670 protein-coding genes, 9 tRNA genes, 1 other RNA gene and 4 pseudogenes (1 of these 684 only partly in view) are annotated in these 745203 nt (G+C 62.8%); 413 read left to right on the top strand and 271 right to left on the bottom strand.

Annotation, left to right across the window (positions count from 1 at the left end):
* Window positions 1-108 (top strand): annotated as a pseudogene (locus MRBLMS1_RS08875) (IS110 family transposase); the annotation flags it as partial.
* Between the two features lie 27 nt (window positions 109-135).
* On the opposite strand, the gene MRBLMS1_RS08870 reads toward MRBLMS1_RS08875, so the two are convergent.
* From MRBLMS1_RS08870 to MRBLMS1_RS08860, 3 genes are all read right to left on the bottom strand, one after another.
* A complete protein-coding gene (locus MRBLMS1_RS08870) occupies window positions 136-1710 on the bottom strand; it encodes a POT-type proton-dependent oligopeptide transporter (RefSeq protein ID WP_128142106.1) in 1575 nt (524 codons plus the stop codon).
* Between the two features lie 81 nt (window positions 1711-1791).
* Entirely contained in the window at window positions 1792-2349 is a 558-nt protein-coding gene (locus tag MRBLMS1_RS08865; protein ID WP_485878927.1) for a GNAT family N-acetyltransferase, read from the bottom strand.
* Window positions 2350-2436: 87 nt separating this feature from the next.
* Complete coding sequence (locus MRBLMS1_RS08860) at window positions 2437-2949, bottom strand: hypothetical protein (RefSeq protein WP_485878925.1); 513 nt, start codon at window positions 2947-2949, stop codon at window positions 2437-2439.
* A 197-nt stretch (window positions 2950-3146) separates the two neighbouring features.
* On the opposite strand from MRBLMS1_RS08860, the gene MRBLMS1_RS08855 reads away from it, so the two are divergent.
* Window positions 3147-4322 carry a hypothetical protein gene (locus MRBLMS1_RS08855; protein ID WP_485878923.1) on the top strand — a complete coding sequence of 392 codons (1176 nt, stop codon included), beginning with the start codon at window positions 3147-3149 and terminating at the stop codon, window positions 4320-4322.
* Window positions 4323-4491: 169 nt separating this feature from the next.
* Here the strand turns inward: MRBLMS1_RS08855 and groL are convergent, their stop codons facing one another.
* Together groL and groES are read right to left on the bottom strand one after the other, a co-directional pair.
* A complete protein-coding gene (groL, locus tag MRBLMS1_RS08850; protein WP_128142111.1) occupies window positions 4492-6141 on the bottom strand; it encodes a chaperonin GroEL in 1650 nt (549 codons plus the stop codon).
* 50 nt (window positions 6142-6191) lie between these two features.
* On the bottom strand, window positions 6192-6482 hold the full coding sequence (gene groES / locus MRBLMS1_RS08845; RefSeq protein ID WP_010400979.1) for a co-chaperone GroES: 291 nt from the start codon (window positions 6480-6482) through the stop codon (window positions 6192-6194).
* Between the two features lie 534 nt (window positions 6483-7016).
* Here groES and MRBLMS1_RS08840 point away from each other — a divergent pair.
* The 5 genes from MRBLMS1_RS08840 (at window position 7017) to MRBLMS1_RS08820 (ending at window position 9281) form a co-directional block, all read left to right on the top strand.
* Window positions 7017-7763: a hypothetical protein gene (locus tag MRBLMS1_RS08840; protein ID WP_485878920.1), complete on the top strand. Its 747-nt coding sequence runs from the start codon at window positions 7017-7019 to the stop codon at window positions 7761-7763.
* A gap of 156 nt (window positions 7764-7919) precedes the next feature.
* On the top strand, window positions 7920-8183 hold the full coding sequence (locus MRBLMS1_RS08835; protein WP_034747342.1) for a hypothetical protein: 264 nt from the start codon (window positions 7920-7922) through the stop codon (window positions 8181-8183).
* Window positions 8183-8494, top strand: a complete 312-nt coding sequence (locus MRBLMS1_RS08830) for a cell division protein ZapA (RefSeq protein ID WP_034747344.1) — start codon at window positions 8183-8185, stop codon at window positions 8492-8494. The genes MRBLMS1_RS08835 and MRBLMS1_RS08830 overlap by 1 nt, the downstream gene beginning before the upstream one ends.
* Before the next feature lie 54 nt (window positions 8495-8548).
* Window positions 8549-8726: non-coding RNA, 6S RNA (gene ssrS, locus MRBLMS1_RS08825), on the top strand.
* A gap of 90 nt (window positions 8727-8816) precedes the next feature.
* Window positions 8817-9281 (top strand): EVE domain-containing protein, encoded by a 465-nt coding sequence (locus MRBLMS1_RS08820; protein WP_128142113.1) that lies wholly within the window; start codon window positions 8817-8819, stop codon window positions 9279-9281.
* Here the strand turns inward: MRBLMS1_RS08820 and MRBLMS1_RS08815 are convergent.
* The 3 genes from MRBLMS1_RS08815 to MRBLMS1_RS08805 form a co-directional block, all read right to left on the bottom strand.
* Window positions 9278-10774, bottom strand: a complete 1497-nt coding sequence (locus MRBLMS1_RS08815) for a GGDEF domain-containing protein (protein ID WP_485878918.1) — start codon at window positions 10772-10774, stop codon at window positions 9278-9280. The genes MRBLMS1_RS08820 and MRBLMS1_RS08815 overlap by 4 nt on opposite strands.
* A gap of 181 nt (window positions 10775-10955) precedes the next feature.
* Complete coding sequence (gene lgt / locus MRBLMS1_RS08810; RefSeq protein ID WP_485878916.1) at window positions 10956-11786, bottom strand: prolipoprotein diacylglyceryl transferase; 831 nt, start codon at window positions 11784-11786, stop codon at window positions 10956-10958.
* An 80-nt stretch (window positions 11787-11866) separates the two neighbouring features.
* Window positions 11867-12778 (bottom strand): LysR substrate-binding domain-containing protein, encoded by a 912-nt coding sequence (locus MRBLMS1_RS08805; RefSeq protein WP_485879009.1) that lies wholly within the window; start codon window positions 12776-12778, stop codon window positions 11867-11869.
* Between the two features lie 170 nt (window positions 12779-12948).
* Here MRBLMS1_RS08805 and ilvD point away from each other — a divergent pair, with 170 nt between their 5' ends.
* Both ilvD and MRBLMS1_RS08795 read left to right on the top strand, forming a co-directional pair.
* A complete protein-coding gene (ilvD, locus tag MRBLMS1_RS08800) occupies window positions 12949-14814 on the top strand; it encodes a dihydroxy-acid dehydratase (protein WP_331776913.1) in 1866 nt (621 codons plus the stop codon).
* A 223-nt stretch (window positions 14815-15037) separates the two neighbouring features.
* Window positions 15038-15349: a c-type cytochrome gene (locus MRBLMS1_RS08795; protein WP_034747381.1), complete on the top strand. Its 312-nt coding sequence runs from the start codon at window positions 15038-15040 to the stop codon at window positions 15347-15349.
* 21 nt (window positions 15350-15370) lie between these two features.
* On the opposite strand, the gene MRBLMS1_RS08790 is transcribed toward MRBLMS1_RS08795, so the two are convergent.
* Window positions 15371-16372, bottom strand: coding sequence for an NAD(P)H-binding protein (locus MRBLMS1_RS08790; RefSeq protein ID WP_485878913.1), 1002 nt, complete (start codon window positions 16370-16372; stop codon window positions 15371-15373).
* A 91-nt stretch (window positions 16373-16463) separates the two neighbouring features.
* On the opposite strand from MRBLMS1_RS08790, the gene MRBLMS1_RS08785 reads away from it, so the two are divergent.
* Window positions 16464-17366, top strand: coding sequence for a LysR family transcriptional regulator (locus MRBLMS1_RS08785; RefSeq protein ID WP_485878911.1), 903 nt, complete (start codon window positions 16464-16466; stop codon window positions 17364-17366).
* On the opposite strand, the gene MRBLMS1_RS08780 is transcribed toward MRBLMS1_RS08785, so the two are convergent.
* The 5 genes from MRBLMS1_RS08780 to folD all read right to left on the bottom strand — a co-directional run bounded on the left by MRBLMS1_RS08780 (window position 17359) and on the right by folD (window position 22533).
* Complete coding sequence (locus tag MRBLMS1_RS08780; RefSeq protein WP_139091054.1) at window positions 17359-18501, bottom strand: branched-chain amino acid ABC transporter substrate-binding protein; 1143 nt, start codon at window positions 18499-18501, stop codon at window positions 17359-17361. The genes MRBLMS1_RS08785 and MRBLMS1_RS08780 overlap by 8 nt on opposite strands.
* Window positions 18502-18762: 261 nt before the next feature.
* Complete coding sequence (locus MRBLMS1_RS08775; protein WP_128142120.1) at window positions 18763-19140, bottom strand: hypothetical protein; 378 nt, start codon at window positions 19138-19140, stop codon at window positions 18763-18765.
* On the bottom strand, window positions 19137-19562 hold the full coding sequence (locus MRBLMS1_RS08770; protein ID WP_139091052.1) for a DNA polymerase III subunit chi: 426 nt from the start codon (window positions 19560-19562) through the stop codon (window positions 19137-19139). Before MRBLMS1_RS08770 ends, MRBLMS1_RS08775 begins: the two co-directional genes overlap by 4 nt.
* Window positions 19563-19567: 5 nt before the next feature.
* Window positions 19568-21637: a M3 family metallopeptidase gene (locus MRBLMS1_RS08765; RefSeq protein ID WP_485878908.1), complete on the bottom strand. Its 2070-nt coding sequence runs from the start codon at window positions 21635-21637 to the stop codon at window positions 19568-19570.
* Window positions 21638-21687: 50 nt separating this feature from the next.
* The gene (gene folD, locus MRBLMS1_RS08760; protein WP_034747393.1) at window positions 21688-22533 is read right to left on the bottom strand and encodes a bifunctional methylenetetrahydrofolate dehydrogenase/methenyltetrahydrofolate cyclohydrolase FolD; all 846 of its coding nucleotides are present in this window, start codon (window positions 22531-22533) and stop codon (window positions 21688-21690) included.
* 600 nt (window positions 22534-23133) lie between these two features.
* On the opposite strand from folD, the gene aceE reads away from it, so the two are divergent.
* The 5 genes and pseudogenes from aceE to MRBLMS1_RS08735 all read left to right on the top strand — a co-directional run bounded on the left by aceE (window position 23134) and on the right by MRBLMS1_RS08735 (window position 31085).
* Window positions 23134-25830, top strand: a complete 2697-nt coding sequence (gene aceE / locus MRBLMS1_RS08755; RefSeq protein WP_034747396.1) for a pyruvate dehydrogenase (acetyl-transferring), homodimeric type — start codon at window positions 23134-23136, stop codon at window positions 25828-25830.
* Between the two features lie 94 nt (window positions 25831-25924).
* Complete coding sequence (gene aceF / locus MRBLMS1_RS08750; protein ID WP_485878905.1) at window positions 25925-27592, top strand: dihydrolipoyllysine-residue acetyltransferase; 1668 nt, start codon at window positions 25925-25927, stop codon at window positions 27590-27592.
* A gap of 10 nt (window positions 27593-27602) precedes the next feature.
* Window positions 27603-29390, top strand: a complete 1788-nt coding sequence (gene lpdA / locus MRBLMS1_RS08745; protein ID WP_139091049.1) for a dihydrolipoyl dehydrogenase — start codon at window positions 27603-27605, stop codon at window positions 29388-29390.
* A 67-nt stretch (window positions 29391-29457) separates the two neighbouring features.
* Window positions 29458-29654: pseudogene (locus MRBLMS1_RS08740) on the top strand (dihydrolipoyl dehydrogenase); the annotation flags it as partial.
* A gap of 255 nt (window positions 29655-29909) precedes the next feature.
* Window positions 29910-31085 (top strand): hypothetical protein, encoded by a 1176-nt coding sequence (locus MRBLMS1_RS08735; RefSeq protein ID WP_485878903.1) that lies wholly within the window; start codon window positions 29910-29912, stop codon window positions 31083-31085.
* Window positions 31086-31108: 23 nt separating this feature from the next.
* Here the strand turns inward: MRBLMS1_RS08735 and MRBLMS1_RS08730 are convergent, their stop codons facing one another.
* Window positions 31109-31828, bottom strand: coding sequence for a TetR/AcrR family transcriptional regulator (locus MRBLMS1_RS08730; protein ID WP_485878902.1), 720 nt, complete (start codon window positions 31826-31828; stop codon window positions 31109-31111).
* 144 nt (window positions 31829-31972) lie between these two features.
* Between MRBLMS1_RS08730 and MRBLMS1_RS08725 the strand changes: the two genes are divergently transcribed.
* Genes MRBLMS1_RS08725 through MRBLMS1_RS08715 form a run of 3 tightly spaced genes read left to right on the top strand, consistent with a single transcriptional unit; the run spans window position 31973 to window position 36294 of the window.
* Window positions 31973-33166, top strand: a complete 1194-nt coding sequence (locus MRBLMS1_RS08725) for an HlyD family secretion protein (protein ID WP_034747407.1) — start codon at window positions 31973-31975, stop codon at window positions 33164-33166.
* A gap of 6 nt (window positions 33167-33172) precedes the next feature.
* Window positions 33173-34771, top strand: coding sequence for a DHA2 family efflux MFS transporter permease subunit (locus tag MRBLMS1_RS08720; RefSeq protein ID WP_070301420.1), 1599 nt, complete (start codon window positions 33173-33175; stop codon window positions 34769-34771).
* A gap of 50 nt (window positions 34772-34821) precedes the next feature.
* A complete protein-coding gene (locus MRBLMS1_RS08715) occupies window positions 34822-36294 on the top strand; it encodes an efflux transporter outer membrane subunit (protein WP_485878900.1) in 1473 nt (490 codons plus the stop codon).
* A 9-nt stretch (window positions 36295-36303) separates the two neighbouring features.
* On the opposite strand, the gene MRBLMS1_RS08710 is transcribed toward MRBLMS1_RS08715, so the two are convergent.
* Entirely contained in the window at window positions 36304-37221 is a 918-nt protein-coding gene (locus MRBLMS1_RS08710) for a LysR family transcriptional regulator (protein WP_485878898.1), read from the bottom strand.
* 112 nt (window positions 37222-37333) lie between these two features.
* On the opposite strand from MRBLMS1_RS08710, the gene MRBLMS1_RS08705 reads away from it, so the two are divergent.
* From MRBLMS1_RS08705 to MRBLMS1_RS08695, 3 genes are all read left to right on the top strand, one after another.
* Entirely contained in the window at window positions 37334-37933 is a 600-nt protein-coding gene (locus MRBLMS1_RS08705; RefSeq protein ID WP_139091043.1) for a short chain dehydrogenase, read from the top strand.
* A gap of 144 nt (window positions 37934-38077) precedes the next feature.
* The gene (locus MRBLMS1_RS08700) at window positions 38078-39796 is read left to right on the top strand and encodes a methyl-accepting chemotaxis protein (RefSeq protein WP_485878896.1); all 1719 of its coding nucleotides are present in this window, start codon (window positions 38078-38080) and stop codon (window positions 39794-39796) included.
* A 48-nt stretch (window positions 39797-39844) separates the two neighbouring features.
* The gene (locus tag MRBLMS1_RS08695; RefSeq protein ID WP_485878894.1) at window positions 39845-41566 is read left to right on the top strand and encodes a dipeptidyl-peptidase 3 family protein; all 1722 of its coding nucleotides are present in this window, start codon (window positions 39845-39847) and stop codon (window positions 41564-41566) included.
* A gap of 57 nt (window positions 41567-41623) precedes the next feature.
* Here the strand turns inward: MRBLMS1_RS08695 and MRBLMS1_RS08690 are convergent.
* Window positions 41624-42474: pseudogene (locus MRBLMS1_RS08690) on the bottom strand (IS1595 family transposase).
* Between the two features lie 193 nt (window positions 42475-42667).
* Here MRBLMS1_RS08690 and MRBLMS1_RS08685 point away from each other — a divergent pair.
* The 3 genes from MRBLMS1_RS08685 (at window position 42668) to MRBLMS1_RS08675 (ending at window position 45665) form a co-directional block, all read left to right on the top strand.
* Window positions 42668-43363, top strand: coding sequence for a hypothetical protein (locus MRBLMS1_RS08685; protein ID WP_485878893.1), 696 nt, complete (start codon window positions 42668-42670; stop codon window positions 43361-43363).
* A gap of 104 nt (window positions 43364-43467) precedes the next feature.
* Complete coding sequence (locus MRBLMS1_RS08680) at window positions 43468-44199, top strand: BON domain-containing protein (protein ID WP_485878891.1); 732 nt, start codon at window positions 43468-43470, stop codon at window positions 44197-44199.
* Window positions 44200-44372: 173 nt separating this feature from the next.
* Window positions 44373-45665, top strand: a complete 1293-nt coding sequence (locus MRBLMS1_RS08675) for an MFS transporter (RefSeq protein ID WP_485878889.1) — start codon at window positions 44373-44375, stop codon at window positions 45663-45665.
* Window positions 45666-45723: 58 nt separating this feature from the next.
* Here the strand turns inward: MRBLMS1_RS08675 and MRBLMS1_RS08670 are convergent, their stop codons facing one another.
* Entirely contained in the window at window positions 45724-47871 is a 2148-nt protein-coding gene (locus tag MRBLMS1_RS08670; protein ID WP_485878887.1) for a dipeptidyl-peptidase 5, read from the bottom strand.
* A gap of 175 nt (window positions 47872-48046) precedes the next feature.
* On the opposite strand from MRBLMS1_RS08670, the gene MRBLMS1_RS08665 reads away from it, so the two are divergent.
* Both MRBLMS1_RS08665 and MRBLMS1_RS08660 read left to right on the top strand, forming a co-directional pair.
* Window positions 48047-49093, top strand: a complete 1047-nt coding sequence (locus MRBLMS1_RS08665) for a lysozyme inhibitor LprI family protein (RefSeq protein ID WP_485878885.1) — start codon at window positions 48047-48049, stop codon at window positions 49091-49093.
* A gap of 3 nt (window positions 49094-49096) precedes the next feature.
* A complete protein-coding gene (locus MRBLMS1_RS08660) occupies window positions 49097-49600 on the top strand; it encodes a hypothetical protein (RefSeq protein WP_485878883.1) in 504 nt (167 codons plus the stop codon).
* Window positions 49601-49614: 14 nt separating this feature from the next.
* On the opposite strand, the gene MRBLMS1_RS08655 is transcribed toward MRBLMS1_RS08660, so the two are convergent.
* The 3 genes from MRBLMS1_RS08655 to MRBLMS1_RS08645 form a co-directional block, all read right to left on the bottom strand.
* Window positions 49615-50016, bottom strand: coding sequence for a hypothetical protein (locus tag MRBLMS1_RS08655; protein WP_485878881.1), 402 nt, complete (start codon window positions 50014-50016; stop codon window positions 49615-49617).
* 76 nt (window positions 50017-50092) lie between these two features.
* Window positions 50093-51559 carry an NAD-dependent succinate-semialdehyde dehydrogenase gene (locus tag MRBLMS1_RS08650; RefSeq protein ID WP_485878879.1) on the bottom strand — a complete coding sequence of 489 codons (1467 nt, stop codon included), beginning with the start codon at window positions 51557-51559 and terminating at the stop codon, window positions 50093-50095.
* 88 nt (window positions 51560-51647) lie between these two features.
* A complete protein-coding gene (locus tag MRBLMS1_RS08645; protein WP_485878877.1) occupies window positions 51648-52211 on the bottom strand; it encodes a MarR family winged helix-turn-helix transcriptional regulator in 564 nt (187 codons plus the stop codon).
* Window positions 52212-52383: 172 nt separating this feature from the next.
* Between MRBLMS1_RS08645 and MRBLMS1_RS08640 the strand changes: the two genes are divergently transcribed.
* Genes MRBLMS1_RS08640 through MRBLMS1_RS08625 form a run of 4 tightly spaced genes read left to right on the top strand, consistent with a single transcriptional unit; the run spans window position 52384 to window position 55148 of the window.
* Window positions 52384-52827: a VOC family protein gene (locus MRBLMS1_RS08640; protein ID WP_456150808.1), complete on the top strand. Its 444-nt coding sequence runs from the start codon at window positions 52384-52386 to the stop codon at window positions 52825-52827.
* Window positions 52827-53513: a flavin reductase family protein gene (locus MRBLMS1_RS08635; protein ID WP_485878874.1), complete on the top strand. Its 687-nt coding sequence runs from the start codon at window positions 52827-52829 to the stop codon at window positions 53511-53513. The genes MRBLMS1_RS08640 and MRBLMS1_RS08635 overlap by 1 nt, the downstream gene beginning before the upstream one ends.
* A 16-nt stretch (window positions 53514-53529) precedes the next feature.
* Complete coding sequence (gene hpaH / locus MRBLMS1_RS08630; protein WP_485878872.1) at window positions 53530-54333, top strand: 2-oxo-hept-4-ene-1,7-dioate hydratase; 804 nt, start codon at window positions 53530-53532, stop codon at window positions 54331-54333.
* A 5-nt stretch (window positions 54334-54338) separates the two neighbouring features.
* A complete protein-coding gene (locus MRBLMS1_RS08625; RefSeq protein ID WP_456151009.1) occupies window positions 54339-55148 on the top strand; it encodes an aldolase/citrate lyase family protein in 810 nt (269 codons plus the stop codon).
* Window positions 55149-55219: 71 nt separating this feature from the next.
* Here MRBLMS1_RS08625 and MRBLMS1_RS08620 read toward each other — a convergent pair.
* From MRBLMS1_RS08620 to MRBLMS1_RS08605, 4 genes are all read right to left on the bottom strand, one after another.
* A tRNA-Lys gene (locus MRBLMS1_RS08620) sits at window positions 55220-55295 on the bottom strand.
* A 68-nt stretch (window positions 55296-55363) separates the two neighbouring features.
* Entirely contained in the window at window positions 55364-57124 is a 1761-nt protein-coding gene (locus MRBLMS1_RS08615; protein ID WP_485878870.1) for a GspE/PulE family protein, read from the bottom strand.
* Window positions 57125-57171: 47 nt separating this feature from the next.
* On the bottom strand, window positions 57172-57960 hold the full coding sequence (locus tag MRBLMS1_RS08610; protein WP_034747444.1) for a class I SAM-dependent methyltransferase: 789 nt from the start codon (window positions 57958-57960) through the stop codon (window positions 57172-57174).
* 88 nt (window positions 57961-58048) lie between these two features.
* Window positions 58049-58561, bottom strand: a complete 513-nt coding sequence (locus tag MRBLMS1_RS08605; protein WP_128142141.1) for a glycine zipper 2TM domain-containing protein — start codon at window positions 58559-58561, stop codon at window positions 58049-58051.
* 401 nt (window positions 58562-58962) lie between these two features.
* Here MRBLMS1_RS08605 and MRBLMS1_RS08600 point away from each other — a divergent pair, with 401 nt between their 5' ends.
* The 5 genes from MRBLMS1_RS08600 (at window position 58963) to MRBLMS1_RS08580 (ending at window position 64293) form a co-directional block, all read left to right on the top strand.
* On the top strand, window positions 58963-59361 hold the full coding sequence (locus tag MRBLMS1_RS08600) for a barstar family protein (protein ID WP_034747450.1): 399 nt from the start codon (window positions 58963-58965) through the stop codon (window positions 59359-59361).
* Window positions 59362-59517: 156 nt separating this feature from the next.
* The gene (gene purN, locus MRBLMS1_RS08595; protein ID WP_034747453.1) at window positions 59518-60126 is read left to right on the top strand and encodes a phosphoribosylglycinamide formyltransferase; all 609 of its coding nucleotides are present in this window, start codon (window positions 59518-59520) and stop codon (window positions 60124-60126) included.
* A 21-nt stretch (window positions 60127-60147) separates the two neighbouring features.
* A complete protein-coding gene (locus MRBLMS1_RS08590; RefSeq protein WP_102292656.1) occupies window positions 60148-61467 on the top strand; it encodes an RsmB/NOP family class I SAM-dependent RNA methyltransferase in 1320 nt (439 codons plus the stop codon).
* A gap of 125 nt (window positions 61468-61592) precedes the next feature.
* Entirely contained in the window at window positions 61593-62951 is a 1359-nt protein-coding gene (locus MRBLMS1_RS08585) for a mechanosensitive ion channel family protein (RefSeq protein WP_485878866.1), read from the top strand.
* Window positions 62952-63123: 172 nt separating this feature from the next.
* Window positions 63124-64293: a DesA family fatty acid desaturase gene (locus MRBLMS1_RS08580; protein ID WP_411268328.1), complete on the top strand. Its 1170-nt coding sequence runs from the start codon at window positions 63124-63126 to the stop codon at window positions 64291-64293.
* Window positions 64294-64432: 139 nt separating this feature from the next.
* Here the strand turns inward: MRBLMS1_RS08580 and rpmG are convergent, their stop codons facing one another.
* From rpmG to radC, 3 genes are all read right to left on the bottom strand, one after another.
* Window positions 64433-64600 carry a 50S ribosomal protein L33 gene (rpmG, locus tag MRBLMS1_RS08575; RefSeq protein WP_010400929.1) on the bottom strand — a complete coding sequence of 56 codons (168 nt, stop codon included), beginning with the start codon at window positions 64598-64600 and terminating at the stop codon, window positions 64433-64435.
* A gap of 22 nt (window positions 64601-64622) precedes the next feature.
* On the bottom strand, window positions 64623-64859 hold the full coding sequence (gene rpmB / locus MRBLMS1_RS08570; protein WP_010400928.1) for a 50S ribosomal protein L28: 237 nt from the start codon (window positions 64857-64859) through the stop codon (window positions 64623-64625).
* A gap of 247 nt (window positions 64860-65106) precedes the next feature.
* The gene (gene radC, locus MRBLMS1_RS08565) at window positions 65107-65781 is read right to left on the bottom strand and encodes a RadC family protein (RefSeq protein ID WP_070224500.1); all 675 of its coding nucleotides are present in this window, start codon (window positions 65779-65781) and stop codon (window positions 65107-65109) included.
* A 245-nt stretch (window positions 65782-66026) separates the two neighbouring features.
* On the opposite strand from radC, the gene MRBLMS1_RS08560 reads away from it, so the two are divergent.
* From MRBLMS1_RS08560 to MRBLMS1_RS08530, 7 genes are all read left to right on the top strand, one after another.
* The gene (locus tag MRBLMS1_RS08560; RefSeq protein ID WP_485878862.1) at window positions 66027-67877 is read left to right on the top strand and encodes a LamG-like jellyroll fold domain-containing protein; all 1851 of its coding nucleotides are present in this window, start codon (window positions 66027-66029) and stop codon (window positions 67875-67877) included.
* Window positions 67878-67995: 118 nt separating this feature from the next.
* The gene (locus MRBLMS1_RS08555) at window positions 67996-68451 is read left to right on the top strand and encodes an FKBP-type peptidyl-prolyl cis-trans isomerase (protein WP_485878860.1); all 456 of its coding nucleotides are present in this window, start codon (window positions 67996-67998) and stop codon (window positions 68449-68451) included.
* Window positions 68452-68460: 9 nt separating this feature from the next.
* On the top strand, window positions 68461-69408 hold the full coding sequence (gene ispH / locus MRBLMS1_RS08550; RefSeq protein WP_034747471.1) for a 4-hydroxy-3-methylbut-2-enyl diphosphate reductase: 948 nt from the start codon (window positions 68461-68463) through the stop codon (window positions 69406-69408).
* A gap of 294 nt (window positions 69409-69702) precedes the next feature.
* Window positions 69703-70632: a branched-chain amino acid ABC transporter permease gene (locus MRBLMS1_RS08545; RefSeq protein ID WP_034747477.1), complete on the top strand. Its 930-nt coding sequence runs from the start codon at window positions 69703-69705 to the stop codon at window positions 70630-70632.
* 22 nt (window positions 70633-70654) lie between these two features.
* Window positions 70655-71872: an ABC transporter permease subunit gene (locus tag MRBLMS1_RS08540; RefSeq protein WP_034747480.1), complete on the top strand. Its 1218-nt coding sequence runs from the start codon at window positions 70655-70657 to the stop codon at window positions 71870-71872.
* Window positions 71873-71884: 12 nt separating this feature from the next.
* Window positions 71885-72658, top strand: a complete 774-nt coding sequence (locus tag MRBLMS1_RS08535; protein ID WP_034747484.1) for an ABC transporter ATP-binding protein — start codon at window positions 71885-71887, stop codon at window positions 72656-72658.
* An 11-nt stretch (window positions 72659-72669) separates the two neighbouring features.
* Window positions 72670-73392 (top strand): ABC transporter ATP-binding protein, encoded by a 723-nt coding sequence (locus MRBLMS1_RS08530; RefSeq protein ID WP_128143263.1) that lies wholly within the window; start codon window positions 72670-72672, stop codon window positions 73390-73392.
* Between the two features lie 116 nt (window positions 73393-73508).
* Here the strand turns inward: MRBLMS1_RS08530 and MRBLMS1_RS08525 are convergent, their stop codons facing one another.
* On the bottom strand, window positions 73509-74075 hold the full coding sequence (locus tag MRBLMS1_RS08525; protein ID WP_034747490.1) for a phasin family protein: 567 nt from the start codon (window positions 74073-74075) through the stop codon (window positions 73509-73511).
* Window positions 74076-74425: 350 nt separating this feature from the next.
* Between MRBLMS1_RS08525 and MRBLMS1_RS08520 the strand changes: the two genes are divergently transcribed.
* The 3 genes from MRBLMS1_RS08520 (at window position 74426) to pbpG (ending at window position 77334) form a co-directional block, all read left to right on the top strand.
* A complete protein-coding gene (locus tag MRBLMS1_RS08520) occupies window positions 74426-75343 on the top strand; it encodes a DMT family transporter (RefSeq protein WP_034747493.1) in 918 nt (305 codons plus the stop codon).
* A 21-nt stretch (window positions 75344-75364) separates the two neighbouring features.
* Window positions 75365-76084: a nitroreductase gene (locus MRBLMS1_RS08515; RefSeq protein ID WP_485878857.1), complete on the top strand. Its 720-nt coding sequence runs from the start codon at window positions 75365-75367 to the stop codon at window positions 76082-76084.
* 176 nt (window positions 76085-76260) lie between these two features.
* The gene (gene pbpG / locus MRBLMS1_RS08510; protein ID WP_485878855.1) at window positions 76261-77334 is read left to right on the top strand and encodes a D-alanyl-D-alanine endopeptidase; all 1074 of its coding nucleotides are present in this window, start codon (window positions 76261-76263) and stop codon (window positions 77332-77334) included.
* Window positions 77335-77367: 33 nt separating this feature from the next.
* On the opposite strand, the gene MRBLMS1_RS08505 is transcribed toward pbpG, so the two are convergent.
* Window positions 77368-78147 carry an IclR family transcriptional regulator gene (locus MRBLMS1_RS08505; protein WP_034747499.1) on the bottom strand — a complete coding sequence of 260 codons (780 nt, stop codon included), beginning with the start codon at window positions 78145-78147 and terminating at the stop codon, window positions 77368-77370.
* 154 nt (window positions 78148-78301) lie between these two features.
* Between MRBLMS1_RS08505 and MRBLMS1_RS08500 the strand changes: the two genes are divergently transcribed.
* The 8 genes from MRBLMS1_RS08500 (at window position 78302) to MRBLMS1_RS08465 (ending at window position 85207) form a co-directional block, all read left to right on the top strand.
* Window positions 78302-78685 (top strand): diacylglycerol kinase, encoded by a 384-nt coding sequence (locus tag MRBLMS1_RS08500; RefSeq protein WP_139091030.1) that lies wholly within the window; start codon window positions 78302-78304, stop codon window positions 78683-78685.
* A 130-nt stretch (window positions 78686-78815) separates the two neighbouring features.
* Entirely contained in the window at window positions 78816-79820 is a 1005-nt protein-coding gene (locus tag MRBLMS1_RS08495; RefSeq protein WP_128142150.1) for a sulfate ABC transporter substrate-binding protein, read from the top strand.
* A gap of 44 nt (window positions 79821-79864) precedes the next feature.
* Window positions 79865-80431 carry an RBBP9/YdeN family alpha/beta hydrolase gene (locus MRBLMS1_RS08490; protein ID WP_128142151.1) on the top strand — a complete coding sequence of 189 codons (567 nt, stop codon included), beginning with the start codon at window positions 79865-79867 and terminating at the stop codon, window positions 80429-80431.
* A gap of 43 nt (window positions 80432-80474) precedes the next feature.
* Window positions 80475-81113, top strand: a complete 639-nt coding sequence (locus MRBLMS1_RS08485; RefSeq protein WP_034747512.1) for a peroxiredoxin — start codon at window positions 80475-80477, stop codon at window positions 81111-81113.
* A gap of 342 nt (window positions 81114-81455) precedes the next feature.
* Window positions 81456-82265 carry a sulfate ABC transporter permease subunit CysT gene (gene cysT, locus MRBLMS1_RS08480; protein WP_230517174.1) on the top strand — a complete coding sequence of 270 codons (810 nt, stop codon included), beginning with the start codon at window positions 81456-81458 and terminating at the stop codon, window positions 82263-82265.
* The gene (gene cysW / locus MRBLMS1_RS08475; protein ID WP_436480179.1) at window positions 82235-83188 is read left to right on the top strand and encodes a sulfate ABC transporter permease subunit CysW; all 954 of its coding nucleotides are present in this window, start codon (window positions 82235-82237) and stop codon (window positions 83186-83188) included. Before cysT ends, cysW begins: the two co-directional genes overlap by 31 nt.
* Before the next feature lies 1 nt (window position 83189).
* Window positions 83190-84260: a sulfate/molybdate ABC transporter ATP-binding protein gene (locus MRBLMS1_RS08470; protein ID WP_072455473.1), complete on the top strand. Its 1071-nt coding sequence runs from the start codon at window positions 83190-83192 to the stop codon at window positions 84258-84260.
* A gap of 14 nt (window positions 84261-84274) precedes the next feature.
* Window positions 84275-85207: a CysB family HTH-type transcriptional regulator gene (locus tag MRBLMS1_RS08465; protein WP_070301441.1), complete on the top strand. Its 933-nt coding sequence runs from the start codon at window positions 84275-84277 to the stop codon at window positions 85205-85207.
* On the opposite strand, the gene MRBLMS1_RS08460 is transcribed toward MRBLMS1_RS08465, so the two are convergent.
* The 3 genes from MRBLMS1_RS08460 to MRBLMS1_RS08450 all read right to left on the bottom strand — a co-directional run bounded on the left by MRBLMS1_RS08460 (window position 85204) and on the right by MRBLMS1_RS08450 (window position 86819).
* The gene (locus tag MRBLMS1_RS08460) at window positions 85204-85557 is read right to left on the bottom strand and encodes an MmcQ/YjbR family DNA-binding protein (RefSeq protein WP_485878850.1); all 354 of its coding nucleotides are present in this window, start codon (window positions 85555-85557) and stop codon (window positions 85204-85206) included. The genes MRBLMS1_RS08465 and MRBLMS1_RS08460 overlap by 4 nt on opposite strands.
* On the bottom strand, window positions 85554-86165 hold the full coding sequence (locus tag MRBLMS1_RS08455) for an immunity protein Imm33 domain-containing protein (RefSeq protein ID WP_485878848.1): 612 nt from the start codon (window positions 86163-86165) through the stop codon (window positions 85554-85556). The genes MRBLMS1_RS08460 and MRBLMS1_RS08455 overlap by 4 nt, the downstream gene beginning before the upstream one ends.
* Window positions 86166-86240: 75 nt before the next feature.
* On the bottom strand, window positions 86241-86819 hold the full coding sequence (locus tag MRBLMS1_RS08450; RefSeq protein ID WP_485878846.1) for a hemerythrin domain-containing protein: 579 nt from the start codon (window positions 86817-86819) through the stop codon (window positions 86241-86243).
* A 396-nt stretch (window positions 86820-87215) separates the two neighbouring features.
* On the opposite strand from MRBLMS1_RS08450, the gene MRBLMS1_RS08445 reads away from it, so the two are divergent.
* Window positions 87216-87767 carry a PEPxxWA-CTERM sorting domain-containing protein gene (locus MRBLMS1_RS08445; RefSeq protein WP_223279092.1) on the top strand — a complete coding sequence of 184 codons (552 nt, stop codon included), beginning with the start codon at window positions 87216-87218 and terminating at the stop codon, window positions 87765-87767.
* 84 nt (window positions 87768-87851) lie between these two features.
* Here MRBLMS1_RS08445 and MRBLMS1_RS08440 read toward each other — a convergent pair whose 3' ends face one another.
* From MRBLMS1_RS08440 to MRBLMS1_RS08430, 3 genes are all read right to left on the bottom strand, one after another.
* Entirely contained in the window at window positions 87852-90254 is a 2403-nt protein-coding gene (locus tag MRBLMS1_RS08440; protein ID WP_485878843.1) for a TonB-dependent receptor plug domain-containing protein, read from the bottom strand.
* Window positions 90255-90550: 296 nt separating this feature from the next.
* Window positions 90551-91597: an aldo/keto reductase gene (locus MRBLMS1_RS08435; RefSeq protein WP_128143265.1), complete on the bottom strand. Its 1047-nt coding sequence runs from the start codon at window positions 91595-91597 to the stop codon at window positions 90551-90553.
* Window positions 91597-92646 carry a quinone-dependent dihydroorotate dehydrogenase gene (locus MRBLMS1_RS08430; protein ID WP_485878841.1) on the bottom strand — a complete coding sequence of 350 codons (1050 nt, stop codon included), beginning with the start codon at window positions 92644-92646 and terminating at the stop codon, window positions 91597-91599. Before MRBLMS1_RS08430 ends, MRBLMS1_RS08435 begins: the two co-directional genes overlap by 1 nt.
* 203 nt (window positions 92647-92849) lie before the next feature.
* Here MRBLMS1_RS08430 and MRBLMS1_RS08425 point away from each other — a divergent pair, with 203 nt between their 5' ends.
* Entirely contained in the window at window positions 92850-96161 is a 3312-nt protein-coding gene (locus MRBLMS1_RS08425) for a S41 family peptidase (RefSeq protein ID WP_485878839.1), read from the top strand.
* Between the two features lie 124 nt (window positions 96162-96285).
* Here the strand turns inward: MRBLMS1_RS08425 and MRBLMS1_RS08420 are convergent, their stop codons facing one another.
* The 3 genes from MRBLMS1_RS08420 to MRBLMS1_RS08410 are packed head-to-tail and all read right to left on the bottom strand — an operon-like array spanning window position 96286 to window position 98369.
* A complete protein-coding gene (locus MRBLMS1_RS08420) occupies window positions 96286-97008 on the bottom strand; it encodes an arginyltransferase (protein WP_139092323.1) in 723 nt (240 codons plus the stop codon).
* Window positions 97009-97062: 54 nt separating this feature from the next.
* Entirely contained in the window at window positions 97063-97779 is a 717-nt protein-coding gene (gene aat / locus MRBLMS1_RS08415) for a leucyl/phenylalanyl-tRNA--protein transferase (protein WP_139092322.1), read from the bottom strand.
* Window positions 97780-97790: 11 nt separating this feature from the next.
* Window positions 97791-98369 carry an NUDIX hydrolase gene (locus tag MRBLMS1_RS08410; protein WP_034747557.1) on the bottom strand — a complete coding sequence of 193 codons (579 nt, stop codon included), beginning with the start codon at window positions 98367-98369 and terminating at the stop codon, window positions 97791-97793.
* A 186-nt stretch (window positions 98370-98555) separates the two neighbouring features.
* Between MRBLMS1_RS08410 and MRBLMS1_RS08405 the strand changes: the two genes are divergently transcribed.
* Window positions 98556-98632: transfer RNA gene (locus MRBLMS1_RS08405), tRNA-Met, on the top strand.
* Between the two features lie 130 nt (window positions 98633-98762).
* A tRNA-Met gene (locus MRBLMS1_RS08400) sits at window positions 98763-98839 on the top strand.
* A gap of 70 nt (window positions 98840-98909) precedes the next feature.
* On the opposite strand, the gene MRBLMS1_RS08395 is transcribed toward MRBLMS1_RS08400, so the two are convergent.
* Window positions 98910-99698, bottom strand: coding sequence for a helix-turn-helix transcriptional regulator (locus MRBLMS1_RS08395; protein WP_485878837.1), 789 nt, complete (start codon window positions 99696-99698; stop codon window positions 98910-98912).
* Between the two features lie 110 nt (window positions 99699-99808).
* On the opposite strand from MRBLMS1_RS08395, the gene MRBLMS1_RS08390 reads away from it, so the two are divergent.
* Window positions 99809-101002, top strand: a complete 1194-nt coding sequence (locus MRBLMS1_RS08390; protein WP_485878835.1) for an MFS transporter — start codon at window positions 99809-99811, stop codon at window positions 101000-101002.
* Here the strand turns inward: MRBLMS1_RS08390 and MRBLMS1_RS08385 are convergent.
* The 7 genes from MRBLMS1_RS08385 to MRBLMS1_RS08355 all read right to left on the bottom strand — a co-directional run bounded on the left by MRBLMS1_RS08385 (window position 100999) and on the right by MRBLMS1_RS08355 (window position 107680).
* Entirely contained in the window at window positions 100999-103305 is a 2307-nt protein-coding gene (locus tag MRBLMS1_RS08385; protein WP_485878833.1) for a xanthine dehydrogenase family protein molybdopterin-binding subunit, read from the bottom strand. The genes MRBLMS1_RS08390 and MRBLMS1_RS08385 overlap by 4 nt on opposite strands.
* Window positions 103302-103778 (bottom strand): (2Fe-2S)-binding protein, encoded by a 477-nt coding sequence (locus MRBLMS1_RS08380; RefSeq protein WP_485878831.1) that lies wholly within the window; start codon window positions 103776-103778, stop codon window positions 103302-103304. The genes MRBLMS1_RS08385 and MRBLMS1_RS08380 overlap by 4 nt, the downstream gene beginning before the upstream one ends.
* Window positions 103779-103928: 150 nt before the next feature.
* The gene (locus tag MRBLMS1_RS08375; RefSeq protein WP_139092317.1) at window positions 103929-104720 is read right to left on the bottom strand and encodes an anti-sigma factor family protein; all 792 of its coding nucleotides are present in this window, start codon (window positions 104718-104720) and stop codon (window positions 103929-103931) included.
* A complete protein-coding gene (locus tag MRBLMS1_RS08370) occupies window positions 104717-105232 on the bottom strand; it encodes an RNA polymerase sigma factor (protein WP_485878828.1) in 516 nt (171 codons plus the stop codon). The genes MRBLMS1_RS08375 and MRBLMS1_RS08370 overlap by 4 nt, the downstream gene beginning before the upstream one ends.
* A 21-nt stretch (window positions 105233-105253) precedes the next feature.
* Window positions 105254-105625 (bottom strand): COG4315 family predicted lipoprotein, encoded by a 372-nt coding sequence (locus tag MRBLMS1_RS08365; RefSeq protein WP_058050557.1) that lies wholly within the window; start codon window positions 105623-105625, stop codon window positions 105254-105256.
* Between the two features lie 57 nt (window positions 105626-105682).
* Window positions 105683-106594, bottom strand: a complete 912-nt coding sequence (locus MRBLMS1_RS08360; protein ID WP_485878826.1) for a DNA-3-methyladenine glycosylase family protein — start codon at window positions 106592-106594, stop codon at window positions 105683-105685.
* Window positions 106595-106669: 75 nt separating this feature from the next.
* Window positions 106670-107680 (bottom strand): XdhC family protein, encoded by a 1011-nt coding sequence (locus MRBLMS1_RS08355; protein ID WP_485878824.1) that lies wholly within the window; start codon window positions 107678-107680, stop codon window positions 106670-106672.
* Between the two features lie 97 nt (window positions 107681-107777).
* Between MRBLMS1_RS08355 and MRBLMS1_RS08350 the strand changes: the two genes are divergently transcribed.
* Window positions 107778-107918: a hypothetical protein gene (locus MRBLMS1_RS08350; protein WP_175444556.1), complete on the top strand. Its 141-nt coding sequence runs from the start codon at window positions 107778-107780 to the stop codon at window positions 107916-107918.
* Window positions 107919-107949: 31 nt separating this feature from the next.
* Here the strand turns inward: MRBLMS1_RS08350 and MRBLMS1_RS08345 are convergent, their stop codons facing one another.
* The 14 genes from MRBLMS1_RS08345 to MRBLMS1_RS08280 form a co-directional block, all read right to left on the bottom strand.
* Complete coding sequence (locus tag MRBLMS1_RS08345; protein ID WP_034754182.1) at window positions 107950-109053, bottom strand: M48 family metallopeptidase; 1104 nt, start codon at window positions 109051-109053, stop codon at window positions 107950-107952.
* 137 nt (window positions 109054-109190) lie between these two features.
* The gene (dut, locus tag MRBLMS1_RS08340) at window positions 109191-109640 is read right to left on the bottom strand and encodes a dUTP diphosphatase (protein ID WP_485878821.1); all 450 of its coding nucleotides are present in this window, start codon (window positions 109638-109640) and stop codon (window positions 109191-109193) included.
* A 35-nt stretch (window positions 109641-109675) separates the two neighbouring features.
* Window positions 109676-110896, bottom strand: coding sequence for a bifunctional phosphopantothenoylcysteine decarboxylase/phosphopantothenate--cysteine ligase CoaBC (gene coaBC, locus MRBLMS1_RS08335; protein WP_485878819.1), 1221 nt, complete (start codon window positions 110894-110896; stop codon window positions 109676-109678).
* Window positions 110897-110913: 17 nt separating this feature from the next.
* Complete coding sequence (gene lspA / locus MRBLMS1_RS08330; protein WP_099402962.1) at window positions 110914-111423, bottom strand: signal peptidase II; 510 nt, start codon at window positions 111421-111423, stop codon at window positions 110914-110916.
* A gap of 89 nt (window positions 111424-111512) precedes the next feature.
* Window positions 111513-114413: an isoleucine--tRNA ligase gene (ileS, locus tag MRBLMS1_RS08325; RefSeq protein WP_485878817.1), complete on the bottom strand. Its 2901-nt coding sequence runs from the start codon at window positions 114411-114413 to the stop codon at window positions 111513-111515.
* 67 nt (window positions 114414-114480) lie between these two features.
* A complete protein-coding gene (locus MRBLMS1_RS08320; protein WP_034754171.1) occupies window positions 114481-115452 on the bottom strand; it encodes a bifunctional riboflavin kinase/FAD synthetase in 972 nt (323 codons plus the stop codon).
* A 242-nt stretch (window positions 115453-115694) separates the two neighbouring features.
* A complete protein-coding gene (locus tag MRBLMS1_RS08315; RefSeq protein WP_485878814.1) occupies window positions 115695-116906 on the bottom strand; it encodes a tetratricopeptide repeat protein in 1212 nt (403 codons plus the stop codon).
* Between the two features lie 78 nt (window positions 116907-116984).
* Entirely contained in the window at window positions 116985-117416 is a 432-nt protein-coding gene (locus MRBLMS1_RS08310) for an ExbD/TolR family protein (protein ID WP_176741207.1), read from the bottom strand.
* 105 nt (window positions 117417-117521) lie between these two features.
* On the bottom strand, window positions 117522-117950 hold the full coding sequence (locus MRBLMS1_RS08305) for an ExbD/TolR family protein (RefSeq protein WP_128142174.1): 429 nt from the start codon (window positions 117948-117950) through the stop codon (window positions 117522-117524).
* Window positions 117951-117955: 5 nt separating this feature from the next.
* Window positions 117956-118888 carry a MotA/TolQ/ExbB proton channel family protein gene (locus MRBLMS1_RS08300; RefSeq protein ID WP_181878028.1) on the bottom strand — a complete coding sequence of 311 codons (933 nt, stop codon included), beginning with the start codon at window positions 118886-118888 and terminating at the stop codon, window positions 117956-117958.
* A gap of 86 nt (window positions 118889-118974) precedes the next feature.
* Complete coding sequence (locus MRBLMS1_RS08295) at window positions 118975-119631, bottom strand: energy transducer TonB (protein WP_230517207.1); 657 nt, start codon at window positions 119629-119631, stop codon at window positions 118975-118977.
* Window positions 119632-120170: 539 nt separating this feature from the next.
* Window positions 120171-121772: a SpoVR family protein gene (locus MRBLMS1_RS08290; RefSeq protein WP_485879007.1), complete on the bottom strand. Its 1602-nt coding sequence runs from the start codon at window positions 121770-121772 to the stop codon at window positions 120171-120173.
* A complete protein-coding gene (locus MRBLMS1_RS08285) occupies window positions 121772-123040 on the bottom strand; it encodes a YeaH/YhbH family protein (RefSeq protein WP_128142175.1) in 1269 nt (422 codons plus the stop codon). Before MRBLMS1_RS08285 ends, MRBLMS1_RS08290 begins: the two co-directional genes overlap by 1 nt.
* A 72-nt stretch (window positions 123041-123112) precedes the next feature.
* On the bottom strand, window positions 123113-125035 hold the full coding sequence (locus MRBLMS1_RS08280; RefSeq protein ID WP_034754154.1) for a PrkA family serine protein kinase: 1923 nt from the start codon (window positions 125033-125035) through the stop codon (window positions 123113-123115).
* Between the two features lie 579 nt (window positions 125036-125614).
* Between MRBLMS1_RS08280 and MRBLMS1_RS08275 the strand changes: the two genes are divergently transcribed.
* Together MRBLMS1_RS08275 and MRBLMS1_RS08270 are read left to right on the top strand one after the other, a co-directional pair.
* Window positions 125615-126646 carry an adenosine deaminase gene (locus tag MRBLMS1_RS08275; protein WP_485878810.1) on the top strand — a complete coding sequence of 344 codons (1032 nt, stop codon included), beginning with the start codon at window positions 125615-125617 and terminating at the stop codon, window positions 126644-126646.
* A gap of 36 nt (window positions 126647-126682) precedes the next feature.
* Complete coding sequence (locus tag MRBLMS1_RS08270; protein WP_485878808.1) at window positions 126683-129214, top strand: ABC transporter permease; 2532 nt, start codon at window positions 126683-126685, stop codon at window positions 129212-129214.
* A gap of 8 nt (window positions 129215-129222) precedes the next feature.
* On the opposite strand, the gene MRBLMS1_RS08265 is transcribed toward MRBLMS1_RS08270, so the two are convergent.
* The gene (locus tag MRBLMS1_RS08265) at window positions 129223-130230 is read right to left on the bottom strand and encodes a response regulator (RefSeq protein WP_128142178.1); all 1008 of its coding nucleotides are present in this window, start codon (window positions 130228-130230) and stop codon (window positions 129223-129225) included.
* A gap of 3 nt (window positions 130231-130233) precedes the next feature.
* Window positions 130234-131541 carry a sensor histidine kinase gene (locus MRBLMS1_RS08260; protein ID WP_485878805.1) on the bottom strand — a complete coding sequence of 436 codons (1308 nt, stop codon included), beginning with the start codon at window positions 131539-131541 and terminating at the stop codon, window positions 130234-130236.
* Between the two features lie 163 nt (window positions 131542-131704).
* Between MRBLMS1_RS08260 and cqsA the strand changes: the two genes are divergently transcribed.
* Window positions 131705-132949, top strand: coding sequence for an alpha-hydroxyketone-type quorum-sensing autoinducer synthase (cqsA, locus tag MRBLMS1_RS08255; protein WP_485878804.1), 1245 nt, complete (start codon window positions 131705-131707; stop codon window positions 132947-132949).
* Window positions 132950-132952: 3 nt separating this feature from the next.
* Here cqsA and MRBLMS1_RS08250 read toward each other — a convergent pair whose 3' ends face one another.
* From MRBLMS1_RS08250 to MRBLMS1_RS08240, 3 genes are all read right to left on the bottom strand, one after another.
* Window positions 132953-133420: a MarR family winged helix-turn-helix transcriptional regulator gene (locus MRBLMS1_RS08250; protein WP_070303599.1), complete on the bottom strand. Its 468-nt coding sequence runs from the start codon at window positions 133418-133420 to the stop codon at window positions 132953-132955.
* Window positions 133421-133484: 64 nt separating this feature from the next.
* The gene (locus MRBLMS1_RS08245) at window positions 133485-133832 is read right to left on the bottom strand and encodes a GIY-YIG nuclease family protein (protein WP_485878802.1); all 348 of its coding nucleotides are present in this window, start codon (window positions 133830-133832) and stop codon (window positions 133485-133487) included.
* Window positions 133833-133844: 12 nt separating this feature from the next.
* Window positions 133845-135110, bottom strand: a complete 1266-nt coding sequence (locus MRBLMS1_RS08240) for an MFS transporter (RefSeq protein WP_485878801.1) — start codon at window positions 135108-135110, stop codon at window positions 133845-133847.
* Between the two features lie 131 nt (window positions 135111-135241).
* Between MRBLMS1_RS08240 and MRBLMS1_RS08235 the strand changes: the two genes are divergently transcribed.
* Together MRBLMS1_RS08235 and MRBLMS1_RS08230 are read left to right on the top strand one after the other, a co-directional pair.
* The gene (locus MRBLMS1_RS08235) at window positions 135242-135637 is read left to right on the top strand and encodes a group II truncated hemoglobin (protein ID WP_034754244.1); all 396 of its coding nucleotides are present in this window, start codon (window positions 135242-135244) and stop codon (window positions 135635-135637) included.
* A gap of 4 nt (window positions 135638-135641) precedes the next feature.
* Window positions 135642-137012 carry a DNA recombination protein RmuC gene (locus tag MRBLMS1_RS08230; RefSeq protein WP_485878799.1) on the top strand — a complete coding sequence of 457 codons (1371 nt, stop codon included), beginning with the start codon at window positions 135642-135644 and terminating at the stop codon, window positions 137010-137012.
* A 6-nt stretch (window positions 137013-137018) separates the two neighbouring features.
* Here MRBLMS1_RS08230 and MRBLMS1_RS08225 read toward each other — a convergent pair whose 3' ends face one another.
* The 6 genes from MRBLMS1_RS08225 to MRBLMS1_RS08200 form a co-directional block, all read right to left on the bottom strand.
* Complete coding sequence (locus MRBLMS1_RS08225) at window positions 137019-137954, bottom strand: MHFG family PEP-CTERM protein (protein WP_485878798.1); 936 nt, start codon at window positions 137952-137954, stop codon at window positions 137019-137021.
* A 299-nt stretch (window positions 137955-138253) separates the two neighbouring features.
* Complete coding sequence (locus tag MRBLMS1_RS08220) at window positions 138254-139036, bottom strand: hypothetical protein (RefSeq protein ID WP_485878796.1); 783 nt, start codon at window positions 139034-139036, stop codon at window positions 138254-138256.
* On the bottom strand, window positions 139033-140880 hold the full coding sequence (moeA, locus tag MRBLMS1_RS08215) for a molybdopterin molybdotransferase MoeA (protein WP_485878794.1): 1848 nt from the start codon (window positions 140878-140880) through the stop codon (window positions 139033-139035). The genes MRBLMS1_RS08220 and moeA overlap by 4 nt, the downstream gene beginning before the upstream one ends.
* Before the next feature lie 62 nt (window positions 140881-140942).
* Window positions 140943-142064 (bottom strand): GTP 3',8-cyclase MoaA, encoded by a 1122-nt coding sequence (gene moaA / locus MRBLMS1_RS08210; RefSeq protein WP_456150770.1) that lies wholly within the window; start codon window positions 142062-142064, stop codon window positions 140943-140945.
* A gap of 29 nt (window positions 142065-142093) precedes the next feature.
* Window positions 142094-143431: a chromate efflux transporter gene (gene chrA, locus MRBLMS1_RS08205; protein ID WP_485878792.1), complete on the bottom strand. Its 1338-nt coding sequence runs from the start codon at window positions 143429-143431 to the stop codon at window positions 142094-142096.
* 91 nt (window positions 143432-143522) lie between these two features.
* On the bottom strand, window positions 143523-146687 hold the full coding sequence (locus tag MRBLMS1_RS08200) for an Rne/Rng family ribonuclease (RefSeq protein WP_485878790.1): 3165 nt from the start codon (window positions 146685-146687) through the stop codon (window positions 143523-143525).
* Between the two features lie 696 nt (window positions 146688-147383).
* Between MRBLMS1_RS08200 and MRBLMS1_RS08195 the strand changes: the two genes are divergently transcribed.
* From MRBLMS1_RS08195 to MRBLMS1_RS08180, 4 genes are all read left to right on the top strand, one after another.
* Window positions 147384-148379: an RluA family pseudouridine synthase gene (locus MRBLMS1_RS08195; protein WP_034754116.1), complete on the top strand. Its 996-nt coding sequence runs from the start codon at window positions 147384-147386 to the stop codon at window positions 148377-148379.
* 90 nt (window positions 148380-148469) lie between these two features.
* Window positions 148470-149129 (top strand): HAD-IIIA family hydrolase, encoded by a 660-nt coding sequence (locus tag MRBLMS1_RS08190; RefSeq protein ID WP_034754241.1) that lies wholly within the window; start codon window positions 148470-148472, stop codon window positions 149127-149129.
* Window positions 149126-149503, top strand: coding sequence for a Rieske (2Fe-2S) protein (locus tag MRBLMS1_RS08185; protein ID WP_436480227.1), 378 nt, complete (start codon window positions 149126-149128; stop codon window positions 149501-149503). Before MRBLMS1_RS08190 ends, MRBLMS1_RS08185 begins: the two co-directional genes overlap by 4 nt.
* 40 nt (window positions 149504-149543) lie before the next feature.
* Window positions 149544-150545, top strand: coding sequence for a S49 family peptidase (locus MRBLMS1_RS08180; protein WP_485878787.1), 1002 nt, complete (start codon window positions 149544-149546; stop codon window positions 150543-150545).
* Between the two features lie 376 nt (window positions 150546-150921).
* Here MRBLMS1_RS08180 and MRBLMS1_RS08175 read toward each other — a convergent pair whose 3' ends face one another.
* Complete coding sequence (locus MRBLMS1_RS08175) at window positions 150922-151311, bottom strand: hypothetical protein (protein ID WP_128142189.1); 390 nt, start codon at window positions 151309-151311, stop codon at window positions 150922-150924.
* Window positions 151312-151567: 256 nt separating this feature from the next.
* Between MRBLMS1_RS08175 and MRBLMS1_RS08170 the strand changes: the two genes are divergently transcribed.
* The 12 genes from MRBLMS1_RS08170 to MRBLMS1_RS08115 all read left to right on the top strand — a co-directional run bounded on the left by MRBLMS1_RS08170 (window position 151568) and on the right by MRBLMS1_RS08115 (window position 164768).
* Window positions 151568-152278: a pseudouridine synthase gene (locus MRBLMS1_RS08170; RefSeq protein WP_128142190.1), complete on the top strand. Its 711-nt coding sequence runs from the start codon at window positions 151568-151570 to the stop codon at window positions 152276-152278.
* 88 nt (window positions 152279-152366) lie between these two features.
* On the top strand, window positions 152367-153365 hold the full coding sequence (locus MRBLMS1_RS08165) for a fumarylacetoacetate hydrolase family protein (RefSeq protein ID WP_485878785.1): 999 nt from the start codon (window positions 152367-152369) through the stop codon (window positions 153363-153365).
* Between the two features lie 259 nt (window positions 153366-153624).
* Complete coding sequence (gene flhB, locus MRBLMS1_RS08160; RefSeq protein ID WP_485878783.1) at window positions 153625-154818, top strand: flagellar biosynthesis protein FlhB; 1194 nt, start codon at window positions 153625-153627, stop codon at window positions 154816-154818.
* A complete protein-coding gene (flhA, locus tag MRBLMS1_RS08155) occupies window positions 154815-156911 on the top strand; it encodes a flagellar biosynthesis protein FlhA (RefSeq protein WP_485878782.1) in 2097 nt (698 codons plus the stop codon). Before flhB ends, flhA begins: the two co-directional genes overlap by 4 nt.
* A 266-nt stretch (window positions 156912-157177) precedes the next feature.
* Entirely contained in the window at window positions 157178-158506 is a 1329-nt protein-coding gene (gene flhF, locus MRBLMS1_RS08150; RefSeq protein ID WP_456150761.1) for a flagellar biosynthesis GTPase FlhF, read from the top strand.
* A complete protein-coding gene (locus MRBLMS1_RS08145; RefSeq protein ID WP_128142195.1) occupies window positions 158499-159362 on the top strand; it encodes a MinD/ParA family ATP-binding protein in 864 nt (287 codons plus the stop codon). Before flhF ends, MRBLMS1_RS08145 begins: the two co-directional genes overlap by 8 nt.
* 45 nt (window positions 159363-159407) lie before the next feature.
* The gene (locus MRBLMS1_RS08140; RefSeq protein ID WP_010400804.1) at window positions 159408-160139 is read left to right on the top strand and encodes an RNA polymerase sigma factor FliA; all 732 of its coding nucleotides are present in this window, start codon (window positions 159408-159410) and stop codon (window positions 160137-160139) included.
* The gene (locus MRBLMS1_RS08135; protein WP_034754098.1) at window positions 160121-160867 is read left to right on the top strand and encodes a flagellar motor protein; all 747 of its coding nucleotides are present in this window, start codon (window positions 160121-160123) and stop codon (window positions 160865-160867) included. Before MRBLMS1_RS08140 ends, MRBLMS1_RS08135 begins: the two co-directional genes overlap by 19 nt.
* Before the next feature lie 5 nt (window positions 160868-160872).
* Window positions 160873-161643, top strand: coding sequence for a flagellar motor protein MotD (gene motD / locus MRBLMS1_RS08130; protein WP_139092336.1), 771 nt, complete (start codon window positions 160873-160875; stop codon window positions 161641-161643).
* A 107-nt stretch (window positions 161644-161750) separates the two neighbouring features.
* A complete protein-coding gene (locus MRBLMS1_RS08125) occupies window positions 161751-163361 on the top strand; it encodes a CehA/McbA family metallohydrolase domain-containing protein (RefSeq protein WP_485878778.1) in 1611 nt (536 codons plus the stop codon).
* A 104-nt stretch (window positions 163362-163465) separates the two neighbouring features.
* Window positions 163466-163828: a translation initiation factor Sui1 gene (locus tag MRBLMS1_RS08120; RefSeq protein ID WP_485878776.1), complete on the top strand. Its 363-nt coding sequence runs from the start codon at window positions 163466-163468 to the stop codon at window positions 163826-163828.
* Window positions 163829-163910: 82 nt separating this feature from the next.
* Window positions 163911-164768 (top strand): hypothetical protein, encoded by an 858-nt coding sequence (locus tag MRBLMS1_RS08115; protein WP_485878774.1) that lies wholly within the window; start codon window positions 163911-163913, stop codon window positions 164766-164768.
* 125 nt (window positions 164769-164893) lie between these two features.
* Here MRBLMS1_RS08115 and MRBLMS1_RS08110 read toward each other — a convergent pair whose 3' ends face one another.
* The 4 genes from MRBLMS1_RS08110 to flgA all read right to left on the bottom strand — a co-directional run bounded on the left by MRBLMS1_RS08110 (window position 164894) and on the right by flgA (window position 167448).
* Window positions 164894-165457 (bottom strand): FxDxF family PEP-CTERM protein, encoded by a 564-nt coding sequence (locus MRBLMS1_RS08110; RefSeq protein WP_485878772.1) that lies wholly within the window; start codon window positions 165455-165457, stop codon window positions 164894-164896.
* A gap of 399 nt (window positions 165458-165856) precedes the next feature.
* The gene (locus tag MRBLMS1_RS08105) at window positions 165857-166324 is read right to left on the bottom strand and encodes a flagella synthesis protein FlgN (RefSeq protein ID WP_485878770.1); all 468 of its coding nucleotides are present in this window, start codon (window positions 166322-166324) and stop codon (window positions 165857-165859) included.
* Between the two features lie 8 nt (window positions 166325-166332).
* A complete protein-coding gene (flgM, locus tag MRBLMS1_RS08100; protein WP_034787161.1) occupies window positions 166333-166641 on the bottom strand; it encodes a flagellar biosynthesis anti-sigma factor FlgM in 309 nt (102 codons plus the stop codon).
* A gap of 111 nt (window positions 166642-166752) precedes the next feature.
* Window positions 166753-167448 carry a flagellar basal body P-ring formation chaperone FlgA gene (flgA, locus tag MRBLMS1_RS08095; protein WP_456150758.1) on the bottom strand — a complete coding sequence of 232 codons (696 nt, stop codon included), beginning with the start codon at window positions 167446-167448 and terminating at the stop codon, window positions 166753-166755.
* Between the two features lie 191 nt (window positions 167449-167639).
* On the opposite strand from flgA, the gene flgB reads away from it, so the two are divergent.
* The 13 genes from flgB to MRBLMS1_RS08030 all read left to right on the top strand — a co-directional run bounded on the left by flgB (window position 167640) and on the right by MRBLMS1_RS08030 (window position 180530).
* Window positions 167640-168092, top strand: a complete 453-nt coding sequence (gene flgB, locus MRBLMS1_RS08090) for a flagellar basal body rod protein FlgB (protein WP_128142201.1) — start codon at window positions 167640-167642, stop codon at window positions 168090-168092.
* 2 nt (window positions 168093-168094) lie between these two features.
* Window positions 168095-168496, top strand: a complete 402-nt coding sequence (gene flgC / locus MRBLMS1_RS08085; RefSeq protein WP_034754081.1) for a flagellar basal body rod protein FlgC — start codon at window positions 168095-168097, stop codon at window positions 168494-168496.
* Between the two features lie 15 nt (window positions 168497-168511).
* The gene (locus MRBLMS1_RS08080; RefSeq protein ID WP_128142202.1) at window positions 168512-169210 is read left to right on the top strand and encodes a flagellar hook assembly protein FlgD; all 699 of its coding nucleotides are present in this window, start codon (window positions 168512-168514) and stop codon (window positions 169208-169210) included.
* A 54-nt stretch (window positions 169211-169264) separates the two neighbouring features.
* Window positions 169265-170812 carry a flagellar hook protein FlgE gene (locus MRBLMS1_RS08075; protein WP_128142203.1) on the top strand — a complete coding sequence of 516 codons (1548 nt, stop codon included), beginning with the start codon at window positions 169265-169267 and terminating at the stop codon, window positions 170810-170812.
* 99 nt (window positions 170813-170911) lie between these two features.
* Window positions 170912-171655 carry a flagellar basal body rod protein FlgF gene (locus tag MRBLMS1_RS08070; RefSeq protein ID WP_035821385.1) on the top strand — a complete coding sequence of 248 codons (744 nt, stop codon included), beginning with the start codon at window positions 170912-170914 and terminating at the stop codon, window positions 171653-171655.
* 72 nt (window positions 171656-171727) lie between these two features.
* A complete protein-coding gene (flgG, locus tag MRBLMS1_RS08065; RefSeq protein WP_034754070.1) occupies window positions 171728-172510 on the top strand; it encodes a flagellar basal-body rod protein FlgG in 783 nt (260 codons plus the stop codon).
* Window positions 172511-172560: 50 nt separating this feature from the next.
* Window positions 172561-173211 (top strand): flagellar basal body L-ring protein FlgH, encoded by a 651-nt coding sequence (locus MRBLMS1_RS08060; RefSeq protein ID WP_072455384.1) that lies wholly within the window; start codon window positions 172561-172563, stop codon window positions 173209-173211.
* An 8-nt stretch (window positions 173212-173219) separates the two neighbouring features.
* Window positions 173220-174329 carry a flagellar basal body P-ring protein FlgI gene (locus tag MRBLMS1_RS08055; protein ID WP_072455726.1) on the top strand — a complete coding sequence of 370 codons (1110 nt, stop codon included), beginning with the start codon at window positions 173220-173222 and terminating at the stop codon, window positions 174327-174329.
* A gap of 10 nt (window positions 174330-174339) precedes the next feature.
* Entirely contained in the window at window positions 174340-175266 is a 927-nt protein-coding gene (flgJ, locus tag MRBLMS1_RS08050; protein WP_485878766.1) for a flagellar assembly peptidoglycan hydrolase FlgJ, read from the top strand.
* An 88-nt stretch (window positions 175267-175354) separates the two neighbouring features.
* The gene (gene flgK / locus MRBLMS1_RS08045; protein ID WP_485878765.1) at window positions 175355-177322 is read left to right on the top strand and encodes a flagellar hook-associated protein FlgK; all 1968 of its coding nucleotides are present in this window, start codon (window positions 175355-175357) and stop codon (window positions 177320-177322) included.
* Window positions 177323-177373: 51 nt separating this feature from the next.
* Entirely contained in the window at window positions 177374-178615 is a 1242-nt protein-coding gene (gene flgL / locus MRBLMS1_RS08040) for a flagellar hook-associated protein FlgL (protein ID WP_485878763.1), read from the top strand.
* 166 nt (window positions 178616-178781) lie between these two features.
* Window positions 178782-179225 (top strand): MarR family winged helix-turn-helix transcriptional regulator, encoded by a 444-nt coding sequence (locus tag MRBLMS1_RS08035; protein ID WP_128142206.1) that lies wholly within the window; start codon window positions 178782-178784, stop codon window positions 179223-179225.
* Window positions 179226-179270: 45 nt separating this feature from the next.
* Window positions 179271-180530: an MFS transporter gene (locus MRBLMS1_RS08030; RefSeq protein WP_485878762.1), complete on the top strand. Its 1260-nt coding sequence runs from the start codon at window positions 179271-179273 to the stop codon at window positions 180528-180530.
* 9 nt (window positions 180531-180539) lie between these two features.
* Here the strand turns inward: MRBLMS1_RS08030 and MRBLMS1_RS08025 are convergent, their stop codons facing one another.
* Window positions 180540-181436, bottom strand: a complete 897-nt coding sequence (locus MRBLMS1_RS08025) for a LysR family transcriptional regulator ArgP (RefSeq protein ID WP_485878761.1) — start codon at window positions 181434-181436, stop codon at window positions 180540-180542.
* A gap of 73 nt (window positions 181437-181509) precedes the next feature.
* On the opposite strand from MRBLMS1_RS08025, the gene MRBLMS1_RS08020 reads away from it, so the two are divergent.
* On the top strand, window positions 181510-182154 hold the full coding sequence (locus MRBLMS1_RS08020; protein ID WP_139092283.1) for a LysE/ArgO family amino acid transporter: 645 nt from the start codon (window positions 181510-181512) through the stop codon (window positions 182152-182154).
* Window positions 182155-182163: 9 nt separating this feature from the next.
* Here the strand turns inward: MRBLMS1_RS08020 and fliR are convergent, their stop codons facing one another.
* The 13 genes from fliR to fliF all read right to left on the bottom strand — a co-directional run bounded on the left by fliR (window position 182164) and on the right by fliF (window position 193616).
* Window positions 182164-183024, bottom strand: a complete 861-nt coding sequence (gene fliR / locus MRBLMS1_RS08015) for a flagellar biosynthetic protein FliR (protein WP_139092282.1) — start codon at window positions 183022-183024, stop codon at window positions 182164-182166.
* 16 nt (window positions 183025-183040) lie between these two features.
* Window positions 183041-183310: a flagellar biosynthesis protein FliQ gene (fliQ, locus tag MRBLMS1_RS08010; protein WP_034754044.1), complete on the bottom strand. Its 270-nt coding sequence runs from the start codon at window positions 183308-183310 to the stop codon at window positions 183041-183043.
* 10 nt (window positions 183311-183320) lie between these two features.
* Entirely contained in the window at window positions 183321-184097 is a 777-nt protein-coding gene (fliP, locus tag MRBLMS1_RS08005) for a flagellar type III secretion system pore protein FliP (protein ID WP_436480251.1), read from the bottom strand.
* A complete protein-coding gene (fliO, locus tag MRBLMS1_RS08000; protein WP_485878757.1) occupies window positions 184087-184674 on the bottom strand; it encodes a flagellar biosynthetic protein FliO in 588 nt (195 codons plus the stop codon). The genes fliP and fliO overlap by 11 nt, the downstream gene beginning before the upstream one ends.
* Window positions 184671-185105 carry a flagellar motor switch protein FliN gene (gene fliN, locus MRBLMS1_RS07995; protein ID WP_034754038.1) on the bottom strand — a complete coding sequence of 145 codons (435 nt, stop codon included), beginning with the start codon at window positions 185103-185105 and terminating at the stop codon, window positions 184671-184673. Before fliN ends, fliO begins: the two co-directional genes overlap by 4 nt.
* Before the next feature lie 176 nt (window positions 185106-185281).
* On the bottom strand, window positions 185282-186268 hold the full coding sequence (fliM, locus tag MRBLMS1_RS07990; protein WP_034754035.1) for a flagellar motor switch protein FliM: 987 nt from the start codon (window positions 186266-186268) through the stop codon (window positions 185282-185284).
* 6 nt (window positions 186269-186274) lie between these two features.
* Complete coding sequence (gene fliL / locus MRBLMS1_RS07985; protein WP_070259366.1) at window positions 186275-186787, bottom strand: flagellar basal body-associated protein FliL; 513 nt, start codon at window positions 186785-186787, stop codon at window positions 186275-186277.
* Window positions 186788-186973: 186 nt separating this feature from the next.
* Window positions 186974-188266, bottom strand: coding sequence for a flagellar hook-length control protein FliK (locus MRBLMS1_RS07980; protein WP_485878755.1), 1293 nt, complete (start codon window positions 188264-188266; stop codon window positions 186974-186976).
* A 19-nt stretch (window positions 188267-188285) separates the two neighbouring features.
* Complete coding sequence (gene fliJ, locus MRBLMS1_RS07975; RefSeq protein ID WP_139092279.1) at window positions 188286-188726, bottom strand: flagellar export protein FliJ; 441 nt, start codon at window positions 188724-188726, stop codon at window positions 188286-188288.
* A gap of 32 nt (window positions 188727-188758) precedes the next feature.
* Window positions 188759-190075 (bottom strand): flagellar protein export ATPase FliI, encoded by a 1317-nt coding sequence (gene fliI / locus MRBLMS1_RS07970; protein WP_485879005.1) that lies wholly within the window; start codon window positions 190073-190075, stop codon window positions 188759-188761.
* Between the two features lie 89 nt (window positions 190076-190164).
* Entirely contained in the window at window positions 190165-190866 is a 702-nt protein-coding gene (locus tag MRBLMS1_RS07965) for a flagellar assembly protein FliH (RefSeq protein ID WP_139092333.1), read from the bottom strand.
* A 43-nt stretch (window positions 190867-190909) separates the two neighbouring features.
* Complete coding sequence (fliG, locus tag MRBLMS1_RS07960) at window positions 190910-191908, bottom strand: flagellar motor switch protein FliG (RefSeq protein WP_034754023.1); 999 nt, start codon at window positions 191906-191908, stop codon at window positions 190910-190912.
* On the bottom strand, window positions 191901-193616 hold the full coding sequence (gene fliF / locus MRBLMS1_RS07955) for a flagellar basal-body MS-ring/collar protein FliF (RefSeq protein WP_139092277.1): 1716 nt from the start codon (window positions 193614-193616) through the stop codon (window positions 191901-191903). Before fliF ends, fliG begins: the two co-directional genes overlap by 8 nt.
* 316 nt (window positions 193617-193932) lie before the next feature.
* Here fliF and fliE point away from each other — a divergent pair, with 316 nt between their 5' ends.
* Entirely contained in the window at window positions 193933-194235 is a 303-nt protein-coding gene (gene fliE, locus MRBLMS1_RS07950) for a flagellar hook-basal body complex protein FliE (RefSeq protein WP_485878752.1), read from the top strand.
* Between the two features lie 80 nt (window positions 194236-194315).
* Here fliE and MRBLMS1_RS07945 read toward each other — a convergent pair whose 3' ends face one another.
* From MRBLMS1_RS07945 to MRBLMS1_RS07885, 13 genes are all read right to left on the bottom strand, one after another.
* Window positions 194316-195062, bottom strand: coding sequence for a flagellar brake protein (locus MRBLMS1_RS07945; RefSeq protein WP_128142216.1), 747 nt, complete (start codon window positions 195060-195062; stop codon window positions 194316-194318).
* Window positions 195063-195087: 25 nt separating this feature from the next.
* Window positions 195088-195414 (bottom strand): EscU/YscU/HrcU family type III secretion system export apparatus switch protein, encoded by a 327-nt coding sequence (locus MRBLMS1_RS07940; RefSeq protein WP_034787205.1) that lies wholly within the window; start codon window positions 195412-195414, stop codon window positions 195088-195090.
* Window positions 195407-196585 carry a flagellar hook-length control protein FliK gene (gene fliK / locus MRBLMS1_RS07935; RefSeq protein ID WP_485878749.1) on the bottom strand — a complete coding sequence of 393 codons (1179 nt, stop codon included), beginning with the start codon at window positions 196583-196585 and terminating at the stop codon, window positions 195407-195409. The genes MRBLMS1_RS07940 and fliK overlap by 8 nt, the downstream gene beginning before the upstream one ends.
* A 26-nt stretch (window positions 196586-196611) precedes the next feature.
* Complete coding sequence (locus MRBLMS1_RS07930; protein WP_485878747.1) at window positions 196612-196938, bottom strand: flagellar protein FliT; 327 nt, start codon at window positions 196936-196938, stop codon at window positions 196612-196614.
* Between the two features lie 3 nt (window positions 196939-196941).
* Window positions 196942-197388: a flagellar export chaperone FliS gene (fliS, locus tag MRBLMS1_RS07925; protein WP_485878745.1), complete on the bottom strand. Its 447-nt coding sequence runs from the start codon at window positions 197386-197388 to the stop codon at window positions 196942-196944.
* Window positions 197389-197409: 21 nt separating this feature from the next.
* Window positions 197410-200085 (bottom strand): flagellar filament capping protein FliD, encoded by a 2676-nt coding sequence (gene fliD / locus MRBLMS1_RS07920; RefSeq protein WP_485878743.1) that lies wholly within the window; start codon window positions 200083-200085, stop codon window positions 197410-197412.
* A gap of 230 nt (window positions 200086-200315) precedes the next feature.
* The gene (locus MRBLMS1_RS07915; protein WP_485878741.1) at window positions 200316-200678 is read right to left on the bottom strand and encodes a flagellar protein FlaG; all 363 of its coding nucleotides are present in this window, start codon (window positions 200676-200678) and stop codon (window positions 200316-200318) included.
* Window positions 200679-200762: 84 nt separating this feature from the next.
* Window positions 200763-202235 carry a flagellin N-terminal helical domain-containing protein gene (locus tag MRBLMS1_RS07910; RefSeq protein ID WP_485878739.1) on the bottom strand — a complete coding sequence of 491 codons (1473 nt, stop codon included), beginning with the start codon at window positions 202233-202235 and terminating at the stop codon, window positions 200763-200765.
* A gap of 482 nt (window positions 202236-202717) precedes the next feature.
* Window positions 202718-203311 carry a PEP-CTERM sorting domain-containing protein gene (locus MRBLMS1_RS07905; RefSeq protein ID WP_485878738.1) on the bottom strand — a complete coding sequence of 198 codons (594 nt, stop codon included), beginning with the start codon at window positions 203309-203311 and terminating at the stop codon, window positions 202718-202720.
* A 283-nt stretch (window positions 203312-203594) separates the two neighbouring features.
* Window positions 203595-205166, bottom strand: a complete 1572-nt coding sequence (locus MRBLMS1_RS07900; protein WP_070303640.1) for a diguanylate cyclase — start codon at window positions 205164-205166, stop codon at window positions 203595-203597.
* A gap of 194 nt (window positions 205167-205360) precedes the next feature.
* Window positions 205361-206008, bottom strand: coding sequence for a response regulator (locus MRBLMS1_RS07895; protein WP_034753998.1), 648 nt, complete (start codon window positions 206006-206008; stop codon window positions 205361-205363).
* Between the two features lie 30 nt (window positions 206009-206038).
* Complete coding sequence (locus MRBLMS1_RS07890; RefSeq protein ID WP_485878736.1) at window positions 206039-207541, bottom strand: sensor histidine kinase; 1503 nt, start codon at window positions 207539-207541, stop codon at window positions 206039-206041.
* 17 nt (window positions 207542-207558) lie between these two features.
* On the bottom strand, window positions 207559-208146 hold the full coding sequence (locus tag MRBLMS1_RS07885; protein ID WP_230517261.1) for a hypothetical protein: 588 nt from the start codon (window positions 208144-208146) through the stop codon (window positions 207559-207561).
* Window positions 208147-208261: 115 nt separating this feature from the next.
* On the opposite strand from MRBLMS1_RS07885, the gene greB reads away from it, so the two are divergent.
* The gene (gene greB / locus MRBLMS1_RS07880; protein ID WP_485878734.1) at window positions 208262-208828 is read left to right on the top strand and encodes a transcription elongation factor GreB; all 567 of its coding nucleotides are present in this window, start codon (window positions 208262-208264) and stop codon (window positions 208826-208828) included.
* 70 nt (window positions 208829-208898) lie between these two features.
* Window positions 208899-209543, top strand: coding sequence for a transposase (locus tag MRBLMS1_RS07875; RefSeq protein WP_485878732.1), 645 nt, complete (start codon window positions 208899-208901; stop codon window positions 209541-209543).
* A 62-nt stretch (window positions 209544-209605) separates the two neighbouring features.
* On the opposite strand, the gene MRBLMS1_RS07870 is transcribed toward MRBLMS1_RS07875, so the two are convergent.
* From MRBLMS1_RS07870 to MRBLMS1_RS07855, 4 genes are all read right to left on the bottom strand, one after another.
* Window positions 209606-211888, bottom strand: a complete 2283-nt coding sequence (locus tag MRBLMS1_RS07870; RefSeq protein ID WP_456150739.1) for a RelA/SpoT family protein — start codon at window positions 211886-211888, stop codon at window positions 209606-209608.
* An 82-nt stretch (window positions 211889-211970) separates the two neighbouring features.
* Window positions 211971-212174 carry a DNA-directed RNA polymerase subunit omega gene (gene rpoZ / locus MRBLMS1_RS07865; RefSeq protein WP_010400723.1) on the bottom strand — a complete coding sequence of 68 codons (204 nt, stop codon included), beginning with the start codon at window positions 212172-212174 and terminating at the stop codon, window positions 211971-211973.
* Between the two features lie 54 nt (window positions 212175-212228).
* Entirely contained in the window at window positions 212229-212867 is a 639-nt protein-coding gene (gene gmk / locus MRBLMS1_RS07860; protein WP_080753685.1) for a guanylate kinase, read from the bottom strand.
* A gap of 135 nt (window positions 212868-213002) precedes the next feature.
* On the bottom strand, window positions 213003-213893 hold the full coding sequence (locus MRBLMS1_RS07855; RefSeq protein ID WP_034753986.1) for a YicC/YloC family endoribonuclease: 891 nt from the start codon (window positions 213891-213893) through the stop codon (window positions 213003-213005).
* A 303-nt stretch (window positions 213894-214196) separates the two neighbouring features.
* Between MRBLMS1_RS07855 and rph the strand changes: the two genes are divergently transcribed.
* The 3 genes from rph (at window position 214197) to hemW (ending at window position 216919) form a co-directional block, all read left to right on the top strand.
* On the top strand, window positions 214197-214925 hold the full coding sequence (rph, locus tag MRBLMS1_RS07850; RefSeq protein WP_102294882.1) for a ribonuclease PH: 729 nt from the start codon (window positions 214197-214199) through the stop codon (window positions 214923-214925).
* 138 nt (window positions 214926-215063) lie between these two features.
* A complete protein-coding gene (gene rdgB, locus MRBLMS1_RS07845; protein ID WP_485878728.1) occupies window positions 215064-215648 on the top strand; it encodes an RdgB/HAM1 family non-canonical purine NTP pyrophosphatase in 585 nt (194 codons plus the stop codon).
* Window positions 215645-216919, top strand: a complete 1275-nt coding sequence (gene hemW / locus MRBLMS1_RS07840; protein WP_485878726.1) for a radical SAM family heme chaperone HemW — start codon at window positions 215645-215647, stop codon at window positions 216917-216919. The genes rdgB and hemW overlap by 4 nt, the downstream gene beginning before the upstream one ends.
* Here hemW and MRBLMS1_RS07835 read toward each other — a convergent pair.
* The 3 genes from MRBLMS1_RS07835 to MRBLMS1_RS07825 form a co-directional block, all read right to left on the bottom strand.
* Entirely contained in the window at window positions 216916-218091 is a 1176-nt protein-coding gene (locus tag MRBLMS1_RS07835) for a tetratricopeptide repeat protein (protein WP_485878724.1), read from the bottom strand. The genes hemW and MRBLMS1_RS07835 overlap by 4 nt on opposite strands.
* 167 nt (window positions 218092-218258) lie before the next feature.
* Window positions 218259-219989, bottom strand: a complete 1731-nt coding sequence (locus MRBLMS1_RS07830) for a methyl-accepting chemotaxis protein (protein WP_485878723.1) — start codon at window positions 219987-219989, stop codon at window positions 218259-218261.
* Between the two features lie 121 nt (window positions 219990-220110).
* On the bottom strand, window positions 220111-221202 hold the full coding sequence (locus MRBLMS1_RS07825; protein WP_485878721.1) for a patatin-like phospholipase family protein: 1092 nt from the start codon (window positions 221200-221202) through the stop codon (window positions 220111-220113).
* 169 nt (window positions 221203-221371) lie between these two features.
* On the opposite strand from MRBLMS1_RS07825, the gene MRBLMS1_RS07820 reads away from it, so the two are divergent.
* Entirely contained in the window at window positions 221372-222229 is an 858-nt protein-coding gene (locus tag MRBLMS1_RS07820) for a hypothetical protein (RefSeq protein WP_485878720.1), read from the top strand.
* Between the two features lie 68 nt (window positions 222230-222297).
* Here MRBLMS1_RS07820 and tal read toward each other — a convergent pair whose 3' ends face one another.
* Window positions 222298-223233: a transaldolase gene (gene tal / locus MRBLMS1_RS07815; RefSeq protein WP_092710941.1), complete on the bottom strand. Its 936-nt coding sequence runs from the start codon at window positions 223231-223233 to the stop codon at window positions 222298-222300.
* 207 nt (window positions 223234-223440) lie between these two features.
* Here tal and MRBLMS1_RS07810 point away from each other — a divergent pair, with 207 nt between their 5' ends.
* From MRBLMS1_RS07810 to MRBLMS1_RS07780, 7 genes are all read left to right on the top strand, one after another.
* The gene (locus MRBLMS1_RS07810) at window positions 223441-226314 is read left to right on the top strand and encodes a type VI secretion system Vgr family protein (protein WP_485878718.1); all 2874 of its coding nucleotides are present in this window, start codon (window positions 223441-223443) and stop codon (window positions 226312-226314) included.
* A gap of 10 nt (window positions 226315-226324) precedes the next feature.
* Window positions 226325-227257, top strand: coding sequence for a DUF4123 domain-containing protein (locus tag MRBLMS1_RS07805; RefSeq protein WP_485878716.1), 933 nt, complete (start codon window positions 226325-226327; stop codon window positions 227255-227257).
* A gap of 40 nt (window positions 227258-227297) precedes the next feature.
* Window positions 227298-227750, top strand: coding sequence for a DUF3304 domain-containing protein (locus tag MRBLMS1_RS07800; RefSeq protein WP_485878715.1), 453 nt, complete (start codon window positions 227298-227300; stop codon window positions 227748-227750).
* Between the two features lie 273 nt (window positions 227751-228023).
* Entirely contained in the window at window positions 228024-228476 is a 453-nt protein-coding gene (locus MRBLMS1_RS07795; protein WP_485878713.1) for a DUF3304 domain-containing protein, read from the top strand.
* A 4-nt stretch (window positions 228477-228480) separates the two neighbouring features.
* Window positions 228481-230652, top strand: a complete 2172-nt coding sequence (locus MRBLMS1_RS07790) for a phospholipase effector Tle1 domain-containing protein (RefSeq protein ID WP_485878712.1) — start codon at window positions 228481-228483, stop codon at window positions 230650-230652.
* 38 nt (window positions 230653-230690) lie between these two features.
* Window positions 230691-231143, top strand: coding sequence for a DUF3304 domain-containing protein (locus MRBLMS1_RS07785; RefSeq protein WP_485878710.1), 453 nt, complete (start codon window positions 230691-230693; stop codon window positions 231141-231143).
* A 145-nt stretch (window positions 231144-231288) separates the two neighbouring features.
* Window positions 231289-231741, top strand: coding sequence for a DUF3304 domain-containing protein (locus MRBLMS1_RS07780; protein WP_485878708.1), 453 nt, complete (start codon window positions 231289-231291; stop codon window positions 231739-231741).
* A 50-nt stretch (window positions 231742-231791) separates the two neighbouring features.
* Here MRBLMS1_RS07780 and MRBLMS1_RS07775 read toward each other — a convergent pair whose 3' ends face one another.
* Both MRBLMS1_RS07775 and zwf read right to left on the bottom strand, forming a co-directional pair.
* On the bottom strand, window positions 231792-232646 hold the full coding sequence (locus MRBLMS1_RS07775) for an SIS domain-containing protein (protein WP_034750862.1): 855 nt from the start codon (window positions 232644-232646) through the stop codon (window positions 231792-231794).
* An 86-nt stretch (window positions 232647-232732) separates the two neighbouring features.
* Window positions 232733-234205, bottom strand: coding sequence for a glucose-6-phosphate dehydrogenase (zwf, locus tag MRBLMS1_RS07770; RefSeq protein WP_034750861.1), 1473 nt, complete (start codon window positions 234203-234205; stop codon window positions 232733-232735).
* 563 nt (window positions 234206-234768) lie between these two features.
* On the opposite strand from zwf, the gene MRBLMS1_RS07765 reads away from it, so the two are divergent.
* Window positions 234769-235722 (top strand): chemotaxis protein, encoded by a 954-nt coding sequence (locus MRBLMS1_RS07765; protein ID WP_034750860.1) that lies wholly within the window; start codon window positions 234769-234771, stop codon window positions 235720-235722.
* 202 nt (window positions 235723-235924) lie between these two features.
* Here MRBLMS1_RS07765 and MRBLMS1_RS07760 read toward each other — a convergent pair whose 3' ends face one another.
* The gene (locus tag MRBLMS1_RS07760; RefSeq protein ID WP_485878705.1) at window positions 235925-236821 is read right to left on the bottom strand and encodes an SMP-30/gluconolactonase/LRE family protein; all 897 of its coding nucleotides are present in this window, start codon (window positions 236819-236821) and stop codon (window positions 235925-235927) included.
* A gap of 14 nt (window positions 236822-236835) precedes the next feature.
* Window positions 236836-238500, bottom strand: a complete 1665-nt coding sequence (gene pgi, locus MRBLMS1_RS07755; RefSeq protein ID WP_485878703.1) for a glucose-6-phosphate isomerase — start codon at window positions 238498-238500, stop codon at window positions 236836-236838.
* Between the two features lie 336 nt (window positions 238501-238836).
* Between pgi and edd the strand changes: the two genes are divergently transcribed.
* The 3 genes from edd to MRBLMS1_RS07740 all read left to right on the top strand — a co-directional run bounded on the left by edd (window position 238837) and on the right by MRBLMS1_RS07740 (window position 241958).
* Window positions 238837-240750, top strand: coding sequence for a phosphogluconate dehydratase (edd, locus tag MRBLMS1_RS07750; protein ID WP_485878701.1), 1914 nt, complete (start codon window positions 238837-238839; stop codon window positions 240748-240750).
* 3 nt (window positions 240751-240753) lie between these two features.
* Window positions 240754-241383, top strand: coding sequence for a bifunctional 4-hydroxy-2-oxoglutarate aldolase/2-dehydro-3-deoxy-phosphogluconate aldolase (locus tag MRBLMS1_RS07745; RefSeq protein ID WP_070303463.1), 630 nt, complete (start codon window positions 240754-240756; stop codon window positions 241381-241383).
* A 62-nt stretch (window positions 241384-241445) separates the two neighbouring features.
* Complete coding sequence (locus MRBLMS1_RS07740) at window positions 241446-241958, top strand: Rhs element Vgr protein (RefSeq protein WP_456150729.1); 513 nt, start codon at window positions 241446-241448, stop codon at window positions 241956-241958.
* Between the two features lie 20 nt (window positions 241959-241978).
* Here MRBLMS1_RS07740 and MRBLMS1_RS07735 read toward each other — a convergent pair whose 3' ends face one another.
* From MRBLMS1_RS07735 to MRBLMS1_RS07640, 20 genes are all read right to left on the bottom strand, one after another.
* Window positions 241979-242995, bottom strand: coding sequence for a LytR C-terminal domain-containing protein (locus tag MRBLMS1_RS07735; RefSeq protein WP_485878699.1), 1017 nt, complete (start codon window positions 242993-242995; stop codon window positions 241979-241981).
* 13 nt (window positions 242996-243008) lie between these two features.
* Entirely contained in the window at window positions 243009-243956 is a 948-nt protein-coding gene (locus MRBLMS1_RS07730) for a type II secretion system F family protein (protein WP_485878697.1), read from the bottom strand.
* Window positions 243957-243975: 19 nt separating this feature from the next.
* Entirely contained in the window at window positions 243976-244950 is a 975-nt protein-coding gene (locus MRBLMS1_RS07725; RefSeq protein ID WP_034750847.1) for a type II secretion system F family protein, read from the bottom strand.
* A 10-nt stretch (window positions 244951-244960) separates the two neighbouring features.
* Window positions 244961-246328 carry a TadA family conjugal transfer-associated ATPase gene (locus MRBLMS1_RS07720; RefSeq protein ID WP_034750845.1) on the bottom strand — a complete coding sequence of 456 codons (1368 nt, stop codon included), beginning with the start codon at window positions 246326-246328 and terminating at the stop codon, window positions 244961-244963.
* 26 nt (window positions 246329-246354) lie between these two features.
* The gene (locus MRBLMS1_RS07715; protein ID WP_128142240.1) at window positions 246355-247506 is read right to left on the bottom strand and encodes a CpaE/TadZ family protein; all 1152 of its coding nucleotides are present in this window, start codon (window positions 247504-247506) and stop codon (window positions 246355-246357) included.
* 36 nt (window positions 247507-247542) lie between these two features.
* The gene (locus MRBLMS1_RS07710) at window positions 247543-248061 is read right to left on the bottom strand and encodes a TadE/TadG family type IV pilus assembly protein (RefSeq protein ID WP_485878694.1); all 519 of its coding nucleotides are present in this window, start codon (window positions 248059-248061) and stop codon (window positions 247543-247545) included.
* 10 nt (window positions 248062-248071) lie between these two features.
* Entirely contained in the window at window positions 248072-248539 is a 468-nt protein-coding gene (locus tag MRBLMS1_RS07705) for a TadE/TadG family type IV pilus assembly protein (RefSeq protein ID WP_485878692.1), read from the bottom strand.
* A 7-nt stretch (window positions 248540-248546) separates the two neighbouring features.
* Entirely contained in the window at window positions 248547-250097 is a 1551-nt protein-coding gene (locus tag MRBLMS1_RS07700; protein ID WP_485878691.1) for a pilus assembly protein TadG-related protein, read from the bottom strand.
* Between the two features lie 46 nt (window positions 250098-250143).
* The gene (locus MRBLMS1_RS07695) at window positions 250144-250431 is read right to left on the bottom strand and encodes a hypothetical protein (RefSeq protein ID WP_485878689.1); all 288 of its coding nucleotides are present in this window, start codon (window positions 250429-250431) and stop codon (window positions 250144-250146) included.
* Window positions 250432-250440: 9 nt separating this feature from the next.
* Complete coding sequence (locus tag MRBLMS1_RS07690) at window positions 250441-252036, bottom strand: type II and III secretion system protein family protein (RefSeq protein WP_485878687.1); 1596 nt, start codon at window positions 252034-252036, stop codon at window positions 250441-250443.
* A 22-nt stretch (window positions 252037-252058) separates the two neighbouring features.
* On the bottom strand, window positions 252059-252907 hold the full coding sequence (gene cpaB, locus MRBLMS1_RS07685) for a Flp pilus assembly protein CpaB (RefSeq protein WP_485878685.1): 849 nt from the start codon (window positions 252905-252907) through the stop codon (window positions 252059-252061).
* On the bottom strand, window positions 252904-254250 hold the full coding sequence (locus MRBLMS1_RS07680) for an ATP-binding protein (RefSeq protein ID WP_485878683.1): 1347 nt from the start codon (window positions 254248-254250) through the stop codon (window positions 252904-252906). The genes cpaB and MRBLMS1_RS07680 overlap by 4 nt, the downstream gene beginning before the upstream one ends.
* A gap of 31 nt (window positions 254251-254281) precedes the next feature.
* Window positions 254282-254902, bottom strand: coding sequence for a methyltransferase family protein (locus tag MRBLMS1_RS07675; protein WP_485878681.1), 621 nt, complete (start codon window positions 254900-254902; stop codon window positions 254282-254284).
* Between the two features lie 40 nt (window positions 254903-254942).
* Window positions 254943-255530, bottom strand: coding sequence for an A24 family peptidase (locus tag MRBLMS1_RS07670; RefSeq protein WP_223278975.1), 588 nt, complete (start codon window positions 255528-255530; stop codon window positions 254943-254945).
* The gene (locus MRBLMS1_RS07665) at window positions 255527-256597 is read right to left on the bottom strand and encodes a phosphatase PAP2 family protein (RefSeq protein ID WP_485878679.1); all 1071 of its coding nucleotides are present in this window, start codon (window positions 256595-256597) and stop codon (window positions 255527-255529) included. The genes MRBLMS1_RS07670 and MRBLMS1_RS07665 overlap by 4 nt, the downstream gene beginning before the upstream one ends.
* Window positions 256594-256767, bottom strand: coding sequence for a Flp family type IVb pilin (locus MRBLMS1_RS07660; protein ID WP_080698528.1), 174 nt, complete (start codon window positions 256765-256767; stop codon window positions 256594-256596). Before MRBLMS1_RS07660 ends, MRBLMS1_RS07665 begins: the two co-directional genes overlap by 4 nt.
* Before the next feature lie 94 nt (window positions 256768-256861).
* Window positions 256862-257035, bottom strand: a complete 174-nt coding sequence (locus tag MRBLMS1_RS07655) for a Flp family type IVb pilin (protein WP_070222439.1) — start codon at window positions 257033-257035, stop codon at window positions 256862-256864.
* Window positions 257036-257117: 82 nt separating this feature from the next.
* On the bottom strand, window positions 257118-257264 hold the full coding sequence (locus tag MRBLMS1_RS07650) for a hypothetical protein (RefSeq protein ID WP_157814672.1): 147 nt from the start codon (window positions 257262-257264) through the stop codon (window positions 257118-257120).
* A gap of 242 nt (window positions 257265-257506) precedes the next feature.
* Window positions 257507-258208 (bottom strand): response regulator, encoded by a 702-nt coding sequence (locus MRBLMS1_RS07645; RefSeq protein WP_223278976.1) that lies wholly within the window; start codon window positions 258206-258208, stop codon window positions 257507-257509.
* Window positions 258205-259872 (bottom strand): sensor histidine kinase, encoded by a 1668-nt coding sequence (locus MRBLMS1_RS07640; RefSeq protein ID WP_128142249.1) that lies wholly within the window; start codon window positions 259870-259872, stop codon window positions 258205-258207. Before MRBLMS1_RS07640 ends, MRBLMS1_RS07645 begins: the two co-directional genes overlap by 4 nt.
* Window positions 259873-260112: 240 nt before the next feature.
* Here MRBLMS1_RS07640 and MRBLMS1_RS07635 point away from each other — a divergent pair, with 240 nt between their 5' ends.
* Complete coding sequence (locus tag MRBLMS1_RS07635; protein WP_485878676.1) at window positions 260113-261081, top strand: IS1595 family transposase; 969 nt, start codon at window positions 260113-260115, stop codon at window positions 261079-261081.
* Between the two features lie 7 nt (window positions 261082-261088).
* Here MRBLMS1_RS07635 and MRBLMS1_RS07630 read toward each other — a convergent pair whose 3' ends face one another.
* Genes MRBLMS1_RS07630 through MRBLMS1_RS07620 form a run of 3 tightly spaced genes read right to left on the bottom strand, consistent with a single transcriptional unit; the run spans window position 261089 to window position 263051 of the window.
* Window positions 261089-262048 carry a GGDEF domain-containing protein gene (locus MRBLMS1_RS07630; protein WP_485879002.1) on the bottom strand — a complete coding sequence of 320 codons (960 nt, stop codon included), beginning with the start codon at window positions 262046-262048 and terminating at the stop codon, window positions 261089-261091.
* Window positions 262049-262053: 5 nt separating this feature from the next.
* Window positions 262054-262680 carry a chemotaxis protein CheC gene (locus MRBLMS1_RS07625; RefSeq protein WP_034750807.1) on the bottom strand — a complete coding sequence of 209 codons (627 nt, stop codon included), beginning with the start codon at window positions 262678-262680 and terminating at the stop codon, window positions 262054-262056.
* A gap of 2 nt (window positions 262681-262682) precedes the next feature.
* Window positions 262683-263051 (bottom strand): response regulator, encoded by a 369-nt coding sequence (locus MRBLMS1_RS07620; protein WP_139091506.1) that lies wholly within the window; start codon window positions 263049-263051, stop codon window positions 262683-262685.
* A 207-nt stretch (window positions 263052-263258) separates the two neighbouring features.
* Between MRBLMS1_RS07620 and rpiA the strand changes: the two genes are divergently transcribed.
* Complete coding sequence (rpiA, locus tag MRBLMS1_RS07615; protein WP_456150715.1) at window positions 263259-263936, top strand: ribose-5-phosphate isomerase RpiA; 678 nt, start codon at window positions 263259-263261, stop codon at window positions 263934-263936.
* A 36-nt stretch (window positions 263937-263972) separates the two neighbouring features.
* Here the strand turns inward: rpiA and MRBLMS1_RS07610 are convergent, their stop codons facing one another.
* Window positions 263973-264497 carry a DUF6622 family protein gene (locus MRBLMS1_RS07610; protein ID WP_456150714.1) on the bottom strand — a complete coding sequence of 175 codons (525 nt, stop codon included), beginning with the start codon at window positions 264495-264497 and terminating at the stop codon, window positions 263973-263975.
* A gap of 167 nt (window positions 264498-264664) precedes the next feature.
* The gene (locus MRBLMS1_RS07605) at window positions 264665-264937 is read right to left on the bottom strand and encodes an oxidative damage protection protein (protein ID WP_034750797.1); all 273 of its coding nucleotides are present in this window, start codon (window positions 264935-264937) and stop codon (window positions 264665-264667) included.
* Window positions 264938-265156: 219 nt separating this feature from the next.
* On the opposite strand from MRBLMS1_RS07605, the gene kdsA reads away from it, so the two are divergent.
* From kdsA to MRBLMS1_RS07590, 3 genes are all read left to right on the top strand, one after another.
* A complete protein-coding gene (kdsA, locus tag MRBLMS1_RS07600; protein ID WP_128142254.1) occupies window positions 265157-266002 on the top strand; it encodes a 3-deoxy-8-phosphooctulonate synthase in 846 nt (281 codons plus the stop codon).
* Between the two features lie 210 nt (window positions 266003-266212).
* Entirely contained in the window at window positions 266213-270715 is a 4503-nt protein-coding gene (locus MRBLMS1_RS07595) for a beta strand repeat-containing protein (RefSeq protein ID WP_485878675.1), read from the top strand.
* Window positions 270716-270721: 6 nt separating this feature from the next.
* The gene (locus MRBLMS1_RS07590; RefSeq protein WP_485878674.1) at window positions 270722-272461 is read left to right on the top strand and encodes a ShlB/FhaC/HecB family hemolysin secretion/activation protein; all 1740 of its coding nucleotides are present in this window, start codon (window positions 270722-270724) and stop codon (window positions 272459-272461) included.
* An 83-nt stretch (window positions 272462-272544) separates the two neighbouring features.
* On the opposite strand, the gene argA is transcribed toward MRBLMS1_RS07590, so the two are convergent.
* On the bottom strand, window positions 272545-273855 hold the full coding sequence (gene argA / locus MRBLMS1_RS07585; protein WP_046685875.1) for an amino-acid N-acetyltransferase: 1311 nt from the start codon (window positions 273853-273855) through the stop codon (window positions 272545-272547).
* Between the two features lie 56 nt (window positions 273856-273911).
* On the opposite strand from argA, the gene hrpA reads away from it, so the two are divergent.
* The gene (gene hrpA, locus MRBLMS1_RS07580; RefSeq protein ID WP_485878672.1) at window positions 273912-278120 is read left to right on the top strand and encodes an ATP-dependent RNA helicase HrpA; all 4209 of its coding nucleotides are present in this window, start codon (window positions 273912-273914) and stop codon (window positions 278118-278120) included.
* Between the two features lie 194 nt (window positions 278121-278314).
* On the opposite strand, the gene MRBLMS1_RS07575 is transcribed toward hrpA, so the two are convergent.
* Window positions 278315-278917: a PRC-barrel domain-containing protein gene (locus MRBLMS1_RS07575; RefSeq protein ID WP_485878670.1), complete on the bottom strand. Its 603-nt coding sequence runs from the start codon at window positions 278915-278917 to the stop codon at window positions 278315-278317.
* Between the two features lie 235 nt (window positions 278918-279152).
* Between MRBLMS1_RS07575 and MRBLMS1_RS07570 the strand changes: the two genes are divergently transcribed.
* The 3 genes from MRBLMS1_RS07570 to MRBLMS1_RS07560 all read left to right on the top strand — a co-directional run bounded on the left by MRBLMS1_RS07570 (window position 279153) and on the right by MRBLMS1_RS07560 (window position 283992).
* On the top strand, window positions 279153-280352 hold the full coding sequence (locus tag MRBLMS1_RS07570) for an extracellular catalytic domain type 1 short-chain-length polyhydroxyalkanoate depolymerase (RefSeq protein ID WP_485878668.1): 1200 nt from the start codon (window positions 279153-279155) through the stop codon (window positions 280350-280352).
* Window positions 280353-280660: 308 nt separating this feature from the next.
* The gene (locus tag MRBLMS1_RS07565) at window positions 280661-281875 is read left to right on the top strand and encodes an MFS transporter (protein ID WP_485878666.1); all 1215 of its coding nucleotides are present in this window, start codon (window positions 280661-280663) and stop codon (window positions 281873-281875) included.
* An 83-nt stretch (window positions 281876-281958) separates the two neighbouring features.
* Window positions 281959-283992 (top strand): GNAT family N-acetyltransferase, encoded by a 2034-nt coding sequence (locus MRBLMS1_RS07560; protein ID WP_485878664.1) that lies wholly within the window; start codon window positions 281959-281961, stop codon window positions 283990-283992.
* Between the two features lie 51 nt (window positions 283993-284043).
* Here MRBLMS1_RS07560 and MRBLMS1_RS07555 read toward each other — a convergent pair whose 3' ends face one another.
* Complete coding sequence (locus MRBLMS1_RS07555; RefSeq protein WP_485878662.1) at window positions 284044-285309, bottom strand: putative Na+/H+ antiporter; 1266 nt, start codon at window positions 285307-285309, stop codon at window positions 284044-284046.
* A 206-nt stretch (window positions 285310-285515) separates the two neighbouring features.
* Between MRBLMS1_RS07555 and imuA the strand changes: the two genes are divergently transcribed.
* The 4 genes from imuA to MRBLMS1_RS07535 all read left to right on the top strand — a co-directional run bounded on the left by imuA (window position 285516) and on the right by MRBLMS1_RS07535 (window position 289257).
* Window positions 285516-286226 carry a translesion DNA synthesis-associated protein ImuA gene (gene imuA, locus MRBLMS1_RS07550; RefSeq protein ID WP_485879000.1) on the top strand — a complete coding sequence of 237 codons (711 nt, stop codon included), beginning with the start codon at window positions 285516-285518 and terminating at the stop codon, window positions 286224-286226.
* A complete protein-coding gene (locus MRBLMS1_RS07545) occupies window positions 286156-287643 on the top strand; it encodes a Y-family DNA polymerase (RefSeq protein WP_485878660.1) in 1488 nt (495 codons plus the stop codon). Before imuA ends, MRBLMS1_RS07545 begins: the two co-directional genes overlap by 71 nt.
* A gap of 81 nt (window positions 287644-287724) precedes the next feature.
* Window positions 287725-288429 carry a glutathione binding-like protein gene (locus MRBLMS1_RS07540; protein WP_485878659.1) on the top strand — a complete coding sequence of 235 codons (705 nt, stop codon included), beginning with the start codon at window positions 287725-287727 and terminating at the stop codon, window positions 288427-288429.
* Window positions 288430-288498: 69 nt separating this feature from the next.
* Complete coding sequence (locus MRBLMS1_RS07535; protein WP_485878658.1) at window positions 288499-289257, top strand: alpha/beta hydrolase family protein; 759 nt, start codon at window positions 288499-288501, stop codon at window positions 289255-289257.
* Between the two features lie 74 nt (window positions 289258-289331).
* Here MRBLMS1_RS07535 and MRBLMS1_RS07530 read toward each other — a convergent pair whose 3' ends face one another.
* A complete protein-coding gene (locus tag MRBLMS1_RS07530) occupies window positions 289332-289682 on the bottom strand; it encodes a hypothetical protein (RefSeq protein ID WP_034783462.1) in 351 nt (116 codons plus the stop codon).
* A 221-nt stretch (window positions 289683-289903) separates the two neighbouring features.
* Between MRBLMS1_RS07530 and MRBLMS1_RS07525 the strand changes: the two genes are divergently transcribed.
* From MRBLMS1_RS07525 to coaD, 5 genes are all read left to right on the top strand, one after another.
* Window positions 289904-290362: an Hsp20 family protein gene (locus MRBLMS1_RS07525; protein WP_034750759.1), complete on the top strand. Its 459-nt coding sequence runs from the start codon at window positions 289904-289906 to the stop codon at window positions 290360-290362.
* A gap of 279 nt (window positions 290363-290641) precedes the next feature.
* Window positions 290642-292156 (top strand): Do family serine endopeptidase, encoded by a 1515-nt coding sequence (locus MRBLMS1_RS07520; RefSeq protein ID WP_139091517.1) that lies wholly within the window; start codon window positions 290642-290644, stop codon window positions 292154-292156.
* A 31-nt stretch (window positions 292157-292187) separates the two neighbouring features.
* A complete protein-coding gene (locus MRBLMS1_RS07515) occupies window positions 292188-292847 on the top strand; it encodes a response regulator (protein ID WP_034750756.1) in 660 nt (219 codons plus the stop codon).
* Window positions 292848-292849: 2 nt separating this feature from the next.
* Entirely contained in the window at window positions 292850-294184 is a 1335-nt protein-coding gene (locus MRBLMS1_RS07510) for an ATP-binding protein (protein WP_034750754.1), read from the top strand.
* Between the two features lie 94 nt (window positions 294185-294278).
* Window positions 294279-295427 carry a pantetheine-phosphate adenylyltransferase gene (gene coaD / locus MRBLMS1_RS07505; protein WP_034750751.1) on the top strand — a complete coding sequence of 383 codons (1149 nt, stop codon included), beginning with the start codon at window positions 294279-294281 and terminating at the stop codon, window positions 295425-295427.
* A 2-nt stretch (window positions 295428-295429) separates the two neighbouring features.
* On the opposite strand, the gene MRBLMS1_RS07500 is transcribed toward coaD, so the two are convergent.
* Window positions 295430-296029 carry a DsbA family protein gene (locus MRBLMS1_RS07500; RefSeq protein ID WP_485878654.1) on the bottom strand — a complete coding sequence of 200 codons (600 nt, stop codon included), beginning with the start codon at window positions 296027-296029 and terminating at the stop codon, window positions 295430-295432.
* 23 nt (window positions 296030-296052) lie between these two features.
* Window positions 296053-298251 carry an OsmC domain/YcaO domain-containing protein gene (locus MRBLMS1_RS07495; protein ID WP_456150702.1) on the bottom strand — a complete coding sequence of 733 codons (2199 nt, stop codon included), beginning with the start codon at window positions 298249-298251 and terminating at the stop codon, window positions 296053-296055.
* Between the two features lie 149 nt (window positions 298252-298400).
* On the opposite strand from MRBLMS1_RS07495, the gene MRBLMS1_RS07490 reads away from it, so the two are divergent.
* The gene (locus MRBLMS1_RS07490; RefSeq protein ID WP_485878651.1) at window positions 298401-298949 is read left to right on the top strand and encodes a histidine phosphatase family protein; all 549 of its coding nucleotides are present in this window, start codon (window positions 298401-298403) and stop codon (window positions 298947-298949) included.
* Between the two features lie 112 nt (window positions 298950-299061).
* A complete protein-coding gene (locus tag MRBLMS1_RS07485; protein WP_485878650.1) occupies window positions 299062-299451 on the top strand; it encodes a GNAT family N-acetyltransferase in 390 nt (129 codons plus the stop codon).
* 73 nt (window positions 299452-299524) lie between these two features.
* Here MRBLMS1_RS07485 and MRBLMS1_RS07480 read toward each other — a convergent pair whose 3' ends face one another.
* Together MRBLMS1_RS07480 and MRBLMS1_RS07475 are read right to left on the bottom strand one after the other, a co-directional pair.
* Complete coding sequence (locus MRBLMS1_RS07480; RefSeq protein WP_485878648.1) at window positions 299525-301927, bottom strand: TonB-dependent receptor plug domain-containing protein; 2403 nt, start codon at window positions 301925-301927, stop codon at window positions 299525-299527.
* A gap of 165 nt (window positions 301928-302092) precedes the next feature.
* A complete protein-coding gene (locus tag MRBLMS1_RS07475; protein WP_485878647.1) occupies window positions 302093-302878 on the bottom strand; it encodes a PhzF family phenazine biosynthesis protein in 786 nt (261 codons plus the stop codon).
* A 97-nt stretch (window positions 302879-302975) separates the two neighbouring features.
* Between MRBLMS1_RS07475 and MRBLMS1_RS07470 the strand changes: the two genes are divergently transcribed.
* Window positions 302976-306119 carry an error-prone DNA polymerase gene (locus tag MRBLMS1_RS07470; protein WP_485878645.1) on the top strand — a complete coding sequence of 1048 codons (3144 nt, stop codon included), beginning with the start codon at window positions 302976-302978 and terminating at the stop codon, window positions 306117-306119.
* Between the two features lie 39 nt (window positions 306120-306158).
* On the top strand, window positions 306159-306632 hold the full coding sequence (locus tag MRBLMS1_RS07465; RefSeq protein ID WP_319990986.1) for a GNAT family N-acetyltransferase: 474 nt from the start codon (window positions 306159-306161) through the stop codon (window positions 306630-306632).
* 78 nt (window positions 306633-306710) lie between these two features.
* Here the strand turns inward: MRBLMS1_RS07465 and MRBLMS1_RS07460 are convergent, their stop codons facing one another.
* Complete coding sequence (locus MRBLMS1_RS07460) at window positions 306711-308120, bottom strand: FAD-binding oxidoreductase (protein WP_485878643.1); 1410 nt, start codon at window positions 308118-308120, stop codon at window positions 306711-306713.
* A 176-nt stretch (window positions 308121-308296) separates the two neighbouring features.
* On the opposite strand from MRBLMS1_RS07460, the gene MRBLMS1_RS07455 reads away from it, so the two are divergent.
* The 5 genes from MRBLMS1_RS07455 to MRBLMS1_RS07435 all read left to right on the top strand — a co-directional run bounded on the left by MRBLMS1_RS07455 (window position 308297) and on the right by MRBLMS1_RS07435 (window position 313611).
* The gene (locus tag MRBLMS1_RS07455) at window positions 308297-309220 is read left to right on the top strand and encodes a ChaN family lipoprotein (RefSeq protein ID WP_485878642.1); all 924 of its coding nucleotides are present in this window, start codon (window positions 308297-308299) and stop codon (window positions 309218-309220) included.
* Window positions 309221-309361: 141 nt separating this feature from the next.
* Window positions 309362-310117, top strand: coding sequence for a tonB-system energizer ExbB (gene exbB, locus MRBLMS1_RS07450; protein WP_485878640.1), 756 nt, complete (start codon window positions 309362-309364; stop codon window positions 310115-310117).
* 3 nt (window positions 310118-310120) lie between these two features.
* Window positions 310121-310546: a TonB system transport protein ExbD gene (gene exbD, locus MRBLMS1_RS07445; protein WP_485878639.1), complete on the top strand. Its 426-nt coding sequence runs from the start codon at window positions 310121-310123 to the stop codon at window positions 310544-310546.
* On the top strand, window positions 310543-311322 hold the full coding sequence (locus MRBLMS1_RS07440; protein ID WP_485878637.1) for an energy transducer TonB family protein: 780 nt from the start codon (window positions 310543-310545) through the stop codon (window positions 311320-311322). The genes exbD and MRBLMS1_RS07440 overlap by 4 nt, the downstream gene beginning before the upstream one ends.
* Window positions 311323-311352: 30 nt before the next feature.
* The gene (locus MRBLMS1_RS07435; protein ID WP_485878635.1) at window positions 311353-313611 is read left to right on the top strand and encodes a TonB-dependent receptor domain-containing protein; all 2259 of its coding nucleotides are present in this window, start codon (window positions 311353-311355) and stop codon (window positions 313609-313611) included.
* 90 nt (window positions 313612-313701) lie between these two features.
* Here MRBLMS1_RS07435 and MRBLMS1_RS07430 read toward each other — a convergent pair whose 3' ends face one another.
* On the bottom strand, window positions 313702-314109 hold the full coding sequence (locus tag MRBLMS1_RS07430) for a PRC-barrel domain-containing protein (RefSeq protein WP_034750714.1): 408 nt from the start codon (window positions 314107-314109) through the stop codon (window positions 313702-313704).
* Between the two features lie 246 nt (window positions 314110-314355).
* On the opposite strand from MRBLMS1_RS07430, the gene pyrG reads away from it, so the two are divergent.
* From pyrG to ftsB, 3 genes are all read left to right on the top strand, one after another.
* Window positions 314356-316008, top strand: coding sequence for a CTP synthase (gene pyrG / locus MRBLMS1_RS07425; RefSeq protein ID WP_072455259.1), 1653 nt, complete (start codon window positions 314356-314358; stop codon window positions 316006-316008).
* Between the two features lie 140 nt (window positions 316009-316148).
* Window positions 316149-317432, top strand: a complete 1284-nt coding sequence (eno, locus tag MRBLMS1_RS07420; protein ID WP_034750709.1) for a phosphopyruvate hydratase — start codon at window positions 316149-316151, stop codon at window positions 317430-317432.
* Between the two features lie 61 nt (window positions 317433-317493).
* On the top strand, window positions 317494-317817 hold the full coding sequence (ftsB, locus tag MRBLMS1_RS07415) for a cell division protein FtsB (RefSeq protein ID WP_070221436.1): 324 nt from the start codon (window positions 317494-317496) through the stop codon (window positions 317815-317817).
* A gap of 230 nt (window positions 317818-318047) precedes the next feature.
* On the opposite strand, the gene MRBLMS1_RS07410 is transcribed toward ftsB, so the two are convergent.
* The 5 genes from MRBLMS1_RS07410 to MRBLMS1_RS07390 form a co-directional block, all read right to left on the bottom strand.
* Window positions 318048-318323 (bottom strand): hypothetical protein, encoded by a 276-nt coding sequence (locus tag MRBLMS1_RS07410; RefSeq protein WP_485878632.1) that lies wholly within the window; start codon window positions 318321-318323, stop codon window positions 318048-318050.
* Window positions 318324-318475: 152 nt separating this feature from the next.
* Complete coding sequence (locus MRBLMS1_RS07405; protein WP_485878630.1) at window positions 318476-319606, bottom strand: glycerophosphodiester phosphodiesterase; 1131 nt, start codon at window positions 319604-319606, stop codon at window positions 318476-318478.
* Complete coding sequence (locus MRBLMS1_RS07400) at window positions 319606-322017, bottom strand: TonB-dependent receptor (protein ID WP_223278980.1); 2412 nt, start codon at window positions 322015-322017, stop codon at window positions 319606-319608. Before MRBLMS1_RS07400 ends, MRBLMS1_RS07405 begins: the two co-directional genes overlap by 1 nt.
* A gap of 140 nt (window positions 322018-322157) precedes the next feature.
* A complete protein-coding gene (hslO, locus tag MRBLMS1_RS07395; RefSeq protein ID WP_128142279.1) occupies window positions 322158-323138 on the bottom strand; it encodes an Hsp33 family molecular chaperone HslO in 981 nt (326 codons plus the stop codon).
* Window positions 323139-323142: 4 nt separating this feature from the next.
* The gene (locus MRBLMS1_RS07390) at window positions 323143-323667 is read right to left on the bottom strand and encodes a gamma carbonic anhydrase family protein (RefSeq protein WP_485878629.1); all 525 of its coding nucleotides are present in this window, start codon (window positions 323665-323667) and stop codon (window positions 323143-323145) included.
* A gap of 206 nt (window positions 323668-323873) precedes the next feature.
* On the opposite strand from MRBLMS1_RS07390, the gene MRBLMS1_RS07385 reads away from it, so the two are divergent.
* From MRBLMS1_RS07385 to bamC, 8 genes are all read left to right on the top strand, one after another.
* Complete coding sequence (locus tag MRBLMS1_RS07385) at window positions 323874-324749, top strand: alpha/beta fold hydrolase (protein ID WP_485878627.1); 876 nt, start codon at window positions 323874-323876, stop codon at window positions 324747-324749.
* Window positions 324750-324839: 90 nt separating this feature from the next.
* Entirely contained in the window at window positions 324840-325673 is an 834-nt protein-coding gene (locus tag MRBLMS1_RS07380) for a 3',5'-nucleoside bisphosphate phosphatase (RefSeq protein WP_331778368.1), read from the top strand.
* Between the two features lie 92 nt (window positions 325674-325765).
* Window positions 325766-326650, top strand: coding sequence for a protease HtpX (gene htpX, locus MRBLMS1_RS07375; RefSeq protein WP_070303511.1), 885 nt, complete (start codon window positions 325766-325768; stop codon window positions 326648-326650).
* Window positions 326651-326688: 38 nt separating this feature from the next.
* Window positions 326689-327312 carry an L-threonylcarbamoyladenylate synthase gene (locus MRBLMS1_RS07370; protein ID WP_305049014.1) on the top strand — a complete coding sequence of 208 codons (624 nt, stop codon included), beginning with the start codon at window positions 326689-326691 and terminating at the stop codon, window positions 327310-327312.
* 94 nt (window positions 327313-327406) lie between these two features.
* The gene (locus MRBLMS1_RS07365) at window positions 327407-328084 is read left to right on the top strand and encodes a site-2 protease family protein (protein WP_034750684.1); all 678 of its coding nucleotides are present in this window, start codon (window positions 327407-327409) and stop codon (window positions 328082-328084) included.
* Window positions 328085-328126: 42 nt separating this feature from the next.
* On the top strand, window positions 328127-328699 hold the full coding sequence (locus tag MRBLMS1_RS07360) for a class I SAM-dependent methyltransferase (protein WP_436480337.1): 573 nt from the start codon (window positions 328127-328129) through the stop codon (window positions 328697-328699).
* Window positions 328700-328783: 84 nt separating this feature from the next.
* A complete protein-coding gene (gene dapA / locus MRBLMS1_RS07355) occupies window positions 328784-329662 on the top strand; it encodes a 4-hydroxy-tetrahydrodipicolinate synthase (protein ID WP_034750679.1) in 879 nt (292 codons plus the stop codon).
* Between the two features lie 81 nt (window positions 329663-329743).
* Window positions 329744-330937 (top strand): outer membrane protein assembly factor BamC, encoded by a 1194-nt coding sequence (bamC, locus tag MRBLMS1_RS07350; protein ID WP_485878624.1) that lies wholly within the window; start codon window positions 329744-329746, stop codon window positions 330935-330937.
* A 163-nt stretch (window positions 330938-331100) separates the two neighbouring features.
* Here the strand turns inward: bamC and MRBLMS1_RS07345 are convergent, their stop codons facing one another.
* Window positions 331101-331355: a hypothetical protein gene (locus MRBLMS1_RS07345; RefSeq protein WP_034783358.1), complete on the bottom strand. Its 255-nt coding sequence runs from the start codon at window positions 331353-331355 to the stop codon at window positions 331101-331103.
* Window positions 331356-331708: 353 nt separating this feature from the next.
* Entirely contained in the window at window positions 331709-332830 is a 1122-nt protein-coding gene (locus MRBLMS1_RS07340; RefSeq protein ID WP_485878621.1) for a JmjC domain-containing protein, read from the bottom strand.
* Window positions 332831-332923: 93 nt separating this feature from the next.
* Here MRBLMS1_RS07340 and MRBLMS1_RS07335 point away from each other — a divergent pair, with 93 nt between their 5' ends.
* On the top strand, window positions 332924-333469 hold the full coding sequence (locus tag MRBLMS1_RS07335) for an FKBP-type peptidyl-prolyl cis-trans isomerase (RefSeq protein ID WP_070303515.1): 546 nt from the start codon (window positions 332924-332926) through the stop codon (window positions 333467-333469).
* Window positions 333470-333516: 47 nt separating this feature from the next.
* On the opposite strand, the gene MRBLMS1_RS07330 is transcribed toward MRBLMS1_RS07335, so the two are convergent.
* From MRBLMS1_RS07330 to MRBLMS1_RS07295, 8 genes are all read right to left on the bottom strand, one after another.
* Complete coding sequence (locus tag MRBLMS1_RS07330; RefSeq protein WP_485878618.1) at window positions 333517-334554, bottom strand: hypothetical protein; 1038 nt, start codon at window positions 334552-334554, stop codon at window positions 333517-333519.
* Window positions 334551-337226, bottom strand: a complete 2676-nt coding sequence (gene mutS, locus MRBLMS1_RS07325; protein WP_485878617.1) for a DNA mismatch repair protein MutS — start codon at window positions 337224-337226, stop codon at window positions 334551-334553. The genes MRBLMS1_RS07330 and mutS overlap by 4 nt, the downstream gene beginning before the upstream one ends.
* 403 nt (window positions 337227-337629) lie before the next feature.
* Complete coding sequence (locus MRBLMS1_RS07320; protein ID WP_128142291.1) at window positions 337630-338154, bottom strand: hypothetical protein; 525 nt, start codon at window positions 338152-338154, stop codon at window positions 337630-337632.
* A 29-nt stretch (window positions 338155-338183) separates the two neighbouring features.
* A complete protein-coding gene (locus MRBLMS1_RS07315) occupies window positions 338184-340403 on the bottom strand; it encodes a serine/threonine-protein kinase (RefSeq protein ID WP_485878615.1) in 2220 nt (739 codons plus the stop codon).
* Between the two features lie 201 nt (window positions 340404-340604).
* Complete coding sequence (locus MRBLMS1_RS07310; protein WP_485878614.1) at window positions 340605-341927, bottom strand: aspartate aminotransferase family protein; 1323 nt, start codon at window positions 341925-341927, stop codon at window positions 340605-340607.
* Between the two features lie 81 nt (window positions 341928-342008).
* The gene (locus tag MRBLMS1_RS07305; protein ID WP_456150676.1) at window positions 342009-342896 is read right to left on the bottom strand and encodes a MurR/RpiR family transcriptional regulator; all 888 of its coding nucleotides are present in this window, start codon (window positions 342894-342896) and stop codon (window positions 342009-342011) included.
* Window positions 342897-342940: 44 nt separating this feature from the next.
* Window positions 342941-343225, bottom strand: coding sequence for a hypothetical protein (locus tag MRBLMS1_RS07300; protein WP_456150675.1), 285 nt, complete (start codon window positions 343223-343225; stop codon window positions 342941-342943).
* Window positions 343226-343523: 298 nt separating this feature from the next.
* Window positions 343524-346187, bottom strand: a complete 2664-nt coding sequence (locus MRBLMS1_RS07295) for a TonB-dependent receptor (RefSeq protein WP_485878612.1) — start codon at window positions 346185-346187, stop codon at window positions 343524-343526.
* Between the two features lie 292 nt (window positions 346188-346479).
* On the opposite strand from MRBLMS1_RS07295, the gene MRBLMS1_RS07290 reads away from it, so the two are divergent.
* Window positions 346480-346914 (top strand): hypothetical protein, encoded by a 435-nt coding sequence (locus MRBLMS1_RS07290; protein WP_051991083.1) that lies wholly within the window; start codon window positions 346480-346482, stop codon window positions 346912-346914.
* 58 nt (window positions 346915-346972) lie between these two features.
* On the opposite strand, the gene cphA is transcribed toward MRBLMS1_RS07290, so the two are convergent.
* Together cphA and MRBLMS1_RS07280 are read right to left on the bottom strand one after the other, a co-directional pair.
* Window positions 346973-349543 (bottom strand): cyanophycin synthetase, encoded by a 2571-nt coding sequence (gene cphA / locus MRBLMS1_RS07285; protein WP_485878610.1) that lies wholly within the window; start codon window positions 349541-349543, stop codon window positions 346973-346975.
* A 70-nt stretch (window positions 349544-349613) separates the two neighbouring features.
* Window positions 349614-351791, bottom strand: a complete 2178-nt coding sequence (locus MRBLMS1_RS07280; protein WP_485878609.1) for a cyanophycin synthetase — start codon at window positions 351789-351791, stop codon at window positions 349614-349616.
* Between the two features lie 467 nt (window positions 351792-352258).
* Between MRBLMS1_RS07280 and MRBLMS1_RS07275 the strand changes: the two genes are divergently transcribed.
* Together MRBLMS1_RS07275 and MRBLMS1_RS07270 are read left to right on the top strand one after the other, a co-directional pair.
* Window positions 352259-354529, top strand: a complete 2271-nt coding sequence (locus MRBLMS1_RS07275) for a cyanophycin metabolism-associated ABC transporter (protein ID WP_080698525.1) — start codon at window positions 352259-352261, stop codon at window positions 354527-354529.
* Window positions 354530-354531: 2 nt separating this feature from the next.
* Entirely contained in the window at window positions 354532-355002 is a 471-nt protein-coding gene (locus MRBLMS1_RS07270) for a cyanophycin metabolism-associated DUF1854 family protein (protein WP_456150672.1), read from the top strand.
* A 134-nt stretch (window positions 355003-355136) separates the two neighbouring features.
* Here the strand turns inward: MRBLMS1_RS07270 and MRBLMS1_RS07265 are convergent, their stop codons facing one another.
* The gene (locus MRBLMS1_RS07265; RefSeq protein WP_485878608.1) at window positions 355137-357662 is read right to left on the bottom strand and encodes a TonB-dependent receptor; all 2526 of its coding nucleotides are present in this window, start codon (window positions 357660-357662) and stop codon (window positions 355137-355139) included.
* A 412-nt stretch (window positions 357663-358074) separates the two neighbouring features.
* Window positions 358075-359589 (bottom strand): AMP nucleosidase, encoded by a 1515-nt coding sequence (locus MRBLMS1_RS07260; RefSeq protein ID WP_070281173.1) that lies wholly within the window; start codon window positions 359587-359589, stop codon window positions 358075-358077.
* 112 nt (window positions 359590-359701) lie between these two features.
* On the opposite strand from MRBLMS1_RS07260, the gene MRBLMS1_RS07255 reads away from it, so the two are divergent.
* The 4 genes from MRBLMS1_RS07255 to MRBLMS1_RS07240 all read left to right on the top strand — a co-directional run bounded on the left by MRBLMS1_RS07255 (window position 359702) and on the right by MRBLMS1_RS07240 (window position 362375).
* Window positions 359702-360301, top strand: coding sequence for a TetR/AcrR family transcriptional regulator (locus tag MRBLMS1_RS07255; RefSeq protein WP_128142296.1), 600 nt, complete (start codon window positions 359702-359704; stop codon window positions 360299-360301).
* A gap of 17 nt (window positions 360302-360318) precedes the next feature.
* Window positions 360319-361122 carry a type I methionyl aminopeptidase gene (gene map / locus MRBLMS1_RS07250; protein WP_070260327.1) on the top strand — a complete coding sequence of 268 codons (804 nt, stop codon included), beginning with the start codon at window positions 360319-360321 and terminating at the stop codon, window positions 361120-361122.
* Window positions 361123-361124: 2 nt separating this feature from the next.
* The gene (locus MRBLMS1_RS07245) at window positions 361125-361649 is read left to right on the top strand and encodes a hypothetical protein (RefSeq protein WP_485878605.1); all 525 of its coding nucleotides are present in this window, start codon (window positions 361125-361127) and stop codon (window positions 361647-361649) included.
* A 78-nt stretch (window positions 361650-361727) separates the two neighbouring features.
* On the top strand, window positions 361728-362375 hold the full coding sequence (locus tag MRBLMS1_RS07240; protein ID WP_485878603.1) for an FABP family protein: 648 nt from the start codon (window positions 361728-361730) through the stop codon (window positions 362373-362375).
* On the opposite strand, the gene MRBLMS1_RS07235 is transcribed toward MRBLMS1_RS07240, so the two are convergent.
* Entirely contained in the window at window positions 362372-364834 is a 2463-nt protein-coding gene (locus tag MRBLMS1_RS07235) for a tetratricopeptide repeat protein (protein ID WP_485878602.1), read from the bottom strand. The two genes, MRBLMS1_RS07240 and MRBLMS1_RS07235, sit on opposite strands and share 4 nt — an antisense overlap.
* 80 nt (window positions 364835-364914) lie before the next feature.
* Window positions 364915-365694, bottom strand: coding sequence for an AraC family transcriptional regulator (locus tag MRBLMS1_RS07230; protein ID WP_128142300.1), 780 nt, complete (start codon window positions 365692-365694; stop codon window positions 364915-364917).
* Between the two features lie 101 nt (window positions 365695-365795).
* Between MRBLMS1_RS07230 and MRBLMS1_RS07225 the strand changes: the two genes are divergently transcribed.
* Window positions 365796-366686, top strand: coding sequence for a DMT family transporter (locus MRBLMS1_RS07225; protein ID WP_128142301.1), 891 nt, complete (start codon window positions 365796-365798; stop codon window positions 366684-366686).
* Between the two features lie 38 nt (window positions 366687-366724).
* On the top strand, window positions 366725-367312 hold the full coding sequence (locus tag MRBLMS1_RS07220) for an O-methyltransferase (protein WP_128142302.1): 588 nt from the start codon (window positions 366725-366727) through the stop codon (window positions 367310-367312).
* Here MRBLMS1_RS07220 and MRBLMS1_RS07215 read toward each other — a convergent pair whose 3' ends face one another.
* Together MRBLMS1_RS07215 and MRBLMS1_RS07210 are read right to left on the bottom strand one after the other, a co-directional pair.
* Entirely contained in the window at window positions 367313-367822 is a 510-nt protein-coding gene (locus tag MRBLMS1_RS07215; protein ID WP_485878998.1) for a GAF domain-containing protein, read from the bottom strand.
* 68 nt (window positions 367823-367890) lie between these two features.
* Entirely contained in the window at window positions 367891-368781 is an 891-nt protein-coding gene (locus tag MRBLMS1_RS07210; protein ID WP_485878599.1) for a LysR family transcriptional regulator, read from the bottom strand.
* An 89-nt stretch (window positions 368782-368870) separates the two neighbouring features.
* Here MRBLMS1_RS07210 and MRBLMS1_RS07205 point away from each other — a divergent pair, with 89 nt between their 5' ends.
* The 13 genes from MRBLMS1_RS07205 (at window position 368871) to MRBLMS1_RS07145 (ending at window position 385246) form a co-directional block, all read left to right on the top strand.
* Window positions 368871-369857 carry an aldo/keto reductase gene (locus MRBLMS1_RS07205; RefSeq protein WP_485878598.1) on the top strand — a complete coding sequence of 329 codons (987 nt, stop codon included), beginning with the start codon at window positions 368871-368873 and terminating at the stop codon, window positions 369855-369857.
* Between the two features lie 139 nt (window positions 369858-369996).
* Window positions 369997-370821, top strand: a complete 825-nt coding sequence (locus tag MRBLMS1_RS07200) for a CheR family methyltransferase (protein ID WP_200873008.1) — start codon at window positions 369997-369999, stop codon at window positions 370819-370821.
* 1 nt (window position 370822) lies between these two features.
* Window positions 370823-371431, top strand: coding sequence for a chemotaxis protein CheB (locus MRBLMS1_RS07195; protein WP_436480368.1), 609 nt, complete (start codon window positions 370823-370825; stop codon window positions 371429-371431).
* Between the two features lie 106 nt (window positions 371432-371537).
* On the top strand, window positions 371538-372662 hold the full coding sequence (locus tag MRBLMS1_RS07190) for a hybrid sensor histidine kinase/response regulator (protein ID WP_181878039.1): 1125 nt from the start codon (window positions 371538-371540) through the stop codon (window positions 372660-372662).
* Complete coding sequence (locus MRBLMS1_RS07185; RefSeq protein WP_485878594.1) at window positions 372659-376057, top strand: hybrid sensor histidine kinase/response regulator; 3399 nt, start codon at window positions 372659-372661, stop codon at window positions 376055-376057. Before MRBLMS1_RS07190 ends, MRBLMS1_RS07185 begins: the two co-directional genes overlap by 4 nt.
* 50 nt (window positions 376058-376107) lie before the next feature.
* A complete protein-coding gene (locus MRBLMS1_RS07180) occupies window positions 376108-376506 on the top strand; it encodes an MAPEG family protein (RefSeq protein ID WP_034750597.1) in 399 nt (132 codons plus the stop codon).
* A gap of 115 nt (window positions 376507-376621) precedes the next feature.
* The gene (locus MRBLMS1_RS07175) at window positions 376622-378292 is read left to right on the top strand and encodes a RecQ family ATP-dependent DNA helicase (RefSeq protein WP_485878996.1); all 1671 of its coding nucleotides are present in this window, start codon (window positions 376622-376624) and stop codon (window positions 378290-378292) included.
* A 90-nt stretch (window positions 378293-378382) separates the two neighbouring features.
* Window positions 378383-379423, top strand: a complete 1041-nt coding sequence (locus MRBLMS1_RS07170) for a ligase-associated DNA damage response exonuclease (RefSeq protein ID WP_485878592.1) — start codon at window positions 378383-378385, stop codon at window positions 379421-379423.
* Entirely contained in the window at window positions 379416-381056 is a 1641-nt protein-coding gene (locus MRBLMS1_RS07165; RefSeq protein ID WP_485878590.1) for an ATP-dependent DNA ligase, read from the top strand. Before MRBLMS1_RS07170 ends, MRBLMS1_RS07165 begins: the two co-directional genes overlap by 8 nt.
* A gap of 7 nt (window positions 381057-381063) precedes the next feature.
* Window positions 381064-383529 carry a ligase-associated DNA damage response DEXH box helicase gene (locus MRBLMS1_RS07160; RefSeq protein WP_485878589.1) on the top strand — a complete coding sequence of 822 codons (2466 nt, stop codon included), beginning with the start codon at window positions 381064-381066 and terminating at the stop codon, window positions 383527-383529.
* Window positions 383526-384197 (top strand): ligase-associated DNA damage response endonuclease PdeM, encoded by a 672-nt coding sequence (pdeM, locus tag MRBLMS1_RS07155; RefSeq protein WP_485878587.1) that lies wholly within the window; start codon window positions 383526-383528, stop codon window positions 384195-384197. The genes MRBLMS1_RS07160 and pdeM overlap by 4 nt, the downstream gene beginning before the upstream one ends.
* Window positions 384198-384402: 205 nt before the next feature.
* Window positions 384403-384762, top strand: coding sequence for a KGG domain-containing protein (locus tag MRBLMS1_RS07150; RefSeq protein ID WP_128142312.1), 360 nt, complete (start codon window positions 384403-384405; stop codon window positions 384760-384762).
* A 220-nt stretch (window positions 384763-384982) separates the two neighbouring features.
* Window positions 384983-385246 carry a hypothetical protein gene (locus tag MRBLMS1_RS07145; protein WP_485878585.1) on the top strand — a complete coding sequence of 88 codons (264 nt, stop codon included), beginning with the start codon at window positions 384983-384985 and terminating at the stop codon, window positions 385244-385246.
* Window positions 385247-385261: 15 nt separating this feature from the next.
* Here MRBLMS1_RS07145 and MRBLMS1_RS07140 read toward each other — a convergent pair whose 3' ends face one another.
* A complete protein-coding gene (locus MRBLMS1_RS07140) occupies window positions 385262-385861 on the bottom strand; it encodes a DUF2239 family protein (RefSeq protein ID WP_485878583.1) in 600 nt (199 codons plus the stop codon).
* Between the two features lie 83 nt (window positions 385862-385944).
* Window positions 385945-386442 (bottom strand): pyridoxamine 5'-phosphate oxidase family protein, encoded by a 498-nt coding sequence (locus tag MRBLMS1_RS07135; RefSeq protein WP_128142315.1) that lies wholly within the window; start codon window positions 386440-386442, stop codon window positions 385945-385947.
* A gap of 263 nt (window positions 386443-386705) precedes the next feature.
* Here MRBLMS1_RS07135 and MRBLMS1_RS07130 point away from each other — a divergent pair, with 263 nt between their 5' ends.
* The 5 genes from MRBLMS1_RS07130 to MRBLMS1_RS07110 are packed head-to-tail and all read left to right on the top strand — an operon-like array spanning window position 386706 to window position 391172.
* A complete protein-coding gene (locus MRBLMS1_RS07130) occupies window positions 386706-387359 on the top strand; it encodes a PepSY-associated TM helix domain-containing protein (protein ID WP_485878581.1) in 654 nt (217 codons plus the stop codon).
* Window positions 387360-387389: 30 nt separating this feature from the next.
* The gene (locus MRBLMS1_RS07125) at window positions 387390-387905 is read left to right on the top strand and encodes a DUF2271 domain-containing protein (RefSeq protein WP_070303571.1); all 516 of its coding nucleotides are present in this window, start codon (window positions 387390-387392) and stop codon (window positions 387903-387905) included.
* A 10-nt stretch (window positions 387906-387915) separates the two neighbouring features.
* On the top strand, window positions 387916-388740 hold the full coding sequence (locus MRBLMS1_RS07120; protein WP_485878579.1) for a DUF4198 domain-containing protein: 825 nt from the start codon (window positions 387916-387918) through the stop codon (window positions 388738-388740).
* 26 nt (window positions 388741-388766) lie between these two features.
* On the top strand, window positions 388767-389795 hold the full coding sequence (locus MRBLMS1_RS07115; RefSeq protein WP_485878577.1) for an FAD:protein FMN transferase: 1029 nt from the start codon (window positions 388767-388769) through the stop codon (window positions 389793-389795).
* A gap of 12 nt (window positions 389796-389807) precedes the next feature.
* On the top strand, window positions 389808-391172 hold the full coding sequence (locus MRBLMS1_RS07110) for a sulfite reductase subunit alpha (protein ID WP_485878575.1): 1365 nt from the start codon (window positions 389808-389810) through the stop codon (window positions 391170-391172).
* A gap of 14 nt (window positions 391173-391186) precedes the next feature.
* On the opposite strand, the gene MRBLMS1_RS07105 is transcribed toward MRBLMS1_RS07110, so the two are convergent.
* The 6 genes from MRBLMS1_RS07105 to MRBLMS1_RS07080 all read right to left on the bottom strand — a co-directional run bounded on the left by MRBLMS1_RS07105 (window position 391187) and on the right by MRBLMS1_RS07080 (window position 395727).
* Window positions 391187-392416 carry a DUF2325 domain-containing protein gene (locus MRBLMS1_RS07105; protein WP_485878573.1) on the bottom strand — a complete coding sequence of 410 codons (1230 nt, stop codon included), beginning with the start codon at window positions 392414-392416 and terminating at the stop codon, window positions 391187-391189.
* 38 nt (window positions 392417-392454) lie between these two features.
* Entirely contained in the window at window positions 392455-392781 is a 327-nt protein-coding gene (locus MRBLMS1_RS07100; RefSeq protein WP_128142320.1) for a hypothetical protein, read from the bottom strand.
* 85 nt (window positions 392782-392866) lie between these two features.
* Window positions 392867-393064: a hemin uptake protein HemP gene (gene hemP, locus MRBLMS1_RS07095; RefSeq protein ID WP_034750559.1), complete on the bottom strand. Its 198-nt coding sequence runs from the start codon at window positions 393062-393064 to the stop codon at window positions 392867-392869.
* A 251-nt stretch (window positions 393065-393315) separates the two neighbouring features.
* Window positions 393316-394122, bottom strand: a complete 807-nt coding sequence (locus tag MRBLMS1_RS07090) for a Crp/Fnr family transcriptional regulator (RefSeq protein WP_070221155.1) — start codon at window positions 394120-394122, stop codon at window positions 393316-393318.
* A 337-nt stretch (window positions 394123-394459) separates the two neighbouring features.
* Window positions 394460-395104, bottom strand: a complete 645-nt coding sequence (locus MRBLMS1_RS07085; protein WP_034750556.1) for a response regulator — start codon at window positions 395102-395104, stop codon at window positions 394460-394462.
* A gap of 155 nt (window positions 395105-395259) precedes the next feature.
* Window positions 395260-395727 (bottom strand): universal stress protein, encoded by a 468-nt coding sequence (locus tag MRBLMS1_RS07080; protein WP_034750554.1) that lies wholly within the window; start codon window positions 395725-395727, stop codon window positions 395260-395262.
* 467 nt (window positions 395728-396194) lie between these two features.
* Here MRBLMS1_RS07080 and MRBLMS1_RS07075 point away from each other — a divergent pair, with 467 nt between their 5' ends.
* Window positions 396195-397052, top strand: coding sequence for a protein phosphatase CheZ (locus MRBLMS1_RS07075; RefSeq protein WP_485878569.1), 858 nt, complete (start codon window positions 396195-396197; stop codon window positions 397050-397052).
* Window positions 397052-398944: a chemotaxis protein CheA gene (locus MRBLMS1_RS07070; protein ID WP_485878567.1), complete on the top strand. Its 1893-nt coding sequence runs from the start codon at window positions 397052-397054 to the stop codon at window positions 398942-398944. The genes MRBLMS1_RS07075 and MRBLMS1_RS07070 overlap by 1 nt, the downstream gene beginning before the upstream one ends.
* A 67-nt stretch (window positions 398945-399011) precedes the next feature.
* Here MRBLMS1_RS07070 and MRBLMS1_RS07065 read toward each other — a convergent pair whose 3' ends face one another.
* On the bottom strand, window positions 399012-400142 hold the full coding sequence (locus MRBLMS1_RS07065; RefSeq protein ID WP_485878565.1) for a S41 family peptidase: 1131 nt from the start codon (window positions 400140-400142) through the stop codon (window positions 399012-399014).
* Window positions 400143-400472: 330 nt separating this feature from the next.
* On the opposite strand from MRBLMS1_RS07065, the gene leuC reads away from it, so the two are divergent.
* The 16 genes from leuC (at window position 400473) to MRBLMS1_RS06985 (ending at window position 418376) form a co-directional block, all read left to right on the top strand.
* On the top strand, window positions 400473-401876 hold the full coding sequence (gene leuC / locus MRBLMS1_RS07060; RefSeq protein ID WP_485878563.1) for a 3-isopropylmalate dehydratase large subunit: 1404 nt from the start codon (window positions 400473-400475) through the stop codon (window positions 401874-401876).
* 68 nt (window positions 401877-401944) lie between these two features.
* On the top strand, window positions 401945-402067 hold the full coding sequence (locus tag MRBLMS1_RS07055) for an entericidin A/B family lipoprotein (RefSeq protein ID WP_010400408.1): 123 nt from the start codon (window positions 401945-401947) through the stop codon (window positions 402065-402067).
* 51 nt (window positions 402068-402118) lie between these two features.
* Window positions 402119-402766 (top strand): 3-isopropylmalate dehydratase small subunit, encoded by a 648-nt coding sequence (leuD, locus tag MRBLMS1_RS07050; RefSeq protein WP_058049067.1) that lies wholly within the window; start codon window positions 402119-402121, stop codon window positions 402764-402766.
* Between the two features lie 11 nt (window positions 402767-402777).
* A complete protein-coding gene (leuB, locus tag MRBLMS1_RS07045) occupies window positions 402778-403848 on the top strand; it encodes a 3-isopropylmalate dehydrogenase (RefSeq protein WP_034750539.1) in 1071 nt (356 codons plus the stop codon).
* Between the two features lie 45 nt (window positions 403849-403893).
* A complete protein-coding gene (asd, locus tag MRBLMS1_RS07040; protein WP_072452459.1) occupies window positions 403894-405021 on the top strand; it encodes an aspartate-semialdehyde dehydrogenase in 1128 nt (375 codons plus the stop codon).
* Between the two features lie 244 nt (window positions 405022-405265).
* On the top strand, window positions 405266-407725 hold the full coding sequence (locus MRBLMS1_RS07035; RefSeq protein ID WP_485878560.1) for a motility hub landmark protein FimV: 2460 nt from the start codon (window positions 405266-405268) through the stop codon (window positions 407723-407725).
* Window positions 407726-407798: 73 nt separating this feature from the next.
* Window positions 407799-408602, top strand: coding sequence for a tRNA pseudouridine(38-40) synthase TruA (gene truA / locus MRBLMS1_RS07030; protein ID WP_034750899.1), 804 nt, complete (start codon window positions 407799-407801; stop codon window positions 408600-408602).
* 35 nt (window positions 408603-408637) lie between these two features.
* Window positions 408638-409321, top strand: a complete 684-nt coding sequence (locus MRBLMS1_RS07025; RefSeq protein WP_485878558.1) for a phosphoribosylanthranilate isomerase — start codon at window positions 408638-408640, stop codon at window positions 409319-409321.
* On the top strand, window positions 409314-410564 hold the full coding sequence (gene trpB / locus MRBLMS1_RS07020; protein WP_436480396.1) for a tryptophan synthase subunit beta: 1251 nt from the start codon (window positions 409314-409316) through the stop codon (window positions 410562-410564). Before MRBLMS1_RS07025 ends, trpB begins: the two co-directional genes overlap by 8 nt.
* A gap of 78 nt (window positions 410565-410642) precedes the next feature.
* Entirely contained in the window at window positions 410643-411440 is a 798-nt protein-coding gene (gene trpA, locus MRBLMS1_RS07015) for a tryptophan synthase subunit alpha (RefSeq protein WP_485878556.1), read from the top strand.
* A 197-nt stretch (window positions 411441-411637) separates the two neighbouring features.
* Complete coding sequence (accD, locus tag MRBLMS1_RS07010; protein WP_010400390.1) at window positions 411638-412510, top strand: acetyl-CoA carboxylase, carboxyltransferase subunit beta; 873 nt, start codon at window positions 411638-411640, stop codon at window positions 412508-412510.
* A 134-nt stretch (window positions 412511-412644) separates the two neighbouring features.
* Window positions 412645-413943, top strand: a complete 1299-nt coding sequence (folC, locus tag MRBLMS1_RS07005; protein WP_034750518.1) for a bifunctional tetrahydrofolate synthase/dihydrofolate synthase — start codon at window positions 412645-412647, stop codon at window positions 413941-413943.
* Between the two features lie 24 nt (window positions 413944-413967).
* A complete protein-coding gene (locus MRBLMS1_RS07000; protein ID WP_485878553.1) occupies window positions 413968-414957 on the top strand; it encodes an SPOR domain-containing protein in 990 nt (329 codons plus the stop codon).
* A gap of 20 nt (window positions 414958-414977) precedes the next feature.
* Window positions 414978-415466 (top strand): CvpA family protein, encoded by a 489-nt coding sequence (locus tag MRBLMS1_RS06995; protein WP_046685790.1) that lies wholly within the window; start codon window positions 414978-414980, stop codon window positions 415464-415466.
* 38 nt (window positions 415467-415504) lie between these two features.
* Entirely contained in the window at window positions 415505-417028 is a 1524-nt protein-coding gene (purF, locus tag MRBLMS1_RS06990) for an amidophosphoribosyltransferase (RefSeq protein ID WP_436480401.1), read from the top strand.
* Window positions 417029-417134: 106 nt separating this feature from the next.
* Window positions 417135-418376: a cystathionine gamma-synthase family protein gene (locus MRBLMS1_RS06985; protein WP_485878550.1), complete on the top strand. Its 1242-nt coding sequence runs from the start codon at window positions 417135-417137 to the stop codon at window positions 418374-418376.
* Between the two features lie 68 nt (window positions 418377-418444).
* Here the strand turns inward: MRBLMS1_RS06985 and lexA are convergent, their stop codons facing one another.
* Window positions 418445-419080, bottom strand: a complete 636-nt coding sequence (gene lexA, locus MRBLMS1_RS06980) for a transcriptional repressor LexA (RefSeq protein WP_034750502.1) — start codon at window positions 419078-419080, stop codon at window positions 418445-418447.
* Window positions 419081-419355: 275 nt separating this feature from the next.
* On the opposite strand from lexA, the gene rpsF reads away from it, so the two are divergent.
* From rpsF to MRBLMS1_RS06945, 7 genes are all read left to right on the top strand, one after another.
* On the top strand, window positions 419356-419745 hold the full coding sequence (gene rpsF / locus MRBLMS1_RS06975; RefSeq protein WP_034750499.1) for a 30S ribosomal protein S6: 390 nt from the start codon (window positions 419356-419358) through the stop codon (window positions 419743-419745).
* A 20-nt stretch (window positions 419746-419765) separates the two neighbouring features.
* The gene (gene priB / locus MRBLMS1_RS06970) at window positions 419766-420065 is read left to right on the top strand and encodes a primosomal replication protein N (protein ID WP_034783455.1); all 300 of its coding nucleotides are present in this window, start codon (window positions 419766-419768) and stop codon (window positions 420063-420065) included.
* A 25-nt stretch (window positions 420066-420090) separates the two neighbouring features.
* Window positions 420091-420381: a 30S ribosomal protein S18 gene (gene rpsR, locus MRBLMS1_RS06965; protein WP_010400024.1), complete on the top strand. Its 291-nt coding sequence runs from the start codon at window positions 420091-420093 to the stop codon at window positions 420379-420381.
* A gap of 27 nt (window positions 420382-420408) precedes the next feature.
* Window positions 420409-420864, top strand: coding sequence for a 50S ribosomal protein L9 (gene rplI, locus MRBLMS1_RS06960; protein ID WP_034783456.1), 456 nt, complete (start codon window positions 420409-420411; stop codon window positions 420862-420864).
* 135 nt (window positions 420865-420999) lie between these two features.
* Window positions 421000-422385 (top strand): replicative DNA helicase, encoded by a 1386-nt coding sequence (locus MRBLMS1_RS06955; protein WP_034750488.1) that lies wholly within the window; start codon window positions 421000-421002, stop codon window positions 422383-422385.
* Between the two features lie 94 nt (window positions 422386-422479).
* The gene (locus MRBLMS1_RS06950; RefSeq protein WP_010400015.1) at window positions 422480-423106 is read left to right on the top strand and encodes a DUF47 domain-containing protein; all 627 of its coding nucleotides are present in this window, start codon (window positions 422480-422482) and stop codon (window positions 423104-423106) included.
* A gap of 39 nt (window positions 423107-423145) precedes the next feature.
* On the top strand, window positions 423146-424159 hold the full coding sequence (locus tag MRBLMS1_RS06945) for an inorganic phosphate transporter (protein ID WP_128142328.1): 1014 nt from the start codon (window positions 423146-423148) through the stop codon (window positions 424157-424159).
* A gap of 46 nt (window positions 424160-424205) precedes the next feature.
* On the opposite strand, the gene MRBLMS1_RS06940 is transcribed toward MRBLMS1_RS06945, so the two are convergent.
* Window positions 424206-425102: an MBL fold metallo-hydrolase gene (locus MRBLMS1_RS06940; protein WP_485878548.1), complete on the bottom strand. Its 897-nt coding sequence runs from the start codon at window positions 425100-425102 to the stop codon at window positions 424206-424208.
* A gap of 198 nt (window positions 425103-425300) precedes the next feature.
* Here MRBLMS1_RS06940 and MRBLMS1_RS06935 point away from each other — a divergent pair, with 198 nt between their 5' ends.
* The 8 genes from MRBLMS1_RS06935 (at window position 425301) to MRBLMS1_RS06900 (ending at window position 441268) form a co-directional block, all read left to right on the top strand.
* Window positions 425301-426923, top strand: a complete 1623-nt coding sequence (locus tag MRBLMS1_RS06935; RefSeq protein ID WP_485878546.1) for a GAF and HD-GYP domain-containing protein — start codon at window positions 425301-425303, stop codon at window positions 426921-426923.
* A gap of 38 nt (window positions 426924-426961) precedes the next feature.
* Complete coding sequence (locus MRBLMS1_RS06930; RefSeq protein WP_485878545.1) at window positions 426962-429175, top strand: CHASE2 domain-containing protein; 2214 nt, start codon at window positions 426962-426964, stop codon at window positions 429173-429175.
* 189 nt (window positions 429176-429364) lie between these two features.
* Complete coding sequence (locus MRBLMS1_RS06925) at window positions 429365-430975, top strand: ShlB/FhaC/HecB family hemolysin secretion/activation protein (protein WP_128142331.1); 1611 nt, start codon at window positions 429365-429367, stop codon at window positions 430973-430975.
* A gap of 16 nt (window positions 430976-430991) precedes the next feature.
* The gene (locus MRBLMS1_RS06920) at window positions 430992-436862 is read left to right on the top strand and encodes a YDG domain-containing protein (protein WP_485878543.1); all 5871 of its coding nucleotides are present in this window, start codon (window positions 430992-430994) and stop codon (window positions 436860-436862) included.
* Window positions 436831-437574: a FecR family protein gene (locus MRBLMS1_RS06915; RefSeq protein WP_223278986.1), complete on the top strand. Its 744-nt coding sequence runs from the start codon at window positions 436831-436833 to the stop codon at window positions 437572-437574. Before MRBLMS1_RS06920 ends, MRBLMS1_RS06915 begins: the two co-directional genes overlap by 32 nt.
* Before the next feature lie 105 nt (window positions 437575-437679).
* On the top strand, window positions 437680-440103 hold the full coding sequence (locus MRBLMS1_RS06910; protein ID WP_485878540.1) for a heavy metal translocating P-type ATPase: 2424 nt from the start codon (window positions 437680-437682) through the stop codon (window positions 440101-440103).
* 1 nt (window position 440104) lies between these two features.
* Entirely contained in the window at window positions 440105-440524 is a 420-nt protein-coding gene (gene cueR / locus MRBLMS1_RS06905; RefSeq protein WP_485878538.1) for a Cu(I)-responsive transcriptional regulator, read from the top strand.
* A 21-nt stretch (window positions 440525-440545) separates the two neighbouring features.
* Window positions 440546-441268: a glutathione S-transferase gene (locus MRBLMS1_RS06900; protein ID WP_485878536.1), complete on the top strand. Its 723-nt coding sequence runs from the start codon at window positions 440546-440548 to the stop codon at window positions 441266-441268.
* A gap of 47 nt (window positions 441269-441315) precedes the next feature.
* Here MRBLMS1_RS06900 and MRBLMS1_RS06895 read toward each other — a convergent pair whose 3' ends face one another.
* The 3 genes from MRBLMS1_RS06895 to yidD form a co-directional block, all read right to left on the bottom strand.
* Window positions 441316-441516: a heavy-metal-associated domain-containing protein gene (locus MRBLMS1_RS06895; protein ID WP_034750458.1), complete on the bottom strand. Its 201-nt coding sequence runs from the start codon at window positions 441514-441516 to the stop codon at window positions 441316-441318.
* A gap of 83 nt (window positions 441517-441599) precedes the next feature.
* The gene (locus MRBLMS1_RS06890) at window positions 441600-442541 is read right to left on the bottom strand and encodes a bestrophin family protein (protein ID WP_485878535.1); all 942 of its coding nucleotides are present in this window, start codon (window positions 442539-442541) and stop codon (window positions 441600-441602) included.
* Between the two features lie 265 nt (window positions 442542-442806).
* Window positions 442807-443229 (bottom strand): membrane protein insertion efficiency factor YidD, encoded by a 423-nt coding sequence (gene yidD / locus MRBLMS1_RS06885; protein ID WP_485878533.1) that lies wholly within the window; start codon window positions 443227-443229, stop codon window positions 442807-442809.
* A 195-nt stretch (window positions 443230-443424) separates the two neighbouring features.
* Here yidD and MRBLMS1_RS06880 point away from each other — a divergent pair, with 195 nt between their 5' ends.
* The gene (locus MRBLMS1_RS06880; protein ID WP_485878531.1) at window positions 443425-445107 is read left to right on the top strand and encodes a serine hydrolase; all 1683 of its coding nucleotides are present in this window, start codon (window positions 443425-443427) and stop codon (window positions 445105-445107) included.
* A gap of 38 nt (window positions 445108-445145) precedes the next feature.
* Here MRBLMS1_RS06880 and MRBLMS1_RS06875 read toward each other — a convergent pair whose 3' ends face one another.
* From MRBLMS1_RS06875 to MRBLMS1_RS06830, 10 genes are all read right to left on the bottom strand, one after another.
* On the bottom strand, window positions 445146-445820 hold the full coding sequence (locus tag MRBLMS1_RS06875; RefSeq protein ID WP_485878529.1) for a site-2 protease family protein: 675 nt from the start codon (window positions 445818-445820) through the stop codon (window positions 445146-445148).
* A 138-nt stretch (window positions 445821-445958) separates the two neighbouring features.
* A complete protein-coding gene (locus MRBLMS1_RS06870; RefSeq protein WP_485878527.1) occupies window positions 445959-447776 on the bottom strand; it encodes a PhoH family protein in 1818 nt (605 codons plus the stop codon).
* Between the two features lie 288 nt (window positions 447777-448064).
* Window positions 448065-448535 (bottom strand): peroxiredoxin, encoded by a 471-nt coding sequence (locus tag MRBLMS1_RS06865; protein WP_034750445.1) that lies wholly within the window; start codon window positions 448533-448535, stop codon window positions 448065-448067.
* A gap of 75 nt (window positions 448536-448610) precedes the next feature.
* Window positions 448611-449570 (bottom strand): polysaccharide deacetylase family protein, encoded by a 960-nt coding sequence (locus MRBLMS1_RS06860; RefSeq protein WP_485878525.1) that lies wholly within the window; start codon window positions 449568-449570, stop codon window positions 448611-448613.
* Complete coding sequence (locus tag MRBLMS1_RS06855; protein WP_046685777.1) at window positions 449570-450622, bottom strand: bifunctional UDP-4-keto-pentose/UDP-xylose synthase; 1053 nt, start codon at window positions 450620-450622, stop codon at window positions 449570-449572. The genes MRBLMS1_RS06860 and MRBLMS1_RS06855 overlap by 1 nt, the downstream gene beginning before the upstream one ends.
* Before the next feature lie 21 nt (window positions 450623-450643).
* Window positions 450644-451561, bottom strand: coding sequence for a formyltransferase (locus MRBLMS1_RS06850; protein WP_456130308.1), 918 nt, complete (start codon window positions 451559-451561; stop codon window positions 450644-450646).
* Entirely contained in the window at window positions 451561-452556 is a 996-nt protein-coding gene (locus tag MRBLMS1_RS06845) for a glycosyltransferase (RefSeq protein WP_485878522.1), read from the bottom strand. The genes MRBLMS1_RS06850 and MRBLMS1_RS06845 overlap by 1 nt, the downstream gene beginning before the upstream one ends.
* A gap of 11 nt (window positions 452557-452567) precedes the next feature.
* On the bottom strand, window positions 452568-453704 hold the full coding sequence (locus MRBLMS1_RS06840) for a DegT/DnrJ/EryC1/StrS family aminotransferase (RefSeq protein WP_485878521.1): 1137 nt from the start codon (window positions 453702-453704) through the stop codon (window positions 452568-452570).
* A 206-nt stretch (window positions 453705-453910) separates the two neighbouring features.
* Window positions 453911-455584, bottom strand: a complete 1674-nt coding sequence (locus MRBLMS1_RS06835) for a glycosyltransferase family 39 protein (RefSeq protein WP_485878519.1) — start codon at window positions 455582-455584, stop codon at window positions 453911-453913.
* Window positions 455581-455973, bottom strand: a complete 393-nt coding sequence (locus tag MRBLMS1_RS06830) for an Mth938-like domain-containing protein (protein ID WP_070311121.1) — start codon at window positions 455971-455973, stop codon at window positions 455581-455583. Before MRBLMS1_RS06830 ends, MRBLMS1_RS06835 begins: the two co-directional genes overlap by 4 nt.
* Before the next feature lie 423 nt (window positions 455974-456396).
* Here MRBLMS1_RS06830 and MRBLMS1_RS06825 point away from each other — a divergent pair, with 423 nt between their 5' ends.
* Together MRBLMS1_RS06825 and MRBLMS1_RS06820 are read left to right on the top strand one after the other, a co-directional pair.
* Complete coding sequence (locus MRBLMS1_RS06825; RefSeq protein WP_034750427.1) at window positions 456397-457626, top strand: pyridoxal phosphate-dependent aminotransferase; 1230 nt, start codon at window positions 456397-456399, stop codon at window positions 457624-457626.
* 76 nt (window positions 457627-457702) lie between these two features.
* Complete coding sequence (locus MRBLMS1_RS06820) at window positions 457703-459025, top strand: homoserine dehydrogenase (RefSeq protein WP_034750424.1); 1323 nt, start codon at window positions 457703-457705, stop codon at window positions 459023-459025.
* A 126-nt stretch (window positions 459026-459151) separates the two neighbouring features.
* Here the strand turns inward: MRBLMS1_RS06820 and MRBLMS1_RS06815 are convergent, their stop codons facing one another.
* The 4 genes from MRBLMS1_RS06815 to MRBLMS1_RS06800 form a co-directional block, all read right to left on the bottom strand.
* The gene (locus MRBLMS1_RS06815) at window positions 459152-459502 is read right to left on the bottom strand and encodes a ribonuclease E inhibitor RraB (protein WP_485878516.1); all 351 of its coding nucleotides are present in this window, start codon (window positions 459500-459502) and stop codon (window positions 459152-459154) included.
* A 139-nt stretch (window positions 459503-459641) separates the two neighbouring features.
* A complete protein-coding gene (locus MRBLMS1_RS06810; RefSeq protein WP_485878514.1) occupies window positions 459642-460229 on the bottom strand; it encodes an outer membrane beta-barrel protein in 588 nt (195 codons plus the stop codon).
* Window positions 460230-460360: 131 nt separating this feature from the next.
* Window positions 460361-461848 (bottom strand): sensor histidine kinase N-terminal domain-containing protein, encoded by a 1488-nt coding sequence (locus MRBLMS1_RS06805; RefSeq protein WP_485878512.1) that lies wholly within the window; start codon window positions 461846-461848, stop codon window positions 460361-460363.
* 2 nt (window positions 461849-461850) lie between these two features.
* Window positions 461851-462573 carry a response regulator gene (locus MRBLMS1_RS06800; RefSeq protein WP_034750889.1) on the bottom strand — a complete coding sequence of 241 codons (723 nt, stop codon included), beginning with the start codon at window positions 462571-462573 and terminating at the stop codon, window positions 461851-461853.
* Window positions 462574-462787: 214 nt separating this feature from the next.
* Between MRBLMS1_RS06800 and MRBLMS1_RS06795 the strand changes: the two genes are divergently transcribed.
* The 27 genes from MRBLMS1_RS06795 (at window position 462788) to MRBLMS1_RS06665 (ending at window position 489568) form a co-directional block, all read left to right on the top strand.
* A complete protein-coding gene (locus tag MRBLMS1_RS06795) occupies window positions 462788-463849 on the top strand; it encodes a porin (protein WP_485878510.1) in 1062 nt (353 codons plus the stop codon).
* A 3-nt stretch (window positions 463850-463852) separates the two neighbouring features.
* Window positions 463853-464848 carry a Bug family tripartite tricarboxylate transporter substrate binding protein gene (locus tag MRBLMS1_RS06790; protein WP_139091593.1) on the top strand — a complete coding sequence of 332 codons (996 nt, stop codon included), beginning with the start codon at window positions 463853-463855 and terminating at the stop codon, window positions 464846-464848.
* Window positions 464849-464891: 43 nt separating this feature from the next.
* Window positions 464892-465989: an ABC transporter substrate-binding protein gene (locus MRBLMS1_RS06785; protein ID WP_485878508.1), complete on the top strand. Its 1098-nt coding sequence runs from the start codon at window positions 464892-464894 to the stop codon at window positions 465987-465989.
* Window positions 465990-466058: 69 nt separating this feature from the next.
* A complete protein-coding gene (locus MRBLMS1_RS06780) occupies window positions 466059-467849 on the top strand; it encodes an ABC transporter permease (protein ID WP_128142352.1) in 1791 nt (596 codons plus the stop codon).
* A 33-nt stretch (window positions 467850-467882) separates the two neighbouring features.
* Window positions 467883-468956 carry an ABC transporter ATP-binding protein gene (locus MRBLMS1_RS06775; protein ID WP_128142353.1) on the top strand — a complete coding sequence of 358 codons (1074 nt, stop codon included), beginning with the start codon at window positions 467883-467885 and terminating at the stop codon, window positions 468954-468956.
* A gap of 687 nt (window positions 468957-469643) precedes the next feature.
* Complete coding sequence (locus tag MRBLMS1_RS06770; RefSeq protein WP_485878506.1) at window positions 469644-470405, top strand: beta-ketoacyl synthase chain length factor; 762 nt, start codon at window positions 469644-469646, stop codon at window positions 470403-470405.
* Window positions 470398-471189 carry a lysophospholipid acyltransferase family protein gene (locus MRBLMS1_RS06765; protein ID WP_485878505.1) on the top strand — a complete coding sequence of 264 codons (792 nt, stop codon included), beginning with the start codon at window positions 470398-470400 and terminating at the stop codon, window positions 471187-471189. Before MRBLMS1_RS06770 ends, MRBLMS1_RS06765 begins: the two co-directional genes overlap by 8 nt.
* Entirely contained in the window at window positions 471182-471436 is a 255-nt protein-coding gene (locus tag MRBLMS1_RS06760) for a phosphopantetheine-binding protein (RefSeq protein WP_034750401.1), read from the top strand. The genes MRBLMS1_RS06765 and MRBLMS1_RS06760 overlap by 8 nt, the downstream gene beginning before the upstream one ends.
* Window positions 471437-471456: 20 nt before the next feature.
* On the top strand, window positions 471457-471723 hold the full coding sequence (locus tag MRBLMS1_RS06755; RefSeq protein ID WP_485878992.1) for an acyl carrier protein: 267 nt from the start codon (window positions 471457-471459) through the stop codon (window positions 471721-471723).
* Window positions 471724-471726: 3 nt separating this feature from the next.
* Complete coding sequence (locus MRBLMS1_RS06750; protein ID WP_485878502.1) at window positions 471727-472272, top strand: COG4648 family protein; 546 nt, start codon at window positions 471727-471729, stop codon at window positions 472270-472272.
* A gap of 22 nt (window positions 472273-472294) precedes the next feature.
* On the top strand, window positions 472295-474097 hold the full coding sequence (locus MRBLMS1_RS06745; RefSeq protein WP_485878501.1) for an ApeI family dehydratase: 1803 nt from the start codon (window positions 472295-472297) through the stop codon (window positions 474095-474097).
* Entirely contained in the window at window positions 474091-475179 is a 1089-nt protein-coding gene (locus MRBLMS1_RS06740; RefSeq protein ID WP_485878499.1) for a class I SAM-dependent methyltransferase, read from the top strand. Before MRBLMS1_RS06745 ends, MRBLMS1_RS06740 begins: the two co-directional genes overlap by 7 nt.
* Window positions 475172-475927, top strand: a complete 756-nt coding sequence (locus tag MRBLMS1_RS06735; protein ID WP_485878497.1) for a glycosyltransferase family 2 protein — start codon at window positions 475172-475174, stop codon at window positions 475925-475927. The genes MRBLMS1_RS06740 and MRBLMS1_RS06735 overlap by 8 nt, the downstream gene beginning before the upstream one ends.
* Window positions 475924-476895, top strand: coding sequence for a lysophospholipid acyltransferase family protein (locus MRBLMS1_RS06730; protein WP_485878495.1), 972 nt, complete (start codon window positions 475924-475926; stop codon window positions 476893-476895). The genes MRBLMS1_RS06735 and MRBLMS1_RS06730 overlap by 4 nt, the downstream gene beginning before the upstream one ends.
* The gene (locus MRBLMS1_RS06725) at window positions 476882-478450 is read left to right on the top strand and encodes an HAL/PAL/TAL family ammonia-lyase (protein WP_485878494.1); all 1569 of its coding nucleotides are present in this window, start codon (window positions 476882-476884) and stop codon (window positions 478448-478450) included. Before MRBLMS1_RS06730 ends, MRBLMS1_RS06725 begins: the two co-directional genes overlap by 14 nt.
* On the top strand, window positions 478443-478898 hold the full coding sequence (locus tag MRBLMS1_RS06720) for an acyl-CoA thioesterase (protein ID WP_230517310.1): 456 nt from the start codon (window positions 478443-478445) through the stop codon (window positions 478896-478898). Before MRBLMS1_RS06725 ends, MRBLMS1_RS06720 begins: the two co-directional genes overlap by 8 nt.
* Window positions 478895-479506: an outer membrane lipoprotein carrier protein LolA gene (locus MRBLMS1_RS06715; RefSeq protein WP_485878491.1), complete on the top strand. Its 612-nt coding sequence runs from the start codon at window positions 478895-478897 to the stop codon at window positions 479504-479506. Before MRBLMS1_RS06720 ends, MRBLMS1_RS06715 begins: the two co-directional genes overlap by 4 nt.
* 5 nt (window positions 479507-479511) lie before the next feature.
* Window positions 479512-481896, top strand: coding sequence for an MMPL family transporter (locus MRBLMS1_RS06710; RefSeq protein WP_485878990.1), 2385 nt, complete (start codon window positions 479512-479514; stop codon window positions 481894-481896).
* Complete coding sequence (locus MRBLMS1_RS06705; protein WP_485878489.1) at window positions 481896-482450, top strand: DUF3261 domain-containing protein; 555 nt, start codon at window positions 481896-481898, stop codon at window positions 482448-482450. The genes MRBLMS1_RS06710 and MRBLMS1_RS06705 overlap by 1 nt, the downstream gene beginning before the upstream one ends.
* Window positions 482451-483641 (top strand): beta-ketoacyl-ACP synthase, encoded by a 1191-nt coding sequence (locus tag MRBLMS1_RS06700; RefSeq protein WP_485878488.1) that lies wholly within the window; start codon window positions 482451-482453, stop codon window positions 483639-483641. It abuts the gene before it with no gap.
* Complete coding sequence (locus MRBLMS1_RS06695) at window positions 483638-484111, top strand: hotdog family protein (RefSeq protein ID WP_139091602.1); 474 nt, start codon at window positions 483638-483640, stop codon at window positions 484109-484111. Before MRBLMS1_RS06700 ends, MRBLMS1_RS06695 begins: the two co-directional genes overlap by 4 nt.
* Complete coding sequence (gene fabG / locus MRBLMS1_RS06690; protein WP_374106824.1) at window positions 484104-484829, top strand: 3-oxoacyl-ACP reductase FabG; 726 nt, start codon at window positions 484104-484106, stop codon at window positions 484827-484829. The genes MRBLMS1_RS06695 and fabG overlap by 8 nt, the downstream gene beginning before the upstream one ends.
* Window positions 484826-486058, top strand: coding sequence for a beta-ketoacyl-ACP synthase (locus MRBLMS1_RS06685; protein ID WP_139091603.1), 1233 nt, complete (start codon window positions 484826-484828; stop codon window positions 486056-486058). The genes fabG and MRBLMS1_RS06685 overlap by 4 nt, the downstream gene beginning before the upstream one ends.
* Window positions 486059-486102: 44 nt before the next feature.
* A complete protein-coding gene (locus tag MRBLMS1_RS06680; RefSeq protein WP_485878486.1) occupies window positions 486103-487263 on the top strand; it encodes a serine hydrolase domain-containing protein in 1161 nt (386 codons plus the stop codon).
* Window positions 487264-487300: 37 nt separating this feature from the next.
* On the top strand, window positions 487301-487942 hold the full coding sequence (locus tag MRBLMS1_RS06675) for a hypothetical protein (RefSeq protein ID WP_485878484.1): 642 nt from the start codon (window positions 487301-487303) through the stop codon (window positions 487940-487942).
* Between the two features lie 273 nt (window positions 487943-488215).
* Window positions 488216-488812 (top strand): hypothetical protein, encoded by a 597-nt coding sequence (locus MRBLMS1_RS06670; protein WP_485878483.1) that lies wholly within the window; start codon window positions 488216-488218, stop codon window positions 488810-488812.
* 132 nt (window positions 488813-488944) lie between these two features.
* Entirely contained in the window at window positions 488945-489568 is a 624-nt protein-coding gene (locus MRBLMS1_RS06665) for a 4'-phosphopantetheinyl transferase family protein (RefSeq protein WP_485878481.1), read from the top strand.
* Here the strand turns inward: MRBLMS1_RS06665 and MRBLMS1_RS06660 are convergent.
* Genes MRBLMS1_RS06660 through MRBLMS1_RS06650 form a run of 3 tightly spaced genes read right to left on the bottom strand, consistent with a single transcriptional unit; the run spans window position 489565 to window position 491221 of the window.
* Entirely contained in the window at window positions 489565-490350 is a 786-nt protein-coding gene (locus MRBLMS1_RS06660) for a DUF2145 domain-containing protein (RefSeq protein WP_034750352.1), read from the bottom strand. The genes MRBLMS1_RS06665 and MRBLMS1_RS06660 overlap by 4 nt on opposite strands.
* Before the next feature lie 5 nt (window positions 490351-490355).
* Window positions 490356-490772, bottom strand: a complete 417-nt coding sequence (locus MRBLMS1_RS06655) for a hypothetical protein (protein WP_485878479.1) — start codon at window positions 490770-490772, stop codon at window positions 490356-490358.
* Window positions 490773-490798: 26 nt separating this feature from the next.
* Window positions 490799-491221 carry a hypothetical protein gene (locus MRBLMS1_RS06650; RefSeq protein WP_128142355.1) on the bottom strand — a complete coding sequence of 141 codons (423 nt, stop codon included), beginning with the start codon at window positions 491219-491221 and terminating at the stop codon, window positions 490799-490801.
* A 160-nt stretch (window positions 491222-491381) separates the two neighbouring features.
* On the opposite strand from MRBLMS1_RS06650, the gene MRBLMS1_RS06645 reads away from it, so the two are divergent.
* Entirely contained in the window at window positions 491382-492125 is a 744-nt protein-coding gene (locus MRBLMS1_RS06645) for a helix-turn-helix domain-containing protein (RefSeq protein WP_034750344.1), read from the top strand.
* A gap of 43 nt (window positions 492126-492168) precedes the next feature.
* Here the strand turns inward: MRBLMS1_RS06645 and MRBLMS1_RS06640 are convergent, their stop codons facing one another.
* A complete protein-coding gene (locus tag MRBLMS1_RS06640) occupies window positions 492169-493632 on the bottom strand; it encodes a DUF3999 family protein (RefSeq protein ID WP_485878477.1) in 1464 nt (487 codons plus the stop codon).
* Window positions 493629-496862, bottom strand: coding sequence for a DUF2339 domain-containing protein (locus MRBLMS1_RS06635; protein ID WP_485878475.1), 3234 nt, complete (start codon window positions 496860-496862; stop codon window positions 493629-493631). Before MRBLMS1_RS06635 ends, MRBLMS1_RS06640 begins: the two co-directional genes overlap by 4 nt.
* A 234-nt stretch (window positions 496863-497096) precedes the next feature.
* Between MRBLMS1_RS06635 and MRBLMS1_RS06630 the strand changes: the two genes are divergently transcribed.
* A complete protein-coding gene (locus MRBLMS1_RS06630; protein ID WP_230517297.1) occupies window positions 497097-498983 on the top strand; it encodes an MFS transporter in 1887 nt (628 codons plus the stop codon).
* A 3-nt stretch (window positions 498984-498986) separates the two neighbouring features.
* Here MRBLMS1_RS06630 and MRBLMS1_RS06625 read toward each other — a convergent pair whose 3' ends face one another.
* A complete protein-coding gene (locus tag MRBLMS1_RS06625; RefSeq protein WP_485878473.1) occupies window positions 498987-500522 on the bottom strand; it encodes a hybrid sensor histidine kinase/response regulator in 1536 nt (511 codons plus the stop codon).
* Window positions 500523-500529: 7 nt separating this feature from the next.
* Window positions 500530-502035, bottom strand: a complete 1506-nt coding sequence (locus MRBLMS1_RS06620; protein WP_456151001.1) for an ATPase domain-containing protein — start codon at window positions 502033-502035, stop codon at window positions 500530-500532.
* Between the two features lie 423 nt (window positions 502036-502458).
* Here MRBLMS1_RS06620 and MRBLMS1_RS06615 point away from each other — a divergent pair, with 423 nt between their 5' ends.
* From MRBLMS1_RS06615 to MRBLMS1_RS06590, 6 genes are all read left to right on the top strand, one after another.
* Window positions 502459-503679, top strand: coding sequence for an efflux RND transporter periplasmic adaptor subunit (locus MRBLMS1_RS06615; protein WP_072452525.1), 1221 nt, complete (start codon window positions 502459-502461; stop codon window positions 503677-503679).
* 15 nt (window positions 503680-503694) lie between these two features.
* A complete protein-coding gene (locus MRBLMS1_RS06610) occupies window positions 503695-506859 on the top strand; it encodes an efflux RND transporter permease subunit (protein WP_456150614.1) in 3165 nt (1054 codons plus the stop codon).
* Window position 506860: 1 nt separating this feature from the next.
* Entirely contained in the window at window positions 506861-508309 is a 1449-nt protein-coding gene (adeC, locus tag MRBLMS1_RS06605; RefSeq protein ID WP_485878470.1) for an AdeC/AdeK/OprM family multidrug efflux complex outer membrane factor, read from the top strand.
* A gap of 68 nt (window positions 508310-508377) precedes the next feature.
* Window positions 508378-508992, top strand: a complete 615-nt coding sequence (locus MRBLMS1_RS06600; protein WP_034752166.1) for a TetR/AcrR family transcriptional regulator — start codon at window positions 508378-508380, stop codon at window positions 508990-508992.
* Between the two features lie 102 nt (window positions 508993-509094).
* Window positions 509095-509171 (top strand) — tRNA-Pro (locus MRBLMS1_RS06595).
* A gap of 201 nt (window positions 509172-509372) precedes the next feature.
* Window positions 509373-510533: an IS30 family transposase gene (locus MRBLMS1_RS06590; RefSeq protein WP_485878468.1), complete on the top strand. Its 1161-nt coding sequence runs from the start codon at window positions 509373-509375 to the stop codon at window positions 510531-510533.
* Window positions 510534-510598: 65 nt separating this feature from the next.
* Here the strand turns inward: MRBLMS1_RS06590 and MRBLMS1_RS06585 are convergent, their stop codons facing one another.
* Window positions 510599-511033, bottom strand: a complete 435-nt coding sequence (locus MRBLMS1_RS06585; RefSeq protein WP_485878467.1) for a tyrosine-type recombinase/integrase — start codon at window positions 511031-511033, stop codon at window positions 510599-510601.
* Window positions 511034-511433: 400 nt separating this feature from the next.
* Entirely contained in the window at window positions 511434-512429 is a 996-nt protein-coding gene (locus MRBLMS1_RS06580) for a cupin domain-containing protein (protein ID WP_485878466.1), read from the bottom strand.
* A gap of 59 nt (window positions 512430-512488) precedes the next feature.
* Here MRBLMS1_RS06580 and MRBLMS1_RS06575 point away from each other — a divergent pair, with 59 nt between their 5' ends.
* From MRBLMS1_RS06575 to MRBLMS1_RS06560, 4 genes are all read left to right on the top strand, one after another.
* Complete coding sequence (locus tag MRBLMS1_RS06575; protein ID WP_485878465.1) at window positions 512489-513739, top strand: MFS transporter; 1251 nt, start codon at window positions 512489-512491, stop codon at window positions 513737-513739.
* A 513-nt stretch (window positions 513740-514252) separates the two neighbouring features.
* On the top strand, window positions 514253-515419 hold the full coding sequence (locus MRBLMS1_RS06570; RefSeq protein WP_485878464.1) for an efflux RND transporter periplasmic adaptor subunit: 1167 nt from the start codon (window positions 514253-514255) through the stop codon (window positions 515417-515419).
* Window positions 515419-518607: an efflux RND transporter permease subunit gene (locus MRBLMS1_RS06565; protein ID WP_485878463.1), complete on the top strand. Its 3189-nt coding sequence runs from the start codon at window positions 515419-515421 to the stop codon at window positions 518605-518607. Before MRBLMS1_RS06570 ends, MRBLMS1_RS06565 begins: the two co-directional genes overlap by 1 nt.
* On the top strand, window positions 518604-520097 hold the full coding sequence (locus MRBLMS1_RS06560; RefSeq protein ID WP_485878461.1) for an efflux transporter outer membrane subunit: 1494 nt from the start codon (window positions 518604-518606) through the stop codon (window positions 520095-520097). Before MRBLMS1_RS06565 ends, MRBLMS1_RS06560 begins: the two co-directional genes overlap by 4 nt.
* Window positions 520098-520119: 22 nt before the next feature.
* Here the strand turns inward: MRBLMS1_RS06560 and MRBLMS1_RS06555 are convergent, their stop codons facing one another.
* Genes MRBLMS1_RS06555 through MRBLMS1_RS06545 form a run of 3 tightly spaced genes read right to left on the bottom strand, consistent with a single transcriptional unit; the run spans window position 520120 to window position 521860 of the window.
* Complete coding sequence (locus tag MRBLMS1_RS06555) at window positions 520120-520959, bottom strand: MBL fold metallo-hydrolase (protein ID WP_485878459.1); 840 nt, start codon at window positions 520957-520959, stop codon at window positions 520120-520122.
* Between the two features lie 21 nt (window positions 520960-520980).
* On the bottom strand, window positions 520981-521307 hold the full coding sequence (locus MRBLMS1_RS06550) for a hypothetical protein (RefSeq protein ID WP_485878457.1): 327 nt from the start codon (window positions 521305-521307) through the stop codon (window positions 520981-520983).
* A 7-nt stretch (window positions 521308-521314) separates the two neighbouring features.
* Complete coding sequence (locus MRBLMS1_RS06545; protein ID WP_485878987.1) at window positions 521315-521860, bottom strand: sugar ABC transporter; 546 nt, start codon at window positions 521858-521860, stop codon at window positions 521315-521317.
* Window positions 521861-522018: 158 nt separating this feature from the next.
* Between MRBLMS1_RS06545 and MRBLMS1_RS06540 the strand changes: the two genes are divergently transcribed.
* From MRBLMS1_RS06540 to MRBLMS1_RS06525, 4 genes are all read left to right on the top strand, one after another.
* Window positions 522019-522927 (top strand): LysR substrate-binding domain-containing protein, encoded by a 909-nt coding sequence (locus MRBLMS1_RS06540; RefSeq protein WP_485878455.1) that lies wholly within the window; start codon window positions 522019-522021, stop codon window positions 522925-522927.
* Window positions 522928-523115: 188 nt separating this feature from the next.
* Window positions 523116-525128, top strand: a complete 2013-nt coding sequence (locus MRBLMS1_RS06535) for a S9 family peptidase (protein ID WP_485878454.1) — start codon at window positions 523116-523118, stop codon at window positions 525126-525128.
* Between the two features lie 576 nt (window positions 525129-525704).
* A complete protein-coding gene (locus MRBLMS1_RS06530) occupies window positions 525705-530810 on the top strand; it encodes a putative Ig domain-containing protein (protein ID WP_485878453.1) in 5106 nt (1701 codons plus the stop codon).
* A gap of 166 nt (window positions 530811-530976) precedes the next feature.
* Window positions 530977-531270 (top strand): DUF6916 family protein, encoded by a 294-nt coding sequence (locus MRBLMS1_RS06525; protein ID WP_252867352.1) that lies wholly within the window; start codon window positions 530977-530979, stop codon window positions 531268-531270.
* 63 nt (window positions 531271-531333) lie between these two features.
* Here the strand turns inward: MRBLMS1_RS06525 and MRBLMS1_RS06520 are convergent, their stop codons facing one another.
* The 4 genes and pseudogenes from MRBLMS1_RS06520 to MRBLMS1_RS06505 form a co-directional block, all read right to left on the bottom strand.
* Entirely contained in the window at window positions 531334-531867 is a 534-nt protein-coding gene (locus MRBLMS1_RS06520; RefSeq protein WP_456150600.1) for a phage tail protein, read from the bottom strand.
* Window positions 531868-531915: 48 nt separating this feature from the next.
* Window positions 531916-532449: a phage tail protein gene (locus MRBLMS1_RS06515; protein WP_139092831.1), complete on the bottom strand. Its 534-nt coding sequence runs from the start codon at window positions 532447-532449 to the stop codon at window positions 531916-531918.
* Window positions 532450-532479: 30 nt separating this feature from the next.
* Entirely contained in the window at window positions 532480-532737 is a 258-nt protein-coding gene (locus tag MRBLMS1_RS06510; protein WP_485879013.1) for a phage tail protein, read from the bottom strand.
* Window positions 532738-532836: 99 nt separating this feature from the next.
* A pseudogene (locus MRBLMS1_RS06505) lies at window positions 532837-532980 on the bottom strand (phage tail protein); the annotation flags it as partial.
* Window positions 532981-533255: 275 nt separating this feature from the next.
* On the opposite strand from MRBLMS1_RS06505, the gene MRBLMS1_RS06500 reads away from it, so the two are divergent.
* Window positions 533256-538154, top strand: a complete 4899-nt coding sequence (locus tag MRBLMS1_RS06500; RefSeq protein WP_485878451.1) for an IPT/TIG domain-containing protein — start codon at window positions 533256-533258, stop codon at window positions 538152-538154.
* Window positions 538155-538226: 72 nt separating this feature from the next.
* Here MRBLMS1_RS06500 and MRBLMS1_RS06495 read toward each other — a convergent pair whose 3' ends face one another.
* The 6 genes from MRBLMS1_RS06495 to MRBLMS1_RS06470 form a co-directional block, all read right to left on the bottom strand.
* On the bottom strand, window positions 538227-539255 hold the full coding sequence (locus MRBLMS1_RS06495) for an acyl-CoA dehydrogenase family protein (protein WP_485878450.1): 1029 nt from the start codon (window positions 539253-539255) through the stop codon (window positions 538227-538229).
* 128 nt (window positions 539256-539383) lie between these two features.
* Complete coding sequence (locus MRBLMS1_RS06490) at window positions 539384-539992, bottom strand: hypothetical protein (protein WP_485878449.1); 609 nt, start codon at window positions 539990-539992, stop codon at window positions 539384-539386.
* Between the two features lie 141 nt (window positions 539993-540133).
* Complete coding sequence (locus tag MRBLMS1_RS06485; RefSeq protein ID WP_485878447.1) at window positions 540134-542197, bottom strand: methyl-accepting chemotaxis protein; 2064 nt, start codon at window positions 542195-542197, stop codon at window positions 540134-540136.
* 57 nt (window positions 542198-542254) lie between these two features.
* Window positions 542255-543046: a TorF family putative porin gene (locus tag MRBLMS1_RS06480; RefSeq protein WP_485878445.1), complete on the bottom strand. Its 792-nt coding sequence runs from the start codon at window positions 543044-543046 to the stop codon at window positions 542255-542257.
* Window positions 543047-543286: 240 nt separating this feature from the next.
* Window positions 543287-543700 (bottom strand): hypothetical protein, encoded by a 414-nt coding sequence (locus MRBLMS1_RS06475; protein WP_485878443.1) that lies wholly within the window; start codon window positions 543698-543700, stop codon window positions 543287-543289.
* Between the two features lie 107 nt (window positions 543701-543807).
* Window positions 543808-544509 (bottom strand): FadR/GntR family transcriptional regulator, encoded by a 702-nt coding sequence (locus MRBLMS1_RS06470; protein ID WP_223278799.1) that lies wholly within the window; start codon window positions 544507-544509, stop codon window positions 543808-543810.
* A 152-nt stretch (window positions 544510-544661) separates the two neighbouring features.
* Between MRBLMS1_RS06470 and MRBLMS1_RS06465 the strand changes: the two genes are divergently transcribed.
* The 4 genes from MRBLMS1_RS06465 (at window position 544662) to MRBLMS1_RS06450 (ending at window position 549420) form a co-directional block, all read left to right on the top strand.
* Window positions 544662-545465: a (Fe-S)-binding protein gene (locus tag MRBLMS1_RS06465; RefSeq protein WP_485878441.1), complete on the top strand. Its 804-nt coding sequence runs from the start codon at window positions 544662-544664 to the stop codon at window positions 545463-545465.
* Complete coding sequence (locus tag MRBLMS1_RS06460; protein ID WP_485878439.1) at window positions 545462-546178, top strand: LutC/YkgG family protein; 717 nt, start codon at window positions 545462-545464, stop codon at window positions 546176-546178. Before MRBLMS1_RS06465 ends, MRBLMS1_RS06460 begins: the two co-directional genes overlap by 4 nt.
* Window positions 546175-547620, top strand: a complete 1446-nt coding sequence (locus MRBLMS1_RS06455) for a LutB/LldF family L-lactate oxidation iron-sulfur protein (RefSeq protein WP_485878437.1) — start codon at window positions 546175-546177, stop codon at window positions 547618-547620. The genes MRBLMS1_RS06460 and MRBLMS1_RS06455 overlap by 4 nt, the downstream gene beginning before the upstream one ends.
* Before the next feature lie 93 nt (window positions 547621-547713).
* Window positions 547714-549420 (top strand): lactate permease LctP family transporter, encoded by a 1707-nt coding sequence (locus MRBLMS1_RS06450; protein ID WP_319992970.1) that lies wholly within the window; start codon window positions 547714-547716, stop codon window positions 549418-549420.
* A 58-nt stretch (window positions 549421-549478) separates the two neighbouring features.
* Here the strand turns inward: MRBLMS1_RS06450 and MRBLMS1_RS06445 are convergent, their stop codons facing one another.
* Together MRBLMS1_RS06445 and MRBLMS1_RS06440 are read right to left on the bottom strand one after the other, a co-directional pair.
* Entirely contained in the window at window positions 549479-550006 is a 528-nt protein-coding gene (locus MRBLMS1_RS06445; protein ID WP_485878435.1) for an NADPH-dependent FMN reductase, read from the bottom strand.
* 109 nt (window positions 550007-550115) lie between these two features.
* Window positions 550116-550349 carry a DUF3563 family protein gene (locus MRBLMS1_RS06440; RefSeq protein ID WP_080698581.1) on the bottom strand — a complete coding sequence of 78 codons (234 nt, stop codon included), beginning with the start codon at window positions 550347-550349 and terminating at the stop codon, window positions 550116-550118.
* A gap of 436 nt (window positions 550350-550785) precedes the next feature.
* Between MRBLMS1_RS06440 and fucP the strand changes: the two genes are divergently transcribed.
* Window positions 550786-552087 (top strand): L-fucose:H+ symporter permease, encoded by a 1302-nt coding sequence (gene fucP, locus MRBLMS1_RS06435; protein ID WP_485878432.1) that lies wholly within the window; start codon window positions 550786-550788, stop codon window positions 552085-552087.
* A gap of 51 nt (window positions 552088-552138) precedes the next feature.
* On the opposite strand, the gene MRBLMS1_RS06430 is transcribed toward fucP, so the two are convergent.
* On the bottom strand, window positions 552139-553032 hold the full coding sequence (locus MRBLMS1_RS06430) for a LysR substrate-binding domain-containing protein (protein WP_485878430.1): 894 nt from the start codon (window positions 553030-553032) through the stop codon (window positions 552139-552141).
* Between the two features lie 159 nt (window positions 553033-553191).
* Between MRBLMS1_RS06430 and scpC the strand changes: the two genes are divergently transcribed.
* A complete protein-coding gene (gene scpC, locus MRBLMS1_RS06425) occupies window positions 553192-554688 on the top strand; it encodes a succinyl-CoA:acetate CoA-transferase ScpC (RefSeq protein ID WP_485878429.1) in 1497 nt (498 codons plus the stop codon).
* Between the two features lie 62 nt (window positions 554689-554750).
* On the opposite strand, the gene MRBLMS1_RS06420 is transcribed toward scpC, so the two are convergent.
* Entirely contained in the window at window positions 554751-555122 is a 372-nt protein-coding gene (locus MRBLMS1_RS06420) for a hypothetical protein (protein WP_485878428.1), read from the bottom strand.
* Between the two features lie 96 nt (window positions 555123-555218).
* Window positions 555219-555881: a TetR/AcrR family transcriptional regulator gene (locus MRBLMS1_RS06415; protein ID WP_456150584.1), complete on the bottom strand. Its 663-nt coding sequence runs from the start codon at window positions 555879-555881 to the stop codon at window positions 555219-555221.
* A 302-nt stretch (window positions 555882-556183) separates the two neighbouring features.
* Here MRBLMS1_RS06415 and MRBLMS1_RS06410 point away from each other — a divergent pair, with 302 nt between their 5' ends.
* Window positions 556184-557305, top strand: a complete 1122-nt coding sequence (locus MRBLMS1_RS06410) for a M14 family metallopeptidase (RefSeq protein WP_070219185.1) — start codon at window positions 556184-556186, stop codon at window positions 557303-557305.
* Window positions 557306-557317: 12 nt separating this feature from the next.
* Window positions 557318-557782 (top strand): CYTH domain-containing protein, encoded by a 465-nt coding sequence (locus MRBLMS1_RS06405; protein WP_485878426.1) that lies wholly within the window; start codon window positions 557318-557320, stop codon window positions 557780-557782.
* A 165-nt stretch (window positions 557783-557947) separates the two neighbouring features.
* Here MRBLMS1_RS06405 and MRBLMS1_RS06400 read toward each other — a convergent pair whose 3' ends face one another.
* From MRBLMS1_RS06400 to MRBLMS1_RS06380, 5 genes are all read right to left on the bottom strand, one after another.
* The gene (locus tag MRBLMS1_RS06400; protein WP_070301542.1) at window positions 557948-559201 is read right to left on the bottom strand and encodes a DUF2863 family protein; all 1254 of its coding nucleotides are present in this window, start codon (window positions 559199-559201) and stop codon (window positions 557948-557950) included.
* Between the two features lie 213 nt (window positions 559202-559414).
* A complete protein-coding gene (gene acnA, locus MRBLMS1_RS06395) occupies window positions 559415-562135 on the bottom strand; it encodes an aconitate hydratase AcnA (RefSeq protein ID WP_485878423.1) in 2721 nt (906 codons plus the stop codon).
* A gap of 88 nt (window positions 562136-562223) precedes the next feature.
* Complete coding sequence (locus MRBLMS1_RS06390; RefSeq protein WP_456150581.1) at window positions 562224-562769, bottom strand: hypothetical protein; 546 nt, start codon at window positions 562767-562769, stop codon at window positions 562224-562226.
* A 13-nt stretch (window positions 562770-562782) separates the two neighbouring features.
* Window positions 562783-563781, bottom strand: a complete 999-nt coding sequence (locus tag MRBLMS1_RS06385; RefSeq protein WP_139089975.1) for an HpcH/HpaI aldolase/citrate lyase family protein — start codon at window positions 563779-563781, stop codon at window positions 562783-562785.
* Window positions 563782-563891: 110 nt separating this feature from the next.
* On the bottom strand, window positions 563892-564881 hold the full coding sequence (locus tag MRBLMS1_RS06380) for a malate dehydrogenase (protein WP_034752084.1): 990 nt from the start codon (window positions 564879-564881) through the stop codon (window positions 563892-563894).
* 305 nt (window positions 564882-565186) lie between these two features.
* Here MRBLMS1_RS06380 and MRBLMS1_RS06375 point away from each other — a divergent pair, with 305 nt between their 5' ends.
* From MRBLMS1_RS06375 to MRBLMS1_RS06235, 29 genes are all read left to right on the top strand, one after another.
* On the top strand, window positions 565187-566074 hold the full coding sequence (locus MRBLMS1_RS06375) for a GntR family transcriptional regulator (protein WP_485878420.1): 888 nt from the start codon (window positions 565187-565189) through the stop codon (window positions 566072-566074).
* A 306-nt stretch (window positions 566075-566380) separates the two neighbouring features.
* On the top strand, window positions 566381-566803 hold the full coding sequence (gene sdhC / locus MRBLMS1_RS06370; protein WP_034752080.1) for a succinate dehydrogenase, cytochrome b556 subunit: 423 nt from the start codon (window positions 566381-566383) through the stop codon (window positions 566801-566803).
* A 2-nt stretch (window positions 566804-566805) separates the two neighbouring features.
* The gene (gene sdhD / locus MRBLMS1_RS06365) at window positions 566806-567171 is read left to right on the top strand and encodes a succinate dehydrogenase, hydrophobic membrane anchor protein (RefSeq protein ID WP_034752078.1); all 366 of its coding nucleotides are present in this window, start codon (window positions 566806-566808) and stop codon (window positions 567169-567171) included.
* 2 nt (window positions 567172-567173) lie between these two features.
* Window positions 567174-568955 (top strand): succinate dehydrogenase flavoprotein subunit, encoded by a 1782-nt coding sequence (gene sdhA / locus MRBLMS1_RS06360; protein WP_046685730.1) that lies wholly within the window; start codon window positions 567174-567176, stop codon window positions 568953-568955.
* A gap of 9 nt (window positions 568956-568964) precedes the next feature.
* Window positions 568965-569675, top strand: a complete 711-nt coding sequence (locus tag MRBLMS1_RS06355; RefSeq protein ID WP_034789099.1) for a succinate dehydrogenase iron-sulfur subunit — start codon at window positions 568965-568967, stop codon at window positions 569673-569675.
* A gap of 117 nt (window positions 569676-569792) precedes the next feature.
* Window positions 569793-570074, top strand: a complete 282-nt coding sequence (locus MRBLMS1_RS06350) for an FAD assembly factor SdhE (RefSeq protein ID WP_436519140.1) — start codon at window positions 569793-569795, stop codon at window positions 570072-570074.
* A gap of 121 nt (window positions 570075-570195) precedes the next feature.
* A complete protein-coding gene (gene gltA / locus MRBLMS1_RS06345) occupies window positions 570196-571497 on the top strand; it encodes a citrate synthase (RefSeq protein ID WP_034752071.1) in 1302 nt (433 codons plus the stop codon).
* Window positions 571498-571595: 98 nt separating this feature from the next.
* Window positions 571596-571937 carry a winged helix-turn-helix transcriptional regulator gene (locus tag MRBLMS1_RS06340; protein WP_139089974.1) on the top strand — a complete coding sequence of 114 codons (342 nt, stop codon included), beginning with the start codon at window positions 571596-571598 and terminating at the stop codon, window positions 571935-571937.
* Window positions 571938-572152: 215 nt separating this feature from the next.
* Window positions 572153-572695 carry an NAD(P)H-dependent oxidoreductase gene (locus tag MRBLMS1_RS06335; protein WP_485878417.1) on the top strand — a complete coding sequence of 181 codons (543 nt, stop codon included), beginning with the start codon at window positions 572153-572155 and terminating at the stop codon, window positions 572693-572695.
* A gap of 229 nt (window positions 572696-572924) precedes the next feature.
* Window positions 572925-573899, top strand: coding sequence for a LysR family transcriptional regulator (locus MRBLMS1_RS06330; RefSeq protein ID WP_128142392.1), 975 nt, complete (start codon window positions 572925-572927; stop codon window positions 573897-573899).
* A gap of 257 nt (window positions 573900-574156) precedes the next feature.
* Window positions 574157-577009 carry a 2-oxoglutarate dehydrogenase E1 component gene (locus MRBLMS1_RS06325; RefSeq protein ID WP_128142393.1) on the top strand — a complete coding sequence of 951 codons (2853 nt, stop codon included), beginning with the start codon at window positions 574157-574159 and terminating at the stop codon, window positions 577007-577009.
* Window positions 577010-577126: 117 nt separating this feature from the next.
* The gene (odhB, locus tag MRBLMS1_RS06320) at window positions 577127-578383 is read left to right on the top strand and encodes a 2-oxoglutarate dehydrogenase complex dihydrolipoyllysine-residue succinyltransferase (RefSeq protein WP_128142394.1); all 1257 of its coding nucleotides are present in this window, start codon (window positions 577127-577129) and stop codon (window positions 578381-578383) included.
* Window positions 578384-578477: 94 nt separating this feature from the next.
* Window positions 578478-578867, top strand: coding sequence for a PspC domain-containing protein (locus MRBLMS1_RS06315; protein WP_485878414.1), 390 nt, complete (start codon window positions 578478-578480; stop codon window positions 578865-578867).
* Window positions 578857-580287, top strand: a complete 1431-nt coding sequence (gene lpdA, locus MRBLMS1_RS06310; protein ID WP_034752057.1) for a dihydrolipoyl dehydrogenase — start codon at window positions 578857-578859, stop codon at window positions 580285-580287. Before MRBLMS1_RS06315 ends, lpdA (MRBLMS1_RS06310) begins: the two co-directional genes overlap by 11 nt.
* Window positions 580288-580357: 70 nt before the next feature.
* Window positions 580358-581455, top strand: a complete 1098-nt coding sequence (gene zapE, locus MRBLMS1_RS06305) for a cell division protein ZapE (RefSeq protein ID WP_034752052.1) — start codon at window positions 580358-580360, stop codon at window positions 581453-581455.
* 16 nt (window positions 581456-581471) lie between these two features.
* Window positions 581472-582191 carry a hypothetical protein gene (locus MRBLMS1_RS06300; RefSeq protein ID WP_485878411.1) on the top strand — a complete coding sequence of 240 codons (720 nt, stop codon included), beginning with the start codon at window positions 581472-581474 and terminating at the stop codon, window positions 582189-582191.
* 128 nt (window positions 582192-582319) lie between these two features.
* Window positions 582320-582520: a YdcH family protein gene (locus tag MRBLMS1_RS06295; protein ID WP_034752051.1), complete on the top strand. Its 201-nt coding sequence runs from the start codon at window positions 582320-582322 to the stop codon at window positions 582518-582520.
* A 43-nt stretch (window positions 582521-582563) separates the two neighbouring features.
* Complete coding sequence (gene yoaA, locus MRBLMS1_RS06290; protein WP_411268306.1) at window positions 582564-584618, top strand: DNA repair helicase YoaA; 2055 nt, start codon at window positions 582564-582566, stop codon at window positions 584616-584618.
* Between the two features lie 270 nt (window positions 584619-584888).
* Entirely contained in the window at window positions 584889-585494 is a 606-nt protein-coding gene (locus MRBLMS1_RS06285) for a toll/interleukin-1 receptor domain-containing protein (protein ID WP_034752049.1), read from the top strand.
* Between the two features lie 19 nt (window positions 585495-585513).
* The gene (locus tag MRBLMS1_RS06280) at window positions 585514-587979 is read left to right on the top strand and encodes a tetratricopeptide repeat protein (RefSeq protein ID WP_485878408.1); all 2466 of its coding nucleotides are present in this window, start codon (window positions 585514-585516) and stop codon (window positions 587977-587979) included.
* A gap of 94 nt (window positions 587980-588073) precedes the next feature.
* Window positions 588074-588811 (top strand): 5'/3'-nucleotidase SurE, encoded by a 738-nt coding sequence (surE, locus tag MRBLMS1_RS06275; protein WP_139089970.1) that lies wholly within the window; start codon window positions 588074-588076, stop codon window positions 588809-588811.
* 9 nt (window positions 588812-588820) lie between these two features.
* Entirely contained in the window at window positions 588821-589711 is an 891-nt protein-coding gene (locus MRBLMS1_RS06270) for a protein-L-isoaspartate(D-aspartate) O-methyltransferase (protein WP_485878406.1), read from the top strand.
* Between the two features lie 42 nt (window positions 589712-589753).
* Complete coding sequence (locus MRBLMS1_RS06265; protein ID WP_485878985.1) at window positions 589754-590671, top strand: peptidoglycan DD-metalloendopeptidase family protein; 918 nt, start codon at window positions 589754-589756, stop codon at window positions 590669-590671.
* Between the two features lie 8 nt (window positions 590672-590679).
* Complete coding sequence (gene rpoS, locus MRBLMS1_RS06260) at window positions 590680-591711, top strand: RNA polymerase sigma factor RpoS (RefSeq protein ID WP_128142399.1); 1032 nt, start codon at window positions 590680-590682, stop codon at window positions 591709-591711.
* 132 nt (window positions 591712-591843) lie between these two features.
* Window positions 591844-593187, top strand: a complete 1344-nt coding sequence (gene rlmD / locus MRBLMS1_RS06255; RefSeq protein ID WP_128142400.1) for a 23S rRNA (uracil(1939)-C(5))-methyltransferase RlmD — start codon at window positions 591844-591846, stop codon at window positions 593185-593187.
* 397 nt (window positions 593188-593584) lie between these two features.
* Window positions 593585-595522, top strand: coding sequence for a glycosyl hydrolase family 18 protein (locus MRBLMS1_RS06250; RefSeq protein ID WP_485878404.1), 1938 nt, complete (start codon window positions 593585-593587; stop codon window positions 595520-595522).
* Window positions 595523-595598: 76 nt separating this feature from the next.
* Window positions 595599-596633: a cupin-like domain-containing protein gene (locus MRBLMS1_RS06245; RefSeq protein ID WP_485878402.1), complete on the top strand. Its 1035-nt coding sequence runs from the start codon at window positions 595599-595601 to the stop codon at window positions 596631-596633.
* A gap of 254 nt (window positions 596634-596887) precedes the next feature.
* Window positions 596888-598048 (top strand): cyclopropane fatty acyl phospholipid synthase, encoded by a 1161-nt coding sequence (gene cfa, locus MRBLMS1_RS06240; protein ID WP_485878983.1) that lies wholly within the window; start codon window positions 596888-596890, stop codon window positions 598046-598048.
* 12 nt (window positions 598049-598060) lie between these two features.
* A complete protein-coding gene (locus tag MRBLMS1_RS06235) occupies window positions 598061-598906 on the top strand; it encodes a LysR family transcriptional regulator (RefSeq protein ID WP_072452605.1) in 846 nt (281 codons plus the stop codon).
* 57 nt (window positions 598907-598963) lie between these two features.
* Here MRBLMS1_RS06235 and MRBLMS1_RS06230 read toward each other — a convergent pair whose 3' ends face one another.
* Window positions 598964-599638 (bottom strand): Bax inhibitor-1/YccA family protein, encoded by a 675-nt coding sequence (locus tag MRBLMS1_RS06230; RefSeq protein WP_411268305.1) that lies wholly within the window; start codon window positions 599636-599638, stop codon window positions 598964-598966.
* Window positions 599639-599870: 232 nt separating this feature from the next.
* Between MRBLMS1_RS06230 and ndk the strand changes: the two genes are divergently transcribed.
* The 19 genes from ndk to MRBLMS1_RS06135 all read left to right on the top strand — a co-directional run bounded on the left by ndk (window position 599871) and on the right by MRBLMS1_RS06135 (window position 618571).
* Window positions 599871-600287: a nucleoside-diphosphate kinase gene (gene ndk, locus MRBLMS1_RS06225; protein ID WP_034752036.1), complete on the top strand. Its 417-nt coding sequence runs from the start codon at window positions 599871-599873 to the stop codon at window positions 600285-600287.
* A 125-nt stretch (window positions 600288-600412) separates the two neighbouring features.
* Window positions 600413-601588: a dual-specificity RNA methyltransferase RlmN gene (rlmN, locus tag MRBLMS1_RS06220; protein WP_034752035.1), complete on the top strand. Its 1176-nt coding sequence runs from the start codon at window positions 600413-600415 to the stop codon at window positions 601586-601588.
* 11 nt (window positions 601589-601599) lie between these two features.
* The gene (gene pilW / locus MRBLMS1_RS06215; protein ID WP_485878398.1) at window positions 601600-602388 is read left to right on the top strand and encodes a type IV pilus biogenesis/stability protein PilW; all 789 of its coding nucleotides are present in this window, start codon (window positions 601600-601602) and stop codon (window positions 602386-602388) included.
* A gap of 13 nt (window positions 602389-602401) precedes the next feature.
* Entirely contained in the window at window positions 602402-603376 is a 975-nt protein-coding gene (locus MRBLMS1_RS06210) for a helix-turn-helix domain-containing protein (RefSeq protein WP_139089964.1), read from the top strand.
* 38 nt (window positions 603377-603414) lie between these two features.
* Window positions 603415-604689, top strand: coding sequence for a flavodoxin-dependent (E)-4-hydroxy-3-methylbut-2-enyl-diphosphate synthase (gene ispG, locus MRBLMS1_RS06205; protein WP_485878396.1), 1275 nt, complete (start codon window positions 603415-603417; stop codon window positions 604687-604689).
* A gap of 66 nt (window positions 604690-604755) precedes the next feature.
* On the top strand, window positions 604756-606117 hold the full coding sequence (gene hisS / locus MRBLMS1_RS06200; protein ID WP_485878394.1) for a histidine--tRNA ligase: 1362 nt from the start codon (window positions 604756-604758) through the stop codon (window positions 606115-606117).
* A 54-nt stretch (window positions 606118-606171) separates the two neighbouring features.
* Window positions 606172-606840, top strand: coding sequence for a YfgM family protein (locus tag MRBLMS1_RS06195; RefSeq protein ID WP_128142405.1), 669 nt, complete (start codon window positions 606172-606174; stop codon window positions 606838-606840).
* 85 nt (window positions 606841-606925) lie between these two features.
* Window positions 606926-608071: an outer membrane protein assembly factor BamB gene (gene bamB / locus MRBLMS1_RS06190; RefSeq protein WP_128142406.1), complete on the top strand. Its 1146-nt coding sequence runs from the start codon at window positions 606926-606928 to the stop codon at window positions 608069-608071.
* A gap of 4 nt (window positions 608072-608075) precedes the next feature.
* Window positions 608076-609422 (top strand): ribosome biogenesis GTPase Der, encoded by a 1347-nt coding sequence (gene der, locus MRBLMS1_RS06185; RefSeq protein WP_070221915.1) that lies wholly within the window; start codon window positions 608076-608078, stop codon window positions 609420-609422.
* Between the two features lie 241 nt (window positions 609423-609663).
* A complete protein-coding gene (gene hfq, locus MRBLMS1_RS06180; RefSeq protein WP_008450615.1) occupies window positions 609664-609900 on the top strand; it encodes an RNA chaperone Hfq in 237 nt (78 codons plus the stop codon).
* 114 nt (window positions 609901-610014) lie between these two features.
* A complete protein-coding gene (gene hflX / locus MRBLMS1_RS06175; protein WP_128142407.1) occupies window positions 610015-611238 on the top strand; it encodes a GTPase HflX in 1224 nt (407 codons plus the stop codon).
* Window positions 611239-611240: 2 nt separating this feature from the next.
* Window positions 611241-612524 carry an FtsH protease activity modulator HflK gene (gene hflK, locus MRBLMS1_RS06170; RefSeq protein WP_128142408.1) on the top strand — a complete coding sequence of 428 codons (1284 nt, stop codon included), beginning with the start codon at window positions 611241-611243 and terminating at the stop codon, window positions 612522-612524.
* Window positions 612524-613411 (top strand): protease modulator HflC, encoded by an 888-nt coding sequence (hflC, locus tag MRBLMS1_RS06165; RefSeq protein ID WP_101482164.1) that lies wholly within the window; start codon window positions 612524-612526, stop codon window positions 613409-613411. Before hflK ends, hflC begins: the two co-directional genes overlap by 1 nt.
* 270 nt (window positions 613412-613681) lie before the next feature.
* Window positions 613682-614842 carry an ATP phosphoribosyltransferase regulatory subunit gene (locus MRBLMS1_RS06160; protein ID WP_034752022.1) on the top strand — a complete coding sequence of 387 codons (1161 nt, stop codon included), beginning with the start codon at window positions 613682-613684 and terminating at the stop codon, window positions 614840-614842.
* A 3-nt stretch (window positions 614843-614845) separates the two neighbouring features.
* Window positions 614846-616159, top strand: coding sequence for an adenylosuccinate synthase (locus MRBLMS1_RS06155; protein ID WP_034752021.1), 1314 nt, complete (start codon window positions 614846-614848; stop codon window positions 616157-616159).
* A gap of 66 nt (window positions 616160-616225) precedes the next feature.
* Window positions 616226-616771, top strand: a complete 546-nt coding sequence (locus MRBLMS1_RS06150) for a phosphoribosyltransferase (protein ID WP_034752020.1) — start codon at window positions 616226-616228, stop codon at window positions 616769-616771.
* 65 nt (window positions 616772-616836) lie between these two features.
* Window positions 616837-617346, top strand: a complete 510-nt coding sequence (locus MRBLMS1_RS06145; RefSeq protein ID WP_314607684.1) for a GNAT family N-acetyltransferase — start codon at window positions 616837-616839, stop codon at window positions 617344-617346.
* On the top strand, window positions 617343-618269 hold the full coding sequence (locus MRBLMS1_RS06140) for a WD40 repeat domain-containing protein (RefSeq protein WP_485878388.1): 927 nt from the start codon (window positions 617343-617345) through the stop codon (window positions 618267-618269). Before MRBLMS1_RS06145 ends, MRBLMS1_RS06140 begins: the two co-directional genes overlap by 4 nt.
* Complete coding sequence (locus tag MRBLMS1_RS06135; protein WP_034752016.1) at window positions 618266-618571, top strand: NIPSNAP family protein; 306 nt, start codon at window positions 618266-618268, stop codon at window positions 618569-618571. The genes MRBLMS1_RS06140 and MRBLMS1_RS06135 overlap by 4 nt, the downstream gene beginning before the upstream one ends.
* A 6-nt stretch (window positions 618572-618577) precedes the next feature.
* Here the strand turns inward: MRBLMS1_RS06135 and MRBLMS1_RS06130 are convergent, their stop codons facing one another.
* The 5 genes from MRBLMS1_RS06130 to MRBLMS1_RS06110 all read right to left on the bottom strand — a co-directional run bounded on the left by MRBLMS1_RS06130 (window position 618578) and on the right by MRBLMS1_RS06110 (window position 623477).
* Entirely contained in the window at window positions 618578-619237 is a 660-nt protein-coding gene (locus MRBLMS1_RS06130) for a glutathione S-transferase family protein (RefSeq protein ID WP_485878386.1), read from the bottom strand.
* Between the two features lie 115 nt (window positions 619238-619352).
* Window positions 619353-620786, bottom strand: coding sequence for a Dyp-type peroxidase (locus tag MRBLMS1_RS06125; RefSeq protein WP_485878384.1), 1434 nt, complete (start codon window positions 620784-620786; stop codon window positions 619353-619355).
* Window positions 620787-620847: 61 nt separating this feature from the next.
* On the bottom strand, window positions 620848-621306 hold the full coding sequence (locus MRBLMS1_RS06120; protein WP_485878382.1) for a hypothetical protein: 459 nt from the start codon (window positions 621304-621306) through the stop codon (window positions 620848-620850).
* A gap of 279 nt (window positions 621307-621585) precedes the next feature.
* Complete coding sequence (locus tag MRBLMS1_RS06115) at window positions 621586-622287, bottom strand: hypothetical protein (RefSeq protein WP_485878381.1); 702 nt, start codon at window positions 622285-622287, stop codon at window positions 621586-621588.
* Window positions 622288-622415: 128 nt separating this feature from the next.
* Window positions 622416-623477, bottom strand: coding sequence for an AI-2E family transporter (locus MRBLMS1_RS06110; protein ID WP_139089956.1), 1062 nt, complete (start codon window positions 623475-623477; stop codon window positions 622416-622418).
* Window positions 623478-623678: 201 nt separating this feature from the next.
* Here MRBLMS1_RS06110 and MRBLMS1_RS06105 point away from each other — a divergent pair, with 201 nt between their 5' ends.
* Window positions 623679-624305: a flavin reductase family protein gene (locus tag MRBLMS1_RS06105; RefSeq protein WP_485878380.1), complete on the top strand. Its 627-nt coding sequence runs from the start codon at window positions 623679-623681 to the stop codon at window positions 624303-624305.
* 2 nt (window positions 624306-624307) lie between these two features.
* Here MRBLMS1_RS06105 and tcuC read toward each other — a convergent pair whose 3' ends face one another.
* From tcuC to MRBLMS1_RS06090, 3 genes are read right to left on the bottom strand one after another with little or no spacing between them, the layout of a single operon-like run.
* Window positions 624308-625642, bottom strand: coding sequence for a tricarballylate/proton symporter TcuC (gene tcuC / locus MRBLMS1_RS06100; RefSeq protein ID WP_485878378.1), 1335 nt, complete (start codon window positions 625640-625642; stop codon window positions 624308-624310).
* A 35-nt stretch (window positions 625643-625677) separates the two neighbouring features.
* Entirely contained in the window at window positions 625678-626487 is an 810-nt protein-coding gene (locus tag MRBLMS1_RS06095; RefSeq protein ID WP_485878377.1) for a substrate-binding domain-containing protein, read from the bottom strand.
* 17 nt (window positions 626488-626504) lie between these two features.
* Window positions 626505-627596 (bottom strand): porin, encoded by a 1092-nt coding sequence (locus MRBLMS1_RS06090; RefSeq protein ID WP_485878375.1) that lies wholly within the window; start codon window positions 627594-627596, stop codon window positions 626505-626507.
* Between the two features lie 124 nt (window positions 627597-627720).
* Between MRBLMS1_RS06090 and MRBLMS1_RS06085 the strand changes: the two genes are divergently transcribed.
* A complete protein-coding gene (locus MRBLMS1_RS06085) occupies window positions 627721-628635 on the top strand; it encodes a LysR family transcriptional regulator (protein WP_128142419.1) in 915 nt (304 codons plus the stop codon).
* A 6-nt stretch (window positions 628636-628641) separates the two neighbouring features.
* On the opposite strand, the gene MRBLMS1_RS06080 is transcribed toward MRBLMS1_RS06085, so the two are convergent.
* Window positions 628642-629454, bottom strand: coding sequence for a FadR/GntR family transcriptional regulator (locus MRBLMS1_RS06080; RefSeq protein WP_128142420.1), 813 nt, complete (start codon window positions 629452-629454; stop codon window positions 628642-628644).
* A 187-nt stretch (window positions 629455-629641) separates the two neighbouring features.
* Here MRBLMS1_RS06080 and MRBLMS1_RS06075 point away from each other — a divergent pair, with 187 nt between their 5' ends.
* The 6 genes from MRBLMS1_RS06075 to denD are packed head-to-tail and all read left to right on the top strand — an operon-like array spanning window position 629642 to window position 635640.
* Window positions 629642-630970 carry an MFS transporter gene (locus MRBLMS1_RS06075; RefSeq protein WP_485878372.1) on the top strand — a complete coding sequence of 443 codons (1329 nt, stop codon included), beginning with the start codon at window positions 629642-629644 and terminating at the stop codon, window positions 630968-630970.
* 15 nt (window positions 630971-630985) lie between these two features.
* Complete coding sequence (ltnD, locus tag MRBLMS1_RS06070; protein ID WP_485878370.1) at window positions 630986-631909, top strand: L-threonate dehydrogenase; 924 nt, start codon at window positions 630986-630988, stop codon at window positions 631907-631909.
* A complete protein-coding gene (otnK, locus tag MRBLMS1_RS06065; protein ID WP_485878368.1) occupies window positions 631906-633207 on the top strand; it encodes a 3-oxo-tetronate kinase in 1302 nt (433 codons plus the stop codon). The genes ltnD and otnK overlap by 4 nt, the downstream gene beginning before the upstream one ends.
* Window positions 633204-633848: a 3-oxo-tetronate 4-phosphate decarboxylase gene (gene otnC / locus MRBLMS1_RS06060; RefSeq protein ID WP_485878366.1), complete on the top strand. Its 645-nt coding sequence runs from the start codon at window positions 633204-633206 to the stop codon at window positions 633846-633848. The genes otnK and otnC overlap by 4 nt, the downstream gene beginning before the upstream one ends.
* 20 nt (window positions 633849-633868) lie before the next feature.
* Window positions 633869-634660, top strand: a complete 792-nt coding sequence (gene otnI, locus MRBLMS1_RS06055) for a 2-oxo-tetronate isomerase (RefSeq protein WP_485878364.1) — start codon at window positions 633869-633871, stop codon at window positions 634658-634660.
* A gap of 2 nt (window positions 634661-634662) precedes the next feature.
* Complete coding sequence (gene denD / locus MRBLMS1_RS06050) at window positions 634663-635640, top strand: D-erythronate dehydrogenase (protein ID WP_485878362.1); 978 nt, start codon at window positions 634663-634665, stop codon at window positions 635638-635640.
* Here the strand turns inward: denD and MRBLMS1_RS06045 are convergent.
* The gene (locus tag MRBLMS1_RS06045) at window positions 635637-636479 is read right to left on the bottom strand and encodes a DUF6597 domain-containing transcriptional factor (protein ID WP_485878361.1); all 843 of its coding nucleotides are present in this window, start codon (window positions 636477-636479) and stop codon (window positions 635637-635639) included. The genes denD and MRBLMS1_RS06045 overlap by 4 nt on opposite strands.
* Window positions 636480-636535: 56 nt before the next feature.
* Between MRBLMS1_RS06045 and MRBLMS1_RS06040 the strand changes: the two genes are divergently transcribed.
* Complete coding sequence (locus MRBLMS1_RS06040) at window positions 636536-637030, top strand: DUF3224 domain-containing protein (RefSeq protein ID WP_252867359.1); 495 nt, start codon at window positions 636536-636538, stop codon at window positions 637028-637030.
* Window positions 637031-637203: 173 nt separating this feature from the next.
* On the opposite strand, the gene uvrB is transcribed toward MRBLMS1_RS06040, so the two are convergent.
* On the bottom strand, window positions 637204-639291 hold the full coding sequence (gene uvrB, locus MRBLMS1_RS06035) for an excinuclease ABC subunit UvrB (RefSeq protein ID WP_139089948.1): 2088 nt from the start codon (window positions 639289-639291) through the stop codon (window positions 637204-637206).
* Between the two features lie 112 nt (window positions 639292-639403).
* Between uvrB and MRBLMS1_RS06030 the strand changes: the two genes are divergently transcribed.
* The 3 genes from MRBLMS1_RS06030 (at window position 639404) to MRBLMS1_RS06020 (ending at window position 641036) form a co-directional block, all read left to right on the top strand.
* Entirely contained in the window at window positions 639404-640618 is a 1215-nt protein-coding gene (locus MRBLMS1_RS06030; RefSeq protein ID WP_175444492.1) for an amino acid aminotransferase, read from the top strand.
* A gap of 131 nt (window positions 640619-640749) precedes the next feature.
* A tRNA-Asn gene (locus MRBLMS1_RS06025) sits at window positions 640750-640825 on the top strand.
* Window positions 640826-640960: 135 nt separating this feature from the next.
* A tRNA-Asn gene (locus MRBLMS1_RS06020) sits at window positions 640961-641036 on the top strand.
* Window positions 641037-641087: 51 nt separating this feature from the next.
* On the opposite strand, the gene MRBLMS1_RS06015 is transcribed toward MRBLMS1_RS06020, so the two are convergent.
* Complete coding sequence (locus MRBLMS1_RS06015) at window positions 641088-642041, bottom strand: alpha/beta fold hydrolase (RefSeq protein WP_485878358.1); 954 nt, start codon at window positions 642039-642041, stop codon at window positions 641088-641090.
* 162 nt (window positions 642042-642203) lie between these two features.
* Here MRBLMS1_RS06015 and MRBLMS1_RS06010 point away from each other — a divergent pair, with 162 nt between their 5' ends.
* From MRBLMS1_RS06010 to MRBLMS1_RS06000, 3 genes are all read left to right on the top strand, one after another.
* Entirely contained in the window at window positions 642204-642530 is a 327-nt protein-coding gene (locus MRBLMS1_RS06010; RefSeq protein ID WP_034750182.1) for a Dabb family protein, read from the top strand.
* A gap of 73 nt (window positions 642531-642603) precedes the next feature.
* Window positions 642604-642679 (top strand) — tRNA-Asn (locus MRBLMS1_RS06005).
* Window positions 642680-642831: 152 nt separating this feature from the next.
* Window positions 642832-643134 (top strand): hypothetical protein, encoded by a 303-nt coding sequence (locus MRBLMS1_RS06000; RefSeq protein ID WP_485878357.1) that lies wholly within the window; start codon window positions 642832-642834, stop codon window positions 643132-643134.
* On the opposite strand, the gene MRBLMS1_RS05995 is transcribed toward MRBLMS1_RS06000, so the two are convergent.
* The 3 genes from MRBLMS1_RS05995 to MRBLMS1_RS05985 are packed head-to-tail and all read right to left on the bottom strand — an operon-like array spanning window position 643135 to window position 645361.
* Window positions 643135-644154, bottom strand: a complete 1020-nt coding sequence (locus tag MRBLMS1_RS05995; RefSeq protein ID WP_485878356.1) for a hypothetical protein — start codon at window positions 644152-644154, stop codon at window positions 643135-643137.
* Window positions 644151-644888 (bottom strand): aspartyl/asparaginyl beta-hydroxylase domain-containing protein, encoded by a 738-nt coding sequence (locus MRBLMS1_RS05990; protein WP_485878354.1) that lies wholly within the window; start codon window positions 644886-644888, stop codon window positions 644151-644153. The genes MRBLMS1_RS05995 and MRBLMS1_RS05990 overlap by 4 nt, the downstream gene beginning before the upstream one ends.
* Window positions 644873-645361: a GNAT family N-acetyltransferase gene (locus tag MRBLMS1_RS05985; protein WP_485878353.1), complete on the bottom strand. Its 489-nt coding sequence runs from the start codon at window positions 645359-645361 to the stop codon at window positions 644873-644875. Before MRBLMS1_RS05985 ends, MRBLMS1_RS05990 begins: the two co-directional genes overlap by 16 nt.
* A 168-nt stretch (window positions 645362-645529) precedes the next feature.
* Here MRBLMS1_RS05985 and MRBLMS1_RS05980 point away from each other — a divergent pair, with 168 nt between their 5' ends.
* From MRBLMS1_RS05980 to MRBLMS1_RS05955, 6 genes are all read left to right on the top strand, one after another.
* Window positions 645530-646534: an SAM-dependent methyltransferase gene (locus MRBLMS1_RS05980; protein ID WP_485878351.1), complete on the top strand. Its 1005-nt coding sequence runs from the start codon at window positions 645530-645532 to the stop codon at window positions 646532-646534.
* Window positions 646535-646692: 158 nt separating this feature from the next.
* On the top strand, window positions 646693-647316 hold the full coding sequence (locus MRBLMS1_RS05975; protein ID WP_485878350.1) for a sugar dehydrogenase complex small subunit: 624 nt from the start codon (window positions 646693-646695) through the stop codon (window positions 647314-647316).
* Window positions 647313-648971 (top strand): GMC family oxidoreductase, encoded by a 1659-nt coding sequence (locus MRBLMS1_RS05970; RefSeq protein ID WP_058051440.1) that lies wholly within the window; start codon window positions 647313-647315, stop codon window positions 648969-648971. Before MRBLMS1_RS05975 ends, MRBLMS1_RS05970 begins: the two co-directional genes overlap by 4 nt.
* Window positions 648968-650428 (top strand): c-type cytochrome, encoded by a 1461-nt coding sequence (locus MRBLMS1_RS05965; protein ID WP_485878347.1) that lies wholly within the window; start codon window positions 648968-648970, stop codon window positions 650426-650428. The genes MRBLMS1_RS05970 and MRBLMS1_RS05965 overlap by 4 nt, the downstream gene beginning before the upstream one ends.
* Before the next feature lie 140 nt (window positions 650429-650568).
* A complete protein-coding gene (locus tag MRBLMS1_RS05960) occupies window positions 650569-650970 on the top strand; it encodes a GtrA family protein (protein WP_128142434.1) in 402 nt (133 codons plus the stop codon).
* A gap of 75 nt (window positions 650971-651045) precedes the next feature.
* Window positions 651046-652344 (top strand): NCS2 family permease, encoded by a 1299-nt coding sequence (locus tag MRBLMS1_RS05955; RefSeq protein ID WP_070302267.1) that lies wholly within the window; start codon window positions 651046-651048, stop codon window positions 652342-652344.
* Window positions 652345-652425: 81 nt separating this feature from the next.
* Here MRBLMS1_RS05955 and MRBLMS1_RS05950 read toward each other — a convergent pair whose 3' ends face one another.
* Window positions 652426-653133: a GntR family transcriptional regulator gene (locus tag MRBLMS1_RS05950; RefSeq protein ID WP_070302264.1), complete on the bottom strand. Its 708-nt coding sequence runs from the start codon at window positions 653131-653133 to the stop codon at window positions 652426-652428.
* 259 nt (window positions 653134-653392) lie between these two features.
* Here MRBLMS1_RS05950 and MRBLMS1_RS05945 point away from each other — a divergent pair.
* Window positions 653393-653468 (top strand) — tRNA-Asn (locus MRBLMS1_RS05945).
* A gap of 120 nt (window positions 653469-653588) precedes the next feature.
* Here the strand turns inward: MRBLMS1_RS05945 and MRBLMS1_RS05940 are convergent.
* A complete protein-coding gene (locus tag MRBLMS1_RS05940) occupies window positions 653589-653972 on the bottom strand; it encodes a hypothetical protein (protein ID WP_223278793.1) in 384 nt (127 codons plus the stop codon).
* 339 nt (window positions 653973-654311) lie between these two features.
* Here MRBLMS1_RS05940 and MRBLMS1_RS05935 point away from each other — a divergent pair, with 339 nt between their 5' ends.
* Both MRBLMS1_RS05935 and MRBLMS1_RS05930 read left to right on the top strand, forming a co-directional pair.
* Window positions 654312-655103, top strand: a complete 792-nt coding sequence (locus MRBLMS1_RS05935) for an alpha/beta fold hydrolase (RefSeq protein ID WP_070302263.1) — start codon at window positions 654312-654314, stop codon at window positions 655101-655103.
* Window positions 655100-655477 carry a VOC family protein gene (locus tag MRBLMS1_RS05930; protein WP_456150534.1) on the top strand — a complete coding sequence of 126 codons (378 nt, stop codon included), beginning with the start codon at window positions 655100-655102 and terminating at the stop codon, window positions 655475-655477. The genes MRBLMS1_RS05935 and MRBLMS1_RS05930 overlap by 4 nt, the downstream gene beginning before the upstream one ends.
* A gap of 14 nt (window positions 655478-655491) precedes the next feature.
* Here the strand turns inward: MRBLMS1_RS05930 and MRBLMS1_RS05925 are convergent, their stop codons facing one another.
* Window positions 655492-656166 carry a hypothetical protein gene (locus tag MRBLMS1_RS05925; protein ID WP_456150533.1) on the bottom strand — a complete coding sequence of 225 codons (675 nt, stop codon included), beginning with the start codon at window positions 656164-656166 and terminating at the stop codon, window positions 655492-655494.
* A gap of 139 nt (window positions 656167-656305) precedes the next feature.
* Here MRBLMS1_RS05925 and MRBLMS1_RS05920 point away from each other — a divergent pair, with 139 nt between their 5' ends.
* The 4 genes from MRBLMS1_RS05920 (at window position 656306) to MRBLMS1_RS05905 (ending at window position 662928) form a co-directional block, all read left to right on the top strand.
* Window positions 656306-657145 carry a M15 family metallopeptidase gene (locus MRBLMS1_RS05920; protein WP_485878343.1) on the top strand — a complete coding sequence of 280 codons (840 nt, stop codon included), beginning with the start codon at window positions 656306-656308 and terminating at the stop codon, window positions 657143-657145.
* A gap of 192 nt (window positions 657146-657337) precedes the next feature.
* Window positions 657338-661156, top strand: a complete 3819-nt coding sequence (gene tssM / locus MRBLMS1_RS05915; RefSeq protein WP_485878341.1) for a type VI secretion system membrane subunit TssM — start codon at window positions 657338-657340, stop codon at window positions 661154-661156.
* The gene (tagF, locus tag MRBLMS1_RS05910; RefSeq protein WP_485878340.1) at window positions 661153-662133 is read left to right on the top strand and encodes a type VI secretion system-associated protein TagF; all 981 of its coding nucleotides are present in this window, start codon (window positions 661153-661155) and stop codon (window positions 662131-662133) included. Before tssM ends, tagF begins: the two co-directional genes overlap by 4 nt.
* A gap of 9 nt (window positions 662134-662142) precedes the next feature.
* Window positions 662143-662928 (top strand): OmpA family protein, encoded by a 786-nt coding sequence (locus MRBLMS1_RS05905; protein WP_485878339.1) that lies wholly within the window; start codon window positions 662143-662145, stop codon window positions 662926-662928.
* Between the two features lie 127 nt (window positions 662929-663055).
* Here the strand turns inward: MRBLMS1_RS05905 and icmH are convergent, their stop codons facing one another.
* From icmH to tssJ, 3 genes are read right to left on the bottom strand one after another with little or no spacing between them, the layout of a single operon-like run.
* Window positions 663056-663841 carry a type IVB secretion system protein IcmH/DotU gene (gene icmH / locus MRBLMS1_RS05900; protein ID WP_485878337.1) on the bottom strand — a complete coding sequence of 262 codons (786 nt, stop codon included), beginning with the start codon at window positions 663839-663841 and terminating at the stop codon, window positions 663056-663058.
* Entirely contained in the window at window positions 663838-665208 is a 1371-nt protein-coding gene (gene tssK / locus MRBLMS1_RS05895; RefSeq protein WP_485878336.1) for a type VI secretion system baseplate subunit TssK, read from the bottom strand. The genes icmH and tssK overlap by 4 nt, the downstream gene beginning before the upstream one ends.
* A 37-nt stretch (window positions 665209-665245) precedes the next feature.
* Window positions 665246-665833, bottom strand: coding sequence for a type VI secretion system lipoprotein TssJ (gene tssJ, locus MRBLMS1_RS05890; protein ID WP_436480537.1), 588 nt, complete (start codon window positions 665831-665833; stop codon window positions 665246-665248).
* 276 nt (window positions 665834-666109) lie between these two features.
* Between tssJ and MRBLMS1_RS05885 the strand changes: the two genes are divergently transcribed.
* From MRBLMS1_RS05885 to MRBLMS1_RS05830, 12 genes are all read left to right on the top strand, one after another.
* Window positions 666110-666706 (top strand): hypothetical protein, encoded by a 597-nt coding sequence (locus tag MRBLMS1_RS05885; RefSeq protein WP_485878334.1) that lies wholly within the window; start codon window positions 666110-666112, stop codon window positions 666704-666706.
* Between the two features lie 37 nt (window positions 666707-666743).
* Complete coding sequence (gene tssB / locus MRBLMS1_RS05880) at window positions 666744-667253, top strand: type VI secretion system contractile sheath small subunit (protein WP_230517939.1); 510 nt, start codon at window positions 666744-666746, stop codon at window positions 667251-667253.
* Between the two features lies 1 nt (window position 667254).
* Window positions 667255-668745 carry a type VI secretion system contractile sheath large subunit gene (tssC, locus tag MRBLMS1_RS05875; RefSeq protein WP_485878331.1) on the top strand — a complete coding sequence of 497 codons (1491 nt, stop codon included), beginning with the start codon at window positions 667255-667257 and terminating at the stop codon, window positions 668743-668745.
* A gap of 31 nt (window positions 668746-668776) precedes the next feature.
* The gene (locus MRBLMS1_RS05870) at window positions 668777-669268 is read left to right on the top strand and encodes an Hcp family type VI secretion system effector (protein WP_034750126.1); all 492 of its coding nucleotides are present in this window, start codon (window positions 668777-668779) and stop codon (window positions 669266-669268) included.
* A gap of 66 nt (window positions 669269-669334) precedes the next feature.
* On the top strand, window positions 669335-669811 hold the full coding sequence (tssE, locus tag MRBLMS1_RS05865) for a type VI secretion system baseplate subunit TssE (protein ID WP_139089930.1): 477 nt from the start codon (window positions 669335-669337) through the stop codon (window positions 669809-669811).
* Window positions 669808-672447: a type VI secretion system ATPase TssH gene (tssH, locus tag MRBLMS1_RS05860; RefSeq protein WP_485878328.1), complete on the top strand. Its 2640-nt coding sequence runs from the start codon at window positions 669808-669810 to the stop codon at window positions 672445-672447. The genes tssE and tssH overlap by 4 nt, the downstream gene beginning before the upstream one ends.
* Window positions 672448-672467: 20 nt before the next feature.
* Window positions 672468-673499, top strand: a complete 1032-nt coding sequence (tssA, locus tag MRBLMS1_RS05855) for a type VI secretion system protein TssA (RefSeq protein ID WP_485878326.1) — start codon at window positions 672468-672470, stop codon at window positions 673497-673499.
* Window positions 673500-673532: 33 nt separating this feature from the next.
* A complete protein-coding gene (locus tag MRBLMS1_RS05850; RefSeq protein WP_485878325.1) occupies window positions 673533-674333 on the top strand; it encodes a substrate-binding periplasmic protein in 801 nt (266 codons plus the stop codon).
* Between the two features lie 21 nt (window positions 674334-674354).
* Window positions 674355-674867: a lipocalin family protein gene (locus tag MRBLMS1_RS05845; RefSeq protein ID WP_128142450.1), complete on the top strand. Its 513-nt coding sequence runs from the start codon at window positions 674355-674357 to the stop codon at window positions 674865-674867.
* 263 nt (window positions 674868-675130) lie between these two features.
* Window positions 675131-676906, top strand: a complete 1776-nt coding sequence (locus tag MRBLMS1_RS05840) for a methyl-accepting chemotaxis protein (RefSeq protein ID WP_485878323.1) — start codon at window positions 675131-675133, stop codon at window positions 676904-676906.
* 71 nt (window positions 676907-676977) lie between these two features.
* Window positions 676978-677685 carry a tRNA-uridine aminocarboxypropyltransferase gene (locus MRBLMS1_RS05835; protein WP_485878321.1) on the top strand — a complete coding sequence of 236 codons (708 nt, stop codon included), beginning with the start codon at window positions 676978-676980 and terminating at the stop codon, window positions 677683-677685.
* Between the two features lie 128 nt (window positions 677686-677813).
* Complete coding sequence (locus MRBLMS1_RS05830; RefSeq protein ID WP_139090083.1) at window positions 677814-678956, top strand: PA0069 family radical SAM protein; 1143 nt, start codon at window positions 677814-677816, stop codon at window positions 678954-678956.
* A gap of 95 nt (window positions 678957-679051) precedes the next feature.
* On the opposite strand, the gene MRBLMS1_RS05825 is transcribed toward MRBLMS1_RS05830, so the two are convergent.
* Complete coding sequence (locus MRBLMS1_RS05825) at window positions 679052-679642, bottom strand: gamma-glutamylcyclotransferase (protein ID WP_485878982.1); 591 nt, start codon at window positions 679640-679642, stop codon at window positions 679052-679054.
* Between the two features lie 61 nt (window positions 679643-679703).
* Entirely contained in the window at window positions 679704-680672 is a 969-nt protein-coding gene (locus MRBLMS1_RS05820; protein ID WP_485878319.1) for a LysR family transcriptional regulator, read from the bottom strand.
* Window positions 680673-680798: 126 nt separating this feature from the next.
* Between MRBLMS1_RS05820 and MRBLMS1_RS05815 the strand changes: the two genes are divergently transcribed.
* From MRBLMS1_RS05815 to maiA, 3 genes are read left to right on the top strand one after another with little or no spacing between them, the layout of a single operon-like run.
* On the top strand, window positions 680799-681332 hold the full coding sequence (locus tag MRBLMS1_RS05815; protein WP_485878317.1) for a VOC family protein: 534 nt from the start codon (window positions 680799-680801) through the stop codon (window positions 681330-681332).
* A gap of 57 nt (window positions 681333-681389) precedes the next feature.
* Window positions 681390-682412, top strand: a complete 1023-nt coding sequence (locus MRBLMS1_RS05810; protein WP_485878316.1) for a fumarylacetoacetate hydrolase family protein — start codon at window positions 681390-681392, stop codon at window positions 682410-682412.
* Between the two features lie 10 nt (window positions 682413-682422).
* Window positions 682423-683073 (top strand): maleylacetoacetate isomerase, encoded by a 651-nt coding sequence (gene maiA / locus MRBLMS1_RS05805; RefSeq protein ID WP_485878314.1) that lies wholly within the window; start codon window positions 682423-682425, stop codon window positions 683071-683073.
* Between the two features lie 27 nt (window positions 683074-683100).
* Here the strand turns inward: maiA and MRBLMS1_RS05800 are convergent, their stop codons facing one another.
* Window positions 683101-684840 carry a diguanylate cyclase gene (locus MRBLMS1_RS05800; RefSeq protein WP_485878312.1) on the bottom strand — a complete coding sequence of 580 codons (1740 nt, stop codon included), beginning with the start codon at window positions 684838-684840 and terminating at the stop codon, window positions 683101-683103.
* Between the two features lie 264 nt (window positions 684841-685104).
* On the opposite strand from MRBLMS1_RS05800, the gene MRBLMS1_RS05795 reads away from it, so the two are divergent.
* From MRBLMS1_RS05795 to MRBLMS1_RS05740, 12 genes are all read left to right on the top strand, one after another.
* Window positions 685105-685884 carry a uracil-DNA glycosylase family protein gene (locus tag MRBLMS1_RS05795; protein ID WP_485878310.1) on the top strand — a complete coding sequence of 260 codons (780 nt, stop codon included), beginning with the start codon at window positions 685105-685107 and terminating at the stop codon, window positions 685882-685884.
* Window positions 685885-685921: 37 nt separating this feature from the next.
* On the top strand, window positions 685922-686473 hold the full coding sequence (ybiA, locus tag MRBLMS1_RS05790; protein ID WP_034750088.1) for a riboflavin biosynthesis intermediates N-glycosidase: 552 nt from the start codon (window positions 685922-685924) through the stop codon (window positions 686471-686473).
* A gap of 189 nt (window positions 686474-686662) precedes the next feature.
* A complete protein-coding gene (gene iscR / locus MRBLMS1_RS05785) occupies window positions 686663-687139 on the top strand; it encodes a Fe-S cluster assembly transcriptional regulator IscR (protein ID WP_034750086.1) in 477 nt (158 codons plus the stop codon).
* Between the two features lie 40 nt (window positions 687140-687179).
* Window positions 687180-688436: an IscS subfamily cysteine desulfurase gene (locus MRBLMS1_RS05780; protein ID WP_485878308.1), complete on the top strand. Its 1257-nt coding sequence runs from the start codon at window positions 687180-687182 to the stop codon at window positions 688434-688436.
* A 55-nt stretch (window positions 688437-688491) separates the two neighbouring features.
* Complete coding sequence (iscU, locus tag MRBLMS1_RS05775; protein WP_034779562.1) at window positions 688492-688881, top strand: Fe-S cluster assembly scaffold IscU; 390 nt, start codon at window positions 688492-688494, stop codon at window positions 688879-688881.
* Window positions 688882-688932: 51 nt separating this feature from the next.
* Window positions 688933-689253 carry an iron-sulfur cluster assembly protein IscA gene (iscA, locus tag MRBLMS1_RS05770; RefSeq protein WP_034750079.1) on the top strand — a complete coding sequence of 107 codons (321 nt, stop codon included), beginning with the start codon at window positions 688933-688935 and terminating at the stop codon, window positions 689251-689253.
* A 66-nt stretch (window positions 689254-689319) separates the two neighbouring features.
* Window positions 689320-689835, top strand: a complete 516-nt coding sequence (hscB, locus tag MRBLMS1_RS05765) for a Fe-S protein assembly co-chaperone HscB (protein ID WP_035820574.1) — start codon at window positions 689320-689322, stop codon at window positions 689833-689835.
* 108 nt (window positions 689836-689943) lie between these two features.
* Window positions 689944-691830, top strand: coding sequence for a Fe-S protein assembly chaperone HscA (gene hscA, locus MRBLMS1_RS05760; RefSeq protein WP_485878305.1), 1887 nt, complete (start codon window positions 689944-689946; stop codon window positions 691828-691830).
* 61 nt (window positions 691831-691891) lie between these two features.
* Window positions 691892-692233, top strand: coding sequence for an ISC system 2Fe-2S type ferredoxin (fdx, locus tag MRBLMS1_RS05755; RefSeq protein WP_034750070.1), 342 nt, complete (start codon window positions 691892-691894; stop codon window positions 692231-692233).
* A gap of 1 nt (window position 692234) precedes the next feature.
* Window positions 692235-692429, top strand: a complete 195-nt coding sequence (gene iscX, locus MRBLMS1_RS05750; protein ID WP_046683834.1) for a Fe-S cluster assembly protein IscX — start codon at window positions 692235-692237, stop codon at window positions 692427-692429.
* Window positions 692416-693333, top strand: a complete 918-nt coding sequence (locus MRBLMS1_RS05745) for a class I SAM-dependent methyltransferase (protein WP_128142459.1) — start codon at window positions 692416-692418, stop codon at window positions 693331-693333. Before iscX ends, MRBLMS1_RS05745 begins: the two co-directional genes overlap by 14 nt.
* A 173-nt stretch (window positions 693334-693506) precedes the next feature.
* Window positions 693507-694265 carry an rRNA pseudouridine synthase gene (locus MRBLMS1_RS05740; RefSeq protein ID WP_485878302.1) on the top strand — a complete coding sequence of 253 codons (759 nt, stop codon included), beginning with the start codon at window positions 693507-693509 and terminating at the stop codon, window positions 694263-694265.
* Window positions 694266-694377: 112 nt separating this feature from the next.
* Here the strand turns inward: MRBLMS1_RS05740 and MRBLMS1_RS05735 are convergent, their stop codons facing one another.
* The 5 genes from MRBLMS1_RS05735 to MRBLMS1_RS05715 form a co-directional block, all read right to left on the bottom strand.
* A complete protein-coding gene (locus MRBLMS1_RS05735; RefSeq protein ID WP_485878300.1) occupies window positions 694378-694830 on the bottom strand; it encodes a group III truncated hemoglobin in 453 nt (150 codons plus the stop codon).
* A gap of 63 nt (window positions 694831-694893) precedes the next feature.
* Window positions 694894-695418 carry an RDD family protein gene (locus MRBLMS1_RS05730; protein WP_485878299.1) on the bottom strand — a complete coding sequence of 175 codons (525 nt, stop codon included), beginning with the start codon at window positions 695416-695418 and terminating at the stop codon, window positions 694894-694896.
* Window position 695419: 1 nt separating this feature from the next.
* The gene (locus MRBLMS1_RS05725; RefSeq protein WP_485878297.1) at window positions 695420-696181 is read right to left on the bottom strand and encodes a DUF3106 domain-containing protein; all 762 of its coding nucleotides are present in this window, start codon (window positions 696179-696181) and stop codon (window positions 695420-695422) included.
* Window positions 696182-696586: a DUF3619 family protein gene (locus MRBLMS1_RS05720; protein WP_485878296.1), complete on the bottom strand. Its 405-nt coding sequence runs from the start codon at window positions 696584-696586 to the stop codon at window positions 696182-696184.
* Complete coding sequence (locus MRBLMS1_RS05715; protein ID WP_034779551.1) at window positions 696583-697152, bottom strand: RNA polymerase sigma factor; 570 nt, start codon at window positions 697150-697152, stop codon at window positions 696583-696585. The genes MRBLMS1_RS05720 and MRBLMS1_RS05715 overlap by 4 nt, the downstream gene beginning before the upstream one ends.
* A gap of 496 nt (window positions 697153-697648) precedes the next feature.
* Between MRBLMS1_RS05715 and MRBLMS1_RS05710 the strand changes: the two genes are divergently transcribed.
* The 3 genes from MRBLMS1_RS05710 (at window position 697649) to ilvC (ending at window position 700965) form a co-directional block, all read left to right on the top strand.
* Window positions 697649-699379, top strand: a complete 1731-nt coding sequence (locus MRBLMS1_RS05710) for an acetolactate synthase 3 catalytic subunit (RefSeq protein ID WP_099667148.1) — start codon at window positions 697649-697651, stop codon at window positions 699377-699379.
* Between the two features lie 2 nt (window positions 699380-699381).
* Window positions 699382-699873: an acetolactate synthase small subunit gene (gene ilvN / locus MRBLMS1_RS05705; protein ID WP_010399754.1), complete on the top strand. Its 492-nt coding sequence runs from the start codon at window positions 699382-699384 to the stop codon at window positions 699871-699873.
* Between the two features lie 75 nt (window positions 699874-699948).
* Window positions 699949-700965, top strand: a complete 1017-nt coding sequence (gene ilvC, locus MRBLMS1_RS05700) for a ketol-acid reductoisomerase (RefSeq protein ID WP_034750044.1) — start codon at window positions 699949-699951, stop codon at window positions 700963-700965.
* 50 nt (window positions 700966-701015) lie between these two features.
* On the opposite strand, the gene MRBLMS1_RS05695 is transcribed toward ilvC, so the two are convergent.
* The gene (locus MRBLMS1_RS05695; RefSeq protein ID WP_485878963.1) at window positions 701016-702215 is read right to left on the bottom strand and encodes an ISL3 family transposase; all 1200 of its coding nucleotides are present in this window, start codon (window positions 702213-702215) and stop codon (window positions 701016-701018) included.
* Between the two features lie 238 nt (window positions 702216-702453).
* Here MRBLMS1_RS05695 and MRBLMS1_RS05690 point away from each other — a divergent pair, with 238 nt between their 5' ends.
* The 6 genes from MRBLMS1_RS05690 to MRBLMS1_RS05665 all read left to right on the top strand — a co-directional run bounded on the left by MRBLMS1_RS05690 (window position 702454) and on the right by MRBLMS1_RS05665 (window position 708719).
* Window positions 702454-702864, top strand: coding sequence for a hypothetical protein (locus MRBLMS1_RS05690; RefSeq protein ID WP_070302213.1), 411 nt, complete (start codon window positions 702454-702456; stop codon window positions 702862-702864).
* A gap of 195 nt (window positions 702865-703059) precedes the next feature.
* Complete coding sequence (locus MRBLMS1_RS05685; RefSeq protein ID WP_485878293.1) at window positions 703060-704298, top strand: MFS transporter; 1239 nt, start codon at window positions 703060-703062, stop codon at window positions 704296-704298.
* Between the two features lie 206 nt (window positions 704299-704504).
* A complete protein-coding gene (locus tag MRBLMS1_RS05680; protein ID WP_139089916.1) occupies window positions 704505-705260 on the top strand; it encodes an SIMPL domain-containing protein in 756 nt (251 codons plus the stop codon).
* A 101-nt stretch (window positions 705261-705361) separates the two neighbouring features.
* Window positions 705362-706117: an SIMPL domain-containing protein gene (locus tag MRBLMS1_RS05675; protein ID WP_485878291.1), complete on the top strand. Its 756-nt coding sequence runs from the start codon at window positions 705362-705364 to the stop codon at window positions 706115-706117.
* A gap of 157 nt (window positions 706118-706274) precedes the next feature.
* A complete protein-coding gene (gene pssA, locus MRBLMS1_RS05670; RefSeq protein WP_034750030.1) occupies window positions 706275-707126 on the top strand; it encodes a CDP-diacylglycerol--serine O-phosphatidyltransferase in 852 nt (283 codons plus the stop codon).
* A 48-nt stretch (window positions 707127-707174) separates the two neighbouring features.
* Window positions 707175-708719, top strand: a complete 1545-nt coding sequence (locus MRBLMS1_RS05665) for a 2-isopropylmalate synthase (protein WP_485878288.1) — start codon at window positions 707175-707177, stop codon at window positions 708717-708719.
* 76 nt (window positions 708720-708795) lie between these two features.
* Here the strand turns inward: MRBLMS1_RS05665 and bamE are convergent, their stop codons facing one another.
* Entirely contained in the window at window positions 708796-709293 is a 498-nt protein-coding gene (bamE, locus tag MRBLMS1_RS05660; protein ID WP_128142470.1) for an outer membrane protein assembly factor BamE domain-containing protein, read from the bottom strand.
* Window positions 709294-709478: 185 nt separating this feature from the next.
* Here bamE and rpsO point away from each other — a divergent pair, with 185 nt between their 5' ends.
* The 33 genes from rpsO (at window position 709479) to MRBLMS1_RS05495 (ending at window position 739099) form a co-directional block, all read left to right on the top strand.
* Entirely contained in the window at window positions 709479-709748 is a 270-nt protein-coding gene (rpsO, locus tag MRBLMS1_RS05655; protein WP_010399743.1) for a 30S ribosomal protein S15, read from the top strand.
* A gap of 220 nt (window positions 709749-709968) precedes the next feature.
* A complete protein-coding gene (gene pnp / locus MRBLMS1_RS05650; RefSeq protein WP_485878286.1) occupies window positions 709969-712086 on the top strand; it encodes a polyribonucleotide nucleotidyltransferase in 2118 nt (705 codons plus the stop codon).
* 206 nt (window positions 712087-712292) lie between these two features.
* A complete protein-coding gene (locus MRBLMS1_RS05645; RefSeq protein WP_485878285.1) occupies window positions 712293-712988 on the top strand; it encodes a hypothetical protein in 696 nt (231 codons plus the stop codon).
* 9 nt (window positions 712989-712997) lie between these two features.
* Window positions 712998-713294 (top strand): hypothetical protein, encoded by a 297-nt coding sequence (locus MRBLMS1_RS05640; RefSeq protein WP_485878283.1) that lies wholly within the window; start codon window positions 712998-713000, stop codon window positions 713292-713294.
* A gap of 121 nt (window positions 713295-713415) precedes the next feature.
* Window positions 713416-715362, top strand: a complete 1947-nt coding sequence (locus MRBLMS1_RS05635) for a methyl-accepting chemotaxis protein (protein ID WP_485878281.1) — start codon at window positions 713416-713418, stop codon at window positions 715360-715362.
* A 153-nt stretch (window positions 715363-715515) separates the two neighbouring features.
* Window positions 715516-715725 (top strand): hypothetical protein, encoded by a 210-nt coding sequence (locus tag MRBLMS1_RS05630; protein ID WP_128142474.1) that lies wholly within the window; start codon window positions 715516-715518, stop codon window positions 715723-715725.
* 109 nt (window positions 715726-715834) lie between these two features.
* A complete protein-coding gene (locus MRBLMS1_RS05625) occupies window positions 715835-716596 on the top strand; it encodes a GIN domain-containing protein (RefSeq protein WP_128142475.1) in 762 nt (253 codons plus the stop codon).
* 62 nt (window positions 716597-716658) lie between these two features.
* Window positions 716659-717267: a tetratricopeptide repeat protein gene (locus MRBLMS1_RS05620; protein WP_128142476.1), complete on the top strand. Its 609-nt coding sequence runs from the start codon at window positions 716659-716661 to the stop codon at window positions 717265-717267.
* Between the two features lie 69 nt (window positions 717268-717336).
* On the top strand, window positions 717337-718317 hold the full coding sequence (locus MRBLMS1_RS05615) for an NAD(P)H-quinone oxidoreductase (RefSeq protein WP_485878279.1): 981 nt from the start codon (window positions 717337-717339) through the stop codon (window positions 718315-718317).
* A 72-nt stretch (window positions 718318-718389) separates the two neighbouring features.
* Complete coding sequence (gene tpiA, locus MRBLMS1_RS05610) at window positions 718390-719139, top strand: triose-phosphate isomerase (protein ID WP_485878278.1); 750 nt, start codon at window positions 718390-718392, stop codon at window positions 719137-719139.
* Between the two features lie 28 nt (window positions 719140-719167).
* A complete protein-coding gene (gene secG, locus MRBLMS1_RS05605) occupies window positions 719168-719572 on the top strand; it encodes a preprotein translocase subunit SecG (protein ID WP_034749996.1) in 405 nt (134 codons plus the stop codon).
* A gap of 192 nt (window positions 719573-719764) precedes the next feature.
* A tRNA-Leu gene (locus MRBLMS1_RS05600) sits at window positions 719765-719849 on the top strand.
* Window positions 719850-720026: 177 nt separating this feature from the next.
* A complete protein-coding gene (locus MRBLMS1_RS05595; protein ID WP_010399734.1) occupies window positions 720027-720386 on the top strand; it encodes an NADH-quinone oxidoreductase subunit A in 360 nt (119 codons plus the stop codon).
* 3 nt (window positions 720387-720389) lie between these two features.
* Window positions 720390-720866, top strand: coding sequence for a NuoB/complex I 20 kDa subunit family protein (locus MRBLMS1_RS05590; protein ID WP_010399733.1), 477 nt, complete (start codon window positions 720390-720392; stop codon window positions 720864-720866).
* 17 nt (window positions 720867-720883) lie between these two features.
* Window positions 720884-721477, top strand: coding sequence for an NADH-quinone oxidoreductase subunit C (locus MRBLMS1_RS05585; RefSeq protein WP_072452729.1), 594 nt, complete (start codon window positions 720884-720886; stop codon window positions 721475-721477).
* Window positions 721477-722730 carry an NADH-quinone oxidoreductase subunit D gene (locus tag MRBLMS1_RS05580; protein ID WP_034749992.1) on the top strand — a complete coding sequence of 418 codons (1254 nt, stop codon included), beginning with the start codon at window positions 721477-721479 and terminating at the stop codon, window positions 722728-722730. Before MRBLMS1_RS05585 ends, MRBLMS1_RS05580 begins: the two co-directional genes overlap by 1 nt.
* Before the next feature lie 12 nt (window positions 722731-722742).
* Window positions 722743-723222 carry an NADH-quinone oxidoreductase subunit NuoE gene (gene nuoE / locus MRBLMS1_RS05575; protein ID WP_034749989.1) on the top strand — a complete coding sequence of 160 codons (480 nt, stop codon included), beginning with the start codon at window positions 722743-722745 and terminating at the stop codon, window positions 723220-723222.
* On the top strand, window positions 723219-724514 hold the full coding sequence (nuoF, locus tag MRBLMS1_RS05570) for an NADH-quinone oxidoreductase subunit NuoF (RefSeq protein WP_010399729.1): 1296 nt from the start codon (window positions 723219-723221) through the stop codon (window positions 724512-724514). Before nuoE ends, nuoF begins: the two co-directional genes overlap by 4 nt.
* Before the next feature lie 22 nt (window positions 724515-724536).
* Window positions 724537-726870: an NADH-quinone oxidoreductase subunit NuoG gene (gene nuoG / locus MRBLMS1_RS05565; RefSeq protein ID WP_485878274.1), complete on the top strand. Its 2334-nt coding sequence runs from the start codon at window positions 724537-724539 to the stop codon at window positions 726868-726870.
* A complete protein-coding gene (nuoH, locus tag MRBLMS1_RS05560; RefSeq protein ID WP_034749983.1) occupies window positions 726870-727952 on the top strand; it encodes an NADH-quinone oxidoreductase subunit NuoH in 1083 nt (360 codons plus the stop codon). Before nuoG ends, nuoH begins: the two co-directional genes overlap by 1 nt.
* Window positions 727953-727966: 14 nt before the next feature.
* Window positions 727967-728455, top strand: a complete 489-nt coding sequence (gene nuoI / locus MRBLMS1_RS05555; RefSeq protein ID WP_010399726.1) for an NADH-quinone oxidoreductase subunit NuoI — start codon at window positions 727967-727969, stop codon at window positions 728453-728455.
* A 65-nt stretch (window positions 728456-728520) separates the two neighbouring features.
* The gene (locus tag MRBLMS1_RS05550) at window positions 728521-729153 is read left to right on the top strand and encodes an NADH-quinone oxidoreductase subunit J (RefSeq protein ID WP_034749981.1); all 633 of its coding nucleotides are present in this window, start codon (window positions 728521-728523) and stop codon (window positions 729151-729153) included.
* Window positions 729150-729458: an NADH-quinone oxidoreductase subunit NuoK gene (gene nuoK / locus MRBLMS1_RS05545; protein WP_010399724.1), complete on the top strand. Its 309-nt coding sequence runs from the start codon at window positions 729150-729152 to the stop codon at window positions 729456-729458. The genes MRBLMS1_RS05550 and nuoK overlap by 4 nt, the downstream gene beginning before the upstream one ends.
* Before the next feature lie 46 nt (window positions 729459-729504).
* Window positions 729505-731598, top strand: coding sequence for an NADH-quinone oxidoreductase subunit L (gene nuoL, locus MRBLMS1_RS05540; protein WP_485878271.1), 2094 nt, complete (start codon window positions 729505-729507; stop codon window positions 731596-731598).
* Window positions 731599-731627: 29 nt separating this feature from the next.
* Window positions 731628-733127 carry an NADH-quinone oxidoreductase subunit M gene (locus MRBLMS1_RS05535; RefSeq protein WP_128142481.1) on the top strand — a complete coding sequence of 500 codons (1500 nt, stop codon included), beginning with the start codon at window positions 731628-731630 and terminating at the stop codon, window positions 733125-733127.
* A 16-nt stretch (window positions 733128-733143) separates the two neighbouring features.
* The gene (gene nuoN / locus MRBLMS1_RS05530; protein WP_128142482.1) at window positions 733144-734646 is read left to right on the top strand and encodes an NADH-quinone oxidoreductase subunit NuoN; all 1503 of its coding nucleotides are present in this window, start codon (window positions 733144-733146) and stop codon (window positions 734644-734646) included.
* Window positions 734647-734649: 3 nt separating this feature from the next.
* Window positions 734650-734973 carry a DUF2818 family protein gene (locus tag MRBLMS1_RS05525; protein ID WP_034749970.1) on the top strand — a complete coding sequence of 108 codons (324 nt, stop codon included), beginning with the start codon at window positions 734650-734652 and terminating at the stop codon, window positions 734971-734973.
* Window positions 734974-735030: 57 nt separating this feature from the next.
* Window positions 735031-735603 (top strand): NUDIX domain-containing protein, encoded by a 573-nt coding sequence (locus tag MRBLMS1_RS05520; protein ID WP_485878269.1) that lies wholly within the window; start codon window positions 735031-735033, stop codon window positions 735601-735603.
* 8 nt (window positions 735604-735611) lie between these two features.
* Complete coding sequence (locus tag MRBLMS1_RS05515; RefSeq protein ID WP_072454056.1) at window positions 735612-736307, top strand: hypothetical protein; 696 nt, start codon at window positions 735612-735614, stop codon at window positions 736305-736307.
* A gap of 12 nt (window positions 736308-736319) precedes the next feature.
* The gene (gene ispD / locus MRBLMS1_RS05510) at window positions 736320-737021 is read left to right on the top strand and encodes a 2-C-methyl-D-erythritol 4-phosphate cytidylyltransferase (RefSeq protein WP_128142485.1); all 702 of its coding nucleotides are present in this window, start codon (window positions 736320-736322) and stop codon (window positions 737019-737021) included.
* A 17-nt stretch (window positions 737022-737038) separates the two neighbouring features.
* Window positions 737039-737539: a 2-C-methyl-D-erythritol 2,4-cyclodiphosphate synthase gene (gene ispF, locus MRBLMS1_RS05505; protein ID WP_485878267.1), complete on the top strand. Its 501-nt coding sequence runs from the start codon at window positions 737039-737041 to the stop codon at window positions 737537-737539.
* A gap of 36 nt (window positions 737540-737575) precedes the next feature.
* A complete protein-coding gene (locus MRBLMS1_RS05500) occupies window positions 737576-738739 on the top strand; it encodes a PQQ-dependent sugar dehydrogenase (protein WP_485878265.1) in 1164 nt (387 codons plus the stop codon).
* Between the two features lie 57 nt (window positions 738740-738796).
* Window positions 738797-739099, top strand: a complete 303-nt coding sequence (locus tag MRBLMS1_RS05495; RefSeq protein ID WP_219327391.1) for a hypothetical protein — start codon at window positions 738797-738799, stop codon at window positions 739097-739099.
* A gap of 4 nt (window positions 739100-739103) precedes the next feature.
* Here MRBLMS1_RS05495 and MRBLMS1_RS05490 read toward each other — a convergent pair whose 3' ends face one another.
* A complete protein-coding gene (locus tag MRBLMS1_RS05490; protein ID WP_485878264.1) occupies window positions 739104-740318 on the bottom strand; it encodes an MFS transporter in 1215 nt (404 codons plus the stop codon).
* Between the two features lie 90 nt (window positions 740319-740408).
* Between MRBLMS1_RS05490 and MRBLMS1_RS05485 the strand changes: the two genes are divergently transcribed.
* On the top strand, window positions 740409-741029 hold the full coding sequence (locus MRBLMS1_RS05485) for a TetR/AcrR family transcriptional regulator (protein WP_485878263.1): 621 nt from the start codon (window positions 740409-740411) through the stop codon (window positions 741027-741029).
* Here the strand turns inward: MRBLMS1_RS05485 and MRBLMS1_RS05480 are convergent, their stop codons facing one another.
* On the bottom strand, window positions 741030-741368 hold the full coding sequence (locus MRBLMS1_RS05480) for an MmcQ/YjbR family DNA-binding protein (protein WP_128142493.1): 339 nt from the start codon (window positions 741366-741368) through the stop codon (window positions 741030-741032).
* A gap of 513 nt (window positions 741369-741881) precedes the next feature.
* On the opposite strand from MRBLMS1_RS05480, the gene MRBLMS1_RS05475 reads away from it, so the two are divergent.
* Window positions 741882-742538 carry a CCXG family PEP-CTERM protein gene (locus MRBLMS1_RS05475; RefSeq protein ID WP_128142494.1) on the top strand — a complete coding sequence of 219 codons (657 nt, stop codon included), beginning with the start codon at window positions 741882-741884 and terminating at the stop codon, window positions 742536-742538.
* 73 nt (window positions 742539-742611) lie between these two features.
* Here the strand turns inward: MRBLMS1_RS05475 and MRBLMS1_RS05470 are convergent, their stop codons facing one another.
* The 3 genes from MRBLMS1_RS05470 to ribA all read right to left on the bottom strand — a co-directional run.
* On the bottom strand, window positions 742612-743592 hold the full coding sequence (locus MRBLMS1_RS05470; RefSeq protein WP_485878262.1) for an FHA domain-containing protein: 981 nt from the start codon (window positions 743590-743592) through the stop codon (window positions 742612-742614).
* Complete coding sequence (locus MRBLMS1_RS05465; RefSeq protein ID WP_485878260.1) at window positions 743589-745004, bottom strand: S1 family peptidase; 1416 nt, start codon at window positions 745002-745004, stop codon at window positions 743589-743591. Before MRBLMS1_RS05465 ends, MRBLMS1_RS05470 begins: the two co-directional genes overlap by 4 nt.
* Window positions 745005-745106: 102 nt before the next feature.
* Window positions 745107-745203: the end of a GTP cyclohydrolase II gene (ribA, locus tag MRBLMS1_RS05460; protein WP_034749940.1), read on the bottom strand. The gene runs 557 nt beyond the window's last position; only the last 97 of its 654 coding nucleotides appear in the window; its start codon lies beyond the right edge, outside the window — the gene reads right to left on this strand; the stop codon is at window positions 745107-745109.

The raw sequence follows: 745203 nt of genomic DNA, 5'->3' as shown, positions 1-745203 counted from the left end.
AAGGCAAAGAAACTGATCATCGGCGCCATGATGCGCAAGCTGGTGCATGTAGCATTCGGCGTGCTCAGGTCGGGAAAAATATTTGATCCGACCTTGCACGCTGCTTGACGGGGATAACAGTATCTACTTGTATGATTACGCCTTGCCCGGCACCACCGCCTGGCGGTAGTTGTCCACCATCTTGTAGCGCTTCGCATACAGGCCGAAGGCCAGCATGGCCACGGCGGCGAAGGCGGCGAAGAAGAACATCTGGAAGGCCGTCACGCTGATGCCGCTTTCGGCGATCTTGCCGATCACGCCTTCGTTCATGACGCTGCGGTTGACGATCAGCACCCACAGGTTGCCCACCGTCGTAGACAGATTCCAGAAGCTCATGATGGCGCCCTTCATCGAGACGGGCGCCTGGCTGTACGCAAACTCCAGTCCCGTCGCCGAGACCAGCACTTCGCCGAACGTCAGCAGCGCGTACGGCAGGATCTGCCACATGATGGAGACGGCGCTGCCGCTGTCGAGGGCCAGCTGCAGCAAGCCGATGACGATCCATGCCAGCGAGGAAAAGCCGATACCGGCCGTCATGCGGCGCAGGGCCGTCGCTTCCCAGCCGAAGCGGTTCAGCATCGGGTACAGCACCAGGTTGTTGAACGGGATCAGGAGCATCACCAGCATCGGGTTCAGCGCCTGCATCTGCGCCGGCAGGAACCAGCTTGGTTTTTCCATGGTGTTCGCTTGCACGATCCACGTCGAGGCCTTCTGGTCGAACAGCGAGAAGAATGGCGTGACGAGGGCGAAGATGACGAGGATGCGCAGCACGGCGCGCACGCCTTCGACGGCTTCGTCAGGGTGGATGCCACGTGCGCGTTCCAGCTGCATGGCCGTGCCGATGCTGCCGAAGGCCAGCAGCAAGACCAGTGCGGTACACGCGGAAATCACGAAGCCCCATTCAGGAATGCTGTAGAACGCATACAGGGCGCCGATCACGCCGACGTAGGCCACGTACAGGCCGGGACGCGAGCCGCCGTCGACACGCGCCAGCAGGGCCGTGCGGGCCACGCGGGTGAACGAATCGGGGTTCGGCGGCGCTGGCGGCACGTGCACGTATTTCTTGGCGCCCATCCAGAAGACGATGGTGGCGGCCAGCATCATCAGGCCGGGGATGCCGAAGGCGATCGAGGGACCGTAGTCGCGCAGGAACATCGGCATCAGCAGCGAGGCGAAGAAGGAGCCGAAGTTGATGATCCAGTAGAACAGGTCGAAGACCAGCTTGGCCTTGTGCTTGTTGGTCTGGTCGAACTGGTCGCCGACAAACGAGGCCACGAGCGGCTTGATGCCGCCGGAACCGAAGGCGATCAGGAACAGGCCGAAATAGAAGCCGTTGACGCTGTTTTCAAACAGGGCCAGGCAGGCATGGCCGGCGCAATACACGAGACTGAGCCAGAAGATGGTGTTGTACTTGCCGAAGAAGCGGTCGGCAAGCCAGCCGCCCAGCAGCGGGAAGAAGTACACGCCGATGACGAAGGTGTGGAACACGTGCTTGGCTTCGCCCGTGCGCTGGTCGATCGGGATCATCAGCAGCAAGGTGCTGATGAGGAATGGCGTCAGGATATTGCGCATGCCGTAAAAGCTGAAGCGTTCGCAGCCTTCGTTGGCGATGATGTACGGTATTTGCCGGGGCATTTTGCCCGTGGCGGTTTGTGTCTCGGCCGATGACATTGGCTCTCCCCAAGTTTTTTTTGTAAGCCGCGATGCTAAGGCCTGCCGCGTTTGCTTGCAACAGAAAAAACGGCCTGTCCGCTATTTCGCAGGGATTTGTAAGGTATTGATTTTCATAAAGACATGACTTTCGACACTTGCACGGGCTGGACGGGGCAGCAACAGTTGCATTTGCAGCATGCCATCCGATGCGGGACAGTCTTCCAGGGTAAAACCGCAGGCCAGGTACAGTGGCAATGCCGCGCCGTTGTCCTGTGCCACGGCCAGGCGCACGCGGGCCAGTTCGGGCACGCCGCAGGCGTGCGCGATGGCCGCCCGCACCAATTGCCGTCCCGCGCCGCAGCCGCGTGCCTGCGGTGTCACGTACACGTTCCACAGGCTGGCCTTGTCATGCACGACGGCAATCGGTTCGCGGCGCAGGCCGGCAATGCCGATCAATTGTTCCTTGTCGAAAGCGCCAAATATTATTTGGTGCGATGTGGCGCGCAAGCGCTCGGCTATCTGTGCCAAGGGCAAGCTGCTTTCCGCCGCATGCGTGGTGCAGAAGGCGGCGGGCAGTTCGGCGATGCCGGCCAGGCGCAGCGCGCGGTAGGCGCTGGCGTCGTCTGGCGTGAGGGGGCGGACAGTGATGGCGGGCATGTGGCCGAGTATCGGGCTTCGATGCCAGAAAGTAAAGCTTGCGCTGCAACGCCAGCGTCCCGCCGCAGGGGACGCCCGCATGGAGCGTTACTGCGGCGCGATGCGCTGCATGGGCGCGTTGTCCTTGCGCCATTGTTCCAGGGTGATCAGGTCGCCGCTGGCGATGTCGTCGACGAGGATGCGCTTGCCGTCGGGCGTGACGACGAAACTTTCCCAGCGGTGCGCCGCATCGGGCGTGCTTTCGAAAAAGCTCAGCTGATAGCAGGCGGCGCCATCGACGAGGCGCGTCTCGGGCGACGTTTCCATTACGGCGCCGTGTGCGCGGCCGCCCGAGGCCTTTTCGATATGCGCCGACCAAGCCTTGATTTCCGGCAAAGCCAGCAAGGCATCGACGGCGCGCGCGTTCTGCTCTTGCGCCGTCGTCTGGCTGCTCGCGGCAGGGGCATGGTCACCATGCGGCGCGGATTGCTGGTGCAGGTAGAAAGCGCCGAGCCCGGCGGCCAGCAAGCCGGCCAGGATGCCGGCGATGATGGTGGTTTTGGAAGAAGAGGCGCGTGGCGGCATGATGGTGGGATGAGAAAGAACGACGATGGCGGCCATGCTAAAGCAAAACGCACAGGCCGGCAATCGCAGGGGGCCGCCAGTCGGCCGTTCACGCTGTCGATGCCGCATCCAGAGTCGGTTGTTCCGTTTGCCTTTCGGTGTTGTTAAAACGATATAGGTCCGTCAAATTTCCAAAATGAATCAATAAATACTTGTGTGAAATTGCTTATGTGCTAACTTTGGTGCAGGAAGCCATGCTGCAGGCTGCCTGTCGCGCTGGCGAGGCACGGAATGTCCGGGTTTGGGCTCAGCGCATCAACGTCCACGGAGAAACGATGAACATGATCAAACGCACGGCGCTGCTCGCCGCGTCATGCTTTCTGGCCGCGTGCGCGAGCACGGGCAAGCAGTTTCCAACGATTCATGAATCGGCGCACACCGCTGCCGGCGCTGTGGAAAAGACCCTGCCTGCCGGTGAGGCGCTTGTCATGCTGCGCCAGCTATCACCGCATGCCGACATGGCCGAAGCCGTTTACCGGCGCGATCTTGCCGTGTCGGAGCGCCAGGAGCGCGCCTGCGATTATGTTACCGCCACGGACGCGCCTGCCTTGCGCAGCGGCTTGCCCGATGGCTGGGTCCGGCTGAATCAGCAACTTGTCAAGCAACTGGGCATGCAGCCGGCGGCGGGACAGGGCGGCCCGCTGCAGCCTTGCCGTGGCGCCAAGGGCTTGCAATATGAGACCTACATCAGGCTGGATGCGGCGGGCCGCCCGCTGGAGGCGGTACTGGCCTTTCGCGGTACGGAAAATACCAGGTATGAGTGGCGCAGCGACTGGATCGCCAACTTCAGCAACGTCGATTTTGGCGTAGGTGCCAATCCCCAGTTCAGCGAGGCCCGGACAGAAGGGGGCCGCCTGATCGAAGCGCTGGTGCGCGTGTTGCCGAAGACGGCGTCCTCGGCTGTCTGCAAGGCAGCCATGGGCCGGGACGAGGGCGTGCAAGCGCCCATCGACCTGGTCGGCCACTCGCTGGGAGGGGGCTTGGCGCAACATCTGGCGTATAGCAGCAAGGCGTGCGATGTGCGCGCGACGGTTGCCTTTGACCCCAGCCCGGCAACCGGCTGGTTCTTCTTGCATTGGCGCAACTACGTGGTGACGAAGGACCCGAATATCTCCCGTGTGTATCTGGATGGCGAGGCGCTGTCGTTTGTGCGCAAGATATCGACCAGATTCAATCACGCGCGCGATTACCGGCGCGACATCCGCATGACTTTTCCCGACGTCGATGTCGGGGCATTCGGGCGGCACAGCATGACGTTGCTGGCTGCCGGCATCAAATATGCCGCGAACGGCCTGCCGCCTGATGATACGGAAAAGCGCATCGATTATGCATCGGCCGTCGTGTATCCGGAAAGCCTGAGCCAGAACTGAGGGCGTGTTCGCGGCAGCGGCGACAAGCGCCAGGCGAAAAAAAAAGCTACCTTCCGTAGAAGATAGCTTTTCGGGGCTGCCGGGCTGGGATAAACAGCTTTTGGTCTGCCCATCCTGGCCCGGCGATGCATCCCTGCGCGCCGTCGCCTGCGCGCGGGGACGCCGGACATTACATCATGCCGTCCATGCCGCCCATGCCGCCCATACCACCCATGCCGCCGCCCATGCCGCCGGCTGCTTTGTCGTCAGCGATTTCGCAGACCATGCAGTCGGTCGTCAGCATCAGCGAAGCGATCGAAGCGGCGTTTTGCAGCGCCGAACGGGTCACTTTGGCTGGGTCCAGAACGCCCATTTCAACCATGTCGCCATACGTGCCGTTGGCAGCGTTGTAGCCGTAGTTGCCCGTGCCAGCCAGTACGGCTGCCACGACGACCGAAGCTTCTTCGCCAGCGTTTTGCACGATCATGCGCAGTGGCTCTTCCATTGCACGCAGGACGATCTTGATACCAGCGTCTTGATCAGGATTGTCGCCCTTGACCGTGATGTTGGCGCGTGCGCGCAGCAGGGCTACGCCGCCGCCTGGCACGATGCCTTCTTCCACGGCAGCGCGGGTAGCGTGCAGTGCATCTTCAACGCGTGCTTTTTTCTCTTTCATTTCGACTTCGGTGGCTGCGCCAACCTTGATCACGGCAACGCCGCCAGCCAGTTTGGCGACGCGCTCTTGCAGTTTTTCACGGTCGTAGTCCGAGGTCGCTTCTTCGATCTGTACACGCACTTGTTTCACGCGTGCTTCGATCGAGGCAGCTTCGCCGGCGCCATCGATGACGATGGTGTTTTCTTTGCCCACTTCGATGCGTTTCGCTTGGCCCAGTTCGGCCAGGGTCACTTTTTCCAGGGTCAGGCCGACTTCTTCAGCGATCACTTGGCCGCCGGTCAGGACAGCGATGTCTTCCAGCATGGCTTTGCGGCGGTCGCCGAAGCCAGGGGCTTTCACTGCGCAGGTTTTCAGGATGCCGCGGATGTTGTTCACAACCAGGGTCGCCAGCGCTTCGCCTTCGATGTCTTCCGCGATGATCAGCAGTGGACGGCCAGCTTTTGCGACTTGTTCCAGTACCGGCAGCAGGTCACGGATGTTCGAGATTTTCTTGTCGCACAGCAGGACGAATGGGCTGTCCAGTACGGCAACTTGTTTCTCTGGGTTGTTGATGAAGTATGGCGACAGGTAGCCGCGGTCGAACTGCATGCCTTCAACGATGTCCAGCTCGTCGTTCAGCGACTTGCCGTCTTCCACGGTGATGACGCCTTCTTTACCGACTTTTTCCATCGCTTCAGCGATACGCTCGCCGATCGAGTAGTCCGAGTTCGCCGAGATCGCGCCAACCTGGGCGATTTCTTTGGTCGTGGTGCAAGGACGGGCGATTTTCGCCAGTTCTTCGACGGTGGCAGCAACTGCCTTGTCGATACCGCGCTTCAGGTCCATCGGGTTCATGCCTGCGGCAACGAACTTCATGCCTTCGCGCACGATGGCTTGTGCCAGCACGGTTGCGGTGGTGGTGCCGTCGCCGGCGTTGTCGCTGGTGCGGGAAGCAACTTCCTTGACCATTTGCGCGCCCATGTTCATGAGCTTGTCTTTGAGTTCAACTTCTTTCGCTACCGACACACCATCCTTGGTGACGGTAGGGGCGCCGAACGAGCGCTCCAGAACGACGTTGCGGCCTTTCGGGCCCAAGGTGACTTTGACTGCGTTGGCGAGGATATTGACGCCTTCGACCATCTTGGCGCGCGCTGCGTCGCCGAATACTACTTCTTTAGCTGCCATGTTCAATTCTCCTGAGTTTCGGGATGTATCTGTCTACAACGTGGAAACAATTACTTGACGACGATCGCCATGATGTCTTCTTCGCGCATGACCAGCAGCTCATCGCCGTCAACTTTGACGGTTTGGCCAGCGTATTTGCCGAACAGGACGCGGTCGCCCACTTTGACATCCAGAGGACGGACTTTGCCGTCGTCGAGAATCTTGCCATTGCCTACGGCAAGGACTTCGCCTTGATCCGGTTTTTCAGCAGCTGCATCAGGAATGATGAGGCCGGACGCAGTTTTGGTTTCCTGGTCGAGGCGTTTGACGATGACGCGATCGTTCAATGGGCGCAGATTCATACAAAACTCCTTAAAGTTCAATGGATAGGTGTTGCTAAATGAATACATGCCTGGCACAGCGCCAGACCTGCTTTCAGTGACCGCCGTTGAAAGCAGCCCGCAACGGTCAAGCAAACCCCATGTCATCGAGTGCGTGCCAGCTAGGCAGTGGTGGCATCGCGGCGTCGCCCGCCGCGTAGCGTTCCCTGCTGTTGCCCGGCAGACACCATCATGTCCTGAGGATTGCTACGAAAGAGTTTGTTAGCACTCTATACTAACGAGTGCTAATTATAGGGACGGTAGGGGGCTTATTCAAGGGCTTATTCTCCAGGAAGATAAGCTTAGACGTTCTGCGCAGCCTGCATTTACGCAGGGTTTGCGCAAACGCAAGCCTCGTTCCCGGGCGTCAGCAACAGGCGCGACTCTAGCATGCCCGTCAGGCGAACGGCGTTCCTGTACGCACAGGAAACACAGTTTTACTATGGACTTTGATAAGATGATTGTAATTGCATATCAATATCGCCATATATCGTCACCTGCACCAGAAAGCACACCATGCCATTGACCACTTCCCGTTCCACCCTGCGCCTGCTGGGCGCCACCCTCATCGGTCTCGCCTGCCTGGGCAATGCCGCCGCGCAAACGCCCACCATCGTCGACGAGATCACCGTGGCCGCCTTGACGCCGCAGGAAAAGGAAAGGCTGCTGAACGACCTGTTCAACGATCTGAACAAGGACGACGATGACCAGGAAGCGCACGTGTGGGACAACGGCGGCGACCGCGGCGTGCTGGTCAAAGTCACGTATAACTTCAGCAACTCGGGCATGACGGAACACAGCCTGAAGGCGCACATCTGCCGCGACCTGAAATTCGTCGTCACGGCCGGTGACAAGTCGCAGGACTTGAGCCGCCGTACCTGTTCGCAGAGCAGCGGCCGCTGGGATGTGCAGGGCAAGGATCCGGCGCCCGTCGTGTATCCGCCTTTCCTGTCCGACGTCACCATCGCCAAGCTGAATGCCAAGGAAAAGCAAGCCCTGTTGACGGCCGCCGTGCGCACCTTGAAAGATGAAGAGGATGGCAAGACGCGCCAGTGGAGCAACAAGGGCCTGGGCAATGCGGTACCGCTGGCGGTGCGCCTGACGCCCTCGGGCACGGACAGCAAACCTGGCAGCTACGGCCGTACTTGCCGCGATTTGACAATGGTGCTTGACGGCAAGGGTGGGCAACAGACGCTGACGCGCCGCTCTTGCGAAAACCGCTATGGCGGACTCGATATCGAACCCGATTACGTCGACGAGTAAAGCGCTGCCATCGCGGCGCTGGCGGATGCGTGCAGATGGCGAAAAGCGCCGGGAAAAGCGTGTATTTCACGGCAACTGACCTGCATTGATGTAAATATGTGTGACAGCGGCGTGATTCGATTGACGCCCATGGAGCGTCCGCCCTATAGTGGCGGGATGATTTCCGAATTCAACGAATTATCCGACAAAATAGGCCTGCTGGCCGAAATGACCCATGCGCTGCGCCGTGAAAACGCGCAACTGCGCAAGGACAATGCCGCGCTGGCCGCCGAGAACGCCCTGTACGTGCAGCGCATGCGCGAGGCGCAGGAGCGGGTCGAAGCGTTGCTGGAAAAAATTCCCGAACTGGTGCAAGCCGGCCTGGAGCAAGCCGCTTCGGAAGCGGGCGCCTATATTGCCGAGAACGAGAAGGAAGCGTGATGCCGCGTGTCGATGTCAATATCATGGGCCAGTCCTACAGCATGGTGTGCCGCGACGGCGAAGAGCGCGCGCTGCGCGAAGCGGCGATCTATCTCGATAGCAAAATGAAAGCCATCCGCGACGCGGGCAAGGTCAAGGGCAACGACCGCATCGCCGTACTGGCCGCCCTGGGCGTGGCCGCGGAATTCCTCTCCGTGAAGTCGCCGCAAGGTCCGCTGTCGGAATTGACGATCCTGGAAGTGAAGCAGAAAATCTCGGCCATGCACACGGTATTGGATAGCGCTTTGACGCCCCAGGAAAACCTTTTTTAAGCGTGCACGCGACGATTTGTCTTTGCGATGCGCGATCAAAGGAGTAAACTTGGGTCTACCCTGCGGTGTTCGCGATTGCCATATATTCCTTGAACCATTTATGCGCATCGGTTGCGAATTTTGTTTGATGGGAGTGAGCGTCGCTCGTTCGACGAACCCGAAATTGAACTAACGTGACCACCTTGAACCGTTTGGTTCGGGATGCCGGCATAGCGGCACAGGCGGGGCCCAATTCGCAGTAACTTGGTAGTACAACTGAAAACGGTTGCAGCATTGATGCGCAACCGTTTTTTTACGCCTGTCGCTTTGATACGGAGTCTGCATGAAACAATACTGGCTGATGAAATCCGAACCCGATGAAGTGAGCATCGACGACCTGATGGCCGCGCCCAAGCACACCATGCCGTGGTTCGGCGTGCGCAACTACCAGGCGCGCAACTTCATGCGCGATGGCATGCAGCCGGGCGATGGCGTGCTGTTCTATCACTCGAGCTGCCCGCAGCCGGGCGTGGCCGGCGTGGCCGAAGTGGCCAGCGGCGCGTATCCCGATCACAGCCAGTTTGAAGAGGGCGGCAAATATTTCGATGCCAAGGCCACGCCGGAGCAGCCGCGCTGGATCAGCGTCGACGTGCGCGGCGTAAAGAAGACGGCGCTGCTGCCCCTGTCCGAGATGCGCCAGATGCCGGAACTGGAAGACATGCTGCTGCTTAAGAAAGGCAGCCGGCTGTCGATCACGCCCGTGACGCCGGCGCAATGGAAAGTGATTACCAATAAGCTGAAAGGCTAGGCTTCGACCCGGTTGCGGCCATTCTGCTTGGCCCGGTACAGGGCCTGGTCGGCGGCGGCCAGCAATTGTTCCGGCGTCTGTCCTGCGTCGCTCAAGGCCAGGCCGATGCTGGCCGTTACCAGGCCGCCGCGCGACGGCGCGTGGACGATGGCGGCCGCGGCGATCGCTTCCTGCATCTTGTGCGCCACGGCCAGCGCGCCGTCGCCATCGGTGGCGGGCAGGATGGCGGCAAACTCCTCGCCGCCGAAGCGGGCCGCCAGGTCGCTGGCGCGCGGCAGCGCCGAGTGCAGGGCGGCCGCGATCCGCACCAGGCAGGCGTCGCCATACGGGTGGCCGAAGGTATCGTTGAGGCTTTTGAAGAAATCGATATCGATGATCAACAGGGCCAGCCCTTGATGGTTGCGCGCGGTGCGCTGCCACTCCAGCTGTAATGTCTGGTCGAAGCAGCGCCGGTTGGCGATGCCCGTCAAGCCATCCGTCAGCGACAGCTTTTCCAACTTGTCATGCGCGGCGCGCAAGGCCAGTTCGCTTTGCATGTAGCGGCTTTGCAAAGTGGCCGAGCGCAGCGCGTGGACCAGCAGCGCGAGGAACAGCGACGCCGCCGCCAGGTAGAAATGCGCGCGCATGACGGCAAAGCCCAGGCCCAGCAAGGCGGCCGTAAAGAAGATGGGACTGAAATTGTCGATCAGCAGGGTCAGCTTTTGCGGGGCTTGCTGCGCCTGCGTACTTTCGGCTGCGGACTGCGCCGCCGTGACGCGCGTGGCCAGCAACACCAGCAGCAGGAATGGCAGGCTCGGCAGCACTTCGCTCCATGCTTGCGTCACGCCATGCAGGGTCAGATAGTTATATGTGGCCGCGCAGCCCGCATAGCACCATAAAAACACCGTCAGGAACAGGTAAAAGCGGCCTTGCCCGCCATCGCGGCGGTGCGCCAGCAGGCGCAGCGAAGCGCAACAGGCCAGGACCAGGTTTTCCACGTTGTAGGTCAGCACCAGCAGGCTGGCGGGAATCGGCGCGATCGAGCGCTGGTCGAATGGCGACACGGAAAAGATGACCGTATAAGCCAGGTAGGCCGCCAGCAGCACCTGCACGGCATCGAGCCATTGCAGGGTGCGCGAGGGATGGTTGTGCGTTACGGACGAGATGGCCAGCAGCAGGGGCGCGCCATACATGAAATAGGCGAAATCGGAAAAATACGTGGCGTCGGAGGCCACTTGTCCGCTCAGATCCTGCCAGGCCGACAATATCATGCCCGTGCTCCAAAACAGCATGGCCACGGCGAACAGGGCCCAGCCTGTCCTGGCGGCGCCTGCCGCGCTGACGTAGGCGCAGCGGCAACAGGCGGCCAGCGCCAGCAGGGGCGAGACAATACTGAATGCATAGCTGACGTACGGGGCGCGCGTGCCTGCCCAGGCCATCAAGGCCAGCTGGGCCAACATATAGCAGGTGGCCAGCGCAATCGAGCATGTCAGCTTTCGCCCTGCAGGCGGCATGGCAAGGCACTCCCCGGTGGCGTCGTGGCGTGCCGCCGGTATGGCGGCACGTGAAAACGATGATACCGAGATGTCAACGGCAAGTCTATTCCACGAGGAAATTTAATTGCGTTGAGGGAAATGTTGCGGAAGGAGATGGTGGCGCGCCTGCCTGGCGCGCCACAGGGGGAGCAGTGGTTTTTTACGTGTTTGCCGGACGCGCCTTAGTGGGAGGGGTGCCCATTGCCTGGCTTTTATACGCCCACACCAGCAGGGCGATGGCACCGACGATCATCGGCAGGGACAGCATCTGGCCCGACGTGATCGGCACGCCCAGCCACACGACTTCCCAGTCCGGCGTGCGGAAGTATTCGGTGAAGAAGCGCGCGCAGCCGTACAGCAGGGTAAACATGGCGCCCACGGCCATGCGCGGACGCTGCTTGCGCGCAAACAGCCACAGGATGATGAAGACCAGGATGCCGTCGACCAGCATCTGGTAGAGCGGCGACGGGTGCACGGGATACGGAATGCCTGGCCACTGCATGGCCCACGGCAGGGTTTCCGGCGCGATGCGGCCCGGCAGTTCGGCATTGATGAAGTTACCCAGACGGCCGGCCGCATAGCCGAGTGGCACCAGCGGGGCGATGAAGTCGAGCACGTCGAACAGGTTGCGGCCCGCCTTGCGGCCCCACAGATACATGGCCAGGATGACGCCGAGGAAGCCGCCATGGAAGGACATGCCGCCATGCCAGACCATGAAGATCTCAAGCGGGTTGTGCATGAAATATTCGGGACGGTAGAACAGCACTTCGCCCAGGCGCCCGCCGATCACCACGCCCAGCATGCCGTAGAACAGCATGTCATCGAGGTCTTCCTTCTTCCAGCCCAGTACGGCAATGTGCGGCTGCTTGATGCGCACTCTGCCCAGGATAATGAACAGGGCAAAGGCCAGCACATACATCAGGCCGTACCAGTGCACGGCGAGCGGGCCGATCTGGATGGCTATCGGGTCGGGCATCGGGTGTATCAGCATGGGGTTTCTTTCTTTGTTTAAAGCCAAGGTTGCGTAGTATGGGGGCGCTGGCCGTTTTTTGTCTTAGCGGCCACTTAATTTTAATCGGCGGCCGCGCCGATCTGCTTGCGCAGCAGCGCCAAAAAACCTTGCAGCACGGCGGACGGATTGTCGCGGCGCCAGGCCAGGCCCGTTTCCACCAGCGGCGTGGCGTCCTGCAGCGGCCTGTATTCTACGCCCGGGCGCATCAGATTCGATACCGATTGTGGCACAAGCGCGATGCCCATGCCAGCCGAGACGAGGCTGACGATGGTTTGCATCTGGATCGCTTCCTGGCCGATCTGCGGCGTGATGCCGGCCGCGCGGAAGACGCCAAGAATGGCGTCGTGCAGGGCGGGAGAAATGGCGCGCGGGAAAACGATCAAGGGCAGGGGCGGCACGTCGCACAGGCGCACGGGGCCCGGCGTATTCAATATGCCGAGGCCGGACGGCGCGGCCAGTACCAGCCCTTCGGCCAGCACGGGCAGGTAATCGAGTTCCCCTTTTGCCTTCTCGGGTAGCGGGGGGATCAACAGGCCCGCATCCGTGCGCCCGGCCAGCAGTTCGTCGAGCTGCAGGTCCGAGGTGGCTTCCTGTAGCTGGATGTGCACTTGCGGATAGGCCGCCTGGTACGCGCGCAGCAATGGCGGCAGCACGCTGTAGTCGGCCGACGAGACGAAGGCCAGGCTCAGCCGTCCCGCCTCGCCCTGTGCGGCCCGCCGTACCAGCGCGGGCAAATCCTGCGCCTGCGCCAGCAGCCGGCGCGCTTCGGGCAGCAGGGCTGTGCCGGCCGGCGTCAGCTGCACCTCGCGCCGCGTGCGCACGAACAGCGGCGCGCCCAGCAATTCTTCCAGCGCCATGATGGTTTGCGACAGGGGCGGTTGCGTCATGTGCAGGCGCGCGGCGGCGCGGCCGAAGTGCAATTCTTCGGCGACGGTGACAAAGTAGCGCAGCTGGCGCAGTTCCAGGTTCATATGTGTTTCCATGCGGATTGATTGCTGTGATATGTAAAACGACTCACAGACGCGTGCATCATATATTTGACAGTGGGGCGCGCGCAAGGCAATCTGGCGTACCCCCACTGCATGCAGGGTTTTACTGCAGATCCGCACAGTCAGGCACCAACACTTTTGGAAGGTCCATCATGCCGCAATACCGCTCCCGCACCACCACCCACGGCCGCAACATGGCTGGCGCCCGCGCCCTGTGGCGCGCCACCGGCATGAAGGACGGCGACTTCGACAAGCCGATCATCGCCGTCGTCAACTCGTTCACCCAGTTCGTGCCCGGTCACGTGCATTTGAAAGACCTGGGACAGATGGTGGCGCGCGAAATCGAAGCGGCCGGCGGCGTGGCCAAGGAATTCAATACCATCGCCGTCGATGACGGCATCGCCATGGGCCATGGCGGCATGCTGTATTCGCTGCCCTCGCGCGACCTGATCGCCGACTCCGTCGAATACATGGTCAATGCCCACTGCGCCGACGCCATGGTCTGCATCTCGAACTGCGACAAGATCACGCCGGGCATGCTGATGGCCGCCATGCGCATCAATATCCCCGTCGTCTTCATCTCGGGCGGGCCGATGGAAGCGGGCAAGGTCGTCAAGGTCGTCAACGGCAGCCAGAAGATCATCAAGCTGGACCTGGTCGACGCCATGATCAAGGCGGGCGACAGCACCGTGTCCGACGCCGACGTGGCGGAAATCGAACGCTCGGCCTGTCCGACCTGCGGTTCCTGCTCCGGCATGTTTACGGCCAACTCGATGAACTGTTTGACCGAGGCGCTGGGCCTGGCCCTGCCCGGCAACGGCACGATTCTGGCCACGCACTCGGACCGCCAGCAGCTGTTCCTGCGCGCGGGCCGCCTGATCGTCGAACTGGCCAAGCGCCACTACGAGCAGGACGATTATTCGGTGCTGCCACGCTCGATCGCCACCAAGGCCGCGTTTGAAAACGCCATGGCGCTCGACGTCTCCATGGGCGGCTCGACCAACACCGTGCTGCACTTGCTGGCCGCCGCGCACGAGGCGGAAGTGGAATTCACGATGGCCGACATCGACCGCATCTCGCGCAAGGTGCCGTGCCTGTGCAAGGTCGCACCGATGACGGACAAATACCATATCGAAGACGTGCACCGCGCGGGCGGCATCGTGGGCATCCTGGGCGAACTGGCGCGCGCCGGCCTGCTCAACACGACTCTGCCGACGATCCACGCGCCGACCCTCGCCGACGCCATCGCGCAAAACGACATCAAGTGCACGGACGATCCGGCCGTGCATGAACTGTTCCGCGCCGCCCCGGGCGGCGTGCCAACGCAGACGGCGTTCTCGCAGTCGGAGCGTTTTGCCGCCGTCGACACGGACCGCAGCACGGGCTGCATCCGCGACAAGGCCCACGCGTATTCGCAGGATGGCGGCCTGGCCGTCTTGTACGGCAACCTGGCTGAAAAGGGCTGCATCGTCAAGACGGCAGGCGTCGATGAAAGCATCTTGAAATTCTCGGGCAAGGCGCGCGTGTTCGAAAGCCAGGACGCGGCCGTCGCTGCCATCCTGGAAGACACCGTGCATGAAGGCGACGTCGTGATCATCCGCTACGAAGGCCCGAAAGGCGGTCCCGGCATGCAGGAAATGCTGTACCCGACCTCGTACATCAAGTCGAAGGGCCTGGGCAAGGCGTGCGCGCTGTTCACGGACGGGCGCTTCTCGGGCGGTTCCTCGGGCCTGGTGATCGGCCACGCTTCGCCGGAAGCGGCCGAAGGCGGCGCCATCGGTCTGGTGGAAGAGGGCGACTTCATCGATATCGACATCCCCGAGCGCACCATCAACCTGCGCGTGACGGATGCCGAACTGGCCGCGCGCCGCGCCGCCATGGAAGCGAAGGGCGACGCGGCCTGGCTGCCCGTCAACCGCGACCGCTATGTGTCGCAGGCGCTGCAGGCGTATGCGGCGCTGACGACGTCGGCTGACCGTGGCGCCGTGCGCGATCTGTCGCAGTTGAAGAAGCGCTGATCTGTTGCGCAGGTAAGACAAGCGGCCCCGATCCACTGCGCGGGGCCGCTTGTCGTTACATCGCCTTACAAACAACATGGTCATGGACGCGCAGATGGGGCAGAATATGAATGCCTAATCGCTACTACACTGCGTTACTACATTGAAACGCTTGATCTGGGCTCGTGGTGCATCTGCGGAAACACAGTAAAATGCCGCAGGAAGTAACTTTGGAGAAAAGACAATGAAACGTTTTATGTTGGTGAGTGTATTGACCGTATCGGCTCTGGCATCGCAAGCAGCGTTGGCCAATCCGGACCTGGCGAAAGCAAAAAACTGCATGGCTTGCCATGCGGTGAGCACGAAACTGGTGGGTCCTGCGTTCAAGGACGTGGCTGCCAAGTACGCTGGCCAGAAAGACGCTGAAAACAAGCTCGTGGCGAAAGTCATGAAGGGCGGTTCCGGCACCTGGGGCGCTATCCCGATGCCAGCGAACCCGCAAGTGAGCGATGCTGAAGCCCACACCCTGGTCAAATGGGTACTGGCACAGAAATAATCTGTGCCGCAGTACCTGCAATTAGCGCGCCGGCAATCCCGGCGCGTTTTTTTTGCCCGCCACCTTTTGCAGATTGCCCATGTCTTCCAGTGTCGCCCGCACCGCCTCGTCGAGCGGCGTATGCGGCTCCCGGCCCAGCACGGCCAGCAGCCGCGCATTCTCCATGCACAAAGGAGTTTGCCACAGATAGCGCATCTCGCGCATTTCACGCAAGGTCGCCACGAACGGCGACGCCAGCGCCACCAGCCACCACGGGAAACGCCGGATGGCGGGTGCAGCTCCCGTCGCTTGTTCCACCACGCGCGCAATCGCCCCCGTCATTTGCCGGCCGTCGTGGTCCCAGTGGCCGGCCATGTGAAAGCGGGAGAATGCGGGCAAGGTGGCGCGCATGGCCAGCAATTGCAGCATCGTGCGCGCCACGTCGGGCAGGTAGGACCACTGGTGGCCGATGCCGGGCAGGCCCGGATACAGCACGCTGCGCACCCTCTGGCCCGGTTTCACCAGACCCTGCGAAAACCAGTTATTGCCGGCGCGGGGGCCGAAGAAGTCGCCCGCGCGCACGATGATGACCCTGGCGCCCTGCGTGCTGGCCCGTTCCAGCCGTGCTTCCAGTTCCACGCGGATGGCGCCCTTGCGCGTCTGCGGACGTTGCGGCGCGTCTTCTGTCAGCACGGGAAAGGCGTCGGGGCCGAAGTTGTACACGGTGCCCGGCAGCACGATGGTGGCGTTTTCGGCAATCGCCGCAGCAATCGTGTTGTCGAGCATGGGCAGCACGAGCTGGCCCCAGTTCCGGTAACCGGGCGGGTTGACGGCGTGCACGATGACGGCGCAGCCTTTGGCGGCCGCCAGCACGTCCGCGCGCGATAGCGCGTCGCCGCGCAGCCATTCAATGCCGTCGCCGCGTGGCGATGGCAGCTCTCCCCGCGTCAAGGCACGCACCTGCCAGCCCGCCGCCACGAGCTGGCGCACCATCTCGCCGCCGATGCCGCCTGTGGCGCCCAGTACCAATGCTGTTTTGTCCATATTGTCCTCCGTGTGGTTGATGAGGCCAGTATCTGCCGCGCAGGACTAATTGGGAATTGACGAGCATCGACCACAGGCTATACATTTATGTATGACTACCTCGATTGCCTGGGAATACTACCGTTCGCTGCTGGCCGTGCTCAAGCACGGTTCCCTGTCCGGCGCGGCCCGCGCGCTGGCCATCACGCAACCGACCGTCGGCCGGCATATCGCCGCGCTCGAGCAGGCGCTGGGCGCGACCCTGTTTACACGCTCCCAGCTGGGTTTGCTCCCCACGGAAGTGGCGCTGGCGCTGCGGCCCCATGCGGAAACCATGGAACATACTGCGGCCCTGATGGAGCGCGCCGCCAGCAGCCAGGGGCAGGGCGTGGCCGGTGTCGTGCGCGTCGCGGCCAGCGAAGTGGTGGGCGTGGAGGTGCTGCCGCCCATCCTGGCCAGCTTGCGCGAACGCCATCCGGACCTGGTCATTGAATTGGTATTGAGCAACAAGGTGCAGGATTTGCTGCGCCGCGAGGCGGACATCGCCGTGCGCATGCTGCGTCCGCGCCAGGAGCAGCTGGTGGCGCGCAAGGTGGGCGATATCGAACTGGGCCTGCATGCGCACGTGGACTACCTGGCGCGGCAGGGCACGCCGCTGGCACTGGCCGATCTGGCGCAGCATGCCGTCATCGGCTACGACGAGGCGAGCCCCTTCGTGCGCAACTCGGGTGCAGCCTTCCAGGGATTTACGCGGGAAAATTTTGCCTGGCGCTGCGACAGCGACCTGGCGCAGCTGGCCCTGATACGGGCAGGTGCCGGCATCGGCGTGTGCCAGGCGGGGCTGGCGGCGCGCGATCCGGCCCTGCGGCGCGTGTTGCCGCAGGCGTTTGCGCTACCGATGGAAACGTGGATCACCATGCATGCAGACTTGCGCGGCAGCCTGCGCTGCCGCGCCACCTTCGACGCGCTGGCCGAAGGCTTGCAGGCTTACGTGGCGACGCAGCCGCTTACTTGACCACTTCCATTTTTGTCTTCTTGCCGTCACGATACGTGAACAAGGTCAGCGCGCCATCCTTGATGTCGCCGTTGGCATCGAACGAGATGGGGCCCGTCACGCCCTGGTACTGCACCTTGGCCAGGAACGGCAGGTAGACGGACGGTTTCGACGATTTGGCGTCGGCCATGGCGGTGGCCATGGTCATCACGGCATCGTAGACGTATGGCGCGTACAGCTGCACTTCCATGTTGTACTTTTGCTTGTAGCGGGCGCGGAAATCATCCATGCCTTTTTGCTGCGCACCCGTCACGCCGCCCGCTTCCGCGCAGGTGACCATGTCTTCGCCCACGGCGTCGCCGGCCAGCTTGCCCAGCGGTTCCGTGCACAGGCCGTCGCCACCCATGAACTTGGCCTTGATGCCCAGCGCCTTCATCTGGCGCAGCATGGGGCCGCCCACGGAATCCATGCCGCCAAAGAAGACCAGGTCGGGATTTTTCGACTTGATGCTCGTCAGGATGGCATTGAAGTCGGTCGCGTTGGCATTCGTAAATTCCTTGCCGACGATTTGCACGCCAGGTGCCGCCTTCTTGGCGCCTTTGACGAACTGTTCCGCCACGCCCTGGCCGTAGGCCGTGCGGTCATCGATGACGGCGATTTTCTTCGCTTGCAGCTTGCCCACGGCATACGCGCCCAAGGTGCCGCCCAGTTTGTTGTCATTGGCGACGACGCGGAAGGCCGTGTTGAATTTTTGCTGGGTGTACGTCGGGTTGGTGGCGGCCGGTGAAATCTGCGGAATGCCGGCATTGAAGTAAATGCGCGAGGCGGGAATCGTCGTGCCCGAGTTCAGGTGGCCGACGACGCCGTTGACCTTGGCGTCGACCAGCTTTTGCGCCACGGCCGTGCCCTGCTTGGGATCGGCTGCGTCATCTTCGGGGACCAGCACGAATTTCACAGCTTTGCCGTCGATCTTGAAGCCTTTGGCGTTCAAGTCCTCGATGGCCATCTTGGCCGCGTTCTCGTTATCCTTGCCCAGGTGGGAGCTGGCGCCAGAGACCGGGGCAACGTGGCCTATCTTGATGATTTCCTGCGCGCCCGCATGGCCGGCAAAAGCGAGGGCGAGGGCGAGCGGAAGGACTTTGGTCTTGAGCAGCATAAACATTCTCCAGTGGATAAAGATACGGCGGCGTCTCGTGAAAACCGCTTCGACAGGCGGTACGTGTGAAGAAAGGTACAACAAAAAACAGGCGGCGCAAAGCCGCATTTCGGGCTTTTTACATTTTGTCGCAACAATCACCAAAGTGAGGCGCGATGCACCGATTTCGCAGGCGCGAGCGCACCAAAGAATGGCGTTGGGAAGGAGAATAGGGTAGGTCGGGTTAGCGCGCAGCGCGTAACCCGACATTGCGCAGCATGCTCAGGCTTGCGCAGGTGGGTGCAAATGTCCCAGTTCATGACTGACCGCATGCGCCACGATCTGCTCCAGCGACTGCTGCAAGTCTTCGCGCAAAGCCCCCCGCATGCCGATCAGGGCGTTTTGCAGGGCCGTTTGCAGGACGTGGGCGATGCGCTCTTCCAGCAGATGGTCAATCTTGCCCTGCACCTGGTGCAGGATGCGCTGCGTCAGCCGCTGTTCGATGGCGTCCCAGTCGGGCTGCGCCACCGTTGGCGGCAACGCCGGCGCTTCCTCGACGGCAGGCGCCGCTGCGGCGGGCGCGACGGCCTCGGCCACTTCCGGCCCCAGCAGCACCTCCGTCAGCAGAGGGATGCCCTGGTCGAATGGCTGCTGGCTCATGTCTTGCCTGCCACGAAGTGGGTCGGCTGTACGTTGTGCTGGCGGTAATGCAGGAAGCGCTGGCGGCCCGCCTGCGCATCTTGCTCATCCATGGAGACGATCTCGAAGACGCGCTGGAACTGCGCGTAGTTGGCCGGTGGCAGCTGCGACAGGTTGACGAGGATGTCGTGGTGCGGCAGCTCGGCCGCTTCGTCATCGGTCAGGATGATCGGCGTTTGCGCCGCCAGCGGATCACCGGCCAGCACGTGCGGCAGGAAATCCGTGGCGGAAATGGTCCACATGGCGCTGTTCAAGGCGTCGAGCTGGGCGCTGTCGGCCACCAGCACGACGACCTTGTTGCCGGCCATATAGGCCTTGCGCGCCAGACGGCAGGCATACGCCAGCTTGTCCGGCACGTTGCTGTGAAAATCGACGCGGCTCATGGCGATCAAGCGGCCATGCCGCTGTGGCGCAGCAGGGCGTCGATGCTCGGCTCGCGGCCGCGGAAGGCCGTGAACGATTCCAGCGCGGGGCGCGAGCCGCCGACGGACAGGATTTCCTGCAAATAACGCTTGCCTGCCGCCGTGGTGGCGTCAGGTTCCAGCGCCTTGGCTTCTTCAAACGCCGCATAGGCGTCGGCGGACAGCACCTCGGCCCACTTGTAGCTGTAGTAGCCAGCTGCATAGCCGCCGGCGAAGATATGCCCGAAGGCATTCTGGAAGCGGTTGAACGGGGGCGGGATGAGCAGCGAAAACTTGGCGCGCACGCCGTCAATCAGCTGCTGCACGCTCTGGCCCGTGCTGGCATCGTAGTCATAGTGCAAATGCATGTCGAGCAGGGAGAACTCCACCTGGCGCAGGGTTTGCAAGCCGGACTGGAAATTCTTGGCCGCCAGCATCTTGTCGTACAGCGCGCGCGGCAGCGGCTCGCCCGTGACGGCATGCGCCGTCATGTGTTCGAGCACTTCCCATTCCCAGCAGAAGTTTTCCATGAATTGCGATGGCAGTTCCACGGCATCCCATTCGACGCCGGCGATGCCCGACACGCCCAGCTCGTCGACGACGGTGAGCATATGGTGCAAGCCGTGGCCGAATTCGTGGAACAGGGTGATGACTTCATCGTGCGTGAACAGGGCAGGTTGAGCCTTGCCTTCGACCACGGCCGGCTCCGTGAAATTGCAGGTCAGGTAGGCGATCGGCGTTTGCACGTGTTGTGCGTCGGCGCGGCGGCCGCGCGCGTCGTCCATCCAGGCGCCGCCGCTCTTGCCGGCGCGCGCATACAGATCCAGGTAGAACTGGCCGACCAGCTTGCCGTCGCGCTCGATGCGGTAAAAACGCACGTCCTTGTGCCAGACGGGTGCCGTATCGGGTTTGATGTCGACGGTGAACAGGTTCTGGATCTGGCGGAACAGGCCGTCGATCACCTTGTGTTCAGGGAAGTACTGTTTGACTTCCTGGGCCGAGAACGCGTAGCGGCGTTCCTGCAGCTTTTCGGAAGCGTAAGGCACGTCCCACGCTTGCAGCTCGGCGATGCCCAGTTCTTCGCGGGCGAATTGTTTCAGTTCTGCCAGATCCTTCTCGGCGAACGGACGCGCGCGCTTGGCCAGGTCTTCCAGGAAAGCGATGACTTGCGCGGGCGAGGTGGCCATTTTGGAGACGAGCGACACTTCGGCGAAATTGGCGTAGCCCAGCAGTTTTGCCTCTTCGTCGCGCAATTGCAACAGAGTGACAATATTCTGAGTATTGTCCCACTCCTCTTTCTTGCTGAAGACGTCGCCCTGGTCCGACGCCTTGGTGGCGTTGGCGCGGTAGATGGTCTCGCGCAGCGCGCGATTGTCGGCAAATTGCAGGATCGGGTAGTACGACGGGAAGTGCAGCGAGAATTCATAGCCCTGCTTGCCCGCTTTTTCGGCGGCGGCACGCGCGGCGGCTTTCACGTCGTCGGGCAGGCCAGCCAGGTCAAGCTCGCTCTCGACCAGCAACTTGTAGTCATTGGTGGCGTCAAGCACGTTTTCGGAAAAACGCGTCGAGACGGCCGCGTGTTCTTCCTGGATGGCGCCAAAGCGCTCTTTCTTATCCTCGGGCAACTCGGCGCCGCCCAGGCGGAAGTCGCGCACGGCATTGTCGACGATGCGTCGGCGCGCCGGCGACAGGCTGGCGAAATCGGCACGGGCCTGCAATTGCTTGTATTTGCCGAAGAGGATTTCGTTCTGGCCCAGCTCGGTCCAGAATTCCGTCACCTTGGGCTGGTTCGCATTGTAGGCAGCGCGCAGTTCCGGCGTGTCGACCACGCTATTCAAGTGGTTGACGATGCTCCAGGCGCGGCCCAGGGTTTCGGCGATGTGGTCCTGGGGCGCGACGAAGTTTTCCCAGTTCACTTCTTCCATGGGCGCTTCCAGCTGCGCCACCGTGGCGCGCGCCTGGGCCAAAAGGGTATCGATGGCAGGCGTGACATGCTCGTGCGTGATCGCGTCGAAGCGTGGCAGGCCGGAAAAATCAAGCAGGGGGTTGGTATTCATCGTCGATTCCATCCATATATAAAAGGGCGGTCATGCCGCCCCGGTGATTCTTAAATGCGCTCGGCGGCCTCTACCGTGTTCATGAGCAACATAGTGATCGTCATCGGACCCACGCCACCCGGTACGGGGGTGATGTGGGAGGCGACTTCTTTCACGCCGGCAAAATCCACGTCGCCGCACAGCTTGCCTTCATCGTCGCGGTTCATGCCCACGTCGATGACGATGGCGCCTGGCTTGACCATGTCGGCCGTCAAGGTGTTGCGGCGGCCGACGGCGGCCACGACCACGTCCGCCTGGCGCGTGTACAGGCCCAGGTCCGGGGTCGCACTATGGCAGATGGTGACGGTTGCGTTCGCTTGCAAGAGCAGCAGGGCCATCGGCTTGCCGACGGTGTTGCTGCGGCCGATGACGACGGCGTGCTTGCCGCGCAAGTCCACGCCCGTGCTTTCGATCAGTTTCATGCAGCCGTATGGCGTGCAAGGGCGGAAGCCGGGCAAGCCCGTCATCAGTTCGCCGGCGCTCAGGACGGAATAGCCATCGACGTCTTTCGTCGTGGCGATCGCTTCGATGACCTTGTGCGGGTTGATATGTTTTGGCAGCGGCATTTGCACGAGGATGCCATGGATGGCCGGATCGGTATTCAGGCTGGCGATGCGTGCCAGCAAGTCCGCTTCGGACAGGTCCGCTTCATATTTTTCCAGCACCGAGTGGAAACCCACGTCGCCGCACGCCTTGACCTTGTTGCGGACGTACACCTGGCTGGCCGGGTCTTCGCCGACGAGGATCACGGCCAGGCCGGGCTGGGTGCCCTTGGCCGTGAGGGCGGCGGCGCGCGTGGCGATCTCGCTGCGCAGTTTTTGGGAGAGGGCGATTCCGTCGATCAGTTGTGCTGGCATGGTAGGAGGCTGTGTGGGAGGGAAAAGACAGATTATAAAGCCGGCCGGTGCAAAGGGGCGGTTTTGGCTATGCAAAGGCGTGACAACAGCGGGCCGGAGACGCGGGCCTGAGAAAATGCCGATGGCGGCGTTGCAGCTCCTTGCCGTACTGGCGTACTGTCTGTGTCGCCGCGCCTTGCCCTCGACATTTTTCAGGCCCGCTTGGCCCGGCATAAAAGCGGGCCAGAGACGCGGGCCTGAGAAAATGCCGATGGCGGCGTTGCAGCTCCTTGCCGTACTGGCGTACTGTCTGCGTCGCTGCGCCTTGCCCTCGACATTTTTCAGGCCCGCTTGGCCCGGTATGCCTGTGCGGGCGACCGGGGTGTACATTCGTTTTTGGCACTTTGACCACGCTAATTTCCGGGCGGAATTTGCGGCAGTGCAGCATAAATTTCATAGGGCGATTTCACAATACGAAATGCTATATCGTAATTTGAAAAATAGTAAATACGCTGTTAGAATCCCCACACTAAACCGGCTTAATAGTAAATAATCAGCGAAATACCGTCCGACAGCGATCCGGAAAATCGGGGTGGGGCGTTCACAAAGGAGACTCAACAGATGTCAGCTCAACTGAACCAGGTAACGACACAGATCGGCACCGACCCGGATATGCAGGAAACCAAGGAGTGGCTGGACGCGCTCGAAGCCGTTCTGGAAAATGAAGGTCCGGAACGCGCGCATTACCTGATGGAGCGCATGGTTGACCTGGCCCGCCGCCGCGGCGCCCAGATCCCGTTCTCCAGCACCACCGCCTACGTCAATACCATCCCCACCAAACAAGAAGCCCACTGTCCCGGCAACCTCGAATACGAAGAGCGCCTGCGCTCGTGGATGCGCTGGAACGCCATGGCCATGGTCGTCAAGGCCAACCGCGCCGACGGCGACCTGGGCGGCCACTTGTCGTCGTTCGCTTCGCTGGCGAACATGCTGGGCATCGGTTTCAACCATTTCTGGCACGCGCCTACGGCCGACCACGGCGGCGACCTGCTGTACATCCAGGGCCACTCCTCGCCCGGCGTCTACGCGCGCGCCTTCCTCGAAGGCCGCTTGACGGAAGAGCAAATGCTGAACTTCCGCAAGGAAGTCGACGGCAAGGGCCTGTCCTCGTACCCGCATCCGAAGCTGATGCCTGACTTCTGGCAGTTCCCGACCGTGTCGATGGGCCTGGGCCCGCACATGGCGATCTACCAGGCGCGCTTCCTGAAATACCTGCACGCACGCGGCATCGCGAAAACCGACAACCGCAAGATCTGGGCTTTCTGCGGCGACGGCGAGATGGACGAGCCGGAATCGCTGGGCGCGATCGGTCTGGCCGCACGCGACATGCTCGACAACCTGGTCATCGTGGTCAACTGCAACCTGCAGCGTCTGGACGGCCCGGTACGCGGCAACACCAAGATCATCCAGGAACTGGAAGGCGAATTCCGTGGCGCCGGCTGGAACGTCGTCAAGGTCATCTGGGGCCCGGGCTGGGACGCCCTGCTGGCGCAAGACAAGGAAGGCATCCTGCAGCGCGTGATGATGGAAACCGTCGACGGCGAGTACCAGAACTACAAGGCCAAAGACGGCGCCTACGTGCGCAAGCACTTCTTCGGCAAGCATCCGAAGCTGCTGGAAATGGTTGCGAACATGACGGATGACGACATCTGGCGCCTGACCCGTGGCGGCCACGATCCGCACAAGATCTACGCGGCATTCAAGATCGCCCAGGAACACAAGGGCCAGCCGACCGTCCTGCTGGTGAAAACCATCAAGGGCTACGGCATGGGCAAGTCCGGCGAAGCGCGCAACACGGCGCACCAGACGAAAAAACTCGACGACGAAGCCATCCGCGAAATGCGCGACCGCTTCTCGCTGCCTATCCCTGACGACAAACTGGCCGATATCCCGTTCTTCAAGCCAGCCGACGACGCGCCGGAAATGGTCTACCTGCACGAGCGCCGCAAGGCCCTCGGTGGCTACCTGCCGCAGCGCCGCCAGAAGTCGGAAGAAACCCTGCCGGTGCCTGGCCTGGACGCGTTCAAGAACGTGCTGGAAGCGACGCCTGAAGGCCGTGAAATCTCGACCACGCAAGCGTTTGTGCGCGTCATTTCGACTCTGCTGAAAGACCCGAACCTGGGCCAGCGCGTCGTGCCTATCCTGGTCGATGAATCGCGTACCTTCGGCATGGAAGGCCTGTTCCGCCAGATCGGCATCTACAACCCGAAAGGCCAGTTGTACGAGCCGGTCGACAAAGACCAGGTCATGTACTACCGCGAAGACAAGGCTGGCCAGATCCTGCAAGAAGGCATCAACGAAGCGGGCGGCATGAGCTCGTGGATCGCCGCGGCGACGTCGTACTCGACCAACGACCGCATCATGATCCCGTTCTACACCTTCTACTCGATGTTCGGCTTCCAGCGCATCGGCGACCAGGTATGGGCTTCGGCCGACATGCGCGCCCGTGGCTTCCTGATGGGCGGCACGGCTGGCCGTACGACCCTGAACGGCGAAGGCTTGCAGCACGAAGATGGCCACAGCCATATCTTCGCCGCGACCATCCCGACCTGCATGCCCTACGATCCGACCTTCAGCCATGAAGTCGCCGTCATTATCCAGGACGGCCTGCGCCGCATGATCGCCAACCAGGAAGATGTGTTCTACTACATCACGATCATGAACGAGAACTACGCCCAGCCAGGCATCAAGCCAGGCCAGGAAGAAGGCATCCTGAAAGGCATGTACAAGCTGCAGGAAGGTCCGGCGGACGCCAAGCTGCGCGTACAGCTGATCGGTTGCGGCACCATCCTGCGCGAATCGATCTTCGCCGCCGAGCTGTTGCAGAACGACTGGGGCGTGGCTGCGGACGTGTGGTCGGCACCGTCGCTGACCCTGGTAGCCCGCGATGGCCAGGATGCGGAACGCTGGAACATGGTCAACCCGTCGAAAGAGCAGCGCGTGCCGTACGTGACGTCGCTGATGCAGGACACGGACGGCCCGATCGTCGCCACGACCGACTACATGCGCGCGTTTGCAGAACAGATCCGCGCCTTCATGCCGAAGGGCCGCACTTATAAAGTGCTCGGTACCGATGGCTTTGGCCGCTCGGACAGCCGCGCCAAGCTGCGCGAGTTCTTCGAAGTGAACCGTTATTATGTCACCGTGGCCGCGCTCAAATCGCTGGCTGACGAAGGCAAGATCGACGTGTCGGTGGTGGAGCAGGCGATTGCCAAGTACGGCATCGACGCGAACAAACCGAATCCGGTGACCCAGTAATCGTTGTGCGGACCCGATGATGCCAGGGCGGTGCGAAAGCGCCGCCCTGGCGTGTGTGCGGGTCCATCTGACAAATAAAATAACGGAGCAAGCTATGAGCATTGTGGAAGTCAAAGTCCCGGATATCGGCGATTTCAAGGAAGTCGAGATCATTGAACTGATGGTCAAGCCAGGCGATACGGTCAAGGTCGACCAGTCCCTGATCACGGTCGAATCGGACAAGGCCAGCATGGAAATTCCATCGAGCCACGCCGGTGTCGTCAAGGAATTGAAAGTCAACGTGGGCGACAAGATCGCCGAAGGTTCGCTGGTCCTGCTGCTGGAAGTGGCGGACGACGCGTCGGCCCCTGCGCCGGCCGCTGCCGCCCCGGCCGCAGCACCTGCCGCTGCAACCCCCGCCGCCGCTCCTGCGGCCGCGCCAGCACCTGCCGCCCCTGCCGGCGCGCCGGCCCTGGTCGAAGTGACCGTGCCCGATATCGGCGACTTCAAGGAAGTCGAAGTCATCGAACTGATGGTCAAGGTCGGCGACAGCATCAAGGTCGACCAGTCGCTGCTGACGGTCGAATCGGACAAGGCCAGCATGGAAATTCCATCGAGCCACGCCGGTATCGTCAAGGAATTGAAAGTCAAGGTCGGTGACAAGGTTGCCAAGGGCAGCCTGGTGCTGGTCGTGGAAACGACCGGTGGCGCTGCTCCTGCCGCACCTGCCGCTGCTGCACCGGCACCGGCTGCGCAAGCTGCCGCCGCGCCAGCCGCCGCCGTCGCTTCGGCGCCGGTCGCCGCTGCTGCACCAGCTCCTGCCGCCGCGCCTGCCGTCAACGGCAAGCTGGCGCACGCGTCGCCATCGATCCGCAAGTTCGCGCGCGAACTGGGCGTGGACCTGACCCGCGTGGGCGGTTCCGGTCCGAAGGGCCGCATCACCCAGGAAGACGTGCAGAACTTCGTCAAGGGCGTGATGTCGGGCGCCGTCGCCGCACCAAATGCGCCCGTCGCTGCCAAAGGCGGTTCGGGCGTGGGCCTGGATCTGCTGCCATGGCCGTCGCTGGACTTCAGCAAGTTCGGCACGACCGAATTGCTGCCGCTGTCGCGCATCAAGAAAATCTCGGGCCCGAATTTGCACCGCAACTGGGTCATGATCCCGCACGTCACGCAGTTCGACGAAGCGGACGTGACGGATCTGGAAGCGTTCCGCGTCGACACCAACGCGGCCAATGCGAAGAACAAGGATGCGGCCAAGCTGACCATGCTGGCCTTCGTCATCAAGGCTTCCGTTGCCGCGCTGAAGAAATTCCCCGCGTTTAACGCTTCCCTGGATGCCAAGGGCGAGAACCTGATCCTCAAGCAGTACTACAACATCGGCTTCGCGGCCGACACGCCGAATGGCCTGGTGGTCCCAGTGATCAAGGGCGCGGACCAGAAGTCGGTCTCGCAGATCGCCCGCGAAATGACGGAACTCTCCTTGCAGGCGCGCGAAGGCAAGCTGAAACCGGCCGACATGCAGGGCGCCAGCTTCACGATTTCGTCCCTGGGCGGCATCGGCGGCACGCACTTCACGCCTATCGTCAATGCACCGGAAGTCGCGATCCTGGGTCTGTCGAAAGCCTCGATCAAGCCGGTATGGGATGGCAAGGCCTTCCAGCCACGTTTGATGATGGGCACTTCGCTGTCCTACGACCACCGCGTGGTCGATGGCGCGATGGGCGCGCGATTCTCCGTGTACCTCGGCGAAGTCCTGGCCGACATGCGCAAAATTCTGCTGTAAGGAGCGATTGATGAGCACAGTAGAGGTAAAAGTACCGAATATCGGCGACTTCAAGGAAGTCGAAGTCATCGAACTGATGGTCAAGGTTGGCGACACCATCAAGGTGGACCAGTCGTTGATCACGGTCGAATCGGACAAGGCCAGCATGGAGATTCCATCGACCCACGCCGGCGTCGTCAAGGAGTTGAAAGTCAAGGTCGGCGACAAGATCGCCGAAGGCAGCGCGCTGCTGGTGGTGGAAGCGTCGGAAGGCGCTGCCGCTCCTGCAGCCGCACCGGCGGCCGCTCCTGCGCCTGCAGCGGCACCGGCTCCTGCAGCGGCGGCACCAGCTGCAGCCGTTGCCGCCATCCCGGCCGGCAATTACAGCGGCCAGGTTGACATCGACGTCGACATGATGGTGCTGGGCGGCGGTCCTGGCGGCTATTCGGCGGCGTTCCGCGCGGCCGACCTGGGCATGTCGACGGTCATCGTCGAGCGCTATGCGACCCTGGGCGGCGTGTGCCTGAACGTGGGCTGCATTCCGTCGAAGGCGCTGCTGCACGTTGCATCCGTCATCGATGAAACGGCGCACATGTCCAACACGGGCGTGACGTTTGCCAAGCCGACGATCGACATCGACCAGGTACGCAAGTACAAGGAAGGCGTGATCTCGAACATGACGGGCGGTCTGGCCGGCATGGCCAAGGCGCGCAAGACGCAAGTGGTGACGGGCGTGGGCCAGTTCCTGTCCGCGAACCACATCGAAGTAACGGCAGGCGACGGCTCGAAAAAAGTCGTGCAGTTCAAGCAAGCCATCATCGCGGCCGGTTCGTCCGTGGTAAAACTGCCCTTCGTGCCGGAAGACCCGCGCATCGTCGATTCGACGGGCGCGCTGGAATTGCGCCAGATCCCGAAACGCATGCTGGTCATCGGCGGCGGCATCATCGGTCTGGAAATGGCGACCGTCTATTCCACATTTGGCGCGCGCATCGACGTGGTTGAAATGATGGATGGCCTGATGCAGGGTGCGGACCGCGACGCCGTCAAGGTGTGGCAGAAGTTTAACGAGAAGCGCTTCGACAACATCATGACCAAGACCAAGACGGTCGCGGTGGAAGCGCTGCCGGAAGGCATCAAGGTCACGTTCGAAGCAGCCGAAGCAGGTGCTACCGCACCGGCGCCACAGATCTACGACCTGGTGCTGGTGGCCGTGGGCCGCAGCCCGAACGGCAAGAAACTGGCCGCCGACAAGGCGGGTGTGCAGGTGACGGACCGCGGTTTCATCAACGTCGACAGCCAGATGCGCACCAACGTGCCGAACATCTTCGCCATCGGTGATTTGGTGGGCCAGCCGATGCTGGCGCACAAGGCCGTGCATGAAGCCCACGTGGCAGCGGAAGCCGCCTCTGGCCAGAAGTCGCACTTCGACGTCAAGGTGATCCCATCGGTCGCCTACACGGATCCGGAAGTGGCATGGGCCGGCATCACGGAAGACGAAGCGAAAGCCAAGGGCATCAAGGTCGAGAAGGGCCACTTCCCTTGGGCGGCTTCGGGCCGCGCCGTGGCCAACGGTCGCGCCGAAGGCTTCACCAAGCTGCTGTTCGACGCTGAAACGCACCGCATCATCGGCGGCACCATCGTCGGCACGCATGCGGGCGATATGATCGGCGAGATCGCACTGGCCATCGAAATGGGCTGCGACGGCACCGACATCGGCAAGACCATCCATCCGCATCCAACCCTGGGCGAATCGATCGGTATGGCCGCTGAAGTGTACGAAGGCGTGTGCACGGACTTGCCTCCACCGCGCAAGCGCTGATGTTGTAGCGCTGTGTTGTAACACTAAAAACCCCGCAAGCGATTGCGGGGTTTTTTATTATCCTGCCATCGTCGGCACGCACGCGGGCGACAGGGGAACGATGAGGCGGCGAAATCGCGCTGGCCATCGAAATGGGCTGCGACGGCACCGACATCGGCAAGACCATCCATCCGCATCCAACCCTGGGCGAGTCGATCGGCAGGTTGGCAAAAGCGCGCCGAAGCAGGCGTGTGCACGGACTTGCCGCCGCCGCGCAAGCGCTGATGAAGCGTTAACTTTCAGTACAAAAAAGCGGGACATGTTCCCGCTTTTTTTATTTCCCTTGATCTGCAGCATAGTAAAACGTGGTGTAGCGGTGCCTTGTGAAAATTTGTGAGTATTGCCGTGTGGAAAAAGTGGCAGAATGGAGGTCTGTCACCATGTTTTTCTTTTGCTTCGACGGAAGCGTGTGATTTTTCCAGGAATGTTGTCAGCGTGGGATACGGTCAAGTTCCGCTGTACTGAGAGAGCTTTGCAACGATGAAAAAATTTACCGCCCTTCATATTGCCGACGTCCGTTTGCGCCGGGCTGACGAGCAAGAGCAAGCCGTGATGCTGCATGCCTTGTACCAGGATGTGGCTGCTATCCTGGCGGCGGGCAAGCGGATCGATGCGATTTTCTTCACGGGCCAGCTGGTGGCGCCCGACGCCTGTGCCGGCACGACGCCCGTGTATGTCTACGAATACTTCCTGCGCCCCTTGCTGCAGGCGGCCAGCTTGCCTGGCGCGCGTTTCTACCTGGTGCCGGGCAGCCGCGCGCAGGGTGTCGCCGCTGCGGCGCTGGGCAATGCCGGCTTCAGCTTTTTCTCCGCCGATGAGCACGCCAGTGCCGAGCAGCGCGCGCACTACAAGAATATCCACGCCGTGTTCCATGGCCATCAGCATACAGGCGATGCCAGTTCGCTCATGAAGTCGCTGGGCATCCTGTTCAAGAGCAATCCCGGCAGTCTGTACGATACCAGTGGCCAGATGGCGGCGTTTGCCGTGCTCGAGTTCGGCACGGGCGAGGCCGCGGCCGATGGCGGTGCACCAAGCACGCGGTGGACGGTGTCCCTGCGCGAGTTCGATGACGTGAGCAAGAATTTCGCCCTGTCGGTGCTGTACACGCCGAATGGCCAGGAAACGGGGCAGGTGGATGCCGAGTATGTGTTTGCCACCTTGCTGCCGCAGCTGGCAGGCGAGCGCGATTATCTCGATGGCTTGCTGGGCAAGGCGGGCGCACAGCAGCGCGTGGACGCCGGCGCGGCTGCCGATGCGCGCGAATTCCTGATCGAGCTGGCGTTCGTGATGTTCGAAGCCAAGAGCGTCTTCCTCAATGAGGCGGAACTGGAGCGCTTTGCCAGCGACTATTGCGGCGTGAAGGGCTGGAGCATGGCGGCCGGTGATTGGCTGGCGCCGCTGTATGCGCATGGCTTGCTGTTGCGGGAAGATGGCCAGGTGGCGTTTTCCTTCGATTACTTCCGCACGTATTTCCTGGCGCAGCGCTTTGAAACCTCGTTCGACCTGATGCGCTATGGCCCGGACCGCTACGATGAAAGCGAGTCTTCACTCACTGTCGATGGCGCGTCGGCGGCCCAGCCTTTCCTGCGCGCGCTGGGCTTGAACGATGAGCACGCCGAAGCGGCGCAGCCGGAAGACTGTGGCCGCCCTGGCTGACCTCCCCGGTCAGCCTTCCCGCGTCAGTCCGCCAGCGGCTGGCGCAGGGTGCCGCGCAGGAACAGGTCGAGACTGACGGCTACCTTGGCGCGCAATTGCGCCACGTCCGGTTGCGTTTGTGGCGGAAACAGCAGGCGCGACATCTGGTCGCCCAGCAGGCAATTGAGCAGGTGCAGCGACAGCATGGCCGGCGCCAGTTCCGAGCGGAACAGGGGCGCGATGTCGGTGCGGCTGAAAAACCTCGTCAGCATCTCGCGCGTCTGTCCCGGTCCCACCTTGTAAAACGTTTCCGCCAGTTCAGGATGCGTGGCCGCTTCGGCCACCACCATGCGATTGAGGTGGATGGCCGCCGGCATCGTGACCAGTTGCACGAACAGCAGGCCGAACTCGCCCAGGATGGTGGGCAGGGGACGCATATCCGTTTCCAGTGCCGGCATGGTCGAGAAGTAGGCGGCGCGGCGCAATTCCACCACGGCATTGAACAAGCCCGACTTGCCGCCAAACTTCACATAAATCGTACGCACGGCCACATGGGCTTCGCGGGCGATCATTTCCAGGCTGACTTTTCCATACCCTTTTTCCAGAAACAGGCAACCGGCCGTGTGCAGAAGGTTGTCCATGCGCGCTTCCATGTCGGCCGCGCGCGGGCGGCCGGCTGGTTTGCCGCAGCAGGAAAGCTCCTGGGCGGCGTCGCCGGATTCTTTATCGGTAGGCAAGGTATCGCTGAGGCCGGGATCGGACATGGTCTGGGTCTCTTTATAAGTTGGAAGGTAAGTGATGGCTCACACTGTAGTGCAAATTAAAATGAAATGCAATCGTTTCATTTCTTGACTTTGGCTTTTCTTTGCCCAATAATGAACATATATCATTTCATTTCCGGAGCGAGTATGTCCAACCAGCCAGGCCAAGCAGAGCACAAAGTGCTGAGCGCCGTCCCACCTGCGGCCCCGGCCGCCCCTTCCGCGCCCGCCGCTTCCGCCAGCTCCGCACCACCGAACAACCGCGTCAAAATCATCGCCGGCCTGATCGTCCTCGTGGCCCTGGGCGCCGGCGCGCGCATGTGGTACCGCAGCCACTATTTCGTGGAAACGGAAAACGCCTATGTGGCCGGCCACGTGCATCCCGTCTCGGCGCGCATTTCCGGCGTCGTCACCAAGGTCTTCATCGACGACAATCAAATGGTGAAAGAGGGCGACGTGATCGCCGAACTCGATCCGTTCGACCAGCGCGTGAAAACCGAGCAGATCGCCGCGCAGATCGCCAGCGCCGAGCAGCAAGTGCTGCAAGCGGACGCGCAGATCGCGCAAGTGCAGGCGCAAGCCAGTGGCGCCCAGGCGCAAGTGGCGCAAGCCGATGCGCAGTTGCTGCGCGCAAAACAGGATGCGGACCGTTATGGCCAGCTGTACACGAGCCAGATGAAAGCCGTCTCGAAAGCGGAACTCGACGCGGCCAATGCGGCCCGCTCGAGCGCCGTGGCCGACCTGGCCGCCCGCCGCGACAGCGCGTCGGCCGCCAAGGCGCAGATTGGCGCGGCGCAAGCTGCGCGCGACGTGGCCAAGGCACAAGTGGCCGTGCTGCGCGTGCAATTGAAGGACGCGGAACAGCAGCTGCAATACAACCGCATCCTGGCCCCTGTCGCCGGCCGTATCGGCAAGCGCAACGTGGAAACGGGCATGCGCGTGCAGCCTGGCCAGCAATTGACGGCCATCGTGCAAGACAACGTATGGGTCACCGCCAACTTCAAGGAAACCCAATTGGCCGACCTGCACCGCGGCCAGAGTGTGCACGTGACCATCGACGCCATGCCGGGCAAGAAACTGGTCGGTACCGTGGACAGCTTCGCGCCTGCCTCGGGCGCGCAATTCGCCCTGCTGCCAGCCGATAACGCCACCGGCAACTTCACCAAGATCGTCCAGCGCGTGCCGGTGAAAATCGTCTTCCAGCCGGAAGACATCAAGGCCATGAATGGCCGCCTGGTGCCGGGCATGTCGGTGATCGCCGAAGTGGAAGTGAATCAGCCTGAAACGCAGCCGGCCGCGCGCCACGCCGCCGCTCCTGCCGCCCAGTCCACCACCCACTAAGCTTCCATGAGCAGCCCCTCCACCACCCTGGCGAAGCCGCCAGCGTTTCCCGTGATCGACGAGAAAGTCTCCGGGCGCACTTGGCTGGCGGTCGCCGCCGGCATGCTGGGCGCCTTCATGGCGGTGCTCGACATCCAGATCACCAATTCCTCGCTCAAGGATATCCTTGGCTCGCTGTCGGCCACCCAGGAAGAGGGCTCGTGGATTTCCACGGCCTACCTGGTGGCGGAAATTATCGTCATTCCCCTCACCGCGCTGCTGGCGCGCGTGTTCGGTCTGCGCACCTACATGATCGGCACCACCGCTTTCTTCCTGCTGTTCTCCACCCTGTGCGGCACGGCCTGGAACCTGGAAAGCATGATCGTCTTCCGCATGCTGCAAGGTTTCACGGGCGGCGCCCTGATCCCGATGGCGTTCACCCTGGTGATGCTCAAGCTGCCGCCGTCGAAGCGCGCCGTCGGCATGGCGATTTTCGGCCTGACGGCCACCCTGGCTCCGGCCATGGGCCCGACCCTGGGCGGGTATCTGAGCGAGCTGTATGGCTGGCCATCGATCTTCTACATCAACTGGGTGCCGGGCGTGCTGCTGATCGCCGGCATGATCTATGGCCTGGACAAGGAGCCGATGAAGCTCGAGATGTTCTGGAAGGCCGACTGGCTGGGCATCTTCTTCATGGCCCTGGGCCTCGGCTGTCTGACCATCTTCCTGGAAGAGGGCAACTCGAAGGACTGGTTCGACTCCGGTTTCATCATCGCCTTCGCCTCGATGGCCCTGGTGGGCATCCTGGGCTGGGTCGTCACCAGCGCCACGCGCGCCGAACCGTTCGTCAACCTGGCCCTGTATGGCCAGCGCAATTTTTTAGTGGCCACCGTGCTGTCGGCCGTGACGGGCATGGGCCTGTATGGCTCGGCCTTTTTGCTGCCCCTGTTCCTGGGCCAGATCGCGGGCTACTCGCCGATGCAGATCGGTGAAGTCATCATGTGGGTAGGCTTGCCGCAGCTGTTCATCATGCCGTTCGTCGCCAAGCTGTCGTCCGTGGTGGACAACCGCATCCTGTGTTCGTTCGGCCTCTTGCTGTTTGGCGGTTCGTGCATGATGAATGCCTACATGGACGCGTCCACCGGCTACGACCAGCTGCTGTGGTCGCAGGTGGTGCGCGCGCTGGGCCAGCCCTTCGTCATGCTGACCCTGTCGAACTTCGCCATGAAGGGCATCGCGCCGAAGGACATGCCGTCCGCTTCGAGCCTGTTCAACATGACGCGCAACCTCGGTGGCTCGATCGGCATCGCCCTGCTGGCCACGGCCCTGAGCACCCGCGAGCATTTCCATTCGCAGCGCCTGGGCGAAGCGATCAATGCGTATTCCAGCGCCACCCAGCTGCGCATCGACCAGCTGACGTCGTCGTTCATGGCCAAAGGCTATGACGCCGTCACGGCCGGCAACCAGGCCTTGCAGGCGATCGACGGCATCGTGCGCCGCGAAGCGTATGTGATGGCTTACAACGATGGCTTCTTCCTGATCGGCGCCATCCTGCTGGCCTGTATCGTGCCCCTGTGGCTGGCCGATAAACTCAAAGCTCCCGGTGGCGGTGGCGGCGGTCATTGACCGCGCACAGCTCGCACGTGCAGCACCTCAAGAACAAGAAGGTACACATCATGCAAACAGTATTGACGAAAATCGCGCTGGCCGCTTCCCTTGCCGTGGCGCTGTCCGCCTGCGGCACCGTGGGCCAGGATTTCACCGCGCCGGGCAATGTCGCCGGCACCGACACCTTCCGCCATGGCGCGGCCACAGCAGACGCCGCGCAACTGCCCAAAGAGTGGTGGAGCATCTACGGCGATGCGACTCTGAACCGCCTCGAGCAAAGCGCGCTGCAGGACAACCCCAGCGTGAAGGCGGCCGGCGAGCGCTTGCTGCAGGCGCTGGCGCAAAGCGGCACGGCACGCGCCAGCCAGCGCCCGAGCGTGAACGTCAGCACGGGTATCTCGAACTCGCGCACCTCGGCCAACACCTCGCAGGGCCTGGCGCAAGGCAACCGCTCGGTCAGCGGCAACAATTTTTCCGCGGGCGCCACGCTGTCGTATGAAGTCGACTTGCTGGGCCGCGTCAAGCGCATGGTCGAAGCGGCCGATTCCCAAGCCTTGGCGGCGCAAGCGGACCGCGACGGCGTGCTGCTGATGCTGTCGGCGCAAGTGGCCAACAATTACTGGCAGCTGCGCGGACTCGATGCGGAAATGGCCATTTTGAATGGCGCGCTCGACACGCGCCGCGAATCGGCGCAGCTGGTCGAAGCGCGCTTCAATGCGGGCTTGACGAATGAGCTGGACCTGGCGCGCGCGAAAGTCGAACTGTCGAACGCGCAGGCCGACCTGCATGAAGTCAGGCGCCAGCGCAACCAGCTGGAAAACAGCCTGGCCACTTTGACGGGCAAGCCGCCGTCGGCGCTGCAATTGCCGGTGGCCGCCGATCCGTCCGTCTTGCCGCTGCCGCCCGCCATTCCTGTCGGCTTGCCCGCCAGCCTGCTGGCGCACCGCCCGGACCTCGTTTCCAGCGTGGCGGGCCTGCGCGCGGCCAACGCGCAAGTGGGCGTGGCCGAAGGCGCGTTTTATCCGACACTGCAATTGACGGGCAATTTCGGCTATGCGTCGGAAAAACTGCGCGACCTGGCGCAGGGCGGTTCGCGCCAGTTCAGCTTTGGTCCGCTGGCCCTGTCCTTGCCGATCTTCGACGGTGGCCGCAACCAGGCCAATCTTGACCTGTCCAAGGCGCGCTATGCGGAAGCCGTGGCGAACCATGAAACGAAGCTCTTGACGGCCTTGCGCGAAGTGGAAGATGCGCTGTCCGACGTGGAGCAGCGCCAGTTGCAGGGCGATGCCCAGGCCCTGTCGCAGGAAGCGGCGGCGCGCGCCTACCTGGTGGCGCGCACGCGCTACGAGCGCGGCATCTCGACCTACCTGGACGTGACGGACGCGCAGCGCAGTTCGCTGGCAGCGGACCGCGCCGCCGCGCAGATCAAGACCCAGCGCCTGCTGGCGACGGTGGCCGTGGCCCGCTCGCTGGGTGCTGGCTGGCAGCCGGACGGCGAGCTGGCCAAGCTGGCGTCCGCACCTGCCGCGAAGGTGAACTAGGTACGACGATTACGTGAGCGTGGCCGGTGGCGGTGTCGCCGCCGGCCCGTAGCGTTCCAGCAGAAAATCGATGAAGGTTGTCAGCTTCGGCGTAGGCTGGCGGTCGCGCGGATACAGCACATGCATCAGGCGCGGCGCCGGCACGTAGTCGGCCAGCAGCGGCACCAGCCGTCCCGCCGCGATATCGTCGGCCAGTAAAATCTCCGCCTGCATGACGATGCCGAAGCCGTGCAGGGCCGCCATGCGCAGCGCCTGGCCATTGTTCGAGCGGAAGCGGCTCTCGGCCGCAGCGCCATCGTGGCGCGCTTCCTTGCCGCTCAGACGCCAGCGCATGTGGCGCGACCACTGCATGAAATCCACGCATTCGTGCCGCGCCAGGTCGTCCGGCGTGCGCGGCGTGCCGTGCTTAGCCAGATAGGCGGGCGAGGCGCAGATCACCATCGCATACGGCCGCAAGGGCCGCGCCACCATGCCGGAATCTTCCAGCTTGCCGATGCGGATGGCCGCATCGAAGCCTTCCTCCACCAGGTCCACCATCCTGTCATTCAAATTGAGCTCCAGGCTCACGTCCGGGTAGGTCGCCAGATACTCGGCCATCAGCGGCGCGATGCGTTCGCTGCCGAAGGACACGGGCGCCGTGATCTTCAGCTTGCCGCGCGGCGTGGCGCGCATCGCTTCGGCGCCCGTTTCGGCCGCCGCGATCTGCGCCAGGATCTGGCGGCATTGCTCCACGTATTGCCGGCCGATTTCCGTCAGGCTTTGCCGCCGCGTCGTGCGCGCCAGCAGGCGCGTACCCAGCCGCTCTTCCAGCTGTTTGATGTGCTTGCCCACCATCACGGGTGATATACGGAAGGTGTCGGCGGCCGCCGTGAAACTGCCCTGGTCGACGACGGACACAAAGATTTCCATGCTGCGCAATTTATCCATGTCGCCTTGATTGCAAACTGTGGCTTGGTAATCTTGTAAATTCTAGCGCATTTATTCCTTTCTGGAAGCGGCGCATACTGGCTCCATCGTTCAACCCACACAAGGAAGCAGCATGAAAATCGTCATCATCGGCGCCAGCGGCACCATCGGCAAGGCCGTCACCGCGCAACTGGCGCAGCGCCATGAAATCATCGAAGTGGGCAGCCGCACGGGCGCGCACCAGGCCGACATGAGCGACATTGCACAAGTACGCGCCCTGTTCCAGCACATCGGCAGGGTCGACGCCGTCGTCGTCACGGCCGGCAAGCTGCATTTCGGCCCCCTGGCCGAATTCACGCCCGAGCAATTCCAGCTGGGCCTGGACAGCAAACTGATGGGCCAGGTCAACGTGGCGCTGGTGGCGCAGGAATACCTGAACGATGGCGGTTCGATTACCTTGACCAGCGGCATCGTTGCCGAGCAGCCTATCCGCTTCGGCGCGGCCGCCAGCATGACGAACGCTGCCGTGGAAGGTTTTGTACGGGGCGCCGCCATCGAACTGGCGCGCGGCGTGCGCATCAATGTCGTCAGCCCCACGGTGCTGGAAGAATCGCTGGAATCGTATGGCCCCTTCTTCTACGGCTTCGAGCCGGCCGCCGCCAGCAGAGTGGCGCTGGCCTACAGCCGCAGCGTGGAAGGGGCGCAGACGGGGCAGGTCTACCGCGTGTGGTAGGTCTCAAAGCCTCAAAAAAGGCTGCTTTTGACCGGCCTCAGGCAGCCTGCTTCCATTCATGATAAATTAACTTTTATTTCCAAATGTCAACATCATGGTGATGAAGAATTTGGACATTTTCATGAATGAATGGATGAGACGGATATGCAAAGCACCAAAATCAGCACACGGCTTTATACGGGATTCGGCCTGGTCCTGTTGCTGCTGATCATCGTTACCGCACTCGGCATCAACCGCGTGCAAAAGATCGACGCCATCCTCACCAGTATCAGCGACGTCAACAACGTCAAGCAGCGCCATGCGATCAACTTCCGTGGCAGCGTGCATGACCGCGCGATCGCCCTGCGCGACGTGGTGCTGGCGGCCGACGCGGCGTCGGCCAAGCCGGAAATCGCGCGCATCGAAACGCTGGCCGCCAATTACGCGCAGGCAGCCGCACCGCTGGACCAGATCATCGGCAGCGGCAAGGACGTGACCGAAGCGGAACGCACGGCCCTGGCCGCCATCAAGGCCAGTGAAGCGAAGGCCCAGCCGATCATCGCCAAGGTGATTCAATTGCGCCTGGCCGACGATGTGGCCGGGGCCACCGCCTTGCTGCAGCAGCAGGGCGCCGCCGCCTTCACGGGCTGGCTTGCGTCCGTCAACCAGCTGATCGACCTCGAAGAAAAGATGAGCCGCGAACAGGCCGACAGCGCAAGCACGGTGGCGCGCAGCTTTTTCTTCTTCATGGTGCTGCTGTGCCTGGGCGCGATCGCCATCGGTACCATCGCGGCCTGGCGCATCAGCCACGGCTTGCTGCGCCAGCTCGGCGGCGAGCCCGACTACGCGGCCGCCATCGCCGGTGAAATTGCCGCTGGTAACCTGGCAGTGACCATCACTACCGGGCCGAATGACCGCAACAGTTTGCTGTACGCCATGCGCGGCATGCGCGACAGCCTCGTGGCCATCGTCAGCCAGGTGCGCGCCGGCACGCAGACCATCGCCACCAATTCGCGCGAAATCGCGGCCGGCAACCTGGACCTGTCGAACCGCACGGAACAGCAGGCCGGCTCGATCGAGGAAACCGCCACGTCGATGGAGCAATTGACGGGCACCGTCAAGCAGAACGCCGAGCACGCGATCGAGGCGAATCAGCTGGCCGTATCGGCCTCGGGTGTGGCCGTCAAGGGTGGCGCCGTCGTGGCGCAGGTGGTGCAGACCATGGCCGCCATCAACGAGTCGTCGAAAAAGATAGTTGACATTATCGGCGTGATCGACGGCATCGCTTTCCAGACGAATATTCTGGCGCTCAATGCCGCCGTGGAAGCGGCGCGTGCCGGCGAGCAGGGCCGGGGCTTTGCCGTCGTCGCCACCGAAGTGCGCAGCCTGGCCCAGCGTTCCAGCCAGGCCGCCAAGGAAATCAAGTCGCTGATCGACGACTCGGTCGAGCGCGTCGGCACGGGCGCGCGCCTGGTCGATGAAGCGGGCACGACCATGCAAGACATTGTCGACAGCGTCAAGCGCGTGACCGACATCATGGGCGAAATCAGCGTGGCCACGCGCGAGCAGTCGTCCGGCATCGAACAGGTCAACCAGGCCGTCGGTCTGATGGACCAGGTGGTGCAGCAGAATGCGGCGCTGGTGGAGCAGTCGGCCTCGGCCGCCGCATCGCTGGAAGCGCAGGCCGGCAGCCTGTCGCAGGTGGTCAGCATCTTCAAGCTCGATAACTCGCAAGTGCCGCTGCAGGCGCCGCAGCCGGTGCGTGCACGTGCGCTTCCGGCCGCCGTGACTGCTGCCAGGCCGGCCGTCAAGGCGGCAGCGAAGCCGGCACTGAAAAAGCTGGCCTCCAAGGTGCCCGCCGATGACGCATGGGAAGAGTTTTAAGCGGCGCTCGTTTACAATCGGGACCTTACATTGTTTGCTGAGGTCCCCATGAAACGTATCCTGTTCCCCCTGCTGATGGCCGCCGCCGTCGGCAGCGCCTGTGCCGCAACGCCGGCAGCCCCGGCCACCGCGCAACAACTGGCGGCCATGAGCGCCCGCTACGCGCCCGTCGCGCTGACGGCCGATGTCACGCACCTGTCTGCCGGCGACCGCCAGGCCATCGCCAAGCTGGTCGAAGCGGCCAAGCTGGTCGACGTGCTGCAGCTGCGCCAGCGCTGGTCCGGCAACGAAGCGCTGTGGGCAGCGCTGAAGAAGGACAGGTCAAAGCTGGGACAGGCCCGTTTGAACTATTTCTGGATCAACAAGGGGCCGTGGTCGGTGCTCGACGCGCATGCATCGTTCATGCCGGCCAGCTATGCCGGCATCGCCATTCCCGCGCACAAGCCGGAAGCGGGCAATTTCTATCCGCAGGGCGCCACCAAGGCCAGCCTGGAAACGTGGATGAATGGTTTGTCGCCAGAGGACAAGCAGCAGGCGCAATGGTTCTTCACGACCATCCGCGCAGGCAAGGATGGCAAGTATCAGACCGTCAAGTATTCGGGCGAATACAAGGTGGAACTCAAGCAGCTGGCCAAGCTTTTGGATGAAGCTGCCGTCGCCACGGATAACGCGTCGCTGAAGAAATTTTTGACCCTGCGCGCCAAGGCTTTCCTCGACAACGACTATCTGCCGTCCGATTTCGCCTGGATGGACCTCGATTCGCCCGTCGACATCACCATCGGCCCGTATGAAACGTATAACGATGAGCTGTTCGGCTACAAGGCCGCGTTCGAAGCGTACGTGAACATCCGCGATCAGGCGGAAACGCAGAAGCTGAACTTCTTCGCCAAGCACATGCAGGAACTGGAAGACAACCTGCCGCTCGACGCCCGGTACCGCAATCCGAAAGTGGGCGCGCTGGCGCCGATGGTGGTGGTCAACCAGGTGTATGGCGCCGGCGACGGCAACATGGCCGTGCAGACGGCTGCCTACAACTTGCCGAACGACGAGCGCATCATCAGCGCGCGCGGCTCCAAGCGCGTCATGTTGAAAAACGTGCAGGAAGCCAAGTTCAAGGCTACCCTGACGCCGATTTCGAAACTGGTGCTGACGCCCGAAGCGCAGCAGGACGTCGATTTCAATTCCTTCTTCACGCACATCCTCGCGCATGAAATCATGCACGGCCTGGGCCCGCATGCGACCACCGTCGACGGCAAGCCATCGACGCCGCGCCAGGATTTGAAGGAAGCGTATTCGACCATCGAAGAAGCCAAGGCCGACATCACGGGATTGTTCGCTTTGCGCTACATGATGGACAAAGGGCAACTCAATGACACCTTGGGCCAGGGCGACGCGGCCGAGCGCAAGCTGTACAACACTTTCCTCGCCTCCAGTTTCCGCACCCTGCATTTCGGCTTGACGGATTCGCATGCGCGCGGCATGGCCATCCAGATGAATTACATCCTCGACAAGGGCGGTTTTGTGTCGCTGGGCGACGGCAAGTTCGGCGTCGACTTTTCCAAGATCAAGCAGGCCGTGATCGACCTGGACCGTGAGTTTCTGACCATCGAGGCGACGGGCGACTATGCGCGCGCGAAAGACATGATGAGCAAGTACGTGGTCATCCGCCCTGAAGTGCAGGTGGCGCTCGACAAGATGAAGGCCGTGCCTAACGATATCCGCCCGGAATTCGTCACGGCCCGCGCGCTGGACCAGGCGGCGAAGAAATAAGCTGACTTTGATTATTATCAGTCTGGAAAGCCGGCGCATCTGCGCCGGTTTTTTTGGCTATGTCACCATTAGATGTGGGAATGCGCCCAGCGTTGCTTTCAACAGCGTTTCCGGTGAACGGATACGCCTGGCGTCGAGTATCCAGCGCCATCCCAGGTAGTTCGGCAGGTAGCGCGTCGCCACGCCGTGAAACGGCCCCATCCATTGTCGCAAACGGCTGTGATAGGCGTTGACGTTCTGCACATGGGCGGCGCCCTGCACGCGGATACCTGCACGCAAGTTGACGGCCTGGTGGCTGATGCCCGCTTCCCTGGCAAAGGCCCGATAGGCCGCATGACCATCGGTGACCAGCAGCACATCCTTGTCGATGACGGGCAACAAACAATGGTGCAACTGCGCCTTGGTCAACGCCCCTTTGCCCGTGACGAAATCGAGGGTCTGGCCAGTTCGGTCGCACGCCACTAGGATACAGACCTGTTCATTGGAAATGCCGCGCTTGTGGGCATGGCCGCCCCGGCGGCGGGGCGGACGCGTCATCTGCCGCGTTCCCTTTTCCGATTCCAGCAGATATAACTCGTCGGCCTCGGCGATGCCAGCAGACAATCGGCGTAATCGAGCCACAACGATTTATGGCGCAAGCGCGCCAGCGGCGTGCCGGTGAGCGCATTGAAGGTGCGCCCGCAGGGAACGCAGCGGTAGCGCTGCAGTCCGTGCGCATGACCATGCCGGTGCAGGTGCGCCGAGCCGCAGGCGGGACAGGTCAATCGCGGCTGCGTCACACTTTCCAGCAGCGCGACGGTCGCGTCGTGTGGCGCGTTGCCATGCAGCAGGGCAATGCCTGCCTGCCGCTGGCGCTGGCTCAACTGAGCAAACTGCGCGATAAAGCTGATCCATTCGGCCGGCCGCATGATCTGCTCCCTGTGTGATTGATATGCAGAGTCAGACAGCACGGCCAAGGAAAAATTCCGGCATTCCCCTACTTGCCGATGACAGAGCCGTTTTTTTTGGTCTTTATTTATGAAAAGTTGCTAGTTTTTCCTTGTGGAAACATTTTTACCGCTTACTCTGCAGTAGTAAATCCCCATTTCTCCTGCTGATCCCATGTTGAAACTGTTTTCGCTGTTAAGTGTGTCCCTTACCTTGCCCGCCGTGGCAGCCGCCCAGCTCACCGATCTGGAAACCCGCTGGCTGCAGGCGGGCCAACCCGTCATCGCGTTTGCACGTGCGCAGGGCTTGCCCATCGACATCATCGTGCAGCCGCAGGATGCGCCCGGCGCCGTGCCGCTGGCGCTGGGCTATGAGGCAGGGCGCTGCAAGCTGGTGCTGTCCTTACGCGGCAATGCGCAGGCGGACAGCGTCTTGCAGGGCGTGCCGGTCACGCGCCACGGCCTGATGATGGAAGCGATGATGGCGCATGAGATCGGCCACTGCCAGCGCTATGCGCAGGGCGACTGGCATGCCTTGCCACGCGGCTTTGTCGAGCCGCGCAGCATGCAGCGCGGCAAGTTGACACCGCTGGCGCAGGAGCTGCGTGAGACGCGCCGCGAAGAGGGCTATGCGGACCTCGTAGCCCTGGCCTGGATGCATGGGCGCCACCCGGGACAGTACCAGCATGTGCTGGCCTGGATGCGCGGCGTGCGCGCCGGTGGCGAGGTTGCGGGCGGCGGTGCAGGCGGTTCCCACGCCACGCAGGCATGGCTGGCGCTGGCCGATGGCGCCGGTGTATTTGATGGGCCCGCTTCAATATTTGAACAGGCGCAAGTATTGTGGCGAAAAGGCTTGAGCGGCGACAAATAAACGATGATTTTTAGGTGAATGGACGGTCAGCGTGTGCTGTCGCACGGAGCTTTGCTTCCGGCAGGGGTCTAATCTGGGCATCAACTAACCAGAGAGGAACCATCATGAACAAAATGATCGCACTCATGCTGGCCGCCAGTGCCAGCGCCCTGCTTGCCGCCACGCCAGCGTATGCGCAGGATGCCTCGTACAAGAGTTTGACGGACAAGGCAACGGCCGACTACAAGCAGGCCAAGGCCGCCTGCGACGCCCAGAGCGGCAACGCGAAAAAAGTCTGCGTGGAAGAAGCCAAGGTGGCGCGCGCCAAGGCCGAATCGGACGCTGTGGCGCAATACCGCAACACGCCGCGCGAACTGGGCAAGGCCCGTAAGGACGTTGCCGATGCCGAGTATGACCTGGCCAAGGCCAAATGCGGCGACCGCACGGGCGCCGAGAAAACCACGTGCATGAACGATGCCAAGGCAGCGAAAACGGCCGCGCTGGCCGATGCCAACACGGGCGCCCGGGCCGGCACCAACGTGGCGCAGAATCCACCCGCCATGACGAAGGAAAACTGCGACGCCATGGATGCGACGGCCAAGGCCGCCTGCGTGACGCGCAATGCGGCCGGCAGCACCAAGACGGCCGTGGCCGACTCCGTCATCACCACGAAAATCAAGGCTGACCTCGTCAAGGACAATGACTTGAAAGCGCTCGACGTGCACGTAGAAACGGTCAACGGCGTCGTCATGCTCAGCGGCTTCGTGCCATCCCAGGCGCAAGTGCAAAAAGCCGCCGACCTGGCCCGTGGCGTGGAAGGCGTGACGGATGTGAAGAATGGCTTGAAGGTGAAATAAGCGAAGCGCATTCTGCAATGCGCTAAAGCCGGGACTGGAGCCGCACGCAGCAGTGTGGTTCCAGTTTTTTTTGATTGTATAAATTACGATCATAATATAACATGGAAAAAATCCCATCGGCTGATGCTGATCGGCATCCACTCTTTCTCTTCGCTCTTACTCATGAGGACTGCATGCTTTCCTATCCCTTTTCGCAATGGCTGGAGCGGCGCGGCGTGCACTTTGCCTGGGTCATCGTCGCCATCACTTTCCTCACGGCATTAACCTCGTCCGCCGCGCTGGGCTTGCCGGGCGCGTTGATGCAGCCCCTGAGCCGCGAATTCGGATGGGATGCCGAGCAGATTTCCTCGGCCCTGGCCGTGCGCTTCGTGCTGTTCGGTTTGATGGGGCCGTTTGCCGCCATCCTGATGGAACGCTTCGGCTTGCGCAATGTCATTTGCGTGGCCCTGGGCCTGATCGCTGCCGGCATGCTGCTGGCCACGCGCATGACGCAGTTCTGGCACTTGGTGGCCCTGTGGGGCATCCTGCTGGGTCTCGGCTCGGGCATGACGGCGCTGGTCTTGAGCGCCGTGGTGGCGAACCGCTGGTTCGAGACGCACCGGGGCCTGGTGGTGGGCGTGCTGACGGCCAGCTCTGCCACGGGCCAGCTGCTGTTCCTGCCCGTGGGCGCCTGGCTGATCGAGCACTACGGCTGGCGCACGGCCGTCATGCCCGTGTTCGTCGCCTGCGCCCTCGTCGCCGTGCTGGCCTTCCTGTGCATGCGCAACCGCCCGCAGGATATTGCCTTGCAGCCCTACGGCGCCGACCCGGCCACGCCCCTGACGGCGCCAGTGGCGGCAAAAATGACGTTTGCCACGCCGTTCGTGATCCTGCGCAGCGTGGCGGGGAACCGCACTTTCTGGATACTCTTCGGCACCTTCTTCATCTGCGGCCTCAGCACCAATGGCTTGATCCAGACACACTTTATTTCCCTGTGCGGCGACTCGGGCCTGTCCGCCGTGCCGGCCGCGTCTGTGCTGGCCATGATGGGCGCCTTCGACCTGTTCGGCACGATCCTGTCCGGCTGGCTGTCGGACCGCTATGACAACCGCAAACTGCTGTTCTGGTATTACGGCTTGCGTGGCTTGTCGCTGTTCTGGCTGCCGTATTCGGAATTCACCTTGTACGGCCTGTCGCTGTTCGCCATGTTCTATGGCCTCGACTGGATCGCCACCGTGCCGCCGACAGTGAAACTGGTGGGGGCCACGTTCGGCCGGGAGCGGGCGGGCATGGTGTTCGGCTGGATCTTCGCCGGCCACCAGCTGGGCGCCGCCGTGGCCGCCTATGGGGCGGGTCGCATCCGCACCTTGATGCTGACCTACAACCCGGCCCTGTTCGCGGCCGGTGCCGCCTGTCTCGTGGCCGCGCTGATGGTGCTGGCGATCCAGCGCCAGAAGGCGGCCGTGAGCGCCGCGCAAGCGGCATGAAAAAAGCCAGGCCCGCGTGCGCGGAGCCTGGCTTCTGTTATCAAGAACGTTTCAGGATTTATTTGAGGTATTTAGCCAGCCATCCTTCGACTTCGCTATAGAAGAAGCGGCTGTTCTCGCCCTTCAAAATCCAGTGGTTTTCGTCCGGGAAGACCAGCAGTTTTGCCGGCACGTTCAGGCGCTGTTGCACGGCAAAGTTCATCAAGGCATTGTTGGCCGGCACACGGTAATCGAGCTCGCCCACGGTGATCAGGATCGGTGTCGTGAAACCCGAGCCTTTTTCGTGGTTGCCCGCTTGCATGATGGGGCTTTGCTCGCGCCACACGGGCAGGTTCGACCAGACGGGGCCGCCCGCATTCGTTTCACGGCCGAAGCCGCCATCGCTGGTGCCCCACTGCATGATCAGGTCCATTTCGCCCGCGTGCGAGACGATGGCCTTGTAGCGCGTGGTCGTCGCTTGCAGCCAGTTGGCCAGGTGGCCGCCATAGCTGGCGCCGCCGGCGGCCAGTTTCGTGCTGTCGATGAATGGGTATTTCTTGATGGCTTCATCGACGCCCTGGTTGACTTCATCGCCCGGACCCTTCAAGGGGTCGAACTGGATCGAGCGCGAGAATTCCTCGCCATAGCCGGTGGAACCCTTGTAGTCCGTCAGCAGCACGACATAGCCTGGCTTGGCCAGCAAGTGATAGTTCCAGCGCAGCACGAACTGATCGCGCCACATGCTGGCCGCGCCGCCATGGATGACGGTAAACAGTGGGTATTTCTTGTTCGGATCGAAATTGGCCGGCTTGATGAGCATATTGTGGATCTTGCGGCCGTCGGCCGTGGTGAACCAGAAGTGCTCGGGCGCCTGCCAGTCGATTTTATCGGCCTTGTCCGTGTTGAAGGCCGTCAGCCGTTTCGGCTGCTTGCCGTTGAACGCATAGATTTCCGGCGGGTTGATGGACGACTCCCACACACCGACCAGGGCCTTGCCGCCGCTGCTCAGCGAGTTGATGGTACCTGTCGGCAAGGATGGCTCCTCGCGCACGTCGCCACCCTTGGCGTCGATCGAGTACAGCTTTTCCAGGCCCGCATGTTCATAGCTGAAGAGGACGCGCTTGCCGCCTTCGGGCAGCACGAAGCGGGAGATTGAACGGTCCAGCTTGGCTGTCAGGATGGTCGGGGCAGGGTTGCTCATCGGCCAGGCGAAACTGGCCAGGCGCTTCACGTCATACACCTTGCCTGGCGTTTCCGCGTCGCTCAAGGCGAACAAGGTCTTGCCATCGGCGGCGAATTTCAGGCTGCCATAGCTGTGCTTATCCTGCGTCAAGCGCTGCGCTTCGCCACCCGCCACGGGCAGCAAATACAGTTGCGAAACGACGGCTTCGCGCTGGGCCGCGTCGCGGTTGGTGGCCGCGTTGAAGACGACGGCCTTGCCGTCCGGCGTCCAGACGGCGTCCAGCGATTGTCCTTCGTCGCCCTGGCCGCCGCCAAAGCCCGGCAGGGTGACCAGTTGCGTGCCCGACAGAATGTCGCGCGGCTTGGCGTCCGCTTGCGCATCAATGACGAACAGGCGCACCTGCTTGTCGGTCAGCCATTTGTCGAAATAGCGCGGTGCCGTCGTTTCATACGAGCGGGCGCTGTATTTTCGCTCCTTGCGTTCTTTCGCGCTTTGCTTGACGTCGGCTTCCGTCTTGTTGCCTGGATAGATGTCGCTGATGAACAGCAACTGCTTGCCGTCCGGACTCCATTTCGGCATGCGCGCGCCCATGGTCAAGCTCGTCAACCGTTGCGCTTCGCCGCCGGCTGCCACGTCGAGGCGGTAGATCTGGCCTGCTTCATCGCCGTCGCGCTTGGCAACGAAAACGAGCTGGCGGCTGTCCGGCGACCAGGCCACGGCGCTTTCGCCACCCTTGGAATAAGTCAGGCGGCGCGCGGGGCTGTCGTCAAGGAGCGACTTGATCCACAGGTCCGACCATTGCTCCTTGTTGTCGTAGGCGCTGTCGACAACGGAAAACACGGCCCATCGCCCATCGGGGCTGGCGACGGGCGCGCCCACCCGTTTCATCAGCCACACGTCTTCATGCGTGATGGCGTGTCTGGCGTGCATTTGCGTAGCAGCAACTGGGGTGGTGGCCTTGGTATCGGCGGCCTGGGCAAGCGAGGCGCAGGCCACTGCGATCAGCAGGGAGCCGAGGGAACGGCGAAGACGGGGTGAGGTCATGGGCGTGGTCCGGAGTAGTGAAAAAAGTACAGCGGGCAACATTATTGCCCATGGTTTCCTGCGCTGCCAAGGCCGTGTACCGTTACTTACCAGGCGGGACGGTCACGTATCGGGCGGGCGCGCCATGGCTGATCAGTTAAACTTGTTCTTTTACTGACGTTACCTTTGGCCGGCCATGAAAATTAGTCTACCCTTATTGAAAACAATATTGCTGGGCGCGAGCTGCCTGCTGACGGCCCCGGTTTTTGCCGCTGCGCCCGCTCCCTACCCGAACACGAGCGCCATGGGCGTCGGTCACGCGGAAAGCACGGCCTGGTATGCAGGCTGCCTGAAGGTCAAGGATGCGGCGCCGCCGCCCGCCGACTTGCCGGCGCCATCGGCCGTGGCGTCCCTGCAGCAATGTCAGGCAACGGACCTGTATTACGATACCAAGAGTATGTCCGCGCCCAAGCCGGCCGACTGGCGTCCCGTGCGCCATTGCGCCATGGCCACGCAAAACAGCGCCGTCCTGATGATGCTGTACCAGAATGGACAGGGCGTACAAAAAGACCCATTGCTGGCGCTCAAGTATGCGTGCAGCATCGATGCGGCGCCGGCCGAAATGCGGGGCCGTATCGAGCACTTGCAGCAGATCAATGCCAGCGGACGCGGCATGATCGATTTGTGCGACGACATCACGAGCGGCTACATGATGGGCGTGTGTAGCGCCATCGATGCGCGGCAAAAGCAGCGCGTGCGCACGCAGGCGACAGCCAAAGTCAGCGAAGCAATGCCGGCCGTGGCGCAAGCGTCGCTGCAAAAGCTGCAGGCGGCGGCAAGCAAGTTTGCCGATGCGCGTGCGGCCAATGAAACGGACTTGAGCGGCACGGCGCGCGCCGCCCTGAGCATCGCCGCCCGCACTGCCGAGCTCGATTTGCTGGCGCACGATCTGCGCGAGTACGAAGCGGGCAAGCTGCCGGCCAGCATGTCCAAGGAACAGGCGGCTGCGCTCGACAAGGAGCTCAACGCCATCTACGGCAAGCTCATGAAAAAGCCGGCGCAAACCCATGCGGGCGCCGTGGGCAAGGATGGCATCCGCGCCACCCAGCGCCTGTGGCTGGCGTATCGTGATGCCTGGATGAACTTTGGCGCCGTGCGCTATCCATCCGTGACGAGCGAAACCTGGGCCGGCCGGCTGACGTCGCGGCGCAATGTACAACTGCAAGACTTGCTGGAGAACTAAAACATGCGGGAAGCGTACTACCACGAAGACGATTTTTGCATGATCGAACTGTTGCCACTGGATAACTTGCAGCACTGTCTGACGCAGATGGGCGAGCAAGAGGCGTTTGCCGACGCGCACCGCAGCGGCGCCGGCTGGACGCAGATGTACGTGCCCGAGGCGCCGCCCTCGCAGATGGGCGCGCTGGGCCTCACGATGGAACAGCTGCGGCTGGCGCTGGCGGACGCCTTGCCGCCGTATGACGCCGTCTACACGGGCTACAGCACTTACCGCGTGGAATGCAAGAACGTGCTGGCCTTTGGCGGCGACAAGACGGAGACCTTGTTTGCCGGCCTGGACGACAAGGGCATCGTGTGCGACCTGTGGTGCAGCGACGCCATGCCCGAGCTGTTGCTGCTGCCCTTGAAAGAGCAATTGCTGCTGGCGGACTGGGGCGCGGGATTTGCGTGTCCGCTGTCCGATGGAGAACTGTTTGCCCGTTATCTGCAGGAGTATGAACTGGACTGATCGAACTGAACTGATTATTCGCAGGCGATGGCGTTCGGCTGCGCCACTTTGATGACCGACGCCAGGCGCGCCATGTCGTTGCCGTCGCCTTGCTCCACATATGGCTGATAGCTGTCGATGACGATGCGCGCACGCGCCTGCCAGCCGCAATTGTCGGCCTGGCGTGCGGGCACGCGCAGCAGCCGGCGCGCCTCGCCATCGTTGCTGAAACAAAACCACGCATCGTGCGTGGCGGCAGGCCGGGGCAGACGGCCCCATTGCGCCTTGTCGGGCGCGAAGCAGACGCGGTTGCCGATGATCTCCAAGCTCATCTCGTCCGTGCGCGCACTGTACTGGCCGTCGAGCACGATGGGTGGCTGCGCCTGGGCTTGTGCACACAGCAGCAGGGCGGGGAACAGCAGGGGGGCAAGTTTCACGGCATGTCTTTCCGGATCGGCATGGGATGGAATGGGATGGGCCAGTATACCCACACTTGCCGCATCCCCCGCCACGCTATACGCCGCCTATGCACAGGTACTTGATCACAAGGTAGTCGTCGATGCCGTAGTGCGATCCTTCGCGTCCCAGGCCGGACTGCTTGACGCCGCCGAATGGCGCCACCTCGTTCGAGATGGCGCCCGTGTTGACGCCCACCATGCCACTTTCCAGGCCTTCCGCGATGCGCCACATGCGGCCGATATCGCGTGTATAAAAATAGCTGGCCAGGCCGAATTCGGTCGCATTCGCCTGGGCCAGCACCTCGTCGTCCGTGTGGAAGCGGAACAGGGGTGCCAGCGGGCCGAAGGTTTCCTCGTGCGCCACACGCATGTCCGCAGTGACGCCGGCCAGCACAGTGGGTTCGAAAAAGCTGCCGCCCAGCGCATGGCGACGCCCGCCGGTCAGCAGGCGCGCGCCCTTTTCCGTGGCGTCGGCGATGTGTGCCTCGATTTTTCCCACGGCGCGCAAATCGATCAGCGGACCTTGCGCAACGCCCGCGTGCATGCCGTTGCCCACTGTCATGCCGGCCACGGCGGCCGCCAGTTTGTGCGCGAAGATATCGTAGATGGCGTCGTGGACGTACAGGCGGTTGGCGCACACGCAGGTCTGGCCCGCGTTGCGGAATTTCGAGGCAATGGCGCCTTCCACTGCGGCGTCCAGGTCGGCGTCCCCGAAGACGATGAAGGGGGCATTGCCGCCCAGTTCCAGCGACAGCTTCTTGACCGTAGGCGCGCACTGCTGCATCAGTATCCTGCCCACTTCCGTCGAGCCGGTGAACGTCAGTTTGCGTACGACGGGATTGGCGGTCAGTTCGCCGCCGATGGCGCGCGAGGCGCCCGTCAGTACATTGAAGACGCCTGGCGGCACGCCAGCCCGCTCGGCCAGCACGGCCAGCGCCAGGGCCGAATATGGCGTCGCCTCGGCCGGTTTCAGGACCATGCTGCAGCCGGCCGCCAGCGCGGGAGCGGCCTTGCGTGTGACCATGGCAGAGGGGAAGTTCCACGGCGTGATGGCTGCACACACGCCAATCGCCTCCTTGGTCACGAGCAAGCGCTTGTCGGTGGCGGGCGAAGCCAGGGTTTCGCCGCTGACCCGCTTGGCTTCTTCGGCAAACCATTCGATGAACGAGGCCGCGTAGGCGATTTCCCCAGTTGCCTCGGCCAGCGGCTTGCCCTGTTCGGCCGTCATGATGCGCGCCAGGTCGTTTGCATGCTGCAGCACCAGCCCATGCCAGCGGCGCAGGATGGTGCTGCGCGCCTGCGCCGTCTGCTTGCGCCATGCCGACCAGGCCGCTTCGGCCGCACCGATGGCGCGCCGCGTTTCGGCCGCGCCCATCTTCGGCACGCTGCCCAGCAGTTCGCCGGTAGCCGGATTCGTGACGCCGATGGTGGCGCCGTCGTCGGCATCGCACCAGCGGCCGTCGATATATGCCTGCTGGCGCAGCAGGGTGGGGTCGTTCAGTTGTAGCGCGGGATGTAGCATGGGTCTCCTCCATCGGTGAATGTTCCTTTTTATAGTACGCCTGCCGTACTATTATTTGTCAAGCACATTTTCTGGATGGGGGGGGCGTTTATTTTTTCTGTTTCTGGTGCAGCCAGATCTTGCTCAGCGACAGGTGCAGCGCTTCGCGCTCCGCTGCGCTGAGCGGCGAGACTATGTCGGCGCAAGCGTGCCAGAAGTCGGGCATGGCGCCGTGCAGCAGGTCGCGTCCCTGCTGGGTCAGCTCCAGGCGCAGGCTGCGGCGGTCTTCCTCGCGCGCCTTGCGCGCCAGTAGTTCGCGCTGTTCCAGCCAGTCGATCAGGCCCGTCACGCTGGAGCGGGTCACGCCAAAGTAGGCGGAGATGAAGGATGGCGTCAGGGCCTCGACTTCCAGCAGGCCTCGCTCCGCCAGGTCGAACAGCATCAGGATATCGAGTTTATTCTCCGATACGCCGTGCGCCGCCAGTGCGCCATTCACGGCGGCGTTGATGTCGTCGCCGAGCCACAGCATCAGCATGCCGGTGACCGCCATCTGGCGGTCGGTGCCGCGCCGCGCCGTCTTTTTCATTAGCTCCAGGTGGGGCGACAGTGCCTGTTCGGCGCTACGCGCCGCTGGCGGCGTGATCGATTCGGTATTGCGTGGGCGTGCGGTCATGGCGGCATCGGGGCAGGGAAAGATGGCCGATTATAAATCGTTCGCCGATGATGGCGAAGTGTGTTGAAAATAATACGTCTAACGTAGTATGTTGACTTAGTACGCTAGACGTACTATATTTTAAAAGAGCGGCCGGCGAGGCCGGTTTGTCAATGATGAATGAGGAGACAAGATGGGTATCAAGGTATTGGAGTTGCACCATGTCGGCTTTGGCGTCAGCAATGCGCAGGCCGAGCAGATGCTGGCGTTCTATCACGGCTTGCTGGCCCTGCCGCAGGATGAGACGCGATGGCATATCCCCGGCATCCAGGGCTACTGGATCAACCTGCCGAACGGCACGCAGCTGCACATACTGGGCAGTGATGGCCCGTCGCCGTATGCCAAGGGGCCGGGCCTGGATCCCGTCAACAACCATATCGCCGTGGGTGTGGAAGACGTGCAGGCAGCGGAAGCCGAATTGCAGCGTCGCGGCATCGCCTACTTCACGCTCGACAACGTCGCTTCGCCCAGCCTGAAGCAGCTGTTCATCCACGACCCGGCCGGCAACATGGTCGAGCTGCACCAGAAAAATGCGCGCCGTCCCGGCATCGCCAAGCCGGCGTCCGTGGATCGCTGATGTATTTCGACCTCGACACGCTCGATGGGGCCGGCCGCAACAAGTTGCTGCACGCCACCATCATTCCACGGCCTATCGCTTGGGTCACTTCGCTCGATGGGCACGGCGCCGTCAACGTGGCGCCCTTTTCGTTTTTCAACCTGATGTCGGGCGATCCGCCGCTGTTGTGCCTGTGCATCGGCGCGCGCAACGGCAAGCCCAAGGACACGGCGGCTAATATCGCCGCGCGCGGCGAGTTCGTCGTCAACCTGGTGTCGCGCCCGCTGGCGCGGCGCATGAACGTGACGGCCATCGATTTCGACGCGGATGTGGATGAATCGCTGGAAGCGCAGCTGGCGCTGGCGCCCAGCCGCCAAGTGGCAGTGCCGCGCCTGGCGGACAGTCCGGCCTCGTTCGAATGCCGCACGCGCCAACTGATCGACATCGATGGGCGGCGTACCCTGGTGCTGGCCGATATCGCCGGCATGCACGTGATGGACGCCGCTGTCAGCGACAGCGCGCGCCTGTACATCGACCCCGCACCCATGCAGCTGATCGCCCGCCTGCACAACCCGGGCTGGTACTGCGGCATCGGCCAGGCATTCCAGATGCCGACGCCGACGCCGGAGCGCTGGCGCCAGATGCAGGCCGCCGGCGAGGCGCAGGACTACCTGGCCGGCGTTCCCGGCCAGCAATCGCAGTCATAACTACCAAGGAAAGCACATGCTGGAACCTGCATTGATAGAGCAGTTGGCTCGCCGCCTGTACCAGGCGGAGCGCAGCAGACAACAGATACGCCAGATATCGCTGGAGCATCCGCAGATCGACATCGCCGACGCCTACCGCATCCAGCGTCGCTGGGTGGACATGAAGCTGGCGGACGGGCGTACCCTGGTGGGCCACAAGATCGGCCTGACCTCGCGCGCCATGCAGATGGCGTCGCAGATCGAGGAGCCCGATTTCGGCGCGCTGCTCGACGATATGTTCTGGGACGATGGCGCGGCCATTCCCACTGAACGTTTCATCGTGCCGCGCGTGGAGGTGGAACTTGCCTTCATTCTCGGCAAGCGCCTGCAAGGGCCGCACGTCAGCCTGTTCGACGTGCTCGATGCCGTGCGCTACGTGGAGCCGGCGCTGGAAATCATCGACGCCCGCTCCGAGCAGGTCGACGGCGCCAGCGGCAGGCCGCGCAAGGTATTCGACACCATCGCCGACAATGCCGCCAATGCTGGCGTGGTGATGGGCGGGCGTCCCGTGCGCGTTGATGCGCTGGACTTGCGCCGGGTCGGCGCCATCTTGTCGCGCAACGCCGTCATCGAAGAAACGGGCCTGGCTGCCGGCGTGCTGAACCATCCGGCCAACGGCGTCGTGTGGCTGGCCAACCGGCTGGCGGCGCATGGCGTGGCGCTGGAGGCGGGACAGGTCATCCTCAGCGGTTCGTTTACGCGTCCCGTGTATGCGCGGCGCGGCGATGTCTTCCATGCCGATTATGGCCAGCTGGGCAGCGTCGCCTGCAGTTTCGTATGAGCGGCATGGAACTGGCGGCGCACAACGGCTTCAAGCTGGCCCTGCGCGAAGGCCGGTTGCAAACGGGCTTGTGGCTGGGCCTGGCCAATGCCTACACAGCCGACGTGCTGGGCGGCAGCGGTTTCGACTGGCTGCTGATCGACAGCGAACATGCGCCCAATACCGTCGACGCCATTCTGGCGCAGCTGCAGGCGTTGGCCGGGCACAGCGTGCACGCCGTGGTACGCAGCGGCTCCGACGACTCCGTGGAGCTCAAGCGCCTGCTCGACATCGGTGCCACCACCGTGCTCATTCCCATGATCGACAGCGGCGAGCAGGCGGCGCGCGCCGTAGCCGCCTGCCGCTACCCGCCGCAGGGGCGGCGCGGCGTGGGCGCTGCCCTGGCGCGTGCCTCGGGCTGGAATCGGCAGCCGGACTACCTGGCGCGGGCGAACGATGGCGTGTGCGTGCTGTTGCAGGTGGAGAGCCTCGCCGGCCTCGCCGCACTGGACGATATCTGCCGCACGGACGGCGTCGACGGCGTCTTCATCGGCCCGGCGGACCTGGCGGCCGACATGGGTCATTTGGGCAATCCCTTGCACTCCGAAGTGCAGCAGGCGATTGAGGCGGCCATCGCCACCATTGCCGCGCATGGCAAGGCGCCCGGCATCCTGATGGGGGCCGAGGCGTTGGCGCGGCGCTACATCGCGCTGGGGGCACTGTTCGTTGCCGTCGGCACGGATGTATCGCTGCTGGCGCAGGGCGCGCAGGCGCTGGCGGTACGCTACCGTGCCATGCCTGCCGCCATGTTGCCGCGCGAGGGGCAAGTGTATTAGATGGCAGTATTGCGAGATGAAAACGAAAAAAGCCCATCCGTGAGGATGGGCTTTTTAGTACTGCGCATTCGTGGTAGGCCGTGCGGGATTCGAACCTGCGACCAACGGATTAAAAGTCCGCTGCTCTACCAGCTGAGCTAACGACCCGAAAGAGGCCGCATTATATATCAGTTGAAAAAGAATGCAAAGCATTCCTGCGAGAAAGTGCTGGCCTGCTAATGCAGGGCTGCCGTGAGTTTCAGCACTTCGTCGATGCTGGTTGTGCCATCGATGATTTTGCGCGCGCCGGCGATGCGCAGTGGCGTCATGCCGTCGAGGATGCTCTGGCGGCGCAGCGCGTGCAGGTCGGCGCCGGCCTTGACCAGCTGACCGAATGTTTGCGTCACGCTCAGCAGTTCATAAATGCCGGCGCGCCCCAGGTAGCCGCTATGCCGGCACAGTGCGCAACCGACGGGGCGGTACGCGGCGGCCGGCCGCTCCAGCTGGCCGCCCGTCAGGCGTTGCCATGCCGCGACTTCCGGGGCGGCGTCCAGCTGTTTGCAACCCGCGCACAGGCAGCGCAGCAAGCGCTGCGCCAGCACGCCGATCAGGCACGCTTCCAGCAGGTAGGCGGGCAAACCCAGTTCCAGCAGGCGCATGACGGCCGAGGGCGCGTCGTTGGTGTGCAGGGTCGACAACACCAGGTGTCCCGTCAGCGCCGCCTGGATGGCCATCTCGGCCGTGGCCAGGTCGCGGATCTCTCCCACCATGATGATGTCGGGATCTTGCCGCATCAGTGCCCGCACGCCATCGGCAAACGACAGTTCGATGCCGGCCTGGGTTTGCACCTGCATCTGGTTGAAGGCCGGCTCGACCATTTCGATGGGGTCTTCCACCGTGCACACATTGACTTCGCTGCTGGCCAGCGCCTTCAAGGTGCTGTACAGGGTACAGGTCTTGCCCGAGCCGGTAGGACCCGTCACCAGCACGATGCCGTGCGTGCGCGCCGTCAGCTGGCGCCAGCGTTCGGCATCCGCCGGCGGAAAGCCCAGGTCAAACAGGCTCTTGACGGCCACTTCGGGGTCGAAGATGCGCATGACGAGTTTTTCGCCGAAGGCCGTAGGCAAGGTCGACAGGCGCAGCTCGATTTCCTGGCCCTGCGCATTGCGCGTCTTGATGCGGCCATCTTGCGGGCGGCGTTTTTCCACCACGTCCATGCGCCCGAGTAACTTGATGCGCGCCGTCATGGCCAGCAATACCACGGGCGGCAGCTGATAGGCCTGGTGCAGGCGGCCGTCGATGCGCAGGCGCACGAGGCCCGCGTCGCGCTTCGGTTCCAGATGAATGTCGGAAGCGCGCTGGGCAAACGCGTATTGCCACAGCCAGTCGACGATGCGTACGACGTGCTGGTCGTTGGCGTCGAGGCTGGTCTTGTTGCGCCCCAGTTCCACCAGTTGTTCGAAATTGTGGCGCAGCGCCAGGTCTTGCGTGGACGCTTGCCGGGCTACCTTGACGGAACTGGCCAGGCTGAAAAATTGCGCGATGGCGTCGGCGATGTGCAGCGGGTTGGCGATGACCAGGCTCAGCTTGCGCGGTGCCAGGTTTCCCAATTGCGCCTGCCAGGCGAGCGCATATGGCTGGGCCGTGGCGATGACGATGCGGTCATGCGTGCTTTCCACTGGCAGGATGTTGAAACGGGCCGCATAGCCGGCCGTCATGACGTCGGCCACTTGGCTGAAATCGATGTGCAGGGGATCGATGCGCACATACGGCAAGCTCGAACGTTGCGCCAGCCAGGCGCACAGGGTGTCGAGCGTGAGTGCGCCGTGGGCGATGCTGCACAGCGGATGCAGGGCCGGCGCCGGCAACAGGGCGGCCTGGGCCTGGACGACTGCCGCTTGCGCCGCATCGAGCAAGCCGTCTTCCTGCAGCCAGGCCAGCAGTTGCGGCAGTTCCAGCGGCGTGTCGGCAGAGGTGGGAGGAGGGGAAACGGGCATGGCCGGTGCCTTTCCAGGCTGCCGGCCATGCCTGGGCAGACCGGCGGTTACAGGGTGCTGACGATGCCCTTGACCCAGGACTTGGCGGGCAGCTTGGTCTCGGCGACGATCTGCTTGGCGCGCTCGAGCAGAGCGGCTTGCGCTTCGGCATCGAGTGCCACTTTCGTCTTGAACGCGATCGCCACCACGTTCCCATCATGGACTTCCGGCAGGCAGATCACCTGTTCAAACGCAAACTTCATCGCCTTGATGTTTTTCGCGTAGCTGGGGTGGTCGCCAAACAGGTTGACGGTCATGATGCCGTGCGGCGCCAGGCAGGCGCAGCAGGCGGTATAGAAATCGGCGCTATCGAGCACGGGACCGCGCGCCGTGGCGTCATACAAGTCCACCTGCAGGGCGTCCAGGGTGCCGTGATTGGCGTCGTCGTTGACGTAGTCGAGCGCATCCATCTCGCGCACGTGCAGGCGCTCATCGTTGGGCGGCAGCTTGAACATCGATTCGCAGATGGTGATGACGGACGGGTTCAGTTCGATGGCCTCGACTTGCGCCTGCGGAAACTGGCGGTAGCAGAACTTGGTCAGCGCGGCCGTGCCCAGGCCCAGCTGGGCGATACGCTGCGGCTGCTCGATCCACAGCATCCACGCCATCATTTGCTGCGCGTATTCGAGTTCCGGCCAGTCCGGCTTGCGGATGCGCATGGCGCCCTGCACCCATTCCGTGCCGAAATGCAGATAGCGCACGCCATCCATTTCCGACAGGGTGACAGGGGCGTAGCGGGGCTTGCGCGCGGGGCGCGAAGATTCGACTTGTTCGATGGATTTTCGTTTGATAAGCATAAGGCGGCCTGAAAGTGTGCCGCATTATAGCCCGTGCCGGGGCGCCATAAAAAATGCCAGCCACTGGGGCTGGCATGGTATGGGCCGCTTATTGCTGAGCGGGCTCGATCGATACACGCAGACGGATGCGCTCGCCCGGATCGTAGGACATGATGCTCGTGTAGTTGCGGCCGCGGTAGTCGTAGGTGACTTGATAGCCATTGTTGCGCGATTCCCAGTGATCGACCTGGCGGCATTGCTTGACGGCTTGTTCCTGCATGCCGCCCTGGTAATTGTTCTGGTTGTCGACGCGGTCGCCGACGACGGCGCCGGCAATCGCGCCAGCAGCGGCGGCGGCCGTGCGGCCATTGCCGCTACCGACCTGGCTGCCGAGCAGGGCGCCTGCGATACCGCCGACGATGGAGCCGCCAGCGCTGCGCTGTTGCGGCGGCGCCTGGACTTGCACGTATTCCGTACGGCATTCCTGGCGTGGACGGTTGATCTGTTCCACTTGCGGCACGACGCGCACGACCTTGCCGAAATCTTCAAAGTCGGCGGCCTGGGCGAGTGGCAATGCACCGATACAAAGGGCTGACATCATCAATTTGGCTTGCAAGTTCATTTGTAACCTCGTTATCTAGAGAATCTTTCAGGGTATTTTTTACAACTTGGGACTATAGTAATCCCGCCAGACCGGGGCAAGTGTTTCGGCTGGCAACAAAATGTAACAGCCCAAGTCCCTTGCCCCACAGTCTGTAACATGCACTTTCAATCGATACAAGATGTTGAAATGACTTGAAACCAGCGGTTTGTAACAAATCTTGCGTTTGACATCATATTCGGGTTGATTCATGCAGGACAACACGTTACCCTAATACGCGTATGGCTTATATAAAATCGCACTGAATCGCATAAAAGTTGATACAGATCGAATCACCGCGTGCGCATTGACCCGCGTGCGGGGATGCAATAAGAAGAGCAGCTAGAAGAGATCCATACATAACAGGTCGATTTGAGGGAAAAATGAGTTTGTTACTAACCGTGCCGCCCAACCTTGTCCAGTCCATCCGTGCCTTTCGCGTGACCGAATTACAAGACGAGGCGATCCGTCTCGGGCAGCACTTTTTATATGCGCATTGCAACGCTGGACAGACCAAACAACAAGTCATCGGCATTATTGCAGAAGCATTCCTGTTCCCGAAAAACCTGGCGAAGAATTTCGATGCCCTGCGCCTGTGCCTGACGGACACCATGTTCAAGGCGGGCACGCAGACGGGTTTCCTGGTGGTGCTCGAGCAATTGCCAAATACGCAAAAATTCGACAAGGAAGCGCGCGAGATCCTGCTCGACGTGTTCCGCGACGCGGCCGACTACTGGGCCGAGAAGAAAGTCCCGTTCCGCGTCTTCTATTCGTTCGAGTAAGCACTTACTCTCGTTGCGGTAGCGTAAAATCAGCCTTTTTCCCGCTTGGCAGACAGCATTGTCCGGCGAAAGCGCTTGTTGTGCGAGTATGTTGCGGCGCAACAATATCGCCGGCCTTTCTTGGTTCGCATCGCCATAGCGGGTACAATGCGCGCTATGAAAAATATCGTTATCCTCATTTCCGGACGCGGCAGCAACATGGAAGCGGTCGTACGCGCGGCGCAAGCCGAGCAATGGCCAGCCCGTATTGCCGCCGTCATCAGTAACCGGGCCGATGCCCAGGGATTGGTTTTTGCCGCGGAACATGGGATAGCGACCGCAGTCGTTGCCAACAAGGATTATGCCAGCCGCGAACAGTTCGATGCGGCGCTGCAAGCCGTGATCGACGGTTTTGCCCCCGACTTGGTCGTGCTGGCCGGTTTCATGCGCATCCTGACGCCGCCCTTCGTCGAGCATTACGCGGGGCGCATGCTCAATATCCATCCGTCGCTGCTGCCGTTGTTCCCGGGCATGGCGACACACCGCCAGGCGCTCGAGGCTCGTGTAACGGAACACGGCGCGACCGTGCATTTCGTGACTGCCGAGCTCGATCATGGCCCGGCCGTGGCAAGCGCGAAAGTCCCCGTCTTGCCAGGTGACACAGAAGAGAGCTTATCGGCGCGCGTGCTGGTACAGGAACATCTGCTTTACCCGCGCGCCATCCGCCTGTTCATTGACGATAAACTGTCAGTCGAGCATGGCCAGGTCCGCGTGGACCCTCAATAAAATATTACAGAAAGAATAACAATGAGATTGCCACCAGCGATACTTGCCAATGCTGAAGAAGTATTGCGCGAAATTTTACGTTTCACCGCCCCGGCCGACACCACCCTGTCGCGCTATTTCCGCGACCATCCGCGCCTCGGTTCGCGCGAACGCGGCGCCATTGCCGAAGGCATCTATGCCGTCCTGCGCAACAAATCGTTCTTCACGGACTTTGCCGAAGCGGGCAGTGGCCCGACCATGCGCCGTTTGACCATCCTTGGCCTGGCCGAAGCGGTGGGCGCCGATTCGCTGGGCGGCCTGACGGAAGAAGAAGTGGAATGGCTGGAACGCATCACGCAGATCGACCGCAGCCTGATGCCGTCGAACATGCGCGCCAACATGCCGACCTGGCTGTTCGACAAGCTGATCGCCCAGTTCGGCGAAGCGGAAACCATGAAGCTGGCCGATGCGCTGAATGCGCCGGCGCCGCTGGACTTGCGCGTGAACTCGCTCAAGGCTACGCGTGACGACGTGATGCTGGCCCTGGCCGAAGCGCCGATCCTCAGCACGCCAACGCCATATGCGCCGCTGGGCTTGCGCGTGATCAAGAAGCCATCGTTGCAAAACCTGCCATTGTTCCAGAGCGGCGCCATCGAAGTGCAAGATGAAGGCAGCCAGATCCTGTCGCAAATCGTCGGCGCCAAGCGCGGCGAAATGGTCGTTGATTTCTGTGCCGGCGCGGGCGGCAAGACGCTCGCATTGGGCGCACTGATGCGCAACACGGGCCGTTTGTACGCATTCGACGTGTCGGAAAAGCGTCTGGCCAAGCTGAAGCCACGCATGGCCCGCAGCGGCCTGTCGAACGTGCATCCGGTGCAGATCGCGCATGAGCGCGATGCCAAGATCAAGCGTCTGGCCGGCAAGATCGACCGCGTGCTGGTCGATGCTCCATGTAGCGGCCTGGGCACCCTGCGCCGCAATCCGGACGTGAAATGGCGCCAGCAGCCGAACTCGATCGTCGAACTGCAAGCCAAGCAGGCAGCCATCCTGGCCGGCGCGGCGCGCCTCGTCAAGGGCGGCGGCCGCCTGGTGTACGCCACCTGCAGCTTCCTGAACGAAGAAAACGATTTTATCGCCGAGCAATTCCTGGCGGCCCATCCAGACTTCACCCTGGTGCCGATGAACAAGGTGCTGGCGGAACAGAAGATCGAGCTGGAAATGGGCGACTACCTGAAATTGTTGCCGCACTTGCACCAGACCGACGGCTTCTTCGCCGCCGTGTTCGAGCGCAAGGTCATGCCGAAAAAAGTCTACGCCGATGAAAAGCCGGCCGACGACGTTGACGCTGAACAAGCTGAATAAGTTTGTCACGGGCCATCGCTGCAGCATCGCAGCGGTGGCCATGCACTTGCGCCAGCCAGTCTGGCGCAGGCTGTGGGCACCCCGCCCGTTTGTTTTCCCGCACCACCTTCCAGATTCCATCCGCCATGAATGAAACCCCGCTGCTCAACCTGATCACTGACTTTGTCGACGATTTCCGTCAACCGGCCATCTTGTGGCAGGCGCTGGCGATCGTTGCCTGCCTGGCCCTGAGCTGGCTGCTGGTGCGGCAGTTGCGCGTGTTTCTGCACCAGCGGGCGGAAGCGGCCGCGACGCCTGCCACGCCGGAAACCCTGCAGCGCACGGATAGCTTTATCCGCATCCTGACGCCCGTGCTGGCGGCCATGCTGCTGGGTATTGCACAGCATTTCCTGGCCAAGTTCCAGTCGGTGAATCTGCTCAGCATTGCCATCCCCCTGTGCACGTCGATGGCGCTGGTGCGCTTCGGTTTTTACGTGCTGCGCCGCATTTTTGCCCGCCATGGCGATATCAGCCCCACCATGTTGCTGCTGGAAAAGATCTTCACGATCGTTGTATGGGCCGGCATGGCCCTGTACATCACAGGCCTGTGGCCGGAACTGCATACCTTCCTGGAAAGCATCGTCGTGCCGCTGGGACGCAACAAGGTGTCCGTGGCTGCCATCTTGCAAGCCGCTATTTCCGTGGCCGTGCTGCTGGTGCTGGCCATGTGGGCCGGTACCTCGCTCGACGAGCGCCTGATGAAAATGCAGGGCCTGCACACGTCCTTGCGCGTGGTGCTGTCGCGCATGGGGCGCGCCGTGCTGATCCTTGTTTCCGTGCTGGTCAGCCTGTCGCTGGTGGGTATCGATCTGACGGTGCTGTCCGTGTTTGGCGGCGCCTTCGGCGTGGCGCTGGGCTTTGGCTTGCAAAAGATCGCCGCGAACTTCGTCTCCGGTTTCATCATCCTGCTCGACCGCAGCCTGACCATCGGCGACATGATCACGGTCGGTCAATTTACGGGCAAGGTCACGCAGATCAATACGCGCTATACTGTGTTATTGGGTGGCGATGGGGTTGAATCCATCGTGCCCAATGAAATGCTGATTTCCGGCGGCGTGCAGAACATGTCGCTGAGCAACCGCATGGTCTGGCTGTCGACGGCCGTGTCGGTGGGGTACGAAACGGACCTGGACGTCATCTTCCCCTTGCTGGAAGAGGCGACCGCCAAGGTGCCGCGTGTGTCGCAAAGCAATCCGCCATCGGCTACCCTCGTGCGTTTCGGCGCCGACGGCCTCGATGTGCAGATCGGCTTCTGGATCGCGGATCCGGAAAACGGCACGGGCGGCGTGAAGTCGAATGTGAACCGCGCCATCTGGCGCACCTTGCAGGAACATAAGGTCACTGTACCGTTTCCGCAACGCGAACTGCGTATTGTTGGTACGCCTCCTGCCCCGCTTGCCAGCGCTGCAGACGGTGAGTCCACGCCATCCGGCACCCAGCCTTAACCTCGCTGCCTGCCTCCGATTTTGCCTGATAGCACCCATTAGGGCGTACAATCACGCCTAAAATTAACTCTGCCGGACCTCCAGAGTCACTGGAGCGACCGTGCGCACGCCCTGTCCACTTGGAGTAGTAGTAATGACATTGAGTTCCGTTTTACACGACGTTTTGCAGTTCATGGCAACTGGCATTACCGATCTGTCCGCATGGCAAGTTTTCCTGTATACCATGGTGGTCACCCACATCACGATCGCCAGCGTCACGATTTACCTGCACCGCCACCAGGCCCACCGGGCGCTGGAATTGCATGCGCTGCCCAGCCATTTCTTCCGTTTCTGGCTGTGGCTGACGACGGGCCAGGTCACCAAGGAGTGGGCCGCCATCCACCGCAAGCACCATGCCAAGTGCGATACGGAAGAAGATCCGCACAGCCCCGTGACGCGCGGCATCAAGAAAGTGTTCTGGGAAGGCGCCGAGCTGTACCGCGCTGAATCGAAGAACATGGAAACCATGACTAAGTACGGCCATGGCACGCCGACGGACTGGATCGAGCGCAATCTGTACACCAAATACAGCTGGCTGGGCGTGGTGATCCTGTTCTTCGTGAACTTCGCCCTGTTCGGCGTGATCGGCATTTCCGTGTGGGCCGTGCAAATGATGTGGATCCCGATCACGGCGGCCGGCATCATCAACGGCATCGGCCACTACTGGGGCTACCGCAACTACGACTGCGCCGACGCGGCCACCAACATCATTCCTTTCGGCATCTTGATTGGCGGCGAAGAGTTGCACAACAATCACCATACCTATGCGACGTCGGCCAAGCTGTCGTCGAAATGGTATGAAATCGATATCGGCTGGGCGTATATCCGCGCGCTGGAAATGCTGGGCCTGGCCAAGGTGAAAAAGCTGGCGCCAGAACCGAAGTTTTCGCACGGCAAGCTGGAAGCGGACTTCGAGACCTTGCAGTCCGTCATCGCCAACCGCTACGACGTGATGGCCAAGTATGCAAAATCGATCAAGCATGCCTGGAAGGAAGAGCTGGAACACCTGAAACACAAGGCCGAGCTGGAAAAACGCTTCCTGAAATCGTCGCGCAAGCTGATGCAGCGCGAACCTGGCAAGCTGGCCGATGCGCATCACGAACAGCTGTCGGAACTGTTCCAGCACAGCAAGGCGCTGGAAACCATGCACCACATGCGCGTGGAACTGGGCGCGATCTGGGAGCGTTCCCACTTTACGCGCGAGCAATTGCTGCAAAAGCTGCAAGACTGGTGCACGCGCGCCGAAGCGTCGGGCATCAAGTCGCTGCAGGATTTCTCGTTGCGCCTGCGCAGTTATGCATAAGTAAGCTGCCGCAGCAGATAAAAGCCCTGGTTTCCGGGGCTTTTTTTTCGTCGCGACAAAGGTGAAGAGAGTCGGCCGAAAATCAGGGCGAAAAAAAACCGCTCATCAGAGCGGCTCTTTTTACAGAACACAATATCAATTACTTGATTTTGGTTTCTTTGTACGTTACGTGCTTGCGTGCTTTAGGATCGAATTTCATGATCTCCATTTTTGCAGGCGTCGTACGCTTGTTTTTGGTGGTCGTGTAGAAGTGACCCGTACCGGCGGTCGATTCTAACTTGATTTTGTCGCGGCCTGATTTTGCCATGATAGCTCCCTTATTCTGCTAATTAGACTTTTTCGCCACGAGCGCGCATATCGACCAATACGGCGTCGATGCCGACTTTATCGATGACGCGCAGACCGGCGTTGGACAAACGCAGGGAGACCCAGCGGTTTTCAGATTCAACAAAAATACGACGATTCTGCAAGTTAGGCAAAAAACGACGTTTGGTTTTGTTGTTTGCATGGGAAACATTGTTGCCGACCATCGGCTTCTTCCCAGTGACTTGGCAAACACGTGCCATGGCGCACTCCTTAAAGATATTCCAAATTGGAAAAACGAGAGTATATCCAAAATAAGCCGATTTATCAATGACTTGCGAAAAACAATTGTGTCATGTTGTATTGAAATAATTTAACAATTTGACTTTTACCCTTCCTCATAGGGGAAAGCACTGGTAAACAGCGTTGTTTACTGCTAGATAAGCCTGTTGCCCTTGTCACGTATGTCCTTGTTTACACATGGTTAACTGCGGTGGGGCGGGCTCTGGCCTAGATTTGCCCATGTTCCGCAAACGAATGCACCTGTCGCCCGGCCACGACGAAATGGTCGAGGATGCGCACGTCCACCAGCGACAACGCTTGCGCCAGCGCGCGCGTGAGCAGCAGATCCGATTCGCTGGGCTCTGGCGTGCCGGACGGGTGGTTGTGCGCGAGCATGACGCTGGCCGCGTTGTGCAGCAGTGCCTGCTTGACCACTTCGCGCGGATACACGCTGGTGTGGGTGAGGGTGCCGCGAAACATTTCCTGGGTCGTGATCAGGCGGTTCTTGACGTCCAAAAACAACACGTGAAACGCTTCATGCGCCAGGTTGCCCAGAGTCAGGCGTAAATAGTCTTTGACGGCGTGCGGCGAATTGAGGGCCTGGCCCGCCTGCAAGTCCTCGATGATGGCGCGCCGCGCCAATTCCAGCACGGCTTGCAGCTGGGCAAACTTGGCGCTGCCCATGCCGTGCACGGCAGAAAAACTCACGAGGCTGGCGCCAAACAGGCCCCGCAAGGAGCCGAAGTGCTCGACCGTATCGCGCGCCAGCTCCACGGCGCTCTTGCCGCGCACGCCGGTGCGCAGGAACACGGCCAGCAACTCCGCGTCCGACAGCGATTGCGCGCCATCCTCGATCAGGCGTTCGCGCGGCCGTTCGCCGGCTGGCCAATCCTTGATGCCCATGTTGCCTCCCCGGTGCGCCCAGCTGGTCGTGGCGCCTGCCGATGATTGTCGCGCCTTCCCCGGGCGGCCATGCTGCGCTAGCTCGTCTTTATGTCAGGTCATGCTAAAAAAACAAAAGCCAAGATGCCCGGCCCGGGTATTTTCAGGCGCTATCATTTGCCTGTCGTTGCATTCCATGCAAGTTGCAGCGACGGGGAGTCAGGGCCCTGAACTCAATGTCTTCCACTTGTTTTACAGGAGTCGTCATGCCGTACATCAAAGTTATCAATGGAGTCATGCAAGAGTTCAACGCCGCCGGCGTCAACACGGGCAAGGTCAGCGGCATCGGCCTCAATGCGCATGCATATCTGGAACACCGTCAATGGAGCGTTAACGCACCGCTCGCTCCGGACCCGAAGTATCCCGATTACAGCACCGATTTTCCGTATCTTGCCGCCAACGGCTTCAAGTACCTCCAGGTGATGCTGGCGCCTTTCAAGGGCAAGGATGGCTATTGGAACTGGGGCGAAGTTGTTGGTGAGCCAAAGTTCGCAAGCGACAACACGCTAACCGATGTGAATATCAAAGATTCGTACTGGCTTGCCATAACGGCGCTGCTCGATTGCGCGCTGGCCAATGGCATCGGTATCATCGCCTGCCCATTCTGGAATCCCTACGCCGTGCCGCAATTGGTGGGGGAGGCGGGCGCAGCGGGCGCTACAAAAGACGAGCAGGCCGCGGCCGCGCGGGTCGCACTGGTCAATCCCCAGTCGAAAACGCGCCGCTACATGCGTGCCTTTGCGCAGGCTTTTGCGCAGCACTACAGCAACCACGCCGGCATCGCCGCCTGGATGGCCGCACAGGAACTGATGGGCGTGACCGGGATCAGCTTGACCGCTACGCGGGAAATCATCCAGGAGACGGCGCAATTGCTGCGCGCCAACGATGGTCTGGCGCGCATGATTTCTTCCGGTAATGCCGGCATTGCCCATACTTCGCCCCGTCAAGGTTCCTTGCAGCAATATATTGCGGAAACCCTGCCATTCGTGAATCCGGACCCGGTCGACTGTCTTTGTGAAAACCTGTTCCCGGGTAATGAATATGTGAGCAGCGCCCTGGGTGACAGCGCGGATTTGCCGGCCGACTTCGTTTCGTCTTCGCTCGCTTACCTGCAAGTGATGCAGCGTGCCGCACATACCTTGGGCAAGCCGTATTACCTTGGCAGCTTTTGCCTGTCGAAAAAACAGGAGCTGGCGTTGCAAGATACCGAACGGCAAGACAACTTGCATGCGTTGCTGAGCGCCATACGCCGTACGGGCGTGCAATTGGCATGCTATTGGGACTGGAATGGGGGAAAACCCATGGAGGACGACGGACTGAACCTGGTCGAGACGCCGGCCTACAGCAACGGACGCAAGGCTGTCTGGGACGCCTTGCGCGGCGAAGATGCCATGCGTCCGGCGCCGCCCACGCCCTGCTTCGGCGTGACGAAGACCTTGCAATTTCAGCCTGGTCTGATGCTCACCGTGCCTTCGTCCGTGCGCTACGAGAGTGCGGATTTTTCACTGTCGTATTGTATCCGGCAGCAGGCTTTCTCCTCGACCGTTGGTCAGGCGCAGGCTTTTGTCGCGCATCAGGCGGACAAGAAAGGATGGGCGCTGTTCAAGCAGGATATCAAGACGTTCCTGTCCATGTGGAACAGTGTTGGTACGGGCGTCAATAGCCATGGCCACGGCCTGCAGGTGGATATTGCCAACCGCTGGTTTCGCTGCACCTATACTGTCAAGCATGACGGGAGCATCAGCCTGTACGTCGATGATTTCCTGATGTACCAGAGCAACAAGATGACAAATCCATTCGTGCAGGCCGCCGGCACCCCCCTTGTGATCGGCCACCCCGTGCATGCGCTGGAGCAGGGCACGCCCGCCTGGCAGTTGTCGGACGTCATCCTGTACGACCGCGTGCTGACGCCCAAGGAAGTGTATGACTATGGCCAGTACGGCATCGTGAACCGGCCTGTGGGGCGCTGGAAGCTGGACGGCAACCTGGAAGACAGCTCGGGCTTCGGCAATCATGCGAGCACGCCTGGCGGGTTGACGTACGTCAACGTCGGATAAGTGACAGGGTACGCGGCCATGTTTTTTGACAAAAGCATGGCCGCGCCGAGATGGCATGGGGCGCGCTGGCTCAGGGTGGCTTACAATATCGTTTTGCACCAGTTACTTGAAAACTACTATGTCCAACGAGCAACCAGCAGTCGTCACCGAAGCGGCTTACCTTACCCTGCATTATCGTCTTGCTACTGTTGACGGTACTGACATTGTCACGACCTTCAGCGGCAATCCCGCGACCTTGATGCTGGGACAGGGCCAACTGGCGCCATTCCTCGAGCAGCGTCTGCTGGGCTTGCCTGAAGGCACGCACCAGACGTTCGAGCTGGCGGCGGGCGAAGGCTTTGGCGAGCGCAATCCCGAGCTGGTGCAATCCGTCTCGCGCGCTACCCTGGACAAAAACTCGGTGCCGGGCGCCGACTACAAGATCGGCGACCTGGTCGACTTCGCCGCGCCGGGCGGCGGCCGCTTTGCCGGTGTGCTGCGCGAAATGCGCGACGATTCGGCCCTGTTCGACTTCAACCATCCGCTGGCCGGCCAGCCGCTGCGCTTTGAAGTCAAGCTCATTTCGGTCCTGTAAGGAGTAGCGATGGATAAAGAACTGTTACTGGCCCAGCCCCGCGGTTTTTGCGCTGGCGTCGACCGGGCGATTGAAATCGTCGAACGCGCCTTGCAGCAATTTGGCGCACCGATCTATGTGCGCCATGAAATCGTCCATAACGCCTATGTGGTGGCCGATTTGCGCAACAAGGGCGCCATTTTCATCGACGACCTCGATGACGTGCCTGCCGGCAATACGCTCGTGTTTTCCGCCCACGGCGTGTCGAAAGCCGTGCGTGCCGAGGCGGAATCGCGCGGCTTGAGCATTTTTGATGCGACTTGCCCGCTGGTCACCAAGGTGCACATGGAAGTAGGCAAGATGCGCCGCGAAGGCCGCGAGATCATCATGATCGGCCACGATGGCCATCCCGAAGTGGAAGGCACGATGGGCCAGGCCGATATGGGCATGCATCTGGTGGAAACGCTCGACGATGTGGCGAAATTGCAGGTCGCTAATCCGGAGAGCCTGGCCTATGTTTCGCAAACAACGTTGTCAGTTGACGACACCAGCGACATTATTGCGGCTTTGAAAGCGAAATATCCGAATATCGCCGAGCCGAAAAAAGGCGACATCTGCTACGCCACCACCAACCGCCAGGAAGCCGTGAAATTCATGGCGCCGCTGGTGGAAGTGGTGATCGTCGTGGGCAGCCCGAACAGCTCGAATTCGAACCGCCTGCGCGAAGTGGCAGACAAGATGGGCACGCCTGCCTACATGGTCGACAATGCCTCGCAGATCGACCCGGCGTGGCTGGAAGGCAAGCTGCGCGTGGGTGTCACGGCTGGCGCCTCGGCGCCCGAGGTGCTGGTGCAGGCCGTCATCGACCGCTTGAAAGAGTGTGGCGTGAAGAGCGTGCGCCCGCTCGATGGCGTGCAGGAAGCCGTCACGTTTCCGATGCCGAAAGGCCTCGACGGCATCAAGCGCGACGTCGCCTGAGGCTGTACGGCTGCTGAGTATCGATGAGGAGTTACCTCAAAACCGAATTTAATTCGGAAATGATCGATTTATTCCAAGCTTAGTTTTTGCAAAAGATCGTTATGATTGCCTCAAGCTTGAATATGTTGTCGTTATGACTAAGCAAGGTCACGCCCGTTTTCAGTGCGTGCACCATGCTGGTGAGAACGGTCCAGGGATGGCACTGCAGGAATTCTTCCTCCGGTGCCGTTTTTGTATCAGCGACATGTTCTGGCGGAAGTTGTTCCCGAAAAATGCATATTTGATAGGGCAATCATGGATACATTCATCCAGCAGATCATTAACGGCTTGGTGTTGGGCAGCATGTATGCCTTAGTCGCCCTCGGTTACACCATGGTGTACGGCGTGCTGAACCTGATCAACTTCGCCCATGGCGACGTGCTCATGATCGGGGCCATGGTGGGCTTGACCATCCTCAAGCTGCTGGGCATTTATGTGCCCGACTGGCCCGGCTACTTGAAACTGGCCACCGCCATCCTCGGCGCCATTCCCATCTGTATTCTGGTCAACATCATCATCGAGCGGGTCGCCTACCGCCGCCTGCGCAACGCCCCCCGCCTCGCCCCCCTGATTACCGCCATCGGCGTTTCCATCCTGCTGCAAACCTTCGCCATGATGATCTGGACGCGCAATCCCTTGCCCTTCCCGCAATTGCTGTCGACCGACCCCATCAACATAGGCGGCGCCGTGATTTCGCAAACGCAAGTGTTGCTGCTGGCCCTGGCCGCGCTGTCGATGGGCGGATTGGTGTTGCTGGTGGAAAAAACCCGCATGGGCCGCGCCATGCGCGCCACGGCGGAAAACCCCCGCGTGGCGGGCCTGATGGGCGTTGATTCCGACAAGGTCATCGTGGCCACCTTTGCCATCGGCGCCGCGCTGGCGGCCGTAGCCGGCGTGATGTGGGGCGCCAATTATGCCTCCATTCAATTTTCCATGGGTGCCATTCCCGGCCTGAAGGCGTTCTGCGCGGCCGTGCTGGGCGGCATCGGCAATATCTACGGCGCCATGCTTGGCGGTATCTTGCTGGGTATTATCGAGAGCCTGGGCGCCGGCTATATCGGCGACATCACGGGCGGCTTCCTGGGCAGCCACTACCAGGATATCTTTGCCTTCGTCGTGCTGATCATCGTGCTGACCCTGCGTCCGTCCGGCATCATGGGCGAACGCGTGGCCGATCGTGCCTGATGTAAAACTGGGAGATTAAATCATGGCACTACTCGATTTTGACGCTAAGAAAAATCCGGCCAAAGCCTACGCCGGCATGCTGGGCCTGGCCGCGCTGCTGATGGTATTCCCGTTTTTTGCCGCCCAGTTCGGCAACTCGTGGGTACGCATTATCGACATGGCCTTGCTGTACATCATGCTCGCTCTGGGCTTGAACATCGTCGTCGGCTTTGCCGGCCTGCTCGACCTCGGCTATATCGCCTTCTACGCCGTGGGCGCCTACCTGACGGCCCTGCTGGCGTCGCCCCAGTTCGCCATCCTGCTCGAATCGGTGGTGAATCAATATCCGGTGCTGGGCGAAACCCTGGTGCAGCTGATGGGGCCGGAAATCCGCGAAAACGGCATCCATTTGTCGATCTGGATCATCGTGCCGCTGGCCGCCTTTGTTGCCGGCCTGTTCGGTGCCCTGCTGGGGGCGCCCACCTTGAAGCTGCGCGGCGACTACCTGGCCATCGTGACCTTGGGCTTTGGCGAGATCATCCGCATCTTCATGAACAACTTGAACGACCCGATCAATTTCACGAACGGGCCGCAGGGCATCAATCTGATCGACCCGATCCGCATCTTCGGCGTCAACCTGGCGGGCGAGGCGGGCACCAACAGCACCGTGACGGTGGCCGGTTTTTCCATGCCGTCCGTAAATGCCTATTACTTTTTGTTCCTCTTCCTGTGCATCGCCGTCGTGTTCGTCACCAAGCGGCTCCAGCATTCGCGCCTGGGCCGCGCCTGGGTGGCCATCCGCGAAGACGAGATCGCGGCCAAGGCCATGGGCATCAACACGCGCAACGTGAAATTGCTGGCCTTTTCCATGGGCGCCTCGTTCGGCGGCGTGGCGGGCGCCATGTTTGCGTCCTTCCAGGGCTTTGTCTCGCCGGAATCGTTTTCTTTGACGGAATCGATCGCCGTGCTGGCCATGGTGGTGCTGGGCGGCATCGGCCACATCCCCGGCGTGATCCTCGGCGGCGTGATCCTCGCCTCGATCCCGGAAGTGCTGCGCCACGTGGTGGAGCCGGCCCAGCAGGCGCTGTTCGGCCACGTGGTGATCGAGGCGGAAGTGCTGCGCCAGTTGCTGTACGGCCTGGCCATGGTCTTGATCATGCTCAACCGTCCTGCCGGCTTGTGGCCATCGCCTAAGCATGAAGACCGGCCCGACCACGATGTCGACCAGCCCAACAAATCCACCGGCGTCGTGTCCGCTTAAGGGAGGGATAGCATGAGCGAACAGATCATTCTCAATATTGCCGGCGTGAATAAACGTTTTGGCGGCTTGCAGGCGCTCACCGACGTGGGCATCACCATCCGGCAAGGCCAGATTTACGGCTTGATCGGCCCGAACGGTGCCGGCAAGACGACGTTTTTCAATGTGATTACCGGCTTGTACCAGCCCGACACGGGCACCTTCGAGCTGGCCGGCAAGCCGTATTCACCGTCCGCGCCGCACAAGGTGGCCAAGGCGGGCATTGCGCGCACCTTCCAGAACATCCGTTTGTTTGGCGACATGACGGCGCTGGAAAACGTCATGGTGGGGCGCCATGTGCGCTCGCACCAGGGCGTGTTCGGCGCCATCTTCCGCCACAAGGCGGCGCGCGAGGAAGAAGCGTCCATCCGCAAGCGGGCCATGGAGCTGCTCGACTTTGTCGGTATCGCCCAGTTCGCCAGCCGCACGGCACGCTTCCTGTCGTATGGCGACCAGCGGCGCCTGGAAATCGCCCGCGCGCTGGCCACGGACCCGCAACTGCTGGCCCTCGACGAACCGGCGGCCGGCATGAATGCGACGGAAAAGCTGGCCCTGCGCGAGTTGCTGGTGAAAATCAAGGCTGAAGGCAAGACCGTGCTGCTGATCGAGCACGACGTGAAACTGATGATGGGACTGTGCGACCGCATCACGGTGCTCGAATATGGCAAGCGCATCGCCGAAGGCTTGCCGGCCGAAATACAACAAAACCCGGCCGTCATCGAGGCTTATCTGGGAGGATCGCACGCATGAGTAACGCTGGCTTGAACAAGAATGTATTGAAGGTATCGGGCCTGCACGTGGCCTACGGCGGCATCAAGGCCGTCAAGGGCATCGACCTGGAAGTCAACGAAGGCGAGCTGATCGCCCTGATCGGCGCGAACGGCGCCGGCAAGACGACGACCTTGAAAGCCATCACGGGCACTTTGCCGGCCTGCAAGGTCGAAGGCACGATCAGCTACCTGGGCGAGTCGCTCAAGGGGACGAAATCGTTTCACCTGGTGGAAAGAAAACTGGCCATGGTGCCGGAAGGGCGGGGCGTGTTTACCCGCATGTCGATCCGCGAAAACCTCATGATGGGCGCCTACACGCGCACGGACAAGGTGGGTGTCGAGGACGATATCGCCCGCTGGTTCGACGTCTTTCCACGCCTCAAGGAACGGGCGGCGCAGATGGCCGGCACCTTGTCTGGCGGCGAGCAGCAGATGCTGGCCATGGCGCGCGCACTGATGAGCCATCCGAAACTGCTGCTGCTCGACGAGCCGTCGATGGGCCTGTCGCCCATCATGGTCGAGAAAATCTTCGAGGTGATCCGCAAGGTGTCGTCCGAAGGCATCACGATCTTGCTGGTCGAACAGAATGCCCGCTTGGCCCTGCAGGCGGCGCACCGCGGCTATGTGATGGATTCCGGCCTCGTCACCATGGGTGGCAACGCGGCCGCCATGCTCGACGATCCGCGCGTGAAGGCGGCGTATCTGGGAGAGTAAGCGCGCATAAAAAATGCCCCAGCTAGGCTGGGGCATAATGGCATCCGTCGGGGAAGTGCGGGATGGATGCCTGGAGGAGCAGGTAACAGCGGACCGCCGGAGCGGTCGCGCAAGAATTACTTGGCGGCAGCGCGTGGCACGACTTTTTCAGCTGCTTGCGTGAACTGGTTCACGGCCGAGGTCAGGTTCGCTTCGATGGCTTCGACGGCTTGCTTGCTGGTTTTCGAGAATTGCTCGTAGCCTGCATTGGCGTTGCCGATGGCGCTTTTCAGGATGGCGACGGCGTTTTCCGAACCGGCTGGCGCGTTCTTGGTGACTTCTTCCACCAGGGACAGGACTTTGCGGTTGGTTTCAGCGATTTGCGATTCAGCAGCTTTGCTGAACTCGGCTTGGGTGCCCGACGTGATGGCAGCCAGGTGACGACCGTAAGCGATGGCTTTTTCGGCGCTAGGCTGGGCTTGAGCAGCGCTCAGCGAGAAGAATTCTTGTGGATCTTTTGCCGACAGCAATTGCTTGGCGGCGGCGGTCGATTCTTCCAGGGTCGCTTTTGCAGCGGTCAGGTTCAGTTCGACGATCTTTTCGATGCCTTCGAAGGCTTTGCCCGTCAGCGACGAGAACAGGGCGAATTGGGCTTCCAGGTTGGCTTTGGTAGCGGACGAAAATTGCTCAGGAATTGAAAACATATAAATCTCCAAAAAATCGAAATCTGGTTAATTTGATGCTGCGTGTACCGTTTGGGAAAGCAGGTGAATCTAAATTTTTCAAGCTGAACAAGAATTGTGCAACGCAACAAACCCTATTCTACGGTTAAAAAAAACGAAGTCAAGCGTTTCTTGTGCGATGCAACAATTGAATAGATTTGGATCAAAAGTCATTGTTTCTAAAGAGAAATATTTGATTTCTGGGTGTCAATGGTTTATGCCTAAACTACCGTTTCCAGCGGCTACGGGGACGATTGCGGCGCAGCATGCTAGACTTTGCCTCCCGCACTGGCGCAGCACCTGGTGCCGATCCCGTTTCCCGAGTTGATACCATGTCCAATCTTCCCGCCGCGGCTGGCGCCAGCGGCAAAGCCTCTCTTCTGACCACTCTGACGCCGATGGCCTTGCCTGGCTTCTTCGTGTTGTTATGGAGCACAGGTTTTATCGTGGCCAAGTTCGGCCTGCCGTACGCGCCCCCGCTGACCTTTTTGCTGCTGCGCTTCCTGGGCGTGCTGGTGATCCTGTTGCCGCTCGTGCTGCTGTTGCGCGCACCGTGGCCCGTGGGACAGTTCCGCCAGATCGCCGTGGCCGGCATCCTGATGCAGGCCGGCTACCTGGCCGGCGTCTGGTGCGCGATCAAGCTGGGCATGCCGGCCGGCCTGTCCGCCCTGATCGTGGGCATGCAACCCGTGCTGACGGCCTGCGCCGCGCCGCTGATCGGCGAATCCGTGCGCCCGCGCCAGTGGCTGGGCCTGTTCTTCGGCTTGCTGGGCGTGGCCCTCGTCGTGTATGCGAAGATCAACCTCGTGGGCCTGACGGTGGAAAGCGTGCTGCTGTGCGTGTTCGCGCTGCTGTCGATGACGGCCGGCACCATGTACCAAAAACGCCACTGCCCGCAATTCGACTTGCGCACCGGCACGGTGGTGCAATTTGCCGCCTCCATCGTCGTGGTCTTGCCATTCGCCCTGTATTACGAAGGACTGGACCTGCATTTCAGCAATGTGCAATGGACGGCGAATTTCATCGGCGCCTTGCTGTGGTCGGTACTTGTGCTGTCCATCGGCGCCATCTTCCTGCTGTTCGCCCTGATCCGCCGCAGCGACGCCACGAAAGTGACGGGCTTGCTGTACCTGACGCCGCCCACGACGGCCGTGATGGCCTGGCTGATGTTCGGCGAAGCGTTCAATATGCTGGGCATCGCCGGCATGCTGGTGGCCGTGGTGGGCGTCGTGTTTGTCGTCAAGAAATAGTTAGAGCGGGAGAGCAGGGCAGTGAACAAGCAAGCATCTGAAACACAGGCGGCGCAGCAAGCCGTCGACGCCGTCATTCTGTCGCGCCGTTCCATCCGCGCCTTTTTGCCCACGCCGGTGGCGCAGGACGATATCGCGCGCATCTTGGAAGTGGCGGCGCGCGCGCCTTCGGGCGCCAACATGCAGCCGTGGAAAGTGTATGTGCTGTCGGGCGAGGCGCGCGCGCGGCTGTCGCGCCGCATCCTCGACGTCTATGCCGCACCGAAGGCGCCCGATGCGCCCGCGCGCACGGCGTCGTATACCTATTACCCGCGCCAGTGGACGGCGCCGTTCATCGAGCGCCGCCGCAAGATCGGCCTGGACCTGTACCAGCTGCTGGGCCTGGAGCGGAGCGACACGGCCGGCATGGCGGCCCAGCATGGACGCAATTTCCAGTTTTTCGATGCGCCCGTCGGGCTGATCTTTACCATCGAACGGGTGCTGGAGCAGGGTTCCTGGCTCGACTACGGCATGTTCTTGCAAAATATCATGCTGGCGGCGCGCGCGCGGGGACTCGACACGTGCCCGCAAGCGGCCTTCATCCATTACCATGACATCATCCGCGACGAGCTGGGCGTGCCGGCCAGTGAAATGGTGGTGTGCGGCATGGCCCTCGGCTATGCCGACCCGGGCAAGGTCGAGAACCGCTTGAACACGGAACGCGAGCCGCTGGCCGGCTTTGTTAAATTCATGGACAAATAGACATCCCGGCGATGTGCACCAGCAAATAACCGGTCAAGGATGAGCTTGTTTGCTGATCGCTAACGATTTGTATTTCAGTACTGCAATAAATACTGTCCTAACTGTTAAATAGGCTTGCGAATACTCTGCATTTCGCTACACTGCAATAAGGCAACAGCTTCACGGGGAATTATCGAATGGCTAAGTTTAAACTTGCGCTGGGTATCCTGGCTTCCCTGCTGTTTGCGCTGGCGCCGGCTGCGGCCGTGCACGCCAAGGAAGCGAACGGCAAATCCTCAGCCTCCAAGAAACAGAACACCAAGAAAGTCAAAGTCGTGCTGCGCAAGAGCGCGAAGGCCGCGCCGCGCGACAAGACCGTGCGCCGGGTCGTCATGGTGCGCGGCAAACGCAAGGTCATCTATCAAAAAATCAGCAGCGTGGCCGTGCCCATGGCCGCACCGATGCCGACCATGGGCGACCTGGCCGGCCTGAACCTCACGCGCGACCCGCTCGACCTCAAGTCGAGCGTGGCGCTGGTGCTGGACCAGGCCAATTCGGAAGTGCTGTTTGAAAAGAATTCGAATGTGGCCCTGCCCATCGCCTCCATCACCAAGATGATGACGGGCCTGGTGGTGGTCGAAGCGCATCAGGACATGGATGAATTGCTGACGATTACGGACGAGGACGTCGACCGCGCCAAGTTCAGCAGCTCGCGCCTGAAAGTGGGTTCGCAATTGACGCGCGCCAATATGCTGCACATCGCCTTGATGAGCTCGGAAAACCGTGCCGCCTCGGCGCTGGGACGCAATTATCCGGGCGGCTTGTCTGCGTTTGTCGATGCCATGAACAGCAAGGCGCGCCAGCTGGGCATGATGGATACGCATTACGTCGATTCCAGCGGCTTGTCGAAGATGAACGTGGCCAGCGCGCGCGACCTGGGCAAGCTTGCCATGGCCGCCTTCCGCCATCCTCTGCTGCGCGAGTACTCGACGGACCCGAAAGCCATCGTGGAAGCCAGCGGCCAGCCCATGCAGTTTGGCAATACGAATCACCTGGTGGCCAACCCGGGCTGGGAAATCGGCTTGCAAAAGACGGGCTTTATCAATGAGGCGGGACGTTGCTTGATGATGCAGGCCGTCATCGAAGGACGGGCCGTGATCATGGTCTTCCTCGATTCCAAGGGAAAACAGTCGCGCACGGCCGATGCGGGACGCATGCGCAAGTGGCTGGAGGCCCTCAAGCCTGCCAACATGAGCCTGCCCGGCGGCTAAAAGAAACAGGGGCAGCGTTGCTGCCCTGTTTCTTTAGTCTTGGGGTATAAAACCTAAAGTAACCGAAATCTGGTTCGCCGTTTCGACGAGGTCCACCAGCCACTCATCCTGCAAACGGTCGGCTGGTGCAGATATCGACAGGCCGGCGATCAGCTTGCCCGTATCGTCGCGGATGCCGGCGGCCATGCAGCGCACGCCCAGTTCCAGCTCTTCATTGTCGCGCGCATAGCCGCGCTCGCGCACCAGGCTCAGTTCGCGCTCGAGCTTTTGCAGATCCGTGATGGAATTCTTGTTGTGCCCGGCCAAGCCCGTGCGCGTGGCATACGCGCGGATGGCTTTCGGCTCGTCCACGGAGAGGAACAGCTTGCCGGTCGAGGTCAGGTGCAGCGGGCCGCGGCCGCCGATGGCGCGTACCACCTGCATGCCCGAGCGCTCGGAAAAGGCGCGGTCGATGTAGACGATCTCGTCGCCCTGGCGCACGGACAGGTTGATCGTTTGCTGGGTTTTCTTGTGCAGCTGGCGCATGAAGTCCAGCGCCGCTTCGCGCACGCTGAGGCGGCTTTTCACCACATTGCCCAGTTCCAGCAAGCGCATGCCCAGCCGGTACGTGCCCGGTTCGATGCGGTCGACAAAGCGCGTCAGCACCATGTCGTTGAGGATGCGGTGCGCCGTCGAGGGGTGCAGGCCCGATACTTTGGACAATTCCTTCAGGCTGACCGGGTCGGAATATTTGGCCAGGGCATCGAGCAGGGCGACCATGCGTTCGATCACCTGGATCGTCGTCTTCGGGGCAGCGACCGGTTCAATTTTCATGATGGATTTGGTGCAATGCAGTATTCATCCTTCTTTATACCATGATGTGAAAAAATAGTGAAATGTTCCGAGATAGATAGCGAATAAATTGTCACAATCCCTATTGTGCCCGTCATAATGCGTGGATAGCATGTACTTTGAACCATGGAAAACTATGCAACCTGTCAATGAATTCAAGAGCAAAAGCGGCTTGAAACGGATTTTCTCCGCCTTTTTCTACTCGCTCGATGGCTTGAAAGCGGCCTGGCGCCACGAACATGCATTCCGCCAGGAACTGGGCCTGTTCGTCGTCGGCACGGTGATCGCCTTGCTGCTGCGGGTTTCCGCATTTGAAAAGCTGGTGCTGATCGGCGTGCTGCTGCTCATATTGATCGTCGAACTGATCAATTCTGCCCTGGAAGCCGTGGTCGACCGCATTTCGCTCGAACGCCATCCGCTGTCGAAAAACGCCAAGGACTTCGGCAGCGCCGCCGTGTTGCTGACCTGCATCCTGGCCTTTGCCACCTGGGCCGTCATTTTATTTAACCGTTTTTATTAACTGCTAAATCCCCGTTGCGCGCCGTCCATATGTGAAAAACGCATATCAAACGGCGAAACGCTTCGTTCTCTTTGCGGCCATGGCGCCGTAATCTGGTGGCTCTGCAAGTTCAACCACACGGGGATCTTAGATGCTGTCGAAAAAAATCATCATTGCCGCCGCCATCAGCGCGTTTGCCATTCTGCAAACGGCGCAGGCTGCCGATATCACCCTGCTCAACGTGTCGTACGACCCGACGCGCGAGCTGTACCAGGATGTGAATACGGCATTTGCCAAGGAGTGGAAAGGCAAGACGGGCGACAACGTCAAGATCAAGCAATCGCATGGCGGTTCCGGCAAGCAGGCGCGCGCCGTCATCGATGGCCTGGAAGCGGATGTCGTGACCCTGGCCCTGGCCTACGACATCGATGCCCTGGCCGAGCACAAGCTGCTGGCCGGCGACTGGCAAAAGCGTTTGGCGCACAACAGCTCGCCGTACACCTCGACCATCGTCTTCCTCGTGCGCAAGGGCAACCCGAAAGGCATCAAGGATTGGAGCGACCTGATCAAGCCGGGCGTCTCCGTCATCACGCCGAATCCGAAAACCTCGGGCGGCGCCCGCTGGAACCATCTGGCCGCGTGGGGTTACGCGCTGCGCCAGCCGGGCGGCAACGAGGCGAAGGCCAAGGATTTCCTCGGCAAGCTGTATAAAAACGTGCCCGTGCTCGATTCCGGCGCGCGCGGCGCCACCACCACTTTCGTCGAGCGCGGCATCGGCGACGTGCTGATCGCCTGGGAAAACGAGGCTTACCTGGCCGTCAAGGAACTGGGACCGACCAAGTTCGACATCATCACGCCATCCGTCAGCATCCTGGCCGAGCCGCCCGTGGCCGTCGTCGACAAATTTGCCGACAAGCATGGCACGCGCAAGGTGGCCGAGGCTTACCTGAACTACCTGTACACGGATGAAGCGCAAGACATCATCGCGAAGAATTACTACCGTCCGGCAACGGACAAGGCTGCGAAGAAATACGCATCGCAATTCGCCAAGGTCAACCTGTTCACCATCGAGCAAGTGGCGGGCGGCTGGACGGCCGCACAGAAGGCGCACTTTGCCGACGGCGGCATCTTCGACCAGATCTACCAGCCTAAGTAATACCGGATGGCACGATGGCCAGACCGTTACTAAAAGGACACATCATGGCGCTGCGCAGCTTTTCCGATTACCGGGTACTGATCGTGCCGGGCTTGCATAACAGCGGTCCCGAGCATTGGCAGAGCCGCTGGCAGCGCCTGTATCCGCAATTCGAGCGGGTCGAGCAGGACGACTGGAACGCGCCCGACCTGGCCAGCTGGTCGGCGCGGCTGGACCAGGTGCGGCGGCAGGATGCGCGCCCGACCCTGATCGTCGCCCACAGCTTCGGCTGCCTGACGACGGCGCACAGCCTGGCCCGCGACCCGCAGGGCGTGGCCGGCGTGCTGCTGGTGGGGCCGGCCGATCCGGACAAGTTTGGCGTGGCGAAGGCATTGCCGCAAAAGCGGCTGCCTTGCCCCGGCATCCTGATCGCCAGCCAGACCGATCCGTGGATGACGGCCGAACACGCGGCGCAGTGGGCACGGCGCTGGAATTGCAAGTATATTGATGGCGGTGCGCTGGGCCATATCAATGCCGAGTCGCGCCTTGGCGACTGGGTCTACGGCCAGGCGCAATTGCAAACGCTGTTTGATCTGGCGCAAAGCGACAAGCGCCACCGTCAGGCAGCCTGATTCGACGAACATTCTCGCCACACAACCTCACAAGGAGATCACGATGACTTTACGCCTGGGCGATGTCGCCCCTGATTTTGAACAAGACAGCTCGATCGGCCCGCTCAAGTTCCATGAGTGGGCTGGCAATTCCTGGGTAGTGCTGTTTTCCCACCCGGCCGACTTTACCCCCGTGTGCACGACGGAACTGGGCTTGACGGCCAAGCTCAAGCCGGAATTCGACAAGCGCAACGTAAAGGCCATCGCCCTGTCCGTGGACGCGGCCGAGTCGCACAAGAGCTGGATCAAGGATATCGAAGAGACGCAAAATACGGTCGTGGGCTTCCCCATCATCGCCGACGTCGACAAGAAAGTCTCGGTGCTGTACGACATGATCCACCCGGAACAGTCCGTCACGGCCACCGTGCGCTCCGTCTTCATCATCGACCCGAACAAAAAGGTGCGGCTGATCCTCACATATCCGCTGAGCACGGGCCGTAACTTCAATGAAATCCTGCGCGTCATCGACGCCCTGCAACTGACGGATGGCTACACCGTGGCCACCCCAGGCAACTGGAAAGACGGCGACGACGTCATCATTCCATTGACCGTGCAAGACCCGGACGTGATCAAGCAGAAGTATCCGAAGGGCTTTACGGCAGCGAAACCTTATCTTCGTCTGACGCCGCAGCCGAACAAGTAAGAACGGGGTCCGTTGCTTCGCAATCGGAATGCGTCCCATTGGGACGCATTCCCCCTCAGGGGCTGACCCCAGCCGTCAAGGTGTTGGGTTAAGTGTGTGCCCACCCCAACCCCTCCCCAAAAGCCGGGGTCGGACCCGCAGGGTCCGACCCCTTTTTTTCGCCCATAGATTCCGCCAGCAAGTATGCAAAATCCATCTAAGCAAATGAGAAATGGTTAGTTCTTTTTATAACGGTTGCATGTGATTATTGCGCCCTATAACTCAAAAATGTAATAAGAAGGGGTTTCTATGTCTGCAGCATCAGCAGCACCGCTCAAGGCGCGCGGAGCGCCGTTTCGGGTCATGCCGGGGTTTAAGCTGTCACTGGGCTTCACGCTCTTTTACCTGGCCCTGATCGTTCTCATCCCGCTGTCGTCGGTGTTCCTGAAGACCTTCACCATGACGTGGGACGCCTTCTTCAGCGCCGTCACGTCCGACCGCGTGATGGCGTCCTACCGCCTGACGTTTGGCGCTTCGCTGATCGCGGCCCTGTTGAACGTGGTGTTTGGCGGCATCCTGGCCTGGGTGCTGGTGCGCTATAAGTTTCCCGGCAAGCGCATCATCGACGCGCTGGTCGACTTGCCGTTCGCCTTGCCGACGGCTGTGGCCGGCATCACCCTGACGGCCCTGTATTCGTCGAATGGCTGGTTCGGCCAGTTCATCGAAGGCGTGCTGGGTATCAAGGTGGCGTTCACGCCGCTGGGCGTGGTGGTGGCGCTGACCTTCATCGGCTTGCCTTTCGTCGTGCGCACGGTGCAGCCGGTGCTGGAAGACGCGGAAAAGGAACTGGAAGAAGCGGCCGCCAGCCTGGGCGCCAGTTCATTGCAAACGTTTATCCGCGTCATCTTCCCCACGATTTTCCCTTCGCTGCTGACGGGCTTTGCGCTGGCCTTTGCCCGCGCCACGGGCGAATACGGTTCCGTGATCTTTATCGCCGGCAATATGCCGATGGTGTCGGAAATCACGCCGCTGTTCATTATTACCAAGCTGGAACAATACGATTACGCAGGCGCCACGGCCATCGCCGTGGTGATGCTGGTGGTGTCTTTCCTGCTGTTGTTGACGATTAACCTGCTGCAAGCATGGGCGCGCGGAAAGGCGAAGAAATCATGAGTACGAATACGACTGCCGCCGCTGGCGTGGACAAGGCGCTGCCCACAGCGCGGCGCTTCGAGCCGAATGTCGGTCCCGTTGTGCTGGAACCATTGTGGGTGCGCACGGTATTGATCACCATCGCCCTGCTGTTCCTGACGGCCTTCCTCATCGTGCCCCTGGTGGCCGTGTTTGCGGAAGCGTTCAAGAAGGGCTGGGAAGCGTATATCGCCGCCATCATCGATCCGGACGCGATTTCTGCGATTAAATTGACCCTGATCACGGCCGCCATCGCCGTGCCGCTGAACCTGGTATTCGGCGTGGCCGCTTCCTGGTGCATCGCCAAGTTCGAATTCCGCGGCAAGAGCATCTTGCTGACCCTGATCGACTTGCCGTTTTCCGTCTCGCCGGTGATTTCCGGCCTGATCTACGTGCTGATGTTTGGCGCCCAGGGCTGGTTCGGCCCGTGGCTGCAGGCGCATGACATCAAGATTTTGTTTGCCGTCCCCGGCATCGTGCTGGCCACCATCTTCATCACCTTCCCGTTTGTCGCGCGTGAACTGATTCCGCTGATGCAGTCGCAGGGCAGCGAAGAGGAAGAGGCCGCCATCGTGCTGGGCGCGTCGGGCTGGAATACTTTCCGCAGAGTCACCTTGCCGAACATCAAATGGGGTCTGCTGTATGGCGTGATCCTGTGTAACGCCCGCGCCATGGGCGAGTTCGGCGCCGTGTCCGTGGTCTCCGGCCATATCCGCGGCGAAACGAACACCATGCCGCTGCAGGTGGAGATTCTGTACAACGAGTACAACTTCGCCGCCGCATTTGCCGTCGCTTCCCTGCTGGCCCTGCTGGCCCTGGTGACCCTGGCCTTGAAAGCTTTCATTGAGTGGCGTTTGAACGAGAGCGACGCCGACGATTCCGCCTTACGTTCTACGGAGCACTGATATGACCATCGCAGTTAACAACATCCACAAGCGTTTCGGCGATTTCGTCGCCCTCGACAATATCTCGCTGGACTTTCCCGCCGGCGAATTGACGGCCCTGCTGGGTCCGTCCGGTTGCGGCAAGACCACCTTGCTGCGCATCATTGCCGGCCTCGAACATCCGGACAGCGGGCAAGTGCTGCTGGACGCGGAAGATGCGTCGAACCGCCACGTGCGCGAGCGGCAAGTCGGTTTCGTCTTTCAGCACTATGCGCTGTTCAAGCACATGACCGTGTTTGAAAACGTGGCCTTCGGCTTGCGCGTGAAGTCGCGCAGCGAGCGCCCGTCGGAAGACCAGATCCGCCGCAAGGTCAAAGATTTGCTGGAACTGGTGCAGCTGGACTGGCTGGCCGACCGCTATCCGCCGCAGCTGTCGGGCGGGCAACGCCAGCGTATCGCCCTGGCGCGCGCGCTGGCCGTCGAACCGCGCGTGCTGCTGCTCGATGAACCGTTCGGCGCTCTCGATGCCAAGGTGCGCAAGGAATTGCGCCGCTGGCTGCGCCGCCTGCATGACGATCTGCACGTGACCAGCATTTTCGTCACGCATGACCAGGAAGAAGCGCTGGAAGTGGCCGACCAGGTCGTGCTGATGAACAAGGGCACCGTCGAGCAGCTGGGTTCCCCGGAGCAAGTCTACAACCACCCGGCGTCCCCGTTCGTCTACGGCTTCCTCGGCAACGTCAACCTGTTCCACGGCCGCGTGCATGACGGCGTGATGGCCACCGGCGACGCCAGCTTCGAGGTCCCCGATTATGCGGGCGTGAGTGACAGCAAGGGCACGGCCTATGTGCGGCCGCACGACCTGGAAATCGACCGCTACACGCAGGGCGCGGAAGGCATCGTCGTCAAGCTGAGCCGCGCCCATGCGATCGGTCCGCTGGCCCAGCTGGACTTGCAGCGCGTCGATAACAGCGAGCTGATCGAAGCGGTGATGTCGAACGAGCGTTTTACCCATCTGCAGCTGAAGGAGGGGGAGACCTTAGTTGTCCGCCCGAAACGATTACACGTGTTCGTTGAACCGACAAGAACCTGAGAGGCTGGAACACTATGAATTTTCAACAACTGCGTTCGATCCGCGAAGCGGCCCGCCGCGGCTATAACCTGACGGAAGTGGCCAACGCCCTGTTCACGTCGCAGCCGGGCGTAAGCCGGCAAATCCGCGAACTCGAGGACGAGCTGGGCGTGGTGATTTTCGAGCGCAACGGCAAGCGCTTGACGGGCTTGACCGAACCGGGCAAGGGCATTCTGAAGATCGTCGACCGCCTGTTGATCGAGGCGGAAAACCTGCAGCAGGCCAGTCTCGAATACAGCGGCCAGACCAGCGGGACGTTATCCGTGGCGGCCACGCACACGCAGGCGCGCTATGCGCTGCCGAAAGTGGTGCAGGGCTTCCGCGCCGCCTTCCCCGAGGTCCGCATCGCGCTGCAGCAAAGCGCGCCCGAGCACATCGCGGAATGGGTGTTGTCGGGCAAGACCGATATCGGCATCGCCACGGAAGGCTTGAGCCAGTTCCCCGACCTCGTGTCGTTCCCGTGCTACCGCTGGAGCCATCTGATCGTCGTGCCGGACGGCCACCCGCTGCTCGAGCACTCGCCGATCCGCCTGGAAGACCTGGCGAAATATCCGTTGATTACCTACGACAAGGGCTTCACGGGACGCGGCCATATCGACGATGCGTTCGCCAAGGCGGGCGTGACGACCGACATCATTTTGACGGCCATGGATTCGGACGTCATCAAGCAGTACGTGGCGCTGGGCCTGGGCGTGGGCATCGTGGCTTCGATGGCCTTCGACCATGGCCGCGACAAGGGGCTAAGGGCCGTGGAAGCGTCGCATCTGTTCGCCACCAACACGACGCGCCTGGCCGTGCGCCGCGGCGCCTACCTGCGCGCCTATGCCTACGAGTTCATCCTGCAACTGGCGCCGGACTTGACGCGCGAAGACATCGACCGCGCCATGGCGGGAGAGGAAGCCCTCTAGGCGATGGCTGCCCTTTGCGCGCGCGTCAGGCTGGTCACGGCGCGCGCGTAGCTATCGCGTACCAGTTCCGCCAGGTAATCGGAGGGGAAGCGCGCCACGTCGACGATGGTCACCCAGTGAAAACGGCCCATGTAGCGGGCCGGTTTGACGCCGGGCATGTCCGTCAGTTCGATAAAGCGCTCGGCGCTGACCCGCAGGCTGAAGCGCCACTGTTCTGGTGCGCTGGTCTTGAAATAGGCAAATTTCTTGCCGCTCACTTCACACACGAGGATGTTCGACGGCGGGCCATGCAGCACGGCTTGCGCGCAGGGCAGGGCCGTGCAAAAATCCTTCAGTTCATCTGTTGTCATTCGTCAACCGCCATGAATTGTTGCGTATTGTGGTCGAAGGCATAGGCCGACCCGGCGGGCGCATCCAGTAGTGTAATAAAACGGTCGTCCACGCTGAGCACGGCGCCCAGCGACACGAGGGCCACGTTGGCGCTGTCGTTCATGTAGTCGTCGCTTTCGTCGTTGGCCGTGAAGCGCCAGCCGCTGTCGTCGTCGTTGTCCGGCTCCTCGCGGTACAGATAGCCGACGGGCGCGCCGTCTTCCAGCACTTTTTTCGTCACGAAGCACAGGCCCGCGTAGCGGTTGACGAGGTTATCGTCATCGTCGTGCTGCGTATTGATGATGTGGCATGCCGCGAAGGCGATGGGGTCTTTGGCCTGCAAATCGGCGATGTAGCCGGGCATGTTGTCGAGCTTGCCGGTGAAGTGCCCATGCGGCTCGACCGTATCGACCAGCACCCACATGCGCTCGGCGCCCGGCGCTTGCGGGTCGTCGCTGTGGAAGGCGAAGATCAGCTTGACCACCTCGCCGGGGCGCACCTGGGCGATGGCCTCGGGCGGTGATTTATAAAAAGTATAGGGGTGGCGCGCCGCCAGTTCGGCGGCGTCGGCAAGGTGCCAGCTGGGCATGGTGGTCCGTCATCGGAGTCGAAGAGCTCCCATGGTAGCTGATTGCCCGCCGGCCTGGCTACTCGCCAGGTCGGCTCAGGCCGTTTTGCGGGCAAACAGCCTGGCCGCCAGCAGCACACCGGCTGCGCCCATGACCCAGGCGGCGGTGCTGCTGGAAAAACCGATCAGCGTATTGGCGGCGATCTTGCCCGCTTGCGGTTTGACCAGGGCCATGCGGCGCTGCGTCATCTGTGCACCCAGCTCGCTCAAGCGTCTTGCTGTCAGCTGCGTCTCGGCTTCCGGCAGCAGCACGGTTTCTTCATCGGCCACATGGTGCAGCACGCCGCGCATCATTTCCAGCAACAGGGTGTCATGACGCGTGGTCGCCGCATCGCTTGCGCGCAATTCGGCGATCAGGCGGCGCATTTCCTGATGCTCGGGCACGCTTTTCTGGCGTACCGTGGCGTCGCCGTCCAACTGGCGCATCTGGGGATAGAAAATCTCCTCTTCCAGCTGCGCGTGGATGTCCAGTGCGCTGCAGATGGTTTCGGCCAGCGCTTTTTTGACGGCAGGCTTTTTGCTGGTGGTGTACTGGTGAAAGGCCAGCAGCACGTGACTATGGTCGAAGCGGATCATGTCGGTGATGGAGGGACTCAATTTGCTTAAAGTTAGCATGGCGTGCTCCGTGATGGATGTCGGCAGGAGCATGCATGATAGGGCGCGGCGACGGGCCGTCCGGCAGGAAAAATGGCGCTTGTCTGCGCTGGCGCAAGACGGCGTGCGATAACGTCGGCCGGGCTTGCCTGAACGGCGCCTGCGCCTGTGTGAATTAACAACACTTCAGTCCGGCCCGCCCATTTCATGGCCCAGGTGTACGAAGCATGACACTGCGCAAAGCGGGCTCATGTAATCAATGCATGAGACCGATTGAAATTTTCAATGGCTGAAGATGTTTCTTTTATTGCATTTTGATTTCCTGAATGATATCTTTTGTCCAATCGCAAGGAAATGTAATAAAAATATAAACAACATTGTAATTTTTGAAATTTATCAATAGGGGAAACTATGAATATGACTAAACGTGCTGTGCTCGGTCTCTGCCTTGCTGTCTCGGCTTGCCTGGCGCCATTGGCCCAGGCTGCGAGCTGGGTGGAAATCACCGATCCTGCCATGAGCGGCTTCGCGGTGGGCAGCAAGACCGTTACCTACGGCAGCGTGGCAGCGGATTCGGTCTGGGTCTATGACGGCGCCAACCCATCCGGCGCGCAAAGTGCGGCCGCCATCCAGAGCTTGGTCAGCAGCAAATTCGGTCTGCCATCGAGCGGCGCCGGTTCGCTGGTCTTGGCCGCCCAGGGCGACATCGCCAGCAGCAAGTCCGGTTCGTTCACCGTCAACTCCAGCTTTGACTACCTGGCCGTGCATTATGGCCGTGGCGAACTGTTGTTCCACTGGGACACGCCGCTGGCCGCCAATACGGTTTTCAGCCTGAGCAACCTGCCGCGTGGCCTGAGCAATTTCCGCGCGTTCAACTCGGTCTCGGCAGTGCCTGAGCCAACGACCTACGGCATGCTGCTGCTGGGTCTGGGCCTGGTCGGTTTTGCCGCGCGCCGCCGCCGCGCCTGAGCCTGATGCGCCTGCGGGCGCAAGACATGAAAAAGCCCGGAAACGCACTGTGCGTTCCGGGCTTTTTGCATGGCAGAGCGTTAATTACCAGCTATAGCCAGCCTTGGCGTAGTAGTAGCGGCCGTTGAAACCGTTCGGCGCGAAGATGCTGTAGGGCTGGGTGCCGTTGACGTTCAGGTTGCCTGCGCTCGTCACTTGCGCCGGGTAGCGGTTGGTCACGTTGTCGATGCCGGCCACGAGGCGCCAGTTCTTGCCCAGTTTCACGGAACCGGATACGTCCAGCACCCATTGCGGGTCGTACGTCTGGTCCAGCTTGGCGTCGTTCTGCGGCACGGTGAAGCTGCCGTAGCGCGTCACGACGCCGTGCGCATTCCAGATGCCGAAGCCGTAGTCGGCGGCCAGGCTGAACTTGTCCTTCGGCGACGCCACCGTGATGCGGTCGATGCTCTGGCGGTCGATCAGTTTCAGGTTGTTGGCCGTCAGGATGGCCGGATTATCGGCGATTTTCTGAACCTTGCTCTTGTTGTGGTTGTACGCCACGGTGAGGTCGAGACGGTCCTTTTCCTGCAGGTCGATGCGGTAGGTGCTGACGATGTCGACGCCTTCCGTGCGCGTATCGACGGCGTTGGTGAAATAGCGTCCCGAGCCCACAGGCGTGCCTTGCGCGGCCAGGACGCTTTTCAGGGCATTGTTGAGGACCAGATTGGCCGAGAACAGGATGCGGTTGTCGATGTCGATGCGGTAGGCATCCACCGTCGTCGTGAAGTTGCGGTTAGGCTGGAACTGCAGGCCCAGGCTGTAGTTGCGGGCCTTTTCCGGTTTCAGATCCTGTGCACCGAGGGCGCGTGCCTGCGGCGTGTTGACGGCGAAGGTACCCGTTTCGATCGGCGTGTTGACGCCGTTGACGACCTGGAAGTTGGTCGTGGTGATGGTGTAGTACTGCTGCGCCAGCGATGGCGCGCGGAAGCCGCTCGACACGGTACCGCGCAGGGACAGGGCGTCCGTGAAAGCATAGCGCGCGGAACCCTTGGCCGAGGTGGTGCTGCCGAAATCGCTGTAGCGCTCATGGCGCAGGGCCACGCCGCCCGACAGTTTCTTCGTCGCTTCCGCTTCCAGGTTCACATAGATCGACTCGTTGTGGCGCGAGTGGCTGCCCGCGTTGGCAGGACGGAAGCCGGCAAAGCCTTGCGAGCCGGTGCCGATGTAGGACGCCTCGTCGCCAGCGCCGATGCTGTATTTTTCATGACGCGCTTCGGCGCCCACGGCCACCGTCAGCGGACCCGTAAAGTAGGAGACGGGAAATTCGCGCGCCGCATCGAGGTTGAATACGGTCTGTTCGTTTTTCAGCGAGCCGGCATAGAAATGCGTGGGGCTGTTCGCGCCCAGCGACTGGTTGACCGTGTTGTCCAGGTCCAGTTCGAACTTGTTGCTGCCGTAATTAATGCTGGCATCCCAGCGCCAGCCGGCCGCCTCGCCGCGCAAGCCCGTGACGATGGACTGGTCCGTCAGGGTGCTGTTTTGCAGCGGCAAGAAGCCTTCCGGATAGATCGGCGTGCGCAGGGCGGTGCCGTTGTAGGCTGTGCGCCAGGTGGCGGCGGCCGACGTATCGCGCTTGCCATAGTTGCCGAAGGCGTACCAGTCGATATTGTCGTTGATGCGGTATTCGCTGTTGAGGAAAATCGTCGCCGGCTTGCTTTCCGGATCGCCATAGCGCTGGTTGACCTTGCCGTAGCGCGGCTCGGCCGGATTGCGGAAGTCGGCGCCGGCGCGGTTGGTCGGATCGCGTTCCGCCACTTCCGCCGAGACGCGCACCCAGCCGTCGTCGCCCAGGGCGAAACCGGCCGAACCCTTGATGGATTTTTGCTTGCCATCGCGTTCCTGCGTCTGGCCATAGCCCACTTCGACGTCGCCGCCTGCCGCGCCTTTTTTCAGGATGATGTTGATCACGCCGGCAATTGCATCGGAACCATACTGGGCCGCCGCGCCATCGCGCAGCACTTCCACGTGGTCGATGGCGGCCAGCGGGATGGCGTTCAGGTCGACGGGCGCCGAACCGCGGCCCAGCGAACCGTTGACGTTGACGACGGCCGACGTGTAGCGACGCTTGCCGTTCACCAGCACCAAGGTCTGGTCGGGCGACAGGCCGCGCAGCTGGGCCGGACGCACGGCGTCGCTGGCGTCGGCGCCCGTGGCGCGGGCAAAGTTCAGTGATGGCAGCAGGCGCGCCAGCACGGTCGCCAGCTCGCCCGAACCCGTGCTTTGCAGGTCGCGCGACGTGAGGATGTCGATCGGCGATTCGGAGTCGATGGTGCGGCGGTTCTTGGCGAAGGTGCCGGTAACCACCACCGATTGCAATTCGCCTTCGGCCGGCAGTTCTTGCTGCGCTTGCGTCTGCATCGGCAGGCTGAAGCAGGCGACCAGGCTGGCGGCGATAACGGTTTTGACGGGGAGGGCGGGAAGCTGGGAACGGGCGGTGCTTGAACTCATCGACGATATCTCTTCGGTTGGTGGTTGCGCGGACCATGGCGGTCCGATGATGCAATCAGATTAACAGTGGGCACGCGGCGTGCTTACGAATCGTTCTGTCTATCGATATGCAATAAATGTCTGAAAGACGTCAACATGGCGCGAGTAGCGCATATGGCCTCGTTTCCAGCATACGACCGGGCAAGGCATGGCCGCAATGCTGCACAGCAGTAAATTGCCAGCTGTTGTATAAATACGACTAGTTGCGATGAGAGTGGTGAGCCTGGCGGCGGCCTGCGCCGCCAGACGGAGCGCGCTTACTGCCCAGGGTTGGGCAGGCTGGCGTGGATGGCGTCGACGGCCGCTACCAGTTCTGGCGACAGGCTGACTTGATGGGCGTCGATATTTTGCTGCAACTGCGCCACGCTGGTGGCGCCGATGATGGTCGAGGCCACGAACCAGCGCGAGTAGCACCAGGCCAGCGCCAGCTGCGCCGGCGTCAAGCCGTGCGCGCGGGCCAGCGCCGCATACTGGGCGGCTGCCGCTATGGTTGCGGGGCGCACGTAGCGTGGACTCCAGCCGGGCGGGAAAATCGTCAAACGGCCCCTGGCTTGAGGATCGTCGAGGTATTTCGCCGTCAGCTGGCCGAACGCCAGCGGGCTGTAGGCCAGCAAGCTGACATTTTCCCGGTGGCAGGTCTCGTCGAGCAAGCTCGTCTCGAAATGGCGCGCCGTCAGGTTGTACAGGTTCTGGACCGAGGCGATGCGCGGCAAGCCCTTCAGCTCGGCCTGCTTGATGTATTCGCACACGCCCCACGACGATTCGTTCGACACGCCGATGTGGCCGATCTTGCCTTCGTCGACCAGCTTGCCCAGCACGGCCAGCGTGTCTTCGATGGCGACCGACGCGTGTTCCTTGCGCGGGTTGTACACGCTGGCGCCGAAGATGGGCAGGTTGCGGCTGGGCCAGTGCAACTGATACAGGTCGATGTGCTCTGTCTGCAGCCGGCGCAGGCTGTCCTCGACGGCGGCGCGGATGTTGACTGCGTCGTGGTCCGTCTTGCCATTGCGTATCCAGTGCATGCGCGAGTTCGGCCCGGCCACCTTGCTGGCCAGCACGATCTGGCCGCGCTTGCCGCTTTTCTTCAGCCAGCTGCCGATGTAGCGCTCGGTGCTGCCCTGCGTTTGCGCGCTGGCCATCACCGGATACATCTCGGCCGTGTCGATGAAGTTGATGCCGCGTTCGAGCGCGTAATCGAGCTGGCTGTGCGCTTCGGCTTCGCTATTTTGCTCGCCGAAGGTCATCGTGCCCAGGCAGATCGTGCTCACTTCCAGGCTGCTGGAGCCCAGCTTGACCTTGTCGATCATTTCGGCTGCTTGCCGCGCAGCGCGCGGGCGCAATCCTTGATCAGCGCGGGGCCCGCGTAAATCAGACCGCTGTACAGCTGCACCAGCTGCGCGCCCGCCTCGAGCTTGGCCAAAGCATCCTTGCCCTGCATGATGCCGCCCACGCCGATGATGGGCAGCGCGTCGCCCAGTTCCGCCTTCAGCAAGCGGATGACATTGTTCGACAGCTCGAACACGGGCGCGCCCGACAGGCCGCCCGCTTCGGCGCCGTGCGGCATGCCTTCGACGGCGCTGCGCGACAGGGTCGTGTTGGTGGCGATGACGCCGTCGATCTGGTGGCGCGTGAGCGACTCGGCGATGCTTTTCACCTGTTCGCCATCCATGTCCGGCGCGATTTTCAGGGCCAGCGGCACGTAGCGTTTGTGTTTGTCCGCCAGACGCGCCTGGGCTTCCTTGAGCTGCGACAGCAGGGCGTCGAGTTCGGACGCGCCCTGCAGCTGGCGCAAATTCTTGGTGTTCGGCGACGAGATGTTCACCGTCACATAGCTGGCATACGGGTAGACTTTTTCCAGGCACAGCAGGTAGTCGTCGGCCGCGCGCTCGATGGGCGTGTCGGCGTTCTTGCCGATGTTCAGACCCAGCACGCCGGCGCGGTCCTGGTAGAACTTCGACGCCTGCACGTTGGCGACAAACGCGTCGACGCCGCCATTATTGAAACCCATGCGGTTGATGATGCCCTGCGCCTGCGGCAGGCGGAACATGCGCGGTTTCGGATTGCCCGCCTGTGCGCGCGGCGTGACGGTGCCCACTTCGATGGAACCGAAGCCCAGGTCGGCCAGCGCGTCGATGTAGGTGCCATCCTTGTCCAGGCCAGCGGCCAGGCCGACCGGGTTGGGGAAGGTGATGCCCATCACCGTGCGCGGATCCGCCGCCGGTTTGCCGGCCAGCTTCGTCAGGCCCAGCGCGCTGGCGCGTTTCAGGGCGGGCAGGGTCAGATGGTGGGCCGCTTCGGCATCCATCGAGAACAGCAGCGGGCGGGCGAGGGAGTACAGGAATTTTTCAGACATGGGGCGCTTTGAGTAGGTGTGCGGGCCGCCGGGAATGGCTGGCGGCGCGCGAAATAAGTGCCGTATTTTACCGTGTTCCGCGCGGCTGCCGGGTGTATAGTTCTCTTTGGTCTAAAGCAACATTGATTCATTCATAATTTGCATTGGGCCGCGGACCTTTCTGTTTTTTCTCTGTTCTGTTGACTTCATAAGCGAGACATCGATTGAAAAAGACACGCATCTTGACGGCCATCGCGGCCGCCAGCGCACTGCTGCTGAGCCACCCGGCCCTGGCCCTGCCCAATACGCAAGACACCCGCATGCTGAGCGAACCGGCCGTCTCCAGCCGCCACATCGCCTTCATCTATGCGGGAGATTTGTGGCTGTCCAACCTCGATGGCGGCGGCGCGCGGCGCCTGACCTCCGACCTGGGCGACAAGTCCAACCCCGTGTTCTCTCCCGACGGCAGCCTGATCGCGTATAGCGCGAATATCGACGGCAATGTCGACGTGTATGTGATCGCGGCGGCCGGCGGCGTGCCGCGCCGCCTGACCTTCCACCCGGGCGCGGACCTGGCGCAGTCGTTCACGCCCGATGGCCAGGCCGTGATGTTTACCTCGCCCCGCGCCGCCTTCAATAACCGCTTCCAGAAACTGTTTACGGTGCCCGTGGCGGGCGGCGTGGAAACGCAGCTGGAAATTCCGAATGCCTCGCGCGCCACGTATTCGCCCGATGGCAAGCGCATCGCCTACAACCCGCTGGCGCCAGCCTTCAAGCAGTGGAAGCGCTACCGGGGCGGCACCAATTCCTGGCTGTGGCTGTTTTCGTCAAGCGACAAGTCGATTGAAAAAATCCCCCAGCCGACGACGCGCTCGAACGACGTCGACCCGATGTGGATAGGCGACACCGTGTACTTCCGCTCGGACCGCAACGGCGAATTCAACCTGTTTGCGTATGACGTCAAGAGCAAGGCCGTGCGCCAGCTGACGCGGCATGCGGATTTCCCCGTGCTGAACGCGTCGGCCGCGAACGGCACCATTGTCTACGAGCAGGCCGGCTATCTGCACGCGTTCGACATCGCCAGCGGCCAGGCGCACAAGCTGACCATCGCCGTGGCCAGCGACCTGGGACAGACGCGCCCCCGCTGGGTCAAGAATGCGAAATACATCCGCGACGCGTCGATCTCGCCGTCGGGTGCGCGCATCGCCTTCGAGTACCGGGGCGAGATCGTCACCATCCCCGCCGACAAGGGCGACGTGCGCAACCTGACGCAGACGGCCGGCGCCCACGAGCGCACGCCGATCTGGTCGCCCGATGGCCGCTCGGTCGCGTATTTCTCGGACGAGTCGGGCGAGTATGAACTGCATGTGCGGGCGCAGGATGGCAAGGGCGCGGTGCGCAAGTTCAAGCTCAATGGCAGCGGCTTCTATGACAATGCTGTCTGGTCGCCCGACAGCAGGAAGATTGCGTTTGCCGACAATGGCTGGAGCATGTATGTGATCGACGTCGGCACGGGCAAGGTGCAGAAGGTCGCCACGGAACCGATGTATGGCGTCGACAAGAGCATGCGCGCCTCATGGGCGCCTGATTCGCGCTGGCTGGCCTACACGCTCAACTCGCCCACCTACACGCGCAGCGCCTACATTTATTCCGTCGAGCAGAACAAATCGATGCCCGTGACCGACGGCCTGTCCGACGTGGCCGAACCTGTGTTCGACAAGAGCGGCAAGTACCTGTATTTCTTCGCTTCCACGAATGCGGGGCCCAGCAACAACTGGTTCTCGCAGCAGAACGAAGACAATCTGGTGACGCGCACCGTGTGGATGGCCGTGTTGCGGCGCGACTTGCCGTCGCCCCTGATCAAGGAAAGCGACGAGGAAAAGGCCGTCAGCGCGGAGAGCAAAAAAGATACGGCGAAGGCGGAAGCGGAGCCGAAGACTGAACCGAAGATCGATCCGAAGACGGGCCGCGATGATCCGAAAGTGGTAGTCGCACCGGTGGCGCCGATCAGCATCGACTTCGACGGCATCGCCACGCGCATCGTCGACTTGCCGCTGCCGGCCGCGCAGTTTTCCAGCCTGGCTGCCGGCGCCGCGGGGCAGATCTTTTTGCTGCGCGAAAGCGATGGCAAGAAGGCCGTGCAGCGCTTCGATCTGAAGGAGCGCAAGGCGGAAACCGTGGTGGCCGAAGCCGACGATTTCGAAGTGTCGGCCGACGGCAAGAAGCTGCTGTACCGCCAGAAGGACAACTGGGCCATGGGGTCCGCCACGGGCAAGCTGCTGGCGCCGGGCGAGGGCAAGATCAAGGTCGACGCCATCGAAGTAAAAGCCGATCCACGCGCCGAATGGACGCAGATTTTCAATGAAGTATGGCGCATCAACCGCGATTACTTTTATGACCCGGGCATGCATGGCGTGGACTGGAAGGCCATGCGCGACAAGTACGCCGTGTTCCTGCCCGAACTGTCGAGCCGAGCAGACCTGAATCGCCTGATCCAGTGGATGTGCAGCGAGCTGGCCGTGGGCCATCACCGCGGTGGTGGCGGCGACGATTTTATCGAGGCGAAGAAGGTACCGGGGGGCTTGCTGGGCGCCGATTATGACGTGAGCGATGGCCATTACCGCTTCAAGAAAGTGTATGGCGGCTTGAACTGGAACCCGGCCCTGCGCGCGCCGCTGACGGAGCCGGGACTGAACGTCAAGGCGGGCGAATACCTGCTGGCCGTCGACAGTCGCCCGCTGGCACCGCCCACCAACTTGTACAGCGCCTTCGAGAACACGGCCGGCAAGGCCATCGACCTGACTGTGGGGCCGTCGGCCGACGGCAAGGGCGCGCGCACGATCACCGTCGTGCCCGTGCCCACCGAGGACGCCTTGCGCAACCGCGATTGGATCGAAGGCAATATGCGCAAGGTCAATGCCGCGACGGGCGGGAAGGTGGCCTACGTGTACGTGCCGAATACGGCGGGCCTGGGCCACACCTACTTCAAGCGCTATTTCTTCCCGCAGGCGGACAAGCAGGCCATCATCGTCGACGAGCGTTTCAATGGCGGCGGCAGCGTGGCCGATTACTACATCGAGATCCTGCAGAAGAAGGAAATCGCCTGGTGGACCATGCGCTATGGCGCCGACATGAAGACGCCGTCCGCCTCGATCCAGGGTCCGCGCGCCATGCTGATCGACGAGACGGCCGGTTCGGGCGGCGACCTGCTGCCGTGGATGTTCCGCAAAAATAACATGGGCCCGCTGATCGGCAAGGCCACGTGGGGCGGCCTGGTGGGCGTGCTCGGCTTCCCCGTGCTGATGGATGGCGGCTTCATCACGGCGCCAAACCTGGCGTTCTGGACGCGAGAGAACGGCTGGGGCGTGGAAAACGAAGGCGTGCCGCCCGATATCGAAGTCGAGCAAACGCCGGCCGACGTCATCGCCGGCCGCGATCCGCAGCTGGAAAAAGCGATCGAAGTGATACAGGCCGAACTGGCGAAGAACCCGCCCGTGTTGCCCAAGCGTCCGGCGTTTCCGGACAAGAGCAAGTGAAAGAGTAGGTCGGATTAGCGGAGCGTAATCCGACAATATTGTTGGCGCCGCCGGTGGTGTCGGATTACGCGCTTGCGCGCTAATCCGACCTACCAACTGCCCTCCCAGCGACATGCGCTTGGTTTTACATCACCACCCACTGTCCTTTGATCCTCGCTTCCAGCGGTTTGAAATTGATTTTATAAGCCATCTTCGGGCTCTGTTCGATCCAGTAGCCGAGATACACATACGGCAGCCCCAGCTCGCGCGCCTGGGTGATCTGCCACAGTACGTTGTAGGTGCCGTACGAGGCGCCCGGCACGTCCGGGTCGAAAAAAGTGTAGACGGACGACAGGCCGTCGGCCAGCACGTCGATGATGCTGACCATGCGCAGGATGCCGTCGGCATCGCGAAATTCCACCAGGCGCGTGTTGACCCGGCTTTGCAGCAGGAATTGCGCGTACTGGTCGCGGCTATCCTGGTCCATGCCGCCGCCCGCGTGGCGCGTGCTCTGGTAGCGCAGATACAGTTCGTAGTGTTCGTCGAGGAAGGACAGGGTGGCCACGCCCGCCTGCAGGCCGGCGTGCCGGCTCCAGGCGCGGCGCTGGTTGCGGTTGGGCGTGAACTCGCCCGTCACCACGCGCACGGGGATGCAGGCCTGGCAGCCGTCGCAATACGGGCGGTAGGTAAAAATGCCGCTGCGGCGAAAGCCGTTGCGCACCAGTTCCGAATACACGTCACTGTTGATCAGGTGCGAAGGCGTGGCCACCTGCGAGCGGGCCTGGCGGTCGTCCAGGTAGCTGCACGGGTACGGTGCCGTCGTATAGAACTGCAGGGTGGCAAACGGTAGTTCGTTCAGGTGCGTCATGCTGATCCTGTCTGGTCTGTCCGCGGCGGTGTGCCTTGAGCTATCATAGCTTTTTTACGCCGGTGGCGCAGCATGCCAATCGGTGATTTGCGCTGCTTCAATGGCGACCCTTACATGGGCCAGGAAGCGTGCGCGCGAAATGGGCGCCGCGCCCAGCGAGGCCAGGTGTTTCGTTTCTTGCTGGCAGTCAATCATGGCCACGCCGCGCGCCTGCAAAAACCGTACGAGGTGGGCCAGCGCGATCTTCGAGCCATCGGAAACGCGGGCGAACATCGATTCGCCATAGAACATGCGGCCGATCGACACGCCATACGCGCCGCCCACCAGTTCACCGTCAAACCACAGTTCCGACGAATGCGCGTAGCCCAGCTTGTGCAAGCCCGTATAGCCGGCGATGATTTCGTCCGAAATCCAGGTGCCCGGGCCATCCTTGCGCGGCGCCGCGCAGGCGCGCATGACGGCCTCGAAATCGCCGTCGAAGCGCAACTGCCAGCGCCCGTCCGTGGCGGCGCTGCGCTCGACCTTGCGGATCGCCTTGGCCAGGCTGTCGGACACCTTGAAGTCTTCCGTCATCAGCACCATGCGCGGATCGGTGCTCCACCACAGTATGGGCTGGCCTTCGGAAAACCAGGGAAAGATACCGCGCCGGTAAGCGTCGAGCAGGCGCGCGGGCGACAGGTCGGCGCCGGCCGCCAGCAGGCCGGGCGCCTCGTCGGTCAGGGCGTGCGAGACGTCGGGGAACGGGGTGTGGATGTCGAGCCAGGGAATCATGCGGCGGTTGCTTATTCTGCGTCCGCGCGGGCCATCGGGCGCGTGATGTCGCCCGTATGGACGCCATAGCTGCCGCCTTCGCGGATTTTCACGCGGTCGGCAAAGAACAGTTCCAGGGTGGCGCGGATGGTGGGGAAGGCCAGGTCATCCCAGGGAATCTGCGCTTCCGTAAACAGCTGCACGTCCAGGCTTTCGATGCCGGGCGCGAAATCGAGGTCGCGCAAACGCGCCAGGTAGAACAGGTGCACCTGGTGCACGCGCTGCACGTTCAGCAGCGAGAACAGGGGACCCAGTTCGATATTCGCGCCCGCTTCCTCCACCGTTTCGCGTTCGGCCGCGTCGGACGTTGTTTCATCGTTTTCCATGAAGCCGGCCGGCAAGGTCCAGTAGCCTAGGCGCGGCTCGATGGCCCGCTTGCACAGCAAGACCTGCAGCTGCCCATCTTCTTCCCAGACGGGAATCGAGCCGACCACCATTTTCGGGTTCTGGTAATGGATGGCGTCGCAGTTGGCGCACACATAGCGCGGACGGTTGTCGCCTTCCGGAATGGACAGGCTGACAGGATGGGCGCATTCGGAGCAGAATTTCATGGGCAGGCTTAGGAAAATGGGTGTCTGGTGTAACGCTTACTGTACACCGATTGCGTGCCGCGTGGCGAGCAGCGCAGGCACGATTGGCTGCCGCTCATGCCACCCGGGTATTCATTAGATTGGTCTATTACGGTTGAATTTAAGATAGCTATTGCCTAAGCCACCCGTTTGCCCTTATAATTCTTGTGCGGGGTGGAGCAGTCTGGCAGCTCGTCGGGCTCATAACCCGAAGGTCACAGGTTCAAATCCTGTCCCCGCAACCAATACCGGAAAGCCGCTGATACTTGCAAAAGATCAGCGGCTTTTTTCATTCTCAAGCCGCCCCATGCAGCTCTTCCAGCCGCCTGCCGCGATTAGCTCCCCGCAGTGCAGCAAACTGGTATATAATTCGCCTGCGGGGTGGAGCAGTCTGGCAGCTCGTCGGGCTCATAACCCGAAGGTCACAGGTTCAAATCCTGTCCCCGCAACCAATTCGAAGCCGCTGGTTCCTCGCAAGAGAGCCAGCGGTTTTTTCGTTGTGCGCCCCGTGGTGCGCCCCGTTTACTCCGGCATCTGGCGCGCATACACGATCAGGCGCAAGTGGCGGTCCGCATCGATGGTCAGCGAGGTGTGCTCATAGGCGACCTGCTCGCCGTCGATTGTCAGCTGGCGCACGCCTGCACACGGCGCATGCACATCGTGGCGGCGCCACCATCGCTTGAATTCGGGCGAGACTTTTTCCAGTTCCTGCACCAGCGCGTGGATGTCCGCTTCCTGCGTGGCGCGCGCGTAGTCGCGGCGAAAGCTCGACAGCATCAGCGGCGCCTGCTCTTCCCAGACCGTGAAGCGTGCGCGCAGCAGCGGGTCGGTAAACAACAGCCATAGCAGATTGCGGCGCGAGGCGGCATGCGCGGCGAAGCCGAACAGCGCGTCCGCGTCCGCATTGAACGCCAGTACGTCCCAGCGCAGGTTGAGCACATAGGCCGGATGCGCCAGCTCGTGCATCAGGCGGCGCACCAGCGGCGGCACCACGCAAAACGTCTTGCCTTCTTCGGCTGGCGGACGCGCATGCGCGAGCAGGAACAGATGGCGGCGTTCTGCCGCGTCCAGTTTCAGCACTTCGGCCAGCTTGTCGAGGAAGGCGCTCGAGACGCCGATGTCGCGCCCCTGCTCGAGCCATGTGTACCAGGTCAGCCCCACGCCGGCCAGCGCCGCCACTTCTTCGCGGCGCAAGCCCGGTGTCCTGCGCCGTCCGCCGCCGGGCAAACCCACGTCTTCCGGCGACAGCCGCGCGCGCCGCACCTGCAGGTAGGCGGCCAGTTCGTGGCGGGTGCGTTGCAAGGTGCGCATGGTGCTGTCTTTCCGGTGAGCCTGTTGCTATCAGTAATAGCATAAACAGTTAAATTGTAATTGTTTATATTGTATTCCAGAATGCCTGCTTTCTTTCCGAAGGCTTGCCCATGTCTGACTCTTTCCGCAGCACCCCCGCAGTTGACACTACCGCGCTTCCCGCCGCCGTCTACCTGATCGCCGTGGGCGCGTTCGCGCTGGGCATGGCGTCGTATGTGACGGCGGGCTTGATGCCGATGATCGCCGGCGCGTTTTCCATCTCGCTGGCGATGGCCGCGCAACTGGTGACGGCGTTCACCCTGGCCTATGGCCTCGGCTCGCCCTTGGCCGTGGCCTTGCTGCCGGCGCGCGCGCAGCGCTCCGGCCTCCTGATCGCGCTGGCCGTGTTCGTGCTGGCGAACGGGGCCAGCGCGCTGGCGTCCGGTTTCAGCGGTTTGCTCGCATGGCGCGCCATTGCGGGCATCGGTGCGGGCGTCTATCTGGCGCTCGGTATCGCGGCGGCGGCGGGCGTGTCGGCGCAGCAGCAGCGGGGCAAGGCCATCGGCGTGATCATGGGCGGCATGGCGGGCGGCACGGTGCTGGGCGTGCCATTGAGCTTGCTGCTGGCGCAGCAGCTGGGCTGGACGGCGGCCCTGTGGCTGGTGACTCTTTTGGGCGGGCTGGCGCTGGCGGGCTTGCTGTGGCAGCTGCCCGCGCTGCCGGCGGCACCGGCGATTTCTCTGCGCCGCAAGCTGGCCTTGCTGGCCGATGGGCAGGTGCTGGCCATTTTGCTCGTGTCCTTGCTGGCGGCCATCGCCAGCCTGGGCATGTACACGTTTATCGCGCCGCTGCTGGCGTGGTCCGCGCAGGGGGCGGCGATGTCCGCCACGCCCTTCCTGTGGGCGTGGGGCGTGGGAGGGATCGTGGGCAGTGTGCTGGTCGGGCCATGGGCGGACAAGGTGGCGGCGCCGAAACTGACCTGCTGCATCTTGCTGCTGCTGGCGCTGGCCTTGTGCGCGCTGCCGCTGGCTGCTGGCTGGTCGGCCTGGCTGATGCTGGCGCCGATCGCGCTGTGGGGCGCGGCTGGCTGGGCCCTGCAAGTGCCGCAAAACCAGCAGCTGCTGGCCGTGCGCGCGCGGCAGGGCGACGGCAACCTGGCCATCGCCCTCAACGAGTCGGCGCTGTACCTGGGCAGCGCCATCGGCGCCGCCATGGGCGGGGTGCTGCTCCTGCTCAACTGGCCGATGTGGCTGCTGGCGGCAGGCGCCGCCTTGGTCGCCACTGCGGCATTGCTGCTGCAGTTGCCTGCCGCGCGACGGTCCTAGCGCTTCTTCGCCAGCTGCATGCCCACGGGCAGGGCGCGGATGCGCTTGCCCGTGGCGGCGAAGATGGCGTTGCACAGGGCCGGGGCGATCGGCGGCGTGGCCGGTTCGCCCACGCCGCCGAGCTCCATGTCCAGGGTGCCCGGCACCAGGTGCGTGTGGATCACGCGCGGCGCGTCGGCGGCGCGCAGCACGGCGTAGTCGTGGAAATTGCTTTGCTCGACCCGGCCATTTTTAAAACTGATCTCGCCGCTCATGGCCAGCGACAGGCCCATGATGCAGGCGCCCTCGATTTGCGAGCGCACGCGGTCCGGGTTGATCTGCGGGCCGCAATCCATGGCGATGTCGACTCTCGGCACGATGACTTCGCCGGCCGCATTGATCTCCACTTCGATCACGGCCGCCACATAGGTGACGAAACTGTAGGACACGGCCAGGCCCAGCCCCCGTCCCTTGGGCAGCTTGCGGCCCCAGCCCGCCTTGGCTGTCGCCAGCTCGATCACGTGGCGCATGCGGCCGATATCGACCGGATACTTCGCCGGGTCTTCGCCATAGTTCCAGCCATCGGACAGGTCGGCCGGGTTGATCTTGCGCGCGGGGCCCAAGAGCGCCAGCAGGTAGTCGCGGTGATCCTTTTTTGCCGCGTGGGCCAGTTCGGCCGTGAACGACTGGATGGCAAACGCGTGCGGGATGTTCGACACGGAACGGAACCAGCCGATGCGCGTGTGGGCCTGCACCTCGGGCACTTCGACGCGGATGTTCGGAATGGCGAACGGCACGTTGATGGCCGACATGCCCAGCTCGAACGGCGCCTGCTTGTTTGCGCCGGCGGCAAAGGTCGAGGTGATGGTGGGGGCGGCAGTGCGGTGCAGCCAGGCCGTCGGCATGCCTTTCGCGTCCAGCGACGCTTCCAGCCGTTCGACGGACACCGTGTGCAGGTAATCGTGCTGCAAGTCGTCGTCGCGCGTCCACGTCAGCTTGACGGGCGCGCCATCCATGGCTTTCGACAGCAGCGCCGCCTCGACGGCGAAATCGGGTTTCGATTTGCGCCCGAAGCCGCCGCCCAGCAGGGTCACGTGGACGGTGACGTCGTCGTACGACAAGCCCAGGGCCTTGGCCACGTTGCTGCGCGTCGCTTGCGGCGCCTGCACGCAGGCCCACACTTCGGCCTTGCCGCCGGCGATGCGCACGGTGGCGGCGGGCGGCTCCATGGTGGCGTGGGCCAGGTGGGGCAGATAGTATTCGGCGCTGAGTTTGCGCGCGGCGGAAGCGGCGGCCAGGGTGGCCACCGTCTTGCCCTGGTCGCGCGCCGGGCTGGCCGGCTGGCGCACGGCCGCTTCCAGGGTCTTGCGGAAGGCTTTCGAATCATAGCTGCCGTTCGGGCCGTCGTCCCATTCCAGCACCAGCGCTTCGCGGCCCTTGATGGCCGCCCAGGTGTTACGCGCGATGACGGCCACGCCGCCCAGCGGATTGAACATGGCCGGCGGCGGGCTGCCTGCCAGTTCGACGATGCGCAGCACGCCCGGCACTTTCAGGGCCGCCGTCTTGTCCACGCTTTTCAGCTTGCCGCCGAAGACGGGTGGACGGGCGATGACGGCATACGCCATGCCATCGAGGCGCGTGTCGATGCCGAAGTGGGTATTGCCCGTGACGATGTCGCGCAGGTCGATGCCGCGCGTGCTGGTCTGGCCGATATAGCGCAGCTCGTCCGCCGTTTTCAGGCTGATGCGCGCGCGTGGCGGCACCGGCAATTTGGCCGCTTCCTCGGCCAGCGCGCCGAACGACAGCGAGCGTCCGCTGGCCGCATGCACGACCGCATGATTGACGGCTTTGACCTCGGTGACGGGCACATCCCAGCGCACGGCGGCCGCCGTTTCCAGCATCAGGCGCGCCGTGGCGCCCACGTGGCGCATGGCGCGGAACGAGTGGCGCATGCTGCGCGAACCGTCCGTATCCTGGCTGCCGTAGCGCGCTTCGTCGGCGGGCGCCTGCTGCACGCGCACCTGCGCCCAGTCGGCGCCCAGTTCGTCGGCCGCCACCATGGGCAGGCTGGTGCGGATGCCCTGGCCCATTTCGGAACGGTGCACCACGATGGTGACGATGCCGTCGGCGGCCACCGACAGGAAGACCAGGCTGTCGTCGACCACGCCGCCGGCCATCTTGTCGCCGCCATATTTGACGGCGTCGGCCGCCATCACGAGGCCGGAAGGGCCTGCCACCAGAGTCAGACCGGCCAGCGCGCCGGCGGCCTTGAGCCAGTTGCGCCGCGCGGGCGAATGGACGGCGGGAGTGTCATGGATGCTCATTTGGCCGCTCCTTTTGCGTTGATGCTGGCCGAGGCCTGCTTGATGGCTGCATGGATGCGCGTGTAGGTGCCGCAGCGGCAGATATTGCCGCTCATCGCTTCGCGGATTTGCTGGTCGTTCGGCTTGGGCGTCTTGTGCAGCAGGGCCGTGGCCGACATGATCTGCCCGGCCTGACAGTAGCCGCATTGGGGCACGCCGTGTTCCTGCCACGCTTGCTGCAGCGCCAGGCCGACCTTGTCTTCGCCCACGGCTTCGATGGTGGTGATCTTCTTGCCGGCGGCGGCCGACACCGGCGTCACGCAGGAGCGGATGGCTACACCATCGAGGTGCACGGTGCATGCGCCGCACAGGGCCATGCCGCAGCCGAATTTGGTGCCGGTCATGCCCAGTTCGTCGCGCAAGGCCCACAGCAGGGGCGTGTCTTCAGGCAGGGCAAGCGCGTGCTGTTTGCCATTGATGGTCAGGGTCGTCATGTGTATTCCTCTGTGGGGGATGGTGCGGAAAGCGCGACGGCCATCCGCCAAACGGATTAGCTCATCAGTATGGGATGGTAGCATCAGCCGCCCTGCGCTGCAGGGCGTGGGGGCGATGTCGGCCAGCGGCTGCTTTCATGCCGGCCTGATTCAGCGTGGCTGTTCCAGCTGCGCGTACACGGCGCCGGCGATCTTGCCCAGTTCCTGTTTGGGCAGGTTCGCCGAGAGGGCATAACCGAGCTGGCCGTCGATCCAGTAAAACACGCTTAACTCCTTCTCTTGCGTGTAGTGGAAAGCCGTTTCCTGCCTGCCGGCCCGTTCTTTCGCCACGTACAGGGTCAGGCGCTTGCCACCGCCATCTTCATACATGAATTGCGCCACGGGGCCGTCGCCATCGCCGGGCAGCAAGCGCCCGCCGATCAGGTGATAACCGAGCGGCGACAGCGCGGGCGGCTGCAATTTCGTGCCCAGGCGTTTCGACAGCCATTGCACCAGGTGCGCCTCCTGTTCCGCACCCACTTCCACAGGGTGTCGCACTTCGGGTGTGTAGACGGCATGGGCGATGGCGGCGCTGCGCGCCAGGGACATCGGGCTGGCGCTGGCTGTCGCGCCATCGCCGGCATCGCCGCGCAGCAGCCAGCCGCCCATGCCGCCGGCAAGCACCAGCACGACGGCCGCTGCCGCCTGCATGGCGGGGCGCTGCCAGGCGCCGTTCGCCGCCGCTGGCGATGTTGATTGCAGCAGCGCCGGGGGCACGGCTTCATCCCGCACAGGATCGAACAGGGCGCGCAGTTGCCGGTTCTGTTCGCGCCAGGCGTCGACCCTGGCGGCATCGTCGGGATGCGCGCGCAGGTGGGCGTCGATGGCCGCGCGCTGTTCCTCGGGCAGGACGCCGTCGGCCAGGGCGTGCAATTGCGCTTCGCTGATGGCTTGCGTTGTCATTTCACGACTTTCAGGGTGGGGGCGCCATGGCTGCCGGCGGGGCGGCCGTCGAGCAGTTCGCGCAGCCGGTCGCGCCCGCGCGACAAACGCGACATCACGGTGCCGACGGGGATGCCCAGGGTAGCCGCCACCTGCTCGTACGGCATCTGTTCGAGCGCGACGAGCAGGATCACTTCACGCTGTCCCAGCGGCAAGCGGGCCAGCGCCGCATCCATTTCGCCGATGGCGATGGCTTGCCCGGGCGCGCGCTCGGGTGCGGGCAGCAGGGTGTCGTCGTCGAGTTTCTGCAGCGCCAGGCCGGGACGGCGCAACTGATCCACGTGCAGGTTGTGCATGATGGAAAACAGCCAGGGCCGCATCTCGCCGCTTCGTTGATCCAGCTTGCGCCACGCCCGCTCCACGGTGTCCTGCACCAGGTCGTCCGCATGCAGGGCGCCCGCCAGCGCGCGCGCATAGCGGCGCAGGCCGGGCAGGCACGCTTGCAGCTGGCGGCTATCGTCTTGCGAGGTCATCGTGGCGGCGGGAAGGGCTGCTTACGGCTTGACGACGTGCCACACGTTCTTGAAATTGTCGCCGGCCACGTCGCCCGGCTTCTTGTCTTCCTTGTACAGGTACAGGGGCTTGCCCTTGTAGGTCAGCTGCATGGCGCCGTTGTCTTCGCGCTTGATGCTGCCATACGGGGCGGCGGGCGCCGCTTCGGTGGCGATGACGGCGGGCCAGGCCACCAGGCAGCCGCCGCTGCAGGCGCTCTTGCCGCTGTCGGCGACATCCTTGTCGAACACGTACACGGTCATGCCGCTGGCGTTGACCAGCATGCCGTTGGCGGGCATGACGTCGGCGGCGAAGGCCAGCGGGGCGGACAAGGCGGTGAACAGGGCGGTGGCGGCGAAAGTGGTGAAGCGCATGATGGTCTCCTTGAGGTTTTGGGGGCTTGCAAGGGATAGACGCGTGCCGCTGGCCGTTTATTCCCGCGCCGGCGGATTATTTTTTGGATGCAGGCTGGCCCACAGGTGGGCGGCCGCCATGGTGCGGTGCGGCGCGTACTGGCGCAGCCACTGTTCCGTGCGCGCCATGTCAGGTTTCGTTACTTCACCGAGCAGTTTTTGCAGAGCGGCGCGGATGGCCACATCGCCGTGCAGCGAGCAGTCGGCATAGCCGTAGCCGCGCAGCAGCGCGTAGTTGACGGTCCACGGGCCGATGCCTTTCACGGCCAGCAGCGCCTGAGAAATCGCCGCCACGTCACCGGAGGGCGGCAGCTCCAGCGACAGTTCTCCCTCATCGACGAGGCGTGCCAGGCGCAGCACGGTTTCTGCCTTGGCGCGCGAGAATTTGCGGCTGGTCAGCTCTTCCACCGACAACCGTGCCACGTCGCGCGCCTCGGGATAGCACCACAAGCCGCTGCCGTGCCGGCGCCCCGCCTGCAGAATGAAAGTACGGCGCAGGGAAATGGCGAACGGCAGGTTGATCTGCTGGCCGATGATGGCCCAGGTCAGCGCTTCGAACGGGCTGGCCGATTGCACGATGCGCAGGCCCGGATTGACGCTGACCAAGGGCGCCAGCAGCGGGTCGCCGGCGGCCAGTTGCGCGAACGGCTGCGGGTCGATGCGCAGGCCGAGGATGTTGAGCAAGGCGCCGTGCAGCGGTGTTTGAAGGCTGGCATCGGTATCGCCATCGATGTCTGCCTGGCAGACGGCCGCAGCGTCCGTGAAGGCGACGTCCAGCACGACCGGCACGCCGTGCAGCAGGATGCCCTTGCGCAGTCCCGTTGGCGTGACTTGTTCCGCCACGGCTTCGCCATCGCGGCTGTGGAAGGTGATGACATCGTCGCGGCAGTAGCCGGCGGGCAGGGGGAGGGTCCAGTGCAACAGGGTCATGGTGGGCAGGAAATCAGGAAGCGTATCAGGAACGGTATCAGGGAGGTGATGCGGGCGCACCGCGTTTCTTGCTTTTTACCTTAGCGCGCAGATGTCCGTGGTGGGCGGGCTCAGGGCCGCCGCATGCTGGATCTGCAGGGCGTCGGGCACGCCATTTTTCACGGCCGTCAGTTCGGCCAGGATGGAAATGGCGATTTCGGCCGGCGTCTTGCTGCCGATGTACAGGCCGATAGGTCCATGCAGGCGCGCCAGCTGTTCTGCGCTGACGTCGAACTGCAGCAGCCGTTCGCGGCGCTTGGCGTTATTCGCGCGCGAGCCGATCGCGCCCACGTAGAACGCTGGCGATTTCAACGCTTCCATCAGGGCCAGGTCATCGAGCTTGGGGTCGTGCGTGAGGGCGACGACGGCACTGCGGCTATCGAGCTTGAGTTCGAGCACGAGGTCGTCGGGCATGGCGTGCAGCAGGGGCACGCCGGGCACGTTCCAGCCGCCCCGGTATTCTTCGCGCGGGTCGCAGACGATGACGTGGTAATCCATGGCCGTGGCGATCTGCGCCACGAAGCGCGACAGCTGGCTGGCGCCGATGATCAGCAAGCGCCAGCGCGGGCCATGCTGCGTGGTGAGTACGCCATCTTCGAGGGCCAGCACGGCCCCTGGCGTGGCGCGCCGCAGGGTGACGGCACCACTGCGCAGGTCGAGCCGGCGCTCGACCAGTTCATGTGCTTCCAGGCGCGCCAGCAGTTCGGCCACACGGCTGTCTGCATGCAGCGGTTCGATGGCCAGTTCGATGGTGCCGCCGCAGGGCAGGCCGAAGCGGTGCGCCTCGTCCGCGCTGATGCCGTAGCTGACGATTTCCGGCAGCGTGCGCACGATGCCGTGCACGCGCACGGTGTCGATCAAGTCATCTTCGATGCAGCCGCCCGAGACAGAACCGACCACCGTGCCATCGTCGCAGATGGCCAGGGTGGCGCCCACGGGGCGGGGGCTGGAACCCCACGTCTTGATGACGGTGACGAGTTCGCAGCGGTGGCCGGCGGCGAGCCAGGCGGCGCTGGTTTTCAGAACTTCAAGGTCGATGCTGTCCATGGGGCGCGGAAGGAAAGCCGCAGGTAGGCGGCAAAGTATGGAATATTTTTTAATATTGTGGCTATACTACGCTCTCCAACAGCCTGCGGAGAGTTTCATGTCGAACGACCAAAAGACGCAAGATGACGGCATCCCCAAGTTTGGCAAACTGCTCATCGCCCTGTTCCTGGCGGTGGTGTTTTGCGGCGCCCTGACCTGGATCATGGGCACCTACTTCCCGAATTTCCCCGGCGCCTGAGCAAACCTGCTGCGTCAGGCGCCTTTGGCGTTTAAGGCTTCAACGGCTTCTTCGCCGCCTGCTTGGCGCGCACGTCGATGACGGCGCGGTTGACGGCCGCCATGCGCGAGTTGGTGCCCGGGTGCAGAGCCGTGTAGCCGTTGGCGACCGTCGCCGGCACTTGCGCGGCCAGGCGCTGCCAGAAGCGGGCGGCGTTGTCGACGTTGTAGCCGGCGCGCGCCAGCAGGTAGATGGCCAGGGTGTCGGCTTGCACGTCGAGTTCCTGCGGCATGGCCTTGATGCCGGCGGCGCCCGTCAGCATCGATACGTCGGGCTGCACGGCGCCCAGGCTGTCGATGATGCTGCCGGCCGTGCCTGCCGTGCGCTGGCTGCGCGCGTGGTCGAGGATGTTGTGCGCCATTTCGCGGGCGATGACGAAGGCGATGCCTTCGTCGTTTTGCGCCGCATTGACCATGCCGCGCGTGAGCATGATGCGTCCGCCGTCCGAGTACGCGTTGATATTGTCCGCATTGCCCAGGGCAACGCGGAAGGCGCAGGCGCGCGTGACGGGAATTTTCAGGTCCTGCTGCTGGCCGTCGCGGGCGATGGTCATGTTCAGGCTTGCGCTTTTCGAGGCCAGCGGGCCGACGATGGCGCCGAACGGGCCTTCCGCTTTCGGGCCGGCCGGCAGCGGCTTGCCTTCGGCGGCCAGCAAGCCGTCGCCCTTGCGCAAACCGGCGCGCGCGGCGCCGCTGCCCGGCAAGACGCCGGACACCTGCATCTGTTCGCCGTAGCCGAGGGCCGCCTGCGCCGCGTCGGCATAAATGCCGGGGTAGGAATACTTGTTCTGCGCCGTGAAGCCCAGCAGGTTACGCGCATACGTCTTGCACAGGTCCGCATTGTTGATCAGCAGGGGCGCCGAGACTTTCGACAGGCGGTCCTGCAGCGACACCATCTTCACCAGTTCTTCCTGCGCCGCCTTTTGCTGCGCCGTCGGCGCGGGCGCATCGGGCGCCGGCACGACGTTGAACGGGCCGCTGACATTCGTCATCGGGGTGGTGCAGCCGGCGAGAATGGCGGCACTGGCCAACAGGAGAGGAGTGGCCAATCGGCGCAGCGAAGTTGGGGCTGGAATCAGATGGCGGAAACCTGGCATGGACTATTCCTTCGTGTAGCTCCTGACAAAACCTACTGCGCGGCGCGATTTGCGGCCTCCGATGCTCACTGTGCATTCGCACAGCTCCGCTTCTCAGCCACAACTCACATCCGCTCGCTACGGTTTGTCAGTCGCTGTTAATGTTTGCCGGTGCTGCCGAAACCGCCAACACCGCGTTCGCTGTCGCCGAATTCCTCGACGACGTTAAAGCCCACTTGCAGCACCGGCACGATAATCAGTTGCGCCAGGCGATCCATGGGGTTGAGCGTGAAAGCGCTCTGGCCCCGGTTCCAGGTCGATACCATCAGCTGGCCCTGGTAATCGGAGTCGATCAAGCCTACCAGATTCCCCAATACGATGCCGTTTTTGTGGCCCATGCCGCTGCGCGGCAAAATCATGGCCGCATACGACGGGTCGCCGATGTGGATGGCCAGGCCGGTGGGAATGAGCACGGTCTGGCCAGCTTCGATGGTGATCGCTTCGTCGATGCAGGCGCGCAGGTCCAGGCCGGCGCTGCCGGGCGTGGCGTAGGCCGGCAGCAGTTCTTTCATGCGGGCGTCGAGGATCTTGATGTCGATATTTTTCATGAATCTAACTAACTAAGCTAAGTCGTTTAAAGGGATTATTTGAGCAGCGAATTCTTGGCAATGCGCTTCGAGATTTCCGAAATCAGCTGGCGCGCCAGGTTCAGTTTCGAGGCGCGCGGCAGCAAGGTATGGCCTTCCTCGTCGAACAGGATGATGGTGTTGTCGTCCTGGCCAAACGTGTTGTGGCCGATATTGCCGACCAGGAGGGGAATGCCCTTCTTTTCACGCTTGGTCGAGCCGAATTCCACGAGGTTTTCCGATTCGGCGGCAAAGCCGACGCAATACGGATAGCCGGCCAGGTTGGTGCGTGCCGCCACGGTGGCCAGGATGTCGGGGTTTTGCGCGAACTGCAGTTCGGGCACGGAGCCGTCGGCCTGCTTTTTCATCTTCTGGTCGCTGGCGTTGGCCACGCGCCAGTCGGCGACGGCGGCCACGGCGACGAAGACATGCTGGCCGTCGACGTGGGCCAGTACGGCATCATGCATCTGCTGCGCGCTTTGCACGTCAATGCGGCGCACGCCGAAGGGCGCGTCCAGGGCCGTCGGGCCGGAAATGAGCAGCACCTCGGCACCCGCTTCGCGCGCCGCGCGCGCCACCGCATAGCCCATCTTGCCCGAGGACAGATTGGTGATGCCGCGCACGGGGTCGATGGCTTCGAACGTGGGGCCGGCCGTGACCAGCACGCGCTTGCCCGCCAGGACTTTCGGCTGGAAGGCGGCGATCAGCTCCGTCAGCAGCTGTTCCGGTTCCAGCATGCGGCCCAGGCCAACTTCGCCGCACGCCTGTTCGCCGGCGGCCGGGCCGAACAGCTTGATGCCGTCGTCGCGCAGCTGCTGCACATTGCGTTGCGTGGCGGGGTTCTGCCACATTTCCACGTTCATGGCCGGCGCCACCAGCAGGGGCAGGTGGGCGGGACGGGCCAGGCACAGGGTCGACAGCAGGTCGTCGCACACGCCATGCGCGAGCTTGCGCATGAAGTCTGCCGAACACGGCGCGATCAGGATGGCGTCCGCATGGCGCGTCAGATCGATATGCGCCATGTTGTTGTCGATGCGGGCATCCCACTGGCTCGTGTGCACGGGGTGGCCGGACAGCGCCTGCATCGTGACGGCCGTGATGAAGTGGCTGGCCGCATCCGTCATCACCACTTGCACCGAGGCGCCGGCCTTGGTCAGCGCGCGGCACAGTTCCGCCGCCTTGTAGCAGGCGACGCCGCCAGACAGTCCCAGGACGATTTTTTTGCCGGACAATTCCATGCCGTTCTCCCGCGTGTTTATTTGTTTACCCGGCGCAGTTCATCGATGATGAACAGGGCCGCGCCGATGCAGATGGCGCTGTCGGCGATATTGAAAGCGGGGAAATGGCCCCAGCTTTTCCAGTGGAAGTCGAGGAAGTCGACCACGTGGCCGTACATCAGGCGGTCGATGGCGTTGCCCAGCGCGCCGCCGAGGATCAGCGCCAGGGCCCAGCAGAACATGCGCTGGCCCGCGTGCTTTTTCAGCAGATAGATGATGTAGACGGCGGCCGCCAGGGCGATGCCGGTGAAGAAATAGCGCTGCCAGCCGCCCTGGTCGGACAGGAAACTGAACGCAGCACCCTTGTTATACGCGAGCACCAGGTTGAAATACGAGGTGATGACCATCTCCTGCGCATAGCGGAAGGTCTTCAGGATCGTGATCTTGGTGATCTGGTCGAACAGGATGACGATGGCGGCAATGCCCAGCCAGGGCACGAGCGACGCCGAGGATGACGATTTCGATGAAAAACGGTTTTTGGTGGCCATATTTTTCCAGGGAAGATAAAGCCGCCGCTGCCCTTGCAGGCAGCGGCGGTGGGAGCGGGGCGGGAGTCATCCAGCCCCGGCTTGCTGTTTTAGGCGAAGCGGCGTTTCTCGCCCGCGCCAAACAGATTGCTGACGCAGCGGCCGCACAGGGTAGCATGCGCGGCGTCCGTGCCCACGTCCGCACGGTAGTGCCAGCAGCGCTCGCACTTCGGCGCCGTCGACGCGGCCACGACCACTTCTTCTGCCGCTTCGTCGGCCACTTCGGCCACGCTTGCCTGCGAGGTGATGAAGACGAACTTCAAGTCCTCGCCCAGGGTGGTCAGCAGCTTGTACTTCATCGGCGCGGCCTTGATCGTCAGTTCCGCCTGCAGCGAGGAGCCGATGGCGCCCGAGGTGCGCAAGTCTTCCAGCTGTTTCGTCACGTCCGTGCGCACGGCGCGCAGGGCCGTGTATTTCTCCAGCAGGCCGGCCGCGTCCGACACTTCCGGCAGCTGCCACCAGGTTTGCGTGAAGATGGTTTCATCGCTGGCGGCATAGGCTTCGCTTCCTGCGAAGACGGCCCACGCTTCTTCGGCCGTGAACGACAGGGCCGGGGCCATCAGGCGCAGCAGGCTTTGCGTGATGTGCCACAGGGCCGTTTGCGCCGAACGGCGCGCGTGCGACGTCAGGCCCGAGGTGTACAGACGGTCCTTCAGGATGTCCAGGTAGAAGCCGCCCAGGTCTTCCGAGCAGTACGTCTGCAGCTTCGACACGACCGGGTGGAATTCGTAGCGCGCGTAGTTGTTCTCGATCTGCGTTTGCAGCGATGCCATGTTGGCCAGCGCATAGCGGTCGATCTCGAACATCTCCGCCACCGGCACGGCGTCCGTGGCCGGATTGAAGTCCGAGGTATTGGCCAGCAGGAAGCGCAGGGTGTTGCGGATGCGGCGGTACGATTCCGTCACGCGTTTCAGGATCTCGTCGGAGATCGACAGCTCGCCCGTGTAGTCGGTCGAGGCGATCCACAGGCGCAGGATGTCGGCGCCCAGGGTGTCCGAGATCTTTTGCGGCGCCAGGGTATTGCCCAGCGACTTGGACATCTTCTTGCCTTCGCCATCGACCGTGAAGCCGTGCGTCAGCAGGGCCTTGTACGGCGGACGGCCATTGAGCATCGACGACACGAGCAGCGACGAGTGGAACCAGCCGCGATGCTGGTCCGAGCCTTCCAGGTACAGGTCTGCCGGGAATTGCAGCTGCGTCGAATGCGAACCGTGGCCTTGCGGGCCGCCCAGCACCGTCTGGTGCGTGGCGCCGGAATCGAACCACACGTCCAGGGTGTCCTTGTTCTTCGCGTAGATGGCCGCTTCGTCGCCGATCAGGTCTTTCAGATCGAGCGCCTGCCATGCCTCGATGCCGTCCTTTTCGATCAGCTTGGCCACTTGCTCCAGCAGTTCCGGCGTGCGCGGATGCAGGTCGCCCGTTTCCTTGTGCACGATGAAGGCCATCGGCACGCCCCACTGGCGCTGGCGCGACAGGGTCCAGTCGGGACGGTTGGCGATCATGCCGTGCAGGCGGGCCTGGCCCCAGTCCGGGAAGAATTCGGTGTCGGCGATGCCTTTCAAAGCCGTCTCGCGCAGGGTCGCGCCGCCGTCTTTCGGCGTCACGTCCATGCCGGCGAACCACTGCGAGGTGGCGCGGTAGATGATCGGCGTCTTATGGCGCCAGCAGTGCATATAGCTGTGGTCGAACATCTTGACTTCGAACAGCGCGCCCGCTTCGCGCAGGGCGTTGCAGATCGGCTTCGACGCTTCCCAGATGGTCATGCCGCCGAACAGGGGCAGGGTCGAGGCGAACTTGCCGTCGCCCATGACGGGCTTGATGATGTCGTCGTCCTTCATGTCGTGCGCCTTGCACGAGATGAAGTCGTCCAGGCCGTAGGCTGGCGCCGAGTGCACCACGCCCGTGCCGCTTTCCGTGGTCACGTATTCGGCCAGGTACAAAGGCGACAGGCGGTCATAGAAAGCGTCGCTCGCATGCAGCGGGTGGCGGAAGCTGATGCCGGCCAGGGCCGCGCCGTCGCAGGTGGCGATGGTCGTGCCTTCGAGCTTGAAGCGCGCCAGGCTGGCCACGACCAGGTCTTGCGCCAGGATCAGCAGCAGCGGCTGGCCATCGCGCTCGGTCTTCACCAGCGCGTATTTGACTTCCGGGTGCACGTTCAGCGCCTGGTTCGACGGGATGGTCCACGGCGTCGTGGTCCAGATGACGATGAAACCGTTATCGGTCGGCAGCGATGGCAGGCCGAAGGCGGCCGCCAGTTTGGCCGGCTCGGCGAACTTGAAGCCGACATCGATGGCGGGATCGCGTTTTTCCGCGTATTCCACTTCCGCCTCGGCCAGGGCCGACTGGCAGTCGAAGCACCAGTTGACGGGCTTCAGGCCGCGGTAGACATAGCCTTTTTCCAGCAGCTTGCCCAGCGCGCGCAATTCGTCCGCTTCATTGCCGTGCGCCATCGTCAGGTAGGGGTTGTCCCACTCGCCCAGCACGCCCAGGCGGATAAAGTCTTTCTTCTGGCGCTCGACCTGCACGTTGGCGTAGGCGCGGGCTTTTTCCAGCACTTCGGCCGTCGGCAGGTTCTTGCCGTGCAGTTTTTCGATCTGGATCTCGATCGGCATGCCGTGGCAATCCCAGCCCGGTACATACGGCGCGTCGAAGCCGGCCAGCGAGCGCGACTTGACGACCATGTCCTTGAGGATCTTGTTGACGGCGTGGCCCAGGTGGATGTCGCCATTCGCGTACGGCGGGCCGTCATGCAGGATGAATTTCGGACGGCCGGCGGCAGCCTTGCGCACGCGCTCGTAGATCTTCTTGTCTTGCCATTGCTGTACCCATTGTGGCTCGCGCTTGGCCATGTCGCCGCGCATCGGGAACGGGGTTTCCGTCATGTTGACCGGGTATTTGCTTTCAGGCTTCTTGTTCTGTTTGGGCGTGGCTGGCTTGTTTTGATCGGACATAATCTTCTTTAATGATATTGAATGGTTTGCGGCGGCGGGAGCCGCCAGTCGGCGGAGTTGGCCGGCGTCAAATTCGGTCGGTGGCGGTAATGGCGCCGCTGCGCTGCTCGAAGTAGGCGCGCGCCTGGTTCGAGTCGCGCTCGATGGCGGCCGTCAGGGTGGGCAAGTCGTCGTACTTTTCTTCGTCGCGCAGCTTTTCCAGGAATTCCACGCGTACCAGCTTGCCGTAGCAGGACTGGGCGAAATCGAACAGATGCACTTCCAGCAAGACGCGGCCGCTGTCGTCGACGGTGGGGCGCACGCCGAGGCTGGCCACGGCGGGCAGCGGTGCCGGTCCCAGGCCGTGTACCTGCACGATGAAGATGCCGGACAGGGCGGGGCGGTGCGCCACGCGCAGGTTCAGGGTGGGGAACCCGAGCGTGCGGCCCAGCTTCTGGCCGTGGATCACGTGGCCGGAAATGGCGTACGGATGGCCGAGCAGTTGCGTGGCCAGCGGGAAATCGCCGGCGGCCAGGGCCAGGCGCACGGCCGACGAGGAGATGCGCGTGCTGCCATTCATCACCGTCGGTAAAGTTTCTACGTGGAAACCGTACTGGCGCCCCGCTTCCTGCAGCATGGCGACGTCGCCGGCGCGCCGGGCGCCATAGCAGAAGTCGTCGCCGACCATCAGCCATTTCACGTGCAAGCCGTCGACGAGGACTTTTTCCGTGAATTCCTGCGGCGTCAAGGCGGCGAACTGGGCGCTGAAGTGCTCGACGACGACACGGTCGATGCCGGCGTCGTCCAGCGACTGCAGCTTGTCGCGCAGGTTGGCGATGCGCTGCGGCGCTTTCGACAGGTCGCCTGCGCGCTGCGCGAAGAACTCGCGCGGGTGCGGCTCGAACGTCATCACGGCCGCTTCGATGCCGAGTTCGGTTGCAGCTTCGCGCACGCGCGCCAGCAAGGCCTGATGGCCAATGTGGACACCGTCAAAATTGCCGATGGTCAGAGCGCAAGGCGCTCGTGCCTGGGCATTGGGAAGTCCGCGGAATACCTTCATAGGAATCTGATGAAAAACTGTGCCAAAAGGGGGATTATACGGACTGTTTCAGGGATGCACACCCGGCAGGGCGGGCGCAGGGGTAATTTCCCTGCTGAAATGATAAAAAGCGTTGCCGGCGGGTGTGCTGGCAACGCTTTTCGCTAACTAAGGGCTTCACAACATGTTCAGGGCTAGGCGCCGCGTCGAAGACAGTACGAATGTACGGCGAGACGCGGTAACAACGCCCTGGACGTGTTGTCTTATTTGTTCATCAGGGCCCAGTAACGGGCCAGGTCTGCCGCGCCATCCGTGCCCTTGACGGCTTTCAGCGCGGTCGATGCGTTGGCTTTCTTGCCGGCGTGGATGTAGGCGATGCCCAGATGCAGCTTGGCTTCTTCCGGATACTTGGCGGTGCCCATTTTCACGGCGTCATTCATCAGGCCCAGGCCTTTGTCGGCTTGGCCATCATAGACCAGGGCGAAGCCCAGCTTGCTCAAGTTGTCGGCGTCCTTGTTCTTGACATATTCCGCTTCCGACTTGGCCGCGTTGGCCTTCAGGTCAGCCTGGGTCTTCAGGGCCAGGTCTTTCAGGCGCTGGTGACGGGCGGCATCGGTGCCGGTGCCCAGCACGCCTTTTTTGTAGCCCTGCTCGATGATGCTCAGCGCTTCGCCAGGATTGCCTGCTTGCAGGGCCAGCTGGCTGATTTCCATGTATTCGGATGGCTTGGTGAACAGGCCGTTGGCCAGGCGCAGGCGCTGGACGTCCAGGCCCAGGCGCTGCGAGAAGCCAGGTTTGCCGGAAACGCGGTTCAGCAGGTCGGCCCAGTAGCTGGTCTTCGGATAGCTCGATGCCAGTTTTTCCAGGGTGGCGACATAGCCGGCCTTGTCGTTCTGTTTCAACTGGATGTTGGCCAGCATTTGCAGGCTCGCTTCCGAGTTGCCGCCGCGCGATTGCAGTTCCTTCGCCGCTTCGGCGTAGTTGCCGCTGACGTAGTAGGTCTGGATCAGCAGTTCGCGCATCTGTGGATCTTCGCGGTCTTTCAGCGAACGTTTGATCCAGGTGATGGTGTTCGGCCAGTCCTTGGCGCGGTAGTACATGCCTGCCAGCGCTTGCGTGAATTTAGGGGCTTCGGCGGCGCTCAGGCGGCCGGAATTGATGACGGCTTCAAACGCCTTGATGGCGGTGCCGTTGTCGCCGGCGGCAGCAGCGGCCGAGGCGCGCACGCGCTCGATCTGGTAGCTTTCAAAGGCGGTCTTGCCGCCGACGCTGTCAGCTTCGCGCAGCTTGGCCAGCGCTTCCTTGTTTTTGCCGCTGCTAGCGAGTTTTTGCGCTTCTTGCAGTGGCTTGCCCACTTCGGCACGCACGGTGTCCGCGGCGTATGCCAGCGAGCCCAGGCCGATTACGGGAGTTGCTGCGGTAAAACCGATAGCGGCCATGACGAGGCCGAGATGAGCGAGACGAAACTTGGACATAAGAAAGTCTTTCAGTAAAAAGCGAATAGGCAGGAAGTCCTGCCTATTCGGATGTAAAGAGAACCTGATTGCTGCAGCTTACTGGAATTGCTCGTTGCCGACCAGACCGATTTTGGTCACGCCCAGACGCTGCGCCGACGCCATCACACCGGCGACGACTTTGTATTCCACCAGCTTGTTCGGACGCAGATGCACTTCCGGCTGGTCTGCTTGCGCAGCGACGTTGCTCAGCTTGGCTTCCAGCGAAGCGCGGTCAGGAACGACCTGATTGTCCCACAAGATCGTACCGTCAAAATCGACATCGATCGTGACGACCACTGGTTCGGTTGTCGGTGGCGGAGGGGTGCCGACCGGCATGTTCAAGTTCACCGAGTGGTTTTGCTTAGGAATCGTGATGATCAACATGATAATCAGCACCAGCATCACGTCGATGAGGGGCGTCATGTTCAGTTCCATCATTGGTTCCGGATCCGCGCCTGGAGCGCTTCCCGAACCGACATTCATACTCATAGTGTTTCCTTTAAGAAGTCCAACGAAGCACCGGGCGAAACTGCCGCCCGGTCAGCTTCCGGCAGTGGCGCGCCCTTGTTGCCGGGGCGCCGCTGCCAGTTGCTATCAGCCCTTGTCAGGTGGTTCGGTGATGAAGCCGACCTTCTGGATCCCGGCACGTTGGGTCGTGTAAATAACCCGGCCGACCGATTCGTAGCGTGTTTCTTGGTCGCCACGAACGTGTACTTCCGGCTGCGGTACTTTCACTGCTTCAACTTTCAGATAATCGAACAGTTCGCTCGTATCTTTCAGTTTCTTCTGGCCCAGATAAATCTCGCCATCCTTGTTGACAACGATGTTGACGTTTTCTGGCTTGCTTTGAAGGGCTTGGTTGGCCTCGATCGGCAGATCGATTTTCTGCAATTTGAGGACAACCGGACTGGTGATCAAGAAAATGATCAGCAAAACCAACATGATGTCGACGAGCGGCGTCGTGTTGATTTCTGACATTACTTGATCTTCATCTCCGCTGTCGGAGCCGACGGACATCGACATGATTCTTATCCGATCTTTTTAGCGCCGGCAGCACGGCCAGCTTCGCTGGTCGACATTGCGCCGGAGATCAGTACCGAGTGAACATCGGCGCTGAACGAGCGTACGTCTTCCATTGCGGTTTTGTTACGACGCACCAGCCAGTTGTAACCCAGAACGGCAGGAACGGCGACCAGCAGACCGAAAGCGGTCATGATCAGTGCTTCACCAACTGGACCTGCAACTTTATCGATCGAAGCGTTACCGGTCATGCCGATGTTGGTCAGCGCGCCATAAATACCCCAAACGGTACCGAACAGACCGATAAACGGTGCGGTCGAACCAACGGTTGCCAGGAACGACAGGCCATCTTGCAGACGCGATTGGACTTTGTCCGAAGCGCGCTGGATCGACATCGTCACCCAGGTCGACAGATCGATTTGTTCCAGCAGGGCGCCGTCATGGTGAGCCGTTGCCTTGGTGCCCGATTCAGCGATGAAGCGGAATGGCGAGCCTTCGGTCAGCGTTGCCGAACCAGCAGCGATCGAAGGTGCTTTCCAGAATTTGGCAGCGGTTTCTTTAGCTTGCTTGAAGATCTTCATTTGATCCATCAGCTTGGTGATGATGATGTACCAGCTGCCGATCGACATGATGGCCAGGATGATCAGGGTGGCGCGTGGCACGAAGCCGCCGTCCCACACTGCTTGCAGGCCGAACGGGTTGTGGACTTCTTCGGTTTTGGCTGGAGCTGCTGCGTCAGCGGCTGGAGCGGCTGCGTCTGCTGCTGGAGCTGCTGCGTCAGCAGCTGGTGCTGGTGCTGCTGCAGCGTCTGCCGCTGGAGCCGTAGCTGCTGCCGATGCTGGCGCGTCAGCGAATGCCGGAGCTGCTACCAGAGCGGTAGTAGCGGTAACGGACAACAGAACCGCGGCAAAAAATGCGGACAAACGGGTATTCTTAAACATGCTTCCTCCAAAATTAAAAATAACAGATCGCTGAACGTAATGACAACGAAATCATAGTGTGAGACAGGGGATAACTGTCTCGGGTTTTAATCCAGCGACCAAACGTATTGCATTTGCTGCCAGCCTTGTTCCGGCTTGCCGTCAACTGTTGCCGGCTTAAATGTACAGCGGCTGATACCTTGCACCGCGGCTTTGTCCAGGTCTCTGAAGCCGCTGGACTTCACGATCTTCGAATCAGCGACCTTGCCGTCTACACCGATCAGGAACGACAGTGTCACCACACCGGTTTCCTCATTGCGCTGCGACGACTTTGGATAAGCCGGCTTTTCGCAGACACTGAAGTCAACCACGGCCGGTGTACGCACCGATTTGGCTGGTCCAGGAGTTGGCGCAGGCTGTGCAGGCGGTGTTGGCGGTGCCAATACATTCGTGGCTGGCTTCACAGCAGTCGTATTTGCAATCACGTTTTGCTGTGGTGGCGGCTGCTGCACGTTCACCTCGACTGGCGGAATGAATGGCGGCGGTGGCGCTTTCATTTCTGGCGGCGGTGGTGGCGGTGGAAGATCCTTCGGTGGAGGCGGTTTGACTTCCTCGATAATCTTGGTTTCAACCGGTTCCATCATTTTGGTGACCAACCGCTTGCCCAAGCCCGTCACGATCCCGTAAGCCGCGAGAACGTGCAGCAGGACAACGATAGTGATGCCTGTGTAGTTCTTGGGACTTTTCTCGTTCGAAAAATTCATGCCTGCTTTCTCCAAATACCATCTCTTGTCTTGCAACTGAACCCCAAAATGACGACACAAAGCTCCAGCCGTATCCGGGACGTCGCCGAATTATACATACGAATTCTTTATTTTACACAGATTTTTAACGCCTAAAACCGGTTAAATTTTTGGCGCTTTTGCGCCCTGAAAACGTACTTGCTTATGTCATCTTTGCACGCTTTCGGACAGAAAAAAAGGCGGTCTTATCGGTTTTTTACAGCCGTTTTGGGCTACCACTGCTAAGTTCTCCGATGTGCCCATATGGCGGAATTATATTTCGTGATATTCAATATGGAAACCGCTAAATTTGGAGAAAAATCTTTCCTTTTGGAAATGTTTTGACTCGGAACCAGACCACTTAGCGGCGTACGCGCACCAAACGGGTGCGGAAGCCACTTCACCCAGGTCAAAAAAGGCGGTCCTGGAGGCCCATTTGAGGCCGCCAGGCCATACTGAATTCCTATGCAGGCATAGGAAACGCTTATATTCTTGCCATTGATTATTATCAATAAATCATTTCATGGCCTGACAACGGGGTCATCGCGCCGGTTGCGTTTTTCCCGGCGGCAATTCAGGGTGCCCAGGACGACGCCCTGCGGGTCGACCGTATCGAGGTGGACATCGAAACCCCACAGCCGCGCCACATGCTTGAGCACCTCGGCCGCCTGCTGGTTCAGCGGGCGGCGCTGGAATTGCGTGTGGCGCAGGGTCAAGGCGCGGTCGTCGCGCGTATTGACGGACCAGACCTGGATATTCGGCTCGCGGTTGCCCAGGTTGTACTGCTCGGCCAGCTGCTGGCGCACGTAGCGGTAGCCGGCATCGTCGTGGATGGCGGAAATGGCCAGCTTTTCATTCTTGTCGTCGTCGAGCACGGCAAAGAAATGGAATTCGCGGATCAGCCGCGGCGACAGATACTGGGCGATGAAGCTTTCATCCTTGAAATTGCGCATGGCAAAGTCCAGGCTCTTGCGCCAGTCGCTGCCGGCCATGTCGGGGAACCAGGCGCGGTCTTCGTCCGTCGGGTGCTCGCAGATGCGGCGAATGTCGCTCATCATGGCAAAACCCAGCGCATACGGATTGATACCGCTGTAATAGGGGCTGTCGATGGGCGGCTGGTAGACGACGTTGGTATGGCTTTTGAGGAATTCCATCATGAAGCCGTCGCCCACCACGCCTTCGTCGTAGAGCTGGTTCAATATTGTGTAGTGCCAGAAAGTGGCCCAGCCCTCGTTCATGACCTGGGTTTGGCGCTGCGGATAGAAATACTGGGAAATCTTGCGCACGATGCGCACCATCTCGCGCTGCCACGGTTCCAGCAGCGGCGCGTACTTCTCGATGAAGTACAGCAGGTTTTCCTCGGGTTCGGGCGGAAAGCGGGGGGCGGCCTTGCGCTGGTCTTCCTCGTCCTCGTCTTCGTCGCGCCGGGGCAGGGTGCGCCACAGCTGGTTGATCTGCGACTGCACATAGGCTTCGCGCTCTTTCTGGCGCGCATATTCCTTCGCCATCGACAGTTTCGCCGGGCGCTTGTAGCGGTCCACGCCATAATTCTGGATGGCGTGGCACGAGTCGAGCAGCAATTCCACGGCATCGACGCCATGACGCTGTTCGCATTCGGCAATGTAGTTCTTGGCAAACACCATATAGTCGATGATGGCGTCCGCATCCGTCCAGGCGCGGAACAGGTAATTGCCCTTGAAGAAGGAGTTATGCCCGTACGCCGCATGCGCGATCACCAGCGATTGCATGGTCAGGCTGTTTTCCTCCATTAAATAGGCGATGCACGGGTTCGAGTTGATGACGATCTCGTAGGCCAGGCCCATCTGGCCTCGCTTGTAGCTTTTCTCGGTAGACAGAAAGTGCTTGCCGAACGACCAATGGTTGTACGAGACGGGCATGCCCACCGAGGTGTAGGCATCCATCATTTGCTCGGCCGTGATGATTTCCAGCTGGTTCGGATAGGTGTCGAGGCCAAACTGTTTCGCGACGCGGCGGATTTCTTCGTGGATTTGCTCGATCAGCTCGAACGTCCATTCCGACTGCTCGGGCAGGGCGTTCGGGTGGCGCAGGCGCACGAACGGTTCGCCCGGAGTATTGCTGGCGCGGTCAAAGGCTGCACTCATCATTTCACCTGTTTCTTGAACAGTTCGCGGAAGACCGGGTAGATATCGGCCGGCGTGACGATCTTTTGCATGGCGAAATGGGCGTGATGGTCGAGCACGCCCGCATATTGCTCCCACAGGTTTTGCTGCGGGCCATCGGTGATCTCGACATAGGTGTAGTACTGCACCTTGGGCATGATGGTATTGATCAGCAACTGGCGGCACAGCATGGAATCGTTGTCCCAGTTGTCGCCGTCCGATGCCTGCGCTACATAGCTGTTCCATTGCCCGGCGCCATAGCGTTCGTCGATGATGGTATTGAGCAAGTGCAGCGCGGACGACACGACGGTGCCGCCCGATTCGCGCGAATTGAAGAATTCATGCTCGTCCACTTCGGCCGCCGCCGTATGGTGGCGGATGAAGACCACCTCGATCTTGTCGTAGACGCGCTTGAGGAACAGATACAAGAGGATGAAGAAGCGCTTGGCCGTGTCCTTGCGCGACTCGTCCATGGAGCCGGAGACGTCCATGATGCAGAACATCACGGCTTGCGTCATGGGCTTGGGCACCTTGATGCGGTTGCTGTAGCGCAAGTCGAACGGGTCGATGAAGGGAATGGCCAGCAGGCGCGTGTGCAGGTGGTGGATCAGGCGGCGCAGTTCCGTGACGAGCGGGTCGCTGTCGGGCGCCCCTTCGTGCAACAGGGTCGCCAGGTCTTCCTCGGCCTGCGCCAGCTGCTTGCGGGCGCCGCCGCCGACGGCGATGCGCCTGCCCAGCGCGCCGCGCAGGGAACGCAGCACGTGGATGTTCGATGGCGTGCCCGACATATTGTAGCCGGCGCGCTGGTTCTTGAATTCCGTCGTGGCCGTCAGCTGGGTTTTCACCATATGCGGCAATTCCAGGTCTTCGAAGAAATAATTCATGAATTCTTCGCGCGACAATTCGAAGATGAAATCGTCTTCCGTCGTCTCGTCGCTATTGCCCGCCTTGCCCCGCCCGCTACCGCCGCCGCCTTTCGGCCGGGCGATCTGGTCGCCTTTCAGGTATTCCTTGTTGCCGGGATTGACCACTTCCCATACGCCGCCATGCGCGTGGCCAAACGACGGTTCGCCCACGTCCTTGACGGGGATGCTGACCTTCTCGCCATTCTCGACGTCCGTGATCGAGCGCCCCTTGATGGCGCGCCCCACGGCATCCTTGATCTGGCCCTTGTAACGCCGCAGGAAACGCTCGCGGTTGACGGCGGATTTATTCTTGCTTTGCAAGCGCCTGTCGATAAGGTATGTCAAAGGGTGCCTCCTTGCCTCTCGTCCTGCGCGTCCCGCCAGTTGCCGGGCGGGAGCGCGCCTCCGCTGTCCGCGCTATGACGACTTGCGTACGCGCAAGTACCATTCGCATAACAGGCGTACCTGCTTGGCCGTATAACCTTTTTCCACCATGCGGGCCACGAAGTCGGCGTGCTTGTTGGCATCGTCGGCACTGGCCTTGGCATTGAAGGAAATCACGGGCAGCAATTCCTCCGTATTCGAAAACATTTTCTTTTCAATCACGGTGCGGAACTTTTCATAACTGGTCCAGGCGGGATTCTTGCCGCCATTCGAGGCCCGTGCCCGCAAGCCGAAGTTGACGATTTCGTTGCGGAAATCCTTCGGATTGGAAATGCCTGCCGGCTTCTCGATCTTTTCCAGTTCATTGTTCAGCGACTCGCGGTCAAAACTTTCGCCCGTGTCCGGATCGCGGTATTCCTGGTCCTGTATCCAGAAATCGGCAAACGTCACGTAGCGGTCGAAAATGTTCTGCCCATATTCCGAATAGCTTTCCAGGTAGGCCGTCTGGATCTCCTTGCCGATGAATTCCACATAGCGCTGCGCCAGGTGCTCTTTAATATACGAGAAGTAGCGCTGTTCGAGTTCCGGCGCGAACTGCTCGCGCTCGACCTGCTGTTCCAGTACATATAATAGATGCACGGGATTGGCGGCCACTTCGGAATTGTCAAAGTTGAACACCTTTGACAGGATCTTGAAGGCAAAGCGCGTCGACAGACCGTTCATGCCTTCGTCCACGCCCGCATAATCGACGTATTCGTGCATGGACTTGGCTTTCGGGTCCGTATCCTTGAGGTTTTCGCCATCGTAGACGAGCATCTTCGAAAAGATGCTCGAGTTTTCCGGATCCTTCAGGCGCGACAGGATGGCGAACTGCGCCATCATGCGCAAGGTGCCGGGCGCGCACGGGGCCTTGACCAGCGAAGAATTGGCCACCAGCTTGTCGTAGATCTTGATTTCATCGGATACGCGCAGGCAGTACGGCACCTTGACTATATAGATACGGTCAAGAAACGCCTCGTTGTTGCGGTTGTTCTTGAACGTCTTCCATTCCGACTCGTTCGAGTGCGCGAGGATGATGCCGTCGAACGGAATCGCGCCGAAACCTTCCGTGCCCTTGTAGTTGCCTTCCTGCGTGGCCGTCAGCAAGGGGTGCAAGACCTTGATCGGCGCCTTGAACATTTCCACGAATTCCATCAAGCCCTGGTTGGCCAGGCACAGGCCGCCCGAATAGCTGTAGGCGTCCGGATCATCCTGCGCATAGTCTTCCAGCTTGCGGATGTCGACCTTGCCCACCAGCGAGGAAATATCCTGGTTGTTCTCGTCGCCCGGCTCCGTTTTCGAGATGGCGATCTGTTTCAGCACGGAAGGATAGCGCTTGACGACGCGGAACTGGTTGATATCGCCATTGTATTCATGCAGGCGCTTCACGGCCCACGGGCTGGGGATGTTGCGCAGGTAGCGGCGCGGGATGCCGTAATCCTCTTCCAGGATGGTGCCGTCCTCTTCCTCGTTGAACAGGCCCAGTGGCGATTCGTTGACGGGCGAGCCTTTCAGGCAATAGAAGGGCACGTGTTCCATCAGCGACTTGAGTTTTTCCGCGATGGACGACTTGCCGCCGCCGACAGGCCCCAGCAAGTACAGGATCTGCTTGCGTTCTTCCAGGCCTTGCGCCGCGTGGCGGAAATACGAGACGACTTGCTCGATCACTTCCTCGGTGCCGTAGAACTCGCGGAAGGCGGGATAGATCTTGATCACCTTGTTGGCGAAGATGCGCGACAAGCGCGTGTCGTTGCGCGTGTCGACCAGCTGCGGCTCGCCGATGGCGGCCAGCATGCGTTCGGGCGCGCTGGCATACGTCAGCTTGTCCTTCTTGCACAGGGCCAGGTATTCGGTGAGCGACATTTCCTCTTCGCGGGTGCGCTCGTAGCGTGCTGCATAGTTATCAAAAATGGTCATGTCAATGTCCTTTAATGTAAACCTGAACTGCCAGTCACCATGGCCGCCCGCCTGGCACTCGCCTGGGCTTGCCGTCTGAATTTTTTCTGTACCCCGTACCGATTTTTATTGTTGTTTCAAGCCCGGCTGTCTTTGCGAGTCCGGATTGCCCGGACCAAAAAACTGGCGCTTGATGCCGTGTGCTGACGTGGCCAGCCGGCTTATTTTTTCACTGTTGATAGCGCTTGTTGCACTTACCTTTACCCGATGAAATTAATTATTGCTCTAAAGGATCAGGAAGTCAAAAGATATGTCAGCATATCCTTAATACTTGTTTGTAAATTGTTGATTTAATTGGATAAATCATCAAATTTTTCCTCGATTTCAATGAACCTTTGTAGACCTTTTAAACCATCATACGACAATTCGCCAGCGCGTGCCGATGCCGGCCGTGGCGCTGCCGCAGCTGGCGCCATGGCGGGCGGGCGCCGGTGAGGCCGGCCATCTTGCGCTAAGATGCCTGCATGTCTGATGGCCCTGCGCGCCGCGCGTGCGCGTGCGCGAGCCAGCATTTTTATCGTCACCCTATAAGGAACACCCATGATGAACCCCCAATTGCGCGCGATCGTCCGCGGCATGCCGAAGGCCGAACTGCATATCCATATCGAAGGCTCGCTGGAGCCGGAACTGATTTTCGCACTGGCAGCGCGCAATGGCGTGCCGCTTGGCTATGAATCCGTGGAACACTTGCGCAGCGCCTATGCTTTTACGGATTTACAGTCTTTTCTCGACATTTATTACGCTGGCGCAAGCGTGCTCTTGAAAGAGCAGGATTTCTACGACATGACGCAAGCCTACCTGCAGCGCGCCGAAGCCGATAAGGTCTTGCACACGGAAATCTTCTTCGACCCGCAAACCCACACGGCGCGCGGCGTGGCCATGGCCGACGTGATCAACGGCATCCACCGCGCCTGCCAGGACAGCCCCGTCAGCGCGGCCCTGATCCTGTGCTTCCTGCGCCACCTGAGCGAGGAAGAAGCATTCGAGACGCTGGAAGACGCCTTGCCGCACCGCGACAAATTCATCGGCATCGGCCTCGATTCGTCGGAAGTGGGCAACCCGCCCGAGAAATTCTCGCGCGTGTACACCCGTTGCCGCGAGCTGGGCTTGCACCTGGTGGCCCACGCGGGCGAGGAAGGCCCGCCAGCCTACATCCGCACGGCGCTCGACGACTTGCAAGTCGAACGCATCGACCATGGCGTGCGCTGCCTGGAAGACGCGGAACTGACGGCCCGTTTGGCGCGCGATCAGATCGCCCTGACCGTCTGCCCGCTGTCGAACACCAAGCTGCGCGTGTTCGACCAGATGCATGACCATAACCTCGTGCAACTGCTCGACGCCGGCCTGCTGGTGACGGTGAACTCGGACGATCCCGCGTATTTCGGCGGCTACATGAACGACAATTTCGACGCCATCTTCGACGCGCTGCCACTGGGCCTGTCCCACGCGCACCGCCTGGCGCGCAACGGTTTCATCGCCGCCTTCCTGCCGCAGGCGCAGAAAGACGCCTTCCTCGCCACTGTCGATGCGTATTTCGCCCAGCACGCGGCTGCCCACGGCATCGCGCAATAACGTATCACAACCAACTCGCATAAAGACCCGCCGCCCATGTTCCGCCTCTCCCTGAAAATGACCGGCCGCGACTGGCGCGCCGGGCAACTGCGTTTCCTGCTCGTCGCGCTGATCGTCGCCGTGGCGGCCCTTTCGGCCGTCGGCTTTTTCGTCGACCGCCTGCGCGCGGGCCTGAACCGCGACGCGCACCAGCTGCTGGGGGCCGACCTCGTCATCAACGCCGACCAGCCCGTCAATACGGCGTGGCGCGCTGAAGCGCTCAAGCGCGGCTTTATCCTGGCCGATACGGTGACGTTTCCCAGCATGGCACAGGCGGGCGAGGGCGAGCAGTCGCTGTCGCAGCTGGCGTCCATCAAGGCCGTCTCGCCCGGCTACCCGCAGCGGGGCAAGCTGAAAATCACGACCAAACTGAGCGAAGCGCAGGATGCCGTCGGACGGCCCACGGACCAGGTGCCGGCGCCCGGCACCCTGTGGGTCGATGCGGCGATCCTGTCCAGCCTGAACGCGAAGCTGGGTGACACATTGACCTTGGGCGACAAGGCATTTACGGTCACGCAACTGATCGCCAGCGAGCCGGACCGCGGCGCCTCCTTTTTGAACTTCGCCCCGAGAGTCATGCTGCCCTTGGGCGACCTGGCCGCCACGGCGCTGGTGCAGAACGGCTCGCGCGTGTCGTACCGGCTGCTGTTGTCGGCACCACCGGCCAAGGCGGCCGAGCTTGCGCAATATCAAGCCTGGCTGGAAAGCCAGATCAAGACGCAGGCCATCAAGGGCGTGCGCATCGAGTCGCTGGAATCGGGCAGTCCGCAGATGCAGTCGACCCTGGACCGCGCCGACCGTTTCCTGTCCCTCGTCGGCTTGCTGTCGGCCATGCTGGCGGCCGTCGCCGTGGCCATGGCCGCGCGCCGCTTCATGCTGCGCCACCTGGACGCGTGCGCCATGCTGCGCTGCCTGGGCTTGACGCAAAACCAGGTCACGGCCATGTACGTGATCGAATTCCTGCTCGTCGGCCTGGCCGGCAGCGTCGTCGGCGTTGCCGTCGGCTTCGGCGGCCACCTGGTGCTGCTGGAGCTGTTGGGAAAACTGGTGCAGAACGACTTGCCGCCCGTTTCCATGCTGCCTGCGCTGCAAGGCGTGGCCACCGGCATGCTGCTCTTGCTGGGTTTTGCCCTGCCGCCGATTTTGCAGTTGCGCAATGTCCCGCACAACCGCGTGATCCGCCGCGAGCAGGAGCCGCCGCAAGCGCTGGCCGTGGCCACGTATGGCCTGGGTATCGCCGCCTTCGTCGTGTTGCTGTTGTGGCAGGCGGGCGACGTGAAACTGGCGCTGCTGACGGCGGCCGGCTTCCTCGGCGGCTTCGCCCTGTTCGGCCTGGCCGGCTGGCTGGGCATCAAGTCGCTGAAAACCCTGCGCGGCGTTTTCAACCATCAAGGCTGGCGCTTTGCCGTCACGTCCTTGCAGCGCCGCCCGGGCGCCACCGTCATCCAGGTGGTGTCGCTGGCCCTGGGCCTGATGGCCTTGCTGCTGCTGACGGTGGTGCGCGGCGACCTGATGGTGGCCTGGCGCAACGCCACGCCGCCGGACGCGCCGAACCGTTTCATGATCAATATCCTGCCCGAACAGAAAGAGCCGATCGCCGCGCGCCTGGCGCAAGCGGGCGTGGCCAACGCGCCCTTGTATCCGATGATACGCGGGCGCCTGGTGGCCGTGAACGGCAACGCCATCACGGAAAGCACCTACGAGGATGACCGCGCCAAGGGCCTGGCCGACCGCGAATTCAACCTGTCGACGATGGCCGCCATGCAGGATGAAAACAAACTGGTCGCCGGCAAGTGGTTCGCCAATACGCCCGGCGCGCCTGCCGAAGCGTCGGTGGAGGAGGGCATCGCCAAGACCCTGAAACTGAAACTGGGCGACAAGCTGCGCTTCGACATCGCCGGCCAGCCCGTCGAAGCGGCCATCACGAGTTTGCGCAAGCTGGAATGGGGTTCGATGCGCGTCAATTTCTTTGTCATCATCAATCCGGCCGCCATGGCGGACACGCCGCAAACGTGGATCACGGCCTTCCACTTGCCGGCCGCGCAGGCGGACCTGGGGAATGCTCTGCTGCGCGACTACCCGAACCTGACGGTGGTCGACGTGGGCGGCGTGCTCAAACAGATCCAGGGCGTGCTGGACCAGGTGGTGACGGCCGTCGAATTCCTCTTCGCCTTCACTTTGGCGTCGGGCTTGCTGGTGCTGTATGCGGCCCTGATGGGCTCGCAGGACGAGCGCACGCGCGAAGCGGGCTTGCTGCGCGCCTTGGGCGCCACGCGGCGCCAGCTGGCGCAGGCGCAGCTGATCGAGTTTTCGCTCGTCGGCGCGCTGGCCGGCTTGCTGGCGGCATCGGGTGCGGCTGCCATGGGCTGGGCCCTGGCCACGTACCAGTTCAAATTCGCATGGAGCTTCGCACCCGGCGTGTGGGCGTTCGGCCTGCTGGCCGGCGCCCTGTGCGCGATCGCCGGCGGCTGGCTGGGCTTGCGCAACGTGCTCAAACATCCGCCGCTGCAAACCCTGCGTGAGGGCTAATTTGCCAACTACGCGCTGATGCTGTCGCCCGCACCCGCGCGCAAAAACTGCGCATAGGACATGACCGGTTGCCCCAGCTGGTGCGCCGGCACGTCGAACAGGGCCCAGAAATACGTCACGCTGCCCAGGCAGATGGTGGGCGCGGCGCAGTAGCGGAACCAGTTCTCGCCGATCTGCGCCGCGTACATGCCGTCGCTGTCGGCGTCGGAAAAGTAGGGAATCACGCGCATTTCCAGCAGCGCCAGCAGCAAGGATTCGGGCGCGTCGCTGTCGCGCGCCATTTCGTATTGCGTGTGCAGGCTGCGTTCCGTCTCGATGATCATCAGCTTGGCGTGGCCGTCGCGCGTGAAAAACAGGATGCCGCTGGGATTGGGGAAAATATAGTATTCGACAAAGCCATGGCGCTGGCACAGCTCGTGCACGACGGCGGCCAGCGCCTCGTCTTGCAGAAAACTGTAGTCGTGCAGCATCAGCAAGTCGCGCACGGTGTCCGTTTGTTGCAGAAAGAATTCGCGCTGCAGGGCATGGATTTCCTGTTCCAGGATGTCGAGCGCATCGTCGTCGCTTTTCTTGATGTAGCGGTCGATCAAGCCCCGGTTGAAGGCCGTCACGGCCACTTTTTCATCGGCCGCCCCTGTAAATAAAATCTTCTTGCACGGCAGGTCGCGCACGGCCTGGCAAAATTCCAGGCCATTCATCTGCGGCATCGAATAATCGACCACCAGCACGGAGGGCACGGCAAAGCGCTGCGCCTGGCCGCTGATGCGCCAGATACGTTCGATGTCGAGCGCCACGTTGTACTGGTCGGGCGGCAGGTTTTGCGTGTCGAAGTTCACGTGTAGCGGCGTTTCGCCCGGTTGCGCGCTCTGGCGCAGCCAGTGCAGGGCGCTGCTGGTGTCGTGGAAAGTCTTGCGCGCCAGGCCGGGATCGAGCTGGAACGCCAGGCTTTTCAGGAAGGAATCGCTGTCGTCGATCAGTACGGTCAGGGTCGGATGGGTGTAGACGGGCAGTTGCATGCGTCACCTCGCGCGGTGGATGGATGGAAAACGGTTGTGCGTGGGCACGGACAGGGGCTGGGGAAATTCCAGCACGAAGATGGCGTAGGCGCCTTCGCGCGCGACGCAGTGGATGCGCGCTTGCCAGGCTTGCATGATTTGCCGGCACAGGGCCAGGCCGATGCCGCTGCCGTTGTGCGAGGGATACGAATAGAATCGGTCGAAGATCAGCGGCAGGCGGCTGGTGGCGATGCCGCAGCCCGTGTCGATGAACAGCAGGCGCGGCACGGGATGGGCGCCATCGATGATGATGCGCACGCGGCCCTTGCCGGCGCGGTGGATGCTTTTCAAGGCATTGCGCAGCAGGTTCAGCAGGATCACCACGCACAGCTCCGACTGGCCGGGAAACGTGAAATCGGCACGCACGTCGACCTTGACGATGTCGCGCTGGGCCGTGCTGGTAAACGGATAGCGGCGCAGCACGGCCGCCACGCTGTCGTGCATGGCCACCGCTTCGCTCGCTTCGAGCTTGCGGTTGACGGCGCTGGCGCTGAGCAGGAACAGATCGATCATGTGGTGCATATGGCGCACTTCGAACTGGATGCGCGCCAGCGCTTCCAGGCTGGCCGCGTCCGGCGGCTGGTCTTGCAGGTTGCGCTGCAGTCCGCGCACGTTCGCCTCGACGCTGACGAGGGGCGTGCGCAATTCGTGCGCCACGCTGCCCAGGCCAGCCGCCAGTCCGGCCAGTTTCTCTTGCGCGCCCACGTTGCGCCCCACCTTGACCACGGACAGCACGGCAATCGTGAACCAGTGCACGGGCAATTGCTGCAAGACGCCGCCGCTGAGCAGGAAGGCGGGATCGCCGGCCACGGCAAACGTCAGGCAGGCCAGCAGGGTACCGCTCAGGTAGGCGAGTATGGCGATGCGCGTATCGAAGTGAAACAGCACGACCAGCGCCACCAGCAGCGAATGCGCCCACATGGTCGAGGCATGGTTCATCAGGAACATGTACGTGAAGAAAAACGGCAGTTCGAAGGTCAGCCCCAGGAACAGGTAGACGCTGAACCAGGTATTGCTGAAGCGGTCGGGCCATAGCGCGGGCAGGAACAGCAGCGCCGCGACGATGCGCAGCAGCGGCGATTCGTATTCCTGCGGAAAGAAATAATGCCACAGCGCGTAGTACAGCGGCATGCCCAGCGCTCCGATGAGCGCCAGCGTACGCACCTGGGCGCGCCGCACAGGCGTGTGTTCGATGGCGTCGTGGAAGTGCAGGAAAGGCTGGAGCAGCTTGCCTTGCCATCGTTTTCCGGAAGGGGACTGCGCATGCATCATGGTAAGGGGGCGTGTTTGTTGAAGCGTGTCAATGCAACATGATCGGCGGGTTCCCTCTGTATCAGCAGGATATCAGCATAACTGTTGAGTTGTATCAAACTCTTGCCCGATGGCTCGCGCATGTTGGACGCGGTAGTTCCCCCGCAACCAATCAGGAGTTCCTATGTTAAACGCCATTTCCCCTCTATCGTCCCGCGACGTCCACGCCGAACAACGGATGCCCGCCTTTGTGCGCGCGCGCATGGATGAACATTACGTCGAGCGCATCGAGAAGCTGCTTGGCGGCCAGCATTTGCATGAATGGCAGGCCATGCCGGCCAGTGCGGTCATGCTGGCAGGTAATGATTACCTGAACATCGCCGGCGAGGCGGCGCTGCTGGCGGCCCAGGCGCGCGTCTTGCAGGGCGGCGGCGCCATGCTGATGTCGTCCGTCTTCCTGCAGGAAGGCAGCCGCCAGCACCGCCTCGAACAAAAATTCGCGGACTATCTGGGCAGCGAAGCGTGCGTGCTGGCGCAATCGGGCTGGGCCGCCAACGTGGGCTTGCTGCAAAGCCTGGCCGGGCCCGGCATCCCCGTGTACCTCGACATGCAGGCCCATGCTTCGCTGTGGGAGGGCGTGCAATCGGCGCAAGCCGTGCCCGTCGCCTTCCTGCACAACGATGGCGCTCACCTGCAGCGCCAGCTCGACAAGCATGGCCCCGGCATCATCATCGTCGATGCGCTGTACAGCACGAATGGCAGCGTGGCGCCGCTGCTGGAGATGGTGGAAATCGCCGAGCGCAGCGGCAGCATGCTGATCGTCGACGAGTCGCACTCGCTGGGTACGCATGGCCCGCAGGGCGCGGGGCTGGTGGTGGAGCTGGGCCTGGCCGAGCGCGTGCATTTCCGCACGGCGTCGCTGGCCAAGGCGTTTGCGGGCCGGGCCGGACTGATTACCTGTTCGGGCCGTTTCAAGGGATACTTTTTGTCCGCTTCGCGGCCCGCCATCTTCAGCTCCTGCCTGCTCGAACACGAGCTGGCGTGGTTCGATGCGGCGCTCGACTTCATCCGCGCCGCCGATGGCCGCCGCGCCGCGCTGCACCGCCACAGCGTCCAACTGCGCCAGGGGCTGATGGATCTGGGCTACAACGTCAGCGACGGCACCGAGCAGATCATCGCGCTGGAAGCGGGCAGCGAGCCCGATACCCTGATCCTGCGCAAGGCGCTGGAACGGCATGGCATCTACGGCGCCGTCTTCTGCGCGCCGGCCACGCCGAAGAACCGCTCGCTGGTGCGCCTGACCTTGAATGCGGGCTTGCGCGAGGACGAGTGCGCCAGGGTGCTGGACGCCTGCGCTGCCATCCGCGACGAGACGGGTATGGCGCGCTGGCCATCGACGCGGCGCCTGCGCAAGCTGGCGCTGGTGTAGACCTCAGACTTGGCCGGGCTGGTTGCCGGCGATGCCGTTCAATAGCAGGGACAGGGGCGCCAGTTGTTCCGCGCTGGCATTGCCCAGCAATTCCTGGCCCAGTGCCTGCGCCGTCGTATTCGCGTGCGCCAGCAATGCCAGTCCCGCAGCTGTGATGGCGGCGTAGCCGACGCGGGCATCGCGCGCATCGGCCTGGCGCGCCACCAGACCGATTTTTTCCAGCGGCATCAGCGAACGCGTGATGCCGGACGCCGTCAGCGCCAGGCGCTCGGCCAGGTCGATGCGGCGCAGGCGCCCGCCGGGCGCGCGTTGCAAGTGGTACAGCAATTGATAATCGCCAAAGCTCAAGCCATGCAGATTGCCCAGGGTGCTGTCGAAGCGGCGCACGAGCATGGCCTGGGCGCGCGCCAGGCGCAGGCAAAAGTCCAGCGCGCTGCCGCCGTCCGGCGGCGGGGGAGTGAGATCGGTCATGGCATCCTTTTCATTTGCTGCATGGTGCGTAGTGCGTGAGTGCGCAAGTGTAAAGCATGGCCGCTCAATAGCGTGATTGCCCCTGCTCCAGCAGCTGCGCCTGGTGCAGCGCCAGCAGGGCCTCCAGTTCTGCGTCCGCATCGAAACCGGGATCGGCCGATGGCTTGACGGTGTCGATGATGTCGAAGCGGAAAGCCGCCTCGCCATCGCGCCGCCAGTCCGCCTGCAGGCGCGTATTGCGGTGCGAGCCCAGCGCGAGTTCGAAACGGTGGCGGTTCAGCGCGCCGGGCGCGTTGCGGTTGCGTTCGAGCAGGGTGCGGCCGCTGGGCAGGTGGCGCAGCGCGATGATGCCCAGTGCGGGCGCTTGTTGCCGATAAGCTGCTTTCAAGGCAGCTTGCTGTGTTTTATCCATGGTGCGGTTTCCTCAAGCTTGGGTGACGTGGTCGGTGCTTGCGATGCGGGCAATATCGGTGAGCAGGGCGGCGGTGATGGCGGCGGCCAGCAGCAGGGCGCCGCCGGCGCAGAACAGTTCGCCCACGCTCAGGTGGCGCAGCAGCGCGCCCGTGGCCGCCGCCGACAGCGGTGCCAGTCCCAGGAAGATACCCATGAACAGCGCCATCGCCCGGCCCAGCATGGCGGGCGCCACGCGCCGTTGTATCCAGGTAAAGATGGCCACCTGCACATAGCCGCCCAGCAATCCCGTGACGGCCAGCAAGGCCGCGCCTTGCCAGGCTGTATCGATTTGTCCCAGCGCCATCAGCAGGATGGCGACGATGGCGTCAACGGCCAGCAAGGTGGCGCCGAAGCGGCGGCGCAGCCAGGCGCCGCCCAGGCTGGACGCCAGCATGCCGGCCAGGGTGCCGGCGCCGTGCGCGCCCATCAGCAAACCGAGCGCCGGGGCGCCGTGCAGGCGCTCGCTGGCCAGTACGGGCAGGGCCACTTGCAGCGGACCCATGACGAAGAAGGCCACCACGGCCCAGTAGGCATAGCAGCTGCGCAAGGCCATGTCGCGCCACACCATGGACAGGCCGGCCGCCATGTCGCCCCACATGCCCTGCGCCGCAGCGGCGGCCAGTGGCCGCAGGCTGACTTGCCGCAAGGTCCAGGCCGAGAACAGAAACGTCAGCGCATCGATGGCAAAGGCGGCGGCCAGCGCCGCCATGCCGGTTTGCTGCCCGCCATCGTGGGCGCCGAGCACGAGCGCCGCCAGCAGCGGGCCGGCCAGCAAGGACAACTGGCGCGCGCCCATCTGCAGGCTGTTGGCCGTCTGCAGCGCCTGCGGCGGCACGGCTTGCGGCAGAATGGCGGTGCCGGCGGGAATGCCGAAGGCAGAGGCGATGCCCAGCGCCAGCGCGGCCGCATACGCGAGCGCCACACTGGCCTGGTCCAGTATCAGCAGGCCGGACAGTGCCAGCAGGATGGCGGCGTTCGCATATTTACTCAGCAGCAGCACGCGCCGGGGGGAGTAACGGTCGGCGATGATGCCGCCCAGCAAAATCAGCACGGCGCGCGGCGCGCCCATCAGGGCCACGGCGATGCCCAGGCTCAGGCTATCGTTTGTCAGGCTCAGCACCAGCCAGGGCAGGGCCAGCATGCTGAACTGGTCACCGAGCATCGACACGAGGCCGCCTCCGAGCAGCCAGCGGAAATTGGTATTGCGTAGCAAAGGAGCTTGGGCGGTGGTTGACATGCTGTTTTGTCCCGGGTTTAAAATTGCATAGTATTTGATAAAAGCTTGACTAGTCAAATATATTGCCATTTATTGTGGCAGAGGGCGCTGGCGCCGCATGGGCCGCCGGCGCTTGCGCTATCATGGCGGCCATGACTGATACCACTGCTCCCACCCTGTACGAGACCATCGGCGGCGCTCCCGTGCTGCGCGAAATGGTCGACCGTTTTTATGACTTGATGGAGCTCGAGCCCGAGTTCGCCGGCATCCGCGTCATGCATCCGCCATCGACGGACGGCTCGCGCGACAAGCTGTATTTTTTCCTGACGGGCTGGATGGGCGGACCGGATTTGTATATCGAGAAATTCGGCCACCCGCGCCTGCGCGCCCGTCATTTGCCGTATGCCATCGGCACCAGCGAGCGCGACCAGTGGCTGCGCGCCATGGCCTGGGCCATGGAAGACACGGGCATCGAAGAGTCCTTGCGCGTGCGCCTGATGGAATCGTTCTATCAGACGGCCGACTGGATGCGCAACAAACCTGACTGATCCCATGAGCCCAATCGAGTTCTACAGCCTGCTGGGCGCCGCCATCGTCGCCATCGTCCTGTTGCTATTGATCTTGCTGCGTCCGCGTGGCGCGGCCGGCGACGGCGCCACCACCCTTGCCCTGGTGCAGCAGCACCAGCAGCAAAGCCTGGAGCGTATCGACCGGGTCGAGCGCGAAGTGCGGCTGCAGCTGCAGGCGTCGGCGCAAGCCACGCGGCAAGACCTGGCGGCTGGCCTGGCGCAATTTCAGGCGGCGACCCTGCAACAGCTCGACAGCCTGCGCACGCAGATGCAGGCGCAGGGGAAAGTCGGGCGCGAGGAACAGGCGCAAAGCCTGGCGCGCTTTGCCGAGAGTACCAATCAAACTTTGGCGCAGCTGACGGAATCGAATGCGCAGCGCATGCTGGAAGTGCGCGCCACGCTCGAGAACAAGATCCGCGACTTGCAGGCCGACAATGGCGCGCGCCTGGAAGAAATGCGCAAGACGGTCGACGAGAAACTGCACGCCACCCTGGAAACGCGCCTGTCCGCCTCGTTCCAGCAAGTGTCGGAGCGGCTGGAAAAAGTCCACCAGGGCCTCGGCGAGATGCAGCAGCTGGCGCTGGGCGTGGGCGATCTGAAGCGGGTGCTTACCAACGTCAAGACGCGGGGAACATGGGGCGAAGTGCAGCTGGAAATGCTGCTGGAGCAGGTACTCACTGTCGACCAGTACGCGAAAAACGTGGAAACCTTGCCGGGCAGCGGCGCGCGCGTGGAATTCGCCTTGAAACTGCCGGGCATGGTCGACGGCGGGCCGCCCGTGTGGATGCCGATAGACGCGAAATTTCCTAAGGAACAGTATGAGCGCCTGGTCGAGGCGGCCGAGCGGGCCGATGCGGACGCCGTGGCCCTGGCCGGACGCGAACTGGAGCGGGCCGTGCGGGGCGAAGCGAAAACCATCGCCGAGAAATACCTGGCGCCGCCGCTGACCACCGACTTTGCGATCCTGTTCCTGCCTACCGAGGGGCTGTATGCGGAAGTGCTGCGCCGCCCGGGCCTGGCCGATGAATTGCAGCGCGTGCACCGGGTCAGCATCGCCGGGCCATCGACCCTGACGGCCTTGCTCAACAGCTTGCAGATGGGTTTCCGCACCCTGGCGCTGGAAAAGCGCTCGTCCGAAGTGTGGCAAGTGCTGGGCGCCGTGAAGACGGAATTCGGCAAGTTCGGCGAGGTGTTGTCGCAAACCCGGCTGACCCTGGAAAAGGCGGCGAAAAATATCGAAAGCGCGGAAGTGCGCAGCCGGCAGATGGCGCGCAAATTGAAATCCGTGGAAGCCTTGCCGGGCGAGGCGGCCGCCTTGCTGCTGGGCAAGGCGGACGCCGGCGACGGCGAGTAGCGCGCCTCAGGCCGCCCGCGCAGTGCGGCGGCGCAGCGCGCTGTAGCCGATCAGCGCCAGTCCCGCCAGCAGCATGCCCCAGGTTTGCGGTTCGGGCACGGCCGGCAAGACGGTCGGCACCGTCGGTGGCAAGCTAGGGATGATCAGGGTGGGCGGCACGATGATGCTGCTGCCCCGGTCCGGCGGCAGGCCGCCTCCACCGCCACCACCACCGCCGCCGCCGCCGCCCATGCCGGCAGGCGGCGTGATGCCGCCGGCGGTACGCACATAATCGAAGGGCAGGAAAGGAATGCTGGCCACCTCGGGCGGCATGGCGCCGCCCGTGAAGGAACCGCCGCGCAAGGCGTCGGGATTGTCGATCAGGGGCACGCCTGCCGCTTCCGGGGCAGCGGGCGCGGCGGCAACGGGTGCTGCACCGCCGGGAGCGGCACCACCGGGAGCTGCACCGGCCGCTGGCGGCGCCGATGCGGGCGCCTGCGTAATCCGGCTGACGTTGCGGCAGATCGTCGGCACCAGGATGCACTGGCCTTGCACGCAATACACGAGTCCCCGTTCCTGCATCTGCTCGTTCCAGCCCGCACGCGTGACGTTGCGGCAGACGCGGCCAGGGCCGAAATGCATGTCGCTGATGCGCGCGTTGTAATTGCCCTTGCCGCGGATGGCGTCGCGGCTGATCACCACGATCTCATCGTACTGGCGCGCACGCATGCGCTCCTTCAATTGTTCGCGCACGGGCGGCGCGATATCCGTATAGCGGTCCACGGCCGCCACCACGTCACCCATGAACGGGTCGACGCCAGGACGATTCCAGTTGCAGTTATCGAGCACATCGGCGCGCGCGATGCCTTTCGCGTAGGCGGGCAAGGGCGCCAGGGATAAGGTGGCAAGCAGGCATGCCGCACCGAACATGCTGACTCCCGCGATCCATGAGCTGTGTCTCATTGTTGTTCCTCGTGAAAACAATATCAAAATTGAACTTTTTGTATGAGTTCGAATGTTATCACCGAAGAAACTTCAATATCAACTAATAAATAAAATTATTACAATTAGTGTTGTGTTTATTGATTTGTTTTAAGGAGAAATAATTGATATTTTTATCTCGATAGGCGAACGTCGGCCGCGCAGGGGAATTGATTGCAATGGGGAAATGCAAACGGCCCGCGCAGGGCGGGCCGGTGGGAATGAGGTGGAGCTTGGACGGGGGCACCGCCGGCAGGCGGCGGTGAGGCCGGGAATGCGTGCTAGATGCGGCCTGGACAGGCTTGCGTATCGAAAGCGGGGTAGCCGATGGCGGGCAGCTTGTGCAGCCACCGGCGCATCAAGGTGCGCGCGCCTTGCGCATCGTACTGTCGCCCTTGCTGCAAATCTGCGGCCAGCATGTCCAGTTCCGCGCAGATCGATTGCTTGCCGGACTGGGCCGCCAGCAGCGACGCCAGCAGTTCTGGCAGCACCTCAGCCGCAGGCGCCGCTTGGCGCGTGACCCGGTAGTGCAGCCAGTAGCGCTCGGCTGCGTCGCCATCAAAGCTGGGGACGAAGCCGAACGTGGCGTCATCGTGGCGCAAGCGGTACACAGTGTGGAAGTAATGCGGACCCGTCAGTTGGTCGGGGAAGAGGTCGCGTCGCAGGACGTCGATGGCCAGCGATCCGTTGGGCTCCACGCGCACGGGACTGGGCGAATCGTACTGGTCGACGCTGACCATGGAGAGTGAGTTGCCTTGCGTGAAGATGATCTTCTGCGTGTAATGGCGCCCGCCCAGGTGGCCGCACAGGGCCATGTAGCGATCATTGATGGCGGTCACGGCCGCAACGTTGCCGCAGCCGGGGCGCAAGGGCGTGTTTTCCTGCCACACGAGCGCCTGGTCGCTGGTGCGCACAAGGCGGATGCCGCCCACGGTTTCGCCGTGCAAGTCGCCTGGCGCCGTTTCGATGCGCTCGTCAAAGCGCGCCGTGTAGCCATTGCTGCGGACTTCGCCTGCATATGCCGTCATGCCCTGCAGCAGGGCCATTGCCAGTATCAGCTTCATATCAGCCCATGGAATAGTACGATATCGACGAGGTCGCCGGCCGCCACGTGGCCTTGCGCTTCATGCAGCACGATCATGCAATTGGCTTGCGTCATCGAACGCAGGATGCCCGAGCCTTGCGCACCCGTCACGCGCACGTGCTGGCGCCCGTCCGCTCCCCGCTCGACGATGCCGCGCTGGTATTCCGTGCGGCCCCGTTTCTTGCGGATGGGCGCTTGCGCCGCCACCTGCAGCAGCGGCAGGGTGGACGTGTCCGCATCGGCGCCCATCAGGCGCAGCAGGGCGGGGCGGGCGAGGAAATAAAACGCCGCCATCACGGCCACGGGGTTGCCGGGCAGTCCCAGCAGCAAGGCCGTGTCGCCCTCGCTGGCAATCCGGCCAAAGGCCATGGGGCGGCCCGGGCGCATGTTGATTTGCCAGAAGGCCACGTCACCGAGGCGGGCGAGGATCTCGCGCGTAAAATCGGCCGCGCCGCTGGACACGCCGCCCGAGGTGATGATGACGTCGGCCTTGGCGCAGGCGCCGCGCAGGGCCGCTTCCAGCGCTTGCGGATTGTCCTTGACGATGCCCATGTCGAGCACCTCGCAGCCCAAACGGGTCAGCATGCCCAGCAGGGTGTAGCGGTTGCTGTCGTAGATGCAGCCCGCGTCGAGCGCTTCGCCGATCGAGCGCAATTCGTCGCCGGTGGAAAAGAAGGCCACGCGCAGGCGCCGGCGCACGGGCACCGTGGTGATGCCCAGCGAGGCCAGCAGCCCCAGTTCGGCCGGTCCGAGTCGTTTGCCCTGCAGCAGCGCAGGCTGGCCTTGCATCAAGTCTTCGCCCTTGAAACGGCGGTTGTCGCCGAGGCGGATGCAGTCCGGCGCGATGGTGATGCTGTGCTCGCTGGCATGCTGCACCAGTTCCTGCGGCACCACGCTGTCGCAGCCGTGCGGCATGACGGCGCCCGTCATGATGCGCGCGCATTGCCCGCGCCCGACGTTGACCGTGCCGGGACGCCCGGCCAGGATGGTGTCGACCACGGCCAGGGTCACGGGGGCGTCGCCACCGAGGTCGGCCCCATGCAGGGCATAGCCATCCATGGCGGAATTGTCGTGCGCGGGCACGCTGATGGGCGAGATGATGTCGGCTGCCAGGATGCGCCCGAACGCTTGCGGCAGCGGCAGTTCCTCGACCTCGGCGACGGGCGCGACGGTGTCGGCCAGGATGGCTTGCGCCATCGGCACGGACAAGCCCTGCGCCTGCAGGGCGGCCAGCTCGTCTGGCGTATTGATGTTGCCGAACGCGCCATGGTTCTCGAAGAGCACCTCAGCCAGTTTCAAGGGGCCATGCCAGGTACGCATGCGGCGCTCGCCGCCGCGCAGATACGAGTCTAGCTGGGGCAGGGCCGAGGTTTTCACCAGGCAAAAGACGGGGTGCGGGCGGAGCACGGCCGATCCCGTCGCCGGATCGATTTCTTCGGTGACGGCGATTGCCAGGTCGGCATCGTTGTCGATCAGGCCGGCGGCCAGGCGCGCTGCCAGGTCGGGCGGCAGCAGGGGCGAATCACACGGCACGGTCAGCAGATACGGCGTGCCGGCGTGCCGTATGCCGCTGTGCAGGCCGGCCAGGGGGCCCAGCTGGCCCGGCAGCGCATCGGGCCACACGGGCAGGCCGAAGCTTGCGTAATCGCCGGCATCGGCGTGGACACTGATGGCCAGTTGGCCCACTTGCGGCGCCAGGCGCTGCAGCACGTGGCGGGCCAGGGGCTGGCCATGCAGGGGCAGCATGCCCTTGTCGCGCTGGCCCATGCGCGTGCCGAGGCCGCCGGCCAGGATCAGGCCGGTAATGTCGTGTTTGTTGATCATGTCAGGTAGGAAAATTGGTGCATGCGCCATGGTAGCAGCGCGGGGCGTGCGCCGCCCCGGATTCAGCCGCCGATGTACGACATTTCCACTTTCTTTTTACCGTGCTCAAGTGTGCCGCCCGTCAAATCCGTCTGGCTGGTGCGCAATTGCGAATAGCGGTCGCCGCGGCCGCGCCACAGCTGTGCCACGGCCGAGGATATTTCCGCATCGCTGCGGCCGCCGCGCAGCAGGCTGCGCAAGTCGTGGCCGCTGCTGGCAAACAGGCACGTGTACAGCTTGCCCTCGGTCGAGAGGCGGGCGCGGCTGCAGTCGGCGCAGAACGCTTGCGTGACGCTGGAAATGAGGCCGATTTCGCCGCTGCCATCCGCATAGCGCCAGCGCGCCGCCGTCTCGCCCGTGTAGTTCGGGTTGATGGGCAGCAAGGGCATGTGTGAGGCGATCCGGCGCACGACTTCGGCGGACGGGATGACTTCCTGCAAGTTCCAGCCATTCGACGCGCCCACGTCCATGTATTCGATGAAGCGCAGGATGTACGGCGTGCCCTTGAAGTGGCGCGCCATGGGCACGATTTCCTGCTCGTTCATGCCGGCCTTGACGACCATGTTGATCTTGATGGGGCCCAGGCCCGCGGCGTGCGCCGCATCGATGCCGTGCAGCACGTCGGCGACGGCGAAATCGACGTCGTTCATGCGCTTGAAGGTGGCGTCGTCGAGCGAGTCGAGCGACACGGTGACCCGGTTCAGGCCCGCATCCTTGAGCGCCTGCGCTTTTCTGGCCAGCAAGGAGCCGTTGGTTGTCAGGGTCAGGTCCAGCGGCTGGCCCGATGGCGTGCGCAGCGCGGCCAGCATGGCGATGAGCTTTTCGATATTCTTGCGCAGCAGGGGTTCGCCGCCCGTCAGGCGGATCTTTTCCACGCCGTGCGCGACGAACAGGCGCGCGATGCGCGTGATTTCCTCGAACGACAGCAAATCCGTGTGCGGCAGATACACGTGGTTCTTGTCGAACACGTCCTTCGGCATGCAATACACACAACGGAAATTGCAGCGGTCGGTAATCGAGATGCGCAAGTCGTGCAGGGGCCGGCCCAGGCTGTCGGCCACGTTGCCGCTGGGACTTTCCAGCCGTGCGGGGATCGCCGGTGCCCCATTGCGGGCTTCGGCGAGGTAGATAATCTTGTCAGCCATGAAAGGTCATGCCACTTACGTAAAATCGGTCAAGGCAGATACGATAGCACGAGGCCGAAGATGGCACAGGCGAGCAGCAATTTGATGGTGCCCATTTGGTATTTGATCAGCGCCACGCCGGCCGCCAGCGCAATGGCAATCGCTACCCAGTCCCAGTGCGGCAGCGGGTTTGTTTGCCAGAAGACATGGCGGCCAAAGAACAGGGCCAGGCTGGCGATGACGCCCACCACGGCTGCCGAGATGGCCGTCAGGGGCGCGCTCAGGCGCAAATTGCCGCGCGACGCTTCCACGAGGGGGGCGCCGGCCAGGATGAAGATGAACGAGGGCAGGAAAGTAAACCAGCTGGCAACGAGCGCGCCGGACACGCCCGCCAGCCACAGCTGCTCACCCGTCACGGCATGGCTCCAGCCGCCGACAAAACCGATGAAGGCGACGATCATGATCAGCGGGCCGGGCGTCGTTTCGCCCAGCGCCAGGCCATCCATCATTTGCGCGCTCGTGATCCAGTGGTAGTGGTCGGCGGCGCCCTGCACCAGGTAGGGAAGCACGGCATACGCGCCGCCGAACGTGAGCAGGGCCGCCTTGCTGAAAAACACGCCCATCTGCGCCAGCGGCTGGTCCGCGCCGCCCGCCAGCGCCAGGCCCAGCCAGACGAAGAAGGCCAGCGCCAGGCCCATGGCAGCCGTGCCAAGCAGGCGCGGCCAGCGGAAGCGCGCGTGGTCCGGCGTCGGCGTGTCGTCATCGATCAGGGCGGCGCCGTAGCGGGCCGCGCCGCCATGCGACGCGCCGTTGGCATGAAAGTGGCCCGGCAGCCAGCGCCCGCTCGCCATGCCCAGTAGGGCGGCGCTGAGCACGATCAGTGGAAATGGCAGCTGTAGCGCGGCGATGGCGACAAATGCGGCCGCGGCGATGGCGATCAGGGCGGGGCTGCGCAAGGTGCGCCGGCCCAGGCGCCAGGCGGCCGCCAGCACGATGGCGACAACGGCCGGCTTGATGCCGTACAGGACGCCGGCGATGGCGCCAACGTGGCCATACGCCATGTACAGCCAGGACAGGGCGATCAGCACCAGCAGCGAGGGCAGCAAAAACAGCAGGCCCGCCACCAGGGCGCCGCGCGTGCGGTGCATCAGCCAGCCGATGTAGATAGCCAGCTGGGTCGCTTCCGGCCCCGGCAGCAACATGCAGTAATTGAGCGCGTGCAGGAAACGCTGCTCGGAAATCCAGCGCCGCTTTTCCACCAGTTCCGCATGCATCATGGCGATTTGCCCGGCGGGGCCGCCAAAGCTGACGCAGCCTAGCTTGAGCCAGTACCAGAAGGCGCTGCGCAGGCTGACGGGGGCGGGAGGCAGATTGGCGTTCTCGTGCATGGCGGGTGGAGGGCAGCAAAAAAGTGGACATAAAAAAGGGGAAGCCTGAGCTCCCCCTTTCATCATTGGCGGCTGGGCGAACCCGGCACACTTATGGACGTTGCGTGTTGACCTGGATCAACGGCTCATCCGATTGCGGCGGCAATGGCTTGCGTTCGCGTGGCTTGCGTACCGGAGCGACTGCCTTCGCGGCCGCTTCCTGCGCCAGGCGCAGTTTTTCCGGATCGGTGGCAGCCAGGGTCAGGCCGGCCGAACCGAGCACTGCGCTCAAGTCCAGCGGCGCGGCAGGAGCAGGAGCAGGAGCAGGAGCAGGAGCAACGACAGGCGCTGGCGCTGGTGCCGGAGCAGGCACGGGAGCTGGAGCGGGAGCCGCTTCGGCTACCACCGGGGCCGCTTCCACCACGGCTGGTGCCGCTTCGGCGACTGGCGCTGCTGCTGGAACTTCTTCCGCCACGGCGGCGGTTTCCACGGCAGCTGTCGTTTCCACGACTGGCGCCGCTTCGACGATGACTTCCGCTGGAGCAGGCGCTGGCGCCGGTGCAGCTTCCGCTTTCTCGGCAAAGCTGTACTCGGCAGCTGGTGCTGGTTCGGCAGCGGCTGGTTCAGCTTGCGCTGCAGCAACGGCGGCTTCCACAGGGGCTGGCGGCACGATCACTTCGGCCGCTGGTGCTGCTTCCTCAACCTTGGCCACTTCCACCACTTCGACCACTTCCACGACTTCAGCCACGACGGCAGGAGCGGCATCCAATGCAGCTTCCACTGGTGCGGCAACGGCGACGACAGCGGCGGCAGCCACGACGGCGACTGGAGCGGCATCCGTTGCAGCTTCCGGCGCCGGAGCGACCGTAAAGCTGATCACTGGTGCGTCCTGGCCTTCGTTGTCACCGTTTGCCGATTCGATCAGCTCGCCCGTTTCGCGGTCGCGGCGGTTGCGGTTGCGGCCACCACGACGACGGCGGCGGCGCGGTTCTTCGCCTTCCACGTCGTTTTCCGTCTCTTCGCCTTCAGGACCGGCATTCGCCGGCGCTTTCAGCAGGTTCGCAGGTGCGGCGTCGGATTCCGGGCCGTTTGACGCCACGACGACATTCACTGCGCTGGCGGTGGCGCCAACCAGTGCCAGCTCTTCAGCTTTCACTTCAGCAACAACAGCCTTGTCGGCGCGTGGTTCGCGCGCTTCGCGTGGCTGGCGTGGCGGACGCTCGGCGCGCTCTGGACGTTCCGCGCGTTCTGGACGCTCGGCGCGTTCAGGACGTTCGCCGCGTTCGCGCGGTGCTGCCGCCGTATCGCCGTTCTCGCGCGCTTCACGCGGTTCGCGTGGCGGACGCGGTGGACGTGGCGGACGAGCCGCTTTTTCCAGTGCTTCCGCTTCTTTCGCTGCATCGTCCTGGGCTGGACGGCCCTGGCCTGGTTCGCGTTCTTCGCGGCCAGGCTTGCCGTTGCGGCCACGGCCACGCGGGCCACGGCTGTTGCGGTCGCCACGGTCGGCGCCGGCCGGCTTGGCTGGTGCGACAGGAGCAGGTGCTGGCGCCACCGGTGCCGGAGCGCCGGTGAAGAAGCTGATGATCTTGGCGATCAGGCCCTGTGGTGCGGCAGGCGCGGCCACTGGAGCCGGTTTCGCTTCGACGGGCTTGCGCTCGACCAGCGGTGCCGGCTGGTCAGGCGTGATCGTCTTGACGACGGCTTCCTGGCGCGGCTTGGCTTCTTCCTTCTGGCGCTTGCTGTACGCCATGTCGGTTTCAGCGCTTTCCGCCAGGTTGTAGCTGGCCTGGCTGTCTTCCAGACGCGGGTCGTCGTGCTTGATGCGTTCCAGCTTGTAGTGCGGCGTTTCCAGATGCTTGTTCGGGATCAGGATCACGGCGATGCGGTGGCGGTTCTCGATTTTCAGTACTTCGCCGCGCTTTTCGTTGAGCAGGAAGGCGCCCACGTCCACGGGCACTTGCACGTGGATGGTGGCCGAGTTTTCCTTCATCGCCTCTTCCTGGATGATGCGCAGCACCTGCAGGGCGGACGATTCCGTGTCGCGGATGTGGCCGGTGCCGGAGCAGCGCGGGCACGTCACGTGCGAACCTTCGGACAGCGAAGGACGCAGGCGCTGGCGCGACAGTTCCATCAGGCCGAAGCGCGAGATCTTGCCCATTTGTACACGGGCACGGTCATGGTGCAGCGCATCTTTCAGGCGCTGTTCCACTTCGCGCTGGTTTTTCGCCACTTCCATGTCGATGAAGTCGATGACGATCAAGCCGCCCAAGTCGCGCAAACGCAGCTGGCGGGCCACTTCTTCGGCCGCTTCGCAGTTGGTGTTGAAGGCGGTCGTCTCGATGTCCGAGCCGCGCGTGGCGCGGGCCGAGTTGACGTCGACGGAGACCAGCGCTTCGGTATGGTCGATCACGATGGCGCCGCCCGATGGCAGTGGCACGGTGCGGCTGTACGCCGTTTCGATCTGGTGTTCGATCTGGAAGCGCGAGAACAGCGGCACGTCGTCGCTGTAGCGTTTTACGCGGTGCACCATGTCGGGCATCACGTGGCTCATGAACTGATGCGCCTGGTCGTAGATCTCGTCGGTGTCGATCAGGATCTCGCCGATGTCGGGCTGGAAGTAGTCGCGGATGGCGCGGATGACGAGCGACGATTCCTGGTAGATCAGGAAAGCGCCGTTGGCCGACTTGCCGGCGCCTTCGATGGCGCGCCACAGTTGCATCAGGTAATTCAAGTCCCACTGCAGTTCATCGACGTTGCGGCCGATGCCTGCCGTGCGGGCAATCACGGACATGCCAGCTGGCAAATCCAGTTTATCCATGGTTTCGCGCAATTCCTGGCGCTCTTCACCTTCCACGCGGCGCGATACGCCACCGCCACGCGGGTTGTTCGGCATCAGGACCAGGTAACGGCCGGCCAGCGAGACGAACGAGGTCAGGGCGGCGCCCTTGTTGCCGCGCTCTTCCTTCTCCACTTGCACCATGATTTCCTGGCCTTCGCGCAGCGCTTCCTTGACGGACGCGTTACGGACGTCGACGCCTTCGCGGAAATACGTGCGGGCAACTTCCTTGAAAGGCAGGAAGCCGTGGCGGTCTTCGCCATAGCTGACGAAGCACGCTTCGAGCGATGGCTCGATGCGCGTGATCACGCCCTTGTAGATGTTGGATTTGCGCTGTTCGCGCCCGGCTGTCTCGATATCGATGTCGATCAGTTTTTGTCCGTCGACAATCGCTACGCGCAGTTCTTCTTGCTGCGTGGCATTAAACAACATGCGTTTCATTTTTATAACTCCGCGACCCGTAGGCCATCTCAAAGCCGCTTCCGGGGAAGCGGCGAAGTACAGGGATATATGCGAGAACGGGAGTGCTGGCGGGGGAAATGCCCAGGCGTGCGGAGCAACAACGCGTACGAGGTATACGTTACGGCCGCAACAGGCGCGGTGAGGTCGATCGTCATGCCGAGTGCACAGGACACTTGCAACTCATCTGAAACAGCCCGGATGAGAATGAACTGCATCGGGGGCAGAGAATGCAAGTGGTCAGCAAATTCAGAGCCAAAATCGTTAGCCGGCTCATTACAGGGATCGCGATGGCGAGGCTTGGCCTCAGCCTATCATCGACAACCCTCAGTATTTGGCCACATACGGGGTTTGGCGAAAACGGCAAGCGTTATCAACTTCATCAACCCGCGAGCCCGACTCGATAAGTCGCGCTAACGGGTACTTATCCTTATAATCCCACACTCACTTCAGCATCTCCACGCGTTATCCGATTACAACTACGGTGCAACCTTGATTCGCGCAGGGATGGTGCATATACATTTTTTTCCACCGAATTTGCAATTTGGCGAGGCCGGTGGAGACGCCCCTGTGTAAAATGTGCTTTTATTCTTACACTCGCAGCAGCCAGGGCCGCAGCAAAAACAATTATATATTCAAAATGAAGGACTTAGAGAGATTTCTGGGAAGACATAGTAAATGAAGAGTCAAAATGATGTTGTTCCCCCTTCAACACCCCCGGTTCAGCCGCAAGCCCAATTCGTAACGATCGCCGAGGAAGAAGCAGGCCAGCGCATCGACAACTACTTATTAAGAGTGTGCAAGGGAGTGCCTAAAAGCCACATCTACCGGATCTTGCGATCGGGAGAAGTGCGGGTCAATAAAGGCCGTATCGATCAGCTGTACCGTCTCGCCGCCGGCGACGTGGTGCGCATTCCGCCCGTGCGCGTGGCCGAAAAGGCCCCTACGGGCGCGCCAGCCGCCGAATTCAAGATCATTTTCGAAGATGCGCAGCTGCTCGTCATCGACAAGCCGGCCGGCGTGGCCGTGCATGGCGGCTCGGGCGTGTCGTTCGGCGTGATCGAGCAATTGCGCGCTTCGCGCCCCGACGCCAAGTTTTTGGAACTGGTACACCGCCTGGACCGCGACACGTCCGGCTTGCTGTTGCTGGCAAAGAAACGCACGGCGCTGACCAATCTGCACGAGCAGATGCGCGACGGCGTCACCGACAAGCGCTACCTGGTGCTGGTGGCCGGCGACTGGAAGAATGCGCGCCAGCATATCAAGTTGCCATTGCATAAATATACGACGGCCGAAGGCGAGCGCCGGGTGGCCGTGCAGGCCGATGGCCTGGCGTCGCACACGGTGTTTTCACTGTTGCATAAATATCACAACTTCGCCTTGCTGGAAGCGGAATTGAAGACGGGACGCACGCACCAGATCCGCGTGCACCTGTCTTCGTCCGGTTTCCCCATCGCTGGCGACGATAAATATGGCGACTTTGCCCTCAACCGTGCCCTGTTGAAGGCCGACAGCACGCGCGGCGCCCTGAAACGCATGTTCCTGCATGCGCACCAGATCACGTTTACGCATCCGGAAACGGGCAAGACGATGACTTTGAACGCGCCGCTGGCTGCCGAATGCGAGCGTTTCTTGGTAAGCTTGGGCAAACCATTGGCCGTTGCCGCACGATAAGTAACCAGCGCGTGCGCGCGACACTACTCATAAGGTAGTCAGTCGCCATCATTCATTCTCAAGGAGCCGGCGGCTATGCTGTCGGGAAACATGGCAAGAAAGCAATTTGATCTGATCGTCTTCGATTGGGACGGTACCCTGATAGACAGTACCTCGACCATCGTCAAGTGCATCCAGGCATCGGCCAAAGACCTTGGCTTGCCCATTCCCACCGAGTTGCTCGCTTCGCACGTGATCGGCCTGGGCTTGCAGGAAGCCATGCAGCTGGTGATGCCCGACGTGGAGCCGAAATACCATGCGCGCATGGCCGAGCGCTACCGCTATCACTATCTGTCGCGCGACCATGAGCTGACCTTGTTTCCCGGCGTACACGAGATGCTGCAGGAACTGTCGCAGCAGGCGTACTTTCTGGCGGTGGCCACGGGCAAGAGCCGTGTCGGCCTGAACCGCTCCTTGAATGCCGTCAAGCTGCTGTCCCTGTTCGATGCGACGCGCTGCGCCGATGAAACGTTTTCCAAGCCCCATCCGGCCATGCTGCAGGAACTGACGCGCGAATTGGGACAGGATATGCGCCGTACCGTGATGATCGGCGACACCAGCCATGATTTATTGATGGCAAGCAATGCAGGCGCGGCGGGTATTGCCGTAGAGTATGGGGCGCATCCGGTGGCGCAGTTGCAAGCTTGCAATCCGCTGTATTCGGCCGCCACCGTGGCCGACCTGCATCAATGGCTGAGTGAGCACGCATGATGACTGATGTTGCGGAAGTATTGATTTGTGCGGCCGACGCCGTGGCCGATGGCGGCAAGGGCGTGCGTTTTCCCGTCTCGGCCGGTGGCGAAGCGACCACGGGCTTTGTCGTGCGCCATGGCGGCAAGGCGTATGGCTACCTGAACCGCTGTGCCCACGTGCCGATCGAACTGGACTGGGCCGAAGGCGAGTTTTTCGAGTCCAGCGGCTTGTACCTGATGTGTTCGACGCATGGCGCCATCTATGTGCCGGAAAGCGGCTTGTGCGCGGGCGGCCCCTGCAAGGGCGGGCGCTTGCGTCCGATCACCGTGGCCGAGCGCGATGGCCAGCTGTATTGGCAACCCGATGAGTATGTGCAGCCGCTGCCGGCCTGAGGCCGGGGCAGGCCTTATTGCAATTTAAACAAAGTGAATCATGAGCGATAACACGAATGACAAGCTGGACAGCAGCGCGCCAGCCGCCGGTCACGGCGTCCCTGCGGGACACTGGGAACGCGACGTGCTGGAAAAGCTGGTATTTGCCACTTTGCAAGAGCAACGTGCGCACCGCCGCTGGAGCATCTTTTTCAAGATCTTCGGCCTGCTGATCGTGCTGTTCGCCCTGTGGGTGTTTTATGACTACAACACGGCCGACGACAGCGAAACCCTGGGCCGCCACACGGCCCTGATCGATATCAATGGCGCCATCGAGTCCGAAGGCAGCGGCTCGGCCGCCGTCGTCATCCCCGCGCTGGACAAGGCGTTTTCCGACGCCGGCTCCGTGGCCGTGGTGCTGCATATTAATAGTCCGGGCGGCAGCCCCGTGCAGGCCGGCATGATCGTCGACGAGATGCAGCGCCTGCGCAAGGGCTATCCGGACAAGCCTTTGTATGTGGTGGTCGATGAAATGTGCGCCTCGGGCGGCTATTACATCGCGGCTGCCGCCGACCGCATCTATGTCAACAAGGCCAGCGTGGTCGGCTCCATCGGCGTGCTGATGGATGGCTTCGGCTTTACGGGCGTGATGGAAAAGGTCGGCGTCGAGCGCCGTTTGCTGACGGCGGGCGAGAACAAGGGTTTCATGGACCCGTTCAGCCCCCTGACGGAAAAGCACAAGGCGTATGCGCAAGGCATGCTCAATGAAATCCACCAGCAATTCATCGAGGTCGTGCGGGCGGGACGGGGCAAGCGCCTGAAGGAAACGGCCGATACCTTCTCCGGCTTGTACTGGACGGGCGCGAAAGCCGTGGAAATGGGGCTGGCCGACGATTTCGGCACGGTCGACAGCGTGGCGCGCGACGTCGTCAAGGCGGAAGACATCGTCGACTATACGCAGCATGAAGGCTTGCCGGAACGGGTGCTCAAAAAGTTTGGCGCCGCCATGGGCGCGGGCGCCATGAAGGCGGCCGTACAGCAGTCACAACCGGCGTTGCGCTGAGGACATCACTCTTGGCTGGCAAGCAAGCCAATCGAGAATGATTTTCAATAAGGTGGTAAATTGGCTTGAAAATGGGGCTGCTTGGGCTATAGTGAAACCGTAGTTCTTTTCAAGGAGGGGCGATATATCAACTATGTTGTCAGTACTAACTTGATTGGCAGGTCCTGGAACTACTCGCCGCATCGCAGATGTGGTTTTGAGTGAATTTACATTCCTCACTAAAGTCCCGATGGGGCTTGGGAACGGCGGCGCAATGCCGCCGTTTCCTTTTGTGCGTCGTTCGTGCCGAATGGGCAAGTGTTGCTCGATGTTGGAGTTGGGCGTGCTGGCAAGGCAGGCATGCGAGGGCAGGGCATGGCTGGTAGGCGGACCGGGTTCAGACGGCGCAGCCGTTGCAGTGTGCGGGCAGGGCGGTTGCCTGCCGGGCTGGCGCTGCGCCGGCACTGGCGTTGGCGCCGGAACTGATCTCGGGCGCTGTGTCCACCATGACGGGCGCCGTCACGTTGTCGGTTTCCGCGACCGCATCCGCATCCGCGTGGGCAAAACCGCCGAGTTCCAGCCAGCACATGAAATGGCATTGCGCCTCGGCATGCCAATGCGTCTGGCTCGCTGGCGATGGCGTTGCGTCCTCATCCTGCGGCGCCGGGGCGCTGCTCCAGCGCGCCACGCCGAGTCTGACCTTGTGCATGGCCGCCTGTTCCGTAGCGATGCGCTGGCGCATGTCGGCGATGCTGCCTTGTAAGGCGATGGTATCGGTATGCTTCATACAATGTCCTTGTGAATCGTTGCTTGGTTATTATTCCTAAAGCTCGTTAGGCGGATTCCTAACGAAGTTTCAGTCTATCAATGCGATATTCCGAGCGCTTGATATTGCTCAAAGGAATTGGCCATTTATATCGAAATCTCACCTTGTACTTCAGCTCATCTGTGCATGCGCAAGGCTGGTGCGCCCTCGGCGGCCTTGCGCAGGCCGCGCGCGCGGCCGCTTCACGCTGCCAGCCGCTTCTGGTAAAGTCACGCCCATGAGTAAATTATCCCTAGACCGCATCCTGCAATCGCAGGGTTTTGGCACCCGTAAATATTGCCGTTCCCTCATCGAAGATGGCGATGTCGTCATCGATGGCGTCACCCAGACCAATTACCGCACCACCGTCGAGACCGAAGGCCTGGTGCTGCACGTGTTCGAAGAAGAGTGGGTCTACCGCGCGCACCTGTACCTGGCGCTGAACAAGCCCGCCAACTTCGAATGCTCGCGCAAGCCCAGCCATCATCCTGGCGTGCTGACCCTGCTGCCGGAGCAGTTCACCTGGCGCGAAGTCCAGCCCGTCGGCCGGCTCGACCACGATACGACCGGCATGCTGCTGATGTCCGACGATGGCCCATTTATCCATGCACAATCGTCGCCGAAGCGCCACGTTCCCAAGATTTACCAGGCCACCACGCAAGAGCCCGTGACGGATGAACTGGTGGCCCTGTTATTGGCAGGCGTGCAATTGCACGATGAGCCGGCCCCGCTGGCAGCCCTCGTTTGCGTCAAGCGCGGAGAGCACCAGCTGGAAATCGTGCTTGAGCAAGGCAAGTACCACCAGGTCAAGCGCATGCTGGCTGCCGCCGGCAACCATTGCAGCGCGCTGCACCGTTCCGCCATCGGCAGCCTGACCCTGGAATCGCTGGGCATCGCCGAAGGAGAGTGGTGCTATCTCACTCCAGAGCAACTGGCGCTGCTGGCGTAAATCCCTCTAGATCGTCAAAGCCGGGGATGTCCCGGCTTTTTGGCGTCTTTAGCCTCCTATTGCCTGCCTTTGACGAAGTTTCCCGCACATGAAATTAGCTACCCTGAACGATGGCACGCGCGATGGCCAGCTGGCTGTCGTCTCGCGCGACCTGAAAACGGCCCACCTGGCCGATGGCATCGCCTCGACCCTGCAAAAGGCGCTCGACGACTGGAGCTTCATCGCGCCCCAGCTGGACTTGCTGTACCAGACCATCAATAGCGGCCGCGGCCATCGCGCCTTCGAGTTCGACCCGGCCAACTGCATGGCGCCCTTGCCGCGCAGCAGCCTGCGCGTGGCCGGTGCATCCTATCTGCAGCAGATCGAGCGCGCCTGCAAGGCGGCAGGACTTGAAGCGCCCGTCAATCTGCGCGATGCTCCAAGGATGTACCAGGGCGCCAGCGACGATTTCCTCGGCGCCCACGATGACATCACCCTGGCGCACGAGCAGTGGGGCATCGATTACGAGGCAGGCATCGCCGCCATCACGGACGACGTGGCCATGGGCTCGACGCCGGACCAGGCGCACCTGAACATCAAGCTGTTGATGCTGGTCAATGACATCAGCCTGCGCAACCTGGCGCCCGACGAGCAAGCCAGCGGCTACGGCTTCCTGCAGGCGAAGCCGGCCATGGCTTGCTCTCCAGTGGCCATCACGCCCGACGAACTGGGCGACGCCTGGCGCGGCGGCAAGGTGCATTACGCCTTGCGCTGCAGCCTGAACGGCAAGTTGACGGGCCAGCCGAACGCGGGCGCCGACATGGCGTTCAATTACCCGCAATTGCTCGCCCATCTGTGTCAGACACGCAACGCGCGCGCCGGCAGCGTGGTCAGCGCGGGCGGCGTCGCCAACAAGGAAGTCAAGAAGGGGTTTTCCAGCATTGTTGAACGACGTAACCAGGAGATGATCGCCGATGGTGTCGCCAGCACACCATTCCTGTTGTTTGGTGATGTTGTTCGATTGGAAATGCTGGGTGATGACGGCAAGTCCCTGTTTGGCGCCATCGAACAGACGGTGAAGCAGGCCGAGGCGCGAAAAAATCGTTAGTGACCCGAGAAAATGGCCATGACTGCGTTGCAGTCCCTCGCCGTACTATTCGTACTGTCTTCGGGGCTGCGCCTTGTCCTGACCATTTTTCGGCCCCCTCTGAAATGGGCGCCTGCGGCGCCTTTAATATAGGCAAGGGAAAAGGAGGGCAATTGCCCCCCTTTTCCCTTGATGGCGTTGTGTTGATTGAACCGATAATGCTCCATGCCCAGTCCGTATTGCGCCTAGCCAGGCTGCAGGACTTCACCGGAGTTGATTGATGTCGGAAGACAGCGACGCAGAAAAGACCGAAGCCGCGTCACCGAAGCGCCTCGAGCAGGCGCGTGAGGAAGGCGACGTTCCGCGATCGCGTGAAGTGGCCACGTTTACGGTGTTGATGGCGTCCGGCTGCTGCCTGTGGTTTGCCGGCGACGCCATCGTGCGGCGGCTGACGGCCGTCATGGTTTCCGGGCTGACCCTGGACCGGGAGCAGATACTCAATCCCGACGCGATGATGTTGCGCATCGGCTACGACGTGGGCTCGGTCTTGCTGACCTGCCTGCCGTACGCCGCGGCCATCATGCTCGTCGCCCTGGCCTCGCCCGTGCTGGTGGGCGGCTGGCTGTTCAGCTCCAAGGCGTTTACCCCCAATTTTGGCAAGCTCAACCCGATTCGTGGCCTGGGCAATATGTTTTCGAAGAATGCGCTGGTGGAGTTGCTCAAGGCCATCGCCAAGACTCTCGTCGTCGGCGTCGTCGCCTGGATGGTGATGCAGCATCAAAAGGATGCCGTGCTGGGCCTGTCGGTGGAATCGCTGCGCGCCGGTTCGGCCCATCTGATCAGCCTGCTGATCACGGCCTTTTTGCTGATCGTGGGCGCCCTGGGCCTGATCGCCGCTATCGACGGTCCGTACCAGATGTGGCACTACGCCAACAAGATGAAAATGTCCTTGCAGGAAGTCAAGCAGGAAGCGAAAGAGTCGGACGGCAATCCGCAGATCAAGGCGAAGATACGCCAGATGCAGCATGAAATGTCGCGCCGCCGCATGATGGCCGACGTGCCGACGGCCGACGTGGTGGTAACCAATCCTACCCATTACGCGGTGGCGCTGAAGTATGGCGAGAATTCGCGCGGCGCACCGCAGGTGGTGGCCAAGGGCATTGATGAGGTGGCGGCGAAGATCCGCGAACTGGCCGGCGAACACAAGGTTGCCATCCTGGAAGCGCCGGCCCTGGCGCGCGCGCTGTACAAGCACACGGATATCGGCGACGAGATTCCCGAGGCGCTGTATGGCGCCGTGGCCGAAGTGCTGGCCTACGTGTTCCAGCTGCGCAGTTACGGCAGCGGCCACGGCGAGCGCCCCGACAAGCCGAAAAAACTCGACGTGCCGCCCGAGCTCGACCCACAGAATCCCGCATCGCAGACACCGCCCGCAGCCGGCGCAGCAGACAAGAATAAAGGAAGCACACCATGAACGGCCTGACCATGCCAGCCTGGCTCAGCGGATTGAAAGGCAACGCCAGCAAGGGCCTCGCCGCGCCGATCATCATCATCATGCTGCTGGCGATGATGGTGCTGCCGCTGCCCGCCTTCATCCTCGACATCTTCTTCAGCTTCAATATCGCGCTGTCCATCATCGTGCTGCTGACGGCGCTGTACACGGTCAAGCCGCTCGACTTCATGGCGTTCCCGACCATCCTGCTCGTGTCGACCATGCTGCGCCTGTCACTGAACGTGGCGTCCACGCGCGTGGTGCTGACGGAAGGCCATACGGGCGCCGACGCGGCCGGTAAAGTGATTGAGGCGTTCGGCCACTTCCTGATTGGCGGCAACTACACGGTCGGTATCGTGGTCTTCATTATTTTGACGATCATCAACTTTACCGTTGTGACCAAGGGCGCGGGCCGTATCGCCGAGGTGGGCGCCCGCTTCGCGCTGGATGCCATGCCCGGTAAACAGATGGCCATCGATGCCGACCTGAACGCCGGCCTGATCGGTGAAGACGAAGCGCGCCGCCGCCGCACGGAAGTGGCGCAGGAAGCGGAATTCTATGGCGCCATGGACGGTGCCAGCAAATACGTGCGCGGCGACGCCATCGCCGGCATCTTGGTGACCGTCATCAATATCGTCGGCGGTTTGCTGGTGGGCTTGCTGCAGCACGACATGGGTTTTGCCGATGCGCTCAAGAACTACACCTTGCTGGCCATCGGTGACGGCCTGGTGGCGCAGATTCCTTCGCTGATCATTTCCACGGCGGCCGGTATCGTCGTCTCGCGCGTGGCCAGCGAACAGGACATCGGCACCCAGCTGGTGGGCCAGCTGTTTGCGAAACCGCAAGTACTGTATATTACCGCCGGCATCATCGGCGGCATGGGCCTGATCCCCGGCATGCCGAACATGGTTTTCCTCCTGCTGGCCGCGCTGCTGGCCGGTTCCGCCTATTTGATCAGCAAGAAGCGCACGCAGGAAAAAGAAGCGGCCGAAAAGCCGGCCGAAGTGCCGCAAGCGACCGTGGCGCCCGAGCAGGAAGAAGCCAGCTGGCAAGACATCATGCCCGTCGATACCCTGGGCCTGGAAGTCGGCTACCGCTTGATTCCCCTGGTCGACAAGACGCAGGGTGGCGAATTGCTCAAGCGCATCAAAGGCATCCGCAAGAAATTTGCCCAGGAAGTGGGCTTCCTGGCGCCGCCCGTGCATATCCGCGACAATCTGGAATTGAAGCCGTCCGCCTACCGCATCACCTTGAAGGGTGTGGAAGTGGGCGTGGGCGAAGCGTTCAACGGCCAGTTCCTGGCGATCAATCCCGGCATGGCCAGCGGCACCTTGCCGGGCCTGGCCACGAGCGACCCCGCGTTCGGCCTGCCCGCCACGTGGATCGACGCCAGCCTGCGCGACCAGGCCCAATCGATGGGCTACACGGTCGTCGATGCGGGTACCGTGGTGGCCACACACTTGAATCATCTGATCACCTCGCATGCGTCCGAGCTGCTGGGCCGCGCGGAAGTGCAGTCGCTGCTCGACCACCTGGGCAAGGATGCGCCGCGCCTGGTGGAAGACCTGGTGCCGAAGATGCTGTCGCTGTCGGCTCTGCAAAAAGTGTTGCAGAACCTGCTGGCCGAGGGCGTGCACATCCGCGACATGCGCACCATCATCGAAACCCTGGCCGAGTACACGGTCAGCACGCAAGACCCGAACGAGCTGACGGCGCTGGTGCGCGTGTCCCTGGGCCGCGCCATCGTGCAGCAACTGTTCCCCGGTGCGGCCGAGCTGTCCGTGATGACGCTCGACAGCCGCCTGGAGCGCCTGCTGATGCAAGCGATGGGCAATGGCGGTGACGGCGCCGGCATCGAGCCGGGCCTGGCCGACACCATCGCCCACCAGGCGGGCCTGGCTGCCCAGCAGCAGGAAGCGCTGGGTCTGACACCGGTGCTGCTGGTGCCGGCGCCGCTGCGCGCCCTGCTGTCGCGCTTCCTGCGCCGCGCCTTGCCGCAGCTCAAAGTGCTGTCGCATGCGGAAGTGCCGGAAACCAAGACGATCCGCGTCACGGCGCTGGTGGGCGCGCAGTAGTTATCTTCATTAGTACCGGGGTCAGACCCGCCGGGTCTGACCCCGGCCTTCGTTTGGGTCAAAAAAACCGAAATTTCCTCCCGGCAAACTGAATAACGGGTACTTTCCCGTCCTGTTCCTTCGATCGTTTCCTGCGAGCATCGCTAATAATGGAAACTGTCCGAGTGATCTGTGTCCATGTGGAAGACAGCACTCAAGCAACAGGAGTCGATGATGGTCACACAGTTCAGCCAATATTGCGCCACCCCCGCCTTGGGAGGCCGGTCATGAATGTGAAGAAATTTACGGGCGCCTCGTCGCGCGATGCGCTGCGCAAGGTGCGTGAAGCGCTGGGCCCCGATGCCGTGATCCTGTCGAACCGCCAGGCCGATGGCGTGGTGGAAATCCTCGCGCTGGCCAATGACGATGCCGCTTCGCTCGCCTCGCCGCCGGCCGCCTCCGAAATGGCCCAGCCCCGGCCCCAGTTGCAGACCCAGTTCGCCACGCCGCAGCGTCCGACCGCCCCGGCCCAGCGCCCGGCCGCGCCACGTCCTGCCGCGCCGCGCCAGGCTGCCTCCGAGCCAGTGGACATGGCCCGCATGCAGCAGATGATGGCCAGCGCGCTGGCGCACGTCAAAGAGAACGCCGCCGCCGAAATGAGCGGCATGATGAATGAAATTCGCGCCATGCGCGGCATGATGGAAACCCAGCTGGCGGAAATCTCGTGGGGGTCGACGCAGCAGCGCGAGCCGCAAAAAGCCGTCGTCCTGCGCGAAATGCTGGCCGCCGGCTTTTCCGCCAGCCTGGCGCGCTACCTGATCGACAAGCTGCCCGCCGGCCTCGACGGTGCGCAAAGCATGCGCTGGATCAAGACCGTCCTCAGCCGTAACCTGAACACGGTGGCCAATGAAGACGCCATGCTCGAGCAGGGCGGCGTGTTCGCCCTGGTGGGCCCGACCGGTGTCGGCAAGACCACCAGCACGGCCAAGCTGGCGGCCCGCTGCGTGATGCGCCACGGCCCGGAAAAGCTGGCCCTGATCACCACGGACGCCTACCGTATCGGTGCGCATGAGCAGCTGCGCATCTACGGCAAGATCCTCGGCGTGATGGTGCATTCCGTGAAAGATGAAGCGGATTTGCGCATCGCCCTGAAAGAATTGAAGAACAAGCACACGGTGCTGATCGATACGGTGGGCGTGAGCCAGCGCGACCAGATGGTGACGGAGCAGGTGGCCATGCTGTCGGGTGCCGGCGCCGACGTGAAGCGTTTGCTGTGCCTGAATTCCACGGCAACCCAGGAAACCCTCAACGAAGTGGTGCGCGCCTATCAGGGCAGCGGCCTGGCCGGCTGCATCATGACCAAGCTCGATGAAGCGGCGTCGATCGGCAACGTGCTCGACGTGGTGATCCGCCAGAAGCTGAACCTGTTCTATGTGTCTAACGGCCAGCGCGTGCCGGAAGACCTGTACCTGGCCGACCGCGGCTACCTGATCGACCGCGCCTTCAAGCTCAAGCGCGACTCGGCTGCCACGCAGTTTTCCGATGCCGAACTGCCGCTCCTGATGGCGCAGGCAGCCGCCCGCAACAATGAAGCGCGCGGGGTGCATCTTGGCTAATTTTGATTTCGACCAGGCCGAAGGCTTGCGCCGCATGCTGGCCGGCCCGCAGCCGCGCGTCATGACGTTCCTGTCGGCCACGCCGCAGGACGACAAGGGCGCCATGCTGGTCAACCTGGGTGCTTCGCTCGTCTACGGCGGCAATGACGTGCTGCTGCTCGACGCCAGCGGCGGCAGCGATGGCGTGGCCGCGCGCCTGGGACTGGCACACGGCGCCAGCCTGCGCGACGTGGCGCGCCAGCAGTGCGGCTTGAACCAGGTCATCCACCAGGTGCCGCAAGGCTTCGGCGTGGCCAGCCTGGGCGCACGCAACCACCTGATGGACAGCATGGATTATGCGGGCGAGGACGAGCTGCGCCGCCTGGGCAAGACCTTCGAAGTGCTGGCGCGCCAGAGCGGCATCGTGCTGGTCGACGGCGTCGTGGCAGAAGAGGGCGCCTGTTTCCCCGTGCCCTTGATGGCGTCGTCCGATATCGTCGTGCAAGTGTCGACCAGCGCCACCTCGATCAAGGCGGCGTACTGCCTGATCAAGCGCCTGAGCCAGGAACTGGGACGCCGTCCGTTCGGCATTCTCGTCACCGGTGCTTCCGAATCCGAAGCAAAAGTGGTATACGATAATATGGCACAGGCGGCGAGCCGTTACCTGGCCGTGAAGCTGACGTCGATGGGCTCGGTGCCTGCCGATGAGTATCTGCACCGCGCGGCGCGCCTGGGCCGCAGCGTGGTCGATGCGTTTCCGCTGGCCGGTGCCTCGGTGGCGTTTCGCGGACTGGCCGAGCGGCTGGCCCGTTCGGCGGCTCCCGTGCTTGGCGGCACCTTGTACCAGACGGGGAGCCCGCACCAGTTCAGCGCCTGACGCCAACCGTAGCACCAGATAAGATGAGAAAACAATAAGCAGCCTATGTACACGGTCAAAGGGAAATCGAACAAGGACTATTTGCTGACGGAGCACATTCCGCTGGTAAAGCGTCTGGCGCACCATATGAAGGCGAAATTGCCGCCTTCGGTCGAGGTCGATGACCTGATCCAGGCCGGCATGATCGGCCTGCTCGATGCCATCAGCCGCTATGAAGAGACGCATGGCGCGCAGTTCGAGACGTATGCCGTGCTGCGCATCCGCGGCGCCATGCTCGACGAATTGCGCACCAGCGACTGGCTGCCGCGCAGCATGCGCCAGAACATGCGCAAGATCGAAGAGGCGATGAGCACCTTGCAGCAGCGCCTCGGCCATCCGCCGACGGAGTCGGAAGTGGCGAAACTGCTCAAGATGTCGCTGGCCGACTACCAGGAAATGCTGGGCGACGGCGGCGGCCACCAGCTCGTGTACTACGAAGACTTTCATGACCCGGACGGCAATGACAGCTTCCTCGACCGCCATTGCGTGGACGAGGACAGCGACCCCTTGCGTTCCCTGCTCGATACCGATTTCCGGCAATCCGTGATCGATGCCATCGACGCGCTGCCACCACGCGAGAAAATACTCATGGGCCTGTATTACGAAGAAGAGCTGAACCTGAAGGAGATCGGCGCGGTGATGGGCGTATCCGAATCGCGCGTCTCGCAGCTGCATACCCAGGCCGTCGCGCGCCTGCGCGCAACCTTGAGGGAGCAGGCGTGGACTGGTCCAGCGTAATCGGGCTGGCGCTGGCGCTGGCGGGCCTCTTGGTCGGCCAGGCACTGGAAGGCGGCAAGATGGCCTCCCTGCTGCAGCCGGCCGCCTTTGCCATCGTGGTCATCGGCACTTTCGGCGCCGTGCTGCTGCAAACGCGGCTGCGCACTTTCGTGCGCGGGCTGGAAATGCTGCGCTGGGTCTTCCTGCCGCCAGCCGACACGCGCGCCGCGCTGGCGCGAGACATCGGGCAGTGGAGCTTGACGGCGCGCCGCGACGGCCCGCTGGCGCTCGAGCGCCTGATGGAAAACACGGCCGACCGCTTCAATGCCAAGGGCTTGCGGATGATCGTCGACGGCATCGCACCGGACAAGCTGCGCCAGCTGCTCGACGTGGAAATCTCGGCCTACGAAATGGCCGAACGCCAGGCCGTCAAGGTGTGGGAATCGGCGGCCGGCTATTCGCCCACCATCGGTATTCTGGGCGCCGTGCTGGGCCTGATCCACGTGATGGAAAACCTCACTGACCCAAGTAAATTAGGCAGCGGCATCGCCGTGGCCTTCGTCTCCACTATCTATGGCGTGGGCCTGGCCAACCTGCTGTTCCTGCCGGTGGCGAATAAACTCAAGGCCATCGTTTCGCGCCGCGTGCTGCAGTACGAAATTACGGCCGCCGTGCTGTACGACATCGCCACGGGCGACCATACGCGCATCATCGAAGAGCGCGTGTCCAGCCTGCTGCACGAGCACTGACCATGATGCGGCGCGCGCGCAGGAAGTATGACGAGGAACCGGACAACCAGGACCGCTGGCTGATCTCGTATGCCGACTTCATCACCCTGCTGTTTGCCTTCTTTGTCGTGATGTACGCCATTTCGCAAGTCAACGAAGGCAAATACCGCGTCTTCCAGAATGCCATCGGCCAGGCTTTCAGCCTGGAAAAGGGCGCACCGCCCATCATCATGGAAGCGCCGCAAGCCATTCCTTTGCCGAATCCCGCCCTGAAACGCCGCACGGAAGCCATCCGCCGCGAGCGCGAACACATGACCCGCCTGGCGCAGGACTTGACGTCGACCCTGGCGCCGCTGGTCAAGGAAGGCAAGGTGCGGGTCACGCAGACGAGCCGCGGCGTGAGCGTGGAAATCAATGCCAGCGTGCTGTTCGACCCGGGCGCGGCGCGCCTGACGGTGGAGTCGGACCAGGCCCTGCGCGCCGTCGCCGTGCTGCTCAAGGACGATACGCACGACGTGCAGGTGGAAGGACATACGGACGTGCAGCCGATCAGCAATTCGACCTTTGCCTCGAACTGGGAATTGTCGGCCGCGCGCGCCAGCGCCGTGGTGCGCCTGTTCATCGCCAGCGGCGTCAAGGCGTCGCGCCTGACGGCCGTCGGCCACGCCGACAACATCCCCGTGGCGCCCAACGAAACGGCGGAAGGGCGCGCGCGCAACCGCCGGGTCGCCGTGACGATCCTCTCGGGCATCCCGGAAACGGTGACGGAAGTGCCGACGGCGCCGCCGGCCAACTAGGACAGGTTTGCGGGCCGGGGCCAGTGCGGCGGACCGGGCGCATGTCATTCGGTGGTCATACTGCAATGCTAGGCTGTGGCACTTCTTTTCAGCCTCCAGGTCCACCTATGTCTTACTCCAGAATGCTGCTTCCTTCGGCCATCGTCATCCTGTTGAGCGTTGCCGCCTGCGGCGGCGATAGTGATCCGGCGAGCAGCGTGCCACCGCTACCCACTGGCCGCTGGATCGCCGGCGATCTGCATACCCACACCACGCAATCGGCCGATGCGGATGTCAGCCAGACGCTGGACAAGGTGCTGGCCAAGGCGTTCGGCAGTTACGGCCTCGACTGGATGGCGCTGTCCAACCATTTGCGCGTCTCCACGCGCGATGCATTGGGCGCGCCGCTAGCGACGCCCATTCCCATGTCCATCGGCGCCGAGCGTTACGAGGTGCCACGCGTGCAGGCGCTGCAGGCGGGTGGCACCTACGCCGACAAACTGATCTTTTCCGGCTTCGAGTGGGACATGCCGACCCACGATCACGTCGGCATCGGCCTGTTCGAGGGCGCGGACAAGCTCAGCGCCAGCACCCGGGGCATGAAAGAGTTCGAATACCTGTTCACCACGCGCGACGCGGCCATGTTCGACGCTGCCGATGTTGTTGCATGGAAAGCAAAATACGGCGACACCCGCTACAACAAGACGGCTGCCGATGCCTTGCAAGCCATCAACTGGCTCAAGCAGAATTATCCGGAGACCAGCTACGCCGTCATCAATCATCCGTCGCGCAACAAGGGCAGTTACAGCATCGCCGACTTGCGCGCCTTTAACGATGCGGCTCCCAACATCATGTTCGCCATCGAAGGCATGGTCGGCAACCAGATGGAGCCGGACCGCGGCGGCTACACGGCAGCCTATACGGACGACAATGCGTTGCTGCGCGTGTATGGAGGCGTCGACTACGTGGTGGCCAAGCTGGGCGGGCCATGGGATGCGCTGCTGGGCGAGGGGCGTCGCATCTGGAACCTGACGGATTCGGATACCCACTTCAAGATCGTCGGCGGCAACAGCAGCGGCTACTTCCCGGGCGAGTATGCGAAGAACTATGTGTTCAACGGCGCGCAGGGCGCGCCGCTGGCGAAGGACTTGCTGGCGGGCTTGCGCTCGGGCAAGATGTTTTCCACCTATGGCGACCTGATCAACGCGCTGGACTTCAACCTGGCCAGCAAGGATGACCGCAAGGAGATGGGTGGGGAGCTGAAAGTCGGTAACGGCGACACCGTCACCATTACCATCCGCTTCAAGAGCCCGGCCAAAAACAACTACGAAAAGCCTGTCGACAGCGGCTTGGCCGCCAGCGTCAAGCCCGTTGTCGATCATGTCGACCTGATCGTCGGCGATGTCGGCGCGAAGGCGGCGGCAGGCACGCCAGCCTACAACGTTGCCAGCAATGCCAGCACGCGGGTGCTCAAGCGCTTCACCAGCGCGGACTGGAAACTCGGGGCTGACGGCTACTACAGCGTGAGCTACCGGACCACGGCGGCGAAGAACCAGTATTTCCGTCTGCGCGGCACCAATCTGGGGACCGATGTTGCCGGCCTGACGCAGGGTGGCGAACCGCTGGCCGACCAGCGCACGGGCACGACGGACAGTACCCAGCGTTTCAACGACATCAACGACCGCAATTACCGCAGCCTGTGGTTCTATTCGAATCCTGTGTTCCTTACCTTGCGCTAATAGCGTAGTCGGCCGCGCGTCGCCGGACGGTGCGGGATCCCGCTTGATCCAGCACCCGTTCCCGCTTGGTACAATCGCGGCCTTCTTTCTTTTATTTCTCCATCATGAAAAGCAGCTCCCAGGGCGGTCTCGTCTATTCCACCGAAACGGGCCGCATGTGTCCCGCCTGCCGCCAGCCGCTGGCGCAATGCGCATGCAAGGCGCAAGCGAAGGCGGCGCCGGTCGGCGATGGTGTGGTGCGCGTGTCGCGCCAGACCAAGGGCCGCGGCGGCAAGAGCGTTACCGTGGTCAAGGGCTTGCCGCTGGACGCCATCGCGCTGGCCTTGCTGGGCAAGCAGCTGCGCACGCAGTGCGGCTCGGGCGGCACGGTCAAGGATGGCGTGATCGAAGTGCAGGGCGACCATGTCGACACCATCGTTGCCGCGCTGACCAGGCTGGGCCACCAGCCGAAAAAGGCCGGCGGCTAGCCGGGAGGCGTGCGTGCGGAGGCGTGCGGCCCGCTGCCGCACGCCTGTGGTAACGTGCATTTCCTTTTATGCGCCACCTCATATGAATAACAAACTGACCGGTATCGCCATCGCCGCTGCCATCGCGGCAGTGCTGGCGGTCGTGTACTGGCCCGCGCCCGATGGTGGCGCAGCGGACGCTGCCGCCACCGCTGCCGCCAGCGCGCCGCCGGGGCGCAGCCTGGCATCGTATTTGAATATCGATGCCACTCCGGCCGCCGATGCCGCGCCCGTTGTCGTGTCCCTGGCGCAGCGGCTCGAACGCTTGGGCGCCAGCGGCAAGCCGGAAGACGCGTATGCGGCCTATAACCTGATCGACGACTGCATCGTCTTCCAGCGCGAAAGCCGCTTGCCGGGCATGGAATTCGAGTTGGGGCGCGAGATGACGGCGGAAGAAAAAGCCGCCCAGCAGCAGTTGTGTGCGGGCATGACGCAGCGCCAGCGCGAGGATCGCCTCGGCTACCTGGCCACTGCCGCGCAAGGCGGCGTGCCGGGCGCGGCTACCCTGTTCCTGTCGGAAGGCCCGTTCGGCGACCGCAGCGCGCTGCGCAACCGTCCCGACGATCCGCTGGTGCAGGCCTGGAAGCGGCAAGCGATCGCCCAGCTGACGGCGCAGGCGGACGCGGCGGAACTGACCAGCGTGTCGACCCTGATGATGGCTTACCTGCGCGATGGCGACGTGGTGCAGAAGGACGCGCCGCAAGCGTATGGCTACCTGCTGGCCCTGCGCATGGTCTACGACGACATCCTCACGCCAGGCACGACGAATCCGTACCAGGATGAATACTGGCACTGGCTGCGTAACGAGCTGACACCCGAGCAGCAGGCCGCCGCCCTCACCAAGGCGAATGGCATCGCCGCGAAATTCCGCCAGCATACGGGCCGGCCCGCGCACGGTTGAGTGCGTAGGCCAGCCCCTGCATGGGCTGGCCCGTGCATAAGCCAGTCCGCACATGGAACCGCCGCGCCGGCCCCATGCCGCCTGTCTGCCAGCGACGGCAGTGCCTGCAGGCGCCCCGATGCCGGTCAGGCAGCCGTTTTGCGGCGCCGTATGCTATACCCGATCAGGCCCAGTCCCGCCAGCAGCATGCCATAGGTTTCCGGTTCCGGCACGGCCGTGGTGATGGAAATGTCCAGCACGGAATCACGCACGCCGATGCCGCTTGCCACAAGGGTGTAGGTGCCAGGTCCCAGCAGGCCGTCGAAAGTCGAATGGGCAAACGAACCCAGCACGCCGGTGAAGGTATCCGATTGCACCAGGTTATTGCTGGAGTCGAACAAGTCAATGTTGACGCCAGTCAGGCGGGGACCGAAATCGTTGGCGCCCGTGACCAGCCAAGCCGCGTTGCCCGTGAACGACTGCACGCCGGCGCCGACCGTAAACGTGGTCGTTTGCAGCAGCGAGCCGTGCTCCGTCGTGAAGGTGTCGACGAACAAGGTGTCTTGCGCCATCAGCGGCGTGGCCACCACGGCGGTCGATACCAGGTGGTTGTAGAACACGGATTGCGTTTCGGCCTGCGCGACCGGCGCCAGCAGGGTGCAGCCGAGCAGCAGCGCCGCGCCAGCCTTGCTTACTGAGAGAGAGTTCATATCATGCTCCTATGTACTTGCGATTGAGGTGGTGTGCGTCATGGCGCAGCGCAAAGCGCAGGCTGGGGCGTGAAATGGATCAGCTATGCCTGCGGGAACGATGTTCGTGTCGGCGAGGAAAGTCCCACCTGGAGATGTACGGCGTACGCCAGGGATTAGCATATAGTCATCACCTGTCTCAAGTTTGAGCATGCTCAAACGTGCGGCGTCAAAAAGGGCTTGTGTTGTTTCTGCGTGCGGTGTTGTGGAGGGAATGCGGACGCGCTGGCACCGCCGCAGTCTCCCTGGAGGGAGCGACACGGCGATGATGTTCTCGATGGCAGTCGTATGGGTGCCGCTGCTCGGGACGGCGCCAGGCGTGCAGCAATGGCTTCTTGCTGGGGTGAAACGGGAAGACGCTTAGCCGATCACGACGCGCCGGCTGGCCGGGTTCGTCATCGGTTGGCCGCTGGGGCCGTAGAAATTGCCGCTTTGGGCCGTGGGGCGCATGGCGTTCAGGGCGCCTTGCGTGTGCAGCATGTGCTTGTTGACCAGCAGGCTGTTCAGCCGGTTTTGTTCCTTCGCTTCGCGCGTCGTCTCGAGCAGGGCTTTCCACAGGGGCGCTGCCTCGGCTTCGCTGGCGCTGACCAGCCAGTCTTCCATGCCCGCTTCGGCGGCGGTAAAACCTGCTGCCGCCAGCGCCTGGTGGCGTTGCGCCGCCAATTGGCTCAATTGTCCTACGAGTGCCGTCTTGCGCACCGTGAGCTCCGTGATTGCATCGATGTCAGCCGCAACCAGATGCCGCTGTTCTTCTTTCATCAATGCCAGCAATGTGGTCATGAGCTGTTGCTCGTCGCGCAGGCTGGAAAACGGAGTCACTGATTGCATGAGGGAACCTATCTATTTCGTGAGTGCAGCAAGTCCTTGACTGTGTCGAGGAGACCGTCCGCCACTTTTTCAGAGTTGACCTGGAACTGGCCGTCGGCGATCGCCAGCTTGATGCGTTCGACTTTTTTCGTGTCGAACACGGCGCCGCTGCCGGCAGTTGCACTGGCCGCTAATGCCTGTCCTTGCGGCGACAGGCGTACATTGTCCGACGTCGTCGGTGTTGCCTGGGCTTTCTCGGCATTCCGGGCGCCGGAGGTACTCGCGGGCGCCACCGGCAGGCCGGGATTGCTTTTAATGGTGTTGTCGGTAATTTTCACAGCGTGATCCTCGTCTGGTCGAAGTCAAAAAACTCCGGGATATGTGTCATTATCGGCACCTTCTTCCGAAACTTTAGTGCGCCAGACCACAATATCGCTGTCCATCCGGGTTTAAAAGGCGACCTCCACCATGCCGCCAGGCCGCGCCACGCCGCTGATCTGCTGGCCGCTCTGCGTGCGCACCTGCACCGTCTGGCCATCGCCGGCGCTGCCGATGGCGCGTCCTTCTGATGCCACCTGGAAACCGTTGCCACTGGAAACGACACGTACCAGCTGGCCCTGCATCACCACCGGCTTGCGGCGCAGGGTGTCGAGGCGCATCGGTGTGCCTGGCGGCAAGGAAATATTCGTGCTGGCGCCCACCACCTGGGCCATGTCCGTGGCGATACCTGCCGGCAATGCGGCCAGGTCGCCCTGCATCGTCACCAGCTGGCTGGCGTCGATGGCTTGTCCTTGCGCCAGCGGCACGGCACTGGCCACGTAGTCGCCCACGACGGCCACGTTTGCCTGCAAATAGATAGTCCAGCTGGAGGGCGCCGTGCAACGCACGCCGACGGTGGTCTTGCCCCAAGCGCGCGCACCCGGTGCCATGAACGCTTGCGGCGCGGGGCAGGCGGCCAGGTTCAGGCGCGGATCGACGGCGCCGACGGTGACCGTCACCTTGCCCGGCAAGCCATTGCTTTGCACTTGCAGGAACTGTTCCACGCTGTTGCGCAGCGCTTCCGGCGTCTGCCGGCCGGCGTTTTGCGCCTGTGCCAGCAGTGGCAGAGCGGCGAGAGCGAAGAGGAGAGCAAGCGGTGTTTTCATGGTGATAGGCCTCTGGAATAGTGCCATGATAGTGCGCGCCGCCCCGTTCGAAGCGCCGATTAAGGGGTAAAAGTACGGTCTGATCCGGCGATGGTCTTGCTGGTGGGCACCGTACTATGTTTCCTGTCATCACTATACCGCCATCCTTCCGCCATCTCGGGCGCCAGTGGCAGATCTTTCCGGAGCCTGACATGATAGGGAAACTCGACGATTACATGCGCTTCAACGAGACGGCGCTGAGCCTGCGCTCGACGCGCCAGGAATTGCTCGCCTCGAATATCGCCAATGCCGACACGCCCAATTACAAGGCGCGCGATGTCGATTTCGCCGCCGCATTGAAAGGGGCGATGGCGCGCAAGGATGGCGTGCCGCCAGCCCTGAAGGGCACGGCGCCGCAGCATATGCCGGGCAAGGGCGTGGCCGCGGTTGCGGGCGCGGCCGGTGGCGGCAAGGTCGAGACCCTGGCCGACGGTACGCCGCTGCTGTACCGCGCGCCTGCCCAGGGCGCCGTCGATGGCAATACGGTCGACATGGACCTCGAGCGCAATGCCTTTGCCGACAACGCCATCCGCTACGAGGCGGCCGTGACGTTCCTCAACTCGCAGATCAAGGGCATGCTGACGGCCATCCAGGGAGGACAATAATCATGTCGCTATTTAATATCTTCAATGTTTCCGGTTCGGCCATGAGCGCCCAGGCGCAGCGCCTGAACACGGTGGCCAGCAATCTGGCCAATGCCGATAGCGCCACCAGCGCCACGGGCGAAGCCTACCGCGCCAAGCAGGTCGTGTTCGAAGCCGTGCCCATGGCCAACGGCGCCACGGCCGTCAAGGTGCAGAAGGTGATCGAAGACCCGTCGCCGATGAAGCTGGTCTACGACCCGAAGAACCCGCTGGCCGACGAAAAGGGCTACGTCACCATGCCCAACGTGAATACGGTCGACGAGATGGTCAACATGCTGTCGGCTTCGCGTTCGTACCAGACCAACGTGGAAACCATGAACGCGGCCAAGTCGCTGCTCCTGAAAACCCTCACCATCGGCCAATAAGGCTGACTGACCATTATGGCAACCATCGATACCAGCACCGCCACCGTCACCGACCTGATGGCGACAATGAATCCGAAGAAGAACACGGCCGCGAAAGGCAGCGTCGAGGAAGAAACGAACAAATTCCTGACCCTGCTGGTGACCCAGCTGCAAAACCAGGATCCGATGAACCCGCTGGACAATGCACAGCTGACGAGCCAGCTGGCCCAGCTGTCCACGGTGACGGGCGTCAACAAGCTCAATACCACCCTGGAAACGCTCAAGACCAGCTACCAGCAGGCCGAATCCATGCAGGCGGCCAATATCATCGGCCACGGCGTGTTGACGGCAGGCAAGAACATCACCTTGAGCAAGAGCGCGGCCCTGCTGGGCGTGGACCTGGCGACGCCGGCCGACAAGGTCAAGGTCATCATCTACAACAGCACGGGCAAGGAAGTCCATTCCATCGACCTGGGGCCGCAGGATGCCGGTACCTTGCCGCTGGGCTGGAACGGTTCTACGGCCGAGCTCGATAAAGATGGCAAGCCGGTCGTGCTGGCCGACGGCGCCTACACCTTCTCGGTGGAAGCCACGCGCGGCGGCGCCAAGCTGACCGATGCGGCGGCGTTGATGTTCGGCTCGGTCGCCAGCGTGTCGACGGGCGCGGGCGGCGTGAAATTGAACGTGCCAGGCGTGGGCAGTATCACCATGGCCGATGTGAAGCAGATTTTGTAAGCCGCTCATTTGTAGCGTAGACCCTCTACCCCTAATTTCTACCAGGAGAACACAATGTCTTTCCAACAAGGCCTGAGCGGCTTGAATGGCGCCGCCAAATCGCTGGACGTCATCGGCAACAATATCGCCAACTCGGCCACCGTGGGTTTCAAGCAATCGCAGGCGCAGTTCGCCGACATCTATGCCAACTCGCTGTATGGCGTTGGGGGCAACCAGCCCGGTATCGGCGTATCCGTGTCGCAAGTGGCGCAGCTGTTCAACCAGGGTAACCTGGAAAGTTCGTCCAATCCGCTCGACATCGCCATCAATGGCGGCGGTTTCTTCCGCACCAGCGTGAACGGCGCCATCCAGTATTCGCGCAACGGCCAGTTCCAGGTCGACAAGAGCGGCTTCATCATCAATGCGCAGAAAGCCCAGCTGACCGGCTATCCGGCCGATGCGAACGGCAAGATCCTGGCCGGCGCCACCGTGCCGCTGCAGATCGACCCGTCCGACATGGCGCCGCAGGCGACCACCAAGGTCGATACCCAGGTCAACCTCGATTCCAACTCGGCCATGCCGACCGTGGTGCCGTTCAGCGTGGCCGAGCAAAAATCGTGGACCAAGCAATTCCCCGTGCCCGTCTTCGATTCGTTGGGCAATGCGCACACCATGTCCAATTTCTACGTCAAGACGGGCACCAATACGTGGGATGTCTACACGGCCACTGACGGCAAGGAAATCACCAGCGCGAAAGTGGCGTCCGCGGCGCAGACCGATGCCGCCTCGCTGGCTGCGCGCGCCGCCTACCAGGCCGCCGTCACGGCTGTGCCGCTGGTACCGGCCAATATCACGGCCGCCGCCGTCGCTTACGGCAACGCGGCCGGCGCCGCCGTGCGCACCGCCGCCGCGGCGGCCGGTGCCAGCCCCGCGCAGTTGGCCGCCATCAGCGCCACCTTTGGCAGCGCCGTGCCCAATGGTGTCAATTCCAGCCTGACGCCAGACCAGATCGACACCAATATCTCCTCGGTGACGGAAGTGCCCGCCGTGAAGTCGGCTTCGCTGGTGTTCAACAGCGTCGGCAGCCTGGACAAGGCCGCCATGCTGGGCCTGACGCCGCCGCAAACCTTGCCGGTGACGGTGAACCTGCCCGTCTTCCCCGCCACGGGCGCGAACGCGAACCTGGCGATCAAGGTCGACTTCACCAATTCCACCCAGCTCAGCTCGTCCACCAGCGAAAAGCGCACCGTGGCCGATGGCTACGCGGCTGGCCAGCTGAGCCGTTTCGTCGTGGGTTCCGATGGCGTGATTCAGGGCCAGTACAACAATGGCAAGACGCGCGACCTGGGCCAGGTGGTGCTGACCAACTTTTCCAATCCGAATGGCCTCGAACCGCTGGGTAACAATGCCTGGGCGGAAAGCTCGACCTCGGGCAGCCCCATGACAGGCGAGCCGAGCTCGGGCAACCTGGGCGACTTGCGCGCCTCGGCCGTGGAAGTGTCGAACGTGGACTTGACGGCGGAACTGGTCAACATGATCACAGCCCAGCGCGCCTACCAGGCGAATGCGCAAACCATCAAGACGCAGGACTCGGTCCTGCAGACTTTGGTTAACTTGCGTTAATAATCAGGGAGTCAGTCACTTCGTGACCGGAATGTGCCGCATTGCGGCGCATTCCCCCGCCGGGTCTGACCCCAGCTTTCGTTTTGCACGGAGAAACACATGGACCGTCTCATCTACACCGCCGGCTCGGGCGCCAAGCACATCCTCGACAAGCAGGCGACCACGGCGAACAACCTGGCGAACGCCACCAGCACGGGTTTCCGTGCCCAGCTCGACTCGTTCCGCGCCGTGCCCGTGGTGGCCGACGGCATGATGCCGACGCGTACCTTCGTCGTCGATTCGACGGTCGGTTCCGACTTCACGCAAGGTCCGATGCAGCACACGGGCCGCGCGCTCGACGTGGCCGTGGAAAACGGCGGCTGGATCGCGGTGCAGTCGGCCGACGGTTCCGAAGCCTACACGCGCAACGGCGCCTTGAAGCTCAATGAAAACGGCATGCTGCAAACGCAGTCGGGCCTGATGGTGCAGGGCGATACGGGTCCCATGGCCATTCCGCCCGGCGTGACGGTGGCCATCGCCAGCGATGGTACGGTGGGCACGATTTCCACGGACGTGCCGCCAGGCCCATCGACGGTGCTGGGGCGCATCAAGCTGGTCAATCCGCCCGAGCAGCAACTGGTGCGCGGCGACGACGGCCTGTTCCGCCTGAAGGATGGCACGGTGGCGCAGGCCGACCAGGCCGTCAAGCTGACCACCGGCGCGCTGGAAGGCAGCAATGTCAGCCCCGTCGACTCCATGGTCAGCATGATTGCTCTGGCGCGCCAGTTCGAAACGCAAATGAGCTTGTTGAAGAATGCCGAGAATAACGCGGCGAAAGCCACCCAGATCCTCGCTTTGAATTGATGGGGCCCACCGCATAATGGTCACATAGAAATAGTCTACAGAGCTGACTAGCGCTGTTATTGGAGAAAAATCATGATTCGTTCCCTTTGGATTGCCAAAACCGGCCTGGAAGCGCAGCAGACGCAGATGGACGTGATCGCCAATAACCTGGCCAACGTCAGCACCACGGGCTTCAAGAAGTCGCGCGCCGTGTTTGAAGACTTGCTGTATCAAAATGTGCGCCAGCCGGGCGCGCAATCGTCGCAGCAAACCCAGCTGCCATCGGGCCTGCAGATCGGCACGGGCGTACGCACCGTGGCCACCGAACGCATCCATACGCAGGGCAATCCCCAGGCATCGGGCAATTCGCGCGACGTGATGGTCAACGGCACGGGCTTCTTCCAGGTGCTGATGCCGGACGGCGCCACCGCCTACACGCGCGACGGCTCGTTCCAGACGGACGCCAACGGCCAGCTCGTCACCTCCGAAGGTTTCGTCATCCAGCCCGCCATCACCGTGCCGACCAATGCGCTGAGCCTGACCGTGGCGCGCGACGGCACCGTGTCCGTCACCTTGCCCGACACCGTGGCGCCATCGCAGATCGGTTCGCTGCAACTGACCACCTTCGTCAATCCGGCCGGCCTGGAATCGAAGGGCGAAAACCTGTACATGGAAACGGGCGCCTCGGGCGTGGCGCAAACCAATACCCCGGGCACCAACGGCGCCGGCGTGCTGATGCAGGGCTATATCGAGACGTCGAACGTCAACGTGGCAGAGGAAATGGTCAACATGATCCAGACGCAGCGCGCCTACGAGATCAACAGCAAGGCCATCACCACATCCGATCAAATGCTGCAGAAATTGTCGCAACTTTAATTTTCATAGTCGTCATGCCATCCGCCGCCGGATGGCAGCGGAGGTTCGCCATGCAATACCCCATCATCGCTTTGTTGTCCGCAGTCCTGCTGTCCGGCTGCGCCATCACGCCTACGTCCATCGTGCAATATCCGACCACCACGCGCGCACCGATGCCGGAACCCGTGGTCGTCAACAATGGCTCCATCTACCAGCCGTCGACCTACCGTCCCGCCTTCGAAGACCGCCGCGCGCGCCACGTGGGCGACACCATGACGATCGCCATCACCGAGCGCACGAATGCCGTCAAGGCGGGCGCCAGTTCCGGCAACAAGTCGGGCAGCGTGGGCTTCAGCACGCCGGGCATGCTGCAGGGCCGCCTGGGCGGCACCGTCTCGGCGAATGGCGCGACGAAATTTGCCGATGGCGACAACCAGTCCGCCAGCAACACGTTTTCCGGCGTGATCGGCGTGACGGTGATTGAAGTGCTGCCGAACGGCAACCTGATCGTCGCCGGCGAAAAACAGATCGCCATGAACAAGGGCACGGAATTCATCCGCTTCTCGGGCATGGTCAATCCGGACACCATCGGCACGGGCAACGTCGTGCCGTCGACCCAGGTGGCCGACGCGCGCGTCGAATACCGGACCAACAGCCAGATCGACCGCGCCGAAATGGCGTCGATGGCGTCGCGCTTCTTCCTCAGCCTGCTGCCGTTCTGATCATGGTAATGTTGACTTTCCCCCGCTTTCTCGCCATTTTCGGCCTCGCCGCTTCCCTGCTGGCGCCCGTGGCGCAGGCCGAGCGTATCAAGGACCTGGCCAGCATCGCCGGCGTGCGCCAGAATCAGCTGATGGGCTATGGCCTCGTCGTCGGCCTTGACGGCAGCGGCGACCAGACCACGCAAACCCCATTTACCATCCAGAGCGTGGCGGCGATGCTGCAGCAGCAAGGCATCAACTTGCCGCAAGGTACCAGTTTGCAGCTGAAAAACGTGGCCGCCGTGATGGTGACGACGGCCTTGCCCGCGTTTGCCCAGCCGGGCCAGTTGCTCGACGTGACGGTATCGTCGATGGGCAACGCGAAAAGCTTGCGCGGCGGCACCTTGCTGATGACCCCATTGAAGGGCGCCGATGGCCAGGTGTACGGCATGGCGCAGGGCAATGTGCTGGTGGGCGGCGTGGGGGCGCAGGCGGCCGGCAGCTCCGTCGTCATCAACCACCTGAGCGTGGGACGCATCTCGGGCGGCGCGACCGTCGAGCGCACAGTGCCTTCGGCGCTGGGCGCCAACAATACGATCCGCCTGGAATTGAACGCCACCGATTTCGCCACCGCCAGCCGCGTGGTCGATGCCATCAACAGCCGTTACGGCGCCGGCACGGCCGCCGCGCTCGATGGCCGCGTGATCCAGGTGCAGTCGCCGGGCGGCAGCGACCAGCGCGTGTCCTTCCTGGGCCAGCTGGAAAGCATCGAAGTCAATCCGGCCCGCCTGGCGGCCAAGGTCATCATGAATGCGCGCACCGGTTCCGTCGTGATGAACCAGTCCGTGACCCTGGAAACGTGCGCCATTTCGCACGGCAACCTGTCCGTCACCATCAATGTCGAGCCGCAGGTGAGCCAGCCGGCTCCCTTGTCGGGCGGGCGCACGGTGGTCACGCAGACGGCGCAGATCGATATCAAGAAGGAACCGGGCAAGGTCATGCTGGTCAAGGGCGGCGCCTCGCTGTCCGAGGTGGTGAAAGCCTTGAACGCCATCGGCGCCTCGCCGCAAGACTTGCTGGCCATCCTGCAGGCGATGAAGGCGGCCGGTTCGCTGCGCGCCGAACTTGAAATCATTTGATGGATACGCCATGATCAGCCAAACCGACCTCAGTAATACCGCCGCTTACGACGTCAAGGGCATGGATGGCTTGCGCCAGTCCGCCAAGGCGAAGGACCCCGCCGCCCTGAAAGAGGCGGCCACGCAATTCGAAGCCATGTTCATCAACATGATGATGAAAAGCATGCGCGAAGCCACGCCGCAGGACGGCATCATGGATAGCCAGCAAAGCAAGATGTACACCTCGATGCTGGACCAGCAGACCAGCCAGAACCTGGCCAAGCGCGGTACGGGTCTGGCGGACGTGCTGATCCGCCAGTTGTCGTCGTCGAACCAGGCGCTGGCCGCCGATGGCGCCGAAGCGCCGTCGCCGCGCTCGTCGAGCATGGCGCAGGCGCTGGCCGCCTTCCGCCAGCAGCAGGGCGCCCTCACCGAGGGCGCCGCCAGCGCCACCGGTACCGGCAAGACCCTGAGCGACAAGGCCAACGCCACGCAGGCGCCGCACGTGCGCGCCTTCCAGGAAAAGCTGGGCGTGCATGCGGAAGAAGCGAGCCGCGCCACCGGCATCCCGGCCAAGTTCATGCTGGGCCAGGCGGCACTGGAAACGGGCTGGGGCAAGCGCGAAATCATCGCCCGCGACGGCAGCAGCAGCCACAACCTGTTCGGCATCAAGGCCACGGGCGACTGGAAGGGCAAGGTCACGGAAGCCGTCACCACGGAATACGTGAATGGCAAGGCGCAGCGCAAGGTGGAAAAATTCCGCGCCTATGACAGCTATGCGGATAGCTTCAAGGATTATGCGCAGTTGATTACCAACAACAAGCGCTACGAGAAAGTGCTGGCCAGCGCGGGCGACGCCAGCACGTTCGCCCAGGGCTTGCAAAAGGCCGGCTACGCGACGGACCCGAATTACGCTGCCAAATTGACAAAAATTATCAAGAATTCGCTGGTCGGCTAGTAACCCGCCGTGCTCCCGTGCAGGCCGCGCGCTTCAAGTTTTCGCCGCGGCTGCCGTAAATACATTTGACGGTAACCAATAAGACACCATGACTTCGAATCTACTCAGCATCGGTAAGAGCGGTTTGCTTGCAGCGCAGGTGGGCCTGTCGACGACCGGGCATAACATCACCAATGCGGGCGTAGCCGGCTACAATCGCCAGACGGTGCTGCAGCAGACTTCGCAGTCCAACTATGCGGGCTATGGCTTCGTTGGCACGGGCACGGAAGTGTCGCAGATCAAGCGCCAGTACGACAGCTTCATGGCCACCCAGGTCAACACCGCGCAAAGCGCGACCAGCGCACTCGACGCCTATTACACGCAGATCAGCCAGATCGATAACTTGCTGGCCGATCCCACGGCGGGCCTGTCGCCCGCCTTGCAGGATTTCTTCAAGGGCGTGCAGGATTTCAGTTCCAATCCCTCGTCGGTCGCATCGCGCCAGGCGCTGCTGTCGAGCGCGGGCTCGCTCGCTTCCCGCTTCCAGGGCCTGAGCGCACGCCTGACGGAGATCGGCGACGGCGTCAATTCGCAGATCACGTCGAATGTGACGGTCATCAATACCTACGCCAAACAGCTCGCCGAGTTGAACAAGTCGATTTCCCAGTTGTCGGTCGACGCCAGCAACCAGCCCAACGATCTGCTCGACCAGCGCGACCAGCTGATCACGGAATTGAACAAATACGTGAAGGCGACGGTGCAGCCCGCTGCCAACAATACCGTCACCATTTCCATCGGCGCGGGACAGCCCCTGGTGGTGGCCGACCGCAGCTTCGAGCTGGCGGCCACGCCTTCGCGCACGGATCCGAACCGCATCGAGGTGGGCTATGTCACGGGCAGTACCGTGACCGTGCTGCCCGACAGCTCCCTGACCGGCGGCTCGCTGGGCGGCTTGCTGGAATTCCGTAGCGGCACCCTGGACAATGTCCAGAACTCGCTGGGCAAGGTCGCCATCGCGCTGGCCAGCACCTTCAACGACCAGCACAAGCTGGGCCAGGATCTGAATGGCGCCATGGGCGGCGACTTTTTCAAGATTCCCGATCCCGTGATCGGCGCCGACCGCGGCAACAACACCAGCAGCACCACCGTGCTGTCGGCCAAGGTCAGCGACCCGACCAAGCTGACGGCCAGCGATTACAGCCTGAAATACGACGGCAGCAACTATGTGGTGACGCGCGAGTCCGACGGCGCGCACACCATCATCAATCCGTATCCGCAAACGGGGCCGCAAACCATCGACGGCGTCGATTTCTCGATCTCGGGCACGGCCGCCCAGGGCGACAACTACGTCATCAAGCCGACGGCGAATGGCGCGGCCGGCCTGAACGTGCTGATCACCGACCGCAACAAGATCGCCGCCGCCGCGCCGATCGCCACGTCGGCGCCCGTGGCCAATACGGGCTCGGGCAAGCTCAGTGCCGGTTCCGTCGACAAGGCCTACCTGACCCCGGGCAATGCCCTGACGGGTCCCGTGACCTTGACGTATGACAAGGCGACCACCTCGCTGACGGGTTTCCCGGCGGGCCAGGCGGTGACGGTCAAGGGCTTGAATGGGGCCACCACGACGTATCCGGCCGGCACGGCGAACATCCCGTATACGGAAGGCGACAACTTCAGCTTTGGCGGCATCAATGTCAGCATGACGGGCGCGCCGGCACAGGGCGACACCTTTACCATCAAGCCCAATGCGGGCGGCGTGGGCGACAACCGCAACGCCGCGCTGCTGGCGGGCTTGCAGACGAAGAACATCCTCGATGGCGGCAATGCCACGTTCCAGGGTTCGTATGCGCAAACCGTCAGCTTCGTGGGCAACAAGACGCGCGAAGTGCAGGTCAGCGGCCTGGCCAGTCTGGCCTTGCTGCAGCAGGTTAGCACCCAGCAGCAGGCCGTCTCCGGCGTCAACCTCGACGAAGAGGCGGCCAACCTGCTGCGTTACCAGCAGTCCTACCAGGCGTGCGGCAAGGTCATGCAGATTGCCAGCACCCTGTTCGACGTGGTGATCGGCCTCGGACGTTAATCAATTTTTGCCGCGACGTAGCGCGCGGCGGCTTTCTGGAAGGGCAGCATCATGCGCATCAGCACACGAATGATTTATGACCAGGGCAGCTCGCAGCTGAACAATCTGCAGGGCGCCTTGAACCGTACGCAGATGCAGCTGTCGTCGAACCGCCGCAATCTGACACCGGCCGACGATCCGATCGCCTCGGCGCGCGCGCTGGAAGTGACACAGTCGCAATCGATCAATACCCAGTTCGTGACGAACCGCTCGAATGCGAAGAACTTCCTGTCGCAGGAAGAGCTGGCGCTGGGCAGCACCACCTCGCTGATCGCCGACGTCAAGGACCTGGTCCTGAAAGCCGGTAATCCGGCCCTGAAGGACGTCGACCGCGATACCCTGGCCAGGGAGCTGGAAGGCCGGCTCACCGACTTGCTGGGCATCGCGAATACGGCCGATGGTGCGGGCGGCTACCTGTTCTCCGGCTATAAATCCACGACCCAGCCATTCAGCCAGACGCCGACGGGCGCCAGCTACGTGGGCGACCAGGGCCAGCGTGAACTGCAGGTGGGTTCGGCGCGCTACCTGGCCACCAGCGATTCCGGCGCCACCGTGTTTGAAAACAACCTGACTGGCAACGGCAAGTTCACCACGGCCGCCGCCACCGCCAACTTCACGCGCGGCGGCTCGGGCGTGGTTTCGGGCGGCACGGTGACGGACCCGTCGGCATTGACGGGGCATAAATATTCGATCGACTTCAAGGTCACGGGCACGGGCACGGACGCCGTCACCACCTATACCGTCACCGACGCCACCCTGGGCCAGACGGTGCCCAATCCTGCCGTGCCCATCCCCTACAAGGCGGGCGACGCCATCACCTTCGACGGCCAGCAAGTGAACATCACGGGCAAGCCGGCCGACCAGGACAGCTTCACCCTGGAGCCGAGCGCCAAGGAATCGCTGTTTACCACCGTGAAAAACCTGATCGGCGTACTGCGCCAGACGGGCAGTGGCGATGCGGCTCAGGCGCGCCTGACGAACGGCTTGAACGCCGCGCATAATATTCTCGACACGGCCTACGACAACGTGCTGTCCGTGCGCGCCGACGTCGGTTCGCGCATGAAGGAACTCGATTACCTCGACAGCGCCGGTGACGATCTCGACATCCAGTACGCCACCACCCTGTCGGACCTGCAGGACCTGGACATGGTGAAAGCCATTTCCACCTTCAGCCAGCAACAGATCACCCTGCAGGCGGCGCAAAAATCGTTCACCTCGATCTCGGGCCTGTCGCTGTTCAACTACATCAGCTAAGAACGGGCATCGGCAGGATGACCGGCAAGCCGGGGCAGGGAGGACGTCTCCGGCCCCGGCTTTTTTGCGTTCGCAATCTGGTCACTTGGACAAGATATGCAGGCAAACTGTGCAGTCTACCTGCATATCTGTTATAGTAGGGGCCGTTGATCCACTTTCGCTCCCCATGCACATCCCACAAGAAGACCACGAACAAGTCCTGCAACTGGCCGGCGAATTGCGCATCCTGATCGGCAAGTTGCGCCGCCGCCTGCGCGAAGAGGCGCACCTGGGGGACGTCAGCATGTCGCAGGCATCCGTGCTCAGCCGTCTCGAGCGCGACGGCCCGGCCACGGCCAGCAGCCTGGCGCGCGCCGAAGGTATGCGGCCCCAGTCGATGGCCGCCACCGTGCAAGCCTTGACGGAAGCACAGATGGTGACGGGGTCGCCCGATCCGGCTGACGGACGGCAAACGATATTGACCCTGACGGACAGCTGCCGCGCCTGGATCGCGGCCAGCCGCGCCGCGCGCGAAGACTGGCTGGCGCGCACCATTGAAACCCGGCTCACGCCGGACGAAGTCACCGAATTGAACCATGCGGTGGCATTACTCAAACGCTTGGCGGAATGATCCGCTGCTAGACCTTAACACCCGGCAAGGAGCCCGCACGCCCAGATGAACAACACATTCCGTTCGCTACGCATTCCCAATTACCGTATCTGGGCCGGCGGCGCCCTCGTGTCGAATATCGGCACCTGGATGCAGCGCACGGCGCAGGATTGGCTGGTGCTCAGCGAATTGACGCAGCACAATGCCAGCGCCGTCGGCATCGTCATGGCCTTGCAGTTCGGTCCGCAATTGCTGTTGCTGCCCCTGACGGGCATGGCGGCCGATTTGCTCGACCGGCGCAAACTGCTGCTGTGCACGCAGGCGGCCATGGGATTGCTGGCGCTGGGCCTGGGTTTGCTGTGCATCAGCGGCCTCGTGCAACTGTGGCATGTGTATGTGTTTGCTTTCCTGCTCGGTTGTGTGACGGCTTTCGATTCGCCTGTGCGCCAGACTTTCGTTGCCGAAATCGTCGGCGAGGAAGACCTGACCAATGCCGTGGCGCTCAATTCCACTTCGTTCAATGCGGCGCGCATGCTGGGCCCGGCCGTGGCCGGCTTGCTGATCAGCAGCGTCGGCAGCGGCTGGGTCTTCATCATCAACGCCGTCTCGTTTGCGGCCGTGATCGGTTCGCTGTTGCTGCTGCGCGTGGAATTGCTGCGCCGCGCGCCGCGCCTGAAGGCCACGCGCGCCAGCCTGGGCGAGGGTTTCCGCTACGTGCGCCAGCGGCCTGACCTGATGGCCGTCCTGTTGATGCTGTTCCTGATCGGCACCTTCGGCCTGAACTTCCCCATCTTCCTGTCGACCATGTCCGTGAAGGCTTTCCATGCGGGTGCCGGCCAGTATGGCGTGCTCAGTTCCGTGATGGCTTGCGGCTCCGTGGCCGGCGCCTTGCTGGCGGCGGGGCGCGGCCAACCCACGCTGGCCTTGCTGCTGGGTGCGGCCGCGCTGTTCGGCCTGGCGTGCGCGCTGGCCGCCGTGATGCCCAATTACTGGCTGTTCGGCATGATGCTGGTGGTCATCGGCATCGCCGCGCAAACGTTTACCACCAGCGTCAACAGCAGCGTGCAACTGTCGACGGCACCCGCCATGCGGGGCCGCGTCATGGCCATCGTGCTGGCCATTTCGGCGGGTGGCACGCCGCTGGGCGCACCCATCGTGGGCTGGGTGGCCGACACCTTCGGCCCGCGCTGGGCGCTCGGCATCGGCGCTTTGTCCGGTCTGGCGGCGGCCCTCGTCGGCGTGCGCTACCTGGTCAAATATCACCAGTTGCGCTTGAACGTCGACGTGCGGCGCTGGCGCTTCGCATTCCGCAGCGACCAGCACTGACGCCAGCTGTCAGGGCGGCAGCAGGCCCGTGCGGGCGGCGGCCAGGATGGCTGCGCTCAAGCCATCGAGCAGGCTCGAGGCGGCGCGCGCCGTATGCCAGTGCAGGGACACATCGAGAGGTGTAGCGGGCAGCAGTTCGACCAGGCTGCCATTGTCGAGATGGGACTGGATCAGCGCTTGCGGATGCAAGCTCCAGCCCATGCCGGCCAGCGCTGCCGTAACGAAAGCATGCGACGAGGGCAGGGTGTGGCGCGGCAATTCCACATGCCGGTGGCACAGGCGGCGCACCCAGCGCGCCTGCAGCTCGTCCTTGGCATTGAAGACGAGGCTGGGCGCCAGTGCCAGGCTGGCGGCACCGACGCCGTGGGCAAAATGCCGCTGCAGGAAGGCGGGACTGGCGGCCGCCAGGTAGCGCATGGCGCCCAGCGGGCGGCTGTTGCAGCCTGAAGCGGGCCGGGCCGTGGCGCTGACGGCCGCCAGCACGGCGCCGCTGCGCAGCCATTCGGCCGTATGGTCCTGGTCGTCGACGGCCACCTGCAGCAGCACCGGGTGCGCGGCCGCGAAGGCGGCGATGGCGGGCGCCAGCCAGGTGGCCAGGCTGTCGGCATTCACGGCGATGGGCACGCTGGCGCGCGACATGCCCTGCGCTGCCAGCGCCGGCAAGGTGCCCTGCAAATCCTGTTCCAGCAATTGCACCTGGTCCACATGCTGGCACAGGCGCCGGCCCGTTTCCGTGGCGCGGCAGGGCTGGTCGCGTATCACCAGCGCGCAGCCGACGCGCTCTTCCAGCAGGCGGATGCGCTGCGAAATGGCCGATGGCGTCACGTGCAAGGCGCGCGCTGCGCGCTCGAAACTGCCTTCGCGGATGACGGAAGCCAGCGCGGCGAGGGCGGCATAATCGAGCATGAATGAAGTTTTCCTTAACTTGCTGTAGAAAAGGTAGTTTGCCTTCATTTCGTTCGGCTGGCAAGATCGCCGCATGACACTCTCGACCGCCACCACACCACTCGTTTTCTCCGTCTTTCTCCAGGGCTTGACCCTGGGCCTGGGACTCATCGTTGCCATTGGCTCGCAAAATGCCTTTGTCTTGCGGCAAGGCTTGCGCCGCGAACACGTGGGCGCCATCGTGCTGTTTTGCGCGCTGGCAGACGCGGCGCTGATTGCCGCCGGCGTCCTGGGCATGTCCCGGGCGCTGGGGCAGCGCCCCATGCTGGCCAGCGCGCTGGCGCTGGGCGGCGCCATTTTTCTGGCCGTCTACGGTTGGCAAGCGCTGCGGCGTGCGCGCCGGCCCCAGCAGCTGCGCGCCGCCGAGGGCGGTGCCGGCCTCGGCCTGGCTGCCATCCTGGCGCAGGCGGCGGCATTTACCTTGCTCAATCCCCATGTCTATCTGGATACGGTATTGCTGGTGGGGAGCATCGGCGCTCAGCAGCCGGGCGTAATGCGCGGCTGGTTTATCGTTGGCGCCAGCGCGGCCAGCCTGCTGTGGTTTGCCTCGCTCGGCTATGGCGCGCGCTGGCTGGCGCCGTGGTTTGCGCGGCCCCGGGCCTGGCAAGTGCTCGATGGCTTGATCGGCGTGACCATGTTCGTGCTGTCGGCGCTGCTGCTGCGCCACGCGCTGGGCTGATAGCCCTGGTCAGCGCGCGGCAGGCAGCGGCGCCGGTGGCGCGGGGCGCAAGGGATTCGGCGGCGCGGGCGGCGGTGGCCGGTCGCGCGTGGCAAAGCCGCGCGGCAGCAAACGCGCCGTTTCTATGCCGCGCAGGAACATGTTCTGGAAGGGCGTGGCCAGGTAGGGCAGGACCATGCCGATCACCAGCAAGCCCACGCCCAGGGTGACGGGGAAGCCGATACCGAAAATGTTCAGCTGCGGCGCAGCGCGCGTCAAGATGCCCAGTGCCACGTTGGTCAGCAGCAGGGCGGCGATGATCGGCAGCGAAATTTGCAGGCCAGAACGGAAGATTTCCCCGCCCCAGGCCGCCAATTGCTGGAAACCGCCGCCGCTGATGGGGCTAGCCGAAATGGGCAGGCTGACAAAGCTTTCCGCCAGCGCCGCCAGCAAGACCAGGTGGCCGTTGACGGTCAAAAACATCAAGGTGGCCAGCATCACGAGGAACTGGCTGATGGCGGACGACCTGCCCTTGGTTTGCGGATCGAAGAACGAGGCGAAGCCCAGGCCCATGGTGAGACTGCTGAGTTCGCCGGCCATTTCGATGGCGGAAAACACGATGCGGATGGAAAAGCCCATGGCCAGCCCCACCAGCATCTCTTGCGTGAGGATCAGCAAGCCGGGCAGGGACATCGGGTTTACGGCCGGCAAGGCCGGCACGGTGGGGGCGATGATCATGGCCAGCAGCGCGCCCAGGGTCACCTTGACGCTGGCCGGCAGGGCCGCGTTGCCGAACAGGGGCGCGGCCGCGATCAGGCCGAGGATGCGGCTAAGCGGCCACAGCAATGCTGCGATCCACGTATTGAGTTCGATGCTGGACAGGGTCAGCATGGCAACAGTGGCTGCACTAACCCACCAGGTTCGGGATGCCCGTAAACACCTGGCGCATGTAGTCGAGCATGACGGACAGCATCCACGGACCGGCCACGACGATGGCAACAAAGATGCCGACCAGCTTGGGGATGAAGGACAGGGTCGCCTCGTTGATCTGCGTGGCCGCCTGGAAGATACTCACGATCAGGCCGATGATGAGGGCGACGAGCAGCATGGGCGCGGCCACCATCAGCGTGATTTCCATCGCATGGCGGCCCAGGGTCATGACGCTTTCGGGTGTCATTGTATTTCCCCTAGTAAAAACTCTGAGACAACGAGCCCAGCAGTAACTGCCAGCCATCGACGAGCACGAACAGCATCAGCTTGAACGGCAGCGAGATCGTCGCCGGCGACATCATCATCATACCCATCGACATCAGCACGCTGGCGACCACCATGTCGATGATCAAAAACGGGATGAAGATGGCAAAGCCGATCTGGAACGCCGTCTTCAGTTCGCTGGTGACGAAGGCGGGCACGAGGATGCGCAGCGGCACGTCTTCCGGACCTTGCAGGGCCGCCGAGCGCGACATCTTGGCGAACAGGGCCAGGTCGGCCTGGCGCGTCTGCTTGAGCATGAAGGTTTTCAGGGGATCGACGCCCTTGTCCAGTGCCTGCTGCATGGTGATCTTGTTTTCCTGGTAGGGCTGGTAGGCATCCGTATAGATCTTGTCGAACACGGGCCCCATGACGAACAGGGTCAAAAACAGGGCCAGACCCACCAGTACCTGGTTCGGCGGCGCCGATTGCGTGCCGATGGCCTGGCGCAGCAGGGACAGCACGATGATGATGCGCGTAAAGCAGGTCATCATCAAGAGGGCCGCCGGCAAAAAGGTGAGCGACGTCATCAGGATGAGCGTCTGCACCGGCAGCGAATAATTCTGGCCGCCGCCCGGCGCCGGCGTGCTGTTGAAGGCCGGGATGCCAGGTTGTGCCATCGCCCACAGCGGCAAGGCCAGGGCAACGGCCGCCAGCAGCCAGGTCAGGGGAGTCTTCAAGGTGGACCACGCCATCTGCTGCTTATTTCCCATTGCGTTTTTCGATGGTCTGTTTCAGCCACTCGGAAAAATTGGCGGCCGCGGGGCCGTTTTGCGCCGTGGCCAGTTGCGGCAGATCGCCTTCCTGGCGTGGCATGGTGGCCAGCGCATTGATCCTGCCGGGTGAGGCGCCGACGACGATCCACTGGTCGGCCACTTCGACGAGGACGATGCGTTCGCGTCCGCCCAGATTGAGCGAGCTGACGACGCGCATCTTGTTGTTGCCACCCATGACCTTGGGGCCATAGCGTTTCATGAACCAGGCCAGGCCGATCAAGAGGGCCAGCACGAACATCAGCGCGAGGATGGTTTGCAGCAAGCTGCCGGCCGAGCTTGCCGGCGCCATCGTTGCCGGTGCGCCGGGCGGCATGGCGGGCAGGGCGGTGGCCGGCGAGGTTGCCGGAGAAACTGCTGGCGCCGTTGCCGCGGCAGGCGGCGTCTCGCTTGCCACGGCGGCGGAAGCGCTGGCGGCGCTGGCCGCCGGCGAGGATGCGGCTGGCGCTTCAGCCAGCGCAATGCTGCATGCCGCCATCAGCGGCAGCACAGTGGAAATCAACAGGCCAGGCTTCATTTATTCAATTTTCGGATGCGTTCGGAAGGCGTGATGATGTCGGTCAGGCGGATGCCGAACTTGTCATTGACCACCACCACTTCGCCCTGGGCGATCAGGCAGCCGTTCACCAGCACGTCCATCGGTTCGCCGGCCAGGCCGTCAAGCTCGACAACGGAACCCTGCGCCAGTTGCAGCAGGTTCTTGATGGCGATCTTGGTACGGCCCAGTTCGACCGTCAGCTGCACGGGGATATCGAGGATGAAATCGATATCGTTGTGCGTTTCCGACTTCGATGCCTGCTTGGAAAAGTCCTTGAACACGGCGGCGCTGGCCGCGCTGGCGGTATTGGCGGCCTGGTTTTGCAGCGCTTCGGCTTCCGCCTTGGCCTGCTCGGCAATGGCCGCGCCCCAATCGTCTTCCGCGCTTTGGTCGTCTTGGTTGTCAGACATGTGTTTCTCCTGTTGTACAGAGTTGGCCGCCAAGCGGCCAGTGTATATATTAATTGTAACGCCTGGCAAAACCGTAGCGAGCGGCAGTGATTTGTGGCTAAGAAGCGCAACCGTGCTGGAGCACGGTGAGCATCGCAGGCCGCAAAGCGCGACGCGCAGTAGGTTTGGTCAGGTGTTTAGTGGTTGTTCATGTTATCGGCATTGGCGAGGAGTTTCTCCACCTTCAATGCATATTGTCCGTTTAACACGCCGTACGTGCAATCCATCACGGGCACGCCATCGACGGTGGCGGCGATCAGTTCGGGAATATTCAGCGGGATGATGTCGCCCACCTTCATGTTCAGGATTTCATCGAACGACACGCGCGCCGTGCCCAGCGAGGCCACCAGTTCGACTTCGGCGATCTGGATCTGCTGCGTCATCAGGCGGATCCAGCGCTTGTCCACTTCCAGCGCCTCGCCCTGCAGGCTCGAGGTCAGCGAATCGCGGATCGGCTCGATCATCGAATACGGCATGCAGAAGTGGATTTGTCCGGAAACGGAGCCCAGTTCCACCGTAAACGTGGAAGCCACCACCACCTCGTTCGGCGTGGCGATGTTGGCGAACTGCGTGTTCATTTCCGAGCGGATATATTCGAACTCGACGGGGAAGACCGGCTCCCACGACTTGGTGTACGCCTCGAAGACGATATCGAGGATGCGCAGGATGATGCGCTGCTCCGTCTGCGTAAAGTCGCGTCCTTCGACGCGCGTATGGAAGCGTCCGTCGCCGCCGAACAGATTGTCGACCAGCAGGAAGACGAGGCCCGGATCGAAGACCATCAGGGCCGTGCCGCGCAGCGGCTTCATGTGCACCAGGTTCAGATTGGTCGGCACCACCAGATTACGGATGAACTCGCTGTATTTCGAGACGCGCACGGAACCGACCGACACTTCGGCGCTGCGGCGCAGGAAGTTGAACAGGCCCACGCGCAGCAGCCGGGCGAAACGCTCGTTGATAATTTCCAACGTCGGCATCCGGCCGCGCACGATGCGCTCCTGGGTTGCCAGGTTGTAGGTACGAACTCCCGTGACGTCTTCCGGCGCCTGCGCGTCGTCCTGGTCTCCGTTGACGCCCTTCAGAAGGGCATCGACTTCTTCCTGGGAGAGGAAATTATCGGCCATGGCTGCTTATTGAATGATGAATGCGGTAAATAATACGTCCGTCACGTCCTGCTCCGGCCCTTTGTCCTCGAACGGCTGGTTCACCTGATTGATGATTTCGGCCGCCAGCTGCTGCTTGCCTTCCACGGTATTGAGTTCGGACGCCTTCTTGCCGGACAGCAGCAACAGCAGGCGGCTGCGCACTTTTGGCATGTTCAGCTTGATCGAGTCCATTTCTTCCGGACTGCTCACCTGCAGGGTAAACGCGATCTGCAGATATTGCTCGCCATTTTCCGGCTGCAAGTTGACGGTGAACGCATCGACGGGCACGAAAACGGGTGGACCTGCCTTGGACGCGGCATGCTTTTTCTTGCTCGGCGCCGATTCTTCTTTATCGGCCTTGCCATGCAAGAAGTACCAGGCGGCACCGCCACCGATGCCGCCGGCCACCAGCACCGAGGCCAGCACTATGATCAGAAGCTTCTTTTTCGAGGCGCCGGCGGGAGCCAGGCCTGCATCTGCTTTCGGATCTGCTTTCATTTTTGGATTTGCTTTCAATGGTACTCGGGTGCATGGAAGTGGATCACGACGCCATTATGTCATTATCGGCAAATTCTGCGCAGGAGGATGCAGTGAAAAGAGGGCGGAAGCGCCCTCAACTCGCTGTTTTTATACGAAAAGTTATGCCGTGGGGCGCGCCTGTGGCCTGCGGACGACGAATTGTCCTCAGGCAAAGGTATCCACGGCACTCAGGCTGGCCCGGCTGCGTCCGGCCGTCGCCGGCGCGATGGCGATCTCGCCACCGGAGGCGCCGCCGCCCTGGCCATTGCCACGGCGTTCGCCCGAGGCGGCGCGTTCGCCATTGTTTTGCTGTTCCGGCGTGCCGGCCGAGACCGTGGCGCTGCCGAAGGCGATGCCCGCTTCGCTCATCATTTCGCGCAAGCGCGGCATGGCCGCTTCCAGCGCCTGGCGTACTTCCGGCTGGGCCGACATGAAGGCGGCGTCGGCCTGGTCATTGGTGACCGTCAAGACCACTTGCACGGGTCCCAGGTCGGGCGGATTCAGGGTCAGGGTGGCGCTCTGGTCGCCGCCGGCCGCCATCCACACGACTTTCTGCCCCAGTTGCTGGTCCCAGGCCGGCGAGCCGACCCGGCCCGTCAGCTTGTCGGCCGGCACGGCCACGGCGGCGGCCGCCTGCTGCAGCGCGCCCGGCTGCAACTGGGCCGCCAGGCGGCTCAGGTCGGCTGGCGTTTCCTTGAGGATCGGTTCGGCCATGGCAGCGCCCGCCTTGGCGGTCGCTGCCAGTTGCGCGTCGATGGCCAGCTTGCCCGGCTCGGCCTTGCCTGCCGGCACACTGGTGCCTGGTGTGGCGGCCGCCTTGCCCTGGGCCTGGCCCAGGCTGTCGGCAAAGTCGCCGCCGTCCGCTTGCGCGATGACGGTGGCGGCGGCCTTGCCGCTACCCTGGCCGGCTGCCGGCAACGGCCCCGTTGCCAGGCCCTTGCCATCGGCCTTGACGCTGGCGCGCACGGGCAGTTCCGGCACGGCCTTGGCCGCTGGCGCCTGGATGGCCAGCTGGATGCTGCCCACGAGGGCCAGCATCTCGGCGGCTGGATCGGCTGGTGGCGTGACTGTCGCGTCGGGGATGGCAGGGACATTGGCCTCGGCCGTGGCGCTGGAACCATCGCCGCTGGCTTGTGTGGCCGCCTCGGCCGCTGGCGCGGACGGCTGTTCGCTGCTGGCCACCTGGTCGGTGCCCGCTTGCGCCGGCTTGGCTTCACTGGCGGGTGCCGGCGTCGCCGGCGCTGGCGTGGCCGCCGGGCTGGCGGGGCGCGCCGCCGCCGGCGCTGCTGCCTGCGTTTGCGCCATATTGCGGCTGGCCTGGCGTTGCTCGATCTGGCGGTTCAGGGTGCGCTGGAAGTCGCCCGCCGCACCGCTGGTGGTCGGCTGGCTGCGGTTGGCTGCGCCCGGCGTGGCGTTCGGCGAGATAATCTGGGAAATCGGGGTTGGCTGGGTTTGCATGATGCTGCCTCAGTGTTGCTTAGCGTTTGTAATAGGCTTGTCGCGCCGCGTGCTCATCCATTGCTTTCTGGTCGCGCTTGTTTTCCAGCTTCAGCGCCTGTTCCTGCGCCCGGTTGTTCAGGGTCGTGTACGACATGCGCTTGCGTTCGGCCAGCTGCCAGCGCATCTTTTCATTGTCGCTGCGCGCTTGCGCATGCTCGACCACTTGCTGCTGGCCCATGATCGCGCTGTCGAGCTTGGCCATGAAAGCCTGGAAATTGCGGTAAGCCATCGGCGTGATCCCGTTGCTCATGCTCGCCTCGAAGCGCTGGGCATAGTCGTCGCGGTAGCCGGACAGCATGTCGAGCTTCTGGCGGCAATCATCGAGCGCTTTCAGAGCCGCGCCCAGGCGCTTGGCGCAATCGTCCGTTTCGCGCTGGGCGAGGTCGATCAGGGTTGCAAGTTGGGAAGGAGAAGCCATGGCTGATTATATTCCCGCTATGCAAGTCCTAATCAGTCGAATAGAGCGGTAAGTTGCGCCAAGCTCTCGTCCATGCTGACCCGCTCCGTGATTTGCTGTTGCAAAAACGCTTCAATCTTTTCATGCAGGGCGATGGCCTGGTCCAGCACGGGGTCGGTGCCGGCGCTGTAGGCGCCCACGCTGATCAGGTCGCGGCTACGCTCATAGCGCGAATACAGCTGTTTCAGCTTGCGTGCCTGCTGCTGGTGCTCGTGCGTGGTGATCGAGTGGGCGGCGCGCGAAATCGATTGCTCGATGTCGATGGCCGGATAATGGCCCGCTTCGGCCAGGCGGCGGTTCAGCACGATATGCCCGTCCAGGATGGCGCGCGCCGAGTCGGCGATCGGGTCCTGCTGGTCGTCGCCCTCGGTCAGCACGGTGTAGAAGGCCGTGATCGAGCCGCCGCCTTCCTCGCCATTGCCGGCCCGCTCCACCAGCACGGGCAGCTTGGCGAAGACGGACGGCGGATAGCCCTTGGTGGCGGGCGGCTCGCCGATGGCCAGGGCGATTTCTCGCTGCGCCATGGCGTAGCGGGTCAGTGAATCCATGATCAACAGCACGTTTTGCCCCTGGTCGCGGAAATGTTCGGCAATGGCCGTCGCATACGCGGCCCCTTGCAGGCGCATCAGCGGCGGCGTGTCGGCCGGCGCTGCCACGACGACGGAGCGGGCCAGACCTTCGGCACCGAGAATCTGTTCGATGAATTCCTTCACCTCGCGTCCCCGTTCGCCGATCAGGCCCACGACGATCACGTCCGCCTCCGTGTAACGGGCCATCATGCCCAGCAGCACGCTTTTACCGACGCCGGAACCGGCGAACAGGCCCATGCGCTGGCCACGGCCCACGGTCAGCATGGCGTTGATCGAGCGCACGCCCACGTCCAAGGTATCGACGATGGGCGCGCGGCCCAGGGGATTGGCGGGGCGTACATTGATGGGGGCGCTGTCAACCGTGTGCAGGGGGCCGAGCTGGTCGAGCGGGCGTCCCGCGCCATCGAGCACCCGGCCCAGCAGTTGCGGACCGACGGGCAAGTGGCGCGCGCGGTCGCTGGGGCGGCGCCGCGGATGCGCCACGCTGCCGGGGCGGGGGATGGCCGGTTCGACGGAAAATACGCGCGTGCCGGGCACGATGCCCTCGACGTCGCTTTGTGGCATCAAAAACAGGCGGTCGCCTTCGAAACCGACGACTTCCGCCTCGACCCGGCCGCCATTCGGCAGCGGCACGGTGCAGGCGGCGCCGACGGCCAGGCGCAAGCCCACGGCTTCCATCACCAGGCCGGCCACGCGCGTGACCCTGCCTGAAATTTGCATCGGCTCGACAAAACCGACGACGGCCGAACAGTCGCTCAGGTAGGCGCGCCAGCGCGCCGCATGGGCAGTGGGGCCTTTGACGGGCTCGCTCACGGCGCCAGCCAGTCCAGGTCTTTGCCCAGCGCATGCGTCAGGCGGTGCCAGCGGGTAGACGCCTGCGCGTCGATCTGGTTGCTGGCCGTGTCGATCTTGCAACCGCCGCGTTCCACGCTGGGGTCTTCGATGACACGCCAGCCGCCTTTGTCGAGCTCATCGCCGATGCCGTCGCGCACCACTTGCGCGTCTTCCGGGTTGAGCATCAGCAAGGCCGGTTGTTGTAGCACTGGCAAGTATTCGATGGCTTCGCGCACGATCGGCAACATCAGCTCGGGGCGCACGGGCAGGGCAGTTTTCAGCATGCCCTTGGCCAGCTGCAGCGCCAGTTCCATCACGTCGTTGGCGATCAGTTCGTCTGCCTGGTGCACGGCCGTGCCGAAGTCGACGGCGATGGTTTGCAGATGCGCCAGTTCCACGCTAGACGCCGCCTTGCCTTGCGCATACGATTCGGCATGGCCGTCGGCATGCCCGGCCGCGTGGCCTTCCGCATAACCGGCAGCGCGGCCCTCTTCGAAGGCCGTGGCGCGCGCTTCCTCGCGGATGGCGTCGAGCTCTTCCTGCGTCGGGTATTCGAGCGGCGGGGCCAGCTCTTCCTCGTGCAGTTCGGCAAACGGGTCGAGCTCGGGCTCCGGATCCGGTTCCAGCAGCTTGCGCGCCGCCACCACGCTGGGACGCTCGTCGCCAAACGAGGTCATTTCCCAGCGCTGGTAGGCGGTTTGCTGCTCTTTGGGAATCAAATTAGACAAACGAATCCTCGCCTTTTCCACCTAAGACAATCTGCCCTTCGTCCGCCAGGCGGCGCACGATCTGCAGGATCTGTTTCTGCTGCGATTCCACTTCCGACAGGCGCACGGGGCCTTTCGACTCGAGGTCTTCACGCATCATCTCGCCGGCGCGCTGCGACATGTTCTTGAAGATCTTGTCGCGCAGCTCTTGCGAGGCGCCTTTCAGGGCGATGATCAGCATTTCCGACTGCACTTCGCGCAGCAGCAACTGGATGCCGCGGTCGTCGATGTCGATCACGTTGTCGAACACGAACATTTCGTCCATGATCTTTTGCGCCATGTCGTTGTCGTAGTTCTTGATATTGTCCATGACGGAGCCTTCCTGCTCGCCGCTCATGAAGTTCAGGATCTCGGCTGCCGCGCGCACGCCGCCCAGCGACGATTTCTTGATGTTTTCGTTACCCGACAGCAGTTTCGTCAGCACGTCGTTGAGTTCGCGCAAGGCGGCCGGCTGCACGCCGTCCAGGGTGGCGATGCGCAAGACCACGTCGTTGCGCAGGCGGTCCGTGAAGTGGCCGAGGATTTCGCAAGCCTGGTCGCGTTCCAGGTGGACGAGGATGGTGGCGATGATCTGCGGGTGCTCGTTGCGGATCAGTTCGGACACGGATTGCGAATCCATCCATTTCAGCGATTCGATGCCGGACGCATCCTTGCCCCCCAGGATGCGCGACAGCAGCACGGACGCCTTGTCGTCGCCCAGCGCCTTGGTCAGTACCTGGCGGATATATTCGTCCGAATCGAGGCCGACGGTGGAATTGAGTTCCGTCTGCGCGCGGAAGTCGCCGAGCACCTCGACCACCTGCTCGTGCGCGATGCCCTTCATGGTGGCCATGGCGGCGCCCAGTTTCAGCACTTCGCGCGGGCCGAGGAATTTCATGACCTCGGCCGCTTCGCTCTCGCCCAGTGCCAGCATCAGGATCGATGCTTTTTGCAGTCCCGTTGTCTCAGTCATTATTGCCTATCCATGCTTTGATTACGTTGGCCACCACGCGTGGGTCTTCCTGGGCCAGTTTCCTGGCCATCGCCAGGTTTTCGCGATAACCGCGGGCCGTATCTTCTTCCAGCTCTTCCAGTTCCGCCTCGCTGAGCAGGACTTCGTTTTCTTCGTCCGTTTTCGCCAGCTCCGGCTCGATGACGGGCGGCGGGGCGCCGAAATCGTCGATCTTGCGCATCACGGGGCGCAGCATCGGGCGCACGATCTTGATGAAGATATACAGCAGGATCAGGGCCGTGATGAGGAATTTCGCCAATTCCTTGGCCAGCGGCAAGTTGGCCGGGTCGCGCCACCACTCGAGCTTGCCTTCCGGCGCACGGTCGATGCCGTCGAACGGCGAGTTGGCCACGCTGAAGCTGTCGCCGCGTTCCTTGTTGTAGCCCATCGCTTCCTTGACCAGATTATTGATCTGGACCATTTCGGCAGGGGAAATCGGCTTGACCGTGACCTTGCCATCCTTGTCGAAAGTACGGCGATAGTTGACGACGACGGCTACCGACAGGCGGCGCAGGCCGCCCATCGATTTCTGTTCGTAGCGCACGGTCTTGTCGACTTCATAATTCGTCGTCGATTCTTTTTGTGTCGGTGCCGTCGGTGCGCCGCCCGGGGCGCCCGGCGCCTCGGCCGTCAATGGCGCCGTCGCTACGCCAGGCGGCTGGTTCGACAGCGCGCCCGGCACGCCGGATGGGTTGGCATTGCCGGCGCCCGTCGATTCGCTCGTTTGCTGGCTGCGGATGGTGGACGCTTCCGGCGGCGAATTCGGCTTGTAGGTTTCGGCTGCCTGCTCGCTTTGCGAGAAATCGACGTCGGCCGTCGCTTCGGCGCGCACGTTGCCTTCGCCGACGATGGGCAGCAAGATCGATTCGACCTGCTTGATCACGCTTTGCTGCAATTGCTGCACGTACTTCAGCTGGTTCGGGTCCAGGCTCTTGATGCCGTTGGCGCGGTCCTTGTCCTTTTCCTGGTTCGACAGCAAGGTGCCGGCCTGGTCGACCACGGTGACATTGATCGGCAGCAATTCCGGCACGCTCGACGCCACCAGGTGGACGATGGCGCTCACCTGCAACTGATCGAGGCCGCGGCCCGGATGCAGGTTCAGCAGTACGGAAGCCGTCGGTTTTTGCTGTTCGCGCACGAAGACGGACGGTTTGGGCAGGGCCAGGTGGACACGCGCCGTATCGACGGCGGAGACGGATTCGATCGATTTCGCCAGTTCGCCTTCCAGTGCGCGCTGGAAATTGACCTGTTCCAGGAATTGCGAGACACCCAGCTTCTGGTTTTCCATCAGCTCGAAGCCCACGTTGCCGCCTTTCGGCAAGCCTTGCGCGGCCAGTTTCAGGCGCGCGTCGTGGACTTGCTCGGATGGCACGAGAATGGCGCCGCCGCCTTCGGAAAACTTGTGCTTGATGCCCAGCTGGTCCAGCGAAGCGGTGATGGCGCCGCCGTCGCGGTCCGTGTAGTTCGAGAACAGGACTTTGTATTCAGGCGGCTGGTTCCACATGTACAGGGCCACGCCGATGGCGATCAGTGCCGCCACGCCCAGGCCGCGCAGGAAATTCTTGCCCATCGGCGTCTTGGCGAACGCTTGCACGGACTCCACGGGCGAGCGGGCAGGCGCCGGTTCCGGCGGTATGCGGTTCACATCGATTTCTTCGGCTACAGCCATGATTGCCTTCCGGGGCGCGTATGTTTGCTAATGAGTGGGGGCCGCTTCCACTGGAGGAGGGGGCGATATGCAGAATTATCCGCCACTGTCACGCGCTTCAATCGTCCAAATAGAAGGCGCTTTTGCCGCCTGCTCGGCCGAGCGGCTGGCGTTGGCGCTGGTATTGTGGAACCCTGGCAACATGTGACGGAAGTTATTGTACCCGTCGTTGCCTTGCAAGCCAGGGTTTTGTTCTCTGGGTGCAACAGGCAAGAATAGACCAGAATCGGGAGGCAAAGTGAAAACAGGCGGTATCGATAGCAGCAGGATCGAGGCGATGATCGCGCAACTGAAGTCGGCGGCCACGCGGCCGGAGGCGAAAATACCGGCGATCCAGACCGAGATGCCGGCGGCGAAGGTGAATTTTGCCGATGCCTTCAAGAGCGCGCTGGACTCCGTGAGCGGCGCGCAAAAGGTTTCGTCGGCGCTGGGCCAGCGCTTTACCATGGGCGATGAAAAGGTCAGCCTGTCGGACGTGATGGTAGCGATGCAAAAGTCGAGCATCGAATTCCAGGCGACGGTGCAGGTAAGGAATAAATTAGTTGCTGCGTATCATGAGATCATGAATATGCAGGTTTAACTGTTGAGAACCCAAAACGAAGACTGGGGTCGAACCCGCCGGGTCCGACCCCGGCCCTTGCGTTTTGGGTCAACTGACGCTTAGCCCAACCCAGCCATGCGAGCATTTCTCTCACGTTCGAGCCGCGTGATATAGCGCTGCACGTGCGCGAGCATGCTGCGCGGCAGGTCGACGAACTGGCAGCCGAGGCGGCGGTTCAGTTTGTTGTTCAGCAGGGTCATGTCCAGCGAATTGCGAATTTGCAAAGTCGCGGTGACGATGCCGACGTCGGGCAAGTCGATGCGGCAACCGGGATAGTCCCTGCCGATCGTCTCGCCCAGCATCAGTTTATTGTCGAGGATGGCGATGCCGCCGCAGCTGATGTCGGCCAGCGGAAACACGGTGTCGGCGCCACCGAGCGAGGGCGGCAGGGGAATCGAAACGCGCACGGGATTGCTCACGGGCGTAGTCATGCGGTAATACTCGCGCCGCTGCAATCGGATCAGTGTTTCTGGTATGGCAATTTTCAAGGCGGGCGTGCCGCCGTAATTGCACTCTTCCACCAGGGCGCTGGCAAACAGGATGCGGATCTTGTCGAGCGAAGTTTCAAACGAAATGCCCTTGGCGGCCAGCATGCGCCGGTTCTGGTCGGCATTCACGGAACGGTCGAGGATGACGGTGTTGCGGTCGGCATCGACTTCCAGGATGGACGTGACGCACACATCGGATTCACCGTGGATCAGCATGCGGATCAGCTGGTTCTTTTCGCTGATGCTGCGCAGCAAGGCAATGATTTCCCGCCGCGATTCCACTTCAAAATCATGCCAGTTTTCGAGGCCGGAATCCATAATATGTGCTTGCATTGATGCCTGTCTATGTATCGGTGAGGTTGACGCTGGTGTCGGGCGGCGGCGGAATCGGCCCGCCATTCGCAGATTCAATATGATATAACCAGGCCAGCAGTTCCGCAATCGCCCGATACAGGCCGGGCGGAATCTGGCGGTCCAGGTCGACATCCATCAGCAGCGCCACCAATTCCTTCGATTCATGCACGAACACGCCGTGTTCGCGCGCCGTGCTGATGATCTGGTCCGCGATCAGGCCGCTGCCCTTGGCCACCACCTTGGGCGCCGGCGTGCCGCTCTGGTAGGCCAGCGCGACGGCCGTCTGCGGCACCTTGCGTCTGGTGTCGTCAAGCATCGTCTTCTCCAGCCGCCTCCGGCTTGCCGGCGATCGTCAACGACGATAATGGCCAGCCAGCCGCGTCCAGCGACGCTTCGAGCCGCGCCGCATGCTGGCGCAAGGTGTCGGCGCTGCCTTCGCTGCCCGCTTGCAACTGGATCGCCACTCTGCCGCCCTGCAGGACCACGTGCGCGGCCAGGTCGCCCAGCAGGGGGAACTGGAAGCGCACATTGCTGCGCCAGGCCGTCGCTTCCTCGTCGCCATCGCGTCCTTCGTGCTGCTGTCCTTCCGGCGCATCGCGGCTGATATCCCACTGCATCTTCTGCCCGGGCCAGGCTTCGCCCTGCCACTGCACGCGCGCCTGTTCGTGCGTATGCAGCTGCAAATTGATCAGTTGCGCCGAAGCCAGGTCGGTGCCCGTTCTGGCCATGTCGCCCTGTGCCGCCTTCTGCATTTGCGGTTCCAGCAGCAGCGAGGCCAGCGGCCGCTTGCCTTCGGCCCATTCTGCCACATGCGATTCATAGAACAGGCCGCTGCTGCCGACCGCATCCTGCAGTTTCTGGGCCACTTGGGCCGGGGCGGCGCCCGGCGTGGCCATCAGCGGCGTCTTGCCGACCAGCGACAGGGGCGCGCCGGGCACGCTTTCCGCCTGGCTCAGTACAGTGCTGATGGCACGCGCGGTGGTGCTCAGCTCGGGCGCGGGTGTGTCGCCTGCCAGCGCGGGCAGCAGATTGGCCGGTGTCAGCGGTGCACGGCTGAGCAGGGTGGCGGCCGTGCTGCTGGCACGCGTGCCAGCCTGGGCGGCACCGGCCTGGGGCCCGCGCGTTTCTGCCGCGTCGGGCTCGGCTTCCGCGTCCGCATATGTCAGCAGGGCGCTGGCGGGCTGGTCGCGGTTATTGCCGATTTGAAAAGAGGGGCGGGGATTGATGCCGATCAAGGTCAGCGGGATTTCCATGCCGGGCTGAGCGCCGGCGGGCAACTGCATGCGGGCCGGCGTACCGGCCACGCGCACGAGGAAGCTGCCATCGCCCATGCGGGCCAGTACTTGTCCCTGCATGGATTTGCCGATGAGTCCCTGCAGCGAGCGCTGGAACTCGGCCTGGCGCGGGTCGGCGACGGCATCGGCCGCCCGGGTGACCTTGACCGGGGTCAAGGGCGTCATGCCGATCGCATCCATCTTCGGCAACATGATAGCTGACCTTGCCCCGTGGGCGTTTAGACGCCGTAGGCGTTGGCCAGGCGCCGCTCGGTGCCGGTGTTGTTGATCAGCTTGGACAATTGCGCCATCCACGGCATGGTGATGTCGCGGATCTTGCGGTCATCTTCCAGGATCTGCTTGATCAGGGCGACCTTGCGCTGGCGGCCGGCGCTTTCCAGCACGACTTTTTCTTCATTCGCCTTCAGCGCGGCCACATGCGCGCTCACTTGCTGTTCCAGCGCTTCGAGCTCGTCCCAGTCGGCGTTGCTGGCAGCGGTCACCATCCTGCCCGTCAGGGTCTGCATGGCTTCGTAGGTGGTCAGGACTTCTTGATTGGTCATCATGGGTCAGGCGCTCGCAAGGCTGGGCATACGTTTCAAATCGGCGCCGGGAATGGCGGCCGGCGTGGCGCCGATGGCGTTCCAGGTTTCGCGCAGGTCGGTCAGCAGGCGCTGCACTTCTTCCAACAGGCTGATGTCGTTTTTCAGGTTGGCCGTCAGCAGGCGCGCGCTCATGTATTCGTACAGGGCGTCGAGGCCTTCGGCGATCTGGCCGCCCGCATCCTTGTCCAGGCTGGCGCGCAAGCCATTGTCGATGATCTGGATGGCTTTCGAGATGGACTTGCCTTTTTCCGGCACGTTGCCCGATTTCATGTGCATCTGCGCGCTGAGCACGGCCACCAGGGCGCCGTCGTACAGCATCACGATCAGCTTGTGCGGCGAGGCCGAAACGATGCCCGTCTCCAGGCCGACCTTGGCATAGGCATTGACGCCGCGTTGTTGGGTTCCAAACATATATTCTCCTGATGGTAGCGCTTAGCGGTTGGCAGCGATGGCGGCCAGCTGCTGGGTCAAGTAGGTTTGGGTGGTCGCCAATTTGCTCAGCGTCACGTCCAGGCGTGAATATTGGGCGCGGTAGCGCGCCTCGATATCATTCAGTTTGTCCGAGAAACGCTGGCGTTGCTCCGCCACCTGCGTGATGCTATCGTTGATGCCCTTGCTGCGGCTGGTGATCATGCCGCCTGTGCCAAGAAAGGACGTGGCCAGATTGTTCAACTGGTAAGCGTAGCCTTGGGAAAAACTGATGTTGCCGCGTGCACCGATGGTGCCACCGGTAATTTCCACTTTCAAGCCTTCCGCTGGCGAGCCTGCGGCACCAGTCAGGCTCTGGCCGGAACCGACCACCGGTTGCCCGCCGATAGTGCCGGCCACGTCGGTGCCGACGGTTGGCGTGGCACCACCGAACAGGCCGTCGATGGGGGTACCCGTACCGTTGGAAATGGCAATATTGGAGACGGAACCATAGCGGGCTGATGCAACGCTGAGCTTGCCAGTGCCATCGATTGTGGCAGCCACCGAGGAGCCTGTATCGGAAAAAGCCTTGATGCCATTGATCGACGATTGGATCAGGCTGGCCAGCTGGGTGGGAGTATAGCTGCCCGCAGGAATAATGACCTTTGCCGTATTTTTCGCCACCGCCGGCGTGCTGTCATTCAGGGTTACGTTCCATACGGTGTCGCTGCCAATGACGGTGCTAGCGGGCAGGGCGGTATTGCCTTTCAGCGTCCCTTGGCTGGCCATGGTCGTCACGTTCAGTGCGTAGGTGCCTGGCTTGGTGGCTGAGGTAGAACTGGTAAAGGACACCGTGCTGTCAGTGGTTTTGCCGAGGGCTGCGAACAGACCTGCCACATCGGAAAAGTTTTCGCCGATAGCCTTGTCAAGCTTGGTGGTATCCAGGCTCAGGCTGCCATCTTTTTGAAACGAAATACCAACTTGGCTAAGGGCTTTCAGGTTGCCTGTCAGACCAGTAATTGGTGCACCCATCTGTTTGCGCAGCTGACTCTGGATGGACAGGGCCGTGGAGTCTCCCAGCAGCAAGCCAGCTGCCTTGGTATCGGGATCGTACGATGTCAGTTTCGCCATCGCCGTATTCAACTCGTTATATGCCTTGATGAAGGTATTGATACTGGTCTTGACGGTAGAAATATCTTTTGATACAGATAGATTGGTCGAACCGATTTTTGCCACGTTGATGGTTACGCCCTCGATAGCGCTGTCGATGCTGTTCGAGCTGCTGGTGATGGAAATGCCATTAACGCTGAGCTGGGTATTTTGCGCAGCGCTGTTCTGCTTCAGGTTTTGTACGCCGGAAGGGTCATACGCCAGCAGGGATGCCAATGCACTGTCGGCTGGCTGACCGTCGCTGCCGCTTAGCGTGACTTTCATCGCCGAGCTGGCGCCTGTCTTGGTCGACGCGAGCACCAGATGGAACGGCTTGTCCGTACCGTCCGACACGATGCTGGCCGTTACGCCCAGTCCGGCGTTGTTGATGGCGTCGCGAATGCCTTGCAGGGTATTGTTGCTTGAGTCGATCACCACCGACCCCGTGGACTGGTTGCCGTCCTGGGTGAAGTTGGTATTCATGTAAGCACCGCCGGAGCCAGCTGTCAAACCTGCGGCGGCAGGGTTGCTGCCGCCGATCATGATGGGGCTGGCGTTGCTCGACGCCAACGTGACCGAACCGGCGATGGTGACATTGGAACCGTCATTGACGGCGCCGGTCGCGAGCCCGATGCCGCCGCGGGTATCGCCCGTGACGACTTCTTCAATGTTCAGATTCGAACCGTCGGCCCGCGTGAATTTCAGGGTACCGTCCGCAGCCTTGCCGGTAATCGTGATATTAGCCGCAGCCAAGGCGTTCGAGACGGCATTTGGTCCTTCCAGTGTCGTGTCGAGGCTGCTAGCTGTCAGGCCGGCGCCAGCGGCCGTGTTTTCACCCTGGGCGAAGATCTCCACGCCGCCGACGGAGAGCGAATAGGTGCTGCCAGCGCCCGTGCTGACATTGCCGAAGCCGCTGAACATGGACGCGTCCGACGACACGGGCTGTGCCGTGGCCGTGACGCCGGTGGTGCTGCTCTTGGCATTGATGGCCTCGGCCAGTGCGCGCGCGCTCTTGGTGGTGGCATCGGTGGGGATGGCGGTGCCGTTGATACTCAGGGAACCGTTGTTTATGCCGGTGAGCAAGGTATTGCCGCCGAGTTTGGTGCCAGCCAGACCAAAGGTACCGCCGCCAACCGAGCCTAGCTGGAAGGAAATGGTCGTCTTGGCACCCAGGCCGATATTCGACAGCTTGCTCGACATGCCGCCCGTGGTCAGCGTCTGCGCCTGCGCCATCTGACTGACGCTGATGTTGTAGCTGCCGGCGACGGCCTTGGCTCCCGCCGTTGCCGTCAGGATCAATGGATCGCTCGGCGTGGCGGACACGGCCCGGAAGTTATCCGTCTTGCTCAGGGAGGAAAGCGAATTCTGAAAGGTGCTGATCGTGCCGCTCAGGGTGCCGAGCGCGCTCAGCTTTGCCTGGTACGAAGCGGTTTTCTTGTCGTAGCTACCCAGTGGCACAGCTTCCGCCGCCATCAGCTTCTCGATGATGGCATTCACATCCAGCGTGCTGTTGCCGATGCCTGGAGAGGATAAGGTTGGTGTGATGGCCACTACATGCTCCTAGGAAAACACTAATATAAGCTGTTATCGGCAGAATCGATCAGGACTTGAGAGGGGGATTTACCGCGCTGTTTTCAATTCGGGAAAGAAAGCGGCAGGAAGTATATGAAAAATTTTCGTTGTTGCAATGAAATATGGGGTCCGATAAGCAGCTTATCGAACCCCGGTGCCGTGTGGATGTTGGTGGTACTGTGCGGCGTATATGGGCAGAAACTCATCCCTCAGGCACTTTGGCTGATCAGGGAGCCTTTGGCCGAGTCGAAGGCCTTGGCCAGCGCCAATGCTTCCTTAGTGGGGATCTGCCGCAAGACTTCCTTGGTTTCCTGGTCAATTACTTTGACCACTGTGCGCTGGCTATCTTCGTCGACGGCAAATTCCAGGCCCTGGGTCTTGATTTGCGATGATTGGTTTAGTTCCGATACTGCTTTGTCCAGCTGCGCGCGGCTGGGTTCCGGGGCATTTTCCTGTGCAGTTGCTACGCCAATGCTGCTGGTCGTTGCCGTGCGGGAGAGAGCAGTATCTGTCGGGGTGTAACTCTTGTCGATTCGGGACGCAGAGGCTGCCCCTATCGTCTCAATAGCCATGGTGTTCTCCTAGTGAAAATTCCCCTGCCGAAAAAATCCGGCAGGGGAACCTGAGTCCAGCGATGTCGTGAGGCTAATCGAAGATTAGCCGCGCAGCAGGCTCAGAACGCCGTTTGGCAGCGAGTTCGCTTGCGCCAACATCGCGGTACCAGCTTGTTGCAGGATCTGGCCGCGCGTCAGGCTGGCCGTTTCCGCAGCAAAGTCGGTATCGACGATGCGGCTGCGCGACGAGGACAGGTTTTCCGTGGTCGATTGCAGATTCGAAATCGCCGACGAGAAGCGCGATTGCAAAGCGCCGTACTGGGCGCGTTGGCCGTTGACGCGGGCCAGGGCTGCATCAGCAACTTTCAGTGCCGATTGTGCGCCATCAAACGTGGTGACGTCGATGTCAGCGACCGAGCTCAGTTTCGATACGCCGGTGGCACCCGTGCCGGTAGCGAATGCGGAAGCATCGGTTACGGCGAAGCTGCTGTCCGAATCGTAGGTCACGTGGCCGTTGACGACGGCCGTAGCGGCAGCTGCCGTTGGCGTGACGCCAGCTACCACGGTGTTGTCCGAGTGCTTGTAGCTGCCCACCGCGAACACCGTATTGGCCGCCGTAGCGGTGTTTTTCAGGCTGATGTCCGCGCCGGTGGCATGGTTCAGCTTGATACCGCCGTTTTTCGAATCGTATTCGGCCGTGATGCCGGTTTTTGCCGATTGTGCGTTGAAGGCATTGATACCCGCAGCGTAGTCCGATGCCGATTGGCCTGCGCCAACCGAGAACGAGACGGTAACCGGGGAGGTAGCGTTGTCGCCGACGACCTGGATAGAATACGCTTCGCTCGAACCCAGCGCCAGGTTGGCTTCGGTGGAGGCCGTTGCCGTCACGCCGGTGCTTGATGTCAGCTTGTTCACGCCGGCAGCGATGCCCTTGGCCGTTTCCGTGGCGGCAGTGGTTTTGTAGGTTGCCGAACCGAGTGCGCCGGAAATCTGGATATCCTTGGTGGCGGCATCCGCATTGGTGGTGGCCTTGACCACAGAAGAATCGTTCGCAACGCGGTTGTTGCCGTAGGTGTTGGTCAGGAAGTTCGCGCCGCTGGCCGAGATCAGCTGATTTGCATCTGCGCCGACCTGGAAGTTGGCCGTACCCATGGTGCCGTCCAGCAGCGCCTGGCCGTTGAACGAGGTGGTTTGGGCGATACGGTTCAGTTCCGAGCTCAGTTGGCCAACCTCGGTTTGCAGCGCCTGGCGGTCGCTCGACGAGTTGGTGGCGTTCGACGATTGCACGGCCAGTTCGCGGATACGTTGCAGGATGTCGCCCGAGCTCGACAGTGCGCCCTCGGCCGTTTGGGCCAGCGAGACGCCGTCGTTTGCATTGCGGGTAGCTTGGGTCATGCCGCGGATTTGCGACGTCATACGGTCGGAAATCGCCAGACCAGCAGCGTCATCCTTGGCACTGTTGATGCGCAAGCCGGAGGACAGGCGTTGCAGCGAAGTGCTCAAGGCCGATTGCGAGGTCGACAGATTGCGTTGCGAGTTCAGGGAAGCGATGTTGGTGTTAATTACTGCAGCCATGATAATTCTCCAGACAGGTACTACATTGCGCTATGTGCTAGTCACTTTGGCCTGCCCCGCTGTTCCGGGACAATCAAGCCGCTGTTGTTTAGGGTAACGGTTGCTCTGCGGGAAAATTTATGGCGGGAAGTGCTTTAAATTTTAATTTTTAGCCCTTCAGTTTGTCGCAGACCGCGCGCTAGACGACATGCTTTTTGAAAACTTTAGGGTGAAAATAATTTTATTTTTATATGGTGCGCATGCTGGCGGCGTGCTGGAGGGAGGGGGGTGTTATTGTTATCGCCATGAAGTTGCCGTCCAGCTGGGCAGCGGGACGGCATGGCGTAGGCAGGCCGGACTCAGGCGGTCAGTATCCTCGTCCTCGTTGGCAGGAGCCGCGATGGGCGAGGAAAAAGTGGATCGGGACTTTTTGGTGAGCTCATATGGCAGACGGATCGTTCGTGTCCTACAAGCGATAGAATATTATTCGCCAGTTGTTGTGTTCACGATTTCCGTTTACGTCGAACGATGAAACCCATCAAGCCTAAACCTGTGAGTAGCATGGCATAAGTTTCGGGTTCGGGAACCGCGGAGGTAAATGTCAGGGACAATGTTTGGGCGCCAGATGGAAAACTGGTGAAGTCAGTCCAGTTTTGTCCTTCGATAGAGGATTTCATCATGAATCCTACTGGCGTACCATTTTTATAAGCCTTGTTCAGATATTCTGTCAGGTCGATGGGTTTTTTTGGGCTTATATTGGTTGCTGTCTTTGCTACCAATCCCCCGATGGGATTCGGAGCGGTATAGTAATTAAAGGATACCCAGTTTCCATCGGTAAGATAAACCTCCATGCTACGGGCAGTTATCGGTGTCCATAAAAGCCCCGATGTCAGCGTGACGGAGGGATCATAGGCTGGCAAGATGAACTTTTCATACAGGCGGCTATAGCCTTCGCCAAAAATAGCCCCTACTTCACCGCTATCTAAGGTGTTTGTGTTGCCGTTGCGGGTATTGTAAAAAGTTGATAGGTGCTGGCTGCTTGTGATGGAAATTTCTTTGAAAGCCGCCTGGGAGACCGCAGGCATGATTGCAGCCATGAAGATTGCGAGCGCGAATAAGGTATTTGAGGATATATTTTTAATGCACTTAAGTGGACTTCTTTTCATATGGTATGCCCTGAAAGGTTGATTTAATAAAATTATTGGCATAACTGGTGTGTGTAGCCTTTTCTTAAAAAAAAGCACACAACCATGTTACATTGCCAATTAAGTCATTAAAACGATCCAGGTTAATTTTTTAGTAATTTTCCGAGTGATTTTTTCGGTAATGCCTCGAGGCAAGGTGATTGAGGTGCTGTGTGTTGCTTCGCACCACATGGGTTCACTCCGCCACCACCACCCGGTTTTTGCCCGTCTGCTTGGCCTGGTACATGGCGCGGTCGGCGCGCTTGACCAGCTCGGCCTGGTCTTCATTGGGTAGGCGCAGGGCGACGCCGGCGGAGAAGGTGATCAAGACTTTTTCGTTGTCGTGCAGGAAGAAATGCCGGGTCAGCTCGCGCTGCAGGCGTGTCATCGTCGACGAGGCCGCCTCGACCGTGGTTTCCGGCAGCAGGATGAGGAATTCCTCGCCGCCGAAACGGGCGATGACGTCCATCGAGCGCAGGGTTTCCTTGACGATCTTCACCAGGTGTTTCAAGGCGGCATCGCCGGCCAGGTGGCCGTAGGTGTCGTTCAGGCGCTTGAAGTCATCAAGGTCCAGCATGGCGATGCACAGCGGCGTGCCGCGGCGGTCGGAGCGGGCCGTCTCGCGCTCGAACACGTCGTCCAGGCCACGGCGGTTCAGGCTGCCCGTCAGCTGGTCTTCCCTCACCAGTTCGCTCATATGCTGGAGCTTCGCTTCCAGGGTGTGGATGCGCTGCTCCGCATCCTGCACTTCCTGGCGCGCCAGCACCATCTTGTCGCGTGCGCGCAAGGCTTCGTTCTGCACCATGCGCGTTTCGCGCAAGACTTCGTCAAGAACGCTGTTCAGTTCGCTGATATTTTCCGCCTGGCTGATCTTTTCCGAGTAGCCGCCGATCTTTTCATGGAAGTCACCCGTGCTGGCCGCCACTTGCCCCAGGCGGTCGATGAAGGTCATCATCATGTTCTTGACCGTCAGCTTGACGTCGGACAGGCTGTGCTTGAGCTGGCTTTGCTTGTAGATGACTTCCTTCAGGCTGCGCGTGGCGTCTTCCAGCGCGCGCTGGTCGAGCGGGCCGGCGATCAGGTTTTGCACGGCATCGACCTGGCCGCGCAGCCAGCTGTCGTCGTCGAGCAACTGGCTGACGTTATCGAGCAACAACTTGAACAGGCGCAGCAGCAATTCCTGCTGCTCGGCCGTGTCGCCGCTTTTCAGTTCGATCTGGTAGCACAGCTGTTTCAGGCGCAGGGCCGCTTCGTTCAGCGCTTCTTCCGTATGGGCTTGCTTGATGGCCGCGCCCAGCGATTCGGCCTCTTCCACCAGCGCGGGCGTGCCCGTCAGCAAGGTGGCGACGGCAAAGCCCAGGGTGCGGCTGAGCAATTCGCGCAGGGTGCGCGTCTGTTCGCCGTCCGGCAGGGGCGGCAATTCGATGCCGCCGCCTTTCTTGACCTGTTTCTCCGCCAGCTGCGCCAGGGTGCGCGCATAGCTGTCCCAGTCGCGTGCTTTCAGAGCACGCTGGAAACGCTTGCCAAAGTCGCCCAGTTCGCCCGCCGATTCGCTCATCTTGGCGGCAAATTGCGTCAGGACGTTTTCCGCACCACTTTCCGTGGGTGCGCTCGCTGCCAGCACGGCACCAGGCGCCGCAGGGCTGTCCGCCGGTTCGCTGATGCCGGCGATTTCATTGTAGATATCGCGGTAGGCGCTCGGTGTCGGGGCGATGCGGCGCGTGGCCAGGCGGCGAAACGCTTCGCGGGCGATATCGGCCGGGTTCATCGCGGCGGCGGTATTCGTGGCGCCAGCGGGAGCGCTTGCTGGGGAAGATGGCAATTTACTGGACATGTAGGCACAGCCTTTTCAGATATTTCTCATTATCCTCATGATATGCGCGTTGGCAAAGAACTTATTGTGCGAGAAGCAAGGAGAAGTCCTGCCAATTCGCCCGATGCCAGCGGGCATGCCGCTTTGCGTCAATCCACCAGCTGGTTGCGGATGGCGTAGTGCGTCAGTTCGGCGCTATTCTTGAGTTTCATCTTGACCAGCAAGCGGGCGCGGTATTCGCTGACGGTTTTCACGGACAATTTCAGCTCCTCGGCGATGGCGCCCACGGCCTTGCCCGAGGCAATCATGACCAGGGTCTGGTATTCGCGGTCAGACAAGGTGTCGTGCAAGGCCGTTTCGTGGTCTTCGCCCACCGTGTTGGCCAGTTCCTGCGCCAGCGAGGCGCTGATGTATTTCAAGCCCTGCGCCACCTGGCGGATGGCCGTGACCAGCTCGCGCGGCGCGCTCTGTTTCGTCAGGTAACCGGCCGCGCCCGCCTTGAGCGAACGGATGGCGTACTGGTCTTCGCGGTGCATGGACAGCATCAGTACGGCCAGTTCCGGCTTTTCCTTCTTGATCTGCTTGAGCACCTCGATGCCGCTGCGGTCGGGCAGGGAGATGTCGAGCAGCAACACCTGGCATTTCGAGCCACGGAACAATTTGATGGCGTCGTGGCCATTTTCGGCTTCGCCGGCCACGATGATGTCCTTCGTATCGGCGAGGATTTGCTTCAAGCCTTCGCGCACGATCGCGTGATCGTCGGCGATGAATACCCGGATGGTGGCTTTTTCTTTCATGACTGCGTTGTTTCCTATCTGATTCACCCACTAGGCCGCGTCTGGTGGCGGCCCGCTGTGCGCTGGCGCACTGGCTGCAGCCGCTATTATCGCCTCTCGCGCCGTGGTCAGCCGGATTTTTATGCTCAGGATGGTGCCGCCGCCCGGCCCATCCATCAGGCTCAGGGTGCCGCCCAGCGCGCTGGCCCGTTCTGCCATGCCGCGGATGCCGAACGATTGCGGCTTGGCGCGGTCGGACAGGCGCATGCCGACGCCATTGTCGGCGATCGACAGGCTGATATGCTGGCGCTGCCGGGCCAGGCGCACGGTGACCTTGCTCGCCTGCGCATGCTTGGCGATATTCGTCAGCGCTTCCTGGGCGATGCGGAACAGGCTCGTTGCCTGGTCCAGCTCGAGGTCGATGTGCTGGCGGTTCGAAATGAACTGGCATTCGATGCCTGCCTGGCGCGCGAATTCCTTCACTTGCCAGTCCAGCGCGGCGACCAGACCCAGGTCCAGCATGGAGGGGCGCAAGTCCAGCGAAATGCGGTGCACGGCGTCGATGCTGCGGTCGACCAGGGCGTCGACATAGTCGGCCTTTTCCTGCAGCTGGGTATCGTCCGGCGGCAGGCGGCGCGCCAGCATGGCCAAGGCCATCTTGATGGCCGTCAAATTGCCACCCAGGTCATCGTGCAGTTCGCGCGCCAGGCGCGTGCGTTCGTGTTCCTTGACCTTGTCGATATGCGCAGTCAGCTCGGCCAGGCGGGCGCGCGACTGGCGCACTTCGATCTGCTCGAGCCGGCTTTCCGTGATATTCGTCATGATGCCTTCCCACTGCACCGTGCCGTCGGCCAGCGCGCGCGGCGTGGAGCGCAGGTTGATCCATTTGACGTCCTTCCAGGCATCGATCCAGATGCGGCCTTCCCAGTTCCAGCTCCACAAGGCGTTTTTCGACGCCTGCATCGAATCGAGGTACGAGGCGCGGTCGTCGGCCAGGATCAACTGGTAAAACAGTTCAGGGCGCGCGTGCAGCAGTGCCGGGCTCAGGCCCAGCAGGGCCTGGCAACCGTCGCTCAGGTAGGCAAAGGACGCCCGTCCATCCGGATGCAGGCAGAACTGGTACACGAGGCCCGGCGTATTCGAGACGATGGCGTTGAAGCGCGACTGCACTTGCGCCAGGGCGGCGGCCGTCGCCTGCGGCGTGCGCAAGTCTTCGCCTTCGGCCAGGATCAGGGCGCGGCCGTGGCGGTGGGCGCGCGACAAATGCAGGCTGAGCGAATACAGGCTGCCATCGCGGCGGCGCTGCTGCACGTGCAGCCGGGCTTGCGCGCCGATGCTGTCGTCCAGGGTAACCAGCACGGCGGCCAGTTGCTGCGCGTCGAGTTGCGGCGCCAGGGTGAAGGGCGTCATCGCCAGCAATTCCTTGCGCGCATACTGCAAGTTGTCGCAGGCGGCATCGTTGGCATCCAGCAATTGCAAGCTGGCCGCGTCGTACAGATAGATTTCCGGCGCCGCCGCGCGCAGGGCGGGCGCCAGCCGGGGCGTGTCGTGCATGGAGTTGGCTTTCTTCATCAGCGGCGGGCGCGCCAGAAGGCGGCGAAGCGGCGCAGCACCCTGGCCGGGCGGGAATTATGGCGCCCTGGCGTGCCTTTGCGCAAGCGCTGCCACCAGGCACGGCGGGCGCGGCCCAGCGCGGCCGACAGCCGGCTGACTCGGCGCCATGGACGCGTGGCGCGCAGGCGGGCGATCCAGCGGTCCTTGGTTTCCATGAACAAGCCATGCCAGCGCGCAAACCATGGCAAACTCAACAGGGTAGGGCGCGTCAGGCTGTACAGGCGCGCGACGGCGGCCGCGCCGCCCAGCTTGGCGATGACGATCACGCCGATGCCGGAAAACGCATGGCCGCGCGCGATCGCCAGCAGGGCCAGCAGCTTGACGGGAAACAGCAGCACGGCCGGCAGCACGAAGATGGCCAGTGCCCAGTACGGCGGCAGGCGCCTGATCCACGCTTCGAGCGCATGCAGGGGCGGAAATTGCGCGATCACCTGCATGATGCGGGCCCCGGTCGCCCACAGCCATTCCTCGATCAGCAGGAAGATGGCGGCCAGGTAGACCAGCGGCGCGAACAGCCAGCGCCTGACTCTGTAGAATTTTTTCATCCGTCTCCGTGTGCGGCGCAGGTTTGCCGCGATTGCCACGATGATACGTCAAAAAAGCCCGCTTGCCCCCGCATCCCGTGTGCCCGTGGCTCCCTGGCGGGGCTACAATAGACAGATGAATAAAGCCTTTGTAAAAGAATCCGACAACGACGACGATGAAGAAGCGGCCGCGCTGGCGCTGGCCATTCCCGCCGGCGCCAAGAACTACATCACGCCGGCCGGTTACCAGCGCATCAAGGAAGAACTGCTGCAGCTGATCGACGTCGACCGTCCGGAAGTGGTGCGCATCGTCCATTGGGCGGCGTCGAATGGCGACCGTTCGGAAAATGGCGACTATATCTACGGCAAGCGGCGCCTGCGCGAAATCGACCGCCGCATCCGCTTTCTCACCAAACGCATGGACCTGGCCGCCATCGTCGACCCCAGCGTGCACCATGGCAACGACCAGGTCTTCTTCGGCGCCACGGTAACTTACCGCACCAGCGACGGCGAAATGCACACCATCACCATCGTCGGCATCGACGAGTTCGACCCCCTGAACGGCAAGATCAGCTGGGTCTCGCCCATGGCCCGCACCATCACCAAGGCGCGCGAAGGCGACGTGATCACCCTCACCACGCCACTGGGTGAGCAGGAACTGGAGTTGCTGGAAGTGACGTATCCGGCGCCGGGGGAGGGGTAGTTTGCGGTGACGCAGGGTGGCTGATGCGCACGCGGGCACACTGATCATTTAGTTGGTATCAGGAGTTGCCATGCCCCGCCGCCTTCGACTCGTCTTGCCCGGCGTTCCGCTGCATGTGGTGCAGCGTGGAGTGAATCGCCAAGCATGCTTTCTTGATAGGCAGGACAAGCAGCGCTATCTTGACTATCTGCGCAGTTGTTTGGTGCTTGCGCCATGCCATCTGCATGCTTATGTGCTGATGAGCAATCATGTGCATCTCTTGCTCTCCACACAAAGCACAACCTCCCTGTCGTCGCTGATGAAAATGCTGAACCAGCGTTATGGGCAGTATTTCAACTGGCGTTATGGCCGCACCGGTAGCTTGTGGGAAGGGCGCTACAAGTCTTGCTTGGTGCAGGGTGAGCGTTATTTATTGATTTGCCAGCGCTATATCGAACTTAATCCCGTCAGGGCCGGTATCGTGGCATTGCCTGGGCAATATTGCTGGTCCAGCTATCGGGGCAATGCGCAGGGCGTACATGATGATCTGCTGTCTCCGCATTCCTTGTATTTGACGCTTGGACGTGACGCGTCTGAACGGCAAGAGAAATACCAAATGTTATTTCAGGATGAGTTGGGTGAGCGTTGCATTGGACAACTGCGTGAGGCACTCAATGCTGAATTTGCGGTAGGCGACCAGGCGTTTTTACAGCGGGTTGCGGAAAGGAGTCGGTAGCCAGCAGCGGAGATCTGGGGTCAGACCCGGCGGGTCTGACCCCAGCTTTTTGCCAACAATTCTTAGTTACGCTCGCGCAGGATGCGGTTCACGCCGGCCACTCTGCGCACATTGCGCAGCAGGGCCGCCAGGTGGACCCGGTCCTTGACTTGCACGGTGAAGCGCAGCTGGTCGAGGACGTTGTCCTTGTCTTCGTCCATGCCCACATAGATGATGTTGGCGTCGGATTCGCCGATTTCGGCGGCGACTCTGGCCAGGATGCCCCGCTCGCTGTTGATCAGCACCTTGATGCGGCAGTCGAAACGGCGGTTCAGTTCGGTTCCCCAGCGCACGGCGATCCAGCGGTCCGGTTCCTTGGCGCGCTGGCGTTTCGCTTGCGAGCAGTCGCTCGTGTGCACGAGCAAGCCCTGGTCGCGGCGCAGCTGGCCGATGATCTGGTCGCCCGGGATCGGCAAGCAGCATGGCGCCAGTTGCACGGAGACGCCTTCGCTGCCGCAGATGGTGACAGGGTCGAGTTCGCTGCCGCTGTTGTGTTCCACCGGCATGCTGGCCGCTTCGCCGCCGATCAAGCCAAAAATGTGGCGCGCCACCAGGGTGGCCATGCGCTTGCCGATGCCGATGTCCGCATATAACTCGTCCATGGAATTGGCGCTCGATTCGTTGAGCAGGCGTTCGACCAGCGGTGCTTGCAGGTCGGCGTCGATGTTCAGGGTGTGCAGCGCCTGCGACAGCAGCTGCTGGCCCAGGGCGATCGATTCGGGCAGGTTGATCGTGCGCAGATGGTGGCGGATGGCCGAACGGGCCTTGCCTGTGCGCACGAACGACAGCCACGTCGGGCTGGGGCGCGACGAGGAATCGGTGATGATTTCCACGATGTCGCCATTGTGCAGCTCGGTGCGCAGGGGCGAGGTTTCGTTGTTGATCTTGACGGCCACGGTCTGGTCGCCGATGCCCGTGTGGATCGAGTAGGCGAAGTCGATGGCCGTGGCGCCGCGCGGCAGGGCGATGATCTTCGACTTCGGCGTAAACACGTAGACGGAATCGGGGAACAGGTCGACCTTGACGTGTTCGAGGAATTCGGCCGAGTCGCCCGTCTGCTGCTGGATGTCGAGCAGGGATTGCAGCCACGCATGCGTGCGCTGCTGCAGGTCGGACGGGTTCGATTCGCCGCTTTTGTAGAGCCAATGCGCCGCCACGCCGGACTCGGCCGTGCGGTGCATTTCCTGCGTGCGGATCTGGAATTCCACGGGCGTGCCGTACGGGCCGATGACGGTCGTGTGCAGCGACTGGTAGCCGTTCAGCTTGCGGATCGCGATGTAATCCTTGAACTTGCCCGGCATGGGCTTGTACAGGCTGTGCAGGGTGCCCAGGGTCACGTAACAGTCGGCAAAGCTGCCCACCACCACGCGGAAGCCGTACACGTCCAGCACTTGCGAGAACGACAAATGCTTGCTGCGCATCTTTTTATAGATGTCGTACAGGGTCTTTTCGCGGCCCGTGACGTCGGCCTCGAGTTCGGCCATGGACAAGGTGCTTTTCACCGCTTCCATGATCTTGTTGACCACTTCGCGCCGGTTGCCGCGCGCCGCCTTGACGGCTTTCGCCAGGGTGCGGTAGCGCATCGGGTACAGGTGCGAGAACGACAGGTCCTGCAGTTCGTGGTAGATGTTGTTCAGGCCGAGGCGGTGTGCGATCGGCACGTACACTTCCATGGTCTCGCTGGCGATGCGGCGCTTTTTCGCCGCCGTCATGAAGTCCAGGGTGCGCATATTGTGCAGGCGGTCGGCCAGCTTGATGAGGATCACGCGCACGTCGGACGCCATGGCCAGCAGCATCTTGCGGAAGTTTTCCGCCTGCGCTTCGATCTGGCTCTGGAATTCGATCTTTTCCAGCTTCGACAGGCCGTCGACCAGGTGCGCGACCGGTGCGCCGAAGCGCTCGATCAATTCATCCTTCTTGACGTCCTGGTCTTCCATGACGTCATGCAGCAGGGCGGCCATGATGGCTTGCGCGTCGAGCTTCCAGTCGGCGCAGATTTCGGCGACGGCGATCGGATGCGAGATATACGGCTCGCCCGAGCGGCGCATCTGGCCCAGGTGCATTTCGTCGGAGAAGCGGTAGGCTTCCTTGACTTTCTTCAGGTCGGCGGGAGACAGGTATTCGGCCAGCTTGTCGGCCAGATGGCTGACGGAGGCCACGCCGAGGGCGGGCGCTGGCGGTGCTGCGGGGGTATTGCTGCCGGACGTGCCGGTGCCGGGCGCGGAAGCGCCCTGCGATTTTGCCGCCTGGCGCGGGGCCAGGGGCGGCAGTGCTGCGGAAGTCGTGTCGGCTGGGGTCAGACTCATAAAACGTCGCGTTGCTTCACAGTGTGAATAAAGGATACGGTAGAACCAGGGGTCAGCACTGTTCCGGCACGCGGGTTCCCAATTACATCGGGACCTTTTTCAGCATTTCGATGCCGACTTTACCGGCAGCGATTTCACGCAGTGCGACAACGGTAGGCTTGTCCTTGGCTTCCACCTTCGGGGTGTGGCCTTGCAACAACTGACGTGCGCGATAAGTCGCAGCCAGGGTCAGCTGGAAACGGTTAGGGATCTGCTTCAGGCAATCTTCGATTGTGATACGGGCCATAGTAACTCCTAAATTTGTGTGCGTGGTGCTGTGTGAACTGGCGTGCAGAGACGATTATTCTGCGTGCAGGCCCAGCTGGGCGAATAGCGATGCGTTGCGGGCCGCTTGTTGCGCAAACCGGCAACGGGCCGCTCTCACGATCGCGCTCAGTTCGGACAAAGCGACCGTAAACTCTTCATTGATAATAACATACTCGAACTCGGGAGCGTGTGCGATTTCGCCGCCGGCCGCCAGCAGGCGGCGCGTGATCACGTGCGGCTCGTCCTGGCCGCGCTTGTTCAAGCGTTCTTCCAGCGCATCGATCGATGGCGGCAGGATGAAAATACCGGCCGCGCGGGGAAATTGCTTGCGCACCTGGCGCGCGCCCTGCCAGTCGATTTCCAGCAGGATGTCGGTGCCGGCGGCCATTTGCTGTTCCACCATGATGCGCGAGGTGCCGTAGTAATTGCCATGCACTTCCGCCCATTCCAGGAATTCGCCCTGGTCGGCGCGCGCGACAAAGTCTTCCGCCGTCGTGAAATAGTACTCGCGGCCATGCTGCTCGCCCGGACGGGGCGCGCGCGTGGTGGTCGAGATCGACAATTTGATGCCGGGCTCTTGCGCCAGCAATGCATTGACCAGTGTCGATTTGCCGGCGCCCGATGGCGCGGCAACCACGAACAGGCTGCCGGAGAAGGCGGTAGGGTGGCTCATGCGGATCTTTCAATAATCGTGTTGTTGGCGCCGGTGCTTGCGCGAGCGGCGCCCAATCCGGTATTTTACCAAGAGGCAAGGCGGCGAGCCAGTCCCAAAGCGGCCGGCATGGAGGATGCCTGGCCAGGCTGGCCCTTATTCCAGGTTCTGCACCTGTTCGCGCATCTGCTCGATCAGCAGCTTCAAGTCCATCGAGGCGTCGGCCAGTTCCTTGACGGATGCCTTGGCGCCCAGGGTATTGGCTTCGCGGTTCAGTTCCTGCATCATGAAGTCGAGGCGCTTGCCCACTTGGCCGCCCTTGGTGAGAATGTGGCGCGTTTCGCCCAGGTGGGCCGATAGGCGCGCCAGTTCTTCCGACACGTCAATGCGGATGCCGTACAAAATCACTTCCTGGCGGATGCGTTCCATGGCGTCCTGGCGCGACAGGGCCGAATTCGAGCCCTGGCTGGCCAGGCCCAGCGCATCCTGCATGCGTTCGATGGCTTTTTGCTGGAAGGCCGCCACCACTTGCGGTATCAATGGCGTGATGCGCTTGACGATGGCTTCCATCGCTTCGATGCGCGACACGAGCACGGCTTCGAGCGCCGCGCCTTCGCGCTTGCGGCTGTCGACGAAGGCGGCCACGGTGCGCTTGGTCAGCGCGCCCACGTCCGCCTGCAGGGACTCTTGTCCCACTTGCGCTTCTTCGATGACGCCAGGCCAGCGCAGCAGTTCGGCCACCGTCATGACGGGCGCGGAGACAAAATGCTGGCCCACTTCGTTTTGCAGGCGCGCCAGTTCGGTCAGCAGGGGCAGGTTCAGCGCCTGCGTGCCGGCCGTCGCGGCCTTGCGGCCAAAGCTCAGGCGTACCTCGACTTTGCCGCGCGTGATGGCGGACATGACGGCGGCGCGCAAATCAGGCTCCAGGGCCCGCAGATCGTCGTTGATCCGGAATTGCAGGTCGAGAAAGCGCGAGTTGACGCTCTTGATTTCAATTGTCAGTGTGCCTGCAGCACCTTCGCTGGTGGCAACCGCGTAGCCTGTCATGCTTGAAATGCTCAAAGGATTCCCCGATTTGGTCTTGTATACAGTCACTTATACACTTAATCAGCCGGCGCAGGCAATACCGCCCGCGCCGCAAAACAGGACCGAAGTGCCCGATGGCCTGAAAATTGCTGAATAGTGTGCGTTTTACGGCATTGTAAAGAAAATTGTGTTTGGCGGGGCAGGATTGTATGGATCATGTGTGCGCCGCCCGCCATTGCGCTCTGCGCTGTTGCATGGCCGCAAATAGACGGGCGCGCGGTGGTAGAATCGCTGCCGCAACCCCAATCACACAGGACATCCCCCATGACATTCGAATCCCGCCCGAGCGGCCGCGCCGTCGATGCGCTGCGCGCCATCCGCATCACCCGCCAGTACACCAAGCATGCCGAAGGCTCGGTGCTGATCGAGTGCGGCGACACCAAGGTCATCTGCACCGCCAGCATCGAAGACAAGGTGCCGGGCTTCCTGAAGGGCAAGGGCCAGGGCTGGTTGACGGCCGAGTACGGCATGCTGCCCCGCTCGACGCACACGCGCATGGACCGCGAAGCGGCGCGCGGCAAGCAGTCGGGCCGCACGCAGGAAATCCAGCGCCTGATCGGTCGCTCGCTGCGCGCCGCCTTCGATTTGCAGGCATTCGGCGAACGCACCCTGCACCTCGATTGCGACGTGATCCAGGCCGACGGCGGCACGCGCACGGCTTCGATCACGGGTGCCATGGTGGCCGCGTATGACGCGTTTACCCAGTTGCAGGCACGCGGCGCGATCACCGCCATTCCCGTGAAAAGCTTTGTCGCCGCCATCTCGGTGGGCGTCTACCAGGGCATGCCGGTGCTGGACCTCGACTACGTGGAAGACTCGGGCTGCGACACGGACATGAACGTGGTGATGACGGAAGCGGGCCACTTCATCGAAGTGCAGGGCACGGCCGAAGGCGCCGCATTCGACCGCGCCGGCATGAACCGCTTGCTGGACCTGGCGCAGGGCGGCATCGCCGATCTGATCGCCATGCAGAAGCAGGCTTTGGGGATCTGATCTTTACACAGATTTACACATCGCCGCCCGCCGCGCCGGGCAACAAGCCCGCTTTTGCCGCCGTCGAGCGCGGCGGTGGGCCAAGGTGAGGGGAGCGCAAAAGGTTTACAATGTCGGCACTTCAACCGGACTACTGACATGACCCAACGCCTCATCCTCGCCTCCAACAACGCCGGCAAGCTCAAGGAATTCAACGAGCTGCTCTCGACCATCGGTTTTTCCGTCCACGCCCAGGGCGAGTATGACGTGCCGGAAAGCGACGAGCCGTTCCACACCTTCGTTGAAAATGCGCTGCAGAAGGCGCGCCACGCGTCGCGCCTGACGGGCTTGCCGGCGCTGGCCGACGATTCCGGCGTGTGCGTCAATGCGCTGGGCGGCGCGCCGGGCGTGTACTCGGCCCGCTATGCGGGCGAGCCGAAATCGGATGCGGCCAACAGCGCCAAGCTGATCGCCGACCTCGAGGCGCATGCCGACAAATCCGCGTATTACTACTGCGTGCTGGTGTACGTGCGCCATGCGGACGACCCGCAGCCGGTGATCGCCGACGGCCGCTGGAATGGCGAGATGGTCCAGACGCCGCGCGGCAACGGCGGCTTCGGCTACGATCCGCATTTCTTCCTTCCCGCGCTGGGCAAGTGCGCGGCCGAACTGACGTCCGATGAAAAGAACGCGCTGTCGCACCGTGGCCAGGCCCTGCGCGCGCTGGTGGAAAAGCTGCGATGATCCCGATCAAACTGGTGGGCGCCGTCGCCAAGTCGGCAGCCAAGCCCGGCACCGCTCCCGCGCCGCAGGAAGGCATTTCCGGGGCGGCCGGGGCGGCCCTGAAATACCTGCAGCCGGGCGCGCTGAATCTGACGGCCCTGCCGCCGCTGTCGCTATATATCCATTTCCCGTGGTGCGTGAAAAAATGCCCGTATTGCGATTTCAATTCGCACGAGGTGCGCGGCGATTTGCCGGAAGCCGAATACCTGGCCGCCCTGCGGCTGGACCTGGAAATGGCGCTGCCGCTGATCTGGGGCCGCAAGATCCACACGATTTTCATCGGCGGCGGCACACCCAGCCTGATGTCGGCGGCGGGCCTGGACCGTTTGATGTCGGACGTGCGCACCCTGCTGCCACTGGAGCCCGATTGCGAAATCACCATGGAAGCCAATCCGGGCACCTTTGAAGCGGAAAAATTCAAGTCCTACCGGGCCAGCGGCATCAACCGTTTGTCGATCGGCATCCAGAGCTTCAATGGCCGCCATTTGCAGGCACTGGGGCGCATCCACGACGACAACGAGGCGCGCCGCGCGGTGGAGATCGCGCACGCCAACTTCGACAATTTCAACCTCGACCTGATGTACGCGCTGCCCACGCAGACGCTGGACGAGGCGCGGCAGGACCTGGAAATGGCGCTGTCGTTCGCGCCGCCGCACCTGTCGCTGTATCACCTGACCCTGGAGCCGAACACGCTGTTCGCCAAGTATCCGCCCGTGCTGCCGGACGACGACGAGAGCGCCGACATCGCCGACATGGTCGCCGCGCGCGCGGCGCAGGCGGGCTACGGCCGCTATGAAGTGTCGGCCTATGCGCAGCCGGGCCGCCAGGCCAAGCACAACCGCAATTACTGGGAATTCGGCGACTACCTGGGTATCGGCGCGGGTGCGCATTCGAAGATTTCGTTCCCGCACCGCGTGCTGCGCCAGGCCCGCTACAAGCAGCCGCGCGCCTACATGGACGCGGTACTGGCCGGCAACCCGGTGCAGGAAGAGCGCGAACTGGCGCGCGAGGAAATGGGTTTTGAATTCATGCTCAATACCCTGCGCCTGACGCAGGGTTTTGCGCCGAACCTGTTCGCCGAGCGCACGGGCCTGGCCCTCAACGCCATCGAGCAGCCGCTCAATGCGGCCGAAGCGAAAGGCTTGCTGTACCGCGACCACCAGGTCATCCGCCCGACGGAACGGGGATTGTGCTTCCTGAACGATCTGCAGCAGATGTTCCTGGAAGATTAATGCGTGGTGACGGCGCGCAGGCGCTGCAGCTTGGCCGCATAGAGCGTGTGGTCGCTGCGCGTGGTGCTGCTGCTCATCGCCAGTTCCAGCTGCTTGCCGGCCTGCTCCAGCTGGCCCAGGCGCGCATAGGCTTGCGCCAGCCAGAAGTGGAACTCGTGGTAGTACGGGTCGCGCGCGATTTCACGTGAAAACAGCTGTATCGCCCGCACGTAATCGTTTTGCTGCATGGCCGCCTTGCCCAGGTTGAAGTAGTGGAAAGGCGGCTGCGGCTGCAGCGCCAGCAGGCGCCGGCGCAGCGGCAGCGCTTCATTCTGCAGGCCGGACGCTTCCAGCGCCTGCGCCAGGTTCGACAGCAGCACCGTGTTGTCCGGCGCGCGCGTCAGCGCATGGGCGAACGTGCGCCGCGCTTGCGCCAGGTTGCCATGGCGGAACTGGACCACACCCAGGGTGTTGTAGGCGCCGGTGAACGAGGGGTCCTGCAGCAGCGCTGCCCGGGCCCACCAATACGCCTGGTCCAGCTGGCCTTCGCTCATGCTTTCGGCGGCTCGGTTGTTCATGTACATGGCGAGCACGGTTGCTTCGTCGAGTTCCCGCGTGCGATAGCTGCCCATCTCCGCGGACGGCAGGAAATCGATCACCATCATGCCCTTGGCATCGTACCTGCCGGATTTGTCGTCCAGCCGCTGGCCCAGTACGAGGTTGACGTGGCCGGCGACAAAATACATGTCGCCGCTGCGGCTCCAGCTTTCTTCACCGAGCACCTCCTGGTAGCGCACTTGCAAGCCCATTTCATGCGCCAGCACCGCCGTCATGATCACCAGCGACAGGCAGTTGCCCTGGCGCGCCGCGAACGTTTCGCGCGCATTGCGCGTCATGGCCGCATCGTATTCGAGTTTCAGCCTGCTCTTGTCGTACAGGGCGTCATACAGGGCCGCGCGGTCGTTCTTGTTGCGCGCCTCGCGCCGCACTTGTGTGCGCACATACTGGCGCATGGGCTCGTCGATGGCAAAGACCTGGCTGGCGTCGATGGCGGCGGCCGGGGCGAAATCGCTGTCGTTGAAGATGGGGGGCAGGCTGGCAGGCGGTGCGACGCTGCAGGCCGCCAAAACACAGCAGAGCAGGGCGGCACCCAGGTGCTTGAAGCAAGGGGCGGAAACAAGATAGGGGCGCATGGTCTCTCCCTGGAGGCGCCGGCTGTCTCATGTCCCGGTGGCGCGCCAGTCCCACCTGAAACCAGTATCGGCGCGCCTGGCGCCGCTGTCAAATAGTTTCAAGCGCCTTGCCGCCGCCGGCACGGCGCTTGAAACTGTGCTTGAAAACCGGGCTTGAACCCCCGGGCTTAAAATTCTTCCCAGTCGTCGCCGGCGATGTGCGATGGCGTTTTGTGCGCCGCCGCACCGGCCGCCTTGGGTGCTGCCGGCTTGCCGGCCGTGGCCTGGGACTGGCGTGGCGCGAGTTTTTGCGTGCTGGCAATGGCGGCCTTGGCTGGCCGCGCGGCGCGCACGGGCGCCGCCGCGACGACGTGTTCGAGCTGGAAGCCGGCCGCCACTTGCGCCAGGCGCGCGGCCTGGTCCTGCATGCTTTCGGCCGCGGCCGCCGCTTGTTCCACCAGGGCCGCATTTTGCTGCGTCACCTGGTCCATCTGCGCGATGGCCTGGTTGACCTGGTCGATGCCCAGGCTTTGTTCGGCACTGGCGGCGGTGATCTCGGCCATGATGTCGGTGACCCTGCGCACGCTGTCGACCACTTCACCCATGGTGCTGCCCGCCTGCTGCACCAGCCGCGTGCCATTGTTGACCTGTTCCACCGAGTCGCCGATCAGGGTCTTGATTTCGCGCGCCGCCGCGGCCGAGCGCTGCGCCAGGCTGCGCACTTCCGTGGCGACGACGGCAAAGCCGCGTCCCTGCTCGCCGGCGCGCGCCGCTTCGACGGCCGCGTTCAAGGCCAAGATATTCGTCTGGAAGGCGATGCCGTCGATGACGCCGATGATGTCGACGATTTTCGTCGATGCCGTATCGATGGCGCCCATGGTGTCGACCACCTGGCTGACGATGCTGCCGCCCCGTTCGGCCACGCCGGACGCGGCCACCGCCATCTGGTTGGCCTGGCGCGCATTGTCCGCATTCTGCTTGACGGTGCTGGTCAATTCTTCCATCGACGACGCCGTCTCTTCCAGCGAGCTGGCCTGCTGCTCCGTGCGGGCCGACAAATCCTGGTTGCCGGCGGCGATTTCGCCCGACGCCGTGGCGATCGCATTGGTGCCCGTCTGCACTTCCGATACCACCTTGCGCAGCGCCTCGTTCATGCCGTGCAGCGCGCGCATCAGGTCGCCGATTTCATCGCTGGCGGCCTTGCCGAAATGCGTGCGCAAGTCACCCGCAGCGACCGTTTCGGCCACCTTCACGGCCGCCTGCAGGGGCACGGTGATCGAGCGCGTGATCAGCCAGGCGCAGACGCTGCCCAGCGCCACCACCAGCGCGCACAAGGTCAGCAGCAGGGTGAAGCTGCGCCCGTTGGCCGTCTCGATCGCTTGCGCCGTGGCGTCGATGGCCTGGCGCTGTTGCGACAGCAGGGCCTTGACGTTGTTCTGGTATTTGGCGGCGGCCGGCGCGAAGCTGTCGCGGTAGGTGCTTTCCGCCTGCGCCGCGTCGCCGGCCTTGCGCGCATTCATTACCAGGGTCTTGGCATCCTGGTACTTGACGCGCTCGGCGATGGACGATTTGAAAATGGCTTTTTCCTCGTCGCTGTCGAGCAGCGCCTCGATTTTCTTCAGCAGTTCGCTACCCTGTTTGGTGCTGTCGGCGATGGTGTCGGCAAACACGTTGGACAGCGTTTCATCCGTGCTTTTGGCAATCATCGAGGTGCGCGCGATGGCCGAATAGATCAGCACGTACCAGTCCGATACGAGGCGTTCCTTGGCCAGCGGTTTTTCCATCATTTGCCGCGTCGCTTCGGCATTCACGTGAGCGCTGTACAGCGCGTACGAGGTGGAAATCACGGACAGCAGCAGCACCAGCGCGAAGCCTGCAGCCAGGCGCGTGCCGATACGAAGGTGGGAGAGGGCGTGCATGGTTGGAACTCCTGTCGCAGAGGGGATTTAATTGCCTGTGCGACATAGTATGCACTGAGAAGTGACCAAGAGGCGAGCGAAACGCGCGCTTGTGTCGGCGTCTGTTGCAGCCACGCCCGTGCTACAGATGGCCCGCCTGGCGCAAGTCCGGCTGCTCGGCCCAGCGGGCGAAGGCGGCCGCCATGCGCTCGCTTTCCGCGATGGCGCGGCGCCAGTCGCGCATGCGTGCCGCGTGATCCTGGCCGTAGTGGGGAAAGTCGCGCCGGTCCGGCAGTTTGCCATTGGGCAGGCTGGCCACGAAGGAGGGCGACGGTGAGACGAGGATCATGTTGTCGAGTGCGCTATCGCCGCTGCGCGCGCGGCGCCAGGGCATGGCCTTGTCCAGCCAGCCCGGCACGATATGGTCGGCAAAATGCGGGTACAGCACGAGGTCCGGTTCACGCTGGTAGGGCAGGTGCAGATGGTAGTCGACCAGGCCGCCGTCCCAGTAGCGCCCGGGCGGCGCGCCGGCGATGTCCGTGACCGCATCGAGCACCAGCGGGATGGAGCCGGAGGCCAGCAGCGCGTCGCGCAGGTTGTCTTGTGCCAGCGGCACGAAGTGGGAATGAAAGGCGTCGAAGCGCGAACGCAGCCAGCTGGCGCCGTCCGGTCCGGCATGGAACACGGCGCGCTCCAGCGAGGCGGCCAGGCGCGCGCGCGCCACGGCGTTGCCGGCGGCGGCCAGCAGGAAGCCGCCCCGGTCGCGCCATTTGCCCGGCTGCGCCAGCGCGCCGACGCCGCGCACGGCCAGCACCGACAGGCTGTGGCGCTCGTGCCGCAGCAGCTGCGCATCCTGGCCATCGAGGACGGCGTCGAGCAGGGCGCGGCACGTGCGGCTGACGTGCGCCGCCTCGGGTTTGTCGGGATAGCGCTGGCCCACGTATTCGCGCACCAGGCGACGCTGCGCGGCCACCGGGTCGGGAAACACGGCGGCGGCCATGCGCCAGGCGCCGATCGAGGCGCCGACGAAGTGGCGCGGGCGCGGCGCCTGCGGCAGGAACTCGCCGAACAGCCAGCAATCGAGCTGGTGCAGGATCAAGCCTTTCGGTCCGCCCGCGGCGGCAGGGACGATGGCGATGTCGCTGGCGCGCACCCCGTTGTCGGCGATGCGCGCCCGGGCGCGGCGGCCCAGGCGGATGGTGATGGCGGATGAAAGCGGCAGGGGGAAGGACATGCGCGTGGCGGCTGGTGGCGGTTGCTTATTGTAGCGATTGTAGCGTCATGCCGCGCCAGAGGGCGGTGGCAGGCGTGCGACAGTTGAGAGGAAAAAGCAATATTATTTGAAAACTAAAGATGCTTTTGCAAGCGTGCCGTCCTTGCCTTTTTTGACTGATAAGAGATACATGAAAAAACCAATCTGCGCCCCCTGCCTTGTTCTGCCAGTCTTGCTGGCCGCCACTCTCAGCGCCTGCGGCGGCGGCTCTTCCTCTTCCGATGCCCAGGTCTCCGCGAATCCTTCCCAGCCCGTCAATCCGGCCCCGCCGGTGACACCGGTCACCCCGCCGCCCGCCGGCAGCGACACGGGCAGCGTCAGCGCACCGTTTGCGAAGGGACTGAGCCCGCGCTACCTGCTGCTGGCCGTTGCCAGCCAGGCCTACGGCACCTTGGGCAGCGTTGCGCAAGACGGTTCCGGCGCCCTGAGCGAGATCTCCGGCGCCAGCTTCAGCGGCACACCCGCCATCACGCGCGACATCAGCGGCGACGCGGCATTTGCGCAGGGACGCTGGTTCACCGGCACGATCACGCGCAGCAGCGGCAGCACGGTCATGAGCGGCAATAATGCCAGCGCCCATTACAGCGTCTACAACACGGTGGCGGCCTTGCCTTTCACCGGCGCCTTCCAATGCGATGCGGGCAAGTTCACGGCGCCCAGCTATACGGGCGGCGCCAGCGTGCAGCAGGGCGGCTATTTCGGCACGGCCAGCGGCAGCGCCACCTTGTCCTTCGGCACGGCAGGCGCCACACTGGCCATGACGGTCGATGCCACGGCCGGCGGCAGCACCGGCAAGGCCAGCGGCACGGGCACGATCAACACGCCGGACATGACGGTCATCAGCGGCGGCTTCCTGGGCGGCAGCTCGGGCATGCTGCTAGCGCTGGGCGACGGCGGTACGGGGAGCTACCTCGTCACGGGCGGCTACAAGGTGGTCTTGGCGAATGGCGCCAATTACCAGGGCGTGGCCACGTTCCGCTGCTCCTGATCGCACGGGCATGAAAAAAGCGGCGTCCGTGCAATGCACGGACGCCGCTTTTTTTTCGTGAGCCGGAATTAACGCAGTGCCGCGATCATCTGTTTCAGCTTGCCGGAATCGACGCAGAAAGCGCGGATGCCTTCGGCCAGTTTTTCCGTCGCCATCGCGTCTTCATTCATCATGAAGCGGAACGCTTCTTCGTTCAGCGACATTTGCACGACGTTGGTCGATGGCGCCGCTTCGGCGCTCAGCTTGCGTTCCACCGGCGCATCGCTGTCGGCCAGTTTTTGCAGCAGGTCGGGGCTGATGGTGAGCAGGTCGCAGCCGGCCAGTTCGAGGATTTGCGACGTGTTGCGGAAGCTCGCGCCCATCACCTCGGTCTTGTAGCCGAACTTGCGGTAGTAATTGTAGATGCGGCGGACCGATTGCACGCCCGGATCTTCCGCGCCCATGTAGTCGATGCCTGTCGATTTCTTGTACCAGTCGTAGATGCGGCCAACGAACGGCGAAATGAGCTGGGCGCCCGCTTCGGCGCAGGCAATCGCCTGGGCCAGCGAGAACAGCAGAGTCATGTTGCAGCGGATGCCTTCCTTTTCCAGGATGGCGGCGGCGCGGATGCCTTCCCAGGTGGAGGCGATCTTGATCAGCACGCGCTCGCGCGGAATGCCTGCGTTCGAATACAGGGCGATCAGGTCGCGGCCCTTGGCGACCGTGCCTTCCGTGTCGAACGACAGGCGCGCATCGACTTCGGTGGAGACGCGGCCGGGGATGGTTTGCAGGATTTCCACGCCAAAGGCGATCAGCAGGCGGTCGATGATTTCGGCGGTCGAGGCGTTCGGATGGTCGCGCACGGCCTTTTCCAGCAGCGGCTTGTATTCATCCTTTTGCACGGCCTTCAGGATCAGCGACGGATTCGTCGTCGCATCGCGCGGCGTGTATGCCTGGATCGATTGGAAGTCGCCGGTGTCGGCCACCACGGTAGTAAATTGCTTCAGTTGTTCGAGTTGGTTCATGGCTGCACGGGAAAGAGTGAATGGGCTTGCCGGGCTATTGTACCGAATTCACTGCCTGAAGCATCGACTATTGGCTTGCCCGCGCACTACTTGCTCAATTGAATCTTGCTTTTTTGAGAACTCGCGCATAATTGCCTGGACTTGTTTATTTTGCACATTGTTTTAATAAGCAATGTGCGATGCCACTCTCCAGATGAAGAGCATCTTTTGACACAAGATATCGTTAGCGCGGTAGCCGCCTTCAACGGCGAGACACGCCTGTATGCATTGTCCATCGGCGATGATGGACAGGACAGCGGCTTGCTGGTCGAAGCCTTTGCCGCCGACGAGCGGTTGCAGGAGGTTGGCGCGCGCGACATCATCGCCTTGTCCACCAGCGCCCATGTGGCGCTGGCGTCGCTGCTGGGCCAGCCTGCCAGCCTGCACGTCAGCCTGGCGGACGGTACGCGCACCCCATTTTCCGGCTATATCAGCGCCGCCGCCACGCTGGGCAGCAATGGCGGCCTGGCGCGCTACCGGCTGCGCATCACCCCATGGCTGTGGCTGCTGACCCAGGCGCGCAACAGCCGCGTCTGGCAAGACCGCAGCGTGACGGCCATCGTCGACGAGGTCTTGCAGGCCTATGCGCCATACGCGCTGTGGCGCTGGAGCGACGAGGTGGCGTCATTCATGCAGGAGGCGGGCGAGCGCAGCTATTGCTGCCAGTACCGGGAGTCGGACTACGATTTCGTGCGCCGGCTGCTGACGGAAGAGGGGCTGGCCTGGCGGTTTGACGGTCAGACCATGATCGTCTTTGCCGACAGCAGCCAGGCGTGCGCCACGCCCGAGGACGCCAGCAGCGCGCAAGGCGGCTTGCGCTTTCATGGCGCCAGGGCCAGCGAAGCGAGTGACAGCGTGCAGGCGCTGTGCGCTCGGCGCAGCCTGCATGTGGGGCTGAGTAGCGTGCTGAGCTACGATTACAAGGCCAAAAAGGCGGTCGCCGCCAGCGTGCCGACGAATATGGCCATCGGCGGCAAGCATGCTCCAGTGCTGGAAAGCTACGATACGCCGGGCCAGTACTGGTATGCGAATGGCGTGCAGGCGCAGCACTATGCGGCATTGCAGATGCAGTCGCGCGAAGCGCGCGCCCAGTTGTGGCAGGCGCGCTCGACCGTGCGTACCTTGCGCGCCGGCACGCGCTTTACCCTGACGCAGGGGCCGTTGCCGCAGGCCGATGGTGCCGCGTCCGAATATGTCGTGCTCCGGGTGGCCAGCATCGGCATCAACAACCTGCCGGCGCCCGCCTCGCAGGCGCTGGCAGAACTGTTCGGACCGCTGCCGGAACTGCTGGACGAAGCCATGCCCGGGCTGGGCGACGGCTTTGCCGACTTTGCCACCGCGATCGCCCAGGCGCAAGCCAGCGGTTACGCCAACTGCATCGAGATGATTGCCGCGGCAACGCCATGGCGCCCTGTGCATGGCGACAACGATGTACGCCACCACCCGACACCGACGGCCTGCGGCAGCCAGAGCGCCATCGTCGTCGGCGCCGACGGCGGCACCAGCGCGAGCGGCGGCAGCGAAATCCATTGCGACAAGCTGGGCCGGGTGCGCATCCGTTTCCACTGGCAACTTGAGGGCGGCGCCACCTGCTGGGTACGGGTGGCGCAGCGCGCGGCCGGCGGCGGCATGGGCAGCCAGTTCCTGCCGCGCATCGGCCAGGAAGTGCTGGTGCAATTCCTGGAAAACGATATCGACCGGCCCATCATCGTCGGCGCCCTGTACAACGGGCAAGGCGAGGGCGGCGTCGCGCCCACGCCGGGCGGCGTCACGGACAAACCCGCGGACGCCAGCGTATTCGAGCCGGCGCGCGACCATGCGCCCTCGGCCCAGGGCAACGTGGCGGGCGGCAACAGCCCGCTCTGGCATGGCGCGGCCGGCGGCAGCGCGGGCCACCGCAACGGTGCCGCGCAATGGGGCATCCGCAGCAAGGAATTCGGTACCGCCGGCTCCGGCTCTGGCTCTGGCTCTGGCTATAACCAGCTGCTGTTCGACGATACGGACCAGCAAGGGCGTATCGAGCTCAAGAGCAGCCATGCGGCCAGCGCGCTCAGTCTTGGCCACCTGATCCATGCGGCCGACAATTACCGGGGCAGCCTGCGCGGCCTGGGCGCGGAACTGCGCACCGACGATTACGGCGCCGTGCGGGCCGGGGCCGGGCTCTTGATTTCCAGCTACCTCGTCAACCACGACGCGCAGGCGCGCGATCCGGCCGGCGACAATGCGCCGGGCATGGTCTTGCTCAAGCAGGCGGCCAAGCTGGGCGAAACCTTCAGCGCCGCCGCCGTCACGCACAAGACGGTCGCGTATGCCAGCCACCTGGGCCCGGCCAAGGCGAACACCAGCGTGCTGGACGAAAAGGCGGCGCCCCTGCAAGCCTTCCTCACCACCGCCTCCGGCATGCTGAGCCAGGAAAATACGGCCGCCGCCAGGCGCGACGCAGCGGGCAAGCCGACCAGTCCCGGCGACGACAAGCTGCCGCACAGCAGCGACGCCATCATCGCCATCGCCGCCCGCGCCGGCCTGGGCGTGCTGGCGGGCCAGGACATCCAGTTGGCGAATGGCGAAACCACCTCCCTGATGAGCGGCCAGGACACCCAGTTCGTCGGCGGCGGCCAGTTGCGCGTGCACAGCGGCCAGGCCATCGGCGCGCTGGCCGGCGTCGTCAAGGCGGGCGAGAACAATATCGGCCTGCAACTGATCGCCGCCAAACAGGCCATCGAGTTCGAGGCGCAGGCCGACGTGCTCAACGTGCAGGCGCGCGAGGAAGTCAATATCGTCAGCGCCGCCGCGCACATCGACTGGGCGGCGGCGAAAAGCATCCGCCTGTCGACGGCGGGCGGGGCGAACATCACGATCGAGGGCGGCAACATCACCGTGCAGTGTCCGGGCAAGATCACGGTGCATGCCGGCAAGAAGAGTTTTATCGGTCCGACACGGCTCGCTTATCCATTGCCGGCGCTGCCTGCCAGCGTCTGCAAAGCGTGTCTGCTGGCAGCGTTGCGTAGCGGCAGCCCGTTTGTCGCGCCCACGGCAGCCTAGAAAAGGAGCCATGATGTACTTTGCCATCGATGTTCCCGACCCGGAAGTTCCAGCGCTGATCGCGCAGCAACTGCAGGCCTTGCGTGCGGACGCGGTAGTGGCGAACGGCGGCCAGTCCCTGCATCTGCTGGTGCTGCTCGACGGCGCCTGCGACGAGGAATTTTTCACCAAGCGCTACCCGAGTCGCTTGCGGCGCCAGTCGCTGTATGCGCACACCTCGCTGCAAAACTTCAAGAGCGCCGCACCGCATCTAATGGCGGCGCCATCGGCAAGCAGCGAGCAGGCCGAGTGGTTGCAGCGCCTGTTTTCGCTGTGCGCAGGCAAGCCCATGCTCAGCATCATCGCCAGCACGCTCAATATCGACCAGCTGGAGCAGCATCTGCGCCCCTATTTGATTGCCATCACGTCAGACACCGTCGAATGGCCCGTGCGCTGGGCCGATACGCGCATATTGCCGGCCTTGCTGACGGCTTTGACCCCAACGCAGTCTGCGCATTTGCTGAGTCCCATCTACCGCTGGTGGTCACTGCGGCGCGATGGCTCGCTGATCAGTTGGCAGGGCGAGGCGCAGACCAGTCCCGTCCCTGCGGAGTTTGATAAATTTCCCCTCGGCGACACCGCCTTTGCCGCCCTGGTGGATATCGCCGAGGCCGACGCCATCCTGGCCAATCTGCATGATGTGCAGCCGGACCTGTTTCATTCCGGCACCCCGGCCGAGTGCCACGCGCGCGTGGTGCGTCATTTGCTTGTGGCAAACGCCAGCGGCATCGAGGCGGCGGGCCAGCGTCAGCATTTCAGCGCCCTGGCCTTGATGCTGGCCGATGATTTTACCTTGCATCCTGCGATGGCCAGTCTGTTGCGGCGCACGCGCCAGGGGGCGAATTATCTGTCCGAGCTCGACACGCTGCCCGACGATTTCTGGCAGGCGCGCTCTGCTGCCTAGCCTTGTTCATTCAACTGCTTACTTTGATAAAAGGAAAATCGTGAAATGGATTATGTATCTTGGCACTGCCTTGCTGCTGAGCGGTTGTGCGGTCAAGGCCAGGCAGATTGAAGAAGCCGGTCCAAGTCCTACCGCGGCGGCGCAGGTGGGTATTGTCAACCATACGGGGAAGTATATTTATTCCGCATCGGTGGATGGAGCTGGAGGGGGGAATATGGCCAGATGGGGGGCTGGCGGGGCAAATATTTGCTGCGCATCGATTCCCCGCGTATGGCATCCAGGAATGAATGTCTTGGTGCGGTGGAATATGCCTGAAGGGCACACTGATGTCATTAAGGAAAAAATGGTCGAAATTGAAAAATATGGTAGGCCAGGAGATATTTATATGCACTTTTTTGAGAATGATGAGGTGAGAGTTGTTGTGTCGAATGATGCAGGATATGGAAAAGATCATCCGATTCAACACATGGCTAATCCATCGACTAAAAAATGAATCCTTAGGATTAAAGCACCACCTTTCAAGGCTACGATCCCTGTCGATGTTTTCTTAAAGCCAGACGTGCGTGATCAGCCAAAAAAAATGCTCAAGGTACATGTGACGTGGCTTCAGACGCACTGTGTAACATAGCTGGCCAGCAGTTGCGGCGGACGCGCCAAGGGGCAAATTACCTGTCCGAGCTCGACACGCTGCTCGACGATTTCTGGCAGGCGTGCTCGGCTGCCTAGCCTTGTTTCTTCAACTGCTAACTTTTATAAAAGGAAAATCATGAAATGGATTATGTATCTTGGCACTGTCTTGCTGCTGAGCGGCTGCGCCCTCAAGTCCAAGCAGGTTGAGCAAGTCGGCCCAAGTCCTACCGCGACGGCGCAGGTGGGTATTGTCAACCATACGGGGAAGTATATTTATTCCGCATCGGTGGATGGAGCGGGAGGGGCCAATATGGCCAGATGGGGATCGGGGGGAGCTGATGTTTGTTGTGCTTCTATTCCGCGGGTATGGTATCCGGGAATGAAAGTCTTGGTGCGTTGGAATATGCCTGAAGGGCGTACCGACGTTATCAAAGAAAAAATGGTGGAAGTGGAAAAATATGATGAGCCTGGGGATATCTATATGCATTTCTTCCCCAATGATGAGGTGAGAGTTGTCGTGTCAAATGCCGGAGGGGGGGCAAAAACTCATCCTATTCTTCACTCCGGCAAACCTGACAATATTCCTTGATATTATGATCAGTGAAACTCCCAATTCCGCGCCGTTTCCCGTCGATTTCTTTCTAAAACCGTCGACGAAAGAACAATCCGAAATTACCAAGGAAGCATGTGCTAAGAACGATAGCGCGCCGTGCAGTATTCCAGTAAGGGTTGGACTTTTCTTTGATGGAACCAATAATAATCTGGAACGCGATAGGAATGGGGTTAGAACAGGCGTGCTCGACCCGAAAACAAAGAAGCCTATTCCTATAAGTAATGCTGTAGTCGACGCCAATAGTGCCAGTCATAGCAATGTGGCGCGGCTATTTTCGAGTTTTCCATCGAATAAACGGGGTACGGGATATTTTCGAAATTATATTCCTGGCGTCGGAACTCCATTTGTTGAAATCGGTGAATTGACTGAATCGGATGAGGGGAAAGCTTTTGCCAAAGGAGGGCAGCCGCGCATTATCTGGGGATTGTTGCAGGTTTTAAATGCAATTCATCGAACGGTATATGGAGATGAAATTCCATTATATAAATCAGATAAGGCTGGCGAACTTGCCCGTGCTTATGATAATGCCGTAGGCCACAAAAAGGTACCGCATCCCTCAACTGGCAGAGAACGTTTCATGACCCACTCTGACTGGTTCGCTGAGCATATTGAAAAACTCACAGCGACGATGGCGGCACAACCGAAACCGCATATTCCATCGCTGACCCTGTCCGTGTTCGGTTTTTCGCGGGGTGCCGCCGAGGCGGTGGCGTTTTGCCAGCTGTTTGCCGATTTGCTCACGCCGGGCGAAGGTGAGGTGCAGAAGTTTGCCGGCATCCCCGTCAATATCGATTTTCTTGGCGTCTTCGACACGGTGGCAACCGTGGGCAGTTCGGCGTCTGTCGCGAAAACCACGATCGCGCCTGGCGCGATGTTCGATGGCCATTGGGCTTGGGCCAATGAATTGCTCAAACCGTTGCCATCCTGCGTCATGGCAGGCTTGCATTGTATTGCCACGCATGAGCAGCGCATGAATTTTCCTGTCACGCGCCTGAAAGGGAAAATCGAGGAAGTGTATTTCCCTGGCGTGCACTCGGACGTGGGAGGCGGCTATGGTCCGGGCGAGCAGGGAAAGGGACGCGGCGGACAAGCGGCCTTGCTGTCGCAAATCCCGCTCGCGCATATGTTCAAGGAAGCGCGCCTCAAGGGCGTGCCCTTAATACCGTTCAGCGAACTGGAACTTCGCGATCAGGAGGATTTCCAGGTCAGTCAAGAGCTTGCCAAGGCGTGGGAAGCATATACCGCCGCGCTGGACAAGCAAGGCGCCTTGCTGAGCAAGCATATGGAGCTGTATTACCGCTGGCGCGCCGCGCGCGTCAAGACACTGGAAGCCACGGCCAGCTTCAAGGCGGCCAACGCGCAGGAGCGGGAGGATCTGGGTTCCTACAACCGCTTGCTGGCAGGCGATCTGGAAGCGCTGCGCGCGCGCAAAGCCTTCCGTCATGGTGATGAGGGGCAACCGTTCAGCGCCCGGGATATTGCGCGCATCAATCACTGGCAATACTATCGCGCGCAAAATCACACGCCCCTGGATAAATGGGAAGAATTTGCGCTCGATATATTCGATCACCCCAAACCGCTGCCGCCCGAAGTGATGCGTTTTTTTGACGACTATGTACATGATTCGCTGGCCGGTTTTTATATGGCGGGCGAAGTGACGGAATACGACAAGCGCGCCAAGATCGCCTCGTTCGCCAATAAACCGCCTAAAGACGGCTTTTATAAACGCGCGTATGAGTTCAACCGGAAGACCGAAGCCGCGCAACTGAAACAGAAGAATGGCGAAGCATTGACGCCGGAAGAGGAAGCACTGGTCAAGGAAGCGCAGTACGGCACTCCCTATCCAATCCGTACGGATGCCGACAGCGCTGACATGCGCAGCGGGGTGATCACCACGCAAACCTATACGCGTCGCGAGGGCGGTGGCTATATCCTGCGCCGTGGCTATTACCCGCAAAGCGGCTTCTTCCGGAAAAGCGTGCACGAAAACGAGTTGCAACGCATGCCGACGGCTGGCATCAAGGCGAAAGAAACACCCGAAGAATTCGTGTGGAGCGAAAACTTGATACAAGATATTGCGCAAGCCAAAGCCGATGAAGAGATTTACCTGGCGCAGCAGCGCTATGCAACGCGGACCAATGCGCTCGCATAGGACGTAATTTCAGCGCGGCTGGAGTCGAAAGGAAAAATATGAAATGGATTATTTATCTTGGCACTGCTTTGCTGCTGAGCGGCTGTGCGTTCAAGGCCAGCCAAGTTAAGGAAGCCGGCCCAAGTCCTACCGCGATGGCGCAGGTGGGTATTGTCAATCATACGGGAAAATATATTTATTCCGCATCGGTGGGTGGGGCCGGAGGGGCCAATATGGCCAGGTGGGGAGCGGGAGGGGCAGAAATTTGCTGTGCCTCTATCCCGAGAGTGTGGTATCCGGGGATGATGGTCCGGGTGCGGTGGGATATGCCGGATGGACTAAAACATATTATTAAAGAAAAAATGGTGGAAGTGGAAAAATATGATAGGCCAGGAGATATCTATATGCATTTTTTTGAGAATGACGAGGTGAGAGTTGTTGTGTCAAATGTGGATGGCGATAGTAAAAATCATCCTATTCTTCATTCCGGAAAACCTGCCAATCTTCCTTGATAGGATGATTGATGAATTTTCATTTCTGGACCGCTACCGAGCACTTTTTCTTGAAGCATCCACGCGTGGGCTGTCCTATATTTTTTATTGCCGTATATGGCGGCAAAGTTAAAAACGACGTGGCATTCTCTGCAAGGTGAAAATCATGAAATGGATTATTTATCTTGGCACAGCCTTGCTGCTGAGTGGTTGTGCGTTCAAGGCCAGCCAGGTTGAGGAAGCCGGTTCAAGTCCTACCGCGACGGCGCAGGTGGGTATTGTGAATCATACCGGGAATTTCATTTACTCCGCATCGGTGGATGGGGCCGGAGGGGGGAATATGGCCAGATGGGGGGCGGGACTTGCCAATATTTGCTGCGCATCCATTCCGCGAGTGTGGTATCCGGGAATGAAAGTCCTGGTGCGATGGGATATGCCGGATGGGCTAAAACATATTGTTAAAGAAAAAATGGTGGAAGTGGAAAAATACGATGAGCCTGGAGATATCTATATGCATTTTTTTGAAAATGACGTGGTGAGAGTCGTTGTATCAAATGCAGGAGGACGTGGAAAAACTCATCCTATTCTTTATTCCGGAAAACCTGCCGATATGCCTTGATGTCTGTCGCGAAAAGGATGAGCGCCAGCGAGGCTGGCGCCGATGGGGGATCAGCCGATGAATGAATCGAACTGCATGTCGAATTCCTGCAGCGCCTTCTGCGCATTCTGCATCTTCTTGCGGAATTCAGGTCCCCGCTGCAGGGCCAGGCCCACGGCCAGCACGTCGATCACGACCAGGTAGGCCAGGCGCGCGGAAATCGGGGTGTAGGGGTCGGTGTTGAAGACCAGGTCGATCGGGATCAGCACGGTCGCCAGGTCGGCCAGCGGCGTGCCCGATGGGGCCAGCACGACGACGTCGGCGCCGCCGCGGCGTGCCAGTTTCACGGAGCGAACCAGAGCGGGGCTGTTGCCGCGCTGCGAGATGGCCACCAGGCAGTCGCCGCCGCGCAGCAGGGCCGCCGCGATGCTGTGGATATTCGGGTCGCTGTAGGCGACTGTCGGCACGCCCGAGCGGAAGAACTTGTGCTGCGCATCGGCCGCCACGATGCCCGACGTGCCCTGGCCATAGAATTCGATCTTGCTGGCGCGCGACAGGATGTCGAGCGCGCGCTGGATCGCTTCCGGGTTCAGGTTGTTGCGCAGGTCGAGCAGGGTGTTGATCGAGCGGCTGCAGATTTTATTCACCAGGTCGGCCGCCAGGTCGTCCTGCGCGGGCTGCTCGTTCGCGCCCGGCATGGCCAGGGCCAAGCCCTGCGCCAGCTTCAGCTTGAATTCATGCCAGCCGTCATAGCCCAGGGTGCGGCAAAAGCGCACCACGGTCGGTTCCGACACCTGCGCGCTTTTCGCCAGCGCCGTGATGTTCTGGCTGACCGTCTGGTTAGGCTGGTCAAGCACGGCCAGCGCGACCTTTTTCTCCGACTTGGAGAGCGAATCGAGCTGGGTGCGAATGGAATCAAGCAGCATCAGGGTAGTCTTCTGGTAGGTGTTCAGGAGTGTGGGGGTAATAGGTAAAAGGCCTGCCCATCTGCGGGCAGGCCCCTGTTTGCCTGTTAATCCTCGGGTAATGCTTCTTCACGCCACTGCAAGCCATCGCGGCCGATCAGGGCGCTGGCGGCCGCAGGGCCCCAGGTGCCTGCCGTGTATGGAATTGGCGCGCTGTCGTTCTGTTCCCAGTTGTCGAGAATCGGCTCGACCCATTCCCAGGCCGCTTCCAGTTCGTCGCCGCGCATGAACAGGGTCAGCTGGCCGCGCAGGACGTCGAGCAGCAAACGCTCGTAGGCGTCCATGCGCGGGGTCTTGAACGATTCGCGGAAATCGAGTTCCAGTTCCGCCGGTTTCAAGCGCATGCCGTCGCCCGGGGTTTTCGCCATCAGGTTCATGCGCAAGCCTTCGTCCGGCTGCAAACGGATCACCAGGCAGTTCGGCTGGAAGCTCGACGTGGGCTGGTTGAAGATCGAGTGCGGGATCTGCTTGAAGCGCACGACGATCTCGGCCAGGCTGTCGGCCATGCGCTTGCCCGTGCGCAGGTAGAACGGCACGCCGGCCCAGCGCCAGGTATCGATTTCCGCCTTCAGGGCCACGAAGGTTTCGGTGCGCGAATGTTCCGGCGCATCCGGCTCGTCGCGGTAGCTCGGCACGGTGGCGCCGTCGACGTGGCCGGCGCGGTACTGGCCGCGCACGATGTTTTGCGCCAGGGTGGTGGGCGTGAATTTTTTCAGCGAGCGCAGCACTTGCAGCTTTTCATCGCGCACGGCGTCCGGCGCGATCGAGGTCGGCGGTTCCATGGCGACGATGCACAGCAGTTGCAGCAAGTGGTTTTGCAGCATGTCGCGCAGCGCGCCCGACGTGTCGTAGTAACCCATGCGGTTGCCCACGCCCAGCTTTTCGGCGATGGTGATCTGCACGTCGGAAATCCATTCGCGGCGCCACAGCGGTTCGAACAGGATATTGCCGAAGCGCAGGGCCAGCAAGTTCTGCACGGTTTCCTTGCCCAGGTAGTGGTCGATACGGTAGATCTGCGATTCCTGGAAGACCTTGCCCACTTCGGCATTGATCTGCTTGGCGCTGGCCAGGTCGCGGCCCAGCGGTTTTTCCAGGACCACGCGCGAATTCGGCGTCACCAGGCCGTTGTCTTCGAGGTTGTCGCAGATCAGCGCGAACAAATGCGGAGGCGTCGCCAGGTAGTACACGCGGGTCAGGTCGGCATCGCCGCGCAGGGCTTCGACCAGCGGCGCGTACGTGGCCGCATCGCTGGCGTTGAGCGACACATACACGATGCGCGCGCAGAATTTGCTCCAGGTAGCGGCATTCAGGGTGCTGGCCTTGATATGCGGGCGCGAGTTGGTTTCCACCATTTTCAGGAAGGCATCCTGGCCGCTGTCCTGGCGGCCCACACAGATGATGCGCGCCGTCGGCGGCAAATCGTTCGCGACGTCGCGCGCATACATTGCAGGCAACAACTTGCGCATTGCTAAATCGCCGCTGCCGCCAAACAGGACCAGGTCAAAATCGGTAAGTGCCATAAGTGAGTGTCGTCGCAAAAGTAAAAGGGCCGGAGCGGGGAGGAAGCCGACCGGAAGTGCCAGTCTGTCGCTACTATAATCGGTGGTGTAAATTTACTACGTAGAACAGGCAATTGCAAGAAATTTTACTACATTCCAACGGCTGCCGTCGCCATTTTGCCCTGTATGCCTGCCAGCGGTGCCGGCATGGTCATTATATGCCGTTCGCTGGCCTTGATAGGCTATCGCGATTTGCACGCGGCGTTTCAAAGTAACCATGGTTGCCAAGGAAATTTCTAGTTCTCTACGTCATCATTTGCGCTGTAGCAACAGGCAAAGCAAGAAATGCTGTCAGGATCGCCGTTGGCAGCGTAAAGTAGCTTTGGAGAAAGTAAAAAACCGTATAATTCAAGCTCGAATCGATAGCAACTATTGGTTGTAAGAAATTGTACGATACACACTGCACCGCTAGCGCCGGCCATGCCCCGAACCCGCCATCCGACGTCCACGCGACGTGCAGTCCGCATTGTCCGCAGCATCAGGGGCAGGCGACTTAACTTTACAAGACGGCTCAAGGGGACACAATGAATTCAATGCAGCAAGATGTCGATGAACGCACCAGCCTGACAGGCAATAACAAATTCGAACTGTTCCTGTTCAAGCTCGGTACCAGTGATCACTCGACCAGCCGCGAACTGTTCGGCATCAATGTGTTCAAAGTCCGTGAAATCATGGAAATGCCTGCCATCACGGCCGTGGCCGGTTCGCACCCGCACATGCTGGGCGTGGTCAATATCCGTGGCCAGATCGTGCCCGTGATCGACTTGCCGATGGCGGTCGGCTGCAAGAGCAGCGGCTTGAAGATCCTGATGGTGACCGAATTTGCCCGCTCGACACAGGCGTTTGCCGTGGAAGAGGTCGATGAAATCGTGCGCCTGGAATGGAACCAGGTGCTGTCGGCCGAATCGAGCGTTGGTGGCGGCCTCGTCACCAGCATCGCCCGCCTCGATGGCGATACGGACAAGACGCGCCTGGCGCAAGTGCTGGACGTGGAGCAAATCCTGCGCAACGTGCTGCCGTCGGGCGACCCGGACGTGGACGAAAACAGCATCGGCCCGCAAGTGCGCTTGCCGGCCGGCGCCGTGATCCTTGCGGCCGACGATTCCTCGCTGGCCCGCTCGCTGATCGAAAAGGGCCTCGAAGCGATGGGCGTGCCTTTCATCATGACCAAGACGGGCAAGGAAGCATGGGAGCGCCTGCAGGCGATCTCGGCCCAGGCGGCCACGGAAGGCAAGACGGCGAAAGACAAGGTCGCGCTGGTGCTGACCGACTTGGAAATGCCGGAAATGGATGGCTTTACCCTGACGCGCAACATCAAGAACGATGGCCGCTTCTCCAACATTCCCGTGGTGATCCACTCGTCGCTGACGGGTTCGACCAACGAAGACCACGTCAAGGGCGTGGGCGCCGATGGGTATGTGGCGAAGTTTGTGGCGGCTGAATTGGCCGAGACGATACGCAAGGTATTGTCGCGGTAATCGGACGCGGCCATGGCCAACACTGTTGTCGGATTACGCGGGCCTTCGTCCCGCTAATCCGACCTACGCCGTTGCGCAAGAAAAAGCGCCGGACCCTCGCGGGTGCCGGTGCTTTTTTTTGCTGGCAAACGATTACGGCTGGACCGCCACGCCTCTGGGCACGTGGTAATCCGACGCAGCCACGGTCAACAATGGTGTCGGATTACGCCTGGTAAGCTGTTTCCGGCTGGCCCGCCACGTCCACGCGCACGGACAGCACGTGGCCCGTCAACGGGTAGTCGGCGATTTCGGCGGCGGAGCGGTTGTGGCTGGCGCTGGTGATGTACAGGGTGCGCAGGTCGGGGCCGCCGAACGTCACCATGGTGGGGCAGCGCACGGGCACGGTGATTTCTCCCAGCAGATGGCCGTCGGGGGCGAAGCGCAAGATCTTGCCGCCTTCAAACATGGCCGACCAGTAATTGCCTTCGCTGTCGACGGCCGCGCCATCGGGGCGCCCGCCGTAATCAAACGCTTTCTTGTCCGTGGAAAAACGCTGGAACGGTTGCGGTGCGGAAATGGCACCCGTGGCTGCGTCGAAATCGAAGCGGTCGATGCGGTGCGTGGTGGTATCCGAGTGGTACATGGTGCGCTTGTCCGGGCTGAAGCCCAGGCCATTCGAGACGGTCATGCCGCCCGACCAGACCTTGCGCACTTGTCCCTTGTCCAGCACGAACATCTCTGCCGCGTCAGCGTTGCGCGGCTCGAAAATCGTGCCGACCCAGAAGCGGCCGGCCGGGTCGACCTTGCCATCGTTGAAGCGCGTGGTGCTCATGTCGAATGGCGCCGGGGCGATTTCCGCCAGGCTGCCCGTCTTCGTGTCGAGGTGGGCAAAGCCGCTGCGCAAGGCCACGATCAGGCCGCCGCCGGCGTTGATGGCCAGCGCCGACGGTTCCGTCGGCATATTCCATTGGTCATGCTTGCCGCTGGCCGGGTGCAAGCGGTGCACGGCGCGGCCATCGATGTCGACCCAGTACAGGGCCGCTTCCTTGCCATGCCAAAGCGGGCATTCGCCCACTTGCATGGCTTTGTCGCTGACTACTTTGATTTCGTAAATATTCATAAACCTCAATTAAGTTAGTACGCCGCCTTGGCGGCTTTCGCCAAGGCAATCAAGCCATTGGTCGAGCTGTCGTGGTGGTCGGGACGGGCTTCGCCCGTCAGTTCGGCCTGGATTTTCTTGGCCAGCACCTTGCCCAGTTCCACGCCCCACTGGTCGAAACTGTTGACGTTCCACAAGACGCCCTGCACGAAGGTCTTGTGTTCGTACAGCGCGATCAGGGCGCCCAGGGTGGTCGGGGTCAGCTGGTCCATCAGGATGGTGTTGCTGGGGCGGTTGCCGGGGAAAGTCTTGTGCGGCACCAGCGCTTCGATCTCGCTTTCCGGCAAGCCTTGCGCCTGCAAATCAAGGCGCACCTCGTCGCCCGTCTTGCCCGTCATGAAGGCTTCCGACTGGGCGAAGCAGTTGGCGAGCAGGGCGTCGTGGTGGCCCGGCAAGTCGTGCGTGGCGCGCAGGGCGGCGATGAAATCGATGGGCGTGATGTCCGTGCCCTGGTGCAGCAGCTGGAAATACGCATGCTGCGCATTCGTGCCGCAATCGCCCCAGATGACGGGACCGGTCGGCACGTCGACGGGCACGCCGTCCTTGGTGACGCGCTTGCCGTTGCTTTCCATGTCCAGCTGTTGCAGATAGGCGGCAAAGCGGCTCAAGTCCTGGTGATACGGCGCGATGGAAACGGAGCCGCAATCGAGGAACTGGCGGTTCCAGAAACCGACCATGGCCAGCACGACGGGCATGTTCTGTTCCAGCGGGGCCTGGCGGAAATGCTGGTCCATCGCATGCGCGCCGGCGAGGAAATCGCTGAAGTATTCAAAACCGACGGACAGGGCCACGGCCAGGCCGATCGACGACCAGACGGAATAGCGGCCACCGACCCAGTCCCAGAACGGGAACATATTGTCCGGCGAAATGCCGAAGTCGACGATGGCTTGCGTGTTGGTCGAGACGGCCACGAAATGCTGGGCCAGATCCTTTTCTTCGCCTTCGAGCAGGAACCAGGCGCGCGCCGTGTTGGCGTTGAGCATGGTTTCTGCCGTAACAAAAGTTTTCGAAGCCACGATGAACAGGGTCGTTTCCGGATCGACCTTGGACAAGGTCGCTTCCATGTCGTGACCGTCGACGTTGGAAACAAAGTGCATTTCCAGGCCCGGGTTGGCGTAGGAGCGCAGGGCCAGGCACGCCATTTTCGGGCCCAGGTCCGAGCCGCCGATACCGATGTTGACGATGTCGCAAATCGGCTTGCCCGTGTAGCCGAGCCAGCTGCCATTGCGCACCTTGTCCGTAAACGCCTTGACGCGTTGCAGCACATCTTGCACGTCGGCATCGATATCCTGGCCATCGACGACCAGCCTGGTGCCGCGCGGCGCGCGCAAAGCCGTATGCAGAACGGCCCGATGTTCGGTAAGATTGATTTTCTCGCCAGTGAACATGGCTTCGCGCTGCGTTTCCACGCCGCGCTCGCGGGCCAGGTCCATCAGCAGGCCCATGGCCGTGGCGTCGACGCGGTTTTTCGAATAGTCGAGCAACAGGCCGGCCGCATCGACGGTCATGCTGGAAAAGCGGGCAGGGTCGGCCGCGAACAGCTGGCGCAGATGCACTTCGCGCAGGCTGGCGCTATGCGCTTGCAGGGACTGGAAACTGGCGGTGGCGGTGATGGCAGGAGTAGGTGCTGGCTGGCGCATGGCGGTCGGCTTGGGTGCTTGTCTCGGTTGAAAGGAGCGCGGCGCGTTCGTCGTGGCGAACAGCGGATCCGGCATTGGTATGAGAATAATACATCAGAAAAACGTAATTTCACTACAGTTTGTGACGCGAAGCGGATTTTGTTGTGCTTTTTTTAGCGATCGCGCCCATGACATATAAGAGCCATGTTTGCCGGTACGTCTATGCGATATTTGCCGGGTTTGCCTTGATACGCCGCAATCTGTCGCTTATTTGTGTTGCTGGCCCATGCAAGAGCGCTTCTTCTTCACTATTTTGTAGTAAAATTTCACGAAATACTCATTTTTAAGGAAATCCATATGGCGCTGCATCCAGTAGTCGAATCCGTAACAGCGCGCATCATCGCGCGCAGCCGGCCATCGCGCGGCGCCTACCTGGCGCATCTGGATGCGGCCCGCATCCAGGGCGTGCAGCGCGGCGCCCTGTCGTGCACCAACCTGGCGCACGGCTTTGCCGCCTTTCCCGCCAACGACAAATTGTCGCTGAAGGAATACAAGAAGCCGTCCGTGGCCATCGTTTCCTCGTACAACGACATGCTGTCGGCGCACCAGCCGTTCGAAGGCTTCCCGCAGATCATCAAGCAAGCCGTGCGCGAAGTGGGCGCCGTCGCCCAGTTCGCCGGCGGCGTGCCCGCCATGTGCGATGGCGTGACGCAAGGCCAGCCTGGCATGGAACTGTCGCTGTTCTCGCGCGATACCATCGCCATGTCGACGGCCGTGGCGCTGTCGCACAATATGTTCGACGCCGCCCTGTACCTGGGCGTGTGCGACAAGATCGTGCCGGGCCTGTTGATCGGTGCGCTGCACTTCGGCCACTTGCCGGCCGTCTTCGTGCCGGCCGGTCCGATGACGTCGGGCCTGTCGAACAAGGAAAAAGCCCAAGTGCGCCAGCTGTATGCGCAAGGCAAGGCGACGCGTGAAGACTTGCTCGAAGGCGAATCGAAAGCCTACCACGGCGCCGGCACCTGTACCTTCTACGGCACGGCGAACAGCAACCAGATGCTGATGGAAGTGATGGGCCTGCACATGCCGGGCGCCGCCTTCATCACGCCGAACACGCCGCTGCGCGATGCGCTGACTGTGGCCGCCTCCCAGCGCGCCGCCGCCATCACGGCGCAGAGCGCCAGCTATTTGCCGGTCGGCCATATCGTCGACGAGAAATGTATCGTCAACGCCGTCGTGGGCTTGCTGGCCACGGGCGGCTCGACCAACCACACCCTGCACCTGGTGGCCATCGCCAAGGCGGCCGGCATCGTCATCGACTGGAACGATTTCAACGAGCTGTCGGCCATCGTGCCGATGCTCACGCGCATCTACCCGAACGGCGACGCCGACGTGAACCATTTCCACGCGGCCGGCGGCACCGGTTACCTGATCCGCGAATTGCTCGATGCGGGCTTGCTGCACGAAGACGTCAACACCATCCTCGGCCACGGCTTGCGCGCGCACTGCATGGAGCCGTTCCTCGGCGAAGACGGCAAGGTCTTCTGGAAAGATGCACCGGCCACCAGCGCCGACGAAAACGTGCTGCGCCCGGCCTCGAATCCGTTCGCGCCGGACGGCGGCATGGTGCTGGTCGCCGGTAACCTGGGCCGCGCCGTGATGAAGGTCTCGGCCGTCAAGCCGGAGCACCGCACGGTCGAAGCGCCGGCGCTCGTGTTCAATTCGCAGGAAGATTTCATGGCCGCCTACAAGGCGGGCACCCTGGACCGCGACTTCGTCGCCGTGCTGCGCTTCCAGGGCCCGCGCGCCAACGGCATGCCGGAACTGCATGCGCTGACCCCTGCGCTGGCCAACCTGCAGGATGCGGGCCGGCACGTGGCGCTCGTTACCGATGGCCGCATGTCGGGCGCGTCGGGCAAGGTGCCGGCCGCCATCCACGTGTCGCCAGAGATTCTCGCCGGCGGCCCGCTGGGCCTCGTGCGCGACGGCGACATCATCCGTCTCGACGCCTTCACCGGCGTACTGGAAGCGCTGGTGCCGGCCGACGTCTGGCACGCGCGTTCGCTGGTGACCGCCGACCTGTCGCCGAATCATATCGGCATGGGCCGCGAGCTGTTTTCCATGTTCCGTTCCACCGTCAGCGCGGCGGAAGAAGGTGCCACCACCTTCGGCCTGCCGTCGCCGATTCCCACCACCGTCGCCTTGCACGACGCCGACAATGTCGGTGATACCGTACCGGGTTCCGATGAAGACTTTTTGGCTAGGAAATAAGAGATGACCATGACACTACTGGAAATTATGCGCACCTCGAGCGTGATCCCCGTGATTGCGATCGACGATCCTGAACACGCCGTACCGCTGGCGCGCGCGCTGGTGGCGGGCGGCATCCGCGTGCTGGAAGTAACCTTGCGCACCAAGCATGGCCTGGAAGCGATCCGCGCCATGTCGGAAGTACCGGGCGCCATCGTCGGCGTGGGCACCTTGACCCGTCCCGAGGAATTCGTCCAGGCGCGCGATGCGGGCGCCGTGTTCGGCGTGTCGCCAGGCCTGACGTCGGCCCTGGTGGCGGCGGCGAAAAGCAGCGGCTTGCCCTTGCTGCCAGGCGTGATGACGCCGGGCGAAGTGATGGCGGCGCGTGAAAACGGCTTCCAGCAGCTGAAACTGTTCCCGGCCGTGCCGGCCGGCGGCATCGGCATGCTCAACGCCATCTACGGCCCGCTGCCGGACGTCACGTTCTGCCCGACGGGCGGCATCTCGCAGGAAACGGCGTCGCAGTTCCTGGCGCTGAAAAACGTCGCCTGCGTGGGCGGTTCGTGGCTGACGCCGAAAGACGCGATCGCGGCCGGCAACTGGGACCGCATCACGGAAATCGCCAAGGCGGCCAGCGGCCTTCGTTCGGTTTAAGCGGTACCCGCGCGGCAGGCTCTACGCTTGCCGCGCTTTTCCCCCTACTCATCATGCGCGTCTTGCGCCGCCCCCTCACCATCGGCGAAACCGCCATGGCCCGCAGCGTCTTCCAGGGCGCCATCGACTACGCGCGCGTGCGCGTCGTGCGCGGCTCCTTTCTACCGTTCGGCTTGCAGGACCAGAACACGGCGATGACGCCGCGCGGCAGCCTGCACTTCATGCCGGCCCAGTACCGCGACGATTTCTCGCGCGAAGGCAACAGCGGCAAGCTGTTCTTCATCCACGAGATGGTGCATGTGTGGCAGTACCAGCTTGGTTACAGCGTGCTGCTGCATGGCGTGCTGCTGGCACTGGGCGGCGGCTACATCGGCCAGCGCGCCTACCGTTACGATGCGCAAGCGGGCGGCGTCCTGTCCGACTTCAACATGGAGCAGCAGGGCGACATCATCGCCCACTACTTCGGTGCGCGCCAGCTGGGCATTCCTGCCTACGTGGCGACGCTGCCGCAGCTGCAGGATATCCTGCAAGGCTTCCTGATCAATCCCGCCGACCGGCGCCTGCTGCCGCGCTGACGCCACCGCTGATGTCACTGTTACGGTGTCGTGTTCGACGCCAGGCGCACGTCCGGCGCGCGCAGGCTGGCCGCCGCATCCTTGCCCAGCAATAAACGCAGGTCGGCGCCCGCGCCGATACCGCCGTCGTCTGCCGCTTGCAGCTGCGGCATGCCGCCCAAGGCCAGGGCCAGGGCGGCTGCCGCCTGCGCATGACCGGAGCGGTAGACGATGCTGCTGGCCTGGACGCCGTACGGCCGTTGGTTGCCCAGCCGCAGCACGCTGATGCCCATACCGCCCAGCATGCCGCGCATGCGCGCCGCCATCCCCGTTTCTCCATTGCCGTTGATGACTTCCAGCCGTGGCAGGGTTGTCACCGGCGCCACCGGCTTTGCCGGGGCTGGCAAGGCGGCGTGCGCCGCCACGGGAGCGTCGCGCCAGCTCAGCGTGAAGATATTCGGCTGCAACTGCGTCAGCTGCAGGCGGCTGGCAGGCGCCGCTGGCGCGGGCGCCGGCGCCAGGTCGGGTGCGATGCTCTCCGCGGTGGCATCGACTGTGACTATGCTGCGCGCCAGCGCCGCGATGGTGAGATCCAGATTGGCGCGCGCCGGCTGCTGGCCGTTGTCGAGCTGCAGCGACTGGCGCAGCACGCTGGCCGCCTGGGCGTAATCGCCCTGCAGGTACAGCACGTAGCCGAGATTGTTGTAGGTCCTGGCCATCGGGGTCTCTTGTGCCAGCGCCTGCAGCATGCTGCGCGCCGTTTCCAGCTGGCCCAGTTGCGCGTGCAGCACGGCGGCGCCATTGCGCGCATCGGCCGAGTCGGGCGTCAATAGCAGGGCTTCGCTGTAGGCTGCCATCGCCGCGCGCGGGTCGCCCAGTTCCTGCATGCGCTTGCCCAGCTTGCAGAAAGCGGCGCTGCGGGTGGCGGGGCTGTCATCGATGCGCGCCTGGGGCGGCGCAGCATGGTTGCTCTGAGTGGCAGGGCCGGGCAGGTGGCCGCAGGCGGGCAGCAGGCCGGCGCAAGCGAACATGAGCATCAGGGTGGTGTGCTGTGACATGGCGGTTCTCCGGTCAGCTGCCGCTGCCCATGCTGGGCAGGAGCACGCGGTAGATTTGCAGGAAGGCTGGTCCCATCAGGACGACCAGCAGCGAAGGGAAGATGAAAAAGATCAGCGGGAACAGCAGCTTGAGGGCGATCTTCGCCGCTTCTTCCTCGGCCATCTGGCGGCGCTTGGTACGCAGCTGGTCCGACTGCACGCGCAGCGAGGAGGCGATGCTGGTGCCGAAGCGCTCGGCCTGGATCAGCATGGCCACCAGCGCGTCGACATCCTCGACGCCCGTGCGCAGGGCCAGGTTGCGCAGCGCCCGCTCCTTGGTGTTGCCGGCGCGCAGTTCCAGCATCACCAAGTGCAATTCCTCTGCCAGTACGGCACTTTTCAGGGCGATTTCGGCTGCCACCCTGGCCAGCGCGGCGTCCATGGCCAGGCCCGCTTCCACGCATACCGTCATCAAGTCCAGCGCATCGGGAAAGCTTTCGAAGATGTCGCGCTGGCGTCGCTTGATCATTTGCGCCAGCACGATATTGGGCAGGTAGTAGCCGATGGCGGCCACGATGAGCAGCCAGAACAAGAGAGCTTTGCCCGCCACCTGGCTGCCCGAGGCGCTCAGCCCCAGGAACAGCAGCAGGGGCAGGCCGATGGCCAGCATGGTCTTGGCGGAAAAGAACAGGATGGGTGCCGACGCCTGGCGCAGGCCGGCATTCATGAAGCGCCGGCGCATCACGGAGCCTTCCCAACCCTGGTCGGGCAGCGACAGTTTGGCCAGCGGGCCGCTCAGGCGCACCATGCGCGCCAGCCAGGGGCTGGGCGTGGAGGCGCCAGGCGCCGCCGCGCTCTTGCCGGTGGCGTTGTCCATGCGCTGGCGCAGGGGATCGGGGGCAAAGCTGCGCATGGCCACCAGCACGGTGCCGAAGACGGCAATGAAGAGCAGGGCGAGAAAGGCGAAATGGACGGGATTCATGAGGATTCTCCTTGCGGGCTCAGACGCGGATGCGGATGATATTGCGCATGACCAGGATGCCGCACACCATCATCACCAGGGCGCCGACGAGCATCTTGCGTCCGCCCGGATCGACGAACAGCATTTCCAGGAATTGCGGATTGGTCAGCTGGATCATGGCCGCCGCGCCGAAGGGCAGCAGCGACAAAATCCAGGCCGACAGCTTGCCTTCGGCCGACAGCACGCGCACCTGTCCCAGCAGCTTGATGCGCTCGCGGATGATGCGGCTGATGCTGTCGAGCAGCTCGGCCAGGTTGCCGCCCGTTTCGCGCTGGATCAGCACGGCGATGACGAAGTAGCGCAAGTCCGTGCTGGGCACGCGCGTGGCCAGGTTCATCAGCGCGTCCTGCATGGCGATGCCGAAATTGACTTCATCGAAGGTGGCGCGAAATTCCACGGCCAGCGGCGCGTTCATTTCATCGCCGACCATTTTCAGGGCCGTGGGGAAGGCGTGGCCGGCACGCAGGGCGCGCGCCATCAGGTCGAGCGCATCGGGCAATTGCTGCTCGATGCGCTGCAGGCGCTTGGCCTTGGCGCGCAGGACCACCAGCAGCGGCAGCAGGGCCGCGCCGGCCACCAGCGGCAGGAGCAGCAGCCACGGCACGCTGAAGTAGCTGAGCAGCAAAAATGCGGCGCCGGCCGAGGCCAGCATCACGCCGGCGAAGCTGGCCACGCTCCAGGTCATGCCCGACTGTTCCAGCAGGCGGTCGAGCGCATGCACGCGGGGCACGCTGAGCAGCACGCGCTGCAGGGACGGGGTGTCGCTCAGCAGGCGTTTCTTGATCATCGAGCTGCCCGCGTCGCCATGCGCGCCGGCCGACATGATGCGCAGGCGGCGCGCGACCCTTTCCGCTTCCGGGCCGCGCGAGGTATTCCACGCCAGGTACACGCCCTCGATCAGCAGTACCACGGCGATGAAGGTGAGGATGGCGAATACGTAATAGAGATAGTCCATGATGCTCCCCTTAATGGTACTGGCGGGCGGGATCGAACAGGGTTTCCGGCAGGCTGATGCCGAAGGCGCGCAGGCGTTCGAGGAAACGCGGCCGCACGCCGCTGGCATGGAAATGCCCCTGCACCGTGCCGTCCTCGCCGATGCCCGTCTGGCGGAAGGTGAAGATTTCCTGCATGGTGATCATCTCGCCTTCCATGCCCGTGATTTCCTGGATCGACGTGACCTTGCGCTTGCCGTCCGTCAGGCGCGACACCTGCACCACCACGCTGATGGCCGAACTGATCTGCTGGCGCATGGCTTTCACGGGCAGGGCCGCGGAGGCCATGCTGATCATGTTTTCCAGCCGCGTCAGCGCGTCGCGCGGGGTGTTCGCGTGGATGGTGGCCATCGAGCCTTCGTGGCCCGTGTTCATGGCGCCCAGCATGTCGAGCGCCTCGGCGCCGCGCACCTCGCCCAGGATGATGCGGTCGGGGCGCATGCGCAGCGCATTGCGCACCAGCGCCCGCTGCGTCACTTCACCCTTGCCCTCGATATTCGGCGGGCGCGTTTCCAGGCGCACCACGTGCGGCTGCTGCATCTGCAGTTCGGCCGCGTCCTCGATGGTGACGATGCGTTCGGCCGTGCTGATGAAGCCGGAAATCGCATTGAGCATGGTGGTCTTGCCGCTGCCCGTGCCGCCCGAGATCAGGATGTTGACCTTGGCCTTGCCCAGCGCCTGCAGGGTGGTGCTCATTTCCTCCGTGAGGCTGTGCTTGAGCAGCAGGTCGGCCAGGCGCAGGGGCTGGGCCGAAAAGCGCCGGATCGACATCACGGGGCCGTCGATGGCCAGCGGCGGGATGATGGCGTTGACGCGCGAACCGTCAGGCAGGCGCGCATCGACCATGGGGCTCGATTCGTCGATGCGCCGGCCCACGCGCGAGACGATCTTGTCGATGATTTTCATCAAATGCGCGTCGTCGGTGAAGCAGACGTCGCTCAGCTCCAGGCGGCCATGGCGCTCGACATACACCTGGCGGTAGGTATTGACGAGGATATCGGACACGCCGGGATCGGCCAGCAGCGGCTCGAGCGGGCCGAAGCCGAGCACCTCGTCCTGGATGTCGCGGATCAGCGAGCGCCGTTCCAGCTCGTTGATCACCACATTGTCTTCCGTGAGCACGTCGCTGACGAGGATTTTCAGCTCTTCGCGGATCTGCTCGCGCGACAGGCGCTGCATGCCCTCCAGGTCGACGCGGTCGAGCAGCGCCTGGTGGGTGCGGTGCTTGAGCTGCTGGTAGCTCTGGCTCGATGCGCCCTGGTGCGCGGCATCGTCATTCAGGCTGGCGTCATCCTGGGCATAGCCCAGGCGGTCCCGCAGGGTGAGTTTTTCGACAGTCATGATCGGTCTCCGGTAAATGTAGGGGATCAAGCGCGCGCCAGCAGCCGCGAAACCCAGCCTTGCGCGGCGGGCGGGGTTTCGCCGGCCATGCTGGCGGCCAGTTCCTGCAGGGCGCGCGAGACGGCGTTGTGCGGCGTCAGCTTGAGGATGGGCACGCCCTGGCTGACGGAGGCCGCCACCGCTTCGTAGTGGTTGGGGATGGATTTGTAGACGTGCTTGCCATACGCCGCTTCCAGGTCGGCCACGCGGATGCTGTCGCTGCTGGCATAGCGGTTCAGGATCAGGCGGATCTTGTCTTCGCGGTAGCCGAGGCCGCGGAACACGTCGAGCAGGCGCTTGCCGTCGCGCACATACGGCAACGTTGCCTGCAGTACGGGGAAAATCAGGTCGGCCCGGTCCAGCGCGCGCACGCTGACGGGATCGAGGCCGCGTCCCACGTCGAGCAGGATGTAGTCGTACTGGCTGCGCGCCAGGGTCAGCAAGCGGTCGATATGGTCGGCTTCGACGTCGGCCGCGTGGGCCGGGTCGTCGGCGGCGGCCAGCACGCTGTAGGCGGGCGTGATCTGGATCATGCTGGCGGTCAGCAGCGAGGCGTCGAGGCGCACGATCTGCTGCGACAGCTGCGACAGGGTGGTGGCCGGCTTGTGGTCAGAGACGAACAGCGCGGCGTCGCCGAACTGCAGGTTCAGGTCGAACAGCGCCACCTTGCGCTGTTCTCCGGCGGCCAGCGCGTAGCCGAGGTTGGCGGCGATGAAGGTGGCGCCGCTGCCGCCCTTGCACGAGACGAAGGCCAGCACCTGGCCCTTGCGCGTGACCTGCTTCTGCAGTTTTTCCTCGATGCGGCGCAAGGCGGCGCACAGGGCCGCGTCGTCGTCCGGCTGCAGCACTTCGCGCACGCCGGCGCGCATCGAGCGCAGCAGGAATTGCGGACTTTGCTGCGGGCATTGCACGATGATGGCCAGGTTCGGATGGCGTCCGCCCAGCAGCTCGAGCTGTTCCAGCTCCGCCTCGCCCGTCTGCTCCTGCTCCAGCAGCAGCAAGTCCGGCGTGACGCCGTTGTCGAATACATCGGGTATGCTGGCCAGCAGGGTGACGCGGTCGGCCGTGCTGCGTTCGCGCAGCAAGCGGGTCAGCCGTTTGAGCTGGGCTTCATTCTTCGAGACGATGACGATATTCACTTGGTACTCCCCGGTAAAAGTGTTCGGTAAAGGCGTTCAGTTGATCTGGAAGCCCAGGCTTTCGGCGTGCATGACCACCACCGAGGCTGGTACGGCGATATTGAGAAAACCGAACAGGCTGACCATCGGCGTGTAGCTGACGTTGTCGATCGAGACGCGCACGCTGTCGATGCAGCTGGCCGTGCGCGTGATGTCGCCGCAGGCCGACAGGTTGTCGCCCGGGTCCGTCGGCGGCAAGGTCACTTCGGCGCCGCTCTTGTTCAGGTAGCGGATGGTGATGTTGGCGGCCGTCAGTTCCGGCGCGGCCGGCAGGGCCGTGCCGCCGAACAGGGCCAGGGTCTTGATGGCGTCGGTCTCGTCGATCCAGCGCACCACCGCTTCGCGCGCTGCGCGGCGGGTCACTTCTTGCACCGTGTTGTACAGGTACAGCATGCGGCCAAATTCGAGGATGCCGAACAGCAGCGTGAAAAACAGCAGCGACACCAGGGCGAATTCGACGGCGGCGGCGCCGCGCTGGCGCCCGGCTGGAGGAGGTGATGAAAGGCGGCGGCGCATGGCATTCTCCTTACAGCATGTAGCGCATGGTGGTGCGCGGCGAGAGCGGCGTGGCATAGCTGCTGGCCGCGCCGATCACGAAGGGCAGGTACTGGCCCACCGACAGCGTGTAGTTGACGACTTCGACGCGGATGCCGCCCGGCGCCGTGCCATCGTTGCAGTTGCTGTCGTTGAACGCCGCGTCCAGGCAGGTGACCGTCACGTTGGCCATGGTGAAGTCGCTGATGCCGGCGCTGAGGGCCGCATCGACCACCGTCTGTCTGGCCGCCGGCACGCCCTGCGAGGCGATGCCGGCCTTGGCCTTGACGGACATGTTGCGCGCCGCGTCGCGCGTGGCCTTGGTCAGCGCGTCGTAATACCAGAAGGCGCGGCCGAAGCCGAAGATGCCTGCCAGCAGGGTGATCAGCAGGGCCAGCACGATGCCGAATTCGACGGCGGCGCCGCCGCGCTGCCTGAGGGGGGAGTGGTGGATGCGCATGGCCGCCTCACTTGTAGAGTTTGATTTCGGAATTCGGCACGGGCTCGATCAGGCCCGCGAACTCGACGTCGAGGCGCTTGGTGCCGCCGCTGAAATCGGCTTTCATCGTCATGAAGAATTTGCCGATACCGACCGCGTTCATGGTGCCGCACGAAGCGGGCCCCACGGGCGCCGTGCGGCAGTCGACCAGCACCACGTTGAGGATGCGCCGGTTGCGCTGGCCCGGATGGGCCGGCGACGGCGCCTGGAACGTGGGGCCGCTGGTCTGGTTGTACGGCGAAGGCGGCGTACTGGCAGGAAAGCCTGCGCCGGCACTGGCGGGGTAGCTGGCCGTGTCGAAGTAATTCGCCTTGGCCGTGCTGTACATGGGGTTGGCGTTGCCATCCGCGACGCTGTAGGCCGTGCCGGCCTTGGCCGGGGTGGCGCCATTGCTTTGGTAGGCGGGGCCGTAGGACCACAGCACGCCGTAGCCGGAGAACTGGGCGAACGTGGCCGATGGCGCGGGAACCGTGCCGGCCGACGGCAGCTGGTAATTCGGCTTGTTGCCGGCCAGGCTGACGGGCTGCTGGCTGGGCAAGGTGCTGGCGCCCGGTTCCATCCAGCTGGCGGGCGGCGAGTTGGCGGCGGTGGCGGCGCAGGGCGACGCGGCGCCCACGCAAGGATACTCCTTGATGTTGGTGTCGGGCGGCGCCGTAGCCGGGTCGCATACGGAGGGGCCGCCGTAATCGTCGAAGCGCGAATTGAGCGAGGCGGCCAGCGACGCCGTCATGCCCGTGTTCGTGTACACCTGGCCCGTGCCGCTGGTGATGACGGCGCTGCTGCCCGTGCACATGAAGGGCGCGGTGGAGGCGGCGCTCGCATGCGAGGCGCTGCAGGTGCCGGGCGGGGCGTCGACGGGGTTGATCAGATAGGGATCGGACGGGCCGCCCAGCGGATTGAGACCGAACAGGTTGTAGGTGACGCCGCGGCGGAAACCGAATTCCACCAGCTCCGTCAGGCCCGTGCCGACCGGCGCGGCAGGATACGTGTATTGCGCCGTCTTGTTGGCCGGATCGACGGCGCACACGCCGATCGGCGTGACGTCGTTGACGAAGCGGCCCGCCACTGCCACGCCCGAGGTGCTGGTGCTGGCGATGCCGGCGATGCCCATCAGGTAGGTGGCGAAAGTCTTGCTGCCCGTGTCGACGCGGATGAAGGTCTGGCCCTGCGGACTGGTGCGGGCGCTGGCGCCGGATGACCAGGGACCGTCCGGACTGGGGCCGAACTCGATGTTGGCGGCCGTGATGGTCAGCGCGGTGGAAAAATCGTAGCGGTTCTTTTGCGCGATGGCGATGGCCTTGGCCTGCGCATTGTCGATGCCGTCCGCGCTTTGATTGAGTTCCACGGCGCCGGCCAGGGCGGCGCTGTCGGCGCCGTTCTGCAGTTCGCTCTTGGCGATGTACAGGTGGCCCAGGTCCAGCACCAGGCCGCCCATGGCAAACAGCACCACCAGGGTCAGCCCCAGCACGATGGCGATCGCGCCCTGCTGCTTGTCGTGCCTGCGAAATGCGGTGTTCATGGCTGTCTCCTGGTGGCCTGGGGGAAGTGCATCGCGGGACCGGCGCCTACTGGCGTCCGCCCACGCCGATGGTGAAGACATTCGGTTGCGGTTCCGGCGCCGCAAACGATTTCTGGTAGCGCTGGTAGGCGCTGACGCCGGCCTTGCCGTCGATGCCGCTGACGGGGTTGGCATTGCGGTAGGCGTCCGGATACATGATCTGCTGCGCCTTGAGCAGGGCCACCGATTCGCCGAAGTGCGAATCGAGCGCGGGCGTGGTGGTGGCGGCGCAGCCGGCCAGCAGGACCAGTAGAGGCAGCAGGGTGGCGCAAGGCAGGCGATGTGCGGTTTTCATGGTGTTCTCCTATTTGAGGTCGAAGCCGGCGGCAGGCTGGGGCGCGGCCGCTTGCGGCTGCATGGGAGCCGGTGTCTGTGCCGCTGCGGGGGCGGGCGCCGGTGCGCTGCCTTCCATTTTTCCCTGCATGAACATGTCGCCGCGCGTCGGCTGGATGTAGCCGTCGGTGGGCAGCTTGTAGTCGGGCGGCAGCGGCTTGACCAGGTGCGGCGTGATGATGAAGACCAGTTCCGAGCGGTCCGTCTGGAAGTCCGTGCTGCGGAACAGGGCGCCCAGCACGGGCACTTCGCCCAGGCCTGGCATGGCCTTGATATTGCTGGTCACGTTGTTTTTGATCAGGCCGCCGATGGCGAAACTCTGGCCGTCGAACAGCTGCACCGTGGTGGTGGCGCGCCGCGTGGTAAACGATGGCAGGATGGCCGTGGCCGAGATGCCCGTGGCGGTGATGCCGATGCCGTCCTTGTTCAGGTCCGACACTTCCGGCGCCACCTTCAGGTTGATGCGGCCCCCTTCGAGCACGGTGGGCGTGAATTTCACGGCCACGCCGAACTCCTTCTCTTCCAGGGTGATGGTGGGTACGCCGTTATTGTTGGTCTGGCTGACGGGGATGAAGATTTTGCCGCCGGCCAGGAAGCTGGCCTCCTGGCCGCTGATGGCCATGATGTTCGGTTCGGCCAGCACCTTGATCAGGCCATCGCGTTTTTGCGCGTCGAGGTTGAAGAAGTTGTTCTTGCTGGCGCCGCTCAAGCCGCTGGGATTGTTGCTGAGCAGACTGGACAGCAGCGAATACGACCAGCTGCCGATGGTCTTGTTGATGCCCAGGCTGGCGCCCAGCTGGTCGACCAGCACTTTCGACACTTCGGCCACCTTCACTTCCAGCATCACCTGCTGCGGCGCGGCGATCGACAGCAGGTTGATCACGCGCGGCGTGCTGGCATCGGGCGTGGCGGCGGGGGCCGGAGCGGCGGCGCCGGCGCCTGCTGCTGGCGCTGCGCCGGAGGCGGCACTGCCGCTGCGGGCGCTGCGCTGCACATAGGCGTTGGCCAGCGACAGGGCCTGGTCGGCCTTGACGACGTCGCTGACCATGCCCGACAGGATCAGGGTGTCGCCCGCCACCGTGACGTTGATTTTTTCGTTCGGCAGCAGCTCGGCCATGCGTGCCTGCAGGCTGCTGCTGTCGATGCCGACGGCCAGGTCGATGATGGTGGCGTCATTGCTCTTGTTCCACAGGATCAGGTTGGTGGTGCCGACGGAACGCCCCAGCAGGTAGACCTCGTTGGGGTTAAGCAGGATGACGTCGGCGATGCGCGGGTCGCCGACGGACATGCGGCTGGCGGCGAACGGCAGGCGCATCAGGGTCGACTTGCCTTCGGCCAGGCTCATTTGCGGCGCCATCTCGGTACGGCCGGCGCGCGATTCGCTTTGCGGCGGCGTGGCCTTGGGCCGGGTGGTGGCGCGGCTGCTTTTGGCTACCCCGGTGTCGGCGGCAGCGGCGGTGGCGGCAACGGGTTCGCTGCGTGCCTGCGGCGCCAGGGCGCCGATCAGGGCGAGGGCAAGCGCCAGGCTGAGTACCCGGCTTCCGCTTGCTGTGCAATATGTGCTCATGGCGTGACTCCTCTGGTGCAGGTTAGAATTGTTGGGAGCTGCGTTCCAGCCCCTTGATGACATCGACCCTTGGACCGGCCGTTGGCGCGGGTGCGGCGGCGGGACGGCGGCGTGGCAGCGGCTTGGCTTGCACCATGGCGGCGGGGGCTGCCATGGCGACTTTTTCATCGAGCAAACTGGACTTGGTGGCGCCTTCCGTGTTGACGGGCTTGTCCTCGACCTGGTTGCGCAGCACCAGCGACAGGGTGCCCACGCTGCGTGCCAGGTCGAGTTTTTCCGCCTGGTCCGGCGTCAGCTCCAGGGTCACGGCGTTGACCACCTTGGGCTTGGTGTCGTCGCGGCTCGATTCCTGGGCGATGGCCAGCACGAGGATGCGTTCGAGCACGATCTTGGAAATGTTCGGATCGCGGTCCGGCGTCTTGCGCGCTCCTTCGCCTTGGGTGTTGACGAGGATGTCGACGAAGTTGCCGGGCAGGGCGAAGCCGGCCACGCCCACCACATCGTTGACGCGCACGGTCATGGCGCGCTTGCCCTCGGCGACGACGGCCGACAGGCCGCCTTGCGTGCCCGGAGGCGCCAGCTTGCCTTCCATGATCGGTTCGCCGTGCTGGATGCTGGTGCGCGTGACGCGCGTTTCCAGCAGTTTCGGATCGTTGATGGCGCCCGGCGGCAGCGCGTTCGATGGCCAGTCCACCATGCGCACCATGTCGGGCGTCAGGCGCGCGCCCAGGCTGATGTCGACCTGGGCCACGGCCACCTTGTTGATGTTGCCCGAGGCTTGGGCATTGATCCAGCGCGCGGCCACGATGACCGCGGCGAACGCCAGGATGACCGCAATGGCCATCATCGTCAGAGCGCGTGCGTTTCTCATTTTGCTTCCCCTTTGTGCTGGACCGCTTCCGGTCCGGTGTGTGTGCTTGCAAGGTCGTCATCGCTGCCGAAATAGTTTTTCCATGCCCACAGCAGCCCTTCCGGCGACAGCTGCGCCGCGTGGTCTTCATAGCGTGCCTGGTCGCAGATCTGCGCGAGGATGTCGCGCGGATAGCAGGCCATCAAGGGCCGCCCGTACTGGCTGTGCAGGTGCAGCAGGTAGGTGTAGGAGGCTTCGTCGAAATTGATGCCCAGCTGGGCGCAGGTGTTGCGGAACACGGCCAGGTAGTGGTAGGCGCTCAGGGGCCCCACATGGATCTTGTAGCCGATGCGGCGCAGGAAGGAGTCGTCGGCCAGGTGCTGCGGCGCCAGGTTCGACGAGAACACGACGATCACGTCGAAGGGCACGGGAAATTTGTAGCCCGTGTGCAGCGACAGGTAATCGATGTGGCGCGCCATCGGCACGATCCAGCGGTTCATCAGCTCCACGGGCGAGCAGCGCTGGCGGCCCAGGTCGTCGATGATGAAGATGCCGTTGTTGGCCTTCAGGTGCGGCGGCGCCTGGTACAAACGCGTGCCCTGGTCGAATTGCAGGTCCAGCATGTCGAGCGTCAGCTCGCCGCCCGTCAGCACGGCGGGGCGCTCGGCGCGCACCCAGCGCGGGTCGGACGGCACGGGGCCGCCGCGCGACACGGTGTGCAGCATGGGGTCGAGGAAGGGCAGCACTTCGCCGTCGACCATCACGGCATGGGGCAGCGCGATGGCGCCGCTGAGCAGGCCGTTCAGGCGCTCGGCCAGGTAGCTCTTGCCGCTGCCGGCGGGGCCGTGGAAGAACAGGGCGCGCCCGGAGTTCATGGCCGCGCCCAGCTGGTCGAGCACGGCCGAACTGGCCACCACGTTGCGAAATTCGCGCTGCACGTCGTCGCGGGTGACCTGCATGTCCGCCACGCTTTGCGCCAGCACCTGGTTGCTGTAATCGGCGAGGGTGACGGGAGCGGGACCGCTGTAGGCATTGCGGCGCATGTACTCGGCGGCGCGCAGGCGGCCCTGGTCGCCCAGCAGATAAGACAGGTCGGCGTCGGTGCCGCTGCCGCCGTTGCGGCGCGCTTCGCACAGTTTTTCGGCGCGCATGAAAGTGAGCAGCGGCTCGAGCACGCCGGCGCCCAGTTTCACGTGCGTCGACAGGGCGGGCAGGCCGATCTGGCCGCGCTGGAAGAGTATCTTGACCAGCAGTTCGACGAGGAACAGGAAGGGCAATCCCGTTTCCTCGACCGTGCGTGGCGCGCGCTTGGCCGCCGGTTCGACGCCGCCGCCGTCGCTGCGTTCTGGATAGGTGTCAGGCATGATGGATGCTCCTCGCTCGGGTGGCCGGATATCAGAAAATGAAGGGCAGCAGGCGGTACTTCACCTGGCGCATGTAGACGCGATAGCGCACGTCGGTGGACAGGAAGCGCTCTTCGCGCAGCAGGCGCATTACCATCATCGTCATCGTCGCCACATAGATGGCGGTGTTGGCGAGCGAGGTGTTGGCCAGCAGGTAGCCGCTCAGGGAAATCAGGTAGCTGGCATACAGCGGATGGCGTACCACGCGGTAGACGCCGCCCGTCTTGATCTCGCGCTGCGCCGCCACCAGGCCGAAGCTGCGGTTCAGCGACAGCAGGCCGGCGATCTGCAGCAGGCTGCCGACGGCCAGCAGGTAGCGCGCGCCTGGCCAGATGGCCATGTCGGCTGGCGCGAAGAGGAAGGGGGCGAAGGTGGCACCGATGGCCAGCAGCCAGTCGCCCGTATCGGTCGAGACGCTGACGGGGGCCGAACGCACGATGAAGAACAGCGCGGCCAGGGTTTCGGCGACGCAGAACAGCAGATAGCTCCAGTCGCCGCTGTGCAGGAATCCCACCACGTGGGCGCTGGCAAAGAACGCCCACAGGCAAGCCATGGCGATGCTGGTGAGCAGGCTGGCGTGGCGCGAGTGGCAGAAGGTGGCGAGGGTGTCCATGGTCGGGTCCTAGGGTGGCGGGTCGTCGGAGCGGCGCGTTTCAGCGCAGGCTCCACAGGTGGTTGTAGTGCAGGAGCACTTGCAGCAAGGTGCCGCTGGCGATGGCGAAGGCGTAGGCCAGCTTGCCGGTGGCGGGCGGCGGTTCGGCGATCGTGGCGGCGCCGCCGGCAAGGCTGTGCAGCAGCGCGCCCAGCATCATGTGATAGGTATTTTTCAGTACCTGGCGCAGGCGCTGGCCGGCCAGCGCGGCGGCCAGGGCCAGCACGCCGCCGCACAGGAAGGTCAGCAAGGCCGCTTCGAGCACGGCGTCGGGGCCCAGGAAGGCGCCGCACATGGCCATCAGCTTGACGTCGCCGGCGCCCAGGGCGCGCAGCAGATACATGGGCAGCAGCAGGGCCAGTCCGGCAGCGGCGCCGGCCAGCGCCTGCAGCAGTCCCAGGCCACCGAAGGCCGCGTCGAACAGGCCGGCGCCCGATGGCACGAAGCTGTTCAGGATCAAGCCCGCCAGGGTGCCCCACAGCACCAGCCGGTTCGGGATGCGGCGCGTGCGCAGGTCGTGCCACAGGGCGGCAGCGAGCAGGGTGGCCAGCACGGCCAGGCACAGCAGCATGGGCAGGTGGGCGTTCATGATGTCAGTCCTTCCTTGCCCATGCAGGGCGCCGTGGCCAGGCGCACGACCGGTGCCGCGGCCTGGCTGCCCAGCAGCCGTCCCACCAGGTGCCACACAAGGGCTGCGCCGGCCGCGCCGACATAGCCGTCGAGCGCATAGTGCCAGCCCAGGTGGATGGAGCCGAGCAGGATCAGTACGGCGAAGGCGGACAGGGCGATGCCGGCGGCGCGGTTGACGTTCCAGCCCACGATGGCCATCAGCATGGCCGTGGCCACATGCATGCTGGGCATGGCGGAGATGCCCAGTTCGCCGTTCGCGCCCTTGCTTTGATAGCCTTGCCACAGCATCTCCTGCACCTGCAGTGCCCAGACGGGGACATGCTGGTTGGCGTCATGCAGGTAAGCCATCAGCGGCGCATACGGATCGCTGGCGTGCAGGTGGCCGTAGTAGCAGGGGCCGACCGAGGCAAACAGCACGGCCATGATGCTGCCCAGGACGATCCAGGTCAGTGCAAAGCTGAGCAGGAACTGCATGCGCAGCAGCGGGCGGCGCGTGTCGAGGATGAGCCAGTACAGGATGGCGTAGAACAGGAAGAACCAGAAGTGGTAGCTGAAGTTGAGCAAGCCCGTGACGAGCGGGTGGCCCAGCAGCGGCTGCAGCCTTTCCCATGGCGCCATGCCGCCATGCAGCGCGACGTCCCAGGCGGACAGGGTGGCATCCCAGGTGTAGGGGTGCAGGCGCGGGATGGCGCCCTTGATGACGGTGAAGCTGGAGGCGAAGACGGGGATCAGCAGCATGGCCGGCAGCGCGTGCAGCAGGCGCTCGTTGCTCAGGTAGCGGCGCAGATCGTGGTACAGATAATGGCACAGGCGGTGCGGGCGTTTCATCACCATGACGTGGATGGTGTAGCCGCACAGGATGAAGACGGGGCCCGTGAGGATGGCCACGAGGAAGCCGGCCAGCACGTTGAGGATGTCCGCTGCGCTGGGCAGGCCGCCAGCCAGCAGCATCGCCACGGCGGCGTACGGCAGCACGATCAGCAGCAGGGCGCGGTGGGTGCGCAGCGAGAGGCGCAGGGTATTCATGACAGGGCCAGGACCACTTGGTCCTTGACGTAGACAAACAGCAGCTTGACCTGGTCGCCAAGCACGGTGATCGTGATGACCAGCACGACCGCGATCAGGCCCGCCAGCAGCGCGTATTCGATCGCTGTGACGGCGGACTCGTCGGATACACGGCTGAAGAGAGATTTCACGATGGGCCTCGCTATGCGTCGTCAAGGTGGGTGTGCCGGGAATGGGGGGAAGCGTAGTCCGGGCTGGCGCTGGGCCGGCCCGGACAGCACCGCGTCAGGCATTGGCGGTGGTCAGCTTGGTGCCGATGGTGCTGAAGGTTTTTTTCAGCTGCGTGCCGACGATGGTGATGGCGGCGATGATCACGACGGCAATCAGGGCAGCGATCAGGCCGTACTCGATTGCGGTGACGCCATCTTCTTCGCGGATAAAGTTTTTGATGAGGTTCATGACAACTCCTGGTGTGGTTAAGGTACGGCGGTGGATGAAACGGCATGGCGGTGTTGCTTCATGGTGCTACGACCTGGCGCGCTCATGGGCTTTCGCCCAGTGCCAGCAGTCCGATGATGCATACCACCGCCATGAGGGCCGCCACCAGGGCATAGCGGTAGAACGCAGCCTTTTCCTTGCCCTGCAAATAGGTGATCAGGGCGGTCGGAAGAAACTTGTCAAGGCGCATGCTGTGCTCCGTGTCGTGGTGGGCCGTGCGGTGATTTGCACTCCGGTAAATCCACTATAGAAGTTGGCACCTTGATCTACATCAGAAGAACATCCTTTTATTGCAAGGAGGAACTGCTTGTTTTTTTCGTGACAATTGTCATGGTCGAGTCTGGCGCGCAGACGCAACGGCCGTGCCGCTGGCTGGCGAAGGGGAGGCGGGGAGGAAACACGCGGCCGTGGCCGCGCGGGGATGCAGCAGGATCAGGCGCCGGGCGGCAATTGGCCCAGCTGGTGCTTGGTGGCGTAGGCGTACAGTTCCAGGCGGTTGTACACGCCCAGCTTGCGGTAGATCGACGTCAGGTGATTGCGCAAGGTGTGTTCGGAGATGAACAGCTGGTCCGCCAGCAGCTTGGCCGGCGTGCCGCTGCCGTGCACCAGCGCGGCGATGATCTTTCTTTCCTTGAGGGTCAGGCTGGCGATGGCGATCGCTTGCGCCGAGCCGCCACCGGGCTGGGTCAGCTGCGTCAGCATGCGTCCCAGCATCGCGTGTTCCAGCCACAGCTCGCCCTGGTACACCTTTTCGATGGCCTTCAAGACCATCTCCGCCGGCGCATCCTTGCTGACGATGCCGCGCGCGCCCTTGAGCACCGTCTGGTCGAGGACGGCCTGGTCGTGGCTGGCCGTCAGCACCAGCACGCGCGTGCCGCCGCTCTGCGCCAGCGCGGGCAGGATGGACAGCGAGCTGATGCCGCCCAGGTCCAGGTCCAGCACGATCACATCCGGTTGCAGCGCTTTCGCCTGCTCCAGCGCCTCGGTGCCGTCGGAGGCCGTGGCGACCACGCGCATGCCCGAGTGTTCGCCACCGATCAGCCGCTCCAGGCCCCACAGCATGGTCTTGTGATCGTCCACCAGCATGACGCTGATGACATGGCTGGCCGGTGGCATGTGGCGTACGTCGTTCATATGGGGATCTCGATCTGCACGGAGGTGTTGCCCAGCATGCCATGCGTGACGCGGGCCGTGCCGCCGAGGGCGGCGGCGCGCTCGGCCAGCGAGTCGGGCAGGAAATCGGGGACGTGCGCGGCGGCGCATTCGTTGTCGATGCTGATGTGCAGCGCGCCCTGCACGCAGGTCAGCTTGACGGCGCCGTGGCGCGCCGACGTATGCTTGCGGATATTGCTCATGCCCTCGTTGACGATCTGGAACACCTCGGCCGCCAGGCGGTCGTTGATGTGCAGGTCGCCTTCGATCTGCAGAGCGATGTCGATGCCATAGAATTCGCGGATCTGCGTGGCCTGGCGGCGCAGCGCGACCAGCAGTTCCGGCTCGCTTTGCACTTGCCCGTTCTTGAACGTGCGCGCGTAGCTGCGCAGGTCGGCGATCACCTGGCCTGACATGATAATCAGTTTTTCCAGTTCCGGCAGCAGCGGATTGCCCGGCGTGGCTTCGTTGCGCAAGGCGGCCAGGCCGTGGCGCAAGCCGATATACGGCTGCACGGCCGTGTCATGCAGGTCGCGCGCGATCTTTTCGCGTTCGCGCGAGGCCGCCTGCGACGCCAGCCGGTCGAGCAGGTTGATGTTTTCAATGACGGGAAACGCCTGCGCGCCGATATGGCTGAGGAACAGGGCATCCGTCTTGCTCATGCTGGTGGCGGAGACGATAAAGATGCGGCCTTTGCCATTGCGCAGAGGCAGCGGCGCGCTGATGAAGGCGTGCGCTTCGAGCAGTTCGGCCAGGCGGGCACCCGCCGCGTCGTCATGCCGCAGCCAGCGTCCGCTGTCGGGCTCGAGCATGCGCGCGCCGCCTATCCACGGCAGCCAGGGGCCGGCGGGCTGGTTGTACAGCGCGATTTTATCGTGCGGGAAAGCGAGCAGGGGACTGGCCGCGTCGTCGCTGAGGAGCGAGCTGGTGTGCACGACGCCCGTTGCCGTTTGCAGCACGCTGCGCAGCGACCAGACGCGCGTGCCCTTGTCCTGCATGATCAGCAGGCAGCTGCGGCCGTTGAAATAACTGCGGGTTTTTTCCAGCACCGAGGTAATGGTCTGGTCGACGCCGAAGCGCGGATTGGACAGCTGGCTGACATCGCGCAGCAGCGCCAGATGGCTGCGCTGCGTGATGGCCGAACCACCCCAGTAAGCGATCATGTAGCCGAGCGCCAGCAGGAAGGTGGTGCGCAGCAGCAGGCGCGACAGTTCCGCATCCGTTTCGCCGAACAGCGCCGTGGCGGCGAACAGGCCGGCCGAAGCGAGGGTGACGCGCGCGCCTTCCTCGAAGCCGCGCTGGAACGACGAGGTCAGGATGGCAAAGAAAAAAAACAGGAAGAATAAAGTGTTGTGGCTGCTGGTGGAAAACACGATCAGCGCATACCAGGCCACGTCGAGCCAGTACAGCAAGATATCCTGGGGCAGGCTGAGGCCCAGCACGGCCAGCACGTAGAGCAGCAGGCTGTGCATGGTGTAGGCGGAAAAGATCAGCCAGGTAATCTTGCTCAGCTTGCCGGCGCTTTCGGGGTCGATGAACAGGGTCAGCAAGGTGGCGCTCGACAGCAGCAGGCGCATGCCGTTCACCATGGTCGTATCCATGCCAGCACCCGGCAAGCCGGATTTGAGGGGAGGATCGAGATTCACAAGCGCTCCTGGCCGTGTCCCGCATGGTGAGCCATGCGCAGGGATAGATACCACAGATAAATTCTTGTTGTTGTTGCTGCAATCACTGACGAGTCTACGCACACGCCGGAAAGATGTCTACTGGAATCCTTTGTCCGGCGTTGCTTTTTTTGGCTCTGTCATCGGCAAGTAGGGAAATGCCGGAATCTTCCCTTGGTTGTGTTGTCTGACTCTGCATATCAATCACACAGGGAGCAGATCATGCGGCCAGCCGAATGGATCACCTTGATTGCGCAGTTTGCTCAGTTGAGTCAGCGTCAGCGGCAAACAGGCATTGCCCTGCTGCATGGCAACGCGCCACACGACGCGACCGTCGCGCTGCTGGAAAGTGTGGCGCAGCCGCGATTGGTCTGTCCCGCCTGCCATTCGGCGCACCTGCACCGGCATGGTCATGCGCACGGCCTGCAGCGCTACCGCTGCGTGCCGTGCGGCAGCACCTTCAATGCGCTCACCGGCACGCCCCTGGCCCGCTTGCGCCATAAATCGTTGTGGCTCGCCTATGCTGATTGCCTGCTGGCATCGGATTCCGTGCGCAAGGCGGCCAGTCAATTAGGAGTGCATCGCAACACCACCTTTCGCTGGCGCCACCGGTTTTTATCGCTGGCCAAGACGGACCGGCCGCATGGCCTGCATGGCATCGCCGAGGCCGACGAGTTATATCTGCTGGAATCGGAAAAGGGATCCAGAAACATGACGCGTCCGGCACGCCGCCGGGGCGGCCATGCCCGCCAGCGCGGCATATCGAATGAACAGGTCTGCATCCTGGTGGCGCGCGACCGCACGGGACAGACCCTCGATTTCGTCACGGGCAAAGGGGCGCTGACGAAGGCGCAGCTGCACCACTGTTTGTTGCCCATGATCGACAAGGATGTGCTGCTGGTCACCGATGGCCATCCCGCCTACCGGGCCTTCGCCAGGGAAGCGGGGATCAGCCACCAGGCCGTCAACTTGCGCGCCGGCATCCGCGTGCAGGGCGCCGCCCACGTGCAGAACGTCAACGCCTATCACAGCCGTTTGCGGCAATGGATGGGGCCGTTTCACGGCGTGGCGACGCGCTACCTGCCGAACTACCTGGGCTGGCGCTGGATACTCGACGCCGGGCGCATCCGTTCACCGGAAACGCTGTTGAAAGCAACGCTGGGTGCATTTCCACATCTGACGGTGACATAGCTTTTTTTTACAGCGGCTGCACCATCACGCGGTTGCGCCCGGCGCCCTTGGCCAGGTACAGGGCGCGGTCGGCGGCGCCGATCAGGGCGGCGATGGTCGGCTGCTGCTGCGGGTGCTGGGTGGCGATGCCGATGCTGACCGTAATGTGCTTGACCTCATTGCCCGTCTTGGCATGCGGAATACGCAGCCCGGCCGCCCGTTCGCGGATCGCCTCGGCCATGCGCAGCGCCTGCGCCGCGTCCGTGTCGGGCAGGATGGCGGCAAATTCCTCGCCGCCATAGCGCGCCAGCAAGTCCGTGGGGCGCTGCAGCATGGCGGCCAGTTCGGCCGCCACTCGTATCAGGCAGTCATCACCTTGCTGGTGACCGTAATGGTCGTTGTAATCCTTGAAATGGTCGATGTCGATCATCAGCAGCGACAGGGGGCTGCCCGTGCGCATGGCGCGCCGCATTTCCTTTTCGATCGCCACGTCGAAGTGGCGGCGGTTGGCGATGCCCGTCAAGCCGTCGGCAAAGGTTTGCGAACGCAAGACCATGGTTTGTTCGCGCAGCAGCTTTTCGCGGCCCACGGCGATGGTCACATCATTGATCTGGATCAGGCAGTGGCGCTGCGAACCGGGCAAATTGATCGGCGTGACGGCAATCGCCTGCTGCATGCGCTCCCGGCCTTCGGCCGCGCCATGCGTGTACAGGGGGAATGGCGCCTTGTGCAGGGTTTGCGACAGCAGCGACTGGAAATTGTCGCGCAGGGCCTGGGTGATGGCCGAATCGATGCGCTTGTGGCGCAATTCCGGATAGACGGCAAAGAAATCCTGGCCCAGCACGGCGTCGGCCTGGCACGCCGAGTGGCGCGCCATCCAGTGGTTCCACAGCACGATGCGGTGCTGTTCGTCGAGCACGATGGCGCCCAGGTTGACGGCGCCGAGTATGCTCTCGAGCAGGGCGAGTCTGTGCAAGGCCTCCGGCATGATCGTCACGCCTGTCCCAGGACCTTGGCCAGATAGCGGCTGACCTGCTGCTTCAGGTCGTGCAAGGCGGACAGGTCGAGCACGAATGCCACATAACCGTGGATCTGGTGCTTGGACAACACGAAGTCGATATGCAGCATCAGCACGACGGCGTCGTCATCGTCGCCGCCGAACGAGGACAGGATTTCCGCGCTGGTGCCCACATGGTACAGGGGCAGCGAGCCATGCAGTTCACTGTCGAACAGGTTGGCCAAAGTTCCCACGCAGGAATTGAGGATGATGTTGCCGATTTCGCTCATCGCCTCCTGTTCCATTTCCGTCAGTTCCTGCAGCGGCATGGCGTCGCCCACCATCAGGCGCACGATTTCCAGGCTCTTGTCTTCGGGGAACATCAAGATGGCTTCGGTGGCGAAGGCGCCATCGTAATGCTGGCTGACGCCGCAGATGCGTTCGCCATCCTTCTTGCTGCCCAGCAAGGCAGCCGCGTCGGCACGGTTCAGGAAGGTGATCGACGGCACCGACATGGTGACTTCTTCATTGACGATTTCGCTCATCGCGGCGGCCGCATGGCCCACCCCGATGTTGAATATCTCTACGAGGGCATCGTTCTCGAGTTCGGAGAGATTGACCATGCTCACAGTCCCAGTAACTCGATCAGCTGGTGGATGCGCGTTTCTGTGATCGGTTTTTCCATGAAGCCGACGCCGAGTTCGCTGGCGCGGTTGCGGATGGCGTTTTGCACGTTGGCCGTGACGAGAACGATGTGCGTTTGCGGGCACAGCGCGCGCAATTGTTCCGCCGCCGCCACGCCGCCCATGCCGGGCATGTTGACATCCAGTAATATCAGCACAGGGCTGATGGTCTTGACTTTTTCCAGGGCCTCTTCACCCGTCGCCGCCTCAATCACTTGCCAGTCAGCATGTTTGCTGAGGATGAACTGATGCGACATCAAACGTGAAACCCGGCTGTCATCGACAACAAGTACCTGTTTACTGTGATTCATGTGCTATTCCTGGAACGTCATATCGGGCAATCGTGCCATTTTCGCATATTTTAGAGTGCATAGAGAGTAATTGGCTGGGAATTGCCCTGGGGCAAAGGTTTCCAGCTTGGCTGTTGTATTCCATCGCATGGCCCGTCATCATGGCCGGCTGGCCGGGCTGGCAATCCGTTAAAATAGCGGCATTCCTCACTTTAGCCTTTTTTTGCCATGACCCAAGACGAATTGAAGCAAGCCGTAGCCCGCGCCGCCATTAACTATGTGGTGGACGGTGAAATCATCGGTGTCGGCACCGGTTCCACTGCCAACTTTTTCATCGATGAACTGGCCAAGATCAAGGACCGTATCAAGGGGACGGTCGCGTCGTCCGAAGCGACGGCCGCGCGCCTGGCAGGCCATGGCATTCCCGTCTTCGACTTGAACGACGTCGAATCGATCGCCGTCTACATCGATGGCGCCGATGAAATCACGGCCAGCGGCGCCATGATCAAGGGCGGCGGCGCGGCATTGACGCGTGAAAAGATCGTCGCATCCGTCGCGAAACAGTTCGTCTGCATCGCCGACGGCTCCAAGCTCGTCGATACCCTGGGCGCCTTCCCGCTGCCGGTGGAAGTGGTGCCGATGGCGCGCGCCGCCGTCTCGCGCCAGCTGGCCGCACTGGGCGGCACGCCCCGCTTGCGCCTGAAGGCGGGCAGCACGGAAGCGTTCATTACGGATAACGGCGGCGAGATCATCGACGTGCTGGGCTTGAAAATTGCCGACCCGGTGGCGCTGGAACAGCATATCAACCAGATCGTCGGCGTCATCGCCGTCGGCCTGTTCGCCGTGCGCGGCGCGAATGTCTGCCTGCTGGGCATGCCGGAAGGCGTGCGTACCCTGGCCTACTAAGTTGATAGCCGGCGTTTGCCGGCATCTAGACTTGTCTTACACGGCGGCCCCTTGCGGGCCGCTTGTCATAGGTGCCTGGCGGTACACGGCCACGGTGCGCAGCAAGCCGCCGAGGAAGAGGCCGCTGAAGCAGCCATAGGCGAGGCACACAGGTGCGATGAAGCCGGTCGCGTGGGCATAGGCTGGGGCGATGGCCAGGGTCACGGCCACCGCATATTTCATGCAGAAGATACTTATCATCAGGATCAACGGCACCCAGCTGCCAGGACGCCGCACGCTGCTCCGTTCGGGAATGGCGACGATCTTGCGCGCATCGGTCAGCGTCCACGCCAGCGCCGCACCGGCCAGGGCGCCGATTGCCCAGGCGAACGGCGCCACGCCATCGAAGCCGAAACTGCCATGCACGCCGCTCAGCGACAGCGCCAGCATCACCAGGGGAATGATGCACAGCTTGCGCAAGGTCACTTCGCGCGCGCGGCTGGCCAGCACGCCCCGGTAGACGAGAAAGCCCAGGATGGCCCAGACGTAGAGGGGAGTGTGGCTGAAGATTTGCTGCAACATGGTGTCCGCCTTGGAATGAGGTTGTCGATGGACGTACTGTGCCAGCCGGCGGCATGGGCGGCGAGCGGTGTGCGATGAAACGGGGAGGCGGTGCCGTGAAACGGCGGAGGCGGGCGTGAAACGCAGGCGAAACTGCCCGTGACGTGGTCACGGGCAAGCGATAAAACTTACTCGGTTGGCGGCACGTAACCCATGGCGGCATCGGCGCCATCGCCGAAGAAATGCTTTTCCATCTGCGTGGCCAGGTATTTGCGGGCGCGCGCGTCGGCCAGGTTCAGCCGGTTTTCATTGACCAGCATGGTCTGGTGCTTGAGCCAGGCAGCCCATGCTTCCTTCGACACGGATTCGTAAATCTTCTTGCCCAGTTCGCCCGGGTACGGCGGGAAATCCAGTCCTTCGGCTTCCTTGTTGAGTTTGATGCAGTGGATCGTGCGGGCCATCTGTGCTCCTGAATCAGTGTAGAGATAAAGCGTGATTATAAGGCACTTTGCGCCTGCCCTCGCGGGGCCGTCGCGGCCTGGCGACACGCCGTTTGCCGCGCCCTTGCGCTGGATCAAATTTGATCTGCGCCGCCCCAGCTAGTAAGATGCCTTATCGCGCCAGCCGCTGGCAGCGCCTCTTCCAAGCAAGTAGTAACAATTAACCAATATGGAATCCCTATGACCTCAGTGAAAGTCCATGGCATCGACGTCAGCAATACCGGCAGCTTTGCGCTGTTTGGCGGCATCAACGTGCTCGAATCGCGCGATCTCGCCATGCGCGCCTGCGAAGAATATGTGCGCGTGACGCAAAAACTGGGCATTCCCTATGTGTTCAAGGCCAGCTTCGACAAGGCCAACCGTTCTTCGATCCATTCCTACCGGGGCCCGGGCCTGGAAGAAGGCATGCGCATCTTCCAGGACGTCAAGGCGGCGTTCGGCGTGCCCGTGATTACCGACGTGCATGAGCCATGGCAGGCGCAGCAGGTGGCCGAAGTGGTCGACGTGCTGCAACTGCCCGCCTTCCTCGCGCGCCAGACGGACCTCGTCGTGGCCCTGGCAAAAACAGGCAAAGTCATCAACATCAAGAAGCCGCAATTTTTGAGCCCTGGCCAGATGGCCAATATCGTCGAGAAATTCAAGGAAGCGGGCAACGATCAATTGATCCTGTGCGACCGCGGCACCTGCCTCGGCTACGACAACCTGGTGGTCGACATGCTGGGCTTTGGCGTCATGAAGAAGACGTGCGACGACTTGCCCATCATCTTCGACGTCACGCACGCGCTGCAGCAGCGCGACCCCGGTGGCGCCGCTTCGGGCGGCCGCCGCCAGCAAGTGGCGGACCTGGCCCGCGCCGGCCTGGCCGTCGGCATCGCCGGCCTGTTCCTGGAAGCCCATCCTGACCCGGACAATGCCCGCTGCGACGGCCCCAGCGCCTTGCCGCTGGACCAGCTGGAACCATTCCTGGCGCAATTGAAGGCGCTTGACGACCTGGTCAAATCGTTTGCGCCGCTGAATATCCGGTAGCGCCTTTTTTCAGGCTGTCAGTAAAAAAACACCACCTTTTCTTCGGGTGGTGTTTTTTTTTGGACTCGCGCAAATGTGTTGCTTTATTGCACATTGTGATAATTCCATAGAAACGACTTATTCATCCCGCCCTAGAATACTGGAGGTCCTGCTCGCGCTGAAAAAACGTTGGCAAGCACATCATGACGTCACGTCACTTCGGAGCATCACATGAATCGAATTCACCGTACAGTATGGAACCACCGCCGCAACGCGGTCATGGTCGTGGCAGAAAATGCCGGCAGCGGGGGCAAGCGCTCCGGCACCACGGGGGCGCTGCTGGCCAGCGTGTTGACTGGCGTGATGCTGGGAGGTGCGGCGCAGGCGGCAGACCTTGCCGCCACGGCCTTGCCCAGCGGCGCCGTGGTGACGGCCGGCCAGGCGCACATCGGACAAAGCGGTGCGGCGATGACCGTGACCCAAGCCACGGGCAAGGCGGCCATCGAGTGGACTAGTTTTTCGATCGGCAAGGATGCCAAGGTCAATTTCGTCCAACCGAATGCCGCCTCCGTCACGCTCAACAGGATCAAGGGCAATGAAGGCTCCGTGATCGACGGCGCGCTCAAAGCGAATGGCCAGGTGTTCATCCTGAATCCCAACGGCGTGCTGTTCGGCAAGGGTGCCAGGGTCGATACGGCGGGCCTGGTGGCCAGTACGCTCAATCTCGGCGATGCCGATTTCCTGGCCGGCAAGACCAGCTTCAGCGGCAAGGGTGGTGCCGTTACCAATCTGGGCAGCTTGAACGCCAACGATGGCGGGTACATCGCGCTGCTGGGAGCGCAAGTGCGCAATGAGGGCGTGATCAGCGCCAGGCTGGGCACGGTGGCGCTGGCGGCCGGCAACAAGGTCAGCCTGACTTTCGACGGCGGCGCGCTGGTCGGCGTGGCCATCGACGAGGCGGCGCTGGCCGCGCTGGTGGCCAATGGCAATGCCGTGCATGCCGATGGCGGCCTGGTGGTGCTGACGGCGAAAGGCGCCGACGGCTTGCTCAACACCGTTGTCAACAACACGGGCGAAGTGCGCGCGCGCACCATTCAGGAACAGGCCGGGCGGATTTTCCTGCTGGGCGAGGGCGGCGCCGTCGAGGTGGCCGGCAAGCTCGACGCCAGTGCGCCGCAGGGCGGCAATGGCGGCTTCATCGAAACTTCGGGACCCGTGCTGCGCGTGGCTGACGGCACGCGCGTCGACACCGGCGCGGCAGCGGGCCGCAGCGGTTCCTGGCTGATCGACCCCATCGATTTCACGATCGGCAGCGGCAGCGCCGCGCAAGGCGCGAGCGGCATCGGCGTCGATACCCTGCAAACGGCGCTGGCCGCCGGCAATGTCACGATCCAGACGCAAACGGGCGGCAGCGAGGCAGGCGATATCCATGTGAACGCGCCGTTGGCGTGGAACGCCAACCAACTGACCCTGGAAGCGCATGGCGACATCCATGTCAACGCCATCATGAGCGCCACCGGCAGCTCGACCCTGGACATGAAGACGGGCTACAACTTCAATCCCGGCAGCCCGACGTTTAACATCGCCAAGAATGTGCTGGTGGGTATCGATGACGCGGGCGTCTTCAAGGGCCGCATCGATTTCGACCGCGCCGGCACGGGGTTGCTGGCGATCAATGGCGTCGGCTACACCCTGATCAATGCGCTGGGCAACGCCGGCAGCACCACCAGCCTCGATTTGCAGGGCATCAATGGTGGCGGTAGCGGCCGCTATGCGCTGGCCAGCAATATCGACGCCAGTGCCACCAGCGGCTGGAACACCGGCGCCGGTTTTGTGCCGCTGTCTCTCTCCGGCACGTTCGACGGCCTCGGCCACACCGTCAGCGGCTTGCGCATCAACCAGCCGTCCGGCAGCTATGTCGGCCTGTTCGGCACCAACAACGGCACGGTGCGCAACGTGGCGATGTCGAATGCGGTGGTGTATGCCAACCAGGGTGTGGGGGCCTTGGCCGGACTGAGCATGGGCCGCGTCTACAACAGCTATGCCGCAGGCACCGTAACGGGGCCGGGCGGCTATGTGGGCGGTCTGATCGGCGCGATCTTCGATGGTACGGCCAGCCGCGTGCACTTCGATGGCACGGTCAATTCGCAGGGCAATAATGTCGGTGGCCTGACCGGGTACCTGGCTTACCAGATCACCGTGGTCAACAGTTATGCCAACGCCACGGTGACGAACACGGCCGGCGTCTGGACTGGCGGACTGGTCGGGCAAAACGATTACGGCTACATCGTCGACAGCCATGCCAGCGGCACCATCACAGGCAAGGGCGACACGGGGGGGCTGGCGGGCAACAACAACAGTGGCAGAATCACCGGCAGTTACTCCACCGCCAACGTGACCGGCACCACGAATACGGGTGGCCTGGTCGGCAACAACAATAACGGCAAGGTCAGCGGAAGTTACGCCAGCGGCGCCGTCACCGGCACGAGCACGGTCGGCGGCTTGATTGGCCTGAGCAGCGCCTCGGGCGGCGTTGCCACGCCGGACAATGAAATCAATACCAGCTATGCGAGCGGTGCAGTGACGGCTACCGGCGACAATGCGGGCGGCTTGATCGGCCGTAATTATGGCAACCACGTCGTCAATACCTACGCCCGGGGCGCCGTCTCTACCTCCGGCAACTACGTGGGCGGGCTGATCGGCAACAATCTGGGCACGGCCGACAAGAGTTATTCGACCGGTCCGGTGACTAGCCCGGGTGTGGGTGTAGGCGGCTTGATGGGTGTCAGCATCGGCGGCGTCAGCAACAGTTTCTGGGATACGCAGACCAGCGGGCAAAACAGCAGTGGCGACGGCACGGGCAAGACCACGGCGCAAATGCAAGACAGCAATTTGTTCACCACCAACAGCTGGGATTTCACCTTCCACAGCGGGGTATGGGGACGCAAGGCAACGCTCAATGACGGTTACCCCGTCTTGCGCACGTTTGGCTATACCGACCCGATCACCATCACGCTGAACGACCCGGCCCTGACGAGAAGCTATGGCGGCGCCAATCCGCTGTTGGCCGGCGGCTGGACGGTGAGTGGCTGCGACAACAACCTGGCGTGCGTGAGCGGCATCGACTGGAGCGCGGCCCTGCTGCCGACAACCTCCGTCGGTACGTTCAACTACGGCGCCGGCCTGTTCGCGCCGACCCTGGGCGCCGGCTATGGCAAGCTGAGCGACTATGACATCACCTACAGCACGGGCACCTTGTCGATCACGCCAGCCGTGCTGAGCATCGCCGGCATCGGCGCCGCCAACAAGACGTATGACCGCACGAACGTGGCCAGCATCAATGCCGGCACCCTGGTGGGCCTCGTGAATGGCGAAAACCTGTCGCTGTCGGCCAGCGGCTCCTTCGACAGCGCCAATGCCGGCGCCCGCACGGTGGCGGCTACCGTGCTGGTGGGTGACGGCAGCGGCGCCAACGCGGGCCAGGCCAGCAACTACATCCTGTCCACGCCGACCGTCAACTTGGCGGCGACCATCAGCGCGCTGGAAGTGCATCTTGCCAGCCTGGGCGGACGGGAATACGACGCAACCGACAAGCTCAACGCCAACTTGCTGCAGATTACGAATGTGCTCGCCGGCGACACCGTCAATCTGAGCGGCACGGGCACCCTGGCGTCGCGCAATGCGGGCACGCAGGCGCTGGCCGGCTATGCGGACCTGATGCTGGACAATGCCAATTACACGTTCGCGCCAGCCAGCCTCGGCACCAATGTACTGGTAACCCCGCGCGCGCTCAGCGTGAATGCAGCGAACGGCGCCACGCGCCGCTACGATGGCAGCGTGAATGCGGCTACCGGCCTGCTGAGCCTGGGCGGCGTACTGGCAGGCGATAGTGCCAGCCTCAGCGGCAGCGCCATCCTGGCAGGCAAGAACGTCGGCGCGCAAGCCATCAGCGGCCTGGGCACCTTGAGCCTGGACAATGCGAACTACACCTTGAACGGCGTGGTTCCTGCCGGCAGCGTGGCCATCACGGCCTTGCCCATCAACGTGGCGGCCGTCACGAATGCGAGCCGGGACTTTGACAGCACTGCCGATGCGGCCGCCGGCTTGCTGGAGTTGCGCGGCGTGCTGGCTGGCGACAGCGCAACCCTGGGCGGCAAGGCCACATTGTCTTCCAGGGACGCCGGTGACCGGAGTATCGTCGACGTGTCGGGTTTGACTTTGTCCAACAGTAACTACACGCTTGCCGGCGGCAGTGCCAGCGGCACCGTGAAGATTCTCCCGGTGACACCTGTCACACCTGTCACACCAGAAGTACCGGTAACCCCGGAAGCGCCCAAAGCGAACTTGGCCAATACCATCGCCGAAGTATCGCGCACCAGCGTTCCCGCCAAGCACGAGGTTCTGCGCGACGCCGGCCTGGCGCTGCAAAGCGACTTGATGCCGTTCGTTGCCGTGCCGCCCACCGTGAACAGCAGCGCCTTGCCGTCGGCCGCCACCTTTGGCGCGAATGCACCGCTGAGCTTGCTGTACAGCCCCGGCGCGGGCGAGATGAGCGAAGGCGTCACCCTGGCGCAGACCCAGCGCTTGCTGCAGGCATCGGGCGCCCAGGGCAATGGCGGATCGCAGCCATTGCGCTTGCCCGTCAGCCGCAATTCCTTGATGGAAATCGTCAATGGCGGCGTCAAGCTGCCCGATGGCGTGGACCAATTGTTGTTTGTCGTGAAGGCCCAATAAATGAGCATGCTTATCTGTAACGCCACCGTCTCCGCCGCCCGCAAGGCCGCATGCCAACGCACGGCCATGTCGCTGGCGCTGGGCCTGGCCCTGGGCGCCACCGCCACGGCGCAGGCGCAACAAGTACCCACCATCGGCGACGTCGTGCGCCAGAGCCAGCCGGTGACACCGCCGGTGACGCCGCCGCCATCCTTGCCAGCGCTGGGTGGCGTGCCGGCCGCGCCACCGCTGCAAGCCTTGTCCGGTGATGCCGCCGGCAAGGTCAAGGTGACGCAGTTTGTGCTGGAGGGCAACCGTGTCATCGACAGCGCCACCCTGCTGGCGCTGCTGCCGCCGGCACAGGGCCAGACGCTGACCCTGGCCCAGCTTGAAGAGCTGGCCACCCGCATCACGCGCCATTACCGTGCCAGCGGCTACTTTGTGGCACGCGCCTATATTCCGGCGCAGGAGCTGACCGATGGCAAGCTGGTCATTCGCGTAGTGGAAGGCCAATATGGCAAATTTATCCTCAGCAATACTTCGCGCGTGCAAGATAGTGTCGTGCAAGGTTTGCTCGATGAAGCCAAGCGGCGCGACATCGTGTCCCTCGATACCCTGGAACGGGCGATGTTGATCATCAATGACACGCCCGGCGTCAAGGTGGTGCAGGCCGACGTGATGCCTGGCGAACAGGTCGGCACTTCGGATTTCGCTATCCGCACGGAAGCCACGCCCGCATGGGGCGGCTATGTGTTGCTGGATAACTATGGTTCTACGTACACGGGCAAGCAGCGGCTGCGCTTCAATGCCGACTGGAATTCGCCCAGCGGCCGTGGCGACCGCCTGTCGGCCAGCGGCATGGTCACCCGCCACAGCGGCTTGCTGAATGGCCGCTTGGCGTATTCGACGTTGCTGGGTACGGATGGTACCCGTCTCGAAGGCGCGCTCAGCCGCACCACTTACGAGCTCAGCGATGTGTATGCCGCGCTTGACGCGTCGGGCACTTCGAATGGCGTGGACTTGATCCTCAGCAAACCGCTCAAGCGTACGCGCGACCATACGGTGGAAGCGAGCCTGGGCGTGGCCTACAAGGACTTGAAGGACGAAATCGGCGCCACCAACACCTCGGTGGGCAAGCAGTTGAGCAGCCTCAGCGCCAACATTGCGGACCGGCGCACGCACGCCTTCCTGGGCTTCGATGGCTTGACCCAGAGCAGCGCCAGCCTGACGGTAGGCCGTTTGCATTTCAAGGAAGCGGCCGCCGAAGCGCTGGATGCGGCCGGCGCCGATACGCAGGGTGGCTATGCCAAGCTGAATCTGGCGGCGTCGCGCATCAGCGTGCTGCCATCGCAATTCCTGCTGACCACCAGCGCCAAGGCGCAGGCGTCGCTGAACAATAAAAGCCTCGATGGCGTCGAGCGCATGAGCGTTTCCGGCGACGGCGGCGTGGCCGCGTATCCGATCGGCGAACTCAGCGGCGACCATGCGGCGCTGCTGCGTGCCGAACTGGCCCGGCCGCTGGTGACCGGCGGCGCGGCACAGCTGAGCGGCAGCGTGTTCACCGACTATGGCTGGGCCAAGTCCGTCGCCGCGCCGGCCGGCGTCGCCGCGTCGCGCAAGCTGGGCGATATCGGCGTGGGCCTGAGCGCCATGGCTGGCGGCTGGCTGCTGAACCTGCAACTGGTGCACCGCACGGTGGGCGGCGTGCCGACCAGCGAGTCGGCGTCGCGCACGCGTTTGCTGTTCCAGGCGGGCTGGGTCAGGTAAGCCGGCAGCTGCCGTGGTTTGCTGTTGTTTGCAACGCAAAAAGCCTGGCAATGCCAGGCTTTTTGCGTTTCCAGTGATGCCGGTTACAGGGTCTTGATCAGCACCTGCGACTTGCGCTGCCAGTTATACATATGCTGGCGATCCTTCGGCAAGTCGTCGACGGTAGCCGGCACGAAGCCGCGCTTCTTGAACCAGTGCGAGGTGCGCGTGGTCAGTACGAACAGTTTGTTCAGGCCGGCGGCGCGCGCGCGGTTTTCCATGTGTTTCAGGATGCGTTCGCCGTCGCCCTGGGCTTGCACTTCCGGGTTGACCGTCAAGCATGCCATTTCCGCCATTTTTTGTGCGGGGAACGGGTACAGGGCGGCGCAGCCGAAGATCACGCCATCATGCTCGATGACGGAGAAATAATCGATTTCGCGCTCGATCAGCTCGCGGCCCCGCTTCACCAAGGTGCCGTCCGCTTCCAGCGGTTCGATCAGTTTGATGATGCCGCCCACGTCTTCGATGGTGGCCTGGCGCAGGCTTTCCAGGTTTTCATGGCTGATCATGGTGCCCACGCCATCGTGGGTAAACAATTCCAGCAGGGCCGAACCGTCCATCGAGAACGGCACGATGTGCGAGCGCTCGACGCCGTTGTGGCAGGCCTTGACGCAATGTTTCAGGTAAAACGCCGTGGCGTCGGGCAGGAAGCCTGCCATCAGCACGGCTTCGGCCTGGTGCGACGACAGTTCGCGGATTTCCACGCCCGTCGCATCTTCCATCATTGGCGTTTCGGTAATGAAAATGAGTTTATCCGCGTGCAGGGCGATGGCGGCGCTGCAAGCCACGTCTTCCATGGTGAGGTTGAACGCTTCACCGGTGGGCGAGAAGCCCAGCGGCGAGAGCAGCACCAGGCCGTCCGAACCGAGGATGGAATGGATGGTTTCCGCGTCGACCTTGCGCGTGATGCCCGTCAGTTCCAGGTCCACGCCATCGATCACGCCCAGCGGGCGTGCCGTGATGAAGTTGCCTGAAATGATACGGATGGCCGCATGCGACATGGGCGTGTTCGGCAAGCCCTGGCTGAACGCGGCCTCGATATCGAGGCGCAGCTCGCCGGCGGCTTCCTTCGCGCATTCCAGCGCGGCGATGTCCGTGATGCGCACGCCATTGTGGAAGCGGCCTTCGACGTTACGCAAGGCCAGCTGTTCCGCCACCTGCGGCCGCGAGCCGTAGACGACGGTGACATTGATGTCCAGCGCATGCAGCAGGGACAAATCATGGGCCAGCACCTGCAGCGCCCCGGCGCTGACGAGTTCACCGGGGAAGGCGACCACGAAGGTCTTGCCGCGAAAGGCGTGGATGTAGGGCGCGACGGAGCGCAGCCATTGGACGAATTGGGTAGGGTTTTCCATTAAGCGCATTATAATTCGCTGCGCGATGTGCGCGCTTAAAATACCTGTAAAAAACAATGTCTTCAGCCAGCAATAAGTCTTCCCCTCCTTCCAACGTTGAAAATGTGCCCGCCAGCGGGGATGTTGCCGCGCCTGCGCAGGGCCGCCAGCGCCCGCCCGTGAGCCAGCAAAGGCAGCAGCCGCCGCGCGCGGAACAACAGAAACAGCAACAGCAGCAGCGGTCGGGAGAGGGCAAGCCTCAGGCCGCGCGTCCGCCGCGCGAGGGGCAGGAAAGCCGCGAAAGTCGTGACGCAGCCCGCGCCGCGCGCGAGGCGGAAAAGGCGCTCCGCAATCCGCTGCCTCCCATTACGTATCCGGAAGACTTGCCCGTCTCGGGCCGGCGCGAAGAAATCGCCAAGGCCTTGATGGACAACCAGGTGATCATCGTCTCGGGCGAGACGGGGTCCGGCAAGACGACCCAGTTGCCGAAGATTTGCCTGGAGCTGGGGCGTGGCCAAAAAGGCTTGATCGGCCACACGCAGCCGCGCCGTATCGCTGCTTCGTCGACGGCCAAGCGCATCGCCCAGGAACTGGGCACGCCGCTGGGCGAAACTGTCGGTTTCAAGGTGCGCTTTGCCGACACCTTGACGAAGGGCGCGTCCGTCAAGCTGATGACGGACGGTATCTTGCTGGCCGAGACGCAGACCGACCCGTTGTTGAAAAACTACGACACCATCATCATCGATGAAGCGCACGAACGCAGCCTGAACATCGATTTCCTGCTTGGTTACCTGAAGCAGCTGCTGCCGCGCCGGCCCGATCTGAAAATCATCATCACGTCGGCCACCATCGATGCGGAACGCTTTGCGCGGCATTTCGGCACGCCGGAAAAGCCGGCGCCCGTGATCGAAGTGTCGGGCCGCTTGTACCAGGTGGAAGTGCGCTACCGTCCCGTGGAGCGCGAGCAGGTCGCCATGCCCGGCGCCGCCAATCCCGACAAGCCGGGCCAGCGCACGGCTGCTGCGCGTGAAAAGCGCGACCTGATGGATGCCGTCGTCGATGGCGTGGAAGAGCTGTGCCGCATCGGCTCGGGCGACGTGCTGGTGTTCTTGCCGGGCGAGCGCGAAATCCGCGACTGCGCCGAAGCGCTGCGCAAGCACCATCCGCCGCACGTGGAGATTTTGCCCCTGTTCGCCCGCCTGTCGGCCGAGGAGCAGGAGCGCGTGTTTAAAACCAGCAATGCGCGCCGCATCGTGCTGGCCACCAACGTGGCGGAAACCTCGCTGACCGTGCCCGGCATCCGCTACGTGGTCGACGCGGGCCTGGCGCGCGTGAAACGCTACAGCTACCGCAATAAAGTCGAACAATTGCAGGTCGAGCCTATCGCCCAGTCGGCCGCCAACCAGCGCGCCGGACGTTGCGGCCGCGTTGCCGACGGCGTCTGCATTCGCCTGTACGAAGAGCAGGATTATCTGCTGCGCCCGAAATTCACGGAGCCGGAAATCCTGCGCTCCTCGCTGGCGGCCGTCATCCTGCGCATGAAGTCCTTGCACCTGACGGATGTGGAAACCTTCCCCTTCATCGAGCCGCCGCTGGCGCGCGCGATCGCCGACGGTTACCAGCTGCTGCAGGAACTGGGCGCCGTCGATGAGGTGAATAAACTCACGCCGCTGGGTAACAAGCTGGCCAAGCTGCCGCTCGATCCGCGCGTGGGCCGCATGATTTTGGCGGCGCTCGATAACGCGTGCCTGACGGAAGTGCTGATCGTTGCTTCGGCCCTGTCCGTGCAAGACCCGCGCGACCGCCCGATGGAACACCAGCAGGCGGCCGACGAGGCGCACAAGAAATTCGCCGATGAAAAGTCGGAATTCTTGAGCTACCTGAAAATCTGGCGCTGGTTCGAATCGGCCATCGAGCACAAGAAAACCAACCGCCAGCTGCAAGACAATTGCCGCACGAATTTCCTGTCACAGATGCGCTTGCGCGAATGGCGCGATGTGCATTCGCAACTGCTGACCATCGTCAAGGAGCAGGGCTGGCGATTGAACGAAGCGCCGGCCACCTACGACAATCTGCACATGGCCTTGCTGACCGGTTTGCTGGGCAATATCGGCTTCAAGGGCGAGGACGAGCCGGGCGCCGGATATCTGGGCGCGCGCGGCATCAAGTTCCATATCTGGCCCGGTTCCTCGCTGCTGAAAAAGCCGGGCAAGTGGATCATGGCGGCCGAGCTGGTCGACACGACGCGCCTGTACGCGCGCTGCGTGGCGCAGATCCAGCCCGAGTGGCTGGAAAAAGTCGGCGAACATCTGCTGAAGAAATCGTGGGGCGAGCCGCGCTGGGAAAAACGCTCGGCGCAAGTGACGGCGTCGGAACGCGCGACCCTGTACGGCCTGGTCGTGTACAGCCAGCGCCGCATCAATTACGGCAATTTCAATTTGCCGGAAGCGCGCGAAATCTTCATCCGCGACGCCCTGGTCGGCGGCGACTTCGATACACGCGCGCCGTTCTTTGCGCACAACCACAAGCTGATCAAGGACATCGAAAACCTCGAGCACAAGTCGCGCCGCCTGGACGTGCTGGTCGACGATGAACTGATCGCCGCCTTCTACGACAAGCTGCTGCCGGCGGACGTGTGCAATGGCGCCGGTTTCGAGAAGTGGCACAAGGAAGCCACGCGCGACAATCCGAAGCTGCTGTATTTGAATCGCGAAGAGCTGATGCGTCACGAGGCGGCCGGCGTGACGACGGACCTGTTTCCGAAAACCATGTCCGTGACGGGCCTGGAAATGGGCCTGACATACCACTTCGAGCCGGGCAGCGTGCGCGATGGCGTGACCTTGAGCGTGCCGCTGTATGCCTTGAACCAGTTGCCGCGCGAGCGCTGCGAATGGCTGGTGCCGGGCATGCTGAAGGAAAAGGTGCATCTGCTGCTCAAATCCCTGCCGCAAAAGCTGCGCCGCCACTGCGTGCCGCTGCCCGATTACGCGGCGAAATTCTGCGAGCGCGTGCATGAGGCGGGCGTGTTCGGCCGTGGCGACCTGATCGATGCCATTATTCTCGACATCCGCACGCAGATCACCATTAATGTTCTGACGACGGACTTCAAGCCGGAAACCCTGCCTGCCCATCACTTCATGAATTTCAAGGTGATCGACGAGCATGGCCGCCAGCTGGACATGGGCCGCAACCTGGCCACCTTGCAAGCGGAATTCGGCGGCCAGGCACGCCAGAGTTTCCAGAAACTGGCTGAAGTGTCGGGCGTTTCCGGCACGGGCACGCCCGGTGCCAAGGTGGCGGGCGCGCAAGTGGCGTCGCGTCTGCAGGCGCAGGCGCAGGGTGTCGCCGCCAATGCGGCGGCAGGCAAAGGCGGTGTGCCAGCCAAGGGCGCAGCCGCTGCTACCGCGCCAGCGTCCGGCAATGCCACCGTTTCGCAGCACATGGGCTTGACGGGCTGGACCTTCGGCGAATTGCCGGAGTTGCTCGAAATCGTGCAGGGCAAGCTGACCCTGATCGGCTTCCCCGCCCTGGTCGACAAGGGCACGCATTGCGACCTGGAAGTATTTGACGACCCGACCGTGGCCGCCCGCACGCACAAGATCGGTTTGCGCCGCCTGTTCGCGCTGCAAATGAAAGAGCAGATCAAGTACGTCGAGAAAAGCATCCCCGGTTTGCAGCAGATGGGCATGCAATTCATGGCCCTCGGTTCGCAGGAAGAGCTGCGCGAGCAAATCATCAACAAGGCGCTCGACATCGCCTGCTTGCAAGAGCCGCTGCCGCTGGACGCCGCTTCCTTCGCCAAGCGCCAGGCGGAGGGCAAGTCGCGCCTGGTCTTGCTGGTCAATGAAATCGCCCGTTTGCTGTCGCAAGTGCTGACGGAATTCCACGGCTTGCCCAAGCGCCTGCAGAATATTCCTGCAGCGGCCGCCACCGATATCCAGTCGCAGCTGCAAGGCCTCGTGCATAAACGCTTCCTGACGGAAAACGAGTACACGCAGCTCGCGCATTTCCCCCGCTATCTGAAGGCGATCAACGTACGCCTGGAAAAACTGCGCGCCGACCCCGCGCGCGACACCAAGCTCATGGCCGAATGGCAATCGGCCGCTGCGCCGTATCTGCGCCAGGCCAAGGACCGCCAGGCGGGCAAGAATACGGACCCGAAACTGGTCGACTTCCGCTGGATGCTGGAAGAGCTGCGCGTGTCGCTGTTTGCGCAGGAATTACGGACGCCGATGCCGGTTTCTGCCAAACGCCTGCAGAAGGTATGGGAGTCGATGCAGCGGTGATGGCGCCTCTATAAACCTACTGCGCAGCTCACTATCGCGTCGGCGTTGCTCACCGGCTCGGCGCCCCCGTACAGAGTACGGTTGCGCTACTCAACGCGATATTGAACTTGCTCGCTACGGTTTCTAGAGGCGCCTTGACGCTAACGATGGGCAGCAACATGCTCAGCTAATCCATCCTACCCGACCTACCCGACTCAAGTGCGCTTGTTGAGATCATCATCATCGCTGAGCGCTGAGCGCGAGCCCAGGTCGCCCAGGTCGCCTTGGCCGCTGCCCGTGCCGGCGCGGCTGCCGCTCATGGAGCTGCCGGTCAGGCTGCCTTCGCTGCCCGATTGCAGGCTGGCGCCGCTGCGCAGGTCGCTGCCGGATGGCATATGGCTGCCTGCCATGGCGCCGCTGCCGTAGCGCGTGCTGCTGCCATAGAACGCTTCCATCTGCTGGTTCCAGGCTTCGCTGCCCATGTCGGGCCAGTTGTTCTTGTCGAAGCCGGGAGCGTTTTTCAGCAAGTCTTTGTCGACGTTCAGCAGGAAGCGCTTGTTGACGGTGTCCAGGGTCAGGCGTTCCCAGGGCACGGCAAACAGCTTGTCGCCCATGCCCAGGACGCCGCCGAAGGACAGCACGGCGTAGGCGATCTGGCCCGTGCGCATGTCGAGCATGATTTCCTTGATGTCGCCCAGCTCCTCGTCTTCGTGATTGTAGACATCGTCCCCGATCAGGGTATCGGCCCCCATCAGGGCCGGCCCCGGGCCGTCGTGGTTACGGTACATGCCCAGGATGTCGCGGTCCAGATAGCTCATGGTATTTCTCCTATGAAGTGCTGATCGAACATCCAGATTAAGCATACGCACTATGTGGCGTTTGATCTGCCTCAATGGTGCCAGCGGCACTTTTATCGGTGTGCAAACGTACGGTGCTGTCAGCCAATTGCGGTACTCTATGCGTTCCAAGGAGGAGGCCGCACATGCTGATGACGCAACGATGCAGTGGGATGAACTTGCGGTACGCTCCACAACGACACGCACGCCGCGTGCCATGGTAAAGCCCGCCACCAAATGGCTGCGCGGGTTATTGCGCGCCGGTAAGGCGCAGCAGCGCACGGCGACGAAGCTGGCCAAGGTGCTGTTCGGCCCCGTGACAGCCAAGCCCAAGGCCAAACCCCGCAGCAAGCCCGTGGTCAAGACCAAGGCCAAAACAATCGCCAAACCGCGCGCCAGGCCCGCCAGCGACGCCGTACCCTCGCTGGCGCCCTTTGCCACGCCCCTGTCGCCACCGCGCGTGCGCAAGCGAACGGCGCCCCCGCCGGGCAAGTGGCTGGCCGCCCATTATGCGCCGCTGCCGGAACTGGGCCAGTTGCCGGGCCGGCGCCTGCCGTATTTCCTGTATTTGCCCGAGAAGGCGCCGAGTGTCGCCATGCGCAGCCGGGGCCGGCCGCTGCTGGTGATGCTGCATGGCTGCGAACAGAGCGCCACGCAGTTTGCCGAAGGCACGCGCATGAATCGCCTGGCCGAGCGCAAGGGCTACGCCGTGCTGTATCCGCAGCAATCGCTGCGCTCGCATGCGCGCCGCTGCTGGAAATGGTATGACAAGCTGACGCAGGAGGGCGGCGGCGACGTGCGCCTGATCGTCGGCGCCATCGAGCAGGTGGCGGCCCGCTATGCGATCGACCGCGCGCGCATCTATATCTGCGGCATTTCCGCCGGCGCCGGCATGGCGCATATCGTGGCCCTGAATCATCCCCATCTGTTCGCGGCGCTGGGCCTGCATTCCGGGCCCGTCTTTGGCGCCGGGCATAATCTCATCGGGGCGCTGGGCGTGATGCAGCATGGCGCTGCCGCCCGCGCCGACGCGGCCATCGATGAAGTACTGGCGCGCCAGCCCGCGTTTCCCCGCCTGCCCACCATCCTGCTGCAAGGGCTGGCCGACAAGGTGGTGCGGCCCATTAACCAGATGCAGCTGGTGCGCCAGAGCGTGCGCGTCAACCGCTTGCCGTTCGATACCGTGGTGACGGCGCAGCGCCTGCCTGGCGGCGCGGCGGGCGGGCGCAATCCGGCCCATGCGTATGCGCTGCACGATTATCAGGTGGGCAAGGATGTGCTGCTGCGCGTGGCACAGGTCGAGCACCTCGAGCATGCATGGAGCGGCGGCGACGCCAGCCTGCCGTTCAACGACAAGGCCAAGCCCGACGCCAGCAAGATGCTGCTCGATTTCTTCGCCAGCCACCGCCGCCGATAAGCGGGCGTGCCGCGCGCCGCAACGGTGCGCTGGCACTGGTACGCATCGTTCTCCCTTTCCACGCAGAGCCGCGGCCAGCGCGCCGGCACGCTGGCCGCGCCCTTTTCAGCGCAGATTTCCCATCCCGCAATACCATGGATTTCATTTGAGTGGTATTGCTGCGGTATTTAAAAATCACAAAAACAGGCGCTAAAAATGCTAACTGGTATACAATTGGTACACGTTTTCAGTGTGAAACCGTGTCCGCCGTCCCATGCCCCGACGGCTGATACGCACTGACGGCAGCCACCCACGTTACGGAACGCGCCATGTCCATCAAGTCGAAGCAGTTGCTGTGGTTTTTTGCGTTTTTCCTTGTCTTTGAGCTCAACATCTATCTGTCGAACGACATGATCATGCCGGCGATGCTGGGCATCGTCGAGGAGTTCCATGCGGAAAAAAAGTTCGTCCCCCTGTCCCTGAGCCTGTATTTGCTGGGCGGCAGCTCGCTGCAGATTTTCCTCGGGCCCCTGGCCGACACCATCGGCAAGCGCAAGCTGGTGTTGACCGGCAATACCTTGTTCCTGCTGGCCACCTTGGCCGTGCCATTGACCGCCTCGATCGAGCAATTTCTTGCCGTGCGTTTCATCCAGGGCATGGGCTGCTGCTTCATCTTCATCGGCTATGCCATGATCCATGAACTGTTCGACGACATGGCGGCCGTCAAGCTGAGCAGCATTCTGTCGAGCACCACCATCCTCGCGCCCCTGGCCGGCCCCATCCTCGGCAGCGCCATCATCAGCCGGCTGGACTGGCGCTACGTCTTTTTCCTCTCGGCGCTGCTGGCGCTGCTGTCCTTGCTGGGCCTGTGCAAGACCATGCCGCGCACGGCGCCCAAGGTCACGCGCCCGGACCTGGCCGCCATCATGCGCAGCTATGCCGCCATTTTCAGCAACGGCCGCTTCATGTTCGGCATGTTCACGGCCGGGCTGGCCACCGTGCCGCTGACGGCCTGGATCGGCTTTTCGCCCATCTTCGTGCTGCAGGAAATGGGCGCGTCCTACGCCACGTATATCGCCCTGCAATGCGTGATCTTGTCGGGCTTTGTCCTCAGCAGCATCGCCATCCAGCGCCTGCGCCAGGATTTCCCCCTCGTCTCCCTGCTGCGCATGGGCGGGCTGATCGCGGCCGCCGGCATGCTGGGCGCCGGCGCGGGCCGCGATCACGTCGACGTGTTTGCCGCCTGCATGTTTGTCTATTCCATCGGTTTCGGCCTGTTCAACGGCGCGCTGATCCGCAGCGCGATCACGGCCAGCAAGGAGGCGATGACCTTGACGACGGCCGCCATGAGCTTGCTGTACTGCATTTATCTGTCCGCCTGGCTGCAGTTGTACAACGTGCTGTGCCAGCGTTTCGGCTATGCGCTGGAAACGTATGCGCTGCTCAATATTCCCGTCATCGTGGCCATCACGGCCTGCCTGCTGCTGTTTACGCGGGGCATGGCGGGGCGCCGGGAAAGCGGGGTGCGGCTGGCCCGGCACTGATGGCGCAACGATGCGCCTGTTCTCGACCTTGTTTTACCTCCTGCGACGTTTATTGACACTCTCCTGCGGAAAATGGTGCGCCCATGAAAATAGATGACCTGGCCTCGAAACACGATCAAGCAAAGATTTTCAACCTCGAATACGAGTTCCGCATCAACCGGCTGAAACTCGATTACATCACCCTGGCCGATGTCCGGCCGGCCGGCAGCGACCTGGAGCAACTGGCCGTGGAACACCAAACGGGCATCGACGCCCTGCGCAGCTTCGTAGCCCTGAACTTCAATCATTTCAACGCGGCAAGCTGCTCCTCGCTCAGCTGCATCCCCACGCGCGCGCTCGGCGACGACGAGCGCTACCTGCACCGCATCTGGATGGGCGGACCGCTACCGGCCATCGCGTTTGACGCGATCGGGCAGTGGGGCGCGGCGCTGGAAGAAGTGCGGCGCAACGGCGGCGCGCCATACGTCTCCATCCTGTGGGTATGGGATGCGCAGCAGCTGCGCAATGACGAGCGCTTCAGCCCCACGGGCGGCGCCGGGCGCTACACGATAGGCCGCTACGCCATCGGCGGCACGACCCTGCACATCAACTCGCTGCGCGCGCTGGCGCTCGATTTCGCGCCGGCCCGCTTCGACACCCTCGACACCCTGCATACGCAGCGCTACTTCGCCACCTTGTCCGATTATTTCCGCATCCTCATCATGTGCGAATACGGCGGCATGTATATGGATGTCGATACGATCCCGCATAATCCGGCGACGATTTTCCTGATGAAGCCGGAAGTGCCCGATTATTTCCAGCGCAAGGATGGTGACGGCGAAGAGCGCCGGCATGTCAGCTGGATGAATCTGTTTCTCGATGAAACGGGCATGCTGATCGCCAAGAAGAACGATGCCGCACTGCGCGTGATCCAGCGCAATGTGAACCTTGCCTATGCGGGCATCGACGCGCAAGTTCCCCGTTCCTGCCCGCAATTCGAGGCGCGGCTGTTTGGCCAGTTCTATGCGGAATGGAAGAAAAACCTGGGCGTGACCGTGCTCAGCCATGCCGAGTTCTACCAGCGCTATTGCGTGCTGTATGACGGCGCGCGGGAAGCGGTGGTGGGCGGCATCCGCGGCATGCGCCTGCTGGACGATATCATTACCGACATGCACATTCCCTTGAGCGACGAGGAACGGCGCGCGTATGCGCGTTGCGTGGCGCGGCTCGACGAGATCGGCTGGCAGCTTGACGATCCTTTGATCCTGCCCGACATCGTCGACGTGTTCGATATCGAGGAAGTGCCGCGTATGGCCTATGCGGCCCAGCTGCGGGCCGACATCGACCATTTTCACTATTACTCGGTGCTGTCGGACGACCCGCAGCTCGACCGCGTGAATACCGTCTTTTGCCGCTACCTGCTGGCCCACCGTTCGCAGCATATTGCCGCCGGTGCGTTCTGGCGCCCGACCGTCGGCCGCCACGGCAGCCGCATGCCGGCCGTCAGCGATGCCGCCCCGCCAGGTGACGAGGCGCAGGCGGACCTGCTGTCGCATGCGCCGCTCACGCTGGTGCGGGGCGAACTGCTGGATGACGAGACGAAGAACCGCATGGCAAAGCTGCTGTTTGCCACCAGCTACCTCGAATACTGCTCGTTCGGTAATAAATTGAATCTGCAATTCGTCGAATTGCAGCGGCGGCAAAACATCGACCCGTATCTGGCGTACATCCACGGCCTGCATGACGAGGACGAGCGTTTCATCGGCTTTTTCACGGCCGCGACGATGGACGAGTTCCAGGCCTGCGGCGCCGTCTCCTATTACCGCGACGACATGAAGGCGCTCGACGATGCCTATGATGAATTCGTGCTCGCGCATGCGCGTGCCGACGACTGTTTCGTCAGCAGCCTGGCCATCGACGAGAAATACCGGGGCCAGGGTTTATTCAGGCAGATGTTCCATGAAATCCGCGACCTGGCCGGCCGCAAGGGCTGCGCGCGCATCACCCTGACGGTGTGGGAAAAGAGCGAAGCGCTGCAAGTGTATCTGCACAAGGGTTTTCGCAGCGTGGGCACGTTCGACTATGCCTACAGCCTGTTCTATGACCGGCTGCATTTCCTCGTGTATGAGGGTAACTGAGGAGGAAATTGAGGAAGCAGGGGGCGGCCGGCAGCCGCCCCGTGAGTAGCGTTACAAAGCGAGGAAGGCCAAGGCCGCCACGGCCGTCGGCAGCAGGGCGCCGGCCAGAAGGCCGACGGCGCCGATCGATTCATCCTTGAAGCCGCGGCGCAGCAGGGCCACGCCGGCCGGGTTCGGCGCATTGGCGATGACGGTCAGGCCGCCACCGGCCACGGCGCCGGCCATCAGCATGTATTTCGCTTCATCCGTCATGCCGACGATCAGCGAACCGAGGTAAGTGAGGGCCGCATTGTCGGTAATGGCCGTCAAGCCCAGGGCGCCGAAGAACAGGGCCAGCGGCTTCAGGCTCGAGACGATGGGTTGCAGCCACCATTGCTGCATGCCGCCCAGTACCACCAGGCCGCCGAGGAAGAAGCCGACCAGCAAGCCTTCCTTGAGGATCAGCGGGCTTTGGTAGCGCTCGTACGCCTGCACGAAGCCGAGGAAGAACAGGAACAGGCCGATGAACAGCACGGGATGGTGCGCCAGGGTCACCACGCCGGCCAGCACGATCATGTGCACGAGACTGACGGCCAGCGGCACTTTGGGCGCTTCCACTTCGCCGGCCTTCGGCTTGATGTCGGAAGTATTGCTGTGCAGGTATTTGCGCAGCAATATGCTCACGCCCGTGGCGTTGATCAGCACGGCGATGGCGGCCTTCCAGCCGAAGTGGCTGGCCATGTAGGCGCTATCCCAGTTCCACGTGGTAGCCACCATCAGCACGGGCGGCGCCGCGTACGAAGTCAGGGTGCCGCCGATGGAAACGTTGACGAAGAGCACGCCCAACGCGCCATATTTCAGCCATTCAGGGATGCCCGGGCGGAAGATTTGCGGCGCCAGCATCAGCGCGGCCAGAGTCATGGCGGCCGGTTCCGTAATCAGGGAGCCCGTCAGTGGCACGAGCGCCAGGCCCAGCCAGACGAGGGCCAGTTCCGTGCGCAGCGGCATCACGCGCGCCACGCTTTTCAACAGGCGCTGCACGGCGTCGAGCACGGGGCGCGAGGCGGCCACGACCATGACGACAAAGACGAACAGGGGCTCCGTGTAATGGCGCGACTCGGCATACTCGATGGCCGCATCGCTGCCCGAGACAAAGGCCATGATGAGGATCAGGATGAAGGCCCAGAAGCCGAACACGACTTCGACTTCGCCCAGCAAGTGCAGCAAGCCCGCATGGCGGGGATGGCGCCGCGACAAGGTTTCAAACGACTTGGCGGCAAAGGTGTGGATGAGCGCAAGGCCGAAGACGATGGCGCTGATGATTTGGATGGTGGTCAAATGCGTTTCCTTATGGACGGAGGAAGCCGGCTGGTACGTTGCCAACCGGTAAGGAGAGTGCTTATGGTACAGCAATCGATGCCGAAAACGGGGTTTTTCGGACATGGCGGAGCGGCCCCGGCGGTAGCGGCAGTCAGATAAACCTTGCCAAAAGTGGCGCTGGATAGTACTGTATATGCATACAGTATTTATCTATCTATCCAATGATGCAACATTCTCAATTGATGGCCTCGCCGGAAGCCTTGCACCCGTCCTTGTGGCGCGCATCGCAGCTGGGGCAGGGCGCCACGCGCTGCCTGGACACCGGCTTTGCCGCCCTGTCCGCGCAGCTGCCCGGCGGGGGCTGGCCCAGCGGCAGCCTCATCGACCTGCTGGTGCAGCAGCCGGGCAGCGGCGAATTGCGGCTGCTGGCGCCCGCGCTGGCGCAACTGCCGGGCTTGCCCATCGTGCTGCTGCAGCCACCGCATCCGCCGCAGGCACTGGCCCTGGCCGCGCAGGGACTGGCGCCGTCGCAACTGCTGTGGCTCAAAAGCGCCGGCAGCAAGGATGCCTTGTGGGCGGCGGAAAATATCTTGCGCAGCGGTACCTGCGGCGCCTTGCTGTTCTGGCAGCCGCACGTGCGCGCCGACAGCCTGCGCCGTTTGCACCTGGCCGCGCAAAGCGGCAACACCCTGTTCTGCATGCTGCGCCCTTTGCACGGCGCGCAGGATGCGTCGCCGGCGCCGCTGCGCCTGTCCGTGCGCCCGGCCGCCGGCGGCATCGAGATCGGCTTCATCAAGCGCCGGGGACCGCAGCGCGACGCGCCCCTGTTCCTGCCCCTGCAACCTCCTTCATTACTGCTACGCCATGCGACTCTGGATCGGCCTGTGCCTGCCCCGGCTCCCGCTCGAAGTATTTTGCCCGCGCTGGTCTGCTGACAGCCTCGGCGTGGTGCTGGAGCAGGAGCAAGTGATGGCCGTGTCGCCGCTGGCGCGGGCGGCCGGCATCCGGCCGGGCATGCGCCGCGCCGGTACGCTGATGCTGGCGCCGCAGGCACGCCTGCACGAGCGCTCTCCTGACCTGGAAGCGCAAGCCCTGCAGGCGGTGGCGCTGGCGCTGCTGCAGTATTCGCCGCTGGTGGCGCAAGGCGAGGAAGCGACCCTGCTCGTCGATGCGGGCGCCAGCCTGCGCCTGTTCGGCGGCGTGCGCGCCCTGTGCCTGCACATCGCGGCCAGCTTGCGCGCGCTCGGCTACACGGCCCAGCTGTCGTGCGCCCCGACGGCGCGCGGTGCCTGGCTGCTGGCACGCGCCGCTACGCGCCGGCGCCGCGTACTGGGCATGGAGAGTCTGATCCGCCGCCTCGACGGCCTGCCGTGCGCCTTGCTGCCGCCCGCGCGCCCTTACCTCGACTGGTTCGAGGGCATCGGCTGCCGCACCCTGGGGCAACTGCGCCACTTGCCTCGGCCCGGCTTGCAGCGTCGTTGCGGCGCAGCCTTGCTCGACATGCTCGACGATGCGCATGGCCACAGCACGGAACTGTTCGTGTGGCTCGAAGCGCCGCCCACGTTCCGCGCCAGCCTGGAATTGTTCGACCGCGTGGAGCACGCCGACGCGCTGCTGTTCGGCGCGCGCCGCCTGCTGCAGCAAATGACGGGCTGGCTGTGCGCGCGGCAATTTGCCGTCGAGCGCATCCAGCTGCTGCTGGCGCACGAGCGGGGCAGGGTGGCGCGCCCGCCCACCGTCATCGACCTGGCGCTGGGCGAGGCCGTGTGGCGCGACGAGCACCTGGTGCGCCTGCTCAAGGAGCGCCTGGCGCAGCTGGCACTGGAGGCGCCCGTGATCGGTCTCACCCTGGAAGCGCTGCAGGTGCAGCCGATGGCGCCGCCCAGCGAAACCCTGTTCCCCGAGCCGGGCGGCACGCCGCAGGAACGCCAGCGTCTGCTGGAATTGCTGGTGGCGCGCCTGGGCACGGACAATGTCTTGCAGGCCGCGCCGCGCGCCGATTACCGTCCCGAAGCGGCCAACCAGTGGTTGCCGCTGCCGGCCAAGGTCGGCGCCAGGAACGCCCAGCCGGACTTGCCGCCGGGCTTGGCCGGCATGCCCCGTCCCGGCTGGCTGCTGGCCCAGCCCATCGCCCTGCTGATGCGCGAGCACCGGCCGTTTTATGGCTCGCCTCTGAAAATGGTGTCCGTTGCCGAACGCATAGAGGCGGGCTGGTGGAGCCAGTCGCAGGCGCGCGATTATTTCATCGCCGAAGGCCTCGACCACGCCCATTACTGGGTCTACCGCGAACGCATCGCCGGCAGCGGAGAAGACGCCGCGCCGCGCTGGTTTTTGCATGGCTTGTTTGGCTGAATGGGCTGTCCTGCTGAAACTGCCGTGCTTGGCTATACTGGCTCCCCGGCGCCGCATCTTTCATTGAAACAAAGGATATCCATGACACAGCTTTCCGACTTCCCCATCACCCAAAAATGGCCCGCCCGCCATCCCGAGCGCCTGCAGCTGTACTCGCTGCCGACGCCGAACGGTATCAAAGTTTCGATTTTGCTGGAAGAGCTGGGCCTGGCCTACGAGCCGCACCTGGTCAGCTTCGAGCGCAACGATCAGACATCGCCCGCGTTTCTGTCCCTCAATCCGAACAACAAGATTCCCGCCATCCTCGATCCGAACGGCCCTGATGGCAAGCCGCTGGCGCTGTTCGAGTCGGGTGCCATCCTGCTGTACCTGGCCGAAAAGACAGGCAAGTTCATTCCCCAGGACGCGGGCCTGCGCTATGAAACGATACAGTGGCTGATGTTCCAGATGGGCGGCATCGGCCCCATGTTCGGCCAGGTGGGCTTCTTCCACAAATTCGCCGGCAAGGATTACGAGGACAAGCGTCCGCTCGAACGCTATCTCGGCGAAGCGAAGCGTTTGCTGGGCGTGCTCGAGCAGCGCCTGCAGGGCCGCGACTGGATCATGGGCAGCCAATACACGATTGCCGACATCGCCATCTTCCCGTGGGTACGCTGCCTGGTGGGTTTTTACGGCGCGGGCGAGCTGGTCGGTTTTAACAACTTCCCGAATGTGCAGCGCGTGCTGGATGCTTTCCTGGCCCGGCCTGCCGTCATCAAGGGTCTCGACATACCATCGCGTGGCTAAAACAGCCGTGGCCGGACGGCGCTACAATGCGCCATCGGCCGCGCTGCGCGGCAGCTTTGATCTGAGACAATGAAATCCACCCGGCAAGACTTTCCCGGCGCGCACGGCCATGTGCTGGCGGCGCGCCTCGATGCGCCCGACGGCGCCATTCGCGCCTACGCGCTGTTCGCCCACTGTTTTACCTGCGGCAAGGACGTGCTGGCCGCGCGGCGCATCGCGCAAGGATTGACGGAACACGGCATCGCCGTGCTGCGCTTCGACTTCACGGGACTGGGTGCCAGCGAAGGCGAGTTCGCCGCCACGAATTTCTCGTCGAACGTGGACGATCTGGTCGCCGCCGCCGACTTTTTGCGGGCCAGACACGCCGCGCCGCAATTGCTGATCGGCCACAGCCTGGGCGGCGCCGCCGTGCTTGCCGCCGCGTCGCAAGTGCCGGAAGCGACCGCCATCGCCACCCTGGCCGCGCCGAGCACGCCCGCCTACGTGACGCGCATGTTCAGCGACCACCTGGAAAAAATCGCCGCCGAAGGCGAAGCGCTGGTGCAGCTGGAAGGGCGGCCCTTCCGCATCCGCCAGCAATTCGTCGACGACGCGGGCAGCCACAGCTTAAAAGAGCACATCGCCAGCCTGCGCCGGGCTCTGCTGGTGATGCACGCGCCGAACGACACGACGGTGAGCCTGTCGAATGCGATGGATATCTTTACGGCAGCCAAGCACCCGAAAAGCTTCGTTTCGCTCGACGACGCCGACCATCTGTTGACGGGGCGCGATGACGCGGCCTATGTCGCCAACGTGATCGCCGCGTGGAGTGCGCGCTATATCAGCTAAGTAACTAAGCGGCCGCCCATGAAAAACGCCGCGGCAGCAGAAGCTGGCGCGGCGCAGATGGGGGAGAAAACGGATCAGTCTTCGTCAAATTCGGCGGATAAATCTTTCCAGCCCTTGCTCACGGCAAAGGCCGAGAATTCCTCGGGCGCTTCCAGAACGATCAGTTTCTTGTCTTGCAAGCCCAGGTCGCCATGGCCGAAGTCGGGGCCCACGTAGCCGAGGCTGCGCAGGCGGGCCAGGATATGGCCGACCAGGGTCTTGTCCTTGTAGGCGCCTGCTTCGAGCGGGGCGGCGAAATCGACGTAGACGTCGATGATGCCGTAGCCTTCGTCGAAGATGCGGATGGCCTTGATGTCGTGGGCACGGCCGGAGCCGTCGGTGGCCTTGAAGGGGCCGCTGAGCTGGATGTCGGTGTCATTGTTCATGCCGCCAGCATACACCAAAAGCCGGCCCCGCATGGGGCGCGCCATGCAAAATCCCCGGGATGGGGCATGTAAAAATTTCTTACAAATTCAGCGGCGTCTGGGGTGCTTTTTGCCAATTTCAAGGCCTTGAAAGGGGCTGGAGAGGCCGTATATCGGTAACAGGCGGATGCTCATCGTGAGGTCCGCCCCTCTTATCGCTTCATTTGAAAAGGATATTTATCATGCGTACTTTTGACCTTGCTCCTCTCTACCGTTCCGCCATTGGCTTTGACCGCCTGGCACAGCTGCTCAACGAACAACGCGCCGATGCGCAACCGAGCTATCCGCCGTACAACATCGAACTGGTGTCGGAAGATAAATACCGCATCGTGATGGCATTGGCCGGCTTCTCGCGTGAAGAGATCGACATCATCACCGAACGCGACTCCCTGCACGTCACGGGCCGCAAGCAGAAAGATGGCGTCGAGCGCACGTTCTTGCACCGCGGCATCGCTGCCCGCGATTTCGAACAGCGTTTCCAGCTGGCCAACCATGTGAAGGTCACGGGCGCCACGTTTGAAAACGGCATGCTGACCATCGACCTGGTGCGTGAAGTGCCGGAAGCACTGAAACCGCGCAAGATCGAGATCGGCGCCGGCAGCGATACCGTCAGTGTGCTGGAACAGCGCCAGGCAGCCTGAGCTGAGCTGAGCTGATCCCGGCGCCACTCTCTGGTATTGGCGGGAGGGAACATCCCCTCCCCATGCAGTAAAATACTGGCCGGTTGATCCGGCCAGTGTCACGTCTGGAGCCCGTTCGGGCCCTTCATTGAGCGCCATGCAAGGTGCGTGCGGCAGGCCAGATTAAGCCATGCTTAAAGGCGCAAATACCTGTTTCCAAATAGAAAAATGTTAAGCACCGCCTAAGACTCGTGGCCCACTATTGCAGACATCAAAATCTCATTAAATGAGGAGCAATTCATGGAACAGCAAACGAATACCGCATCCCTGAAAATCAAACGCACCGTAGCCGCGCTGGCCGCGATCGGTGTGCTGGGCGCCGGTGGCGCCATGGTGGTGCATCAGAACAATGCCGGCGCGAATGCCGCTGCCGCTGCCCCAGGCGCACCCGTGGCTGCCGCCGTGGCGCCCGCCGCTGCCGCGCCGCTGGTGGCCTTGCCCGACTTTAGCCAGATCGCCGCGCGCAACAGCCCGGCCGTCGTCAATATCAGCGTCACGGGCAGCACCAAGGTGGCCTACGACCCATCGGCCCAGGCCGGCAATGACGACTTCGGCAACGACCCGTTCTTCGAATTCTTCCGCCGCTTCCAGGGGCCGCAGGGCGGGCAGCGCGGTGGCCGCGACGTGCCCACGCATGGCCTTGGTTCCGGCTTCATCGTCAGCCCCGACGGCGTCATCATGACGAACGCCCACGTGGTGCGCGATGCGCGCGAAGTGACCGTCAAGCTCAACGACCGCCGCGAATTCCGCGCCAAGGTGCTGGGCACGGATCCGAAGACCGATATCGCCGTGCTGAAAATCGACGCCAACAACCTGCCCGTCGTGCCGCTCGGCCATTCGAGCGACCTGAAAGTGGGCGAGTGGGTGCTGGCCATCGGCTCCCCTTATGGCTTCGACAGCACGGTGACGGCCGGCGTCGTCAGCGCCAAGGGCCGTTCCCTGCCCGACGACAGCAATGTGCCGTTCATTCAGACGGACGTGGCCGTCAACCCCGGCAACTCGGGCGGCCCGCTGTTCAACACGCGCGGCGAAGTGGTCGGCATCAATTCGCAGATCTACAGCCAGACGGGCGGCTTCCAGGGCCTGTCGTTCGCCATCCCCATCGACCTGGCCGGCCGTATCAAGGACCAGATCGTCGCCACGGGCAAGGCCAGCCACGCCAAGCTGGGCGTGACGGTGCAGGAAGTCAACCAGGGCTTTGCCGACTCGTTCAAGCTGGCCACGCCGGAAGGCGCCTTGGTCGCCAACGTGGAGCGGGGCAGCCCGGCCGACAAGGCGGGCCTGAAATCGGGCGACGTGGTGCGCAAGGTGAATGGCCAGCGCATCATCGGCTCGGCCGACTTGCCGGCGCTGGTGGGTACCTCCTTGCCAGGCGACAAGATCACCATGGATGTCTGGCGTGACGGCAAGATCGTGAGCCTGACGGCAACCCTGGGCAATGCGGCCGACAAGGTGGCCGACGTGGCGAAGAGCGACAGCGCCGCCGGCAAGGTAAAGCTGGGCCTGGCCCTGCGTCCGTTACAATCGGATGAAAAACGCGAGGCGGGCATCAGCGCCGGCCTGCTGGTGGAAGACGCGGGCGGTGCTGCCGCCAACGCCGGGGTGCAGCCGGGCGACGTGCTATTGTCGGTCAATGGCCGTCCCGTCAACACGGTCGAGCAGGTGCGCGACGTGGTGGAAAAATCCGCCAAGTCGGTCGCCTTGCTGATACAGCGCGGACCCGACAAGATTTTTATTCCGGTGCGTTTAGGCTGAAAACAAGAGTAACGAGATAGAGAGGCAAGCCATGCGCTTATTGCTGGTAGAAGACGATACGATGATCGGCGAAGTGGTGCTCGATTTGCTGCGCGCCGAGCATTACGCGGTGGACTGGGTCAAGGATGGCGATATGGCCGATACGGCCCTGCAGACGCAAACCTATGACCTGGTGCTGCTGGACCTGGGCTTGCCGCGCAAGGATGGCCTCGACGTGCTGCGCTCGATGCGCTTGCGCAAGCTCGACACGCCGGTCCTCGTGGCCACGGCGCGCGACGCCATCGAGCAGCGCATCGCCGGCCTCGATGCGGGCGCCGACGATTACGTCTTGAAACCGTATGATCTCGACGAACTGCTGGCGCGTATCCGCGCCCTGCTGCGGCGCGCCTCGGGACGGCCGGAACCGGTCTTCGAACACCAGGGCGTCTCCATCAATCCGCTGACGCGCGAAGTGATCGCCGAAGGGCATCCCGTCAATCTGTCGGCACGCGAATGGGCCGTGCTGGAAGCCTTGATCGCGCGCCCTGGCATCGTGCTGTCGCGCGCGCAGCTGGAAGAAAAGCTGTACAGCTGGAAGGATGAAGTCAACAGCAATGCCGTGGAAGTGTATATCCACGGCTTGCGTAAAAAGCTGGGCAGCGACTTGATCCAGAACGTGCGCGGCCTCGGCTACATGGTGCCCAAGGCATGAGGATGAAGGTCACGGTGACGCATTCGCTGCGCGGCCGCCTGCTGTGGTTTTTGCTGGCGGCCATCATCATGGCGGCCCTGGCGCAAGCGTCGATCGCCTACCGCAGCGCCCTGTACGACGCCGACCAGATTTTCGACTATCACATGCAGCAGATGGCCCTGTCGCTGCGCTCCGGCGCGCCGCTGGCCAACCATGCGCAAGCCTTGCCGGCCGACCCCGTCAACAACGACATGGTGGTGCAGGTATGGACGCCGGACGGCGTGCAGGTCTTCCGTTCGATCACGCGCGCGGAATTGCCGCAGCGCGCCGTGCTGGGCTTTTCGAATGTAAAGGCCAACGGCACGACTTATCGCATCTTCTCCGTGCAAACCAGTTCCCAGACCGTGCAGATCGCCCAGGACATGGCCGTGCGCAAGCGCATGGCCGGCAGCCTGGCGCTGCGCACGGTGGGGCCGATTGCGCTGATGGCGCCGATATTGATGCTCGTCGTCTGGTGGGTCGTCAGTGGTTCGCTGGCGCCCGTCTCGCGCGTGCGCAAACAGGTGGCGGCGCGCCAGGCGGACGATCTGTCGCCCGTCTCGGAAGCGGGCTTGCCCGACGAAGTGCGCCCGCTGGTGCATGAGCTGAACCTGCTGTTCGGCCGCGTCAAAACGGCGTTCGACGCGCAGCAGCATTTTGTCGCCGACGCTGCGCATGAATTGCGCACGCCGCTGGCGGCATTGAAGCTGCAGGTATTGAGCCTGGAGCGGGCCGAATCGCAGGAAAAGCGCAGCCTGGCGATCTCCCGCGTGAGCGCCGGCATCGAGCGGGCCACGCGCCTGGTCGAGCAGTTGCTGGTGCTGGCGCGCCAGGAGGCGAGCGCCGCCAGCGGCGACCAGTTGCAGGCGGTGGATTTGAACGACGTCGTCAAGCGCGCGCTGGGCGACATGGCCGGCATCGCGCAGGCGCGCAAGATCGATCTGGGCCTGCATCACATGGATGCGGCCAAGGTGGCGGGGCAGGCCGATGCACTCAACATCATGCTGCGCAACCTGGTCGACAACGCCATCAAGTACACGCCGCAGGGCGGCACGGTCGACATCGACCTGCGCGCCAGCCCCGTCGGCGTGACGTTATCGGTAGAAGATAGCGGCCCCGGCATTCCGCCCGAAGAGCGCGAGCGCGTCTTCAGCCGCTTCTACCGCGTGCCCGGCACGGACGCCAACGGCAGCGGCCTGGGCCTGGCCATCATCAAGGCCATCGCCGAGCGCCACGGCGCGCGCCTGGTACTGGACAAATCCGAGCGCCTGGGCGGTTTGTGCGTGCGCGTGGAGTTTCCGCAAGCCGTGAAAAAATAGCGTTTTGATCATGATCTTTGGCATGTTGCATTGACGCGCGCGCCGCTGGCATATATTGTCTGCGCAATAAGCAATCAAGCAAACGGAGCGCAGCATGCAGAAGATCGGCTTTTCAGGAACCCTCGACCCCATCACCAACGGCCATATGTGGGTGATCGGCGAAGCGCGTTCGCTCGCCGACGAGGTGATCGTGTTCCTGTCGCAAAACCCCGCCAAGCGTCCCCAATTTCCCGCCGAAGACCGCAAGCGCATCATCGAGCAGAGCGCGCGCGAGTGCGGCTGGGACAATGTGCAGGTGGTCATCGTCAAGGGCGACTACACAGCCCGCGCGGCGAAAAAGCATGGCTGTGATTACCTGATCCGCGGCATCCGCACGACGGCCGATTTCGACTATGAAAACCTGATTCAGCAAACCAATGTGGACGTGCTGCAGGGCGCCAAGACGATTTTCGTGATGCCGCCGCGCGACCTCGGCTCCGTCAGTTCCAGCTTCGTCAAGGCGCTGGAAGGGCCTGTGGGCTGGAACTGGACCATGAAGAAATTCGTCCCCGGTCCGGCCTACCAGGCGTGGATACTCGACTGTCTGCGCAAGGAGTGGGAAGCGCTGTGGAACTACGCGACCGCCTCGCAAGATGATATCGCGCTGGCGGACCACTGGTTCGCGCACCTGACGGGACCGCAAGCGTATGGCGGCGCGGACCGCCACTATCACAACCTCGACCACCTGGTGCACGGCCTGTCCGAGATCCGCGTGTGGGCAGACAATACCTTTGCGCCCAAGCGCGACAGCGCGCTGGTCAAGAAGGCGTTCTGGTTCCACGACGCCGTCTACAGCCATGACGACGATGCCCTGTATTCGAGCGAAGAGGCGAGCGCCCAGCTGTGGCTGGCCAGCGGCCTCGATGCGGGCGACAACCAGGATGTGGCGCAATTGATACGCGCCACCGATCACTTCCAGGGACCCGGCATCAGCCACGCGCTGAAGGACGCCATGCTCAGCGCCGACCTGGCCATCCTGGGACAGGATGAAGAAGTGTATCAAGCCTACACGCAAGCGATCGGAAGAGAATACGCGCACGTGGACCCCGTGCGCTTCAACGAGCAGCGGGGCCTGGCCCTGCAGCACCTGAGCGCCAAGGCGCAGGCGGGCCAGCTGTTTGGCGATGCGTATTTCGCCGACCAGTACAATGAGCGGGCGATAGACAACATGCGCAAAGAGATCGCGGCGCTGGCGGGGAGTTGAGTTTAACGGCGGCTGGCTGCTGCATGCAGTAGCGCATCCTCGAGCCGGTCATTGCCCCAGAATAATTCCCCGTTGCTGATGAAGCTGGGGGCGCCGAACAGGTTCAGCGCTTGTGCCTGCTCGGTCTGGCGGCGCAGCCGCAGCTTGTTGTCTTGTGTCAACGCCAGCGCCAGGACGGCGCGTGCATCGAGACCCAGTTCCTCCAAGACTGCGCTGACGGCCTCGATGTTGTCGATATCGCGGTCCGCGGCAAAATTCATCGTCATCATGCGGCGCGCAAAGGGCGCAATCCAGCCCTGGTCCGCGCCGATCAAGGCCACACGCATGGGCAACAGGGCCGTGCGGGGAAAGGAACTCGGCTGCTGCCATGGCAACGCGTACTTTTCGCACTGGCGCGCCATGTCGCGCCACGTGTAGTCGCCCTTGAGTTTTTGCAAGATGAAGGGCGACGTCTGCCAGCCCAGCGCCTTGAAGACGACGCCCAGCAGGAAGGGTTTCCAGATCACATGCACCTTCTTTTCATGCGCCAGCGCTTCGATGCGCATGGCGCTCAGGTAGCTGTAGTTGCTGCCGAAATCGAACCAGAATTCCAGTGTGGCCATGGCATCGCTTCCAGGTGGTGATGCTAGCGGGCCGCCGCCTTGGCGCGCGCCGCGTGCAGCTTCTTGAAGCTGTCGATCAGGCGCTGGTGCCTGTCGAGGCCTTCCAGCTGCATGCTGGTCGGGGTCAGGCCGAAGAAGCGCACGCTGCCGTCTACCGAGCCCAGCACCGCGTCCATCCGTTCGTTGCCAAACATGCGGCGGAAATTGACGACGTAGTCGTCCAGTTCCAGCGCATCGTCGAGCTCCACTTCCAGTACCACATTCATGGCCTGGTAAAACAGTTTGCGCTCGAGCGTGTTGTCGTTGTACTGCAGGAAGGTTTCCACCAGCTCTTTCGCCTCTTCGAATTGCTGCAAGGCGAGATGAATCAGCAGCTTCAATTCCAGGGTCGTCAGCTGGCCCCACACCGTATTTTCGTCAAACTCGATGCCGATCAGGGTGGCGATGTCGCCGTACTCGTCGAGCTCGCTGTTTTCCAGGCGGTCGAGCAAGTCTTCCAGACTGGCGTCGTCCAGGCTATGCAAGTTCAGGATGTCGGTGCGGAACAGCAGCGCCTTGTTGGTGTTGTCCCAGATTAGATCTTCGACCGGATACACTTCCGAATAACCGGGCACGAGGATGCGGCAGGCTGTGGCGCCCAGCTGGTCGTACTCGGCCGTGTACACTTCCTTGCCCATGCCGGCCAGGATGCCGAACAGCGTCGCCGCTTCCTCTGCATTCGAGTTCTCGCCGTGGCCGGAAAAATCCCACTCGACGAAATCGTAATCGGCCTTGGCGCTGAAGAAGCGCCACGAGACGATGCCGCTCGAATCGATGAAGTGCTCGACGAAGTTATTCGGCTCGGTGACGGCTTCGCTGGCAAACGTCGGTTGCGGCAAGTCGTTGAGGCCTTCAAAGCTGCGACCCTGCAGCAATTCCGTCAGGCTGCGCTCGAGCGCCACTTCCAGGCTCGGGTGTGCGCCGAACGAGGCGAACACGCCGCCCGTGCGCGGGTTCATCAGGGTGACGCACATCACCGGGTACACGCCGCCCAGCGACGCATCCTTGACCAGCACGGGGAAGCCTTGCTCTTCCAGGCCGGCGATGCCTGCCACGATGCCCGGGTATTTCGCCAGCACTTCCTGCGGCACATCGGGCAGGGCGATTTCGCCTTCGAGAATTTCGCGCTTGACGGCCCGCTCAAAAATTTCCGACAGACATTGCACCTGCGCTTCGACCAGCGTATTGCCGGCGCTCATGCCATTGCTGACGTACAGGTTTTCGATCAGGTTCGACGGGAAATACACGACCTCGCCATCGGAGTGCCGCACATACGGCAGCGAGCAGATGCCGCGCTCGGCATTGCCGGAGTTGGTGTCGATCAGGTGCGAGCCGCGCAGCTCGCCATCGGGATTGTAGATGTCCAGGCAATACTCATCGAGAATTTCCTTCGGCAGCGCATCCTTGCGGCCCGGCTTGAACCAGCGCTCGTTCGGGTAGTGGACGAAGGGCGCGTTGGCGATGTCCTCGCCCCAGAACGACCCGGCGTAGAAATGGTTGTTGCTGAGTCGCTCGATGTACTCACCCAAGGCCGACGCCAGCGCGCTTTCCTTGGTCGCGCCCTTGCCGTTGGTGAAACACATGGGCGAATGCGCATCGCGGATATGCAGCGACCACACATTCGGAATGATGTTGCGCCACGAGGCGATTTCAATCTTGATGCCCAGGCCGGCCAGCAGGCCCGACATATTGGCGATGGTCTGTTCCAGCGGCAAATCCTTGCCGACGATATAGGTATTCGCGCCAGGGGCTGGATTCAAGGCCAGCAAGGCCTGGGCGTCGGCGTCCAGGTTTTCCACCTCTTCAATCACGAACTCGGGACCCGTTTGCACCACTTTCTTGACCGTGCAACGGTCGATCGAGCGCAAGATGCCCTGGCGGTCCTTGGCCGAGATATCGGCCGGCAGCTCAACCTGGATCTTGAAAATCTGCTGATAACGGTTTTCCGGATCAACAATATTGTTTTGCGACAGGCGGATGTTTTCGGTGGAAATATTGCGCGTATCGCAATACAACTTCACGAAGTAGGCCGCGCACAGTGCCGATGATGCCAAAAAGTAATCGAACGGGCCAGGCGCCGAGCCATCGCCCTTGTAGCGGATGGGCTGGTCGGCGATGACCGTAAAATCGTCGAACTTGGCTTCGAGACGCAGCTTGTCGAGAAAGTTGACTTTAATTTCCATGAGGTAATCCAATACAGTGCTTATGAGTTAGGCGCTATTATCCGTGCTTTCTGCCGCAGGGCAAACATTGTTCACTGCGGCCGTGCTGGCCGGGAGCGGCCGGGGCAATGAAGGAGACATGAAAAATGTATGAGGCGACCTGACTGAACATGCGAATAACATTGATGCGTCACGGCGAGCCCCAACTCGCCAAGGGGCGCTGGATAGCGCCCATGCAAATGGGACAGTGGATTGATCTCTACAATCAATCGGTCATCAAAGACAATGAAATACCGGCAGAGTGCCCCCTGGCAGCGCTTGCCGCGTCGACCATTGTGGCCAGCACGGCACCCAGGGCATGCTCGACAGCCAGGGCACTGGGCGATTTACCATTCACGCAAGAGGCGATTTTCACTGAAGCGGAGCTTCCTTTTGCCCTCTGGAAAGCGCCCTGGTTGCCGCCTGAAGCCTGGGCAGTGATTTTCCGCCTGCTCTGGCTTTGCGGTTATGCGCGTGGCTCGGACTCGCTGACGCTCACCCGGCAGCGTGCCAGGGCCGCCGCCGAGCGGCTTGTTGCGCTTGCCGCCAAGGGACCTGTGCTGCTGGTCGGACATGGCATCATGAATCGTTTGATCGGCAAGGAGTTGCAGGCATTGGGTTGGCTTGCCCGCAACAGCCAAGGCAGCCGGTACTGGAGCATGGGCGTGTATGAGCTGTGAAACTGGTGGGGGGATCGATACAATTAGATGGTAATGTGATCCAAACGCTGGGGCCTTCCCATTGCGAAGGTCAGCGTCATCCATAAAGAAGGCCGTGCCGATGCAAATTTCCATGAATGATGTGATCACCGAGCAAGAAGTGATAGCCCTCTACAAGGCCAATCACTGGTCGTCCGCGGAAAAGCCCAAAGAGCTGATGGCTGCGCTGCGCAATTCCCACAGCCTGGTGACGGCCCGCGCCGATGGCAAATTGGTTGGCATCGGCAATGCCATTTCCGATGGCCATCTGGTTGTCTACTTCCCGCATATGCTCGTCGATCCGATGGCGCAAGGCCAGGGCGTCGGCAGAAGGATGATGGCGGCCATGCTGGAAAAATATGCGGGATTTCACCAGCAAATGCTGACGGCGGACGGCAAGGCCATCGCGTTCTACGAATCTGTGGGATTTGTTCGTGCCGGAAAAACAGAGCCCATGTGGATCTATGCGGGCGATGAGCATTGAATGGTGAGGCCGACATAAAAACAGCGGCTGTCCATGCTGGCGCAGCCGCTGTTTTCTTACGCAGGCAAGGTGATCAGAACTTCACCCACAGCCGACCGAAATACGAAGCGCCGTTCAGGCCGAACTGCACGCTGTCGTATTTGAAGCCGTTATCCGTCTCGTCCGCGTTTTGCGTGGTGGGCTTGACGTTGAAGATGTTGTTGCCGCCGAAAGTCAGCTTGGTGTTCTTGCTGATGCTGTAGGTGAAGCTCAGGTCGGCCGAGGTCTTGGCCTTGTAGCGGGCGTTCGGTACGCCTTCGGCCGTGCCGCTGAAGGTGCCCAGGGTTTGCGGGCCAAAGTAGATGATGCGCAGGTCCGATTCCAGCTTGCCCGTGATGTAGTCGAAGCCCAAGGTGGCTTTCGCGCGCGGGCCGCCCTGTTCGATGAACAGGCGTTCGCGCTCGGACAGCAAGACATCCTCGAAGCCCGTCAGCGAGGCGGGTGTCTTGACTTTCGTCACTTCCGTCTTACTCAGGTTCAAGGCCACGAAGGTGTTCAGGCGGTTGCCGGCCAGCTCGCCCTTGTGCGAAGCCGTCAGGTCCAGCCCGCGCGTGCGCGTGTCGATGGAGTTGACGAAGAATTGCGCTTCGCCCACGCCCAGCAGGGCCAGGCGCGCGGCCAGGTCAGGGTAGTTGTCGGCATTGAAGCGGCCCGACAGCACGATGCGGTCCTTGATCTTGATGTTGTACAGGTCGGCTGTGACGGAGATGGCTTGCGTCGGCGTCCAAGTGGTGCCCAAGGTAAAACTGGTGGATTTTTCCTCTTTCAACTTCGGAATGCCGGCCGCGTTGGCGACGGTGCCGCCATTCGGCGCCAGCACCACGTCGGTGGGCACGCCGCCGATGAAGTCGGTGAAGGTGGACGAGAAATACACTTGCTGCAACGATGGCGCGCGGAAACCCGTGCTGGCCGAACCGCGCAGCAGCACGTTCGGTGCCAGCTTGTAGCTGCCGGCCAGCTTGCCCGTCACGGTGGAGCCGAAGTCGCTGAATTTTTCATAGCGCAGGGCTGCCTGGGTTTTCAGGCGTTCCGTCCATTCCAGTTCCACGTCGCCATACGCGGCGATGCTGTGGCGCTTGGCCTTGGTGGCGTCGCCGGGCTGGAAGCCGGGAAAGCCCTGGCTGCCCGCATTGCCGCCCACACCCACGCCGTCGGCGTCGTTGTAGGAGCTCGGTTCGCCGGCCATGATCTTGTATTCCTCGCTGCGGTATTCGGCGCCGAAGGCCACGTTCATGCCGCGCATCACCGTGTCATAGTAGCGGCTGAAATCGGCGTTGCTGGTCAGCTGCTGGAACGAGAAGCCGCCCGCGTCGTAGTTGCTGGCGCTCACGCCCTTGCCGCCGTTCATCAAGTCGAGGTTGGCGATCGAGGCGTTCAGCGTATTGCTGATGTCATAGCGCATCTTGTTGTAGCCATAGGTTTGCGAAAAATCCGCATGCCATTCGCCAATCTGGCTGCGGTGGCCGATGGTGGCGTACTGGTCGTCGATCTTGCCGTTAATGAAAGGCACGAAACCGTCCGGGTACATGGCGGCCGAATTGCGCGACGGGATGTCGTCGCTGCCGATGCCGCCCCGGCCAAACGCGGCGCTCGAGGCGTCGCGCGTCTGTGCGCCGGCCGTGAAGTACAGCTTGCCTGTGCCGCTGGTGGCGTAGTCGCCATTCACGTACAGGGTTTTGTTCTTGGATTTGGTGTCGCCGATGATGCGCATGCTGTCGGAATCGGCGCGGTTCGAGCGGCCCCGGTCCAGGTATTCTCCCGTGATGGCGATCGTGCCCTTGTCGCCCAGCGAAATGCCGCAGTAGGCGGAGGTCATGTAATTCTTGCCGTCGCCTTCCGAATACTGGCTGTAGCCGGCCACGGCTTCGCAGCCCAGACTTTTCTTCAGTTCGATGTCGATCACGCCGGCAATGGCGTCCGAGCCGTACTGGGCGGCGGCGCCGTCGCGCAGCACTTGCACGTTCTTGATCGCCAGCAAGGGAATCGCATTCATGTCCGTGCCCGTGTTGCCGCGGTTGCGCGCGCCGAACAGGTTGACGAGGGCCGTCGTGTGGCGCCGCTTGCCGTTGACCAGCACGAGGGTCTGGTCGGAACCGAGGCCGCGCAGGGCGGCCGAATCGATCAGGTCGGCCCCGTCGGCGCCCGTCTGGCGCGTGGAATTGAACGAGGGCGAGATATATTGCAGCGATTGCGCCAAGTCGAACTGGCCGCCTTGCTCGGCCACCTTGGAAATCGGAATGATATCGACCGGCACCATCGTATCGGTGGAGGAGCTGGCGACGCGGCGTGAGCCGACGACGCTGACCGTTTGTACGGGGCCTTCTGTGGCCGCAGGGTCGTTACTCTGCGCCATGGCGGCGGGACTGAAGACGGCCAGGGCGGCGCTGCCGTACAGGCTGATGAGGACTGCTTTACGCAAAGTGGTGAGGGTCGGCACGCAGTATCTCCAAGTGGTATTGTGACTTGATTCTAGTGCCATCATTTCATCATTCACCAGCGATACTTTGTTTTGTTATTACAAATTTGTAGTAACTGTTGTTTCCTGGTTGATTATCTTTTCGCCGCTGTCCGGCTTGCCTCGTACTGGTGCGGCATGCCCCGTTCAGGTGCTGCGTTGCACCATGCCGCCCACCCAGATTGCCTGCGCGCTGTATTGCACCTCGATCAAACATGGCTGCTGCGTCACGTGGCCCTGATGCAGGCGCAGCGACTGCTGCAAATGGGCTGACAGCGCACCTGCCGCCACGCCCGTGGCGCTGTCTTCCAGCGCCGGGTCGAGGTGGTTGAAATTGCGCCCTTCGTACTCGTGCTCGCCCGTGCGGCAATACGCATAGCAGCCGTTGACCTTGTGCAAGGCGCTCCAGTCGGCGATCAGTTCCAGGTTCGGCCGCAGCGCGCGCAGGGTGGTGCGGTCGGCCACTTCCAGCAGCAACTTCGGACTGCCGACCGAGGCGATCACGGGCGGCGACAGCAAGTGCATGTGCTGACCCATCAGTTCAGACGGCACATATTTCTCCACCATGACGGCCGGCGCCGGCTGCTGCGCCAAACCAATAAATAAATTTTCTGCGCGGCGCACCAGCTGCAAGGCTTGCCCGCGCATGGCCGTGGTGACCGTCAAGGTTGCCGGGGCGTCAGGCGCCGTCAGCAGCACATGGGCGGCCGCAAGGGTGGCGTGCAGGCACAGGGGACTGCGCGTGTGCGGATAAAAATAATCGAGCACGATGCCGCCGTCCGCTTGCCGGTCGAGGAAGACGCAGGCGCTGACCTGGCGTTCGCGGGCAAATTGCTGGCGCGCCGTTTCGCTGTTGTCGTCGTTTTCCACGACCAGCGCCGCATTGCCGCCACCGGGTGCGGCGCCGAAACATTTTAAGAAGTGGACGATCATGGTGGGCGAGGCATAAGGTAAAACACCAGCATAACCGAGAAGCCGCATTCCAGATGCGTATAATATACTGTGTTTATATACAGTATTGAGGTAGATCATGTGGGGCGCCGTCTTACCCGAGTATGCTGAGTTGTACTGTCTGAGCAATTTCAGCTTCCTGCATGGGGCCTCGCATGCGGAAGAGCTGGTGGCGCGCGCCGTCCAGCTCGGGTACAAGGGGCTGGCCATCACCGACGAGTGCTCGCTGGCGGGTGTCGTACGCGCCCATGCGACGGCCAAGCGGGCCGGTTTTCCGCTGATTATCGGCGCGCATTTTCATTTGACGCAGGCCGACGGCAGTCCGGCCCTGTCCTTGCTGGCGCTGGTGCAAGACATCGACGGTTATGGCAATTTGTCTGAGTTGATCACCATGGCGCGCACGCGGGCAGCCAAGGGGCGCTATTTGCTGACGCCCGACGATTTTGCGGCGCCTTCGGCGGAGTTTGCGCATTTACGGGGGCTGCCCGGTTGCCTGATGATCTTGCTGCCCAGCTATCCGGCCCAGCCGGAAACCGTGCGCGCGCAGGGGGCGTGGATGGCGGCCACCTTTGGCAGCGAGCGCAGCTGGATCGGCCTGAACCTGCTGCAGCGGGCGCAGGATGACGCGCACCGCGGCGCCGTGCAAGAGGCGGCGCAGGCGCAGGGTTTGCCCATGGTGGCCGTGGGCCACGTGTGCATGCACGTGCGTTCGTGCAAGCCCCTGCTCGACACGCTGTGCGCCATTCGCGTGGGCAAGCCCGTGAGCGAGTGCGGCTATGCGCTGGCGCAAAACGCGGAGCAGCATTTGCGCGCGCGCCTGCGGCTGGCCAATGTGTATCCGCCGCAGGCGCTGGCGGAAACCTTGCGCATCGCCAAGATGTGCGAATTTTCCCTCGACAGCTTGCGCTATGACTATCCCGACGAACTGGTGCCGCACGGCCACACGCCGGCGACGTATCTGCGCGAGGAAACGTATGCGGGCGCGCGTCTCCGCTTTCCGCTGGGCATTCCGGCCAACGTGCAGGAGCAGATCGAGCAGGAGCTGGAACTGATCGCCGAGCTGTCGTATGAAGCGTACTTTTTGACCGTGTACGACATCGTGCGCTTTGCCCGCTCGCAAAACATCCTGTGCCAGGGCAGGGGCCCGGCCGCCAATTCGGCCGTCTGCTATTGCCTGCACATCACGGAAGTGGACCCGGCACGCGGCAATTCGCTGGTCGGGCGTTTCATGTCGCGCGAGCGCAACGAGCCGCCCGACATCGACGTCGATTTCGAGCACCAGCGGCGCGAAGAGGTGATTCAATATATCTACGGAAAATATGGGCGCGAGCGGGCCGCGCTGGCCGCCGTGGTGATCAGCTACCGTCCGAAAAGCGCCTTGCGCGACAGCGGCCGCGCGCTGGGGATCGACCTGGCGATCGTGGAAAAAGTGGCCAAGGCGCATCGCTGGTTCGACGGCAAGCGCGATCTGCTGGAACGCCTGGCCGAATGCGGGCTCGACCCGGAAGCGGCATTGTCGCAGCAGTGGGCCGGCCTGGCGCAGCAGCTGCTGGGCTTTCCCCGCCATCTGTCGCAGCATCCGGGCGGCTTCGTCATTGCGCACGGGAAGTTGTCGCGCCTGGTGCCGATTGAAAACGCCACCATGGCCGAGCGCAGCGTCATCGAGTGGGACAAGAACGACCTCGAGGAGCTGGGCTTGATGAAGGTCGACGTGCTGGCGCTGGGCATGCTGTCGGCCCTGCGCCGTGCCTTGGAACTGGTCGGTGCGCGGCGCGGCGAGGAGTTCCGCCTGCAGGATATTCCCCGCGAAGACCCGGCCACCTACGACATGATGTGCGAGGCCGACACCATCGGTGTGTTTCAGATCGAGTCGCGCGCGCAGATGAGCATGCTGCCCCGCCTGCGGCCCCGTGAATTCTACGACCTCGTCATCGAAGTGGCGCTCGTGCGCCCCGGCCCCATCCAGGGCGGCATGGTGCATCCGTATCTGCAGCGGCGCCAGCAGAAGGAACTGGTCGAGTATCCGAAGGGCCTGGAAAAGGCGCTGGGACGCACCCTCGGCATTCCCATTTTCCAGGAGCAAGTGATGCAGGTGGCCATCATCGCCGCCGATTTCAGCCCCGGCGAGGCCGATGAGCTGCGGCGCGCCATGGCGGCCTGGAAACGCAAGGGTGGCATGAACAATTACAAGAAACGCATCGTTGAAACGATGGTCAAAAATGAGTATGAGCGAGAGTTTGCCGAGGCCATCTTCAGCCAGATCGAGGGCTTTGGCGAATACGGCTTTCCCGAGTCGCACGCGGCCAGTTTCGCCCTGCTGACGTACGCCAGTTCCTGGCTGAAATGCCACGAACCGGCCGCCTTCCTGTGCGCCTTGCTCAACAGCCAGCCCATGGGTTTTTACAGCCCCTCGCAACTGGTGCAGGATGGTCGCCGGCATGGCGTGCAAGTGCTGCCCGTCGACGTGGCCATCAGCGGCTGGGAAGCGACGTTGGAAGAGACTGCGGAAGGGGGCGCGCCCGCCGTGCGCCTGGGCTTGAACAGCCTGTTCGGCATGCGCGCCGAGGCCGCCCGGCGTATCGAGGATGCGCGCGCCATTGCCGCTTTTGTCGACGTAGCCGACCTGGCGCGGCGTGGCGGCCTGGACCGTCATGATTTGCAGGTGCTGGCCGCCGGCAACGCGCTGCACGCGCTGGCCGGACACCGGCGCGCCGCGCTGTGGCAGGCGGCCGGCGCCGTGCCCGACAGGGATTTGCTGCGCGCCACCACGCAAGAGGAAGACTTGCCCATGCTGGCCGCCCCGACGGAGGGCGAGAGCATCGTCAGCGACTACCGCACGCAAGGCCTGACCCTGGGCCGCCACCCGCTGGCGCTGCTGCGCAGGCAATTGCTGGAACAGCGTTTCATGCCGGCGTCTACGCTGATGACGTACACGAGCGGGCAAGTGGCGCGCGCCTGCGGCATCGTCACCGTGCGCCAGCGGCCGGGCACGGCAAAGGGCGTGATCTTCATGACCCTGGAAGACGAGACGGGCACCGTCAACGTCATCGTCTGGCCCGACCTGGTGGAAAGCCAGCGGCGCGAAGTGCTGAGCGCGCCGCTGCTGGGCGTGTACGGCGTGTGGCAGCGCGAGGGCATCGTGCGCAACCTGGTGGCCAAGCGCCTGGTCGACATGTCGCATCTGCTGGGACGCTTGCGCACCAGCAGCCGCGATTTTTGTTGAGAATTGTCTTGTTTGCCCAAGGCATGGCATTATTTAAGAATGACAACATTACCCGAACCGACACTGCGTCCCGCCCTCGTCGCCGACGCGCCCGCCATCGTTGCCCTGATCGACGACCTGATGCCCTTTCTGACCCTGCATCCGGATGGCACGGGGGCGGAAAAATTCATCGAACACTGCCGCCAGCCCGCCATCGAAGGCTATCTGTCGCAGTCGCGCTACGCGTATCAGCTCGCGCATATCGGCGGCGAGCTGGCCGGTGTTGTGGCCATGCGCGACAACACGCATCTGTTCCACATGTTCGTGCCGCGCGCACTGCACCGGCGCGGCATGGCGCGCCGTTTGTGGCAGGCCGCCCGCGATGCGTCGCTGGCCAGGGGCGATGTGACGGCCTTTACCGTCAATTCCTCGCTGTATGCCTTGCCCCTGTACACGAGCCTGGGCTTTGTCGCCACGGGGCCGAAGGTGGAGGAGGGCGGCATCGCTTTCGTGCCGATGCGCATGGAATTGTAAAAAATCACCCCAACGACAAGGACTGGGGTCGTACCCTCAGGGTACGACCCCGGCATTTGCTTTTTGGGTTGGTATTGATTACCAGCGCACGATCTTCCCCGGATTCATGATGTTCTTCGGGTCCAGCGCGTGCTTGATGGCGCGCATGGTGTCGATGGCGCCTACACCATGTTCTTCCACGAGGAACGCCATCTTGTGCATGCCTACGCCGTGCTCGCCCGTGCACGTGCCATCCATGCCGATGGCGCGCGTGACCATGTCGCTGTTGACCTTTTCCGCGCGGGCGATGTCGGCCGGATTGTCGGGGTCGACCAGCATCTGCACGTGGAAATTGCCGTCGCCCACGTGGCCGATGATGGCGTAGACGAGGCCCTGCGCTTCGCAATCGGCCTTGGTGGCGAGGATGCATTCGGCCAGGCGCGAAATCGGTACGCAGCAATCGGTGGAAATGGCGCGGCTGCCCGGGCGCATCTGCAGCAGGGCGAAATACGCATTGTGGCGCGCGGCCCACAGGCGCGAGCGGTCTTCGGGGCGGCTGGCCCACTCGAAATCGCTGGCGCCGTGTTCGGCCGTGATGGCTTGCACCAGCTGTGCCTGCTCGGCCACGCTGGCCGGCGTGCCGTGGAACTCAAACAGCAACAGCGGCTTTTGCGGCAGCGCCATCTTGTCGTAGGCATTGATGGCTTTCACGCCATTTTCATCGAGAAACTCGACCCGCGCCACAGGAATACCCATCTGGATGGTCTGGATCACGGCGCTGACGGCTTCGCCCGTGCCGGGGAACGAACACACGGCCGCCGAGATCGCTTCCGGCAATGGATACAGTTTCACCGTCACTTCCGTGATGATGCCCAACGTTCCTTCGCTGCCGACGAACAAGCGCGTCAGGTCGTAGCCGGCCGACGATTTTTTCGCCCTGGTCCCCGTCTTGATGATGCGGCCATCGGCCGTCACCACGGTCAGGGCCAGCACGTTTTCGCGCATGGTGCCGTAGCGCACGGCATTCGTGCCCGAGGCGCGCGTGGCGGCCATGCCGCCCAAGGACGCATTGGCGCCCGGGTCGATGGGGAAGAACAGGCCCGTGTCGCGGATTTCTTCATTGAGCTGCTTGCGCGTTACGCCTGCCTGCACGGTGGCCGTCAAGTCTTCACCATGCACGGCGACCATCTGATTCATTTGCGACAGATCAATCGTCACGCCGCCATGCAGGGCCAGCACGTGGCCTTCGAGCGAGGTGCCGCTGCCGTAGGCGATGATGGGTACGTCGTGCGCGCTGCACAGCTTGACGGCGGCCGCCACTTCCTCGGTGGAATGGGCGAAGATGACGGCGTCCGGCAGCATGGGGGGATAGCTCGACTCGTCGCGTCCATGGTGTTCGCGCATGGCTTGCGTCATGGAAAAGCGGTCGGCAAAGATCAGGGAAAGTACGGCAGCAAGAGAGTCTGGCAGCGGTTTTTTCAGTACCGCCAACTGGTCAGTTTGATTCACGCAAGTCCTCCGTTTTTTTATTCTACCCCGCACCTGGAGATTTCACCGAAGCACCATTTTTGCCAGTTGTAAAAAATTCCGCATGATGAGTCGCGCAATGGTTGTAAATGAGAATCATTTCTATTAAAATGCCCGCCAGTAGTTATTTTGCAATGCGTGCTTCAATCCGAAAGGCCATGCCCATGAGATTCCCCCTGTCCCTCGCCGCCGTCCTGCCCGCCTGCGTACTGGCCCTGAGCGCCTGCAGCAGCGTCGCACCCGTCACCGGTGCCGGCGCCACCGCGGTTGCGCCTGCCGCTGCGCAAGACGTGCGCCAGCTGGGCGAGATCGTCGACCTGCGCAGCGGCAAGCGCGTGACTGCCGAGCAATTGCTGGCCCAGCTGGCCGTCGCGCCGCGGGTCATCGTGGGCGAGCAGCATGACCAGCTCAGCCATCACCAGATCGAGCAATGGCTGTTGCAGCAGTTGCAGGGCCAGCGTCCGCAAGGCAGCGTGCTGCTGGAAATGTTGAACCCGGACCAGCAAGCCAAGGTGGACAAGGTCAAGCCGTGGCTGCAGACGGACCCCGTCGTGCGCCCCGAACACGTGGCCGAGCTGGTGGCGTGGCAGCCGAACTGGAAGTGGGTGCAATATGGCGACCTGGTCATGACCGTGATGCGCGCGCCGTATCCCGTCTGGTCGGCCAACCTGGACCGCAGCGAGATCAAGCAAATGTTTATCGACAAGCCGGCCGTGCAGGGCAAGCATTCGAACCTGGCCAACGATGGCAAGGTGCATGCCAAGCTGAAAGACATCATCCGCGTCATGCACGACAACCAGATCGACGAGCCGCGCCTGGCCGCCATGCTGTCGGTGCAGCAGCAGCGCGACCGCCGCATGGCCGAGCGCCTGCTGGCCGCACCCGCGCCGGCCGTGCTGATCGCCGGCGCCTACCATGCGCACAAGGACTTGGGCGTGCCGCTGCACGTGCAGGACTTGACGGGCGGCCCCGCGCCGCTGGTGCTGGTCCTGGCGCAGCAGGGCGCGGCCGTCCAGGCGCCGCAGGCCGATTTCGTCTGGTTCACGCCGGTTGTTGCGCCCGCCGTCGCCAGCGCCAAGTAAACCGTTTTACCTCCGCCGGGCGTTCAGCCCGGCATTCTCCCCCAGCAAGCTTCTTCGCAGCAGCCAGGTAGTTCGTCCGATTTTTTTGCATGCGCGTGCGCGCCGCTGGCGCAGCCATGCCTGTTACCTGTTGAAGCTTTCATGCGTATCTCCTGTCTCAAAGCCGCCGCTGGCGGCGTGTTTCTGTCCCTGTTGCATGCCACGGCGCAAGCGTCCGCCTTGCCGCACGACATGTCGCCGCTGGGCATGTTTTTCGCTGCCGACCAGGTCGTCAAAAGCGTACTCATCGGCTTGCTGGTCGCCGCGCTGGCCACCTGGGTGGTCTTGCTGGTGAAGGGCGCCAGCTTGCTGCAAGCGCGGCGCGAAGCGGCGCAAGCCGTCGCCGTGCTGAAGACGGCGACCTCCTTGCCGGACGCGGCCGTCAAAGTGGAGGGTGCAGGCAGCACTTCGCTGGCGCAACAGCTGCTCGACGACGTGCAGCAGGAATTGAACCTGTCGCACGCCAGCGCGCCAGCGGCGGCCCTGAAGGAACGGGCCGGCTTTCGCCAGGAACAGTGGATTGCGCACAATATACGCAGCATGACGCAAGGCATCGGCCTGCTCGCCAGCATCGGCGCCGTGGCGCCGTTCGTCGGCCTGTTCGGCACCGTGTGGGGCATCATGAACAGTTTCATCGGCATCGCCGTCAGCCAGAGCACGAATTTGGCCACCGTCGCGCCCGGCATCGCGGAAGCCTTGCTGGCCACCGCCCTGGGCCTGGTGGCGGCGATTCCCGCCGTCGTCATCTACAACGTACTTAGCCGCGGCATCAACCAGTACAAGGCGCAGCTGCGCGCCGCTTCCGCGCAAGTGCTGCTGATGCTGAGCCGCGACCTCGACACGCGCAAGCAGGCCTGAGCCATGGCTTCCCTGTTTCCTACGCCCGACGACGACACGGCCGACATGCCGGAGCTCTGCGAGATCAATGTCACGCCCTTCATCGACGTGATGCTGGTGCTGTTGATCATTTTCATGGTGGTCTCGCCGCTGGCCACCGTCGACCTGAAAATCGACTTGCCGGCCGCCACGGCCAAGCCGGCACCGCGCCCCGACAAGCCCCTGTTCGTTTCCCTGAAAGCCGACCGCAGCCTGTACCTGGGCGAGGCGCCCGTGGCGCGCGAGCAATTGGGCAGCTTGCTCGACGCGCAGACGGGCGGCGACCGTCAGCGCACCCTGTTTTTCCAGGCCGACAAGCAAGCCGCGTATGAAGACGTGCTGGGCGTGATGGATACCCTGCGCCAGGCCGGCTATCTGAAAGTGGGCCTGGTGGGCCGGGAGGGCGGGTGAATCCGCGTCCGATATTGAACTGGGGCATTGCCACATCGCTGGTGGTGGCAGCCGCACTGGCGCTGCTGCTGTGGTCAGGCTGGCAGCCCGTCAGCGTCGCTCTCACGCAGCCGCCCGCCAGCGTGATGGTGGTGTTTGCCGCGCAAGCGATGTCGCCGGAAACACGGCAAGCGGCAGCGGCAGGGGCGCGCCAGTCGGCGGCGTCCAGTGCCGCCCAACCCAAAAGGAGCACGGCCAGGCAAGAGGCGCTGCCCGTGCTGGCGCGCGCCGCCGCGCCGGAGATCGTCGCTGCGGAAAAAGAAGCGAAGGCGGAAACCAGTCCGTCGGCGGAGCCGGGCAAGGATGCCGCGAAGGAAGCGTCATTACCCGCACAAGCCAGCAGCAGCGCCACGCCGGCGCCGGCCGCCGTGCGCGGTCCGCAGGCGGCGCCATTCGATAGCGATACGCCGTCGACCAATGCCGCGCCCGCCAGTTGGCAAAGCCGCGTGCTCGGTCATCTGGCCCATTTCAAGCGCTATCCGGGCGACGCGCGCCAGCGCAAGCGGGCCGGCGCCGCCTGGGTACGTTTCCAGGTGGACCGCGACGGCAAGCTGCTGGCCAGCGAACTGGTCACTTCATCGGGCACGGTGCTGCTCGACCGCGAAGCGCTGCAAGTGCTGCAGCGCGCGCAGCCGCTGCCGGCGCCGCCCGACAACGTCCTGCACCAGGGCACGGTGACGGTGACCTTGCCCGTGTCGTTCAAGCTCGACGCCGAGAGCGGCCACGGCACCAGCTGAATTTTCAATCACATAAGAAATCGAGGGTGTATGCATATCAAGACAATGACGCAGGCCGTGGGCATCTGCATGGCTTTGCTCGCGCAGCAGGGATGGGCGCAACAGGCACAAGAGAGTGGCAAGGTCGTGTTTTCACCGCTGAACGTATCGGGCGAGGCTGTGTCGGCGGAACAGCAGGCGCTGGAAAAACCGGGTGCCGTCAGTGCGCGCGGCGCCGATACGCGCTTGCAGCCGGTCGACCAGATACTGCGCGGCATGCCGGGCACGTTTACCCAGATCGATCCCGCGCAGGGCGCCGTCAGCGTCAACATCCGCGGTCTGTCCGGCTTTGGCCGGGTCAACACCATGGTCGATGGCGTGACGCAGAATTACTATGGCAGCGCACCGTCGGAAGTGGCGCATGGTAGCGTGCCCAGCAGCCAATTCGGCGCCCTGATCGACCCGAATTTCATCATCGGCGTGGACGTGTCGCGCGGTAATGTCGTCGGTGGCGACGGCGTCAATGCGCTGGGCGGCAGCGCCAACTTCCGCACCATCGGCGTCGATGACGTGGTGTTTACGGGCGAGAAGGTGGGCGCACGCACGAAGATGTCCGCCGGTAACAATGGCGTGGGGCGCAGTGCCATGCTGGCCGTGGCCATGAAAAACCCTGCTTTCGATGGCGGCAGCGCCGGCTTCATGGCGGCCACGAGCGCGAGCGTGATCGGCAACAACTACAAGAATGGCAAGGGCACGGATAGCGAGGAATTCGGCTTCGGCTACAACCGTTTCTATCAACAAAAGCCGAAGTCGCAATTGCTCAAGCTGGACCTCAAACTGAGCGATTTCCATGCGCTGGAACTGTCGGCGCGCGATTACCGCAATACGTTCACGCGCCGCGATATCCGGAGCGATGACTACTATGTGAAATACCACTACACGCCGTTTTCGGAATTGATCGATCTCAATGTGACGGCCAGCAGCAGCCGCGGCAAGCAGGAATACATGCCGGAAGCCTTGATCAATTTCGTCAACACGAGCACGGCCAACCGTGCCGATGCCTTCGACATCAACAATACGAGCAGCTTCAAGCTGGCGGGCGGCGACACGCTGGTGACTGTGGGCGGCAAGCTGATGCGCAATCAATACAGCAAGCACGTGGAAAGCCTCGTCGACGATCCCGACAATCCGGATGCCAACCGGCAGTCGATTGAAAACAATACCTTTGGCCCGGCCGGCAAGCAAAAGATCGACAGCCTGTATGCGGGCCTGCAATACAACCGCGGCATTGTTCAGGTCAATGCCGGGCTCAATTACACGCGTTTCGAATTGACGGGCTACAAGCCGGCCTGCGACGAACGCGTGAAATGTTTCCCGCAAGGGGAGGCGCATATCGCGCTGAAGGAACACGGCATCAATCCTTCGCTGCTCGTTTCCGCACAGATGACGCCGTGGTTCCAGCCATTCGCCAGCGCCGAGCGCACCATGCGGGGGCCGAATCCGCAGGAAGTGTTTTTCTCGAACGATGGCGGGGCCTCGATGAACCCGTTTTTGAAGGGAGAAAAGGCGACGACCTATCAGCTGGGTTTCAATTCCAGCCTGCACGGTTTGCTGAGCGCCAACGATGCGCTGAACTTCAAGGCTTTGTATTTCAAGAGCAAGATCGACGGCTATATCACCAGTCAATCCTTCCTCGTCTGCGACAACGGGCGCAAGTGCAATATCTCGGAAGTGATCGCCACGGACTGGGAGACGGTCGACGAATACGTGACCAATATGTATATCTACATCAACTCGGCTACGCCCGTACGCACGCGCGGTTGGGAACTGGAAGCGCAGTATCAGCTGGGCCCGGCTTTTGCGCGGTTGTCGTACACGCGTGAAAAGACCAGTCAGCCCACCTCGATCGCCAGCGCGTGGTTTGGCGCGTCCGACATCAGCGAGCTGCCCAGCACCTACTACAACCTCGACGTGGGCACGCGCTTGCTGGACAATAAAATGGAGGTGGGCGCCATCATCAAGCACACGGGATCGAACCGCCGCCTGTCGCCGGACAACGAAGCTGATGCGGTGACGGGGGAAGTGGCGAAGGTGGACAATCCGAAGATCCCGGCCGTGATCGATTTGTATGCGAGCTGGCAAGTGACGAAAAACCTGTTCCTGCGCCTGTCGGTGCAGAACGCCATGGACAAGAATTACTCGGAAGCGCTGAACCGCCTGAACTCGATGCCGTCGCAGTCGAACGACAATACGCCGATGAGTACGGCGCGGGGCAGGACGTATGTGGCAGGGCTGGAGTACCGGTTCTAGTTTAAAGCTGGGGTCAGTTCCTTTGGAATCGGCATGCGGTCCATTGGGCCGCATACCCCCGGCGGGTCTGACCCCAAATGAGGCCAGCTCTTAATACTCGCGCGGCGTCGTTCCATAATAGCTATGGATCGACGTCGCCCAGGCTTGGTCCGCCATGTTTGGCCAGTTATCGGTGTCGAAGCCGGGTGCGTTTTCGATGCGTTCCTTGTCGACGTTGAGGGTAAAGCGCTTGTTGACGGTGTCGAGCAGCAGCGCTTCCCACGGCACGGCGAACAGCTTTTCGCCGATGGTAAACACACCGCCGTGCGACATGACGGCGTAGGCGATTTTGCCGCTGCGCATGTCGATCATGATTTCCTTGATTTCGCCCAGATGTTCATCCTTGGCGTTGTGCACATGGTCGCCGATCAGGGTGTCTGCACCCATCAGTTCAGGGCCGGGACCTTTGTGGCCGCGGTTGACATACATGCCGTAGGCGTCGCGTTCTTCGTAGCTCATGATGGACCTCCTGTTGAAAATGCCAGTGTGCCGCCAGGGTGCGGCAGGGTCTGTTCGCTCTCCCACACAAAGTATGGAATTGGAAATATTTCAGTTATTGCTAGCTTGCAATCTTGTTGTGCGTAGACAGCAGGAGGGGGAGGGATAGTCGGTATTTGGCGCAAATTTCCGCGCGCGGGAGGCGACGCAGGCGGGCTTTAGTGTATAATTTCAATTTCCCGCACGTGCCGTTCGGCACCATCTGCAATGACCAAATTTGTCTTCGTCACTGGTGGCGTTGTGTCTTCCCTTGGAAAAGGGATTGCCGCCGCCTCCCTCGCCGCGATCCTCGAATCGCGCGGCCTTAAAGTCACCATGCTCAAGCTCGACCCGTATATCAACGTCGATCCTGGCACGATGAGCCCTATGCAACACGGTGAAGTATTCGTCACCGACGACGGGGCCGAAACCGACCTCGACCTCGGTCACTACGAGCGCTTCATCTCCACCCGCATGAAAAAGGTGAATAACTTCACCACTGGCCAGATCTATGAATCGGTGATCCGCAAGGAACGCCGGGGCGAATATCTGGGCAAGACCGTGCAGGTGATTCCGCATATCACCAATGAAATCCAGGATTACATCCGCCGTGGCGCCGAAGGCTACGACGTGGCCCTGTGCGAAATCGGCGGCACCGTCGGCGATATCGAATCGTTGCCATTCCTGGAAGCGGCGCGTCAGCTGAGCCTGCGCGCCGGCCGCAAGAACACGGCCTTCGTCCACCTGACCCTGGTGCCTTACATCGCCTCGGCCGGTGAACTGAAAACCAAGCCGACCCAGCACTCGGTGCAAAAGCTGCGCGAAATCGGCATCTTGCCAAACGCGCTGCTGTGCCGCGCCGACCGCGCCATCCCGGAAGACGAGCGCGCGAAAATCTCGCTGTTCTCGAACATCGAGGAAGACGCCGTCATTTCCGTGTGGGACGTCGACACCATCTACAAAGTGCCGCAAATGCTGCACGACCAGGGCCTCGACAAGATCATCTGCGACGCGCTGGACCTCGATCCCGCACCGGCCGACCTGTCGATCTGGAGCAAGCTGATCTACACGATGGAACACCCGAAGGCGGAAGTGACCGTCGGCATGGTCGGCAAGTATGTCGAGCTGACCGAGTCGTACAAGTCGCTGATCGAAGCGTTGCGCCACGCCGGCATCCACACGGAAAGCCGCGTCAACATCGAGTACATCGATTCGGAAGAAATCGAAACGACCGGTTGCGACAACCTGGGCAAGTACGATGCCATCCTGGTACCGGGCGGCTTCGGCAAGCGCGGCGTGGAAGGCAAGATCAAGGCGGCCCAGTTCGCCCGTGAAAACAAGATCCCTTACCTGGGCATCTGCCTGGGCATGCAAGTGGCCCTGATCGAATACGCGCGCAACAAGGCAGACATGCCGAACGCGAATTCGACCGAGTTCGACCTTGATACGGATCAACCTGTCGTTGCACTGATCAATGAGTGGCAAAACCACGATGGTAAAGTCGAGTTGCGCGATGAAAACTCGGACCTGGGCGGTACCATGCGCCTGGGCGCGCAGACCTGCGCCGTCAATCCGGGCACCCTCGCCGCCGAGATCTACGGCAGCGTGGTGACCGAGCGTCACCGTCATCGCTACGAAGCCAATAATCACTACCTGGCCCGTGTCGAAGCGGCTGGCCTGATCGTTTCGGCCCGTACGCCGAGCGAAGATTTGTGCGAAATCATGGAATTGCCACGCACGGGTGAAAATGCCCACCCATGGTATATGGGCGTGCAATACCATCCTGAGTTCAAGTCGACGCCACGCACCGGCCATCCGTTGTTTACCTCGTTCATCAAGGCAGCGCTGGCGCACAAGGAAGCCAACGCCGTCGCTGAATAACGCCGGTCGATAGCACAGTATTACCCGTAAGACAGCTCCCGGCCTGATCGTCTCCGCCGGGAGTTTCTTTGCCCCCTTTGTGCAATTGCGCATCAGAACGCAGTGTGCAGCCCCTGTTACGCTTAACTTTGGAGAATGACATGAGTGCTATTGTTGATATTATCGGTCGCGAAATCCTGGACTCGCGCGGTAACCCGACCGTCGAATGCGATGTGTTGCTGGAATCGGGCGTGATGGGCCGTGCGGCCGTACCGTCGGGTGCCTCGACCGGTTCGCGCGAAGCCGTGGAATTGCGCGATGGCGACGCCAAGCGCTACTTCGGCAAGGGCGTGCTGCAAGCATGCGAAAACATCAATACCGAAATCTCCGAAGCCATCATGGGCCTGGACGCCAATGAACAGGCTTTCCTGGACCGTACCCTGATCGACCTGGACGGCACGGAAAACAAATCGCGCCTGGGCGCCAACGCCATCCTGGCCGTCTCCATGGCCGTTGCCAAGGCTGCCGCCGAAGAAGCGGGCTTGCCGCTGTACCGCTATTTCGGCGGTTCGGGCGCCATGCAGATGCCAGTGCCGATGATGAACGTCATCAACGGCGGCGCACACGCCGACAACAACCTGGACATCCAGGAATTCATGATCATTCCCGTGGGCGCTCCGTCGTTCAAGGAAGCCGTCCGCTACGGCGCGGAAGTGTTCCACACGCTGAAAAAGATCCTGCACAAGAAGGGCCTGAACACCAACGTGGGCGACGAAGGCGGTTTCGCGCCATCCTTGGCCAACCATGAAGAAGCCATCAAGCTGATCATCCAGGCCATCGAAGAAGCGGGCTACGAGCCAGGCACGCAGATCGCCATTGGCCTCGATTGCGCCGCGTCCGAGTTCTACAAGAACGGCAAGTACGAAATGGAAGGCGAAGGCCTGAGCCTGACGGCCACCGAGTTCACCAACCTGCTGGCGACCTGGTGCGACAAGTACCCGATCATCTCGATCGAAGACGCGATGCACGAAGGCGACTGGGACGGCTGGGCGATCCTGACGGCGGAACTGGGCAAGAAAGTGCAACTGGTCGGCGACGACCTGTATGTCACCAACACCAAGATCCTGAAAGAAGGCATCTCGAAAGGCATCGCCAATTCGATCCTGATCAAGATCAACCAGATCGGCACCCTGACGGAAACGTTCGCCGCCATCGAAATGGCCAAGCGCGCCGGCTACACGGCCGTCATTTCGCACCGCTCGGGTGAAACGGAAGATTCGACCATCGCCGATATCGCCGTTGCCACGAACGCCCTGCAGATCAAGACCGGCTCGATGTCGCGTTCGGACCGCATGGCCAAGTACAACCAGCTGCTGCGTATCGAGGAAGACCTGGGCGACATCGCCAGCTACCCTGGCCGCGATGCGTTCTATAATCTGAAGTAAGCTGATGTAAAACCCACTGGCCGGCCGGAGATATCCGGCCGGTTTGTTAACCGACTACCCCATGCGCCTGATTACGCTTGCCCTGGCAGCTCTGCTGCTGCTGATCCAATTTCCCCTCTGGCTGGGTAAAGGCGGCTGGCTGCGCGTTGCCGACATGGAAGCCCAAGTGGCGGTGGCGAATAAAAAGAATATGGAATTGAAGGCGCGAAACGCCAAGCTCGAATCCGAAGTGCGCGACCTGAAAGATGGTACGGGCGCTGTCGAGGAGCGTGCCCGCTATGAGCTGGGCATGGTCAAACAGAATGAGATTTTCGTGCAGATCGTGCGCAAGGGCCAAACCCCGCCACTGCAGGAAACGCCGGTGGACGCTGCCGCGCCGCACTGAGTACTTCCCACTTGCCAGCCTGAACCGATTGCCAGGCTGACATATCACAGCTGTATTACTACCTGATACTTCTTACTTTCTACTGCTATACACGACTGCCTTGCTGCTTGCTGATCAGAAACGGGCCTTGCCGGTCGAGATCAGGTAGAAATGGATGCCGGTAACGACGACGGCGACGGCGATCAGTGCGGTTTCGAGAATCATCATATAAAAATCCTTTCAGTATTGAGTTAGCCGCGCGAGGCGAGGAAGCGCAACTCAGAAGCCAGATTCGGCATCAGGTTTTCGTAACGTGCCGCTTCCGAGTTCAGCAGGGCGATGTCGCGCTTGCTTGGGCGCACATAGCGCTCTTCATTGGCGACGCTGATTGCGATGACTTCCTTCTGGGCCAGGTCGCTATACGGCTTGGAAGCGAGCAGGGCGCCCAGGAAGGCGCGCGTGGCACGGCCCAGGTTGCTGAAGTAGTTGTCGTTGTCGTTGCTGTAGGTGTTGGTAAAAGTGGACATATGCCCTCCATGAATGGTCTGTTGTTGCATTGCACAATAATGGAGTTGGCGATATATGTCTAATTCCAAATTCCAATTTCAGAAATTCAGGAAGCGAATAATAAGGGCGTAGCCGTCGGCCACGCCCTGAAAAAGAATTTGTTACGAAATGTTTATCCGGCGGCGATGCGTCCCAAACCCGGATCGTCGCTGAAAAAGCCATCCAGTCCCGTCTCGATGTAGCGCCGCATTTCCGCCACGGATCCCGCTTCGTTGCGCGCGTTTTCACCGTTGCCGTCGCGGAAGTCGGCCGCCAGGAAGCGGTTTTCCGGACGGAAGGTCCACGTGTGCAGCAACAAGCCCGCCTGGTGCGCATCATCGACGATGGAGCTAGGCTTGGCCAGGCGCTGGTCGGCGCCCAGTGGGATGATTGCTCGCGTTGGCGGCGCCACCACGTCCGCATAGGCGGCGATGTCGTGCAGGCCGGCCGGCGTCGTCATCTGCCCGAACGTCAGCTTGCCGCCCGCCTTGGCCACGTCCATGGGGCGGATATCGCCGCCCACCACCAGTTGCATCAGGCGCACATTGGCGCGCCGTCCCAGTTTCTCGCGCAAGTATTTCAAATTTGCCACTTCGAAGGACTGGATTTCGATCGGTGCGCGGCGCGTGTATTCGTGCGCCAGCAGGGTTGAGAGGAAACGGTCTTCCAGCGCCAGGCCCGCATCGCGGAAGTAGGTCGAGCTTTTCAGCTCGGGCACGAGGCCGATGATGCGTCCGCTGGCGGCTGATTGCGCTGCAACAAAATCGATGATTTCTTCCCAGGTAGGGATCTGGAATTGTCCATCGTACAGGGTGTTGCCGGTGCGTACCTTCGGCAGCCGTTCGATGGCGCGCAGGGTTTTCAGTTCGGCCAGCGTGAAGTCGTCGACGAACCAGCCTTCGTGCCATTCGCCGTCGACCATCTTCTTGCCGCGCCGGCTGGCGAACTCGGGACGGCGCGCCACGTCGGTGGTGTCGATCAGGTTGCTTTCATGGCGCGCCACGAGGATGCCGTCGCGCGTGGCGACCAGGTCCGGCTCGACGTAGTCGGCACCGTCGAGGATGGCCTTGGCGTACGACGCCAGGGTGTGCTCGGGACGCAGGGCGCTGGCGCCCCGGTGGGCGAACACGAGCGGACGGGCAGGTGGCGTGGCCAGCAGGCCGGCCGCAAAGCCCGGCGCGGCGGCCAGCGCCAGGCCGCCGGCGGCCGCCCGGACAAAGCTGCGGCGCGAAAAATGCCGTTGCGGCAAGATTGGCGTACGCATCAGAAGTCCGCCGTCAAGGTCAGGAAGCCCTGGCGCGGGGCGATCGGGAAAGTGTTGTAGGTCTTGTCGGCCGCGCCGACCACCACGTTCAGCGAGCCTTCGCGGTTGGCCAGGTTGCTGACGTTCACTCTCCAGCGCGGGTTTTTCAGCCAGCTGGCCATGGCCGGCAGCTTGCCCGACACGCCCAGGCCCATCAGGAAATAGCTGGGCACGGACAAATCGTTGGTGTACGTCGCGTAGCGCTTGCCCACATAGTCTCCCGTCAGCTGCACTTCGATATCGCCAAACGTCGCCGAGGCCACGAATTTGTTCAGCCACTCGGGCGAACCTGGCACGTTCTTGCCCGCCGTCAGTACCAGCGCGGCGCCATTGTTGTAATTGTCCGCGTACTGCGAACGGTTGTACGACAGGGCATTGTAGAACGAAAAATTGTTGCCGAAGTGAACAGTGCCGGCGATATCGATGCCGTCCGTGCGCACGCTGCCCACGTTGGCCAGCACGGGGTTGCCGCCGATGATGGAGGAAATCACGGGGGTCGGGCTGATCTGCAGCAAGCGGTTGCTGAAGTCGACGTGGTAGACGTTGATTTGCCCATCGATGGAAGTGATGGCGCCCAGGTTCAATGGATGGCTGCCGCGCACGCCCACCTCATAGGTGAGGGCCGTTTCCGGTTTGGCATCGCGCTTGAACAAATCAAAAGCGGCCTGGCTCGACAAGCTCCATGGCGAGGCGCCGCCACCGCCATAGGTGACGAACTGGCGCATGTTTTTCTGGATGTTGAAATACAGCTGGTCTTGCGGCGTGACATCCCAGCGCGCGCCCACTTGCGGCAAGAACCATTTTTTCGTGTTGATGGTGCCGACCGGCAAGGCCGTCGAACCGCCGGCAATGGCGCCCTTGGCCGGCTGCACGGGGAATTGGCCATCGGCAAACTGCAGGCTGGACTTGAAGCCGGCTTGCAGGGCGATATCGGGGCGGATGCGCCATTCATCCTGCAAGTGCAGCTGCACCACCTTGTTGTCGATCTCGCTGCCGTATTGCGTGATCAAAGGATTGCTGGGGCGGTCGTACGGCGAGGTCGGGTTGTTGACGTCGAGCGCATACCAGCGGCGGTAGGCAGACGAGCGGTTCTGCTCCAGCCACAGGCCCGCTTCGATCTGGTGATTGCCGATTTCCTTGCGCAAGGTGGAAATGAAGCCGCCGCGCTTGATGTCGTATTCCGTCGTGCGCACGGCGTAGCCGGAGTTGCCGAAGACTTCCTTCAGGTTCTGTTTCGGGTAGTACACGCTGAACAGGCCCGGCAAGCCGGCCACGCCGATGGGGCCGGCCACCACGCCCGCGCCGTCATCCTTGTGGTAATACACCTGGTTGGACCATGTCATGCCTTCGGACAGGTTTGCGTCGAACTTGGCGTAGGCCAGGTAATCGGTGCGCTGCGCATCGCTGTAGTAATTGCGGTAATTGTTGCCGTCCGCTGCGGGCGTCGCGCCAGTCGGTGACAGGTAATTGAGAGCCGCCTTGAAGTCCGGGTACAGGAAGGGGCGCGTGTACGGCGCGCTCGTTTCGCCGGCCACGTGCACGGTGCTGTCTTCGTTAGGCTCGATCTTGTCCGAGTAATTGAAGAACAGGGTCAGCTTGCCTGCCTCGCTGCGGTTGACGTACTTGGCATTGAACTGGTCGCCGCCTTGGCGTGCATCGAAGTCCCAGGCCCGCGCTTCGTGGTGCAGGATGGAAAAATAGGCGCTGCTGCCGTCGCCAAAGGCGCCCGTGTCGTAGCGGGCAAACGTGCGCGAAGTGCGGTGGCTGCCCACCGTTTGCTGCACGCTGGCGCCCTGCGTGGCCAGCGGGTCGCTGGAATAGGTTTCGATGGTGCCGCCCAGGTTGCTGGTCGAGGCCGTGGCCAAATCGCCCGCGCCCGACGACAGCACGACGCTGCGCACGTTTTCGCTGATGACGGCGCGCTGTGGCGACAGGCCGTTGTAGTTGCCGTACTGCTGGTCGCCCAGCGGCACGCCATCCATGGTGTAGCCCAGTTGCTGGCCCGAAAAGCCATGCACGAACAGCGACAGGTTCTGTTCGTTGTTGCCCCACGGGTCGGCCGTCTGGAAGCTGACGCCCGGCAAGGTTTGCAAGGCTTTCAGGGGATTCGTGCCGGGCAGGATCTTCTGGATTTCATTCTTGCTCAGGGCGACCGAGGAGCGCGTCTTGCGCGAGGAAATCTCCACGGTGGCCATAGTCGCGCCGTCATCGGCGGCAGTGGCGGGCGAGGCCATCTCGGTCGTGGCCGAGGCCACGGCGGCAGCCACGGCCGTTTGCGCCAGGGCAGGCAAACTCAAGCCCGCGGCGCAAGCGCCCAGCAAAACATGGAAGGAATGGCGGCGCAGGGCCAGCGTCAAGTGGGTGGTCATCATCAGCCTGTGGAAAGTATTGGAAGTAATACAAGCTGCGCAGCGTAACGGCGGCGCGTGACGGGCTGATGACGAACTGATGACGGGAAGATGACAGCAGAAACAAAGGCGCCGCCTGAGAGGCGGCGCGAAGAATATTACAATTAGTTAATGCTGGCTGCGGGTGGAATGAGCACCTCTGCCGGCGCATCCGTGACGAACAGCTGCGCACAATCGACCTTGTCGAACTCGTAGTGCTGGCCGCAGAAATCGCAGTTCACGCCCACTTGTCCCACTTCTTCCAGGGTGCTGTTGACTTCTTCCTCGCCCAGCATCTTGAGCATATTGCCCACTTTTTCGCGCGTGCAGCTGCAATGGAAGCTCGGGTGCAGCGGGTCGAAGACGCGGATCGTTTCTTCCCAGAACAAACGCTGCATCAGGGTATCGATGTCCGTCGACAGGATTTCCGCTTCTTTCAGGGTCGAGGCCAGCATCACGGCGCGGTTCCACGTGTCAAGCGCGTCTTCTTCCGACACGGGCGTCGCTTCGGCCTTGCCGCCATGGTGGGGCAGTTTTTGCAGCAGCAGGCCGCGCGAGACGGTGTCGTCCGTGGCCAGCCACAGACGCGTGTCGAGCTGTTCCGAGCGCAACATGTAGTTTTCGATCACGGTCGCCATGTCGTCGCCGTCCAGCGGCACGATGCCCTGGTACGGTTGCTGGCCTGGCACCTTGTCGGCCGGATCCAGGGTGATGATGAAGCGGCCCTTGCCCGTGGCGTTGAGCAATTGCGGCACGGTGGCCACGTCGGCGATGATGGCGTCCGGGTCGAGCTTGGCCGTGGCGCGCAGGCGCAGGTCGGAGTCGCACTCGACCACCATCAGGCGCACGGGACCGTCACCATGGATTTGCATGATGATGGAGCCGTTGAATTTCAGGTTGGCCGACAGCAGGGCGGCGGCGGCCACCATTTCGCCCAGCACTTTTTTCACGGCCGTCGGATAGGCGTGGCGCGACACCACTTCCTGCCAAGTGTGGGACACGTCGATGAACTGGCCGCGCACGGCGGCGTTGTCGAAAATAAATTTTTGCAGGGTATCCTGGCCGGTAGCGGCTGCGCTGACGGCGCCCGTGGTTTCAGTCGTCATTCTTTTATCCAATCTTCTTGAGTTGCGTATTAAATAGCTGGCCGCGCTGTACATAGTTCACGGCGTTGCCTTGTAGCATGGTGATATCGTCTGCCGTCAGGGCCCGCACGGCTTTCGCCGGTGAGCCGATGATCAGCATATTGTCGGGAAATTCCTTGCCTTCCGTGACCAGCGCGCCCGCGCCGACCAGGCAGTTCTTGCCGATCTTCGCGCCATTCAGGATCACGGCCTGGATGCCGATCAGGGCGCCATCGCCGATCGTGCAGCCATGCAACATTGCCTGATGGCCAATGGTCACGTTCTGGCCGATGTCGAGCGGGTAGCCGGGGTCCGTATGCAGTACGGCGCCTTCCTGCACATTGCTGTTGACGCCCACGGTGATGCGTTCGTTGTCGCCGCGAATCGTGGCACCGAACCATACGGACGTATTCGCTTCCAGGGTCACTTTGCCGATCACGTTGGCCGTGTCGGCAACAAAAGCGGAAGCATCAATCTGCGGCGCATCGGCGCCCAATTGGTAGAGTGTCATCGTTAGCCCGTGGCGGTGGTGGAAGCGCCGGGCACGGCCGGACGCGGAAGTTTTGCGCTATTTTACGCTGTTGCAGGGCAAGTCCGAGCGCCGACCGCCAATCCGGTATAATTATCGAACGGTCGTACTTTTATGTCCGCACTATCTACAGACACAGCATGTGGCGCCATTCGCGCCACTTTCAAGGCAGGCATGCGATGAAACCCATGAAACTTTCCCGTTCCGAATTCATCAACATCCGCGGCGCCCGCACGCACGTGCGCCACTGGGGCCGTGTAGGGGCGCCCATCCTGTTCATGGTGCACGGCTGGATGGACGTGGCCGCCTCGTTCCAGTTCGTCGTCGACGAGCTGGCCGGCGACTGGCACCTGATCGCGCCCGACTGGCGCGGCTTTGGCCTGAGCGACTACACGCAATCGGACACCTACTGGTTCCCCGACTACCTGGCCGACCTGGACGCCATGCTGCTGCATTACTCGCCGGACGCACCCGTCAATCTGCTGGGCCACAGCATGGGCGCCAACGTGGCCGGCCTGTACGCGGGCGTGCGGCCCGAGCGCATCAGCCGCTTCATCAACCTGGAAGGCTTCGGCATGATGGCAACAAAACCGGAGCAGGCGCCGGGCCGCTACGCCAAGTGGCTGGACGAATTGCGCGAGCCGCCCGCCATGCGCAGCTATCCCACGCAAAAGGCCGTGGCCGAGCGCCTGCAAAAGACCAACCCGCGTCTGCCGGACGAGCGCGCGGCGTTCCTCGCCGAACACTGGTCGGCACAGAACGAGGCGGGCGAGTGGGACATCATGGGCGACCCGCAGCACAAGCGGGTCAATCCCATCCTGTATCAGGTGGAAGAAGTGATGGCGTGCTGGCGCCGCATCACGGCGCCCGTGCTGTGGGTGGAGGCCGATGAGACGAATATGTGGCAATGGATGGGGCCCAAGGAACAGGCGCGCATAGAAATCGACCGGCGTTTGGCCTGCATCAAGGATGTGCGCTGCGAGATGATGGCGGATGCGGGCCACATGCTGCATCATGATCAACCGGCGGTACTGGCGCGGCTGGTGGAAGCCTTTTTGGCCTGATGTGTGTCGGGAACGCCGCAGCGCGATTTGACAAGCAGCGTACAATGAAAACTTCTTCCATGCTGAGCCCGTGCAGGGTATTGTTTTCACATGCTTAAAGTCGACCTGCATTGTCATTCGAATATTTCCGACGGTGTGCTCGCGCCCGCCGCCGTGGCTGCGTACGCACGCAAGGCCGGCGTCGATGTGTGGGCGCTGACGGACCACGATGAGGTATCGGGTGTTGCCGCCGCGCGCACGGCCGCGCTGGACCTGGGCATGCGTTTCGTGGCCGGCGTGGAAATTTCCATCACATGGGCCGGCGAAACCGTGCACATCGTGGGCTTGCAAGTCGATGAAAACAATCCCGGTCTCGTGCAGGGCTTGCATCAGACGCGCTCGGGGCGCGACGCGCGCGGCCGCGAAATCGCCCGCCAGCTCGACCTGGCCGGCATTCCCGACGCTTATGAGGGGGCCTTGAAATTCGTCGGCAACCCGGACCTGATGTCGCGCACGCACTTTGCCCGCTACATCGTGGAAATGGGGAAATGCGCGAACATTCCCGACGTATTCAAGAAATACCTGTCGGAAGGCAAGCCGGGTTACGTCGAGCACCGCTGGGCCACTCTGGCCGAAGCGGTGGGCTGGATACGCGGCGCGGGCGGCGTGGCCGTCATCGCCCATCCGGGCCGCTACCGCTTCAGCGACATGGCGCAAGGCGTGCTGTTCGATGAATTCAAGCAGCTCGGTGGCGTGGCCATCGAAGTCGTCACGGGCAGCCATAGCCCGGACCAGTATCCCGAATACGCGCAGCTGGCCAACGCCTACGGCTTCCTCGCCTCGCGCGGCACGGATTTCCATGCGCCGGGCGAATCGCGCGTGGATTTTGCCAAGTTGCCGCCTTTACCAGCGAATGTAACGCCTATCTGGCACGACTGGTTCTAGGGCGCGGCTGGCCTGCGCCTGCCATGCGGGCTTGAAAAGTCGCGACTGCACACTTATCTTTTAGCTATTCTGTTTTTCCGGAGCCAACGCCCATGAAACGTATCGTCCTTTTTATTGCAACCAATCTGGCCGTGATGCTGGTGCTGTCGCTCGTGCTCAGTTTGCTGGGCGTGGGCAATCCGGCGCGCGGCAGTACCCTGAACCTGGGCAGCCTGCTGGTGTTTTCGCTGGTGGTCGGCTTCACGGGATCGATCTTTTCCCTGTTGATCAGCAAACCGATGGCCAAGTGGAGCACGGGCGCGCGCGTGATCGACAACCCGACGTCGTCGACGGAATTGTGGCTGGTCAATACCGTGCGGGCGCTGTCCGAGCGGGCCGGCATCGGCATGCCGGAAGTGGCCGTGTACGAAGGCGACGCGAATGCGTTCGCCACGGGCGCCTTCAAAAACTCGGCGCTGGTGGCTGTCTCCACGGGCTTGCTGCAAAGCATGAACCGCGATGAAGTCGAAGCCGTGCTGGGCCACGAGATCGCCCACGTCGCCAATGGCGACATGGTGACGCTCACCCTGATCCAGGGCGTGGTGAATACCTTCGTCGTCTTCATGGCCCGCGTCGTGGGTTTCTTTGTCGACAATGTGCTGCTGAAAAATAACAACCGCGAAGGTGGCGGACGCGGCATCGGCTATTTCGTCACCGTGATGGTGTGCGAAGTGATCTTTGGTCTGCTCGCTTCCATCATCGTCGCCTGGTTCTCGCGCCAGCGCGAATTCCGCGCCGATGCCGGTTCCGCCAAGCTGCTGGGCAGCCCCACGCCGATGATGCATGCGCTGGCCCGCCTGGGCGGCGTGCCGCCGGGCGAGCTGCCGCAATCGATGCAGGCGCTGGGCATCAGCGGCGGCAATGGCGGCTGGGGCGCGCTGTTCGCCACCCATCCGCCGATCGAACAACGCATCGCCGCGCTGCGCGGCGTACAATAATGCCAACTTAACAAGCTGGTTCGCCAGAACGCTTACACATGAGTCAATTTTTCCAGATTCACCCTGACAATCCGCAATTGCGCCTGATTAAGCAGGCGGCCCAGATCATCCAGTCCGGCGGCGTCGTGGCCTTGCCCACGGACTCGTGCTACGCGCTGGTGTGCCAGCTCGACGACAAGGGCGCCGTCGAACGCCTGCGCCGCATCCGTGGCGTGGATGAAAAGCACCATTTAACCTTGCTATGCCGCGACTTGAGCGAGCTGGGCGTGTATGCCCGCGTCGACAACCGCCAGTTCCGCCTGCTCAAGGCGGCCACGCCGGGCGCCTATACCTTCATCCTGGAAGCGACGAAGGAAGTGCCGCGCCGCCTCAGCCATCCTTCGCGCAAGACCATCGGCCTGCGCGTGCCGCAGCACCGCATCGTGCAATGCCTGCTGGAAGAGCTGGGCCAGCCGCTGCTGGGCGCGACACTGACTCTGCCCGGCGATGAAGATAGCCTGACGGATGCCGACACCATCCGCGAGCGCCTGGAAAAGCTGGTCGACCTGATCATCGATGGCGGCGTGTGCGCGCATGGCCCCAGCACCGTGATCGACTTGACGGGAGCGGAGCCGGAAGTGGTGCGCGTGGGCCGCGGCGACCCGGCCGTGCTGGGCTTGTAGAGGGGTATCGCGCGCCTGTTGCCGCGCCGGTCTTCACCTGTTCTTAATGACAACGTAAGAAAGAGGCTGTGGCGCCTCTGGTAGAATCGCGGTCATGAGCGATTTCAATACGATAGTCCAGACCATTGCGGTGTACCTGGTACCGGTGCTGTTTGCCATTTCCCTGCATGAGGCGGCGCATGGTTACGTCGCCCGCTATTTCGGTGACCCCACGGCTTCGAACGAGGGCAGGCTGAGCCTCAATCCCATCCGGCATATCGATCCTTTCGGCACGATCTTGCTGCCTTTGATGCTGTATTTCGCGATCCAGGTACCGTTCGGCTATGCCAAGCCGGTGCCCGTCGATTTCAGCCGCCTGCGCAATCCGAAGAAGCAGATGGCCTGGGTGGCGTTTGCGGGGCCTGGCGCCAATTTCGTCATGGGCCTGGGCTGGATGATTGCCTTTGTCGTGCTCAGCGTTATGCCGCCAACGGAAATGGGCATGTTTTTCCGCAAGATGGCGGGCGCCGGCGTCAGCGTGAATGCGGCCATGTTCGTCTTTAACCTGATTCCCGTGCCGCCCCTCGATGGCGGACGCATCATGACGGGCTTGCTGCCGATGCAGCTGGCGCGTCCTTACGCCAGCATCGAGCGCTACAGCCTGTATGTGTTCGGTGCCCTGGTGCTGCTGATGTATACGGGCGTATTGAACCGCGCCTTGCTGGCGGCAATCGAATTTGTCATAGGCATTTTTGTCACCATGGTCACGCCCCTGACGGCTCTGTTGACGTGATACAAGCAACTGGATAGTCGCACATAATTGATGGAAGTACCGATGCAAGCAATTGAACCAACAGTAGAAACCGAAGCGATTTCCGGCTGGCTGCGCCGCTGGGCGCCCCTGATTCCGGGCGGCGAGGTGCTGGACCTGGCCTGCGGCGCAGGCCGCCATGCGCGCCACCTGGTGAGCCTGGGCCACCCCGTGATCGCGCTCGACCATGATCCGGAAATGCTGGAAAAAGCGGCCGGCACGGGCATCACCACGTCACTGGTGGATCTGGAAGCGCCGGGCGCCGTATGGCCCTTCGCGCCCGGCCGCTTTGCCGGCATCGTCGTCACCAATTATCTGCACCGGCCGCTGCTGGAAGCCATGGTTGCCAGCCTGGCGCCCGATGGCGTGCTGCTGTATGAAACGTTTGCCGAGGGCAATGAACAGTTCGGCAAGCCGTCGAATCCGAAATTCCTGCTGAAGGAAGGCGAAATGCTGACCTGGGCCGTGCAGCAGGGCTTGCGTGTGGTAGCGTATGAGGATGGGCGCGTGGAACAGCCAAAAGCTGCTCTGGTGCAACGAATTTGCGCGGTCCGGCCGGATTTTCCACGGTTGGCAGCGCTGCTGCCGACGTTTTGAGCGGCCATACTATGTCAGAATGCACCACAGGCGCGGGCTATCCGCTACAATCGTTGTTTTATTTATCGGCGCTATAAACTTACTATGATCAAGGGCAGCATTGTAGCAATCGTCACCCCGATGCACGCAGACGGCAGTCTGGACTTTCCAGGTCTGCGCAAGCTGATCGACTGGCATATCGCCGAGGGTACGGACGGCATCGTCATCGTTGGCACAACGGGCGAATCGGCAACAGTCAGCGTGGAAGAACACTGCGAACTGATACAGTTGACCGTCGAACATGCCAAGGGACGCATTCCTATCATCGCCGGCGCCGGAGGCAACTCCACGGCCGAGGCCATCAAACTGACGCGCTACGCAAAAGAAGCGGGCGCCGATGCTGTCTTGCAAGTGGTGCCATACTACAACCGTCCTACCCAGGAAGGCATGTACCAGCACTTCAAGGCCATCGCCGAAGCCGTCGACATCCCCGTCATTCTGTACAACGTGCCGGGCCGTACTGTTGCCGACATGAGCAACGAGACCATCGTGCGCCTGTCCGCCATCCCGAATATCGTCGGCGTGAAAGATGCGACCGGCAATATCGGCCGTGGCATCGACCTGCTGCGTTTGGTTCCAGCGGACTTCGCCGTGTACTCGGGCGATGATCCGACCGCCATGGCGCTGATGTTCTGCGGCGGCCACGGCAATATCTCCGTGACGGCCAACGTCGCGCCACGCGCCATGCACGAACTGTGCGTCGCGGCCATGGCGGGCGAGCGCGCCACGGCGATTGCCATCAATAACAAGGTTTTTCCTCTGCACCAGAAGTTGTTTGTCGAGCCCAACCCCGTGCCCGTCAAATGGGCGATGGCCGAAATGGGCCTGATGCCTGCCGGCATACGCTTGCCACTGGTGCCGCTGGCTGAAAATTGCCATGCCACCGTGCGCGATGCCTTGCGCGACGCCGGCATCCTGTCTTAAGACCGAACTTCAAGCCCGGACTTGACCAGTCCGGACCTTCCCTGATTCCAGCTGCTACTTAGCTTCTTATCCAGTTACGACATGACTAATTGCAAGAAAAACCAATCGGCGCCTGCCACCACCGCCGTCCGCGGCATCGTCATCGGCGCCATCGCAGCCAGCCTCGCGGGCTGCGGCATGATCAGTTCGGTAGTCGGCGGCGACAAGGTCGACTACAAGTCGGTCAAGAAAGCCGGCACCCTGGACGTGCCGCCTGACCTGACGCAATTGCAGCAGGACAACCGCTACTCGCTGCCGGATGCGAAAAACGGCGTGGCCACAGCTTCCGGCTACAACGCGCAGCGCAACGCCACGGCCGGTACGCCCGTCGTCGTGGGCGCCGACGGCGTGGTCGGTGTCGTGCCGGTCACGGCAGGCGGCGTGAAGGTCGAGCGCGCGGGCAACCAGCGCTGGCTGGTCGTCAAGCAATCGCCTGAAGTGCTGTGGCCGCAGCTGAAGCAATTCTGGGAAGATTCGGGCTTTACCATCGCCATCGACCAGCCGACGGCTGGCATCATGGAAACCGAATGGAACGAAAACCGCGCCAAGATCCCGCAAGATATCATTCGCAGCACGATCGGCAAGGTTTTCGACGGCCTGTATTCGAGCGGCGAAAAAGACAAATACCGCACCCGCGTGGAGCGCCTGGCCGATGGCTCGACCGAGATCTACATCAGCCACCGTGGCGTGGAAGAGGTCGTCACGGGCCGCGACAAGGAAACCACCACCTGGACCGCGCGTCCCAACGATCCAGGCCTGGAAGCGCAATTCCTGGCCAAGCTGATGACGCGCCTGGGCGCGGCCAGCGACGATGCGCAAGCGAAGACGGCTGTCGATGCCGCCATCGTGCAGCCGCAGCACGCCAAGCTGGTCGGCGACGCCGCCACGCCGGCGCGCGCAATCGAAGTCGATGAAGGTTTCGACCGCGCCTGGCGCCGTGTCGGCCTGGCGCTGGACCGCGTCGGCTTCACCGTGGAAGACCGCGACCGCACGCAAGGCACGTATTTCGTGCGTTACGTCGATCCGGACGCAGTCAAGAAAGACGGTTTCTTCTCGAAACTGTTCAGCTGGGGTTCGTCGTCCGACAAGGACAAGGAAGCGCAGCGCTACCGCGTCCTCGTCAAGGCCGGTACGGGCTCGACCAGCCTGGTCAGCATCCTCAGCAACGAAGGCCAGCCAGATACCTCGCCAGTGGCAGAGAAGATCCTGGGCTTGCTGAACGATCAGTTGAAGTAAGATTCGCCGAGTGGTGACTATCAAAAGCTGCCACGCATCATAAAAAAGGCTGGCCCGGTGGAAACCGGGTCAGCCTTTTTATTTTGGGTACGCAATAGATGCTTGCGACGCCCAACAAAAAAGCCGGCCCGAAGGCCGGCTTTCTTTAGTGCAGGGTGCTAAATTACTTAGCAGCCGATGCAGCAGCCGAAGCAGCCGAAGCAGCGTCGGTAGCGGCCGAAGCGGCAGCCGAAGCAGCAGCAGCAGCGTCGGTAGCGGCCGAAGCAGCAGCGTCAGCAGCAGCAGCTGGAGCAGCTTCAACTGCTGGTGCTGGTGCTGGGGTTTCAACTACTGGTGCTGGTGCAGGAGCTTCTTCTTTTTTGCTGCAAGCAGCCAGAGCAACAACCATCAGGGAGGCGATCAGCAGGGATTTTTTCATTTGTTTTCCTTAATTATTTCAAAAAATAAATCAACATTGTTGCGATGAATAATTACCGGTAATTATCGCTCGTTAGGTCGTCTTCGAAGGCTTTTCGTACCAGGTGGTGCCTGCCAGACAACGGAAACTTCCTAACCGAATATTATAGCGATTTTTGGTGCGTCGCAATAGGAGCAAGAGGCAAATTCGCAACTATTTTGTGATATCGCAATATTTACCGAAGCAAATTGCAAGCAAGTGTAAGCGATTTGCGAAAGCGCGACAAAACGATATAAAAATAATATCTTTCTTTGCGCTGGCGCAGAAGCTGTTATTTTACCTACTGTAATACCACTTTGCTACGCTGCACCCATTCAAGCCAGTTCGATCCAGCCATCCTGATACCAGGTATACAAGGCATCCATCACGTCATCGGAAGCCTGGGCCACGGCGGCGCCATCGAGGGCGCGTTCGTTGGCCAGGGTTTCCAGGGCCGCTTTGTCGGCCTTGCCAATGGCAAACGATTCGCCATTGATGAAGACATTCTTGCCACGATACAGCATCAGCGTCTTGCGCGACAACACGACACCTTTTTTCTGTGCGGCGTCCGCGAAGCGGCCTACCGTCAGCGGCTTCGACAGCGGCGTGAAAAACACATTGTGTTTCGGTTCCGACAGGTGTTCGCCGAGGAAAATCGTGACGTCTTCTTCCGTGAAGCGCACCTTGTTCAGCTCTTCCGCGATGGTGCTGAGCATTTCCCGGGGGATTTCCGCCGGCTTGCCCGACGCTTTCAGGTCCGGATCGCTGTAAATGCCCGGCAAGTCGATCGAATCGGCCATGAATTGCAGGAACGCTTCGCCCAGTTCCTGGAACGAAGGCGAGCGGAAACCGATCGAATATGTCTGGCAGTCGCCGATGGCCACGCCGTCGTGTGCGTAGTGGGGCGGCAGGTACAGCATGTCGCCCGGTTCCAGGGTGAATTCTGCGTCGGGCGTGAAGTTGCTGAGGATTTTCAGCGGCAAGCCGTCGATCAGGCTCAGGTCCTTCTGCGCGCCGATGCGCCAGTGGCGCTTGCCCTGGCCTTGCAGCAGGAACACGTCATAGGAATCGAAATGCGGGCCCACGCCGCCGCCATCGGTGGCGAAGCTGACCATCAGGTCGTCCAGCCGCGCGTCCGGCAGGAAACGGAACTGGCGCAGCAGGGCGTCGGCCTTGGCGCTGTGCAGGTTGGCGCCCTGCACCAGCAGCGTCCATTCCTTCTGTTTCAGCGAAGGCAGGCTGGTCAGCGGACCTTGCTGCATGTTCCAGTGGCCATCCGCATGGCTGACCAGGCGCGATTCGACGTGATCGAGGGTAGCCAGCTCGGCCAGGGCCTTGAAATCGAACAGCGCCTTGAAGCCCGGTACGGCTTGACGGATCAACAGGGGCTTTTTGTGCCAGTAGTCGCGCAGGAATTGCGCCGGCGTGATATCGCCGAGGAGAGTTAATGTTTTCATGCGCCCATTATAACAACCGGAAATGCAGGAATGCGCCTGCCGTTGGCGGCGTGAAGGTATAATTTGCCAGCTTATACAATGAAAGGAAGCATAATGAAGATTGCCAAAAATACGGTCGTGACTGTCAACTACAAACTGTCAGACGCGCAAGACAATCTGATCGAAGACGGCCGTCAGCCGATGGTCTACCTGCACGGTGATTATGAAAACACCCTGCCGAAGATCGAAGAAGAACTCGACGGCAAGGAAGTCGGCTATTCCAACACGATCCAGATCGAACCGGATGATGCTTTCGGTGAATACGATCCAGCCCTGGTCAAGGTCGAGCCGCGCAATCGCCTGCCTGAGCCGCTGGAAGTGGGCATGCAGTTCGAAGGCATGCCGGAAAGCGATTCGCCGGACGAAGAAGCGATGATTTTCACCGTCACCGATATCGCCGACGACAAAGTCGTGCTGGATGGTAACCATCCACTGGCCGGCATCGCGCTGCGCTTCTCGCTGACCGTCGCTGACGTGCGCGCCGCCACCGATGAAGAAATCGCCCATGGCCACGTGCATGGCGCACACGGCCATGACCATGGCGATGATGAAGAAGAGGGTGACGAAGGCGATCACTTCCGTTCGCATCCGATTCACTAATATCGCTTGTTCCAGGCCGGCTACATGCCGGCCTGTTTGCTGATGCGCTAGCGGCGTACAGTCGACGCCTTGGCACGCGCTTGGGCCGATGGCCTGACTGCGCGTTGACGCACCTCAAAGAATGGCGTCTTGCCTGGCCGTACGGCGATGGCGGACCAGTCGTTGTCGATGCTGACGTGGCCCAGGTTGTCTTTCCAGCTGATTTTCGGCCCGCCTGCCTTGGCCGCGGCCTTTTTACTTTTGCCTTCCTTGCCGTCCGCGTCGCCATCGCGCTGCGTATCGACCAATAACACCTTGCCGCTGAACTTCTTCGCCAGGGTACGGACCTGCTTGCGCGGTCCGGCAAAGCCATCCTGTTTTGAGCTGAAGCTGGGCAGCAGCGAATTGTCGTCTTCGTCCAGCACGCCCATGTCGCCGTCGGAAAACAGCACGATACCGTCGAGTTTCTTGCGTTGCGCCATGGCGAACAGGCGCTGCAGCCAGGAACGGTTGGCGACCAGGCGGTCTTCGAATTCGCTGTTGCGTCCCGCTTCCGGCAGGAAATGGTTGTTATTCGCGGGCAGGTTGATGGTGGCAAACAGCACGCCGCCATATTCCCAGTGGGCGTTTTCCGCATAGCTGCGGAACTTCGCCGTCGATGACAGCCGCGACAGGGTCAGCTTGCGCTGGCCCAGGCTCTGGTCGTCGGCGAAATACACGTCGCGCAAGCGGTTCAGGCGTTCGATGGCGTTGACCCTGCCGCGCGAGTTGCGGCAGTTGGCCCAATCGCTGGCCGACAGTGAGACGATCAGCGGCGGGCCGCTGGCGTCGAGCAAGTCCTTGCGCTGGCTGTACAGCTTGTCGCTGCACGATTCGCTGGCCGCCTTGATGCCGGTGGCCACGACGAAAGATGCATTGAAGGCGCTCGTGTCGGCGATGGCTTTTTTCAGGGGGCCATCGTCCGGTCCGGCGTTGAAGGAGTGGCCCAGCACAGCAAATTCGAAGCCGGCCTGGTCGCTCTGGGCTGCCAGCGCCGCTTGCCATGGCAGGCTGGCAGCCAGCAAGCCGGCGGCCAGCAGGTGTATCGTGCCGCGCCGGAGGGTCATGCGGCGGCCAGCCGTTTCAACTGATACAGCTGCTCGAGGGCATCGCGTGGCGTGAGCGCATCGGGATCGAGGTCGGCGATGGCGTCGAGCAAGGCTTGCTGTGCCGCATTCAGTGCGGCCAGCGGCGCCGATGCTTCCTCTTCTTCCTCCTGCGCATACGGATCGGTTGCCGGCGCGGCGAACAGGTCGCGCTGCGGCGTGGCGTCGAGCGCCTGCGCTTCCAGGCGCGCCAGGTGCTTGCGCGCGGCCTTGATCACGGGCTGCGGCACGCCAGCCAGTTGCGCCACCTGCAAGCCGTAGCTTTGCGAGGCGGGGCCCGGCTGCACGGCGTGCAGGAAGACGATGCTGTCCTTGTGCTCGACGGCGGACAAGTGCACGTTGGCGGCGCTCGGGTGGCTGTCCGGCAGTTGCGTCAGCTCAAAGTAATGTGTGGCGAACAGGGTGAAGCTGCGGCTCGTATCGATCAGATGGCGCGCGATGGCCCACGCCAGGGCGAGGCCGTCGAAGGTCGAGGTGCCGCGGCCCACTTCATCCATCAGCACCAGCGAGTGCTCGGTGGCGCCGTTCAAAATGGCCGCCGATTCCGTCATTTCCACCATGAAGGTCGAGCGTCCGCCCGCCAGGTCGTCGGTGGCGCCGATGCGCGTGAAGATGCGGTCGATGGGGCCGATGGTGGCGGACGCGGCCGGCACGTAGCTGCCCACGTAGGCCAGCAGGGTGATCAGGGCCACCTGGCGCATGAAGGTCGATTTACCGCCCATGTTCGGACCGGTAATCAACAGCAGGCGGCGTTCGTTGACGAAGCGGCAGTCGTTGGCGATGAAGCGCTCAATCTGCTTTTCCACCACGGGGTGGCGGCCTTCGACGATGTTGATGCACGGCTCGTCGACCAGTTGCGGCGCAGCCCAGTTGTGCTGCTGCGCATGTTCCGTCAGCGCATTCAGGGTGTCGAGCTGGGCCAGACCCTGCGAGATCGTCTGCAAGGTGCCGATGTGCGGCGCCAGGTCGGCCAGCAGCAGGTCGTATAGCATCTTTTCGCGCACGAGGGCCTTGTCTTGTGCCGACAGGGCCTTGTCTTCGAATACCTTGAGTTCCGGCGTGATGTAGCGCTCGGCGTTTTTCAGGGTCTGGCGGCGGCGATAGTCGTCGGGTACCTTGTCCGTCTGGCCGTGCGTCACTTCAATATAGAAGCCGTGCACCTTGTTGTATTCCACGCGCAGGTTGGCGATGCCCGTACGGGCCCGTTCGCGCGTTTCCAGGTCGAGCAGGAACTGCCCCGCGTTTTCCGACAGCGCGCGCAATTCATCGAGTTCCGCATCGAAACCGGTGGCAAACACACCGCCGTCGCGCACCATCGCGGCCGGTTCCTGCGCCACGGCGCGCACCAGCAAGTCCAGGCAGGCGGTCGGCGTCGCCAGGGCCGTGTGGATGGCGGCCAGCAAGCCGGTTTCTCCGCCCTGGCCAGGACCATAGCAGCGCACGACGTCGCCGCGCAGGGCCGGCAGTTGCAGCAGGCCGTCGCGCAGGGCGGCCAGGTCCCGCGGACGCGCCGACAGCAGCGCGATACGCGTGGTGATGCGTTCGATATCGGGCACTTGCGCCAGGGTGGCGGCGAGCGGACCGGCCGCTTCGCTTTGCGCCAGCGCGGCGATCGCTTCATGGCGCGCGCGCGCCACCTTCTGATCGCGCCGCGCATGGTGCAGCCAGTGGCGCAGCATGCGCGAACCCATCGCCGTGCGGCAATGATCCAGCAGGGAAAATAAAGTGGGCGATTCCTGGCCACGAATGGTTTCCGTCAGTTCCAGATTGCGGCGCGTGGCCGCGTCCAGACCGATGAACTCGCTTTCCGTTTCCGTGATCAAAGAACGCACGTGCTGCAGACCGCGTCCCTGTGTCGACTGCGCATAGCGCAGCAGCGCACCGGCCGCACCGAACGCGGCGCCCAGGCCATCGGCGCCAAAGCCCGTCAAGGTCGCCACGCCCAGCTGATCGAGCAGGGCCTTGTGGCCGCCCACCACGTCGAAATGCCAGTCCGGCACGCGGTTGATGTGTGTGCCCGCATAGTCGTCGAACAGGCTGCCATTGTCGCCGCTCAAGATTTCAGCCGGCACGATGCGTTCTAGTTCCTGCTGCAAGCGTACGGCCACGGTGCTGCTGTCGCCGGAAAACTCCATCAGTTTCAAGGCGCCGCTGGCCAGCGACAGCCAGGCCAGACCCGTGGTCACCGTCTTGCGCTGCGTGATGCTGCACATGGCCAGCAGCGGACGCTCAGCCTTCTCTGGCAGCAAGTCCGCATCCGTCAGGGTGCCGGGCGTGACCACGCGCATGACCTTGCGTTCAACGGGGCCCTTGCTGGTGGCCGGGTCGCCGATCTGTTCGCAAATGGCCACCGACTCGCCCAGCTTGACCAGCTTGGCCAGATAACCGTCGAGCGAATGAAACGGCACGCCGCACATCTTGATCGGATTGCCACTGGCCACGCCGCGCGCCGTCAGGGTAATGCCCAGCAGGCGCGACGCTTTTTCCGCATCCTCGAAAAACAGCTCGTAGAAATCGCCCATGCGGTAGAAGACCAACATCGTCGGGTGGTTCTCCTTGATGCCTAAATATTGCTGCATCATGGGCGTGAGTTTGCTCTTGGCGATGTTTGCCAGTTCGGTATTTGACTGCATATTCATTGTAAGTCTTTGATTTTAAGCGTTGTTCTGTGTGGTGTTCGTGTGCCTGGCGGAGCCTGCGCGCATCGTCGTCGCCCCTCGCCTTGCACGGCGGGGATGTTCATTGAATATACGCGTGATCAAATTTTCCGCAGCAGGCCACACTTTACCATCACCGGGTGGCGAGGGCTGCGACGACTTGTGAGGGGAGGGATGAATTTTTGTCAAAGCGGTACGCTTGACTGCGGGCGCGGGACGCCGCTGTGGTGCCGGCAGGATTTCCCTGGCCGCTAGCCGCAGACATCGGCCCTGTCGCGCACGGATTGCAGGGTGTACCCGCATGGCTGGCCGGACTCCGTGTCGCTTGCCGCACCTGATCCCTCACGCCATGCCGATGGGCGGGATCAGGTGCGGGGCATTACATCAGGACATTCCCGCCGACTGAACTTTCCGGGTCAAAGGAAAATACGCGCAATTCTGGCGGCGAGTCTTCGCCGCGCATGATGCGTACGGTGATGACGAAAGACAATTCCCAGCGGCCGCTTGCATAGCCCACGTCCAGCGTATGTTTCCATTCCTGGCGGATATGATGCAGCGTTGGCGGTACGGTATCACCCAGCAGTTGCTGGATTTCGAAGTCCAGTGGCAAGCTATAAGTGGCGCCTACGGCTTGCAGGAAGGGCGATGGCGGTGAGTAGATGGTAGGGACTTTCGGACCGATCTGCGTCAGTTGCGGCACGCTGATGATGCAGCAATCGATGATCTGGAACGAGCTGAAGCCGCTCTCCTTGGAGCCGCAGCAAGTCACGTCGAGATAGACATGTTGTCCCTTCTGGAAGTGTACCCCGCCCATATAGGGGCCATGGCGTGGATCGGCCGTGCCGTCGCACGAGGTGAAGCTGTAGTCGAGCTGGTTGGTAATTTGATCTGCATCAAAATGCACGGATAACTTCATCCAAGGGCTTACAGGCGTCATGTTTTACGATCTCTTTTCAGGTTAATAATAAACTGCTGGTAGCGAGCATCTCGTCGCAGGTTCAACAGATCGGGGGCTGACTCGATCAGATTGAGGGGATAGCCAAGCGTGCTGGCTTGTTGCAGCGCAGCCAGCGCTTCTCCGCGCATATCCGTAAGTTCATACGTGAGGGCGGCGCGAAACTGCACGTCAGCCATTTCTGGGGCGAGACTAAGTGCGTGCTGCACGCCCAGTAGCGCGGCTTGCTTTTCTTCCGTGTAGGCCTGGTAAAGCGCCAGGCGCGAAATGACGGTGACATCGTTGGGTTTGCGTTCGACGATGGGCCGTAGCAGGGCGATGGCGCGCGCATAGGATTGTTTGGACGCCTGCATTTGCGCCGGAACCCAGCGTTGTGCATCGGCCAGATTGGCCCACAGCAAGTAGATGCCGGGACTGCCCTTGGTTTCGGATACGGCATTCTCAAACGCCTGCACGGCACCCAGATAGTCGCCCTTGGCAAACAGCGTTGTTCCTAGGTTGGTGTAAAGCTCCCAGTATGGAGCGATCTGTAAGCCTTGCTGCAAGACCTGTAGCGCTTCCACATCGCGATTCAGCCTTAACAGCGTGGCGTTGAGGAAGGCATAGGTGCTGGGGGAGTGGGGCGACATGGAAATACTTTTCCGGAAGCCTTGTTCGGCACGGGGGTAGTCTCCCTGCCTATACTGCATGACGCTAAGCAAGGTTACAAACACATGCTCGCCGGGATAGGCCGTCATGGCCTGGTCCAGTATGGACTTGGCCAGATCGAATTTATTGGTGGCGATCAGTACGCGTGCCTTGCAATACAAGCCGAGGAAACTGTTCGGTTCGAGATTCAGGGCGTTCGTCGTCGCATGCAACGCTTCGTCGCTCTTGCCCTGTATTTCATATACCCATGCTTGCGCGACATGCGCCAGTGCCAGTTGATTGTCTGCTTCCAGAGCCTGCCTGGCATTGATTTCAGCCCGATGTAGCCAGGTATCGTCGCGGCCCTCTCCTATATAGCGCAGGCTCGATGCGAGAGATAGCCCTGCGGCCGCCGCGGCATTATTGGGGTTGTGCTGTAACACAGTCGAGAAATGCGTGACCGCCTGTTTCTGGCTATTGTCCTGGTCAAACGTGCGCATGGCGTCCATGCCAGCCTTCATGGATCCCACTTCGGAGTACGGCAAGGTGCCATGGTGGTCACGCCAGGACATTATCAGCTCGGGGCCTTGCCATGCGGTAAGGCCCAGTACAAGGATGGCGCCAGCCGCCAGCAGGCTGCGCTTGAGCGGTAGTTGTAGGCGGATGGCAATCGAAGTCGGTGGTTTGACCGTTGGCGCATCGGCTACCGGTACTGCCTGTGTTACCGGTCCGTTTTGCCGCGCCTGTATGACGTCGCGCACGTCGCGCATGGTGCGTGGCCGTTCGGCCGGGTCGTGCGCCGTCATCGCGCGCACGAGGGCGTTGATGGCGGGCGGGACGGAGTCGGGCAGGTCGGGCCACGGTTCCGTCGCCTGCATGTGGGCGGCGGCCAGGGCCAGGCCGTTCAGGTGGGCGAAGTGGCGCTGGCCGGCCAGCATTTCGTACAGCATGGCGCCCAGCGCGTAGACGTCGCCACGCGTGTCGGGCAGGCGGCCCATCAGGCGCTCGGGCGCCATGTAGGCGATGGTGCCTTGCAGGTCGCACAGGGTCGTCGTTTGCGTGGCTTGCGGGTCGATGTGGCGGGCCAGGCCGAAATCGAGGATGCGCACTTGACCGTCCGCTTCCAGCATCAGGTTCGACGGTTTCAGGTCGCCGTGGACGAGGTCCATGGCGTGCGCCTCGTCCATCGCGTCGGCGATCTGGTAGGCGATGTCGAGCGCCGTTTGCAGGTCCGCCTTGCCGCTGTGCATGAACTGGCCCAGGGTCTGGCCTTCGACCAGTTCCATGACGATGGACTGGCCAGTGCCCTGGCCTTCGATGGCGAAGATGCGCACGAAGGCCGCATGCTTGAGCGAAGCGGCCAGGCGCGCTTCATTGATCAGTTTTTCCGGATGCAGCACGTCGGCTTGCGGTTTCAGGCGCTTCAGCGCCACGCTACGGCACAGCTTGGCATCCCACGCTTCGAATACATGGCCGAAACCGCCTTCGCCCAGCAAGCGGCGCACTTCATAGTGCCCGCTGATCGTGTCGTCTTGCAGTGGGGGCTGACGCAGGGAGTCGAGCAGTTCCATATACCTTGGCTTCAGAGTGCATCAACACGGGCGTCAAGCATCGAAAAGGGGTAATGCGATGATTGAATGCCCAAGATGATTGATTTTGAGTAACTTCCTGATTTAAAACGATTGTTTAAAATAAGTCAATTAATATTGGCAAGGAGTGAACAGAAACTGCTGGCAGTCGCCTTTGCGCATTTCTGCCGCAGGCATGCGCGGTTACGCCACACAGGCATCGATGGCCGTGCCCAGCTTGTCGACGATCTCATCGACGTGGCTGGCGTCGATGATGTAGGGCGGCGCCAGCAGGATGTGGTCGCCGTGCAGGCCGTCGATGGTGCCGCCCATGGGATAGCACATCAGTCCGGCTTGCATGGCTTGCGCCTTGATGCGCGCGTGCAGGCGGCGGGCCGGGTCGAACGGCTGTTTGGTATTGCGGTCCCGCACCAGTTCCAGTCCCAAGAACAGGCCGCGGCCGCGGATGTCGCCCACGTGCGCGTGGCTATCGAAACGCTGGTGCAGCCGCTCTTGCAGCAAGCCGCCCATGGCGCGCACGTTGGCCAGTAAATCGCGCTCCTCGATCTGTCGCTGCACGGCCAGGGCGGCGGCGCAGGCCGTGGCATGGCCGATATAGGTGTGGCCGTGCTGGAAGAAGCCCGTGCCGGCGCGGATGGTATCGCGGATATTTGTCGATACCATCACGGCGCCGATGGGCTGGTAGCCGGCGCCGAGGCCCTTGGCGATGCAGACCAGGTCGGCCGTGATGCCTTCCTGCTCGCAGGCGAACAGGCTGCCCGTGCGGCCCATGCCGCACATGACTTCGTCGAGGATCAGCAGGATGCCGTGGCGCTGGCAGATGTCGCGCATGCGCGCAAAGTAGCCGGCCACGGCGGGCAGGGCGCCGGCCGTGGCGCCGACGACGGGTTCGGCGATGAAGGCCATGATGTTGTCCGCGCCCAGTGCGGCGATATTGTCTTCCAGTTCCTGGCCCAGGCGCGCCACGTAGTCGCCATCCGTTTCATGCGCCTGCTGGTCGCGCCAGGCGTAGCACGGTGAAACGTGGGTCACGCCGATCAGCAGCGGTTCGAACTGCTGGCGGCGCCAGGCGTTGCCGCCCGTGGCCAGCGCGCCCAAGGTGTTGCCGTGGTAGCTCTGGCGGCGTGCGATGACGTGGCGGCGCTGCGGCTGGCCCCGTTCCACGAAATACTGGCGCGCCAGCTTGAGCGCGCTTTCCACCGCTTCCGAACCGCCCGAGACGAAATAGACGCTGTCGATGCCGGCTGGTGCCCGGGCGACGAGGAAATTGGCCAGCTGCTCCATCGGTTCGCTGGTGAAAAACGAGCTGTGCGCGTACGCCAGCGTGGCAATCTGCTGCTGCACGGCGGCGATCACGGCCGCATCCGAATGACCGAGGCAGGAGACGGCCGCGCCGCCGCAGGCGTCCAGGTAGCGCTTGCCATCGGCATCGATCAGGTAAGGACCATCGCCGCCCACGGCGACGGGATAGCTGGCGGTCAAGCTGCGGTGGAAGACATGGCTCATGGCATCGCTTTCTTATCGGCAAGTGGGATGGTCGATTATAGGAGGCGTTGCGCGACATTGCAACGATTGATGTGTTTGTTTTTAATTTACATCATTTGATGTTTTTGCGTAGGCGCCCAGCGCCCGCAGCTGGCTTTCCGCCGCGCCGATGGCGTGCACGGCATCGGGCCCCGCGCGCGCCACCAGCAGTTCCACCAGGCTTTCCACGGCCGCGACGCCGGCCACGATGGAAGGGAAGAACGAGGGGCTGTCGACGGCGATGACGATGCTGGCGTCGGACTGCAGGGCCAGCGGCGACATGGCGCTGTCGCTGATGGCGACCACCTGGCAGCCGGCCATCCGCGCCGCCTGCGCCACCAGCAGCGCTTCGCTCGAATACGGCGCGAAGCTGACGACGACGACGGCTTCGCCCGCCTGCAGGGCGCGCAAGTCCATTTCCAGGGTGCCGCCCTGGCCGCTCAGCAGTTGCACGCTGGGGCGCAGCAGCCGGTACAGATAATGCAGGGTGTAGGCGATCGGGTGGGCGGCGCGAAAGCCGGCCACGTGCACGCGGGGCGCCGTCTGCAGCAGGTTGGCGGCCGCATCCAGGGCGGCATGGTTGGCGCTTTCCGTGGCGGCCAGGTTGCGCTGCTGCACCGTGAACACTTCGGTGACCAGATTGCCGTCCTTGCCGGCCAGCGCACCCGCTTTTGCCGCATAACCGGCCGGTCCCGCGCGCAGGCGTTCGACAAAGATGGCTTTCAGTTCGGGCCAGCCGGCAAAGCCCAGCTGCTGCGCCAGGCGCACGAGGGCGGCCGACTGCACTTGCGCGCGCGCGGCGATGCTGCGCATCGACGAGACGGCCACTTCATCCGGATGGTCGGCCAGGTAGCGGGCGCCGGCCTGGAATTGCGGGCTCAGTTCCGCATGCCGCGCCTTGATCAGGTCCATCAGTGCCGCATAGGAATCGTGGGGTGTCGCTGCCTGCATCGCCGTGCCTCATTGAATAGGTTGCGGCGATGGTACAGGATTCGTCAGCGCATCGGTAGCGATGTGCCTTGCGCCCGGGCCGCCGTGCGTGGACGCAGCCGGGCAAACAGGTGCGGCCCGGCCGGTTTGCGGTGCGGTCCCGCCGTCAGCACGCGCAAGGCCGTGGGCAGCGGCACGTCGTGGCAGTGCAAAAACAGGGCGGCGGCGCCCGTGCCGGCCATTTCCTGCAAGGCCAGCGCATGCTCCACCAGCGCCGCCGTGCGCATGTCGAGCCGCACCGGGATGTCGGGTTGAAATAACTGTGTGTCGACGTGCCGTGCATCGCGCATGCTATCCCCGCCGGGTTCGATGGTCAGACTGCCAGCATAAAAGCGCCCCGGCGCCGCCACTTTGCGTTAAATCAATTCCTGTGTCGGATAGATTCCACAAGGCAAAAAAACGCCAACCGTCACCGGCTGGCGCTGAAACTCCTCAAGGAAGAAGACATGTATTCCAACGACGTTTCGACGCCTGACAAAACCATCGCGAGCGGCAGTGATTTGTGGCCGAGAAGCGCAGCGGCACTGTAGTGCCGTGAGCATCGCCGGCCGCAAAGCGCGCCGCGCAGCCGGTTTGGTCAGGTGTCCATCACAAGCTCCAGCGTACGGATAAACCCACGACCTTGTCATAGCGCCGCACGTCGCGCACATAGTCCGGCGTGTCGTGGTAGTCGCGATAGGTCGAGTCGAGCAGGTTGTTCGCGTCCAGGGTCACCGTGGTGTTCGGGTTGAGCTTGTACGATACCGACGCGTCCAGGGTTTTGGTGGGCGCCACGGTCAGGTGGATGCCCTTGCCGCGGTAGTTGTAGTCGTCGACGTATTTGTCGCGCCAGCTGTAGGCCAGGCGCGCCGACCACGGTCCCTGTTCGTACAGGCCGACGATATTGGCCGACCACTTCGACATGCCCGTGAACGGGTGCACGCTGCCATTCAATTCTTCCAGTTCGCCCGTCATGTAGGTGGCGTTCGCCTGCAGGCCCAGGCCGCTCATCCAGCCTGGCAGCTTGTCGTAGAACTGCTGGTACGCCATTTCCAGGCCTTGCAGATGGCCCTTCGAGGTGTTGCGCGGACGCGTGATGTCGTACTCGATGCCGCCATACGTTTCCTTGGCCGACCCCGACAGGATGTAGTTCTTGAAGTTGTGGCGGAACACGGTGGCCGTGACGGAACCCGTCTGCGCGAAATACCATTCCAGCGCCACGTCGAGGTTCTTGCCTTCCACGGGTTTGAGGTCGGGATTGCCGCCGCTGCCCGTCGGACGCACCATCTCCAGACTCTGGCCCAGGCTCACGCCGGGGTTGAAGTCGGCGAAGTTCGGGCGCTGCACGGCCTTGCCGGCCGTCATGCGGGCGATCAGGTCCTGGCGCAGCATGGCTTTCAAGGTCATGCTGGGCAGCACGTCCGTATCCGAGGTTTTGACGCGCACGGGCGTGACGATGCCGTTTTGCGAGGAATTGCCTTGCAAGTCCTGCTTGGTCTGCACCACGCGCACACCCAGGGTGCCATCGACCGGTACTTTCGCCAGGTCAAAGCCGATGCGCGCCTTGCCGTAGACGGCGTTGGTTTTTTCCACATCCTTGTAGTGGGTCATCGGATCGTCGGGGCTGCGTTCGCTGCTGCCCGTAAACAGCTGGCGCAGCGCGGCCGTGTTGTTGAGCATGAAGTCGCGGCACGGCGTGAGCCAGCTTTGCAGGCCGAAGTTGCCCGTGTTCTCGTGCGAGGCGCAGGCCAGGCCGGGAATCGCGTCCGCGGTCATGATCGACGTCAGCCCGCCCTGGCCATTCTTTTCGCGGATCGATTCGGCCTTGCGCTTGGCCAGGCGCACGCCGCCCGAAAATTCGCGGAAGAAGCCCGTGCTGTCCATGTCGTAGGTGACGTCGCCGCGCCAGTCGGTCGAGCTGCCTTCGTCGTGGCTGTGATTGTCGTAGAAACCGAGCAAGGTGTAGTTCTTCGGATCGAGCATGTTGTAGCCGGGGTAGCTGATCTGCGCGCCGCCGTTCACGTTCGTGCTGCCGATGATGCTGGTCGGATGGGCGAGGAAATCGAGGATGGGAAATTCGCGCTCGAAGTTGCTGACCGTGCGCGCCAGCTCCGTCGTGGCGCGCAGTTGCGGCGTGATGTCCCAGCGCGCGCCGATGGCGCCTTGCGAACCGATCGAGCGGTCGCGCCGCGCCTGGGTCGAGCCCAGCGTGAACGGCGACCATGGGCCGTCGATCTTGCCCACCGTGGCCGCCTGATTGGTGCCGGGGATCAGGGTGATGTCCGGGTTCTGGCCCCACGGCAGCGAACCGACGAAGAACTGGCTGTCGAACGCGTGCTTGATCAGGGTTGACATGCCTTCCGCATACACTTCCACCTGCGAGTTCGGGCGCCACTGGAAGGCGGCGTTGGCCGCGTAGCGCTTGCGGTCGCCCACGGTCGGGATCATGCCGACGGAATCGGGACCCGTGATGTTGCCCGCTTCCTGGCGCTTGACGGGTTCGGCGTTCCAGATCGTCTCGTCATAGTATCTGCCGCGCTGGTAGGACAGGCCGAGCAGGGCGCCGAATTCGCCGTATTGGGTCTTCCAGCGGTTCGAGACCATGCCGCTGACGTTCGGGTCCGTCGAGCCGGACTTGTCGCGGTGTTCGGCGCGCACGTTGCCCGATGCCGTAAAACCCTTGAAGTCGAACGGGCGGTTGGTGCGTACGTCGATCACGCCGGCCGTGCCGCCTTCAACCATGTCGGCGCCCTGCGATTTGTACACGTCCACGCGCTGCAGCATGGCCGTCGGAATGTCGGCCAGGTACAGGCTGCGGCCCACGGAGGTGAACATTTCGCGGCCGTTGAGCAGGGTCACCACGCCAGGCAAGCCGCGGATGATGACGGTACCTGCTTCGCCGCCTTCGCGGCGGACCTGCACGCCCGTCACGCGGCCGAGGATTTCAGCCACGTTCTTGTCGGGGAATTTGCCGATTTCATCGGCGACGATGGAGTCGACCACCTGGTCGTTGTTTTTCTTGATCGTCTGTGCGCTCTGTGCCGCCCTGCGCACGCCCGTGACGGCGACGACGGCGATGCCGCCATTGTCGGCCGGGGCTGCCGCCGCTGGTACCGTTTCTTCCACTGGCGTTTCCACGGCGGGCGCCTGTTGCGCCCAGACGGAGGCGCTGCTCAGCAGGCCTGCGCCGGTCAGGGCGGCCACCGTCGCCTTCAAGGTCAAGCGTGTATTTTGTCGGGGCGTGCGGGTGCCCGTTGCCATCGATTGCATCATCTTGTCTCCACCTGTATTTTAGTTATGTTGAGAACGCTGCGGCAGTCGCCGCCAGAGCTGGAACTGGCTCAGGAAGCATGGTAGGGGCGAATGACTTTGCGCCACAAATGACTTCTTTTGCGATGTCCATATCAATTCCGGTATCCCTGCCGCATTCATGCACCTGCCGGCCTTGCCCGCTCTCCACACGTGGCGAAAATAGTTTTGTATTTTTTGCCGGTGACGGCGTTGAGGTAGCGATGCAGCGGCACCAGATGGGGCGTCGCCATCCCACTCAATGAAAGGAAGCACCATGTTGGCATCCACTATCACCGAACCGTTGCTGCGGCACTTGCAAGCGGACGGATATCAGGCGCAGATCGACAGCGATGGCGATATCGTCTTCCGTTTCGAAGGCATGGGCTATGTCCTGTGCTTTGACGCCGATGACGCGCAATTTGGGAAACTGCTGTTGCCGAATGTGTGGACCATCGATACGCCGGAAGAGTTGCTGCGCGTGCGTGCCGCGCTCGATGAAGTCAACCGCCGCATCAAGCTGGTGAAAGGCCATGTGCAGCGCGGTCAGGTATGGTTCTGCATCGAGATGCTGCTGCTCGAACAGCAGCACTGGACGCATTTCCTCGCGCGTGCCACCCGCGCCATCGCGCATGCGGCGACGCTGTTTGCCAGCGAGATGCGGGCCGGCGCGCTGGCCGCGCAGGCGATCGGGAAAGCCGGCGCCGACTGAGGCGTCGGGATGAAAAAGGGCGGCCCGCAGGCCGCCCTCATATGCCCTCAGGCTGCGTTTACGCTTCGGCCACGCGCTTGGCGATGTGCGCCAGCGCTTCTTCCACCTGGTCGATCAGGATCAGGCACAGATCGCCTTCGCCGAGGCGCGCCAGGGCCTTGTCGATGGCGACGAATTCGCCGTTGATTTCATCGATATGGCTGGTGCGCTTGGCGCCGTTCAAGCCCTGGCGCAGCAATGCCACGACTTCGCCGTCGGCGCGGCCGCGCTGGCATTGATCCTGGTACAGCAGCACGTCGTCGAAGGCGGCGCCGAGGATTTCCGTCTGCTGGCGGATGTCTTCGTCGCGGCGGTCGCCGGCGCCGCTGATGACCACCGAGCGGCGCTTGGCCGGCATGCTTTCCACGGCCTGCACCAGCGCCAGGATGGCGTCCGGATTGTGGCCGTAGTCGGCGATCAGGGTGGCGCCCTTGTAGTCGAACACGTTGAAGCGGCCCGGCGCATTGTCGGCTTCATTGGCAAAGGTTTTCAGGCCCAGCGCGATGGTTTTCCAGTCCAGGCCCACGGCCCAGGCGGCGGCCAGCGACGCCATGACGTTGTCGACCTGGAAGCCGATGGCGCCGTTGCGCGTGATCGGCACCTGCGACAGGGCGATTTCGTGGCGTTCCTTGCCTTGCGCCGCGACCAGCTTGCCGTCTTCCACATACACGACGCGGTTGCCCTGCGCGCGGTGCGTGGCCATCACGGGATGGGTCTTGTCGGCGGCGAAGAAGGTCACCGTGCCGCTGCAATTCTTGGCCATGCGGGCCACGGCAGGATCGGTGGCATTCAGCACGGCCACGCCGCTGTCGGCCACGTTCTGCACGATCACGCGCTTCAGGACCGCGAGGTCTTCCACGGTGGTGATGTAGTTCAGGCCCAGGTGGTCGCCCGCGCCGATGTTGGTGACGACGGCGACCTGGCAGCGGTCGAAAGCCAGGCCTTCGCGCAGCATGCCGCCGCGCGCCGTTTCGAACACGGCTGCGTCCACGTCCGGGTGCAGCAGCACGTTGCGCGCGCTGCGCGGGCCGCTGCAGTCGCCGCTGTCGATCTGGCGTCCTTCGATGTACACGCCATCCGTGTTGGTCATGCCCGTGCGCAGGCCGGAAGCCGTCAGCAGGTGGGCGATCAGGCGCACGGTGGTGGTCTTGCCGTTGGTGCCGGTGACGGCAACGACGGGAATGCGGCCGTCGTCGCCCTCGGCGAACATGGCGGCGATGATGGCTTCGCCCACTGGGCGCGGCTTGCCGAACGATGGCGCCAGGTGCATGCGCAGGCCAGGCGCGGCATTCACTTCGACGATGCCGGCGTTTTGTTCTTCCAGCGGTTTCAGAATGCTGTCGGAGACCACGTCCACGCCGCAGATATCGAGGCCCACCATGTGCGCGGCCGCGACGGCGCGCGCCGCCACTTCCGGGTGCACGTCGACGGTGACGTCGGTGGCCGAGCCGCCCGTCGATAGGTTGGCGTTATTGCGCAGGATGACGCGCTGGCCGACCGGCGGCACGGAGTCGGCCACATAGCCCTGCTTGGCCAGGCTGGCCAGGGCGATGTCGTCGAAGCGGATCTTCGTCAGCGAGGTGGCGTGGCCGCTGCCGCGGCGCGGGTCCAGGTTGACCTGGTCGACCAGTTCGCGCACCGTGTGCTGGCCGTCGCCCACCACTTGCGGCGGGTCGCGGCGGGCCGCCGCCACCATCTTGTTGCCGATGACGAGCAAGCGGAAATCGTGGCCCGGCAGATAGCGTTCGACGAGGATATCGTCGCGGAATTCCTGCGCCGCGAGGAAGCCGGCCGTCAGCTGTTCGCGCGTGGTGACGTTGACGGTGACGCCCTTGCCCTGGTTGCCATCCTTCGGTTTCACGACGACGGGCAGGCCGATCTCGCAGGCGGCGGCCCAGGCATCGTCCGCATCGACGGCGACGCGGCCTTGCGGCACGGGCACGCCGGCCGAGTCCAGCAGCTTCTTGGTCAGTTCCTTGTCCTGTGCGATGGCTTCGGCAATCGCGCTGGTGCCGTCCATTTCGGCGGCCTGGATCTTGCGCTGCTTGCTGCCCCAGCCGAACGTCACCAGGCTGCCTTCGGTCAGGCGGCGGAACGGGATGTTGCGGGCCACGGCGGCGTTGACGATGGCGCCCGTCGATGGACCGAGACGTACGTCTTCATCGAGCTCCTGCAACTGGTGCAGGGCGCCGGCCAGGTCGAACGGCGCATCGTTGAGCGCGGCGCGGCACAGCTGCTGCGCCAGTTCCAGGGCCAGGCGGCCGACGGCTTCTTCCGAGTATTCGACGACGACCTGGAAAATGCCCGTTTCCAGGGTCGGCGTGGTGCGGCTGAAGGTGACGGGGCAGCCCGCTTGCGCCTGCAGGCCCAGCGCCGCCAGTTCCAGCACCTGCGCCATCGGCGCGGCGTTGTAGTTGCCCAGCGGTTGCAGCGGGCTCAGTTGCGGAAAGAGTGCGCGCAGGCGGGCTTCGAAGCCGGGCAGCTGGGCGATGTCGAGTTCCTGCGTGGTGCAGGAAACAATGGCTTCCACGGCGGTGTCGTGGCTCCAGAGGTTAGGGCCACGCAAGGCCCGTACGCGAGATACTTCCATAATTAAACCGTAATCCTGTTGTGTTCTTGTGGGCCCGGCCGTCCTGGCCGGGCTTGAGTGCTGCTTTGCCTTAGTTGCCGATGCAGCCAGGGGCCGCGTCAAAAGTGCGCAGGCCAGCGCAAATCAAATCGACGGGCAGGTTCAAGGCCCAGGCGGCGGCTGCGACGGCCAGCACGCTGTCGACATTGCCGGCCGTGGCCGGTTTCAGCAAGTCCAGGCACAGCAACACCGTTTCGATGCCGCCTTCGGCCAGCACGATGTGGTTGCCGCGCACGAATACGGCGCGCTGGCCGGCGGCCAGTTGCGCCGCGATGGCTGGCAAGCCGCCATCCTGCGCATACAGGGTCACCGTGCCGTCGCACAGTTCGGCCAGTTCCAGCACGTGCGCGTTGGCGGCGTTGAGCACGGCCACGCCCGTCGGCACCACCACGTCGACCTGGCTGCGCACGGCCTTGTACAGGCCCGCTTCATCCAGCACGTCGAAATCCTTGACGCTATCGAGGCTGCCCATGTCCGTGACGACGCCGATCTGGCATTTGTCGTAGGCCAGGCCTTCGGCCAGGATCATGCGCGGATTGCTCTCGAACAGGGCCGTCTGCACGGTGCGGTTGAGCAGCAAACGCTGGCCCGCGTCCCAGTTCACGCAATCGCTGCTGACGACACGGCGCTGGTCCAGATACATGCCTTCGCTGCAGACGGCGCCCGTGTGCAGGCCCGACAGGTTGAGCAGCTTGCACAGCATGCGCACGATCAGGCTGGCGCCGCGCGTGCCCGTCACGCCGATCAGCGGAATGCGGCCCGTTTCCTCGGGCGCGAACAGGTGGTCGACGATGGCCGCGCCGACAGGGCGGGGCTGGCCCACGCCCGGCTTGATGTGCGCCAGCAGGCCAGGGCTGGCATTGACTTCGATGATGGCGCCGCGCTGTTCTTCCAGCGGACGCGTGATGTCGGTGGTGACCAGGTCGATGCCGGCGATATCGAGGCCGACCACGCGCGCGGCCAGCAGGGCCGCATGCACGACGGACGGATGCACGTCGTCCGTGACGTCGATGGCCACGTTGCCGTTCGGCTGGATCAGCACCTTCTGGCCCGCCTGCGGCACGGACAGGGCGGTCATGCCCTGGCGCTGCAGTTCCAGTACGATTTCGCCCGATTCGTGCGGCTTGACGGTGCCCAGCGGGAAGTCTTCGCCTTCGCCGCGGCGCGGGTCGGTATTGATCTGCGTGTTCACCAGTTCCAGCACGGTCGAGACGCCGTCGCCGTCGACCCACAGCGACTCGCCCTTGGCGGCCGCGATCAGCTTGTTGCCGACGACGAGCAGGCGGTGTTCGTCGCCCGTGATGAAGCTTTCCACCAGCACGGCCGAGCTGTCGCCCTTGCGCGCGGCCAGTGCATAGGCGGCCTTCACGTCGCTTTCCGTCATCAGGTTCAGTGACACGCCGCGGCCATGATTGCCGTCATACGGTTTGACGACGACGGGCACGCCGATGTCTTGCGCTTCTTCCCAGGCCGCTTCGGCGCTGCGCACCAGGCTGCCTTCAGGGACGCGCACGCCGCACGATTTGAGCAGGAATTTGGTCAGATCCTTGTCGCTGGCGATGCCTTCGGCGATCGCGCTGGTGCGGTCCGTTTCGGCCGTCCAGATGCGGCGCTGCGCGGCGCCGTGGCCCAGCTGCACCAGGTTGCCGTCGTTCAGACGCAGCGAAGGGATGCGGCGCTCGGTGGCCGCATCGACGATGCTGGCCGTACTCGGGCCCAGGCAGCGCGCGTCGACCATGTCGCGCAGGGGCGCCAGTGTCGCTTCCAGGTCGTAGGCTTCATCGTTGATGGCGGCCATCAGCAGTTCGCGCGCGGCGGCCAAAGCGGCGCGGCCCACGTGCTCTTCACGCGTGCGGAAGGCCATCTTGTAGACGCCGCGCTGGCTGGTCGAGCGCGTCTGGCCGAAGCCCGTGCGCATGCCTGCCAGGTTTTGCAGCTCCAGCACCACGTGCTCGAGGATGTGGGCCGCCCACGTGCCTTCGCGCAAGCGCTCGAAAAAGCCGCCACGTTCGCCCACGCCGCAGCGGTGCTCGATCATGCCGGGCAGCCACGCCACCAGGCGTTCATACAGGCCGGGCAGGGTATTGGATGGATAGTCTTCCAGTTCGCCGATGTCGACCCAGGCTTCAATCACCGGGCGGTAAGTCCAGATGTTGGGGCCGCGCAAGTGGGTGACGCGGGCAAATTCGATGTTCTTCTTCTTGATCATGTAAGTGGTTTCTTGATAACAAGCCAGGCGTCTGGGCGCCAGATACTTTATGTTGGCTCTACAGAGTCTTTTCAGGCTCTTGCTTGGTTCTTTATCCCGGGTATGCGCAGTGTGCCACTTTTAGCGGCCTCTTGTCGCGTTTGCTGCCCTTATTCTGCTGGTGTTGTCATTCTAATTGTTACTAATTGTTGCCGTACTTGTTATAAAGATACCGACTCTGGGCCAAGCTGGAGCATTTGCGCAACAGCGGGCTGTTGTATACTTGCTCCTGTACGACGGACGCTGATTTTTTTGCGCCGTTTTGCCATCATTCCTTACCGGCAGGCATCCATTCGATACAATACAGGAAATTGCCACTGGTGCATTCACCTCGCCATCGCGCAGTACACAAACATTGATCGGGCGTCTGCCCCATCCCCCAAATCCCGCCCTGAAGGGCTTGGCCTCGAGCCGGAGTATGCTTTACGATGACAACTGAACTGAGTGTTCCTGCAACAACTATTCCCCTCACATCGCTGCCGGAACACTGGCTGGCGGAAGTGGAGAGCAACCTTTCTCCAGGGGAGAACGTTTTAAGTAGCGTTGAGGTTGACCTCGATGCGCGATTACGTTTCACAAAAGGCATAATAGTTGTCACCGAGAAGCGTTTGCTGGCCCGTTCGCCGGGCGATACCACCTGGAAAAGTTGGTCTTTCCGCCACGGATTGCGCCTGACGCACCATGACCACGCCGGCGTCGGCCACCTGGAATTGTTCGACGACCACGGCCGCCTGGCGTCGTGGCGCTTCACTTTGGGCCAGAACTTGCATGCGATCCGCGTGCTGGAACAGTTCGTCGAGCGCCTCGACAGCCACCTGACGGGCCAGCCCGTGCTGGAAGCGGAGCAGGAAGTCTGCCCCAGCTGCAAGGCGCCTTTGGAGCCGGAGCAGGAAGAATGCCCGATCTGCGCCAAGGTGCTGCACACGCCGCCATCGACCTGGACCCTGTTCCGCCTGTGGCGCTTCGCCCATCCCTACCGTGGCCAGCTGGCCCTGGGCTTCATGCTGATGCTGCTGAGTACGGCCGCGCACATGATTCCACCGTATCTGACGGCGCCGCTGATGGACAATGTGCTGATCCCGTATCAGAACGGCAAGCATATCGACCCATGGCTGGTCGTGTATTACATGAGCGGCTTGCTCGGTTCGGCCCTGCTGGCCTGGCTGCTGGGCTGGGGCAAGACCTATGTGCTGGCCCTGGTGTCCGAACGCATGGGCGCCGACTTGCGCTCGGCCACGTATGAACACCTGATGAAACTGTCACTGGAATTTTTCGGCGGCAAGCGCACGGGCGACCTGATGGCGCGTATCGGCAGCGGCAGCGACCGCATCTGTGTCTTCCTGTCACTGCATTTGCTCGATTTCGCTTCCGACGTACTGATGATCATCATGACGGGCGTCATTTTGTGGTCGATGAATCCATGGCTGGCCATCATGACCCTGGCGCCGCTGCCCTTCATCGCCTGGATGATCCACCTGGTGCGCGACCGCTTGCGTACGGGCTTTGAAAAGATCGACCGCGTGTGGAGCGAAGTGACCAACGTGCTGGCCGATACGATTCCCGGCATCCGCGTGGTGAAGGCGTTTGCGCAGGAAAAACGCGAAGCGGCCCGCTTCCGCGACGCCAACGCGCACAACCTGGCTGTCAACGACAAATTGAACAAGGTCTGGTCGCTGTTCTCGCCCACCGTATCGTTCCTGACGGAGATGGGCTTGCTGGTCATCTGGTGCTTCGGCATCTGGCAACTGTCGCGCGGCGAAATCACCGTCGGCGTGCTGACCGCCTTCATCGCCTACAGCACGCGTTTCTATGGCCGCCTCGACTCGATGAGCCGCATCGTCTCCGTGACGCAGAAATCGGCGTCGGCCGCCAAGCGCATCTTCGACATCCTCGACCACGTGTCCAGCGTGCCGGAACCGGCGCAACCGGTGAAACTGGACAAGATCGAAGGACGCATCGACCTGCGCGAAGTCGGTTTCCGCTATGGCAACCGCGCCGTCAACCGCGGCATTACCCTGAACATCAAGGCGGGCGAGATGATCGGCCTCGTGGGCCACAGCGGTTCGGGCAAGAGCACCCTGGTCAACCTGATCTGCCGTTTCTACGACGTGTCGGAAGGCGCGATTCTGCTCGACGGTGTCGACATCCGCTCGTTCGCCGTGTCCGACTACCGCCGCAACATTGGCCTGGTGCTGCAGGAGCCGTTCCTGTTCTTCGGCACCATCGCGGAAAATATCGCCTACGGCAAGCCGCACGCGACGCGCCAGGACATCATCGCCGCTGCGCGCGCCGCGCATGCCCACGAATTCATCCTGCGCCTGCCGCAAGGCTACGATTCGATGGTGGGCGAGCGTGGCCAGGGATTGTCCGGCGGCGAGCGCCAGCGCATCTCGATCGCCCGCGCCCTGCTGATCGACCCGCGCATCCTGATCATGGATGAAGCGACATCGTCGGTCGATTCGGAAACGGAAAAAGAGATTCAAAAGGCGCTGGACAACCTGGTGCAGGGCCGCACGACGATCGCCATCGCGCACAGGCTGTCGACCCTGCACCGCGCCGACCGCCTGGTGGTGCTGGACCGCGGCCAGGTCGTCGAAGTGGGCAGTCACGATGAACTGATGGCGAAAGAGGGCGCCTATTTCCGCCTCTACGAAGCACAGGCGCGCAACAACGAACTCGCCCTGGATGACAAGGAATAAGCATGGCCAGTACAAATTTTACATTAAGCCGCGACACCTTCGGCAAGCTGGTGATGACGGACGCGGACGGCCAGGTCTTTGAGGGCGTGGCGCCCGTACGCGCCTTCCCCATCCAGTCGCCGGACGAAGGCATTTCGCTGGTGCTGGGCAATGGCAAGGAAGTGGCATGGATCGACCGCATCGACGCCTTGCCGGAACCGGCGCGCAGCCTGCTGCAGGAAGAGCTGGAAGGGCGCGAATTCATGCCCGAGATCGCGCGCGTGAAAAGCGTTTCCAGCTTTGCCACGCCCTGCACCTGGTATGTCGATACGGACCGGGGCGAGACGCAGTTCGTGCTGAAAGGCGAGGAAGACATCCGCCGCATCGGCGCCACGTCGCTGCTGATCGCCGATAACCACGGCATCCACTTTTTGATACGCGACATGTTCAATATCGACAAGACGACGCGCAAGATACTCGACCGCTTCCTGTAAGCGTTGGACTTGCCTGAAAACCGCTGCCTGCAGCGGTTTTTTTTCGTCTGCCGGGCATGAAAAAAGCCGCACAGGAGTGCGGCTTTCGGGGGCGGTACCGGCAGCCATTTCAGGCCACCGGGGATTGCGCTGCATTACATGAACTTGTAGCCTGCGCCGATGTAGAAGTAACGGCCGCGCACGTTGTACAGCTGGGCAAAGCCCAGGGTGCCGTACTGGTTGCCGGCGCCCATCGCGCTAAACGGTGGCATTTTGTCGAACAGGTTCTTGATGCCGGCCGTGAAGGTCAGGTTTTGCATCGCCACGTACTGGCCCGTCAGATCCACTTCCGTGTGCGAAGGAATCGTGCGCGTGCCCGGCTTGATTTCGTCGCGGCGCAAGTCCGAGTCGATCATGTCGCCCGTCGTGCGGATGACCAGGGTGCCGGACATATTGTCCTTTTCCAGGCTGGCAGTGAACGTGTTGCGGTACTTCGGATTCATGAACGTCTTCATCGTGCTTTGTTCTGGATCCGTCGCCGTGTCCTGGGTATCCATGCGGGTGTAGATGGTGGATGCATTACGCAGCGTGAACTTGCCGAACATCGTTTGCGGCGACGTGTAGCGCAGGTCCGTATCGAAACCGCGCACTTCGGTAGTGGCCAGATTCTGGTTGTTCAGCAGGATGCGCGCGTCGCCATTCTTGATTTCCACGTTGCCCAATGCGATCGCCTTGGTTTCCGTCAAGGTGCCAATCTCGTTCTTTTTGTTAATTTTGAAGAAGTCGATGCTGGCCGTCAGCGAGTTTACTGGCGAGAACACCACGCCCAGGTTGTAGGTCTTGCCTGTTTCAGGTTTCAAGTCCTTGTTGGAGCCGGAAACCTGGTAGTAGGCGAAGTTTTTGCAATTGCCGGCGATCGAAGGGAAGGCTTTGCAGATATCCTCGTCGCTGGTCGTGTAGGCGCCCGCATCGACGCCGCCGAACATCTGCTTCAGCGATGGCGCCAGGTAGCTGCCCGCATACGAACCGCGGAACATCAGGTTGTTCAGCGGCTGGTAGCGCAAGGCCAGTTTCGGGCTGGTCTTGCTGCCGACATTCGAGATGTCGTCATAGCGCACGGCCACTTGCGCTTCGACGTTTTTCAGGAAGGGGATCGACAGTTCGCCGAAGATACCCTTGGAATTGCGGTCCGCCTTCACGGCAGCCTGCTGGATGCTGCCGAAGACCAGGTTATCGATCTGGTTCTGGTCGGGCTGGTCGCTCAGCGTTTCCTTGTTGTAGGACACGCCGACGGCGTAAGCCATCGCACCGCCTGCCAGGTCCATGATCGGTGCAGATGCCTTGGCATTGAAGAAGGTCAGTTCCGACTTGCCGGCGCGCGTAGGCGTGAGGCGGATCTTGTCGACGGCGGCCTGCGGATTGTCGGTGCGGGTCGGGTCGATCGTGCCATTGGCGATCGCTTCGTTGAACAGCTCCGACTGCGCATAGTTCGAATCGCGGTTGGTGGCCTTGCTGACGCCCTTGCCGATGGCGACGTCCCAGTCGATGCCGCGCGTCGTGCCTTCCAGGCCCGTCGAGAACTGGGTCATCGTGCCTTTGCGATTGGTCTGGCGCGGGCCCATTTGCATGAAGCGGCCAGAAACGGTCTGGTTGCCGACCTTGAATTTTCCGGGCGCAGGCTGGGATGAAAAGTCGTCCTTGCTTTCTGAATAGGTAAATTCCGCGAACGCGCGGATGCTGTCGCTGATTTTCAGGCTGCCGATCAGCATGCCGCTGGCGCGGTCGGCGCCATTGGTCGAGGTCAGCAAGGTCTTGTTGACGTCAAACAGGCAACCGTCCGGGCTTACATCGCTCGCCGGGCAAGGCACGAGGGTGCCGCCGCCGGCAATGTTGCCGCTAGGATGGTAGCCGCTACGGCCATCCGGACCGCCAAAGCGGCGGAAGTCGGCCGAACTGGTCAGGTCGCGGTCTTTGCGGTAGATCGGGTCGCGCTTGAACACGTCGACCGTGGCCAGCACGTTGAAGCCCTGTTCGTCATAGTCGCCATAGCCGTACACGAGGTTGGCCGTCTTTTCCTTGGCGTCCGAGCGCGAGCTTTGACCGTAGCTGGTCTTCGCTTCCAGGCCCTGGTAATTCTTTTTGGTGATGAAGTTCATCACGCCGGCAACGGCATCGGCGCCATAAATGGCCGAACCGCCGTCCTTCAGGATTTCAATGCGTTCCAGCGCGCTCAGCGGGATAGCGTTGACGTCGACTGCGGCGCCCGCGCCCGAACCGTCAGCCAGCGCATTGGTCGGCAGGCGGCGGCCGTTCAACAGGATCAGCACGTTGCGTTCGCTCAAGCCGCGCATCTTGATGTTGGTGGTGCCGGAACCGGAAGGCGAGCTGGCGCTCAGTTCGCCCTGGTCATTGATGTCGATGGAAGCCAGGTTGCGCACCAGTTCAGCGACGCTGGTGGCGCCCGTGCGATCGATATCTTTCTTGCTGTAGATTTCCACCGGTGCGGCGGTCTCCGCATCCACGCGCTTGATGGCGGAACCGGTGACGACCACGCGTTGCACTTTTTCCTCGCCAGCCTTGGCTTCCTGCGCCTGGACGGCCTGGTGCATGAAACCTGCGCCCATGACCAAAGTGCCGGCAAACATCATGCGCAAGGATTTGCTTAATTTCTTTTCAATCATTGTCCATCCTCCAACTAGGAAACTTCAGTTTCCTTAGGGTTTTATTTAGCTATTTGAAAGTATTTTCAAAATGACCATGTTTACAAATTTAGTATTTTAAATTTGCAATTCATCAGACCATTTTTTGATCTTGACTGTCAAGAACTGCCGGGTATTTGTTCCGGTGCATGGCACGAGGCAGAATGAAGGTGGATGAATTTTATTTGTGGCAAGCAGGAAAGTATTAAATTCAAATTGTTAAATAAATTAAATTTGCCATTAGGCAAAATTATCATTGAAAGTTCGGTCTTTGCTGGTTACCTGTCTAGACAGCTGTGGTTTTTTTGTGACAATATTGGGGACGAAAAAGGTAGGTCCCCAGGACAAAAAAAAGCCGCCCGGCAGGGGCGGCTGGCGCTGGGAAAGGCGCTTGTTACTGAAACGCCACTTCCGCAAAACTGCGCAATTTGCGGCTGTGCAGCCGGTCCACGCCTTGGCGGCGCAGCAGTTCCACGGCGCGGATGCCGATGCGCAGATGCTGGTCGACGCGCTCGCGGTAGAAGTGATTGGCCATGCCCGGCAGCTTGATTTCGCCGTGCAGCGGCTTGTCGCTCACGCACAGCAGGGTGCCGTAGGGGACGCGGAAACGGAAGCCGTTGGCGGCGATCGTCGCGCTTTCCATGTCCAGCGCGATGGCGCGGCTCTGGCTGAAGCGGCGCTCCGGCGTGCGCTGCGGCAGCAGTTCCCAGTTGCGGTTGTCCGTGCTGGCCACGGTCCCCGTGCGCATGATGTGTTTCAAGTCATGCCCCGTCAGCTGGGTGATTTCCGCCACGGCCGTTTGCAGCGCCTGCTGGATTTCCGCCAGCGGCGGGATCGGCACCCACAGCGGCAAGTCTTCGTCGAGCACGTGGTCTTCGCGCACATAGGCATGCGCCAGCACGTAGTCGCCCAGGCTTTGCGTGGTGCGCAAGCCGGCGCAATGACCGAGCATCAGCCAGGCGTGCGGGCGCAGCACGGCGATATGATCGGTGATGGTCTTCGCATTGGCGGGACCGACGCCGATATTGACCATGGTGATGCCGCTGCCGTCTGCGCGCAGCAGGTGGTAGGCGGGCATCTGCGGCAGGCGCGGCGGCGCGGCGCCCAGCGCATCCTCGCTTTCGACCGTCTGGCCGACCCGGCGCGTGACCACGTTGCCCGGTTCGACAAAGGCGATGTAGCCGTCGTCGTCCGAGGGCGCGGCCGTATCGGGCGCGCGGTCCATCATGGCGTGTCCCAGACGGATGAATTCGTCGATGTAGAACTGGTAATTGGTGAACAGGACGAAGTTCTGGAAGTGCTGCGGCGACGTGCCGCTGTAGTGGCGCAGGCGCTGCAGCGAATAATCGACGCGCGGGCCCGTGAACAGCGACAGCGGCTGCGCTTCGCCGTGTGCCGGTTCATGCGTGCCGTTGGCGATGCCGTCATCCATGGCTGACAGGTCGGGCAGGTCGAACAGGTCGCGCATGGCCAGGCGGCGGCCCGCATCCATATTGCCTTCGATATGGTCATGCTCGGCGAACGAGAAATGCACGGGGATGGGCTGGGCGCTCACGCCCACTTCCAGGTGCACCTTCTGGCCGCTGTTATGGTTTTTCAGCAGCAGGGTGAACTGGTCGAGGTAGTAATCACCGAACAGGTCGGGACGCGTCAAAGTGGTTTCAAACACGCCGGGGCCGGCGACAAAACCGTAGGCCAGCGGCGAGTCAGCGCGCGCCACGGTGTCCGTCTGGATGCGCACGAAGGGGTAGCAGGCACGCACACGTTCGTGCATGTCTTCGCCGGCGACAAAGCGCTGCAGCGCATCGCGCAAGTGTTCGATGCTGCTGCGGTAGATGGCTTGCACTTGTTCCAGCGCCAGGCGTGGATCGTCGAAGCGGGAGGAGGCGATGAAGGGGGGCGTAAGCAAGCGGATTCTCCTTGTGGCGGTTCGTGCATACCATTGTAAGGCAGCAGGGCAACTCTTGTCGGCGCATCTGGGGCCGCTTGACGGATTCAAATAGAATCTGTATTCTATTTGAATGGTCAGACTTGCTAAATTCAACGAAAACAACTTCATCGACAGCGCAATCGCCGTCGCCGCCCAGTGCGGCGTGGGCGCCGTCTCGATGGCCGCCATCGCCGTCAAGGCCGGTGCGCCTATCGGCTCCGTGTATCACCGCTTCGATTCGCGCAACGCCATCCTGGCGCGCGCGTGGCTGCGCGTGAAAAGCGACTTCCGCGAGGAAGTGGCCAGCCGCTGGATCGGCGGCGACACCTGGGCCGGCGTGCACGGCTTGCTGGACTGGTGCCGGCGCAAGCCCGTATATGCGCGCTTCCTGCTGCAATGCGCGGACAGCCCCGATTTCAACAGTGGCCTCAGCGAGGAATTGCTGGCCGCCGTGGAAGAGGAGCAGGCCGCGCTCGACGCCTGCTTTGTCCGCTGTGCCGAAGCCATGCCCGCCACCGCGGAGCTTGACCTCGATCACATGCTGCTCAAATTCGTGCTGATCGATGCGCCCGTGGCCGTCGTCAAACCTTACCTGACCCAGGAGCGGCCGATACCGGCCAGCGTCGACGCCATGCTGCGCGCCTCGCACGACGCCGTGCGCGGCTGGGCCGCCCATACCACCTCACACTAACAAAGAAAAGAATCCCCATGCGCTATTCCACCCAGCTTGAACACGGCAAGAAAATCCCGCTGCACGACGAAGAAGGTTTCATCGGCATGCGCGCGGCCGGCCGCATCGCCGCCGACACGCTCGACTACATCGCGCCTTTCGTCAAACCGGGCGTCTCGACGGCCAAACTCGACGCCCTGTGCGAAGAATTCATGCGCGCGGCCGGCGCCATCCCCGGCACCATCGACTACCACGGCTACAAGCACGCCAGCTGCATCTCCGTCAATCACGTGGTCACGCACGGCATCCCGTCCGAGACCAAGATCCTCAAAGTGGGCGACATCCTCAACATCGACGTGACGCCAAAGTTCAACGGCTGGTTCGGCGACACCAGCCGCACCTTCAAGGTGGGCGCCGTGTCCATCCTGGCCAACCGCCTCGTCAACACGGCGTATGACGCCATGATGGCCGGCATCCACACCGTGCGCCCGGGCGCCACCTTGGGCGACGTGGGCGCCGCCATCGAAGCGGTAGCCAAGGCGCAGGGCTTTTCCTCCGTGCGCGACTTCTGCGGCCATGGCGTGGGCCAGGTCTTCCACGACACGCCGCAAGTGCTGCATTACGGCCGCGCCGGCACGGGCATCGTGCTGGAACCGGGCATGATCTTCACGATCGAACCGATGCTCAACGTGGGCAGCTACCAGGTCAAGGTCTTGCCCGACAAATGGACGACGGTGACGAAGGACCGCTCGCTGTCGGCGCAGTTCGAGCACTCGCTGGCCGTGACGGAAACGGGCTTTGAAATCTTTACCCTGACCGGTTCGACCGAGCCGCTGGTGTAAGCATGGAGGACGCGCGCCGGCAGCAGCTCACCGATATCGTCGCCGCGAAAGCCGGCGTGGATGTCGCTTGCGCGGCGCGTCACCTGGCGCTGCATGATGACGACGTGGCGGCCGCCCTGCGCGGCATCGACGCCGAACGTTATACGCTGACGCAGCGTCTGCTGAACAAGTACCGGCGCGATCCGGAAGACGCGCTGCAGCACGTGGCGCTGGCCGCGCTGCAGCAGGAAGGCATCGGCAGCGACAGCGTGCTGCGCGCGGAGCGCATCGCGTCCCTGGCGCCGCCCGTCGCCGGCATGGTGATGCTGGCCGAATGGCTGGCCTATGTGGACTGGGAAGGCTACGACAGCGCCCTGTACGCGAATATCGACGCGGTGGCGGAGTTCATCGCCGGCGCACTGGACCTGCCCGAGGTGGCCGCCAATCTGCTGCAAACGCGCGACGAAACGGTGTTCGAAGCGCAGCGCCCCGCGCTGGCCGCCGCCGCCCTGCTGTTCATCGAGCGCCACACTACGCAGTTTCCCTGACGGTTGGCGCTTTGCCGCCGGTGGGCGCGCGTCTTACAATGGCGGCAAGCACTGTTGCCCCATTTTGAAGACTTCCGCATGAGCGATTTTCCCGAAGATATCTACACCGAGCCGTCCGCCGACGTGCACACCCTGAACAACCTGGGCCCCTTGACGGGCATGGCCGGCATCTGGACGGGCACGCGCGGCCTGGACGTCAAGCCGAAAGCGGATGGCCCGCGCAAGCAGGCCTTCGTCGAGCGCATCGAACTGCAGCCGATCGACCCCGTCACCAACGGCCCGCAACTGTTCTACGGCTTGCGCTACTACATCCACATCACCAAGCCGGATCAAGTGAAAACGTACCATGAGCAGGTGGGCTACTGGCTGTGGGAGCCGGCCACGGGCGCCGTGATCCAGACCCTGGCGATTCCGCGCGGCCAGATCGCCATGGCGTCCGGCACGACGACGGCGGACGCCAGCAGTTTCGAGCTGGTGGCCAGGCGCGATTCGACGGCGTACGGCATCTGCTCGAACCCCTTCCTTGAACACGCGTTCACCACCGTTGAATACCGGATCAAGGTCGATATCCACGCCGATGGCACTTGGGGCTACGACGAGGACACGGTCATGCTCATCCGCGGCAAGGATGAACCGTTCCACCACACGGACCGCAACCTGCTGACGAAAATCGCCGAGCCGACGCCGAACCCGATGGCGCTTCAGGCGCTGGCGGCAGCCGCTTAAGGTTTTCCCTGCGCCACCGCCTTGATCGCGCGTTCTTCTCCCATGGCGGCCGCGATCTTCCAGCGCTGCATGGCGCTGGCGCGGTCGGGGCGTTTCAGTCCCGCTCCTTCCCAGTCCATCAGTCCCAGATTGTAGATGTCGCCCGCGCTGCCCTTGTCGGCGGCGAGGGTGAACCATTTGCGCGCTTCCTTGTGGTTGACGGGAATCTGGTAGCCGCGCACGTGGTACAGGCCCAATAAGTGCATGGCTTGCGCATTGCCCTTGTTCGCGGCCTGTTTCAGCAAGTCGAGGCCGCGCGCCATGTTGCGCGGTTCCTGCCAGCCTTCGGCCAGCATCACGCCTTTCGCCGCCAGCGCATAGCTGTCGTTTTTCACGAGGCCCTTGCCGATCAGGGGCTTGGCGGCCACCTGGCGCGCTTCGCGCTGCTGCGCCGTTGGCGCCGTGATGGGGCCCGGCTTGCCTTCGCCCATCAGCAGCATCCAGCCATACAGGCCATACGCGCCGGCGTCGCCCTTGCCGACCAGGCTTTCCAGCATGGCCAGCGCCTGCACCTTGTCGCCATTTTCGTACAGCTTGACGGCCTTGGCGCTACTCGCATCTGGCGGCACTGGGGCTGGCGCATGAGGTGCGATGGGCGCCGATGCCATGGCCGTTTGCGGCGGTGGAGCAGCCGGGCGCACGCGCACGGGCAAGCCATAGCTGGCGGCCAGCACTGCCAGAGTGGCGGGCGCGAGGATCAGCACTTGCGCCAGCTGGTTGCGGCGGCCCTTGCCGGCGATGCCCATGGCCCGTTCGGCTTGCTGCTCGCCGCCCAGCGCCTCGCTCAGCACGGCTTTCACCTTGCGGTTGAACAGCCAGTAGCCGGCGCCCGTGACGAGCAAGCCTGCGACGGCGGCCGCACCGCGTCCGGCGAAGAACCACGTGGCGATGGCGGCGGCCAGCGCGGCCAGCGCGCTTTTCCACCAGAATTGCTTGGCCAGCCGCGTGTAGACCTGGCGCAGGGCGCCGAGCACGCAGGTACGTACATTGTTGGCATAGTCGGCGGAGACGACATCGACGTGCGCATGGTCCGCGTCGCCGCTGAGGACGGACTCGATCACGTCCGCATTCAGTTCCGAGGCGGCCACGTCGCGCAGCGGCGTCAGCAAACCTTGCACGTGGGCCGAGAACAGGCCGTCGTCGGCGCTGCCGGCCAGCGCGTCGCTGAGCGCCTTGAGGTCGCCGCGCAGCAGCTTTTCCACGATGTCGTCCAGGGTCAGCCAGCGCAAGTCCGTGCCGTACGCCACCAGGTGGTGCTTTTCCGCGTTGCACGATGCATCGAGGCGCACGATGCGCAGCTTGGCCGCATACAGGGCGTCGACTTCCTGCGGCTGGTCTTCATTGTAAATGCTCACTTTCGCCAGTGTCAGGCTGCTGGCAATGGCCGCCAGTGAGTGCACGCTCTCCTTGTCGCGGATGCGGCGCGCATCGTCGGGCGCCTGCTTGGGCAGGCTGACGCTGTAGCCGGGCGTCACGTGCACGTCGACCCAGGCCGCCTTGCCCACCTTGCCGGAGCCGTCGCACGGGTTGCAGCGCAAGTCGCCCACGCCGCTGCAGGTGCGGCACGTGACTTTGCCGCTGGCGCGGCAGGTGCCGCAATTGATGCTGCCGGAACCGTGGCAAGTGTTGCAGCTGACCTTGCCGTAGCTGCAATGGTAGCAAGAGCGGTATTCGGTGCGGTACTGGGGCCGCGTCTCGCTGTGGTAGCTGGTGTGCGAGCTGCCGTTGCTATAGGTGGTAGTGGGCACTTGCACCGTGATGTAGTCGGTGACTTGCTCGGAGACCGTGCCGCTGCCGCTGCAATACGAGCACGACACCTTGCCGCTGCCGTAGCAGCCATACGCGTCGCAGCTGACGGTGCGCCCGCCGTGGCAGTTCCAGCACGTTTCCGTCGTCGCGCCGTAGCAGGTGTGGCAGTTGATGCGGCCGCGGCCGGTACAGTTGCTGCAGGTATCGAGGTGCCAGTACTTGACGGCGTGCGGCAGGTAGACGCCCGCCTCGACGCCGTTGTAGGCCTGGCCTGGCTGGCGCAAGGCATTGTCGAGCTTGCCCGCCGCGCGGCGCAGCCGTTCCTTCTCCTGCACGTGAGCGAGCGCTCCCACCTCGTGCGAGCCACAGCGGCAGTCATTACCCGCTGGCGTGAAATAGCCATTGATGACACGCTGCTCGAAGCGCGCCTCGAGCGCGTAGTTCGCTTGCAGCGAAAACTCCTGCAGCACGTCTTCCTCGTCCAGCGGCGTGATGTCATGCGGCTCGAAACGTGTCTTGTCCTGCACCAGGGTGCGCAGCTTGCCCAGCACCGTCGGTATCTCTTCCTTGTCGAGCTTGATGGGCGCTGGCGCCGTCACGGACGTTGCTGATGCCTGGGGCATGTCCTCGTTGCCTTGGGTATCGGTGGCCGTCTCGGTGCTGGGGTTCATGCGCGTCCTTTTGCTCTCTGGAAAGATGTTTGAATTTTAGCATCCCCATATGACAAAGCGGATAGCGCCGGTCCGCTTTTTCAGCGCAGGCCGCGGCGGAACTGGTCGGGCGTGCCGCCGCTTTGCCGGCGAAACATGGCGATGAAAGCGGAAGCCGTGCTGTAGCCCAGTTCCAGCGCGATCGCCTGCACGGTGTCGCCCCGTTCCAGCAGGGGCAGAGCGGCCAGGAAGCGCTGGCGCTGGCGCCATTCGCCAAACGGCATGCCCAGTTCACGCTGGCAGCGGCGCGCCAGCGTGCGCTCGGTCACGTGCAATTGCGCAGCCCAGTCGGCCAGTGAGCGGTTACTGCCGGGCTCCGCCTGCAGGGCCGCCAGCAGCGCCGCGATGACGGGCTCGTCGCTGCCAGGCAGGTAGTTGCGGCTGCACGGCGCCAGCTGCAGCTGGTCGACCAGCACCTGCGCCAGGCGCTGGTCGGCTTCGGTAGCGGGCGTGGTGACGTGGCGCTCGGCAAAGTCGCCGAGTATTGCTTTGAGCAAGGGGCTCAATACCAGCGCGCATGGCTGGGCGGGCAGCTGCGCGCACAGGCTGGCGTCGATGTAGGCCGAGTGAAACACGACATCCTGGCGGATATAGCCGTCGTGCAAAGTCTCGGGCGGTATCCACACGGCGTACTGGGGCGGCGACAGGTAGCGCTGGCCCGCGACCATGATTTCCATCACGCCCGTGGAGCAATAGGTGAGCTGTCCCCAAGGATGGCTCTGGTAATCGAATTGCTGGTGCGCGCGGTAATCGTCGAGGCGGAAATACACGGGATAGGGCAGGGCGTCGGAAACGGCGGGGAAATGCTGGTTGCTGGCCATGGTGTCTTTGTCCTGTTCTTCGCATCGATTGTCCGCTATGCATTATATCCATGGAATCGGACCGTGCGAAAATGGCGGTCTTGAATACTGGAGTACGCCGCATGCAAGTGAAGCACTATCTGTTACCCGTGATCGCCGTGCTGATCTGGGCCATCAATACCATTGTCAGCAAGATGGCCGTGGGCGTGATCGATCCGGCCGCCATCTCGTTTTACCGCTGGCTGCTGGCCGGCGTGCTGCTGGCGCTCGTGTTTGCCCGTCCCGTGTGGAAGCAGCGGGCCGTGGTGCGACCGTATCTGGGCAAACTGTTTGTGCTGGGTATGTTGGGCATGGTCATGTACCAGTGCCTCGCCTACATCGCCGCGCAAACGACGACGGCCACCAATATGGGCATTCTGGCGTCCATGATGCCGCTGCTGGCCGTGGGCCTGTCCGTGCTGCTGCTCGGTGAGGCGCCCACCGTGGGCGGCGTGTTTGGCGGCCTCGTGTCGCTGCTGGGACTCGCTTACTTGCTCAGCCATGGCGACCCGGCCGCCCTGCTGGGCCATGGCGCGGCCGTGGGCGACGCGCTGATGCTGCTGGCCTGCCTGTCGTATGCGGGCTATGGCGTGCTGCTCAAGCGCTGGAAAATCCCCCTGAATAACTGGCATTCGCTGCTGATACAGGTCTGGTGCGCCGTGCCCGTGCTGTTCGTGTATTACCTGAGCCAGTCCGCGCCGCCAGTCACCAGCGCCGGCCTGCCGCTGGTGCTGTTTGCCGGCATTCCCGCCTCCATCATCGCGCCGTTTTTGTGGATGCATGGCCTGGCCAAGCTGGGACCGAGCCGCGCGACGACCTTGATGAACTTGCTGCCCGTATTCACGGTGATCATCGCCATGCTGTTCCTCGGCGAAACCTTGCACAGCTACGATGTCATCGGCGGCGGCGTGACCCTGCTGGGCGTGGTGATGGTGCAGTATCTGAAACGTCCGCTGCGCCGCGCCAGCACCTAGTTTTTTTGCTATGCTGGTGTTTTGAACAAGGAGGCACCATGCCCAGCATCGATACTCTGTTGAGTGAACTCGAAGCATTCGGTAACACCAATGATGCGGTGCACACGGCGCGCGCCAGCCGCATGCTCAACATCACGCGCGACACGGGCGAATTGCTGGCCGTGATGGTGCACGCGCGCGGCGCCCGGCGGGTGCTGGAAATCGGCACCTCGAACGGCTATTCCACCTTGTGGCTGGCGCGCGCCGTGCAGGCGCTGGGTGGCAAGGTAGTGACGGTGGAAAAGGCGCAGGACAAGTTCGACATGGCGCACGACAACTTTGTACGCGCGCAATTGCAGGGCGTGATCGGCCAGCTGCTGGCGGACGCGGGCGACGTGCTGCGCGATGCGGCGGACGGCGCCTACGATTTCATCTTCCTCGATTCTGCGCGCCAGCAATACGCGCAATGGTGGCCGCAGCTGGACCGTGCGCTGGCGGCCGGCGGCGTGCTGGTGGTCGACAACGCCAGTTCGCACTACGCGGACATGGCCGGCTTCATCGAAGCCATCCGCGCCGACAGCCGCTACACGACCTGCCTGGCGACGGTCGGCAAGGGCGAATTCATCGCCGTCAAGGCGGGCAACTAGTTATTCAGCAACGATAGCCGCTTCCAGCACGCGCACCAAGGATTCGACGCCTTGCGCGTCGACGTCGTCGAAACGGCCAATCAACGGGCTGTCGAGGTCGAACACGCCGATGATCTGGCCGTGCGCAAACACGGGCACCACCAGTTCCGAGCGGGAATTGACGTCGCAGGCGATGTGGCCGGGAAACGCATGCACATCCTGCACGACGATGGACCTGCCTTCGACCACCGTGGTGCCGCACACGCCGCGGCCCTTCTTGATGCGGATGCAAGCGGGCTTGCCCTGGAACGGTCCCAGCACCAGCTCATCACCCTTGAGGAAATAAAAGCCGGCCCAGTTGAGGCCCGGCATGGTGTTGAAGACCAGCGAACTGAAGTTGGCCGTATTGGCGATGAAGTCGGTCTCGCCCGACAGCAAGCCTTGCAGCTGCGCGCGCAAGTCCGCATACATGGCTTGTTTGGCGGCGGGGGTATCGGTGCCGTAGGCGGCGTCGCTGATGGTAAACGTCATGGTCGTGGTGGCGCTTGAAAATGGGGAAGGCAACATGGTAGCGCGTCTGGCGCATCCGCGCGCGGCCGTCACTGTTTCAGATATTCCTGCGCCAGCTGGCGCAGCAGGGGCAGGGCCGCATGGCCGGTATCAGCCTGCCAGGCCAGGCCGATGCCGGCCGCCAATTCCTCGCCTTCCGCCAATAGCCGATAGGCCACGCCGTCCATGCGCAGCGCGCGGAACGAGTCTGCCAGCAGCGCCATGCCCTTGCCTGCGGCCACGTCGCCGAGCAGCACATGGTGGTCGGGTGCTTCGCGCAGGAAATGCGGCGCGAAATCATGCCGGCGAAATACTTGCTGACAATGGTCGAAGAAGGCGGGCTGGCGCGCCCGTTCGAACCAGTAGACGGATTCCTGGGCGATATCAAGCAGGCTGAGCTTGCGCTTCTTCGCCAGCCGGTGCCCGGCGGGCAGGGCCAGCATCATGGGCTGGCGCGCCAGCGGCTGCACGGCCAGTTCGAACGTGGCGCTGGGCAAGGCAAGCAGGGCCGCATCGAGCTGGCCCTTGCGCACGGCGGCGACCAGGCGCGGCGACGGGGCCGCCGTCAATTCCAGGCGGACATTGCCCAGTTGCTCCTCCAGTGCCGCCAGCAAAGGACGGAACAGGCCGGCCGCCACGGAACTGGTCAAGCCCAGACGCAGGCGCGCGGGTGCGCTGTCTTGCCGCAGCGATTGCTGTGCAATATCGAGCAAATCGAGGATGTGCAGCGCCTGCGGCAACAGGGTACGGCCCGCTTGCGTCAAGGCCACGCCTTGCGTGTCACGCTCGAACAGGCGCGCGCCCAGCTTGTCTTCCAGCCCCTTGATGGCGCGCGACAATGGCGGCTGGGTCATGTGCAATTGCTCCGCCGCCTGGCGGAAGTTCAGGCAGCGGGCGACGGCGCAAAACAGGGTCAGGGCATGGGTATCGAGGGCTCTCATACCAGAAAGATATCACGAAATCGGGCATTCCCATGCGAGCCGGCGCGACCCAGACTGGCGGCATCGAGTCAACAACTGAGGAGAGCAGCATGCAACAGCGACGCATCGGCAATAGCGGTTTGACCAGTTCGGCATTGGGCCTGGGCTGCATGGGCATGTCGGAATTCTATGGCGCCACGGACGAGGCGCAATCCCTGGCCACGCTGGAAGCGGCCCTGGCGGCGGGCGTGACCCTGTTCGACACGGCCGACGCCTACGGTTTCGGCCACAACGAGCAGTTGCTGGGGCGCTTTTTGGCCAGCCATCGCGGCCAGGCCCTGGTCGCCACCAAGTGCGGCCTGGCGCGCGAGGCGGGCAGTTATGCGCGCCGCGTCGACAATTCCTCCGCCTACATCCGCCAGGCGTGCGAAGCGTCGCTGGCGCGCCTGGGCGTGGAGCGCATCGACCTGTTCTATCTGCACCGCCTGAACCTCGAGACGCCACTGGAAGAGTCGATGGGCGCGTTGGCGCAACTGCGGCAAGAGGGCAAGATCCGCGCCGTGGGCCTGTGCGAAGTGAGCGCCGCCACCTTGCGGCGCGCGGCGGCCATCTGCCCCGTGGCGGCCGTGCAGAGCGAATACTCGCTGTGGACGCGCGAACCGGAGCAGGGCGTGCTGGCCGCCTGCCGCGACGTGGGCGCCAGCTTCTTTGCCTACAGTCCGTTGGGCCGGGGATTTTTGACGGGCGCCATTGCCGATGCGGCCAGCCTCGACGCGGGCGACTTTCGGCAGTTCAATCCCCGCTTCGCCGCCGAGAACCTGGCGCGCAACCAGGCCATCGTCGCGCAGGTCAAGGACATCGCCCGCGCAAAAGGCTGCACGCCGGCTCAGCTGGCGCTGGCCTGGCTGCTGGCGCAAGGCGACGACATCATTCCCATTCCAGGCACCAAGCGCATCGCGTATTTGCACGACAACCTTGGCGCGCTGGCCGTGCGGCTGGACGGGGCGGAACTGGCGGCGATGAACGCGGCCTTTCCCTTGGGCATGGCGGCCGGCGCGCGCTATACGAAGGAAGGCATGAAGGGCGTGGATGCCTGAAAAAAACGCGTGAGTGTACGCCAGCGTACCTAAATGAAACTTTCTCTGCAGGATAATCGCCGGCGATCTGCTAGCATTTGGCAGTGACTGCGCGGTGCGCATTGCACCGTGTTCAACGGTCAGGTATCCGATGAGGTGGATGTTGTTAGATGACGATATTTTCGATATAGAACTGAAGTTATTGCTTGAGGGAATACTGCTGCGCTATCAGCACGATTTCCGCGATTATTCCGTGGCGTCCCTGCGCCGGCGCATGCGCCAGGCCATGGAGCGCTTCGGCTGCGCCAGCCTGTCGCAATTGCAGGATCGCATCTTGCACGAACCGGCCATGTTCGCGCAGATGCTGCAGTTTTTCACGGTGCAAGTGAGCGAGATGTTCCGCGATCCCGCGTATTTTCGTGCCCTGCGCGAAAAAGTCGTGCCCATCCTGCACACCTATCCCTCGATCAAGATCTGGGTGGCCGGCTGCAGCAGCGGCGAAGAGGTATGGTCGCTGGCCATCTTGCTGGAAGAAGAGGGCTTGCTCGAGCGCAGCATGATTTATGCGACCGACATCAACGTGGAAGCGCTGGCCGCCGCCGAAGCGGGTATTTATCCCATCGAGCGCATCGCCCAGTTCAGCGAGAATTACCAGCTGGCGGGCGGCAAGCGTTCGCTGTCCGATTATTACACGGCCGCCTACAAGGGCGCCATCTTTGACCGGCGCTTGCGGCGCCAGTTCGTCTTCGCCGACCACAGCCTGGCGACGGACAGCGTGTTTTCGGAGGTGCACATGGTTTCCTGCCGTAACGTCATGATTTACTTCAATAAAGACTTGCAAGACCGCAGTCTGGGCCTGTTCCACGAAGCGCTGGTGAACCGGGGCTTCCTGGGCCTGGGCATGAAGGAAAGCCTGCATTTCAGCCGCCATGCGGACAGCTTCAACGAGCTGAGCCCGGCCGAACGCATCTTCCAGCGTGCCTGACATGCTGCCAAGCTGCGACGTCGCGCCTCCGCCCGCCGGCCTGCGCCTGATCGCCATCGGCGCCTCGGCCGGCGGCGTGGAAGCGCTGGGCATTGTGCTGCGCGCCTTGCCTGCCACCTGCCGCGCGGCCGTCGTGGTGGTGTTGCATCTGGCGCCGGGCCGCTCGAGCCAGTTGCCGCATCTGTACGCGGCGCGCTGCGCGCTGCCCTTGCGCGAAGCGCAGGACAAGGAGCCGCTGCAGGCGGGCACCGTGTATTTCGCCCCGCCCGACTACCACCTGCAAGTCGAGCCCGATGGCTGCTTTTCCCTGTCGCAGGAAGCGCCCGTGTATTTTTCGCGCCCTTCCATCGATGTCTTGCTGGAAACGGCTGCGTACGCTTACCGGCGCGCCATGCTGGCCATTATCCTGACGGGTGCCTCGGCCGACGGTGCGGCGGGCCTGGCCCGCGTGCGGCAGCTGGGCGGCAGTGCCTGGGTGCAAGACCCGCAGCGGGCCAGTTGTGGCATCATGCCGGCGGCCGCGCTCAAGCTGGCGGGCGCCGACCGCGTGCTTGATTTGCCGCAAATGGCCGCCAGCCTGGCATTGCTCGGCGATGGCGAACACAAGTGAATGAGAGTGGTGTAGTGCGTGTAATATATGTGAGAATTGAAACAATGTTGATGTTTATATCGAAACACGATGGCATCTTGCCGTTGCGATGCCTGAAGATGATTCCGTGACCGCACCTATCCATATCCTCGTCGTTGACGACATCGCGCAAAACCTGGTCGCCGCCGAAGCCGTGCTGGCACGGCCCGGTATTGTGATCCTGAAGGCAAGCTCGGGCGCGCAAGCGCTGGAATTGTTGTTGACACATGAAGTGGCGCTGGCCCTGATCGACGTGCAAATGCCGCACATGGATGGTTTCGAGCTGGCCGAGCTGATACGCGGCAGCGAGCGCACGCGCAGCATTCCCCTGATTTTCCTGACGGCGGCATCGCGCGAACCGAGCTACAGCTTCCGCGGCTACGAGGCGGGCGCCGTCGATTTCCTCTACAAGCCCATCGACGTGAAAGCCTTGCAAAGCAAGGTGGCCGTGCTGGTCCAGCTGTACCAGCAGAAACGCGAATTGTCGGCCCAGCTCGACGAGCTCAAGCACGCATTGCACCTGAACGAACTGTTCACGGCCGTGCTGGGCCACGACTTGCGCACGCCCTTGTCGGTGGTGATGAATGGCGCCATGCTGTTGCCGATGATGAGCGACCACCCGAAGGTGATCGTCACGGCGCAGCGCATCGAAAGTAGCGCCAAGCGCATGGGGCGCATGGTCGACCAGTTGCTGGACCTGGCGCGCATCCGTTCCGGCACGATGGAGTTGCGCAGCAGCACGCACGATTACCTGGCGCTGGCGCGCGCCATCGTCGAGGAATTCGAGACGGCGGGCCAGGCCCCGCTGGTCGAGGTCAGCAGCGTGGGTAATCTGCACGGGCAATGCGATGCGGGCTTGCTATCGCAAGTCATCTCGAATCTGTTAAACAATGCCATCACGCATGGCGAGCCGGGCACGCCCGTGCAACTGGCCCTCGATGGACGGGCCGCCGACCATATCGAGTTGCGCATCGCCAATCGCGGCGTCATCCCTACCGCTTTGCTGCCGACCCTGTTCGAGCCGTTCCAGCAGGCGGGCGAGAAGCGCCGGACGGGGCAGGGCCTGGGGCTGGGCTTGTACACGGTCAACATGTTCGTCAAGGCCCACGGGGGCACGGTCGAGATCAGTTCGACGGCCGCGCAGGGCACGCTGGCGACCGTGCGCATACCGCGCCAGTGCCAGGTGCGCGTGCAAGCGGGATTGGTTACATGAGCGCGCCAGCCTGGCCGCGCGGCGGCGGCAACATGGGCGAGCTGGTGCGCCAGCGCGACTGGTCCGCCACCAGCCTGGGCGCCTTCGATGGCTGGCCCGCCAATTTGCGCACCAGCGTCGACATCGTGCTCAACTCGCCGATGGCGATGGTGCTGATGTGGGGCCCGCAGCACGTGATGATTTACAACGACGATTACATCCAGATTGCAGGCGAGCGCCATCCAGAAGCGCTGGGCGGCACGGTGCCGGCCGTCTGGCCCGAAATCTGGGACTGGAACGCGCGCATCCTCGAAGCGGGACTGCGTGGCGAGACGCAGGTGCACCGCGAATGCTGTCTGCCGCTGTTGCGCGATGGCCAGCGTGCTGACGTCTGTTTCGACCTGTATTACACGCCCGTGCATGGCGCCGATGGCCAGGTCGATGGCGTGCTGTGCACGGCACTGGAATTGACGGCGCGCATGGAAGAGGGGCGCCAGCTGAAGCTGGCCACGGCCGAGCTGGGCGAACTCAACACCATATTGCAGGCCGAGAGCGAGGCCGTGCGCGCGGCCAACCGCCGCCTGGGCGAGGAACGCGCGCTGCTGCGGGCCCTGTTCCAGCAGGCGCCCAGTTTCATGGCCATGCTGCGCGGGCCGCGGCACGTGTTCGAGCTGGCGAATGAACATTATCTGCGCCTGGTCGGTCACCGCGATCTGCTGGGCAAGACAGTCGAAGCAGCCTTGCCTGAAGTCAAGGAACAAGGTTTCATCGAGCTGCTCGACCAGGTCTACCGCACGGGAGAACCGTACGAGGGACGCCAGGTGAAGGTGGATTTGCAGACGGCGGACGGGCAGACGGGCCAGTGCCAGATCGACTTCGTCTACCAGCCCATCAAGGATGACGAGGGCGCGGTCACGGGCATCCTCGTCGAAGGCATCGACGTCACCGAACGCATGGAAGGCGAGGAGCGCTTGCGCCTGGCCCAGCAGGCGGGCGGCATCGGCACCTTCGAATGGTTCCCCGAGACGGGCGCGATGCTGGTGTCGCCCACCTTCCGCCGCCTGTGGGGCATTGCCGACGAGGAAGAAGTAACGGAACGCTTGCTGGTGAGCCTGGTCGATGCGCGCGACCAGCAAAAGGTCGGGCCGAGCAAGCTTGCTGTGGCGCCCAATCCCCTCGAATACGTGGAGTACCGCATCCGCCGCCCCGCCGATGGCGCGCTGCGCTGGATCGCGCGCCAGGGCGAGGTGGTGGCAGGCCGCGTGCCGGGCCAGCGCCGCTACGTGGGCGTGTCGTTCGACGTGACGGAGCGGCGCCAGATCGAGGATGAACTGAACGCCAGCCAGGAGCGCATGGCGGCCATTTTCGGCCAGGCCTCGGTGGGCTTGTCCGAGCTGGGCCTCGACGGCAGTTTCCAGAGGGTCAACGGCGCCCTGTGCCGCATGCTGGGCCGCTCGGCCGAAGAGTTGCTGAGCCTGAACATGAACGACATCATGCATCCGGCGGACGTGCCCGGCAACAGCGTGCTGTTCCAGCGCCTGGTGGAAACGGGCGAATCGTTCTCGCTGGAAAAACGCTACCTGAAGCCCGATGGCTCGCAAGTGTGGGTGTCGAGCAATGTCAGCCGCCTGGTCGATGAGCAGGGACAGACGCGTTCCTTGATCGCCGTCAAGACGGACATCACGGACCGGCGCCGCGTGGAAAAAGCGCTGCATGAATTGAACGAAACGCTTGAGCACCGGGTCGAACAGGAAGTCAATGAGCGCACGAAGGCGGAAGACGCCTTGCGCCAGGCGCAAAAGATGGAAGCCGTGGGCCAGCTGACGGGCGGCATCGCGCACGATTTCAATAATGTGCTGCAAATCATTTCCGGCAATTTGCATTTGCTGCAGCATTTGGCTGGCACGGATGGCGTCATGCGCCAGCGTCTCGATACGGCGATTGCCGCCGTCGAGCGGGGCGCCAAGCTGTCGTCGCATTTGCTGGCGTTTGCCCGGCGCCAGCCTTTGCAACCGGTGGTGGCCGACCTGGCGCGCGTGGTGCGCAACATGGATGCGCTGCTGCGGCGCGCGCTGGGCGAAGCGATCGACATCGTGCTGGTGGGTGGTGGCGGGCTGTGGAATACCCTGGTCGACCGTGGCCAGATCGAGAATGTCATCCTGAACCTGGCCATCAATGCGCGCGACGCCATGGATGGCGTGGGCAAGCTGACCATCGAGCTGGGCAACGTCGTGCTCGACGAACAGTATGTGCACAACCTGGTCGACGTGCCTGCCGGCCAGTACGTGATGCTGTCAGTGACGGATACGGGCCGCGGCATGAGCGGTTCCGTGCTGCAGCGCGCGTTCGAACCGTTTTTCACCACCAAGCCGGAAGGCGCGGGCACGGGCCTGGGCCTGTCGATGGCGTATGGCTTTGTCACGCAAAGCCGTGGCCATATCCGCATTTACAGTGAACCTGGCGTGGGTACGGGAGTCAAAATCTATTTGCCCCGTTCCCTGATGGCGGAAGCGGACGAGGAGCTGGAACTGAGCGGCGTCGTCACGGGCGGCACGGAAACGGTGCTCGTGGTGGAAGATGACGTGGGCGTGCGCACGACCGTGGTCGACATGCTCGGTGCGCTCGGCTACAAGGTGCTCAAGGCCGAGGATGGCGAAAGCGCGCTGGCCGTGCTGCACAGCGGTGCGCAGATCGATTTGCTGTTTACGGACGTGATCATGCCCGGTCCCGTCAGCAGCACGGAGATGGCGCGCCAGGCGCGCGAGTTGCAGCCCGATATCGCCGTCTTGTTTACGTCGGGCTACGCGCAGGATGTCATCGTGCACGAGGGCAGACTCGACGCGGGAGTTGAATTGCTCAGCAAACCGTACCGGCGCGAAGAGCTGGCGCGCAAGCTGCGCCATGTGCTGGCCAACCGCCAGCAGCAAATGCGCGCGCGCCAGTTTGAACGGTCCGGCGCACCGGTGGCCGGCACGCAAGCGGGTGGCGGCCTGGCGGCCAGCCTGCTGGCAGGCGGCACGCCGGGGCTGGACTTGACGGGGCATGCGCCAGAACCTCAGGGGGACATGCCGACATCGATGAAAATACTCGTGGTGGAAGACAATCTCGATTCGCAGCTGATGGTGTGTGAACTGGTGGGCATGCTGGGCCACACGGTCAGCGGCGTGTCCGATGGCGAGGCGGCGTGGAAACTGCTCAACGAGCAAGACTTCGATATCCTGTTTACGGATGTCAGCCTGCCCGGCATGTCCGGCATCGCGCTGGCGCGCATGGTGCTGCGCGACAAACCGGGCATGCGCATTATCTTTTCCACGGGCTATGGCAAGGAGTCGATGGATGAACTGGGCTTTTCCGCCAGCGTCTTGCGCAAGCCCTATGATTTGCTGGAGTTGCAAGCGGCACTCGACCAACCCTGACAGGCACGCGCTCCCACGGCTTGCCCGTCTCACCCTGCAGAGGCAAATGGATGACTCCTGAACTGACGATGCTGGCCTGTACCCTCGTGCTGGCGCTGGTGCAAATCCTCCTGCCCGCGCTGTTCCGCACGCGCGAAACGGGCACGGCCTATAACGTGAGCGCGCGCGACGGCGACGGGCCGCCCGTGGGCAAGATCACGGGCCGCTTGCGGCGGGCCCAGGCGAACCTGTTCGAAACCCTGCCCCTGTTCGCCGCCGCCGTGCTGATCGCCCACGTGACGGCGCAGGAAAGCGCGCTGACCCTGTACGGCGCCGCCCTGTACCTGGCCGCGCGCGTGCTGTACCTGCCCCTGTACGCGTTTGGCGTGCCCGTCGTGCGCACGCTCGTGTGGTGCGTGTCGATTGCCGGTTTGTTGATGCTGTTCTGGGCCATCCTGTTTGCTTCCTGAATTCCTACGCCAGCTGTGGCGCCCGTCCTATGGCGGTGCGCCAGACCCGGCCGTAAAGTAACTCACCTTGGCGCAGGGGCGCCGGTATGGTGCTTTTACTTTTAGGACGGCAATGATGCTTGCTTCGCTGAACAAGTCTGGTCGACACATCCAGCGCCTGCTGCGCTCGGTCTTCGGCGTGGCGCGGCTGCGCACGGGCCAGCAGGAAGTCATCGACAGCGTGCTGGCCGGGCGCGACACCCTGGCCATCATGCCCACCGGCAGCGGCAAGTCACTGTGCTACCAGTTGCCCGCCGCGCTGTTGCCGGGCGCCACCTTGGTCGTGTCGCCGCTGATTTCGCTGATGAAAGACCAGCTGGAAAAGCTGCATGAACTGGGCATCACGGCCGTGCAGCTCAACAGCAGCCTGTCGCGCGCCGAAGAGGACGACGCCATCGCCCGCATCGCCCAGGGCGGCAGGCTCATTATCTTTTGCACGCCGGAACGCCTGGCGATGCCCGAGTTCCTGTCCTTGCTGGCCAGCGCGCCGCCCAGCCTGGTCGTCATCGATGAAGCCCATTGCATTTCCCAGTGGGGCCACGACTTCCGTCCCGCCTACCTGGAAATCGCGGCCGCCCTGCGCGCGCTGGGCCGTCCGCCCGTGCTGGCGCTGACGGCCACGGCCACGGGGGAAGTGATCGACGATATCGACGCGCAGCTCGAAGCGCGCAAGCTGCAGGTCATCAATACCGGCATCTACCGTGCCAATTTGCGCTACCGCGTGATCCAGGTCACGAATGCCGGAGAGAAACAGGACGAAGTCTTGCGCCTGCTGCGCGAGACGCCCGGCGTGGGCATCGTGTATGCGGCCACCGTCAAGGCCGTCGAGGACCTGGCGGCGCGGCTGGGGGAACTGGGCGAGAGCGTCACGTGCTACCACGGCAAGCTGGCGGCGCGCGAGCGCAAGCACAACCAGGACTTGTTCATGAACGGCGAGCGCCGCATCATGGTCGCCACCAACGCGTTTGGCATGGGCATCGACAAGCCCGACACGCGCTTCGTCATCCACTTGCAGGTGCCGGCCAATCTGGAAGCGTACTACCAGGAATCGGGCCGGGCCGGGCGCGATGGCTTGCCCGCCGACTGCACCTTGCTGTACTTCCAGGAAGACAAGCGGGTGCAGCAATTCTTTCTGGCCAAGCACTATCCTACGGCCGAAGAACTGGCCGCCATCGTGGCGGCCGCGCAAGAATTGCCGGCCACCTTTACTTTCGCCGCCCTGGCAGCGCGCTTGCCCGAGTTTTCCGACGGCCACTTGAAGGTCTGCCTGAAACTGTTAAAGGACGGCAAGCTGCTGCGCCAGGACCGCAAGCTCGGCTATCGCTTGACAGCCCCGTCGGACGTCACGCCTGCGTATGCGCAGCTGGCGCAGATCTATGTCGACAAGCAGGAGCGCGACAAGCAGGCGCTCGAGCAGATGGTGGCGTACGCGCAAAGCGGCCTGTGCCGATGGAAACTGCTGCTTGATTACTTTGGCGATGCCGGCGATTTCGAGCGCTGCTGCACTTGCGACAATTGCCAGTCGCCGCCGGCGCTGGCCGCACCCATCAGCCTTGACGAGTTCCCGCCCGCGCCTGCTGAAACGCCACCGCCAGCGCCGGCACCCCAGATCGCCGTCGGCAGCCGCGTGCGCGTACCGCGCTACCAGATCGGCACCGTGCTGTCCGTGGCGGGCGACCAGGTCACCATTGCCTTTCCGGAAAACACCACGCGTACCTTCATGGCGGAGTTCGTCGTTCCCGCGTGAAGCCATGGTGCGCTGCCGAACAGTGATTTGGCGCAAGAGCGCTAGAATCAGCCTATTCCAACGCGCTTTTTTTAATGCAGGGGGCAGGGCATGGCAGACATGGTGGTGGTGCGCAAGGAAGGCTTGTACTGTGTGCCGGGGCAGTTCTACATCGACCCGTGGCGTCCCGTCGAGCGCGCCATCATCACGCATGCGCATGCCGACCATGCGCGTGTCGGGCACCGGCATTACCTGTGCGCCGCGCCCGGCGAGCAAGTGCTGCGGGCGCGCCTGGGCACCGTGTCCATCCAGAGCCTCGCCTATGGCGAGAGCATCGAACACCATGGCGTGCGAGTGTCGCTGCATCCGGCCGGCCACGTGCTGGGCTCGGCCCAGGTGCGCATGGAAGTGGGCGGTGAAGTGTGGGTGGCGTCGGGCGACTACAAGCTGCAGCCGGACCCCACGTGCGTACCGTTCGAGCCCGTGCGCTGCGATACCTTTATTACGGAATCGACGTTCGGCCTGCCCATCTACCGCTGGCAGGCGCCGCAGGAAATCAATGATGAAATCAAGCAGTGGTGGCGCAGGAATGCGGCCGAAGGGCGCACCAGCGTGCTGTTCTGCTATGCCTTCGGCAAGGCGCAGCGCATCCTGGCCGGGCTCGACCCTTCCATCGGTCCCATCATCTGCCATGGCGCGGCGCAGGCCTTGACGCAGGTCTACCGCGAATCGGGCGTTGCCTTGCCCGCCACCGTGATGGTGAGCGACGTGACGGACAAGGCGGCCCTGAAAACGGCGATGGTGATCGCGCCGCCGTCGGCCGCCGGCTCGCCATGGATGAAGCGCTTCGGCGATTACAGCGATGCGTTCGCCAGCGGCTGGATGCTGCTGCGCGGCGCGCGCCGGCGGCGTGGCGTGGACCGGGGTTTTGTCCTGTCCGATCATGCCGACTGGCCCGGCCTGATGCAAGCGATCACGGCCACGCAGGCCGAACGCATCATCGTCACGCACGGCTCGATTCCCGTGATGGTGCGCTGGCTGCAGCAGAACGGCTGGCAGGCGGGCGGCTTCGAGACGGAGTATGGCGACGACGAAGCCGATGACGGCGTGCCCGGCCTGTCCACGGCAGCGGAGGACGTCACCCATGCGTGACTTTGCCCGGCTGTACGCGGAACTCGACGAGACGACCTCCACCAGCCGCAAGCTGGCGGCGCTGCAAGCGTATTTTCGCGGCGCCTCGCCGGAAAACGCGGCCTGGGCCGTGTACTTCCTGGCCGGCGGCAAGCCGCGCCAGGCCGTGCCCACCAAGTTGCTGCGCGAGTATGCGACCGAGCGGGCTGGCCTCGACGCCTGGCTGTTCGACGAGGCCTATCACGCCGTCGGCGACCTGGCCGAAACCATCGCCCTGATCCTGCCCGCGCCCACCCGGCGCAGCGACGTCGGCCTGGCCGAATGGGTCGAGCAGCGCATCGCGCCGTTGCGCGGCGCACCGCCCGAGACCATCCGCGCCGACTTGCTGGCCTACTGGGACGAGCTGGAAACGCGCGAACGCTTCCTGCTCATCAAACTGATCGGTGGCGGCTTTCGCGTGGGCGTGTCAAAGCTGCTGGTGACGCGCGCGCTGGCCTCCATTGCCGCCGTCGACAGCAAGCTGATTGCCCAGCGCCTGATGGGCTGGACCGACGGCAAGGTCAGCCCCACGGGCGCGGGTTTTCTCAAGCTGATCGCGGCGCAGTCGGATGGTGAACATGCGCTGCGCGGCGGCCAGCCGTACCCGTTTTTCCTCGCCCATCCCTTGCAGGCGGAGCCGCAGAGCCTCGGCGACATCGGCGACTGGCTGGTCGAATGGAAATACGACGGCATGCGTGCCCAGCTGCTGCGCCGAGAGGGTGTGAACTGGCTGTGGTCGCGCGGCGAAGAATTGATCACGGAGCGCTTTCCCGAACTGGCGCAGCTGGCCTTGCCCGAGGGCACCGTGCTCGATGGCGAAATCCTCATCTGGCAGCCGGGCGACGTGCCGGCGCCATTTGCCGATCTGCAACAACGCATGGGTCGCAAGAGCGTGTCGTCCAAGCTGCTGGCCGAATTGCCGGCCGTGCTCGTTGCCTATGATGTGCTGGAACTCGATGGCGTCGATGTGCGGCAACTGCCCCAGCTCGAGCGCCGCGCGCTGCTGGAAAGCGTAGTGGCGCAGGTAAATGCTCCCGCGCTGCGTTTGTCGCCGCGCATAGCGGCGGCAAGCTGGGAGGCGCTGGCGGCCATCCGCGCTGAATCGCGGGCGCGCGGCGTGGAAGGCATGATGCTCAAGGCCAGGTCTGCCGCGTATGGCGTGGGCCGCACGAAAGACGTGGGCACCTGGTGGAAATGGAAGATCGATCCGTATTCGATCGACGCCGTGCTGATCTACGCCCAGGCGGGCCACGGCCGGCGCGCGTCGCTGTACACGGATTACACGTTTGCCGTGTGGGATGACGTAGCGGAAGGCGAGCAGGGGGAACGTAAGCTGGTGCCGTTCGCCAAGGCGTATTCCGGTTTGACGGATGCGGAGATCGGGCAAGTCGATGCCGCCATCCGCAAGACGACGATAGAAAAATTCGGCCCCGTGCGCAGCGTCAAGCCGACGATGGTGTTCGAGATCGGCTTCGAAGGCATCGCCGCCTCCAGCCGCCACAAGGCGGGCATCGCCGTGCGCTTTCCCCGCATCCTGCGCCGGCGTGACGACAAGGCCATCGCCGATGCGGACACCCTGGCCACCCTGAAGGCCATGCTGGTCCAGGCCACATGAGCAAGCAATGAGCAAAAGCGCGCTGGCGCAGCGCATCGATGCGTGGTTTGTTGCGCGCGGCTGGTCCGTGTTCCCGTTCCAGCGCGCCGTCTGGCGTGCGGCTGCACAGGGCCAGTCCGGTTTGCTGCATGCGAGCACGGGCTCCGGCAAGACCTATGCCGTCTGGTTCGGCGCCTTGCTGCGCGCCGAGCGACTACAACGCAAGGGACGAAAGCAGGGCTTGCGCGTGCTGTGGATTACGCCCATGCGGGCGCTGGCGGCCGACACGGTGCGCGCGCTGCAAGCCTCGGGCGCGGAGCTTGCCCCCGGCTGGCGCATCGAGGCGCGTACGGGCGACACGAGCGCGGCGCAGCGGGCACGGCAGGCGAAAGCCTGGCCCGAGGTGCTCGTCACGACGCCGGAAAGCCTGTCATTGATGCTGAGCCAGGCGGATGCCCGCGAACGTTTCAGCCTGCTGGAAACCGTGATCGTCGACGAGTGGCACGAATTGATGGGCAGCAAGCGCGGCGTGCAGGTGCAGCTGGCGCTGGCCCGCTTGCGCCGCTGGCATGGCGCATTGATGACGTGGGGCCTGTCGGCCACCCTGGGTAATTTGCAGCAGGCGCAGGATGTCTTGCTGGGCGAGGAAAACGCCGGCGTGCTGGTCGAAGGCAAAGTCAAGAAGCGCATCCTCGTCGACAGCCTGATTCCCGTCAACCCCACGCGCTTTCCCTGGGGCGGTCACCTGGGCATCCAGATGCTGCAACCGTTGATCGCCGAAATCGAGGGCAGCGCCACCACCCTCGTGTTCACCAACACGCGTTCGCAGGCCGAGCTGTGGTACCAGCACCTGCTCGATGCGCGGCCCGACTGGGCGGGACTGATCGCCCTGCACCACGGTTCGCTGGACCGCGAAGTGCGCGAGTGGGTCGAGCAGCACCTGAAAACGGGCGAACTGAAAGCCGTCGTCTGCACGTCCAGCCTGGACCTGGGCGTCGATTTCCTGCCCGTCGAGCGCGTGCTGCAGGTGGGCAGCGCGAAAGGCATCGCGCGCCTGGTGCAGCGGGCCGGGCGCAGCGGCCACGCGCCGGGACGCATTTCGCGCGTCACCCTGGTGCCCACGAACAGCCTGGAATTGCTGGAAGCGGCCGCTGCCCGCACTGCCCTGGCGCAAGGCCACCTGGAAGCGCGGCCCGTGCCGGACAAGCCGCTCGACGTGTTGGTGCAGCACCTGGTGACGATCGCGCTGGGCGGCGGTTTCCAGTCTGCCGAGCTGTACGCGGAAGTGCGCGCGGCCTGGTCGTATCGCCACCTGACCCTGGACGAGTGGCAATGGGCGCTCGATTTCGTCGCGCGGGGCGGGCAAAGCCTCACCGTGTATCCGGAATACCGGCGCGTGTTGCCGGACGAGGAAGGCGTGTACCGCGTGCCGGACGTGGCGCTGGCGCGGCGCCACCGCATGAGCATCGGCACCATCGTGTCGGAGGCGGCGATCCAGGTCAAGTTCCTCGGTGGCGGGCGGATCGGCAGCATCGAGGAATCGTTCATCGCGCGCCTGAAGGCGGGCGACCATTTTCTGTTTGGCGGGCGCATCCTGGAATTCGTGCGCGTGCACGAGATGACGGCCTACGTGCGGCGCGCCACGGGCAGCCGCGGCGCCGTGCCGCGCTGGCAGGGCGGCAAGATGCCGCTGTCGTCGGAACTGGCGCATGCCGTGCTCGACCAGTTGCAGCTGGCGCAGGAAGGGAAGGCCAGCGGGCCGGAAATGCGCGCGCTGGCACCGCTGCTGGCCATCCAGCAGGCATGGTCGAGCCTGCCCACGCGCGCGACCTTGCTGCTGGAAACCCTGTCCAGCCGCGAAGGCCACCACCTGTTCGTGTATCCGTTTGCGGGACGCTCCGTGCACCTGGGCCTGGCGTCCTTGCTGGCCTACCGTATTGCGCGCGTGCAGCCGGCGACCTTGTCGATCGCCGTCAACGATTACGGCTTTGAATTGCTGGGTGCGGACGACATCGATTTTGCGCCGCTGTTGTCGGGCGCCAGCGGCGCCGATCTTGCCCTGTTCAGCACCGACAACTTGCTCGAGGACGTGCTGGCCAGCCTGAATGCGACGGAATTGTCGCAGCGGCGCTTCCGCGAAATCGCCCGCATCGCCGGCCTCGTGTTCCAGGGCTATCCGGGCCAGCCGAAAAGCGCGCGCCAGTTACAGGCCTCGTCCTCGCTGTTTTTTGAAGTGTTCCGCAAGCACGATGCGGCCAATCTGCTGCTCACGCAGGCGCAGCGCGAAGTGCTGGAACAGGAACTGGAATTGACGCGGCTGCGCGCCACCTTGCGCGAGCTGCATGGACGGCGCATTTCCCTGCAGCCGCTGGAGCGGGCCTCGCCATTTGCCTTCGGCCTGATGGTCGAGCGCTTCCGCGAACAGCTGACGACGGAAAAGCTGTCGGACCGGGTGGCGCGCCTGGTCAGTGCGCTGGAAAAGGCAGCCGCATGAGTGGCCCGCAAGCGCACTGCGTGGTGGAGCTGGCCGGCGAGATGGTCTGGCTGCTGGCGCACAAGGCCATCTATTGGCCGGCGCGCCGGATGCTGGTTATCGCCGACATCCATTTCGGCAAGGCAGCCGCGTTTCGCGCGCTGGGTGTGCCTGTGCCACGCGGCACCACGACGCAAAACCTGCTGGCGCTCGACGTCTTGCTGGCCAGTTACGCTTGCGAGGAAATCGTCTTTCTCGGCGACTTCCTGCACGCGCGCGCCGCGCATGCGCCCGCCACCGTGGCGGCCATGCTGGCCTGGCGCGCGCGCCATCCGGCCCTGCGCCTGACGGTGGTGCGCGGCAACCACGATGCGCATGCGGGCGACCCGGCCGCCACGCTGGCGATACGCATGGTCGATGAACCGCACCAGGTGGGCAAGCTGTCGTTCTGCCATCATCCGAATACGGTGGCGCCCGGCTATGTGCTGGCCGGCCACGTGCATCCCGTGTTCCACTTGCGCACTGGTAGGGGCGGCTTGCGCCTGCCGTGTTTCCTGCTGGGGCAGGAGCGCGCCATCTTGCCCTCGTTTGGTGCTTTCACGGGTGGCCATGCGGTGCGCCCGGGCGCTGGCGAGCGCGTCTACGTGACGGCGGACGCGGCGATTTTTCCGCTGCCGGCTAACTGCTGAGTGTTTGGTACTTTTGGTGGAAAACTGAAAGTAACTACGCTACCGTAGGCGGGACTCATCCTACATGCACTCTTGCCATCCTCCTATTTCTTGTACCCCATGTGCGCACTAAGATGACGGTTCCCTTGCCATGCGAGGGGGAAGATTTGCATGGTTTGCATTGTTTTTTGCATTGTTTTTGATTCCATCGATCAAGGAGATCATCATGGCCACATCAAGCGACAATAAACAGCAAGGTAGTAAAACCAGTAGTAGCAGCAGCGGTGGCAACAAGCAAAGCGATACCAGCAAACGGGGTTTCGCTTCCATGGATCCCGCCCAGCAGCGTGAAATCGCCAGCGAAGGCGGACGTGCCGCGCATGAAAAGGGCACGGCGCATGAGTTCACGTCGGAAGAGGCACGCCGTGCAGGCAGCCAAAGCCACAAGAATGATGGCAACCGGCAAAGCGCCTCCAGCTCCAGCGGCTCGCGCGACAATGCCAGCATGAACCAGGATGGCGGCCGCGACAGTGGCAACAAGCAAAGCGGCGGTTCCGGTTCCAGCTCGGGGTCGCGCAACAAGTAGTGCCTGGTAAGCGGTAGCAAGTAGACAGTAACAATGGGCCCTGGCCAGCGGAAGACAGGCACGCCGCTGACCAGGGCCGCGCTTATTTGGCTACCGCTGGCTAGCGCAAAAATTCTGATGTATCGCAGCAGGCATGGACTATGATGAAATAGCTGCGCCGGCCACGGCCCACGCACAGTCAATCTGCAATCAAATCGGATTCACGATCAGGGAGAAGATGATGGGTAACTCCACTACGCCGCAGCCCGGCAATAAGCAGGGTGGCACGCCGGCCACGGCGGGCAGCAAGCAAAGCACGGTCGATTCGGGCGAAAACTTTGTGCTGGTCGATAGCGAGCAAGGCCTCGATATCGGCGACGATCTGTTTTCCATCGGCGAGGTGCGGCGCGCCGACCGCTTGCCCCATCACCAGGCCGGCTCCGCCGGGCAGAGCCGGCAGAGCGCCGACGATGCGCCCGATACCACGGGCAGCACGGGCGTCTGATCTTCCAACCTTCGCTTAACCTTCGGACCATCCCCGCTGTGCCAGCTGCAAGACGTGTTCGCGCACGTCGGCTGGCCAGTCCTGCACGCACGCGAGGAACGCCGGCTGCTTGCCGGCGAACAGGGCGCGGCTCGCTTCCTCGAAGCCGGGCGCGTCGCCGGCCAGCGCATTCATGACCTTATAGGCCGCTTCGCGCGCCTGGCGCTGTTCGTCGTGCGCCTTGTTGCCGCGCTGTGCGTGTTCCACCAGTTTGCGCAAGGCCACGGAAGCGCCGCCCGGCTGCGTTGCCAGCCATTCCCAGTGACGGGGCAGCAAAGTGATTTCGCGCGCCACCACCCCCAGTTTCGGCCGGCCCGCCGTGCGCGCGGGAATGTCTTCCTGCGGCGCTGGCGTGGCCGCGCGTGGCAGGCGCTGCAGCACGTCGGCCAGGCTGCCATGCAGGTTCAGGTCGACCTGGCTGCCGCTGGCGTCGTCGAAAATCAGGATCTGCGCATCGGGTTCGCGCGCCACCAGTTCTTTCAATGATTGCGCGACCGCGTACAAGGGGCCGGCGGCCACTTTGCGTTTGCCGGCGAAGGCGGTGAGCTGAGCTGCTGCAGGGGGATTGGTATGCATGTTTGCCTCCATGGGGAATGCAGGCAATTTTACCCGGGTTAAATTGAAAGTCAATAACACCCGGGTAAAATAGAAAAAATCTGCTACAGATCGACCCGGCCGTGTTCGCCCATGTCTTTCGGCGGCTCGCCCGTGATGGCGGCCTTGGCCATTTCATAGAATTGCATCATCTTGCTGGCGCTGCTATCCCAGTATTCGGCCGACTGTATCGTCACCTTGATCAGCGACAGCTTCGGATCGTCGAGTCCGCCCGGAAACCACGCTTTCACCAGCGGATTCCACAATTCCTCCGCCTTGACGCGGTCCTTCAGCAGCTGCGCGTGGCCGCAGACGGACACATACAGGCTGTCGCCCGTGTCGACAAAGCTGACGTTGACTTGCGGATTGTTCAGCAAGTCGCGCGTGTAGGCGGCATCGTCCGAGACAAAAAACCAGATTTGCCCTTCGCTGTCGACCTGCTGTTGCGTCAGCGGCCGGCTGGTGAGCGTGCGCATGTCGTCGCTGGTGGTCAGCATGCCGAATTTGACATCCTTGATCTTGGCCGCGATGTTGGCCAGTTGTTCGCTGGAATACTGTTGCATGTGCTTGCTCCTGTTTGATTGTCCTGAACAACAGCATAGGCGGGTGCGGCAAGCGGCTCTGTACGGCAGCTTACGTAGCAGGCCAGCTTTGTTTCAAAGCTGTTACAAAACGCTGGCCCGGCGGGGCACCCCACGTATTGACTTAATAAATGATAATCATTATCATTTGTTTGAAAATATAAGCATGCACTTTGATTGAAGGATGGGAATGAAGCACACTGACTTGTCGCGCCACCTGGCCAGCTCCTTGCCGGGAGCGCTCAATGGCTGATGCGGGCGCCGCAGACAAGGCCAAGAACAACGCCAGCCGCGCCGTCTGGCTGAAGAACTTGCATCAATGGCATTGGATCAGCTCGGCGCTTTGCCTGCTGGGCATGTTTCTGTTCGCCATTACCGGCATCACCCTGAACCACGCCGGCCAGATCGAAGCCAAGCCGGCGATCATACGCCAGAAGGCCGAGCTGCCGACGCCCCTCGTCACGGAACTGGCCGCGTATGCCGCCAAGCACGATGGCGCCAATGCACCAATGCCGGCCGCCGCCGAAGCCTGGCTCAAGCAGCAATGGTCGCTCAATGCGGGCGGGCGTCCCGCCGAATGGTCGGTCGACGAAGTGTATCTGCCGCTGCCCAAGGCGGGCGGCGACGCCTGGGTGCGCATCGGCCTCGAAGACGGGGCCGCCGAATATGAATTGACGGACCGGGGCTGGGTGTCCTGGCTCAATGATGTCCACAAGGGCCGCAACACGGGCGTGGCCTGGAGCTGGTTCATCGACATCTTTGCCGGCGCCTGCATCGTGTTTTGCCTGACGGGTTTGTTGATTTTGAAGTTCCACGCGGCCAACCGGCCATTTACCTGGCCGATGGTGGGCCTCGGTATCTTGATACCTTGCGCGATCGCCTTGCTGTTTATCCACTGATGTTTTTATTTTTCCTTTTACAGGCACACCATGAAATTACGCTACTCCCTGGCGCTTGGCCTTCCCCTGATCGGTACGTCGGCGATGGCTGCCGACCTGTCCCTCAAGATTGAACTGCCGCAACTGAACGTGGCGGAATACCACCGTCCCTACGTGGCGGCGTGGCTGGAAACGGCGGACCAGAAGGTCGTTGGCAATCTGGCCGTGCTGTATGACGTGAAAAAGAAGGACAAGGCCGGTGAAAAATGGCTGAAGGACATGCGTCAATGGTGGCGCAAGAGCGGCCGCGACCTGGCCATGCCCGTTGACGGCGTCAGCGGCGCCACGCGCGCGCCCGGCGAACATACCTTGACGTTCCCCGGCGCCAAAGCCTTGCTCGACAAGCTGCCGGCCGGCGAATACCAGGTGGTCGTGGAAGCGGCGCGCGAAGCGGGCGGACGCGAACTGGTGCGCGTGCCGTTCCAGTGGCCGCTGAAATCGGCCCAGTCCGTGCCTGCCAAAGGCAAGGAAGAACTCGGCAATGTCGTCGTCCAACTCAAACCATAAGGCGCACATCATGTTCAAGCAATTCAACAAAACCCTGATCGCCGTGGCCCTGGCCGGCCTGGCCATGAACGCCCACGCCCACCGCGGCTGGATGGTGCCATCGAGCACGATGGTGGAAAGCAAGGACGCCTGGGTGACGGTGGACGCGGCCGTTTCCGACGGCCTGTTCGATATCGACCACCAGCCGCTGCGCCTGGATGCGCTGCAAGTGATTGGTCCGGATGGCGCGAAGGTCACGCCGGCGAACACGGTCACGGGCCGTTTGCGCAGCGTCTTCGACGTGAAAATGGAAAAGCCGGGCACGTACAAGGCGGCCATCGTGTCGCAAAACGTGATGGGCAGCTACAAGCTCAACGGCGAGCAGAAGCGTTTCCGCGGCAACGAAGAGACGTTCAAGAAGGACGTGCCGGCCGACGCGCAAGAGCTGAAAATCACGCGCACGGCAGCGCGCTTGGAAACTTTCTTCAGCAATGGCGAAACGAGCACGGAAGTGTTCAAGCCGACCGGCGTGGGCCTGGAATTCGTGCCGGTGACGCACCCGAACGACTTGCGCGCGGGCGAGAAAGCCACGTGGCGCTTCCTCGTCGACGGCAAGCCGGCGGCGAACCAGGCGTTCAGCCTGGTGCCAGGCGGCGTGCGCTACCGTGGCGTGCTCGGTGAAATCCGCCAGAGCACCGATGCCAAGGGCGAGATCACGTTCACTGTGCCAGCGGCCGGCATGTATTACCTGAGCAGCACCTGGCCAGCGGCCGCACCGGCCGTGGCCGGCCAGCCGCCGGTGATGCCCGAGCGCCGCATGACGTACGCGGCCACCGTGGAAGTGCTGCCGCAGTAAGCGGCGGCATCGTCACGAGAGCGCCGATGCGCCGGGTCCTGCTGCCGCAGCATATTTCCGATCAGGCCGCGCCGCCCGGCGCCGCGATCCGGGACTTGCGCGGCTTGTCCATGGGCACCAGCTGGTCGGTGCGCCTGCTCGAGTCCGCCATGCCGGGACGCGCGGGCAGCGCCGACCTGCAGCAGGGCTTGCAGCAGCAACTGGACCTGGTCGTGGCGCAAATGAGCCACTGGAGCGACGAGTCCGACCTGGGCCGCTTCAACCAGGCCGAGCCTGGTAGCTGGCACAGCCTGCCCGCCGCGTTTTGCGAGGTGCTGGGCTTTGCCATGCACGTGTCGCAAGCATCGGGCGGCGCCTACGACCCGTGCGCGGGCGCCCTCGTCAATCTGTGGGGCTTCGGTCCCCGCCATCGCTACGATGAACCGGGCTTTTTGCCGCCAAAAGACGATAGCGTGGCCCTGCTGCTGGCGCAAGGCCAGCGCCGCCGCCTGGAGCTGGACTTGCCGGCCCGCCGCGCGCGCCAGCCGGGCGGCTTGCAGCTCGATTTGTCCGCCATCGCCAAGGGCTATGGCGTGGACCGCCTGGCCCGCTACCTGGACAGCCAGGGCATCCACCATTACCTGGTCGAAGTGGGTGGCGAACTGCGCGGCGCCGGCAGCAAGCCCGACGGTCAGCCGTGGTGGGTCTTGCTGGAACAGGTCGATGGCGCCAATGCCGAGCAGCATCCGGCGGAAATGCTGCTGGCGCTGCACGGCTTGTCCGTGGCGACGTCGGGCGATTACCGGCGTTTCTTCGAGGACGGCACGGTGCGTTTCTCGCACACCATCGATCCGCGCAGCGGCATGCCGATCGCCAATCAACTCGCTTCCGTCACCGTCGTGCACGAGCAATGCATGGCGGCCGACGCCTGGTCGACGGCCCTGACCGTGCTGGGTGTCGAGGCCGGCATGGCGCTGGCCGAAGAGCAGGGCCTGGCCGCGCGCTTCCTGCAGCGCGACGGGCACGGCTACCACGAAACGCTGAGCAGCCACATGCTGGCCATGCTCGACGAATGAACGATTAATTCCATGATTTTTACGCACGATACGACGCGGCTGGCCTTGCTGGCCGCCCTGTCCCTCAGTTATGCGGGCGTGTGCCTGGCGCCCTGGCTGCGCGCGCGCGCCAAACGCCGCGCGTCCGATGCCGCCAAGGCGGCGCTGGCCAACAGCCGGCCCTGGCTTGTAACGTATGCGAGCCAGACGGGCAATGCCGAGGAACTGGCCACGCAAACGGCGCAGAGCCTGCAGCTGGCCGGCATCCCCGTGCACCTGTGTGCGCTGGCCGAAGTCACAGCCGCCGATCTGCAACAGGCGGAGCGGGCCTTGTTCCTGGTCAGCACGTATGGCGAAGGCGATGCGCCCGACAATGCGGCCGCCTTCATGGGCCGATTGATGACGGGCGGGATTGCGCTGCCGCAATTGCACTATGCCGTGCTGGCCCTGGGCGACCGCAGCTATGGCCAGTTCTGCGGTTTCGGCCGCGCGCTCGATGCCTGGCTGGCGGCGCAGGGCGCGTCGCGTCTGTTCGAACGCATCGAAGTCGACCGCAGCGCCAGCGCCGCCATCGAGCAATGGTTCCAGCACCTGAGCCACCTGGCCGGCACCAGCGATGCGCCGGACTGGAGCGCGCCCGCGTTTGGCGACTGGCGGCTGACGCAGCGCCGCCACCTCAACCCTGGCAGCGCCGGCGGCGCCATCTATCACGTGGAACTGGCGCCCGTGGCGGGCGCCTTGCCGGAGTGGCAGTCGGGCGACCTGGTGCAGGTGACGGCGCCCGCCGACCCATCGCAGCCGCGCGAATATTCGATCGCCTCGATCCCGCGCGATGGCGGCGTGCACTTGCTGGTGCGCCAGCATGCGCATCCCGATGGCAGCTTGGGCCTGGCCTCGGGCTGGCTCACGGCGCAGGCCAAGGTCGGCGACGTGGTGCAGCTGCGTTTGCGCCAGCACCGGCGTTTCCGTCTGGAAGACAATGCCCAGCGGCCATTGATTTTGATCGGCAACGGCAGCGGCATCGCCGGCTTGCGCGGACATTTGAAAAGCCGCGTGCTGGCAGGGCAGCGGCGCAACTGGCTGATCTTTGGCGAACGCAATGTGGCCCACGATTTTCATTATCGCGAAGAAATTGAAGGCTGGCACGCCAGCGGCGACTTGCCGCGTCTGGACCTGGCGTTTTCGCGCGACCAGGCGGAGCGGACCTATGTGCAGGACCGCCTGCGCGGCAATGCCGATGAAGTCAAGCTGTGGCTGGAGCAGGGCGCGGCCATCTATATTTGCGGCAGCCTGGCCGGCATGGCGGGCGGCGTCGACCAGGCGCTGCAAGAGATCCTGGGCCGGCCCGCGCTCGACGCGCTGGCAGCCGAAGGGCGCTACCGGCGCGACGTGTATTAAGAAAGACGGACTGCTTACGGCTGGATATCGGCCAGCGGCGCCGTGTTCATCTCGCCGCTCACTTCCTGCAAGCCGCGCGCCAGGCTGGAGATGCTGGGGTTGTCGATGAAGACGCAGCGCTTGCCCGTGCGCTTGCAATAATCTTTCACGCGCCAGTAGGCGCTGTGGCTGATGCAGCCCGTCTGGCAAATCACCAGGTCGGCCGCCGCCAGGCTCGAATCGAGCAGGTTGGCATTGTCTTCCAGGCCGCCGTCGTGGTGGGCGAACTGTGCGCCCACCCGCTCGATCAGGGCGCGGTAGGTGGCGACATTGCCGCTGCGTCCGCCCACGCACAAGACGCTCTGGTCGACGAGGCGGATCGGCATCTTCAGCTTGCCGCCGGTCGGCACTTCCAGCTTCGGCGCCGGTGGTGGCGCGACAGCGGCCGGGCGCGGCTGGGCCTGTTTCAATTCCGCGATTTGCTGGCGCAATTCCTTTTCGCGCTCATCCATTTGCGCCAGGCGTTCGACCAGGCGCGTGCGTGATTCCAGGGCGGGGATGGCGGCCTGCAACTGCGCCAGTTCCGCGCGCAAGCCGTCGATCACGCTGTCCTTGCCGATGGCCTCGGCACGCGTGCGCAGCAGCACGGCTTCCTGGCGTTCCAGCTCGCCCGTCTTTTCCATCAGGGCGGCCTGGCTGCGTTGTTGCAGCTTGGCCAGCTCGTGCGTCAGGCGCGCGTTTTCTTCCTGCAAGGCCGTAAATTTTCCCATGTCGGCGCGCACGCAGGCGCCGGCCTGGTGCTGGATCATGTGCAAGTCGCGGCACATCTGCTCTTCCAGCTCGGCATCGCAGCGCGGGTGCGTCAAGCCGGCCCAGAAAGCGCCCGACACGTCGCCGTTGGCGACGGCCGTGCGCCACAGTTGCGCTACCTGCTCCGTCGTCTTGGCGCCGCGAAAGCGCAGGATCACGGGAGCGTAGCGGCGTTCGAGTTCCTTTTGCAGCGCTTCGGACAGGCGGTTGCGCGCGCCGCATTCCGTCACGGCGCCCACGTGCACTTCGTAGTCGTCGGCCAGCACGCGTCCGCCCGTCATCTTGCCCACCAGCTTGCGCAGGTAGCCCAATGGCAGGCCCACGCCGACCAGCGGGCAATGGCAGGTGTGCGACAGTTCCCACAGCCTGCGGCGGCGCGAAGCGAGCGCGGCCGTTTCCGTGTCGGCGTGGGCGCAATTGCTGATGACGGGCAGGGACTGGTCTTTGTCACACATGGCGGTATCCTGTTGGGCGGTGGAGATGTTGAAGAGAACTATTGCGGCAGGGGTGAAGCGGGGCGTCTGGCGCTCAGCATGCGTGCCAGGCGATCCAGCAAGGTGGTCTTCGGCGGCGTGGGCTGGTGCAGCGCCACCAGGGCGGCCCATTGCTGCGACAGTTGCTGGCAAGTTGCTTGCAGCACGGGACTCAGGCCGGGCGAGCCGGCCAGCGCTTGCAGATGGCGTTCGATGACACCGGCCAGTTTCTCGCAGGGACTGCCCGCATGGTAGTGCGACATCAGGTGCAGCACGGCCGAGAGCAGCAATTCAGGCTGTTGGCCTTGCGGAGAAGAAAACATCGGGGAAGGTCGGTCGTGCGCCATCAAACACTCCTGTGCGGTGGTTTGCCTGGCTGCGCGCACGGGGCGCGACTGGCTGGCGAGTGTGGTGACTGGCTGCCGTGCTGCTTCAGGCAGTCAGGATCAGCTTGTTCAATTGGGTGACGCGCAGGCGATAGATCTTGCCGCTGTGTTCAATCTCCACTTCGCGGCCCTGCTGCAACAGGGCTTCGCTGGTGATGCGGCGCGCCGGCTGGGCCATGCTGACGGGAGGACGGACGTGGGCAGTAGCGGCATCCTGGATCAAGGCTGGTTTTGAGCTTTGCATGTTGGGCTTTCTTTATCTCAGTTGAGAATGATTCGTATTTGCATTATTGTTGAATGTGGCCCGAAAAGCAAGGCTTATTTGTGCGGAACCTGCGCTTTTTTATGGCAGCGCGACGCCTTGGCCGACGAGGTCGTTCAAAGGCGGCCGCTGGCGCGGCGTGGAGGGGCGGTGGCGGCAAAAAAGACCCGGCAAGGCGGTGCGCGCCTTGGCCGGGTCAAGCCTGTGCCAAGCTGGAAGAAAGCGGGATGGCGTTAAATCGTGGCCAGCAATTGGGCCGAGGCGGCCGCCGCCGCGGTGGTGTCGGCCTTGAGCTTGGCGGCGGCCAGCTGCTTGGCGCGCGAGCGCGAAGGCGGCAGGCGGCGCAGGGTTTTCAGGGCGTCCGGATCCTTGATGCCGATGGTGCGCTGGTCAACCGAGATCAGGCCGATTTCATTGAAGGCGGACAAGGTGCGGCTCACCGTTTCCAGGGTCAGGCCCAGGTAGCTGCCGATTTCATGGCGCGTCATGCGCAGGTTGAACAGCTTGCTTGAGTAACCCATCTGCGCGAAGCGGTCGGCCAGCGACACGAGGAAGCGCGCCACGCGGGCTTCGGCACTCAAGGCGCCCAGCATGCCGATCATCGCCTGTTCGCGCACCAGTTCACGGCTCATCACGCCGTACATGACGTTTTCCAGTTCCAGGTGAACACGTCCCAGCGCCGTCAGCTTCTTGAACGGCAGCAGGATCAGGTCGCAGTCGGACAGGGCCACCGCTTCCGAGGAGTAATGGCGCGAGTGGATGCCGTCAACGCCCAGCATGTCGCCCTTCATGGGAAAGCTCAGTACCTGTTCATTGCCGAATTCATCGATGAGCACGGTTTTCAGGAAGCCCGAATTGACAATGTACAGGGTGTCGAACGGCTGGCCGATGGTGTGCACGCGCTGGCCCGTCTTGAATTGCACGTGCTGGAACAGCAGTTCGTCGGCGGCGATGGTGCAGGCGCTGGAGATATGCAGCAGGTCGCACACCTCCTTCAGGTTCGACCAGAGCCGCCCCTGGCGCTGGCGCCCTGCTTCCATCGGGGAGGAGGGGGCCAGCGATGGGGAGGCGGCGCGGGTTTCGGGCGTTTGCGTGGACAGCATGTTCATCTCCTGGTGACAGGTAGTTCAGAGTTGAATAACAGGGTGCGCAGGACGGCGGGCAGGGAAGGGGCGGCGCGCGTCCAGGCAGGTAGAGCTCAATTCGCTGACGACTTGCTGTGTGATGAAATAACTTCCCAGCAACTTGATTACTGGTTTCAGTATGCCAACAACCGTATCCAATTAATATCAGCAGTGGCTGAATATGGCAGTAGGAGCTGTGGTAGGTGAGGTAGGATTGTTCCTACGGTCGACGCGCGGGCGCGCGCCGCCGTGCTCAAGTCTTGAAGGGGGATAAGAGGCGGTGCGCCACGGCGTACTGGACCATTTCCGACAGCGAACTCATGCCCATCTTTTGCATGATGCGCGTCTTGTGCGTACTCACCGTCTTGACGCTCAGGTGCAGATTGTTGGCGATTTCCGTGATCGACTTGCCCGCCACCAGCAGGGAAAAGACTTCGAACTCGCGGTCCGACAACTGTTTGTGCAGCAAGCTTTCATTCGGCATCATGATGTTGAGCACGAGTTGCTCCGCCACCTCGGCGCTGATATACGGACGTCCCGACGCCACCTTGTGGATGGCGCCCACGAGCTGGGTGCCCGCGCTTTCCTTGGTCAGATAGCCTTGCGCGCCGGCGCGGATGGCGCGCACCGCATATTGTTCCTCCTCGTGCATGGTGAGGATCAGGATCGCCAGCTTCGGCGCCTCGCTGCGGATTTGCCGGATCAGGTCGACGCCGCTGCGGCCCGGCATCGACAGGTCGAGCAGCAGCAGGTCGAAACCGCCCTGGCGTACGTGGTTGAGTACTTCAAAGCCGTCGATGGCTTCACCCACGATATCGATGTCCGGCGCGCCGTCAAGGATGCGCTTCAATCCTTCTCGCATGATGGTGTGGTCGTCGGCAATCACAATACGTATCATAGGCGGGCAATCTGGATGCGTGAAATCTGCTCTGTCCGTCACCGGACAATCAAATGTTGAGAAACGAGAAACGTTGCCATTTTAACTGACGCGGCCGAAAATTTGCCTTTTTCTTAATGTGCCGGCAACGGCGGTCTCCGTGGCCATGTGACCCCTTATTCCGATGGTGGTTCCTTGATCAGCCTATGCACGAGTACCGGCAGTTTTGAGTGCGACAGCACCTTGTTGGTGACGCTGCCCAGCAGCAATTGCCCCCAGCCGCTGCGGCCATGCGAGCCCATGAAAATCAGGTCGCAATGCTGCAATTGAGCCACTTCCACGATTTTCAGGGCCGGGCTGTCGGAAAAGGCCGTCAAGCCCGTCGCTTCCAGACCCCGCTTGGCGGCCGCGTCGAGGATGGGCTGCCAGTGGTCGGCACCCGCCTTGCGCATGGCGATGCGGTACTCCTCTTCGCTGGGGTAGCTTGGCGGAATGATCTCGATGTATACCGGGTACTGGTATTCGGGCGCCACGTACACGGCAAGGATGTCGGCGTGCATCTGTTCGGCAAAGGCAACGCCGGCACAGGCCGTCAAGTTGGAGACGGTGGAGCCGTCCGTGGCGATCAGAATTTTCTTATACATGGCAGATCCTTTGACGGTGACTGAGCGCACGCAACGCCTCTTATTGTAGACGCGGCGGCAGCATTGTATTCATGTAAAGACTTGATAATTATCAACACAACTGCACCTTCAGTATAGACAACATTGGCAGAAAGATCGTGTTTTAGCTGCAACGATGTCCATACTGCGCTGTTGCGCATGCGCCCGAAAGCAGGATTTCTTGTACTGCGCGTGGTCTTGCACGCACGCCAATGGTAGTATTTCAAAATACAACAGCAGGAACACTTATTTCCTGGTGGAAAAGCTCTTGTGGGCCAGCTTTGCACCAGGAAGCGCGTTTTGAGATTTACCAACAGGGCGGCGCCCTGCTACACTCGCACCATCGCAGCGGTATTGCCTCAAATCATCTTAATCGAGAAATTGTGGGTATCAGTCTGTAAAACGCACAGTTCAGGCGGAATTTTGACAAATTATGGAGAAGCAGGGATATGACCAACGCCGCTGATGATTTCGACGCATTATTCGATGAAGTATCTGCGCAAAGTGCGGCCGCGGCTCAGCCCGCGCCTGCCGCCGCGCCCGCTCCCGCCGTGATTGCGGATGACGATTTCGACGCGCTGTTCGACTCCGTGTCGGCCAGCGCCGCCGTGCCGGCAGCCGGTGCGGCAGAAACGCCAGCCGCGCCGGAAACGGCGCCCGTGGCCGGCGCCGATGCGCCTGGCGACGCGGCCGATCCCGTCGACCAGTCCGACAAGCCGATGTTCGAGCGCCTGGGCGGTATCGTGCGCCTGCTGCACGATTCGCTGCGCGAACTGGGCTACGACAAGGCGTTGACGGAAGCGTCGTCGCAGATCGTCGACGCCCAGGACCGCCTGGAATACGTCGCCACCCTGACCGAGCAGGCAGCCAACAAGGTTCTGAACACGCTCGACGAAGGCATGCCGGCGCAAGATGTGCTGTCGAAGAAGGCCAAGGACATGGACAGCCGCTGGACGGCCCTGTTCGATGGCAAGCTGAGCCTGGAAGAATTCAAGGCCCTGGCCGGCGATTCGCGCCAGTTCGCGCAAGCCGTTTCCGAAGCAACGGAAGCGGAAAAAGCGCGCTTGCTGGAAATCATGATGGCACAGGACTTCCAGGACATCACGGGCCAGCTGATCAAAAAAGTGGTCAACATCACCAAGACGGTGGAAAACGAACTGGCCCAGCTGCTGCGCGACAACGCGCCGGCCGAGGTGCGCGAGAAACTGGCGCAAAAACCGGTGCCGCTGATGCAGGGCCCGTCCGTGCCGTCGGTGGCGCTGGACCAGGATAATGTAGACGACCTTCTTGCGGATTTGGGATTCTAATGGACGATATGCTCAAGGATTTCGTCGTTGAGGCGATGGATCTTGCGGTTAATGTTGAAGAGCACTTGTTGCGCCTCGAGCGCGATCCTGACAACAAGGAAACACTGAATGCCGTGTTTCGTTCCTTCCACACCATCAAGGGCGGCGCTGGCTTCATGGGCTTGCCCGCGCTGGTGGCGGCCTGCCATCTGACGGAAAACCTGTTCGACGCCTTGCGCACGGGCGCCGCGCCCGTGACCCCGATCGCCATCGAGGCGGCGCTGCAAGCGTCCGGTTTCGTGGCCGACCAGCTGACGGAACTGGCCAATGGCGCCGCGCCGGAAAGCTTGCCGGCCATGCCGGAAGAGCTGGAACATATCCTGACGAACGCCATCGAAGGCAAGGGCATGGATGCGCCTGCGCCAGCCGCCGCCGTGGCGGAAGTGGCCGCGCCTGTTGCCGAGGTTGCCGAAGTTGTTGTTGCGGCGCCAGCCGCTGCCGTTGCCACTGCCGGCGCCGATGGCCTGGACTGGGAAGCCATGTACAACGCCGTCGTGCCCGAGGGTAGCCGGGTCGCTGCCGCGCCCGTGTCCGTCGCCGCTGCGCCTGCCGCCGTGGCCGCCGCAGCGCCTGCTGCACCTGCCGCTGCCGCCGCCAAACCGGCCGCCAAGGCCTGGGATGGCGCCGAACGACGCGAGGAGCGTCCGGAAGTGCGCCATGCCGCACCGGTCAAGGAAGACAGCATCCGCGTCGATGCCGTCAAGCTCGACGCGCTGCTGGAAGTGGCCGGCGAATCCGTGCAGGCCGCCAACCAGGCCGCCGTGCTGCTCGAGCGCTTGCTGCAATTCAAATTCGAAGGCCAGGCCGCTACTTTGATGGCGACCCTGGCGGAAACCCTGGAACGCGCTTCGCGCTACTCGACGGAACTGCAGCGGGCCACCCTGGCCACGCGCATGCAGCCCGTCGGCCGCCTGTTCCAGAAATTCCCGCGCCTGGTGCGCGAACTGGCGAAAGACCTGGGCAAGGATGTCGAGCTGACCATCGAAGGCGCGGAAACGGAAGTCGACCGCGTCGTCGTGGACAGCCTGTACGATCCGCTCGTGCACATGCTGCGCAACTCGCTCGACCATGGCGTCGAATCGCCGGAAGCGCGCCTGGCCGCCGGCAAGCCCGCCAAATCGTATATTTCGCTGAAAGCATGGCAGGAAGCGAACAGCGTCATGATCGTGCTGCAGGATGATGGCAAGGGCATGGACCCCGTCTTCCTGCGCAGCAAGGCCCAGCAAAAGGGCTTGATCAGCGAAAACGCGCAACTGAGCAACGACGAATGCTTCCAGCTGGTGTTCCTGCCGGGCTTCTCGACCAAGGAAGTCGCCTCCAGCGTTTCCGGGCGCGGCGTGGGCATGGACGTGGTGAAAACGGCCGTGGAGAAAAACCGCGGCGCCATCCATATCGAATCATCGCTGGGCAAGGGCACGAAGTTCGCCATCCGCCTGCCGATCGAATTGTCGATCGTGCCGACCATGCTCGTGTCGACCTCGGGCGCCGCACTGGCGCTGCCGATGGCGGTGGTGCAGCGCGTCGTCGAATTGCCGGAAACCTTCATGGAAGTGGGCGGCGCGCCCGTGCTGAAAGACCAGGGCCGTCCATTGCCCGTGCGGTCGCTGGCCGGCTCGCTGGGCTACGAATCGTGCAGCGAGCGCGTCGGCATCGTTGTCGCTGCGCCGCAGCCATACATTCTCGCCGTGGAAGCCGTCGATGGCACGGCCGACCTCGTGATCAAGCCGATGACGGCCATCACCGTGGAAGGCATTACCGGTACGGCCCGCTCGGCCGAAGGCGAGCTGGTGCTGGTTGTGGGTCTGTCGTTCCTGATGGACGGGTGCAGGGGGAGTGTGCGCCTCGCTGCCTGACGTAAATATCGTTATTCATTCGGAAGCCCGCTAGATATAGCGGGCTTTTTTTATGCCGCCAGCGGTGTCAAATATTGTTGGGGCGTAGCGTGCCGCCTTCCAGCCAGCGCTGCACGCGCAGCACTTCCTCGGCGCGCTCCGCTTCGTCCTTCGGTGGCGGCAAATAGATGTCGGGCATGATGCCGCCCAGGTCGACCTGCAGTTGTGGCAAGCGGGCCGAGCGCGAGGTGGCGTATTGCAGGTGGCGCTGGCCCGACGGCAGGATGTGCAGGCGCATGTTCGAATAGTCGAGCGCGCCGTAGCTGTTGCGGCCGATCAATTTCACATGAAAACTTTGCCGCGCGGCCAGCAGGAATTCTTCGCAGGAACTGGCGCAGTCGCGGTCGACCAGCACGGCCACGCGCGCCGGCCGGCGCGACTCCGGCGTGTCCACGCGCGTATAGATGACGGTGCCGCTGCTTTGCTGCGGCGCGTACTGGCCCGGCTTGACGCTGCGCATCTGCGCCACGGCCTGGCTTGCAAAGGCCGCGCACGCCTGGTCGCCGGGCGCCAGCAGCGCGCAGACTTTTTCCTGGCCGTCGATATTGGCTGGGGTGGCCAGCCATTCGGCCCCCATCGTGACTATTTCATCCGAACTGATCCAGGACAGCAGCGGCGCATACGTGCTGTCGCTGCCGCCGCCGTTGCGGCGCACGTCGAGTATCCAGTTGGGCCGCGCCGCCAGCGCCGCGCGGTGCGTGTCGAGCAGGCTGGCGACGGCGGCGCGGTAGCTGCCGTGAAAGCTGGGCAAGGTCAGCAGCACGGTCGAGTCCGACAATATCTGCAGCGCCGGCGCCTTCGATGGTGCTGCCTGTCCCGGCGTAGCGGGGCGCGCCGGCGCCGGTTTGGCGATATCGAGCGCGCTGCCCGGCTTTACGTGCAGGTGGCCCTTGCGCCACGTGCGCGCATAGTTTTCCAGGATCGCATCGCAGGCCTTGCCATCGGCTGCGCTGGCGGCCGCCGTGGTGGCCGTGGCCAGCGCCAGGTCGAAATACGCCTGTCCCTTTTGCTCCAGGTGCTGGCGCGCGCCCGTGTCGTTTTCCAGCAGGAAAGGCGCAATGGCGCGCAAGTCCTGTACGCATGTTTCTCCCGGCGTAGCCGCCGCCGCATGGCTGCCGGCCAGGCTCAGGGCGGCCAGCGTCAACAAATTCAGTTTCATCGAAGTCCCCAGGTGTGGTGGCGCGCGTGCGCCGGTCATTATTGTCGAAACACAATACACGAAAGATTGAGGGGAAAACATGTATTTCCGCCGCCGCCGTCAGTCCTTCGGCCGGCCGCATACGGATGGGCTTGTGATGGCGCTGGCAAGCCGATATCGGCAATTTCCAGCTCATATCCAACAATGTGGCCAAACTTTGTATCGCCAATCCCACGCTTTTGCCTGTTTCGGTTCTGTGTCGCCCAATATATGGCATAATCCTTGTGGATCACCGTATGACCTGGTATCACTTGATCACTTACTACAGGCTGTGGCAACGCTGCATAAATCATGATGAAGACGCTTTACGACAAACTCTGGGAATCCCACGTTGTTCGGGCCGAAGATGATGGCACGACAATTTTGTACATCGACCGGCACCTGCTGCACGAAGTCACCAGCCCGCAAGCCTTCGATGGCCTTAGCGTGGCGGGCCGCCAGCCATGGCGCATTTCCGCCAATCTGGCTGTGGCCGACCATAACGTGCCGACCACCAGCCGCGTGGACGGCATTGCCGATCCGGTCTCGCGCCTGCAGGTGGAAACCCTGGACAAGAACGCCAAACACTACGGCTTGACCTACTTCAACATGAACGACAAGCGCCAGGGCATCGTGCACGTGATCGGCCCCGAACAGGGCGCGACCCTGCCCGGCATGACGGTCGTCTGCGGCGACTCGCACACGTCCACGCATGGCGCTTTCGGCGCGCTGGCGCACGGCATCGGCACGTCCGAAGTGGAACACGTGCTGGCCACGCAGACCTTGCTGCAAAAGAAATCCAAATCCATGCTGGTGCAAGTCGACGGCGCGCTGCCGGCCGGCGTGACGGCGAAAGATATCGTGCTGGCCATCATCGGCAAGATCGGCACGGCCGGCGGCACGGGCTACTGTATCGAGTTCGGCGGCTCGGCCATCCGCGCGCTGTCGATGGAAGGCCGCATGACGGTGTGCAACATGGCCATCGAGGCGGGCGCGCGCGCCGGCATCATCGGCGTCGACGACACCACCATCAATTACGTCAAGGGCCGTCCGTTTTCGCCGGCCGGTCCGCACTGGGAACGCGCCGTGGCCTACTGGCGCACCCTGCATTCGGACCCGGGCGCCCGCTTCGACCTCGTCGTCACCCTCAACGCGGCCGACATCGTGCCGCAAGTGACCTGGGGCACGTCGCCCGAAATGGTGATTGGCGTCGATGGCCGCGTGCCTGACCCCGACCTGGAAAAAGACAGCGTCAAGCGCGATGCGATGGAAAAGGCGCTCGTGTATATGGCCTTGAAACCCAACACGGCCATCGAAGACATCCGCATCGACAAGGTCTTCATCGGTTCCTGCACCAACTCGCGCATCGAGGATTTGCGCGCGGCCGCCGCCGTGGTGCGCGGCAAGTACCGCGCCTCGAACGTCACTCTGGCGCTGGTGGTGCCCGGTTCCGGCCTCGTCAAGGACCTGGCCGAACGCGAAGGACTGGACCGCATCTTCAAGGATGCCGGCTTCGAGTGGCGCGAGCCGGGCTGCTCCATGTGCCTGGCCATGAATGCAGACCGTTTGGAACCGGGAGAACGCTGCGCTTCCACGTCGAACCGCAACTTCGAAGGCCGGCAAGGGCAGGGCGGCCGTACCCATCTGGTGTCGCCCGCGATGGCGGCGGCGGCGGGTATCGCCGGCCACTTTGTCGACGTGCGGGGATTGCGATGACGGCAGGGACTGGCGCCGCTGGTTTACACTAGCGTTATCAGTCCCATCTTTCTTATCGAGAACTCATCATGAAAAAACTCTTCGCCCTCCTCATCGCCACCGTCATCCTGTCTGGCTGCAACACCGTCTCCGGCATCGGCCGCGATGTGCAGAAAGTCGGCCAGGTTGTCACTGGCGCCGGCGGAAAATAAACCGTGACGTGCGGGCGCATTGCGCCGCGCGTCTTACCGAGTAGAAACAGCATGGATAAATTTACGATTTACGAAGGCCTGGTCGCCCCGCTGGACCGCGCCAACGTCGACACCGACGCGATTATTCCGAAGCAATTCCTGAAATCGATCCACCGCAGCGGTTTCGGCCCCAACCTGTTCGACGAATGGCGCTACCTCGACCATGGCGAGCCGGGCCAGGACAACAGCCGCCGTCCGCTGAACCCCGAGTTCGTGCTCAACGAGCCGCGCTACCAGGGCGCTTCGATTTTGCTGACGCGCAAGAACTTCGGCTGCGGCTCCTCGCGCGAACACGCGCCTTGGGCGCTCGATCAATATGGCTTCCGCGCCATCATCGCGCCCTCGTTTGCCGACATCTTCTTCAACAACTGCTACAAGAACGGCTTGCTGCCCATCGTGCTGTCGGAAAGCCAGGTCGAGCACCTGTTCAATGAAGTCAAGGCTTTCCCCGGCTACAAGCTGGTGGTGGACCTGGAGCAGCAATGCGTGCGTACCAGCAATGGTTCCGTGTCGTATCCGTTCGAGATCGATGCCTTCCGCAAATATTGCCTGATGAATGGCCTCGACGATATCGGCCTGACCCTGCGCCACGCTGACGACATCCGCGCCTTCGAAGAACGGCATCTGCATAATCAACCCTGGCTCGCCAACGTCATCTAATCGATAAAAATATGAAAATTGCAATCTTACCCGGCGACGGCATCGGTCCTGAAATCGTCGCGCAAGCCGTCAAGGTTTTGCATGTGCTGGGCGAATCGTTCGAACTGGAAACGGCGCCCGTGGGCGGCGCTGGCTATGCGGCCCATGGACACCCCTTGCCGGAAGCCACCCTGGCGCTGGCGAAAGCGGCCGATGCCGTGCTGTTCGGCGCCGTCGGCGACTACAAATATGACAACCTGGAGCGCCAGTTCCGTCCGGAACAGGCGATCCTGGGTTTGCGCAAGAACCTGGGCCTGTTCGCCAACCTGCGTCCGGCCATTCTGTATCCTGAACTGGCGGGCGCCTCGACCCTGAAGCCGGAAGTGGTGTCCGGCCTGGATATTCTGATCATCCGCGAATTGACGGGTGACATTTATTTCGGCCAGCCCCGCGGCGTGCGCGAGTGCCCGGACGGTCCGTTCAAGGGCCAGCGCGAAGGCTTCGACACGATGCGCTATGCGGAAGGCGAAATCCGCCGCATCGCCCACGTGGCTTTCCAGGCTGCGCAAAAGCGCGACAAGCGCCTGACCAGCGTGGACAAGGCGAACGTGCTGGAAACCTTCCAGTTCTGGAAAGACATCGTCACCGACGTGCACAAGGAATACCCGGACGTGGCGCTCGACCACATGTATGTCGATAACGCGGCCATGCAGCTGGTGCGGGCGCCGAAGAAATTCGACGTCATGGTGACTGGCAACATGTTCGGCGACATCCTGTCGGATGCGGCTGCCATGCTGACGGGCTCGATCGGCATGCTGCCGTCGGCCTCGTTGGACGCCAACAACAAGGGCTTGTACGAGCCATCGCACGGCTCGGCGCCCGATATCGCGGGCAAGGGCATCGCCAATCCGCTGGCGACGATCTTGTCGGCCGCCATGATGCTGCGCTATTCGCTGAACCGCGAAGAGCAGGCAAACCGCATCGAGGGTGCCGTCAAGCAAGTGCTGGCGCAGGGTCTGCGCACGGCCGACATCCACGAAGCGGGCACGACTTTGGTCGGTACCGAGGCCATGGGTGATGCAGTTGTAAAAGCACTGGGATAAAATAGTCTAATGACGGCAGTCGCCGTCTCATCTTGAGGAATGGTAATGAAATTAGTTGGCTTGGTAGGTTGGCGCGGTATGGTCGGTTCGGTCCTGATGCAACGCATGCAGGAAGAGGGCGATTTCGCCCATATCGAACCGGTGTTTTTCACCACTTCGAACACGGGCGGCTCTGCCCCGGCCATGGCGAAGAATGAAACCATCCTCAAGGATGCCAACAACATCGCCGAACTGTCCAAGTGCGACATCATTATTTCCTGCCAGGGCGGCGACTACACGAGCGCTGTCTTCCCGCAGCTGCGCGCCAGCGGCTGGAATGGTTACTGGATCGATGCGGCCTCGACCTTGCGCATGGAAAAAGACGCCGTCATCGTGCTCGACCCCGTCAACCTGCACGTCATCAAGGATGCGCTGGGCAAGGGCGTCAAGAACTACATCGGCGGCAATTGCACCGTCTCGTGCATGATGATGGGCCTGGGCGGCCTGTTCCAGCACGATTTGATCGACTGGATGACGTCGATGACGTACCAGGCGGCATCGGGCGGCGGCGCGCAGCACATGCGCGAACTGCTGACGCAATTTGGCACCATCAACGGCTCCGTCAAGGCGCTGCTGGACAACCCTGCATCCGCCATCCTGGAAATCGACCGCCAGGTGCTGGCCACCCAGCACGGCTATTCCCCGGATGAAATCAAGCAATTCGGCGCGCCGCTGGCTGGCAATCTGATCCCGTGGATCGACAAGGACCTGGGCAACGGCCAGTCGAAGGAAGAGTGGAAGGCGGGCGCGGAAACGAACAAGATCCTCGGCCGCGGCCTCGATTTCGGCACCAAGGAAATTCCAGTCGACGGCCTGTGCGTGCGCATCGGCGCCATGCGCTGCCATTCGCAGGCGCTGACCATCAAGCTGAAAAAAGACGTGCCGCTCGATGAAATCAACGACATCATCGCCAGCAACAACGAATGGGTGAAATTCGTGCCGAACACGCGCGAAGCGTCCGTGCGCGACCTGTCGCCGGCAGCGGTCACGGGCAGCCTGACGATACCCGTCGGCCGCGTGCGCAAGATGAGCATGGGCGGCGAATACCTGTCCGCCTTCACCGTGGGCGACCAGTTGCTGTGGGGCGCGGCCGAGCCGCTGCGCCGCATGCTGCGCATCCTCCTGGACGCGTAACCGCCATAAATTGCTGATCAAGATCAAGCCGGGGCTGTTTTCCCGGCTTTTTTTTCGTCCTGAGCCCGTCAAGGCTCAACCATGCGGAGCTTGCATAGCTCTGGGCATGATGATATGTTGATACCTCTGGAAAAGTAACAGTTTTCCCATGTCAACTAAGATGCCGCCAACTATGCCTGTACACACTCGTCCCCGGGTCGCCTCCCTTGCCATTAAAACACTCAGCAGCGCTGTCGCGTGTGCGGTGTTATTGTCACCGGCGGCATCCGCAGCCGAGCTGGGCAAGATCACGGTGCTGTCCGCCGCCGGCCAGCCGCTGCGCGCCGAGGTCGAATTATCGGCCATCAAGCCAGGCGAGGCATCGAGCTTGCTGGCCAAGCTGGCGCCGCCGGATGCCTACCGCCAGGCCAACGTGGAATTCAATCCCGCGTTGAACGCGCTGACGTTTGCCGTGGAAAACCGCAATGGCAAGCCCTTCATCCGCATCAGCTCGGCGCAGCCGGTGGCCGAGCCCATGGTCGACCTGTTGCTGGAACTGAGCAGCAAGAGCGGACGCCAGGTGCGCGAATATGCGTTCGTGCTCGACACGCCGGAAGCACGCCAGACGCGCGGCGCGCAAGTGACGGCGCCGGCCGAACCGGGCAAAGGCAAGGCGGCCGCCGAAGCTGCTCCAGCCGCGGCGAAAAAGCCTGCCGGGGAATACAAGATCAAGACGGGCGACACCCTGAGCCGCATCGCCAGCGAACTGAAGCCATCGGGCGTGTCGCTCGACATGATGCTCGTCGCGCTGTACCGCGCCAATCCCGACGCCTTCAAGGGCGAGAACATGAACCGCATGCAAGCCGGGCGCATCCTGGCCGTGCCGGGTGCGGACACCGTGCGCGCCACCGGCGCGGCGGAAGCGAAGGGCATCGTGACGGCGCACGCCATCGATTTCGAAGCCTACCGCAACAAGCTGGCGGGCCAGGTGTCGCAAAGCAAGCCGGCCAAGGCCGCGCAAGCGACGCAAAGCACGGCCGGCAAGATCGGCGCGACGAAGGTGCAGGAAAAACCGACGGCCGTGAGCGAGTCGCAAGACAAGCTGAAACTGTCGAAGGCGGAGCCGGCGGCCAAGTCGGTCGGCAAGAGCGCGGTGGCCAGCGAGGAAGACAAGATCGCCAAGGCGAAGCAGGTCGATGAAGCGGCCGCCCGTGTCAAGGAGCTGGAAAAGAACGTCAGCGACCTGGAAAAGTTGATGGCGGTCAAGAGCAAGGCCATGGCCGACAAGAGCGCCCCGGCGCCTGCGAAACCAGCCGAGGTCGCCGCCAGCGCGCCGGTTGTTGCCAGCGTGCCAGCCGAAGCCCAGCCGCCCGTGCCCAAAGCGAAACCGGTGCCGCTGGTGAAAAAGCCGTCGCCGCTGGAACCGACCATCACCGACAAGATCAATGACCACCTGGGCGCCATCGGCATCGGCCTGGCTGCATTGCTGGCGGCCGTGGCCGCGCTGGTGGTCGCGCGCCGCCGCAAGGATGCGCCGCCGCCGCCCGAAGATATCGCGCCCGTGGTCGAACCGGAAGCGCCCGTGGCGCCGCCGGCGGGCCTGGCGCCGGAAGACCAGCAGTCCGAAGCGAGCAACCACCTGTTCGGTACGGGCGCCGCCGCTGCCGGCGTGGCCGCCGCGGCGGGCGCCAGCATGCTCGACGCGAATGAAACGGACCCGGTCGCCGAAGCGGACGTGTATATCGCCTACGGCCGCGATGGCCAGGCGGAAGATATCCTCAAGGAAGCCTTGCGCATCCACCCGGAACGCCATGCGGCCCGCCTGAAGCTGCTGGAAATCTATTCGGCACGCAACGACGTGCGCGCGTTTGAAGACCAGGCCAGCGAGCTGTACAGCCTGACGCGTGGCCAGGGCGAAGAGTGGCCGCAGGCGGCCGCGCTGGGCCTGGCGCTTGACCCCACCAATCCCCTGTATGGCGATACGGAAGACGACGCCGTCGTCAGCCTGAGCAAGGCTGCCGGCGACGACGTGCATGGCCAGAGCATGGACTTGCCAGACGAGCCGCCAGCGCCGCTGGCCGATCTGGCGCCGGCCGAGCCGGTGTCTTCCGTGACGGCCCGTGATGCGCGCGATCCCCTCGATTTTGACCTCGACAGCCTCGATTTCGAGCCTGTTTCTACCACCGACCCGATCGTCATGCCGGGACCGGACAGCAAGCCGCAGGCTACCACGCAGGATGCGCACTATGACGCCAGCATGGATTTCGGCCTGGACCTGGAACCGCCGGCCGGTCCCGTCAATGGCGTGGGCGCCGGCCTGACGCCGCTGCCTGATCCGCTGAAGGATGTCGACCTGGCCCATTTTGACCTCGACGAACCCGTGGCGCCGGCTGCCGCGCCGGTCGCGGCGGCCGAGCCTTCCCTCGACAGCCTGTTCGACGACGCGCAAATGCCTGCGGCCTTGCCGGAAGCCATACCGCCCGCGCAAGAGTTCGACCTGTCCGGCATCGACCTGGACCTCAACGACGGCAAGACGGCCAGCGTGGGCGTGGACGACCCGCTGTCGGCCATCCACATGGAAATGGATACCAAGCTGGACCTGGCGATCGCTTACCAGGAAATTGGCGACAAGGAAGGCGCGCGCGAGCTGATCGATGAGGTCATCAAGGGCGGTAGCGAAGAGCAGGTTGCGAAAGCCAATACCATGCGTGCGCTGTTGAGCTAGCAGTGCCCGTCGGTGCGGCAGGCTGCCGCGCCGGTATAATGCTTCGATGCAAAATATTACGACAGCAACGCCATTGAAGCGTATCGTCCTCGGCCTGCAGTATGACGGCACGGCCTGGCACGGATACCAGAAGCAGGAAGACGGACAGACGGTGCAGGACCAGCTGGAAAACGCGCTGGAGCAGTTTGCCCGCGTGCGCCTGGCCACCACCTGCGCCGGCCGTACGGATACGGGCGTGCATGCGCTCGAGCAAGTTGTGCACTTCGATACGGAACTGAACCGCGACGTGCACTCGTGGGTGCGCGGCGTCAACGCCTTCCTGCCGAAATCCATCGCCGTGCGCTGGGCCAGGGAACTCGAAGGCGACCCGACGGTCAATGATTTCTTCCACGCCCGCTTCAGCGCCCGCGCGCGCACCTATCATTATGTGTTGTACAACAACGCCACCCGTTCGCCGCTGGTGGAAGGGCGCGCCGGCTTCTTTTTCCGCCCGCTGGACGTGGAACTGATGCGCCAGGCCGTGCAGCCGCTCTTGGGGTGGCACGATTTCACGGCCTTCCGCGCCGCGCAATGCCAGGCCAAGTCGCCGGTCAAGCTCATGCATGACATCCGCATCGAGCGGCGCGGCGATTGCGTCATTTTTACGATTACGGCCAATGCCTTCCTGCACCACATGGTGCGCAACCTGGTCGGCTCGCTCGTCTACATCGGCACGGGGCGCGAAAAGCCGGAATGGCTCGGGCATTTGCTGGAAAGCAAGGATCGCCACGCGGCCGCGCCCACCTTCATGCCGGACGGCCTGTACCTGGCGCAGATCGATTACGATCCGAAATGGGCATTGCCGCAAGACAGCAGCAGCGCCTTGCCCTGGTTCTGACGTTTTACTTCAAGCAATAACTTCAAGGAAAAGCCATGCCACGCACACGCATCAAGATCTGCGGCCTGACCAGAGTAGAAGACATTCACGCTGTCGTGGAGGCGGGCGCCGACGCCATCGGCTTCGTGTTTTATCCGAAAAGCCCCCGCTACGTGACGCCCGAACAGGCAGCTGCCCTGATCGCCGCCGTGCCGCCCTACGTGACGGCGGTGGGCCTGTTCGTCAACGCCAGCGTGGACGAGGTGCGGGCGACCAGGGCCGTGGCGCCCTTATCGATGCTGCAATTCCATGGCGACGAGACGCCCGAACACAGCGCCGCGCTGGCCGCAGCTGTGAATACGCCGTTTACGCAAGTGTTCCGCGTCAAACCCGACACCAGCTTTGAAGATTTGCTAGAATACGAACAGCGCTATCGCGCCGCCAGTCCCTTGTTTGCCAGCCTCTTGCTGGACACCTATGTGGATGCCTACGGCGGTGCAGGAAAGGTATTTGATTGGTCCCTCATTCCAGAAGAACTCGCGCCTCGGGTCGTTTTAAGTGGTGGCTTGAGCGTACAAAACGCGACTGACGCAGTGGTGCGCGTGCGCCCTTACGCTGTCGACATCAGCAGTGGTGTCGAAGCGTCCAAGGGCATCAAGGACGCATCCCGAGTCCGCGCGTTTATCGCCGCGGTGCAGGATGCCGATGCCATCATTGCCAGAGGAAACAACCATGAATGACCACACCACAGCGCCCGGCGCAGCCGCCGCATTGTTCCACGCCACCGATTATCCATTTCCCGACCTGCGCGGCCACTTTGGCCCCTACGGCGGCTCCTTTGTTGCCGAAACGCTCACGCATGCGCTGGCCGAGCTGAAAGATGCTTACGCGCGCTACAGCGTCGATCCTGAGTTCCTTGAAGAATTCCGCTACGAGCTCAAGCACTTCGTCGGCCGTCCGTCTCCGATCTACCACGCCAAGCGCTGGTCCGAGCTGGCGGGCGGCGCGCAAATTTACTTTAAGCGCGAAGACTTGAACCACACGGGTGCGCACAAGATCAACAACGTGATCGGCCAGGCCCTGCTGGCCAAGCGCATGGGCAAGCCGCGCATCATCGCCGAGACGGGTGCGGGCCAGCATGGCGTGGCCACGGCCACCATCTGCGCCCGCTTCGGCCTCGAGTGCGTGGTCTACATGGGCAGCGAAGACGTCAAGCGCCAGGCGCAGAACGTGTACCGGATGAAACTGCTGGGCGCGACCGTCGTGCCCGTCGAGTCCGGCTCCAAGACTCTCAAGGATGCGCTGAACGAAGCCATGCGCGACTGGGTCACCAACATCGAAAACACCTTTTACATCATCGGCACCGTGGCAGGCCCCCATCCGTATCCGATGATGGTGCGCGACTTCCAGTCCGTGATCGGCGAGGAATGCCTGGTGCAAATGCCGGAAATGACGGGCCGCCAGCCCGACTACGTGCTGGCCTGCATCGGCGGCGGCTCGAACGCCATGGGCATCTTTTACCCGTACATCGACCAGAAAGATGTAAAACTGATCGGCGTGGAAGCGGCCGGCGAAGGACTCGATACGGGCAAGCACTCGGCCTCGCTGACGGCAGGCTTCCCGGGCGTTCTGCATGGCAACCGCACCTATCTGCTGCAGGATGAAAACGGCCAGATCATCGAGACGCACTCCGTCTCGGCCGGCCTCGACTACCCGGGCGTGGGACCGGAACACGCGTGGCTGAAAGACTCGGGCCGCGCGCAATACGTGTCGATCACCGATGACGAAGCGCTGCAGGCTTTCCACGACTGCTGCCATATCGAAGGCATCATCCCGGCCCTGGAATCGTCACACGCACTGGCCTACGCGGCCAAGCTGGCGGCCACCTTGCCGAAAGACCAGATCGTGCTGGCCAACCTGTCGGGCCGTGGCGACAAGGACATGCATACCGTGGCGGAGCGTATGGGACTCAACTTTAGCTGATCGTTAGCTGTTGACTACCGGGGTCAGACCCGCCGGGTCTGACCCCAGCCTTCAATTTCCCTCAGAAAAGAGATATCCATGTCCCGTATCGCCACCACCTTCGCCAATTTAAAATCGAACAACAAGACCGGCCTGGTCACCTTCATCACCGCCGGCGACCCCGGCCCCGACGCCACCGTGCCCCTGATGCACGCGCTCGTCGAGGGCGGCGCCGACGTGCTCGAGCTGGGCGTGCCGTTTTCCGACCCCATGGCCGAAGGCCCCGTCATCCAGCGCGCCTGCGAGCGGGCCTTGAAATTCAACGTTGGCATCCACGACGTGTTCGGCTACGTGCGTCAGTTCCGCGAGACGAACCAGACGACGCCCGTGGTGCTGATGGGCTATGCGAATCCCATCGAGCGCATCGGCAGCGCCGCGTTCATTGCAGCGGCGCAAGAGGCCGGCGCCGACGGCGCCATCGTCGTCGACTATCCGCCGGAAGAGTGCGAGGAATTTGCCGGCGCCATGCGCGAAGCGGGCCTCGACCTGATTTTCCTGCTGGCACCCACTTCAACGGAAGAGCGCATCGCGCAAGTGGCCAAGGTTGGCGGCGGCTTCAGCTATTATGTGTCGCTCAAGGGCGTGACGGGCGCCGGCAACATTGATACGGAACAGGTGGCGGAGCGCCTCGCGGCTATCCGCCAGCATGTAAAATTACCTATCGGCGTGGGCTTCGGCATCCGCGATGGCGCCACGGCCAAGGCCGTTGCCAAGGTGGCCGATGCCGTCGTCATCGGCAGCCGCATCATCCAGGAGATTGAAAATGCCCCGGAAGGCGGTGCCGTCGACGCCGTGCGCAGCTTTACGGCAGGCATCCGCGCCGCACTGGACGCCTGAGTAAGCTTGTTGTTTACGCAAGCCCGGGTGGCGGCAAAGTTCGACAGCCCGGCGATAAACGGCTACACTTCGGCCACTGATTTGCCTGTTATTGTGCAATAGATAAAATTTTTGGTGGCGCCCTGCGGGGCGTCGCCGTTTACCGTCTGCCGGGGGCGTCCACCGACGCTACCCCTACAAGGGCCCAAGGAGAAAATATGAGTTGGTTGGAAAAACTGCTGCCACCGCGCATCCAGCGTTCTGATGCTGCCGCGCGCAAGACCATGCCGGAAGGCCTGTGGGTCAAGTGCCCGTCGTGCGAAGCCGTGCTGTACCGTACGGACCTGGAATCGAATCTGCACGTATGCCCGAAATGCGACCACCACATGCGCATCCGCGCGCGTGAACGCCTCGACAGCCTGCTCGACGCGGGCGGCCGCTATGAAATCGGCCAGGAAATCCTGCCCGTCGATACCTTAAAATTCAAGGACAGCAAGAAATACCCTGACCGCCTGAAGTCCGCCATGGAAGCGACGGGCGAGACGGATGCGATGGTCGTCATGGGCGGCGCCATCATGAGCTTGCCAGTAGTCGTGGCGTGCTTCGAATTCGAATTCATGGGCGGCTCCATGGGTTCCGTCGTGGGCGAGCGCTTCGTGCGCGGCGCGCAAATCGCGCTGGAACAGAAAGTGCCGTTCATTTGCATCACCGCCACCGGCGGTGCGCGCATGCAGGAAGGCTTGCTGTCCCTGATGCAGATGGCGAAAACCACGGCCATGCTGACCAAGCTGTCCGAAAAGAAATTGCCATTCATCAGCGTGCTGACCGACCCGACCATGGGCGGCGTGTCTGCCTCGTTCGCCTTCATGGGTGACGTCGTGATCGCCGAACCGAAAGCGCTGATCGGCTTTGCCGGCCCGCGCGTGATTGAAAACACCGTGCGCGAAAAACTGCCGGAAGGCTTCCAGCGCGCCGAGTTCCTCGTCACCAAGGGTGCCGTCGACATGATCGTCGACCGCCGCAAGATGCGCGAAGAAATCGCCCGTCTGCTGGCCTTGTTGCAAAACCAGGCTGTGGAAGTCCTGGCTTGATTGTATTGAATGGAATAATGTCCATTTACCCGAACCCATGAACCGCTGGGGTCGGACCCTGAGGGTCCGACCCCAGATGTTGTTTAGGGTTGCCTGTTTCTCTGCCTCGCGCATCCTTACACAAGAAGTCTCCCATGCAAAACCTCCCCACCACCTTGCCGGACTGGCTCGCCATGCTGGAAACCCGCCATTCGGAAACCCAGATCAACATGGGCCTGGACCGCGTGCAAGCCGTCAAGGCGCGCATGCAGCTGGCGTTTACTTGCCCCGTGATCATGGTGGCGGGCACGAATGGCAAGGGTTCCACCTGCGCCATGCTGGAATCGGTACTGTTGCGCGCCGGCTACAAAGTGGGGCTGTACATCAAGCCGCATTTTCTCGATTTTAATGAGCGCGCCCGCGTGCTGGGCGAGATGGCCAGCGATGAGCAGATCGTCGCGAGCTTCAATGCCGTTGAAGCCGTGCGCGGCGACACGCCGCTGACGTATTTCGAATTCACCACCCTGGCGATTTTGCACCTGCTGTCGCAGGCGAAGCTGGACGTGGCCATCCTGGAAGTGGGCCTGGGCGGACGCCTGGACGCCGTCAACGTGATCGATGCCGACGTGGCCATCGTCACCAGCGTCGATATCGACCACACGGACTACCTGGGCGATACGCGCGAAGCGATCGGCTTTGAAAAGGCCGGTATCTTCCGTCCGGGCAAGGCGGCCATCTGCAGCGACCCCGTGCCGCCGCAATCGTTGATCGACCATGCCGAGGCCATCGGCGCCGACCTGTGGCTGATGGGCCGCGATTTCAATTATTCGGGCGACAAGCAGCAGTGGAACTACGGCGGGCGCGAGCAGCGCCGCAATTCGCTCGCGTATCCAAGCTTGCGCGGCGCCAACCAGATCCTCAATGCGACGGCCGTGCTGGCCGCGCTGGAAGTGCTGAAGCTGAAACTGCCAGTGGGCGCGCAGGAAGTGCGCACGGGCCTCGTGACGGTGGAACTGCCGGGCCGCTTCCAGGTCTTGCCTGGGCGCCCCAGCGTGATCCTCGACGTGGCGCACAACCCGCACGCGGCCTCGGCATTGAACCAGAACCTCGGCAACATGGGTTTCCACCCGTACACCTATGCCGTGTTCGGTTCCATGCAGGACAAGGATATCGATGGCGTATTGGCCGCGATGAGCGAACACGTCGACCACTGGTGCCTGACGGGCCTGCCTTCGCCGCGCGCGGCCACGGCTTCCGAGCTGGCCGCCAAGGTGCAGATCATGCTCGAAGATAAGCCCGACAGCAGCGAACATACTGTGTCTATTTTCGATGATCCGGCACAAGCTTTTGCAAATGCAATGAGCCGGGCCGGTGAGAATGATAGAATTGTGGTCTTTGGTTCTTTCCTCACCGTTGCCGGCGTGATGAAGGCCCGAAAATCCTCACTTCACTGAAACGCACTCGACTGAAAATCACGCATGGGCTTGTTCTCGAAACTGTTTAAAAACAAGCAAGAATCCTCTGGCGAAGACAGCGGCTTTTATGTCCCTGGCGAAGCACAGTCGCCGACCCGCAAGCGCGCAGCCAACACGGCCGGTGGCGGCGGATCGCGCCGTGGCGGCAAGGAAGCGCCGGACCCGGTCTTGCCTGAAAAAAAGCGCGCACGCCGCCGCCTGGTCGGGGCCATTGCCCTGGCCCTGGGCGTGGCTGTCGGCTTGCCGATGCTGCTCGACTCCGAGCCGAAGGCGCCGTTCAACGATATCGCGATCGACATTCCATCGAAGGAAAAGGCCGTCGCACCTGCACCGGCGCCCGTGCCGGCCGTCCCGGCCCAGGCCGCAGCGAATGGCCTGGACCAGTCCGAGGAAATCGTCGACGCGCCGTTGCCGCCTGCGGCCAAGCCGACCCCTGCACCGACACCGGCCCCCGTGCTGGCGGCCGCCCAGCCTGCACCGGTCAAGCCGACCTATGTGGAACCGAAACCCGAGCCCAAGCCTGAACCCAAGCCGGTCAAGGTGGAGTCGAAGCCGGAGCCGAAGCACGAAACCAAGCCCGAGCCGAAACACGAGTCCAAGCCCGAACCCAAGCCTGAGCCCAAGCATGAAGTAAAGCCGGAAACCAAGCCCGAGCCGAAGCCTGCCAAGCCGGCGCAATCGGCTGACGATGCCGCGCGCGCGCTGGCGATTCTGGAAGGCAAGCCGCAAGAGAAAGCACAGGACAAGGCGCATGACGCGGGCAGCGGCAAGTTCGTGGTGCAGGTAGCGGCCCTGGCGACGCAGGACAAGGTCGACGAATTGCAGGACAAGCTGCGCGATGCGGGCATCAAGTCGTACACGCAGAAAGTTTCGAGCCCAGCGGGCGAGCGCATCCGCGTGCGCGTGGGGCCATTCGGCAGCCGCGAAGACGCTGAAAAGACCCGCGCCAAGCTGCAAAAGCTGGGCCTGGGCGGCAGCCTGGTACCGGCGTGATGTTGCAAGGCTGAACGCGCGTGACGATCTTCGATTACCTGGTGCTGTTCGTGCTGGTGACGTCCGTGCTGATCAGCATGATGCGTGGCCTGGTCAAGGAAATACTGTCATTGGTCAGCTGGATCGTGGCGTTCGTCATTGCCAACGCGTATGGCGCTACCCTGGCGAAATTCCTGCCGGAAGCCGTGCCTGGCGAAGCCATCCGTTTGTTGCTGGCTTTCGTCGTGCTGTTCATCGGCGTGCGCATTTTGATGGGATTGCTGTCCATGACGGTCGACGCACTCGTCAAGGTGACGGGCTTGAGCCTGGCTGACCGCACCCTGGGCACCCTGTTCGGCGTGGCGCGGGGCCTTGTGATCGTGCTGACCGCCGTCATCTTGTGTGGCATGACTTCCATACCGCAGCAGCCATTCTGGAAAAATGCGCAGCTCAGCCCGCTCGCGGAGCAGGGCGCGCGCGCCATCAAGCCTTATCTGCCTGCCGCTTACGCGCAGCATGTGAAATTTTGAATTTTTTTAAAATCAGTAGCACAGTTTAGGAGCACACCATGTGTGGCATCGTCGGCGTCGTTTCCCATCAACCTGTCAATCAATTGCTCTATGATGCATTGTTGCTCTTGCAACATCGCGGTCAGGACGCGGCAGGGATTGCGACCAATCACAGCAGTATGTTTTCCATGCACAAAGCCAACGGCCTCGTGCGTGACGTCTTCCGTACGCGTAACATGCGTTCGCTGCAAGGCACGACGGGCATCGGCCATTGCCGTTACCCGACGGCCGGTTCGTCGAGCGAAGAGGAAGCACAACCGTTCTATGTGAATGCGCCGTTCGGCATCACCCTGGCGCACAATGGCAACCTGACCAACTGGGAACAGTTGAAGCTGGAAATGTTCAAGAACGACCGCCGCCACATCAATACCGATTCCGATTCGGAAGTGCTGCTCAACGTGCTGGCGCATGAAATCCAGGAAGCGACGACGGGCCTGAACCTGGACCCGGAAGCCATCTTCAAGGCCGTTACCGTGCTGAACCGCCGCGTCAAGGGCGGTTACGCCGCCGTTGCGCAAATCGCCGGCGTGGGCTTGCTGGCCTTCCGCGATCCGCACGGCATCCGTCCTCTGTGCCTGGGCATCAATGAAACGGAGCAAGGTCCCGAATACCTGATCGCTTCCGAATCCGTGGCCCTGGAAGGCATGGGCTTCCGCTTCGTGCGCGACATCGGTCCCGGCGAAGCCGTCTTTATCGATGCAGACAAGAAATTGCACAGCGCCCAGTGCGCCGACAATGCCAGCCTGAACCCGTGTGTGTTCGAATTCGTCTACCTGGCCCGTCCCGACTCCGTCATCGACGGCGCTTCCGTGTACGCCACGCGCCTGAAAATGGGCGAATACCTGGCCGAAAAGATCCGCGCCGAATTGCCAGGCGTGCATATCGACGTGGTCATGCCGATTCCCGATTCCTCGCGTCCGGCCGCTATCCAGCTGGCCATGGCGCTGAACATCGAGTACCGCGAAGGCTTCATCAAGAACCGCTACATCGGCCGCACCTTCATCATGCCGGGCCAGGCGGCACGCAAGAAATCCGTGCGCCAGAAGCTCAACGCGATCCCGTCCGAATTCAAGGATAAAGTGGTGCTGCTGGTCGACGATTCCATCGTGCGCGGCACCACCAGCCGTGAAATCGTGCAGATGGCGCGCGAAGCGGGCGCGACGAAGGTCATCTTCGCTTCGGCCGCGCCACCGGTGATCTACCCGAACGTGTACGGCATCGACATGCCGACGCGCGACGAGCTGATCGCCTACGGCCGCACGACGGAAGAAGTGTGCCGCGAAATCACGGCCGACTACCTGGTCTACCAGGATATCGGCGCGCTGAAGCAGGCGATCGCCGACGTCAACCCGGCCCTGACCAACTTCGAGGCGTCGTGCTTCGATGGTATCTACGTGACGGGCGACGTGTCGCAGGAATACCTGGACCGCCTGGAATATGCGCGCCACCATCCGAAGGCGGCAGCGCCCGAAGATACGCCGCGTTCCCAGCTGAACCTGAACCTGGCGACAACGGAAGCATAAGTACCTGCCCGGCCGATGCCGGGCTTTTTTTCGGGGTCGGACCTTCAGGTCTGACCCCGGCATTTGCCTTGGGTTACGCGGCAAATCGAACTCCGGAACTTCCACCATGACCACCAAAAAAACCTACGGCTTCACCACCACCATCCTGCACAACGACCGCCGCAAGGGCATCGAACACGGCTCGCTGCACAAGCCCGTGCATACTTCCGTTGCTTTCGGTTACGCCGATGCGCGCCAGCTTGCTTCCGTGTTCCAGGGCAAGGAAGCGGGTTTCCGCTACGGCCGCCAGGGTAACCCGACCGTTTCCGCGCTGGAAGACAAGGTCAACAAGATGGAAGACGGCGTGGCGACCTTGTGTTTTGCCACCGGCATGGGCGCCATCGGCGCCGTCGTGCAATCGTTGCTGCGCGCGGGTGACCATGTCGTGTCGTCGGCCTTTTTGTTTGGCAACACCAACAGCCTGTGGCAAACGGTGACGGGGCAGGGCATGGCTGTGTCGTTCGTCGACGCCACGGACGTCGCCAACGTGGCGGCCGCCATTACGCCGGCCACGCGCATCGTGTTCGTGGAAACCATCGCCAATCCGCGCACGCAGATCGCCGACCTGAAAAAAATCGGCGACTTGTGCCGCGAAAAGGGCATCTTGTACATCGTCGACAACACGATGACGACGCCGTACCTGTTCCGCCCGAAAGCCGTGGGCGCGGGCCTGGTGGTCAATGCACTGACGAAGTCCATCGGCGGCCACGGTAATGCCCTTGGCGGCAGCTTGACGGACACGGGCGTGTTCGACTGGACGCAGTATCCGAACATCTTCGAGAATTACAAGAAGGCGGCGCCCGCGCAATGGGGCATCGCGCAAATCCGCGCCAAGGCCTTGCGCGATTTCGGCGCGTCGCTGGGGCCGGAAGCGGCGCACCATATCGCTGTCGGCGCGGAAACCATGGCCTTGCGCATGGATCGCACCTGCTCGAACGCTCTGGCGCTGGCCACCATGTTGCAGGCGGATCCAAGAGTGGCGGCCGTGCATTACCCGGGCCTGGCGTCGCACCCGCAGCACGCGCTGGCCACCGAGCTGTTCCGCAGCTATGGCTCGCTGTTCAGCTTTGAATTGAAGGATGGCATCGACTGCTTCGATTTCCTCAACCGTCTGAACCTGGCCATTCCCGCGAGCAACCTCGGCGACACGCGCACCCTCGTCATTCCCGTCGCCCACACGATTTTCTACGAGATGGGTGCCGAGCGCCGCGCCAGCATGGGCATTGCCGAATCCCTGATCCGTGTCTCCGTCGGTATCGAGGATGAAGCAGACTTATTGGAAGATTTCAGCAACGCACTGGACGCATAAGCAGCCGCGCACCATGTAAAAGGGCCGCGACAGTCATGCTGTCGCGGCCCTTTTTTTCGTGCGGCAGTTTAATGCCAGCTGCGCATCAGTCCGACGGCGAGGCCTTCCAACGCAAACTCGTCTTCGGGCGACACGGTGATCACCTTGAAGTCGGGATTTTCCGGCAGTAGTTCGATGACGGAACCCGTCTTCTTGTAGCGCTTGACGGTGACTTCGTCGCCGATGCGGGCGACGACGATCTGGCCATTCTTGGCGCTGTCGACCTTTTTGACGGCCAGCAAGTCGCCATCCATGATGCCGGCGTCGCGCATGGACCAGCCGCGCACCTTCAGCAGGAAGTCGGGTTTGGCCGAGAACAGGGCCGGGTCGACGTTGTAGCTCGCTTCCAGGTTTTCCTGGGCCAGGATGGGCGAACCGGCCGCCACCCGACCGATCAGGGGCAGCGACATCAGCAGGGCTGCAGGCACTTTCGATGGCGGCGCTTCGGCGGCCGCGCCGATCAGGCGGATGCCGCGCGAGGTGCCGGGCGAAATCTCGATCGCGCCCTTGCGGGCCAGGGCCTGCAAATGCTCTTCGGCCGCATTGGCCGATTTGAAACCCAGTTCATTGGCGATTTCGGCACGGGTGGGAGGAAAGCCCGTGTTTTCAATCGCGTCCTTGATCAGGTTCAGGATTTGTTCTTGTCGTGCTGTCAGCTTGATCATGAGCGGTGGGTGCATACTAAAATGCTGTCTATATGAACAGTCTGTATTTTTGTACAGTATCACCCACTATGCAAGGGGATTTCCGTGTTTTGGGCGAATTTCGCAAGAAATACTTGTCCACGGTCGGAAAGCACGGTGGCGCACGGGCTTTTCGGGCGCTTGTGGAAGGAATGATTGAAACGTTTGCAAAAGGCGGTTATAATCTTCGGCTGACCTTCCCACACCCGTCTTGACGCCGGGGTGGGCGATTATCAATCCGACCTGAAGGAGTTTGCATGCGTCATTATGAAATAGTCTTTATCGTCCATCCGGACCAAAGCGAGCAAGTGCCCGCGATGATCGAACGCTACAAAGCCAGCGTAACCACCCGCGGCGGTTCGGTTCACCGCGTGGAAGATTGGGGCCGCCGTCAAATGGCTTACTCGATCCAAAAGCTGCCTAAAGCACACTACATCTGCCTGAACATCGAATGCGACAACGAGACCTTGGTCGAGTTGGAAACAGCATTCAAATTCAATGATGCCGTGTTGCGTCACCTGACCGTTAAAATGAAGAAAGCTGAAACAGCTCCTTCGCCGATGATGAAATCGGTACAACGCGAAGACGCGGCCAAAAGCCACCGCACCGAAGCACCAGCAGCCGCTCCAGCCGCAGCAGCAGCTTAATTCTTGACCAGGATCGTGCGCTGAACCAGCTACAAGTAACCGCCATCATTGCCGAGCGCGAAATATTGCGCTATACCCCGGCAGGGTTGCCGATTGTGAATGCAGTATTGCAACACAGTTCGCAGCAGATGGAAGCAGGGATTGCCCGTTTGACCGAGTTTGATGTTGCCGCGCTAGCCGCTGGCGAAATCTCAGGCAGGTTCAGTCAGGCAAGCTTGGGCGGGGTGTATCAGTTCACGGGTTTCCTGGCCAGGAAGAGCCGCAACAGCAAGAGTTTGGTGTTTCACATCATTGATTTTAGTGCAGTCAATTCTGACTAGCGCATTTTAGATACAGGAGCCTGACATGGCATTCGGTAAAAAGTTCGACAAAAATAAGCTCAAGCTTAAAGAAAAACGCAAACAGCAAAACCCGTTGTTCAAACGCAAGAAGTTCTGCCGCTTCACCGCAGCTCACGTTGAGCAAGTCGACTACAAAGACGTCGACACGCTGAAAGACTTCGTCCAAGAAAACGGCAAGATCATGCCAGCACGCCTGACCGGTACCAAAGCGCACTACCAGCGCCAAGTTGACACCGCAATCAAGCGCGCTCGCTTCCTCGCGCTGCTGCCATACACCGATCTGCACCACGCTTAATCGGTCAGATATTCCTGGAGAAGAACTATGCAAATCATTCTGTTAGAAAAAGTTGTTAACGTCGGTAACCTCGGCGAAGTCGTCAAAGTCAAAGACGGTTACGCACGTAACTTCCTGATCCCGCAACGCCTGGCACGTCGTGCTACGGCAACCGCTGTGGCTGAATTCGAAGTCAAGCGCGCCGAACTGGAAAAAGCTGCTGCCGCCAAACTGGCCGCATCGCAAGCCCAGGGCGAAAAACTGAGCGGCCTGACCGTTCAAGTTGCTCAAAAAGCTGGTGTTGATGGCCGTCTGTTCGGTTCCGTCACCAACTTCGACATCGCTGAAGCGCTGACCAAGCAAGGTTTTGCTGTTGAAAAAGCACAAATCCGCATGCCTACCGGCCCGCTGAAGATCGTTGGCGAGCACAACGTTTCGGTTGCTCTGCACACCGACGTGGTCGTGGAAGTTGTTATCGCTGTCGTTCCAGACGCGAACGCGTAATTGTCTGCGGGCCTGGCCCGCAAGCATTGCCGCACTATGAAAAGCCGGGTTCGCCCGGCTTTTTTGTGGCCTTTTTTTCGCTCAATTTCAGCCCTTTATTTTTGCCAGCACGCCGAAGCGGGTATAATTCGCGCCATGAACGCCCCCTCTGATCCGCAACTGGATTCCCTCCGTATTCCGCCGCATTCGATCGAAGCAGAACAATCCGTCATCGGTGGTCTGCTGCGCGACAATGCCGCATATGACCGCATCGCCGACTTCATGCATGCGGAGGATTTCTATCGCTATGACCATCGCATCATCTTCGAGCAAATCGTCAAGATGGTTAACGCTTCCAAGCCAGCCGATGTCATTACTGTTTTTGAAACCCTGACCCAGCTCGGCAAGGCCGATGACGTGGGCGGACTCGCTTACCTGAACGCCATGGCGCAAAACACGCCATCGGCCGCGAACATCCGGCGTTACGCCGAGATCGTGCGCGACCGCGGCGTGCTGCGTAAACTCATCACCGTCGCCGACGATATCTCCGGCACGGCCTTCAGCCCGCAAGGCAAGGAAGTCAAGCAGATGCTTGACGAGGCCGAATCGAAGATTTTCGCCATCGCCGAAGAAGGCGCGCGCGGCGCCCAGGGCTGGACCGCCATCCAGCCCCTGCTGACGCAAGTGGTCGAGCGCATCGACGAACTGTACAGCCGCGACAACCAGAGTGAAATCACGGGCGTGCCCACCGGTTTCATCGACCTCGACCGCATGACCTCGGGTCTGCAGCCGGGCGACCTGGTGATCGTGGCGGGCCGTCCTTCGATGGGCAAGACGGCGTTTTCCGTCAACATCGGCGAAAACGTGGCCATCGACAGCGGCTTGCCCGTGGCCGTGTTCTCGATGGAGATGGGCGGCGCCCAGCTGGCCATGCGTATGCTCGGCTCCGTCGGACAGCTCGACCAGCACCGTTTGCGTACTGGCCGCCTGAACGACGAAGACTGGCCGCGCCTGACGAATGCGATCCAGAAGATGAACGACGCGCAGCTGTACATCGATGAAACGCCAGCGCTCAATTCCATCGAATTGCGCGCCCGCTCGCGCCGTTTGTCGCGTCAATGCGGCAAGCTGGGCCTGATCATCGTCGATTACTTGCAACTGATGTCGGCCAATACGCCGGGCGACAACCGCGCCACGGAGATTTCCGAGATTTCGCGGGGCTTGAAAGGCCTGGCGAAAGAACTCGGTTGCCCCGTGATCGCGCTGTCCCAGCTGAACCGCTCGCTGGAACAACGTCCGAACAAACGTCCTGTGATGTCCGACTTGCGCGAATCGGGCGCTATTGAGCAGGATGCCGACGTGATCCTGTTCATTTACCGCGACGAGGTGTATAACCCCGACTCGCCGGACAAGGGAACGGCCGAAATCATCATCGGTAAACAACGTAACGGTCCAATCGGCAGCATCCGCCTCACCTTCATGGGGCAGTACACCAAATTTGGCAATTACAGTGGTGGCCTGGCGCTTTACCAAGGCGACTAAGACTCAGCAGCACTGGCAATTCCATTGGCCGCCCCCGACAACGGGGCGGCTTTCTGTAGTAAATAACACGACTCAATGCTTAACGGAGAATGACATGTTTGGACGCTTGATGCCCACTGAGGGCAAGTTTTTTGAATTGTTTAACCAGCACGCGGAACTGTGCGTCAAGGGCGCCAAAGAGATGCTCGGCCTGATGACCAATTTCGACGACCTGGAAAACCGCGTGCATGCGATCGAAAGCATCGAGAAACAGGCGGACAAAGTCACCTACGCCACCGTGGAAATGCTGCACAAGACCTTCATCACGCCGATCGACCGCGACGACATCCATCAGCTGATCACGCGCCAGGACGACATCCTCGACCTGCTGGAAGATGCGGCGCAAACCGTCTCGCTGTACGACCTGAAGGCCGTCACGCCGGAAGCCAAGCGCCTGGCCGAACTGGTGCTGGCCTGTACCGAAAAAGTGCGCGACGCCGTCGCCATGCTGCACAACATGGACAACTCGCGCAAGATCGTCGCTATCTGCGAAGAGATCGACCGCCTGGAATCGGACGCCGACCACGTGATGCGCGCCGCCATGTCCAAGCTGTTCCGCGACGAACCGGACGTGCGCAACCTGATCAAGCTGAAAGCGATCTACGAAATTCTGGAAACCGTGACCGACCGTTGCGAAGACGTGTCCAATATTATCGAAGGCATCATCGTCGAAAACGCGTAAGCGTTGGGCCTGTCCTGAACCAGAATCAGAAAAGAAACTATAATGACCATACAAATCAGCATCTACGTGCTAGGCCTGTTGATCGTCCTGGCGCTGCTGTTTGACTTCATGAACGGCTTCCACGATGCCGCCAACGCGATTGCCACGGTGGTCTCGACGGGCGTATTGAAACCGCAGACCGCGGTTGCCATGGCCGCCACGTTCAACTTCGTCGCCATCTTCGTGTTCCACCAGCTGACCGTGGCCGCCACGGTGGGCAAGGGCACCATCGATCCGGCCGTGATCGACCAGTACGTGATCTTCGGCGCGCTGATGGGCGCCATCTTCTGGAATTTGTTTACCTGGTACTACGGCATTCCATCGTCGTCCTCGCACGCGCTGATCGGCGGCCTGGTGGGCGCTGCCGTCGCCAAGTCCGGCACGGGCGCGCTGGTCGCGGCCGGCCTGTGGAAAACCGTCGCCTTCATCGTCATCGCACCGGTACTGGGCTTCGTGTTCGGCTCCATCATGATGCTGATCGTGTCATGGATATTCGTGCGTTCGACGCCGCGCAAGGTCGACAAGTGGTTCCGCCGTTTGCAGCTGGTCTCGGCGGCCGCCTACAGCCTGGGCCACGGCGGCAACGATGCGCAAAAAACCATCGGCATCATCTGGATGCTGCTGATCGCCGCCGGCTACTCCAGTTCAGCCGACGCCATGCCGCCGATGTGGGTCATCATCTCGTGCTATACGGCCATCAGCTTTGGCACCCTGTTCGGTGGCTGGCGCATCGTCAAGACCATGGGCCAGAAGATCACCAAGCTCAAACCGGTCGGCGGCTTCTGCGCCGAAACGGGCGGCGCGATCACCCTGTTCGTCTCGACGGCGCTGGGCATTCCCGTGTCGACCACGCACACCATCACGGGTGCCATCGTCGGCGTCGGTTCGTCGCAGAAGATGTCGGCCGTGCGCTGGGGCGTGGCGGGCAATATCGTCTGGGCCTGGATCTTCACGATTCCCGCCTCCGCGTTTGTTGCCGCAGTCGCCTGGTGGATTGGCCAGCACATCATGTAATGGATAGCCAACGCCAGTAAAAAGGGAGCCTTGCGGCTCCCTTTTTTTATGCACCGGCCAGTTCCACCGTCAGCCCCTCGCTGGCGAGGAACACTTGCAAATCGGCCAGGCGGCTGCTGTAGCGGCCCATCACGTCGGCAAACACGGCTTCGAGCTGCTCGTCGCTGCGGGTCGGTTCGTGGTGGGTGCAATACAAGCGCCGCGCGCCGCAGCGCAGGGCCAGGTCGAAGGCGGCGTCGAAGGTGCCGTGGCCCCAGCCCTGCTTGCCCGGGTATTCCTCGCGCGTGTACGAGCAGTCCATGATCAGCGCGTCGACGCCGGCGACGAGCGCATCGATGCCGGCCTGGCGCTGCGCATTGCGCTCTGAGCACGCCGCATGCTCGGCGTGGCCGGGTGGATGCAGGTTGTAGAACGGTTCATGGTCGCCGCTGAAAAACAGCGAGGCGCCGCCGCAGTCGATGCGGTAGCCGAGGTTGACGACGGGATGGTTCATTTCCGCGCCGCGCACGCGCGCGCCGCCCACGTCGACGGCTTCGCCGGGCGCCAGGGTGCGGTACTCGATGCTGGCCGCCATGGCCGCTTCGCTGACGGGAAAATAGCTGCCTTGCAGCTGCACTGCCATCACGTGCTCGATGCCGCGCCCGCTGATGCCGTCAAAGGCGCCATGCAGGCGCATGCGGTTGCCAGCTACGAACAGGGGCGAGAACATGGGCAAGCCGTGGATGTGGTCCCAGTGGCTGTGCGTGATGAAGACGTGGGCGTCGACGGGCTGGCCCGGCGGCAGTTGCTGTGCCAGCGAAAAGATGCCGCTGCCCGCATCGAGAATGATCAGGCTATCGTTGTCGGTGCGCACTTCGATGCACGTGGTATTGCCGCCATAGCGCGCCGTGCGCGGGCCGGGGGAGGGGATGGAGCCGCGCACGCCCCTGAACGTGAATTTCATTCAGTACCTTGTTACAGTGTAATTATTGTTGATTCTATTCTAATTAATGAGATTGGCGGCAACATTTATGCGTGTTGTGATACGGAAAGTAATTTCATTTTGTTGTGACTAAGTAATGTACAGTGCGCGGGACGGCCGTTACACTGGCGCTTGCCGACTTCCCCTTTTTTGCTTGCCCATTACCTGATTGCCACCAATATGCCTCAGTTGCACCCTGAGAAAATCGCCCACAGACTGGAGCAATTGACCGAACTCAGTGTCGCGCTCGGCCACGGCCTGGGCGGCGAGGGACATGACATTGGCGCGCTGTTGCAGCGCATCGTGCTGCTGGCGAAAAGCATGAGCGGCGCCGATGGCGCGACCCTGTACCGGCCCGCGCTCGAGGGCCGCCAGCTGGCGTTCGACATCAGCGTCAACGACAGCCTGGGCATCGCGCAGGGGGCGGACATGGGCTTGCCTGGCGTGCCCCTGTTCGATGGCGCGGACCAGCCCAACCTGGCATCGGTGGCCGCGTATGCGGCGAACATGCGCCGCAGCGTGAATATCGCCGACGTCTACCGCGACGAGGTCTTCAATTTTTCCGGCATGCGCGAGTTCGACCGCCACCACGGCTACCACACGCAATCGATCCTGACGGTGCCCATGAGTGACCATGAGGGCGACCTGATCGGCGTGCTGCAGCTGGTCAATGCCAAGGATGGCGAGACGGGCCAGGTGCGCGCCTTTTCCTCCACCGACCAGCGCTTCATCGAGGCCTTGGCCGCGCAGGCGGGCGTGGCGCTGACGAATCAATTGCTGATCTCGCAGCTGGAAGAGCTGCTCGAATCGCTCGTTACCCTGATCAATATCGGCATCGATGAAAAGTCGCCGTACACGGGACGGCACTGCCAGTTCGTGCCCGAACTGACGATGCTGCTGGCCGACGCCGCGCACGCCACGCAAACGGGGCCGCTGGCCGATTTCCGGCTCAGCGACAACGAGCGCAAGCAGTTGTGGCTGGCCGGCCTGCTGCACGATTGCGGCAAGATCACCACGCCCGTGCACGTGGTCGACAAGGCCACCAAGCTGGAAACCATTTTCGACCGCATCGCCCTGATCGACACGCGCTATGAAGTGCTGCTGCGCGACGCCGAGATCGCGGCCCTGCGCCAGCAGGCGGCGCAGCCGCAGCAAAAGGAGGCCATCGCCCGCGCGCTGGCACTGGAGCAGGCGGCGCTGCGCGAAGAGCGCGACTTCATCCGCACGGTGAACATCGGCGGCGAGAGCATGGCGCAGGCCGACCAGGAGCGCGTGCGGCAGATCGCCAGGCGCCGCTGGCGCGCGGCCGATGGCGAACTGCGCGATTTTCTCGACGCCGACGAGACGGAAAACCTGACCATCCGCGCCGGCACCCTGACGGCGGCCGAACGGGCCATCGTCAACAACCATATCAGCGTGTCGATCCGCATGCTCGAAGCGCTGCCGTGGCCCAAGCACCTGCAAAAGGTGCCCGAATATGCGGGCGGCCACCACGAGCGCATGGATGGCAAGGGCTATCCGCGCGGGCTGACGAAAGAGCAGATGTCGGTGCCGGCGCGCCTGATGGCCATCGCCGACATTTTCGAGGCGCTGACGGCGCGCGACCGGCCCTACAAGAAGGGCAAGTCGCTGTCCGAATCGCTGCGCATCCTCGGCAATTTCAGCCTGAACGGGCATATCGACCCGGAGCTGTTCGACGTTTTCATCCGCAGCAAAGTCTATCTGACCTTCGCTGAAAAGCACATGCATCCGAGCCAGATCGATGCCGTCGACGAGGCGGCCATTCCGGGTTATATCCCTTGAAGCTGTCGCTGGCTTGGCGCAGGCATGGGGCGCGCTGCTTGTTGGGCGTGCTCCTGAGCGTGGGCGCGGCCGTGCTGTGCCTGGCCGGGAATGAGAATATTGCCCGCCTCGATGCCATGCTGGGCGACTGGCGCATGCGCGCGGAAACGCCGCAGCTCGACCGCCGCATCGTCATCGTCGACATCGATGAGCAAAGCCTGGCCAGGGTGGGCCGTTTTCCCTGGAGCCGCGATGTGCAGGCGCGCCTGGTGCGCCAGCTCACCGGGCATTACGGCGTGGCCGCGCTGGGCTTCGATATTTCGTTTCCCGAAGCGGACACCAGTTCCGGCTACGCCGTGCTGCAAGGACTGGCGCAGGGCGAACTGGCGGGCGTGGCCGGCTTGCCGGCGCAGCTGGAAAAACTGCGCCCGGCCATGGACTACGACGGCCTGTTCGCCGAGGCCATGCGGGGCCGGCCCGTGGTGCTCGGCTACAGCGTCTCGGAGCAGCAAAGAAAGGGCGTGCTGCCCAAGCCCGCCTTTACCGCCACCGACCTGAATGGCCGCACGGTGACGGCCTACGTGGCGCGCGGCTACGAAGCCAATATCGCGCCCCTGCAGGCGGCCGCGCAAGGCGCCGGCATCTTCACGGCGCTGACCGATGCCGATGGCGTCGTGCGTTCCTCGACCCTGTTGCAGCGCATCGGCGACGGCTATTATCCTTCGCTGTCGCTGGCTACCGTCGCCGTCTACCTGCAGGCGCGCGCCATCGCCCCCCGTTTCACGGGCACGGCCGATACCCTGTCGGCGCACGAGCTGGCCAGCGGCGGCCTCGAACACATCATGCTGTTCACGCCGCGCGGCGCGCTGGCGATCCCCGTGGGCGAAGCGTTGACGACGACGGTGCAGTACCGTGGCGCGGGTGGTCCCGATGGCGGCGCCTTCCGTTACGTGTCGGCGTCCGACGTGCTGGCCGGCACGGTGCCCCCCGCGTTGCTGAAGGGCGCCATCGTGCTGGTGGGCACGACGGCGCCCGGCTTGAACGATATCCGCGCCACGCCCGTGAATGCCGAATATCCGGGGGTGGAAGTGCACGCCAACCTGATCAAGTCCATGCTCGACGGGCGTTTCAAGGCGCGGCCCGACTATGCGCTGGCGCTCGAACTGGTGCAGATCGTGCTGTTTGGCCTGCTGCTGGCGGGCGCCCTGGCCGTGCTGCCGCCGGCCGGCGTGATGCTGGCGACGCTGGGTGCGCTGGCGGCCGCCATCGGCATCAACCTGTATCTGTATGCCGCGCACGACCTGGTGCTGGGCGGCGCCGTGCTGCTGTTGCTGATCGTTGCGCTGTTCATCGCCAACCTGGCATGGGGTTACTTTTTCGAGGTGCGCAAGGGACGCGCGCTGGTGGCGCGCTTCGGCGAATACGTGGCGCCCGAGCTGGTGGCCGAGATGGCCGACGATCCGCGCCGCTACACGATGGAGGGCGAGAACCGCGAACTCACGGTGCTGTTTGCCGACGTGCGCGGTTTCACGGCCATTTCCGAGCAGCTGGCGCCGGCCGCGCTGCGCGAATACATCAATGCATACCTGACGGCCATGTCGGAAGATATCCGCGACAGCCATGGCGGCACCCTGGACAAATACATCGGCGACGCCGTGATGGCATTCTGGGGCGCGCCCGTCGCCTTTGGCGATCACGCCAGCCGGGCAGTGGCCAGCGCCCTGCTGATGCAGGCCAGCGCGGCGCGGCTGAATCAGCAGTTTTGCGCACGTGGCTGGCCGGCGCTGCGCATCGGCATCGGCATCAATACGGGGCCCATGCATGTGGGCGACATGGGCTCGCGCATCCGCCGCGCCTATACCGTGATGGGCGACAGCGTCAACCTGGCCGCGCGCCTGGAAGGGGCCAGCAAGCTGTATGGCGTGGGCATCGTCGTGGGCGAGGCCACGCGCGCCGCCGCCCCCGACTTTCTATACCGCGAGCTCGACCGCGTCAGAGTGGTGGGCAAGCAGGAAGCGGTGGCCATTTTCGAGCCGCGCTGCCCGCTGGCCGGCGCCGTTGCCGCCGAACTGGCGCAGATCGAGCGCTGGCATGCCGTGCTGGCCAGTCTGCGCGCGCGCGACTGGGCGGCGGCAGGCGGGCAGCTGGCCCGCCTGCGGGCGGACTTTCCCGACGATGGCTTGTACGTGCTGTACGCGGCGCGCCTGGAGCAATACCAGAACGCGCCGCCGCCCGCCGGCTGGGATGGCGTGACGGAATTGCATAGCAAATAGGCCGGCCATTGCGGCATTTTTTACCATTCTCGGCGCACTGTTTGTTGCGTTGCGATAAAAATCAGGGAGAAATGTTAGAAATTTCTGACTGGAAACTAAAAGCCGTCTAAAATTTGTCTTCAATCCATTGTCGGACATGCATGCGCCTGCGGGCCGCGCGCTTGCCCGGTTACACAAGAAATCCTTCACATGACATATCGTTTGGTGCACCTGCTTGCGGGTTCCGCGCTGCTGTTCGCCGTCGGCGCCGCCGGCGCTGCCGTTTCCATGGATGACGCCGCTCCTGCCGCGCAGGAAGACGGCGTGCCGCGCTTCGAAATCCGCCGCTTCGACGTCCAGGGCAATACCCTGCTCACGCCCGCGCAGGTGCAAACCTTGCTGGCGCCCTTTACGGGCGTGCAGCGCGATTTTTCCGACATCGCCCGCGCCGTCGAGGCGCTGGAAGCGGCTTACCGCGAGCGTGGTTACAGCGCCGTGCAGGTGCAATTGCCCGAGCAGGAACTAGAACGGGGCGTGGTGCGCTTGAGCGTGCTGCAAACGCCGCTGGGCAAGCTTGCCATCAGCGGCAACGCGTATGTCGACGAGGCCAACGTGCGGCGCGCCTTGCCAGCCCTGCGTGAAGGCGAGACGCCGAACCTGCCGGCCCTGTCGCAAAGCCTGAAGCTGGCCAATGAAAACCCGGCGCGCAAGATCGAAGTGCGGCTGCAGGCCGATGAACCGGCGGGCGCCATCGATGCCCTCGTCACGGTGGCCGATGAAAAGCCGTGGAAAGCCATGCTCAACGTGGACAATACGGGCAATGCGCAAACGGGCAAGACGCACGTGGGCGTGGTGCTCCAGCATGCCAACCTGTTCGGCCGCGACCATGTCGCCAGCCTGCAGTACACGAGCAGCCTGGAAAAGCCCGACAAGGTGGGCGTGTATGGCGCCGGTTATCACTTGCCGCTGTATGCGCTGGGCGACTCGATGGACTTTTTCGCCAGCTATTCGAACGTCGACTCGGGCAGTGTCTCGGCCGGCATCTTCGACCTGGCCGTCAGTGGCCAGGGCAGCATGGCCGGCATCCGCTACAACCAGAACTTTGCCCGCAGCGGCGACTTCGAACCCAAGCTCGTGTACGGCATCGATTACAAGGCTTACCGCAACAGCGTGCAGCTGTTCGGCATGGAACTGGGCGCCGACGTTACCGTGCATCCGCTCAGCGTCAGCTACATCGGCAACTGGACCTTGCCCACGGGCGAGACAAGCGTGGCGGTCACCTTTGCGCACAATATCCCTGGCGGCAAGCATGGCGCGCAAGCCGATTTCGACCGGGTGCGCGCGCATGCGAAGGCCGCCTACAACACCTTGCGCCTGAGCGCCAGCACGGGGCGCGTGCTAGCCGGCGACTGGCAGTGGCGCGCGCTCGTCAATGCGCAAGTCACGCCGGACGCGCTGGTGCCGGGCGAGCAGTTCGGCGCAGGCGGCGCCGCGTCCGTGCGGGGCTTTGCCGAGCGCGAGGTATCAAACGATTCGGGCGTCAACCTGAACCTGGAATGGTACACGCCGAACTGGTGCGGCCAGGCGCTCGGCTACCAGTGCCGCGCGCTGGCGTTCTATGACACGGCCTGGCTGCGCCGCAACCATGCGCTGCCTGGCGAAAGCGCGTCGCAAGGCATCAGCAGCGGTGGCCTCGGCCTGCGTTTGCTGCTGAGCCGCTACGCCAATCTGCAACTCGATTACGCCCATGTCGTCAATGGCGGCGACACGGGACAGCGGGGCGCCAACCGCCTGCATTTCCGCCTCGCCTTGGCTTACTAGTATCAGGATGAACACCATGCACAACCACGTCCCGCACGCCTCCGCCTTCATCCTGACGCCGCCCTATGCGCCGCCTTTGCGCCGCACGGCGCTGGCACTGCTGCTGGCCGGCTGCTTCGGCGCCGCGCAGGCCAACCCCGCCTTGCCACAGGTGGTCAACGGACAGGCGACGTTCAACCAGCAGGGCAATATCTTTTCGATCACGAACACGCCCAACACCATCATCAACTGGCAGAGCTTTTCCATCCATGCGGGCGAAATCACGCGCTTCATCCAGCAAAACGGCAATAGCGCCGTATTGAACCGCATCACGGGACAAGATCCCAGCAAGATCCTGGGTAGCCTGGAATCGAACGGCAAGGTCTTCCTGATCAACCCGAACGGCATCGTCTTCGGCCAGGGCGCGAAAGTGGACGTGAACGGGCTGGTCGCGTCCAGCCTGGGCATGACGAACGAGGATTTCCTGGCCGGCAAGCGCCAGTTCACGGCAGGCGGCGTGGCAGGCGGCGTCGGCAATGCAGGCACCATCAACGCGGGCAAGGGCGGGCAAGTGCTCTTGATCGCGCCGAACGTGGAAAACACGGGCATCATCACGGCGCCGAACGGCGAAGTGATCCTGGCGGCCGGGCGCAGCGTGCAGCTGGCCGACCCCGGCAATCCGCAGCTGCGCGTGCTGGTCTCGGCACCAGGCGACCAGGCGCTGAACCTGGGGCAGATCATCGCCCAGGGCGGCGGCATCGGCATGGCCGGCGCGCTGGTCAGCCAGCGTGGCGTGCTCAACGCCAACAGCGCCGTCGTCGGCGAGAACGGCAGGATCGTGCTCAAGGCCAGCGGCAAGGCGCTGCTCGAAGCGGGCAGCGTCACCAGCGCCACGGGCGCGGCCGGCACGGGTGGCCAGATTCAAGTGCTGGGCGAGCAGGTGGGCTTGCTGGGCAATGCGAAGGTCGACGCCAGTGGCGCCACGGGCGGCGGCACGGTCTTGCTGGGCGGCGATTACCAGGGCAAGAACGCGGCCGTGCAAAATGCGCGCCAGGTACTCGTCGGCAAGGATGCCAGCGTCACTGCCGATGCCGTCAACAGCGGAAACGGCGGCAAGGTCATCGCCTGGGGCAATGAATCGGCGCAGGTGCACGGCAGCATTTCCGCGCGCGGCGGCGCACAAGGCGGCGATGGCGGCTTCGTGGAAACGTCCGGCCATTACCTGGCCGTCGACGGCATCCGCGTCAATACCAGCGCGGCGCGCGGCAAGCGCGGCAACTGGCTGCTTGACCCGTATGATATCGACGTGGTGCAGGGGGCGGGCGGTGACCTGGCCAATGTCGATCAGTTCAGCGACATGCCGCCGACTGGCAGCACCAGCATCGGCGCCGATACCATCTCCGGCGCCACCAGCGATGTCACTTTGCAAGCCCTGCACCGCATCAATTTCAGCAGTTCGGTGAACATGCTCAATGCCGGCGTCAGCTTGACGGCGCAGGCGGGCGAAACCATCAATGTGTACGCTGCCATCAGTACCAATGGCGGCAATGTGACCCTGTCGGCGAATGACCCTGCTAGCACCGGCGGCAACTATGGCCTGGGATCGAACGTCAATCTGAACGCACCGATCACCAGCAACGGCGGCAACATTTCGCTATCCGGTGCTGGCGTGGCCGGGGCCGCTGCGGTTCATGTCGGCAACGGCAACCTGAGTTTGCGCGCGAATGACGCGCAGGGTGGCATCAGCCTGTCGGGCGGCGCCAGCCAGCTCACAGGCAGCGGCATCGCCGGCCAGACGGTGACCCTGCAGGCCGACAATATCACCCTCGCCGGCGGCATTGATGTCGGCGGCACGGCGGGCGGCGCGAATGTCATCATCAAACCCCTGAGCAGTTCGCGCAGCATCGATCTGGGCACCAAATCGGACACGGCCCTCAGCTTGAACGCGGTTGAGCTGGCCGGCATCTCGGCCGCGTCCTTGACCATCGGCGACGGCACGAACACGGGCGGCATGCGCATATCGGATGCGCTCGCCAGAACCGGCGATCTGCACCTCAATTCAGCTTCCGTCATCACGGCCACGAGTGCCGTGGCGGTGGACGGCAGCTTTGTGCTCGACGGCGGCGCCTGGGTGCAAAACGCGGCGGTCCTGCCAGGGTTCAGCGCCAACAACTTCACCATTGGCAGCGGCGCCAGTTTCCTGCGGGTGACCGGCGGCGACGGCGGCGCGTCCTCGCCCTATCTGCTCTCCGATATCTATGGCTTGCAAGGCATCGCCAGCCTGGGTCTGGGCAACAGCTATCGGCTGGCCGGCAATATCGACGCCAGCGGCACCGCGAACTGGAACGACGGCCAGGGCTTTGTACCGATCGCCGGCGGCGGCAGCGGTTTTTCCGGCGTGTTCGATGGGGGCGGATTTACTCTCAGCAATTTGAAAATCGACCGCAGCCTGGCGTCCGGTTCGGCGGCAGGCCTGTTTGGCACCGTGCAGGGCGGCATCTTGCGCAATCTGACCCTGAGCGGCGGCAGCGTCACCGGCACGGCCAACGTGGGCGCGCTGGCGGGCAATGTCGTCAGCGGCATCGTCGATGGCGTGAACAGCAGCATGGCAGTCAGCGGCCAGCGCAATGTCGGCGGCCTGGTGGGCAGCAACGGCGGCGCCATCACCATGTCCAGCGGCAGCGGCGCCGTCACCGGCGTCAATGCCGACAACGGCGGCGCCATCGGCGGCCTGGCAGGATGGAATGCGTCCGGCGCCAGCATCGCGACTTCGTATGCGACCGGCGTGGTCACGGGCGCGCGCGAGATGATCGGCGGCCTGGTCGGCAACAACCAGGGCGCGCTGAGCCAGTCTTATGCCACCGGCAATGTCACTGGCGCGCGCAGCATCGGCGGCCTGGTGGGTTTGAACGGCGGCAGCATCGACGATGCGTACGCCAGCGGCGCCGTGGGCCGGTCCGGCAGTGCCGACCCCATCCTGGTCAGGGAAAACATGGGCGGGCTGGTCGGTGAAAGCACGGGCAGCGTCAGTCATGTCTTTAGCAGCGGCGCCGTGACCGGCGACGGTTATGCGGCCGTGGGCGCGGTGGCCGGCCGCGTGTCCACCGGTTCCCCGTTCAGCTATGGCTTTTTCAATTCTGAAACGTCGCTGGTGCAGATCGATGGCGGCGGTTCCAGCGGCCGCAGCACGGCGCAGATGCGGCAGCAGGGCAGCTTCAACGACTACAATTTCGGCAGCACCTGGCGCATCTACGAAGGCTACACGACGCCGATGCTGAAGGCTTTCCTGACGCCGCTGCAAGTGAACCTCTCGGGCAACGCCACGGGCAAGGTCTACGATGGCCAGCTGGCCGCCTTCCTCGGTTCGATCGGCTATGTCGGATTGATCGACGGCGACGCGGGCGTAAATGGCAGCCTTGGCTACGGCAACGCGCGCAACGTGGGCAGCTACGCGGTGACGGGCTTATGGTCGACCAAATACGACATCACCTTCGGCGGCACGACGACCTTTGCCATCACGCCGCGCGCGTTGACGGTGAGCATCGGCGGCAATGGCAAGGTCTATGACGGGACTCTGGGCTACGACAGCGCCAGCTACGTGCTGGGCAATTTGGTGACGGGCGACAACATCAGCATCAGTGGCAGCGCCGCTTTCCTCGACAAGAATGTGGGCGGCAGCAAGGCCGTGCACGCCAGCGGCCTGACCCTGGGCGGCAATGAACTGGGCAACTACAGCCTGGCCGCGACGACGGCGGACGGTACGGCGGCCATCACGGCGCGCGTCCTGAACTATGGCGTCTCGGGCGCGCAAAACCGCGTCTACGACGGCAGCTTGCAGGCGGCCCTGAATGGTTATTTCGAAGGCCTCGTGACGGGCGACCAGGTCGGCATGGCCGGCTTGCAGGGCAGTTTCCGCGACAAGAATGCGGGCACTGGCAAAGTGGTCGATTATCAGGTGGCGACGGGCCACTTGACGGGCGCCGATGCGGGCAACTATGTGCTCAATGGAAATGCGGGCAGCACCACGGCCGATATCACGGCGCGCACCCTGAACGTGAGTTTTAACGGCATCAACAAGACCTACGACGGGACCACGGGCGCGCAAGTGACGTTTGGTGACGACCGCATCCAGGGCGACGTCCTGACGGTGGCGGGCAATGCCGCGTTTGGCAACAAGAAAGCAGGAACGGGCAAGGCCGTGCACGTGACGAATGTGGCGCTGAGCGGCGGCGATGCGGGTAACTACGTGCTCAGGGGAAATGCGGGCACGACCACGGCCGACATCGCGGCGCGCATCCTGAACGTGAGTTTCAATGGCGTCAACAAGACGTATGACGGCACGACTTCCGCCACCGTCAGCGCGTCGGCGAACGGCGTGCTGGACCAGGATGTGGTCAGCGTGGTGGGCGGCAGCGGCAGCTTTGCCGACAAGAATGCGGGCGCCGGGAAATTGGTGACGGCCAGCGGTTTCCGCCTGGAGGGCGCCGATGCGGGTAATTACATCCTGGAAACGACGGGCGGCACCACGCAGGCAACGATTGCGCAAAAACAATTGTCCACCTGGGTAGGCAGCGGCAACGGCTTGTGGAGCGATGCGGCCAACTGGGACGGCGGCGTGGTGCCGGAAGGCGCGAACGTGCTGGCTGTCGATTTTACCAACAGCAAGGGCATCGTTACCTACAGCGCGGCGGCCGGCAACACCATCCTGAAAAACCTGAACTCGTCGACGGGCTTGCTGTTGACGGGCGGCAGCCTGACCCTGGGCGAGAGCACGCTGGACCGCTCCGTGCTGGGCGGCCTGGCCGGCCTGGAAATCAACGGCGGCAGCTTGCTGCTGAACGGCAGCCTGTCGGCGGACCGTTACGCGCAAGGCGGCGGTGTGCTGAGCGGCAATGGCAACTTGCTCATCGCCAACAGTTTTAATCAGACTGCCGGCGCCATCCGGCTGGCAGGCCAGTTGGCCATCACGCAAGCGGCTGGCGACTTGCGCTTCGCCAGCCTGGCGGCGAACGATGTACAGCTGAGCGCCATGAACGGCGCCATCGCCCAGGATGGCGCGCTGCTCGCCGGCAGCCTGACCGCGCAAGCGCGCAACGGCATCGTGCTGGGCAATGCGGGCAACCAGCTAAGCAGTTTTACCGCCAGCAATAGCGCAGGGGGCGGCATTGCGCTGAACAATAGCTCGGCACCGGGCACCTTGACCCTGGGAACGCTGACCACGGGCGCAGGCAATATCGCCATCGACAACACGGGCGGCGTCACTGCTGGCAATATCAATGCGAATGGCGGCAATGTCAGCGTGACGGCGCACAGCCCCGTCACCGTCAAGGGCAAGATCGAGGGCAATGACATTGCGCTCAATGCCAGCACGGACGTGCTGCTGGGCGATGGTGCGCAGTTGCTGGCCGCGCGCGATATCAGCGTGACGGCGGGCGGCGACATCCGTGTCGGCGGCAATGCGCATATCGCCAGCGGCGGCAATTTCAGTGCCAGCGCGGAAGGCTACGTACGCTTTGCGGACACGGCCAGCGTTACTTTGCCGGCAGCGGGCAGCGTGAGCGTGCTGGCGAAAACGGGCAGCATCACGGGTGACGCGGGCGTGCGCATCAACCGCCAGCGCAGCGGCGTCATCCTGCTGGCGCCGAATGGCACTGTGAGCATGGCGGATACCATCTTCCTGCCGGCGACCACCATCGACAAGCCCGCGATCGATGCCGCCACGAGCGCCGCCATCGACGAAGCCTTGCGCATCATCAAGCAGGCCGACCGTGCCAACGATGTGCTCGTGTCCACGCCGCCAGCCAAGCCGGACGACAAGAAGAAAGACAGCAAGGATGTTGCCGATGCCACAGATAAACCTACAGGATACAAATTCGATGATGCCGCTAAAAAAATGTACTGCAATTAAGGCCTTGCTGTGGCTGGCCCTGATGTGCGTGGGCGCGCACGCCTGGGCCGGGCAGGTGGCTGGTACCGTCATGCAATTGAGCGGTCCGCTGATGGCCAAGAAGATGGACGGCAAGGTGAAAATCCTGGCCATCAAGTCCGAGGTCGAGCAGGGTGATACCTTGCTGACGGAAAAGGAAACCTATGCCTTGATCAAGCTGATCGACAATAGCGAAATCATCCTGAAACCGAATACCAGTTTCGTGATCGAGCAATTCAGCTACACGGCCGAGCAGCCCGATGGCGACCACGCCATCTTCAGTTTGCTCAAGGGCGGCTTGCGCTCCGTCACGGGCCTGCTGGGCAAGCGCAACAAGGAGCGCTTCGAGATGAAGACGCCGGCGGCCACCATCGGCATTCGTGGCACTACCTTCATCGCCAGCTACGTGCCGCCGGCGGCACCTGGCGGGCCAGCCGCACCCAAGGCTAGCCCGCCCGGCCTGTATGTGCAGGTGCTCGATGGCATGATTCATGTGACTAATCCTGCGGGCACGCTCAACTTTGCCCCGGGCCAGTTCGGCTTTACGCCCAACTTCCAGCAGCCGCCCACGCTGTTGCCCGTCAATCCGGGCATCCAGTTCACGCCGCCGCAGGCCTTCGTGCCATCATCCTCCAGCGGCGGCGGTTCTGCCGGCGGCAGCAAGCCTGCCGCCATCGATTGCGTGGTGCGCTAAGTTTTTCACGCAAGCCCGGGAAATCCCTGAAAATAGGGCTTGACCTTCCCATCGTTGGATAGCAGATCCTGACCCTATTCGTTAATCTTTCGTACAGGATCTGCCATGAACCAGAGTGCACTCGCTCCCGCCACTTCCCCACCCGCCGCCGCGCATGCGCAGGCGCTGGCCATCGAAGGCATGAGCTGCGCCTCGTGCGTGGGGCGCGTGGAAAAGGCCCTGGCCGCCGTGCCCGGCGTCACTCAGGCCAGCGTCAACCTGGCCACGGAAGTGGCCAAAATCAGTTCCGACACGCCGATTCCCCTGGCCACCCTGCAGGCAGCCGTGGAAAAGGCCGGCTATAGCGTGGCGCAGCGCGAGATCGACCTGAACGTCGCCGGCATGACGTGCGCCTCTTGCGTGGGTCGGGTGGAAAAAGCCCTGCTGAAGGTGCCGGGCGTGCTGGCCGCCAGCGTCAACCTGGCGACGGAAAGTGCGCGCATCAAGGTGACGGGCGGCCTGGAAGCGGGCGCCCTGATCGCCGCCATCGACAAGGCCGGCTATGCAGCCAGCGTGCCCGCCGCCAGCCAGGCCAGCGTACCCGCTGCCGCACCCAACCGCGATGGCATGAAAGTGGCGTTCGCGGCCGTGCTGGCCTTCCCCTTGATGCTGCCGATGCTGCTCGAGTGGGCCGGCATCCATCTGATGCTGCCTGGCTGGCTGCAATTCGCGCTGGCGACACCCGTGCAGTTTTACTTTGGCGCGCGCTTCTACAAGGCGGGCTGGAAGGCGGCCCGCGCCGGCAGCGGCAATATGGATCTGCTCGTCGCGCTGGGCACGAGCGCCGCGTATGGCTTGTCCGTCTACCAATGGCTGACGGCGGGCGAAATGCTGCCGCACCTGTATTTCGAGGCGTCGGCCGTCGTCATCACCCTGGTGTTGCTGGGTAAATGGCTGGAAAGCCGCGCCAAGCGCCAGACGGCGTCCGCCATCCGCGCGCTGCAAGTCTTGCGTCCTGAATCGGCCCGCGTGCGCCGCGACGGCGTGGAGCTCGACTTGCCCGTGGAGCAGGTGAAAGTGGGCGACCTGGTGGTTATCCGTCCCGGCGAACGGGTGGCCGTCGATGGCGTGGTGGTGGAAGGCGCCAGCCAGATCAACGAGTCACTGATCACGGGCGAAAGCTTGCCGGTCGATAAGCATCCGGGTGACAAGGTCACGGGCGGCGCCATCAATGCCGATGGTTTATTGCTGGTGCGCACGCAAGCCGTAGGCGGCGAGACGACCTTGTCGCGCATCATCCGCCTGGTGGAAGATGCGCAGGCGGCCAAGGCGCCGATCCAGCACCTGGTCGACAAGGTCAGCGCGATCTTCGTGCCTGTGGTGCTGGTGCTGGCGCTGCTGACCATGCTGGGCTGGTGGTTCGCTACCGGCGAACTGGAGAATGCCATCATCAATGCCGTGGCCGTGCTGGTCATCGCCTGCCCGTGCGCGCTGGGCCTGGCCACGCCGACGGCCATCATGGCTGGCACGGGTGTGGCTGCCCGTTACGGCATCCTGATCAAGGATGCGGAAGCGCTGGAAGTGGCGCATGCCGTCAATACCGTCGTGTTCGACAAGACGGGCACCCTGACGGTGGGCAAACCTGCGCTGGCGGCCCTGCATGCGCACGGCATCGACGATGGACGACTGTTGCAGCTGGCGGCCAGCATCCAGCGCGGAAGCGAGCACAGCCTGGCGACGGCCGTGCTGGACGCGGCTGCCGCGCGCCACATCGAGCCCTTGCCGGCCGCGGGCTTGTCGGCCTTGCCGGGCCGCGGCCTGGCGGCCCATGTCGATGGCCTGGAGTTGAAACTGGGCAGCACGCGGCTGATGCAGGAATTGAACGTGGACATGACGCCTTTGGCGGCACAGGCCATGTCGCTGGAAAATACGGGCAACACGATTTCATGGCTGGCTTCGGGCACGGAACTGCTGGGCCTGTTCGCCTTTTCCGACCAGGTCAAGCCGAATGCGCAGGCGGCCATTGCCCATCTGCACAGCCTCGGCATCCAGACGGTGATGCTGACCGGGGACAACCAGGGCAGCGCCGACGCCGTCGGCAAGCTGCTGGGCATCGACACGGTGGCGGCGAAAATGCTGCCGGCCGATAAAACCGCTAAAATCGTCGCGCTGAAAGGCGAGGGTGCGAAGGTGGCCATGGTGGGCGACGGCATCAACGATGCGCCTGCGCTGGCGGCCGCCGACGTGGGCATCGCCATGTCGACGGGCACGGACGTGGCCATGCATGCGGCCGGCATCACCCTGATGCGCGGCGATCCGGCCCTGGTGGCGGACGCCATCGATATCTCGCGCCGCACCTACAGCAAGATACGGCAGAATCTGTTCTGGGCCTTCATTTATAACCTGATCGGGATTCCGCTGGCCGCCTTCGGCCTGCTCAACCCCATGGTGGCGGGCGCGGCGATGGCCTTCAGTTCGGTCAGCGTGATCAGCAATGCCCTGTTGCTGCGCCGCTGGAAAGCCCGCAGTGCGCATACCAAGGAGTCATAGGATGAATATCGGCCAGGCGGCAAGCGAGACGGGCGTATCGGCAAAAATGATACGCTACTATGAAAGCATTACTTTGTTAAAACCCAGCGCGCGCAGCGATGCCGGTTACCGCATCTACACGCCGAACGATTTGCACGCGCTGCGTTTCATCAAGCGCGGGCGGGGCCTGGGCTTTTCGCTCGAGCAGATCCGCGAGCTGCTGTCGCTGTGGCAAAACGACCAGCGCGCCAGCGCGGACGTGAAAGGCATCGCGCTGGCCCACGTCGACGAGCTCAACAAGCGCATCGCCGAACTGACGGAAATGCGCGATACCCTGGCGCACCTGGCGCAATCGTGCCATGGCGATGACAAGCCCGATTGTCCCATCCTGCAAAGCCTGGGGCTGGCCGGCGACAAGGAAGCGAAAGCATGTTGCCCTTGATGTAAGTCAACGGAGGTGCATATGGCGTATGAACTGTACTACTGGCCCACGATACAGGGGCGTGGCGAATTCATCCGGCTGGCCCTGGAAGAGGCGGGCGCCGAGTACCACGACGTCGCCCGTTTGCCTGAGCGCAAGGGGCAAGGCGTTCCTGCCATGCTGGCCTGCCTCGATGGCGACAGCACCCCACAGCCCGCCTACGCGCCGCCCGTGCTGCGCGATGGCGGGCTGCTGATCGGCCAGACGACGAATATCCTGTTCTACCTGGGCCGGCGTCTGGGCCTGGCGCCGCGCGCGGAAAGCGGCCGTTTGTGGCTGAACCAGCTGCAGCTGACGATGGCCGACTGGCTGACGGAAGTGCACGACACGCACCATCCGCTGTCGGTGAATCAATATTACGAAGAGCAAAAGCAGGCGGCCATGCTGCGCAGCGCCGATTTCCGCCAAACACGTTTACCCAGGTTTCTCGATTATTTCACGCAAGTGTTGCTGAACGGCCGCGGCCAGTACTTGGTGGGGGCAAAACTCACGTATGGGGACCTGTCGCTGTTCCAGATACTGGCCGGTTTGCATTATGCCTTTCCGCAAGCCATGGCGCGTTTGGCACCCGCTTATTCCGCCTTGTCCGACCTGCACGACACGGTGGCGGCGCGGCCGAACATCGCCCGCTACCTGCGATCGAAGCGCAGAATCGCTTTCAACGAGGACGGCATCTTCCGCCATTATCCCGAGCTGGACGGATAAAAAAACAGCCGGCGCAAAGGCCGGCTGTCGTGACGCTGCGGTGGCTGTTACTGCGCGCTGGTGACGGGAAAGCCGGCCTCCACGATGGCCGCGCTGATGGCGCCCAGTTCTGCTGGCGATTCCACCGTGACGCGCTTGCTGGCCAGGTCGATCTGCACCTGGGCTTGCGGATCGATGGCTTGCACCGCTTTCGTGACCGAGCCGACGCAATGGCCGCAGCTCATGTTTTCAACTTGTAACTGGTACATGGCAAGCACTCCTTCAATGGTTAAGTGTGTCCACTGTAAGCCTTCCCCCGATGGTAAGGTCAAGGGGAAAGCTGCCCTACGGATCAATTCAGCAGGAAATCAACAGCTTGCATGGGCGGCGGCACCTTGTCGTCCTGCACGGATTCGCGCAAGCTGATGTCGATGGCGCGGCACATGGCCGACAGGGGCAGATCGTTGGCATCCTCGCCGAACGGTTCCTCGATCTCGTCGCCCAGCGCGTCGAGACCAAAGAAAGTGTAGGCGACGATGGCGACGACGAACGGTGTCATGAATCCGAGCGAGTCGACGAGGCCGAAGGGCAGCAGGAAACAGTACAGATACGCCGTGCGGTGCAGCAGCAGCGAATACGAGAACGGGATCGGCGTGCTGCGGATGCGTTCGCACGAAGCGCCCGCCGCTACCATGGCCGAGACCGTGTTATCGATTTGTGCAGTGAGGATGCTGTCGATGCGGCCCTGCCGGACGCAGTCGGCCAGGTCGTGGCCCATCTGCAGCATCAGATAGTCGGACGGGTTCGCCGCCTTGCAGGCCGCTTCCCATTCGGCCGGGCGCAGCAGCGGTTGCAAGTCGGCCGGCCCGCGCGTGTCGCGCAGCTGGTGGCGCAAGGCGTGGCAAAAGGCGATGGCGCGGTAAATCATGCGCACGCGCACGTCTTCCAGGCCCAGCTTGGCGTGGGCCGGCGTGTCGCCGCGTATCATCGTCTGGCACTGGCGCGAGAAATTACGGCTGCGCAAGACCAGTTCCCCCCACAGCTTGCGCGCTTCCCAGTAGCGGTCGTAGGCGGCCGTGTTGCGAAAGCCCAGGAAGATGGCCAGCGGCAAGCCGATCAGGGTAAACGGGATGGTGGTGAGGATCACCTTGTGGTCGAACAGGGTGCCGTGGCACCAGGTGACGAGGGTGGCGATCAGGGTGTTGACGATCAGCGTGATGCGGATGCGCGGCAGGACGGAACCGCGCACGACGAGGAACAGTCGCAGCGCCGAAGGACGCTCGCGCACGATCATGTTGTGCTCCCCGTTTGGGAGCGGGCTGGCGGGGAAACGCGGGCCCGGTGATGGTTAAAAGGGGTAAGACGGAACGGCAATGGCCGGGAACAAAAAGCCCGCGATATATGCGGGCTGAGCAGGGTGTGCATGGGAAGCAGAGTAGGGGAGACGGCTTGAGTATAGGCCGCCGCTCCGCTTCAAGCCAATTCACAGTGATAATGGGCATTATTCATTTCATGAATGAATATTCCATTTGCAATGTAAATTCATATAACTACTGAAATTACTGTTTCTTTTTCCGTCTGGGCCAGTCGCAATCAAGCAAGTCGCATGGGTTGCAGGAGCAATGGTGACAGTCTGGCGAGGGGATGTCGCAATCGCAAAAGCCCGCCTGGGCCAGATGTCTGCCGCTGCGCCGTGCCTGAGTATGCAGTGCGAGGTGCTGGCGATGCCGTTCGCCGCAGGCGCGCAAGCGGCGTTGCAACAAGGGCAGGCCCGTGCGCAAGCCATGACGTTCAATCACCCGGTAGCCATAGGCGGAACAGCTGTCGCGCCCCGTCAGCACACGGTAAGCGCAGGAAAAACCCTTCCATGGCGACAGGTAGCGCTGATAGGCGCGAATGGCCCACAGGGCCAGGCGCTTGCCACAGGTATTGAGCGTGAGAATGATGCCTCCTTTGCGATGGTAAAACGGTGCTTCGAGCATACGACAGGTATCCCGAAATGCATAGCGTCGGGCAAGCATGAATTATCAATGTGATAAATGGAGAGAATTGCTCAGGTCGCGTCTGTTAGGCTGAATGAGCTATTTGGAAATATTTCCTACAGCAACATGTCATCCCGATAGCTGCCGCCAGGGGAGCGACCAAACTTGTTTATCTTTCCTGTGAAAGTGATCCGCATGTTTAAAGTTTCCAGCATCTGTCTCGCCACCTTGATCCTGTTGCAAGCGCCAGCCAGCTGGGCTGGCCAGCCAGCGCCGCTGAGCCAGCAGCAGCAAGCGCTGGCCGCGCAAATTGACGCCAGCATCGCGCCTTATTACAAATCCGGCGAGCCTGGTGCCGTCGTGATCGTCGTCAAGGATGGCCAGCCATTGCTGCGCAAGGCGTATGGCCTGGCCAGCGTGCGGGAAGGCACGCCGCTGACGCCGGACATGTCGCTGCGCCTGGGCTCGATTTCCAAGCAATTCACGGCCGTCGCCATCCTGCTGCTGGCCGACCACGGCAAGCTGGCGATCACCGATGACATCACGAAATTCCTGCCTGACTATCCGACCCACGGCAAGAAAATCACGATCGAGCAATTGCTCGCGCACACGTCCGGCATCCACGACTACACGGTCAAGCCTGAATTCGTGCCGAACAGCACGAAAGACTTGAGCGTGGCGCAGATGATCGATTTCTTCAAGAACGATCCGCTCGACTTTGAACCGGGCACGCAGTGGCGCTATAGCAGCTCCGGCTATTTCCTGCTGGGCGCCATTATCGAAAAGGCTACGGGCCAGCCGTATGCCACGTTTGTGGAACAGCAGATTTTCGTGCCCCTGGGCATGAACGATACGGCCTATGAAGGCCATGAGCGCCAGCCTGCCAAGCGCGCGGCCGGGCATATCCGTTCGGGCGACGCGTATGTGCCCAACCTGCCCTTGAGCATGACGCAGCCGTATGCGGCCGGCGCCCTCGTTTCCACCGTGGATGACCTGGCGCGCTGGGATGCGGCCATGTCGGACGGCAAGCTGCTCAAGGCGGCCACCTGGCAGCAAGCGTTCACGCCAGTCAAACTGAACGATGGCAAGGCGACCCGCTACGGCTATGGCTGGATGCTGGGCACCTGGCAAAACACGCCCGTCATCCACCATGGCGGCGGCATCAATGGCTTTGCCACGTATGCGATGCGTTTGCCGAAGGAAAAAGTCTACGTGGCCGTGCTGGAAAATTCGGACACGGGCCTGGTCGATCCCGATGTGGTCGCCCGCAAGGCCGCCGCCGTCGCCGTGGGCCGGCCGTATCCCGAGATCAAGGTCATCACGCTCAAGCCCGCCATCCTGGACGCCTATGCGGGCGTGTATGCGATCAACGACAAGGCCGGCTACACGATCCGCAACTTCGAGGGCAATCTGCTGCTGCAGCGCACGGGCCGCCCGGCGCAGCGCATGCTGGCGTATTCGCCAAATGGTTTCCTGATTGAAAATACGCTGACCACAGCCGAATTCGAGCGGGGACCGAAGGGCGAGGCGCAGCTGATCCTCAACGATGGCGGCGAATCGAAGTCCGTGCACGAGCGCGCCAGCGCCGTCAAGCCGGCTCGGGCCGTGGTCGCCATGACGCATGCGCAATTCGATGGCTACGTGGGCAGGTATGCGCTGGCGCCCGAGGTGTACCTGGAAGTGACGCGCGAAGGCGATAAATTCTTTGCCCAGGTGACGGGTTTCCGCAAGCTGGCCATGCTGCCGATGAGCGAGACGGCTTTCTTCTCGAATGAAGTCGATGCGGAAGTGCGTTTCAGCAAGGATGCCAGCGGCAAGACCGAGCAGCTGGTATTGCGCCAGGAAGGGCAGGACATGCCGGCCAAGCGCGTGAACTGATGTGTTCAGGCCGGCTTGCGCGCAAACGCCAAGCCGGCCTACGCGGACATGGCTTGCCAGCCATACCAGCCGAACGCCGCCACCCACGCCAGCAAGATAGCCAGCCCCGGCAGCAATAGCCACTTCGCCACGGACTCTTCCCATGCCACGTACGGCTTGCCGCCGCGCGCGATGGCCAGCAGCGCCTGCCCCCCGTTCAAACCGGCAAACGGCAGCAGGTTGAACGCGCACAGTTTCAATGAGAACAGGGCGAACACGAGCGCAAAGCCGTGCGTGCGGGCAAAGCTTTCTCCATCACCCAGCAATGCCTGCGCCGTCGACAACGGCGCCAGCGCACCGTGGATGATCTGTCCGAAGGCAGCGACAAAGCGCTCCCAGCCCGAGGCTCCCATGATGCCCAGCGACAAGGCCAGCAGCACCGCCACTCCGCTCAATGGCAGCAGCACCTGCTTCCACAGCGGCTGGAAGTTATAGGCGTCCAGGCAGCGATCATCGTCATACAAGGTTTCCTCGCGCGTATCTTTCAGCACCACGTTGCCGCCCAGGGGCAGCAGCTTGAGGTGGACTTTCCCCACGGCCAGCAGGGTCGGCCCCACGCCATAGCTGATGCCGCGCACGGTGATGCCCAATGCGCGGGCGCACACGGCCATGACGGAAATGTGGATGAGCATGAAGAGTATGAAGCAGAGCAGCAACTGGAAAGCGGGATGCATCGGGCAATGTGTCCAGAAGGGGAGGAGCGGTATTAGAACATGCCGCCACGAAAAGTCGCGCACATGAAAAAAGCCCCGGTCGCATCGCTGCAGCCGGGGCTTTCGAATGACTGGGCAGCTTGCGCCGCCCGCTGTGATTTACAGCACTTCGCTGGCGTGGTCGGCCAGGCGCGAGCGCTCGCCGCGGGCCAGGGTGACGTGGCCGCTGTGGGTCCAGCCCTTGAAGCGGTCGACCACGTAGGTCAGGCCGCTTGAACCTTCTGTCAGGTACGGCGTGTCGATCTGTGCGATGTTGCCCAGGCACAGGATCTTCGTGCCGGGACCGGCGCGCGTGACGAGGGTCTTGACTTGCTTCGGCGTCAAGTTCTGCGCTTCATCGATGATGAGGAACTTGTTCACGAACGTGCGGCCGCGCATGAAGTTGAGCGACTTGATCTTGATGCGCGAGCGGATCAGGTCTTGCGTTGCCGCACGGCCCCATTCGCCGCCATCGGAGTCGGACTTGTTCAGCACTTCCAGGTTGTCGTCGAAGGCGCCCATCCATGGCGACATCTTTTCTTCTTCCGTGCCTGGCAGGAAACCGATGTCTTCGCCCACCGGCACCGTGACGCGGGTGACGATGATTTCATTGTAGAGCTTGGTTTCCAGCACTTGCGCCAGGCCGGCGGCCAGGGCCAGCAGGGTCTTGCCGGTACCGGCCTGGCCCAGCAGGGTGACGAAGTCGCATTCCGGATTCATCAGCAAGTTCAGCGCGAAGTTCTGCTCGCGGTTGCGCGCCGTCACGCCCCACACATTGTTCTTCGTGTGGCTGAAGTCGCGCAGGGTTTGCAGTACGGCCGTCTTGCCGTTGATCTGTTTCACCTGGCCGTAGAATGGCGTTTCGCCGTTTTTCGGTTCCAGATAGATGAACTGGTTGACCAGCAACGATGGAATGAACGGGCCCGTCACGCGGTAGAACGTGGAGCTGTAGCCGTTCTTGCTTTCCTGCCACGATTCCATGTCCTTGCCATGCTTGTTCCAGAAGTCGTCCGGCAATTGCACGATGCCCGAGTACAGCAAGTCCGTGTCTTCCAGCACATGGTCGTTGAAGTAGTCTTCGGCCGGCAAGCCCAGGGCGCGCGCCTTGATGCGCATGTTGATGTCTTTCGACACCAGCACGACAGGGCGGCCTTCCTGTTCCGACTCGAGCGAGCGCACGACGGCGAGGATCTGGTTGTCGGCCTTGCCCACTGGCAAGCCAGCCGGCAAGTCGGCGCTTTGCAAGCGCGTCTGGAAGAACAGACGGCCCTTGGCGTCCTTGTTGCCCAGCTTGGACAGCAGAATGCCGTGTTCGATGGCGTCGTCGTCCGTGTTGCTGATCAGGGCATCGAGGGTGCGCGAGACCTGGCGCGCATTGCGCGCCACTTCCGTCATGCCCTTTTTATGGTTGTCCAGCTCTTCCAGGGTCATCATCGGCAGATACACGTCGTGTTCCTCGAAGCGGAACAGCGACGATGGATCGTGCATCAGCACGTTCGTGTCGAGCACGAACAGCTTGCTGATGCCGCGCTGGTCGGCGGCGCGGCTGGCGGACGACTTGAGCTGCACTTCCACAGGCTTGTGCTTGGCCGGATGCGGCTGCTCGGCTTGCTTGGCGGGCTTGATCGGCGTGACCTTGCCTTTTGCGGCCGGCTTGGCTTTCGCTGCAGGCGCAGCAACGGCGGCAGGCGCGGCCGCAGGTGCGGCAACGGCTGGCGCAGGTGCCGGCTTGGCGACCATCAGGGCCGCCACTTGCTTGATCTTCGTGGCCGCATTGCGGACCGGTTTGGCAACTTCGGCGATCGCCGCTTCAATGATCGGTGCAGCCACTTTCTTGGCTGCCGGGGTTTTGGTGGCCGGGCGCGCTGCGCCTGCGGTTGGGTAATCTTGGGTGGCCAGGATGGTGGCTGGCTTGCTCGGTAATTTTGGCAGTGGCATCAGGATCTCAATCAAAAAATTTCTGGAATGAATCTCCCATGGGCAGCCAGCTTCTGGCGGCACTTCTCATGGGGGGATGCGAGGGGAACAACAATGCTACAGGACGAGAAACTGCCGGAAGGCCGGCAGCATGGCCGGTCATGGACGCCATCGGCGGGCTGCTGGCCCGCCTGGCGGAGTGGATGGAGGCGCTTCGTTGACTCAAAATGGCGATAGGTACCGTGACTGAACTGCGGTTGAACCAGGCTCGCTGGAAGCCGACAACACGCATTGGATCAAAATGGACGATCAATTCAGATGCGCTACGAATTCCAGCACTTCTTCCACGTGAGTTGCGACCTTCACGCCTCTCCATTCTTTCACCAATCGGCCCTGGGCGTCAATCACAAACGTACTGCGCTCGACGCCACGGACCGTCTTGCCGTACATCTGTTTCATCTTCATGACGTTAAACAGCAGGCAAACGGCTTCGTCCGGGTCGGAAATGAGCTCGAATGGCAGCTCGAGCTTGGCCTTGAAGCTTTCGTGCGAGCGCAGGGAATCGCGGCTGATGCCGTAGATTTCCACGCCGGCGGCGACGAATTGCGGATAGGCATCGCGGAAAGCGATGTTTTCCGTGGTGCAGCCAGGGGTGTTGTCCTTCGGATAGAAAAACAGCACGGTGGCCTTGGCCGGGCGGCCCAGCAACTGAAAGGTTTTGCCGCTGGTCATGGCGGCGCTAAAGTCGGGTATGCTAACGAGGGATTGGCTATCAGCCACAGGTTCTCTCCTGAACGGTGATCATCAGCGCTGGTTTTTAATCTGGCAACGCATCCAGGTGCAACAATACAGCATTCAGGCCGCTTTGCCCTGCACAATCAGGCGTCCCGAACGCCCTGGCAACTCATCCCAGGTGATGGGGCAAACGGGCAAGTCCGACTCTTTTATCTTTTCATAATAATCGCCCATCGCTGCAAACTGGTAGCCCTGGGCTTTCCAGCCAGCCAGCAGTTGTTCGAAAATGGGGGCGAGTTTCTGTCCTTCAAGTTCCGCATGCAAGGTATACACGTGATCGCGGGGATTGTCCGCCGTCAGCGACAATATATGCTCTGCAACATTGCCGGTCGTGATCAGTTTGCCGTCGATTTCACAGCCCAGCAATTCATCCAGGGTGGGCAGGGTGGTGGGCAGTTGCACGCATTGCAGGATGGTGTTGCCGTTGCGCACGCGGTGCGGGCCTTGCGACGGCTGCGCCATGGCGCCGCGCGCGTCGAGCATGGCGCGGCCGTCGGAGGCAAAGCGGTAGCCGGCCGTGTCGTGTTCGACAAAGGCGCTGACATTCATTTGCCAGCCGGCCGCGCCGTGCGTGTGCGGCTTGGCGCCAAACACCTGTTCGTAGCGGTTGGCGGCCTTGCGCATCATGTTGATGGTCCAGGCGGCGTTGCGCTTGGCCACGTTGTCTTGCCACAGGGTGTGATCCCAGGTGTGGATGCCGCACTCGAAACCGGCATCGCGCACGGCGCGCAATTGCGTCGCGCATTGCTTGCCGATATCGGGTCCCGGCAGCAAGGTGCCGTACATCAATGTTTTCAAGCCGTAGTGCTCGACTACCGACGTGCGCGACACCTTGCTGAAAAAGCCGGGCCGCAAGGCGCGCCGCAGGGCCCAGCCCGTATGGTCGGGGCCCAGCGAGAACAGAAAGGTGGCCTTGGCCTGGTGCGCGGTCAGCATGCGCACCAGATTGCCCATGCCTTCACGGGTGCCGCGATAGGTATCGACGTCGATTTTCAGGGTCAGGAACGGCTTGCTCAACATTAATCCATCAGGGCTTTGGCTTGGGCTACCTGGCTGCGGTAGGCGTCGAAAATATTGCGCAGGGAATCGGCCATGGTGGTGGTCGGCGCCCAGCCCAGCTCTTCGCAGGTATTCGTGATTTTCGGCACGCGGTTTTGCACGTCCTGGTAGCCGGCACCGTAGTAGGCGCCCGAGGTCGTTTCCACGATTTTCACGTGTTTCGCACCTTCGGCGTATTCCGGGTATTCGGTGGCCAGGGTCAGCATCATGCCGGCCAGGTCGCGGATCGAATAGTTATTGGTCGGATTGCCAATGTTGTAGATCTTGCCGCTGGCGATGCCGTTCTTGTTGGCGATGATGCGCATCAGCGCATCGATGCCGTCGTCGATGTAGGTGAACGCGCGTTTTTGCGCGCCGCCGTCGACCAGCGAGATGTTTTCGCCGCGCACGATATGGCCGAAGAATTGCGTCACCACGCGCGAGGAACCTTCTTTTGGCGTGTGGATCGAGTCCAGGCCCGCGCCGATCCAGTTGAAGGGACGGAACAGGGTGAAGTTCAAGCCTTCCATGCCGTAGCCCCAGATCACGCGGTCCATCAGCTGCTTGGCGTTCGAATAGATCCAGCGCGGCTTGTTGATCGGGCCGCAGATCAGTTCCGAGTTTTCCGGATCGAATTCCTCGTCATGGCACATGCCATACACTTCCGAGGTCGACGGGAAGACCAGATGCTTGCCGTACTTGGCGGCCGAGCGGACGATAGGCAGGTTGGCTTCGAAGTCCAGTTCGAAGACGCGCAGCGGCTGCTTGACGTAGGTCGATGGCGTGGCGATGGCCACCAGCGGCAGGATCACGTCGCACTTCTTGACGTGGTACTCGACCCATTCCTTGTTGATCGTGATGTCGCCTTCAAAGAAGTGCATGCGCGACTTGTAGTTGTCATCTTCCAGCAATTCCGTGATGCGGTCCGTGTTCATGTCCATGCCGTAGACATGCCAGTCGGTGGTTTCCAGGATGCGCTTGGACAGGTGGTGGCCGATGAAGCCGTTGACGCCTAAGATGAGGACTTTTTTCATGTGAGATTCTCTTGTGTGATATCAGTGTGTGCTGACGCGGGTGGTCAGGCTTGCTTGCAATTGCTGAGCCGAAACCGGCTCCCCGGCAGCCCTCAGCGCAGAAATGGCCAGCATGTGGCCGTCTCCGCAGACGCCAAAGATGCAATTATCCACTACGGCCAAGCCCGGTGGCAAACTTCCTGCTGAATGCTTGCTTAAACGGGCTGTTTCGATGGTGTAAATAACATTGTTGACTTCGGTGAACGCGCCGGGATAGGGCGGCGCGACGGCCCGGTGCAGGTTATACACCTGCTGCGCCGGTAACTTCCAGTCGATGCGGCCGTCTTCCGGCGTGCGTCCGCCAAAGTAGCCGCCCTGGCGCAAATCGTTGAGCTGGCGCGGCGCCGTGCCGTCCAGCAAGGCCGGCAGCACGTTCCACAAGGTTTGCTCCGCCGCCACGGTGACCTTGCCGAAGACTTCGAAGGCCGTGTCGTCGGGCAGGATGGGCACGGCCGTTTGCGCGACGATGGCGCCGGCGTCCGGCTTGACCGTCATTTCATGCAGGGTGGCGCCCGTTTGCGGGGCGCCATGCAGCACGGCCCAGTTGACAGGTGCGCGGCCGCGGAACTGTGGCAGCAGCGAACCGTGCATATTGTAGGCGGGCGCGACTTCCAGAATGCTGGCCGGTAGCATGTGGCGGTAGTAAAAGCTGAACAGCATGTCCGGTGTTGCCGCCCGTACCTGCGCCAGCAGCTCGGGCGCGCGCGCGTCCGAGGGCGTGATGTAGGGGATGCCTTCAGCCTGGCACAGGCTGGCGACGGATTCGAACCACAGGTTTTCCGTGGGGCTGTCTTCGTGCGTGACGACGAGGGCGATATCGACGCCGCCGGCCAGCAGCACCTTGATGCAGCGCACGCCCACATTGTGGTAGCCGAAGACGACGGCGCGCGGGGCGCCCATCAGCGGCCCACCTGGCGTTTTTCCAGGCGCACGTGCGATGGCGCCTCGGCTTCCGCCTGGACCATGCCGTCCTGCAAGATGGTTTGCACCACGTAGCGGGGACGGGCGCGCACTTGCTGGAAGATGCGTCCCACGTATTCACCCACGAGGCCGATGCCGAACAGGATCACGCCCATCAGGAAGAAGGCGATGGCGAACAGGGTGAACACGCCCTGCGCCTCGGCGCCGAACAGGAAGCGGCGCGCCAGCAGATAGATCACCAGCCCGGCCGAACTGAGCGACAGCAGCATGCCCAGCATCGAGAAAATTTGCAGGGGGATCAGCGAAAAGCCCGTGACCAGGTCGAAATTGAGGCGGATCAGGCTGTACAGCGAATATTTCGATTCGCCGGCGGCCCGTTCTTCGTGCTCGACGGTGATTTCCGTGGGCTTGCGGGCAAACGTGTAGGCCAGGGCGGGGACGAAGGTGTTGACTTCGGCGCACTGGTTGACCAGGTCGATCACGTTGCGGCCGTAGGCGCGCAGCATATTGCCCTGGTCCGTGATCTTGATGTTGGTGATGCGCTCGCGCAGCCGGTTCATCATCTTCGAGGCCAGCGTGCGCCAGGCGGAATCTTGCCGCTTGCGCCGGATCGAACCCACGTAATCGTAGCCTTCGCGCATCTTCGCCACGAGGTTGCCGATTTCTTCGGGCGGGTTCTGCAGGTCGGCGTCGAGCGTGACCATGATCTGCCCGCGCGACGCTTCAAAACCGGCGAGGATGGCCATGTGCTGGCCATAATTGCCGTTGAACAAGACGACGCGCGTGACGTCGGGGCGCTGGCGGAACTGTTCCGCCAGGATGGCCACCGAATTGTCGCGGCTGCCATCGTTGACGAAGATGATCTCGTAGCTCGTCTGCAGGGCGTCGAGGGCTGGATACAGGCGGGCGAACAGGGCGGCCAGGCCATCCTGCTCGTTGTAGATCGGAATGATAACGGACAGTTCAGGTTTCATCGGCGCGCTGCTCATTTGATGAGGATGGATTTGACGGTGGCGACGGCGCGTTCCACGTCCTGTGTCGTCATGGCGTAGAACATCGGCAAGGTCACGGTCAGGCGGCCGATCTTTTCCGAGACGGGGAACATGCCCTCGGTAAAGCCGCGTTCGCGGTACATGGTAAACAGGTGGATCGGTGCGTAATGATAGCCCGTTCCCACGTTTTGCTGCGCCATTTGCTGCATGAAGGTGGCGCGCGTGCCGGGGCCGTTGTCGGGCAGGATGATCTGGAACAGATGCCAGTTGCTGTTTTCAAAATCCTGCACGGGCAGCTGGGCGCCGCTCTGCGCTTCGAAGTCGCTGCCGAATTGCTCAAAGTAGTGGCGTGCCAGTGCGCGGCGGTGGGCCGTGATGGCGTCGATATTGGCAAATTGGCCCAGGCCGATGGCGGCCATGATGTCGCTCATGTTGTATTTGCCGCCCAGCACGTCGACGTCGATGCCGTCAACGCCGCTGCGCGTCACGCCCTGCAGCCGGTATTTCTCGGCCAGTTTCGCTTCTTCCAGGTTGTTCAGGACGAGGCAGCCGCCTTCGCCCGTGGTGATGTTCTTGTTGGCCTGGAAGCTGAACGAGACGAAGTCGCCAAACGCGCCGATGCGTTTGCCCTTCCACGTGGAGCCGAACGCTTGCGCCGCGTCTTCCACGACCCGCAAATTGTATTTTTCAGCGATCGCGTACAGGCGGTCCATGTCGACGGGCAGGCCGGACAGGTAGACGGGGATGATGGCTTTCGTGCGCGCGGTGATGGCCGCTTCCAGTTTGTCGAGGTCGATATTGCGCGTGACGGGGTCGATGTCGGCAAACACGGGCGTGGCGCCCACTTCGATGATGACGTTGGCCGTCGCTACCCACGACACGGGCGTGGTGATGACTTCGTCGCCGGGGCCGATGCCGGCGATGCGCAGCGCGATTTCCATGGTGCACGTGCCCGAATTGAAGGTGCGCACGGGACGCCCGCCGAAATACTCGGACAGCTGGGCTTCGAAGGCCTGAACTTTCGGGCCGCTGGTGATCCAGCCCGAGCGCAGCACTTCGCCGACGGCGGCGATGGTCGCTTCGTCGATGGTGGGTTTGGAAAATGGCAAAAAGGGCAGGGTAGAAGTCATGGGGTGCGGCTCTTGGGTCGGTATGGTGTCAGGGTATCGGTGTCGCCAAGGCTGCCGTGCGCTCAAACGCGGCCGGCAGGCATGGCTATTTTATATCGTCAGTATGGCGGCGCAGCCGGTTCAGCAGTGAAAAAATCCTGCTGCTGCGGGGGCGGGGCAAGCTGGCCGGGGGCGCGATCCATGTTGCCTCGCGCCCCAGTTAAACACTATTTGTTGGCAATGACCATGCGGCGCGCATCCTCGGCGACAACACGCATGGGCACGCCACGCTCTTGCAATTCCTTGTAACGGTCCAGGCTGATAATGGCCATGTCGCGCACGCCGGCGTTGGCATCGTTCGTCCATTGCGTGATGAAAGTCTCGATGCTCGGAATGGACAGCTCGGGCTGCTGTTTCAGGCCAAACGTAAACTCATCCCAGTAATCGACGAGGATCACGGGCCGCTGCAGGTAATACGTCAGCGACTGTTCGTAGATGCCGACCGAATAGAGCTTGGTATCGGCCGTCAGTTCGGCCTGGATCTGCGGCAGCATGTCGGTGCCCGCACGGTTCTGGCCATACAGTTCGGAGCCGGCCAGGATGCAGTGCGTGGCCAGGAAGCCGGCGCCGGCAATCGTCAGTACGGTCATGTCGCGGCGCAGTTGGCGTGCATGCAGCAGGGCCAGGGCGCCGCCGGCCAGGGCGAAGAAGCCGGCCGCCATCAGCCAGGGCTGGTAGCCCTTGAGCGCGACCAGGGCATCCGCGTCGCGTGCGCTGGCCCTGCTGAAGGCGATCGGTCCGCCGATCAGGATGGCCGCGCCCAGCACGCACAGCAGACCGGCGGCGAACAGGCGCTGGCGGCGCGATGCCGATTCCAGGTACAGCGCCACCAGCAAGGCCAGCGCGGGGAAGACGGGCACGATATAGCCAGGCAGCTTCGAGGTCGAATAGCTGAAGAAGAAGAAAATGAAGACGGCCCAGATCAGCAGCATCAAGCGGGGCTGGAAAGTGCCTTCCTGGCGCTTGAAGGCGGCGGCCAGGCTTTGCGGCAGCACGCCTATCCATGGCAGGATGCCGGGAATGAGCAGCACGAGGAAGTAGTACCAGGCGCCTTCGCGCTTGTGGCCCTTCATCAGGAAGCGCTGGAAGTGCTCGTGGATGAAGAAGAAATGCGGCTGTTCCGGATTGCGCAGGGCGACCAGCACGAACCACGGCGCGGCGATGGCAAAGAACACCAGCAAGCCCTTGACCAGGTGTAAGCGCGTCCAGATGCGCCAGTCGCGCGCACACAGCGAATACAGCACCAGCACGGCGCCCGGCAGCACGATGCCGATCAGACCCTTGGCCAGCACGGCCAGCGCCATGGCGGCCCAGCAGGCCAGCATCCAGTTGCGCCGCTCGATCGCCGTGGCGTCGTCGCGCTGGGCGATCAGCAGGCTGCCCAGGGTGAGGGTCATCATGCCCGACAGGCCCATGTCCAGCGAATTGATCTGGCCCGAAGCGAGCCAGAACAGGCTCGACGCCAGGACCAGGCCCGCATACAGGCCCACGCGCGGGCCGAACACTTTCTTGCCCGCATACGCCGTCATGCACACGCCGATGATGCCGCACAGGCCAGTCCACAGGCGTGCCTGCCACTCGCCCAGGCCGAAGGCGGCGAAGGTCAGCGCATTCATCCATGTTTGCAGCGGCGGCTTTTCAAAGTACTTGATGCCGTTCAGGCGCGTGGTGATCCAGTCGCCCGTGACGAACATTTCGCGCGCCATCTCGGCGTAGCGGCCTTCGTCGGGCGGCACCAGGGTGCGGATACCCAGCGCATACAAGGTGACGACGATGAAGATGCCCAGCAGGGACCACATCAGCACCCGTGACGAGTGCAGTTCATTGACATTGATTTTCATGCGGCCTTGCCTGCGGCCGGGGCCAGGATCAGGGCCAAGGTGACTTTGCGGCCTTCGCCCATGAGGATATTGTAGGTGCGGCAGGCGGCCTGGCTATCCATGCATTCGACGCCGATGCGGCGCATGGTCAGCGCTGCCGTCAGTTTCGGATGCACGAAGCGCTGGCGCTCGCCCGTGCCGAGGATGACCACGTCGGGTGCGTCGGCCAGGATTTGCGCGAAATGCGCCTCGTTCAATTGCTCGAAACTGTCCACTTCCCACGCCCGTGGCGGTGTTTCCGGCATGACGATCAGGCTGTAGTTGTACGGCTGGGCATTGATCTCGACGCCGTTTTCGTCATAGCCGGTGACAGTCTGGTATTGTTGGGTGCTGCTGGCGTGGAGTTTCATGGCGATATCGGGGCTGGTCGTGTCGGTTGATCGGTGCGCGCGCGGCCAAATTGCGTGCCGCGGCCAAGGGCGTAAGCATGCCATAAATGACAAAAAAGAGCGACTGAAAAGCAACATCCTTTCCAAATTGCAATGTTCGGTGCCACAGTGGCGGTGCATGCTGACGCCATGGTAATGCTGCAAGATTAAGGGAAGATGAAGATGGCGCCCGCCAGATTGCCGTCCGGATGCGCCGGCGTGGCAGAATCGGCGTCAAATGCTGCGGTTCACCATGTTTAATTTGATAAAATGCCCTGTTTTCGGCGAGAATGGTTGTTTTCGCCTTGCAGTCTTTCGCATCGCAGTTTCACGGGTTCATAGTTCTGGCGCGGCGGCCACGCTGCAAGTTCTGGTCACCGCGCCGCATCACGACAGGGATTTATTTTGCGACCGATTCAGAAATCGAATAAATTGGCGGACGTCTGCTACGACATCCGCGGCCCGGTCCTGGAAAAATCCAGGCAAATGGAAGAAGAAGGCCACAAGATCACCAAGCTCAATATCGGCAATCTGGCCGTATTCGGCTTCGATCCGCCCGACGAGATCGTGCGCGACATGATGCTCAATCTGCAGAATGCGGCCGGCTATACGGATTCGAAAGGCATGTTCGCGCCGCGCAAGGCCGTCATGCACTACACGCAGGGCAAGAATATCGCCGGCGTGACCATCGATGACATTTACCTGGGCAATGGCGCTTCCGAACTGATCGTCATGTCGATGAACGCGTTGCTCAACAGTGGCGACGAAGTGCTGGTGCCGGCCCCCGATTATCCGCTATGGACGGCCGCCGTCAGCCTGTCGGGCGGCAATCCCGTGCACTATGTGTGCGACGAACAGAACGAGTGGTATCCCGACATCGAGGACATGCGCCGCAAGATCACGCCGCAAACGAAAGCCATCGTCGTCATCAACCCGAACAATCCCACGGGCGCGCTGTATCCGGTGTCCGTGCTGCTGCAGATCGTCGAACTGGCGCGCCAGCACCAATTGATCATTTTCGCCGACGAGATCTACGACAAGGTGCTGTACGACGAAGCCGAGCACGTGTCGATCGCCTCGCTGGCCGACGACGTGCTGTTCATCACCATGAACGGCCTGTCGAAGAATTACCGCTCCTGCGGCTACCGCTCCGGCTGGATGGTGGTCTCGGGCGAAAAGCGCCATGCAAAAGATTACATCGAGGGCCTCAACATGCTGGCCTCGATGCGGCTATGCGCCAACGCGCCGGGGCAGTTTGCCATTCAGACGGCGCTTGGCGGCTACCAGAGCATACAAGACCTGGTGGGGCCCGGCGGGCGCCTCTTGAAACAGCGCGATCTGGCGCACAAGCTGCTGACCGATATTCCGGGCGTCACCTGTGTCAAGCCGAAGGCCGCGCTGTACATGTTCCCGCGCCTGGACCCGGAGATCTACCCGATCGCCGACGACCAGCAGTTTGCCTATGAATTACTGGCCGAAGCGAAGGTCCTGATCGTGCAGGGCACGGGCTTCAACTGGATCGCGCCCGACCATTTCCGCGTCGTCTTCCTGCCCAATTCCGATGACCTGACCGAGGCCATGGGGCGCATTGCGCGCTTCCTCGAAGGTTACCGCAAGCGTCACGGCCGGGGCTGAATCAGCCAGCAGCAGCAATCTCGATCAACCTGGCGCCGCCTTAGGGGGCGCCACTTATGAGCAGTCAAGCACAACTATGAAATCCATCAAGATCGGCCTGCTGGGCCTGGGCAATGTCGGTTACGGCACGTTCAGCGTCCTGAAACGCAACCAGGAAGAAATCAAGCGCCGCGCTGGCCGCGGCATTGAAGTCGTCGCTGTCGCCGTGCGCGACGTGGCGCGCGCCGAAGCGCTCGTCGCCGGCGGCTGCAAGGTCGTCAACGACCCGCACCTGATCGTCAACGATCCCGAGATCGACATCGTCGTCGAACTGATCGGCGGCTACGACCTGTCGAAAACCTTGGTGATGCAGGCGATCGCCAACGGCAAGCACGTGGTCACGGCCAACAAGGCCCTGCTGGCCGTGCACGGCAACGAAATCTTCGCCGCCGCCCAGGACAAGGGCGTGATGGTGGCCTTCGAAGCGGCCGTCGCCGGCGGCATCCCCATCATCAAGGCGCTGCGCGAAGGCCTGACGGCCAACCGCATCGAATGGATCGCCGGCATCATCAACGGCACCACCAATTTCATCCTGTCCGAAATGCGCGACAAGGGCCTCGATTTCGCCACCGTGCTGAAACAGGCGCAGGAACTCGGCTACGCGGAAGCCGACCCCACCTTCGACATCGAAGGCGTCGATGCCGCGCACAAGGCCACCATCATGTCGGCCATCGCCTTCGGCATCCCGGTGCAGTTCGACAAGGCCTACGTGGAAGGCATCAGCAACCTCAATGCCGTCGACATCCGCTACGCCGAGCAACTGGGCTACCGCATCAAGCTGCTGGGCATCACCAAGCGCGCCACCGTCAACGGCGTGGAAGGCATCGAGCTGCGCGTGCATCCGACCCTGATCCCCGCCAAGCGCCTGATCGCCAACGTGGAAGGCGCCATGAACGCGGTGCTCGTGCATGGCGACGCCGTCGGCGCCAGCCTGTACTCGGGCCGCGGCGCGGGCGCCGAGCCGACCGCTTCGTCGGTGATCGCCGACCTGGTCGACATCACGCGCCTGGCCACGGCCGACCCGGAACACCGCGTGCCGCACCTGGCGTTCCAGCCGAACGCGATGACCGATATCGCCATCTTGCCGATGTCGGAAATCACCACCAGCTACTACCTGCGCATGCACGTGGCCGACCAGCCGGGCGTGCTGGCCGACCTCACGCGCATCCTGGCCGAACGCGGCATCTCGATCGACGCCATGCTGCAAAAGGAACCGGCCGAGGGCGAGACGCACACGGACATCATCATGCTGACGCACCAGACGCAGGAAAAGAACGTCACGGCCGCCATCGAGAAAATGGAAGCGTTGAACAGCGTGGTGGGCACCGTCACCAAGATCCGCCTGGAAAACCTCAGCTGATCTTTTTCAGCGAGCCATGCAAAACGGCGCCCGCGGGCGCCGTTTTTTTATGCGTGATGTTGGCGTGACCGATGGCGCTGTCGGATTACGGCCCTTCGGACCTAATCCGACCTACGCCTAGGCAGCTCAAGGCGCGGTGACGGGGCCCACGTCCATGCCGTCATAGCTGGCCAGCTGGTTGTCCTGCGCAAACGCCATCAGTTCGCCATTGCGCGCGTGCAGGCTGTCGACGCCATGCACTTCGGCCTTTTCCACGTGCAGCACCCACACGGGCGGTGCCGCCGGATCGTCGAGCTCGGGCTGGTACAGTTCCACCGGGCGGTAGCTTTGCAGCGCCAGCAGGGTGGCGGCCTGCTCCAGCGGTTCGGAGGTCGGGTTGGTGAAGTAATAGCCCCACAGCAGCGGCTGGGACAAATCCCACGGCGCGTTCTCGGCGATATTGGCAAACAGTTCGGTTACGTCGTCTTTGGTCATCATGGCGGGATCTTTCATTAAAATCTCAGGGCGCGATCTTAACATCGGTGCCGCTTGCAAGTCATTCGCGCATAAAAGAACCGGCTGAGCCGGTTTTTATCATTCTTTAATACGGCTGGAGATTAATTCACGCAAGCGTGAATTAGAACTTGTAGCGCAGGCCGATCGACAGCAGGTCGGCTTTCATGTTGGCGTCTTTGACACTCAGTGTTTTGCCAAAGTTTTCGTATTCAACAACGGCCGACAGTTGGGCGTTAATCCGGTAGGCGGCGCCGATGCCAAGCAGGGCAGCGGTGTTGTTCCTGGTGCCGGTGGCGTTGACTTCGCCGGGCGGGGATTTCGGCACGGTGTGGTTACGTGTGACGCCGGCCTTGGCGAACAGCGAAAATTGTGCGTTCAACGGCAGGGTGCCGGTGGCTGCGGCATACACGGCACTGGTATTCAGGCTGGCGGAGGTGCCGCCTTCCGTGTCCCTTATTTTGCCGAAGTCCACGTAACCAGCTTCCACGCCGAAATGCGGCGTGACCTGGTAGCCGGCGTAGGCCTTGTAGCCGGTTTCATGCTTTTTTTGCGAGCCTTCGTCATCGATCGTCAGCTTGCGCTCCGAACGACCGATGCTGCCGCCCGCATAAAAACCTTCCGCCTGGGCCAGCAATGGACATGCCAGGGCGGCAGCGATGGCTGCAGCAAATACGTGTTTTCTCATATGATTCCTAAAAATGGCGCGCAAGCCCTTGCTTGCCGCGCATGGGAAAGGCATTGTATAGATGTAAAGATGTTTTCGTAAGGAAATTAATTAATCAAATAGCCATGTGTACTCGCAGGCAAGTCTGGTCCTGCCGGGGCAGGAAGGGGGCATGCTCACGCTGTGCCGCTGAACTGCACGCTAACCTTCAGCCCATGTCCATTCGCCGCCGTCGCCAGTTCCAGGCGCGCGCCGTGCAGGGCGGCGATGTCGCGCACGATGGCCAGGCCCAGGCCGGCGCCGCCAGGGTTGCTTTCCAGCGCCGCGCCGACCCGGTAGAACGGCGTCAACACGCGTTCGCGTTCCGCAGGCGGGATGCCCTTGCCGCTGTCTTCCACTTCCAGTACCGTTTCGTTTCCAGCGCCGCCCGCGCGCACGCGCAGGATCACGCTGCCGCCCGGTGGCGTGTAGCGCAGGGCGTTGTCGACCAGGTTGGCCACCAGCTCATGCAGCAGCAGGGCCTGGCCATGCACGGGCGCTTCGTCGGGCGCTTCCAGTGACAGGTCGATATTTTTGGCGACGGCGGCCATGGCCATTTCCAGTCCCACCTGCTGCGCCATGTCGCGCAGCGCGACGGTGTCCATGGCCAGATTCTCGCCGCCGTGCTCGATGCGGGCCAGGGTCAGCAGGCGGTTGGCCAGCAGCACGGTCGAATCGGTGGTGACGGCGATCGAGCGCACGATGTCGCGCAGGGCGGCGATGTCCGGCGGCGCGCCCGCCTGGCGGTCGCATTCGCGCATGGCCAGTTCGGCCTGGGTTTTCAGCACCGTCAACGGTGTGCGCAGTTGGTGCGAGGCATCGGCGATGAAGCGGCGCTGGCTGGCGATCAGCTGCTGCAGGCGCGACATGGCGCCGTTCATGGCGCTCACCAGCGGGCGCATTTCCTTGTGCACCAGCGTGGGATCGACGTCGGACAGGTCGGACAGGGTGCGCGTCTCGACTTCCGTTTTCAGGCGCATCAGCGGGCGCAGTACCAGGCGCACGGCAAACCACACGAGGGCGCCCATTACCAGTATCATCGCCGCCTGCCAGATCAGGGTATCGAACAGGATCTGGTTCGACAGGCCGCGCCGCGCGTCCAGCGTTTCGGCCACCTGGATCAGGGTGATGCCGCGCATCGAGTCGTCATACACGGGCTGCAGCAGGGCGGCAATGCGGATCGGCTTGCCGTGATAGTCGGCGTGGTAGAAGCGCACCAGGGCCGGATAATTCTGCGAGCGGGGCACGTTTTTCGGCACGGGCGGCAAGTCGCCATAGCCCGATACCAGCTCGCCGTTGATGCCCGTGACCTTGTAGTAGATGCGGCCCAGGGTGTCGGTCTCGAAGCTGTCGAGCGCCACGTAAGGCACTTCGGCCACCACCTTGCCGTTGACGATGGAGACTCTTTCGGCCAGCGCCCGCGTCGACGCCAGCAAGGAGCGGTCGTAGGCCATGTCGGCCGCGTCGAGCGCGTTGCGGTAGACAAAAACGGCATCGAGCAGCACCAGCATCACCAGCGGGATGAGCAGCCAGCGCAGCAGCTGGCTGCGCAGGCTGCCCAGCGGCCGGCCCTGCGCCCAGCGCCGGCGCAGGCGCTCGAACAGGGGCGGGCTTGGGGCGCGCACGGTCATTTTGACGCGGCCGGCGCCATCGCGCTGCGCGGCTGCAGCAGGTAGCCGATGCCGCGCAGGGTGGTGATGACGGCGCCGTCGGGCGAACCGGTTTCGACGCCGCTCTCGAGTTTCTTGCGGACGCGGTGGATATACAGTTCGATGGCATCCAGGTTGGCGTCGTCGGCCAGCGCGAAGACTTCGTCGAACAGCTTTTCCTTCGAGACGGCGCGTCCCGAGCGCGTGATCAGCGCTTCGAGCACGGCGTGTTCGCGCGGCGTCAGGGGAAAAGGGGCGCCGGCATAGCTGAACATGCGCGTGACGGTGTCGAAACTGAGGGCGCCGCAGGTGTGCACGAGCGCTTCGTTGCCCTGGCTGCGGCGCAGCAGGGCTTTTACGCGCGCTTCCAGTTCGGCCAGTTCGAACGGCTTGGCCATGTAGTCGTCGGCGCCCAGGTTCAGGCCCTGCACTTTTTCATCGAGGCCGCCGCGCGCCGTGAGTATCATGACGGGAGTCTTGCCGCGCGTGCCGCCGCGCGCGCGCAGGCGGCGCAGCACGTCCAGGCCATCCATCTTCGGCAGGGTCAGGTCGAGCAGCACCAATGAATATTCCTGCGTATGCAGCAGGGCGTCGGCATCGGCGCCGTTGTGGGCTGTCTCCACCGTCAGGTGCGCGTCGCGCAGGGCCTTTGCCAGCCAGTGCGACAGCTCCAGATGGTCTTCCACTAATAATATGCGCATGGTCTCCGCCATTCGTTTGAATGGGTGCAGTGTAAGCCTGTCGGCGCCGCGCCGACAGAGGCAGCGATGAATATGTTTGTCTCTCTTGTGGCTGATGGACGACACCTGTCAGTCTGAAAGCGAATTGAAAGGATCGCGATCATATAGTGTGATCCTGATTCATGAAATTGATCAGGCATATCACTAATAACTATATCTAAGGGAGACACTCTACATGAAGAAAACTGCATTCTCGCTGGCCGCCATGGCGGTACTCGCCGCAGCCAGCAGCGCCCACGCCCAGTCGAACGTCACCCTGTACGGCCGTCTTGACGCCGGCATCAGCAACACCAGCAACGCTGGCCCGAACAAAAGCTCGATGACGCAAGTGAGCTCCGGCGGCATGAACACTTCGCGCTGGGGCATCCTGGGCAGCGAGGACCTGGGCGGCGGCCTGAAAGCAGTCTTCAATCTGGAAGGCGGCATCCTCGTCGACACGGGCGCGGCCGACGGCGCGCTGTTCAAGCGCCAGGCCAACGTGGGCCTGGAAGGCGCGTTTGGCCGCGTCGTGCTGGGACGCTCGTTCACCACCGTGTACGACTTCGTGCTGCCATTCGATCCGATGGCCTATGCGCCGTTCTACTCGTGGGCCACTTCGGCCAACGCGACGGGCCCGAGCAAATACGGCATGACGACGGCCTTCGACAATATGGTCAAGTACTCGGGCAAGACGGGCGGCTTCAGCTACGGCGCATCCTACGGCTTCGGCGAACAGTCGACGGGCAGCTCGGACAGCGCCAAGCTGTCGACCGCCGTCACCTACAAGACGGGTCCAGTCAGCCTGCTGGCCACGTATGAACAAGTGAACGGCAACACCATCGCCGGCGGCGCGCGCGACAAGACCACCGTCTACCACCTGGGCGCCATGTACGACGACGGTCCGTGGAAGGTGCAGGCGGCGGCGCGCGACTACAAGCTCGATCCGGCTGCCTCCGGCAAAGCCGACGTGCGCGGCACCATGTACTGGGGCGGCGTCAGCTACAAGACCACGCCGGTCATCACCCTGACGGGCGTGATCTACTACCAGGACGTGAAAAACGTGGCGGCCAACCTCGATGCCGATCCGATCATGTACGTGGCGCGCGTGCGCTATGCCCTGTCCAAGCGCACCGACCTGTATGTGGCCGGCGCCTATGCCAAGGCCAAGCACAACCAGCTGGTCAGCCTGTCGCGTGACGATGCCGGTTTCGGCGACACGCAGCGTGGCCTGATCGCCGGCATCCAGCACCGCTTCTAAGGCATGACCATGCTGCGCACCGTGTTCCTGTCGCTGCTGTTGTTGTCCGCGCTGCTGCCCGCGCTGGCAACGGCCGCCGCGCCTGAAGTCGACTGCGTGGTGCCGTCCAAGCCGGGCGGCGCCATGGACCTGACCTGCAAGCTGGCGCAGAAAGGCTTGCTGCAGTCCGATCCGGCGGCGGCAGCGCCGTTCGCGTCCTCGGTGCGCATCAGCTATCTGCCGGGCGGCATCGGCGCGGTGGCGTGGCGTTCGATGGGTTCGCAGCGCCGGCGTGCCGAAGCCAACACCTTGGTGGTGTTTTCGGGCGGCTCGTTGCTGAACCTGGCGCAAGGCAAGTTCGGCAACGCCAAGACGGGCGACGTGCGCTGGGTGGCGGCGCTGGGCGCCGACTACGGCATGATCGCCGTGCGCAACGACTCGCCCTACAAGAGCCTGGCCGACCTGATCGCTGCGCTCAAGCGCCACCCCGACAAGGTGCTGATCGGCGTGTCCGGCACCATCGGCAGCCAGGACTGGCTGAAGATGGCGCTGGTGGCGCGCAAGGCCGGCATCGACCCGAAAGTGCTGCGCTTCGTGGCGCTGGAGGGCGGCGGCGAGATCTTCACGGCGATGCAGGCCGATTACGTGCAGGTGATGTCGGGCGATACGTCCGAAGCGACCCTGAACGCGGGCCAGAACCATGCGCGCGTGCTGGCGGTGCTGTCGGAAAAGCGCCTGCCCGGCGTGCTGGCCAGCGTGCCGACGGCGCGCGAACAGGGCATCGACGTGGTCTGGCCCATCATCCGCGGCCTGTGGATGGGGCCACAGGTGCCGGAGGCGGATTACCAGCGCTGGGTGGCCACGTTCGACCGTGCGATGGCCACGCCGCAGTTTGCCCAGTGGCGCACGCAATCGGGCATGTATCCGTTCGCGCTGACGGGCGACAAATTGACGCAGTACGTGAACCAGGCAGTCGAACGCTACTCCAGGCAGGCGGCCGAATTGGGCCTGATGCGCTGAATCCAATAGCAAACCATACAACAATCACAGACGGAGACAAACCATGCAAACCAAGACCATTCTCGCCATCGCCCTGGCAGCCGCTTTCGCGGGTAGCACCGGCGCCGCTTTCGCCCAGGTGCCGGCAGGTTATCCGGCCGACTACCAGAAGATCATCGACGCGGCCAAGAAGGAAGGCAAGGTGGTGATCTACAGCGCCACCGACAGCAAGGCCGCTGCGCCGCTGATCAAGGATTTCAGCGCCCTGTATCCGGGCATCTCGGTCGAATACAACGACATGAATTCGACGGAAGTGTATAACCGCTTCATTTCCGAAGTGGCCGCCGGCGGCAATACGGCCGACGTGATGTGGTCGTCGGCGATGGACTTGCAGATGCGCCTGGCCTCTGACGGCTACGCCCTGAAATACAAGTCGGTCGAAGCGTCCAAGATCCCCGGCTGGGCTATGTGGGACGACCAGGCTTACGGTACCACGTTCGAGCCGGCCGCCATCGTCTACAACAAGCGTTTGCTCGACCCGAAGGAAGTGCCGAAGAACCACGACGACTTCGTCAAGCTGATCGCCACGCCGAAATTCAAGGACAAGGTCACCACCTACGACATTGAAAAGTCGGGTGTGGGCTTCATGTTCATGTCGCAGGATGCGAAGGAATATCCGCAGTTCCTGGCGCTGCAAAACGCGTTTGGCACGGCCAAGGTGCGCGTGCAGTCGTCGACGGGCACCATGATGGAGCGTATTTCGTCGGGCGAAAACCTGATCGGCTATAACGTGCTGGGCTCTTACGCCCTGGTGCGTGCCAAGACCGACCCGTCGATCGGCGTGGTGCTGCCCAAGGATTACACCCTGATCCTGTCGCGCGTGCAGTTCATCAACAAGAACGCGAAGAACGTCAACGCCAGCAAGCTGTGGCTCGACTACATCCTGTCGCACCGCGGCCAGACCATCATCTCGAACGGAGCCAAGCTGTACGCGATTCGCGCCGACGTTACGGGCGAGACCACCTCGGCGGACCTGATCAAGGAAATCGGCGCGGCCAACATCAAGCCGGTGCCGGTGCACCCGATCATCCTGCAATTCCTGGGGCCAGCCAAGCGCATGGCCTTCTTGAAGCAATGGAAAGAAACAGCCGGCAAAAAATAATGCCGTTCTGGCCGTCCGCAGGCGCGTGCCCGCGGACGGATGCCGCACCCTTCATTCATTGGATTCATCATGCAAACTGCTATCTTGCCGCTGCCTGCACGGTCGCGCTCTCCCTTGTCGCGCCTGAACTGGCCGCGCGGCGTGGTCGTGGCGATCACCATGGTCGCCATTTTCCTGCCGCTGTTCCTGATTTTTTACCAGAGCTTTTTGAACGCGCCGTTTTTCATGCCGGTGCGCGAATTCGGCTTTGACTCCTACCGTTTCATCTTCGATGATCCCGATTTCTCGATGGCCTTCAAGAATGGCCTGATGCTTGCCTGCGGCCTGACCGTCATTGCCGTGCCGCTGGGCGGCATGCTGGCCTTCCTGATGGTGCGCACCGACTTGCCTGGCCGCGGCTGGGTGGCGCCCATGCTGCTGGTGCCGATCTTTGTCTCGCCGATGGTGATGGGCTTTGGCTACGTCGTGTCGATGGGGCCCGTGGGCTTCTACTCGGTCTGGGCCAAGGAGCTGTTCGGCTTCGTGCCCTGGAATATTTATTCCTTCACCAGCATCGTCATCATCGCCGGCCTGACGCACGTGCCGCACGTCTACCTGTATGCCTCGTCGGCCCTGAAAAGCCTGGGTTCGGACGTGGAAGAAGCGGCCCGCGTGGCCGGCGCTTCACCGGTGCAGGTCATGCTGAACGTGTCGCTGCCGATGATCATGCCGGCGCTGGCGTATGCGGGCGTGCTGGTGTTCTTCCTCGGCTTCGAAGTATTCGGCCTGGTGCTGGTGCTCGGTGATCCGGAAGGCCACCTGGTGCTGCCGACCTATCTGTACAAGCTGACGAACAAACTGGGCACGCCGTCGTACCACCTGATGGCCGCCGTTGCCGTCTGCCTGGTGATGGTGACCATGCCGCTGGTGATGATACAGCGCTGGCTGCTCAAGTCCGCCAACAAATATGTGTCGATCAAGGGCAAGGGCGCGCGCAGCAAGGCCATGCCGCTGGGCCGCTGGAAGTGGCTGGCCTTTGCCTTGCTGGCGGGCTGGCTGATCTTCACCATCATCCTGCCGCTGACGGGCATCGTGCTGCGCTCCTTCGTGCAGTACTGGGGCGAGGGCGTGCACCTGGCCGACGTGCTGACCTTGCAGCATTTCCGCGATATTTTCGACCAGCCTTCGCTGGTGCGCGGCATCGTCAACACGATCCTGATCGGCGTCGTCGGCGGCGCGCTGGCCGTCGGCTGCTACAGCTTCATCGCGCTGGCCATGCACCGCAAGCAGGACGGCGTCACGCGCCTGCTCGATTACAGCGTGCTGGTGCCGCGCGCCGTGCCGGGTTTGCTGGCCGGCCTGTCGTTCCTGTGGGTGTTCCTGTTCGTGCCGGCCTGGCTCGACGGCATATTGAAAGGCATGGACAACGGCGTGGCCCTGTGGCTGAGCGGCCATGTGATCCCCGTGCTGCGCGAAGTGCGCTCGACGATCTTCGCCCTGTGGCTTGCGTATTCGGTGGTGTGGATGGCCTACGGCATGCGTTTGATTTCCACCGCGCTGCTGCAAGTGGGGCCGGAACTGGAAGAGGCGGCGCGCGCCGTCGGCGCCAACCGTGGCCAGGTGACGCGCGACGTAACGCTGCCGCTGATCAAATACGGCTTGCTGGGCGCCTGGCTGATGGTGTTCCTGATCTTCGAGCGCGAATATTCGACGGGCGTGTACCTGCTCTCGCCGGGCACTGAGGTGATCGGCGCCATGCTGGTATCGCTGTGGGCGGGCGGCTCGACCGACCTGGTGGCGGCGCTGTCCTTCATCAATATCACCCTGGTGGCCATCGGCCTGGGCATCGCGCTGCGCTTCGGCGTGAAGTTACACAACTGAGTTGCATAACTAAGAATAGACTGAGACCACATCATGAATGAATTGACCGTCAATGAATTGCACCTGGACTACGGCACCGGCGCCTCCGCCAACCAGATCCTGAAAGGTGTCTCGATGCACCTGAAAAAAGGCGAAGTGGTCGCCCTGCTGGGGCCTTCGGGCAGCGGCAAGACCACCTTGCTGCGCGCCGTCGCCGGGCTGGAAAGCCCGAAGGCGGGCACGATCGAGATCGGCGAGCGCAATGTCTTCGACGGCGCGAAGCATTTCGAAATGCCGGCCGAGCATCGCAACCTGGGGCTGGTGTTCCAGTCGTACGCGCTGTGGCCGCACAAGACCGTCTTCGACAACGTCGCCTATGGCCTCAAATTGCGCAAGATGGGCAGCACGGAAATCGCCGCGCGCATCAAGGAAGTGCTGACGCAGCTGGGCCTGGGGCACCTGGGCGAGCGCTATCCGCACCAGCTGTCCGGCGGCCAGCAGCAGCGCGTGGCGATCGCCCGTGCGCTGGTGTACAACCCGCCCGTGATCCTGCTCGACGAACCGCTGTCGAACCTGGACGCCAAGCTGCGCGAGGAAGCGCGCGCCTTCCTGCGCGAACTGATCGTGCGCCTGGGCCTGTCGGCCCTGATGGTGACGCATGACCAGGGCGAGGCGATGGCCATTTCCGACCGCATTTTGCTGCTCAATAACGGCAAGATCGAGCAGCAGGGCACGCCGCAAAGCATGTATGAAACGCCGGATACCCTGTTCACGGCCGAATTCATGGGCAGTAACAACCGCTTGCCCGGCAAGGTGGTGCAGCGCGAAGGCAACCAGGTGCGCCTGCTGGTCGATGGCGCCTCCATGCAGGGCGTGGCGCGCGGCGCCAACGTGGGCACGGAAGTGACGACCATGATACGCGTCGAGGAAGTGAAGATCAGCGCCACGCAGGTGGACAACGCCATCGAGCTGCCGCTGCTGACCTGCATGTACCTGGGCGACCGCTGGGAATGCCTGTTCGAGCGCGGCGGCGCGGAGAACATCAGCCTGCGCGCGTACTCGCGCCACAAGCTCGAAGCGGGCAAGTACTGGCTGCACATGCCGGCCGATAAGCTCTGGGTGTTTTAACGGTACCGCGGTGGCCACCTTGGCGCGCAGTCTGTGCCGCGCTGGCCACCGGTTTTGCATCGCCCCCGTATTTCACGGCGCCCGTGCCGGCCTTCCTCATTCTCCATATGCCGTGATCGCCGGCGCCGTGCCGTTCACGCTGGCGCCATGCCACCGCCCTCTTTGCCATGGCCGTGGATGGCACTGCTGACCGCTCCATTCTTTTCCCTGCTGACAAGACAAAGCCGCCAGAGTTGAATGGACCGGCTGGAACTGGCATAAAGCAAACGCTCTGTATTGTCCTTGCCGCGCATCCGCTTTAATCCTCGCTGCCGCCATGCGCGGGAATATGGGGGCGCCGTTGCGCCATGCCGTATGTGTTATCTAAAAACAACGCTCTTATATGTCGCATGCGCGGCTTGTCTTGGTCATGGATAAAAAAACGCCAGTTCCGAGAATGCCGACAGTTTGCCGGAGAATGCCGATTTTTCCATCGGAAGACAATGGATGGGAGTGTTACAAATAGTAACTAAGGCGGGGTATTCTTTAAAAAACGGGTTTTGTATTTGCATTTAAAAAGTTGCCTCACGGCCATTTATTTTAGTTATTTTTACTTCCATCGTTTATAATTTGAAAAGAACGCCGGCGAGGCTTTTTGCGCGGTTTTGACGTGAGTTCGCCCTTTTTTTTGAGCTCAGGAAAATGCATATGCGCACCGATGGTGTCCGTTTTTCAATTGTCAGACACGCCGCATGGGCGCCGGGTCTGGAAACGCCGCAGCAATGGCGCGCGTGGGCGCAAAGCGCCTTGCCCGTCGCGCCGATTGCCGCTGCCGGCGAGCCGGGCGTGCGTGCGATGGCGCCGATGCTGCGCCGCCGCGCCGGTCAGCTGGGCAAGATGGCGCTCGAAGTGGCGTACGCCTGTCTCGGCGAACAACGCGATATTCCGCTCGTCTTTTGCTCCCGCCACGGCGAGGTGGCGCGCGCCGTCGAACTGCTGTCGGCGCTGGCCCAGGGCGAACCCCTGTCGCCGACGGCGTTCGGCATGGCCGTGCACAATGCCAGCGCAGGCCTGTTTTCCATCGCCCGCGCCGATACGGCGAATCAGCTGGCCATCGCCGCCGGTGCGGCCAGCCTTGAAGCCGCGGTGATCGAGGCATGCGGCTTGCTGGCCGATGGCGCAGCGCAGGTATTGCTGGTGCTGGCGGAGTGTCCCTTGCCAGTGCCGTTCGAAGCTTTTGAAGACTGTCATGAGCAGTCGCATGCGTTTGCCTGGCTGCTGCAGGCCGAGGCTACCCCGGGCACCGCTTTCAGCCTGACCTGGCGCGCCCGCGGCAGTGATGATGCGTTGGCGGCTGCCGCCGGCGCCCTGCCGGGCAGCCTTGCCGTGTTGCGGTTCATGCTCGGCGAGGCCCGCACGTTCGAGCACGCGGCCAACCGTCAGGCATGGTGCTGGAGCCGCCATGCGTAAGCTGGAGGCTGTTCGCGCCGGCATATCGATAGGCTGGCGTACCATCGCGACCGCGCTCAGTTTCGCCGCCTTCGGCCTCGGCGGCTTGCTGCTGCGCGTGCTGGTGTTCCCCGTGCTGCAGGTGCTGGTGTGGCGGCGCGAAACGCGCATCGCTTGCGCGCGCGCCATCATCCGCTGGAGTTTTCGCCTGTATATCGGCCTGATGCGTTTTCTCGGCGTGCTGCGCTACGACTTGCGCGGTCTCGACAAGCTGGAACGCGGCGGCTTGCTGATCCTGGCCAATCATCCGACCCTGATCGACACGATTTTCCTGATGGCGTATGTCAAGCAGGCCGATTGCATCGTCAAGTCCGATTTGTGGAATAACCCGTTTACGGGAGGCCCCGTGCGCGCGGCAGGCTATATCAATAACACGGGCGGCGCCGAACTGGTGGACGCCTGCCTAGCATCGCTGGAGCGCGGCAACAACCTGATCATTTTCCCGGAAGGCACGCGCACGCCACGCAGTGGCGAGGTCGTGCTGAAGCGCGGCGCGGCGAATATCGCCGTGCGCGGCCGCCGCGACGTGACGCCCGTGCTGATACGTTGCCTGCCCAGGACCCTGGGCAAGGGCGAACCATGGTGGCGCGTGCCGGCCCGCCGTGCGCATTTCGAGATCGCCGTGCAGGACGACCTGGCGATCGGCGAGTTTACCGGCGGTGGCGCCAGCGACGTGATGGCGGCGCGTACCTTGACCACTCATCTGCAACATTACTTTAGCGGGAAACAGGAACAACATGCTTGAACAAGAAGTGAAAGAACTGATCATCGAGGCGCTGCAACTGGAAGACGTGAGCGCTGCCGATATCGATACGGATGCGCCCCTGTTTGTCGAGGGGCTGGGACTCGATTCGATCGATGCGCTGGAACTGGGCGTCGCCCTGCAAAAAAAATACGGCATTTCCCTGTCGGCCGATTCGGCCGATACGCGCCGCCACTTTGCCTCGGTACGGGCGCTGGCGGCGATGGTTGACACTCACAGAAAGAAGTAAGGAGCAGCAAAATGGTAGATATGAGCGCAATGAGCCGCGATGAACTGTACGCATGGGTGGTGCAGCTGCTGGCCGAAATGTTCGAGCTCGATCCGGAGGCGCTGACGCCGCAATCGAATCTGTACGCCGAACTCGATATCGACAGCATCGACGCGGTCGACCTGGCGGTCAAGCTGAAGCAGCTGACGGGCAAGCGCCTGCAGCCGGAAGTATTCAAGACCATCCGCACGATCGACGATGTGGTCGAAGCGCTGCGCGCGATGTCGGTGTCGGAACAGGCGGCATAACGCGTGCTGCTCAATGCCGTCGCGTTGCTGCTGACCGTACTGTATCCGCTGGCGATCTGGTTCGGTCACGGCCAGGTCGAGCCGCGCTGGCTGGCGCTGCTGCTGTTGCTGGCCGCCGCCTGTCGCCTGCCCGCGCTGAAGCTGCAGCGCGCCGCACGCTGGTCGGTGGCCGCCGCGCTGCTGCTGGCCGCCATCGCCCTGTGGAGCAACCTGCTGCTGCCGCTGAAACTGTATCCGGTACTGGTCAATGTCGTCTTGCTGGCCACTTTCGGCTACAGCCTGTGGGCGCCGCCGTCGGTGGTGGAACGCCTGGCGCGCTTGCGCGAGAAGGATTTTTCGCCCGCCGCCGTGCGCTATACGCGCCGCGTGACGCAAGTCTGGTGCGGATTTTTCATCGTCAATGGCGGCATCGCGCTGGCTACGGCACTGTGGGCCAGCGAAGCCGTCTGGTCGCTGTACACGGGCGTCATCGCCTATATCCTGATGGCCCTGTTATTTGGCGGCGAGTATCTCGTCCGCCTGCGTTTTAAGCGTTTGCACCATGCCTGAATCCTCGTTGCCGCAAGCTCCCATGCCTGACGCACATCCGCCGATTTCCCCGCTGGCGCGCCTTGCGCTGTCCATGCATGGCCGCCCGCCGGCCATGCCCGTCGGCTGGCGCGATGGCGCGGTGCTCGATTACGCGCGCTTTGCGGCGCGCATGTCCGCCTGGGCCGGCTTGCTGGAAGCCCAGGCAGGCCGCCATTTCGCTTTGTACCTGGACGACAGCATCGAGTTTGGCGCAGCCTTGCTGGGCGCCTGGCAGGCGGGCAAGACCGTCTGGCTGACGGCCGATACGCTGCCGGCCAGCTGCGCTTCGCTGGCTGCGTCCGTCGATGGTTTCCTGGGGCAGTTCCCGGCTGCGCATGCGCCGCTGCCGCTGCCAGCGGACAGCCTGGCCGAGCGAGCGTGGACGCAGCTTGCCGACGATTTCCCGGCGCTGGTGGTGTACACCTCGGGCAGCACGGGCGCGGCGCAAGCGATCCCGAAAAAACTCTCGCAGCTGGCCAGCGAGGTGGTCACGCTGGAGCAGCTGTTTGGCGAACATGCCGATGGCGCGGCCGTCGTCGCCACCGTCTCGCACCAGCATATCTACGGCTTGCTGTTCAAGGTCTTGTGGCCGCTGGCTGCCGGGCGTGCAGTGCATGCGCACAGCGTGGATTATCCGGAACAGCTGGCGGCCTTGCTGGCGCGCGGTCCCTGCGTGCTGGTCGCCAGCCCCGCGCACCTGAAACGCCTGCCGGAACACATCGACTGGTCCGGCGCGCGCGCGCAACTGCGCGCCGTGTTTTCCTCGGGCGGTCCGCTGGCCCTGGACAGCGCGCTGGCGGCGGGCCATTTGCTGGGCCGCGTGCCGCGCGAAATCTACGGCAGTTCGGAGACCGGCGGCGTAGCCTGGCGCCAGCGCGTGCCAGAGCGCCCTGACGACGAGAGCTGGCAGGGTTTTCCTGGTGTGGACTGGCGCCTGATGGATGACGGCGCGCTGGAAGTGCGTTCGGCGCACCTGGCCGACGATGGCTGGCTATGTTTGGCCGACCGCGCGCGCGACACGGCGCCAGGACGCTTCCAGTTGTTGGGACGCAGCGACCGCATCGTGAAGATCGAAGAAAAACGCATTTCCCTCAATGCCATCGAAGCGGCATTGCTGGCCACGCCGCTGGTGCTGGATGCGCGCGTGCTGCTGTGCGATGCGCCGGCCGGCGAGCGTCAGAAGGTGGCCGCCTTTATTGTCTGCAGCGCCGCTGGCCGGGCGCTGCTCAACGCCGAAGGCAAGCTGGCACTGAACCGCCAGCTGCAAACGGCGCTGGGTGGCCAGGTCGACGCCATTGCCTTGCCGCGCCGCTGGCGCTACCTGGAACAATTGCCCATCAATGCGCAGGGCAAGACGACGCAGGCGCTGTTGCTGGCATTGCTCGAGAAACCCCGCTTGCCGCATGCGCAGTTGATCGAGCGTTCGGCCGAAGGCGAAACGCCACGGTTGCTGTTCGAGCTGCACGTCCCGGCGAATCTGTTCTATTTCGAGGGCCATTTCACGGGCGCGCCCTTGCTGCCCGGCGTGGTGCAAGTGGAGTGGGCGCTGCACTTCGCGCGCCAGCACCTGGACCTGCCCGCGCGGTTCCGCGCCCTGCATGCGTTGAAATTCCAGCAGCCGGTGCTGCCGGACCGGCCCGTGCGGCTGGTCGTGGAATACGACGCGCCCAAGGCCAGCCTGCAATTTCGTTATCAGTCGGACGCCGGCCAGCATGCCAGCGGCCGCATCCTGTTTCACCCGAATGCCGCTGCCGTTCCCGATGGCGGCACCGATACACCCACTCCAGCAGCGAGCGCATGTTAGATAAAAAATTCTCACCCGAACGCCAGACCGCCTTTGCCGCCCGTTTCGAGGCGCAAAAAATCGCTTTCGGTCCCGTCGTCTTTCAATGCGTGCGCTATGCCTGGAAGCGCGGCATGCTGCAGGCGCTGGCCGACACGGGCCACAGCGGCCTGACGATTTCCGACATGGCCGCCAGCGGCCGCTGGACGGAATATGCGCTGAAGGTGGCGCTCGAATCGTGCCTGTCGGCCGGCGTCGTCTCGCTGTGCGATGGCGCGTATGTGCTTGATAAAGTCGGTTTTTGCATGCTGACGGACAGCATCACCCAGGTCAACCTGGACTTCATGCACGACGTCTGCTATCAGGGCTTGTTCGACCTGGACCGCTCGCTCGACGCCGAGCAGCCACTGGGACTGGTCGCGCTGGGCGACTGGCCGACCCTGTACCAGGGCCTGTCGGCCCTGTCGGAGCCGGCCAAGGGCAGCTGGTTCGCCTTCGACCACCATTATTCGGATACATCATTCCCCGAGATATTCCCGGACGTCTTCGCCACGGCGCCGCGCCGCATCATGGACATCGGCGCCAATACGGGCAAGTTCGCCAGTGCGGCGCTGGCCTACCATGCGGGCGTGGAACTGCACCTGGTCGACCTCGAGCGCCAACTGGCGGTAGCCGACCGGACCCTCACCGATGCCGGCGTGCGCGAGCGGGCCCATTTGCACGCCTGCGACCTGCTCGACGACGCGGCGCCGCTGCCGGCCGGCATGGACCTGATCTGGATGAGCCAATTTCTCAGCTGTTTCAGCGAGCCGGCCATCGCCAGCATCCTGCACCGCGTGGCGCAGGCCCTGGGGCCGAACGGGCAAGTGCTGATCATGGATACCTTCTGGGACCGCCAGCAGTACGATATCGCCGCCTACTGCCTGATCAACACCTCGCCGTACTTCACGGCCATGGCCAGCGGTAACAGCAAGATTTACCAGAGCACCGACTACATCCGCCTGGCGCAAGCGGCCGGCCTGGAGTTGCTGACCACGCGCGACGGTATCGGCTATTGCCATTCGCTGCTGCGCTTTGGCCGCGCCGGAGCACACAGTGACTGAAGTGCGTTTTCAACCCTGCATCGTGATCCCCGTGTTCAATCATGAACACGCGATCGGCGCCGTGGTGCAGCGCCTGCTGCCGCATGGTGTACCGCTGATCCTCGTCGATGACGGCAGCTTTGACGCCGGCGCGCGCATCCTGGATGCGCTGGCCGCCGCGCATCCGTCGCGCGTGACCCTGCTGCGCCATGCGCACAACCTGGGCAAGGGTGGGGCGGTGCTGACGGGTTGCCGCCACGCGCATGCGCAAGGCTACAGCCATGCGCTGCAGATCGATGCCGACGGCCAGCATGAAACAGACGATGTGCCGCGCTTCCTGGCGCAGGCGCAAGCCATGCCGGCGGCCGTGGTGGCTGGCTACCCCGTGTACGACGCTTCGGTACCCAGGGCGCGCTACTACGGCCGCTATGCGACGCACGTATGGGTATGGATCAATACCCTGTCGCTGCAGATTCGCGACTCCATGTGCGGCTTTCGCGTCTATCCGCTGGCGTCTTTCATGGCGTTGGCGGAGAAGTGCCAGCTGGGACAGCGCATGAATTTCGACACCGATGTGCTGGTGCGCCTGTACTGGGATGGTTTGTCGATGGCGAATCTGCCCACGCGCGTCGGTTACCCCAGCGACGGCGTCTCGCATTTTGATCTTTGGCGCGACAACGTGCTCATTTCGCGCATGCACGCGCGGCTGTTTTTCGGCATGCTGTGGCGCGCACCGCGCCTGCTGGCCCGCCACTGGCGCGCGCGATGACGGCAGAACCACAGCAGCCGCACGGACACTGGTCCGGCTTCAATGAAGTCAGCTTCGTGGCCGGCATGCGCCTGCTGTTCTGGATCTGCCGCGTCTTCGGCCGCTGGCCTTTCCGCATCGTGCTGTACCCGGTGCTGGCCTGGTACGTGCTGACCAAGCCGCGTGCGCGCCGCGTATCGCGCAGCTACTTGCGCCGCGTCGCGGCGTGCGGCGGTCCGGCAAACCTGAGCGTGCTGCGGCACTTTGCCACGTTTGCCGAAACCATCCTCGACAAGATGCTGCTATGGGGCGGCCTGTACGACACGCGTGGCGTGAGCCTGCACGGCGTTGATGGCGGCGATGGCATCAACCGCTGCCTGGACGAGGGACGCGGTGCCTTGCTGATCTGCGCCCACCTGGGCAACCTGGATTTGTGCCGCGTGCTCTCGCAGCGCAATACGCGCTTGAAGCTGACGGTGCTCGTGCACACGCGCCATGCGCAAGCGTTCAATCGCATGCTGGAGCGCCTCAATCCGGACAGCCAGCTCAATCTGATGCAGGTGACGGAAATCACGCCCGCCACGGCCATGCTGCTGGCGGAAAAGGTGGCGCAAGGCGAGTTCGTGGTGATCGCCGGCGACCGCGTACCCGTCTCGCCACAGCCGCGCGTGGCGGTGGCACCGTTCCTGGGCCAGCCGGCCGCTTTTCCGATCGGACCGTATGTGCTGGCCAGCGTGCTGCAATGCCCCGTCTACCTGCTGTTTTCCATGCGCATCGGCCAGCGCTCCGAAATACATTTCGAACTGTTCCGCGAGTCGCTGCACCTGCCGCGCAAGGCACGCGAGACGATGCTGGCCGAACTGGCGGCCGCCTATGCGGCGCGCCTGCAGCATCACTGCCTGCGCGCGCCGCTGGAATGGTTCAATTTCTACGATTTTTGGCAACTCACCGATACTTCAAGACTGGATACTCCCGATGCAACTCGCTGACCTGAAAAACACCCGGCGCGCCGTCCGCTTCGACCGCGAGCGCCTGCGCATCGAAGACATTACCGACATCGCGCATGGCCGGGCCAGCGCCGAACTGTCCAGCGATCCCGTCTTTCTGGCGGCGATCGCGCGCGGCGCCGATTTCCTCGACCGCCTGCTGCGCGAGGATGGCACCATCTATGGCGTGACCACGGGCTACGGCGACTCGTGCACGGTGACCGTGCCGCCTGAACTGGTGGCCGAACTGCCGCACCACCTGTACACCTATCACGGCTGCGGCCTGGGCGAATTCTTCACGCCGGCGCAGACGCGCGCCATCATGGCCACGCGCCTGGCGTCGCTCTCCAAGGGGTTTTCCGGCGTCAGCGTGGAACTGCTGGCGCAGATCGCGCGCCTGCTCGATGCGGGCCTGCTGCCGCTGATCCCGTCCGAAGGCTCGGTCGGCGCCAGCGGCGACCTGACGCCGCTGTCCTACCTGGCGGCCGTCTTGTGCGGTGAGCGCGAAGTGTGGCGCGACGGCGTGCAGGTGCCGGCGCAGCAGGCGCTGCGCGAAGCGGGCATCACGCCGCTGCGCCTGCGTCCGAAGGAAGGCCTGGCGATCATGAACGGCACGGCCGTCATGACGGCGCTGGCCTGCCTGGCGTATGAGCGCGCCGAATACCTGACGCGCCTGACGACGCGCATCACGGCCATGGCCTCGTTTGCGCTGGACGGCAACGCGCACCACTTCGATGAAACCCTGTTCTCCGTCAAGCCCCATCCCGGCATGCAGCAAGTGGCGGCCTGGCTGCGCGCCGATCTGCCCACCGATTCCTGGGAGCGCAATGGCAAGCGGCTGCAGGACCGCTATTCGATCCGCTGCGCGCCGCACGTGATCGGCGTGCTGGCCGATGCCTTGCCTTGGCTGCGTTCGTCGATCGAGAATGAACTCAATAGCGCCAACGACAACCCGATCATCGACGCCGAAGGCGAACGTGTGCTGCATGGCGGCCACTTCTACGGCGGCCATATCGCCTTCGCCATGGACAGCATGAAGAATACGGTGGCCAACCTGGCCGACCTGCTGGACCGCCAGATGGCCTTGCTGGTCGACAGCCGCTACAACCAGGGCTTGCCGGCCAATCTGTCGGGCGCCACCGGCCCGCGCGCGGCCATCAACCACGGCCTGAAGGCATTGCAGATCAGCGCCTCCGCCTGGACGGCCGAAGCGCTGAAGCTGACCATGCCGGCCTCCGTGTTTTCGCGCTCGACCGAATGCCACAACCAGGACAAGGTCAGCATGGGCACCATCGCCGCGCGCGACTGCCTGCGCGTGCTGGAACTGTGCGAGCAGGTGGCTGCGGCCCTGCTGATTACCGTGCGCCAGGGCGTCTGGCTGCGCTGCAAGGTCAATCCCGACGTGCCGCCGCAAGCGGCGCTGGCGGCGATGCTGGAGGCGCTGGCCGCCGATATCGCACCCGTCGAGGAAGACCGCCGGCTCGACCCGGAACTGCGCGTGCTGCTCGAACGCATGCGCGCCCAGGTGTGGCCACTGTATGGAGCCGGGAATGACTGAGACGCATAAAGTGCGCGGCAAGAAGGCCACGCCCAGCCGCTGGCACGCCGAAGTGGAGATGCAGGTGCAGTTCTTCGACCTGGACCCGATGGAGATCGTCTGGCATGGCCGCTACGTGAAATACCTCGAAGTGGTGCGTTGCGCGCTGCTCGACAGCATCGGCTACAACTACGTCGACATGAAGGCTTCCGGCTATGCCTGGCCCGTGATCGACATGCATTTGCGCTATGTGGCGCCAGCCACCTTTGGCCAGCGCCTGACCTTGCGCGCCGACCTGGTGGAGTGGGAAGACCGCTTGAAGATCGAGTACCTGGTCAGCGACAGCGCGACGGGCAAGCGCCTGAACCGCGCCAGCACGACGCAGGTGGCCGTCGATATCGCCAGCGGCGAGATGTGCTTTGCCTCGCCGCCAGTACTGTTTGAAAAATTGGGATTGAAGGCCGTATGAAAAAACAATTCAAGATCCTGCTGGCGGGCCTGTGCCTGCTGGCGACGGCATCCGCGCACGCGGCCGCGCCGGTAGCGAAGATCGAGGCCATGCTGGCCAAGCCGCAGCAGCTGTGCGGCCGCTTCGACCAGAGCAAGCAGCTGGCCGGCATGAAGAAGGCGCTGGCGTCGAACGGCCGCTTTTGCGTGGTGGCCGGCAAAGGCGTCTTGTGGCGCACCTTGCAGCCGTTTCCGAATACCCTGCGCCTGACGCGCGACGAGATCGTGCATTTCCAGGGCGAGCGCGTGGCCATGCGCCTCGACGCGAAGACGGAGCCGGTGGTCAAGATGATCAACAGCGTGCTGTTTTCGCTGCTGGCCGGCGACCTGGCGCAACTCGATACGCTGTTTGAAGTCGATGGCAGCATCGATGGCGGCACCTGGCAGGTGGCGCTGAAGGCGCGCCAGCCGGCGCTGGCCAAGGCCATCGGCAGCATCCGCCTCGATGGCGGCGCCTTCGTGAAAAACATCAGCATCAGCGAAGCGAGCGGCGACCGCACGAGTATCGTGTTCTCGGCGATTGAAACGGGACCATCCGCCATCACGGCGCAAGAGGCGGCCCTGTTTTGAACGCATTGACTAAGCGCGGCCGCAACGCCGGGCGCCTGCTGGCCATTGCCTGGGCGCTGGTGGTGGCGCTGCTGCTCGCGCATAACGCCTACCTGTGGCTGGGCAAGCGCATCGCGCCCGAAACCGACATTCTCGCCTTGCTGCCAGTGCAGGAGCGCGACCCGGTGCTGCAGGCGTCATTTACGCACATGGTCGATGCGGCGCAGCAGCGCGTGGCGGTGCTGGTCGGTGCCGCCGAATGGAGCGATGCGAAGCGCGCGGCCGATGCCTATGGCGCCGTGCTGGCGCGTCATGCTGGCCTGTTCCAGTCCACGCCGCTCGACGAGCAGACGCAGAACGACTGGCTGGCGCTGTTCCAGCAGCATCGCTTGACCTTGCTGACGGCGCCGCAGGAAATGCAGCTGCGCCAGGAAACGCCCGCGTTCTGGCGCGATTCTGCGTTGAGTCAGCTCTACAGTCCTTTCGGTGGGCCGAAACTGGGCGCCTGGCAGGACGATCCCTTCGGCCTGTTTGGCGGCTGGGTGCAGGAACGTGCGCAGGAAACGCCCGTGCGTCCGCGCGACGGCCATCTGTTCGTCGCCGACGCCGAGCGCCAGTATGTGCTGCTGCCGCTGACCTTGAGCCTGCCCGCCTTTTCGCTGGGCGCGCAGGAAAGCGCGCTGCCCGTGCTGGCGCAAGCCGAGGCGGCGGCGCGGCAGGCCGTGCCCGGCGTGGACATCATCAGCGCCGGCGTGATCCTGCATGCGGCGGCCGCCAGCAGCCAGGCGGCGGGCGAAATGTCGACCATCGGCCTGGGCTCCCTGGCCGGCATCATCCTGCTGACGTGGTTCACCTTCCGCTCGTTCAAGCCGATCTCGCTGATCCTGCTGTCGATCGGCATCGGCTGCCTCGGTTCTTTGTCCGTATGCTGGCTGCTGTTTGGCAAAATACACTTGATGACATTGGTCTTTGGCGCCAGCCTGATCGGCGTGGCGCAGGACTACGGCATTTACTTTCTATGCAACCGCCTGGGCGCCGATCCGGCGCTCGATTCGCGCGCCTTGCTGCGCCGTTTGCTGCCAGGCCTGTGCCTGACCCTGCTGGCAGCCGTCATCGGCTACATGGGCCTGGCGCTGACGCCATTCCCTGGCCTGCGCCACATGGCCGTGTTTTCCGCCCTGGGCCTGGTGTTTGCCTGGCTGACGGTGGTGTTCTGGTTTCCCGCGTTGATAGGCGGCGGCACCTTGAAGAGCGGCGCACTGGTCAAACAGTACGGCGCGGCGCGCGCGCGCTGGCCGCTGTTGCGGGCCAACCGCGCCACCCTGGCTGGCGGCGTGCTGTTTGCCCTGTTTGCGCTCATCGGCATCAGCCGCCTGGGCGTCAACGACGATATCCGCTTGCTGCAAACGCCACCCGCGCACCTGATACGCGACCAGATCAAATTGAGCAAATTGCTCGATGGACCCACGCCGGTGCAGTTCTACCTGGTGCGCGGCGATAGCGCGGAAGCCGTGCTGCAGCGCGAGGAAGCGTTGAAACAGCGGCTGCTGCCGCTGATCGCGCAAAAGCACATCAGCGGTGTCCAGGCCATGTCGAACTGGGTGCCGTCGCTGCAGACGCAGGCGGCGCGCCGTGCCTTGCTCGACACGGCTATCCTGCAGCCGGGCGCCGCGCTCGACTTGCTGGCGCAGTCCGTTGACGAAGGCCCGGAATGGGCTGGCAAGGTGCGCGCGCAACTGGCACAAGCGGGTGCGCCGCTGTCGATCGACGCCTTCCTGAAGGTGCCGGCCAGCGAGCCATGGCGCCACCTGTGGCTGGGCAAGGTCGAAGGCGGTTATGCCTCCATCGTCGCCTTGCGCGGCATGCAGTATGCGGCCATTCCGCTGCTGGCGAAGGCGGGCGAGGGCGTGCCCGGCGTGCAGTGGGTCGACAAGGTGAGTGAAATTTCCTCGGTGCTGGGCCGCTACCGCGTCTACATGGGCGCCGTGGTGCTGGGTGCCTACCTGGTGGTCTTCGGCTTGCTGCTGCCCCGTTACGGACGCCGCACCTGGCGCGTGCTGGCGCCCACGGCGCTGGCCAGCGTGGCGGCCCTGGCTTTGCTCGGCTATTTGAACTTGCCGCTGCAGCTGTTCCACGTGCTGGCGCTGATGCTGCTGCTGGGCGTCGGCGTCGATTACGGCATCTTCATGCAGGAGCATCCCGACCGCCGCAACGATACGCCATGGCTGGCCGTGGGCCTGTCGGCGGCCAATACCATTTTGTCTTTCGGCCTGCTGGCGCTGAGCAAGACGGCTGCATTGCAGGCGTTTGGCCTGACCATGCTGATCGGCACGGCGCTTGTATGGCTGCTGTCGCCGTGCTTTGCCGAAGCCGACCACCGTAGCGCGGCCGATGCCGCAGGAGAAATCTGATGTTTTTGCACTGTCAACGATGGGCACCGGCATTGCTGCTGGCGCTGGCCGGCTGCGCCAGCACGCCGCCTTCGGCACCCGCGCGCCTGGGCCTGAAACTGGCGCCGCAGGCGCTGGGCGCCACGGTCAGCGTGCAGCAGCACCTGGTCGTCGAACGGGAGGGCCGCATCGACGAACTCGATGCGGCGCTGGAAGTGGAACCGTCGCACCTCGACCTGGTGGGACTGGCGTTCGGCCAGCGTGTACTGTCGCTCCATTACGACGGCAAGGAGATGACGTCATGGCGCCACCTGATGCTGCCGGCGCAGGTACGCGCCGAGGACGTGCTGGAAGACATGCAGCTGACCCTGTGGCCGCGCGAAGCGATCGCGCAAGCGCTGCCGGCCGGCTGGCGCATCGAGGACAGCGGCTTGCGCCGCACCCTGTTCCTGCATGACGAGGCGGTGACGGTGATCGACTACAGCGGCATGCCGCGCTGGAGCGGCACGGTGGTACTCGACAACCTGCGCTACCGCTATCGTCTGACGATACAGAACGCCCCGGAAGGAAGCTGAATGACTGGCTTGACTGTGTACCTGAACGACTGCGGCATCGTCTGCGCGCTGGGCGCCAGCCGCGAAGCAGTGCGTGCGCGCCTGTTTGCCGCGCACAGCGGCGTGATGCCCGTCGATACCTACACGCCGGGGCGCATGCTGCCGCTGGGCGTGGTCGATGCGGCCTTGCCATCGGTGGCGCAGCACGGCATCGCCGCGCGCAGCCGCAACAACCGGATGGCGCTGGCCGCTCTGGCGCAGATCCGTCCCGCCGTGGAACAGGCCATCGCCCGCTACGGCGCGGACCGGGTGGCCGTGGTGATCGGCACCAGCACGTCGGGCATCGCCGAGACGGAAGGCGCGATCGGCCAGCATGTGGCGGGCGACGGTTTTCCGGAAGCTTTTCATTATGGGCAGCAGGAGATGGCGTCGCCGGCCCTGATGCTGGCGGAGGAACTGGGCATCGACGGCCCGGCCCTCGTGCATTCGAGCGCCTGTTCGTCGAGCGCCAAGGCCATGGCCAGCGCGGCGCGCCTGATCTGCATGGGCCTGTGCGACGCCGTGCTGGCGGGCGGCGTCGATACCCTGTGCGGCTTTACCGTGGCGGGTTTTTCCGCGCTGGCGTCCGTCAGCGCGCGGCGCTGCAATCCGCTGGGCGCGAACCGCGACGGCATCAATATCGGCGAGGGCGCGGCCCTGTTCCTGATGACGGCGCAACCGGCCAGCGTGGCCTTGCGCGGCTGGGGCGAATCGTCCGATGGCCATCACATGTCGGCGCCCGATCCCGCGGGCGGCGGCGCGCGGCTGGCCATCGCCCAGGCACTGGCGCGCGCGGGCATCGCGGCGTCGCAAGTCGACTATGTGAACCTGCACGGCACGGCCACGCCGCAGAACGATGCGATGGAAGCGCGCGTGGTGTCCGACCTGTTCGGCGCCACGGCGATGGTCAGCTCCACCAAGCCGCTGACAGGCCATGCGCTGGGCGCGGCGGCGGCCGTCGAGGCGGCGCTGTGCTGGCTGGCGATGCAGGACGATAACGCCGAGGGCTTGCTGCCGCCGCACCTGTGGGATGGCGTGCCTGATGAATCCCTGCCGCCGCTGCGCCTGGCCTTGCCCGGTGCGCGCCTGGGGCGTCCGCTCGACTGGGCGCTGAGCAATTCGTTTGCCTTCGGCGGCTCGAACGCCGCCCTGCTGTTCGGGAGGGGCGCATGAGTTTTCCCGATATCCGCGAACTGGTGCCCCATTCCGGCGCCATGGTGCTGCTCGACCGGGTGTTGTCGGCCGATGCGGAAAACCTGTGCGCCGAAGTGGCCATCCATGCCGGCAGCGTGTTTTATGACGCGCCGTCGGCAGGGGTGGGCAGCTGGGTCGGCATCGAATACATGGCGCAGGCGATCGCCGCGCACGCGGGCTACCTGGCGCGGCTGGCCGGCGCGCCCGTGAAGATCGGTTTTTTGCTGGGGGCGCGGCGCTACGAAGCGCAGCTGCCCCTGTTTGTCGATGGCAGCGTGCTGCAGGTGCATGTGCAGCAGGCCTTGCAGGGCGAGAATGGACTGGGCGCGTTCGAGTGTCGTATCGAGATGGCGGGCGCCGTGCTGGCGCAAGCGACGATTACGGTATTCCAGCCCGAGGATGCAAAGCAATTTCTGCAGGAGAGTATGAATGGAGCGCAGCATGAGTAAAAGTGTATTGGTGACGGGGTCGTCGCGCGGTATCGGCAAGGCCATCGCCTTGCGGCTGGCGCGCGACGGTTTTGACGTGGTGCTGCATTGCCGCAGCGCGCGCGGCGAAGCCGACGCGGTGGCGCAGCAGGTGCAGGCCATGGGACGCGCGGCGCGCGTGCTGCAATTTGATATCGGCGACCGTGCCGCGGCAGCTGCCGCGCTGGAAGCGGACATCGCCGAACATGGCTGCTATTACGGCGTCGTGTGCAACGCCGGCGTGGCGCGCGACAATGCGTTTCCCGCCATGTCGGGCGAGGACTGGGACATCGTCCTGCAGACCAACCTCGATGGTTTCTACAATGTGCTCAATCCGCTGGTGATGCCGATGGTACAGCGCCGAAAACCGGGGCGCATCGTCACCATGGCGTCCGTTTCGGGCCTGATCGGCAACCGGGGGCAAGTCAATTACAGCGCGGCCAAGGCCGGCATCATCGGCGCGACCAAGGCGCTGGCGCTGGAACTGGCCAAGCGCGCCATCACGGTCAACTGTGTGGCGCCGGGCCTGATCGAGACGGACATGATCAGCGAGGTGCCGCTCGACGAAGCGCTGAAGATGATCCCCGCGCGCAGAGTCGGCACGCCGGAAGAAGTGGCCGCTGCCGTCAGTTTCCTCGTCGGCGAGGAGGCGGGCTACATCACGCGCCAGGTCATTTCCGTGAATGGAGGCATGGCATGAGCCGCCGGGTAGTCGTGACCGGCATGGCCGGCATCAGCCCGATCGGCAATGACTGGCCGGCCATCCGCCAGCGCCTGGGCGAGTATCGCAACGCCGTCGTGCGCATGAACGAATGGGCCGATTACGAAGGCTTGAATACGCAACTGGGCGCGCCGGCCGCGCCGTTCGCGCTGACGGACCGCTACAACCGCAAGGCCGTGCGCAGCATGGGACGCATCGCACTGATGGCCACGCGCGCCAGCGAACTGGCGCTCGAACACGCGGGCCTGGCCGGGCACCCCGTGGTCAAGAGCGGGCAGATGGGCATTTCCTTCGGTTCGTCGGCCGGCACGCCCAGCGCCATCGGCGACTTTGGCCGCATGATGGAAGAGCGCACCACCAAGGGCATCAACGCCACCACCTACATCAAGATGATGGCGCATACGGCGCCCGTCAACATCGGCGTGTTTTTCGGCGTCACGGGAAGGGTGATTACCACCTCGAGCGCCTGCACCTCGGGTAGCCAGGGCATCGGCTATGCCTACGAGGCGATCGCCGGCGGCAAGCAGCTGGCGATGATCGCCGGCGGCGCCGAAGAACTGTGCGCCACCGAAGCGGCCGTCTTCGACACCCTGTTCGCCACCAGCACGCGCAACGACGCAGGCCATACGACACCGCGTCCTTTCGACGCCAGCCGCGATGGCCTCGTCATCGGCGAAGGCGCCGGTTGCCTGATCCTCGAAGAATTCGACCATGCGCAGGCGCGCGGCGCCACCATCCATGCGGAGCTGGTGGGCTTCGGCACGAACAGCGACGGCTGCCACGTGACCCAGCCGAACGCCGCCACCATGCGCCAGGCGATGCTGCTGGCGCTGGCCGACGCGGGACTGCAGCCGTCCGATATCGGCTACATCAATGCGCATGGCACGGGCACGCAGCAGGGCGACATCGCCGAGTCGCAAGCGACGTTCGAAGTGTTTGGCGACCGCACGCCCATCAGTTCACTGAAAAGCTACATGGGCCACACCCTGGGTGCCTGTGGCGCGCTGGAAGCGTGGATCAGCATCGAGATGATGCGCGAAGGCTGGTTTGCGCCCACCATCAATCTGCAGCAGGTCGACCCGCAATGCGCACCGCTCGACTACATCGCCGGCGAAGGCCGGGCCATCGAATGCGAGTACGTGATGTCGAATAACTTTGCCTTTGGCGGCATCAACACGTCGCTGATTTTCAAGCGTTACCGGCCGTGACTTCGCTGGTGATAATTTACCGGCGATATGCCGGGCGTGCATGCATGGTGGCGACACTGGCAGCGCTGACGGCATGTGGCACCCTGTCACGGATGGAAATCGATTCTGACAATGCATCGAGCGAGCGCTACGCCATCAGCGGCGATCTGCGCAAGGAAGTCGATGCGCTGGCACAGCCATTGATTGACAACGGTACTACGCCAGGACTGGTGGTCGGTGTTGTGCTGCCCGATGGCAGCACGCAGAGCTTTGGCTACGGTACGACCGAACATGCGGTGAGCGGCCATCGTCCCGACGGCGACACCCTGTTTGCCGTCGGTTCGGTCAGCAAGGGCTTTTTGAGCGCCACGACGGCGGTACTGGTACAGAAGGGTGTGTTCGCATGGAACGACACCCTTGAACAGTTGCTGCCACCCGGTACGCCACTGAGCGACTCCGCACGCAAGATCACCTTGCTGCAACTGGTCACGCATACATCGGGCTTGCCACGGCAGCCATTTACGCCGCAAACCTTGCTGTACTTCGTGGAGTATCTGTTTACGGGGGCCAGCTTTTACCGGCATTTTGACCGCGAATATCTGCTGGCCTACCTTGCCGATTTTGATGCGCCCGCAACGACGGCGCCCAATTATTCGAATATTGGCTATGGCTTGCTCGGACATGTGCTGGAACTGCGTACCGGCAAAAAGATGGATGCCCTGGTGCAGGAAACCATATTGCAACCACTGGCACTCGCTAGCACCGGTTATCGCCCACAGGGATTGCCTGGCTTTGCCGCACGTGCCCATGGTCATGTGGGCGATCAGCCCAAATTCATGCGGCGCGGAAGCGAAGCGCCGGATTGGGAGTTTACCGATGTGTTGACGGGCTCGGCTGCCCTGTATTCGACGGCGAATGATTTGTTGCGCTATGCACGGGCGAATATCCGGGGTAGTGATGATCCGGTGCTGGACCGCGCCTTGCAGGACACTTTGAGCGTGCGTGTCGACCGGCCAGTCGAGGCGGCGGCGCTGGCCTGGCTGGTGGATGATATCGATGGCAATAAAATTACCTATCAGGTGGGTTTCGTGGCGGGCTACTCAAGCTATATCGGTCTCGATGTCAAGAATCGGACGGGCGTGGTGGTATTGCAAAACAGCTTTAACTGGACCAATAGCATTGGCCACCGTTTGTTGTTGAGAATTTCCAAACGGAAATCTATTTAAATGTAAAATTGCGGTTAAGATAACTAATGGAGTAGTCGTGAAACATGGTTTTAAGCTGTTATTCGTGATGATGTGTAGTCTTGCCATTTCAGGATGCAAGAGCCGGCCGGTGCCGCGGTCCGCCTACCAGACGACCTTGCCGCAAGCGGGCACGGTGGTAACCATCGGTATTGGCGAAAGAATGTTGACCAAGAGCGATGCGTTGGAAACGCGGGCGCTGATTCTGGCGCAGGACCAGCCTCTCGGCGAGTTTGTTGTGCGTAAGGGAACGTATCCGCAAATTGCAGACAAGGAAGAATATCAAACCTTTGGCGGCGTGGTGATCGCGAATGCGCAGGGCACCGTTGCCAAGCATAACAAGCTGCATCTGTTTAGCAAGGATGGTTCCGTATGCATTGGACGTGCGCCGTGTGCAAAGTTCGATTACGTGATGGGCGTCACGACGAACTATCAACAGGCGAGTTTTCAGAGCACCTTGATTTACAGCGGTCGTATCGGTGACAAGATCACCCTGGGGTATCGTGAATTCGATCGCAACATGGCACGGCCGGCGTTCAGTAATGATGTGACTTACGATTTGTCCGAATCCATGATCCTGGGCTATAAGGGGGCAAGGCTGGAAGTGCTGCACGCGAGTAATACTGAAATTAGCTATAAAGTCCTGGCAGGATTTGATTGATACGTGGCTGTGGCGCGACGCAGTTTGTGTGGCCGCGGCGGCAGCGCCAGTTCAGTACTGAGTGAGCATTTCAGCGCCACGGCATGCGAATGTCGGGACGGCACGATGATGACGGGTATGGCCTTGAAGGAAGAGTTCGTGAGGTTGAAAGCAGGTAGTAGCAAGTAAGTAGCAGATAAGCAAGCAGCAGGGAAGTCGTCCCAATCGGTGGCGGGCGCCATCTGGCAGACCGATGGTGCTTCAAAATCATTCCAATAAAAATAGAAAGAGAATATGCAAAAAGTATCAAAAGCTGTCATCGTGGCAGGCGCATTGCTGTCAGTGTCCATGCTGCAAGGTTGTGCCACGAGTATCAAGGCGTCGTCGACGCAAAATCCGGCACCGAAAGAGGCGTTTTCGTCGTTTGGCCGTATCGAAGTCAAGCCGACGGTGTTTGCCGCAGGTTACGCGGGTAATCAGGCCGGCATGGCGAAAATTGATCAGAATATCCGCAAGGACTTGGCCGAATCACTGACGGCCTGGAATGCGGGTCCGGCCAATGGCCGCGTGCTGATCATCGAGCCGATTGTGGAAGAGATGGAGTTCAAGAGCGGCGCCAAGCGTGTATTCCTGGGCCCATTGGCAGGCAGCTCGGGCGTGCGCATGCGCGTCATGATTCGCGATAGCAAGGGTGTGCTGGTGGCGACACCGGAATTCTTCCAGCGCGCGGGCGCCATGGCGGCCGGTTTCACTCTCGGCGTGCACGATAACCTGATGCTGACCCGCATCGCCAACCTGACCAGTGCTTACATCAAGGCCAACTATGTACGTGCCGAAGGCGGTCCGACGGGCGCCGACAATAAAGCGGTCGAAGCAGCAATGACGAACTAGGACGGGCGCGGCGCGCAAGCGCCTGCAGACCTGCTGAGAATGGCAGCGACGGACAACCGCGCTGCCATTTTTTTGCCACATGCATGCTGGCAATTTGTGGCAGACTGCGCCTTTGCCTATCCCGACCTTGTCATGCCACCAGCCTTGCCCAGTAGCGGCGCCAGCATCTGGCTGCTCGATATCCGCCCGATTGAAACTGCACAGCTCAGCCGATATGCGGCCTGGCTGGGGCAGGCGGAAGCGGCCCGCTACGCACGCTTTGTGCGGCCGCTGCGCCAGCGCCAGTTCCTGCTGGGGCGCGCCTTGCTGCGCGTAGCGATGGGGAAACTGCTGGAGGTGGCGCCGGAATCCATCGTGCTGGAAGAGAGGCCGGGTCAGGCGCCGCGGCTGCTGTCGCCCGCGGAGGGGGCGCACTTCAGCATTTCGCACAGCAGCCACTGGGTCGCCTGCGCGTTGAGCGGTACTACGCGGCTGGGACTCGATATTGAGCTGCGCGACCCGCGGCGCGACGTGCTGGCGCTGGCCCGCGAGGCGTTTGGCGCAGATGTGGCCGCCGAGCTGGAAAGCATGCCGCCTGAAGCGCGGATGGCGGCGTTTTACCAGCGCTGGAGCGAGACCGAGGCGCGCTACAAGCTGGGCATGGACGCGGGCGCTTGCGTGACCTTGGCGCATGCCGAGCTGTCCATCGTGCTGTGCAGCGCGGCGCCGCTGGCGCAGGCGCCCGCCTTGATCGTGCCGGGCCTGGTGTCGGGCTAATTCCCCCGCACGACGATCTCCTGCGCCTTGGGCTCGCGCTGGCGCATGAAGCGCACGATGGAGTCGACGGTGACGACGTCGATCTGGCGCGTCATGCGGCGCTCGAACGGGTGATCGTCGAACGCGATATTCGCGCGGAACATGCGCGCGCCAAGGCGCGTGGCGGCGGGGATGCTCAGCGTTTGCGGTGCGTAGCTGGCGCTGCGCAGCCAGCCTTGCGCTTCGGCGCGCGTTTCGATCTTGCCAGGCTCGTTGCTGGCGGCGGCCAGGGTTTCCAGCACCCACTGGTTCGAATTCTGGTACTTGGTGGAAAACGGGTAGGCCAGCATATTGTAGTGCGGCTCATGCAGGCGTTTGGGCGTGTTCGACGTCAGCAGGCGCACCAGTTGCTGCTGCGTATCCTGGCCGGGAACCAGAATCAGGGTTTCATACATGAACACATCATCCATGAAGAAATTGCCCAAGCCTTCGTTGTACAGCGACGATTGCGCCGTGCCGCATTCATTGAGTTCATGCACCACCAGCCAGCGGCCTTTCGGGTGGTCGCGCCAGGCCAGCGCCATGTGCGAATAACGCAAATTGTACTTTGACAAGTCTTGCCCGGCGCGCGCCAGCAGCGCCACTTGCGCGCCCGAAGCGTCGAGCGCCTGCAGGGTCTTTTGCGCCAGATCCATCGATTTGACGAGGGTGGTCGCGTCCGTTTGCTTTTCTTCGCACGAGCGTCCCGCATGGGCGGTACCGGCCAGGGCCAGGCTGATGAGAATCACGGTCAGGCGTTTCATGGGGTTCACGCTTTCGAATGGTGGAGAATCGCATTGGCGGCGGCATTCGGCACATAGGCGATGGCCTTGCCCGACAGCACCAGCATGTGTCCCGTCGAGACTGCCACCACCTTGACTACCGTACCGGCCGCCAGCGACAGGCCTTGCGCAGCCTTCTGGCTCAGCTTGACGGAGGCCGTGGCCGCCTGCGAGGCGCCCCTGGCCGCGCTCTTGAGCATGAGGACGCTGCCGTCGGCCGCGTCTTCCACCTTGTCGATGACGACTTCACCGGCAGCGGCCATCACCGACATGGAGCCGACCAACACGATGGCCGAGGCCATGCTGGCGTTGTCGGAGGCGTTGGTGGTGTCGGAGTTGGCGGCCTGGGCCAGCGGCGCCACGGTGGCGGCGCACAGCAGGGCGGTGGCGAGCAGATGTTTCATGGGATGTCCGTTCTCTTTATTGGTGATTACACTTTGGAGTGGTGCAGCAGCGCCTTGCCCAGTTCGTTCGGGATGAAGGCGATGGCCTTGCCGGAAAGAACCAGCATATGGCCGGTGGACATCGCCACCACATTGACCACGGTGCCGGCCGCCAGCGACAGGCCCCTGGCCGCTTGCCCGCTCATCTGGATGGAGGCGCCACCGGCTTCGGATGCGCCCTTGAGCACGATGACGATGCCTTCGCCCACCGTTTCCACGCTGGCAACCACTACCTGGCCGGAGGCGACCAGCATCGACATGGAGCCGGCGACGACCACGGCGGAACCTTCGCTGAGGTTTTGCGAGCCTTTCGACAGATTCTCGGAAGCGGCGGCGTGGACCAGGCCGGGAGCGGCCGCGGAGAGCGTCAACAGCGATAGGGACAAGCAGAGGGGCAGCAGGCGTTTCATGTGTTTCTCCTTCAAGTGTGCCAAGTGGCAACGCCATCATTGTAGACTGTGGGCAATTGGTCAATGAATACGCTACTCGTAGCGGGAAAGCATACCGCAAGTAGCATATTGCGCTACTTTTCTGCCGCCAGAATCGATGCTTTTTTTATAAAGGAAGTGCATGCCGCAAACCCACGCCTTGATCGAAGCCTTGAAACGCCTGTTGAAAGCGCGTTCCGTCACGTATGCCGAGCTGGCCCAGCGTATCGGCGTGTCCGAAGCCAGCGTCAAGCGGATGTTTTCGCAGAAGCAATTTACCCTGCAACGGCTGGACCAGATCCTGGTGGCCATCGGCAGCGATTTCCAGCAGCTGGCGCTGGCCGTGCAGTCAGCCCAGGCCGCGCCCACCCTGATCACGGGGCTGACGTATGCGCAGGAAAAGGAAATCATCGAGGACACCCGGCTGTTCGTGGTGGCCGTCTCCGCACTGAACTTGCTGCCGCTGGAACAGATCGTCGCCATCTACGACATCAGCGAAGCGCAAGCCGTGAAATACCTGCTGCGTCTCGACAAGATCGGTTTTCTGGAACTGCTGCCGAATAACCGGGTCAAACTGCTTGTGGCCCGCACGTTTGCGTGGATACCGAATGGTCCCATCCACACGTATTTCAAAAAGGAAGCCTATGGCGACTATTTGAATTCGCAGTTCGATGGCGAGACGGAATTGCTACGCCTGGTGAACGTGATGCTGTCGAAGAAATCCACGGCCGCCTTGCTGGAACGCCTGAAGCAAGTGGCGGTGGAATTCTCGCAGCAACATCAGGAAGACGCGCGCCTGCCTGGCAACGAGCGCCTGGCCATCAGCTTCATGCTGGCGGCACGTCCCTGGATGCCGCAGACGTTCAAGGCGCTGCTGCGGCAGTGAGCCTGCGAGTAGCGCGCTCAAGCGGTGAATGTTGTGGCTAAGCTTACTGCTTGTCGGTACTGCCTTGGGTGCTGCCTTGTTCCTCTTTCATCTGTGACAGCAAACGCCAGGCGAAAAAGCCCAGCACGGCCACGCCCAGCAGGAGCGCGGTCCACAGTGCGGCCAGGCGCAAGCCTGCGCCGTCCGGCGTCTTCTCGATGGGAGCGTCGCTGGTCAGCGCCACCACCCTGGCTGCCGTGGCGACAGGCAGCGCCAGCAATTCCTCCTGCGTGAAGCCGGGCGCGACCTGCGACAGCGGCAACGCTGCCGGCGTTGCACCATTCCTGCCGAAGACCAGTTGATAAGGCCCCTTGCCGCTGGCCAGGAACACCAGGCTTGCCGGTGTCCATCCCAGGCGCAAGACGGAGTTGAGGTGCGGGTTCGTGCCGCTGTGATATTGCGGCCGGAGCACCCATTGCGCCGTTTGCACGACGGGTATGGACAAGTCACCGGAGACCCGTTCCTTGCCATCCATGTTGATACGGTAGAACGTCGTGTGGAGCAGTGGTTCGAATTCGGCGGCCTGCGTGGCGCGCGCTCGCGGGCCCAGATGCAGGCGCTGGCGCGGCGCTTCGCTTGCCGGGTGATACACGCCCAGGGTAACGGGCATGGACGTGTTGCCCTCAGCCAGCTGCAAGCCAATGCTGTCGGCGGGAATCGCGATCGGCGTGGCATACAGGCGCTCGTCGACGCTCTTGCCTGTCGTCCCCTTCAGCGCGATGGTGGCGCGCGGCGAGGCAACGGCCGTGACGCTGACCTGCTGCGCGGCGATGCCGGCGAAAGTGATGGGATCGCCGTACTGCCAGCTCAGCCGCGCATAGCGGAAGGCACGCGGCGCGAATTCGATGCGGTCGTTGGCCAGGGTTTGCGTGTCGCTGTTGCGCAGCCAATTCAGCGTGGTGGTGGCGATGGCATCCCATTGTTTCAGGTCGTCGCTGACTTCCAGCAGCACTTGTGCATTGTAGTTATCGGTTCCTGGCGGCAAGGTAAATTGCAGGGCGCCGATGCGGCTATCCTTGGCGGGCGGGCCCGCATCGAGGATCAACCCTTGCAAGCCCGGCGCCGCATCGGGCGTACTGCCGCCACGCGCCGTGACGGACAGCAGGCGGCCGTCATTGCCGGTCCGGATATCGACGTTGTCCAGTTCGTAGTAGCCGATGTTTTTGCCGGTGACGGGAAAGATGCGCATGGCAAGCGTGTCGCGCTGCGTGCGCGATTGCGCGGACGGGGCCGTCAGGGCGAAGGCCAGTGGCTTGCCGGTACTGTCGAACAGGCGCACGTCGGCCAGGCTGGCCGAGCGCGCATGCAGGTACACGTCGGTGGGGACGTTTATGCGGCTCAGGCCGGCACCGGGCTGCGGCGTCAACGCGATGCTCCAGCGATAGTCCTGTGGCCGCTCCTGGCCAGGCGCTGCCAGCGCGGCGCCTGCCATCAACACGATGCCGAACATGAGTGTGGTGGTTTTCATGCTGCTCCCTGTTGCGGTTCGGCTGGCGCTGGCGCGGCAGCCTTGGGGAAGGGTGCCAGGTAGCCGATCAAGACCATCAGCAAGCCCACGCCCACGAAGGATACGATGCGTTCGATGCCGCCCACGTTGGACAGGTCGATCAGGAACAGTTTCACAACGACCAGCCCCAGCAGCACGGCGCCCATGCTCCATTGCTGGCGCCGCTGCTGGCGCGCCGCGTGGCGCATCAGCAGCAGGGCCGTGACGCTCCACACGAGCGACAGCATCGCTTGCACGAACTGCGAGGCCAGCATGGCGTCAAAGGTATAGGGCACGCCGACATAGTGCGACACCGTGCGCAGCAGCATCAGGTTGAACCACACATACACGCAGCAGGCGGCTACGGCAGGCAAGCGCGCCTGCCACAGGGCGGGCAGTGGCAGCTGCTGCGCCGGCAGCAGGCGGTAGCTGGCAATGGCCAGCAGCACGGCAAAGCCCGTGCTCAAGTCCAGCGGATTGAGCAGCGGCAAGTAGGGCAGCGGCGCCATGGCGCCGTCGTCGAAGATGTTCCAGGCGGCGATCAGCAGCAGCGACCACAGCGCGCCCAGCGGTATCAGGGTGCGCTGGTACCACTCGGCAATCGGTGTCACCGGCCAGGCGCCCGCGCGGCAGCGGCGGATCAGCCAGGCCAGCACCAGCATCATGGCCCAGGCCGGCAAGTAGCGGGCCCAGGCGGGGCTGACGCTGTCTTCATGCTGTGCCAGCCAGGCGTTGACATGCATGGCGCCAACCGGCCACAGCATCAGCCAGGGCGCGGCCGTGCGCAAGGTATGCAAGAGCCGCAGCGCACGCACGTCGAGTTGCCAGCCGGCTTTCGGCCAGGCACGCAACAGGTATTCGCCGGCCGCCAGCGCGCTGGCCAGAGCCAGCCAGCTCAAGGCCGTCAGCAGATAGTCGCGCAGGTACAGCGCCAGCAGCATATTGGCGCTCCACAGGCCCAGGCCGAGCCAGGCGGCCACGGTGAACCAGCGCAACTGCGGCCAGTCGAGGCGCCGCGCCACAATGGCGAACACGGGTGTCGTGACGGACACGGCGATCAGGTACAGCGCCAGCCAGTGCTCGCCCGCGTACGGCTGCATGCTCAGGTCGCCGTCGATCAGGCGCAGCAGCCAGCTGGTGAACGGCACGAGGATGGCGGCAAACCACAGCAAGCCGCTCCAGACCAGCAGGGGCCGCGCTGCCAGCGCCAGCAGCGCGTCGCCGCCGCGCGCGCGCAGCGCAAGGAAGCGGGCGCTGGCAAAGGCGGCGGCGCCCAGCAGCAGGGCGCTGAGGAAGGAGCCGTCGAACAGGCTGGCCGGATGCTGGTCCCAGGCCCAGCTGGCGCGGCTGAGCATGACCATGCCGGCCAGTACCTGTACGGCCAGCAGCAGGGCGCGCGGCGCATGCCATTGTTCGCGCCGCGCCAGCGCCGCCAGCAGAGCTGCTACTGCCAGCGCGCTGACGGTCAGCAGGTTCAGTTGCGTGGCGGCATCCGTGCGCAGCAGGATTTCGCTCCAGATGCCGCCCAGCAGCCAGGCCGTGGCGGCCGTCAGGAACAGCACGGACAGGCTGCTCATGAATTCAGGATGCAAGTGGCTGCCGTGGCGGCGGAAATTGTAAGCCATCACCAGCGCGGCGGCGGCCAGCAGCGCGCAGCCGAGCCAGATGTTGGCTTGCAGGGCCGTTGCCGTATTGAGGTCCTGTATGGCGATGAGGAAGGCCAGCCAGGCGGCCCCCTGCACCAGCAGGCCGAAGGCCCAGGCCAGGGTCTGGCGCTGGCGCAAGCCGACCCAGACGATGCCCGCGCCTTCCAGTGCCCAGGCGGCGGATGTCCAGCGGCCATCGAGGGCGAACGGGATGGCCAGGGTGCCGAAGACGATGCCCAGCGCGAGGAAGGCTTCGGCCAGCAGTTTGAAACCTGTGCGGCGCCACAGGGTGACGGCCAGTCCCGTGTAAGTCAAGCCGGCGACCAGCGCGGAAAACGCCAGACCGAACTCGAAGTGCCGGACCAGGCCGTATTGCAGGCCCATGGCCGCCAGCGGCGTGCCGAACACGAGGGTGCCATCCACGTAATGCTTGAGGCGTGGCGCCTGGCGCGCGCAGTAGGCAATCGCGATGCCGATGTAGAACAGCACGAACAGGATCAAAAACAGTTGCGTCGACAGGTAGTGTTCGGGCGTGTAGCGCAGCAAGCCCCAGGTGGTGGCGACGACGAAGGTAAAGCCAAAGCTCAGCACATTCAGGACGCGCCAGGCGCGTTTCAGGGCGATGGCGAAGACGCCCGCATTGAGCAGCGCGTAGTAGCTGAACAGGCCGATATGGTTGCCGCTGCCTGTCGACACGAGCAGGGGCACGGCAAAGCCGCCGACGATGCCGAAGACGGCCAGCCAGACGGCGTTTTGCAGCACGGCCAGCAGACAAGTGAACGCCGTCAGCACGAACAGCACGGCAAACGCCAGGCCCGCCGGGATCAGTTCATACAGGCGGAAGGCGCCAAACGTCACCAGCATCAATATCGCCAGGGCCGTGCCCTGCAGCGGCAAGCTGATGCCGGGGCGTTTGATGCGGATGCGCCAGGCCCAGGCCAGCAGGGCGATGTCGGCCAGCGCGATGCCGGCCAGGCGCAACTCGATGGGCACGGTCACCTGCGCCGACACATATTTGAGCAGGAAGCTGACGCCGAGGAACAGAATCATCAAGCCCAGCTTGGCAACCAGGTTACCCGTGAACAGCCAGTTCTTCGCCTTGGCAACGAGGCCGTCCGGGTGCGCGATCCAGGACGGGGTGTTGGGGGCTGCAGGGGCTGCAGGGGCGGCAGGGGCGGGTTTGGCGGGAGCCTGTGGCGCGAGTGGCGAAGGCTTCGGCGGCAGGGGCGCGGCCGGTGCGGCCTTTGCCAGCTCGACCGGTTCGATCACGGCCGCCTTCGACACCTGCACCGGCGCCGGTGCAGGCACGGGAACAGGAACCGGAACAGGAACCGGAACAGGAGTCGGCACTGCTACTGGCGCAACGGCAGCGGGCACGGCAGGCGCGGCAGCTGGCGCTACGTCCCGGCCTTCCAGCGCTAGCAGGCGCTGCTGGATGCCGTCGACTTCCTTGCGCAGGCGCGCCGTCAGCAATTCCAGATCGGCCACTTTTCTGCGGTACTGCAGCACCAGCACGAAGCCGGTGATCAGCACGCCAAGGATAAACAGCGTTATCAATCCAAACATGGGGGCAGCTTTCCTGGATGGTCAGGGCGAAGGCGCCCGATGTATGCGCACATTACCTTATTATCAAGAAACAGGCGATTTTTGTTGTGTACGGGAAAGTAGCAAGGTGCGGGGCCAGCATGGCGCGGTGCGGCACTTTCCGTATTGATGCCAAGCAAGATGAAGACATTCAGATTGTCGTGCGCAAGATAGTGCTGTATTTTAGCAATTCCTTAATTGCCAGTTCCCCATGCCATGAGTCAAAGCAGCCAGTTTTCCTTATTGTCGCAGCGCCGTTTCGGGCCCTTCTTCTGGACCCAGTTCTTTGGCGCCTTCAACGACAATCTGTTCAAGACGGCCCTGATGGTGATCCTCGCCTACGATGCGCTGAGCTGGACCACGCTCGACCCGTCGACCATCACCAACCTGATTCCCGGCCTGTTCATCCTGCCGTATGTCGTGTTCTCGGCCACGGCCGGCCAGCTGGCCGACAAGTTCGAAAAGGCGGGCCTGGCCCGCTTCGTGAAATGGATGGAACTGGCCATCATGGCGGTCGCCGCCGCCGGCTGGATGACGCACACCTTGTGGCTGCTGGTAGCCGCCGTCGTGGGCATGGGCGTGCATTCGACCCTGTTCGGCCCCGTCAAGTATGCGTACCTGCCCCAGCAACTGAAACCCGAGGAATTGGTCGGCGGCAATGGCCTGATCGAGATGGGCACGTTTGTCGGCATCTTGCTGGGCGAAATCCTCGGCGCCGTGCTGATCGTGCACAAGCCGCTGGGCGTGGAGCTGGTGGCCGGCGCGACGATCGCCGTGGCCCTGTTCGGTCTGATCGCCAGCTACCGCGTGCCGCGCACGCCCGCGCCGGAGCCGGACTTGAAGGTGAGCCTGAATTTTGTCGCCGAATCGTTCCGCAACCTGAATTTCTCGCGCAAGAACCGTCCCGTCTTCCTGGCCATGCTGGGCAACTCCTGGTTCTGGTTTTACGGCGCCCTGATCCTGGCCCAGTTCCCTGTCTACTCGAAGGATTTCCTGCATGGCGACCATAGCGTGTTCGTGCTGCTGCTGACCGTGTTTTCCGTCGGCATCGGCACGGGCTCCCTGCTGTGCGAGCGCCTCTCCGGCCACAAGATCGAAATCGGCCTGGTGCCGTTCGGCTCCATTGGCCTGTCGCTGTTCGGCATCGACCTGTATTTCGCCAGCAATGCGTATGCGAATACGCAAGTGGTCGATGCGCTGGCGTTCGTCAGCCAGGCGGGCGTGCCGCGTATTCTGATCGACATCGTCATGATCGGCGTCTTCGGCGGTTTCTTCATCGTACCCCTGTTCGCCCTGATCCAGACGCGCTGCGACCCGAAACACATTTCGCGCACGATCGCCGGCATGAATATCCTCAACGCGCTGTTCATGGTGGCGGCCGCCGGCGTTGCCATCGTGCTGCTGGGCAAGGGCTTTACCATCCCCGAACTGTTCCTCGTCACGGCCATCTTGAATGCGCTGGTGGCCGCCTACATCTTTTCCTTGGTGCCGGAATTCCTCATGCGCTTCCTGGCGTGGATACTCATCCAGACCGTGCACAGGGTCAAGGTGGTCGATGGCGAGCGCATCCCGACGGAAGGGGCGGCCGTGCTGGTGTGCAACCATGTGAGCTATGTGGACGCCATCGTCATCATGGCGGCCAGCCCCCGTCCCATCCGCTTCGTCATGGACCACCGCATCTTCAAAATGCCGCTGATGGGCTGGATTTTCCGCACGGCCAAGGCGATCCCCATCGCGCCCGCCAAGGAAGATCCTTTCCTGATGGAAAAGGCGTTCATCGATATCGCGCAAGCGCTGCATGAGGGCGAACTCGTATGCATCTTTCCCGAAGGCAAGCTGACGCGTACGGGCCAGATCAGCGAATTCAAGGGCGGCATCGCCAAGATCGTCGAGCGCAGCAAGGTGCCCGTGATTCCGCTGGCGCTGCGCGGCTTGTGGGGGCATCTGTTGAGCCACCGCAATGGCCATTTGTTCGAGCGCGCCTTCAAGGCGGGCTTGCGCTCGCGTTTGTCGCTGGCCGTGGGCGTGCCCGTGGCGCCCGAGGCCGCCACGCCGGAGTTGCTGCAACAGAAGGTGCAGGAATTGCGCGGCAAGTGGAAGTAAGCGCTACTGTGTCTGCGTAGAGGCCGCCCGCTGCGCCAGGTGCTGTTCCAGCAGGGCGGCGATGGCGTCGAAATCCACCGGTTTCGTCAGGTGATGGTCGAAGCCGGCTTGCTCGGTCTGTGCGCGCGCTTCACCCTGGCCCCAGCCCGTCAGGGCGATCATCAGCACGTCGCGCCCCTGCGCGCGCTGGCGAATCTGGCGCGCCGCTTCGTAGCCATCCATGTCCGGCATGCCCAAGTCCATCACGACCAGTTGCGGCCATACCATCTCGACGGCCGCCAGCGCCTGCGCGCCGCCATACGCGACGGTAGCCGCATAGCCTTCGAGCTGGAACAGGGTTTGCAAGGAATCGGCCGCGTCGCGGTTGTCGTCCACCACCAGCACTTGCACGGGCTGGCCCGCACGGGCCGGCGTGTCGCTCCCGGCGGCCGGCGTGGGGGCCGGGGCGAGGCCGGCGCTGGCCGGCAAGTTGACGATGAAGCGGCTGCCACGCCCGGCGCCATCGCTGTAGGCCTCGATGCTGCCGCCATGCATTTCGGCAAATTGGCGCGCCAGACTCAATCCGATGCCCAGGCCACTTTTTATCTGGCCTGCCACCGTGCGTCCCTGTTCGAACATGGAAAAGATGCGCGCGAGGGCATCCGGATCGATGCCGATGCCATTGTCTTCGACCATCACCTGTAACTGGCCCTGCGCCAGGCGCGCCGTCATGTTGATGTGTCCGCCGTCCTGTGTGAACTTCACGGCATTCGAGACGATATTGGCAAAGATCTGCACCACCCTGGCATAGTCGGCGTACAAGGTCACGGCATGCGGCGGCAATTCCAGCGTGATGCCGATGTGCCGGCTGCTGGCCACAGGCTGGCACAGTTCGATGACATGCTCGAGCACTTGCTGCAGCTCAAACTCCTTGCGCTGCAGCACTACCTTGCCGCTGGTGATGCGCGCCACGTCGAGCAAGTCATCCACCAGCCGCGTCAGGTGCGTCACCTGGCGCTCGATCACGTCGCTCACCTTGCCGACCTGCTCCGATGTGGGAAACAGGTGCTTGAGCAAGGCCACCGACGACTTGATGGGCGCCAGCGGATTGCGCAGTTCATGCCCGAGGCTGGCAATGAATTCATCCTTGCGCCGCTGCGTCTCGCGTACCTGGTATTGGCGCTGGCGCGCGCGCAGCATGGCGTGGGCCGAAGTGATCAGGGTCAATATGTGCACGGGGCGTTCCAGCAGGGTCAGGTTGCCCAGGGTGGCAATGGCTTGCCGCAAGGGCAGGGAATCGAGCCGCGCGTGCGTCAGCACCGTAATCGGCAAGTCGGACCAGTCCGGCTGCTGGCGTGTATAGGCGTCGAGCACGGCGTAGACGCCGGCGTGCAAGGCCTCGTCCACCGTCAGCACGCCGCCGGCGCCCAGCGCCAGCTCTTCGGCCAGTTCGCCGGGCGAGCGGCAGGCGTGGCTGGCGATGGCGCTGCCTGCCAATACCGTGCCGGCCAGGGCGGCATCCTGGCCGGCAGGCGCATAGATCAGGATGCGCAGCTCCATGGCGTTCCTAGGGAAATGGCGTGCCGCCGATGGTGGGCAAGCCCGACAGGATGCCGTGAAAACCGGCCAGGGCCGGGCCGATGCGCACGCCTTGCGGGCTGATGTCGAAGCGGCGGATGCTGCGCTCGTGCGCGCTGCCGCGCTTCTTGAAGACGGAAATGGCTTGCCGCACTTCGCCTTCCGTTTCGTAGTAGCGCAGCATAATGACGCTGTCGGCCAGGTAGCTGGCGTCGGCCGCCGTCGTCATCGAGGTGCCCAGCATGTTTTGCTGCACGCCGACGAGCAGGGTGGCCACGCCGTGCTGGCTCAGGTAATTGAGCAGTTCGTGCAGATAGGTGCTCTGGAAGCGCTCATCGGGCACCGCATGCATGTAGCCGTTCAGGCTATCGATGACGATCACCCTCGCGCCCCGCTGCGCCGCGTCGACTACGGCCTGGGCGAATTCTCCTGGTGTCAGCTCGGCCGGATCGATCTGCTGAGCGCTCAGCAAGCCCGTATCGAGCGCCGCCTGCAGGCGCATGCCCACGCTGTCGGCCCGGATCAGGAGCTTGCTGCGCGCTTCCTCGAACAGGAACATGGCGCACGGTTCGCCGCGCTCCGTGGCCGCGTGCACGAATTGCGCCGCCAGGGTGGACTTGCCGCTGCCGGCGGGGCCGGAAATGAGCGTGCTCATACCTTCTTCCAGGCCGCCGCCTATCATGGCGTCGAGCTCGGGTACGCCGCTCGACAGGCGCCGATGGCCGCCATCGCGGCGCGTGTCGGCCGCCACCAGTCGCGGAAAGACGACCAGGCCGCCCCGGGCGATCTTGTAGTCGTGCGTGCCGCTGCGAAACGGCACGCCCCGGTATTTCACCACGCGCACGCGGCGCCGGTCTGTGCCGTAGTCCTGGTTTTGCAGCTCCAGCGAGATCACGCAGTGGGCCACGCTACGCACTTGCAAGCCGTCGTCCATCGCGGAACGATCATCGATCAGCAGCGTGGTGCAGTGCCGGCTGGCCAGGTATTGTTTCAACGCAACCACCTGGCGCCGGTAGCGCAGCGGGTTTTCCGCCAGCAGCTGCAGTTCGGACAGCGAATCGAGCACGAGGCGCGCTGGGCGGTGCTTTTCGATGGCGGCCAGGATGCGCTGGTTGGTCGAGGCCAGTTCGATTTCCGATGGGTGGAAGATGGTGTACTGGCGTTCGGGATCGAGCATGTCGTCGTTGGGCGCCACTTCTTCGATGGCGATGCCGGCCAGGTCCCAGCCGTGCGACAGGGCGGCGGCGCGCAGTTCGATCTCGGATTCGGCCAGGGCGATATACAGCACGGGCACGCCGCTGCGCGCCCCTTCGGCCAGAAACTGCAGCGCCAAGGTGGTCTTGCCTGTGCCGGGCACGCCTTCGACCAGGTACAAGCGCTCGGGCAGCAGGCCGCCCATGAGAATGGCGTCGAGACCGGGCACGCCCGTCGATAGCAGTGCGTCCAGGCCGCCCGCACCATCGTGTTGGGCCGTTCCTTGCGCCTGTGCCATCATCATCGCACCCCCGCTTCGCCACGCCGTGGACAATATAGTAGCGCGTCTGCCGGAATGTGTCTTTTCGATACCATTGGTAAATAATTATTTCGCCATACCTGCCGCGAAAGGCGGTGTTGCGTCCGTGTCGGCCAGTTCAGCAAAGAAATCATGACCCTGCTACAGTATTCACTCAATCCACCTTTTCCGCATTGCCATTTTTGCATCCATCCGTCAGCTTCATAGTTGGTTTTGCTGGCGTGCCGCTGCTGTAGTTGTCCTCATTTCGTTGCTTCATTGATAATTTAATTCGCTTGATGGTTGCTATGTTTCAATTGTAACGATGCTTGACGATTTTAGAATGATCGTTCATTCTTTGATCTGCGTTAATAAATTTAGTCATTTCTAACGACACTAGCCAGCTTCTTTTTCAGAAAGTCCAAGATGCAACCAACCTTTTCCCTGACGTCGCCGCGTACGAGCGGCGCTATTGCCGTTCTGTGCGCCACTGTAATCATGGCCGGCTGCAGTAAAAAACAGGAAGCACCTCACGCGCAGCAAGCGCCACAGGTGGTCGTGTTTACTGTTAATCCGGCCGCGTTGCCGATGAGCGCCGAATTGCCCGGCCGTACCAATGCCTACCAGGTCGCCGATGTGCGCCCGCAAGTCGGCGGCTTGATCCAGAAGCGCCTGTTCGTCGAGGGTAGCGACGTGAAAGCGGGCACGGCCCTGTACCAGATCGATTCCGCCACATACCAGGCGGCCGCCAATTCGGCCAAGGCCGCGTTGTCGAAAGCCAAGGCCAATCTGCTGACGGCCGGTCCGAAAGCGTCGCGCTACAAGGAACTGGTCGCCATCGAAGGCGTGAGCCGCCAGGAATACGATGATGCCGTCGCCGCGTTCGAGCAAGCCAAGGCAGACGTCGAGTCCGCCACCGCGGCGCTGGAATCGGCCAACATCAACCTGCGCTACAGCACCGTGACGGCGCCGATCAGCGGCCGCACCAGCCGCTCGACCGTGACTGCCGGCGCGCTGGTGACGGCGGGCCAAGCCGAAGCGCTGACCACCGTGCAGCAACTCGACCCGATCTATGTCGACGTGACCCAGTCGAGCACCGACCTGCTGCGCCTGAAGCGCCAGATGGCCGACGGCTCGCTGAAGAAAGTGGGCGAAGGCCAGGCCAAGGTTGATTTGATCTTGCCGGATGGCAGCAAGTACGGCGAATCGGGCAAGCTGCAGTTTTCCGGCGTGACGGTCGATCCGACCACGGGCAATGTGATCCTGCGCGCGCTGTTCCCGAACCCGAAAGGTGAATTGCTGCCAGGTATGTACGTGCGTGCGCAGCTGGAAACGGGCGTCGATGAGAAAGCCATTACCGTGCCGCAAGTGGGCGTGACGCGCAACCAGAAGGGCCAGGCCACGGCCATGATCCTGAACAAGGAAAACAAGGTCGAGCAGCGCGTGCTGACCACCAGCGGCACCGTCGGCACCAACTGGCTGGTGACGTCCGGCCTGGCCGCAGGCGACCGCGTGATCGTGGAAGGCTTGCAAAAAGTCAAGCCAGGCGCCCCAGCCGTTGCCGTACCAGCCAAGGCCGAAGCCGCTCCTGCACCTGCGCCCGCCGCTGCCGCCTCTGCCGCAGCATCGGCTGCCAGCGCCCACTAATTCAGGAGAATATTAATGGCCCGTTTTTTCATTGACCGCCCGATTTTTGCCTGGGTGGTCGCGATCGTCATCATGCTTGCCGGCGTGATTTCGATCCTCAGCCTGCCGATCGCGCAGTACCCGAGCATCGCTCCGCCGTCGATTTCGATCAGCGGCTCCTACCCTGGCGCCTCCGCCAAGACCGTGGAAGATGCCGTCACCCAGGTCATCGAACAAAAGATGAAGGGTATCGACGGCTTGCGCTACATGTCTTCGTCGAGCGATGCGACTGGCGGCATCAGCATCACGCTGACGTTTACCAGCGGCACCAATCCCGACATCGCCCAGGTGCAGGTACAGAACAAGCTGCAGCTGGCCACGCCACTGCTGCCGACGGCTGTCACGCAACAGGGTCTTGTCGTGTCGAAAGCCACGAAGAACTTCCTGATGGTGTTCGGCTTCATTTCCGAAAACGGCAAGATGGACCAGACCGACTTGAGCGACTATGTGGCCGCCAACGTCGTCGATCCGCTCAGCCGTGTTGCCGGCGTGGGCGACGTGACCCTGTTCGGTTCGCAGTACGCCATGCGTATCTGGCTCGACCCGGCCAAGCTGCAAAGCTTCAACCTGACCCCGGCGGACGTGATCACGGCCGTGCAGGCGCAGAATGCGGAAGTGTCGGCCGGTGAACTGGGCGGCACGCCGTCCGTCAAGGGCCAGCAGCTGAACGCCACCGTCTCGGCGCAGAGCCGCTTGCAAACGGTGGAGCAGTTCGGCGCCATCTTGCTGAAAACCACCACCGAGGGCGCCATGGTGCACCTGAAGGACGTGGCCAGCATGGAACTGGGCCGCGAGAACTACAACACCGTGGCCCGCTACAACGGCCATGCGGCGACCGGCGTGGCGATCAAGCTGGCGACGGGTGCCAACGCGCTCGATACGGCCAACGCGGCGAAAGCCATGCTGGGCAACCTGAGCAAGCAATTCCCTGAAGGCATGAGCTACCAGGTGGCGTTCGACACGACCCCGTTCGTGAAACTGTCGATCGAAGAAGTGGTGAAAACCCTGGTCGAAGCCGTCATCCTGGTATTCCTGGTGATGTATCTGTTCCTGCAAAACTTCCGCGCCACCCTGATCCCGACCATGGCTGTGCCGGTCGTGCTGCTTGGTACCTTCGGCATCCTGAATGCGTTCGGCTATTCGATCAATACCTTGACCATGTTCGCCATGGTGCTGGCCATCGGCCTGCTGGTCGATGATGCGATCGTGGTGGTGGAAAACGTCGAGCGCGTGATGAGCGAAGAGGGCTTGTCGCCGCTGGAAGCGACGCGCAAGTCCATGACGCAGATCACGGGCGCGCTGGTCGGTATCGCCATGGTGCTGTCGGCCGTGTTCGTGCCGATGGCCTTCTTCGGCGGTTCGACGGGCGTGATTTACCGCCAGTTCTCGATCACGATCGTCTCGTCGATGGTGCTGTCCGTCGTCGTCGCGCTGGTGTTTACGCCAGCCTTGTGCGCGACGTTGCTGAAACCGGTCGAAAAGGGCCATCACGCAACGAACAAGGGTTTCTTCGGCTGGTTCAACCGCAGCTTCGATAGCAGCAGCAACAAATACCAGGGCATGGTCGGCAGCATGATCCGCCACCGCGCCCGCTCGATGCTGTTGTACGTCATCCTGCTGGCCGGCCTGGTATTCGTCTTCATGCGCCTGCCGACCTCCTTCCTGCCGGAAGAAGACCAGGGCATCCTGTTTACGCAGATTCAATTGCCGACGGGCGCCACGCAAGAGCGCACCCTGAAAGTGATCGAGCAGGTCGAAGACCACTTCATGAACAGCGAGAAAGACAACGTCGCTTCCGTGTTTGCCGTGGCCGGTTTCAGCTTCGGCGGTAACGGCCAGAATACGGGTATCGCCTTTGTGCGCCTGAAAGACTGGTCGCTGCGCAAGGACGTGGCGCAAAAAGCGCCGGCCGTGGCCGGCCGCGCCATGGGCAAGCTGTTGCAGATCAAGGATGCGATGGTGTTCACGTTCGCCCCGCCTGCCGTGCTGGAACTGGGTAACGCCACCGGTTTCGACATGCAGTTGCAGGATATCGGCGGTGTCGGCCATGACGCCCTGATGGCGGCGCGTAACCAGTTGCTGGGCATGGCGTCGCAGAATCCCGCCATGGTCGGCGTGCGTCCGAACGGCCAGGAAGATACGCCGCAGTACAAGATCGACATCGACCAGCAGAAAGCTACCGCGCTGGGCCTGCAGATCGCGGAAATCAACCGCGTGCTGAGCGTGGGCTGGGGTAGTTCGTATGTGAACGACTTCCTCGACCGCGGCCGTGTGAAGAAAGTGTTCATGCAAGGTAATGCCGAATCGCGCATGCTGCCGGAAGACTTGAACAAATGGTTCGTGCGCAATAGCGCTGGCCAGATGGTGCCGTTCTCGGCTTTCGCCACGGGCAAGTGGATCTACGCTTCGCCACGCCTGGAACGCTACAACGGCTTGCCGTCGGTAGAGATCCTCGGTACCCCGGCGCCGGGCCAGAGCACGGGCGCCGCCATGAACGCGATGGAAGAGATGGTCGCCAAGCTGCCGCCAGGCATCGGCATGAGCTGGACCGGCGTGTCGCTGGAAGAGCGCGAATCCGGTTCGCAGACGCCGCAGCTGTACGCGCTGTCCTTGCTGATCGTGTTCCTGTGCCTGGCCGCGCTGTATGAAAGCTGGTCGATTCCTTTCTCGGTGCTGCTGGTGGTACCGCTGGGCGTGATCGGCGCCGTGCTGGGCACGTGGTTCTTCGGCCTGTCGAACGACGTGTACTTCCAGGTGGGCTTGCTCACGGTGGTGGGTCTGTCGGCGAAGAATGCGATTCTGATCGTCGAATTCGCCAAGGAAATGCAGGAATCGGGCATGTCGCTGCTGGACGCGACCTTGCATGCGGTGCGTCTGCGTCTGCGTCCGATTCTGATGACCTCGATCGCTTTCGGTCTGGGCGTGTTGCCACTGGCCATTTCCAGCGGCGCCGGTTCCGGCAGCCAGAACGCCATCGGTATCGGCGTGCTGGGCGGCATGTTGACGGCCACGTTCCTCGGTATCTTCTTCGTGCCGGTGTTCTTCGTGCTGGTGCGCGGCTTCTTCTCGAAGTCGGACGCGCCCACCACGCCGGCGACGCCTGGCTCGCCAGCCGTCACGCTTTCTAAGGATGCGCATTAATATGAAAAAAACGCTACTCTCCATGGCGGCACTGGCCTTGCTGGCCGGTTGCAGCCTGGCTCCCACGTACGAGCGTCCGGCAGCGCCGGCGCCCACGGCGTGGCCGACCGGTCCTTCCTACAAGGCCGACACGGCCGCCGCCGACGCCAAGCCGGTGGCGGACGTCGCCTGGCGCGAGTTCTTTGCCGATGCGCGTTTGCGCCAGGTACTGGAACTGGCGCTGGCCAACAACCGCGACCTGCGCGTCTCGATCCTGAACATCGAGAAGGCGCGCGCCACCTACGGCATCGAACGCGCCGCCCTGATCCCGACCCTGTCGGCCTCGGGTGGCCAATCGGCCACGCGCATCTCGAAAAACCAGAGCGCCACGGGCGAAGCGTCCATCAACCGCCAGTACACGGCGAACCTGGGCGTGTCGGCGTACGAGCTGGACTTCTTCGGCCGCGTGCGCAGCCTGTCCGACAGCGCGCTGGAGCAATATCTGGGCACGGAAGAAGCACGCCGTGCACAGCAGATCAGCCTGGTGGCCGAAGTGGCCAGCACCTATCTGAACCTGGTGGCCGACCAGCAGCGCCTGCGCGTGGCGCAAGATACCTTGAAGAGCCAGCAGTCGTCGTATGACCTGGCCGTGCGCCGCTTCAGTGCCGGCGCTACCTCGGGCCTGGACAAGTACGATGCCCAGACCAGTGTGGAATCGGCCCGTTCCGACGTGGCCGTCTACACAAGCCAGGTGGCGCTCGACCAGAACGCGCTGGTGCTGCTGGTGGGCGGCCCCGTGCCGGCCGACCTGCTGCCGCAAGCCGAGTTCGGCGCCGTGACGGCGCTGGCGGACATTCCGTCCGGCGTGCCGTCGGACGTGCTGCAACGCCGTCCCGACGTGCTGGCGGCCGAGCGCACCTTGCGCGCGGCCAACGCCAACATCGGCGCGGCGCGCGCGGCTTTCTTCCCGCGCATTTCGCTGACGGCGACGGCGGGTTCGGTCAGCGACAACCTGTCCGGCCTGTTCAAGGGCGGCAGCGGCACGTGGAGTTTCCTGCCGCAGATCAGCTTGCCGATCTTCGATGGCGGCGTGAACCGCGCCAACCTCGATATCGCCAAGGTGCAGCGTGAAATCTCCGTGGCGCAATACGAAAAGGCGATCCAGGTCGCCTTCCGTGAAGTGTCCGATGCGCTGGCCCAGCGCGGCACCATCGACGAGCGCCTGCAGTCGCAGGTCTCGCTGGTCGAGGCGTCGACGAAGAGCTACACCATCCACGATGCGCGTTACAAGCAGGGCGCCGAGTCCTATCTGAACGCCCTGGTGGCCCAGCGCGCGCTGTACACGGCGCAGCAAAGCCTGATCACGGCGCGCCTGGCCAAGTCGACCAACCTGGTCACCCTGTACAAGGTACTGGGCGGCGGTTGGCAGCCTGAGCAGACAGCCGTCGCGGCGGCTGGCGGCACCCAATAACGACGGGGACGCCGACGCCGGCCTTGCCCTTGTCCGCAGGGGCAAGGCCGGCGCGCTACTGGAAAATCATGAACCAAGTTGAAAAGAAGCATCCGGACCCGGAGCGCGCCAACACGCGGCGCAAGCAGGTGCTCGATGCGGCCGAAAGCTGTTTCAGCCGCCGCGGCTTTCACGGTGCCAGCATGGCCGAGATATCGAAAGCGGCCGGCATGAGCGCGGGCCACATCTATAATTATTTTGACAGCAAGGATGCGATCATCGCCGCCTTCGTCATGAAGAACACCGAGCGGGTGTCGAACCTGATGCAGGATCTGGCGCAGCGCGAAGACCCGTTGCAGTCCGTGATCGACAATGCGGGCGAGCACGTGCTGGAAAGCCTTGATCCGAAAACGTGGGTGATGCCGCTGGAAATTTTTGCCGAGGCCTCGCGCAATCCCGCCATTGCCGAAATGCTGCATTGTGCTGACCGGCGTTCGCGCGCCCTGTTCCTGACGATCATCCGCGACGCGCGTATCAAGCGCGGCCTGCCGGCCGACGAAGAGATGCTCGAAGGGCGCTTGAATGCCATGATCGCCATGTACCAGGGCTTGCCCGTGCGCGTGGTGCACAATCCCGACGTCAAGGTCGAACCGCTGATCGCCGGTTTCCGCATCGTCCTGACGGCGCTGCTGCTGAGCGAATAGGGCGCCCGGCCGCGCCATGCAAAAAAGTTTGCGCAGTTCGATATGAATCATGCGCAAAGCATGGCAAAAACCTAAAAGCGTCTGCTATAATTCCCACCTCGTCGGGGCGTAGCGCAGCCTGGTAGCGTACATGCATGGGGTGCATGGGGTCGGAAGTTCGAATCTTCTCGCCCCGACCATTAGATTCAAGGAGTTACAGCGAAAGCTGTATAGAAACCCAGTACTATATATTATACGTTTGTATAATATTGGTGCTGGGTTTTCCCGTTTACATGACGTATGATTTTCATTGCCGCATGCTGATGTCCGCTATCGGCTGCGGATTCAATCCGTGGTCGCAACACTCTAACCTAAACACCTAGGCTACAGGAGTGTTGAAGATGAAACAGAAACCACGAATTTATTACACCGAGAACCAGAAGGCCTTGATGTGGGAACGCTGGAAGCAAGGCGACTCCTTGCAGATGATAGCCCAGCTATTTGATCGCAATCATTCGTCGATACAGCAGATTCTGGCCGAATCTGGTGGCATACGGCCAGCGCAGCGATGCCGTTCCAGACTGGCCCTGACACTGGCCGAGCGCGAGGAGGTATCGCGTGCAATCGTTACCGGCATATCCATCCGCGCGCTGGCCAGACGCCTCGGACGCGCACTATCGACCATCAGCAGGGAACTCAAGCGCAATGGTGGCCGCGAAGCATATCGTGCAACTCAAGCCGATCAGCATGCTTGGGATCAGACGCGGCGCCCCAAACCTTGTAAGCTGACGGAGAACCGCATGTTGGCCAACATGGTTGCCAGCAAGCTCCAATTGCAGTGGTCGCCAGAACAGATTGCTGGCTGGCTCAAGCAGCTGTTCACGGGCCACGAGGAGTATCACGTGTCGCACGAAACCATTTACCGCAGCCTCTATATCCAAGCCCGAGGCGCTTTAAAGAAGGAGCTGCTGGAACACTTGCGCCGTACGCGCGCCATGCGCCGCTCACGTCATCACACCCAAAAGACGGACAACCACGGCAGAATTGTCGACGCGGTGTCGATCAGCGAACGTCCAGCGACGGCAATGGATCGAGCGGTGCCTGGGCATTGGGAAGGGGATCTGCTATGTGGCAGCCACAACAGCCAGATCGTGACCTTGGTTGAGCGCCAGACGCGCTATGTCATGCTGATAAAGGTCGCCGCCAAGAATACCGAAACGGTGGTCAACGCATTGATCGACAATGCCCGCAGGCTCCCCCAAGAACTATATAAATCACTGACCTGGGATCGTGGCAGCGAGCTCGCTGGGCATAAACGCTTTACATTGGCCACCGACATCCAGGTCTACTTCTGCGATCCACAGAATCCATTGCAACGCGGTTCAAATGAAAATACCAACGGCCTGTTGCGCCAGTATTTCCCCAAGGGGCTGGATATTTCCACGTATTCGCAAGAGCAACTCGATGCGGTAGCCAGAAGACTTAACGAGCGCCCCAGGAAGACGCTACACTACCAAACACCGGCTCAACGATTTGAACAGTGTGTTGCATTGACCGATTGAATCCGCAGGCGAAAGCAGCCATCCAGCGTTGACAGAGGATGGCGGCTATTTGCAAAAGTCGGGCTTTACTCAAGCCAGGGTAAGGTCATCGGAATCTCGGAAACATCCGCAATCACTTCCTTGATGTAGATCTCCGTAATCTTGCCTGAAGTGTGCACCAGGCGCTTTTGAATGTCGCTGCGGTTCTTGCCACGCCGCGCCGCGTCCGTGGCCGCCAAGGCCCGGATATCGCGGAATACGACGTCATCCTTCATGCCAATGCGCTCCTTTGCGCGGTCCCACATTGAACTGAGGCCGAAGCGGGTGTAGGCGCCGCCTTTTTGCGTCGGGAACACAAACTGGCTGATCAGCCCATACTTGATTTTCAGTCCACGGGCGCGGGTGATCACTTCGCCAATCTCAGGCGTGACAACAATATCGACTGCCTTGCCGCTGGTTTTTTGCGTCTTGCTTGGCTTGATCCTGATCCGTCCATTCTCGATCTGCGATTCTTTCAGCATGCGGATATCGATGCCGCGCGCCCACCATATGCGCCGTCAGTGTTCGTTTGCTGGCCGGATTGACCCTCTCAGTTTGCCCCTCCCGCCATGTCCTCGCGAAGGCCACGTCCTTGTCGTAAGATCCCTCGAATCCCAATTCCTTCAAGTCTTCATGGATCTGTTTCAGCGTGCGCCGTTGCTTGCGTGATCGCGCCGTCTCGGTTTTCAGGAACGCAGAAAGCTGGAACGCGTATTGGTCGATGGTCCGGGTGGAGCGCCGCTCAGAGTAGGCTGGCTCAATGGTTTCCGATCGCAGATAGCGTCGTTCAGAAATACGCTTGACCGACGTGCTGTTCAGCCACTTCGCGCGCCAATGTTGCTGAAAAAATGGATGGATCAGCGCTTCCCTAAGCTATTCTCCTCAAAGCATTTGCCGACAGGCGCCCGGCGGCTTGCCGATGACGCGCTTGAAAGCACGACTGAACGCGGCTTGAGATGTATAGCCAAGACGTCGGGCGACGACGTCGATGGACACTGTTTCGTGAGTGAGCAATTGTGTGGCAAGACGCATTCTCAATTCCGTGGCATAGCGCAAGGGCGGCACTCCGATGGTGGTTTCAAAGCGTCGTGCGAAGACAGAGCGGGAGATATGACACTCCGCAGCCAACTGTGCAACTGTCCACTCACGACCAGGCTGGCGGTGCAGCGCCAATATGGCACGAGCAAGGCGCGGATCACGCAATGCGGCGAGGAGGCCAGAAGCGTTTTCACAACCGCATTCAATCCAGCCGCGCACGATCATTGCTGCCGCGACCTCCGCGAGGCGAGCCAGAATGCCTGCAAAGCCAATACGGCCGGCGCAGATTTCACGCTTCATTGAATCAAGAACAGGCAGTAAGCCAGGATAGTCTTGCGCTTGCGTGTCAGCCACCATGATGGTTGGCATCAGCTTGCCGATCCCTTGCATCCCGCCGAGATCGAATTCCATGCAGCCGTAAAAAATAACCGCACTGGGCATGGGGTGCGTACTGGGACATGTGTCTACTCCGCTAACGGATTCACCAAGGGGCGCGGTATCGAACTCTTCGATGTCCTGAAATGCAATACCCGCATCCGATAGAAGCTGATGTCTCCTGCCGTGAGGCATGAACGCCGCGCTACCGGCGGACAGCTGATGCAACTCACCATCATCCGTACATATGTAGGCAGTGCCTACGGCCAGGAAGTGGAAGTAGGCGTGGCCTGGCTTGTCTTCAAAGCCCATGCCGAAAGCTGGACCGGTCTGAATGCGGCGGTACTGGACTCCACGCAGGCGCATACCCGTCAATAGTTCACTGACGAGATTAGATGATGGAGAAATTTGATTTTGCTTGCTCATTTTAGGTGTTTCGGTCAAAACATCAGGACTTGTCATCATAGATCATCCTGAATTTTAGCTCTAGACTTTCGACTCCGATTGTTTTAGGGATTCTAGAGATGAACAACGATGTTTTTGCTACCAAGCAAACGCCCAACGCGAACGATGTATCTGTTTTAGAGCCAGCGGCGGCAGCATGGATGGCCGTGCTTTCACTGGCAATGGGGGTTTTCGGTTTACTGACGGCGGAGTACCTGCCAGCCAGTCTATTGACCCCGATGGCCTTCGATCTTGGCGTATCGGAGGCACTAGCTGGCCAGGCAGTGACGGTGACGGCCGTGGTGGCCATGTTCGCCGGGCTGTTGGTGCCAGGTCTCACGCGTCATTTTGACCGGCGTGTCGTCTTGTTGGCTTTCACCGTGCTGATGATCGCCTCCAACCTGCTGGTGGCGTTGTCCTCAAGCTTGACAGTATTGTTGGTGATGCGCATTCTTCTGGGCGTCGCGCTAGGCGGCTTTTGGAGCATGGCGGCAGCCGTGGCTATGCGGCTGGTGCCGGCGAGGTTGGTGCCGCGAGCGCTATCCATCATATTCAGCGGCATCGCCATCGGGACGGTCGTTTCTGTACCGTTAGGCAGCTACTTAGGCGGGCTATATGGCTGGCGCAGTGCATTTATAGCAGCTGCGGCTGTCGGAGGGCTAACACTTGTGTTTCAATTGTTCACGCTGCCCCGTATGGCGCCGCGCACGATGATGCGCACCACATCGGTACTGGGATTGCTCCGTCGCCCGGGGATCGGGATCGGGATGTTGGGCTGCGTACTTGCCCATACGGGGCAATATGCATTGTTCACCTACATTCGCCCCGCTCTTGAAAGCGTTGTCCAAATAGATGTAAACGATTTGTCTCTGATGCTCCTGGGTTTTGGTGTCGCCAACTTCGTTGGCACGCTGCTGGCCGGCTGGCTAATGGAGCGTAGCCTGCGTGCTACTTTAGTGCTCATGCCTGCGCTGGTGGGCTTGGCGGCATTCGGCATGATCTTGCTGCCAGTCCAAGGAACAGGCCTGATGCTTTTGGTCGCTCTGTGGGGCCTGGCGTTCGGCGGCGTACCTGTCGCCTGGTCCAACTGGGTAGCCCGTGCCGTTCCTGATCAAGCGGAGACAGCTGGTGGCATGGTCGTCGCTGCGGTGCAATCTTCAATAGCTGCCGGCGCTGCATTGGGTGGCATTATGTTCGGGTTGGGCGGAGTCACGGGCGTTTTCATTATTGCTGGCGTGGTGATGCTGTTCGCTGCTCTCGTTATCGCTTCAAGAGTGCGAGTCGAATTGCCGCAGCACGGTGCGACCGCTGCCCCAGTGCTGCACGGTTGAGCGTAAGCTACATCCGAATTTTCAATATTTGGGTGACGTCAGCCGAAAATTTCCCATTACCGTCGGGCTTGGCGCTGCTGCGGTTCATCGGCGCCATCCCACATCGAACTGAGGTCCGATCGGGCGTAGGCGATCACTTCGGTAGTCTCAGGCATGACGGCGATATCGACAGTATTGCCACTGTTTTTTTGTGTGTTTTGCTTGGCTTGATCCTGATCCGCCCACCCTCGATCCGTGATTCTTTCAGTATGCGTATATCTGTGCCGCGCGCCCACGGCAGGTAGGACATGTCGATTTGATCGATAGGGTTGTCCTGGCGCAGGCCCAGATGCGGCGTTCCCCAATCCATCCGCGCCAAGAAAATATCGACACGGTGCGCACCACCGCGCCGATCCGCCACAGCCATCACATTGATAAAAAAGCTTGACCTTCCAAGTGTGTCAGGTCGGATAAAGGCAATGGGAGTTGTTTCAGCTCAACAAAACCATGTCGACTCCAGTCGCGAAAGGCACAATGATGAAAGTCACACCAATAACCCTGATCCCCGCGGTGCTGGTCACCGCGCTTGCCGTCAGCGGATGCAAGCAGACGGCATCGCCTGCCGCTGCGGCCAAGCCGCCCGGCGTTCCCGTTGCCGAAGTGATCGTTCGCCAGGCAACACCGTACGTCGAGTTCAACGGCTCGCTGACCGCCGTCAAGCGAGTTGAGTTGCGCCCGCAGGTGGCCGGCTACCTGCAGGACGTGAGCGTGCCGGAAGGCCGCTTTGTCGAGAAGGGCAGCAAGCTCTTTGTGATCGATCCGCGCGTGTTCCAGGCTGCGGTGCATGCCGCCACGGCGCGCCTGCGCGAGGCTGAGGCGGCGTCGATGCTGGCCCAGGCCGAGCATGAACGGGCCGAACAGCTGTTCGCCAGGAAGATCGTCGCGCGCGACCGTCTCGACGTGGCAACGGCGGCGCTGCATGCGGGCAAGGCACAGGTCGATGCCGCCAAGGCCGCGCTCGACGCCGCGCAACTGGAGCTCGGTTTCACGCGCGTCACGGCGCCGATCAGCGGACGTGTCGGCCAAGTCCTCGTCACCGAGGGCAACTACGTCGCCAGCGGCGTGACGCCCCTGACGACGATCGTTTCCATCGATCCCCTGCACGTCTATTTCGATGTCGATGAACGCACCTATTTGCGCTCGCTCGCCGCCGGCCGTGCCAGCGCCACCGCGCGTGGGGCGCAGGCGGCCAAGGTCATGGTGGCATTGGCCACGGACAAGACATACACGCGTCCCGGCCGTGTCGATTTCCTGGCCAACGCGGCTGACCGCGGCACGGGAACGGTGCGTGTCCGCGCCGTGGTCGACAACCCCGATGGAAAGCTGACGCCCGGCCTGTTTGCCAAGGTCAGGCTGGAGACGGGGGCGCAGCAAGCCAGGGTGCTGGTGTCCGATCAATCGATAGGCACGGACCAGGGACGCCGCTATGTGCTCGTGGTCGGCAAAGGCGACAAGACGGAGTTCCGGCCCGTCGAGCTTGGCCCGATGGTCGATGGTTTGCGCGTGATCGAGCAGGGACTGCAGCCCGGCGAGCGCATCGTCGTCAAGGGCCTCGTGCGCCCTGGCATGCAGGTGACGCCGCAGTCGGCCGCGATTGACGGCACGCCCATCGCCGTGCCGAAAACCTCGGGAGCCGCGTAATGTCCTTCCCACGTTTCTTCATCGACCGTCCGATCTTTGCCATCGTCCTCTCGGTCCTGATGGTGCTCGCCGGCATCGTTGCCTTCTTCCAGATGCCGCTCAGCGAGTATCCTGCGGTGACGCCGCCGACCGTGCAGGTGAGCGCCGCTTATCCTGGCGCCAATCCCAAGGTGATCGCCGAAACGGTGGCGGCGCCGCTCGAGCAGGCCATTACCGGGGTCGAGGGCATGCAGTACATGTCGTCGCAATCGGCAACCGACGGCCGCATGACCTTGACCGTTACTTTCGCGCAGGGGACGAATGCCGACATGGCGCAGGTCCAGGTGCAGAACCGGGTCGCGCGCGCTCTGCCGCGTTTGCCTGAAGAAGTGCAGCGCCAGGGCGTCGTCACGCAGAAAACCTCGCCGGACATCCTGATGGTGGTGCACCTGCTGTCGCCCGACAAGCGCTACGATCCCCTGTACATATCGAATTACGCCTACCTGCAGGTGCGCGACGAGCTGTCCCGCATCCCCGGCATCAGCGACGTCCTCGTCTGGGGCGCGGGCGAATACAGCATGCGGCTGTGGCTCGACCCGAACCTGATCGCCGCACGCGGCCTGACGGCCGGCGAGGTGATTGCCGCCGTGCGCGAACAGAACGTGCAGGTGGCCGCCGGTTCCGTCGGCCAGTCTCCCGATTCCAGTGCCGCCTTCCAGGTGACGGTCAACACGCTCGGACGCTTGACCGACGAGGAACAGTTCGGCGACATCATCATCCGCACGGGCGCCGAAGGCCAGGTGACGCGCTTGCGCGACGTGGCACGCATCGAGATGGGCGCCGACGCGTATGCGCTGCGCAGCCTGCTGGACGGCGAGCCGGCCGTCGCCTTGCAAATCATTCAAAGCCCAGGCGCCAATGCGCTCGACGTTGCGCAGGCGGTACGCGATACCATGCAGCGGCTGGAGGAAAATTTCCCGGCGGGATTGAGCTCGCGCATCGCCTATGACCCGACGGTCTTTGTGCGTGCCTCGCTGGAATCGGTGGCAACGACTTTGCTCGAGGCGATCATTCTCGTCGTCATCGTGGTGGTGCTGTTCCTGCGCAACTGGCGCGCGTCGCTGATTCCCCTCATGGCGGTGCCGGTCTCGCTGATCGGCACCTTCGCCGTCATGCATCTGATGGGCTTCTCGCTCAACACCCTGTCCCTGTTCGGCCTGGTGCTGTCGATCGGCATCGTCGTCGACGACGCCATCGTGGTGGTCGAGAACGTCGAACGCCACATCGAAAACGGCGAAGAGCCCAGGCAGGCGGCGAGGCGCGCCATGGACGAAGTTACGGGTCCCATCATCGCGATCACCTCGGTGCTCGCCGCCGTGTTCATTCCGACCGCCTTCCTGAGCGGCCTGCAGGGCGAGTTCTACCGCCAGTTCGCGCTGACGATCGCCATCTCGACCATCTTGTCGGCCGTCAATTCGCTCACGCTCAGCCCGGCGCTTGCCGGCATTCTGCTCAAGCCAGGCAAGGTCAAGGCCGGGGCCGAGGCCGTGCATGATGCGCGCAGCCTGCGTGGCCGCGCCGAGCGCCTGTTGCAGATGCTGGGCCGGCCGTTCCAGCGCGCGCCGGACGCTTATGGCAACACGGTGCGCAAAGTCGTCAGGGTCAGCGGCGTGGCCTTGCTCGTGTACGGCGGCCTGCTCGCGCTGACCTTCTTCGGCTTCAAGGCCGTGCCGCCGGGCTTCGTGCCGATGCAGGACAAATACTATCTGGTGGCGATCGCCCAGCTGCCCAACTCGTCATCGCTGGACCGGACCGACGCCGTCGCCAAGCAGATGTCGAAGATTGCGCTGGCCGAACCTGGCGTTGAAAGCGTCGTTGCCTTCCCCGGCTTGTCGATCAACGGCTTCGTCAACGTGCCGAACGCCGCCGTCATGTTCGTCATGCTCGACCCGTTCAAGGCCCGCACGACGCCCGACCTCACGGCAAACGCGATCGCCGGGCGCCTGCAGGCGAAGTTCGCCGGGATTCCCGACGGTTTCCTCGGTGTATTCCCGCCGCCGCCGGTCCCCGGCCTTGGCGCGACCGGCGGCTTCAAGATGCTGGTCGAGGACCGTGGCAGCGCCGGGCTCGATGCCCTGGTGCAGCAGACGCATATCCTGATGACCAAGGCAAGCGAGTCGGGACAGGTGGCCGGCCTCATGACCAGCCTGGACGTCAATGCCCCGCAGCTCGAGGTCGCCATCGACCGTACCCAGGTCAAGAGCCAGGGAGTACGCCTGGCCGACGTGTTCGAGTCGCTGCAGATCTACCTCGGTTCCCTCTACGTCAACGATTTCAACCGCTTCGGCCGGACCTACAAGGTAACGGCCCAGGCCGACGCGGAGCATCGCATGCAGGCCGAGGCCATCGGCCGCTTGCAGGTGCGTAACGCGGCCGGCGACATGCTGCCCTTGTCATCGTTTGTTACCGTCACGCCCAGTTCCGGTCCGGACCGCGTGGTTCACTACAATGGCTATCCGTCGGCCGACATCTCGGGTGGCGCGATGCCAGGCGTCAGTTCGGGGCAGGCCGTGGCCGTCATGGAACGGCTGGCGAAGGAGGTGCTGCCTGAAGGCATGAGCTTTGAATGGACTGATCTTACCTACCAGCAAAAGCTGGCCGGCGATTCGGCGCTGTTCATCTTCCCGCTGTGTGTGCTGCTCGCCTATCTGATCCTGGCCGCGCAGTACAACAGCTGGCTGCTGCCGCTGGCCGTCCTGCTGATCGTACCGATGTGTCTGCTGAGCGCGATCATCGGCGTGTGGCTGGCGGGCGGTGACAACAACATCTTTGTGCAGATCGGGCTGATCGTGCTCGTCGGACTGGCGGCCAAGAACGCCATCCTCATTGTCGAGTTCGCACGTAGCCTGGAAATGGAAGGGGCGAGCGCGCTCGATGCGGTCATCGAAGCTTGCCGGTTGCGGCTGCGGCCCATCCTGATGACCTCGCTTGCCTTCATCGCTGGCGTCGTGCCGCTGGTCTTCGCCAGTGGCGCCGGCTCCGAGATGCGCCAGGCCATGGGCATCGCGGTGTTTGCCGGCATGCTGGGCGTGACGTTGTTCGGATTGTTCCTCACGCCTGTGTTTTATGTGGTGATGCGCGCCCTGGCGGCCCGCTTCGAACGCCACAAGCCAACGACCCAGACAAGCATGCACAGGAGCGCATCATGAATCGCCCGTATCAAACAATTTTAGTCTCATTGAGTGGGCTCACGTTGCTGGCCGGCTGCGCGGTCGGCCCCGATTATGCGCCGCCTTTGCCGCCGCCGCTGTCCGCATCGCAGTTTTCCGGCAGCGCAGCCCACGCCCACGCCGGTCTCGCGCCGGGGGCGGTCGAGGTGGCGTGGTGGCGCAGCTTCGACGACCCGGCGCTCGTCACCCTGATCCAGCGGGCGCTGGCGGCGAACCACGACGTCGGCATCGCTGCCGCCCGGCTCGCGGAGGCAAAAGCCTTGCTGCGCGAAGACCGGCAGGGCTTCCTGCCGCAAGGTGGCGCCGCGCTCGGGTATGAGAAGAGCCGCCTGAGCAAGGCCGAAACGCTGCCCGGCCAGCCGCGCCGGAGCGAAAGCTATCGCGGCACCGTCGATGCGTCCTGGGAGATCGACCTGTTCGGCCGCGTGCGGCGGTCCGTGGAGGCGGGCCAGGCGCAGGCGGGCTCACGCGAGGCCTTGCTGCGCGGCGTGCAGGCGGGCGTGGCCGCCACGGTGGCGGCCACCTGGTTCGAGCTGGGCGGCATCGAAGCTGAAATTGCTGTCGTTGCCAGCATCACCCAAAGCCAGCGCGACAGCCTGGCGCTCGTTGAGCGCATGGTGAGTGCAGGCTCTGCCAGCGAACTCGACCGGCTCCGTGCCGAGGCCTTGCTGCGCTCGGTGGAGGTGGCCGCGCCCGAACTGGAGCGCCGCCGCGCGGCCTCCGTCAACGCGCTGGCCGTCCTGCTTGGCGAAGTGCCGCAGACGTTCAGCCTTCCCGCCGCCACGCCGGCAAGTGACGCGCTGACGGTGCGGACGATCGCCGTGGGCGATCCTGCCGGGCTGCTCGCGCGGCGCGCCGATATCGCGGCGGCCGAGCGCAACCTGGCTGCCGCGACCGCCCGCATCGGCATAGAGACGGCTGGCCTGTATCCCGAGGTCCAGGTAAGGGGTTCCATCGGACTCGTCGCGGGCAGCCTCGATGCAATGGGCGACGCTGGCATGCAATCGAGCTTTCTCGGCCCCGTCATCCGCTGGAATCTGCTCGATACGGGGCGCGTGCGCGCCCGCATCGCCGCCAGCGAGGCACGCACCCGGGAGGCCCTGCTCGTCTACGACCAGACCGTCCTGCGCGCACTGCAGGAAACGGACGATGCCTTCAAAGCCCATGGCGCGGCAGGCAGCACGCTTGGGCTGCGGCTGATGGAGGCGGCGGCAAATCGCGAGGCTGCGCGTCTTGCCAAGCTACAGTTTTCCGCAGGTGCAGGCCTCTACCTGGAGGTGCTCGAAGCGGAACGGGCCGACTTTGCCAGCCGTCGCGCGCTGGCCGTCGCGCGCACCAACCAGCGGCTTGCCGTTGTCAGCATCTACAAGGCGCTGGGCGGCGGCTGGGAGATCTGCGCGCAGGCAAGCGACGACTGTGAAGGCGCCGGGTCGCTTCCGCGGACGAAGCAACTCGCCGGCAGGCCTTGATCTTGTTGCGCGCGGGCAACCGCTAGGCTTCGTAGACTATCCTGTAGAGATTGCCTTTGCGCTGGATGCGCGCGAAGCCGAGTTCGCCAAGGTGCATGCCGGCGATGAGGATGTTGTCGGCGCTGACCACATCGAGCAGTGTCGAGCGTGTTTCGGACGACAGCAGGGGATCCTGGTCGAATGCAATGGATACGTCGGGACGCGCAATCTGGATTTGGGGGAAATGCACAATATCCCCCCAAATCAACAGACTGCGGCCACCGGATTCGATGCGATAACCGGAATGGCCTGCGGTATGGCCGGGAAGAGGCATGGCACTAATGCCCGGGAGAACCTCGTTCCCGGTAAACAGGCGCAACTTCTCACGATACTTGTCAAACACCTTGCGGGCAAACAGAAAGTTGCCGCGAGCGCGCTCACTGGCTCGGCTGAGATTGCCATCGTCCTCCCAGAAAGCAACCTCGTGCTGGTGAACCACCAGCTGCGCATCGGGAAAGGCGGCTTCTCCTGACGCATCAAGCAGCCCGCCGACATGATCGGGATGCGCATGCGTCAGCAGTATCGTGTCGATGTCGGAGGCTTGTACGCCAGCCAGCGCAAGATTGACTTTCAGCTTGCCACCCCATTGCTTGAATCCGCCCGCACCCGCATCAATCAGGATTGTGCGGCCACGGCCGCGCACCAGATAGCAGTTGATATGGATGGAAGAGGGATCGCTCACACCTGCGTCCTGCTGCAGTTTTGACGCATCCATCGAACCGATATTGGAGAGCAAATCCAGACTGGCGGACAGGTATCCGTCACTGATGGCCGTGATCGAAAACTCGCCTATCTGCTGGCTGGGAAATGGTATGTGATCCATTGCTGTATTCCTCAATAATAATCAATTGCGTGCATGAATGGCCGGGGCCGTATAGCCAAAACAGCGGATGCGTGCAGCAAGGCCGGTATTTGCTTTGATGATGGTCTCCAGCCTTTCCATGAACACATCCATGACTGCTTTCGTCCTGAACGGTACAAGCCGGTATTGGATTTCCGCATAGGCCGGATTCCCCCGGCCATGACGGACACCGACATAGATGATGTGCACGTTCTCCAGCGCAGCTTCAAGCATCCCTGTGCAGAGTTCGGTACATTGGTCGGTGAGCGCCGCCAGATTTGCATCCGGCGGCATCATTTCTGTTGGCATGAAAATCGTCACGTTGGGCATGTGGGCTCTACCGCGAAATTTGATGAGCGATGTCACTGCCATTCGTCAATTGACCGGTCATGGGCGCATACAGATGGACGCCCTCGGGAAGCTGTTCCATGCCGGGGCCAGTGGCACGCCCCATCTTCGCCACCCATCGATGTTCAGGGAACCTTTCCAACGCGACAGCCTGCATCCGACAAGGAGCGAGGCCCATGTCGATGAGCGGCTCCGGGCCGACCGTACTCGTCACCAGATAGTCGTCTGCGCCGATGGCCGGTGCGCGCTCAAGGCCGGCATACAGATTGCGGTGCCAGTCGCTGATGTGTTGTTGCCAGCGCGCGAAATTGCCGCCGCCTTTCTGGCGATACTCCTGTCCCTGAAGCACATCGAGATTGTCGATCGTATGCATGGCGAGGTAGACAGGGCAACCGGCGCTCAAGGCCTTGAAGCGCTGCGAGGTATGGAAGCCGCTCACTGAAATGAGCGCGGGCAGTTTTTCCTGGCTATAGAAATGATTCCACTCCGCTTCACTGGCGGGATCGGCAAAGCTGCATTCGACGGTATATATCATGAGGTCACTCGTGGCCGGACGCTTTGCGCGCCGGCCTTCCTTGTTGATGTTCAATCATTGTGCGCCGTGAATTTCGCCGTATAAATCGATTTTTTGGTATCCTTCCATGATTAAACATCAAGGTGAGCCGCTAGCCTGGCTCTGAATCAGGAACTCCCATGCGCCGCAAGATCCCCAGCAACGCCGCACTGATGGCATTCGAGGCCGCCGCCCGCCATGGCAGTTTCGCCCGGGCGGCGGCGGAGTTGTCACTGACGGAAGGGGCCATCAGCCGTCAGATTGGCCGGCTGGAAGCCTTTCTTGGCGTCACCTTGTTTGAAAGAGTCGGCAATCGCGTGCGGCTATTGCCGAACGGGGAGCGCTATGCGGCGCAGGTGCGCGAGTCGCTCGACCGGCTGGAGCGGGACAGCCAGTACCTGATGGGACAGCCAGTCGATGGCGCAAGCCTCGACATTGCCGTCATCCCGACGTTCGCGATGCGGTGGCTGATTCCCCGCTTGCCACAATTCCAGCAGCAGCATCCGCACATTTGCGTGCATCTTGCAGAGCGGATGGAACCCTTCGTTCTTGCCGGCAGCGGCTTCGATGCCGCCATCCATTTCGAGCATCCGGCCTGGACAGGAATGCGTACGTATCCGTTGCTGCATGAGGTGCTGGTGCCGGTTTGCCATCCCGCACTTCTGAAAGAGGGCAAAGGAGCAACGGCACTGGACACGCTGCCGCGTCTGCACCGGCGGCAGAACCCGGATGCCTGGGAACGTTATTCCCAGGAAACCGGAGTCGCGCTGAGCAATCCTGCGACCGGTGCGCGCTACGATCTGCATGCCATGCTGATCGAGGCGGCATTGGCCGGCCTCGGCGTCGCCCTGGTGCCGCGCCTTTACGTGGAAACGGAGCTGGCGCAAGGCCGCTTGGCCGCTCCATGGCCCGATGGAAAAACCATCTCCAAGACCTTCTGCATCGTCCTTCCCGAGCCTATCGGCTTGAGCGGAAAACCGGTCCAGGCATTGACGCAATGGATACTGGACGAGGCGAAGAACACAACGATGGCTGTGCCGAAGACCTAGCTGATCAAGCGCGGCCCAGCGTTGAGATGTTCGCCTGCGCCGCGTTCCATTCTCTCTTTCCTGCATTCCATCCCCCGATTTGCGTCCTTCATCACTGTCATCAACCTGGCGACATGGCTTTGGCCTATGATGTGCTGGCACATGCAAAATTATTATGTTTTCCTCCATCCTACAACCATGAGGTGTCCATGATTCGCTATGTCCTGCCTGTCCTGTTGTTCGCCAGCGCACTGCCGGCGCACGCCCAAGCCCCTGTCAAGGAAACGCCGCTGATCGAGCGGGCCAAGCTGTTCGGTAATCCCAGCAAGTCCGGTGGCAAGCTCAGTCCCGATGGGCAGTGGCTGTCGTGGATCGCGCCGCGCGATGGCGTGCTCAATGTGTGGGTGGCGCCGGCCAATGACCTGGCGCAGGCGCGTCCGTTGACGGAAGAAAAAGTGCGGCCCATCCGCAGCAGCTTCTGGTCGCCCGATTCGAAGACCCTGCTGTTTATCCAGGACAAGGGCGGCGACGAGAATTTCCTCCTGTACGGCGTGAACGTGGCGAGCGGCAAGCAGATCAGCTACACGCCGTTCGAGAAGACGCGCGTGCGGATCGTCCAGATCAGCAGCAAGGTGAAGGACCGCATCCTCGTCGGCATCAATAACCGCGATGCGCGCTGGCACGACGTGTACAGCCTCGACCTGGCCAGCGGCAAGCTGACCCTGGTGCAGCAGAACGATGGCTATGGCGGCTACCTGGCCGATGAGTTGCTCAATTTGCGCGTCGCCAGCAAGGCGCGCGCCGATGGCGGCATGCAGTATTTCCGCCTGACGGATGGCAAGGTCGAGAGCACGCCGCTGGCCGAGGTGGGCCTGGAAGACTCGCAGACCACGGCGCCGCTGGGGTTTACGGTCGACGGCAAGACCCTGTACTGGACCGATTCGCGCGGCCGCAATACTTCGGCGCTGCTGGCGCAAGACGTGGCCAGCGGCAAGAGCACGGTCGTGGCGCAAGACCAGCGCTCCGACATCGCCGATGCGCTGTACGACACGCGCACGGGCCAGGTGCAGGCGTATACGGTCAATTATCTGCAGCAGGAATATCTGCCGCTGACGAACGACCTGAAAGCCGACCTGGCCTTCCTGAAGAAAAACACGAAGGGCCAGTTCACAGTGACGTCGCGCACGGATGCCGACGACAAGTGGCTGGTGTCCGTCGATGCCGTCACGGCGCCGCCATCGAGCTGGCTGTACGAGCGCAAGACCAAAAAGCTCACGCGTTTGTATGTGACCCGGCCGGAATTGGAAGGCGCGCCGCTGGTGCCCATGTATCCGCAGCAACTCAAGGCGCGCGACGGCCTGACTCTGGTGTCCTACCTGACCTTGCCGCAGGCGTCGAAGGCGACGGCCGACGGCAAGGCCACGCAGGCGGTGCCGATGGTGCTGCTGGTGCACGGCGGCCCGTGGGCGCGCGACACCTATGGCTACAACGGCTACCACCAGTGGCTGGCCAACCGCGGCTATGCCGTGCTGTCGGTGAACTTCCGCGGCTCGACGGGTTTTGGCAAGCAATTCATTTCGGCCGGCGACCTGCAGTGGGGCCGCAAGATGCATGACGACCTGCTCGACGCCGTGCAGTGGGCAGTCAAGAGCGGCGTGACCACGGCCGACAAGGTGGCCATCATGGGCGGTTCGTATGGCGGCTACGCCACCCTGGCCGGCATGGCGTTCACGCCGACGACGTTTGCCTGCGGCGTCGACATCGTCGGCCCGTCCAACCTGTTTACCCTGCTGCAAACCATCCCGCCGTACTGGGAAGCGGGCAAGCAGCAGTTCTACAAGCGCATGGGCGACCCGACGACGGAAGAGGGCAAGGCGCTGCTGAAGGAGCGCTCGCCGCTGAACTTTGCGCAAAACATCCAGCGCCCGCTGCTGATTGGCCAGGGCGCCAACGACCCGCGCGTGAACGTGGCCGAATCGGACCAGATCGTGGCGGCCATGGCGGCGAAGAATATTCCCGTCACGTATGTGCTGTTCCCCGATGAGGGCCATGGTTTTGCCCGGCCCGTCAACAACATCGCCTTCAATGCGGTGACGGAGAACTTCCTGGGGCAATGCCTGTCTGGCCGCGCCGAACCAATTGGCGCCACCCTGAAGGCGTCCACGGCGCAGGTCAAGCATGGCGCCGAGTTCGCGCCGGGCCTGCCGCAAGCGATGCAGTAAAGCTGCCACCAGGTGGCACGGCCTGCCAGGCACCCAGCCTGGCAGGCCATACTGCCCGCCGACAAGAAATTATGGGCGGGTGGCTTGCAAGATGACAGTCTCCGGCGTTGCGTGCGTACAACTGACTTTGGGGTGCGCAAGGACGGTTCGCTGTGGCCGTCGCCGATGAGCGGCGGGCATAACACACGTCGAATGGGTCAATCCCACCTTCCAAAGGCTTTCTTTTTCTCATTTGTTGTTAATAAATACATCATTTCAACAATAATTGTTTTTCGTTAAAAAACTTCCCTATTTGATAATATTTTTGGAATTGCTTTCCTTGTAAGTCGTAGTAGCATGGATTGACGTAAAGCAAGTTTCAACCATGCTGGGAAGCCATCTTCAGTCCTGTTGACGGTCGCTGTCATCGGCATGCAGGGTTGCCATGACCGTTATCCGTACAAGGCCCAGCGCCAGGATAAATGTATCGAGGGAAGACAAATGTTTCTAAATTTCACGAAATTTGGATGGCTATCCACGCCTGTCAGCGGTGTTGATTGTCTCGTTGCCGGAGACCCTGGCACACCTGCTGTCCAGATGCTGGCGCGATTGTGGCTGACGCGCCTGGCGGGAGCCCTGCTGTTTGTCTTGCTGTCCCTGTGGTCGCACCAGGCTTCCGCCGCCAGTACCTGCCCGAGTCCGCGCGCCGTCAGCATCGTCGCGGGGGGCGAGTATTATGAGGATTACACCAATGCGCCTTGCTCCCAGTTCGGCCTGACGGGCACCCTGGTGGCGCCGCTCCATGGCACGCTGGAAGATTCGAATGCCACGAATGCCGTGCGCTACCGGAATACCAATCTCAGTGCGACCTCGGACACGTTTACCGTCAGGGACGACGTGGGGCAGCCCATCGTGTACAACGTCACGATCACGTCCGCCATCGTGCTGGCACCGGCCACCGTGCCGAATGCCACGGTGGCCCAGCCTTACTCGACGACAACCTTGACGGCGACGGGTGGCGCGGCGCCATACACCTACGCGGTCAGCGCGGGCGCCTTGCCGGCGGGCATGAGTTTGAGTGGCGGCGGTGTGCTGTCGGGTACGCCGACAGCGGGCGGCACCTTCAACTTCACCGTGCGCGCCACGGACTCGCTGGCCGTCAATGGCACGCGCGCCTATACGCTGACGGTCGCCGCGCCCACCATCGCCATCGCGCCGACGACCCTGCTGGCGATGACAGCCGGCGTTGCCTATACCGAAACGATTGCCGCCAGCGGCGGAGCCGGCACGTACACCTATGCCAGAACGGCCGGCAGCCTGCCCGCAGGCTTGACCCTGGCGGCGAACGGCACCCTGTCCGGCACGCCCACGGCGGCCGGGGCCTACAGCTTTACCGTCACCGCCACCGACAGCAGCACCGGCGCCGGACCATACTCCGGCGCACGCGCCTATTCCGGCACGGTGGCTGCCGGTGCGCCCGTTGCCGGCAATGTCAGCGCCACGGTGGCCTACGGCAGCAGCGCCAACCCGATCACGCTGAACCTGAGCGGCGGCGCGGCAACGTCCGTGGCCGTGGCGTCCGCTGCCAGCAACGGCACGGCGACGGCCAGCGGCACCAGCATCACCTATACGCCGACGGCAGGTTACGGCGGGACGGACAGCTTTACCTACACGGCATCGAACGGCATCGGCACCTCGACGCCGGCCACCGTGACGATCACGGTCAGCGGACCGACCATCACGCTTGCGCCAAGCACCGTGCCGGCGGCAAGCGTGGGGGCGGCCTACAGCCAAAGCGTGACGGCCGCGAACGGCGGCGCGCCATACACTTACGCCATCAGCGCCGGCGCCTTGCCGGCCGGGTTGAGTCTGAATACGTCCACCGGTCTGCTGTCGGGTACGCCAATGGCGGGCGGTACCTTCAACTTCACCGTGCGCGCCACGGACAGTTCGACAGGCAGCGGCCCATATTCGGGCGCGCAAGCCTATTCGATGACGGTGGCGGCGCCGACGATCAGTATCGCGCCAGCGACCCTGCCGGTGCCGACAGTGGGTGTGGCCTACAGCCAGGGCATCACGGCGACCGGCGGCACGGCAGCATATAGCTATGCCGTCACTGCCGGCAGCGTGCCTGGGGGCTTGAACCTGGCGCCGGACGGCACTTTGTCCGGCACGCCCACGGCGGCCGGAGCGTACAGCTTTACCGTCACCGCCACCGACAGCAGCACCGGCGCCGGCCCATACTCCGGCTCACGCGCCTATTCCGGCACGGTGGCTGCCGGTGCGCCCGTTGCCGGCAATGTGAGCGCCACGGTGGCGTATGGCAGCAGCGCTAACCCGATCACGCTTAACCTGAGCGGCGGCGCGGCAACCTCGGTGGCTGTGGCATCTGCCGCCAGCCACGGCACGGCGACATCCAGCGGCACCAGCATCACCTATACGCCGACGGCAGGCTACGTCGGGCCGGACAGCTTTACCTACACGGCCAGCAACGGTATCGGCACGTCGGCACCGGCCACCGTGAGCATTACCGTGGGCGTGCCCACTGTCAGCCTGACGCCGGCGAGCTTGCCCAATGCAACGGCGGAAACGCCATATAGCGCCACCGTCACGGCGGCAGGCGGCACGGCGCCATACGCCTACAGCGTCAGCGCCGGCAGTTTGCCTGCCGGCTTGAGCCTGAACACCGCCACGGGCGTGCTGTCGGGTACGGCGAATGTGGCTGGCAGTTTCAGCTTCAGCCTGCGCGCCAGCGACAGCAGCACGGGTGTGGGCGCGCCGTTCAGCGCGACCAACAGCTATACCTTGACGATTGCCGCACCGGTGATTACGCTCACGCCGGGCACCTTGCCGGCAGCGGCGGCGGCCACGGCGTACAGCCAGCAGCTGACAGCTGCCGGTGGCGTCGGCCCGTATGCTTATACGGTCACGAGTGGCAGCCTGCCGGCAGGCCTTACCCTGAGCAGCGGCGGTTTGCTCAGCGGTACGCCAACGGCGGCCGGCAGCTTCACCTTGACCGTGCAGGCGCAGGACGCACACCAGTTCGCCGGCGCGCAAAGCTATACCCTGGCCGTGTCGTCGCCCACGCTGAGCCTGAACTTGCCGAGCCTGCCAGGTTCGACGGCGGGAACCGCTTACAGCGCCGCCATCACGGCGGCGGGCGGCACGGCGCCGTATGCCTACAGCGTCAGTGTCGGCAGTTTGCCTGCTGGCCTCAGCCTGAACGCCGCCACTGGTGTGCTGTCGGGCACGACGAACGTGGCCGGCAACTTCGCCTTCACCGTCAAGGTGACTGACAGCAGCACGGGCGTGGGGGCGCCATTCAGCGCGACCCGCAGCTACACCCTGGCGGTCGGCGCGCCGACCCTGACCCTGACGCCGGCCAGCCTGGCCGGCATCCGCATCGCCGAAGCCTACAGCCAGCAGTTCACGGCGGCAGGCGGTGTCGCACCGTATGCGTACACGCTGGCCAGCGGCACCTTGCCTGCCGGCCTGGCGCTCGATGCCGCCACGGGCGTGCTGAGCGGCACGCCCGTGGCGGGCAGCTATGCCTTCACCCTGCAGGCCAAGGATGCCAATCAGTTCACCGTGCAGCAAGCCTTGACCCTGCTGGTGAACCAGGCGCCGCCACCGGTGGCCAATGAAGCGGCCTCCACGCCGGCCAATCAGGAAGTGAGCCTGAATATCGCTTCCACCGACGGCAGCCCGATCACGGATGTCACCATTGTCACGCCGCCGCAGCATGGCCGCGTCACGGTGACGACGACGGGCGCAGCTGCACGCATGGCGCGTGCCGCCGCCGGCGCCAGCTTCAAGGTGACGTATGTGCCGAATGCCGACTACTTCGGTGCGGATAGCTTTGCCTACACGGCAACGGGCCCGGGCGGCACGTCGGCACCGGCTGTCGTCAGCCTGACGGTGGCGCCATTGCCCCCGCCAGTCCCCGTCGTCAAGACTGCAACGGCAGAGCCCGGCGGATCTGTCACGCTGAACGTGACGGAAGGCGCCACGGGCGGCCCGTTCACTTCGGTGGCCATTACGACGCAGCCTGCCAGCGGCACGGCGGTGGTCAGCGGGCTGAATATCGTCTACACGCCCGGCGCCGATAGCAGCGGCGACATCAGCATCGGCTACACACTGTCGAACGTGTTCGGCACCTCGGCGCCGATCAAGGCCAGCATCAGCGTCAATCCGATGCCGCAAGTGCTCAGCCAGAGCGCGACTGTGGTGGCCGGCCTGACGGTTACTGTCGACCTGACGGCGGGCGCCACGGGCGGTCCGTTCACGGCGGCGAATATCCTGAGCGTGGCACCGGCCGAGGCGGGCAAGGTGGTGGTGCGCGACGTGGGCACGGCCGGCAAGCCGTCGTACCAGCTGAGCTTTGCGGCCTCGGGCAAGTTCGCCGGCGCGGCCGTCGTCAGCTACACCCTGAGCAATGCCTTTGCCACCTCGAAACCGGGCGTGGTCAACGTGACGGTGACTGCGCGGCGCGACCCGTCGGTCGATCCGGAAGTGATCGGCTTGCAGGCGGCGCAAGCCGATGCGGCGCGGCGTTTCGCCAGCGCGCAGCTGTCGAACTTCACGCAGCGTCTGGAAAGCCTGCATGGCGATGGCTGGGGAAGGTCGAGCTTTGGCCTGAGCCTGACGCCGCCGAACGACAGCGGCAACCCGACGGCGGCGCTGGCGCGCTGGCAGGCGGACGAAGCGGACCGCGTGTTCGGCACGGCCGTCAAACCATTCATGCGCAAGGCGGCCTTGCGTCCGAGTGACGCCGGTTTCAGCAGCGATGCGCGGCAGCAGGCGGACGTCAGCGGTGCCGCCAGCGGCTTGCCGGACATGCCGCAAAAGCCCGACACGCAGAAGCAGGCCTTGTCTCTGTGGCTTGGTGGCGCGGTCGACTTCGGCCAGCACTATGTGAACGGCCGCGAGACGGGCTTCCGCTTCCGCACCAACGGCGTGAGCGTGGGCGGCGACTACCGCCTCAGCGACCTGGCGACCGTGGGCGTGGGCGCCGGTTTCAGCCATGACCGCAGCGACGTGGGCCAGAACGGCAGCCGCAGCACGGCCGACAGCGCCGTGGCAGCCGTGTATGGCAGCCTGCGTCCGAGCAAGGGCGTCTTCCTCGATGGCGTGCTTGGCTACGGCACCTTGCAGTACGACGCATCGCGCTACCTGAGCGATGGCAGCGGTTTCGCCACGGGCGAGCGCGACGGCAAGCAGGTGTTCGGCGCGCTCGTCGGTGGCATCGAGATGCGCCAGGAAACCTGGATGTGGTCGCCATACGGCCGCGTGGAACTGATGTCGGCCAAGCTCGATCCGTACACGGAAAAGGCGGCAGGCATCAATGCCCTGAGCTACTTCAAGCAGACCGTGCGTTCGCGCATCGGCGCGCTCGGCGTGCGGGCCGAGGGCATCTATGTGGGCGGCCTGGGCACGTGGTTCCCGCGCGCGCGGCTCGAGTATCGCCACCAGTTCCAGGGCGCCGATGATGCGCGCCTGGCCTATGCCGACCTGGCGGCCGACGGCCCCGTGTACGTGATCCGCACGGTGCCGCAGCAGACGGGCAACTGGACGGCGGGCCTGGGCGTGAAACTGCTGCTGTCGAACGGCATGACCATCACCGTCGACTACAACAGCAATCTGAGTATGGAGAGCGGACGTACCCAGTCGGTGATGTTCGGTATCGCCATGCCGCTCAGGTAGCGCTGCGAATAAAGGGAGTGACGCCGCGGGGCGGGAGCAGCTTGCTTCCGCCCCGCAGTGCATGTGGCGTCTGTTTTTTCATATCATTGCCGTGTCGGGACAGCAATGATTCCATTAGAATCAGGCATCGTCTTCACCACACTGCTTACGGAATGGAATGCCTGGAATGATGACTGTCCTGACCATCGAACATTTTGCCGCGCGCGTCAACGAGACGTTTATTGCGGCCAGTGACGGCAACGCCGCCTTTGTCCTGAAGGAAGTGCAGCCGCTGCCGTCAGCGACCCTGGAGGGATTGATGCGCAAGCCGTTCAGTCTGCTGTTTCACCATAGCTCGCCCATCCTGTTCAGCCAGAAAATCTTCCAGATGCAGCATGAGGCGTTTGGCGAGGTGGGTATCTTTTTGGTGCCGGTGGCGCGTGACAGCCACGGCTTTCTGTACCAGGCCGTGTTCAACTGAGGCCAGTACGCGAGAAGGACAGGGCGGCGCCGCGATGGCGCCGCCTGCCTGGATGAATCCAGCTTAATCAAAAGACGGGAATTCGCCTTGCAGCGCGATGCAGAAATTCAACGCCAGCATCGGCTGGCGGTTTTCGTGCGACTGGCCGCCACCGGCAGTGCCGATCGCGGTCGGCGACAGCGATACATTGGGTGGCGTTGCCGGCACGAACGCGGACGTGCCGCCAAGGGCAATCAAGCCATCGCCCGGAAGCGGTGTGTTGTGCTGCAGGGCGGCGGTGGGCTGGCGGTACACATTGAGTTGGTGGGCGTGGTTCGGCATTTCCGTGGCGTTCAAGGTGACACTGTTGGTGCCGAAGGTCTCGCCCATCACGCGCGGTGTCAGGCCCGGCCCCTGGCCCTGGCTGCACGGCGCGCGTCCCGTGAAGTTGGGCAACTGGAAGGTCGTGGTCCCATTGCCGCCATACTGCGTGCCGATCAAGGCAAACAGGGCGGAATATTGCTGGATTTGCAGGGTGGCGCCATTGCAGCTGGCCCATCCGTAGGGTGTGAAATTGAAGCCGAAGACTTGTATTTCGCCAAGGTATGGTGAGGTCACGGTAGGTTCTCCTGATCGATTTTAGGGGCTGCGCTTGCGTGCCGGCTGTTATTGCGGCGATGGGAAAATGCCTGCCCATGCGATGCAAAATGACGCTGTCAGGGTTGGCATGGTGTTCTCGTGCGGCAGGTTGCCGCCTGTCGCGCCCGTGGAGGCCGGTGCCAGTGCATAGGCGGTCAGGCCGGTCAGGTCGCTCGTGTACATCTTGTCGTTATTCGACGGGGCAGTCAGCAGCAGGTTGGCCGCCGGCACGTTCGAGGTCGCCAGGGTGCTGTTCACACTGAACGGGTGCGTATGCAAAGGAAGCTGGGTCGGCAGAAGGGTCACCGATTCGCTGCCGCTTCGTTGCCCGAGGGGGCGATTGCTCAGGCCGATGCCGGTACCCATGTGCAGGGGAACCTGGCCGCGCAGGTCGGGCACGGCGAAGGTGTTGACGCCGTCGCCGCCGTAGGTGGTGCCCAGCAGGGTGAACAGGACTTCATTCTCGGCGATCGATTTCAGGCTGCCGTCGCAGGCGAACCAGCCGCTGGGAATGCGGGGAAAGGCAAACAGGCGAATTTCGCCGACATAGGGTGTGGTCATGACTATGCTCCGTAAGAAGTGGCGGATTCGTTAGTTGCGCGACGGGAAGATACCGCTCAAGGCGATATTGAAGTTGATGACCGAGAACGGCTGCATGTTGGGATGCGCCTGGTTGCCGCCGGACAACGCCAAGGTCTGGCTGGACAGGGTCACTTGCGGTCCCGCCGAACCGTAGATGGATTCCGCGCCACTGCCGCCAAACAGGGTATTGGTGGGGTTTTTCGAGGTGCCGGGCGTCGTCACCGCATTGGCCGCATGCGTGTGCGGCGGAATTTGGGTCGCTAGCAAGGTGACAGTCTCCTGCCCCGCCCGCGTACCGGTCTGGTATGGCGATGGTTGCCACGCGCCATCGGCCGAAGCACCCGCGCCAACCGGGGTACAGCCTTGCAAGTTAGGCAAGGCAAAGGTAGTACTGCCGTTCCCCCCGTAAGCGGTACCCAGCAGTGCAAACAGCGCCTGATTCTGCGCAATGGGCAGCAATTGCCCGTTACATGCTGCAAAGCCACGCGGCGCAAAATTGAAGCCGCCCATCATGATTTGTCCTAGATACACATCAGCCATCATCGTTCTCCCACGGTTGGAATGCAGCTCAATGGCAAACGAATAATATTTTCCATTTGCAATCAATGTTGCGTTTTAAAAAACCCTTTTTGTTATAGTTACTTTATTGAAATCTCGGAGTAGCATACGTTGTCATATGGCAAGCGTCAACATATGTTGGCACTGTAGAAGAGCCCGGAATGGGCAGCGCTGACGGCCTGAAATCACCTTCATTTTTGTCTGAAAAACTCTGTATTGGAGAAACTATGTCGCGTATTTGCAACGACATCATCGGCCGCCCGGCACATGCTTTCCTGCCCGCCTTGTTTGCTGTCAATCAGAGGCGAATGTCGGATCGCGGCGCCAGCGTGACGTCGTTAGCTTGCCGTCTCGGGCAGTGGTTCGCTGCGCTGTGCTTGGTGATGCTGGCGTTCGGTGTGACTCCCGCGCTGGCGGCAGGTCCGAGCCTTATCTGTCCTACCCCGCAGAGTTTTACCGTCGCCTCGGGCGCTTCGTATGTCATCGACCTGTCGAGCTGCAACACCTTCGGCCTGAACGATAATGGCGCGACAGCATTGCACGGCACGATTACCGGTCTCACCAACAATCAGGATAACAAGGCAACCTATACCAATAATGGTGATGGCGCGCTGTCCGATACGTTTGTGCTGCTCGATGAGTCGCAAGGAGAGATCACCTTTAATGTGACCGTCTTGCCCGCTGCTAATGCATTCACTGTGTCGCCGGGCAGTTTGACGGCGCCCGTGATCGGCACACCTTACAGCCAGGCTATGTCGGCGAGCGGCGGCGCGGCTCCCTACAATTACGCGTTGGATTCCGGCACTTTGCCCCTTGGCATCACCGTGTCGTCGAGCGGCGTGATTTCCGGTACTGTGAAGGCTACCGGCTCCTTTGCCTTTGGCATCAAGGTCACCGATGCGACCGCAGGCACGCCGCAGGTGGTCATCAAGAACTATTCCGTGACGGTCGCCATACCGATCCTGTCCATCACGCCTACCGTCCTGACGGCGGGAGGCTTGGCGACGCCGTATAGCGAGCAGATGTCGACCGCAAATGGCACCGAGCCCTATACGTATGTGGTGGAGTCGGGCGCTTTGCCAGCGGGCCTGAACTTGTCATCCAGTGGCTTGTTGTCGGGCACGCCCACCGCCCTGGGTACCTATAACTTTGTGATCAAATCGACCGATGTCACGGGCGGCAACGGACCGTACAACACGTCGCGCAGCTATTCCATGGTGATCAACGCCCAGCCGCCGCCGACCATCACCGGCGTGACGCCCGCGTCCGGCCCAGCCTCTGGCGGCACGGCCGTCACAATTACCGGTACCGGCTTTACAGGCGTCACGGCGCTGAAGTTTGGCGCCAACAATGGCGTCGCCGTTACCGTCGTCAATGCCACGACCATGACCGCCACGTCGCCAGCCGGCAGTGCCGGTACCGTGAACGTGACCGTTACCGCAGCTGGCGGCACCAGCGCCACCGATGCCGCCAACCAGTTCACGTATATTCCTGCGCCGACGGTCACCGGCATTTCGCCCACGGCAGGTCCTACCGCCGGCGGCACGAGCGTCACCATCACGGGCACGGGCTTTACGGGCGCCACGGCGGTGACCTTCGGTGCCACGGCAGCGACTGGCTACACGGTCAACAGCGCCACGCAGATCACGGCGACGGCACCGAGCGGCAGCGGCACGGTCGATGTACGCGTCACCACGACGGGCGGCACCAGCGCCACCGGCGCGGCGGACCAGTACACCTATGCGGCAGCGCCGACGGTGACGAGCATTTCGCCCACGACGGGCCCGGCCACCGGCGGCGGCACCGTCACCATCACCGGCACAGGCTTTGGCGGCACGACGGCGGTGACCTTCGGCGCCACGGCGGCGACGGGCTTTACGGTCAACAGCGCCACGCAGATCACGGCGACGGCGCCCGCGGGCACGGGCACGGTGGACGTGCGCGTGACCACGGCAGGCGGCACCAGCGCCACCAGCGCGGCGGATCAATATACGTATGTGGCGGCACCGGCGGTCACGAGCATTTCGCCGACCACGGGTCCGGCCACCGGCGGCACGACCGTCATCATCACCGGTTCGAACTTTAGCGGCACGACGGCCGTGACTTTCGGCGCCACGGCGGCCACCGGCTTTACCGTCAACAGCGCCACGCAGATCACGGCGACGGCGCCGGCAGGCAGCGCGGGCACGGTCAACGTGCGCGTGACCACGGTGGGCGGTACTAGCGCCACCGGCGCGGCCGATCAATTCACCTATTTCGGTGCACCGGTTGCCGGCGCCGTCAGCGCCACGGTGGCCTACGGCAGCAGCGCCAACGCGATCCCCCTTAACCTGAGCGGCGGCGCGGCGACCTCGGTGGCCATCGCCACCGGCGCTTCGCACGGCACGGCTAGCGCCAGCGGCAACAGCATCACCTATACGCCGACGCCAGGTTACGGCGGGGCAGACAGTTTCACCTATACGGCCACCAATATCGTCGGTACCTCGGCGCCGGCCACCGTGACGATCACGGTCGGCGCACCCACCCTGACGATTGCGCCAGGCACCGTGCCCGCGGCAACCGTAGGGGTGGCCTACAGCCAGACCGTGACGGCTGCGAACGGCGCCGCGCCATACATCTATGCCATCAGTGCTGGCGCCTTGCCGGCTGGCCTGAGCCTGTCCAGCAGTGGCCTGCTGTCCGGCACGACGCATGTGACGGGCAGCTTCCCGTTCAGCATCACGGTCACGGACAGCAGCACGGGTGTGGGCGCGCCGTTCAGCGCGACCAACAGCTACACGCTGGCCGTCGCCGCACCGGTCCTGACCCTGACGCCAGCCAGCCTGGCGGCCATCCGTGTCGGCGACGCCTACAGCCAGACCTTCACGGCCGCGGGCGGCGTCGCGCCATATGCCTACTCCGTGAGTGGCGGCGCCTTGCCCACCGGCCTGGTGCTCGATGCGGCGACCGGCATCGTCAGCGGCACGCCGACGGTGGCGGGCAGTTATGCCTTTACCCTGCAAGCCAAGGATGCCAACCAGTTCACGGTGCAGCAGGCGTTGACCCTGCTGGTGAACCAGGCGCCGCCGCCGGTGCCCAATGAAACGGCGACGACCTCGGCCAACCAGGAAGTGAGCCTGACCATCGCTTCCACGGATGGCAGCCCGATCACGGCAGTGACCATCGTCACGCCGCCGCAGCATGGGACCGTCACGGTGGTGTCGAGCGGTGCGGCGGGCGGCGGCAATCTCGCGTTCAAGGTGACGTATGTGCCGAATGCCAACTACTTCGGTCCCGACGCCTTCAGCTACACGGCGACGGGCCCGGGCGGCACTTCCGCGCCGGCGACGGTCAGCGTGACGGTGGCGCCGCAGCCTGTCCCCGTTCCGGTGGCGAAGACGGCCACGGTCCTGGCCGGCACGCCGGTCACCCTGAACGTGACGGAAGGCGCCACGGGCGGCCCGTTCACTTCGGTGGCCATCACGACGCCGCCAGCCAGCGGCACGGCGGTGGTCAGCGGGCTGAATATCGTCTACACGCCCGGCGCCGATAGCAGCGGCGACATCAGCATCGGCTACACACTGTCGAACGTGTTCGGCACCTCGGCGCCGATCAAGGCCAGCATCAGCGTCAACCCGATGCCGCAAGTGCTCAGCCAGAGCGCCACGGTGGTGGCGGGCCTGACGGTCACTGTCGACCTGACGGCGGGCGCCACGGGCGGCCCGTTCACGGCGGCGAATATCCTGAGCGTGGCACCGGCCGAAGCGGGCAAGGTGGTGGTGCGCGACGTGGGCACGGCCGGCAAGCCGTCGTACCAGCTGAGCTTTGCGGCCTCGGGCAAGTTCGCCGGCGCGGCCGTCGTCAGCTACACCCTGAGCAATGCCTTTGCCACCTCGAAACCGGGCGTGGTCAACGTGACGGTGACGGCGCGGCGCGACCCGTCGGTCGATCCGGAAGTGATCGGCCTGCAGGCGGCGCAAGCCGATGCGGCGCGGCGTTTCGCCAGCGCGCAGTTGTCGAACTTCACGCAGCGTCTGGAAAGCCTGCATGGCGACGGCTGGGGAAGGTCGAGCTTTGGCCTGAGCCTGACGCCGCCGAACGACAGCGGCAACCCGACGGCGGCGCTGGCGCGCTGGCAGGCGGACGAAGCGGACCGCGTGTTCGGCACGGCCGTCAAACCATTCATGCGCAAGGCGGCCTTGCGTCCGAGTGACGCCGGTTTCAGCAGCGATGCGCGGCAGCAGGCCGACGTCAGCGGCGCCACCAGCGGCTTGCCGGACATGCCGCAAAAGCCCGACACGCAGAAGCAGGCCTTGTCTCTGTGGCTCGGTGGCGCGGTCGACTTCGGCCAGCACTATGTGAACGGCCGCGAGACGGGCTTCCGCTTCCGCACCAACGGCGTGAGCGTGGGCGGCGATTACCGCCTCAGCGACCTGGCGACCGTGGGCGTGGGCGCCGGCTTCAGTCATGACCGCAGCGACGTGGGCCAGAACGGCAGCCGCAGCACGGCCGACAGCGCCGTGGCGGCCGTGTATGGCAGCCTGCGTCCGAGCAAAGGCGTCTTCCTTGACGGTGTGCTCGGCTACGGCACCTTGCAGTACGATGCGTCGCGCTACCTGAGCGATGGCAGCGGTTTCGCCACGGGCGAGCGCGACGGCAAGCAGGTGTTCGGTGCGCTGGTCGGCGGCATCGAGATGCGCCAGGACACCTGGATGTGGTCGCCCTACGGCCGCGTGGAACTGATGTCGGCCAAGCTCGATCCGTACACGGAAAAGGCGGCGGGCATCAATGCCCTGAGCTACTTCAAGCAGACCGTGCGTTCGCGCATCGGCGCGCTCGGCGTGCGGGCCGAAGGCATCTATGTGGGCGGCCTGGGCACGTGGTTCCCGCGCGCGCGGCTCGAATACCGCCACCAGTTCCAGGGCGCCGATGATGCGCGCCTGGCCTATGCCGACCTGGCGGCCGACGGCCCCGTGTACGTGATCCGCACGGTGCCGCAGCAGACGGGCAACTGGGCGGCGGGCCTGGGCGTCAAGCTGCTGCTGTCGAACGGCATGACCATCACCGTCGACTACAACAGCAATCTGAATATGGAGAGCGGGCGTACCCAGTCGGTGATGTTCGGCATCGCCATGCCGCTCAAGTAATCACCTGGCCAAGTTAGCGCTGATCGCCGGCCCGGAATCCATCCGGTCCGGCGATTTTTTTGCCCGCGCGCGTTACAGCATCCACGGATGTTCTTGCGCGCCGGCGACGATGCCGCCCAGCACGGCCTGATCGCGTTCCGCATGGCTCTGGCGCAGGAACACGGGCAGGTCGGCCGCCAGGCGCGCGAAATGGGTATCGCGGCACAGGGGACCGGCGCCCAGCGCGCGCGTGGTCAGGTGCAGGACCAGGGGGGCCGCGTCTTCCACGGCCAGGCGCAGGCGCAGCGCCAGGGCCATCGCATCGCGTTGCGGATGCGCGTCAATCTCGGCGGCGCCTTCGCGCAGCAGGGCGCCGGCCGCGCGCAAGGCGCAGTCGATCTGGCCCAGTTGCGCCAGGCGCACAGGATCGGGGGCGGCATGCTGCGCGCGCACATGCAGGTGGCCGGCGATGGCGCAGGCCGCACCATACCAGGCGGCCGCGATGCCCGCGCCGCCATGCCAGTAGCCGGGGCGTTCCAGGTAGGCGCCCGGTGCGCCCACGGGGAAGGCGCGCGCGGCGGAAAAGCTCACGTCGACGCTGTCGCAGGCCGCCATGCCGACGGCGTGCCAGCCTTCATCGGTGACGTGCACGCCCGGCTGCGACAGCGCCACGGAGGCAAGGCAAGCCTGGCCCTCGGCGTTCCAGCAGCTGATCAATGCATGGCTGAGGTCACTCGCACCGGAACACCATGCCTTGCGGCCATCGAGCACATGGCGGCCATCCGCCGTTTGCTGCAGCGTGACGCGCGCGCCCGGCAGCTCCGCGCACCACACGCCCCAGCGGCTGCCGGCCGGCGCACCGGGGCCGTCGATTTCCGCCATGATGGCCAGCGCATCGGTATGGCTTTCATACAGCTTGAGCAGGGACAGGTCGATGGCGGCGATGGCGGCCAGCATTTGCCAGCGCCGCAGGGTGGCGCCGTGGCCGGGCAGGGGCAGCTGGTCCAGGCCCGCGTCGTGCAGGCGCCGCAAGCCGTCGATGGGGGTGAAGGCGCTATCCTGTGGCTGCAGCAGGGTGGCCAGCGCGGCGTCGGATGGCAGGGAGAAAGCGTGGGTCGACATGGCAAGCTCCTTTTTTAACAGGATGGCTTTCTGCTTTTGCAATGTCCGTTCGATTCTACACCTACCCTCGCTGACGGGCTCGAGGCCGTGAAGCTGCAGGGCCATGGACCCCGCAGCCAGTCACGCGCTTATTTTTTTACGTACAGCATGTCGGGCTCATAGCTGGTGCCGTTATGCGAGAAGGTGTAGAGCTTGTTGTCGCGCAAGAGGATGCCGCCTTTGATGGTTTGCGCCGGGCGCATGCCTTCGTCGAGCAGGCAGGTGGAGCCGCCGTCATATTCGATGCACCATTGCTGTTTGCCATCTTTCTTCACGTATTGCACGCCAGGTCCCGTGACGTTGAAGGCATAGGCGGGCATGGACAGATTCAGCTTGTCGATGCGCACGTTGCTGGCGGCGCCGTTTTCCGTCAGCTTGACGAGAACATCGGCCACGCCATCCGGTGTCGCGCTCATCTTTGCGGTCATGGTTTCCGTGCCCAGCAAGATGCCGCTGCAGCCGGTCTTGAGATAGGTTTCGATGGTGGAGGTCAGTTCCATCGCGCCGCTGCCATCGGCCTTGGCTGCGACCACCATGGTCTGGCGTTCATGTTCGTCGCACGGCGCTTGCCAGGTACCGACGTAGGGTGCCAGGGTCGAGCCGGCATTGGAATTGCCTGGATCACTGCTGCCGCCACCGCCGCAGCCAGCCAGCAGTGCCGTGCTTGATGTCAGGAATATTGCCACGAATTTTTTCATGCTCCATCCTTTTATTCCGGCAAGCATGCGTGCCGTAGACGCGGCAACAGTATAAAAGGATGGATCAGGGGCAATTCTCACCGAATGTATTCGTGACTTGATATAGATCAAGGGCACTCGCAGCCGCCTGGCAAGACAGGCTTAAAACTCTTCCCAATCATCGCCAGCAGGTGCCTTGGCCTGCGCTCTTTCCGTGGGCGCCGGCTTGGCAACGCTCAGGCGCTTGGCTGGCGGCGGCGCTGCTTTTGTCGCCGTCGGCACCACCGGTGGTGTCGTTTGTTGCTGTGCGCCCAGCTTGAAGACGCTGACCACGTTAGCCAAATGGCTGGCCTGGTCCTGCAGGCTTTCGGCGGCGGCCGCCGCTTCCTCGACGAGGGCCGCGTTTTGCTGCGTCACGCCATCCATTTGCGCCAGCGCCTGGTTGACCTGGGCGATGCCGTCGCTTTGCTCGGTGGTGGCGACGCTGATGTCGGCCATGATGGCGGTCACCTTGCGCACGCTGTCGACTACCTGTTCCATGGTGGCGCCCGCTTCGTCGACGAGCTTGCTGCCGGCCGCCACCTTGCCGACGGAATCGTCGATCAGCAGCTTGATTTCCTTGGCGGCCGCCGCCGAGCGCTGCGCCAGGTTGCGCACTTCCGTGGCGACGACGGCGAAACCGCGTCCCTGTTCACCCGCGCGCGCCGCTTCCACGGCCGCGTTCAAGGCCAGGATATTCGTCTGGAAGGCGATGCCGTCGATGACCGAAATGATGTCGACGATCTTGTTGGACGAGTCGTTAATCGACGTCATCGTCTCGATGACCTTGCCGACCACTTCGCCGCTCTTTTGCGCCACGCTGGATGCAGACGCGGCCAGTTGATTGGCCTGGCGCGCATGGTCGGCGTTTTCCTTGACCGTGCCCGTCAGCTCTTCCACCGAAGCGGCCGTTTCTTCCAGCGAACTGGCTTGCTGTTCCGTGCGGGCCGACAGGTCGTTATTGCCTTGCGCAATTTCCGCGCTGGCGCGGGCCACGTTGTCGGCGCTGGCTTGCACTTGCAGCAGTACGGCGTGGATCTTTTCCACGAAGGCGTTGAAACCCTTGCCGATCACGGCCAGCTCGTCCGTGCCCTTGACTTCCAGCTTGACGCGCAGATCGGCGTCGCCGCTCGACAGGTCCGTCATGGTGCGGCCCAGGGTACGCAGTGGACGCGTCAGCTGGTTGACGACGAGGATCAGAATGCCGGCCGTGGCCGCCGCGCACAGCAGGGCGACGATCAGGGTGTAGATCATCAGGTCGCGCGCCGAGGCCGTGGCCACGCTTTTCGGGAAATTCAGTTCCACGCTCCAGGGCGCGATATCGGGGTGGATCTGCAGCGGCTGCAGCAAATGGATGTAGCCCTTCTCGTCCTCGTATTCATACGGCTGGCCCTGGCGCACCTTTTCCAGGCCGGCGGCCGGCACGTCGTCGGCCTTCTTGCCCAGCCGCTCGGGCACGGGGTGGCTCGCGTACAGGCCGCCGTTCGAGATCAGGGCCAGCTTGCCGCCCTCGATCACTTTCAGGTCGGCGAGGATTTTCGCCAGGCGCGTAAGCATGAAGTCGGCGCTGGCCACGCCCTTGAAGCTGCCATCGATCATGATGGGCGCCACCAGCGAGGCCATCAGTACATTCTTGCCATCGACGGGGTAGATGTATGGTTCTGTAAAGTAAGTCTTGCCTGTGCGCTTGGGCACGTCATACCAGTCGTTGGCCCCCGGTTTCGGGTCGAAGACGATGGGTTCGACTTGCAGCTTGCCGCCGGCGCCCCGCGTCCAGTAGGGCATGAAGCGGCCGCTGGCGTCGTAGTACGGCTTCTGGTTGGCGAAATCCGCATCCTTGCCGTCGAGCGCGTTCGGCTCCCACGTCACGGCCGAGCCCAGCAAGTCTTCCGAACTGATCAACGTCGCCTTGGTCAGTTCATTGATCTGTTCGCGCTGCAGGGGCAGGCTGGCGCTTTTGGTGCCGCGCATGGCGCCGGCCAGGCTGGACACGCTGGACAGGTTGCTGGCGATGCGCGCCTGCAATGCTCCCGCCACTTCGCGCGCCGACGTGCGCGCCAGGTCCAGCGCGGCCGCTTCGGCGCTGGCGCTGCTCTTGTAGCCGATCACGGCCGCCGTGACGCCCAGGCTGAGGATGGCGAGCGCGGTGGCGGCGACGCAGATTTTACTGTTCAGTGAGAGTTGCATGATGCTGTTCCTTGATGGGGAGGGGTATTGGTGTCATGGGCGTCGCGGGTGGCGCGCCTAGAACGTCTTGCTGATGGCCAGCACGAAGGTGGCCGCGGCGGGGTTCGACGTGTCGAACTGGCCGGCCGCATTCGGGATGCCCAGGGTGTAATGGTCGTAGGCATCGGTGGCACCCCAGGCGCGCGTGACGGCGGCGCTGGCGCTCCAGCCGCCGTCGAAGGTCCGGGTGACACCGATCTTGGCGTCGCGCCAGTTCCACATGGCGTTGCCCGTGCCCGCCACCCGGCCATTGCCGGCGTGCAGATTCAAGGTCCAGGCATTGCCCAGGTCGACATTCGCGCCCACGTCCAGGTAGCCCGTGCCGCGCGCATTGCTGATACCGAAGAAATCCCGCGTGACGGTATGGTTGTACTTGGCGTACAGCATCTTGTAGCTGAGGCCCAGCGACAGTTCGCCATAGTCGTACTTCACGCCCGTGGCGCGGTAGACGGCGCCCGGATACTTGTAATAGTAGGCCAGCACGCTGTAGCCGAGTTCACCGACCGTGCCGCTGTAGCCGCCGTACACGTCCCATTCGATGGTCGCATCCTCGATATAGCGGTCGCTGACGGTGGACGCCCACGTGCCCAGCGACCAGCCGCTCGGGTGCGCGTAGTCGGCCCCCGCCTGCAGCGCCGGCTTGCCCCAGGTCTGGCGAAAGCCGCGCGAAATGTATTGCGATGTGAGACTGGCATTGGCGGTAAAGGTGGCGGCGGGGCTGTCCGTGGTCTGCGCCTGCACGGGCAGGGCGGCCAGCAGCAGGAGGCAGCCGAGCAAGGACGTGGCAGGAAAATAGTGGTGCGATGGCATGGCAGTCAGCTCCGTATTTGCTGGCAGCGGCCGTTCAGGCGCGTTGCCCTGATGGTTGCAATAAAAATGCGGAATGGACTTTTTGAGAGACAAGGCGATACCGCCTGCATGCTCGCATGAACATGCACACATTCTCACCAAACGTAACTGAAAGGATAGGGGCTGGGACTAGTGGAAGTCAACAAAGTTGCGTACAGGAAAGCGTAAGTTGTTGTTTCCTGGCACTTTTTCATGCACCTGTCATCTTGCTGGTGCACCCCGGCTGGCTGCCTGTTGCAAGCCGGCCAGCAAGCCGGGCAGGGCGGCATGCAGGGTTGGCAAGTCATCTGCCAGCGCTTCGGCCTGCATTTCCACCCGGCCCGATGGCTGGCCCCAGACGACCTGGGCGCTGAGCCGGGCACCCGACTCGAGGCCCGTGACGCTGACCAGCAGCGCGACTTCTTCCGGGGCATCATCGGGCACGTCTTCGAGCAGGCAGGAAATGCCGAAGTGATAATCCTGGAAGGCGCTGGCCGTGCCGCTGGAAAAGGCGAAGACGGAGGCGAGCGCCCGTGGCGCGGCGGCCGCAAGTGGCGGCAGGGCGGCGCGGAACAGGGGCAGCAAGTCGTTTTCCAGCTGGAGCACCAGAGGATGGGTGTGGACGAGGACGGTCATGGCAGGGTGGATCAGTGGGCGGCGCGCGATGTTAGCAGTTTTTGCCGCCGCTGTGCGCAGGTACTGGTCCTAGGTACTGATCCTAGATATTGGTCCTACCAGTGGCCTCAATCGTCATCACTGGTGACGCGCGTGCGCACGAAATCGATGTGGCTTTGCATGGCCGTGCGCGCCTCTTCCGGCTGACTGGCGCAGATCGCTACGCACAGGGTGCGGTGCTGCGACAGCAGGTGCAGCGAAGTGGCGTCATCCTGCTGGCGCAAGCCCGTGCCGTTGATGGTGATGTGTTCGCGCAGCATGCCGATGATGCTGGTGTGCAAGTGCAAAAACATGGTGTTGTGCGACGCTTGCGCGATGACTTCATGCAGCCGCGCGTCGGCCTGCGCCTCGCCGTGCTTGTCGTCGCTGGCGCGCGCCTGTTCCAGCTCGCCCAGCAGCGCCATGATCTGCGCGCGCTCGTCCCCGCTGGCCCGCTGCGCGGCAAAGTAGGCGGTCGCTCCTTCCAGCACGCGGCGAAATTCGAGGATGTCGTCGCGCAGGGCCGGGTGGTCGGCCACCAGCTGGCTCCACGGCGACGCCATGCCGGTGCGCAATTGATCCGTCACGAACACGCCGGCACCGCGCCGGCTGCGCACGAGGCCCCGCGCCGCCAGCCGCTGCACGGCTTCGCGCACGGTGTTGCGCGAGACTGCATATTGCTGCGCCAGCAGGCGTTCGGCCGGCAGCTGCGCACCCGCCGGCAAGCTGCCGTCCAGCAGGGCGGTCTCCAGCCTGCGCATCACCATCTCGACCCTGCCCCGCGTTTGCATGCCTGTCGCCATCGATGTCTTCCGGTGTTGTTTTAAAGTGGTCCGAGCAATTTGAAGTGGCTCGCGGAAGCTGGAATTATGCGTGAACCGGTCATTCTTAACAACACACAGCGGCGCCGCAGCAACACACAGAGCGCCGGGGAGACACAGCCATGCCGCCAGAACCGCAGCCAGACCCGCGCCAGCCGCGCCAGTATCCATCGCCACCGCCGCAGGTGTACCTGTTCGCCACCTGCCTGGTCGACCTGTTCGTGCCGCAGGCGGGCCTCGACGCGGTGCGCCTGCTGGAGCGGGAAGGCTTGCTGGTGCATTATCCGCGCGGCCAGAGCTGCTGCGGCCAGCCCGCCTACAGCAGCGGCAATCCGGAACAGGCGCGCGCCGTGGCCCGCGCCCAGCTCGACCTGTTTGCGCAGCCGTGGCCCGTGATCGTGCCCTCCGGCTCCTGCGCCGGCATGATGCGCCACCATTGGCCGCAGCTGTTCCAGGACGACCCCGTCGCCGGCCCGAAGGCGATAGAACTGGCCGAACGCGTGTATGAACTGAGCGAATTTCTCGTCTGCGTGCTGAAGCTCGATCTTGCCGGCATGGGTGCCGCCGCGCAGGCCGATGAAACGGTGGTGCTGCATACCTCGTGCGGTGCGCGCCGCGAGATGGGCACGCGCATCCACGGCGTGGCCCTGGTCGACGCCTTGCCCGGCGTGACGCGCATCGAACACCAGCGCGAATCGGAATGCTGCGGCTTTGGCGGCACGTTTTCATTGAAGCACCCCGATATTTCCGGCGCCATGGTCAGCGACAAGATCGCCTCGGCCTGCGCCACGGGCTGCGACCGGCTCGTCTCGGCCGACTGCGGCTGCCTGCTCAATATCGGCCACGCCGCGCAGCACCAGGGCGCGCCGCTACCCGTCGAGCATATGGCCAGCTTCCTGTGGCGCCGTACGGGAGGCGTGGCATGAGCGCGATCCTGACCGCCCGCGAACGCATGCTGGGGCGCTTGCGCGCCGCCGCGCCCGCCGCACCGGAAGCGGTGGACGCCATCGATACAGCCATCGACCAGCACTACCTGGCACGCCGCGCGCAAGCGCCGCTGCCGGCACGGGACAGGATCGCCGCCATGCAGGCCGCCTTGCGCGCCTCGCATGCGCAAGTCGATTGCGTGAGCGTGGACACCTGGCCCGCCTTGCTGGCGCAGCGCCTCGGTGAACACGGCGTGCGCCGTTTGCTGCTCGATACCGGCAGCGCCGAAGGGCAGGCCTTGCGCGCCGCCTTGCCACCTGCGGTGGAGACGCTGTCTTTCACGCGTCCGCTGGCGCAGTGGAAAAGTGAACTGTTCGACACTGTCGATGCGGGTTTCACCATCGCGCGTTCCGGCATCGCCGCCACGGGCACCCTGGTCATCGCACCCGATGCGGCCACGCCGCGCACGGTGTCCCTGGCGCCACCCCTGCATGTCTGCCTCGTGTATGCGAGCACCCTGCACGTGGACTTGCACGCGGCGGCGCGCGCCGAGCGCTGGGCGGACGGCATGCCGGCCAACCTGGTGCTGGTGTCCGGTCCCTCGAAAACGTCCGATATTCAGCAGACGCTGGCCTATGGCGCGCACGGCCCGCGCTGGCTGTGGGTACTGATCATCGATGATTTGTCCGCCCATGAAGGGGGGCAGCCATGAACGCCAAGCCCCTGCAATTCGTCAAGCCGGCCGATTTCCATGCGCGCGCCCGCGCCGCGCTGGACGACCCGAAACTGCGCCAGAGCTTTCGCGGCGCCATGGATTTTTTACAGGACAAGCGCAAGACGCAATTCCCCGACGGCGACGAGCTGGAACGCCTGCGCGACATCGGCGAAGCCGTGCGCCGGCATGCGCTGGCGCGCCTGCCCGATTTGCTGGTGCAGCTGGAAGACAAGCTGACGGCGGCCGGCGTGCAGGTGCACTGGGCCGAGGATGGCGAGCAGGCCAACGCCATCATCCACGCCATCGCCGAAAGGAACCGGGCGACGCGCTTCATCAAGGGCAAGTCGATGGCCAGCGAGGAAATCGAGCTCAATCACTATCTGGAAGCGCGCGGCATGACGTGCCTGGAATCTGACATGGGCGAGTACATCGTGCAGCTGGCCGGCGAAAAGCCGTCGCATATCGTCATGCCGGCCATTCACAAGACGAAGGCCGACATCGCCGGCCTGTTCGCCGAGCATATTCCCGACGCGCCCTACACGGAAGACGTCGACAGCCTGATCCAGACGGGGCGGCGCGCCCTGCGCCAGGCGTTCGTTGATGCCGATATCGGCCTGTCGGGCGTGAACTTCGCGGCGGCCGACACGGGCACCCTGTGGCTGGTGGAAAACGAGGGCAATGGCCGGCTGACGACGTCCGTGCCGGACGTGCACATCGCCATCATGGGCATGGAAAAGGTCGTGGCCAAGCTCGAACATATCGTGCCGCTGGCCAGCCTCCTGACGCGCTCGGCGACGGGGCAGGCCATCACCACGTATTTCAACCTGATTTCCGGCCCGCGCCGCGCCGGTGAAAAAGATGGGCCGCGCGAAGTGCACCTGGTCTTGCTCGACAACGGCCGCAGCCAGGCCTATGCCGACGAGCAGCTGCGCGCCACCTTGCAATGCATACGCTGCGGCGCCTGCATGAACCACTGTCCCGTCTATACGCGCATCGGCGGCCACGCCTACGGCACCACGTATCCGGGGCCGATCGGCAAGATTATCTCGCCCCACTTGCTGGGACTCGACGCGACGGCGGACCTGGCCACCGCATCGAGCCTGTGCGGCGCCTGCGGCGAAGTGTGCCCCGTGCGCATTCCGATTCCACAGCTGCTGGTGCGCCTGCGCACGGAAGCGAACCGCAATCCGCATGAGGAAGTCAGCCATCCGCTGCGCGGGCAGGGCGCCACGTTCAGCCGCGGCGAAAGCCTGATCTGGCGCTTCTGGAGCGGCGCCTTCGCGCGCCCCGCCAGCTACCGGCTGTTCCGCTGGGCCGCCACGCGGCTGCGCCTGCTGACGCCGCGCGCGCAGCTGGGCTGGACGCAGCACCGCAAGCCCTTGACGCCGGCGCCGCGCAGCCTGGCCGACCTGCTCAATGCACGGGGGCAGGAAGAATAGCCCGTTCCCGGAGCACCGCAAAAAACACGCTACACACAATTACATCAAAAGCCGTTTTTTCACTTAACCCGCATCCACCGGAGGAGACCCGACATGCAAACCTGGACCCAACTTTATACACCGCTCGGCAGCTTGTGGCTGTCGTCGCTGGCGGCAGCCATTCCCATCATTTTCTTCTTCATCGCCCTGGCGGCGCTGCGCATCAAGGGACATGTGGCGGCCGCCGTCACCCTGGCGCTGGCGCTGGCCGTGGCGATTTTTGCGTATGGCATGCCCGTGCCGCAGGCGCTGGCGGCGGCCGGTTATGGCTTTGCGTATGGCTTGTGGCCGATCGCCTGGATCATCGTCACGGCCGTCTTCCTGTACAAGATCGTCGTGAAAACAGGGCAGATCGACATCATCCGCGCCTCCGTGCTGTCGGTCACGGACGACCAGCGCCTGCAGGTGCTGTTGATCGGCTTTGCCTTCGGCGCCTTCCTGGAAGGGGCGGCCGGCTTCGGCGCGCCCGTGGCGATTACCTCGGCCTTGCTGGTGGGCCTGGGCTTCAACCCGCTGTATGCGGCGGGCCTGTGCCTGATCGCCAACACGGCGCCCGTGGCCTTCGGCGCCATGGGCATCCCCATCATCGTGGCGGGTCAGGTGACGGGCATCGACCCCTTCCTGATCGGCGCCATGGCGGGCCGCCAGTTGCCGCTGCTGTCGCTGCTGGTGCCGTTCTGGCTGGTGTTCATGATGGATGGTTTCCGCGGCGTGCGCGAAGTGTGGCCGGCCGCGCTGGTGACGGGTTTGAGCTTTGCCGTCACCCAGTACTTCACGTCGAACCATATCGGCCCTGAACTGCCGGACATCACCTCGGCCCTCGTCAGCCTGGTGTCGCTGACCCTGTTCCTGAAAGTGTGGCAGCCGAAGAATGCGAAAGTGGCGCATGCCGTCGGCGGCGGCACGGCCGCGCTGTCCGGTTTTGGCGGCGCAGGCGGTGCTGCGGCCGTGCGCGGCGGTGGCAACCGCGCCGCCTCGCCCTACACGATGGCGCAGACCATGCGCGCCTGGGCGCCATTCGGCCTGTTGACGGCCATCGTTACCGTGTGGAGCCTGCCCGGCTTCAAGGCCCTGTTTGCCGCCGGCGGCGCCTTGTCCAGCCTGGTCATCAAGATCCACGTGCCTTACCTCGACAAGCTGGTGATGAAGACGATGCCCATCGTGGCCGAGCCGAAGGCGTATGACGCCGTGTTCAAGCTCGATCTGCTGTCGGCCGTGGGTACGGCGATCTTGCTGACGGCCGTGCTGTCGATGCTGATGCTGCGCATGAAGCCGCGCGATGGTCTGAAGGCGTTTGTGGAAACGATCGTGGAGTTGCGCCGTCCCGTGCTGTCGATCGGCCTGGTGCTGGCGTTTGCCTTCGTTGCCAATTACTCGGGCATGTCGTCCACCCTGGCCCTGCTGCTGGCCGGCAGCGGCGCCGCCTTCCCGTTCTTCTCGCCGTTCCTGGGCTGGCTGGGCGTCTTCCTGACGGGTTCCGACACGTCGTCGAACGCCTTGTTCTGCTCCCTGCAAAACACGACGGCGCACCAGATCGGCGTCTCCGACACCCTGATGGTGGCGGCTAATACGACGGGCGGCGTGACGGCGAAGATGATCTCGCCCCAATCGATCGCCGTCGCCTGCGCGGCGACCGGCCTGGTGGGCAAGGAATCGGACCTGTTCCGCTTTACCTTGAAGCACAGTCTGTTGTTTGCCGTCATCATCGGCATCATCACCATGCTGCAGGCCTACGTCTTCACCGGCATGATCCCGCATTGAGCGGTCCGTAGAAGTACGTAGTAAAACTAGATGAAATGACAGTAAAACGTGCAGACGGTCATGAAAATGACCTGATGCACTGCAACATAGCGAGGATGGCCCGGCGCAATGCCGGGTCCGCAGCGATGCCCTCGGCATCGAGACCCGACCCCAGCAGCGGCAAGCTGATGCTGGCGTCGTCGATCAGGCGCGCCGACATGGTGACTACCGTTTCGCGCAGGGCCGCCTGCGCATGCGTGGCGCGCGGCGAGGCGTTCAGCAGCACCAGCGGCTTGTCGATGAACGATTCATTTCCCACCATCCAGTCCAGCGCGTTTTTCATGGGGCCGCTCACGCCGTGTGCGTACTCGGGGCTGGCCAGCATCAGCACGTCGGCCGCCAGGATGGCGTCGCGCAAGTCCGTCACGGCCGGCAGGCTGTCGGCGTCGAGGTCGGGATTGAACAGCGGTAACTCACCGAGTCCCGTATAGATGCGGATGTCGAATGGCGGTGGCGCAAGCCCGGCGATGGCGCGCAGCAGGGCGGTGTTCAGCGAGGCAGCGCGCAGGCTGCCGGCGATGGCGAGAATGGTAATGGGCGTGTGCATCCCGCCTGTATAGCCCATCCTGTGCTCAAGCGCAAGGCGAGCAGGATGGCGCTATCGATGTTGCAACAGCCGGTGAGCGACTGGGGACTGCGGCAATACTGCGTCAATCTTAACGGCTCAGACCGCTCATCCAGCTTGGCTGCGGATTGGCACGTGCCAGTTCGCGCATGCGGTATTCCAGGTCGTAGCGGTCGGTCGATTCGGCCAGGTAGGCTTCTTCGTAAGCGCGTTCGCGGCGGTCGCTGCTTTGGTTCAGCCAGGCGCCAACACGTTTGGCGGCGTGGACCAGGGTAGCGACGATATTGCTGTTTTGCGTGGTGTGGTAAGTAAATGCGGTAGACATGGCAGACTCCTTATGTGGCGTGCCGCGTTGTGCTGCACTGCAATATAAGTATAGCGATTCCAAGTTATAAGGCTACTTTTGATTTCAAATGTCGGCTATTCATTTTTAGAATAACAGGCGGGAAAGCTGCGCAATACGGGGCTTTAAGGCATAATGCGGGCGCAGTATCGTAGTTTTACTACAAGACTGTTTTGTCCTGAATGTTGTTTTCTGACGCAGCCCGCAGGCGTGCCGCGCCCACAAGACATCATTTTGGCGAGAAACGGTCGGCCGTGCGCCTGCCGCGCGCAAGTATCGCCATGTCCGCCCCTGTTTCGCTGATGGCAGTCATGGCCCACGCTGATATCTGCGTGGCGCTTGCGCGTCCTGGTGCTGCCCGGGTGGAAACGCTTCCATGCCAGGCAAGATCAACTTGGAATTGAAAAATGGAGAAGGTATGGAATACGTAAAGCAAGGCCAGGGCGTACCGTCCGCACAGGCCGGCACGCAAAACAATACGGGCGCCCTGATCATTGTCACGGTGCTGTTTTTCATGTGGGGACTGCTGACATCGCTCAATGATGTGCTGATTCCCCATCTGCGTTCGATCTACACCCTGACGTATGTGCAGGCGATGCTGGTGCAGTTCTGCTTCTTTGGCGCCTACGCCATCGTTTCGCTGCCGGCCGGCATGCTGATCAAGAAGATCGGCTACCAGCGCGGCGTCGTCGCCGGCCTGCTGATCGCGGCCGCCGGCTGCGCCATGTTCTACCCGGCGTCGACCGGCAGCTACGCGCTGTTCCTGCTGTCCTTCTTCATCCTGGCGGCCGGCATCACCGTGCTGCAGGTGGCGGCCAACCCGTACGTGACGGAACTGGGCGACCAGCAGACGGCGTCGAGCCGTTTGACCTTGACGCAAGCGTTCAACGCGCTGGGCACCACCGTGGCGCCTGCGCTGGGCGGCATGCTGATCTTGTCGGGTACCGTGCTGACGGTGCAGCAGTTCGACCTGCTGCCGGCGGCCGAGCAACTGGCTTACCGCGCCAAGGAAGCTGCCTCCGTGCAGGGCCCGTACCTGGTGCTGGCCGCTACCCTGGTGATCCTGGCCGTGCTGTTCGCGCTGGCGAAATTGCCGAAGATTTCGCATGCCGACGATGCCGCCGCCCTGGCGCACGATGGCCACAAGGTCTCGATCTGGTCGCACCGCCATTTGGTGCTGGGCGCGCTGGCCATCTTCCTGTACGTGGGCGGTGAAGTCAGTATCGGCAGCTTCCTGATCAACTTCCTGGGCGAGAGCCATATCGCGGGCCTGAGCCACGCCGACGCCGCCTATTTCGTCAGCTATTACTGGGGTGGCGCCATGCTGGGCCGCTTCGTCGGCTTCGCCGTGATGCGCTATGTCAGCCCGGGCAAGACGCTGGCCTTCAACGCCGCCGTCGTCATCGCGCTGATCCTCGTCGCCGTGTTCTCCAGCGGTCACACGGCCATGTGGGCCTTGATCGCCGTCGGCCTGTTCAACTCCATCATGTTCCCGACCATCTTCAGCATGGCCTTGAACAAGCTGGGTGCGCAAACGGGACAAGGTTCGGGCATCCTCTGCATGGCCATCGTCGGCGGCGCCATCGTGCCGTTCATCCAGGGCTTCCTGGCCGACCACATCAACCTGCAACTGTCCTTCCTCGTGCCGGCCCTGTGCTACACCTTCATTCTGTACTTCGGCTGGAAGTACGCCAGCATGTACAACGACAGCGCCAAGTAAGCAAGGTGGCGTGATCAAGCAAAAGGGTGGCCTCGGCCACCCTTTTTTACGTCAGTGCGCGAACTGCGTACCCAGCACGTCCTGGCATACCTCGAGCCAGGCGCGCGCCGCATGCGACAGATAGCGCCCGCTCCAGATATGCGCCACCTGCCACGCCACCTCCGGCTCGACGATGCGCACCGCCTCCAGCGGTTCGCCGGCCAGGCGGTGGATGAACGGCTCGGGCAGCAGGGCCACGCCCAGGCCCGCCGAGGCCATCGCCACCAGCCAGTCCCACTGGCCGCTCTGGGCCGCGATGGTCGGTGCAAAGCCCGCTTGCGCGAAATGCTGGCGCAGGCTGCGCGTCAGCGCGAAATCATCCTTTAACAACACCAGCGGCAAGTTGGCCAGTGCCTTGAAGGGCAGGGTCGTGCGGTTTTTCTGGAACGTGCCCGGCTCGGCCAAGGCCCAGATCGGGTAGTTGGCCACTTCCACGGTCACGAGATCGAGTTCCGGGTCGGCCGGCAGCACCGTCATGCCGATTTCCAGCTCGCCGGCCGCCACCTGGCGCTCGATCTGCTGGCCCGTGTCTTCCTGCAGGGTCAGGCTGATGTGCGGGTGGCGCGCGCGGAAGGCTTTTAACACAGGTGTGAACAGCACATTGATCATGGGCGGGATGCCCACCGTCAGGCTGCCGCGCTGCAAGGCCTGGGTGTCGCGCACTTCCAGGGTCAGCTGGCGCATATTGGCCAGCATTTCCTGGCCATGCTGGTAGACGATGCGGCCCGTGTCCGTCAGGGTCAGCTTGCGCCCGTCGCGCACCAGCAGCTGCGCGCCCACTTCATCTTCCAGCTGGCGCACCATCTTGCTGATGGTCGACTGGGTCAGGTGCAGCGATTCGGCCGCCTGCGTAAAGCTCGACAGGCGCACGGTTTCGACGAAATAGCGCAGGGAACGGATATCCAAGAGGAGGCTCGGCGTTGGCAAGGCATGAAAATATCGACTGAATATGACGAAATTAATTCATGCCATGCATGTGACCGCGATTTTATACTGATTCCACTTATGGGGCTGGTGTATGACAGCCATCCAGTTTGAGAATATGAAGAAGATCAGGAGCATCAGATGTACGAAGACCGTATCCGCCACCCAGGCTTGCTCGGCAAAATCATGAGCGCCGATGAGGCAGCCAAATTGTTCCATAACGGCATGCGTGTCGGCATGAGCGGTTTTACCCGTGCCGGCGACGCCAAGGCCCTGCCGCGCGCGCTGGCCGAGCGCGCCCTGCAAGACCCCTTGAGCCTGACCCTGATCACGGGCGCTTCGCTGGGCAATGGCAGCGACGGCCTGATGGCTGAAGCGGGCGTGCTGGCGCGCCGCATGCCGTTTCAGGTCGACCCTGTCTTGCGCGGCAAGATCAACAACGGCGAAGTCATGTTCATCGACCAGCATCTGTCGGAAACGGCCGAGCAGCTGCGTTCGGGCAACCTGGCCGCCGTCGATATCGCCGTCATCGAAGCGACGGCCATCACGGCGGCCGGCGCCATCATCCCGACCATGTCGGTGGGCAACTCCGCCGCCTTTGCCCAGCAGGCCACGCAGGTGATCATCGAGATCAACCTGTCCACGCCGCTGGCGCTGGAAGGCTTGCACGACATCTATATACCGCAAACCTTGCCGGGGCGCGAGCCGATTCCCCTCACGCGCGTGGACCAGCGCCTGGGCAGCACGGCCATCGCCATCGACCCGGCCCGCATCGCCGCCATCGTCATCACGGACAGTCCCGACAGCCCGTCGAACGCCTTGCCGCCCGACGCGGAAACGCAGGCGATCGCCGGCCATGTGATCGCCTTCCTGCAAGGCGAAGTGGCGGCCGGGCGCATGGGGCCGGAATTGCTGCCGCTGCAGGCGGGCATCGGCACCATCGCCAACGCCGTGCTGCATGGCCTGATCGGTTCGCCTTTCCAGAACATGACCATGTATTCCGAAGTGCTGCAGGACAGCGCCATCGAGCTGCTCGATTCGGGCCAGCTGGCGTTTGCCTCGGCTTCGTCGATCACCCTGTCGGCCGCCGTGCATCAAAAGCTGATGGACAATATCGACCATTACCGCTCGAAAATCGTGCTGCGCCCGCAAGAGATCAGCAACCATCCCGAGATCGTGCGCCGCCTGGGCATCATCGCGCTGAACACGGCGCTCGAGTTCGATATCTACGGCAACGTCAATTCCACGCACGTGTGCGGCACGCACATGATGAACGGCATCGGCGGCTCGGGCGACTTCGCGCGCAATGGGCAAGTGTCGATGTTCGTGTCGAAATCGGCGGCCAAGGGCGGGCGCATTTCCAGCGTCGTGCCGATGGTCTCGCATGTGGACCACACGGAGCATGACGTCGACGTGCTGGTGACGGAGTGGGGTTTTGCGGACTTGCGCGGCCTGGCGCCGCGTGAACGGGCACCGTTGATCATCGAGCGCTGCACGCATCCCGATTACCGCGCGCAGCTGCGTGCTTATTACGATGCGGCATGCCAGCGTGGCGGCCACACGCCGCACATCCTGCAAGAGGCGCTGTCGTGGCATACACGCTACCAGGAAACACAGAGCATGCTGGCAGCGCAGTAAATCCTCGTCAGCGCAAAGGCAGGGCAGGGCGGTGCGGCACCGCACCTGCCTTTTTACTTTCCTCAGTACATATGCAGCGCCTTGGCGCCCAGGCCCAGCAGGGCAAACGTGGTGGTGGCCTGTATGCCCATGAACCACAGGAAGTGGGTGTGCATGTGCTTGCGGATGTCGCCCAGTTCCGTGCGCAGGGCGTGGCAGTCGCCGCGCAAGTCGCCGCGAAATTGCGTCAGGTCGGCGCGCAGCAGCTGTGATTCGTCGTGCAATTCCGTGCGTACCTTATCGAGGCCTTCGTCAAGACGCTGTTCCAGGGTCTTGAACCATAGCCGGTCATGTTCCCGGTCCGTTTCCAGTTTTGTCAGGCGCGCTTCCATGCGTACAGCATTGTTCGCGCTTTGCTGTTTGTCAAGCCGGTCCGTGGAATAGGCTTCGTTCATCTCGCACTCCTTCGCGCAAGCCGCGCTGCATCGGCGCAGGCGGCTTCACTCGACTGTCCGCCTTTTCCGTCCGCCTGGTTTGCGCTGGATCAAACGTCAGGAGGGCGGTGCGAAGCGCAGGCGGATGCCTGCCGTGACGACGGCGAGCAAGTCGTCGATATGCGCGTTCATTTCCGGGTGCGGCGTCCATGGGTCGCCCGCATCCATGACGATGCGCAGCGACACGAGGCCGTGCAGCGATTGCCAGAAGATTTGCGTCATCGTGTGCAGCGCCGGCTCGTCCTGGCGCACCTGGCCCGTTTGCGCCAGCTCGCCGAACAGGTGCAGCGCGTAGGCATACGGGTCTTGTTCGATATTGCCGTGTTCCACATCGACGGCGTCGACTTCCGCGTGCGGGCGCAGCTCCATGAAGATCAGCGAATACTCGTCGGGGTGCTGGAAACCATACTCAATATAGGCGCGGCCGACCAGGCTGATGCGTTCCCATGGATCGGTGCTGGTGTCGCAGGCCGTGCGCATGGCGCGCACCAGTTCCAGCAAGTCCTTGTCCATGGCCTGGGCGATCAGGGTGGCTTTGTCGCGGAACAGGGCGTACACGACGGTGGTGGAAAAGCCGGCCGCCTCGGCCACCTTGCGGATGGAGACGGCGCGCGCGCCGCCCTTCTTGATGAGGTCTTTGACGACGTCGATGATGTGCTCGCGCCGCGCCTGCGCCTCGCGTAATTTTCTTTCCTGAATATTGGTCAGCTTCTTGTCCACGACTCTTTCCTGGCGACTCTATAAAAGCAGGAATTATAGGGGGGCGACGGGCCGCTAATGTGTCTGGCATTGTTACAATTCAGTTTTTTGTCCGGTGGATGCGACAGTCGACCGATTTTTCGCGCTTCAGCCCCGCGCTTTTCCATCGATGCCCCGGAATGGTGCATAAATCGCCGGGCCAGGCTTTGCGAACGGGGCCAAAGGGCGGAAAATAGCAGGATAGCTTACACTGCGTTTTTTAGCGCAACGGCGCTGGCCCACGAGGCAACGCCGGAACACTTACATTCGGACGGGATCATTACATGACCATTAAAATCAGCCAGAACTTCGACTCGGGCGCCATCGACGTGGTGAGCGCCACCAGCGCCGGCGCCATCGACCTGAATTTGCGCAAGGATAGCCACGCCGACATCCATCAGTGGTTCCACTTCCGCCTGCAGGGCGCGCGGGGTCAGGCATGCACGATGCGCTTCCTGAACGCGGGCCAGGCCACCTATCCGGCCGGCTATGAAGACTACCAGGCCGTGGCCAGCTACGACAGCGAAAACTGGTTCCGCGTGCCGACCACGTTCGACGGCCAGGTCATGACGATCTCGCACACGCCGGAACTCGACAGCGTGTACTACGCCTACTTCGAGCCGTATTCGTGGGAACGCCATCTGCGCCTGCTGGGCGAAGTGGCCGAGCATCCGCTGGCGCGCGTGTCCGACCTGGGCAGCACGGTCGATGGCCGCGACATGAACATGGTTACCATCGGCAATCCGCAGGCGGAAAAGAAAATCTGGGTCATCGCGCGCCAGCATCCGGGCGAATCGATGGCCGAATGGTTCGTTGAAGGCTTGATCGACTCGCTGCTCGACGATGCCAACCCGATCGCGCGCAAACTGCTGCAGCGCGCCGTGTTCCACATCGTGCCGAACATGAATCCGGACGGCTCCATCCGCGGCAACCTGCGCACGAATGCGGCCGGCGCCAACCTGAACCGCGAATGGATGACGCCATCGCTGGAATCGAGTCCGGAAGTGCTGTGCGTGAAAAACAAGATCCACGAAACGGGCGTCGACATGTTCTTCGACATCCACGGCGATGAAGCGTTGCCGTACAACTTTGTGGCCGGCAATGAAATGCTGGAAAACTTCACGCCGGCGCAAGCGGCGCACCAGAAGGCCTTCATCGAGCGCTACAAGCAGGCCAGCCCCGATTTCCAGGACAAGTTCGGCTATGCGGCCAGCAAGTACAAGTCCGACATGCTGACCCTGGCGTCGAAATACATCGGCCACCACTTCGGCTGCCTGGCGCTGACCCTGGAAATGCCGTTCAAGGAAAACGCCGATTTGCCGGACCCGGCCGTGGGCTGGAACGGCGCGCGCAGCGCGGCACTGGGCGCGGCCATGCTGCAGCCTATTCTGCTGTCGCTCGATTGAACGGCGTTGATCATGGGCGTCGAGATCGAGCGTAAATTTCTGCTGGCCGGCGATGCCTGGCGCGGCCTGGGGCAGGCGGTGCTGCTGCGGCAGGGCTATCTGTCGTCCGCGCGCGAGCGCGTGGTGCGCGTGCGCATCGAGGGCGAACAGGCGATGCTGACCATCAAGGGCGCCAACGTGGGCGCCACGCGCGGCGAATGGGAGTATCCGATTCCGCTGGCCGACGCCGCCGAACTGCTCGACGGCCTGTGCGAGCAGCCGCTGATCGAAAAGGTTCGCCACCGCATCGACCACGCGGGCATGGTATGGGAAGTCGACGAGTTCCTCGGCGCCAATGCGGGCTTGTTGGTGGCCGAGATCGAGCTGGCATCTGAAGACCAGCCGTTCGAGAAGCCGGAGTGGATCGGCGCGGAAGTGTCGGGCGATGCGCGCTACTACAACGCGAATTTGATCCGCCACCCGTTTTCACAGTGGTGATGGTGTTGTAAATGACGTTGCAATGAAAAAGGCGGAACCGAGGTTCCGCCTTTTTTGTGCGCCAACGCTGCTGTCGGATTACGCCGTGCCGGCTAATCCGACCTACGGCCCATACCGGCAGCGTAGGTCGGATTAGCGCGCAGCGCGTAATCCGACAAGCCTGCATTAATGGAAGTGTTCCGTGCCCTGCGGCGTATCTTCCGGCATCTCCGCATGCGCCAGCTCGCCGACCGGGTCGGCAAACAGGGGGGCGCCGCAATCGTCGCAGTATTCACCGACAAAACGTTCCGCGTGGCGCTTGATCTGCGTCACGCCGGCGGCGTTCAGGTGCTCGATGATTTCATCGACCGGCGTCTTTTGCTTGTCCAGCGCGGCGATGCCGACCTGGATCAGGCCTTCGATCGGCGTGCCATCCTCGTCTTCCTGGCCGTACAAAGGCCAGACGATGCCGTAGATGACGTCCGGCGCCTGGCGCAGGGTGAAGGCGATGCGGTACTCGTCCACCTGGCCGTCGGCCGCTTCCTCGCCGAAGCCGGCGATGACGGCGCGCAGTTCCGACGGCTCGATGGCCAAGGTATGCGTCAGGTAGTGCACGGCGGCGCGCACGGAGACGGGACGTATCAGCTTGTCCGCTTCGCGGCAGGCCACGTAATACGCTTCCGGCAGCAGCAATTCCAGGCCGCAGCCGGGCAGCAGGCGGGCGAACGTCGGCGTCGCCTGCGTGCGCCATTGTTCCAGGGCGGCGCTGCGTTCGGCGATGAAGTCGAGCTGGCTAGCTGGCGTCTGCCAGCGGAACAGCGGTGCGCCGGCAGGGGCCACCACAGCCACCAGCAGGTAGCGCGTGTCGGCCAGGAAGGGCGCTGTTTCCGCTTCTTTGCCCGAGGGCTTGACGGCCGTGCCTTTCAGCGCGGCCAGGGCCAGCTTCTGCGTCTTGGCATAGGTTTCGACATGGCTGCGCGGCAACTGGTCGATCGAGTACAGCGTTGGCGCCATGGCCATCTTCGTGCCGTCGGCCAGCAGGTGGGCGGCGAAATGCGCCGACAGCACACCGTGCGCGTCGCCGGCCATGGGGCCGGAGGCGATGGAAAAGCGCGTCCATGCGAGGATGGGCACGGCGACGAGCAGGGCGTCGTAGCGCACGTCTTCATGCGTGATGACAGTCGATTCGCTGACGGCTTCAACGCAGTCCATCAGCACGTCATAGGCGTTCAAGTCATCCTTGAACAGGCTGCCCAGGGTGTTGTCGATGGTGTCCTGGTGGCCGGTTTTGAGTAATTTCTGGAGCTGCGTATCCAGGCTGTGTTCCCAGGACCGCTCTTCGAGACGGCTGGCTGCCTGTACGATCGCCTGGGCAAAGGTGACCAGGCGCTGGCTGTCGGCAGTCAGTTTATGGGATGAATCTTTGGAAGGACGACGCATAGCGGGATAAGAGTCTCGGAAAGTGAAAAAAATGGATCAGTCAAACAATGATAAACCCTTATAACCGTATTGTAGAGGATTCAGCCGCACGCAATACGTAAGCTGTCCTTAGATCATGCCAATAGTCGAAATTTCAAGTCGGAACGGGATGCAGGGACGAAAAAAAGCGCCGGTCGAAACCGGCGCTTTGATCTTGCATCACAGCTGGGCTGATTACTCGGCCAGCAGTTGACGCAGCACGAATGGCAGGATACCGCCATGCTTGTAGTAATCGACTTCGATTGGCGTATCGATGCGCAGCAGGACTTTGACTTCCTGGCTGCTGCCGTCGGCGCGGTGGATCACCAGGGTAGCCAGTTGCTGTGGCTTGATTTCGCCTTCGAGGCCTTTCAGGTCGAAGGTTTCCTTGCCGGTGATGCCCAGGGTTTGCACGCTGTCGTCGCCGATGAATTGCAGCGGCAGCACGCCCATGCCCACCAGGTTCGAGCGGTGGATACGCTCGAACGAGCGGGTGATCACGGCTTTCACACCCAGCAGTTGCGTACCTTTTGCCGCCCAGTCGCGCGACGAGCCCGTACCGTACTCTTCGCCGCCGAAGACCATGGTTGGCGTGCCTTCAGCAACATATTTCATCGCTGCGTCGTAGATCGACATCTGTTCGCCGGAAGGCTGGTGAATCGTGATGCCGCCTTCCACCGCCGAACCGTCTGCCTTGGCAGGGATCATGCGGTTTTTGATACGCACGTTGGCGAACGTGCCGCGCATCATGATTTCATGGTTGCCGCGACGCGAGCCGTAGGAGTTGAAGTCCGCTTTCAGGACGCCGTTTTCCTTCAGCCATTTGCCTGCAGGACCGTTTTCCTGGATCGAGCCGGCTGGCGAGATGTGGTCGGTGGTGATGGAATCGCCGAACACGCCCAGTGCGCGCGCGCCTTCGATGCCGGTGGCCACTGCCGCTGGCGTCATCGAGAAGTTGTCGAAGAACGGAGGTTCCGCGATGTAGGTCGATTTCGGCCAGTTGTAGACTTGACCGGACACGGTCGTGACTTTTTCCCACAGCTTGCCTGGCGCGCCCTTGACGTCGGCGTAGTTGTCCTTGAACACCTTGGCGTTCATGGCGAACTTCATCATGGCCGAGACTTCAGCCGAGGTCGGCCAGATGTCGCCCAGGTAGACGTCCTTGCCGCCCTTGCCCTTGCCGACAGGTTCCGTCATCAGGTCGCGCGTCATGTTGCCGGCGATGGCGTAAGCGACGACCAGCGGTGGCGAGGCCAGGAAGTTCGAACGGATGTTCGGGTGAATGCGCGCTTCGAAGTTGCGGTTGCCCGACAGGACGGCCGACGCGACGATGTCGTGCGTGGCAATCGCTGCGTTCAGTTCAGGCGTCAGGTCGCCCGCATTGCCGATACAGGTGGTGCAGCCGTAGGCGGTCACGCCGAAGCCCAGTTTTTCCAGGTATGGCAGCAGGCCGGCGGCGGTCAGGTACTCGGTCACGACGCGCGAGCCGGGAGCCAGCGAGGTCTTGATGTGCGGCGCGACTTTCAGGCCGGCTTCCACGGCTTTCTTGGCCAGCAGGCCGGCAGCCAGCATCACGCTCGGGTTCGAGGTGTTGGTGCACGAGGTGATCGCGGCGATCAGCACGTCGCCGTTCGACACTTTCACGCCGTTCGTCGTTTCGTACACGGCAGCCAGGTCGGCCGGGTTCTTGTTGAAGCCGTTTTCCGTGGTTGGCTTGGCGAACAGCTCGGCGAAGTTGGCCTTGACGTTGCCGATTTCGATACGGTCTTGCGGGCGTTTCGGGCCGGCCAGCGACGGAGCGACCGATGCCAGGTCCAGTTCCACCACGCGGGTGTAGTCGATGTCGCCGGCTTTTGGCACGCCGAACAGGTTTTGCGCCTTGAAGTAGCCTTCGAACGCGGCGATTTCAGCCTTGCTGCGGCCGGTGCCCTTGAAGTAGTCGATGGTGGCTTCGTCGACCGGGAAGAAGCCCATGGTCGCGCCGTATTCCGGTGCCATGTTGGCGATCGTCGCGCGGTCCGTCAGGGTCAAGGATTCGGTACCTTCGCCGAAGAATTCGACGAACTTGCCGACAACTTTCTCTTTGCGCAGCAATTCGGTGATGGTCAGTACCAGGTCGGTGGCGGTGCAGCCTTCGCGCAGCGCGCCCGACAGGTTCACGCCGATGACGTCTGGCGTCAGGAAGTAGACCGGTTGGCCCAGCATGCCGGCTTCCGCCTCGATGCCGCCCACGCCCCAGCCGACCACGCCGATGCCGTTGATCATGGTGGTGTGCGAGTCGGTGCCGACCAGGGTGTCAGGGTAGTACACGTCGCCGGCTTTCTTGCCTGCGTGGTGCACGCCGCGTGCCAGGTATTCCAGGTTGACCTGGTGGACGATGCCGAAGCCTGGTGGCACGACGCCGAAGGTGTCGAATGCCTGCATGCCCCATTTCATGAACTGGTAACGCTCGTTGTTACGCGAGAATTCCAGTTTCATGTTCAGGTCCAGCGCTTTCTTTTCGCGGTAGTGATCGATGGTGACCGAGTGGTCGACCACCAGGTCGACCGGTACCAGCGGTTCGATCTTCTTGGCGTTGATGCCCATCTTGGCGGCCACGTTGCGCATTGCTGCCAGGTCGGCCAGCAGCGGTACGCCGGTGAAGTCTTGCAGCACGACGCGCGCCACTACGAACGGGATCTCGTCGGTGCGCTCGGCGGTCGGGCCCCAGCTCGCCAATTGCTTGACGTGTTCTTCGGTGACTTTTTTGCCGTCGCAGTTGCGCAATACCGATTCGAGCACGATACGAATCGACACTGGCAGGCGGGAGACATTGATGCCCAGGCTTTTTTCCAGCGCAGGCAGGGAGTACAGCTTGCCCTTCTTGCTATCCGAAATATTAAAGTCCTTGAGCGTGTTCAGAGTGTTGCGGGACATGACCTCTCCTTGTTGGGTATCGTCTATTTATTGATTATTCAAATTACAAAACATGACTGAGCCCCCGAAGAGGCCCTTGCTACGCACATCAGCCGCCGGCGGCTGGCAACACGCCCAGCGATGGCGCGGCTTCCACCACTGCCGCCGGCTTGGCTTGCTCCGCATCCTTGCATTCATTGGCCAGCTGGCGGCCCTGCTTGGAATCGAGCAGCATGCCTTTGGCCGGGATGCCGATCCACACGAGGCCGTACAGACGGTTCTCGAAGCGGTTGGCGCCGGTGGTGGTGCCGACGCGACTCAGGCGGTGCAGGCGCTTCTTCCAGCGCAGGGCGATGTGTTTGTCGTCAGTAGCATTGGTGTAAATGGTAATTTTGTTACCAAGTTCGCAATTGAAATCGGTGGAAGCCGAGCCTGCGGTGTTCGGTTCATCGGCTTCTTCCTTGTCGGCGGCCGACATGGCGAGCGGATGGGCTTCCTTGGCGGCAGCTTTTGCCTTGGTGGCCTTGGCCTTTGGCTTGGCCTTGACGGCCTTGGGATTTGCCTCTGCCGTGGCGGCGAAGCTGGCTGGCGCCAGCGTGAGGGTCATGGCGCCCAGCGCGACGCTGCAGGCAATTGCTAATTTGGAGAGGGACATCGTGTAATTCCTGTCAGTTTTCAGTGGTGCTGGAAGAGGGGGTGTTGAGTAATGCGGCGGCCGCCTCGGGCAGGCCGAGGCCCGCCAGTTTGGCGCGTTGCAAAACGGTCCAATAATATCGGTAGCTGGCGCGGTCGTGCAAGCGGCCATTTTGCGCAATCGGTCCCCAGTTGGCGCGCAGCGCTTCGTTGAGGATGTTGCTCGCTTCGTTGACTTCGGACAGGCGCGGCGTAAAGGCCTTGATGATGGGCTTGATCTGGTCCGGGTGGATGCTCCACATGCGCGTGTAGCCGAACTCGGCTGTCGCGCGCTGGGCGTCATTCGCCACCACGGCCGAATCGCGCACGTCCGTCGTCACGTTGTGCGACGCCACCTTGCCGTGCGCATGGCAGGCGGCCGCCACTTCCAGCTTGGCGCGCACCACCAGCGGGTGCGTGAACTGGCCCGGCGTGCGCATGGCGGCGGCGGGAATGGCGCCGTAGTGGGCCGACACGAAATCCATGATGCCGAAGGACAGGCATTCGACCTGGGGCAGGGCGGCGATCGCGTAGGCGTCGCGCAGCGCGCCATGCGTTTCGATCAGGATGTGCACGGGCAGGTTGTCGCGGCCGGCGCGGCGCGCGTGCAGGTTGATCAGGTCGATGGCCAGCATGGCATCCTGCACGCCGGCCACCTTGGGCACGGCGATATAGGCCAGGCGGGACGCGGCGCTGCAGATGATTTCCACGTCGCGCACGAAAAACGGGCTGTCGACGTCGTGCACGCGCACGCCGATGCGGTTGAACTGGTTCTCGTCGCTGGCCAGCAGGCCGGCGATCATCAGCGCGTGGGCTTCTTCGTTGCCGGCGCTGGCGCCGTCTTCGCAGTCGAAGGTGATGTCGAACAGGGGGCCAAGCTCTTGTTGCAAAGCAATCGATTTACGCATCAGCTTTTCAGAGCCGGCGTAGTGGTCGCAAGCGGCGAGCAACAGCGGCTGGCGTTTGCCTTGGAATAAAACCTCGGAAGGGTGCATGCTTAAGGCATTTCTGCAGGTAAAAACTACTTGAGAAAACAGCCGCGCCGCGAATCTCGCGGAGCGGCCTTCTTGGCGGGCGGCGCATTGCCGCGCCGCCAAAACTGGACTTAGGCCAGCAGGTGTTTCACGCCTTCGCGCTCTTCGGTCAGTTCTTTCAGGGTCAGGTTGATGCGCTCTTGCGAGAATGCATCGATTTCCAGACCTTGAACGATGGTGTACTCACCGTTGTCGGTGGTGACCGGGAAGCCGAACACGGTGCCTTCAGGGATGCCATACGAGCCATCCGAAGGAACGCCCATGGTGGTCCACTTGCCGGCGGTGCCCAGCATCCAGTCATGGATGTGGTCGATGGCGGCGTTCGCTGCCGACGCTGCCGACGACAGGCCGCGCGCTTCGATGATGGCCGCGCCGCGCTTGCCGACGGTAGGCAGGAACACGTTGGCGTTCCATTCCTGGTCGTTGATCAGGTCTTTGACAGCCTTGCCGTTCACGGTGGCGAAGCGGTAGTCGGCGTACATCGTAGGCGAGTGGTTGCCCCAGACGGTCAGCTTCTCGATGTCTTTCACGGCGGTGCCGGTCTTGGCAGCGACTTGCGACAGCGCGCGGTTGTGGTCCAGGCGCAGCATGGCGGTGAAGTTTTTCGCTGGCAGCGATGGTGCCGATTTCATGGCGATGTAGGCGTTGGTGTTGGCAGGGTTGCCGACCACCAGCACTTTGACATTGCGCGAAGCGACGGCGTCGAGCGCCTTGCCTTGTACCGTGAAGATCTGGGCGTTCGCTTCCAGCAGGTCCTTGCGTTCCATGCCTGGGCCGCGTGGACGCGCGCCAACCAGTACGGCCACGTCAACATCCTTGAATGCGGTCAGCGGATCGGAGTGGGCGGTCATTTCCGTCAGCAGCGGGAAAGCGCAGTCGTCGATTTCCATCATCACGCCCTTGAGCGCCTTCTGGGCTTTTTCGTCCGGGATTTCAAGCAGTTGCAAGATGACAGGCTGGTCTTTGCCGAGCATGTCGCCATTGGCGATGCGGAACAACAGGGCGTAGCCGATCTGGCCGGCGGCGCCGGTCACTGCAACACGCATTGGGGTTTTAGCCATGATGAATCTCCAAAAATGGGAAAGAAAACGGGCTTGAAGCTGGGCTTACGCTTATCCGGAAAAACTATAATGATACCAAAACCGGCCCGCGCCACCGAAATGCTGGTGTACGCTGCCGTCACGCTTGTGCTGCACGAGGCCAGAGTGGCTGGCCGACAACATAAAACGCTGGCTCACAAGTTTTATCGAGGGCAGTTTAGGCCTCTGATCCCTATCTGTCAATCATATCTTATGTCTTATATAAGACAGATAACTACGTCTGTTTTACTGGACGCGGGCAGTGATTTGTGTTGAAATGTCGGACTATGAATTCCGCCTCGTCCAATCTGACCAACAATGCCACTGCTGCAAGCGGGGCGGTCAGTCCGACCGCGGGCACCCCGGCTACGCCTGCTGCCACTGCGGCCAGCACCCCTGTCGCCAGCATTAATACCACTGCCACTGCCACTGCCGTGTCCGCGCCTGCCGCGACCGCTTCTCCCACCTTCAGCCCCCTGTACCAGCAGATCAAGGCGCTCATCACGCAGAGCCTGCAATCGGGCGAATGGAAGCCGGGCGAACTGATTCCCAGCGAAGTCGAGCTGGCAGGGCGCTTCAAGGTCAGCCAGGGCACGGTGCGCAAGGCCATCGATGAACTGGCCGCCGAGAATCTCGTCATGCGCCGCCAGGGCAAGGGCACTTTCGTTTCCACCCACCATGAGGCGCGCGCGCATTTCCGCTTCCTGCGCCTGGTGCCGGACGAAGGCGTGCCGCATTATCCCGAAAGCAAATTTATCGAAGTCAAGCGCGTGCGCGCGCCGGCCGACGTGGCGCGCCTGATGGACCTGAAGTCCGGCGACGCCGTCATCTTCATCAAGCGCGTGCAGTATTTCGACGGCGTGCCGACCATCGTCGAAGAGCTGTGGCTGCCCGGCCTGATCTTCAAGGGCCTGACGGCCGAGCGCCTGGTGGAATACAAGGGGCCCATGTACGGCCTGTTCGAAACGGAATTCGGCACGCGCATGATACGCGCGTCCGAACAGATCCGCGCCGTGTGCGCCGACGCGGGCGCCGCGCAATTGTTAAATATCGACCTCGGCACGCCCTTGCTCAGTTCCGAGCGCGTGTCGTTTACCTACGGCGACAAGCCGGTCGAACTGCGTCGGGGCTTGTACCTGACCAGTCGCCATCATTATCAGAATGAACTCAGCTGAAGCGGCGGGGCGCCTGCGGGCGTCCGAACAAGCAGCAAGGCTGAAGTGCATCGCTTGCAAGATGCCTGCCGCAAGGCGGGCAACGGAGACAACGGAAAGCGCAGCGACAGCATGGCCCGCCCCGGCGGGCCGTGTTTTGCCGGCGATTCTGTAATTAAATTACGTGAACTACGGAAAGTAGCGCGGTATTTTGTAGTAAAAAACCATTTTGGTTATATGTAACAATAGATATTGGTATGGGTTGCGAAAATCGGCGAAAATCGCGGCTTCAATATTTAGTTGAAATTCAAAGGGGAGGTTTTTGTTATGTCTGAAGCCGTAAGAGAAGTACCAAAAAAAGAACGGCCGCAATTCCGTAACATTCATGTTACCGAATTGTCGAATTACCGCATGGCTGTCGGCGCCATCGTCTCGATCCTGCATCGCATCAGCGGTTTCATCATTTTCGCCTTGCTGCCATGTATCCTGTACATGCTGGAACTGAGCCTGCGTTCCGAAATGTCCTACGCCTACTTCCAGGGCATCGCCTCGCACTGGTTCGTCAAGCTGATCACCCTGGGCCTCGTCTGGGCCTTCCTGCACCACTTCTGCGCCGGTATCCGTCACCTGTTCATGGACGTGCACGTTGCCATCGAAAAAGATTCGGCACGCAAGACCGCGTCGTCCGTGCTGGTCGTGAGCCTGGTGTTGACGGCCCTGGTCGCTTTGAAACTGTTTGGAGTATTTTAAACATGGCAGACAATAATATCGGACCGAAACGCCTCGTCGTCGGTGCCCATTACGGCTTGCGCGATTGGCTGGCGCAACGCGTTACCGCCATCGTCATGGTGGCCTATGTGGCCATCCTGCTTATTTCTTTCCTGACCGGCAGCAACTTCAGCTATGAAGGCTGGGCTGGTCTGTTCGCACAGCAGTGGTTTAAATTGTTCAGCCTGGTGACCTTCGTCGCCCTGTTCTACCACGCATGGGTCGGCGTACGCGACATCTGGATGGACTACGTGAAAAGCGCTGGCCTCCGTCTGACCCTGCAAATTGCCACCATGCTGTGGTTGATCGCTTGTGCCGGCTGGACGGTACAGATACTCTGGAGTGTGTAATCGTGGCAGCATATAAATCTGCAATCCCTACCCGCCGCTTTGATGCGGTTATCGTTGGCGCCGGCGGTTCCGGCATGCGCGCGTCGTTGCAGCTGGCTGAAGCCGGCCTGAACGTCGCTGTTCTGTCGAAAGTTTTCCCGACCCGCTCGCACACCGTTGCGGCGCAGGGCGGTATTGGCGCGTCGCTCGGCAACATGGCCGAAGACAACTGGTTCTGGCACATGTTCGACACCGTCAAGGGTGGCGACTATCTGGGCGACCAGGATGCCATCGAATTCATGTGCCGCGAAGCACCGAAGGTCGTGTACGAACTGGAACACTTCGGCATGCCATTCGACCGCAATCCTGACGGCACCATCTATCAGCGTCCATTCGGCGGCCACACGGCCCACTTCGGCGAAAAGCCGGTACAGCGCGCTTGCGCGGCAGCCGACCGTACCGGTCACGCCCTGTTGCACACGCTGTACCAGCGCAACGTGCGTGCGCGTACGCACTTCTTCGTCGAATGGATGGCACTCGACCTGATCCGTGACGCCGAAGGCGACGTGATCGGTGTGGTCGCGCTGGAAATGGAAACCGGCGAATGCATGATCCTGGAAGCAAAAACGACGGTCATGGCAACGGGCGGCGCAGGCCGCATCTTCGCCGCGTCGACGAATGCGTTCATTAATACCGGCGACGGCATGGGCATGGCGGCACGCGCCGGCCTGCCGCTGCAGGACATGGAATTCTGGCAGTTCCACCCGACCGGCGTGGCCGGCGCGGGCGTATTGATCACCGAAGGCGTGCGCGGCGAAGGCGGCATCCTGATCAATAGCGAAGGCGAACGCTTCATGGAGCGCTATGCGCCGACCCTGAAGGATCTGGCGCCGCGCGACTTCGTCTCGCGTTCGATGGACCAGGAAATCAAGGAAGGCCGCGGCTGCGGTCCGAACAAGGACCACGTGATGCTGGACCTGCGCCATATCGGCGCCGACACCATCGCCAAGCGCCTGCCGTCGATCCTGGAAATCGGCCACAAGTTCGCCAACGTCGACGCCACCAAGGAACCGATTCCTGTCGTGCCAACGATTCACTACCAGATGGGCGGCATCCCGACGAACATCCACGGCCAGGTCGTCACCCCGACCGGTCCGGATAATTCGGCCAAGGTTGTCAACGGCCTGTACGCGATCGGCGAATGCGCCTGCGTTTCCGTGCACGGCGCCAACCGCCTGGGCACGAACTCGCTGCTCGACCTCGTGGTCTTCGGCCGCGCGGCCGGCAACCACATCGTCAACAGCGGCCTGAAAGCCAAGGAAAACAAGCCTTTGCCAGCCGACGCCGCCGATTTCGCCATGGGCCGCTTGCAGCGCCTGGAAAATTCGACCGGCACGGAAACGGTGCAGGGCGTGGCGAACGACATCCGCGCAACGATGCAGAAGTACTGCGGCGTGTTCCGTACCGACGAGATGCTGAACAAGGGCGTCGAAGAAATCATGAAGCTCGACGAGCGCCGCAAGCACGTCTCCTTCAAGGATAAATCGATGGTCTTCAACACGGCCCGCGTGGAAGCGCTGGAGCTGGACAACCTGATCGAAACGGCGAAAGCGACCATCGTTTCGGCGGCAGCGCGCAAGGAATCGCGCGGCGCCCACGCCCAGGACGACCACCCGACCCGCGACGACGACAACTGGATGAAGCACACGCTGTGGTATTCGGAAGGCAACCGACTGGAATACAAGCCAGTCGTGACCAAGCCTTTGACGGTTGATACCTTCAAACCGAAACCACGTACTTTCTAAGGCTATACCATGGCACGCACTCTCAAATTCAAAATCTACCGCTACGATCCTGACCAGGATGCCAAGCCTTACATGCAAGACCTGACGGTCGAGCTGAAAGACACCGACAAGATGCTGCTCGACGCACTGCAGCGCATCAAGTCTGACGTCGATGACTCGCTGGCCCTGCGCCGCTCGTGCCGCGAAGGCGTGTGCGGTTCGGACGCGATGAACATCAACGGCAAGAACGGTCTGGCATGCACGACCAACCTGAACGAACTGTCGGAGCCTATCGTGCTGCGTCCGTTGCCAGGTTTGCCGGTCATCCGCGACCTGATCGTCGACATGACGCAATTTTTCAAGCAATACGATTCGATCAAGCCTTTCCTGATCAACGATTCGATCCCGCCTGAAAAAGAGCGCCTGCAATCGCCGGAACAGCGCGAAGAACTCGATGGCCTGTACGAGTGCATCCTGTGCGCATGCTGCTCCACGTCGTGCCCGTCGTTCTGGTGGAATCCGGACAAATTCGTCGGTCCGGCCGGCCTGCTGCAAGCCTACCGCTTCATCGCCGATTCGCGCGACGAAGCCACCGGTGCGCGTCTGGACAACCTGGAAGACCCGTACCGCCTGTTCCGCTGCCATTCGATCATGAACTGTGTCGACGTCTGCCCGAAAGGGTTGAACCCGAACAAGGCGATTGGCAAGATCAAGGAATTGATGGTCCGCCGCGCGATCTGATCCCCCTGATCGCATCCGCCGGGCGCCGTTTGCGGGAAGAGGGTATCCTCTCTTGCCTGCAGGCGGCGCCTGCAAAGCAGCACCGTGCCGCAAGGCACACGTAAAGTGGTAAACCAAATGACAGAATCAATTTTGTCCTCGCATCAGGCCGACCCGGCCAACCGCGCCCGCCTGCGCTGGCGTTCACGCCGTGGCCTGCTGGAAAACGACATTATCCTGACCCGTTTTCTCGATGCGTATGAAACCGAATTGACCGATGAAGAAGTTGACGCGCTGACGCGTTTGCTGGATTTATCGGACAATGCGTTAATGGATCTGGTACTGGCCCGTAAAGAGCCGGAAGGCGAAGTCGATCTGCCGCATGTGTGCGCACTGCTGCAACGACTGCGCATTGCCTAGACGCCTGGGCGATATATTGCAAACGGTGCGAGTGGCGCGCTGTAGCACTGCCGAGTGCGGTGCGAATTGCAGCCAGAATTTTTGATTTTAATTTCGACTCACTCCCGAGAAGGAAGAGCCCATGAATATCTCTGACACAAAAGCTACCCTGTCGTTCTCCGATGGCAGCCCATCGCTTGAATTTCCAATCTACAAAGGCACGGTTGGCCCGGACGTCATCGACATCCGCAAACTGTACGCCGGTAGCGGCAAGTTCACCTACGACCCAGGCTTTATGTCGACGGCCGCCTGCAACTCGTCGATCACCTACATCGACGGCGACAAGGGCGAGCTGCTGTACCGTGGTTACCCGATCGAACAGTTGGCCGTCAACGCCGACTTCATGGAATCGTGCTACCTGCTGCTGAACGGCGAACTGCCGAACGCGGCGCAGAAAGCCAAGTTCGTCGACACCGTCACCAAGCACACGATGGTGCACGAACAGATGCAATTCTTCTTCCGTGGCTTCCGCCGCGACGCGCATCCGATGTCGGTCCTGGTGGGCACCGTCGGCGCGCTGGCATCGTTCTACCATGACTCGCTGGACATCAACGACCCGCGTCACCGCGAAGTGTCGGCCATCCGCCTGATCGCCAAGATGCCAACCCTGGTCGCCATGACCTACAAGTACTCGGTCGGCCAGCCGTTCGTGTACCCACGCAACGACCTGTCGTACAGCGCCAACTTCATGCACATGATGTTCGCCAACCCGTGCGAAGAGTACAAGGTCAATGACGTGCTGGTGCGCGCACTGGACCGTATCCTGATCCTGCACGCGGACCACGAGCAAAACGCATCGACATCGACCGTCCGTCTGGCCGGTTCGTCGGGTGCCAACCCGTTCGCCTGTATCGCTGCCGGTATCGCCTGCCTGTGGGGCCCTGCCCACGGCGGCGCCAATGAAGCGGCACTCAACATGCTGAAAGAAATCGGCACCGTCGAGAACATCCCTGCCTTCATCGCGCAAGTCAAGGACAAGAACTCCGGCGTCAAGCTGATGGGCTTTGGCCACCGCGTGTACAAGAACTTCGATCCACGCGCCAAGCTGATGCGTGAAACCTGCTACGAAGTGCTGCAAGAACTGGGTCTGCAAGACGACCCGCTGTTCAAGCTGGCGATGGAACTGGAAAAGATTGCACTGAACGACGAATACTTCGTTTCGCGCAAACTGTACCCGAACGTCGACTTCTACTCGGGTATCGTGCAATCGGCGCTGGGCATCCCTGTGTCGCTGTTCACCGGTATCTTCGCCATGGCCCGTACGATCGGCTGGATCGCCCAGTGGAACGAAATGATCGCCGACCCAGAGCAAAAAATCGGCCGTCCGCGCCAGCTGTTCGTCGGTTCGACCACGCGTGAAGTACTGCCACTGGACAAGCGTTAATCCAGAGCGGTATCGAGCAAACAAAAAACGGGCTTCGGCCCGTTTTTTTATGCCGGGCTGTTATGCTCGGGCCCTGGTTCAACAGGAAGCACAACGCGATGAATGAAGAAACCTGCGCCCCCGGTGGCGTGGCCCTCGGCGATACGGCCTTCGGTTATACCTTGTCGCTGATCGGCGGCAAGTACAAAATGCTGATCCTGTATGCGCTGGCGGAAAACACGGTGCTGCGGCATAACGAACTCAAGCGCCATCTCGGTGGCATCGCCTTCAAGACCCTCAGCGTGGTGCTGAAGGAGCTGGAGGCCGATGCGCTGATCGTGCGCAAGGAATATCCGCAAGTGCCGCCCAAGGTGGAATACTCTCTGTCAAGCAAGGGCGCCTCGCTGATCCCCGTGCTGCATACCCTGTGCGAGTGGGGTGAGCGGCACCAGCCAGTTTGATCCGGATACGCATGGCAACGCGCCTTTCTATTGTCGAGTAGCTTACTTTTCGTATGGTATGAGTAATAAATGTGCGTACTTGTATAAAGTACTCGCCATGGATATGCTGTTTCTGCCTCTGGCGGTGCAATGAAGCGCTGCGGGGCAGGGTACCGGCTCGCCTGCTTTTCTGTGAACGCGGGGCCGGTGCATCCGTCCATTTTCAGGAAAACAGCATGTTGAAAACCCTTGTTATCGTCTTCCATCCCTCCATTGACACGTCGGTGGCCAACAAGCGCTGGCTGCAGGAGCTGGCGCAGTATCCCGACCGCTACACCATCCACGACGTGCACCAGGCTTATCCTGATGGAAATATCGACGTGGCGCGCGAGCAGGCGCTGGTGGAGGCGCACGCCAATGTAGTCTTGCAGTTTCCTGTGTACTGGTTCAACTGCCCGCCCTTGCTCAAGCAGTGGCTCGACGAGGTGCTGGCGTATGGCTGGGCTTACGGCACGGGCGGCGATGCTTTCAAGGGGAGAAAAGTGGCGCTGGGCGTCACGGCAGGCATCCGCCAGGAAGACTTCACGCCGCAAGGCAAGTGGCACGTCACCCTGGCGCAGCTGCTGGCGCCGTTCGACGTCACCCTGGCGTATGTGGGTGCTGACAACCGCCGCTTCTTTGCCTTCTATGGCGCGGAAGACGGGCCGAAGGAGCCGGACTATGCCGGGCGGCTGGCACGCAGTGCGCAAGAGTATGAGCGCTTCCTGGCCGCGCTGTAAGGCGGCGGGGCCAGCCTCAGTGCAATGCCGCTCGCCGCTGGCGGCGATGGTGTGCGCTAACTGCGCCGTATCGGAACGGTTCTCAAGGTGCGGAAGAGGCGGGCGCCGCGTGCAGACATATTGTTCTTTCTGTATTGAATGTTCTACCGCCTTTCGACCAGGCGCGGCAAATGGGGTAGATTGCGATATATAGTTGCATGGATCGGATGAATCAAGGGAGTATCACCGCATGGACCGTATCACCGCCGCACAAGTATTCGTCGCCATCGCCGAGCGGGGCAGCATGGTGGCCGCCAGCGAGACGCTCGACATGTCGCGCGCCATGGTGACGCGCTACCTGGCCGAAATGGAGCAGTGGGCTGGGGCGCGCCTGTTGCATCGCACCACGCGCCGTCTGAGCCTGACGGATGCGGGCGAAACCACTCTGGCGCGCTGCCGCCAGATGCTGGAAGTGGCCGGCGCCATGGCCGTCACCTCGCCCGAGGGTCTCGATACGCCGCACGGTTTGCTGCGCATCACCTGCTCGCAATCGCTGGCGCAGACGGCGCTCGCTGGCGCAGTAACCGCTTACCTGCGGCGCTACCCGCGCGCCGCCGTCGACCTGCAGATGGAGAACCGCGCCGTCAACCTGGTGGAGCAGCGCATCGACCTGGCGATCCGCATCACGAACGCGCTCGAGCCGAACCTTATTGCGCGCCAGCTGGCCAGCTGCGCCTCGGTGGTGTGCGCCGCACCATCGTACCTCGCGGCGCACGGCACGCCGCGCCGGGCGCAAGACCTGGCCCTGCACAACTGCCTGACCTATACGTATTTCGGCAAGAGCCTGTGGCAATTTACGCACGACGGGGAAGCGCTCACTGTCCCCGTCAGCGGCCGCCTGTCGGCGAATGAGTCGCTGGTCCTGCTGGTGGCCACGGTGGCGGGGGCGGGCATCGCCATGCAGCCGCGTTTTTCCGCCGCGCCGCTGATCGCCAGCGGGCAGCTGGTGGAGCTGCTGCCCGCGTACCAGCCGCAGGACATGGGCATCTATGGCGTCTACACCTCGCGCCAGCACATGTCGCCCCTGCTGCGCACCATGCTCGACTTCCTGGTGCAGTGGTTTGCCGGCGATCCCGAGTGGCTGGCCGCCATCGCGGCGCCGCCTTCGCCGGGCAGACCAGTTGGCCGCAAGCGGCAGGCCGGCAGGGCCGCCGATGTGCTGTAAGTGCAACAGTGACAGGCTTGCAAGCCCGGGAAAATCAACAACACAGCTTACATTTGCTTGCCAAATAAAATTCAACTTGCCGTTGTTGCGTTACAATACCGCGTGCTATTCTAAATGACGGTATGCAGAATGCTGGTGCAATAAAAAAGCCCTTCCCCACAACTTGATGTGCAATCCGCTAACCGGTCAGGCCGTGTCGCGGAAGGTTAGATTAACCCGCTAATTCCTCGCGAAGCGCGAAGAAAGGTGAGCAATATATGCAGCAATTAACGACCAACTCCTACCTGTTCGGTGGGAATGCTCCGTACGTGGAAGACCTGTACGAGGCATATTTGAACAACCCAGGCTCGGTCCCCGATAACTGGCGTTCCTACTTCGACGCAATGCAGCACGTGCCTGCCGTCGATGGCACCAACAAGCCTGACGTGGCGCATGCCTCCGTCGTCGCCTCGTTCGCCGAGCGCGCAAAAGCAGGTCCGATCCGCACAGTGACCGCTTCCTTCGATGTTGAAATGGGCCGCAAGCGCGTCGCCGCCACGCAGCTGATCGCCGCTTACCGCTACCTCGGTTCCCACTGGGCCAACCTGGATCCGCTGCAACGCCAGGAACGTCCGATGATCCCTGAGCTCGAGCCGAGCTTCTACGGTTTCACCGACGCTGACATGGACACCGTGTTCAACATCAGCAATACCTATTTTGGCCCCGAGACCGCCACCCTGCGCGATCTGCTCAATTATCTGCGCGATACCTACACGCGTTCGATCGGCGCCGAATTCATGTACATCTCCGACCCGGCCGAAAAGCGCTGGCTGCAAGAGAAACTGGAATCGATCCGCTCCACCCCGAATTTCACCCCAGAGAAAAAAATCCACATCCTCGACCGCCTGACCGCGGCTGAAGGCCTGGAACGCTATCTGCACACCCGCTACGTTGGCCAGAAGCGCTTCTCCCTGGAAGGCGGCGAAACCTTCATCGCCTCGATGGATGAAACCATCCAGCGCGCCGGCGAAAAAGGCGTGCAGGAAATCGTCATCGGCATGGCCCACCGCGGCCGCCTGAACGTGCTGGTCAACACCCTGGGCAAGGCGCCGCAGGAACTGTTCGAAGAATTCGAAGGCAAGCATGGCGACGACCTGCCTGCCGGCGACGTGAAATACCATCAAGGCTTCTCGTCGGACATCTCCACCGCAGGCGGCCCGGTCCACCTGTCGCTGGCGTTCAACCCGTCGCACCTGGAAATCGTCAACCCTGTGGTCGAAGGTTCCGTCAAGGCCCGCATGGATCGTCGCGGCGACGCGCAGGGCGCGCAAGTGCTGCCTATCCTGGTGCACGGCGATGCCGCTTTCGCCGGCCAGGGCGTGGTCATGGAAACGCTGAATCTGGCGCAAACCCGCGGCTACCATACCGGCGGCACGGTGCATATCGTGATCAACAACCAGATCGGTTTCACCACCTCGGATCCGCGCGATGCCCGCTCGACCCTGTACTGCTCGGACGTCGTCAAGATGATCGAAGCACCAGTCCTGCACATCAACGCCGATGATCCGGAAGCCGTGGTGCTGGCGACGCAGATCGCGCTCGACTACCGCATGGAATTCAAGAAGGACATCGTCCTCGACATCATCTGCTACCGCAAGCTTGGCCACAACGAGCAAGATACGCCGGCACTGACGCAGCCACTGATGTACAAGAAGATCGGCCAGCATCCAGGCACCCGCAAGCTGTACGCGGACAAGCTGGTAGCGCAAGGCGTGATCCCTGCCGATGGCGGCGACAAGATGGTGGCCGCATTCCGCGACGCCATGGACGCCGGCAAGCATACCGTCGATCCAGTCATCTCGAACTTCAAGAACAAGTACGCCGTCGACTGGCTGCCGTTCCTGAACAAGAAATGGACCGATTCGGCCGACACCGCCGTGCCGATGACGGAACTGAAACGCCTGGCCACCCGCATCACCACCGTGCCGGAAGACTTCAAGGTCCACTCGCTGGTTGAAAAAGTACTGGGCGATCGCGGCACCATGGGCCGTGGCGAAATGAACCTGGACTGGGGCATGGGTGAACACCTGGCCTATGCATCGCTGGTATCGTCCGGCTACGCCATCCGCCTGACGGGCCAGGACGCCGGCCGCGGCACCTTCGTGCACCGCCACGCCGTGCTGCATGACCAGAACCGCGAGCGTTGGGATGCAGGTACCTACATTCCGCTGCAAAACGTATCGGACAACCAGGCGCCGTTCACCGTCATCGACTCGGTGCTGTCCGAAGAAGCCGTACTGGCCTTCGAATACGGCTACTCGACCGCTGAACCGAACACGCTGACGATCTGGGAAGCCCAGTTCGGCGACTTCGCCAACGGCGCGCAAGTGGTGATCGATCAATTCATCAGCTCCGGCGAAGTGAAGTGGGGCCGCGCTTCGGGCCTGGTCATGATGCTGCCGCACGGTTACGAAGGCCAGGGTCCTGAGCACTCGTCCGCGCGTCCTGAGCGTTTCCTGCAGCTGTGCGCAGACAACAACATGCAAGTGGTGCAGCCGACGACGGCTTCGCAGATCTTCCATTTGCTGCGCCGCCAGATGGTGCGCCAGTTCCGCAAGCCGCTGGTCATCCTGACGCCGAAGTCGCTTTTGCGCAACAAGGATGCCGGTTCGCCGCTGACCGACCTGGCCAAGGGCGGTTTCCAGACCGTCATCGGCGAAGTCGACGACAAAATCGACGCCAAGAAAGTCAAGCGCGTGGTCGCCTGCTCGGGCAAGGTCTATTACGACCTGGTCAACGCACGCAAGACCCGTGGCCAGACCGACACGGCCATCGTGCGCCTGGAACAGCTGTATCCGTTCCCGCACAAGTCGTTCGCTGCTGAACTGAAGAAGTTCCCGAACCTGGTCGAAGTCGTCTGGGCACAGGACGAGCCGCAAAACCAGGGCGCCTGGTTCCAGATCCAGCACAACATCTTCGAAGGCCTGGAATCGGGTCAACGTCTGGCCTACGCCGGCCGTCCTGCTTCGGCGTCGCCTGCTGTCGGTTACTATGACAAGCACTACGCCCAGCAAAAAGATCTGCTGGAAACGGCATTCTCGAAGCTGAAGGGTTTTATCCTGACCAAGTAAGTGGCAGGATAAGGGGCGCCATGCACATGCATGGCGCCTGCTTGCATACATCATGACGGAGCGCCGCCCTTGCTACGCAGGGGCGGCGCCGCAATAACAAAATAAACGGAGTTTTACATGGCACAAATCGAAGTCAAAGTTCCCCAGTTGTCGGAATCGGTAGCAGAAGCGACCTTGCTCGCATGGCACAAGAAAGTCGGCGAAGCAGTTGCGCGCGACGAAAACATGATCGATATCGAAACCGACAAAGTCGTGCTGGAACTGCCTGCGCCTGCCGCTGGCGTGATCGTGCAGATCATCAAGGATAACGGCGCCACCGTCGTCGCCGGCGAAGTCATCGCCATCATCGACACCGACGGCTCGGCCAAGGTCAGCCCGATGGAAGTGTCGGCCGTTGCCGCTCCAGCCCTGGCTGCCGCCGCACAAGACGCCGCTACCGCATCCGCACCAGCCGCCGCGACCAAAGGCGATGTCGCCATGCCTGCCGCCGCCAAGATCCTGTCCGAAAAAGGCCTGTCCGCTGGCGACGTCGCCGGTTCGGGCAAAGACGGCCGCGTGACCAAGGGCGACGCCCTGGCCGCTTCCGCCAAGCCAGCTGTCGCGCCGCTGGCGCCAGCCGCTGCCAAGCCGGCGCTGCAACAAGTTGCCACGCCGTCGGCCGCCAACCTGGGCGATCGTCCGGAAGAGCGCGTGCCGATGAGCCGCCTGCGCGCACGTATCGCCGAGCGCCTGCTGCAATCGCAATCGACGAACGCCATCCTGACCACGTTCAATGAAGTGAACATGCAGCCGGTCATCGACCTGCGCAACAAGTACAAGGACAAGTTCGAGAAAGAGCACGGCGTCAAGCTGGGCTTCATGTCGTTCTTCGTCAAGGCAGCCGTCGCCGCCCTGAAAAAGTACCCGATCATCAACGCCTCCGTTGACGGCAACGACATCGTCTACCACGGCTACTTCGACATCGGTATCGCTGTCGGTTCGCCACGCGGCCTGGTCGTGCCTATCATCCGCAACGCGGACCAGCTGTCGATCGCCGACATCGAGAAAAAAATCGGTGAATTCGGCGCGAAAGCCAAGGAAGGCAAGCTGACCCTGGACGACCTGACGGGCGGCACGTTCTCGATCTCGAACGGCGGTACCTTCGGCTCCATGCTGTCGACCCCGATCATCAACCCGCCACAATCGGCCATCCTGGGCGTGCATGCGACCAAGGACCGCGCTGTTGTCGAAAACGGCCAGATCGTGGTACGTCCGATGAACTACCTGGCCATGTCCTACGACCACCGCATCATCGACGGCCGCGAAGCCGTCCTGGGCCTGGTGGCGATGAAAGAAGCGCTGGAAGATCCTGCACGCCTGCTGCTGGACCTGTAAGCACCGTAGTCCCCCGGCGTAGCCGCCGGGGCAATGTAGCTGATACCCCTTGCCAGAAGACGCAGCTGGCTGATCTCAATGAAAGAGGATTCCTATGAACATCTCTGAAGAAATCAAGCGTCTGCATGAGTTGCACCTGGCGGGCGCCCTGAGCGACGCGGAATTCGCGCAAGCGAAAGCCAAGCTCCTGAGCAATATCAACCTGGACAAGCCGGACAGCAAGTCCGGCGCCGGCGCCGATGCGGCTGCCGGCCCGGCGAACGACCTGGTGCAGGAATTCAACCGCCTGCGCCGTTCGCGCAACGACCGCTGGCTCGGCGGCGTCTGCGGCGGCCTGGGTCGCGCTTCCGGCATGGAAGCGTGGATCTGGCGCCTCGTCTTCGTCCTGTTTACATTGACCTTCGGCTTCGGCGTGGTGATTTACCTTCTATTGTGGATTTTCGTACCAGACGAAGAGATTGGAATAACAAAACATGAGTACTAAACAATTTGACGTAGTTGTCATCGGTGCGGGCCCTGGCGGCTACATCGCCGCCATCCGCGCAGCGCAGCTGGGCTTTTCCGTCGCTTGCGTCGACGAGTGGTCGAACGCCAAGGGCGGCGCCGCTCCTGGCGGTACCTGCACCAACGTCGGCTGCATCCCGTCGAAAGCGCTGCTGCAATCGTCCGAGCATTTCGAACACGCGGGCCACAGCTTCGCCGAGCACGGCATCGACGTCGCCGGCCTGAAGCTGAACCTGGGCCAGATGCTCAAGCGCAAAGACACGGTCGTCAAGCAAAACAACGACGGCATCCTGTACCTGTTCAAGAAGAACAAGATCGCCTTCTTCCACGGCCGCGCCGCTTTCGCCGCTGCCGCCGCCGGCACGTATGACATCAGCGTGACGGGCGAAGCCAACGAAACCCTGACGGCCAAGCACGTGGTCATCGCCACGGGTTCGAACGCGCGCGAACTGCCGGGCGCACCATTCGATGAGAAACTGATCCTGTCGAACACGGGCGCACTGGCCATCGACGCCGTACCAGCCAAGCTGGGCGTCATCGGCGCCGGCGTGATCGGTCTGGAAATGGGCAGCGTCTGGCGCCGCCTGGGTTCCGACGTCACCGTGCTCGAAGGCCTGCCGGTCTTCCTGGGCGCCGTCGACGAGCAGATCGCCAAGGAAGCGTCGAAGCTGTTCACCAAGCAAGGCTTGAAGATCAACCTCGGTTGCAAGATCGGTGCGATCACGCCAGGCAAGAAAGACGTCACCGTGGAATTCGTGGACGCCAAGGGCGAAGCGCAAAAAGCCGTGTTCGACAAGCTGATCATCTCGATCGGCCGTACGCCGAACACCAACGGCCTGGGCGCTGACAAAGTCGGCCTGCAGCTGGACGAGCGCGGCTTCATCGCCGTCGACGGCGACTGCAAGACCAACCTGCCGAACGTCTGGGCGGTGGGCGACGTCGTGCGTGGCCCGATGCTGGCGCACAAGGCAGAAGAAGAAGGCGTTGCCGTGGCCGAGCGTATCGCTGGCCAGCATGGCCACACCAACTTCAACACGATTCCGTGGGTGATCTACACCTCGCCGGAAATCGCGTGGGTCGGCAAGACCGAGCAAACCCTGAAGGCGGAAGGCATCGCCTACAAGGCCGGCACCTTCCCGTTCATGGCCAACGGCCGTGCGCGCGCGCTGGGCGACACCTCGGGCATGGTGAAATTCCTGGCCGATGCGACCACCGATGAAATCCTCGGCGTGCACATCGTCGGCCCGATGGCGTCCGAACTGATTTCCGAAGCCGTCGTGGCGATGGAATTCAAGGCTTCGGCCGAAGACATCGCGCGCATCTGCCACGCTCACCCATCCCTGTCGGAAGCGACCAAGGAAGCGGCACTGGCGGTTGACAAGCGCACGTTGAACTTTTAATTGTAGTTAGTCCTTCAGGGGCGCTCGCGGATTTTTTCCGCCGGCGCCCTTGTGCGTTAAAGCGAATCCCATGAACGTAGAAGAGTTTTACCAGCACGCGTTGCAGAAGCGTGATTTCAAGGCCGATGCCGCCCAAAGGCGCGCGGTCGACCGCCTGCAGCTGTGCTATGACGAGTGGGTGGCCTACAAGGGCCAGCGCTCGAGCACCTTCAAGCGCCTGCTGAACCGTCCTGCCGTGCCGAAAGGCGTGTACATGTGGGGTGGAGTGGGGCGCGGTAAATCGTTCCTGATGGACAGTTTTTACTCGGTCGTGCCCCTCGTGCGCAAGACGCGATTGCACTTCCATGAATTCATGCGCGGCGTGCACCAGCAGCTCGATGAATTGAAAGGCGTGGCCGACCCGCTCGACGAGGTGGCCAAGCGCATCGCCAAGAAATACCGCCTCATCTGTTTCGATGAATTCCACGTCTCCGACATTGCCGACGCGATGATCCTGTACAACCTGCTGTCGGCCCTGTTCGCCAATGGCGTGTCTTTCATCATGACGTCGAATTACGACCCGGACCTGCTGTATCCGGACGGCCTGCACCGCGACCGCATGCTGCCGACCATCGCGCTGCTCAAGGACAAGCTCGACGTGATGAACGTCGACGCCGGCGTCGATTACCGCGGCCGCGCGCTGGAGCAGGTGGAAAGTTACTATACCCCGCTGGGCGCGGAAACCGACAAGGCCCTGCGCGACGCCTACACGCGCATCGCCGAGACGGCCGACGAAGACGCGCGCATCCGCATCGAGAGCCGCGAAATCCACTGCCTGCGCCGCGCCGGCGGCATCATCTGGTTCGATTTCGCCACCTTGTGCGGCGGCCCCCGTTCGCAAAATGATTATCTGGAAATCGCCAGCCGCTTCCATACGGTGATATTGTCCGGCATACCGGCCATGTCGGCGGCGCAGTCGTCCGAGGCGCGCCGCTTCACGTGGCTGATCGACGTGTTTTACGACCAGAAGGTCAAGCTGATCATGTCAGCCGAAGTGCCGCCGGATGAGCTGTACACGAACGGCATGCTGGCCAACGAGTTTCACCGCACCGTTTCGCGTATCATCGAGATGCAATCGCGCGAATACATGGAAAAAGAACAGCGCGGCGCGGCCGACGCGATCGTTTGAGGCAGGGATAATGAACATGATGGCAAATACACTATACAAGCTGGGTGCGGCGCTGGGCCTGGTCCTGGCGTTGTCCGCCTGCGCGCACCAGGGTGCCGCGGCATTGGATGAGGTCGGCGCACCGCAGGTGCCCGCGACCCTGTCCGTGGAAGAAGCGGACGCCAAGCTGAAGCAGTCGGCCAGCGAGCGCGAGGCGGCGGAAAACGAGTTTGCCGCGCGCGAAATCGAGTGCTACGACAAGTTTTTCGTGAATAGCTGCCTCGACAAGGCCAAGGAAAAGCGCCGCCTGATCCTCGTGCGCCTGCGTGCCGTCGATGCGGAAGCGAATTACTTCAAGCGGGCCGAATCCGTGCGCCTGCGCGATATCGACCTGGCCAGGACGCAGGAAAGTGCGCGCCTCGACGCCGAGCAGCGGGCCGCGGCCGTGCCCAAGCCCGTGAAAGTGGTCACGCCCGAGCCGGCGCCGCCCAAGCCGCAAGGCAAGAGCCTTGCCGAACGCGAGGCCGAGCAAGCGGCGAAGGTGGCGAAACAGGCCGCCGCCGATGCGGCCGAAGCGCCGCGCCGCGCGGCCCGTGAAGCCGCCTATGCGAAAAAACAGGCGGATGCCGTTGAGCGCCAGAAACGGGTGGCGCAACGCCTGGCCGAGCGCCAGGCCGAAGCGCAGGCCAGGGCTGCCAAGGCGGCGGCCGCCGCCAGCACGCCAGCCGTTGCTGTGCCTGTGCCGCCGGCCAATTAAGACTGCCGTGCAAGGGCACGCCGGAAATGGCGTGCCCTAAGGCGCGCGGCAGGTTAAACTACGCACCATGGCTGCCTGCGCACGCCGGTTTCCCAACATTGTCAGTAACACTGCCTGGAACGCAACACATGAGCGATGCACAGCAAATAGAGCGGCGCCTGATTGAACTCAACGTGGAACACCGCGACCTCGATGCCGTCATCGAGTTGCTGATACTCGATGGCCACCATGACGAGCTGCAGCTGCGCCGCCTGAAAAAGCGCAAATTGCAATTGAAGGATCACATCACCTTGCTGAAAATGCAGTTGGTGCCCGACGTTCCCGCCTGAGGGGCGCCAGTAGCGTCCAGTCCAGCCTTCACCTAAGTATATTTTGACCGATCACAATTTATTGCCAGTAAGCCCAGATGGCCAGCCGGCCGATCCGCAAGCCAGTCTGCCAGCCGAACCGCAGGCGGCGCCTGGCAAGCATGATGCCGACATCGAGCGCCTGTTTGGCGCCGGCGGCCCGCTCGGTCCGGCCGTGGGCAGCTACAAGCCGCGCCGTTCGCAAACGGAAATGGCGAAAGCCATCGCCAGCGCCATCGACAGCCAGACGACCCTGATCGCCGAGGCGGGCACGGGCACAGGCAAGACCTTCGCCTATCTGGTACCGGCCCTGATGTGGGGCGGCAAGACCATCGTATCCACCGGCACGAAGAACTTGCAGGATCAATTGTTCCTGCGCGATATCCCCACCGTGCGCGCCGCGCTGCAGGCGCCCGTTTCCGTCGCCTTGCTCAAGGGCCGCTCGAACTACGTCTGCCATTACCACCTGGAACGCACCCTGCAAAACGGCCGCATGACGTCGCGCGACGACGTGGGCCATTTGCGGGAAATCTCGCGCTTCATCAAGATGACCAGTTCCGGCGACAAGGCCGAGCTGGCCAAGGTGCCGGAAAACGCCATGATCTGGAACCTGGTGACGTCCACGCGCGACACCTGCATGGGTGCCGAATGCCAGTACTACCAGGATTGCTTCGTGATGAAGGCCCGCAAGGAAGCACAGCAGGCCGACATGGTGGTGGTCAACCATCACCTGTTCTTTGCCGACGTGGCCCTGAAAGACACGGGCGTGGCGGAGTTGCTGCCGTCGGCCAATACCATCATCTTCGATGAGGCGCACCAGCTGCCCGATACGGCCACTTTGTTCTTTGGCAATACGGTATCGACCTCGCAAATCCTCGAGCTGTGCCGCGACGTGCTGGCCGAAGGCCTCGCGCACGCGCGCGGCATCGACTGGGCCAAGACCGTCACGGTGGTGGAAAAGGCGGCGCGCGACCTGCGTCTGACCTTCCCGCAGGACATCGTGCGCCTGTCCTTGCCGCAAATCGCCCCGTCGAGCGACTTTTTCCCCGCGCTCGACACCCTCAAGGATGAGCTCGATGGCATGGTGGCCGTGCTGGAAACCCAGGCGGAACGGGCGGAAACGCTGGAGCAGTGCAGAGTGCGCGGCGTCGAGCTGGCGCAGCAGCTGAGCGGCTGGAAGTTCGATCCGAAAGCAAAAGTGGCGGCCGGCGAGGAAGCCGTGTTCTGGGTGGAAGCGTTTTCCAGTTCTTTGCAGTTGCATAAAACGCCATTGTCGATCGCGCCGATCTTCAACAACCAGCGCGAAGGCACGCCGCGCAGCTGGATTTTCACGTCGGCCACCCTGGCCGTGAAAAACGACTTCAAGCATTTTTCTGAACAGATGGGCTTGACGGGCGAGCCGTCGCATACGTGGCCGTCGCCGTTCGACTATGGCCAGCAAGGCTTGCTGTTCGTGCCGCAAAACCTGCCGCAACCGAACTCGCTCGGCTACACGGACGCCGTCATCGACTGCGCCTTGCCCATCATCGAGGCGGCGGGCGGGCGCACCTTCTTCCTGTGCACGACCTTGCGCGCCGTCAAGCGCGCCGCCGAGCGCCTGGCCGACGAATTCAGGCAGCGGGGCCTGAACTTCCCCCTGTTCGTGCAGGGAGAAAAGGGCCGCACGGAATTGCTCGACCAGTTCCGCGCGGCCGGCAATGGCGTGCTGATCGGTAGCCAGAGCTTCTGGGAAGGCGTCGACGTGCGCGGCGATGCCTTGTCCCTCGTGATCATCGACAAGCTGCCGTTCGCGCCGCCCGACGACCCCGTGCTGGCCGCGCGCATCGAAGTGATGGAAAAGCAGGGCAAGAATGGCTTCATGCACCATTCGCTGCCGGAAGCCATCATCAACCTGAAGCAGGGCGCGGGCCGCCTGATCCGCGACGAAGGCGACCGGGGCGTACTGATGATTTGCGATCCGCGCCTCATTTCCAAGCCATACGGCAAGCGCATCTGGCAAAGCCTGCCGCCGTTCAAGCGCACGCGCGATACCGCCGAAGTGGTGGAGTTCTTCCGCAACCTGCCCGCCAAGGGCGCTTAAGTTCCGCTTGCCGGCGCCATCCGCGCGCCGGCTTATTTCCCTTTGTTATCAAGCGAGTAGCGTTTTTCACGCGCGGCCCGCTTGCGCGCTTGTCATGCCAGAAAGCGGCGCAATCACGCCAGTTTCTGGCATTGTGACGCATGTCCAGGACGCCAGACACATCTTTGCGCCAGCGCAAAAAGGTTGTTGCTGAGCGGTCTACAGTGAGCCCATGCCTTACAGGGGCAAGGCGCGGCGATGGCAGGGCCGCACGGGGAACAGGGGGATGCCATGGAGATCCGCTACGGCTGTTTCTTGAGTTATGCACACGGCCAATATGCGTTCATGAACAAGTTCAAGAATGACCTCATCGAGGCGCTGGCGTGCTATCTGGAGCCGCACCTGGACCGCGAGGAGGTCCTGTTCATCGACAGCGAGCAGCTGGGCGGCGGCGACGATATCGACTTGCGCGTGGCGCGGGCCATGTGCCAGAGCGTCTGCATGATCGTGCTGTACACGCCCAAATATGAAGCGCACGGCTATACGCGGCGCGAATTTGCCGCCATGCAGCTGATCGAGCAGGAGCGGCGTGCCTGGTATGAACTGCCCAGTCATTTGATCATTCCCATCATCATGACGCGCCATCCGGACGGCTTGCCGCCGCAAATCACGGAGTCGGGCCTGTACGTCGATTTTTCCGGCTATACGCTGGCCAGCGGCGACCTGAAGTCAAACCCCCAATATCTGCCCGACATCGAACGCATCGTGCAGCGCATCGCCACGCATTACCACTTGCTCAAGCGGTCAACACCGCCCGGCCACGATTGCAGCCGTTTCGTGTTGCCCGATATTCCACCGGAATGGCGCGCCATTCCGCCTCCCCACTTTCCACGTTAATCACGTAAAAGGTCCTGTCATGGAATGCCAACGCCTCTCCCTGCCGCCTTTGAGCGCCCCTGGCGAAGTCGTCACTTTCTATTCCTACAAGGGCGGTACCGGCCGCACCATGGCCCTGTCGAATATCGCCGTCTTGCTGGCGCGCCGTGAAAACGCCAGCGTGCCCGTGCTGATGCTGGACTGGGACATGGAAGCGCCGGGCTTGCACCATTATTTCGAGCAGCACGAGGAGCGACCGGGCGTGCTCGAGTTCTTCGAAGCGTGCCGCCAGCAGCTCGAACGCATCAGCCTGGAAACGGCGGGCGGGCGCGCCGGTGGACAGGGCACAGGACGCGAGGACGCGGCGCTGGCCCAGCGCGTGCTCGACGCCATCGACTGGCAGCAGTACGTGGTGCGCGTCGACCAGGGCAGTCCGCTGTACCTGATGCGCGCGGGGCGCTTCGACGCCAGCTACAGCGAGCGCCTGGCGCAGATGCGCTGGGATCAGCTGTTCGACACGTGCCCGGCCCTGTTCCGCTGCTTCGCCGATACCCTGGCCCAGCATTTTCGCTACGTGCTCGTCGATTCGCGCACGGGCCGCACGGACAGCGCCGGCATCTGCACCACCTTGCTGCCGAAAAAGCTCGTGGTGGTCTTCACGCCGAACCGGCAAAGCCTGGAAGGCGTCGACGCGCTCGTCACGCGGGCCATCGAGTACCGCCGCAGCCATGAAGACGAACAGCGTCCGCTGCTCGTGTATCCCTTGCCGTCGCGTATAGAAATGGGCGATGGCGCTCAGCGCGCCGAGTGGCGCCGCGGCGACGCGCACAAGGGCATCGCCGGCTTCCAGCCCATGTTCGAGCGCCTGCTGCGCACCTCTTACGGTTTGCCGCAGATCGCCCTCGACAGCTATTTCGACGAAGTCCAGCTGCAGCAGACGAAAACCTTTGCCTATGGCGAGCAGCTGGCCGTGCGCATCGACCAGGGCGGCGACCGCTTTTCCCTCACGCGCACCTTCGAAGCTTTTTTGCAGTGGCTGACGGGCGGCTACTTCCCATGGCAGTCGAGCCGTGAAATCGCCTTGCTGGGCGCCATCAGTGAAGCGCGCCAGGCCTTGCTGGCCGAGCCGGGCCGCGCCGTGGCCTTGCCGCTGGCGCGCGACCTGGCCCGTTTGGGCGAGCTGTACCGCAAGGATGGGCGCAGCGCCCAGGCGCTCGACGCCTTTCGCCAGAGCGTCGAGATCCGCGTGCGCCTGCTGGGCGAGGAGCATCCCGACAGCTTGGCGTGCAAGAGCGGCATGGCGCGCCTGCTGCGCCAGCTGAGCAAGTTCGATGAAGCCCGCTTCCTGGAAGAAGACGTGCTCGACGTGCGCGAACGCGTGCTGGGCGGCGAACATCCGGAAACCCTGGCCGCCCGGGCCTGCCTGGCGCAAACCCTGTTGCAGCAGGGGGAGCTGGCGGCGGCGCTGCTGCTGCAGGATACGGTGCTGGCCACCTATGCGCGCCAGCTGGGCGGCGAGCATCCGCTGACCCTCGATGCGATGGATGGCCGTGCCGCCACCTTGCTGCGCATGGGCCGGCTGGCGCAGGCACAGCAAGTGCTGGCTACGGTGGTGGCGGCGCGCGAGCGCCTGTTTGGCGCCGAGCATGGCGATACCTTGCGCAGCAAGCTGGCCCTGGCGCAGGCGCTGGGGCGTGAAGGCGACCTGGAGGGTGCGCGGCGCCTGCTCGCCGCCGTGCTGCAGGTGCAGGAAAAACGCCTGGGCAGTGACCATGTGGCCACCTTGTCCACGCGTGACTTGCTGGCCGACATCGTGGCCGGGCAGGGCGACTGGGCCGGCGCGCGTCAGCTGCACGAAGACCAGGTGGCGGCGCGCGAGCGCACGCGCGGGCTCGACCATCCGGAAACCTTGATGAGCCAGCGCAAGCTGGCCGAGGCGCTGCTGCGGCGTGGCGAACTCGATGCGGCGCGCAGCGTGCAGGAGCAGGTGCTGGAAGTGCATGCGCGCCTGCTGGGCGAAGACCACCTCGATACCTTGCACAGCAAGACGCAATTGGCCGGCACCCTGCAGCAGCAGGGCGACAGCGAGGCGGCGCGCCTGCTGGAAGATGCCGTGCTCAGCGGCAGCGACCGGCTGTTGAACGCCCCCGTCACGGGGCATGCGGACAGCGTGCTCGACGGTGCGCGGCATTTGCAGGAAACCATCCTGGCCGGCCGTGCCAGCGGCCACGAAGGGGCCGAGCCGGACACCCTGGCCAGCATGATCTCGATGTTGCAAGGCATGATCGAGCGGGAACAGTATCCGCAGGCGGGCGAACTGGCCGAACATTTGAAGTCTTGCCTGCTGCGCCCGGGCGTGCCGGGCAAGCTGCGCAGGCGCGGCATGGCGCAGCTGAAAAGAATGTACAAGTTGCAAGGCGACCTGAATGCCTTGCTGGCCTTGCAGGAGGATGAAGTGCAGGCGCTGGAAGGGGCGTTGTCGGAAGCGCGCATCGAACAGCGCTGACCTGGCGCCCCATCTTCTCGCGGCGGCACAAAAAATGCTGCCTATCGGCGTGCGGCATGCGCAGTGTGGGCATTGCTTCAGGTAAAATCTCGTTATGAGAATTCTTATCAGTAACGACGACGGTTACCTGGCGCCCGGCCTGGAGGCATTGGCCGACGCGCTCGCACCCATCGCCGACATCGTCGTGGTGGCGCCCGACAGCAATCGTTCGGGCGCGTCCAATTCGCTGTCCCTGGACCGGCCCTTGTCCGTGCACAAGGCCGCCAACGGCTTTTACTTTGTCAACGGCACGCCCACCGACTGCGTGCACGTGGCGCTGACGGGCATGCTCATCGAGCGCCCCGACCTGGTGGTGTCCGGCATCAACAACGGCCCCAACATGGGCGACGACACCCTGTACTCGGGCACCGTCGCGGCCGCCACGGAAGGCTATCTGTTCGGCATTCCCGCCATCGCCTTTTCCCAGTCGCAGTTCGGCTGGGCCAACCTGGACGCGGCCGCCCGCGTGGCCAGGGAAATCGTCGAACGCCAGTTTGACGCCCTGCAAAAACCGTATCTGCTGAACGTGAACATCCCGGCCATCCCTTACGCGCAATTGCAAGGCGTGGTGGCCACGCGCCTGGGCAAGCGCCATTCGGCAGAGCCCGTCATCCGCGCGCTCGACCCGCGTGGCCGTGAGATCTTCTGGATCGGCCCGGCCGGCGCGGCCAAGGAAGGCGGTCCGGGCACGGATTTCCATGCCGTTGAACATGGACAAGTATCGATCACGCCGCTGCAGATCGACTTGACCCATACCACCCAACTCGATGCACTGGCAAAAGGCCTGGCATGACCGCTCACTATGACTGACAAGCCGCGTACCTTCCCCCTTTCCCTCGATTCGCTGGCGGGCAAGCCCGCCAGGCAGGGCGGGGGGCAGTCGCTGGCCCAGTCCCGGATCGCCACGCCGCAGACGGCCACGCAGAATGCGGCGCAAAACGCGGCGCGCGGCGTGGCGCAGCCGTATGGCGCGCATGCGGCCATCGCTCCGTCGCGCGCGCAAGCCATCGCCAATGAGCGGGCGCAGCCGGCCGTCGTGTCGCCGCCGCGGCAAAACCCGCTCGTCTCGGAGGCCGTGCGCCGGGCCATGGTGGCCCGCGTGGCGAAGCAGGGCGTCAAGGACCAGGTCGTGCTCGACGCGCTGCAAGCCGTGCCACGCCACATGTTCATGGACGAGGCGCTGGCGTCGCAGGCGTATATCGACGCTTCCTTGCCCATTGGCCACCACCAGACCATTTCACAGCCGTACATCGTGGCGCGCATGATCGAAGTGATGCGCCAGGGCGGCGCGCTGCAGCGCGTGCTGGAAATCGGCACGGGCTGCGGCTACCAGGCCGCGGTGCTGTCGCTGGTGGCGAAAGAGGTGTATTCGATCGAGCGTATCCGGCCTTTGCACGAGCTGGCGAAGGCCAATTTGCGCCCGCTGCGCGTGTCGAATCTGCGCTTGCAGTACGGAGATGGTATGCTTGGCCTGCCGCAGGCGGCGCCCTTCGACGGGATCATCCTTGCCGCAGCCGGCCTGGAAGTCCCGCAAGCCCTGCTGGAACAGCTGGCGCCCGGCGGGCGTCTGGTCGCGCCGGTGGGGGCTAAATTGCAACACTTACAACTCATTACCCGGGTGGGGAAAATGGAATGGACCAGCCAGACCCTGGAAGATTGCCATTTCGTGCCTTTGCGCCCGGGCACCATATGATCCCCGGATCAGCTAGCAAGCAGGACATACAATTACATGCGAATGATTAAGAAAAGTAACATACTTCTATGTAGCATCACCTTGGCCGCGCTGTTGAGCGGTTGCGGCACGACCGGCGTCCAGGCGCCCGTCGTGGAGCGCCACCCACCGAGCAGCAGCGCCGCCGCCAGCGATCCGCGCGACCGCGACCCGGCCTATTACACGGTCAAGCGCGGCGACACCCTGCTGCGCATCGCCCTCGAGCATGGCCAGAATTACCGCGACCTGGTGATCTGGAACGACTTGAGCAACCCGAACGACATCAAGGTCGACCAGGTATTGCGCGTGCTGCCGCCAACTGGCGACACGGGCGGCGCGCAAACGTCTGCCATCGTCATGCCGCCGTCGACGGAAGTCAAGCCGGCCGCGCCTGTCGTGCCGAAGAAAACGGGTCCGCGCGGCGAGAAGCGCGCGTATTCCGACGCCACCCTGGCCGAGCTGCGCGCCGATGGCGGCACCAGCGACGCCAAGCCGGCGCCAGCGCCGGCGGCAACCGTCGCCACGGCACCTGCCGCCGCCGCGGCAGCTCCTGCCGCATCGGCGCCTGGCGACGACAAGATCAGCTGGATGTGGCCTTCCGAAGGCAAGGTCATCGGCACTTTCGACGAAGGCAAGAACAAGGGCGTTGATATCGCGGGCAAGGCGGGCCAGCAAGTGGTGGCCGCCGGCGCGGGAAAAGTCATGTATGCCGGGAGCGGAATCCGTGGTTATGGTAATCTTGTCATCGTGAAGCACAGTAATAGTTTATTGTCGGCGTATGCGCATAACCGCAGCATCCTGGTGAAGGAAGGGCAGAACGTCAACAAAGGCCAGGCCATCGCGGAAATGGGCGATTCCGATGCCGACCGTGTGAAGCTGCACTTTGAAATCCGACAGCAGGGCAAGCCCGTCGATCCTTCGAAATTCCTGCCTAACCGTTAGGTAAAGCAATGACACACGCGCCGCACGATCAGCTGGACGATGACCCGGAACTGCCGGAAGACGGGGCAGACGAAGTCGTGACGGACGATATCGGCGAGCTCGACGGCATTGACGCCGTCGACGCGGGCGAGGGCGGCGAGGTGGCCAGCGTCAGCGTGGTGGTCGAAAGTGTCGATGAACTGAAAAAAGTGCTGGCGGCCGAGCTGTCGACCGATACCACGCAGCACTATCTGAACCAGATCGGCACGCGGCCCCTGCTGACGGCGCCGCAAGAGGTGCATTACGCCACCCTTGCCAAGCAGGGCAATTTCGAAGCCCGGCAAACCATGATCGAGCACAACCTGCGCCTCGTCGTGTCGATCGCCAAGCATTACATCAACCGCGGCGTGGTCTTGCTCGACATGATCGAGGAGGGCAACATCGGCCTGATGCGCGCCATCGACAAGTTCGAGCCCGAACGCGGTTTCCGTTTCTCTACCTACGCCACCTGGTGGATACGCCAGAGCATCGAGCGCGCCATCATGAATCAGGCGCGCACGGTGCGCCTGCCCGTGCACATGGTGCGCGAACTGAACCAGATCCTGCGCGGCAAATACCACCTGGAAGCCCAGCACCACGACGGCAAGGATGCCACGGCGGAAGACATCGCCCACCTCGTGGGCCGTCCCGTGGAGGAAGTGCAGGATATCCTGGCCCTGTCCGAGCACGCGACCTCGCTCGACGCGCCGCTCGACAACGACCCGCAGTCGTCGCTGATGGACATGCTGCCCGGCGCGAGCGAAGACAGTCCCGACGCGCGCGCGGAACACCATGAAATGACGGTGCTGGTGCGCGACTGGCTGACCAAGCTGCCCGACAAGCAGCGCGTCGTCATCATGCGCCGTTTCGGCCTCGACAACGACGATCCGGCCACCCTGGAAACCCTGGCCGAGGAAATGGGCGTGACGCGCGAGCGCGTGCGCCAGATCCAGCAGGAAGCGCTGATTAAACTGAAACGCGCCATGGCGGCACGCGGCGTCGTGCGCGACTCATTATTGTAGGACGCCCGGTCCCGGTATTTCCGGGGCCGCATCTGCTATCATACGCCCCGCTCGCGGCGCCTGACCTTTCCCCCATTCTTTCAAGTTCCAGCGCGGCCCTGCGTCCTGGCTCACTCTTACCTATTGATCGCTATGCAAGAAAATATCATCGAAATCAAATCGCTCGACATGGACGCCCGTGGCGTTGGCCATATTGAGAACGAAGACGGCTCGCCGGGCAAGGTCGTGTTTGTCGAAGGCGCATTGCCGGGCGAGCGCGTCAGCTTTGTGACGTTCAAGAAAAAGAAGAACTGGGAAATGGCCCGCATGACGGCGCTGCACCGCGAATCATCGATGCGCGTGACGCCCAAGTGCAAGCATTTCGACAATTGCGGCGGCTGCTCGATGCAGCACCTGGAACCGTCGGCGCAGGTGGCGATCAAGCAGCGCGTGCTGGAAGACAATCTGTGGCATATCGGCAAGGTGCGTCCGCAAAGCATCATGCGCCCCATGTACGGCCCGACATGGGGCTACCGCTACCGCGCGCGCCTGTCTGTGCGCCACGTCAAGAAGAAAGACGCCGTGCTGGTGGGCTTCCATGAAAAGAAATCGGCGTTCGTTGCCGACATGGATAGCTGCGAAATCCTGCCGCCGCACATCTCCGCCATGCTGCTGCCCCTGCGTGCGCTGATCGGTTCGCTGTCGATTTTCGACCAGATGCCGCAGATCGAGCTGGCCGTGGGCGAAGACGTCACCGCCATGGTCTTGCGCATCATGGCGCCGTTGACGGCGGACGACGAAACGAAATTGAAAGCCTTTGCCGACGAGTACGGCGTGCAATGGTGGTTGCAGGTGAAAGGCCCGGAAACGGCCGTGCCGTTCTATCCGCTCGACAAGCAATTGCACTACCTGCTGCCGGAATTCGGCGTCAAGATGCCGTTCAAGCCCGTCGATTTCACGCAGGTGAACCACCACATCAACCGCGTGCTGGTGTCGAAAGCGCTGCGCCTGCTGGAAGTGCAGCCGACGGACCGCGTGGCCGACCTGTTCTGTGGTCTGGGCAATTTCACCTTGCCGCTGGCCACGCAAGGCAGCGAAGTGGTCGGCATCGAAGGCAGCACCACCCTGACGGAGCGGGCGCTGGAAAACGCGCTGGCCAATGGCCTGGCGGAAAAAACCTCGTTCTCGACGCGCAACCTGTTCGAAGTGACGACGGATGATCTGATCGCGCTGGGCAAGTTCGACCGCATCCTCGTCGACCCGCCGCGCGACGGCGCCATGGCCCTGTGCCAGGCGCTGGTCGGCCTGTCGCAAGTGCGTCCGGATCTGCTGCCGAAACGTATCGTGTACGTCTCGTGCAGCCCGTCGACCCTGGCGCGCGACGCCGGCATCCTGGCGCTGGAAGCCGGTTATGTGCTGAGCAAGGCGGGCGTGGTCAACATGTTCCCGCATACCTCGCATGTCGAATCGATGGCTGTATTTGATTTGCCTCAGTAAGTCTGTCTGATACGGCGGGTGGCCAGGCAGGCACCCGCCGTTGCCGCATTCAGCGGCGCAGCAAGCTGTCGCAATACCACTTACACCGTGTTATAAAACTGGTCTGTCTTTTTCCGTTCCAGCGTCTTTTTTCACCCTCCCTCTGCCGTTTTTTGATTGTCCAGTAGGACAACACGCCGTTTGCACCCTCCGCTGCGCTTTCTGTTTGAAGTGGTATTGCTCACTTTGATGCCACTTCAAAACCACTTGACCGCCTATTTTTTCAGCAGCATGCTGTTCTTGCAACTGCAAAAAAACAAGATCACAGGGTAGTTATTTACGAAGCAGAGTGGCATTTCTGCAAACCTGAACAGGAGACAACGTGGAAAATTTAATACTCAAAAAAACAATCAGGAACATGATGGTATGTCTGGCCAGCGGCGGTGTGCTGGCGGCATGCGGTGGCGGCGGCGGTGACGCCGGCGCGCCGGCTGGTTCGCAATTGCTGGCGGCCAGCACGGTCGTCGCTTGCGTGCCGTGGCAGGAGGGCGGCACGTATAACGCCGGCACGGTGGTTACTTACCTGGGGGCCAACTACACGGCCCTGGTGACGCAGACCGATCACGTGGGCTCGGGCTGGAATCCCGTTTCCACGCCTAGCCTGTGGAGCGCCGGCGGCACTTGCGACGGCGGCACCACGCCGACCCCGACGCCGACTCCCACCCCGACGCCGACGCCGACCCCGACACCGGAACCAACGCCGACCCCAACACCGACTCCGACCCCGACGCCAACCGGCGGCACCTGCGCACTGGCGTGGGCGGCCGGCACGGCTTACAGCGCGGGCGCCACCGTCAGCTATGCGGGCACGAACTACCGCGCCAATTACTGGACGCAGGGCGACAACCCGTCGACCAGCAGCGGCGGCGCCGGCACGGGCAAGCCATGGACCAGCCAGGAGATCTGCAGCACCACGCCAACACCGACGCCGACTCCTACGCCAACACCGACTCCTACCCCGACTCCTACCCCGACACCTACTCCGACCCCAACGCCAACGCCAACGCCAACGCCAACGCCGACCCCAACGGGCCGCGAAGTCGGTTCCTATTTTGCGCAGTGGGGCGTGTATGGCCGCGACTATGAAGTGGCGAACGTGCACACGAGCGGCGTGGCCGACAAGCTGACCTTCATCAACTACGCCTTCGGCAATATCTATCCGAAAAACGGCGGCTATGAATGCGCCATGATCACGAAGACGGAGCCGGGCGCGACGAATCCGAATTCGCCCGATGCGGGCACGGGCGGCGATGCCGAGGCCGACTACATCCGCACGCCGAAGCGCACCGTCGATGGCCAGGCGATTCCCTGGGATGCTCCCTTGTCGGGCAACTTCCTGCAGTTGAGAAAACTGAAGGCGGCGCACCCGAACCTGAAGCTGTTCATCTCGCTGGGCGGCTGGAGCTGGTCGAAGAACTTCTCCGTCGGTTCTGCCACCGATGCGCTGCGCAAGCAGATGGTGCGTTCGTGCATCGACATCTACATCAAGGGCAACCTGCCGGTGCAGGGCGGTCGCGGCGGCGTGGGCGCGGCGGCCAACATCTTTGACGGCATCGACATCGACTGGGAATATCCGGTCGGCGGCGGCCAGCCGTACAACACGGTCAGCCCCAACGACAAGCGCAACTTCACCTTGCTGATGGCGGAATTCCGCAGCCAGCTCGATGCGCTGGGCGCGGCCAACGGCAAGCGCTACCTGTTGACGGCGGCTGTCGGCGCCGGCAAGGACAAGATCGACAACACGGAACCGGCCCTGTACTCGCAGTACATGGATTGGATCAACCTGATGACCTACGACTTCCACGGCGGCTGGGAAAACAGCACCAACTTCAACGCCCAGCTGTTTGCCGACCCTGCCGATCCGTCGACGGGCATGGCGCGCGAATACGTGGGCGACAAGGCGGTGCAGTACATGATTGCCGCCGGCGTACCGCGCGACAAGCTGCTGCTGGGCATACCGTTCTATGGCCGTGGCTGGACGGGCGTGGCGCCGGGGCCGAATGGCGATGGCCTGTACCAGGCGGCCACGGGCATGGCGCCGGGCACGTACGAGTCGGGCATCGAGGACTACAAAATCCTCGTCGCCAAGGCTGGAACGCGCTACTACCATCCCGTGACCAAGCAGTTGTACCTGTACACGGGCGCGGGCGGCCAGTGGTGGAGCTATGACGATCCGACCGTCATCGGCACCAAGGTCAAGTACGTGAAGGACCAGGGCTTGCGCGGCGCGTTCTCGTGGGAACTCGATGGCGACGCGAATGGCGTGCTGGCGACCGAGGTGTGGAAAGTGCGGTAACACTGGAGTAGAGTAAGACGCGGCCGGGCGGCATTGCTGCCCGGCCGCTTGTTCACATAAAAACAGGAGACGGGCGATGGCGGCGGTATCGACATTCGGAGTAAAACATCCGGAACAGGAGCTGAGCCGCGAGTGGCGCAGCTGGATCGCGGAAAACCTCATGCTGGGCAGCCACCCGTCGGCGCTGATGCCGGTGCTGCAACAGGCGGGCATCGCGGAGCCCCTGGCGCGCCGCGAAATCGAGCTGGCGCTGCAGAGTCCCTATCTGGCCGGCGCCGTGCGCCTGTCGAACCGCCTGGCCAAGCGCGACTGGGTGATCGATATCCAGCGCAAGCTGAACCAGCTGCGCGACCCCGAGATTCCCCGCCGCGACAAGCTCTCCGCGCAGGAATTCCTCGACGAGTACTACTCTACCAACCAGCCCGTCATCATCACGGGCATGATGGCCGACTGGCCCGCCATGGCCAAGTGGAGCCCCGCCTATTTCCGCGAGCATTACGCGCAGCGCGAAGTGGAAGTGCAGTTCGGCCGTGAGGCGGACGATCAGTACGAAATGAACAGCGTGGCCCACAAGCGCAAGATGGCGTTTGGCGAGTATGCGAGCCTGGTCGAGGGCAGCGGCGCGACCAACGATTTCTATATGACGGCGAATAACGATTCGCAGAACCGGCAAGCCTTGCGCGAGCTGTGGGACGATATCGGCCAGCTGCCCGAATACCTGAAGCAGGATGGCGGCACCACAGGGTTTCTGTGGTTCGGCCCGGCCGGCACGGTGACGCCATTCCACCACGACCTGACGAACAACTTCATGGCGCAGGTCAAAGGGCGCAAGCGGCTGCGCATCATGGCCGCCTGCGAGGTGGCGCGCGTGTACAACCAGCGCCACTGTTTTACGCCAGTCGACGGGCGCGACATCGACGTGCGGCGCTACCCGCTGATGGCCGACGTGCAGGTGCGCGAATGTGTGCTGGCGCCGGGCGAGATCCTGTTTTTGCCCGTCGGCTGCTGGCATTTCGTCGAAGCGCTCGACGTATCGATGACGGTGGCGTTTACCAACTTCAAATGGGATAACGATTTTTACAGCAAGTATCCGCCTAATCACGACTTTTGATTGTGCCGTCGCATGGCGTGAACTTGCCGCGAACAGCCGCCTTGTGGGCGGCTTTTTTCATGCTACGGTGCGCTTCTTGTATAAGATATTTCCATAAAATATTTGATTAAAATCATTTTTGAAGCAATTATTTTGATATGAATGGCCACGATGTTTCATTATCCAGAGGGCGGTGGCGGGCGGATAATTTGATGGCTGGCGCGGCGCCAGCACCGACAACTATCCGGAGGCGGCAGGGCATGAACACGCAGCACATGACACAGTTACAGCAAGCACCAGCAGATCGTACTGAACTTCGGCTCGACACGCGGCTGACCCGCGAAGCGGCCGAGCTGCTGGCCAGGGCCGACATCCATTTGAATGGCCGCGCCGCCTGGGACATGCAGCTGCGCAAGCCGGGCGTGCCCGAGCGCGCCTTCGCCAGCGGCAACCTGGGCCTCGGTGAAGCGTACATGGACGGCGACTGGGATGCGCAGCAGCTCGACGAATTCTTTTGCCATTTGCTGCGCGCCAGGTTGGGCGACGACGTGCGCCCGATGCGCCTGGCCTTCCACGCGCTGACCGCGCGCCTGTTCAATCTGCAGACGGAACGCCGCGCCTGGATGGTGGGCAAGGAGCACTACGACCTCGGTAACGCCTTCTATGCGGCCATGCTCGACCCGCGCATGACGTACACGTGCGGCTACTGGAAGGATGCGGCCAACCTGGCCGAGGCGCAGGAGGCCAAGCTCGATCTGGTCTGCCGCAAGCTGCGCCTGGAGCCGGGCATGCGCGTGCTCGATATCGGCTGCGGCTGGGGCAGTTTCATGCGCTATGCGGCGGAAAAATACCAGGTGCGGTGCGTGGGCGTGACGATTTCGCAAGAGCAGGCCGCGTATGCGCGCGCCATGCCGGGCGGCGAACAGCTGGACATCCGCCTGCAGGACTACCGCGACACCGATGAAAAATTCGACCGCATCGTCAGCATCGGCATGTTCGAGCACGTGGGCCACAAGAATCACCGTACCTTCATGGAAGTGGCGCACCGCTGCCTGGAAGACGACGGCCTGTTCCTGCTGCACACGATAGGCAAAAACAAGCGCCATTCCACGTGCGACCCGTGGATCGACAAATACATCTTCCCGAATGGCGACTTGCCGTCGATCGGCCAGATCGGCGACGCCATGGACGATCTGTTCGTGGCCGAAGACTTGCACAACTTCGGCGCCGACTACGACAAGACCCTGATGGCCTGGCATGCCAATTTTGAGCAGGCGTGGCCGCGCTTTGCCGCCCAGCTGGGCGAGCGCTTCCACCGCATGTGGTCCTACTATCTGCTGTCCTGCGCGGGCGCCTTCCGCGCGCGCGATTTGCAGCTGTGGCAATGGGTGCTGTCGAAGCAGGGCGTATTGGGCGGCTATGAGCGTGTCAGCTGATATCATGGACTGATGGATATCAATCAAGCGCGTACCTTCCTCGAAGTGGCGTCCTGCGGCAGCTTCATCATGGCGGCCGAGCGCATGCACGTGACGCAGACGGCTGTCAGCGCCCGCATCCGCACCCTGGAGCAGCAACTGGGGCGCCAGCTGTTCGTGCGCAACAAGGCGGGCGCGCGCCTGACGCCGGCCGGCGAGCGCTTCATGCGCCATGCGGCCACCATGGTGCAGGTGTGGGAACGGGCGCGCCATCAGGTAGCCTTGCCGCCGGGGCGCGACGACGCCGTCAGTATCGGCTGCGAACTGAGCTTGTGGCAGCCGCTGCTCGGCGACTGGTTGATACGCATGAGCCGCGATTGCCCCGAGATCGCCCTGCGCGCGGAAGTCGACAGCCCCGCGCGCCTGCTCGACGCCGTGCACGACGGCTCGCTCGACCTGGCCGTGCTGTACAACCCGCCGCAGCGTCCGGGCCTGGCCAGCGAATTGCTGGCCGAGGAAAAGCTGGTGATGGTGACCACGCGCGCCGACGGGCAGATGCATGCCGATACGTACGTGTACGTGGACTGGGGCCCGGCGTTTGCCGCGAACCACCAGGCCGCGTATCCGGAACTGAGCAGCCCGCCCGTGTCGATCTCGCTGGGCCCGCTGGCCCTCGTCTACCTGCTGGAAGCGGGCGGTGCCAGTTACTTCCGCATCGGCAGCGCGCAACCCTATCTCGATGCGGGCTTGCTGCACCGCGTGCGCGACGCGCCCGAATTCTCGCATTCCGCCTACGCCGTCTACGCAGCCCAGCGCGACAACCCGACCCTGGACCGCGCCCGCGCCTGCCTGCTCGAGGTGGCGGAGAGGATCAAGTAAATGCTGTGGACGTAAAAAAGCCGACCCGAAGGTCGGCTTTTTGTTTAAGCGCAATGCTTAGTCGCGGCTGCCGCCGGCGAAACCTAAAAGCGACAACAGGCTGGTGAAGATGTTGTACACGTCCAGGTAGATGCGCAGGGTGGCCGAGATGTAGTTGGTCTCGCCGCCGTTGATGATTTGCTGCACGTCATACAGGATGTAGGCCGAGAAGATGGCGATGGCGACCATGGAGATCACGATCGACAGTGCCGACAGGCCCAGGAAAATATTTGCCACCGATGCCAGGATCAGCACGATCACGCCGGCGAACAGCCATTTGCCCATGGCCGAGAAGTCGCGCTTCGAGACCGTGGCGATCGTCGCCATCACGGCCAGGATGGTGGCCGTGCCGCCGAATGCCGTCATGATCAGCATGCCGCCGTTCGAGTAGCCGAGCGTGCGCGTCAACAGTGGCGTGAGCATCAGGCCCATGAAGAAGGTGAAGCCCAGCAGGACGGCGACGCCGAGGCCCGAGTTCTTGGTCTTTTCAATCGCGTACATGAAGCCGAATGCGACGGCCATGAAGATGATGAAGCCCATGCCGCCGGTCAGCATCGGCAAATGCATTTGCACGCCGATGAAGGCGCCCAGCACGGTCGGGATCATGGACAGCGCCAGCAGCCAGTAAGTGTTGCGCAAGACCTGATGGCGGACTTGCTGCATGCCCCCCGACAGGTCAAAGGTGCGTTGCATGTTCTGATTCATAGTGCCTCCGTGTTGTCAATTCAAGTTACTGCTTTACTCAAGGATAGCATGAGGGCCGGAATTTGCCAAAAAAGCAGCTTAAGATTTCATTAAACAGGGACAGGGCGGCAAGATGCCCCTGCCTGTCTGGGTGATATGGGGTGGAGTATGGTAAAATCAAAGGTTGATTGAGTTCTCAATTTACCGTTTTAAACCTTACTTTTTATTGGAGTTTTCACACATGGCAATCGAACGCACCCTGTCGATCATCAAACCAGACGCAGTTGCAAAAAACGTAATCGGTCAAATCTACTCGCGTTTTGAAAACGCTGGCCTGAAAATCGTTGCAGCACGCATGACCCAACTGTCGCGCGAACAAGCTGAAGGCTTCTACGCAGCGCACAAAGAACGCGGCTTCTTCAAGGATCTGGTCGACTTCATGGTTTCCGGTCCAGTCATGATTCAAGCCCTGGAAGGCGAAAACGCCGTTCTGGCCCACCGTGACCTGATGGGCGCGACCGATCCGAAGAAAGCAGAAAAAGGCACGATCCGCGCCGATTTCGCCGATTCGATCGACGCAAACGCCGTACACGGTTCCGACGCTGTCGAAGCTGCTAAAGTGGAAATCGCTTACTTCTTCCCAGAACTGAAGGCTTAATTGCCTTAGATAACGTTATTTCCTGGCGTTATCTGTGAAATAACTTATCACCCCCTGTTCCCGCTGCGCTGTGGAGTTTTCGCTCCGGATGCGCGCGGGGACGGATTTTTAGAATAGACAAGATCATGAATACGACGACCCTCACCAACTTGCTGGACCTCGATCCCGCGCAACTCATCGCTTACTGCGCCGAGTTGGGAGAGAAACCGTTTCGTGCGAAACAATTACAACGTTGGATACACCAGTTCGGCGCCTCCGATTTCGACGCCATGACGGACCTGGCCAAGTCGCTGCGCGACAAGCTGGCCACGCGCGCCGAAGTGCGCGCCCCGGCCATCATCAGCGACCACACGTCGACGGATGGCACGCGCAAGTGGCTGGTCGACGTGGGCAATGGCAATGCCGTGGAAACCGTGTTCATTCCGGAAGAAAACCGCGGCACCCTGTGCATCTCGACCCAGGCCGGCTGCGCCGTGAACTGCCGTTTCTGCTCGACGGGCAAGCAAGGCTTCAACCGCAACCTCAGTGTCGGCGAAATCATCGGCCAGCTGTGGATGGCGGAATTCGAATTGCGCCGCACCAAGGGCATCGAACCGGGCCCGAAAGGCGAGCGCCAGATCACCAACGTGGTCATGATGGGCATGGGCGAGCCCCTGCTGAACTTTGAGCCGACCGTCACGGCCCTGAAATTGATGCTCGACGACAACGCCTACGGCCTGTCGCGCCGCCGCGTGACCCTGTCGACGTCGGGCGTCGTGCCGATGATGGACAAGCTGTCGCAGGAAGTGCCGGTGGCCCTGGCCGTCTCGCTGCACGCCTCGAACGATGCCTTGCGCGACGGTTTGATCCCACTGAACAAAAAATACCCGCTGAAGGAATTGATGGCGGCCTGCAAGCGCTACCTGGAATTCGCCCCGCGCGATTTCATCACGTTCGAATACTGCATGCTCGATGGCGTCAATGACAGCGACGAGCACGCGCGCGAGCTGCTGGCGCTGGTGCAAGACCGCGAGTTCGGCGTGAACTGCAAGTTCAACCTGATTCCGTTCAACCCCTTCCCCGAGTCGGGCCTGTTCCGCTCGAAAAACCCGCGCATCAAGGCCTTCGCTCAGGTGCTGATGGATGGCGGCATCATCACCACCGTGCGCAAGACGCGCGGCGACGATATCGACGCGGCCTGCGGCCAGCTGGCCGGTGAAGTCAAGGACCGCACGCGGGTGCAGGAACGCATGGAAAAGATGACTGAGTATCAACAGAAATTTGGTGCCAATTTCGGCAAGATCGTGGAGATCCGCTCCTGATGAGGGAAGGCATGGCTTACCAACGCTCGCTCGCTGTGGCCGCTGTTTGCCTGGCCGTGCTGCTGGTCGGCTGTGCCTCTTCCGCGCCGCAGACTGTCGGCAGGGACGTGCAATCGGGTGCGCCGGAACGTGCCGCGCTGCGCTTGCAGCTGGCCAGCGCGTACTATGCGCAAGGCCAGCTCGACGTGGCCCTGGCCGAAGCGCAGCAAGCCGTGCAGCTGGCGCCGAACGATGCGCAAGCCTATGGCGTGCGCGCCCTGATCCTCGCGGCCCAGCGGCAAACTGCATCTGCCGAGAAAGATTTCCTTTACGCTTTGCGCCTTGCGCCCCACAATCCTGAGTTGAGCAATAATTACGGCCTGTTTTTGTGCCAGACGGGACGCGCCGCGCAATCGCTGGCGTATTTCGATGCGGCATTGGCGGACGCGGCGTATGTATCGCCGGAAAAGGCGCTCAACAATGGGGGCGCTTGCAGCTTGGCCCTGAACGATTACCCGCGTGCGGGCGCGTATTGGATGCGCGCCGTACGCATCGCACCGGACGTGGCAGTGACGAACGCCGGCCTGGTGCGCGTGTACTACCAACAGCAAGACTACCGGCAGGCGGCTTATTATTTGCAGCGGCTCGGCAAGATAGCAACAATGGAGAGCCAGACGGCCGATGTGCTGTGGCTCGGGATCAAGGTGCAGCATAAGCTCGGGGATGCGGGTGCGGAAGCTGGCCTGGGGGCGCATTTGCGCAACCACCATTCCGGCTCCCCCGAATATGCTGCTTATCAAAATGGGGCGTTTGATGAGTGAGACAGGGATACCAATGAATTCAGAGTGGGCAGAAACGCCTCAGCAGCAGCCCCAGGGCAATCTGGCGTTGGCAGGCGCGCAGTTGAAGGCGCAGCGCGAAGCGCTGGGCTGGCCGGTGGAGCAGGTGGCCGACCAGCTCAAGCTGGCGCCGCGCCAGGTGATCGCGCTGGAAGAGGGCGACATGGCGGCCTTGCCGAATCTGGCCGTCGTGCGCGGTTTCGTGCGCGCCTACGCCAAGGTCGTGCGTCTCGACGCGGCGCCGCTGGTGGCCATGATCGAAGTCCACCCGGCGCCGGCGCAAGACCCGGCCGCGCCCGTGCGGCGCGAAATTTCCGCCACGTTTTCCGAATCGCGCTTCCCGTCGATGACGCAGCGCTCGTCGAACCAGACTCCCCTCTGGATCGCCGGTGCCGTGGCCGTCGTCGTGGCGGCCGCCTTTGGCGCGTATAAACTCGGTTATGTGCCGGCCAGCCTGCTGTCCTCGCAGGCCGGGAAAGAAACATCGCATGCGGAAGTGGGTCCCGTGGAAACGACCCTGGTCAAGCCGGGCCAGGACTTGACGCCCGTGCAGTCGCCGTCCGTGCCCCTGATTTCCGTGCCGCCGCCGCCAGGCAACGATACGCAGACGGGCGCTCCGGCTGCCGCCATCGCTTCGGCGCCGGCCGCCGCCGTGCCGCTGGCTGCTGCGCCAGCCCCTGCGACAGCCGCGACGGCTGCCGTCACGCCGCCCGTGGCTGCCCCTGCCGTGGGCGCGAATGCGCTGGTGCTGAAGGTGGAGCAGGATTCCTGGGTGGAAATCCGCCGCCCAGGCAGCACGCCGCTGATTTCGCGCATGGTCAAGGCGGGCAGCACGGAAACGTTCGATATCACGGGCCCGGCCACCCTGGTGGTGGGCAAACCTGGCGTGGTGCAGGCAACCTTGCGCGGCGCCAAGCTGGAGCTGCCGACCGTTGCCGGTGGCACGATCTCGCGCGTCAGCATCAAATAAGTGCAGTAACCGTTCAAGCAAACTCAGAAGATAATATTATGGCTACCTCGAAAACAGCGATCGGCTCCGGTCCATCCGGCCGGCGCGACAGCCGCAAGGTGCTGGTCGCGCACGGCCAGCGCCAGATCTGGGTGGGCGGCGACGCCCCCGTGGTGGTGCAGTCGATGACGAACACGGATACGGCCGACGCCATCGGCACGGCGATCCAGATCAAGGAACTGGCGCGTGCCGGTTCGGAGCTGGTGCGCCTGACGGTGGACCGTCCGGAAGCGGCTGCGGCCGTGCCCTACATCCGCGAGCAGCTCGACAAGATGGACATCGACGTGCCGCTGGTCGGCGATTTTCACTATAACGGCCATACCCTGCTCAACGATTACCCCGATTGCGCGCGCGCGCTGTCGAAGTACCGCATCAATCCGGGCAACGTGGGCAAGGGCGCCAAGCGCGACACGCAATTTGCGCAGATGATCGAAGCGGCTTGCCGCTACGACAAGCCGGTGCGCATCGGCGTGAACTGGGGCAGCCTCGATCAAGCCTTGCTGGCGCGCATCATGGACGAGAACGCGGGCCGTGCCGAACCATGGCCGGCGCAAGCCGTCATGTATGAAGCGCTGGTGACGTCGGCGATTGAAAACGCCGTGCGCGCCGAAGAGCTGGGTCTGGGTCGCGACAAGATCATCCTGTCGTGCAAGGTGTCGGGCGTGCAGGACCTGATTGCCGTGTACCGTGAACTGGCGCAGCGCTGCGACTATCCGCTGCACCTGGGCCTGACGGAAGCGGGCATGGGCAGCAAGGGCATCGTCGCCTCGACGGCGGCCCTGGCCGTGCTGCTGCAAGAGGGCATCGGCGACACCATCCGCATTTCGCTCACGCCCGAACCGGGCGGCGACCGCACGCGCGAAGTCATCGTCGGCCAGGAAATCCTGCAAACCATGGGCTTGCGCAAGTTCGCTCCCATGGTCATCGCTTGTCCCGGTTGCGGCCGCACGACGTCGACCACCTTCCAGGAACTGGCCGACAACATCCAGACGTATCTGCGCGAGCAGATGCCGGAGTGGAAGAAATCGTATCCGGGCGTGGAAGCGATGAACGTGGCCGTGATGGGCTGCATCGTCAACGGGCCCGGCGAATCGAAGCATGCGAACATCGGCATCAGCCTGCCCGGCACGGGCGAGTCGCCGGCCGCGCCCGTGTTCGTCGACGGCGAAAAAGTCGTCACCCTGCGCGGCGAACGCATCGTCGAGGAATTCCAGGACATCGTCCTCAATTATGTTAAAAGCCATTACGGCGCCGCCGCCACGGCAACGGCGTAGGTCAGGTAGGTCGGATTAGCGCTGTGCGCGTCATCCGACAATCAAGTTAAAGCAAAGAAGAACACTATGTCCGAAAATAAAAAGCTCGACAAAATCACCGCCGTCAAAGGCATGAACGATATCTTGCCAGCTGACGCCCCGCTGTGGGAATTGTTTGAAAACACGGCGCAATCCGTGCTGCAAAGCTATGGCTTCCAGCAGATCCGCACGCCGATCGTGGAAGAAACGAAGCTGTTCGCGCGCGCCATCGGCGCCGTGACCGATATCGTGGAAAAGGAAATGTATTCGTTCACCGATTCGATGAACGGCGACAACCTGACCCTGCGTCCTGAGGGCACGGCTGGCGTGGTGCGCGCCGTCGTCGAGCACAACCTCGTGTACGAAGGCCCGAAGCGCCTGTGGTACAAGGGCCAGATGTTCCGCCACGAGCGTCCGCAAAAGGGCCGCTACCGCCAGTTCCACCAGTTCGGCGCGGAAGCCATCGGCTTCACGGGCCCGGACATCGACGCCGAGCTGATCATGATGACCCGCCGCCTGTGGGATGACCTCGGCCTGGAAGGCATCCGCCTGGAACTGAACTCGATTGGCGACGCGGCCGAGCGCCTGCGCCACCGCGCCGACCTGATCACCTACCTGGAAAGCCACAGCGAACTGCTCGACGAAGAAGCCAAGCGCCGCCTGCACAGCAATCCGCTGCGCATTTTGGATACCAAGAATCCTGCCATGCAGGATCTGGTCAATGGCGCGCCGAAGCTGCTCGAGTACCTGGGCGAGGAATCGCTGGCCCATTTCCACGGCGTGCAGAAGATTCTGAACCATAACAATATCCCCTTCATCATCAATCCACGCCTGGTGCGCGGCCTCGATTACTACAACCGCACGGTGTTCGAGTGGGTCAGCGACAAGCTGGGCGCGCAAGGCACGGTCTGCGCCGGTGGCCGCTATGACGGCATGGTGGAAATGTTCGGCGGCAAATCGACGCCCGCTGTCGGTTTCGGCATGGGCGTCGAACGCCTGGTGCTGCTGATGAAAGATGCGGCCGAGCCGGAACAGCCGGCCCAGTGCGACGTCTACCTGGTGCACCAGGGCGAGCAGGCAGGCTTGCAAGCTTTCGTGCTGGCCGAGCGGATTCGTGATGCGGGCCTGGACGTTGTGCTACATTGCGCAGCGAGCAACGGTGGCGGCAGCTTCAAGACGCAAATGAAAAAGGCGGACGCCAGCGGCGCGGCATTTGCCGTGATCATGGGCGACGATGAAATCGCCAACCATGTCGCGACGGTGAAAGCCATGCGCGAAGCCGATGCGGGCGCACAGCAGAACACGGTGCCGTTCGACGATGTCGTCGATTACGTGGTGGACCAGATCATCGGCGACCACGATTGCGGCCATGACCACGGTCCTGGCGGCCACGTGCATCACCACCACTGATTTGCAGCAAGACCGTTCTACCCTCGATCAACTACTCATTAAAACTGACGACCCATGGCATACGATCACGAAGAACAAGAACAACTGGCAACCCTCAAGGCCTGGTGGCAGCGCAATGGCAATCTGACCTCCTGGGTCCTGATCGTGGCGCTGGCAGGCTACAGCGGCTGGGCTGGCTGGCAGTACTATCAGCGCACGCAGGCTGCGCAAGCGGGCCAGCTGTACGACGAACTGCAAAACGCCATCGCCGCCAAGGACACGGCCAAGGTGATGCGCGCGGCCGGCGACATGCAGTCGCGTTTCAGCGGCACGGCATATGCGCAGATGAGCGCCCTGGCCGCGGCCAAGGTGGCGTTCGACGCGAACGACCTGAAAACGTCCAAGACCCAGCTGCAATGGGTGGCCGAGCATGGCACGGAAGAGTACAAGGCCATCGCCAAGCTGCGCCTGGCCGGTGTTTTACTGGATGAAAAAGCCTACGATGAAGCGCTGAAAGTGCTGGCAACGGCTTCCGTGGCGCAGTTTGCCGGCGCCGTGGCCGACCGCAAGGGCGACATCCTCGTAGCGCAAAACAAGCTGGCCGATGCCCGCACGGCTTACCTGGCCGCTCTGGCCGCGACGGACAAGAACAATCCAGGCCGTCAGCTGATCCAGGTCAAACTGGAAGCGATCGGCGGTACGGTACCGGAAGACAAGGCCAAGGCTGACAAGGCCGCCGCCTGACAGGAACACTGATGGCGGGGCCGGGTGGCGTTGTGCGCCGCCTGCCTTGCCCTTACAAGTACAAGAAAAAGGTTGGATAACACTTATGCGTGTCACTGAAAAGCTGGTAGCTGCAAGTCTGTTGGCCCTGATGGCCGGTTGCTCGTCCTGGAACCCGTTCGCCTCGAAAGATCCGAAAACCGAGCCGGCCAAGCTGGTCGAGTTAAAATCGAGCATCGCCGTGCGCGACGCCTGGAAGTATTCGATCGGCAAGGCTGGCGTGTACGCATTCACGCCTGCGCTGGCCGGCAGCAGCCTGTATGTGGTCAACGCCGATGGCGCGCTGGCGCGCCTCGATGCGGCCAGCGGCCGTGAAACGTGGCGCGTCAAGGCCGGCAGCGATATCACATCGAGCGCCGGCAGCGATGGCACGGTCGTGGCCGTTGGCGCCGCCAAGGGTGCCGTGCTGGCGTTTGACGCCGATGGCAAGCAGCTGTGGAAGGCGCAGGCGTCCAGCGAAGTATTGACGGCGCCCGTCGTGGGGCAAGGCGTGGTCGTGGTACGCAGCGTGGACAACCGCATCGTCGGCTTCGACGCCAAGACGGGCGAGCGCAAGTGGACGGTGCAGCGCGCCACGCCGGCATTGACCCTGCGCAATGCGCCGGGCATGGTGCTGGGCGGCGCCAACATCTACGTGGCCCAGCCTGGCGGCAAGCTGCTGGCACTGACGGCGGCCACCGGTGTGGTACGCTGGGAGATCGTCGTCAGCGAACCGCGCGGCGCTACCGAACTCGAACGCGTCTCCGACATCGCCGGCGCGCCGGTGGTGTTCGAAGGCGAAGTGTGCGCCGTCACCTACCAGGGCAAGGCGGGCTGTTTCGACGCCGCCACGGGCGTGCCGCGCTGGACCAAGCCGATCTCGTCCGATGTGGGCGTGGCCGTCGACCAGCGTTTCGTGTTTGTTGCCGATGATCAGGGCGGCGTCTTGGCATTCAGCCGCGAAGGCGGCCAGAGCGCCTGGAAGAACGAGGCGCTGGCGCGCCGCCGCCTGTCGACACCGGCCTCCTACGGCCGCAGCGTCGCCGTCGGCGATTATCAAGGTTATATCCACTTCCTGTCACGGGAAGATGGCGCATTAATAGGTCGTGTCAGCACCGACGGTAGCCCGATTGTTTCGGCTCCCGTTGTTGCCGGTTCGAATTTGATTTTTCAAACCCAATCAGGGACAGTGACCGCTCTCGCGGTCGAGTAATACAATGAAGCCGGTAATTGCACTAGTAGGTCGACCCAATGTTGGGAAATCGACTTTATTCAATCGTCTGACCCGCTCGCGCGATGCGCTGGTGGCGGATTTGCCTGGGTTGACGCGCGATCGTCACTATGGCGAAGGCCGTGTCGGCGAACGTCCCTTCCTGGTCATCGATACGGGTGGTTTCGAACCCGTCGCCAAGGAAGGCATCATGCACCAGATGGCACTGCAGACCAAGCAGGCCGTGGCCGAGGCCGACGTGGTGGTATTCATCGTGGACGGCCGTCAAGGCCTGACCCCGCATGACAAGACCATCGTCGACTTCCTGCGCAAGAGCGGCCGTCCGGTCTTGCTGGTGGTCAATAAAAGCGAAGGCATGCGCTACACGGCCGTCGTGTCCGAATTCTATGAATTGGGCATGGGCGATCCGTACGCGATCTCGTCGGCGCACGGCGACGGCGTCAACGACCTCGTCGAAGTGATGCTGGACCTGGCGTTCGCGCAGCGTCCGGATGAGCCTGAAGAGCTGGAAAAGACCGACCGCGGCATCAAGATCGCCCTCGTCGGCCGTCCGAACGTGGGCAAGTCGACCTTGATCAATACCTTGCTGGGCGAAGAGCGCGTGATCGCCTTCGACATGCCGGGCACGACGCGCGATTCGATTGAAATCCCGTTCGAGCGCGATGGCCAGCAATACACCTTGATCGACACGGCAGGTATCCGCCGCCGCGGCAAGGTGTTTGAAGCGATCGAGAAATTCTCTGTCGTGAAAACGCTGCAGTCGATTTCCGAAGCCAACGTAGTCGTGCTGATGCTCGACGCGCAGCAGGATATTTCCGAGCAAGACGCGCATATCGCCGGCTTCATCCTGGAATCGGGCCGCGCGCTGGTCGTGGCCGTGAATAAATGGGATGGCTTGCAATCGCATCAGCGCGACGAGATCAAGATCGACATCGACCGCAAGCTCGATTTCCTGTCGTTCGCGCAGATGCATTTCATTTCGGCGCTGAAGGGCACCAACATCGGTCCATTGATGAAGTCGCTCAACGCCGCGTATGCGGCCGCCATGTGCGACCTGTCGACGCCGAAGCTGACGCGCGCCCTGATCGAGGCCGTGGAGAAGCAGGAGCCGCGCCGCAAGGGGTCGATCCGTCCCAAGCTGCGCTATGCGCACCAGGGCGGCATGAACCCGCCTGTGATCGTTATTCACGGCAATGCGCTCGACGCCGTCGGCGACCCGTACAAACGCTATCTGGAAAAACATTTCCGCGATACGTTTGCCCTGGTCGGCACGCCGCTGCGCATCGAATTGCGTACGGGTAAAAACCCGTTTGCACGCACGCCAAGCAAGTAATGTTTTAAATGCTGAATTAAGTGCATATTAAGGCGCCGCGGAGATAATGCGGCGCCGACAGTCATTTAATGGCTGTTTGCACGAAAATAATAAAGTGTTAATGCGCCATGCGCGACAGCGATCGCGAAAACAGGTTACAGTAGCTATGACGCATCTTTCTTTCTTTGAAAGGTGTGAGAGCACTTGAAATCAAGCGAGTCGCCTCCAATTCTTACACAACAACATAAACAACGGAGCTGTTATGAGCAACAAAGGGCAACTGTTACAAGACCCATTCCTCAATGCATTACGCAAAGAGCATGTTCCTGTCTCGATCTATCTGGTCAATGGCATTAAATTGCAGGGCCATATCGAATCGTTCGATCAATATGTCGTATTGCTGCGCAATACGGTGACACAGATGGTGTACAAGCATGCCATCTCGACAGTGGTGCCGGCCCGTGCCGTCAATCTCAATATTGAATCTGAAGCGGAGTAAAGCGTTGAGCTTGACGGCCCAGCGCCTTTCACCGTCCATCGCCCCCGTCCGCGCCAGCGGCGCTGATGCGTTTACATCGGCGTCGGCGTCCGCCGCAACTCATCAGATGCCATCATGCGCGCGGCACTAGTCGGAGTTGACTTCGGTCACAGCGACTTCGCCGCCAGCATGGAGGAACTCATGCTGTTGTCGCGTTCGGCTGGCGCGGACCCGATTTCCACCATCACGGCCAAGCGTTCCAGTCCCGACTCCGCGTATTTCGTCGGCAGCGGCAAGGCCGATGAAATTGGCGACGTCGTCGTCAACGATGGCCTGGAAATCGTCATCTTCAACCATGCCCTCTCGCCTGCCCAGCAGCGCAATCTGGAAAAGCGCCTGAATGTGCGCGTGCTCGACCGTACCAGCCTGATCCTCGACATCTTTGCGCAGCGCGCCAAGAGCCACGAGGGCAAGCTGCAAGTCGAGCTGGCCCAGCTGCAGCATCTGGCCACGCGCCTGATCCGCGGCTGGACCCACCTTGAGCGGCAAAAGGGCGGTATCGGCTTGCGCGGTCCCGGCGAGACGCAGCTCGAGACCGACCGCCGGCTGATCGGCGAGCGCGTCAAGGCCTTGCGCGCGCGTCTGGAAAAGCTGCACAAGCAGCGCGAAACGCAGCGCCGCGCACGCGGCCGCAATCACACATTTTCGGTGTCCCTGGTCGGCTATACCAATGCCGGCAAGTCGACCCTGTTCAATGCCGTGACCAAGGCCGGCGTGTATGTCGCCGACCAGTTGTTCGCCACCCTCGACACCACCTCGCGCCGGGTTTACCTGGGGCAGGAAGTGGGCAACGTGGTGATCTCCGACACGGTCGGCTTCGTGCGCGAATTGCCGCATCAGCTGGTGGCCGCATTCCGCGCCACGCTCGAAGAAACCATCCATGCCGATTTGCTGCTGCACGTCGTCGACGCCGCCTCGCCGGTGCGCATGGAGCAGATCGAGCAGGTCAACCTGGTCTTGAAAGAGATCGGCGCCGATCATATTCCGCAGATCCTCGTGTGGAACAAGATCGATGCGGCCGGGCTGGAGCCCTCGGTGGAGCGCGACGAATATGCTACGATCAGTCGCGTGTTCGTCAGTGCGCAGAAGGGCAGCGGGCTCGACCTGCTGCGCGATGCGATCGTCGAGATGGCCAGGAAGGCGCCCGGTTCGGCCCACCTGTATCAGAACGACGAGGCACCGCAGGAAGATCAGTTTGACGGTCAGTACGACCAGCACGATGGCGCCGCCCCGGACCAGGACGAAGAGCCTGGCGAGGACGATAGGATTTCCACCCACTCCCAAGTCGGAACACGATAGTTATGCTTGTCTCCCTACTCAAAAAAACAGGCTTGAAGTTGTCCCTGAACGATCCCCGCTGGGGCAATCGCAAGGACGACGGCAAGAAAGCCCAAGAAGGCAAAAAGCCCGGCGAAGGTCCGCCGGACCTCGATCAGTTGTGGCGCGATTTCAATCAGCGCCTGAACGCCTTTTTCGGACAGAAGAACCGTCCCGACAACGGCGGCAATAACAACGGCGGTGGCGGTGGTCCGCGTCCCGACATGAAGGGCGCCGGCATCACCGCCGGCGTGGTCGGCGTGATCGCCGTCTTCATCTGGCTCGCCAGCGGCGCGTTCATCGTGCAAGAGGGCCAGAACGGCGTCGTGCTCACGTTCGGCAAGTACAGCCACACCACGCCGGCCGGTTTCAACTGGCGCTGGCCGTACCCGTTCCAGACCGACGAAACCGTCAACGTGTCGCAAGTGCGCACGGTGGAAGTGGGTTACCGCCAGTCGCTGCGCAACAAGCAGGCCAGCGAATCGCTGATGCTGACGGACGATGAAAACATCATCGACATCCAGTTCGCGGTGCAGTACACCCTGAAAGATCCCGTGGCGTGGCTGTTCAACACGCGCGACCAGGAAGACACCCTGCGCCAGGTCGCCGAAACGGCGATCCGCGAAGTGGTCGGCCGCAGCAAGATGGACTTCGTGCTGTACGAGGGCCGCGAAAAGGTGGCGTACGATACGCAGCAGCTGATGCAGCAGATTCTCGACCGCTACAAGGTCGGCGCCGTCATCACCAACGTGACGATGCAGGCCGTGCAGCCGCCGGAGCAGGTGCAAGCCGCTTTCGACGATGCCGTCAAGGCAGGCCAGGACCGCGAACGCCAGAAGAATGAAGGCCAGGCTTACGCCAACGACGTCATTCCAAAAGCCCGCGGTGCCGCTTTCCGCCTGATGGAGGAAGCCGCAGCGTACAGCGCGATGGTGACCGAGAACGCGGCAGGCAATGCTTCGCGCTTCAAGCAGGTGCTGGTCGAGTACCAGAAGGCGCCAGTCGTCACGCGCGACCGCATGTACCTGGAAACGATGCAGCAAGTGTTCAGCAGTGCCAGCAAGGTCATGGTCGACGCGAAGACGGGCAGCAATCTGCTGTACCTGCCGCTCGACAAGCTGATCGCCCAGACGGCTGCCACCGACGCTGCCGCCCGTGCTGCCGCGACGCCCGCAGCCAACACCGTTTTGCCACAGGAAGCCATGCCGACAGTAGAAGTCAATCAGCGCCGCGACAGCCGCTCTTCGCGTGAACGGGAGAGCCGCTAATGAACCGTATCGTAGCCGCCCTGATCGCGGGCTTTATCGCGATCATGCTCTTGTCCTCGACCGTGTTCGTGGTCGACCAGCGTAAGTATGCGGTCGTCTTCGCCCTCGGCGAAGTCAAGGAAGTCATCAGCACGCCGGGCCTGTACTTCAAGCTGCCGCCGCCGTTCCAGAACGTGCTGTACCTGGACAAGCGCATCCTGACCCTGGATACGCCGGAACCGGAACGCTTCATCACGGCCGAGAAGAAGAACATCCTCGTCGACGCCTACGTGAAATGGCGCATCGCCGATCCGCGCCTGTATTTCCGCAGCTTCGGTGGCGATGAAAAACCGGCCCGCAACCGCATGTCGCAAATCGTCAAGGCGGCGCTGAACGATGAAATCACCAAGCGCACCGTGCGCGAAGTGATCTCGGGCCAGCGCGGCAAGGTGATGGAAGCGATCCTGGCGAAGGTCTCGGCTGAAGCGAAGGCCATCGGCGTGGAAATCGTCGACGTGCGCCTGAAGCGCGTCGACTACGTCGAGCAGATCAACAACTCCGTGTACGAGCGCATGAAGTCCGAGCGCGTGCGCGTGGCCAATGAGCTGCGTTCGACCGGCTCGGCCGACTCCGAGAAAATCCGCGCCGACGCCGACAAGCAGCGCACGGTGATCCTGGCAGAAGCGTACCGCGAAGCCGAGAAGATCCGCGGCGAGGGCGACGCCAAGGCATCGCAGATCTACGCGGAAGCGTTTGGCAAGAATCCGGAGTTCTACAAGTTCTATCGCAGCCTGGAAGCCTACCGCGCCACGTTCAAGGACAAGGGCGACGTGATGGTGGTCGATCCGAGTTCGGAATTCTTCAAGTACTTCAAGGGTAACGGCACGGCCGCTCCGTCCAAGAAGTAAGGCAGCATCGACACTGCCCCCGTTCGCAAGGACGGGTGGCGGCAGCAGCGGGGCCGGCATCGATGCCGGCCCCGTTTTTTTGTGCCTGTCAGGCTGTTGCGGGAAGGCGTAAAATTCCCTGTTTTTAAGGCTGTGCGGCAGCGTTTCGGACAACTTATCCCTAAAGGCCCGTGTTTTCGCGTAAAATATCAGGTTCGGCCTCTTGCCTGGCGCGCCCGCCGCTGCCTCGCATGATGCATTTTTCAACTTTCTTCCGTATCTCGCTCCCTCATGCCGAATTGGCTTTTGCCCGAAAATATTGCCGATGTTCTGCCGTCGGAAGCGCGCAAGATCGAAGAGCTGCGCCGCCTCATGCTGGATAATTTCCGTCTGTACGGATATGAACTGGTGATGCCGCCGCTGCTCGAGTATCTGGAATCGCTGATGACCGGCGCTGGCAAGGATACCGACCTGCGCACGTTCAAACTGGTCGACCAGCTGTCGGGCCGCATGCTCGGCCTGCGCGCCGACATGACGACGCAAGTGGCGCGCATCGACGCCCATCTGCTGAACCGTGCCACCGTGACCCGCCTGTGCTACGCCGGCAGCGTGCTGCATACCCGTCCGTCGGGCTTGCACGCCACCCGCGAACCGCTGCAGATCGGCGCCGAAATCTATGGCCACGCCGGCCTGGAAGCCGATGCCGAGATCCAGGAACTGGCGCTCGCTTCGCTGGCACTGGCCGGTTTCGATAGCGTCCGCCTGGATTTGTCGCACGTCGGCCTGTTGCGCGCTATCATTGCGCAAGACGCCGCCGCCGAGCGGGACGAAGCTGCGCTGTACGCCTTGCTGCGCGCGAAAGATGCGCCGGGCCTGCGCGCCCTGACGGCATCCTACGATGCCGTCACGCGCGATGCGCTGCTGGCCTTGCCGAATCTGTATGGCGACATCGACGTGCTGGCGCGTGCGCGCGAAGTGCTGCCGCCGCTGCCGGGCGTGCTGAAAGCGCTGGCCGAACTGGCCGCGCTGGCAGGATCTGCCCTGGGCCGCGCCGAAGTGGCGATCGACCTGGCCGACCTGCGCGGCTACCAATATGAAAGTGGCGCGATGTTTGCGCTGTATGTACCTGGCTTGCCGAACGCGGTTGCGCGCGGCGGCCGTTATGACCACGTCGGCGAAGCGTTCGGCCGGGCACGTCCCGCGACCGGCTTCTCGCTCGATTTGCGCGAACTGGCGCGCCTGTTGCCGACCGCGGAACGGAAGCATTCGATCCGCGCGCCGTGGGGCAGCGCGCCAGAATTGAAGGAAAAAATCGCCGAGTTGCGCAAGGCGGGCGAGGTCGTGATCCAGAGTATGCCGGGTCACAGTAATGAACAAGACGAGTTCGAGTGCGATCGCGTGCTGGTACTTGCCGATAATGGTAGTAGCTGGATTCTTAAAAACTTAGGTTAAGTGATGTCAAAGAAAATTATGGCAAAGAACGTCGTTGTCATCGGCACCCAATGGGGCGATGAAGGTAAAGGCAAGATCGTCGATTGGTTGACCGATCACGCCCAGGGTGTGGTGCGCTTCCAGGGCGGCCACAATGCAGGCCACACGCTGGTCATCGGCGGCGTCAAAACCGCGCTGCAGCTGATCCCTTCGGGCATCATGCGTCCAGGCGTCGCCTGCTACATCGGTAACGGCGTGGTCGTTTCCGTGCCGGACGTGCTGCGCGAAATCGACAAGCTCGAAGCTGTCGGCGTCGAAGTCGCTTCGCGCCTGAAAGTGTCGGACGCTGCGCCCGTGATCCTGCCTTACCACACCGCGATCGACCTGGCTCGTGAAGCCAAGCGTGGCGATGCGAAGATCGGCACCACCGGCAAGGGCATCGGCCCGGCCTATGAAGACAAAGTGGCGCGCCGCGCGATCCGTATCGCCGACCTGCTGAACGAGAAGCGCTTTGCCGAAAAGCTGGCCGAAAACCTCGATTACCACAACTTCGTGCTGGAAAACTATCTGAAGGCGCCGAAGGTCGACTATCAGAAGACCCTCGACGACGCGCTGGCCTATGTGCCGCGTCTGCGTCCGATGGTGACCGACGTGTCGAGCGCGCTGTACAAGGCGCACAAGGCCGGCGCGAACCTGCTGTTCGAAGGCGCGCAGGGTTCCCTGCTCGACGTCGACCACGGCACCTACCCGTTCGTCACTTCGTCGAACTGCGTGGCCGGCAATGCCGCCGCCGGTTCGGGCGTGGGTCCTGGCATGCTGCACTACATCATGGGCATCACCAAGGCTTACACGACGCGCGTCGGTTCCGGCCCGTTCCCTTCGGAACTGCCAACGGATGCGGGCGTCGGCCACCACCTGGCGCAAGTCGGCCATGAATTCGGCACCGTGACGGGCCGCGCCCGCCGCTGCGGCTGGTTCGACGCCGCCTTGCTGCGCCGCTCCGTGCAGATCAACGGCGTGACGGGCATGTGCCTGACCAAGCTGGATGTGCTGGACGGTATCGAAACGCTGAAACTGTGCACGGGCTACACCATCGACGGCGTGGCCACGGACATCTTCCCATCGGGCGCCGAAGAAGCCGCCCGTTGCGTACCGGTGTACGAAGAGATGCCAGGCTGGACGGAAAGCACGGTCGGCGCGAAATCGCTGGCGGCGCTGCCGGCAACGGCGCGCGCTTACATCAAGCGTATCGAAGAACTGGTCGGCGTACCGGTGGACATGGTTTCGACCGGTCCGGATCGTGAAGAAACGATCGTGCTGCGTCACCCATTTGAATAAGCTGCTGGACACAATCCGCCGCAAGGCGGATTTTTTTAATCACGCTAATAATAAGATTCCACTATCATGACTACCCCACAATCGAACGATCAACACCTCTGGGTCAACTGGGAAGAATACCACCGCCTGATCGAGCGCCTGGCGCTCAAGGTTTACGAATCGGGCTGGAAATTCGACCAGGTATTGTGCCTGGCGCGCGGCGGCGTGCGTCCCGGCGACGTGTTCTCGCGCATTTTTGATTTGCCACTGGCTATCCTGTCGACCAGCTCCTACCGCGAAGACGCGGGCACGGTGCGCGGCGACCTCGATATCGCCAAGTACATGACCATGACCAAGGGCCCGCTGGCCGGCCGCATCCTGCTGGTCGACGACCTGGCCGATTCGGGCGTCACCTTGGACAAGGTCACGCGTCACCTGAAGGAAAACTTCCCTGACGTGACCGAAGTCAAATCGGCCGTGATCTGGCTGAAGGGCTGCTCCGTCGTGCGTCCCGACTACTTCCTCGACGAGCTGCCGCACAACCCGTGGATCCACCAGCCGTTCGAAGACTACGACGGCCTGCGTCCGCACCAACTGGCGGCGTGGATCAAGAAGGGCGAAGCAGGCAAGTAATTGCGTGCGCGCTTGCAAAAAAAAGACGATCGTGTATCGTCTTTTTTTTCGTCCAAGGAAATGCGATGACCATACTGACGACGGCGCGCCTGCGCCTGGAACCGATCACGGAAAACCATTACGAGCGCATGCGCACGCTCAACACCGATCCCGAGGTGATGACCTACCTGAACGCGGGCCAGCCCGAGAAGGAAGAAGACACGCGCGCCGCCGTCAAGCGCGTCACGGGCCGCTGGGCCGAGTGGGGCTATTCGTGGTGGGCGCTGATACGCCTCGATGATGGCGAGATGGTGGGCATGGCCTGCCTGCAGCATCTCGATGGCGACAAGAGCAAGCCGCACGAAATCGGCTGGCGTCTGGCCCGCACGGGCTGGGGCCAGGGCTATGCCAGCGAAGCGGCGGCCGCCATCGTCGCGCATGCGTTCGACGTCGTCGGCGCGCCCGAAGTGGTGGCCGTGGCGCACCCGGACAACGCGGCCTCGATCAAGGTCATGACGCGCCTGGGCATGCAATACGCGGGCATGGAACGCCATTACGATATCGATAGCGTCGTGTACCGCCTGGCGCGCCCATGACGGCAAGGCCGAAGTCCTTGAAGCTGGGCTGCGCCTACGGCGTGCGGTTTTCGCCCGATGGCGCGCGCCTGGCCGTGCTGGGGCGCGACCTGGTCCTGTGGGACGTGGCGGCACGCCAGAAACTGTGGCGCGGAAAGTTCATCGCCCATTGTTCCAGCATGGCGTTCTCGCCTGATGGCAGCCGGCTGGCCATCAAGAGCACGACGGGCCAGCAGGCCGTGGTGGATGCGCAGGCGGGCCAGGTGCTGCTGAACTTTCAGAACAAAAAGGATGGCGAAGGCTGCGGTCCCGCATGGTCGCCGTGCGGCCAATATCTTGCCGACGGTGGCTGGGATGGCCGCCTGCGCGTGCGCGACGCGCAGACGGGCGAAGTGCTGTTCATGCACGAGCACCCTGGCGAAATGCTGCGCGCAATCTACGCCATCGATGGCGGGCGGCGTTTGCTGGTCCTGCATGGCATCAAGTCGGTGGAGGAAGGGCAGGTGCAGCTGCCCGACTACTGCAGCGTGTGGGACTGGCCATTGCAAGCGGGAGGCGGGCGCGTGGTGCTGTCGCTGCCCAAGCTGGCGTCGTGCGCCCCATCGCCCGATGGCGAGCGCCTGGCCGTGCTGCATTACGCGGGCGGCGACGAGTATCTGTCCGTGCATGCGATGGATGATGGCCGTCTGCTGGCCACGGCGCCCGTGGAAGCGGGCGCCGGCACGGGCGACGCCTTGCGCTGGCTGCCCGACGGCAGCGCGCTGGGACGCATCGGCAAGGGCAAGCTGCTGTTCTACGCCTGGCCGGGGCTCGGCGTCCTGGCGCAGGAAGATTTTGCGTATCCCTGCGCGCTGGACTTTTTGCCTGGCTCGCCATTGGCCGCCATCGGTTCCTGGGAATCTGGCATGCTGATGGATCTGAACGTTCACAAGGAAAATACATGATTACCTGCTACCTGCGTTACATCATCGACCCCTACAAATTGCGGGAATTCGAAGCCTACGGCAAGCTGTGGATACCGCTGGTCGAACGCTTCGGCGGCCAGCACCACGGTTATTTTTTGCCATCGGAAGGCGCCAGCAATGTGGCGCTGGCCATGTTCTCGTTCCCCAGCCTGGCCTTGTATGAGCAGTACCGCAGCGACTCGATGCAGGACGCCGAATGCCAGGCCGCCTTCCGTTACGCCGAGGAGACGCGCTGCATCGTCAGCTATGAGCGCAGTTTTTTCCGGCCCGTGTTTGCCTGAACAAGGTCAATCGCGCTGCGGCGCGCCCAGGGGGAAGAGGTGGCGGTATGGGCGTGCCTCTTCCACCGCGCGGGCGAACGACGGGCGGGCCAGCAGGCGCGCGCGGTAGGCGCGCAGCAGGGGCAGCGCCGCGGGAATCGGCTGCGTCCAGTCCGCATAGAACAGCGAGGGCGCGGCGGCGCAGTCGGCCAGCGTAAAGTGGTCGCCGGCGGCCCACGTCTTGCCGGCCAGATGGGTTTCCAGCCAGGCGTAGGCGAGATCCAGCTTGTCGCCGGCAAACGCGCGGCCTTCCTCGGTCTTCGCCGGGTTGCCGCTCAAGGCTGCACCGACGGCATGCTGCACCGGTGTCATGACATGCAGGTCGAAATAGCGGTCGAGAAAACGCACGTCCAGCGCCTGCATGGCGTCGTCCGGCAGCAGGCGCAGGGGGCCCGGATGGGCCAGTTGCAGGTATTCGATGATGATGCTGGTCTCGGCGACGTTGCGCTCGCCGTCCACCAGCAGCGGGAATTTGCGCAGCGGCCAGCGCTCCAGCCATTGCTGCAAGTGCCGGGGCATGTCCGGCGCCAGGCAGCGGAAATCGAACGGTATGGCGTTTTCGTACAGGGCGATGAGCACCTTTTGCGTGTACGAGGAAAAGGGATGGCCGTAGAGTATCAGCGACACGGTGGGATCTCCTGTGCAAGGTTGGCAACACGCGCGTGTGGCAACGATAGTGTAATGACAGGATCAATGCAAGCGGTCCGGGCCGTTCCGCTTGCATCCGAGGCCCGCCCGCCGCCTAACTCAGGTTTGCCAGGTAGCGCAATCCCGTGATGCTGGGGAAGAAGCAATACACGCCGCCGCGCGTGATGACGCTGCGCGAGAAATGCTGCAGTTTCGTATTGCCGCTGCCCTTGGCGCCCACGCCGGGCAAGGTGAAGGAACTGACGCTCGGGTCGTTGATTCCCAGGAACACGTCCTGGCCGCTGATGTTGAGCGTGGCGTTGCCCGCCTCGGGACCGGCCGGGCCGACGGCCGATTTGACGAAGGTAGCGTCATCGTTCCATTGCTGCATCAGGAATTCGAACTGATTGCGCAGGTTGGCGTTGATGAAATAGCCGACCAATCCCCGCTGCTCTGCGATGGGTGTCACCGGATCGTATTCGCTGCCGTAGGGCATGGCGCGCCGCACGATGCGGTGGTGGCGGGCCGAGGTGCCCACGACGCCTTCGTCGCGCGGATTGTTGCGCCGGATATGCGCGCCGACCGGGCATTTCAGGCCCAGCGTGTCGTCCCGTTCCGGCTGCGCATCGACATAGTGAAAGTGGTTCAGGCTGGCGTCCGGCAGCACGAGACCCGGTTCGTCCGGGCTGAGCACGAGCGGATTGCCGTTGCGCCAGCGCCCGCACATCTTCGCGGCCACCATCTCGGTACTGAGCCCGGAACTGGCCGCGCCCTGGCTCAGAATACTGTCGAACAGGGGCACGTCCTGCTCCAGGATGCGGAAGGCGGCATAGCTGCCATTGGTGGACAGTTGCGGCGGCTGCACCTGGTAGGTGCCGCCGTTTTCATTCGGATAGCCGAGCAGGAATTCGCCCGTCTTGACGCTGTTGAGCGGGTCCGGGTCGTATGCGCGTTCGTGCTTGCGCGGCGGGGCGCCATCGACGTCGGGCTGGGCGATGTTGTCGCGGTAGCCGAAATGCACGCGGTTGCCTGGCAGGGCCACGCCATCGTGCGCATACAGTTCATGCCAGCCGGCGGCAAAGGCGCCACGCAGCTTGGCCGACGTTGCCTGCAGCACTTCCTCCGATTCGCTGACCCACAGGCTCAGCATCGCATGCACCTGGCCGGCTGTGGTGGCCGGCCCCAGGTTGCCGAGCCAGTGTTCGGGGGCACTGTCGCCCACGTCGCCCACGGCGGCGACGCTGGCCGGATCGGCCGCACCCCGTTGAAATGCCTGGTCAAAGGTGGCCAGCTCGGCCGCGGTTATCCCCAGAGCCGACAGGCCGGGAGCGGTAAAGCTGAGGTTCAGGAAGCAGGGCGGCTTGGGGTGGATATGGCGCGCGGTGGTAATGGCCGGCAGCCCGTCGCTGCCGTCGAGCAGGGCCGCGATAGTGCGCCGCGCCTGCGCCGCATCCGTGATGCTGAAGATGAAATGGCGCGCCAGGTTGACGCGGTAGCCGCGCAGGATCGTGCCTTGCACGTCGTCGTAATCGATGGTGGGATCGGCCATGCTGTCTCTCCGGGGGCTGGGGTGGTGGGGCCGCTTGCGCAGCCCCGGCGTGGCGTTTTCTTTAGACGGAAGCGAGGATTTGCTGGACGGTCTGCGGATAGGCGTTATACAGGCCCGTGTTGGGCACGTGCTGCGCGGCGTCGTTGGCGGTGATGAAGGCTTCGAATGCGGCCACATGGTTGGCAACGGGCATCAGCGCCTTGCCGCCCACGACAAACTGCAGCAGCGCGTCGAATACCTCGCCCAGCTGGGCCACGAAATCCTCGATGTAGCCATTGAAACTGCCGTCATACTCGGTGATCACGCCGATGATCAGGGTATCGGAAGTGCCCGTCTTGCCAATGTTGGGCAAGAGATTGGCCTGCGAGCGGTCAAACAGGACGAAGCGGGCAAAGTGCACGGTACCGATATCGGTGAGGGCGGTATTGATCTTCGTCTGGTATTCCTGCAATGCTGCGGCGATGGAGATCGGATTGGTGCCGGGCAGTACCGGCATCATTAAGCACAGTGGATTTGCCATGGAAGGCTCCTCATTACGTGGTTGTCGGGACGACCGACACTACGCCGCGGCTCCTGCTGCGTCAAAAACTATATTTTTGCATTTGTTGCTAAATGTATACTATTGCAACATGATAGTTGCTATGAAATGTGGTCTCATGTGGATAGTTGCCGGGACTATCCGGTGCCCATGGACACTCTGCCGCCAGGCGGTTCTTGCCTGATTCTGCAAGCGCAAGTGGCGTCGTTGGCAGCGCCGGGATCCGCAGGATTTATTTGAGGCGGCTGCACTGCCCCGCCGTCAAAACCGGATGGGGCAAGGCGCCGCAGTCCCTTCGCCGAAACCGGCGTAGCCGGATCGCGCGCTGAGGTTCAGCGACATGCTGCCTTTGTCCGGTAAATAGATGCAGTATTCGCCAGTTGCCGTGATGACGCGGTAGATGCGCTTGGGGTCGTTCGGCGCGCTGAACAGCTCGATGCGGGCCGCTTCGAACCACTTTGGCTTGACCGCCGCATGCGCTTCCGCAAACCCCTTTGCCAGGCGCGTCTGCGGGGTATCGGGCGGCGCCACGAATTCCTGCGGATGCTCGGCGCGCAGCTGGCGGTCGATGGTGCCGGCTGCCTGCAGCGCCTGTTGCGCCAGGGTGAGGGGGGAGGCTTTGGGTTCTGCCGGCACAGATTCTGACGGCGCGGCGTAGTCTTGTGATGCCGCCGCCTCCTTCGGTGGCGATACGCTTGCCGCCCTGGATGGAAGGGCTGGCGGACGTGCCGGCGCCGGATCGGGCTCGGTGGGTGGAATGATCGCCCTTATTGGCGGCAGTGGCGGCATCAGTTGGAGCCAGACCCGGTCATCGTGCTCGACTTTCATGTGTACGGGCCGCGTGGCGGCCCAGAACAGCGCCAGGTGCAGCACGATAATCGCGGCGACGTACGGGCCCCGGGGACGCCGGCCGAGAGAAAAATCATGCTCCTGTCGTGCAGGGTCGATAGGCATCTGTTCCATGCTTGCGTGATGAAGGTGGCACCAGTATGTAAATTTGCAACAGTGCTGTAAACAGGTTTCGGGCAGAGCGCGGATTGCGCTCCCCAGGGTACTGAAAAATGCGCCTGTGTGATGATTTTGTCAAGCCATTAATCCTCGGCCTGGAATTCGCTGGCCGAGACGAACAGGTCCCACGAGGCGATGAACAGGGCCGCGACCACGGGGCCGATGACGAAGCCGTTCAGGCCAAACAGGGCCATGCCGCCCACGGTGGACAGCAGCACCACGTAGTCGGGCATCTTGGTGTCCTTGCCCACCAGGATGGGGCGCAGCACGTTGTCGACCAGGCCGATGACGAAGACGCCGAAGGCGGCCAGGCCCGCGCCTTGCCAGATGGCGCCCGTGGCCAGGAAGTAGACGGCCACGGGTGCCCAGACGAGGGCGGCGCCGACGGCCGGCAGCAGCGACAGGAAGGCCATCAGCACGGCCCACAGCAGGGGCGCCGGCACGTCGAGGAACCAGAACGCCAGGCCGCCGAGGGCGCCCTGGGCGATCGCCACGAGGATGTTGCCCTTTACCGTGGCGCGGATCACCGTGGTGAAATTGGTGAACAGGCGCTGCTTGTACTTGCGGCTCAGCGGCACTGCGCCCTTGATGCGGGCCGACAGGGTCGAGCCATCGCGCATGAGGAAAAACAGCAGGTACAGCATGATGCACAGGCTGGTGAGGAATTCGAAAGTGTACAGGCCCACGTTGATGGCTTTCACCGCCACCACCTGGCTCACCTGCGTGGCGCCCTCGGCCAGCTTGTCCTGCATGCTGGCCAGGCTGGTCAGGTTGAAGCGGTCGAGCAAATTGATCAGCCATTGCGGCAGCACGGCCATGATTTTATTGAAGAACATGGCGACCGTGAATTCGCCCGAACGCACCATTTCCACGACGCTGGCCGCCTGGTTCACGAGCGATACGGAAATGAGCGACAGCGGCAGGATCACGATGACGATGATCAGCAGCAAGGTCAGCAGCGACGCCAGACCGGCGCGTCCCTTGGTTTTCAGCAGCAGCCAGCGGTACACGGGCGCGAACAGGATCGCCAGGATGACGCCCCAGAAGATGGCGCCCGCATACGGCGCCAGTATCCAGCCGAAGCCGATGGTGACGATGCTCAAGAGGAGCAGGAACACTTTCTGGTGCAGCGTGAGGGTATGCATGGGCGGTAGCGTAATGATAAGGGTTGAGTTGTCCCATCATAAGCGAGGCATGGTGCGGCGCGCCATACAATTGTCTCTATGCGTGCGCGAGCGCATCTGGCGCCGGCGGGCTGGCAACGCGGTGGCGGCAATTCCAGTAAGCTGTCGTTCCAGGCGTTCCATCCCGGGCGCTTTTGACTTCTTTTGACCTCAGGAACGCGCGTGGCCGACAATATTCACTTTTATGAACCTGCGCAGGGCCATGGCCTGCCGCATGACCCTTTCAATGCCATCGTGGGGCCGCGGCCCATCGGCTGGATCGCCTCGCGCAGTAGCGAGGGCGTGCTCAATCTGGCGCCGTACAGCTTTTTCAATGCCTTCAATTACCATCCGCCGCTGATCGGTTTTTCCAGCATCGGCCGCAAGGATACCTTGCGCAATATCGAACAGACAGGGGAATTCGTGTGGAATCTGGCAACGCGTCCGCTGGCCGATGCGATGAATACCAGCTGTGCGCCCGCGCCGCCCGAAGTCGATGAATTCGCGCTGGCCGGCCTGACGCCGGCCGCCTCGCGCATCGTCAATGTGCCACGCGTGGCTGAAAGCCCCGTCTCCTTTGAATGCCGGCGCACGCAGATCATCGAGCTGCAAGGCGTCAATGGCGACGGTGTCGGCAGCTGGCTGGTGCTGGGGGAAGTGGTGGGCGTGCACATCGCGCGCCACCTGCTCAACGATGGCGTGTACGACACGGCAGCCGCCGCGCCGATCTTGCGCGGCGGCGGTCCGGCCGATTATTTCGAGATCGGGCCGGACAGCCTGTTCCACATGCGCCGGCCCGCCTGGTCGTAACATCATGCAGGGAGCGGATGACGCTCCCTGACGATGCCGCGATAGATCAGCCACGTCGCCACCAGGCTGATGGCGCCGGCGCCGGCCATCCAGTAGCCTGGCGCCGCCTTGTCGCCGGTGCTCTCGATCAGCAGGGTCGACACCAGCGGCGTCATGCCGCCGAACAGCGCGGTGGCCAGGCTGTAGGCCAGCGAAAAGCCCGTGGTCCTGACGCTGGCCGGGATGATTTCCGTCAGCGCGACGATGGTGGCCCCGTTGTAGCTGCCGTACAGGAAGGACAGCCACAGCTCCACCATCAGCATGTGGTCGAAACTGGGATGGGCGACCAGCCACGACAGGGCCGGATACGCGGTCAGCACCGTCAGCGCCGAGCACACGGCCATAATGGGCCAGCGTCCGATGCGGTCGGACAGCGCGCCCATGACGGGCAGCCAGATGAAGTTCGACAAGCCGATGCACAAGGTGACAAGCAGGCTTTCCTCGGTGCTCAGCTTGAGCACGTTCTTGCCGAAGGTCGGCGTGTAGACGGTGATCAGGTAGAACGCGACCGTCGTCAGCACGATCAGCATCGTTCCGGTGACCACCAGCGGCCAGTTGAGGGCGATCGTCCCCAGCATTTGCCGGAACGTCGGATGGGACTTGCGCGTCAGGTAGGCCTCGGTCTCCTGCAGCGAACGGCGGATGTAGAACACCACGGGGATGATGGAGCAGCCGATGAAGAACGGAATGCGCCAGCCCCAGTCCGCGATGAATTCCTTGCTCAAGGTTTCGTTGAGATAGTAGCCGAGCGCGGCGGAAAAGATGATGGCCACCTGCTGGCTGGCCGATTGCCAGCTGACGTAGTATCCCTTGTTGCCGGGTGTCGCCATCTCGGACAGGTAGACGGACACGCCGCCCAGCTCCACGCCGGCGGAAAAGCCTTGCAGCAAACGCCCGATCAGCACGAGGAATGGCGCCAGCAATCCGATGGTGGCATAGCCGGGCACGAAAGCGATCAGCGCCGTGCCGGAAGCCATGATGGCCAGGGTCAGCACCAGGCCCTTGCGGCGGCCGATGCGGTCGATATAGCTGCCGAGGATGATGGCGCCCAGCGGCCGCATGAAAAACCCCGCGCCGAAGGTGGCGAACGTCATCATCAGGGCCGCGTATTCGCTGGTGGCGGGGAAGAAGGCCTTGGCAATGTACGTGGCGTAAAAGCCGAACAGGAAAAAATCGTACATTTCGATGAAGTTCCCGCTCGTCACCCGGATGACTGTGGCGATGCGCGAGGGCTGGCGCACTTGCGCGCGCGGCGTTGCCGCCCTGGCGATGGGCGCGGCGGTGGAGGGAATGTCCATGATTTACCTATTGATGAAAGATGAGTGACGCACGCCTAGTGCATTGCTGGCGTTGGCGCCAGCGCCGCCGCCGGTTCCAGACCGGTCGCTTCGATCGCGCCCGCGTTGGCAGGGGCGGCGAGGAAGCGCAGCAGGGCGCGGCCGGCTTCAGGCTGTTTGCCGCCCGGGACCAGCGCCGCCGAAAACTGCGTCATCTTCTGCACTTCCGGCGGCAGCAGGCCGACGATGTCGATGCCCTCGACCGGCAGCAGCTCGCTGCGCTGCTGGCAGCCGAAATCGGCCTGGCCATGCGCGATGATTTCGCCGACGGGGGTGGCGGGAATTTTTGCAGCCTTGCCTTGCATCTGCTCCGAAATCTGCAACTTGTTCATCAGCTGCGTCTCGATGTAGACACCGCTGGCGCTGTCCGAATAGGCGACCTTGTCCGCCTTCAGAAAGGCGCTGCGCAAGCCCTCGGTGGTGCTGATGTCGGGCTTGGCCGCGCCGCGCCGCACGGCGCAGGCAATCGGTGAATTGGCCAGCACCACCTTGCTGCCGGGGACCAGGCGGCCTTCCTGCATCAGCTTGTCGAGCGCGTCACCCACCATGATGACGACGTCGATCGGCTCGCCGCGCGCCAGGCGCGCCGGGATCGCATTCTTGGTGGTGCCCATCGACGGCCCCCATTCGGAAACCAGATGGTCGCCGCTGGCGCGCTCGTAGGCGGGCGCCAGGTTTTTGTAGGCCTGGGCGAAACCGCCCGAGCTGACCACGCGGATATCGGCGGCATGGGCCGCGCCGGTGGCCAGCAGCATGAAGCCGGCCAGGATGGGGGCGGAGCGCCGCACGAGGGTATGTTGAAGCATGGTTGTTTCTCCTGTCGTTAAAATTTGTGCATGAGGCCGAGCGTCAAGCCCATGCCTTTGCGGTCGTTGGGCCGCGTTCCCGTGACGCCGGCCGCATCGCCTTGCCACAAGGTGTAGTCCGATTCCAGGTACAGGGTGGAGCGCGGCGAGAGCGTTTTTTCCAGGTAGGCGAAAGCACGCTGGAAGCCGTCGTCGACGTGGCCCGTGGCGCTGCGCCGTACCTTGTAGTAGGCGGTCGTGAGCAGCACGTCCTGCGCCATTTGCCGGCTTACGCCGGCCGACATCACGCTCTGCCGGACCGACTTGCCGGCGCCCACGTCGGCGCGGTTGACGCCCAGGTTGGCCTTGAACTGCCAGGCGTCCATCTTGTAGGCGGCGCCCACGGTGGCGGCGTCGAGGCTGCGGTTGTCGCGATTGCGAAAGCGCATCACTGCCCCGGAGACGGCTAGCCCCGCCTGCTGGTACGTCAGGGCGCCGCCCCAGGTCGATAATGGCGACGTGGCGCCCGCCACCTCGCCGAACGAGTAGGCGGCGCGCGCCACCACCGGCCCGAGGCTGGCGCTGGTTTTCACCATGTTGTCGAGCCGGTAGAAGTTGTCGGCATAGCCGCTGCTGCCGTATTGCTGGCCAAACGAGTGGCGGCCAAAAGCCGTATTGCTCAAGCCGGCGATGTTGACGTTCGGATTGAAGGAGGCATAGCGGATGCCCAGCGGGTCCACCGGCGCGATGGCGTCGGCCAGCAAGGTCGCCTGGCGCCCCAGGGTCACGGAGCCCAGCGGCGACTTCAGGCCCACCCACGCTTGCCGGTCGAACAGCTTGTCGGATTTGGCCGCGCTGCCCGTGTCCAGATTCAGCCCACCCTCGAAGCGGTACAGCGCCTGCCAGCCGCCGCCGAGGTCTTCCTGGCCGCGCAGGCCCCAGCGGCTCGTGTTGTTGATGCCGCTGCTGACGGCGGGCGTGGTGCCGCCGGCCGTGGGTGCGTTGGCGGCGTTCAAGCCTTTTCCATAGCGGATGCCGGCATCCGCGATGCCATACAAGACCGCGCCGCTCTGGCCCAGGCAGGCGCCGCTGGCCGCGAACAACAGCGCGAACGTGGAACAATGTCGCATGGTGTCTCCATTTTTTTTGGGGGGGATGCTTTCTTGGTGCCTTCTTGGCGAGGCTCAGCATTAAGACCCCATCATCGTTGAAATGGCATAATTTGATAATTGCAATTTTTCTGGGGATTCATGCATGCAGCGCATCAATTACGAACTTCATGATTTGCAGGCCTTCGTGGCCGTGGCGGAGCGCAACAGCTTTCGCCAGGCCGCGGCCGACCTGTTCCTGTCGCAGCCGGCACTGAGCCGCCGCATTGAAAAACTCGAGGATGCGCTGGGCGTCAAGCTGTTCGAGCGCACCACCCGGCGCGTGCAGCTGACCAATGTGGGGCAGGTGTTTCTGGTGAACGTACGCGATGCGCTGAACGGCCTTGAGGATGCCGTGCTCGGTGTCGCCGACCTGGCCGCGCACCGCACCGGGACGGTGACGTTCGCCTGCGTGCCATCGGCCGTGTGGCACTTCCTGCCGGACGTGCTCAAGCGTTTCAGCGCGCAGTTTCCGAAAATACGCGTGCGCGTGCATGACGAAAGCGCGCAGGACGTGCTCAACCTCGTGCTGACGGGCGAGGCGGATTTCGGCATCAGCTTTACGGGCGCGGAAAATCCGGAGATCCATTTCCAGCCCATCTATGTCGAAACCTACGTGCTGGCGATGCGGCACGATCACCGGCTGGCCAGGCGCAAGAAGCTGAGTTGGAAGGATACCGTCGACGAACGCTATATCTCGGTGGCCAAGTCGAGCGGCAACCGCAGCGTGCTCGATGCGGCGCTGGCCGGCGTGGAAAAGCACCCGTGGATCTCGTGCGAGATCAACCACGTGTCAGGCATCTTGGCGCTGGTGGAGTCGGGTTTGGGCGTGGCGGCCGTGCCGGGGTTGTCGATTTTGCCGGAGCGGCAGGGTACGGTGGTCGGCGTACCGCTCGTCAATCCCGCCGTGAAACGGACATTGGGCCTGATCAGCCGGCATCAGCATGCGATGCCGCCCGCGTCGCGCACCCTGTTCGACATGATGAGCGCGAGCATAGGCAAGCAGGGGCGGAGGGCGTGAGCGGTCCTATTTTTGCATGATGGGATCGCGCCCCAAGGTGCGGGCCAGCGCGCCGCCGTCGCCGCGCCAGAATTCGCGGTCGGCCAGGCGCACGCGTTCGGCCGCGTGCTGCATGTGTTCCATGGCCGCCTGGCGCGCCCGTTGCGGGTCGCCATCGGCGATCGCCTGGACGATCTTTTCATGTTCGCGCCGCACTTCGATGGAAAAGTCCGTGCGCCGCGCTTCATTCGCGCGCGTCACCTTCACGGCCGAGCGGATCGGGTCGGCAAACATGGCAACGAATTTCGGCCAGTAAGGATTGCCCGTCGCTTCGGCGATCGACAGGTGCAGGCGCACGTCTTCTTCCACGCCATCGACGCCGGCCGCCACGGCTTCCTCGATCCGGTGCAACGCATGCTCGATGTCGGCCAGCTGGCCCGGCGTGCGCCGCACGGCCGCCAGCGCGGCGATTTCCGCCTCCAGCCCTTGCCGCACCTCGATCAGGTTCAGCAGCGATTGCACCGACTGCTCCGTCAGCGCGTCGCCCCGTTCGCCCGTCTTCGCGCCATCCTGTGCGCATACGAAGGTGCCGCTGCCCTTGCGCGTGACGAGGATGCCATCGGCCTGCAGCAGGGCGATGGCTTCGCGCAGCACCGTGCGGCTCACGCCGAAGTGGCTGGCCATCGCCTGCTCCGACGGCAAGCGCGTGCCGCTGGCCAGGCCATCGTTGTGGATTTGCTGGCGCAGCCGTGCCGCCACGCGCGCACCCAGGGTGCCGGTGGTGAAACTGCCCGCGGCGGGCTCCGGCGGGGGAAGGGTAAAGCGGAACGTGCGGTCCATCGGTGCATCCTTGTGCTAGCGGTTCTCATGGGGCTTGCCTGCTTGCCATTATATGGAATATACAGCTTGACACACACAAAACACACACATAATATACATCCATACAAATTTTAGACAAGTTGCCAGCCACCTCCGGTGGACCATAAAAACCCGGCACGGTCGATCCCCCAGCGATCAGGAGACAAGCATGGACGTATCACAAGCATTGCCCGGGCAGCCGGCCGGCGCCGCCGCGAGCCAGAAAACCATCGACGACGCCGTCTACCGCAAGGTGACCTGGCGCATCATTCCCTTCCTCATGCTGTGCTACATCGTCGCTTACCTCGACCGTGTCAACGTGGGCTTCGCCAAGCTGCAAATGCTGGCCGACCTGCAGTTTTCCGAAACCGTATACGGCCTGGGCGCGGGCGTGTTCTTCCTCGGCTACTTCCTGTTCGAGGTGCCCAGCAACGTGATGCTGCACAAGATCGGCGCGCGCGTGTGGATCGCCCGCATCATGATCACGTGGGCCGTCATCTCGGGCGCCTTCATGTTCGTCACGACGCCGACCCAGTTCTACGTCATGCGCTTCCTGCTCGGTATCGCCGAGGCGGGCTTCTTCCCCGGCATCATCCTGTATCTGACCTACTGGTATCCGTCCGAGCGCCGTGCGCGCATGGTGTGCACCTTCATGGCCGCCATTCCCGTAGCGGGCCTGATCGGCGGCCCCCTGTCGGGCTGGATCATGGAAACCTTCGCCGGCTGGCACGGCTATGCGGGCTGGCAGTGGATGTTCGTGCTCGAAGCGATTCCCGCCGCGCTGATGGGCGTGGCAGTGCTGTTCTACCTCGACAACAGCATCCGCGCCGCGAAGTGGCTGACGGAAGACGAAAAAGTCATTCTCGAACAGCGCATCGCCACGGAAGCGCAGGGCAAGGTATCGCACCCGTCGATCCGCGCCATGTTCGCCGACCCGCGCATCTGGGTCATGGCCCTGATTTATTTCTGCTGCGTGATGGGCCAGTATTCGCTGACCTTCTGGCTGCCCAGCCTGATCAAGGCGGCCGGCGTGACGGGCGTGCTCAATATCGGCCTGTTCACGGCGATCCCGTACTCGGTGGCCGTGGCGTCGATGATACTGCTGGGCCGCAGCTCGGACAAATACCGCGAACGCCGCTGGCACATGGCCATCCCGCTGGTCGTCGGCGCCGCCGCCATCGTCTGCAGCGCGCTGGCCGGCGCCCACAACACGGGCTGGGCCATCTTCTTCCTGACGATCGCCGCCGGCGGCATCCTGGCTGCCTCGCCGATGTTCTGGAGCTTGCCGACGGCTTTCCTCGGCGGCGTCTCTGCCGCCGCCGGCATCGCCGCCATCAACTCGGTGGGCAACCTGGCCGGCTTCGCGGCGCCGTACATGATCGGCTCGATCAAGGACCTGACGCAGTCGACCGACATCGCCATCTACCTGCTGGCCGGCATTCTGGTGATCGGCGCGGCCATCATCATGCGCGTGCCGGCCAAGCTGGTGAACAAATAACAAATGGAGCAAATAATGAGCGCAACAATAGAAAAAGTAGGTGTGATCGGCCTGGGCGCCATGGGCATGGGCATCGCGCAATCGTTGCTGCGCGCCGGCTTTGAAGTACATGCCTGCGACGTGCGCGCCGACACCGTGCAAGCGCTGGCCGGCCAGGGTGCCCATGCGGCGCAGTCTCCGGCCGCGCTGGCGGCGCAGGTACAAGCGATGCTGATCGTCGTCGTCAATGCGCAGCAGACGGAAGCCGTGCTGTTTGGCGAACACGGTGCGGCTGCCAGCCTGGCGCCGGGCAGCGTGGTGATCGCCTGCGCCACCGTGGCGCCCGAGTTTGCCGAGGCCCTCGGCGCGCGCCTGGCGGCCATGGGACTGCGCTTCATCGATGCGCCCATTTCCGGCGGCGCGGCCAAGGCGGCTGCCGGCGAGATGTCGGTGATGGCGGCCGGCGCGCCCGATGCGTTCGACGCTTGCGCCGGCATTTTCGACGCCATCTGCGCCAAGCTGTACCGCCTGGGCGAACAGCCGGGGCAGGGCTCGAAGGTCAAGATGATCAACCAGTTGCTGGCCGGCGTGCACATCGCCGCCGCCGCCGAAGCGATGGCGCTGGGCTTGCGCGCCGGTTGCGATCCGGAGGCCCTGTACGAAGTCATTTCGAACAGCGCCGGCAGTTCCTGGATGTTCCAGAACCGGGTGCCGCACATCCTGAAGGGCGACTACACGCCGCTGTCGGCCGTGAATATCTTCGTCAAGGATTTGGGCATCGTCCTCGATTACGCGAAGAAAAGCGTGTTTCCATTACCGCTGTCCGCCACGGCGCACCAGATGTTCATGCAGGCGTCGGCGGCCGGCTTTGGCGGCGAGGACGACTCGGCCGTCATCAAGACTTTCCCGGGCATTACTTTGCCGGTGCAAGCGTTACTGAATCAAGAGGAACCATCATGACCGTACTACTGGGATGTATCGCCGACGATTTCACGGGTGGCACCGACCTGGCCGGCATGCTGGTCAAGGCCGGCATGCGCACGGTGCAGCTGATCGGCGTGCCGCAAGGGCCGCCGCCAACCGATGTCGATGCCGTCGTCATCGCCCTCAAGTCGCGCACGAATGCGCCGGAAGAGGCCGTGGCCGAATCGCTGGCCGCGCTGGCCTGGCTGCAGCAAGCCGGATGCAAGCAGTTCTACTTCAAGTACTGCTCCACGTTCGACTCCACGCCGCGCGGCAATATCGGCCCCGTGGCCGAAGCGCTGATGCGGGCGCTCGATACGGATTTCACCATCGCCTGTCCCGCATTTCCCGCCAACGGCCGCACCATCTACAAGGGCAACCTGTTCGTCGGCGACGTGCCACTGGCCGAATCGGGCATGCGCGACCATCCCCTGACGCCGATGACGGATTCGAACCTGGTGCGCGTGCTGCAGCAGCAGGTGCAAGCCAAGGTAGGCCTGGCCGATTTCTCCGTGGTGGAGAAGGGCGCGGCCGCCATCGCCCAGCGCTTCACGGACTTGCGCGGCCAGGGCTGCCATTTCGCCGTCGTCGATGCCGTGTCGAACCGCGACCTGGAAGCCATCGGCGCCGCGTGCGCGGACCTGAAACTGGTCACGGGCGGGTCCGGCATCGCACTGGGACTGCCGCAGAATTTCCGCCAGCGGGGCCAGCTGGCGCCATCGCCGGCAGGCCAGGCGGGACGCTTGCCGCCGCCGACGGGTTTGCGCGCCGTGATCTCGGGCAGCTGCTCGGTGGCCACGCAGCAGCAGGTGGCGCATTTGCGTGAACTGGCGCCAGCGTTCCACGTCGATCCGCTGCAGCTGGCCGCAGGCGGCGAGGTGGTCGATGCGGTCGTGGAGCAAGCCTTGGCATGGGCGGATGAGCACCTGGCGCAAGGCCCGGTATTGATCTATGCCACGGCCACGCCGGACGCCGTACGGGCCGTGCAGGCGCAGCTGGGCGTGGAACGTGCCGGGGCCCTCGTCGAGGAAACCCTGGCCGCCATCGCCCAAGGGCTCGTGCGCCTCGGCGTGGGCCAGCTGATCGTCGCCGGCGGCGAAACCTCGGGCGCCGTGGTGAAAGCGCTGGGCGTGGCGGGCTTGCGCATCGGCCCCGAGATCGACCCTGGCGTGCCGTGGACGCAAGCCTTGCCCGCACCGGGCGACGATGGCAGGGCGCCGTTGGCGCTGGCCCTCAAGTCCGGCAATTTCGGCACGGTCGATTTCTTCAGCAAGGCCTGGCAGGTGCTGGCATGAGCGCCACCGAATCGCGCCAGCGCGAGCTGATCGTCGACTTCGGCAAGTCGCTGTTCGAGCGGGGCCTGACGGCCGGCAGCAGCGGCAACCTGAGCGTGCGCCTGTCCGACGGCTGGCTGTTGACGCCCACGAACGCCAGCCTGGGACGGCTCGATCCCGCGCAGCTGTCCAAGCTCGATTGGGACGGCAATCTGATCAGCGGCGCACCGCCGTCAAAAGAAGCGTTCCTGCACCGCGCCATGTACGAAGAGCGGGGCAGCGCCGGTGCCATCGTGCATTTGCACTCGACCCATTCGGCCGCTGTGTCGTGCATGTGCGGCTTGAACCATGACGACTGCATTCCGCCGCTCACGCCCTACTTTGTGATGAAGGTGGGGCGCTTGCCGCTGGTGCCGTATCACCGTCCCGGCGACCCGGCGCTGGCGGGCGCCATTGGCGCCATGGCGCGCAAGCACTCGGCCGTGCTGCTGGCCAATCACGGTCCCGTCGTATCGGGCACGAGCCTGGAGGCGGCCGTGTATGCGGCCGAGGAACTGGAAGAGACGGCCAAGCTGTTCCTGCTGCTGCGCGACGTGCCCACGCGCCCGCTCGACGCGGCGCAGATCGCGGACCTGAAGCACACGTTCAAACTCGACATATAAGATTCCCAAGGAGATACCGCATGCCCCGTTTTGCCGCCAATTTGACCATGATGTTCAACGAAGTGCCTTTCCCGCAGCGCTTTGCCGCCGCCGCGCAAGCGGGTTTTAAAGGCGTTGAATTCCTGTTCCCGTATGACCACGCGCCGCAGGAAGTGGCCGGCTGGCTGCGCGAGCACGGCTTGCAGAATGTGCTGTTCAACCTGCCGCCGGGCGACTGGGCGGCCGGTGAGCGGGGCATCGCGTCGCTGCCGGGCCGCGAAGAAGAATTCCGTGCCGGCGTGGCGCGCGCCATCGAGTATGCGCTGGCGCTGGGCACCCCGCGCGTGCACATGATGGCGGGCCTGCTGCCCGTGGGCGCCGACGTCAACCTGCACCGCGCCACTTACCTGGCCAACCTGCGGTACGCGGCCCAGGCCGTGGGCGAGCATGGCATCGAGCTGTTGATCGAACCGATCAACGGGCGCGACATGCCCGGCTACTTCCTCGTCACGCAGGCGCAAGGCCATGCGCTGCGCCTGGAGTCGGGCGCGCCCAACGTCAAGGTGCAGATGGATTTTTACCACACGCAGATCGTCGAGGGCGATATCGCCATGACGTTCAAGAACAACTTCGACGGCATCGGCCACGTGCAGATCGCCAGCGTCCCGGCCCGCAATGAGCCGGACGATGGCGAAGTCAACTACCCGTATCTGTTCAAACTGCTGGACGAGCTGGGCTATGAGGGCTGGATCGGCTGCGAATACCGTCCGCGCGGGCGCACCGAAGCTGGCCTGGGCTGGCTTGCCGCTTACAACAACAAACAAGGAGCATGAAGATGAAAGTACTGATTACCGGCGGCGCCGGATTCCTCGGGCAGCGTCTGGCGCGCCAGTTGCTGGCGCAAGGCCAGCTGACGGACAGCCACGGCCAGTTGCAAACGATCAGCGAGCTGGTACTGGTCGACGTGGTGGCCGCGCATGACTTCAACGATGCGCGCGTCAAAGTGGTCACGGGCGACATCGCTGACGGCACGCTGATGCGCGCCACCGTCGATGTGCAGACCAGCTCGATCTTCCACCTTGCCGCCATCGTCAGCGGCCAGGCGGAAGCCGATTTCGAGCTGGGCATGCGCATCAACCTCGACGCCTCGCGACTGCTGCTCGACATCTGCCGCGAACTGGGACACAAGCCGAAGGTCGTGTTTACCAGTTCCGTGGCCGTGTACGGCGGCAAGCTGCCGGACGTGGTGCAGGACACCACCGCCCTGAACCCGCAATCGTCGTACGGCGCGCAAAAGGCCATCGGCGAATTGCTGCTCAACGATTACAGTCGCCGCGGCTTCGTCGACGGCCGCGTGCTGCGCCTGCCGACCATCAGCGTGCGTCCCGGTAAACCGAACAAGGCAGCGTCGTCGTTCGCCAGCGGCATCATCCGCGAACCGTTGAATGGCGAGGCGGCCGTCTGCCCCGTGTCCACCGATTTGCGTCTGTGGCTGCTGTCGCCGCGCGGCGCCATCGTCTCGCTGATTGCCGGCCATGAACTGGCGGGCGAGGCCTTCGGCGCCAGCCGCACGGTGAACTTGCCGGGTTTGAGCGTGAGCGTGGGCGAGATGATTGCCGCACTGGAACAGGTGGCCGGCAGCGAAGTAACAAAGCGCATCAGCTATGCGCCCGATCCGGCCGTCGAGCGCATCGTCAAGAGCTGGCCCGGCGCCTGGGATACCCAACGCGCCGAAGCGCTGGGCTTGACGGCCGATGCGGATTTCGCCAGCATCATCCGCGCGTATATCGACGACGTGAAAGCGGCCGGCTAGGCGGCTGTCGGCAGTTGCGAGCGGCGATAGTCGAGCGGCGTGCTGCCCACCAGTTCCGCAAAACTGCGGCTGAAATGGGCCTGGTCAAAAAAGCCCAGCGCATGCGCCAGGCTGGCCAGGTCGGGCGCATCGGGCTGCGCCAGCCGCCAGATCGCTTCCTGCAGGCGGTAGCGCTGGATCACCCACTTCGGCGGCACGCCCACGTAGTTGGCGAACAGGCGCTGCAGCCGGCGTTCGCCGATGGCCATTTTCTCGCACAGCTGCGCCACGCTCGCCGGGCCGTTGTGGGCCGCCGCCGCGGCAGTCAGCCTGGCGGCCAGCAGGGCAGCGTCATCGACCTGCGGCAGCCGTGCCAGCAGCAGCGCCTGCGCCTGCGCCACCATGGCCGTATCGCCTCCTTGCCCCAGCACGAGCGCCTCGGCTTGCCCTGCCGGCATGCCCAGCAGGGCGTCAGCGGCGATGGTCGTGTCGGTGAATGACGACAGGGGCTGGCTGATGAACGGGCGCAGGCCGCCCGGCGCGAAACGCACGCCCAGCACCTTGCCCGCACCGGTCAACGGCCTGTCGAAGGCACCGCGCACGACGCCATGGATGGCCGTGCGCCCAAGGTCGAACACCAGGTGAGCGTTCGGGTACGGCAGCACGCGCTGCGTCTCCGGCGCGCAGCCCCGCCTGTCCCATTCGACCACCCAGAAGTACTCGACGAACGGCGCCAGCGCGGTGTCCGGCGCATAGGTCGCCAGCCGTATGCGGCGCGCCGCCGCCTGCGGGTCGACGATGCCCTTCGGCGCCTGGCCGCGCGCGGCGAGCACATTGCGCGTGCTGTCGGTTTTATCCAATATTTGTCTCCTGCGCTGTCTTAAGCTGGTTCTCTCGCATCGATTGAAAGGGAATCATGAAATCACACAGCTTGTCCGGCCTGGTGCTGGCCGCATGTTGTCTATCGGTGGCGCCGGCCGGCGCCGCCTCGTCTGCAGAGGGAGATCATCGCATGCCAGTGCACGCCACGGGAAGTTTCAGCATCACCATGACGCCATCCGCGGCGCCGCAGCGCGCGGGGCGCACGACCCTGGGCAAGGTACTGCTCGACAAAGTCTATGCCGGCGACCTGGTCGCCACGGCCAAGGGGGAAATGCTCAGCGCCGTCACCGACACCAAGGGCGCGGCCGGCTACGTCGCCATGGAAGCCATCACGGGTGTCCTGCAGGGCAGGGAAGGCAGCTTCGTGGCGCAGCATGCGGGCACCATGGCCGATGGCAAGCAGCAGCTGTCCATCGTCATCGTGCCGCATTCCGGCACGGGGCAGCTGACGGGCATCAGCGGCACCCTGGCCATCCGCATTGAAAACGGCCAGCATTTTTACGACATCGACTATTCGCTGCCGGAGTAGGGCAAAGCCCATGGGCAGCGGTCCTGCAGGCGCTGGTGCGGTCAAGGTAGCGAGCGGCTCAGGTAGGTCGGATTAGCGGCAAGGCCGCGTAATCCGACACCACCAGCGCCAGCGCCAACAATGTTGTCGGATTACGCTGGCCTGGCGGCCAGCTAATCCGACCTACGCGAGGTTTATTTACCCAGTATCGATGCCACATTATCGGTTCCCGGTGCGCCGAACAGCTGCTGCTTGAGGATATGCAGCTGGTCGCGCACTTGCGCCGCCTTTTCGAACTCGAGGTTCTTGGCGTGGTCGACCATCAGTTTTTCCAGGCGCTTGATTTCCTTGCTGACCTGCTTCTCGCTCATCGATTCGAACTTGGCTGCTTCCTGCGCCACTTGCAGGGTTTCGCGCGCTTCCTGCGGGCTGTAGACGCCGTCGATCATTTCACGGATCGATTTCTTCACGCCGATCGGAATGATGTTGTTGGCCGTATTGAAGGCGATCTGCTTGGCGCGGCGGCGTTCCGTCTCGTCGATGGCGCGGCGCATGGAGTCCGTGATGCGGTCGCCGTACAAAATCGCCGTGCCGTTCAGGTTACGCGCGGCGCGGCCGATGGTCTGGATCAGGCTGCGCTCGGAGCGCAGGAAGCCTTCCTTGTCCGCGTCAAGAATGGCGACCAAGGAGACTTCCGGCAAGTCCAGGCCCTCGCGCAGCAGGTTGATCCCCACCAGCACGTCGAAGGTGCCCAGGCGCAGGTCGCGCAGGATTTCCACGCGCTCCACCGTCTCGATGTCGCTGTGCAGGTAGCGCACCTTGATGCCATGGTCGCCCAGGTATTCCGTCAATTGCTCGGACATGCGCTTGGTCAGGGTCGTCACCAGCACGCGCTCGTCCTTCTTGATGCGCTCGACGATTTCCGACATCAGGTCGTCCACCTGGCTGCTGGCGGGACGCACGATGATTTGCGGGTCGACCAGGCCCGTGGGGCGCACGACCTGTTCGACCACCTGGTCGGAATGGTTCTTTTCGTATTCGGCCGGCGTGGCCGAGACGAATACGGTCTGGCGCATCTTCTGCTCGAATTCCTCGAATTTCAAGGGTCGGTTGTCGAGCGCCGACGGCAGGCGGAAGCCGTAGTCGACGAGGTTCGTCTTGCGCGAGCGGTCGCCGTTGTACATGGCGCTCAGCTGGCCCGTCAGCACGTGCGACTCGTCGAGGAACATGATGGCGTCGGGCGGCAGGTAGTCGACCAGGGTCGGCGGCGGTTCGCCCGGCAGCGCGCCGGACAGGTGGCGCGAATAGTTCTCGATGCCCTTGGTGAAACCGATTTCCGCCATCATTTCCAGGTCGAAGCGCGTACGCTGTTCGAGCCGCTGCTCTTCGATCAGCTTGTTCTCCTTGCGGAAGAACTCGAGGCGCTCGCGCAGCTCGTCCTTGATGGTCTCGACGGCGCGCAGCACGGTGGAGCGGGGCGTCACGTAGTGCGAGCCCGGATACACGGTGAAGCGGGGGATCTTTTGCCGTACTCTGCCCGTCAGCGGGTCGAACAGCTGGATCGATTCGATCTCGTCGTCGAACATTTCGAGGCGCACGGCCAGCTCCGCATGCTCGGCGGGGAAGATGTCGATCGTATCGCCGCGCACGCGGAAGGTGCCGCGGCCGAAATCGACTTCGTTGCGCGTGTACTGCATCTGGATCAGGCGCGCGATGACGTCGCGCTGGGCGACTTTGTCTTTGACGCGCAACGTCAGGATCATCTGGTGGTATTCGTTCGGGTTACCGATACCGTAGATGGCCGAGACGGTGGCGACGATGATGACGTCGCGCCGTTCCATCAGCGACTTGGTGCACGACAGGCGCATCTGTTCGATATGCTCGTTGATCGACGAGTCCTTTTCGATGAACAGGTCGCGCTGCGGCACGTAGGCTTCAGGCTGGTAGTAATCGTAGTAGCTGACGAAGTATTCGACCGCGTTTTGCGGGAAAAAGTCGCGAAACTCGCTGTACAGTTGCGCGGCCAGGGTCTTGTTCGGGGCGAAGACGATGGCGGGCCGGCCCATGCGCGCGATGACGTTGGCCATGGTGTAGGTCTTGCCCGAACCGGTCACGCCCAGCAGGGTCTGGAAGGCCAGTCCGTCGGCAATCCCCTCTGACAACTGGTCGATTGCCGTGGGCTGGTCACCGGCCGGAGGGAAGGGCTGGTGCAGCTTGAACGGGGAGTCCGGGAAAGAGATAATTGCGCTTTCCGCCTCGCTGGCGGTAGATAATTCGGGCATGTGAATCAGACCTTTGTTAGAATAGTGCTCTGCTGGCGGCCCTGGCGTTGTATTTTGGGGCGCTGTCTACAACTCCGCTGTGAACCTGCTTCCAATCGAATCCAATCTTATCATGACGAACCCAACTGTTTCTGCCAGTCTGTTTAGCGCCATCGAGATGGCCCCACGCGACCCGATCCTGGGCATCACCGAAGCATTTAACGCGGACCAGAATCCCGCCAAAATCAATCTGGGCGTTGGCGTCTATTATGACGACAACGGCAAAGTGCCTCTGTTAGCTTGCGTACGCAAGGCAGAAGCGATCCTGATCGAACAGGCGGCGCCACGTACCTATCTGCCGATCGAAGGCCTCGCCGCCTACGACAAGGCTGTGCAAGAACTCGTATTTGGCGCCGATAGCGCCGTAATTCAAGAGCGCCGCGCCGTCACCGTGCAAGCCATCGGCGGCACGGGCGCACTGAAGATCGGTGCCGACTTCCTGCAGCGCTTCGCGCCGGGCGCGCAAGTCTACATCAGCGACCCGAGCTGGGAAAATCACCGCGCGCTGTTCGAGAACGCCGGTTTCGTCGTCAATAACTACACCTACTACGATGCCGCCACCCATGGCGTGAACTTCGACGGCATGCTGGCCAGCCTGAACGCCATGCCAGCCGGCTCCATCGTCGTGCTGCATGCGTGCTGCCACAACCCGACCGGCGCCGACCTGAGCGTGGCCCAGTGGGATCAGATCATCAGCGTGGTGACCTCGCGCGGCCTGGTGCCGTTCCTGGACATGGCGTATCAAGGCTTCGCCAACGGCATCGCCGAAGACGGCGCCGTGGTGCGCCGCTTCGCCGACGCGGGCGGCCCGCTGCTGGTGTCGAACTCGTTCTCGAAATCGTTCTCGCTGTACGGCGAGCGCGTGGGCGCCCTGAGCGTCGTCGCCTCGAGCGCCGACGAAGCGGCCCGTTTGCTGTCGCAGCTGAAGCGTGTCGTGCGCACCAACTACTCGAACCCGCCAGTACACGGCGGCAAGGTGGTCGCCACCGTGCTGGCTACGCCAGAACTGCGCCAGTTGTGGGAAGAGGAACTGGCCGGCATGCGCGTGCGCATCCGCGAAATGCGCAACGCCTTCGTGGAAAAGCTGAAAGCCAAGGCGCCAGGCCACGACTTCGAGTTCGTGCGCCAGCAAATCGGCATGTTCTCGTACTCGGGTCTCACCAAGGAGCAGGTGGCGTCCTTGCGCGAGCAATCGATCTACGCCGTCGACACGGGCCGTATCTGCGTGGCAGCATTGAACTCGCGCAATATCGACATCGTCATTGACGCGATCGCCAAAGTGCTTTAATATCTTGCTTCTTCGGCGCTGCATGCAAGTGCGGCGCTGATGGCGGTAGAAAGTCGGCGATGGCCGTGTTTGTAATGATGCAGTGTCGGTCTTGCAAATATGGAACAAGCGACATATAATATTGCCTCTTTTCCCTGATAGCTCAGTTGGTAGAGCGACGGACTGTTAATCCGCAGGTCCCTGGTTCGAGTCCAGGTCGGGGAGCCAGAATTCGAAAGGCCACGTTGAAAAACGTGGCCTTTTTTGTTTTTGCACCGCCGGCGTGTGGCTTGCGGCAAGATAAGATTTTCCCTATGGAAATCTGGACAGCGCCAGGTTTGGCCTATATAATACGGCCTCTTTTCCCTGATAGCTCAGTTGGTAGAGCGACGGACTGTTAATCCGCAGGTCCCTGGTTCGAGTCCAGGTCGGGGAGCCAGAACATGTAGCAGCAGAAAGCCCAGCCTTTACCGGTTGGGCTTTTTGCATTTCAGCGCGCCGCGATGGGTGCCGGCAGGGTCCCCATGATCGCCTGCTGGAATTTTTCCGGTTCATCCTGGTGTATCTGGTGTTCCGATTGTTCAAATACAAACAGCCCCTTCTTTGGTGCCTGCAGCTGCTCAAAATAGTCTTGCGTGATGCGGGTGGACGTCTGGATGTCGTTCTTGCCAACGAAGAAATAGACCGGGCAGTCGACTTTCTTCAAGGTCTTCGGCAAATCGATATGCATCACTTCGTTCCATACGGGCGACCAGGCTTTGGACCATTGCAGAAAACCGGTCTTGAAGCCATCGCTGGTCGCAAAAGCCTTTCCCTCTTTATGGAAAAGCCATTTGCGCAAGTAGAACAGGTCTTCATCCTGTTGAAAGGGGATATGCACCTGCGCCAGCTCCTTGGTGGCGGTGGCATCGTCCCGGAAATGCGCCTTCAAATTGGCCAGCAATGCCATTTCGCTGGCCAGCTGGCTGATGACGGGATTGACGGCGAAATACGCATGCAGCAGTTCCGGATGCCGTTCGACGATATGAAAACCGAGCACATTGCCCCAGGAGCTGCCCAGCAAGTATATTTTTTCCTGCTTGAGCTCTTTTTGAAGAAACGTGATGACCTGATACGTGTCCTGCTTCATCTGCGCGACGGAAGGCTGGCTAGGTGACGGATTCAGTGTCAGGGTTTTTCCCGCATCGCGCTGATCCCACTGCACCAGCGTAAATCTGTTTTTCAGGATGGCGGTGAAGGCATCCGCATTCTTCATCATCGAACTTCCCGGCCCGCCCGATAAAAAGAGCAGAACAGGTTTTTTTGAGTCATCTGTCTTGATTTCCACAAACTGCTTGATCCCGCCAATGTCGGGAGTCAGCAGCGCGTCGATGGCAAGCGCTTGCGCTTTGCATGCAGAAAATGGCATCAAGGTGATGAATAGCACTGCCAGTAGCTTTGTCATGGTCTGATATGAATGGTTGCTTACGGGTATGGGGTGTCCATGGGGGATATTATCCGAATAATATGTTGCATTTAGAAAATATCTGCGCCATGGCGGGCCGCTGCCTGTGTGCTTTTCCGTTTTGCGCTATCCTGAAGGCAAGCCCATAGGAGAGTTGCCACCATGACCTGTTCTATCCCGTTGCGCCATATCGTCCTGTGTGATTTTCTTGAGGACATTACACCGGCCAAGCATGCCGAGCTGGTCTATGAATTTTCCCAGCTTAAACACCGCATCCCCGGCGTGCTGCAATTCGAATGGGGGCCGAACGTCAGCCCGGAAGGCCTCGATGACGGTTTTACCGATTGCTTTACCTTGACCTTCGATGGCGCCAGCGCACGCGACGTGTACCTGGCCCATCCGGCCCACCTGGCCTTTGTCGATCTGCTCAAGCCATGGCTGGGGCGGGTGCTGGTGTTTGACTATCAGCCCCGGGAAAATCCGGGCTGAGCGGCGCCGCGCGTAAATTTTTCAGCGTAAATCTGGACAACTGAAAATTTGCCCTATAGAATGCGGCCTCTTTTCCCTGATAGCTCAGTTGGTAGAGCGACGGACTGTTAATCCGCAGGTCCCTGGTTCGAGTCCAGGTCGGGGAGCCAGAACATCAGCAGTATCGAAAAGCCCAGCCTTCACGGTTGGGCTTTTTGCGTTGCGGCCATGGTTCTCGTGACATTTCACGCTGATTTGCCGAAAAGCATCTGCCATACTTGCAGCGTACGTTTGCTGCCTGTGGATGAAAACAATCTTTCCTATGAAGAATCTCTGCGCCCTGGTGTTGATGCTTGCCGCCGGCACGGCCTACGCGCCGCTTGCCGGCGGCCAAGGGCGTCAGCCGCCATCGGAAGCGAAGGTCAAGCAGCAGATCATCGCCGAGTCGATCGCCGCCTATCCTGGCCGCTGCCCCTGTCCCTACAATACCGCCAAGAATGGCAGCGCTTGCGGGGGACGCAGCGCATGGAGCCGGAAGGGCGGTTACGCCCCCATCTGCTATGAACGGGAAATCAGCAGCGAGATGGTGCGCAAGTGGCGCGAGGACAATGCCGCCGCGCTGTGACTATTGCCCCGTGCGTAACGCTTCCAGCGCCAGATAGCCTGGCTGCACTTGCGTGGCGGTGGTGGCCAGGCCGCTTGTCGCGGCCACTGGCGGGTCGCCTTGGTAGGTCGTGCCGTATTTCGCATGCACGCCGCCCCGCGCGCGCATCGCTTGCAACTGTGCCGGCGTGGGGGTGATGCCGAAGCGCGTCAATACATCGCTGAACACGATATCTGGCAATTGCTTGTAGTGAATTAACTGCAGCTTGCCGGCCGCCGCATGGGGCAGGGCGGCCTGGAACAGGCTGGCCAGCACGAGGCCCGTATAGCCATCGATATCGCCGGGCGCCAGCTGGTGCGCGGGCAGCGGCAGCTGTGCCGGGTGCAGCATGCCGGGCACCATTTGCGGGCCGCGCTGGCGCTGGTGCGAGGCCAGCACGGCCAGCGGTTCGCGGTAGACGAACAGGCAGGGCGTGCCGGGAAACGCTTGCAGCAGCAAGTCCAGACTGTGGATGTGCCAGCAGTCGAGCTTGATGATGTGGTGCGTCTCTGCGCCCGAGCGGCGCTGGCCCAGTGCCAGGATGGCCTGGCGCAGCAGGGCGATGCCGGCGGCCGGGTCGTCGCTGTCGTGATACAGCCGCAGCAGCGAATCGATGATGGGCGGCTCGGACATGACTATGCATTGCGGCAAGGATGCCAGCAGCTGGCTCAGCAGGGTCGAGCCGCAGCGCGAGACGTGGAAGATGTAGGCGTCGGGCGCCAAGCCATTGCCGAGCGTGGCCATCGTGGCCAGTGCGGCCAGCGGCGTGCGGCAGACGCGGTGCTCCTCATGCGGCTGGCGCGCCAGGGTATTGACAAAGAAAGCGTCGCTGAACACCGTTTCCCCCAGCGCGCGCCAGCACAGGGCGGCGTGCGCCAGCGCCTCGCCGCGCTCCACATACAGCGGATACCAGCCGCGCAAGTCCATGCCTTCGTGCCATGCCACCGTCTCGCCCTTGGCCAGCAAGCGTTCCTGCTGGGCCAGGCCCGGCGCGGCGCTCACGGCGCGCTCCCGTCGGCCAAGGTGGACAGTTGGCTGGCCAGCGCCAGGCTGGCAGGCGAGGGCGACAGTCGCAGCTGGGCAATGACGGCCCGGACATTGCCATCATTGATGCTGGGGTCGCCATATTTATGGGCCGCTTTCGGCACGAAACCGGCCGAGGCGAACAGCGTTTCGAGCCAGGCATTGGTGACGCAGTCGAGCACGAGGTGGATGCGCGGCGCCGTACCCCGGTTATGCACGGCGTGCAGGCAGCTGGCGTCCATGTACCAGGCGTGGCCGGCCGCGAAGTGCACGTTCTCGCCGTCGATGCTGAACAGCACCTGCGGCGTAGTGTGGATGGGGATGTGGATGCGGATCAAGCCATCGGCCAGCGACGTGCCGGCGTCGCGGTGGGCGCGGATGATGGCGCCCGGCGCCAAAGCCATCAGGCGCGCGGCGCGGATGTCGCAGGCGAAGCTGGCGAGGACCTCGCGCAGGCCGGGGCAGCGCGCCAGTTGCGGCGTGCCGGCATAGGCGGCGCCATCGACGGGCATGATGTCGCCAGCTGCTCCGCCCGGCGAGCGCAGCGGCACGCAGCTCCAGCCCTGGTCGTAGGCGCCCGTATTGAAATGATGGATCCACTCGTCCGTGGCGAACTGGTCGCTGTCGTGCTGCATGCGCGCCACATCAAAGCGCAGCGGCAGCCGCAGCCAGGTGCTGGGCGGCTTCGGCGCCGGCACTATGGCGCGCTCCATTCCAGCTGCTCCTGCACCTCGTTTTCCCCGCGCAATCGGAAGCCCAGCTGCTGGTACAGCGCGCGCGCGGCGGTGTTGCTTTTGTTGACGGCAAGGTGGATCCGGCATTGCTGCGCGCCCGCTTGCGCCTGCAGGCCGCGCAGCACGGCGCTGCCTGCACCCTGGCCTTGCGCGGCGGGCAGGATGGCGATGTCGACCAGGTGCAGCACCTGATCCTGGCGGTCCAGGACCAGGCGCCCGATGGGCGTGTCGCCGTGCTGCAGCACCAGGTATATGGCCTGCGGATACGCTTGCCGGTAACCGTGGCTTTGCATGCGCTGCTGCATGGCGATCAGCTGCTCGATGACGGCGGGATCGGCCGGCATCTGGCGCAGGTCGCCGCGCGTGGAGCTGTACAGCGCGGCGGCAAAGCCATCGTCGTCGTCGCGCTGGACGCGCAACTGATAGGGGGCAGAAAGCGGCAGGTCGTGCATCGGTGCTCCGGTAGGTGGTAGCGATGGGGGCGATGGTGCCAAATGCGCAGGCGTTTATTTATTTGCTATGCTGCCAATTTTTCCGCGCACTTGCAATCATTTCAAGGAAGCCGCCATGCATTCTGTCTTTATCCCGCCTTTTCCGTGGAGTTGCCCGTGGAGTTGCGCGTGACTTCGGCGCGCGCGGAACTGGTCACCATGGGGGCCGCGCTGTGCGATCCGCAGCGTACCCTGGCCAGCCTGGTCGGCGAAACGGTTCAGCTGCGCCTGCTCGTCGAGCGCCATTCGCGCCTGCCCATGGACCGGCAGGACGGCTTGCGCGACGGCGAAAGTTTTCTCCCCAGCGGCTGGGCCATCTCGCCCGTGCAGGCGGGCCTGTGCGCGCGAGAGCCGTACCGCAGCGCCGCCTTCATTCAGGGCCTGGCGCTGGCCGTGCGCGAGCGGCTGGACGTGAACGGTGGGCGGCCCGTGCGCGTGCTGTATGCGGGCTGCGGTCCGTTTGCCTTGCTGGCCCTGCCGGTGATGGCCGTGCTGGACGCGAGCGAGGTGCAGTTTGCCATCCTCGACGTGCATGCCGAGACCCTGGACTATGCGCGCGACCTGATCGCCGCCCTGGGCCTGGACAGCCACGTCGACGAATACATCTGCGCCGACGCGGCCGCCTATCAAATGCCTGCTGGCGCCATGCCGGACGTGATCGTCAGCGAAACCATGAATACGGCGCTGGGCAAGGAGCCGCAGGTGGCCATCCTGCGCAATCTGCACGCCCAAGCGCCTGCGGCCACGCTGCTGCCGGCGGCCGTCACCGTGCACCTGGGCCTGGACCGGCGCAGCCCCGGCGAGTCGTGCACGGACTGGGGCCGCGTGTTTGCGCTCGATGCGGATGCCATGCGCGCCTGGCAGGGGGAGCGGGGCGACAGGCTTCCGGCCGCCAGCATCCGCCTGCCTGACGTGCTGGAGCAGGCGCCGCGCTTGCTGACGCGCATCCGTGTGCATGGCGACATCGTCCTGGGCGACCACGAGTGCAGCCTGAACCTGCCGCTGCCTTTGCCGGGCAAGCCAAACCTGGCTGGCGGCAGCGTGCTCGACTTCCATTACCGGCTGGGCGGCCAGCCGGGGCTGGCGTTTTGCCTGCGTGAAAAACAGGAATTGCACCAGCCAATATCTCAGTAGTAATACTACATTGGCAGACTATTTACTTCTGTAGGATAATATGGAACCGGTTCCATATATGCGCAAATGCAATGTGGCGCAATCATCGAAGTCAATAAAACAACAAGTCTTGCGGGAGTCTCATGAACCATCCAGGCAACGAACCATCTGCAACATCCGTGTCATCCCTTCCCCGCATCAGCCGCCGTCACGCCCTGATCGGCCTGGCCGCCTTGCTGGCGCAAGCCGGTTTCTGGAGCAATCCCCTGTCCGCCGCCATGCAGGCGCCGGCCAGCGCGCCGGCTGCCGGCCTGGCGCCCGCCACCATGCTGTTCTACACCCTGTCGCAAACGATCACGGGCCACCGCGATCTGTCCGCCGCGACGGCGGCGCGCATCGAGCAAGCCATGCGCACGAACGTGCCCGGCTTCGCCGAGCGCTTGCCGCAACTGGGCGCGCTGCTCGTCACGGGCCAGGAAGCGAAGACCTTGCTGGCGGCCGCCACCGCAGCCGATGCGGGGCTGCGCGAGCTGGCGCTGGCCATCGTCGCCGCCTGGTACACGGGCACTGTTGCCGGCAACGCGGCGCAGGGCACGAAATCCATCGTCGTCGCCTACGCCGAGGCCTTGATGTACCGCACGGTGGCCGATGGCCAGGTCGTGCCGACTTACTGCAATTACGGTCCCCTGTGGTGGCTGAAGGCGCCGCCGGCCGTGCGCGTTTCCGCACCCGTGGAACCGAAACCCGTGCCCGCGCCGGCCACCACCGGCACCCCTGAACCGAAAGGCAAGCAAGCAAAATGAAATCACCCCAATTCAAGAGTAATGGCGACGTCGTCGCCGATGTCGTCATAGTCGGCACGGGCGTCGTCGGCGCCATGATGGCCGACCAGCTGGCCGCGCAGGGTCACTCCGTGATCATGCTGGAAGCGGGCCTGCGCATCGAGCGTGGTCAAGCCGTGGAAAACTGGCGCAACATGCCCTTCGAAAACCGCGTCGGTTCCGACTTCCAGGGCCTGTATCCGCAAGCGGAAAACGCGCCCGCACCGCTGTATTTCCCGAAGAATAACTATGTGGAAGTATCCGGTCCCAACGGCAGCAGTTTCCAGCAGGGCTATCTGCGCACGGTGGGCGGCACGACCTGGCACTGGGCCGCGTCGTGCTGGCGCCACTTGCCGTCCGACATGCGCATGAAAAGCGATTACGGGGTAGGGCGCGACTGGGCCATTTCCTACGATGAACTGGAACCGTACTATTGCCGCGCCGAGCAGGAAATGGGCGTGGCCGGCCCCAACGATCCGGCCCTGCAGTCGCCGAGCGAGCGCAGCGCACCGTACCCGATGGACATGGTGCCCTGGGGCTATGGCGACAAGCGCTTCGCCGAAGTGGTCAACCCGCACGGCTACCGTTCCGTGCCGATTCCGCAAGGCCGCTCGACGCGCCCATGGCAAGGCCGTCCGACCTGCTGCGGCAATAACAATTGCCAGCCGATCTGCCCCATCGGCGCCATGTACAACGGCATCCACCACGTGGAGCGGGCCGAGCTGAAGGGCGCTGGCGTGCTGGCCGAGGCCGTCGTCTACCGTATCGATACGGACCACAACAACAGAGTGACGGCCGTGCACTGGTATGACGCCAAGAAACAGTCGCACATGGCGACGGGCAAGGCTTTCGTGATTGCCTGCAACGGCATCGAAACGCCGCGTTTGCTGCTGCTGGCGGCAAATCAAAACAATCCGAACGGCATCGCCAACAGTTCTGACCAGGTGGGCCGCAACATGATGGACCATTCGGGTTTCCACTGTACCTTCCTCGCCAATGAACCGATCTGGACGGGCCGTGGCCCCGCGCAAAGCAGCTGCCTGGTGGGCCCGCGCGACGGCGCCTTCCGTGCGCAATATTCGGCCAACAAGATGATCCTCAATAACATCACGCGTGTCGGACCCGCTACGCAGCAGTCCTTGAAGCTGGGCCTGGTGGGCAAGGACCTCGACGACGAGATCCGCCGCCGCGCCGCGTTTGGCGTGGACTTGTCGATCAGCCTGGAACCGCTGCCCGAAGCGCATAACCGCCTGACCCTGAGCAAGACGCGCAAGGACCCGCTGGGCCTGGCCTGCCCCGACATTTACTATGACGTGGGCGACTACGTGCGCGATGGCGCGAAGGCCGCGCATGCGCAGCTCAAGCACATCGGCAAGCTGTTCGGCGCCGTGGAATTCCATATCACCGACAGCCTGAACGCGAATAACCACATCATGGGCGGCGTCATCATGGGTTCGAATCGTCTTGACTCCGTGGTCGACGGCAATTGCCGCGCCCACGACCACGCCAACCTGTGGCTGCCGGGCGGCGGCGCCATGCCGTCGGCCAGCGTCGTCAACACCACCCTCAGCATGGCCGCGCTCGGTTTGCGCGCTGCCGACGACATCGCCCGCACCCTGGCAAGGGAGGCTGCATGATGCGCCGTTTATTGCTGAGTCTGACTTTGGTGGCCAGCTTGCCGCTGGCCGCGCACGCGGCGCCACCGGCGCCGCCCGTCACCCTGACGCCGGACCGTCCGGCCGTGCCTGCCGCCGCCAAGCCCGATGCGCGCCTGGAGCGAGGCCGCTACCTGGCCATCGCCGCCGACTGCATGGCGTGCCATACGGCAGCGGGCGGCAAGCCGTATGCGGGCGGCTATGCCATCGACTCGCCGCTGGGCACGATCTACGCAACGAATATCACGCCGTCGAAAAAAGGCGGCATCGGCCACTACACGGAAGCCGACTTTGCGCGCGCCCTGCGCGAAGGCGTGCGCGCCGATGGCAGCCACCTGTATCCAGCCATGCCCTACACCAGCTATGCGCAGCTGACGGATGCGGACGTGGGCGACCTGTATTACTACTTCATGCAGGCCGTCAAGCCCGTCGACGAGCCGGCGCGCCAGACGGCATTGCCATTCCCGTTCAATGTGCGCCTGTCGATGCTGGGCTGGAATACCTTGTTCCTCGACAATAAGCGCTTCGTGCCGGACGCAACGAAGAGCGCGCAGATCAACCGCGGCGCCTACCTGGCCGAAGGCCTGGCGCACTGCAGCGCCTGCCATACGCCGCGCAATGCGCTGATGGCGGAAATCGGCAGCCAGACCCTGGCCGGCGCCTCGCTCGGTTCCTGGCATGCACCGAACATCACGTCCGACAAGGTCAGCGGCATCGGTGCGTGGACGGATGCGGAACTCACGGCCTACCTGAAGACGGGCCACGTGGAAGGCAAGGGGCAGGCGGCGGGCGGCATGGCCGAAGCCATCCAGAACAGCCTGCAATTTTTGCGCGACGACGACGTGGCCGCCATCGTCGCGTGGTTGCGCACGGTGCCGCCCGTGCGCGCGCCGGGCCAGACCAAGGCCGCCTTCAGTCATGGCAGCGCCGCCAGCGAAGAACCACTGCTGCGCGGTATGGCCGCTTCCACCGAGCATCATTCGCTCAATAGCGGCGCCGTGCTGTTTTCCGGCTACTGCGCCAGCTGCCACTCGGCCAGCGGCGCCGGCAGCACGGGACAAAGCTATCCAGCGCTGTTCAACAATACGGCGACGGGCGGCAACACCCCGGCCAACCTGGTCTCGGCCATCTTGTTTGGCGTCGAGCGCAAGATCGAAGGGGAAGAGCACGAAGCATTCATGCCCCGTTTCGACCTGCGCTCCTACGTGCAGCCGTTGACGGACGAGCAGATTGCGTCGATTGCCAATTACGTGCTGAAGCAGTATGGCAACCCGGACGTGTCCGTCACGCCTGCCTACGTGGCGCAGGCGCGCAGCGGTGGCGAGAAACCCGTGCTGGCGCGGGCGCAACCGTTCATGCTGCCGGGCGGCATCGTTGGCATCCTGCTACTGATCGCGCTGTTTGTATGGCTGCGCCGGCGCCGCCAACGCAAGGAATAAGTGTCGAAACGGCGGCGAATATGAACGTTGGGCGCAACTTGCAGTAAAATGCAGGCTGAAAAATGGTTACGAGCAATCGTAGCCATTTTTTATTCTGGCCCGATCCTGGCGAGAGTGTTCGCCATATTTGAAAAGTGACAATGTCCCATTCCCTGCATCACCAATTTCTACGTTTCGCCGCTGTCGGCGCTTCCGGCACGGCCGTGCAATACAGCGTGCTGTGGGGCGGCGTGGAATGGGCCGGCATCAGCGCCGCCGCCGCGTCCGGCATCGGCTACATCCTCGGTTCCGTCGTCAACTACATTCTCAATTACTTTTTCACGTTTAAAAGCGACAAGGGCCATGGCGAGGCGGCCAGCAAATATTTCACTTTGCTGGGCATAGGCTGGTGCATCAATACGGGCCTGATGTGGCTGCTGGTGCACCAGCTGGGCTGGTATTACTGGCTGGCGCAGGTACTGGCGACGGGCATCGGGCTGGTCTGGAATTTCGCGGGCAGCCGCTGGTGGGCCTTCAAGCCGGCCGGCGCAGCGACCAAGTAACTAGCTATTGCAAGAAGAAAAGATGCGTCTTGGCCAAGACCAGGCGCGCGGTTTTACCAAAACAAGGGGTTAATCATGCAGTTCCTGGAACGCTATTTCAAACTGAAGGACAACGGGACCAATGTGCGCACGGAGCTGCTGGCCGGCCTGACCACGTTCCTGACGATGGCCTACATCATCTTCGTCAACCCGTCCATCCTCGGCGACGCGGGCATGCCGAAAGACTCCGTCTTTGTCGCCACCTGCCTGGCGGCCGCCATCGGCACCCTGATCATGGGCCTGTACGCGAACTACCCGATCGCGCTGGCGCCGGGCATGGGTTTGAACGCGTATTTCTCGTACACGGTGGTCAAGGGCATGGGCATGAGCTGGGAAGTGGCGCTGGGCGCCGTCTTCATTTCCGGCTGCCTGTTCATCCTGGTGAGCCTGTTCAAGGTGCGCGAGATGATCATCAACAGCATCCCGCCCGCGCTGCGCACGGCGATCACGGTCGGTATCGGCTTGTTCCTGGCCATCATTTCCCTGAAAAGCGCGGGCGTGGTGGTGTCGAACCCGGCCACCATCATCGCGCTGGGTGATTTGCACCAGGCGGCGCCCATCCTGGCCATCCTTGGCTTTTTCATCATCGTCGCGCTGGACCGCCTGAAAGTGCCGGGCGCCATCCTGATCGGCATCCTCGCCATCACGATTGCCAGTTTCTTCTTTGGCGGCAACCAGTTCAACGGCATCGTCTCGGCGCCACCGGCCATCGAGCCGACCTTGTTCAAGCTCGACATCATGGGCGCGCTGTCGATCGGCATCGTCAACGTGGTGCTGGTGTTTTTCCTGGTCGAACTGTTCGATGCGACGGGTACCCTGATGGGCGTGGCCAACCGTGCCGGTCTGCTGAAAGATGGCAAGATGGAACGCATGAACAAGGCCTTGCTGGCCGACAGCACGGCGATCGCCGCCGGCGCCTGCCTGGGCACGTCGAGCACGACGGCCTTCGTGGAAAGCGCGGCCGGCGTGCAAGCGGGCGGACGCACGGGCTTGACGGCCGTGGCTGTTGCGCTGCTGTTCCTGGGCAGCCTGTTCTTCGCCCCGCTGGCGCACACGGTGCCGCCGTACGCGACGGCGCCCGCGTTGCTGTACGTGGCTTGTTTGATGCTGCGCGAACTGACCTTCATCGACTGGGATGACAGCACGGAAAGCATTCCCGCCGCCATCACGGCGCTGATGATGCCATTTACGTATTCCGTGGCCAGCGGCGTCGCCTTCGGCTTCATCACCTATGCCGTATTGAAACTGCTGACGGGCAAGGGCAAGCAGGTGTCCGTGGTGGCCTACATCATCGCCGCCATCTTCCTGTTCAAGTTTATCTACCTGGGCGAATAGCGTGGGCGAATAGCGGGTTTGCCGCCGCAATGACAGGGCCGCCCGTGCATCCGCATCGGCGGCCTTTTTTGATAGTGCGGCCTACATCAGCAGCGCCGCCACCAGGTCTTTTTTGGCCTCGCCGGCGCTGCCGTCGAAGCGCAGGGCCGCTTCCACGTGCGCCAGGTGCTCGACCATCAGGCGCGCCGCCAGGTCCGCGTCGCCGCTGCGCGCCGCCTCGAGAAAGCGGCCGTGCTCGTCGCACGAGCAGGCGGCATCATGGCCCGACTGGTACAGCATGGTGATGAGCGAACTGCGGCCCACCAGTTCGCGCACGATGTCGCGCAGCACGGCGTTGCCGGCGATATCGGCCAGCAAGACGTGGAAGTCGCCCAGCAGTTGCGAGCGCAGCGGCGTCGCCTGGGCCAGCGCCTGGCGTTCCGCTTTCAGATGGCGCTCGAGCATCCTGTAGTCGGCAGGCTTGGCCCGCGCAACGAATTCGCGCGCCAGTGCCGCCTCGATGATGCGCCGCGCGGCAAAGATGTCGCGCGCCTCCGCTTCGGTCGGCTGGCTGACGAAGGCGCCCTTGTCGGGCACCATGCGGATCAGTTTGTCTTTCGAGAGGATGAGCAGGGCGGCGCGGATCTTGGTGCGGCTGACGCCGTACAGCCGGCACAGCGCCTCTTCGCGCAGCCGCGTGCCGGGCGGCAATTGGCGTGCCACGATGGCGGCGGCCATATGCGCGGCAATGTCCGCCGAGCTGTCGCCGCTGCCGGGATTGTCCACCAGTGTTGCGCTTGATTCTGTCATGTCGGGTGAGAGCAGTAAGCCAGGGGCAAGGTGCGCCTTGCAAGCGCATGTCTGCGCGGGGGCGTGGTCGACGCTCCGCTGCCGGCATGCCGTTGTGCGCCTTGCGTGTCGGCAAGGCCTGGCTATTCTACTATCTTGCGTAGCGCCGCGCAGACGGGCGCAGCCAGCAGGCGAGGCTTGCTCCCTGGCGGCCAGTTTTGCTGGCCATGCAGCAACAACTGGACATGAGAAATTTTGACGTATATAATTCGGCCTCCTTTCCCTGATAGCTCAGTTGGTAGAGCGACGGACTGTTAATCCGCAGGTCCCTGGTTCGAGTCCAGGTCGGGGAGCCAGAACAAGCAGCAGCAAAAGGCCACGTGGCAACACGTGGCCTTTTTTGTCATGCGCACACGGTTTCCCGTTCACGCTAGTTATCGCTTCAGCGCATCAACGGCGTGCGCGGTGTTCCCTGATCAGGGATCCACAAACACGTCGAAACGCACCTTGAGCGGGCTGCCCCACGAGATATCCACCCAGGCACGGAAGCCGCCGTTATATGGCGCGATGTTGTACACGGCCATACGGGCTGAGCCGATGAAGCGGTTCTGGGGAGTGGCGCCATATTCGCTGATGTTGAGCAATACGCGCGAATTGGCCTTCACGTTGGCGTTGGCGAAGTTGACCGAAGGATGCACGCCATTGGCTGTCCACGTGTAGTAGGTGGTGAAGGCGGCGGCGCTCAGGTTCAGGTCCTGTGCGGCCGCGTCTTGCGAGGCCTGGCCGTCCTGCTCCAGCGGCAGGTCGGTGGTTTCCGGGGCCAGGTTGCTGCCCGTGTGATTTTCTACTTTCATTTCCATGATGTACTCCTCATCGATAGTTTGGACACCGCGCCTGTCGTTGTGCGGCAAGACGCCCTATCTGTGTTGCCGTGACGGCCAGTGTCACGTCCGGGCTGATAAGGTAGCCGCCTGCTCCATGCTGTTGGAGTAATTCATTCTAGGCATACATAGGGGTAGAAAGCGCGCTGGGCCGCTGGAAAAGCGGCGCTCGCTTGTGCTGGCGCAAACACCTTGCAGGCAAGCGGCAAGAACTTTTCCAGCAGGCTATTTTTACGGGGCGCCACGCGTGCCGTGCAGGACAATGGCACAATAGGCCCAGCCGACCTGCCGATACGGAACCCGTTGCGAGCCTAGCCCATGCCGATATTGAACCTGAGTGCCGAAACCGATATCTATTACGAACTGATCGAAGGCGACCCCGCCAAGCCCTGCCTGGTATTCCTGCATGAGGGGCTCGGCTGCTGTGCGATGTGGAAAGATTTTCCCGCGCAGCTATGCCAGGCGACGGGATGCCGCGGCTTGCTGTACGACCGCCACGGCTATGGGCAGTCGTCGCCGCTGGCGGCGCGCCGCCAGCTCCATTATTTGCACGACTACGCGCTGTGCGAGCTGCCGCAAGTGCTGGCGGCACTGCTGCCGGGACAGGACCATTTTCTCGTCGGCCACTCCGATGGCGGCAGCATCGCCCTGATCTATGCGGCGCAGCAGCCGCCGCGCTTGCGCGGGATCATCACCGAGGCGGCGCATGTGTTTGTCGAAGGCATCACGCTCGATGGCATACGCGAGGCGGACGCGGCATTCGGCGCGGGCAAGCTGCGCGCGCTGGCGAAATACCATGGCGACAAGACGGAAACGATTTTCAAGGCCTGGTCGGACACCTGGCTCAGCTATGGCTTCCAGTTCTGGAACATCGAGTATCTGCTGCCCTCCGTCGAATGCCCGGCGCTGGTGGTGCAGGGCAGCGAAGACCAGTACGGCAGCGCGGCCCAGGTCGACACCATCGTGGCGCAGGCGCTCAACGCCATGCCCGCCATGGTCGAGCAGTGCGGCCATACGCCGCACCAGGAGCAGCCGCAGGCATTGCTGGCGCTGATGGAAGGTTTTTTGCAGGGCCGCATGGACGCGGCCACTCACCCGAGACACGCATGATAGGCCACCTCGACCACCTGGTATTGACCACCCGCGACAAGGCGGCCTGCATCGATTTTTATACGCGCGTGCTGGGCATGCGGCTCGAAACGTTTGGCACCGGCCGCCATGCCTTCAAGTTTGGCGCGCAAAAAATCAATCTGCATGAGGCCGGCAAGGAATTCCTGCCCAAGGCGGATTTGCCCACGCCCGGTTCGCTGGACCTGTGCTTCATCGCCGCCGTCCCGCTCGACGTGTTCATCGCCCATTTGGCGGCGCTGGGTATTGCCATCGAGGAAGGTCCGGTGGCCCGCACGGGCGCCAACTGGCCCATCCGCTCCGTGTATCTGCGCGACCCGGACCGCAACCTGATCGAAGTGTCCGAGCGCGCCTGAGGTTTGCCGGGCACTCAATGGCAGGCGGGATCGCTGTCCCAGCGGCCCGAGCAGATGCGCGAACGGCACAGCATGCCTTCGATCAGGCCCAGCTGCTGACAGCGCTGCAACAGTTCCGCCGTTTCTTCTTCCTGTTTGCGCAGCACCACGTCGCGCGCGGGTACCGCCGTGCCTGCCTGCCGGTGCGCATGGGCCACCATCGCCGTCAGCAAGGCGACGTCGCTGTCGCCGGGCGCGGCAGCCGGCTTCGCGCCTTGTGGACGGGCGGCCGCCTGGCGCATGGGCGCTAGCACCTTGCGTGGCGCACTCGAGGCTGCCACCTCGGGCAAGGGCGGTCCCGCCGTATTGACGATAGTGGCGGCCTGCGGCGGGGAGGCCGCCTGTTGCAGCACCGTTGGCGCTGGTATTGCGGGTGCCGCCATGGCAATGGCAGGCGCCGGCGGCAGTGGCGGGGCGTCCGTGTCGTAGGCGAGCACGGCCGTGATCAGCACCGCCAGGCATAGCGCGCCAGCGGCTCCGTGCCGCCAGCCGGGGCGCCAGCGCATGGCCGGCATGGCCACAGGCGCGGCGGCGCCGTGTTCGAGCTGCGACAGGATGCCCTTGCCTTCGATGCGCGCACCAGCCGCGCCGGCCTTGCTCAGCAGGTCAGGACCGCGCGCCTGGCCATCCCCGGTTTTCAGTAAAGACAAAATATCACCTCCGCAGTGGATCAAATTCGACTGACCTTGATGTAAACCGCGCTCATGCGGGCCGCGCACGCCTACGATCTAGCGATACCGCCGAGCAATGGATTGCCCGGCCCCGCCGATTCCCGTCACGGAGCGCCCCATGTTCGTCGCCCTGGTCCTGATGTATTTTCTGCTTGCCTGTTTTGCCTGCTGGCTGCTGCTGTTTCCCGGCGGCCGCGCCATCGTGCTGCACACGCTCGTCAACCTGGGCTGGCGCATGCAGCGGCGTGCGCAGGGGTTGCAGCGGGGCGGCGGCGCGCAGTGGCAGCGCGTGCAGCAACACACGGGCTCGGGCATGGCGCGCGTCTGGCAACTGCTGTGGCGGCATCGCTGGCTGAGCCTGGCAGGCAGCGTGCTGGTCATCGTGCCGCCGCTGCTGGCCTGGCTGTCCAGCGACCGCATCACCCTGCGCGGCTATGCCGACCAGCAACACGTCATCAATGACCAGGTCAGCGACTTGCTGAAGGGCGAGCAGCTGGTGCCGCCACCGACCTTGCCGCCGCTGCTGTTTTCCACGGCGGAAGTAACGCAGCTGCGCCCTCTGCTGGGCGGCGCCAGCCGCAACTGGCAATTGCTCGACCACGATTTCGCGCAGCGTCTGCTGCTGGTCTTCAAGATCATGAAGGACGTGCATGGCTATGACATGGTCTTGCTGGAAGGCTATCGCAGCCCCGCGCGCCAGGATCAATTGGCGGCGGCCGGCCCGAACGTGACGAACGCGAAGGCGTTTCAAAGCTATCACCAGTATGGCTTGGCGGCCGATTGCGCATTCATGCATGAAGGAAAGCTCATCATTTCTGAAAAAAATGCCTGGGCCATGCGCGGCTACCGTTTATATGGCGTGACGGCCGAATCGGTGGGCCTGCGCTGGGGCGGACGCTGGACCATGATGGATTTTGGCCACACGGAATTGCCGCAACCGCGCGTGCTGGGCAAGTAAGCCGCGCCAGCCATTCTAGCGCCGCGCATCGCCCCGAATATCACAGCTGCAAGTTTGCTTGCGTAGCATCAATGGCCTGCCGGGGCCTGCCGCGCTGGCGCCCGGGACTTGTCGTATGTCAACAAAGGCGCGCCCCATTGCTGTCAGCATGGCCGAATCCGCCTTGCTTTGCGACCTCACCCTGGGCCTATCATGCTGCGACGAATCTGGCATTTCCTCACCGACAGCCGCCAACTGACCATCCTCGGCTTCGTGGCGCTGGCCGTGTTCCTGTACCTGGGCGCCGAGGTGCTGGAAGTGGCGCTGATCTGGGCCCTGGTCTTGCTGCTGCTGGCTTTTGCCACCTGGCTGGGCCTGTGGCTGTGGCGCCGGCGCCGTGCGCGGCGCGATGCCCAGGCGCTGGGCCAGGCCATCCTCAACGAGGCCGAGATCGCCGCCGCGCAGGCGGCCTCGTCCTCAACGACCAGCAACACCCAACAGGGCGAACTTGACGCCGTGCGTACGGGCATGCTGGCTGCCATCGAGACCATCAAGACGTCCAAGCTGGGCCTCAAGTCGGGCGCCGCCGCCCTGTACGAATTGCCGTGGTACATGATCATCGGCAATCCGGCGGCCGGCAAGAGCAGCGCCATCCTGCATTCGGGCCTGCAATTCCCCTTCGCCGACGGCAAGATCGTGCAAGGCGTGGGCGGCACGCGCAACTGCGACTGGTTTTTCACGACGGACGGCATCGTGCTCGACACGGCGGGGCGCTACTCCGTCGTCGACGAGCACCGCGGCGAGTGGTTCGGCTTTCTCGACCTGCTGAAAAAATACCGGCGCAAGGCGCCCATCAACGGCATCCTCATCGCCGTCAGCATCGCCGAGCTGGGCGGCGATCCTGATGTCGGCATGCAACTGGCGCGCAGCCTGCGCAAGCGCGTGCAGGACGTCATCGAACGCCTGGAAGTGTTTGCACCCCTGTACATCGTGTTTACCAAAGCGGACCTGATCGCCGGCTTCACGGAGTTTTTCGCCGATGCCGAGCGCAGCGAGCGCGAGCGCGTATGGGGCGCCACCATGCCCTACCAGCGCAAGTTGCCCACGGCCGACTTGCTGGCGTTTTTCGACCAGAGCTTCGATGAATTGCACGATGGCTTGACGGAGCTGAGCCTGGCCAACATGGCGCACCGGCAACGCAAGACGATGGCGCCCGGCGTATTCACCTTTCCGCTGGAATTTGCCGCCATCAAGCCGGCCCTGCGCGCCTTCATCGCTACCCTGTTCGAGGAAAACCCGTTCCAGTTCCAGCCCGTGTTCCGCGGCTTCTATTTCACCAGCGCGCTGCAGGAGGGCGAGCCCGTCAGCGCTTCCTCGCAGCAGGTGGCGCGCCGCTTCGACCTGGCCTTCGCGCCTGCCCCGGCTGCCGCGCCGTCCGGTGCGCGCCAGCATGGCTATTTCCTGCTGGAGCTGTTTCGCAAGGTGATTTTTGCCGACAAGCACCTGGTGGCCAACTATGCCAACCGGGCCAAGCTGCGCTTCAAATATGCCGTGTTCTTCGCCGCCACGGTGTCGCTGGGCGCCTGCCTGGGCGGCTGGAGCTGGTCCTACCTGGGCAACCGGCAACTGGTGGCCAATGTCGAGGCCGATTTAAATAAAGTGGTCAAGTTGCAGGAGCGGCGCCTGGACTTGCAGTCGCGTCTGGAAGCGCTCGAGATATTGCAAGACCGCATCGAGCAGCTGGAAGCGTACCGCACGCAACGGCCGTGGTCCTTGCGTCTGGGCCTGTACCAGGGTGAACTGCTCGAACGCAAGCTGCGCGAGGAGTATTTTGCCGGCGCGCGCCAGGTCATGCTGGCCCCCGTGGCGGGTGCGCTGGAAGCCTTGCTGTTCGAGATGAATGCCAGCGCCGACCAGCTGCAGCCCACGGCGCGCACGCCGCAGACGCCGGCCGCTCCTGCAACGCCTTCCGCCGCGCCGCGCAATGTCCAGTACCAGGCGGCCAGCGCGACGAATGTGGAGGACGCCTACAACGCGTTGAAAACCTATCTGATGCTGGCCGACAAAACGCATGCGGAAAGCAGCCACCTGAACGACCAGATGACGCGCTTCTGGCGCGGCTGGCTGGAGGGTAACCGGGGCGCCATGCCGCGCGAGCAGATGATACGCAGCGCCGAACGGCTGCTGACGTTTTACCTGGCGCAGATCGGCGACCCGTCCTGGCCGCGCATCGAACAGAAGCTGGCGCTGGTCGACCAGGCGCGCGAAAATCTGCGCCGCGTCGTGCGCGGCATGCCGGCGCGCGAGCGCGTGTATGCCGACGTCAAGGCACGCGCCTCGACGCGTTTTCCCGGCATGACGGTGGCGCGCATCGTCGGCGAGCAGGATCAGGCCCTGCTTGCGGGCAGTTATGCCGTCTCCGGCGCCTTTACGCGCCAGGCCTGGGAAAAGTTCGTCGAGGGCGCGTTTCGCGACGCCGCCAACCGCGAACTGCAAAGCGCCGACTGGGTGCTGAAAAGCGCCTCCACCGACGACCTGACCCTGGAAGGCAGTCCGGAGCAGATCGAGAAAAATCTGGTGGCCATGTACAAGGCCGATTACGCGCGCGAGTGGCAAAAATTTGTGCAGGGCGTGGCCGTCGCCGACCTGAAAGGTTTTGACGGCGCCGTGCAGGCAATGAACCGCCTGGGCGATCCGCAGTCGTCGCCGATCGCCAAGCTGCTGACGACCATTTACGAGGAAACCTCGTGGGACAACCCGGCCCTGCAAAATGCGCAACTGCGCAAGGCCGAGCGGGGCATCATCGCCTGGTTCAAGGAAACCGTGCTGCGTCGCGCGCCGTCGCAGCTGACGGCCAATCCCGGCCTCAATGCGCAGATTGACCCGGCCCGCCTGGATAAACCGATGGGCCCCGTGGGGCGCGAATTTGCCGGCGTGGGCAAGCTGGTGGCGGCCAGGGACAACAATGCCTCGCTGATGCGCGCCTACCTGGAAGCGCTGTCGAAACTGCGCAGCCGTTTGAACCAGCTGAAGAACCAGGGCGACGCGGGGCCGGGCGCGCGCCAGTTCATGCAGCAGACCCTGGAGGGCAGCGGCTCCGAACTGGCCGACGCCCTCAAACTGGTCGACGAGCAGGTGCTCACGGGGATGAGCGACGCGCAGAAGCAGGCGATACGCCCCATCCTCGTGCGCCCGCTGATGCAGACCTTTGCCGTCATCGTCACGCCGGCCGAACTCGATATCAACAAGACCTGGGCGGCGCAGGTGTACGAACCGTTCCAGAAATCGCTGGCCAACAAATATCCGTTTGCGCCCACGGCGCGCATCGAGGCGAGCAACCTGGAGATCGGCCAGTTCTTCGGTCCGGAAGGCTTGGTGGCGAAATTCGTCACCACATCCATGGGCCCCTTGGTGGTGCGGCGTGGCGACGTGCTGGCGCCGCGCACCTGGGCCGACATGGGCATCAGCCTGGCGCCGCAGGTGGTGGCGCGCTTTCCCGGCTGGATTGCGCCGCTGGGTGCGGGCGGCGTGGCGGCCACCTCGACGGCGGCGCAAACCGTGTTCCAGATCCAGCCGTCGCCCGCGCCCGGCACCCTGGAATACACGGTGGAAATCGACGGCCAGCAGCTGCGCTATCGTAATACGCCGGCGCAGTGGACGAACATGGTCCATCCGGGGCCGCAAGGCGCGGCGGGCCAGCAAGGCGCGCGCATCACGGCAGTCACCTTCGACGGGCGCACGGTGGAACTATTCAACGAGCCGGGGCAATTCGGCTTGAAGCGCATGATCGATGCGGCGGCCAAGAAGCGCAAGGATGGCGGCGTGTTCGAACTGCGCTGGACGCGCGGCGACGTGGCCGTGGCGGTCGACCTGAAAATCACCAGCAGCGCCGAGACGACAGGCGCCGGATCTGCCACGGCGGTGCAGGAGCAGGGCTTTCGCGGCATGCAGCTGCCCGAGACGATCGTCGGCATGCCGGGCGTTCCCGTGCCAGTCATCGCCGCAGTTGCGGCGACCGGGGTGGCGCCATGATGCGCGCGGCGCAGCAGGTGCGCCTCGGCTACTTTGGCAAGATCCCCGCGCGCGGCGATTTCATCAAGGATTGCGACAATCACGCGCTGGTGCAGCTGCTTGACGACTGGCTGGCGCAGGTCATGACCGCGCTGACGGTGGAACCGCGCTGGAAGCTCAATTACGACGCCTTGCCGCCGCTGCGCTTTGCCTTCGTCGGCACGCGCAGCCGGCGCGCCATCGCCGGACGCCTGGAAGCGAGCAACGACCAGTCGCTGCGGCGCTTTCCCTTCATGGCCATGGGCGCCCTCGAAGTCGATGACGCCGAAGCCTTTGTCGCTTGCAGCCCGCTGGCGCTGGCGCCCCTGTGGCAGCGGGTGGAGCAGCTGTCGCAGGGCATCGTGGCCAGCGCCGAGCCGGGGCCGGCCCTGCTGGCGCTGGCCGGCAACGTGGTCGAAGTCGAACCGGCCGCGCCTGGCCATGCGGCGCGGCTGGCCGCCTTTTTGCAGGCGCAGACCGTGCATGGCCTGCAAGCGATGCTCGCTTCGCCCGCCTTCCCAGTGACGGTGCGCGAATTGCTGCTGGGCCTGGGCCTGCTGCTGCGGCCGGTGCGCCAGAGCGGCTTGCCGCGCCTGGAGAAAAGCCTGGTGCTGCCGCTGCCGCAAGACGTGCAGCTGCGCGACGTGGTGGCGAGCTTCTGGCTGCATCTGATCGCGCCTTTCCTGCGTCTGGCCGATTTCGAACTCGCGCTGTTCTTTTCCCACCTCGACGAGGCGCCCGTGCTGGTGATCGGTTTTTGCGGCGCCGACCCGGATGGCTTGCGCGCGCTGATCGACCCGCAGGCCGGCAGCGAACGGCTGATCGTGTTCGACCAGCTGGACTGGGTCGAGGAGCAGCTGGGACACGACGCGGCGCTGCGCCAGTTTTCCGCCTGCCTGCAGCAGGAGCAGCTGTCGCTGCGCTCGGCCTGCGCCATGTTTGCCGATACCTTTGCCTGAAGGACCGCGATGAAATCGTATGCCATTTTCCTGCTGCTTGCCGTGGTCGTTCCCTGCCGCGTCCAGGCGCAAGCGCAAGCACCCCAGACGCCGATGCCGGGGCAGATCCTCGTCACGGGCACCCTGGCCGACGAGGCGGGCAAGGCGGCCGTGCTGGCCCGCCTGCGCGAACTGTATGGCGCCGAGCGCGTGGTCGACCAGATCGCCATCGGCAACGTGGCCGTGCCGGCCAACTGGAACGCCTACGTGCACAAGCTGATCGCGCCGAACCTGAAGCTCATTTCACGGGGGCAGATCACCGTCGACGGCAACAACGTCAGCGTGCGCGGCGAAGTGGCGAACGAGGCGCAGCGCCAGCAGATCGCCAGCGACATCGCCACCAGCCTCAATCCCACCTACATCGTCAACAATGGCTTGCGGGTCAAGGCGGCCGAGGCCGAGCAGGGCTTGCTCGATGCGGCGCTCGATAAACGCATCATCGAATTCGACAGCGGCAAGGCCACCATCACGCCGGCAGGTCTGGCCATCCTCGACGAGATGGCGGCCGTCATGCTCAAGCTGCGCGGACGCAAGGTGGAGGTGATCGGCCACACGGACGACACGGGCCTGCGCGCCAGCAATGTGGCCCTGAGCCAGGCGCGCGCCGAAGTCGTGCGCGCCTACCTGGCCAGCAAGGGCGTCGCGGCCGATTCCGTGCTGGTGTCGGGCCAGGGACCAGACCGCCCCGTGGCCAGCAACGCCACGGCCGATGGCCGGGCGCGGAACCGGCGCATCGAGTTCAGGATTGCGCAGTAGATTGGGTTGACACCTCACAAAACCGTAGCGAGCGGAAGGGAGAGGCGGTCGAGAAGCGCAACCGTGCTAGAGCACGGTGAGCATCGCAGGCCGCCTATACCGACGCGCAGTAGGTTTTGTGAGGTGTTCAGGGCAGGGTGATGGTCAGGTGTGCTGGCCGTGGCGCCAGCTTGACCAGGTCCGCATACGCGGCCAGGGTCGTTTGCGTGCCGCGCGTCAGATGCGTTTTCAGGCCCAGGTAGGCGCAGATGGCCAGCAGCGCGAAAAAGCTCGACAGCGCCCACAGCGGCACGTCGCTGCCACGCTTGTTGACCACCTGGTCGGGGCGATCCGCGCGCGGCGCGAAGCCACGGCTCTTGCCCTTGATGTGGGCGATCTCGTCGCCCAGGCGCGCCGTCAGGTAGCTGAGTTTTTCGCCGCCGTCGATCGCATACTTGCCCTGGAATCCCAGCAATAGACACATGTGGAAGACCTGCAGCGCCTGCACGCGCATGGCGCCCTTGCCGCGCAAGGCGTCGAGGCGGTCGAAGAAGTGTTCGCCGGCCAGCTGGTCGCCAAAGATCAGCAGCTGCATCGGGCGGCGCTCCCACTGTTTGCGCAGGGCGAAAGGCGAGGCCAGGATGATTTCATCGACGGCCGCGCAGAACGCATACTTGGCCGCCTCGATATCGTCGCCATCGGCGCGGATTTTTTTCGCTTCGCGCTCGAAGTCGTCGAGGAAGGCCGTGATGCGGTCCATGAAGCTTTGCTCGTCGCCAGGCGCCGAACCGTGCTTCAGCATGAACAGCATATAAAAGCCTTCGTGCATCAGGTCCAGCAGGGCGCTGCCGGCATGCCGGCTGCTGCCTGCCGGGGCGGAACCGCGTTGTCCCAGCAGGGAGGGCGCCGCGCGCCGTTCGATGAGCTGGCTCATGCTGTCACCGCGATCAGTTCGAGCTGCAGGTCGCGTATGCCGGTCGGCACGTAGACGGAAATCGACTGCGCCTTGAGCACCTGCTCATACAGCACGCCGCGGTTTTCAATCGCAAAATAATAGGTGTCGGGGCGCACGGGAATGGCGGCCGGCACTTGCGGCGCATGCGACAGCTTCAGGCCGGGCATGGCCGTGAGCACGCATTTTTCCACGTCGTCGGGCGCGCCCACTTTCACGCGCAGCGGCACCACGTCGACCAGTTCGATGGCGGGCATGGCGGCGCGAATCGCCAGGTACAAGGTGGTGTGCTGGTCGATCTTGCCCGAATCGAGCTTGCCCAGGTAGTACGACGGCTTGTCTTCGAGCAGGGCGATGGAAAAGTATTTCGACGAGATGACGGTGTCGAGCAGTTCGCGGATGATCGCGTCGATGGCGTCGAAGCAGGCGCCCGGCTGCGCGTGGTCGTAGGCGGGCAGGCTGGCCAGGGTGTAATGCTTGGAGTAGCTGAGCAGGCCGCCCGCCAGGCCCAGCAGCGCCTCGTACAGGCGCTCCGGATGCAGGGCCGGATGGCGCACATAGTGCATCAGGGCGGCGGCGGCCGTGCTGACCGTGTGCAGCAGCCAGAACGAGGACACGTCGCCCGAGCGGAACTCGATCACGTTGCGGCTCGGTTCGCGATGGTGGCCGTGCAGCGCGCTCACTTTCGCCTGCAAGGCGTCGAGCAGGTGTTCCAGCACGCCCTGCAGGCGCGGCGCGCCGGCGATCGCCAGGCTGGGCGCCATGAACGAGGGCACGGGTTCGAAGCCGCCCGACACCGTGCGCCGCAGGGCGATCAGCGGCAGGCAGTCGTAGGAGCCGCGCGCTTCGCTGTCGGGAATCAGGCGCACGGTTTTCTTCAGGTAGGCCACGTCGGCCACGGCGGACTCAGTGAACAGGTCGGGCGTGGCGCGCATGGCGTGCGCGAAGCGCGTGCTGGCCGGCGTGCCTGCCGTTGATGCCTGCAGCGTGTAATTCATGCCTTCGCGGTTGAGGATGGGCAGCGCCGCATAATACGTCACTTCCTGCACGGCCGGCGGCAGCGCTTCCAGGTCCACGGGCGGGGGCAGGGTGTCGCTGCCGGGCGCGCCGTCGCCCAGCGATTCGAACACTTCGCCGTCGCGGAAGATCGCCGACAGCGCTTGCAGGCGCAAGGTGCCCGTCTTCAGGGCCGCCAGGTCCCACTCCATGTGCGCCACGCCCCACAGGTAGGGATGCAGCGCGCTGGCCGTGTGATGCAGGCGCGCTTCGTGATATTGATCCTGGCGCTGGAAATGCTGCGGCCGCAGGAACAGGCCTTCTCCCCACAAGACTTTCGCTGCCATGCCCATCTCGATTCTCCTCGTATGTGTGGCGTGTCTGTTCGTGTTACTGGCAGCGCGGGGCCGACAGCGCGGCCACCCCGCTGATGCTGAGCGCGCAGGCGTGCAGGCCGACGGTGATGCCGCCGCGTTCCGCATCGGCGGCGGCAAAGGTGGCGCGCCAGCGCTGCGCGGCGGGCGCGCGGAACAGGGCCACGACGCCGATAAAATACGCTTCCTTGCTGACTTTTTCCTGTACTTCGTAACGCTGGCCCGGCACCAGCAGCACCTCCTTGACTTCCATCAGGTCGGCGCCCAGCGCGGCCTTTTCGCGCTGCGTGTCGAGGAAGCTGTCGTACGGCGCCTGTTCGAAGGCGGCGCTCTGGCGCAGCTTGTAGATGCGCGCCACCAGGGCCAGCGGCCGGCCATCGGCATCCGTGTTGAGACGCTGCGCCGCATGCAGGCGGATGCTGACATTGCGCGGCGGCTTTTGTGCGTCCGGCAGTTCCGGCGGCGGCTTGGCGACGCCCGCCATTTGCAGCGCCGCGTTGGCCAGGGTGCCGATGGCGCCGCCTGCGCAGCCGGCCTGCGACGACGCCAGCAACAGTAGTGCGGTGGCGCGGGCCAGACGGCGGAGCATGGCGTCAAATGGCATGGGCGACCTTTGTAAATTGAAGGGTGGAAATAAAAGTGTTGCAGTCATTTAAGCGCATGCACTGGCGGCCTGCTTGCGTTGGCGCAAGATCGGCCTGCGATCAAGACAATTACTGCGCCAGATCAGGATTCATGGCGCTGTACGCGGCTGTGATGTGGAACTTCTTCTTTGCTGATTAATCTCAATTTGGCAAAAAATTGCCGATCAATAATAGTCTCCACCAAGGCGCCGCCCATCTTTCCCAGCGGTAGCGACCTCCACGTGAAGGAGTACCCGATGAAGCCAGTCAGCATCTTGCCCCGTATTGCTTGTCTCGCCAGCGCATTGCTGCTGGCCGCCTGCGCCACGCCGGACCAGCCGGCGTCCCAAAAACCTGCCGCACCGACCCTGGCGCAAGTGATGAGCGACGCCGATGCGGCGGCGCGCGCCGGCCAGTACGAGCGTGCCATGACCCTGCTACAACGCGGCGGCACCAGCTACCCGGCCGACAAGGCGCCATGGCTGCAAATGGCGCAGATGAAGTTCGACCGCGGCCAGTACGGCGACGCCATCGGCCATGCGCTCGAAGCGCTGGAGCGCGACCCGGACGACAAGGTGGCCAACAGCATCGTCGCCGTCAGCGGCTTGCGCCTGTCCGGCAAGGCGCTGGCCGACCTGTCGCGGCAAAACAATCTGAATGGCTCGCTGCGCTCGGAAGCGCAGGACCTGGCCAAGCTGCTGCGCGCAAGCATCGGCGAAGACGTGCTGGTGCCGCCGGCCAAGCGCCCGCCGGCGGCCGGCAAGCGCGCTTCCGCATCCGGCTCCGGCACGCCGGCGGCGAAGGGCGCGGCGGCGCCAGGCAGCACGGCCGACCCGTTCAGTGGCCTGAAATAAGCGAGCATCCCCACCATCCCCTTGCAAAGGAAGCGACATGCCCAAGTCCGACAGCGTGCAAAAACGCTTGCAAAAGGTACGCGCGCCGCGCGTGCAAATGACCTACGACGTCGAGATTGGCGACGCGATTGAAAACAAGGAGCTGCCCTTTGTGGTCGGCGTGCTCGGTGACTTTGGCGGCAATCCGGACAGCGAGAAAAAACGTCTGAAGGATCGCAAGTTCGTCGCCATCGACAGCGACAACTTCGATGAAGTGCTGGCCGGCGTGGAGCCGGTGGCCCGTTTCGCCGTGCCGAACCGCCTCAGCGAGGCGGGCGGCACGTTCGCCGTTGACCTGCATTTCCGCTCGATGGACGACTTCCGCCCGGAATCGGTGGTGCGCCAGGTCGACCCCTTGCGCAAGCTGCTCGAGGCGCGCACCAAGCTTGCCGACCTGCGCAACAAGCTGGCCGGCAACGACAAGCTGGAAGACTTGCTGACGGAAGTGCTGAACAACACGGACAGCCTGGCCGCCCTGAAACCGCAGTTCCCGGCGCAGGAGGATTGAGATGAGCGCCCAGGCAGAATCCCTGGCAGTATCGGCCGCCAATGCGCCGGCCGCCACCGACTTGCTCGACCAGATCGTCGAGCAAAGCCGCGTCGCCAAGTCCGGCGCCGAACATGCGCGCGCGCGCGACCTGATCTCCGAGCTGGTGGCGCAGGTGCTCGACGGCACGGTGCTGATGTCCAGCAGCCTGTCGGCGACGCTGGACGGGCGCGTGGCGGAGATCGACCGCCTGATCTCGGCCCAGCTCAGCGAAATCATGCACGCGGCGCCGTTCCAGCAGCTCGAACAAAGCTGGACGGGGCTGCGCTACCTGGTCGGCAATTCCGATACGGGAACGCGTTTGCAGATCCGCATGTTCAACGCCACCAAGCGCGAACTGGTGAAGGATTTCCAGGCCGCGCTGGAGTTCGACCAGAGCAGCATGTTCAAGAAGGTGTATGAAGAGGAATTCGGCACCTTCGGCGGTGCGCCGTTCGCCGCGCTGCTGGGCGATTTTGCCATCTCGCGCCAGCCGGAAGACATCTATTTCGTCGAGCAGATGTCGCACATCGCAGCCGCCGCGCATGCGCCGTTCATCGCCTCGGCCGCGCCGGAACTGTTTGGCCTGGAAAGCTACGGCGACCTGGGCAAACCGCGCGACCTGGCCAAGGTGTTCGACACCATCGAGTACGCGAAATGGAAAGCCTTCCGCGAATCGGAAGACGCGCGCTACGTCGGCCTGACCTTGCCCCGCTTCCTGGGCCGGCTACCCTTCAATCCCGTCGATGGCACCACGGTCGAAGGTTTTAATTTTGTCGAGGAAGTCGACGGCAGCGACCATCACAAATACCTGTGGTGTAACGCCGCGTATGCGTTCGGCTGCAAGCTGACAAGCGCCTTTGCCAACTACGGCTGGTGCGCCGCCATCCGCGGCGTGGAGGGCGGCGGCCTGGTGGACGACCTCCCCACCCACACCTTCAAGACCGACGAGGGCGACGTGGCCCTGAAATGCCCGGCCGAAGTGGCGATCACCGACCGCCGCGAAAAGGAATTGTCGGACCTGGGCTTCATCTCGCTGGTGCACTGCAAGAACACGGCGTATGCGGCGTTTTTCGGCGCCCAGTCGGCGCAGAAAAGCCGCAAGTACAACAGCGACGCGGCCAATGCGAATGCGGTGCTGTCGTCGCAGCTGCAGTACATCTTCGCCGTCTCGCGCATCGCCCACTACATGAAGGCCATGATGCGCGACAAGATCGGCAGCTTTGCCGCCGCCTCCAACGTGGAAGATTTTTTGAACCGCTGGCTGATGCAGTACGTGCTGCTCGATGATAACGCCAGCCAGGAACAGAAGGCGCAGTTCCCGCTGCGCGAGGCGTCCGTGCAGGTGCATGAAGTGCCGGGCCGGCCCGGCGTGTACCGCGCCGTGTCGTTCCTGCGGCCGCACTTCCAGCTCGATGAATTATCCGTTTCGCTCCGACTGGTCGCGGAGTTGCCGAAGTCGACCAATTCCTGATTCACCCATCTTTCAACCACAGGAGCACACCATGGCAATCGATGTATATCTGCAGATAGACGGCATCAAGGGCGAGTCCACCGATGACAAGCACAAGGACTGGATCGAGTGCAAATCGGTCAGCTGGAGCGTCGAACAGCCGAAGTCCGCCACCGCGTCGACGGGCGGCGGGCACACGGCCGAACGCTGCGAGCACAAGGACATTGTCATTTCCAAGCTGGCCGACCTGGCCTCGCCGGTGCTGCTGCAGACCTGCTCGGCCGGCAAGACCATCCCCAAGGCGCGCTTCGAATTCATGCGCGCCGATGGCCAGGGCGAACGCGTCAAGTACTTTGAAATCGAAATCGAGAATGTGCTGATCGGCGCCGTGACGCCGAACGTGGAAGAGGGCGACATCCTCGGTGAACACGTCGGCTTCAAGTTCTCGAAAGTGAAGTGGAAATACACGCAGCAAAAAGTGACGGGCGGCGCCGGCGGCAATACCTCGGGCGGCTGGGACCTGGCCGCGAACCGCGTGGCTTGATCGATGGTGCGCGGCGCGCGGCGGACACCTTCGCCCGCGCGCCGCGCCGACTTTTCAGGAGAGCGCATGGACAGTTATGTACCTGGCCTGTTCGACCGCCTGATGGGCGACGGCGGTGCGGCGGCGGGCGGCGTGGCGGTGCGCCTGTCGCTGGAACAATTGAAGGATGCGGTGGCGCGCGACCTGGAAGAACTGCTCAACACGCGCGTGGCCCTGCCGCCTGGCGCGCTCGACGCCTATCCGGAATGCGCGGCCTCCATCGTCAATTATGGTCTGATCGATTTCGCCGGCATGTGCTTGTCCAGCAGCGATGACCGCGCCCGCATCTGCGCCGCGCTGAAGGCCGCCATCGAACGCCACGAACCGCGATTGCGCAATGTGCGCGCCCGCCTGGAACGCGAAGCGGGCGCCATCAACCGGGTCGGCTTCGTCATCAGCGGCACCCTGGCCGTGAAGGCTGGCGGCGAGATGGTCAATTTCGACGCCGTGCTGCAGCCATCGTCGCTGCGCTATTCGATCAACCGCAAGGGAGCCGCCGCATGAGCAATAACCTGAAAACACTGATCGCCAAACTCAATGACACGGCGCGCACGGCCGCCACCCGCGCGGCCGCCATCTGCGTGGGACTGGGCCAGTATGAAGTCGATATCGAGCATCTGTTCCTGGCGCTGCTGGAACAGGAGCGCAGCGATTTCGTCACCATCGCGCGGCGCAGCGAAATCAGCCTGACGGCGCTGGAAGCGGACCTGCGCCGCGAGATCGGCGGCTTCAGGACGGGCAGCGCGCGCACGCCCGTGTTCTCTCCCCATCTGCCCTTGCTGTTCGAGCATGCCTGGCTGATCGCTTCGCTCGATACGGCGCAGCCAGGCCCCATCCGCAGCCGCCACCTGTTGCTGGCGCTGCTGACGGAGCCGGAACTGTCGCAGCTCGCATACCGCGGCTCGAAGCTGTTCGCCCGCTTCAGCGTGGAGCAGCTGAAACACCATCCGGACAAGCTGACGGCCGGCTCCGAGGAGGAACGTGCGGCAGTGCCGCAACGTTCCGATACAGCTGATGATCCTGTTGCGGCCCTGGCCAGCAAAACCCCGGCGCTGGACCAGTTCACCACCGACCTGACGCAGCTGGCGCGCGACGGCAAGCTCGATCCCGTGATCGGCCGCGAGACGGAGATACGCCAGGCCGTCGATATCCTGCTGCGCCGGCGCCAGAACAACCCGATACTCACGGGCGAGGCGGGCGTGGGCAAGACGGCCGTGGTAGAAGGCCTGGCCTTGCGCATCGCTGCAGGCGACGTGCCCGAGGTGCTGCAGGGCGCGCACATCCACGCGCTCGACATGGGTTTGCTGCAGGCCGGCGCGAGCGTGAAGGGCGAGTTTGAAAGCCGCTTGAAAAACGTCATCGACGAGGTGACGAAAAGCCCGCACCCGATCATCCTCTTCATCGACGAGGCGCACGCGATGATCGGCGCCGGCGGCCAGGCGGGGCAGAACGACGCGGCCAATCTGCTGAAACCGGCGCTGGCGCGCGGCGCCTTGCGCACCATCGCCGCCACCACCTGGAGCGAGTACAAAAAATATTTTGAAAAGGATGCGGCGCTGGCGCGGCGCTTCCAGGTGGTGAAGGTGGAAGAACCGAGCGAGGACATCGCCTGCGCCATGCTGCGCGCCATGGCGCCGCTGATGGAGCGTCATTTCGGCATCCGCGTGCGCGACGCCGCCATCGTCGAGGCGGTGCGCCTGTCGCACCGCTACATCAGCGGACGCCAGCTGCCCGACAAGGCCATCAGCGTGCTCGATACGGCGTGCGCCAAGGTGGCGCTGGGCCAGTGCGCCACGCCGGCGCAACTGGAAAACGCGCACCGGCGCCAGGAACGCATCGGCGCGGAAATCGCCGCCTTGAGCCGCGAGGCGGCCGATGGCGAAGTGCCCGATAAAACCGGCGCTGCGCGCCTGACGCAGCTACGGCGCGAGCATGAAGAAGGACAGACGCAGATCGCGGCGTTGGCGCAGCGCTGGGAGCGCGAAAAGGCGCTGGTGGCGCAGATCGGCGACTTGCGCGCGCAGCTGCGCGGCGAGCGGCCGGGCGAAGTCGGCGCGGCGCGCCTGCTGGCGCTGAAGGAAGAATTGGCGGCGCTGCAGGGAGAGGCGCCGCTGTCGCCGCTGGAAGTCGATGCGCAGGTGGTGGCCGGCATCGTCGCCGGCTGGACCGGCATCCCGCTGGGGAAAATGCTCAAGGACGAGATCCGCACGGTGCTGACCCTGGATGGGGCGCTGCGCGAACGGGTGCTGGGACAGGATCACGTCATCGCAGCAGTGGCACAGCGCGTGCGCACGGCGCGCGCCAGCCTGGACGACCCGAACAAGCCGCAAGCCGTGTTCCTGTTCACGGGACCGTCCGGCACGGGCAAGACGGAAACGGCGCTGGCGCTGGCCGACCTGCTGTATGGCGGCGAGCGCAAGCTCATTACGATCAACATGAGCGAATACCAGGAAGCGCACAGCGTGGCCGGCCTGAAAGGCTCGCCGCCCGGCTATATCGGTTATGGCGAAGGCGGCGTGCTGACGGAAGCCGTGCGGCGCCAGCCCTACAGCGTGGTGCTGCTCGATGAAGCGGAAAAAGCGCACCCCGACGTGCTGGAGCTGTTCTTCCAGGTGTTCGACAAGGGCGTGCTCGATGATGCGGAAGGGCGCGAAGTCGATTTTCGCAACACCATCATTATCGCCACCTCGAACCTGGGTTCGGGCGCCATGATGGCCGCCTGTCTGAACCGGGTCGCGCAAGACTTGCCCACGCCGGCCGCGCTGGAAGAACTGGTGCGCCCGCAACTGGTGGCGCACTTCAAGCCAGCCTTGCTGGGACGCCTGAAGGTGCTGCCGTTCTATCCCCTCAACGATGCGGTGCTGGCCGAGATCATCCACCTGAAGCTGGCGCGCATCGGGCAGCGCATCGCGCGCAACCACCAGGCGCAGTTCAGCCATGACGCGGGCCTCGTCGACGCCGTGCTGGCGCGCTGCACCGAGGTCGATTCGGGCGCGCGCAATGTCGACCAGATCCTCAACGGCAGCCTGCTGCCGGCGATCGCCGAAGCGGTGCTGGCGCGCATGGCCGAAGGAGAGCCGGTCGCGTCGATACGCGTCAGCGCGAACAAGCAGGGGCAGTTCAAGTACACGATCCGATAATCCACCTTCCGGAGAGCGCCATGTTCAATCTGGAGCAGTTGCTGCACCCCGTCAGCGCCGTCAGCCCCTGCGGCGGCGACATCACCTTCAGCCAGGAGCTCGACGCCATCGCGCGCGCGCGCCAGCACGACGACCCCAGCCTGGACCAGGGCGAGTGGGTGACGGCGCTGAAGGAAGCTGACTGGCCTTTCGTGGCGACGCGCTGCGAACAGCTGATCGCCACGCACAGCAAGGATTTGCGCGTGGCCGTGTGGCTGGCCGAGGCGCACGCGAAAACGCGCCACTTCCGTGGCCTGGGCGATGGCTACGCGCTGCTGGCCGGCCTGTGCGAGCGTTACTGGGATGGCCTGTATCCGCCGGAGGAGGAGGGCGACCAGGAACAGCGCATCGGCAATGTCTTCTGGCTGCTGTCGCGCACGCCGCAGCTGTTGCGCGAGATCCCGCTGACCGACGGCGCCAACGGTCTGTATTCGCTGCAGGATTTCGATACGGCGCGCCAGCGCGCGGCCGCCAGCCTGGCGCAGGGCGCGGCGGAGCAGGGCTGGGGCGATACGCGCCATGACGAAGGGGCGAGCCTGGCGCAGATGGAGGCGGCGCGGCAAAGGAACTCGCGCGCATTTTCCGACGGCTTGCTGGCCGATGCACAATACTGCATGCAGTCGCTGCTGGCGTTCGAACGCAGCGTCGATGCGCGTTTCGGTGTTGATGGCCCGAGTTTTCGCGCCGCGCGCGAAGCGCTGGAAAACGCCATTCACTTCATCGCGCCGCTGTCGCCTGGCGCGGACTTTGCCGGCGCGCCGCCCGCCGCCGGCCAGGGCGCCAGCGGGGGCGGGGGCGCCATCGTGCAGCGCCAGCAGGCGCTGGCCCAGCTGCGCCAGGTGGCCGATTTTTTCCGCCGCACGGAGCCGCACAGCCCCGTCGCCTACCTGGCCGACAAGGCTGCCAGCTGGGGCGAGCTGCCGCTGCACCTGTGGCTGCGCGCCGTCGTGAAGGATTCAAGCACCCTGGCGCAGCTCGACGAAATGCTGGGCACGAACAGCGCAAACGGGTGATGGTGGTTGCTCCGTCCATGCTACTCTTCGGGCATGTCCAGAATGCTCATCCTGCCTGCCGCGCTATGCCTGTTCATCGCGGCCAGCGCGCGGGCCGAGGGGCCGACGCCGCTGCTGATCTATGGCGACGACGATTATCCGCCGTACTCCTACGTCGACAACGGCCAGCTGAAAGGCATCTACACGGAGATCGTGCGCGAAGCCGTGCAATCGATGCCGCAGTATGCGGTGCAGCTGCGTCCCATACCCTGGAAGCGGGGCGTGCTGATGCTGCAGACGGGCGAGGCGTTTGCCCTGTATCCGCCGTATTCGTGGCGCAGCGAGCGGCCGTACGTGCGCTATTCCGTGCCGCTGCTGATGGAGCAATTGGTGGTGCTGTGCAACCAGGACGTGCTGGCCAAACGCACGCTGCGGCAGTGGCCCGCCGATTACGGCGGCCTGCACATCGGCGTGAATGCCGGTTTTTTGCTGGGCGATGCAAAGCAGAGGGCAGCCGTGCAAGCGGCCAACATCGTGTTCGATACGGCCAAGGGCACGCGCACGAATTTGCTCAAGCTGATGCGCGGGCGTATCGGTTGTTACGTCAGCGACCGCCTGTCGGCGCAGTGGGAATTGCAGCGCATCCGGCGCGAGGGGCCGCCGGGCACGCCGATGCAGGCGATCCAGGAAACGGTGCAGCTGGCCAGCCAGCAGGGCCACCTGGGTTTTACGGAGCGCCGGCCGGCCGCCTATCCTTATCGCGATGACTTTATCGAACAATTCAATGCCGCCATCGTGCGCATGCAAAACAATGGCGCGATCCGCCGCATCGTCGATCGCGCACTGCAACCCTGATTCAAGCTGATGGAGAAAAACATGAAAAAACTGCTGTTCCTGTGTGTGCTTGTGCTGGCCGGGTGCGTGGGCCGGCCCGAGAATATTGTGCCAGTTAGCAACTTCGACACGACCCGTTATCTGGGAAAGTGGTATGAGATCGCGCGTCTGGACCACTCGTTCGAACGGGGCCTGAGCCACGTGACGGCCGACTACAGCCTGCGCCAGGATGGTGGCCTGAAAGTGCTCAACCGCGGCTACAAGGATGCGGACGCTGTCTGGAAGGACGCGGAAGGCAAGGCGTATTTCGTCGACAAGAAAGACGTGGGCTACCTGAAAGTGTCGTTTTTCGGCCCCTTCTATGGTTCCTACATCGTCTTCGACCTCGACCAGCAAAATTACAGCTATTCCATGATCAGCGGCCCCGACAAATCCTACTTCTGGTTGCTGTCGCGCACGCCAACCATGGACCCTGCTTTGCAGCAGCGTCTGATCGAGAAAGCCGGTAGCCTGGGTTTCGATACGTCAAAATTGATCTATGTGAAGCAAAACTGACACTGCTTGCCTGCCGCCCGTTCGTGGCGGCATACCACCTTCTGGTTGTTGCTTTTCTGCATGTTATTTCTTGCAATACCATTCTGATTCACTCACAATCTGCTCCAAAGTAGTGCGCTGCGGCGCGCTGCCATTCCGGTGGCGAAGTGTCCGTCGCGCCACCGTTCGTGATTGCCGCACGGCGGATGACTGCTATATTGATACGTAGCAGTCAGTCGGTTTCGTGGCGTCTGTGCATTGTTTTTTCAGATAGGAATCACGCAATGAAAAACCTCAAAATCGGCGTACGTCTCGGTGGAGGTTTTGCCGCCGTCCTGCTCCTGTTGACCAGCCTGACCGTGGTGGGCATCGTGCAGATGCAAAGCGCCAGCAAGGAAACCGATGCGCTCGTCAATGTCAAGGTGCGCAACGAGCGCCTGATCGGTGAATGGACCAAAGTCATTGAGGTGAACGCGGCGCGCACGGCGGCCGCCTGGAAGGTCAGCGACCCCGAACACCAGAAGCAATTTGAAAAGGAAATGGCGGTTTCGTCGGCACGCGCCACGGAAATTCAGAACGATATCGGCAAGAGCCAGCTGAGCGCCGAAGAGCAAGCGCTGTACCAGGACGTGCTGAGCACGCGCAAGGCTTACACGGAAGTGCGCAAGAATGTGTTCAAGGCCAAGAATGCGGGCGATCTTGAACTGGGCAAGCGCCTGTACGAAGGCGACATGGGCGTCAAGCGCGACATCTACCTGGCGTCGCTGAAGAAGCTGGAAGTGCTGGAAGCCAAATTGCTCGATGAATCAGCCGCGCAAATCCGTTCGCGCTATGAAAGCGGCCGTCTGCTGCTGATCTCGTTGGGCGTGGCCGCCATCTTGCTCGGCATCGCCTGCGCGTACTGGATCACGCGCTCGATCACGCGCCCCATCACGCGTGCCGTCGAGGTGGCGGAAGCCGTGTCCGCTGGTGACCTGACCAGCCATATTGTCGTGGAAAGCCGCGATGAAACGGGGCAATTGATGCATGCGCTGAAAAACATGAACGATAAACTGGTCAGTATCGTGGGTCAGGTGCGCGCCGGCACCGAATCGATCAGCACGGCGTCGAGCGAAATTGCCGCCGGCAACCTGGACTTGTCGTCGCGCACGGAAGAGCAGGCCAGTTCGCTGGAAGAGACGGCGTCTTCCATGGAAGAGCTGACCTCCACCGTGAAACTCAACGCCGACAATGCGCGCAGCGCCAACCAGCTGGCCATCGACGCCTCGCAGATCGCCAGCAAGGGTGGGGTGGTGGTCTCGGAAGTGGTCAGCACCATGGGCTCGATCAACGATTCCTCGCGCAAGATCGTCGATATCATCAGCGTCATCGACGCCATCGCCTTCCAGACGAATATCCTGGCCTTGAACGCGGCCGTGGAGGCGGCCCGGGCCGGCGAGCAGGGCCGTGGTTTTGCCGTCGTCGCTTCCGAGGTGCGCAACCTGGCGCAGCGCTCGAGCGCGGCGGCCAAGGAAATCAAGGGCTTGATCGACGATTCCGTGCAAAAGGTCGAGGCCGGTTCGCAACTGGTGGACAAGGCGGGCCGCACCATGGACGAGATCGTGCAAAGCATCAGCCATGTGACGCAGATCATGAACCAGATCACCGACGCCAGCGATGAACAGCGCACCGGCATCGAGCAAGTCAACCGGGCCATCGGCCAGATGGACCAGGTGACGCAGCAAAACGCGGCCCTGGTGGAAGAAGCGGCCGCGGCGGCCGAATCCATGCAGGAGCAAGCGGCCAAGCTGGCCGAGGTGGTGGGCGTGTTCAAGCTCGACGCAACGCAACACTATGTTGCGGCCAGTGCTGGCCCGTCCGTGACGGCGTCTGCGCCAGCTGCCATGCGACCTGCGACGCGACCTGTCACCAGGCCCACCATTCAGCCCGCAAGGCACCGCGCGCCGGTGCCAGCCATGGCGGCACCCGCGCCGGGCAAGGCTGCGCAAGCGGACGCCGTGCGTGCACGCGCGCCGAAGGCACCGGTGGCATCCGGCGCCGACGAGTGGGAAGAGTTTTAAGCGCAAACTCCCTTTGGCATGGCGTGGGCGCTACAATCGCGGCTTGAAGACAGCCGCGAACGCGCTCCGCCATGACCACCCGCCGTACCTCCAGCCATCCGTCCAGTAATACCTCGAGCCATGCCTCCAGCTCTACCGCTGCATCGTCCTCCCTGGCGGAACCCGCCAAACGGGCGCGCTGCCCGGCCTGCCTGCGCGCCGTGTCCAGTTGCATCTGCCGCTGGATCGCCCCCGTTTCCCACGCGGTGGAAGTGCTGATCCTCCAGCATCCGCTGGAAGTCCACAATGCCAAGGGCAGCGCCCGCTTGCTGCACCTGAGCCTGCCCAACAGCCGCATGCTGACGGGCGAGCAGTTTGCCCCCGATGTTCTCGCCGGGCTGCTGGCCGGCAAGCACAATGTGCTGCTGTACCCGGATACGCCAGGCGACCGTTCGCTGGGCATCGCGCCGCCGCCAGCGCTCGACCCCGCCACCTTGCTCGATCCCACCCAATTGCGGCTGGTGGTGCTGGACGCCACCTGGCGCAAAAGCCGCAAGATGCTGTATCTGAATCCCCCCTTGCAACAGTTGCCGCGTCTGCCCCTGCGCGATACGCCCGCCTCCCATTACCTGATCCGCAAGGCGCACGCGCCAGATCAGTTATCGACTCTGGAAGCAACGTGCTATGCCTTGATGCAGTTGGAGCAGGATGCGGCCCGCTTCGTTCCCTTGATCGCGGCATTTGACGGTTTTGTCGCGCAGCAGTTGAGTTATGTCATGCCTCAGGGTGAAAAAGCTTGAAATAGCACCATGGCAGCCCTTGATATTGGCCGGACAGCGGCATAGTATACTGTACGTATATACAGTTGATGGGGCCGTTCATGAAAGCAATCATTCCAGAGCATGATGACAGCTTCGCCGGGCAAGCCATGCTGCCGCCGCAATCGCTGAAAGCTCACAAGGGGCGCGGGGCCGTCTCGAACCTGCAAGGGCGCTATGAGGTGCACGCGCGCGCCGGTTTCGATGATGGCTGGAGCGTGGGCGGCCAGGATGAGGCAGCCGGGGAAGAGGTGGCGCCGGGCTGGAAGACGCAGGTCAGCGACGAGCAGGCGCGCACCATCCTCACGCGCAACGCTTCGCCCGATTTGCCGTTCAATGTCTCGCTGAACCCGTACCGGGGCTGTGAACACGGCTGCATTTATTGCTTTGCTCGCCCCACGCACAGCTATCTGGGCCTGTCGCCGGGCCTGGACTTCGAAAGCCGGATCTACGCCAAGGTGAACGCCCCTGAACTGTTGCGGCGCGAGCTGGCCAGGCCGTCGTACGTGCCCGAACCGATCGCCCTCGGCGTCAATACCGATGCGTATCAGCCGTGCGAACGCGAGCGGCAGCTGACGCGGCGCGTGCTGGAAGTGCTGCAGGAGTGCGACCACCCCGTGGCGCTGATCACGAAATCGTCGCTGATCGAGCGCGATATCGACATTCTGGCACCCATGGCGGCCAGGCATCTGGCGGCCGTGGCCGTTACTGTCACCACGCTCGACCCGGCCATCGCGCGCACCCTGGAACCGCGCGCGGCCGCCCCGGCGCGGCGGCTGCGCACCATCCGCACCCTGACGGAGGCGGGTATCCCCGTGGGCGTGAGCATCGCGCCCATCATCCCGTTCGTGACGGAACCGGAAATCGAGCAGCTGCTCGAAGCCGTGCGCGACGCTGGCGCCATCCATGCCCATTACGTGGTGCTGCGTCTGCCGTGGGAAGTGAGTCCGCTGTTTCAGCAATGGCTGGAAGCACATTTCCCGGAACGTGCCCAGCGCGTGATGAACCGGGTGCGCGAAATGCGTGGCGGCAAGGATTACGACAGCGCGTTCGGCGCGCGCATGCGGGGCGAAGGCGTGTGGGCCGACCTCATCCGCCAGCGCTTTGAAAAGGCCGTGCACCGGCTGGGGCTGCATGGCAAGGGCGGCCGCTTCAAGCAGCTCGATTGCACGCAGTTCCGCCGGCCGCTGGTGGTGCCGCCGTTGGGAAACAAGGCAAAAGGGGGCAATGCGGGACAGCTGGATTTGTTTTAAGAAGTTAAGCCAAGTTAAGTCGTCGTTACCGCTGCTGGGGCGGAGGCGCTGCGGCGCTATCGTGTAGGGCTAACGTGTAGCGCTAGCGTGTAGCATTATCCTGCAGCGTTATCCTGTGCAGGTGCCTGCATCTGCGCCAGATGTTGCTCGATGGCAAAGACATGCGGATCGCTCTTGCCCAGCTCGCGCAAGGCGCTGGCCAAGTGCAGCAGGTATTCGCTGTTAGGACCGCTGGGGCCGTTTGATCGGGCGATCTGGCGCGCGATGTCCAGTTCCGGGGCGGCACCGAGGAAGGCGGCGTTTTCCTCGTTGGCGATGTACACCAGGCCTTCGACCTTGCCGTCGTCCTCGAAGGTGATGTCGGTGGCCAGGCGCAAATAGCCGTTCTTTTCGCGGTGGTCGAGGTGGGCGAAGACTTCGGGCGTGATCAGGTAAGCCATGCCGTCGCACACGGCGCCAGCCTGCGGCACGATGGTGGCGACCCTGCCCGGCGCCATCGGCGTGCCCCGGTGGTCGTGCGATCCCTGCCAGAAGCGCCGCGTCCAGCCGGCAATGCTGGCGGGACGGCGTTCGATGTAGGGAAAATCGGCCTTGTAGATCAGCGAGCCATAGCCGAACAGCCAGACCTGTGCATGGCCGTCGAATTTGTTCATGCGCTGGTTGACGGCGATGGTGGCGGCGTCGATGGCGGACAGGTCGTTCTGGGCAGGCTGGGTCATGGCGTAGGCGGCAAGGGGCGATGCGCCATTATAAAGCGGCGCCAGCCGGGCCGCCTGCCGGCAGGGCGTCGCGTGCCGCGCCGCTGCCCGCCCCCACGTTCCATTCGTGCGTCTCGACAAAGCGGAACAGGAAGGCCATGAAGCTTTCGGCCGCCGGCGACAGCGAACGGCCCGTCTTCGTGTAGACGAAAAAGCGCCGCGTCAGTTCCGGCTCATGCAGGGCGCGCATGTGCAATTTATATAGTTTCACCATCGGTTCCGCGTACGGCAGGCAGACCGTGATGCCCAAGTTGGCGCTGACCATGGCCAGCGCCGTCGTCATGAAGGTCACTTCGTTATACGGGTTGAGCGACAACTCGCGAAACGCGCCGTGCATGTCGCGCAGCAGGCGTTCCGTGAACTGGCCCTGCAGCGAAATGAACGGGTAGTCGCCCACGTCGGCCCAGGTGACCCTTTCCTTTTGCTGCAGCGGGTGCTGCTCGGGGAAGACCAGCACGAAGGGCATCTCGAACAGTGCCTGCGCGGCGATTTCCGCCGTCGGATCGCGTTCGGGGCCGATGCCGAAATCGACTTCGCCGCTGAACACGCGCGCCGAGACATTCTCCACGGGGCAGTCGACGAGGCGCAGCTGCACGTCCGGGTGCGCCTGGCGATAGGCGGCGATCACCTCCGGCAGCAGGGTGCAGGCCATCATCTGCGGCGCGGCGATGCGCACCATGCCCGTTTTCAGGGCCTTGCGCTGGGCAATGCCGGCCATGGCGCCATCGAGGTCCTCGATCATCTTTTCAAACAGCGGATACAGTTCGCGGCCGATTTCCGACAGCTGCGTCTTGCGCGTGCTGCGCTCGACCACGCGCACGCCCAGCACGCTTTCCAGTTCCTTGATCAAGCCGCTCAAGGCCGATTGCGTTACGTGCAGGTATTCGGCGGCCAGGGTAAAACTGCCGGTCTTGGCCAGCGCCACGAAGGCGCGCATTTGCCGCAGGCTGGGACTCATAAGATAATCCGATAAATCAATGGTTAAAAATTGTTTGTATGATAGCTGTAACTCGATTCTAATGGTGAAAAGCTGAAAAACAGGCCAGCCAACGCGCCCACGGCGCCATCCATTGGAGACAAGCACATGAAGATCAAGCAAATCCACCACGTCGCCTACCGCTGCATCGACGCGAAGAAAACCGTCGAGTGGTACGTCAAGCATTTGAACATGAATTTCGTCCTCGCCATCGCCGAAGACCTGGTACCGTCGACCAAGGCGCCGGACCCGTACATGCACGTTTTCCTCGACGCGGGCCATGGTAATGTGCTGGCCTTTTTCGAGTTGCCGACGCAGCCGCCGATGGACCGCGACCGCAATACCCCGGCCTGGGTGCAGCATCTGGCGCTGGAAGTGAGCAGCATGGAAGAACTGCTGGCCGCCAAGGAGCGCCTGGTCGCCGGCGGCATCGAGGTGCTCGGTCCCGTCAACCACGCCATCTTCCAGTCGATCTATTTCTTCGACCCGAACGGCCACCGCCTGGAGCTGGCGGCCAACGTGGGTACGCCGGAGATGATGGCCAAACTGGACGCCGTCAAATGGGAAATGCTGGAAGAATGGTCGCAGACGCGCCGCGCGCCCAAGCACGCCGCCTGGATGCACGCGCCGGCCGACGCCTGAGCGCACCGGACCGACACTCTCTGACTAATTACACCGAAACACCGAACAAGGAACACCATGAAACTCGCAACCCTGAAAAACGGCAGCCGCGACGGCGCCCTGATCCTCGTCAGCCGCGACCTGCGCCAGTACCAGCGCGTGGCCGCCATTGCGCCTACCTTGCAGACGGCGCTCGATAACTGGGACGCCGTCGCACCGAAACTGGAGCAGGCCTACGCCGACCTGAACGCGGGGCAGGCGCCGGACGCGCAGCCGTTTGATGCAAAGCTGTGCCACTCGCCGCTGCCGCGCGCCTACCAGTGGGCCGACGGTTCCGCCTACATCAACCACGTGGAACTGGTGCGCAAGGCGCGCAACGCGGAAGTGCCGGCCTCGTTCTACACGGACCCGCTGATGTACCAGGGCGGCTCCGACAGTTTCATCGGCCCGCGCGACCCGATCTTCGCCCTGTCCGAAGAGTGGGGCATCGACCTGGAAGCGGAAGTGGCGGTGATTACGGGCGACGTGGCCATGGGCGCCAGCGTGGACGACGCGGCGAAAGCGATCCGCCTCGTCATGCTGGTCAACGATGTCTCCTTGCGCAACCTGATCCCGGGCGAACTGGCCAAGGGTTTCGGTTTCTTCCAGTCGAAGGCGGCCAGCGCGTTTTCTCCGGTCGCCGTCACGCCGGACGAACTGGGTGCCGACTGGGCGGACAGCAAGCTGCATTTGCCGCTGCTGGTGGACCTCAACGACAAACCGTTCGGCAAGCCGAATGCGGGCGAAGACATGACCTTCAATTTTGCCCAGCTGGTCGCCCATGCGGCGAAGACGCGCGAACTGGGCGCCGGCAGCATCGTCGGTTCCGGCACCGTGTCGAACAAGCAGGGCGACCTGTTTGGTTCGAGCATCGAGAACGGCGGCGTGGGCTATTGCTGCCTGGCCGAGGTGCGCATGTATGAAACCATCGAACACGGCGCGCCGAAAACGGCCTACCTGAAGTTCGGCGACACGGTGCGCATCGAGATGCGCGACGCGGTCGGCGCCAGCATCTTTGGCAGCATCGAGCAGACCGTGGCCCTGTACGCCGGCCGCGCCTGAGGGGAGGCCCATGAAGCTGTACACCTACTTTCGCAGTTCGGCCGCCTACCGCGTGCGCATCGCCTTGAATCTCAAAGGCATCGCCTACGACAGCATCCCCGTGCATTTGCTGCAGGACGGCGGACAGCAGCTGCTGCCCGCCTACCGCGCCGTCAACCCGTCGGCCCTGGTGCCGGCGCTCGACGACGATGGCGCCATCCTGACGCAGTCGCTGGCGATGCTTGAATATCTTGAAGAGACGCGGCCAGCCGTGCCGCTGCTGCCGGCGGACGCGCTGGGACGCGCCAGGGTGCGCGCGCTGGCCCTGGCCATCGCCTGCGATGCCCATCCGCTGACGAATCTGCGCGTCCTGAAATACCTGAAAAATACCCTGGGGCTGTCGGACGAGGCCAAGCAGGAGTGGTACCGCCACTGGATGGCCGAGGGGCTGGCGGCCGTGGAGGCGCTGCTGGCGCAGGGCGACCCTGCCAGCACGGGCCTGTTCTGCCATGGCGACAGCCCGACGATGGCCGATTGCTGCCTGGTGCCGCAGGTATTCAATGCGCAGCGTTTCGCCATCGACCTGGTGTCATACCCGCGCGTGGCGCGCATCCACGCGCATTGCGCCGGCTTGCCCGCGTTTGCCGCCGCCCATCCGTCGCAGCAACCTGACGCCGAATAGGGCATCCGGTCGATAGGGGGAGCGGGTTCAGCTCCACTCAACCCTGTCCCGTCCGCCACGTTTGGCGCGGTACAGGGCCTGGTCGGCGCGGATCAGCAGATCGGTCAAATGGTCCGCTTCCCGCCTCGCTGGTGCGGTCGATTGCGGCGTATTGGATGTCACGCCGATGCTGATGGTCAGGCTGACCAGTTGGCCATCATCGCATTCCACGCGCAGGCTGGCAGCCGCCAGGCGCAGGCGCTCGGCCACTTCCAGCGCCACTGGCAGCGGCGTCTCCGGCATCAGCAGCACGAATTCCTCGCCGCCGAAGCGCGCGGCCGTATCCATGCCCCGCGTGACGCTGCGCAGCACTTGCGCGACGGCAGCGATGGCGCGGTCGCCCGCGTCGTGGCCATGGCCGTCATTGATGCGCTTGAAGTGGTCGATATCGATCATCAGCAGCGACAGCGTATGGCCGAAGCGCTGGGCGCGCTCAAGCTCCTCTGTCAGCCGCAGGGTCATCATGCGGCGGTTCCCCAGGCCCGTCAGCGGGTCGGTCGTGGCTTGCTGCTCCAGCCGGGAGTTGGCCACCAGCAGTTCCAGGGTGCGCTGCAAGACACGTTCCTCGAGCATGTCGCGCTCCGCATGCAGGGTCGCCACGCTGGCGCGGCGGCTGCGCTGGGCCAGCAGCAGGGCCGTGATCAGCGCCGCTTGCAGCGCGATCAGCGACAGCCCGGCGATGATCTGCCAGTGGTATTGCGCCCACACTCCCTGTGGCCGGTTCAGGATGCGCGCCTCGCCGGGCAGGTTGCGCAAGCCGAAACGCTGTACCGCCGCATCGTCGAAGATATACGCCTGCATGCCATCTGGGTCCGGCGTTCTGCCCAGCAGGATGCGCGCAATGGTGCGCCCGACTTTCTCGCCGCTGATGACATAGCCGCCCACCACGCCGGGCAGTATCAGCGATTCCACGCTGGTGAAAATGGGCACGGCGCTGCGCGCGGCCAGGTCGCGCGCCATGACGGGCGGCGTGGTGCGCTGCCCCAGTTCGTCGCGGTAGACGGGCAGCAGGTAGATGGCGCTGCCTTCTCCCAGCGTGCCGGTGCGGCGCCACAACTCTTCCTGGCTCAGGTGATCCCAGAACTCGACCTTGAGCCGGTCCTGGTAGGGCGCAATGGCGGCGCGGATGGCGGCGATCCACGCCTGGCCGCGTGCGCTGCCGTCGCCGACGACGGCGATATGGCGCAGCCTTGGCGTCACTTGCAGCATGACGGCGATGGCCTTGCCAAAATCGTGGCGCACATCGAGATTGATGCCGTCGGCAGGTACCCAGTCCTGCCGTCCCTGATTCACATAGTAGCGGGGTACGCCGGGAAACAGATTTGGGTGCTGCCTCAGGAACTGGGCCGCCAGGTAGTTTTCCGTGATGATGGCGTCGAACTGCACCATCCTGTACTTGGTGTGCAGATAGGTTTCCAGCCCGGCTACGGCAGGCTGCTCGCCCACGCGCACGGAATCGAGCCGCTCCTCATAGATGCCGGGCGCGAGGCGCCAGTTCTCGTTGGCCAGTTCGGCGCTCATGCCCTTGTGGATCAGCGTTTGCCACTGCGAGGAGGCATCGCTGCCCAGCGAATACAGTACCAGCACTTGCCTTGGCGCAAAACGCGGTGCGCTGATCTCCGCCAGGTCCTGCGCATGGACGGGTGCGTTGCAGCATAGCCATAGTAGAAAGCTCAGGCAGGGCAAGCGTATCGCGGCGCGCAATCGTGTGAGGTAGGGACGGGGCATGGGCAGGGCAGTGTGTTGAGAACTTGCCCAGGCGCAATGAGCGTTAGTGGATTGAAGAATCCGGTAAGCACTATTTCTTGATGTGGCTCAAGTTCCAAGGAAACCAGTCTAGCATTGCCGGCCTCGATTGGCGCAGGTGGCATGCAATTTTTGATACGGTTGTTGCGATATTGGTATTGCTGTGAAATGTGGGGGTATGCTCATTCAACAATGCAGGCGTACCGGTGCGCTACAATTTGCGTTTGCCCAAATATTTTACGCGCCATGACTGCAACAACCGTTCCTGCCAGCATCACCGATGCCCTGTCCCTGGCGCACGCTTCCTGGCGTCCCATCCTGCTGCGCGGCTTGCACGCCGTGATGGCGGCCGATCCCGCCTACCTGCCGGCGCTGGCCATCGACGATTACCTGCCCACGCAGGGCCGGCTGTTCGCCGCCTTTGCCCTGCCGCTGGCGCAGGTGCGCTACGTGCTGGTGGGCGAGGGGCCGTATCCGCGCGCCGACAGTGCCACGGGCGTGTGCTTCATGGATGGCGCCGTCGGCAGTCTGTGGTCGGCCACTGGGCTGTCGAAGCCCGTCAACCGCGCCACTTCGCTGCGCAACTTCATGAAGATGCTGCTGGTGGCCGATGGCCAGCTGCAGGGCGGCGACACGTCCGGTGTGGCCATGGCGCCCGTGGCGGCCGCCGCGCAACTGCCTGGCAGCGGCGTGATCCAGACCTTGCCCGACCTGCAGCGCAAGATGACGGAGCAGGGCTTCCTGCTGCTCAACGCGGCGCTGGTGTTCCGTGCCCACGTGCCGCCCGTGCAGGATGCGCGCGGCTGGCTGCCTTTCCTGCAGGTGGTGCTCGAAGCGCTGGCGCAGCAGGGCGGGGCGGCCTTGCCGCAGCTGGTGTTGTGGGGCAAGATTGCCGAGCTCATCAAACGTCTGCCGGTGGCGGCGTCCTTGCCGCAGGTGACGGCCGAACATCCGTATAATCTGTCCTTTATCGGCAATCGTGACATGCAGGCCTTGTTTGGCCCGATGCAACTATTGCGTGCTTGAGATTGAATTGACGCCATCTGGCGGAAGTGCGGGGAATATGCAAATCAGTAACGTGGAAGAATTGAAGGCGTGGATCGCGGCAGGCGGCGTGCCCGACTATCTGTATTTCTGGGGCCACACGCCGGCGCAGCCGCAGGTGCCCGACAAAAGCTGCTTCAGCCAGTGGTTCCCGTCGCCCTTCAGCCTGGCCGGCGTCACGTATGCGACGGCCGAGCACTACATGATGGCGCAAAAGGCAGCCCTGTTTGGCGACACGGCCGTGCAGGCGCGCATCGTGGCGGCCGCGCGGCCGTCGGAAGTGAAAAAACTGGGGCGCGAAGTGGCGAACTTTGACGCCAAGGTGTGGGAAGCGGCACGTGCCGGCATCGTCTTCGATGGCAACTTTGCCAAGTTCTCGCAAAAGGCCGCGCTGCGCAAGTTTCTGCTGGGCACGGGCGAGCGCGTGATCGTCGAAGCCAGTCCCGTCGACCGTATCTGGGGCGTGGGCCTGGCGTCGGACAATCCGCGCATCGACGATCCCGCCAGCTGGGACGGCTTGAACTTGCTCGGTTTCGAGTTGATGAAAGTGCGCAGCGCTTTACGTGCTTGAGCGGTACTGTTGTTTTCCTGATGCCGCCGCGCCCGGCGCGGCCGGCCATGCCCCTGCCAGCCCTGTGGTCATCGAGGGGCGCTCTGACAAACCCCGCCGAATTTGTTATACTTGACTAAATCATTCAACTACTCAGGGTTTGAGAAGTTGAAAAGCCGCAATATTTTAAACTAGTTGAACCGAGGATGTATGCGTCTGACTACAAAAGGCCGTTTTGCCGTGACTGCGATGATCGATCTTGCCCTGCGCCAGGGTAAAGGTCCGGTCACCTTGTCCGGCATCAGCCAGCGCCAGTCGATTTCCCTGTCCTACCTGGAACAGCTGTTCGGCAAGCTGCGCCGCCATGAGATCGTCGAATCGATCCGTGGCCCGGGCGGCGGCTACAGCCTGGCGCGCCGTGCGGACAAGGTGACGGTGGCCGACATTATCATCGCTGTCGATGAACCGCTGGACGCCACGCAGTGCGGCGGCAAGGAACATTGCCACGGCGCCGACGCGGCTACGGGTGCGCGCTGCATGACACATGAATTGTGGTCCACACTCAACGAAAAAATGGTCGATTATCTGGATTCTGTGTCCTTGCAGGACCTGGTCGACCAGCAGAGACAAAAGATTGCCGAACAAAGCGTGATGGTGATGCATCGTAACCACGCCGCCATCGGTTGAATATTACAAAATACTAAGTTGCTGATTGCAGGAGTTATTGATGAACGCCCCAGAAAAAAACGTAGGCCAAGTGCACTTTGAAACCGCACCGCATTTCCCGATCTACATGGATTACTCGGCCACCACGCCGATCGATCCCCGCGTCGCCGAGCAGATGATTCCTTACCTGCGCGAGCAGTTCGGCAATCCGGCATCGCGCAGCCACATGTATGGCTGGACGGCGGAAAAAGCCGTGGAAGAGGCACGCGGCCACGTGGCGGCCCTGGTGAACGCCGATCCGCGCGAAATCATCTGGACTTCCGGCGCGACGGAAAGCAACAACCTGGCCATCAAGGGCGCGGCACAGTTCTACAAGACCAAGGGCAAGCACATCATCACCGTCAAGACCGAGCACAAATCGGTACTCGACACCGTGCGCGAACTGGAACGCATCGGCTTTGAAGCCACGTACCTGGAACCGCAGGACAACGGCCTGATCACCGTCGAGCAGCTGGCCGCGGCCGTGCGCCCGGACACCATCCTCGTGTCGGTCATGCTGGTAAACAACGAAATCGGCGTGATCCAGCCGATCGACGAGATCGGCGTGTTCTGCCGCTCGAAAGGCATCATCTTCCATTGCGACGCCGCGCAAGCGACGGGCAAGGTCGTCATCGACCTGCAAAAGACCAAGGTCGACCTGATGACCTTCACCGCACACAAAACCTACGGCCCGAAAGGCGTGGGCGCCCTGTACGTGTGCCGCAAGCCGCGCGTGCGCCTGGAAGCGCAGATGCACGGTGGCGGCCATGAGCGCGGCCTGCGCTCGGGCACCCTGCCAACGCACCAGATCGTCGGCATGGGCGAAGCGTTCCGCATCGCCAAGGAAGAAATGGACAGCGAAATCGGCCGCATCAAGGCCTTGCGCGACCGTCTGGCCAAGGGCCTGCAAGAGATCGAAGAAGTCTACATCAACGGCGACATGGATCACCGCGTGCCGCACAACCTGAACGTGAGCTTCAACTACGTCGAAGGCGAGTCGCTGATCATGGCGATCAAGGATATCGCCGTGTCGTCCGGTTCGGCCTGCACCTCGGCCAGCCTGGAACCATCGTACGTGCTGCGCGCCCTGGGCCGCAGCGACGAACTGGCGCACAGCTCGATCCGCTTCACCATCGGCCGCTTCTCGACCGAGGAAGACATCGACTTCGCCGTGAACCTGCTGAAATCGAAAGTACACAAGCTGCGCGAACTGTCGCCGCTGTGGGACATGTTCAAGGACGGAATCGACATCAATTCGATTCAATGGGCAGCCCACTAACCAACACCGTGGCCCCTGTTGACGGGGCCGGCAAGAATATTAAAGGAGCATCAAAATGGCTTACTCGGACAAAGTACTCGATCACTACGAAAACCCGCGCAACGTGGGCGCTTTCGACAAGGGTGATGAAACCATCGGCACCGGCATGGTCGGCGCGCCTGCCTGCGGCGACGTGATGAAACTGCAGATCAAGGTCGGCGCCGATGGCTTGATCGAAGATGCGAAATTCAAGACCTACGGCTGCGGTTCGGCCATCGCGTCGAGCTCGCTGGTAACGGAATGGGTCAAGGGCAAGACCCTGGACCAGGCGCTGGCCATCAAGAACACGCAGATCGCCGAAGAACTGGCCCTGCCGCCAGTGAAGATCCACTGCTCGATCCTGGCGGAAGATGCCATCAAGGCGGCGGTACTGGATTATCAAACCCGTCACCCGGCAGCAGCTTAAACGTTGGTAGCCAGCCCCAGCCGCAAGGCCGGGGCAGTTACGGAGAAATACATGATCACACTGACCGAAAAAGCGGCGAAGCACATCAACCGTTATATCGAACGGCGCGGCAAGGGCATGGGTTTGCGCTTTGGCGTGCGGACCACGGGCTGCTCGGGCCTGGCTTACAAGCTCGAATATGTCGATGAAGCGGCGGCCGAAGACAGCGTCTTCGAATCACACGGCGTGAAAGTCTTCGTCGACCCGAAAAGCTTGCCTTACATCGACGGCACGGAACTCGATTTTGCGCGCGAAGGCTTGAACGAAGGTTTCAAGTTCCACAATCCGAACGAAAAAGACGCCTGCGGCTGCGGCGAGTCCTTCAGGATTTAAACAGCTGGCAAGACCCCGGTCGGTGCGCTGTACCCATCGATTGCGGTACAGCGACCACTGACCATTATGCAAAACCACTTCGAATTATTCCAGTTGCCGGCGCAGTTCTCGCTCGACATGAGCGCGCTCGACGCGGCCTACCGCGACGTGCAGGGCAAGGTCCACCCGGACCGCTTCATCAACGCCAGCAGCGCTGAAAAGCGCGTGGCGATGCAATGGGCCACACGCGCCAATGAAGCCTACCAAACCTTGAAAAGCCCGCAAAAACGCGCGCAATACCTGTGCGAACTCAATGGCGTCGACTTGCAGACGGAATCGAACACAGCCATGCCGGTCAGTTTCCTGATGCAGCAGATGGAATGGCGCGAAGAACTGGGCGATGCGCGTGCCGGCAAGGATGCCGACGCGCTCGACGCCCTGGACCGCCAGCTGCGCGGCGAACGCAAGGCCTTGCTGGCCCAGGTGGCGGCCCAGCTCGACGCCGCCGACTATGTCAATGCCGCGCAAAGCGTGCGCGCCCTGATGTTCCTCGACAAATTCGGCGAGGAAGTCCGTTTTGCCTATGAGGCGATTGAAGTCTGATCTCCGGATAGCTTGACCGGCGTGCCAAGCGCCAGTCTGGCGCGCGACTTATAATGCGCGACAGGCATCAACCGCATCACGCAAAAAATTAATCGAGGCACGAATACAATGGCACTTCTGCAAATTTCCGAACCAGGCATGTCGACCGCGCCGCACCAGCACCGCCTGGCCGTCGGCATCGATCTGGGTACCACCAATTCCCTGGTCGCGACCGTCCGCAACAGCATTCCCGAGGTGCTCAACGACGAGGAAGGGCACTCCCTGCTGCCGTCCGTCGTGCGCTACCTGCCGAATGGCCACGCGAACATCGGCTACAAGGCCCTGTCCGCGCAAACGACCGACCCGAAGAACACCATCGTGTCCGTGAAACGCTTCATGGGCCGGGGCCTGGCCGACATCGCCTACGCGGAAAACCTGCCTTACGATTTCCAGGATACGCCTGGCATGGTGCAGCTGAAAACCGTGGCCGGCGTGAAAAGCCCCGTCGAAGTGTCGGCGCAAATCCTCGCGACCTTGCGCCAGCGCGCGGAAGATGCGCTGGGCGACGACCTGGTCGGCGCCGTGATCACCGTGCCCGCCTACTTTGACGACGCGCAGCGCCAGGCAACGAAAGATGCGGCGCAGCTGGCCGGCATCAATGTGCTGCGCCTGTTGAGCGAGCCGACGGCCGCCGCCATCGCGTATGGCCTCGATAATGCGTCCGAAGGCGTGTACGCCGTGTATGACCTCGGCGGTGGCACCTTCGACATCTCTATCCTGAAACTGAGCAAGGGCGTGTTCGAAGTGCTGTCCACGGGCGGCGATTCGGCCCTGGGCGGCGACGATTTCGACCGCCGCCTGTTCTGCTGGATCAGCGAGCAGGCCAAGCTGGCGCCGCTGTCGGACGAAGACACGGCCATCCTGATGGTGAAGGCGCGCGAGATCAAGGAGCTGCTGTCGACCAAGCCGGAAACGACGATCGACGCCAAGCTGAACTCGGGCGAAGAAATCCACCTGCGCGTCACGGCTGCCGACTTTGCCGCCATGACGCAGCACCTGGTGGCCAAGACCATGAACGCCATCAAGAAAGCCCTGCGCGACGCGAACGTGGATGCGGACGACGTCGACGGCGTGGTGATGGTGGGCGGCGCCACGCGCATGCCGCACGTGCAGCGCGCCGTGAGCGAATTCTTCCACACGACGCCACACGCGAACATCGATCCCGATAAAGTGGTGGCGCTGGGCGCCGCCATCCAGGCGAACTTGTTGGCTGGCAACCGCGCCGCCGGCGACGACTGGCTGCTGCTGGACGTGATCCCGCTCTCCCTGGGTATCGAAACCATGGGCGGCCTGGTGGAAAAAATCATCCCCCGCAATTCGACGATTCCGTGCGCCCGTGCGCAGGAATTCACGACATTCAAGGATGGCCAGACGGCCCTGGCCGTGCACGTGCTGCAGGGCGAGCGCGAACTGGTCAGCGACTGCCGTTCCTTGGCGCGCTTCGAGCTGCGCGGCATTCCGCCGATGGTGGCGGGCGCCGCGCGCATCCGCATCACCTACCAGGTCGATGCGGACGGCTTGCTGTCCGTCTCGGCGCGCGAATTGCGCTCGGGTGTGGAAGCGTCGATCAGCGTCAAGCCCGCGTATGGCCTGGGCGACGACGACATCGCGCGCATGCTGCAGGATTCCTACACGTCGGCCGACGTCGACATGGTGGCGCGCGCGCTGCGCGAAGAGCAGGTGGAAGCGGAACGCATCCTGCTGGCCACGCAGTCGGCGCTCGATGAAGACGGCGGCTTGCTCGACGCGGACGAACGCGTTGTCGTGGATGGCTTGATGAACCGGGTGCGCGACGCCATCGTGCAGTCGCAAAGCGGCGCCATCGACCACCAGGCCTTGAAGCTGGCGATCGAGCTGCTCGCCGACGGTACCGAGGATTTCGCCTCGCGCCGCATGGACCGCAGCGTGCGCACTGCCTTGACGGGCAAATCCCTGGACCAGGTCGTACAAGACTAATTGAACAGCGCGCCGCCGAAACTGCGGCCGCGCTCCGAATGACAGACTGAAAGAAGAAACCATGCCACAAATCGTTATCCTGCCGCACGCCAAGCTTTGCCCGGACGGCGCCGTCATCGAAGCACCTGCCGGCAAGTCCATCTGCGACATCCTGCTGGAAAACGACATCGACATCGAACACGCCTGCGAAAAATCGTGCGCCTGCACCACGTGCCACGTGCTGGTCCGCGAAGGCATCGAATCCTTGAACGAAGCGACGGAACTGGAAGAAGACATGCTGGACAAGGCCTGGGGCCTGGAAGCCGTGTCGCGCCTGTCGTGCCAGTCCATCGTGGCCGAGGCCGACCTCGTCGTTGAAATCCCGAAATACACGATCAATCAGGTTAGCGAAGGCAGCCACTAACATGAAATGGTCCGACATCACTGCGATCGCCGAAGCGCTGTATGACACGCATCCGGACATCGATCCCCTGACCGTGCGCTTCACCGACCTGCATAACTGGGTGGTGGAACTGGACGGCTTCGACGATGACCACACGCGCGGCGGCGAAAAAGTGCTCGAAGCGATACAGATGGCGTGGATCGATGAAGCGCGCTAAGGGCGCGGCAACCGCCGCCACCGCAGTCGCTGCGCCGAAAGACGTCATCACGGCCGCCAGCAACATGCCCGAGATCAAGGATGGCCAGTCGGTCGCCTTGCTGCAGGAACTGCACATCCTGACGCGCGACGGCAAGATGAACCAGGACAGCCGCCGCAAGCTCAAGCAGGTGTACCACCTGACGCAGTTCATCGAACCGCTGCTGCGCGAAGTGCAGCTCGACCACCCTGGCGTCTCTCTGGTGGACCACGGCGCCGGCAAATCCTACCTGGGCTTCATCCTGTACGACCTGTTCTTCAAGAACGGCAACGACGGCTCGCACATCTACGGCATCGAGACGCGCGAAGAGCTGGTGCAGCGCTCGCAGGAGCTGGCGAAGAAATTCAAGTTCCCCGGCATGTCGTTCCTGCCGCTCTCCGTGGCCGAATCGACGGAGTCGAACTTGCTGCCCCAGCAGATCGACATCGTTACGGCCTTGCATGCGTGCAACACGGCCACCGATGACGCGATCCACTTCGCCTTGAAGAAAAAGGCGAAATTCATGGTGCTGGTGCCATGCTGCCAGGCGGAAGTCGCGTCCGTGCTGAAGAAGAACAAGGGCAAAAGCCTGGGCAAGAGCGTCTTGACGGAACTGTGGCGCCATCCGCTGCACACGCGCGAGTTCGGCAGCCAGATCACCAACGTGCTGCGCTGCCTGCAGCTGGAAGCGCACGGCTACCAGGTCAGCGTGACGGAACTGGTGGGCTGGGAGCATTCGATGAAGAATGAACTGATCATCGCCAGTTATAAAAATCTGCCGCGCCAGCGCCCGACGGAACGCCTGCAGGAAGTGCTGCAGACTCTGGGCCTGGAAGAGATGGGCCACCGTTTCTTTGCCGAGGAATTGGCCAAGGCCACGGCCTGATTGTTGGATTACGCGTTCCGCTAATCCAACCTGCCATATCCGCCACCGCCGCGGCGGTCGGGTAGGTCGGATTAGCGCAGCGTAATCCGACAGCCACCAGCGCAATCAACAAAAAGGGAGGAGCGGGTCGGTTACAATACCGGCTTTCTCCCCCTTGCTTTTTGCGCATCCCCATGACCACACCAATCGAAATGCCCACCGTCCGCCTGGCCAAACGCCTGTCTGAAGACGTGCCCTGTTCGCGCCGCGAGGCCGAGCTGTATATCGAGGGCGGCTGGGTGACGGTCGATGGCGTGCTGGTGGAAGAGTCGGGCGCGCGCGTGGCGGACAACCAGGAAGTGGTACTGCTGCCGAACGCGACCCTCGATGAGATGCCGCCCGTGACGATTCTGCTACACAAGCCGGCTGGGATTAACGGCGGTATCGGCAGCGAGGGGAAGCCCGCATTGAGCTGTTTGCGTCCCGAAGAGATTTTCACGCCGGACAATGTGGCGCCCAGCTCCGTCACGCGCTTCCTCAAGCGCCACCTGATCGGTTTGACCATCACCAATCCGCTCGACACCATGGCGTCCGGCCTGCTGGTGTTCACGCAGGATTTCCGCGTCGCCCGCAAACTGGTTGACGAAGCGAAAACGGTGGAGCAGGAATTCATCGTGGAAGTGTCGGGCGACATTATGGAAAACGGCCTGGCGCTGCTCAATCACGGCTTGCCCTTCAATGGCAAGCCTTTGCCGCCGATCAAGGTCAGCTGGCAAAATGAAACGCGCTTGCGTTTCGCCCTGAAAAACGTGCAGCCGGGCCAGATCGCCCATATGTGCAAGATGGTGGGACTGGACGTCGTCGCCATGAAGCGCTTACGCATCGGCCGCATCCCGATGGGCGCCATGCCCGTAGGGCAATGGCGTTACTTGCAGGGTTACGAGCGGTTCTAGGAACACCTGAGCAAACCTACTGCGCGTCGCTATTTGCGGCCTGCGATGCTCACTGTACTAGAGTACAGTTGCGCTTCTTAGCCACAACTAGCTTCCGCTCGCTACGGTTTTCTCAGGCGTCGTGAGGCTGCTTGTTTGCTTCGAGATGCATTTGTATTGAATGGCTTTCCGCAAAGCTTTTCCAGAGCCGCTCGGCGATATTCAAGGCGATGGTATCGGCCTTTTCCTGCAGGGCCGGGTTGCCCATGCTTTCCGTCGTGGCAAAGAACAGGGTCAGCCAGCGGCGGAACATGCAGGGCGTGAGGTTTTCCATTTGCGCGTGCTGGGCCAGCGGCTTGCCGTGGTAGCGCATGGTACCGCGCAGCAAGCCTGACCAGAAATCGATCAATGTTGCCAGGTGAGCATCCCAATCCTTGACCTCGGCGGCAAAGATGGGGCCCAGCATGGCGTCATCGCGCGCGGCCGCATAAAAGGTGTGGACGAGATGCTTGACTTCGTCTTCGCTGCAGACTTCCTCGCGGTAGGGGGCGAAGCGTGTGTGGGGGAGGGGGGCGGTATTCTTCATGGCATGCCATGATCGCAGAGCCCCCGTGGCGCTTCAATGACCCAGGTCAAGCGGCGTAAAAACTCAGGCGGCGACTTTCTTTGGCTTCTTCGCAGGGGCCGGCAATTGCACGATCTGTGTGCCCGCCAGCTTGTCGTGGAGGAATTGACCATTGCCCGTGAACAGGGCCGTGCTGGACCAGGCCAGGATGCCCACGCCGATGGCGCCCAGGGCCGTCCAGTGCTGCAGGTCGAAGGCATACGCCGCCACGAGCGCGGGCAGCAGCCACATCCATGACAGGACATAGCGGTAGGCGGCCACGCGCAGCGGTACATGGGCGTGGCCCGGCAGCACGACTTTCAGGCGCCACGTCTTCATGGCCAGGGTTTGCCCTTCGCGGCTCCATTGATGGATGAAATACGCGCCCATGACGAGGAAGGCCAGGCATTGGCGCATGTGTTCCGTCAACGGCGTATGCGCGCCTTGCACGGCCAGTTCAAACAGCAGAAACGGCAAAAACAGCACGGCCAGGGCCAGCAGCGACTCGTACACCATGGAAATCAGGCGGCGTTTAATCGTGGGATGAGAGATGATGCTGGCGGCAGGCATGCTATTTGGCATTGGTTGGCAGTGGGGCGGGCGTGGCAGGTGGCGTGACGGGCACGGCGGCTGGTGGCGTGGTGGCGGCAGGATCGCCAGCCGGCACGGCCGTCGCTGCGGGAGCGGGCGACAGGGCAGGCACGGCGGCAGGCGCTGCCGGCGTGGCGGGCGCCATGAGCACGGGCGGCTTGGTCGTGGTCGAATTGATCGCAGGCACCTTGCCCAGCGGTTTTTTCGGCACGAGTTCCGTCGCCAGCTTTTTCTTTTGCTCTTCGGGCAATTGCTGGTATTGCTCCCATTGCGCGGTTTTTTGACCCGGATCAATCTTCTTCGTGCGCGTATAGTTTTCGCGCACGAGGCGGCGCTGTTCCGGCGTCAGCTTGACCCATTCGCGCATGCGGTCATGCACGCGGATCTGCTCGTCCGCCGTCATGGAGGCAAAACGGCTGGCGATATCGAGCCATTTCTGCTTGCGCAGCGGTTCCAGCTTGTTCCATTCGCCCGCCAGCGGTTGCAGGGCTTCCTGTTGCGCGCGCGACAGCTTGTTCCATGATGGATTCTCGCCAGCCTTCGGCGTGCCGCCCTTGCCGCCCGTGCGGGGCGAACCGGGCTTGACGGCCGGCACCGGCACCACCACGGGCGCTGCCACCACGGGAGGTGCGGCGGGCGCGGCATGTTGCTGCGCGCCTACCCAGGCGGCGCCCGCCAGGGCGCACGCACCCAGGCCGATGCCGCCAGCCAGCCAGCCTTTGCGTACGCTCGTGCGTGCCATTTATTGCTCGCGTTTCGTCAGGTAGGCGTTGAAGCCATGGTCCATATAGGCGGACAGCGGCAATTCGTCCGACAGGACGGCCGCGTCGATTTCTGCCAGTTCGGCAATATGTTGTTCCTGCTCAAACTGATAGATGCCCACCAGGCCGCCAACGAGCAGCAGCAGGGGGATGATGACGCTCATGCGGCCCAGCCACGACAGCGGCTCGACGAACAGGCTGCTGGTCACGCCGGCGAACACGTTCTGGCGCACGGCGACGGCGGCAGGGGCGTCAGCCTTCTTGCGCGACAAGGCCAGCTTGCGTGCCGCTGCCAGGCGATCGGTGGCCGATGCGGGCAGGTCGTCGAGTTTTTCGTTCAGTGCATGGCGCACTTTGTAAGCGAAATTGAGATCGTCGGTGTTCATAATTTAATTCCCTTGGCTTTCAGCGATTCGGCGAGCGTGTGGGTAGCTCTAGAGCAATGTGTTTTCACGCTACCTTCGGAGCAACCCATCGCTTCCGCTGTTTCAGCCACATCCATGTCCTGCCAGTAACGCATGAGGAAGGCTTCGCGTTGACGTGAGGGCAGTTTTTGTACCTCTGCATCAATCAAATCAAGGATTTGCGCGCGTTCGACCTGGTCGGCCGACGATTCGGCGGCACTCGAGCCCTGTTCCGATTCATAAGTATCAAGTATATCAAAATCTTCATGCTCGTCGCCCGAGGGCTTCATGCCGGAAAACAGGCTGACCCAGGTGTTGCGAACTTTTTCGCGGCGGAAATAATCAAGGATGGTGTTCTGCAAGATGCGCTGGAACAGCATCGGCAGTTCGGCGGCCGGCTTGTCGCCGTATTTCTCGGCCAGCTTGATCATGGCGTCCTGCACGATGTCGAGTGCCGATTCTTCCTTGCGGACCGCGTAGGCGGCCTGCTTGAAAGCGCGCCGCTCGACATTTTCTAGAAAGTCGGATAATTCTTTGTCTGTTGCCATGCGGTATGGGGATCTTAGCGGCTGCTGGGAGCGGTGGGCGAAATGGGGGCGGGTATGCTTTTTGCAACCCCGTGCATGCTAGCAAAAAATGTGCGTTTCCGCAGGGTTTTTGCACAGCGTGCGGGCGAATTGGCCTTTCGCCTGACATTTTCCTTGACCATAATGGTGCAACGCGATAACGTATGGGACGCTTTGAACACCCCAAAGCCCTATGGTCAGGTCGCGACCGGCACACAAGGCCATCCGCGGCAAGACGCGCTTTCATTTGTAGGCAGTTTGTTCTAACCCGCGCCACAAGCGCGAGCGGTTCGTACAGGCGCCACAGAAACTCCGGCCAAACGAGTTGCGTTAAGCGTTGTTTTGTAAGGTATCTATGGGTGCCCAAAGAAATGTCGTGACCGCATGAAAAGGGAAGCAGGAGCACTGTCGCGCACGGCGAACTTCGTCAGGAAAGAACATCCGATCAATCTCCAATGGACCTTGAAAGGAATGTTTCATGAATACCGAAGCAGCAGCAGGACCCATTACCGGCGCAGAAATTGTCGTGCGCTGTCTGGCTGAAGAAGGCGTCGAGCACGTCTTTGGATACCCGGGCGGAGCCGTACTCTACATCTACGACGCCATCTTCCAGCAAAACAAATTCCAGCATATCCTGGTACGCCACGAGCAGGCCGCGATCCACGCCGCCGATGCCTATTCGCGCAGCTCGAACAAGGTCGGTGTCGCCATCGTCACGTCCGGTCCGGGCGTCACGAATGCCGTCACGGGCTTGTCCACCGCGTACATGGACTCGATTCCCATGGTGGTGATCTCCGGCCAGGTGCCGAGCCACGCCATCGGGCAGGATGCGTTCCAGGAATGCGACACGGTCGGCATCACGCGCCCCGTCGTCAAGCACAACTTCCTCGTCAAGGACGTCAAGGACCTGGCAGCGACGATCAAGAAAGCCTTCTTCATCGCCCGTACCGGCCGTCCGGGACCCGTGCTGGTCGATATCCCCAAGGATATCAGCATGCACAAATGCCATTTCGACTATCCGAAGGAAGTCGAGATGCGTTCCTACCGTCCCGTCGACAAGGGCCACTCGGGCCAGATCCGCAAGGCCGTGCAGCTGTTGCTGCAAGCCGAACGCCCGATGATCTACACGGGTGGCGGCGTTATCCTGGCGAATGCCTCGGCAGAGCTGAACAAGCTGGTCGACCGCCTGGGTTTCCCGTGCACCAACACCTTGATGGGCCTGGGCGGCTACCGCGCCTCGAGCGAGCAGTATGTCGGCATGCCCGGCATGCACGGCACCTATGAAGCGAACATGGCGATGCAGAACTGCGACGTCCTGATCGCCATCGGCGCCCGTTTCGATGACCGCGTGATCGGCAACCCGAAACATTTCGCCTCGCATCCGCGCAAGATCATCCACGTGGACATCGATCCATCGTCGATTTCCAAGCGCGTCAAGGTCGATATCCCCATCGTCGGCAACGTCAAGGACGTGCTGATCGAGTTCCTCGCGCAACTGGACGCGGCCGAAGCCAAGCCGAATGTCAATGCTTTGAGCAACTGGTGGAAGCAGATCGCCGAATGGCGTGGCCGCGAATGTCTGAAATACCCGACCTCCGACCTGGTCATCAAGCCGCAATCGGTGGTGGAAAAGGTGTTCCAGATCACCAAGGGCGACGCCTTCATCACGTCCGACGTGGGCCAGCACCAGATGTGGGCGGCGCAATATTATGGCTTCGACAAGCCGCGCCGCTGGATCAATTCCGGCGGCCTGGGCACCATGGGTGTCGGCTTGCCGTACGCCATGGGCGTGCAGATGGCCAATCCGGACGCCACCGTTGCCTGCATCACGGGTGAAGGTTCGATCCAGATGTGCATCCAGGAACTCGCCACGTGCAAGCAGTACCACCTGACGCCGAAGATCATCATGCTCAACAACCGCTTCCTCGGCATGGTGCGCCAGTGGCAGGAAATCGATTACGGTTCGCGCTATTCCGAGTCGTACATGGATTCGCTGCCCGACTTCGAAAAGCTGGCGGAAGCGTACGGCCACGTGGGCATGAAAATTGAAAAACCGGGCGACGTCGACGGCGCCCTGAAAGAGGCGTTTGGCATGAAAGACAGGCTGGTATTCATGAACTTCATTACCGACCAGTCCGAAAACGTGTGGCCAATGGTGAAAGCCGGCAAGGGCCTGTCCGAAATGATGCTCGGTTCGGAGGATCTCTAATCATGCGCCATATTATTTCTGTCTTGCTGGAAAACGAAGCGGGCGCCCTGTCGCGCGTGGTGGGCCTGTTCTCGGCACGCGGCTACAACATCGAAACATTGACGGTGGCGCCGACGGAAGACTCGACCCTGTCGCGCATGACCATCGTCACCAGCGGTTCGGACGACATCATCGAGCAGATCACCAAGCACTTGAACCGCCTCATCGAGGTGGTCAAGGTGGTGGACCTGACCGAAGGCCAGCATATTGAACGCGAGTTGATGCTGATCAAGGTTCGTGCCGTGGGCAAGGAACGCGAGGAAATGAAGCGTACCGCCGATATCTTCCGTGGCCGCATCATCGATGTCACCGAAAAGACGTACACGATCGAACTGACCGGCAACAAGGTCAAGCTCGACGCGTTCATCGATTCGATCGACCGCGCCGCCATTCTGGAAACCGTCCGTACCGGTGGTTCCGGTATCGGCCGCGGCGAACGCATCCTCAAAGTATAAAAAGACTAGTAGTACTAAGCGGCCCTGGCGTCGCATTTAAAACAACAACGCATCATCAAATATATAGGAAATACCATGAAAGTTTTTTACGACAAAGACGCTGACCTCTCCTTGATCAAAGGCAAAAACGTTGCCATCATCGGCTACGGTTCGCAAGGCCACGCACACGCACAAAACCTGAACGATTCGGGCGTCAACGTCACCGTCGGCCTGCGCAAGGGCGGCGCTTCATGGACCAAGGTCGAGCAAGCCGGTCTGAAAGTGGCGGAAGTCAACGACGCCGTGAAAGCGGCCGACGTCATCATGATCTTGCTGCCAGATGAAAACATCGCTCAGGTCTACAACGAAAACATCGCCCCGTTCGCCAAGCAAGGCGCTGTCCTGGCCTTCGCCCACGGCTTCAACGTGCATTACGGCCAAGTCGTGCCACGCGCCGATCTGGACGTGATCATGGTCGCGCCGAAAGCGCCAGGCCACACCGTACGCGCCACCTACACCCAGGGCGGCGGCGTGCCCCACCTGATCGCCGTGTACCAGGACAAATCGGGCATCGCCCGCGATATCGCCCTGTCGTACGCATCGGCCAACGGCGGCGGCCGTGCCGGCATCATCGAAACAAACTTCCGCGAAGAAACCGAAACGGATCTGTTCGGCGAACAAGCCGTGCTGTGCGGCGGTGCCGTGGAACTGATCAAGGCTGGCTTCGAAACCCTGACGGAAGCGGGCTACGCGCCTGAAATGGCGTACTTCGAGTGCTTGCACGAACTGAAACTGATCGTCGACCTGATCTATGAAGGCGGCATCGCCAACATGAACTACTCGATCTCGAACAACGCCGAATACGGCGAATACGTGACCGGTCCTAAGGTCGTGACGTCGGCCACCAAGGATGCGATGCGTCAATGCCTGAAAGACATTCAAACGGGCGAATACGCGAAGAGCTTCATTCTGGAAAACAAGGCAGGCGCACCGACCCTGATCTCGCGCCGCCGCCTGACGTCCGAGCACCAGATCGAAGAAGTGGGTGCGAAACTGCGCGCCATGATGCCTTGGATCGCCAAGAACAAGATGGTTGACCAGTCGAAGAACTAAGCAGTTGTAGTGCATCACAAGAAGCCGGCGCAAGCCGGCTTTTTTTAGGTTCATCGCGTTTTGCCGGGAAAGGCATCCTTGATCTTCAAGAAGAAATAGGATGCATCCCGAAATCCGTAGGCCATGCGCTTGATGACCTTGATGCGGTTGTTGACGCCTTCGAGGACCGAAGAGTTCATCGGGTAGATGGACGAAGCGAGGATACCGCGCCGGTATTTGGCGAGGCGTTTGGCAAACTGGACCAGTGGTGCGATCTGGCTTTCCAGAGCAAGGTTGAGCCAGGCTTTCCATCGGCGAGCACCTTCCCGGACCGATGGCGCATACCAGATCTCTTTGAGTTCAGTTTTGAGTAGGTAGACCGTCGCCAAGGGCTGATTGGCAGCGAGCAGTTCCTCAAGCTGGATGGCCTGCTCGGCTTTCAGGTTGTTGCGGTTGCGTAGTAGCAGCCAGCGGCTGCGCTTGATGACCTGGCGCGCCTTCGGCTCGGCACGTAAGGTATTGGCTTGGTCAACGCGTACCCGGTCGACGACTTCGCGGCCAAAGCGGGCCACAACGTGAAACAGGTCGTAGACCACCTCGGCATTCGGACATTGCTGGCGGACCTCAAGATCCATGGCCGTGTTCATATCCATGGCAACGGCTTCGATTCGTTGGCAACCTTCCTCTCCCAGCCTCTCGAAAAATGGCCGGATCGCCTCTCGGCTATTGCCTTCCCCAACCCAAAGGACGCGCATGCGCTCTGCATCCAAGGCCACGGTAGCGTAACGATGCCCCTTGTGCAGAGCAAACTCGTCCATGACTAGACGGCGTACGCCTTCCGCCGAAAAGTCGCCATGCAGGTGCTGCAAACGCCGATGATCAATCTCTTTGATGGTATGCCAGTGCAGGCCAGTGAGGCGGGCTATATGGGCAATGGGGAGCAACTGCGCCAACGCCTCGACCCAGAGGCGTACGCGGTGTGTGATACGCGCGCGTCGATCAAGCCAGGCAATATGCTCGGCGACGCGCGCATCGCAGTGATGACAATCCAATCGCCGTACTGGCACGTCGAGCCAGACACGCTTGTCCAACATGTCGCGGTCGCGTACCTTGCGCCTTCGGCGCTCATGCACCAGCGCGCAGGGCTGGTGGCATGCCCCACATAACGCATCGCTTGCCGGGCAGGCCTGGAGAACGATCAGCAGGGAGCCGTCTTCTTGTTCTTGGACGGAATCGACAATATGGCCTTCCCAAAACGGAAGCGACGACATAACATTGAGCATGGCGGTGGTTTGACAGATTGACTTGTTTGGCGACTATCAATCTACCAACATCAGGCCTCCGCCTCCACATCCCGCTCAGTCGTCAATCCTGTCTTCCCCCATTCTCCGCGAAGAACCTTTTTTTATGCAGGCGTTTGGCAGGCAACATCCGTTACAATCAGGTCCATTCAACAATACCGTCAGCGCCATGCTTGTTTTTTCTAAAGTTTTTGTCGGGAATCTTCATGTGGTCAAGCGCCCCGTCTCGCTTGCCATCAGTTGCTGGTTTCTGGTCATCGGTTCTCTGTCATCCCTCGTGTCGGCTTACCTCGGCCGCAACGATCCCGCCATGCAGGCGTGGATGGCGCACAGCGCGATTCCCGCCGAGGCGCAATACGCGATCCTGCTCGCCAGCCTGGGCATTACCCTGGTGGCCGCGCTGGCCATGCTGCAAAGGCAGCGTGGCGCGCGCACCGTGTATCTGGTGTGGGGCGTGATCGACATTGCGCTCAGCCTGGCGACCGTGCCGCTCAAGATGAATGTCTTGCCTGGCGCGCTAACGTTCGCCGTCATCTGCGCCTTCCTGTACAGTCCGAAATCGAATGCCTGGTTTTCGCCACGCAAGGCGGCCAATGATGCCTGCATGACGCCAGCTTGAGCGCGGCTGCTTCCGTCCGCACGTTTTTCGCCCGCCTCCTGTCTTTTTATATTCCTATATAATCCCGCCCTTCCTTTGCAGTTTCATACTTGACTGCATCTGTTTCGGTATCTGCCGACCGCAACGCGCATCACCGCTTTCGTTGCACGCCAGGCGCTAGTTTATTGAGCCGCTTGCGCAACCAGAAGGACTCCTATGACCGACCGCACTACCGCCGCAGTACCCATGCCGGGCACTGCCGAATCTTCCATTTCCGAACGTCTCCCCGTGCTGGCCTTGCTGGCCCTGGCCATGACGGCGTTTCTCGCCCTCCTGTCGGAAACCTTGCCGGCCGGCTTGCTGCCGCAGATTGCCCGCGATCTCGGTATTTCCGAAGTCATGACGGGCCAGTTGGTGACCGTCTACGCCATCGGTTCCATCCTGACGGCCATTCCCCTGACGGCGCTGACGAGCGGCTGGCGCCGGCGTAATGTCTTGCTGCTGGCCATCATCGGCTTTTTGATCTTCAACACGGCGACGGCCCTGTCGCCCAACTATATCGTTGCCCTGGTTTCGCGCTTCGTCACGGGCATGGCCGCCGGGCTGGCCTGGGGCTTGATGGCCGGCTACGCGCGCCGCATGGTGAGCGTCGAACAGCAGGGCAGGGCGATGGCCATTGCCATGATCGGCACGCCGCTGGCTCTGTCGCTGGGCGTGCCGCTGGGCACCCTGATGGGTGGCGTGCTGGGCTGGCGCAGCATCTTCGGCATCATGTCGGGCCTGGCCGTGGTGCTGGTCGCGTGGGTACTGCTGGCCGTGCCCGATTATCCGGGGCAAAAGAATGGCGAGCGCCTGTCGATCCGACAGGTATTCATGACCCCGGGCGTGCGGCCGATTCTGGCGGTGATCGTCGCCTGGATGCTGGCGCATAACATTCTATATACCTACATCGCGCCGTTCCTGGCGCCGTCCGGCTTGCGTCCGCGCGTCGACCTGGTGCTGCTCGTGTATGGCATCGGGTCCCTGGCCGGCATCTGGCTGGTCAGCCAGCTGATCGACCGCTGGCTGCGCCCGCTGGTGCTGGGCTGCATCGCCGCCTTGGCCCTCGTGATGGTGGCGCTGGGCCTGGCGATGGACTCCCCCATCGTCATTTATGTCAGCATGGCCATCTGGGGCATCACCTTTGGCGGCGCCGGCACCTTGCTGCAGACGGCGTCGGCGGACGCGGCCGGCGACGGCATGGACGTGGCGCAAGCCATGGTGGCGACCATCTGGAACGTGGCCATCGCCGGTGGCGGCCTGGCGGGTGGCATGCTGCTCGACAGCTATGGCGCGGCATCGTTCCCGTGGGCCATGTTGGCCTTGCTGCTGGTGGCGTTGACGATCGCCTGGTGCGCGCACCGCCACAGTTTCAAGCCGGGCCGGCGCAGCGGCGGCGCAGTCGTCGGCCACTAATAACATTGTTATTTATGATGACAGTGTGTTGAAATGTGAGCAGATGTGACTGGCAAGCGCATTTTGTGACGATTTGTTAATTTGCGCCACGGGAATGAATGAGGCGTTAGAATCTACACAGTTTGACAAGTTTCTCAAGCGAAAGGGGTGCCAAAAGCGCCCCGTTCGCTGGCTGTCAGCCACATTAACTACCTAGGAGTACCCCCATGACCGTGATGAAATCCGTCCTTGTTGCCGCCGCAGCCACCGTTGCCCTGAGCGCGCAAGCTCAATCCTTGCCGACTTCCGGCACCTTGGTGGTCGTCCCCGCGTTTGGCGAAGTCAAGCATGTCAATGACCAGGTGGTCGCTACCCTGGCCGTCGAAGAACAGGACAAGGATAAAGCCGCGGCCGCGTCGCGTGTCAACCAGAAGATGAACAAGGGCATCGCCATCGTCAAGCAGGCCGACCCGTCGGCGGCATTGAAATCGTACGGCTACTACACTTATCCCGTGTATCCGGAAGACCGCCCATTGCCGGCTGGTGCCGTTGCCAAGCCGCGTTTGCCAACGGCCTGGCGTGTCGGCCAGTACCTGGAAGTGACGACGGCCAATCTGGCGTCCCTGCCAAAGACCGTGTCGGCGGCGCAAGGCGTGCTGACCCTGAATGGCTTGAATTTCGGCCTGAAGCCGGAAACCATCCGCCTGCTGGACGACCAGCGCATCGCCGCCACGTATAAAAACCTGAACGAGCGCGTGGCCGCCATCGCCAAGGCCATGGGCCGCAACGTCTCCGACGCCGTGCTCGATACGGTGGACTTCGAAGGTTCGGGCAACTACGCCACGGAAAACCGTCCTGCCGCCGCACCGATGATGATGCGCAGCGCCAAGATGGCCGAAGACAGCACCGTCGCCGAACCGAGCTTCGAGCCGGGCGAAACGACGCTCGACATGCGCGTCGTCGGCAAGGTCAAGTTCAAGTAAGCGCGTTAGCGCGGAAACATTTTCGCGTTAGACTGTTTTAAAAATCATGGGGCTGTTGGCCCCATGGTCGTTTTTGCCCCCAATATTTCCAGGAGAACCCCATGACCGTCATGAAATCACTGCTGGCTGCAGCCGCCGCTACCGTTGCCCTGAGCGCACAAGCCCAGATCCTGCCCACCTCCGGCACCCTCGTGGTGGTGCCCGCCAACGGCGAAGTGGTGCATGCGAACGACCAGGTGACCGTCACCCTGGCCGTCGAAGAGCAGGACAAGGACAAGGCCGCCGCCGCCTCGCGCGTGAACCAGAAGATGAATCAGGGCGCGGCCATCGTCAAGAAAGCCGATCCGCAAGCCGTGCTGAAGACCCAGGGCTACTACACGTATGCCGTGTACCCGGAAACGGCGCCGCTGCCACCTGGTGTCGCCGCCAAACCCAGAGTGCCGACCGGCTGGCGAGTGGGCCAATACCTGCAGGTGACGACGACGAATCTGGCCGCCTTGCCGAAAACCGTGTCGGCGGCGCAAGGCGTGCTGACCCTGAACCGTCTGAACTTCGGCCTGGCGCCCGCCACCATCCGCAAGCTCGACGACCAGCGCATCGCCGCCGCCTACAAGAACCTCAACGAGCGCGTGGCCGCCATCGCCGGCGCCATGGGGCGCAACGTCAGTGACGCCGTGATCGACACCATCGATTTCGAAGGCTCGGGCAACTATGCGCAGCGCGTCAATGTGACCGGCGCGCGCAACATGAGTGCCGACGTTGCAAGCTATGGCGGCAACCAGGTGGCCGAACCGAGCTTCGAGCCGGGCGAAACGACCCTGAACATGGGTCTGGTGGCCAAGGTCAAGTTCAAATAAGGCTTGAACAGGGATCAATATTGTCAGCTTGACGCCGCCGCGCTTTTCTTTGGCGGTGGCTCCTCTATAATGACAACATCGGCAGGCGCATGCCGTGACAGTCATGCGCCTGCCATCTGGCACCGATTCCCCCGCAGTACACAAGATATGGAACAACATGGCAAACTTCCCCCGTCGTAGAGGCAAGAACGGCACTCCCGCAGTATCCAAAGCGTCCCGCTTCAGCAAATTCGCGCGCCAGCCGGTGAGCGATGGCACTGGCAAGAAAACCTTGCGCCGCCGCGGCATCTACCTGTTGCCGAACGCCTTCACGACGGCAGCCCTGTTTTGCGGCTTCTACGCCATCGTCATGGCCATGAACCAGAAATTCGAACACGCGGCCTGGGCCATCTTCATCGCCATGATCCTCGACGGCCTGGACGGGCGCATCGCGCGCCTGACGAATACGCAGAGCGAATTCGGCGCCCAGTACGACAGCCTGTCCGATATGGTGTCGTTTGGCGCCGCGCCGGCGCTGGTGATCTACGAATGGTCGCTGCGCGGCATGGGCAAACTGGGCTGGCTGGCCGCCTTCGTGTATTGCGCCGGCGCCGCCTTGCGCCTGGCCCGCTTCAACACGAATATCGCCGTGGTCGACAAGCGCTTCTTCCAGGGCTTGCCCAGCCCGGCTGCGGCGGCCATGGTGGCCGGCTTTATCCTGCTGATGAACGACCTGGAATTTGCCGGCAACCAGCTGGCCTGGGTGTCGTGGACGATCGCCCTGTTTTCCGGCCTGACCATGGTCACCAACGTGCCGTTCTACAGCTTCAAGGATGTGAATTTCCGCAAGTCCGTGCCTTTCATCGTGGTATTCCTGCTGGCATTGTTCTTTGCGCTTATTTCCATCGATCCGCCGAAGGTGCTGTTCCCGATTTTCGTCGTGTATGGCCTGTCCGGCTACGCCGTGTTTTTCTGGCGCATGGCAAAGGGCAAGCCCGTCAGCATCATCCAGACCGACCCCGAGCATTAATGCGGCGAGTCGGTAGCGTCGCCAGTCTTCAGCCAGCCAGGAGCAGCCATGACCACCAGCAACCGACTCATCATTTTTGACACCACCTTGCGCGACGGCGAGCAATCGCCGGGCGCCTCCATGACGCGCGAGGAAAAGCTGCGCATCGCCAAGCAGCTCGAGCGCATGAAGGTCGACGTGATCGAGGCGGGCTTCGCCGCCGCCTCGCAGGGCGATTTCGAATCGATACGGGCGATTGCCGGCGCCGTGCGCGAGTCCACCATCTGCTCGCTGTCGCGCGCCAACGACCGCGACATCGCCCGCGCCGCCGAGGCGCTGGCGCCAGCCGAGCGCAAGCGCATCCATACCTTTATTGCCACGTCGCCCCTGCACATGCAGATGAAGCTGCGCATGACGCCAGAGCAAGTGCTTACGCAGGCGCAAAATGCCGTGCGCTTTGCGCGCCAGTTCACGGACGACATCGAATTCAGCCCCGAAGACGGCAGCCGTTCCGATGAAGATTTCCTTTGCCGTGTGCTCGAGGGCGTGATCGCCGAGGGCGCCACCACCATCAATTTCCCCGACACGGTCGGTTACGCCGTGCCCGAAATCTTCGGCGCCACCATCAAGCGCTTGCGCGAACGCATACCGAACTCCGACAAGGCCATCTGGTCCGTCCATTGCCATAACGACCTGGGCCTGGCTGTCGCCAATTCGCTGGCCGGCGTCATGATAGGCGGCGCGCGGCAGATCGAGTGCACGGTCAATGGCCTCGGCGAGCGGGCCGGCAACACGGCGCTGGAAGAAGTGGTGATGGCGCTGCGTACGCGCGCCGCCTATTACAACCTGACGGTGGGCATCGATACGACGCAAATCGTGGCGGCGTCCAAAATGGTGTCGCAGATCACGGGCTTTGCCGTGCAGCCGAACAAGGCCGTCGTGGGCGCGAACGCTTTTGCGCACGCGTCCGGCATCCACCAGGACGGCATTTTAAAGGCGCGCGAGACGTATGAAATCATGCGCGCCGAAGACGTGGGCTGGACGGCCAACAAGATCGTGCTCGGCAAACTGTCGGGGCGCAATGCCTTCAAGCAGCGGCTGCAGGAGCTGGGCATTTCTCTGGAATCGGAAGCGGAAGTCAACGCGGCCTTCCTGCGTTTCAAGGAGCTGGCCGACCGGAAATCCGAGATTTTCGACGAAGACATCATGGCCCTCGTCAGCGAAGAGCAGCAGGCGCAGGAGAGTGAGCACTACCGTTTTGTTGCGCTGACGCAGCAGTCGACGACGGGCGCCGTGCCGCATGCGCGCGTGGAATTCCTCGTCGGCGGCCAGCAGCGCAGCTGTGAAGGGCAGGGCGACGGCCCCGTCGACGCCACCGTCAACGCCATTGAAAGCGCGGCCGCCAGCGGCGCCGAGCTGGTCCTGTTCTCCGTCAATGCCATCAGCACGGGCACGCAGTCGCAGGGTGAGGTGACGATGCGCTTGTCGCGCGACGGGCGCATCGTCAATGGCGTGGGCTTTGATTCCGACATCATCGTCGCGTCGGCCAAGGCGTATCTGTCGGCGCTCAATAAACTGCATGCCAAGGATGAGCGTATCGACCCGCAGCCGTAAGTCGGGGTCAGACCCGCCGGGTCTGACCCCAGAATTTGCATTTGGGGTAGGTGCTAGTCTTAGTGCAAGATGCTCGTCACCAGAAGAAGCGCCGCTCTTCCTTGGCCGGATCGGGCCCGTTCATCATCATGCGCACGATGCCGTCGTGGTCGAAGTGCACATGCATCATGGAATCCCACACGCCCGATTCCTTGTAGCGGTAGGACCAGACGTGCAGTTTCGGCAGCGACAGATACGATGTTTCCGTCGGGCGCCCCAGGGTGTGCAGCACGTCTTGCTGAGTCGACACGCCCACCTTGATGCGGGCAAAGCCCGGCGTGTCGAGCACTTGCTCGTAGGAAATCAACCTGTCGTCGGGGCCGAAGCGGGCCATATACGTGTACTGGCCGTACGGTCCCGTCGCGTATTCGAGTTCGGGACCCGTGGGTAGCTGGTAGATATTCGTGGGACGGCCCAGGCGCGCTTCCACGGCGGCGCGCGGCTCGCCCGGCTGGGGCGGCGGGACGTTCCAGCTGGCGCAGCCGGCCAGCATGGCAAACAGCAGCGGTGTTGCTGATTTGAGCAGTTTTTTCATGTTTGACCTCCTGAAATGCAGGAAAACCCTATCATGCACCGAGAAAAGCGCGCACGGCAGGATACAGGCGGGCATTTTTCCGATATACTTGCGCGTCTGGTTGGAAGCGTAGGCCAGTATTTTAATAATCGTAGTTCACGGTGGATAGGGTTCAGACTCTGTGCACCGCATGTGAAAGGTTTATCATGACAGTAGAAAACATCAACAAAGCCGCTATCATCGCGGACAACGCACGTGGTCAAAACGACACCGGCTCCCCTGAAGTGCAAGTTGCACTGCTGACAGCTCGCATCAACGAACTGAACGGCCACTTCAAAGCCCACTCGAAAGATCACCACTCCCGCCGCGGCCTGATCATGATGGTCAACCGTCGTAAGAGCCTGTTGTCCTACCTGAAGGCTAAAGACGCTACCCGTTATCGCGACCTGATCGCTAAACTTGGTCTGCGCAAGTAATTTTTGCCGTACAAGGTTTATACAGAAATGCCTGCGCCAGTTCGCTGACGCGGGCATTTTGTCATTTGAATTCCGGATTTATGTCGAGAAGTACAGTATTCTCTACCGATATCATGTTTTAAAAGTAAAGTAGTAAAGGCGGCAACGAAGTTTTCGCCGCCTGTGGTGAGGTGAACGACAGCCCCTGAAAATCTGTCGGCAATTAGAAAAGGGATACCCCATGTTTAACAAAGTTACGAAAACCTTCCAGTACGGTCAACATCAAGTGACCCTGGAAACCGGCGAAATCGCACGTCAGGCATCCGGCGCAGTGCTGGTGTCGATCGAAGATACCGTCGTTCTGGCAACGGTAGTGGCACGCAAAGATGCCAAGCCAGGCCAGGATTTCTTCCCTTTGACGGTTGATTATGTCGAGAAAACCTATGCTGCCGGTAAAATCCCGGGCGGTTTTTTCAAGCGCGAAGGCCGTCCTTCCGAAAAAGAAACACTGACCTCCCGTCTGATCGACCGTCCTATCCGTCCGCTGTTCCCGGAAGGCTACCTGAATGAAGTGCAAGTCATCATTCACGTGTTGTCGGTCAACCCTGAAATCGATCCGGACATCGCCGCCATGATCGGCGCATCGGCTGCCCTGTGCGTATCGGGCGTGCCTTTCAACGGTCCTATCGGCGCCGCGCGCGTCGGTTACGCCAATGGCCAGTACATCCTGAACCCGACCGTCCAGCAACTGAAAACGTCGGAAATGGACCTGGTTGTCGCCGGTACCGAAACGGCCGTGCTGATGGTCGAATCGGAAGCGAAACAGCTGTCCGAAGAAATCATGCTGGGCGCCGTGGTCTTTGGCCACGACCAGATGAAAGTCGTCATCGACGCGATTCACGACCTGGTGCGTGACGGCGGCAAGCCGGAAGTGGAATGGGCGCCTGCGCCGAAAAACGAAGCACTGATCGCCCGCGTCGCGCATTTCGCCAACGCCAAGATCAATGACGCGTATCAAACCAAGGACAAGCAAGAGCGTACGGCCAAGCTGAAAGCGGCGACGTCGGAAGTGATCGCCGACCTGTCGGCTGAAGTGGCTGCCAACGGCGGCGCGGCTATCGACAGCGCTGAAGTCAACAACATCCTGTTCGACATCGAAGCGAAAATCGTGCGTACGCAGATCCTCGACGGCGAGCCACGCATCGACGGCCGCGACACGCGCACCGTGCGTCCGATCTCGATCCGCACCAGCGTGCTGCCACGCACCCACGGTTCGGCCCTGTTCACGCGCGGCGAAACGCAAGCGCTGGTCGTCGCGACCCTGGGCACTGCCCGCGACAGCCAGAAGATCGATGCGCTGATGGGCGAGTTCACCGATTCGTTCATGCTGCATTACAACATGCCTCCGTTCGCCACCGGCGAAACGGGCCGCGTCGGTACGCCAAAACGCCGCGAAATCGGCCACGGCCGCCTGGCCAAGCGCGCGCTGATCGCCGCCCTGCCAGCCGCTGAAGAGTTCAGCTACTCGGTGCGTCTGGTATCGGAAATCACGGAATCGAACGGTTCCTCGTCGATGGCTTCCGTCTGCGGCGGCTGCCTGGCACTGATGGACGCCGGCGTGCCGATGAAAGAACACGTGGCCGGTATCGCCATGGGCCTGATCAAGGAAGGCGGCAAGTTTGCCGTGCTGTCCGACATCCTGGGCGACGAAGATCACCTGGGCGACATGGACTTCAAGGTAGCCGGTACCCGCAACGGTATCACGGCGCTGCAGATGGACATCAAGATCATGGGCATCACCAAGGAAATCATGCAAGTGGCACTGGCGCAAGCCAAGGAAGGCCGCGAGCACATCCTGGGCGAAATGCAAAAAGCCATGCCGCACGTCAAAACCGAACTGTCCGATTTCGCACCGCGTCTGATCACCATCAAGATCAACCCGGAAAAAATCCGTGACGTGATCGGCAAGGGCGGCGCCGTGATTCGCGCGCTGACCGAAGAGACGGGCACCCAGATCGACATCAGCGACGAAGGCGTGGTCACCATCGCTTCCGTCGACGCGCAAGCCGGCCAGGAAGCCAAGCGCCGCATCGAAGAACTGACCGCTTCCGTCGAAGTGGGCAAGACCTACGAAGGCACCGTGCTGAAACTGCTGGACTTCGGCGCCATCGTGCAAGTCATGCCAGGCAAGGACGGCTTGCTGCACATCTCGCAGATCGCCAACGAGCGCGTCAACGCCGTGGCCGACTACCTGAAAGAAGGCCAGCTGGTTCGCGTCAAGGTTCTGGAAACGGACGACCGCGGCCGTCTGAAACTGTCGATGAAAGCTGCTGAAGGCAACGAAGCGCCAGCCGCTTAAGTTAGACTGAGTGCGGCCCCGGCCGCATGATCAAAAACCGCCAGCGCGCAAGCCCTGGCGGTTTTTTTTGCGCCGCGTTTGCGCTGTATCGAAGGTGCGGGCAGGCGTCCGCAGCGGCTTTGATGCAGCTCGCATTGGCCGCTGCTGCGCCTTGTAGATTCGGGAGGGGATATTCCCCCTGACCGAGTCTTCCAAGGAGATGCAGCATGCGCACATTCCGCGGGCTGGCCGCCGCCTTTCTGCTTGCCGTTTCGCCCTGTACCTGGGCACAGGCTGACAACGCACCGACACCGGTGCCGCTGCCCATCCCCATCGCCGCCGCGTCCGCGGCCATGCCGGCGCAAGACCTCGACGCCTTGCGCGCCGTGCATGCGCGCGAAATCAATGACCTCAGCACCTTCAAGACGGCGGGCTTGCAGAGGGAAGTCATCGATCCCTACCTCGAGAGTGGGCCAGGGCAGCAATTGCTGCGCGAACTGCGCGCCGCCGACCCGGCCGCGCCGGCCGAGACGATTTACGCGCGCGCGGTCGAGCAGCTTGCTTCCGGCAGCACCTTGCCCGACCTGCAAGCGATGTCGGCCGCGCTGGTCAAAATCGTGCCGCATGGCCAGAATGTGTCGCCGTACTCGCCGTATTTCACCACCAGTGCGCAATTGCAGCTGGCATCCAGCCGCTGCGCCACCCTGGCAGACTGTTTCGGCTTGCCCTTGAAGAGCGAGGCGCCGCTGTATGATGTGTATCAGATCATGCCCAAGGGCACCGTCAACGTGTTCGTCAGCCAGGTGGCGCCGACGCAAGAGCTGGGCGGGCTGGTGCGGCGCAAGGGTGGGGCGCAGCAGTATTTATTGCCCAACCGCAGCCTGTGGTCGGCCCCCGTGCTGATCGGCACGATCGAGAATTGAGGAGCGATGATGGATCAACAGCGTTTGCAGGCGCGTGCCGCCGAACTGGAACAATGGCTGGCCCGTCTGTCGCCCGCCGACGGGGAAGTGGCCGACCTGCGCAGCGCGCTCGAGCCGCTGCTGGCCCTGGCGGGCAGCGGGGGCTTGAGCGCACCCCTGCCATGGGGCGATATCCCCGGCGGGCGCTACTTTAACGAAGGCAGTTTGCGCTGCTACCCTGAGCTGGAGCAGGCGTTTGCGCGCTTTCGCATCGAGGCGACGGGCGGCGACTCGCCGGCTTTGCGCAAGCTGCGCGGAGAGATATGATTAATATATGGTATCAATTGTTGTTTATGGGTAATTGACTGTCGGTATTGCTTGACGACAAAATCTTATTCCCCGACCATGGTGCATCCCTCCCGATTTCCCCTTTTTTATTGGATGCACCATGTTGTCCTCCCTTAAGGCGCGGCTGATCGCCATCGCCGTTTCCATCGTCGTGCTGGCCATGCTGGCCGTCGCCATCGCCAACTTCTTTACTACCCGCTCAAGCACCCTGGCAGCGCTCGACACGCAGATGCTGCAGCTGTCGCACAGCCATGCTCAAGCCATTGCCGAATGGCTGCGTTCCAAGCAAGCCGTCGTGGGATCGCTCAAGCAGGGCGCCACGGCGGCCGATCCGCTGCCGGCCCTGAAGGCGGCCGAGCAGGCGGGCACCTTCGACATGGCGTATATCGGCTTTGCCGACAAGCACGCCGTCTTTTCGCAGGAGCGCAAGCGCGCCGCCGACTACGATCCTACCGCGCGCCCCTGGTACAAGCTGGCGTCCGAAGTGGGCGGCCCCATCATCACGGCGCCATACATCGGCGCCAGCACGGGCAAGCTGGTGGTGACGTTTGCCGAGCCGCTGGGCGGCAAGGGCAGCGTGACGGGCGTGATGGCGGCCGACGTGATGATGGATGCGGTGGTGCAGAACGTCGCTTCGATCAAGCCGACGGCGTCCAGCTATGCCTTCCTCGTCGATGGCGGCGGCAAGATCATCGCCCACCCGGATAGCAAGCTGACTCTGAAACCGCTGGCCGAACTGGACTCGGGCCTGAGCGCGCAGGCGCTGGCCGATATCGAAAAGAGCGGCGAAGGTGCCAGCATCCGTCTCGGCGGCCGCGACGGTATCTTGCACGTGAGTAAAGTGCCGGGCAGCGACTGGCTGCTGGCCACCGTGCTCGACCGCGCAGAAGCGACGCAGGCATTGACTTCCATGCTGCGCGCCTCGGCCCTGACGGCCTTGCTGGTGCTGGCCCTGGCCGCCACGGTGCTGAGCGTGCTGGTGGCGCGCGCCCTGCGCCGCCTGGGCCTGGTGCGCGATGCGATGGAAGCGATCGCCACGGGCGACGGCGACCTGACCAGCCGCCTCGACGCGGAAGGTGCGGACGAGCTGGCGCAGATCGCCAAGGCGTTTAACTTGTTCGTTGAAAAGATCGCCACCGTGCTGGTGCAGATCCGCAGCATCAGCACCCTGGTGCGCAGCGAGTCGGCCGACATTGCCGCCGGCAATGCCGACCTGTCCTCGCGCACGGAAGCGCAGGCGGGCGCGCTGGAAGAGACGGCCAGCTCGATGGATGAGCTGACGTCGACCGTCAAGCAGAATGCGGAAAACGCGCACGCGGCCAATGAGTTGGCCGTGTCCGCCTCGGAAGTGGCGGCCAAGGGTGGCCGCGTGGTGCAGCAGGTGGTCGGCACCATGGCCGGCATCCAGGAAAGCTCGCGCAAGATCGTCGACATCATCGGCGTGATCGACGGTATCGCCTTCCAGACGAACATCCTGGCGCTGAACGCGGCCGTCGAGGCGGCGCGCGCGGGCGAGCAGGGCAGGGGCTTTGCCGTGGTGGCGTCCGAAGTGCGCAACCTGGCGCAACGCTCGAGCCAGGCGGCCAAGGAAATCAAGGAACTGATCGGCGACTCGGTGGAAAAAGTCGATGCCGGCGGCCGCCTCGTCGATGAAGCGGGCCAGACCATGGACCAGGTGGTGGCCTCGGTGCAGCAATTGACGACCATCATGAGCGAGATCACGGTGGCCAGCCGCGAACAGAGCGCCGGCATCGGCGAGATCAATACGGCCGTCACGCACATGGATACCATGACGCAGCAAAACGCGGCCCTCGTCGAGCAGGCCGCTGCCGCCGCGGAAAGCCTGCAGGAGCAAGCCGTGGACCTGGCGCAAGCCGTCGGCATGTTCCGCCTGGGCGATGCCGGTCCTGCCGCGGCGCCCGCGCCAGTGACGCGCCTCAAGGCGAAGCCAGCCGCTGCTGCACCGCGCGCGCCAGCCCGCGCGCTGGCGCCAGTCAAACCCGTCAAGGCGGCCAAGTCCGGCGCCGACGAGTGGGAAGAGTTTTAAGAAGACGCTTAGCGATCTGCACGTTCATCCGCGTTTTTGTCAGGCCAGCCTGCCAAAAATGCAGTTCGTCGCAATCGGCGTGTCTGCCGGGGGCGGTATGGCTATAGTGACACCATACCGCAAGCCCACTGCCAGACACCCGAGGAGAACAACATGAACGTCGCTAAAAACATGGAAGTCATTGCCGTTGCCGCCGCCATCCTGCTTGGCGCCAGCTGCTACGCCATCGCCCCAGCCGCCCCGGCCCTGCAAGTGGCCAGTTCCACGGCCACCCTGGCCGCGCCAGCGAACAAGGCTGCCATGCAAGTGGTGGTCGTCAAGGCCAAGCGCCTGAGCGCTGCCGAAAAAGCCCGTTTCGCCTGATTGATTGTCAGCCGTTTTCGGCGCTGATACAGTGTTGGTCAATGGCAATGCGCGCAAGCCCCACGAGGGTGCCGCGACACATAAAAACAAGATACCGAGGATGCACTACATGAAAAAGATACTGCAATTGGCGCTGCTGTTCCTGGCGACATTGGGCCTGGTGCGCGGCGTGGCCGCCGAGACCCGTTTGCTGGAAATGCGCAACGTCGACGCCCGCGTGGTGCGCGTCAAGCTCGATGGCGTGATGGAAGTGCGCATTCGCCAGGGCAACGTGGCTTCGCTGAGCATCACGGCCGACAAGCGCTACATTGCCGATGTCAGCACGGCGCAAAGCGGCGACACCCTGCACATCGAAACGGAAGTGCGCGGTTTCAAGATCGGCCCGTCGTCGATCCGCGCCGACCTGGTCTTGCCTAACTTGCGCGAACTGAGCTCGGAAGGTTTTGGCAGCACCGACATCACGGGCTTCAAGGGCGAGGAACTGACCCTGTCGCTGGAAGGGGCGGGCAGCATCAAGCTGGTGGGCGATTACCGCAAGCTCAATGCCAGTCTGGGCGGCGTGGGCAGCATGCAGATATGGATAGGTAACAATGAGCGCGCGGAGCTGGACCTGCAGGGCGCGGGCTCGGTGATGCTGGGTGGACGCGGACGTATCCTGCAAGCGAGCCTGGGCGGCCTGGGCAGCCTGAATGCGCAGCAGTTCGAAGCCGATGCCGTCAACCTGGAATTGAGCGGCCTGGGCAATGCCACGGTGAATGCCCATACGAATGCCAAGCTGAACCTGAGCGGACTCGGTTCGGTGGTGGTGTACGGCAAGCCGGCCAACCGCGATGTCAGCGTCGAGGGCCTGGGCAAAGTCAGCTGGAAGTAAAAGCATCCTGCCGCAGGCCTTTGGCAGGACAAGAACAAGTAGTCAGACCACATCCCATTCCGATGAAAAAACTGATCATTACATTACTCATGCTGTTGACGATACAGCTACCCGCGCGGGCTGGCTTCGCCGAAGGTGCCAGCGCCTACAACAACAAGAATTACGCGCTGGCCTACAAGGAAATCCTGCCACTGGCCAAGACCGGCAGCGCCGATGCCCAGCATTTGCTGGGCTTGATGTATTACATGGGACGGGGCTTGCCGCAGGATTACAAGCAAGCCATGTTCTGGCACCGCAAGGCGGCCGACCAGGGCAAGGCCGACGCCCAGTATGTGGTGGGCGCGATGTATTACACGGGCAACGCCGTGCTGCAGGATCACAAGCAGGCCGTCAGCTGGTTCCGCAAGGCGGCCGAGCAGAACCACGCCGAGGCGCAGCAAGTGCTGGGTCTGATGTACCGCTACCACATGGGTGGCGTGCCGCAGGATAACGTCATCGCCTACATGCTGTGGAATTTGGCGGCCGCGAATGGCAACGCGAATGCGGCCGACCAGCGCGCCGCCGTGGTGCGCAAAATGACGCATGAGCAAGTCGAGGAAGGGCAGGCCCTGTCGGCGAAATGGAAGCCGGGCACGCCGCTGCCGCGCCAGTCGAAGACGGGCGGCGCATAGGCAGGGGCCTCGCTGCAAGGGTGGGCGGCTTGGCGTACAATCGCCGTTTTCCCTTGAAAGAGTCCCGCCATGCGTGCAGTTGCCATCAGCCAGCCAGGTCCCGCCGACGTTTTGCAGATTGCGGAACGTCCCGTGCCGCAATATAAAGCGGGCGAACTGCTGATCAAGGTGCACGCGGCCGGCATCAACCGTCCCGACGTGCTGCAGCGTCTGGGCAAGTACGCGCCGCCAGCCGGCGCATCGGACTTGCCGGGCCTGGAAGTGGCCGGTGAAGTCGTCGATGGCGACTTCACCAATACCGCATTCAAGAAGGGCGACCTCGTCTGCGCGCTGGTGCAGGGTGGCGGCTATGCCGAATACTGCGCCGCACCCGCCGGCCAGTGCCTGCCCTTGCCGCAAGGCTTGACGGCGCTGGAAGGCGCGTCCCTGCCGGAAAACTTCTTTACCGTGTGGAGCAATGTGTTCGACCGCTGCGCGCTGGCCGGCGGTGAAACGTTATTGGTGCAAGGCGGCACGTCCGGCATCGGCGTGACGGCCATTCAATTGGCGGCCGCGCTCGGCCACCGCGTGTTCGCCACGGCAGGCAGCGACGAGAAGGCGCGCGCCTGCGAGGCGCTGGGCGCCGAACGGGGCATCAATTACCGCACGGAAGATTTCGTCGCCGTCGTCAAGGAATTGACCGGAGGCAAAGGCGTCGACGTCATTCTCGACATGGTCGGCGGCGACTACCTGCCGCGCGAAATCGATTGCCTGGCCGACGATGGCCGTATCGGCCTGATCGCCGTGCAGGGCGGCACCAGGGCGGAACTGGACCTGGGTAGCTTGCTGCGCCGTCGCCTGACGGTGACGGGTTCCACCTTGCGTCCCCGTTCCGTCGCTTTCAAGGCGGCCATCGCGAACCATCTGCGCACGACCGTCTGGCCGCTGATCGAGGCGGGCAAGATCAAGCCCGTGATCTATAAAACTTTCCCCTTGGAAAAAGCCAACGAGGCGCATGCCTTGATGGAAGCGAGCACGCACGTGGGCAAGATCATGTTGCAAGTTGCTTGAAACGGGGCACTGCCTGTTTGACCGGCATCGGTGCCGGAGTTAGAATGACGGGTTATTAGAATTTAGGCTACTATGCGTCGCAAACTCGTCGTCGGAAATTGGAAAATGAACGGCAGTCGCACCTCGAACGCGGTGTTATTGTCTGAAATAGTTGCTGGCCTGGCTGCCTCTGGCGCCGCCAGCGCCGTCTGTGTGCCTGCGCCGTACCTGGCGCAGTGCCAGGCGCAATTGGCAGGCACGGCTCTCGGCTGGGGTGCGCAGGATGTGTCCGCGCATGCCAGCGGCGCCTACACGGGAGAAATCTCGACCGCCATGCTGCAGGATTTCGGTTGCGGCTATGTGGTGATCGGGCATTCCGAGCGCCGCGCCTACCATGGCGAGAGCGATGCGCAAGTGGCGGCCAAGACGGTTGCGGCGCTGGCGGCGGGCATCGCGCCTATCGTCTGCATCGGCGAAACGCTGGCGCAGCGCGAAGCGGGCCAGACCGACGCGGTCGTGGCGCAGCAGCTGGGCGCCGTGCTGGCGGCGATTTCCGCCGACGACGTGGCGAAACTGGTGCTGGCCTATGAGCCGGTATGGGCCATCGGCACGGGCAAGACGGCCACGCCGCAAATGGCGCAGGACGTGCATCAGGTGTTGCGCGGCCAGCTGGCGGCAAAGAATGCGGTAGCAGCGGCCGGCGTGCAGATCCTGTACGGCGGCAGCATGAAGCCGGAGAACGCAAAAGAATTGATGGCGATGCCGGATATCGATGGCGGTCTGATCGGTGGAGCAGCATTGAAGGCGGCGGATTTCCTGGCAATTATTCACGCCGCTGATTGAATTAATTTAAACTAAGAATGGAATTGCAATGAACATGATGTTCAATCTGGTAGTGGTAGTACAGGTTATTTCGGCATTGTCGATTATCGCGCTGGTGTTGTTGCAGCACGGTAAGGGCGCCGACATGGGCGCCGCCTTCGGTTCGGGCGCCTCGGGCAGCCTGTTCGGTGCGACGGGTTCGTCGAACTTCATGTCGAAATCGACGGGCGTTGCCGCCGCGATCTTCTTCGGCGCCACCCTGGCCCTGTCGCTGATGGCCAATCAGCGCGCCACGACGGTCGGCGGCGGGGTGATGGATAAAGTCGTCAAGCCAGTGCCGGTCACCGGCGCGGGCGCGATCCCTACGACGGTACCTGCTGCAGCTCCGGCTGCCAGCGCTCCAGCGGCGGCGGCACCGGTTGCCAGCACCCCGGCAGGCGCGATTCCAAAGTAATTTTTGTATGAGCTCGATACCTCATCGAGAGTAATTCTCATTACGGGCAGATTATTGCTCAATGTTTCAGCAGTGCTGCAGGAAAAAATCGTGACGCGCTGGAAGATGTAAAAATTTATCGTTTTTATCTGTGTTTTGATGCATTTGTGCATTAACTTTAGCGGCAAAGCAGAGTAGAATACGGGCCTTACCGCCGACGTGGTGAAATTGGTAGACACGCTATCTTGAGGGGGTAGTGGCGAAAGCTGTACGAGTTCGAGTCTCGTCGTCGGCACCAGAAATCAGAAGCCAGCAACGGCGCACGAGCCATGGCTCGTACAAAGTTGCTGGCTTTTTTTACGAGGATGTGTCGTTCGATCCTGGTCTTAGCTTTGATTGGGGTCGTGCGTTAGATACGCTGCAAATGATCGCAGCGTCCTCATTTAACCGATCGTTCAATATAAGCTCATCAATCGTGAACCTCGAAAATTACTTCCCCGTCCTGCTGTTCATTATTATCGGCCTTGGTGTCGGTATCGCTCCCCAGCTCCTGGGGCGCCTGTTAGGTCCTAACAAGCCTGACGCAGCAAAACTCTCCCCGTACGAATGTGGCTTTGAAGCATTCGAAGACGCGCGCATGAAATTTGATGTGCGCTACTATCTGGTCGCAATCCTGTTTATTTTGTTCGATCTGGAAACGGCATTCTTTTTCCCATGGGGCGTTGCAATGCGCGACCTGGGCTGGGCCGGTTTCGTCACGATGATGGTGTTCATCGCTGAATTCGTGGTCGGATTTTGGTACATTTGGAAGAAAGGTGCCCTTGACTGGGAATAAGCCATGGCTATTGAAGGCGTATTAAGCGAAGGTTTCATCACCACCTCGGCCGACAAGCTGATCAACTGGGCGCGCACCGGGTCTATGTTCCCGATGACGTTCGGTCTGGCCTGCTGTGCGGTCGAAATGATGCATGTGGGCGCAGCCCGCTACGATATGGACCGTTTCGGCGTCGTGTTTCGTCCGTCGCCGCGTCAGTCCGACGTCATGATCGTTGCCGGCACCCTGTGCAACAAGATGGCGCCGGCCCTGCGCAAGGTCTACGACCAGATGGCAGAGCCACGCTGGGTCATCTCGATGGGTTCCTGCGCCAATGGCGGCGGGTACTACCATTACTCCTATTCCGTGGTGCGCGGTTGCGACCGCATCGTGCCCGTCGACGTGTATGTGCCCGGCTGTCCTCCGACCGCTGAAGCCTTGCTGTACGGCATCATGCAGTTGCAGAACAAGATCAAGCGTACCAGCACGATCGCACGCTAACGGGGCCGCTTCAGATTATGACAACACATTTAGAAGTATTGCAAAACGCCCTCGGCACTGCCCTGGGCGATCGCGTTAGCACGACGGTTGCGCTGGGCGAAGTCACCCTGGTCGTCAAGGCCGAGGACTACCTGGCCGTGATGCAGACCTTGCGCGACGATCCGGCCCTGCATTTCGAGCAGCTGCTTGACCTGTGCGGCGTCGACTACTCGACCTATGGCGACGGTAGCTGGGATGGCCTGCGTTTCGCGGCCGTCTCGCACTTGCTGTCGGTCAAGCACAACTGGCGCGTGCGCGTGCGCGTGTTCGCGCCGGACGACGACATGCCGCTGCTGCCATCCGTGGTCGGCATCTGGCGCGCCGTCAACTGGTACGAGCGCGAAGCGTTCGACTTGCTGGGCATCCTCTTCGAAGGCCACAACGACTTGCGTCGCCTGCTGACCGACTACGGTTTCATCGGCCATCCGTTCCGCAAGGATTTCCCCGTCTCCGGCTATGTCGAGATGCGTTACGATCCGGAACAAAAGCGCGTGATTTACCAGCCCGTGACGATCGAGCCGCGGGAAAACGTGCCGCGCGTGATCCGCGAAGAACATTACGGGATGAAATAATGGCTGAGATTAAGAACTACACCCTGAACTTTGGGCCGCAGCATCCGGCCGCGCACGGTGTGCTGCGCCTGGTGCTGGAGATGGATGGCGAAGTCATCCAGCGCGCCGACCCGCATATCGGCCTGCTGCACCGCGCCACCGAAAAGCTGGCCGAACAAAAGACCTATCTGCAATCCGTGCCGTACATGGACCGTCTCGACTATGTGTCGATGATGTGCAATGAACACGCGTACGTGATGGCCATCGAAAAGATGCTGGGCCTGGAAGTGCCGCTGCGCGCGCAATACATCCGCGTCATGTTCGACGAGATGACGCGTATCCTGAATCACCTGATGTGGCTCGGTACTCACGCGCTGGACGTTGGCGCCATGGGCCCGTTCCTGTATTGCTTCCGCGACCGCGAAGACTTGTTCGACGCCTACGAGGCAGTCTCGGGCGCGCGCATGCATGCGGCCTACTACCGTCCGGGCGGCGTCTACCGCGACCTGCCGGACGCGATGCCGCAGCACAAGGCCTCGATCATCCGCAACGCCAAGGCGATCGGCAAGCTGAACGAAAACCGCCAGGGCTCGCTGCTGGACTTCATCGAAGACTTCGCGCGCCGTTTCCCGAACTCGGTGGACGAGTACGAAACCCTGCTGACCGACAACCGTATCTGGAAACAGCGCACGGTTGGCATCGGCGTGGTCTCGCCGGAAGATGCGCTGGCCATGGGCTTTACGGGCGCCATGCTGCGCGGCTCGGGCGTGCAGTGGGACTTGCGCAAGAAACAGCCGTACGAAGTGTACGACCTGATGGATTTCGACATTCCTATCGGCACCAATGGCGATTGCTACGACCGCTACCTGGTCCGCGTGGAAGAGCTGCGCCAGTCGAACCGCATCATCAAGCAATGCGTGGAGTGGCTGCGCAACAATGAAGGTCCTGTCATGACCAGCAACCGCAAGGTGGCGCCTCCGGGCCGTGTCGACATGAAGACCAACATGGAATCCTTGATTCACCACTTCAAGCTGTTTACGGAAGGTTTCCACGTGCCGCCAGGCGAGGCCTACAGCGCCGTGGAACACCCGAAGGGCGAGTTCGGCGTGTACCTGGTGTCCGATGGCGCCAACAAGCCGTACCGCATGAAACTGCGCGCGCCAGACTACGCCCACTTGCAGTCGCTCGACGAAATGGCGCGTGGGCACATGCTTGCCGACGCCGTGACCATCATCGGGACGCAAGACATCGTGTTCGGCAGTATTGACCGCTAAGAGGCAAAAAGTATGTTGTTATCAGAGCAATGCTATAAGAAAATTGACCGCGAGCTGGCCAAATATCCGGCCGACCAGCGTCAGTCGGCCGTCATGGCCGCGCTGGCCCATGCCCAGGATGAACTGGGCTGGCTGGCGCCGGAAACCATGAAGGAACTGGCCGATTACATCGGCATGCCGGCGATTGCCGTGCAGGAAGTGGCCACGTTCTACAATATGTACAACGTGAAACCCGTGGGCAAGCACAAGATCACCGTGTGCACCAACCTGCCATGCGCCCTGTCGGGCGGCGTGCGCGCTGCAGACTACCTGAAGCAGAAACTGGGTATCGATTTCCGCGAAACCACCGCAGACGGCCAGTTCACCCTGGTTGAAGGCGAGTGCATGGGTGCTTGCGGCGATGCGCCTGTCTTGCTGGTCAGTAATAAAACCATGTGCAGCTGGATGTCGAACGAGAAGATCGACGCCATGCTGGAGGAACTCAAGAAATGACGTCACTCCACAACCGCCATATCGATCCATTGATCCTGAAGGATCTGGATGGCAAGAACTGGCATTTGCAAGATTATGTGAACCGCGGCGGCTACAGCGCCCTGCGGCGTATCCTGGAAGAGAAAATCACGCCGGAACAGATCATCGCCGACCTCAAGGCTTCGTCCTTGCGCGGCCGTGGCGGCGCGGGTTTTCCTACCGGCTTGAAGTGGAGCTTCATGCCGCGCCAGTTCCCGGGTCAAAAATACCTCGTCTGCAATACAGATGAAGGCGAACCGGGCACTTTCAAGGACCGCGACATCATTCGTTACAATCCCCATGCGCTGATCGAAGGCATGGCCATTGGCGCTTATGCGATGGGCATCACCGTCGGCTACAACTATATCCACGGTGAAATCTTCCAGGAATACCTGCGTTTCGAAGAAGCGCTGGAAGAGGCGCGCGCCGCCGGTTTCCTGGGCGACAAGATCATGGGCAGCGAGTTCTCGTTCCAGTTGCATGCGCACCATGGTTATGGCGCCTACATCTGCGGCGAAGAAACGGCCCTGCTCGAATCGCTGGAAGGCAAGAAAGGCCAGCCGCGCTTCAAGCCGCCTTTCCCTGCCTCGTTTGGCCTGTACGGCAAGCCGACGACGATCAACAACACGGAAACCTTCGCGGCCGTGCCATTCGTGCTGAACATCGGTCCAGAGAAATACCTGGCGATGGGCAAGCCGAACAATGGTGGTTCGAAGATCTTCTCGATCTCGGGCGACGTGGAAAAACCGGGCAACTATGAAGTGCCGCTCGGCACCCCGTTTGCGACCCTGCTGGAACTGGCAGGCGGCATGCGCGGTGGCAAAAAGATCAAGGCCGTGATCCCTGGCGGTTCGTCCGCTCCGGTGATCCGCGGCGACATCATGATGCAGACCGACCTGGACTACGACTCGATCGCGAAAGCCGGTTCGATGCTCGGTTCGGGCGCCGTCATCGTGATGGACGAAACACGCTGCATGGTAAAGGCGCTGGAACGCCTGTCCTACTTCTACTTTGAAGAATCGTGCGGCCAGTGTACGCCTTGCCGTGAAGGCACAGGCTGGATGTACCGCATGGTGCACCGCATCGAGCAGGGGCAGGGTCGTCCAGACGACCTGGACATGCTCAACTCGATCGCCGACAACATCCAGGGCCGCACCATTTGCGCGCTGGGCGATGCGGCTGCCATGCCGGTACGGGCCTTCATTAAGAATTTCCGTGAAGAATTTGAATATCATATCGAGCACAAGCATTGCTTAGTGCCCGCATATATCTAAGCTGCGTCAGGTAACGATCACCATGGTTGAAATCGAAATAGACGGCAAAAAAGTCGAAGTCCCTGCTGGTAGCATGGTGATGGACGCCGCCAACAAATTGGGAACCTACATTCCGCACTTCTGCTATCACAAGAAATTGTCGATCGCAGCGAACTGCCGCATGTGCCTGGTCGAAGTGGAAAAGGCCCCCAAGCCTTTGCCCGCTTGTGCGACCCCGGTCAGTGCCGGCATGATCGTGCGCTCCGCCAGCGATAAAGCTGTGCAGGCGCAAAAGTCGGTCATGGAATTCTTGCTGATTAACCACCCGCTCGATTGCCCTATCTGCGATCAGGGCGGCGAATGCCAGTTGCAAGACTTGGCAGTGGGCTACGGCAAGAGCGAATCGCGCTACAAGGAAGACAAGCGCGTCGTCACGCCGAAGGAGGCCGGTCCGCTGGTGTCCATGCAGGAAATGTCGCGCTGCATCCAGTGCACCCGTTGCGTACGCTTTGGCCAGGAAGTGGCCGGCGTGATGGAGCTGGGCATGATTGGCCGTGGCGAACACTCGGAAATCGTGTCGTTCGTCGGCCAGTCGGTCGACTCCGAACTGTCGGGCAACATGATCGACCTGTGCCCGGTCGGCGCACTGACCTCGAAGCCGTTCCGCTACAGCGCCCGTACGTGGGAACTGTCGCGCCGCAAATCGGTCAGCCCGCATGACGGCCTCGGTTCGAATCTGATCGTGCAAGTGAAAGCTGGCAAGGTCAAGCGCGTATTGCCGCTGGAAAACGAAGCCGTCAACGAGTGCTGGATCTCGGACAAGGACCGTTTCTCTTACGAAGCGCTGGACAGCGCCGAACGCCTGACGACCCCGATGCTGAAACAAGGCAACGAGTGGAAAGAAGTCGATTGGCAAACCGCGCTGGAATACGTGGCGCACGGTTTGAAAAACATCAAGCACGAGCATGGCGCCGACGCCATCGCCGCGCTGGCAACGCCGCATTCGACGATAGAAGAACTGGTCCTGCTGCAGAAAGTGGCCAACGGTCTCGGTTCCGAGAACGTCGACTTCCGCCTGCGCCAGACCGACTTCGCGCTCGACGCCGGCGTCAAGCCATGGCTGGGCATGCCGATCAACGAATTTGGCCAGATCAAGCGCGCCTTCGTCATCGGCTCGTTCCTGCGCAAGGATCACCCATTGCTGGCCACGCGTTTGCGCGCGTCCGTCAAGGGCGGCGCCAAGCTGTCGATCCTGCACGCCTCCGACGATGATCAACTGATCACCATCGCCAACAAGATGATCGCCGCACCTGGCGATTGGCTGGCGGCCTTGTCGGAAGTGGTCGTCGCTGTTGCGAAAGCCAAAGAAATCGCCGCGCCAGCCGGTTTTGAAGCGGTTGCCGCTTCGGACGTGGCTGTCGCCATCGCCGCCAGCCTGATGGCCGGCGACAACGGCGCCGTGCTGCTGGGTAACGCGGCAACGCAACACCCGCAAGCGTCGCAACTGCATGCTGCCGCGCAATGGATCGCCGAACAGACGGGCGCCAAGCTTGGCTACCTGACGGAAGCGGCCAACACGGTTGGCGCGCACCTGGTTGCCAAACCGCGCGCCAATGTGCAAGCAGCCTTTGCCGTACCGAAAAAAGCCTATGTGCTGCTGCACGCCGAGCCGGAACTCGATGCCGCCAATCCACAAGCGGCCCGCGCCGCCCTGGATGGCGCCGACATGGTCGTGGCCATGTCCGCCTTCAAGCACGGCATGGATTACGCCGATGTCCTGCTGCCGATCTCGCCGTTCGCTGAAACCTCGGGTACTTTCGTGAACTGCGAAGGCCGCGCGCAAAGCTTCAACGGTACCGTCAAACCGCTGGCGGAAACCCGTCCAGCCTGGAAAGTGCTGCGCGTCCTGGGCAACATCCTGGGCCTGGCCGGTTTCGACTACGACACCTCCGAAGCGATCCGCGACGAAGCGTTCGGTGCCGGCGTGACCGATCTGTCGGCACAGCTGAACAACATCGCCAAGAACGCACCGGAAGCGGCAACGTACGCACCGGCTTCGCCAGCGCTGCAACGCATCGCCGACGTGCCGATCTACTTCGCCGACGCGCTGGTACGCCGCTCCGAACCGTTGCAACGCACGGTCGATGGCGCCGCGCCGCAAGCGCACCTGTCCGCCGAACTGGCTGGCAAGCTGGGCATCAAGGCGGGCGACAAGGTCAAAGTGGCGCAAGGCTCCGGCAGCGCCATCCTGGTGGCGGCAATTCACGCCGGCCTGCCAGCCAATGTGGTCAAGGTGTCGGCGGCGCATGCCTCGACGGCTGGCCTGGGCGGCATGTTCGGTGACATCACAGTTGAAACAGCAGAGGGGAAAATCTGATGGCTCTGCCTGAATTTGTAAACGTCATCAACAGCAGTGGCCAGGATTTGCTGGGCGGCTCGTGGCCGTTCTTCTGGACCCTGATCAAGATCCTGTGCGTGCTGCTGCCGCTGATGGGCCTGGTTGCCTACCTGACCTTGTGGGAACGCAAGCTGATCGGCTGGATCCAGATCCGCGTCGGCCCGAACCGCGTGGGTCCCTTGGGCTTGCTGCAGCCGATCGCCGATGCGCTGAAACTCCTGTTCAAAGAGATCATCATCCCGTCCAAGGCCGCCAAGGGCCTGTTCGTGATCGGTCCGATCATGACCATCATGCCGGCCCTGGCCGCCTGGTCGGTCGTGCCGTTCGGTCCGCAAGCCGTGCTGGCCAACGTCAACGCGGGCTTGCTGATGCTGCTGGCGATTACCTCGATGGAAGTCTACGGCATCATCATCGCCGGCTGGGCCTCGAACTCGAAGTACTCGTTCATGGGCGCCATGCGTGCTTCGGCGCAGATGATTTCGTATGAAATCCCGATGGGCTTCGTGATGGTCATCGTGCTGATGGTCTCGGGCAGCCTGAACTTCATCGACATCGTTGGCGGCCAGCAAATCGGCTACTTCGCCGACAAGGGCGTGAACTTCCTGTCGTGGAACTGGCTGCCGCTGCTGCCGATGTTCGTCATCTACATGGTGTCGGGCCTTGCTGAAGCCAACCGTCACCCGTTCGACGTCGTCGAAGGCGAGTCGGAAATCGTTGCCGGCCACATGGTCGAGTACTCGGGCATGGCCTACGCCATGTTCATGCTGGCCGAATACGCCAACATGATCCTGATCGGCGCGCTGACTTCGCTCATGTTCCTCGGTGGCTGGTCCGCACCATTTGCCTTCCTCGAGTTCTGGGGTGGTTTCGGCGGCTTCTTCTGGCTGTTCGCCAAGACCTTCTTCATCGTGTCGGTGTTCATCTGGGTGCGCGGTACTTTCCCACGCTACCGTTATGACCAGATCATGCGCCTCGGCTGGAAAGTGTTTATCCCGTTGACGCTGGTCTACCTGGTCTTCGTCGCTGCCTGGATGCAGACATCCTGGAATATTTGGAAGTAAGAGAGTGCATACGAATGGATAAGGTAAAAGATTTCTTCAGCAGCCTCTTGTTAGGCGAGCTGATCAAGGGCATGGCGTTGACAGGCAAGTACATGTTTTCGCGCAAGATCACGGTGCAATTCCCGGAAGAGAAGACACCGATCTCGCCGCGTTTCCGTGGCTTGCACGCGCTGCGCCGCTACCCGAACGGCGAGGAACGTTGCATCGCCTGCAAACTGTGCGAAGCGGTTTGCCCGGCGATGGCCATCACGATCGAATCGGAACAGCGTGACGACGGCTCGCGCCGCACCACGCGTTACGATATTGACTTGACCAAGTGCATCTTCTGCGGTTTCTGCGAAGAGTCCTGCCCGGTCGATTCGATCGTCGAGACGCAAATCCTGGAATACCACGGCGAGAAACGCGGGGATTTGTATTACACGAAAGAGATGTTGCTGGCCGTGGGTGATCGTTATGAAAATGACATCGCCGCTGCGCGCGCCGCCGACGCACCTTATCGCTGATGGATGCGCCGTAGCCCCTGGCTGCGGCGCGCCCCTCGTTCATCTGTACGTCTATTGGGTTTTTTATGGACTTTAAAACAATTTTGTTTTACGCCTTCGCGCTGATCTTGATTCTGGCAGCGACGCGCGTCATCACGGCCCGTAATCCGGTCCACGCAGTACTGTTCCTGGTACTGTCCTTCTTTTCCGCAGCGGGCATCTGGATGCTGTTGCAAGCTGAATTCCTGGCCATCGTGCTGGTATTGGTGTACGTCGGCGCCGTGATGGTGCTGTTCCTCTTCGTGGTCATGATGCTCGATATCAATATCGACCGCATGCGCGAAGGTTTCTGGGGCTACCTGCCTTTGTCGGTGACGGTGGGTGTGATCATCGTGCTGGAAATGGCTGCTGTCCTGTGGCACGGTTTCCGCAACTTTGCGCCTAGTATCGCGCCGGTCAACGTCAACCTGGGCGGCACCAAGGAACTGGGCCTGCTGATCTACACGGAATATGTGTTCGCCTTCGAGATCGCCGCCGTCGTGCTGCTGGTGGCCATCGTTGCCGCTGTCGCGCTGACCCTGCGCAAACGCAAGGACACCAAGCACTTTGCTCCAGGCGATGCCGTGCGCGTCAAGCGCAACGACCGCCTGAAGATCATCAAGATGGACGCGGTTGTCGAGCGTCCTGCGGCTGAGCCGGAAGTTAAGGAGGCACCATGACATTATCGCTCACACATTTTCTGGTCCTGGGCGCGATCCTGTTCGCAATCTCGATCGTCGGTATTTTCCTGAACCGCAAGAACATCATCGTATTGCTGATGGCAATCGAATTGATGCTGCTGGCGGTGAATATGAATTTCATCGCGTTCTCCCATTTCATGGGCGACGCGGCCGGTCAGATCTTCGTTTTCTTCATCCTGACGGTTGCCGCCGCTGAGTCGGCTATCGGTCTGGCTATTCTGGTGGTGATGTTCCGTAATCTGGATACCATCAACGTCGAAGACCTGGACAGCCTCAAAGGCTGATGTTTTTCAGACTCGATCTCTCGAATAATAACGATTAAGGTTCATCATGGCGGGGCAACTCCTCAACCCTAACCTCCTTCTTGCCGTACCGCTGGCGCCGCTGGCCGGTGCCGCGATTGCAGGCTTGCTTGGCACCCAGTTCCTGGGTAATTTGGTCGGACGCAAGACGTCGCATACCGCGACGATCCTGGGCGTACTGATTGCGTTCATCCTGTCCGTGCAGACACTGCTGGCAGTGATGGATGGCGCGACATTCAATGGCACGATCTATAACTGGATGACGATCGGCACCCTGAAGATGGAAGTGGGCTTCCAGATCGATTCGCTGTCGGCGATGATGATGTGCGTGGTCACCTTCGTCTCGCTGATGGTGCACATCTACACGATCGGCTACATGAAGGACGACGAAGGCTACAACCGCTTCTTCGCCTACATCTCGCTGTTCACGTTCTCGATGCTGATGCTGGTCATGGCCAACAACTTCCTGCAACTGTTCTTCGGTTGGGAAGCCGTGGGCCTGGTTTCCTACCTGCTGATCGGTTTCTGGTACCAGCGTCCGACGGCCATCGTGGCCAACATGAAGGCTTTCCTTGTCAACCGCGTGGGCGACTTCGGCTTCATCCTCGGTATCGGCCTGCTGCTGGCCTACGCCGGCACCATGAACTACCAGGAAGTGTTCGCCAAGAAAGACGAACTGGCGCTGTTGAGCCTTCCAGGTACCGACTGGGCCCTGCTGACCGTTGCCTGCATCTGCCTGTTCATCGGCGCGATGGGCAAATCGGCGCAGTTCCCGCTGCACGTGTGGCTGCCTGATTCGATGGAAGGTCCTACCCCGATCTCGGCACTGATCCACGCCGCGACGATGGTGACGGCCGGTATCTTCATGGTTTCGCGCATGTCGCCGCTGTTCGAACTGTCCGACACGGCACTGTCCTTCATCCTCGTGATCGGCTCCATCACGGCGCTGTTCATGGGCTTCCTGGGCATCATCCAGAACGACATCAAGCGCGTCGTCGCTTACTCGACCCTGTCGCAGCTCGGTTACATGACCGTGGCGCTCGGTTCGTCCGCGTACTCGGTAGCCGTGTTCCACCTGATGACGCACGCATTCTTCAAGGCACTGCTGTTCCTGGGCGCCGGTTCCGTCATCATCGGCATGCACCACGATCAGGATATCCGCAACATGGGCGGCCTGCGCAAGTACATGCCGATCACGTGGATCACTTCCCTGATCGGTTCGCTGGCCCTGATCGGCACGCCGCTGTTCTCCGGTTTCTACTCGAAAGACAGCATCATCGAAGCCGTCGAAGCGACGCACATCTGGGGCGCTGGCTTTGCCCAGTTCGCCGTGCTGGCTGGCGTGTTCGTCACCGCTTTCTACTCGTTCCGCATGTACTTCCTCGTCTTCCATGGCAAGGAACGTTTCGGCCAGGCGCATGCGCACGGTCACGACGACCATCACGCGCCTGCGGCCAAGCACGATGCCCACGCGCAAGACGACCATCACGAAGAGGAAGAGGACGACCACGGCCACCATGGTCTGGAACCTGGCCAGAAGCCGCACGAGTCCCCGTTCGTCGTCTGGTTCCCGCTGGTGATGCTGGCGATCCCGTCGCTGATCATCGGTTACCTGACGATCGGCCCGATGCTGCATGGCGATTTCTTCAAGGGCGTGATCTTCGTCGGCGAAAACCATCCGGCAATGGAAGAGTTGTCGCATGAATTCCACGGCGCAATGGCGATGGCGATCCACGGCCTGTCGACGGCACCGTTCTGGCTGGCATTGTCCGGCGTGGTGGCAGCCTACTACTGCTACATGGTCAACCCGCGTGTGCCGGCCTGGTTCTTTGCCAAGTTCCACGCGATCCACACCCTGCTGGACAACAAGTACTACATGGACAAGTTCAATGAAGTCGTGTTCGCCGGCGGTGCCCGCTTGCTGGGTAATGGCCTGTGGAACTTCGGTGACAAGAAGCTGATCGATGGCCTGCTGGTCAACGGTAGCGCCAAGGTCGTCGCCTGGCTGTCCTCGCTGTCGCGAGTGCTGCAGACCGGCTACATCTATCACTATGCATTCGTGATGATCCTGGGCGTGCTGGGCTTCCTGATCTATTTCCTGCCATTCTGGCCCGCTAAGTAAGCTGACCTGATAAAAGAATACTGAGAACCATGATGCAGTCTACGATTTCTACATTACCTCCTTACCTGAGTCTGTCGATCTGGGTGCCGATCATTTGCGGCGTCCTGATCCTGGCTCTCGGCCGTGACAGCAAAGCGGGCTTTACCCGCTGGCTGTCGCTGGCTGGCGCCGTGCTCAGCATGCTGTGCACCTTGCCGCTGATCCAGCATTTCGACAACGCCGCACACGGCATGCAATTCGTCGAAAAAGCACCGTGGATAGCAACCTTCAATATCTGGTACTCGCTGGGTATCGACGGCCTGTCCCTGTGGTTCGTGCCACTGACCGCGTTCATCACGGTCATCGTCGTCATTTCGGCCTGGCAAGTGATCGAGAAGCGCATCGCCCAGTACATGGGCTCGTTCCTGATCCTGTCGGGCCTGATGATCGGCGTGTTCTGCGCGCTGGACGGCTTGCTGTTCTACTTCTTCTTTGAAGCAACCCTGATCCCGATGTTCATCATCATCGGTATCTGGGGCGGTTCGAATCGCGTGTACGCGTCGTTCAAGTTCTTCCTTTACACCTTCTTCGGTTCGCTGCTGACCCTGGTTGCCATCATCTACCTGCGCAATGTGTCGGGCACCTTCGACATCCTGGCCTGGCATGCGTTCAAGCTGACGATGAACGAACAGATCTTCATCTTCCTGGCCTTCCTGATGGCGTTTGCCGTCAAGGTGCCGATGTTCCCCGTCCACACGTGGTTGCCGGACGTCCACGTGGAAGCGCCTACGGGCGGTTCCGCCGTGCTGGCCGCCATCATGCTGAAACTGGGCGCCTACGGTTTCCTCCGCTTTTCGCTGCCGATCACGCCGGACGCCAGCCACTACCTGTCGGGTTTCATGATCGCCTTGTCGCTGATCGCCGTCATCTACATCGGTCTGGTTGCCCTGGTGCAAACCGACATGAAAAAACTGGTCGCCTATTCGTCGATCGCGCACATGGGTTTTGTGACCCTGGGCTTCTTCATGTTCAACGACATCTCGGTGCAGGGCGGTATCGTGCAGATGGTCTCGCACGGCTTCATCTCCGGCGCGATGTTCCTGTGCATCGGCGTGCTGTATGACCGCATGCATACCCGCAACATCGCCGACTACGGTGGCGTCGTGAACCGCATGCCGAAATTTGCCGCCTTCTTCGTGCTGTTCTCGATGGCCAACTGCGGCTTGCCAGCGACATCCGGCTTCGTCGGCGAGTTCATGGTGATCCTGGGCGCGGTGAAATTCAACTTCTGGATTGGTCTGCTGGCTGCAACGGCACTGATCTGGGGCGCGGCGTACTCGCTGTGGATGGCCAAGCGCGTGGTGTTCGGCAAGATCAAGAACAAGCATGTGGCCGAACTGACCGACATCAACAAACGTGAATTCTTCATGCTTGCTGTACTGGCCATCGCCGTGCTCGTGATGGGTCTGTATCCAGCCCCGTTCACCGACACGATGCAAACTTCGGTTGCTGACCTGCTGCAGCATGTCGCCACCAGCAAGTTGCCTTAAATAGAAGACCGATAACATGACTAATGCACCTAATCTGGTACCGCTGTACGCGGAAATCTTTCTGCTGATCGCCACGTCGGCGCTCTTGCTGATCGATATGTTCTTGCCTGCGGCGAAGCGTTCGATCACCTATGCGCTGTCCTTGCTGACCTTGGCAGGCTGCGCCTTGCTGACCGTGGGCGACTTCAACGCGGGCACCACCGTCTACACGTTCCACAACATGTTCGTGTCGGACCCGATGTCGCAGCTGCTGAAACTGTTCTCGTACGGCGCCGTGGCGCTGACCCTGATCTACTCGCGTGCCTATGCCACCGACCGCAACATGCTGTCGGGCAACCTGGGCGGCGAGTTCTACGTGCTGGCCCTGTTTGCACTGCTGGGCCAGATGATCATGATCTCGGCCAACAACTTCCTGATCATCTACCTGGGTCTGGAACTGATGTCGCTGTCGCTGTACGCGCTGATCGCTTTGCGCCGTGACAATGCCAAGGCCACGGAAGCGGCCATGAAATACTTCATCCTGGGCGCACTGGCTTCCGGTTTCATGTTGTACGGTATCTCGATGCTGTACGGCGCCTCCGGCACCCTGGACCTGGGCGAACTGCGCGTGGCGCTGGAAAACGGCAAGACCAACGGCACCATCATGGTCTTCGGCCTGGTCTTCCTCGTTGCCGGCCTGGCCTTCAAACTGGGCGTCGTGCCATTCCACATGTGGGTGCCTGACGTGTATCAAGGTTCGCCAACGGCCGTGACCCTGCTGCTGGGCGGCGCGCCGAAACTGGCCGCGTTTGCCATCACCCTGCGCTTGCTGGGCGAGGGCTTGCTGCCGATGGCGCATGACTGGCAGCAAATGCTGCTGGTGCTGGCCGTGATGTCGCTGGCCATCGGTAACTTCACCGCCATCGCGCAAACGAATCTGAAGCGTATGCTGGCGTACTCGACCATCGCGCAAATGGGCTTCGTCCTGCTGGGTCTGCTGTCCGGTACCGTTGACGCTCCAGGCAACACCCTGAACGCGGCTGGTGCAGCCACTGCCTACGGCGCTTCGATGTACTACGTCATCACTTACGTGTTCACCACCCTGGGTACCTTTGGCGTGATCATGTTGCTGGCACGTAATGGTTTCGAAGCGGAAGAACTGGCCGACTTCAAGGGCCTGGGCAAACGCAGCCCGATCTTCGCGCTGGTGATGACCCTGTTCATGTTCTCGCTGGCCGGCGTGCCGCCGCTGATGGGCTTCATGGCCAAGTACTCGGTGCTCGCTTCCGTGCTGGCCACGGGCCAGCTGTGGCTGACGATTGCCGCAGTGCTGTTCTCGCTGATCGGCGCCTTCTACTACCTGCGCGTCGTGAAAATGATGTGGTTCGACGAGCCGACCGATACCAACGCGCTGGTCGTGCATGGCGACATGCGCGTCGTGCTGGCTCTGAACGGCGTGTTCGTCCTGGCGCTGGGCGTCATGCCTAACAGCATCCTGGCGGCCTGTGCTTCGGCCATCACCAAGACCTTGGCGTCCTGACCGATGGATGTCACCGTCTCGAGCTGGCTGGTGATCGCCCTGGGCATCCTGGGCGCCAACCTGCCTTTCTTGAACGAGAAACTGTTTGCCGCCGTGCCCCTGAAAAAGGCGGCGCAGGCGGAGCAGGGCTGGCGCAAGCCGCTGGCGCTGCGCCTGCTGGAGATGGTGATTCTGTACTTCATCGTCGGCGCCGTGGCGTTCGCGCTCGAAGCACGCATCGGCAACGGTTTCCCGCAGACGTGGGAGTTCTATGCCATCACCGGCTGTCTGTTCCTGGTGCTGGCTTTCCCGGGCTTTGTCGGGCGTTACCTGCGCAAACGCCGTTAGCAACAACGACCGAAAGCGGCGCCTCTGGCGCCGTTTTTTATTGAATAAAGGAATTCCATGGATATCCAAGCCACTGATACGCAATTGATTGAAACCAAGGTCGATGGCGAGCTCGTCTACCAAGGCGGCTTCCTGCGCGTGCAGCGCGACCGTGTCGCCCTGCCGGACGGCAAGATCACGGCGCGCGAATTCGTCCTGCATCCGGGCGCCGTCGTGATCCTGCCGCTGCTCGACGATGGCACGGTGCTGATGGAACGCCAGTACCGCTATCCGCTGGACCGGGTCTTCATTGAATTCCCGGCCGGTAAGATCGACGCGGGCGAACCGCACCTGGCGTGCGCCCAGCGCGAGTTGCTGGAAGAAACAGGCTACACGGCCAGCGACTGGCAGTTCGTCTCCACCATCCATAACGCCATCGCGTATTCCGATGAACATCTGGAACTGTTTTTGGCGCGCGGACTCGTGGCCGGCGAACGCCAGCTCGATGAAGGCGAATTCCTCGAGACATTTACGGCCACGGTGCCGCAGCTGCTCGACTGGGTCAAGGATGGCACGATCACCGACGTGAAAACCGTCATCGGCATCTTCTGGCTCGACAAGATCACCAGCGGCGTGTGGCAACCGGCCTGATACAGCGCATGCGCACGGCAATCTTCCTGCTGCTGGCGGCCGCCAGCCTGGACACGCTGGCGGCCGCGCGCACGCCGTTCCAGGTGCGCTGCGAAGACACGATCAGCAAGACGGTGTCCGTGCTGACGGCGCAGCAGAATGGCTACAGCATCGATACGCATCTGCCGTACAAGGCCCTGACGGTGATGAAGGGCATGGCGCGCGCCAATACCTGGGTGCTGGGATTGACCAAGACGGATTCGCGCGTGGCCATCGCCCTGGCCGGCCCCATGCTGCAAGACCCGGCCAGCGGCTATGAATGCGTGGCGCCGCAGATTACCGTGACCCTCACATATGCGCCCGTCGTGATCTATATCGGCCGCGAATTTGCGCCCGGCACTTGCGCGTATGATGAGATACTCGCGCACGAGCTGCGGCACATGAAAACCTATATGGAACACTTGCCGCGCGTGGAAAAGACCGTGCGAGCGGCGCTGGCCAAACGCTTCGAGGCGCGGCCCCTGTATGCGCCCAGCGGCACGGCCAAGGCGGCGCTGGCGCGCGAGATCGACACGGGCTGGTTGCCGTACATCAAGGCCGAAATGCGCAAGGTGGAAACCTTGCAGGCGGCCATCGATTCTCCACAAGAATATGCACGCTTGGGCAAGGCGTGCAAGGGCGAAATCCAGAACATCCTGGCGGGCAAGGCAGCGCCCGCCAAATAGACAAGGAATGGCATGACAGCAGCACCGAATACCGTCCGTTACTTTGCGCTGATCCCCGCCGCCGGCGTGGGCGCGCGCATGGAAGCGGGCAGTCCCAAGCAATATTTAGCCATCGCCGGCAAACCCATGCTGCGCCATGCGCTCGACGCCTTTCTCGCCAGCCCCCTGATTGCGCACACCTATGTTGTCGTCAGCGCCGACGATGGCGTGATCGACACGGTCGTGCCGGAACACGGCGTGACTGTGTTGCGCTGCGGCGGCGCCACGCGCATGGAAAGCATCCTCAATGGCTTGCACGCCATGCATGGCAGCATCGCTGCCCACGACCAGGTGCTGGTGCACGACGCTGCGCGTCCCGGCCTGACGCCGGCACTGATCGAAAAGCTCATCACCGAAGTCGGTGAGCATCCGGCCGGGGGCCTGCTGGCCTTGCCCGTGGTCGATACCGTCAAGCGGGCGGGGCAGGGCAGCCTGTCGGCGCAGACGGTGCCGCGCGACCATCTATGGCTGGCGCAGACGCCGCAAATGTTCAGCTATGCCTTGCTGCACAAGGCATTATCCGAAGCGCCCGACCCGCAAGCGATCACGGACGACGCCAGCGCCGTCGAAGCGCTGGGCCTGGCGCCCAGGCTCGTCGAAGGCCACCCGTGCAACCTGAAGGTAACCTTGCCGCGCGACATACACACGGCCGAGCTATATTTGGCCCATCCTTGAGTTCCAGAGAGACCCGCATGCACACAACGACACCCGACCTCCCATTTCGCATCGGCCAGGGCTATGATTGCCACGCGCTGGTGGAAAACCGCGACCTGATCATCGGCGGCGTGAACATCCCCCATCACCTGGGCTTGCTCGGCCATTCCGACGCCGACGTGCTGCTGCACGCGATCACGGACGCCATCTTCGGCGCCGCCGCCCTGGGCGACATCGGCCGCCATTTCCCCGACACGGACGCGCAATTCAAGGGCGCCGATTCGCGCACCCTGCTGCGCGAAGCCGTGCGCCGCGTGCAAGCCACCGGTTATATCATCGGCAATATCGACGCCACCATCATCGCCCAGCGCCCGAAGATGGCGCCGCACATCGCCGCCATGTGCGCCAACGTGGCAGAAGACCTGGGCGTCGCTGTCGGCCAGGTCAACATCAAGGCCAAGACGAATGAAAAACTGGGCTATCTGGGGCGGGAAGAAGGCATCGCGGCCGAAGCCGTGGCCTTGCTGCTGCGGGCCTGATACGCCACCGATTATCGACTACTGACAGGAGAGAGCATGTTCCAGCGACGCCGTACCAGCATCTTGCTTGCATTGACACTGGCCGCCGCACCATCGGCCTGGGCCGAACTGCAAGCCACGGGCGAGCCGCCCGCCGCCAAACAGGGCTGGAAGGCCGAGACCGTTGCGCAGGGCGTGCGCCAGCCGTGGGGCATCGCCTGGCTGGGCGAGGGGCGCGCGCTCGTCACCAGCAAGCTGGGCACCTTACACCTGCTGAATGGCAAGACGTTCAGCGACGTGGCGCTGGAAGGCATGCCCAAGGTGTTTACGGGCGGGCAGGGCGGCCTGCTCGACATCGTCGTTCATCCGCAGGATGCGGCCAAGCCGAATCCGCGTGTGTACATGACGGTGTCGACGGGCACCAACGACGCCAACCGCACGACCCTCGTGCGCGGCGTGTTCGACGGCAAGAAGGTGACGGGCATCCAGACCCTGTTCAAGGTGGCCACGGACAAGAGCGGCGGCCAGCATTTCGGTTCGCGCCTGCTGTGGCTGCCGGATGGCACTTTGCTGATGAGCGTGGCCGATGGTGGCAATCCGCCGCTGCGCATCGGTGACCGCCTGGCGCGCGAGCAGGCGCAAAACCTGGCCACGCACCAGGGCTCCATCCTGCGCCTGACGGAAGACGGAAAACCGGCGCCTGGCAATCCGCTGGCGGCCAAGGGGGCCTTGCCGGAAATCTGGTCGTATGGCCACCGCAACGTGCAGGGCCTGGCGCTCGATCCTGTTTCCGGCCGCGTGTGGGCCACGGAACACGGGCCGTATGGCGGCGATGAACTGAACCTGGTGACGGCGGGCGGCAATTACGGCTGGCCATTGCAAAGCTATGGCGCCGACTACAAGACGCATGAGCCCGTTGGCAAGCACGAAGTGCCGGGCATGCTCAATCCGAGCGTGGCCTGGGTGCCGTCGCCGGCGCCGTCGGGACTGGCCGTCTACACGGGCGACAAGATCGCCGCCTGGCGCGGCAGCATCTTCAGCGGCGGCCTGGCGGCCAAGGATATCCGCCGTATCGCCGTCGATGCCAGCGGCAAGGTGACGGGGCAGGACCGCCTGGACATCGGCGCGCGCGTGCGCGACGTGCGCCAGGGGCCGGACGGCTATCTGTATGCGTTGACGGATGAAGACAATGGTCGCTTGCTGCGCATCGTGCCGCGGTAACACGCAAGGCGCCCACTTCGCTTAAGATGGCGCCTTTACTTCATTCAAGGTGGCGGCATGGCCCGTGATACTTATGCATACCGGCACGTTGCCGTCGAATCGCGCGCCATCAACGGCCACGTGGAAATCCGCCCGGTGCCGGGCCAGGCTTTCTCTCCCGAGCTGGCCGTGCAGTGCTCGCGCCGCCTGGCCGACCTGCAGCGCTATCCGCTGGGCAGCCGTTTTTTACTGTTTGCCAAGCTGACGGACCGCCTGGGCGGCACGCCTTTCCTGTATGCATATCACGGCGACGCGGACGTCGTGATGACGCCGGCCGAAGTGACGAAGTTCCTCGGCGAATTTCGCCGCGGCCGCATCTGATTTTTTACGACGCGATGCAGGCCGCGCCCGCCTTGGCGCTGGCCTGCGGTTTGCCGAAGATGGCGATCGTCAAGGCGCAGCCGAGGGCGAACAGGCCACCGAGCACCATCGCGCTCGATACGCCCAGCCGGTCGACGGCCATGCCGCCCAGCAATGCACCGGACGCCAGCGACACTTGCACGATGGCGACAAACAGCGCGCTGCTGCCTTCCATCAAGTGTGGCGCCGCCTTGAACATCCACGTTTGCACGGCGATCGGCATGGCGCCGAAACCGAAGCCCCACACGGCCACGAGCAGCATGGCTGTCACCGAATGGCTGCCGAACGCGGCCAGGGCCAGGGTGGATAAGCCGAGCACGGCGCCCGTCACCATCAGCGCGGCCCGTTCGTAGCGGCCGGCGGCCCAGCCGCCCACGAGGTTGCCGATGAAACCGGAAGCGCCGTACACGAGCAGCATGGCGCTGACGGTGCCGGCCGCCAGATGCGACACTTGCGTGAGGAAGGGCGCGATATACGTGTAGGCGGCAAACTGGCCCGTGAAGATCAGGGCCGTGGCGATCAGACCCAGTCTGGCTTTGCGGATGCCGAAAATCATCGGCAACTGGCGCAAGCGGATGGCTTGTGTCGGCGGCAGCCTGGGCAGCAGCAAGAGCTGGCCGATGAAGACCAGCACGGCAATGGCGCTGGCCGCACCGAAAGCGACTCGCCATCCCACCAGTTCGCCCACCAGCGCGCCGGCCGGCACGCCCGCCACCGTGCCCAGCGAGACGCCGGCGAAGATGATGGACATGGCGCGCGATGCATGCTGCGGCGACACGAGGCGCGGGCCGATGGCGCTGCCGATGGCCCAGAAGCCGCCCACGCCCACGCCCAGCATGGCGCGCCCCAGCAGTATCCACGCATACGAGGGCGCCAGCGCCACCAGCAGGTTCGAGGCGACCAGCAGGGCCGTGAGGGCCAGCAGCACGATGCGGCGGTCCAGGCGGCCCGAGCCGACGGTGACGAAGATGGCGGCAAAGGCGGCAACGATGCCGGGCGTGGTGATCATCAGCCCCGCCTGGCCCTTGCTGATGGCCAGTTCGGCGGCCATGGCCGGCAGCAGGCCGACGGGCAGGAATTCGGAGGTGACGAGGGCGAAAGCGCCGATGCCGACCGACAGGACGGCCAGCCACGGCGCCACGGTGGTATCGTCGCCAGTAGTGTTGGAAGGTGTGTGCATAGAGGTTCCTGAAAAGCCCGGAGGTTTTTAACCGGTCGGTATATAATATCTGGAAACGAACATCGTCGTCATAATTTTTTACCGATCGGTATGAAACAAGAGAAAACAGCTGAGACAGGCAAGGCGAAAACGGGACGGCCACGCACGTTTGACGCGGACGAGGCGCTCGATTGCGCCATGAAAGTGTTCTGGGAAAAGGGCTATGAAGGCAGTTCCCTGCCGGAATTGACGAAGGCCATGGGCATGAACCGGCCCAGCCTGTATGCCGTCTTCGGCAACAAGGAGCAGCTGTTCCACAAGGCGCTCGAACGCTACAGCGACACACGCATGCGGTTTTTCGATGCGGCACTGGAACAGCCGACGGCGCGCCAGGTGGTGGAAGCGTTGCTGACGCAGTATGTCGACGCGCAAACCATGCCGGACGGCCCGCACGGCTGCATGGGCGTCAATGCGGCACTGGCCTGCAGCGACGATGCCTTGCCGATCCGCGATGAATTGTTCGCGCGCCGGCTGCGCGGTGAAATCAAGCTGCGCGACCGCTTGCGGCGCGCGAAGGAAGAGGGGGATTTGCCGCCCGATTCCTGCCCGGAGCAGCAGGCGCGCTTTGTCGTGACCCTGTCGCAGGGCATGGCCATCCAGGCGGCGGCCGGCGTCTCGCGCGAGCAATTGCAGCAGATGGTGGGCTTGTTGCTGCGTAATTGGCCGATGTAACTATCCTGTTGGGGCGATGGTCTTGGCCAGGTCGCTGGGCGCCTTGCGCCGCCAGGCGGCCGTCAGGGCGGCGGCCAGCATGTCGAGCTCGGCGTCCGCCAGGCGCACCGTGATGCCGGCCAGACGTTCGCCCCACCACAGTTTCTCGCAGCCCGATGGCGTGATGACGGTGGCGATATGCGCTGCTTCCGCATCGAGCAGCACGTTGATGTGCTCGTCGTCGGGCAGGGTGGCGAAGATCTTCCCGCCCACGCGGAACGATGGACGGTCGTGGTGTTCTTCCTCGGTAGTGTCGGGAAACGACAGTGCCAGATAGCGTAGTTCTTCCAGGTCGACCATTCCTCTTTCCCCCTCATCGGACAGATAGCAGCGTGACTACATTTTGCCATGCTGTTTCGCCCCGTGGTACAGCGGCATGCGAAAAGAAATGCGCAAGATGCGACACTGACGGACTGGTCTGTGGTGCCGCCGCGACACGCCGTGCGCCGCGCACGGCCGTTACGACAGAGTGGAGCATGGCGCTTTTCTGCCGCTGGACATACACTTGCCAGAAAAATATCTTTCATGATCAAAAGAAAAATACTTTTCTTACAGGGAATTTAAGCTAGAATAGCTTCATCGTCTTACCTGACCCGTCACCGTCTGGCCTTGTCCCGGGAACCCGAACCTTTTCCAGGACGCTTGCAGTGCCGCCATGGCACGCCGCAAGTCCGCGCTGTTTCGCGGAAGCCACGTCCCCGACCGCTCATTCACGCAATCCCTAGCGCTACGCCGACACGCCTCAATGCAGCGTGTATTCAGCTCCAGCGCCCCTTGCTGCGCCCACTGAATACTTACTTACTGGATACCATCATGAAAAACTTGCCTAAAATCGCCCTGTCCCTGATCGCTGTCGGTGTGTTTGCCCACGCGAACGCCAGCACCATCACCTTGTCCACCGGCTACTCGGGCGCCAGCGCGCAAAGCTCCGCCGCCGACTACCAGTCCGTCGTGAATGCCGCCGTGGCCACGCCAGGCGCCGGCTATGGTTCGACGACGATCGCCAGCTACAACAACGTCAGCAACAGTGGCCTGTTCGGCAGCGGCTCGAACATCGCTTTCAAATCCGTGATCAACTTTGGCGTCAGCGCGGCCGATGCGGGCGCCTGGAGCTTCCGCAGCGGCGTCGATTTCGGCAAGGGCGGCGCCCTGTTCCTCGACGGCGTGGCGCTGGACTTCAAGAGCAATGACATGTGGTGGGCAGGCAACTACAACAATGGCAGCCAGTTCCTCAGCGGCTCGAGCTCCCTGTCGGCCGGCAACCACACCTTGAGCATCTACGGCCTGGAAGGCTGCTGCGATGGTGGCCAGCAAGTGCAGTTCAAGGCGGGCAACAACAATTTCGCCAGCTTCGGCGCCAATGACGGCTTGATCTCGGCCGTTCCTGAGCCAAGCACCTACGCCATGCTGCTGATCGGCCTGGGCTTGCTGGGCTTTACGGCGCGCCGCAAGCAGGAAGCTAAGTTCTAAGCAGAATTTCCAAGCAATAATAAAAAGCCCGCCGGTCTGTCAGGACACGGCGGGCTTTTTGCATGTCGGCCTCTTAATCGCCGCTGTCTTCGTCTTCGTCGGCGCCCTTGGCCGCCTTGCCCCGTTCGGCATCGACGGCGCGCTGCAGGCTGGCCGCGTCGCGGAAGAAGGCGTCCGTCGTGTGATCCGGGCTCAGGCGCAAGGCCGGCGGGTAGATCACGGACATGTAGGTCTCGTCGGCCAGGCGGCCGCTGGCCTGCAGGTTGCTCAGCAGGATCAGGGCCGAGCCAATGATCGCCAGCACGACGGCGACCAGGCCGGCGCGGCGCGGGTGCTGCGGCTTGATCGTGCACAAATGGTAGTAGATCATGGCGCACACGATGACGATGAATATATGCCGTCCATAGCGCGTCAGCGCTTCCAGCGAGAACGCATACGCCGCCACGTTGCTGGCCAGTTCCCACGCTTCCATGGCCAGCAGGCCGCAGCCGATGATGAACAGGTGGCGGCCGAAGCGCGCCACATGGCCGAACAATCGGTTTGCCACTGCCCAGACCGACGCCCACACGAGGCCGCCGGCCAGCGCGTAGGCGACGATCATCAGGTAGGAAATCGGCTCGAAGGCGTCCGCATCGCTGAGCCAGTTGCTGAAGGCGGCCGAGGCGCCGATCATGGCCAGGCCGGCGACGGCGGGGCGCAAGCCTTCCCAGTCGTGCCGGGTCGTGTCGCCCAACTCGGGCGCCACCGGGTGATCGCTGGCGCGCACGCGCAGGCGCGTGTGGCCCAGGCGCACGATGCTGTTGCCGCTCATGGCCACTTGCGATTGCCGCTGTCCCCGGTGGATCACGCCATTCTGGCTGCCCAGGTCGCGCAGCAGCAGGCCGTTTGCGCCGTCGTCTTCGACAATGGCGTGCTCGGCCGCCGTATGCGGGTCGTCGAGGATGAAGTCGTTGCCGTAGCCGCGCCCGATGCGGATCGGCAGGGACTCGATCCGCTGGCGCCGCTGCACTTCGCCATTCTCGGCGAGGATTTCAAGGTAATACGGCGGCTTCATGGCTTGCGGCTGCTGTTGGTGGAGGGCGCGCGCGACAGCGCTTCGAGGAAGGTGCGCGTGACGCGCATGCCGTTGGCGTAGGACACGCCGCGCGCGTCGATGCGGCTTTGCAGGCTCATCAGTGGCTCATCGGTGCTGGCGGCCAGCAGGGCAAAGTCGTACAGGCCGGTAAACTTGCGGTAGGCGCGCACGCACAGGATGGCGCGCAGGGGCAGCGTCTTGTTCTTGACGAACTGCTCGGTGCATTGCGGACCCGTCAGATTCACGCTCTTGTAGCTGCCGAAACTTTCATTCTTGAACGAGGCGCTGGCCAGCTCGGAAAAGCGCAGCGCGCCCAGTTCGCTGCTGCGCAAGAATTCGTGGCGCATCGACACTTGCCCCGTCTGCAGGGCGCCGGAAATGAAGATGGCCGATTCCATGGCGCAGCTGGTGTTGTCGAGCATGTAGGGCTTGTCGGACTTGACGTTGGAGCGGCCCCAGCAGCGCATCTGGTCGGACTCGCGCACGGGCACGCGGTACGGGCCCATGGCTTTCAGGCTCAAGGGCGTGTCGAGCAGGCGCGCCAGCATGACTTCCTGGTGCGCCAGCAGCTGCGCCGTCACCAGCGGCTTGAAGTCTTTCGGCGGCTTGCCTTGCTGCGCCACCTTGGCCAGCAATTGCTGGGCATAGCGGGCCGGCACGAGAAAACTGACGAGTTCGCCATCGAGGCGTTTCGACACGTTCACGCCGGCCACGTCGCCATTCGCGGTGACGCTGGGGCCGCCGCTCATGCCGGAATTGATCGGCCCCGTAAACATCAGCTGATCGTAGAAGCTGCGCGTGACGACGCCGTTGTACGAACCTTCCGAAATGGCGAAGCCCAGGTCCAGCGGATTGCCCATCGAATACAGGTACTGGCCCTGGGTCAGCGGTGCCAGCGGCTCCGGCATCTTGAAGAAGCCCGTGCCGTGGCGGTTCACGCGCAGCACGGCCAGGTCGTGCAGCACATCGACGGCCAGCAATTCCACATTGCCCCGCTGGCCGCTCGTGTCGACCCATTCGCCCACATAGGTATCGGGGTCGAGCGCGAACTGGGACACCACGTGATAGTTGCTCACCACCAGGTCGCCCGTGCCGATCAAGAATCCCGAGCCGACCGACGACTGCGTGCGGCCGTTTTTCAGCAGCACGCGCACTTGCAGGATGTCGGCGCGCGCGGCCGTGTACAGCTTTTGCGCGGCGGACGAGGGCGGCGGCAGGGCCGCATGTTCGGTGGAGGAGGGTGCGGCGGTGGCCGGCGGCGGCTTGACGGGGGGAGTCGAAGCGGCGGGGGCAGTGGCTGGCGCAGCGGCTGGCGCAGGCGCCGGGGCCGCTTGTGCGCCTGCTGCAGCGCACAGGCTGGCCAGCAGGAAGGCGTAGTCAGATAATTTCATGCATCCTTTGTGCGTGAGCAGGAGCGCGGCGGGCGAGGGCCGGCGCATGCGCCAGCCCGGCAAGCCAGCCCGGCAAGCCAGAGCGGCAAGCCGGTGCGGCAATTACAGGGCGCCGTCTTCCAGCGCCGGCGCCGTTTCCGGCGTCATCATGTGACCCAGCTTGCTTTGCTTGGTATTCAGGTAGTGCTGGTTGAAGGCG

The sequence above is a fragment of the Massilia sp. LMS1-1-1.1 genome, assembly GCF_040815535.1.
Lineage (GTDB): Bacteria > Pseudomonadota > Gammaproteobacteria > Burkholderiales > Burkholderiaceae_D > Janthinobacterium > Janthinobacterium aestuarii.
This window is presented reverse-complemented; position numbering and strand designations above follow the sequence as displayed.

Bases quoted from the DNA above. Each gene is read 5' to 3' on its own strand.
- MRBLMS1_RS08870 (WP_128142106.1), bottom strand. From the start codon at position 1,710: ATGTCATCGGCCGAGACACAAACCGCCACGGGCAAAATGCCCCGGCAA.
- MRBLMS1_RS08865 (WP_485878927.1), bottom strand. From the start codon at position 2,349: ATGCCCGCCATCACTGTCCGCCCCCTCACGCCAGACGACGCCAGCGCC.
- MRBLMS1_RS08860 (WP_485878925.1), bottom strand. From the start codon at position 2,949: ATGGCCGCCATCGTCGTTCTTTCTCATCCCACCATCATGCCGCCACGC.
- MRBLMS1_RS08855 (WP_485878923.1), top strand. From the start codon at position 3,147: ATGCTGCAGGCTGCCTGTCGCGCTGGCGAGGCACGGAATGTCCGGGTT.
- groL (WP_128142111.1), bottom strand. From the start codon at position 6,141: ATGGCAGCTAAAGAAGTAGTATTCGGCGACGCAGCGCGCGCCAAGATG.
- groES (WP_010400979.1), bottom strand. From the start codon at position 6,482: ATGAATCTGCGCCCATTGAACGATCGCGTCATCGTCAAACGCCTCGAC.
- MRBLMS1_RS08840 (WP_485878920.1), top strand. From the start codon at position 7,017: ATGCCATTGACCACTTCCCGTTCCACCCTGCGCCTGCTGGGCGCCACC.
- MRBLMS1_RS08835 (WP_034747342.1), top strand. From the start codon at position 7,920: ATGATTTCCGAATTCAACGAATTATCCGACAAAATAGGCCTGCTGGCC.
- MRBLMS1_RS08830 (WP_034747344.1), top strand. From the start codon at position 8,183: ATGCCGCGTGTCGATGTCAATATCATGGGCCAGTCCTACAGCATGGTG.
- MRBLMS1_RS08820 (WP_128142113.1), top strand. From the start codon at position 8,817: ATGAAACAATACTGGCTGATGAAATCCGAACCCGATGAAGTGAGCATC.
- MRBLMS1_RS08815 (WP_485878918.1), bottom strand. From the start codon at position 10,774: ATGCCGCCTGCAGGGCGAAAGCTGACATGCTCGATTGCGCTGGCCACC.
- lgt (WP_485878916.1), bottom strand. From the start codon at position 11,786: ATGCTGATACACCCGATGCCCGACCCGATAGCCATCCAGATCGGCCCG.
- MRBLMS1_RS08805 (WP_485879009.1), bottom strand. From the start codon at position 12,778: ATGAACCTGGAACTGCGCCAGCTGCGCTACTTTGTCACCGTCGCCGAA.
- ilvD (WP_331776913.1), top strand. From the start codon at position 12,949: ATGCCGCAATACCGCTCCCGCACCACCACCCACGGCCGCAACATGGCT.
- MRBLMS1_RS08795 (WP_034747381.1), top strand. From the start codon at position 15,038: ATGAAACGTTTTATGTTGGTGAGTGTATTGACCGTATCGGCTCTGGCA.
- MRBLMS1_RS08790 (WP_485878913.1), bottom strand. From the start codon at position 16,372: ATGGACAAAACAGCATTGGTACTGGGCGCCACAGGCGGCATCGGCGGC.
- MRBLMS1_RS08785 (WP_485878911.1), top strand. From the start codon at position 16,464: ATGACTACCTCGATTGCCTGGGAATACTACCGTTCGCTGCTGGCCGTG.
- MRBLMS1_RS08780 (WP_139091054.1), bottom strand. From the start codon at position 18,501: ATGCTGCTCAAGACCAAAGTCCTTCCGCTCGCCCTCGCCCTCGCTTTT.
- MRBLMS1_RS08775 (WP_128142120.1), bottom strand. From the start codon at position 19,140: ATGAGCCAGCAGCCATTCGACCAGGGCATCCCTCTGCTGACGGAGGTG.
- MRBLMS1_RS08770 (WP_139091052.1), bottom strand. From the start codon at position 19,562: ATGAGCCGCGTCGATTTTCACAGCAACGTGCCGGACAAGCTGGCGTAT.
- MRBLMS1_RS08765 (WP_485878908.1), bottom strand. From the start codon at position 21,637: ATGAATACCAACCCCCTGCTTGATTTTTCCGGCCTGCCACGCTTCGAC.
- folD (WP_034747393.1), bottom strand. From the start codon at position 22,533: ATGCCAGCACAACTGATCGACGGAATCGCCCTCTCCCAAAAACTGCGC.
- aceE (WP_034747396.1), top strand. From the start codon at position 23,134: ATGTCAGCTCAACTGAACCAGGTAACGACACAGATCGGCACCGACCCG.
- aceF (WP_485878905.1), top strand. From the start codon at position 25,925: ATGAGCATTGTGGAAGTCAAAGTCCCGGATATCGGCGATTTCAAGGAA.
- lpdA (WP_139091049.1), top strand. From the start codon at position 27,603: ATGAGCACAGTAGAGGTAAAAGTACCGAATATCGGCGACTTCAAGGAA.
- MRBLMS1_RS08735 (WP_485878903.1), top strand. From the start codon at position 29,910: ATGAAAAAATTTACCGCCCTTCATATTGCCGACGTCCGTTTGCGCCGG.
- MRBLMS1_RS08730 (WP_485878902.1), bottom strand. From the start codon at position 31,828: ATGTCCGATCCCGGCCTCAGCGATACCTTGCCTACCGATAAAGAATCC.
- MRBLMS1_RS08725 (WP_034747407.1), top strand. From the start codon at position 31,973: ATGTCCAACCAGCCAGGCCAAGCAGAGCACAAAGTGCTGAGCGCCGTC.
- MRBLMS1_RS08720 (WP_070301420.1), top strand. From the start codon at position 33,173: ATGAGCAGCCCCTCCACCACCCTGGCGAAGCCGCCAGCGTTTCCCGTG.
- MRBLMS1_RS08715 (WP_485878900.1), top strand. From the start codon at position 34,822: ATGCAAACAGTATTGACGAAAATCGCGCTGGCCGCTTCCCTTGCCGTG.
- MRBLMS1_RS08710 (WP_485878898.1), bottom strand. From the start codon at position 37,221: ATGGATAAATTGCGCAGCATGGAAATCTTTGTGTCCGTCGTCGACCAG.
- MRBLMS1_RS08705 (WP_139091043.1), top strand. From the start codon at position 37,334: ATGAAAATCGTCATCATCGGCGCCAGCGGCACCATCGGCAAGGCCGTC.
- MRBLMS1_RS08700 (WP_485878896.1), top strand. From the start codon at position 38,078: ATGCAAAGCACCAAAATCAGCACACGGCTTTATACGGGATTCGGCCTG.
- MRBLMS1_RS08695 (WP_485878894.1), top strand. From the start codon at position 39,845: ATGAAACGTATCCTGTTCCCCCTGCTGATGGCCGCCGCCGTCGGCAGC.
- MRBLMS1_RS08685 (WP_485878893.1), top strand. From the start codon at position 42,668: ATGTTGAAACTGTTTTCGCTGTTAAGTGTGTCCCTTACCTTGCCCGCC.
- MRBLMS1_RS08680 (WP_485878891.1), top strand. From the start codon at position 43,468: ATGAACAAAATGATCGCACTCATGCTGGCCGCCAGTGCCAGCGCCCTG.
- MRBLMS1_RS08675 (WP_485878889.1), top strand. From the start codon at position 44,373: ATGCTTTCCTATCCCTTTTCGCAATGGCTGGAGCGGCGCGGCGTGCAC.
- MRBLMS1_RS08670 (WP_485878887.1), bottom strand. From the start codon at position 47,871: ATGACCTCACCCCGTCTTCGCCGTTCCCTCGGCTCCCTGCTGATCGCA.
- MRBLMS1_RS08665 (WP_485878885.1), top strand. From the start codon at position 48,047: ATGAAAATTAGTCTACCCTTATTGAAAACAATATTGCTGGGCGCGAGC.
- MRBLMS1_RS08660 (WP_485878883.1), top strand. From the start codon at position 49,097: ATGCGGGAAGCGTACTACCACGAAGACGATTTTTGCATGATCGAACTG.
- MRBLMS1_RS08650 (WP_485878879.1), bottom strand. From the start codon at position 51,559: ATGCTACATCCCGCGCTACAACTGAACGACCCCACCCTGCTGCGCCAG.
- MRBLMS1_RS08645 (WP_485878877.1), bottom strand. From the start codon at position 52,211: ATGACCGCACGCCCACGCAATACCGAATCGATCACGCCGCCAGCGGCG.
- MRBLMS1_RS08640 (WP_456150808.1), top strand. From the start codon at position 52,384: ATGGGTATCAAGGTATTGGAGTTGCACCATGTCGGCTTTGGCGTCAGC.
- MRBLMS1_RS08635 (WP_485878874.1), top strand. From the start codon at position 52,827: ATGTATTTCGACCTCGACACGCTCGATGGGGCCGGCCGCAACAAGTTG.
- hpaH (WP_485878872.1), top strand. From the start codon at position 53,530: ATGCTGGAACCTGCATTGATAGAGCAGTTGGCTCGCCGCCTGTACCAG.
- MRBLMS1_RS08625 (WP_456151009.1), top strand. From the start codon at position 54,339: ATGGAACTGGCGGCGCACAACGGCTTCAAGCTGGCCCTGCGCGAAGGC.
- MRBLMS1_RS08615 (WP_485878870.1), bottom strand. From the start codon at position 57,124: ATGCCCGTTTCCCCTCCTCCCACCTCTGCCGACACGCCGCTGGAACTG.
- MRBLMS1_RS08610 (WP_034747444.1), bottom strand. From the start codon at position 57,960: ATGCTTATCAAACGAAAATCCATCGAACAAGTCGAATCTTCGCGCCCC.
- MRBLMS1_RS08605 (WP_128142141.1), bottom strand. From the start codon at position 58,561: ATGAACTTGCAAGCCAAATTGATGATGTCAGCCCTTTGTATCGGTGCA.
- MRBLMS1_RS08600 (WP_034747450.1), top strand. From the start codon at position 58,963: ATGAGTTTGTTACTAACCGTGCCGCCCAACCTTGTCCAGTCCATCCGT.
- purN (WP_034747453.1), top strand. From the start codon at position 59,518: ATGAAAAATATCGTTATCCTCATTTCCGGACGCGGCAGCAACATGGAA.
- MRBLMS1_RS08590 (WP_102292656.1), top strand. From the start codon at position 60,148: ATGAGATTGCCACCAGCGATACTTGCCAATGCTGAAGAAGTATTGCGC.
- MRBLMS1_RS08585 (WP_485878866.1), top strand. From the start codon at position 61,593: ATGAATGAAACCCCGCTGCTCAACCTGATCACTGACTTTGTCGACGAT.
- MRBLMS1_RS08580 (WP_411268328.1), top strand. From the start codon at position 63,124: ATGGCAACTGGCATTACCGATCTGTCCGCATGGCAAGTTTTCCTGTAT.
- rpmG (WP_010400929.1), bottom strand. From the start codon at position 64,600: ATGGCAAAATCAGGCCGCGACAAAATCAAGTTAGAATCGACCGCCGGT.
- rpmB (WP_010400928.1), bottom strand. From the start codon at position 64,859: ATGGCACGTGTTTGCCAAGTCACTGGGAAGAAGCCGATGGTCGGCAAC.
- radC (WP_070224500.1), bottom strand. From the start codon at position 65,781: ATGGGCATCAAGGATTGGCCAGCCGGCGAACGGCCGCGCGAACGCCTG.
- MRBLMS1_RS08560 (WP_485878862.1), top strand. From the start codon at position 66,027: ATGCCGTACATCAAAGTTATCAATGGAGTCATGCAAGAGTTCAACGCC.
- MRBLMS1_RS08555 (WP_485878860.1), top strand. From the start codon at position 67,996: ATGTCCAACGAGCAACCAGCAGTCGTCACCGAAGCGGCTTACCTTACC.
- ispH (WP_034747471.1), top strand. From the start codon at position 68,461: ATGGATAAAGAACTGTTACTGGCCCAGCCCCGCGGTTTTTGCGCTGGC.
- MRBLMS1_RS08545 (WP_034747477.1), top strand. From the start codon at position 69,703: ATGGATACATTCATCCAGCAGATCATTAACGGCTTGGTGTTGGGCAGC.
- MRBLMS1_RS08540 (WP_034747480.1), top strand. From the start codon at position 70,655: ATGGCACTACTCGATTTTGACGCTAAGAAAAATCCGGCCAAAGCCTAC.
- MRBLMS1_RS08535 (WP_034747484.1), top strand. From the start codon at position 71,885: ATGAGCGAACAGATCATTCTCAATATTGCCGGCGTGAATAAACGTTTT.
- MRBLMS1_RS08525 (WP_034747490.1), bottom strand. From the start codon at position 74,075: ATGTTTTCAATTCCTGAGCAATTTTCGTCCGCTACCAAAGCCAACCTG.
- MRBLMS1_RS08520 (WP_034747493.1), top strand. From the start codon at position 74,426: ATGTCCAATCTTCCCGCCGCGGCTGGCGCCAGCGGCAAAGCCTCTCTT.
- pbpG (WP_485878855.1), top strand. From the start codon at position 76,261: ATGGCTAAGTTTAAACTTGCGCTGGGTATCCTGGCTTCCCTGCTGTTT.
- MRBLMS1_RS08505 (WP_034747499.1), bottom strand. From the start codon at position 78,147: ATGAAAATTGAACCGGTCGCTGCCCCGAAGACGACGATCCAGGTGATC.
- MRBLMS1_RS08500 (WP_139091030.1), top strand. From the start codon at position 78,302: ATGCAACCTGTCAATGAATTCAAGAGCAAAAGCGGCTTGAAACGGATT.
- MRBLMS1_RS08495 (WP_128142150.1), top strand. From the start codon at position 78,816: ATGCTGTCGAAAAAAATCATCATTGCCGCCGCCATCAGCGCGTTTGCC.
- MRBLMS1_RS08490 (WP_128142151.1), top strand. From the start codon at position 79,865: ATGGCGCTGCGCAGCTTTTCCGATTACCGGGTACTGATCGTGCCGGGC.
- MRBLMS1_RS08485 (WP_034747512.1), top strand. From the start codon at position 80,475: ATGACTTTACGCCTGGGCGATGTCGCCCCTGATTTTGAACAAGACAGC.
- cysT (WP_230517174.1), top strand. From the start codon at position 81,456: ATGCCGGGGTTTAAGCTGTCACTGGGCTTCACGCTCTTTTACCTGGCC.
- cysW (WP_436480179.1), top strand. From the start codon at position 82,235: ATGGGCGCGCGGAAAGGCGAAGAAATCATGAGTACGAATACGACTGCC.
- MRBLMS1_RS08470 (WP_072455473.1), top strand. From the start codon at position 83,190: ATGACCATCGCAGTTAACAACATCCACAAGCGTTTCGGCGATTTCGTC.
- MRBLMS1_RS08465 (WP_070301441.1), top strand. From the start codon at position 84,275: ATGAATTTTCAACAACTGCGTTCGATCCGCGAAGCGGCCCGCCGCGGC.
- MRBLMS1_RS08460 (WP_485878850.1), bottom strand. From the start codon at position 85,557: ATGACAACAGATGAACTGAAGGATTTTTGCACGGCCCTGCCCTGCGCG.
- MRBLMS1_RS08455 (WP_485878848.1), bottom strand. From the start codon at position 86,165: ATGCCCAGCTGGCACCTTGCCGACGCCGCCGAACTGGCGGCGCGCCAC.
- MRBLMS1_RS08450 (WP_485878846.1), bottom strand. From the start codon at position 86,819: ATGCTAACTTTAAGCAAATTGAGTCCCTCCATCACCGACATGATCCGC.
- MRBLMS1_RS08445 (WP_223279092.1), top strand. From the start codon at position 87,216: ATGACTAAACGTGCTGTGCTCGGTCTCTGCCTTGCTGTCTCGGCTTGC.
- MRBLMS1_RS08440 (WP_485878843.1), bottom strand. From the start codon at position 90,254: ATGAGTTCAAGCACCGCCCGTTCCCAGCTTCCCGCCCTCCCCGTCAAA.
- MRBLMS1_RS08430 (WP_485878841.1), bottom strand. From the start codon at position 92,646: ATGTCTGAAAAATTCCTGTACTCCCTCGCCCGCCCGCTGCTGTTCTCG.
- MRBLMS1_RS08420 (WP_139092323.1), bottom strand. From the start codon at position 97,008: ATGACGCACCTGAACGAACTACCGTTTGCCACCCTGCAGTTCTATACG.
- aat (WP_139092322.1), bottom strand. From the start codon at position 97,779: ATGATTCCCTGGCTCGACATCCACACCCCGTTCCCCGACGTCTCGCAC.
- MRBLMS1_RS08410 (WP_034747557.1), bottom strand. From the start codon at position 98,369: ATGAAATTCTGCTCCGAATGCGCCCATCCTGTCAGCCTGTCCATTCCG.
- MRBLMS1_RS08395 (WP_485878837.1), bottom strand. From the start codon at position 99,698: ATGCGCACCTTGCAACGCACCCGCCACGAACTGGCCGCCTACCTGCAG.
- MRBLMS1_RS08390 (WP_485878835.1), top strand. From the start codon at position 99,809: ATGTCTGACTCTTTCCGCAGCACCCCCGCAGTTGACACTACCGCGCTT.
- MRBLMS1_RS08385 (WP_485878833.1), bottom strand. From the start codon at position 103,305: ATGAGCATCCATGACACTCCCGCCGTCCATTCGCCCGCGCGGCGCAAC.
- MRBLMS1_RS08380 (WP_485878831.1), bottom strand. From the start codon at position 103,778: ATGACGACCCTGACCATCAATGGCAAACAGCACGCGCTTGCCCTGCCT.
- MRBLMS1_RS08375 (WP_139092317.1), bottom strand. From the start codon at position 104,720: ATGACAACGCAAGCCATCAGCGAAGCGCAATTGCACGCCCTGGCCGAC.
- MRBLMS1_RS08370 (WP_485878828.1), bottom strand. From the start codon at position 105,232: ATGACCTCGCAAGACGATAGCCGCCAGCTGCAAGCGTGCCTGCCCGGC.
- MRBLMS1_RS08365 (WP_058050557.1), bottom strand. From the start codon at position 105,625: ATGCGCTTCACCACTTTCGCCGCCACCGCCCTGTTCACCGCCTTGTCC.
- MRBLMS1_RS08360 (WP_485878826.1), bottom strand. From the start codon at position 106,594: ATGACCCTGTTGCACTGGACCCTCCCCCTGCCCGCCGGCTACTGCCGC.
- MRBLMS1_RS08355 (WP_485878824.1), bottom strand. From the start codon at position 107,680: ATGGACAGCATCGACCTTGAAGTTCTGAAAACCAGCGCCGCCTGGCTC.
- MRBLMS1_RS08350 (WP_175444556.1), top strand. From the start codon at position 107,778: ATGTCGAACGACCAAAAGACGCAAGATGACGGCATCCCCAAGTTTGGC.
- MRBLMS1_RS08345 (WP_034754182.1), bottom strand. From the start codon at position 109,053: ATGCCAGGTTTCCGCCATCTGATTCCAGCCCCAACTTCGCTGCGCCGA.
- dut (WP_485878821.1), bottom strand. From the start codon at position 109,640: ATGAAAAATATCGACATCAAGATCCTCGACGCCCGCATGAAAGAACTG.
- coaBC (WP_485878819.1), bottom strand. From the start codon at position 110,896: ATGGAATTGTCCGGCAAAAAAATCGTCCTGGGACTGTCTGGCGGCGTC.
- lspA (WP_099402962.1), bottom strand. From the start codon at position 111,423: ATGGCCACCAAAAACCGTTTTTCATCGAAATCGTCATCCTCGGCGTCG.
- ileS (WP_485878817.1), bottom strand. From the start codon at position 114,413: ATGTCCGATCAAAACAAGCCAGCCACGCCCAAACAGAACAAGAAGCCT.
- MRBLMS1_RS08320 (WP_034754171.1), bottom strand. From the start codon at position 115,452: ATGAAGGTATTCCGCGGACTTCCCAATGCCCAGGCACGAGCGCCTTGC.
- MRBLMS1_RS08315 (WP_485878814.1), bottom strand. From the start codon at position 116,906: ATGTCCAAGTTTCGTCTCGCTCATCTCGGCCTCGTCATGGCCGCTATC.
- MRBLMS1_RS08310 (WP_176741207.1), bottom strand. From the start codon at position 117,416: ATGAGTATGAATGTCGGTTCGGGAAGCGCTCCAGGCGCGGATCCGGAA.
- MRBLMS1_RS08305 (WP_128142174.1), bottom strand. From the start codon at position 117,950: ATGTCGATGTCCGTCGGCTCCGACAGCGGAGATGAAGATCAAGTAATG.
- MRBLMS1_RS08300 (WP_181878028.1), bottom strand. From the start codon at position 118,888: ATGTTTAAGAATACCCGTTTGTCCGCATTTTTTGCCGCGGTTCTGTTG.
- MRBLMS1_RS08295 (WP_230517207.1), bottom strand. From the start codon at position 119,631: ATGAATTTTTCGAACGAGAAAAGTCCCAAGAACTACACAGGCATCACT.
- MRBLMS1_RS08290 (WP_485879007.1), bottom strand. From the start codon at position 121,772: ATGAGTGCAGCCTTTGACCGCGCCAGCAATACTCCGGGCGAACCGTTC.
- MRBLMS1_RS08280 (WP_034754154.1), bottom strand. From the start codon at position 125,035: ATGACCATTTTTGATAACTATGCAGCACGCTACGAGCGCACCCGCGAA.
- MRBLMS1_RS08275 (WP_485878810.1), top strand. From the start codon at position 125,615: ATGATGAACCCCCAATTGCGCGCGATCGTCCGCGGCATGCCGAAGGCC.
- MRBLMS1_RS08270 (WP_485878808.1), top strand. From the start codon at position 126,683: ATGTTCCGCCTCTCCCTGAAAATGACCGGCCGCGACTGGCGCGCCGGG.
- MRBLMS1_RS08265 (WP_128142178.1), bottom strand. From the start codon at position 130,230: ATGCAACTGCCCGTCTACACCCATCCGACCCTGACCGTACTGATCGAC.
- MRBLMS1_RS08260 (WP_485878805.1), bottom strand. From the start codon at position 131,541: ATGATGCATGCGCAGTCCCCTTCCGGAAAACGATGGCAAGGCAAGCTG.
- cqsA (WP_485878804.1), top strand. From the start codon at position 131,705: ATGTTAAACGCCATTTCCCCTCTATCGTCCCGCGACGTCCACGCCGAA.
- MRBLMS1_RS08250 (WP_070303599.1), bottom strand. From the start codon at position 133,420: ATGACCGATCTCACTCCCCCGCCGCCGGACGGCGGCAGCGCGCTGGAC.
- MRBLMS1_RS08245 (WP_485878802.1), bottom strand. From the start codon at position 133,832: ATGGATAAAACACAGCAAGCTGCCTTGAAAGCAGCTTATCGGCAACAA.
- MRBLMS1_RS08240 (WP_485878801.1), bottom strand. From the start codon at position 135,110: ATGTCAACCACCGCCCAAGCTCCTTTGCTACGCAATACCAATTTCCGC.
- MRBLMS1_RS08235 (WP_034754244.1), top strand. From the start codon at position 135,242: ATGACTGATACCACTGCTCCCACCCTGTACGAGACCATCGGCGGCGCT.
- MRBLMS1_RS08230 (WP_485878799.1), top strand. From the start codon at position 135,642: ATGAGCCCAATCGAGTTCTACAGCCTGCTGGGCGCCGCCATCGTCGCC.
- MRBLMS1_RS08225 (WP_485878798.1), bottom strand. From the start codon at position 137,954: ATGAGACACAGCTCATGGATCGCGGGAGTCAGCATGTTCGGTGCGGCA.
- MRBLMS1_RS08220 (WP_485878796.1), bottom strand. From the start codon at position 139,036: ATGAAGCTGATACTGGCAATGGCCCTGCTGCAGGGCATGACGGCATAT.
- moeA (WP_485878794.1), bottom strand. From the start codon at position 140,880: ATGATCAACAAACACGACATTACCGGCCTGATCCTGGCCGGCGGCCTC.
- moaA (WP_456150770.1), bottom strand. From the start codon at position 142,064: ATGGCTGACAAGATTATCTACCTCGCCGAAGCCCGCAATGGGGCACCG.
- chrA (WP_485878792.1), bottom strand. From the start codon at position 143,431: ATGCACGAGAACGCCAATCTGCCTCCCGCCCCCGTCAGCCTGCGCAGC.
- MRBLMS1_RS08200 (WP_485878790.1), bottom strand. From the start codon at position 146,687: ATGAAACGCATGTTGTTTAATGCCACGCAGCAAGAAGAACTGCGCGTA.
- MRBLMS1_RS08195 (WP_034754116.1), top strand. From the start codon at position 147,384: ATGAAGAGTCAAAATGATGTTGTTCCCCCTTCAACACCCCCGGTTCAG.
- MRBLMS1_RS08190 (WP_034754241.1), top strand. From the start codon at position 148,470: ATGGCAAGAAAGCAATTTGATCTGATCGTCTTCGATTGGGACGGTACC.
- MRBLMS1_RS08185 (WP_436480227.1), top strand. From the start codon at position 149,126: ATGATGACTGATGTTGCGGAAGTATTGATTTGTGCGGCCGACGCCGTG.
- MRBLMS1_RS08180 (WP_485878787.1), top strand. From the start codon at position 149,544: ATGAGCGATAACACGAATGACAAGCTGGACAGCAGCGCGCCAGCCGCC.
- MRBLMS1_RS08175 (WP_128142189.1), bottom strand. From the start codon at position 151,311: ATGAAGCATACCGATACCATCGCCTTACAAGGCAGCATCGCCGACATG.
- MRBLMS1_RS08170 (WP_128142190.1), top strand. From the start codon at position 151,568: ATGAGTAAATTATCCCTAGACCGCATCCTGCAATCGCAGGGTTTTGGC.
- MRBLMS1_RS08165 (WP_485878785.1), top strand. From the start codon at position 152,367: ATGAAATTAGCTACCCTGAACGATGGCACGCGCGATGGCCAGCTGGCT.
- flhB (WP_485878783.1), top strand. From the start codon at position 153,625: ATGTCGGAAGACAGCGACGCAGAAAAGACCGAAGCCGCGTCACCGAAG.
- flhA (WP_485878782.1), top strand. From the start codon at position 154,815: ATGAACGGCCTGACCATGCCAGCCTGGCTCAGCGGATTGAAAGGCAAC.
- flhF (WP_456150761.1), top strand. From the start codon at position 157,178: ATGAATGTGAAGAAATTTACGGGCGCCTCGTCGCGCGATGCGCTGCGC.
- MRBLMS1_RS08140 (WP_010400804.1), top strand. From the start codon at position 159,408: ATGTACACGGTCAAAGGGAAATCGAACAAGGACTATTTGCTGACGGAG.
- motD (WP_139092336.1), top strand. From the start codon at position 160,873: ATGCGGCGCGCGCGCAGGAAGTATGACGAGGAACCGGACAACCAGGAC.
- MRBLMS1_RS08125 (WP_485878778.1), top strand. From the start codon at position 161,751: ATGTCTTACTCCAGAATGCTGCTTCCTTCGGCCATCGTCATCCTGTTG.
- MRBLMS1_RS08120 (WP_485878776.1), top strand. From the start codon at position 163,466: ATGAAAAGCAGCTCCCAGGGCGGTCTCGTCTATTCCACCGAAACGGGC.
- MRBLMS1_RS08115 (WP_485878774.1), top strand. From the start codon at position 163,911: ATGAATAACAAACTGACCGGTATCGCCATCGCCGCTGCCATCGCGGCA.
- MRBLMS1_RS08110 (WP_485878772.1), bottom strand. From the start codon at position 165,457: ATGAACTCTCTCTCAGTAAGCAAGGCTGGCGCGGCGCTGCTGCTCGGC.
- MRBLMS1_RS08105 (WP_485878770.1), bottom strand. From the start codon at position 166,324: ATGCAATCAGTGACTCCGTTTTCCAGCCTGCGCGACGAGCAACAGCTC.
- flgA (WP_456150758.1), bottom strand. From the start codon at position 167,448: ATGAAAACACCGCTTGCTCTCCTCTTCGCTCTCGCCGCTCTGCCACTG.
- flgB (WP_128142201.1), top strand. From the start codon at position 167,640: ATGATAGGGAAACTCGACGATTACATGCGCTTCAACGAGACGGCGCTG.
- flgC (WP_034754081.1), top strand. From the start codon at position 168,095: ATGTCGCTATTTAATATCTTCAATGTTTCCGGTTCGGCCATGAGCGCC.
- MRBLMS1_RS08080 (WP_128142202.1), top strand. From the start codon at position 168,512: ATGGCAACCATCGATACCAGCACCGCCACCGTCACCGACCTGATGGCG.
- MRBLMS1_RS08075 (WP_128142203.1), top strand. From the start codon at position 169,265: ATGTCTTTCCAACAAGGCCTGAGCGGCTTGAATGGCGCCGCCAAATCG.
- MRBLMS1_RS08070 (WP_035821385.1), top strand. From the start codon at position 170,912: ATGGACCGTCTCATCTACACCGCCGGCTCGGGCGCCAAGCACATCCTC.
- flgG (WP_034754070.1), top strand. From the start codon at position 171,728: ATGATTCGTTCCCTTTGGATTGCCAAAACCGGCCTGGAAGCGCAGCAG.
- MRBLMS1_RS08060 (WP_072455384.1), top strand. From the start codon at position 172,561: ATGCAATACCCCATCATCGCTTTGTTGTCCGCAGTCCTGCTGTCCGGC.
- MRBLMS1_RS08055 (WP_072455726.1), top strand. From the start codon at position 173,220: ATGTTGACTTTCCCCCGCTTTCTCGCCATTTTCGGCCTCGCCGCTTCC.
- flgJ (WP_485878766.1), top strand. From the start codon at position 174,340: ATGATCAGCCAAACCGACCTCAGTAATACCGCCGCTTACGACGTCAAG.
- flgK (WP_485878765.1), top strand. From the start codon at position 175,355: ATGACTTCGAATCTACTCAGCATCGGTAAGAGCGGTTTGCTTGCAGCG.
- flgL (WP_485878763.1), top strand. From the start codon at position 177,374: ATGCGCATCAGCACACGAATGATTTATGACCAGGGCAGCTCGCAGCTG.
- MRBLMS1_RS08035 (WP_128142206.1), top strand. From the start codon at position 178,782: ATGCACATCCCACAAGAAGACCACGAACAAGTCCTGCAACTGGCCGGC.
- MRBLMS1_RS08030 (WP_485878762.1), top strand. From the start codon at position 179,271: ATGAACAACACATTCCGTTCGCTACGCATTCCCAATTACCGTATCTGG.
- MRBLMS1_RS08025 (WP_485878761.1), bottom strand. From the start codon at position 181,436: ATGCTCGATTATGCCGCCCTCGCCGCGCTGGCTTCCGTCATCCGCGAA.
- MRBLMS1_RS08020 (WP_139092283.1), top strand. From the start codon at position 181,510: ATGACACTCTCGACCGCCACCACACCACTCGTTTTCTCCGTCTTTCTC.
- fliR (WP_139092282.1), bottom strand. From the start codon at position 183,024: ATGCTGACCCTGTCCAGCATCGAACTCAATACGTGGATCGCAGCATTG.
- fliQ (WP_034754044.1), bottom strand. From the start codon at position 183,310: ATGACACCCGAAAGCGTCATGACCCTGGGCCGCCATGCGATGGAAATC.
- fliP (WP_436480251.1), bottom strand. From the start codon at position 184,097: ATGGGAAATAAGCAGCAGATGGCGTGGTCCACCTTGAAGACTCCCCTG.
- fliO (WP_485878757.1), bottom strand. From the start codon at position 184,674: ATGAAGCCTGGCCTGTTGATTTCCACTGTGCTGCCGCTGATGGCGGCA.
- fliN (WP_034754038.1), bottom strand. From the start codon at position 185,105: ATGTCTGACAACCAAGACGACCAAAGCGCGGAAGACGATTGGGGCGCG.
- fliM (WP_034754035.1), bottom strand. From the start codon at position 186,268: ATGGCCGATAATTTCCTCTCCCAGGAAGAAGTCGATGCCCTTCTGAAG.
- fliL (WP_070259366.1), bottom strand. From the start codon at position 186,787: ATGAAAGCAGATCCGAAAGCAGATGCAGGCCTGGCTCCCGCCGGCGCC.
- MRBLMS1_RS07980 (WP_485878755.1), bottom strand. From the start codon at position 188,266: ATGCAAACCCAGCCAACCCCGATTTCCCAGATTATCTCGCCGAACGCC.
- fliJ (WP_139092279.1), bottom strand. From the start codon at position 188,726: ATGGCTTCTCCTTCCCAACTTGCAACCCTGATCGACCTCGCCCAGCGC.
- fliI (WP_485879005.1), bottom strand. From the start codon at position 190,075: ATGCAAATTTCAGGCAGGGTCACGCGCGTGGCCGGCCTGGTGATGGAA.
- MRBLMS1_RS07965 (WP_139092333.1), bottom strand. From the start codon at position 190,866: ATGACCTCGTTTGGCGACGAGCGTCCCAGCGTGGTGGCGGCGCGCAAG.
- fliG (WP_034754023.1), bottom strand. From the start codon at position 191,908: ATGACTGAGACAACGGGACTGCAAAAAGCATCGATCCTGATGCTGGCA.
- fliF (WP_139092277.1), bottom strand. From the start codon at position 193,616: ATGGCTGTAGCCGAAGAAATCGATGTGAACCGCATACCGCCGGAACCG.
- fliE (WP_485878752.1), top strand. From the start codon at position 193,933: ATGATCGCGCAACTGAAGTCGGCGGCCACGCGGCCGGAGGCGAAAATA.
- MRBLMS1_RS07945 (WP_128142216.1), bottom strand. From the start codon at position 195,062: ATGGATTCCGGCCTCGAAAACTGGCATGATTTTGAAGTGGAATCGCGG.
- MRBLMS1_RS07940 (WP_034787205.1), bottom strand. From the start codon at position 195,414: ATGCTTGACGACACCAGACGCAAGGTGCCGCAGACGGCCGTCGCGCTG.
- fliK (WP_485878749.1), bottom strand. From the start codon at position 196,585: ATGTTGCCGAAGATGGATGCGATCGGCATGACGCCCTTGACCCCGGTC.
- MRBLMS1_RS07930 (WP_485878747.1), bottom strand. From the start codon at position 196,938: ATGATGACCAATCAAGAAGTCCTGACCACCTACGAAGCCATGCAGACC.
- fliS (WP_485878745.1), bottom strand. From the start codon at position 197,388: ATGTTTGGAACCCAACAACGCGGCGTCAATGCCTATGCCAAGGTCGGC.
- MRBLMS1_RS07915 (WP_485878741.1), bottom strand. From the start codon at position 200,678: ATGGCTATTGAGACGATAGGGGCAGCCTCTGCGTCCCGAATCGACAAG.
- MRBLMS1_RS07910 (WP_485878739.1), bottom strand. From the start codon at position 202,235: ATGGCTGCAGTAATTAACACCAACATCGCTTCCCTGAACTCGCAACGC.
- MRBLMS1_RS07905 (WP_485878738.1), bottom strand. From the start codon at position 203,311: ATGGCTGCAATCATGCCTGCGGTCTCCCAGGCGGCTTTCAAAGAAATT.
- MRBLMS1_RS07900 (WP_070303640.1), bottom strand. From the start codon at position 205,166: ATGAACCCGGCCGATATCGCCCGCGAAGCGTTTCGCCGCCTGGCCACG.
- MRBLMS1_RS07895 (WP_034753998.1), bottom strand. From the start codon at position 206,008: ATGAAAGAAAAAGCCACCATCCGGGTATTCATCGCCGACGATCACGCG.
- MRBLMS1_RS07890 (WP_485878736.1), bottom strand. From the start codon at position 207,541: ATGCACGACACGCCCCGGCTGGCGCCCGCCCTGCGCGCGGCGGCGCCG.
- MRBLMS1_RS07885 (WP_230517261.1), bottom strand. From the start codon at position 208,146: ATGAAAAAATTCTACAGAGTCAGGCGCTGGCTGTTCGCGCCGCTGGTC.
- greB (WP_485878734.1), top strand. From the start codon at position 208,262: ATGAATAAAGCCTTTGTAAAAGAATCCGACAACGACGACGATGAAGAA.
- MRBLMS1_RS07875 (WP_485878732.1), top strand. From the start codon at position 208,899: ATGCCCCGCCGCCTTCGACTCGTCTTGCCCGGCGTTCCGCTGCATGTG.
- MRBLMS1_RS07870 (WP_456150739.1), bottom strand. From the start codon at position 211,888: ATGAGTCTGACCCCAGCCGACACGACTTCCGCAGCACTGCCGCCCCTG.
- rpoZ (WP_010400723.1), bottom strand. From the start codon at position 212,174: ATGGCCCGTATCACAATCGAAGATTGCCTGAAGCAGATCCCTAACCGT.
- gmk (WP_080753685.1), bottom strand. From the start codon at position 212,867: ATGAGCCACCCTACCGCCTTCTCCGGCAGCCTGTTCGTGGTTGCCGCG.
- MRBLMS1_RS07855 (WP_034753986.1), bottom strand. From the start codon at position 213,893: ATGACAGGCTACGCGGTTGCCACCAGCGAAGGTGCTGCAGGCACACTG.
- rph (WP_102294882.1), top strand. From the start codon at position 214,197: ATGACATTCGAATCCCGCCCGAGCGGCCGCGCCGTCGATGCGCTGCGC.
- rdgB (WP_485878728.1), top strand. From the start codon at position 215,064: ATGACCCAACGCCTCATCCTCGCCTCCAACAACGCCGGCAAGCTCAAG.
- hemW (WP_485878726.1), top strand. From the start codon at position 215,645: ATGATCCCGATCAAACTGGTGGGCGCCGTCGCCAAGTCGGCAGCCAAG.
- MRBLMS1_RS07835 (WP_485878724.1), bottom strand. From the start codon at position 218,091: ATGCGCCCCTATCTTGTTTCCGCCCCTTGCTTCAAGCACCTGGGTGCC.
- MRBLMS1_RS07830 (WP_485878723.1), bottom strand. From the start codon at position 219,989: ATGCACGCCCTCTCCCACCTTCGTATCGGCACGCGCCTGGCTGCAGGC.
- MRBLMS1_RS07825 (WP_485878721.1), bottom strand. From the start codon at position 221,202: ATGTCCTTCCCCCTGCCGCTTTCATCCGCCATCACCATCCGCCTGGGC.
- MRBLMS1_RS07820 (WP_485878720.1), top strand. From the start codon at position 221,372: ATGAAAAAACCAATCTGCGCCCCCTGCCTTGTTCTGCCAGTCTTGCTG.
- tal (WP_092710941.1), bottom strand. From the start codon at position 223,233: ATGAACCAACTCGAACAACTGAAGCAATTTACTACCGTGGTGGCCGAC.
- MRBLMS1_RS07805 (WP_485878716.1), top strand. From the start codon at position 226,325: ATGATGTACTTTGCCATCGATGTTCCCGACCCGGAAGTTCCAGCGCTG.
- MRBLMS1_RS07795 (WP_485878713.1), top strand. From the start codon at position 228,024: ATGAAATGGATTATGTATCTTGGCACTGTCTTGCTGCTGAGCGGCTGC.
- MRBLMS1_RS07790 (WP_485878712.1), top strand. From the start codon at position 228,481: ATGATCAGTGAAACTCCCAATTCCGCGCCGTTTCCCGTCGATTTCTTT.
- MRBLMS1_RS07785 (WP_485878710.1), top strand. From the start codon at position 230,691: ATGAAATGGATTATTTATCTTGGCACTGCTTTGCTGCTGAGCGGCTGT.
- MRBLMS1_RS07780 (WP_485878708.1), top strand. From the start codon at position 231,289: ATGAAATGGATTATTTATCTTGGCACAGCCTTGCTGCTGAGTGGTTGT.
- MRBLMS1_RS07775 (WP_034750862.1), bottom strand. From the start codon at position 232,646: ATGCTGCTTGATTCCATTCGCACCCAGCTCGATTCGCTCTCCAAGTCG.
- zwf (WP_034750861.1), bottom strand. From the start codon at position 234,205: ATGGCACTTACCGATTTTGACCTGGTCCTGTTTGGCGGCAGCGGCGAT.
- MRBLMS1_RS07765 (WP_034750860.1), top strand. From the start codon at position 234,769: ATGAATTCAATGCAGCAAGATGTCGATGAACGCACCAGCCTGACAGGC.
- MRBLMS1_RS07760 (WP_485878705.1), bottom strand. From the start codon at position 236,821: ATGAATATTTACGAAATCAAAGTAGTCAGCGACAAAGCCATGCAAGTG.
- pgi (WP_485878703.1), bottom strand. From the start codon at position 238,500: ATGCGCCAGCCAGCACCTACTCCTGCCATCACCGCCACCGCCAGTTTC.
- edd (WP_485878701.1), top strand. From the start codon at position 238,837: ATGGCGCTGCATCCAGTAGTCGAATCCGTAACAGCGCGCATCATCGCG.
- MRBLMS1_RS07745 (WP_070303463.1), top strand. From the start codon at position 240,754: ATGACCATGACACTACTGGAAATTATGCGCACCTCGAGCGTGATCCCC.
- MRBLMS1_RS07735 (WP_485878699.1), bottom strand. From the start codon at position 242,995: ATGTCACAGCACACCACCCTGATGCTCATGTTCGCTTGCGCCGGCCTG.
- MRBLMS1_RS07730 (WP_485878697.1), bottom strand. From the start codon at position 243,956: ATGAATCCCGTCCATTTCGCCTTTCTCGCCCTGCTCTTCATTGCCGTC.
- MRBLMS1_RS07725 (WP_034750847.1), bottom strand. From the start codon at position 244,950: ATGGACTATCTCTATTACGTATTCGCCATCCTCACCTTCATCGCCGTG.
- MRBLMS1_RS07720 (WP_034750845.1), bottom strand. From the start codon at position 246,328: ATGACTGTCGAAAAACTCACCCTGCGGGACCGCCTGGGCTATGCCCAG.
- MRBLMS1_RS07710 (WP_485878694.1), bottom strand. From the start codon at position 248,061: ATGCGCCGCCGCCTTTCATCACCTCCTCCAGCCGGGCGCCAGCGCGGC.
- MRBLMS1_RS07705 (WP_485878692.1), bottom strand. From the start codon at position 248,539: ATGCGCATCCACCACTCCCCCCTCAGGCAGCGCGGCGGCGCCGCCGTC.
- MRBLMS1_RS07700 (WP_485878691.1), bottom strand. From the start codon at position 250,097: ATGAACACCGCATTTCGCAGGCACGACAAGCAGCAGGGCGCGATCGCC.
- MRBLMS1_RS07695 (WP_485878689.1), bottom strand. From the start codon at position 250,431: ATGAAAACCGCACATCGCCTGCCTTGCGCCACCCTGCTGCCTCTACTG.
- MRBLMS1_RS07690 (WP_485878687.1), bottom strand. From the start codon at position 252,036: ATGAGCACATATTGCACAGCAAGCGGAAGCCGGGTACTCAGCCTGGCG.
- cpaB (WP_485878685.1), bottom strand. From the start codon at position 252,907: ATGAGAAACGCACGCGCTCTGACGATGATGGCCATTGCGGTCATCCTG.
- MRBLMS1_RS07680 (WP_485878683.1), bottom strand. From the start codon at position 254,250: ATGCCTGACACCTATCCAGAACGCAGCGACGGCGGCGGCGTCGAACCG.
- MRBLMS1_RS07675 (WP_485878681.1), bottom strand. From the start codon at position 254,902: ATGGACACCCTCGCCACCTTCTGCCACTCGCGCCACGCCAGCCTGCTC.
- MRBLMS1_RS07670 (WP_223278975.1), bottom strand. From the start codon at position 255,530: ATGAACGCCCACCTGCCCATGCTGCTGTGCCTGGCCGTGCTGGCCACC.
- MRBLMS1_RS07665 (WP_485878679.1), bottom strand. From the start codon at position 256,597: ATGAATACCCTGCGCCTCTCGCTGCGCACCCACCGCGCCCTGCTGCTG.
- MRBLMS1_RS07655 (WP_070222439.1), bottom strand. From the start codon at position 257,035: ATGAACCTCATCAAAAACTTTATCCGCGAAGAAGATGGCGTCACCGCA.
- MRBLMS1_RS07650 (WP_157814672.1), bottom strand. From the start codon at position 257,264: ATGCGCCTTGACAAGTTTCTTCCGACCGCCCTGATCACCTATTTGCAG.
- MRBLMS1_RS07645 (WP_223278976.1), bottom strand. From the start codon at position 258,208: ATGAACGACGTACGCCACATGCCACCGGCCAGCCATGTCATCAGCGTC.
- MRBLMS1_RS07635 (WP_485878676.1), top strand. From the start codon at position 260,113: ATGCGGCCAGCCGAATGGATCACCTTGATTGCGCAGTTTGCTCAGTTG.
- MRBLMS1_RS07630 (WP_485879002.1), bottom strand. From the start codon at position 262,048: ATGCCGGAGGCCTTGCACAGACTCGCCCTGCTCGAGAGCATACTCGGC.
- MRBLMS1_RS07625 (WP_034750807.1), bottom strand. From the start codon at position 262,680: ATGGTCAATCTCTCCGAACTCGAGAACGATGCCCTCGTAGAGATATTC.
- MRBLMS1_RS07620 (WP_139091506.1), bottom strand. From the start codon at position 263,051: ATGAATCACAGTAAACAGGTACTTGTTGTCGATGACAGCCGGGTTTCA.
- rpiA (WP_456150715.1), top strand. From the start codon at position 263,259: ATGACCCAAGACGAATTGAAGCAAGCCGTAGCCCGCGCCGCCATTAAC.
- MRBLMS1_RS07610 (WP_456150714.1), bottom strand. From the start codon at position 264,497: ATGTTGCAGCAAATCTTCAGCCACACTCCCCTCTACGTCTGGGCCATC.
- MRBLMS1_RS07605 (WP_034750797.1), bottom strand. From the start codon at position 264,937: ATGGCCCGCACGATCCACTGCATCAAACTCAACAAGGAAGCCGAAGGA.
- kdsA (WP_128142254.1), top strand. From the start codon at position 265,157: ATGACCTCAGTGAAAGTCCATGGCATCGACGTCAGCAATACCGGCAGC.
- MRBLMS1_RS07595 (WP_485878675.1), top strand. From the start codon at position 266,213: ATGAATCGAATTCACCGTACAGTATGGAACCACCGCCGCAACGCGGTC.
- MRBLMS1_RS07590 (WP_485878674.1), top strand. From the start codon at position 270,722: ATGCTTATCTGTAACGCCACCGTCTCCGCCGCCCGCAAGGCCGCATGC.
- argA (WP_046685875.1), bottom strand. From the start codon at position 273,855: ATGGAAAACCCTACCCAATTCGTCCAATGGCTGCGCTCCGTCGCGCCC.
- hrpA (WP_485878672.1), top strand. From the start codon at position 273,912: ATGTCTTCAGCCAGCAATAAGTCTTCCCCTCCTTCCAACGTTGAAAAT.
- MRBLMS1_RS07575 (WP_485878670.1), bottom strand. From the start codon at position 278,917: ATGAGCTATCTGGACCGCGACATCCTGGGCATGTACCGTAACCACGAC.
- MRBLMS1_RS07570 (WP_485878668.1), top strand. From the start codon at position 279,153: ATGGTAAAGCCCGCCACCAAATGGCTGCGCGGGTTATTGCGCGCCGGT.
- MRBLMS1_RS07565 (WP_485878666.1), top strand. From the start codon at position 280,661: ATGTCCATCAAGTCGAAGCAGTTGCTGTGGTTTTTTGCGTTTTTCCTT.
- MRBLMS1_RS07560 (WP_485878664.1), top strand. From the start codon at position 281,959: ATGAAAATAGATGACCTGGCCTCGAAACACGATCAAGCAAAGATTTTC.
- imuA (WP_485879000.1), top strand. From the start codon at position 285,516: ATGCAACATTCTCAATTGATGGCCTCGCCGGAAGCCTTGCACCCGTCC.
- MRBLMS1_RS07545 (WP_485878660.1), top strand. From the start codon at position 286,156: ATGCGACTCTGGATCGGCCTGTGCCTGCCCCGGCTCCCGCTCGAAGTA.
- MRBLMS1_RS07540 (WP_485878659.1), top strand. From the start codon at position 287,725: ATGACACAGCTTTCCGACTTCCCCATCACCCAAAAATGGCCCGCCCGC.
- MRBLMS1_RS07535 (WP_485878658.1), top strand. From the start codon at position 288,499: ATGAAATCCACCCGGCAAGACTTTCCCGGCGCGCACGGCCATGTGCTG.
- MRBLMS1_RS07530 (WP_034783462.1), bottom strand. From the start codon at position 289,682: ATGAACAATGACACCGACATCCAGCTCAGCGGCCCCTTCAAGGCCACC.
- MRBLMS1_RS07525 (WP_034750759.1), top strand. From the start codon at position 289,904: ATGCGTACTTTTGACCTTGCTCCTCTCTACCGTTCCGCCATTGGCTTT.
- MRBLMS1_RS07520 (WP_139091517.1), top strand. From the start codon at position 290,642: ATGGAACAGCAAACGAATACCGCATCCCTGAAAATCAAACGCACCGTA.
- MRBLMS1_RS07515 (WP_034750756.1), top strand. From the start codon at position 292,188: ATGCGCTTATTGCTGGTAGAAGACGATACGATGATCGGCGAAGTGGTG.
- MRBLMS1_RS07510 (WP_034750754.1), top strand. From the start codon at position 292,850: ATGAAGGTCACGGTGACGCATTCGCTGCGCGGCCGCCTGCTGTGGTTT.
- coaD (WP_034750751.1), top strand. From the start codon at position 294,279: ATGCAGAAGATCGGCTTTTCAGGAACCCTCGACCCCATCACCAACGGC.
- MRBLMS1_RS07500 (WP_485878654.1), bottom strand. From the start codon at position 296,029: ATGGCCACACTGGAATTCTGGTTCGATTTCGGCAGCAACTACAGCTAC.
- MRBLMS1_RS07495 (WP_456150702.1), bottom strand. From the start codon at position 298,251: ATGGAAATTAAAGTCAACTTTCTCGACAAGCTGCGTCTCGAAGCCAAG.
- MRBLMS1_RS07490 (WP_485878651.1), top strand. From the start codon at position 298,401: ATGCGAATAACATTGATGCGTCACGGCGAGCCCCAACTCGCCAAGGGG.
- MRBLMS1_RS07485 (WP_485878650.1), top strand. From the start codon at position 299,062: ATGAATGATGTGATCACCGAGCAAGAAGTGATAGCCCTCTACAAGGCC.
- MRBLMS1_RS07475 (WP_485878647.1), bottom strand. From the start codon at position 302,878: ATGATCGTCCACTTCTTAAAATGTTTCGGCGCCGCACCCGGTGGCGGC.
- MRBLMS1_RS07470 (WP_485878645.1), top strand. From the start codon at position 302,976: ATGTGGGGCGCCGTCTTACCCGAGTATGCTGAGTTGTACTGTCTGAGC.
- MRBLMS1_RS07465 (WP_319990986.1), top strand. From the start codon at position 306,159: ATGACAACATTACCCGAACCGACACTGCGTCCCGCCCTCGTCGCCGAC.
- MRBLMS1_RS07455 (WP_485878642.1), top strand. From the start codon at position 308,297: ATGCCCATGAGATTCCCCCTGTCCCTCGCCGCCGTCCTGCCCGCCTGC.
- exbB (WP_485878640.1), top strand. From the start codon at position 309,362: ATGCGTATCTCCTGTCTCAAAGCCGCCGCTGGCGGCGTGTTTCTGTCC.
- exbD (WP_485878639.1), top strand. From the start codon at position 310,121: ATGGCTTCCCTGTTTCCTACGCCCGACGACGACACGGCCGACATGCCG.
- MRBLMS1_RS07435 (WP_485878635.1), top strand. From the start codon at position 311,353: ATGCATATCAAGACAATGACGCAGGCCGTGGGCATCTGCATGGCTTTG.
- MRBLMS1_RS07430 (WP_034750714.1), bottom strand. From the start codon at position 314,109: ATGAGCTACGAAGAACGCGACGCCTACGGCATGTATGTCAACCGCGGC.
- pyrG (WP_072455259.1), top strand. From the start codon at position 314,356: ATGACCAAATTTGTCTTCGTCACTGGTGGCGTTGTGTCTTCCCTTGGA.
- eno (WP_034750709.1), top strand. From the start codon at position 316,149: ATGAGTGCTATTGTTGATATTATCGGTCGCGAAATCCTGGACTCGCGC.
- ftsB (WP_070221436.1), top strand. From the start codon at position 317,494: ATGCGCCTGATTACGCTTGCCCTGGCAGCTCTGCTGCTGCTGATCCAA.
- MRBLMS1_RS07410 (WP_485878632.1), bottom strand. From the start codon at position 318,323: ATGTCCACTTTTACCAACACCTACAGCAACGACAACGACAACTACTTC.
- MRBLMS1_RS07405 (WP_485878630.1), bottom strand. From the start codon at position 319,606: ATGCGTACGCCAATCTTGCCGCAACGGCATTTTTCGCGCCGCAGCTTT.
- MRBLMS1_RS07400 (WP_223278980.1), bottom strand. From the start codon at position 322,017: ATGATGACCACCCACTTGACGCTGGCCCTGCGCCGCCATTCCTTCCAT.
- hslO (WP_128142279.1), bottom strand. From the start codon at position 323,138: ATGACGACTGAAACCACGGGCGCCGTCAGCGCAGCCGCTACCGGCCAG.
- MRBLMS1_RS07390 (WP_485878629.1), bottom strand. From the start codon at position 323,667: ATGACACTCTACCAATTGGGCGCCGATGCGCCGCAGATTGATGCTTCC.
- MRBLMS1_RS07385 (WP_485878627.1), top strand. From the start codon at position 323,874: ATGAAACTTTCCCGTTCCGAATTCATCAACATCCGCGGCGCCCGCACG.
- MRBLMS1_RS07380 (WP_331778368.1), top strand. From the start codon at position 324,840: ATGCTTAAAGTCGACCTGCATTGTCATTCGAATATTTCCGACGGTGTG.
- htpX (WP_070303511.1), top strand. From the start codon at position 325,766: ATGAAACGTATCGTCCTTTTTATTGCAACCAATCTGGCCGTGATGCTG.
- MRBLMS1_RS07370 (WP_305049014.1), top strand. From the start codon at position 326,689: ATGAGTCAATTTTTCCAGATTCACCCTGACAATCCGCAATTGCGCCTG.
- MRBLMS1_RS07365 (WP_034750684.1), top strand. From the start codon at position 327,407: ATGAGCGATTTCAATACGATAGTCCAGACCATTGCGGTGTACCTGGTA.
- MRBLMS1_RS07360 (WP_436480337.1), top strand. From the start codon at position 328,127: ATGCAAGCAATTGAACCAACAGTAGAAACCGAAGCGATTTCCGGCTGG.
- dapA (WP_034750679.1), top strand. From the start codon at position 328,784: ATGATCAAGGGCAGCATTGTAGCAATCGTCACCCCGATGCACGCAGAC.
- bamC (WP_485878624.1), top strand. From the start codon at position 329,744: ATGACTAATTGCAAGAAAAACCAATCGGCGCCTGCCACCACCGCCGTC.
- MRBLMS1_RS07345 (WP_034783358.1), bottom strand. From the start codon at position 331,355: ATGAAAAAATCCCTGCTGATCGCCTCCCTGATGGTTGTTGCTCTGGCT.
- MRBLMS1_RS07340 (WP_485878621.1), bottom strand. From the start codon at position 332,830: ATGAAAACATTAACTCTCCTCGGCGATATCACGCCGGCGCAATTCCTG.
- MRBLMS1_RS07335 (WP_070303515.1), top strand. From the start codon at position 332,924: ATGAAGATTGCCAAAAATACGGTCGTGACTGTCAACTACAAACTGTCA.
- MRBLMS1_RS07330 (WP_485878618.1), bottom strand. From the start codon at position 334,554: ATGACCCTCCGGCGCGGCACGATACACCTGCTGGCCGCCGGCTTGCTG.
- mutS (WP_485878617.1), bottom strand. From the start codon at position 337,226: ATGCAGTCAAATACCGAACTGGCAAACATCGCCAAGAGCAAACTCACG.
- MRBLMS1_RS07315 (WP_485878615.1), bottom strand. From the start codon at position 340,403: ATGGAACTGCTCGACTCCCTGCGTCAGCCCCCACTGCAAGACGACACG.
- MRBLMS1_RS07310 (WP_485878614.1), bottom strand. From the start codon at position 341,927: ATGAGCCATGTCTTCCACCGCAGCTTGACCGCCAGCTATCCCGTCGCC.
- MRBLMS1_RS07305 (WP_456150676.1), bottom strand. From the start codon at position 342,896: ATGCAGGCAGCGACACCCCACGATTCCTATGCGGCACTGATGGACCTG.
- MRBLMS1_RS07300 (WP_456150675.1), bottom strand. From the start codon at position 343,225: ATGCGCGATGCACGGCACGTCGACACACAGTTATTTCAACCCGACATC.
- MRBLMS1_RS07295 (WP_485878612.1), bottom strand. From the start codon at position 346,187: ATGATGCAATCGATGGCAACGGGCACCCGCACGCCCCGACAAAATACA.
- MRBLMS1_RS07290 (WP_051991083.1), top strand. From the start codon at position 346,480: ATGTTGGCATCCACTATCACCGAACCGTTGCTGCGGCACTTGCAAGCG.
- cphA (WP_485878610.1), bottom strand. From the start codon at position 349,543: ATGGAAGTATCTCGCGTACGGGCCTTGCGTGGCCCTAACCTCTGGAGC.
- MRBLMS1_RS07280 (WP_485878609.1), bottom strand. From the start codon at position 351,791: ATGATCAAGAAGAAGAACATCGAATTTGCCCGCGTCACCCACTTGCGC.
- MRBLMS1_RS07275 (WP_080698525.1), top strand. From the start codon at position 352,259: ATGACAACTGAACTGAGTGTTCCTGCAACAACTATTCCCCTCACATCG.
- MRBLMS1_RS07270 (WP_456150672.1), top strand. From the start codon at position 354,532: ATGGCCAGTACAAATTTTACATTAAGCCGCGACACCTTCGGCAAGCTG.
- MRBLMS1_RS07265 (WP_485878608.1), bottom strand. From the start codon at position 357,662: ATGATTGAAAAGAAATTAAGCAAATCCTTGCGCATGATGTTTGCCGGC.
- MRBLMS1_RS07255 (WP_128142296.1), top strand. From the start codon at position 359,702: ATGGTCAGACTTGCTAAATTCAACGAAAACAACTTCATCGACAGCGCA.
- map (WP_070260327.1), top strand. From the start codon at position 360,319: ATGCGCTATTCCACCCAGCTTGAACACGGCAAGAAAATCCCGCTGCAC.
- MRBLMS1_RS07245 (WP_485878605.1), top strand. From the start codon at position 361,125: ATGGAGGACGCGCGCCGGCAGCAGCTCACCGATATCGTCGCCGCGAAA.
- MRBLMS1_RS07240 (WP_485878603.1), top strand. From the start codon at position 361,728: ATGAGCGATTTTCCCGAAGATATCTACACCGAGCCGTCCGCCGACGTG.
- MRBLMS1_RS07235 (WP_485878602.1), bottom strand. From the start codon at position 364,834: ATGAACCCCAGCACCGAGACGGCCACCGATACCCAAGGCAACGAGGAC.
- MRBLMS1_RS07230 (WP_128142300.1), bottom strand. From the start codon at position 365,694: ATGGCCAGCAACCAGCATTTCCCCGCCGTTTCCGACGCCCTGCCCTAT.
- MRBLMS1_RS07225 (WP_128142301.1), top strand. From the start codon at position 365,796: ATGCAAGTGAAGCACTATCTGTTACCCGTGATCGCCGTGCTGATCTGG.
- MRBLMS1_RS07220 (WP_128142302.1), top strand. From the start codon at position 366,725: ATGCCCAGCATCGATACTCTGTTGAGTGAACTCGAAGCATTCGGTAAC.
- MRBLMS1_RS07215 (WP_485878998.1), bottom strand. From the start codon at position 367,822: ATGACGTTTACCATCAGCGACGCCGCCTACGGCACCGATACCCCCGCC.
- MRBLMS1_RS07210 (WP_485878599.1), bottom strand. From the start codon at position 368,781: ATGAGAGCCCTCGATACCCATGCCCTGACCCTGTTTTGCGCCGTCGCC.
- MRBLMS1_RS07205 (WP_485878598.1), top strand. From the start codon at position 368,871: ATGCAACAGCGACGCATCGGCAATAGCGGTTTGACCAGTTCGGCATTG.
- MRBLMS1_RS07200 (WP_200873008.1), top strand. From the start codon at position 369,997: ATGTTGTTAGATGACGATATTTTCGATATAGAACTGAAGTTATTGCTT.
- MRBLMS1_RS07195 (WP_436480368.1), top strand. From the start codon at position 370,823: ATGCTGCCAAGCTGCGACGTCGCGCCTCCGCCCGCCGGCCTGCGCCTG.
- MRBLMS1_RS07185 (WP_485878594.1), top strand. From the start codon at position 372,659: ATGAGCGCGCCAGCCTGGCCGCGCGGCGGCGGCAACATGGGCGAGCTG.
- MRBLMS1_RS07180 (WP_034750597.1), top strand. From the start codon at position 376,108: ATGACTCCTGAACTGACGATGCTGGCCTGTACCCTCGTGCTGGCGCTG.
- MRBLMS1_RS07175 (WP_485878996.1), top strand. From the start codon at position 376,622: ATGCTTGCTTCGCTGAACAAGTCTGGTCGACACATCCAGCGCCTGCTG.
- MRBLMS1_RS07170 (WP_485878592.1), top strand. From the start codon at position 378,383: ATGGCAGACATGGTGGTGGTGCGCAAGGAAGGCTTGTACTGTGTGCCG.
- MRBLMS1_RS07165 (WP_485878590.1), top strand. From the start codon at position 379,416: ATGCGTGACTTTGCCCGGCTGTACGCGGAACTCGACGAGACGACCTCC.
- MRBLMS1_RS07160 (WP_485878589.1), top strand. From the start codon at position 381,064: ATGAGCAAAAGCGCGCTGGCGCAGCGCATCGATGCGTGGTTTGTTGCG.
- pdeM (WP_485878587.1), top strand. From the start codon at position 383,526: ATGAGTGGCCCGCAAGCGCACTGCGTGGTGGAGCTGGCCGGCGAGATG.
- MRBLMS1_RS07150 (WP_128142312.1), top strand. From the start codon at position 384,403: ATGGCCACATCAAGCGACAATAAACAGCAAGGTAGTAAAACCAGTAGT.
- MRBLMS1_RS07145 (WP_485878585.1), top strand. From the start codon at position 384,983: ATGGGTAACTCCACTACGCCGCAGCCCGGCAATAAGCAGGGTGGCACG.
- MRBLMS1_RS07140 (WP_485878583.1), bottom strand. From the start codon at position 385,861: ATGCATACCAATCCCCCTGCAGCAGCTCAGCTCACCGCCTTCGCCGGC.
- MRBLMS1_RS07135 (WP_128142315.1), bottom strand. From the start codon at position 386,442: ATGCAACAGTATTCCAGCGAACAACTGGCCAACATCGCGGCCAAGATC.
- MRBLMS1_RS07130 (WP_485878581.1), top strand. From the start codon at position 386,706: ATGGCTGATGCGGGCGCCGCAGACAAGGCCAAGAACAACGCCAGCCGC.
- MRBLMS1_RS07125 (WP_070303571.1), top strand. From the start codon at position 387,390: ATGAAATTACGCTACTCCCTGGCGCTTGGCCTTCCCCTGATCGGTACG.
- MRBLMS1_RS07120 (WP_485878579.1), top strand. From the start codon at position 387,916: ATGTTCAAGCAATTCAACAAAACCCTGATCGCCGTGGCCCTGGCCGGC.
- MRBLMS1_RS07115 (WP_485878577.1), top strand. From the start codon at position 388,767: ATGCGCCGGGTCCTGCTGCCGCAGCATATTTCCGATCAGGCCGCGCCG.
- MRBLMS1_RS07110 (WP_485878575.1), top strand. From the start codon at position 389,808: ATGATTTTTACGCACGATACGACGCGGCTGGCCTTGCTGGCCGCCCTG.
- MRBLMS1_RS07105 (WP_485878573.1), bottom strand. From the start codon at position 392,416: ATGTGTGACAAAGACCAGTCCCTGCCCGTCATCAGCAATTGCGCCCAC.
- MRBLMS1_RS07100 (WP_128142320.1), bottom strand. From the start codon at position 392,781: ATGGCGCACGACCGACCTTCCCCGATGTTTTCTTCTCCGCAAGGCCAA.
- hemP (WP_034750559.1), bottom strand. From the start codon at position 393,064: ATGCAAAGCTCAAAACCAGCCTTGATCCAGGATGCCGCTACTGCCCAC.
- MRBLMS1_RS07090 (WP_070221155.1), bottom strand. From the start codon at position 394,122: ATGGAAGCAGGGCGCCAGCGCCAGGGGCGGCTCTGGTCGAACCTGAAG.
- MRBLMS1_RS07085 (WP_034750556.1), bottom strand. From the start codon at position 395,104: ATGATACGTATTGTGATTGCCGACGACCACACCATCATGCGAGAAGGA.
- MRBLMS1_RS07080 (WP_034750554.1), bottom strand. From the start codon at position 395,727: ATGTATAAGAAAATTCTGATCGCCACGGACGGCTCCACCGTCTCCAAC.
- MRBLMS1_RS07075 (WP_485878569.1), top strand. From the start codon at position 396,195: ATGACCAACGCCGCTGATGATTTCGACGCATTATTCGATGAAGTATCT.
- MRBLMS1_RS07070 (WP_485878567.1), top strand. From the start codon at position 397,052: ATGGACGATATGCTCAAGGATTTCGTCGTTGAGGCGATGGATCTTGCG.
- MRBLMS1_RS07065 (WP_485878565.1), bottom strand. From the start codon at position 400,142: ATGAAACTGAATTTGTTGACGCTGGCCGCCCTGAGCCTGGCCGGCAGC.
- leuC (WP_485878563.1), top strand. From the start codon at position 400,473: ATGATGAAGACGCTTTACGACAAACTCTGGGAATCCCACGTTGTTCGG.
- MRBLMS1_RS07055 (WP_010400408.1), top strand. From the start codon at position 401,945: ATGAAAAAACTCTTCGCCCTCCTCATCGCCACCGTCATCCTGTCTGGC.
- leuD (WP_058049067.1), top strand. From the start codon at position 402,119: ATGGATAAATTTACGATTTACGAAGGCCTGGTCGCCCCGCTGGACCGC.
- leuB (WP_034750539.1), top strand. From the start codon at position 402,778: ATGAAAATTGCAATCTTACCCGGCGACGGCATCGGTCCTGAAATCGTC.
- asd (WP_072452459.1), top strand. From the start codon at position 403,894: ATGAAATTAGTTGGCTTGGTAGGTTGGCGCGGTATGGTCGGTTCGGTC.
- MRBLMS1_RS07025 (WP_485878558.1), top strand. From the start codon at position 408,638: ATGCCACGCACACGCATCAAGATCTGCGGCCTGACCAGAGTAGAAGAC.
- trpB (WP_436480396.1), top strand. From the start codon at position 409,314: ATGAATGACCACACCACAGCGCCCGGCGCAGCCGCCGCATTGTTCCAC.
- trpA (WP_485878556.1), top strand. From the start codon at position 410,643: ATGTCCCGTATCGCCACCACCTTCGCCAATTTAAAATCGAACAACAAG.
- accD (WP_010400390.1), top strand. From the start codon at position 411,638: ATGAGTTGGTTGGAAAAACTGCTGCCACCGCGCATCCAGCGTTCTGAT.
- folC (WP_034750518.1), top strand. From the start codon at position 412,645: ATGCAAAACCTCCCCACCACCTTGCCGGACTGGCTCGCCATGCTGGAA.
- MRBLMS1_RS07000 (WP_485878553.1), top strand. From the start codon at position 413,968: ATGGGCTTGTTCTCGAAACTGTTTAAAAACAAGCAAGAATCCTCTGGC.
- purF (WP_436480401.1), top strand. From the start codon at position 415,505: ATGTGTGGCATCGTCGGCGTCGTTTCCCATCAACCTGTCAATCAATTG.
- MRBLMS1_RS06985 (WP_485878550.1), top strand. From the start codon at position 417,135: ATGACCACCAAAAAAACCTACGGCTTCACCACCACCATCCTGCACAAC.
- lexA (WP_034750502.1), bottom strand. From the start codon at position 419,080: ATGATCAAGCTGACAGCACGACAAGAACAAATCCTGAACCTGATCAAG.
- rpsF (WP_034750499.1), top strand. From the start codon at position 419,356: ATGCGTCATTATGAAATAGTCTTTATCGTCCATCCGGACCAAAGCGAG.
- rpsR (WP_010400024.1), top strand. From the start codon at position 420,091: ATGGCATTCGGTAAAAAGTTCGACAAAAATAAGCTCAAGCTTAAAGAA.
- rplI (WP_034783456.1), top strand. From the start codon at position 420,409: ATGCAAATCATTCTGTTAGAAAAAGTTGTTAACGTCGGTAACCTCGGC.
- MRBLMS1_RS06955 (WP_034750488.1), top strand. From the start codon at position 421,000: ATGAACGCCCCCTCTGATCCGCAACTGGATTCCCTCCGTATTCCGCCG.
- MRBLMS1_RS06950 (WP_010400015.1), top strand. From the start codon at position 422,480: ATGTTTGGACGCTTGATGCCCACTGAGGGCAAGTTTTTTGAATTGTTT.
- MRBLMS1_RS06940 (WP_485878548.1), bottom strand. From the start codon at position 425,102: ATGAAATTCACGTTCAGGGGCGTGCGCGGCTCCATCCCCTCCCCCGGC.
- MRBLMS1_RS06935 (WP_485878546.1), top strand. From the start codon at position 425,301: ATGCCTCAGTTGCACCCTGAGAAAATCGCCCACAGACTGGAGCAATTG.
- MRBLMS1_RS06925 (WP_128142331.1), top strand. From the start codon at position 429,365: ATGACATATCGTTTGGTGCACCTGCTTGCGGGTTCCGCGCTGCTGTTC.
- MRBLMS1_RS06920 (WP_485878543.1), top strand. From the start codon at position 430,992: ATGCACAACCACGTCCCGCACGCCTCCGCCTTCATCCTGACGCCGCCC.
- MRBLMS1_RS06915 (WP_223278986.1), top strand. From the start codon at position 436,831: ATGATGCCGCTAAAAAAATGTACTGCAATTAAGGCCTTGCTGTGGCTG.
- MRBLMS1_RS06910 (WP_485878540.1), top strand. From the start codon at position 437,680: ATGAACCAGAGTGCACTCGCTCCCGCCACTTCCCCACCCGCCGCCGCG.
- cueR (WP_485878538.1), top strand. From the start codon at position 440,105: ATGAATATCGGCCAGGCGGCAAGCGAGACGGGCGTATCGGCAAAAATG.
- MRBLMS1_RS06900 (WP_485878536.1), top strand. From the start codon at position 440,546: ATGGCGTATGAACTGTACTACTGGCCCACGATACAGGGGCGTGGCGAA.
- MRBLMS1_RS06895 (WP_034750458.1), bottom strand. From the start codon at position 441,516: ATGTACCAGTTACAAGTTGAAAACATGAGCTGCGGCCATTGCGTCGGC.
- MRBLMS1_RS06890 (WP_485878535.1), bottom strand. From the start codon at position 442,541: ATGATCGTGCGCGAGCGTCCTTCGGCGCTGCGACTGTTCCTCGTCGTG.
- yidD (WP_485878533.1), bottom strand. From the start codon at position 443,229: ATGCTCGAAGCACCGTTTTACCATCGCAAAGGAGGCATCATTCTCACG.
- MRBLMS1_RS06880 (WP_485878531.1), top strand. From the start codon at position 443,425: ATGTTTAAAGTTTCCAGCATCTGTCTCGCCACCTTGATCCTGTTGCAA.
- MRBLMS1_RS06875 (WP_485878529.1), bottom strand. From the start codon at position 445,820: ATGCATCCCGCTTTCCAGTTGCTGCTCTGCTTCATACTCTTCATGCTC.
- MRBLMS1_RS06870 (WP_485878527.1), bottom strand. From the start codon at position 447,776: ATGCCACTGCCAAAATTACCGAGCAAGCCAGCCACCATCCTGGCCACC.
- MRBLMS1_RS06860 (WP_485878525.1), bottom strand. From the start codon at position 449,570: ATGTTGAGCAAGCCGTTCCTGACCCTGAAAATCGACGTCGATACCTAT.
- MRBLMS1_RS06855 (WP_046685777.1), bottom strand. From the start codon at position 450,622: ATGAAAAAAGTCCTCATCTTAGGCGTCAACGGCTTCATCGGCCACCAC.
- MRBLMS1_RS06850 (WP_456130308.1), bottom strand. From the start codon at position 451,561: ATGGGCGCCCCGCGCGCCGTCGTCTTCGGCTACCACAATGTGGGCGTG.
- MRBLMS1_RS06845 (WP_485878522.1), bottom strand. From the start codon at position 452,556: ATGAAACCTGAACTGTCCGTTATCATTCCGATCTACAACGAGCAGGAT.
- MRBLMS1_RS06840 (WP_485878521.1), bottom strand. From the start codon at position 453,704: ATGACTTCTACCCTGCCCTTTTTGCCATTTTCCAAACCCACCATCGAC.
- MRBLMS1_RS06835 (WP_485878519.1), bottom strand. From the start codon at position 455,584: ATGAAAATCAATGTCAATGAACTGCACTCGTCACGGGTGCTGATGTGG.
- MRBLMS1_RS06830 (WP_070311121.1), bottom strand. From the start codon at position 455,973: ATGAAACTCCACGCCAGCAGCACCCAACAATACCAGACTGTCACCGGC.
- MRBLMS1_RS06820 (WP_034750424.1), top strand. From the start codon at position 457,703: ATGAAATCCATCAAGATCGGCCTGCTGGGCCTGGGCAATGTCGGTTAC.
- MRBLMS1_RS06815 (WP_485878516.1), bottom strand. From the start codon at position 459,502: ATGATGACCAAAGACGACGTAACCGAACTGTTTGCCAATATCGCCGAG.
- MRBLMS1_RS06800 (WP_034750889.1), bottom strand. From the start codon at position 462,573: ATGCGCATATTATTAGTGGAAGACCATCTGGAGCTGTCGCACTGGCTG.
- MRBLMS1_RS06795 (WP_485878510.1), top strand. From the start codon at position 462,788: ATGAAGAAAACTGCATTCTCGCTGGCCGCCATGGCGGTACTCGCCGCA.
- MRBLMS1_RS06790 (WP_139091593.1), top strand. From the start codon at position 463,853: ATGACCATGCTGCGCACCGTGTTCCTGTCGCTGCTGTTGTTGTCCGCG.
- MRBLMS1_RS06785 (WP_485878508.1), top strand. From the start codon at position 464,892: ATGCAAACCAAGACCATTCTCGCCATCGCCCTGGCAGCCGCTTTCGCG.
- MRBLMS1_RS06780 (WP_128142352.1), top strand. From the start codon at position 466,059: ATGCAAACTGCTATCTTGCCGCTGCCTGCACGGTCGCGCTCTCCCTTG.
- MRBLMS1_RS06775 (WP_128142353.1), top strand. From the start codon at position 467,883: ATGAATGAATTGACCGTCAATGAATTGCACCTGGACTACGGCACCGGC.
- MRBLMS1_RS06770 (WP_485878506.1), top strand. From the start codon at position 469,644: ATGCGCACCGATGGTGTCCGTTTTTCAATTGTCAGACACGCCGCATGG.
- MRBLMS1_RS06765 (WP_485878505.1), top strand. From the start codon at position 470,398: ATGCGTAAGCTGGAGGCTGTTCGCGCCGGCATATCGATAGGCTGGCGT.
- MRBLMS1_RS06760 (WP_034750401.1), top strand. From the start codon at position 471,182: ATGCTTGAACAAGAAGTGAAAGAACTGATCATCGAGGCGCTGCAACTG.
- MRBLMS1_RS06755 (WP_485878992.1), top strand. From the start codon at position 471,457: ATGAGCGCAATGAGCCGCGATGAACTGTACGCATGGGTGGTGCAGCTG.
- MRBLMS1_RS06745 (WP_485878501.1), top strand. From the start codon at position 472,295: ATGCCTGACGCACATCCGCCGATTTCCCCGCTGGCGCGCCTTGCGCTG.
- MRBLMS1_RS06740 (WP_485878499.1), top strand. From the start codon at position 474,091: ATGTTAGATAAAAAATTCTCACCCGAACGCCAGACCGCCTTTGCCGCC.
- MRBLMS1_RS06730 (WP_485878495.1), top strand. From the start codon at position 475,924: ATGACGGCAGAACCACAGCAGCCGCACGGACACTGGTCCGGCTTCAAT.
- MRBLMS1_RS06725 (WP_485878494.1), top strand. From the start codon at position 476,882: ATGCAACTCGCTGACCTGAAAAACACCCGGCGCGCCGTCCGCTTCGAC.
- MRBLMS1_RS06720 (WP_230517310.1), top strand. From the start codon at position 478,443: ATGACTGAGACGCATAAAGTGCGCGGCAAGAAGGCCACGCCCAGCCGC.
- MRBLMS1_RS06715 (WP_485878491.1), top strand. From the start codon at position 478,895: ATGAAAAAACAATTCAAGATCCTGCTGGCGGGCCTGTGCCTGCTGGCG.
- MRBLMS1_RS06705 (WP_485878489.1), top strand. From the start codon at position 481,896: ATGTTTTTGCACTGTCAACGATGGGCACCGGCATTGCTGCTGGCGCTG.
- MRBLMS1_RS06700 (WP_485878488.1), top strand. From the start codon at position 482,451: ATGACTGGCTTGACTGTGTACCTGAACGACTGCGGCATCGTCTGCGCG.
- MRBLMS1_RS06695 (WP_139091602.1), top strand. From the start codon at position 483,638: ATGAGTTTTCCCGATATCCGCGAACTGGTGCCCCATTCCGGCGCCATG.
- fabG (WP_374106824.1), top strand. From the start codon at position 484,104: ATGAGTAAAAGTGTATTGGTGACGGGGTCGTCGCGCGGTATCGGCAAG.
- MRBLMS1_RS06685 (WP_139091603.1), top strand. From the start codon at position 484,826: ATGAGCCGCCGGGTAGTCGTGACCGGCATGGCCGGCATCAGCCCGATC.
- MRBLMS1_RS06680 (WP_485878486.1), top strand. From the start codon at position 486,103: ATGGTGGCGACACTGGCAGCGCTGACGGCATGTGGCACCCTGTCACGG.
- MRBLMS1_RS06670 (WP_485878483.1), top strand. From the start codon at position 488,216: ATGCAAAAAGTATCAAAAGCTGTCATCGTGGCAGGCGCATTGCTGTCA.
- MRBLMS1_RS06665 (WP_485878481.1), top strand. From the start codon at position 488,945: ATGCCACCAGCCTTGCCCAGTAGCGGCGCCAGCATCTGGCTGCTCGAT.
- MRBLMS1_RS06660 (WP_034750352.1), bottom strand. From the start codon at position 490,350: ATGAAACGCCTGACCGTGATTCTCATCAGCCTGGCCCTGGCCGGTACC.
- MRBLMS1_RS06655 (WP_485878479.1), bottom strand. From the start codon at position 490,772: ATGAAACATCTGCTCGCCACCGCCCTGCTGTGCGCCGCCACCGTGGCG.
- MRBLMS1_RS06650 (WP_128142355.1), bottom strand. From the start codon at position 491,221: ATGAAACGCCTGCTGCCCCTCTGCTTGTCCCTATCGCTGTTGACGCTC.
- MRBLMS1_RS06645 (WP_034750344.1), top strand. From the start codon at position 491,382: ATGCCGCAAACCCACGCCTTGATCGAAGCCTTGAAACGCCTGTTGAAA.
- MRBLMS1_RS06640 (WP_485878477.1), bottom strand. From the start codon at position 493,632: ATGAAAACCACCACACTCATGTTCGGCATCGTGTTGATGGCAGGCGCC.
- MRBLMS1_RS06635 (WP_485878475.1), bottom strand. From the start codon at position 496,862: ATGTTTGGATTGATAACGCTGTTTATCCTTGGCGTGCTGATCACCGGC.
- MRBLMS1_RS06630 (WP_230517297.1), top strand. From the start codon at position 497,097: ATGAGTCAAAGCAGCCAGTTTTCCTTATTGTCGCAGCGCCGTTTCGGG.
- MRBLMS1_RS06625 (WP_485878473.1), bottom strand. From the start codon at position 500,522: ATGGAGCTGCGCATCCTGATCTATGCGCCTGCCGGCCAGGATGCCGCC.
- MRBLMS1_RS06620 (WP_456151001.1), bottom strand. From the start codon at position 502,035: ATGATGGCACAGGCGCAAGGAACGGCCCAACACGATGGTGCGGGCGGC.
- MRBLMS1_RS06615 (WP_072452525.1), top strand. From the start codon at position 502,459: ATGCAACCAACCTTTTCCCTGACGTCGCCGCGTACGAGCGGCGCTATT.
- MRBLMS1_RS06610 (WP_456150614.1), top strand. From the start codon at position 503,695: ATGGCCCGTTTTTTCATTGACCGCCCGATTTTTGCCTGGGTGGTCGCG.
- adeC (WP_485878470.1), top strand. From the start codon at position 506,861: ATGAAAAAAACGCTACTCTCCATGGCGGCACTGGCCTTGCTGGCCGGT.
- MRBLMS1_RS06600 (WP_034752166.1), top strand. From the start codon at position 508,378: ATGAACCAAGTTGAAAAGAAGCATCCGGACCCGGAGCGCGCCAACACG.
- MRBLMS1_RS06590 (WP_485878468.1), top strand. From the start codon at position 509,373: ATGAAACAGAAACCACGAATTTATTACACCGAGAACCAGAAGGCCTTG.
- MRBLMS1_RS06585 (WP_485878467.1), bottom strand. From the start codon at position 511,033: ATGCTGAAAGAATCGCAGATCGAGAATGGACGGATCAGGATCAAGCCA.
- MRBLMS1_RS06580 (WP_485878466.1), bottom strand. From the start codon at position 512,429: ATGATGACAAGTCCTGATGTTTTGACCGAAACACCTAAAATGAGCAAG.
- MRBLMS1_RS06575 (WP_485878465.1), top strand. From the start codon at position 512,489: ATGAACAACGATGTTTTTGCTACCAAGCAAACGCCCAACGCGAACGAT.
- MRBLMS1_RS06570 (WP_485878464.1), top strand. From the start codon at position 514,253: ATGATGAAAGTCACACCAATAACCCTGATCCCCGCGGTGCTGGTCACC.
- MRBLMS1_RS06565 (WP_485878463.1), top strand. From the start codon at position 515,419: ATGTCCTTCCCACGTTTCTTCATCGACCGTCCGATCTTTGCCATCGTC.
- MRBLMS1_RS06560 (WP_485878461.1), top strand. From the start codon at position 518,604: ATGAATCGCCCGTATCAAACAATTTTAGTCTCATTGAGTGGGCTCACG.
- MRBLMS1_RS06555 (WP_485878459.1), bottom strand. From the start codon at position 520,959: ATGGATCACATACCATTTCCCAGCCAGCAGATAGGCGAGTTTTCGATC.
- MRBLMS1_RS06550 (WP_485878457.1), bottom strand. From the start codon at position 521,307: ATGCCCAACGTGACGATTTTCATGCCAACAGAAATGATGCCGCCGGAT.
- MRBLMS1_RS06545 (WP_485878987.1), bottom strand. From the start codon at position 521,860: ATGATATATACCGTCGAATGCAGCTTTGCCGATCCCGCCAGTGAAGCG.
- MRBLMS1_RS06540 (WP_485878455.1), top strand. From the start codon at position 522,019: ATGCGCCGCAAGATCCCCAGCAACGCCGCACTGATGGCATTCGAGGCC.
- MRBLMS1_RS06535 (WP_485878454.1), top strand. From the start codon at position 523,116: ATGATTCGCTATGTCCTGCCTGTCCTGTTGTTCGCCAGCGCACTGCCG.
- MRBLMS1_RS06530 (WP_485878453.1), top strand. From the start codon at position 525,705: ATGCTGGCGCGATTGTGGCTGACGCGCCTGGCGGGAGCCCTGCTGTTT.
- MRBLMS1_RS06525 (WP_252867352.1), top strand. From the start codon at position 530,977: ATGATGACTGTCCTGACCATCGAACATTTTGCCGCGCGCGTCAACGAG.
- MRBLMS1_RS06515 (WP_139092831.1), bottom strand. From the start codon at position 532,449: ATGACCACACCCTATGTCGGCGAAATTCGCCTGTTTGCCTTTCCCCGC.
- MRBLMS1_RS06500 (WP_485878451.1), top strand. From the start codon at position 533,256: ATGTCGCGTATTTGCAACGACATCATCGGCCGCCCGGCACATGCTTTC.
- MRBLMS1_RS06495 (WP_485878450.1), bottom strand. From the start codon at position 539,255: ATGTCGACCCACGCTTTCTCCCTGCCATCCGACGCCGCGCTGGCCACC.
- MRBLMS1_RS06490 (WP_485878449.1), bottom strand. From the start codon at position 539,992: ATGAAAAAATTCGTGGCAATATTCCTGACATCAAGCACGGCACTGCTG.
- MRBLMS1_RS06485 (WP_485878447.1), bottom strand. From the start codon at position 542,197: ATGCAACTCTCACTGAACAGTAAAATCTGCGTCGCCGCCACCGCGCTC.
- MRBLMS1_RS06480 (WP_485878445.1), bottom strand. From the start codon at position 543,046: ATGCCATCGCACCACTATTTTCCTGCCACGTCCTTGCTCGGCTGCCTC.
- MRBLMS1_RS06475 (WP_485878443.1), bottom strand. From the start codon at position 543,700: ATGACCGTCCTCGTCCACACCCATCCTCTGGTGCTCCAGCTGGAAAAC.
- MRBLMS1_RS06470 (WP_223278799.1), bottom strand. From the start codon at position 544,509: ATGCAAACGCGGGGCAGGGTCGAGATGGTGATGCGCAGGCTGGAGACC.
- MRBLMS1_RS06465 (WP_485878441.1), top strand. From the start codon at position 544,662: ATGCCGCCAGAACCGCAGCCAGACCCGCGCCAGCCGCGCCAGTATCCA.
- MRBLMS1_RS06460 (WP_485878439.1), top strand. From the start codon at position 545,462: ATGAGCGCGATCCTGACCGCCCGCGAACGCATGCTGGGGCGCTTGCGC.
- MRBLMS1_RS06455 (WP_485878437.1), top strand. From the start codon at position 546,175: ATGAACGCCAAGCCCCTGCAATTCGTCAAGCCGGCCGATTTCCATGCG.
- MRBLMS1_RS06450 (WP_319992970.1), top strand. From the start codon at position 547,714: ATGCAAACCTGGACCCAACTTTATACACCGCTCGGCAGCTTGTGGCTG.
- MRBLMS1_RS06445 (WP_485878435.1), bottom strand. From the start codon at position 550,006: ATGCACACGCCCATTACCATTCTCGCCATCGCCGGCAGCCTGCGCGCT.
- MRBLMS1_RS06440 (WP_080698581.1), bottom strand. From the start codon at position 550,349: ATGTCTACCGCATTTACTTACCACACCACGCAAAACAGCAATATCGTC.
- fucP (WP_485878432.1), top strand. From the start codon at position 550,786: ATGGAATACGTAAAGCAAGGCCAGGGCGTACCGTCCGCACAGGCCGGC.
- scpC (WP_485878429.1), top strand. From the start codon at position 553,192: ATGTACGAAGACCGTATCCGCCACCCAGGCTTGCTCGGCAAAATCATG.
- MRBLMS1_RS06420 (WP_485878428.1), bottom strand. From the start codon at position 555,122: ATGAACGAAGCCTATTCCACGGACCGGCTTGACAAACAGCAAAGCGCG.
- MRBLMS1_RS06410 (WP_070219185.1), top strand. From the start codon at position 556,184: ATGACCATTAAAATCAGCCAGAACTTCGACTCGGGCGCCATCGACGTG.
- MRBLMS1_RS06405 (WP_485878426.1), top strand. From the start codon at position 557,318: ATGGGCGTCGAGATCGAGCGTAAATTTCTGCTGGCCGGCGATGCCTGG.
- MRBLMS1_RS06400 (WP_070301542.1), bottom strand. From the start codon at position 559,201: ATGCGTCGTCCTTCCAAAGATTCATCCCATAAACTGACTGCCGACAGC.
- acnA (WP_485878423.1), bottom strand. From the start codon at position 562,135: ATGTCCCGCAACACTCTGAACACGCTCAAGGACTTTAATATTTCGGAT.
- MRBLMS1_RS06390 (WP_456150581.1), bottom strand. From the start codon at position 562,769: ATGTCCCTCTCCAAATTAGCAATTGCCTGCAGCGTCGCGCTGGGCGCC.
- MRBLMS1_RS06385 (WP_139089975.1), bottom strand. From the start codon at position 563,781: ATGCACCCTTCCGAGGTTTTATTCCAAGGCAAACGCCAGCCGCTGTTG.
- MRBLMS1_RS06380 (WP_034752084.1), bottom strand. From the start codon at position 564,881: ATGGCTAAAACCCCAATGCGTGTTGCAGTGACCGGCGCCGCCGGCCAG.
- MRBLMS1_RS06375 (WP_485878420.1), top strand. From the start codon at position 565,187: ATGAATTCCGCCTCGTCCAATCTGACCAACAATGCCACTGCTGCAAGC.
- sdhC (WP_034752080.1), top strand. From the start codon at position 566,381: ATGTCTGAAGCCGTAAGAGAAGTACCAAAAAAAGAACGGCCGCAATTC.
- sdhD (WP_034752078.1), top strand. From the start codon at position 566,806: ATGGCAGACAATAATATCGGACCGAAACGCCTCGTCGTCGGTGCCCAT.
- MRBLMS1_RS06355 (WP_034789099.1), top strand. From the start codon at position 568,965: ATGGCACGCACTCTCAAATTCAAAATCTACCGCTACGATCCTGACCAG.
- MRBLMS1_RS06350 (WP_436519140.1), top strand. From the start codon at position 569,793: ATGACAGAATCAATTTTGTCCTCGCATCAGGCCGACCCGGCCAACCGC.
- gltA (WP_034752071.1), top strand. From the start codon at position 570,196: ATGAATATCTCTGACACAAAAGCTACCCTGTCGTTCTCCGATGGCAGC.
- MRBLMS1_RS06340 (WP_139089974.1), top strand. From the start codon at position 571,596: ATGAATGAAGAAACCTGCGCCCCCGGTGGCGTGGCCCTCGGCGATACG.
- MRBLMS1_RS06335 (WP_485878417.1), top strand. From the start codon at position 572,153: ATGTTGAAAACCCTTGTTATCGTCTTCCATCCCTCCATTGACACGTCG.
- MRBLMS1_RS06330 (WP_128142392.1), top strand. From the start codon at position 572,925: ATGGACCGTATCACCGCCGCACAAGTATTCGTCGCCATCGCCGAGCGG.
- MRBLMS1_RS06325 (WP_128142393.1), top strand. From the start codon at position 574,157: ATGCAGCAATTAACGACCAACTCCTACCTGTTCGGTGGGAATGCTCCG.
- odhB (WP_128142394.1), top strand. From the start codon at position 577,127: ATGGCACAAATCGAAGTCAAAGTTCCCCAGTTGTCGGAATCGGTAGCA.
- MRBLMS1_RS06315 (WP_485878414.1), top strand. From the start codon at position 578,478: ATGAACATCTCTGAAGAAATCAAGCGTCTGCATGAGTTGCACCTGGCG.
- lpdA (WP_034752057.1), top strand. From the start codon at position 578,857: ATGAGTACTAAACAATTTGACGTAGTTGTCATCGGTGCGGGCCCTGGC.
- zapE (WP_034752052.1), top strand. From the start codon at position 580,358: ATGAACGTAGAAGAGTTTTACCAGCACGCGTTGCAGAAGCGTGATTTC.
- MRBLMS1_RS06300 (WP_485878411.1), top strand. From the start codon at position 581,472: ATGATGGCAAATACACTATACAAGCTGGGTGCGGCGCTGGGCCTGGTC.
- MRBLMS1_RS06295 (WP_034752051.1), top strand. From the start codon at position 582,320: ATGAGCGATGCACAGCAAATAGAGCGGCGCCTGATTGAACTCAACGTG.
- MRBLMS1_RS06285 (WP_034752049.1), top strand. From the start codon at position 584,889: ATGGAGATCCGCTACGGCTGTTTCTTGAGTTATGCACACGGCCAATAT.
- MRBLMS1_RS06280 (WP_485878408.1), top strand. From the start codon at position 585,514: ATGGAATGCCAACGCCTCTCCCTGCCGCCTTTGAGCGCCCCTGGCGAA.
- surE (WP_139089970.1), top strand. From the start codon at position 588,074: ATGAGAATTCTTATCAGTAACGACGACGGTTACCTGGCGCCCGGCCTG.
- MRBLMS1_RS06270 (WP_485878406.1), top strand. From the start codon at position 588,821: ATGACTGACAAGCCGCGTACCTTCCCCCTTTCCCTCGATTCGCTGGCG.
- MRBLMS1_RS06265 (WP_485878985.1), top strand. From the start codon at position 589,754: ATGATTAAGAAAAGTAACATACTTCTATGTAGCATCACCTTGGCCGCG.
- rpoS (WP_128142399.1), top strand. From the start codon at position 590,680: ATGACACACGCGCCGCACGATCAGCTGGACGATGACCCGGAACTGCCG.
- rlmD (WP_128142400.1), top strand. From the start codon at position 591,844: ATGCAAGAAAATATCATCGAAATCAAATCGCTCGACATGGACGCCCGT.
- MRBLMS1_RS06250 (WP_485878404.1), top strand. From the start codon at position 593,585: ATGATGGTATGTCTGGCCAGCGGCGGTGTGCTGGCGGCATGCGGTGGC.
- MRBLMS1_RS06245 (WP_485878402.1), top strand. From the start codon at position 595,599: ATGGCGGCGGTATCGACATTCGGAGTAAAACATCCGGAACAGGAGCTG.
- cfa (WP_485878983.1), top strand. From the start codon at position 596,888: ATGACACAGTTACAGCAAGCACCAGCAGATCGTACTGAACTTCGGCTC.
- MRBLMS1_RS06235 (WP_072452605.1), top strand. From the start codon at position 598,061: ATGGATATCAATCAAGCGCGTACCTTCCTCGAAGTGGCGTCCTGCGGC.
- MRBLMS1_RS06230 (WP_411268305.1), bottom strand. From the start codon at position 599,638: ATGCAACGCACCTTTGACCTGTCGGGGGGCATGCAGCAAGTCCGCCAT.
- ndk (WP_034752036.1), top strand. From the start codon at position 599,871: ATGGCAATCGAACGCACCCTGTCGATCATCAAACCAGACGCAGTTGCA.
- rlmN (WP_034752035.1), top strand. From the start codon at position 600,413: ATGAATACGACGACCCTCACCAACTTGCTGGACCTCGATCCCGCGCAA.
- pilW (WP_485878398.1), top strand. From the start codon at position 601,600: ATGGCTTACCAACGCTCGCTCGCTGTGGCCGCTGTTTGCCTGGCCGTG.
- MRBLMS1_RS06210 (WP_139089964.1), top strand. From the start codon at position 602,402: ATGAATTCAGAGTGGGCAGAAACGCCTCAGCAGCAGCCCCAGGGCAAT.
- ispG (WP_485878396.1), top strand. From the start codon at position 603,415: ATGGCTACCTCGAAAACAGCGATCGGCTCCGGTCCATCCGGCCGGCGC.
- hisS (WP_485878394.1), top strand. From the start codon at position 604,756: ATGTCCGAAAATAAAAAGCTCGACAAAATCACCGCCGTCAAAGGCATG.
- MRBLMS1_RS06195 (WP_128142405.1), top strand. From the start codon at position 606,172: ATGGCATACGATCACGAAGAACAAGAACAACTGGCAACCCTCAAGGCC.
- bamB (WP_128142406.1), top strand. From the start codon at position 606,926: ATGCGTGTCACTGAAAAGCTGGTAGCTGCAAGTCTGTTGGCCCTGATG.
- der (WP_070221915.1), top strand. From the start codon at position 608,076: ATGAAGCCGGTAATTGCACTAGTAGGTCGACCCAATGTTGGGAAATCG.
- hfq (WP_008450615.1), top strand. From the start codon at position 609,664: ATGAGCAACAAAGGGCAACTGTTACAAGACCCATTCCTCAATGCATTA.
- hflX (WP_128142407.1), top strand. From the start codon at position 610,015: ATGCGCGCGGCACTAGTCGGAGTTGACTTCGGTCACAGCGACTTCGCC.
- hflK (WP_128142408.1), top strand. From the start codon at position 611,241: ATGCTTGTCTCCCTACTCAAAAAAACAGGCTTGAAGTTGTCCCTGAAC.
- hflC (WP_101482164.1), top strand. From the start codon at position 612,524: ATGAACCGTATCGTAGCCGCCCTGATCGCGGGCTTTATCGCGATCATG.
- MRBLMS1_RS06160 (WP_034752022.1), top strand. From the start codon at position 613,682: ATGCCGAATTGGCTTTTGCCCGAAAATATTGCCGATGTTCTGCCGTCG.
- MRBLMS1_RS06155 (WP_034752021.1), top strand. From the start codon at position 614,846: ATGTCAAAGAAAATTATGGCAAAGAACGTCGTTGTCATCGGCACCCAA.
- MRBLMS1_RS06150 (WP_034752020.1), top strand. From the start codon at position 616,226: ATGACTACCCCACAATCGAACGATCAACACCTCTGGGTCAACTGGGAA.
- MRBLMS1_RS06145 (WP_314607684.1), top strand. From the start codon at position 616,837: ATGACCATACTGACGACGGCGCGCCTGCGCCTGGAACCGATCACGGAA.
- MRBLMS1_RS06140 (WP_485878388.1), top strand. From the start codon at position 617,343: ATGACGGCAAGGCCGAAGTCCTTGAAGCTGGGCTGCGCCTACGGCGTG.
- MRBLMS1_RS06135 (WP_034752016.1), top strand. From the start codon at position 618,266: ATGATTACCTGCTACCTGCGTTACATCATCGACCCCTACAAATTGCGG.
- MRBLMS1_RS06125 (WP_485878384.1), bottom strand. From the start codon at position 620,786: ATGGCCGATCCCACCATCGATTACGACGACGTGCAAGGCACGATCCTG.
- MRBLMS1_RS06120 (WP_485878382.1), bottom strand. From the start codon at position 621,306: ATGGCAAATCCACTGTGCTTAATGATGCCGGTACTGCCCGGCACCAAT.
- MRBLMS1_RS06115 (WP_485878381.1), bottom strand. From the start codon at position 622,287: ATGGAACAGATGCCTATCGACCCTGCACGACAGGAGCATGATTTTTCT.
- MRBLMS1_RS06110 (WP_139089956.1), bottom strand. From the start codon at position 623,477: ATGCATACCCTCACGCTGCACCAGAAAGTGTTCCTGCTCCTCTTGAGC.
- tcuC (WP_485878378.1), bottom strand. From the start codon at position 625,642: ATGGACATTCCCTCCACCGCCGCGCCCATCGCCAGGGCGGCAACGCCG.
- MRBLMS1_RS06095 (WP_485878377.1), bottom strand. From the start codon at position 626,487: ATGCTTCAACATACCCTCGTGCGGCGCTCCGCCCCCATCCTGGCCGGC.
- MRBLMS1_RS06090 (WP_485878375.1), bottom strand. From the start codon at position 627,596: ATGCGACATTGTTCCACGTTCGCGCTGTTGTTCGCGGCCAGCGGCGCC.
- MRBLMS1_RS06085 (WP_128142419.1), top strand. From the start codon at position 627,721: ATGCAGCGCATCAATTACGAACTTCATGATTTGCAGGCCTTCGTGGCC.
- MRBLMS1_RS06080 (WP_128142420.1), bottom strand. From the start codon at position 629,454: ATGGACCGCACGTTCCGCTTTACCCTTCCCCCGCCGGAGCCCGCCGCG.
- MRBLMS1_RS06075 (WP_485878372.1), top strand. From the start codon at position 629,642: ATGGACGTATCACAAGCATTGCCCGGGCAGCCGGCCGGCGCCGCCGCG.
- ltnD (WP_485878370.1), top strand. From the start codon at position 630,986: ATGAGCGCAACAATAGAAAAAGTAGGTGTGATCGGCCTGGGCGCCATG.
- otnK (WP_485878368.1), top strand. From the start codon at position 631,906: ATGACCGTACTACTGGGATGTATCGCCGACGATTTCACGGGTGGCACC.
- otnC (WP_485878366.1), top strand. From the start codon at position 633,204: ATGAGCGCCACCGAATCGCGCCAGCGCGAGCTGATCGTCGACTTCGGC.
- otnI (WP_485878364.1), top strand. From the start codon at position 633,869: ATGCCCCGTTTTGCCGCCAATTTGACCATGATGTTCAACGAAGTGCCT.
- denD (WP_485878362.1), top strand. From the start codon at position 634,663: ATGAAAGTACTGATTACCGGCGGCGCCGGATTCCTCGGGCAGCGTCTG.
- MRBLMS1_RS06040 (WP_252867359.1), top strand. From the start codon at position 636,536: ATGAAATCACACAGCTTGTCCGGCCTGGTGCTGGCCGCATGTTGTCTA.
- uvrB (WP_139089948.1), bottom strand. From the start codon at position 639,291: ATGCCCGAATTATCTACCGCCAGCGAGGCGGAAAGCGCAATTATCTCT.
- MRBLMS1_RS06030 (WP_175444492.1), top strand. From the start codon at position 639,404: ATGACGAACCCAACTGTTTCTGCCAGTCTGTTTAGCGCCATCGAGATG.
- MRBLMS1_RS06015 (WP_485878358.1), bottom strand. From the start codon at position 642,041: ATGACAAAGCTACTGGCAGTGCTATTCATCACCTTGATGCCATTTTCT.
- MRBLMS1_RS06010 (WP_034750182.1), top strand. From the start codon at position 642,204: ATGACCTGTTCTATCCCGTTGCGCCATATCGTCCTGTGTGATTTTCTT.
- MRBLMS1_RS06000 (WP_485878357.1), top strand. From the start codon at position 642,832: ATGAAGAATCTCTGCGCCCTGGTGTTGATGCTTGCCGCCGGCACGGCC.
- MRBLMS1_RS05990 (WP_485878354.1), bottom strand. From the start codon at position 644,888: ATGGAGCGCGCCATAGTGCCGGCGCCGAAGCCGCCCAGCACCTGGCTG.
- MRBLMS1_RS05985 (WP_485878353.1), bottom strand. From the start codon at position 645,361: ATGCACGACCTGCCGCTTTCTGCCCCCTATCAGTTGCGCGTCCAGCGC.
- MRBLMS1_RS05970 (WP_058051440.1), top strand. From the start codon at position 647,313: ATGAAATCACCCCAATTCAAGAGTAATGGCGACGTCGTCGCCGATGTC.
- MRBLMS1_RS05965 (WP_485878347.1), top strand. From the start codon at position 648,968: ATGATGCGCCGTTTATTGCTGAGTCTGACTTTGGTGGCCAGCTTGCCG.
- MRBLMS1_RS05960 (WP_128142434.1), top strand. From the start codon at position 650,569: ATGTCCCATTCCCTGCATCACCAATTTCTACGTTTCGCCGCTGTCGGC.
- MRBLMS1_RS05955 (WP_070302267.1), top strand. From the start codon at position 651,046: ATGCAGTTCCTGGAACGCTATTTCAAACTGAAGGACAACGGGACCAAT.
- MRBLMS1_RS05950 (WP_070302264.1), bottom strand. From the start codon at position 653,133: ATGACAGAATCAAGCGCAACACTGGTGGACAATCCCGGCAGCGGCGAC.
- MRBLMS1_RS05940 (WP_223278793.1), bottom strand. From the start codon at position 653,972: ATGGAAATGAAAGTAGAAAATCACACGGGCAGCAACCTGGCCCCGGAA.
- MRBLMS1_RS05935 (WP_070302263.1), top strand. From the start codon at position 654,312: ATGCCGATATTGAACCTGAGTGCCGAAACCGATATCTATTACGAACTG.
- MRBLMS1_RS05930 (WP_456150534.1), top strand. From the start codon at position 655,100: ATGATAGGCCACCTCGACCACCTGGTATTGACCACCCGCGACAAGGCG.
- MRBLMS1_RS05920 (WP_485878343.1), top strand. From the start codon at position 656,306: ATGTTCGTCGCCCTGGTCCTGATGTATTTTCTGCTTGCCTGTTTTGCC.
- tssM (WP_485878341.1), top strand. From the start codon at position 657,338: ATGCTGCGACGAATCTGGCATTTCCTCACCGACAGCCGCCAACTGACC.
- tagF (WP_485878340.1), top strand. From the start codon at position 661,153: ATGATGCGCGCGGCGCAGCAGGTGCGCCTCGGCTACTTTGGCAAGATC.
- MRBLMS1_RS05905 (WP_485878339.1), top strand. From the start codon at position 662,143: ATGAAATCGTATGCCATTTTCCTGCTGCTTGCCGTGGTCGTTCCCTGC.
- icmH (WP_485878337.1), bottom strand. From the start codon at position 663,841: ATGAGCCAGCTCATCGAACGGCGCGCGGCGCCCTCCCTGCTGGGACAA.
- tssK (WP_485878336.1), bottom strand. From the start codon at position 665,208: ATGGGCATGGCAGCGAAAGTCTTGTGGGGAGAAGGCCTGTTCCTGCGG.
- tssJ (WP_436480537.1), bottom strand. From the start codon at position 665,833: ATGCCATTTGACGCCATGCTCCGCCGTCTGGCCCGCGCCACCGCACTA.
- MRBLMS1_RS05885 (WP_485878334.1), top strand. From the start codon at position 666,110: ATGAAGCCAGTCAGCATCTTGCCCCGTATTGCTTGTCTCGCCAGCGCA.
- tssB (WP_230517939.1), top strand. From the start codon at position 666,744: ATGCCCAAGTCCGACAGCGTGCAAAAACGCTTGCAAAAGGTACGCGCG.
- tssC (WP_485878331.1), top strand. From the start codon at position 667,255: ATGAGCGCCCAGGCAGAATCCCTGGCAGTATCGGCCGCCAATGCGCCG.
- MRBLMS1_RS05870 (WP_034750126.1), top strand. From the start codon at position 668,777: ATGGCAATCGATGTATATCTGCAGATAGACGGCATCAAGGGCGAGTCC.
- tssE (WP_139089930.1), top strand. From the start codon at position 669,335: ATGGACAGTTATGTACCTGGCCTGTTCGACCGCCTGATGGGCGACGGC.
- tssH (WP_485878328.1), top strand. From the start codon at position 669,808: ATGAGCAATAACCTGAAAACACTGATCGCCAAACTCAATGACACGGCG.
- tssA (WP_485878326.1), top strand. From the start codon at position 672,468: ATGTTCAATCTGGAGCAGTTGCTGCACCCCGTCAGCGCCGTCAGCCCC.
- MRBLMS1_RS05850 (WP_485878325.1), top strand. From the start codon at position 673,533: ATGTCCAGAATGCTCATCCTGCCTGCCGCGCTATGCCTGTTCATCGCG.
- MRBLMS1_RS05845 (WP_128142450.1), top strand. From the start codon at position 674,355: ATGAAAAAACTGCTGTTCCTGTGTGTGCTTGTGCTGGCCGGGTGCGTG.
- MRBLMS1_RS05840 (WP_485878323.1), top strand. From the start codon at position 675,131: ATGAAAAACCTCAAAATCGGCGTACGTCTCGGTGGAGGTTTTGCCGCC.
- MRBLMS1_RS05835 (WP_485878321.1), top strand. From the start codon at position 676,978: ATGACCACCCGCCGTACCTCCAGCCATCCGTCCAGTAATACCTCGAGC.
- MRBLMS1_RS05830 (WP_139090083.1), top strand. From the start codon at position 677,814: ATGCTGCCGCCGCAATCGCTGAAAGCTCACAAGGGGCGCGGGGCCGTC.
- MRBLMS1_RS05820 (WP_485878319.1), bottom strand. From the start codon at position 680,672: ATGAGTCCCAGCCTGCGGCAAATGCGCGCCTTCGTGGCGCTGGCCAAG.
- MRBLMS1_RS05815 (WP_485878317.1), top strand. From the start codon at position 680,799: ATGAAGATCAAGCAAATCCACCACGTCGCCTACCGCTGCATCGACGCG.
- MRBLMS1_RS05810 (WP_485878316.1), top strand. From the start codon at position 681,390: ATGAAACTCGCAACCCTGAAAAACGGCAGCCGCGACGGCGCCCTGATC.
- maiA (WP_485878314.1), top strand. From the start codon at position 682,423: ATGAAGCTGTACACCTACTTTCGCAGTTCGGCCGCCTACCGCGTGCGC.
- MRBLMS1_RS05800 (WP_485878312.1), bottom strand. From the start codon at position 684,840: ATGCCCCGTCCCTACCTCACACGATTGCGCGCCGCGATACGCTTGCCC.
- MRBLMS1_RS05795 (WP_485878310.1), top strand. From the start codon at position 685,105: ATGACTGCAACAACCGTTCCTGCCAGCATCACCGATGCCCTGTCCCTG.
- ybiA (WP_034750088.1), top strand. From the start codon at position 685,922: ATGCAAATCAGTAACGTGGAAGAATTGAAGGCGTGGATCGCGGCAGGC.
- iscR (WP_034750086.1), top strand. From the start codon at position 686,663: ATGCGTCTGACTACAAAAGGCCGTTTTGCCGTGACTGCGATGATCGAT.
- MRBLMS1_RS05780 (WP_485878308.1), top strand. From the start codon at position 687,180: ATGAACGCCCCAGAAAAAAACGTAGGCCAAGTGCACTTTGAAACCGCA.
- iscU (WP_034779562.1), top strand. From the start codon at position 688,492: ATGGCTTACTCGGACAAAGTACTCGATCACTACGAAAACCCGCGCAAC.
- iscA (WP_034750079.1), top strand. From the start codon at position 688,933: ATGATCACACTGACCGAAAAAGCGGCGAAGCACATCAACCGTTATATC.
- hscB (WP_035820574.1), top strand. From the start codon at position 689,320: ATGCAAAACCACTTCGAATTATTCCAGTTGCCGGCGCAGTTCTCGCTC.
- hscA (WP_485878305.1), top strand. From the start codon at position 689,944: ATGGCACTTCTGCAAATTTCCGAACCAGGCATGTCGACCGCGCCGCAC.
- fdx (WP_034750070.1), top strand. From the start codon at position 691,892: ATGCCACAAATCGTTATCCTGCCGCACGCCAAGCTTTGCCCGGACGGC.
- iscX (WP_046683834.1), top strand. From the start codon at position 692,235: ATGAAATGGTCCGACATCACTGCGATCGCCGAAGCGCTGTATGACACG.
- MRBLMS1_RS05745 (WP_128142459.1), top strand. From the start codon at position 692,416: ATGAAGCGCGCTAAGGGCGCGGCAACCGCCGCCACCGCAGTCGCTGCG.
- MRBLMS1_RS05740 (WP_485878302.1), top strand. From the start codon at position 693,507: ATGACCACACCAATCGAAATGCCCACCGTCCGCCTGGCCAAACGCCTG.
- MRBLMS1_RS05735 (WP_485878300.1), bottom strand. From the start codon at position 694,830: ATGAAGAATACCGCCCCCCTCCCCCACACACGCTTCGCCCCCTACCGC.
- MRBLMS1_RS05730 (WP_485878299.1), bottom strand. From the start codon at position 695,418: ATGCCTGCCGCCAGCATCATCTCTCATCCCACGATTAAACGCCGCCTG.
- MRBLMS1_RS05725 (WP_485878297.1), bottom strand. From the start codon at position 696,181: ATGGCACGCACGAGCGTACGCAAAGGCTGGCTGGCTGGCGGCATCGGC.
- MRBLMS1_RS05720 (WP_485878296.1), bottom strand. From the start codon at position 696,586: ATGAACACCGACGATCTCAATTTCGCTTACAAAGTGCGCCATGCACTG.
- MRBLMS1_RS05715 (WP_034779551.1), bottom strand. From the start codon at position 697,152: ATGGCAACAGACAAAGAATTATCCGACTTTCTAGAAAATGTCGAGCGG.
- MRBLMS1_RS05710 (WP_099667148.1), top strand. From the start codon at position 697,649: ATGAATACCGAAGCAGCAGCAGGACCCATTACCGGCGCAGAAATTGTC.
- ilvN (WP_010399754.1), top strand. From the start codon at position 699,382: ATGCGCCATATTATTTCTGTCTTGCTGGAAAACGAAGCGGGCGCCCTG.
- ilvC (WP_034750044.1), top strand. From the start codon at position 699,949: ATGAAAGTTTTTTACGACAAAGACGCTGACCTCTCCTTGATCAAAGGC.
- MRBLMS1_RS05695 (WP_485878963.1), bottom strand. From the start codon at position 702,215: ATGTCGTCGCTTCCGTTTTGGGAAGGCCATATTGTCGATTCCGTCCAA.
- MRBLMS1_RS05685 (WP_485878293.1), top strand. From the start codon at position 703,060: ATGACCGACCGCACTACCGCCGCAGTACCCATGCCGGGCACTGCCGAA.
- MRBLMS1_RS05680 (WP_139089916.1), top strand. From the start codon at position 704,505: ATGACCGTGATGAAATCCGTCCTTGTTGCCGCCGCAGCCACCGTTGCC.
- MRBLMS1_RS05675 (WP_485878291.1), top strand. From the start codon at position 705,362: ATGACCGTCATGAAATCACTGCTGGCTGCAGCCGCCGCTACCGTTGCC.
- pssA (WP_034750030.1), top strand. From the start codon at position 706,275: ATGGCAAACTTCCCCCGTCGTAGAGGCAAGAACGGCACTCCCGCAGTA.
- MRBLMS1_RS05665 (WP_485878288.1), top strand. From the start codon at position 707,175: ATGACCACCAGCAACCGACTCATCATTTTTGACACCACCTTGCGCGAC.
- bamE (WP_128142470.1), bottom strand. From the start codon at position 709,293: ATGAAAAAACTGCTCAAATCAGCAACACCGCTGCTGTTTGCCATGCTG.
- rpsO (WP_010399743.1), top strand. From the start codon at position 709,479: ATGACAGTAGAAAACATCAACAAAGCCGCTATCATCGCGGACAACGCA.
- pnp (WP_485878286.1), top strand. From the start codon at position 709,969: ATGTTTAACAAAGTTACGAAAACCTTCCAGTACGGTCAACATCAAGTG.
- MRBLMS1_RS05645 (WP_485878285.1), top strand. From the start codon at position 712,293: ATGCGCACATTCCGCGGGCTGGCCGCCGCCTTTCTGCTTGCCGTTTCG.
- MRBLMS1_RS05640 (WP_485878283.1), top strand. From the start codon at position 712,998: ATGGATCAACAGCGTTTGCAGGCGCGTGCCGCCGAACTGGAACAATGG.
- MRBLMS1_RS05635 (WP_485878281.1), top strand. From the start codon at position 713,416: ATGTTGTCCTCCCTTAAGGCGCGGCTGATCGCCATCGCCGTTTCCATC.
- MRBLMS1_RS05630 (WP_128142474.1), top strand. From the start codon at position 715,516: ATGAACGTCGCTAAAAACATGGAAGTCATTGCCGTTGCCGCCGCCATC.
- MRBLMS1_RS05625 (WP_128142475.1), top strand. From the start codon at position 715,835: ATGAAAAAGATACTGCAATTGGCGCTGCTGTTCCTGGCGACATTGGGC.
- MRBLMS1_RS05620 (WP_128142476.1), top strand. From the start codon at position 716,659: ATGAAAAAACTGATCATTACATTACTCATGCTGTTGACGATACAGCTA.
- MRBLMS1_RS05615 (WP_485878279.1), top strand. From the start codon at position 717,337: ATGCGTGCAGTTGCCATCAGCCAGCCAGGTCCCGCCGACGTTTTGCAG.
- tpiA (WP_485878278.1), top strand. From the start codon at position 718,390: ATGCGTCGCAAACTCGTCGTCGGAAATTGGAAAATGAACGGCAGTCGC.
- secG (WP_034749996.1), top strand. From the start codon at position 719,168: ATGAACATGATGTTCAATCTGGTAGTGGTAGTACAGGTTATTTCGGCA.
- MRBLMS1_RS05590 (WP_010399733.1), top strand. From the start codon at position 720,390: ATGGCTATTGAAGGCGTATTAAGCGAAGGTTTCATCACCACCTCGGCC.
- MRBLMS1_RS05585 (WP_072452729.1), top strand. From the start codon at position 720,884: ATGACAACACATTTAGAAGTATTGCAAAACGCCCTCGGCACTGCCCTG.
- MRBLMS1_RS05580 (WP_034749992.1), top strand. From the start codon at position 721,477: ATGGCTGAGATTAAGAACTACACCCTGAACTTTGGGCCGCAGCATCCG.
- nuoE (WP_034749989.1), top strand. From the start codon at position 722,743: ATGTTGTTATCAGAGCAATGCTATAAGAAAATTGACCGCGAGCTGGCC.
- nuoF (WP_010399729.1), top strand. From the start codon at position 723,219: ATGACGTCACTCCACAACCGCCATATCGATCCATTGATCCTGAAGGAT.
- nuoG (WP_485878274.1), top strand. From the start codon at position 724,537: ATGGTTGAAATCGAAATAGACGGCAAAAAAGTCGAAGTCCCTGCTGGT.
- nuoH (WP_034749983.1), top strand. From the start codon at position 726,870: ATGGCTCTGCCTGAATTTGTAAACGTCATCAACAGCAGTGGCCAGGAT.
- nuoI (WP_010399726.1), top strand. From the start codon at position 727,967: ATGGATAAGGTAAAAGATTTCTTCAGCAGCCTCTTGTTAGGCGAGCTG.
- MRBLMS1_RS05550 (WP_034749981.1), top strand. From the start codon at position 728,521: ATGGACTTTAAAACAATTTTGTTTTACGCCTTCGCGCTGATCTTGATT.
- nuoK (WP_010399724.1), top strand. From the start codon at position 729,150: ATGACATTATCGCTCACACATTTTCTGGTCCTGGGCGCGATCCTGTTC.
- nuoL (WP_485878271.1), top strand. From the start codon at position 729,505: ATGGCGGGGCAACTCCTCAACCCTAACCTCCTTCTTGCCGTACCGCTG.
- MRBLMS1_RS05535 (WP_128142481.1), top strand. From the start codon at position 731,628: ATGATGCAGTCTACGATTTCTACATTACCTCCTTACCTGAGTCTGTCG.
- nuoN (WP_128142482.1), top strand. From the start codon at position 733,144: ATGACTAATGCACCTAATCTGGTACCGCTGTACGCGGAAATCTTTCTG.
- MRBLMS1_RS05525 (WP_034749970.1), top strand. From the start codon at position 734,650: ATGGATGTCACCGTCTCGAGCTGGCTGGTGATCGCCCTGGGCATCCTG.
- MRBLMS1_RS05520 (WP_485878269.1), top strand. From the start codon at position 735,031: ATGGATATCCAAGCCACTGATACGCAATTGATTGAAACCAAGGTCGAT.
- MRBLMS1_RS05515 (WP_072454056.1), top strand. From the start codon at position 735,612: ATGCGCACGGCAATCTTCCTGCTGCTGGCGGCCGCCAGCCTGGACACG.
- ispD (WP_128142485.1), top strand. From the start codon at position 736,320: ATGACAGCAGCACCGAATACCGTCCGTTACTTTGCGCTGATCCCCGCC.
- ispF (WP_485878267.1), top strand. From the start codon at position 737,039: ATGCACACAACGACACCCGACCTCCCATTTCGCATCGGCCAGGGCTAT.
- MRBLMS1_RS05500 (WP_485878265.1), top strand. From the start codon at position 737,576: ATGTTCCAGCGACGCCGTACCAGCATCTTGCTTGCATTGACACTGGCC.
- MRBLMS1_RS05495 (WP_219327391.1), top strand. From the start codon at position 738,797: ATGGCCCGTGATACTTATGCATACCGGCACGTTGCCGTCGAATCGCGC.
- MRBLMS1_RS05490 (WP_485878264.1), bottom strand. From the start codon at position 740,318: ATGCACACACCTTCCAACACTACTGGCGACGATACCACCGTGGCGCCG.
- MRBLMS1_RS05485 (WP_485878263.1), top strand. From the start codon at position 740,409: ATGAAACAAGAGAAAACAGCTGAGACAGGCAAGGCGAAAACGGGACGG.
- MRBLMS1_RS05480 (WP_128142493.1), bottom strand. From the start codon at position 741,368: ATGGTCGACCTGGAAGAACTACGCTATCTGGCACTGTCGTTTCCCGAC.
- MRBLMS1_RS05475 (WP_128142494.1), top strand. From the start codon at position 741,882: ATGAAAAACTTGCCTAAAATCGCCCTGTCCCTGATCGCTGTCGGTGTG.
- MRBLMS1_RS05470 (WP_485878262.1), bottom strand. From the start codon at position 743,592: ATGAAGCCGCCGTATTACCTTGAAATCCTCGCCGAGAATGGCGAAGTG.
- MRBLMS1_RS05465 (WP_485878260.1), bottom strand. From the start codon at position 745,004: ATGAAATTATCTGACTACGCCTTCCTGCTGGCCAGCCTGTGCGCTGCA.